This is a genomic window from Halomonas sp. PGE1 (genome assembly GCF_013000985.1).
Lineage (GTDB): Bacteria > Pseudomonadota > Gammaproteobacteria > Pseudomonadales > Halomonadaceae > Halomonas > Halomonas alkalicola.
In genome coordinates, this window is sequence record NZ_CP053032.1 from 2,748,281 (window position 1) to 3,659,596 (window position 911,316).

The window sequence follows — 911,316 nt, forward strand, 5'->3', positions numbered from 1 at the left end:
GCGAGCCGCGCCTGTGCCTCGCCGGTGAGTGTGGCGAGGTCCCGGGTGAAGTCGGCATGGGCCTGGGCATCCAGGGTCAGCGACTCCCCCGCCACGATCACCCGGAACAGCGGCGCCTGGCTGCGCGACTCCAGCCAGCGGTGGCCGCCCTCGAACAGCACCAGCAGCAGCAGGACCACCAGCAGCGAGAGCCCCCAGCGGAGCAAGCCGCGCGTGGGGGCATGCCCTTCCCGACGAGGCAGGGTCGCGTCGCTCATGGGGTCTCCTCCTGGCGCCGATTCGTTATCCCCTCGCCGCGCAGCGCATCGGCACCGACCAGCAGGCGCACGAAGGCCCAGGCAAGGGCGCCCTGGGTCAGCAGCATCAGCAGCCAGCCCAGCAGCGCCAGCGGCGCCCCCAGCGACAGCTGCGCCTCGGCATTCTGCATCGCCCAGGCCCGAGTGATCTCGGCGGCGGCCGCCAAGCGTTCGAAGAAGGCGAGCAGCGATCCGCCCTCGCCGGCCGGCAGGTGGCGCAGTAGCGCCGCCTCCCAGCCCAGGTCGACGAGCCATGGCTGGGGCAGCCACAGGGCCATCCCGACCAGCGCCAGGGCCAGCAGACCGGCGACCGGCCCCACCAGCAAGCGCCGGGTGACCGCCGGCAGACGCGCCTCGATCACGTGCGGCGCCAGGCGCCGGTGCAGCCAGCCTCGGGCCAGCGCGACGCCGAATGCCCCCGCCAGCAGCAGCGGCCAAGCGGCGAGAGGCAGCCCCCGCAGCTTCACCAGCAGCACCAGCGCCAACAGGGCGCCGAGGAGCTGGTGGCGAGCCACCATCAGGGCGCCGCCGCGCAACCGACGATGCCAGGGGGAGCCGTCACGCAGGTACTGCCCCAGCCAGGCATGGCGGCGCAGGCGGGCCGCCTCCAGGCTGCCGGCGGCGATCAGTTGGGTGGCCAGCACCCAGGCGGGCAGGAAGAGCCAGCGGGCCCAGGCACTGCCCGAAAGCGACCAGAGCAGCAGCGCCAGCACCGGCAGGACGAGGTGCAGCGGAAGGCTCGAAAGATGACCGCCTGGGCGTCCCATGGCCATGATCCCTACCGGGCCAGCACCTGCTCGATATGGGCCTCGCAGCGCCGGTGGGCCGGCCGCTCGCGCAGCCCGGCCCAGTAGGCCTCGAACTCCGGGCGGCGCGGCAGGGTGCCGAACTGCATGCCCCAGCCGATATGGGAGCCGACGTAGACATCCGCCGCGCTGAAGGCATCGCCGGCGATATAGGGCCTGCCCGCCACGGCGGCGGCCAGGGTCTCGACCAGGGTCCAGTAGTCGCCAGAGCCCAAGCGCATCGCCTGCTCCGCCGTGGGCGCAACGCCGAGGTCGTTCAGGGCGATGGCGCTCTCCAGGGGGCCGGCGGCGAAGAACAGCCAGCGGTAGTAGTCGCCCCGGGCGGCGGGCGGCGGTGCCAGGCCGGCCTCGGGGAAGGCATCGGCCAGGTAGGCGCAGATGGCGGCGGCCTCGGTCACCACCGTCTCGCCGTGGCGGATCGCCGGCACCTTGCCCAGCGGGTTGATGGCGAGGTACTCCGGCGCCTTCATGGCGGCGCCGTACTCGAGGGTCACCATGCGATAGGTGGCGCCGAGCTCCTCGAGCATCCAGTGGACGATGCCGCCGCGGGAGAGCGGGTTGGTGTAGAAGATAAGCGGGGCGGGCTCATCCTGAGCACCAGCGGCCGGAGCCGGCTCGGCCAGGGCCGCCGGCGGCAGCTTGACCTCCGGCGGCAGCACATAGCCGCGGCCCGGCTCGTTGACCACCTCGACCCCCACCGCGCGCAGCACGGCGATGTCCTGGTAGAGGTGGCGCAGGGTCACGCCAAGCGCCCTGGCGAGTTCGGGCCCGCCGATCGGGCCCTGGTGGTGGCGCAGCACCCGGAGCAGCTCCTGCAGGTGAGTCGTTCGAGTCATGGGCGCTTCCTCGGGCAGGTGGCGGGTGAACGCGTTCCCGCCGGCGAGGCGGAGACGAGAGCATCATCATGGCCCTGCCCGGGCCCGCTGGCCAGTCACCCCCGACCTGCCTACAGGTGCCACACCCTAGGCGCTCGCCTCCACCAGGGTCTGCGCGATGGCGAGCAGCCGCTCGTCGCCGAAGCGGTCACCCACCAGCTGCACGCCGAGCGGCATGCCCGCCTCGCCCCGGCAGAGCGGCAGGTTGAGGCAGGGCACGCCGAGCAGCGTCCAGGCGCGGCAGTAGAGCGGGTCGCCGGTGGCGTCGAGCCCCTTGGGGGCCACCCCCTGGGCGCTGGCGGCGAGGATCACGTCCACCTCCTCGGCGAAGACCCGGGAGAGCACCGGCTGCAACGCCGAGGCCTGGGCGCGCGCCTCACGGTAGCGCACGAAGGGCAGCGCGCGGCCCGCCTCCAGCAGCTCGACCAGCTTCGGCCCCATGCGGTCGGCGAAGTGGCGATATTCGCCGGCCAGGGTCCGGGCCGCCTCATAGGCCATCACTATTTTGGGTAAGCGGATTAAATGGTTGATCTTACCTTTGCATGAGAGTGAGACAGACCGGCATCTCATCGGATTATCTGGTTGATGCTTCACCTACTGCTGGTGCATGTTTCCTTCGCTAATTCCAGCAAGAACCCCACACGCCTCAACTTCCCGGTCATCGTTGCAACTCGCTCTCAGTGAAACGAGTTGTTTCTCAAGCGCTTGCAGAGCGGTTATCTGCGACCGCACATGAGAGATGTGATCATCGAGCAAGGCGTTGACGGCGGTACAAGGCTGATGAGGGTCGTCCTGATAGCTCTGTAGTTCGTGAATCTCAGCCAGTGACAGGCCCAGGATTCTGCAGCGACGGATGAAGGCCAGCCCCTCACCATGCTTCTCGGTATAGACACGGTAACCGTTGTCCTGCCGATCAGGCGGCGGCAACAAGCCCTGCTGTTCATAGAAGCGGATCGTCTGTGTTTCGACCCCTACCAACTGCGCCAACTGACCAATGCGCATCAGCCTCCTCCCCAACGGATTCTTTACTCTATTGACCTTATAGTAGCTTTATAGTTTTAAATGGTACCACAACATTGTTCAAGTGGAGTCGTATCATGAGCAAATCCTGTGGTGGCGCCTGTGGCGGTGATGCAACGTCCGCAGCGGATACCGATATACAGGCCTCCTCCGAGGCGCCAGGGAGATGGGTCAGTGTTTATGCCGTGCCGAAGATGGACTGTCCATCAGAAGAACGAATGATTCGCCTAGCCCTGAACGGCTTTGAGGAGATTCGGGCGCTGTCCTTCGACTTGTCGAACCGCCGGCTGAAGGTCGTGCATGACGGCGAGGTCGAGCCCGTCACCTCGAAACTGAAGACCTTGGGGCTAGGCGCCGCGCTTCAGGAAAGCGTTGCTGCAAATCCGGAGACCATCAAGGCCGCCGAGTTCTCGGCAGCTTCTGCTGAGCAAGAATCCGGGACCCTGCGCTGGTTGCTCGGCATCAATGCACTTCTGTTCGTGGTGGAAATGACTGCCGGTCTGATGGCTCAGTCAACTGGCCTCATTGCAGAGTCCCTGGACAATTTTGCTGATGCGGCAGTGTACGGACTCGCTCTTTATGCGGTTGGGCATAGCGTGAAAAGGCAGGTCCGTGTTGCGCACGTTGCTGGTGTGGTCCAACTGGTTTTGGCTGTTGGCGTACTCGTAGAGGTGGTGAGACGCTTTGTATTCGGTAGTGAGCCTGAATGGCTGGTGATGATGGCTATCGCATTCGTCGCATTGATTGCCAATACCGCCTGTCTGCTGATGGTATCCAAACATCGAGGGGGCGGAGCTCATATGAAGGCTAGCTGGATATTTTCGGCCAACGACGTGGTGATCAACCTGGGGGTCATCACCGCCGGCGCCCTGGTCGCGTGGACCGGGTCCAATTATCCGGATCTGATTATCGGCACCATCGCGGGGGTCATTGTACTTAACGGTGCCAGACGCATTCTGGCTTTGAAGGGTTAAATAATGCTCATTATTGGCAAAAAGCTCTCGCCGTATGCCCTATTGTCCATATCGGGCCTGCTGGCAGCGTCTGATCAGGCTGTAAAGTGGCTGGTGCAGCAATCAATGGCCTATGGCGAGTATGTTTCGGTGACCCCGTTCTTTAACTGGGTGCACCTATGGAACACCGGTGCCGCATTCAGTCTTTTTGCGAATGGTGGAGGCTGGCAGCGCTACTTTTTTATCGGAATCGCGGTAGTGGTCTCGATTTTTCTGATCAAGCTGATCCTTGAAAATCGTCATAAAGGAGAAGCCATCGCTTACAGTCTTATCCTCGGTGGCGCCATGGGCAACCTGATTGACCGGGTCTTTCGCGGCTATGTTGTGGATTCCTTTGATTTCTATTGGCGAGACTGGCATTGGCCGGCCTTCAACCTGGCTGATATTGCAATTGTCCTCGGTGCCTTACTTTTCGTTTCCAGCAGCTTGTTGGGTAAAAAAGCAAACACCAATGCCGAGCCGGATGGATCTGACTGACACCTACGCCTATACAACACCATGACCGAACTTCCCGACAACATCCTTCACCTGCCGCAATACCAAGTACTGGGCTGCAAATCAACCGACGACGAAATGCACTTCCAAGTGGACGTGCCCGATCCCATCGCCTGCGAGGAATGCGGCGTGCAGGGTGAGTTCCCCCCAGTGTCAGGATGACTGTCGTGCCCTCTGATACCCTGTTCCTATAAACCGATCAGGGGGCGAAAGGAGACACTCATGCCTCGTTACTCAGAGGAGCGCCGGCAAGCCGTGGTCACCAAGCTGCTGCCTCCCCACAACCTCTCCCCGCAGGTGATCGCGGAGCAGGAAGGGATCTCGCTGGGCACCGTCTACACCTGGCGCAAGCAAGCCCGCGCCGAGGGACGTTGCCTGCCGGACGCGCTGGGCAAAGGCACCGATGGCTGGTCGTCCAAGGACAAGTTCAACGCCGTGCTTGAAACCGCCTCGATGAATGCTCAGGAGACCGCGGAATACTGCCGCCGTCGGGGCATCTTCCCCGAACAGCTGGGGCGGTGGCGGCATGACTGCGAGCAAGCCGCCAGCCTCTCGCACTCGGAACGCCAGCGTGAAGCCGACGAGGCCAAGCAACAGCGCAAGCGCATCAAGGCGCTGGAAAAGGAGCTCGCCCGCAAGAACGAGGCCCTGGCGGAGACCGCAGCGTTACTGGCCCTCAGAAAAAAGGCGAGGGCGATCTGGGGGGACGAGGACGCATGATCAGCACCCCAGATCGCCAACGCGCCATCGCGCTGATCGAAGAGGCCAGGGCCCAGGGGGCCCGCCTGGAGGCCGCCTGCCGAGAGCTGGGCATCACCGCCAGGACGTACCAGCGCTGGACGCGCGGCGGCGAGCTGCACGAGGACCAGCGCCCTTTGGTCGGCCGGCCGGTGCCGGCTAACGCGCTAACACCGGCCGAAGAACAGGAGATCCTCGACGTGTGCCACCGCCCCGAGTACGCCAGCCTGCCGCCAGAGCAGATCGTGGTGCGCCTGTTCGACGAGGAGCAGCGCTACTTGGCCTCATCCTCGTCGTTCTACCGCGTGATGCGCAAGCACCACGAAATGGTGCATCGGGGCCGTGCCAAGCCACCTCAACGCCGCGCCAAGCCCACGACCTACCAGGCCACTGCGCCGAATCAGGTGTGGTCGTGGGATTGCACGTGGCTGGGCGGCCCGATCAAGGGACAGCACTACTACCTGGTCATGATGGTCGACATCTTCAGCCGCAAGATCACCAGTTGGGAGGTGTTCCTGGCCGAGTCGGCCTACAACTCCCGCACCGTACTGGAGCGGGCCGTGCTGGCCGAGCGGATCATTGACCAGCCGCTGGTGCTTCACGCGGACAACGGCAGCCCGTTCAAGGGTGCGACGCTGCTGGAGAAGCTTCACGAGCTCGGCATCACGCCATCCTTCAGCCGACCGCGGGTCAGCAACGACAATCCCTACTCAGAGGCGCTGTTCCGCACCTGCAAGTACCGCCCCTGCTACCCCACTGACGGGTTCGCCACGCTCGACAACGCCCGCGAGTGGGTGGCTGGCTTCGTGCAGTGGTACAACCACGAGCACCGGCACAGCGGCATTCGCTTGGTGACACCGGCACAGCGCCATGCGGGCGAAGATAAGGAGGTGTTGGCCAAGCGCCACGTCATCAATCAGGCGGCGCGTGACGCCAACCCTGCGCGATGGAGCGGCAAGACCCGCAACTGGACGCCGATCGGTACCGTGTCACTCAACCCGGAGCGGGAGCTCCAGGTCACCGTCGCCGAACCGGAAAAACAGGTGGCCTGAATGACCTCAGAGGCGACAGATTCCTTGACAACTACCGTTGGCAAGCGCCAGGCTATCTCCTCTGGGAAATTTCTGACTGATTCCTACGCTGAACTGGGTCATACCTTCTTGATTCAAGTCAAAGGTATCAACCGGCAGATTTCCCGCTTTCAATGAAATCTGGGGATCAGGGAGCTGGGCCGATGCAATGGCCTCGTTCTCAAGGGCGGTTTCAATGGACGCACTTCCGGTTAACCAGGGGTCCTGATCAATGGCTATCTGTATCGCTTTTTGTAAATTGTCCGTTTCACTTCCGGCAACAGCAATAGCTGGCATCCAGGCGACACCCAAGACACCAGTGAATAACAATGCAGCCTTGATCACGGCGACTCTCCACGCAAAAGGGTTACTCTCAATAACAAAACGCCAGCATCAATCAATTAAATTATCAACCATGAAACGCCATACCTGGTTATTAACTAGAAAACCATGAAGTTGCTGAAATGGTGGTTGGCCAGCATTAGCTGGCCAACTCCCGCGTATCACTGGATGTCTACGTGCAGACTGTACTGGTGCATATCACTATCACCCAGACCACCACTATCACCTGAAACCATCAGGCGATATTCGCCTTGATCGAGCTTTTCATCAATAGTGAAGTCTCCGTTGAACGAATCTACTTCCGCGATGGTTTTCCCTGATTCATTCATCAACTTTGCCTTCATCCGAAGCGTGAGACTTGATGAGCCGGGAAAGTGATCACTGGCAATCTTGACCTTTGAGCTTTCGTTTAACGAGAGCGCATATTCGTGCGGGAAGCCGCTGGTCAAAATGCCACCGGGCGTAACCCCCTCCGTCAGCTGCCTGTCCTGAGATTCGGTGTGGCCAAAATTGGCAAATGCTGGCGTAGCAACGAGGCTGATGATGGCAGCGGCAAGTGCGAATTTGATTTTCATGTCAACTCTCCCTTCCTGTTTGGCGACAGACTCAGGATACGTTTCTAACCTGAACCCAGCCTTAACAGCTAGGCTATCAAATATGATCCAGGTCATTCATTTTTCCCGTGATGATGAACAGGACATGCCTGAGAAAATATGCGGAAAATGATCTAGGTCACATTTTTACACACCATGCCTTGTCCATATAAAAAAAGCTTGGGCATTCACCCAAGCAATCGATCAGAACAGCTTTCTGCTATGCTATTGCTTCATCCTAGAAACCATATTGGGCAGCCACCATCACACGGCTCGCGTCTTCTTCACGACCATCGGCCAACTCCGTTTCGAAATAGCCATACTCAATTCCATACATCAAACGCTCGCTGGGAGTCCACATCAGATTAAGAAATGTATTCTTGTTCTTTCTACCCGCATTGCCACCTACGGTAGTGTCGCCTAAATCGACATCGGTATAGCCATGAGACGCGTTCAGTGAATACTGTGGCGATATTTGATAAGAAAGGCCAACGGCTCCGCCATCGCCAGACAGCGTTTGCAGCTTGCCGTTGGTATCGACGTAGGCATCGGCACCGTTGAAGTAATCGCCAGACAGATAGAGGTAACTGTTCGCCCCCTCGCTGGCGTTCACGATCGCTCTCAAGGTCACCGGTCCGGCATGATAGGCGCCTGCGGCGAAGGCCCCATAGCCCATTTCCGTATCCTTCTCGCTGCCGGTATCGTACTTCAGCTGTCGGGCGATGCCGGCGATGGAGTAGGAAAACTCCCCCATGCTATCTTCATAGCGCAGGCTCAATGCCGGCATCGATGATACGGCATCGTCATTATCTGGCAAGGAGGCGTCTTCAGGTAAGGAACCATCGATGTTCTCCGCCAGCTGTGCTTTTGGATCTTCCGCAGCTATCGAGAATCCTCCAATGGTGTAGCGCAACTGGGCAAGGCGCGTACCATAGCCACCATAGCTTCCCGCCGTGCTAAAGAAATCCAGTGTGGGCGTGGCGGCGACGAAGGTGTTGTAATTCGACCAGGTCTGCCCGGCAAGGATGCCATTCCAGGACCCATAGGCATGCCGTAGTCTGAAGCGCGTATTATCATCGTTGTAGGACCAGAAGTCTCCTTCGATAACGGTGTCTAGCGTGCTCCCCTCGACAGGCGTACTGGTCCGAAAGCCGATGCGGCTTTGTGTTGCGGTGACTTGAAACTGATCCCCGACATCCCTCTCATCTTCCGATCCTGCGACTTCAGCAAAGTAACCTTCGTTTGCCGATCCGGCATCCCGATCGAAGTTATAGGCCATATTCAGCCTGGCGTAACCATAAAGCCCCACAGTGGTCTCTCCCACTTGGGTTTCCAGGGCCGACGCAGAAGCCGCCCCCATTGCCAAGGCTATGGCCGTCATATTGATCAAGGGAGCCTTCTTGTTATTCCACATGATGACACCTCAATGTATAGAGCTTGTAATTGACGCCGCTTACGGCACCTTTAAATTAGCAAATTTTTCTGAATCTACGCTGAATATTCCGTGACGAGATACCACTCTTCTATAAAAAAAGGCCAGCTCACGGCTGGCCCTTCTGGTTCACATCATAACTGACAAGGGGAATTAATAGGCGACGTGTAGCTGATACCGGTCGCTGAGATTATCCGCGTTTTGGGTATACGACCATCCTGAGACTTCCACCTCGTATGCACCTGGTTGCAGCTGGCGTGAGAGCTGGAAGTGACCTCGCGGACTGGATGCTTCCGCCACACGACGACCGGAATCGTCATACAGCGTGGCCATGATCCGGACTCCTGAGCCCGATACGCCGGGGAATTGCTCGCTGGTTATCCTCAGCGTAGTAGGTTGATCGATATTGATCTGGAAGCGTTTCGGGTGTCCGTTCGCCAGGATCTGCGTGGGGGAAATGCCTCTTTCCAATACCGGCACCTCCTGGGCACTGGCTCCCATGTTGGCGAGGACAGGCATTGAAAACATGCTTGCCACTGCCATTCCAAATATAATTGCCTTGAGCTTCATGATCTGTCCCTCCTTTTTGATGACACTGTCATGATAGCGGTGCAACTTGAAACAGAGCTGAATATAGGGCAATGAAAATTAAAAAAACGCCACCTTTCGGTGGCGCTAGCGTCGAAAAGCTACAATCGAAGTCAGAACATCAACCTCACTCCCGCCACCACGCCGGTATCTTCCGTGGCGTCACCGCTGGCGCGAGCGAGATCGGCGGTGTCGCCGTACTGCTTCTCCCAGTACGCCCCGACGTAGGGAGCGAAACGGCGGGTCACCTCGTAACCCAGACGCATGCCGACGCGCACCGAGTTGAGCCCCTCGCCGACGCCAAACTCCTCGACCTCGCTGGCAGCGACGGCAATCTCGGTGCGCGGCTGCAGATAAAGGCGTTGCGTTAGGCGCAGGTCGTACTCGCCCTCGAAACTCGCTGAAACATCGCCCTCATCGCTGACCTGTAGCGCCACGTCGGTCTCGATGCCGTAGGGCATGACGCCCTGTAGGCCAACCACGCCGTAGGTGCGCTCGGCATGGTCGTCGGAGAAGATCCCACCTTGGTAGCCGATGCCGCCCTGGAGTTCCCAGAAGTCGGCGACGAGCCGGCTATAGAGAAGCTCCAGGGATTCGAACTCGGCGTCCTCGCCATCGCCCTGGACATTCTCGCCCTCGGACTTGAGGTAGACACGGTTGACGTCGCCGCCGTACCAAGCCTGGAAGTCCCAGACCAGTTCCTCGTGCCCCTTGTCGGGCACGGCGTACTCGAGCCGGTCGAACAGTGCCATGCCCATATTGTGTTCCACAACCGGTGACGGCCAGCCGGCCGGAGCATCGTAGCCGTCCTCTGCCTGGGCGACGGAAAACGCTGTCGTGGCCAGCAGGACACCGGCGGCGGTCAGTGGGATTCTGTTATTCATGCCTTCTCCTTACGAAACCTTGACGACCCGGAACATGCCGGCATCCATGTGGTAGAGCAGGTGGCAGTGGAAGGCCCAGCTGCCCTCGGCATCGGCGGTGATCAGCGCCGAGACGCGCTCCCCGGGCTTGACGTTCAGGGTGTGCTTGCGAGGAATGAGCTCGCCCTGGCCGTTCTCCAGCTCCATCCACATGCCATGCAGGTGGATGGGATGCTCCATCATGGTGTCGTTGACCAGGATCAGGCGCAGGCGCTCGTCCTTGTTGAAGCGGATGGGGCCGGTCACCTCGCTGAACTTCTTGCCGTCAAAGGACCACATGTAGCGTTCCATGTTGCCGGTGAGGTGCAGTTCCAGTTCCCGCTCCGGTTCACGGCGGTCCGGCCAGGGAGTGAAGGCCTTGAGGTCCCGGTAGACCAGCATGCGTCGCGCCTCCGGGTCGATGCCGATGCCGGCCTGGTCGTAGCGGGATCCCGGCTGGGCCGCCCCCGCCGCCAACATGCCGTTGGCATTGATCCTGCTGCGCTCATTCGACATGCCCTGCATGTTGGAATGGTCCATGCCCTGCATGCTGGAGTGATCCAGGCCCTGCATGTCCGAGCCGTTCATGCCGGAATGATCCATGCCCTGCGTGTCTGAGCCGCCCATCGCGGAGTGGTCCATGCCCTCCATGCCGTGGGCCCCCATGGCCTCCATGCCGCGGTCGGCAATCTTGCGTCGCTCGGGGATCTCGGCGGCCATGCCCTCGCGCGGCGCAAGGGTGGCGCGGGCGTAACCGCTGCGATCCATTGCCTCGGCGAAGATCGTATAGGCCGTGTCGTCCTCGGGGGCGACCAGCACGTCGTAGGTCTCGGCCACCCCTATCCGGAACTCGTCGACCGGTACCGGCTGCACCGGCTGACCGTCGGCTGCCACCACGGTCATCTTCAATCCGGGAATACGCACATCGAAGTAGGACATCGCCGAGCCGTTGATCACCCGCAGGCGGACCCGCTCACCGGCCTGGAACAACGCCGTCCAGTTCTCTTCGGGGGAATGACCATTGAGCAGGTAGGTGTAGGTGCTGCCGGTGACGTCGGCGATGTCGCGAGAGCTCATGCGCATCTTCGCCCACATACCACGCATCTCGGCGGTGGCAGCAAAGCCTTCCTCACGCACGTCGGCGAAGAAGTCGGCGATGGTGCGCTCCTGGAAGTTGTAGTAGCCCTCGGCGGTCTTCAGGTTACGGAACACCGACATGGGGTCCTCGAAGGTCCAGTCGGTGAGCAGCAGCACATGCTCACGGTCGTAGCGGAAGGGCTCGCGTCCGGCGGCATCGATGATCAGCGGGCCAGCATGGCCGAGCTGCTCCTGCAGGCCGGAGTGGCTGTGATACCAGTAGGTACCGTTCTGGCGAACGGGGAAACGGTAGGTGAAGGTCTCGCCCGGCGCGATGCCGGGAAAGCTCACTCCCGGTACGCCATCCATCCCAGGCGGCAGGATCAGGCCATGCCAGTGGATGGACGTGGGCTCGTCGAGCAGGTTGGTGACCCGCAGCACGGCGTCCTGGCCTTCCTTGAGCCGGATCATCGGCCCGGGGCTGGTGCCGTTGATGCTGATCGGGCGTGCCTCCTTGCCGTCGATCAGGATTGATTCGCGGCGGATGGCCAGCGACACCTCCGGCCCCTCTTCGACTCCCTTGGAATAGACATTGGTCTGACCCCAGGGGTTGGCCCAGCTAGGACGTAGGCTAAGGGCCGCTGCCGACCCAAGGCCAAGCGCCGCACCGCCTTTGAGGATCTGACGACGTGACATCGGGTGCGTGATGACGCGCGAGTTTGCCATGTGTGACTCCCGTCCATGTTTGACGCGAGCCAGTTTGACTGACGAACCTGAAACAGGCCTGAAAATGCGCAATTAATCGGTAGATTCCTTGATGGGCACCTCCATCCTCACGCACAAGCCCCCCAGTGCACTGGGCTCAAACCTCACTTTCCCGGCATAGCGCGTCATGAGTTGCCACAGAATAGACAAGCCAAGGCCATACCCAGGATGACTTTCATCCAGCCGCCGGCCGCGCTGGCCAAGGCGAGGCAGGTCATCTACTGGAACACCAGGACCGTCATCCTCAACGGTAATCCTGAGGACATCATCGAGCACAATGCGACTGTCCACTTTGCTACTGGCCCACTTGCCGGCATTGTCAAGCACAATCCCTAGCATTTCGGAAAAGTCCTGAGATTCGATGGGTACACGTTTCTCAAATTCCCCCGGCAAGCTCATGGTGAAATTAATGTTTGGGTAAAGACCTCGAAACATCTCGGTCAACCTTGTGCAATCACGATGGAGATCAGACATACGCCCCGCGTTTGGGCCCGCAATCCTTGACCGCCTAAGTTCTGCATCCAGTTGGGCGTGAATCTCCTCGAGACGCTGCACCAGCTTCTGGCGACGAGTATCATCAATAGGACGCGTCCCTCGCAGCACCTGGGTCACCGCCGCGAGCGGCGTCTTGAGTGCGTGAGACAGGTTTGCTACCGAGTCGCGAGATCGTTGCAAACGACTATCGATCTCATCCATGAATCGGTTGAGCTGAATGACCAAGCTATCTAGCTCAGAGGGAACATCCAAGGATAGACGCTCTTGATCTCCAGTCCGAAGTTTTCCAAGTTGATCACGGAGTCGTGAGAGAGGTATCAAGCCACGATTGACCGCCAGAATATTCAGCAGCACCAGGAGCAGTAACAGAACTGCCGCAATAGCCGCTACCCACCAGTGGAGCTCATGCAGCCCTGCTTCTACTTGAGAAAAATCTTCACCAACAAGTAGCACCCCACGTTCTTCCTCCAAAGAAAAAGACCGCCGATATACCAATATATGTTGCTCCCCATCCCTGACTTCCACGAGAGCATCACTGGTATCATCCAACAAAAAGTTCAGCGCCTTCACCCAACGTGGGTCTGAAGAGGAGATATCGCTTCCTAAGCGTAGAACGTACAAGTGGTGAAAGGCTTGAAAGCCACGGCTCGCGGAATCCAGCACGACTGGGGTAGAAATATGATCCTGCTTGACTTGTTCAATCGCATGATCGGCTTCTCGTTTCAGGCGCTCTCCGAGAAAATCGCGCGCCAGGTCTTGAAGAAAAATACCATGCAACAGCCATGTGGCTCCGGTCACGATGATGGCAATGCCAGAGAGCCAACACAGCAAGCGGATTCGCAGGCTTCGTCCGTCAATGCGTAACAAAGACATACCCCTGTCCGCGCCGAGTCTGGATCACCGATTTCCCTACATAACGGCGCAATCTGGCAACATACACTTCGATAATATTAGGCGTCGCCGCATCTTGATCCAATGCATAAAGTTGCTGGAGAAGGCGTTCCTTAGATAGCACCCGATCTGGATGATGCATAAAATAACGCATGAGGGCGAACTCAGTTCCAGTCAGGGACTGCCAAGCCCTACCATTGACGCTGACAGATCGACTTGCCTCGTCCAACATAATACCATTGAGAGAAAGCTCATTCGACGTACTGCCAAACTTCCTGCGAAGTAGTGCTCTAATCCTGGCGATGAGCTCAGGCTCATGAAAGGGCTTTGTCAAGTAATCATCAGCACCTTCTTCAAGACCTACGACCTTATCTTCCCAGGTATCTCGAGCAGTCAGAATCAGAACAGGAAGGTCGTATCCATCTTTACGCCACTTCTTGAGCAAATCCAGCCCAGAGCCGTCTGGAAGACCGAGATCGAGGATTACCAGTTCATAGTGCTCGGTTGCCATAAGTGACCTGGCCACTTTCAGCGAAGTGGCCAAGTCAACCCGGTAACCGTTGTCTTTCAGACTTTCGGCCAGACTCTCTGCGAGAAGGTCGTCATCTTCAAGAAGCAACAGTTTCATGTAAAAAACTTACCCCTGTAAATCGATATTTCCGTACATGCCTGCCTCATAATGGCCCGGAATGTTGCAGGCGTACTGCAGCCCGTCCACATTCTGGGGGGCAGTCCATACAAGCTCTGCGGTGTCACCCGGCGCGATGGTCACTGACGGCATGCTGCCACCATGCTCGCCTTCGGCCATGTCATGGCCTCCGTGACCACCATGGCCACCACCACCGCCATGGCTACCCCCCATCTCCTGCATCATCTTGCGATGTGCTTCCTGAGCCTCGGCATCACCGATGACGAATTCGTGCTCCACGTTACCAGTATTAACAATTTCGAACTTGATTGTTTCGCCGGGAGCAATGTTGAGCTTCTCCGAGTCGAACCACATGTCACCCGCCTCGACGCGGATGGTGCGATCGACGTCAGCATTGCTCATTGATGAATGCGAACCGCCATGCTCACCAGCTGCAAAAGCAGCTGTCGTAGCGAGGCCGAGTGCCAGCGTCAGTAGGGTCTTGCGCATGATATGCCCTCTTTGAGTTGAGTCAGGGGAGTTCACTTGTAACGCACAAACCTGAAGACAAGCTGAACAAAGCAAAAAATAGTGTCAATCCACATCACACCTTGACATTGGGCCCACCCATAAGTTGTAAGCTCATAACTGAAGCCAAACAGCCTTCCCTGCCTCGGTAAGGCGATTTCTCTACCAGCAGCAAGATGAGAGTACAGCACATGATCAAGCACAAGCAGCTTCTCGCCATCGCTCTGGCCGCCAGCATGGGTGTCGTCACCAGCGGTGCCGCCTCTGCGCAAGGTATGCAACAGGGTCAGGGCATGCAACAAGGCGGCATGATGGGCGGTCAGGGCGGTATGGGCCCCGGCATGATGATGGGCGGCCAGGCCGGCATGGGCCCCGGCATGATGATGGGCGGCCAGGGCGGCATGGGCCCCGGCATGATGATGGGCGGCCAGGGCGGCATGATGCCCTGTCCGATGATGGCGAACATGGGAGGCATGGCCGGAATGCTCGACGAAGAGCAGCTGAGTTCCCTGCGCGAGATGCGCAGGGAGCACCGTTCCGCCCAGTTCGAACGCATGGGCGAGATGATGAACCTGCGTGACGACATGATGCTGCTGATGCAGGCGGAGCGTCCTGATCCGGAGGAGGTCCAGGCACTCCATGGTCAGATGGCCACCCTCCAGGGCGAGATGATGGCGGACAAGGTGCGCATGCGTAATCGGATGCAGGACCTGCTGAACGATGAGCAGCGCGAGCAGCTGAAGCAGGACCCTTCCTCCGGCAACAACCCGCAGTGATACCCGATGCCCGCCGCCTGCCGTACATCGCTCAGCCATCTCGCTCCATATTGCGCTGGGTCAAGGTGGTCAACCGAATGACTGGCACAGAATGAGGCAAGGATGACGAGGGAATCACCATGACCCTACAGGCTAGACCGCTGCACCGCACACAAGGAGGACGCCTGCTGGCGTTGCTGCTCGCGATGCTGCTGTCAGTGACCGGCCTGACCGCTCAGGCGGCCATGGAGAGCTGCGCCGCTGACTGCAGCACGGCTGAGGTCGAGTTGTTCGATCACGCCGACCCCGAATGCGCCGGCTGCGCGGCCCTGGCGTCGACGCCCCTCGTCATTCCTGCCACCCCCGACACCCTGGCCGACACCGCCGGACCGGCTAAGGTCGAATTCATCGCCCCGCCCCCGCGCGAACCTCCCAGACCCTGACCGTGCATCCAACGCCTCGGTGATGCCGGCCATCGGCCTGCCACCGGATTTACCTGCACGTTCGTCAGGAGTCTTGTTATGTTCAGCAACGAATGCTTCGCCTTCATGGACTCAATGAGCTGGATGGGATGGCTGATGCCGCTGACGGTCACGCTTTTGCTTGGCCTAGGCATTGCCGCCCTCGTCAAATACCTGTTCGTTTCCCGTCACACCCAGGAGAACCGCTCATGAACCGCTTTGCCCCCACCCTCTTTTTCTCCACCGCGCTGCTGTTGGGCGCCGGCACCACCCAGGCCGCATCGCCGACCGAGGCCACCCTCTACAAGAATCCCCAGTGCGGCTGCTGCGACGAGTACGCCCGCCAGCTTGAGGAGCGCGGTGTCAGCGTGACCATCGTCGATGACGTGGAGCTGGGCAAGGTCAAGGAGCGCGTCGGCCTGCCCTACGGGCTCGGCGCCTGCCACACCATCGAGATGGGTGAATACGTGATTGAGGGCCATGTTCCCTTCGTGGCCGTGGAGAAACTATTCGAGGAACGTCCTGACACCGATGGCATCGGCCTGGCCGGCATGCCTATCGGCACCCCCGGGATGCCGGGCCCAAAGCAGGAAGACTGGAACATTTATCAATTCCGGAACGGGGAGGCAACACCCTTCATGACCCTGTAATCCGACCTACAGGCAGAGGAAAAAGGGCCGCTTCACGCTTGAGTGAAGCGGTTTTTTCTGTTTGGTTGAAGCACAACTGCGTCGTGATATGTAGGGCGGGACAGGACTGCCGATGACGTCAAGGCATTGGCACTTGGTCGATAGCACCCACGGCCCGACAGGCCAACCGGCCACTTCGGGCGCGGGCAGGGGTAAATAGTGGTCATAAGGGCCGTATTCCTCGGTGGCGCTCCTGTAACACCAGTACCACCAGCGTCAGGGCTGTCAGCGGGAGTGCAAAGAACAGCATGGTGACGCTGAAGACCGGTAGCGCATCGTGGTGTGTGGCAGCCAGGATCAAGTAGAGGGTGTAAGCCAGGTAATAGGCTAACAGAACGCCACCCTCCCAGCGGCTGATCACCCCGCCAGTGAAGCAGATCGGTAGACAGAGCAAGGCCACGGCATTCATGACCGGGATATCGAAACCCGCCATGGCCTCGGGGACGGCGATGCCGGTGGGAGCCAGCAGCCCGGCCAGGCCCAGCACGCCAAGGAGATTGAACACGTTACTTCCCACCACATTGCCAACGGCAATGTCGCGCTCCCCACGCAGCGCAGCCACGATCGAGGTGACTACCTCGGGAAACGAGGTACCCGCCGCGATGATGGTCAGACCGATTACCTGATCGCTCACGCCTAGCGACTGAGCAAAGACCACGGCGCCGTCCACCAGCCAGCGCGACCCCAGCACCAGCATGCCCAAGCCTCCCACCACATACGCCTGGTTGTTCAATAGCCTGGCGCCTATCGGGCCATGCTTGGCGCGGCTCTCCGGTGATGGTTCCCGACGGCTCTGGCGGAAAAGGAACAGCAGGTAGGCAGTCAGGCCTATCACCAGTAGCCCTCCATCAAGACGCCCGACGCTGCCATCCAGAACCAGTAGCAGGACCAGCAAGGAGAGTCCGACCATGAGCGGGATGTCGAAGCGAATCAGCTGCTGTGCCACGGTCAGCGGTACGATCAGCGCCGAGACGCCCAGGATGAACAGCACGTTGAACACGTTACTGCCCACCACGTTGCCCAGGGCAATACCCGCCTGGTCATCGATGGCCGCCTTCAGGCTGACCGCCAGCTCAGGCGAGCTGGTACCGAAGGCCACGACCGTCAACCCGATGAGCAGCGGCGACATGCCGAACCTGACAGCCAGTCGAGAAGCGCCCTTGACCAGTCCCTCGGCCCCGATGATCAGCAACAGCATCCCGGCAATGAGCGCCAATATCGTCATTATCACTCCCTAAGCCCCACCTCTCGGGATTCCACTCTCCAAGATCTCCCTGGATGAGCCGGAACCGGCATGCTGCAATTGGTACCGCCCCGTATCACCGCCTTCACAACAGCCCCTGCCTCGATAACCGTCCTTGACCTCGCGCCTTGCGGCCACCCTGCCGATTCACCATGATGGCCTGTATCATCAGCAGGCTAAGCGCATTCATCGCCGCCAGAACGACAGGGACGCCCCATGAGCCAGACCGACGCCCAGCTACGTGAGCTGATCCTCACCCTCGTGCCCGATGACGGCAACACCATCGGCAACGCCAGGCTGCTCAAGCAGCTCAGCGAAGAGGCAGGCGAGGTCGACAAGCTCGACTACGAGCAGGTTCGCGACGGGCTGATCGAGGAAGGCGTGCTGGGCAAGGGGCGTGGCCGGGGCGGCTCGGTCTACCTCGTCGATCCGCCCTTCCAGCAAGAAGACCCGGCTTCAGACGACATGGCCCCCGACCTCACCCTGCAGATGCAGGAGGTCCCTGCGGAGCTGCCGCTGGACCAGCAGCCAGCCAGGCCGAAAGCCGCTGCCAAGCCTCGCCAGAAGAAGCCAGACCAGGCCGAGGTGCTCTCCTACCGTTATGACGAGAAGCGCAAGAACAACCCCCATGTGGGCATGGTGGATACCGCCAGCGACGGGGTAGAGGAGACCACCACCTGGGCCTACGACCCCCCACCTGGACCCCGAGCTGCAGTTCGACGCCTCTGCTAACCGTGCCCAGGTTGAGACGCTGATCGACGATGCCCTGGCCTCCGGTGACCAGGAGCAGATGAAGGCCGCTCTCGAGGAGCTCAAGCGGCGGCAGTCCCCCTACCTGCAGTGGAGCGGCAAGGCCGAGCGCACCAGCTTCGAGGTGGATACCGTCTCCCTTCACGTCCACGAGCGCATCGACCCCGCCACCATCCTCGGTGAGGTGCAGAAGCGCATGAAGGCGGGCAAGAAGGGGGGCAGCGCCTTCCAGCCCGACATGTTCCACGCCCCCTTCGAGAACCTGCCGCTGCGCGAGGCCATCGACTTCTACAAGCACGAGCGCGACTGGGCCAACCGCCTGATCGCCGGCGACTCCCTGTTGGTGATGAACTCCATGCTGCAGAAGGAGGGCATGGCCGGGCAGTTGCAGATGATCTATATCGACCCGCCCTACGGCATCAAGTACGGCTCCAACTTCCAGCCGTTCACCAACAAGCGCGACGTCAAGGATCGCAAGGACGAGGACCTGACCCAGGAACCGGAGATGATCAAGGCCTTCCGGGATACCTGGGAGCTGGGCATCCATTCCTACCTCACCTATCTACGCGATAGGTTGCTGCTGGCGAGAGAGCTGCTGAGTGAGAGTGGCTCAGTGTTTGTGCAGATTTCGGATGAAAACCTGCATCATTTGCGGGAGCTGATGGATGAAGTCTATGGGGCAGAAAACTTTGTCTGCATCATTGCGTACAAAACATCAGTTGGCATGGGAGAAAAGAAGTTAGATACTGTGAACGACTATATCGTTTGGTATGCAAAAGATACTGATAAGGCTAATTTTAACCAGCTCTATTTTACTCTGGAGCGAGGGGAGGTAGGGGCGACTAGGTATGGCTACGCTCTGGTTGATCGTATTAAGGAAATAAGTGCCTCAGACCTGAAAGGAGACGAGGAAGATGTTCGTTATTATACGGATCAAGGGTTAACAAGTCGCTCTGGAGGTGAGAGCACCAGCTTCAAGATTGATCATTTTGGCTTGGCCATGACACCCACTGCAGGTGGGTGGCGAACTGGTAAGATTGGTGTGTCTCGCGCAAAGAAGTCAAATAGAATCTTCGTTACAGGCACTGGAAAATTTCGTTTCAAAAAGTTTTTTGACGACTTCGGGGCTTTGGCTTTAACCAATTTTTGGGAAGATACTGGTGGTGGGATTCAGAGTCGTAGTGATCCCAAAATCTATGCTGTTCAGACAAACACCACAATTATTGAACGTTGTATCCTGATGGCCACCGATCCCGGCGACCTGGTACTGGACCCCACCTGCGGCTCCGGTACCACGGCCTATGTGGCCGAGAAGTGGGGCCGTCGCTGGGTCACCTGCGATACCTCCCGGGTCGCGGTTACCCTGGCCAAGCAGCGCCTGATGACCGCCAGCTATGACTACTACGAGCTGAAGTATCCCCAGGAGGGGCTGGGTGGCGGCTTCATCTACAAGACGGTGCCGCATATCACCCTCAAGTCGATTGCCAACAACCCGGAGATCGATGAGCTCTACGAGCAGTACCATCCTGCCATCGAGCAGGCCTTGGCCAAGCTAAACCAGTCGCTGCAAGGCAGACCCATCACCTTCACCGTCACCGAGGGCGGCCGCAAGGGCGACAAGGTCGACTTCGCCACTCCCGACAGCAACGCGGTCACGCTCCCCTCGGGGGAGACCGCCAAGGTCAACGAGCTGCTCGAATGGGAGGTCCCTTTCGATTATCCCGACGAGTGGCCGGAGGCCACTAAAACGTTCTTTGACGCTTTCCACAGCGCCCGCCAGGCCATGCAGCGCCGCATGGACGAGAGCATCGCCAACCACGCCGGCCAGGAGGTCCTCTACGACCAGCCCGAGGTGAGCCGAGACAAGCTGCGCATCACCGGCCCCTTCACCGTCGAAGCAGTGCCCTTCGCCACCGTGCTGGGCCTGGACGAGGCCGAGCAGCCCAAGGAGGCCGACGTCGCCGTGGCCCGCTCTGGGGCTACCTCCCGCCATACCCAGTGGCGCGAGGAGCTGCTCAAGGCTGGTATCCGCGGTAAGGGTGGCCAGCACCTCAAGCTGATTGACCTGGAGACCCTGCCCGGTGCCAAGTATCTGCACGCCGTGGGTACGGTGGCGGAGAGCGGTGAACGTGTCGCCGTCAGCTTCGGTCCCGAATATGCCGCCCTGGAACAGCGCCAGGTGGAAATCGCCAAGAACGAGGCCGGTAATCTCTTCCCGACACCCAGGTTGCTGGTGTTCTGCTCCTTTACCTTCGACCCGGAGGCCGCCAAGGATATCGACAGCATCAAGGGCATCCAGGCCCTCAAGGTGCAGATGAACACGGACCTGCTTACCGAGGACCTCAAGAAGAACGCCCGCAGCAACGAGTCCTTCTGGCTGATGGGCCAACCGGACGTCGAGGTGCATACCCTCAAGGACGGCAAGCTGCAGGTCGAGGTGCACGGTTTCGACTACTTCGACACCAAGAGTGGTGAGCTCAAGTCCGGGGGGAAGCGCGATATCGCCGTATGGGAGCTGGATACCGACTACGACGACCGTTCCCTCTACCCGCGCCAGGTGTTCTTCCCCATGGCCGGCAAGAAGGATGGCTGGTACAAGCTCAAGAAGGACATCCGTGCCGAGCTCAACGAGGAGCTGCTGGACAAGTACCACGGCACCAAGTCGCTACCCTTCGAGCTCGGCGACAACCGCTGCATCGCGGTGAAGATCGTCGATAACCGCGGCATCGAATCGCTGAAAGTCGTTCGGCTGGACTGACCCATGACACAGCAACTAAGCCTCTTCGAGGTGCTGGCTCGCCATGAGGGAGTCGATACCGAGTACAAGGCGGCCAAGGGTGGGCTGCCCAAGAGCCTGTGGGAGACCTACAGCGCCTTCGCCAACACCGCGGGGGGCACGCTCTACCTCGGGGTGAAGGAGGGCGATGAGGGGCCATCCACAGCCGGTCTCACCGAGGCGGATGTGGATAAGCTGCGCGGAGAGTTCTGGGTCACGCTCAACAACCCCCAGAAGGTCAGCGCCAATATTCTCCAGGAGCACCACGTCAGCGTCGAGACCTATCAGGGTGATGCCATCCTGGTGGTAGAGGTGCCCCGCGCCACCCGCAGCGAGAGACCAGTCTACATCGGCGTCGATCCTTTCAAGGGCAGCTACCGTCGCAACCACGAGGGCGACTTCCGCTGCAACGAGGCCGAGGTGCAGCGCATGTTCGCCGACCGCCTCGAACAGCAGCCGGCCGACAGCCGCATCCTCGAGCACTTCGGCGTCGATGACCTCGACACTGCCTCTCTCCAGCAGTACCGCAATCGGGTGGCCTCACGGGTGCCCGATCACCCCTGGCTGACCGAGAACGACCTCGGCCTGCTGACCAAGCTGGGTGGGTGGCGCAAGGATCGCCGCAGCGGGGAGCAGGGCCTGACCCTGGCCGGGCTGCTGATGTTCGGCAAGACCGAGGCCATCCAGGACCCTGCCGCCCTGCCGGGCTTCCAGGTCGACTACCGCGAGCGCCTGGCCGAGGACGACGAGACCCGCTGGAGCGACCGCATCCACATCGATGGCACCTGGGTCGCCAACCTCTTCCAGTTCTACCAGCGCGTCGCCCAGAAGCTTGGCTATGACCCGGCCCTCAAGGTCCCCTTCCGGCCGGATCGCCGCGCCCAGAGCGATGCCCATGAGGCGCTGAAGGAGGCCCTGGTCAACGCCCTGATCCATGCCGACCACACCGGCCAGGGCGGCATCGTGGTGGATCGCTTCAAGGAGCGCTTCGAATTCTCCAACCCCGGCACCCTGCTGCTTTCCCAGGAGCAGTTGATGACGGGTGGCGTCAGCGAGTGCCGCAACAAGTCGCTGCAGTTGATGTTCCAGCTGCTCGGCGTGGGCGACAAGGCGGGCTCCGGCCTCGACAAGATACGGCGCAGCTGGCACGCCCACCTGTGGCAGCCGCCCAGCCTGAAGGAAACCCTGCGACCCGATCGCGTGATCCTTACCCTGCCGCTGATCAGCGTGATGCCCGAGGATGTGATGGCACACCTGCAGCAGCGCTTCGGCCAGGCCTTCGAGTCGCTCTCCCCCGACGAGGCGCAGACGTTGGTCATTGCCGCCCTGGAGCAGCAGGTCACCAACCGTCGCCTGCAGGAGATGCTGACCCTGCACCGGGTCGATATCACCCAGATGCTCAGTGGACTGGTGGAGAAGGGCATGCTAGTGCCCCATGGACGCAGCCGGGGGGCCTACTACACCCTGCCGGCGTCGCTCGCCGCCCCGACCGACCTCAAGGTGGAGAGCAGCTCCCCACACGCCGACACTATGTTCCCTCATAGTGAGCCGAGCTCCCCCCCACAAGGGCGCTACCTTCCCGCATAGTGAAGGGAGCTCCCCCCGCAGCGGTGCCGATGAGCACGCCCCGGCGTGGGAAGCGTTGCAGCGCATCGCAGCCCCGGTCGCTGCCGCCAAGCGCACCCAGCCCGAGACGATGCAGGCGACACTGCTCCAGCTCTGCCAAGGGCGTTTCCTCACGCTGCGTCAGCTGTCCGAGCTGCTCCAGCGTTCGCCCAAGAACATCGGTGAGCGGCATGTGGCCCCGCTAGTGAAGGCAGGCAAGCTCGAGCTGCGCTACCCCAATGTCCCGAACCACCGGCAGCAGGGCTATCGCACGGTAGAAGGAGTTACCGCATGACAACCCGATCACTGATCATCAACTCGCCCTACGATGCCCCCTCGGCCTACTGGGAGCGTGATGGCAAGCAGATGACCTTGAAGCAGGGCAGGCGCCCCGCGGCCTACGAGATCTTCGATACCCGCAACAACACCCAGCGCACCGAGCCACTGGAGCAGGTCAACCGTATCCGTCAGCGCATCGATGAGTGGCGGGCAGATGGCTACCCGGGCGTCACCAGCGTCACCCGCCAGCTGCTCGAGCACTGGCATGCCCGGGGCGACTGGGACCCGGAGGCCTGCCGCTGGGAGGGCGGGCCGCGTCAGTACCCGTTCTACTTCTGCCAGCTCGAGGCCATCGAGACCCTGGTCTGGTGGCTGGAAGCGCAGGAACAGTACCGCCAGGGCATCTTCCTCAGCGGGGATGGTGGTCCCTGGGAGCGCATCTGCAACAAGATGGCCACCGGCTCCGGCAAGACCTCGGTGATGTCGCTGATCATCACCTGGCAGACCCTCAACGCTATCCATTACCCCAAGGACCGCCGCTTCTCCAAGGCGGTGCTGATCATCACCCCCGGCCTCACGGTGAAGAGTCGCCTTCAGGTGCTCAAGCCAGGCCACCCCCAGAACGTCTTTGATGAGTTCAACCTCTGCCCCAACGAAGCCATGCGACAGCAGCTCAACCGAGTCGAACTCGTCATCGAGAACTGGCACACCCTAATGCCGTTGAAGGAGCAGGTCCGCTCCGTGGTCAAGAAGGGCAAGGAGAGCGACGAGGCATTCACCCGCCGCGTGCTGGGGGCGCTGGCCAACGAGCGCGACCTCATCGTGATCAACGACGAGGCCCACCACGCCTATCGCCAGCAGGCCGAATCCAAGGTCAGCAAGAAGCAGGCCGAGGAGCTGGGCATCGACCTGGAGGAGGCTACCCGCTGGATCGAGGGGCTGGACCGCATCCACAAGACCCGTCGTATCCGGCGCTGCTTCGACCTCTCCGCCACGCCCTTCGCCCCCACCGGCAAGAGCAATACCGAGTCAGGCCTGTTCGAGTGGATCGTCTCCGATTTCGGCCTCAACGACGCCATCGAGGCCGGGCTGGTCAAGACGCCACGGGTGGTAGTGCGCGACGACGCGCTGGCCAACGCCAAGACCTACGCCAGCAAGCTCTATCACCTCTACCGCGAGGACGAGGTGAAGGAAGACCTCAACCGCCGAGCCGAGGTCACCGCCCCACTGCCAGACCTGGTGCAGAAGGCCTATGCCCTGCTGGCCTACGACTGGAAGGAAACCCGCCAGCAATGGCAGGAGGCCGGCCACAGCATTCCTCCGGTAATGCTCACCGTCTGCAACCGTACCGAGACCGCGGCGCGCATCGAGCACTTCTTCAACGGGGGTGACTGCCTGATCCAGGAGACCCAGGCCCCGGATGCCACCCTGCGTGTGGACTCAAAGGTGCTCGAGAAGGCCGAGCAGGGGGAAACCAGCAGCAGCAAGGACAAGCAGTACGCCGCCCGGCTGGAGGCCCTGATCAAGGCAGCCAAGCTGCCTGCCGACAAGGAGGCCGACCTGCTGGCCATGAAGCAGGAGGAACAGCTGCGCGCCCTGGTCGATACCGTCGGCAAGCGCGGCCAGCCGGGGCAGTATCTTCAGAACGTCATCTCGGTGGCCATGCTCTCCGAGGGCTGGGATGCCGCCAACGTCACGCACATCATGGGGCTGCGTGCCTTCACCAGTCAGCTATTGTGCGAGCAGGTAATCGGGCGCGGGCTGCGTCGCGTCTCCCACGACATGGACGCAGATCGCAAGTTTCTCCCAGAGTACGTCAACGTCTTCGGCGTGCCGCTCTCCATCTTCCAGGACGCCAGCGAAGGCGGCGAGGCACCCCCGCCGCCAAAGCCAAGTGTGCGCATCGAAGTCGAGCCTGGTCGCAACCACCTGGAAATCCGCTGGCCCAACGTCGATCGCATCGACAACGTGCTCAAGCCGGAGCTGGTGATCGACTGGCAGAGCGTGCCCACGCTGACCCTCGACCCGGCCCAGACCCCGCTCAACGCGGATATCGCCCCCTCGCTGACCGGCTCTCCGAACCTGGCCATGGTCACCGAGATCGACCTCGAGCGAGCGGTGGATGAGTTCCGGCTGCAGAATCTGATCTTCCGCGCGGCGCGCAAGCTCTACCTGCAGAACCAGGCCACCTTCGGCGGCGACAAGCAGTACCTCGCGGTGCAGTTGATCCGGCTGGTCGAGCAGTTTCTGGCCAGTGACAAGCTGGATATCCCCAGCCTCTGGCACCAGGACCCGGTGCGTCGCCGGCTGCTCTTTGCCCTCAACATGGATACGGTGGTGGCGCACGTCAGTCGCCACGTCACCGAGCAGAACGTGGAGCGTCAGGAGCTGATCTTCGAGGAGCACCAGCCCATCGGGGCCACGGCCTACATGCGGCCCTGGCTCACCACCAAGCCATGCGCCCCGACCGAGCGCTCTCAGATCAGCCACGTCGTCTACGACAGCGCCTGGGAGAAGATGGTCGCCGACGTCTGCGAGGACCACCCCGGCATCGCTGCCTGGGCCAAGAACGACCATCTCGACTTCAAGGTGCGCTACCTGTGGCGCGGCTCCTCGCGCAACTTCGTGCCCGACTATCTGATCCGTCTCACCAACGGCAGGACCCTGGTGCTCGAGGTGAAGGGCCAGGATAGCCAGCAGAACGCCGAGAAGCGAACCGCCATGGAGACCTGGGTGAAAGCCGTCAACGAGCAAGGCGGCTTCGGCCAGTGGGCATTCGATACCGTATTCAAACCTGCTCAAACCAGGGACGTCATCGAGCAATACCTGTGATGCCTGGCCCTGGCCAGCGGCCTACACCAACTTGAACGGCTCGATATCGCGGAAGATACCGGTCTTGGTCATATCGCGGCGCAGCGTGAAGGCCTCCATGGCCGCGACCGGGTCGACCTCATCCAGATTGTCGAAGTGGTTCTTCCCCCACTGCGCGCGGGTGGCTTTCACGCTGAACAGATACTGATCGCGCTCGCCGCCGGTGGCGGGGCGGGGGCGCCTTGGCGGTACCGGAAATGAGCGACTCCAGCACTGCCCCCGACATTCCAGAGGTTCGATCAGGCGAGTGCAAGCTCCTCCAGCAGTGCCGCCAGCGCCTGTCGCTCCCGCCCCTCCAAGGTCTTCAGGGGTAGCGGCAGACTGGGCGATTCGGCAAGCTTCGAAAGCTCCGCCGCGGTCGCCACCACACGCAGGCTCCCCCCGTGCTGTCGGAATAGCGCCCACAGCGACTCCAGACGTTGGCTTAGCCGCAAGGCTTCCTCTGCGCGACCGGCCTGGCCGGCACGGGTGATGGCCAGTGCGGTCTCGGGAAACAGGCCGCCGATCACCGAGTACCAGGCGTCACAGCCCGCATTCAGCCCTATGGCGGCCATGGGGTCGCCGCTGACGCCTATCGTCACCCCCGCAGGCACCAGAGTTCTCAGCCGCTCCACCCGTTCCCGGGCGGCCTCTGGCTCGACGGGAACGCCGGGGATCTTGATCGAGGCCACCCCGGGCAGCTGGGCGATACGCCCGTGCAGCTCGTCACTGAAGGTGAAGTGGGTGGTGCCGGGGTTATCGTAGACGCACATTGGTACAGAGAGCCGCGCGGTGGCGTCCTGGTAGCCCCCAGTGTCAGGATGACTGTCGTGCCCTCTGATACCCTGTTCCTATAAACCGATCAGGGGGCGAAAGGAGACACTCATGCCTCGTTACTCAGAGGAGCGCCGGCAAGCCGTGGTCACCAAGCTGCTGCCTCCCCACAACCTCTCCCCGCAGGTGATCGCGGAGCAGGAAGGGATCTCGCTGGGCACCGTCTACACCTGGCGCAAGCAAGCCCGCGCCGAGGGACGTTGCCTGCCGGACGCGCTGGGCAAAGGCACCGATGGCTGGTCGTCCAAGGACAAGTTCAACGCCGTGCTTGAAACCGCCTCGATGAATGCTCAGGAGACCGCGGAATACTGCCGCCGTCGGGGCATCTTCCCCGAACAGCTGGGGCGGTGGCGGCATGACTGCGAGCAAGCCGCCAGCCTCTCGCACTCGGAACGCCAGCGTGAAGCCGACGAGGCCAAGCAACAGCGCAAGCGCATCAAGGCGCTGGAAAAGGAACTCGCCCGCAAGAACGAGGCCCTGGCGGAGACCGCAGCGTTACTGGCCCTCAGAAAAAAGGCGAGGGCGATCTGGGGGGACGAGGACGCATGATCAGCACCCCAGATCGCCAACGCGCCATCGCGCTGATCGAAGAGGCCAGGGCCCAGGGGGCCCGCCTGGAGGCCGCCTGCCGAGAGCTGGGCATCACCGCCAGGACGTACCAGCGCTGGACGCGCGGCGGCGAGCTGCACGAGGACCAGCGCCCTTTGGTCGGCCGGCCGGTGCCGGCTAACGCGCTAACACCGGCCGAAGAACAGGAGATCCTCGACGTGTGCCACCGCCCCGAGTACGCCAGCCTGCCGCCAGAGCAGATCGTGGTGCGCCTGTTCGACGAGGAGCAGCGCTACTTGGCCTCATCCTCGTCGTTCTACCGCGTGATGCGCAAGCACCACGAAATGGTGCATCGGGGCCGTGCCAAGCCACCTCAACGCCGCGCCAAGCCCACGACCTACCAGGCCACTGCGCCGAATCAGGTGTGGTCGTGGGATTGCACGTGGCTGGGCGGCCCGATCAAGGGACAGCACTACTACCTGGTCATGATGGTCGACATCTTCAGCCGCAAGATCACCAGTTGGGAGGTGTTCCTGGCCGAGTCGGCCTACAACTCCCGCACCGTACTGGAGCGGGCCGTGCTGGCCGAGCGGATCATTGACCAGCCGCTGGTGCTTCACGCGGACAACGGCAGCCCGTTCAAGGGTGCGACGCTGCTGGAGAAGCTTCACGAGCTCGGCATCACGCCATCCTTCAGCCGACCGCGGGTCAGCAACGACAATCCCTACTCAGAGGCGCTGTTCCGCACCTGCAAGTACCGCCCCTGCTACCCCACTGACGGGTTCGCCACGCTCGACAACGCCCGCGAGTGGGTGGCTGGCTTCGTGCAGTGGTACAACCACGAGCACCGGCACAGCGGCATTCGCTTGGTGACACCGGCACAGCGCCATGCGGGCGAAGATAAGGAGGTGCTGGCCAAGCGCCACGTCATCAATCAGGCGGCGCGTGACGCCAACCCTGCGCGATGGAGCGGCAAGACCCGCAACTGGACGCCGATCGGTACCGTGTCACTCAACCCGGAGCGGGAGCTCCAGGTCACCGTCGCCGAACCGGAAAAACAGGTGGCCTGAATGACCTCAGAGGCGACAGATTCCTTGACAACTACCGGTTCGTACGGTTCGGCAAGCGTGACGTTCCCTATCGTGATCTGCCCATCCACGGCAAGCGGGTCACTCTCTGGGTGGTCCGCCGCCGATACACCTGCCGGGCCTGCAAGACAACATTCAGGCCCCAGCTACCGGAGATGGTGGACGGATTCCGTATGACACTGCGGCTGCATGAGTACGTGGAGAAGGAATCCTTCAACCACCCCTACACCTTTGTGGCGGCACAGACCGGCCTGGACGAGAAGACGGTGCGCGACATCTTCAACGCCCGCGCCGAGTTCCTGGGGCGCTGGCACCGCTTCGAGACGCCCCGCATCCTGGGCATTGACGAGCTATACCTGAACAAGCGCTACCGCTGCATTCTGACCAACATTGAGGAGCGAACCCTGCTCGACCTGCTGGCCACCCGCCGCCAGGACGTGGTGACCAACTACCTGATGAAGCTGAAAGACCGGCAGAAGGTCGAGATCGTCAGCATGGACATGTGGAACCCCTACCGGGTAGCGGTCAAGGCTGTGCTGCCCCAGGCCCGTATCGTGGTCGATAAGTTCCATGTGGTGCGCATGGCCAACGATGCCCTAGAGAGAGTGCGCAAGGGCCTCAGAAAGGAGCTGAAACCGTCCCAGAGCCGGACTCTCAAGGGAGACCGGAAAATCCTGCTGAAACGCGCTCACGAAGTCTCAGACCGGGAGCGCCTCATCATGGAGACCTGGACAGGCGCGTTCCCGCAACTGCTGGCCGCCTACGAGCACAAGGAGCGCTTCTACGGCATCTGGGACGCCACCACACGGCTCCAGGCAGAAGCCGCCCTGGACGAGTGGATAGCCACCATCCCGAAGGGCCAAAAGGAAGTCTGGAGCGATCTGGTCAGGGCAGTGGGAAACTGGCGCGAAGAGACCATGACCTACTTCGAGACGGACATGCCCGTCACCAACGCTTACACGGAGTCCATCAACCGACTGGCCAAGGACAAGAACCGTGAAGGGCGCGGTTACTCCTTCGAGGTGATGCGGGCACGAATGCTCTACACCACGAAGCACAAGAAGAAGGCACCGACTGCGAAGGTCTCTCCTTTCTACAAGAAAACCATCGGTTACGGACTGCCGGACTTCGCAGAGGAACTCAACTACGGAGTCGATCTATCAACCATCTGAGGGTGGTATCAGATTGATGGGGTGAAGGTGCCCCATCAACCATTAAATCCGTATACCCACTATTTTCTGCTCCTCGACCAGGGCATCGAAACGGCCATCCGGCGGCAGCGGCACCACCTCGGCGCCGGCGCGCTCGAGGCGTCCGGCCACCTCGTCCAGGGCCTGGCGAACCTCGGGGGAGAGCGTCTCGTCGCCGGGCAGGCTGCGCAGTCCCACCCGCACCCCGGCCAGGCTCGCCAGCGCCGGTATCGTCGGGGCCCGGGTCAGCGCCGAGAAGGTGGTGCAGATGTCGTCGATACGGCGGGCGAACCAGCCCAGGGTATCCAGCGAGGGCGAGAAGGCCTTGATGCCGGCGGGGCTGATCAGGTCGAAGGTGGGCTTGAAGCCGAAGACGCCGCAGAAGCTGGCCGGGCGGATGATGCTGCCGGCGGTCTGGGTGCCGAAGGCGAGCGGCACCATGCCGTCCGCCACCGCCGCAGCAGAGCCGCTCGAAGAGCCACCGGGGGTGCGTTCGGGGTCGAGGGGATTGCGGGTGCGCCCCGGGGTGAAGTAGGCAAGCTCGGTGGAGACGGTCTTGCCCATGATCAGCGCGCCCTGTTCGCGCAAGAGGCTCACCAGGGCCGCATCCATCAGGGCGCCGGGGCTGTGCAGGTAGTCGGTGCCCCAGCCGATCGGCATGTCGCGGGTGTCGATGATGTCCTTGATGCCCACCGGCACCCCGGCGAGGGGCCCGCCGGCCACGGGCGGCGGCGGGGGCGCATCGGCCAGGTGCTGCCAGGCCAGCACCTGGGGTTCGCGGGTGGCGATGCGCTCGCGGCTGGCGTGCCACCAGTCGAGCGGCTGGCTCTCGCCGCTCGCCAGGCGGGTGCGAAAGGTATCAATGGTGACGTCGTCATATGGCGGCACTTGGCTCTCCTTTCCTGCTGGATGGCGGGCGGCGGACGCAGCGCCCGCCGCCGTCGGTCAGCCTTCAGGGTAGTGGAGCCCGGCCGTTGACGGGGAGCTAGCCGTTCGATGGCCTTCCAGCGCTACTGGCGCGCCTCTCCCTGGCCGCTCTTCCTGCCGGAAAGCACCGCCGGCAGGAAGAGGCGCAGCGGCTCGCGGCGGATCTCCTCCCAGACGCCGGCCAGCAGCACGCCCGGCTCGATCCGGCAGGCGCGCGAGCGCAGCGCCACCATCAGCGCCAGGGAGAAACTGACCCAGAGATTGACGAAGCCGATCATCATCACGAACAGCAGGCCGATCAGGAAGAGTCCCACGCCCTGGAAGTCGCTGAAGCTGGCGTAGCCGAGGTTGGCGGAGGAGAAGGCCACGTGGCGGATATCCAGCGGCAGGCCCAGCAGATGGCCCAGGTAGCCGGTCATGCCCAGCAGCACGCCGAACAGGAAGTTGCCGGCAAGCGCCCCGTAGTTCTCGTGCAGATAGTGGGCGAGGCGCTGGCGTCGCGCCGGCGAGAGGCGCTGGAGGGCGGGATGGCCCATGAGCCGCCGCCCCAGCTGGATATGGTCGGCGCGGTTGTCGAAGAAGCCGGCGATGATCCCGGAGCAGAACAGCCAGACGCCGGCGATCGCCGCGTAGAGCAGGGCCAGGCTCTGAACCGGCGAGATGGCCCTGAGCTGGTAAGCGATCTGGTCGCTGGCCAACAGGGCGCTACCGCTGACCGCCATGGCCGCCGAGGTGATCACCAGGGCGGTGGCCAGCGCCGCGCAGACGTTGCCCCACACGGCCGCCCACTGGGAGCGGTTCACGTCCAGCAGCAGCCTGCCCAGCTTGCGGCTGACGGATCGGCCGCGGCGGTTGCGCTCCACCTCGGCGGCGAAGCTCGCCGCCGTCATGGCGGGCTGCTTGGTGGCGATGGTGAAGTGCAGCAGGTGGACCAGCACGAAGCCCAGGCCGTAGTTGAGGCTCACCAGCAGGGCCTGGGGCAGCGGCGAGAGCCCCCAGGATTCGATGGTGATCTTGATCAGCGCCATCACGGCGATGATCACCCCGGCCCCGGCGGCGGTGCCCAGCAGGCCCAGGTAGCTGCGCATGTCCCGGGAGATATAGCGCTCGCCGTGGTCGCTCTTGTTCTGGGTGATGCTGCGCGACATCATCCGGGTGCTCTTCTTCCACACCGCGCGCAGGCTGCCCTTCTCCGCGGTCGCCAGCAACAGCTCCCGCCACAGCGCGAGGCCGCTGCGGGTGCAGGCGATCCGCGGCTGCGGGCTGGTCAGCAGGATCAGCCGCTCGATGCGCTTCAGAGTGTCCTCGAGCCGTTCGATCAGGTAGGAGGCATTGACCGAGGAGCCTAGGCTGCCGGCCCCGCGCCGACGAAAGCGGGCCACCTGGTCGTTGCACTGCTCGAGCATCACCCAGAGGTGGTCGATGGCCGGATAGTCGTCCCTTCGCGTCTCCCCCGCCGCCGTGTCCCGGAACTCCACGAAGGCGTGGACCTCCCGCTGCAGGGCGATGAAGGGGGAGTCGATGCGGGTCAGCCGCTCGTCGATGCGCATCAGCTCGGGGTCGAGCTCCTCCGCCGCCACCCAGATGGCCAGCATCTCCAGGGCATAGAGGCACTCCTCCTGCAGGTGCACGCGGACCCGGCGGCGGGTGTCGTCATCCAGGGCGGCCAGCAGCACGCGGCCGAGGCGCAGCCAGCCATGGGCCGGCAGGGCCTCGAGCCAGGGCTTGTCATGGCGGGTGATCAGGCTTGCCAGCAGATCACTGGAGTCGTCCAGGTCCACCGGCGGCGGGTTCAGCCGATCATAGAGCCGGGTGGACATCTCGCTGAACAGCCCTTCCCGCGAGAGGATCCCCAGCCGTACCAGCGACGGGTAGATCTCGAGCTCGGAGAACCGCCCGAGGATGCCCTCGGCCAGGATGCGGGCCCGCTCCGGGTCGTCGTCCAGCGCCTGCATCAGCGCCTCGAGGCGCTCGCCGACCCGCTCGGGTTCGCCGGCACGCAGCCAGCCGAACAGGGCGTCCAGGCAGGCCTCCAGGGGGTTCTCCCCTGTCAGGGAGGCCAGGGCGTTATCCAGGTGGGAAGTCGCGGTCATGCTGGCGGGAATCCTTGTGGGTCAGGATCGGGGCGACACATGATGCCTCGCCCACGCCCCCTGAACCAGCGCGGCGACAGGAAAGTCGACAATAAAAAAAGCGGCGGGGAGCCCCCGCCGCCAAGCCACCGATCGTCCTGGAAGTCGAACTTCCTTGCGACCGAGAGAGTGCTAGATCTCGAAGCCCAGGCCGAAATCCTCGGCGCTGATCGCCATCAGCGACTCGGCGCCGGCCTCGATAGCGGCCTTGTGGGTGCGGGTGCGCGGCACCAGGCGCTGGAAGAAGAAGCGTGCGGTATCGAGCTTGGCGCGGTAGAAGGCGGCCTCATCGCTGCCCTCGGCGAGTGCCAGGCGGGCCTGCTTCGCGGCGCGGGCAAACAGGTAGGCCAGGGTCACGTAGCCCGAGTACATCAGGTAGTCGACGCTGGCCGCGCCCACCTCCTCGCGGTCGGACATGGCCTTCATGCCGATGCTCATGGTCAGCTCGCCCCACTCGGCGTTGAGCTTGGCCAGCGGGCGCACGAATTCGGCCAGCTCGCTCGCGCCCTCCTCGGCCTGGCAGAACTTGTGAATCTCCTTGGTGAAGACCTTGAGGCTCTCGCCCTGGCTCATCAACACCTTGCGGCCGAGCAGATCGAGGGCCTGGATGCCGGTGGTGCCCTCGTAGAGGCGGGTGATGCGCGCATCGCGCACCAGCTGCTCCATGCCCCACTCCTGGATAAAGCCGTGGCCGCCGAAGACCTGCACGCCCTCGTTGGTGGCCTCGAAGCCCGCCTCGGTGAGGAACGCCTTGACGATGGGGGTCAGCAGGCCCAGCAGGGTCTCGGCGCGCTCGCGCTCGACGGCATCGGTGCCGTGCTCGACGACGTCGATCATCTGGGCGGTGTAGAGGGTCAGCATCCGGCCACCCTCGGCAAAGGCCTTCTGGGTCAGCAGCATGCGACGCACGTCCGGGTGGACGATGATCGGGTCGGCGGCCTTCTCCGGCGCCTTGGGACCGGAGAGCGCGCGCATCTGCAGGCGGTCGCGGGCGTAGGCCAGGGCGTTCTGGAAGCTCGCCTCGGTGAGGCCGAGGCCCTGGATGCCGACGCCGATGCGGGCGGCGTTCATCATGGTGAACATGCAGGCCAGGCCCTTGTTGGGTGCGCCCACCAGGAAGCCTTTCGCCGCATCGAAGTTCATCACGCAAGTGGCGTTGCCGTGGATGCCCATCTTGTGCTCGAGCGAGCCGCACACCACGCCGTTGCGCTCGCCGGGCTCCCCCGCCTCGTTGGGCATGAACTTGGGCACCACGAACAGCGAGATGCCCTTGGAGCCCTCGGGGGCGTCGGGCAGCTTGGCCAGCACCAGGTGGACGATGTTCTCGGCCAGGTCGTGCTCGCCGGCGGAGATAAAGATCTTGGTGCCGGTGATCGCATAGGCGCCGTCATCGGTGGGCACGGCGCGAGTCTTGATCAGGCCGAGATCGGTGCCGCAGTGGGGCTCGGTCAGGCACATGGTGCCGGTCCAGGTGCCCTCGACGAGCTTGGTCAGGTAGGTGGCCTGCTGCTCCTCGGTGCCGTGGTGGCGCAGGGCGTCGGCGGCGCCGTGGGAGAGCCCCGGGTACATGCCCCAGGCCAGGTTGGTGGAGCAGATCATCTCGTTGAGCACCATGGCCAGCGAGTGCGGCAGGCCCTGGCCGCCGTGGGCGGGGTCGGCGGCGAGGCTCGGCCAGCCACCTTCCACGTATTGGGCGTAGGCCTCCTTGAAGCCCTTGGGCGCCTTCACCTCGCCGCCCTCCAGCAGGCAGCCCTCGCGATCGCCGCTCTGGTTCAGCGGCAGCAGCACCTCGCGGGCGAAGCGAGCGCCCTCCTCGAGAATCGCCGCCACCACGTCGGGGCTGGCCTCCTCGCCGCCGGGCAGGCGGGCGTAATGGGCCGGGTAGTCCAGCATCTCGTCCATCACGAAGCGGATATCGCGCAGGGGGGCCTGATAGTCGGGCATCTCGATCTCTCCAGTTCCACGGCCGGGCCACGTGGGGCACCGAGTCATAGGGACGCGAAGGCGGCGGCGGCCGCTTTCAAACATGCGTTTGAAATTAGCCGCCACCGCCTCGAGAGTCAAGCGTTCGTTTGATTTCTCTTCTACTGCATGCGGATACCGCCGTCGAGGCGGATCACCTCACCGTTGAGCATCACGTTGGTGATGATCTGCTCGGCCAGGCGGGCGAACTCCTCGGGCCTGCCGAGCCGCTTGGGGAAGGGCACGGCGGCGGCCAGGGCCTGAGCCGCCTCGTCGGGGATCTCGCTCATCATCGGGGTCTCGAACACCCCGGGGGCGATGGCCATCACCCGCACGCCGTGGCGCGAGAGCTCCCGGGCCGCGGGCAGGCTCATGCCCACCACGCCGGCCTTGGAGGCGCTGTAGGCGCACTGCCCCACCTGGCCGTCCATGGCGGCAATGGAGGCGACGTTGATGATCACCCCGCGCTCGCCCTCCTCGCCCGGCGCATTCTTCGCCATGGCGGCGGCGGCCAGGCGCATCACGTTGAAGGTGCCCACCAGGTTGATGTTGATGGTGCGGGCGTAGGCGTCCAGATCGGCGGGGTTGCCCTCGCGGTCGACCAGCTTGGCCACGCTGACCACGCCGGCGCAGTGCACTACACCCGCGAGGCCGCGGCCGCCGCTGAGTTCGACGGCGGCGTCCACGGCGGCCTGGATGTCGTCACCGGAGGTGACATCGCCGCGTACCGCCCGGGCGGCGTCGCCCAGGCGCTCGGCGTGGGCCTTTACGGCGTCGGAGAGGTCGCAGAGCACCACCCGGCCGCCCGCGGCGACCAGGCGTTCGGCGGTGGCCGCCCCCAGCCCGGAGGCGGCACCGGTGATCAGAAAGGTATTGTCCTTGACGTGCATATCGGGGTCCTTGGGTTACTTGGCCGGCGCCGCGTCGGCCTTTTCGACGGCATCGGCACGCAGCTTGAAGCGCTGGATCTTGCCGCTCGGGGTCTTGGGCAGCTCATCGACGAACTCGATCACCCGCGGGAAGGCGTGGGTGGAGAGCCGCTCGCGGACCTGCTGACGGATCTCGTCGGCCAGCTGCTCGCTTGCCTCGAAGCCCTCGCGCAGCACCACGTAGGACTTGATGATCTCGCCACGGATCTCGTCAGGCTGGCCCACGGCGGCGGACTCGGCCACCGCCGGATGGGTCATCACGCTGTTCTCCACGTCGGTGGGCCCGACCCGGTAGCCGGCGGTGGTGATGATGTCGTCGTCACGGCCGGCGAACTGGAAGGTGCCGTCCTCGTTTCTGATCACCACGTCACCGGTCAGGTAGTAGCCCTCGGCGAAGGGGTGCTTCTCCTGCCAGGTGTAGCCGGCGAAGAAGTGCGCCGGGGAGTTCTTGATGTCCACCGCCAGCACGCCCGGCTCGCCCGGGGGCAGCTCGTTGTACTCGGCGTCGAGGATCGCCAGGCGGTAGCCCGGCATCGGCACGCCCATGGCGCCGACGTGCTTGGGATGGTCGAGGGCGTGGTGGTTGTTGCAGGTCATGCCGGTCTCGGTCTGGCCGTAGTGGTCCATGACCGGGCAGCCCAGGGAGCGCTCCACCCAGGTCACCACCTCGGTGTTGAGCGGCTCGCCGGCGGAGCTCGCGGCGCGCAGCGACAGCGTCTCGTGGGCGTTGTCGAACAGCCCCGAGGCCTTCATCAGGCGATAGGCGGTGGGCGCGGCGGCGAAGTTGGTGATGCGGTGGCGCTTCATGAAGGCGAGTGCCCCCTCGGCGCTGAAGCCCGCCTCGCAGAAGTGGGTGGTCACCCCCAGCAGCAGGGGACCTGCGATGGCGTAGTAGAGGCCGTAGGCCCAGCCCGGGTCGGCCATGTTCCAGAAGCGGTCGCTCTCGCGCAGGTCCACGGCCAGCTCCATGTAGAGGGCGAAGGCGGTCATGGCGGCCAGCGGCACCGCCACCCCCTTGGGCTTGCCCACGGTGCCGGAGGTGAACATCTGCAGGAAGGGCGCGTCGCGACCCAGGCGCGGCGGGCTGGCCTCGATCGGCGAGTGGGCCAGCGCATCGGCCCAGTCCAGGTCGCCTGCGTGATCGGCGTCCGGGCCGCCCACCGCCAGCACCGGCGGGCACTGGGTCAGGCCGTCGAACTTGAAGCGGTTGGCGTGATCGGTGATCACCAGCTTGGTGTCGGCGCGCCCCAGGCGGTAGTCCACGGCGTCCGGGCCGAAGGCGGTGAACAGCGGCTGGTAGACGGCGCCGATGCGCCAGGTTGCCAGCACCGCCACCAGCAGCTGCGGGGAGCGCGGCAGCATGCAGGCGATGCGGTCGCCCACCCCCAGGCCCTGCTCGGCGAACCAGCCGGCGAGCCGGGCGCTCTCGGCCTCCAGCTCGGCGTAGGTCAGGGTGTTGACGTTGCCCTGGGTGTCCTCCTGGACCAGCGCCAGCACATCGCCGCGGCCGGCGCGCAGGTGGCGCCCGCAGCAGGATTCGAAGGCGTTGGCCTTGCCGTCACGGTGATCGTCCAGGCGGGCGATCATCTCATCGACGGAGAAGGTCTCGAGGTAGGCGCGATAGTCGGGCAGGCTCGCTTGCGGGCTCATGACGGTCCTCATCTGGCGGTTTATGGTTGTTGTAGGCTCTCTGGATAGATTCAGTTAACGTAAGCGTCAACCTATCAAGCGCTAGGTCCAAGCTAGCGACTCCTCGCGAACAGGGCAAGGGCGGGAGCTCGTGAAGCGACTAGACCATGGTCGAGCGAGCCGCCGGAGGGCGGCTCGGGGGCGGACAGCGGCGGGCAGGTGAAGGGGCGGTGAGGAAAGGGGCGGCGAGGAAAGGGGCGGCGAGGAAAGGGGCGGCGAGGAAGCGCGGTGAGCGGCTCAGGCGGGACGACGAGTGATCATCGCCACCAGCTCGTCGGCCAGGTCGTCGGGGGTGCGAGGCCCTGCGGGGTCGTACCAGCGCACCGTCCAGTTGAGCGCGCCCATCACGAAGCGCGACACCAGGAAGCGGTCGCCGTGGATCAGCCCCTCGGCCAGGGCCTCGTCGATCACCTGCTCCCAGAGCTCCTCGTAGGCGTCACGCAGGTGGCTCAGGTGGGCGCGGGCATCGGGGTCGAGGCGGCGCCACTCGTAGAGCGCTACCACGTGGGCGTTGCGGTCTGTGAGTAGGGTCTCCAGATGGGCGCGCGCCATGGCGTGCAGCCGGGCGTCGGCGCTGCTGTCGCAGCGGGCCAGGGCCTCGCGGGCGATGACCAGAGCATTCTGGGTCCCCTCCTCGATCACCGCCGCGAGGATCTCCTGCTTGTCGCGGAAATGATGGAAGAGGCTGCCGGACTTGATGCCCATCTCCTGGGCCAGCATGCGCACCGTGGTGCGGTCGAAGCCCTCCTGGACGAACAGCTGGGCGGCCTGGCGGGTCAGTTCCTTGCGGCGCGGTGACTCATTCACTACATTCATCGACGTTTACACTAGCGCTTGCTTGGTTGACCCTGAGAAAAGCACAGCCCCGCCAGCGGGTCAACGCAGCGCGGGCCAACCCGCGATCTCGACTTACAATCACAAGGCGGCTCCACCGGGAACCGCACGCCACATCGGGAGAATCACCATGAGCCACTCCAGCGATATCGTCTTCCTCTCCGCCGCCCGCACCCCCATGGGGGGCATGCTCGGCAGCCTGTCGAGCATGACCGCGCCCGAGCTCGCCGCCGTCGCCATCCGCGCCGCCATCGAGCGCGCCGGCATCGAGGCCGCCAGCATCGACGAGGGCATCCTCGGCTGCGTGCTGCCCGGCGGCGTCAAGCAGGGTCCGGCCCGCCAGGCCATGCGCCAGGCCGGCATTCCCGATGCCATCGGCGCCACCACCATCAACAAGCTGTGCGGCTCCGGCATGAAGGCCACCATGCTGGCCTACGACCTGATCCGCGCCGGCAGCGCCGAGGTGATGCTGGCCGGCGGCATGGAGTCCATGTCCAACGCCCCCCACGTGCTGACCAAGGCGCGCACCGGCTACCGCCTGGGCCATGGGGAGTTGAAGGACCACATGTTCCTCGACGGCCTGGAGGACGCCGAGACCGGCAAGCTGATGGGGGTCTTCGCCCAGGACGTCGCCAGCGCCCGCGACTACAGCCGCGAGCGCCTGGACGACTTCGCCATCGCCTCGCTGGAGCGCGCCATGGCGGCCACCAATGCCGGTCACCTGGACGCCGAGATGGCCCCGGTCACCGTCACCACCCGCCAAGGCGAGAGCGTGGTGAGCCACGACGAGCAGCCCTTCCAGGCCAAGCTGGACAAGATTCGCTCGCTGCGCCCCGCCTTCGCCAAGGAGGGCACCATCACCGCGGCGAACTCCAGCTCCATCTCCGACGGCGCCTCGGCGCTGATCCTGGCCAGCCAGGCAGCGGCGGATCGCCTCGGCGCCAAGCCGCTCGCGCGCATGCTGGGCCACAGCACCCACTCCCAGCACCCCAGCGAGTTCACCATCGCTCCGGTGGGTGCCATCGACAAGCTGATGAAGACGCTCGGCTGGGGCGTGGATGACGTCGACCTGTTCGAGATCAACGAGGCCTTCGCGGTGGTCACCCTGCTGGCCATGGACGGGCTCGACATCCCCCACGACAAGGTCAACGTCTTCGGCGGCGCCTGCGCCCAGGGCCACCCCATCGGGTCCACCGGCTCGCGCATCATCGCCACCCTGATCCACGCCCTGCGCACCCGCGGCGGCAAGCGCGGCATCGCGAGCCTGTGCATCGGCGGCGGCGAGGCCACCGCGGTGGCGGTCGAGCTGATCGACTGATGGAGGTCCTCACCCTAGAGACCCCGGCGGGCGGCATCCACGCCGTCCGCTGGCGGCCAGAGACGACGTCGGCGGCGCAGAGCCCCATCGTGCTGCTGCACGATTCGCTGGGCTGCGTGGCGCTGTGGCGCGGCTTTCCCGAACGGCTGGCGGAGGCTACCGGCCGCGAGGTGATCGCCTATGACCGCCTGGGGTTCGGACGCTCCGCCCCCTACCCCGGCCAGCTGCCCACCACCTTCATCGCCGACGAGGCGCGCACCACCTTCGCCGCGCTGCGCGAGGCGCTGGGGCTCGAGCGCTTCGTGCTGCTCGGCCACAGCGTGGGCGGCGGCATGGCCATCGAGGCGGCGGGGCAGTACGCCGACGGCTGCGAGGCGCTGATCACCGTGGCGGCCCTGGCCTACATGGAGCCGCGCATCCTGGCCGGCATCCGCGAGGCCGAGGCGGCCTTCCGCGCCCCCGAGCAACTGGCGCGCCTGGCCCGCTACCACGGCGATCGGGCACACTGGGTGCTGCGTGCCTGGGTCGACACCTGGCAGACCGAGGCCTTCAGCGACTGGCACCTGGATGACGCCCTGCCCCGGGTGAGCTGCCCTGTCCTGGCGATCCATGGGGAGAGGGACGAGTTCGGCTCCCCGGAGCAGGCCCGCCATATCGCCAGGCTCAGCGCCGGCCCCTCCGAATCGTGCATCCTCGCCTGCGGTCACGTTCCCCACCGGGAGTGCCCCGAAGCACTCGTGGCCATCGTGGCGGCGTTCCTCTCCCACCCCTGATCAGCGCCGCGGCGCCACCAGGCGGTCGAGACGCAGCCGCTCGCGGTCGTCGAAGAGCCGCCGGCTGCCCGCGGCCACCGCCGCCAGGGTGCCGAAACCGGTGCCCAGGGTGATCGCGAACATGATCAGGATCTGATACTTCACCGCCAGCCCCGGGGCGGTGCCGGCCAGGATCTGGCCGGTCATCATCCCCGGCAGGCTGACCACGCCGGCGGCGGCCATGGCGTTGATCATCGGCATCAGGCCGCTGCGCATCGCCTCGCGGCGAATGTCGCCGATCGCCACCTGCCAGGGCTGGCCGAGCATCAGGCGGTTCTCGATTACCGCCCGCTGGCGCCAGGCGCTGTCGGTGAGGCGGTCCAGCGCCAGGGCCACGCCGGTCATGGTGTTGCCGAGCAGCATCCCCAGCAGCGGAATGGCGTACTGGGGCCGATACCAGGGGTCGGGGCCGATGATCACGGTCAGGACCAGCACGGTCACCGTGAACGAGGAGAGGAACATCGCCAGGGTGCCGATACCGAAGGCCCAGCCGCCGCCGAGGCGCCGCTTCTGCCGCGCCATCACCTCCCGGCCGGCGATCAGCAGCATGGCCAGCGCCATCAGCACCACCCACAGCAGCCGTTCGGCGGCGAACAGCGCCTCCAGCACCAGGCCGATCAGCCCCAGCTGGATCACCGTGCGCAGCGCGGCAATCAGCAGGCTGCGGCTCATCCCCAGGCGCAGGGCCGCGGTGCAGCCGGCCAGCCCCACCACCATCAGCGCGGCCAGCGCCAGCTGCCACCAGGCCAGCGGGATCACCTCCATGGCGCCACCTCCTCGGCCCGAAGCTCGCTGCCGTCGATCCGCCAGTGGCAGTTCGCCACCCGGGCGATCTGGTTGCGGTCGTGGGCCACCCAGATCACCGGCCAGCCGCACCGGCGAATACGCTCGACCAGCCACGCCTCGACGCGGCGGGTAGTGGCCTCGTCGAGGTTGGCCGTGGGTTCATCGAGCAGCAGCGCCGAGGGCGCCTGGCCGAGGGCCCGCAGGAGCGCCAGGCGCTGCTTCTCGCCCGAGGAGAGACGGGACACCTGCCAGTCCAGAACGGCGGCCTCGAAGCCGAGCGCCGCCAGGTCCTCGGCGGCGGGAGGCGCCGGAAGGTGCTCGCCGACCCTGTCCGCCCACCACTGGCTCTCCGCCGGCACCAGCATCACCCGGGCGCGCCAGGCATGGGCGGGCAGCGACGACTGGGCGAGCTCTCCCAGCCACACCTGGCCGGCATGGGGCTCGAGGTCGGCCACAGCACGCAGCAGCCGGCTCTTGCCGGAGCCGCTGGGGCCGGAGAGGCAGTGGATATCACCGGGAGGGACGGCCAGCGACACATCCGATAGCGTGCCGATGCCGATGCCGTCGAGTCGCAGGGTCGGGCTGGTGGTCACGGGGCATCCTCAGCGTCAGGAGGCCGCATCATAGCAGGCCTGCCGGCGTCATCGGGGGTGCGGGCCTTCCCATATATGGAAAAACATATATATTGACCTCACACCCACGAGCCGAGGAGCGCCCGATGTCCGATACCGCCACCGATTCCCCCAGCGTCGCCGAGGGCATGGGGCGCTTCGAGCGTTATCTCTCTGTGTGGGTGGCGCTGGCCATCGTCGCCGGGGTGCTGCTCGGCCAGTTCGCCCCGGCGGTGCCCGAGACGCTCTCGCGCTTCGAGGTGGCCCAGGTGTCGATCCCGGTGGCGATCCTGATCTGGGCGATGATCTTCCCCATGATGGCGCAGATCGACTTCTCCGCGGTGCTCGGCGTGCGTCGCCAGCCGAAGGGGCTTGTCATCACCACCTCGGTGAACTGGCTGATCAAGCCCTTCACCATGTTCGCCATCGCCTGGTTCTTCCTGATGGTGGTGTTCCGGCCGTTCATTCCAGAGGAGCTCGCCAGGCAGTACCTGGCCGGGGCCATCCTGCTCGGTGCCGCGCCCTGCACCGCCATGGTCTTCGTGTGGAGCTACCTGACCCGGGGCGACGCCGCCTACACCCTGGTGCAGGTGTCGCTCAACGACCTGATCATGCTCTTCGCCTTCGCGCCCATCGTGGTCTTGCTGCTCGGCATCTCCAATATCCAGGTGCCCTGGGATACGGTGGCGCTGTCGGTCTTTCTTTATATCGTGATTCCGCTCGCCGCCGGCGTCCTGACCCGGCGCGCCCTGATCGCCCGCCGCGGCGCCGAATGGTACGACAACGTCTTCATGAAGCGTATCGGCCCGGTGACGCCCATCGGGCTGATCGTGACCCTGGTGCTGCTGTTCGCCTTCCAGGGCGACGTGATACTGGCCAACCCGCTGCATATCCTGCTGATCGCCATCCCGCTGATCATCCAGACGGTGCTGATCTTCTTCATCGCCTACGGCTGGGCCAAGGCCTGGAAGGTGCCCCACAACGTGGCTGCACCCGGCGCGATGATCGGCGCCAGCAACTTCTTCGAGCTGGCGGTGGCCGCCGCCATCGCCCTGTTCGGCCTGCAGTCCGGCGCGGCCCTGGCCACGGTGGTGGGGGTGCTCGTCGAGGTGCCGCTGATGCTGGCCCTGGTGCGCATCGCCAACCGCACCCGCCACCACTTCCCCGCCGCCGTCGCTCCGACGGTCGAGGCCGCACGCTGACCCCGGAGAGCAGTGCATGGCCATCGCGATCAGCCGGCGGGCGAGGGACTTCATCCGGCGCAAGGGGGACGCGGTGACGGTGCGCCGCTGAAGCGCTGAGGCGTCGATGCTTGCCTTGGAAGCGTCCGGCGGCTAGGATCGAGGAATGACTCCTTCCCTGTGGCGGCGCCATCCCCTGGCGCTCATCGTTCTCGCCCAGCTCTGCGGCACCTCGCTGTGGTTCTCCGTCAACGGCGTGGGCCTCTCGCTCTCCCGGGATCTGGGCCTTTCCGAGGCGGACCTGGGCCGCCTGACCCTGACCGTCCAGGCGGGCTTCATCGTCGGCACCCTGACCCTGGCCGCCACCGGTCTGGCCGATCGCTTCCGGGCCAGCCGGATCTTCGCCCTCTCCTGCCTGCTCGGCGCGCTGACCAATGCGGGCTTCGTGATCGCCGCCCCCCATCCGCCCCTGGACCTGCTGCTGCGCTTCGCCACCGGGCTCTGCCTGGCCGGCATCTATCCGCCGGGCATGAAGCTGGTGATCGGCTGGACGCCCAGGCACACCGGGGCGGCGCTGGCGTGGCTCGTCGGGATGCTGACCCTGGGCACCGCCCTGCCCCACCTGCTGCGTGGCTCCACCCTGGGCCTGCCCTGGGAGTGGCCGCTGCTGGGCGCCTCGGCCCTGGCGCTGGCGGGCGGCGCCCTGATCCTCGCCCTGGGGGACGGACCCCATCTGCCTCCATCCAGTGGCAAGGCGCGCCTGCTGGACGGCCTGGCGGCCCTGCGAGAGCGTCGCTTCCGTGCCGTGGCGGGTGGCTACTTCGGCCACTGCTGGGAACTCTATGCGCTCTGGACGCTGACGCCCTTCCTGGTGGCGCGGGAGGTGGCGAGGCTCGGCGCCCCGGAGGCCTGGATTCCCTGGCTCTCGTTCTCGGTGATCGCCCTGGGATTCCTGGGCTGTGTGGGCGGCGGCGCGCTGAGCCGCCGGCTCGGCAGCCTGTGGGTGGCACGCCGGGCCCTGGCGGCCTCCGGGCTGGTCTGCCTGGCTTACCCGCTGCTGCCCTGGGCGCCGCCCGGGCTGCTGCTGGGGCTGCTGGCCCTGTGGGGGCTTGCGGTGATCGCCGACTCGCCGCAGTTCTCGGCGCTGGCGGCGGCCAGCGCCCCACGCGAGCGGGTGGGTTCCACCCTGGCCGTCATGAACGCCGTGGGCTTCGCCCTGACCATCCCTGCCATCTCCCTCACCACTGCGCTGTGGGGGCTGCAGGGGAGCTGGGTGCTGTGGTGGCTGCTGCCGGGTCCGCTGCTCGGCCTGTGGGCCATGCGCGGCCTGTGCGAGCTTCCGATCCCGTCGACGGGCGATGAAGGGGCCGGCCGGCAGCGGAGTTGATCGGGGTCAGTCTGGAAGCAAATGGGAGAGGGAGCTGGCGACGCTCCTCAGGGCCTGATCAGCATAGCGTGGCACACCGCTCCGGCCGATTGCCCATCTCCGCCAGGCGCTGCTGCAGCAGGGCGAGCCGCCCGCCCTCGCCCTGCTCCGCGGCGGCGAGCACCCCCTCGACCCAACCCGGCAGCCCCTCGGCCAGGCGGTAGTAGACCCACTGCCCCTCGCGGCGATCGCTGAGCAGCTCGCAGGCACGCAGCTGCGCCAGGTGCCGCGACACCTTGGGCTGCGACGCGTCCAGCGCGTGGGTCATCTCGCAGACGCACAGCTCACCCTCCCGATGGATCAGCAGGGTGACCAGCAGGCGAGTGTCGTCGCCGAGACACTTGAAGAGGCGGGAGGGCTCGATCATCGATGCTCACCATGGCGGGCAGGAGATGCCCGCTATGGTACCCCAGGCCAACAGGCGTCGCTCGCGCCTTGCGCCTGCGAGCGCCGCTGCTGGCGGCGCTTGACCGCCACCCAGAGCTCCAGCCGGCCGCGAATGTCGCGCAGCGCCCGGGTGTAGGCCGTTGGCCCCTCGTACAGGCGCGGATCGGGGATGTCCCAGAAGATCAGCTCGTCGGTCCTGCCCTGCCAGTCGCGACAGCGCTGCTGGGCCTTCTCGCAGAGGATGATCACGGCATCGAAGTGCCGGTCGGCATAGCGCTCGACGGACTCGCTGGCCAACCCCTCTACCGGGATGCCGAACTCCTGCAGCGCCGCCAGGGTGTGGGCGTGGGGTGCATCGGGCTCCACCCCGGCGCTGTGCGCCTCGAAGAGATCCCCCGCCATGTGGTTGAGCAGCGCCTCCCCCATCAGCGAACGCGCCGAGTTGGCATTGCACAGGAACAGCACCTGAAGCCTCGTCTCCATGCCACCCTCCTCAGCCGAAGCGCCCGGTGATGTAGTCGTGGGTGCGCTGGTTACTGGGGTTGGTGAAGATCCTGTCGGTCTTGTCGACCTCCACCAGGTCGCCCATGTGAAAGAAGGCGGTGCGGTCGGCGACGCGCGCGGCCTGCTGCATGTTGTGGGTCACCATGACGATGGTGTAGCTGTCGGAGAGCTCGTCGATGAGCTGCTCGATCTTCGCCGTGGCGATAGGGTCCAGGGCCGAGCAGGGCTCGTCCATCAGGATCACCTCGGGGCTGATCGCGATGGTCCGCGCGATGCACAGGCGCTGCTGCTGGCCGCCGGAGAGCCCGGTGCCGGGCTGGTCGAGGCGGTCCTTGACCTCCTCCCAGAGCCCCGCCTTGCGCAGGCTGCCTTCGACGATGTCATCGAGCTCCGCCTTGCGCCGGGCGAGGCCGTGCAGGCGCGGCCCGTAGGCGATGTTCTCGTAGATCGACTTGGGGAAGGGGTTGGGCTTCTGGAAGACGATCCCCACCTGGGCCCGCAGCAGCACCACGTCGAGGTTGGGCGCGTAGATGTCCTGACCCTCCAGGGTCACCTCGCCCTCCACCCGGCAGCCCGGAATGGTGTCGTTCATGCGATTGAGGCAGCGCAGGAAGGTCGACTTGCCGCAGCCCGAGGGGCCGATGAAGGCCACCACCTCGTTCTCGAAGATGTCCACGTCGATGCCGTGGAGTGCCTCGGTCTCGCCGTAGTGCACCTTGACGCCGCTGGCGCGCATCTTGATGCGATCGGAGGCCTTGCTGGTCCGGCTCTCGCCGAGGCCGGTGGGTACCGGGGTGCTGGTTACCATGTTCATTTACCACCTCGTCTCGAATCGCTTGCGCAGCCAGATGGCCAGCGCATTGAGGCTCAGCATCAGGCCCAGCAGCACGATGATGGCTGCCGAGGTGCGCGCCTCGAAGAAGTTGCGCAGTTCGTTGCCCTGCCACAGGTAGATCTGCACCGGCAGGGCCGTGGACTGCTCCAGGGGGGTGCCCGGCACGTTGGCGACGAAGGCGTTCATGCCGATCAGCAGCAGCGGCGCCGTCTCGCCCAGAGCCTGGGCGACACCGAGGATGGAGCCGGTGAGGATGCCCGGCAGCGCCAGCGGCAGCACATGATGAAAGACCGTCTGGACCTTCGATGCGCCGATGCCCAGTGCCGCCTGGCGGATCGAACCGGGAATGGAGCGCAGCGAGGCCCGGGTGGCGATGATGATGGTGGGCAGGGTCATCAGGGTCAGCACCAGGCCCCCCACCAGGGGCGCGGAGAGCGGCAGCCCCAGGTAGCCGATGAAGATCGCCGCCCCCAGCAGGCCGAAGACGATGGAGGGCACCGCCGCCAGGTTGTTGATGTTGATCTCGATCAGGTCGGTCAGGCGGTTCTTCGGCGCGAACTCCTCCAGGTAGATGGCGCTGGCCACGCCGATCGGCACCGAGAGCACGATCACCACCAGCATCATGAACAGCGAGCCCATGAAGGCGCCGGCCAGGCCCGCCGAGGCCAGCGAGCTGCGCGAGTCAGTGTTGAGGAAGAGCGCGGTGCTGAAGGCGTTGGTGATCACCCCGCGGTCGTAGAGCTCGTCGGCCCACTCCCGGGTCTGGGGGCTGAGCTGCTGCTGATGATCCGGCAGGCTGCGGTCGATGTTGCCCTTCAGCCAGACGTCGACGTTGGCCGAGGCCAGCATCTTGACGGTCACCGTCTGCCCCAGCAGCGAGGGGTCCTCGATGAAGCGGTCGCGCAGGGCGTGGCGCTCGCCGGAGGTGATCAGGGCGCGCAGGTCACGGGTCTGGCGCGACTCGATCTCGCCGAGCTCGGTCTTGAGCGCCTCGTCGATGATCTGCTGCCAGTTGACCAGGCCCACCTGGCTCATCCAGGCCAGCTCGCGCTCGCGGAAGGCACTGGCGCTCTCGCCGGAGGCGCGCACCGGCTTCTCCTCGACCCGAATCAGTTCGGGGTCGAAGTGGACGTCCAGATGGAAGGTGGCCTGCCAGAAGGCCGGCACCCCGCGGGAGAGGATGCTGGCGAACAGGATCAGCACCAGGCCCATGCCGGTGACCACCGCCGCCAGGCCCAGGCGACGGAAGCGTCGCTCGCGGGCGTGGCGCCCCGCCAGGGAGGCCTCGATGGTTTCCAGCCGCTGGCGGCTGCGTTCTTCGATGGTGAGGGTGTCAGTGGTCACGGGCGGTTACTCGTATTGCTGGCGGTAGCGGCGCACCACCACCAGGGCGATGACGTTCAGTCCCAGGGTGATGACGAACAGCGTCAGGCCCAGGGCGAAGGCCACCAGCGACTGGGGGCTCGCGAAGTCCATGTCGCCGGTCAGCTGATTGACGATGGTCACCGTGATGGTGGAGACCGCCTCGAAGGGGTTGGCGTGCAGCACCGGGTTGTTGCCCGCCGCCAGCACCACGATCATGGTCTCGCCGATGGCGCGGCTGGCGGCCAGCAGGAAGGCGCCGACAATGCCCGGGAGCGCCGCCGGCAGTACTACCTGCCGAATGGTCTCCGACTTGGTGGCGCCGAGGCCCAACGCCCCGTCGCGCAGGGCCTTGGGCACCTGGGTGATGATGTCGTCGGAGAGCGAGGAGACGAAGGGGATGATCATGATCCCCATCACCAGGCCCGCGGTGAGCGCGCTGGTGGTACGGATGCTGATGCCCACCAGGTCGCCCAGGTCGGACAGGAAGGGACCGATCACGATCAGGGCGAAGAAGCCGTAGACGATGGTCGGGATACCTGCCAGTACCTCGATCACCGGCTTGGCGACGTTGCGCAGCCAGGCCGGGGCGTACTCGGCCATGTAGATGGCGGTCATCAGCCCCAGCGGCACCGCCACCAGCAGGGCGATGGCACTGACCATCAGGGTACCCCACAGCAGCGGCAGCAGGCCGAACTCCCCTTGGCCCGTATCTCCGGAGGTGCTGAAGCGCGGATTCCAGGTGGTGCCGAAGAAGAACTCCGCCGGGCTGATAAAGCGGAAGAAGTTCATCGCCTCGCCCACCATGGAGAGCACGATGCCCACGGTGGTCAGGATGGCGACGCCGGAGCAGAGCGCCAGCGTCACGGTGATCACCCGCTCGACCTGGTTGCGGGCACGCAGCTGTGGCGAGATGCGGCCCCGGGCCAGCACCAGGCCGGCAACGGCGGCCACGGCCATGGCGGCGATGGTGATCATGCGCCCCAGCGTCTGCAGGCTCGCCATATGGGCGGCAGCGGCCAGTTCCGTCTCGCTGGGCGTGCCGGAGACGGCGCGGTCGGCGGCCAGCGCCGAGACGCGGCGCAGAAAGGTGGAGAGCTCCCGCTCGCCTAGCGTGGCGATCTCGGGGGGCAGCTGGCGCACCACCAGCAGCTCCACCAGCGAGGTGCCCGCCAGACTCCAGAGCAGGAAGAGGGCAAAGGCCGGCAGGCCGCACCAGAGGGCCACCAGCATGCCGTAGTATCCGGGACGCGAGTGCAGCCGCACTCCGTCGGTTGCCACCGTGCGACTGCGCGTCAGGCCGACCTGATAGGCCAGGGCCATGACGATCAGCAGGATGGCGATCAGTACGAGATTATTCATCCTCTCTCCGCATCACTGCGCCGGGGCCCCGTGACGGGACCCCGGCGGACGTGAGTCATCGGGCGACCCGGGCGTCACTCGGCGGTAACGAGGGTGCGCGCCTGGAACTGGGCCAGGGCCTCGGCCCGCTCGTCGTCATCCAGCGGGATCAGGCCGGCATCCTCCAGCGGGCTGCCGTAGCCAGAGACCATCTCGTTGAGGAAGAACTCGGTGTATTCCGCCAGCCCCGGGATCACGTCCAGGTGCTCGCCCTTCACGTAGAAGAACAGCGGACGGGAGACCGGGTACTCGCCGGAACCGATGGTCTCCAGGCTCGGGGTCACGCCATCCACGGTGGCCACCTGGAGGCGGTCGCGGTTCTGGTCGTAGAAGCTCAGGCCGAAGACGCCCACGGCGTCGGCCTGGGCATCGAGGCGTGCCAGGGTCTCGGTGTAGTCGCCGGCGATCTCGATGATGCGCCCGTCGCCACGCAGGGAGTGACAGGCGTCGCCATCCATGCCGAGGCTATCGCAGCCCGGATCCAGCACCTTGTCCTCGAACACCTCGCGGGTGCCGTGGTTGGAGGCCGGGATCACCAGCACGATCTCCTGATCCGGCAGGTCGCCATCGATCTCGGACCAGCGGGTGTAGGGGTTGTCGACCAGCTCGCCGTCGACGCGCACCTGCTGGGCCGCGGCGGCAAAGACATGGGCCGGGGTCAGGGCGAAGGCGCCCCGATCGGCGCGAGAGGCGAAGACGATGCCGTCGTAGCCGAACATCACCTCGAGCACCTCGTTGACGCCGTTGGACTGGCAGTTCTCGAGCTCGCCGCTGCGAATGGCCCGTGAGGAGTTGGCAATGTCGATGGTGTTCTCGCCCACGCCCTGGCAGAACTGACGCAGGCCGCCGCCGGAGCCGCCGGAACCCACCACCGGGGTATTGAACTGCGGGAAGTTGTTGCCGAACTCCTCGGCCACGATGCTGGCGAAGGGCAGGACGGTGGATGAGCCGGCGATCTGGATGGTGTCACGCGCCATGGCGGCGGTGGAGAAGCCGACGGCCAGACCGGTGGCCAGGGCAACGCTCAGGGTGCGCTTGTTGACGTTCATCGTGAAGATCCTCTCTCTGCGTAGGGGCCGGTGGACTCGGGTCCTTCGGCTTCGGGTCGACTGTGTCAGCCGTTCGCAGTGAGGAGTCTGCAGGGTGAGGGTTTCAGTTATGTGACATCGATATGTCCGAACGATGTCATAGCAACAGGCCCAGCGCTGCCAGGGTGCAGAGCGAAAGCGAGGCCCCCTGAAGCAGGCGTCGATCGAGGCGATGGGCCACCCGGCCGGCCAGCCAGCTGCCGGCCAGCACCCCCGGGGCGAAAGTCAGCGCCACGCCGAAATGCCAGGCCCTGAGCAGTCCGCCCAGTCCCAGGGTGACCAGGGTCATCAGGGCGGTGACCACGAAGAAGGCCGAGAGGGTGCCGCGCAGGCGGTCCGGCGAGAAACCGTGCAGCAGCAGCACCAGGGGCGGGCCGCTGAGCGCGGCGATGGTGCCGAAGATGCCCGAGAAGACCCCGGCACCGAACAGGGTGGCGCGGTTGACCGGCAGGCGGAAGCGGAACAGGGTCACCGCCACCGCGAAGAGCACGCTGCCGGCGATCAGCTTCTCCAGCACGGCCATGGGGGCGGCCAGCAGCAGCCAGAGCCCCAGGGCATTGCCCGGGATGCGCCCCATCAGGGCGGTGCCGATTTCTGCAAGGCGCACCTCGCGCCAGTAGTGGCGCAGGGTGGTCAGCGCCACCGTGAAGCCGAACAGCACCAGGATCACCGGCACCAGGCGCGGCTCGAGCATCAGCAGCAGCGGCGCCCCCACCACGGCGAGGCCGAAGCCGGTGGCCCGCTGCACGAAGGCCCCCAGCGCCAGCACCACCAGGCAGCCAAGCCAGGTACCGAGCCCCATATCGAGCCAGGCCAGCAGCGCCTCAGGCATGGGCGGCGCGCCCCGCCAGCCGGCGCAGCCCCAGGTTGCCGACCACCGAGGCCGCCAGCATGGTGCCCACCATGGGCCAGAGGCTCTCGATCTCGAAGGCCCCCACCATCACCCCCGCCAGGGCCGCCGCACCGAACTTGATGAAGCCCATCAGCGCCGTGGCGGTAGCACTCATGTGGCCGAACTCGTCGAGCAGCATCGACATGGCATTGGGCGTGATCAGCCCGATCATGCCGGCGTAGACCATCACCAGCACCACCACCACCGGCAGCGACGCCATCCCCAGCGCCGCGGCCAACCCCAGGGCAGCCGCCGCCGCCAGCTGCACCAGAAGGCCCAGGGCGAGGTTCTGCCCTGGGGTGCGATCGCGTAGAAGGTAGATGTTGACGCGGTTGGAGAGCGCGATGACCACCACGTTGATGCCGAACACCAGCGGGTAGGTGGCCGGCGTCAGGCCGAAGTGCTCCAGGTAGACGTAGGGCGAGGCGGTCACGAAGGCAAAGAGCCCGCCGAAGGAGGCCGCCACCGCGCAGATGTAGCCCATGCCCGCGCGGTGGCGCAGCACGCTGCCATAGTTGGCCAGCACCTCGCCGAAGCCGGCCGCCGGCGCCCCCGGCGGTCGGGTCTCCGGCAGGCGGGTACCCAGCCACCAGAGCAGGAAGGCGGCGTAGGCGGCCAGGAAGACGAAGATCAGCCACCAGTCGCCCAGATAGAGCAGGCCGCTGCCCACCACCGGCGCGACCAGGGGCGCCAGCATCATGATCATCGCCATGGTGGACATCACCCTGGCCGCCTCGCGGCCGCTGAAGCAGTCGCGCACGATGGCCGCGGAGTTGACCACGCTGGCCCCGCCGCCCAGGGCCTGGACGAAGCGCCAGGCGAGCAGCTCCGGGAGGGTATCCACCGTGGTGATGACGAGGCTCGCCAGCAGGAAGACCACCAGGCCACCCAGCAGCACCGGCTTGCGGCCGAGCTGGTCGGAGAGCGGCCCGAAGATCAGCTGGCCGACCGCAAACCCGGCCAGGAACATGCTGATCGAGAGCTCGGTGTGATGGATGCTGGCGCCGAGATGCTCGGCGAGCACCCCCATGGCGGGCAGGTAGGCATCGATGGCGAAGGGGGCCAGGGCGGTGTTGGCGGCCACCAGCAGCGCCACGCGTCGGGCGTCGAGGGTCAAGGAGGCTCCTTGGCATGCATAGATAGGCCGCTAATCATAGCCTATCGTCGCCTTCCCTGCCGGTCCCTGTTCCCTGTCATACTGGCTTGATAGAGTGATCTTCCCCTTTCCCCAGGAGCCCTACCCCATGGCCGACGACCTGCTCACGCAACTCCGGCAGATGACCACCGTGGTCGCCGATACCGGCGACATCGACGCCATCCGCCGGTTCGAACCCACCGATGCCACCACCAACCCCTCGCTGATCCTGCAGGCCGCCCAGCTGGAAGGGCGCCGCGAGCGCCTGGCCGAGATCGCCCGCCGCGCGACGGACCTCGATGACGCCCTGGACGCGGTGGCGGTGGAGATCGGCAGCGAGATCAGCTCCCTGGTGCCGGGCTATGTCTCCACCGAGGTGAGCGCCAGGCTCTCCTTCGACACCGACGCCACCCTGGCCCGGGCCCGCTCGCTGATCGAGCGCTACGCCCGCCACGGCATCGGGCCGGAGCGCATCCTGATCAAGGTCGCCGCCACCTGGGAGGGCATCCGCGCCGCCCAGCAGCTCGAGCGCGAGGGCATCCACACCAACCTGACCCTGCTGTTCAGCTTCGCCCAGGCCCAGGCCTGCGCCGACGCCGGGGTGACGCTGATCTCCCCCTTCGTGGGGCGCATCCTGGACTGGCACAGGGCCCAGTCGCCGGACGCCGACTTCAGCGGCGACCGCGATCCCGGCGTGCAGTCGGTCAAGCGCATCTACGAGCACTACAAGGGGCACGGCTACCACACCATCGTGATGGGGGCGAGCTTTCGCAACGCCGGGGAGATCCTGGCGCTGGCCGGCTGCGACCGACTGACCATCTCCCCTGCCCTGCTCGGCGAGCTGGCCGACGCCCGCGGCACCCTCGAGCGCCGCCTGGTCCCGGAGGACGCCGAAACCAGCGGCCTCGAGCCTCTCGACGAAGCCGAGTATCGCTGGCACATGAACGAGGACGCCATGGCCACCGAGAAGCTGGCCGAGGGCATCCGCAAGTTCATGGAGGACCAGCGCAAGCTGGAGGCGCTGCTGGGCGAGCTGCGCCGGGCGTAGCGACGCGGGGGAAAAGTAGCGCGACGCGGGAGGAGAAGGCCGGGGTCAGTGGGGGTGGGAGGCGGCCTCCTGGGCCTCGAGCATCTCCACCAGTGGCTGGAACTCCTCCCGGTTGTGCTCGTTCATGCGCATCAGGATGCGGTGGGCCTCGAGGATGCGCTGGCGGGTCTCCTCCACGTCACAGGGGATCTCCGGCAGGTCGCATAGCTCGCAGACCTCGGTGATGGGCGCCTCCACCTGGGTGAAGTAGCGGGCGAAGCCCATCACGTCCAGCATGCGCTGGATGTCGGGATTGTCGGCGACGATGGTGGGGCGCTCGGCCAGGCGGCCTTCCACCGCCATGGCCACCTTGGCCAGGAAGCCCAGTGCCGTGGAGTCCACGTTGGTGGCGTCGCGCAGATCGATGATCAGCGTGGTGAGCCCCGGGGTCTGGGCGAGCTGCTGGGCCTGGCGGTCCAGGGTCGCGCAGAGGGTCAGGCGCACGTCGCCACACAGCTTGAGGACGAAGACGCCCGCGTCGAATGCTGCCTTGACGCGTCCTTCAGGAATCAACATTGCCAAATCCGCTCAACATCATGATGGTCAGGTCGTCGGGCAGTGCCTCGATGGCCGTATCCGTACCGACATCGTCACCGCTGGCCAGATGGCCGAGGGCCAGACTGGCCCGCAGGTCTTCCAGCGTCTCGCTGGCCAGCACCCGCTGCTCGAGCTCCCTGAGCCGCATGTCGAGCGTTTCGCCCGGCAGGCATTCCAATACTCCATCCGAACACAGCCAAAGGCGGAAGTTCTCGGGCAGCGAGCACCCCAGGGTGGGGTAGTCGGCACCGGGAAACAAGCCCACCGGCATGCCCTCGCCGGACAGTGGCCGGACCTCGCCATCCGCCACCAGCAAGGGCATGGGCAGCTGTGCGCCCAGCGAATAGTGCAGATAGCGGCGCTCGAGGTCAATGACCCCGACGAACAGGGTGGCATGCTTGCCGATGCCGGTGTCCAGCAACTCGCGGTTCAGATCGCTAAGCCAGCGCGGCGGCAGGGCCTCGGGCGCGGTCCCGTCCCACTCGCCCTGCCAGCGGTTGGCCAGGTACTTGAGCAGCACGGTGACGAAGGCCGAGGAGGCGCCGTGACCGGAGACATCGGCAAAATAGAACAGCAGATGACGTTCGTCCAGGCGCTGGAAGTCCAGGAAGTCGCCGGAGAGATAGAGCCAGGGGGCGAACCAGTAGTCGCAGGTGACCCCGCCCGAGGTCTGGGGGCGCGGCGGCAGCAGCTTGCGCTGGATCTGACCGCCGGCCTGCTGGTCGAGGCGCAGCATCGCCAGGTGAGTCTCCAGGCTCTCGTTGAGCTCCTCGAGGCGCGCCTGATCCTCGCGCCGCGCCTCCTCCAGGCGGCGCAGCTCGATCACCTTGCGGATCATTCGCCGCAGCAGCTGGCCGTGGCGCAGCGGCTCGACGATGTAGTCGACAAGGCCCGCATCCACCGCGGAGAGCAGCCCGGGGGACTCGCGGCTATCGCTGACCACCAGGGTCGGCAGGCGCGCGCAGAGCGGCGCCCACTGCTCCTCGGAGAGCGCCCGGGCATGGGCCACCACCAGCGACACCTCCGCCGGCAGCTCGTCGGGGCTGTCGACGGCGATCACCGCCAGGCCATCACGGGCGATGGCCTCGGCCAGGGCGTTGCGCGCCGGGCCGGGGGCATCGATCACACCGATGAGCTGCTTGGGACGGTCCATGGAAAGGGGCCTCAGTCGGAGAAGGCGTCGTCGAAGTCGGCGTCGTCGAAGTCCGCGTCGTCGAAATCGAAGTCGTCCATGGCGAAGGGGTCATCGCCCGTCTCGCCGTCGTTGATCTCGAAGCGACGCCGCTGCAGCCAGGCATCGCGGATGAAGCTGTAGCGGTCGCCGCGGATCAGCTCCTCCTGGTCGAGCAGCCCGGCGCGCATGTCCACGATCCGCAGCGCGGTGAGCGCGATCTCAAGCTCGGCGTCGTCCAGGTAGTAGAGCGGATAGGTCACCGCATCCGCGGGCAGGCCACCGGTATCGCGCAGCGTGCTCGGCCCCAGGAGGGGCAGCACCAGATAGCGTGACTCCTCCCACCCCCACACCGCCAGGGTCTGGCCGAAGTCCTCGTCGCGGGCGGTGATCTCCATGTGGGTGGCGAAGTCCCACAGGCCGCCGATGCCGATGGTGGTGTTGATCAGGAAGCGCGACATGGCGATGCCCGCGTTGCCCGGCTTGCCCTGCAGCAGGCTGTTGATCGCCGTGCGCGGCTCTCCCAGGTTGGAGAAGAAGTTGCCCACCCCGGTCTGCACCGGCTGCGGCGTCACCGCCCGATAGCCCCGCGCGGTCGGCTTCAGCACGGCGCGATCCACCGCGTCGTTGAAAGCGAACACCCGGCGGTTGAAGCCCTCCCAGGGGTCGTCGGGATGGCGCTCCTCGATGGCGGCCGTGCTGGCGCAGCCGGCCAGCAGCATCGCCGCCAGCAGAGCGACCGCCGCCTTCACCCAGCCCCGCCGTGTCGTCCTTGTCATCATGTCACGCTCCTTGTCGATTGCCGCCACGCCGCCCGGGTCAGACACGCCGCACCACCACGCTGCCGGCACTGTAGCCCGCCCCGAAGGAGCAGATCACCCCCAGCGCTCCCGGCGCCAGGTCATCATGGTGCAGGTGGAAGGCGATGATCGAGCCCGCCGAGCTGGTGTTGGCGTAGCGGTCGAGGATGATCGGCGCCTCCTGCTCGCTGGGGTCGCGGCCCAGCACCCGGCGGGCGATCAGGTCATTCATGTGGCGGTTGGCCTGGTGCAGCCACATCCGCGCCAGGTCGTTGCCGGAGAAGCCCAGCGCCTGCAGGTGCGCCCCGATCAGCGCCGCCACCATGGGGCAGACCTCCTTGAACACCCGACGCCCCTCCTGGACGAACAGCTTGTCCAGCGCCTGGGGGTCGGCGTCGGTGACCCGGTTGAGGAAGCCGGCGTTGTTGCGGATGGCATTGGAGAAGCGCGTCACCAGGCGCGTGCCGAGGATCTCGAAGCGCGACTCACTGGTGGCCAGGTCGTCGCGTTCCAGCACGATGGCGGTGCAGGCGTCGCCGAAGATGAAGTGGCTGTCGCGGTCGCGGAAGTTGAGGTGCGCCGAGCAGATCTCCGGGTTGACCACCAGCGCCCGGCGGGCACTGCCGGCGCGGATGGCGTTGGCCGCGGTCTCGATGGCGAAGGTGGCCGAGCTGCAGGCCACGTTCATGTCGAAGGCGTAGCCGCCGGCGCCCAGTGCCGCCTGCAGCTCCACCGCCACCGCCGGGTAGGGACGCTCCAGGTTGGAGCAGCCGACGATCACCAGGTCGATGTCGGCGGCCGCCACCCCGGCGGCCTCCAGGGCCTGGCGAGCCGCCACGGCGCCCATCTCGCACTGGATGGAGGGCTCGTCGTTGCTCCGCTCGCACAGCCGGGGCCGCATGCGCTCGGGGTCGAGGATGCCCTCGGCATCGAGCACGTGGCGGCTGTGGATGCCCGAGGCCTTGACGATGAACTCGCTGCTGGAGTGCGCCAGGCGCTCCTCGATGCCGGCCTCGGCGCGGCGGGCGTTCTCGGCATCCACCCAGGTATTGAACGAGGCCACCAGGGCGTCGTTGTCGATGGTGTGCTCCGGCGTGAAGAGTCCTGTGCCGGTAATCACGACGTTGGTCATCGGTATCTCCCTTTCGCGGCGTCCGGGCCGCCCTGGCCGCCTCGGCGACCGCTCACTGTTCGGGGCGCTCAGGGGCGCCCGGTGATCTCCGCCCAGCGCTTCTCGAGACGCTTGGCAGAGACCGCAAATTTCGTGCCCAGCTGCTGGGCGAAGAGCGAGACACGCAGCTCCTCGATCCACCAGCGGAACTCGGCCAGCGCCGGGGGCGCCATGCCGCCGCGCCGCTCGCTCTGAAGGCGGGCCTCGAGGCGCGCCTCCAGGGCCTGGATCTCCTGCATGTGCATCTGGTCGCGCAGCCGCTCCCGGGGCGCCTTCTCCAGGCGGATCTGGGCCGCCTCCATGTAGCGCGGGTATTCCTCGAGCCACTCGCCGGCCTCGTTGACGAAGCCGGGGTGTACCAGCCGCGCCATCTGCCCCTTGAGGTCACTGTATACCAGCGCCAGCGCCAGGTTCAGGTTGCCCTTCAACGCCTTGGTGACCGCCAGGTGGCCCTTGAGGGCGGCCTCCAGGGTGACCACCAGGGCCTCGGCCCGGGGCAGGAGCTCGGCTCGGGTCGCCGCCAGGCGCGCCTCGAGCTCGGCCGCCGAGCGCGGCAGCGGGTCCTGCGCCACCCCCCGGGTGAACACCGCCCGCACCACGTCGTCGGTCAGCTGGCGCTTGCTGCCCACCTTGGCAAACAGCAGCGCACAGGTGCCGAGCCCCTTAAGGCGTTCGATCTCGCGCACCTGGTCGGGCAGGCGGCGCATGGCCAGGCGCACGATGCCGTCGCGATGGGCCTCGCGGGCCTTGTCGGGGTGGTCGAAGAGCTCGACCCGGAAGGCCTCCCCCTCCGGCACCAGGGCCGGGAAGGCCTCGACCCGGATGCCCGCCTGGGTGGTCACCCGCGACTCCGGCAGCGCGGCCTCGGGCAGCCCTTCCACCGGCGCCTCCAGGCGTGCCTCGGCGGCCAGCGCCCGGGCCCCCTGCCCCGCCGCCGCCTCGAAGCGGCGTTCCAGCTCGCGGGCATCGCGGCCCTGGCCCAAGGTGTTGCCCTCATGGTCCACCACCCGCAGGTTCATCACCAGGTGGGGCTCGAGCTGGTCACGCTGCCAGTCGTCGGGGTGGAGGCGCACCCCGGTGCGCCGGCGCAGGAACTCGCCCAGCGCCTCGGTGAGGGGCACGTCGTCGGGGACGAGGGTCTCCAGGGCGGCATCCACCCAGTCGGGAATCGGCACCACCTGGCGGCGAATCGCCTTGGGCAGCGACTTCATCAGCGCGATGCACTTCTCGCGCAAAAGGCCCGGCACCAGCCACTCGAGCCGCGCCAGCGGCAGCTGGGGCAGCATGGCGGCGGGCACGGTGAGGGTCACCCCGTCGTCCTGGGCGCCGGGCTCGAAGTGGTAGGCAAGCGGATAGCGCACCCCGTTGAGGGCCAGCTCGTCCGGGTAGTCGGCCTCGGTGACCTCGCTGGCCTCCCGGGCCAGCAGGGCGGCGCGGTCGAACTTGAGCACCGCGGGGTTCTCGGCCTCGGCCTGCTTGCGCCACGCCTCGAAGCCCTTGCCGTTATGTATGCCCTCGGGGAGGCGCTCGTCGTAGAAGGCGAAGAGGGTCTCCTCGTCCACCAGGATATCGCGACGCCGGGCCCGGTCCTCGAGGTCCTCGACCTCCTCGACCAGCGCGCGGTTGTGGGCGAAGAAGTCGCCGCGGGTGCGGAACTCCCCCTCCACCAGGGCGCGGCGAATGAAGAGCTCGCGGGCCTCGGCGGGCGCGATGGGGCCGTAGTGCACCCGCCGCCCGGCCACGATGGGCAGCCCGAACAGGGTCACCTGCTCCTTGGCGATTACCTGGGCACGCTTCATCTCCCAGTGGGGCTCGGCGTAGCTGCGCTTGACCAGGTGCCCGGCCAGCGGCTCGATCCACTCGGGGTCGATCTTCGCCACGGTGCGGGCGAACAGTTTCGTCGTCTCCACCAGCTCGAAGGCCATCAGCCACTTGGGCGACTTCTTGCCGAGCCCCGACCCCGGATGGATGACGAACTTGCGGTTGCGCGCGCCCAGGTACTCGCGGTTCTCGGTGAGAAGCCCGAGGTGGGAGAGCAGCCCGGGCAAGAGCGCCCGGTGCAGGGTGGCGGCCTGGCGGCGACGGCGCTCCTGGCGCGCCTTCTCTTCATCGCCCTCCTCGGCGCTGCCCTCCTCGGAAACCGGCCAGGGCGCCGGCGGCGGCACCTCGATCTGCATGTCGCGCAGCAGCTGGCGCAGCTGGCGGAAGGTGTCGTGCCATTCGCGCAGGCGCAGGTAGTTGATGTAGTGCTCCTTGCACCAGCGCCTGAGCTGGTTGCCGGAGAGCGCCTCCCGAGCCGCCTCGACGCCGTCCCAGAGGTTGAGCAGCGCCACGAAGTCGGAGTCCGGGTCCTGCCAGCGGCGGTGGGCCTGGTCGGCGGCATGGCGCTTCTCCGCCGGGCGGTCGCGGGGGTCCTGGACGGCGAGGCCCGCCACCACGATCAGCACCTCGCGCAGGCCGCCCTGCTCGGCCCCGGCCAGCACCATGCGTGCCAGGCGCGGGTCGATGGGCAGCCGGGCCAGCTTGCGACCGATGGGGGTGAGCCGCCCGCCCTCGTCCACCGCGCCCAGTTCGAAGAGCAGTCGGAAGCCGTCGGTGACGAAACGCGAATCCGGCGGATCGACGAAGGGGAAGGCCTCGATGTCATCGGGGTTCAACGACAGCAGCGAGAGCATGGAGAGGATCACCGAGGCCAGGTTGGTGCGGCGGATCTCGGGGTCGGTGAACGCCGGCCTGGCGAGGAAGTCCTCCTCGTCATAGAGGCGGATGCAGACCCCCTCGGCCACGCGGCCGCAGCGCCCCATACGCTGGTTGGCGCTGGCCTGGCTGACCGGCTCTACCGGCAGGCGCTGAATCTTGGCCCGGTAGCTGTAGCGGCTGATGCGCACCAGGCCCGGGTCGATCACGTAGCGGATGCCAGGCACGGTGAGCGAGGTCTCGGCGACGTTGGTGGCCAGCACGATGCGCCGCCCGGCATGGGGCGCGAATACACGATTCTGCTCGGCATTGGAGAGGCGCGCGTAGAGCGGCAGGATCTCGGTGCCGCGCAGGTCGGCCCGGCGCAGGGTATCGGCGGTCTCGCGGATCTCCCGCTCCCCGGGCAGGAACACCAGGATGTCGCGGGGGCCATGGAGCCAGCGCTTGTCGCGCTCGATGCGCTCGATCTCCTCCACCGCATGCAGGATGCCCTCCTGCAGGGTGCGGTCCTCCTCGTCCTCGGCCTCGCGCACCAGCGGGCGGTAGTGCAGCTCCACCGGGAAGGTGCGCCCGGAGACCTCCACCACCGGCGCCGGCCGGTCGGGCGCCTCGCCCCTGCCGGGCCGAGCGAAGTGGGCGGCGAAGCGCTCCACATCGATGGTGGCCGAGGTGATGATCACCTTGAGGTCGGGGCGACGGGGCAGCAGGCGCTTCAGGTAGCCGAGCAGGAAATCGATGTTGAGGCTGCGCTCGTGAGCCTCGTCGATGATGATCACCTCGTAGCGGGTGAGATCGGGATCGTGGCGCGTCTCCGCCAGCAGGATGCCGTCGGTCATCAGCTTGACCAGGGTCTGGTCGCTGCTCTGGTCGGTGAAGCGCACCTGGTAGCCGACCTGCTCCCCCAGCGTGGTCTCGAGCTCCTCGGCCAGCCGCGCGGCCACCGAGCGCGCCGCCAGCCGCCGCGGCTGGGTGTGGCCGATCAAGCCGCGGCGCCCCAGCCCCAGCTCCAGGCAGATCTTGGGCAGCTGGGTGGTCTTGCCGGAGCCGGTCTCGCCGGCCACCACCACCACCTGGTGGTCGCGCAGGGCGTCGAGGATCTCCTCGCGGCGCTCCGCCACCGGCAGCTCGGGGGGGTAGTTGAGCGTCACCGGGCGGGCCGCGCGTCGCGCCACCGCCTCCCGGGAGCGCGCCACGGCCTGCTCCACCTCGCCCAGGCCGCGATCCACCGGCTTGCCCTCCTTCAGCCGCCGCGCCAGGCCGTGCAGGCGCTTGTCGAGCGACGCGCGGTCACGCAGCAGCACGCCGTCGAGGGCCTGGCGCAGGGCGCGCAGGCGGCCGGCATCGGTCAGGGCATCGGTGGCGAGAGAAGGGTCGGTGGTCACGTCGGACACGGCGGCTCCGGGGGTGGAGGGCAACAAAGGAAAACTGCCCGCACCGGGGAGCCGGAACGGGCAGGTCATTGTAACGCCGCCGCCTGGGCGGCGCCTAATCCGGGCCATTGAGGCTGGCTATGGCCCGACCAGGCAGCGGCTATCGGCGGTTCAGGAGGCCGCCTTGGCCTTCTCGCGCTCCTCATCGCGCAGCTGACGGCGCAGCACCTTGCTGAACACGTGGGCGTCTTCGGGAGCGAGCTGCCTAGCCGGCCGCCTTGGCCTTCTCGCGCTCCTCATCGCGCAGCTGGCGGCGCAGCACCTTGCTGAACACGTGGGCGTCTTCGGGAGCGAGCTGCCTAGCCGGCCGCCTTGGCCTTCTCGCGCTCCTCATCGCGCAGCTGGCGGCGAAGTACCTTGCCCACGTTGGTCTTCGGGAGCTCGTCGCGCAGCTCCACGTACTTGGGCACCTTGTAGCCGGTCAGCTCCTTCTTGCACCAGGCGCGCAGCTCGTCGGGGTCGAGGTCATCCGTGCGTGGCACCACGAAGAGCTTGATCGCCTCGCCGCTGTTCTCGTCCTCCACGCCGACCGCCGCGGACTCCAGCACGCCCGGATGGGTGGCGACGACATCCTCCACCTCGTTGGGGTACACGTTGAAGCCCGAGACCAGGATCATGTCCTTCTTGCGGTCGACGATGCGGATATAGCCGTCCTCCTGGAGCACCGCGATGTCGCCGGTGTGGAACCAGCCGTCGTCGTCGATCACCTTGATGGTCTCGTCGTCGCGGTTCCAGTAGCCCTTCATCACCTGGGGCCCCTGCACGCAGAGCTCGCCCGGCTCGCCGAAGGGCAGGTCGTTGCCGTCGGCATCCACCACCTTGACCCGGGTGCCGGCCACCGGCTTGCCGATGGTGCCGAGCTGGATGGCGTCGACAGGGTTGAAGCTGACCACCGGCGAGGTCTCGGTGAGCCCATAGCCCTCGGCGATGTCGCAGCCGGTGACCTCCTTCCAGCGCTCCGCCGCCGCCTTGGTCAGCGCCATGCCGCCGGAGATGGTCAGGTGCAGCTTCGAGAAGTCCAGGGCGCGGAAGTCCTCGCGGTTGCACAGGGCGTTGAAGAGGGTGTTCAGGCCAATGAAGGCGGTGAACTGGAGCCCCTTGAGCTCCTTGACGAAGTTGGGCAGATCGCGCGGATTGGTGATCAGGATCGAGTGGTTGCCGGTCTCCATCAGGAACAGGCAGTTCACCGTGAAAGTGTAGATGTGGTAGACCGGCAGCGGCGCGATCACCACCTCCTCGCCGTTGTTGAGCCCCTTGCCGATCGCCTCCCCGGCCTGGAGCATGTTGGCGACCAGGTTGCGGTGGGTCAGCATGGTGCCCTTGGCCAGGCCCGTGGTGCCCCCGGTGTACTGCAGGGCCGCGATGTCATCCAGCTCGCGCTTGACGTCGCGGTGCTGGCGGGCGGCCCCCTCCTTCAGCGTCTGCCGGAACGGCGTGTGGCCGGGCAGCCGATAGGCGGGCACCATCTTCTTGACGTGCTTGACCACCAGGTTGATCAGCGGACGCTTGGGGAAGCCGTGCAGGTCGCCAAGCTGGGTCACCACCACGTGCTGGATATCGGTGCGGTCGAGGATCTTCTCGAGCTTGTCGGCCATGTTGGCCAGGATCACGATCGCCTTGGCGCCGGAATCCTTGAACTGGTGGGCCATCTCCCGCTCGGTATAGAGCGGGTTGGTGTTGACCACCACCATGCCCGCCCGCATGGCGCCGAACACCGCCACCGGGAACTGCAGCACGTTGGGCAGCTGGATGGCGATGCGGTCGCCGGGCTGCAGGGTGGTCTCGTGCTGCAGCCAGGCGGCGAAATCGCCGGAGAGGCGATCCAGGTCGGCGAAGCTCAGGGTCTGCCCCATGCAGCTGAAGGCCGGCTTGTCGGCATAGCGCTTGACCGCCGCCTGGAAGACATCGTTGACCGATCCGTACTCGTCCATCCCCTTGAGCTCGGGGCCGGACAGGATCGGGGCGTTGGCATGCTCACTCATCACGTCTCTCCGCTGAGTCGCCGATGGACCACCGGCGCTTGTTGTTGTCCCGGGGCCCTACCTTAAACCGGCCAACTCGGAGTGTAAAACGATCGATTGAAACAATGGATTGAAACCGCTCCGTCCTGGCCCCTCACCGCTAGCCTGTGCCCTGGCCGCCGAAAAGGCCAGCCGGCCGATCTCCCGCATCTCGGCGGCCGTAGCGCGCCTGGATCACGCCATCCCGCCATACCAGCAGCTCCCCCGGGACCATGCGCTCCCAGGCCTCGTTGTCGGTGAGCGGCTCGGTGGCGATCACCGAGACGATGTCGTGGGTCGTGGTGTGCTCGGCGAAGTTCACGGTGAGCTCGGCGTCCGACAGGCTGGCGCGGCCGAACGGGGCCCGCCGGGTGATATGCGCCAGCTTGGTGGAGCAGAAGGTGTAGAGGTAGTCGCCGTCGGCCAGCAGCAGGTTGAACACCCCGAGGCCGCGTAGGCGCTCGCAGAGCTGGTGGAGCAGCCGCCACAGCCCCTCGCGCTCGGCGTCGCTCTGCGGGCGCGCCGGGAAGCAGCGGCGCAGCTCGCCCAGCAGCCAGCAGAAGGCGTGCTCGCTGTCGGTATCCCCGATGGGGCGGTAGAAGCTGAGCGGCAGGCCCCGCCAACCCTCGAGCTGGCCGTTGTGGGCATAGCACCAGGGGCTGCCCCACATCTCGCGCACGAAGGGGTGGGTGTTGGCCAGGCGGACATGGCCGACGTTGGCCTGGCGAATATGGCTGATGACGATGTTCGACTTGATCGGGTAGTCGGTGATCAGCCGGGCGATGGGCGAATGCACCGAGGGGTGGGGGTCGCGGAAGTCGCGGTAGCCGCCCTCCTCGTAGAAGGCGATGCCCCAGCCATCGCGGTGGGGGCCGGTGCCGCCCCCGCGATGCAGGAAGCCGGTGAAGCTGAAGCAGATATCGGTGGGCACGTTGGCGCTCATGCCCAAAAGCTCACACATACGGATCCTCCCGGTGGACGACCCGGCGACGCCGCCGGGTCCGGCGCAGGGCCAAAAGGGTCAGCAGCAGCACGACCACCAGGCCCGCCACCGCCCACTGGCGCGGGTCGCCGGCGAAGGCCGCGCCACGGCGCTCGAGCCAGGGCCGGCCTTCGCGCCACAGGGTGGCGGCATGGGCCGGCAGATCGTGGATGAAATCGATGAAGCGGTCGGCGGCGCTGTCGGGCACCGCCTCGCCCTCGCGGCCGGTGGCAAGATCCTCGTGGAAGCGCTCGCCCAGGGGAACCAGGCGCGAGTCGCCAACCCCGTGGCCCTCCTCGGCCTCGTCGAGCAGGCTCAGCAGCGGCTGCACGTTCACCGCCAGGTCGCGCAGGCGGTCGATCCCCTCCCCCCGGGCTTGAAAGCGCAGGCGGGCGGCTCCGGAGAGCTCCGGCACCGTCAGCTCGCCGACGAAGCGCTCGCCCTGACGGACCAGCCAGACCTCCGCCCGCGGCGCCTCTTCGGCATCGAGCAGGGTCACGCTGATGGCGAGATCCTCCGGGGCCTCCTGCCAGGGCTCACCGCCGCGGGCCAGCCAGGCCTCCAGCGGCAGCGTCTGCCCCGGGTTCAGGACGGCCGGCAGCGGCGCCAGCTGCAGGCTCACCGCACCGCTTACCCCGATGCGGCTGTCGTCGGCGATCTCCCCCTCTACGCGCCACTCGCCGGGAGCGGGGTCCGGCACCCGCAGCAGGTCGAAGCGGGGCTCCACCTGCCAGCGGGCGCCGGGCGGCGGCGAATCGGGCGTGAAGCGCGTGCCGTCCGGGGCCACCAGGGTCAGGGGGTCGCCGTTCGGGGCGTGGAAGAGCAGCGCCGAGAAGGCCTCGACGCCGGGCTCGATGGCGAAGCGCCCCTCGGCCAGGGGCACCTGGTCGGCGGGAAAGATGCGCTCGACGATATCCACGAAGGCACCCAGCAGGCTCTCCGGGGACTGCACCAGGGCCGGCAGGCCGCCGGTGGTGCGGGAGAGGCGCTCCACCAGGCGGAGGTCGGCCTCGTCGGAGAAGGCGATGGCGTGCACCACCACCCCGCGCTGCGCCAGCGCCGGGGCAAGCTCATCGAGCAGGGCACGCCGCGAGGCGAGGTCGATCTCCGGCTTGGCTCCCCGTGCCGGCGCCAGGTCGATCATGCCGTCGGTGAGCAGCACCAGGTGGCGCCAGCCGTTGGCCGGGCTCTCGGCAGCACTGCGCACGGCGGCCTCGATGTCGGTGTGCTGCTGGTACTCCACCAGGGCGGGACGCAGGGCCATGGCACGCTCGCGCCACTCGTCGTCGACCTCGCCGAGCGGGAGCGGGTTGTCGACGCGCTCGCCGAAGGTCCAGACGCCGGCCGGGGTGCCGTCCGGCAGCAGCGCGGACAGCAGCTCCAGGGCGCTGGCCGCGAGCTGGTCGGGATCGTTGCTGCGCATGCTGCCCGAGACATCGATGATCACCCGCACGTCCGGGCTCTCCTCGACCGGCTGCGCCAGCCCAGCCCCGGCCGCGAGCCACAGCAGGCCCGCCAGCAGCACGCCGGCGAAGCCACGCCCCACCCGACGGCTCCTCCACGACCTCATCATCCACGCCCCGGCCATGCCCGGCTCCTTAGCCGCTGATCGGCTCCTGTTGGGCCGATGCTCGGCGTGCGATCAGCCGATCACCGGCTCGCGACGTCCGCCACCGCCAGGCTTGGCAGGGGGCACGTCGTCCTCGTTGTCATCCATGTCGACATAGTGGTCGCGGTCGCCGCCACGCCAGGCCAGCAGCAGCCCGAAGGCCACGCCCGCCGCCGCACCGGCCGCGGTCAGCATCAGGGCCGGCAGCATCAGGCCGCTGTCGCGCTCGAGGAAGCCCACCAGGGCCACCACCACCGCCGGCGCCAGACCGGTGTAGAATTCCCCCTCCTCCAGCAGCGGCATATGGAAGCGCGTCGGCACCCACATCACGCCGGCCACCAGCCAGGTGATCGGCAGCCGCAGCAGCCGCGGCAGGAAGGCCAGGCCCAGGTAGCCGGTCAGCAGCACCACCAGCGACAGGACGGCGTAGACCAGCCATAGTAGGGTCATCGAATCGGTAATTGGCATTGCCACCTCTCTATTCACAGTCTTGAGTATGGTACATCTCCCACCATGAAAGCACAGCCGCCGCATCGCCCCGACAGCCCGGCCACCGACTCCCCGGTGGCCCGCTTCCGTCGTCCGGAGGACCCCGAGTGGCACTGGCTGGAGAACCGCGAGGAGCCGGCGGTCGCCGACTTCCTCGAGGCGGCCAACGCCGAGTTCGCCGCCTGGTTTGCCCCCCTGGACGACCTGGTGGAGCGGCTCTACCACGGCCACCTGGCCCGCCGCGAGCTGGCCGTGCACGGTCTGCGCTCCCCGCTGGACCACTACACCTACTGGAGCGAGACCGCCGCCGAGGCCGACTACCCGGTATGGTGGCGCCACCCCAACGGCAAGCCGGACCGTGCCGCACCCTTCCTGGATCTCGAGGCCCGCGCCGCCGACCACGACTTCCTGGAGCTCGGCGACATGGCCCTCTCTCCCGACGAGCGCTGGCTCGCCTGGACCGAGGACACCACCGGGGACGAGATGTTCGACCTCTTCCTGGCCCGGCTCCCCGATGGCGAGCCGGTGCGCCTGCTGGAGGGCATCGGCCCCGAGCTCACCTGGGCCGAGGACAACGCTACCCTGTTCTTCACCCGCTACGATGCCACCCAGCGCCCCGAGAGCGTCTGGCGCCTGGCGCTGGCCGAGGGCGTGGCGAGTGAGCCTGCGCTGGTGCTGCGCGAGGAGGACCCGGAGTTCTGGTTGGGGCTCGGCAAGACCCGCTCCCGGGAGTGGCTGGTGCTGGAGAGCGCCTCCAAGGACACCAGCGAGAGCTACCTGATTCCGGCCCGGGCGCCGGCCACTCCCCCACGCTGCTTCCACCCCCGGGAGAGCGGCGTGGAGCTCTCCCTGGACCACCGGCCCGGCCACTTCTACCTGCTCCACAACCGCGAGGCTCCTCACTTCCGCCTCGACGTGATCGACGAGGCGCAACTGGATGCCGCCGCCGACGCCGACCGCTGGCAGCCGCTGATTCCCCACCGCGACGAGGACACCCTGGAGGGGGTCGACGCCTTCGCCTGGGGGCTGGTGATCACCGAGCGCGACCATGAGGAGGCCCAGGTCAGGCTCAGGGTGATGGAGTTCGATGCCGGGCATCGCCTCACCCGGGACGAGCGCCTGCCGCTGCCGGAGACGCCCTGCAGCCTGGCGCTGGGCGATGCGCCCCACTTCGACCAGCGCCGCCTGCGCCTGCGCGAGGAGTCCTTCGTGCTGCCGGTGACCTGGATCGAGCACGACCTGGACAGCGGCGAGCGCACCCTGCTCAAGCAGCAGCCGATCCACGGCGACCTGGCGCCCGAAGAGCTCGCCTGCGAGCGGCTGTGGGCGACCTCCCACGACGGCGAGCGCATCCCCGTCTCGGTGGTGATGCGCGCCGACCTGGCGGGCCACCCGCTGCCGACGCTGCTCTACGGCTACGGCGCCTACGGCGAGGTGCTCGACCCCTGGTTCTCCGTGGCGCGCCTGGAGCTGCTGGCCCGCGGCGCGGCCTTCGCCGTGGCCCATGTGCGCGGCGGCGGCGATCGCGGCGAGCCCTGGTACCTGGCCGGCAAGCTGGAGCACAAGGCCAACAGCTTCCGGGACTTCCTCGCCGCCCGGGACTGCCTGGTGGAGCACGGCATCAGCGACGACGAGCGCATCGCCGCCTACGGGGCCAGTGCCGGCGGCCTGCTGGTGGGCGCCAGCCTCAATCTGGCGCCGGAGGCGTTCTGTGCGGCGGTGCTCGACGTGCCCTTCGTGGACGTGCTGCGCACCATGGAGAACCCCGACCTGCCGCTGACCACCGCCGAGTACACCGAGTGGGGGAATCCCGACGAACCCGACGCCCGCAAGCGCATCCGCGCCTACTCGCCGCTGGACAACCTGGCCGCGGCCCCCTACCCGACCATGTTCCTGCAGGGCAGCTGGCACGATACGCGGGTGCCCTACTGGGAGCCCGCCAAGCTCTACGCGCGGCTGACGGAGCTCGGCACCGCTCGCGGCCCCGTGCTGCTGCGCACCGACATGGCCGCCGGCCACGGCGGTGCCTCGGGACGCTTCAAGGCATGGCACGACGGCGCCCGCCAGGACGCCTATATCCTCTGGGCGCTGGGAATGGAAAACCGCGAGGCATAAGGGTCCACATGGCATCTCCCGCCAGCATTAACTGCTCCTGAACACAAGACCTGCCCCGCTCGCTTTCAACATGCAAGCCACGCTCCGCGGGGCGAAGCGCTGGGTTGTGTGGGGGCTGGGCTCCGCCCGGCGAATGGAGACCGAAGGGCTCCTGGGCGGTATGCGCCAATGCCGACAACCCCGCCGGGGCGGCTTCGCCGCCATTCGCCCGGCGGAGCCGATCTCCCACCAGTGGATTGAAGTCCTGGAGGTGATCCCGCCCCCACCAGTAGCCTCAAGGCTTGAGAGGCTACAGCAGCTCTTCTCCTGGCAGGATCAATCGATCGGAATCACCGCGATGATATGGTCCTCGTACTCCTCCTCGGGGACCCCGCGACTGGTGACGGCGAAGCTGCGCACGCTGATGCCCTTGCGGTGGACCCGCTCCGGGTCGCCGGAGAGCAGCGGATGCCAGCGGGCCAGCTTGCGCCCCTCCGCCACCCGGCGGTAGGCGCAGGAGTGGGGCAGCCAGCGGAACTGGTCGATCAGTTCCGGCGTGAGCCGGGTGCACTCCGGCACCCGCTCGAGGCGGTGCTCGTAGTCGCTGCAGCGGCAGCTGTGGAGATCCAGCAGCTCGCAGGCCAGGTTGAGCACCGCCAGTTCGCCGCTCTCGTCATCCTGGAACTTAAGCAGGCAGCACTGGCCGCAGCCGTCGCACAGCGCCTCCCACTCCTCGGCGGTCAGCTCCTCGAGGGGGTACTGCTCCCAGAATCGTTCTCTCATGACGTCTCCCGTTTGTCCTGCCATCTTGCAGAAGCGACGACGGGGCTGGTCCGGGGACAAGCCTGCGAGAGAGGCGCTGTGAATACCTCCCTGTACGCTACCGATGCCGTCCCTGGCATAGGACCTCCTCTTCGGCTTGCCCCCGACGCCCCTTCCCACCGGCAGTGACTGCCAGGCTCAGCCAGCTCAATAACGCGCCTCGGTGGGGGTGCGGTAGAGATCGAGGAGGTACTCCTCCTTGGCGGGGGGCATCTGCAGGTAGAAGCCCTTCTCGCGGATCGCCGCCATGACGTCGGCGGCCTGGGCGCGGCCCAGGCGCTTGTCGGCGGTGAGGATCAGGGTCAGCGACGGCACCGGCTTGCCGAAGCGCTCGAGCAGCGGCTCGGGCACCCGGGAAACCCCCTCGCGCTTGTCCACGTAGAGATACATCTCGTCCATGCGGGGGCTCTTGAAGACCTCGCACAGCAGCTTGTCGCCGCGCATCCGATCGTCATTCATCGGGGCTGTTCCTCCAGGGCCCGGATCAGGCCCGCGTTGAGTCGCTCGCCACGCCAGCCCGAGGGCAGCGGCAGCGGTTCATGTTCCAGATGGGCGATGACCAGGGCCTCCAGGTCCCGGCGGCGCAGCAGCACCTCCGGCGCCAGACCCTGGGCCTCGGCCTCGACGTTGACCACCTTCTTGAGCGCCTTGAGCACCCGCTTGAACTCCGGCGCCATGGGGGATGGCTGGGCCGGCGGCAGCGCGGCGTCGTCCAGGTGACGCGCCTCGGCCACCAGCGCCAGCAGGGTATCACCGTCGCGCTTGATCAGGCTCGGCTTGACGTCCTCGATGCGGGCCAGCTCGAAGCGATTCTCGGGCAGCGCCTCGGCGATGGCATAGAGCACCCGGTCGTGGACCAGCCAGCCTCGCGGCAGGTTGCGCGCCCGGGTCTCTCCCTCCCGCCAGGTGGTCAGGCGGCGGTAGGCCTCGACCTGACGCGGGGTCAGGCGCCACAGCTGGCGCTGGCGCAGGTACCACTGGGCGTCGGCCTCGCCGTTGCGCCCCGCCTGGGCCACCAGCTCGGCGCAGTCGTCCATGAGCCAGGCCAGGCGGCCGTGGCGCTCCAGCGACTCTCGCTGCTGGTGCCACACTTCGATCAGGTAGATCACGTCCAGGGCCGCGTAGGCCTGCTGGGTCTCGGAGAGCGGGCGCTTGAGCCAGTCGGAGCGGGTCTCGTCCTTGGGCAGGGTGTGGCCGGTCCAGTGCTCGACCAGTTTCTGGTAGCCCATGCCCGGGTTCTCGCCCAGCAGGCCCTGGGCCAGCTGGGTGTCCACCAGCGGCGAGGGGGTGACGCCGGCCCAACCGGCGAAGACCTCGAGGTCCTCGCTGGCGGCGTGGAGCAGCTTCAGCGGCCCCTCGGCCAGCAGCCGGCGGAAGGCGTCGGTGCAGGCCACCGCCTGGGGGTCGACCAGCCAGGCCGGGCCGCCGGTGGAGAACTGGATCAGCGCCGGCACCGGATAAAAGGTGTTCTCGCGGAAGAACTCGGTGTCCAGCGCGATCACATCGGCGTCGGCCACCTCGGCGCAGGCGGCGTCCAGGGCCTCGGGGGTATCGATCCAGCGTATTTCGGGGGTCAGGGGCATGGGGGTTCCGGCAGGTCGGGAAGCATCAGGGTCGGGAAACGTCGGGCAACGGGGTCAGTCGCCCGAGAACGGCAGGCGGCCGTTGAAGGCGCGGCTCAGGGTGCCGCCATCCACGTATTCGAGCTCACCGCCCATGGGCACGCCATAGGCGAGGCGCGACAGGCGGATGCCGTAGGGAGCGAGCTGGGCGGCGATGTAATGGGCGGTGGCCTCGCCCTCCACGGTGGGGTTGGTGGCGAGAATCATCTCCTCGATGCCTCCCTCGGCCACCCGTGCCTCGAGCTGGTCGAGGCCGATGTCCTCGGGGCCGATGCCGTCCAGCGGCGAGAGGTGGCCGTGCAGCACGAAGTAGCGCCCGCGAAAGCCCCCCGCCTCCTCGATGGCGAGCTGGTCGGCGGGGGACTCCACGACGCAGAGCAGGGTGTCGTCGCGCCGCGCGCTCTCACACAGCGCGCAGATCTCCTCCTCGGTGAGGGTGCGGCAGCGCCGGCAGTAGCCGACCCGCTCCAGCGCCTCATCGAGCACCGCGGCCAGGCGACGGCCGCCATCGCGGTCGCGCTCGAGCAGGTGCATGGCCATGCGCTGGGCGGTCTTGGGCCCGACACCGGGCAGCACCCGCAGCGACTCCATCAGTTTCTCGACGAGGGGGGAGAAGCTCATCGTCAGAAGGGCATCTTGAAGCCCGGCGGCAGATTCATGCCCGAGGTAATCTCTTCCATCCTGGCCTTGGAGTTGGCCTCGACCTTGCGCACGGCGTCGTTGACGGCGGCAGCCAGCAGATCCTCGAGCAGCTCCTTGTCCTCCTCCATGACGCTCGGGTCGATGTCGACCTTGCTGACGTCATGGCGGCCGTTCATGGTGATCTTGACCATGCCCGCGCCCGCCTCGCCCTGCACCTCGGCGCGGGCGATCTCCTCCTGGGCGCGCTGCATCTTCTCCTGCATCTCCTGGGCCTGCTTCATGATGTTGCCCATTCCACCCTTGAACATGGTGAGTCCTCTCTGTGGTGATATGACGGATCGTGGTTATGACGCCGCGCCGAACGCGGCGTTCATGAGCCGGCCCGCGCTTCGGCCGGCTTGACCGTGGATTCGATCAGGCGGGCCCCGAAGGCCTGCTCGAGCTTCTGTACGTTGGGGTCGCGCTTGAGCGCGGCCACCGCCTCGGCGTGGCGTTCGGCGGCCAGGCGCTCGGCCTGCAGGCGGGGCGTCTCGACCTGCTCGGGCAGCACCCCTTCCTCGACCACCAGGCGCCGCACCACGCCGTGCTCGGCCAGAGCCTGCTGCGTGCGCTCGATATGGATGTCGGCCCGCATGGCGGAGAGCGCCGGGTCGAGGCGCAGCCGGAGCACCTGGCCGTCATCGTGCTCCACCACGCAGTTTGCCACCAGATTGCGCGTCAGGCCGCCCAGCCCCAGGGACTCGAAGCAGGCCAGCCAGTCGGCGTGGCCGAACAGGCCGGCCATGGCCGGTGCCGGCTCGGCGCGCGGGGGCTCTGGCTGGGGCTGGGGCTCGGACTGAGACTCGACCGCAGCCGGCTCGGCGGGGGGCTCCTGCGCCGGTTCGGGCGCCGGTTCGGGCGCCACGGCCTCCCGAGGCGGCTCGGGGGCGGGACTCGACGCTTGCTCGGCGGCGTAGGCAGCGGGCGCAGGGGCGGCCTCCTCCCAGGGCGGGGGCTCCGGGGTCGGCGGCGCGCCTGCCGGTGCCGACACGGCCGGCGCCACCGGGGGCGGAGGCGCCGGTTCCGGCGGCGTTGCGGCAGCGGGCGCTTCACGCGGTTCTTCGGGTCGAGCGCTCGCCTGGGCAGGAGCGGCCGGCGGCGGCGAAGGTGGCGTGAGCGTGCCGGCACCCGGGCCCGCGGCTCCGCTGCCGCCCTCCCCCGCGCCGCGCAGCGGCAGCGGCGTCTTCGCCGGCGCCGGCACCCCCTGGGGGCGGAAGGCCAGCATGCGCAGCAGGGTCATCTCCAGCGCGGTGCGCAGATCCGGGGCGTGCTCCATGTCGCCCCGCCCCTGGATGCCGATCTGGTAGTAGAGCTGCACGTCCTCGGCGGTGAAGCGTGCGGCAAGGGCCAGCAGCGCCTCGCGGTCGCCATGGGCGTTGTCCAGGGCGTCGGGCACCATCTGGGCGATGGCCAGGCGATGCAGCACCGCGGTGAGCTCATCGAGCACGGCGGCGAAATCGGGGGCGCGCTCGGCCAGCGCCGCCACCTCGGCCAGTACCCTGGCGGCATCCACCTCGGCCAGGGCCTCGACCAGCGCCAGCACGTGGCGCTGATCGAGGGTGCCGAGCATGGCCGCGACGTCGGCATGCTGCACCCGCCCCTGGCCGAAGGCGATGGCCTGGTCGGTGAGGCTCATGGCATCGCGCATGGAGCCCTCGGCGGCGCGGCCCAGGAGCCACAGGGCGCTCTCCTCGAAGGGCACCGACTCGGCCTCGAGCACCTTGGCCAGGTGGCCAACGATGCGCTCGGGGGGCATGTGCTTGAGGGTGAACTGCAGGCAACGCGACAGCACCGTGGCGGGCAGCTTCTGCGGGTCGGTGGTGGCCAGCAGGAACTTCACGTGGGGCGGCGGCTCTTCCAGGGTCTTGAGCAGCGCATTGAAGCTGCTGGTGGAGAGCATGTGCACCTCGTCGATGAGGTAGACCTTGTAGCGCCCCTGGGTCGGTGCGTACTGCACGTTGTCGAGCAGCTCGCGGGTGTCCTCGACCTTGGTGCGCGAGGCGGCGTCCACCTCGATCAGGTCGACGAAGCGCCCCTCATCGATGGCCACGCAGCTGGCGCACTCGCCGCAGGGGGTCGAGGTGATGCCCTCATCACCGTGCCCCCTGGCCGTGCAGTTGAGACACTTGGCCAGGATCCTCGCCAGGGTGGTCTTGCCGACCCCACGGGTGCCGGTGAACAGGTAGGCGTGATGCAGCCGCCCCTGGTCGAGGGCGTTGACCAGCGCACGCTGCACGTGCTCCTGGCCCACCAGTTCGTGGAAGGTACGCGGCCGCCACTTGCGGGCCAGAACCTGATAGCTCATGCAGCGCGGAATCCTTGCGGTGGTCGGATGTCGGCGAGATGCCGGCGCCCGGAACATTGATCGGCGCCCGAAGCCCGACAGGATCGTCCATTCTAGCGACTGGGGCCGGCCGCGGAAAGCAAGGCGACCCGTGCGCCCCGGGAAGCGGGCTGCGGCCTCTGCGCCGGCCTCCGGCTGTGGTAGGCTCGGCCGGAATGACACCCAAGCGCGCTTCGAACAGGGATGAGACCATGAGCCGACAGCCTTCCGCACCGCCCCCGGTGGAGATTTCCTTCGAGCAGGTCGCCGCCGCCGCCGAGAACCTCGAGGGGCGCGGGGCGGAACCCACCCTGCAGCGGGTCTGCGAACACCTGGGCGCCGGCTCACCCAACCGCATCCAGCGCCACCTGACCGCCTGGCGCGCCGCCCGCCCGGCGCCGACGCCCCCCGCTGCCCGGCTGCCGGAGGCATTGATCGCGGCGCTGGAGGAGGAGCTCGCCCGCCACGCCGGCGACGCCCTCTCCCGGGGCGAGCAGCTGGCCGAGGAGGCCCGCAGCGATGCCGCCACCCTGGCCGAGCTTGGCGAGGCCATGGAACGCCGCCTGGCCGAGATGGAAACACGACTGGCCAGCGCCGAGAGTGCCGCGGAGCAGGCGCTCTCCCGCCGCGACGAGCTCCAGGCGGCGCTCGAGGAGCTGCGCGAGAACCTGGAGGTCGAACAGCGCGAGGCCCGCACCCATCGCGAGGGGCTGGTGCAGACCCAGCAGCAGGTGGAGATGCTGCGCGAACAGCTCGAGGAGGCCGTCCAGGCAAGGCTCGCCGCCGAGCGCCAGGCCCGGGACACGGAGGCCGAACGCATCAAGGCGGAGCGCAGCCAGGCCGTGGCCGAGGCCCAGCGCGACAGCGCCCTGGCCCAGGTTCGCGAGAAGACCGAACAGCTCGCCGATCTCGCCAAGGAGCTGCAGGCCGAGCGCGGCCGCCAGCGCCAGGAGGTCGCCGAGATGCGAAATGAACAGAAGCAGCGCCTGGATGCCCTGGAGCGGGCCCGACACGAGGCCCAGAAACAGGCCCAGGAGGCGGCCCAGCGAGCTTCCAAGGCCGAGATCCGCGCCGAGGCACTGCAGGCCACCCAGGCCGCCCTCAAGTCACGCATGGATGCCATGCAGGTACAGCAGCGTCAGCGCAGCCTGCGCCCCCAGGGCGAGCGAGAACGGGACTAGCCCAGCGAGAACCCGCTCAGCACCTTGGCGACATTGACGCCGATCTCCTCCACCGCATAGCCGCCCTCCAGCAGGAACACCGTCGGCAGTCCGAGACCGGCCAGCCGACGTCCGACCTCGAGGAAGTCATCGCTTTCCAGGCGGAAGGCGCTGATCGGGTCGCCGGCGAAGGTATCCACCCCCAGCGAGACCACCAGGAGCTCGCAATCCCCCTCGCGGATCCAGCCCAGGGCCTCGTCCAGCGCCGCCACCCAGCGCGTCAAGGTCGTGCCGGGCGGCAGGGGCAGGTTGAGGTTGCAGCCCTCCCCGGCCCCTTCCCCGCGCTCGTCGGCGTAGCCCAGGAAGTAGGGAAAGGTCACCGCCGGGTCGCCGTGGATCGAGGCCACCAGCACATCGTCCCGGGCGTAGAAGATCTGCTGGGTACCGTTGCCGTGGTGGAAGTCCACGTCGAGCACCGCCACTCGCCGGCGGCCGGCATCCAGCGCCCGCTGGGCGGCGATGGCGGCATTGTTGAAGAAGCAGTAGCCGCCGAACTGGTCGCTGGCGGCGTGGTGGCCCGGCGGGCGGCACAGCCCGAAGGCCGGCCTGCCGGTTTCCAGCACGTGATCCACCGCCGAGACCGCGACATCCTTGCTGGCCATGGCGGCCTCGAAGGTGCCGGCGCAGATCGAAGTCTCGCAGGCCAGGGCGTAGTAGCCCAGCCGGCCGGCCACGCTGTCGGGGATCCGGTCGCCACGCAGGGTGCGCGCCGGCCAGATGTTGGGAATCGCCTCGCCCGCATGACCCGCCGCCTGCCACTCCGTCCAGCAGTGCTCCAGGAAGGCGACATAGTCGCGATCATGCACCGCCAGCACCGGCGCCAGGCCATGGTCGTGCGGCGCGCACACCTCGCCGAGGCCCCGCGCCTCGAGCCCCGCCAGCACCAGGTCGACCCGATCGGGGCATTCGAAGGGGGTCACCAGGGCGCCGTCGTGGAGCTCGGTCTGCGCCCGGCGCACCTTGGTGGTCTCGGAGTGATAGAGTCGCATGGGATCCTCCCGGAAACAGGGGTCAATGCCGCCGCCCAGGCGCGACGATGCCGCGCCCGGGTGGGACGCCTATAGTATCCGGAAAGCGCACTGCAGAAGGAAGGCAGAACAGGCGGGACAGGCCAGAAATGGAGAGACAGGCCAGAAATGGAGGCGGCCCCGACAGCCACATCCCGGCACACGCGACCACCACTACCGTTGCTCCCTTCCGGGCCTGGCGGGGTTTGCGGCTTAGCGTTGCGGGAGGACCGACGGGGCCACCACAGCGCGACGTCATGCTGTTTCAACGTCGATGACTCGGCGCCTGGAGCGTTGGCAATCAACGCCTTGCCGAGTGCGGGCGCACTATACCAATGCCGGGGCCTGCCGGCAAGGGGCGCGCTCCCGGCAGACCGGGATGAACCTCGCCTAGCGTTGCTGTATCGTGGAAAGCACTTTCACCCCGGGGCGACGGCAGCACTGTCCGCCCGGGGACATCCACCGCCACATCTGGAGGCACCCCATGAAAAAGGATCCGAACAAGGGCTATATCGCCCTGCTGGGCTGGAGCCTGAACGCCATCGAAGCCGCCGAGAACTTCGACCGACGCTACGTGGTGGTTGCCCCCGAATGGGCGGAGGAGTATTGCCAGAAGCACGACATCCCCTATGTGCCCTGGAACTTCGAACGCCTCAATGACCGCTCACTGGAGATCGCCCACACCCTCCAGGAGATGAAGGTCGACGTCGCTATTCCGCTGTTCGAGGAGACCGTGGAGTGGGCCGGCGCCATCAACTCGGTGCTGCTCGACAACCCGCGGCTCTATGGCCAGTCGCTGCTGCTGCGCGACAAGGCCCTGATGAAGCGCCGCGCCCAGCTCGGCGGTATCCGCGTGGGCATCTTCGAGGAGGCCCACGACAAGGAGGACGTCGTGCGTTTCCTCAAGCGGGTCAACCAGACCCTGCTCAAGCTCGACGGCGACCCCAACGACCCGATCCACCTCAAGGCCTTCGACAAGGCCGGCTGCCTGGGCCACCGGGTCATCCGCACCCCGGACGAGGTCGATACCATCCCCGACGAGGAGTTCCCGGTGCTGATGGAGTCGCACCTGGACGGCTGGGAGTTCGCCGTGGAGGCGTGGATCCACGACGGCAAGATCGCCTTCCTCAACATCTCCGAGTACGTGACCCTGGGCTACTCGGTGTTCGTGCCCGCCTCCCCGGAGCTCGAGCACTATCGCCCCCAGATCACCGCCCAGATCGAGAAGCTGATCAAGGCCTTCGACATCGAGTTCGGCCTGATCCACCCCGAGTATTTCGTCACCAGCGACGGCGAGATGTACTTCGGCGAGGTCGCCTATCGTCCGCCGGGCTTCAAGGTGTTCGAGCTGCTCGAGCGGGTCTATGGCTTCAACGCCTACCAGGCCTCCATGCTGGTGTTCGACCCGAAGAGCACCCCGGAGGAGATCGCCGCCTTCTTCCCGAAGGAGGTAGTGGACGCCGACGGCTATGCGGGCTGCTTCGGGGTCTATCCTCGCCGCCGCGTGGTCAGCAAGCTGGAGATTCCCGAGGAGGTCGAGGACGACCCCTACTTCGAGTCCCACGAGCTCACCCCGCCCGTCGAGGAGACCGTCACCAAGCGCACCGCCTTCGGGACCCACTGGGGCCTGATCTACTTCAAGGGCGATGAGGCGGCGCGCATGAAGGAACTGCTCAAGCATATGGAAGAGCTTGATTTCTATGTCTAATGCAGGCGTCATGGACATGACAGCCTGACGACAAGGAGTCGGCGTGACCACGCACCGACAGACGCAAGACACGAGCGCAGCTCCCGAGGCCAACGACCGGCTCGCTGGCCTCTGCGAGAAACTGGACGAGGCGATCGGCCTGCTGGCCGCTGCCCGGGAGTTCGCCAAGCCCGGCAAGCTGCCGCGGGTGATGGATACCGCACGACGGGTGCTGCTTCAGGAGGGCGGTGCCGCCGCCCTCGAGGCCCGCGCCCCGGCCCTCGAGGAGGCCGGGGTCTTCCTCGGCTCCGACTGGGCCACCCCCCAGTACCTGGTCCCCTCGCTGACCACCCATGCGCTCAAGAGCCCCGATCCCAACATGGTGGTGATCGAGGCGCTCAGCGAACTGCGCCTGCTGGCCGTGGCCAAGGGCGATTATCTTCACGCTCAGATCTCCGCCGAGCAGGCCCACCACTACCTGACCCAGGTGATGGCGATCAATCTCTGGCTGCTGTTCGGTGCCCCCAGCGAGGCCGAGCGCGAGACCCAGGGGCGGCTGGCCGCCATTCCCCGCCACCTGTTCCGGCACCTGGCCGAACGCATCGGCTACGAGCACATCATCGACCGGCTGATCGACGAGATCTGGCGCATCCTGCAGCAGCGCCCGATCCAGGTGGAGCCGGTCAAGGCGATGATCACCCAGATCGCCATCTGCCAGGCCAACCCGGAGATCGAGCTGGGCGCCAGCGGCCAGGGCGCCGACCGCCTGGTCAGCTCGCTCTACGGCCCCACCCGGGCCTGCCGGGAGGATCCGGGCCTCGAGGTCTACCGGGAGCGGCTGTCCAGCATGGACAGCGCCGCCCTGCAGGGTGAGGCCACCGGCTTCGCCCGGGCGATGCACGACACCGGCCTGGTCTCCCCCTACCACCCGGTGCTGCTGCGCCATCTGATCGACCACGGCGACCACCTGCTGGCCGAGGCGCTGGGGCTCTCCGCCACCGGCCGCGACTGCCTGTTCTGCTACCGGGAGCTGGTCTCGGCGCTGATCCGTGGCGGGGTCCATCCGACCACCCCCCAGGCGGTCTACGGCCTGGCGCTGATGCTCGAGCGCGGCATCCTCTATCAGCCCCCGGTGGCCCCGGCCATGTGGCGCCAGCTGGGCCTGACGCTCTCGGAGTGGTCCCAGGCGCGCTTGAACCTCGCCTTCGGCGACGCAGTCTCGCCGCGGGCGCGGCTGCTCGAGGGGGTGCTCTGCATGCTCGGCCAGCCGCTGGGCGTGGGTCAAGGCAACAACCCCACCTGCCAGTCGGCCCGGGCGCTCTCCATGTGGGCCTACAACGACCCGGACTACCTGCTGCAGATGGTGGCCTGGGCGGCCCGCGACGACGAGATCATCATGCACTTCGAGGGCCAGCCGATCTCCTCGATGGAGAGCAGCGGCGGCGTCGCCCAGGCCCTGCCCATGGACCTCGACCCGGTGTCGCTGATCGTGGTGCCCCACCTGGATCGCATCTATGCCGAGATGGGGCGGCGCTGCATCGGCCGCGAGGGGGACCCCCACCGCTGGGTCAACCCGGAGTTCCATGGCTGGTGGTCCGGGCGCGGCTTTCGCATCAACGTCGACGTGGCCAGCGGCCAGCTTCACGAGCTGGAGACCTTCCTGCGCCACTTCTATGCCAGCTACCACCCCTACTACAACGGCAACCAGCCGCTGATCCATCCCCAGCCGGCGGGCATCGCGGTCACCGACAGCGCGGCGCGCTTCATCGGCTGGCATGCCATCACCGTGCTGCGGGTCAACCTCGACCCCTCGGAGGTGATGCGGGTCTACTTCTACAACCCCAACAACGACAGCGGCCAGGACTGGGGCGACGGCGTCCGGGTCAGCACCGCCGGCTGTGGTGAGCGCGCGGGGGAGGCCTCGCTGCCCTTCGAGCAGTTCGCCTCGCGCCTCTACATCTTCCACTACGACCCGCTGGAGCGCGGCGAGCTGGCCGAGATCACCCAGGCGGAGCTCGACCGGGTGATCGGCGCCATCCACCGCAGCTGGGGCGCCGACCGGGTTCCCCCGACCGACCTGCAGGCCGACGCGGGGCCCGCCGGCACGCCTTGATGCCGGCCAGGACTTCCGCGGCGAGCTCTGCCAGAATGGAGAGCTGAGAGCCACCGGCTCGCCCCCAGGCGACACAGGGAGATGCGCATGGACTTCAAGCTGCTAATGGTCTTCGTCGACCAGGACAAGACCGATATCGTGCTGGACGCCGCCCGCGAGGCCGGCGCCACCGGCGCTACCATCATCAACAACGCTCAAGGCCAGGGCCTCAGGCCCCACCTGACCTTCTTCGGGCTGGAGTTCATGGCCGCCCGCAGCGTAATCCTGATCCTGGTGGAGGCGCGCCGTTCCAGCCAGGTGCTGCAGGCCGTGAGTAATGCCGGCGGGCTGGACGAGAGCCTCGACACCGGTATCGCCCTGGAGCTCGAGGTGAGCCAGGCACTGGGGCTCAGCGAGCACATCAAGGCGCTAAGCCGCGAGCACCCGCTGACAGACTAGGCTCTGTCCGAAAACTGGCTGCGCTCGACCATACGGCGTTAAGAATCAGCTCAAAGTACTCATTTACACCCCGTAAACTCCGTCTTTTCGCTGATTTTTGCCTTGTCTGTCCTTCGCTCACCGACTTTTCAGAGAAAGCCTAGTCCTCGGTGGTGGCGCGCCCGGCCCCCGTCAGCCGGCGCTCCACCCTTTCGAGGTTGTCCTGGGTGCCGAGCAGCACCAGTACATCGTCGGCCTGGACCTCGGTGCTCGCCGCGGGATAGCGCTGGCGATGCTCGCCGCGCACCAGCGCCGTCACCGATACCTGATCGCCCTCCGTATTCAGCTGCGCCAGGCGCTGACCGATGACCGGGCTCCCCCCCGCTCAGCACCACCGAATGCAGCCGTTCCTGCTCGCCTGCCGGGCGCGGGTCCTGGATATTGTCCAGGCTGCCGCGGAAGAGCTCGCGCAGCATCTGGTAGTGACCGGCACGCTGCTCCTGGAGGTGGCGGGTTACCCGATACAGCGGCACCCCCCAGCGCCTGGAGCGCGTGGGAGGTCAGGATCATGCTCGCTTCCAGGGTCTCCGGGATGACCTCGCTGGCCCCCGCGGCAACCAGTTCGGCCACCGAGCCCTCGTCACGGGTGCGCACCACGGCGGGAATGCCGGTCCTCAACTGAGAGGCATGGCGAAGGGTCTTGAGCGCGGCGGGGCGATCGTCGTGGCTGATGATCAGCAGTCGGGCCCTCTCCAGCCCCACGTTCTCCAGCATGGCGGCATCCGATGAGTCGCCGACATAGACCGGCTGGCCGGCCAGCCGCGCCTCGCGAACGATCGAGGGGTCCATGTCCAGGGCCACGTAGTTCACCCCTTCACTCTCCAGGAAACGCGCCACCGTCTGCCCGGTGCGGCCGAACCCGCAGATCACCACGTGCCCCTGCTCGTCGAGCTCGCGAGGCGCCGGCAGCGACTCATCCGGTCGCCGCGCCGGACGCCCGAACAGCCAGCTTGCCAGGGGCTGGTTGAAGCGGATCAGGAAGGGGGCCAGGATGATCGAGAAGAGCACCGAGGTGAGCACGACCTGGGCCGGCTGGCTGGCGATTACCCCGCCCTCCAGGCCGATGGCCAGCAGGGCGAAGCCGAACTCGCCACCCACCGCCAGCAGCAGGCCGGTACGAAACGCCGTCTGCAGATCCACGCCGGAGAGGCGCACAATCAGGGTGACCAGGAGCAGCTTGATACCCAGCAGCGCCACGGCGCCGAGCAGCGCCTCCCACCAGATCTCGGGCAGCAGCGCCGGCTCCACCAGCATGCCGATGCTGACGAAGAAGAGCCCCAGCAGCACGTCCCGGAAGGGGCGAATGGTCGACTCCACCTGGTGGCGGAATTCGGTGTCGGCCAGCACCATGCCGGCCAGGAAGGCCCCGAAGGCCATGGAGAGCCCCAGGGTCTTGGTGGTCCAGGCCGCCACCAGGGAGACGAAGAGCACCGTCAGGGTGAAGAGCTCCGCGGAGCGCCGCTCCGCCACCAGCTGAAAGAGCGGGCGCAGCAGCAGGCGCCCGGAGATCAGCACGATCACGAAGGCGAGCAGCGCCTTGGCCAGCGCCAGCCCCAGCGCCCCGGCCACCTCCTGGGCCGCCGCCACTCCCAGCACCGGAATCACCACCACGAAGGGCACCGCGGTGATGTCCTGAAACACCGACATGGTGGTGCCGAGCCGCCCGTGGCGAGTCTGGCTCTCGCCCTGCTCCATCAGCTGCTTGGTGATGACGGTGGTAGAGGACTGGGCAAACACCGCCCCCACCACGAAGGCCGCCGGACCGGGCAGCCCCATGGCCCAGGCCAGGCCGCCCACCACTGCCGTGGTCAGGGCCACCTGGGCCGTGCCCAAGCCGAGGATGGTGTGGCGCAGCGCATAGATCTGGGGCATCGAGAAGCTGAGCCCGATGGTGAAGAGCAGAAAGACGATGCCGAACTCGGCGATCACCCGGATATTCTCGTCGGCCACCACCGGCCCGGCGGTATGGGAGCCCAGCAGCACCCCCACCAGCAGGTAGCCCAGGCTCGGGGGAATCCTGAAGCGCTGGAAGACCAGCACCACGGCCACCGTGGCCCCCAAGAGCAGCAGCATCTGTACCAGCGCCTGTTCCAACATCACCGTTATCCCTGGTCGTCCGAGGAGCGCGCGGCATCCCTCAAGGTCATGCCCGTAAAGGGTTCTCTCGCCCGATATCCTAACAGGTCGAGGCGCTGCACGAGGCGATTCCCGGCGCTATACTGCTCGCCCGTGCGACGCCCCCCTGCTTTCCCAATCCCGTCCCCGACCCGGTAACCGCCATGCAGCGCCTCGACCAGCTACTCGTCACCCAGGGCCTGGCCCGCTCCCGCACCCGCGCCCAGCGGCTGATCCGCCACGGGCATGTCGCCCTGACCGATAGCGGCCGGGTGCTCACCAAGCCCGGCGAGAAGCTGCCGGACGATACCCGGCTGACGGTGGCGGAGGACCCCGAGGAGCGCTATGTCTCCCGGGCGGGGCTGAAGCTCGAGGGGTTGATCGAGGCGCTGGGCCTTGAGCTCACCGGGAAGCTGGTGCTCGACGTGGGACAGTCCACCGGCGGCTTCACCGACTGCGCCCTGGCCCACGGGGCCCGCCACGTGATCGGCGTGGAGGTGGGCCACGGCCAGCTCGACCCGAGCCTGCGCGAGGATCCGCGGGTCACCTGCCTGGAGGGACTCAACGCCCGGGCCATGGCCCGCGAGCCCCGCCTGCGGGAGGCCCTGGCCGCCCAGGGCGCCGCGGGGCCGGATCTCGCGGTGATGGACGTCTCCTTTATCTCCCAGCGCCTGATCCTACCCGAGATCGCCGCCCTGCTGGCGCCGGGGGCCGAGCTCGCCAGCCTGGTCAAGCCGCAGTTCGAGGTGGGCCCCGGCAGCGTCAACGCCCGGGGGCTGGTCACCGACCCCGCCCGCTACCGCGAGGTGGAGGCGAAGATCCGTGCCTGCTGCGCCGAGCACGGGCTCGCGGTGCGCCACTGGCAGGAGAGCCCGCTGCTGGGCGGCGACGGCAACCGCGAATTCCTGCTCCACGCCGTGCGCGAGGCGTAGCCCGCCGCCGCCGGTATCGCCCGCTCAGCGGCCGCTATCGCCGTCACCGACGTCGATCTCACCCGGGTCGCCGTGGCTGCCCGGCGGCGGATGCTGGCGCAGCCTGTCCTCGCCATCCGTCTCCACGACCTTGCGGGTCTCGCCCGGACGCTTGAGCCAGACCTCCAGCTGGTTGAAGGCGATATTGATGTCGTGCTCGGCGAACAGCTCCCCCACCCGGCAGTTGAGCTCGTCGGTGGCGAAGAGGCGATCCCCCAGGGCGTTGACGAAGACCTGCAGCTCGAACTCCAGGGTGCTCTCCCCGTAGGCCATGAAGAAGACCTGGGGCTCGGGGTCGGCCAGCACGCGAGGATTCTCATGGGCGGCCTGGTAGAGCAGCCGATGCACCAGGGCCTGATCGGAGCCGTAGGCGACCCGGTAGTTGAGCACCACCCGGGTGACCGTGTCGGAGAGCGACCAGTTGGTCAGCTGGTCGGTGATGAAGGTCTGGTTGGGGATGATGATCTCCTTGCGGTCGAAGTCGGTCACCGTAGTGGCGCGGATACGGATCTTGCTCACCGTGCCGGTCAGGGCGCCCAGGGTGATGGTGTCGCCGATGCGCACCGGCCGCTCGAAGAGGATGATCAGCCCCGAGACGAAGTTGGCGAAGATCGCCTGGAGGCCGAAGCCGAGCCCCACGCCCAGGGCCGCCACCAGCCACTGCAGCTGGCTCCAGGCCACCCCCAGGGTGGCCAGGGCCGTCACCAGGCCGCTGCCGACGATGGTGTAGGAGAGCAGCGAGGTGATGGCGTAGGCGCTGCCCTGCTTGAGCTCCAGCCGCGACAGCACCATCACCTCCAGCAGGCCGGGCAGGTTGCGCGCCATGATCAGCGTGAAGCCGAAGATCAGCAGCGCCGTGAAGATATCGGCCACCGACAGCGTGCTGGTCACCAGCTCGCTGCCCACATCGCCCTCGGCCTTCCAGATCGACACCCGTTCCAGGTAGCTGAGCACGGCGAGCAGATCGGCCCACACCAGGTAGAGTAGCAGCACGAAGCCCACCATCAGGATCAGCTTGGAGAGGCGCAGGGACTGCTGGTTGATCTGCTCCATGTCCAGGGGGGGCTCCTCGACCACCTCGAGCCCCCCCTCGGCGCCCTCCTTGACCTCGGCCCGGCGCCGGGCCAGGGCGCGCTTGAAGGCCAGGCGGCGAGCGGCCACGGCCAGGCCCCGCACCACGCTGGCCTCCACCAGGATCCAGAGGCCGAGCAAGTAGAGGGTGGCGGCGAAGCGACCCACCAGGCTCAGGGCGGTGTACTCGTAGCCCGCCGCGATGAGCCCCAGCAGCACCAGCGGCACCGCCGCCATGGCCAGCCCCAGTACCAGCCGGAAGAGCTTGACCCCGAAGAAGGGGGTATGGGCCAGGATCAGCCTCGCCAGCACCACGCTCATGCCCAGCAGGCCGGCCACCAGCAGCCCCAGCGCCACCGGCCGGTGGGTCAGCCCCAGCTCGGCGTCCCGGGCCAGGGTGGCGATCAACACCACCGGCACCAGGGCCAGGCCCAGCCAGCCCAGCAGCCAGCGCAAGCGGGCCACGTACTCCGCCGGCCAGTAGAAGTGCTTGGTGGCCACGCCGTCCCGCACCAGCAGGCGGCGCCCCCAGGCGACCCCCCCCCCAGGCCAGGGCCAGATGCAGGACCGCCAGCCCCAGGCCGTGGGCGATGCCGTCACTCTCGGCCAGCAGGGCGGCGCCCAGGGCCGCCAGGCCGAGCGGGCCGGGCAGGGCCAGCAGCGCATTGAGCAGCACCGCCCTGGGCGTGTGCAGCTGGGTATCGCTGCGCAGGCGGCCGATCTGCTCGTGGATCCGTGCCAGGTGCGCTCTGATGCGCCGCCGCCCCCAGAGCAGGCCGGCGGCGAGCAGCAGCAGCGGCAGCCCGGCCAGGGCCGCCATGGAGGGTGCACGCCACCCTCCCGGCAGGATCTCCCGCCACTCCCCCTCCTGCCACTCCAGCACCAGGTTGGCCGGCAGCTGGCGGGCCCAGCCGAGGTCCAGCGGACGGGTATTGGCGACCCAGAAGAGCTGCTCGTCGATGGTGCCGCGCAGCTCCCGGGAGGTCTCGAGCAGCTGCTGCTGGTTGAGCTGTAGCTCCACGGCGGCGCTGAGCAGGCTGCCATAGGTCTGCTCCAGGCGGTCCACCAGCTCGCGGCGGGACTGGTAGAGCCGCTGCAGCGACTCCACCAGGGCCTCGCTGACCTCCACACCGGCCTCCTCCAGGCGCTGGCTGGCCAGCCGCTCCCCCTGGCGCAGGGCGTCGCGCTGGCGCACCAGGTCGAACTGGCGCAGGCGCAGGTCGGCGATCTCGTCCTGGAGGTCCCGGCGCGGCGCCACCTGGGGCAGCGAGCGGCGCTGCTCGCGCAGGATGCGCGACAGCAGGATGGAGCCGCGGATCGCCTCGATCTGCTCGTTGAGGCTGCGCTGCAGCTGGCGCACATGGTCGAGCTGGCTGCGCACCGCCAGGCTCTCGCGCACCAGGGCGTTGTTACGGTCGTTGGCGCGCAGCAGCTCCAGGCTGAGGTCGCGGTTGACCTGCTGGGCGCGCTCCAGCACCGGGTGCCCCGCCTCCAGCAGGGGGTCGTCCCGGGCGGCGTCGGCGATGGCCTGCTCCGAGGCCAGGCGCCGCTTGCGGTCGATGACGTCCTGCAGCAGCGAGAGCTCTGCCTCCTGGCGCACCTGCTGCTGGTTGAGCAGGTCGCGGCGCTGCTGGTCGAGCTCGCGCAGCCGAGTGTTGGTGCTCAGCTCGCGCTGATGGAAGAGCAGGGTCACTTCCGCCAGGCGCCGCTCCGCCTGGCTCTGGAGGCGTCGGGCGTCATCGCCGGGGAGGCCTCGCGCCTCGAGCTCATCCTGGCTGCGCCGGGCACGCTCCACCGCCTGCATCGCCTCGGAGATCGCCTGCTGGGCACGCTCGGGGAGTGTCTGGGCGGCCAGCAGCTGGGCATTGACCTCGGCGAGGCGGTCCTGCAGCCGCTGCAGTTCGATCACCGCCTCCTGCTGGCGCTGCTCGAGCTCGTCCAGCGCCAGGTCGTCCAGCTCCGCTGCGGAGAGTTCCAGCGCGGCCTCCTCCTCGGCGGCAAGCTCGCGCTCCAGACGCAGCAGCTCGGCAGGCGCCTGCTCCACCCGCGCCTCCAGGGCCTCCAGGCGCTCCTCCAGCGCCTGCAGCGCTTCCAGGGAGGCGAGGGTCTCTTCCAGCGCCTCGAGCTCCCGCCGCTGGGCGGCGCCGGGGCTCTCCCCCTCCGCCGGCGTCACGGCCTCGAGACGCGCCTCCACCTCGTCGCGCTGCGGCAGATCGGCCTGGGCCCTGGCCGGCTGCAGCGCGACCAGCAGCAGGGCCACGAGCGCCAGCACAAGCCAACCCCACCGGCCCGCAATACCCCTCTTCACGGGGCTTGCGCCCGCACCTCTCTCCACAGGCCACCTCATTGCCGGACGTATCTGCCAGGTTCGATTCTCTGCCCCTGGGGCAAGCATGGCAATCCTGTGGAACCAAGGTCGTGCGCTGTTGACTTGACCGCCGGGCGTGGTAGAACGGCGGTCTGAATCTCTCTTCTCCCGGATCGCCCCATGACCTCGCTGACCCGCTCTGCCACCTTCGCCGGCGCCACCCTGGCCCTGCTGCTGCATGCCGGCGCGCTGCAGGCGGCCGACGCCCCGGGAACGGCGCCCAGGCCCGCCAGTGCCGCCGAGCGCGTCGCCCTGGAAGCGCGCATCCAGGCGCTCAACGAGGAGCTCGAGGCGCTGCAGAGTACGCTGGCCGAGCTGCCCGCCGACGAGGAGGTAGAGCCGATCGCCCCGGACCTGCAGGCCGCCCTGGAGGCCACCGAGCGCCGTCAGCTCGAGCTCGAGTCGAGCCGCAACCCCTTTGCCATCACCACCTATCGGCGCAACTACCTCTTTCCGGCCAGCTACACGGCCAGCCCCAACAAGGAGGCGTTCCGCGAGATCTCCGACATCAACGGACCCAACGACGTGGAGGTGAAGTTCCAGTTCAGCGCCAAGGTCAACCTGGCCGAAGGGCTGTTCGGCGATACCGGTGATCTCTACTTCGCCTACACCCAGCGCAGCTGGTGGCAGGCCTACAACACCGACTCCTCCTCGCCCTTCCGGGAGACCAACTACGAGCCGGAAGTCTTCATGAACTTCGACAACGCCTGGCGGGCCCTGGGCTGGACCAACGTGCGCAACCGCCTGGCGCTGAACCATCTCTCCAACGGCCGCTCCGACCCGCTCTCGCGCAGCTGGAACCGGGTCTACGTGGAGAGCATCTTCCAACGCGGTGACTGGGCCTTCAGCCTGGCCCCCCACTGGCGCATCCCGGAGTCCAAGAGCGAGGACGACAACCCCGACATCGAGCGCTACATGGGCTACGGCGACGTCACCCTGGCCCGACGCCTGGGCGACAGCGAGCTCAGCCTGCTGTGGCGCGGCAACCCCAGCGCCGGCAACATGGGCACCCAGGTCGACTACTCCTGGCCGCTGTTCAACGGCAACATCCGCGGCCATGTGCAGTACTACTACGGCTACGGCGAGAGCATGATCGACTACGATCACCGCAATCATCGCCTCAGCCTGGGCTTCAGCCTCAATCCGTTGTTCAGCGGCGGCAGCATGACCCGCTGACCCTGACCGTACCCCTGACTCGGGACAAGCCGCCGGCGGCGTGACGGCCGGCCCCGTGGCAAGCAGGCCCCTGGCTGCTATGCTGGGGCTGTCATTCACCGTCAGAGGAAGACCCGATGGCAAACCGTGCCCCCCATACCCACGAGACCACCCAGCAGCTCAAGGAGGACCTGCACCACCTCACCCAGACCATCGAGGAGCTGGTCAGCGCCACCGCCGATGACTCCCGCAGCAACATCAAGGAGCTGCGCGACCGCGCCGAGCGACGGCTCAAGGAGACCCGCGACCGCCTCGAGAACCGCGGCGAGCGCCTCTACGGCGAGGCCCGCGACTCCATGGAGCATCAGGTCGATGCCTGCGATCGCTACGTGCACGAGAACCCCTGGACCAGCATCGGCATCGGCGCCGCCGTGGGCGTGGTGGTCGGCATGCTGATCGGGCGTCGCTGATGCCGGAAAGCCAGGGACCGGCACAGCGACTGTTCACCGCCGCCCGGCGCCTGCTGGGCAGCCTGCTGGCCACCGGCGAGACGCGCCTGCGTCTCGCCGTCCTCGAGCTGGAGGAAGAGCGGGTGCGGCTGGTGGGCCTGCTGCTGATCGTGGGGCTCAGCCTCATCCTGCTGATGCTCGGCATCGGGGTGCTGACCACCCTGGTGATCGTGGCCTTCTGGGACAGCTACCGACTCACCGCCATCGCCGCAAGCGCGCTGGTGCTGCTGGGCGGCGGCGCGCTCCTCGCCCTGCGCGCCCTGCAGCTGGCCAGGCGGCGCACCCTGCTGGTCAGCACCCTGAAGCATCTGGCCACAGACCGCGACCTGGTGGAGCGGGAGCGCCGGGAGGGACGCCATGAGCGCTGATTCCCGCAGCCGCCTGCCGGCCCGCCGCGACGTGACCGAGCCCAGCCGCGCCGCGCCCTCCCGCACCGAGCGCAAGGCGCAGCTGGAGGCGAGGATCGAGCAGCAGCGTATCGACATCCTGGTCGAGGCCAGCCGCTACCGCGAGGCGAGCCGCCCGATCGACGAGGGGTGGCAGGCGCTGATGCGCTTCAAGGCGCCGCTCTATGCCCTGGGCGGCGTGCTGCTGCTGAAGAGTGCTCGACACCCCAACTCCCTGCTGCGGGTCGCCAAGCGGCTGGCCGCCGGCGCCCTGCTGCTGCGCCGGGCCCGCCGCCTGCTGCGCTGACCCTTCCCCGATACGAGGACCCCCATGGCCATCGCCATTACCCTGCACGTGATCGCCGCCGTCCTCTGGGTGGGCGGCATGTTCTTCGCCTGGATGATCCTGCGCCCGGTCGCCGCCGGCCAGCTGGAGCCGCCGGCCCGCCTGACCCTGTGGCGCGGCGTCTTCGACCGCTTCTTCCCCTGGGTATGGGCCTCGGTGGCGGTGCTGCTGGTCAGCGGGCTGTGGATGCTGTTCGCGGTGTTCGGCGGCATGGCCGGCGCGCGCTGGCACATCCACCTGATGCTGCTGCTGGGCCTTGGGATGATGGCCATCTACCTGCACGTCTGGTTTGCCCCCTACCGTCGGCTCTGCCGCGCGGTGGAGGCCGCCGACTGGCCCGAGGGGGGTCGCCAGCTCGGCCAGATCCGGCGGCTGATCGGCATCAACCTGATCCTCGGCCTGCTGACGGTCGCCATCGCCTCCGGCGGCCGCTATCTCTGACCGTCAGCGCACCGGCTTCTGAGCCCGGTGGCCGTGATGGCTGCCGGGCACCCACTTCATGCAGTGCGCACCGCGGGCCAGGCGCTTCTCGAGGAAGCGCCGGGTACGCGCCTGCCCCTCGCTCACGTCATTGGCCCACACCGCCAGGGTGGCCAGGAAGAGTCCGGTCAGCGCCAGCTCCTCGACCTGGGCGCGACGGGTCCCGTAGGGGGCCGGCAGGCGCGACGCCTCGCGCCACCACTGCACGGTGCGCGACAGATCGAAGAGCATCGGCACCCAGGTGTGCAGGTGGGGAAGATGGGCCTTGGTGTGCAGCATCTCGACGGTGACGCGGCGATGGGCCGCCAGGGCGTCACACCAGGCCAGCAGGCGGTGCGCCAGGCGCTGGGCCTCGGGCCAGTGGTCGAAGCCGTCGGGGGTGTCGGCGAGCATCGCCTCCAGGCCGCGCTGGAACCAGGCGTTGGCCACCGCGTCCAGGTCGCGGAACTCCGCCAGCACGGCGGCCATGGGCACCTCCAGGCGCGCGGCGACCTCGGTGAGCCTGACCGCCTCCCAGCCGTGCCGCTCGGCCTCACCCAGGGCCGCGTCGACGACTCGGTCGCGCAGCGACGTCTCATCGGCGCCGGGCTCGTGATGAACGGCAATCAGGGTCATGGGGCACCTCCGGGGCAGGCTGAGGATTCGTGCACGGGCACTCTGCCAGCAGGATAGACCCTGGACGCGCGACGCCGCGACTGTCACGAAACCGTCACCTGACGAGCCGGCCTAAGCTGGTAAGGTACGGCGTCGCCGCCGGGCGACGCCTTGACGGCGCCATGAGGTGCGGCAAGAGGTCGTCACCAGGGAAGAAGGGAGGCACGCCATGCGCATGCTGGCGCTCTACAGCATCAAGGGCGGGGTCGGCAAGACGGCCTCCGCGGTGAACCTGGCGGCGGAGGCCGCCGCCGCCGGCTGGCGCGTGCTGCTCTGGGATCTCGATCCCCAGGCCGCCACCACCTTCTACCTGCGCGCCAAGCCCAAGATTCGCGGCGGCGTGGCCCGCCTGGTCAAGGGCCAGGCCGCCTTCGACAAGGTGATTCGTGCCACCGAGATCGAGCGCCTCGACCTGCTCCCCGCCGCCCTGGCCTCCCGGGAGCTGGACCAGCTACTGGCCACCCAGCGCGACAATCAGCTGCGCCGCATCCTCAAGCCGGTCCGCGACGACTACGACCTGGTGCTGCTGGACTGCCCGCCCAGCCTCTCGACCCTCTCCGAGAGCGTCTTTGCCAGCGTGGACGCCCTGCTGGTGCCCATCGTGCCCACGGTGCTCTCGGTGCGCACCCTGGAGCAGCTGCGCGACTTCCTCGACGAACGCGACATCCCCTGCCAGGTGTGGCCCTTCGTGACCCTCGCCGATCGCCGCCGCACCCTGCACCGCGAGACCATCGCCGCGCTGCCGGAGCGCTGGCCGCTGCGCCTCTCCACCACCATACCCGGCGCCAGCGTGGTGGAGCGCATGGGCCTGGAGCGTGCCCCGCTGCGCCAGTTTGCCCCCGCTACCCCCGCGGCACATGCCTACCGGGCGCTGTGGGAGGAGATCGCCCAGCGCCTGGCCTAGCCCTCCTGGACCTGCCGGCCGACGCCACCCTCAGAGGGCGCTGCCGCAGGCCACCCCGCTGGCCCAGGCCCACTGGAAGTTATGCCCGCCCAGCTCGCCGGTCACATCGAGCACCTCGCCGATGAAGCGCAGCTGGGGCAGCCCCTCCACCGCGAAGGTCTTCGACGACACCGAGCGGGTGTCGACGCCGCCCAGGGTCACCTCGGCGGTGCGCCATCCCTCGGTGCCGGCGGGCTTGAGTCGCCAGTCGCCGAGCTGGGCCGCCCAGGCGGCAAGCTCGGCGTTGCTGCGCTCCGCCAGCACGCCGTCGCCGCCGTGCCACTCGACCAGCGCCTGGGCCAGGCGCCGGGGGAGCCGCTCGGCCAGCCAGCTGGAGAGCTGGCGCCGGGGCGTCTCCCGTCGCGCGGCGCAGAGCGCCTCAAAGGCCTCCACCCCGGGCAGCAGGTCGATGGCCAGCTCGTCGCCGGGCTCCCAGTAGCTCGAGATCTGCAGCATCGCCGGCCCCGAGAGGCCACGATGGGTGAAGAGCATGGGCTCGCGGTAGTGACCGCGGGGCTCGCCGGCCCGCAGGGAGCGCACGGCCACCTCGCCGGCGACCCCGGCCAGGGCCTCGGCCCGCGCCTTCCACTGCGAGGTCAGGGTGAAGGGTACCAGCGCCGGGCGAGTCTCGGTGACGGCCAGCCCGAACTGGCGGGCGAGATCGAAGCCGAAGCCGCTGGCCCCCATGGTGGGAATGGAGAGCCCGCCGGTGGCCACCACCAGGGCCCCGCAGTCGATGGTCCCTGCCGAGGTCACCAGCCGCATGCCCTCGCCGTGGCGTTCGACGCGCTCCACCGAGGTCTTGAGACGCAGCTCCACCCCGGCCCACTCGCACTCGGTGAGCAGCACCCGCACGATCTCCTTGGCGGAGTCGGCGCAGAACAGCTGGCCCGGCGCCTTCTCCACGTACTCCACGCCGTGACGCTCCACCAGCTCGACGAAGTGCTCCGGGCGGTAGCGCTTCAGCGCCGAGATGCAGTAGTGCGGGTTGGCGGAGAAGAAGTTGGCCGGCGTGGAGTTCAGGTTGGTGAAATTGCAGCGCCCGCCACCGGACATCAGGATCTTGCTGCCGGCCCGTTTGGCGTGGTCGATGACCAGCACCCGCCGCCCGGCATAGCCCGCCGTCAGTGCGCACATCAGGCCGGCGGCACCCGCACCGATAATCACCGCGTCATAGGTCATGGTCACTCTCGGCCACCTCTCAAGGGACGCGCATTCTAGCAGCCCGGCGGCGTCCTGTTGATCGACGCTACCGAGGCTGGCCATGGCATGCCCATGGCGACAGGCCCGCGTTGACCGGCCCGGGTAGACAGCCATGAATAATATGTACAATTCTTGTACACTATAGCGATGACTGTGCGTTGCGCATTGTTGCCACATTTTTCGATACGATCATTGATAGCTTGTTAAGAATTGCCAAGGACTGGCAATCGTCTCTTGCCACCCCATGAAAAGAGCCCCATGACAACAACGCCCTCCCCTCGCCTCTTCCGCACGGGCCGCCTGCTGGCCGCCGTCCTGAGCCTGGCCCTGGCCATGCCCCTTGCCGCCCAGGAGGCGACGCCGGTAATCGGCGCCCGGGTCAGCCTGGAGCCCTGGTCCGACCCGCTGGAGGCTCTGGGCACCCTGCGCGCCGACGAGAGCGTGACCCTCTCCGCCACGGTGACCGACACCGTCGCCGAGGTGAACTTCCGCGACGGCCAGGTCGTAGAGGCCGGCCAGCTGCTGGTACGCCTGCAGGATGACGAGCAGCAGGCGCTGCTGCGCGCCGCCCAGGCCCAGCGTGACGAGCGCCGCGCCACGGTGGATCGCCTGGCCCAGCTGCAGAGCCGCAACCTCGCGCCCCGGGCCGATGTGGAGGACGCCCAGGCCCGGCTGCGCCAGGTGGAGGCGGAGATCCAGGGGCTGGAGGCGCGCCTGCGCAACTACCGGGTGCGTGCTCCCTTCGACGGCGTGGTGGGGTTTCGCAACATCAGCGTGGGCAGCCTGGTCACCCCCGGCACAACGCTCGTCACCCTGGACAAGACCGACGTGATGAAGCTCGACTTCAGCGTGCCTGAGGTGTTCCTGGCCCTGCTCGAGCCCGGCCTGCCGCTGACGGCGCGCAGCGTGGCCTTCCCCGACGAGCGCTTCGAGGGCCATGTGGAGAGCGTCGGCTCCCGGGTCGACCCGGTGAGCCGCAGCGTCTCGGTGCGCGCCGAGCTGGCCAATCCCGAACTGCGCCTGCGTCCCGGCATGCTGATGGAGGTCGTCGTACAGCGCAGCCCGCGGGAGGCCGTGGTGGTTCCGGAGAACGCCCTGATCCCGAGCGGCGATCGCCAGTTCGTTCTGGTGATCGACGAGGCCGATGACAACCGCGTCGAGCGCCGGGAGGTGAAGGTCGGCGAGCGACGCACCGGCCAGGCGGAGATCCTCGACGGGCTCGACGGCGACGAGCTGCTGGTGGCCCACGGCGTCCAGCGCGTGCAGCCGGGGGATCGCGTGAGCCTGCTGGGCATCGCCGACGACACCACCACGGTGCGCGAGATCCTCGAGGCGAACCGCGGGGAGCGTGACTGATGCGTCTCTCCGATCTTTCCGTCCAGCGCCCGGTGCTGGCCACGGTGCTGGCGCTGCTGATCGTGGCCTTCGGCCTGCTGGCCATGCAGCGCCTGCCGCTGCAGGAGTACCCCTCCATCGATCCGCCGGTGGTCAGCATCGATACCCGCTATCCCGGGGCCTCGGCCAGCGTGGTGGAAACCCGCATCACCCAGACCCTGGAGGATCGCATCGCCGGGGTAGAGGGCATCGAGCTGATCACCTCCTCAAGCGAGGATGGCCGCTCGCGGATCAACATCGAATTCCGTCTCGACATGGACATCGATGCCGCGGCCAACGACATCCGCGACCGCATCTCCGGGGCGCTGCGCAACCTGCCCGACGAGGCCGACCCGCCCGAGGTGCAGAAGGCCGACTCCAGCGAGGAAGTGATCCTGTGGCTCTCGCTGACCGGCGACGGCTTCACCATTCCGGAGCTCACCGACTACGCCGATCGCTTCCTGGTGGACGGCTTCTCGGTGCAGCCCGGGGTGGCCCGAGTTCGGATCGGCGGCGGGCGCGAGTACGCCATGCGGGTATGGATCGACCGCAACGCCCTGGCCGCCCGCAACCTCACGGTCAGCGACGTCGAGAACGCCCTGCGTGCCGAGAACGTCGAGCTGCCCGCCGGCTCCATCGAATCCCGGGAGCGCCAGTTCATCGTGCGCCTGCCGCGCAGCTTCAACGAGCCGGGGGACTTCTCGCGCCTGGCCCTCACCCAGGGTGAGGACGGCTATCTGGTGCGCCTGGGCGACGTCGCCCGAGTAGAGATCGGCTCGGTGGACGACCGCTCGGTGTTCCGCGCCAACGGCGTGCCCATGGTGGGCCTCGGGATCATGAAGCAGTCCACGGCCAACGTGCTCGAGGTCTCCCAGGGCGTGCAGGCGGAGCTCGAGCGTGTCCAGGCCAGCCTGCCGGAGGGCATGTCGCTCTCCCTCAACTACGACGCCTCGGTGTTCGTGGCCGGCGCCATCGAGCAGGTGGTGATGACGCTGTTCATCGCCATGGGGCTGGTGGTGGTGGTGATCTTCATGTTCCTCGGCAACGTGCGCACCACGCTGATTCCCGCGGTGACGGTGCCGGTGGCGATCATCGGTGCCTTCATGGCGCTGGCCCTGATGGGCTTCTCCATCAACCTGCTGACCCTGCTGGCGCTGGTGCTGGCCATCGGCCTGATCGTGGATGATGCCATCGTGGTGCTGGAGAATATCCACCGCCGCATGCACGACTACGGCGAGACCCCGCTGGTGGCGGCCTTCAAGGGCACCCGGCAGATCGCCTTCGCGGTGATCGCCACCACCCTGGTGCTGATCGCGGTGTTCGTGCCGCTGGCTTTCCTGCAGGGCAACGTGGGCCGGCTCTTCTCGGAGTTCGCTCTGACCATGGCCGCCGCGGTGGCCATCTCCAGCGTGCTGGCGCTGTCGCTGACGCCGATGATGGCCTCCAAGATCCTCAAGCCGGCCCAGGATGACAGCCGTGTCGCCCGGGCCGTGCAGTGGCTGCTGGAGCTGACCCAGCGCCTCTATCGCACCCTGCTGGAGTGGGTGCTCAAGGCGCGCCTGGCGGTGCTGGCGGTCTTCGTGGGGCTGATCGCCGCCACCGTCTGGCTGGCCGACCTGCTGCCCAGCGAGTACACCCCCCAGGAAGACCGCGGCAGCTTCATCATCCTGGTCAACGGCCCCGAGGGGGCCACCTTCGACTACATCATGGACTACATGAACGAGATCGAGGCGCGCCTCCAGCCCATGGTGGAGAGCGGCGACATGGAGCGGGTGGTGATCCGCGCGCCGCGCGGCTTCGGCAACATCGAGAACTTCAACAATGGCTTCGGCATCATCGGCCTGGCCGATTGGGGGCAACGCCGCGACGCCTGGGCGATCATGGACGACGTCCGCCGCGAGCTGGCCGGGCTGCCCGGGGTGCAGGCCTTCCCGGTCATGCGCCAGGGGTTCGGCCAGCGCATCGCCAAGCCGGTGGAGTTCGTGCTGGGCGGCGGCACCTACGAGGAGCTTGCCGAGTGGCGCGACATCCTGATGGAGCATATCCGCGAGGACAACCCGCGGCTGATCGGCGTGGACAGCAACTACCGCGAGACTCAGCCCCAGCTGCGGGTCGACATCGACTACGAGCGGGCCGCCTCGCTCGGCGTCACCGTCACCGAGATCGGCCGCACCCTGGAAGTGCTGCTGGGCGGGCGCAACGTCACCCGCTACCTGGACAACGGCCAGGAGTACGACGTCATCGTCGAGGGCGACCGCGCCAGCCAGGCGAGCCCGCGGGCGCTGGACAACATCCAGGTGCGCTCGGCGCGCACCGGCGAGCTGATCCCGCTGGCCAGCCTGGTTACCTTCCGCGACTTTGCCGGCGCCAGCACCCTGAACCGCTTCAATCGCATCCGCTCGATCACCATCGAGGCCAACCTGGCCGACGGCTACTCCCTGGGCGAGGCGCTCGAGTATCTGGAGGCGGCCGCGGCCGAGCTGCTGCCGCCCCAGGCCCAGACCGACGTCAGCGGCGCCTCCCGGGACTTCCAGCAGGCCAGCGGCGCCACCACCTTCCTGCTGATTCTCGGCGCCCTGGTGGTGTTCCTGGTGCTGGCGGCGCAGTTCGAGAGCTTCGTGCACCCCTTCGTGATCATGCTCACCGTGCCGCTGGCCATGAGCGGCGCGATGCTGGGGCTCTACGTCACCGGCCAGTCGCTCAACATCTACAGCCAGGTGGGGCTGGTAATGCTGATTGGCCTCGCCGCCAAGAACGGCATCCTGATCGTGGAGTTCGCTAACCAGCTGCGCGACCAGGGGCTGGCCTTCCGCGACGCCCTGGTGGACGCCTCGGTGACCCGCCTGCGGCCGATCCTGATGACCGCGGTGACCACCATGGCGGGCTCCATCCCGCTGATCGTGGGCAGCGGCGCGGGGTCCGAGTCGCGGATGGTGATCGGCACCGTGATCCTCTCCGGGGTCGCCGCCGCCACCCTCTTCACCCTCTTCGTGGTGCCAGTGGCCTACGACCTGCTGGCCCGTCATACCGGCTCGCCGGGCGACGTCAAGCGACGCCTGGAGGAGGAGATGGAGGCCAGCCGGGCCCAGCCGTAGGCCGGGGAACCGAGGGCCGGACGCGAACAGGGCCACCCCGTGGGGTGGCCCTGTTCGTTCGAGGCGAGGCGGACTCAGCAGTCGCCGAGACGCTCGCCCTCGACCACGGTGTTCATCTGCATCTCGCCCATGGAGGACTGCACCGTCACGTTGACGTTGCCCTCGACGCGCTCGCCGAGGAAGTCCATGCGGCCGTCGATGTGCGCCTCGCCCTCGTCGGCGCGGCAGACCATGCGGTAGTCGATGCCGTCAGCGGAGACGTTGTGCTCGACGAGTTCGCAGCCCTCCTCCACCTCGAGGAACTGGAAGTCGGAATCCGCCAGGTCGCCCTGGGCGATGCACTCCTGATGGGTCTCGGTCTGGTCGGGAATCGGCACCTCGCCGGTCACCGAGGTGGTGTTGGTGAACTCCCAGAGCCCCGGGGTGATGTTGGGGGTCTCGGCCACGGCGGCCAGCGGCAGGGCCAGCAGGGCGGCGGCCAGCAGGGAACGTAACGGCATGGGGTCTCTCCCGGTCTGTGAATGGCATGCCTCTCCTTCGGCATGCCGCCAGCTTACCCCGATCGGCCGAGCATGCCCAATACCGGCTAGCGCAAGGCGTTGCCGCGTCGCTGCCACGCGGGCTCGGAGCCGACAGGTGTCGCGGCCCTGCAGCATCTCCGGCAGGGTCGGTGGCTCCCCTCGGCCCCCACCTCCCTCACGCCGGCGGGGAGGAGCTGACCATGAGCCTGGCAGGCAGTGACGAGAACCTGCCCCATCAGCTCATCAAGGATGAGGAGTAGACCGCATGGCATGAACAGGCCGGGTGGCAGTAGGCCGGCTCGCCCACTATCGTTCAGTCAGCGGGACCGTCGATCGACCGACACGCCCGCAAGGGGGTGGCATGAGCGACTGGTATTCGGAGGTGGACTTCATTCCCCATCAGGAGCGCATCCTGCGCCGAGGGGACTCGGGGGATGAGGTGAGGGAGCTGCAGCGGCGGCTGAGCCAGGCTGGCTTCCCGCTGGCGCTGGATGGGCAGTTCGGCCCGGCAACGGAGCGCGCGGTGCGGGCCTTCCAGAAGCGGGCAGGCCTGGTGGTGGATGGCCTGGCAGGCCCCAAGACCGATCGCAGGCTGCGCCAGGCCCCCGCGGGGCGGGAGAGCAGCGAGGCCTGCCCTGCCGAGACGCCGCCTGACCCGCCCCCTGCAGATAAGCCAGCCGATGCCGATGAGGTAGCCGATGCCGAGGCCCCTGCCATGGATCGGCTGCTGGGCCAGCAGGATCTGGTCTGGGCCGCGGGCGAGCTCGAGGTGCCGGTGGCGGCGATCATGGCGGTGAACGAGGTGGAGTCGCGAGGCAGCGGCTTCTTCTCCAACGGCAGGCCGGCCATTCTGTTCGAGCGCCATATCATGGCGCGCCGACTCCGCCACCACGGCATCGACCCGGCCCCTCATGTCGCCAGCGCCCCCGATCTGGTCAACACCTCACCGGGGGGCTACGCGGGAGGCGTCAGGGAGTACGAGCGCCTGGAGCGCGCCCAGCAGATCCACCACGACAGCGCGCTGGAGTCGGCCTCCTGGGGACTCTTCCAGATCATGGGCTTTCACTGGCAGCACCTGGAATACGACAGCGCCCGGCACTACGTGGAGTGCATGCACCGGGGGGAGCGGGATCACCTTGCCGCCTTCGTTCGCTTTATCCAGAAGGATTCGGTATTGCTCTCATCGCTGCGCCACCAGCAGTGGGACCGCTTCGCACGCCGCTACAACGGCCCCGCCTACGCCAGGAACCGCTACGACGTGAGGATGGCCCAGGCCTTCGCCAGCCACACCCGGGGGCTTGCGGAGTCCGGCCTGCTGGCCTGATGTCGCTGAGCGGTGATGGGTGGCTCAGGCCCGCATGGCGCGCTGCAGCTCGCGCAGGTGTGGCGCCAGGTCTTCTGCCAGGGCGGCGACCACGGGCCGGCCATGGAAGAAGCCCTGCTGGCGGGTGATCCCAGCGCGGGCCAGCCACAGCGCTTCCTCCCGGGTCTCCACCCCCTCGGCGATCACCTCGAGGCCCAGCTCCCTGGCCAGACCATGCACCGCCCGCAGCAGCGCCTGACGGCGACGGTCCCGGTCGCAGCCCATCACCAGCTGCCGATCGATCTTGAGCTTGTCCGGCTCGAGTTCGGTGAGCAGGTCCAGGTTGGCGTAGCCGTTGCCGAAGTCATCCAGCGCCGTGGTGAAGCCCATCTCGCGATAGCTGTCGATGATCCGCTTGAGATGGCCCTGGTCGGTCACCCGCTCAGTCTCAGTGAACTCGAAGACGAGCCTGTCGGTGGGCCAGCCCACCCGCCGGGAGACATCCAGCGTCGCCTGGATGCACGCCTCGGGCTCATAGACGGCGTTGGGCAGGAAGTTGATGGAGAGCCGCTCCTGCATGCCGAGGGCGCTGGCCATCTCGATCGCCCTGACCCGGCAGGCCTGGTCGAAGCGGTAGAGCAGCTCGTCGGTGACCTGGGAGAGCACGCTCCAGGCCGATTCGCCATTCGGTCCGCGCACCAGGGCCTCGTAGGTGGTGATCCGGGCGGAGGCCAGGTCAACGATGGGCTGGAAGGCCATGGTGAACTCGAAGGGCAGCTCGCCCTCACAGCGACCGCAGTGGTCCGCTACCCGTGCACAGTGTTTCATCTCACCCCCGCTGATGGCTTGTCCCTCGGCGCCTGGTGTCCTCTCGGCCCGAGTGGTCCCTGACTCGTTATCACGCCACTCCTCCACGCGCAATGATGAAGCGCGACAGGGCCTCCAGCGGCATTGGTTTCGCCAGCAGGTACCCCTGGAAGAGATCGCAGCCCCAGGCCTCCAGCTGACGCTGCTGAGCCTCGGTCTCGACCCCCTCGGCCACCACGCGAAGCCCCAGGTGGCCCGCCATCGAGATCATGCCCTGCACGATGGCGGCATCATGGGGGTTGGTGGTGACCTCGTGGATGAAGCTGCGATCGATCTTGACCTTGCTGATCGGCAGGTGCCGGAGATAGCTGAGGCTGGAGTAGCCGGTACCGAAGTCGTCGATGGAGACATCGATATGCATGCCGCGCAGCGCATGCAGGATATCGATGGCCGACTCGGTGTTGTCCATGAGGATGCCCTCGGTCAGCTCCAGCTCGAGCTGCTCCGCGGGCAGCCCCGTCTGCTGAAGCACCTGGCGCAGATTGGCCAGGAAGCTGGGGCGATGGAACTGCAGCGGCGACAGGTTGACCGACACCTTCACCCTGCCGACGCCCTGCTGCCCCAGGGCGACCATGTCCGCACAGGCGCGCTCCAGCACCCAGCGACTGAGCGGCATGATCTGTCCGGTGGATTCCGCCAGCGGGATGAACACCTCGGGGGAGACATAGCCGCGTTCCGGGTGGGGCCAGCGCAGCAGCGCCTCGACGCCGGCCAGGGTCCCATCGCCAGCGATCAGCGGCTGGTAGTGCAGCTCCATCCTGCCGGAGACGATGGCCTCCTGCAGGTCGTTGCGCAGCCGGACCCGCTCGCCCAACTGCTCGGTGATCTCGCCGGTGTGCCAGTGGTAGGCGTTGCGCCCCTGCTGCTTGGCCTTGTACATGGCCATATCGGCCTGCTGGATCAGCTCGCGCGGCTCCGTCATGGCGGGGTCGCTCAGGGCGATGCCGATGCTGCAGGTCAGGTAGAGCTCATGGCCGTCGATCAGGTAGGGACGCGCGATCTCCAGCATCAGGCGCTCCACCAGGGTCAGCACCTGCTCCTCCCGGATGATGTCGGTCATCAGCAGCACGAACTCGTCGCCGCCCATGCGCGCCAGGGTATCGCCGGGCCGCACCGAGGCCTGCAGACGCCGGGCCACCTCGCGCAGGACATCGTCGCCCACCGCGTGGCCCAGGGTGTCGTTGATCGGCTTGAAGTCGTCAAGGTCCACGAACAGCACCGCCAGCCGCTCCTGGCGACGGATCGCGAGCGCCACATCGTGCTCGAGACGGTCCTCGAAGAGGCTGCGATTGGCCAGCCCCGTCAGGGCATCGTGGCTCGCATGGTGGGCCAGCCGGGATTCATAGGTCTTCTGCGCGGAGACATCGTTCTGCATCCCCACGTAGTGGGTGATGCTCCCCTGGGCATCGCGCACCGGGGCGACGTAGAGATCGTTCCAGAACGGCGTGCCGTCCTTGCGATAGTTGAGCAGGGTGACGTGCACCTCCTCTCCCCGCGCCAGCTGCTGCCGAATGGACGCCGCCGCGGCGGGATCGGTCTCGGCCCCCTGCAGGAAGCGGCAGTTGCGTCCCAGCACCTCCTCCTTGGCGTAGCCGGTCATGCGCACGAAGGCCGGGTTGACGTAGATGATGGGCACATCGGGCCGACTGGCGTCGGCGATCACCACCCCGTTGATGCTGCCTTCGACGCTGCGCTCCAGCAGCCGCAGGGTGCGCCGGCTCTGGTGGCGCTCCACCGCCAGGGCGGCCAGGTCGGCGGCCTTGTCGAGCAGCAGGCGGGCCGCGGCGTCGGGCGCCTGGGGCCGCGGCAGGTAGGTCCCGAAGGTACCGAGCACCCGGCCATCGCTGCCCAGGATGGGGACCGACCAGCAGGCACGCAGGCCATGGGCCAGCGCCACCTCACGGTAGCCGCGCCAGCGGGGGTCTTCGGCCAGGTCCTCGCAGATCACGGTATCGCCGAGATAGGCGGCACTGCCGCAGGCGCCGACGCCCGCCTCGATCCCGAGGGTCATCACCGCGTCCCGGTAGGCAGGGGGCAGGCGCTCACCGCCCGCGAGCTCCAGGGCCGTGCCCTCCTCGTTGACCAGCATGATCGAGCAGAGCGCCCCCGGCACCTGCTGCTCCAGCATGCGGCAGATGGCTTCCAGGGTCTCCTCCAGCGGCTCCTCCCGGACGATGCGGGCCTGCACGGCCTGCTGTGCCTCGAGCTGCTGGCGCACCTCGCCCAGGGCTCGGGTGCGGCCGAGCAGCTGGCCGGCCAGCGCCAGGCTGAACACCAGCATGCCGCTCAGCACCAGTCCACCGCCGGCGACCCCAACCGGCATCAGGGCGGTGAGCAGCCAGTCGTGCTGGGCACCCGGGTAGGCCTCGAGGGTCAGCTTGGCGCCTCCGGGAAGGCCGATATGGCGCCGGTGCAGCAGATGGTTGACGAAGACGCCCTCGGGATCACTGGCGATGCCCGGCCGGCGCAGCTCCAGCAGCGTGGCCCCATGGCGCTGGATCACGACGCGGTAGAGCCCGAGCTGCTGGCGCAGCTCATCGGCCAGCAGCTCAGGGAGATCGAACAGGCTCAGCAGCAGCCGCTCACCGGCGGGCACGTCGATAGCCATCAGCGCCAGCCCCGGCTGCTCGGGCTCGGAGAGCATCAGGCGCGGCTGGCCAAGGTCGACGCCCAGCCAGTCCCGCACCGGGGCCAGCGCCAGCGTTGCGGCCAGCCGCTCCTCGCTGACGGGGTCGTCCCCGCCAAGCCACTCCCAGCCGGACTCCGGGTGATAGAGGCCGACCGCCTTGAGGCTCGAGGCATCCTGCAGGTAGCTCTGCAGGTCTCGCGCAAGCACCGCCGCGTCGAGCTCTCCCTCCGCGGCATCCAGGCGGTCGGCCATGCGCCGCATCAGGGTCAAGCGAGACACCATCACCTGCTCGGCATTGAGCTGGATGTTGTCCAGCAGGTAGTCGGCCTGGCGGTGGAGGGTCTCCTCCTGCTGCCAGCTCAGCATGAACCAGGCCAGGCTGCTGAGGAGGATTCCCGCCAGCCCGGTCGTCACCGCCAGGCGCCCCAGCTGCAGCGGGCGATCGCCGCGCAGCCCGGCCAGCCCCATCCCCAGGCCGAGCAGCCCCGTCACCGCCAGCGCCGAGAGCAGCTGGGCACTGAAGCGAGACAGCAGCCAGGGGCGCAACGAGGGAACGATCGCCAGCAGGGCAACCACTCCGCCCCCCGCCAGGAGCCCTCCCCAGGCGATCCAGACCCAGCGGCAGCGCCCGCCAGGCCTGCCTACCAGCAGGCAGAGCGCCACCGGCAGCAGCAGCAGGGCCGGCAGCAGCTCCAGGCGCGGCCCGATGCCGGCCGGCATGAACCCCCGCGGAACCAGCAGCGCCTGGGCGAGGGTATGCAGCAGCAGGACCCCCAGCAGCCCACCGGCCAGCAGGCGAGCGCCGGCCCAGCCGGCCAACAGGGCCAGCAGGCCCACGCCCCCCAGCACCAGCACCAAGAAGGCATCCGCCACCAGCAGCAGATGCAGCGGGGAGTAGACCAGCTCCAGCCAGGCCAGCAGCAGCCCGTTGATGCCGACGATGATGAAGGTGGCCGCCATCAGCAGGAGCAGGCTGTCCATCATCAGCTGGCGGGTGGTCGTGGGCATGAACCCTCCTTGGATTCGCGAACAACGCGCCGGCAACTCCACCGCGCGGTCAACCAGGGAAATCGAGTGGTCATTCTGGCGAACATGAGCCCAACAGAGTAGCCCACTTCACGCAGAGACGTATCCTGGATCAAGCCGCCTTTCGCGTTCGAGCGCGCGGCGGGCCAGGCTGGCAGGGTGGCGGCGGGAGGGTCCAGGGAGTGCTCAGGGAGGAAACAGGAGGCCCTCGCCCCCCGGCGCGCCGTCCGCCCGCACACCGGGGCCAGAAACGGAAAAAGCCGCTGATGGCTCAGCGGCTTCTTCGATATTCTGTGGCGGAGAGGGAGGGATTCGAACCCTCGAAGCCTTTCGACTTACACACTTTCCAGGCGTGCTCCTTCGACCACTCGGACACCTCTCCACATTGTTGCCCCGTCGGGAAGGGCGCTGCCTTTCCCTTGAGGACGGCGCGTATCCTATCGCCTCAAGTGCCGGATTGCAAGCCGTTTTCCACTCGGCGCTCCGCCAGGACCGCATAGTCGCCGCGGGCCTCCAGGCACAGGGTCTCGCCGCACCAGAGCCGCTGGCGCAGCAGGATGCGCCCGCGCCCCTTCTCGGCGAGCTGGTCGACGAGGCGCGCGGGCCCGCCCTCCTCCTCCGGCGTGCACTCGAGGCGGTAGTCGCCGGTGACCGGCGCCAGGAAGCGCTGGCTCGCCTCGGCTACCACCACATCGCGGGCCAGCCCCCGGCGTCTAAGCCAGAGGGTCGTCCAGCACCAGCCCAGCAAGGTGGTCTGGGCGGTGAGGGCCCCGCCGAAGCCGGTGCCCTTGTCATTGAGGCTGGGCAAGAGGTCCAGCTCCCACACCAGGCGCTCGCCGTCGCGGTGCATCTCGCGGATGCCGAGATGCGCCACCATGGGTATCGCCTCGCCGAGCCAGGTCAGGAAGGCCGTGGGGTCATCCTCGCCGCCGGGGGACGGCAGCGGGAGGCGCGGGTGAGGCGTGCCAATCTCGCGCATCTACCCTCCCGCTCAGCACCAGCGCTCGACGAAGGCACCGATATCGTGTTCCGGCAGCGGCTTGTGGCGCCCGCCGAGACGGCCCAGATAGATGAAGGCGACCACCTCGTCCTCCTCCTCGAGGCCCAGCCCCTTACGCACCACCGGGTCGAAGGCGTACTTGCCGCTGCGCCACATGGCGCCGAGACCCAGGGCGTGGGCCGCCAGCAGGATGCCATGGGCGGCGCAGCCAGCGGAGATCACCTGTTCGATCTTCGGCACCTTGGGCAGGTCCGGGGTCACCCTTGCGATCACCGCGATGACCATGGGGGCACGCAGGGGTTTCTTGCGGGCGGCATCGAGGGCGGCGTCCCCCACGCGGGGATCCTCGCGATACTCGGCCTCGGCGAACAGCTCACCGAGGCGGGAGAGCCCCTCCCCGGTGAATTCAATGAAGCGCCAGGGGCGCAGCTCCTTGTGGTCTGGGGCGCGCAGGGCCGCCCGGTAGATCGCCTCGAGCTGCTCAGGCGAAGGCGGCGGCCCCATCAGCTTGCCCATGGAGCTGCGTTCGTGCAGCAGCGTCATCGCATCCATGTCGTGCTCCTGTTGGCGTGGGTTCAAGGCACTCTATCCAAGTTCCACCCGGGGCGCTACGGCGCTACTGCCGCGCCAGGCGCAGGGGCTCGGGGGGGCGCTCGCCGGGGGTGGCACGCCAGGGGCTGATGTCGAGCCCGCCGCGGCGCACGTAGCGCGCCAGCACCAGCAGCCGCTCGGGCCGGGCATGCGCCAGGAGGTCCATAAAGATGTGCTCCACGCAGTGCTCGTGGAAATCCTGATGCTGTCGGTAGCCAATCAGGTAGCGCAAGAGCCCCTCGCGGTCGAGCTTGGGGCCGCGATAGCGGATCAGCACGCTGCCCCAGTCGGGCTGGCCGGTGACCGGGCAGTTGGACTTGAGCAGATGGGAGTGCAGCGTCTCCTCGACGATCTCATCGCCCACCGCCAGATGCTCGGCGCTGGGGGTGTAGGCCTCCACGGCGATATCCAGCTCATCCAGGCACTCGCCGGGCAGCCGGCGCGGCATGAGCGCCTCGTCATCCACCTCGAGCAGCGCCACCGCCACCGGCGCGCCGGCCGCCGCGGCCAGGTCGCGCTCGAGGGTCTCGATGACCGCCTCGCGGCGCGCGAAGCGGGTCTGGTTGAAGCTGTTGAGGTAGAGCTTCCAGGACTTGGACTCGATCAGACTGGGGGAGTCCGCCGGCAGGCGGAAACGCGCCACGGCGACCACCGGCTTGCCACGGGCATTGAGCCAGCTCACCTCGAAGGCGTGCCACTCGTCCTCGCCGACGAAGGGCAGCGGACCCTCCGCGATCCCCAGCGGCGCCCGGTTGGCGGCGCGGGGAATGGGATAGAGCAGCGAGGGGTCGTAGCGCTCCGGATAGGCGGACTCGCGGCCCAGGGGGGCATTCGCCAGGGTATCGGGACGATGATGGCTCATGAGCGGATCCCCTTGCCACGCTCCAGCATCCACAGGGCGACACCGAACAGTACGGTGATGAAGGTGACGATGGCGGCCAGCGCCCAGCCCACCGGAATGTCGGAGACGCCCAGGAAGCCATAGCGGAAGACATTGACCATGTAGAGGATGGGGTTGAGCATCGACACCCCCTGCCAGAAGGCCGGCAGCAGCGAGATCGAGTAGAAGACCCCGCCCAGGTAGGTCAGCGGCGTGAGGATGAAGGTCGGCACAATGGAGATATCGTCGAACTTCTTGCCCAGCAGGGCGTTGATGAAGCCGCCGATGGAGAAGAGCGCCGAGGTGAGCACCACCACGCCGATGGTCAACAGCGGATGGGCCACGCTGATGCGGGTGAAGAACAGCGAGACCAGGGTGACGATCAGGCCGACCCCCAGGCCGCGGGCCATGCCGCCCAGCACGAAGCCCAGCAGGATCACCCAGTTGGGCATCGGCGAGACCATCATCTCCTCGATGGAGCGCTGGAACTTGTTGGAGAAGAAGCTCGAGGCCACGTTGGAGTAGCTGTTGGTGATCACCGCCATCATGATCAGCCCCGGCACGATGAAGTCCATGTAGCTGAAGCCGTCCATCTCGCCGATGCGCGAGCCGATCAGGCTGCCGAAGATGATGAAGTACATGGTCATGGTGATGGAGGGCGGCAGCAGGGTCTGCGGCCAGATCCGCGTGAAGCGCTTGATCTCCTTGAGCACCAGGGTCCAGAGGGCGATGGCGGTCTGGGTCGGGTTCATGGGCGGGCCTCCGCGTCGGCTGCGGCCTTGTCGAGGGCGTCGTTGCCCTGCTCCACCATGGAGACGAACATCTCCTCGAGGCGGTTGGCACGGTTGCGCATGGAGACCACCTCGATGCCCAGCTCGCTCAAGGAGCGGAAGGCGTCGTTGATGCGCTGGCCACGATGGACCACCAGCGCCAGCTGGGCCGGCTCCACCCGACTGACCTCGAAGCCGGGCAGCTCGGGGGCGGCCTCGACCGGGGCGGCGAGGTCGAGCAGGAAGGTTTCGGTATCGAGCTCGGCGAGCAGCTCACGCACGCCGGTATTTCGCACGATCTCGCCGTGGTTGATGATCGCCACGTTGCGGCAGAGGCTCTCGGCCTCCTCCAGGTAGTGGGTGGTGAGGATGATGGTGGTGCCCTCCTCGCGGTTGATGCGGCGCATGTAGTCCCACATGCTGCGGCGCAGCTCGATATCGACGCCGGCGGTGGGCTCGTCGAGGATCAGCAGCCTAGGCCGGTGCATCAGGGCGCGGGCGATCATCAGGCGGCGCTTCATGCCACCCGAGAGCATGCGCGCGCTGCCGTTGCGCTTGTCCCACAGGCCGAGGTCGCGCAGCAGCTCTTCGGCGCGGGGCAGCGCCTCGCGCCGCGGCATGCCGTAGTAGCCGGCCTGGGCCAGCACGATATCGATGACCTTCTCGAACTGGTTGAAGTTGAACTCCTGGGGCACCACGCCCAGGTGGTACTTGGCGCGGGGGAAGTCGCGATCGATGTCGATGCCGAAGATGGAGACCTTGCCGGCGCTCTTCTGCACCAACGAGCAGACCACCCCAAGGGTGGTGGACTTGCCGGCGCCGTTGGGGCCCAGCAGCGCGAAGAAGTCGCCCTCGGCGACGTCGAGGTCGATGCCCTTGAGGGCCTCGAAGCCATTGCCGTAGACCTTGGTGAGGCCACGGATGGAGAGAGCCGGTTCGGCCATTGGCAATCCTTGATCGGTTCGAGGTTCGAAAGCGGTATGCCGCAAAGGCCTTAAGATATTGGGACGCTGCGGGGCCACTTCAAGCCACCGGCAGCCTGAGCCCACCGGCCGGGAACGCAAAAACGCCTGCACGGGGGCAAGCATCGAACTATCTGGGGGGAGTTGGCGAACTTAGTAGTGTCGACATGGAGCGGGAAACGAGATTCGAACTCGCGACCCCAACCTTGGCAAGGTTGTGCTCTACCACTGAGCTATTCCCGCTTGTCGAGTACCGCCAATGCGAGCGAAGTGGCGTCCCATAGGGGGTTCGAACCCCTGTTCCCGCCGTGAAAGGGCGGTGTCCTGGACCACTAGACGAATGGGACGCAATAAGCCGTTTAAAGCTTGGAGCGGGAAACGAGAATCGACGGGGCTGCCGTCAGTCGGGCTGGCGTTCCAGCTCGCGACCCTCCTACCTGCTCTGTTCCGCCTACCTAACGGTAGATGGAGCGGGAAACGAGATTCGAACTCGCGACCCCAACCTTGGCAAGGTTGTGCTCTACCACTGAGCTATTCCCGCTTGATCGCACCGCTTGCTGCTACCGGAAGAGTGGCGTCCCATAGGGGGTTCGAACCCCTGTTCCCGCCGTGAAAGGGCGGTGTCCTAGACCACTAGACGAATGGGACGCAATAAGCCGTTTAAAGCTGATTCCGCCTACCTTACGGCAGATGGAGCGGGAAACGAGAATCGACGGGGCTGCCGTCAGTCGGGCTGGCGTTCCAGCTCGCGACCCTCCTACCTGCTCTGCTCTACCTACCTGAGGATAGATGGAGCGGGAAACGAGATTCGAACTCGCGACCCCAACCTTGGCAAGGTTGTGCTCTACCACTGAGCTATTCCCGCGCTTTCTTGCACTCCGGCACCTGATGAGTCGAGTGGCGTCCCATAGGGGGTTCGAACCCCTGTTCCCGCCGTGAAAGGGCGGTGTCCTGGACCACTAGACGAATGGGACGCAATGTCTCGGCTCGTCGAGGTGGCGCGTATCTTACTGAGCGCCCCCTCGAGTGTCAAGCACCTCCCGCGACCGCCCTGCACCTTCCGATGCCTTACACATCAGGGAGTTGACAGCTGCCGCCCTGGAGGCTAAATTGCGCGCCGCTGGCTACGTAGCTCAGCTGGTTAGAGCACATCACTCATAATGATGGGGTCCCCTGTTCAAATCAGGGCGTAGCCACCAGATACCGAAAAGACCCGGCGCCACTGGCGCCGGGTCTTTTCGTCTTGGTGCATTTCCGCCCGGGATCAAGCCCGCTCAGGCAAGCTCGGAACGGTTGCAGAAGGCAGTCAGCACGCGGGTGAGGTACTCGACGTCGCGCGCGCCTGCGGTCTCGCGAATGGAGTGCATCGCCCACTGGGGAGCCCCCACGTCGAGGGTCGGCACGCCGAGCTCGGTGGCGGTGATCGGCCCGATGGTGCTGCCGCACCCCATGTCGGCCCGGGTCACGAAGGTCTGCACCGGCACCTCGGCCTCGCGACACAGGTCACGGAACATGGCCGCGGTCGCGCTGTTGGTGGCATAGCGCTGGTTGGCATTGACCTTGATCACCGGCCCGCCGTTGAGCGCCGGCCCGTGAGCGGCATCGTGCTTGTCGGTGAAGTTGGGGTGCAGCGCGTGAGCGTTGTCGCAGGAGATCATCCGCGAGGCCTGGATCAGCCGGATGAAGCCTCCCTCCCCGCCCCCGCCGAGCTGCTCGCTGACACGACGCAGCACGTCGCCCAGGAAGGGCCCCTGGGCGCCGCAGGCGCTGGCACTGCCCACCTCTTCGTGGTCGCTGGCGGCCAGCACGACCCCCTGCCTGCCATCCGAGGCCAGCAGCGCCTCGAGGCCGACAAAGCAGGAGAGCAGGTTGTCGAGCCGCGCACTGGCGATCAGCTCGCCCGCCACACCGATCCGCGCCGGCGGCTGCATGTCGTGGAGGGCCAGCTCGAAGTCGAGCAGCTCGACCTCCTTCAGGCCGTGCTGCTCGGCAACCCAGCCCTTGAGCAGGCGCTCGAGGTCGGGGCTCTCGCCTCCCTGCAGGAAGACCGGCGCCATCTGAGTCTGGGCATTGATCGGACGCCCCTGGTTGACGTCGCGATCCAGGTGGATCGCCAGGCTCGGGATGATCGCCACGGGGCGCTCCACGTTGAGCAGCAGCCCCTCCAGGCGCCCATCGGGATGGCGCACATGGATTCGCCCGGCCAGCCCCAGGTCGCGGTCGTACCAGGGGGCTAACAGGACGCCACCATAGGTCTCCACGCCGAGCTGCAGCCAGCCGGCACTGACCTGGGCCGCACTGGGCTTGAGGCGCAGGCCCGGGCTGTCGGTATGGGCACCGATCATGCGCAGCGCGTTCAGCTCACCCTCGGGCAGCTGCAGGGCGATGATCGAGGAGTCGTTGCGGGTCACATAGACGCGCTCGCCGGGCGAAAGCCGCCAGGGCTCACGCTCGTCGAGACGACGAAAACCCGCCGCCTCGAGCCGTGCTGCCATGCTGGCAGCGGCGTGCCAGGGCGTGGGCGAGCGACGCAGGAAGTCGAGCAGACGCTCGATGAGATCGTCCTGGGACATGAATTCCTCAACTAATAGGTGACATGGGATGCTAACAGGTGTCATGAGATGACGAGGGATGCTGCTACAATAGCCCTTCGGCCTACGCAACTCGCGGGCCCCGAAAGGGTCAAGGGAATTAGAGTGTACATGAAACCGGGAGTGCTTCATTGATGAGCCTGCTTGCCCAACTGGGACGTCCAGCCGCCGCCCTGGTCGGCCTGCTGCTGGTCGCCGGCGTTGCCCTGGCGCAGCCGCAACCCACCGACGCCCAGCGGCAGGCGGCCATGGAAGTCGCCGAATCGCTACGCTATGGCCACTACGCCGACATTCAGCTGGATAACGCCTGGTCGCGCCAGGCCTTCGAGCGCTACCTGGATATCCTCGACGGCCAACGCGCCTTCCTGCTGGCCGACGATATCGCCGACTTCCGCCACCTCGAAGAGCGTATCGACGACGCCATCTTCGACGGCGAACTGGACGAAGCCTACGCTCTCTATCATCGCTATCACGAGCGCGCCGAGGCACGCTTCGAGTGGCTGCTGGCCCGGATCGACGAGGGGCTTGGCTTCAGCTATGACAGCGACCTGCGCCTGACCCTGGACCGCGACGAAGCGCCCTGGGCCGAGAGCCTCGACGAGCTCGACGAGCTCTGGCTCAAGCGCCTCAAGAACGCCGCCCTGACGCTTGTCATCAGCGGCCAGGACGACGAGCAGGTGGAAGAGACCCTGCGCCAGCGCTACGAAGGGCAGCTCAACCGCGTGCGCCAGACCAACGAGGAGGACATCTTCGGCCTCTTCATGGCCGCAGTGACCAGCAGCATCGACCCGCACAGCGAGTACCTCTCGCCCCGCCAGGGCGAGTCTTTCGACATCCAGATGCGCCTCTCCCTGGAGGGCATCGGCGCCCTGCTACAGGCCGACGGCGAGTACGTCAAGGTCGCCAGCCTGGTGCCCGGCGGGCCCGCCGAGCGCGCCAGCGCGCTGGAGCCCGCCGATCGCATCATCGCCGTGGGCCAGGAAGAGGGCGAGATGGTCAATGTGGTGGGCATGCGCCTGGACAACGTGGTCGACCTGATCCGCGGACCCAAGGGCTCGGTGGTGCGCCTGGACGTAGTGCCCGCCCAGGCGGTGGACATGACCCGCTCGCGCATCGTCGAGATCACCCGCGACACCGTGAACCTCGAGGACCAGGCAGCCCAGGGCAGGGTAATCGAGATCGAGCGCGATGACGGCCCGCACCGCATCGGCGTGATCAAGATCCCCACCTTCTATGTGGACTTCGATGCCTGGCAGGCCGGCGAGGAGGACTTCCGCAGCACCACCCGAGACGTGGCCCGAGAGATCGAGCGACTCCAGCAGGAGGACATCGAGGGCATCGTGCTCGACCTGCGCAATAACGGCGGCGGCGCCCTGCAGGAGGCCAACTCGCTGCTCGGGCTCTTCATCGATCGCGGCCCCACTGTCCAGGTGCGCGACGCCCGCGGGCGCATCAGCCTCTACGGTGACACCGAGGCAGGGACCCTCTACGACGGCCCGCTGGGCGTGCTGGTCAACCGCCTCTCCGCCTCCGCCTCGGAGATCTTCGCCGGCGCCATCCAGGACTATGGTCGCGGCCTGGTGATGGGCACCCCGACCTTCGGCAAGGGCACGGTGCAGACGCTCAACGAGCTCTCCCACGGCCAGATCAAGCTGACCCGCGCCAAGTTCTACCGCATCTCCGGGGACAGCACCCAGCACCGCGGCGTGGAGCCGGACATCATCTTCCCGAGCCTGATCGATCCCGAGTTGATCGGCGAGAGCAGCCTGGACAACGCTCTGGACTGGGATACCGTTCGCTCGGTGCAGTACCGCCAATACGGCGAGCCGTGGCGCTACCTGGAGGCGATCAAGGACCGCCACCGCACGCGTGCCGCGGAGCACCCCAACTTTCGCTACCTGACCCAGCAGGCGGAGCTCAATCGCCGGCTGCGCGAGCAGACCACCAGCGTCAGCCTCAACCGCGAACAGCGCCAGCGAGAGGTCGAGGAGCAGGAGGCCGAGCAACTGAGCCTCGAGAACCAGCGCCGCCAGGCTCTGGGACTGGACATGCTCGAGGAGTGGATCGACGCGCGCAGCGAGGAGAACGACGAGGAGCCGGTGGAGCAGGTTCAGGTGCAGGAAGCCGCTCATATCCTGCTGGACTTCGCCCTGCTCAGCAGCGAGGGCTACCGGCTGGCCAATCGCGACTGAGCCACCCCGCCCTTCGACACGCCATCACGCCGCCCCTCGGGGCGGCGTTCTTTTTGCCTCGTGCCTCGCCATGCCAGACAGGCCGTGCCAGACAGACAGGCACGCAAAGACACCGGCGAGCGAACTCAACCAGCGGATCGGATCAGGATGACGAACTGAAGATGGCTCCCGGAGCAGGACTCGAACCTGCGACCCAGTGATTAACAGTCACTTGCTCTACCGACTGAGCTATCCGGGAACAGAAGGGGGCTGATGGCTCCTCGAGCAGGACTCGAACCTGCGACCCAGTGATTAACAGTCACTTGCTCTACCAACTGAGCTATCGAGGAATCACGGCTTTTCAGCAGCGTGTTCGAGGCGACGTTGGCTCCCGGAGCAGGACTCGAACCTGCGACCCAGTGATTAACAGTCACTTGCTCTACCGACTGAGCTATCCGGGAACGGCGTCGAACACGGGGCGTAGTATACGGATTCGCTTCTGAAGGTCAAGGGAAAGCGACCCTCCCTCCCCCTGGGGCGCACCAGAAAGCGAAACGCCCGCCTGGCCAGGAGCCAAGCGGGCGTTTCGAGTGTCTGGTGGCTACGCCCTGATTTGAACAGGGGACCCCATCATTATGAGTGATGTGCTCTAACCAGCTGAGCTACGTAGCCAGGCTGTCGGGCAAACGAGTGCCGTTCGACGGGGACGCATTATGCCTGCCAAGGCACCGATTGGCAAGCCTGCTCTGCAGCCACTCACCGAGCCAGGCGGCGCTGGCCGGTTGCAAGGGGATAGGCTAGTCTGCAAGAATTCAAACATCTGTTCGAATACCTGCGTCTCACCACAACCGGAGTCCCCCATGCTGACCCTGATCCTATTGATCGTGGCCGTTGTCGGCCTGCTGGCGGTGATGCGCCGCGAGGCGGGCGCCCTGCCCGCCCTGGCGGTGCTCGCCGTCACCGGCCTTGCCAGCCTGCTCCTCGCCTCCACCCTGCTGGGCCTGCTGCTGCTGGCCGCCGCCCTGGTCGTGGCCGCGGCCGGCCTGCCGGCCCTGCGCGGCAAGTGGCTGACCCCGCGCCTCTTCGCCATGTTCAAGAAGGTGTCCCCGAAGGTCTCCGACACCGAGCGCGTGGCGCTGGAGGCCGGCAGCGTGGCCTGGGACGGCGAGCTCTTCACCGGCAAGCCGAACTGGCAGGCGCTGCTGGACGCCCGCGACGAGGGGCTCACGGATGAAGAGAGGGCCTTTATCGACAACCAGTGCTCCGTTGCCGCCGGCATGTGCAACGCCTGGGACATTGCCAAGGAGCGCGCCGACCTGCCCCAGGAGCTCTGGGACCACCTCAAGCAGGAGCGCTACTTCGGCATGATCATCCCGAAGGCGTACGGCGGCCTGGGCTTTTCCGCCAAGGCGCAGTCCCTGGTGCTGCAGAAGCTCTCGGTCAACGAGACCCTGATGGTCACCGTGGGCGTGCCCAACTCCCTCGGCCCGGGCGAGCTGCTGCTCAAGTACGGCACCGACGAGCAGAAGAACCACTACCTGCCGCGCCTGGCCGACGGCCGCGAGATCCCCTGCTTCGGCCTGACCGGCCCCCGCGCCGGCAGTGACGCCACCTCGCTGCCCGACACCGGCGTGGTCTGCCGGCAGATGGTCGACGGCAAGGAGGTGCTCGGCGTGCGTCTCAACTTCGAGAAGCGCTGGATCACCCTGGCCCCCATCGCCACGGTGGTGGGCCTTGCCTTCCGCCTCTTCGACCCGGAGAAGCTGCTGGGCGACGAGGAGGATCGCGGCATCACCCTGGCGCTGATTCCCCGCGACACCGCCGGCATGGAGATCGGCCGCCGCCACCACCCCATCGGCAGCCCCTTCATGAACGGGCCGATCAAGGGCAAGGATGTCTTCGTGCCGCTGGACACCATCATCGGCGGCGAGGCGATGATCGGCCAGGGCTGGCGGATGCTGGTGGAGTGCCTCTCGGTGGGGCGCTGCATCACCCTGCCCTCCGGCGCCACCGGCACCGCCCGCTACGCCATTGGCTGGAGCGGCGGCTTTGCCCGCATCCGCCGCCAGTTCAACGTGCCGGTGGCCGAGATGGAGGGGGTCCAGGAGCCCCTGGCGCGCATGACGGCGCTGGGCTATATCGCCCAGGCGGCGGTCTACCAGACCGCCAACACCATCGACCGCGGCGAGAAGCCGGCCGTGCCCTCGGCGATCCTCAAGAGCCAGCTCACCGAGTTCCAGCGGGTGATCCTCGGCGACGCCATGGACATCCACGGCGGCAAGGCGGTGACGCTGGGGCCGCGCAACTACCTGGGGATCGGCTACAGCGCCAACCCGGTGGCGATCACCGTGGAGGGCGCCAACATCATGACCCGCAACCTGATGATCTTCGGCCAGGGCGCCATCCGCTGCCATCCCTATGTGCTCGAGGAGCTGGCCGCCCGGGACGCCGATGATGTGCAGGCCTTCGACAAGGCGTTCTTCAGCCATGCCGGCCTGATCTTCGGCAACGCCGCCCGCGCCTTCACCCAGGGGCTGGGGCTAGGCCGCCCGGCGGTCCCCTTCGAGGGTGAGGCCAAGCGCTATGCCCAGGAGATCGCGCGGCTCTCCGCCGGCTTCGGGCTCTGCGCCGATGCCGCCATGGCGAGCCTCGGCTCCACCTTGAAGCAGCGCGAGATGCTCTCGGCGCGGCTGGGCGATGTGCTGTCGAACCTCTACCTCGCCTCCATGGTGATCAAGCAGTGGCACGAGGGGGAGAAGGTCGAGGGCGAGGCAGCGCTCTTCCACTACAGCTGCCAGTGGCTGCTGGGCCGCGCCGAGCAGGCCCTGGACGAGCTGTTCGACAACCTGCCCAACCGGGCGCTGGCCCGGGTGCTGCGCCTGGCGGTGATGCCGAGAGGCAAGCGCTTCAAGCGCCCCCATGACGACCTGGCCCGCACCATCGCCCAGGCCGTCTCCCGGGACACCGCCCTGCGCACGAAGCTCCTGGCCAACACCTGGTCGGCGGACGACGGCAGCCAGCCGAACTTCCTGGCGCGCTACAACGCCCTGCTGGCGACCCAGGAGCGCGCCGAGGCGCTCTACCGCACGGTCAACAAGGCCTATGCGAAGGGGGAGCTGCCCGCCGATGCGCTGCACCCCGAGCAGCGGGTGGAGGCGGCCCTGGAGGCCGGGCTGATCTCGGCAGAGGATGCCACCTTCATGCGCGAGCGCGAGGCCCGGGTGCTGGAGCTGCTCACCGTGGATGACTTCGAGTACGACGCCTTCGTCACCGACAAGTCCAAGGTGCTGCGCCACCACGCCGCCTGAAGCCTCTCTGCACCGCCACAACCCTACGCCCCGGCAGATGCCGGGGCATTTGCTTTCCCCCCAAAGCATGACTCGAGGCTATTCCGGTGAAAGGTCTGAACTGCCCCCCCCCCTCTACGACCTTTCCCCGGCGCCTCTCGTACTCTGGCACCGCTCTAAAGCGGCCAGACCAGCAGGATCATCGGGATGGCTACCGCCAGCACCACCAGGGAGAGCGGCAGCCCGAGCCGCCAGTAGTCGCCGAAGCGATAGCCGCCTGGGCCCATCACCAGGGTATTGGACTGGTGGCCGATGGGGGTCAGAAAGGCGCAGGAGGCGCTCACCGCCACCACCATCAGGAAGGGGTCCACGGAGGCATTGAAGCCACTGGCCAGGCTCGCCGCGATGGGTGCCATCAGCAGCGCCGCGGCCGCATTGTTGACGATATTGGAGAGCACCATGGAGAGCACGAAGAGACCGACCAGGGTCACGATCACCGGCCACTCGGCCCCCCAGGCGAGCATGGCCTCGGCGATCAGCGTCGCCCCTCCGCTGGTTTCCAGCGCCTGGCCCACCGGAATCATGGCGCCGAGTAGCACGATTACCGGCCCGTCGATGGCCTGGTAGCCCTCGCGCAGGGGCAGCACCCCCACCAGCAGCGCCACCAGCGCGGCCAGGGAGAGTGCCACGGCCGCCGGCAGCAGGTCGAAGATCATCGCCAGTATGGCGGCAGCGAAGATGGCAATGGAGGCGAGCAGCATGCGCGGCTGGCCGAGGGTCAGGTTGCGGCTGGCGAGCGGCAGGCAGCCCAGGGTGGCCAGGCTCTCGGCGAGTTCGCTTTCGCCCCCCTGCAGCAGCAGTACATCACCGGGGCGAAAGCGGACCTCCCGCAGGCGCTGCTTGAGGCGCCCGCCGTCCCGGGCCACTGCGACCAGGTGCAGGCCGAACTGGTTGTGCAGGCGCAGCTGGGTGACGGTGCGGTTGACCATCATGGAGTCGTTGCGCACCACCGCCTCCGCCAGCTGCAGCCCTTCGGTATCCACGCCGCGCTTCTCTTCCTTCTCCTTTCCCCTCTCCGCCTCCTCCCCGGCCTTCTCCTCGACCTGCGCTTGCCTCGAGTCCACGCTGGGCGACTCCGCCTTCAAGCCCGCTTCGGTTTCCTCCTCCTCGTCGGCTCCCTGCTCTTCCTCCTCGGCGTCCTTGCCCAGTCGCAGCCCCGCCTTGTCCTCCAGCAGCTTCATCTCATCGGGGCCCGCCTCCATCAGCAGGATGTCCCCCTCCCGGAGGGTGCCGAAGAAGGCGTGGCCGGCCCGCTTCTTCTCGTCGCGCACCACGGCGAGCACCGGAATGGTCTCCTCCAGTTCCTGCTGCAGCTCGCGCAGGGTCAGGCCGTTGGCCTTCGACTCCTCCCCGACGCGCAACTCCACCAGGTAGTTGGCGGTATCGAACATCGCATCCAAGGACGCCTTGCCGGCCCGCTGAGGGACCAGTCGCCAGCCAACCAGCAGGATGAAGGCGAACCCGGCCAGGGCCACCACTGCCCCCACCGGCGTGAAGGAGAACAGCCCGAAGTTGTCACCGGTCACGGAGCCCCGGTAGCTGGCGATGATGATATTGGGCGGGGTGCCGATCAGGGTGGTCAGGCCCCCCAACAGGGAACCGAAGGCCAGCGGCATCAGCAGGATCGACGGCGAGGCGTCGTGCTCCCGGGCCAGGCGCATGGCCACCGGCAGCAGCAGCGCCAGGGCGCCGACGTTGTTCATGATGCCGGAGAGCACCACCACGGTGCCGGTGAGCACCAGCAGCTGCAGGAAGAGCCGCTCGCCCACCCGGAGCACCTGCTCGGCGATGACGTCCACCACCCCGGAGCGCTCGAAGCCGCGGCTGAGCACCAGCACCGCCGCCACGGTGATCACCGCCGGGTGCCCGAAGCCGAGGAAGGCCTCCTCGCCGGGGACCAGGCCCAGTATCACCGAGCCAAGCAGCGCGGCGAGCGCCACCAGGTCGTAGCGAAAGCGCCCCCAGACGAAGGCGGCAAGGGTAAGCCCGAGGACGATGAAGACCAGGGTGCTGTCGGCCATGGCGTCACTTCCCTGTGAGAGATCAGGCCTTCAGCATCGTCAGCCGGGCCGCCCGCCGACAAGTCTTTTCTGCACGGAAACCGACCGTTACCCCTCCGACATGACGACGCCCGGCCAAAGCCGGGCGCGCTGTAGACTCGAATCCAGGCCTCACGGCCTGCTGCGAGAGGCGCTATTTCGCCATCTTCTCCAGCATGGCGTTGACCGCCTCCAGGTGCTCGGGCTCGTTGTGGCACATGCCCTGGAAGACCGCGCAGAGATCGAGAAAATCCTTGAGCTCGGTGCGCTGGGCCATCTTCATCAGCCGCTTGGTGAGGCGTGTCGCCTTCGGTGGCTGGGCGGCGATGCGGGCGGCGAGCTCGCCCGCCGTCGCCATCAGCGCCTCGGGCTCGGTCACTTCGAGCACGATGCCGTAGGCCTTCGCCTCCTCGGCGTCGATCACCCGGCCGGTGAGGGTCAGCTCGAAGGCGCGCTGGTAGCCGATCAGGCGCTGCATGAACCAGGCGCCGCCGTCGCCGGGGATGATCCCCAGATTGAGGAAGGTCTCGCCGAACTTGGCCTTCTTCGAGGCGATGCGGATATCGGCCATGTTGGCCAGGTCGAAGCCGGCGCCGATGGCCGGGCCGTTGACCGCGGCGATGATCGGCACCTCCACCTCGGCCAGCGCCAGCGGGATGCGCTGGATGCCGCGGCGGTAGCGGGCCGAGACCTCGGCCACATCGCCTTTGAAGTCGCCGCCGCGGTTGGCCATGTCCTTGACGTTACCGCCGGCGGAGAAGGCGCTGCCCTCGCCGGTGATGACCAGCACCGAGACGGCGTCGCAGGCGTTGACCCATTGGGCCACGGCGACGATGTCCTCGACCAGGGCGGTGCCGGTCAGGGCGTTGCGTACGTCGTGGCGCGCCAGGGTCAGGGTGGCCACCCGACCCTCGAGGGTCAGGCGGGCGTCGGTGAGTTGGGGCAGGCTGGGCGGGGGCGTCTGGCTCATCAGTGGGCTTCCTTGTCGGTGGTCTCACTGTCACGCTCGACGATAACCCGCGCGTCCACCACGGCATAGCCGTCGGCGTTGATGATCACCGGGTTGAGGTCGAGCTCGGAGAGCGCCGGATAGGCCTCGACGATGCGCGATACCTTGAGCAGCAGGTCGACGAGGGCCGCCTTGTCCACCGCCTTCTCCCCGCGCACGCCGTCGAGGATCTTCCTGGCCTTGATCTGCTCCACCATCTCCTCAGCGTCGCGCCGCGACAGCGGAATGGCGCGGAAGGCCACGTCCTCGAGGATCTCCACGAAGATGCCGCCGAGGCCGAACATCAGCACCGGGCCGAAGATAGGATCGCGGATCACCCCGAGGATCACCTCGACGCCCTTCTTCGCCATGGGCGTGACCAGGATGCCCTCGATCTCCGCGTCGGCGTCGTAGGCCAGGCAGGAGGCGAGGATCGCCTCACGGGCCTCGCGCATGGCGGCCTCGCCCACCACGTTGAGCCTCACCCCGCCGGCGTCGGACTTGTGCAGGATATCCCGGGAGACCACCTTCATGGCCAGCGGCGTCTCGCCGAACTGACCGGCGGCCTCCGCCAGCTCCTGCTCGCTTCTTACCACCAGCTCAAGCGGCACCTCAATGCCGTGGTCGCGCAGCAGCCGCTTGGCCTCGTACTCGAGAAGGTCGCGGCCCTCGGCCCGGGCCTCACGGAACAGCGCAGTGAGCTCGGGGAGCGGCTCGACGCTGCGCTCGCGGCTCTGGTGCTCCACCTGGGCCAGGTACTGGCCGCGCTCGCCCAGGGCCGCCAGCACCCGCACCGCGTGCTCGATGGAGGCGTAGATGGGCAGGCCCGCCTCGTGCAGGCGGCGCAGCGCCGGCGGCTTGATCGGCGCATAGAGGCTGTAGATCACCAGCGGCTTGGTGATCGACTTGGAGAGGTCCACCATCGCCTCGGCGCCGCGCATCTCGTCGCCTAGCAGCGATTCCGCGAAGCGGATGCTATAGCCGCCAAACATGCCCACCAGGAAGACGCTGTCGACGTTGTCGTCGGCGGCGACGATCTCCATGCAGGTGGCCAAGAGCGACGGATGGGCGTCGGTGGAGCCGGCCACGTCCACCGGGTTGACGGTGGAGGCCTGGGGGAAGAGCACGTTTCGCAGCTGCTGGCGGGTCGACTCGGAGAGCTCGGCGAGCTCGAGGCCCGCCTCGGCCAGGCGGTCAGAGGCGATGGTGGCCTGGCCGCCGCCGTCGGAGATCACCGCCACCCGCTTGCCACGCGACTTCTGCAAGAGGCCCAGCCCCTCGGCCACCGGCAGAATCTCATCGGAGTGCTGTACCACGCTGACCCCGGCCTGCTTGAGCAGGTCCACGGTCATGGCATAGCTGCCGGCGAGCGCCCCGGTGTGGGAGCTGGCCGCCTTCTGGCCCGCCTCGGTGGAGCCGGACTTGTAGACCACCACCGGCTTCATGGCGGTCACCTCTCGCGCCACGTCGAGGAACTTGCGCCCGTCGCGGAAACCCTCCACGTAGAGCGTCGCCACCCGGGTGTGCTCGTCCTCGCCCAGGTAGCGCAGGTAGTCGTTGAAGCCGATGTCGCTCTGGTTGCCGGGGCCCACGTAGGTGGAGAAACCCACGTTGCCGTTGTACTGGGCCTCGAGTGCCAGCGACAGCAGCATGTTGCCGGACTGGGAGATGATGCCCACGCCGCCGGGCTTGACGTTATCCAGCGACAGCAGGTTAACCCGATGGTGCAGGTTGAAGATGCCCGAGGTGTTGGGGCCGATGATACGCACGCCATGGGCGCGGGCCTTCTCCATCATCTCGCGCTCGAGCTCGGCCCCCTCTCCGCCGATCTCGGCGAAGCCGCTGGCCAGTATCACCGCGCCCTTGATACCACGCCGCCCGCACTCGGCGATCAGCCCCGGCACCGTGGCCGCCGGGGTACAGATCAGCGCCAGGGCGGGGCTGCCGGGAATGGCGGTGACCGAGGGCCACGCCTTGATCCCGAGGATCATGTCGGCCTTGGGGTTGACCGGGTAGATCTCGCCCCGGTAGCCATCCTTGATCAGCCCGACCATCGCCTTGTAGCCGCGCTTGGTGGGGTCAGCGGAGGCGCCGACCACGGCGATGCCGTCTGGCGCCAGAATGTCGTGGAGCGGGCTGCGGGTGGGGAGGTGTCCTTCGATGGGATTCATGTGCTGGCTGACCTTGCCCTCGGGGGCGATAGAGAGTGGGCGATGAAGTGTGGTTCAGGCCCGGCCGCGGCCGGGGGATTCACGGGGCGGAAGGCACGGGCCTACTTGCCCTGGAAGCGCGGGGCGCGCTTCTCGGCGAAGGCGTCGACGCCCTCCTGCCAGTCCCGGGTGGTGCCGACGAAGGTCATCCCCTCGAGCTCGGCGGCCAGGCAGGCATCCAAAGTGCGCTCGCCGGAGAAGGTGAGCTGCTCCTTGGCCAGCGCCATGGAGAAAGGCGCCTTGCTGGCTACCCGCTCGGCGAAGGCCAGGGCGGCGTCAAGGAAGTCCTCGTCGGGGTAGTGGCGGTTGGCCAGGCCAATGCGCACGGCCTCGGCGCCATCGATACGCTCACCCAGGAAGACCAGCTCGCGGGCCTTGGCCAGGCCCACCAGGCGCGGCAGCAGCCAGGTCACGCCACCGCCCAGAAAGTTGCCGATGGAGACCTCCGGCAGGCCGATCTGGGCGCTGTCGGCCATCAGTAGGAAGTCCGAAGCGATGGCGAGCTCCGCCCCGGCGCCTAGGGCGAAGCCGTTCACCGCCGCGATCACCGGCGTCTGCATCTGCATCAGGCGCCTGCAGACGAGCTGCTCCCCCTGCAGGTACTGGCGGCGGTCGAAGGCGGTGCGCCCCTCCTTGTGCTCCTTCAGATCGGCGCCCACGCAGAAGGCGCGCCCCTCGCCGGTAAGCACCACTACGCGCACCTCGCCGTCCGCCTCGGCGCGGGTCAGGGCGTCATTGAGCTCGGCGTAGAGCGCCTCGGTGACGGCGTTGAGGCGATGGGGGCGATTGAAGCGAATCTCCTGGACCTGGCCGTGGCGGCGAAGGATCAGGGTCTCGTACTCGGCTTGGCTCATGGGGGGGCACTCTCTGGGCTTGGCAAACGACTTCGATAATCAGCGGCGATGGTCCATCGCCAAGGAAACAAACGTGCTATTATCGAATGATTTGCAGCACACCTGTTTTGCCGCGCATCCTAGCCAAAGGTCGCATCGGAGTCAACACGTGCGTACCGGCATAACTCACATCTAGGAACAAATGTTTCATCAAGTGGCGTCGCCTATCGGGTACAATGGCGCCCCCGCGCCATCCCAAACCAGGAGATCAGCGTGCTGGAACAGGATCCACGCGACGACAACGCGCCGGACACCGACAGCGGCCCCGCCCGGCTGGATGCGGTGAACCGTGAGCTCGCCGAGGCCTACCCGGAGCTCAGCCCGCAGCTGAAGCTGGCCGCCGGCTATGTACTGGAGCACCCGGTAGAGATCGCCTTCCAGTCGATACGCAAGTCCGCCACCGCCGCCGAGGTGACCGCCTCGACCCTGGTGCGCCTGGCCAAGCGGCTGGGCTTTGAGAGCTATGAGCAGTTCAGGGAGGTGTTCCAGTCGGCGGTGCAGGCCAGCCCCGTGGAACTCTCCGGGCGGGCCAGCCAGCTGCGCAGCCTGGCCAGCCAGACCGACGACCAGGTGTTTCTCGACGTGGGCGACGCCGCCTTCGACAACATCGGCCGACTGTTCACCGCCGACAACCAGGCACGGGTGCGCGAGGCGGCCAGGCGGCTGCTGGCCGCGGAGAAGATCGCCGTGGTGGGGTTTCGGGATACCTTCGCCTGCGCCTACCACTTCGCCTACGTGGGGCGCATCGCCATGCCCAATATCCAACTGATCCGCGGCCAGGAGGGGGGGCTCTTGACCGAGCTTGCCCCCTTCGGCGAGGGGGACGTGGTGGTGGCCTTCGGCTTCGAGCCCTACTGCGCCGAGACCATGCGGGCGCTGGAGATCACCCGGGCGGCGGGGGTCAGCGCCATCGTGGTCACCGACACCATGCGCTCGCCGCTAGTGCCGGGGGCCGCCATCACCTTCCCAGTGGCCAATGCCACCCCGCACTTCTTCCCCTCGATCCTCTCGGCGATCACCCTGATCGAGGTGCTGCTGGCGGAGTGCGTGGCCTTCGGCCCCGACGATCTGGTCGACAACGTGGCAAATTTCGAGTCGCGGATGCGCGCCATGGGCGCCTACGTGGAGCAGGGGTAGCGAGGCCAGGCTCGCACGAAACGCCCCGCCTCAGCGCCCCAACAGCCGCTCGATGGCGGCGATATCGAGGTGCTGCTCCAGGGCGTCGGCCAGGCGATCCAGCTCCGCCTCCCGATGGGCAGCCAGATCGACGGCGCCCTCCTCCGCCAGGCCGCAGCGTGCCAGCAGCGCCGCGCAGGCCTCGGCCTGATCGAAGAGGCCATGCAGGTAGCTGCCCATCACCCGGCCATCCTCGCTCACGGCGCCCTCGGGCTCTCCCGCCAGCTCGCAGAAGGGCCGCGCCAGCGCCGGGCCCTCGCTGACCCCCTGGTGGATCTCATAGCCGACGACCGGCACACCCTCGGGCAGCAGGCGCCCGCCGACGTTGCGCAGCCGCTTGCCGGTCAGCATGTGCGTCTCCAGTTCGAGCAGCCCCAGCCCCTGGCTGGCGCCTGCCGGCCCCTCCAGGCCCTCGGGGTCGTGGATCCAGTCGCCGAGCATCTGGAAGCCGCCGCAGATGCCGAGAACCCGGCCGCCGTAGCGCAGATGGCGCCGTATCGCCTCCTCCCAGCCCTGGGCGCGCAGCCAGGCGAGATCGGCTCGGGTGCTCTTGCTGCCCGGCAGGATGATCAGATCGGCGGGCGGTATCGGGCGATCCGGCCCCACGAAGGTCAACTCCACCCGCGGGTGCAGCCGCAGGGGATCGAAGTCGTTATGGTTGCTGATCCGCGGCAGCGCCGGCACCACGACGCGCAGCGCCGGCTCGCCGGCCTGGCGGCCCGACAGGCCCAGGCTGTCCTCGGCGTCCAGCAGCAGGCCCTGCAGGTAAGGCAGGGTCCCCAGCACCGGCTTGCCGGTGTGGTTTTCCAGCCAGTCGAGCCCCGGCTCGAGCAGCGCGATATCGCCGCGGAAGCGATTGATGACAAAGCCGCGGGTGCGCGCCCGCTCGCTCTCGCTAAGCAGCTCGAGCGTGCCCACCAGCTGGGCGAAGACGCCGCCGCGGTCGATATCGCCCACCAGCACCACCGGACAGTCCACCGCCTCGGCGAAGCCCATGTTGGCGATGTCGTTCTCGCGCAGGTTGATCTCCGCCGGACTGCCGGCCCCCTCGGCGATGATCACGTCAAAGCGCGCCGACAGCGCCTCCCAGGCCGCCATCACCGTGGCCTTCGCCTCGCGCTTGTAGGCGTGATAGTCCTGGGCATCCATGTGACCGCGGACCTGGCCGCGCAGGATCACCTGGGCGCCACGATCAGATTCCGGCTTGAGCAGCACCGGGTTCATGTCGCTGTGGGGCGCCACACCCGCCGCCAGCGCCTGCAGCGCCGTGGAGCGGCCGATCTCGCCGCCGTCCGCGGTCACCGCGCTGTTGAGCGCCATGTTCTGCGGCTTGAACGGCGCCACCGAGACCCCGCGCCGCGCCAGCACCCGGCACAACCCGGCCACCACCGTGCTCTTGCCGGCATCCGAAGTGGTGCCCTGGATCATCAGGGTTGGCATGGTCTGGCCACCTCTTGCAGTGCCTCGTGAAGCGCCTCGTCCGCCAGCGCCTGCCTCCAGCCGTTGCCATGCACCAGCTCGGTGAGCGGCAGGCGCTGGCGCCACCCGGAGCGGGCCAGCTCGGGCTGCTGCAGAAACTCGCTGACGTAGCCCAGACACAGGTACGCCAAGGGGTAGACCTGTTCTGGCAGGTCGAGGATCGTCGCCAGCTCTTGCTGATCGAGAATGCTGACCCAGCCCAGGCCGATGCCCTCGGCGCGGGCCGCCAGCCACAGGTTCTGCACTGCCAGGCAGGTGCTGAACAGGTCCGTGTCGACGATGCTGGTGCGCCCCAGTACCGGGCCGTCGCCACGGCTCCGGTCGCAGGTGATGCAGAGGTTGAGCGGACTCTCAAGGATGCCTTCGAGCTTGAGGCGGCGGTACGCCTGCTGCCGCTCAGCGGAAAACTGCTGCGCCCCCCGCTCGTTCTCCTGCAGGAACAGCCGATGCACTCGCTCACGCACCTCCAGGCTGTCGATCACCAGGAAGTCCCAGGGCTGCATGAAGCCCACCGACGGCGCATGGTGCGCGGCGTCCAGCAGCCGGGCCAGCACCTCGGGCGGCACGGGATCCGGCAGGAACTGGGCGCGCACGTCGCGGCGCTCGTGAATCGCGCGGTAGAGTCCCTCCCGCTGTGGCGGGGGAAAAGCGTGATCGGCTCGCCCGCTGTGTTCTGCCATGCGGCTCTCCAAAAAAGTCATGAGGGAACGAGTCGGCAGGATGACTGCCAGCGAAAAGCTGATAATGCGTGAGCTCGGCAGGATGAGCGCCGGGGACAAGTCTAAGCGAGGGTCTTTTGCCATGGATGGCAAAAGTAGCGCCCAGGGATGGGTTCACAGCGCCCTCGCGATGGCTTGTCGCCGGAGAAGCTCATCATCCCCTCCAGCCGAATCATCAGCTAGAGTTCAATGCCCTTCTGCGCCTTGATCCCCTGCTCCTTGAAGGCGTGCTTGACCACCTTCATCTCGGTGACGGTGTCGGCCAGCTCGATCAGCGCCTCGGGGGCGTGCCGGCCGGTAACGACCACGTGCTGCATGGGCGGGCGGGCCTGCAGGTCGTCGAGTACGCGATCGAACTCCAGGTAACCGTGGCGCAGCGCGATGTTGAGCTCGTCGAGCAGCACCAGATCGACCGCGGGATCCTCGAGCATGCCGCGCGCCACCTCCCAGGCTGCCTCGGCGGCTTGCACATCCTTGTCGCGATCCTGGGTATCCCAGGTGTAGCCCTCGCCCATCACGTGGTAGTCGACGTTCGACTGCTGGCGGAAGAAGGCCTCCTCGCCGGTCTGGAACTTGCCCTTGATGAACTGCACCACGCCCACCTTCATGCCGTGGCCCAAGGCGCGAGCCAGCATGCCGAAGCCGGAGCTGCTCTTGCCCTTGCCGGGGCCGGTGAGTACCAGCAGCACGCCCTGCTCCTTGTCGGCGCGGGCAATGCGCTCATGCATGATCTTCTGCTTGTGGGCCATGCGTTCGGCATGGCGCTGGGGGTCGACCGTCTTCATTGCACTCTCCTTAATTACACTCGCCGCAACAGGTAGACGTCCATGATCCAGCCGTGCCGCTCGCGCAGGGCGGCACGCCGTTCGAGGATCGTTGCGGCCACGTCCACCAGCGGGCCGTCGATCAGGCACTGCTTGTCCATGCCCAGATAGGCCCCCCACCAGATAGTGAGGCCTTCCTGAGGCAGCGCCTGGAAGGCACCGCCGCTGTCGAGCATCACCGCCACGCTCTCGGCGTCACTCGGCCAGCCGCGTTCCCGCAGTCGCCGACCCGTGGTGATCAGCACCGGTTCAGCCAGCGCATTCAGGGGGATGCGGTGCGCGGCGGTGAGTGCCTGCAGGCTGGTGATACCCGGCACGATTTCCACCTTCAGTTCCACCTGCAGCCCACCCTCGCGGAATCGCTCGCCGCCCAGACGCTCGGCAATACGCAGGCTGCTGTCGTAGAGCGAGGGATCGCCCCAGATCAGCATACCGACCCGCCCGCCTTCAGGCAGGTGCGTTGCCATCAGGTCCACCCACACCTCGGCAATGGCGTCGTGCCAGTCGTCCACCGCGCCCAGGTAGTCGGCGCGGGCATCGCGGCACGGCAGATCGAACTCCACGACCCGGGTGCGGGATGACGCCTCGAGCAGATCGCGGCACAGCAGCCGGCGCAGGTCGATCAGGTCCGACTTGGTTTCCCCCTTGCGCGGCAGCAGGATCAGGTCCGCCTGGTTGAGCGCCCGCACCGCGGCCAGGGTGACATGCTCGGGGTTGCCGGTGCCGATGCCGATCAGCGAGAGGTGGATCATCGCTCATTCCTCTTATCGACCCTCTCGCCGGCGGCGAAGGGCGACTCCGCCGACTGCGGCCGAAAGCGGCGGTCGTAGCCGACCGCATACAGGCAGCTCTCGGCAAAATCCTCGCTCTCCAGCACCGGCCCCACCAGGATCAGCGCGGTGCGCTGCAGGGCGTCGTCGACCAGGGTTTCCACCGTCGCCAGACGCCCCCGCACCACCCGCTCGTCGGGCCAGCTGGCCCGCCAGACGATGGCCACCGGGCACTCGGTGCCATAGTAGGGAAGCAGCTCGGCGACGACCTGAGACAGGTTGTGGATGGAGAGGTGGATCGCCAGGGTGGCGCCGCTGCTGGCGAAGTTGGCCAGGGTCTCGCCCGCCGGCATGGCGCTGGCCCGCCCCGGGGTGCGGGTCAGCACCAGCGACTGCGCCACCCCCGGCAGGGTCAGCTCCTGGCCCAGGGTGGCAGCGGCGGCGGCGAAGGCCGGCACCCCCGGGGTAATGGCATAGGGGATCGCCAGTTCACGCAGCCGGCGCAGCTGCTCGCCCATGGCGGACCATACCGACAGGTCCCCGGAGTGCAGCCGGGCGACATCGTGCCCCGCGGCATGGGCGGCGCGCATCTCGGCGACGATCTCGTCGAGGGAGAGCGGCGCGGTATTGATGATGCGGGCGCCATCCGGGCAGTGCTCGAGAAGCGCCTCGGGTACCAGCGAGCCGGCGTAGAGGCATACCGGGCAGGAAGCGATCAGGTCCCGGCCCCGCAACGTCAGCAGGTCCGGTGCCCCGGGGCCGGCGCCGATAAAGTGGATGGTCATGTTCAGTCTCCTTTCGCCAGGGCCGCGGTGGCCTGGCGGTCCGTCGAGATCAGTCGGGGGCCGAGCAGGGCCGCTCTAGGGCCCGCCGCCAGCAGGGCCACCGCTTCGGCGACGCTGCCGGTGCCCCGGGCCGCCAGGCTATGCGGGGAGCGGGTCAGGGTGACCGCCCGGGGCAAGTCACCCTCCGCCACTCCTATCACGGGGATGCCGTGTCGTTCCCCCAGTGCCTGGACCAGCGGTAGCATCGACTGCACCGCGGCCAGCCGGTCGACCGGGCCATAGCGCCGGCACAGCCGGTCCAGGGCGTTATCCAACGAGGCCAGGCCGGCGCCGCGGCGAAAGCCGAAGCCCGCCACCCTCATCGGCTCACCCGCCACTGCACGATGGGGTAGCTGGCCTTCCAGCCCCGCCGGGTGCCGAGGGGCGCGGCGCTGGCCAGCTCGATACGCAGCAGCTCGCCGCCGGCCCGCCGCTGCCACTCGGCCAGCAGGGCCTCGGACTCCAGGGTCACCGCATTGGCCACGATCCGCACGCCGGCCGGCAAGCGCCGCCATAGCGCCTCCAGCAGGGCCTGGGACAGCCCGCCGCCGATAAAGACCGCCTCGGGGGGCGGGGCCTCGGCCAAGGCACCCGCTTCCAGCATCGCCAGCGCATCGCCTTCCACCACCTCGAGCCAGTCGACGCCGAGGGCATGGGCATTGCGGCGCGCCCGAGCCGCCCGCCCGGCGTCGCGCTCGATGCCCAGGGCGCGGTTGTCCGGATGGGCCAGCAGCCACTCGATGGCGATGGAGCCCGAGCCGGTGCCGAGATCCCAGAGCCGCTCCCCCGCCCGGGGGGCCAGGGCGGCCAGGATCAGGGCGCGCACGGCCTGCTTGGTGATCTGGCCATCGTGCTCGAACAGCGCGTCCGGCAGGCCGGGCGTCAGCGGCAAGGCCGGCCCCTCACCGGCCACCTCCAGCCCCACCGCCACCGGATGGGCGATATCGTCCGGCAGGGCGGCGTCGGCCCGCACGCTGCGGATACGCTCGCCATCGCCGCCCAGGGCCTCCAGCAGATGCAGCCGGCTGGCGCCGAAGCCGAAGCGTTCCAGCCAGCCGGCCAGCTCGCTCACCGCCTCGCCGTCCCGCACCAGCACCAGCAGGCGTCGGCCGACCTGCAGATGGGGGCGGATCCGCGTCAGCGGTTTGGCATGCAGGCCCAGGCAGGTGCAGGCCTCCAGCGGCCAGCCCAGACGCCCTGCCGCCAGGCTGAAGGTGGAAGGCGCCGGCAGGACCCGCCACTCCGCGGCGGGCAGATGGCGCGCCAGCGTGGACCCGGCACCGAACCAGAAGGGATCGCCGGAGACCAGCATGACCACCCTCCGGCCCCGCTCAGCCAGCAGTCGAGGAATACCCTCGGCGAAGGGCACCGGCCACTCCCGCACCTCGGCGGACAGCGGCGGCAGCAGGCGTAGATGGCGCCGGGCGCCGAACACCAGCTCGGCGGCCTCCAGCGCCTCGCGGCTTGCCGCGGTCAGCCCTTCTGTGCCACCTTCCCCCCAGCCGAGCAGGGTCAGCCAGGGAGCGTCGTCAAGGTCCGTCATATGAAAATCCTGATTCTAGGGGGCACCACGGAAGCCAGTGCCCTGGCCGGCGCCCTGGCCGAGCGCGAGGTCCCGGCCCTGTTCAGTTATGCCGGGCGAGTGAGCACTCCCAAGCCACAGCCGCTGCCCACCCGGGTCGGCGGGTTCGGCGGCGTGGCGGGCCTGGCCGACTTCCTGGCGGAGCACGGCATCACCCACCTGGTTGACGCCACCCACCCCTTCGCCGAGCGGATGAGCCGGAACGCCGTGGCGGCGGCGCGCCGCGCCGGTATCCGCCTGATCGCCCTGACCCGCCCGCCCTGGGCGCCCCAGGCCGGTGATCGCTGGACCCGCGTCGCCGATATCGAGGCGGCGGTGGCGGCGCTTGCCGGCCCGCCCGAGCGGATCCTGCTGGCCATCGGCCGCCAGCACCTCGCCGCCTTCGCGGCCCAACCCCGGCACCACTACCTGCTGCGCCTGGTCGATGCCCCCGAGGCGCCGCCGCCCCTGCCCCGGCATCGGGTGATCCTGGATCGCGGCCCCTTTACCCTGGCGGGCGACTTGGCCCTGCTGCGGGAGCACGGCATCCAGCGCATCGTCTGCAAGAACGCCGGCGGCGCAGGCGCCATCGCCAAGCTTAGCGCCGCCCGGGAGTTGGGCCTGCCGGTGGTGATGATCGAGCGGCCGGCGCTGCCTTCCCGTCACGAGGTGCACTCGGTCGAAGCGGTGCTGGCCTGGCTCGCTCATGAGCCAGCCCCTGAATCAGCCACTGAGTCAGACCCCAGGACCGACCGCGGGGTATAGACCCAGGGCAGGCCCTGATGCGGGGTCAGGCGCGGGATCAGCCGCGTCTGGCTGGAGCCCACCAGCACCAGGGTGCGCATATCGGCCATCTCCGGCGTGGCCTCGCCGAGGGTGGTGACCCTCAGGGACTCCTCCGGCGTGGCCACGGCCCGGGCGAACATGATCGGGCGCGCCGGCCCGCAGGCCTCCCGCAGCACTTGCAGGGCGCGTTCGAAGCCCTCCGGGCGCGCCCTCGAGCGGGGGTTGTAGAAGGCCATGGCGAAATCGGCCTCCGCGGCCAGACGCAGGCGGCGCTCGATCAGCGCCCGGGGCTTGAGGTTGTCGGAGAGGTTGATGCAGCAGAAGTCGTGGCCCAGGGGCGCCCCCAGCCGGGCGCTGGCGGCCAGCATGGCGGAGATGCCCGGCAGCACCTGGATATCCAGGGCGCGCCAGGCCGGCTCTCCCGCCTCCAGCGCCTCGAAGAGCGCCGCGGCCATGGCGAAGACCCCCGGGTCTCCCGAGGAGACCACCACCACCCGATGGCCCGCGGCAGCCAGTTGCAGGGCCGCCTCCGCCCGGCGGATCTCCTCGCGGTTGTCCGAGCCGTGGCGCACCAGCCCCGGCCGCGGCGCCACCCGTTCGACGTAGGGCACATAGCCCACCACATCGGTTGCCTCCGCCAGGGCGGCGGAGACCTCCGGGGTAATGAGCGCCTCGGCGCCGGGGCCTAACCCAACCACCTTAAGCCAGCCGCCGCTTGCCGCCTCGCTCATGGCCGCCTCCCGTTGCCGTGGATCACCAGGATGGAGAAGTAGGGGACGCTATCGCCGACCTCACGAAACGGCCGGATGCGCTCCTGGGGCATGGCGGCGTATTCGATCAGCCAGGCCTCGTCGTCGCGGCCGGCCCTGACCAGGGCTCGGCGCAGCTTGTCCAGGTTGCGGCCGATCTTCATCACCACCAGGGCGTCGGTGCGGGCGATACGCTCGACCAGGGCCTCCTCAGGCAATGTGCCCATCAGCACGGTAAGGACGTCGTCGCCCCAGGTCACCGGCTGCCCGGTGGCGGTCCAGGCGGCGGACATGCCGGTGATGCCGGGCACCACCTCCACCGGCACCCGACCCTGCAGGCGGGTATAGAGGTGCATGAAGGAGCCGTAGAAGAACGGATCGCCCTCGCACAGCACCACTGCATCGCACCCGGCCTCGGCGATCTCGCGGAGCTGCGCGACGCTGTTCTCGTAGAAGGCCGCCAGCAGTTCGTTGTAGAGCGGGTCGTCGAACGGGATTTCTGTGGTGACCGGATACTCCAGTGGGATCTCGATCGCGTCGGGCGCCAGCAGGCCCTCGACGATGCTGCGGGCATGGCCGCGGCGCCCCTTCTTGCGGAAATAGGCGACGTGGGTGGCCCCACGAATCAGCCGGTCGGCGCGCACGCTCATCAGGTCCTGGCTGCCGGGGCCGAGGCCGACGCCATGGATGGTGCCCGGTGTGATGGTTGCTTGGCTCATTCGCTGCGATCCGCCATGGCATTGAGGGCAGCCACCGTCACCGCGCTGCCGCCGAGGCGACCTTCGACGATCACGCAGGGGGCCGCGGCGCTCTCCCACAGGGCCTGCTTGGATTCGGCGGCCCCCACGAAGCCTACCGGGCAGCCGATGATCACCGCCGGACGCGGGCAGGCCGGCTCTTCCAGCATGTTGAGCAGATGGAACAGCGCGGTGGGCGCATTGCCGATCGCCACCACCGCCCCATCCAGTTGGGGGCGCCACAGCTCCAGCGCCGCCGCCGAGCGGGTGTTGCCCAGCTCCCGGGCCAGCTCGGGCACCCGCGCGTCGTGCAGGGTGCAGACGATGGCGTTGTCCGCCGGCAGGCGCGTGCGGGTGATGCCCTCGGCGACCATGCGCGCGTCGCAGAGGATCGGCGCCCCCGCCTCCAGCGCCGCCCGGGCGCGATTCACCGCATCGCCGCGGAAATGAATGTAGGGGGCAAGCGCCACCAGCCCGGCGGCATGGATCATGCGCACGGCCACCGGCTCCTCCTCCGGCGCGAAGCGCGCCAATTCGGCCTCGCGCCGGATCGTGGCAAAGGACTCCCGGTAGATGGCCGGGCCGTCCGTTTCATAGACGTAAGGCATTGCGATTCTTCTCTAGGTATTCGATCACATCGGATTCACTGAGGCCGGTGGCGGCCGGCGTGCCATCGGCGCGACCGCCGATGATCAGGTCATAGCGCCCTGCCCGCCCGGTCAGGCAGAGGTCGGTCGGTTGCCGGCAGGCGCAGCCCTTGGCGCAGCCGGAGAGATGCAGGGAGCCCGCGATCAGTCGGCGTTCGGCCAGTGCCCGCGCCAGGCCCAGGGTCGCCACGCTGGCCTGCTCGCAGTGGGGGGCCCCGGGGCAGGCCTGCATGGCCAGGCGCGGATCGCCCTCGCTCTCCACTAGCCCCGGCGGCACCTGTTCCTGGAAAGTCTCACTCGTGGGAACCCCCTCGACCAGCAGGCGCCGCCAGGGGGTGACCCGCACGGCGCTGACCGAACCCGCATCAACTGACTCCGCCCCGATCAGGGCCCGCAGGGTCGCGGCCGACGCCCGGCCGAAGGGCAGGCCCAGGACCCGCCCCGTAGGGTGGCGCCCCAGCGCCATGGGCTGGCCGGCCCTGATTGGCAATGTAGAAGCCGGCGGCGTGGAGGCCGGCGCCCAGGGCGGCAGCGGCGCCTCGTGCCGGCGCATCCGCCCGGCGTGGATGCCGCCGCTGGCGACGAACCAGTGGGCCAGCCGAATCAGCAGCTCGACGGCGGCGGTGGGAGAGTCCACCGGGGTGCCCCGGGCGCGGCCATCGGCACGGACTAATAGGGCGTCCGAAGCCGCCCGCTCGATACGCAGGTCCGCCGAGGCCTCGCTTAGCAGCGGCGCGGCCCCGGCATCGATGGCCAGGCCCCACTTGGCCGGCAGCGCCGGAAGCTCATTGATCCGGGCCTCCAGCAGGCGCCCCACCTGATTGGTGGCGTCGCCGGCACGCCAGTCGGGGGCCAGCAGCAACTGGGGGCGGCGCTCGGCCTCGGGGTCCGCCGCGACCAGGCCGTGCTCGACGAGGGCCTCCATCAGCCCGGGCCAGGACGCCTCGGAGACGCCGCGCAATTGCAGGTTGGCGCGGCTGGTCAGCTCGATCAGGCCGCTGCCGTAGGTCTCCGCCGCGTCGCATAGCGCCAGCAGCTGGTCCCGGGTCAGCCGGCCGAACCGCGGCCGCACCCGCACCAGGAGCCCATCGCCGCTGGCCATGGGGTGCCAGGCCCCGGGGCACCAGCCTTTAATACTTGGCTGATTCGCCTTGGCCGCCGTATCCCGCTGATCCACCATCAGGGCGCCAGCTCCCGGGTCTCGTCGATCTCCAGCAGCAGGTCCTGCAGCGCCTCGCCCTGCTCGCCGGGCGCCCGCCACAGGTCGCGCTGGGCGGCCTCCAGCAGCCGCTCCGCCATCTCCTCCAGGGCCGAGGGGTTATGCTCGCGCAAAAACGCCTGGTTGCGCGGGTCCAGCACCAGCGCCTCGGTGACCTGGGCGTACTGGTAGTCGGCCACCAGGTCGGTGGTGGCGTCGTAGGCGAACAGGTAGTCCACCGTCGCCGCCATCTCGGCGGCGCCCTTGTAGCCGTGCTCGCGCATCGCCTCGATCCACTTGGGATTGAGCACCCGGGAGCGGATCACCCGGGCCAGTTCCTGCTCGAGGGTGCGCATCCGCGGCCGCGCCGGGTCGGCGTGATCGGCGTGGTAGATGGCCGGGGCCTGGCCGGCCAGCGCCCGGCTGGCGTTGGCCATGCCGCCCTGGAAGGCGTAGTAGGCGTTGGAGTCGAGGATATCGTGCTCGCGGTTGTCCTGGTTGTGCATTACCGCCTCCAGCCCCTCGAGCTGGTGCTCGAAGGCGGCCCGGGCGGCGACGCCGGACTCCGGGAACTGGCCGTAGGCGTAGGCCCCGGCCCCCAGGTAGGCCTCGGCCAGGTCGTCGGCGTCCTCCCAGGCGCGGCTGTCGAGGAGGCGGTTCAGGCCGGCGCCATACTCGCCGGGCTTGCTGCCGAAGATCCGGTAGCCGGCCTCCCGGGCCGCCGCCTCCGGGGAAAGCCCCTGGGCCTCGAGCTCGTCCCGGCGCGCCAGCACCGCCGTGCGAATGGTGTTGGCATCCCCCGGCTCCTGGTATTCCGCCACCGCCCGCACCGCCCGGTCGAAGAGGCGGATCACGTTGGCGAAGGCGTCGCGGAAGAAGCCGGAGACCCGCAGGGTGACGTCCACCCGGGGCCGCTGCAGCAGCATGGCGGGAATCACCTCGATATCGATCACCCGCCGGGAGCCCAGCGACCAGATCGGCCGCACGCCCATCAGCGCGAAGGCCTGGGCGATATCGTCGCCGCCGGTGCGCATGGTGGCGGTGCCCCAGATCGACAGGCCCAGGCGGCGCGGGTAGTCGCCGTGATCCTGCAGATAGCGCTCGACGAACGCCTGGGCCGAGGCCTCGCCCAGGGACCAGGCGGCCGGCGACGGAATGGCGCGGTTGTCGACGCCGAAGAAGTTGCGCCCGGTGGGCAGCACGTCCAGGCGCCCGCGGCTGGGGGCGCCGCTCGGCCCGGGGGGCACGAAGCGCCCCGCCAGGCCATCCAGCAGCGACTGGAGCTCCATCTCGGCGCCGCGTTGCATATCGGCCCAGAGCCGCTCCCGGGCATGGCGGCACTGTTCGGCGGTGGCCGGGTAGTCGCGGGCCAGGGTCGCCAGGCAGCCCTCCTCCAGAACGTGTGTCTCCACCAGCCGATGGGCGAGGCGCTCCAGGCGCTCGCGGGTATCGGCGGCGCTGCGCCAGGGGGCATCGGCCAGCGCGGCCAGGGCCGGCGGCCGTGGCCCCTGCCAGGGCTCGGCCCCGGCCGCCAGGGGGTCGAACTCCGGCGGCAGCCCCAGGTCGGCGGCCAGGTTATGCAGCAGGCCGCGCTGGGCCGGCGATTCACCCCGCGGCAGGCGCAGGATGGCGACCAGGGTCCCGGCCCGCTTATCCCGTGGCGGCAGGCTGCCCAGCACATGGAGGCCGTGGCGGATCTGCGCCTCCTTGATATCGCACAGGTAGGTATCCAGCTCGTTAAGCAGGCGCTCGTTATCCGTGTCACCCTCGGTGCCATCCCCGCCCTGGGCCAGCTCCCGGTCGATCCCGGTGTCGCGCAGATGGGCCAGGATCCGCTCGCGCAGCAGGGTCTCGCGGCGCGGGTCCATGCCGAGTGCCTGGTAGTACTCGTCGGTCAGCGCCTCGAGTTCGGCCATGGCGCCGTAGAGCTCGGCGCGGGCCAGCGGCGGCATCAGGTGATCGATGATCACCGCCTGGCTGCGGCGCTTGGCCTGGGCGCCCTCCCCCGGGTCGTCGACGATAAAGGGATAGAAGTGCGGCAGCGGCCCCAAGGCGACCTCCGGCCAGCAGTCGGCGGAGAGCGCCGTGCTCTTGCCCGGCAGCCACTCCAGGTTGCCGTGCTTGCCGACATGGATCACCGCGTCCACCCGGTAGTGCTCGCGCAGCCAGAGATAGAAGGCCAGGTAGCTATGGGGCGGCGCCAGCTCGCTATCGTGGTAGCTCTTGGTGAGGTCAGCTCCAGGCCCTTCACTGATGTCGCGCTCCGGCTGGATACCGACGAAGGTCTCCCCCAGGCGGATCCCGGCGATCATCAGCCGGCCCTGGCGGTACTTGGGGTCCGCGCCGGGCGGCCCCCAGCGCGTCCACACCGTCTCTTGAAGGGCCTCCGGCAGGGTCCGGAACCAGGCCAGGTAGTCGTCGACGGCGATACTCTGCCAGCAGGGGCGCCCGTCCAGGGCCTCGCGAGCATTGGTGACGCCGCCCTGCAGCCACCGGATCAGGGCGTCGCCGTCCTCCGGCACCTCACTCACCGGATAGCCCGCCCCGGCCAGGGCCCGCAGGATGGCGACCGTCGAGGCCGGGGTATCCAGGCCGACGCCGTTGCCGATGCGCCCGTCGCGGTTGGGGTAGTTGGCCAGCACCAGCGCCAGGCGTTTCTCTCGGTTCGGCCTGTGTCGCAGGTCACAGAAGCGCCGCGCCAGCCGGGCGACGAAGGCGGCGCGCTCCGGATGCAGGGCGTGGCGCACCACCGACAGCTGACAGCGCTCGCTGTAGTGGGCCTCGCTCTTGAAGCCCACCGCCCGGGTCAGGATGCGGCCATCCATCTCCGGCAGCACCACCTGCATGGCCAGGTCGCGGCTGCGCAGGCCGCCGGCCTCGGCCCGCCAGTCCTCTTCGGTGCTGCTGGCCAGGATCGCCTGCAGCACCACCGGCCGGCCGACGAAGAGTCCCGCGAGCTCCTGTTCGAGCTCCGCCTCGCCGAGGGCCTCGCCGTCGTCCGTATGACGATTGACGGAGAAGCCGGTGGTATTGATCACCAGGCCCGCACCGGTCGCCTCGATCAGGTGATTGACGAAGGCCAGGCAGGCCGACTCCTTGAGCGAGGCCACGGCCACCGCCAGGGGCGCCAGGCCCTGGGCCTCGAGCGCCGCGATCAGGCCATCCAGCACATCGATATTGGCGCCCTGCAGATGGCTGCGATAGAAGAGCAGCAGGCAGACCGGGCGCTCGGGAACCTGGCGTTTCCGCCATTCGCTCAGGGTCGCCTCCTGCCGGCCCACCGTGTGGGGGTCGTAGAGCAGCGCCGCGGGAAGGGGCCTGGGTTCGCGCCACGCCAGGGGCAGCCCCAGACATTCCGCACCGACACAACGCAGCAGTTGCTCGGCGTTGTCCACGCCCCCCTCCCGAAGGTAGCGCCAGACCCGGTGGGCCAAGGCGACGGGGACGCTGGAGGCCGCCAGCAGATCGTCGTCCGGGGCATCGCAGCCCGGCACCAGGATCAACTGGCGGCGCTTATCGGCGGCCGCCCAGGCCTGCAGCCGCTCGAAGCCGTAGCGCCAGTAGCCGCTGCCGCCCAGCAGCGAGACGATCACCAGCCGCGCCTCGTCCAGCACCCGATCCTCGTAGAGGTCATAGGCGGCGGGCTTGACCAGGTTCATCCAGTTGGCCAGGCGCAGAGAGGGAAAGTCCTCGCCGCCCGCCCCATCCAGGCGCTCCACCGCCTGGGCCAGGGCCGACAGGCTGCTGTCGGCGGCGGACAGGATGACGACCTCGGCGGGGCTCTGCTGCAGGTCGACGATGCCCTCGTCGTCGACGAAGCCCCCGGGCTTGGCGGCGAAGAGGTGCATCAGGGCGCCGTCGCGATCTCGGCGCCCGCCAGGGCGGCATGCAGGGCCTCGCTATTCAGCCCCTTGCCGATGATCACCAGCTGGGTCTCCCGCGGCTCATCCGGCGTCCAGAGGCGGTCGAAGTAGCCGTCGAGGCGCTCGCCCACGGCCTGGATCACCCGCCGCATGGGCTTGCCCGGCAGGGCCGCGAAGCCCTTGGCCCGGTAGATCTCGTGGCCCTGCAGCAGCGCCTGGAGGCGCGCCGCCAGGGCCTCGCCGTCCACCTCGCCCAGGCGGATCACGCAGGAGTCGAAGTGATCGTGGGCGTGGTCGTGGTGGGCCCCCTCGGCGTGGTGGCGATCGTGGTGGTTGTCGATGCGGTCGATATGCTCTTCGCTGGCCGCGCCGATGCCCATCAGGGCCTCCAGCTGGGCCCGCGTGTCGCCGTTGCCATCGCCGTTACCGTTGCCATAGGCACGCTGGTCGATAAACAGGGTCTTGACCGAGGCCGGCACCCGCTGGGCCACCAGGGCCTCCACCCGGGCCCGTTCATCCGGGGCGAGCAGGTCGGTCTTGGTGACCAGCACCAGGTCGGCGGCGCTGAGCTGGTCGTCGAGCAGCTCGCGCAGGCTGGGGTCGTGATCCAGGCTCTCGTCGGCCCGGCGCTGGGCCTCCACCTTGTCGACGTCGCTGGCGTAGCGGCCGGCGGCCACCGCCGGGCCGTCGATCACGGTGATGATGGCGTCCACGGTGCAGTGCTGGCGCACCTCCGGCCAGTTGAAGGCCTGCACCAGCGGCTTGGGCAGGGCCAGGCCGCTGGTCTCGATGAGGATATGGTCGATATCGTCGCGGCGCGCCACCAGTTGCTTCATCACCGGCAGGAACTCCTCCTCCACGGTGCAGCAGATGCAGCCGTTGGCCAGCTCATAGATGCCGCGCTCGAGCTCCACGGGGGCGTCTTCGCCCTCCTCGTCACAACCCAGGGCGCAGCCGCGCAGCAGGCTGGAGTCGATGTCCTGCTCGCCGAACTCGTTGACGATAACGGCGATGCGCTTGCCGGTGACCTGGCGTAGCAGGCCGGCCAGCAGGGTGGTCTTGCCGCTGCCCAAAAAGCCGGTCACCACCGTGGCGGGGATCTTGTTCAGGTTCATCCTTGGGACTCCTCGGTCTCTATGATCGCGCATGCCGGCCACCCGCTCGCCGTGAACAGCCGGGCCAGGGCATCGGGGTTATCGGGGAAGTAGAGGTGCAGATAGGTGGCCGTGAGGCCGCGCTCACGATAGATGGCCTCCCCCGGCGCGGGGTGGCGCTGGCGCCGGCCGAAGGCGATGGGCTCGGGCGTGCCTTCCGCCACCGAGCGGTGGTGGGCGTGGCCGCGCACCGGCCCCTCCGGCAGCTCGGCGGTCTGCATCCCCTGGCAGCCGCGCCGCCCGCGCATGGCACCCCGGCCGGGCAGCAGCCCCAGCATGGCGTGGGTCTCGCCGTCGACGTCGGTCAGGCTCTCCAGGCAGTAGAGCAGGCCGCCACACTCGGCGAGGATCGGCTTGTCCGCGGCGAAGAAGCGGCGAAGTTCGTCGCGCATCGGCGCGTTCTCCGCCAGCCGAGCGGCGTGCAGCTCCGGGTAGCCCCCCGGCAGCCAGAGGGCATCGCAGGGCGGCAATCGGCTATCGGTGAGGGGCGAGAAGAAGCGCAGGGTCGCGCCCATGCGCTCCAGCAGCTCCAGGTTGGCCTGGTAGATAAAGCTGAAGGCCGCGTCCCGGGCCACGCCAATGATCCGGCCCCGCAACGACGGCAGGGGCGCCGCGGCGGCCTCAGGCGGCGCCGCGAAGGTGACCGGCGGCAGCGCCAGCAGCGCCTCCGCCAGCCCCTCGGCCTCCAGCGCCGCGGCGCCGGCCTCGAAGCGGGCCTCCAGGTCGTCGCGGATCTCCTCGGCCTGGACCAGCCCCAGGTGGCGCTCCGGCAGGGCCAGGGCGGCATCCCGGGGCACCGCGGCCAGCAGCGGAATCTCGGCCGGCAGCGCGGCCTCGATCAACTCCCGGTGGCGCGGCGAGCCGCAGGCGTTGGCGATCAGGCCGGCGATGCGCACGTCATCGCGGAACCCCGCCAGGCCGGCCACCAGCGCCGCCGCGGTCTGGGCCATGCCCTTGACGTCCATGACGATGGCCAGCGGCAGGTCGAACAACGCCGCCAGGTCGGCGCTGGAGGGCTCGCCATCGAACAGGCCCATGGCGCCCTCCACCAGGATCAGGTCCGCCTCCCGGGCGGCCTCGTACAGGCGCCGGCGGCAATCGGCCTCGCCGGCCATCCACAGGTCGAGGGGGTCCACCGGCCGCCCGGAGGCCTGGGCCAGCACCCGCGGGTCCAGGTAGTCGGGGCCGGTCTTGAAGACCCGCACCACCTGGCCCCGGTTGCGCAGCAGCCGGGCCAGGGATGCGGTCACCGTGGTCTTACCCTGCCCCGAGGCCGGGGCGGCGATAAAGAGGGCGGGACAGGCGGCGCTCGCCGCCTCGCTTGGCTTAGCCATGGGCCGACTCTCCAAGGGACTCTCTACTGGACGCTCCACCGCAGGACAGGGGGTGATAACGGGCGCCCAGTTGCGCGGCGATTAGCGCGCCGCGGCCGCGCTTGACGGCGGCCGCTTCGGTATCCACGACCACGCACTCCCCCAGCGACGGCAGGCCGTCGAGGGGCTGGCGGGTGCGCCCGTCGGTGATCAGGTAGGTGCGCACCCGCAGGCCGGCGTCCTGCCGGCGCCACCGGCGAATCAGCCGCGCCGCGTGCTGGATCGCCTCGCGCAGCGGCGTGCCGCCGCCACCGCCGGCGGCCTCGAGCCGCCCGGGCAGCGCCTTGGGGGCACGACGCCGCGACACCAGCTCCGTGACGCCGTCGTTGCCGAAGCCCAGCACCGCCAGTTGCTCCCGGGCGGCGTAGGCCTCGCGCCCCAGCCGCTCCACCAGCCCCTTGGCGCGGCCCAGCCGCCGGCCACCCAGGGTGGAGGCGGAGGTGTCCAGCAGCACCAGGTGCACCAGCGGCCGGCCGCCGCGGCCCCGGCGATAGCGCAGTTCCCGCCAGGGCCAGTGGCCACGGTTGGCGACCAGGGTGGCGAACCAGTCCGGCCGGCGCGGCCTGGCCTCGCCACCGGAACGCTGCCGACCCGGCCCGCCCTGCGGCCAGGTCCCCCGCGGCGCTGTCGCCACTGGCGACGTAGCGGCATCGCGGGCCGGCGCCTCGGTCGCCGGCAACGCCTGGGCCGGCACGCCGACGCTCGGCTGGGCCAGCGGTGGCATGGCGCCCCACTGCCCGTCTCCGGCCGGACCGCCCTGGCCGTCGCCGGGCGCGGCGCCTCCGTCCGCCCCGCCATCGGAGCCGCCCTGCCCGCCCGGGCCACCGGACGGCGGCGTGTGATCGGGCCGGGGCTCCCGGGTACGGCGATGGGCCAGCACCCAGGGCGCGACGGTGTCCAGGTCCTCCCGGGTCACCGTGGTCGCGCCGCGCCAGGCGGCATGGGCCCGGGCCGCCCGATGCCAGGTCACGTCCGCGCGCAGGCCCTCGACGCCGGCGGCCTCGCAACCCCGGGCGATATGCTCGTAGCCCCAGGCGTCGGTGGTCACCTCGGCAAGCCTCTGCTGCGCCTGGCTCAGGCGGTGGGTCAGCGCCGCCTGGGCCTCGGCATGGCTCGCCAACACGCTCTCGGGGTCGCGGTCGAAGGCCTCCCGCTGGCGCAGGATGGCGATGCGCTCCTCGACACCCACCGTCGCCTCGAGCTCGAGGCAGAGGCCGAAGCGGTCGAGCAACTGGGGGCGCAGCTCCCCCTCGTCCGGGTTCATGGTGCCGATCAGGGCGAAGCGGGCGGGATGGCGGTGGCTGATGCCGTCGCGTTCGACGCTGTTGACGCCGCTGGCCGCCGCGTCGAGCAGCAGGTCCACCAGGGCGTCCGGCAGCAGGTTGACCTCGTCGACGTAAAGCACCCCGCCGTCCGCCCTGGCCAGCAGCCCCGGCTGGAAGGCCGCCTCGCGCTCGGACAGCACCCGCTGCAGGTCCAGGCTGCCGGTCAGGCGCTCCTCGCTGGCGCCCAGCGGCAGGGTGACGAAGGGCGGCCGGCGCCCCTCGGCGGTATCGGGGAGGATCGCCGCCAGCGCCCGGGCCAGGGTGGACTTGGCGCTGCCGCGGGGGCCGCTGATCAGCACACCCCCCACCCGGGGGTCGATGGCGTTGAGCAGCAGGGCGGTCTTGAGGGCCGGCTGGCCGACCACGGCGACGAAGGGGAACTCGGCCACGGGGGTCATGGCACCACCGCCCGACCGGGCATCGGGGCCTGGCACACGACCAGCCGCGGCCCCCGACGGGAAGCTAGGAAAGGAATCACAGGCAGACTATCCCCGGTGCCCACCGCACCGTTACCGGATGAACGAAATAATGGGCCGGTCTCCGGGCTCGAGGAGGGCCTGGCGCAGATCGTCTCGGCGCCGTGCCGTCGCCTGCACCTTCCCGGCGGATGCCAGTGGTCGTCGCAGGCGTTTCACTCATTACCGTTGCGGGGGCAGCGATGGGATCGGCGCGAGGCCTCACCATACTTCCCGATTATCCCCTGGCCAACTTCCTCCAGGACAGGGGCACCCATTCTCAGTCGGGCCATCCTAAAGCAAGAACCACACCGGCGGCAACCGGGCTTGTTTTCTTGTGCCGACTTCCTCCATGATCTTCGCCGCTTGCACCGACTCCCCGGCGAGAGCGGCGGGATCCATCACGGCATGACCATAACACTGGCGGATGACTTATCGGTTTTTCGCCAATAATTAGCGAAATACCAACGATCAGTATCCAAACATTATCGGACTCAATCTCATGAAAATAGCTCGCCATCTACTGTCCATATTATCGATAATTCCCGCCTCTCACGCCCTGTCGAATGACACCCATTATCCGCTGACACTGACCAACTGCGGCATGGAGATCAGCCTCCCCTCCGCACCGCAAAGCACGGTTACCGTCGGGCAATCGGCCACCGAAATCCTCTATGCCCTGGGACTGGCCGAGCGGGTCGCCGGCACCTCGGTCTGGTTCACTCCGGTGCTGCCGGAATTCCGCGAGATCAATGCCGATATCGAGCGCCTGGCCGACAACGATCCGAGCTTCGAGGCCGTGGTCAACCGCCGCCCCGAGCTCGTCGCCGCCCAGTATGAGTGGCATGTCGGCCCCACCGGCAGCGTGGCGACCCGCGAGCAGTTTCACGAGCTGGGCATCGCCACCTATGTGATGCCGGCGGATTGCGATACCAAGGACAACAGCACCGGCGGCGACGGCACCCGGACCGCCGCCTTCTCCCCCGAATCGGTCTACAAGGGCATCCGCGAGCTGGCCACCATCTTCGATGTCCAGGAGGCCGGTAACGCCCTGGTGGCCGAGCTGGAAACGCGCGAGGCGACTGCCATCGCCGCTGCCGAGGCCCTGGAACTGCCGGACGATCTGTCGGCGGTATTCTGGTTCTCTTCCCCCGACCGCTCCGCCGCCCCTTATGTCGCCGGCCGCCTCGGCGCGCCGGGCTATATGATGGACGCCTTGGGCATCCGCAACGTGGTGGAATCCGACGAGGAGTGGCCTACCGTCGGCTGGGAATCCATCGCCCGGGCCGACCCGGATATCATCGTGGTGGCCCGCATGGATCGTCGCCGCTTCGCCGCCGACGATATCGCCGAAAAGCTCGACTTTCTGCATAGCGATCCGGTGACCCGGGAGATGTCGGCGGTACGCAACGGCCGCATCATCGAGATGGATGCCCATGCAATGAGCGCCACCATGCGCACCCTCGTCGGCCTCGAAACCCTGGTCGACGCCTTGCCGACCCTCGCCTTCGACCGATGAATGCGTCGATAGCCCTGTCTCCAACGGTGCGCTTGCCATGGCGCTGGGCCTGGCTGGCGCCACCGATCCTGTTTGTCGCCATCATGGCGGGTACCGCCATCGGCGAGACCGCGATCCCGGTGGAGACCATCCTCAAGGTACTGGCCAACCAGCTCTGGGGGGCGGACTATGCCGTCGATCGCATCGATGCCGGCATCGTCTGGAACTATCGGCTCAGCCGCACCCTGCTCGCCGCCGGTTGCGGCGCCGGGCTGGCCCTGGCCGGCGTGGTCCTGCAGGCGCTGCTGCGCAACCCCCTGGCCGACCCCTTCCTGATGGGGATCTCCGCCGGCGCCTCTACCGGCGCCGTGGCGGTGACCATCGCCGGGCTCGGCGCCGGCACCCTGACGCTCTCCCTCGGCGCCTTCGCCGGGGCGGGACTGGCCTTCGGCCTGGTGGTGCTGCTCGCCCAGGCCGCCGGCAGCGGCACCGGGGGCGGACGCGGTGCCCAGGCCGCGGGGGCCATCATCCTCGCCGGTATCGCCGGCTCGCAGCTCTTCAATGCCCTCACCGCCTTTATCATTGCCAGGTCGGCGAGTGCCGAGCAGGCGCGGGGGATCATGTTCTGGCTGATGGGCAACCTCTCCGGCGTGCGCTGGGACGACGTGGTCCTGGGACTGCCAGTGGCGCTGGGCGGCCTGCTGGTCTGCCTGTGGTACCGGCAGGCGCTGGACGCCTTTACCTTCGGTGCCGACGTCGCCGCCTCGCTGGGCATCGCCGTGAACCGGGTACGCGGCGTGCTGATCGGCGCCATGGCCCTGGTCACCGCGGTGATGGTCTCCATGGTCGGCGCCATCGGATTCGTGGGCCTGGTGATTCCCCATGCCATGCGTTTCCTGGTCGGCAGCCGCCACACCCGGCTGGTGCCGGCCTCGGCGCTGGCCGGCGCGGTCTTCCTGATCGGCGCGGATATCCTCTCCCGGGTCCTGGTGCCGGGGCAGGTGCTGCCGATCGGCGTGGTCACGGCGCTGATCGGCGCCCCGGCCTTCGCCATCATCCTGATTCGCGGGGCGCGGACCTCATGAGACTGACCGCCGAAAACATCGACTGGACGGTCCAGGGGCACCGCTTGCTGAACGACGTCAGCCTCGCGGTGGCCCCCGGGGAGACCTTCGGGTTGATCGGCCCGAATGGCTCGGGCAAGAGCACCCTGCTGCGGGTCCTGGCCGGGCTGCGCCGGCCGAAGCGCGGGCGCGTGCTGGTAGATGACCGGCCGATGCGGCGGATGCGCCAGCGGGAGATCGCCCGCGCCATCGCCTTCGTCGAACAGCAGGCGGAGACCCTCGACCGGGTGGTGGTTCGCCAGGTGGTCGCCCTGGGCCGAACGCCCTTCCTCTCGCCGCTGCGCCCCTGGTCCGACGAAGATGATGCCATCGTCGGCCAGGCCCTCGACGACGTCGATATGGGGCACCTGGCGGGGCGTCTCTGGCACACCCTCTCCGGCGGCGAGCGCCAGCGGGTGCATATCGCCCGGGCCCTGGCCCAGCGGCCGAGGATCCTGCTGCTCGACGAGCCCACCAACCACCTGGATATCCGCCACCAGCTGTCGATCCTGCAACTGGTCGGGCGGCTACCGGTCACGGTGGTGATCGCCCTGCACGACCTCAACCAGGCCATGTCCTGTGATCGCATCGGGGTGATGGAGGCCGGCCGCCTGGTGGATATCGGCCCACCCGAGCGGGTCCTCACCGTCGAGCGGCTGCGCCGCACCTTCGGCGTGCAGGCGGACTTTCTCGATGACCCCGGGGACCAGGGCCGGATCCTGCGTTTTCGCCACGCCCTCTGAGATAGCCAGGGGTTACCTGGCGGGCACAAAAACCGGGGCGCCATCGACCCAGGCGGTGGCCAGGCGCTGGCCATAGAGCCGCTCCAGAGCCGCGGGCTCCAGCATGGTGTCCGCCGGGCCCCAGCAGGCCTCGCCGTCGGGATAGAGCAGCAGCAGGTGGTCACACCAGCGGGCGGCCAGGTTGAGGTCGTGCAGGCACATCATCACCGCCCTGCCCTGGCGGGCCTCGTCGGCGAGCAGCGCCATGACTTCGGTCTGGTGGTGCAGGTCGAGGTGGTTGGTGGGCTCGTCGGCGAGCCACAGGGCCGGGGCCTGGGTCAGCACCGTGGCAATCGCCAGGCGCTGGCGTTCGCCGCCCGAGAGCGTACTGACCAGGCGCTCGGCCAGATGATCGACGTCGAGGCGTTCGAGCGCTGCCTCGGCCAGGCGCAGCTCCTCGGCCCCCTCCATCTGCCAGGGCGAGAGGTAGGGGTGGCGGCCGATCAGTGCGGTCTCGCGCACCGTGGCGGGAAAGCCATCGTGGCGCTCCTGGAACACAAGCCCCAGCCGCTGGGCAACCCGGCGGCGGCCCAGGGTGGCCAGCGGTCGGCCATCGAGCAACACCTCTCCTCGGCGCGGCGCCCTGAGCCCGGCCAGGGTATGCAGCAGCGTGGTCTTGCCGGCGCCGTTGGGCCCCAGCACCCCCCACACCTGCCCCGGCTCGACGCGCACGTCGAGGGCCCGGCCGTCACCACGCCCCGGAACATCGATCACCAACTGGCGGGCCTCAAGGCGGCTCATCACTGGCTCCGGTAGAGCAGATAGAGGAAAGTGGGTACGCCGAGCAGCGCGGTGATCACCCCCACCGGCAACTGCTCCGGGGCGATCATGGTGCGCGCCAGGGTGTCCGCCAGCAGCAGCAGGGTACCACCGGCCAGGGCGCAGGCGGGCAGGATCAGCCGCTGATCGTTGCCCAGCAGCAGGCGCAGCATATGCGGCACCACCAGGCCGACGAAGCCGATGCTGCCGGCACTGGTCACCGCCATGGCGGTCAGGGCGCTGGCGCCCAGGTAGATGCCCCACTCCAGGCGCCGCACCGAGACGCCGAGGGCGGCGGCCTGCAGGGGCCCCCGAGCCAGCACATTGAGGCTGCGTCCCAGCGGCATGACCAGCAGGCAGACCGCCAGCAGCAGGACCAGCGGCGGCCAGGGCGCGCGGACGTAGGAGAGGTCTCCCATCAGCCAGTAGAGCATGCCGGGCAGGCGATCGGCGGGGGTCACCGCCAGCATCAGGGTGATCACCGCGCCCCAGCCGGCGGCCACCACCACCCCGGTCAGCAGCAGCCGCGCCGGCGTCCAGCCGCCGCGGCCATGGGCCAGGCCGAACACCAGCAGGGTCGAGAGCAGCGCCCCGGCGAAGGCACTGCCGGAGACCACCAGGCCGCCGAGGCCCGCCAGCATGGCGGCCAGGGCCCCCACCGAGGCGCCGCCGGAGAGTCCCAGTACATAGGGGTCGGCCAGGGGGTTGCGCAGCAGCACCTGCATCAGCGCACCGGCTACCGCCAGCAGGCCGCCGACGGCGAAGGCCGCAAGCGAGCGCGGCACCCGCAGCTCGAGGATGAGGGTGCGCGGCAGGACCTCGCCGCCGCCGCGGAGCACCGCCCACAGCTCGCCAGGCGCCACGCCGACACTGCCGACGCTGACCGACAGCGCCAGCGCCGCCAGCGCCGCCGCCAGCAGCAGGCCCAGGGGCAGGCTCAGCCGTCGCATCGAGTGGGGCTACCGTCTGGCACGCGCGACCTCCAGCTTGTCGCAGAGAATGCGGCTGCCCTCCAGCAGGCGCGGGGTCGGCCGCTGGATCAGCGAGGGCGGCACGAAGAAGAGATTGTCGCTGGCGACCGCGGTCAGGCCCGGATACTGCTCCCAGTGGACGAGCCAGTGGCGGTTCTCCTCGCCCATGCCGCCGGCGATGATCGCCTCGGGGTCGGCGGCCAGCACCGACTCGTCGTCGAGGCGCGGCACCAGCCGCGAGAGCTCACCGAAGACATTGACGCCACCGCACAGGGTCACCACCTGGCCGATCAGGTGCTCGTCGTTGACGCTCATCAGGGGCTCGTCCCACACCTGATAGAAGACCGACACCGGCTCGGCCTCGGCGTGGCGCTCGGCGAGCTCCGCCATGCCCTCGCGGAAGCGGGCGGCCTCGGCGTCGCCCGCCGCCTCGCTGCCGGCCAGGCGCGCCAGCCGCTCGATGGCGCTGGCGACTCCCTCGACGGTGCGCGGCTCGATCATGAACACCGGCAGCCCCAGCGCCTCGAGCGTCTCGAGCTGCTCCGCCGGGTTGCCGGTGATCCAGCCGATCACCAGATCCGGCGCCAGCGATACCAGGGTTTCCAGGTCCATGCGGGTGTGGCTGCCGACCGATTGGACCTCCCGGGCCTCAGGCGGATAGTCGCTGTAGGCCACCACCGCTACCACCTTCTCCCCTGCCCCGGCGGCCCAGGTCAGCTCGGTGGCCCCGGGCGAGAGCGCGGCGATACGGCTGGCCGGCGCGTCCAGGCAGACCTCGCGGCCGCGGTCATCGACGGCACAGGGGGAGTCGGCGCGCGCCTCGCTAGTGCCCAGCCCCGCGAGGGTGAGGCCAAGCGAGGCGCAGAAGACGGCAGCGGGGCCAAGGGCCCCGCCGAGCTGGCCGCTACTGGCCAAAGTGAACGCTCACGAAGGCCGCACGGCCGGCGTTGAGGTAGTCGTCGCCATCAAAGAAGCGTGCGGTCGCATACTCCTTGTCCAGAGCATTCTCCACGGTCAGGCGAGCCGACCACAGGGGCGCAAAGTCCCAGCCGGCGCGCAGGTTGACCAGGCCGAAGCCGGGTAGGCGAGTAGCGTTACCAGAGAAGTCGTAATCATAGCGATGGTTCTGGGCAACCCAGGAGCCCCCCAGCGACCAGTCGCCCAGCTCGCGATCGACATCGAAACGCAAGCTCTGGCTGGCACGGCGCGGCAGTCGATTACCTGTTGAGCGATCTTCAGGGTCGGTATAAGTCAGCGCCGTTGAGAGGGTCCAATCATCGATTTCAGCACCGGCACTTAGCTCCACGCCGCGGATGCGCGTGGTAGGCACGTTTATCGTCGGCTCTCCCATTTGTTGCCAGGAAATCAGATTATCGATATCGGTCTGATAGAGCGCTGCATCCCAGAACCAGCGCGCATATTGACCCCGTACCCCAAGCTCCACCGTTTCGGAAGTCTCTGCTTTCAGGTCAGGATTACCAAACCCCGGCCAGTAGAGCTGATTAAACGTCGGTGCTTTGAAGGAAGTGCCATAGCTGGTTCTTACGGTATGGTAGGGATCCAGATCATAGCCCAGAGCCAGACTACCGGTTACCTCCTCGCCGTAAGCCTCGTTGTCGTCATAACGAAGGCTGGCCTGCACTGCGAAGGGAGAGAAATCAAGCAGCGCCTGTGTAAAGACCGCCTTGTTGGTGCGCTCTTCCTCTTCGTAAGGACCGAACCCAGTATCGCTGCCAGCTACGCTATCGTTCAGGTACTCTGCACCAGCGATCAACTGATGGGCACCGGCATCAAAGGTGTTCTCCCAGCGGAGCGTCCGAGTCTCCGTATCCAGAATGGAGTCATAGAAGTAGTTGACGCTCTCATCTCGCGCCTCGCTCAGTGTCAAACGACTGCGCCAGTGAGCAGTAATCGGCAGCTCCCCATATAACCCCGCCACCTGCTGCACATAGTCCGTCGTGGCCAGAAAACCGCTCTCGTCATACTCGGTTGTGCCTCTTGCACGCAGCGCCAGCACACCCACCTCGGCGTCGTTTTCGAAGGTGTGGGAGAGCCTGATCAGGCCCGAGGTATTGTCGTAGCCCTTGTCGTCACCCCCGCGGCGCACAGGCGTGCCATCGGTATCGAAGCGGCTGCCGGCGACGTAGTAGCGGGTGCCGCCGCTGCCACCGGCCAGGCTGGCGCTGTAGCGCTGGGTATTGAAGGAGCCGCCGCCCACGGAGACCCGCGGTCGGGGGTCCCCCTCCTCGCCTTCCGGGGTAAAGAGCTGCACCACGCCGCCGATGGCATCGGCGCCATAGAGGCTGCCGAGAGGACCACGCACGATCTCGGCGCGCTGGAACATCCGCGGGTCGAGGAACTGCCAGGCGGCACCGCCGGCAGTGGCGGAGCGCAGACGAATGCCGTCGATCAGCAAGACGTTCTGGTCATTGCCGGTGCCGCGGATATAGACGCTGCTGTTCTTGCCGAAGCTGCCGTTGGAGGTGACGTCTACCCCAGGCTGGCCGCGCAGCAGGTCGGGAAGGCTCGCCGGATCCTGGCGGCGCAGGGTGGCCTCGTCGAGCACGGTGACGGAGGCGAGCGTTTCATCGGCGGTGCGCGGCGCCAGGGCGGCGGTGACCACCAGGGGGTTGAGGCGTGCCGCCTCGGCGGTGGTGTCGGCCGCGCCTTCGAGCTGAGGCTCAGCGGCCTGAATGGCCAGCGGCAGGGTGGCCAGTGCGAAGGTCGCAAGGCCCCGGGAGGCAAAAGTCGTGTTCATGTCTGTCCCTTGCTTCGCCGTGCTCACCCGCACGGCGTCCAGCTTTTTTCTATGGGCCGGCGCAGAGGAACAGAAGGAAGGGAAGCGGCGCGAACGGAGCGGTCGATGCCCTGCCTGATGACCGCCCTCCGCGATTCGGCATGCGCTCTCGGGCCGGTCTCCGGACTGACGAGCGAGGGCCTGGCGTGATGCCGGAGGTCCTGCTGAACCGCCGCCTTCCCATGCCGTGGGCACAGTGGCGTGATGGCGGTTCTTGACTCGATCACCGTTGCGGGGGCAGCGTCGGACTGGCGGGCGGTTGAGAAGAGCACCGCGCACCGACTTCCCGTTTACCTGGCGGCACTCACTCCGCCAGCACCTGAGAGTGCGCGTACGCTAGCAACCCGCGGCCCCGGGGTCAACGTCGAAAGTCGAACGCCTGACTTAAAGCCATTCTATTTCAATTGCTTGCAAAGCCCATGGCGCACCTGCCAGACCGCTCGGCTGCGCGAAGCGACCTCCTGGGCAAGCCAGCCGTTGAGGTCGCGCAGGCGGCGTGCCTCAGCGGCCATGGGCACGATGCCACACCCCATCTCATCGAGGATCAGCAGCGCCTCGCCCTGCGCCTCTCGCTCCCGCTCGTCCAGCGCCGAGAGCTGAGCCCGCCAGGCACTGCGCATGGCCTCGTCATCGGCCGTCGCGGCCAGCAGGGCCTTGAGCCACTCCGCCCAGCCGGTGATCACCAGGACACCGCCCGACGGCAGTCGGCCGGCCCAGCCCGCGGGCGGCTCTCCCGGCTCCAGCCGATGCCAGACCGCCCGGGGATAGCGCTCGGCGACTAGGGCGCGTCGGCCAGAGCAGGCACCGCCGATGATGCACAGCATTGCCAGCCTCCTCTTTCGCTCTCGATCACAAAGCGGCGCCCCTGGGCCTGGCCCACGACGCCCTCCCAGAAATCGGTCGCCTCCAGGCGGCGACGCAGCTCGCGGATGGCCCCGCCGTGGCTCACGGCCAGCACGCGGCGATGCCCCTGCTCGGCGGCCTGGGCCAGCACGCCCTCGAGCCAGGCTTCGAGGCGCGCCCAGAGATCGTCGGCGGACTCACCGCCAGGCGGCGCCTGCATGCCGGCGCTGTCGACCCAGGCGCGATAGCGGGGATCGTCCTTGAGCTCGTCCCAGGTGCGCCCCTCATAGTCCCCGAAGTCGAGCTCGCGCAGGCGCGCATCGAAGGACGCCGCCCCTTCGCTCCCCGGCAGCACATGGGCCAGGGTCTGCCGACAGCGGGTCAGGTCGCTGCAGTACAGGGCGTCGAAGGCCTCGCCCGCCAGGTGGTCGCGCAGCCGGTCCATGTCCGGCACGGCATCGGGCAGCAGCAGCGGGATGTCGCGCTGGCCCTGGTAGCGCCGGTCAAGGTTCCAGCGCGTCACGCCATGACGAACCACCACCAGCTCCAGGCGATGAACAGCAGCCATAGTTCTCCTCCCTCGATGGCAGCACCGACGATATCGCCGTTGATGCCGGTGAAGGCCCGCACCATGGCGAGGCCGTAGACAAACAGAAAGAGGCACAGGGCGCCGAGCAGCCAGACACCGCCCGGCACAAAGCCAAAGACGATCAGCAGCGGCAGCAGCGCAAGCCCGAGGTCCCGCGGCGCCAGGTGCTGCCGCCAGGTCCAGGCCAGCCCCTCGCGCCGCGCCAGGGGTGCCAGGCGCAGCAGGGCGAGGGCCCCGAAGCGCGCCAGCGCCGGCAGCGCCACCCACAGCCAGGGGCTCGCCCCGGCCTCGAGCAGGGCCCAGATCAGCGCCCCCTTCCAGGCCAGCAGGAACACCAGGGCCAGGATCGCGAAGCTGCCCACCTGGCTGTCCTTCATGATCGCCCAACGCTTCTCCAGGGGCGCATTGCTGCCCAGCGCATCGGCCACGTCCATGACGCCGTCCAGGTGCAGGCCGCCGGTGAGGGCCACCCACAGGCTGAGCAGCGCCAGCGCCAGCAGCGGAGTGGGCAGCCCCTGCCCCAGGGTGGCCAGAGCCGCCAGGGCGGCGCCGATCAACAGCCCCGCCAGGGGGTAGCTGCGCAGCGCCCAGCGACAGGTGCCGGCATGCCAGGGACAGGCCACGGGCAGGGGTATCCGGGTCAGGAACTGCAGGGCCAGCACGAGCCCGAAAAGGGCGTCTCTCATTGCAGGATCTCCTCGTCGAGCTCTGCGGCAGGCTTCCAGTCGATGGGCAACCCGGCCACCACCTCGATGACCCGGTCGGCCTCCCGGGCCAGCCGGCCATGCAGCCGCTGCAGAAAGGCCAGGTAACGCCAGGTCTCGGCGTCCTCGGGAGGGAGGTCCTCGTTGAGGTCGTTGGAGACCACCACCAGCGCAATATCCCTTTCCCGAGCCGCCTCGATCACCCGAACCAGCATCGCCTCCCCCTCCGCCTCGCTGCCACCGCCGGCATAGAGCCACTGGCTGGCCCACAGGGTCAGGCAGTCGAGCAGCACGCTGTCGCCCTCCCCCAGCTCGGCCAGGGCGGTCTCCAGGGCCAGGGGCGCCTCCAGGGTATGCCAGCCGTCATCGCGCTCGCGGCGGTGGCGGGCGATGCGCGCGGCCATCTCGGCGTCCGAGGCCCGCGCCGTGGCCAGGTACCAGCGCCGGCCGCCGCGCTCGGCGTGAAGCGCGCCGGCCAGCGCCTCGGCGTGGCGGCTCTTGCCGGAGCGAGCGCCGCCGCTGACGAAGGCGATCATCGGCCCGCCTCCGGCCGTGCCATGTCGGCCATGGCGGCGCCCAGGGCCGCCAACAGGCGATCGTTGGCCGCGGCGTCACTCAGGGCCAGGCGAAGCCAGCCGCCGTCGAGCCCCGCAAAGGATTCGGTATGACGCACCAGCACGCCGCGGCGCAGCAGCGCCGGCAGCAAGCAACGGGTCGCCGACCGCCCCGCCGGGTGGCGAACCAGGAAGAAGTTGGCCCGGCTCGGCACCACCTCGAGGCCGAGCGCACGCAGCCCCGCCGCCAGCCGCGGCCGCTCGGCGGCGAGCCAGGCCTCGGTGCGCCTGGCGAAGTCGCGATCCGCCAGCAGCGGCACCACCAGCGCCGCGGCCAGGCCGTTGACGCTCCAGGCGGGCTGGCAGGCGCGGGCCGCCGCCACCGTCTCGGCACCGGCCAGCAGATAGCCCAGGCGCAGCCCCGGCAGGGTGAAGTGCTTGGTCAGCGAGCGCAGCAGCACAAGGTGCGAGTGGTCGGCGAGCAGCGGAGTCAGCGCCTCGCTGTCATCCCCGATGAAATCCACGAAGGCCTCGTCCACCACCAGCCGGCAGCCCCTGGCGGCGGTCAGCGCCAGCAGCCGCTCCACGTCGGCCCGAGGCACCAGGGTAGCCGTAGGATTGTTGGGCCGGCACAGGAAGAGCAACCGCGCCTCCTCCAGTCCCTCGGATATTGCCTCGACATAGAGGTGAAAGTCCGGCGACGCCAGGCGGAGAGACCTGACCGGCAGCCCCTGGGCCGCACAGGCCCGGGCATACTCGGCGAAGGTGGGCTGGACGATCGCCGCCGGCGCCCCGGGCCGCTCACGGGCTTGGAGGGCCGCAGCCAGGAAGATCGCCTCGGCGCCGCCGTTGGTCAGCAGCACCTGCTCCGGGGCCACCCGCTCATGGGCGGCGATGGCCTCACGCGCCTCGCGGTAGTCGGGGTCGGGGTAGCGGGCAGCTTTGCTGGCCTCCCCCTGAAGCCGCTCCGCCAGCCAGCCGGCCAGCCAGGCCGGCGGCCCCAGGGGGTTGAGGTTGGCGCTGGCGTCCAGCAGCGGGATGTCATCTTCAAGCCCAAAGCGCGCCAGCAGCGGACCCGGCCGCCCGCCGTGCAGGGGCCAGTCATCCGACGTCATGCCGAAGCCCTCGGGACTCATGACAACGCCTCCCCCAGCTGCACCACCGCCGCCAGCAGGACCAGAAAGCCCAGCCAGCCACCGTGCATCAGGCGAATCGCCGCCGGAACATGGGCGGCGCCCAGCGGCTGATGGGGCACACCGAGCCGAGCCCGTTCGGAGACCTCGCCGCGGTAGCGGTTGTTGCCGCCGAGCTGGACGCCCAGCAGGTTGGCCACCATCGCCTCGGGCCAGCCGCTGTTGGGGCTCGGATGGCGCGGCGCCTCGCGGCGGGTGGCGGTCAGCGCACCCCGCGTGCGCAGGCCGCGCTCCCAGCGCGCCAGACAGAGCGCGCCCAGCCAGAGGGTCAGGGCGGTGAGCCGTGCCGGCACCCAGTTGGCGGCGTCATCCAGCCGCGCCGAGGCCCGGCCGAAGTGAAGGTAGCGCTCGCTGCGGTAGCCCACCATGGAGTCCAGGGTGTTGACCGCCTTGTAGGCCAGCGCCAGGGGGGCGCCGCCCAGCAGGGCGAAGAAGAGTGGCGCAGTGATGCCATCCACTGTGTTCTCGGCCACGGTCTCCACCGCCCCGCGGGCCACCTCCCCCTCATCGAGCCCCTCGGTGTCGCGACCGACGATCATGGAGAGCGCCCGGCGCGCGGCGGAAAGATCGCCGCTGGCCAATGGCACGGCCACCGCCAGGGCGGCATCGCGCAGGCCCCGAATGGCCAGGCAGCTGGCCAGCAGCCACCACTGCGCCAGCCAGCCCAGCCAGGGATGAAGCCGCGCCAGCAGCGCGATGGCGGCCCAGGCCAGCAGCCAGGTGCCCATTACCACCAGGGCCGTCATCAGCGCGCCGCGGATTCGGCGCGCCCGGGGGGGGCCATGGTTCCAGGCCCGCTCCAGCCGGGCGATCACCGCCCCCATGCCCACCACCGGATGCGGCAGGCGGCGCGGGTCGCCGATGGCGAGGTCCAGCGCCACGGCGGCCAGCACCAGGGCCAGCAGCGCCAGGGAGAAGGGGTCAGCCATCGACCCTTGCCGCGTCGATCCCGGCGTCATCGAAGGTGGCCATCTCCGCCAGCAGGCGGCAGGCCGAGTCGAGCAGCGGGAAGGCAAGGGCCGCCCCGGTGCCCTCGCCCAGACGCAGCTCGAAGTCGAGCAGCGGGCGGGCATCGAGGGCCTGAAGCGCCAGCTCGTGTCCGGGCTCCCGGGAGCGGTGGCCGAAGATCAGGAAATCGCGCAGGCTCGGCTGGAGTCGACAGGCCAGGAGGGCCGCCACCGTGGCGATAAAGCCGTCGACGATCAGTGGCAGACGGTGGCTCGCGCCGGCCAGCAGGGCGCCTGCCATGGCGGCGATCTCGAGGCCGCCCACCGCGGCCAGCGCCCCCAGGGGGTCGGCCGGGTCGGGCTGCCGAGCCGCCAGGGCGCGCTCGATCACCGCCCGCTTGTGGGCGAGTCGTTCGTCGTCGATGCCGGTGCCCGGCCCCACCAGACCGGCGACCGGCTTGCCGGTCAGCGCCGCCAGCAGGGCGCTGCTGGCGGTGGTATTGGCGATGCCCATCTCGCCGACGATCAGGCTGCGGCAGCCGGCCGCGGCGGCACGCTCGGCGGCGCGCCCACCCGCCGCCATGGCCTGCTGTGCCTCGTCGCGGCTCATGGCATCGCCCTCGAGCATGTTGGCCGTGCCGAGGCGAACCCTCTCGCTCACCAGCAGCGGGTGGTCGGCCGTGCCATCGGGCAGGGGCGTGGCCACGCCGACGTCGATGACCTCTAGCCGCGCCCCATGCTGGCGGGCGAAGACGTTGATGGCCGCACCGCCCGCGGTGAAATTGGCCACCATCTGGGCGGTCACCGCCTGGGGAAAGGCCGAGACGCCCTCGGCCGCCACCCCGTGATCGGCGGCAAACACCAGCATGGCGGGCGGCGAGACCCGCGGCAGCGCCTCTGCCTGGATCGCCGCCAGCTCCACGGCCAGGCGCTCCAGACGCCCCAGGCTGCCCGGCGGCTTGGTCAGGCGGTCGAGGCGCCGCATGGCACGCTCGGCGGCGATGCTGTCGAGCTGGGGAAGAGGGTCGGGGATCACGCTCATGGGGCCACTCCTGGCAGGGGCATCCTGACTTGGGGCGCCCATCTTACCAGAGTCGCCAGAGGCGTCAGGGAATCAGCACCGCGGCCCCGGAGAGGCGCCCGGCGCGCAGGTCGTCGAGGGCCCGGTTGGCCTCCTCCAGCGGATAGGCGCGTGTCTCGGTGCGGATCGGCACCTCGGGTGCCAGGGCCAGGAACCCCTCCCCGTCCTGGCGGGTGAGGTTGGCCACCGACTTCACCGCGCGCTCCTCCCAGAGCAGCCGGTAGGGGAAGCTCGGGATGTCGGACATGTGAATGCCGCCGGAGACCACCGTCCCGCCGGGGCGCACATGGGAGAGCGCCGTGGGGATCAGCTCACCCACCGGGACGAACAGCAGGGCGGCGTCCAGCGCCTCGGGGGGCATCTCGTCGCTGCCGCCGGCCCAGGCGGCGCCGAGCCTGCGCGCGAAGGCCTGGGCCTCGGCGTCGCCGGGGCGGGTGAAGGCATAGACCCGCTGGCCGCGGGCCAGCGCCAGCTGGATCAGGATATGGGCGGCGGCGCCGAAGCCGTAGATGCCGAGCCGCCGGGGCGCCTCGCCGCCGGCCAGGCGCCAGGTGCGGTAGCCGATCAGCCCCGCGCAGAGCAGCGGTGCGGCGGCCTGGGCATCATCGCCCTGCACGGGAAAACAGTAGCGGGCATCGGCCACGCAATACTCCGCGTAGCCGCCGTCCCGGGTGTAGCCGGTGAACTCGGCACACTCGCAGAGGTTCTCCTCGCCGCGCCGGCAGGGCGCGCACTCGCCGCAGGTCCAGCCCAGCCAGGGCACGCCGACGCGCTGCCCGACCGCCACGCCGGTCACCCCCTCCCCCAGGGCGGTGACCTCGCCGACGATCTCGTGGCCGGGCACCAGCGGCAGGCGCGGCTCGGTAAGTTCGCCGTCCACCACGTGAAGGTCAGTGCGACAGACCCCGCAGGCGAGCACCCGCAGCTGAACCTCGCCCGGGCCCGGCTGCGGACGCGGCAGGATCTCGAGCCTCAGTGGCTCTCCCGGGGCGTGGAGGCGCATGGCGCGCATGCTCTCCGTCATGGGGGCTCTCCTGTCGGTGGTCGGGTCGCTTGCAAGGGGCCCGAATGCCGACAGGATAGCTCAGGCGGCGACCCTGACCTCGTAACCGGTGTACTTGCGCAGGTTGATCACGCCGGAGTCGAGGATCAGGTACTGGCCCTTGAGGCCGAGCAGGGTGCCACTGATCTCGGGGGTCTTGTCGAGATTGTGGGAGGCCACCTTGGTGGGGTACTCGAGCACCGGGTAGTCGAGGGTCACCGGCGGCGCGTCGAGCAGGCGGATGGCGTCCTCCCCGAAGCGTTCGCGCAGGTTGGCCAGGCCGCTCTCCAGGCGCGCCAGCAGCCGGTCGCGCTCGGCGGGCAGGTCCATCTCGACGGTGTCGCCCTTGAGCATGGCGCGCCAGTTGGTGCGGTCGGAGACCTCCTCCTTGAAGAGGGTCTCGACGAAGCCCGACTGCTGGCGGGTCTGGACCTCGAACATCGGCAGTGCCTGCACGGCGCCCTGGTCGAGCCAGCGGGTCGGCACCTGGGTGCCGCGGGTGATGCCGACCTTGAGGCCGGAGGCGTTGGCCAGGTAGACGATATGCGGCTGGAAGCAGTGGCGCTCGGCCCACTCCGGTTCGCGGCAGGTGCCGTCGAAGAAGTGGCAGGTCTCCGGCTTCATGATGCAGGTATCGCACTGGGCAAGCTTCTTGAAGCAGGGGTAGCAGTAGCCCTGGGCGAAGCTCTTCTTGGTCGCCCGGCCGCAGTGGGTGCAGGCGATGGCACCGGTCCAGGCGAGCGTGAGCGGCCGCCCCAGGCGCTCGTTGAGATCGAGCCGCTGATCGCCGGCACACAGGGTATAGCGGGCAGGCTGCCCGGCCTCGCCCGGTGCGATGGCCATCTTGGTCAGGCAGCCCTGTACCTCGGCGGCCGCGGCGATGGACTCAGCCACGGCCGGCATCCTTGGCCAGGCCGGCCAGGGCGGGGTCCACGCCGGCACCGCTGCTGGCGCCGCCGCAGGTGCGCTGCTGCAGGTAGCCCACCCGCTGCTCCTCGGGCACGTTGTTCTCGTGCTCGTAGCGGATCACCGCCTCCAGGCAGAGCTCGGTCTGCTCGGGGCTGAGCAGGCGGCCGTCCGGCCACTTGCGCAGTTCCACCGCCTGCTTGAGGCTCTGGTAGATGGCCGGGGTCATCTGCTGGATCATGCGCTCGAAGGTCATGTCGCTCATGGGTCGTCTCTCTGTGAACATACGCGATGCCGTGACGGCGAGGTCAGCGCTGCCGGCGCGCCCGCCCGGAATAGTACCAGCCCAGCGCCAGGCCCACGACCAGTCCACCCAGGTGGGCCTCGTTGGCCACGTTGCCGAAGCCCACTGCACCGGCCATGTCGGTCATGGTGAAGACCATCCAGCCGAGCATGAAGACCACCAGCATCTGGGGCACGAAGAAGCCGCTGTGGGGCGCCCGCCGCGACATCAGCCAGACGTAGCCGAGCAGCGCGAAGTCGACGCCGGACATGCCGCCGAACAGCACCGTGCCCGCGGCGTACTGGGCCAGGTTGGCGCCGATGCCGGCGGCGAGCACGATCAGCAGCATGCGCCCGCTGCCCTGCAGCGCCTCCACCTGGCGGCCGAAGTACCACAGCCACAGCATGTTGAAGATCAGGTGCATCCAGCCGAAGTGCAGGAAGGCCGGTGACAGCGGGCGCCACACCTGGCCGGCCAGCATCGCCTCCACCAGGCTGCCCACCGCCAGGCTGCCATTGATCACGCCCAGGGGCACAATGGCCAGCGCCGCGATCACGCGATCACCGAACACCGCCATGGCCGCGAACACCACCAGGCAGAGCGCCAGGGTCACGGCGGTGACCGGCGCCAGGCGCAGGGGCGTCAGCAGCGAAGCGGCCGGCAGCCCAGCCGAGCGCGGCCCCCGCTCCCTCGGCATCAGCGGTTCCCCGCGCTGCCACTGTGCCAGCAGTCCCATCATCTCCTGCTGCTGGCGAGGGTCGGCCAGCCACAGGGTCTTACCCTCGGCGTCCTCGGTGATCCGATGGCCGATCCGGTGAGCCCAGAGCGCACGGCGCAGCTCACGGGTGTCGAGGTCGGGGGGCAGCTGCATCACCCGGTACATGGCGCCTCCTTAAGCGGGGAAACGGGGGTGTCAAACGCGCACAAAGAAAAAGTCCGGCGGAGGGGGCCGCCGGACAAGAGCAAGGGATCATTCAAGGGAACACCTACTCTGAGGGCGGGTGACGCGGAGAGTTCACGCCGTCGAGGAAAAAAAGATGTAATTTTTTGTATCCATCGCTCTGGTCATTCGAAGGTGATCTCCCAGGGCCGTGGGCGCACCTGCTCCTCGCGGGGGACTCGCAGCCAGACGAAGTGGTCCGCATTGAGCTCGCGCTCGCCGCTCCAGCGGTAGGCCACCAGGCGGCCGAACTTCACCGCACTGTAGTCCAGGCAGGCCACGTTGGGCGCCGGCAGGGCCGGGATGCCCTCGCACCAGTAGTGGCCAATGAACAGCGGCGGCTCGTCGGGCCCGTAGCGGGCCAAGCGCGTGCGCTCCTCGTCTGACAGCGGCCGCAGCTCGAGATCACCTGGCAGGTTGTCGGGCTGGAACACCACGTCGCCCCAGGTCTCGGGCGACTGTGCCCAGAAGTGGGTGCGAAAGCTGCGTCGCGTGAAGCCATCGCCGGAGTGGATCTCGACGCCCAGCGGCAGCGGCATCTGGGTGCCACGGGTCAGGCGATCGAGGATACGAAAGGCGCCGGTGCCGGGCGCCGTGGACTCGATCAGGAAGGTCTCGTCCATGCAGCCATCCGGGCGGCGCCTGCGCAGCTCGTCGATCAGCGGCTGGTCCCAGCAGGCGTGCACCACGCGCAGGCCGCCCTCCTCCAGGCACAGCGGGATCTCCATGAACCAGGCCAGCGCCTCCTCCCACTCCTGGGGGTGGTCGCGGTACTGCTCCAGGGTCTCCTTGATGATGCGGTTGTTGCGGGGGGTATGCTCGCGCAGCCATTCGCGCCCCAGTCCCGTGGGCGCGCGATGGCAGTAGGCCAGGGCGTTGTACTCATGGTTGCCCATGACGATCCTGGCCTCGCCCTCCTCCACCATGCGACTGGCGATCTGCACCGCCAGGCGGATACGCGGCCCGCGATCGATCAGGTCGCCCAGGAAGATGACCCGGCGCCGAGGGTGGCGATAGACGCCGCCGCGCTGGTGGTAGCCCATCTTCTCGAGCAGGGCCGCCAGGGTGGCGCCGCAGCCGTGCACGTCGCCGATCAGGTCATACCCCTCGAGTCTCGCCCGTGTCGTCACATCAGTCTCCCAGGCGGTTGCTCCAGCCCAGCTTGCTGCGCAGGACCTCGAAGAAGTTGTGACCGAGCGGATGCACCAGCTGAACGCACTGCGGCTTGCGGCGAATCACCAGCACATCGTCGGGCTTGGCCACGGCGCGGGTCTGGCCGTCGCAGCTGATATGCGGGTAGGTCTGGTTGGTCTCGCCGATGTGGATGCGGATCTCGCTGGCGGCATCGATGACGATGGGCCGGCTGGAGAGGGTGTGCGGGAACATCGGCACCAGGGTCACCACGTCGAGCTTGGGGTGCATGATCGGGCCGCCGCCGGAGAGCGAGTAGGCGGTGGAGCCGGTGGGCGTGGCGATGATCAGGCCATCGCTGCGCTGGCTATAGACGAACTGGCCATCGACGAACAGCTCGAATTCGATCATGCGCACCGCCTTGCCGGGGTGCAGCACCACCTCGTTCAAGGCATCGCCGCTGCCCACCAGGGTGCCATCGCGGTAGAGCTCGGCATCCAGCAGGAAGCGCTCCTCCACCTCATACTCGCCATCGAGCACCTCACCCACGCGGGTCTCGAGCTCGTCGGGCGAGATATCGGTCAGAAAGCCCAGCCGGCCGCGGTTGACGCCCAGCACCAAGGTGCCGCTATGGCACAGGGTACGGGCCGCCCCCAGCAGGCTGCCGTCGCCGCCCACCACGATCACCAGGTCGCAGAGCTGCCCCATGGTGCGCCGGCTCGACTCGACATGGCCGTGGTCGAGAAGCACCGTGGCGGTGCGGTCCTCGATGATCACATGCAGGCCCCGCTCCTCCAGGAAGCGGATCAGGCGCTTCAGGGTATCGACCACCTTGGCGCTGCCCAGGCGGCCGATCAGGCCGATATTGCGGAAGGACGCCTGCTCGTCGCGTCCCTTTGGTGAACTCTTGTCGGATGACATGCACGGGCCTCTCGCATCGCAGCGGCCCATTATGGGCACTGGCCTGCGCCCCGGCAAACGGCCTTGGCGGCGGCCTCAGGCGGGCCGCGGCGCGCGGCGCTTGAGCCAGCGCTCGTTGAGCCACAGCGAACCGGCGATGATCGCCCCGCCCAGCGCCAGTCGAACGAGGTCCGCGTCGCGGTTCCAGATCACCAGGTTGACCACCAGGCCCGCGGGAATCAGGGCGTTGTTCATGATCGCCAGGGCCCCGGCATCGACCCGGGTGGCACCCAGGTTCCACAGGAAGTAGCCCACCCCGGAGGCCACCAGCCCCAGCCACAGCAGTACGCCCCACTGCACGCCGGTGGTGGGCAGGGCGCTGGCGTTGCCCAGCAGGGCGAAGGCCGGCAGGGCGACGACCAGCGCGCCCAGGTAGAACCAGGCGAAGACGCTGTGGCGCGGCAGCGAGTCGGGGAGCTCCGCGGAGAGGCGCCGATAGCCCACCTGGCCCAGGGCGAAGCAGAGGTTGGCCCCCTGCACCACCAGGAAGCCGAGCAGGAAGCCGCTGTCGAGGCCATCGTAGCGAATCACCCCGGCCCCCAGCACGGCCAGCGCCGCGGTGAGCAGGTAGAAGGGGGTGAAGCGGCCGAACAGGGCGTCGTCGAGCAGGGTGATATAGAGCGGCGTGAAGATGGTGAAGAGCAGCACCTCGGGCACCGAGAGCAGCAGGAAGGACTGGTAGAAGAAAATGTACATCACCCCGAGCTGCACCGCCCCGAGCCCCATCAGGGCCAGGCGCTGGCGACCGCGCAGCAGCCCCGGGCGCAGGAAGGGCAGGAAGACCAGGGCCGCCAGCACCACCCGCATCGCCACGGCGAAATAGCTGTCCACCTGACCGGCCAGGTAGACGCCGATCAGCGAGAACGAGAAGGCCCACAGCACGGTAACGCCGACGAGATAGCCCACGGTCAACTCCAGAAGAAAGTCAGGTTGACGGCGATTATACGCCTACCGAAGGCCCTGCCAAGCCCCGTTCGACGCCCCTGCTGCCTGCCTCGCTCAATGCGGGGGACGGGTCACCAGGCGCCAGGCATAGAGCACCCCCGGGACCCAGCCCAGCAGCGTCAGCAGCAGGCAGCGCCCGACCCTTCCGTCCGAGCCACGCGCAAGCCCCACCGCCAGGGGTGGCATCAGTACGGCCAGCGCCAGCAGTGCCGTGCGGGGTTCGGCCGGGGCTGGCGCCGCGGAAGACGGCGCCACACCCTTCTCGGCTGGAGGGGGTGCGCCGCGGACCTCGTGGGCGCCGATGCCCGCGGGCGGCGGGTGGTCGAGCAGCCGGCGGTGCGCCTCGCGGTCGATCTTCTGCTGCAGGGTCTCGGCGCCGTCGGCCAGCTCATCGTGGTAGCGCTCCCACTCCTCCCAGTCGTGGGGCGTACCGGAGCGCGGCCGGTGGTCACCGGCCTCGCGGGCCCGGGCCCAGGCCTTCTCCTCCAGGGTGGTGGGACGCTCGGCGTCGCGGTCGCCGTCGAGGCCCTTCCTGGCCAGGTATTCGCGGGCATCCATGGGAGCTCCTGTGTCGTCGGGGGCACACTCTCTTGGAGATCGTGGCGCCGGCTGGGGTTCCGGCCGGGCTTGCACAGCGTTGACGGTTTAACGCCCGCCGGGCTCGGCAGCGGCCGAGGGTCGACTATGCTGTAGGCGAACCGGGCTGATGATGAACCGGCACAAGGAGATACGCCATGCCCAACAAGGCCCCCACCACCGTTCGCGAGATCATGTCCCGTGACTGCTATCGGGTCACCGCCAAGACCGCCGTGTCGACCCTGGCCGAAGGGCTGTCACTGCACCGGCTGCCCGGCGTCCCGGTGGTCGACGAGCACGATCACCTGATCGGCTTCATCTCGGAGCAGGATGTGCTCGGCAAGGTGCTGGAGAGCACCTACCTCAACGAGGAGCCGCCGCTGGTGCGGGAGTTGATGCGCCACGAGGTGCTCACCGTCACGCCCAACAAGAGCATCACCGACCTGGCCCAGGAGATGCTGGGCAGCAAGCCCAAGGTCTACCCGGTGGTCGAACAGGAGCGCCTGGTAGGCATCGTCACGCGCCGCGACGTCCTCAACGCCATTCTCAGCATGCGCCACAAGCACAACCACTGAGCGACTTCCCGCGCGCCTCGCCGGCCCTCCGGCGAGGCGCGCGGCCGTCTCGGCCCCGCCACCGCCCATCCTGTGCCCAAAAAGAAGGCCGCCTCCATGGGGAAGCGGCCAAGCATCGATCGAAAAACTGCGAGCCAGAACAACAGTGTTAGCGACTGCTATCGCGCTGTTGCCTGTGCTAACTCAGACAGTGCTGCGAGAAAAAGTTCGGGAAGGGGCGAAAATTTCTGGCCGGGTCCCGCATCGTCCCGTGCTCGTCGCCCCTGGGCCTGCCGGCAACACGGTGCAAAAACAGCCACTTGCGTCATAATCGTGAAAAAGAGCGCGACGCGGCTTGCAAGGCTAAGCGGTTGGTTTTACTATCGATTCCGCCCAGCGGGTGTAGCTCAATGGTAGAGCAGAAGCTTCCCAAGCTTAAGACGAGGGTTCGATTCCCTTCACCCGCTCCACGTTATTGCAGTACTTTTTTCATTTTATACGTGGGTTCAGGAGCCCTCCCCGGGGTCACTTATGAGATGGGATCCTTCTCTGGTGGCGCCCATGGCCCTCTTCCTGCTCGTCTTCGCTGTCTGCCTGCTGATCTTCGGCGGTATGGTGGCACTGCTGCTGCTTTCCGGCACGCCGCGCTACCGAACCGAACCCGCCCAGCTGCTCGATCTGATCGATCGTGCCCTGCACAGCCAGGTCGGTGAGACCGAGTGGAATACCATCATCGGCTACCCCATCCGCCATGACGAGACCCTCGACGGCATCCGCCGCCGCGCCCAGCGCCTGGTCGATGAGCATGGCAACCACGGCCGGGTCACCCGCGGCAAGCCGCTGCTCGACGCCACCGGCCAGGAGGAGCTCACCGCCCTGCGCGATCACCTCGCCCGGCACCTGGCCCTCCGGGAGCGTCCACCCAGCGTGGAATGAACCAGGGCCGCGAAACGCGTTAGAATGGAAAGCTCATCCCGCTTGAACGGGGCCCGACATGTCGAGTGCCATCCGCCAGATCCCCCTCGATACCGCCACACGCCATCACGCCCACAACTTTCACCAGATCGTGATCGGCCTGGAGGGGCAAGCAGAGTTCGAGATCGAAGGGCTGGGCGGAGCCATCTCCGCCTTCTCCGGCTGCATCGTCCCCGCCAATCATGTGCACTACTACGCCGGCACCGGCCAGAACCGTCAGCTGATTCTCGACCTGCCGAGTGAGGCCCACTGCCTCATCGGTATTCACCACGAGCTGTCGCGACTGTTCGACGCACCGCGCTTCTTTGCCCTGGATGAACCGCTCAAGCGCTACCTGGATTTCCTGCTGCTGGAGCTCGATGTCGCTGGCGGCAGCGAGCCACAGCAGGAGCGCCTGGCGGCCACCCTGCTCGGCTGCCTGAACGACCGCCTGCCCGATGCCCCCGCCCCACCCCGCGGCCGCCGGCTCGACCTGGCCCGCCTGGACCGCTTCATCGAGCGCCATCTGGCAAGCCCCCTCAGCGTCGCCGACCTGGCCCGGGAGGCCTGTCTCAGCGAGGCCCACTTTCGCCTCTGCTTTCGCGAGCAGGCCGGCGTGACGCCATGGCAGTACGTGCGCACTCGCCGCCTGGAAGCCGCACGGTATCTGCTCACGGGAAGCGCCCTGCCGCTTTCCGAGGTCGCCGCCCGGACCGGATTCGCCAGCCAGAGCGCCCTCTCCCACGCCTGCCGGGAAGCCTTCGGCCAGCCCCCCAGCCGCCTGCGACACCCCGGTCGGCTCAACGGTCAGCGCCCCCCCTCGCTTCGATGAGACGTCTCCCGCCACGGACGATCCCCCCAGCACATAATTAGACCAACGTCTAATACCCTGAACAGTCAGGCGCCAGAAACCGCGGAATCAACACGTTCTTCCGCGGAATTCGCAAGCGGCGCCGCAGGCACGCTCCTACCCTCTTGGGCATGGCCGTACCTGCGGCTCCCTACCGCCTGACGACACCACCAGGGAACCTTTCATGCTCGACTCCAACAAGATGCTGGACAACGCCACCTGGCAGCAGGACCTCGACACCCTCTTTGCTCGCATCAGCGACCACTACGTGGTCGACGAGGAGGCCTTCGTGGCCGAGCTGATCAAGGCGCTGGACGCCGACTCCCGCGACTTCCAGCGTATTGCCGACAAGACCGGCGAGCTGGTCCGCGAGGTCCGCGAGATGGATACCGCCGTGGACTCCATCGACGAGCTGCTCCAGCAGTACAGCCTCGACACCCACGAGGGGCTGATGCTGATGTGCCTGGCCGAGGCCATGCTGCGCATTCCCGACACGGCCACCGCCGATGCACTGATCGAGGACAAGCTCGGTCCCGCCGACTGGAAATCCCACCTCGGCCAGAGCGACTCCTGGTTCGTCAACGCCTCCACCTGGGGCCTGCTGATGACCGGCCGGGTGATCAACCTGGACCACCCCAAGGATGGCCGGCCGGCCAGCTTCATCAACAAGCTGGTCAACCGCATGGGCGAGCCGGTGATCCGCCGCGCCATGCGCGAGGCGATGAAGGTGATGGGCAAGCAGTTCGTGCTGGGGCGCGATATCGACGAGGCGCTCAAGCGCTCCCGGCCGCTGTTCGACAAGGGCTACACCTACTCCTACGACATGCTCGGAGAGGCGGCGCGCACCCGCAGCGACGCGGCCAAGTACTTCAACGACTATGCCCGCGCCATCGAGCGGGTGGGCAAGACCAGCAAGGCGCTCTCCGCGAAGACCCCGGCGCCCTCGGTCTCCATCAAGCTCTCGGCCCTGCACCCCCGCTACGAGTTCGGGCGCCGCGACCAGGTCCTGCACGAGCTGGTCGACAGCGTGAAGAAGCTCGCCGCCATGGCCCGCGAGCTCGACGTGGCCCTGACCATCGACGCCGAGGAGGTCGACCGACTGGAGATCTCCCTGGAGGTGTTCCGTGCGGTCTACGAGAGCGATGTCGGCAGGGGCTGGGGGCACTTCGGGCTGGTGGTGCAGGCCTACTCCAAGCGCGCCCTGCCGGTGCTGCACTATCTCAACCGGCTGGCCGACCAGCAGGGTGACGAGATCCCCCTGCGCCTGGTCAAGGGCGCCTACTGGGACAGCGAGATCAAGGAGTCCCAGCAGCTCGGGGTCGACGGCTACCCGGTCTACACCCGCAAGGCCAGCACCGACGTGGCCTACCTGGTGTGCGCGCGCTTCCTGCTCTCGGACGCCACCCGCGGGCGCATCTTCCCGCAGTTCGCCACCCACAACGCCCACACCATCAGCACCATCCTGGAGCTGGCCAACGACGCCTCCCGTCCGTTCGAGTTCCAGCGCCTGCACGGCATGGGCGAGGCGCTCTACGACGCGGCCCTGACCCGCGCGCCCAAGGGCACCTACTGCCGCATCTATGCGCCCGTGGGTGCCCACAAGGACCTGCTCCCCTACCTGGTACGGCGGCTGCTCGAGAACGGCGCCAACTCGTCGTTCGTGCACCAGCTGGTGGACCCCGACGTGCCGGTGGCGTCGCTCTGCGTGCACCCGGCCGAGACCCTGCGCCAGTACCAGACCTACGCCAACCCGCGCATTCCCCTGCCGCGTGACATCTTCGGCCCCGGCCGCCCCAACTCCCGCGGCGTGAACCTCAACGTGCGCAGCCAGTACCAGCCGCTGATGGATGAGATGGCCGCCAGCATGGAGAAGGAGCACCGGGTCGGGCCGCTGCTGGCCTTCGAGGTGGCCGATGACCCGGCCAGCCAGCACGCGGTCGCAAGCCCCTACGACCGCCGCAAGCGGGTCGGGATTGTGCAGTGGACCAGCGCCGAGCAGGCCGCCCGCGCCGTGGATGCCGCCTGGGCTGCCTTCCCGCGCTGGGAGAGCACCCCGGTGGCCGAGCGCGCCGCCATCGTCCGCCGCCTCGGCGACCTGATGGAGGCCCATATGGCCGAGCTGATGACGCTCTGCTCCCGGGAGGGGGGCAAGCTGCTCACCGATGGCGTCGACGAGATCAAGGAGGCGGTGGACTTCTGCCGCTACTACGCCATGAAAGCGGAGGAGCTGTTCGGCCAGCCCATCGCCCTGCCCGGCCCCACCGGCGAATCCAACCAGCTGATGCTCGCCGGTAAGGGCGTCTTTGCGGCGATCAGCCCCTGGAACTTCCCGGTGGCGATCTTCTGCGGCCAGGTGGTGGCCGCCGCCGTGGCCGGCAACACCGTGCTGGCCAAGCCCGCCGAGCAGACCTCCATCGTCGCCCACCGGGTGATCGAGCTGCTCCATGAGGCCGGCATGCCCCGCGACGTGGTCCAGCTGCTGCCCGGCGATGGGCCCACCGTGGGCAGCGTGCTGACCAGCGATCCGCGCATCACCGGCGTGGTCTTCACCGGCGGCACCGATACGGCACAGATCATCAACCGCGCCCTGGCCGCCCGCGAGGGAGCCGCCCTGCCCACCCTGATCGCCGAGACCGGCGGCATGAACGCCATGATCGTCGACTCCACCGCCCTGCCGGAGCAGGTGGTCGCCGATGTCATCCAGTCCGCCTTCCAGAGCGCCGGCCAGCGCTGCTCGGCGCTGCGCGTACTCTACCTCCAGGAGGACGTGGCCGACCGGGTCATCACGATCCTCGAGGGCGCCATGAATGAACTGCGCGTGGCCGACCCCCGCGACCTGGGCACCGACGTCGGCCCGGTGATCGACGAGGACGCTCGCCGCGGCCTCGGGGCCCATATCGAGAGGCTCAAGGCCGAGGGACGCCTGGTCGCCGAGACCCGCCTCGACCCGCGGCTCACCGGCGACGGCACCTTCGTCGCCCCGGTGGCCTTCGAGATCGACGGCATCGAGGCGCTGGAGCGGGAACAGTTCGGCCCGATACTGCACATTGTGCGCTACCGGGCCAGCGAGATCGACCGGGTGATCGAGTCGATCAACGGGCGGGGTTATGGACTGACCTTCGGCGTTCATAGCCGCAATGAGTCCTTCGCCGATGAAATAGCGCAGAAGATTCGCGTTGGCAATGTGTACGTCAACCGCAATATCATCGGCGCCGTCGTGGGCGTTCAGCCCTTCGGCGGCCAGGGCCTCTCCGGGACCGGACCCAAGGCCGGCGGGCCGCACTACCTGCTGCGCTTCGCCACGGAAAAGACGGTGACCGTCAACACCGCCGCGCTGGGCGGCAACGCGTCACTGCTTGCGCTGGGAGACGAGTGAGCCCCGCTCGTCTGTAACGACAATAAACTGAAGGAACCCCCTAATGGTTCAGAACAACATGGCCATCGGCTTCACCTTCGTGGTGTACCTGGCACTGATGCTCGGCATCGGCATCGTCGCCTACAAGCGCACCACCAACCTCTCCGACTATATCCTCGGCGGCCGCTCGCTCGGCCCCTGGACCTCGGCGATCTCCGCCGGCGCCTCGGACATGTCCGGCTGGCTGCTGCTCGGCCTGCCCGGCGCGGCCTACGTCAGCGGCATCTCGGCCAGCTGGATCGCCGTGGGCCTGCTGATCGGCACCTGGCTCAACTGGCTGATCGTGGCGCGCCGCCTGCGCCTCTACAGCTTCAAGGTCAGTGACGCCCTGACCCTGCCGGAGTACTTCGCCAACCGCTTCCAGGACAAGTCGCACCTGCTGCGGGTGATCTCGGCGATCTTCATCCTGATGTTCTTCCTCTTCTACACCAGCTCGGGCCTGGTGGCCGGCGGCCGGCTGTTCGAGACCGTGTTCGGCTTCGACTACCGCATCGCCGTCACCATCGGCACCCTGACCATCATCATGTACACCTTCATCGGTGGCTTCCTGGCGGTCTCCTGGACCGACCTGATCCAGGGCCTGATGATGGCGGCGGCGCTGGCCATCGTGCCGATCATCGCCTTCAGCGATCTCGGCGGGGCGAGCGGCGCCGGCGCGGCCCTGGCCGCCGAGAGCGAGTACATGCTGGCCTGGTTCCGCGACGCCTCCACCGGCGAGGCACTCTCCGTCATCGGCATCGTCAGCTCCCTGGCCTGGGGCCTCGGCTACTTCGGCCAGCCCCATATCCTGGCCCGCTTCGCCGCCATCCGCAGCGACCGTGACATCCCCGCCGCCCGCCGCATCGCGGTGAGCTGGACCGCCATCGCGCTGGTCAGCTCCATCGCCGTGGGCCTGCTCGGCGTGGGCTTCGTGCAGCGCGACCTGGCCGACGGCGAGACGGTGTTCATGGTGATGGTCAACCTGATCTTCCATCCGGTGATCGCCGGTATCCTGCTGGCCGCCATCCTGGCCGCCATCATGTCCACCGCCGACTCCCAGCTGCTGGTCTCCTCCTCGGCGCTGACCGACGACTTCTACAAGGCGATCTTCCGCAAGGAGGCCTCGCAGTCCGAGCTGGTGTGGGTGGGCCGCTTCGCGGTGATCGGCATCGCCGTGCTGGCCTACCTGCTGGCGCTCAACCCCGATGCCACCGTGCTCGACCTGGTCGCCTACGCCTGGGCCGGCTTCGGTGCCGCCTTCGGCCCGGCGCTGATCATGTCGCTCTACTGGCGCCGCATGAACAAGTGGGGCGCCCTGGCCGGCATCGTGGTGGGCGGCATCACCGTAGTGGTGTGGGCCGAGCTCTCCGGCGGGATCTTCGACCTCTACGAGATCGTGCCCGGGGTGATCTTCGCCTATATCGCCATCGTGGTGGCGAGCCTGGCCACCGAGGAGCCGACGGACGCCATCACCGCCGACTTCGACACCTTCGACCGCACCTGAGTGCCGGGGGCCTGTCCCCTGCCACCCTGAACCGGAAAGCCGCCCCACGGGGCGGCTTTCTGCATTCCGGCGTGACCTAAAAGCAGGGGCGGGGGAAAGGCTCAGGCCAGCAACGCTCTTCCCACAAGCAGCAGGGCAAACAGCGCGAGCGCCACCAGGCTCCAGGGCGGCGACAGCAGCCGATGACCCCGGCGGCGCGGGGCCTGCAGCGCCAGCGGGCGCAGGAAGGCGGCGCCCAGGGCCCACAGCCCGAGCAGGATGGCCGGCAGCCTCAGCATGAATGGCAGTCCCTGGATCAATGCCGGCTGCAGCAGCAGCCAGACCGCCAGAAATGCCGCGACCAGCAGCGAAATTTCGGGCTCCCACCTCGCGCGACTCAGGCGCTGGGCAATCCGCATGGGTCTTCCCCCTGGCTTCTCCTTGTCCTCCCTCAAGTCAAGACGATTTCCGCCCGGAGCGCGAACCGTCGATTCCGCAGCGCGAAAAATCTTGTACAGCAAGGCCCGCGCCTGTGCCCCGTCGCCACCGCCGAAATCTCCCGTGATGCCGACCATCAGGGTCTATCACGGCCATCCAAAATCTTTACAAGACTTCTACCAAATGTTTTTCTATAGTCAGAATGTACAAGAAAAACCCCTCGGGCCTGTGACGCCCATGATCGATGCGAGGATACCCTGATGAAAAAGCACTTCCTTCTCACTGCCGCCCTGCTCTCCGCCGGGGGCCTCGTCGCCAGCCAGGCGGCCCTGGCCTACCAGGCGGGCGATATCTTTGTGCGCGGCGGCTACGCAAAGACAGACACGCGTTCAGACAACGGCCAGGCCGCCGAGTTAGACTTGGGGGTTAGCAGTGCCAGCGGCTTTACCTATGGTCTCGGCTATCTCTTCACCGACAAACTGGGGATAGAACTGAACAGCTCCGAAAAGTTCGAGCACGACCTGACTCTCGGCGGCGGTGAGTTCGGCAGCGTCGATCGGATGCCGATCAATCTTCTGGTCAACTACTACCCGCTGGGCGGCATGGACTCACGCGTGCAGCCCTACGTGGGCGCCGGCCTCAACTACACCCGCTTCTCCGGCGAAGATACCCCTCTGCCGATCGACGTGCGCCGCAGCTATGGCGCCATCGGCCAGCTGGGCGTGGATCTCGCCGTGGCCCAGGGCGTGATGCTCAATGGCTTTGTGAGCTATGCCGATGTCTCGGCGGACGTGCGGCTCGAAGGCGACAAGATCGGCGAGGCCAAGATCGACCCCATGACCATCGGTGGCGGCATCACCTACCGCTTCTGATTCCTACCTATCTTCTGCCACGGCGCCGGGCACCTGCCCGGCGCCGTCGTGTCTGCACTTCTCCTTCTCGCTCGACCCGCGGTGATAAGAACTTTCACAATTCTTGACCACTCGTGACGGGACATTTGGAAACAGTGTTTCCTATAATGCTTTCGTCACAAGCCACCGGGCGTTCCGGCTAGGCTCTTGCGTGAAGCAACAGGAGGATCCTGACATGCGTACCACTCGACTGATCACCGCCGCCGCCATCGCTGCCAGCTGCGCCTTCGCCAGCCAGGCCGCCCTGGCCTACAGCGCCGGCGACACCTTCGTGCGCGGCGGCTTCGCCAAGTCCGACACCCGCTCCGACAACGGCGTGCTCGACGGCGTCAGCAGCGGCGAGACCGGCTTTACCTTCGGCGCCGGCTACCTGTTCCACGACAAGATCGGCGTGGAGCTCAACAGCTCCGAGAAGATCGAGCACACCATCGACGGTGGCAACACCATCGACCGGATGCCGGTCAACCTGCTGGTCAACTACTACCCGCTGGGCGGCCTGGACTCCCGCGTGCAGCCCTACGTGGGCGCCGGCCTCAACTACACCCGCTTCTCCGGCGAGCCGGAGGGCGTGGACGCCCGCCGTAGCTATGGCGCCGTGGGCCAGGTGGGCGTGGATCTCGCCATCACCGACAACCTGATGCTCAACGGCTTCGCCAACTACGCCGACGTGGACTCGCGGATCTCCGTGGACGGCGAGCGCATCGGCACCGCCAAGGTGGACCCGATGACCATCGGCGGCGGCGTGACCCTGCGCTTCTGATCGCCTGACGAAGCCGCCGCTGACCCAAGACGCCGGGCCCTGGCCCGGCGTCTTGCCGTCTGGTGGCCGGAAAGTTGTACCGAACGACTCTTGCTCTGGGTCAAGAACGCCACCAGGCGGACTGATTACACTGGCGACATCCCCTGGCAGGCCAAGCACTGTCACCTGTCAATGCCCAACAGCATCAACAAGGAGTTGCCTCCATGCGCAAACCCCTCCCCGCCCTGCTGGCCGCCGGCCTGGCCGCCGCCGCCTTCACCACCAGCACCCAGGCCCTGGCCTACGGCGCCGGCGACTTCTTTGCCCGCCTGGGCGTGGCCAAGGTGGCGCCGAAGAGTGATAACGGTGAACTCAACTTGGCTGGCCTTGACCCCTCACTTTCCTCCTATGGCGTCAATGTGGAAGATGACACGGGCTTTGCCTTTACTCTGGGCTACCGCTTCCACGATAACGTCGGTGTCGAGCTGCTGGCAGCCCTGCCCTTCAAGCACGACTTCCAAGTCGATGGCGTGACTGGCGGCTCTACCAAACATCTGCCGCCGACTCTGACCGTGCAGTACTACCCGCTGGGCGGCACCGCGGCCCTGGTACAGCCCTATGTGGGCGTGGGCGTCAACTACACCCGCTTCTCCAGCGAAAAAACCGACATTGGCCTGGACCTTGATCTCTCCAGCTCCTGGGGCGCCGCCGGTCAGGTGGGCGTGGACCTGCTGATCAACGACAACTGGGCGCTCAACGCCGCCGCTTGGTATATCGATATCGATACCGACGCTAAGATCGAAGGCGTTGACGTCGGAACGATCAAAATCGACCCCCTGGTGGTGATGGGCGGCATCAGCTACCGTTTCTGATCTTCCTTCGCACCATGACGAGGCCCGCCAGTGGCGGGCCTCGCTGCGTTGGCAGGGGCGAAATCCTCCCGCCACCACCACCGCTCCACCGAGCCCCCAAGTCTGGGCTCGGCCTGGATCGGCATCGGCCTGCTCGTGGGCGCGTTCTTCAACTGGACCCTGGTCGCGCCGCGCCTGTGGCAGCCGCAAGGCCACAGGCCACCAAGGCCTCAGTTCTCGGTGACCAGCCGGTCGACCGACGCCACGGCCTGGATCAGCATCTGCCGCTCGACCCCGCTGACCCCCGACTGGGCCAGCCACGCCTCCACGGCGGGGGCCACCTCGCACTTCGCCGGCATCGGCGCCCGCGCCTCCACCAGCGCCTCCAGGCGCACGATGAAGACGAAGCGCAGCCACTGCGGCAGCGACATGGTGTCGGCACAGAAGGGCTCGACGCTCTCGAAGGCGATGGGGTCTGGCCGGGCCATTCGCCACTGGTCGGTGGCGCGCATGGTGGCTTCCAGCTCGCGCAGGGCCGCCGCCAGCTCCTGATGTACGCTCATGGTGACGTCCTCTGGTGCATGAGCCGCCATTATCCCCACCGGCTCCCTCCCCGACCACCCCGCCGCACGCTCATCGCCGGGCGCAATCCCCGGGGTTGTGCACAGCGCGACGGCGTCTCGGGCAGCGTTGTGCACAGTTCACAGTTTTCCTGAACGGGGCTGTGGATAAACTCTGGAAAGGCGTCCAGGGGCCACGTCTCACGGGCCTCGCCGCGCATCGTTCAAGAATTGACCAGCCACCCCCTCCCGGCCGCCCCGAAGCTGCTGACAGCAAGGCACGACCAAGGTAGAGTGCACGGTTCGACGACGGGAGAGAGCATGCAGCCCATCAACACCTTACATGACTTCTTCGTGCGCAGCGGCGCCGCGGTACGGCTCTACCATCTGGGCAGACGCGTCGAGCCCTGCGAGATGGCGACCCTGGCGGCCTTCGAGGCGGGCGAGCAGGCCTGGCCGGCCCCCTGGCAGGGCCAGGCGCGTCTCGGCCTGGTGTTCCGCCTGGGTGACATGCCCGAGCCGGTCATCTGGTTCCTCGCCCTGCCCCTGGACGAACAGGGCCAGCTGGTGCCGGCGCCCCGCGACGCCTTCCTGCAGCGCCTGCTGGAGACCCTGGGGCGCAGCGTGCAAAGCGTCGGGCGCGAGGACGGCGAGGCGGTGGACAACCTGATGAAGGACAACCCGCTGGCCTTCACTCCCTCGCTGCCCTTCCAGGCCCTGCTGCATGCCCGCGCCAGTCTCGACCTGGACCTGCCGGCCAGCCAGCACCTGGAGCCGGTGGAGGCCTACCTGAGCGGCCAGCAGGCCATCGACTGGCAGGCCCTGGGCCTGCAGGGGCTGGCGGACTTCGTCGTGCGCATGGACGCCGATGAGCAGGCCCGGCTGGCCACCCGGCTGCCCGAGCTGCCCCACGAAGTGCTCACCTCGCTGTGCTACTGTCTGGAACATGTGGCCATCGGGGTTGGCCTTGTCCGGGCACTGCGCAACCGCGGTGAGGCGGCGGCCCGGGCCGGCGACATCGAAGTATTCTCCGCCTGCGTGCGCGCCGTGGCCGGCGCCGAGGGCGAGCTGGCCGGGGCCTGGTACGACGAGCTGCTGGCCGATGACGACGCCTGCGGCCCCGACCTGCTGGCGGCCATGGCCGGGCGCGGCTGGCGCCACCTGGAGGATGCTGAGCGGCTGCCCAACTTTCTCGGACGGCTGGCCGCCTGCGAGGCCGCCGACTTCATGAGCGTGGCCCGCGACCTCGCGCTGGTGCCGCGGCTGCGGCTGCCGGTGCTGATGACCCTGCGCGAGGCCGCCCCGGAGAGCCCGATCGGCCGCCGGCTGGCCGCCCTGACCCGCTGACAGGCCTGCAAGGATTCCCATGAGCATGAGAGAACTGCCCTACACCCCCAAGGCGGTGATCGGCCGTCGCGAGATGGTGGAACTGCCGGAGATGCACCTGACCCTGTGCGCCAAGGCCGACAGCGGCGCGCGCACCTCGGCGCTGCACGCCGAGGACATCGAATCCTTCGAGGAGGACGGCCACCTGTGGGTCAGCTTCACGACGCGCAGCGGCGGCCCGCACACGCCGCCCCACGTGTTCCGCATGCACCTGCATGACCGCCGCAAGGTGCGCAGCTCCAACGGCCAGGAGGAGTGGCGCTATGTGATCCGCACCACCATGCGCCTGGGCGACCTGGAGTTTCCGGTGGAGCTGACCCTGACCGACCGCCGCAACATGCGCCACCCCATGCTGCTGGGCCGCCGCGCCCTGCGCCGTCTGCTGGTGGCGCCCGGCGCCGCCTTCCTGCACGGCGAACCCTGAAGCGAACGCCACCCCGCCCCCCGGCCACTGGAGCCCCTCGATGCATATCGCGCTGCTGTCACGCAACCGCAATCTCTACTCCACCCGCCGCCTGGTGGAAGCCGCCGAACAGCGGGGCCACAGCATCCGGGTGGTGGATACCCTGCGCTGCTACATGAGCATCGCCGCCCACCACCCCTCGATCCACCTCAAGGGCGAGGAGCTCGAGCCCTTCGACGCGGTGATCCCGCGCATCGGCGCCTCGGTGACCTTCTACGGCTGCGCCGTGCTGCGCCAGTTCGAGATGATGGGCACCTACGTGATCAACGACTCGGTGGCCATCACCCGCTCCCGGGACAAGCTGCGCTCGCTGCAGCTGCTCTCCCGCAAGGGGCTGGGCCTGCCGATCACCGGCTTCGCCCACTCGCCCGACGACATCCCCGACCTGATCACCATGGTCAAGGGAGCCCCGCTGGTCATCAAGCTGCTGGAGGGCACCCAGGGCATCGGCGTGGTGCTGGCGGAGACCAACCAGGCCGCCGAGAGCGTGATCCAGGCCTTCATGGGCATGAAGGCCAACATCATGGTGCAGGAGTACATCAAGGAGGCCCGCGGCGCCGATATCCGCTGCTTCGTGATCGGCGACAAGGTGGTGGCGGCCATGAAGCGCCAGGCCGCCGAGGGCGAGTTCCGCTCCAACCTGCACCGCGGCGGCACCGCCAGCGTGATCCGCATCACGCCGGAGGAGCGCTCCACGGCGATCCGCGCCGCCAAGGCCATGGGCCTGCGAGTGGCAGGCGTCGACCTGCTGCGCTCCAACCACGGCCCGGTGATCATGGAGGTCAACTCCTCCCCCGGCCTGCAGGGCATCGAGACCGCCACCGGCAAGGACATCGCCGGCCTGATCATCGAGCATATCGAGAAGAATGCCGCCCCCAACCGCAAGGCACCGCCTAAACCCAAGGGGTAATTGCCAGAACGCCGCCGGCCAGGCCCAATAGGGGGATATTTATTCCTTCCCGGGGGTAGTAAAACAGTGTTTCCCCGGCCACAATCTGCGTCACCGGAGGAGGTGACCGCTCATGTTTCTCGACAATCGCCAGGTGGCGATGGACAGCGCCCTGGAGGCGCTGGCCGACAGCATCGACTATTTCCAGGACAATCTGGAGCGCCTGCGCCCAGCCCTGCGTGACACCCTGAAGCCTCACTACGAGGCCAGGAGCCGGTCGATGCGCGAGCTTCAGGAGCTGTCACGCAAGCATCTCAACATGCTGCCCCGCGATGCCGACGTGGAGCGCGACGACTACATGTGGCTGTGGAGCCGGCTGAAGAGCTTCGTCGGCAACGAGAGCCAGGTGGTGATCGGCGAGCTCCTCGAGCAGGAGCGGGTGCTGATGCAGGCCCTCTCGACCCTCTATACCCATCCCCTGCCCGATGCCATCGAGCCGGTGATCGAGGAGTGCTGGAAGGGCTGCCGGGCGCTGATCCGCGAACTCTACGCCCAGCAAAAGCCGCGCCGGCGCTGAGCCCGGCGCCTCAGCTTCACCGCACCTTCAGGGCCCCTCACCTTCGGGGCCCTTCACCTTTCGCGCCGTTCATTTTTCGCCCCTCCCCGTCAGCCGCCCTCGCCGGTGATGCCATCGTCTTCCGCGGGAGCCTCGCCGTCGGCAGTGAACAGCCAGGCTTCCCAGGAGCGCGGGGCAATCTCCAGCGGCTCCAGCGGCCCCAGGAAGTAGGGCTCGCGTCCCCACACATAGAGATCCCCCAGGGTGGCCACCCGCGCCACCCACTCCCGTGCCTGCAGCCGCCACTCTCCGCTGACCTTGCGCGAGGGCGATGGCACCGCGCAGCCGGTGACCTCCAGCCCCAGCGCATCGGCGATGAACAGCGCCCGGGGCAGGTGCCAGGCCTGGGTGATCAGCAGCGCCTGCTCGACGCCGAACACCTCCCGGGCCCGGGCCAGGGTGTCGAAGGTGCTGAAGCCGGCGTAATCCAGGGTCAGGTCGGCATCGGCCACCTGGCGGCCACGCAGGTCGCGCCACATGGTCACGGGCTCGTTGTAGAAGCGGGTACGGTTGTCGCCGGAGAGCAGCAGGTGATCGACGCGGCCCAGGCGCAGCAGCCGGGCCGAGGCGCTCATGCGTGCATCGAAGTAGGGATTGCGAACGCCACTGCGGGTCCAGTGGGAGGTGCCGAAGACGATCCCCACCCGCTCGCCGCCGCACAGCGGCAGGGTGTGCTCGATGCGCGAGTGGGTCCGGCCCAGCACCCAGAGATTGGCCGCCACGAACAGCAGGGCCGCCAGCAGCGCGGCGGCCCCCAGGGTCATCAGCAGCCCCCGCAGGGCCTTCCAGGCGGTTCGCTTCATGGCCCTCCCCGGGCGTGTGGCCAGGCCGCCGTCAGAACATGCCGAGTTCGAGCCGGGCCTCTTCGCTCATCATCTCACGACTCCAGGGCGGATCGAAGACGATCTCGGTATGCACCTTGCTGATCTGCGGGGCACCGAGGATCTTGTTGCGGGCGTCGGCGGCGATCACATCCCCCATGCCGCAGCCGGGGGCGGTCAGGGTCATGCGGATGGTGACGATACGCTCGCCGCTGATCAGCCGCTCGATGCGACAGCCGTAGACCAGCCCCAGGTCGACGATGTTGACCGGGATCTCCGGGTCGAAGCAGGTACGCAGCTGGTCCCAGACGAACTGCTCGATCTCCTCCTCGGAGGCGTCCTCGGCCAGGGTCGGCCGCGGCAGGGCCTCCAGGCCCAGGGCGTCGAGGTTGGCGCCCTCGATCAGGTAGAGGCGACCCTCGAAGCCGACGCTGACCGTGCTGCCCTTGGCCTGCATCACGCTGACGATGCTGTCCTCGGCCAGGGTGACGGTCTTGCCGAAGGGAATGGAGATCGCCTCCACGTCACGCTGCAGCGGCAGGGTCTGCCCCTTCTCGAGGCTGGCTATCTGCTCGATTTCGCTCATGGGCGTCCTTAGCGCACCATGCCGATGACGCGGGTCAGCGCCTCGGCGAAGGTGTCGATCTCGTCCAAGGTGTTGTAGGCGGCAAACGACGCCCGGCAGGTGGCATCCACGCCGAACTGGGCCAGCAGCGGCTGGGCGCAGTGGTGGCCGGTGCGGATCGCCACGCCGAGCTGGTCGATCAGCAGGCCGATGTCCTGGGCGTGGGCGCCCTCGACCACAAACGACAGCACCCCCGCCTTGCCCGGGGCGGTGCCCAGGATGCGCAGTCCGTCGATGTGTGACACCGCGGCGGTAGCGTGCTCGAGCAGACGGTTCTCCCAGGCCCCGATGGCGCCCAGGCCAACGCCTGACACCCACTGGAGCGCCACGCCCAGGGCGATCACCTCGGCGATGGCCGGGGTGCCGGCCTCGAACTTGTGGGGGATCTCGGCGAAGGTGGTGCCGGCCTCGAAGGAGACCGTCCTGATCATCTCGCCGCCGCCCTGCCAGGGCGGCATCGCCTCGAGCAGCGCCGCCTTGCCGTAGAGCACGCCCACCCCGGTCGGGCCATAGACCTTGTGGCCGGAGAAGGCATAGAAGTCGGCGTCGATGTCGCGCACGTCCACCGTCTGGTGGGGGGTGGCCTGGGCGCCATCCACCAGGATCAGCGCGCCCTGGGCGTGGGCGATGGCGGCCATCGTCTTGACCGGGTTGACGGTGCCGAAGGCATTGGAGACGTGGTTGACCGCCACCAGCCGGGTGCGCTCGGTGAAGAGTCCCCGGTAGGCGTCGAGGTCCAGCACGCCGCGCTCGTCCACCGGGATCACCTTGATGGTGAAGCCGAGCTCGGCGGCCAGGAGCTGCCAGGGCACGATATTGGAGTGGTGCTCCAGGCGCGAGATCAGCACCTCGTCGCCGGCCTTCAGGTTGGCGCGGCCCCAGCTGTTGGCCACCAGGTTGATCGCCTCGGTGGTGCCGCGGGTGAAGATGATCTCGCGATGCTCGGCCGCGTTCAGGAAGCCGCGCACCGTCTCCCGGGTGCCCTCGAAGGCCGCGGTGGCCTCGTCCGCCAGGGTGTGCAGGCCGCGGTGGATGTTGGCGTTGTAGCGACTGTAGTAGTCGTCGAACGCCGCGATCACCTGCCGCGGGGTCTGGCTGGTGGCCGCGTTGTCGAGATAGACCAGCGGCCGGCCGTGCACCTGGCGAGCGAGGATCGGAAAGTCCGCGCGGATCGCCGCCACGTCCAGGACGGGCGCGTCGGCATCGCGGGTAGCCAGTTCAGTCATGGCGAGTTCCTCGTCGGGGGCGCGCTCACTCGTCGCCCAGGGCCGCGGCGGCTTCCACCAGCCCGGCCAGGTTGAAGCGCTCCGGCAGCTTGCCGGCCACCGCCAGCTCCACGCGCTCGGAAATCGCATCCAGGCTCACCGCCTCGAGCACCTCGCCGGCGAAGGCCAGGGTCAGCAGGCCACGCGCGGTCTGGCGGTCGATGCCGCGAGCGCGCAGGGCGTAGATCGCCTCCTCGTCGAGCTGGCCGGTGGTGGTGCCGTGGGAGCACTTGACGTCGTCGGCGTAGATCTCGAGCTCCGGCTTGGCGTCGATCTCGGCCCGGTCGGAGAGCAGCAGGTTGGCGTTGCTCTGGAAGCCCTCGATCTTCTGGCTGTCGCGCTTGACCACCACCCTGCCGTTGAACACGCCATGGGCGCGGTCGTCGAGGATGCCCTTGTAGTTCTCGTTGGAGTAGGTGTGGGGCGCGTTGTGGTTGGCCACGGTGTGGCTGTCCACATGCTGGCGGCCCTGCCCGTAGAAGAGGCCGTAGAAGTTGGCGGTGGCGCCCTGACCGTTGAGCTCGCTGATCAGGTCGGTACGCACCAGGCCGCCGCCCAGGTTCAGGTTGAACGAGGTGTAGGTGCTGTCGCGGCCCTGCTCCACGTGGATGCTGGCCACGTGCAGGTCGGCCAGGGGCGCCTCCTGCAGCTTGTAGTGGGTCAGGATCGCGCCGCGGTCGAGCATGATCTCCGCCACCAGGTTGGTGAAGTTGGCCGCGGCCTCCTCCCCCACGTGGTGCTCGATCAGGGTCGCCTGGCTGCGACCGCCGGCCTCCACCAGGATGCGCGGATGGCTCATCACCGCCCGCTCGCCGGCCCGGGAGAGGAACTGCAGGATGATCGGCTTCTCTACCACGGTGCCCGGCGCCAGGCGCAGCACCGCGCCCTCCTCCATGAAGGCGGTATTGAGCGCCGAGAAGGGCGAGAAGTCGACGCCGGTCAGCCGGCCCAGGGGGCCACCCACCGCCTCGTGGTTCTCCTCCAGGGCTCGTGAGAGCGGCAGCAGCGCCACGCCGGCCGGCAGGCCGTCGAGCTGGGAGAGCACCGCCGAGAAGTGACCGTCGACGAAGGTCAGCCGATGGGCGTCGAGAGGCAGCGTCAGCGCCGCGGCACTGGCCTGGGAGAACTCGGCGTCCTCGGCCAGGGCGAAGTCGCCCCGGGCGATGGCGCGCACGTCGGTGTACTTCCAGGCCTCGTCGCGGCGGGTCGGAAAGCCCAGCGCCTCGAAGCGCGCGGCCCCGGCCTGGCGCCGGGCGGCGATCCAGGTCGGCTCAGGCCCGCGCCGGGCGCCGAGCTCGGCCAGGCGGTCGAGAAAGGTCTGAACATCGCTCATGCAGCGGTCTCCTCCAGCACCCAGTCATAGCCGCGGGACTCGAGCTCGAGGGCCAGGTCGGCGCCGCCGCTCTTGACGATGCGGCCGTCCACCAGCACGTGCACCTTGTCCGGCACGATGTAGTCGAGCAGGCGCTGGTAGTGGGTCACCAGCAGGATGCCTCGATCCTCGGCGCGCAGGCTGTTGACGCCGTCGGCGACCACCTTCATGGCGTCGATATCGAGGCCGGAATCGATCTCGTCGAGCATGGCGAGCTTGGGCTGCAGCACCAGCATCTGCAGGATCTCGTTGCGCTTCTTCTCGCCGCCGGAGAAGCCTTCGTTGACGGAGCGCTGCAGGAAGCTGGCGTCCATCTTCATCTCGGCGATCTTCTCCTTGACCAGCTTCAGGAACTCCGGCGCCGGGATATCCTCCTGACCGTTGGCGGCCCGCTTGGCATTGAGCGCCGCCTTGAGCAGGTAGATGTTCTTCACCCCGGGGATCTCCACCGGATACTGGAAGCCCAGCAGCATGCCGGCCAGGGCCCGCTCCTCGACCTCCATCTCCAGCACGTCCTGGCCCTCGAAGGTGATCGAGCCTTGCGTGACCTCGTAACCCTCCTTGCCGGCGATCACCGCGGAGAGGGTGGACTTGCCGGCGCCGTTGGGGCCCATGATGGCGTGGACTTCGCCGGCATTGATGGTCAGGGTAAGGCCCTTGAGGATTTCCTTGCCCTCGACCGTGACGTGCAGATCCTTGACTTCGAGCATCTTCATTACCTTTGAATTCTGAAAATGGGGGATTAGCCGACCGCGCCTTCCAGGGTGACACTCAGCAGCGCCTCGGCCTCCACGGCAAACTCCATCGGCAGCTCCTGGAAGACGTCCTTGCAGAAGCCGTTGACGATCATGCTCACCGCGTCCTCCTCGGAGATGCCGCGGCTCTGGCAATAGAAGAGCTGATCCTCGCCGATCTTGGAGGTGGTCGCCTCGTGCTCCACGGTGGCGGTGCTGTTGCCGATCTCCTGATAGGGGAAGGTATGGGCACCGCACTGGTCGCCGATCAGCAGGGAGTCACACTGGGTGAAGTTGCGCGCCCCCTTGGCACGGGGCCCGATCTTCACCAGGCCGCGGTAGGACTGGTTGCTGCGGCCGGCGGAGATCCCCTTGGAGATGATGCTGGAGCGGCTGCCCTCGCCGATATGGATCATCTTGGTGCCGGTGTCGGCCTGCTGGCGGCCGTTGGTCACCGCCACGGAATAGAACTCGCCGATGCTGTCCTTCCCGCGCAGCACGCAGGAGGGGTACTTCCAGGTGATGGCGGAGCCGGTCTCGACCTGGGTCCAGCTGATGCGCGAGCGGTCGCCGCGGCAGTCGCCGCGCTTGGTGACGAAGTTGTAGATGCCGCCCTTGCCGTCCTCGTCGCCCGGGTACCAGTTCTGCACCGTGGAGTACTTGATGTAGGCGTCGTCCAGGGCCACCAGCTCGACCACCGCCGCGTGCAGCTGGTTCTCGTCACGCATCGGCGCGGTGCAGCCCTCAAGGTAGGAGACCTGGGCGCCCTCCTCGCAGATGATCAGGGTGCGCTCGAACTGGCCGGTGTTGGCGGCGTTGATACGGAAGTAGGTGGAGAGCTCCATGGGGCAGGTCACGCCCTTGGGCACGAAGACGAAGGAGCCGTCGGTGAACACCGCGGAGTTGAGCGCCGCAAAATAGTTGTCGGTCACCGGCACCACGGTGCCCAGGTACTGCTTGATCAGCTCGGGATAGTCCTTCACCGCCTCGGAGATGGAGCAGAAGATCACTCCCGCCTCGTAGAGCTTCTCCTTGAAGGTGGTGGTCACCGAGACGGAGTCGAATACCGCATCCACCGCCACGCCGGCGAGTGCCGCGCGCTCGTGCAGGGGAATGCCCAGCTTCTCGTAGGTCTCGAGCAGCTTGGGGTCCACCTCATCCAGGCTCTGGGGGCGATCCTCCGGGCGCTTGGGCGCGCTGAAGTAGGAGATCGCCTGGTAGTCGATGGGCGGATAGTCGAGATGGGCCCAGGAGGGCGGCGTCATCGTCAGCCACTTGCGGTAGGCCTCCAGGCGCCACTCCAGCATCCACTCGGGCTCGCCCTTCTTCTTCGAGATGAAGGCGATGGTGCCCTCGTCGAGGCCTGGTGGCAACGTGTCGCTCTCGATGTCGGTCACGAAGCCTTCCTTGTATTCGCGACGGACAAGCTGTTCCATTTCCTGACTTGCCATGATGTCTCCCCTCCCCGGGCGGTTGGGCCGGCGAGCCAGGCTCGCCGCTTTGGATTCGGTAAGGCGACTCAGGCCGTGTCGGCGGCCAGGGTCACGCTCTGGATGGGCAGCTGCACCGGCAGCTTGATCGGCGCGGTGTCGGCCAGGTGGGCCAGGGTCACGCTGTCGAGCAGGGTGCGCACGGCCAGCGACACCCGCTGCCAGTTGTCGGCGACGCCGCAGGTAGCGGCCAGGTCGCAGTCGCCCTCGGCATGGCTGCATTCGGTCATGGCCACCGGGCCCTCGATGGCGGTGATGATATCGATGGCGGTGATCCTGGATGCCGGCCGCGCCAGGGAGTATCCCCCCTGGGCACCGCGCCGCGACTCCAGGAGTCCCGCCTTGACCAGCATCTTGAGGGTCTTGGAGACCGTGGGATGCGGCAGCTGCACCGCCTCGGCCAGCTCCCCTGCCGCATGGGAGTGCTCCGGATGACGCGCGATCTGGGCCATCACCACGGCGGCGTAGTCGGTCAGCCGCGAAAGCTTGAGCATGCTGCCCTCCTCGGTGGCGCGCGGCCCGAAAGGGGCCGCGTCTCGATTGGGGACCATTTTAGTCCTGTATCGAACCGATGTGAAGAGCAGCGGAGGGTTTCGCGGGTTCGGCGGGGAAGATGCCGGCACGTTCGCCGCCGATCCCATCAATAACGACAATCGTTCTCATTGGGCAGGATTATCGGTGGGAGGCCGGCTTGACGCTTATGCTTTTTTGACAAACGCGGACTTCAGCTTCATGGGGCCGATGCCATCGACCTTGCAGTCGATATCGTGGTCGCCCTCCACCAGGCGGATGTTCTTGACCCGGGTGCCCACCTTCACGACCAGAGACGAGCCCTTGACCTTGAGGTCCTTGATGACGGTCACGGTGTCGCCATCGGCCAGGGGGTTGCCGTTGGCGTCGCGCACCTGGGGGGCCTGGTCGGCAACGTCGGTGGCGGCGTCGCGGGACCACTCGTGACCGCACTCCGGGCAGACATACTGCAGGCCGTCGTCGTAGGTGAAGGCGGAATCACAGGCGGGACAGTGAGGAAGGTCGCTCATGGCGGGCTCCGGCAAGGATGGAAGGAAGCGGCCAAGCCTACACCGCCCCGCGGGCGCTCTCCAGCCGTGACCCACCGGACATGACGCCCTACCCCGAGCCTGGCAGGATAGGGACTTTCCCGGCAGCACGAAGGACGCGACATGCAGGAGGCCCCCACCACGGTCGTCGGCGGCACCGGCTTTCTGGGCCGCGCCATCGTGCGCGAACTGGTGGAGGCCGGCCGCTCGGTGCGCATCGCGGCAAGGCGCCCGCACCTGCCCGACTGGCTGGAAGCCGGGGACCGCGTGGAGGCCGTGGACTGTGACCTGCGCGACGAGCCGCAGGTCGCCGCTGCCCTTGCCGGCAGCGGCGCGGTGATCAACGCGGTGAGCCTCTATGTGGAACGGCCCCGCGCCGGCCTCACCTTCGAGGCGATCCATGTCGCGGGCGCCGAGCGCCTGGCGCGACTCGCTCGGGAGGCCGGCGTGAGCCGACTGGTCCATGTCTCCGGCATCGGTGTCGCCGAGCGCTCCCCCTCCGCCTATGTGCGTGCCCGAGCCGCCGGGGAGCGCGCCGTGATCGATGCCCTGCCCAAGGCGATCCTGCTGCGCCCCGCGGTGCTGTTCGGCCCCGACGACGCCTTCCTCACGGCGCTGGTGCGCCTGGCACGGCTGCCGGCCTTCCCCCTGTTTGGCCGCGGCAGCACCCGGCTGCAGCCGGTGCACGTGGATGACGTGGCGCGTGCCGCGGTGCGCCTGAGCGGCGCACGTCCGCTGGAGCGCCGACTGTTCGAGCTGGGCGGCCCGGAGCGGCTCACCTACCGCCAGATCGTCGAGCAGGTCCTGGCCCACCTGGCGTGCCGGCGCCACCTGCTGCCGGTGCCCTTTGCGGCCTGGCGCCTCGTGGCTGCCCTGCTCGCCCCCCTGCCCTCGCCGCCGCTGACCCGGGACCAGGTGATCCTGATGCAGCAGGACACCCTGGTCGGCGAGGACGTGGGCACCTTCGACGACCTGGGCATCGTGCCGCGCACCTTACATGACAGCCTGCCGGCCTGCCTGGCCGCCGGCTGAGCCGCCTGGCAGGATAGGCCCCTCTCTTACCCACCGCAGGAGTCCCCATGACCCAGCCGCGCATCGCACTCGATGTCTTCAGCGACTATGTGTGTCCCTTCTGCTACCTGGAGATGCCGGAGCTCGACGCCCTGGCCGAGCGTTTCGGGGGGAAGGTGACGATCCGCTGGCGCGCCTTCGAGCTGCGCCCCGCCCCCGAGCCGACCCTCGACCCGGACGGCGACTACCTGCATGACATCTGGGGACGGGCCGTCTACCCCATGGCGGCCGAACGCGGCATGACCCTGCGGCTGCCGCGGATTCAGCCGCGCTCACGACTGGCCCATGAGGCGGCCGCCTGGGCCGAGGCCCAGGCGGCCGATCACCCCGGGGCGGGCGGCGCCATGCGCAGGGCGCTGTTCCGCGGGTTCTTCGAGGAGAGCCTGGACCTGGCCGACCCGCAGGCCCTCGCCAGGCTGGCCGAGATGCTGGCGCTGGACGGCAGCGCGCTGCAGCGGGCGCTGGCGCAGGGCGACCATCGCCAGGCGGTGATGGCGGACCAGCGCACCGCCCGCGACCTCGGCATCCAGGGCGTGCCGGCGCTGCGCTTCAGCCTGGACGGCGAGCATGCCGGCGTGCTCGAGGGTGCCCAGCCCCGCCGCCAGCTGTTCCTGGCCACGCAGCGGCTGCTCGACGCCCTGGGGTAATCGGCCGACCAGGGCCGATGGCTTTGGGGATCAATCGCCCAGAGAGGCGAGGCGGTCAGCCTGGACCACCTCGATCCAGTAGCCGTCGACATCCTTGACGAAGATCACGTCCTTCATCTTGCCCTGGTCACTGCGCTTGATGAACTCGATGCCGTTGCTGTCGAACCAGGCTTCTGCAGCCTCGAGGTCCGGCACCGAGAAGCAGATATGACCGAAGCCCTGAGGCTGGGCGTTGCCGTCATGGTAGGCAAAATCAGCCTGCGTCTCGGTGCCCCAGTTGTGGGTCAGCTCCAGCAGGCCGCGCTGGCTGAAGGTCCAAACCGTACGTTCGCCCACGCTCTCGGGGACCACCTCGTCCGCCTCCAGCTTCGCCAGGAAGTAGAGGGAGAACTGCATCTCCTCGAAGTCCAGCCGGCGCAGGACGCGCATGCCGAACACCCGGGAATAAAAGGCCAATGCCTTCTCGGGATCCTTGACCCGCAGCATGGTGTGGTTGAGACGAAAGCCGTCGGAATCGGCAGTGGCGGCCTGCACGCCGGGGTGTTGCTCGCCATAAAAGCTCATGGAGTCTCCTTCTGGAATCAATATGGGGGCATGAAGGGGATGGGCAGCCCCCGGCCATGGCCGGGGGCAAAAGGGATCAGACCTCGCCGCGCAGCATCAGCTGGCCGATGTGTTCGGCCTGGCGTATCGCCAGCGAGACGATGGTCAGGGTGGGGTTCTCCGCCGCCGAGGTGGTGAACTGGCTGCCATCCGAGATGAAGAGGTTAGGGATCTCGTGGGCGCGGCCATAGGCGTTGCAGACGCCATCCTCGGGGCGTTCGCTCATGCGGCAGGTGCCCAGATTGTGGGTCGAGGGATAGGGCGGCACCTCGTAGACATCCTTCGCTCCCACCGAGCGGTAGAGCTCTGTACCCTGTCGGTAGCCGTGCTCGCGCATGGCAACGTCGTTGGGGTGGTCGTCGTAGTGGACATTGGCCACCGGCAGGCCGAATCGATCGGTGACCTCGGGATTAAGGGTGATCCGGTTACCCTCCTGGGGCAGGTCCTCGCCCACCAGCCACATGCCGGCCATGTGGTCATACTGGCCAAGGGCACCGGTGAAGCGTGGCCCCCAGGCACCAGGGTCGAGGAAGGCTGCCATGAACGGTAGGCCCAGAGCCAGAGTCTCCATCTCGTAGCCGCCGACGAAGCCACGCGACGGGTCATGGCGCGCCTCATCGGCGATGATGCCGGCCATGGTGGTGCCCTTGTACATATGGACGGGCTCCTCGAAGGTGGCGTAGACCGAACCGGTCATGTGGCGCATATAGTTGCGCCCTACCTGCCCTGAGCCGTTGGCCAGACCCGACGGGAATAGGTTGCTGGCGGAGTTGAGCAGCAGCCGCGGCGTCTCGATCGAGTTACCGGCCACCGCGACCAGACGCGCCCTCTGACGCTGCTCGCGGCCTTCGGCATCGAAGTAGACCACGGCCGTGACCTTGCCGCTCTCGTCATGCTCGATGCGCGCCACATGGGACTCCGGGCGAAGCTCGAGATGGCCGGTGGCAATGCCCTTGGGTAGCTCGGTGTAAAGCGTCGACCACTTGGCACCGGTCTTGCACCCCTGGAAACAGAAGCCACGCTGCTGGCAGGCGGCGCGCCCGTCACGCGGCTCACTGTTGATTGCCATGTGGCCGGTATCGCAGGAGTACCCCATCTTCTGGGCACCGGCATACATCACCTTGAAGTTGTTGTTGCCGGGCAGACCCTTGTTGCCGTTTGTGCGGGTTACACCCATGCGCTTCTCGGCGCTTTCATAATAGGGGGCCAGGTCATCATAGGTAAGCGGCCAGTCGAGCAGGTTGGCTCCTTCGACCTCGCCATAGGTGGTGAGCGCCGCAAACTCGTGGGGCTGGAACCGGAGGCTGGCCCCGGCCCAGTGGACGGTGGTGCCGCCCACCGACTTGACGATCCACGCTGGCAGATTTGGAAAATCCCGCGCCAGGCGAAAACTGCCGGAGGTGGTGCGCGTGTCGAGCCAGGCGAGTTGGGCAAAGGACGCCCACTCGTCGGCCAGAAAGTCCGCGGTGGTGTGCAGCGCACCTGCCTCCAGCACCACCACATCGATGCCCTGCTGGGCCAGCTCGTTGGCCAGGGTGCCGCCCCCGGCGCCGGACCCGATCACCACCGCGACGTTCTCATCGTCATGGGCGAAGGTCTGCTGATTATCGGTCATTGCCATCGTGGCGTCTCCGGATACGTTGTTGTTGTCTTAATCGTGGCAGCCGAACCACCGCAGGCTCAGCCCGCGCTCTCGTAGGGCAGGTAGCCGCCCTGGGGCTTGGGCGGCTCGGGCAGCCAGGTCAGGTCGTTGAAGCCCTTGGAGAGGTAGCCGCCATCGCCTTCCGCCCCGCCATAGCCAAAGTGGGCATAGGCCAATGGATTGTCATAGAGAGAGACCACCGCGTCGCCGCGGACGGTCTCGAAGAAGGGGCTGCCAGCCATGGAAGCCAGGTGAGCCAGTTGGGTCGACGTGTCCCGCGCCAGCCAGTCGCCCCCGGCGGCCATATCTAGTGCGTCCATGCCCTCCTTGAGAAGGGCATGCACCGAGGCGTCGGCTGCCTTGCGATCCAGACTCTTCACGACCATCGCGTAGACGGCATCTTCCAAGTCCGGATGTGGGAAGATCTGTCGTGTGACGGCAAGGAGCATCTCGCCCTGGCGCGAACTGAGCGACTCCAGGGGCATCGCCCAGCTGCGGGACGGCGCGAGCAGGGCAATCGGGCCGCTGGCAAAGGCCAGGGTACCGGCCAAGACACCACCGCTGGCCTTGAGAAAGACGCGGCGGGATAAGTTGGGGGAATGCATGGCGAGCTTCTCCAGGGTGAGTGCGCAGTCGCATAAGATTCGCCTGCGTCTGGTCTCTTGTTGTTGTCGGGGTGCCAGATGCATCGGTCACCTCGCCCGAGAATAGGCCGTCAATAGACGATCCGGGTAACAGTGGAGTACTACATCGACGATGGTCTAATGCTCAAGGGTCGCAACAGGGAGCAATGTCGGGGAAAGTCGGAAACCGTTATGTCGCCGGCCTGTGGCCTTCGCCAGCGGAGGGGAGTAATCATGTGTCATGTCTACGCATCCACTGACCCCGAGCGTTACGAGTGCACCACTCGCTCGGTGCGCCTTCAGGGCAGCGTCACAAGCGTTCGGCTGGAGAACGAGTTCTGGCAGATCCTCGACCTGCTGGCCCACGACCAGCAGCTTTCCACTGGTCAGTTCATCAGCGAGCTCTATGGTGAAGTGATGGCCACTAAAGGCGCCGTACCCAACCTGGCCTCGATGCTGCGCGTCGCCTGTGCCGTCCACCTACATATCCGGGCTGAACCCGCAGCACGAAGCGCCTGACGCCTCCCGTGACGACTGATGCACTTGGCTGCCGTCATGATGATGGTGCTCCAGAAGCAGTCTCGACGCATGAGGAAACCAGGCGTGTCCCGGCTGTCGCCGAGGCACGCCTTGAGTAGGGTTCGTCGAGGGGGATGAAAGGCCGTCACTTCACCTCGATCTTGCGCCGGCTGGCCCGTTTCAGCTTCGGAAGGGTCAGCTCGAGGATGCCGTTCTTGAAGCTCGCCTCGCCCCCCTCCGTGTCGATATCGCCGGGTAGCGTCACGGTGCGCGAGAAGGAGCCGCTGGAGATCTCGGAGCGGAAGTATTCCCCCTCCTCCTCCTTGTGCTCCTGGCGGTGCTCGCCCTTGATGGTCACGCTATGGTCGCTGACCGATACCTCGAGATCCTCGCGCTCGAAGCCGGGGACCTCTGCACGCACCAGCACCTCGGCGTCGCGTTCGATGACATCGACCCTGGGCATCCCCTTCTCGAAGGCGGCAAAACGCTCCCACAGCGGGTGATCGCGGCGCAGCATCGGCATCCAGCCCCGATCGAAGACACTGTCGAAGAAACGATCAAACTCGTGGAAGGGACTGACTCCCCGAGATTCCGACTGGACGGCGGGGGAGACTTCCTTCGGCTTCTTGGCCATGGTGGCGCTCTCCTGGTTCCTGGAAAGACATGCTGAGACAAGGCCGGGCCCGACGCCCAAGCCGGTAATGCCCGAGCGGCGTATGCCGCACCAGATAGCGTAGACCAGCGCCGACGCTTCGCCTTGATACAGCTCAATAGCCGACGATGCCCGCCTGGCACGCCGCGTCCGCGTCACACCCCGATGCCGAACAGCGCCTGGGCGAGATGTCCGGTGAGGAAGGCCAGCCCCGCCGCCGCACCGCCCATCATCAGGGTACGCAGTCCGGAGGCGAACACCGGCTGGTGATAGATCAGGCTCTTGCCCATGCCGATCAGGAAGAACATCAACGCCGCCAGCCCCAGGCTCGCCAGGAACTGCCGGGTGATGGACAGCCCCGGCAGGGCGTAGGGCAGCAGCGGCACGGCACCGATCACCAGGAAGGCCGTGAAGGTCACCAGGGCCGAGCGCAGCGGGCTCAGCCCCTCGGTCTGCAGGCCATGCTCCTCGTGCAGCATGGTCTCCACCCAGACCTCCCGGTCAGCGCAGATAGTGTCCACCACCCGCTCCAGGGTCTCGCCCTCGAAGCCCTTGCGCCGGAAGATCTGACGGATCTCCTCGCGCTCGCCCTCGGGCACCACCTCGATATGGCGGTGCTCGTCATCGCGCACCCCATCGACATGTTCCCGTTGGGCCTTGATCGCCTCGTAGTTGCTGATGGCCATGCTGAAGCCATCCGCCAGCAGGTTGGCCAATCCCAGCACCAGGGCCACCGTGGCCGAGAAGCCCGCGCCGAAGGCACCCGACACCACCGCGAAGGTAGTCACGCAACCATCGATGCCACCGAGGATCGCATCGGGCAGGTTCCGGCCCCGGGTCGGCTGGCGCAGCCGGCGTCGGATCGCCTCAGGCCGGTGCGACGCCTCGAGGGACTGGCGGTCCTGACGCTGCATGCTCACCTCCTGGCAGTCTGGGCAACTCGGGTTCGGCGCCTGGCGGACTACTCCCAGCGCCAGCCCTGTCGCTGCCACCAGGCCCGGGCCAGGGCGAGATTCTCGGCGTTGTGGCGCGGGTCCAGCACGCTGCCAAGTTCGAGGGTATCGCCGCCGGTGGCGGCCATCAGCGACGGGTCCTGGGAAGCCAGCATCAGCGCATAGAGCGCCAGCATCAGCTCGTACTCGTCCGAGGACTCGAGCCGCGCGGCCAGCAGGGGAATGGCCGGCTCGCCGATCTGCCCCAGCCGCTCCGCCGCGATGTACCAGGGCCGCGGATGCTCCTCCCCGCCGTAGGTGGCAACGAAACGGCGGTCCGGCAGGCGGCTGATGTAGTAGTGGGCCTCATCCTCCACCCCGCTGAAGAGTGGCGGCAGCCAGTACTGCTCCTCCCTTCCGACCCCGGGCACCGCCGCCACCGGGGGCGGCGCCGGCTCAACCGTGGGGCGCTCGGCGGGTGCCGGCGGCGCGCCGGCGCAGCCTGCCAGCAGCAGGGCGGCCAGCCCGAGGGGTAACAGCGGCGACATCCTTGATGACATCCCTGACTCTCCTTCTCATGCATAAGCGGTTGAGGACAATGCGCAGCATAGCCTGACCGATGGCAGGCGTGGCAGCCCTGGAGGCGTGGACAGACCGCCGCCGCATCGGGGTGGTAAGCTCCGGGACGATGATCTCACCCCGAAGAGAGAGAACACGATGAGCGATACCCCCTGGACAGAGCCCATGCCCGAGCCACAGTTCGAGCTGATGCGACGCCTCCTCGCGGCGCCAAGCCCCGTGGGCCTGGAGGCCGCCATGACCTACGGCGTGCTCAAGCCCCACTTCGAAAGCTTCGCTCCGGCGAGTTGGCAGCTGCACCAGTTCAAGGGCCATGCCGGCGTGGTGCTGGACACCCACCCGGGCCGCGACGACCTGTTCAAGGTGATGGTGATCGGCCACGCCGACAAGATCCGCATGCAGGTGCGCTCCATCGGCGAGGACGGCAAGATCTGGATCAACACCGACGCCTTCCTGCCCAACGTGCTGATCGGCCACGAGGTCACGTTGTTCAGCGAGGATCCCCAGGCCCCCGGTCGCTACCGGCGCATCGAGGGTGGTACCGTGGAGGCGCTGGGCGCCATCCACTTCTCCGACCCGGCCCAGCGCGACGGCAGCAAGGGCATCAAGAAGGAGCAGATCTACCTGGACCTGCAGATCCACGGAGAGAACAAGAAGCAGCAGGTGGAGAACCTGGGCGTGCGTCCCGGCGACTCGATCCTCTTCAACCGCCCCATTCGCCACGGCTTCAGTCCGGACACCTTCTACGGCGCCTACCTGGACAACGGCCTGGGCTGCTTCGTCACCGCCGAGGTGGCACGACTGGTCGCCGAGGCGGGAGGCACCGAGCAGGTGCGGGTGATGTTCGCCATCGCCAGCTACGAGGAGATCGGCCGCTTCGGCAGCCGCGTACTGGCCGGCGAGCTACGGCCCGACGCCATCATCGCCGTGGACGTGAACCATGACTACGTGGCGGCCCCGGGCATCGGCGACCGTCGCATGCAGCCGCTGGAGATGGGCAAGGGGTTCACGCTGTCGGTGGGCGCCATCGCCAGCGAGCAGCTCAACCGGATCATCGAGACCACCGCCCGGGAGCACGGCATCCCCATGCAGCGGGACATCGTCGGCGCCGATACCGGCACCGACGGCATGGCCGGCGTGCTGGCCGCCGTGGACTGCGTGGCCACCTCCATCGGCTTCCCGATCCGCAACATGCACACCATCTCCGAGACGGGCAACACCCGCGATGTGATGGCGGCGATCCACGCCATCACCTTGAGCCTCCAGGCGCTGGACGCCCTGCCCGACCCCCATCGGGAGTTTCTCGACAACCACCCACGCCTGGACCAGGCCGGTGCGCTGGGCCACCAGGGGGCCGACAAGCCCGAGTCCGACGCAGAGAAGGCGGGCGCCGGCACCCGATAGCCGGCAGGCGCAGGACGCGCCAGGGCCCCGGGGCATGCGCGGCACGGAACCGCGCCGGGGCCCCCTCGTTATCGGCATTCCTCATGCCGGCCAGGAATGATGTCGTGGGCGCATGGGCCGTGACACAACGGAATCCGGATTCGCTTACGAGGCCTGCGGCGAATGGCTACCATGCCCGCATATCCACACACCAGCCCATGTGAGCGCCATGAAATCCTTCCTCGTCGACGTCTTCGCCATCCACTCTCGCGGCCAGGAGATGCACCTTGGCGGCGGCCTCTTCCATGCCGCCAGCGCCATCGAGGCCGAGGCCATGGCCACCGAGGAGTTCTGGGCCGCCGATCTCGCCGACCGCGGCTTCGAGATCGGCTTTCGCACCGACACGCCGGAGCGTGGCCAGCAGGTGATGTCCCTGGAGCGCCTTCGGGCCGCTACCACCGGCGCCCTCTACGCCTGACGGCAGCCGAGCCATTCCCCATCCGGGTGACCAAACGAGCACACCCAGCGGGGCACGAGAGTGACTCTCGTGCCCCGCTGGCATTGTAGCGCCCTCGTTATCGCTGTCGCCCGGCTACGGCCGGGAGCCCAGCACCCCGGCCAGCGCCTCGGCCAGCACCGGTGCCATGGCGATGGCGTTGCTGTCATGGGCGATGCAGTCGGTGCTCCACACCTCCCCCACGCCGGCCTCGCGGATCACCGCCAGGGCATCGCCGGCGAACAGCGCATGGGTCAGCGCCACGTCCACCGAGGCCGCTCCGGCGGCCTTGAGCGCCTCGGCGGCTCGGGCCACGGTATGGCCGGAGCTCGCCACGTCATCCATCAGCACCACCGCCCGCCCCGCCACCGGGGTATCGGGCAGGTGGATCTCCACGTCGCGGTCGCCGCGGCGCACCTTGCGGCAGGTGGCATGGTCGAGGCCGGTCAGCGCCGCGGCCTGGGCCACCCACTGCAGTGCCTCCTCGTCGGGCCCCAGCAGCAGCGCCCCGGGGCGCTTCTCGGCGATCAGCTCGGCCAGCCGCGGCGCCCCGGAGAGCGCGATGGCATGCGCGATGGGGATCGCCTGGTCGAGCCGCTCGATGCGGTGCAGGTGCGGATCCACGGTGATCACCGCGTCGAACAGCTCGGCCAGAAAGCCGCCGACGATGGTCTGGCTGACGATCTCGCCGGGGTGGAAGGCGATGTCCTGACGCATGTAGGCCAGGTAGGGCGCCACCAGGACCAGGCGGGTCACCCCCTGACGGCGGGCGTGGCGCGCCAGCAGCAGCAGCTCGACCAGCTTGTCGTTGGGCCGGTCCAGGCTGCGGTAGAGCACCAGGGTCTCGGGAAACGCCTGCGCCTCGGCGAAGGGCAACGTGAGCCGCAGCTCCGCGTCAGGGAAACAGTGGCGCTCCACCTCGCGAGCCGCCAGGCCGCAGGCCTCGGCCAGGCGTCGCGCCGGGGCGGCCTCATCGGTGAAATGCAGCAGGGCAGCGTCCATGTCACATCTCCACGTTGAGGCGGGTCAGCTGGTCGCGATGGCCCAGCGTGAAGCCGCTGTCGCGCTCGCTGGAGCGGTGGGCCAGCGCCAGCTCGTTGCGGAAGGCGGCATAGACGGTATAGAGCCGCTGCCCCGCCCTGACCTCGTCGCCGATGCGTACCGCCAGGTCGACCCCCGCGCCGGTCGCCTTGGGCGCGCCGGCGAGCCGCGCGATGCGCGCCAGCTTGAGGTTGTCGATGGCGATCACCACGCCGTCCTCGGGGGCCACCACATCGAAGGCGTGAGGCGCCAGGGGCGGGCTGTCCGGATCGAAGGGCCTGGCGCCCTGGGCCGCGATGATCGCCTGCATCCGCTCCAGCGCACGGCCGGAGTCGAGGATGTCCCGGGCGATGCCGAAACCGTCACCGCCGCGCACGTCGGGGTCGAATTCGAGCATGCGCCCGGCCAGGCGCAGCGCCTTCTGGCGCAGGTCCATGGGGGCCTCCGGGTGGTTGCTAAGCACCCGCATCACGTCGCGGGCCTCCAGCACCGGGCCGATGCCGGCGCCGATGGGCTGGCTGCCATCGGTGATCACCACGTCCAAGGTCAGCCCCATGCGCGCCGCGACGAATTCGAAGAGCTTGCGCAGGCGCCGCGCCTCGGGCATCGAGCGCACCTTGGCATGGGGCCCCACCGGGATATCGAGCAGCAGATGGGTGGAGCCGGCGGCCACCTTCTTGGAGAGGATCGAGGCGACCATCTGGCCGGGGGAGTCGATGGAGAGAGGCCGCTCCACCGAAATCAGCACGTCGTCGGCCGGGGAGAGCTGGCTGGTACCGCCCCAGGCCAGGCAGCCGCGGTGGGTGCGCACGATCTTCTCGAGCTCATCGAAGGGCAGGTCGACGTTGGCCAGCACCTCCATGGTGTCGGCGGTCCCCGCCGGCGAGGTGATGGCCCGGGACGAGGTCTTCGGACAGAGCAGGCCGTGGGCAGCGACGATGGGCACCACCAGCATGGAGGTACGGTTGCCGGGTATGCCGCCGATGCAGTGCTTGTCCACCACCGGGTGCTCGTGCCAGTCGAGGCGACGCCCCACCTGGCACATGGCGTCGCTCAGGTAGTAGATCTCCTCGCGGTCCATCTCCCCCAGGTCGCAGGCCACCACGAAGGCGGTCAGCTCGATCTTGGAGTAGCGCAGCTCGGCGATGTCCTGGACGATGGCCCGGAAGTCCTCGCGGGTCAGCCGCTCGCCGTTGATCTTGCGGTGCAGCGCCGGGATCGAGGCCGGCGGCTCGGCCTGGGAGACGCTCACCGGCTGCCCCTCCTTCACGTTCAGGGCGGCGAAGGCGTCCTCCGAGAGGCCGAGCTGCTGACAGTCGACGATGGCCGGATCATCCACCACGTTGAGACTGGCCAGGATGCGCTGGCCGTTGGCGCGCACCTCCACCTTGGAGAGCGCCTGGAAGCCCTCGGCGCGATAGAGATCGCAGTCGCGATGCAGGTAGGCGACGTTCTCGCGGTAGGTGTCGATGCCCACGCGCTTGAGCGTGAGGGGGGAGAGGACATCATCGAGGACGGCCTGGGTCTTGGATCGTGTCATGGGCTCTTCCATGCGGCGTGGCCGACCGGCGCCTGGGCCTCCTGCCACGCGGACTCGAGATGGCCCCATCCTAGGGTGCGTTAACAATTGCTGATGGAGATCGGGCTGATTTAGAATATCAGCATTTTTCGGTGATCTATGCCTCGGCTAATGCTACGTGATGACCAATGGGAGCGCATCGAGCACATGCTCCCCGGCAAAGCTTCAGATCGCGGGGTGACGGCCAAGGACAATCGCTTGTTCGTGGAAGCCGTCCTGTGGATCGCCCGGACAGGCGCTCCCTGGCGTGATCTGCCCGACGCCTTCGGTCGCTGGCACACTGTCTACATGCGCTATAACCGGTGGTCTAAGAAGGGGGTCTGGCAGCAGGTTATCGACACATTAGCCGATGATCCCGACATGGAGCAGCTGATGATAGATGGCAGTATCGTCAAAGTTCATCAGCATGGGGCGGCAAAAAACGGCTCAGAGCACCGAAGCCATGGGGAAATCGCGTGGGGGATTGAGCACCAAGATCCACGCGGCGGTCGATGCCCTCGGCAACCCGGTACGGCTAATCCTCACACCGGGCCAAGCGTCTGAGTACGGAGCCGCCCCAGCGTTACTGGCGGGCTTTTCTCCAGCGGCGGTGCTTGGCGACAAGGGGTATGATTCCACCGCTTTGAGGGACATCATTCGAGCGGTGGGCGCCGAGCCGGTGATTCCGCCGAGAAAGAATCGCTTGGAATGCCCCGAGATAGATTGGCACTGTTACAAGGATCGCAACCTGGTAGAAAGGTTCTTCCAGAAAATCAAGCAGTTCAGGCGGCTGGCAACACGCTATGAGCGACTGGCGAGAAACTACCAGTCGCTACTCAACCTTGTATCCGCCGTCATATGGCTGGCCTAATTGTTAACGCTCCCTAGGGCGTCCCGCCCCGCAGTTTGTTCGTCGAGGGCGCTCCGTTCGCTACAGACTGTCAGATATTCTTAGTTGGGCTTCAGAGGGCGATGGATATCGTTCGACCGCTGAGGCATTTCTGGCTGGAAAAGTATTCGGTTAAACAAGTCTCACGCCACTTTCGGAGTCGTATTGCCAAATTCCTGAATCCGTGAGACCGGCCCCCGGAAGCACTTCTAACCCACTGACCTGCATGGCAATATAGCCATTATCGCCATTCACCCAGACAATGCCATGCCCAACATAAAGTTCCGCGCCAGTTGCCGCACCCTCACCAGCCACGCCGGGCTGTCCATCATCGGGCAATGCTGCGAGATCGCTGGCGTCGACAGCATCGACAGCCGCTTCCCCACCACGCTGGGCATGCGCACCAGTGACGTGATCAAGAGCTACCTGGGCCTGCTGTGTCTGGGCATGAGCGACTATGACGCTGTCGAGAACTTCCGCCGCGACAAGCCCTTCCAACAACTGCTGACCCTGCAGAAGGTGCCGAGCGCGGCGACGCTGCGACAGCGGCTGGAAAAACTTGCCGCCAACGACCTGCAGGCGCGCACCGCCACCTGGTCCACGACCCTGCTGTCACTGATCGAAGCACCGATCACCGCCGAGACGACGCACGTCTGCCTGGACATCGACACCTTCGTCATGGACAACAGCAACTCGAAGAAGGAAGGCGTCTCGCGGACCTACCAGAAGGTCGATGGCTACACCCCGATCGCCGCCTATCTGGGCAACGAAGGGTGGTGCCTGGGTCTGGAACTGCGGCCTAGCAAGCAGCACACCATGAAGGAGAGCAACGCCTTCCTGGAGCGGGTACTGCCTCGCGCCCAATGCCTGACCAAGCAACCGATCCTGTTACGCGAGGACAGCGGCTTCGACAGCCAGGCGCACCTGGCGCTTCTCGAACAGCAACGCCAGGTCTTTGCCGACGAGGGGCGCCGGCTCGACTATGTCGTCAAATGGAACCCGCGTGGCTCGGCCACGGCTGATCGAGATACCTGGCTGGCGGTGGCGGCGGACTACTGGGAAGAGCTGCGTCCTGGCAAGCGCCAGGCGCTGTGGACGCAGACCGTCTCGAGCCACGACGACAACAAGACCGAATACGTCGTCCAACGCGTGATGCGCCTGGTAGAGCGCACCGCCGATGGCGATGGCCAGTTGCTGCTCGAACCGGACTATGAGTTGGAAGGCTGGTGGACCAGCCTGGACGAGGCGCCGGAGGCGGTGATCAAACGCTACCAGGCGAGTTAAGCTCAGTTCTTGTGTATGGAGGGCAGTAGAGAGGGTGGCGTATCCTGTTGATTGATCTCGCCAGATCACAACCAACATAGGACGGATACGCCATGAGCAATTCTACTCTCCAAGCCGTGACGCAGCCAGACACCGGCGCTACTGATCCGTTGCATGAGCTGCTGCGCAAAGGGGCCCGAGACCTGATCGCCAAGGCCGTGGAGGCGGAGTTGAGCACGTTTCTGGAGCAATATGCCGACAAGACGCTGGAAGACGGCCGCCGTGTCGTCGTCCGCAACGGCTACCTGCCGGAGCGCACCGTGCAAACCGGTATCGGCGACGTCGAGATCAAGGTGCCCCGCGTCCGTGACCGCAGTGGCGACGGGGTGACCTTCAGCAGCGCGCTGTTGCCGCCCTACCTGAAGCGGGCCCGCAGCATCGAGGAGCTGATCCCCTGGCTCTACCTGAAGGGAGTCTCTACCGGCGACTACCAGGAGGCCCTGTCGGCCCTGCTGGGTGACCAGGCCAAGGGACTCTCGGCCAACACCGTGTCGCGTCTCAAGAAGCAGTGGGAGGACGAGCATACCGACTGGCAGAAGCGCGACCTGGCAGACCAGCGTTACGTCTACTGGTGGGCTGACGGCGTGTACAGCAACGTGCGCATGGATGACCGTCTGTGTCTGCTGGTGATCATCGGCGTCACTGAGCAGGGCCGCAAGGAGTTGGTCGTCGTCGAGGATGGGCAGCGTGAGTCAGAGGCCAGCTGGAAAGAGCTGCTCACGGGGCTACGCGAGCGCGGGCTGACGACGGCCCCCAAGCTAGCGGTTGGCGACGGCGCCATGGGCTTCTGGGCGGCGTTGAGCAAGGTCTATCCAGAGACCGAGCACCAGCGCTGCTGGGTCCACAAGACTGCCAACGTATTGAATAAACTGCCGAAATCCGTGCAGCCCAAGGTCAAGGCCGACCTCCATGAGATCTGGATGGCCGAGACCCGCGATGAGGCGCACAAGGCTTTCGATCGCACGGTGAAACGCTTCGAGGCCAAGTACCCCAGAGCCATGGAGTGCCTGGCCAAGGATCGGGAGGAGCTGCTGGCGTTCTATGACTACCCGGCAGAACACTGGGTGCATATCCGCACCACCAACCCGATCGAGTCGACCTTCGCCACGGTCCGCCTGCGGAGCAAGCGCAGCCGGAACTGCGGCTCCAGAGCGACGACCCTGGCGATGGTCTTCAAGCTGCTTCAGAGCGCCCAGAAGCGCTGGAAGCGGATCAAGGGGTTCAACAAGCTGGAGCTGGTCGTGAACAACGTCCAGTTCAAGGACGGCGAACCCTTGACCGATCAGTCAGACAGGACTGCCGCCTGACCGGCCATACACAGAATTTGACAATAACTCGAGCATGACCGATCACGACAAGGTCGAGATCGTCAGCATGGAAAATTCCGCTTTGGCTCGTATTGATTATTGTAGGATTCAGCGGTCTAATTGACAGTGTGCTTCTCTAAGCGGGGCAAGAGTGGGAGAAGCGACTGACCACGCCTAGTAAGCCTAAAGGCCTAACCTTTACGAGACGGGAACCATTTCGCCATGAGCGGTGACAACTCAAGCCTGGCTTCTGCATTGCGTGTTCTGCCTGACCGTTTGCCAGCTGGGCGTCCGACGCTGAATGATATCCTGAGCGCTCTGGGGGATCGTGGACTTGGGCTCGTTCTATTAATTTTTTCGATCCCAGCCATTATTCCGACACCAGGCATTCCAGCTGGCATGATATTCGGCTCGGCGCTTGCGCTGCTCGGTGGGCAAATGGTGGTCGGTGCAAAGCGTGTCCGCTTGCCGTCTTTCATCGCTCAGCGGCGTATTGGGCAAGAAGTGCTGCGCCAAGTCTTCCAGCGCGCTACGCCACTTATAGATAAGCTAGAACGCCGCCTGAGCATCCGTCTGGCCGGGCTGGTGTCCCCTTTGGCCATGCGAGTTATCGGAGGGGTTATTGTTGTTATGGCGTTACTGATTGCATTGCCCATCCCATTTGGAAATACCTTGCCTGGCTTGGCGATTCTGGCTCTATCGCTAGGCCTCGCGAGGCAAGATGGGATTGCAGTATTGGTTGGTATGAGCCTTGCGGTATTGGCTAGTGGTGTCTCTGTAGCACTGTTACACGGCAGCCTGAGGTTGTTCGATATGATTCACTGATGCGTGCGTAATATTCAATACCACCAAGCACAAGCAGAAGGCGCCGCAGACCAAGGTGTCCCCCGTTCCTAGGGTGCGTTAACAATTGCTGATGGAGATCGGGCTGATTTAGAATATCAGCATTTTTCGGTGATCTATGCCTCGGCTAATGCTACGTGATGACCAATGGGAGCGCATCGAGCACATGCTCCCCGGCAAAGCTTCAGATCGCGGGGTGACGGCCAAGGACAATCGCTTGTTCGTGGAAGCCGTCCTGTGGATCGCCCGGACAGGCGCTCCCTGGCGTGATCTGCCCGACGCCTTCGGTCGCTGGCACACTGTCTACATGCGCTATAACCGGTGGTCTAAGAAGGGGGTCTGGCAGCAGGTTATCGACACATTAGCCGATGATCCCGACATGAAGCAGCTGATGATAGATGGCAGTATCGTCAAAGTTCATCAGCATGGGGCGGCAAAAAAAGGCTCTTCGTCGTTGGGTGTGGAATTCGCCCCCTGAGCTGGGCCAGGATATGGCCTCCACGACGACAGGAGGCATGGCATGGACGGCACCCAGATTCTGACCCTCGGCCTGGGCCTGCAAGCGCCCTGGATCCTCAAGGATCAGCACCTGGATACTTCCGTATCTCCCCATCGGCTGGATCTCTACGCCGAGGCCGAGCGAGGCAGCCTCTACCCCTGCCCTGAGTGCGGCCAGGCCTGTCCGGCTCACGATTTCGCCGACAAGACCTGGCGGCACCTGAATTTCTTCCAGCATCACTGCTACCTGCATGCCCGCGTGCCTCGCACCAAGTGCCCCGAGCATGGCGTCAAGCGCATCGAGGTGCCCTGGGCGCGGCCGGGCAGTGACTTCACCCTGCTGTTCGAGCAAGCCGCCATGTCGCTGGTCAAGGAGATGCCGGTACTGGCCGTCTCCCGGCAGCTGGAGATCTCCGACAAGCGACTGTGGCGCATCGTCCACCACTACGTTGGCCGCATGCTCGGGGAGCTGGATTTGAGCAACGTAGCCACCGTCGGCGTCGACGAAACCGCGTCCCGGCGCGGCCAGCGCTACGTGACGGTGTTTCTCGACATGCAGCGCAAGCGGGAGCCGGTGATCTTTGCCGTCCCAGGCCACGGCAAGGAGGCCATCGAGACCTTCAGCGCCTTCCTGGCGGCGCATGGCGGCGACCCGGACAACGTGGTCGAAGTCGTCTGCGACATGTCAAACGCCTTCCTGAGCGGGGTGGCCGAGCACCTTCCCAAGGCCGAGGTCACGGTCGACTGGTTCCATATCGTGCAGACCTTCACCAAGCGGCTGGACGAAGTGCGTAAGAAGGAGCGCCGGGAGCAGGGACACCCCAAGTCGCTGCGCTGGGCTCTGCTGAAGAGCCTGGACAACGAGAACCTGACACCCAAGCAGCTGGCGGCGCTCGAGGAGCTGGTGGCCGACCAGAGCGCTACCGCCGATGCCTGGGTGATCAAGGAAAAGCTGCGCTGGATCCAGAAGGCCCCGACGCCGCGAGCGGCTCGGTGGCGCATCACGCACTACCTCAAGGTCATGAAGGCGGCCGTCTCGGCGAAGCCACTGCTGAAGCCGATGGGGAAGGCTCTGGCAACGCTGGAGCGCCATGCCGATGCAGTGGTTAGGCGCTGGATCTCGGGACTGACGAACGCACGACTGGAAGGGATGAACGGCCTGTTCCAGGCGGCAAGGTCACGCGCTCGCGGCTACCGGAACGAGGCCAACTTCATCGCCATGATCTACCTAATTGGCAGCCCGGTGGGCCTCCTGCTCGATCAGGCCAAATCCACATGAAACGACGAAGAACCCAAAAAAACGGCTCAGAGCACCGAAGCCATGGGGAAATCGCGTGGGGGATTGAGCACCAAGATCCACGCGGCGGTCGATGCCCTCGGCAACCCGGTACGGCTAATCCTCACACCGGGCCAAGCGTCTGAGTACGGAGCCGCCCCAGCGTTACTGGCGGGCTTTTCTCCAGCGGCGGTGCTTGGCGACAAGGGGTATGATTCCACCGCTTTGAGGGACATCATTCGAGCGGTGGGCGCCGAGCCGGTGATTCCGCCGAGAAAGAATCGCTTGGAATGCCCCGAGATAGATTGGCACTGTTACAAGGATCGCAACCTGGTAGAAAGGTTCTTCCAGAAAATCAAGCAGTTCAGGCGGCTGGCAACACGCTATGAGCGACTGGCGAGAAACTACCAGTCGCTACTCAACCTTGTATCCGCCGTCATATGGCTGGCCTAATTGTTAACGCTCCCTAGCAGCCGCCCCGGGGAGCGTCACCGGCGCAAGGCCAAGGTCGCGATGTGAGACCCGCGATTCGGGTGTAGGCTGTCAGTCGGTCCAGGCAATCACGAGGGAGAGACAATGCGATTGGCGATCATGGGCAGCGGCGGCGTGGGCGGCTACTTCGGTGCACGCCTGGCCGAGGCCGGACACGACGTGACCTTCATCGCTCGGGGCGAGCACCTTGCCGAGATGCAACGCCATGGCCTGCGGGTCGAAAGCATCGAGGGCGACCTGCACCTGCCCCAGGTGAAGGTCAGCGACGACCCGAGCCGAGTGGGCGCCGTCGATGCGGTCCTGGTGGCCGTGAAGTCATGGCAGGTTGCCGAGGCGGCGCGGGCGATCCGGCCGATGATCGGCCCGGACACCTTCGTGGTGCCGCTGGAGAACGGCGTGGAGGCCGCCGACACCCTCGCCGGCATCCTCGGCCAGGCCCATGTGCTGGACGGCCTCTGCGGCATCCTCGCCTGGCGAGAGGCCCCCGGGCATATCCGCCACGCCGGCGTCTCGCCCTTCGTGCGCTTCGGCGAACGCGACAACCGCCGCAGCAAGCGCGCCCTGCGTCTCAAGGCCGCCTTCGACCAGGCCCGGGGCGTCACCGCCGAGATCCCCGATGACATCCAGGTGGCGGTGTGGAGCAAGTTCCTGTTCATCTGCGCGATGAGCGGCATCGGCAGCGTGACCCGAGCGCCCATCGGGGTGACCCGCACCCTGCCCGAGACCCGCACGATGATCGAGCAGCTGCTGGCCGAGATCGAGGCGGTGGCCCGCGCCAGGGGCGTGGCGCTGCCGGAGGATGCCGCGGCCCGCGCCCTGCGCTTCATCGACGCCTTGCCCGAGGCGAGCACCGCCTCCATGCAGCGCGACATCATGGCCGGCCTTCCCTCGGAGCTTGACGCCCAGAACGGCGCCGTGATGCGCCTCGGGTGCGAGGCCGGCGTGGCCACGCCGGTCAACGCCATGGTCTACGCCGCTCTGCTCCCCCAGGAGAGGGCCGCCCGGCACATCACCGGGTGATCGGCCAGCGGCTCAGGGCAGGCGCCCCTCCCGGGCCAGCCGCCGCCGCACCCAGCCATCGTAGAGCTTGCGCAGCATCGGCTTGAGCCCGGGCAGGCCGATCAGCCAGGCCAGGGGCCTGAGGCGAGGCACCCGGCGCATCAGCAGGATATAGGCGTCGATGCCCTCCCGAAGGGTGCCGTCGGCCTCCTCCACGTGTAGCGAGAGCAGCGCCGCCTGGGGGTCGACGCCCATGTCGCGCAGCGTCTGCTGGTGTTCGGTCACGTCGCACCAGCGCACGCTCTCCCCCAGCTCGCCGGCCCAGCGCTCGTAGCGGGCGCGATCGCGCCGACAGCCGGGGCAGAGCCCGTCGTAGTAGACCCGAAGCGGGGCCAGCGGGGACACCCTCGCCTCAGCCGCGCCGATAGGTCCCCACCAGGCGGTTCATGCCCAGCAGGTGGGGTTCGACCTTGACCAGGAGGTCATGGAGCCTGAGCCCCTCGGGCAGGTCGTCGGTGGGCTTGTCCAGCGCCAGCAGCCAGAAGTAGTAGCGGTGGGACCCATGCCCCTCGGGGGGCATGGGACCACCGTAGCCCAGCTTGCCGAAGTCGTTCTTGCCCCGGGTGCCGACGCGGGTGGCCTCCTCCAGGCTGGTGACGGAGGCCGGGATGTTGTAGAGCACCCAGTGCACGAAGCCATAGGTGCCGTTCTGCACCAGCGGCGCGTCCGGGTCGTGGCAGATCAGCGCGAATCCCCTGGTGCCTTCGGGCGCCCCCTGCCAGACCAGCGCCGGCGAGATGTCGTCTCCCTCGCCGGTGTGCCTGGCGGGAATGGCGCCGCCGTCGTCGAAGACGGGGCTAGTGAGTTGCAGGGTCGACAGGGCAAAGGCCATCGGTGATCCTCCTTGGATAAACCGGGAAAAGTGCCGGTTCAGCGTGGGAAACAACGAAGGAGCTGTCAACATGCCCAGGCGCCTGCTGATCGTGGCCCATGCCCCCTCTCCCAACACCCGAGCCCTGGCGGAGGCGGCCGAGCGCGGCGCCTGCCACCCCGAGATCGGGGGCGTCGAGGTGGTGGTAAAGGCACCGCTCGACGCCGGACCCGACGACGTCCGCGCCTGCGATGCCATCCTGCTCGGCACCACCGAGAACCTCGGCTACATGGCGGGGCTGACCAAGGACTTCTTCGATCGCTGCTACTACCCGGTGCTGGAGGAGACGCAGGGACTGCCCTGTGCGCTCTATGTGCGCGCCGGCCATGACGGCACCGGCACTCGCCGCGCCGTGGAGAGCATCGTCACCGGGCTGCGCTGGCGCTGGGCACAGGAACCGCTGATCCTGCGCGGCGAGTGGCAGGCGGGCTTCGCCGAGCAGGTGGAGGAGCTCGCCATGGCCATGGCCGCGGGGCTCGAGGCGGGCATCCTCTAGCCTGTCACCCCACGTGGCCCACAACGACAGCGGCAGCGCCCGAGGGCGCCGCCGCTGTCTGTCGGATGGCCGTAAGCGCCTACTTCAGGCGCTCGAACACCGTGGCCACGCCCTGCCCCATGCCGATGCACATGGTGGCCAGGCCCAGGGTGGTGTCGCGCTGCTGCATGACGTTGAGCAGGGTGGTGCAGATTCGCGTGCCCGAGCAGCCCAGCGGGTGGCCGAGCGCGATGGCGCCGCCGTTGAGGTTGACCTTGTCGTCCATGGCATCGAGGAAGCCGAGGTCCTTGAGCACCGGCAGGCCCTGGGCAGCGAAGGCCTCGTTGAGCTCGACGGTCTGGATGTCGTCGGCGGTGAGGCCGGCGGCCTTGAGCGCCTTCTTCGAGGCCGGCACCGGGCCATAGCCCATGATGGAGGCGTCGCAGCCCGCCACGCCGGTGGAGAGCACCCGGGCGATGGGCTCGAGGCCCAGCGCCTGGGCGCGCTCATGGCTCATCACCAGCATGCCGGAGGCACCCACCGAGAGCGCCGAGGAGGTGCCCGCGGTCACGGTGCCGCTCCTGGGGTCGAAGACCGGCTTGAGCTGGGCCATCTTCTCGAGGCTGGCATCGGCGCGAATCACCTCGTCGCGCTTGAACAGGATCCTGAAGCCGCGCTCGTCGTGGCCCTCGACGCCGATGATCTCGTTGTCGAAGTAGCCCTTCTCCATGGCGGCCTGGGCGCGTTGGTGGGAGCGCACGCCGAAGGCGTCCTGGTCCTCCCGGGAGATGCCGTGCATCTTGCCCAGGAGCTCCGCGGTCAGGCCCATCATCATCGCCGCCTTGGCGGCATGCTTGCTCACCGACGGGTTGACGTCGACGCCGTGCATCATGGAGACGTGCTCCATGTGCTCCACGCCACCGACCATGTAGACGTCGCCCATGCCGGCCCTGATGTTGGCCGCGGCAATATGCAGCGCGCTCATGGAGGAGCCACACAGCCGGTTGACGGTCTGGGCCGGCACGCTGCGCGGAATGCGGGTCATGATGGCGGCGTTGCGGCCCACGTTATAGCCCTGCTCCAGAGTCTGGTTGACGCAGCCCCAGATGATGTCATCGATCTCGCTGGGATCGACGCCGGCGTTGCGGTCCAGCAGCGCCTCCATCACCGCGGCGGAGAGGTTCTCAGCGCGCACGTGGCGGAAGGCGCCGTTCTTGGCCTTGGCCATGGCGGTGCGTACGCCGTCGACCACCACGATATCTCTCGGGTTCAAGCTCATCGTTCTGTTACTCCTGTTCGTGGTGGTGGGCTCAGGCCTGGGCCGGGGCGGCGTAGAAGGTCTCGCCGGCAGCGGCCATCTCGCGCAGCTTCTCGGTGGGGGCGTAGAGCGGCCCCAGCTCCTCGGCGAGGCCGTCGGCCAGCTTGACGAAGGCCGCCACGCCCATGGCGTCGACATAGCGCAGCGCACCGCCGCGGAACGGAGGGAAGCCGATACCGTAGATCAGCGCCATGTCCGCCTCGGCGGGCGTGCCGACGATGCCGTCCTCCAGGCAGCGCACGGTCTCCAGGCAGAGCGGCACCATCATGCGACTGATGATCTCCTCGTCGGAGAACTCTCGGCTCTCCTTCGCCACGCTCTTGACCAGGGCGATGGCGGCCTCGTCGCTGACCTTCTTCGGCTTGCCCTTGCGGTCCTCCTCGTAGGCGTAGAAGCCCCTGTCGTTCTTCTGGCCCAGACGGTCGTTCTCGAACATCGCCTGGATGGCGCTCTTCTCGCCATTGCCGCCCAGGCTGCCCATCCGCTCCGGGAAGCCCTCGGCCATCACCTCGCCGGCGTGCACGGCGGTGTCCATGCCCACCACGTCGAGCAGGTAGGCGGGACCCATGGGCCAGCCGAACTTCTCCATGACCTTGTCGACCCGCTGGAAGTCGGCGCCCTGCGCCATCAGCTGGCTGAAGCCGCCGAAGTAGGGGAAGAGCACGCGGTTGACCAGAAAGCCCGGGCAGTCGTTGACCACGATGGGGGTCTTGCCCATGGCGCGGGCGTAGGCCACGGTGGCAGCCACGGCGGCATCAGAGGTCTTCTCGCCGCGGATCACCTCCACCAGCGGCATGCGGTGCACCGGGTTGAAGAAGTGCATGCCGCAGAAGTTTTCGGGACGCTTGAGGCTCGAAGCCAGGCGGGTGATGGAGATGGTGGAGGTGTTGGAGGCCAGGATGGTCTCCTCGCCCACCAGTCCCTCGACCTCGGTCAGCACCGCCCCCTTGACCTTGGGATTCTCGACCACTGCCTCGACCACCAGGTCGACGCTGCCGAAGTCACCATAGGTCAGCGTCGGGCGGATGTTGGCCAGCTTCTCCGCCATCTGCTCGGGGGTCAGCTTCTTGCGCTCCACCTGCTTGGTGAAGAGCTTGCGTGCCTCCTTGAGCCCCAGCTGGATCGCCTCCTCCTTGATGTCCTTCATCAGGATCGGGGTGCCCTTGGAGGCGCTCTGGTAGGCGATGCCGCCGCCCATGATGCCGGCGCCGAGCACGGCGGCCTGCTTGACCGGGCGCGCCTGCTTCTCGAACTGGCCGCCCTTCTTCTTGACCACCTGGTCGCTCATGAAGAGGCCGACCAGGTTGAAGGCCACCTCGGTCATGGCCAGCTTGGCGAAGCCCTTGGCCTCGATGGCCTGGGCCCGGGCGCGCTCCTCCCCGGCCCCCTTCTGGATCACCTTGATCGCTTCGACGGGCGCCGGGTAGTGGGGGCCCGCCTTGCCGGCCACGTAGCCCTTGGCGGTCTCGAAGGCCATCATCTGCTCGATGGGCCCGAGCCTGAGCGGCTGCATCTTCTCCTCGCGGCGCGCGCGGTAGTCCAGCTCGCCGGCGTTGGCCCGGGCCAGGATATCCAGCGCGGCGGCCTCGAGCTGCTCACCCGGCACCACGGCATCCACGGCCCCCACCTTGAGAGCGGCATCGGCCCGGTTCTGGGTGCCCCCGGCGATCCACTCGATGGCGTTGTCGGCGCCGATCAGGCGCGGCAGGCGCACGCAGCCGCCCCACCCGGGCAGGATGCCGAGCTTGGTCTCGGGCAGGCCGATCTGGGCCTTGTCGCCCATCACCCGGAAGTCGGTGGTCAAGAGCACTTCGCAGCCGCCGCCCAGGGCCAGACCGTTGATGGCGGTAACGGTGGGAAAGGGGAGGTCCTCGATGGCATTGAAGATGCCGTGAACCCGGTGCAGCATCGACTCGAGGAACTCACCGCCCTTGCCGAACATGGTCTGGAACTCGGTGATGTCGGCACCGACGATGAAGGCTTCCTTGGCGCTGGCCAGCACCAGCCCGGCCAGGCCGCTCTCGGCCTGAATAGCCTTGACCGCCTCCTCCAGCTCGGCGATCACCGCGCTGGAGAGCTTGTTGACCGACTCGCCCTGCAGGTCGAAGGTGAGCGTGGCGATATCGCCATCGCCGCGCGTCACCATGATGGCATTGCCCTGATAGATCATCCGCGAATCTCCCGATTTCATACGGCCGTTTGAATGCGCACAGCTTGGGTCACGAACGCCGGCGCGTCAACCCCCCCCGTCGTCGATGTCTCGACGCCCCTCTCATCGCCGCCGGGTGCTAGGCTTCACGATGACATCCCACAGGGTAGCCGCGCGCCATGCCCCCATCCTCCCCCCGGCCTGACCAGCGGCCGGAGGCACCCCGACTGAGCCAGCTGCAGGCGCGCATCGAGGCGCTGGTCGAACGCCTGCGCCCCTGGAGCTGGCTGTGGCCCCCCGTGGCCTTCGGCGCGGGACTGGGCAGCTTCTTCCTGGTGGATCGCCAGCAGTGGCTGGGGGCCCTGCTGGCCCTGGGGATGCTGGCCGCCTGGCTGCTGCTGCTGTTCGAGAGCCTGATCGGCCGGCTGCTGGCCCGCCGCGGCTACCCCACCCTGCCCCATGCTGTGACCCTCTTCATCGCCCAGATGATCCACCAGGAGACGCTGTTCTTCTCGCTGCCCTTCCTGCTGGCCACCACCGTCTGGACCAGCGGCCAGGCGCTCTTCACCCTCCTGCTGATCGGCCTGGCGGTGTTCTCCATCGTCGATCCGCTCTATTACCGGGTGGCGGACCGCTTCCGCTGGCTCTACTTCGCCTTCCACGCCCAGTGCGTCTTCCTGGTGGTGCTGGTCACCCTGCCGATCATGCTGCAGCTGACCACCGGCCAGAGCCTCAAGCTGGCGCTGGGCGCCATGCTGCTGTTCAGCCTGCCGAGCCTGCTGCACCTCACCGCCGGGCAGCGCGGCCGCCGCTGGCTGATGATGCTGACCCTGCTGCCGCTGCTCGCCGGCCTGGCCTGGGCGGGACGCATCTGGGTGCCACCGGCCAACCTGTGGCTGGGCAGTGCGGCGCTCTCCCCCGCCTTCGATGTGGAAACGAGGAGCCCCCGAGGCGAGCTGCGCCTGACGCCCGAGGCGCTGGCCGGAAGCGGGCTCTACGCCTATACGGCGATCCGCGCGCCGCGCGGGCTCAGGGAGGAGGTGTTCCATGTCTGGCGGCAGGAGGGGCAGGAGGTCGATCGCATCGCGCTGACCATCGAGGGCGGCCGGGAGGCGGGCTATCGGGCCTGGAGCCGCAAGCAGAACTTCCCGGACGACCCCGCGGGTCGCTGGCGGATCGACGTGATGACCGACAGCGGTCAGCGCATCGGGGTCATACGCTTCCGGGTGACCGATGACGGGGAGGCCAGCCTGGCCGACGGGCGGGAGCTGCTGAGCGGCGTGCAGGGGCTGGGCCTGCGTCGCCTGGTGCCGGGGCGGCATGACGACGGCCCGGCGGCGGAGCCGACGGCAGACCAGGGCGACACCCCCGCCGGGGCGAATGGCGGCGCCAGGGAAGAGTGACGGGAGGCGTGAAATGATAAGCCCGCTTGCATTCCACGCGTCGAGTTCACAAAATCCAGCGAACGCCCATGGAATGCCCAGACTCATGCATGAAAATATCGGTTTCCAGCTCGGCCGCCTGCCACGTCTGTGGCGCGCCATCATCGACGAGCGCCTGGCGCCCCTGGGCCTGACCCAGACGCGCTGGGTGACGCTCTACCACCTGTGGCGACTCGGCGACGGCCAGCCCCAGTGCGACCTGGCTCGCGCCATCGGCGTGGAGGCCCCCTCCCTGGTGCGCACCCTCGACCAGCTCTCCCGCCAGGGACTGGTGGAGCGGCGCCCCTGCGACCAGGACCGCCGCACCAAGCGAGTCTTTCTCACCCCCGAGGCCACCCCGCTGCTCGAGCGGATCGACGCCGTGGTACGCGAGGCCCGCAGCGAGATGTTCGCGGGCATGAGCGACCAGGACCTGGCGACACTGGCCGAACTGCTCTCCCGCATCGAGGACAACGGCCTGACCATCCAGGCCCGCGACGCCGAGGAGAAGGCCCGGGGCTAGACTGGGGGGCTAAGCCCGGGGCTGCCCGAGGGGCACCGAGACGGCGCCGTCGTCCGGTCGCCCGGCCAGGCCGTCACGCAGCGCCACGAAGTCCTCCAGGTAGGTGGAGAAGCGCGGGAAGTCCTGAGACTCCCACCACCACAGCGTCAGCGCATGCCGGTGGGACTCCACCACGATGGCATCCTGAGGCAGCCGCTCCAGCAGCGCCTTGAGGCGGACCTCCAGCGCCTCGGGCAGCGGGCGCAGCGGCTCCCGCCGCCAGCGCCAGCCGTGCGCGAAGGCCTTCAGCGCCGCGCTGGCGTGGTCGTCTCGTACCAGCACGAAATCGGGACCGGGGCGCTCCTGGGGATAGCGCCAGCGATAGGCGGGCATGGTCGTCTCGATGCCGTGCAGCGGCGGTTTCTCCAGCTTGACGGTGAGCCCGGTCTTGATCGCCGCCGTGCGCAGCGCCGAGATGCGCCGCTGCCTCGGGCTGGGCTTGAGCCACATCACCGGCGAGACCACCAGCAGCAGGGCAAAGAGGATGAAGAACCAGGTCATCGCCATCTCCAGATCGGGTTGATGCGTGAGTCTTGATACAAGTCGTTGTCTTGCCGTGTCAGGCGGCCTAGAGTGAAGGCATCCTGCTTCATCTCGATATCCACTAGGAGCCCTGCCATGAGCAACGAATACCGCCACGTCCTGGTCGCCGTGGACCTGACCAAGGACTCTCACAAGGTCCTGGAGCGCGCGGCCCAGATCGCCGAGCGCAACCAGAATGCCAAGCTCTCCATCATGCACACCCTGGAGCCGCTGGGCTTCGCATACGGTGGCGACATCCCCATGGATCTCACCAGCATCCAGGACCAGCTCGACGAGCATGCCAAGCAGCGCCTGGCCGAGATCGCCGACCCGCACGTGGCCAAGGAGAACCAGCACGTGCTGGTGGGCATGCCGGACACCGAGATCCATCGCTTCGCCGAGGAGAATGGCGTGGACCTGATCGTGGTCGGCTCCCACGGCCGTCACGGCTTCGCACTGCTGCTGGGCTCCACCTCCACCGGCGTGCTGCACGGCGCCCAGTGCGATGTCCTCGCAGTTCGTGTGGGCAAGAAGGGCGAGAGCGCCGAGTAATCTACTGCTGCCCCCCAAAAGCCTTTCTCATTTTGAGGAAGTGCAGGATTCGCGTGACGAGCGAAGATAGGTTGGTCGCCGCCGGAGCGCAGGAACCGGAGTGTAGCCTGCTACATGAGGATTCCGAGCACCGCCGGCGATCAATATATCTAGCGCAGTAGCGAATCATCACTTACTCCCCGGCGGCGAGGGCCTCCAGCTCCATCCACCGCTCCATGGCGGCGTCCAGCTCGGCCTGCCGGGCCCCCAGCGCCTCCAGGGTGGCCGTGACCGTCGCCGCGTCCTGCTGGTAGAAGGCCGGATCGCCCACCTTCGCCTCGAACGCGGCGACCTCTCCTTCCATCCGCTCGATCTCGGCCGGCAGGGCATCGAGCTCGCGCTGCAGCTTGTAGGAGAGCTTGGCCGGCTTTTTCCCTCCTCCCGCTGAGGGCTCCTGCGCCGCTGCCGCCTTCGAGGTCGGCGGCGACTGCTCGGCCATCTCCTCGGTGGTCCGGGACGGCTCGACCCGCTGGCGGGCGGCTCCCTCCCAGGGCGCCGGGGGCAGCTTGCCGCCCTGGCGCACCCAGTCCGTGTAGCCGCCCACGTACTCGCGCACCCGTCCCTCCCCCTCGAAGGCCAGCACGCTGGTCACCACGTTGTCCATGAAGGCGCGGTCGTGGGAGACCAGCAGCAGGGTGCCGTCGAAATCGAGCAGCAGCTCCTCGAGCAGCTCCAGGGTCTCCACGTCGAGGTCGTTGGTGGGCTCGTCGAGCACCAGCACGTTGGCCGGCTGGGTGAACAGCTTGGCCAGCAGCAGGCGATTGGACTCTCCCCCCGAGAGCGCCTTGACCGGCTGGCGGACCCGCTCCGGGGTGAACAGGAAGTCCTGCAGGTAGCTCATTACATGGCGGTCGCGACCGCCCACCGTGACCCGATCGCTGCCCTGGGCCACGTTGTCGTAGACGCTCTTCTCGGGCTCGAGCCCCCCGCGCAGCTGGTCGAAGTAGGCTACCTGCAGCTTGGTGCCGAGCTGCACCTTGCCCTCGCTGGGCGCAAGCTCGCCGAGCAGGATCTTGAGCAGGGTGGTCTTGCCGGCGCCGTTGCGGCCGATGAAGCCGATGCGGTCTCCGCGCTGGATCTCCAGGGAGAGGTCGCGGATCACCGCCTCGTCGCCGAAGCGCTGGGTGACGTGCTCCAGCGCCACCACCCGCTTGCCGCTGCGCTCGCCGCTGTCCACGCTGAGGCTGGCCTTGCCCTGGCGCTCGCGGCGCTCACCGCGCTCGCGGCGCAGCTGCTCCAGGGCCCGCACCCGCCCCTCGTTGCGGGTGCGCCGCGCCTTGATGCCCTGGCGGATCCACGCCTCCTCCTGTGCGAGCTTCTTGTCGAACTCGGCATTCTCGCGAGCCTCCACTTCCAGCTCGTGGGCCTTCTGGGTCTGGTATTTCGCGTAGTCCCCCGGGTAGCGCCCGAGGCGCCCGCGGTCGAGCTCGAGGATGGCCGTGGCCAGCTTCGACAGGAAGGCGCGGTCGTGGGTGATGAAGAGCACCGCGCCGTTGAAGGCAGCCAGCTGCTCCTCGAGCCAGGCGATGGTGTCGAGATCCAGGTGGTTGGTGGGCTCGTCGAGCAGCAGCAGGTCGGGCTCCGCGACCAGCGCCCGGGCCAGCGCCACGCGCCGGCGCCAGCCGCCGGAGAGCGCGGCCATCTCGGCGTCCTCGGGCAGCCCCAGGCGGGTCAGCACCACGTCGATGCGCTGGTGGAAGGACCAGCCGTCGATCGCCTCGAGGCGCGTCTGCAGCTCGGCCATGCGGCGCATGTCGGGCTCGTCCTCGTGGATCAGGTGATGGTACTCGGAGAGCAGCTCGCCGGCCTCGGGCAGGCCGCCGGCCACCACGTCGAAGATGGTCTGGCCAGAGGCCTCGGGCAGGTCCTGGGCGAGCACGCCGATCTTGAGCCCCGGGGCGCGCCAGATATTGCCGCCGTCGGGCAGGATCTCGCCGGACACCAGCTTGAGCAGCGTCGACTTACCGGTGCCGTTGCGCCCCACCAGGGCCAGCCGTTCCCCCCTCTCCAGCACCAGGTCGGCGCCGTCGAGCAGGACATGGGTACCGTAGGCCAGTTGCAGCTGTTCCAGACGTAGCAGGGTCACGCGCACACCTCATCGAATCGCGAAGGCGGCTAGTGTAGCGCAACTCCGGCCCGACGTGGCCGTGCCGCCATGGTGAGCGCTCGCGATCCCGAGTACACTGCGCCGCGCCCCGACATCCCGGACATCACCACCACAGGAGCTTCCCCTTGGCTGACCCGACCGCCCCCTTCGATGACTTCCTGCCGGAGGCCCTGCGCCTGCGCGCGGCGGCGCCGCTGGTGGACATCGGCGCCAACCTGACCCACGAAAGCTTCGCCCGCGACCTCCCCGCGGTGCTCGGCCGCGCCAGGGCGGCCAACGTCACCGCCCTGATCCTCACCGGCACCGACCGCGAGCATGCCGAACAGGCGGTGGCGATGGCCCGCCGGTGCAGCGAACCGGGCCTGGCCCTGTATGCCACCGCCGGGGTGCACCCCCACGACGCCAGCCGCTGGGATGCCGGCCTCGCCGCTGCCATGGCCGACCTCCACCGCCAGCCCGAGGTGGTGGCGGTGGGCGAGTGCGGGCTCGACTTCAACCGCAACTTCTCCACCCCCGCCGAGCAGGAGCGCGCCTTCGAGGCCCAGCTGGGCCTGGCGGTGGAGTGCGGCAAGCCGCTGTTCCTGCACGAGCGCGACGCGGGCCGGCGCATGCGCGAGATGCTCCACGCCTTCCGCGACGATATCGGCGACGCCGTGGTCCACTGCTTCACCGCGGACCGCGACACCCTCTTCGGCTACCTGGATCTCGACCTGCACATCGGCCTGACCGGCTGGCTGTGTGACGAGCGCCGTGGCCACCACCTGCGTGAGCTGGTCGGCGAGATTCCCCTGAACCGCCTGATGGTGGAAACCGACTGCCCCTACCTGCTGCCGCGCAATTTACCTGCCAAACTCAAGGGCAGACGCCATGAGCCGGCGCTGCTGCCGTGGATCGTGCGCGAGATCGCCCACTGGCGCGGCATCGATGAGGAAGCACTGGCCAGGGCCACCAGCGACACCGCCCGCGCCTTCTTCCGCCTGCCGGCCGCTCGGCCCTGACCCCGACACACCAGGAGACCTGAACATGCCCGACCTGCCCGGCTTTATCGCCGTGGAGACCGGCGAGGATGGCGGCCTGCCACTGGCCATCGCCTGGACGCTGCCCGACGGGCGCGTCAAGCACACCCTGATACAGCCCGAGGACGACTGGCTCGACGCCGAGATGATCTCGCTGGGGGAGTATAGCCTCGAGGAGCTCAACAGCATGGGCGTGAGCCCGCTGGATGTGATCCGCGAGCTGGAGAACGACCACTTCAGCGACACCCTCTACACCGCCGGGGTCAGCGACGACGAGGCCGCCCTGTCGCGGCTGTTCGACACCTACGGCCTCGACCCCTTCGTGGAGCTGGCGCCCGCCGAGAGCCTCTACAACGGCATTCCCCCCGGCGAATGGTCCCGGGCCCGCGGCGAGATGTTCGGCGAGCTGGGGCTGGAGCCGCTGCGCCCGGAGCACGAGGTGGAAGTGATGCTGCACCTCCACCAGCGCATGAGCGGCGCCGACCTCGATGGCACCATCGACAACGACTTCGACATCGACGACAGCCAGGCCGGCGACGACGAGGCCTGAGCCGGCGTCAGGCCCCGGCCAGCAGCTCCCGGGCGCGCTCGATGATCCTCGCCCGGGAGAGCAGCGTCACGGTGGCCGCCGGCCCCAGCGGGATGAAGCTGTCCTCCGCGTTCAGCCGCGCCAGACGCTCGCTCGCCATGCCCCGCTCGACCAGGCCGGTGATCAGCTCCTCGCTGGGCGAGCCCGAGCGGCGGCACTCGTCGACGACCAGCACCCGCCGGCAGCCGGCGACCGCCCGGTGCACGGCGTCGTGGTCGATGGGGGTCAACCAGCGCAGGTCAACGATGCGCAGCCGCTGACCCGCCGGGTCGATCTCCGCGGCCGCCTGGCGGGCCAGGTAGACGCCGTTGCCATAGGTGATGATGGCCAGGTCGACGCCCTCGCCCCACTGGCCGAGTTCACCCACCGGCAGGCAGTGCGTCGGCCCCGGATCGGGGAAGCACCAGCCATCGTCTCCCTCCTCCAGCAGGTCGCGCGTATGGTAGAGCGCGATCGGCTCGATGATGACCACCACCCGCTGCGCCTCGTCGGCCAGACGCACCGCCTCCTGCAGCAGCCCCACGGCGTCGGCGGCATTCGACGGGCAGGCCACCAGCAGGCCCGGGATATCGCGCAGCACGGCGATGGCGTTGTCGTTGTGAAAGTGCCCGCCGAAGCCCTTCTGGTAGCCGAGCCCGGCGATGCGCACCACCAGGGGATTGGTGAACTGGCCATTCGAGAAGAAGCTCAGCGTTGCCGCCTCCCCGCGCAGCTGGTCCTCGGCGTTGTGCAGGTAGGCCAGGAACTGGATCTCCAGCAGCGGCACCAGGCCGTTGTGGGCCAGGCCGATGCCGAGCCCCAGGATGCTCTGCTCGTCGAGCAGGGTATCGATCACGCGATGTGGGCCGAAGCGGGCCTGCAGCCGCTGGGTCACCCCGTAGACGCCCCCCTTGCGGCCGATATCCTCGCCGGCCATCACCAGGTGGGGGTAGCTGGCCATCAGCCGCTGCAGGGCCTGGTTGAGCAGCTTCGCCATGGTGCCCGGGAGGGGCGCCGACTCGACCTCGACCGGGTCCGTCAGCCGTCGCCCGGGACGCGAGGGTGGCACGATGCTGGCCATCACCTCGGCGGCCGAGACCAGCTTCGGGCGGCGAATCGCCTCCTCGGCGAACCGTGCCACCTCCTCGCCGATGCGCCGGTAGCGGCTGGCGATCTCGTCCCGGGAGAGCACCCCGTGACGACGCAGCAGGCCGGCGCCGTAGAGCAGCGGGTCGCGGGCCTCGTCGGCGGCGATGCGTGACGGCGAGAGGTAGGCCTGCTGGGCATCGGAGCAGGCGTGACCGAACAGCCGCACGCAGCGCATATGCAGAAACACCGGCTGCTTGCGGTGGCGCGCGATGTGCGCGGCCTCCCGGGCGGTGCGCCAGGTGTCGATCAGGTCTAGACCATCGCAGGCCAGGTAGTGGAAGCCGGGACGGGTGCCCATGCTCGCCTCGATCCAGCCGGAGGGCGTGGGCGTGGAGATGCCGATGCCGTTGTCCTCGCAGACCATCACCAGCGGCAGCGGGGCGCCCTGATAGGCCGCCCAGCCGGCGGCATTGAGCGCCCCCTGGGCGGTGGAATGGTTGAAGGAGGCGTCGCCGAAACTGCACAGCACCAGGCTGTCGGCCGGCCACTCGCCGCCGCCGCCCAGGCGACGCCACAGCCCCAGGCTGTGGGCCGCGCCCACCGCCTTGGGCAGATGGGAGGCGATGGTGCTGGTCTGGGGCGGCACGTTGAGCCCCCGGGAGCCCAGCACCTTGTGGCGCCCCCCGGAGATCGGGTCGTCCCGCGATGCCGCAAAGCTGAGCAGCAGGTCCCGAAGCGGCGCCTGGCCGGGCCGCTGGCGGCTGCGCTCGATCAGGAAGGCGGCGTCACGATAGTGCAGGAAGGCGGGGTCGGTGGGTCGCAGGGCCCGGGCAATCGCCGCATTCCCCTCATGGCCGGCGCTGCCGATGGTATAGAAGCCTTCGCCTCGGGCCTGCAGGCGACGGGCCTGGAGGTCCAGATGGCGACTCATCAGCTGGGACTCGAACAGCTCGACCAGCGCCTCGGGGGTCAGGGCCGCCTCGTCGAGGTCCCCGCCATGCCCGGTCGCGGGCCAGCGGTCCTGGTCGAGGGCGTCGAGAAAGCGCTGCTCCTGGGGCAGCGGGTCGGGAGAAGGCAAGGAAGGTGTGGCCACGGCGGACTCCGGCTGCCAGGGGGAACGCCTTCAGCCTAGCCGACTTCGCCCGCCACGGACGGCCGCTGTCACACCACCACTTCCCCCTCGGGCGCCAGGAGGCGACCTCCCGCGGCGATGGCGGTCGCAAGGCCTACGCCCTCCCGGTAGTAGCCCTGCAGGGCGCAGCGGAAGGCCGCGGCGCGGCGCGGCAGTCCCTCCCGCTCGTAGCGTTCGGCCCTGGCCTCGACCCGCGCGCGGAAGGCCTCGCGATCCACCTCGACGTCGCCGCCCAGGTTGTCGACGCTGATATGGAAGCGCAGACCACAGGCCCGCGAGAAGAGCAGCTCCAGCGCCTGGGGCGCTACCTCCACCGCCTCGAAATCGCGCTGTTCCCGGGCATCGCGGCCGTCCGGCAGGTACCAGTAGCCGTAGTCTTCCCGCTGCCGGCGCGCCTCGCCGGCGATGCACCAGTGGCTGATCTCGTGCAGGGCGCTGGCATAGAAGCCCCGGGCAAAGATCACCCGGTGGAAGGGCGTGTCGGCATCGGCGGGCAGGTAGAGCGGCTCATCGCCACCGCGAACCAGGCGGGTACGGAAGGTCTCCTGGAACAGGCCATCGAACAGGGCGATGACATCCTCGAGTCGGTGAGTCACGCAGGCTCCACGGGCATGGGGGGACCGCCATTATAGGCGGCTGGCGCCGCGGGCCAAAACCCCTGGGCATTGCTATAGTGAGCGGTTTCCCCGCCCGGCCTGACCCCTGATCGCATGGAGCGCCCGACCTTGTTCACCCCCCTCGCCCGCCTGCTCACTACCGGCCGCCGGGAAACGCGCCCGCTGCTGGCCCTGGCGCTGCCGATCTGCGGCGCCCAGCTGGCCCAGGCCGGCATGAGCGTGGCCGATGTGATGATGACCGGCCGGCTGAGCGCCACCGACCTGGCCGCCGTCTCGGTGGGCTCGAGCCTGTGGCTGCCGCTGATGCTGTTCATGACCGGCACCCTGATGGGGCTGACGCCCATCGTGGCGCAGCTGCTGGGGGGGCGGCGCCTCACCGAGATTCGTCCCAATGTGCATCAGGCCCTGTGGGTGGCGCTGGTGCTGGGCATCGCGGCGGCAGCGCTGCTGTGGTTCGCCGTCCAGCCGATCTTCGTGCTGATGGCGGTGCCCGAGGAGGTGGCCAGCCGCTCGGCGGCCTATCTGGCGGCCGTGGCCTTCGGCATGCCCGGGGCGGCGCTGTTCCAGGCGCTGCGCGCCTTCTCCGACGGCATGAACCATACCCGCCCCTCGCTGTGGATCAGCCTGATCGGCCTGGCCGTCAACATCCCCAGCAACTATGTGCTGATCCACGGTGGCGACGGCCTCACCGCCCTGTTCGGCGACGGGCTGCCGGCCTGGGTTCAGGCGCTCCCGGCACTGGGCGCCCTGGGCTGCGGCATCGCCACGGCGCTGTCGCTGTGGACCATGTGCCTCGCCATGGCCCTCTATACCCGTCGCGCCTCGGCCTATCGGGAGGTCTCGCTGTGGCACTCGCCCACCCCGCCGCGTCTGAAGATGATCGGTGAACTGCTCCATGTGGGCGTGCCCATCGGCGTGGCGATCTTCGTCGAGGTGACCCTGTTCACCGTGATCGCGCTGCTCATCGCCAGCCTCGGCGAGATCACCGTGGCGGCCCACCAGGTAGCGCTCAACTACACCTCGATCCTCTTCATGCTGCCGCTCTCGCTGAGCATGGCGCTGACGGTACGGGTCGGCAATACCCTGGGGCAGGGGCGGCCGGCCCTTGCCCGCCAGGTGGCCACCTTCGGTATAGCCGCCAGCGTGATGGTCGCGCTGCTCAACAGCGCCCTGCTGTGGTTCACCGCACAACCGGTCATCGCCCTCTATACCCACGACGCGGCCGTGCAACGACTGGCCCTTTCGCTGGTCCTACTGGCCATGATCTTCCAGCTTTCGGACTCCCTGCAGGTGAACCTGGCCGGCGCCCTGCGCGGCTACCGGGACACCCGCATCATCATGCTGATCACCCTGGCCTCCTACTGGCTGGTCGGGCTGGCCGGGGGCCACTGGCTGGGCACCCGCGGCCTGCTCGGGGTGATCGAGCCGATGGGCGTGCACGGCTACTGGGTCGGCCTGATCGGCGGCCTCACCGTGGCGGCCCTCCTGCTCGGCGAGCGCCTCAGGCGGATCAGCGCGGCAGCGGCGGAGGGCAGCTACGATGCGCTGGGCGTTCGTTAACGGCGGCCCTGCCCGGCTGCTGGTCGCGGGGCTGGGTGGCCTGCTGGCCGCCTGCAGCGGCGGCGGCGACAGCAACGACCGGCTCGTCGACTATCAGCGCGAGCTGGCTCGGCGTCTCGACCTGGCGCCCCCCACCCCGGCCGCCCCCGACAATATCGGCGCCTTTCCCGGCCCGCGTGAGCGGCTGGTGGTGATCCCCGAGACGCGGGAGGGGCTGCTCAACGTCTTTGCGCTGCGCGAATGCCATATCACCACCCTCGTCGCGGAGCGCAACAGCACCCTCGGGCGGGTGGCGCCGGCAAGCCAGGTGTGGCGCTACGAATTGACGCTGTGGCAGCGCCTGAGCGACTGCCTGGAGAGCGAGGTCCCCGAGCGGCTGGCCGATGCGGATCGCGAACGGCTCGAGCGCCTGACCAGGACCAAGACGGAGCAGCTGCCCCGGGCGGCCTGGAATGGGCTGTTCGGCTCCGAGGAGTGGGCCGGCAGCTTCTCGCGGGTGAGCGCGCCGCTGCCGGCGGACGCCCTGGCGCCCCCGGAGGCGCAGTTGGCAGCGCTTGCCTATCTGCAGGCGCTGACCGACCTGCCAGCGCAGACCGATAGCGCAGCGAACGACGTCCCCCCACCCGACCCGGAGGCCCTGGAGGGACATCTGCGCGCCCTCAACGAGCGGCCCTACACCGCCGAACTGCTTCGCACCCTGGTGCTCGCCACGCAGCGCCTGGAGGAGGCCTCGGCGCTGGCCGAGCGTGCCCTGGCGCGCCATGACGGCTGCCTCACGCTGGCCCTGGAGGAGGCCGAGCACGACGAGTGGCTAGCGCAGTGGCTGGAGGCGCTCAGCGGCGCTGCACAGGCCTGGCTGGCCGGGCTCGAGCCCCTCTTCGGCTCGCTGGACTCCCCTCCCGACGCGGTCAGCGCCTACCACCGGGAATGGCTCTCTCGGGAGTCTGCAGCGGCCCCCCTGCCCGCCTTCGAAGCCGCCCGCGATCACCATCAGGCCCTGCGCAGCACCCTGGCAGAGCGCTGCCGGTGAGGCAGCGGATGTGCGACAGGGCTTAACCTCCCCCACCGTCTGTGCTATTGGTGGAAGCCAGAGTGACGCAGTGCGCTTCCGAGCGGCCGTGGAGCCTGGCTCCCCGCGCCGATGCCGTGATCACGCAGCATCTGGAGAGACGTCATGGGAATCCCGCTGTCACACCGCCCCGCCCGGGTCATCGACCTGGAAACGATGCGCCAGCGCCTGCAAGCCAGGCGGCGGCTGATTCGCCTGGCGCCTGAGCTTGACGGCCTCGAGATGGTCTATCGCCTGGCCTCGAGCCCCGACACCCTCTACGGCATGCCGCTGCTGGCCTGGGGCCTGCGCGAGGATGGAGAGGTGGTCGGCATGGTGCCCTGGATGGAGGCTCTGACCCCTTGCCATCGCCTGGATGATCCGGAGCACGGCAGCTTCGTCGGCTATCGTGACCCCGAGACCGAGGAGCTGTTCGAGCAGGCGCCCGAGCACAAGGTGTTCGAGCTCGAGCACGCGGCCGCCTACTTCGACTACGAGGAGACCGAGCAGGTCACCCTCATCCAGCAGATCCCCGAGACCCAGGGCACCCACGCCCTGTGCATGGACGAAGGCGATGCTCCCTGGCAGCTCAAGCAGGTGTTCGGCTGGCGGCTCTACAGCGACGGTGGCGTCGAGGCGCTGCTGGCCGATGAGCGCCTGGTGGAGTCAACCCCGATCCTGCCCGGCGATCCCTGCCTCTACCCCGGCCATAGCCGCCACCGCGTGGTCTACTTCTTCCAGCGCCAGATCGCCAACCGCATTCGTCGCGAGGATCCTGCCACGCTCGAGGCACTGGCGCTGATGGTGATGCCGGAGCCCGGCGACACGCCGCCGGGCTGAGCCGCGGGACAGAATTAGCCCAAGCGGATAAAGTAGCGGTAGCTGCCCTCGAGCTCCTCCTGGCGAATCAGCTCATGGCCCAGAAACTGGCAGAACTTCGGCACATCCCGCGTAGTGGCGGGATCGCTGGCAATGACCTTGAGCACCTCGCCGGAGCGCATGTCACGCACCTTGTTGTGCATCAGCATGATCGGTTCGGGGCAGTAGAGCCCGGTGGTGTCGAGCTCGACCTGAAAGTCGGGCGCCGCCTCGGGCTGGACGTCACGGGAATCAACCATCGATGGCCTCGTCGTTGGGAATAACTCTGTTGGGAGCAAGCTAGATGATCAAGATCATTATCGAACGCCGGATCATGCCGGGGCTCGAGGAGGAGTACGAGGAAGCCGCCCGGGAAGCGATGCGGGAATCCCTCGGCGCGCGCGGCTTCGTGGGCGGCGAGAGCCTCGTCGAACTCGGCCACAGCGAGCGGCGCCTGATGATCACCAAGTGGCGCGACCTGCGCGCCTGGAAGGAATGGTACACCAGCGAGGAGCGCTCCCGGGTGATGCAGCGCCTGCTGCCGCTGCTGACCGAAGAGGAGCGCATCCGCATCTACGAGCCGACCACCCACTGACGCTGGCGGCCAGGGTCGCCCCGGCTGTCGCTCAACGGGCAGCCGGGGGGCTAGTCACGCAGCCGCACGTGCACCGTCACCTCTTCCCGGTCATGGTAGAGGTGACGACAGCTCACCTCCGCGGCAACCCCTGCACTGGCCAGCGCCTGCTCCAGCCGCCCCAGGCAGGCCACCACCTCGGGCCAGCGACGCTTCATCGGCAGCTTGAGATTGAACACCGCCTCGCGGCACCAGCGCCGCACCAGCCAGCGCTCCATCATGGCCTCGACCCGGGCCGGCTTGTCGACGATATCGCATACAAGCCAGTCGAGCCGGTAGGGCGGCTCCCACACGAACCCGTCCTCGCGCAGGTGCTCCACCTGACCGGTCGCCATCAGGGCCTTGTCCATGGGACCGTTGTCGATGGCATAGACATGCATGCCGCGATGAACGAGCTGCCAGGTCCAGCCGCCGGGCGCCGCCCCCAGGTCGGCGGCCTGCATCCCCTCGGCCAGGCGCTCGTCCCACTCTGCGCGCGGCACGAATTCATGCCAGGCCTCCTCGAGCTTGAGCGTTGAGCGACTCGGGGCCGACCTGGGAAAGCGCAGGCGACGGATGCCGCCTGGCTCCTCGCTGCGATTGCCGGGAAAGCTCATGCCCAGCTGGACGCGATCACCGGCGCTCCACAGCAGGTGCAGCCGTCGCCCCCCGGCCTTGCGACGCAGCGCCCCGCGCTTCTTAAGCAGCGACTCCAGCGGCCGCGACAGCGCCTTGGCCAGTCCGACCAGTGCCTTGCCATCGTTGGTATCCGGCGTCTCATGCCAGATGCTCTCGAAGCTCCAGTCGGTCTCGACCACCTGCTCGGTGATCGGCGAGAGGCGATCCTCCCTGTCCAGCGCCAGCGGCGGCAGCGCCACAAGGCTCTGGCGAGCAAACACCAGCGTGGTGAGCGGCAGGGCACGATGCAGCCCATTGGCCGGCTCTCCATTCGCCACGCAGAAACGAACGAAGCCCCCGCCCACCCCCTGCACGGCCTCACCTGCCCAGCCCGCCGCGGCGACCTTGTCGACCAGCTCCTCGGCCAGGTCGCGCTCGAACCCGGGACGGCAGTAGAGCAGCAGCTCGGATGGCACCCTGCTCATGCGTCACCTCCCCGGCGCCCGGTGCGGGGATTTCCCGCGCCCAGCAGATCCTCGATGTCCTGAAGCTGCACGTTGAGGGCATTGGTGGAGATCTGGATTTCCCAGAGCGAGTAGATCAGCGATACCGACAGCGTCACCAGGCTGACCCCGAACAGCACCATGCCGGTGAGCTGGAGAGACAGGAAGAGGGCGAACATCGACAGGGTGCAGAGCAGAAAACTGAGTACCCCGGCCAGCTGCATGCGCTTGGTCAGGGAGATCCGCCGGCGCAGCAGCAGGATCTGCCGCGTGTTGGTCTCCTGGTGCTGGTTGCGCTCCTCGTCGGCCAGCTTGCGGATCAGCTGGGCAAGCACCAGGAAGCGGTTGGTGTAGGCCAGCAGCAGCAGCGAGATGGCCGGAAACAGCAGCGCCGGCGTGGTCAGGGTCAAGGTGAGGCACTCCACAGCGAATGATGGCCCCATGATACCAGCGGGGCGGCCAGCGGCACGAGATACCGCTAGCGTTTAATCACCATTTTTGAAAAGATTCTAATGTATTTATTTGGTGCGAAAGAAAGCGGCAGTTTCAAGCTAATTCGGCTCATATCAATGTCTAACCAACGCATAGCCTATACAGTTGCTGCATAATGGTGCATTGCTTTATATTGTGAATCCCGTGGAAACCACTTCCAGGCTGTCTGCCCGATTGGCGGACACGAAGTCACCTTGCAACACAGGAACACGCCGATGCCCTACGTTCACGACACCCTCGAACGCCTTCGCAAGAGCAGCCCCGCGCAGACGGAGTTCTATCAGGCCGCCGAAGAGGTTCTGGAGTGCCTTCGCCCGCTGTTTCAGCGCAGTCCGCATTACCTGGACCACAGCATCATCGAGCGTATCGTCGAACCCGAGCGCCAGATCATGTTCCGCGTCTGCTGGACCGATGATGATGGCAAGGTACAGGTCAACAAGGGCTACCGCGTGCAGTTCAACTCCGCACTGGGCCCCTACAAGGGCGGGCTGCGCTTCCATCCCAGCGTGACCTCGGGAACCATCAAGTTCCTGGGCTTCGAGCAGATCTTCAAGAATGCCCTGACCGGCCTCGCCATCGGCGGCGGCAAGGGCGGCTCCGACTTCAACCCCAAGGGCAAGTCGGATGGCGAGATCATGCGCTTCTGCCAGTCCTTCATGAACGAGCTCTACCGCCACATCGGCCCGACCACCGACGTGCCGGCCGGTGACATCGGCGTGGGCGCCCGCGAGATCGGCTACCTGTACGGCCAGTACAAGCGCCTCACCGGCCGCTACGAATGCGTGCTCACCGGCAAGGGGCTGAACTGGGGCGGCTCCATCGGCCGCAAGGAAGCCACCGGCTACGGTGCGGTCTACTTTGCCCAAAACATGCTCGAGGCCCGCGGCGAGAGCATCGAAGGCAAGACCTGCCTGGTCTCCGGCGCCGGCAACGTCGCCATCTACACCATCGAGAAGCTCTACGAGCTGGGCGCCAAGCCGGTCACCTGCTCCGACTCCCGCGGCACCGTCCATGACGCCCGCGGCATCGACCTGGAGCTGCTCAAGGAGCTCAAGGAAGTCAGGCGCGCTTCCCTGGAGGAGTACCTGGCCACGCACCCCGAGGCGGAGTACATCCCGGCCAACCGCTATCCCGAGGATGGCCATGCCGTCTGGCGCTTCAAGGCCGACGCCGCCTTCCCCAGCGCCACCCAGAACGAGCTGACCATCGCCGATGCCCGCGCCCTGCTGGATAACGGCGTCACCTGCATCAGCGAGGGCGCCAACATGCCCTCCACCGCCGAGGCCGTAGACCTCTTCCTCGAGGCCAAGATCGCCTACGGCCCGGGCAAGGCGGCCAATGCCGGCGGCGTGGCCACCAGCCAGCTCGAGATGGCCCAGAACAGCAGCATGGAGCAGTGGCCGCTGGAAAAGGTGGACGCCAAGCTCAAGGAGATCATGGCCAACATCCACAAGCAGTGTGCCGACACCGCCCAGGAGTTCGGCGAGCCGACCAACCTGGTGCTGGGCGCCAATATCGCCGGCTTCCGCAAGGTCGCCGACGCCATGATCGATCAGGGCGTGGTGTAAGCCTTATCCCGCCAGTCGACAGAAAGAAAAAAGCCCGGCCTGTGAAGCCCGGGCTTTTTTCATGATTCTCCTTCCCCCCTGTGAGAGATGCACAGGAGGGAGAGGCACCGATCAGACGTACGGAAGGTACTCACGGCCGGCCTGGGCCCGGCACTGAGCCTCGGCCATCTTCATCATTGCACGCCACACGCCGCGCAGCAGGGGCATGATGACGGGACGCTGGTCGCTGGCCAGATCCCAGATGGTCGGATAGATCGCCTTGGCATTGCTCATGGGAAAGGACCTCAGGACATGTTCACATTGTCGAGAATTATACCTTAGTCTTTATACCAAAGTCTAATTCCCTACCCTCTTCCCTCAATGGCGAGCCCCCCGGCTCGATACGCTGCCGCCATGCGAAAAACCCCGATCATCTCACGATGATCGGGGCTTTTCTCTATAAGTGCCTGACGATGACCTACTCTCACATGGGGAGACCCCACACTACCATCGGCGCTGAGCGGTTTCACTGCTGAGTTCGGCATGGGATCAGGTGGTTCACGCACGCTATGGTCGTCAGGCGAAAAACGGTGAATCATGCTGACGTCGAGACGTCTCGTGCGTATCCGCTGTCATCTGTCATCGACAGACCACTTGGGTGTTATATGGTCAAGCCTCACGGGCAATTAGTATCGGTTAGCTCAACGCCTTGCAGCGCTTCCACACCCGACCTATCAACCAGCTGGTCTCGCTGGGCCCTTCAGGAGGCTCAAGGCCTCAGGGAAGTCTCATCTTGAAGGGGGCTTCCCGCTTAGATGCTTTCAGCGGTTATCCTGTCCGCACATAGCTACCCGGCAATGCCACTGGCGTGACAACCGGAACACCAGAGGTGCGTCCACTCCGGTCCTCTCGTACTAGGAGCAGCTCTTCTCAAACTTCCAACGCCCACGGCAGATAGGGACCGAACTGTCTCACGACGTTCTAAACCCAGCTCGCGTACCACTTTAAATGGCGAACAGCCATACCCTTGGGACCGACTTCAGCCCCAGGATGTGATGAGCCGACATCGAGGTGCCAAACACCGCCGTCGATGTGAACTCTTGGGCGGTATCAGCCTGTTATCCCCGGAGTACCTTTTATCCGTTGAGCGATGGCCCTTCCATACAGAACCACCGGATCACTAGAACCTACTTTCGTACCTGCTCGACGTGTCTGTCTCGCAGTCAAGCACCCTTATGCTCTTGCACTCAATGCACGATTTCCAACCGTGCTGAGGGTACCTTCGTGCTCCTCCGTTACGCTTTGGGAGGAGACCGCCCCAGTCAAACTACCCACCACACACGGTCCTCGATCCGGATAACGGACCTGAGTTAGAACGCCAATGATGCCAGGCTGGTATTTCAAGGTTGGCTCCACCCGAACTGGCGTCCGGGTTTCAAAGCCTCCCAGCTATCCTACACAAGCAACATCAGCGTCCAGTGTGAAGCTATAGTAAAGGTTCACGGGGTCTTTCCGTCTAGCCGCGGGTACACAGCATCTTCACTGCGATTTCAATTTCACTGAGTCTCGGGTGGAGACAGCGTGGCCATCATTACGCCATTCGTGCAGGTCGGAACTTACCCGACAAGGAATTTCGCTACCTTAGGACCGTTATAGTTACGGCCGCCGTTTACCGGGGCTTCGATCAGGAGCTTCGCTTGCGCTAACACCATCAATTAACCTTCCGGCACCGGGCAGGCGTCACACCCTATACGTCCGCTTGCGCGTTTGCAGAGTGCTGTGTTTTTAATAAACAGTTGCAGCCACCTGGTATCTTCGACCGCCTCGTGCTCCGGGAGCAAGTCCCTTCACACTAACGCGGCGTGCCTTCTCCCGAAGTTACGGCACCATTTTGCCTAGTTCCTTCACCCGAGTTCTCTCAAGCGCCTTGGTATTCTCTACCTGACCACCTGTGTCGGTTTGGGGTACGGTCCCACTGTATCTGAAGCTTAGAGGCTTTTCCTGGAAGCGTGGCATCGATGACTTCCTGACCGTAGTCAGTTCGTCTCGCCTCTCGGCCTTAGGATCCCGGATTTGCCTGAGATCCCAGCCTACTGGCTTTCACCAGGACAACCAACGCCTGGCTCACCTAGCCTTCTTCGTCCCCCCATCGCAATACAGTGAGGTACGGGAATATTGACCCGTTTCCCATCGACTACGCCTTTCGGCCTCGCCTTAGGGGCCGACTCACTCTGCTCCGATTAGCGTCGAACAGAAACCCTTGGTCTTCCGGCGGGGGAGTTTTTCACTCCCCTTGTCGTTACTCATGTCAGCATTCGCACTCGTGATACCTCCAGCAGACTTCTCAATCCACCTTCATCGGCTTACACGACGCTCCTCTACCGCTCATCCAGAGGATGAACCCGTAGCTTCGGCACCTGGTTTGAGCCCCGTTACATCTTCCGCGCAGGCCGACTCGACTAGTGAGCTATTACGCTTTCTTTAAAGGATGGCTGCTTCTAAGCCAACCTCCTAGCTGTCTGAGCCTTCCCACCTCGTTTCCCACTTAACCAGGATTTCGGGGCCTTAGCTGACGGTCTGGGTTGTTTCCCTTTTCACAACGGACGTTAGCACCCGCTGTGTGTCTCCCACGCTGCACTCACCGGTATTCGGAGTTTGCCTCGGGTTGGTAAGTCGGGATGACCCCCTAGCCGAAACAGTGCTCTACCCCCGGCGGTGATACGTGAGGCGCTACCTAAATAGCTTTCGAGGAGAACCAGCTATCTCCGGGCTTGATTAGCCTTTCACTCCGATCCACAAGTCATCCAAATCTTTTTCAACAGATCCTGGTTCGGTCCTCCAGTTGATGTTACTCAACCTTCAACCTGCTCATGGATAGATCGCCCGGTTTCGGGTCTATTCCCAGCGACTGGTCGCCCAGTTAAGACTCGGTTTCCCTACGCCTCCCCTAGTCGGTTAAGCTCGCCACTGAAAATAAGTCGCTGACCCATTATACAAAAGGTACGCGGTCACAGAACAAGTCTGCTCCCACTGCTTGTACGCACACGGTTTCAGGATCTATTTCACTCCCCTCTCCGGGGTTCTTTTCGCCTTTCCCTCACGGTACTGGTTCACTATCGGTCAGCCAGGAGTATTTAGCCTTGGAGGATGGTCCCCCCATATTCAGTCAAGGTTTCACGTGCCCCGACCTACTCGATTTCACATGATCAGATTTTCGACTACGGGGCTATCACCCACTATGGCCGCGCTTCCCAGCGCGTTCGTCTAATCAGTCACATGCTTAAGGGCTGGTCCCCGTTCGCTCGCCGCTACTGGGGGAATCTCGGTTGATTTCTTTTCCTCGGGGTACTTAGATGTTTCAGTTCCCCCGGTTCGCCTCCCAACACCTATGTATTCAGTGTGGGATACCCTGCTTATGCAGGGTGGGTTTCCCCATTCAGAAATGCCCGGGTCACAGGTCGTTTGCCACCTCGCCGAGCCTTATCGCAGGCTACCACGTCTTTCATCGCCTCTGGCTGCCTAGGCATCCACCGTGTGCGCTTCATCGCTTGACCATATAACCCCAAGGGGTCTGATCTGCGATGACAGTTTGACAATTGCCGGATACGCTTGAGACGTATCTCATGTTCTTCCTGAATCTCTCCAGGAAGGAACGTTTGTCAGCATGATTCACATTGTTAAAGAGCAGACTGTCAATCGACAGTCATAAACCGGTCATTGCAAAGTGCAAGGATGGCTTATGACTGCGGATCCGATCAGGTAATGACTGTTGTGGGGGGAGGATGGTGGAGCCAAGCGGGATCGAACCGCTGACCTCCTGCGTGCAAGGCAGGCGCTCTCCCAGCTGAGCTATGGCCCCGAGGCAATTTGCGTGAGACAAGGCGCTTCGATGCGACGCATAGCCTGCTATGCGAGTATCGGAGCAACGCAGTATCACTGCAAATTTGGTGGGTCTGGGCAGATTTGAAACAAACCCCGCGACCTCACCCTTCTCTTCACAGAACTTCCTGGGGTGCGCTCTAACCAACTGAGCTGCCCGGCCGTTCAGAGAATGGTGGGTCTGGGCAGATTTGAACTGCCGACCTCACCCTTATCAGGGGGTGCGCTCTAACCAACTGAGCTACAGACCCATTGGTCACGCTGGGTCTATACCCAAACAGTCTTTGCTCTGGTCGATCAGGTAATTCATTGTGAGCACTTGCCGCGTGTCGGGACGTCGTCGATAAGGAGGTGATCCAGCCGCAGGTTCCCCTACGGCTACCTTGTTACGACTTCACCCCAGTCATGAACCACACCGTGGTGATCGCCCTCCGAAGTTAGGCTAACCACTTCTGGTGCAGTCCACTCCCATGGTGTGACGGGCGGTGTGTACAAGGCCCGGGAACGTATTCACCGTGACATTCTGATTCACGATTACTAGCGATTCCGACTTCACGGAGTCGAGTTGCAGACTCCGATCCGGACTGAGACCAGCTTTTCGGGATTAGCTCCACCTCGCGGCTTCGCAACCCTTTGTACTGGCCATTGTAGCACGTGTGTAGCCCTACCCGTAAGGGCCATGATGACTTGACGTCGTCCCCACCTTCCTCCGGTTTGTCACCGGCAGTCTCCTTAGAGTTCCCGACATGACTCGCTGGCAAATAAGGACAAGGGTTGCGCTCGTTACGGGACTTAACCCAACATTTCACAACACGAGCTGACGACAGCCATGCAGCACCTGTCTGTGCGTTCCCGAAGGCACCAATCCATCTCTGGAAAGTTCGCACGATGTCAAGGGTAGGTAAGGTTCTTCGCGTTGCATCGAATTAAACCACATGCTCCACCGCTTGTGCGGGCCCCCGTCAATTCATTTGAGTTTTAACCTTGCGGCCGTACTCCCCAGGCGGTCGACTTATCGCGTTAACTGCGCCACAAAGCTCTCAAGGAGCCCAACGGCTAGTCGACATCGTTTACGGCGTGGACTACCAGGGTATCTAATCCTGTTTGCTACCCACGCTTTCGCACCTCAGCGTCAGTGTCAGTCCAGAAGGCCGCCTTCGCCACTGGTATTCCTCCCGATCTCTACGCATTTCACCGCTACACCGGGAATTCTACCTTCCTCTCCTGCACTCTAGCCTGACAGTTCCGGATGCCGTTCCCAGGTTGAGCCCGGGGCTTTCACAACCGGCTTATCAGACCGCCTACGCGCGCTTTACGCCCAGTAATTCCGATTAACGCTCGCACCCTCCGTATTACCGCGGCTGCTGGCACGGAGTTAGCCGGTGCTTCTTCTGTGGGTGATGTCCTTCCTCGAGGGTATTAGCCCCAAGGCTTTCTTCCCCACTGAAAGTGCTTTACAACCCGAAGGCCTTCTTCACACACGCGGCATGGCTGGATCAGGCTTTCGCCCATTGTCCAATATTCCCCACTGCTGCCTCCCGTAGGAGTTCGGGCCGTGTCTCAGTCCCGATGTGGCTGATCATCCTCTCAGACCAGCTACGGATCGTCGCCTTGGTGAGCCATTACCTCACCAACAAGCTAATCCGACATAGACTCATCCGATAGCGCAAGGTCCGAAGATCCCCTGCTTTCTCCCGTAGGACGTATGCGGTATTAGCCTGGGTTTCCCCAGGTTATCCCCCACTACCGGGCAGATTTCTATGCATTACTCACCCGTCCGCCGCTCGCCACCAGGAAGCAAGCTTCCCGTGCTGCCGCTCGACTTGCATGTGTTAGGCCTGCCGCCAGCGTTCAATCTGAGCCATGATCAAACTCTTCAGTTTAAGATCATATAGTCCTTACCCTTCGAAGAAGGAAGCGGACCAAACTTGGCTCAAGGTTCAAACGTTCTCAAAAAGATCCGAGGATCTTTGACGAGTCGCTTGCCTTGATGTTTCAGTGACTGGTCACCGACACATCGACAAGCGCCCACATGAATTACCTGATCGATTGTTAAAGAGCGGCTCCCGTCTCGACATTCGAGTGGAGCGTCTCGCTTGCTGTCGGTGAGAGTGAACTCTCTATCGCCAGCGCCCTGCGAGGAAGGCGTATTCTACCGATTCGCTTCAGCGTGTCAAGCGGCGGTTGGCGGTGCGTGGCACCCCGTCCGACTTTCGCTGACTGCTCACCTCATCTTGCCGAGGCGCTGCGAATAGAGCCCTCAGCGAGCCCTGCAGAACAAGTGGTGCGCATTCTAGCGAATCCGCGGCGAGTGTCAAGCGAGAAGATTTTCGAAACTTTCAAAAACCTCAAGCAGAACAACCACTTCTACCACCTTTCACCGCCTGCAACCTTGCTGGTCACCGGCAGCGGATGCGTACTTTACGGCTTTCCCCCGAGGGGTGCAACCCCTTCCGCTAGAAAAATGTAGCTCAACGACACGCAAAGGGCCATGACCCATATCAAGATATCGCTCGGCGAAGCCAGGGACCCGGAGCTCAACGAGGCTCCGGGCTCCTGGCACCCACAGGCAGATCGATCAGAAGCTGTCGCCGGGAATACGTACGAAGCCCTCCATCAGCACCCGGGCGCTGCGGCTCATCACCGCCTCGTCGATCACCCAGCGACCGTCCACCAGGCTAGCCGCGGCACCCACCCGCAGGGTGCCGGAGGGGTGGCCGAAGGTGACGGCGTTGCGCTTGCCGCCGCCGGCGGCCAGGTTGACCAGGGTACCCTCGATAGCCGCGGCGGAGGCGATCGCCACCGCCGCGGTACCCATCATGGCGTGATGCAGCTTGCCCATGGAGAGCGCCCGCACCAGAAGATCGATCTCCGCGGCTTCGACCGCCTTGCCACTGGAGGCGCTATAGCTCGCCGGGGGCGCCACGAAGGCGACCTTGGGAGTGTGCTGGCGAGAGGCCGCCTCGGCCACGTCCTGGATCAGCCCCATCTTCACCGCGCCGTGGGCGCGGATCGTCTCGAAGCGCGCCAGCGCCTCGGCGTCGCCGTTGATCGCCTCCTGCAGCTCGGTACCGGCATAGCCGAGTTCGGCAGCGTTGACGAAGACGGTGGGAATGCCGGCGTTGATCAGGGTCGCCTTGAGGGTGCCCCCCTCCACCACATCAGCCGGCACCTCCAGCTCATCCACCAGGTTGCCGGTGGGGAAGATCGCCCCCTCGCCGTCGGCGGGGTCCTTGAAGGCCACCGGCACCTCGGCCGCGGGGAAGGTCACGCCGTCGAGCTCGAAGTCGCCGGTCTCCTGCACCTCGCCGTTGGTGATGGGCACCTGGCAGACGATGGTCTTGCCGATATTGGCCTGCCAGATGCGCACCTCCACCACGCCGTTCTCCGGAATGCGCGCCGGGTCGACCAGGCCGTTGGCCACGGCAAAGGGCCCAACGGCGGCAGAGAGGTTGCCGCAGTTGCCGCTCCAGTCGACGAAGGCCTTGTCGATGGCGACCTGGCCGAAGAGATAGTCCACGTCATGGTCGGGGCTCTCACTCTTCGAGAGAATCACCGTCTTGCTGGTGCTGGAGGTGGCCCCGCCCATGCCGTCGATCTGCTTCTGATAGGGGTCGGGACTGCCGATCACTCGCATCAGCAGGCGGTCGCGAGCCTCACCAGGCTTCTGCGCCACCTCGGGGAGGTCGTCGAGCCGGAAGAAGACGCCCTTGCTGGTGCCACCGCGCATATAGGTGGCGGGAATGCGAATCTGGGGAACGTGAGCCATGAAGGTCGTTTCCTTGAAGATGAATAGGATAAAGAGGCTGATGAAGGTAAAGATCGACCCGGGCCTTGCGGCGCCGGGTCGATAAGAGTTCTACATCGTCAGGCGTTCGCCCGGCGTCAGCTTGTCGCGTCGGCCGAGGACTCCAGGAAGTCCTTGGCGAAGCGCTGCAGCACGCCACCGGCGGAGTAGACGGTGACCTCTTCCGCGGTATCCAGGCGGCAGGTCACCGGCACCCGGTCGACTTCGCCGGTCTTGCGATGGATAACCAGTTCCAGGGTCGCGCCCGGCGCCGCCTTGCCTTCCACGTCATAGGTCTCGGTGCCGTCGAGCTGCAGGGTGTGGCGAGTGGTGCCCTCCTGGAACTGCAGTGGCATCACGCCCATGCCGATCAGGTTGGTGCGGTGGATGCGCTCGAAGCCCTCGGCCACGATCGCCTCGACCCCAGCCAGCGCCACGCCCTTGGCCGCCCAGTCACGGGACGAGCCCTGACCGTAGTCGGCGCCGGCGATGATGATCAGCGGCTGCTTGCGGTTCATGTAGGTCTCGATGGCCTCCCACATGCGCATCACCTGGCCTTCCGGCTCGACCCGCGCCAGCGACCCCTGCACCACCTCGCCTGCGTCGTCCCGCACCATCTCGTTGAAGAGCTTGGGGTTGGCGAGCGTCGCCCGCTGGGCGGTGAGATGGTCGCCGCGGTGGGTGGCGTAGGAGTTGAAGTCCTCCTCCGGCAGGCCCATCTTGTGCAGGTACTCGCCCGCCGCACTGTCCATCATGATGGCATTCGACGGCGACAGATGGTCGGTGGTGATGTTGTCCGGCAGGATCGCCAGGGGCCGCATGCCCTTGAGCTCGCGCTCGGCCGCCATGGTGCCTTCCCAGTAGGGCGGGCGGCGGATGTAGGTGCTCTGCGGGCGCCAGTCGTAGAGCGGGCTCTCGGCCTTCTCGAAGGCGTCCAGGTCGAACATCGGGATGTAGACCTGCTTGAACTGCTCCGGCTTGACGAACTCGCCGACGATAGCGTCGATCTCCTCGTCGGAGGGCCACAGGTCCTTGAGGGTGACCGGGTTGCCGTCCTTGTCGGTGCCCAGCACGTCCTTCTCGATGTCGAAGCGCACGGTCCCGGCGATGGCGTAGGCCACCACCAGCGCCGGCGAGGCCAGGAAGGCCTGCTTGGCGTAGGGGTGGATGCGGCCGTCGAAGTTGCGGTTGCCGGAGAGCACGGCGGTGGCGTAGAGATCGCGGTCGATGATCTCCTGCTGGATCTTGGGATCCAGCGCCCCGGACATGCCGTTACAGGTGGTGCAGGCGTAGGCGACGATGCCGAAGCCGAGTTTCTCCAGCTCCGGCAGCAGGCCTGACTCCTCGAGATAGAGCCGCGCGACCTTGGACCCCGGGGCAAAGGACGACTTCACCCAGGGCTTGCGAATCAGGCCGAGCTCGTTGGCCTTCTTGGCGAGCAGGCCCGCTCCCACCACGTTGCGCGGGTTCGAGGTATTGGTGCAGCTGGTGATGGCGGCGATGATCACCGCGCCATCGGGCATCCGGCCTTCCTTCTCCTCCGCCTGGGCCTTGTCGTAGTCCACGGCGATGCCGCGCTCGTGCAGCGCACTGGTGGGCAGGCGGCGGTGCGGGTTGGAGGGGCCGGCCAGGTTGCGCTCGACGCTGGAAAGATCGAAGGTCAGCACCCGCTCGTACTGGGCGTTGGCCAGGCTGTCGGCCCACAGGCCGGTCTGCTTGGCGTACTTTTCCACCAGCTCGACCTGCTCCGGCTCGCGGCCGGTGAGCGTCAGGTAGTCAATGGTCTGCTCGTCGATGTAGAACATCGCCGCGGTGGCCCCGTACTCCGGGGTCATGTTGGAGATGGTGGCGCGGTCGCCGATGGTGAGACTCTTGGCCCCCTCGCCGTAGAACTCGAGATAGGCGCCGACCACGCGCTCCTTGCGCAGGAACTCGGTGATCGCCAGCACGATATCGGTGGCGGTGATGCCAGGCTTGGGCCTGCCGGTCAGCTCCACGCCGACGATGTCGGGCAGGCGCATCATGGAGGGACGGCCCAGCATCACGGTCTCGGCTTCGAGGCCACCGACGCCGATGGCGATGACGCCCAGGCAGTCGATGTGCGGCGTGTGGCTGTCGGTGCCCACGCAGGTGTCGGGATAGGCCACGCGCTTTCCATTCTCATCCGGGCGCGCCTGGACCACCGGCGACATCTTCTCCAGGTTGATCTGGTGCATGATGCCGTTGCCGGCGGGGATCACGTCGACGTTCTCGAAGGCGGTCTTGGTCCACTCGATGAAGTGGAAACGGTCCTCGTTGCGACGATCCTCGATGGCGCGGTTCTTCTCGAAGGCGTCCGGCTCGAAGCCGGCGTGCTCCACGGCGAGCGAGTGGTCGACGATCAGCTGGGTCGGCACCACCGGGTTGACCTTGGCGGGGTCACCGCCCTGCTCGGCGATGGCGTCGCGCAGGCCGGCCAGGTCGACAAGCGCCGTCTGGCCGAGGATGTCGTGGCACACCACCCGGGCCGGGTACCAGGGGAAGTCCAGGTCACGGCGGCGCTCGATCAGCTGCTTGAGGGCATCGGTGAGCAGTTCCGGCTCGCAGCGACGCACCAGCTGCTCGGCGAGCACCCGGGAGGTGTAGGGAAGGGTGTCATAGGCACCGGGCTGGATCTCCTCGACGGCCGCACGCACGTCGAAGTAGTCCAGCTCGGTGCCGGGAAGCGGTTTACGGTAGTCCGTATTCATACTCAACCCCGATCCTCGATGGGCACCCACTCGCTCTTCTCCGGGCCGACGTAATCGGCGCTCGGGCGAATGATACGGTTGTTGGCGCGCTGCTCGAAGACATGAGCCGCCCAGCCGGTAACGCGCGAGCAGACGAAGATCGGCGTGAACAGCTTGGTGGGGATGTCCATGAAGTGGTAGGCGCTGGCATGGAAGAAGTCGGCGTTGCAGAACAGCTTCTTCTCGCGCCACATCACCGCCTCGACGCGCTCGGAGACTGGATAGAGAACGGTGTCGCCCAAGTCCTCGGCCAGCTTCTTGGACCACTCCTTGATGATGGCGTTGCGCGGGTCGGACTCGCGATAGATCGCATGGCCGAAGCCCATGATCTTCTCCTTGCGCTCGAGCATGCCCATGATCTCGCGCTCGGCCTCGTCGGCGGAGGCCCAGTTCTCGATCATGTCCATGGCCGCCTCGTTGGCGCCGCCGTGGAGCGGACCGCGCAGCGAGCCGATGGCGCCGGTCACGCAGGAGTGCATGTCGGAGAGAGTCGAGGCGCAGACGCGCGCGGTGAAGGTCGAGGCGTTGAACTCGTGCTCGGCGTAGAGGATCAGCGAGACGTTCATGACGCGAGCATGCAGCTCGGAGGGGGCCTCGCCGCGCAGCAGGTGCAGGAAGTGGGCACCCACGGAGTCATCGTCGGTCTCGGTCTCGATGCGCACGCCGTCGTGGCTGAAGCGGTACCAGTAGCAGATGATCGAGGGCAGCACGGCCAGCAGGCGGTCGGAGACATCCTGCTGCTCGTCGAAGCTCTGCTCGGTCTCCAGGTTGCCCAGCATGGAGGCGCCGGTGCGCATCACGTCCATGGGGTGGGCGTCCTTGGGGATCTGCTCCAGCACGGTCTTGAGCGGCTGCGGCAGGCCACGCAGGCCCTTGAGCTTGGAAATGTAGGCGTCGAGCTCGGCCTGGTTGGGCAGCTTGCCCTTGAGCAGCAGGTAGGCCACTTCCTCGAACTTCGCCTTTTCCGCCAGCTCCTTGATGTCGAAGCCGCGATAGGTCAGGCCGGAACCGGTCTTGCCCACGGTACACAGGGCGGTGGTACCTGCACTCTGGCCACGCAGGCCGGCGCCGCCGATGGGTTTATCAACCATGATCTCTCTCCTCTTGTAGGTATCCGAAGTGACTGGCGGGCGCGACTCAGGCGTCGCTGCCCTTCTCGGCAAAGAGCGCATCGAGCTTCTGCTCGAAGCTGTGGTAGTTCAGGAAGTCGTAGAGCTCGTCGCGAGTCTGCATCAGCTCCACCACGTCGCGCTGGTGGCCGTTGGCATGGATGCTCTGATAGACCTTGAGCGCCGCGGCGTTCATGGCGCGGAAGGCGGACAGCGGATAGAGCACCATGCGGCAGCCCACCTCGCCCAGTTCCTGCTGGGAGAACAGCGGCGTGGCGCCGAACTCGGTGATGTTGGCCAGGATCGGCGCGTCGACGCGCTCGCAGAAGGCCTTGTAGTCGTCCAGGGTGTGCACCGCCTCGGCGAAGATGGCGTCGGCGCCGGCCTCGATGCAGGCCTGGGCACGTTCGATGGCGGCATCCAGCCCATCCTTCTGGAAGGCGTCGGTGCGGGCGATCAGGTAGAAGTCCGGGTCGATGCGCGCATCGGCGGCGGCCTTGACGCGGTCGACCATCTCCTGCTGGGAGACGATGGCCTTGTTGGGGCGGTGGCCGCAGCGCTTCTGGGCGACCTGGTCCTCGATGTGCACGGCGGCAACGCCCGCGCGCTGCATCTCCTTGACGGTGCGGGCGATGTTGAAAGCGCCGCCCCAGCCGGTATCGATATCCACCAGCAGCGGCAGGTCGGTGGCGCCGCAGATGCGGTGGGCATCCTCGACCACGTCGTTCATGGTGGTCATGCCGAGATCCGGCAGGCCGAAGGAGGCATTGGCCACGCCGCCGCCGGAGAGATAGATGGCCTGGTGGCCGACGCGCTTGGCCATCATGGCGGTGTAGGCGTTGATGGTACCGACGATGGGCAGCGGGCGATTGGCCTCGAGGGCGGCACGGAAGCGGGCGCCGGGGGTCTGCTGGGTCATGGTCTCTCTCCTGTAGGGGGCTGGCCTGGAAGGTCCGGGCCGCGGGGGTTCGGTTCGAATCAGGATGTGGTCTCGGCCGCCTGACGCAGGGTGGCCGCATAGCGGTCGACCACATTGGCCCGTGAGGCGCTGACGTGACGCCGCATCAGCAGTTCGGCAAGCTCGGCATCGCCGGCCTCGATGGCATCGACGATGCGATGGTGCTCGACGAAGGCGCGCTGAGGCCGCGAGCCGCTGGCGCTGAACTGGGTGCGATAGAGCCGCACCAGGTAGTAGAGGTCGTCGCACAGCAGGGTCACCAGCATGCGATTGTGGCTGCCCTGGACGATCCGGTAGTGGAAGTCCAGATCGCCCTCGCGCTGGAAGTAGGCCTCGCCCTTCTTGAGGTCGGCCTGACGCTCATGCATCGCCAGCAGCTCGCGCAGCCCAGCGATCTCCTCGGCGGTCATGTGCTCGGCCGCCAGCCGGGCCGCCATGCTCTCCAGCGCCTCGCGCACGTCGAACAGCTCCAGCAGCTCCTTCATGGAGAGCTTCACCACCCGGGCACCCACATGAGGCACCCGCTCGATCAGGCGGTGCGCCTCGAGGCGACGCATCGCCTCGCGCAGCGGGCCGCGCGAGATGCCGTAGGCCCTGGAGAGGCCCGGCTCGGTGATCTTGCTGCCCGGCGCCAGCTCGCCGCGCACGATGGCGTCCTGGAGCTGCTGGAAGACGCGCTCCGCCAGGGTGCGCACTTCCGGGGGGGTGGTTTCGGTTTCGACTGAGGTCATGGCAATTGTCGACAATTATTCGGTGAAGAGAGAGTAGCCACTCCCCAGAATGGGGTCAATACGCAGAAACCCCGGAAAGCTTCACCTTTGGTTGTAGACAACCCCCCTGCCATCGAAGGGGCTGTCGACAATGTCAGCACAGCGCTGGCCCCCGCGGCGGGCAAGAACAGGGACAAGACCCGTCGAGACGCCTAGAATGGGCCGCCTGTTTTCGCAAGGCCCGGTCATGAACGCATCCCTTCAGATCACTCCCCTGCCCTATCAGGAGACGCCGCTCGAGCACTTCGCCCGCCTGCGCAGGCGCCCCGGCGCGGTGCTGCTCGACAGCGGGCGCCCCTCGGCCCCCGCAGGGCGCTTCGACATCCTCTCCAGCGATCCGCTGGCGACGCTTACCGTCGATGCCCGGGGCCGCGTCAGCGGCGTTCCCGAGCTTGCCGGGCTCTCGCCCTTCGCCGCCCAGCAGGCGCTGCTGGAGCGCCTTCCGGTGCCCGACGCGGCAAGCGAGCTGCCTTTCCTGGGGGGTCTGATCGGCTACTGGAGCTATGACCTGGGGCGGCTGCTGGAGCCGGTGGGCGAGTGCGCCCGGCCGGTGGTCGACCTGCCGGCGAGCCGGGTCGGCCTCTACGACTGGGCGCTGATCCAGGACCATGAGCGGCGCGAGAGCTGGCTGGTGGCCACTGCCGAGCGCCGCCGGCAGGTGGAGGGCTGGCTGGCGGCAGCCGCCGCAGAGGCCGGTGGGTTTCGGCTCACCGCCCCCTTCACCGGGGAGCTCTCCCGCGCCGACTACCTCGCGCGCTTCGCCGCCGTGCAGCGCTATATCCGCGCCGGTGACTGCTACCAGATCAACCTGGCCCAGCGCTTCAGCGCCCCCTACGCGGGCGACCTGTGGGCAGCCTATTGCCGCCTGCGCCAGGCCACCCCGACCCCCTATGCCGGCTATATGGCATGGCCCACCGCCCACGGCGAGCAGGCGCTCCTCTCGCTCTCGCCGGAGCGCTTCCTGGAGTGCCGCGACGGTAAGGTGGAGACCCGCCCCATCAAGGGCACCCGCCCCCGGGGGGCGACGCCCGCCGACGACCGGCGGCTGGCCAACGCGCTCGCCGCCAGCCTCAAGGACCGCGCCGAGAACGTGATGATCGTCGACCTTCTGCGCAACGACCTGGGCCGCGTCTGCCGCCCCGGCAGCGTGCGGGTGCCCCAGCTGTGCGGCCTGGAGAGCTACGCCAACGTGCACCATCTGGTCAGCGTGGTCACCGGTGAGCTGGCACCAGGGCGCACGCCCCTCGAGCTGCTGGCCGCCGCCTTCCCCGGCGGCTCCATCACCGGCGCCCCCAAGGTGCGCGCCATGCAGATCATCGAGGAGCTGGAGCCGAGCCGGCGCAGCGCCTACTGCGGCAGCCTCGGCTATGTGGACGTGCGCGGGGGCATGGACACCTCCATTGCCATTCGCACTGCCGTGGCCGACGACGGCCAACTCCACCTGTGGGGCGGCGGCGGCCTGGTGGCCGACTCCGAGGGCGAGGCAGAGTATCAGGAGACCCTCGACAAGATCGGCCACCTGATGGCCGCCCTCGCGGACGATGAATTGTGCGGACGATGAATTGGCAGAAAATGCATAAGAACCTTGCCTCTTGCTCCCCAAAGGAATAGATATCCAAGAAATCGGTATTGGGGGCGGCGGGCTCGGCCTTGTTAGGGTAACGGCCATCGAGCCCAAGGAGGCCAGCATGGCAAGCTTCGACCCCAACCGTTTCGTCCTGGAGCACGACCAGGCGACCCCCAAGGAGATCCTCCGCGCCGCCTACCAGGCCTTCGGCGAGCTGACGCTCTCCTTTTCCGGCGCCGAGGACGTGGTGCTGATCGACCTGGCCCTGAAGGTCGCGCCGAAGGAGGCCGTCCATGTCTTCGCCCTGGATACCGGCCGGCTGCATCCGGAGACCTACGCCTTCATCGAGCGGGTCCGCGAGCATTACGGCATCGCCATCGACGTGCGCTTCCCCGACCCCGAGGCGGTTCAGGCACTGGTGGGCGAGAAGGGACTCTTCAGCTTCTATCGCGATGGCCATCAGGAGTGCTGCGGCATCCGCAAGGTGGCGCCGCTGCGCGCCCGCCTCGCCGGCCTGCCGATGTGGGTCACCGGCCAGCGCCGCGACCAGAGCCCCGGCACCCGCTCGAGCCTGCAGATCGCCGAGCACGACCACGGCTTCGGCAGCGAAGCGAGCCCGCTTTACAAGATCAATCCGCTGACCCACTGGTCGAGCGAGGAAGTGTGGACCTACATCCGCATGTTCGACGTCCCCTACAACCCCCTGCATGAACGCGGCTTCGTCAGCATCGGCTGCGAGCCCTGCACCCGCCCCACCCTGCCCGGCCAGCACGAGCGCGAGGGGCGCTGGTGGTGGGAGGAGCAGGGCGGCAAGGAGTGCGGCCTGCACGCCACCAACCTCCCCCCCTCCGCCCCCCGCTGAGCGGAAGCGGAGCAGGGAGCAGAGAGACGAAGGGCGCCCCGCGGGGCGCCCTTCGTCGCTCAAGGCCCCACCGCCCCTTCCGGGGGGGTGGGGGCCCTGCGAGGCTAGCGCACCGGCAGCGTGAGCCCCTCGAAGAGCGGCGCCTCGTGCCGTGGCCCCGCCGCCAGGGCGGCATCGACCAGGTCACGCTCCAGGTGCGGGGCGAAGCCCTGCAGGAAGTCGTACATGTAGCCGCGCATGAAGGTGCCGCGGCGGATGCCGATCTTGGTGGTGGAGCTCTCGAAGAGGTGGCCGGCATCCAGCGCCACCAGGTCGGTGTCGTGCTCCGGGTCCACCGCCATATGGGCGACGATGCCCACCCCCATGCCGAGGCGCACGTAGGTCTTGATCACGTCGGCGTCGGCGGCCGTCAGCACCACGTTGGGCGTCAGCCCCCGGGCCCGGAAGGCGTCGTCCAGCTGGGAACGGCCGGTGAAGCCGAACACGTAGGTGACCAGCGGATAGCGGGCCAGGGCCTCCAGGGTGAGCTCGGGCTCGTCGGCCAGGGGGTGCCCGCGGGGGACCAGCAGACAGCGGTTCCAGCGGTAGCAGGGCAGCAGCACCAGGTCATTGAAGAGCTCCAGGGACTCGGTGGCGATGGCGAAATCCGCCTGGCCGTCGCTGACCATCTGGGCGATCTGCTTGGGGGTACCCTGCTGCATGTGCAGGGCCACATCGGGATACTTGCGGGTGAACTCGCTGATCACCGGCGGCAGCGCGTAACGCGCCTGGGTATGGGTGGTGGCAATGGCCAGGCTGCCGCGCCGCTCGTCGCTGAACTCCTGGGCCACCTCCTTGATGTTCTCGGTCAGGCGCAGGACCTCGCCGGCCAGTTCGACGATGGCCTGCCCGGCCGGGGTCACCCGGGTCAGGTGCTTGCCGCTGCGGGCGAAGATCTCCACCCCCAGCTCGTCCTCCAGCAGGCGGATCTGCTTGGAGATCCCCGGCTGGGAGGTGAACAGGCTCTGGGCGGTGGCCGAGACGTTGAGGTTGTGGCGGGTGACTTCCCAGATATAGCGCAGCTGCTGCAGCTTCATGATGACAAACTCCCTGGCCGCCGCCCCGGTCACAGGCGCTGGCAATGCCAAATCGCGATAAGCAAAAAATCTCTAATCACTTTGAAGTATATACAAGGAGGCGGTGTCCCGCCTAGCCGTATCATGGCGCCATTTGCCAGCGCAGCGGCCGACCGCTAACATCAGCCGGCCGGGCACGCCCCAGGCGTGCCGTGAATACGCTCGATGCAGCGCAACGAAACTGGAGAACCCCATGGCCAATAACGTCGATGTCACCAATGCCAACTTCGAGCAGGAAGTCCTCAAGGCCGACACCCTGGTGCTGCTGAAGTTCTGGGCCCCCTGGTGCGGTCCCTGCAAGGTGATGTCACCGGTGGTCGACGAGGTCGCCGAGGAGCGCCAAGGCAACCTCAAGGTCGTCAGCATCAACGTGGACGATGCCCCGGAAATCGCCGCCGAGCAGGGTGTGCGCGGTGTGCCCACCGTCATGCTGTTCAAGTCCGGTGCCAAGGTCGCCTCCCTGGTGGGCGCCCAGTCCAAGTCGCAGCTGACGCAGTTCATCGACCAGAACGCCTGATCGCGGCGCTCACTTCAGCGCAAGCATGACGCCCCGGCCCTGGCCGGGGCGTTGTCGTTCAGGCCTCCTCATCCTCGGCGTCGCGCTCCGCGATCGGACGCTCGGGACTTGCCTCGGGGGCCTCCTCCCCCGGCCCCAGCAGGTGGGCGATCCAGCGGGTCTGGGGATGGCTGTCCAGGGCAATCTTCAGGGTCATGGTCAGCACCACCGAGAGCAGCATGCCCACCGTGCCGAAGATCCAGCCCCACACCACCAGCGACAGGAAGGCCACCAGGGTCGACAGTCCCAGCGCGCGCCCCATCACCCTTGGCTCGACGATGTTGCCCAGCAGGAAGTTGATCCCCAGGTAGGCCGCGGAGAGCAGCAGGGCATCGACCAGCCCGCCCTCCGGCGAGACCAGCAGCAGCAGCACCGGGGGCACCGCGGCGATGGCCGAGCCGATGTTGGGAATGAAGTTGAGCGCGAAGGCCAGCACCGCCCACAGGAAGGGGAAATCGACCCCGACCAGCAGGCAGGCCACCCACACCAGGGCGCCTGTGACCAGGCTGATCAGAGTCTTGACGGCCAGGTAGCGCTTGAGGGTCTGGCTGAACTCGCTGAAGCGCTGAAGGCTCGGCGCCGGGTTGGCCAGGGCGCGGGAGACCTTGTCGCGGAAGTGCAGCATCTCGAACAGCATGAACAGCACCAGCAGGCCCACGATGGTGCTCTGCACCAGCAGGTTGCCGATCTCGCCGAGCAGGGCGGGGATCCAGCCGCCCAGCTCCTCGACGTCCAGCAGACCGGCCAGCCGGTCCGGGTCGATGGCTAGCCCCAGGCTCGCCAGGCCATCCAGCAGCCCGACATAGTAGGCCTGCAGCTTCTCCTCGATGCCCGGCAGCGCCTCCGTGAAGGTGCCGAAGCTGTTGACCAGCAGCAGTCCCACCAGCGAGAAGAGCACCCCGATCACCACCAGGGTCAGCCACACGGCCGCCCGCAGGCCAAGCCCCAGCCGGTTGAGCCACTGGATCGGCGCGGTGCAGACCACCGCGATAAAGATGGCCAGCAGCATCGGTACCAGCAGGCTCGCACCGGCCTTCATGCCGGCCACGATCACCACCAGCGCGGCCAGGCCGAGCATGAGGTTGAGCGGAATGATGCTCGGGGCATCCGGTTCATGAGCCGACATCGTGCGTTCCTGTCCTCCCTGGCCAGCCCCCATCATGCCTTCGCGCCGGGCCAGCAACAATGATGGCCGCCGCGGGAACCTTTATAGTCGGCCCACCTCGAAGCGGGGTGGCAGACGGTCACGCCATCATTGCAAGGAGGCCACCATGAGGCTGTTTCGTCCCGCCCGGCAGCTGCTGCTGGGCACCCTGCTCGTCGCCACCCCGCTGCTGGCCGGGCAGGCGCTGGCCGAGGCCACCCCGCCCCGCCAGCTCCACGTCCAGGCCGAGGCCACGCTGGCGGTGGTACCTGACCGCGCCACCCTCACGGCCCGCCTCTGGGAGCGCACACCGGCCGTGTCCCAGGAAGAGGACCGGGGAGGAGACCCCGACGCGCTGCGCGAGGCCCGCGAGCGGCTGGAAGGCCGTGCCGGCGAGCTGATTCGCACCCTAGAGGCCGCCGGGTTCGAGCGCGACGCCATCAGCGCCGGCTCGCTGGCCGTGCAGCCGGAACACCTCGCCGGTAGCCGTCACGAGGACGGCGAGCGTCAGACGCTGGTCCGGACCCGCCTCGAGCGCGCCTTCCGGATACAGCTCGACGACCTGGAGCGGCTGCCGGGGCTACTCGACGCCCTCACCGAAGCGGGCGTCAACGCCCTGGACGGCGTCAGCTACGACCTCGCCGACCGCGACGCCGCCACCGACGAGGCGCTGGTCAAGGCGCTGGAGAAGGCGCGCCACAAGGCCGAGCTGATGGCCGACACCCTGGGCATCACCCTGGGCCCGGTGGCCAGCGTCAGCGAGACCCGCTCGCCGGTCTTCCAGCCGCGCATGCTGGCCATGGCCGCCGATGCCCGGGAAGGCGCTCCCCAGGCGGAGTACCGCCCCGGCACCCTCGAGATCGAGGCCGGGGTCAGCGTCACCTGGGAGATCGAGTAGCAAGGAGCCCCGCCCTACCCACAAGAAACCCCCGGTGGCTGGCGCCAGCGGGGGTTTCCAAGACCCGGGAGGGAACACCTGGCGGCATCAGGCCGGGAGGTTGATCACCTCGACGCCGCCCATGTAGGCGCGCAGCGCCTCGGGTACCGTGATCGAGCCGTCGGCGTTCTGATAGTTCTCCAGCACCGCCACCAGGCAGCGCCCCACCGCCAGGCCGGAGCCGTTGAGGGTGTGCAGCAGCTGCGGCTTCTTCTGCTCGGGGTGGCGGAAGCGCGCCTGCATGCGCCGCGCCTGGAACTCCTCGCAGTTGGAGACCGAGGAGATCTCGCGGTAGGCGTTCTGGCTGGGGATCCACACCTCCAGGTCATAGGTCTTGGCGGCGCCGAAGCCCATGTCGCCGGTGCACAGGGTCACCACCCGGTAGGGCAGCTCGAGCGCCTGCAGGATCGCCTCGGCGTGGCCGCGCATCTCCTCCAGGGCCGCATAGCTGGTGGCCGGGTCCACCAGCTGCACCATCTCCACCTTGTCGAACTGGTGCTGGCGGATCATGCCGCGGGTATCACGACCGTGGGAGCCCGCCTCGCTGCGGAAGCAGGGCGTATGGGCGGTGAGCTTCAGAGGCAGCGCCCTGTGCTCCAGGATCTCGTCCCGGGCGAAGTTGGTCAGCGGCACCTCGGAGGTGGGGATCAGGTGGTAGCCGCGCTCGTCGTCGAGGCGGAACAGGTCCTCGCCGAACTTGGGCAGCTGGCCGGTGCCGCGCAGGGAGGCCTCGTTGACCATGTAGGGCACGTAGCACTCCTCGTAGCCGTGCTCGAGGGTCTGCTTGTCCAGCATGAACTGGGCCAGGGCCCGGTGCAGCCGCGCGATGGGGCCTCGCATCACCGCAAAGCGCGCGCCGGTCAGCTTGGCCGCCAGCTCGAAGTCCAGCTTGCCCTGCAGGGCGCCGAGGTCGACGTGATCGCGCACCTCGAAGTCGAACGCCCGGGGGGTACCCCAGCGATGCAGCTCGACGTTGTCGGCCTCATCCTTGCCCTCGGGCACGCTCTCGTGGGGCAGGTTGGGAATGCCGCTGACCGCGTCATCCCACTCGGCCTGCACCTCGGCCAGGCGCGCCTTGGCCGCATCCAGGCGATCCCCCAGGTCCGAGACCTCGTCGAGCAGCGGCTGGATATCCTCGCCGGACGCCTTGGCCTTGCCGATCGCCTTGGAGCGGGTGTTGCGCTCGTTCTGCAGGGACTCGGTCTCGGCCTGCAGCTCGCGACGCCGGGACTCCAGCGCCTCGAGACGGTCGGTATCGAGAGCGAAGCCTCGCTTGGCCAGTCGTTGAGCGACCAAATCGAGGTCGCTGCGCAGCAGTTTGGGATCGAGCATGGAATCCGGTCCGTTGCAGTCGGTGATGAAGAAGAAAGAAGACGGGAGTGAAACAGGCCGCCCATTGTAGGCAAAAGGCATCAGGGGCGCCACGCGCCCGCCGCCGACCCCGCCCGCGGGGTGCGCCCCACCGCCCTCTCGCGGTAAAGTAGAGGGATTCCCCGCTTCCCCATGAAAGAGTGCCATGATCGCACGACTGGACACCGCCGACGCCAGCACCATGCCGGGGCTGGCCGCCCCCTACCTGCGTTTCCTGGAGGCCCTGCGCGACGCCGGCTTCGAGGGCGAGATCGCCCCGGACTACGCCGACCGCACGGTACTGGCCACCGACAACTCGATCTACCAGCGCCTGCCCCAGGCGGCGCTCTACCCCCGCCACGGCGAGGACTTGGCGCGCATCGCCCACCTGGCCGGCCAGGTGGAGCACCGCCAGGTGGCGCTCACCCCCCGGGGCGGCGGCACCGGCACCAACGGCCAGTCCCTCACCGACGGCCTGGTGGTGGACGTCTCCCGCCATATGAACCGGATCCTCGATATCGACGTCGAGGCCCGTCGGGTGCGGGTCCAGGCCGGGGTGGTCAAGGACCAGCTCAACGCCGCGCTCAGGCCCCATGGCCTCTTCTTCGCGCCGGAGCTCTCCACCTCCAACCGCGCCACCATCGGCGGCATGATTTCCACCGACGCCAGCGGCCAGGGCAGCTGCGAGTACGGCAAGACCCGCAACCACGTGCTCGAGCTCGAGGTATTGCTGCTGGGCGGCGAGCGCCTGACCAGCCGCCCGGTGGAGGAGGCCGAGCTCGACACGCTCTGCAAGCGCCAGGACGCCACCGGCCGCGCCTTTCGCACCGCCCGGGAGATCATCGACACCCAGGGCGCGCTGATCGCCGAGAAGTTCCCGCCCCTCAATCGCTGCCTGACCGGCTATGACCTGGCGCATCTGCGTGACGACCAGGGTCGGCTCGACATGAACAGCCTGCTGTGCGGCGCCGAGGGCTCCCTGGGCTTTCTCAATGAGGCGGTACTCAACGTCCTGCCGATCCCGAAGCACTCCACCCTGGTCAACGTGCGCTACGCCGGCTTCATGGATGCCCTGCGCGACGCTCGGGCCCTAATGTCAAGCGGCAGCTCTTCTCAAGGTCGGCCACAGGCGTCCCCCACCTCCATCGAGACGGTGGACGACAAGGTGCTGATGCTGGCCATGGAGGACTTCGTCTGGGACAGCGTGGCGGCGTTTTTCCCCGCCGGCGACACCCCGGTGCGCGGCATCAACCTGGTGGAGTTCAACGACGACGATCCCGAGCGCCTGGCCGAGCGGGTCGCCGCCTTCTGCCGCCACCTGGAGAGCGACGCCAGCGTTCAGCGCCTGGGCTTTACCCTCGCCGAGGGCCGGCCGCAGATCCAGAAGGTCTACGCCATGCGCAAGCGCGCCGTGGGCCTGCTGGGCAACGCCCGGGTCGATGAAAAGGGCGAGAAGCGCCCCATCCCCTTTGTCGAGGACACCGCGGTGCCGCCGGAGCACCTGGCCGACTTCATTGCCGAGTTCCGCGCCGCCCTGGACGCTCGGGGCCTCGCCTACGGCATGTTCGGCCACGTGGACGCCGGGGTGCTGCACGTGCGCCCTGCCATCGACATGAAGGACCCCGCGCAGGAGCGGCTGATCCGCGAGGTCTCCGACGAGGTGGCCGAGCTGACGCAGAAGTACGGCGGCCTGCTGTGGGGCGAGCACGGCAAGGGAGTGCGCTCGGAGTATGCGCCGAGCTTCTTCGGCGAGCTCTACCCCAGCCTGCAGCGGGTCAAGGCGGCCTTCGACCCCTACAACCAGCTCAACCCCGGCAAGATCGCGACGCCTCTTTCCATCCCGCCCGAAGCCGCGGGTACTGCTTCTATCCCGCCCGAAGCCGCGGGGAAGGCGCCTGACACCACGCAGGCAGAGACAGTGACGCTGGTCGACCCGGGCCTGCTGACCATCGACGGCGTGACCACCCGGGGCCAGCTCGACCGCACCATCGACGAGCGGGCCTGGCAGGCCCACGCCGCTACCGTCTACTGCAACGGCAACGGCGCCTGCTACAACTACGACCCCAACGACGCCATGTGCCCCTCCTGGAAGGCGACCCGGGATCGGGTGCACTCCCCCAAGGGGCGCGCCAGCCTGGTCCGCGAGTGGCTGCGCCTGCAGGGCGACGCCGGCATCGATCTGGTCGAGGAGTCGCGCAAGAAGAAGGCGGAGGGCGCCTGGGGCTTCGTTAAGAGCTTCCCGAAACGCACCCTCAACACCCTGCGCCGCAAGCGCGAGGCGGACTTCTCCCACGAGGTCTACGACGCCATGGCCGGCTGTCTGGCCTGCAAGTCCTGCGCCGGCCAGTGCCCGATCAAGGTCAACGTGCCCGACTCCCGGGCGCAGTTCCTGGAGGTCTACCACGGCCGCTACCTGCGCCCGCTGCGCGACTACCTGGTCGGCACCACCGAGTCCGTGCTGCCCGCCCTCTCCCGGGTGGCGCCCGCCTACAATGCGCTGATCGGCAACCGCCTGGTGGACCGCCTGCTCTCGGGCCCCGTGGGGCTGGTGGACAGCCCGCGGCTCTCCCGGGCCAGCCTGAGCAAGACCCTGGCCGCCTGGGGCGTGGCAGAGGCCACTCCCACCTCGCTCGGCCGGCTCACCGAGGCCCAGAAGGCCAGGAGCGTGGTGATCGTGCAGGACGCCTTCACCAGCCACTTCGAAGCCAACCTGGTGCTGGATATCGTCGAGCTGCTCGGCCGGCTGGAGTTCCGGGTCTTCGTGGCGCCCTTCTCCCCCAACGGCAAGCCGCTTCACGTGCAGGGTTTCCTGGGCGCCTTTGCGCGCACCGCCGACAAGCAGGCCCGGCGGCTGCGCGCCCTGGCGGAGTTCGACGTGCCGCTGGTCGGCATCGACCCGGCCATGACCCTCACCTACCGCCAGGAGTACGTGAAGGCGCTGGGGCCGGAGGCCGTGCCCGAGGTGCTGATGCTGCAGGAGTGGCTGGTGACCCGCGCGGCCAGCCTGGTGCCCGCCGGCCTGACCCTGGACGGCGCCGGCATCAAAGATCCGGGCTACCGGCTGCTCTCCCACTGCACCGAGAAGACCAACGCCCCCGGCAGTCCGAAGGCCTGGCAGCAGCTCTTCGCCGCCTTCGGCCTCGAGCTCGAGCTGGTGGCCACCGGCTGCTGCGGCATGTCCGGCACCTACGGCCACGAGGCGCGCAACCGCGAGACCTCGAGGACCATCTACGCCCAGTCCTGGCAGCCGGTGGTGGAGGACGAGGCCAACGCGGGGACCCTGCTGGCCACCGGCTACTCCTGCCGCAGCCAGGTCAAGCGCTTCTCCGACACCGCCCTGCCTCACCCGCTGCAGGGGCTGCTGGCGCTGCTGCGCCGCGCGGGCTGAGCCAACGCCGCCGCACCCGCAGGCGCCCACCGGGGAAAGATCTTCGGTGGGCGCACCGTCCAACCTGGCAAGGGTCCAAGCGACAGGAGGCGACGCCATGAACCGCACCCTGATCATCATCGGCCTGATCATCATCGCCGTGGGCCTGCTCTGGCCCTGGCTCTCCCGCCCCCCCTTCGGCCAGCTGCCGGGGGATATCGCCGTGCGTCGGGAGGGGTTCTCGTTCTTCTTCCCGATCACCACCATGATTCTGGTGAGCGTGGTCCTCTCGGCGCTGATGTGGCTGTTTAACCGCTGACCGCGCCGGAACCTCCATGCACGGTTTTCGCTTGCTGACGAGCTGACCCAGGCGCTGGGGCCGGCTGAAGGTGAACTTCTAGCCGAGCGGCAGCGGCGCTGCCGACGTGCAACGGGAGCGCTTTTCGTGCTTCTTTCCCGCCACCGGCATGATTATCATCGAGACCCGCTCTCGACGTGGCGCCTCTGCTCCGCCGACAGCCCCCACGCCCCCGCTGGAGACCGCCATGTTCGAACGCCGCCTCGGAGTCGCTCTGCTCGCGTTAACCCTGCTGGCGGTGATTCAGGGGGGCGTTGCCATCTGGGCCATCGACGGCGCCCGCCAGAAGGTGGCGCTCGGGCGCGTCTCGAGCGATCTGCACGCCGGCTTTCTGGCGCTCTCCGACAGCAAGCACCGGCTGCAGACCTGGCTCTCGCGGGCCCAGTACGAAGCCGACGCCGACCCGGAGCAGCGCGATGCTCTGCTCCAGGAGATGCGCTCCCATCTGGCACGCCTGCAGCAGCTCACCCGGACTCTGGCCACGGGCGCACCGACCGAGCTGGAGCAGCCCGCCAGCCTGATCACGGAGCGTCAGCAGGCGCTCGACCTGTTCGACGACTTTCTGCAGCGGCTGGAGAGCCAGGCCCCCGGCGGCCCGCGCGATGCCACGCTGGATGACCTCAACCAGTTCGAAGGCCGCGACCTGCGCCTGACCATGGCCGACACCCTGGCCCGCGAGCGCACCCTGCTGGCCAAGCAGCGCAGCGAGGCCGACCGCTCGCTGCACCAGCTGATGCTGATGGCCGCACTGACCACTCTGGCACTCAGCCTGATCATCCTCTGGGTCTTCTGGCACTTTGCCCGCGCCCTGCGCCGCCCGATCGGCGAGCTGCTGCGCGGCGCCCAGGCCCTGCAGCGCGGCGAGCTGAGCCACCGCCTCGACGACAGCCTGCAGGACGAATTCGGGCGCATCGCCGCACATATCAATCAGATGGCCAGCGAACTGGATCAGCATCGCCGCACCGAGCGCGACCGCCAGCGCCACCTGGAAGACCTGGTCGACACCCGCACCCGCGAGCTGGAGCAGGCGCTGGCCAGGCTCAACCAGCTCTCGAAGCAGCGCCAGCAGCTGCTGGAGGACATCAGCCACGAGCTGCGTACGCCCGCCACCTCCATCCGCGGCGAGGCGGAAATCACCCTGCGCGGCCAGCCCCGCAGCGAAGCGGAGTATCGCCAGGCGCTGCAGCGCATCGCCGACGATGCCGCTCACCTCAGCGGCGTCATCAGCGACCTCTTGACCATGGCACGCAGCGATATCGCCGAGTGGCAGGTGCAGCACCGCCCGCTTGACCCTCTGTCCCCCCTGCGCGATGCCATCAGCCAGGCCTCCACCCTCGGGCGTCTGCGCGGTATCCGCATCCGGGTGGCCCACCTGGAAAGCGCCCTCCTGCTGGGCGACGCTCAGCGCCTGAAGCAGGTGTTCGGCATCCTGCTCGACAACGCCGTGCAGTACTCGCACCCCGCCGGCCAGGTCGACGTCGAGGCCAGCCTGGTCGAGCACCAGGGCACCGCCGTCTGGGAGCTGCGCATTCGCGACCGGGGCATCGGGCTGCCCGACCGGGAGGCCGCCCGCATCTTCGAGCGCGGCTACCGCAGCCCGGAGGCGCGCCGCCACCGCCCGGACGGCCAGGGGGTGGGGCTCGCCATCGCCATGCTGCTGATGCGGCTGCATGGCGGCCAGCTGCAGCTCGACAACCTGCCCGAGGGGGGCTGCCAGGCGCTGCTGCGCCTGCCCGTTCACGCTGCCACTGACCACACTGCCACTGACCACATTGCCAATGACCACACGGAGCCGAGCGATGCACATCGTGATCGTTGAAGACGACCCCCGCATTCGGGACTTCCTGCAGCGCGGCCTGACGGCGGAGGGCCATCGGGTGGAGAGCTTCAGCGAAGGGCAGCCGGCGCTGGTGCATCTGGTACAAACGGCACGCCAGCCGGCGTCCTCGCCGCTGCCGGTGGTGATACTGGACCGCCTGCTGCCGGATATCGGCGGGCTCGAGGTGTGCCGCAGCCTGCGCACCGCCGGGGTCGACTGCCCGGTGCTGATGCTCACCGCGCTGGACAGCGTCGAGGACCGCGTCTCGGGGCTGGACGCCGGCGCCGACGACTACTTGATCAAGCCCTTCGCCTTCGAAGAGCTGCTGGCCAGGCTCGGCGCCCTCGCTCGGCGCCACGCCCGCCCCGGCATGGCGGAGCCGCAGCGGCGGCTGCGGGTCGGCGAGCTGGAGCTGGACCGCGACCAGCGCCGCGTGACCCGTGCCGGCCGCGCCATCGAGCTGACGCCCAAGGAGCTGGCCATTCTCGAACTGCTGATGGCCTCGCCCGGCAAGCTGTTCAGCCGCGAGCGCATCCTTGCCAGCGTCTGGGGCAGCAGCGAGGATCCTCTCACCAACGTCGTCAACGTCTACATCCGGCGCCTGCGCCGCAAGCTGGACGACGGCCACCCGGGGGGCTCGCTGATCACCACCCAGCGGGGCTTCGGCTATCGGCTGGAGGCCCCTCCCGAGGCTCACCGGTGACGTTCACCTTCCGTTCATCTTACCGGCCATGAATCTTCACCCCGGCACCCCCTTATCTGAACGGTGATTCGCGTTAGTCTGGACCTGCATCAGAACAAGACGCTCTGACACTTCCCGGCTTTTCAAGGAGAGATATGATGAAGCTCAAGACACTGATTACCGCCACCGCTCTGGGTATGGGCCTCGGCGCCGCCGGCCTGGCCAGCGCCACCGAAGTGACCCACATGGGCGGCGACATCACCGAGGAGCAGGTGCTGGAGGCCCAGCAGGCCTGGGGCGAGGCGCTGGTCGCCATCTCCCAGACCTACGAGGAAGAAGGCATCGACGCCGCCCGCGCCTTGGCCGAGGAGATCATCGCCGGCGCCTACGGCCACGACATGGGCGCGGTGCTCTTCAAGCCGACCCTGGCCGAAGCGCCCCAGACCTTCCGCACCACCCCCGAGGGCGCCCTGGCCTACTTCGTCGGCCACAGCGACGAGTACAGCGCGGACAGCGGCTTCGCCCTGAAGGGCTGGCAGGAGGTCACCATCGACAACGCCGCCATCTTCATCAGCGGCGACATGGCGCTGACCATGGGCAACGTCTCGATCCTGGATGCCGACGGCAACACCACCGTGGTGGACAAGAGCTGGGGCTACCATCTGGACGACGACGGCGACCTGCGCATCGTGCTGCACCACTCATCGCTTCCCTTCACCGGGGACGAGTAAACGGCAAGGCGCCCCGGCGAGCGCGAAACGCGCCCGTCGGGGCGGCCAGAATGTTGACATATGAAAGAAGGCCGGCGGTATTCCCGCCGGCCTTGATCTGTCTGGTGCTTGAGCCGTGCCAGGTGACATGCCTTTTCTACCGATAGCTTTACACCCGAGGAGCTTAAATAGGAAGGATATCTACCAGTTCTCGGCGGACAACGGCAAACTGTTTAGCTCATCACGCGCCTCCCGCCAACCGGGAAAACACTCATCCAGTAGCGCAATGAAGCGCTCATTATGATTAGCCTCGACCAAGTGCAGCATTTCATGCACAACGATATATTCGAGCAGGTCCTTCGGCTTTTTAACCAGTTCCGTGTTCAGTCGAATATTACCCTTCGATGGATTGCAGCTTCCCCACTTCGTCTTCATACGTTGCAGATGATAAGCCGACACACGCACGCCCAGGCGAGGTTCCCACCTTTCGATCAGCGGGGGAACGGCGTCATGCAGCAACCGCTTGTGCCACTCGTGCATCACCTCGGCGCGCTTTTCCCGATCGCTTCCTGGTCGCACACTGAGGGTGATGCGCTTGTGATCGATGCGGACACCGGGACGGGACTCCCTCTCTTCAACATTCAGCAGGTAGCGTCGCCCCCAGAGATAGTGACTCTCCCGCTCGACGAAACGGCGTGGCGCCTCTCGCGCTTGGGCATGGAGCTTCGCTTGTTGGTCGCGTATCCAGCCGAGCTTAGCAATCGCATAGGCACGCGCCACTTCCAGGCGGGTCGCACGCGGTGCTACCAAGGTGACCCGCCCGTCCGGCGGATGCACGGAAAGATGCACGTTGCGGACATTCTTGCGCGTCACTTCAATAGCAACATCCCCTAGCGTGATCGTTTCAGTCACGGGTAGCCCACCTGATTCTTGATCAGGTCGAACATAGCCTCGGTGGCCTGTCGATTTCGTCCTAGGATAGGATACAGGGCATTGAGCACCTGCCTTTCGCGCGCATCGTCGCCCCGCCAGCCAGCCGGCGCCTGCTCGCGCATCGCCCGGTCAATGGCCAGCGAGAGTCGCAGGCGCTGCTCATCAGCGTCGGGGGCAGGCTCCTGCACCTCGCCTACCGAGCGCGACGCGGCCAGAATATCCGGGAGATTGTGATAGATCACCTGTGCCTCGGGGCGATTGTCCAATTCCGGGGGCAGCGCTTCACCACGCTGGCCCTGTGCCATCTGCTTGACCAGTGTTTCGGCGCGCGCCAGGAACTGCTGATAGGAAGCCGTATCACTTCGCCAATCCGCGATCAGATCGTCCAGCAGCTTGGATAGCTGTTCGTAGAAACGTGGATCGGTGAGCTGGTCACGGATGATGGTCTTGCGCACGTTATTGATGATGCCTTCGGCGACTCCGTTCTTCGACAGTTTTCCCTTCTGATTGAGCTTCCTGGCGATGGCATCATGGATGCCAGTCTCGACGATTAGATCCACAAGGGAGTAATTATCCACCGAGCCCAGTTTGCTCGCCGGGTCCGCCTGGATATAGGTGTTGATGAGGTGGCGCATGTCCGCCTCGAAGGGCTTGATATCCAGCTCCTCGCCGGAATGGCACTTGATGGCGGCACGCACCTCGCTGAAGAAGGCGACCTCGTCCTGCAGGGTGGCGATCTCGCTCGTCGTGTAGCCGATGGCATCCAGCTCTTGGACGATGGCGGAATAGGCCCGCACGAAGCTGGCCACCGCCTTGTAGAAGGAGATCCGCAGCACTTCGGTGTCGTTCAGCGCCTCCGGTGTACCGGCACCACCGCAAAAGTAGTGCAGGTAGTGCTCGATATCACGAGGCGGCGGCACCGGCTCACAGAGGTACTTGAGCGCCTCGCGAGCCGTATCGAGCTTCCTGCGGCCCTCCTTGCGCCATTCCTTCAACTCGATGTTGTTCTCGGATGATCCGCCGTCGTCCAGGTCCAGCTCGTCGGAGCTGTAGACCGCGATCACTTGCTGCACATCGCCGAAGAGCTGCTTGAAGTCGACGATATGACCGTAATCCTTGTCGTCGCCGTCCAGGCGATTAGTCCGGCAGATTGCCTGGAACAGGTTGTGATCGCGCAGCTTGTTGTCCAAGTAGATGTAGCTGCACGAAGGGGCATCGAAGCCGGTCAGCAGCTTGCTCACCACGATCAAGAGCTTGGTGTTGGCCGGCTCCTCGATGAAGCGGCGCTTCACCTCGGCCTCGTACTGGCTAGTACTCTGTCCATCCTTCAACACATGCTGCGTATAGGTGTCGAACTTGTAGCGTTCATCGCTGCTGGAGGGCTCTCGGGAGATGGCGTTGTGGTTGGGCTCGAACGAGGTGATGATCCCGCAGTAACGACCGAATGGGGTGTTCTGAAACAGCCGGAAGTAGTGGCAGGCATCATAGATCGAGGCGGCCACCAGAATGGCAGTGCCACGATCGTTGTTCAGGCGTGGCTTGAGGCCGAAGTCCTCGATGATGTCCGCAACGATGCGCTGCTTGCGCTCGCCGGCGCTCATCAGCTCCTCCAGCGTGGCCCAGCGCTTTCGCAGCACTGCCTTCTGGTAGTTGTTGAGGTTCCGTGTCTTCTGCTCGAACCACTTGTCGATGGCCTGGCGGGAGGTCAGACGCTGGGGCACGTCGCGTGCCTCGTACTTAAGGTCCAGCACCACGCCGTCGGCCACCGCTTCAGGAAACTTGTAGGTGTGGATATAAGTGCCGAAGACCTCGCGGGTGGTCTGCTTGTCCTTGCGCAACAGTGGGGTACCGGTGAAGCCGATAAAGATCGCATCGGCGAGCCAGCGCTTCATCTGACGGTTCATGGCACCACCCTGGGTGCGGTGGCACTCATCGACGAAAACATAGAAACGCCCGTGCACCGGTGGCGGATCGCCCTTGAGGTCGCCCGGGTCGAACTTGTGCACCAGGGCACAGAGCAGTCTCGGCGTAGTCGCCCCCAGCTTCTCCATGAACTGTGCCCGTGAGGTGATACGCGGCGAGGGGGCTTCCTCGCCCACCACTCCGGCATTGCGCATCACGCCGACGATCTGTGTGTCCAGCTCGTCGCGGTCGGTCACCACCAGGATGCGTGCCGCCGGATCGTGCTCCATGATCCACTTGGCCAGCAGCACCATCAGGATGCTCTTGCCGCTGCCCTGGGTGTGCCAGATTACCCCGCCTTCGCGCTGGGCAATGCGCTGCTGGGCCGCCTTGACGCCGAAGTACTGATGGGGCCGGGGCACCTTCTTCTGCCCTGCATCGAAGAGCACGAAGTTGCGGATCAGGTCCAGCAGGCGTTGCTTACCGCACATCTGCACCAGCGGTCTGTCCAGCAATACCCCGGGCGACGCCGCGCGGCTGCCCTCCTCATCCTTCCACTGCACGAAGAACTGCTCCGGCGTACCGGTGGTGCCGTAGCGCAGCCCCTGGGCATCGCTGCCGGCCAGCAACAGCTGCACGGTGGTGAAGAAGCCCTCGTTGAAGATCGGCTCCTGGTTGGTGATGAGCTGGCGCACCCCGTCGGCCACCTCCACGGAGCTACGCTTGAGCTCGATCACCGCCACGGCGATGCCGTTGAGGTAGATCACCAGATCGGGGCGGCGATCATGCCCACCCTTGAGGGTCACTTCCTCGGCCAGTGCGAAGTCGTTATTCTCCTGGTGCTCCCAATCGACCAGATGCACATCCTCGTGCGGCTTCCCCGGCGAGAGGAGCACCTTCACGGGGTAGCGCAGCAGGTTGTAGGTGCGCAGATTCGCCTGGTAGAGCGTCACTCCGGTGACATCGGCTGCCGCCTGCAGCTTATGCAGGGCGGCGGCAATATGCGCCTCGGAGTAGCCGCGTTCGCTCAGGTTGTCGCGCAGCAGCTCGGGCTCGATGGCGCGATTGCCCTCCCGGCGGCTCCAGTTGCCGAGCCAGCGGTAGTCCAGGCCGTTCTCCCCTTCAGGCCTGGTCAGCAGGTGGATCACGCGGTTCTGGGTCAGGCGCTCCGGGCGTGTGGCATTCAACATCTGGCGGGCTCCTTGCGTGGCTCAGTCGGTCGGCTCGTCCTGGCCTCCCTGCAGCCGCGCCCTGGCGGCGGCGATGGATTGATGCAGCTTGGCCTGCAGGGCCTCTCTGGAAGGCAACACTGTCAGGTATTCGGCAACATGGATGCCGCTCTTGTCCAGTTCCAGCAGCTCAATCTGCTCGTGCTGCTTGCCGGCACACAGGATGATGCCCAGCGGCGGATTCTCCCCTGCCTCCTGCTCGTGGCGCGCCAGCCAGCGCAGGTAGAGCTCCATCTGCCCCTTGTACTCGGCCTTGAAGCGCCCGAGCTTGAGGTCGATGGCCACCAGCCGCCGGAGCTTGCGATTGTAGAAGAGCAGGTCGATGTAGAAATCCTCGTCATCGATCTGGATGCGCCTCTGCCTTGCCACGAAGGTGAAGCCCGCGCCTAGCTCCAGCAGGAAATGCTCGATCTCGCGCAGGATGGCGTCTTCCAGGTCGCGCTCGAGGTATCGGTCGTTGAGGCCGAGGAAGTCGAGCAGGTAGGGGTCCTTGAGCAGCAGCTGCGGCGAAGGTTGCCCGGTGTCATCCAGGCGTTGTAGCTCATGGCGGATGGTCTCTTCGGGCTTGCGGGAGATCGCGGTGCGTTCGAAGAGCAGGGTCTCCTTACGCTCCCGCAACCTGCGCACGCTCCAGCCTTCCTCCTGACACAACCGAACATAGAACTCCCGAGCCAGGGGCTCCTTCAGGTAGATCACCTCCAGGAAATGGCTCCAGGACAATTGTCTCGACAGCGTCGAGACAATGTTCTCCTCAGGGAACACCTCGGCGAAGCGAATCATGTGGCGCAGGTTCTTGGTCGAAAAGCCCCTGCCGTACTCATGGGTCAACTGTCTCCCCAGCGCGGAGACAATCTCTTCGCCATAACCGGCCCGCTTGCCCGCCAGGACCTCCCGGTGGATACGGCGCCCGATCTGCCAGTAGAGCAGGGTCAGCTCGGCATTGACCGCCACCGCCGCACGCTGGCGGGCGGCGTCGATAAGCTGGCGAAGCTCGGCGACCAGCGCCGGATCGGTGACGGCCCTGTCGCTCATATCAGCCGTGTCCTTCCGGTCAGCAGTTCCTGCATCATGGCCTGTTTAAGGGCAACGGTCTTGGCACGGCGTTTTTCGAGGGCTTCTATTTCGTTATCAAGGGCGGATAGAGCAGAAGCGATGGCAATCTGCTCCTCGCCACTAGGCACCACAAACCGCTTGTCTCGGAGGTGCTTGAAGTGCCGATTGTAACCGGTCTGCTCCACCCCACTATATTGCAGGCAGTACGCGTAAAAACGAGTTATCTGCCCCTTTTTAGCCTTTACAACCTGAGTCCCATCGGCACCAATGATAAAATCATAATTCACGAACTTAACGATGCAAGTATGATCACCGAAAATTATCACCCCACCATATGGACATTCGAATAGGCGATCTGAAGCATCAGAGAAGCCCACTACTGCCTCCTTCCCTTGATCAATGACGGGGTAGATACCGATCGATTGATAGTCAGACGCTTGAACTTGATGTCTCTTCCCATTGATTCGCTCAAGAACCTCATCAAACTCCTTCTCCTCCCATTCCCCCACAAACCCCGGCAGCCGCGTCTCACCTGTAAGGAGCTGCTGCATGGTGGCCTGCTTGATATCGCGCTTCTTGGCTATCAAGCGATCCAGCGTCTCCAACAACTCATCTGCATCACTCAAGGCGGTGGCGATAGCACGCTGCTCTACTTCAGTGGGCCAAGCAAGGCGCAAGCGCCCGAACCGAGTTGAACCAAGATGAGCCACCGAAGTGGTTTGGAGCGAAATCCGTGAGAAGATCCCAGTCTGCTGGCAGTGCCGAAACAGATACGCAGCAAAATTTTCACAAATACCTGATCGAGCCCTGAAGCGCAACAGCGCATTCTGAATGGCACAGGGCTCAGGATATTCATCCTTATAAATCGCACAACGCCCAACAAGCCCAAGACTCTGGCCCTCGTTAAGCAGGACATCGCCATTTCTAATTTGGAATTGTCTAAACTGCTCATCCGTCATCGGCATCTTGAGCACATCGGCGGTGTCAATTCGCCCATCAAGGACATTCTTTGTTCTGAGGTAAGGGCGCTGTTCGCCTGGCGCATTAACGGCCAATGCCTTCCCTGCGAGGACCTCACCTTTCTGACGAACTGCTGACACCTCCCAGTCTTCGGGAATAATTCCGATCTCCGTGTCCCTGTAGCCCTCGGGCACCATCGGTCTATCCGCCTGCAGCGCATACCCCGCCGAGGCGTCGCGCACCTCCATCGCCTCGTCCGTCATGCCCATGCTACTCCCATCGACTTGAGATGCTCATCCACCCGGGCAGAGAGCTCTTCGACCTGCCGGCTCATCTGCGGCAGAGGCGTGGCGTAGCGATCGGCCAACTCGCGGACGCGCGAGGTGAGTGTCTGGGAGACGCGCTCCAACTCCTCCTGGACGGTGACCTGCAGGGCGGCGAGCCACTTGTCGTCAACCACCAGGGTCTTGATCTCTTCCTCGTCGAGTTGTGGGTACTTCTCGTAGGCGAGCAGGTCGAGGGCGGCGTCCGCCTCCTTGACCTCTGCCTTGAGGGCCGTTTGCCGATCGCTGAGCTCCAGGTAGCGGGCAGTGGCATGCAGGTCGGTCAATGCCTCAGGCAGCGGCTCCTGCTGCAGGCGCTCACGGTAGTGCACCTCGGCCTCGGCAAGCAGGCCTGCGGCCTCCCTGTCGGTGGCCTTCAACCGTTTCTCCAGGCCGAGATAGCGTTGTAGCGCCTTGTGCTCCTCCACATCGGTGGTGGCGTCGAGCCGGCCCTTGATCGCCTTCTGGGTCAGCTTGCCCTTGGGGTTCTTCAACACGGAGAGGTAGCCACCGTCAGCGAGGGCGCGCAGCTCAGCGGCATGCTCCTCGGCCTGACTCGTCATGGCACGGTAGCGGCCGCAGGCCTCAGGGTCTTCTTCATGCCAGACCTCCACCAGTGCCTGGGCGAAGGCGTCCTGGGCATCGCTCTTCGACGCGACATCCTTGAGCGGGCCCTCTTCGCCGCCATGCTCCTCGGTGAGCTCTGCCAGGCCGGTGCCCACGCTGTCCAGCTCGCCGCGCAGGGTATCCAGCTCGGCCTGCTCAGCGGCAAAGTAGCGGGCCACGATATAGGGCTTGGGAATCAGGTCGCAGGTCCAGCCCTTGTCCTTCATTTCGCCCTTCTTCTTGCCGCTCTTGACCTCTTCCAGCACGCGGCGCGTCTCCGCCACCCAGCCATCGGCAGCAATCTCGTAGGCGTCGTCTTGCAGGATCGCGTACCAGTAGTCCATTAGGTGCTGGTAGACATCGTAGGGGTCGAGCACGGGAGCGGCGCGGAAGGTGTTCAACAGGTCCTCGCCCACGCGGGTGATCAGGGCCTTAGGCTGGTCATCGATACCAAAGTCCTTGAGCACCGGCCGGTTCCGCGTGCGCCAGTCGTCGAACAGGGCAAAAGTCCGCTCACGGAAGGTGGCGAACTCGGTGTGCTCGAGGATGGCGGTTCTCAGCGACTGGGGGGCTACGGCGAGATCGACGTAGCCGGCGTGCGGGGTAGGTCGAAATAGCGATGCCCGCAGGCCGGGGAAGACGGCCCAGTAGGCCGCCAGGCCTGGCACCGGCGGGATGGCGGCACGATCGCCGTCGATATCGCGCACGGGAATCCCGCCGTTCATATGGGCATGGAGGTCATGGCGATCTTCCGGCTCGCTGGCATCGATGTAGCGCGGCAGGTTGAGGTTGAAGTCGTTCCTGGGCGAGGCGATCTCGTCGAAGGGCACCATGCGGGCGAAACGTGGCACGTCGACCTGCTTCTTGAAGGTATCGACGATGCGGTGGATGTCCTGCTCGCGCAGCCGGTTCTTGTTGCCGTCCTTGATGAAGCCCCGGGCGGCATCGATCATGAAGATCCCCTTGCGCGCCTGGGCGTTCTCCTTGTCCAGCAGCAGGATGCAGGCGGGAATGCCGGTACCGTAGAAGAGATTGGCCGGCAGACCGATGATGCCCTTCAGATACCCCGAGCGCACCAGCCGCCGCCGAATGCCTGCCTCGGCGTTGCCCCGGAACAGCACGCCGTGGGGCAGGATCACCGCGCCCTTGCCGGTGCTCTTCATGGAGCGAAGGATATGCAGCAGGTAAGCGTAGTCACCCTGCTTGGCGGGCGGCGTGCCCCAGCCGAAGCGCTCCCAGGGATCGTTCTCCGGCGTCAGGCCGGCGCTCCAGCTCTTGTCCGAGAAGGGCGGGTTGGCCACCACGTAGTCGTAGGTGCGCAGCTGCTCGCGGCCCCCGCCCTGCTCCTTGAACTTGGGGTTGGCCAGGGTATTGCCCTGCACCACATTGGCGGTGGGGAAGTCATGCAGGATCATGTTCATGCGCGCCAGACCGGCGGTGGTGACGTCCTTCTCCTGCCCTTCCAGGGTGATGTGCGTGCCGGCCTCGGCGGCAACCTTGAGCAGCAGCGAGCCCGATCCGCAGGTGGGGTCATAGGCCGTGGTGGCCGCCACCGCCGACTCCGGCGAGATGCCGATGACCTGCGCCATGATCCGGCTGACCTCGGAGGGGGTGTAGAACTGTCCCTTGCTCTTGCCGCTTTCCTGGGCGAAGTGGCGCATCAGGTATTCGTAGGCGTCGCCGAGAATATCGTCGTGCTCGGCGCGATTCTTGGCGAAGTCGAGCTCCGGCTTCTGGAAGATGCTGATCAGGTTAGTGAGGCGATCCACCATCGCCTTGCCTTCGCCGAGCTTGTTGGGATCATTGAAGTCCGGGAAGTCGCTACGCGCCAGGCGCTGGTTGGCGTCGATCAGGGGCTGGATGATCTGGGTGTTGATCCTGTCGCCGATGTCGCTCTTGCCCTTGAGCTTGACCATGTCTGGGAAGCTGGCGCCCTCGGGGATGATTACCGGCGGCGCGAAGTCGTCGGAATCGGCGTACTTGTCCGAGATGTACTTGATGAACAGCATAAACAGGACATAGTCCTTGTACTGCGACGCGTCCATGCCGCCGCGCAGCTCGTCACAGCTGGCCCAGAGCGAGGAGTAGAGTTCGGATTTCTTGATCGCCATGATGAGTCGCTTTGTTTCCCGTCAGCAAAGTCCCCGTACAGAGTATTAGGTACTGCAAAGGACCCTGCTGAATAGCTATAGGGAGGCCTGCGGCCTCCCTTCGTCGAATCGTTGCCCGCCGGCAGAACCAGCCTCCCACTCTTAGCCGCTCTTGGAGCGCGGAGCCAGCCGGTCGGCCTCAGAAGAACAGCCGGCGCAGCGCCTCGCCGGGATCGGCCTCGCGCATGAAGGCCTCGCCCACCAGGAAGGCGTTGACGTCGTGCTCGCGCATGCGCAGCACGTCGCCGCGGGTGTGGATGCCGGACTCGGTCACCACGGTCACCTCCTTCGGGATGCGCGGCAGCAGCTCCAGGGTGGTGTCCAGGGTGGTGTCGAAGGTGTGCAGGTCGCGGTTGTTGATGCCCACCAGGGAGAGATCCAGCCTGAGCGCGCGCTCGAGTTCACGGAGGTCGTGCACCTCCACCAGCACGTCCATGCCGAGCTCGATGGCCTGGCGATTGAGGTCCGCCATCTGGGCGTCCTCCAGGGCGGCGACGATCAGGAGGATGCAGTCGGCGCCGATGGCCCGGGCCTCGCTCACTTGGTAGCCGTGAGTGATGAAGTCCTTGCGGATCACCGGAAGCTCGCAGGCGTCACGGGCCTCGATCAGGTAGTCCTCGTGGCCCTGGAAGAAGTCGGCATCGGTGAGCACCGAGAGGCAGGCGGCTCCCCCCTTGGCGTAGCTCGCGGCGATCTCGGCGGGGTGGAAGTCCTCGCGGATCACCCCCCTGGAGGGGGAGGCCTTCTTGACCTCGGCGATCACCGCCGGGTCGCCGGCGGCGATCATGCGCTGCATGGCCGCCACGAAGCCGCGCGGTGCGCTCTGCTCGGCGGCCAGGCGCAGCAGCTCGGCCTCGGGGACGGCGCGGGAGCGCTCGGCCACCTCCTCGTCCTTGCGCGCCAGGATGCGGGTCAGGATGGTGGGGGTCGCCCCCGGGGATGCGCTCATGATGTGACTCCTTGTAGACAGTGCGCTGAGACAGGGGGTGCGCCGAGAGAACGGGGCGCGCTCACTGCAGGAAGACGCGGGTGAAGTTGGCCAGCTCCCTGAGCTTCTCCAGGGGCAGCCTGGAGGCCTGGGCGTCCTGGGCCAGGGCCACGCCCTCCTTGAGGCTGTCGGCGATGCCCGAGGCGTAGAGCGCCGCACCGGCGTTGAGGGCGACGATATCAGCTGCCGGGCCGTCCCCCACCAGCGCCTGCTCCACCAGCCGCAGGCTGTCCTCGGCGGACTGCACCCGCAGCGGGTCCAGGGACTGACACGGGATGCCGAGCTCCTCGGGGGTGATCAAGTACTCGGTGATCTTGCCCTCCTTCAGCTCGGCCACCCGGGTGGGCGCAGCCAGAGAGATCTCGTCGAGGCCATCTTGCGCATGCACCACCAGCACATGGCGGCTGCCCAGGCGGCGCAGCACCTCGGCCATCAGCGGCACCAGCTCCGGGGCATAGACCCCCAGCACCTGGTTGGGGGCGCCGGCGGGGTTGGTCAGCGGCCCCAGGATATTGAACAGGGTGCGCACGCCCATCTCGCGGCGCGGGCCCACGGCGTAGCGCATCGCCGGGTGGTGGTTGGGGGCGAACATGAAGCCCACGCCCACCTCCTCGATGCAGCGCGCCACCTGATCGGCGTCGAGGTCCAGGTGGATGCCGGCCACGGCGAAGAGATCGGCGCTTCCCGACGAGGAGGAGACTCCGCGGTTGCCGTGCTTGGCCACGTGGCCGCCGGCGGCAGCCACCACGAAGCTGGCCGCGGTGGAGACGTTGAAGAGGTTGGCGCCATCGCCGCCGGTGCCGACGATGTCCACCACGTTCTCGAGCGCGACCGGCAGCCGCACCGGCTTCATCAGCTCGCGCATCACCTGGGCCGCGGCGCTGATCTCCTCGGCGGTCTCGCCCTTCATGGCCATGCCCATCAGGAAGGCGGCGATCTGTGGATCGCTGGCCTCCCCGGTCATGATCTGGCGCATCACCTCGTGGGTCTCGGCGAAGTTGAGGTTCTCGCGGCGCATCAGGGCGCCGAGGGCGTCTCGCATCTGCATCATGGCTCTCCCCGGCTCAGCGGCGTTTGAGAAAGTTGGCCAGCAGCTCATGCCCCTGGCGGGTGAGGATCGACTCGGGGTGGAACTGCACCCCCTCCACGTCGAGCTCGCGGTGACGAAGGCCCATGATCAACCCGGGGGTGACGTCACCGTCGTCGGTACAGGCGGTGATCTCCAGGCACTCGGGCAGCGAGGCGCGATCCACCACCAGGGAGTGGTAGCGGGTCACCTCCAGCGGGTCCTCGAGGCCCTCGAACACCCCCAGGCCCGAGTGGCGGATCCGCGAGGTCTTGCCGTGCATCACCTGGGGGGCGCGCACCACCTGGCCGCCGTAGACCTGGCCGATGGCCTGGTGGCCCAGGCAGATGCCCAGGATCGGCAGCCGTCCGGCAAAGTGACGGATGGCCGCCAGGGAGATGCCCGCCTCGTTGGGGGTGCAGGGCCCCGGCGAGATCACCAGGTGGCTCGGCGCCATCGCCTCGATCTGCTCGAGGGTGATGGCGTCGTTGCGGTGGGTCGCAACCTCGGCGCCCAGTTCCCCCAGGTACTGCACCACGTTAAAGGTGAAGCTGTCGTAATTGTCGATCATGCAGACTTTCATGGGTCTCTCCGGCGCCTTATTCGAGGTTGTCCAGGCCGCGCTCGGCCATGGCCACGGCGCGGAACAGGGCGCGCCCCTTGTTGAGGGTCTCCTGCCACTCCATCTCGGGCACGGAGTCGGCGACGATGCCGGCACCCGCCTGGACATGCAGCTGGCCATCCTTGATCACCGCGGTGCGGATGGCGATGGCGGTGTCCATGTTGCCGTGCCAGGAGAGATAGCCCACCGCCCCGGAGTAGATGCCGCGCTTGACCGGCTCCAGCTCGTCGATGATCTCCAGCGCCCGGATCTTGGGGGCGCCGGAGACGGTGCCCGCCGGGAAGGTGGCGCGCAGGGCGTCCATGGCGGTCAGCCCCGGCTTCAGCCTGCCGGTGACGTTGGAGACGATATGCATGACGTGGGAGTAGCGCTCCACCACCATCTCCTCGGTGACCTTCACCGAGCCGGTCTCGCTGATGCGCCCCACATCGTTGCGGCCGAGATCGATCAGCATCAGGTGCTCGGCGCGCTCCTTGGGATCGGCCAGCAGCTCCGCCTCCAGCGCCTGGTCCTCCTCCTCGCTGCGGCCGCGCTTGCGGGTCCCGGCGATGGGTCGCACCGTCACCTCGCCCTCCTCCAGGCGGGTCAGGATCTCCGGTGAGGAGCCGGCCACCTGGTGGTCGCCCAGGTCGAGGAAGAACATGTAGGGCGAGGGATTGAGGCTGCGCAGGGCCCGATAGAGGTCCAGCGGCGCGGCGCGATAGGGAATCGACATGCGCTGGGAGGGCACGCACTGCATGACGTCGCCGGCCAGCACGTACTCCTTGATGGTCTCCACCGCGGCCTTGAAGCCCGCCTCGGTGAAGCCGGAGGTGAAGTCGCCCTCCTCCACCGCGGCGCCGCCGGAGCCGGGGCTGATGGTGTTGAGGGTGGCGCTGCGCAGGCGGATCTCCAGCTCCTCCAGGCGCTGCACAGCGCGGCCGTAGGCCTCGGGCTCGGCGGGGTCGGCGTGGGTCCAGAGCGCCAGGCGTCCGGAGAGGTTGTCGAACACCACCAGCTCGTCGCAGACCATCAGCAGGATGTCCGGCACGCCCAGCGGATCGGGCTTGGCCGCGGCCGCCGCGCTGCGCAGCCGCGGCTCGATGTAGCGGATGGTGTCGTAACCGAAGTAGCCCACCAGGCCGCCATCGAAGCGCGGCTGGTCGTCGAGGCGCGGCACCCTGAAGCGGGCCTGGAACTGCTCGATCCACGCCAGCGGGTCCTCCACCTCGGCCACGCCCTGCTGCTCGCCGTCGACGATGTGGCTGACGGTAAAACCGCGCACCTCGATGCGCTCGCGGCTGGGCAAGCCGATGATGGAGTAGCGCCCCCACTTCTCGCCGCCCTGCACGGACTCCAGCAGGAAGGACCAGGGGGCATTGGCCAGCTTGAGATAGGTGGAGAGCGGGGTGTCGAGATCGGCCAGCACCTCGCGGGTGACCGGAATACGGTTGTAGCCGGCGTCGGCCAGCTCGCGGAAGCGTTCGGGAGTCATCATGCCCGGGAATCCTCGGTGTAACGGGTTGGCGATGGGGCGCAGGGCGGCGCGACCTGAAGGTAGCCAGCGCCGCGGCTCAACATGGAAGGAGCGTCACCATCGCCAGCCGCCGCGGAGCGGCGAGCGGCGCAGGCGGGGCTCGGCGGCCGGGGAGCCACCGAAGGCAGGGCAGGTGTCCGACAGGGTGCGGCTGTTCATCGAGAGGCTTCCGCTTCTTATAGCAATAACATATTGATTAGGCCGCGCTTATAGCATTAGCCGAATTCACGTTAAACGAGTTCCACCAGCGATTCAACCACGCCATCCGGGCCGCTCTCGCGCACCGGCTCGCCGTGGTTGTAGCCGTAGGGCACCGCCAGGGTACGAAAGCCGGCGGCCTGACCGGCGGCGATATCGTGACGGGAGTCCCCCACCATCAGGCAGGCCCGAGGGGCCAGGCCGAAGTGGCTGGCCACGTGCAGCAGCGGCGCCGGATGAGGCTTCTTCTCGGGCAGGCTGTCGCCACCCAGGCAGAGGGCGAAGTGCTCGGCAAGCGCCAGCCCCTCCAGCAGCGGGGCAATAAAGGCATAGGGCTTGTTGGTCACCAGCGCCAGCGGCAGGCCGCGCTCACGCAGGGCATCCAGGCACTCGCGCACGCCGGGGTAGAGCCGAGTATGGGCGCCGGGGTCACGACCGTAGTGCGTAAGGAATGCCGCATGGGCGCGCTCCAGAAGGGGCTTGTCGACCTCAGCAGCAGTGGCAAGCGAGGCTTTCCCGGCGACTGATCTACGAGGGGGCGCTGTGAACCCCTCCCTGGGCGCTACCGATGCCCTGCTTCGCTCTCGCGTCCCGCTTCGCTCGCAGGTCCGGTGCTGGCCATCCATGGCCAGCCCGTTCGGAGCAGTGCTCCTCACCCCTGGCATAGGACCCCCTCTACGATCAGTCCCCGGCGCCTCGCTGGCAGACGTTGCGAACCGCAGCGCGCGCTCCATCAACACTAGCGAGCCGTTGCCGACCCAGTCGCGCACCCTCGCCTCGCCGGCGGCGGGCAGGCCGAGGTCTGCCAGGGCCGCGTCCACGGCCAGCGCCAGATCGGGCACCGAGTCGATCAGGGTGCCGTCCAGGTCGAAGGCCACCAGCTCGATGCCGTCGAGAATGGGGTGCATGCTTGCTCCTCTGCGTTGCTGATCGTCCTGCACTGGCTGGCGTGCCGCCAGCCAGGCGCGCTTGCGGGTCGCCGAGAGCCGCTTGATCTCGGCCTCGAGGCGCAGCGCCTCGCCGTGGCTGCCCACCGGCTCGCGGTGACGCAGGGTCAGGGGGCCGCGGCCGCGCAGTGCCTTGGCGCCGCGGCCGGCGGCATGCTCCGCCAGGCGCCGGTCGACGTCGGTGGTGATGCCGGTATAGAGCGCCCCGCCCGCCGTCTCCAGCAGGTAGAGGTGCCAGACCGGCGCCTCGGCGGCGGGGGGCTGCTCGCTCACGGCCTCAGCGCGCGCCGGCCAGCTGCTCTCGGAAGTCGCGCAGCACGGAGTCGTAGCGGTGCGGGTCGGCCTCGTTTCTGGCCTTGAACACCGCCGAGCCCGCCACGAAGGTGTCGGCGCCGGCCCGGGCGATCTCGGCAATGTTCTCCACCTTCACCCCACCGTCGATCTCGAGGCGAATATCGCGGCCGGAGGCGTCGATGCGGCTCCGCGCCTCGCGCAGCTTGTCCAGGGTGCCGGGGATGAAGGCCTGGCCGCCGAAGCCGGGGTTGACGCTCATCAGCAGCACCATGTCCACCTTGTCCATCACGTAGTCGAGATAGGAGAGCGGCGTGGCCGGATTGAACACCAGGCCCGCCTGGCAGCCGCCGTCGCGGATCAGCTGCAGCGAGCGGTCGATGTGGTCCGAGGCCTCGGGGTGGAAGGTGATGATGCTGGCGCCGGCGTCGATGAAGTCGCCGATCAGCCGATCCACCGGGCGCACCATCAGATGCACGTCGATGGGCGCGGTGACACCGTGCTTGCGGAGCGCCTCGCAGACCATGGGCCCGATGGTCAGGTTGGGCACATAGTGGTTGTCCATCACGTCGAAGTGGACGATATCCGCGCCGGAGACCAGCACGTCATCCACCTCCTCACCCAGGCGGGCGAAATTGGCGGAGAGGATCGAGGGGGCGATCAGGAAGTCGCGGGGCGCATCGGTCATGACGGTGTCCAGGGGTCGCTTGCGAGAGGGCATATTCTACCAGAGGCTCAGGCGGCCCGGCAGCGCAGGGGCGATACGCTCCCCGCAGGGATATATTCTTTAATCGAATAAAAAAAACCATTGTAATTACCATTGTCGAGATTTACCCTTCCGGCAATCTCACCCAGTTCCGGAGTGCCTTCCATGACCCTGCGCCCCCTCTTTCAGCGCTCGCTGCTTGCCATCGCCCTCGGCGTAGGCCTCGCCGGCCCGGCCGCGGCGGCAGAGCGCGAGCTGCTCAACTCCTCCTACGACATCGCCCGCGAGCTCTTCTCGGCCATCAACCCCGACTTCGTGGCCCACTGGCAGGAGACCCAGGGCGAGACGGTGGCGGTCAGCCAGTCCCACGGCGGCTCCTCCGCCCAGGCCCGCGCCATCCTGCAGGGGCTGCGCGCCGACGTGGTGACCTACAACCAGGTCACCGACGTCCAGGCCCTGGCCGACGGCGGCCTGGTGGACGAGGCGTGGCAGGAGGCGCTGCCCAATAACGCCTCGCCCTACTACTCCACCACCGCCTTCCTGGTGCGCAAGGACAACCCCAAGGGCATCGAGAGCTGGGATGACCTGGTGCGCGAGGATGTCCGCATGGTCTTCCCCAACCCCAAGACCTCCGGCAACGGCCGCTACACCTACCTGGCCGCCTGGGGCTTCGCCGACCAGCACTTCGACGGCGACGAGGAACAGATCCACGACTTCATGCGCACCTTCCTGCGCAACGTGGCGGTGTTCGACACCGGCGGCCGCGGCGCCACCACCAGCTTCATCGAGCGGGGCCTGGGCGACGTGCTGATCAGCTTCGAGTCCGAGGTCAACAACATCCGCGGCGAGTACGGCGAGGACGACTATGAAGTGATCGTGCCGCCGGTGAGCATCCTGGCCGAGTTCCCGGTGGCCGTGGTAGGCCCCAACGCCGAGCGCAACGGCAACCTCGACCTGGCCCAGGCCTACGTGGAGTACCTCTACGGCGAGGAGGCCCAGCGCACCCTGGCCGGCTTCAACTACCGCGTGCATCACGAGGCGGTGGTCGAGGAGTTCGCCGACCAGTTCCCGGAGACCGAGCTTCTGCGCGTCGAGGAGATCTTCGGCAGCTGGGATCAGGCCATGGAAGAGCACTTCGCCGGCGGCGCCCTGCTCGACCAGCTGCAGCGCCGCTGAGCCACCCGCGCCTTCGGAGACGAACCACGCCCATGAGCACCCGCGCCCTTCCCTTCGCCATCGGCCGCGCCCCCAAGCGGGTGCTGCCGGGGTTCGGCCTGTCGCTGGGCGTGAGCCTGCTGTTCGTGTCGCTGGTGCTGCTGCTGCCGATGACCGGCCTGTTCGGTCAGCTGGCCGGACTGAGCCTCGCCGAGTACTGGGCGATCATCAGCGACGGCCGGGTGGTGGCCAGCTACACGGTCACCATCGGCGCCGCCTTCGTGGCGGCGCTGGTGAACGCCGCCTTCGGCCTGCTGCTGGCCTGGGTGCTGGTGCGCTACGAGTTTCCCGGCAAGCGCCTGCTCGACGCCCTGATGGACCTCCCCTTCGCCCTGCCCACGGCGGTGGCCGGCATCACCCTGGCCACCCTCTACTCGAGCAACGGCTGGATGGGCCGACTGCTCGAGCCGCTGGGGCTGCAGGTGGCCTACACCTGGGTGGGCATCGCGCTCGCCATGGCCTTCACCAGCATCCCCTTCGTGGTGCGTACCGTGCAGCCGGTGCTGGAGGACCTGCCCCATGAAGTGGACGAGGCGGCGCTGACGCTGGGCGCCAGTGACGCCACGGCGTTTCGGCGGGTGATCCTGCCTCACCTGTGGCCGGCGCTGGTCACCGGCACGGGGCTGGCCTTCGTGCGCTCGCTGGGCGAGTTCGGCGCCATCATCTTCATCGCCGGCAACATGCCCTACGAGACCGAGATCACCGCGCTGATGATCTTCGTGCGCCTTCAGGAGTACGACTACGCCGGCGCCTCGGCCATCGCCTCGGTGGTGCTCTTCGTGTCGCTGGCGCTGCTGCTGGCCATCAACATCTGGCAGGGGCGCTTCATCAAGCGCCTGCATGGAGGACGCGGCTGATGCAACGGATCGGTGATGCCCCGGCGGTGCGCCGCACCCTGGTCGCCGCGGCCCTGCTGCTGGCCGCGCTCTTCCTGCTGCTGCCGCTGGTGGCGATCTTCGCCCAGGCCTTCGCCCAGGGCGTGGGCGTGTTCTGGGCCAACGTCAGCAACCACTACACCCTGCGCGCCATCGGCCTGACGCTGTTCATCACGCTGCTGACCATTCCGGTCTGCCTGGTGTTCGGCGTGGCCCTGGCCTGGCTGGTGACCCGCTTCAGCTTCCCGGGGCGACGCCTGCTGCAGACCCTGATCGATATCCCCTTCGCGGTCTCGCCGGTGGTGGCGGGCCTGGTCTACCTGCTGCTCTACGGGCGCAACGGCTGGCTGGGCGGCTGGCTCGACGGCCACGACATCCAGCTGATGTTCGCCTGGCCGGGCATTCTGATGGTGACCATCTTCGTCACCTGCCCCTTCGTGGCCCGCGAGCTGATCCCGCTGATGCAGGCCCAGGGCTCTCGCGAGGAGGAGGCCGCCGTGACCCTCGGCGCGCCGGGCTGGACGATCTTTCGCCGGGTCACCCTGCCCAATATCCGCTGGGCGCTGCTCTACGGGGTGATCCTCACCAACGCCCGGGCGGTGGGCGAGTTCGGCGCCGTCTCGGTGGTCTCCGGGGCCATCCGCGGCCAGACCATGACCCTGCCGCTCCACCTGGAGCAGCTCTATCAGGACTACAACACGGTCGGCGCCTTCGCCAGCGCCTCGCTGCTGGCGCTGATCGCCCTGCTCACCCTGGCCGCCAAGGCCACGCTGGAATGGCGCGCCGCGCGCCAGGAGGCCCTCGCATGAGCATTCGTCTGCAGAACATCGGCAAGCACTTCGGCAGCGGCCGCCAGCGCACCCAGGCGCTGGAGCCGGTGAACCTCGACATCCATGACGGCGAGCTGATCGGCCTGCTCGGCCCCTCGGGCTCGGGCAAGACCACCCTGCTGCGCATCATCGCCGGTCTCGAACACGCCGACCGGGACAGCGGCGCCCGTATCCTCTTTGGCGACCGCGACGTCACCCAGGTGCACGTGCGCGACCGGCGCATCGGCTTCGTCTTCCAGCACTACGCGCTGTTTCGCCACATGACGGTGTTCGACAACGTCGCCTTCGGCCTCACGGTGATGCCGCGCAGGAACCGCCCCACCGCGGGCGAGATCCGCGCCCGGGTTCACCGCCTGCTGGAGATGGTGCAGCTCGAACAGCTGGCCCACCGCTATCCGGCCCAGCTCTCCGGTGGCCAGCAGCAGCGGGTCTCCCTGGCCCGGGCGCTGGCCCTGCGCCCCGACGTGCTGCTGCTCGACGAGCCCTTCGGGGCGCTGGACGCCAAGGTGCGCCAGGACCTGCGCCGCTGGCTGCGCCACCTGCACGACGAGCTGGGCTTCACCAGCATCTTCGTGACCCACGACCAGGAGGAGGCCCTGGAGCTCTCCGACCGCGTCGCGGTGATGAGCAACGGGCGCATCGAGCAGATCGACACTCCGGACGCGGTGTACAAGGCACCGGCCAACCGCTTCGTCTTCGAGTTCCTGGGCGACGTGAACCACCTGGAGGGCGAGGTGCGCGACGGGGTGCTCACCTGCGGCGAAGCACGCCTCTCGGTGTCGCTGCCCGACGGCCCCGAGGAGCTGCTGCTGCGCCCCCACGAGGTGCAACTGGCGTCGTCGCCGACACCCGAGGCCAGACTTCCGGTCACGGTCACCGCCATCTCCCCGGTGGGGGCCGAGGTGCGCGTGGAGCTGGCCGCAGACTGGCTCGGCGAGCCGTGGCTTGCCACCGTACGTCATGCCGACTACGAGCGACTCGACCTGGCCCGCGGCCAGCGGCTCTATGCCATCCCGAGGCGCTGGCACCGATTTCCCGACGCCACCCGAGCCCGGGCGCTGAGCCCCCTGGCCAGCGCCGCCTGAGGCCTTCGCACAGAACCTTCCATCTCTCCCCAGGTCTCTCTTAGGGTTAGCGGCGCCCCAGGCGCCGCCTCCCGGGCCTGGCGGCCCCCCGCCCGTCACGGCCTTGTGACCGATACCCGAGACGATCCGTCACCTGCCGCGATGCAGCGCCTGCACGCTCCCGGCTGCGACGCTGTCGTCCTGGCCACAGAGGAGAGAGGTGCTGCATGCTGATCAAGACGGTCAAGCCAGGTGAGCTACGCGAGTCGGCGGTGACGCCGGAGTCTGTCTACCTCTCACGCCGACGCTTCATGGGCGGCATGGCGGGACTCGGCGCCGGCCTTGCCCTGCTCGGCCCCGGGCTTGCCAGCGCCGACGGCAACGTCGAGACAATCGGCGACGACGCGCCCGAATGGCTGGCCGACAAGCTGCGCGAAGCCCGGCTCGGCGTCGTCACGCCCGACGACCCGGAACAGGACCGCCTCACCCCCTTCCGGGATGCCAGCACCTACAACAACTTCTACGAGTTCGGTCCCGACAAGTCCGACCCCGCCCGCCTGGCCCACCGGCTGCAGACCGCCCCCTGGAGCGTGGTGATCGACGGCGAGGTGAACAACGGCGGGCGCATGGATCTGGAGGAGATCGCCCGCCCCTCGCAGTTCGAGGAGCGCATCTATCGCCTGCGCTGCGTGGAGGGATGGTCGATGGTCATTCCCTGGCTGGGCATTCCGCTGGCCGAGGTGATCAGGCGCGCCGACCCCACCAGCCGGGCGCACTACGTGCGCTTCGAGACCCTGGTGGACCCCGAGCAGATGCCGGGGCAGCGCTCCGTCTTCTCGGCGATCGACTGGCCCTACGTCGAGGGGCTGCGCCTGGATGAGGCCATGCACCCGCTGACGCTGCTGGCCATGGGCATGTACGGTCGCGAGCTGCCCAACCAGAACGGCGCCCCCCTGCGGCTGGTGGTGCCCTAGAAGTACGGCTTCAAGAGCATCAAGTCGATCGTGCGCATCTCGCTGGTCGAGGAGCAGCCGATGAACACCTGGCAGCAGATCGCCCCCGACGAGTACGGCTTCTACGCCAACGTGAACCCCGACGTGGACCACCCCCGCTGGAGCCAGGCCACCGAGCGTCGGCTGCCCAACACCCTCTTCCGGCCCAACATCATCAAGACTCAGCTGTTCAACGGCTATGCCGACGAGGTGGCGAGCCTCTATGCCGGGCTGGACCTGAGGACCCACTACTGATGACGACCAGGCATGGGTGGTGGCTATGGCGCGGCGGGGTCTTCCTGGCGGCGCTGGCGCCGCTGGGAATCTGGACGTGGCAGGTGGCCACCCACGCCGCCGGCCCCGAACCGGGGCGCTTCCTGCTGCTCAATACCGGCATTGGCGCGCTCTGGATGCTGCTGCTCACCCTGAGCCTCACGCCGCTGACCCGGCTCACCCGCTGGAAGGGGTTCACCCTGATCCGCAGGCAGCTCGGGCTCTGGACCCTCGCCTACGCCTGCCTCCACGTGCTCAGCTATGCGCTGTTCATTCTCGGGCTCGACTGGGCGCTGCTCGGCAGCGAGCTGGTCAAGCGCCCCTACATCATCGTCGGCATGCTGGCGCTGCTGGGCCTCATGGCGCTGGGCGCCACCTCCAGCCACTGGGCCATGCGCCGCCTGGGGAAGCGCTGGAAGCCGCTGCACCGGCTCGCCTACCCCATTCTCGGCCTGGTCCTGCTGCACTTCTTCTGGGTCGTGCGTGCCGATCTGAGGGAGTGGGTGATGTATGCCGTCGCCGCGGCGCTGATCATGGCGACTCGCCTGCCCCCGGTCGCCCGCGCCCTGCCCAGGGTGCGCCGGGCGGTCAGCCGCGCCTGAACGCGGTCGGCCAGGCTATCTCTCAGCGCTGCCAGGCCATCAGGGTCTCGGGCTCGCCGGTGAGCGGCTCGATACGCTCCTCGACCACCTGGAAGCCCAGGCGGCGATAGAAGGAGACCGCCCGCACGTTGCGCGAGAAGACGCACAGCGTCAGCCGGGAATGATGGGCCATGGCATGGGCCATCAGCCGCGAGCCGTGGCCGTAGCTCTGCACCTCGGGGTCGATGAAGAGCGCCTCGAGGCGCTCGCCGTTGAGGGCGGCAAAGCCGATCACCCGCCCCTCCACCTCCAGCACCAGCAGCTCCTCGGCGCCGGGCAGATGTTCCTCGACCATGGGGTCACGGCACGACTCCCAGAACGCCGCCGGGATGAAATCGTGGGCGCGCAGCGAGGCCCTGAGCCAGATATCGGCCAGTTGCGGGATCTCGTCAGGGCGAGCGTGACGAAGCATGGCGTGCCTCCGGAAGCCTTTCCTCCAGTGTAACGTTGACCCCGGCCCCCGGGGAGAGGAATTCCAGCATCGGGGGGCGCCCCGCTATACTGTCGGCCTGTCCCGATTCACCGCACCGGAGCCTGACATGCCGCGCCCCCACCGCCTTCGCACCACCCTGCTACGCCTCTTTGCCGGTCTGCTCGCTGCCGGCCTGCTGGCCGCCTGCGCCAGCCCCCACTACCTGCAGCTCAACCCCCAGCGCAGCGCCGAGGTGCCGGTCACCGGCAGCGGCCAGGCCGTGACGGTGATCGCCGTGGACGGCCGCGACAGCGAGGTGATCGGCACCCGCACCGGCAGCGCCATGTCCACCGCCACCATCACCGCCAATGCCCACGAGCTGGTGCCGCGCCTGCAGCGCGAGGCCGAGCGCGCGGTGCGCGACATGGGCTTCAGCCCCACCACCGAGAGCGCCCCGAACCGCCCCAGCCTGACCCTGACCCTGGACCACCTGGGCTACGAGCGCGGCCAGAGCCGGCCGGTGATCGACGAGGCGCGCCTGGAGGCGGTGTTCATCGCCGAGGCGCGCAACGGCGGCAACACCTACACCGGCACCTACACCTCGCGGCGCACCCAGAGCTATGCGGTGCGCCCGGATCGCGATACCAACACCCGCATGGTCAACGACCTGCTCTCCGACGGCCTCAACCGTGCCTTCCGGGACCCGGAGCTGGGCCAGCTGCTGGCGCGATAAGCGATCGGCCAGGTTGGAACACACCAACGCAACGAGGGCGCCCACCGGGCGCCCTCGCTGCCTCTGGATGTGACGCCTGCCGCTACTCCAGCGGCCCGCGGCGCACCAGCGCCCAGACGCTCTCACGAAAGCCGCTGCCGGCCTCCGGCTCGCCCTGCGCCAGCAGGGTGACCCGGAAATTGGGGGCGAACAGCTCGCGCACCTCGTCGGGCGGCACGCTGAACGGCGGCCCCCCTTCATCGCCCGGCTCGCGCTCGAGGCTGATCAGCAGGCCGCGGCTGCCCGGCGGTACCAGCTGGGCCAGGTGAAAGGCATAGCGCTGGCGGGTGGCCGGCGGCAGCGCGATCAGCGAGGCACGGTCGTAGAAGGCACCGATCTCCGCCGCCTGCTCGATGTGGAAGTGGAAGAAGTCGCCCTGCCACAGCTCCACGTTGCCCTGGCGGCAGATCTGGAAGCCCGCCTGATGGTAGCGGGTGACCACCCCCTGCCCCTCGGCCACGAACTGCTCGATGGCCTCCGGCGCCAGCTCGATGCCCAGCACCGGGTGGTCATGGCCGGCCAGCCAGCGCATGTCCAGGCTCTTGCCACACAGCGGCACCAGCACCTTGGTCCCGGGCCTGACCTCGAGGCCTGGCCAGTGGGCCACCAGCATGGGGTGGGGACGCTCGAGGTGGAACCCGATGCGCCCCTCACGCCAGCGGTCGAGCCATTCGTTGGCCATCGTGCCCTCCTCAGAACCAGCGGTCGCGCTTGCGCTTGCGACGCGGCAGATGGGGGACGATCAGGCCGACCAGCAGGCCGGCACCGGCCACCCCGCCACCGTACATGAAGTAGCGCATCAGCAGGTCCTCCTCCTGGGTGTCCAGGCGAGCCTGCAGCTGGCGGATGGTCTGGCGAGACTGCTCGCTCTCGGCGTCCAGCGCCTCGTTGCGCGCCTCGAGGTCGGCAATGCGCGCCTCGCGGGTCTCCAGGGCCTCGCTCTGGGCAGCGGTGCGGCTCTCCCACTGCTCGTTGATGCCGTCGAGCTCGGCGGAGAGCTCGGCCACCTGCTGCTCCAGCGCCGGCACGCGGACCTGGGCGCTGGGGGTCGCCTGCAGCTCGCTGGTGAGAATCCAGACGCTGTTGCCGTCGGCATTCTGCACCCGGGTGTAGTTGCCGCTGGTCTCGAGCTGCGTCACCGGCTCACCGGCGGTGAGGGTGCCGACGATGCGATAGCCGTCGGTGGGACCGCTGCGCACGTAGGTGGTCAGGGAATCGCTGACCCAGTGGGTCGCGTCGTTCTGCTGGGCCTGCAGGGGCAGGGCCAGAAGCCCCAGGGCAAGGCCCAGGCTGAGTCGTGTGATGTCGTGTCGTGTCATGCCATTGTCCTGGCTAAAGCTGGCGGATTTCCACTCTGGCGCGACCTGTGTCCGACGCCGGCTTCCTGCCGACGCCGCTGCGATGAGATCTCCGGCCACTCGGGCCGTTTTCCGCAGGAGCTTTTCCACAGCTCCTGTGGACAAGGTTCGGGACAACCGCTGGAAAGGGGTCGCCCGGCGGCGTGGCGCCTGCCCTGCGCCCATTCTGATCACTTCGTGACCAGCCTCCCTCAGCGCTTCGGGGGAGAGGGCGGCGAGAAGGGCCGCGGAAACTCGGCGACCCGCCCGTCGCTCTTCACCGCCCGAGGCGGCCCCTCCCGCTCCACCTCGTCGATGCGCACGATGGCATTGAGCGGAAGATAGCTGCGGATGACCCCCTCGAAGGTGAGCCGCAGCTTGTCCGCGGAGGGGTCCACCACCAGCCGGGAGGCATCCTCGAAGACGAACTCCTCGACCTCGATGAAGCCCCACAGGTCACTCTGGAAGATCTCGCGCGCGTAGAGCTCCCACACTTCTCCCTGCTGGTGAAAAACCACCCGATAGATAGGCTTCGCCGCCATGGTGCTGAGTGTCCCTCGAACCGTGTTCCGACAAGAGGCGCAAGCGTAGCACACTCCCGCGGTCGACGGCCCATGCTGGCCCCGTTGCCGGGCCATGCGTATAATGCCGGGTTACTTTTCGACCCGATTGGTCAGGCCCGCCGCGGCCGCACGTTCACGACACTCCCCCTTCATCCACTGGTGACAGACGTCGGGCGCCTGGCGCCACGACCCAATTCTTATGGCGAAGAAACTCTTCATCAAGACGCACGGCTGCCAGATGAACGAGTACGACTCCGCACGCATGGCGGATCTGCTCGGCGAATCCCACCGGCTCGAGCTCACCGACGACGAGCGCGAGGCCGACGTCATCCTGCTCAACACCTGCTCGATCCGCGAGAAGGCCCAGGAGAAGGTGTTCCACCAGCTGGGGCGCTGGAAGAAGCTCAAGGAGGCCAACCCCGATCTCGTGATCGGCGTCGGCGGCTGCGTGGCCAGCCAGGAGGGCGAGGCGCTGCGCAAGCGCGCGCCCCACGTCGACATGGTGTTCGGTCCCCAGACCCTGCACCGGGTGCCCGCGATGCTCGACGCCCGTCAGCAGGACCAGATCTCGGTGGTGGACGTCACCTTCCCCGAGATCGAGAAGTTCGACCACCTGCCCAAGCCCAGCTCCGATGGCGCCACCGCCTTCGTCTCGGTGATGGAGGGGTGCTCGAAGTACTGCACCTTCTGCGTGGTGCCCTATACCCGCGGCGAGGAGGTCTCGCGCCCCTTCGAGGCGGTGATGGACGAGGTGATCCACCTGGCCGACCAGGGCGTGCGCGAGATCAACCTGCTGGGCCAGAACGTCAACGCCTACCGCGGGCTCAACCAACTGGGCGACGAGATCGACCTGGCCGAGCTGATCGGCTGCGTGGCGGCCGTCGAGGGGATCGACCGCATCCGCTTCACCACCTCCCACCCGGTGGAGTTCTCCGACAGCCTGATCGAGGCCTTCGGCGAGATCCCGGAGCTGGTCAGCCACCTGCACCTGCCGGTGCAGTCCGGTGCCGACCGGATACTGGCCGCCATGAAGCGCGGCCATACCGCGGCGGAGTACATCGAGAAGATGGAGCGCATCCGCGCGCTGCGCCCGGACATCAGCTTCTCGTCGGACTTCATCGTCGGCTTCCCCGGCGAGAGCGACGAGGACTTCGCAGCCACCATGGACCTGATCCATCGCATCGGCTTCGACCACTCCTTCAGCTTCGTCTACTCGGCGCGCCCCGGCACCCCGGCGGCCGCCCTCGAGGACGACACCCCGGAGGCCACCAAGAAGCAGCGCCTGGCGATTCTCCAGGAGCGCATCAACCAGCAGGCGATGCAGATCAGCCGGCGCATGGTGGGCACCACCCAGCGCATCCTGGTCACCGGCTTCGCGCCCCGCGACCCGGGCCAGCTCTCCGGGCGCACCGAGAACAACCGGGTGGTCAACTTCCGCGCCGCCAATCCCATGGAGCTGATCGGCTTCTTCGTCGACGTGGAGATCACCGAGGCGCTGCCCAACTCGCTGCGCGGCGAACTCGCCTCGCCCGAGATCTACTGACGCCCCGCCCCTTTATTGCCCCGGCATGCGCCGGGGCAGTAAGCTGCCCTAAATCCAACTTCCACGGGATCCGCCAGTCTTGAGCCAGCCATCCTCCCCGGCCAATCGCATCATCACCCTCAATCTCGAGCCCAATGACCCCCGCCGCCTGGCCAACCTGTGCGGCCAGCGCGACGAGCACCTCAAGCTGGTGGAGGCGCGCCTCGGCATCACCCTGCGCAACCGCGGCAACATCTTCCAGCTGGCGGGCCCAATCCACCGGGTCAAGGCCGCCGCCAACCTGCTCGAGCACCTCTACCGCGAGACCGAGGCCAGCGACCTGGAGCCCGACACCGTGCATCTCTTCCTGCAGGAGTCCGGCCTCGAGGCGCTGGAGGAGGAGGAAGGTGGCGCGGCCGACGGCGAGGTGCTGCTGCGCACCCCGCGCACCCTGATCAAGCCGCGGGGCCTCAACCAGCAGGCCTACGTGCAGAACATTCGCGCCCACGACATCAACTTCGGCATCGGCCCGGCCGGCACCGGCAAGACCTACCTGGCCGTGGCCGCCGCGGTGGAGGCGCTCAACCAGCAGGAGGTGCGTCGCATCCTGCTGGTGCGCCCGGCGGTGGAGGCCGGCGAGAAACTCGGCTTCCTGCCCGGCGACCTGGCCCAGAAGATCGATCCCTACCTGCGCCCCCTCTACGACGCCCTCTACGAGATGATCGGCTTCGAGCAGGTCGCCAAGCTGATCGAGCGCCAGGTGATCGAGATCGCGCCGCTGGCCTACATGCGCGGGCGCACCCTCAACAACGCCTTCATCATCCTCGACGAGAGCCAGAACACTACCCGCGAGCAGATGAAGATGTTCCTGACCCGCATCGGCTTCGGCTCCACCGCGGTGATCACCGGCGACGTGACCCAAGTCGACCTGCCCCGCGGCCAGACTTCCGGCCTGATCCAGGTGCTGGAGGTGCTCAAGGGCACCCCGGGGATCGGCACCACCCACTTCGCCGCCAAGGACGTGGTGCGCCACCCGCTGGTGCAGCGCATCATCGAGGCCTACGACAGCTTCGAGGCCGAGCAGGAGGTCGCCGAGCGCGCCCGCAAGCAGGCCCGGGAGCAGGAGCGCGAGGCGCTGCGCCTCGAGCGACAGGAGCGTTTCGTCCGCGAGCGTGGTAAGCCATGAGCCTGGAGGTCGATCGCCAGCAGGCCATCGCGGCCGAGGGGCTGCCCAGCCAGGCCGAGCTCGAGGCTTGGGTGGCGGCGGTGCTCGCCCGCCATGAGGCGGACGCCGACAGCGAGCTCACCGTGCGCCTGGTGGACGCCGAGGAGAGCCGCGCGCTCAACCGCGACTACCGCGGGAAGGATCGCCCCACCAACGTGCTCTCCTTCCCCTTCGAGTGCCCGCCGGGCGTGGCGCTGCCGCTGCTGGGCGACCTGGTGATCTGCCACCCGGTGGTGGCCGCCGAGGCCAGCGAGCAGGACAAGGCCCTGCGCGATCACTACGCTCATATGGTGGTGCATGGCACCCTCCATCTGCTCGGCTATGACCACCTCGAGGATGACGAGGCCGAGGCGATGGAGCAGCTCGAGTGCGAGATCCTCGCCGAGCTGGGCATCGACGACCCCTACCGAGACGCGGGCGGTAGCGCCCGCGACGACGCAGCGACCGAGGACGAGAGACCCGACCCATGAGCGAAGACCGAACGAGCGGCCAGGGCAGCCGATCCTGGCTGGAAAAGCTCTTCAGCGCGCTTTCCAGCGACAGCGACGAGCCCAGTTCCCGTGACGAGTTGCTCGCCTTCCTGCGCCAGGCCGCCAGCCGCCTGAAGCTCGAGCAGGACGCCATGATGATCATCGAGGGCGCCCTGAAGATCAGCGACCAGCAGGTGCGCGAGGTGCTGATCCCCCGCTCCCAGGTCACCGCCATCGGCCTCGACCAGCCCCTGGAGGAGTACCTGCCGATCATCCTCGAGGCGGGCCACTCCCGCTACCCGGTGATCGGCGAGAACCTCGACGAGGTCAAGGGCATCCTGCTGGCCAAGGACCTGCTCCCGCTGCTCCAGGACGGCCAGCAGAATGGCCGCCCCTTCCGGCTCGAGGAGGTGGTGCGCACGGCGCTCTTCGTGCCGGAGTCCAAGCGCCTCAACAGCCTGCTCAAGGAGTTCCAGGACACGCACAACCACATGGCCATCGTGGTGGACGAGTACGGCGGCACCGCCGGCATCGTCACCATCGAGGATATCCTCGAGGAGATCGTCGGCGAGATCGAGGACGAGCACGACGCCGACGAGGAGGAGGATATCCGCGCACTGGGCGAGGGGCGCTACGCCATCCGCGCCCTGACCCCCATCGAGGACTTCAACGAGCGCTTCGCCACCCGCTTCTCCGACGAGGAGTTCGATACCCTCGGGGGACTCGTGATGCAGCGCTTCGGCCACCTGCCCGGGCGCGGCGAGCACACCGAGATCGGCGGCTGGCGCTTCACCGTGCTCAACGCCGACAACCGCCGCATCCGCCTGCTGGAGGCGGAGCCCTGCAGCGGGCAGGACGACGCCTGAAGCCCCGCTGCCCGTCACCCCCTTGATTCAGCCCCCGACACGGACGGTCACCATGTCTGAGCTTCGCCTCTCTCCGCTTCTCGGCTGCCTGCTGGCACTGGCCGCCGGGGTCCTCACCACCCTCACCGCCTCGCCCTTCGAGCTGTGGTGGCTCGGCCCGGTCGCGGTGGGCCTGGTCTACCTGGGCATCCAGGCGCTCACCCCCGGCCAAGCCGCCCTGCGCGGCTGGTGCTATGGCCTCGGCCTGTTCGGCTCCGGCGCCTCCTGGGTCTATGTCTCGATCCACGACTACGGCTACACCGGCGTGCCCCTGGCGGTGTTTCTCACCGCGCTGTTCGTGGCCAGCATGGCGCTGTTCCTGGCGGTGACCCTGTGGCTCTACCGGCGCCTCACCGGGCCGCGGCTGGCCTTCCTGGCGTTTGCCGGCGCCTGGGTGCTGGGCGAGTGGCTCAGGACATGGCTCTTCACCGGCTTTCCCTGGCTGCTGCTGGGCTCCGCCCACGTGGACTCGCCGCTGGCCCCCTGGGCGCCCGTCGGCGGCGTCTACCTGCTGTCGCTGATCACCGCCCTCACCGGCACCCTGCTTGTGGAGTTCCTGGCGCGGCGCTGGTGGGCCGCGGCCCCGGTGGCCGCCCTGTGGCTCATCCCCCTGGCGCTGCCGACCCAGTGGACCCAGCCCGCCGGCGAGCCGCTGCGGGTCGCCCTGCTGCAGGGCAACCTGGACCAGCTGATCAAGTGGACACCGGAGGGCCAGCGCGCGGCGGCCAACATCTACGCCGAGCTGACCCGCACCCAGCCCGACGACCTCGACCTGATCGTCTGGCCTGAGGCGGCGCTGCCGATGTTCGAGGACCAGGCGCGGCCGATTCTCGAGCGGGTACAGTCCAACCTCTCCCCCGACACCGCCCTGCTCACCGGCATCCTGCAGCGCGACGCCGAAGGGCGCTACTTCAACAGCGTGATCGGCCTCGGCAACGCCGAGGGAGAGTACCGCAAGGAGCATCTGGTGCCCTTCGGCGAGTACCTCCCCCTGGAGAGCCTGCTGCGTGGCACCATCGCCTTCTTCGACCTGCCGATGCCCGCCATGACCCCGGGACCCTCGGGCCAGGCGCCGATGATGGCCGCCGGCACCACCATCGGCAACGCCATCTGCTACGAGATCATCTATGCCGACCTGGTGGCCGAGCGCGCCCGCCACAGCGAGCTGTTGCTGACGGTTTCCAACGACACCTGGTTTGGCGAGTCCATCGGCCCCCTGCAGCACCTGCAGATGGCGCGACTGCGGGCACTGGAGAACGGCCGCTACCTGGTACGCGCCACCAGCAACGGGGTGACCGTGATCGTTGACCCGATGGGCCGCATCACCGCCCGGGCGCCCCAGTTCAAGATGACCAGCATCACCGGCGAGGTGCGGCCCATGGCGGGCCTCACCCCCTTCACCCGCACCGGCAGCTGGCCCACCTGGCTGCTGGCCGCGCTGCTGGTGCTGCCGAGCCTGAGGCTGCGCCGCCGTCCCACCCCGTAGACATGATGGATTGACCTGCCCCGCCTCAACGTCGTGGGTTACGTTGAGGTGGGGACACCCAAACACAGAGCCACTATTGAGGGAGGCAGGTCATGAAACAGTCTAACGCAACTCAACGAGCCGTTGTCGACCGCACTGTCACCGAGCGGATCAACGCCGCCAGCTACGTTCACGCCGCCTATATCGGCCTGGACGTGCATAAGGCCAGCATCTCGGTGGCGGTCGCTGAGGCAGGCCGGCAAACGCCCGAGTTTCGCGGTGAGATCCCCAATGAACCCAAGGCGATCGACAAGCTGATTCGCCAGATGAGCGAACGCTTCGACGGGCAGCCCCTGCTGTTCAGCTACGAGGCCGGACCCTGCGGCTACGGGGTCTATCACCAGGTCCAGGCCAGCGGCCATGACTGTGAGGTGGTAGCACCGACCCTGATCCCGCGTCGTGCCGGCGATCGTGTCAAGACTGACCGCCGCGATGCGCAGATGCTGGCCCGCCTGTCGCGCTCTGGAGAACTCACCCCCGTTTGGGTACCCACGCCGGAACAGGAAGCGATACGCGACCTGACGCGGGCTCGGGAGGATATGAAGGCCATCGAGCTCAAGGCGCGTCAGCGGCTGAACGCCTTCCTGCTGCGACACGGCAAGGCCTACCCCGGCAAGAGCAAGTGGATTCCTGCCCACTTTCGCTGGCTGGAAACGGTGCGCTTCGACACCCCGGTTCAGCAGATCGTGCTGCAGGAGTACATCGAGGCGGTGCGCGAAGCGCAGCGCCGCGTGGCCGGCCTGGAGAGGCAGATGGAGGCAGCACTGCCGGACTGGTCGCTGGCCCCGGTGGTCGAAGCCATCCAGGCGATGCGCGGCGTCAGCCTGATCACCGCCATGACGGTGATGGCTGAGCTGGGGGATATCAGCCGTTTTGATTCGCCCTGTCAGCTGATGGCCTATCTGGGGCTCGTGCCCAGCGAGCACTCGAGCGGGGGTAGCCGACGCCAGGGTGGCATTACCAAGACCGGCAATGGCCATGTACGACGCGTCCTGGTGGAGGCTGCCTGGAGCTACCGCTTCCCGGCCCGCAAGACGCGCATTATTGAGCAGCGGGCCGAGAGGACCTCGCCGACGGTGCAGGCGATAGCCTGGGCCGCACAGAAACGACTCTGTGGGCGCTACCGCCGGCTGGCGGCCACGGGCAAGGCCAAGCAACAGGTGGTGACGGCCGTGGCTCGGGAGCTCACCGGCTTCCTGTGGGCGATTGCCTGCGAGGCCATGGGCAAGCCGCACGGCAGCCGAGCCACGGCATGATCATTCCGTCCCAGTGCCTTCGGGTCAGGGAGCGTCGGGCCGGTGGGAGAACCCCTGACGCTCCTATGAGGCCCCCGCCCTCCGGGGCAGGGTGACCCTCGCTCGTAGACCAGGGCAGCTCCGCGACGAAGTGATGACAGGTCGGTACCCAACCCACGAATACCAGAGAGATCCACCGTCGCTGATAGCCCCTCGCTTCCTGATCCGAAGGCATTGAGGACGACAATAGACAACAGAGACAACCGAACCCTTGACGGGTCAATCCATACCAGGAGCCCCAGTCACCGGGCGATGCCTCCAACGAGAAGCGCCCAGCCGATGACTCGGCTGGGCGCTTCTTCGTTGCCACTTATTTACCGCTTGTCGCCCAGGGCGTGACGCTCAGGATGTCTGCGCCGCCGGGACTTCGCCGAGCACCTCGGGGATGGTCATCTTGACGTAGCGGCCGGGGGCCGGCTCGAGGATATCGAGCTCGCCGTCGCCCGGCTGACGGGCCGGCACCATCTTCTCGGCATCGGCATAGCCGTTCTCGGTCATCCACGCCTGCCAGTGGGGCCACCAGGAGCCTTCATGCTGCTCGGCGCCGGCCAGCCACTCCTCGTGGGTCTCGGGCAGGGCATCGTTGGTCCAGTAGCCATACTTGTTCTTGTGGGGCGGATTGACCACCCCCGCGATATGGCCGGAGCCCCCCAGCACGAACTTGACCGGCCCCTTGGGCAGCAGCGCGCCGTAGTAGGTGCTGTTCCACTTGGCGATATGATCCTCCCGGGTGGAGAGGAAGTAGCTGGGCGTGGAGATCTTGCGCAGGTCGATCTTGACGCCGTCCAGCTCGATGCCCCCCGGCTGCACCAGGCGATTCTCCAGGTAGAAGTGTCGCAGGTACCAGCCATGGGTACCGGCCGGCAGGTTGGTGCCATCGGTGTTCCAGTAGAGCAGGTCGAAGGGCGCCGGCACGTCCCCCTTCAGGTAGTTGCTGATGTAGAACGACCAGAACAGGTCGTTCTCGCGCAGCAGGTTGAAGCTGAAGGCCATGACGCGGCCGTCCAGGTAGCCGTTCTGCGCCATCTTGGCCTCGATGCCCTGGAGCACCGGCTCGGAGAGGAAGACGCCGATCTCGCCCGGGTCGCGGAAGTCCTGGAGGGTGGTCATGTAGGTGACCGACTTCACCTTGCGGCCGCGACGGGTGCTGGTCAGGTAGGCCACCGTGGAGGCGGCCAGGGTGCCGCCCACGCAGTAGCTCAGCAGGTTGACCGACTTCTCCCCGGTGGCCTGCTCGATCGCCTCCATGGAGGCGATGGGGCCGAGCTGCATGTAGTCGGCCCAGGTCAGGTCGCGCTGCTCGGGGCCCGGGTTGCGCCAGGAGATCAGGAACACGGTGTGGCCCTGCCCCACCAGCCACTTGACCAGGGAGTTGTCCTCGCGCAGGTCGAGGATGTAGTACTTGTTGATCCACGGCGGCATGACCAGCAGCGGGGTCTTGAAGACCTGCTCGGTGGTCGGCGCGTACTGGATCAGCTGGATCAGCTCGTTCTCGTAGACCACTGAGCCTGGGGTCACGGCGATGTTCCTGCCGACCTCGAAGGCGCTGCGGTCGGTCATGGTGACGTTGAGCCCTTCGGCGGAGTTGGCCAGGTCCTGGCGCAGCCGCGCCAGCCCATCCACCAGGTTCTGGCCGCGGCTCTCCATGGTGCGGCGCATCACCTCGGGGTTGGTGGTGACGAAGTTGGTGGGCGACATGGCATTGACCAGCTGGCGCGCATAGAAGCCCAGGCGCTGCTTCTGGTCGGCCGGCAGCTCCAGGCCGTCGATCAGCTCCTCGACCATGCGCGAGAAGAGCAGGTACTGCTGCATGAGCGCCAGGTAGTAGGGGTCGCTGGTCCAGGCCTCGTCAGTGAAGCGACGATCGCCCTTGTGCGGCGTCACCAGCGGCTCGACCGGCTCGCCGGCCATGGCGCGCAGGCCGTTCTGCCAGAGCTGGAACTGGTCCTGCATCAGCCGGGCCTGGGTCTGCCACAGCTGGGGCGGGTTGCCCATCAGCGACTCGGCCGCCGCCTGGAAGCTCTCCCGCATGTCGCCGTAGACGGAGTCGGCGGCATCGCTTGGCACCATGCGCTCCAGCAGATCGCCCATCAGGGCGCGATACTCCTCGCCGATCTCCTTCAGCTGGACGTTCCACGCCTCGAGCTCGGCCTGTGTCGGTGCTTCAACCCCTGGCTGCATTGACCCCTCCTGACGCGCCGGCCACCGCCGCGGTGCCGGCTGCAAATAGCTCAATCCGCCACCCGTCATGGACGGGTGGCGGGTTGTTCAGCGGCGCGTCTGGGCGCGCCATGAGTTCCCTGCCCGGCAACGGTGTCTCAGCTCTTGCTGGCACCGCGGGTGGAGGCGGCCTTGGCCGGATCGGCCTTCGCCTTCTCGCCGGCCGCGGCCTTGGTGGCCACCTGCTCGGCCAGCTTGGCCTGCTCGGCGAAGAGCTTCTCGAGCTCGGCCTTGAACTCCAGGCTCATCTCGGAGAGCGCCTTGGCGTCCTCGAGCATCTGCTGGGAGAGCTGGTTCATCACCTCGGCCTGGCGGGCGCTGAAGGCCTGCATGGAGTCGGCGTCGCTGACCTCGCTGGCGTCACGCAGGCGCTCGGTGCCGAGCTGGCTGTAGCGCTTCATGGACTCCATCTGGTACTGGGTCAGCTTCTCCATGTTGTCCAGCATCAGGGAGTTGAGCTTGCGCATCGGCTCGAAGAACTGGCGGGTCTGCTCGTTGAAGGCGTCGATCATCTTGTTGTCCTGCATGAGGTGGTCTCCCGGATCGGTGACGGATGGCGGGCGAGGCGCCCGGCATGTTGCACTGCACAAAGCCTAGTCTGCCACGCCCCAGGTTGCAAGACGATGAAAGGCGAATGCCGGCCGTGCTCAGCTATCGCGCTTGGCCCGCGAACGGGCGCTGGCGGCCCCCTTCTTCGCCGTGCCACGGCTCGCGGCGGCCTTGCTCGTCGAGCCGGCAGCGGCGTCGGCCGCGGCGCTACCCGCCGCCGATTCCCTGGCCTCGGACTTGCCCTGGGCAGCGCTCTGGCCAGCCTGCTTGAGCATGTCGAGCATCATCTGCTGGTAGGTGCCGAAGCTCGAGAGGCCCTGGGAGAGCCCCTGGGAGAGGCCCTGGGTCAGCCCCTGCCCCATGCCCGACTGCTGCAGGAAGGGCTGCATCAGGCTCATGGGGTCATAGCCCTCCACGCCGGACTCCATCTGCTTCTGGATCTGCTCCATCAGCTGCTGCTGGAAGACCGCCACGTCGGGCAGCCCCAGCGACTGGCGAAACTCCTCGGGGGTCAGGTCGAACTCGACATTGATCTTCATGGCGTTGCCCTTGCGGTGGTGATGCCAGGCAGTGTAGCAGCCCGCACACTGCCTGGCGGAGCCCTCCTCAACGCAGCACCGGGGTCGCCACGCGCACCTCGGCGTTCTGGGCGCGATGGCGCAGCAGGTGGTCCATCAGGGTCAGCGCCATCATCGCCTCGGCGATGGGGGTGGCGCGGATGCCCACGCAGGGGTCATGGCGCCCCTTGGTGACCACCTCCACGGGATTGCCATGGACATCGATGCTGCGGCCGGGCGTGGTGATGCTGGAGGTGGGCTTGAGCGCCAGGTGGGCGACGATGGCCTGGCCGCTGGAGATCCCGCCGAGCACCCCGCCGGCGTGGTTGGAGAGGAAGCCCTCCGGGGTCATCTCGTCGCGGTGCTCGCTGCCCCGCTGGCTGACCGAGGCGAAGCCGTCGCCGATCTCCACCCCCTTCACCGCATTGATGCTCATCAGGCCGTGGGCGAGCTCGGCATCGAGGCGATCGAACACCGGCTCGCCGAGCCCGGGGGGCACGCCTTCGGCCACCACCGTGATCCTGGCCCCCACCGAGTCCTGATCGCGGCGCAGCTGGTCCATGTAAGCCTCGAGCTCGGGCACCCGTGCCGGGTCGGGACAAAAGAAGGGGTTGTCGTCCACCGCCTCCCAGCTCTGGAAGTCGATGGCGATGGGACCGAGCTGGCTCATATAGCCGCGAATGGCAATGCCTCGACTGGCGAGGTACTTCTTGGCGATGGCCCCGGCGGCGACCCGCATGGCGGTCTCCCGGGCGCTGGAGCGCCCGCCGCCGCGGTAGTCGCGCAGGCCGTACTTGTGGTGGTAGCTGTAGTCGGCGTGGGCCGGCCGGAACTGGTCCTTGATGTTGCCGTAGTCCTTGGAGCGCTGGTCGGTGTTCTCGATCACAAGGCCGATCGAGGTGCCGGTGGTGACCCCCTCGAAGACCCCGGAGAGGATCTTCACCCGGTCGGGCTCGCGACGCTGGGTGGTGTGGCGCGAGGTGCCGGGACGGCGGCGGTCCAGGTCGCGCTGCAGGTCCTCCTCGGTGAGCGGCAGCCCCGGCGGGCAGCCATCGACGATGGCGCCCAGCGCGGGGCCATGGCTCTCGCCGAAGGTGGTGACGGTAAACAGCTTGCCGAAGGTGTTGCCGGACATGGGCGCTCCTCCTCGAAGGGATCGGAAATCAGGCGAAGGACGCCGCATGGGCGTCGAGTTCATCGGCGGTCAGGGCGAAGACCCCCTGGCCGCCGCGCTCGAATTCGAGCCACAGGAAGGGCACCTCGGGGAAGGCGGCCTCCAGGTGGTGGTCGGAGTTGCCGACCTCGACGATCAGCACGCCGCGCTCGGTGAGGTGCTCGCGGGCCTCGCGCAGGATGCGCCGCACGATCTCCAGGCCGTCGGCCCCGGCCCCCAGGGCCAGGGCCGGTTCGTGGCGGAACTCGGCGGGCATGGTGGCCAGGTCGCGCGCATCCACGTAGGGCGGGTTGGAGACGATCAGGTCGTAGCGACCCGGCAGCGCCGCGAAGAGGTCGGAGTGCACCGCGCGCACCCGCTCGCCCACGTCGTGGCGGGTGATGTTCTGGCGGGCCACCGCCAGGGCCTCCTCGCTGATGTCGCCTAGGTCCACCTCGCAGGTGGGCAGGTGCAGGGCGGCGGCGATGCCGATGCAGCCGGAGCCGGTGCAGAGATCCAGCACCCGGGCCGGCGGCTCGTCGGGGAACCAGGCGGCGAAGCCGTGCTCGATCAGCTCGGCGATGGGCGAGCGAGGGATCAGCACCCGCTCGTCCACGTCGAAGGGGTAGCCGGCGAAGAAGGCCTCGCCCAGCAGGTAGGGCAGCGGACGGCGCCTGGTGATGCGGCTGCGCACCAGGGCCACGATGCGCGCGCGCTCCATGGGCAGCAGGCGGGCGTCGAGCACCGCCGGGTCGACGCTCCAGGGCAGGTGCAGGGCGCCCAGGGTCAGCGCCACCGCCTCGTCCCAGGGGGAGTCGGTGCCGTGGCCGTAGAAGAGCCCGGCCAGGTGGAACTCGCTGGCCGCCCAGCGCAGGCAGTCACGCAGGGTGATCAGGCCGTCGCGCAGCTCGGTGTCGGGAAGCGTCAGGGTCGAGGTGGAGTCGTTGCGGGCGGCCACGGGGCATCCTGTCGTTGTCGGGCGAATCGGGCAAGGAGGCCGATTGTAACCGCCGGGGCGGTTCACAGCCACGCCACGCTGGTTATACTGGGTCCCCTTCACTTTCCCGACTGGCCCCCACCGCCATGAGCCGAGACCGCCACCGCCCGGACGACGATGAGATCAGCGCCTTCCGCCAGGCGCTGCGCGAGGCAGGCGTGCGCCGCCTGCGCACCAACCGTGCCGACCTCGGTCGGGCGCGGCGCGAGGATCCCGCGGCTGCCGAGCGCCGCGCCGCCGCCCAGGCCGCGAGCGAAGCCGGCGGCAGCGGACGCACCTCCGACGGACGGGTCGAGGCCGTGCGCCCCTCGGAGACCCTGGAGTTCGCCCTGCCCGACCTGCCCTGGCGCACCCGCCAGCGGCTCAAGCGCGGCCAGCTGGCCTGGGAGGCGGGCCTCGACCTGCACGGCTACACCCTGGAGGAGGCCCGTGCCGAGCTCGAGGCCTTCCTGCGCGAGGCCAGCGCCGAGCGGCGCCGCTGCGTCCTGGTGGTCCACGGCAAGGCCTTGGGAACCACCAGCGACTACCCGGTGATCAAGAGCCATGTGAATGCCTGGCTGCGCGAATGGCCCGCCGTGCTGGCCTTCTGCTCCGCCGTCGAGGCCGATGGCGGCACCGGCGCCGTCTACGTGCTGCTGCGCCGCCGCGGCGAGGCCTGACTCATTCGCGCCCGTCCGGTTCGGGCGCGCCCGGGGGCTCCGGGGAGATGAGACCGGGCTGGACCGGGTCCACCACGATGCCACCTTCCCCGAAGCCCGGATGGCGGTGCCCCTCGTAGCGATCCAGCGCCTCCACCGCCAGGTGGCGCCCCAGGCTGATCAGTGCCTCGGCGCGATGGAACTCGTAGGCGCCGCACACCGTCTTGGGCACCTCGATCAGCACGTCCGGCGGATAGCCCGCCACCTTGTACTTGGCCAGCGCCGCCTGGGTGATATCGAAGGAGGCCAGCACCATGTCCAGCCGACTCCACTGGCGGCGGCGCAGCCCCGCCTCGCTCTGGTCGCCCTCCACCCCGTCGGCACTGCCGCCGCCCGCCCCCAGGCCATCGAACCAGCGGCCGGCGGCGCTGCGCACCTCGTCGACCCAGCCGCCGAAGTCGATGCCGCCGGCATCCCGGGCCTTCTCCCGGGCCCGCTCCTCGGCCGCTTGGTCCGGCGGCAGCAGCTCCTCGAGAGTGACCGGGCGCGGGCTGTGGGCGGTGGCGTTGACCGCCATCACGAAGTCGGCGTGGGCCGAGACGATGGGGATGATCGGCAGCGGATTGAGCAGGCCGCCATCCACCAGCACCTGGTCGCCGCGGTGCACCGGCGTGATCACCCCGGGCACGGCGATGGAGGCGCGGATCGCCTCCAGCAGCGGCCCGCTCTGGAACCACACCTCGCGCTGGCGGGTGAGATCGGTAGCCACGGTGGTGACGGGTATCGGCAGCTCCTCGATGCGCACGTCGCCGACCAGGGACTCCAGCTTCTCCATCACCTTGCTGGCACGCATGGCGCCCATGGGACTCCAGGTGACGTCCACCAGCTTGAGCACGTCGAAGTAGGCGAGCTGGCACACCCAGTCGCGATAGCCCTTGAGCTGCCCGGCCGCGTAGATGCCCCCCACCAGCGCCCCCATGGAGCAGCCGGAGATGGCCACCACCCGGTAGCCCCGGGCCTCGAGTTCCTCGATCACGCCGATATGGGCATAGCCCCGGGCCCCACCGCTGCCCAGCACCAGGGCCACCCGCTTGCCCTTACGCTCCGGATCACTCATCTCTGGCGCTCCTCTGCAGGGGGCATGGCCGTCATGCGAGCCACGCCGCGATCGACTCGGCCACCTCCCCCACGGCGGCGGGCTCCAGGTGGAGGTGGTGGCCGCCGGGCAACACCCGGCGCGCAAGCCCCGGCAGGGCGGAGCGCGCCACGCAGGCGCGCTCGCTCTCGCCGAGGATCCCCGTCTCCCCTTCGACCAGCAGCGTCGGGCAGCGGATGGCGGCCAGGCAGGCCATCACCTGTTCCGGGCAGAAGCGCACCGGCGACGGCCGGACCAGGCGGCTGTCGGTGCGCAGCCCGACCCGCCCTCCCGGGAGCGCCATCAGGTTCCTGGCCACCAGGGGGGCGGCGGTCTCGGCATCGATGGGCGTGGCGCCTCCCGCGACCCGCGCCGCCACCGCGGTCTTTTCATCAGGATAGTGCGGCGCGGGCGAGGGTGCGCGACGGTGGGCCAGCAGGCCTCGGCGCAGCTGGTCGGGGGCACGCTCGGCCTCGGTGGTCACCGCCCCCAGGCCATCGATCAGCACCAGGCGTTCGAGCCGCTCCGGCAGGGCCGCCGCGGCCAGGCAGGCCACGCCGGCTCCCATGGAGTGGGCCAGCAGGCTGAGTTGCGAAAGGCCCAGTTCGTCGGCGGCGTCGAGCACGTCGTGGCAGTAGTCCCACAGGGCGTAGTCGCCCGGCGAGTGGGTCGAGTGGCCGTGGCCGGTGAAGTCCAGCGCCACCACCCGGATGCCGAGGCGCGCCACCAGCTCGGGCGCCAGCCGCGAGAAGCTGGCGGCGTTGTCGAGCCAGCCGTGCAGGGCCAGCCAGGTCGGCGCGTGTTCCTCGCCCCAGGCCAGGGCCGCCAGGCGGCCCTCGGCCAGCCGCAGCTCACGGGGAGCGGTCATGGCCGTGCCTCCAGCAGCGCGTCCAGGGTCTCGAGCAGGATCCGGCGGGCCTCCTCGGGATGCTCCATGGGGAACATGTGGGTCCCCGGCACCAGGGTCACCGGCACCCCATGGTGCGCGAGGCGGCGCCGGCGGCGCGGCGTCAGCAGGTCGGAGTCCTCGCCGGCGAGCAGGGCAAAGGGCACCCGCAGGCGCCTCGGCAGGTCGCCGAGATGGTCCGGCAGGTGGCAGAAGATCTCCACCTCCACCTGGGGGTCATAGACCAGCACCGCCCGACCATCGTCGAGCAGGCGGGTACCGCCCTCCACGTAGTCGTCGAGGGCCTCCGAGGTGAAGCGACGAAACAGTCGGCGACGGCGCAGCGCATGGCGCATGGCCTCGCGGTCGGGCCACAGGGTGCGACGCCCGCGGCTGTAGCGCGCCGGGGTCACCCGCTCCACGAAGCCCAGGCGCTTGGCGACCTTCATCGCCCAGGCATCCAGCCCCAGCATCAGCGGCGGGTCGAGCATCACCACGCAGCGGAAGCGCTCGGGGGCGGCCTCGGCCGCCATGGCCATCAGCACCCCGCCCATGGAGTGGCCCACCCCGATCACCGGCCCCTCGAGCGTCTCGAGGGTATGCAGCAGCTCGTCGCGCAGCGCCAGCCAGTTGTGGCCTACCGGGAAGTCGGGATGGTGGCCGAGGCGGTCGAGGGGGTGCACATCGAAGCGCTCGGCCAGGGGGCCGAGGAAGCTGCGATAGCTCGAGCCGGGAAAGCCGTTGGCGTGGGCGAAGAGCAGGCGTGGACGATCGGTCGATGGGGTCATGGCGGCATCCGTGGTCGGGCGGGCGGTGCCCGTCTGGCCGTAGCAGGCTAACGGGATTACCATGATTCGCCAAGTCACCTACCGGCCTGCCCTTTTTCTGGAGCCCCTGTGAACGCGACCCCCAAGCCCCCTCGTGACACCCGCACCCGCAACCGGATCTTCTTCACCGCCGTGATCGCCGCGATCCTCGTCGGCCTCTGGCTGGCCCGCTAGGGCGCCGCCAGCATGGAGCTCTCCGCCCTCTTCCTCCAGACCCTCGAGGTCACCCTGCCGGTGTTCGCCATGGTCTTCATCGGCCTGGGCCTCAAGCGCGCCGGCTGGATCGATGCCGCCTTCGTCTCCACCGCCTCCCAGCTGGTGTTCCGCGGCACCATGCCCGCCCTGATCTTCCTGAGCATCATCAAGGCCGACCTGGACGCGACCCTCAACCCGGCACTGCTGGGGTTCTTCGCCGTGGCCACCCTGGGCAGCTTCCTGTTCTGCTGGGGCTGGGCCCGGCTGCGGGTGCCCTATGCGGAGCGCGGGGTCTACATCCAGGGCGCCTTCCGCGGCAACTGCGGCATCGTGGGGCTGGCGCTGGCCGCCGGCATGTACGGCGACTACGGCCTCTCCGCCGGTGGTCTGCTGCTCGGGGTGGTGATCCTGACCTACAACGCCTTCTCGGTGGTGGCCCTGGCCACCTACCAGGAAGGCCAGAGCGCGGACTGGCGCAGCATCCTGTCGCACATCGCGCGCAACCCGCTGATCCTGGCCGTGGTGGCGGCCATCCCGGTGGCCGCCCTGGAGCTGCACCTGCCGGGCTGGCTGATGACCTCCGGGGAGTACTTCGCCTCCCTGACCCTGCCGCTGGCGCTGATCTGCATCGGCGCCACCCTGTCGCTGGGCGCCATCCGCGAGTCAGGCCGCCTGGCCACCAGCGCCAGCCTGCTCAAGATGGTGACGGTACCGGTGCTGGCCACCACCGCGGCTTGGCTTGCCGGCTTCGAGGGGCGCGAGCTGGGGGTGATGTTCCTCTTCTTCGCCAGCCCCACGGCGGCCGCGGCCTTCGTGATGGCCAAGGCGATGGGGGGCAACGCCGTGCTCAGCGCCAATATCATCGCCCTGACCACCCTGATGGCCAGCCTGACGATCACCGTCGGGGCCTTCGCGCTCAAGGTAGCCGGGTTGATCTAGTCAGGATTCGGGAAAGCGGCGCCTGGGGTATCACTCAAGGCTGTTCCGGCGACAGGCCTACGAGGGGGCGCTATGAATACGTCCCTGTACGCTACTTCGGCCATCCCTGGTCCTCAGACCCCCTCTACGACCTGTCCCCGACGCCTATCGCTATCGCACTCTCGGCGTCAAATCAGAGGGCGTGGTGAAGCCCACCAGGCGGGCGCAGCCCGCGGCCCAGACGTCGGCCTCGAGCTCGGCGACGGCCGCGGTGGAAAAGCCGAGCCCGCGATCGGCGCGACCCTCCACCAGCAGCCCGGTGAGCGCGCCCACCAGCGGCATATGGCTCACCAGCAGCCGCGGCCGCTCCGCGGGCCGGGCCAGCAGCCAGTCGGCCACCGCCGCGGGGTCGTCGTCGGGGGTGATGATCGGCAGCGTCTCCACCGCGGCGCCAAGCGCCTCGCCGATGATGGCGGCGGTCTGTCGGGCGCGGAGGAAGGGGCTCGCCAGCAGGTGCAGCCCGGCGAGGTCGCAACGCTCGGCCAGCCAGGCGGCCTGGCGGGCGACCTCCCGGCGTCCATGCTCGGTCAGCGCACGCTCGGCGTCGGGCCACCCCGCCCCCGCCTCGCCGTGGCGCAGGATCAGCAGGCGTTCAGCCATGCCGGCCTCCGGTCTCCCGGTGGGCCTGCTGCACGTCCTCCCGGGAGAGAATGAACTCCACGTCGCTGCTCTGCTCGCCGAGCATCAGCATGCGCGCCATCTCCTTGGCCGGCACCCCCTTGAAGAGCACCTGATAGAGCCCCTCGGCGAGCGGCATGTAGACCCCGTCCTGGCGCGCCTTGTCGCGCACCAGCCGCACGGTGTTGACCCCCTCGGCCACCTGGCCCAGGGCCTCCACCGCCTCGTCCAGGGTCTTGCCCTCGCCGAGCGCGTAGCCGACGCGGTAGTTGCGCGACAGGGCCGAGGAGCAGGTCACGATCAGATCGCCGACCCCGGCCAGCCCCAGGAAGGTCATGGGGTTGGCGCCCCGATAGACGGCGAAGCGGCTCATCTCGGCCAGCGCCCGGGTCATCAGCATGCTGCGGGTGTTCTCGCCCATGCCGAGTGCGGCGGCCATGCCGGCGGAGATGGCGTAGATGTTCTTCAGCGCCCCGCCCAGTTCGACGCCATGGCGATCGTTGCTGGCATAGACCCGGAAGTAGTCGCAGCCGAGTGCCGTCTGCACCCGGGTGCGGGTCTCGGGATCGTCGCTTGCGATCACCGTGGCGGTGAGCTGCTTCTGGGCGATCTCCGAGGCCAGGTTGGGCCCCGAGATCACCCCGATATGCGGGAAGCCGGTCTCCTCCTCGAGGATCTGGCTCATCAGCTTGAAGCCCTCCTCCTGGATGCCCTTGGTGGTGCTGACCAGGATCTGCGCCGGGGAAAGCCAGGGGCGCGCCTGGCGCACCACTTCCCGGAAGGCCTTGGAGGGGATCGCCACCAGCACCAGGCCGGCCCCGTCAAGCACCTCGGCCATGTCCGTGGAGGCGACCACCGCGGGGTTGATGGCATAGTCCGGCAGGTAGCGGCCATTGCGATGCTCGCGGTTGATCTGCTCGGCCAGCTCGGGGTCACGCAGCCACTGGCGCACCCTGGCGCCATTGTCGGCGGCGATGCTGGCCAGGGCGGTGCCGAAGCTGCCGCCCCCCAGCACCGCCACGTTCATCTGTTCCTCTGCCATGGTCGGCCCCGCCTGTTGGATTGAAATCGGGTTGGTGGATGAAACGGGGATTGTAGCGAAAAAGGGGCCCGAATCGGCAGCCGATTCGGGCCCTGCAGACGATCCTTGCGGCCGGCGTGGCCGCGCATCGCCCCTAGTCGATCAGCGAGAGCAGCGAATCGATGCTCTCCCGGGCATCGCCGTAGAACATCCGGGTGTTCTCCTTGTAGAAGAGCGGGTTCTCGATGCCCGAGTAGCCGGTGCCCTGGCCGCGCTTGCTGACGAAGACCACCTTGGCCTTCCACACCTCCAGCACCGGCATGCCGGCGATCGGACTGTTGGGGTCCTCCTGGGCCGCCGGGTTGACGATGTCGTTGGAGCCGATGACGATCGCCACGTCGGTGCGCGGGAAGTCGTCGTTGATCTCGTCCATCTCCATCACGATGTCGTAGGGCACCCGCGCCTCGGCCAGCAGCACGTTCATGTGCCCCGGCAGCCGCCCGGCGACCGGGTGAATGGCGAAACGCACCTCCTTGCCCGCCGCGCGCAGCTTGCGCACCAGCTCGCTCACTGCGTTCTGGGCCTGGGCCACCGCCATGCCGTAGCCCGGGACGATGATCACGCTGTCGGCGTTGTTGAGGGTCGCCGCCACCCCGGCGGCGTCGATGGCCACCTGCTCGCCCTCGATCTCGGCCGCCGGGCCCTTGACCCCGCCGAAGCCCCCCAGGATCACGCTGATGAAGTTGCGATTCATCGCCTTGCACATGATGTAGGAGAGGATGGCACCGCTGGAGCCCACCAGGGCCCCGGTGACGATCAGCAGGTCGTTGGAGAGGGTGAAGCCGATCGCCGCCGCCGCCCAGCCCGAGTAGCTGTTGAGCATCGACACCACCACCGGCATGTCGGCGCCGCCGATGCCCATGATCAGGTGGTAGCCGATGAAGAACGCCAGCGCCGCCAGCGCCAGCAGGGTCCAGAAGCCGGCGCCGTTGAGGTAGGCGATCGCCAGCACCAGGCAGACGACCGCCGCCCCGGCATTGAGCAGGTGCCCCCCGGGCAGCTGGCGCGCCTTGCCGTCGACCTTGCCGGCCAGCTTGCCGAAGGCGATCACCGAGCCGGTGAAGGTCACCGCCCCGATGAAGATGGCGAAGATCACCTCCAGCTGGAGGAAGGTCAGTTCGTCCGGAGCCTTGGTGGCCACCAGGGCGGCGAAGGCGGAGAACTCCTGGTGCGTGGCATCGAGCGCGCGGGCGGCCAGCACCCGGCGCCGCTCCAGGTCGGCGTTCCAGGCCACGAAGACCGCGGCCAGGCCGACGAAGCTGTGCAGGGCCGCCACCAACTGGGGCATCTCGGTCATGGCGACCCGCTTGGCCACCACCCAGCCGATCGCCGCACCGATGGCGATCAGGGGCAGCATCAGCCAGTGGGCACCGATGCCGGGGCCCAGCGCGGTGAAGAGCACCGCCACCGCCATCCCGGCGATGCCGTACCAGACCGCCCGCTTGGCCTTCTCCTGATTGCTCAGCCCCCCCAGGGAGAGGATGAAGAGCACGCTTGCCGCGATGGCCGCGGCGGACACGAATCCTTGACTCAGCATCTCGACTCTCCGGGATCAGGACTTCTGGAACATCGCCAGCATCCGGCGCGTGACCAGGAAGCCGCCAACGATATTGATGGTGGCGATCAGCACCGAGATCGCCGCCAGCAGCACGACGATGCCGCTGCCCGAACCGATCTGCAGGATGGCGCCGAGGATGATGATCCCGGAGATGGCGTTGGTGACCGCCATCAGCGGCGTGTGCAGCGAGTGGCTGACGTTCCAGATCACCTGGAAGCCGACGAAGCAGGCTAGCACGAAGACGATGAAGTGCTGCATGAAGGAGGCCGGGGCGATCTGGCCGAGCAGCAGCATCAGCGCGCCCCCCACGCCCAGCAGGGTCACCTGGCGGCGGGTCTGCTCACGGAAGGTGGCGAGCTCCGCGGCCCGCTTCTCCTCCGGCGTGGGTGCCTTCTCCCGGGGCTTGGGCTTGGCCGCGGCGATCGCCTTCACCTTGGGCGGCGGCGGCGGGAAGGTGATCTCGCCGGCGTGGGTCACCGTGGCGCAGCGGATCACGTCGTCCTCCATGTCATGGACGATGGCCCCCTCCTTCCCGGGGGTCAGGTCGGTGAGCATATGGCGAATATTGGTGGAGAAGAGCAGCGAGGCCTGGGTCGCCATCCGCGAGGGGAAGTCGGTGTAGCCGACCACCACCACGCCGTTGTCGGTCACCACGCGCTCATCGGGCCGCGTCAGGTCGCAGTTGCCCCCCTTCTCCGCGGCCAGGTCGACGATCACCGAGCCCGGCTTCATGGCCGCGACCATCTCCTCGAGCCACAGCTTGGGCGCCGGCCGGCCCGGGATCAGCGCCGTGGTGATGACGATGTCGATGTCGGGCGCCTGCTCGCGGAACAGCGCCAGCTGCTTCTCGCGAAACTCCGGGCTCGAGGGCGCCGCATAGCCGCCGGTGGCCGCGCCATCCTGGCTCTCCTCGAAGTCGAGGAACAGGAACTCCGCACCCATGGACTCGATCTGCTCGGCGACCTCGGGCCGCACGTCGAAGGCGCGCACCACCGCCCCCAGGCTGACCGCCGTGCCGATGGCGGCAAGCCCGGCCACCCCGGCGCCGATCACCAGCACCCTGGCCGGAGGCACCTTGCCGGCGGCGGTCACCTGGCCGGTGAAGAAGCGCCCGAACTGGTTGCCCGCTTCGATCACCGCCCGGTAGCCGGCAATATTGGCCATGGAGGAGAGGGCATCCATCTTCTGGGCCCGGGAGATGCGCGGCACCATGTCCATGGCCACCACCGTGGCTCCCCGGCCGCGGCAGGCCTCCAGCAGCGCCTCGTTCTGGGCCGGCCAGAAGAAGCTGATCAGCGTCTGCCCCTCCCTCAGCCAGCCGGCCTCCTCCTCGTCCGGCTCGCGCACCTTGATCACCACCTCGGCCTCGCGCCACAGCGCCTCGGCCCCCTCGACCAGGGTGACGCCCGCCTCGCGGTAGGCGGCATCGGAGAAGCCGGCGGCCTCGCCGGCGCCGGCCTCGATCAGGCACTCGTGGCCCAGTTTGCGGATCTGGGCGGCACTCTCCGGCGTCAGCGCCACGCGCGCCTCGCCCCTGGCCCGCTCTCGGGGTGCTCCTATCTTCACGTCGCTCTCTCCATCGCTGACCTGGCGGGGCCCTGGCCGCCGCCGACTCCCTCAGCCTAGGCCACCGCGGCATTCTCGTCCGTTGCCACTTTCGACGCGTGGCGAGGTGTCGCACCCGAAACGACGACGCCACCCCGGAGGGTGGCGTCGGATCATGGCCTGGCCGAGTCGGTCAGGCGGTGAGCAGGGCGTTGAGGCGCTTCACGTAGGCCGCCGGGTCATCCAGGTGCCCGCCCTCGGCGATGATCGCCTGATCCAGCAGCACGTGGGCCAGGTCGGTGAAGGCGTCACCCTCGCCCTCCTCCAGCTTCGCCACCAGGGCATGCTCGGGGTTGAGCTCGAGGATCGGCTTGACCTCTGGCAGCGCCTGGCCGGCGGCCTCCATGATGCGACGCATCTGGAAGCCCATCTCGTGCTCGGGCAGCACCACGCAGGCCGGCGAGTCGGTCAGGCGGTGGGTCACCTTGACCGCCTGGACCTGGTCGCCCAGCGCCTCCTTGACCCGCTTGACCAGCTCCTCCTTGGCCTTGGCGGTCTCCTCCTGGGCCTTCTTCTCCTCCTCGCCCTCGATCTCGCCGAGGTCGAGCTCGCCCTTGGCCACGTCGACGAAGCCCTTGCCCTCGAACTCGTGGAGATGGCTCATCAGCCACTCGTCGATGCGATCATGCAGCAGCAGCACCTCGATGCCCTTCTTGCGGAAGATCTCCAGGTGGGGGCTGGACTTGGCCGCGTTGAAGCCATCGGCCACGATGTAGTAGATCTTCTGCTGCCCCTCCGGCATGCGCGACACGTAGTCGGCCAGGGACTGGTCCTGGGTGGCGCTGTCGGTGTGGGTGGTGGAGAAGCGCAGCAGGCCGGCGATCTTCTCGCGGTTGGCGAAGTCTTCCGCCGGACCCTCCTTGAGCACGCTGCCGAAGGTGTTCCAGAAGCGCTGGTAGGCCTCGCCGTCCTTGGCCAGCTTCTTGAGCATGTCCAGGGCGCGCTTGGTCAGCGCACTCTTGATCTTCGCGACCTTGGGGTCCTGCTGCAGCAGCTCGCGCGAGACGTTCAGCGAGAGGTCGCGGGTGTCCAGCACCCCCTTGATGAAGCGCAGGTAGAGGGGCAGGAACTGTTCGGCGTCGTCCATGATGAAGACGCGCTGGACGTAGAGCTTCACGCCCCGGGCGCCGTCGCGCTCATAGAGGTCGAAGGGCGCGCGGCCGGGCACGTAGAGCAGGCTCGTGTACTCCAGCTTGCCCTCCACCTTGTTGTGGCTCCAGGTGAGCGGATCGCTGAAGTCGTGGGCCACGTGCTTGTAGAAGGCCTGGTACTCCTCGTCGGAGATCTCCCCCTTGGGGCGCGACCAGAGCGCGGTGGCCTCGTTGACGGTCTCCCAGGTCACCGTCTCGCTGCCCTCGATCTCCTTGCCCTCCTCGTCCTGGGCCTTCTCGACCCGGGGCATGCGCACCGGCACCTCGATGTGGTCGGAGTACTTGCGCACCAGGCTCTGCAGGCGGAAGTCGTCGGCGAACTCCTTCGCATCGGCCTTGAGGTGCAGCACGATCTCGGTGCCATGAGCCTCGCGCTCGACGTCGGCCACGGTGAACTCGCCCTCGCCCTTCGAGCGCCACTCGACCCCCTCGGCCGTGTTGCTGCCCGCCTTGCGGGTGCGCACCGAGACCTCGTCGGCGACGATGAAGCCGGAGTAGAAGCCGACGCCGAACTGGCCGATCAGCCGCGCATCCTTCTGCTGCTCCCCGGAGAGCTGCTTGAGGAACTCGGCGGTGCCGGAGCGGGCGATGGTGCCGAGGTTGGCGATGACCTCCTCGCGGCTCATGCCGATGCCGTTGTCACGCACGGTCACCGTGCCCGCCTCGGCGTCGTGCTCGATCTCGATGCGCAGCTCGCTGTCGCCTTCATAGAGGGCGTCGTTGTCCAGCGCCGCGTAGCGAAGCTTGTCGCAGGCATCGGCGGCGTTGGAGATCAGCTCGCGCAGGAAGATCTCCCGGTTGGAGTAGAGGGAGTGGATCATCAGGTGAAGCAGCTGCTTGACCTCGGTCTGGAAGCCAAGAGTTTCTTCGTGCGTGGCAGTGGTCATGTGTCCTGGACCTCGTCGACAGGTTCTGCGGCGAGCGGTGCCGCGGGGTGAATCACTGTCGCCGATATGGGGCCCCAGGCGCGCTTTTCAAGCCTTGCCGCGACTCATGTCTCGCCGCTGGCCGGCTCCCCCAGCACGAAGTGCAGCCGCGCCGTGGCCACCGGCAGCGCTTCGTCCTCCTGCCAGGCGCTGACCCGGACGTTGGCCAGGCGGCGCCCCTCACGCAGCAGCGAGCAGCGCGCGAAGGTGGGCACCACCCGGGCGGTGCGCAGGTAGTCGATGGAGAGGTCGACGATGCGCGGCAGGCGGGGCTCCCGGGCGGCCAGCAGCAGGTCGAGGGTCGCGGCGGTCTCCATGAAGGCGGCCACTACCCCGCCATGCAGCGCCGGCAGCAGCACGTTGCCGACGTTGCCGGCAGCGGGCTCGAGCCGGAAGCGCAGCCCTTCGCCGCCGGGGTCCGGCTCGGCGCTCACCCCGATGCGGCGCGCATAGGGAATCAGCGCCAGCCAGGCCGCCACATCGCCCTCGGTGCGGGTGCGCTCGAGCCACGCCACGTCATCGAACCCTTCAGGCATCGCGGCTCTCCTCGTCATGCTCGTCGGCAAACAGCGCCTCGGCGAAGCCGGGCGGCGTATTGCGCGGCCCCAGCCGCACGAAGTTGCCGATGCCCCGGGCCACCGGCTTGCCCTCCTCCTGCCACAGGGTTCCCTCGGTGAAGACCACCGAGGCGGTGACCCCGACCACCCGCGCCTCGGCATGGAGCGCCAGGCCCGCCACCGCCGGGCGGAAATGGTCCACCCGCAGGTCCAGGGTCGGACACACCTCCGGCGCCGGCAGCCCGCGCAGCACGGCGCTACCGCAGGCGGTGTCCAGCAGCATGGTCAGCACCCCGCCATGGACCAGCCCGCGGGAGGCATCGCCCAGCAGGTCGTCGCACCAGGGCAGACGCATGCGGACGGCCTCGGCGTCGGCCGTAAGCACCTCGAGGCCCAGTTCGCGGGTATGGGGAATCACCCGCACGAAGCGGGTCAGGGCCCGAAGCCAGGCCTCGGGGGATCGGTCGGCACGGGGCGTCACACCGGGGCTCCTCTTGGTGACGCAAGTTGGTGGCGCAAGACATTCCAACAAGCGTTTGAAACGATCATGCCAGACTACCCGCGGGGCCGGCTGGGCACAAGGCGCCGCCCGTCAACGCAGCCCCCGCGTCGGTTACCGTTTTCCCCTACCCAGGCGGCCCGTAATGCGCCACGATAGGAGCAATCGGACGTCAACTCCCGGAGATCCTCGCCATGCGCCAACGCCCCCCCCGCCCCGCAACACGGCACCCGGCGCAGCGGCATCCGGCGCCTCAGCACCCTGCTGAGCGCCCTGGCACTGTCGCTGCCGTTCTCGCTGCCGCTGGCACAGGCCGATGACCGCGCGATGCGCGACGCCCTGGAAGCGGCGCGCAGCCAGCAGTGGGAGCGCATCGACCAGCGCGCCATTGCCGACCACCCGCTGGCCGGCTACGTGGAGTACCACCGCCTGCGCACACGCCTGCCCCAGGCCGAGCCGGGGCAGGTCCTCGACTTCATCGAGCGCCACGCCGACTCTCCCCTGGGCGAGTGGCTGCGCGGCCAGGCCATCGCCCAGTACGGCTATGCCGGCCGCTACGGCAGCCTGCTGGCCGTGGCCGACGGCGAGCCGGCCGGCACCGCCCGCCAGTGCTACTACTATTCTGCCCTGCTCGGCAGTGACCCCCAGGCCGCCGCCGAAGGCGGGCTTTCCCTGTGGATGGTGGGCCGCTCCCAGCCGGACGCCTGCAACAACCTCTTCAGGGCCCTGCGCGACCGTGGCGTGATCGGCGAGCAGCAGGTCTGGGAGCGCAAGATGCTGGCCTGGCAGGCCGGCGAGACGGGGCTGGTCAGCTTCCTGGGCCGCCAGCTCGGCAGCCGCTGGGAGGAGGCGCGCCAGGCCCAGGAGCGCCTCTCGGGTGACTTCGCCGCCGTGACCCGGGTGCCGACCTGCCTGGGCCCCGAGTGCCGCGGCTCCGGCCCGCTGTTCGCCGCCGCCATGCACGGCTTCACCCGCGCCGACACCGAGGCAGCCCTGGAGGCGTGGCGCAAGATCGCCCCCCCACCTGCCCATCGAGCGCCAGCACCATGAGGCCATCGAGCGCGACCTGATCTTCTACACCCTGGTGCGCGACATCCGCCACAATCGCGGCTGGGTCGACGGCGCGCTGGCCGGACGCAGCGACGCCGACCTGCTGGAGCTGCGCGTGCGCGCCGCCCTCTCCGACCGGGACTGGCGCGGCGTGCTTGACTGGCTGGCGCGCATGACGCCCGAGACCCGCGACGACAGCCGCTGGCACTACTGGGCGGCCCGCGCCCACGAGCGGCTCGGCGACGACGCCCGGGCCCGGGAGGCCTATGCCCTGGCCGCCGAGGGGCGCAACTTCTTCGGCTTCGCCGCCGCCGACCGCCTGGGCCAGCCCTATGCGCTCAACCTGGAGCGCAACGGCTTCGACGACAGCTACCGGCAGCAGGTCTCCCGCTGGCCGGCCGTGCAGCGCACCGAGGCGCTGCTGCGCATCAACGAACCCGGCCTGGCCGCCAGCGAATGGTATGCGGCCGTGGAGCGCGCCGGCGAGCGCGAGGCCCGCGCCCTGGCCGACTACGCCCAGCGCCGTGGCTGGCATGCCAAGCTGGTGCAGACCACCATCACCGGACGCATGTGGGACGCCCTGGACTGGCGCTTCCCGGAAGCCTACCGCGAGCACTTCCTGCACTGGGGCCGCATGACGGGGGTCGACCCCTACCTGCTGATGGGCATCGCCCGGCGCGAGAGCGCCTACAACCCCGAGGCGGTCTCACCGGCCGGCGCCCGCGGGCTGATGCAGGTGATGCCCGGCACCGCCACCCAGCTGGCTCGCCAGCTCGGCATCAGCGACCCCGGCGCCTACGGGGTGCTCGACCCGGAGCTCAACATCCGCCTGGGCAGCACCTACATCCGCGACATGCTCAACCGCTACAGCGGCAACCGCCTGGCCGCCGCGGCCGCCTACAACGCCGGCCCCGGCCGGGTCGACCGCTGGCTGGCCGACGCCCCGGAGGAGTTCGACCTCTTCGTGGAGAGCATCCCCTTCCGCGAGACCCGCCTCTACGTGCAGGCGGTGCTCAGCTACCGGGCGATCTTCGAGAGCCTCGCCAACGGCGGCTCGAGCCAGGGCGTCTCCATGCTCAGCCCCACCGAGAAGACGGTGCGCTACGACCGCTCGCTGCTGGCCAGGAACTGAACCCCCGTCCCCGCGAGCCCACAACGACACCGCCCCGGCCATGGCCGGGGCGGTGTCGTTACTGCCATGCCCGATGGCTCAGGCCGGGGGGCGCTCCAGCGCCAGCTTGATGCCGAAGGCGATCAGCACCACCCCGGTCACCCCGTTGAGGGCCCGGGAGAAGAGCCGGCTGCCCAGCAGGCGCCCGGCGCTGCCCACCATCACCGCCACGCCGATCTGCCACAGGTTGGCGATCACGAAGTGCACCCCGGCCAGGAACAGCGACTTGGCAAGCGCGGGGTCGCCGGGGGCGATGAACTGGGGCAGGAAGGCCATGTAGAAGACCACCGTCTTGGGGTTGAGCACGTTGGAGAGCAGTCCCTCGCGCAGCGGCCGCCACATCGGTACGGGCCGGCGCTCGCCGCTGACCCCCGCCACCGGCAGCCCCTGGCCGCGCCGCGCCGCCAGCAGGCCCTGCACGCCCAGCCAGACCAGATAGGCGGCCCCGGCCAGCTTGAGCAGCTGGAAGGCCCAGGCCGACTGCAGCAGGATCAGCGAGATCCCCAGCGCCGAGACCGCGGCATGCACGAAGAGCCCGCAGCAGATCGCCAGGCTGGTCAGCACGCCGTCCCGCACCCCGCCCCGGGCGGTGTTGCGGATCACCAGCAGGGTATCGACCCCGGGGCTGATGGAGAGCAGGGTAATGGCCACCAGGAAGGGCCAGAACTGGGCATCGATGAACATGGGCCGGGGCCTTCCTTGCGTCGAGTGGCGGGCTTGCTGCCCGAGGGGATTCGATCTACAGTGGATTTGCGGCTGACGGACGGCGTGATGAACACCGGCCTGTCAGGGAGCCTCGGCACCGCACCGCAGCGTAGGTCAGCAAGAAACAAGTCGTCGGCTGTCGTTCGATCACCTCGATCCACCCAGTGCGCACTTCTTTGCTTGCCCCGTCCACGCACCTCGGGACTCGCTCCGGCGAGCCCGGTACGACCATTAAAGTATGTTAAGGAAATCGACAATGGCAACTGGCACTGTCAAGTGGTTCAACGACACCAAGGGCTACGGCTTCATCTCCCCGGACGACGGCGGCGATGACCTGTTCGCTCACTTCTCCGAGATTCAGGCTGAGGGCTTCAAGACCCTGCAGGACGGCCAGAAGGTCACCTTCGAGGTCACCCAGGGCAAGAAGGGCCTTCAGGCCTCCAACATCCGCCTCGCCGACTGATTCGGCGACGCGGCCGGCGGCGCCAAGGCGCCGCCGCTGTCACGAGAAGGCCCACCGCACGGTGGGCCTTTTTTGTGGCCGGCGCTCGGGGACGGCGGCTCAGCGCTCTTCCGACTCCGACTCCATGGGCTCGAACTCGTACTCCTCGACCTCCATAGGCTCGAATTCGGGAAGCTCCTGCTCCACCGCATCGAACTGCTCCTCGAGGCGACGCTGGGCCTCCTCGAAGCGCCGCTCCTGCTCCTCGATGATGGCGTCGATATCGGAGCGGGACGGCCCGCCGGTATCCAGCGCCTCGTCGTCCAGGCTCGAGTCGAAGTCCATTCCCGCATCGAAGCCCTCGTCGCCCTCCATGGGCTCGGGCACGGCGGCCTCCTCCTCGGCCTCCTCGAACTGCTCCTCGATGCGCCGCTGCGCCTCCTCGAAGCGCCGCTCGGTCTCCTCGAGCATGGCGTCGATCTCGTCCCGGGTGGTCTCCCCGGGCAGCGCCGCGCCCTCGTCCAGGGTGCTGGCCGGGGACTCGCCCAGGGTCTCGGCCTCGGGAATCTCTTCGGGCACCTCGTCCGGCGCCTCCTCGGCGGGCACCGGCTCCTCGGCCGCGTCATCCACCAGGCCGGCCTGCTCCTCCGGGGGCAGCTCGTCCTCGAGGGCCTCCGGCTCCTCGGCAGGCGCCGCGCTCTCTTCCTGGGCGGCGGGCTCGGCCGCGGGCTCCTCGGCGGCCGGCGGGGTCTCGTCGCCGTTGCCACAGCCGGCCAGCCCCAGCGCCAGCAGCGCCGCCAGCAGGGCGGGTTTCCAGGGTCTCTTCTGCATCTACCTGCTCCTGCATGTCTGACATCTGAGAGAAACATATTCCACCAGAGGCGGCAGGCCTACCGCAAGCCGCGCCCCGGCCCAGTTGTGTAAACCCACCTAGTCGTCGCGCAGGGGGAGCGGGCAGCCCAGGGTCCAGGCCACCGCCCGCAGCAGCTCGGCCTCCTCCGGGGCGATCCGGCCATCCTGCTCCACACAGCACACCATGGCGGCCAGCAGCGGCGCCCGTTCGGCCTGGACGAGCCGCACCAGGCGGGCCATGGCCCAGTCCAGGTCCGCCGCCGAGGGCGGTTCGCGCACCAGGTCCAGGGCCACGCCCAGCGCCCTTCCGGCCTGCTCGAGGGACTCACGCTGCTCATCCGGCGTGGCCTGGCCGGCGCGGGCCAGGGTGGAGAGCAGCAGCGACAGCGGCCCCGCGAGGTCGCGCAGATGCCGGTCGCGTCGCGCCCGGGGCTCGCCCTCGATGCCGGTCAGCACCAGCCGGTGCAGCGCCCACTGCAGGGCACCAGGCACGGTTTCGGCCGCCATCAGGCCGGTGAGGCAGGCCCGAAAGCGGGCGAACTGGGCGGCAGAGAGCTGGCGCAGCTGCGGCAGGGCCAGCTCGATCAGCGGCAGGCGATCCCCCGGGGTCAGCGCCGCCAGGGGCTCGGCCAGGAGATCGAGTTCGCGCAGCACCTCGGGCAGCGCCTGATTGGCCAGCACGCGCCGCTGGGCATCGCGGCTCACCGGGTCGGCGTCCATCAGGATGCCGTAGACCAGCGCCCGGGCCGCGAAGGGCTCATGGGCGGCGTCGATCAGTCGTGGGTCGATGCTGGCCAGCCGGCGTCGCGCCGCGGCCAGGGCCGCCGGGTCGGGCTGACCGACGCTGGCCACCACCGCGCCGGCGATGGCGACCCCGGCGAGAGCACCGCCGACGCCCACGCCCATGCCCCCGCCGAGCATGCCATCCCGCGGCGCGGAGGCCGCCGCGGGCCGAGCCGGCGGGGCCTTCGGCCTCGGCGCGAAGGGCTCGGGCAGGGTGCCGTCCCAGCGCGGCAGCACCCGGCGGATGCGCGCCTCCAGGGGCGGGTGCGTGGCGGTGAATCGGCTCAGGTGGCGCACCCCGCTGCCGAAGTAGAGGTGGCTGAACTCCGCGGCGTGGGGCGCCATCAGCCGCGAGCCCAGCCGATAGGCGGCCAGGGTCTTCAGGGCACCGCCGATGCCCTCGGGGTTGCGGGTGTACTGGACGGCACTGGCATCGGCGAGGAACTCGCGCTGGCGGCTCACCGCCGCCTTGATCATGTTGCCGCACAGGGTGCCGGCATAGCCGACCAGCATCAGCGCCGCCCCGCCGGCCATCAGCCCCACCTGGGCACCGCCGCCGCGACGCGACGCGCGCCCGCGTCCCGACATCGCCGCTCCTCGCAGCAGCAGCTGGCCGATCAGGCCGATCACCAGGATGCCGTGGAGCAGCGCCACCAGGCGCAGGTTGAGGCGCATGTCGCCGTGAAGGATATGGCTGAACTCGTGGGCGATGACGCCCTGCAGCTGGTCACGGTCGAGGTGCTCGATGGCCCCCCGGGTCACCCCGATGGCGGCATCGTGGGTCTGGTGGCCGGCGGCGAAGGCGTTGATAGCGGCGTCCTCCAGCAGGTAGACCGCCGGTACCGGCATGCCCGAGGCGATGGCCATCTCCTCCACCACGTTGAGCAGCTGACGCTCGTCGGCGTCCCGGGTCTCGGGGTTGAGCAGACGGCCCCCGAGCGCTTCCGCCACCGCCGAGCCGCCGGCGCGCAGCTGAAGGTGGCGCATCGCCGCGCCCCCCACCACCACGGCCACCACCCCCAGCGCCACCCAGGCGAAGAGCTCGGGCTCGAGGGCGCGGGCCAGCGGGTCCGGTCCGCCCAGTTGGCCATCCATCAGCACCACGGCCAGCGCCACCAGCACGCTGGCCGCCACGACCAGGCCGACCACCGCCAGCAGCAGCAGCACGACCAGGCGCCCGGTCTGGCGCCGGGCGCGGTCCTGGGCGGTAAAGAAATCCATGGGCCGCCCCCGTCAGAAGCTGACGCTTGGCGCCGCCTGGATCTCGGCGCTGTCCGCGAACTCCAGCAGCGCGGCATCCTGCTTGTGGCCGAAGGAGGCCGCCATGACCACCGGCGGGAAGCTCTGCTTGTAGGTGTTGTACTGCATCACCGCGTCGTTGAAGGCCTGGCGGGCGAAGGCCACGCGGTTCTCGGTGCTGGTCAGGGTCTCGGAGAGCTGGCGCATGTTCTCGGAGGCTTTCAGGTCCGGGTAGGCCTCCATCACCACGTTGAGCCGACCGAGTGCCGCTCCCAGCGCCCCCTCGGCGCCGGCAAGCGCCGCCATGGCCCCCGGCTCACCGGGGTGGGCGGCGGCGTTCTGAAGTCCGGCCAGGGCGCCGTTGCGCGCCTCGGTCACCGCGGTCAGGGTCTCGCGCTCGTGGCTCATGTAGGCACGGGCGGTCTCCACCAGGTTGGGAATCAGGTCGTAGCGCCGCTTGAGCTGGACCTCGATCTGGGCGAAGGCGTTCTGGTAGCGGTTCTTCAGCGCCACCAGGCGGTTGTAGACCGCGACCGCATAGACCACCAGCAGGCCGAGGATCACCAGCGGCAGGATCATCGAGAGTGACATGGTCGACTCCTTGTCGAGATTGGGAGGGCAAGACGGCTTGACCCGTATCAAGGTCCTGACCCGCGGGCAGGTCATGTCGTGGCAGGGGCTTGATGCTATCATCGGCACACACCGGCCCGGCAGGGACAGCTTCAAGGCTAGCAGGCCGGCGCCCCGGGGTCGCCACCGGGATGATCCAAGAGACGATTCAGGGAGCCGAACTTGGCCGAGCAACTCAGGGACTTCGCCCACGCCTTTCTCCATGCCCTGCGCAACCTGATGCCGATCATCGTGGTGGTGGTGGCCTTCCAGGCGCTGCTGTTCCGCGAGTGGCCCGACGGCGGCCTGAGCATCGCCATCGGCCTGCTGATCGTGGCCATCGGGGTGGCGCTCTTCCTGCAGGGGCTCGAGCTGAGCATCTTCCCGGTGGGCAAGCGGCTCGCCAACCAGTTCGCGAGGCGCGGCTCCATGCCGCTGCTGATGGCCTTCGGCTTCGCCATCGGCTTCTCGGCGGTGGTGGCGGAACCGGCACTGATCGCCGTGGCCGAGCAGGCCTACGAGATCAGCGAGGGACGCATCGACGCCCTCACCCTGCGCCTGATCGTGGCCACCTCGGTGGGCCTGGTGATGGCGCTGGGCGTGCTGCGGGTGATCCTCGGCCACCCCATCCACTGGTACATGATCGTCGGCTACATCCTGGTGGTGGCGGTGACCTTCTTCGCGCCGGAGGAGATCGTCGGGCTCGCCTACGACTCCGGCGGCGTCACCACCAATATCGTCACCGTGCCGCTGATCGCCGCCCTGGGCATCGGCCTGGCCTCCTCCATTCGCGGGCGCAACCCCCTGATCGACGGCTTCGGCCTGATCGCCTTCGCCTCCATCTTCCCTATCGTGACCGTGATGAGCTATGCCATCCTGATGGAACGGGTGGCCCACTGGAGAGAGAGGCAATCATGAAGTTTTCCCTGCTGGTGGCCATCGTGCCCGAGGAACTGGAGCAGGAGTGCATCGATGCGGCCACCGAGGCCGGCGCCGTGGGCATGACCCTGATGTCCGGCCGCGGCATCGGCGGCGAGCGCAAGAAGACCTTCTTCGGGCTGACCTTCGAGGGCAGCCAGAGCATCATGCTGCTGACCCTGGAGAAGGGCCTGTCGCTCAAGGTGCTCAAGGCGGTGCGCCAGGTCCTCAACCCCACGGGAGAGGACTCCAAGGGGCTGGTGATGACCCTGCCCGTGGAGCATCTCGGCGGCATCGACATGGCCCAGGTCAAGCGCTTCGAGGAACGACTCAGGCAGGATATCTGAGCGCCACCCACTGACGGAGAGAGACAATGCTGGTCAAGGACATCATGATGCGCGACGTGGTGACGGTGTCACCCTTCGCCACCCTGCGCGACGCCCTGGCGCTGATGAAGAAGCACAACCTCAAGTGCCTGGTGGTGGAGCAGCAGGACCCCCACGACGCCTGGGGCCTGATCACCTACACCAATATCCTCAAGACCATCGTGGCCGAGAACGGCGACATCGACCTGATCAACGTCTACGACGTCTGCGCCAAGCCCGCCATTGGCGTCGGCGAGTCCCTGGACGTGCGACACGTGGCCAGGCTGATGACCGACAGCATCGTCAAGCGTGTGCTGGTGCTCGACGACAACCGCCTGCTCGGCCTGGTGACCATGGACGATATCGTGGGTACCGTTCTCGACCTGATCGAGTGATGCACGGGACCCGCTGACATGGAAGAGTTCTTTACCTGGATCGGCAGGACACTGGGCGAGGTGATTCGCTTTGCCGTCGACCTGCTGACCGGCTTCTTCGCCAACATCGGCAATGCCGCCCGCGGCTTCCTGGATGGCCTCTCCGGGGCGCTGGGCATCTCGCCGTCGCTGATCAGCCTGGTGGTGCTGGTGCTCGGGCTCTGGCTTCTGTGGAAGGGCTTCCGGGCGCTGATGCGCCGGGCCATCATTGCCACCCTGATCTGGTGGCTGCTGGGGTTGATGGTGTTGAGCTGGCTGATTTATTAACCACCTTCTGACGCCATGTGCCGCCCCGAAGGGCGGCACTTTTCATTAGGCCTCCGGCGGATCAGGCAAGAGCCTTTTCGACGACCTCATAAACATTCGGCGAGAGCTTCTCGGCGCGGATGCGCTCGAGCTCGGCCTTCATCAGCGCCTGGCGGGTCTCGTCGAAGCGCGCCCAGCGGGTCAGCGGCGTGATCAGCCGCGCGGCGATCTCCGGGTTGAGGCGGTTGAGCTCGATCACCACGTCGGCCAGCAGCCGGTAGCCCGCGCCGTCGAGGCGGTGGAAGTTGACCCGGTTCTGGCCGGCGAAGGTGCCGACCAGCGCCCGCACCTTGTTGGGGTTCTTCAGCGAGAAGGCCGGGTGGGCCATCAGGAACTTGACGCGGTCGAGCACGTCGGGCTGCGGGCGGGTCACCTGGATGCTGAACCACTGGTCCATCACCAGGGTATCGTGGGCCCACTTCTCGCCGAAGGCCTTCAGGGCCGGCTCGCTGAACTCGTCGCGGCTGCTGTGGGTCAGCAGGGTCAGGGCGTGGCGCACATCGGTCATGTTGTGGTCCGCCGCGAACTGCGCCCGGGCGAGCTCGATCCCCTCCTCGTCCTCGATGGCCATCAGGTAGGAGAGCGCGACGTTCTTCAGGCTGCGCCGGGCGATCTGCTCAGGCGTCGGCGCATAGGGCTCGCCCCCCGAGTGCTCGAGGTGGTTCTCGCGGTAGACCCGCAGGAAGTCGTCGCGCAGCGCCAGGGCCAGCCCCTGCTTGACGAAGGTGCGCGCCGCGTGGATGGCATCCACGTCCACCAGCGGCTGCTGCTCGGCGATATAGGCCTCGCTGGGCAGCGTCAGCATCTCGGCCAGCACGGCCTTGTCGTCGGTCTCGGCGGCGAGCAGGCTGCGGAAGGCATCCACCACCCGGGTGTCCATCACCTTCTCCACGCCGTTGCGATGGGCGGCGATCAGGTCGTCCAGCGCCAGCAGGGCGAGGCGCTGGCCGGCGTCCCAGCGGTTGAAGCCGTCGGAGTCGTTGGCCAGCAGGAAGGCGAGGTCCTCGCGGCCGTAGGGGAAGCGCAGCTTCACCGGGGCCGAGAAGCCGCGCAGAAGCGACGGCACCGGGGCCTCGGCCACGTCGGTGAAGAGGAACTCCTGCTCCGCCTCGCGCAGGTGGATCACCGCATCGGTGCCCAGCGTCTCGCCGTCGAGGGTCAGCGGCAGGTCGCGCCCGCTCTTGGTGCCGACGAGGCCCAGGCGCACGGGGATATGCAGGGGGAGCTTGTCCGGCTGCCCCGGGGTGGCGGGGGTGCGCTGGGCCAGGCGCAGGCGGTACTCGCCGCGGGCGTAGTCATACTCGCCGAAGGCGTCGATCTCCGGCGTGCCGGCCTGGTCATACCAGCGCATGAACTGGGTCAGGTCGAGCCCCGAGGCCTCGGCCATGCAGGCCACGAAGTCCTCGATGGTCACCGCCTGGCCGTCGAAGCGCGCGAAGTAGCGGTCGCTGCCGGCCCGGAAGGCCGCCTCGCCCACCAGGTTGGCCAGCATGCGCACCACCTCGGCGCCCTTCTCGTAGATGGTCAGGGTGTAGAAGTTGCCGATCTCGATGTAGTGGTCCGGGCGCACCGGGTGGGCGGTGGGACCGGCATCCTCGGCGAACTGGGCGGTGCGGAAGAAGGAGACGTCCTCGATGCGCTTGACCGGGGCCGAGTTGATGTCGGCGGAGAAGCACTGGTCGCGGAAGACGGTGAAGCCCTCCTTGAGGGAGAGCTGGAACCAGTCGCGGCAGGTCACCCGGTTGCCCGACCAGTTGTGGAAGTACTCGTGGGCCACGATGCTCTCGACCCGCTGGAAGGCGGCGTCGGTGGCGGTGTGGGGGTGGGTCAGCACCGCCGCCGAGTTGAAGATGTTGAGCCCCTTGTTCTCCATGGCACCCATGTTGAAATCGTTCACCGCCACGATCATGAAGAGGTCGAGGTCATACTCGCGGCCATAGGCCTCCTCGTCCCATGCCATGGCGCGCTTGAGCGAGGCCATGGCGTGGTCGGTCTTGCCGAGGTTCTCCTCCTCGACCCAGATCTGCAGGGTCACCTCGCGTCCGCTCAGGGTGGTGAAGGTGTCCTCGACCTTCTTCAGGTCGCCGGCCACCAGCGCGAAGAGATAGCTCGGCTTGGGGTGCGGGTCCTCCCAGGTGGCGAAGTGGCGGCCATTCGGCAGCTGGCCGCGCTCCACCGGGTTGCCGTTGGAGAGCAGCACCGGCTCGCGCTCGGCGTCGCCGATCAGCGTGGTGGTGAAGGTCGCCATGACGTCGGGGCGGTCGGGATAGAAGGTGATGCGCCGGAAGCCTTCGGCCTCGCACTGGGTGCAGTACATGCCGTTGGACTGGTAGAGCCCCTCCAGGGCGGTATTGGCCTCCGGGGCGATCTCCACCTCGGTGTCGAGGTGGAAGCGCTCCGGCACACGATGGACGGTCAGTCCGCTCTCGCTCAGCGCATACTCATCCGCGTCGAGCGGCTCGCCATCCAGGGCGATGGCCTTGAGGGCCAGCCCCTCGCCGTGCAGCTGCAGCGGATCACCGGCCTCGCCCTCGGGATGGCGCTCCAGATGCAGGCGCGCCTTGACCCGGGTAGCGGCGGGGTCGAGGTCGAAGGTCAGCTCGGTGCGGGTCACGCGGTAGGCCGGGGGGCGGTAGTCGCTGAGATGGGTCGCCTGGGGATCGGACATTCGGGAAGCTCCTGTCGGAAATGGCTCCCATTGTACGGCGCCCGCCCCTTCTATCTCAAAGGCCTCTCAAAGACCTCTCAATGACCCCTCAGAGACCCACTCGACTCGCCCCCGCCCGACAGGCCGAGGCGGCCCCTGCTAGCGGCCGAGTGCCGGCTCGGGGCGGGTGATGATCCACAGGCCGAGCAGGGAGAGCCCGCCGATCAGCGCCAGCTTGAGCCACAGCAGGCTGACGGTGAGGGCCAGCACCAGCATGGAGAAGGCGAGCATGCCGGCGGCCAGGCACTTGGCATGGCGGGGAATCGCCCGCTCCCCTTCCCAGGCCACCACGGTGGGGCCGAAGCGCGGGTGCGCGCGGATCCACAGGGCGAAGCGGGGCGAACCCCTCGAGGCGGCCCACACCGCCAGCAGCATGAAGCAGGTGGTGGGCATCAGCGGCACGAAGACGCCGATCACGCCCAGACCGAAGCTGACCCAGGCGATGGCGATATAGACCAGACGTGCAAGCGTCGACATCCTGCGCTCCCTTGGCGACCTGCCTTCATTGAAGACCAACCGGGAGCGTCTGGCCAATCGCCGTGGACTATGGGGCCCTTAGTCGCGGAAGTTGTCGAACTGCAGCGGCAGGTCGGGGCCGCCCTCGCCGCGCAGCAGCGCCATCACCGCCTGCAGGTCGTCGCGCTTCTTGCCGGTGACGCGCACCTTCTCACCCTGGATCTGCGCCTGGACCTTGAGCTTGGACTCCTTGATGCGCTTGACGATCTCCTTGGCCTCCTTCTGGTCGAGGCCCTGCTTGAGGATCACCTCCTGGCGAGCCCGCACCCCGGAGAGCGCCGGCTCCTGGACGTCCATGCAGCGGGCGTCGATGCCGCGGCCGATCAGCTTTCCGCGCAGCACGTCGAGCATCTGCTTGAGCTGGAAATCCACCTCGGCCTCCAGCGAGACCGTCTCGCCGTTGAGTTCGAAGCTGGCGGTGACGCCCTTGAAGTCGAAACGGGTCTGGACCTCACGATTGGCCTGGTCCACGGCGTTGCTGGCCTCATGGCCGTCGAATTCGGAGACGATATCGAAGGAGGGCATGGCGGCTCCTGACTGTGGTTGGGAAGACGCCAGGATTCTATCAGCCCGCGACGCTCTCCGCGCCTGCCGGCAGCGCCTCGAGTACCTTGACCATCTGCCAGCCGGCACAGCCGTCCTCGTAGTACTCCGGCAGCCAGCGCTCCAGGCGAAAGCCCATGCGCCGATAGAGCCCCAGCGCTACCCGGTTGTCGGCACGCACCTCGAGCCCCAGCAGCGCACTGCCCCGGGCCCTGGCCTCGCCCTCCAGGCACTCGAGCAGCTGACGGCCGAGTCCCGTGCCGCGGGCCTCGGGATGCACGCAGAAGGAGTAGAGCCGCGCCCGGCAGCTGCCGTGGCGAAACAGCAGAATGCCGTAGCCCAGCAGGCGCGCCGGCGAGAGGTCCTCGGCCTCGCGCTCGACCACCCAGGTCGCGGCGTGGGCGCGGTTGAGCAGGTGCCAGAGCTGGCGGCGGCTGAAGCGGTCGCCGGTAAAGGCGCTCTGCTCCAGGCGATGGAGGGCGTCCAGATCCTGGGGCGTGGCCGGACGCAGTCGGGTGGTCATGGGGAGCTCCTGTGTCGATGGCGGTGATTCTGCGCAGCCCGGCCACGGCTGTCAGCGGCCAGCAACATGAAATCTTTTCACTGTGCCGGCCGATTGTCCGCCGCCGCCCCCTGCCGCATGCTGGGCGCGTTGTCTCCCCCTCTCCCTCTGTCCGGAAAGCGCCCCATGTGTCCCTTGCGAATCGTCGTCGACCGCCTCGACGACTGGCAGCCCTACTACCCCTCCGAGGACCTGATCACCGCCGCCGACTTCCTGGCCCAGGATCGCCGCCACCGGGCGAGCGAGGAGCAGGACCGCACCACCCACGTACTCAACCTGTGCGGCGAGCTCGATTACCTCGACAGCGGCTACTATGTCTCGCTGCTGGCCCAGGCCCGCGGTCAGCGGGTGCTGCCCACGGTGGAGACCCTCAACGAGCTGTCGCGCAAGGCGCTGATCGACCTGCAGCTGGACACCCTGGCACCGCTGCTCGGCGAGCTGGCCCGTGATGGCGCCCTGCCCGGCGATGCCCTGACCCTGCGGGTGCTGTTCGGCGAGTGCCGCGAGCCGGCGCTGGCGCGGCTCGCCCGCAAGCTGTTCGAGCGCCTGCCCTGCCCGCTGCTCGAGGCCAAACTGGTGCGCCGCCACGACCTCTGGCGGCTGGCACGCCTGCGCCCGCTGCGCCTGCGCGACCTGGCTGCGGACGAGCAGGACCTCTTCGCCAGCGCCCTGAACCGCCACTCGCGCCAGGTCTGGCGCACCCCCAAGGCGCGCCGCCGCTACCGCTTCGACCTGGCCATCCTGGTCGACCCGAAGGAGGCGCTGCCGCCCAGCAACCGCAGTGCCCTCAAGGCCTTCATCCGCGCCGGGCGCAAGCAGGGTATCGACGTGTCGCTGATCACCCGCCGCGACGCCGGGCGGCTGGCCGAGTTCGACGGCCTGTTCATCCGCGAGACCACGGCGCTGGACCACCACACCTATCGCATGGCGCGGCGCGCCGAGCACGAGGGGCTGGTGGTGATCGACTCGCCCCGGGACATCCTGCGCTGCACCAACAAGGTCTACCTGCACACCCTGCTGCGGGCCCGCGGCGTGCCGGCGCCGGAGGGGGTGCTGCTGCAGCGCGGCGATCGCCGCCCCCTGGCCGAGCGGCTCGGGCGTCTCGCCTTCCCGCTGGTGCTCAAGGTGCCGGACGGCGCCTTCTCCCGCGGCGTGGTCAAGGTGACCGACCAGGCCCAGCTCGAGCGCGAGGCCGCCCGCCTGTTCCGGGACTCCGCCCTGCTGCTGCTCCAGGAGTGGCTGCCCACCGAGTACGACTGGCGTATCGGCGTGCTGGACGGCCAGGTGCTGTTCGCCAGCCGCTACTACATGGCCCGCGGCCACTGGCAGATCTACGACCACTCCGGCGCCCGGGTGAAGAGCGGCGGCTTCACCACCCATGACCCCGCCGAGGCGCCGCCGGCGGTGATCAAGGCGGCGCTCAAGGCGTGCCGGCTGATCGGCAATGGCTTCTACGGCGTCGACCTCAAGCAGGCCGGCGAGCGGGTGGTGGTGATCGAGGTCAACGACAACCCCAACGTGGATGCCGGCATCGAGGATGCGGTGCTCGGCCGCACTCTCTATGAGCGCATCATGGGGGTGTTCCTGGCCCGCATGGAGGCGCGGGTGCGCCAGGGTGGCTGACGCGACCGGGCGGTTGGCGTAAGCTAGCCACCTTGGACAAACCCTGTACAGATACGGAGCCCCGATGAACGATCCCGACACCCGCCACCAGCAGGCGATGCAGAAACTCAAGGCCCACGTCGACGGCAAGGTCGCCGCCGCCACCGAGCAGCGCGGCCTGCTGCTGGTCTTCACCGGCAACGGCAAGGGCAAGACCACCGCCGCCTGGGGCACCGTGACCCGGGCCCTCGGCTACGGCTACCGGGTGGGGGTGGTGCAGTTCATCAAGGGCATGTGGGAGTGCGGCGAGCGCGAGCGGCTGGCCGAGGACCCCAACCTGGAGGTGGCCATCATGGCCACCGGCTTCACCTGGGACACCCAGAACCGCGAGGCCGACACCGCCGCCTGCCGGAAGGTGTGGGTGGAGGCCGAGCGCATGCTCGCCGATCCCGAGGTCTACCTGGTGGTGCTCGACGAGCTCACCTACATGCTCAAGTTCGGCTACCTGGATATCGAGACGGTGAAGCGCGCCATCGAGAACCGCCCGCCGGAGCAGACGGTGATCATCACCGGGCGCAACGCCCACCGCGAGCTCACCGCCATGGCCGACACCGTGACCGAGATGCAGGAGGTACGCCACGCCTTCAACGCGGGGGTACAGGCACGCCGCGGCATCGACTACTGAACACCTGCAACACCCATAAAAATCAATAACCTGGCTAATAACCCGCCGCTCCCGTCGCCAGCCGGCAACACCGTAACCCCCTGATCATCAAGCTTTCTTCCCATCCACGCTCGTTCTGTTGCCGCCTAGCGACGGAACGCGCGTGGCCGTCCCGCGACGCCGCCGGGCCACTCCTTCCAACGCCTTGATCTGCAAGGCTCTCCCTGACCTGGCCCGATTGTTGCTGCAGGGCCTCACCGCATGCCCAAGACGACCAGGCCCCTTTCGCACCGCCCTTCGCCATCGCCTGGCGAGGGGCCGGGGCGACACGCATGGAGAGGCCCATCAGCAAGGAGCAACGACGACCATGAGGATTACCATCTTCGGTTCCGGCTATGTAGGACTGGTGACCGGCGCCTGCCTGGCGGATGTCGGCCACGATGTCATCTGCGTCGACGTGGACGCCGACAAGGTCGCCCGACTCAACGACGGCGAGGTGCCGATCTTCGAGCCCGGCCTCGAGAGCCTGATCCGCCAGAACCAGGCCGCCGGTCGCCTGCGCTTCACCACCGACCCCGCCGAGGGCGTGGCCTTCGGGCTGCTGCAGTTCATCGCCGTGGGCACCCCCTCCGACGAGGACGGCAGCGCCGACCTGCGCCACGTGCTCAAGGTCGCCGAGACCATCGGCCAGCACATGACCGATTACCGGATCATCGTCAACAAGTCGACGGTGCCGGTGGGCACCGCCAGCAAGGTGGAGCGGGTGGTCGCCGCCGCGCTCGACCGTCGCGGCGAGGCGCTCGATTTCGATGTCTGCTCCAACCCGGAATTCCTCAAGGAGGGCGCGGCCATCGAGGACTTCTCGCGGGGCTCACGCATCGTGGTCGGCACCGAGTCGGAGCGGGTCAGGCAGGCCATGCGCGAGTGCTACGGCCCCTACAACCGCCAGCGCGACAAGCTGATGTTCATGGCGGTGCGCAGCGCCGAGCTGACCAAGTACGCGGCCAACGCCATGCTCGCCACCAAGATCAGTTTCATCAACGAGATCGCCAACCTCGCCGAGCGCCTGGGCGCCGATATCGAGGAGGTACGCCACGGCATCGGCTCGGACCCGCGCATCGGCTACCACTTCATCTACCCCGGCTGCGGCTACGGCGGCTCCTGCTTCCCCAAGGACGTCAAGGCGCTGGCCCACACCGCCGAGGCGGCCGGCTATCCCGCCGAGATGATCGGCGCGGTGGAGCGGGTCAACGCCCGCCAGAAGGGCCGACTGTTCGAGAAGGTGTGCGAGGCCTTCGACGGCCAGCTGGCCGGCAAGACCATCGCCCTGTGGGGACTGGCCTTCAAGCCCAACACCGACGACATGCGCGAGGCGCCGAGTCGCGCGCTGATGGAGGCGCTGTGGGAGGCCGGTGCCCGGGTCCAGGCCTTCGATCCCGAGGCCGCCGAGGAGTGTCGCCGGCTCTACGGCGAGCGCGACGACCTCGCGCTCTGCGCGCGCCGCGACGAGGCCCTGGAGGGCGCCCATGCGCTGGTGATCTGCACCGAGTGGAAGGCCTTTCGCACCGTCGACTTCGCCCGCCTGCGCGAGACCCTGCGCGAGCCGGTGGTGATCGACGGCCGCAACCTCTTCTCCCCCGAGAGCGTCAAGGCCGCCGGGCTCGCCTACTACGCCATCGGCCGGGGCGACTCCGTGCGCCCCGTCCTGGCCTGAGGCAGCGTGATGTCGAGACCACCCGTCGATCGCTCCGTCGCCAGCCGGGTGACGGAGCTCACCACCCTGCTGCTGATCCTGACCGCCCTGGTGGTGATCATCACCGAGCTCCCCGCGGAGGTCTTCAGCCCGGAGTCGAAGAGCTTCTTCTTCGCCATCGGGGCCGTGGGCGCCTGGCGCTACAGCTGGTGGCTGGTCCAAGCCGTGCGCTCGACCTGGTACAACCGGCGCCTCTTCCCGCGTCTGCGCGCCGAGGCGGACGCGGCGGCCGAGCACTCCCGGCCGCCGGAGCTCTACGTGCTCTGCACCTCCTACCGCATCGAGGGCGAGGTGAACTTCCGGGTCTACGACGCCCTGCTCCGCGAGCTGGTCGACTACGGGGTGCCCACGGTGCTGTTCGCCTCGATCTCGGACCGCACCGACGTCGACGTGATCACCCACGTGCTGGACGACCACGGCTGGCCCGACCACGTCGAGGTCCGCTACATGTTCCAGAAGGGGGACGGCAAGCGCTCCGCCATGGCCGAGGTGCTGCGGGCGATCTCGCGTCGCCTGCCCGCGCCGGGTTCCCTGCTGGTCTCCATGGATGGCGACATCCGCCTGGAGCCCGGCACCCTCGAGCGTTCGCTGTCGTTCTTCCAGGCCGACCCGGGGCTCGGCGCCCTGACCACCAACAACAGCGCCATCGTCACCGGCAACGATGCCACCCGCGAGTGGTACGACCTGCGCTATGCCCAGCGCCACCTGGTGATGAGCTCGCTGTCGGTCTCTCGGCGGCTGCTGGTGCTCACCGGCCGCTACAGCGCCTTCCGCGCCGACCTGGCGGTGCAGCCGGACTTCATCGACCTGGTCGAGAACGACCAGGTCGAGCACTGGCGCTTCGGCCGCTTCAAGTTCCTCTCCGGGGACGACAAGTCGACCTGGTTCTGGCTGCTCAAGAACGGCTGGCGGATGCGCTATATCCCCGACGTCTACGTCTCGGGCTACGAGGAGCTGCCCGACCGTCGGCGCTTCTTCGCCTCCACCACCGACCTGATGCGGCGCTGGTACGGCAACATGCTGCGCACCAGCAACCGCGCCATCGCCCTCGGGCCCCGCCCCATGGGGCTGTTCGCCTGGTGGAGCCTGGTCGACCAACGGCTTTCCATGTGGACCACCCTGATCGGCCCCACGGTGGTGCTCCTGGTGACGCTGTTCGTGCGCCCCTCGTTCCTGTTCGCCTACCTGCTGTGGATCCTCTTCACCCGCGGCATCGCCACCCTGATCCTGGCCTGGCAGCGGGGACGCTACAGCCTGCTGTGGATCCCGCTGATCTACTACAACCAGGTGTGGGGGGCGATCCTCAAGACCTACGTGAGCTTCCGCTTCAACCGCCAGAAGTGGTCGCGCCAGGGGATCTCCGCCGGCGAGCCCGACGACCCGGTCGCCGTCCGCCGTCAGCGCCGCATGGGCCATGTGCTGCACGGCTTCGCCTACGGCGCGCTGCTCTTCGTGCTGGTGCTCACCACCGGGGTGCTCAAGCCCCCCGACCGGATGTCGCTGGCCATCGCCCGGGACCAGGGCAACGGGGCCGAGGCGCCCGCCGAGAACGCCAACCGCTGGCTCGCCCAGGTGGCCACGACCGTGCCCGAGGGTGGCAGCGTGCGGCTTCCCAAGGGCGAGCTGCGGGTCAACGAGGCCCTGCTCGACCGCCTGGCCCAGAAGCCCGTGCGCGCCGAGCGCATCGACGGCGCCGACGGCCGGCTCGCCAGCACCCTCTCCCTGACCCCCGGGGTCGCCGAGCGCATCACGGGCCCGGAGGGAGCGCCCCTGGCCGAGACCACAGGCTGCCCCCCCGACGCGGGCTGCACCCTGACCCTGGACCAGCAGCGACTGACCCTCGTCAACGTACGCCTCAGGGTCGAGCCCGACCCCGTCATGGACGCCGTGAAGACGGCCGGCCCCTGAGCAAGGAGAACCAACGGATGGCTGACCATTTTTCCGATCCCCGCGATCAGGATCGACACGAACCGACCCTCGGCGATGTGCCCGGGGGCGCCCGGGAGCACGAGCGCCAGGTCCGCGGCGACCGGCTCCATCACGAACGCCGCGACGAGCGGCGCCATATCCGCGTCTCCCCGCCCTTCCGGGTGAGGCTGGCGGACGGCCGCACCCTGGACGGGGTCGATGTCTCCCTGGGCGGCTTCGCGCTGCACAGCGAGCACCCCTTCCATCCCGGCGAGCCGGTCAGGGCCTCGCTGCTGATGACCGCCGGTGCCAGCGAGCTGATCATCCCGGTGCATGCCGGCTGCCGCCGCGCCACCCCGGATCGGGACGGACGTGGCTACACGGCGGGCTTCGAGATCACCGACATCGAGCCGGGCCACCGCGAGCTGCTGCGCCAGGTGATCCGCAGCTGCCTGAGCGGACGCACCGCCAGCGTCGAGGCGATGATGGCCGGCGAGGACCCCCAGACGCCACGCCAGCGCCAGGCCGGAGTGAGCCAGCCGCTGCCCGCCTCACGCCCGCGGCGCGCCAGGCGCCGCTACGCGCTGCTGTTCGCCGCCATCGGCCTGCTGGGACTGGTGGTGGCCGCCACCGCCTACCGCAACTTCATGATGATCGAGCCGAGCTTCGCCGCGGTGACCGCGCCGCGCATCGACATCAGCGCCCCCGGGGCCGGCATCCTGGGGGCCCACGAGCTGCAGGCCGGCGACCGGGTCGAGCGGGACGCCCTGCTCACCCGGGTCGAGGACAGCGATCTGGAGTCGGACCTGATCCTGGCCGAGGCGGCCCAGCGCTACAACGACCGCCTGATCGAGAACCTGCGCGAGCACCTCGACGCGGGCAGCGAGGAGGTAAGCCTGGCCAACTCCTCCCAGCCGGCCAGCGGCGACACCCTCTCCTTCGAGTCGGTCTCTCCGGAGATCGCCCGGGCACGCATCGAGCAGTTCGAGACGGCCCGCGACTACGAGAGCTCGCGGATCACCGCCCTGCAGGCGCGCCAGGCCAGCAACGAGATCTACAGCCCCTGCGACTGCCTGGTGGCCTGGGCGCTCTCCAGCGCCGACGGCACCTACATCAACCAGGGCGAGCGGATCATGACGCTGATCCGCACCGGCGAGGATGACGTGCTGGTCGAGGCGCTGGTGCACATGAACGACATCGCCCGCATCGAGCCCAACCAGACCGCCTACCTCTCGCTGCCCAACGCCTCGGGGCCGATCCGCGCCCGGGTGCGCAACGTCGCCCTGGACGTGGAGCGCCAGCCGCGGGCCGGCTTCCCCAGCTGGGTCCGCCAGCAGCAGAACGTGGCCAGCGTGCTGCTGGTCCCCGAAACGGACCTGCCCGCCCAGAGCGTCGGCCAGCCGGTGGACGTGCGCTTCACCGATGCGCCGCTGCTGGGCGCCACCGCCGAGTGGGTCTGGCAGGGCGCCCGCGCGGTGATCCAGTTCGGCGACCGCATCTACCGGGCCGCCATGCAGGAAGACGACGCCTGACAGGAGACACCCCCCACCCCGCCGCCGCGGCACGGCCGCGACGGCATCCCCGAGGAGGCAGCATGTCACAGCACCCCCGTTCCCCCTCTCCAGACGCGCAGCGCCCCGGCCCGCAGCGCATCGTCTGCCTCGCCCTGGCGGGGCTGGCGTCGGCCTTGGCCCCGGCCACCGCACTGGCCGAGGGCGAGGCCCCGCCGAGGATTCCCGCGGTCGAGGCCTGCTCGACCCGCTACGTCGAGGTCGACGCCCCGCGCCCCGGCGCCGCCGCCGGGGGCCACGAGGCGATCCGCGAGGGCTTTGCCACCCATCGCCACTGGGGCACCGAGAAGAACGTCCAGCGCCTCGGCGCCGGCCAGACCGGCCTCGGCGAGCCCGGGCTTCGGGTCCACTATCCGGCGGGCAGCTCGTCGCCCGGCGATGAGCCCCGGGGCGGCGCCGGTTTCTACACCGAGCCGGCGGCGCTGGCCGGCGCCGAACAGGCCTGCCTGAGCTACCGGGTGCGCTTCGCGGAGGGCTTCGACTTCGTCAAGGGCGGCAAGCTGCCCGGCCTCTACGGCGGCGAGGCCCCCAGCGGCGGCGAGGCGGTGGACGGCGAGAGCGGCTTCTCCATGCGCCTGATGTGGCGCGAGGAGGGCCAGGGCGAGCTCTACCCCTATGTGGTGGACCGCGAGGGCGAGTCGCTGGGCCGCGGCGCCTGGCGCTTCCCCACCGGACGCTGGGTGACCGTGGAGCAGGAGCTCGAGCTCAACGACCCCGGGAAGGCCAACGGCGTGGCCCGGGTGTGGATCGACGGCGAGCCGGTGCTGGAGCAGGACGACCTGGTCTTTCGCACCGTGCCCGAGCTGACCATCGACGGCCTGATGTTCTCGACCTTCTTCGGTGGCACCGGCGGGGAGTGGCGCACGCCCCGCGACCAGCATGTGGACTTCGCCGCCTTCCGCCTGCATGCCCCGACGCCATGATCCTTCGCCCACCCGCTTCCCGCCGGAGAGCCGCCATGCCCTTGTGCAACCCCCTGTGCAAGCCCCAGAGCCAGCCCCTGCCCCGGGACCGACGCCGCGCCCCGACCCGCCTGCCCTCCCTGGCGCTGGCGCTGCTGCTCACCGGCCTGGCAGGCGGCGCCGGGGCCGAGGAGCTGCTCGGCCGCGAGGAGCGCGAGGCGCTGGATCTCTCGGCCTATCGGGTCACCGACCCGGATGCCGGCTACTTCGATGTGGCCGAGCGCATGGCCGAGCTTGAATCCACCGACAACGCCATCCTGCTGCAGGAACTCGACGAGTTCTCCCGCGGCCCGAGCTGCCAGCAGCTGCTGGCCTACGAGCCCATCACCACCCGGGTGCGGATTCCCGGCTACTACCCCAACCCGGAGGAGTGGGAGCTCGCCTCGGAGCCGCTGTTCCGCTTCGAGGACAGCGTCTCGCTGCTGGCCGGCGCCTTCGTCGCCAGCGGCGACAGCTACTACGCCGACTGCCTGGTGCGCTACCTGGACCACTGGGCCGAGGCCGAGGCGCTCACCGACTTCCACTACGACTCCACCCAGCCCCAGGCCTGGTTCGCCACCGAGTCGATGCTGTTTGCGGCGGGGCTGGCCTACGCCACGGTGCGCCCCTTCGTGGAGGGCCTGGAGGAGGAGCGCGAGCGGCTCGAGGCGTGGCTCAACGAGCTGGCCCACCTGCACGCCGAGATTCCCGGCGAGCCCGAGAACAGCTGCTGCAACAACCATTTCTACCGTCGTGCCCTCTACGGCAGCATCATCGGCGTGCTCACCGAGGACGACGAGCTGTTCCGCTTCGGCGTCAGCGCCGTCTACTCGGCACTGCACGACATGACCGAGGAGGGCGCCCTGCCCCTCGAGGTGAACCGCGGGCGCCGCGCCACCCACTACCAGAACTATGCCCTGCTCTACCTGGTGACCAACATGCAGGTGATCGCCCGCCAGGGCTACGAGGAGATCTTCGACCTGGAGATCGACGGCAACACCCTCCATGACGGCGTCGACTTCCTGTTCCGGATCCTCGAGGACCCGGCCGCGCTGGGCGATTTCGCCCCCCTCGAGCAGTACACCGGATTCCTCAAGGATCCCCAGTACTTCACCTGGATGGAGATCTACCAGGACCGCTTCGACGACCCGCGGGTCGCCGACTTCGTGCGCCGGGTCCGCCCGCTCTACAACCGCAGCGCCGGCGGGCACATGACCCTCTACCTGATGCCTCCCGATGCCCAGGCGCACATCTTCCAGGACGACGAACAGCGCCAGACCGAGGCCTTCCGCGGTCTCGGCGAGTCGTGACTCCCCCTTCCGCCGACGCAGAGGACCTTCCCATGACCCGGATCCGAACACCCCTCTCCACGCCCTCGAGACTGACGGCCTCCCTGGCCCTGCTGGCCCTGCTGAGCGGCTGCGGGAGCGCCGGCCTGTCGACCGACACCGCCCAGCCACAGGCCGAGGTGCCGGCCGAGTACCGCGACTGGTTCGGCTGGCGCCCGGAGGCCGAGATCGGCGGCGATGACTGGCAGCAGATCAATCGCGCCCAGGAGTTCATCGCGGAGGGACGCCACGCCGAGGCCATCGAGCGCCTCGAGCCGCTGATGGCCAGACATATCCCCCCGGCCTACTACGAGATGGCCAAGCTCCATGACGCCGGCCAGGGGGTCGAGCGCGACCCCGCCGAAGCGGCCCGACTCTACGGCCGCGCGATCGAACGTCCCTCGACGATCCGCGGCCAGGCCTCGCTCAACCTCGCCGAGCTCTACCTGGCGGGGGATGGCGTCGAGCAGGATGAACGGCTCGCCTTCCTGCTCCTCGACCAGGCGGTCAAGGAGGGGGTAGAGCGGGCCGAGCCGCGCCTCGCCGCCCTGCTCGCCGAGGGAGGCGAGCAGATCGGCCCCGACCCGGAACGGGCCCAGCGGCTCTATGAGCGGGCCGCCGGCCGGGACGAGCCCAACGCCCTCGAGGCCCTGGCCGAGGCCCACGGCCCAGGCGGGTGGCTGGAAACCGACCCCCAGCGCGCCCGGGACTACGCGACGCGCCTGGGGCGCGTGCTCGAGACCCGGGCCGAAGGGGGCGACACCGGCGCCATGCGCCGGCTCGCCGGCCTCTACGCCCCCGACGGCCTGCTCGACGACCGCCCCGAGCTGCGCCAGGAGTGGCTGGTACGCGCCGCCGATGCCGGCGACGAGGATGCCCTGGGCCACGCCGGCACCGCGCTGCTGCGCGGCGGCGACCCCCGGCAGGGCATGCAGCTGCTCGAGGAGGCCGCCGGCCGCGGCGACGTCGACGCCATGACCCGCCTGGGCCAGGCCCTGCTCGACCCCGACCTGGGGCCGACGCGACCGGCGGAGGCAAAACACTGGCTGGAGGCGGCGGTCGAAGCCGGGAGCGTCGACGCCATGGTGCTCCTCGGCGCGGCACTGCTCGAGGAAGCCGAGGAGCAGGCCCGCCTGATGGACGAGCCCGTACCGGCCGACCAACCGGGCGCCGCCCTGGCCGCCAATGCCCTCGCCACGCCCCCCGAGGTGGCGCGCGCCATCGAGCTCCTCGAGCAAGCCGCCGAGCAGGACGCGCCCCTGGCGCTGGCCCATCTCGGCGCGCTCTACCTGGACGATGGCCTGGTCCCCAGCCAGCCCTGGCTGGCCGTGGACTACCTCGAGCGCGGTCACGAACTCGGCCACCCCTGGGCCACCCAGCAGCTCGGCGCGGCCTACCTGGAGGGGCGCGGCGTGCCGGCCGACGGTCGCCGGGGCGAGGCGCTGCTCATCGAGGCCGCCGAACAGGGTCAGGCGAGCGCCCTGCGCCTGCTGGGCGACGCCTACCTGGAGGGCGAGGCGATCCCCTTCAACCCCGTCCGCGGCGAAGCGCTGCTGGAGCAGGCCGTCGAGGCCGGCGACAGCGCCGCCCTGACCGCGCTGGGCGAGGCCTACCTGACCGGGCCCCTCGAGGAGCAGCCGCAGCGCGGGCGCGCCCTGCTGGAGCAGGCCGCCCACGCGGGTGACGCCTACGCCATGGTGGTGCTGGGCCGCGCCTATCGCGAGGGCAGCGTGCTGCCGCGGGATCTCGACGAGGCCAGCCACTGGCTGAGCCGCGCCCGGGACGCCGGCCACGCCTCCGCCGAGGAGGCCATGGTCGGGGTCAACCGGGAGCGCGGCGCCCAGGGAGACATCAACGCGCTGATCGCTGCCGCCGAGGAGGGCCACCCGGGGGCCATGGCCGACCTGGGCCGTGCCTTCCGTGACGGCGAGGGCGTCCAGGCCAATCCCGAGGCGTCCCGCGCGTGGCTCGAGCGCGCCGCCAATGCCGGGCATACCGGGGCCCGGGCCGAGGTCGGCGAGATGCTGCTCGAGAGCGACCCCGAGCGCGGCCTGACCCTGCTGCAGGGGGCGGCCGAGGCGGGCCACGACGGGGCCCGGCTGCGGCTCGGCGAGGCGCTGCTGCGCGGCGAACACCTCGAACAGGATGCCGAGCAGGGTGTCGCCACCCTGCGTCCCGTCGCCGAGGCCGGCAACCCCCACGCCGCGCGGCTGCTGGGCCAGGCCTACCTGGAGGGCAACGGCGTCGAGGCCGACCCGGCGCAGGCCGCGGAGTGGCTGGACCAGGCGGCCCAGAGCGGCGATCTCTCGTCGCGGGCCAACCTGGGCCGTATCCTGCTGCGCGGCGAGGAGGGCATGCCGGAGGACATCGAGCGGGGCCAAGCCCTGCTCACGGAGGCCGCGGACGAGGGCCACCCCGGCGCCCAGGCCACCCTGGGGCGCGAGTACCTGCACGGCGAGCGCCTGGAGCGGGACAGCCGCCGTGGCGCCGACTACCTGCTCCAGGCCGCCCGCCAGGGGCACTCCAGCGCACGCCTGGCACTGGCCGAGGCCTACCTGGAGGCCAACGGGCTCGAGAGCGCCAACCGCGAGCAGGCGCTGCTGTGGCTGGAGGAGGTGATGGAGGCCGACAGCGACATGGCCCTCGAGACGCTCCACGACCTGCTCTCGGATGATCTCGCCGCAGCGCAGTGACGTCGTGACGTCGTGGCTCCTATACGCAGAAGGCCGGCACCAGGTGCCGGCCTTCTGCGTTGTCGCGCGGGCCGCGTGCGGCCCGTCGAGCCTCAGCCCTCGAAGGGGTTGCGCAGCACGATGGTCTCGTTGCGATCCGGGCCGGTGGAGATGATGTCGATGCTGACGCCCACCTTCTCCTCCAGGTAGCGGATGTAGGCGCGCGCGTTGGCCGGCAGGTCCTCGACGCGCTGGGCGCCCAGGGTCGACTCGCTCCAGCCCGGCAGGTCCTCGTAGAGCGGCTCGATGGCCTCATAGCCCTCGGAGTCCACCGGGGTGTCGAGCACATCGCCATCCTTGCTGCGATAGCCCACGCAGACGCGGATGTTCTCGAGGCCGTCGAGCACGTCGAGCTTGGTCAGGCAGATGCCCGAGACCGAGTTGATCTGCACCGCATGGCGCAGGGCCACGGCGTCGAACCAGCCGCAGCGGCGCGGGCGGCCGGTGGTGGCGCCGAACTCGTGGCCACGCTCGGCCAGGTGACGGCCGTGGTCATCGAACAGCTCGGTGGGGAACGGGCCGGAGCCGACCCGGGTGGTGTAGGCCTTGGTGATGCCCAGCACGTAGTCCAGGTAGAGCGGGCCGACGCCGGAACCGGTGGCGGTACCGCCGGCGGTGGTGTTGGAGCTGGTCACGAAGGGGTAGGTGCCGTGGTCGATGTCCAGCAGCGAGCCCTGGGCGCCCTCGAAGAGGATGTTTTCGCCCGCCTTGCGGTAGTCGTGGACCAGGCCCACGGTGTCACACACCATGGGGCGCAGCTCCTCGGCCATCTCCATGGCGCTGTCCAGCACCTGCTGGAAGTCCACCGGCTGCTCGCCGTGGTAGTTGACCAGCACGAAGTTGTGGTAGTCGAGCACCTCGCCGAGCTTGGAGGCGAAGCGCTCGCGGTGCAGCATGTCGCCCAGGCGCAGGCCGCGGCGGGCCACCTTGTCCTCGTAGGCCGGGCCGATGCCGCGCCCGGTGGTGCCGATCTTGGCCACGCCGCGGGCCTTCTCACGGGCCTGGTCGAGGCGCACGTGGTAGGGCAGGATCAGCGGACAGGCCGGCGACAGACGCAGGCGCTCACGCACCGGCACGCCCTTGGCCTCCAGCTCGCGGATCTCCTTGATCAGCGCGTCAGGCGAGAGCACCACGCCGTTGCCGATCACGCAGGTCTTGTCCTTGCGCAGGATGCCGGAGGGAATCAGGTGCAGGACGGTCTTCTCGCCGTCGATCACCAGGGTGTGGCCGGCGTTGTGACCGCCCTGGAAGCGCACCACGGCGGCGGCGGATTCGGTGAGCAGGTCGACGACCTTGCCCTTGCCCTCGTCACCCCACTGGGTGCCCAGTACGACTACGTTCTTGCCCATTGCTCTCTCGTCTCTCGTTGCCGCGCGGCGGCAGGCCGTCGCGCCCAAGGTTTAACCCAGTCTACAGTGCCACGGCCTGCCAGTGGCCATCGATCAACACCAGCTCACGGTCGCAGCGATGCTCGGCCGGTCCGGTGCGCTGCCCCGGCAGGGCCTGGACCACCCGCTCGCCCTGCCCGCGCAGGGCCACCACGGTCTCGTGCAGGCCCTCGCCCTCGGCCGGCGCCCAGATGCCGTCGCACGGCGGCTCCGAGGGGCTGAGCCCCGCCAGCAGCTTGAGGTCCATGGAGAAGCCGGTGGCGGGCCGGGCGCGCCCGAAGGCGCGTCCGGTGTCGTCATAGCGGCCGCCCTTGGCCAGCGCCTGGCCGTAGCCGGGCACATAGGCGGCGAACATCATGCCGGTATGGTAGGCGTAGCCGCGCAGCTCGCCCAGGTCGAAGTAGGGCGCCACCTCCGGGTGGCTGGCCAGCACGCCCTGATGCAGGGCGCGCAGCTGCTCCAGCGCCGCGCCCACGGCGGCGGGCGCCTCGGCGAAGGCCTCGCGGGCCTCCTCGAGCACCTCGGCACCGCCGTGCAGGCGGCCCAGCGCCAGGAACATCTCGGCCAGGGCCGGATCCTCGACGCTCTCGGCGACCCGCTCGGCGATCTCGCCGGGGCTCTTCAGCTCCAGGGCCTCGAACAGGGCTCGCTCGGCGTCGCCCGCCAGGCCCGCCGCCTCCACCAGGCTGCGGTAGATGCCGATATGGCCCAGCGCCAGGTGAATCTCGCCGGCGCCGGCGGCGGTAAGGCTGGCCAGCGCCAGGTGGAGGATCTCCAGGTCCGCCTCGATGCCGGCGTGGCCGAACAGCTCCACCCCCACCTGCACCGGGCTGCGGCCGCCCTGGTGCTGGTCGGCGGTGGCCCGCAGCACGTTGGTGCAGTAGCAGAGGCGCACCGGCCCCTGGCGCTTCAGGGAGTGGGCGTCCATGCGCGCCACCTGGGGGGTGACGTCGGCACTGATGCCCATCATGCGTCCGGTGAGCTGGTCGGTGAGCTTGAAGGTCTGCAGGGCCAGGTCGGAGCCGGTGCCGGTGAGCAGGGAGTCGAGAAACTCCGCGGTGGGCGGCATCACCTGGTCGTAGCCCCAGCGGTGGTAGAGGTCGAGCAGCGCGCGGCGCAGCTCCTCCATCCGGCTTGCCTGAGGCGGCAGCACCTCGTCCATGCCGTCGGGCAGCAGCCAGCGGTCAGCGATGGTCATGTGAATCATCCTGCTAGGCAGTGAAAATGGCCGTGAAGCCGTATGACAGGCGCTCGAGCCGAGGCCTCGGCGAGCGTCTCACGTGCAACAGGGCCTGCGCGGTCTTGCGACAGGCGGCCACAAAAAAACCGGGCCACGCCCGGTTGCAGGAGTCTACCACGTTTGCGCCGGGGATGAACCCCGGCGCGTCTCGCTGTCACTCCGCGCCGGAGGGCATGGCGCTCTTCAGGTAGCGGAAGAAGTCGCTGGAGGGATCCAGCACCAGCATGTTGCCGTCACCCTGGAAGCTCTCGCGGTAGGCGTTCAGGCTGCGCCAGAAGGTGAAGAACTCCTGGTCCTGGGAGTAGGACTCCGCGAAGATCGCCGCGGCCTCGGCATCACCCTCACCGCGCAGGGTCTCGGCCCGCTCGGTGGCCTGGGCCAGCAGCACCTGGCGACGACGGTCGGCGTTGGCGCGGATGCGCTCGGACTCTTCCTGACCCTGGGCGCGCCACTCGCGGGCCTCCCGCTCACGCTCGGAGCGCATGCGCTCGAAGACCGCGGCGGAGACATCGTCGGGCAGGTCGATGCGCTTGACGCGCACGTCGACGATAGCGACACCCAGCTCCTCGCGCAGCAGGGCATCGAGGTCCTGGGTCGGGCCGATCATCAGATCGTCGCGGCGCTCGGCGATGATCTGCTGGAGGTCCAGGCGACCGAACTCGTTACGCAGGCTCTCGTCGACCCGCGGCTGGATCAGGCGCACGGCCATCATCTCGTCGCCGGCGGTGGCCTCGTAGTAGCGGGTCGGATTGACCACCTGCCACTTGACGTAGGAGTCGACGATCACCGCCTTCTGCTCCAGGGTCAGGTAGCGGCTGGTGTCGGTGTTCAGGGTCAGCACCCGGGTGTCGAACTTGCGCACCGTCTGGGTGATCGGCACCTTGAAGTGCAGGCCCGGCTGGATGTTCTCCTCGATGACCTCACCGAAGCGCAGCTTGACGGCACGTTCGGTCTCGTCGACCACGTAGAGGCTGTTGCTGGCCAGCCAGGCCACGGCGGCCAGGCCGCCGACGATGAGCAGGGAACGATTGTTGATCATTTAGCGGCCCTCCCTGCGGATTCCACTGTTGCTGCTGCTCGAGGTGGTCTGGCCGGAGCGCAGACGCTCCAGGACCCGCGGGTCGAGCTCGCCCTGCTCGCCCAGGCGCTCGCCGGAGGCCGAGGTGCCGCCGCTGCCGCCGCCGTTGCCCATCTGGTCGAGGGGCAGGTACATCAGCGGGCTGTCGGAAGCCACGTCCACCAGGACCTTGGGCGTGCTGCCGAAGACATCGGCGATGGCATCCAGGTAGAGACGCTCGCGCATGATCGCCGGCGAGTTCTGGTACTGGGAGAGCAGCGCGTTGAAGCGGTTGACCTGACCACGGGCCTCGGCCACCACCGACTCGCGGTAACCCTGACCCTGCTCGACCAGGCGCTGCGCCTGACCCTGGGCCTCGGGGATGATGGCGTTGGCGTAGGCCATGCCCTGGTTGATGGTCCGCTGGCGGTCCTCACGGGCCCGGATGACGTCGTCGAAGGCGTCGATGACCGGGGCCGGGGCCGAGGTGGACTCGATGTTGATGGTCTGCAGGCGGATGCCGGTGCCGTAGCTGTCCAGGTAGGACTGCAGACGGCTGGACACGGAGCTGCCGAGGATCTCACGACCGGAGGTCAGGATCTCGATCATGTCGGTGCCGCCGACCACGTGGCGCAGGGCGGAATCCAGCGCGTTCTCGATGGAGAGCTGCGGGTTGCGCACGTTGAGCACGAAGTCGCGGGGGTTGGCGACCTGGTACTGGGCCGAGATCTCGACCTCGACGATGTTCTCGTCGCGGGTCAGCATCGACTGGGTCTGGGTCAGCGAGCGCACGCGGGTCACGTTGACCATGCGCACGTCGTCGATCAGCGGCGGGTTCCAGTGCAGGCCGGGGCTGACCACTTCCTGGAACTTGCCGAAGCGCAGCACCACGCCCCGCTCGGACTGGTCCACCAGGTAGAAACCGGAGGCCGCCCAGATCGCCAGCGCCACCACGACCAGCAGGCCAGGCAGCGCGAAGGTGTTGCGCGGCTTGCCGCCTCCCCCCTTGCCGCCCTTGCCGCCGCCCTTGCCGCCGCGGCCGCCGAGCATGCCGTTGAGCTTGTCCTGAAACTTCTTCAGGGCCTCATCGAGGTCGGGTGGGCCCTGGTTGCCGCCGCGGTTGCCACCGCCGCCACCATTGCCACCGCCTCCGTTGCCGCCGCGTCGGCCACCACCACTCCAGGGGTCGTGCTGGTTGCCACCGCCACCAGGCTCATTCCAGGCCATAGGTCTTCTCCACTATGCGTTACTGCCCCGGCCGGCAAGCCGGCCGGGGCCTCGGTTGCGATCCTGTCGGCGCCCCTCCATCCGGGACGGTGGCGCCCGTCGTCCATGTCGTCGTTGTTAACAGCCGCCCGCTGCTAGTCTGCCCCCTGCTCTTCCCAGGCCTCGCGGTCGTGCAGGGCCTCGGGGAGATAATCATCGGCGCGCTCGCCGAGTCGCGACATCAACTGCAGGAAGTCGCGCCGCGGCAGGCGCACCTGCAGCCGGGTGTCGCCCTGCTCGTCGAAGGCCTCTTCACGCACCGCCCCCAGTTCGTGAAGGGCCGCACGCAGGCGGCCCTGGGCCGGCCCCAGGCTGAGGGAGAAGTCGAGGACATCGTCCGCCAGCCGCTCGGCCAGGGCCTGGGCCAGCAGGTCCAGCCCCCTGCCCTCCTGCGCCGAGAGCCACACCACCTCGGGGCGCCCCTCGCCGTCGCGCTCGATGCGCGGCGCGCTGTCGAGCAGGTCGATCTTGTTCATCACCTTGAGCATCGGCACCTCGAGGGCGCCGATCTCGTCGAGCACCAGCTCGACCTGCTGCACGTTGAGCTCGCGGTCCGGGTCGGCGGCATCGATCACATGCACCAGCAGGGTCGCCTCGGCGGCCTCCTGCAGGGTGGCGCGAAACGCCTCCACCAGCTTGTGGGGCAGGTGGCGGATGAAGCCGACGGTATCGGCCAGCACCACCGGGCCCACGTCCTCGACCTCCAGGCGCCGCAGCGTCGGGTCGAGGGTAGCGAAGAGCTGGTCGGCCGCATAGACCTCGGAGGAGGTCAGGGCGTTGAAGAGCGTTGACTTGCCCGCGTTGGTGTAGCCCACCAGGGAGACGCTGGGAATCTCGGCCCGGGCCCGGGAGCGACGGTTCTGCTCGCGCTGGCCGCGCACCTTGTCGAGGCGCTTGTGGATCGACTTGATGCGGGCGCGCAGCAGGCGGCGGTCGGTCTCCAGCTGGGTCTCGCCGGGACCGCGCAGGCCGATACCGCCCTTCTGGCGCTCCAGGTGGGTCCAGCCGCGTACCAGGCGGGTCGACATGTATTCCAACTGGGCGAGCTCCACCTGCAGCTTGCCCTCGTGGGTACGCGCCCGCTGGGCGAAGATATCGAGGATCAGGCCGGTGCGGTCGAGCACCCGGCACTTGAGCTCACGCTCGAGATTGCGCTCCTGGGAGGGGCTCAGGGCGTGGTTGAAGATCACCAGCTCGGCACCGTGCACCGTCTTGGCCTCGCGGAGCTCCTCCAGCTTGCCGGAGCCCACGAAGGTACGCGGATCCGGCCGCTGACGGCTGCCGGTCAGCAGGGTGGCCGGCACGGCGCCGGCGGAGCGGACGAGCTCGAGGAACTCGCCTGCATCCTCGCGCTTCTGTTCGTCCTGGAAGTCCACATGGACGAGGACGGCCGTTTCACCGGCGTCGGGGCGTTCAAAAAACAATCACTACCTCACTGGCTGTCCTGCGGCGCGGCAGGGTCCTGGGCCGGCAGACGCACGTTGCGTGACGGCACCACGGTGGAGATGGCGTGCTTGTAGACCATCTGGCTCACGGTGTTGCGCAGCAGGATGACGAACTGGTCGAAAGATTCGATCTGGCCCTGCAGCTTGATGCCGTTGACCAGGAAAATCGATACCGGGATGCGCTCCTTGCGCAGGATGTTCAGGTACGGATCTTGAAGGGACTGCCCTTTGGACATGTTGCTCTCCCTGAAATTGTCTCTGGGGTTGATGTTATTTCGTGACGTACTGCTGTTGCCTCACTGGCATCGCCGACGCCGCGAGGGGCCCGGCTACCCGGCTCGTGAAAGGCGTATCTTACGCTAAGTGCCGAAATTGCGCACGAGTTTCAGCACTTCGCCCAGGGGGTCAGGCCCCAGGCTGTCGACCCAGGCAAGCCCCTCCCAGCTGCGCATCCAGGTCAGCTGGCGCTTGGCCAGCTGGCGGGTCGCGACGATACCGCGCTGGCGCAGGGTCTCGCGATCATACTCGCCGTCGAGATAGGCCCAGACCTGGCGGTAGCCGACGCTCTTCATCGATGGCAGCTCCGGGTGCAGGTCGCCGCGCGCCTTGAGTGCCGCCACCTCCTCGATGAAGCCGCCGGCCAGCATGGCGTCGAAGCGTCGGGCGATGCGCTCGTGCAGCACGGCGCGATCCGCCGGGGCGAGCCCTATCGACAGCGTGCGCCAGGGAAAGGTTTCAGGCCGCTGCTCGGCCCACAGCTCGCTCAGCGGCCGGCCGCTGAGCCGATACACCTCCAGCGCCCGCATCAGCCGCTGGGGATCGTTGGGGTGGATGCGGGCCGCCGAGGCCGGATCGACCCGGGCGAGCGCCTGGTGCAGGGCGGCAAGGCCATGTGCCGCAGCCTCGGCCTCAAGCTCGGCGCGCACCGCCGGATCCGAGGAGGGCAGGTTGGCCACCCCGTGCAGCAGCTGCTTCAGGTACATCATGGTGCCGCCGACCAGCAGCGGCACCCGGCCTGACGCCGTGATCTCGGCCATCTCGCGCAGGGCATCCTCGCGGAAATCCGCCGCCGAGTAGGGTTCGGCGGGGTCGCGGATGTCGATCAGCCGATGGGGCGCCCGGGCGAGCTCTTCCGCGGAGGGCTTGGCGCTGCCGATATCCATGCCGCGGTAGACCATGGCGGAGTCGACGCTGATCAGCTCGCAGCCGAGCCGCTCGTGGAGCGCGATGGCGAGGTCGGTCTTGCCGGCGGCGGTGGGCCCCACCAGCAGGATGGCGGGAGGACGGGTATCTGACATCGGGCCTCTCAAGCTGGGCGAAGAGAAGCTGATCCGGCGTCAGGCCGTCGAGGAGGCGCTGTGAACCCATCCCTGGGCGCTACCGATGCCATCCCTGGCATAGGACCTCCTCTTCGGCCTGCCCCCGGCGCTTCTCGCCACGCGGGTGGAAAACGTTTACCTACTGCCCCCTCATGAAGAGGCGGTCCAGGTCCTTCATGCTCATCTCGGTCCAGGTGGGGCGGCCGTGGTTGCACTGGCCGCTGCGCTCGGTGCGCTCCATGTCGCGCAGCAGGGCGTTCATCTCGGCCAGGCTCAACTGGCGATTGGCACGCACGCTGCCGTGGCAGGCCATGGTCGCCAGCAGCTCGTTGACGTGGGCCTCGATACGGTCCGAGCGGCCGTAGCGCTCGAGGTCCCCCAGCATCTCGCGGATCAGGGGCTCCACGTCGGCGTCGATCAGCAGCGCCGGCAGCTGGCGCACCAGCAGGGTCTCGGGGCCGGCCACGTCGAGCTCGACACCGAAGCGGGCAAAGGCCTCGCGCTCCGCCTCGGCGGTGGCCACCTCGGCCGGGCTGGCGGCCAGCGACACCGGCACCAGCAGCGGCTGGGCATCGAGACGCCCACCGTGCACCTGGGTCTTCATGCGCTCGTAGACGATGCGCTCGTGGGCGGCGTGCATGTCCACCAGGATCAGGCCGCGCTCGCTCTGGGCGAGGATATAGACGCCATGCAGCTGGGCGATGGCGTAGCCCAGCGGGGGCGCCCGGGTGTCGTCGGCCTCCGGCAGCACCGGGCGGTGGGCCTCCTGCAGGGTCCGGCGCTCGGCCAGGGCCACCTCGGCGGCCGCACCCCCGACCCCGGCGCCCGGAGCGGCGGGCTGCGGCGTCAGCAGCATCTCCTCGTGACCGGGATGCAGCGCCCGATAGCCCTCCATGAAGGCGCGGACGCGATCGGGCGTCACCCGCTCGCCCTCCTCCCGGCCCGGCAGCGCCATAGGCTGCTGCTGCCAGCGCCCGGCGCTCTCGCGCACCTGCCCTGCCTCAGCGGTGCGCGGCGTCTCATCCGCAGCGACAGGTTCCCGGGCCTCTTCCAGGTCATGGCCGGCCCCCGGCTGGCCGGCCCGCGCCTCCCCCAGGGCGCGATGCAGGCTGGAGAAGAGGAAGTCGTGGACCAGGCGGCCGTCGCGGAAGCGCACCTCGTGCTTGGTGGGGTGGACGTTGACGTCCACCACCGACGGCTCCACCTCCAGATAGAGCACGAAGACCGGATGGCGCCCGCTGAACAGCACGTCGCGGTAGGCCTGGCGCACGGCATGGGCCACCAGGCGGTCGCGCACCACCCGGCCGTTGACGAAGAAGTACTGCTGGTCGGCCTGGGCCCGGGAGTGGGTCGGCAGGCCCACCCAGCCCCACAGGCGCAGCCCCGAGGCCGCAAGGTCCAGGTGCAGGGCGTTCTCCAGGAAGGCACGGCCGAGCAGCGAGGCGATGCGCCGCTCGCGGGAGGCTTGGTCCTCGCCGGGACGCAGCTGGTGGAGGGTCTTCTGGTTGTGGCGCAGCGTCCAGCCGATGTCGTAGCGGGAGAGCGCCTGGCGGCGGAAGGCCTCCTCGACGTGGCCGAACTCGGTCTTCTCGGTGCGCAGGAACTTGCGCCGCGCCGGGGTATTGAAGAAGAGGTCGCGCACGGTCACCGAGGTGCCGCGGGCGTGGGGGGCCGGGCTGACCCGCGGCTCCATGTTGCGCCCCTCGGCCACCACCCGCCAGCCGGCGGTGGGGTCCTCATCGGCGTTGGAGACCAGCTCCAGGCGCGATACCGAGCTGATCGAGGCCAGCGCCTCGCCGCGAAAGCCGAGGCTCGCCACGCCCTCGAGCTCCTCCAGGGAGACGATCTTGCTGGTGGCGTGGCGCGACAGCGCCAACGGCAGGTCGGCCTCGCCGATGCCGCTGCCGTCGTCGCGCACGCGAATCAGGCGCGTGCCGCCGGCCTCGAGCTCGACCTCGATGCGGCGGCTGCCGGCATCGATGGCGTTCTCGACCAGCTCCTTGACCACCGAGGCGGGGCGTTCCACCACCTCGCCGGCGGCGATCTGGTTGGCCAGCCTCGGGTCGAGGACCCGGATGGGGCGCGGTTCGCTCATATCACTGCCTGCCCTTCGATTCAGGAGCGCGGGATGCGCAGTACCTGTCCCACACGGATCACGTCGCCATTGAGCTCGTTGGCCTGCTTGAGCCGATCCGTGGAGACGTTGTGCCGGGCGGCGATCTGCGAGAGCGTATCGCCGGGTTGGATGCGGTACTCGTTGCCGCCGGTGGTGCGGTTGTTGTCGCGCTGCCAGGCCAGCAGGCTGGCCGGCGGCGGGTTGCGCCGGAAGTGATCCTGCAGGCCCGCGAAGATTGCCCGGGCCAGGCCCTGCTGATGGTTCGGATCGCGCAGCCGGCGCTCCTCGTCCGGGTTGGAGATGAAGCCGGTCTCGATCAGTAGCGACGGGATATCCGGCGACTTCAGCACCATGAAGCCGGCCTGCTCCACCCGGTTGCGATGCAGGCGGTTGACCCGGCCCAGCTGGTCGAGCACCTGGCCGCCGATGGAGAGCGAGTCGTTGAGGGTGGCGGTCATGGTGAGGTCGAGCAGCACCCCGCGCAGCACCTCGTCCTTGTCCTTCAGCGACAGGCTGCCATCCACCCCGCCGATCAGGTCGGCGCGGTTCTCGCTCTCGGCCAGCCACTGGGCGGTCTCCGAGGTGGCGCCGCGCTGGGAGAGGGCATAGACCGAGCTGCCGTTGGGGCGCGGGCTGGTGAAGGCGTCGGCGTGGATGGAGACGAAGAAGTCGGCCTTCTGGTCCCGGGCGATCTGGGTGCGCTGGCGAAGGCCGATGTAGTAGTCGCCGTCGCGGATCATCACCGCCCGGAACCCCTCCGCCTCGTCCACCAGCCGCTGCAGGCGCCGCGAGATCTGCATCACCACGTCCTTCTCACGGGTGCCGCCGGGGCCGATGGCCCCCGGATCCTCGCCGCCGTGGCCGGGATCGATGGCGATGATGATATCGCGCCGGGGATGGGGCTGGGCCTGCTGCAGGGCCACCGCCGGCTCCGGGCTCACCTGGGCCGGGGCACCGCTCGATTCGGCGCGGGCGCGGTTGGCGGCGATCTCCTGCTCGCGGATCATCGCCTCGATGGGGTCGATGGGGTCCTGCACGGCGCTCTCGCCGGGGTACTCGAGATCCACCACCAGGCGGTGGCCATACTGGTCATTGGGCGCCAGGGTGAAGTGGCGGGGCTCCACGTCGCGCTCGAGCTCCAGCACCACGCGCAGGCCGTTGCCGTCGCGCGTACCGCTGCGAATGCGGCTGATGGCGCTGCCGGCGAGGTCGATGCCGGCCAGGTCGGCGGCCATGCGGCTGTCGTCGAGGTCGATCACCAGGCGCCGCGGGTTGTCGAGCGCGAAGATATTGGCCTGGGTCGGCGAGGCGAGGTCGAACACCAGGCGGGCATGGTCCGGCGCCGCCCACAGGCGCACGTTCTCCACCTCGGCGGCCTTGAGGCCTGCCAGGGGAAGCCACAGCAGGGTAGCGGCCAGCAGGCCGCGAAGTAGCCACTTGCTCATGGTGCGGTGTCGCCTCCCCTGGCGTCATCGGGTTCCTTGCGGAGGCTGGCGGCCAGCTCCGGCATGGCCGCCAGCCTGGCCAGCAGCTGCTCGCCCCGCGCGGTGAAGGCCTCGAGCCGAGCCTCCCGGCCCACCTCGGCCAGCGACAGGGCGATGCGCAGATCGGGCTCGGGCAGCCAGCCCTCGCCGCGCCCGGGCCACTCCACGAGGCACAGGACATCCTCGCCCAAGAGGTCGCGCCCCCCGATGAACTCCAGCTCCTCGGGGTCACCCAGCCGATAGAGGTCGAAATGGTGGACCCGCACCCCTTCCAGCTCATAGGGCTCCACCAGGGTATAGGTGGGGCTCTTCACGGCGCCACGGTGGCCATAGGCCCGCAGCACGCCGCGGGCCAGGGTGGTCTTGCCGGCGCCCAGCTCCCCCTCGAGATAGACCAGGCCACGCCCCTCCAGGGCCCGCCCCAGGCACTCGCCCAGGCTCACCTGGCGCGCTTCATCATCGAGTCGCAGCAGCATCGTCACCGCCCATCGTCGGGTTGACCAGAATTCGCGCATAGGATGCCAGATCACCGGCCAGCAGACCACGCTCCCCGGCCTTCGCCGCGGCGAGATCCGCGGCCCGGGCATGCACCAGCACACCCAGGCGGGCCGCGGCCTCCAGCGGCACCCCCTGGGCCAGCAGCGCGCCGAGCATGCCGGAGAGCGCATCGCCCATCCCGCCGCTGGCCATGCCGGGGTTGCCGAAGGGGCAGACGGCAAGCCCCGCGGGCCCCGCCACCAGGGTACCGGCCCCCTTGAGCACCACCACGCCGCCGAAGCGCTCGCGCAGCGCCAGGGCCGCGGCGGGGCGGTCTGCCTCCACCTCGGCAGCCGTGCCGCCGAGCAGGCGGGCCGCCTCGCCGGGGTGAGGGGTGAGGATCCAATCGTCGCGGGTGTGCCCTGAAAAGCGCGCCGCCAGCAGGTTGAGGCCATCGGCATCCACCACCAGCGGCCGGCCGGACGCCAGCGCCGCCTGCAGCACGCCCTGGCCCCAGCTGCCCTGCCCCAGGCCCGGGCCCACCACCAGCGCGTCGGCCTGGCGAGGCAGCTCGCCGAGATCGCCGGCCCCGCGCACCCCGTGGGCCATCACCTCGGGGCTGCGAACCAGGCTTGCCGTGACGTGCTCGGGCGCGGTGGCCAGGCTCACCTTGCCGGCCCCCAGCCGGGCGCTCGCCTCGGCGGCGAGCAGCGCCGCCCCGCCGAAGCCCGGCGCGCCGCCCAGGATCAGCACATGGCCGCAGTCGCCCTTGTGGGCGGTCCGCCGCCGCGGCGGCAGCCAGGCCCGGATCAGCGCTTCCTCCAGCCGCCATGCCGCCGGCACCAGGTCCTCCTCGGCCCCGGCATCCACGCCCAGCGCGCAAAAATGGTGTTCGCCGACGTGATCCGCCGCCGCCCCGGTGTGGAGCCCCAGCTTGTCGCCGATGAAGGTGACCGTCGCGGTGGCACGCACCGCCTCCCCCAGCACCGCGCCGGTGTCGGCATGCAGCCCGGAAGGGATATCGACGGCGTACACCGGCCGGCCCGAGGCATTGATGGCGGCGATGGCTTCCCGGAAGGCGCCGCGCACCTCCCCGGTGAGCCCGGTGCCGAGCAGCGCATCCACCACCAGCTCCCCCTCCAGCGCCATGCCGGCGCGCCACGGCTCGGCGCCCACGCCGGCCGCCGTGGCCATGTCGGCGGCCAGCCGGGCGTCGCCTGTGAGCTCATCGACGCCCTTGAGCAGGATACGCTGCACGGCCAGGCCCTCGGCGGCGGCCAGGGCCGCGAGCACATGGCCATCGCCGCCGTTGTTGCCGGCACCACACAGCACCGTCAGCCGACGCACGCCGGGCCAGCGCTCGCGCAGCAGCTGCCAGGCGGCGGCCGAGGCCCGCTGCATCAGGGCGAAGCCGGCGATACCGCCGGCGATGGTGCGCCGGTCGAGCTCGCGCACCTGTTCGGCGCGGTAGAGGGGGAGCAGGGTCTCGTCAGACATCCGGTGTCTCCTGGCGGGGGGTTGCTTTACCATCAGTGTGTCGTTTCCCGGCCCCGGCGCCAATCGCCAGGCCTCACTTGCCCGGTATTTTCGCGATCATGAGCCACTCCCCCCGCCCCGCCGACCTCACCGCCCTGGCCGAGCGCATCAAGGCCTGGGGCCGCGAGCTCGGTTTCCAGCAGCTCGGCATCACCGACGTGGACCTGGCCGAGGACGAGGAGCGCCTGGCGCGGTGGCTGGATGCCGGCTTCCACGGCGAGATGGGCTTCATGGCCAAGCACGGCACCAAGCGCACCCGTCCCGCGGAGCTGGAGCCGGGGACGGTCCGGGTGATCAGCGTGCGGCTGGACTACCTGCCCGCCGAGGTGGAAACGGCCAAGGTGCTGGGCCAGCCCGAGCGCGCCTATGTGTCGCGCTACGCCACCGGCCGCGACTACCACAAGCTGATGCGCAAGCGCCTGGCGACCCTGGCCCAGCGGATCGAGGCCGAGGTGGGCCCCATCGGCTACCGTGCCTTCGTGGACTCCGCCCCGGTGATGGAGCGGGCGCTGGCGCGCAAGGCGGGGCTCGGCTGGTTCGGCAAGAACGCCATGCTGCTCAACCCGAAGGCCGGCTCGCTCTTCTTCCTGGGGGAGCTCTACACCGACCTGCCGCTGCCGGTGGACCCGCCCTTCGAGGACGAGCACTGCGGCAGCTGCAGCGCCTGCCGCACCGCCTGCCCCACCGGTGCCATCGTCGCTGACCGGGTGGTGGACGCCCGGGCCTGCATCTCCTACCTCACCATCGAGCTCCACGGCGCCATCCCCGAACATTTCCGGGAGGCCATGGGCAACCGGGTGTTCGGCTGCGACGACTGCCAGCTGGTCTGCCCCTTCACCCGCTTTGCGCGGGCGACCCGGGAGCCCGACTTCGCCCCGCGCCACGACCTGGACCGCGCCAGCCTGCTCGCGCTCTTCGCCTGGGGCGAGGAGGAGTTCCTGGAGAAGACCGCCGGCAGCCCGATCCGCCGCATCGGCTACGCGCGCTGGCTGCGCAACCTCGCCGTGGGGCTCGGCAACTCCCCCTGGAGCGAGGCGGTGGAGGCCGCCCTCAGGGCGCGCCTGCCCTACCCCTCCGACCTGGTGCGCGAGCACGTGCGCTGGGCGCTGGCCCGCCAGCGCGAGAAGCGCCGGGCGCTGATCGCCAGCGGCTGACCTACTCCTCCTCATCGCTCCACTGGCCCGGCAGGCGCAGGAAGGTCTCGCGGTAGTGGGCAAGCTCGGCGATGGACTCCTTGATGTCATCCATGGCCAGGTGAACGTTGCGCTTCTGGAAGCCCGCCATGGCGCCGGGGTTCCAGCGCCTGGCCAGTTCCTTGAGGGTCGAGACGTCCAGGTTGCGGTAGTGGAAGAAGGCCAGCAGCTCGGGCATCTCCCGCTCCATGAAGCGACGGTCCTGATGCACGCTGTTGCCGCACATGGGCGAGGTGCCGGGCGCCACGTGCTCGCGCAGGAACTCGAGAGTACGGCGCTCGGCTTCGGCGGTGTCGACGGTGCTCGCCTTGACCCGCGCGGTCAGCCCCGACTCACCGTGGGTCCGGGTACACCACTCGTCCATGGCCTCGAGCAGGCCGTCGGGCTGCCTGACGGCGATCACCGGCCCCTCGGCCACGACGTTGAGCTCGGCATCGGTGACCAGGGTCGCCACCTCGATGATCCGCTCCTTCTCCGGGTCGAGCCCGGTCATCTCCAGGTCGATCCATACCAGACGGTTCTGGCGCGGATCCTTGGGTTCGTTGCGCTGGCTCATCGCTATTCCTTGGGTGAGGTCCTTGCATGGCGCCGCGCGGCTCGCGACAGCGGGCGCCCAGGGTGAGTACAATGATCGACATTGTAACGAGCATCGGGCCCCCATGAGCAAACGCAAGTTGAACCGCCAGCAGCGCTGGCGCATCGAGAAGATCCAGGCCGAACGGGCCGCCCGCGCCGCCCGGCTCGACGAGAAGGACAGCGAGAAGCTGGCTGCCGGCGAGTACGGTCCCGAGCAGCCCGGCCGGGTCGTAGCCCACTTCGGGCGCACCCTGGACGTGCGCCCGGAGGGGGCCAGCGAGCCGGTACGCTGCCACCTGCGCGCCAACCTGGAGGGCCTGGTCACCGGCGACCGGGTGATCTGGCGCGGCCGCCAGGACGCCGAGGGCGCCATCGTGGAAGGCGTGGTGGTGGCCCGCGGCGAGCGGGAAAGCGTGCTGGAACGCCCCGACGCCCGCGGCCAGCTCAAGCCGGTGGCCGCCAATATCGACCAGATCCTGATCGTGTTCGCCGTGGAGCCCGAGCCCCACCCCAACCTGATCGACCGCTACCTGGTGGCCGCCGAGGCCACCGGCATCGCCCCGGTGCTGGTGCTCAACAAGATCGACCTGCTGCCCGAGGGCGGCGGCGAGCTGATGGCGCTGCTGCATCGCTACGAGGCGCTGGGCTACCCGGTGGTGGCCAGTACCACCGAGCGCGAGGAGGGCCTCGACGCCCTGCACGCCCGGCTGTCCGGGCGCACCTCGGTGTTCGTGGGCCAGAGCGGCGTGGGCAAGTCGTCGCTGATCGACCGCCTGTTGCCCGACGAGGAACTGCGCATCGGCGCGCTGTCCAAGGACAGTCGCAAGGGCACCCATACCACCACCACGGCGCGCCTCTACACGCTGCCGAGCGCCGTGGAGGCAGAGCTGATCGACTCGCCCGGGATCCGCGAGTTCGGCCTCGGCCACCTCGACGAGCAGCAGGTCGCCGAGGGCTTCATCGAGTTCCGCGACCTGCTGGGGCACTGCCGCTTCCGCGACTGCCGCCACCGCCAGGAGCCTGGGTGCGCGCTGCTCGCAGCGCTTGAGCGGGGCGACATTCATCCCGAGCGCTTCGCCAGCTACCGACGCATCCTCGACACGCTCGAATCGGGTTTCTAGACCCCGGGTTTGTAGAACGGGTTTGTAGAACAAGGAATAGGAGAGCCGCCATGAGTTCCGAAGCCAACCTGCTGCCGCTGATCATCGAGCCCGAGCGGCTCGCCGAGCACCTGGACGAGCCGTCGCTGCTGATCATCGACGTGCCGCTCAAGGCCGAGAGCTACGCCGAGGGCCACGTGCCCGGCGCCATCTTCCTCGACAAGGCGCGCCTGATGCGCGGCTCGGGCGAGGTCCCCTGCCTGGAACCCACCGTTGCGCAGCTCTCCGCACTGTTCAGCGAACTGGGCCTGACCCGCGACACCCACGTGGTGGCCTACGACGACGAGGGCGGCGGCTGGGCCGGCAGGCTGCTGTGGACCCTGGAGCTGATCGGCCACACCCGCTACTCCTACCTCAACGGCGGCATCCATGCCTGGCGCCAGGATGGCCTCCCGGTGGAGACCGCGCCCAATGCCCCCACCCCCAGCGCCTACGAGGCGGAGATCCTCCACCCCGAGGTGGTCATCGACCGCGTCGAACTCGTCGAGCGCCTCGGCGAGAAGGGCTTCGCCATCTGGGACGCCCGTTCGCCCGAGGAGTACCGCGGCGAGAAGGGCGATAACCGGCAGCTGGGCCATATCCCCGGCGCGGTGAACATGGAGTGGACCCGCGCCATGGACCCGGAGCGCGGTCTGCGCATCCGCGACTACGCCGAGCTCGTCACCGAGCTGGAGGCGCTTGGCCTGACCCCGGACATGGAGGTCGCCACCCACTGCCAGAGCCACCACCGCAGCGGCTTCACCTGGCTGGTGGGCCGTGCGCTGGGCTTCGAGAAGATCCGCGGCTACGCCGGCTCCTGGAAGGAGTGGGGCAACCGCGACGACACCCCGATCGAGAAATAACCCTCAACGCTTGCCACAGGAATGCCCTTGTCACTCTCCCGGCTCTTTGCCCTGATCCAGTACCCGCTGCCCCACCACCTGCTCTCGCGGCTGGTGGGGCGCCTCGCCGACTGCCGCACCCCCTGGCTGAAGAACGCCCTGGTGCGGCGCTTCATCCGCCAGTTCAAGGTCGACATGAGCGAGGCGGCCAACCCCGACCCGACGGCCTACGCCACCTTCAACGACTTCTTCACCCGGGAGCTGAAGGCCGACGCCCGCCCCCTCGGCGAGGGGGTACTGAGCCCCGCCGACGGCAGGCTCTCCCAGTTCGGCCCGCTCACGGCCGGCCAGCTGCTCCAGGCCAAGGGCCACCGCTTCTCGGCCATGGACCTGCTGGGCGGCGACGGCGAGGCCGCGCGCCGCTACCTGGGCGGCAGCTTCGCCACCGTCTACCTCTCTCCCAGCGACTACCACCGGGTGCACATGCCCCTGGCCGGCACCCTGACCGAGATGGTCTACGTGCCGGGGCGGCTCTTCTCGGTCAATGCCGCCACCACCGAGCACGTGCCCAACCTCTTCGCCCGCAACGAGCGGCTGGTGTGCCACTTCGACACCGAGCAGGGCCCCATGGTGATGGTGCTGGTGGGGGCGATGATCGTCGCCGCCATCGAGACGGTATGGGCCGGGCAGATCACCCCGCTGCCCCGCGGCGGCGTGCAGCGCATCCGCTTCGATACCCCGGTGCACCTGGAACGCGGCGCGGAGATGGGCCGCTTCAAGCTCGGCTCCACGGTGGTGATGGCCTTCGCCGAGCCGGTGGCCTTCGCCGACGGCATCGAGCCCGGCGCCAAGGTGCAGATGGGGCAATCGCTGGGGGCGTTCCCCTCCTCATAGCGAGGGGCGCCGGGGACAGGCCGAAGAGGGGGTCCTACGCCAGGGATGGCGTCGGTAGCAATGGGATGGAGTCCTCCCCACCCTATATCGGCGTCATTGCGCCACACTGGTGGGCAGGAACACCAACCAGCCTGAGGGTGAGGAGAACTCGTCATGAACATTACCCGTGTCGGCGTCGATATCGCAAAGTCTGTTTTTCATGTCCACGGCGTCGATCGCCATGATCAGGTGCAGTGGCAAGGTAAGTACACCCGCGAAAAATGGCTGGATGAGGTCAGCAAGCGGGTGCCGGCGGGAGCCGAAATCGGCATGGAAGCCTGTGCCTCGTCTCACTACTGGGCGCGGGCCTTGCAGGAGCGAGGCTATCGCGTCAAGTTGATCGCCGCACAGTTCGTGACGCCCTACGTGAAGAGCAACAAGAATGACCGGGTCGACGCCGAAGCGATCTGTGAAGCCATGGGGCGGCCCAGCATGCGCTTCGTGGCCGTCAAGAGCGTCGCTCAGCAGGATACCCAGGCGGCACACCGCATTCGTGAAGAGCTGGTACGGCAGCGCACGGCCAAGGCCAATCAGATACGTGGGCTGGTGGGGGAGTATGGCCTGGTCGCTCCGGTGGGTATCGGTCAGTTGCGTGCCGCCCTGCCTCGCTGGCTGGAAGAGGCAGACAACGGGCTGACGGATGCCTTTCGTGTCCTGCTTGCCGGCCTTGCCGAGGATCTGCGACACCTGGATGAGCGCATCGCGACGGTCACGGCGAGCCTCGAGCGACAGGCCAAGGCAGACCCCGTGGCCAAGCGGCTGATGACGCTGCAGGGTATCGGTCCACTGACCGCCACCGCGCTGGCCGGCGCCCTCGGCGATGGCAAGAGCTTTCGGCGCGGGCGAGATTTTGCCGCCTCGCTCGGCTTGACGCCTCGACAACACAGCACCGGGGGGCGAGACCGCCTGCTGGGCATCAGCAAACGCGGCGACAGTTACCTGCGCAAGCTACTGGTGCATGGTGCGCGATCGGTGCTCCGGCATGTGGGTACCAAGGACGACGGCCTGAGCCAGTGGGTCAGGCACCTGGCCGAGCACAAACATGCCAATGTGGCGGTCGTCGCACTGGCCAACAAGACGGCACGTATCGCCTGGGCGGTAACCCGCCATGAGAGCGCCTATGATGCGTCGCTGGCGTCCCGGCTTTCGGCATGAAAAACCATTGGATTTAGCACGTTAATATAATATTGAGCACCGTCCACCACGATTGCTGAGCATGCTGCAGGATGGCGAACAGGTCGAACCGACGTCAGACAACCCCTTCTGGACGCTGAGCCTTTTGAGCTCGAGGTAGCGATTGGGAGCTGACGTGCGGATAGCCCATCAAGGTCCGATGTTCATGAGAGCATCATTACTGAGACCGGATATACGTGTGCAGTCGTACCTACCGACCATCGTGCCTCGTGCTTGCAAACGGGGAGGACTCCATATACGTACAGGGAGGTATTCACAGCGCCCCCTCGTAGGGCTGTCGACGGATCAGCCCCGAGCGGTGCAGATCCACGCCGCCTGGGAATCTTGCTAGCAGCGCGGCGTGGCGAAGGCCATTACCTCCGCCACGCTCGACTTGCCCAGCGCCAGCTGAATCAGCCGGTCGATGCCCAGGGCCACCCCACTCCCCTCGGGCATGCCGTGCTCAAGCGCCGCCACCAGGCGCCGGTCGATGTCCACCTCCGGCAGCCCCGCCGCCCGCCGGGCGGCGTTGTCCTCATCGAAGCGCGCCGCCTGCTCGGCGGCATCGGTCAGCTCGTCGTAGCCGTTGGCGAGCTCCAGCCCCTCGAGGTAGAGCTCGAAGCGCGAGGCCACCCACTCCCCGTCCTCCGGGTCGCGGTGGCGTCGGGCCAGCGCCGCCTGGCTGGCCGGGTAGTCCACCACCACGTCGATGCCCTCGCGGCCCAGCCCCGGCTCGATCACGAGGCTCATCAGCAGGTCGAGGCAGTCGTCGCGGGGGGCGTCGTCCATGGCCAGTCCGCCCTTGTCGGCGGCCAGCCGGCGCAGCTCGGCCAGGGGCGCGGTGAAGGGATCGATGGCGAGCGCCTCGCGAAACAGCGTCCGGTAGCGGCGACGACGCGGCGGCCCCGCCTCACTCCCCGGCTCCCGACCCAGCACCCGGCTCACCAGCGCGGCCGTCTCCTCGATCAGCTCATCGAGGGTAAGGCCGGGGCGGTACCACTCCAGCATGGTGAACTCGAGGTTGTGACGCCGCCCCACCTCACCGTCGCGAAAGCAGCGCGCCAGCTGGAAGATCGGCCCGGCGCCCGCTGCCAGCAGCCGCTTCATGGCGAACTCCGGCGACGTCTGCAGCCACAGCCGCTCGCGCCCCGCCGGCGTGGTCGCCCGAGCCGAGAGCGAGGCCAGGTGCAGGTCGGTGCTGCCGCCGTGGCCCAGCACCGGCGTCTCCACCTCCAGCACGTCGCGCTCGGCGAAGAAGGCCCGCACCTCGGCCAGCAGCCGCGCCCGCTCGCGCAGGGTCGCGATCGTCGCCGTGGGGCGCCAGTCATCGGTCATTTCCTGTCCTCCGGAATCGTCAAGGCCACGCCGAAGCGTGGCCTTGTCTGGGATGCTCTCGTCGACCTGTCCCCGACGCCGCTGCCTGAGGCGTCTTTTCTCAGGCGCGGGAGACGTAGTCGCCGCTGCGCGTATCCACCTTGAGGATCTCGCCCTGGTTGATGAAGAGCGGCACGCGGACCACGGCGCCGGAGGAGAGGGTCGCCGGCTTGGAGCCGCCCTGGGCGGTGTCACCCTTGAGGCCCGGATCGGTCTCGACCACCTCGAGCTCGATGAAGTTCGGCGGGGTCACGCTGATGGCGTTGTCGTTCCACAGGGTCACGGTGTAGACCACCTGCTCCTTGAGCCACTTGATGGTGTCGCCCAGGGCCTTCTTCTCCACCGCGTACTGTTCGAAGGAGCCGTCGGTCTTCATGAAGTGCCACATCTCACCGTCGGTGTAGAGGTACTCCATGTCGAGGTCCATGACGTCGGCGCCCTCGAGGGACTCGCCGGACTTGAAGGTGCGCTCCCAGACGCGGCCGGTGATCAGGTTGCGCAGCTTGACGCGGTTGAACGCCTGCCCCTTGCCCGGCTTCACGAACTCGTTCTCGACGATCGCGCAGGGATCGCCGTCCAGCATCACCTTCAGACCGCCCTTGAATTCGTTGGTAGAATAGTTCGCCATCTTCTCTCACCCATGTTCGAGCGCGCCCCCGGAACCCGGCGGCGCGCTGGGAAACGACTTTCGACGAGGCGACGCTTCCAGGAGCCCGCCTCGCCCGCATTGACTGGTGTGCCGCATGATAACCCGAAGCCCCGCCCTTTTGCAGCGTCACGACGAGGCCGAGCCGCTGGCGCCGCCGCCCGCCTGGCAGGCGCAGCTGGCGGGCGCCATTCGCGACCCCGCCGAGCTCTGCCGGCGCCTGGGGCTCGACGCGGCCTGGCGGCCCGGCGCCGAGGCGGGCCATGCCCTCTTCGAGGTGCGCGTGCCCGAGGCCTTCCTGGCCCGCATGCGCCCGGGTGATCCGACCGACCCCCTGCTGCGCCAGGTGCTGCCACTGGGCGAGGAGACCCTGCCGGCACCCGGCTTCGTGGCCGACCCCCTCGAGGAGGCGGCCCACACCCCGGCCCGAGGGCTGATCCACAAGTACGCCGGCCGGGTGCTCTTGATCGCCAGCCCCGCCTGCGCGGTCAACTGCCGCTACTGCTTTCGCCGCCACTTCCCCTACGGCGAAAACGCGCCTTCCCGGGCTCAGTGGGAGACCAGCCTCGACCATCTGAGACGCGACCCCACAATCGTTGAAGCGATCCTCTCCGGCGGCGACCCCCTGGCCGCCAGCGACCGCCAGCTCGCCTGGCTGGTCGAGCGCCTGGACGCCATTCCCCACCTCAGGCGGCTGCGGATCCACACCCGCCTGCCGGTGGTGATTCCCGACCGCGTCGACGCCGCCCTGCTCGACTGGCTCGGCAAGACCCGCATGCAGAAGGTGATCGTGCTGCATATCAACCACGCCCAGGAGATCGACGACACCGTGGTCGACGCCTGCGCCCGGCTCAAGACGGCAGGGGCCACCCTGCTCAACCAGAGTGTGCTGCTGCGCGGGGTCAACGACTCGGTGGACGCCCTGGCCGAGCTCTCCGAGCGGCTTTTCGAGGCCGGCGTGCTGCCCTACTACCTCCACGTGCTCGACCCGGTGGCCGGCGCGGCCCACTTCGACGTGCCAGACGACCAGGCCCGCGAACTGATCGCGGGCCTGAGGGAGGTGCTGCCGGGGTTCCTGGTGCCGAGGCTGGTCAGGGAGATCCCCGGCGAAGGAAGCAAGACGCCGCTATAGCTACAAGGAGCAAGCACCAAGACTAGCGGCGCCGGGGACAGGCCGAAGCGGGGGTCCTATGCCAGGGATGGCATCGGTAGCAATGGGATGGAGTCCTCCCCACCCTATATCGGCGTCATTGCGCCACACTGGTGGGCAGGAACACCAACCAGCCTGAGGGTGAGGAGAACTCGTCATGAACATTACCCGTGTCGGCGTCGATATCGCAAAGTCTGTTTTTCATGTCCACGGCGTCGATCGCCATGATCAGGTGCAGTGGCAAGGTAAGTACACCCGCGAAAAATGGCTGGATGAGGTCAGCAAGCGGGTGCCGGCGGGAGCCGAAATCGGCATGGAAGCCTGTGCCTCGTCTCACTACTGGGCGCGGGCCTTGCAGGAGCGAGGCTATCGCGTCAAGTTGATCGCCGCACAGTTCGTGACGCCCTACGTGAAGAGCAACAAGAATGACCGGGTCGACGCCGAAGCGATCTGTGAAGCCATGGGGCGGCCCAGCATGCGCTTCGTGGCCGTCAAGAGCGTCGCTCAGCAGGATACCCAGGCGGCACACCGCATTCGTGAAGAGCTGGTACGGCAGCGCACGGCCAAGGCCAATCAGATACGTGGGCTGGTGGGGGAGTATGGCCTGGTCGCTCCGGTGGGTATCGGTCAGTTGCGTGCCGCCCTGCCTCGCTGGCTGGAAGAGGCAGACAACGGGCTGACGGATGCCTTTCGTGTCCTGCTTGCCGGCCTTGCCGAGGATCTGCGACACCTGGATGAGCGCATCGCGACGGTCACGGCGAGCCTCGAGCGACAGGCCAAGGCAGACCCCGTGGCCAAGCGGCTGATGACGCTGCAGGGTATCGGTCCACTGACCGCCACCGCGCTGGCCGGCGCCCTCGGCGATGGCAAGAGCTTTCGGCGCGGGCGAGATTTTGCCGCCTCGCTCGGCTTGACGCCTCGACAACACAGCACCGGGGGGCGAGACCGCCTGCTGGGCATCAGCAAACGCGGCGACAGTTACCTGCGCAAGCTACTGGTGCATGGTGCGCGATCGGTGCTCCGGCATGTGGGTACCAAGGACGACGGCCTGAGCCAGTGGGTCAGGCACCTGGCCGAGCACAAACATGCCAATGTGGCGGTCGTCGCACTGGCCAACAAGACGGCACGTATCGCCTGGGCGGTAACCCGCCATGAGAGCGCCTATGATGCGTCGCTGGCGTCCCGGCTTTCGGCATGAAAAACCATTGGATTTAGCACGTTAATATAATATTGAGCACCGTCCACCACGATTGCTGAGCATGCTGCAGGATGGCGAACAGGTCGAACCGACGTCAGACAACCCCTTCTGGACGCTGAGCCTTTTGAGCTCGAGGTAGCGATTGGGAGCTGACGTGCGGATAGCCCATCAAGGTCCGATGTTCATGAGAGCATCATTACTGAGACCGGATATACGTGTGCAGTCGTACCTACCGACCATCGTGCCTCGTGCTTGCAAACGGGGAGGACTCCATATACGCCCAGGGACGGGTTCACAGCGCCCCCGCATAGGCCTGTCGCCGGATCAGCCGCGACGCTGCTACTTGGCCACCTCCAGCGACTCGGCGGTCACGTTGGCCGCCGGGGCCTGGGTGGAGACATGGCGGTTGATGGCGCTCATCACCGCCTTCATGGAGGCGCTGGTGATGCTCTCGTCGGTGCCGACGCCGAACACCGCCTTGCCGTCGATGCGCACCTCCACATAGGCGATCGCCTCGGCGTCGGCGCCCTGGCCGCGGGAGTGCTCGTGGTAGTCGATGATCTCCACATCGTGGCCGGCAGCGTCCAGCGCCTTGATGTAGGCGGCCAGCGGGCCGTTGCCCTCGCCCCTGATGCTGCGCCGCTCGCCGTGCTCCTCGATGGTCGCCTCCAGGCTCACCCGGGGGCTATCCGCCTCGGAGGAGAGGCGATGGCTGACCAGGCCGAAGGGCGTGGTCTGGGCCAGGTACTCGTCGGCGAAAGCCTGGTAGATCATCTGTGAGGTGATCTCCTTGCCCGTGCGGTCGGCCACCTCCTGCACCACCTGGCTGAACTCGATGGAGAGGCGGCGCGGCAGCTCGATGCCATGCTCCTGCTCGAGCAGGTAGGAGACCCCGCCCTTGCCGGACTGGCTGTTGACGCGAATCACCGCCTCGTAGCTGCGGCCCACGTCCAGCGGGTCGATGGGCAGGTAGGGCACCTCCCAGACGGCGTCGGGGTTGGCGCGGCGCTCCGCCATGCCCTTCTTGATGGCGTCCTGGTGGGAGCCGGAGAAGGCGGTGAAGACCAGATCGCCCACGTAGGGGTGGCGCGGGTGCACCGGCAGCTGGTTGCAGTACTCCACCTCGCGCATGATAGGCGTGATGTTGGAGAAGTCGAGGCCCGGGTGCACGCCCTGGGTGTACATGTTCATGGCCAGGGTGACGATATCGACGTTGCCGGTGCGCTCGCCGTTGCCGAACAGGGTGCCCTCGACGCGGTCGGCGCCCGCCATCAGGGTCAGCTCGGCGGCGGCCACGCCGGTGCCGCGGTCGTTGTGGGGGTGCACGCTGACGATCAGGGCATCCCGGTTCTTCACGTGGCGGCAGAACCACTCCACCTGGTCGGCGTAGTTGTTGGGCGACGCCGCCTCCACGGTGGCCGGCAGGTTGACGATCATCGGCTTCTCGGCGGTGGCGCCGTAGGCCTCCATCACCGCCTCGACCACCTCCTTGGCGAAATCCATCTCGCTGGTGGTAAAGAGCTCCGGCGAGTACTGGAAGGTCCAGTGGGTCTCCGGCGCCTCCGCCATGCGCTGCCTGATGCGGGTGGTGGCGTCCACGGCGATGCCGATGCACTCCTCCTTCGTCACGTTGAACACCACGCGGCGGAAGACCGGGTCGGTGGCGTTGTAGACGTGGACGATGGCGTTCTTGGCGCCCTTGAGGGACTCGAAGGTACGGTCGATCAGGTGGTCGCGGGCCTGGGTCAGCACCTGGATGGTGACGTCGTCGGGAATCCGGTTGCCCTCGATCAGCGAGCGCACGAAGTCGAAGTCGGTCTGGGAGGCCGAGGGGAAGCCCACCTCGATCTCCTTGAAGCCGATCTTGACCAGCAGGTCGAAGAAGCGCTGCTTGCGCTCCTGGTCCATGGGGTCGATCAGCGACTGGTTGCCGTCGCGCAGGTCGACGCTGGTCCAGATCGGCGGCTGCTCGATGCGACGGCTGGGCCACTGGCGATCCGGCAGGTCCACGGCGACGAAGGGGCGATACTTGCAGGCGGGGTTGTCGAGCATCATGGTGGCGTTCTCCCTGGGCGACGGTGCGGCTGAATCAGTGGGCGGTGCGGAAACGATAACGCCCCGACGGGCAATGGCCTGTCGGGGCGTCGGGACTCGCTATGCACATGATCGCACAGACGGCAACCACTTGGCTGACGCAGGCGACACGATGGGCATGGATGGGGCAATTCATGGGGGCAGACATGGTACAACCTCGTTTTGACCGGACTCCAGGCGATGCACGGGGGGCATCGCCGCTCGCTGTTCAGGCGCGGGCTAGTAGTCGTAGGTCGAGGTCGTACGCAGTCATGTTCATGCCTCTAGAGAATCAAGGTTGAGACCCGTTGTCAACTTTCCATGTACAGTGCCTGCCGGCTTAACGCCGCTGACGTTCCAGCAGCGCTTCCATCCGCGACAGCTGGGCGCGCAGTTCGCGCACGTCGTCGCGCAGGCCGTGCAGCTCAGCGGCCTCTCCCTCCCCGGTCTCCAGCTCGATGGCCAGGCTCTCCTTCTGCATCACGTCGAGCACGATGCCGATCATCATGTTCAGGAAGATGAAGGCGTTGAGGAAGATGAAGGTCAGAAAGTAGATCCAGGCGTAGGGGTAGTGCTCCATGGTCGGGTAGAGCACCGCCGTGGCCCAGCTCTCGAAGGTGGCCACCTGGAAGAGCGTCAGCATGGCCAGCGAGATGTTGCCCCACAGCTTCTCGTCGACGCTGGCGAACAGGAAGCTGCCGATGGCGCCGTAGATGTAGAAGATGATGAACATCAGCAGCGCCACGTAGCCCATGCGCGGGATCGACTTGAACAGGGCGGCGATCAGCAGGCGCAGTTCGGGGATCATCGAGACCAGACGCAGCACCCGGAAGATGCGCAGCAGCCGCGCCAGCAGCACCATCTCCGAGTCGTCCATGGGAATCAGGCTGGCGGTGACGATCAGGAAGTCGAAGATGTTCCAGCCCTTGCGGAAGAAGTCCCGCAGGCGCTTCTCCGCCGCCATGCGAATCAGGATCTCCACCAGGAAGAACACCGTGACGCCGACATCGAGCCACAGCATCACCTCCTGGAAGCGGCTGACCTCCTCCTCGTAGGTCTTGGCGCCGATCAAGAGCGCCGAGACCACGATGATGGTGATCACCGTGAGCTCGAAGGCCTTGTTGCTGCGCAGCCGCTCGAAGCGGTCGCGCCAGGTATCGAAGGGGGCGCTCACGTCCACTACTCCTCCAGGTCCACCTGGCGATACCCGATCAGGTAGAGCACCGCATCGAGGCCCAGGGTCGAGATCGAGTGGTTGGCCTGGGCGCGCACCAGCGGCTTGGCCCGGAAGGCGATGCCGAGGCCTGCTGCCGCCAGCATCTTGAGGTCGTTGGCCCCATCCCCCACGGCGATGGTCTGCTCCAGGGTCAGCCCCTCGCGGGCGGCGATCTCGCGCAGCAGCTCCGCCTTGCGGTCGGCGTCGAGGATCGGCTCGCGCACCTCGCCGGTGACCTTGCCGTTCTCGATCAGAAGCTCGTTGGCGTGGACCTCGTCGAAGCCGAGCTTCTGCTGCAGGTGGCGGGCGAAGTAGGTGAAGCCCCCGGAGAGGATCGCCGTGCGATAGCCCAGGCGCTTGAGCTGGGCCATCAGCCGCTCCACGCCGTCCATCAGCGGCAGCGTCTCGGCGATCTCGGCCAGCACCGACTCGTCGAGGCCCTTGAGCTTGGCCATGCGCTCACGGAAGCTCTGCTGGAAGTCGAGCTCGCCGCGCATGGCGCGCTCGGTCACCTCGGCCACCTCGTCATAGACGCCGTGGCGGCGCGCCAGCTCGTCGATCACCTCGGCCTGGATCAGGGTGGAGTCCATGTCGAAGCAGACCAGGCGGCGATGCCGGCGCCAGATGGAGTCCTCCTGGATGGCGATGTCGACGCCGTGCATGGCGCCGAGCGCCAGCGCCTTCTCGCGCAGGGCGTCGAGGTCGACCTCCTCGCCGCGCAGCCAGCACTCCACGCAGGCCCCCTGGATGGCATCGCGCTCGCCGGGGACGCCGCCGTCCAGGGGCTCGCGGCCAGAGAGGCGGTGGATCAGCTCCACGGTGAGGCCGTGCTCGGCGGTGAGCGCCCCGACCTCCGCCAGGATGCCGGCGGGCAGGTGGGGCGCCAGCAGGGTCAGGATCAGCCGCGGCTGGCTGGCCTGCACGCTCCAGCGCTGGTACTCCTCGGCGCTGACCTGGATCGCCTGGACGTCGAGGCCCAGCAGATCGCCGGCGGCGGCCAGCGCCCCTTCGAGATCGGCCTCATGCTCGAGGCCCACCAGCGCCTCGAGGGAGAGCATGCCGAAGGTCACGCTCTGGTTGATGTCCAAAAGGCGCGCGCCGCTTGCGGCCAGCGCCTTGCCCAGCCCAGCCAGTTGGCCCGGCCGCGCCGCGCCGGTGGCGCGGATCAGTACTCGTCGTGTCATGGTTGCCTCAAGAGCTCTCTCGGTCCGCGGCGGGCCCGGCGCCGCGGTCTCATCGTGTCAGGTGTCGACGCTCATCGCTTCCAGCCGGTCGACCTTCTGCAGGCCGCGGGGCAGCTTGCTGCCGCGCCGGCCGCGTTCGCCGCGATAATACGCGAGATCGTCGGGCTTGAGGGTGAGGTGACGCTTGCCGGCATGCACCACCAGGCTGGCGCCGGCCGCCAGCACCACCAGGTCGCGCACGAACTCCTCGCGACGAGCGGCCCGGGCCCCGGGGATATCGATCATCTTGTTGCCCTTGCCCTTGGCCATCTCGGGCAGCTGCTCGAGGGGGAAGAGCAGAAGACGCCCCTCGTTGGAGACCGCCGCCACCATAGCGCCCTCGTCCGGCGGCACCGCCACCGGCGGCAGCACGTTGCACCCCTTGGGCACCGAGAGCACCGCCTTGCCGGACTTGTTCTTGCCGACCAGGGCCTCGAGCGGCGCCACGAAGCCGTAGCCGCCGTCGGAGGCGAGCAGGAAGCGCGAGGCGGGCGGCGCCAGCATGACGCCGGCCATATGGGCGCCAGCCACCACGTTGACCCGGCTGGTGACCGGCTCGCCCTGGCCGCGGGCGCTGGGCAGGTTGTGGGCGGCCAGGGTATAGGCACGGCCGGTGTCGTCGAGCAGCACCAGCGGCTGGTTGGTCTTGCCCCGGGCGGCCAGGGCGAAGCGGTCGCCGGCCTTGTAGGAGAGCCCCGCCGGGTCGATCTCGTGGCCGCGGGCCGCGCGGATCCAGCCCTTCTCGGAGAGCACCACGGTGACGGGGTCGGCCCCCACCAGCTCTACCTCGGAGAGGGCGCGGGCCTCCTCGCGTTCGACGATGGGCGAGCGGCGCTCGTCGCCATGGGCCTCGGCGGCGGCGCGCAGCTCCTCCTCGATCAGATCGGTGAGCTTGGCCTCGTTGCCGAGCAGTTCCTGCAGGCGCTGGCGCTCCGCCTCGAGCTCCTCCTGCTCGCCGCGGATCTTCATCTCCTCGAGCTTGGCGAGGTGGCGCAGGCGCAGCTCCAGGATCGCCTCGGCCTGGCGATCGGAGAGCCCGAAGGCCTCCATCAGGGCGGGCTTGGGCTCGTCCTCCTCGCGGATGATGCGGATCACCTCGTCGATGTTGAGGTAGGCGATCAAGAGGCCCTCGAGCAGGTGCAGGCGATCCTCCACCTTGCCCAGGCGGTGCTCCAGGCGGCGACGCACGGTGGAGCGCCGGAAGCGCAGCCACTCGCCGAGCAGGTCGGGCAGCGGCATCACCCGCGGCCGGCCGTCCAGGCCGATCACGTTCATGTTGACGCGGATGTTCTTCTCGAGGTCGGTGGTGGCGAAGAGGTGCGCCATCAGCGCCTCGATGTCGACGCGGTTGGAGCGCGGCTCGATCACCAGACGGGTGGGCTCCTCGTGGGTCGACTCGTCGCGCAGGTCGGCCACCATGGGCAGCTTCTTGGCCTGCATCTGGGCGGCGATCTGCTCGAGGATCTTGGCCCCGCTCACCTGGTAGGGCAGCGCGGTGACCACGATGCTGCCCTCCTCCATGACGTAGCGGGCGCGCAGCTTCACCGAACCGCGGCCGCTCTCGTAGAGCTTTCGCAGGTCGGCGCGCGGCGTGATGATCTCCGCCGCGGTGGGGAAGTCCGGGGCCGGCAGGTGCTGGAGCAGGTCCGCCGTGGTGGCCTCGGGGTGGCGCAGCAGGTGGCAGGTCGCCTCGACCACCTCGTTCACGTTGTGGGGCGGGATGTCGGTGGCCATGCCCACGGCGATGCCGGTGCCGCCGTTGAGCAGCACGTGGGGCAGGCGCGCCGGCAGCACCACCGGTTCGTTCATGGTGCCGTCGAAGTTGGGGGTCCAGTCCACGGTGCCCTGGCCCAGCTCGGCCAGCAGCACCTCCGCGAACTTCGAGAGCCGCGCCTCGGTGTAGCGCATGGCGGCAAACGACTTGGGATCGTCGGGGCTGCCCCAGTTGCCCTGGCCGTCCACCAGCGGGTAGCGGTAGCTGAAGGGCTGGGCCATCAGCACCATCGCCTCGTAGCAGGCGCTGTCGCCGTGGGGGTGGAACTTGCCGAGCACGTCGCCGACGGTGCGCGCCGACTTCTTGTACTTGGCGTTGGCATTCAGCGAAAGCTCGCGCATGGCGTAGACGATGCGCCGCTGCACCGGCTTCATGCCGTCGCCGATATGGGGCAGCGCCCGGTCGAGGATGACGTACATCGAGTAGTCGAGGTACGCCTTCTCGGTGTATTCGCGCAGCGAGAGGCGCTCGACGTCGCCCTCCGCCACCTGGATATCCATGGTCATAGCACGGTGGCCTTGTTCACACTTGTGGAATCGTCGAGGGATCATCCCTCTGCACACTCATCGGCACCAGTGGCTCCGAGTCGCGGCTGATCCGGCGACAGGCCTTCGGGGAGGCGCTGTGAACCCATCCCTGGGCGCTACCGATGCCATCCCTGGCATAGGACCTCCCCTCCGACCTGTCCCCGGCGCCGCTCGCCCTTGGCGCTTGGCGCTTGGCGCTTGGCGCTTGGCGCTTGGCGCTTGGCGCTTAGCGCTTGGCGCTTGGCGCTACACCTCGATATCCGCGAGGTTGCCATAATCTTCGAGCCAGCTCTTGCGGTCGGCGGCGCGTTTCTTGGCCAGCAGCATGTCCATCATCTCCATGGTGCCGTCGCCCACTTCGCGGGTGAGCTGCACCAGCCGGCGGGTCTCCACCGCCATGGTGGTCTCGCGCAGCTGCAGCGGGCTCATCTCGCCCAGCCCCTTGAAGCGCTGCACGTTCACGGTGCCGCGCTTGCCCTCTAGCTTGCGAAGGATCGCCGCCTTCTCGCTCTCGTCCAGGGCGTAGAAGACTTCCTTGCCGAGATCGATGCGGTAGAGGGGCGGCATCGCCACATAGACGTGGCCGGCATCCACCAGCGCCGGGAAGTGGCGCACGAAGAGCGCACACAGCAGGGTGGCGATATGCAGGCCGTCGGAGTCGGCGTCGGCGAGGATGCAGATCTTGTGGTAGCGCAGCTTGGAGAGGTCGTCGCTTGCCGGGTCCATGCCGATGGCCACGGCGATGTCGTGGACCTCCTGGGAGCCGTAGATGTCATGGGACTCCACTTCCCAGGTATTGAGGATCTTGCCGCGCAGCGGCAGGATCGCCTGGCTCTCGCGGTTGCGCGCCTGCTTGGCGCTGCCGCCGGCGGAGTCCCCCTCCACCAGGAAGAGCTCGCTCATGGCCGGGTCCTGGCCGGAGCAGTCGGCCAGCTTGCCGGGCAGCGCGGGGCCGGAGGTGACCTTCTTGCGCGCCACCTTCTTGGCGCTCTTCTGGCGACGCTGGGCGGCGCTGATGACCAGCTCGGCGAGCGCCTCGGCCTGGTCCACGTGGTGGTTGAGCCACAGCGAGAAGGCATCCTTGACCACGCCGGAGACGAAGCCCGCCACGGTCCGCGAGGAGAGCCGCTCCTTGGTCTGGCCGGCGAACTGGGGATCGAGCATCTTCACCGAGAGCACGTAGGCGACCCGCTCCCAGAGGTCCTCGGCGGTGAGCTTGACGCCGCGGGGCAGGAGGCTTCTGTACTCGCAGAACTCGCGCAGCGCCTCGAGCAGGCCGGCGCGCAGGCCGTTGACGTGGGTGCCGCCCTGGGGGGTGGGGATCAGGTTGACGTAGCTCTCCAGCAGCGGCTCGCCCCCCTCGGGCAGCCACTGGATCGCCCAGTCCACCGCCTGCTCGTCGTCAGCGAAGTGGCCGACGAAGGGCGACTGGGGCAGCACCTCATAGCCATCGGTGGCCTGGGCCAGGTAGTCGCGCAGGCCATCCTCGTACTGCCACTCGCTCTGGGTGCCGTCCGCCTCCATCAGGGTGACCTTCAGCCCCGGGCAGAGCACCGCCTTGGCCCGCAGCAGGTGCTTGAGCCGCCCCACCGCCAGGCGCGGGCTGTCGAAGTAGCTCGCCTCGGGCCAGAAGCGCAGCACCGTGCCGGTGTTGCGCTTGCCGACGCTGCCGATCACCGAGAGGTGCGAGGCGGGCTCGCCGTGCTCGAAGGCGATGGCGTGGCGGCCGCCGTCGCGCAGCACCTCCACCTCGAGGCGCCGTGAGAGGGCGTTGACCACCGAGACGCCGACGCCGTGCAGGCCGCCGGAGAACTTGTAGCTGGCGTTGGAGAACTTGCCGCCGGCATGGAGCCGGGTGAGGATCAGCTCCACCCCGGAGACGCCGTGCTCCGGGTGGATGTCGATGGGCATGCCGCGACCGTCGTCGGCCACCTCGATGCCGCCATCCTCGAAGAGCCGCACGGTGATCGTCGAGGCGTGGCCCGCCAGCGCCTCGTCGACGCTGTTGTCGACCACCTCCTGGACGAGGTGATTGGGGCGACTGGTGTCGGTGTACATGCCCGGGCGCTTGCGCACCGGCTCCAGGCCGGAAAGCACCTCGATCGAGCTGGCACTGTATTGCGTCATGGGTCGTCCGGTTCCTTGTGTGATCGTGGCTGCCAGGCGAGCGACAGGGCGTGGCCGCCGTGGGCCAGCAGCGCCGGCAGGTGCCGGGCCAGCACCGCGAAGCCGTGGTCGGCCCCCGGGTGCAGCAGGGTGCGCGCACCGCGATAGAGGGCGAAGGCGTCCGCCGGGTCGAGCACCTCGTCGGCGGTGCCCAGCAGCAGCAGGTAGCGCTCCGGAGCCGTGATCCGCTCCGGCGTCAGCGCGGCCAGCTCCGCCAGGTGCGCCTCCCCTACCGTGAAGCGCTCACCGCTGTAGTCGTTGACGAAGACCTCGTCGACCCAGTCGGCCACCAGCCGGGCCGGCGCCACCGCCGGATTGATCAGCGCGGCGTGCAGGCCGTGGCGCTCGGCCAGGCAGGTGGCCAGGAAGCCCCCCATGGAGCTGCCGGCCACCAGCGGCGCGGGGCCGAGCTCGGCGAGCCGGGCCTCGGCCAGCGCCAGCGCCTCGGCGGGCCGATGCGGCAGCTGCGGCGTCTCGCAGGGCAAGCCCAGGTGGGCGCACGCCTCGCGCACCCACACCGCCTTGGGCGACCCAGTGCCGCTGTTGAAGCCGTGCAGGTAGAGCACCCCGCTGGCCGGCGCCGGCTGGCAGGGGTCGCTCAGCATAGCGCAACTGCTGTACGAACAGCCAGTATCACGTGGCGACCTTGCCGTTGCTGTCGGCCGCCCAGGCCGCCTCGATCAGCGCGCGCGTGGAGGCATCCATCGCCTCGGCCCCCTGGCGCTCCTCGAGGATGCGCTGGGTCTCGCCAGCGATCTGCTTGCCCAGCTCCACCCCCCACTGGTCGAAGGGGTTGATGCCCCAGATCGTCGCCTGGACGTAGACCTTGTGCTCGTAGAGGGCGATCAGGGCGCCCAGGGTGGCCGGGGTCAGCTCGTCGAGCAGCAGGGTCGTGGAGGGCTGGTTGCCGCGATAGCGCTTGTGCCCGGGGCGCTCTCCCGGCTCGTCGATGGCATCGTCGCCCAGCGCCAGCAGCCGCGACTGGGCGAAGCAGTTGGCCAGGGTCAGGCGGTGCTGGCCCTTGAGGTGCCGGCGGGTGGCGTCGTCGGCCACCTCGTCGTAGCGCCGCAGCGGCGCGATGAAGTCGCACTCCACCGCCTGGGTGCCCTGGTGCAGCAGCTGGTAGAAGGCGTGCTGGGCGTTGGGCCCGAGCTGGCCCCACAGCACCGGGCAGGTGGAGTAGTCCACCTCGCGCCCCTCGGCGGTCACCGACTTGCCGTTGGACTCCATCTCGAGCTGTTCGAGGTAGGCGGCGAAGTACTCCAGGCGTCCGTCGTAGGGCAGGATGGAGTGGGCGCGGATATCCAGGAAGTTGACGTTCCAGACCCCTGCCAGGGCCAGCAGCACCGGCAGGTTGTCGGACGGTGCCGCGGTGCGGAAGTGCTCGTCCAGGGCGTGGGCCCCGGCCAGCAGCTCGCGGAAGCGCGGCATGCCCACCACCAGGGCGATGGGCAGGCCGATGCCGCCCCACAGCGAGTAGCGCCCGCCGACCCACTCCCAGAACTCGAGCTGGTGCGCGGGGGCGATGCCCCACTCGGCCATCTTCTCGGGGCTGGCCGAGACGCCGATGAAGTGCTGGCGCATCACCAGCTCGGCGTCGACGCCCTCCTCCCCTTCCAGGCGGGACATCAGCCAGTCCCGGGCGGTGCGGGCATTGGAGAGGGTATCGATGGTGGTGAAGGACTTCGAGGAGAGCACGAAGAGGGTGGTCTCGGGGTCGAGGCGCGCCAGGCAGTCGGCGAGCTGGGAGCCGTCCATGGTGGAGGCGAAATGCACCCCCACCCGGTGCACGTCGCGCAGCCGGTAGTCGGAGAGCGCGTGGGTCACCATCAGCGGACCCAGGTCCGAGCCACCGACGCCGAGGTTGACCACGTCGCGGATGGCCCTGCCGGTGGCGCCACGCCACTGGCCGGTATGGAAGCGCTCCACCATGGTCTCCATGCGGTCGAGGGTGCGGTGCACCCCGGGCACCAGGTCCTCGCCCTCCACCACCAGCGAGGCGTCCTGTGGCAGGCGCAGAGCGGTGTGCAGGGCCGGGCGGTCCTCGCTGAGGTTGACCCGCTCGCCCCCCAGCAGCCGCTGGATCGCCCCGGGGACATCCGCCTGCTCGGCCAGGGCCAGCAGGCGTGTCAGGGTCTCCGCGGACCAGCGCTGCTTGGAGAGGTCCAGGGTGAGGCCGGCAGCACTGCGGGTGAAGCGCAGGTGGCGGCTCGGCTCGGCCTCGAACAGGTCACGCAGGTGGCGCTCTCGCATCGTCCCGGCGTGGCTCGCCAGATCGCGCCAGGCGCTGTGCTGATCGATCGGCTGGGTGGGCATGATTTCCTCCTTGACGTCCTGTCGTGCAGACGGGGCGGCCGAGGCGTAGAATGTCGGCCTTTCCCGCATGATTCCGGCTTGGCCCATGAGTGACGCATCTTACCGTGACGCGATCTTTTCGACACCCCTGGACCGGGTCGCGCGCTTCTCCTTCGATGAACGGGTGGTCGCCTGTTTTCCGGACATGATCCGCCGCTCGGTGCCGGGCTACGGACAGATCCTGGGGATGCTGGGGCTGATCGCCCGCCGCCACCTGCGCCATGGCGCCCGGGTCTATGACCTGGGCTGCTCGCTGGGCGCCGGCGGCCTGGCCCTGGCCGGCCAGCTCGCCCCGGAGGCCTTCCGCTACACGGGCGTGGACCTCTCCCCGGCCATGGTGGCCCGCGCCCGGGAGACCCTGGCCGCCGAGTGCCCCGACCACGCCATGGAGGTGATCGAGGGCGACATCCGCACCCTCGACTACGCCCCCGCCGGCATGATCGTGCTCAACTTCACGCTGCAGTTCCTGCCCCCGGCGGATCGCGAGGCGGTGATGGCCCGGCTCTTCGAGGCCCTCGAGCCCGGTGGCGTGCTGGTGCTCTCGGAGAAGATCCGCGCCGAGGACGAGCAGGAGAACGCCTGGCTGGTGGAGCGCTACCACGACTTCAAGCGCGCCAACGGCTACAGCGATCTGGAGATCAGCCAAAAGCGTAACGCGCTCGAGAACGTGCTGGTGCCGAACACCCTGGACGCGCACCATGCCCGCCTGGCCGGCGCCGGCTTCGCCCGCAGCCACACCTGGTTCCAGCTCCTCAACTTCGCTTCGCTGGTCGCTTTCAAGGACGCCGACACCCCGGCGCCCCGGGAGGGCTGAGCGTGCCGATCCCCCCCGAACACCGCGACCTCTACCGGGCCTTCCTCGACCAGGGCCTCGACACCTGGCTGGCCCGGCTGCCCGAGCAGCTCGCCGCCGGACTCGATCGGAAGCGCTACGGCGACCTGCCCGCCTGGGAGAAGGCGGTGGCCAAGCTGCCGGCGCTGCCCGACGAACGCGAGGTCAGGCTCGACGCCGATACCCTCGAGGTCGAACTCGCCCTCACCGACAGCCAGCGCCGCCAGGCCGAGAACCTGCTGAGAAAGCTGATGCCCTGGCGCAAGGGCCCCTTCTCGCTGGGAGGCATTCACATCGACACCGAGTGGCGCTCCGACTGGAAGTGGCAGCGCCTCGCCCCCTACCTGGCCCCGCTCGCCGGCAGGAAGGTGCTCGACGTCGGCGGCGGCAGCGGCTACCACGGCTGGCGCATGGCAGGTGCCGGCGCGGCCTTCGTGCTGGTGATCGACCCCTCCCCGCGCTTCTTCTGGCAGTTCCGGGCGGTGCGCCACTTCGTGGGCGACGCCGACGGCCATCGCACCCACTTCCTGCCGGTGGGCATCGAGGAGGTCCCCGAGGGGCTCGCCTTCTTCGATACGGTCTTCTCCATGGGGGTGCTCTACCACCGCCCCTCCCCTCTGGAGCACCTGCTGCAGCTCAAGGAGGCCCTGCGCCCCGGCGGCGAGCTGGTGCTGGAGACCCTGGTGGTGGAAGGCGACGAGACCACGGTGCTGCTGCCGGGCGAGCGCTACGCCGCCATGCCCAACGTCTACTTCCTGCCGTCATCCGCCGCGCTCTGCCAGTGGCTCGAGCGCTGCGGCTTTACCGACGTGCGGGTGGTGGATGAGGCGGTGACGACGACCGACGAGCAGCGCGCCACCGAGTGGATGACCTTCCAGTCGCTCGCCGACTTCCTCGACCCCGAGGACCCGACCCGGACCCGGGAGGGCTACCCCGCCCCGCGCCGCGCCGTGGTCATGGCCAATCGGCCCCGCTAGCGCCTGAGGATCACCAGCCAGCGCCCCAGGTTGAGGATGCTGGCCAGTGAGGCCGCCACATAGGTGAAGGCGCAGGCGGTCAGCACGTGGCGGGCGCCGGGCATGTCGTAGGGGGGGATATACTCCTTGAGCAGCGGCAGGGCCCGCTGGAAACTGGCGTCGAACTCCACCGGCAGGGTCACCAGATGCACCAGCGCCGCGGTGCCGAAGCTGATCACCGCCGCGGCCACCACGATGGCAAGGCCCCCCGGCAGGCGCGTCAGCAGGAACAGCAGCGGGGCCGCCATCATCAGTACCGCACCGAGCTTCTCGGCCTTCTGAGCCACCGCCACCAGCCGCGAGCGTGCGATCAGCGGCGCATAGCCCTGATGGTGCTGGATGGCATGACCCACCTCGTGGGCCGCCACCGTCACCGCGGTAAGTGAGCGCCCGCCGAAGACCTCCGGCGAGAGCCGCACCCGGCGCGCCTCGGGGTCGTAGTGGTCGCCCTGCTCGGTGAGCTCCACCTTGACCCCCTCGATGCCCAGCCGGCGCAGCAGGTGGTCGGCCAGCTCCGCTCCGGTGCCGGGATAGTCGTCGCGGCCACGGGCGTGGCGCTTGATGACCCACTGTGCCCAGAGGTTGGGCAGCAGGAAGATGGCCAGCAGCAGGGCAATGGCGAGAACGATCATCGAGGCGTGGCTCCGGGTCGCTATGCTGGATATAGCAGCTTGCTCGGGGCTGTTCCGTCGACAAGCCTGCGAGGAGGCGCCATGAACCCCTCCCTGGGGGCTACCTAGACCATCCCTGGTCCACGGATCTCCTCTTCGGCTTGTCCCCGGCGCCCCTCGTCAACGAACGCTGCGAGAGCATGGGGTTGGCTGTGATGCTTTGGACACAGCCTACCACCGTGGGTTTCCGACTGCCGAAATGCCACGGGCCCGACCGCCATGGCGATCGGGCCCGTATGCTGGACGTTACCCGCCCTCAGCGCTTCAACAGCTTGCGAATATCCTTCGCTTCCCAGTGGGGGAAGTACTTGCGTACCAGGGCGTTGAGCTCCAGCTCGAAGCCGGCCCAGTCCACCTCGGTGGCGCTCGGCGAGTCGCCGTCACTGGCCACCACGGCGCGGATCATGCCCGCCCCCAGGGTAACGTTGGTCAGCCGGTCGATGACGATGAAGCTGCCTGTGCCGGGGCTTATCGCGTAGTCGTCCAGCGCCACCTCGGCGGTGAGGCTGACCCGGCAGCGGGCGATGGCGTTGAGCTCGAGGCGTTCGGCGGCGTGGTGCGACAGGGTGTTGACGTCCACCTGGTGGAGGATCTCCTCCACCTGTCCCGCCACCGAGCGCCCGGCCAGGCGAATGTCGACCTGCCGGCCCGGCTCGAGGGGCTGCTCGTGCATCCACACGATGTCCGCCTCGAAGGCGTGGGAGCTGGTCACCTCGGCGTCCGCCGCCACGATCCAGTCGCCCCGGGAGATATCGATCTCGTCCGCCAGGGTCACAGTGATCGCCTGGCCCGGCCAGGCCACTTCCAGGTCGCCGTCCCAGGTCACGATGCGCTCGATGGTGGAGCGCTTGCCCGAGGGCAGCACCTTGATCGCCTGGCCCGGGCGCAGCACGCCCGCCTCCAGGGTGCCGGCGTAGCCGCGGAAGTCGAGGTTGGGGCGGTTGACGTACTGCACCGGCAGGCGCAGGTCGGTCAGGTTGCGATCGCGGCTGATCTCGACACTCTCCAGCAGCTCCAGCAGGGTCGGCCCGGGGCTTCCATCGACACGGTACCAGGAGAGCGCGTCGCTCCTGTTGACCACGTTGTCGCCCTTGAGCGCCGAGAGCGGCACGAAGCGGATGTCGCGGGCCTGGAGCCTGTCGGCGATGGCCTGGTACTCCTCGACGATCTCCTCGAAGCGCGCCTGGGAGTAGTCGACGAGGTCCATCTTGTTGACCGCCACCACCAGGTGCTGGATGCCCAGCAGGTCGGCGATGAAGCTGTGCCGACGGGTCTGGGTCTGCACGCCGTGGCGCGCATCGACCAGGATGATGGCCAGGCTCGCCGTGGAGGCCCCGGTGGCCATGTTGCGGGTGTACTGCTCGTGCCCCGGGGTGTCGGCGATGATGAACTTGCGCCGGTCGGTGGAGAAGAAGCGGTAGGCCACGTCGATGGTGATGCCCTGCTCCCGCTCGGACTGCAGGCCATCCACCAGCAGGGCGAGGTCGACCTCCTCGCCGGTGGTGCCCACCGTCTTCGAGTCCCGGGTCAGCGCCGCGAGCTGGTCGTCGAAGATCATCTTGGAGTCGTGGAGCAGCCGGCCGATCAGGGTCGACTTGCCGTCGTCGACGCTGCCACAGGTGATGAAGCGCAGCAGGTCCTTGTTCTCGTGCTCGTGCAGGTACTGCTCGATATTGTCGGCAATCAGATCAGACTGGTGGGCCATCAGAAGTACCCCTCACGTTTCTTCTTCTCCATGGAGCCGGCCTGGTCGTGGTCGATGGCGCGGCCGCTGCGCTCGGAGGTCCTGGTCAGCAGCATCTCCTGGATGATCTCGGGCAGGGTGGCGGCGGTGGACTCCACCGCACCGGTGAGCGGGTAGCAGCCCAGGGTGCGGAAGCGCACCGAACGCTCCTCGGGCACCTCGCCCTCGGCCAGCGGCAGGCGCTCGTCGTCGACCATCACCAGCATGCCGTCGCGCTCCACCACCGGACGGGGGGCGCTGAAGTAGAGGGGCACGATGGGAATGGATTCCAGGTAGATGTACTGCCAGATATCCAGCTCGGTCCAGTTGGAGAGCGGGAAGGCGCGGATCGACTCGCCCTTGTTGACCCGGGCGTTGTAGAGGTTCCACAGCTCCGGGCGCTGGTTCTTGGGGTCCCAGCGGTGGAACTTGTCGCGGAAGGAGAAGACGCGCTCCTTGGCGCGGCTCGCCTCCTCGTCGCGGCGCGCGCCGCCGAAGGCGGCGTCGAAGCCGTACTTGTCCAGCGCCTGCTTGAGCGCCGCGGTCTTCATCACGTCGGTGTAGCCGCTGGAGCCGTGGTCGAAGGGGTTGATGTTGGCCGCGCGCCCCTCCTCGTTGGTGTGCACTAGCAGCTCCATGCCCGCCTCGGCGGCCATGCGGTCGCGGAAGGCGATCATCTCGCGGAACTTCCAGGTGGTGTCCACGTGGAGCAGCGGGAAGGGCGGAGGGCCGGGATAGAAGGCCTTGCGCGCCAGGTGCAGCATCACCGAGGAGTCCTTGCCGATGGAGTAGAGCATCACCGGGTTGCGGAATTCGGCCGCCACCTCGCGCAGGATGTGGATCGACTCGGCCTCGAGCTGCTGCAGGTGGGTCAACCGCTGGGGCGACAGCGTCGGGGGGGGCGCTGCTCGCCTGGGCAGGAGACGCTTGGGTCGCGGCGTGAAGAGTGGTCATGGCCCGGCTACCTCGCATGACGGTGGGCATGGGAATCATGCCATCGAGGGTAACGCCGGACCATTATTACTCAAAAGAATTAATGGCGATCTTTTTATAGCCAATAATCAAAGATCGACCCGTTCTACCCAGGTCGCGAAGCCCTCCTCGCCCAGGTCCACCACCCGATAGCCGGGGCGCGAGGCCTCGTCGATGGCGAAGGTCTCGGCACCGGCCAGGAACTGGTCGGTGGTGGAGGGGCAGCCGAAGACCGCCACCTCGCCATCTTCCAGGCGCTGGTGGCTGGCGAAGGCCTGATGGATATGGCCGCAGAGGATGGCGCGCACCTGGCGGTAGGCGGAGAGGGTCTGCCAGAAGGCTTCGCGATCCTTGAGCCCGAGCGCGTCGATCCATGCCGATCCCACCGGCAGCGGCGGATGATGCATGGCCAGCAGGGTCGGCCGGTCGTCCTCCTCCAGTCGCGCGGCCAGCTCGGCCAGGCGCTCCGGCCCCAGCTCACCGTGAGCCTGGCCGCTGACCCGGGTGTCCAGCATCAGGATGCGCCAGGCGCCGATATCGAGCTCGTCGAGCAGCTCGCGGGTCTCGGCCATCAGCGCCGGGTCATCGTGGTTGCCGGCCAGCCAGAACCAGGGGGCGGCGAGCCGGCCCAGGATGCGTGCGGCCAGTTGGTAGGAGGCGGCAGTCTCATCGTTGCTGATATCGCCGGTCACCAGCACCATATCGGGGCGCTCGCGGTTGACCTCGGCCACCACGGCCTCCAGCTGGCGCAGCGGGAAGCCCGCCCGGGCGCGGGCGGCGGGGTCGGCGTGCAGGTGGCAGTCGCTGATCTGGACCAGTCGCATCATCGAAGGGGCTCTCGTCGGGCGCCGGTGAGCGCAGCGGGTTCAGGGAAGTGGCGTCAGGAGAGTTCGGGCAGGTCGCGCGAGTGGCCATGGGCCAGCCCATGCTCCAGCCACTCGCCGAGAAAGCGGTTGAGCTGCAGCTTCTCGTCGGGCTGATGCATGCGCGAGTTGGGGTAGCGGTAGCGGCCATCGAAGTGGCGCTGGCGCTGGAAGTCGGTGACCTCCGCCATGCGCACGTCGTGGTAGAGGTGAACGCGCATGCGCGGGGCCTCGATCAGCGAATCGAACACGCCGCGCTGGGTGACCCGCACGATGCTGGTGTAGGGGGCACGCTCCAGCAGCGTGAGGCTGAGCACGCCCAGCCAGCGCCCGTCGCTGGCCAGCTCGATCTCGCGGGTCTCGCCGACCTCGAGATCCCCAAGCAGGCGCACCAGGCGCAGGAAGTTGATGCTGCACTCCCCCTGCAGGCTCCTGAGATCGGTCACATAGGCACTTCGCCGCACAGCGTCTCTCCGCACACTCTCTCCCCGGTCTATCGTGTCGCTCGCAGTGAGGCCCGTTCGACGGCCAGCCACTGCAGGGCGATCAGGCACATGGCATTGTCGAGTCGCCCGGCCTGCAGGAGTTCCCAGGCCCTGGCAAACGGTAGCACATGCACGCGGATATCCTCGTGCTCCTCGTCGAGGCCATGCACGCCGCCCAGGCCCTCGCTGTCGACCAGGCCGCAGAAGAGGGTGACCCGCTCGTCGCAGGCGCCGGGGCTCGGGTAATAGGCATAGAGCTCGATCAGCTCGCCCACCCGGGCGCCCGCCTCCTCCACTGCCTCGCGCCGAGCCACCTCGGCGGGCGACTCGCCCTCCTCCACCAGGCCGGCCACCACCTCGAGCTTCCAGGGCGAGGCGGGATCCTCCAGGGCACCGGCGCGGAACTGCTCCACCAGCACCACGGCGTCGCGCGCCACGTCGTAGAGCAGCACGCCCACGGCGTCGTGGCGGCGATGCACCTCGCGGGTCATGGCGCCGCTCCAGCCCCCTTCGAAGAGGCGATGGCGCAGCTGAAGTGCCTCCAGGCGAAAGAAGCCCTGATGCAGGCAGCGGCGCTCCAGCAGTTCCACGTCGGCGCGAGTAAAGGGCGCCTCCGTGGCCAGGTCCGGGGTCCGTTGGGCGTCACTCATGGCGCTCTCCGCATGCACAAAGTGGCCATTATCGTGACCGGGGGCACCGATGCCAAGCTGCCCCCGCTCCTCGCGACGACTCAAAGCCGCTCGAAGAGCTCCCGGGCTTCCTCGCGCAGCGCCTCGTCGGAGGCAGTGCGGTCGGGGCGGGCTTCACCTTCCACGGCGCGGCGGGCGTGCTCCCGGGCCTCCTCAATGCGCCCCTCGTCCTCCAGAAAGGCGGCGTAGTAGAAGTTGACGTCGATGCCGCCGGGGCGAATGGAGAGCGCGCGCTGGAACATCCGCTCGGCGGTCTCGCTGTTGCCGAAGCCCACCGGGCGGCCCGGCGCGCGGTCGTAGAGGGCACCCAGGGTGACGTAGGCCGAGCCCGCGGCACCATCGGGGTCGAGCTCGACGGCGCGTTCCAGGGCATCCCGGGCGCTGCGCGCGCTGGAGAGCGCCCCCAGGCCGCTGCGCTCCCGGGCATAGGAGGCCTCGATGATTCCCTGCCACACCAGCGGCATGGCCTCGTCCGGATGGTCGGCCACCAGGCGCTCGGCCTGGCCGGCCAGCGACCTCAGGCCGCTGCTGCGCTGGCCCTCCGCCTGTTCGGTGATCAAGCGCTCCCAGTGGCTCTTCATGCCCTCCACCCGGGCCTCCCAGGCATGAGCCGCGGCCAGCGGCAGGGCGGCGAGGCCCAGGCTCAGACTCAAGCCCATGGCGGTATTCAGCAGGCGACGTCGAAACATGGCGAAACTCCTTTGCGGGGTGTTGTGGTTGTTGGGGGTCGCCCTGGCAATGTAACGAACGTTTGAATGATTCGCCAGCCGCCGCGTCTCCGCTTCTCCCTTGCCCTCCCCCCTTGGCCACCCCGGGCGCATGGCGTATGGTCCCGCCAGACGCAAGCGTGCGAGGAAGAGCATGAAAGGCCGCAACATGACCCGCTGGCGCGACCCCGCCAAGGACCCGCGCCAGGAACCCAAGAGCCACCTGATCACCGCCGAGGGCGCCGAGCGGCTGCGCGGCATCCTCGACCACCTCTCCCGGGTCAAGCGCCCGGCGCTCTCCGCCAAGGTGGGCGAGGCCGCCGCCCTGGGCGACCGTTCGGAGAATGCCGACTACACCTACAACAAGAAGGAGCTCAATCGGGTGATCGCCCGGATCCGCTACCTGACCAAGCGGCTCGACGAGCTGCAGGTGGTGGATCGCCTGCCGGCGGATACCGGCAAGGTCTATTTCGGCGCCTTCGTGACCCTGGAGGACGAGGACGGTGAGGAGATGGCGATCCGCATCGTCGGCCACGACGAGATCGACCCGGCCAAGCGCTGGATCAGCGTCGACTCCCCGCTGGCCAAGGCCCTGCTCGGCAAGCCGCTGGACGAGGAGGTGACGGTGGCCGCACCCGGCGGGGAGACCACCTACGTGATCACCGAGATCGACTATCGCGATCCGGGGAAGTGAGCGCGTCGCCTGATCAGCGACTGACGGCCCGGTAGACCCGGAAGCGGCGGTCGTCGGCGAGGATCTCGAAGCCGCCGAAGGCGCGTTCGAGCAGGTCCGGGTAAGGCAGGAAGGCGTTGGCCACCAAGAGCAGTTGTCCGCCGGGCTTGAGGTGCGCCAGCGCCTCAAGGATCAGCTGCGCTGCGGGACCGTAGTCGATGGCGCGCTCCTGGTGGAAGGGCGGGTTGCTGACGATGGCGTCGAAGGTGCGCCCCGCCAGCGCCGAGTAGACGTCGCTCTCCAGCGTCTCGCCAACCAGACCATTGGTTGCCAAGGTGCGCCGGGTCGCCTCCACCGCGAAGGCGTTGACGTCCACCGCCGTGACCGCCGCCCCGCGGCGGGCCAGCCAGGCGGCCAGGATGCCGTCGCCGCAGCCCATGTCTAAGACATCGCCCAAGACATCGCCCAGGACATCGCCCGGCCCATCGCCCACCGGCAGCACGGCAGGCAGCGTCTCCAGCAGCAGCCGGGTGCCGTCGTCCAGCTTGCCGTGGCCGAAGACCCCGGGGTGGCTGGCCAGGAGCAGGCGCTCGGCGTCCGGCTCGACCTCGAAGGCGGTCCAGGCGGCATCCGGGTCGATCGCCACCCGGCCGAGGCGAGTCTCGAACAGCGAACAGCGCCGGGCGCTGTCGAGTTTGCGGCAGCCGAGCCCCAGCGCGGCCAGCACCTTGAGCACCCGCTTGATGCCTCCCTGATTCTCACCCACCAGCTGCAGCGGCGTGCCCTCGGGCAGGGTGGCGCAGAGCCACAGCAGCCACCACTCCCCCAGGGCATGGCTCTTGGGCCAGAACAGCACCGCGCCCTGCACCTCCCTCTGCCCCTCCCCCTGCGGCGCTTCCTCGGCGCTGCCCGGCAGAGAATCAAACGGAGAGTACGCAGGACGCCCGGCGGCCTGCCACGCCTGGCGCACCGCAAGATCGGCGCTGATCGCCAGGCCCTGCCCTCCTTCCAGCCAGGGGTCCCGAGGCGGGGCCACCCACCACCAGCCGCGATAGTCCGTCTCCTGGCGGGCCAGTAGCTGGCAGGTGGGGGGCAGGGCTTGGGGGGTATCGGCATTCATGTCCCGGGCTCCTCGGCGGGCGGGGTTGGGGAATCGGGGCGCACCAGGGTGTAGAGCAGATAGCGCCCCAGGCGCCAGTGGGGGTCGACCCGGCAGTAGCGACGCTCCAGCGCCAGCAGCGCCTCACGGTCGGCGTCGTTCTGCGGCGGGTGGCGCAGGTAGTCGTTGAAGATGCGGATGCCGGCCACGCCGCGGATCTCAAGCCCGCACTCGGCGCTCCAGGCCTCGACCTGGGCGTGGGTGAGCGGCGAGATCGGCGTCAGGCGCAGGCGCTCGCCCTTGCCTTCCAGGCGATCGGCCAGGGCCTTCTCCAGGTTGCCCTTCACCACATTGGAGAAGCGCAGGGCATCGCGGTTGAAGGCCATCAGCGAGAGCTGCCCGCCCGGTGCCAGCAGGCCCGCCAGGGTCGCCAGGGCGGCGCGCGGGTCGGCCAGCCACTCCAGCACCGCGTGGCAGGCGATCAGCGACCAGGGGCCGGGGGCCACCTCGGGCAGCGTCTGCAGCGGCGCCTGGATGAAGGTCACCGGCTGGCCAGACAGGGATTCCCGGGCCCGGGCCAGCATCTCGGCGGCGGGCTCGGCCAGGGTCACGTCATGCCCGCGCTCGGCGAACCAGCCGGCCAGCTGCCCCAGGCCACCGCCCACGTCGAGCATCGGCTGGTCGTGCAGCGCCAGCATCTCCGGCAGCAGCTGGTCGAGCAGGGCCAGGCGCAGCTCACCCCGCACGCCGCCGTAGAGGCTGGCGGCGAACTTCTCGGCCAGGCCGTCGAAGTGGCGGTCGCCCTGGGCGGAGAGCGGCGAGACGGTGGGGCCAGATGGCCTGGTGTGAGAGGGCTGGGACATGCAGAAGGCTCCGGCGGTGTCGCCGGGCATTCTACCTGAACTTAGCCGCCTGGCGGTCGCGGCAGGTGGCGGGCCCAATCCACCTCCGCCTCCAGCTGGGCGGCCAGCGCCAGCAGACGCTTCTCGTCGCCCATGGGGCCGATCACCTGGACGCCCACCGGCAGCCCCTCGGGGGTGACGTGCAGCGGCAGCGACATGGCCGGCTGGCCGGTCAGGTTGGCCAGCTGGGTATAGGGGGTCATGCGCAGCGAGTCGGCGGCCAGGCGCTTGAGCATGCCGGCCTTCATCGCCAGCCGGGAGGTCCCGGGAATGGCCAGCAGCACCATCAGCCGTTCCCGGGCGGGCGTCGGGTAGAGCGCGCCGCGGTGGGGGGCCGGCGTGGCGGCCACCGGCATCAGCAGTGCATCGAAGCGACGGTGGAAGACGGCCATGTCGCGGGCCGCCCGGTTCCAGTAGCGCTTGGCCGCCTCGTAGTCCCGGGCCGGCAGGCAGCGCCCCAGGCGCCCGATGGCCCGGGTGGCGGGCTCGATGGCCAGGCGCGATACCGCCACCTCGGTCTGCTCACTGATCCAGGCCAGATCCGCCGCCAGGTGGCCCAGGTAGAGGGTGAGGTAGCTGTCGGCGAGGGCCTCCCCGTCCAGGTCGGGCTCGGCCCACTCGACATGGTGGCCGAGTCCCTCCAGGCGCGCCGCGGCCCTCTCCACGGCCAGGCGCACCTCCGGGTCGAGGCGGGCGCCCAGCGGCGCCCCCAGGGGCTCGCCCAGCGACACCGCCACCCGCAGCGGCCCGGGCGGACGTGAGAGCGCATCGAGAAAGCCCTCCTCTCGGGGCAGCGGCCAGGGGCTGCCCTCGTCCATGCCGTTGATGGCGTCGAGCAGCGCGGCGCTGTCGCGCACGCTGCGGGTCAGGGCGTGCTCCACCACCGCGCCCTGCCACACCTCGCCGAACATGGGGCCCAGCGGCACCCGCCCGCGGGAGGGCTTGAGGCCGAACAGGCCACAGTGGCTGGCCGGGATGCGGATCGAGCCGCCGCCGTCGCCGGCCAGGGCCAGGGGCACCAGGCCGCCGGCCACCGCCGCGGCCGCCCCGCCGCTGGAGCCCCCCGGCGAGTGTGCCGGCGCCCAGGGGTTGACCGGATGGGGGAAGGCGCGGGGCTCGGTGATGCCCATCAGCCCCAGCTCCGGGGTGGCGGTCTGGCCGAGGATCGAGAAGCCGGCCTGGCGCAGCCGCGTCACCAGGCTCGAGTCCTCGGGGGCGCGCCACTCGGCCATGGCGGCGCTGCCGAAGGCGAGCGGCTCGCCACCGATGGCCATCAGCAGGTCCTTGGTGAGGGTGGGCACCCCGGCGAAGGGCGCGGAGGGATCGACGCGCAGGCCCTCCTCGCGGGCCTGCTCGAAGCGGGTGCGCACGACCGCCCCGAGGGCGGGGTTGCCTGCCTCGATGGCCGCGCAGGCCGCGGCAAACACCTCGCCGGCGCTCACCTCGCCGGCGCGGATCAGCGCCGCCAGCCCCAGGGCGTCATGGGCCTGATAGTCGCGAACGTCCATGATCTGCCTCCCTCTGAGTGACCAGAGCCTCAGACTACTCAACATTGGCAATGATGGAAGCCACATCTCGAGGCTGACCCGGCGACAGGCCTTAGAGGGGGCGCTATGAATACGTCCTTGTACGCTACTTCGGCCATCCCTGGTCCTCAGACCCCCTCTTCGACCTGCCTCCGGCGCCTCTCACCCTGGCAGCTTCGACAACCCTGCTCCTGATGCTACACCGCAGATTCCAAGGCCCGCCGCCGGGCCAGGCGCTCGCGGCCGTGCTCCAGCCAGGAGAGCAGCGCCGGGGTGACCAGCAGCACCAGAAACGTGGAGCCACCGAGGCCGAAGGCGATGGAGGTGGCCATGGGGATCAGGAACTGCGCCTGCAGCGAGGTCTCGAAGAGCAGCGGCAGCAGGCCACCGATGGTGGTCAGGGAGGTGAGCAGCACCGCCCGCACCCGCTGCACCACCGCCTCGTTGAGCGCCTCGTCGATGGCCAGCCCGCGCTCGCGCTGCTCGCGGTAGAAGCTCACCAGGATGATGGCGTTGTTGACCACGATCCCGGAGAGCCCGAACAGGCCGAACAGCGAGAGGATGGTCAGGTCGATGCCCAGCGCCCAGTGGCCCAGCAGCGCCCCTACCAGGGAGAAGGGGATGATGGCCATCACGATCAGCGGCAGGCTCCAGGAGGCGAATACCCAGGTCAGCACCCCGTACATCAGGCCGAGGCCCACCAGCAGGCCCATGCGCATGTCGGCCAGGGTCTCGCGCTGGTCGGCGGCGCGGCCCTCGAAGCTGTAGTGCAGGTGGTGCTCCCGGGCCAGGGCCGGCAGGAGCTGTGCCGAGAGGCTCTCCAGCACCTGCTCCGCGGAGGTCACGGAGGTATCGAGCTCGGCGGTCACCTCCACCGCCAGCTGGCCGTCGGCGTGGCGCAACGCCTCGAAGCCCTGGCGATGGTCGAGCTCCATCACCTGGGTCAGCGGCACCTGGCGGCCGTCCGGCAGGCTCACCGCCAGCCCGGCGAGGGTGGCGAGCCGCTCGCGCTGCTCGCGGGGCAGCTGGACGCGCACCTCGATCTCGTCGGCGCCGGCCTGGTGGATCTGCACCACCCGGCCATCGAAGGCGGTACGCAGCTGGCGACCCAGTTCGGCGGTGGTCAGCCCCAGCGCCTCGCCGAAGGCGTTGACGCGGTAGATCAGCTGCTCGCGGCCCCAGGGCATGTCGTCCTCGGTGTCGATCACCCCGGAGAGGCCCGCCATGGCCTGGGCCAGGGTATCGGCGGCCAGGCGCAGCGCGAGGGCATCCTCGCCGGTCAGGCGCACGTTGACATCACGCCCCGGCGGACCGGCGGCGCGCTCGTTGATATTGAGGGCATCGAGGCCGGCAGGCTCGCGGATGCGCTCACGCCAGGCGCGGATGAAGGCGGCATTGCGCACCTCGCGGTGGTCCGGCGAGACCAGCTCGATCATCAGCGAGCCCACCTCGTCGGCGCTGCGCCCGGGGGAGCCCCCCTCCAGGGTGGTGCCATAGCGCGACACCGCCACCCGGACCAGGCCGCCGCCCAGGGCCTGGTCGGTCTCCTCCAGGGTCGCCTGGAGGTGGTCGACGAACGCCGCCACCCGGGCGCGGTCGGTGCCGGCCACGAAGCTGGCATTGGCATAGACCACGCTGGACTCCGGGGCCGGGAAGAAGTTGAAGCCGAGCCGTCCGCCGGCCAGCAGCCCCGCGGTGACCAGGGTCACCGCCAGGGCGCCGGCCACCGTAGCGCCGCGATGGCGCAGGGTCAGCGCCGAGAAGCGCCGGAAGGGGCCCTCGCGGAAGGCCTCGAAGCGCGCCTCGAAACGCTCGCGCAGCCGGGCGATGCCGCGGGGGCGGCGCGCCTCCCCCTTGCCGGGCAGGAAGGCGTTGCGCAGGTGGGCGGGCAGCACCACGAAGCACTCCAGCAGCGAGGCGATCAGCACGCAGATCATGATCACCGGGATGTCGCCGAGGATGTTGCCGATCACCCCGCCCACCATCAAGAGCGGCATGAAGGCCGCCACCGTGGTCAGTGAGGAGGCCACCACCGGCCACAGCATGCGCCGCGCCGCCCCCGCCGAGGCGTGCCTCGGCGCCTCGCCCAGGCGGTGATGGGCGTCGGCGTCCTCGCCCACCACGATGGCGTCGTCGACGATAACCCCCAGCGCCATGATCAGCGCGAAGAGCGACATCATGTTGATGGAGCCACCGATGCCCCAGAACACCCCTAGTCGGGTAGACCGGGCGATTGCTCGTCCCGGCCCCCCTCAGATCCGGGCGTGCGCAATTAACGCACCCGGCTCCTCAATCATCAGGTTCGCTGAAGGACTCAGCATTGCTGCACAATCCTCACCGGAGTTAGTGGCAGGGCATCCAGTAGCTTGCAGGCTTTGTCCCACGGGATATGGCCCTTCTGTGAGCGGCGACTCAGCCACTTCACCCAGATCCACGACACTCGGAACCGGAATGTCTGTAGGGCTCTCATGTTGCCACGAATACCGTAGTAGGCTGCATGCCCCTGCACTTTCCTGCATAGCTCCCGATGTTGGTCACGCAGTGGACGGTGTCGGTTATGGCGACACCAATGTGCGATCCGTTTGAGCCCGCGACTGAACCTGTCCTTCGCCGTCTTCCGCTGAATAATCAAGCTGCCCCGGCGTGACTTCCCCCAGTAGTGGGTGAAACCCAGGAAGTCGAAGGTCTCGGCGCGTTGCCCCGGGCGCGGCCGGAACCGCACCAGCCGGGTCTTGGTGGGGTGCAGGGTCAGCCCGTAGCGCGCGAAGCGCTTGGGCAGTACCTCTAACACCTTGCGGGCGTCGGCTTCGTTGCTGAAGGCGAGCACGGCATCATCGGCGAAACGCACCTCGAACGCCTGACTTTTCAGTCGTGGCTTAACATCTTGTTCGAACCACTCGTCCAGCACGTAGTGGAGGTAAACGTTCGCCAATAAAGGGGAAATCACGCCCCCTTGCGGACTGCCTAGCTCACCCTTCTGCCACTGCCCGGCCTCCAGTACCCCGGCCTTGAGCCACTTGCCGATCAGGCGCAGGATCACACCGTCCTTCACTCGTTGCTGCAGAAACGCTCGCAGGTGCCGGTGGTCGATCGTGTCGAAGAAGGCCTTGATGTCCAGGTCGATGACCCAACCACCGCCCATCCTCGACAATTCATCCCATACCGTCTTGATCGCCTGGTGCGCCGAGCGCCTTGGCCGGAAGCCATATGAGCACTCCAGGAAGTCATGCTCGTAGAGAGGCTCCAGCAGGGCGACCACGGCACGCTGCAGGACCTTGTCTTCGAAGGTGGGGACGCCGATCGGTCGTGTGGCACGCCCGTCTCCCTTGGGGATATGGACACGCCGCACCGGCGGCGCCCGGTAGCGACCGCTCTTGGCCGCTTCCAGCAGGCGCTGGATGTTGGCCTCGAAGTCACGCGCGAAGTCGTCCGCCGTCTGGCCATCGATCCCGACGGCACCGTCACGGCGCGTCATCAGGTAGGCCGTCTTTAGCCACTGGGCGTCGATATGGTGCGCCAGTGACGTGAAGGCACGCTGCGGGAAGCGCTCTGCCAGCGCTGCTATCCGCACTTGTTTCGTGGACATGACCTCAGGTTCCTGTGTACCTGTCATGTGTCCCTCGTGCAGTTCTGATGATTGATTGCCCCTTCCCTCCAGCGGGTCCCGTCGAGTAGGTTCCCCGCCTTCTTCGGTACTATGGGCAACTCCGACTCCCGCCCTTCCGTCCGACTGGCTCCTTGTGATCGCCTGGCCGTACCCCCTGAGTGCCTGTGGTTCGCTTCCGGTACCGTCAGGCACGACAGCACCGAACCGGGAGCTTTCGGGACAGGTGGCTCCTGCACCTGATTTTTCACCTTTCGGGGGAGAAAGGCGGGCCTCCCAGGTTCCTGGGAAACCCCTGTGTGAGCATGCCCTGCTCTCTGACACCGGTGGCTCCTTTCCGCCAAGCCATTTCAGCGGGTCGGTGTTGCCTTCCACGTCGGGCAGAATGTCGGCAGCCACGATTCCAACATTTCGGTGCTCTATCACACGGCCTGCTCACTCACTGTCTACGCTTCACAGCGCCGGTTGCCCGATGCTGCGCAAGACTCGCTACCGGCTGGCGGCTACCCTTGGCCGGGTGGGACTTGCACCCACTGGGTTTCAATTCGCTGTTTAGGCCACGCCTCCCTGTGTGGCTCCCCCAGCGACCAGGCTTTGCCTGGCGCACGCCCGAATATTGCACCAGGCATGAAAAAAGCGGCTGAAAATCGGTTATAATTCAAGAGCCTAACCAAGAATTAGCCGACACAGCCGCCATGACAAAAGGTTCATCGCATTTTGCCGGGAAACGCGGCACGGATCTTCAGGAAGAAGTATTCCGTGTCGCGGTACCCATAGGCCATCCGTTTGATGACCTTGATCCGGTTGTTCATGCCCTCCAGCACGCTGGTGTTTAGCCGGTGGCGAGCACTGGACACGATGCCATCCAGGTAAGGCTCCAGCTTCTTGGTGAAACGCACCAAGGCGTCGATGCCGCTGCTCAACGCCATGCCGGCCCACTCTCGCCAGCCATGGCGGGCGGTTGCCTCGTCATCGGCAAACCACAGCGTCTTAAGCTGGTCCTTGAGCAGGTAGACCTTGGTCAGTGAGGCATTGGCAGCCAGCAGCTCCTCCAGCTTCACCGCCTGCTCAGGCTTGAGATTGTCCTGATTGCGCAGTAACAGCCAGCGGCTGCCTTTGATCACCTTGCGGGCCGCCTTATCATCGCGCAGCTGGTTGGCCTGATCGACACGCACCCGGTCCATCACTTCACGCCCGTACTTGGCCACGACATGGAAGCGGTCGTAGACCACCTCGGCGTTGGGGCACTGGTCCTTCACTTCGAGATCGAAAGACGCGTTCATGTCCATGGCGACGGCCTCGATCTGCTGTCGCGCATCACCCAACCATTCGAAGAACGGGCGGATCGCCTCCCGGGAGCGACCTTCGCCGATCCACACCACCTGCTGGGTGTCGGCACACGCAATCACCGTGGCGTAGCGGTGCCCCTTGTGGAGGGCGAACTCGTCCATCATCAGGCGACGTAGCCGTGTCGGGTCCGGAGCCGGCAGGTCACGCTGAAGGCGCTGCTTATCGATGGTCTTGACGGTATGCCAGTGCAGGCCGACCAAGTCGGCGACATGCCGGATCGGCAACAACTCGACCAGACGCTCCACCCACTGGCGCAGCGTAGTGGTCACCGGTGAACGACCCGGCAACCAGTCAATGCGCTCGCGTGTCGGGCCGCAGACGGGGCAGCGCAGGCGACGTACCGGCACCTCCAGCTCCACCCGGTAGGTCAGCAACGGCGCCTCTCGGACGCGACGGTGATGCACGTCATGGACGAGAAAGCAGGCATGGTCACAGCCGCTGCAGACCGGCGGGACTCGGTCATCAGGCGCCAACTGGAGCCGTAGTGTTTGCTCATCCAGGAATTCGTGATGGGCGACGGTGAAACCTTTCCAGAACAGGCAGAGCGGGGTAGCATCCATGGCAACGGCGGTATCCGTAGGCTGGGGTTTGTGGTGAACATCAGCTTACTCGGATTTACCGCCGTTTCTCTATCCCGCCTCTGCCTAAGGTTGCTTCGCTTTCACGCCAGTCTGCGAAGAACCTGACAAAATGTACCACGCCCACCGCCACCTTTCCACGCTGCAAAGGCCGTCAGATCACCGCCAGCTTCGATGGCGGCGAGGTCACCTCTGACGGTGGCATCCTGCTGCTGCGGCAGCTCGACCGCGAGATGGGCCTGACCCGCGCTATCGCTCGCCGGCTGAGTGATGACCGCGATCCTCAACGCTGCCTGCATCGCACCGAAACCCTGGTTCGGCAGCGCGTGTTTGGCCTGGCGCTGGGCTACGAGGATCTCAACGACCACCAGGCGCTGCGTCACGACATCGCCCTGCAGACCGCCGTCGATACCGACGGCGTGCTGGCCAGCCAGTCCACGCTGTGTCGCTTCGAGCAGCAAGCCGATCGGGACTGGGCGGTCACCATCCACGAGGAAATGATCGAGCAGTTCATCCGCTCGTTCCGGCGGCCACCCAAGAAGCCGCTCTACCTCGACTTCGATGCCACCGACGACCGGGTGCACGGCCAGCAGCTCGGGCGGCACTTCAACGGCTACTACAACCACTACATCTTTCTGCCGCTGTTCGTGTTCTGTGGCGATCAGCTGCTGGTCAGCTACCTTCGCCCGGCCTACCGAGATGCCGCCCACCACGCCGGCGCCATTCTTGCCCTGCTGGTTCGGCGGCTGCGCCAGGCGTGGCCTGAGGTAAAGGTCGTATTCCGCGGCGACAGCGGCTTCTGCCGCCCGCTGATCCTCAGTTGGTGCGAGCGCCACGGTGTCGACTACATCGTCGGCCTCGCCGGCAACCCGCGGCTGGCCAAGCTAGCCCTGGATATCGACTACGAGTCAGCTATCCGCTTCGAGAAGACCCGTGAGAAGCAGCGAGTCTTCGGCTTCATCGAGTACGCCGCCAAGAGCTGGAAGAAGCGCCGACGAAAGGTGGTCGTCAAATCCGAGACCAGTTGGCGTGGCTTCAACACCCGCTACGTGGTGACCAACCTGCGCGGCTGCAGCGCAGAGTGGCTCTACGACCACCGCTACTGCGCCCGAGGCGAGATGGAGAACCGCATCAAGGAGCAGCAGCTCCTGTTCTCAGACCGCACCAGCTGCCACCAATGGTGGCCCAATCAGTACCGACTGCTGCTCTCGGGGCTGGCCTACCTGCTCCTGGAGCGGCTGCGTCGGATTTACCTTAAGCGCACCGCCTTCGCCCAAGCCCAGGTCAATACCATCCGCCTGAAGCTGCTGAAGATCGGCGCCGTCATCACTCGCAACACACGGACCATTCGGCTGATGTTGAACAGCCAGTATCCGGAGCAGGACCTCTTCCTGATGTTGGCCAGCAAGCTGGTGCCGGGATAGCGTCGCGGCGTGCTGTCCCCGGCACAGAAAAGACATGGGGGTGGGGGGAGGTGCGCCCTGAGCACAGGAACTTGATCAAAAAACAGCCAAACTCCACCCCAGATCCCTTTTATCCCCACCGAGCCTGGCATCTGAGGACTTCTGACTGACCCGGTGCAACATCCGGGCTAGGGCCGCCATGAAGGCGGTGGGAATGCCGATGGCCACCCACAGCGCCACCCGCGCCGGCAGAAAGAAATAGAGCAGGATCACCACCAGCAAAAGGCCGCTGGCGCCGTTGAGCAGCAGCAGCGAGATGCGGTCGTCGATCAGCTGCCAGGACTCGTCGTAGACCTCGAGTTCGACGCTAGGCGGCAGGGTCGGCCGGGTCTCCTCCACCCAGCCCGCCAGTACCCGGGCGGCGGCCAGGGAGTTGCCCGACTCGGCGCGCTGCAGCACCAGCTCCGCCGCCGGGCGCCCGCGGTAGGCGAGCTCCACCTGCCCATCCCTTGGTTCCTGCCGAATGGTGGCGATGTCGCCCAGGCGCAGCTGCACCCGATCGCCGCTGAGGATCGGCAGATCCTCGAAGCCGAGCGCGTCGCGACGCTGCTGCAGCGAACGCAGCTCCCGGGCACTGTCGCGCTGGCCCAGCAGCCCCGCCGGCAGGTCCCGGGACATCCCCTCCACCCGGCCGGCAATGTCACCCAGCGAGAGCCCCATGCCCTGCAGCCGCTCCACCGGCACCTCGATGCTGATCTGCTGGGCCGGTAGCCCGGTGATCTCCACCCGGTCGATGCCGGCCAGCAGCAGCTCATCCTCGAAGCGCTGGGCCATCTGGCGCAGCTCGTGGGGCGCCAGGTCGCCATGCACCAGCAGCCGGGCCACCGGCTCGTAGCGGGCCAGCCGCGACACCTCCGGCGTCTCGGCGTCCGCCGGCAGGTTGGTGAAGCTGTCCACCTGCTGGCGCACGTCATCCAGGGCCAGCACCGGGTCGGTGCCCTCCCGGAACTCCAGGGTGATGTTGGCGATGCCCTGGGCCGAGGTGGAGGTCATGCGCTTGAGGCCGTCGAGGCTGCGCAGGCGCTGCTCCAGAGGGTTGGTGATGCCCTGCTCGATATCCTCGGCGGAGGCCCCGGACCACACCACCCGCACGCTGACCACGTCCAGGGCGAAGGTGGGGAAGAACTGGATGTTCATGCGCGCGATGCCGAGCGCCCCGCCGAGCAGCATCACCAGCATCACCAGGTTGGCCGCCACCCGATGGTGGACGAAGAAGCCGATCAGGCCGCCGCGCCGCCTCACTGGCCGGCCTCCTCGACGGCCGGGGCCTCGGCCACCTCGACCCTGAGCCCCTGCATGGCGTTGGGCAGGTGAGTGGCGATCACCCGGTCCCCCGCGGCCAGGCCCGGCGCACGCACCAGCAGCCAGCGCTCGCCGTCGGGCCCGATCGTCTCGCCCAGGCGCTCGACCCGCGCTCGCTCGAGGCGGGCGTCATCATCGATGCGGTAGAGCAGGTCGCTGCCGTGCAGGGCGGCGAAGGGCACCGCCAGGGTGTCCGCCAGCGCCGGGCGCTCCAGCAACACCGCCACCAGCGCCCCGGGGCGCAGCCCGGCGGCCGGCCCGTCCAGCGCCAGGATCGCCTCGGTGCCGGCGGGGTCGCTCTCGCCGGCCAGGCCCGACAGCACGAAGCGCTGGCCACCCTCCTCGGCGGTGGCATGCAGCGGCTCGCCACGCTCGAGGCTAGCCGCCAGCTCGGCCTGGAAGCGGCTCGGCACCCGGGCTCGCAGCTCCAGCCCCTCACCCGGGTAAAGCGAGAGCAGCGGCGCCCGGGCCGCCACCTGGTCGCCCGGGGCCACCTGCACGCCGGTCACCACGCCATCGAAGGGCGCCAGCACCCGGCCGCGCTCCCGGTCCCGCCCGGCCGTCTCCAGGGTGGCCCGGGCGCGGGCCAGCCGCGCCTCCAGGCTGGCCAGGCGCGAGGGGTGCTCGGCCACGGCGCTCTCCCGGGTAGTCACACTGAGCCGGGCCCGGGCCACCGCGTCGCGGGCGGCATCGAGGTCGGCCTGGGAGGCCAGGTTGCGCTCCACCAGCGAGCGGTTGCGCTCCAGCTGGCGATTGGCGCTGGCCAGTATCTCCTGCTCCCTGGCCAGGGCCTGGCGATCATTCGCATGGCGCAGGCGCTCGTTCTCCGCCTGGGCCTCCAGGTCGGCCACCTCTGCCTCGGCCTGACGCAGCGGCGGCAGCAGGTCGGCGTCGTCCAGGGCCACCAGCAGCGCCCCCTCCGCCACCCGCTGGCCATCGCGCACCGGGCGCTCGGCCACCCGGGCGGCGATGGGCGCCGCCAGGCTGACCCGCTCCGGCGCCACCAGCTCGCCGAACAGCTGCAGCACCGGTACGTGCTCGGCGTGGGCCACCGTCAGCGCCTCGACGCGCCAGCTGCGCTCCTGGGGGACGGCCGGCGGCGGCTCGGGGCGGGTCAGGCGCAGGGCCATGAAACCGGCGATGCCGAGGGCGAGGATCAGCAGGGGAAGCAGACGCTTGAGCATGGGGAGGTCCGAGCCGGGGTGATTAGCGAGGACTACTATACGCCGCCCACGGCGGGCAACGAACGGCCAAGGCCAACGCTGCGGCAAGGTAACGCAGCTGCCCTGGCCAACCCGGGCGGTTTCACTCGCCGCCGACTTTCCCTATAATGCGCAGCGCTTCGCCCCCATAGCTCAGCTGGATAGAGCGTCCCCCTCCTAAGGGGAAGGTCTCAGGTTCGAATCCTGATGGGGGCGCCAAAAACAGCAACGAAAACAGCCACTTAGCCCACATCGGCGGTGGCTGTTTTTCTTTTCGGGGTGTCACTGACTGGCCGTGTCACTGATATGTCACTGTCGGATTTTTTTCCTGCCAGCGGTGCCTCCATCGTCCAGCGTCTACCCGCGTCCAGGGCTTCCAGCATCAGTGCGGCCACCCTCTCAGCATCAGCGTCCAGCGGTCGGCACAGGTTGGCCAGCAGCTCCCGGCTACCTGTCAGATCGTCCAGGGCTTCAGTGTGCGCGGTGCGTATCCCGCGTGCGGCGCTCCGGCAATCGCTGTAGTAGCAGCGCAGCGCGGCAAGCCAAATATCAGCGCAGCCCATCGCAAGCTCGGCCAGCTCCACGGCGGTCGTGGGCGGTGTGTCGGCGGTGTCTGTCATCTGATTGGCTCCAGCGTGTTGAAGGTGCCGCCCGCGATGGCATGGAGGCGGAGAGTGACCATCCAGCGGCTGTCGGGGTTGCTTGTGCCGTGCGTGACTCACCGACTAAAACGCACCCGCTCAAGGCGGGAAGAAACAGATGGGGTGCATTGCTGTGGTCTGGGGGCACCCCGTAACCCAGTGCCGTCTTTGCTCGACTGGGGGAGACGGCCTAGACCCCATGCCCACCAAGGCGGTGGCTCTACAACTCTTTGTCGGCCAGTTGCGCCAGCTTCACCGAACGGCTGGCGCTGTCGCTGAACGGCTGTCCCAGACGCTGGGCGATGTAGCGGGCACGGCTGATACCGTGCAGGCGCTCGGCCTCTTCCGCCTCTTGGTTCAACTGCTCGGGGCTGATACCCGGCATGGGCGCTATCTTCTTCATCGGATCACCTCCAGGGCACCGGACTGAACGGCGTTGCGGAATCCGTCATGTTGCAGCATCTCGGCCAGCTCCCGGCGCTCCACGGGGTGGGCGCGTCCCGGCGCGAACTGACGGCCTTTGATACCGAACTGACGCTGTGACGTGTTGTGCAGCTTCACGTAGCTCTGAGCCTTGTACGGGGGTGACGCCAGCAGCTCGACACCTTCCCGCATCCGTCCCAGCCGCTTCAGCTCATAGCTGGCGCTGGCGAAGTCCAGGGCGGCGGTGTCGTGGTCTTGCTTGATCTTGGCCAGCGTGTCGGGGCTTACCCAATCCACCATGCGGGACAGGTCATCAACGCTCATGGCGTCGTGCCAGTCCTCGTCAACCTGCATCAGTCCAGCGGGCACCTCGCCACGGATCAGCGCCAGCAGCGCCAGGGTAATAGCGGCGGCTTGATCGTCACTGACGCGGTTCTCCCGGCGCAGCGTCATCAGCATACGGGGCAGGTAGTTGACCTCCCCCACGCGATGGGCGGGGAGCATGGCGGCGAACTGTTGAATCACGGCGGCGTCAGGGTTCGACTTGACGGCCTCCAGGGCGGCCAGCAAGCGCTCCCGCACGTTGCCGCGATCCATCCGGCTCAGGGCATCGGTTCGCTTGGCTTCAGCGGCGCGGGTTGCCTCTTCAATCAGGGGGCGCAACGTCTCGACGGATTCAGTTGCGGCGGTGTTGACGGTCGGCATGGTGGTTTCTCCGGTTGGTGGTTACAGCAGTGCGCCGTAGTCGATGAAATTGGACTTGCGCGAGTTGGCCAGCAGCCCCGCCACCACGTTGGCGCGGTCGTCGTGGCCGCCTGGGGGATGGTCGATGCTGTCTTGCCCGCCGCGTGACGTGCGGCGCTCCAGGGCGGCAAGCTGCGTCAGCAACTTGTCACAAGGGGGAATCTGCACCTGTCCGCTGTTGAAGGCGGAAAGCGCATCCATGTACATCTGTGATTTCGGCTTGGCCGATTGCTCGACGGTGATGCCGTGCTTCTTGAACTCGTCCACTGGCCACTGCCCGGCATAGCGGTCACTGGTGGCGCGGGAAATGCGGTAGTCCTTCAGCAGCGCGGCGTATTCCTCCACGATGCTTGCAGGCGTGCCACGGCGGCCCCGCACCACGTCCACCACGGTGCAGCCATCTTCAACGTGGCCGATACCCACGGTGAACTCGTCCTTCCCGCCGCCCGCTGGATCGACAAAGCCGAAATAGCGTTGCCGTTGCATGGGCGGCAGCTCCAGCGGCGACGGGCGGGCGGCAGCGTCCACCACGTCACGGGTCAGGAAGTCGGACACGTCATCGCGGAACTGTCCCAGCCATTCGGACTTTGCCCCGGCTGGGTCTTCCTCCAGCGCCTCCTCGATCACACGGGCGTCAATGGTCGGGTTGAATTGCTGCGTTCCGCCTTGGATCACCAGCACGTCAGAATCTTGGCCGAAATGGCGCTTGTGCTTGTTGTACAGCAGCCCCTTTCGAGCGTATGGGGAACTGATACCGATCAGCAGTCCGCCCGTTGTGGCCAGCCCTGGGACAATCGCCCGGTACAGCTCCACGTCAGGCGTGGCGCTCGCCTCGTCACGGTAGAAAGCGCACTCGTCCAGAATCGACGCCAGCAGGGTACGGCCCCGCACCGCCTTGAATGAGTTGGTGGCTACCTCAATCGTCACGCGGTTGTTCAGGTCGATGAACTCGGCACCCTTCTTTGTCACCATGCGGGACAGCAGCGGGCTTGCCTCGATGATCCCGGCGACATAGCCGAAAGCCACCTTGGCTTGTTCACGGTCAACGGCAATGATGTTCACCACGCCACGCTCGCCAGGCTTCAGCTTGTTCAGCAGTCCATCCAGCTCAGCCCCCACGGTGGCCAGGTACACGGCAACGGCGGCGCTGGTGTTGCTCTTTGCACTGCGGCGGCCTGCTACCACCCATAGCTCCCTGACGCGGCGGGTAGGCGCTGGGCGGCCACCTGCAAGGCGGTCGAACGTGGCCAGGCGCTTGCTATTCATCGGCAAGCCAAAGGCACCGGATAGAACGGCCTTCCACGGCTCCCAGCTATCGCCCTCGAAGCTCCCCGGCGTCAGTTGCGGCGACTCGATGAAGTCAACGATGTTCACTGTGCCGCCCCCTTGTGGCTGTAACCGGTCATTCCAAGGCGTGCCGGTTTCCGCTTGCCTTATACGTCGCGTAGTGGCTGGATCAGGGCCACCGCGACCTTCCACTGCCGGTGATCTTCCGACTGCACGACGACCGTCTTGCGGTTGATCTTGATGACCCGGCCGAACACCTGACCCTCGCGGCTCTCGAAGGAAACGGCCTGCCCCAGGGTCAGGCGGCTCAACACCGCCATCTCCTGTCGGGCCTGGAGGTCGTCGATACGGCGGCAGATGAGGTCGTTGAGCGCCAGGAGCTGGTCGAGGCTCATGTCGTCGATACGCATGGGGAACCGGATCTCGTGCATCGGGAAAGGCGCCACCTTGCCCGATGCGCCGGCGGGTGTCGATTCAGCGCTCGATGTCGGAGCGCAGCGGCGCGTCGGCGAACAGGGTCTTCCAGCGACGCGGTGTCAGCTCGTCGACCCGTGAGGCGGGATGAAGCGCCACGCGCTGGAGGACATCGACCAGATAGGTGTAGGGGTCGACGCCCTGCAGCCGGCAGGTGGTCAGCAGGCTCTGCACGATGCCGACGTGCTCGGCGCCGACCTCGCTCCAACAGAACAACCAGTTGCGCCTTCCCATGGGAATGCAGCGCAGGCCACGCTCCAGGTGGTTGGTGTCGATCGGCACGTCGGGATCGGACAGGAACACCTCCAGACTGCGCTGCCGCTTCAGCGCGTACTCGACGGCCTTGCGCAGCGGGTGGCGGGGCTCCAGATCGTCCCGATGAAGCTGGTGATCGCACCATTGCCAGAAGGCTCGCACCCGCGGTTCGCTGTAGTCGGTGCGCGCCTTGAGTTTCTCCGGTCCTTCGCGGCCCTTCTCACGGATCCAGGTCTCGGCCTTGTAGAGCCCGGCGATCCGCAGCAGGCCTTCCTCAACCGCGTCATCACTGCCCCGCGCCTTCTCGAAGTGCCTCCGTGCGTGGGCCCAGCATTCGGCGTGGGTCACCCCCGGGCGCTTCTCGGCATAGCGGGCATAAGAGGCGTTGCCGTCGGTCAGCAGCACGCCTTCGAAGTGGTCACCCAGCACCGTGTCGATGTGGGCCTTGGCGCGTGACGGGGAAAAGGTGAAGCTGATCTCGTCGTGGTCACCGTACAGCGGCCAGAACCACGCCTCCTTCATCTTCCCTTTGGCTTTACGGCCGGCCTTGATCGGTGTCTCGTCCATGGCCAGCACGGCGCTTTTCAGCACATGCTCCAGCTGGGCCACATGGATCGGTGACAGCAGGGCGGCGGCCCGCGCGACCTGCTGGGTCAGCGTGGTGCGGCTGAGCGGGATGCCGGCCTGCTGCAGGCGCTGATGCTGGCGGTAGAGCGGCAGGTGGTAGCAGAACTTGTCGACCAGCATGCCGGCAATGAAGCTGACGTCGGCCAGTGAGCCATCGAACAGCGTGGCCGGCGCCGGGGTGGCCTGGGGAGCGGACTCCGCGCTGACCTTGATCACCGGGCAGCGGTACTCCAGGATCTCGTAGCTGGCCCGACGCTGCGCCAGGCGGAAGGTGCTGCGCGTGGCGATCACCTCGACGTCGTCCAGGCTCATGCCCTCGGGCAGGTCCGGTGCCACCTCGATCACCTTGACCGGCACCGAGGCATCGAAGCGCAGCCCGGTGTCGTTGACGGCATCACGACGCGTCTTGCGTGACGGCGTCTTGGCGGGTGAGGCGTCTTCATCAGGCTCGGGCGGCGGCGGAGCCGGCAGATCCTGCATACTGCCGAGCAGGCTCTGTTGCACGGCCGGGTCGATCGCCAGCAGGCGCTCCGACTTGCGACCGAACAGCTGCCGCTTGAACCAGTCGAGCTGGCGTTGGAGCGACGCATTCTCTTCCCTGAGGACCGAGTTTTCGGCCAGAGATTGCTGGTATTTCTGCTCCAGAGACGGCGACGACACGAGGCGATATTTCCTGGTGAATCAGGCCGTTATTTTACCATGCCATCAGGCCGCTGACACCTTGGGATGCCAGCGTTTGCGGCGTTTCGTGACCACCAGATCGAGTCCCTCGATCAGGGCTTCGAACTCGGCAGGGCTGAGCGTGATCGCCTGGCCGGCGGTGGACGACGACAGGGTGGCGAAACGTCCGCGCTCCAGGCGCTTGCTCCACACGCAGTAGCCGCCGGCCTGGAAGTACAGGCACTTGAGCTGGGTGCGCCGCCGGTTGATGAAGATGAAACCGTGCCCGCTCAGCGGATTCTGACCCAGCTGTCGGCGAACCAGGGCGGCCAGCCCATCATACGAGCAACGCATGTCGGTGGGCTGGGTGCACAGCCAGAGCGTGATCGGCGGGCGCATCATGCCCCCCGGCGAAAGCGCAGACAGACACCATCCCCCAGGTCGAGCTCGATCTCCCAGCCGCGTGGCTCGTCACTAATGGCATCTTCCTCTGGCACTGACACGGGTGCGAAGAGCGCCGGCTCGGCAGCCCTGTGATAAGGCATTGGTGCGTCGCCGGCCAGTCGCCGCTTCCAGAGCTTGAAGGAACTGACGGGAAGCCCTACCTGCCGACAGAAGGCTTGCTGGGAGAGCCCGCTTTGGGCCTGTTCGTCGACCCAGGCCTGCCATTGCGAGGCGGGGTGGCGGGAGTGGCGTCGCTTCGACATGGGGACTGATGCTCCGTCGGTGAATGACGGGATCAGCGTAGGGGGTCAGGCCATTTCAAGAAACGACGCGCCAGGACGGCCGCTTACGTAGATGCGGGCGATCAGCACCGCCCACAGGTAGTGCGCTGCACGCTTGGGCAGCACCGGCTCGCTCTGGGATGGCAGCGCGCTGCTCATCGGTACCACACCAGGCGCGCACTCCCCCGTGCTGATCGACGCGCCCAGCACGGGAGCGGCTTGCGCCGGTGTCGCCAGCGCCGTCACCGCAGCCCTGAGCGGCGAGTTGGGTGCCAACACGCCAAAATAGCGGTGCCGGTGGGTGCGTGGCGGGGGAACCAGCGCGGCAATGCGGTCGATCAGCTCCAGCGGTGTGAGGTGCAGCTCATAAAGGCCGATATGAACCGGCCGGGGCGGGCGCAAGCCTGAGCAGCCATTCCCTGCACCGGAGTGTTTCGTGCCGCGCCTCGCCGCGACCGTGTCGCAGCTGCAGGATGCCGTGGCGCACGCAACGTCGCCGGCAGCGCATCTGCCCACGGCTCGCTATGCGCCTCACCGTCCCGAGCGCACGCTGCTGTATTCGCTGGTGCAGGCGCATTGGCCGGACTTTCTCGCGCGCCGTGAGGTAGAAGACCGCCCGCTGCCCGAGTATGTGCGCGAGGAGTTCGAGACCTACCTGCGCTGCGGCGTGCTCGAGCACGGCTTCCTGCGCGTGGTCTGCGAGCACTGTCGTGCCGAGAGGCTGGTGGCGTATTCCTGCAAGAAGCGCGGCTTCTGCCCCAGCTGCGGCGCACGGCGCATGGCCGAGTCGGCGCGGCATCTGGTGGACGAGGTGTTCGGCCCGCGGCCGGTGCGGCAATGGGTGCTGAGTTTTCCGTACCCGCTGCGCTTCCTGTTCGCCAGCAAGCCTGAGGCGATCGGCCCGGTGCTGGGCATCGTGCATCGTGTGATCGCCGGTTGGCTTGCCGATCAGGCCGGCGTGCCACGGGATACGGCGCAATGCGGCGCGGTAACGCTGATCCAGCGCTTCGGCAGCGCGCTGAACCTGAATGTTCACTTCCACATGCTGTGGCTCGACGGCGTGTACGACGCGAACGTCGAGCCCCCGCGGCGCAAGCCGCGCCTGCGCCGCGCCCGTGCCCCCACCTCTGCGCAACTGACGCAGCTCGCCAACACCATCGCGCATCGCGTGTGCCGGCACCTGTCGCGCCGCGGCTGGCTCGAAGGCGAGGACGAATCCGTGTTCCTGTCCGACAGCGCGGGTAGCGACGACGGCATGGATGGGCTGCGGATGAGTTCGATGACCTACCGCATCGCCACCGGTCGCGACGCTGGCCGCAAGGTCGTCACGCTGCAAACATTGCCCGGTGACGCAGGCTCGCTGGAGGGCGATGCCGGCAAGGTCGGCGGCTTCTCGCTGCATGCCGGCGTGGCCGCGGAAGCACACGAAAGCCACAAGCTCGAAAAGCTGTGCCGCTACATCACGCGCCCGGCGATCAGCGAGCAGCGGCTGTCGATCTCACCGCAGGGTAGGGTGCGGTATCAGCTCAAGACGCCGTGGCGAAATGGGACCACGCATGTCGAATGGGATGCGGTGGACTTCATCGCCAAGCTGGCGGCACTGGTCCCGCCACCTCGCGCGCATCTCACCCGCTTCCACGGCGTATTCGCCCCGAATGCAAACCTGCGTGCGCAGCTGACGCCCTCGGGGCGCGGCAAGCGGCCTGCGGGCGATGCGGCGCCAGTGGACGTCAGCGCCCACGACGAGCCGCGCAGCCCCGAGCAGAAGCGCCGTGCGATGAGCTGGGCGCAACGGCTCAAGCGGGTCTTTTCCATCGACATCACCACCTGCGCCCACTGCGGCGGCGCGGTACGGATCGTCGCCAGCATCGAGGAACCCACCGCCATCCGCGCCATCCTCGCCCACTTCGAGAAGCACGGCGCGCTGGAGCAAGCGCACTACCGGCCCGCAGCGCGCGCGCCGCCGCCGGCCGCGTGACGAGGTGCCGGCCACACAGCCGGCAGCCAAGCCAGAGTCCGATCCGATGCGGCCACGACCCCGCAGGGCTGCGCTCGGCCCTGTGCCGGGATTCGGTGAGAAATGGCTACGCACTGAGCCGCTGCGTGGCCCCGCGATGTCGAAAACCCACGCATGAACCCCCGATCTGTGCCCGATCTGTGCCCAAAGCGGCGCTTGCGCGGCCGCTTCCTACCTGCCAGACTCGCCAAAAAGGGCGGTTGAACTTCCTATACCCCAACTCGCGTGATTTCGTCCACACGGCCTAGATATTCCTGTTTGATTGCGGGAAGCCGATTGCCAACCGGCACTGCGCAAGGTTGTAGGTGGGCTTCATAGCCGCGGCGGCAGCCCAAACCGTTTAGCGTACGAATAGTGGTTTTGTCGCACACGGCAACGGATGGGGGAGTAAACTTGGAGACATCAGAGGCATTATTGCTGCTCGAGGCCTTGGGCATCGGACTTCTGATCGGGATCGAGCGCGAGCGGAATGCAGGCGTGACCGGGGGGCTTGTCCCGGCAGGCGTGCGCACCTTTGCGCTCGCCTCACTGACCGGCGCGCTGAGTCAGATTGCCGGTGGATGGCCAATGCTCGCCGTCGCCGTCGCCGTCATCGGCGGCCTTCGCATGGCGACGCACCTGTCCCAACCGGATCGCCAAGCGGGCCTGACCACCAGCCTTGCCCTGTTGATCGTGGTCGTGCTGGGTGCGCTGTCAATCGAGCACACGTTCCTTGCGGCGGCATCGGGCGTCCTGGTTGCGGCGCTCTTGGCTGCGCGCACGGTGCTGCGCGACTTCAGCCGCTCGGTGCTAAACGATTTCGAGATCCGCGACGGTCTCATCCTCGGCGTCTCGGCGCTCCTGATCCTGCCGATCCTGCCCAACGAAGCATTGGGTCCGGGCGGGGCGATCAATCCACAGAAACTGTTCGTGATCGTCATTCTTGTCATGGCGATCGGCGCTGTCGGCCACATCTGCACACGGGTCTTCGGTTCACGGCTGGGTCTGCCATTAAGCGGTTTCCTCTCCGGGTTCGTGTCGAGCACCGCCACCGTGGTGGCTATGTTGAAGAAGGTGCAGGATCGGCCGCTCGAGGCCTATCCCGCCGCTGCGGGTGTTACGTTCTCCTCAGTTTCGTCGCTCGCGCAGACCGGTATCGTACTGCTGTTTCTCAGCCCTTCGATGTTCACACTTGCAGCCCCGATCCTGATCATCCCTTCGCTAGTGGCATTGCTCTACGGGACCGTGCTTGCACGCATCGGATCGCGCGGCGGCGGAGCAGAGCCCGATGGGCTCGAACTTCCCAGTCGGATATTCAGCGTCCGGGGCGCCGTGAGCTTTGCGGCTATGGTGGCAACAGTCATTGTCGTCTCCGCTGTCCTGAACGAGTATTTCGGAAGCGAGGCCATCTTGGTGTCGGCGGCACTCGCTGGGCTGGTGAGCACGGGATCCGCTGCGGTTGCGTTGGCCTCGCTGGTTGTGGCCGGACAGCTGCCCGCATCCGAGGCGGTCGTGCCGCTGGCAGCAGCGATCAGCGTGAATGCCGGGGTACGGATCGTCCTGGCCTTGCGGGGAGGAGCGGCGGCGTTCGGCTGGTCTGTTGCCGGCGGCCTGATGCTGACGGCCGCTGCTGTCTGGGCGGGGTGGTGGTTTGCAGCAGCCATCAGCATAATGGTCGCGCCCTGAGCCTCATGCCGCGGCGCAAACGCGTAAATCGCTACACATCAGGAATGGGATGGTCCAAAAACAACTTCGCGGCGAAGATGTCGGCTCTGAGGCTCTGAGATAGCCGAGCTGTTGGTCTTTGATTGACCCCAAGCGAAGCAGTATGCCGTTCTGTTTTTTGCGGAGAAGGTTGTCTTTCAGGCCCGTCCCCTCCGCCACTTTCCCCCGCGAAAGCGTTCTCCCGATCCGGCTGTGGCCAGATTTTTCCGTTGTTTTCGAGGGTTATGCGTATGGGGCTGTTCAGCGGCGTCGGTGCCAGGAGGTCCGGTAGAGGTCTCTCATGGCCGATATTCTCCGGACCTCATGACTGCGCGGATTTGGTGAATTTGTTGCAAATATCTGGATTTGCGAGACTTTTTCTACGTCGCAGCTGGGCACATCGACACCAGTGGCGTTCGCTGAAATGGAACAGAACTCGAACTTTTGCTACAGCCAGCCGGCACGGTCGTCTCACGCATCAACTTCCGCGATGCGGACCGTACCGCCTTCAGACCTTCGACGGCGTCCACCCCATCGCTTACGGCTCATCGCTGCTCTGCGTCGCCTCACTGTGATGACGGCAGCCTGCGAACAAGGCACTCGTCATTCGCCCATGGACTGTGCGTCGGCCTGCAGCGTTGTCCCCTTCAACCACCCACGCCACAACGAGCAGCCCAATCGGCACTGCCCTCTACAAGATGTTGCTCATGAGGGTGTCGTTGTGCCATGTTGACCGTGACCCGATCTTGAATTCATACGGAGCAACGCAGCAACAGAGTCTTCGTTCATCTTAGACACTCATTAACGTCGATTGGCGCAAATTCGGCAGCAGCGTGGAGCGACGCCCCCGAAACCATGACACAAACTCCTCGTAGTGATGCCAACCAGAATATAGAAAAACAAGAGCAGGGAGAACGTCCGTACATGTCATTCCGTTATATCGGATCAAAGGCCCGTGTCGTCGACACCATCATCGACCGGATCGGGTCGCCGGATAGCGGGATGTTCATTGATGCATTTTCGGGGACTGGTGCGGTTGCGGAAGCTGCTTCCAGAGCCGGTTGGAAAGTACATGTAAACGATCATCTGAGTTCGTCGGCCATCATGTCATTCGCGAGGCTGGTCTCCAAAGCCGACGTTCTGTTTTCCGGGCTCGGGGGGTATGCCAGTGCCGTCGATGTGCTGAATTCGCTCAAGCCACAGCGCGGCTTCATCTGGCGTGAATACAGCCACAACATTGTTCTGTGTCCCGCATGTATTTCACGGAAGGCAATGCCCAGAAGATCGGTGCAATCCGCAGCCAGATCCGCGAATGGCGCTCTCGTGAAGACATAAACCAGAGTGAAGAACGTGTTCTGATCGCAGACCTAGGTCATGTTGACAAATGGCGGAGCCAGAGGCGGATCGACGTGATGTCGATGAAGCCCAGGAAGCTTTCGGCGGTCTTGTCGTAGCGGGTGGCGACGCGACGGGCATTCTTGAGCTTGTTGAAGCGTAACCGGTCATTCCAAGGCGTGCCGGTTTCCGCTTGCCTTATACGTCGCGTAGTGGCTGGATCAGGGCCACCGCGACCTTCCACTGCCGGTGATCTTCCGACTGCACGAGGACGGTCTTGCGGTTGATCTTGATGACGCGACCGAACACCTGACCTTCGCGGCTCTCGAAGGAGACGGCCTGTCCCAGGGTCAGGCGGCTCAACACCGCCATCTCCTGACGGGCCTGGAGTTCGTCGATACGGCGGCAGATAAGCTCGTTGAGCGCCAGGAGCTGGTCGAGGCTCATGTCGTCGATATGCATGGGGAACCGGATCTCGTGCATCGGGAAAGGCGCCACCTTGCCCGATGCGCAGGAAGGTGTCGATTCAGCGCTCGATGTCGGAGCGCAGCGGCGCGTCGGCGAACAGGGTCTTCCAGCGGCGCGGCGTCAGCTCGTCGACCCGTGAGGCCGGGTGGATGGCCACGCGCTGGAGCACATCGACCAGGTAGGTGTAGGGATCGACACCCTGCAGCCGGCAGGTGGTCAGCAGGCTCTGCACGATGCCGACGTGCTCGGCGCCGACCTCGCTCCAACAGAACATCCAGTTTTTCTTACCCATGGGAATGCAGCGCAGGCCACGCTCCAAGTGGTTGGTGTCGATCGGCACGTCGGGATCGGACAGGAACACCTCCAGACTGCGCTGCCGCTTCAGCGCGTACTCGACGGCCTTGCGCAGTGGGTGGCGGGGCTCCAGATCGTCCCGATGAAGCTGGTGATCGCACCATTGCCAGAAGGCTCGCACCCGCGGTTCGCTGTAGTCGGTGCGCGCCTTGAGTTTCTCCGGTCCTTCGCGGCCCTTCTCACGGATCCAGGTCTCGGCCTTGTAGAGCCCGGCGATCCGCAGCAGGCCTTCCTCAACCGCGTCATCACTGCCCCGCGCCTTCTCGAAGTGCCTCCGTGCGTGGGCCCAGCATTCGGCGTGGGTCACCCCCGGGCGCTTCTCGGCATAGCGGGCATAAGAGGCGTTGCCGTCGGTCAGCAGCACGCCTTCGAAGTGGTCACCCAGCACCGTGTCGATGTGGGCCTTGGCGCGTGACGGGGAAAAGGTGAAGCTGATCTCGTCGTGGTCACCGTACAGCGGCCAGAACCATGCCTCCTGCATCTTGCCCTTGGTCTTGCGGCCCGCCTTGATCGGCGTCTCGTCCATGGCCAGCACCTGGCTTTGCAGCACGTGCTCCAGCTGGGCCAGGTGGATCGGCGACAGCAACGCCGCAGCTCGCGCCACCTGCTGAGTCAGTGTGGTGCGACTGAGCGGGATGCCGGCCTGCTGCAGGCGCTGATGCTGGCGATAGAGCGGCAGGTGGTAGCAGAACTTGTCGACCAGCAGGCCGGCGATGAAGCTGACGTCGGCCAGTGAGCCGTCGAACAGCGTGGCCGGCGCTGACGTTGCCTGGGGCGGCGCCGCCTTGCTGACCTTGAACACCGGGCAACGATACTCCAGCACCTCGAAGCTGGCCCGGCGCTGCGCCAGGCGGAAGGTGCTGCGCGTGGCGATCACCTCGACGTCGTCCAGGCTCATGCCCTCGGGCAGGTCCGGTGCCACCTCAATCACCTTGACCGGCACCGAGGCATCGAAGCGCAGCCCGGTGTCGTTGACGGCATCACGACGCGTCTTGCGTGACGGCGTCTTGGCGGGTGAGGCGTCTTCATCAGGCTCGGGCGGCGGCGGAGCCGGCAGATCCTGCATACTGCCGAGCAGGCTCTGTTGCACGGCCGGGTCGATCGCCAGCAGGCGCTCCGACTTGCGACCGAACAGCTGCCGCTTGAACCAGTCGAGCTGGCGTTGGAGCGACGCATTCTCTTCCCTGAGGACCGAGTTTTCGGCCAGAGATTGCTGGTATTTCTGCTCCAGAGACGGCGACGACACGAGGCGATATTTCCTGGTGAATCAGGCCGTTATTTTACCATGCCATCAGGCCGCTGACACCTTGGGATGCCAGCGTTTGCGGCGTTTCGTGACCACCAGATCGAGTCCCTCGATCAGGGCTTCGAACTCGGCAGGGCTGAGCGTGATCGCCTGGCCGGCGGTGGACGACGACAGGGTGGCGAAACGTCCGCGCTCCAGGCGCTTGCTCCACACGCAGTAGCCGCCGGCCTGGAAGTACAGGCACTTGAGCTGGGTGCGCCGCCGGTTGATGAAGATGAAACCGTGCCCGCTCAGCGGATTCTGACCCAGCTGTCGGCGAACCAGGGCGGCCAGCCCATCATACGAGCAACGCATGTCGGTGGGCTGGGTGCACAGCCAGAGCGTGATCGGCGGGCGCATCATGCCCCCCGGCGAAAGCGCAGACAGACACCATCCCCCAGGTCGAGCTCGATCTCCCAGCCGCGTGGCTCGTCACTAATGGCATCTTCCTCTGGCACTGACACGGGTGCGAAGAGCGCCGGCTCGGCAGCCCTGTGATAAGGCATTGGTGCGTCGCCGGCCAGTCGCCGCTTCCAGAGCTTGAAGGAACTGACGGGAAGCCCTACCTGCCGACAGAAGGCTTGCTGGGAGAGCCCGCTTTGGGCCTGTTCGTCGACCCAGGCCTGCCATTGCGAGGCGGGGTGGCGGGAGTGGCGTCGCTTCGACATGGGGACTGATGCTCCGTCGGTGAATGACGGGATCAGCGTAGGGGGTCAGGCCATTTCAAGAAACGACGCGCCAGGATGGCCGCTTACTCCCATCTCGCTCGGGCAGCGGGGGATGAACGTCAGGGCCGGCCAATACGTCTGGCCTGCTTGCGCTCGTACATCGCGGCATCGCAGAGCTGCAGAATGGTCTCCACGTCGTGATCCTCGGGTGAGGCAGCCACCACCCCGACGCTGGCACCCGGGTAGTCGATCACGTCGTCGCAGGCGCGAAATTCACCGATCGTCAGGCGTTCCAGGGCCTGCTTGAAATCATCGAGCTCAATATCGGTCGCCTCGTCGGCCAGGTGCACGACCACAAACTCATCACCGCCGTAGCGGGCCACCAGATCCTCGGGCCGGCAGCCGTCCACCAGCCGATGCGCCATCTCGATCAGGAAACGATCTCCCGCATCGTGACCGAAGCGGTCGTTGATCGCCTTGAAGCCATCCAGATCGATGAAGGCCACGTAGAGCGGCCTCCCGAGCGCAGCCGCCTTGCCGAGACGCACCTTCAGTCCCTGAAGCAGTGCCCGGCGGTTGGCTATCCCGGTCAGGGGATCGGTATTGGCATGCTGTACCAGGATGCGATTCTCACTGGCCAGCAGATGCAGCAGCCGCTCGCTCTCGATATGCCGGGCGATCAGCTGGGCAAAAAGCACCAGATAACCCCGGGCCTTGTCGGAAACCTCAACCGACTCGTCGCTCGCCGCACACAGGGTGCCGTAGAGCCCGTCATCGATCAGTCGGATGGGCTCGCTCAGATAGGTCTTGAGGCCGAGCTCCCTGGCCGCGGCGGAATCCCCCCAGCACCCGGCGACGTCCCGGGTGTAGCGTTTCCCTTCCAGGATGGCGCGGCGGCAGAGGGTATCCTGCCAGGGCACCGAGAGGCCTTCCGGAATCGACAGTCCCCCGCTATTGCGGGCGTAGACGACGGTCTGCACCTGACCGACTTCATCGATGACCGTGAAGGAGGTCGACGGCAGGCCGGTGACCTCCTCCAGCAGCTCAAGCAGGGGGCGAATCACCTCCTCCAGGCGGTCATTCACGTCGGTGGCGTTTTCCAGCCGCTCCAGCGCTGCGGCGATCTTCTCGGCATAGGGTGTCATGATGCCGGCTCCTGATTCTCACGCATGGCCGCCTCCCAGCGTTCGATGAACGCCTCGGCGGGCAGGGGCCGCCCGAAGTGAAAGCCCTGGGCCTGATCGCAGCCCATCGCGGCCAGGGCCACTGCCTGTTCGGCGGTCTCGACGCCTTCTGCCACGGTCTTCATGCCCAGTGCCTGAGCCATGGCAATGATGGTCTGTACGATGGTGCTGTCATGTTGACTCTCCAGCATGTGACGCACGAAGGAGATATCGATCTTCAGGGAGTCAGCAGCAAAGCGCCGCAGGTAGGCCAATGACGAATAGCCGGTACCGAAGTCATCGATCGCCAGCGTGAATCCGGCCCGGTTCAAGGCGCGGGTCGTCTCCACCGCCTGCTCCGGGTCGCGCATGAAATCGCTTTCGGTGAGCTCCAGAGCGATGGCCGAGGCGGGCAGACCATCGGTCTGCATGCCGATCCGCTCGGCGAGGCGCGGGTCGGCAAACTGCTGGGCGGAGATGTTGATCGACAGCCGCCCAGGCAACGCCAGCCCTGCCTCGCGCCAGAGCAGCAGCTGACGCGTGGCACACCGCAGCACCCAGTCCCCGAGCGGGCGGATCAGGCCTCGCTCTTCGGCCAGCGGGATGAACTCCCCCGGGCTGACCCATCCCCACTCGTCATCATGCCAGCGGCACAGTGCCTCGGCGCCGGTCAGCCGTCCACTGCGCAGGTCGACCTGGGGCTGGAAGTGCAGGGTCAGCGCCTCTTGGGCTATGGCGCGTTCCAAGCGCTCGCTCATCTGCTGCCGGCGCTCCAGCGCCTGGGCCATCGAGGCGGTGAAAGGGCACACCCCTTCATCCTCCTGCTTGGCATGATAGAGCGCGATGCTGGCGGCCTTGAACAGCTCGCCCGGGGTCAGCGCATCCTGTGGGTAGCGGGCCAGGCCGATCGAGACCTTCAGCGAGAAGGTCCTTCGACCCAGCTGAATCGGCCGGCCGATCGCCTCGCCCATCCGTGTCACGCCCTCCTCCACGACCTCGGCCGATGCCTCGGGGACCAGCAGCGCAAACTCGTCGCCGGAGAGCCTGGCCAGCGACTCCCCATTACCGATGGCACGCTGCAGGCGACCGGCCACGGTGGCCAACAGCTGATCGCCCAGCTGATGACCGTGCAGGTCATTGATCTCTTTGAAGCGGCGCAGGTCGAGAAGGAGCAGCCCCAGCGGGGCCTGGGCACGCTCTGCCGCCAGGCGCATCTGGTGGAGGTCCTCCATGAAACGAACCCGGTTGGCCAGGCCCGTGGTGCCATCGAAGTAGGCCAGCTGCCGCATGCGGCGATGATCCTGGCGTCGCTCGATCTCTGCCGCCGCGCCGGTGGAGAGGATGCGCAGCACCGAGGTGGCGAACGCATTGGCGTCAGTTGGCTCCCGGTACAGCAGCAGGAGCGCCCCGACCGTATCGCCCCGGGTGTTCTCCAGACGCCGGCCGACCCAGGCCGTAAAGCGCCCCTCGACGCCCGGGAGCCAGGCCGCGGCCGCCTCACGCACGATGACCTCCCGGGAGTCCGCCAGCTCGGCGAAGGGCGAATCCCGCAGGTCAAAGGAGTGATTCTCCCGGCGCCCTCCTGCTGCATTCACGCTCACGGTGGTCAGGCGGCGTGGAGGCTGGCCGCCGGCCGCGACCAGGCTGGCTGGCGCCATGTCCACCGTTGCGATGATGCCGGCATCGGCCTCCAGAATCTCCGTCAGGTGGCCGACAAGCTGGTGGAAGTAATCGTCCCCCATGCGTGTCGTGATCGCCGAGGCGACCCGTGCCACCGCCTCCTGCACCCGCTGGGCCTCGTGCTGCTCGCTGATATCGGAGATGAAGCCTTCGAGGCAGGTCACCTCGCCATCCGCATCGTAGAGTGCCTGGCCCTGCTCCAGCATCCAGCGCAATTGACCGCAGGCGGTGCGCAGCCGGTAGATGACCCGAAAGGTATCACGGCGCGCCACCGCCTCGGCCACCTTGTCAGCGAGCGGTTGCCGGTCGGGGGCATGAATCAACGAGGCGTAGCTCGCCTCGCGGTTGTGAATCAGGGCCGCGGGCGAGTAGCCGGTCAGGCCTTCGGCCCCCTGGCTCACCACCAGCATGGTCCACTCGGAGTCATTCAGGCAGCGATAGGCCATGCCGGGCAGGTGGTTGAGCAGCGTGTCCAGGCGCCGCTCGCTTTCCCGGGCGCTGGCTTCACTCTGCTGCAGCGACTGCCGTGCCAAGCTGCGCTCGATCTCCGCCCCGGCTTGAGCGGCAGCGATATGGAGAATTTCCTTCTCCAGGCCAGTGAGCGACATCGGCGCATTCTTGAGCAGGGCCAGCAGGCCAAGCGGTGCCCCGTCCAGCCCGAACAGCGGCAACCCCATGTAGCTTTCGGCACCGAGCGCTTCCAGCAGCTCATCCTCGGGGAAGCGTTGCTGAACATCACAGGCATAGAGGCAGGGCTGGCGGCCACTGACGGTCTCGCAAGGGGTCCCTGCCAGGTGATAGCGAAGGTTGGGCTGAAGGGCGCCTCGGGACCAGACCGCCAGGGTCTGGGCGTAATGCTCCTCCTCTACCTGGGCCACCAGCACATGATCGACGTCGAGGATCTTGGCCAGGTGCCCTACCAGCGTAGGCAGGAAGGTATCCGTGCCCGCTCGCGACATTCCGTCGGCGAGCAGGCGAAAGGCCGCTTCGGCGGTCATGCGCGCTTTCATGGCACTGCATCCCTGTCAGGTCGAGACTCGGTTCGCGTTGCTTCAACGATAAAGCTTACATGAAGTGAGGTCTCGGCACCGAGTCGCTCCGACGAAGGGTAGGCCCGCACGAGAGGGTGCCGCATATGCTGCTCCTGCCAGAGATTTCGATGGTTCCGCCAGCGCATACCGCGGCATCGTCGGGTATGCTGGCGATGACGCCCAGCCGCCCTGCCCCAAGGAGCCCCGATGGACCTGCTTCACGCTGCCTTCGAGCACTCCCCGGATGTATTGATGGTGGTTCAGGCAGAAGCCGATGGCGGATTTCGTTTCTTGAGAGTCAATACAGGCTTCATTGAGGCCACCGGCTTTTCCCGGGCGCAGGTCGAGGGCGTTCGCCTCGACGACTTGCTGCCCCCTGAGGACGCGGAGAGACTCGCGGCCGAGTACCGACGCTGCCTGGCCCAGGGAGAGGTCGTGGAGTTCGAGCAGCTTTTCGAGGTGCCCAGCGGTCAGCGGACCTGGCAAGTACGCCTTCATGTCATGGGGCCACTCGGCACCCAGCGGCTGATCGCCTCAGCTCGGGATATCACCTGGTCACGCAACTTCGCCCAGCAGCTCACGGCGGTCGCCGCCTATATCCCCGGCTTCGTCTACCAGCTCTGCCTGACACCAGAGGGGCACTGGATATACACCTTCGTGGGCGAGCGTGCCGAATCGATGTTTGGTGTGCCTGTTGCTGAGGCTCTGGAAGACGCCGATGCCCTGATGGGACTGATCCATCCAGAAGACATAGAGCGCGTCATTCGGGATAGCCTTTTCTCTGCGGAGAGCCTGCCCCCCTGGCACGCTGAATTTCGCATGTATCACCGCGATGGCCACATACTCTGGGTGGAGGCCCATGACCAGCCGCAACGACTGGCCGATGGACGCATACTGTGGACGGGGTATGTCAACGATATCACCGAGCGGAAGGCGCTTGAGGCGTCCTTGCTGGCCAGTGAAGCGCAGTTCCGTCAGCTGGCCCAACTCGATCCGGTCACCGGGCTCGCCAATCGCTCTGAGTTCTTTTCGCGGCTGCAGCTGGCCTTGAGCCTCGCCGAGCGCCAGGGGCAGTCCTTGGCGCTGTTGTTCATCGATCTGGACCGATTCAAGCCAGTTAACGATGCCCACGGCCATGGGGTGGGGGATGCCTTGCTGAGACAGGTAGGTGAGCGCCTGCGCCATGAATTGAGAGCTACGGACCTGGTCGCACGTATCGGTGGAGATGAATTCACGGTCCTGATCCCCGGCCCCATCGATACCGAGACCGCCCAGCAAGTCGCCGAAAAGCTCACCTTTGCGCTGGCCGCTCCTTTTCAGCTTGGCTCCCATGAGGTCGATATCTCGGCTAGCATCGGGGTCGCGCTCTACCCCGATCACGGCCAGGAAGTTGAGGCCCTCACCCATGCGGCCGATCAGGCGATGTACCAGGCCAAGGCGTCGGGAAGGAATGCGGCCATGCTCTATCGTGATGAAAATCCAGCGCCACCCTAGCGGAGTCTGTCAGCATGGATGACACGGATAGTGGTCAAGTGGTCTTGGCCACCACCTTGATCGCGGATCAGCGCGACGCAGGCGCCCTTGCCAACCATCTCCGGTTGCAGGATTAAAGTTGCACCTGAAGACGCCGATAACTGCTAATCAAGCATTGACGGTCGTTCGACTCCCTTCCCCTGCACCAGACGTTGGAACCCAGCGGATGCCCTATACCGAAGCCAAGGAACATGCGCCAGGCAAGCTGCACGGGATCTTCGTCGATCCCTACAGCGCCTTCGACAACATGACCACGGAGCGCCTGCTGCACCTCAGGGTCGCCATGCAGGCGCTCATCGGTCGCCCGCTCGCCGGAGGCAAGCTGATTCTGCGTGTGATTCACGGCTGGGAGAACGGGGGATGTGACCCGACGGAGCTGCGCCACACCGACTACCCCATCGCTACCCTGGAGGAGCTGCGCGACATCGAAGCGCTCCACCGGCGTGCCCTGGAGCAGCTGACCCCCTGGCCCGGCACGGCGGGGGATCTGCTGGCCACCCCCCTGGTCGAGGCCATTCGGGTTGCCGAGGCGGAGGGCCTGACGCTTGATCAGGAGACTCGCCAGACACCGTCGCGCTGGCCGGCCTTTCGGCATGGCCTGTGGCTCTACACGCTGTTCAAGGCGTACCACCGCCTGACCTACGGCGAGGATGACCCCTATCGGGCGAGCCGTGTCCGCCTGCCGGCAGGCGAGCGGGAGGTGCATGAGTTTCACCTCGAAGAGGGCGAGTTCGCGGTGATCGCCCCAGCGGATGGCGCTCCCGGCGAGCACCTGCTGGTGCTCCACCCCAGCCAGCTGGCGCCGGTGCTCGCCCTCCTCGAGGAAGCCCTGGCGGCCGTGAAGTAGCCAGGCAGGCCAACCTTCAGGGCTGGCCCCTCCTCAGATGGCCTGCTGAAGCTCCTGCAGCCGCGGGCCGAGATCCTCACCCAGCGAGGCCACCGCCGGCCGGGCATAGAAGAACCCCTGCTGGCGCAGGATCCCCGATCTCGCCAGCCACAGCGCCTCTTCGCGGGTCTCCACCCCCTCGGCGATCAGCTCGAGCTTCATCTCCGTGGCCAGGCCCCGCACCGCCCTCAAGAGCGCCTGACGACGCCGGTCCTGATCGCAGCCCATCACCAGCTCGCGATCGATCTTCAGCTTGTCCGGTTCCAACAGGGTGAGCAGGTCGAGATTGGCGTAGCCGTTGCCGAAGTCGTCGAGCGCCGTGGTGAAGCCCATGCTGCGATAGCTGTCGATGATGCGCTTGAGGTGCGCCTGGTCGGTCACCCGCTCCGTCTCGGTGAATTCGAAGACCAGCTTGTTCGTGGGCCAGCCCACCCGCTGGGAGACCTCCAGGGTCGCCTGGATGCAGGCCTCCGGTTCGTAGACCGCATTGGGCAGGAAGTTGATGGAGAGTCGCTCCTGCATGCCGAGCGCGCTGGCCATCTCGATCGCACTGACCCGACACGCCTGATCGAAGCGGTACATCAGCGAGTCCGTCACCTGGGAGAGCACGCTCCAGGCCGACTCCCCGTTCGGTCCGCGCACCAGCGCCTCAAAGGTCGTGGTTCGCGCACTGGCGAGGTCGACGATCGGCTGGAAGGCCATGGTGAAGTCGAAAGGCAGCTCGACATCGCAGCGGCCGCAGTCTCCCGCCACGCGTGCACAATGATTCATGTTTCCCCCTGCTCGGCCCTCAGTGCCGTCTGTCTTTCGTTATGTTGATATTGTCATGTCAGCGTGGCTGCTGGTGAAGCAGCAGCTCCACTCGGCGGTTGGCCGCGCGCCCCTCGGCGGTCGCATTGCTCTCCAGGGGCCGGGTCTCCGCGTAGCCGATCGCGCGCAGTCGCGCCTCCTCGACGCCCGCCCCGGCCAGATAGCGCAGCACCGAAATGGCCCTCGCGGTGGCCAGCTCCCAGTTGGAGGGAAAGCGTGCCGTGGCGATGGGAATGCTGTCGGTGTGCCCCTCCACCGAGACATCGCCATCGAACTCCTGGATCAGCTCCACCAGGCGCTGCAGCACCCGGTCCGCGCCGGCGATCAGCTCGGCCTGACCGCTGGCGAAGAGCAGGTTGTCATCGATGCGCAGGGTAATGCCCTGGGCGCTCTGGTCGACGCTGACCCCTTCGATCTCCAGCCCCTGAAAGCGCGGCTGCAGCCCATCATGGCGCGGCTGGATACCGGTTGCCAGGGGACCCAGCCCACCCGCCACGGCAATCGCGGCCGACTGCGCCACCGGCGAGATCTGCCGGGTGGACTCGCCACCGTGCTGGCTGCCGGTCACCGCCAGGCCATTGCCCGCCAGGGAGAGCAGCAGCACGAACAGCGTGATAAGCAGCGTCAGCACGTCGAGGTAGCTGACCAGCCAGGCCTCACCGTCGCCCTCCCCCACGCTGCCGGGCGCCAGCACCTCCCTGACATTGCGATCAAGCATTCTGGCCCGCCTCACCGCCGCGCGGCCGCGGCTTGCCGGGCTCGCGGATCTCGTCGTGGTAGTTGGCCACGAAGGAGTTGAGGGTCTCCTCGATGAAGGAGGGCAGGCGGCGCTTGGTGATCAGGGAGATCCCCTCGAGCACCATGTTCATGGCGATGAGGCGCTCCTCGGTGCGCCGCTCGAGCTTCACCGCGATGGGCTTGAACACCAGGTTGGCCAGCAGGATGCCATAGAAGGTGGTCAGCAGGGCCACCGCCATGCGCGGGCCGATCACATGCAGGTCGCCGGCCTCCATGACCTCCAGCATGTTCACCAGCCCGACCAGGGTACCGATCATGCCGAAGGCGGGGGCATAGGTCGCCATGGTGCGGAAGATCTGCGCCTCGGCCTGCTCGCGCGCCCGCAGGCGGGCAATGCGCCAGCTCAGCAGGTCGTAGATCTCATCCGGCTTGGTATTGGCGATGACCAGCTGGATACCCGTGCGCAGGAAGGGATTGCGGGTATGCTCCAGGGCCGCCTCCACGGCGCGCACGTCCCCCTTGAACCAGAGCCGGGACATGTCCACCAGCTCCTTGATGTCGTCGCGGGTATAGGTGTTCTCGCGCCGAAAGACGATCCCCACCAGCCGCACCACCCGCACCACCTCCTTGAGGGGATAGCTGATGAAGGTGGCCGCCATCGTGCCGGCCAGCACGATGGCCAGCCCCGGCAGGTTCAGGAAGCTCTGCGGCGACTCCGCCGTGAACAACAGGACGCTGGCCAGCAGCACACAGCTGGCGAAGATACCGATAAGCGTCGAGGGATTCATGCACGGCTCCTTGCCGGGTGAGAAAAGGTCACAGTGACGGGAAGGGACACTGGAGGTTTTATCGGCCGCCGCGGCCCTTTCTTTAGTGGGCTTTAGCAGGCTTTAGCGGGGCAACGCGGTAAACGCAGTGATATTCTGGCAGCGAGCGGCCGCCCCGGGCCTGGAGGCCCCGGGAGAATGGCCAGCCACCAACGCAGGGAACGACAGGGAGAGCCCGATGACACAGCAGCCCGACAGCCACGCCTTCAGCGTGGCCCTCCAGCCGATTCATGACGCCGAAGGCCGGCACGTGGCCGACCGACTGCTCTATCGACACCGGTCAGAAGACGGTGATGCCCCCGAGGTGGCCATCGCCAGGGCCCTGGCCACGACCATCTACGAGCTGGATGAGCGCAGTCGGCTGGGCAAGCGTGACCTGGTCATCGACCTGCCCGTGGAGTGGCTGGAGCGCCCGGACCTGCTGCCCTCCCCGGCCAACCAGATCATCATCGGCGTGCCGCGGCTGCTGGAGGTCAACGCCTCCCTGCTCGAGCGCCTCGCTCAGGTGAGAGAGCGCGGCTACCGACTGCTGATACACGGCTCGAGCCTGCGCGGCCAGATCCCCACCCTGGCGCCGCTGGCCAACCTGGTGAGGCTGAGCCACCCGGACGAGCTGGACGAGGACGTGCTCCGCGCCCTGCGCCTGCGCGGGGCGCGCCTGCTCGCCGACAACATCGCCGATGCCGAGGGCCTTGCGCGCTATCAGCAGCTCGACTGCCACTACTTCGACGGCGGCTATCTGGCAGCGCCGGCGTTCTATGTGGCGCGGCCCCGAGGGCGCCATGGCAACCGCGCCGCCCAGCTGCGGCTGGTCAATGAGCTGTACCGGGAAGAGGTGGAGCTCCAGCGCCTCTACGAGCTGATCCTGCAGATGCCGCACCTGCATGTCGCCGTGCTGCGCCGGGCGAACTCCGTTCACTTTTCTCACTCCGGCGCCCAGGCGACGGACCTCAAGCGAGCCATCCCGCTGCTGGGCCTGAACGAGCTGCGCCGGCTGGTGATGACGCTGTCGCTGGCCGGCGAGCTGCCCTCCTCCAAGCTGAAGATCCGCATGGCGCTGATCCGCGCCTACACCTGCCGCAATCTCGCCGCGCCCTTCCAGGGCATCGATCCCGAGGACGCCTTCACCGCCGGGCTGTTTTCGCTGATGGGGCCGCTGCTGGAAGAGTCCCAGGAAGAGCTGCTGGATGAGCTGCCCCTGAACACCCACCTGAGCGCGGCACTGAAGTCACGCGAGGGCATCCTTGGCGCACTGCTGACGCTGGCCGAGGAGCAGGAGGGACTCATGGCACAGCCGACCGACCAGGTCAGTGGCGATCAGCTGCAGCGCTGCTATCTGGACGCCATGGAGCAGGCCGATACCCTGATGGGCCACCTCTAACAGGCGGCCCGGCCGCGTCAGCCCTGATCGCGCAGCCGAGCCCGCAGGCGACTCACCGCCTGGCTGTGCAGCTGGCATACCCGTGACTCGGTCACCCCCAGCACCGCACCGATCTCCTTGAGGTTCAGCTCCTCCTGGTAGTAGAGCGCCATCAGCAGCTGCTCGCGCTCCGGCAGCGCGGCGATGGCCTCCACCAGGCGCTCGCGCTGCTCGTGCTCAACCAGTTCGGCGAAGGGGGTGCTGCGCTGGGGACTGTCGAACCCCTGCTCGTGCCCCTCGGCCACCAGCTCCTCGAAGGGCAGCAGCTGGCCGCAGTTGGTATCGCTCAACAGCTGCCGATAGTCGCCGAGCTCCATCTCGAGCTCGGCGGCGATCTCATGCTCCTCCGCGGGCCTGGCGAAGCGCTGCTCCAGGCGCCTGACGGCCTCGTCCACCGCCCGGGCATTGCGCCTCACGCTGCGTGGCAGCCAGTCACGGCTGCGCAGCTCGTCGAGCATCGCGCCCCGGATACGCTGGCTGGCGAAGGTGGCAAAGCTCGCCCCCTGCCCCGCATCGAAGCGGCCCAGCGCCTCCAGCAGCCCCACCGTACCGGCCTGGATCAGGTCATCGAGCTCGATGCTGGCCGGCAGCCGCACCTGCAGCGCCAGCGCCTGGCGCCTGACCAGAGGCAGGTACTCGGTCAGCAGCTCGTTCTGTTGGATCTTTCCCTTGGCGGTATACATCTCGTTCGCCTGCCCTACCGATAGTTGACGATGACCTGAAGGTCGCTGACCCGAACCGCCGCCCGCTGGCCCGGTGCCAGGGCGAACCGGAAGTGCAGGGGGGTCGTCGCGGGTAACCCTGCCAGCGCCCGGCTGCTGCCGGCGCTCGAGGCAAGCTCCGCACAGCCGCCCGGATGGCAGAGCCAGCCCGTCACGACCTGGCCGGCCGGCACCCCGTAGCGCCAGCGCACCTCCTCGATGACGCCTGCCGTCACGGCAGGCGGTGGTGGCATCGTGGCGCTTGCCATGCTGCGCTCTGCCAGCACCGCCCTGACCGGCCCGGCCTGGCCGACCCAGCTGCCTGCTGCCGACACCGGCGAGGCCAGCGTCAGCATGGCCAGCGCCAGCCAGCCCACCCGCTGCCGGCTCATGCCAGCACCACCAGCTCGACGCCCAGGTAGTGGGCAGCGGCCTGCTGCAGGTTGTCGAGCAGGCCGGGACGACGGAGGCCCGGCGGATGCAACAGCAGCAGCCTGCCCGGGCCACCGGCCTCCGCCAGGGCAAGCAGCAGCCGCCAGGCCCGCCGAAAGCTCTCGGCGTCGGCCTCTACCCAGAGCGCCCAGCGCGGCTGCTGGGCCGCCAGCAGCGACAGGTGGGGGCTGTCTGGCGCCACGGGCACCAGCTGCCAGCGCTGGGGGTCACCGACCCAGCGGCGCCCCTGGCCGTGCCAGTGGGTCAGCGGCTCGCGGGCGCGCTCCAGCTGGCGCGCCGGCAGGCCGACGATCAGCAGGGTGGCCGTCGAAGTCGCAAGCTGTGCGGCCGGCGGCGGCCGGCGAGCCACTGCCACCCGGCTCGCCGCGGGCACTTGCCCGGCCAGGGCGATCAACGCTTCGGCCACATGGGTCGGGCAGCCGCCCGCGTCCCTCTCCTGCCGTGATGCCCAGTGCCGAAGCCCCGAGGCTTGATCCATCGTCATATCAGTGCAGCCCCTCAAGCCCGACGGTTCCCAGTTCGCGCAGCGCCTCGCGGGCGAGGCAGAGCTGCAGCAGCGCCTCGAGCAGCGTCTCGGCGCTGCAGCGTTTCCTGCCGGCCAGCAGCGCCAGGAGCTCACCCCGCAGGGAGAGCGCCCAGGCCTCATCGCTCGCCTCGAGCCGGGTGGCGACGCTCGCCAGGCCGGCGGCCAGGGTGAGGCGCAGCGCCGGCGCCATGGCCGGGTCCGCCTCGACGAGCCGGCGATTGGCACGCCGCGTCAGGGCCGGCAGCACCTCGGCGAGCAGCTGGGTCACCAGCAGGGGCACGGCACGCCCGCGCAGGGTCGCCGGCGACAGCCAGTAGCCGCGCTTCAGCACGCGACCGCTGTAGGCATCCACCAGCTCGCCCGCCCAGGCGCGCAGCGGCTCCGTCTCCCCTCGCCCCAGGCTCACCGTACAGGACGCCAGCGCCAGCTGCGCCTCGCGCCCCCGCCAGCGCAGCGCTCGCGGCTGCCGCGGCGACATCACGGCGGCCAGGGCAGCCAGCGGCTGACGCTCGCCGTCGACCACGACCCGCTGGGTGCCGCGCACCTGGGCGATCCAGTCCCGCTGCTGCTCGGCCAGCCAGGCACGGGCATCGAGCCCGGGCAGCCCGGCCAGCAGGTGGGCGCCGAGCGGGCCGGCCTCCTCGGCGGACGCCAGTCGCTCCAGCTCCCCGGCGGGCGCCAGGTGCTGGGGCACCGGCAGGGCCGACCACTGCCCCGCGGCATCCAGGGTCAGATCGGGCTGTGACCAGGCCTCGCCGCGCACGCGGGCTCGCGGCATCCAGACCCGGCTGCCACCGGGTGGCCTGGCCTGCCCCAGCAGAGGCGCGAGTCGCTCGGACTGCAGCGCTGGCGGCACCCCCGCCAGCTGCCAGGCCCGCGTCAAGTCGGCAAAGCCCGGCACCCGCTCGCGCAGGGTCGAAAGCAGCGTGGCGACGCGACGCCCCTGGCCCAGCAGCAGCGCGGCGGCGGCCGGCGGCTCCGGGCGAATCGACGTGCTGCGCACTTCCAGCGCCTGCCTGACCAGGGTGGGGGCGTCCATGACCACCAGATCCTCGGGAACGCGCTGGCCCTGGGCAACCAGCAGCAGACGCAGCCCATGGCGCATCAGGGCGTCGAGCAGCGGCCCCAGGCGCCCCGCCTCATCGTGCTTGCTGATCAGACAGTCATCCAGAGGCATGCCCGCGGCGCGCGCCGCCTGCCGGTAGTTGATGATGACCTCCTCCAGCGCCTCCGGCTGGCTGACGGCATTGAGCACCAGCAGCGGGCGCACTGGCGCGCCCCCCCTTGAGCCTCGCCAGTTGGTCGATGACCCGCCGGTCGCGCTGACTCATGCCCACGGTGTCGACGATCACGAAGCGCCTGTCCGCCAGCGCCAAGTGCAGGGTCTCCAGGGGCTGGTCAAGATCGAGGCCATGCATGGGGACGCCCAGCAGCTCGGCGTAGATCCGCAGCTGCTCATGGGCGCCGATACGAAAACCGTCGGTGGAAACCAGCGCCACGGCGTCAGGGCCATGGCGCATCACGAAGCGGGCGGCGAGCTTGGCCGCGGTGGTGGTCTTGCCGACCCCGGTGGGGCCTACCAGGGCCACGATGCCGCCGCGATCCAGCAGCGCCAGCTCGTCCTCCTCGACCGGCAGGCGCGCGGCCAGGCGCGTCACCAGCCAGGCCGCCTCGTCGTCGGGCGACAGGCTCTCCGGCAGTCCCTCCAGCACCTCCTCGCCGACCGACCGCGAGAACCCCGCCTCGAGCAGCCACTGCATGAGCCGCTGCCGGGGTGAGGGCGACGCCTCGGTGCGCTGGACCGCCAGCAGGCTGCGCATCTCCTGCATCTCCGCCAGCAGACGCGCGCTCATCGCCTGGAAGGCCTCCTCCTCCCTCACCCTGGGCGCCTCCGGGGCGACCGGCGTGGGCGTCGGCGCCAGGGGCAGCGCCTCGACAGGACGCGGCGCGGCCGCGGCCGGCTCGGGGGTCCCCGCCTCGGCCATGGCGAGGATCTCGACGCCCTGCTCGGTGTGCCGGTTGGCCAGGATCAGCGCCTCGTCGCCCAGGGCGGCCCGTACCTGGCGCATCGCCTCGCGGCTGGTGGTGCCGGTGAATCGCATCACGCTCATGCTGTCAGCTGCCTCTCATCTCAGCGTCCTCCCACCAGCTGCGTCACGCGCAGGGTGCGGTCGTCGGGGATCTCTGCCTGGGAGAGCACCGCCAGGTGGCGCAGCCGGCGGCGCAGGAAACGGGCCAGCACCGGGCGCAGGCTGTGCTGCACCACCAGCACCGGCGGCTCGCCGCTGGTCTCCTGGCGCCCCAGCGCCTGTTCCGCCTGGGTCATCAGGGTATCGGCGAGGCCGGGCTCCAGGGCGCCGTTGCCGCTCATCGCCTGCATCAGCACCTGCTCGAGCTGCGCCTCCAGCCCGATGACGCGGATCTCAGGCTCGGCCCCGAACCACTGCTGGACGATGCTGCGGCCAAGCCCGATGCGGACCCGCGCGGTCAGCTCCCCGACATCGGCCTGCTGGCCGGCGTGCTCGGCAAGGGTATCCAGGATGGTGCGCAGGTCGCGAATCGAGACCTCCTCCTCCAGCAGGTTCTGCAGGAGGCGCTGGAACATGGTCAGCGATACCAGCTTGGGTACCACCTCCTCGACCAGCGACTTCTGCTCCTCGCCCAGGCGGTCGAGCAGCTTCTGCACCTCGCCGCGGCCCAGCATCTCGCCGGCGTGGCGGTGCATCAGGTGGTTGAGGTGGGTGGCCACCACGGTGCTGGCGTCCACCACGGTGTAGCCGTAGACCTGGGCGTGCTCGCGCTGGGAGGCCTCGATCCACACCGCCGGCAGCCCGAAGGCCGGGTCGGTGGTCGGGGTGCCGGCGAGCTCGCCGGAGACCTGACCGGGGTCGATGGCCAGCCACTTGCCGGGGAAGGCCTCGGCGCGACCGATCTCCGCTCCCTTCAGGGTGATCACATAGGTGGAGGGCCCGAGCTCCAGGTTGTCGCGGATGTGGACCACCGGCGGCAGGAACCCCACCTCCTGGGCAAACTTCTTGCGCACCCCCTTGATGCGGCTGAGCAGCTCCCCCTCCTGGCGCTGGTCCACCAGCGGGATCAGCCGGTGGCCCACCTCGAGCCCCAGGGTGTCGACCAGCTGGACATCGTCCCAGCTCGCCTCGGGGGCCTCGGGGGCCGGGGGCAGCTCGCTCTCGGCGAGCGCCTCCTTGACCTCCTGCCGCTTCGCATTGCGGATCAGCGCCCAGGCCAGGCCGCCGAGCAGCCCGGTGAAGAGCAGAAAGACAAAGTTGGGCATGCCGGGCACCATGCCCAGAAGCCCCATCACCACCGCCGCCAGGATCATCACCTGGGGGTTGGTGAAGAGCTGGCCGAGCATCTGCTGGCCGACGTCCTCGCCCTTGTCGGTGCTGACCCGGGAGACCGTCACGCCCGCCGCGGTGGAGATCACCAGCGCCGGGATCTGGGCCACCAGGCCATCGCCGATGGTCATCAGCGTATAGGTGCGCGCGGCATCGCCGAAGCCCATGCCGTGCTGCAGCATGCCGATCAGCAGGCCGCCGATGACGTTGACCACCATGATCACCAGGCCCGCCATGGCGTCGCCGCGCACGAACTTGCTGGCGCCGTCCATGGAGCCGTAGAAGTCGGCCTCCTGGGCCACCTCGGCGCGGCGCTTGCGGGCATCCTCCTCGCCGATCAGGCCGGCGTTGAGGTCGGCGTCGATGGCCATCTGCTTGCCGGGCATGGCGTCGAGCATGAAGCGCGCACCCACCTCGGCGATCCGCTCGGCGCCCTTGGTGATGACCATGAAGTTGATGACGATCAGGATCAGGAACACTACCAGACCCACGGCGAAGTTACCCCCCACCAGGAACTGGCCGAAGGCCTCGATCACCTTGCCGGCGGAGTCGCCGCCCTGGTGCCCCTCCATCAGGATCACCCGGGTGGAGGCGACGTTCAGCGACAGCCGCAGCAGGGTGGTGAACAGCAGCACCGCCGGGAAGGCGGCGAAGTCCAGCGGCTTGTGGGTGAACATGCTGACCAGCAGCACCATCACCGCCAGCGCGATATTGAAGGTGAAGAAGAGATCCAGCGCGGTGGGCGGCAGCGGCAGGATCAGCATCGCCATCACGAAGAGGATCAGCAGCGGACCGGCCAGCAGTTTCATCTGGGAACCGCTGGCCCACTGTCCGCCGAGGTATTCGCTCACGGCCTTCATGCATCAGCTCCTGCAGCGCCCGGCGGCACATCCAGCGCCTCCGGAACGGGCAGCGCTTCGGGGAGCGGCGGGGCCTCGCCGCCCTCCTCCGCGACCCGCTTGAGGCGGAAGGCCCAGGCCATCACCTCCGCCACGGCGGTATAGAGCGCCTCGGGAATCTCGGCATCGAGGTCCACGTGGTGATAGAGGGCGCGCGCCAGAGGCGGCGCCTCCAGGCGCGGCACGCCGTGCTCGTCGCCCAGCTCGCGGATGCGGCCGGCCACGAGCTCGGTACCCTTGGCGATGACCCGAGGCGCGGCCATGCCGGTCTCGTCGTAGCGCAGGGCCACGGCATAGTGGGTCGGGTTGGTGATGATCACGTCGGCCTCCGGCACCTTGCTCATCATGCGGCCGCGAGCCATGGCCTGCTGCTGCTGACGAATGCGCGCCTTGATATGGGGGTCACCCTCGGACTCCTTGTGCTCACGTTTGACCTCCTCCTTGCTCATGCGCATCTCCTTGGCATGGCTCCACAGCTGATAGGGCACGTCGATCAGGATCACCACCAGCAGGGCCAGCACGATCAGGCCGCAGGCCAGCGCCGCCAGCTGCAGCGCATGGGCCAGGGCCAGCTGCACCGGCTGATCCATGAGGCTCATGTAGGTGCCGCGGTTGGCCCACAGGAAGGCGATGGCCACGCTGCCGACCAGCAGCGACTTGGCGATCGCCTTGGCCAGCTCCACCAGGGCCTGGACACCGAACATGCGCTTGAGGCCCTTGAAGGGGTTGAGCTTGGAGAGCTGGGGCTTGAGCGACTTGGCCGAGATCAGCCAGCCGCCCAGCAGCGCCGGCGCCACCAGGGCCACCACGGCGAGCAGCAGGAACAGCGGCAGCATCGCCATCAGGGTACGCCGCCCCAGCTCCAGGGCATGACTGAGCATCGGCGCGGTCTCCAGCGCATGGCGGCGCTCGAAGAGGAAGGCCTGCTCCATCACCATGCCCAGCTGGTCATAGAGCAGCGAGCCCATGCTCCACAGCCCCACCACGCCACCCAGCAGCAGCATGAAGGTGGTCAGCTCCAGGGAACGGGCGACCTGGCCCTCTTCGCGGGCCTTCTCCAGCCGCCGAGGCGTTGCCGGTTCGGTCTTTTCCTGATCGCTGCTCTGCTCGGCCATGGCCACTCATCGGGGACAGTCTTGCGGACCCTGGCCATTGTGGAGAGTCGAGGAAAGGGGTGATACGCGAATAAGGGCCGATAATCGCGAGCTATTCGTTCGCGACCATCGGCCCTCGGGGTCTTGCGTTCGGCGTTCGGCTCTCAGCCCTCAGAAGCCGAGCTGCTCCAGCAGGTCATCGACCTGGTCCTGGCTGCTGACCACGTCATCGCCCTTGGTATTGACCTGGGGACCATTGAGCAGGCCGGTATCGCGGCGCGATTCGTCGGCACGGCGCTGCATGTCGTCGCGGCGCTCGCCCTCGGGCACGCTGTCGATCAGCACCTGGACGAGCTGGCTCTCGATCTCGCGGATCACGTCCATCATCTTCTTGATCACCTGGCCGGTCAGGTCCTGGAAGTCCTGGGCCATCATGATCTCGAGCAGCTCCTTGTTGGTCGCGCCGGTCTGCTCGGGCACCTCGGCCAGGTAGGCGCGGGTGTCGGTGACCAGCTCGCGGGCCTCGTCCAGTCCCTTGGGCTCGGCGAACCACTCGGCCCAGCGACCGTCCAGCGCCTCGGCCTTCTCACCCATGGCATCCTGAATCGGCTGGGCGCGGTCGATGGCATTGAGCGCCCGCTCCGCCGCCTGCTCGGTCATGGTGGCCACATAGCTCAGGCGATCACGGGCGTCGGGGATCGCCTCGGCGGCCTTCTCGATCTCCTTGTCCAGGCCGAGCTCGCGCATGCTTTCGCGCAGCATGCGAGTCAGCTGGCCGATGCGCTGTACCAGGTCATCGCCGCTGGCGGAGGCTGCCGCCTGGCTCGGGTCTTGGGTGCTCATGCTCTACTCTCCTCGCGTCGGCCGCAGGGCCTGGTGATCACATGCCCAACTTCTCGAAGATCTTGTTGAGCTTCTCTTCGAGGGTCGCCGCGGTGAACGGCTTGACCACGTAGCCGCTGGCGCCGGCCTGGGCGGCCGCGATGATGTTCTCCTTCTTGGCCTCGGCGGTCACCATCAGTACCGGCAGCTCCTTGAGCGCGGCATCGGCGCGGATCTGCTTGAGCATCTCCAGCCCGTCCAGGTTGGGCATGTTCCAGTCCGAGACCACGAACTGGAAGCCGCCGGCGCGCAGCTTGTTGAGCGCATCCTGGCCGTCCTCGGCCTCCTCCACGTTGGTGAAACCGAGCTCCTTGAGCAGGCTGCGCACGATCCGGCGCATGGTGGGAAAGTCGTCCACCACCAGGATGCTCATGTTCTTGTCTGCCATTGCACTACCTCGATTCGCGATGTTCTCGTTGAATGATGGCCCGGCGAGATGGCCGGCCGGGCCGAGCATGCCGCCCGACAGGCGGCAGCCGAATCAGAACTCCTGCCACTCTTCCTCGGCGGATTCGGCCCGCTGCGCGCTGCGCCGGCGGCTCGGTGCCGGCAGGCCCGCCGGTGCCTCAGGCGCGGTCAGGGTGAGTGCCTCCGGGGCCGGCTCGCTCGCTATCCGCGCGGCCTCGCCGGCCAGGCGGAAGCGCGCCACGGCCTGCTCGAGGCGCTCCGCCTGCTCCTCCAGGGAGGAGGCGGCCGCCGAGGCCTGCTGCACCAGGGCGGCGTTCTGCTGGGTCACCTGGTCCATCTGGCCCACCGCCTGGCTCACCTGCTCGATGCCGTCGCTCTGCTCCTGGGAGGCCGCGGAGATCTCGTCCATGATATCGGTGACCCTGCGTACCGCCTGGACCACCTCGTCCATGGTATCCCCGGCATTCTCGGCCAGGCTCGACCCCGCCTGCACCTGAGCCACCGAGCTCTCGATGAGCGTCTTGATCTCCTTGGCCGCCTCGGCACTGCGGCTGGCCAGGTTGCGCACCTCGCCGGCCACCACCGCGAAGCCGCGGCCCTGCTCCCCCGCCCGCGCCGCCTCCACCGAGGCGTTGAGCGCCAGGATATTGGTCTGGAAGGCGATGGAGTCGATGACACCGGTAATATCGGCGATCTTGCGGGAGGAGTCCGAGATGCCGTGCATGGTCTTCACCACGCGATCGACCACCTCGCCGCCGCGCTCGGCGGTGGTGGAGGCCTCGAGCGCCAGGGTGCTGGCCTGACGGGCGTTGTCGGCATTCTGCTTCACCGTGGCGGTCAACTGCTCCATGCTGGCCGCGGTCTCCTCCAGCGACGCCGCCTGCTGCTCGGTGCGCGACGAGAGATCCGTATTGCCGGAGGCGATCTCCCGGGTACCGAGATGGATCGAGCCGCTGCCCTGGCGCACTTCGCCCACTACCTGTGCCAGCCCCTGCTGCATCTCGCGCATGGCGGCGAACAGTCGGCCCACCTCGTTGCGCCCCTTCACCTCGATGGTGGCCGAGAGGTCCGCCTGGGCGATGCGCTCGAGATGATGCACGGCCGCGCCCAGCGGGCGAATGACAACAGAGCGCAGGCCCGCATAGATCGCCGCCACCAGCAGGCCGATCAGCACCAGCAGGCTCAGGCCGATCCAAGCAAACAGGCTGGACTGGCGCTCATGGGAGTCAACGAGGTTACGACTACGCTCAAACCCATAGCGCACAAATTCGTTCATCTGCTGGGCGAGAAGCGCCTCCTGATCGGCAATTTGCGTGCGCAGGTCGTTAAAGCGAGTGGTATCCAGCTGATAGAGCGCCTCGTGCTGCTCGCGCGCCAAGGAGAGCACCTCCTGGAAATACTCCGCCAGCGCATCCGCCATACCCTGTCCCTGCTCGGTCTTGGGGGTAGCCACAAAATTGTCGAAACGGCGCTCGGCTCGATTGAGGCGATCTAGCGCAATATCGAGATTGCTATTGGCTTCGCGAATGCGCCCCACCATGATCTGGTTTGACGCCACCTCCAGGTTGGTACGCCCCACGTTGAGCAGGGAGTCGGCCCGGTTGATCTCGTTGAGCTGCTCGGCACTGATCATGTTAAGAGTGCCAAGCGAGTGACCGGCACTGCGATCGGCCATCACCCCCATTCCGGCGATCACTCCGATGAAGGCCACGAAGCAGGCCAGCACGGCCACCATGGCCGCGTGGATACTGATGTTACGAGTGAAGCGAAGCATAGTGGCGCCTCCCTATGAGGGCGTTGTCGTTATGATGGGGCTACACCCGCTGGGCCCGGCCGGAAGAGGCCACCAGCGCCAGCAGGCGCGGCGCGATCTCCTCGAGGGGGAGCACTTCCGAGGCACCTCCCAGGGCGATCGCCTCCCGCGGCATGCCGAAGACCACGCAGCTCGCCTCGTCCTGGGCGATGGTGGGCGCGCCGGCCTGGCGCATCTCGACGAGGCCCGCCGCCCCGTCCTTGCCCATGCCGGTGAGCAGCACCCCGACCGCATTGCGGCCAGCCTGCTCCGCCGCCGAGCGAAACAGCACGTCCACCGAGGGGCGATGCCGGTTCACGGGAGGGCCCGGGTCGAGCCGCGCCACATAGTTGGCCCCGCTGCGCGCCAGCTTCAGGTGGGCGTCTCCCGGGGCGATATAGGCGTGGCCGGGCAGCACCCGCTCGCCGTCCTCGGCCTCCTTGACGCTGATCTGGCAGAGGCGGTCGAGGCGTTCGGCGAAGGAGCGGGTGAAGCCGCCGGGCATGTGCTGGGCAATCATGATGGCCGGGCTGTTGGCGGGCAGCGGCTCCAATACGCGGCGTATCGCCTCGGTGCCCCCGGTGGAGGCGCCGATGATCAAGAGCTTCTCGCTCGACATCAGCGGCGCCGTCAGGCGCTGGGGCGGAGCCTCGCTGCGCGAAGCAGCGCGCCGCGGCCGCGAACGTGCCGCGGCGCGGATCTTCTCGGCGATCTCCTCGGCGTACTCGAGCATGCCGCTGCGGATGCCGAGCGACGGCTTGGCAACGAAATCCAGCGCGCCGAGCTCGAGCGCCCGAAGGGTGACCTCGGAGCCGGACTGGGTCAGCGACGAAACCATCAGCACCGGCATCGGCCGCAGGCGCATCAGCCGCTCCAGGAAGTCGATGCCATCCATTCGCGGCATCTCGACGTCGAGGGTCAGCACGTCGGGGTTGTGGCGCTTGATCAGATCCCTGGCCACCAGCGGGTCCGGCGCCACCGCCACCACCTCCATGTCGGGCTGGCTGTTGATGATCTCGCTGAGCAGGTCGCGGATCAGCGCTGAGTCGTCAACGCAAAGCACCTTGATCGTGGCGGCACTCAAGAGGGCTCTCCTGTAGCAGATGGCTCGCCGCCCGGGTCAGGCAGCAAGAGGTCCTTGAATAGGGTATCGGCCGGTGGCCGGCGGACTTTAGCGGTCAGGCGTCGGCCTGCCGCCCGCGGCGGCCGGGGCCAGGGTATAGACGGTCTGGCCGCGCAGCCGCAGGGCTCGCGTGATGTAGGAGAAGTTCTCGGAGTGGCCGGCAAACAGCAGTCCGTCCGGCTTCAGCAGCGGCGCGAAGCGCTCCAGTATCCTGGCCTGGGTCGCCTTGTCGAAGTAGATCATCACGTTACGGCAGAAGATCGCATCGAAGGGACCGCTGACCGGCCAGCTCGGCGCCAGCAGGTTCAGCGGCGAGAACTCGACCATGGCACGCAGCTCCGGCCTGACCCGCGCCAGGCCCGCCTGCCGGCCGGTACCCCGCTGGAAGAAGCGGCGCATGCGCTCGGCCTCCAGCTTGTGCACCTGCTCCAGGGGGTAGATCCCTGCCTCGGCCCTGGCCAGCGCCTCGGTATCGATGTCCGTCGCCACCACCCTGGCATCGCCCGCGCGGCTGCCCAGCGCCTCGCTCAGGGTCATGGCGATGGAGTAGGGCTCCTCACCGGTGGAGGCCGCGGCACTCCACACCCGGATCGGCCCTGGGCGGGCACGGACATGCTCGGCGAGCAGCGGAAAGTGGTGCGACTCGCGGAAGAAGGCGGTGAGGTTGGTGGTCAGGGCGTTGGTGAAGGCCTCCCACTCCCGGGCATCCGGCTGGCGCTCCAGGCGCGCCAGGTAGTCGCTGAAGCGCGTCAGGCCATGATGGCGCAGCCGCTTGGCGAGACGGCTGTAGACCATCTCGCGCTTGTGCTCGGCCAGCACGATCCCCGCCCGCTGGTAGATCAGCTGACGGATACGCGCGAAGTCCTCGGCGGTGAGCACCAGGTCACGCTCGAGGGAGCTTCCACTGCCCCAGTTGCCGGCGGAGAACGACGCCGGCTCCCTTGGCTCGCTCAAAATGCTTCCCACTCCTCGATATCGGACGGACGGTTGGCGCCACCGGCGGGCGGCAGTGCCTTCTGCTGAGCGGGTTCGCGCTCACTCGGCGCCGCCAGCCCGCGCCGCTCGGCTAGGCTCGGGGCGCGCTCCACGCCGGCGCCGCGCGCGCGGAAGGCGGTCACGGCGATGACCAGCTGCTCGGCCTGACGCTCCAGGTCCAGGGCCGCCCGGGCCATGGTCTGCACCCGCTCGGCATTCTGCTGGGTGACATGGTCCATCTCGGCCACCGCCTGGTTGATCTGGCCGATGCCGCCGCTCTGCTCCTGGGAGGCAGCCGAGATCTCGCCCATGATGTCGTTGACCCGGGTGGTGGCCGCCACCACCCCCTCGATGGCGCCCTCGGCGCGCTGCACCACCGCGGCACCGGCCTGGATCTCCTTGCCGGCCCCGTCGATCAGGGTCCGGATCTCCTTCGCGGCGGCGGCGGAGCGCCCGGCCAGGTTGCGCACCTCATTGGCCACGACCGCAAAGCCGCGCCCCTGCTCGCCGGCGCGAGCGGCCTCCACCGAGGCGTTCAAGGCCAGGATATTGGTCTGGAAGGCGATGGAGTCGATCACGTCGATGATCTCGGCCATCTTGCGGGAGCTCTCGGTGATGCGCCCCATGGTATCCACCACCTGATGCATCAGCTCGCCGGTCTCGCGAACCCGCTCGGCATTCTCGGTCGCCAGGCCGCTGGCCTGGCGCGCGTTGTCGGTGTTCTGCTGCACCGTGGCGGTCATCTCCTCCATGCTGGAGGCGGTCTGCTGCAGCGACGCCGCCTGCTGCTCGGTACGGGTGGAGAGGTCGTCATTGCCCACCGCGATATCCCGCGCGGCCGGCGTCACCACCTGAATACCCGCATGCACGTCGCCCACGATGCTGCCGAGGCTCTTGCGCATCACGTCCAGGGCGCCCAGCAGGCGGCCCACTTCATCGCGGCCGCGCTGGGGCACACTCGCCGCCAGGTTGCCCGAGGCGATCTGCAGGGTGAAGCCGATGGCCCGATCCAGCGGACGCGTCACGGCACGCAGGGTCATCATGCCCAGCGCGATCAGCAGCAGCAGGGCCGCACCGAGCACGCCGCCCTGGGCGAGCAGCATGGTGCGCTGACCGGCCTCGGCGGCGGCCGCCATCGTCGCCGCACCGCGGCGCTCGCGCTCGATCAACTGATTGACGCTGGCGGTCAGCGCCACCGCCTGCTCCTGGAGCGGGGTGACCTGATTGTTCAGCGCCATCATGGCGTCGAAGGCCTCGCCGGTCAGGGCGTTGGCCAGGGGCAGCAGCCCCTCCTGCAGGTAGGCGTTCAGGTCGGCGCCGAAGTCTCGGGTCTCGGGGGCCTGGTTGATCTCGCGGGCCATGAAATCGGTCCAGATTCCCTCGACGCGCGCGACGGTAGCCTCGATCTGCTCGGCCAGCTCGTGGCGCTGGCCGAGCAGCGCCATGCGCTCCTGGCTGGCCATGCGCTGCGGCGGCTCGTTGACCAGCTGCCCGACCTGCTGCAGGCGCACCACGTCCTCGAGTCCATCCCGGTTGAGCTCGGCGAGTCTCTCCCCCGAGGCCTGCAGGCCAAAGAGCCCGAGCCCGCCGCTGACCAGCAGCATCAATGACGCCACGGCGACCATCAGGCTGATGCGGGCGCGCACGGTGCTGAGGTTCAGGCGCCGCAGCGCGCCGAGTACGCCGCGCCGGCGCAGCCGACCCTTGTGCAGATAGAGGTGGCGCCCCTTGCCTTCGCGAATGCTGGCGTAGGCGAGCTCCGCCCGGTCGATCTGCTCGCGATCGGCCTTGACCCGTACCGAGGCGTAGCCCATCACCTCGCCATCCTCGATGACCGGGGTCACGCTGGCATCCACCCAGTAGTGGTCGCCGTTCTTGCGCCGGTTCTTGACCAGGCCGCGCCAGCTCTCCCCCGCCGCCAGGGTCTCCCACAGGTTGGCGAAGGCCTCGGGCGGCATGTCGGGGTGGCGCACCAGGTTGTGGGGCGAGCCGATCAGCTCCTCGTGGCGATATCCACTGACCTCGGTGAAGGCCGGGTTGGCGTAGGTGATGCGTCCCTTGAGGTCGGTCCGCGAGATCAGGAAGTGCTCGTCCTGGAGCTCGTATTCCCGTCCAGTCACTGGCTGGTTGTCGCGCATGCTGTGCTCTCCGAGGCGGTTAGCGGTGTGCAGCTACCGCTCTTCTGGTTATTGGTACAGGTGGTTGGGCGGTGCCGTCAGGGTCAGAAGGATTCCCACTCCTGATCGCTGCCGGCGCGTCCGCGCGCCTTCGTCTGGGGTTCGCGCCCGGCCGGGGACGGCATCAGCGCCGGCATCCAGCGGGCCAGGGAAGGATCCTGGCCGGCGCCGCCTGCGGATTCCGCCCCGTCGGCAGCGTCTGAGACGGGGACTGCCATTCCGGCGCCCTTCCCGTCCAGCCGAAAGCCGGCCACGGCCTGGCTCAGGCGCTCTGCCTGGGTCTCCACCTGGTGCGCGACGGCGGCCGCCTGCTGCACCAGCGCGGCGTTCTGCTGGGTGACCTCATCCATCTGCGCCACGGCCAGGTTGACCTGATCGATGCCGCTGCTCTGCTCGGCGGAAGCCGCGGCGATCTCGTCCATGATGTCGCTGACCTTCCGAACCGCCGCCACGATGTCACCCATGGTGCTGCCGGCGCGGTCGGCGCGCTCGGTTCCGGCCTCCACCCTGGCCACCGAGATCTCGATCAATTCACGAATCTGGCGAGAGGCATCGGCGGAACGCTGGGCCAGGTTGCGCACCTCACCGGCCACCACCGCAAAGCCGCGCCCCTGCTCGCCGGCCCGGGCGGCCTCCACCGAGGCGTTCAGCGCCAGGATGTTGGTCTGGAAGGCAATGGAGTCGATCACCTTGATGATGTCGCTGACCTGGTGGGAGCTCTCGCGGATCTCGTGCATGGTGGCGACCACCTCGTCGACCACCCGCCCACCGTCGCCGGCGGTGCGCGAGGCATCCTCGGCCAGCTGGCTGGCATGGCGCGCATTGTCGGCGTTTTGCTTCACCGTCGAGGCGAGCTGCTCCATGCTGGCGGCGGTCTCCTGCAGGGCGGCCGCCTGCTCCTCGGTGCGCGCCGACAGGTCCTGGTTGCCGCTGGCGATATCCCGGGAGCCCTCGTGGATCGCGTCGCTGCCATGGCGCACGGTCCCCACCGTCCTGCCCAGGCTGGTCTGCAGCGCCTCCAGGGCACCGTAGAGGCGCCCGATCTCGTTGTTGCCCAGGTGCTCGATGGGCGCCGAGAGATCCCCCTTGGCCATGGTGTCGAAATGCGTCACCACCCGCGACAGCGGCCGCAGCACGTTGACCGTGACGCCCCAGACCACCGCCAGGGTGGTCAGCACTGCGACGGCCAGCACGCCGAGGATGGCCAGGCGCAGGGTCCCGGAAAGCTCGGCGAAGATCTGCTGGTGACGAGCACCGGTATCGCCGGCATGCACCGCCAGCTCGGCCATGGCCGCGCTGGATACCGCCAGCAGGTAGAGCCCCAGGCCGCTGAGCGCCAGGATCAGGGCGAAGAAGGTGCCCAACACCAGGAACCAGCTCAGGCGCACCGTCATGTTGTCGAAGATTCGCTTTATCAGTCGCTTCACACTGCCACCTTCTTTCTGCTGCGGCCGGGGCGAGATCGCCCCATCCGGTTCCGGGAGGGACGGCATCTGTCGGCCGGCTCTCCTCCCCTGGCGCCAGGGGGCGTCGGGATGTCGTCGTCTCAGCGCTCGGCCAGCGCCAACTGGCGAGGGCGAGCGGCTTCCACCATCACCGGAGCGGGCACCGGCGCAGGCTCGGCCGGCACCGCCCGGTGACGCTCGGCACCGGTGCGGAAGCGCAGCACATGCTCGCGAAGGCGGTGGCTCTGGGTCGCCAGGCGCTGGGAGGCCAGGGTGTGCTCCTCGACCAGGCCGGAGTTCTGCTGGGTCATGCGGTCCATCTGGGAGACGGCCTCGTTGACCTGCTCGATGCCTAGGCTCTGTTCCCGGGAGGCCGCGGAGATGTCGCCGACCAGGGTGCTGAGCTCTGCGATCTCGCGGGCAATGCCGGCGATGATGCCCCCGGCCTCCTCCACCCGCCGGCTGCCCTCTGCCACCTGGGTACCGGAGGTCTCGATGAGCCCCTTGATCTCCCGGGCGGCCTCGGCGCTGCGGCTGGCGAGCTTGCGCACCTCCTCGGCCACCACGGCGAATCCGCGGCCGTGCTCGCCGGCGCGGGCCGCCTCCACGGAGGCATTCAGCGCCAGGATATTGGTCTGGAAAGCGATGGCATCGATGGTGTCGACGATGGTGATCATCTGGCTGGCGCTGTCGTTGATCGCCGCCATGGAGGCCTCCACGCTGCTCATGGCCGCCCGGCCCCGCTCGGCGCTGCTGGCCGAGCTGCCGGCCAGCTCGCGGGCCTGGTCGCTGTGCTCGGCGTTCTGCCGCACGGTGGCGGTGAGCTGCTCCATGCTCGAGGCGGTCTCGGCCAGGGAGGCCGCCTGCTGCTCGGTACGCGTGGCCAGTTCATCGTTGCCGGCGCTGAGCTCGTCCACCGCCTGCCCCACCTCGTCGGCGCTGCGATGGATGTCGCCGATGGTGGCCGCCAGGTTGGCCCGCATCCGGTCGATGTCGTGCAGCAGGCTCTCGCCCTCGGCGCGGGCGAGCCGGACATCACGGGTCAGATCGCCGTCGGCGATATGGCGCACCACCTCGGCCGCATAGCGTGGATCGCCCCCCAGGCGCCGGGAGATATCCCGGATCGTGAGGCCCATCAGCAGCGTCAGCGGCAGGCCCACCGCCAGCAGCGACAGCAGATTGCCGATCAGGGAGCCCAGGAAGGCCGAGTCGATATCGTCGATATAGACCCCGGTGCCGATCACCCAGCCCCAGGGGGCGTAGTAGCCGTGGAAGGAGGACTTCTCCGCCAGGCCGCCCTGCTCTTCGTGGGCCCACAGATAGTCGACGAAGCCGTCGTCCTGGTGCACCGACTCCACGAACTCGCGGAACAGGTAGCGCCCCTCCTCGTTCTGAAAGTCGCCGACGAAGGTCCCGACCGGCAGGCGCGGATGCGCCAGCAGTTCATAGTCCTCGTTGAAGACATAGACATAGCCGCGACCCTGGTCGTAGGTCATGTCGCGCACCATGGCGGCCGCCAGGGCCCTGGCCTCGGCCTCATCGAGCTCGCCGGCGGCGAGGCGCTCGGCCTGGCCAGCCACGGCGTTCATGGCCATGTCGACATAGTCGCCCAGGGCCCCCTTGCGCTCGGCCAGCATGGTCTGGCGGGTCTCCCAGGCTCCCCAGCCGGCCAGCATCAACATGGCCACCCAGATGATACCCAGCAACCCCCAGAGCTTCCGACTCGTCGACATTCCCCGCATGACTACCTCGTTGTAATGTTATGACTTGTTCAAGGCTCGCATCGCTTCACTGCCCACGGCGGCTGCCCTGGGCATCCAGGCCACTCAGTCGGCGGCCTTCTCCACCAGCGCCATCTCCTCGCTGGTCAGCAGCTTGTCGATGTCCACCAGCACCAGCATGCGGTCATCCAGGCTGCCCAGGCCGCTGAGGAAATCGGAGGAGAGGGTGACCCCGAACTCGGGCGCCGGCTTGATCTGCTCCGGGGTGAGGGTCATGACGTCGGAGACCCCATCCACCACGATGCCGACGACACGGTCGGCCACGTTGACCACGATCACCACGGTCTGGCCGCCATACTCCACCCGCTCGAGGTGGAACTTGATGCGCAGGTCGACGATCGGCACGATCACGCCGCGCAGGTTGGTCACCCCCTTGATGAAGTCCGGCGCATTGGCGATGCGGGTCACGTTCTCGTAGCCGCGGATCTCCTGCACCTTGAGGATATCGATGGCGTACTCCTCCTCCCCCAGGGAGAACACCAGAAATTCCTGATTGCTGGCCTCGGCGGACAGGGCCGCCTGATGGGTCGCGCTGTTCATTGGACGTCAACCTCCTTGAGAGAAAGCGGAGTAGCGGAGAGCGTGGCGCGGCTGGCATGTCGCGCCTGCTTCCTGAACCGGCTGAGCTGATGCAGGCCGGCAATGTCGAGAATCAGCGCCACGCTGCCGTCACCGAGGATGGTGGCGGCCGAAACGCCTGGCACCTTGCGATAGTTGGTCTCGAGGTTCTTCACCACCACCTGCTGCTGGCCGATCAGGTCGTCCACCAGCAGCGCATAGCGCCGCCCCTCGCCCTGCACGATCACGGCGATGGTCTCGGTGAGCTCGGTGCGGGCACCCGCCACCTCGAAGGCCTCGTGCACCGCCACCACCGGCAGGTACTCGTCGCGAACCTTGAGCACCACGTCGTCCCCGGCCATGGCATAGAGGTCCTCGCGAGCCGGCTGCAGGGACTCCAGCACCGCCGTCAGCGGCAGAATGAAGACCTCCTCCCCGACCCGGATCGACATGCCGTCGAGGATGGCCAGGGTCAGCGGCAGCAGGATGCGAATGGTGGTGCCTTCGCCCGCCCGGGACATGATCTGCACATGCCCGCCCATGCCCTGGATGTTGCGCTTGACCACGTCCATGCCCACGCCGCGGCCGGAGACATCGGTCACCTCCTTGGCGGTGGAGAAGCCGGGGGCGAAGATCAGCTGCCACACCTCGTCGTCGCTCATGGCGTCGGAGACGTTGAGCCCGCTCTCGCGCGCCTTGGCCAGCAGCTTCTCGCGATTGAGCCCGGCGCCATCGTCGATCACCTCGATGATGATGTTGCCGCCCTGATGGCGGGCCGAGAGCGTCAGCCTGCCGGTGCGCGGCTTGCCCGCCGCCTCGCGCACCTCGGGGGGCTCGATGCCGTGGTCGAGGCTGTTGCGCACCAGGTGGGTCAGGGGGTCGATGATCCGCTCGGTGAGGCTCTTGTCGAGCTCGGTGGACTCCCCCTCGGTGATCAGCTCGATCTCCTTGCCGAGCTTGGCGGAGGTCTCGCGCACGACCCGCGGGAAACGGCTGAAGACGAAGTCCATGGGAATCATGCGGATCGACATCACCGCTTCCTGGAGGTCCCGGGCGTTGCGCTGCAAGAGGCTCATGCCGTTGAGCAGCGCGCCATTGCCGACCCCGTCGAGCTGGCTCACGGTCTGGTCGAGCATGGACTGGGTGATGATCAGCTCGCCCACCAGGTTGATGATCTGGTCGACCTTCTCCACCGAGACGCGGATCGACGATGACTCGCTGGCCTTGGGCTTCGGCTTGGCCTTGGCGGCTGCCTCGACCACGGCCTGCTGCTGGGGGGCCCCAGGCGCCGGCGAGGGAGAGGGTGCGGGCGGCTCGGCCGCGGCCGGCGCGACGGCATCACCGGCCGGCGCTTTCGCGACCGCCTCATCGGCTGAAGCGGCGGCCGGCGTGACCTCGATCTCGTCGGGCTCGATGATGAAGCACATCACCGCCTCGATGTCGTCCGGGCTCGCCGTGGTCTCCAGCAGCACCTCGTAGCGTGCCTGATCGCCGCTCTGGGCCTTCACCTCACCCAGCTGGCCGAGCTCCTCGATGAGCAGCGCACGGTTCTCGTCGCTCACCCCCAGCAGGGCCACCACCAGGCAGCCGCTTGAATCGGCGCTTGAATCGGGGACAGCCCCCCCATTCCGGCGCCCCCGCTTCGGCCGCGGGCTCCACGGCGGGTGCCGGGCTGGCGGGCACGGGGCTGGCCGACGCACCGCCCGCCAGGCCCTGATCGATCTCCTCTCGCGCCAGCTGCTGCAGGATGGCGCAGATGCGCTCGAAGGCGGCCTGGTCGGGGTCTTCGCCGTTGCGGTAGGCGCCGAGCTGGTCGTTGAGCATGTCCTTGGTTTCCAGGAAGGTATCGACGATGTCCCGGCGCAGGCGCAGCTCGCCCTTGCGGGTGTGGTCGAGGAGGTTCTCGAACAGATGGGTCGTCTTCTGCAGCACCTCGAAGCCGAAGGTCCCCGCGCCGCCCTTGATGGAGTGGGCCGCCCGAAAGATGGCGTTGAGCTGCTCGGCGTCCGGCGCTTCCACGTCGAGCTCCAGGAGGTGGCGTTCCATGTCCGCCAGCAGCTCCTCGGCCTCCTCGAAGAAGGTGTCATAGAAATCGGTGATATCCATCGCGTGTCCTTCTCCTCGTTATGGCGTATCGGCAGCGCCGGCCTCGCCGCCCAGGGCCTGGCGCAGGCTCTGCTGAAAGGCCTCCACCGGGGCCAGGTCGACCCCTCCGCCCAGGCGAGCCGACGGCGAAGGCATGCCGGGCCCGTTGATCAGGGACGGCGTGCGAATCTGCTCGCTCACATCCGGAAACAGCAGCAGCAGCTCGATACGCCGATTGGCGGAATCCTGCGGATCGAGGTCCGGCAGCGGCACCCGATCGGCGAAGCCCGAGACGCGCAGCAGCTTGCCGGAGTCGAAGCCCCCGGCCACCAGTTCACGGCGGGAGGCGTTGGCGCGATCGTTGGAGAGCTCCCAGTTGCTGTAGCCGCGATAGCCCCCGGCGAAGGGGGTGCTGTCGGTGTGGCCACCGATGCTCAGGTCGTTGTTCAGCTCGTTGAGCAGCGGCGCCATGGTGCGCAGCAGGCTGCGCATGTAGGGCGCGACCCGATCGCTGCCCACATCGAACATCGGGCGCTGGTCGGTATCCAGCAGCTGGATGCGCAGCCCTTCGCGGGTCATGTCGAAGCGCATCTGGCTGCGCAGATGGCGCAGCTCGGGATCCTCCTGGAGCGCCGACTCGATGCGCCGCTGCAGGTCGGTGAAGAAGTTGCGCTGCACATCGCTGGGGCGGGTCTGGGCCCGCATGTCGAGGCGCGCCCGCTCGCCCTCCGAGTGCACCGGGTCGGGCCCGCCGCCGGGAATCACGTTGCTGGTCTGGGCCGAGCCGCTGCCACCGGTGATGGCCGTCACCAGCGGAGTGCGAAAATACTCGGCCACCCCTTCGCGCTGCTCCGGGCTTGCCGCCGACAGGATCCACATCACCAGGAACAGCGCCATCAGCGCCGTCATGAAGTCGGCCAGGGCGATCTTCCAGCTGCCGCCATGGTGGCGATGCACCACCTTCTTGCGGCGAATGATGATGGGCCGGCGCCCCTCCCCCGTGCTCATGCGCCGGCAGACTCCGTCTTGGCGCTACGCACGTGCTCCTCCAGTTCGTGGAAGCTGGGCCGCTCCGCGGTATGCAGCGCCTTGCGCCCGAACTCCACGGCCATCTGCGGCGCATAGCCGTGCAGGCTGGCCAGCAGGGTCACCCGCATGCACTGCAGCACCTTCTCCGCCTCCTTGGCCTGGCGCTCGATGCGGCTGGCCACCGGGTTGATGAAGCCGTAGCCCAGCAGGATGCCGAGAAAGGTACCCACCAGGGCGTGGGCGATCATCTCCCCCATCTCGTCGGGGCCGGCGTCGGCATAGGTCAGCGCCTTCACCACGCCCAGCACCGCCGCCACGATGCCGAAGGCTGGCATGGCATCGCCGACCTTGGCGATGGCGTCCGCGGGAATATGCACCTCGGCCTCGAAGGCCTCGATCTCATGGAGCATCAGCTCGTCGAGCTCCATGGGCTCCATGCTGCCGCTCACCATGATGCGCAGGTAGTCGGTGAGGAAGTTCATCACCATGGGGTCGGCCAGGAGCCGCGGGTAGTCGTTGAAGAGCGCGCTCTCCTGGGGGGCGTCGATATCGCGCTCGACCCCCAGCATGCCCTCGCGGCGAATCTTGGCGAGGATCTTGTACTGCAGCCCCATCAGCTCCATGTAGAAGCTCTTGTCGTAGCGGTTGGCGCGCTTGAGCTTGGAGAAGACCCGGAAGGTGGCCTTGATCGCCTTGCCGTTGTTGGCGGCGATGAAGGCACCCACCCCTGCCCCGCCGATCATCAACAGCTCGAGAGGCTGGAAGATGGGCCCGAGGCTGCCGCCGGCCAGCACGAAGCCGCCGAACACGCAGAGAATGACAACGATATATCCAAGAGGTATCAGCACTGCCCACTTCCTTCGCTCAGCCCGTCGTCCGCCCCGGCTCGGCCTTGCCACCAGCGGTGGAGCCACCGAGACGTCGTACTGGTCTTATCGGCCTCCCGGCCCGGGACTTGAGACATGCCAACAAAAAACCGCGCGACTCGATGAAAGCGCGCGGTCAGACGTAGGGGGTGGCGCCGTGCCGGCGCCTGTGTGTCAGGAGACTCGACGAACCGCGGCAGGGGTCTCGGCACCGGCCTTCTGGCGCTTGCGGGTCTTGCCCGCCCGAGAGGGGGGCTGGCAGATGCCGCACACATAGTCATGAGCGGGGCTGTGGGCATGGGCCACGAAGTGACCGGTACAGCGCGTGCACTCGGAGAGCTGCAGCAGGTCGCTTTCGAAGAAGCGCAGCAGCGTCCAGGCCCGGGTCAGGCCCAGCACCGTCTCGGCGCCATCGAGCTTCACCTGCTCCTGATAGAGCCGGAAGGCCGTGACGAAGGCCTCCATCCGCTCGCAGCCCTGATCTTCCCGCAGCCGCAGATAGATGTTGTAGAACAGCGAGGAGTGAATATTGGGCAGCCAGGTGATGAACCAGTCGGCGGAGAACGGCAGCATCCCCTTGGGGGGCGACATGCCGCGCACTTCCTTGTAGAGGCGAATCAGCTTGGCACGGCTGATCTCGGTCTCGGTCTCCAGCACCTGCAGGCGAGCGCCGAGCTCGATCAGCTCGATAGCCAGCTGCACCTGCTGCATCTCATCGACAAGACTCTTCTGCGACATGGCTCAGGCCCCCTCACCGGCGGCCAGCGACAGCCGGGTACGCGAGGCCATCAGCAGGGAGGCGTGGAAGCGGTCCTGCCCCTGGTCGCGGGGATTGCCGACGATCTGGCGAAGCTGGTCCGCGCTGCCGTGGCCGAAGTGGCAGAGCAGCTGATTGGTACGCGCCAGCCGCGCCAGCTGCCGGGAGCTCAGCGCCAGCAGCAGGTCCGCCATCTCATCGTCGATCTTGAGACGGAACATGGCCGAGACTCGGTCGGCAAGCAGCATCCGCTGCGCCAGCAGCAGGTAGGCGAGATTGATCTCCTCGATCTCGTCCAGCAGGTCGGTATGTTGCATGGTTCCCTACGCCAAGTTGTTGCCGCGCCAGGGGATTGCCGCGGCTTTCTTCTTGTCACCCACCTCTCGCGCTCGAGATGATTCTCGAGGACCGGCAGGCTTGACGGTTTGGAGTGCCCGGCTGAGCGGGCAAGGCTCCTCATCAGTTCGACGTTGATTCTGGGGAAATACGGCGGGGATGCAATAGGTCAGCACATTACGAAATAGTGATGGAAAATTGACGCAGATCAATACAGAAAAAAAGGTGATGGAAATCATCCTTCTGGAATGGCAAATCTCATACTGTGTCAGCCTGGAAACAAAACGGACTTTGGTTTCTTACTTCATGACGACAATTTTTTACAAAAGTTAACTCAAGTTCTGGCTTCCTCGGCCAGTTCTCCGACCCATGTCAGCAGCTCGGCGATCACCTGGTAGAGCGCGGGAGGAATCCGCTCATCCAGGTCGAGCCCCATCAGCAGCCCGACCAGCTCCGGCGCATCATGCACGTGAATGCCCTGCCGGCGCGCCTCCGCCATGATCCGCTCGGCGAGCTCGCCATAGCCCTTGGCGATCACCCGCGGGGCGTCATCGCCCTCGCGATAGGCCAGGGCCACGGCCCGGCGTCGCGGCAGCCCCTCGCGCCCGGTCATTCCATCACGCTCGGCCATGCGCCACCTCCTCGAGCAGCCGCACCCTCACCTCCGCAAGCCCCAGCGCCGACAGCCTGCCTTCGAGCCGGTCGAGTCCTCGCGCCAGCGTCTGGCGAACGTCCGGCTCAGGGGCAGAGAGGCCAAGCTCGAGGCGGGAGTCCGTCAGCCACAGCGATACCTGCACCTCGCCGAAGCCCGCCACCTGCAGCGTCATCGCGCTGCGCCACGCCTCCTGCTCGTCGCGCTCCTGGTCCCCCTTTTCCTCGGAGGGCGCATCCCTCTCGGCCACGGGCACCTGCAGCACCAGCGCCATGAAGAGCCCCGTCCAGACGTCGCCCTCCCAGCGCAGCACCGGCGTCACCAGCATCTCCAGCTGCTGGCGCACGATCCCCTGCAGGCTCTCCTGCACCGGCTCGCGAACGGCCGGCAGGGGGACATCACGCCCGGGGGCGACCTGGCGTTCCGGCGGCTCCGGGCTTCGGGCCGGGGCCAGCGGCGACATCAGGTCGCGACGCAGCGAGGGCGCCGCCGGCTCGAAGGTCTGGAGGCGCAGGTTTGGCGGTTCTGCCGCCGCCTGGCCCTGCGGGGAGACGCCGGCACGACCCGGCACAGGTGCCGCCGGCACGAAGCCCGGCGGACGCAGCAGGTGCTGGGGCTCGCGCAGCGGAAGGTTCTGGGGCTCTCGCAGCAGCTGCTCCCGGGGCATCTCGCCCCGATACCAGCGGTTGAGGTGCGATTCATAGAAGAGCCCGCTGTCGCGCACGCTGAGCTGCAGCCGCTCGGCCGTCAGCGCCGGGGTCGCCGGCTCCGAGGTCGCCACCAGCGGAGCCGCGGGCCGGAGCGCCGATGGCGGCGCCGGGAAGCGCAGCAGCACATCGGCAATGGAGCGCGCCGCGGGGGTGAAGTGGGTCTGGGTAGAGGACGGTGGCGATGGCTCGCCACCCGGCCGCGCGGCGGGAGGGGGGGCCGCCCCTTCGCGACCGGGGCGCTGAGGCTCCACGACCAGCGCAGAGCGCGACCTGGCATCCAGGCGCGAATCGCTGTGCAGAGCGCGGGGCGCTTCGGAGGGAGAGATCGGCCGCACCGGCTCGTTGAGGTCACGCGGTGGCGCGGTGTCGATCCGCTTGCCCAGTACCTGGTGCAGAACGGTGTCGATCAGCGAGTTGATACCGCTCACGGCTCCGGCGGACCGAACCGGTGTGCCGCGTCGATGGGCATGCCCCCCTGCTGAGGGCCATAGGCGCGGGACAGGGCCTGCTGCCGCCGTGAGCTGCCGATCAGGCGACCGAGCTCCTCGCGCCGCTCGACGAGCCGCCGGCGAACCTCCAGATCCTGCTCGAGGATCTGCTCGAGCAGCGCCGCCTTGCGGGCCGCCGCGCCGTCATCCAGCGGCTGCTGTGCATCCATGCGCTTGATGCGCTCGACCCGCACCAGATAGTCGGCCTCCTGCTCGATCAGCGCCTCCCAGTCGCCGGCCTCGGCCGAGACCAGCATGCGCCGCGAGGCGTTCATCAACGACTCGTAGGCCGCCAGCAGCAGCGCCTGGCGATCGACAGGCGCCTCGGCATCGCCCTTCAGGTGGGCACTCATTCGCGCCCCGCCTGGCCGCCGATGTCGCGCCAGGCGGAGGCCACATTCTCGAGCAGGGACTCGGCCTGGGCCAGACTCTGCGGGTCGTTGTGCAGGTTGGCGGCCAGCAGCAGGCGAGCGATGTAGTCGTAGAGCGACGCCAGCCGCTCGGCCACCTCACCGCCCTTCTCGGTGTCCAGGGCGGCCGCCAGGCCGTTGTTGACGATATCCAGCGCCTTGGAGATGGACTGCCCCTTCTCCGGGGTGTTGCCGGCTTCCATGTGAATGCGCGCCGCACGCATCGCCGCCAGGGCCCCGTCGAAGAGCATCACGATCAGCTGATGGGGGCTTGCCGACATCACACCACTCTCCACGCCGACCCGGGCATAGGCGCTGGCGCCTCGGCCGTAGGCGGCGGCTCCACGTATGGCACTCATCGTCTTCTCCTCTGATTCGCATACGATGCCCGATCTTGCACCGCATCATGACACTCAGTGTGACACCCTTGGCACCCGCCCAGGCCATGAATAGCCCGCGATCAGGTGGATATATTCCTCTATCGGCCCGGGGTAAGGAGACTTTAGCGTGCGCCGGCGGAGAGGGCGAAGCGAGGTGGCCTCAGCAGGAGACCGCCAGCACCTCGGCGACCTCGCCCAGCCGCTCGAGACGCTCGCCACGCAGCACCTCGCCCAGCGCCTCCCCAGGCGCTTCGGCCCGCTCGGTCAGCTGGATCTGGGCCAGGCGTCCCATGCCATCCAGGCGCTGTACCCAGCCCAGTTCGCCCCCGGCGAAGCGCACCAGGGTACCGATCGGCATGACACCGAAGTGCTTGAGATAGCGCTTCACCCAGCGGGCATCGAACTGGCCAGGGTGGCTGAGCAGGTAGCGATAGATATCGCTGATCGTCCAGGCCGGGCGGTCGGGACGGTCGCGCCGCATGGCCTCCACCACATCCACCACGCTGGCCAGCCGCGTCAGCTCGCCGAGCTGCTCCCCGGAGAGCCCATCGGGGTAGCCGCTGCCATCCAGGCGCTCGTTGATTCGCATGACCACCGCCTGCACCACCCCCGGAGCGAGCCAGTGGCAGGCCCCCAGGCGCTCACGCATCACCTCGACGTGGGCGGCGAGCGCCTCGCGCCGAGACGCTTCCCAGCTCGACGCCTCCAGCAGCTCGGCCGGGAGCAGCGACTTTCCGAGGTCGTGCACCATGGCGCAGGCGACCAGCGCCTTGCGCACATCGCGTGGCAAGGGACCGCTCGAGGCGAGATCGAGCAGGTGTACGGCAACGCCCAGGCCGTGGCGCACCAGCAGCGGCTCGTTGTAGAGGCAGCAGGTGGCAAACAGCAGCGCCTCGCGATCTTCGGCATGCAGCCCCAGCAGGCGGTCGGCAAAGCTCGAGAGCTGCACGGAATCGAGGCGGCCGCCCTGCTTGATCTCGAGCAGCTGGGCATCCAGGTAGCCGGCGATGCGAGCCAGCCGCTTGGCCATGGGGGTGGCATAGGGGGAGACGTTGCGACGGCTCACCGGGGCAGGGGCGGCCAGGTCGGTCTGGAACAGCAGCGAGGGCAGCAGCGAGCTGTCGCTGCCCTCCCCCTGGCGGGTGGACTCCCGCTCGATCTCGCGCACGAAGTGCCAGAGCTGCCGCTCCTGGTCGCCGCTCGGTGCCACGAACTGCATGCCGACGCGCAGCGCCTGGCGCTCGGGGTCCGCCTGGCGGTGGCGGGGCTTGGCAGGAATCACAAAGCGCGTGCCGTTGAGGAAGCAGAGCTCGATCTCCACCAGGTCGGCGTCAGCCAGGAAGCCGGCCCCCGACAGCGGCAGCTCCAGCTGACACCCCTCCAGGGAGAGATCCTTCAGATCCCCCTGCAGCGATGCCTCGGTATCGTCGCCACGCACGATGGCCCCCACCTCCATGCCGAGGCGCAGGCGGGCGCGGAAGGCGGCGCGCCGCTGCAGCACCTCGAGGCTGGTGGGGTAAGGGCAACGGCACATCAGGCGCCCCCCCTGCTCCTGGCACTCGCTCATCGCCAATGGCGGCGTGCGCAGCATCTGGTCGCGGCTCTGCCCCAGCAGGCGGAACGCCGTGCCGCGCTTGAGCTCCGGGGCGATCTCACGGATGGCACTGATATCGAGCCACAGGTGCTCGCCCGGCAGCTGCTCCACCACCAGCACCGGAAACGGGTGGCTCTCCTCGGCATCGAGCTGCAGCGAGGCACCTCCCGGCTGGCTGAGCCGTAACAGCATCTCTTCCATCTCGGCGGGCGTCGTCACCCGAACGTAGCCGTCGTCTGCTCCCGTCATCCCTGTCCCTGCCTGCTCTCGTCACACCATGGCCCGTGCCCGATGGCTCCCTCGGTGCTATCGGCCATCAGGCCGGAAACTTGAGCCTGCCGCAAACAGCGGCGACAAAAACCTATACAGAAGTTATATTCAACAGGCAGGCCGGCTAAAGGTTTCCCGATGCCGGCCGATAGCAGGAAGGTGGCCGGCCATGACGCCCAGGCCTCCCCCTCTCACAGAAGGATGCTCCGGATGCCCCGCGCCGGCCAGGGTCGACTGGACGATGTCTTCACCCGCCGCGACCTCGGCAGGCCGACGCTTGCGGCCATCGAGACCATGCAGCAGCGGGTCGCGAGCACCCTGCATCAGGTGCGGGCGACGGCCAGCGAGGTCGGCGAGCTGGGCGACGCCCTGGCCAGCAGCCAGACCGAGCTCGGCGAGCAGGCCGAACGCAACGCCGGGCAGGTAGCACGGGTCTCGGCCAGCACCACCCAGCTCAGCGCCACCACTCGCGAGAGCGCAAGCGAAGCCGCCCGGGTGCGCGAGCTCGCCGAAGCTGCCGCGCGTCATGCCCGGCATGGGCAGCAGGAGGTGGAGGCACTGGGCAGCGCCATGCGCCGGCTGGAGAGCGACGCCGCCGGCATCGCCTCCCTGCTCGGCGACATCGACCAGATCACCTTCCAGACCAACCTGCTGGCACTCAACGCCTCGGTGGAAGCGGCCCGGGCCGGCGATCAGGGGCGCGGCTTCGCGGTGGTCGCCGGCGAGGTCCGCCAGCTCTCCCAGCGCACCAGCGAGATCGCCGAGAGCATTCGCCGGCGCATCCACGAGACCGGCGAGAGCGTCCAGGCGGGGGCGCAGCGCACCCGCACCGCCAGCGATGCCATGGCCGAGGTGCTCGGCGCCTTCGACCAGGTGGCGGCACGGCTGGTGGAGATCGACGGCGCCAGCCGCGAACAGCATCTGGGGATCGAGGAGCTGGAGGGCAGCGTGCTGGAGATGCAGGCCGCCCTGCAGGCCTCGCGCCAGGCCCTCCATGCCTCCCACGCCAATGCCGAACGGCTGGCGGAAACGGCCAGCAACCTGCTGACCGCGGTGGGCACCTTCCGGCTGGCCAGGCCGACGACGGCCGCACGCCTGGCAAAGACCGGCTGATAATCGACCAGCTGACGATCGGCCGGTTCGCAGGGGTGCCGCTGCAAGGGAGTGCTTCCCCTCAGGCGGAGGAGGAGACGTCGCTGCCGAGCCTCCAGCCATCGCGGCCGTTTGCCTTGACGTGATAGAGAGCCTGGTCGGCCGCGGCATAGGCGCCCGAGAAGCCGTCACCCCTGGCAGTGAAGTGGACCGCCCCCAGGCTGAGTGTCACCCAGTCACCGGCTGGGTGGCCCGGATGGGGCAGCGCCGCCCGGTGAACCGCGTCGACCAGGTTCTGGCAGGCGCGTTCCAGGATGGCCTCGCCCTCACAGGGCAGCAGGGCGGCGAACTCGTCGCCGCCCATGCGATAGAGCCTAGCCCGCCGGCCCAGGGCCGCGTCGATCAGCTCCGCCAGCTCGCGCAGCAGGCGGTCTCCATCGGGGTGGCCGAGGGTGTCGTTGTACTGCTTGAAGTAGTCGATATCGATCAGGACAAGCCCCAGGGCGCGGCCCTGGTCGCCCATCACGTCATCGTGCAGGGCGCTGCGGTTGCCGATACCGGTGAGCGGGTCGCGCAGTGCCTGGGCCATCCAGCGCAGGCTATCGCGGCTGGCCCGCTCGGCCTGGCGGCGCCGGCGCTCATGCATCCACCAGAAGACCAGGCCCAGCAGGTAGATCAGCAGGCTGCCCACCAGCACCTGGGTCTGGTGGCGACGGGTCTGCTCCACGAACTCGTTGGTCACCTTGCTGCGGCGATCGAGCTGGTCCATCTCGATCTCGGTAAGGCAGCGGATCGGCCCCAGCAGGTGCTGGCTGAGAGACGACGGCGGCAGGGCCTCACCGCGCGTCAGTCGCCGCTGAAGCTCGTCCAGGCGCGCCAGGCTCGGCAGCGTGCAGGCGTACTCGTTTCGGTAGAGTCCGATATCGAAGAGGCTGTAGCCCAGCTCGACCTGGAAGCTGGCTCGCTCGCGGGCGGCGGCACTCTCGCCCTCCTCCAGCAGCAGGCCCAGGCTCTCCTCCAGGTAGCGGCGGGAGCGCGTGGCGAGCTGCTGACCGGTGAGGTTGCCGGACTGGCTGAAGTAGGCGTTGATGTCGGGGTGCACCCAGCGCGTCTCGTAGGTGATCAGCAGCATCAGGGCGGTGAAGCTCATCACGCTGAGCCACAGCCACCCCAGATGGCGACGCCAGCGCAGACCCCGACTCATGGCAGCGCTTCGACCTCGCGAATCATCCAGATCCAGTCGTTGAAGTTGCGCAGGTTGCCGGGATCGCGACTGCCGTAGTCGCGCTCCACCAGACGCAACGGGCCGCGCTGGCGAAGGGTGAGCGGCTCACCGTCGTGATGGGTCACCAGGATCCAGTTCGGATCGTCCCAACCCCCCAGGGTGACGTCGTAGTCATCCCAGGCGGTGAAGCGCAGCTGCGCCGGCACCTCGCCGAACGTTTCAAGCAGCAGGTCGCGAAACACCAGGCCGGTGATCTCCACGTCATCCGCGAGGTAGGGGTCGTAGAACGAGAAGCGCAGGTCGGCACGCTGGCGCAGCTCCTCCACGGAGAGGCGGGTCTCCTGCTGGCCCTGCTTGAGGATGACGTACTCCGGCGACGCCGAGGCTGCCGTTCCGGCAAGACACAGCAGCGCGACCGATAACCCGGCAAACGAACGGCGCAGCACGGTTCCAGGCACCATGGGCGAGCTCCTGACACAGGTGTTGTAAGTTGTAAGGATATTGTTACCGGCATGTTATCACGTCAACGGAGATCCGCCTGCCGCGTGATCTCCAGCAGCTTGCCCTGGTCCGAGACCCTCAGGCGATAGATGCCATGCACGCCTTCCCGGGTCACCACCCGGCGCAGCGCCACGGCCGGAAAGGCCACCCGCCGCCCGTCGGTGCTCCAGGCGTGAACCTGCTCGGCTCGCCCCTCGTAGTAGGCCCGGCACGCCTCGGGCGAGAGCGACAGCACCACATCCAGCGTCATCATCCTGCCCTGCCCTCATCGGCATCATCCCGCGAGCATAGCGGCTCGTGGCCATCTCGGAAACGAGAGGGTTAAGCGGGCCAGCCGTTTCGACCAGCAGCCCGGGTAGCCGCCCGCCTAGGCTTTGTCTGAAAAGTCGGCGAGCGAAGGACAGACAAGGCAAAAATCAGCGAAAAGACGGAGTTTACGGGGTGTAAATGAGTATTTTGATCGGACTCGCGCACGAGCTGATTTTTAACGCCGTATGGTCGAGCGCAGCCAGTTTTCGGACAGAGCCTAGGTTACATTCTGCCGGCCATCGGCGAAGGCCTGGCACCAGGCGGGCAGCGCCTCGCCTGGCATCGGCCGGGCGATACCGAAGCCCTGCAGCAGGTCGCAGCCCATTGCCTGGAGGCGTTCGCTGTGGGCAGCGCTCTCCACCCCTTCGGCCACCACCTGCTTGCCGAACCGCTTGGCGAGGTAGATCACGCTCTCCACGATGGCCAGGTCGTGCTCGCGCTCCAGCATGCTCATGACGAAGCTGCGATCCACCTTGATCACATCCACCGGCAGGTTCCGCAGATAGGCCAGCGACGAGTAGCCGGTGCCGAAGTCATCCAACGCCACCTGCACGCCCAGCGCACGACAGTCGCGCATCACCCGGGTCGCCGCCTGGAAATCGTCCAGCGCCGTCGATTCCAGCACCTCCAGGCAGAGCAACTTCGGCGGCACCCGGGGATGAGCGGCCAGGGTCGCACGCAGAGTATCGACGAAGCCATCCTGGGTCAGCGACTTGGGCGTGAGGTTGATGCAGACGCCCAAGGAAAGGCCCTCGGCCAGCCAGGCCTCGACCTGACGCAGCGCCGTGCGCAGCACCCAGGCATCGAAGGCCAGCTCCAGGTCGCTACCGGCGATGGTGGGCAGGAAGGCATGGGGGGCCAGCAGCCCCTGCTCGGGGTGCTGCCAGCGAATCAGCGCCTCCACGCCTATGGCGCGCCGGGTGCGCGGGTCGATCTGCGGCTGATAATAGAGCACGAACTCATCGTTCAGCAGGGCCCGGGAGAGCGCCTTGCGCCGCGCCTGCAGCGCCTTGATCTGCTGCTCCCGGTCCGGGTCGAACAGCACATAGCCATTGCCCCCCAGCACCTTGGCACGGTACATCGCCTGGTCGGCATGGCGCAGCAGGGTCTCGGGGTCGGCGTCATCGGCCGGATAGAGGGTCACCCCCAGGCTGCCGGTCACGCGCAGCCCTTCGTTCGTCCCAACGGACAACGGCTCGGCCAGCCGCTCGATGATGCGCTCGAGACGCTCCCCCGCGTCCTGGAAGCGATGCAGCAGGAAGGCAAATTCATCGCCGCCGAGCCTCGCCACCAGGTCGCCCGGCGCCACCGCTTCCGCCAGCCTCCCCGCCAGCGCCACCAGCACGCGGTCGCTCTCCTCCCGACCCAGGCGGGCATTGAGGTCCTGGAAGCGGTCGAGGTCGAGCACCCCGACTGCCAGTGCCCCTCCTCGCGGAGCGTCTGCCACAGCGCCTGATAGAAGGCCGGCGTCTGGCGTCCGGAAGAGAGCAGGCCGGGATTCTTGCCCAGCACCTCGTCTCGTGAATAGCCGGTGATGCGCTCGAAGGCCTCGTTCACCTCGATGATGCGATTTTCGGCATCCGAGATCATGATCGCCTCGCGGCTGCTGGAGAACACCTTCGCCGACAGCTCCAGGCGCTGCCAGGCCGCATCATGCTGGCGACGCAGGCGCAGGCTGTGCACCAGCTGGGCCAGCGGCTCCAGCAGGGTGAGTGAGCGCTCGCTGTAGCCATCGGGGCGGTTGGCCAGCCCCACCATTGCCACCATCTCCCCCTCCAGCAGCACCGGCAGGCAAAGCAGCGCCTTGAGCGGGGGGTGCCCCGGCGGCAGCCCGCCGCTGCGCGGGTCGCTGCCCGGCGCATTGGAGATCAGCGGCTCAGCGCTCTGCAGCACATGGCCAAAGAGGGTATCGAGGCGGGTAAAGCGCAGCCCCTGGGCCCTGGCCCGCTGGAAGAGCGCCTGCGAGGCCTCGTCCCAGCTGATGTCGGTGATGGCGTAGGTCTGCAGGTAGGGGAGCCCCTCGGCGTCATGGAACACCTCGCCGATGAAGCCATACTCGCTCTCGGTGAACTCCAGCAGCGCCTCGAGCGCCGTGGCGAAGGTGCCGGGGATATCATCCCCTGCGATGAATCCCGACTGCAGCCGGGTCACCAGCTGGTCGATCCGGTGGCGCCACTCCAGCTCGCGCTTATTCTGCTTGAGCGACGTGATGTCCTGGAGGGTGCCCGCCAGGTGGCGGGACGGACTCACCGCATCCGCCCGGGCGGCCGTCAGCTGCACCCAGGTGGTCTGCGCCTCCCCCGGGCGCCTCAGGCGCAGGCACGCCTCGAAGGGCGCTCCCTCGCGAATGACCGCCTCCAGCCCCGCCTGCAGCCGCTCGCGGTCTTCCGGCAGATAGTCCTGGCTCAGCGCCTGGCGGCTGCCAAGGGTCAGCGGCCCCGAGCCATGCAGGCGCTGGAACGCCGTATTCCCCCACACGGCGTCCGAGGCCACATCCAGCTCCCAGGTGCCCAGCCCCGCGCGGGTGACGGTCTCCTCCAGTCGCCGCAGGCGCTGCAGCTCGAAATGGCGCATGACCTGCTCGCCCAGCCCCATGAGGTCCGCCTTCTGCGCCTTATCCAGGGTGCGCGGCCGCGAATCGATCAGGCACAGGGTGCCGATGGCGAACCCCTCCGGCGTCACCAGCGGCGTCCCCAGGTAGTAGCGGATATGCGGCGGCCCGGTCACCAGCGGGTTGGCCTGGAGGCGCGGGTCCTGGGCGGCGTCCACTACCTCGAAGGGCCCTTCGCCCAGGATGGCGTGAGCGCAAAAGGAGAGCTCACGCGGCGTTTCATCGAGCCCGAGGCCCACCTGGCTCTTGAACCACTGACAGTTCTCGTCCACCAGGCTGATCAGCGCGATGCGCATGTCGAAGGCATCGACCGCCAGCTGGACGATGGCCTCCAACGCCGGATCGACGCTGCGGTCATGGCGGGTATAGCGCCACATGGCGCGCAGCCGCGCCGCCTCATCGGCCGGCAGGGGTGCCGCCATCAACGGGGGCCACCGGATCGCCCAGCCAGGGCCGACAGGACGTAGATCGAGGGCAAGATCGGCTCGCTAGGCATTGGGGCTTCCTGTGTGTCGCGTCGGGACGGCTCTGCCTAGCTATCGGCCAATGCCGGGGCAGCTTGAGGCAGGCCTGATGCGAGTCAGCCCAGGATGCGCTCGTAGGTCTGCTCGGTGGCCGGCTGCCGGTCGGCATCGAGCACCTCGCCGCCGAGTGCCTCGAGCTCCCTGCCAAACGCCACGAAGACGTGCATCTGCTGGTTACGGCTTCGCCGCAGCGGAGGTTTTACCAGCAGGCTCAGGCCGCGAAGTTGGAAACCATCGCTGCCCTGCCCGTTCAGCAGGTCCGGCAGGGTGCCGGGCGGAAAGGCATTGGCGACCTTGATCGGGTTGGCGGGCTGTTCACCAGCCACGTTGAAGACCTCGAAGACGGAATCGTAGCGGGCCTCCACCTTGCGAAGCCATGCCACTACCTCTGCCTGTGTCTCGGACGTTGGCTCCGGAAAAATCACGAAGAGGCTATGCGCCGTGACCGCTTGAGCGCGGCGCGGACCGCCACCATCGCGGGAGGGTGCCGAATCCTGGGTCGACTCACTGGTCGGCCCGGGCCGCGGCTTGACGTCAGGCTCAGCGCTGCGTGCCGCCCGCTGTGGCTTCAGGAACGCAACAGATAGATAGAGCGCCAGCCCGGCCGCCGCCAGGCTTCCCAACAGGGCGACCACACCCAACACCGCAGGCAGGGAATCGAACACCATGCTCTCCTTGTACTTTTTATAAGAATATTGACAGGACGACGATGCTAACACACAGAGTTAACACAGTATTATTGACTCATATCAAGCCACACCCAGCCAGACAGCACCCGCAACAGAGGTACCGTCACTGGGCGGGAGTCACGCCAGCCCTGAACTACGGCTGGACCTCGTGGCCGATTGCCTGCTCCCTGGATTCATAGCATAACCGCAGCCCACGACACCGAGCGTCTCAAGCGATTTGGCGAGATCGACTAAAGTCTCGCCCTACCGGGCCGATATGGAAAATGCTTCCAAGTCACCCCACGACGAGACCCTGTCCATGCCCCACACCGCAACGCCCTTAAGGCGCGCGCTCTCGCTGCAGACGCGCCTGCTGCTGCTGGTCCTGATCCCCCTGCTGGTGGTAATCCTGACGCTCACCGCCAGCCAGGCCCTCTCACGTATTCAGGACAGCCGCCAGCAGCTGGAGCAGCAGCGCCAGCTGCTCCTCGATACCCGCCAGACCGGCGTGCAGGACGTGGTGCAGAGCGCCCGCTCCGCCATCACGCCGGTGCTCGAGAACCCGGGGCTCAGTGCGGCCGAAAAGCGCCGCCTTGCAGCCGAAGTGCTCCGCGCCATCCGCTTCGAGGGCGACAACTACATCTTCGTCTACGACTTCGACGGCACCAACGTGGTGCTGCCCTACAGCCGCGAACGGGAAGGCACCGACATGAGCGGCCTGCGCGCGCCGGATGGGCGCTACCTGGTGCGCGACTTCATCGAGGTGGGCCGCAGCGGCGGCGGCCACTACGCCTATCCCTGGGAATACCCCGGCACCGACCGGGTAGAGCCCAAGTACTCCTATGTGGATGCCATTCCCGAGCTCGGCTGGGTGCTGGGCGCGGGGGTCTATGTCACCGACATCGATGAGAGCATGGCGGCCGCCGAGACGGTGGCTGCGGCGGAGCTTCGCCGCAGCCTGCTTACCACTGCCCTGCTCGGCCTGCTGATCTTCGGCGCGGTGGCCGCCGTCAGCCTGGTGCTGGTGCGTCACACCGTGCGCCCCATTCGTCATACCGCCGAGGCCATGGGCGAGATCGCCCGCGGCCAGGGCGACCTGACGCGCCGCCTCACCGCCCAGCGCAACGATGAGTTGGGCGACCTGGCCACCCAGTTCAACGCCTTCGTGGCACGCATGCAGGAGACCCTGCGGGACGTGCGGCGCAGCACCTACAGCGTGCACCAGGCCGCCGGCGAGATCGCCCAGGGCAGCGACGAGTTGGCCACGCGCACCGAAGAGGCCGCGGCCAACCTCCAGGAGACCTCGGCCTCCATGGAGCAGATCACCGCCACCGTGAACCACAGCGCCGAGGCCGCCGAGCAGGCCAACCAGCTGGCTCAGCAGACCGCCGGCGTCGCCCGCGAAGGCGAGACCGCCATGCGCGAGGTCGCCCGTACCATGGGCGATATCGACCACTCCGCCGGCCAGATCAGCGAGATCATCACCCTGATCGACTCCATCGCCTTTCAGACCAATATCCTGGCGCTGAATGCCTCGGTCGAGGCCGCCCGGGCCGGCGAGCAGGGTCGCGGCTTCGCCGTGGTGGCTCAGGAGGTGCGCTCTCTCGCCAGCCGCTCCAGCGAGGCGGCCAAGGAGATTCGCACCCTGATCGACGCCTCCGTGGCCCACACCCGCGAGGGCACCCAGATCGTCGAGCGCGCCGGCACCACCATGCAGGGCATCGTCGAGAGCGTGGCGCGAGTGAGCGACGTCATCGCCGAGATCAGCGCCGGGGCCCGTGAGCAGAATAGCGGCATCGGCCAGATCAACACCGCGGTGGCCGAGATGGACACCATGACGCAGCAGAATGCCGCCATGGTGCAGCAGAGCGCCTCGGCCGCCGGGGAAATGCGCCACCATGCGACCCAGCTCAGCGCCCTGATCGACACCTTTGTGCTGGGCGACGAGCCCGGCGACCAGCGCAAGACTCCGCAAGCCAAGGCACCGACAGCTACCGCCGGTTCAGCATCCGTGGCGCCTCGGCAGGCAGCCCTTGCCTCGCCGGGGCGCACCGCCCCCGTGCGTACTGCGCCCTCCTCCACCGAGGCCGAGTGGGAAACGTTCTGAAATAGAAGAAGGCCCGGCCTGGCTCACCCGCTCTAGACGACCGGGGCAAAGAGCAGCGCCAGGTCCTCTTCGTCGAACATCGGGCCCTCACTCGGGCGCTCGGCACCGCCCTCTAGGATCGAGGCAGCGAGATCGGCCTTGCGCGCCTGCAGGTCGAGAATGCGCTCTTCCACGGTGCCGGCGCACACCAGCTTGTAGACGAACACCGGGTTCTGCTGGCCCATGCGGTGGGCACGGCCGGTGGCCTGGGCCTCCACCGCCGGATTCCACCAGGGATCGTAGTGGATCACGGTGTCCGCGGCGGTGAGGTTGAGCCCGGTGCCGCCGGCCTTGAGGCTGATCAGAAACACCGGGATCTCGCCCTGCTGGAACAGCGCCACCCGCTGCGTGCGGGTCTTGCCCGGCGTGTCGCCGGTCAGGGTGGTGAAGGGGATGCCGTCCTTCTCCAGGGCCTCACCGATCAGCGTGAGCATCTCGGTGAACTGGGAGAAGATCAGGATACGCCTCCCCTCCTCCACCAACGGCGCCACCAGTTCGCGCAGCTGTTCGAGCTTGGCCGAGCGTTTCGTCTTGCGCACGCTCTCCAGCTTGACCAGCCGCGGGTCGCAGCACACCTGGCGCAGCTTGAGCAGCGCATCGAGCATCACGATGCCTGAGCCGGCCAGGCCGCGCTCGGCCACCGCCTGCTGCACCCGCTGGTGCTGGGCCAGGCGCAGGCTCTCGTAGAGCTCGCGCTGGGCGCCGCTCAGGGTGACCTCGCGACGGGTCTCGGTCTTCTCCGGCAACTCGGCGAGCACCTGCTGCTTGGTCCGGCGCAGCATCAGCGGGGCGATGCGCCGGGAGAGCCGCTGGCGCAGTTCGACGTCGCCCTCTTTCTCGATGGGGGTGCGAAAGCGCTGACCGAACCACTGCTGGCTGCCCAGGGCACCGGGGGCCACGGCGTTGAGCTGCGCCCACAGCTCACCGAGGTGGTTCTCCAGTGGCGTGCCGGTCATGGCGATGGCGCGGGCCACATTGAGCTCGCGTACCGCGCGGGCGGTCTGGCTGGCGGCGTTCTTGATCGCCTGGGCCTCGTCCAGCACCAGCAGGCCGAAGTCGTGCTCGCGCAGGCGCTCGAGATCGCGGATCAGCAGCGCATAGGTGGTCACCGCGAGGTCGGCACTGGGAAGCGCCTCCCCGAACTGGCGCTCGCGCTGAGCCTTACCCCCCTGCAGGGCGACGACGTTGAGCTCGGGGGCGAAGCGTTCAGCCTCGGCGCACCAGTTGCCCACCAGGCTGGTGGGCGCCACCACCAGGGTCGGGCGGGTCAGCGCCCCGCGGGCGCGCTCATCGAGCAGATGCGCCAATACCTGGACGGTCTTGCCCAGGCCCATGTCGTCGGCCAGGATGCCGCCGGTGCCCAGCTCGGAGAGAAAGCGCATCCAGGCGATGCCGCGGGCCTGGTAGTCGCGCAGCTCCCCGGTAAAGCCTGGGGGAGCCGGCAGGCTGGCGGGCAGTGCGCGCAGGCGGCTGGCCAGGGCAGTCACGTCTTCTCGCCCCGCCCAGCGCTCGTGTTCGGCAAGCGGCGCGACCTTCTCGGCGGCGGTCACCGGTAAACGCAGCGCAGCCTCCGGGTCACTCTCGTCGCTGAGCCAATCCAGGATAGGCGCCATCAGCGCGCGCAGGCGCGAGAGCGGCATCACCAGGCGCCGATTCTCCGCCAGGGGCAGCGTCCAGCTGGCATCCTCGGCTTCGTCCTCGGCGGGCTCCAGCGGGAAGCCGGGATCCCGAAACAGGCGGCGCAGGATCGGTAGCAGGTTGAGGCGCTCGCCTTCCACTTCGATATCCAGCGCCAGGTCGAACCAGCCGTTGCCGGCCGGCTCCAGTTCGCCGTACCAGTCATCCGGTTCGACGTAGGTCGGCTCCTCGGGGAAGTCGTCGCTGAAGTGAACCAGGCAACCGGCCTGCCGCAGCCGGGCAATCATCTCCCACCAGTCATCGGGGCCGGCCAGGTGGGTCGACCACTCCAGGACCGTGGCCGGCAGGCGTCCCGCGACAGGCAGCAGGAGCGACCAGTTGGGAAGCTTCAGATAGGCCGGCACCACGCCTAGTTCGCGTAGTCGCTCCAGGGTGACCATGCCCGGCGGCAGGCTGCGCACCAGCGCCAGCTCCGCCTCGGTATCGCGCCGGATGATCAGGCGCTGGCCGTCGCGAAAGCCCTGTACGCGCTCGCCACGCTCAGGCACCACCTCGATGCCTGCGTAGTCGAAACTCACCACCGCGGCCCCCACCTCGACCCAGCGCGGCAGCGGGGCCCCATCACGAAAGCCCAGCTGCCCCGCGGCAGCCTGCATGGTGACCTTGAGGCGCGGCGCCACATCATCCAGGTGGCGCTCCTCGATCTGGTGCGGCGCGACCAGGGTCTCGGCCAGCGCCGGCGCCTCGCGCAGGCGCTCACTCAACCAGCCGCTCATCTCAGGGGGCAGTGGCGGCGCCCGCTCGACCCGGCTGAGCCATTCCGGGTCCCCCGCCATGCGCCCGAAGAGGCCCTGCTCAACGTCCAGGTAACACAGCTCGCGCCCTGCGCGTAGGACGATCCCCGCTGGAGAGAGCAAGTCAGCGGGCTGGACGTCCAGCTCAAGGTGCTGGACACCCTCCTCATCGGCTTGCCAGTAAGGTGCCAACTGCCCGGCAGGCCCCAGCGCCAGCGGCGAGCCGGTCTGCTTCTCGTGGAACAGCAGCGGGGGAGCCTCAGCTTCCAGCAGGCGCCACAGCGCCCGGGCCTGGAAGGGCTGAGACACCAGGGTGGCGCCGCGCACCTGGCCGGACACCCAGGTGGACTCTCGTTGGCCGTGCAACAGCAGGGTCAGGGCTTCCTCAAGATCGGCCGACCAGCCGCCTTCGGGAACCGGCTGCAAACCATGGGGGCCAGATTCGATGATCCGCGGCGCTACCCAGCCCGTATGACGCCGGCTCTGACGCGACGGGCGCACCCACACCGGCACCACCCGCAGTATCGGGTCACGATAGGCACCGGGGACGCTCAGAAACAGCGCCAGGCGATACTCCTCGCCAACGCGCTCGCTGTCAGGGCCTGGGTGAGCCGGGGCGGCCAGCCAAGCCTCCCAGTCGCGCTTCAGCCGCTCGCTTCTGGCAGATGCCAGCTCGGCAGGCGACGACGAGTTGGCGTGCGGCGGTGCAGGGGGCGAGTCGGGAGACGGCTCGGCGCTTTCCTCATGCCAGGTGCCACCCTCCTCGGCCATCTGCTCCATGAAGGTCTCGATCAGCGCCACCGCATGCTTGCAGCGCACGCCGACCGGGCAGTTGCAGAGGGTAAAGAGCCCCTTGTCGAGCCCCTTGGGGTCAAGATAGACCTGCGTCATGTAGGCCTGCTTGCGCCCCCCAGCCACCCGCCCGTGTATCCCCAGCATGTCTTTGCCGACCTGCAGGTTGAACCCGCCATATACACGCCCCTTATGGGCGTACCCCAGGCCACGCGACAGGGTGGCGGCATCGAAGGCAGTCGGCCAATCCACCTCCATCAAAGCCCAGAACAGGTCAAGGGCAGGATCTTCAGGGAAGTGCTCGGACACATTGGCTCCTTATACCTGACTAGTGGCGACCTCTCGGGGCGGCGATGCTACCACGAGAGCTCCCGCTCACCCGAGTTGCGCCTGCTCCACCTCGAAGGCCACGATCTGGCGCTGCTCCCGGGAGAACTCCACGCCCACCAGGTGAACGGGCATGCCCCGGCCAAGATACTTGTCCGCGTAGCCGCGAGCCTTGAGCTGGGCGAGGGCACTGCCCTCGGGCAGTTGCTCCACCACCTTGAATTCGAACAGGTAGAGGTGCCCGAAGGCCTCCACGGTCATGTCTACCCGGCCGTGGTGGCTGGCATCCTCCACCGTGACCCGCACCCCCAGGGCAGCGAAGTGGCTGTAGAAGACGCTGGCATAGTGGCCCTCGTACCTGGCGATAGGATTGTTGCGATACCAGTCGTGGGGCAGGCCAGCATAGAGCGCCTTGAAGTAGGACTCCAGCCCCGCAAAGTCCGCCTCTCTCAGCAGGCCTGGCAGCCGCAGTATCAGGTCGTCCTGGGCATCGTCGTTCAGCCCCAGCACTGGCAGCAGCGCCTCGTTGAGGCTCATCTCCACCTCCTGGTTGGGGAAGCCCAGACGATAGAAAGGCCGGTTAGGAATCTCTTCGCGCACCTCGTGCAGCGTCAGGTAGCCCGCCTGAAAAAGCAGCGCTTCCGTCGCGATATCGTCCACATCGAAACGGCCCAGCAGCGCCGGGCGACTATGCCAAGCGGTCAGGGCCGGAGTGAACACACCGCGCTGCCGGAGCAGCTCCACAAGGAAGCTGGGCGTGGCACTCTCGAACCAGTAGGCGCCGAACGCTCGCTTCTGAAACAGCAGCAGCACATCGAAGGGGTTATAGACCGACGCCACGGCCTCCCCGCCCCAGCGGTAACCGTTGTACCAGTGGCGGATCGCCTCGCGATCCAATCCAGGCAGCTCTGCGGCAAACACCTGGTCGATATCCGCATCGGTATAGCCGCAGAGCGTGGCGTAGGGGGCATCCAAGGTGATGTCGTTGAGGTTGTTCAGGCCAGAGAAGAGACTCACCTTGCTGAACTTGGAGACGCCGGTAAGCAGCACGAAGGCCAAGTGCGGGTCGGCATCCTTGAGCACGCTGTAGAGGTTCTTCAACCCCTCGCGCAGCGCCCGGGCACGCTCCGGCTCCAGCAGGTTATCGAGGATTGGCTTGTCATATTCGTCGATCAGCACCACCGCGCGTTCGCCATGCCGGGCGTGTGCGTCGCGAATCAGCGCCGAAAACTCCCCGGCAATGTCGGTCTCGCGATTCAGCGATACCCCCAGGCGCTCACGCTCCCGGAACAGCTGATCACGGATGCGAACATCCAGGGCCTCGCGGCTCTGCAGCACGCCATCGCCAAAGCTCAGCCGGATCACCGGATGGCGGCGCTGCCACTCCCACTTGTCGTGGATATAAAGCCCATGGAAAAGCGCCTCGCGCCCCTCGAAGAGGCAGGCCAGGGTATCCAGCAGCAGGCTCTTGCCGAAGCGCCTCGGGCGCGAGAGAAAGTAATAACCGCCCTCCTCTACCAGCCGATGCATCAGGGGTGTCTTGTCGACGTAATAGCACCCTTCCTTGCGAAGTTTCTCGAAGGACTGGATACCGATGGGCAGTTTCTTGCGAGCGGCGGTGACCATGGCGTCTCCAAGCGTGGCCGTGCAGCAGAGCGCCAGTGTAGCACCGGACGCTCCATGGAGGTCTGCTGGGCATTCTGAGCTTTTCCTCCCAGGCACCTTCTCAGCAAGAATCCGCGTGAAGCCTCGCCCAGCCGGGCGGGGAGCAGTCACCACGCCAAACTTGCGCGAAACCATCAAGGTTCAATAGTGGTACCTGCAAGAGATGATCGTGATCGAAGACTCCTCCACCACGTAAACCAGTCGGTTTGATTCGTCAATGCGTCGAGACCAAAAACCGGACAGGTTCTCCTTTAGTGGCTCGGGCTTACCAATACCTTCAAACGGCGAGCGCTTGACGTCCGCTATTAGCTTATTGATTCTCTTTAGCGTTTTCTTATCTTGACGTTGCCAATAGACATAATCACGCCATGACTCATCCGTCCAGCACAGCAGTCGATTACTCATCGTCATCGAGCAACTTACGCTCAACGACTTTTCCTGAACGGTACTGCTCAATCGATCTGTTCAGATGTGCCGCATTCGCTGGGGAGCGAAGCAGGTGCACGGTTTCCATCAGGCTGTTGTAGTAATCGAGTGACATCACGACGGCATCTTCAGAGTCTCGACGTGTGATGATGGCCGTATCGGCATCGTTAATCACACTGTCCAGCACGCTCTTTAGCCCGTTTCTTGCTTCGGTAAAGGACACGACCCTCATGGCACTTCTCCACGGTCATTGCATTGTGCTCACGATAGCATAGACATCAGACATGTTCAATATGTTGCACATGTTGTCGATTGCCGAGGGCTACCCTCTCCCCCACTAGGCTGTGCCAGTGGCGGTCGATCACTTGAAGGGGTGAATACCGATGAGCAGCTTCTTGCGAGCGAGGGTGGACATGGCGCCTCCGGGCACGACGGTTCAGCAGACGCTCCATAGAGGCCTGCAGGGCGCTCTGTGCTGGCCGGCACGGGCAGTTGCCTCAGCCCGTGATTGCCTCCTCCACCTCGAAAGCCACGATCTGGCGCTGCTCCTTCGAGAACTCCACGCCCACCAGGTAGATCGGCATACCCCGGTCGCGGTACTTGTCGGCGTAGCCTTTGGCTTTTAGCTGCTCCAGGGCCCGCCCCTCGGGCAGCTGCTCCACCACCTTGAACTCGAACAGGTAGAGCTGCCCGAAGGCCTCCACGGTCATGTCCACCCTGCCGTGGTGGCTGGCATCCTCCACCGTGACCCGCACCCCCAGGGCGGCGAAGTGGCTGTAGAAGACACTGGCATAGTGTCCTTCATATTTCGCGATCGGGTTATTGCGGTACCAGTCGTGAGGCAGGCCGGCATACAGCGCCTTGAAGTAGCTCTCCAGGCCCGCAAAGTCGGCGGCTTTAAGCAGGCCCGGCAGCCGCAGTATCAGCTCGTCCTGGGCATCATCGTTCAGGCCCAGCACCGGCAGCAGCGCCTCGTTGAGGCTCATCTCCACCTCCTGGTTGGGGAAACCCAGACGGTAGAAAGGCCGGTGGGGAATCTCCTCGCGCACCTCGTGGAGCGTCAGGTAGCCCGCCTGAAAGAGCAGCGCCTCGGTGGCGATATCGTCCACATCGAAACGCCCCAGCAGCGCCGGCCGACTATGCCAGGCGGTCAGGGCCGGCGTGAACACGCCCCGCTGCCGGAGCAGCTCCACCAGAAACGTCGGCGTGGCGCTCTCGAACCAGTAGGGGCCGAACGCTCGCTCCTGAAACAGCAGCAGCACATCGAAGGGGTTGTAGACAGCCGTCACCTCAGCCCCGCCCCAGCGATAACCGTTGTACCAGTGGCGAATCTGGTCACGATCCAGCCCCGGGAGCTCGGCGGCGAACACCATCTCGAGGTCGGCATCGGTATAGCCGCAGAGCGCGGCATAGGCAGGCGAAAGGGTGATATCACGCAGATTATTCAGCCCCGAGAAAAGGCTCACCTTGCTGAACTTGGAGACGCCGGTGAGCAGCACGAAGGCCAGGTGCGGGTCGGCATCCTTGAGCACGCTGTAGAGGTTCTTCAAGCCCTCGCGCAGGGCTCGGGCGCGCTCGGGCTCCAGTAGGTTATCGAGGATCGGCTTGTCATACTCGTCGATCAGCACCACGACGCGTTCGCCATGCTGGGCATGGGCATCGCGAATCAGCGCCGAAAACTCCCCGGCAATGTCGGTATCACGCGTAAGCGACACCCCCAGGCGCTCACGCTCCCGGAACAGCTGGTCGCGGATGCGAACGTCCAGGGCCTCGCGGCTCTGCAGCACGCCATCGCCGAAGCTCAGCCGGATCACCGGATGGCGGCGCTGCCACTCCCACTTGTCGTGGATATAGAGCCCTTCGAACAGCGCCTCGCGCCCCTCGAAGAGGCAGGCCAGGGTATCCAGCAGCAGGCTCTTGCCGAAGCGCCGCGGGCGCGAGAGAAAGTAATAACCGCCCTCCTCTACCAGCCGATGCAGCAGGGGTGTCTTGTCGACGTAATAGCACCCTTCCTTGCGAAGTTTCTCGAAGGACTGGATACCGATGGGCAGCTTCTTGCGAGCGAGGGTGGACATGGCGCCTCCGAGTACCACGGTTCAGCAGAAGCGCCAGTGTAGCACTCTGAGCATTTGCCCCCAGAAATTTCGCGGCATGCCCCAGGCACCTGCTCAGATCAGAGTCCATTGGTGCGTACCAGCGGCGATTATAGATTCACCTGGCCGAATGCTAGACTGCCGTAAGCTTGCTCAGCCGATTGCCAAGGCAGGACCCATGCAGGATTCCACCGCCATCCAGGACGCTCTTGCCGATCTGGCGTCCCACAGCGACGAAATCGCCGTGCTGTGGCTCTATGGCTCACGGGCCAAGGGCACAGCGACGCCAGCCAGCGACTTTGATCTGGCCGTTGCCTTCAGGGAGTTCGATAAGGACCCGCTGGAGAGGCGCCTGCGCCCCGAGCTCCTGGCGCAAGCCTGGCAGGATGCCCTTGGCCTGGCGGAGGGCCGGCTCTCGATGGTGGACATCAACCTGGCGGAGGGCCGGCTCTCGATGGTGGACATCAACCTGGCGCCGCTGCCCCTGGCGCATGTCATCATCCGCACCGGGCGCGTGCTTCAGGCCAACGATCGCCTGAGGCTGATTCGAGAGGAACAGCGAATCGGCTCGATGTGGGAGATCGACCACCTTTACCACCAGCGCCATTTCGCCTGATCGACCGAGCCGACCTCCTATGGAACGCGAATATATCGACGCCATGCGGGAGCACCTGGCCACCCTCGCCGAGGAGCTGGAGCAGCTCTCACAAGCCGCCACGCAGCCGAGCGGGCTGAGCCCGCTGCTCTATCGTGCCGCCGAGCGCAACCTGCAGCTGCTGACCGAGGCCTGTATCGGCATCGCCAAGCAGCGCCTGAAGGCACTGGGGCAGGCCGTGCCCAGCGAGGCAAGGCAGGCCTTCGCCAAGCTGCACCGCCTCGGCCATGACGACAGCGGCACCCCCTGGAACAAGGTCATCGGCCTGCGCAACGCCCTGGTACATGACTATCTGAACCTTGACGCCGGCATCGTCGAGAGCGTGATACGCCAGCGCGACTACCAGCGGCTGCTGGACTTCGCCGAGACACAGCTTCGGGCTGGCTAACAGGGAAAGCAGGCAGGCCTCTCCCCCATCAGCCCAGCATCGCCAGCGTATGCTCACGTTGCTGCTTCACGGCATCGTCCAGAATCTTCAGCAGCTTGTCATAGTCCTCCGGCATCTGCTCGTCCATGCCGGTGGCCTCGAATCGCTCCATCGTGGCGCGAGTATCGTCCAGCACGGTCTGAAGCTCATCAATGATTTGCTGGTGCTGATTCTCGGTCATCCTCTCACCTCGTCTGCAACTCCTGGGCACGACGGTACAGCCGCTTGGCACTTTCGATGGCCACCGATTCCGAGTCATCCATCTCCAGAAGCGGGCTAGTGAAATGCTGCCGCCCTTCTGACGCAGCCTTGAGCTGATCGGAGTAGCGCTTGAGCAGGTGTTCAAGATTCATGCGGATCATCATCATCTCCAGCTCGAACTCCTGCTGAATACGTGTCAAGCGCTCTCGCTCCGTTTCATCCTGACATGTCTCGATACGCATCTTCAGCGTGTTGTCGATCAGATGCTCGGTTGCCTTGAGCTTGGGCAGTACATCGCGGGTCAGCTCACGCGCATCGATCTGTTCCATCTTTTCCACCTGCTAGCGTCGTCGTATCCATTGGAAAAAACCGGCCCCACGAATGGAGCCGGTTCGATGGCAGTACCAAGGGAAGGAAACTCTTCCCTATAGGCTCAAGTCCCGGATTAACCCAGCAGAGAAAGAACGTTCTGCGGGATCTGGTTGGCCTGTGCCAGTACGGAAGTGCCGGCCTGCTGCAGGATCTGCGCGCGGGTCATGTTGGCCACTTCAGAGGCGTAGTCGGCATCTTCGATGCGCGAACGAGCGGCTGCGAGGTTGGTCTCGTTGGTGTTCAGGTTGGTGATAGCGTCTTCGAAGCGGTTCTGCACGGCACCCAAGTCAGAGCGCAGAGAGTCGACAGTCTTGAGAGCGGAGTCAAGCGAGCCCAGCGGGTTATAAGCGTTCGCATCAGTCGAGCTGGTTTGATCAACCTCGCCTTTGAAAAGGCCATCCTCGCCAACTGAATCAACCTCAGCCGCTACTGTCGTATCGATTGTTGCTACAGCAGCAAGAGTAAGGTTTCTATCGCCGTTAGTACCGGTAGCAGTCACATACTCACCATCAGAAGAGTACTTGACGTTAACTGCGTTAGGTACAGCAGCACCATCGTTAACAGTCTTTATAGCAGCGGTAGTACTGGTCGCGATGTCGAAAGCGGCTTCAGCGGCAAAAAGGGTGCCATTAGCGTCTTTGATGACATAATCGCCGGTGCCTTTCCCGTCATCGCCAACCACTTCATGAAGAGTGCCACCTGTAACGGTGATGGCGCCACCAGCTGAGTTCTCGGTAATAGACTCACTAAGGCCAACATCGACAGACTTTGTTACATCAAAGCTATTAAGTCCGAGAGTGGCCTGATTGATTTCCTGAAGGTTGATGGAGATGGTTTCTCCGTCGTTTGCGCCAACCTGAATATTCAGCTTTTGATCGCTAGCCAGAACTTTTACGCCGTTGAAGCTGGTTTCTTCAGCGATTCGGTTGATTTCGTTCAGACGCTGACCGATTTCGTTCTGGATGGATTCCAGGTCTTCAGCGGAGTTAGTGTCATTCTCGGCCTGAACAGACAGTTCACGAATACGCTGCAGGTTGTCGTTGACCTGGTTCAGCGAACCTTCAGCGGTCTGCGCAACGGAGATACCGTCGTTGGCGTTCCTTTGTGCTTGTGCCAGACCGGTGATCTGAGCGGTCATGCGGTTGGCGATGGCCTGACCGGCGGCGTCGTCCTTGGCGCTGTTGATGCGCAGGCCGGAGGAGAGACGCTCCATGGAGGTCTGCAGCGCGTTCTGGGACTTGGACAGATTGGACTGGCCAATCATGGAGGTAATGTTGGTATTGATCACTGACATGGTGTGATTCCTTCCAAGCTGTTGGGGGCTCCATTGGCGGGCCCGCTGCGATTGGTCTTTCAAGGCCCAGCGGGCCTGCCACAACGGCGCCGTTGGCCGTTACTCTCTATAACGGCGGCCCCGGGGAAACCTTTAGGCCCGTGGCGAAATAATTTGTGACATTTGCCTTGACAGTGCGTAACAAAAGGTAAATCTGGCCTGTAGATAACCCGGAAAGGCCAGCGCCCGGCGGAGCCGGGCGCTGCGGGGAAGGAGGGACTGGTGATGAAGGGGCTGGAAAGCCGAAGAGCCGCCCTGGCCGTTCCCGCTTCAGTTGCCGGCAGCCAGCTGCCGGCCAACCAGGCGCAAGGCTATTCCACCTGGATATCATGATGTCTAAAGTAATCAATTTTCTGCTAAAATAGACATCATGATGCCCCACGATGGATTCATTGATGCGTCTCTCTCTCCTCACCGCCAGCGACACCCAGCACGATCTTGCCAAGGCTGTGCGCCGCCACCGGCGCGAGCTGAAGCTTTCGCGTAGCGCCCTGGCAGAGCGCAGCGGGGTACCGGCCCCAACGATCAAGCGGTTTGAAACCACCGGGCAGATTTCCCTGCGCCAGTTCCTGCTGCTGTGGCAGTGCGTGGATCGACTGGAGCGAATCGCGGCGCTGGCGGCGCCAACGCCTGAGGCGCCACGCAGCATCGAAGAGGTGCTCCGCGATGAGTGAGTTCACGCCCGTGCGGCAGCTGGAGGTGTGGCGCACCCTCGGCGACGGCCGCCAGGTTGCGGTGGGCCGGCTGGCGCAGAATCGCCAGGGCGTGTTCTTCCAGTATGACGACGCCTATTGCCAGGCCTTCCACAACCTCGCGCCGTTTCAGCTGGCCTTCGACACCCGGCTGCAGGCCGCCCCTCGCTCCCCGCACCGGGGGCTGCATGGTCTCTTCGCCGACTCGCTGCCGGACGGCTGGGGCATGATGCTGATGGACCGCCTGTTTCGCCAGCACGGCATTTCACCCCATGACGTGACGCCGATGGATCGGCTGGCCTTTGTGGGCGAACACGGCATGGGGGCCTTGCGCTATTCCCCGGCATCGGCGCTTGGCGCTGACGGCGACACCGCCCCCGAGTGCAGCCTGCGCGAGCTGGGCGAACAGGCCCGCCGGCTCTTCGAGGGCCAGACCGACACCGTACTGGCCTCCCTGGCACAGGCCGGCAGCTCGGGCGGGGCCCGCCCCAAGGTGCTGGTGTATCTCTCCCCGGAGACTCCCGACCGGGCCAGCACCCACCCCCGCACAGGGCTGGAGCCCTGGCTGGTCAAGTTCACCTCCGGCACGCTGGCACTGGGGCATGAAGAGGGGCTATGCGAGGCCGCCTACCTGACTCTTGCCCAGCGCAGCGGCATCGAAACACCGAGCTGGAAGCTGATCACGCCGCCCGAAGGTTCCCCGGCGCTTGGGTGGCTGGCACTGCGGCGCTTCGACTGCAGCGCGAGCTCCAGCGAACGGGGCCGGTATCACATGAGCAGCGCCTGCGCACTGCTGGATGCCGATTTTCGCCTCCCCTCTCTGGATTACGAGGATCTGATCAAGGCCGGCCAGGTGCTCTGCGCCAGCCCTGCCGTCGGCAGGCAGCTGTTTCGTCGCGCCCTCTTCAACCTGTTCGCCTGCAACCAGGACGATCACAGCAAGAACTGGGCGTTCCTTCTGGACGATGAAGGCCAATGGCGCCCCTCGCCCGGCTACGACCTGACCTTCAGCCCGAGCCCCTATGGTGAACACGCCACGGCGTTCAAGGGGTATGGCAAGGCCCCACCGCTCAAGGCCGTTCAGGTGCTGGCCGATCAGGCCGGTTTCGCGCGCTGGCGCGAGGCAAGAGAGACGATCGAGGAGGTCGTGACGGCGATCAGCGGCTGGAGCTCAACCGCCAGGGCGCTGGGGGTCAGCGACGGGGTGCGCCGGGAGATACAGCAGCGGCTGAACGCCACTCTTGAGGAGAACCGCCCGCTCTGGCGCGGCTGAGGGGCGGACCACGCCCGCCTTGGCCACCGGCGCCAAGGCGGGTGTCTGGATCACGGCGCCGCTACCGCTTCCTGGGGTTGCCCAGGTCCGCCAGCATATCGAACTGCTGGGTGAGGTAGGCGCTGGTCTGGTTCATCTGGGCGATCATCGAGTCGAGCTGGCCGAACTGCACTCGGTAGCGGTCGATGGTGCGCTCGATGGAGACCTCCATGCGCTCGAAGCGTTCGCCCAGGCTCTTCATGCGGGTCTCGGCGCCGCTGATGGAGCGCTTGACGATGCCGTTGCCGTCCAGCAGCTGCTCCAGGGTACCGTTGAGGCTACCGGCCAGGCCGCCCTTGGCGTCGGCGCCGGCGAAGAACTCGCCCAGGGCGGCCATGTTACCGCTGGTGAGTTCGTTGAGCTTGGCGTCATCGAGCTTCAGGGTGCCATCGCGCTGCAGGGTGATGCCCACCTGGCTGAGCATGCGCAGCTCTCCTTCACCTGTTCCACCGGAGAGCACGCTGCGCAGGCGCGCCTCGATGGTGCGCACGGCGCTGTCGCCGTTGAGCTCGCCGGCCTGGCCGGTCTCGGCATTGAAGGAGGTGAGCTTGCCGATGGTGCCCTTAAGCTCGTTGAACGCCTTGACGAAGCCCTGCACCGCCTCCCGAGCCTTCAGGGTGTCCTGCTCCACCCGCAGGGTGATGGGCTGCCCCGCCTCGGTGGTCTGTTCCAGGTTCAGGGTCACGCCCTGGATAGCGCCCTCCACCTTATTGGTGGCGCTGGTGATGTCGATGCCGTTGACCTTGAGCTCAGCGTTCTGCCCCGCCTGGGTGATCACCGTATTGCTGCCCGGCTCGGCATCGTTATCTGCCGTGATGGCCGCCTGGGCCTCCGCGCCGAGGATGTCTAAGAAGTTGGTAGAGGCGATGGAGGCCTCGGCGCCGGTTTCGGTGCTGTTCAGCGCCAGGCGGAAGCCGCTGCCGTCGTTGACGATGGAGGCGCTGACGCCGCTCTCCTTCGTGGCGTTGATGGCGTCGCGGATGTCTTCCAGGCTCGCGCCGGCTGCAATATCGATCTTCAGGGGCTCATCGCCCGGCGCCATGCCGGCAAAGGTGAGCTCGAGCTGGGTATCGGCATCGACAATGGCGGTATCGGCAGCTTCCACCCGCTGGGTGGCCAGGGTGCCGGCACGCGCCAGTTGGGTGACCTCGACGCTGAAGGTCCCGGGCTGGGCCGCCTTGCTGGTGGTGGCGGTAAAGGCCTCGCCGCGTACGTTGGCGGAGAGGCTCTGGAACAGCGAGGCGTCGTTGAGCTTGGCCACGCTGTCCTGAAACTTGGTCAAGGAAGACTGCAGCTGGCCGAAGGCGGAGATCTTCGCCTGCTGCTGCTCCCTCTGTGCCTGCAGGGGGGCGAGCTTGCCGCGCTCCGCATCGCGCAGCTGATCGAGCAGACCGGAAAGGTCCAGGCCAGAGCCAACGCCGAGGGCCGTGATGGTTGACATGGAAGTTCCTCAGTAGGCGCGCGAGGCGCGGATACCCATAGGGGCTTTAGCCTGTTATCGGCAAGCGCCCGAGGAACTTTAGCATGTCATAGGTGACGGATCAGTCCCGGCCCAGCTGGGCATCCATGGCGGCGAACTGCTGGGTCAGGTAATCGCTGGTCTGGTTCATCTGGGCGATCATGCCGTCGAGCTGACCGAACTGCACCCGGTAGCGCTCGATGGTCTGGGCAATGCCCTGCTCCATGCGCACGTAGCGCTGGTTGAGGCTCTCGATGCGGTTCTCGGCGCCGCCGATGGCGTTGGTGAGCGCGCCGTTGCTGCCCAGCAGTTGGCCGCTGGTCTCCGCCAGGCGCCCGGCCATGCCCGGGGCATCCTCGCCGCCGGCGAAGAAACGCTCCACGGCACCCATGTCGTTGGCGATGGCCATGTCGAGCTCGGCGCTATCCAGGCTCAGGGTGCCGTCCAGGGAGAGCGAGATGCCAAGCTCGCTGAGCATGGCCAGCTCGCCCTGGGCAGGGTCGCCCATCATGGCGCTGAGATCGCTTCGCAGCCGCGATTCGATGGTGCGCACCGCGCTGTCGCCCAGCAGCTCGCCGGCCCGGCCGGATTCAGCATCGAAGGCGGTCAGCTCGCCGATGGTGCCCTTGAGCGAGTTGTAGGCCTCCACGAAGCCGCTCACCGCCTCGCGCACCGCCAGGGTGTCCTGCTCCACGCCGAGCGTGGCGCTGCCCGGCTGCTGCAGGTCCAGGGTGACCCCCTGAATGGCCCCCTCCACCTGGTTGGTCGGGCTGGTAATCCCGATGCCGTTGACGCTGAAGGCGGCATCGCGGCCTGGCTGGACCACCAGGCCTTCGTCGGGGTCTTCGGCATCGCTGACGATCACGCCATCGGCAAAGAAGCCATCTTCGAAGGTCATGCCGGTGACGGAGGCCGCCTCGCCGGTGTCGTTGGACATCAGCGCCAGGCGATAGCCCTCGCCGTCGTTGACCACGCTTGCCGAGACGTTGGCACTCTCATGGGCGTTGATAGCGTCGCGCACCTCCTCGAGGGTGCTGCCGGCCGCCACGCGGATGTCGATGGCATCGGGCTCCCCCTCCGGGGCGTTGCCAAACGCCAGGGTAAGGGTCGAGTCGCTATCGGTCAGGGCCTCGTCGAGCGCCACGTCGATCCGCTGACTGGCCAGGCTGCCGGCGCTGGCCAACTGCTCCACCTCCAGCTGGTACTGGCCAGGGGCGGCATCCGAGTCGGCGGCGGCCTGCAGGGCGTCGCCGGTCACATTGGCGGAGAGGCTCTGGAAGAGCTCGGGGCTCGCCAGACGGCCCGCCGCGCCCTCGAAGGCGGCCAGCGTCCCCTGCAGCTCGCCATAGGCGGAGATCCTGACCTGCTGGGATTCGATCTGGCGCTCCACGGGTTCGAGCTTGCCGCGCTCTGCTTCGTTGAGCTGATCCAGGAGCCCGTTGAGGTCGAGCCCGGAGCCGATGCCGAGGGCTGAAATACTCGCCATAACACACTGCCTTATTGCCGGTGAATTTGCCTCCTGGGGAAGGGGATCGGCGGGGGAAGCGAGAACTTTAGGGTTGGTGGTCTCGCGACCTGGCGAGCCAGGCGTCAAGCTGCCGCTGGGAGAGGCCCATGCCGGCAATGCGATGGGGCGCCAGGACGCGCAGATCCTCGTGAAGGTGGCGCAGGAAGTGTTCACGATCCTGCTCGGGAACGGTGAGACAGCGCGCCTGAATCCGTGCCTCCATGTCTGGCCCCGTGAGCAATTCGGCCACGATCTCGGCGATGATCTGGCGGCGGAGCTTGCGGTATTTCACCCGCAGCGGATCGAAGCCGACGGCTTCGGCCGCTACGTCATAGTCGCGGCAGGAGCACAGGTAGGTCCAGACATAGAGCTCTGCCAGAGGCGAGACGTCGTTGAACTCGTAGGCCACCAGAATGGCCGCGTGGTAGTCGCCGGGCTCGACATCGTGAAAGGAGAGCGGCACTAGATTGTGGCGCACCAGTGGCAGGTTGGCGGCCAGGCGCGCCGTGCGCTTGTTCACGTCCACGAAGGGCTGAAGGTAGGCCAAGTGCACCAGCAGGAAAAAGCTCTGCTCATAGGGGTCACGAATGGCTCGTGCTTTCTCGACCAGCCGCTCCAGGCGCGGCAGCAGTTGATGGCGGCGCTCCAGAGGCAGGTAGCGCGACCCACCGATTCTCACCCCTTCATCCCGCAGCTCGCCGGCAATGCCCGGCGCGACCAGACCATCAGCCAGCAGGTAGTGAAGCGACTGGATGTTGCTGACAGAAATCTCCAGTCGGTTGATCCCTTCGACGAGGAACTGGATCGCATCGCGGTGATTGAGGATCATCGCCTGCTCGGCATCGAGCTTGTCATCGGCGGCAACGCCCTCCAGCAACAGCCGCTCGGTTTCCGCCAGGGAGTAGGTATTACCCTCCAACCTTGAGGAGTTGTAGGAGAGGTCTACCAGCAATCGATTGTAAATGCGCCTGGCGAAGGTACCGGCTGGCATGACACCTGCAAAACGGCTACCGCTGGAAGAGAGCGTTTCGCGCTGCGATTCGCTCAGATAGAAACTCTGGTTGGGAACGTAGGCCTCGACCCACTCATCCCGATAGGTGCTGGCCGGGCGCTGGAAAATCGGCACATCGAGGCGCCGCAGCGCGGCCCGCGCCCGTTCGCTCAAGGGCTCGGCTGGCACCGGGAGCGCCACAGCGCTACTACTGCCCCCCACCTCCCTGGCCCCGTCGGATATCACTCGGTACTGGCGGTTACGCTGGCCTCCACGGCTCACCAACACCCCCTGCTCGACCCACGCCTTGAGCCAGCGCCGTAGGGTACGAGGCGCAAGGTCGCTCCCCTGGGCAACGAGAATCTCACTCAAGGAAAGCCACTCACCTCGTGCCGAGAGGTAGTCGAGAACAGCCCGGCGGATGGATTCATGCTCTGTCATACAACAGCTCCAGGGGCGGATCGGCGTTCTTATCGGCCACTTATCGGCCACTTATCGGCCAGCATAGCGCTTTGAGGCCTTTATTGGCCACTTGCCGGCCATTTATCGGGCAAATTCTCAGTTGCCGGCCACTAATCAGCCACGCTTCGACCACCAGGGTCGCAACCTCAGCCCGGAAGCTACTATGCTGCGACCTGCCGATCCATCGCATCGCCCACGAGACCGGCGTTACACTGTGATGCAGGAAGCCTTCGAACACATCAAGGCGTTTTCCCTGCCCTATCAAACACCTCCGAACTGATCCCTTTCAGCTTTTTGAACCCTCCGACGATTCATTCAGAGAATAGAATCGCGGATTCTTACCCCTCTCACGCGCTCTGTTGCCAGAGCGAGGAGAGCGATACCGGGGTTCTCGGTGCATGAGTCGGCATTTGCGATCTCATACGGGCGGTCGGCTTACGCTGACCTCCCTGGAAAACGACATGGCCGCGGGCGGCGATGTTGTAAGCCGCATTCAGATCGGCGTGATAGCGCTTGCCGGAGCTAAACGTGCACTGGCTGTAGTTGTTCTTATCGCGCTTCACCGGCCCCGAGCCGTCGAAGGCCTGGCTTGACGTGCCTCGGGTATAGACCGCCACGAAACGCAGGCCAGCTTCGACGGCCTTGCTGTCGAGGCGCGTCACGAGCTGCCGATGAAACCAGCGGTGAAAGCGCGCCTTCATGGGCGTGCGCTTGCGTCCGCCCTTGGGACGCCAGCCCTTCAGGTTCTCGACCACCACGGCCTGGCAGTCGCGTTCCAGCGCCAGATTCACCAAACGCCGACTGATCTGGTGCGCCTCATTGTCGGCCAGGCGCGTCAGCCGGTCGTGATCCCGACCACAGAAGCCCAGTGGCAGACGGCTGCCGTGGCGTGTGTGCTTTTTGGCAGCCTGGCGAATGCGGTTCATTAGCCGACACTCCCGGTCTTTATCCGTGCGCGAGAGAAAGCCACGCGCATGGACAGTGCCTTGAGCATCGACCACCGCCCAGGTTGCCGCTGTGTTGATGCCGACATCCACCGCCAGCACCCGATCCGGTGCGCCCTTGGCGGGCTTGGGTGGGTCGAACTGCTCGGGCAGTGACAGCTTCCACTGCCGCCCGTTGAAGGTCAGCAGGGGCGATTTCGCCTGACCCTTGCCGCGGAAGCGGCATTGGCCCTTGAGCCGAAAGCCCACCCAGAGCCAGTCATTGCGCTGCCGCACCTTGATGAAGGCATGGGTGGCACCGGCATTGACCTTGGCACACTGCCCACCATAGAGGCTGGGGAAGGTGCGTGTACTGGCGGTCAGTCGCGGTGGCTTAGCATGTGGGTGTTTCCGCTCGCCACGCCGCCAGGCGTCGAAGCGCGTGACGAAAGAACGCACCTGGCCGACCGCATCCATGATCGCCACCCGGCGCAGGTAGGAGGGGAACTTGTAGTAGCGGCGGGAGAAGTAGGCATACCGCACCGATGGGCGCTTTCGGGTAGGGTGGATCAGGCCTTCCAGCACTTTGACCGCGTCATTGCCATCACAGACGTAACCGGTCATTCCAAGGCGTGCCGGTTTCCGCTTGCCTTATACGTCGCGTAGTGGCTGGATCAGGGCCACCGCGACCTTCCACTGCCGGTGATCTTCCGACTGCACGAGGACGGTCTTGCGGTTGATCTTGATGACGCGACCGAACACCTGACCTTCGCGGCTCTCGAAGGAGACGGCCTGTCCCAGGGTCAGGCGGCTCAACACCGCCATCTCCTGACGGGCCTGGAGTTCGTCGATACGGCGGCAGATAAGCTCGTTGAGCGCCAGGAGCTGGTCGAGGCTCATGTCGTCGATATGCATGGGGAACCGGATCTCGTGCATCGGGAAAGGCGCCACCTTGCCCGATGCGCCGGCGGGTGTCGATTCAGCGCTCGATGTCGGAGCGCAGCGGCGTGTCGGCGAACTGGGCCTTCCAGCGGCGCGGCGTCAGCTCGTCGACCCGTGAGGCCGGGTGGATGGCCACGCGCTGGAGCACATCGACCAGGTAGGTGTAGGGATCGACACCCTGCAGCCGGCAGGTGGTCAGCAGGCTCTGCACGATGCCGACGTGCTCGGCGCCGACCTCGCTCCAACAGAACATCCAGTTTTTCTTACCCATGGGAATGCAGCGCAGGCCACGCTCCAAGTGGTTGGTGTCGATCGGCACGTCGGGATCGGACAGGAACACCTCCAGACTGCGCTGCCGCTTCAGCGCGTACTCGACGGCCTTGCGCAGCGGGTGGCGGGGCTCCAGATCGTCCCGATGAAGCTGGTGATCGCACCATTGCCAGAAGGCTCGCACCCGCGGTTCGCTGTAGTCGGTGCGCGCCTTGAGTTTCTCCGGTCCTTCGCGGCCCTTCTCACGGATCCAGGTCTCGGCCTTGTAGAGCCCGGCGATCCGCAGCAGGCCTTCCTCAACCGCGTCATCACTGCCCTGCGCCTTCTCGAAGTGCCTCCGTGCGTGGGCCCAGCATTCGGCGTGGGTCACCCCCGGGCGCTTCTCGGCATAGCGGGCATAAGAGGCGTTGCCGTCGGTCAGCAGCACGCCTTCGAAGTGGTCACCCAGCACCGTGTCGATGTGGGCCTTGGCGCGTGACGGGGAAAAGGTGAAGCTGATCTCGTCGTGGTCACCGTACAGCGGCCAGAACCATGCCTCCTGCATCTTGCCCTTGGTCTTGCGGCCCGCCTTGATCGGCGTCTCGTCCATGGCCAGCACCTGGCTTTGCAGCACGTGCTCCAGCTGGGCCAGGTGGATCGGCGACAGCAACGCCGCAGCTCGCGCCACCTGCTGAGTCAGTGTGGTGCGACTGAGCTGGATGCCGGCCTGCTGCAGGCGCTGATGCTGGCGATAGAGCGGCAGGTGGTAGCAGAACTTGTCGACCAGCAGGCCGGCGATGAAGCTGACGTCGGCCAGTGAGCCGTCGAACAGCGTGGCCGGCGCTGACGTTGCCTGGGGCGGCGCCGCCTTGCTGACCTTGAACACCGGGCAACGATACTCCAGCACCTCGAAGCTGGCCCGGCGCTGCGCCAGGCGGAAGGTGCTGCGCGTGGCGATCACCTCGACGTCGTCCAGGCTCATGCCCTCGGGCAGGTCCGGTGCCACCTCAATCACCTTGACCGGCACCGAGGCATCGAAGCGCAGCCCGGTGTCGTTGACGGCATCACGACGCGTCTTGCGTGACGGCGTCTTGGCGGGTGAGGCGTCTTCATCAGGCTCGGGCGGCGGCGGAGCCGGCAGATCCTGCATACTGCCGAGCAGGCTCTGTTGCACGGCCGGGTCGATCGCCAGCAGGCGCTCCGACTTGCGACCGAACAGCTGCCGCTTGAACCAGTCGAGCTGGCGTTGGAGCGACGCATTCTCTTCCCTGAGGACCGAGTTTTCGGCCAGAGATTGCTGGTATTTCTGCTCCAGAGACGGCGACGACACGAGGCGATATTTCCTGGTGAATCAGGCCGTTATTTTACCATGCCATCAGGCCGCTGACACCTTGGGATGCCAGCGTTTGCGGCGTTTCGTGACCACCAGATCGAGTCCCTCGATCAGGGCTTCGAACTCGGCAGGGCTGAGCGTGATCGCCTGGCCGGCGGTGGACGACGACAGGGTGGCGAAACGTCCGCGCTCCAGGCGCTTGCTCCACACGCAGTAGCCGCCGGCCTGGAAGTACAGGCACTTGAGCTGGGTGCGCCGCCGGTTGATGAAGATGAAACCGTGCCCGCTCAGCGGATTCTGACCCAGCTGTCGGCGAACCAGGGCGGCCAGCCCATCATACGAGCAACGCATGTCGGTGGGCTGGGTGCACAGCCAGAGCGTGATCGGCGGGCGCATCATGCCCCCCGGCGAAAGCGCAGACAGACACCATCGCCCAGGTCGAGCTCGATCTCCCAGCCGCGGGGCTCGTCACTAATGGCATCTTCCTCTGGCACTGACACGGGTGCGAAGAGCGCCGGCTCGGCAGCCCTGTGATAAGGCATTGGTGCGTCGCCGGCCAGTCGCCGCTTCCAGAGCTTGAAGGAACTGACGGGAAGCCCTACCTGCCGACAGAAGGCTTGCTGGGAGAGCCCGCTTTGGGCCTGTTCGTCGACCCAGGCCTGCCATTGCGAGGCGGGGTGGCGGGAGTGGCGTCGCTTCGACATGGGGACTGATGCTCCGTCGGTGAATGACGGGATCAGCGTAGGGGGTCAGGCCATTTCAAGAAACGACGCGCCAGGATGGCCGCTTACTCACAGACACCGACTGCCGGCCAATGGGTATAGGCCACCGTCATCAGATCGCGCACCAGCCGACGATATAGCGCCAGCGTGTCGGCCAGTGCCGCTTGCTGCTCGGCGCTGGCAACCTGGAGAGTGAGCGTATCGGAGCGAATAATGGCCATGAATTAACTATATATTTATCCAGCCAAACCGGCAAGGCTTCCGCCTTGCACCGCCTCGACTGCCGATTCATTCGGAGAATCGAATCGCAGAATGCGGCGGTTTTTTGTTCAAATTTCCTTCGCGTTTGGGTGAGCATGATAGGGGCACGACAGACCTGCCGCCTACCCGATGACAAGGATGCCCCCATGCGCCATGCACCGCACACACTCCCGACGCCTCAGCGCCCAATCGTACAAGCCGCCGTGGCCCTGGGCTTGATACTGCCGCTGGCGGGCTGTGCAGCCCGCTACCCGCTGGATATCCCCGAGGCGCAGTGGGAGGCGATGACGCCCACCGAGCAGCGCCAGGCTCGGGAGCAGCAGGCGGCGCTGGATCGCGCCCGGGCCGAGCAGCGCGCCGCCGAGGCCCGCGCCCGGGAGGAGAAGGCCCGCGAGGCGCGGCTGGCACTGGAGGTTCGCCGCCAGGAGGCGCGGCCGGGCGAGCGGGTGCAGTGCGTGCTGGAGGGCGAGCTGCGCAGGGGCAGCAGCTGGCACGCCATGACGCCGGCGGGCATCGATGCGGTGAGCGGTATGACGGTCCCGGTGGCGCTCACCAGCCGGGATGGCCGGAGGCGCCAGGACGCCTACGCCACCTTCGATGGCCAGGCCGTGACGCTCTGCCGCCACGAAAGAGAGCTCGCGCGCCCCGGCGCCGACTGCGCCCGGCTGGTCGGCACCCAGCGGGACTTCGCTCGAGGCCTTGCCGGCCGCGTGGAGACCGAACGCTTCGTGCGCGGGACACTGCGCTGCGACCTGCCGCTCCGGACGCGGTGAGTCCCCTCCTGTGACTGCTCCCCGCTCTAACCGCTGACGCGCCACGGGCGAGCGCACTGCCCGCTTACCTCCCCGCCCGAGCCGATTCACACCAGCCTACGAAGAACCCAACGTTAGGCAGGCAGCGTCTCCACCTCGAAGGCGACGATCTGCCGCCGCTCGCGGGAGAACTCCACGCCGATCATATGGATCGGCTTGCCCTGGCCGCGGTACTTGTCGGCGTAGCCTTTTGCCTTTAGCTGCGCGAGGGCGCTGCCGTCGGGCAGCTGCTCCACCACCTTGAACTCGAACAGGTAGAGGCGGCCGAAGGCATCCACGGTCATATCTACCCGGCCATGGTGGCTGGCGTCTTCCACGGTAACGCTCACGCCCAGGGCGGCAAAGTGGCTGTAGAAGACGCTGGCGTAGTGCCCTTCGTATTTCGCGATAGGGTTGTTGCGGTACCAGTCATGGGGCAGGCCGGCGTAGAGGGCCTTGAAATAGGTCTCCAGGCCCGGCATGTCGGCGGCCTTGAGCAGGGCCGGCAGCCGTAACATCAGCTCGTCCAGGGCATCGTTGCCCAGACCCAGCACAGGCAGCAGCGCCTCGTTGAGGCTGCTTTCCACCTCCTGGTTGGGAAAGCCCAGGCGGTAAATGGGGCGGTGGGGAATGTCTTCGCGCACGCCGTGCAGCGTCAGATAGCCGGTCTGGAAGAGCAGCGCCTCGGTGGCAATATCGTCGACATCGAAGCGGCCCAGCAGCGCGGGCCGGCTGTGCCAGGCCGTGAGCGCCGGGGTAAACACGCCGCGGGCCTTGAGCAGCTCGACCAGAAAGGTCGGCGTGGCGCTCTCGAACCAGTAGGCGCCGAACTGGCGCTTCTGGAACAGCAGCAGCACGTCGAAGGGGTTGTAGACCGATGTCACCTCCTCCCCGCCCCAGCGGTAGCCGTTGTACCAGTGGCGGATCGCCTCACGCTCCAGCCCCGGGAGCTCCGGGGCGAATACCGTGTCGATATCCTCGTCGGTGTAGCCGCAGATCGTGGCAAAGGGGGCGTCCAGGGTGATGTCGTTGAGGTTGTTGAGCCCGGAGAAGAGGCTCACCTTGCTGAACTTGGAGACCCCGGTGAGCAGCACGAAGGCCAGGTGCAGGTCGGCATCCTTGAGCACGCTGTAGAGGTTCTTGAGCCCGTCACGCAGCTCCCGGGCGGCTTCAGGTTCGAGGAGATTGTCGAGGATCGGCTTGTCGTACTCATCGATCAGCACCACCACCCGCTGACCGTGACGCTCGTGGGCCAGCCGGATCAGCTGGGAGAAATCGTTGGCGATCAGCTCAGGCGGCGCCGTTTCGATGCCCAGCCGCTCGCGGTGCTGCAGCAGCTGATAACGAATGTGGGCGTCCAGCTCGTCGCGGCGACGCATCACGCCATCCGCAAAGCTGATGCGAATCACCGGATGCTGCACCTGCCAGTCCCACTTGTCGTGGATATCGAGCCCCTGAAACAAGGCCTCGCGCCCTTCGAACAGGCAGCGCAGGGTGTCGAGCAGCAGGCTCTTGCCGAAGCGCCGCGGCCGGGAGAGGAAGTAGTAGCCGCCCTCTTCCACCAGCCGATGGAGCATTGGCGTCTTGTCGACGTAGTAGTAGCCACCCTCGCGCAGCTTGTCGAAGGCTTGAATACCGATGGGCAGTTTCTGGCGGGTGACTTGCGACATATCCCCTCCCGTGCCTGGATAGGACGCCGGCAGAAACGATTCTTCGCCCATCCCCCAACGGAAAACGGCGTCGCTGCCAGCCTTTGCCGGCCATCATAGCCCAGGAGGCGCTCTTGTTGGCCCCCTGCCGGCCAGCTAGCGGCCATCGGCGCTGCTCTAGGGTAGCAGTTAGTCACGTGGCGCCTGCGGTGGTGCGGCCACCTGGCCTCCCAGCCTGAAGCCGCCCACCGTCTCGGCTAGGCGGTCGGCCTGTTCCTTGAGGTGCTCGGCGGCGGTGGTGGACTCTTCCACCAGGGCGGCGTTCTGCTGGGTGGCGCGGTCGAGCTCGGCCACGGCGACGTTGACCTGCCCGATGCCGTCGCGCTGCTCGCCCACGGCCACGTTGATCTCGCCCAGCACGCTGGCCACGCGCTGCACGCTCTCGACCAGCTCGCCCATGCTCGCGCCGGCCCGATTCACCAGGGCGGTGCCGTCGGCGACCCGGGCGCCAGAGGCCTCGATCAGGCCGCGGATCTCCCGGGAGGCGTCGGCGGAGCGGGTGGCGAGCTTGCGCACCTCGCCGGCGACTACCGCGAAGCCGCGACCCTGTTCACCGGCCCGGGCCGCCTCCACCGAGGCGTTGAGCGCCAGCAGGTTAGTCTGGAAGGCGAGGTCATCCATCAGCTTGACGATCTCGCCAATGCGCGCCGAGGAGGCGCTGATCTCGTCCATGGTGGCCACCACCTGGCTGACCACCTCGCCGCCCTGGCCGGCCTGCTCGGCCGCCGCCTGGGAGAGCCGGCTCGCCTCCCGGGCGGCGTCGGCGGTCTGGGCCACGGTGCTGGTGATCTCCTCGATGGACGCGGAGGATTGCTGCAGGCTGGAGGCGGCGCTCTCGGTGCGCCGTGAGAGGTCCTGGCCGCCGGTGGTGATCTCCCCCGCGGCCACCCTTACCTCCTGGCTGGCGTCACGAATGGTCAGCATCACCGCCTGCATGCGCTCCACGAACTGGTTGAAGGCACCGGCGATCTGGGCCACCTCGTCGCGCCCCTGCGCGGGCAGGCGCTGGGTCAGGTCGGCCTCGCCGCTGGCGATCTCCGCCATGGCATCACGAACGCCCAGCAATCGGCGGAAGATCACCCTGAGCAGGGCACCGAGCAGCACGGCGGTGGCCAGCGCCACCAGCAGCAGGGTGGTCAGCGACGACGCCAGCACGCCGCGCAGGCCGGCGGTGGCGTCGTGGCCATCCAGAGCGACCACCAGCTGCCAGTCGGTGCCGGCAATGGGCTGGCTCAGCAGGCGTCGCTCGCGGCCGGCCAGATTCACCATCAGAGGGTCGCTTGCGGCACCAAGGGCCGCCAGGGTCTCGCCGCTCAGGGCTTCGTTGAGCCGGCTGACCGGCTCAAGGCTGAGATCGGGGTCGGGATGGGCCACAAGCGTGCCGTCGGCGGCCACCAGGAAGGCCAGGCTGTTGGGCGTGGGCGCGATACCGCGCACAATCTCGACCACGCTGTCGATGCCGACATCGCCGCCGGCCACGGCCTGCAGGCGACCATCGCTCAGCAAGGGGACGGCCATGGTAACGACCAGCCCGCCGGTCACGGCGTCCACATAGGGGGCGGTGACGATGGCCGCTCCGGCCTCCACCGCCTGCCGGTACCAGGGGCGCTCGCGGGGGTCGAAGTCGGCGGGAGGCTGCCAGCCGTCGTGGAAGTGGGTCTCGCCGCTCTGCGGGTCGGCCAGATAGGTGGCCTGGAAGTCGCCGGCCCGTTGTAGCAGCTGCAGCGCCGGCAGGGGGTCGGACTCAAGAGCCGTGTCGGGCAGGGCCTCGAGCGTCGCGGCGCGAGACTGGACCCATTCGGCGATGGCCTGGCCGTTGCCCTGGGCCACGGCCGCCAGGTTGCTGGCCACCTGGTCGTCGTTGTGAGACTTGACGGTGAAGTAGCTGGCGGCGGTATTGATCGCCAGCGCCAAGACCACCACCACCAGGGTGGCGATCAGCAAGCGGTGTCGCAGGGAAGTGGGCATTGTCGCTCTCTCGGATAAGCAGGTAAGCCCCAGGCGCGGGTGCCACGCCGGGGGCTGCTGGAGAGATATCGTCCACTGGAAGGAAGACTTGAGGGGCTTTTTAGCTGCCCTACCCCACCAGTGCAGCCGTCTCGCGCAGTTTGTTGCGCCTCTGCCTACAAGCCTACAGGGTCGCGCCGCCCGGCCGGCGGGTGGAGGCACTGGGGCCTGTGCTAGACTTGCCATGCATCTTGGGAGGCAAGACGAATGCGGATCAGCGAGCAGGAGCACCACATCATCGTTGACGTACTGAAGCGCCACTTCGGTGAAAGTGCCGCTGTATGGCTGTTTGGCTCGCGGGCCGACGACAACGCTCGGGGCGGCGATATCGATTTGATGGTGGAGACACCGCTTCAGAGCGCCGACGAGATTGTCGAGGCCAAACTTGATGCGCTGGTGGAACTGCATCAGCGCCTGGGCGACCAGAAGATCGACCTGGTGATCAAGCGGCCCGGGGGCTGCCAGCTGCCGATCCACCGGGTAGCGCGGGAAAGCGGGGTGCACCTTTGACAGCAGCGTTTGAAGGCACCCTCGACATCTGCGAGCGTCATGCGGAGCGGCTGCGCTGGGCAATGTCCACACTTGGCGACAAGTTTCCTCTCTCGCCGCCTGATCTCGGCGGGCTCTCGGATATCGACCTGGCCGTAGTGGATCAATTCATCATGCGATTCTCGAAATTGCAGGACGCAATGGGAGCGAAGCTGCTGCCGGACGTGTTGGAGTTGACAAAGGAGCCCGGCGAGTTTCCCGCCTTCATCGACAAGGTGAATCGGCTAGAGAAAATTGGCGCGATCCCGTCTGCTTTCCAGTGGCTACAGCTCAGGGAGATGCGCAACCAATTCTCTCACGAGTATCCCGACGACCCCGACATCCAAGCCAGCCTACTGAACAAGGCATTTCGTCTTGCAAGCGCGCTGCTGGACACGTTAGAGCACATCAAGGCGTTCTCCGCACCCTATCTGGCGGACGCGCGACGCCGCTAGCACCGCCTTTCGCGCAATAAATTGCGCTCCTACATGGCAATTAGCCACGCGCCCGCATGGTGTTACCGTGGCTTGCTGCAGCAAGCTCAGAACTCCTCCCACTCCGGCTCGGCCTGCGCCTGGCGCTGCGCTGGGGCCCTGGAACCGGCGGCGGGGGCCTGCAGCGCAGGCCGCTGGGAGGGGCGCCCGTTGCCGAGGGCCGGCGCAGCGGGGGTAAAGGGGGCGTCCGGGGAGCGGTTTGCCTGGGCGGCCTCAAACTTGAAGGTGCCGACCACTTCGGCCAGGCGCTGAGCTTCGTCCTTGAGGTTAGCGGCGGCGGTGGAGGTCTGCTCCACCAGGGAGGCGTTCTGCTGGGTCACGGCGTCCATCTGAGAGACCGCGGTGCCCACCTGCTCGACGCCGGACTGCTGCTCCTGGGCGGCGAGCGCCAGCTCGTCGATCATCGCCGCCACCTGGCGCACCGACTCCACCACGCCGCGGATCTTCTCACCGCTGCGACCCGCCTGTTGGGAGCCTTCGCTGATGCGCTGGGTCACCTCCTCGATCATGGTGCGAATCTGACGGGAGGAGTCCGCCGTGCGGCTGGCCAGGATACGCACCTCGCTTGCCACCACCGCAAAGCCCTTGCCGTGCTCGCCGGCCCGGGCCGCCTCCACCGAGGCGTTGAGCGCCAGGATATTGGTCTGGAAGGCGATACCGTCGATCACCCCGATGATCTCGGCGATCTGGCGCGAACTCTCCTCCATGCCCTGCATCAGCTCGACGCTGGCTTCGACCTCCTTGATGCCCACCTCGGCGCGCTCGGCGGCGGTGCGGGAGATCTCGTTAGCCTGAGAGGCCGTGTCGGTATTCTGGCGCACGGTCGAGGCGATCTGCTCCATGCTGGAGGCGGTCTCCTGCAGGGCGGAAGCCTGCTCCTCGGTCCGCGAGGCCAGGTCCTGGCTACCCTCGGCGATCTGGGTCGCCCCGGTGGCCACGCTGTCGCTGCTGGCGTGCAGGGTGGTGACGATTCCGCGCAGGCGATCCTGCATTCCGCTCAGGGCGGCGAGGAGCTGGCCGATCTCGTTGCGGCTGCGGTGGTCGATGGTGCCGGTGAGATCACCCTCGGCGATGCGCTCACAGTGGCCTACCGCCTCGCGGAGCGGTGCCACGACACGCCGGCTGATCAGCAATACCACCAGGCCGGACACCAACAGGGCGAGCACCAACAGGGCGATGGAAATCCACTGCATGCGTTCGCCGGCCGCTGCGGCACCCGCATAGCCCATATCGGCACGACTCTCGGAGAAACTCATGAATTCGCGCATGATATCGGCGAAGCGATCCCCCGCCTCGGTGACCTGTTGACGATAGGCGAAGATGCCTTCCAGCTCACCACTCAGAATGGCGGACTTGAAGCCGGGGCTGACAAGTTCGGAATAAGCAGCGTTCATCTCATCCACCAGCCGGGCTCGCTCGGCGGAAGGGCCGAGAGTAATGCCGCGAAAGGCCTCCATGCGAGCCTCAGCACGCTCCATGGCCTCCCCTGCCAGGGCGATCTCCCGTGCCGCCGCGGCGTCCTGCCCCTGGCGAGCAAACTCACCGAAGCGCACGATGTGGGCCCGCATCTCGGCGACGTTCACGTCGGCCCGGTTGGCATGATTGGCCTGGGCCAGGTTGACGCGCACCAGGTCATTCAGGGCCGCTCTGCTGACTCCCTGTGCCTGAAAGCTGAGCACGCTGATGCCGAGAATCAGCGCCAGCATGGCACCGAAGGCCATCAGCAGGCTGGCACGAATCGAAAGATGACGCATGAGGTTCTCCCTAGCAGGCTGCGCCGCGGCAAGGCTGCGGCAACATATTGACCGAAAAGACAATATCGGCAGCCTGCAGAACTACTTTAGGAGTCCCACTTGCGGCTCAGATAGCAGCTCTCAAACGTCGCGGCGTCTACCGGCCTGCCGGTGAGATATCCCTGGATCAGGGTGACCGGGTAGCGGGAGAGTGCATCGAGCTGCTCCTGAGTCTCCACCCCTTCCGCCACCACGCGCAGGCCGAGCTCCAGGGCCAGGCCGGTGACGGCGGCGACAATGGCGGCACTGCCGCGCCGTTCGCTCTCGTCGCCGGTCAGGCGCTGCACGAAGCGCCGGTCCACCTTGAGGGTGGTCAGAGGCAGGTCCTGCAGGTAGCTGAGCGACGAATAGCCGGTGCCAAAGTCGTCGATGGCGATGCGGCAGCCCAGCTCTCGCAGGTCACTCAGCACGGCCACAGCCTCCTGCTGGCGGTCGAGCAGCACGCTCTCGGTGAGCTCGAAGCCGATCTGCCCCGGCGGCAGCTCGAAGCGCTCGAAGAGCTGGCGGATCTCTTCGACCAGGCTGCGCTGCCAGAACTGGCTGGAAGAGAGGTTGACGGCCACCCGGGGCGGGTTGAGCCCTGCCTGGCGCCATGCCCTGAGCTGCCCGGCCACCTCCTCCATGACCCAGCGCCCGAGCGGAATGATCAGCCCGGAGCGTTCTGCCATGGGGATGAAGACCCCCGGCGAGACGCTGCCGAACTCGGGGTGCGCCCAGCGCACCAGCGCCTCGGCGCCCTCGACCTCGCCGCTGTCACGATTGACCAGCGGCTGATAGTGCACGGCCAGCCCCTCGCCACTCTCTACGGTGTCGCGCAGGGCGCTCTCCAGCGCCAGCAGGCGGCTATCGTGGTCGTTCATCTCGGCGCGGAACAGCCGGTAGGTGTTGCGCCCCTCGCGCTTGGCACGGTACATGGCGGTGTCGGCGCTGCGCACCAGGGCGTCGGCGCTGGTGCCATCCTCCGGGTAGAGGCTGATGCCGAGGCTGCAGCCCATGCGGAAGGTGTTGCCGAGCACCTCGAAGGGCTGGGCGATGGCGTCGATCAGCCGGCGGGCCACAAGCGTCACCTCTTCCAGGCTGTTCAGCTCCGGCAGCAGGGCGAGAAACTCATCGCCGCCGAGGCGGGCCAGAGTGTCGTCCTCGCGCAGCCGCGACTGCAGCCGTTGGGCCACCTGGAACAGCAGCTCGTCGCCCACGGCGTGGCCCAAGGTATCGTTGACCTGCTTGAAATGGTCCAGGTCGATGAAGATCACCGCCAGCCCCTGTTGCTGGCGATGGGCGTGGCGAATGGCCAGTTTCAGGCGATCTTCCAGCAGGCGACGGTTGGGCAGTCGCGTGAGCGGGTCGTAGTAGGCCAGCCGGCGCACCCGCTCCTCGTTCTCGCGAATGAGGGTGATGTCGGTGAACAGCGCCGCGTAGTGGGTCACCTTGCCGTCGTCATCGCCGATGGCGGTGATGGTCAGCCGTTCCAGGTAGAGCGCACCGCCCTTGCGGCGATTCCAGATCTCGCCGCGCCAGTAGCCGTGGGTATCCAACTCATGCCACATCTGCCGGTAGAAGATGGCGTCGTGGCGTCCCGAGGAGAGCAGCGCCGGCGTGCGCCCGATCGCCTCCTCCTCGCTGTAGCCAGTGACCTGACAGAAGGCCGGGTTGACGTACTCGATCACGCCGTTGGGATCGGTGATGATGATGCCCTCCAACGAGGCATCGATCACCCGCTCGGCCATCTGCAGGTTCTGGCGAGAGAGCGCCAAGGCCTGGTCGCGCTGCTTCAGGGCGCGGCGCAGGTCCTCCACGTAGAGCCGCTCGGCGCCGGCCAGCATATCGCGGAACCCCAGCAGGCCGACGACCTGGCCGTTAACGTCGACCACCGCAAGGTGACGCAGCCGCAGGTCGATCAGGCGGTCGCGGGCATGGATCAGGGTGTCATTCTGGCCCACCGTCATAAGCGGGCGGCTGGCCAGCTCCGCCACCGGGGTGTTGCCCGGGTAGCGGGCGATGAAACGCACCATGTCGCGCTCGGTGATGATGCCTAGTTCGCCTGCGGCGTTCGCCTCTACCACGGCAGCATCGCAATGCTCACGCATGGCCGCGGCAGCCTCGGCAAGCAGCAGGTGGCCCGGCAGCACCAGCGGGCGGTGGCTGAGCACGCTGCCCACCTCGCGCAGGCGCAGATAGGGCTCGATACCCTGGTTCACAGCGAGATCGGTCTGGGTCAGCATGCCGAGGGGTTCGCCGTTATCGCCCACTACCAGCAGGTGGCGACGCCGCGCGCTACCAAGTGTCATCGCCGCCTCTCCCAGGGTGGCGGTGCGCGGCAGGCTGGCCACCGGCGCGCTCATCACCTCGGCGATGGGGCGCTGCAGGGCCGCCAGGTCGGTGAAGTCCACGGCCAGGGCGTCATGCTCGGTCCAGATGCCTACCGGCTTGCCGGCCTCCACTACCAGGATAGAGCTGCAGCGCCGCTCGGCCATGCGCGCGGCGGCCACGCTCAGCGGCGTGGTCGGGTCGCAGGTCAGCAGCGCGGACTGCATGATGCGCTCGATGGGGAGTTCCTGACTCATGGGATCACGTGGCTCGCTTCGGCAAGAATTGTCAGAAAAAACATCGCAGTCTAGCGACGACAGCGGCCCGAAATATTGACCCCCATCAACCCTGGCAACTCGCCTGCAGGGAGAGGGCGCGCCATTCGTGACGCACCGCCCAGTCCTTGAGCCATGCGGCCAGCGCCTCGGCCGGCATCGGCCTGGCGATGCCGTAACCCTGGGCTAGGGAACACCCCAGCTTCACCAGGGCGCGGGCATGGGCGAGGGTCTCGACCCCCTCGGCGAGCATGGGGCGCTTGAAGCGATTGGCCATGAAGATGACGCTCTCGACGATGGCGAGGTCGTCGGGGTCGCTGAGCATGTCGCGCACGAAGCTCTGGTCGATCTTGATCAGGTCCACCGGGAGCTGGCGCAGGTGGGTCAGCGAGGAGAAGCCGGTGCCGAAGTCGTCAATGGCGAAGTCGATGCCCATGGCCTGACAGCGGCGCATGGTGGCCAGCGCCTGCTGGACGTCATGGATGGCAGTGCTCTCGAGGATCTCCAGCTTGAGCCGGCTTGGCGATACATTGGGGTAGCGCGCCAGCAGCGCTTCCAGGCTGCTCACGAAGGTGTCGCTCAGAAGATGTGGGGGGCTGATGTTGACGTGCACGGGCAGGTCGATGCCAATGCCCTGCCACTCGGTGATTTGCTTAAGGGCGGCCTCGAGCACCCATTCGCCGAGCTCCTGTTCCAGGTGGGAGCCAGTGACCACCGAGAGGAAGGCGCCCGGCGCCAGCAGCCCGTCCTCGGGGTGCTGCCAGCGAACCAGGGCCTCGACGCCCACCACGCTGCCATCGAACAGGTCGACCTGGGGCTGGTAGTGGAGACGCAGCTCGCCCAGCTCGAGCCCTTCTGCCAGCCGGGTGCGCCGCTCCTGGCGCACCTGCAGCTCGCGGTCCTGATTGGGGTCGAAGCGGTGGAAGGTGTTGCGTCCACGCTGCTTGGCCCGATACATGGCCTGGGTGGCATGGCGCAGCAGCACGTCGCCCTCGACGCTGTCGTCGGGAAAGCAGGTGACGCCGAGGCTGGCGGTCAGGCGCACGCTGTGGCCCTGCAGGACCAGGGGCTTCTCGATGGCCTCCAGCAGCTGCTGATAGATGGCATCGCCCGAGACGCCGTGGAGCAGCAGCACGAACTCGTCACCCCCCCACCCGGGCGACCACGTCCTCGCCGCCCATCAGGTGGGTGATGCGCTTGGCAAAGGTGGCCAGCAGCAGGTCACCGAGCTGGCGGCCCAGCTGGTCGTTGTGGTGCTTGAAGTGGTCGATATCCAGGGCGCACACGGCCAGTTGGCCACCCGAGTGCCGGGCATGCCGGATCGACTCCTCGATCAGCTGTGTGACCAGTTGCTGATTGGGCAGCCCGGTCAGGCTGTCGAAGTAGACCTCACGGGTCGAGCTTGGCACGCCCCCCGGCACCGCCAGGCAGGCCAGGTCCGTCAGCACCAGCACCTGATAGGGCTCGCGGCTGGGCTCTCGCACCCGGCGCGCGGAGAGCAGGCCGGGGCGCTCATGGCCACGGGCATCGCGCCAGTGCACCTCGGCACGCGCCCGGCCGCCATTTTCCAGCTCCGCCAGAAAGCGCGGCCTGTCAATATGCCAGCGGCCCTCAAGCCCCGCCGCCTCGAGGGTTTCGCCGATCAGCGCATCCAGCGGCTTGCCGGTCAGCTCCATGAAACGCGGGTTGGCCGCCACGATGCAGTGGTGCTTATCGGTCACCAGGATCGCCTCGTCGGCATGCTGAAAGCCGGATTCGGCGTAGCGGGCGGGAAACGCCAGGGGGTTGATGGAAGAGAAGGAGTTCATCACGGCATCTCTTCCCCATGCGCTGACTCGCCGTTGCCCCCTGGCTCGGCATCCACCACCACGCTGTTGCGTCCGGCATTCTTGGCGCGGTAGAGCGCAGTGTCCACGCGGCGCAGCAGCGCCTCGGGCCCTTCACCGGGACGGAGAGCACTGATACCGATGCTGACGGTGATCGAAATCCCGTGCAGGCGCTGCTCGGCAACCTGAGCCCGCAGCCGGTCGGCGAAGGTGGCTGCCCCCTTGAGGGGTGTGCCGGGGAGCAGGATAGCGAACTCCTCACCGCCCCAGCGCGCCAGCAGGTCGCTGCTGCGCAGGCTGGTGCTCAGCCGCTTGGCCACGCTCTGGAGAACACGGTCGCCGACGTCGTGACCATGGCGATCATTGACGGCCTTGAAGTGGTCGATATCGAGCAGCAGCAGGGACAGGGGCTGACCATCGTGCTCGGCTTCCTGCATCGCCTGACGCAGCGCGGTATCGAAGGCGCGGCGGTTGTAGGCGCCGGTGAGGTGATCACGCGAGGCCTGACGCTCCAGCTCCTGCTCCATGCGCTTGCGCTCGCTAATGTTATGAAACACCGCCACATAGTTGCGCACCTGGCCGTGGTCGTCGAGCACCGCGGTGATCGACTGCCAGAGGGGATACACCTCGCCGAAGCGGTTGCGGTTCCATATCTCGCCCTGCCAGTGACCAGTGGTCTCGAGCGACTCCCAGAGGCGGTCGTAGAAGGCCTTGTCATGGCGCCCGGACTTGAACAGCCGGGGCGTCTGGCCGACGACCTCCTCGGCCTGGTAGCCGGTGATATCCACGAACGCCTGGTTGACCTTCTCGATGCGCATCTCGGCATCGGTGATCAGGGTCGCCTGGCCGGTCTCGAAGACCATGGCCAGTAACCGCAGCTCGTTCTGCTGACGGCGCTGCTTGGTGACATCCTCCTGAACGGCCACGAAGTTGACCAGCTCGCCCGCGGCGTTGCGCACCGGGGTAATCACCTGCTTCGCCCAGTAGATTTCGCCATTGCCGCGGCGATTCTTCAGCACCCCCTCCCAGACGCAGCCATTCGTGATGGCGCCCCAGAGCTCGCGATAGATCTCAGCGGGAGTCTCACCAGACTGCACCAGGGCGGGCGTGCGGCCGAGCAGGTCACTCAGGGAATAGCCGGAGATCTCCTGATAGCAGCGATTGGCATACAGGATGCGTCCGTCGAGATCGGTGATGGCGATGGCGACGGGGCTCTGCTCGACCGCCACGTGCAGCTGGCGGCAGAAGACCTCAGGCGAGGCCGGCTCGAAAGTCACGGCGCCTGCCGGCAGGGAGAGCGCCTCTTCGATGGCAGCATCACGGCCCGCCAGACCATCCGGGGAGTGGCATGGGTTACACATGAAGAATGTCCTTGTTCTTATCGCGAAGGATAATAACAGCGTATCGCAGCGCAGCACGAGAGACGAAGGTATCACTCAAGTCTCGGAAAAATCAGTCGAATGGCAGGGGCAGGCCAGTGTATCGCTCAAGACTCCACCCGGTTGCGGCCGCCGTGCTTGGCCCGGTACATGGCGGCATCGGCGCGGGCCAGCAGGCTCTTGCGGGTATCGCCCGGCTGCCAGGTAGCCACCCCGATGCTGATGGTGATGCGCCGAGAAAGACCCGGCACGCTGAGCGCCGCCACATGGGCGCGCAGCCGCTCGGCCAGCCCCAGCCCCGACTCCAGGCCGCAGTGGCTGGCCATCACCACGAACTGCTCGGCGGCGCCGATCTCGGCATCCAGGGCGCGTTCGATGCTGTAGCGGTTCCAGGACTGCGTCAGGGGGTCGTAGTGGGCCAGCCGCTCGAGGCGACGGTTGGCCTCGGCCAGGGCCTCGCGCTCGCGGCGCAGGTCGGCATAGAGCCGGTGAATCTGCTGGGCCGCGGCCATCACCCCCAGATCCTCGGCCAGGTCCATGGCGGCCAGCCGCTCGATCCTCTCCCAGGGCGCGCTCCGGCCGCGCACCTCCTCGCGCCACTGTTCGAAGAGCTGGCCAAGCAGCGGCTGGGTAGCCGGCGCCATGGCCTCGCGGCCGCTTCTCGGCTGTCTCGCACCTCCTCGAGGTAGCGGGCCTCGCGGCGCGCCTTGAGCAGGAAGAGGCGCTGGGTGGTCATCTGCACCAGGCTGACGACCGCATCCCGGGCCAGCGGCGAGATCGGATGCGCCGCCAGGCCGTGGCAGATCAGCAGCCCCCACAGGCCGGCATCGCCCTGCAGGGCGACGGTCAACACCGCCCTGACCTGCATGGCCCGCAGGTAGTGCCGCTGGGCAGAGGAGAGCCCCCGCAACAGGGCGGCCGAGAGGTCGACGGGGGCCCCCGTCAAGGGGTCTCGGCGGGGCCTCAGGGGAATGGAGGCCGCCTCGACATCGGGGACGCTGCGCACCGCCTGACGCTCGAAAACTTCCCGCATCTGGGGCGGGAAATCGCTGGCGGGAAAGCGCATGCCCATCAGCGAGGGCACCTTCGCCGCCACCGACTCGGCCACCACGGCGCCGTGCCCCTCGGCATCGAAGCTGGCCACCAGCACGCGGTCGTGCCCGGTGATCGACTGCACCCCCTCCACCAGGGTCTCAAGCAGCCGGTCGGGGTGGTCGGCTGCCGCCAGCTGAACAAGCCAGCCACTCACCGCGGCCAGCAGTCGGCGCTTATTACTGCTTGCGTGCAGAGGCTCGATCTCGACGAATACGCGCTCGCCCTGTCGATGGAGATCGACCTGCAGGCGCCGCACCTGGCCCGCCACCCGCCGCGAGATCACCACGGCGGCCGCAAGCCGGGCACGCCCCTGCAGCTCACGAGACAGCCGCTGCCAGAGGGCATGGCCCAGCACCTTCCCGGGCCCGTGCGCCAGGGCGGTATCCGGCGATACACCGGCCACCTCGGCGAGGTTGTCACTGGCCTGCAGGACCTGCCCCAGGTCTGCGGAAAGCACCAGCAGGGCGCCGCAGGACTGGATCATGCCGGACATGTCGGATTCGGCAGGTTTCGAGGAGTAGGGCATTCACGGATCCAGAGGGTGGAAGGCGGGGCGATGCCGGAATAGACCTCGACCGAGGCTCTTTATTTGCGCCGTTGCATCCTTGGTGTCAACTACTTCATCGGGCAGCACTTAGGTGCGAGATGCCAACCTTCAACCATGACTTCTGGAATCGGAGGTTTGAGCAGGCGTTTCGCCTGGCCGCCCTCCGCCGGCTCAGGCGTGGCGAATAGGGCGGCGCATTTTTGACCTGGGTCATCGTCGGCACCGGTGGCTGCCCGTTCGCCTAAAGCCTAAAGGCACACTGCCGATAACGCTTTCAGACAGGCTGCCTGCCACCCTCCGGAGAGACCTTGATGACCCACCTTCTTCACCGCATCCCCATGGGCAGGAAGTTCCTGCTCACCCTGCTGCTGCCGCTGCTGGCCCTGGCCTGGTTCGCGGGCAGCGGCATCCTCGAACGCCAGCGCCTGGCCGCCAACATGGCCGAGCTGGAGGGGCTGGCCGTGCTCGCCCTTCGCGCCGGCTACCTGGTGCATGAGATGCAGCGCGAACGTGGCATGACCTCGGGCTACTACCTGGGCAGCCAGGGCAGCGAGTTCGGCAACCGCCTGGCGGCCCAGCGCTCGCAGACCGATGCCCAGATCGCGGCCCTGCGCGATTACATCGACAACATGGAGAGCCGCCTGGACGAGCGGATGCAGGGCAGTCTCGACCGGGTGCAGCAGCTGCTGGCGAGCCATGAGGGCATTCGCCAGCGGGTCGACGGCCTGGCGATCGCCGCCGAGGAGGCCATCGGCCACTACACCGCCATCAACGGCGAGCTGATGACCCTGGTCGGACGCATGACCCAGCGCACCGAGGCCGCCAGCATCACCCGCGGGCTCTCCACCTACTACGCCCTGCTCGAGGCCAAGGACCTGGCGGGCATCGAGCGCGCCCTGCTCACCAACGCCTTCGGGGCCAACGTGATGCGCGCCCCCGCCCACCAGCGCCTGCTCTCGCTGGTCGGTGAGGAAGCGGCCTTCCTGGCGACCTTCGACAGCCTGGCGAGTGCCAGCCTTCGCGAGCGGCTGGCCGAGGCGCTGAGCGGCCCGGAGATCGAGCGTTTGGTGCCGCTGCGTCAGGTGGCCGTGGAGCGCGGCGTCATGGGCGACTTCGAGGTCGATGCCGAACAGTGGTTCGACTGGCAGACGGTCAAGATCGAGCGCCTGCGCGACGTAGAGTACGCGGCGATCGGTGAGGTCGAGACGGCCGCGGCGGCCCTGCGCCGCGAGGCGCGCCAGGACCTGATCGCCTACTCCGTGGTGACGCTTGTCGCCGCGGGCCTGGCCATCCTCTTCGCCTTCCTGGTGGTGCGCAGCATCACGCGCTCCCTGCGCCTCGCCCTCGAGGATATCGAGAGCCGCGGCGGCGATCTGACCCGGCGCCTGCCGGTGCTCGGCACCGACGAGCTGAGCCGCCTCTACCGGGCGTTCAACGACTCCACCGACGCCACCGAGCAGCTGGTGGCCAATATCCGCCGCGGGGCGCTCTCGGTGGAGGTCGCCAGCGGCGAGATCGCCCAGGGCAACCAGGACCTGGCCCAGCGCACCGAGGAGCAGTCCGCCTCCCTGGTGGAGACCGCCTCGAGCATGGAACAGATCACCGCCACCGTGCGCCAGACCGCCGACAACGCCCACGCCGCCCGCACCATGACCGGCGAGACCACCGAACACGCCCGCGCCGCCAACGAGGTGGCCCTGCAGGCCAGCGCGGCAATGGAGCAGATCCATACCGCCAACCAGGAGGTGACCTCCATCGTCGCGGCGATCGACAACATCGCCTTCCAGACCAACCTGCTGGCCCTCAACGCCTCGGTGGAGGCGGCCCGCGCCGGCGAGCACGGGCGCGGCTTCGCGGTGGTGGCCCAGGAGGTGCGCAAGCTGGCCAGCCGCAGCGCGGAGGAGGCCGAGCAGATCCGCCGCCTGATCAGCACCAACGTGGCGCGCATCGACGAGGGCGAGCGGCTGGTGCGCACCACCGGTGAGACCCTGGCCGAGATCACTCGCCAGGTGGAGAAGGTCGCCGAGCTGGTGGCCGAGATGGCAGCGGCCACCGGTGAGCAGTCGGCGGGCATCGAGCAGATCAACCAGGCGGTCTCCCAACTCGAGGAGGTGACCCAGCAGAACGCCGCCCTGGTGGAGCAGGTGTCGGCCGCCAGCCGCTCGCTGGACGACCAGGCCAGCGACATGGCCCGGCTGATCGGCCAGTTCAAGGTGAGCGAGAACACTTCGCTGCCCACCGCCTGGGCGCCCACCGCCTCCAGCCAGCGCGAACCCGCCTTCTCGTAGGCCTTCAGGCTGACGTCAGGGCACCCGGGGGCGGCCGAGCTAAAGCTCTGCCGCCCCCGTGCCGATAAAAGGAGGGAAGCGATCGAATCAAAGGGTGCCGCGGCAGCCTGCCGGGGTGTCTCGCCTAGAACAACGTCCGCCAAGGAACCGTGCCATGAGCTCACCTCTCTATGATGCCACCAGCGTCACCGCCGTCAGTCCCGCCCTGCAGGGACTGACGCCCCGCCAGCAGATGGAGCGCGTGCTGGAGACCGCCCTGCCCGCCGCCGGCGGCGTCCTCGCCCAGGCGGAAAGCGGCCAGGTGCCGCCTAGCCGCGGTGAGCTGGTCGAGCCGATCCAGCGCATCAACGAGGTGATGCGCCACTACGGGGTGCAGTTCGAGCTGGGGGAGGTGGAGTCGCGGGTGGTGACGCGTATCGTCGACCGCGAGAACGGCGAGGTGATCCGTCAGATTCCCTCGGAGGAGGTGCTGCGGGTGGCGGAGCGCCTCGGCGAGGTGCAGGGGCGGCTGCTCAGCCTGGAAGCCTAGCGGGTGTTTGCTCAATGAGGATCTTGAGTACCGCCGGCGGACGGGAAATCGAGCGCAGCAGGCAATATCACACCTGCATGTTCATCACGTCCTTGTAGGCCGTCACCAGGCGATTGCGCACCTGGGTGCCCATCTGGAAGGCCACGCTGGCCTTCTGCATGTCGACCATCAGGTCGTTGAGTTCCACGCTGGGGTCGCCGGCCTGGAAGGCCTGCGCCTTGGCCGCGGAGACCTGCTGCAGGCGGTTGATGCGCTGGATCGACGCCTGCAGCTCCCCGGCAAAGCCCCCCGCCCCCACCTGAGTGGAGACCTGCTGTCCCTTGGCCGACTGGCCGGCGGCCTGGGTCGCCAGGCTCTGCATCTGGGTCAGGGCGGACTGAATGGCCGGTGAACTCATGAAAACGCCTCGCCTGCTGCTGTTCTGGTTGACGGTAGTCGATGGCTGACAAGGCTAGCACCGGGTGGCTCGCCGCCATCGGGGCAAATGCCGATGAAAAGGGGGGCTTATTCCGGATTAGGGGTCGACGGCGACAAGGATAATGGCGTCCATCACAGTTCCGACTGCCGCCAGGGCAGCCAATCGCGAGCCATGGACGCCGATAATGCCTTTTTCTTCCATGACAGTGGCCATCGTCATTGCTCATGCCGACCCTCGGGGTGGCATGAATGAGTAATGGCGCCCAGGCCACCGGCACCCAGGATAGCTCCTCTCGCCAGGGGGCCAAGCCCTCAAGCGGCGTCGAACGCATGCTGCAGCAGCTGCGCGGCAATCCGCTGATCCTGCTGATGGTCGCCGGCGCCGCCTGCGTGGCCATCATCGTGGCGCTGCTGATGTGGGCGCGTGCGCCCGACTATCGCGTGCTCTACAGCAATCTCTCCGACGCCGATGGCGGCCGCATCGTCAGCGAGCTGGAAAGCCGTGGCGTGCCCTACCGCTTCAGCCAGGGCGGCCAGGCCCTGCTGGTGCCGACCGACCAGGTGTTCGGCCTGCGCCTGCAGCTGGCCGAACAGGGCCTGCCCCGGGGCGGCAACGTCGGCTTCGAGCTGCTCAATGACCAGGCCTTCGGCATCAGCCAGTTCGCCGAGCAGGTCAACTTCCAGCGCGGCCTGGAGGGCGAACTGGCGCGCTCCATGGAGTCGCTGGGCCCGGTGGAACGCGCCCGCGTGCACCTGGCGCTGGCGCGCCAGTCGGTCTTCGTTCGCGACCGCGAGCCGGCCAAGGCCTCGGTCATCCTCACCCTGCACCCCGGCCGCCTGCTCAGCGATGGCCAGGTAAGCGCCATCGTGCACATGGTGGCCAGCAGCGTGCCGGAGCTCTCCGCCGAAGACGTCACCGTGGTGGACCAGAGCGGGCGCCTGCTCTCGACCCAGGTCGCCGGCCGCCACGACCTGGACGGCTCCCAGCTCGACTATATCGACGAGGTGGAACGCTCCTTCCAGCGCCGCATCGAGAACATCCTGGTGCCGCTGCTGGGCCAGGGCAACGTGCGCGCCCAGGTGGCGGCCCAGATCGATTTCTCTCGACGCGAGGAGACCGCCGAGCGTTACGGCCCCAACCAGCCGCCCAACGAGGCGGCGGTGCGCAGCCGCCAGGGCAGCGTCTCCTACAACGGCGACGAGGGGCTGGCCCAGGGCATCCCCGGGGCGCTGAGCAACACGCCGCCGGGCACCGCGCCCTCCCCCATCGAGCTTGCCGAGGGCGAGGAAGGCGTCGACGCCGAGGCCCAGCAGGCCGCCCTTCAGGCCATCAACACCCTGCGCCAGGACGAGGTCGTCAACTACGAGGTCGATCGCAGCGTTTCCCACGTCCAGCACCGCCTGGGGCAGGTGGAGCGCCTGACGGCGGCAGTGGTGGTCAACTACCGCGACGATATCAACGAGGAGGGCGAGCGCGTGCGCGTGCCGCTCACCGAGCTCGAGATGTCCCAGATCGAGCGCCTGGTGCGCCAGGCCATGGGCTTCTCGGTCGCCCGCGGCGACGAGATCGAGGTGGTCAACAGCCGCTTCTCGCTGGCCACCGAAGAGCAGCACCAGCTGGAGTGGTGGCAGTCTCCCGAGATCCAGGCGCTGGCGCTCTCCATCGGCCGCTATTTGCTGGTGGCCCTGGCCGCCCTGCTGCTCTACCTGCTGATCCTGCGCCCGCTGATCAAGCGCCACACGCAGCCCCCGGTGGCCGTTGCAGCCCCCGGCGCCACCCTGCAGGTTCAGGTCGGCGATGACGAGGAGAAGTCGACCACGGCTGCCGCCGCGGATGCCGACGACACCTACGAACCGCCGCGCAAGCGCCGCCGCAAGGCCTCGGAGTACGAGCAGAACCTCAGCGACCTGCGCGAGATGGCCCAGGAGGATCCCCGCATGGTGGCGATGATCGTGCGCAGCTGGATGAACAAGGAATGAACAAGCCACAGAACATTAGCGGCGCTCGGCGCAGCGCCATCCTGCTGCTGGCCCTCGACGAGGACAACGCGGCCGAGGTGTTCAAGTACCTCTCGGCCAAGGAGATCCAACTGATCAGCGCCGAGATGGCCCGCCTCGACCAGGTCTCCCATGACGAGATGCGCCAGGTACTGGCCGACTTCCACGCCGAGACCGAGGAGTTCATCGCGCTGAACCTGAACTCCAGCGACCATATCCGCTCGGTGCTGACCAAGGCGCTGGGCAGCGAGCGCGCCTCTAGTCTGATCGAGGACGTGCTGGAGAGCTCCGGCGCCAGCTCGGGCATCGACGCCCTGAACCTCATGGAGGCCTCCATGGTGGCCGAGCTGATCCGCGACGAGCATCCGCAGATCATCGCCACGGTGCTGATCCATCTGGAGCGCCACCAGGCCGCCGACGTGCTGGAGCTGTTCGACGACAAGCTGCGCAACGACGTGGTGCTGCGTATCGCCACCTTCAGCGGCGTGCAGCCGGCCGCCCTGCAGGAGCTCACCGAGGTGCTCTCCGGCATGCTCGACGGCCAGAACCTCAAGCGCAGCAAGATGGGCGGCGTGAGAACCGCCGCCGAGATCCTCAACCTGATGAACTCCAGCCAGGAGGAGGCCGTCATCGAGACGGTGCGCGCTCACAGCGAGGACCTGGCCCAGAAGATCATCGACGAGATGTTCCTGTTCGAGAACCTCATGGATCTCGACGACCGCAGCATCCAGCTGGTGCTCAAGGAGATCGACACCAACTCCCTGGTGGTGGCCCTCAAGGGCGCCCCCGAGGCGCTCACGGACCGCTTCCTGCGCAACATGTCCCAACGCGCCGCCGACCTGGTGCGCGAGGACATGGAGGCCCGCGGCCCGATCCGCATCTCCCAGGTGGAGGCCGAGCAGAAGGCGATCCTTCAGATCGTGCGCCGCCTGGCCGACAGCGGGGAGATCGTGCTGACCGGCGGAGACGACACCTATGTCTAAGCGGCTCGGTCCGGAGTCTGAGCCGCGCCCGGGGCATCCGCTACCCGGGCGCGAGGGCGAGGTGCCCTGGCAGCGCTGGGAGATGGGCGAGCTGCCCCAGGCGCGGCGCGCCGCCGGCAGCACCCCGCCCTCCCCCGAGGAGACCGCCCGGCGCAAGGCGGCCTTCCAGCGCCAGGCCGAGCTGCGCGCGCTGCAGGACAGCGCCAGGGAAGCAGCCCGCCAGGAGGGGCATCGGGAAGGCTACCAGGCCGGACAGGCCGAGGGCTTCCAGGCGGGGCTCGCCGAGGGCCTCGAACAGGGGCGCGCCCAGGCCCGGGAGGAGCTCGAGCGGCAGCTTCGCGAGACCCTGACGCCACTGCTGCCCCTGGCGGCGTCCTTCGGAGAGGCCCTGCATGAGCTGGACGAGGTGCTGGCCGAGGAGCTGGTGGAGCTGGCCCTGGCCACAGGCCGCCAGCTGGCCGGCGAGGCGCTCAAGGCGCGCCCCAAGCAGGTACTGGAGATCGTGCGCGGCCTGCTGCACACCGAGCCGGGCATGAGCGGCAAGCCGCGCCTATGGCTGCATCCCCGCGATCACGCCCTGGTCGAGGAGTACCTCGGCCAGGAGCTCGCCGCCGCCGGCTGGGTCCTGCAGCCCGACGACCAGGTCACCCGCGGCGGCTGCCGGGTGACCAGCGCCAGCGGCGAGCTCGATGCCACCTGGGAGAGCCGCTGGGCTGCGGTGAAGCGCCAGGTGCGCCGGCGCGCCGCCCCTCCGCCCCGCGAGGAAGGCGCACCATGAACGCGGCCGACCTGCCGAACCCCTACCACCAGCATTGGCAGCAGTCGCTGCGCAAGGTGCGAGCGCGCATCGAGAAGGTGCCGCCCTTCCGCGCCAGCGGGCGGGTGGTGCGCGCCACCGGCATGGTGATCGAGGCGATAGGCATGCAGGCCCCGCTGGGCAGCGCCTGTCGCATCGAGCTGCCGGCCCCCTACAGCCACGAGCCGCCCCGCTACGCCGAGGCCCAGGTGGTGGGGTTCGCCGGCGAAAAGCTGTTCCTGATGCCGCTGACCGAGGTCACCGGCCTGCTGCCCGGCGCCCGCGTGTTCCCGCTCGGCAGCGGCGGCAACGGCGCGCGGCGCTTCCCGCTCGGCGAATCGCTGCTGGGGCGGGTCATTGACGGCAACGGCGAGCCCCTGGACGGCCTCGGCCTGCTGGATGACGCCCGGCAGGCGACCCTGCAGACCCCGCCGCTCAACCCCCTCGCCCGAGCGCCCATCGACACCCAGATCGACGTCGGCATCCGCGCCATCAACGCCCTGCTCAGCGTGGGCCGTGGCCAGCGCATGGGGCTCTTCGCCGGCTCCGGCGTGGGCAAGTCGGTGCTGCTCGGCATGATGGCGCGCTTCACCCAGGCCGACGTCATCGTGGTGGGGCTGATCGGCGAGCGGGGCCGCGAGGTGCAGGACTTCATCGACAACATCCTCGGCCCCGAGGGCCGGCGCCGTGCCGTGGTGGTGGCGGCCCCCGCCGACACCTCGCCGCTGCAGCGCCTGCAGGGAGCCTCGTACGCGACCCGTCTCGCCGAGGGGTTCCGCGACGAGGGGCGCGACGTACTGCTGATCATGGATTCGCTGACGCGCTACGCCATGGCTCAGCGCGAGATCGCGCTAGCCATCGGCGAGCCCCCGGCCACCAAGGGCTATCCGCCCTCGGTATTTGCCAAACTGCCGAGCCTGGTGGAGCGCGCCGGCAACGCCGAGCGCGGTGGCGGTTCCATCACCGCCTTCTACACTGTGCTGACGGAAGGCGATGACCAGCAGGACCCCATCGCCGACTCCGCCCGGGCGATCCTGGACGGCCATGTGGTGCTGTCGCGGGCCCTGGCCGAGGCGGGCCACTACCCCGCCATCGACATCGAGGCCTCCATCAGCCGGGCCATGACCCAGATCATCGGGCCGGAGCAGGCGCAGATGGCACAAGCGTTCAAACGCCTGTTTTCCCGCTATCAGCGCAACCGCGACCTGATCAGCGTCGGGGCCTACAGCCCGGGGCACGACCCCCAGCTGGACGAAGCGGTACAGCGCTACCCCGCCCTGGAGGCATTTCTCCAGCAGCATATCGATGAGCAGGCCCCGGCCGACGCCTCCCTCGAGGGGCTGGCCCGGGCCGTCGGCGCCGCGTGAGCCATCCGGCAAGGAACGATGCGAGGAACACCGCCATGAGCCACTCTGCCTCACCGCTGAATACCCTGATCGAGCTGGCCCGCGGCTCCCGTGACCAGGCCGGCCAGGCGCTGGCCAGCGAGCGCCAGAACGAGCACCAGGTAAGTGGCCAGCTCGAGTCGCTGCAGCAATACCGCCTGGAGTATGCCCAGCGCCTGCAGCAGGCGATGCGGGACGGCATCGATCCCGCCACCATGCGCAACTACCAGCAGTTTCTCGATTCCCTGGATGCCGCCCTGGCGCGCGCCCGGGAGGCCCTGGCGGCCCAGCAGCAGCGCGTCGGCCAGCGCCAGGCCCAGTGGCAGCAGGAGCAGCGCAAGCTCTCGTCCTACGACACCCTGGCCTCGCGCCGCGAAGGCCATCAGCGCCGCCAGGAGGCACGCCAGGAGCAGCGCACAAGCGATGAACTGGTCAATGGCCGACTGGCCCGCACTCGCCACGCCGGCGACACCTGATTACCGGAGGCACCATGGATATCACGCTGCTGCTCAATTCGATTGCCGGGCCCGTACGCCCCGCCGCCCAGGCCGACAGCGCCCCCGGCCAGGCCGGTAACGGCTTCGCCCAGGCCCTTGCGAGCCTCGAGGCGGCGCCTCAGGGCCTCGCCCTGCCTGCCTCTGTGCAGAGCAGTGCACAACCTGGCGGCCCGGGGGCCGCCCAGGCGAGCCTGGTCGCCATGATGCAGGCGCTGGGAGACGACACCGAGCTCCAGGGGGATGGTGCCCTTGCCGAGATCGCCGAGCGCCTGGCGCTGATTGCCTCGGCCGGCGCACCCGCGGGCGACGCCGAGCTGGGAGACCTCGCACGCGAGGCGGCACGGGTCGCCCGGGAGCAGGCGGAGGGCATCGCCCTCGCCGACGGTCAGCCGCCGGCACTGGCCGCAGCGGCGGTTGCACCACTCCTGCCGGATGACGCCAATGGTCGCGCAGCGGGCACCAAGGCGGGTGAACCGTGGCTCGCGGCCACCGCCAATGCCCTGCCGAGCAATGCCCTGCCGAGCAATGCCCTGCCGAGCAATGCCCTGCCGAGAGAGGCTCGCCCAACGGCCGATGGCCTGACTGCCGCCACTGCTGCCAACCCCGCCGGCCGCGAACTGCCCGCCCAGGCAGGCCGAGCCCAGGGCCTTGCCGAGGCCATGGCGCGTGCCGTCGAGGCGCCTCAGGCGCCCGGCGCTTCCGAGCTGCGCCCTGCGGCACCCGCCGAGTGGCGCAGCGAGGGCCTCGCCGGTGTGTCTGCCCCCCTCGCCGGCGCCAACGCTCCGGGCGCGGCTACTGTGCCTGGCGCAGCCGCTGCGGGCATGAGCCCGCCAGCCGCACTCACGGCACCGCTCGCCAGTGCCGCCTGGCCGGGTCAGCTCGGCCAGCAGCTGGTGATGATGGGCCAGCGCGGCGGTGAGCAGCGGGTCGAACTGCACCTGAACCCCGCCGAGCTCGGTCCGCTGACCATCTCGCTCAAGCTCAACGAGCAGGGGGCCCAGGCCCAGTTCCTCTCCGCCCATGCGCCGGTGCGCCAGGCCGTCGAACAGGCGATTCCCCAACTGCGCGAGGCGCTGGCCGAGCAGGGCATCAGCCTGGGCGAGACCTCGGTGGGCGAGCAGCGCCACCAGGGACAGGACGAACGCCAGGCACTGGCGGGTGGGCCGGCTACAGGCAGTAATGCCAGCGGCTCCGAGGAGCTCGACCCGAACGCCGGCGCCATGGCCGCCTCAGCCGTCCCGCTGGCCGAGGGGCGCGTCGACCTCTACGCCTGACACCCCCGCCGAACGGCCCAAAAAGCCGAGAAGGGCCCGTAACGCGGGCCTGTTTTCATCATGGGCATGGCCAGGGCGCAGGCATACTGCCCAGCATGGCATTCGACTCTTTTGCGCACCGCGCCCAGAGGTAGCAAGGCAATGGCAAACACCGGTGGTGGCTCACGCAAGCTGCTGTGGCTGATGGCAATTCTGGTAATCCTCTCCGTTTCTGCGGCGGGGGCGGCACTCTATATGGTGATGGGCCAGGGCGAGCCGCGCGCCTCCCAGGCCCAGGCGATGCCGGAGCGTCGTGCGCCGATCTTCGTGAAGATCGATCCCTTTACGGTCAACCTGGCCGACGATGTCTATGGCAGCCGGCTGCTCTATACCGGCATCTCCCTCAAGGTTGGCGATCAACAGACCCGGGACATCCTTCAGGAGCACATGCCCCAGGTGAGGAGCCGCCTGCTGATGCTCTTTTCCGGCCAGGAGGCGCGGGAGCTGACCCAGTCTGACGGCAAGGTACGGCTGGCGGAAAAGGTCATGGCCACGCTGCATGCGCCGATGACCGACTACCAGCCCGACCTGCTGATCGAAGACGTGCTGTTTACCGAATTCATCGTCCAATAAGCGGATCGAGCCCCATGTCACAAGACGATCTGCTCTCGCAGGAAGAGATCGATGCCCTGCTCAAGGGCGTCAGCGGCGAGGAGGAGTCCAGCGGCGGCAACGGCGCCGAGGACGCCCGCATTCGGCCCTACAATCCGGCTACCCAGCATCGCGTCATCCGCGAGCGACTGCATGCGCTGGACATCATCAACGAGCGCTTCGCCCGTCACTTTCGCATGGGGCTGTTCAACCTGCTCAGGCGCAGTGCCGACATCACCGTGGAGTCGGTACGCTATTTGAGCTACAGCGAGTTCTCTCGCAACGTGCCGGTGCCCACCAATATCAACATGATCGCCATGAAGCCGCTGCGCGGCTCGGCGCTGATCGTCTTTCCACCGGCGCTGGTGTTCATGGTGGTGGACAACCTGTTCGGCGGCGACGGGCGCTTTCTCACCCGCTCCGAAGGGCGCGAATTCACCAACACCGAGCAGCGCATCATCATGCGCCTGCTGCACCTGGCCATCGACGCCTACGCCGAATCCTGGAAGTCGGTCTACCCGCTTGAGATCAGCTTTCTGCGCTCGGAGATGCAATCCAAGTTCGCCAACATCACCAACTCGCCCAACGAGATCGTGGTCAATACCTCGTTCAACATCGACGTTGGCAACCTGTCGAGCAAGTTCCAGATCTGCATGCCCTTCGCCATGATCGAGCCGCTGCGCGACCTGCTCTCCAACCCGCTCAACGACAGCCAGCATGACGATGGCACCTGGAAGCGCCGCATGGCCGGCGAGATCCGCCAGTCCGAGGTGGAGCTGGTCGCCGACTTCGCCAGCATTCCCACCCGCATCGCTCATGTCATGGCGCTCAAGGAGGGGGACATCCTGCCGCTGGACCTCCCCGAGACGGTCATCGCTCGCGTGGATGGCGTCCCCGTCATGGAGTGCGAATACGGTAGTCAACATGAACAGCGCGCGCTGCGGGTCTTGAGGATGATCGACCACGCCCCGAGCACCGCTTCGCCCGACACCTTCGTCAAGGGGTCGGCGCCGCCATCCAAGGAATCGAAGAATGACTGATCCCAAGAAACCCGATCAGCCCATCGGCGACGACGACTGGGCCAAGGCCATGTCCGAGCAGGAGGCAGACGAGACCCAGAGCGCCGAGGACCTGTGGGCCGACGCCATGGCCGAGCAGGAGGGAGGCAGCGCCCCCTCCGATGCCGATGACGACCCCTGGGCCGAGGCGATGGCCGAGCAGGCCGCCGCCGAACACGACAGCGGCCCGGCTGAGCCGCCCTCCTCGCCGGCCACGGCCAGGGCTGTCGGTGACAGCGTGTTCCGGCCGCTGGAGCAGGCCAGCAGCACCCGGGGTGCCCGCGATCTGGAAATGATCATGGATATCCCGGTCAAGCTCGCCGTGGAGCTGGGCCGGACCCGGATCACCATCAAGCAGCTCCTGGAGCTCGCCCAGGGCTCGGTGATCGAGCTCGATGGCCTCGCCGGCGAGCCCATGGACATCCTGATCAACGGCTACCTGATCGCCCAGGGCGAGGTGGTGGTGGTGGAGGACAAGTACGGCATCCGTATCACCGAGATCATCACCCCCTCCGAGCGTGTGCAGAAACTGAACAAATGAGTGACACCCCCGTCCGCGACACGGCCAGCGGCGGCCTCGAGGCCGTGAGCGTCGGCACAGACGCCCTGGTCGGCATGGCCACCCTGGGCAAGACCGCCGCGGCCCTGGCGCTGGTGCTGGTGATCATCTTCGCCGCCAGCGCCCTGCTCAAGCGGCTGCAGCTTCATCGCCAGCCCGCCGGAGGGCGCCTGCGGGTGATCAGCGCCGCGGCCGTGGGGCCCCGCGAACGGGTGGTGATCGTCCAGGTGGAAGAGCGCTGGCTGGTGCTCGGCGTGGGCGGCGGCCAAGTCAACAAGCTGCATGAGCTGGAGGCTCCTCCCCAGGAGGCCGCCGCCTCGTCGGGGGCCGGCTTCGAGGCGGGCGACAGCTTCGCGACCCGCTTCGCCAAGGCGCTCAGGCACAATGCGGGGCTCAAGGAACGGGCTGGGACGGGGCGAGGCAAGTCGTGAATCGTGCGCTCTTCCTGCTGATCGGCGCCGCCCTGCTGCTGCTCTTGCCGATAGAGGCCGCAGCCCAGCAGATTCCGGGGATCATCAGCCAGCCCCTGGAGGATGGCGGCCAGCAGTGGTCGCTGTCGCTGCAAACGCTGCTGCTGCTCAGTTCCATGGCCTTCCTGCCCGCCATGCTGCTGATGATGACCGGCTTCACGCGCATCATCATCGTGCTGAGCCTGCTGCGCACCGCCATGGGCACCCAGGCCACGCCCCCCCAATCAGGTGCTGCTGGGGCTGGCGCTGTTCCTGACCTTCTTCGTGATGGCCCCGGTCTTTCAATTGGTCTATGACACCGCCTGGGTGCCGCTCTCCGCCGAGGAGATCAACTTCGAGGAGTTCCTGGTCCTCGCCCAGCAGCCCTTCCGCGAGTTCATGCTGGCCCAGACCCGCGAGCCGGACCTGATGCTCTTCGCGCGACTGGCCGAGGTGGGCCCCATGCAGGGGCCGGAGGACGTCCCGCTGCGGGTGCTGGTGCCGGCCTTCGTGACCAGCGAGCTGAAGACCGCCTTCCAGATCGGCTTCATGATCTTCATTCCCTTCCTGATCATCGACCTGGTGGTGGCCAGCGTGCTGATGTCGCTGGGCATGATGATGGTGCCGCCGATCACCATCTCGCTGCCCTTCAAGCTGATGCTGTTCGTGCTGGTGGACGGCTGGCAGCTGATCGTGGGCTCCCTGGCCCAGAGCTTCTATATCTAGCGCCGCTATATCAAGCGCACGCCTATCTGGCGCCCACCGTGGCGCGAGGAGAGAACGATGACACCGGAAATGGTGATGGGCCTGGCCTACCAGGGCATGAAGGTGACCCTCTTCCTGGCCGGGCCGCTGCTGATCACCGCCCTGCTCACCGGCCTCACGGTGAGCCTGTTCCAGGCCGCCACCCAGATCAACGAGATGACGCTGTCGTTCATCCCCAAGATCCTCGGGGTCTTCCTGGTGCTGATCCTGGCCGGCCCCTGGCTGCTCAAGCTGATCACCGACTTCACCCGGGAGCTGTTCCTCAATATCCCGATGATGGTGTCGTGACGGGGCGGCCATGGTCGAGGTGACCTTCGCCCAGCTGCAGGGCTGGATCATGGCCTTCCTGTGGCCCTTCGCCCGTATCACCGCCTTCCTGGCGGCCTCGCCGCTGTGGGGCCACTCCAGCGTGCCCAACCAGGCCAAGGTGGGACTCGCCGCCCTGGTGGCCATGGTGATCGCCCCGCTGGTGACGCTCCCCGAGGTGCCTCTGGTCTCCTGGGCGGGCTTCGGTATCATGGTCGAGCAGATGCTCATCGGCATTGCCATGGGCCTGGTGATGCACGTCACCTTCGCCGTGGTGCAGGCCACCGGCGAGTTTATCGGCCTGCAGATGGGCCTGGCCTTCGCCACCTTCTTCGACCCGAGCAGCGGCACCAACATGGTGGTGCTATCGCGCTACCTCTACATGGTCACCCTGCTGATGTTCCTGGCCTTCAACGGCCACCTGATCGTGCTGGAGATCCTGGCCACCAGCTTCGTGACCCTGCCCATCGGCCTGGGCGGCTTCAACGCCGGCGCCTTCGAGATGCTGGCCCGCTACGGGGGCACCATCTTCATGTCGGGGATGCTGCTGGCCCTGCCGCTGGTGGGGTCACTGCTGATCATCAACCTGTCGCTGGGCATCCTCAACCGCTCCGCTCCCCAGCTCACGGTCTTCAACATCGGCTTTCCCACCTCGCTGACCGTGGGGCTCGCACTGATGATGGTGCTGATGACCGATATCGGCCGCTTCCTGCAGGGGCTCTTCGCCAGCGCCCTGATGTTCATGCGTGAGCTGCTCGACGCCCTGGCACCGCTGGCATAAAAAAGCCCGGGCGGTGGTGCGCCAGGGCAAGGGACACCGGGTGCCGAGAGTGGCAGCACCCGGATCAGGGAAGGTTCGACGTCAGCGCGGGAGGGAATCAGCGCAAGTAGTCGAAGAGCGACATGCTCTTGATATCCACGAAGGCCTTCTGGGCCGCCTGCAGCCCGACCTGGCGCAAGCTGTACTCGGAGATGGCCTGGGCATAGTCGAGATCGATAAGGTCCGAAAGGGTCTGCTCGTAGTTGAGCATCCGGTTGCCGGCCACCGAATCGACCACGTCCAGCTCGTTGAGGCGCGCGCCCACGGAGGCACGCACGGTCAGCACGTTATCCAGGTTGTTGTCGAGCTCACGCATCACGGTATTGATGGTGTTGCGAAACAGGGCACGGTTCTCGGCGGTGCCCTGCTGGTCCATCTCCAGGACGTCGATGGCATCCTTCAGGGACTTGAAGAGATCCTGATTGGCCTCCGGGGCATTGGCCGGGCGCACCTGTACCTGATCGCCATCGGCGGGGACTCCCTGCAGCGTGATGCTGACGCCGGCTACGGCAACCGTCCCGCCCGGCACATAAGCTTCATCGTAGAGATCATTTGCCGGGTCTGCGGGATCGGCAACCTTGAGCCTGAAACCATCGCCGTCAGCCTCGAAACGCAGGGTAAGCGACTCGCCAAAGCCTTGGGCGCTGGGGTCGACGCGGCTGGGGCCAGAAGTAAATGTCAGCGAGCCCTCATTGCGGGTCCCATCATCGCGCTCGGCCCGGGCCACGAAGCCTGCCCCGCTCGGCACGCTCTGGAAGATAGTCTTGCCATTTTCGGTCACCGACATCTCGCGGGAGGCATCGATACGCTGGGCGCGGCTGTTCTCGTCGCCCTGGTAGTTGATCACCGCTGCGCGGCCATCGCCAGACTCGGTGCGGGCGAAGGGCGGGGCGTCGTCGCGGTAGCCGCCGAACAGGTAGCGCCCATTGCCGTCGGTGGCGTTGGCCTGGCCGATCAGCGTCTCGTAAACGCCGCGCAGCTCCGAAGCCACCGACTGACGGTCGGCATCGCTCAGGGTGTCACTCGCCGCCTGCACCAGCAGCGTCTTGGCGCTGGTGATGGCGTCCCCCACGCTGTTGAGCACGCTCTCCGTCTGCGCCAGAGTATTGCGCGCGCTGATGCGCGAATCGGCGTACTGCTGGGTCACCGCCTTGGCCTGGCTGACCGCCACGGCTCGGGACGCCGCCTGGGGGTCGTCGGATGGGTTGACCACCCGGCGCCCGGTGGCGATCTGCTGGCCCACCTTCAGGAAGTCTCCCTGCTGGCGGTTCAGGGAGTTGATGCTCTGCTCGTACATGGTGACGGTGCTGATACGCATCGCTTGAGTCTCCCTGATCAGCTACGCAGGCCGAGGATGGTGTCGAAGATGGTAGAGGCGGTGTCGATGACCCGGGCATTGGCCGCATAGAACTGCTGATAGCGCAGCAGGTTGGCGGCCTCCTCGTCCAGATTCACGCCGGACTCCGACTGCTGCACGGCGCGCAGCTGGTCGGTCAGGCCCTGGCGGGCCTCCAGGTTGACCTGAACCACGTTGGTCTTGTTGCCCACGTCGCTGACCATGCTGGCGTAGGCCTGGTTGAAGGACGCACGCCCCCCCACCAGCAGCTTGTCCTGCAGGCCTTGGAGGGCCAGGGCATTTTCGTTGTCACCGGTAGCACCGCTGAGTCCTGCGGCGATCTGGTCAGTTCCCTCGATCGCCGTCTCGAAGCCTTGAGCGGCCCGACGCACGGGCTGTACTTCAAAGCGATCACCTGCCTGAGGGGCGTCAGTGAAGCTCAAAGTGATACCGCCAAAGCTCAGCAAGTCACCGTCCAGCGGCTGGGTGAAGCGCTCGCCTCCCTGCTTTACGGTGATTTCAGCGGTAGCGTCATCAAGGAAGCGAATGCTGTAGTCGGTCGCCCTGAGCGCACCGATGTCAGTGGCATCGAAGCTAGCCTCAACCGCGATATCTGCAATGTTGTGAGCATGCCCAAACACTGTCGGCCCAGCGATGTTGAAGAAGTCGCCGCCCGGTTCACCGTCGAGCCCGGTGCCCTTGGCATGCTGCTCGTTGAAGCCCACGGCCAGCGACACCGCCAGCTGACCGATCTGGTTCTGGGTCTTGTCCAGAGTTTCCGCGCGGAATGCCATCAGCCCACCGAGGGTGCCGCCCTTGACGGTGTTCTCGGGCAGGGCCACCAGGCTACCGCCGGAATCGCGGTAGCCCAGAATGGTACGCTGGGGGTCATTCGGTGAATCCATGGCCTCCAGCTTGTAGTGGTTGGTGCCGGAGACCAGCGGCTGGCCGTTGGGCAGGCTGATGTTGTAGCTCTTGCCATCCTGGATCACCAGGCGCACGTCCATGCGCTCGCTGAGCTCGGCCACCAGCTGGTCACGCTGGTTGAGCAGGCCGTTGGGCGCCTCGCCGGTGCGGGCACGGGCCAGCGCGATCTCCCGATTGAGCATCGCCAGCTGCTCGGTGGTGTTGTTGATCTGGATGACCTCGTCACGGATCTGGCCGTTGATGCCCTGCTGCATGTCCTGCAGGTAGCTGTCGAAGGCGCGGAACTGGGCGGTCAGGGTCTGGGCGGTGCCCAGTACCCCCTGGCGGGCCGCCGGGTCGGAGGGGGCCCCGGCCAGGTCCTCCAGCGAGGAGAAGAAGCTCTGCATCAGCGGCGCGAGGCCCGCGTCGCGGTCGGCCAGCAGGTTGTCGATCTGGCTGATCTGGTTCTGGTAGGCGGAGAGCGCCTTGGAGCCGCTGGTGGCCGAGTTGAGCTGGTTGGCCACGTACTGGTTGAACTGGCGCTGGATATCGTTGACCCGCACCCCGCCATCGCCACGCCCCTCCCCCAGGATCGTCACCTCGCGGTTGTAGCCCGGCGTGTAGACGTTGCTGATGTTGTTGCTGGTGGTGTTCAGGGCATTCTGGGCGGCGTTCAGACCGCTCAGGCCGATGGAGAAGATACTCATGGTCGAAAGATCCTTGGGCCGTTGCCTTGACTATCGGCCGCGGCAGATTTTTCTTTAGGAGCCGGCGCCCCTTGCAAGGCGCCCGCTCAGTAGCGCAGGAACACCAGCGAATCCGACGCGGGCGCGCCGCGGCTGGCCAGCATGCTGGTGCCGGCCGCCCCGTTCAGGGTGCCCATGACCGCGATCAGCTTGTCGGCATAGGCCGGGTCGGTGGCGTACCCCCCCGCCTGCAGCGCCCGGGCGGCCTGCTCGGCGCTGCCCGCGCTGACCACGCCGGCATAGCGGGGGTTGTCGCTGATCAGGCGCGCATAGTCGGTGAATGACTCCTCGAAGGAGCCATAGACCCGGAAGGTATCGGTCATCCGGGTGCGCTGGCCGTTGAGGTACTCGTGGGTCACCACCTCGGTGGTGGGCCCCTGCCAGCGGCTGCCCGCCTTGATGCCGAAGAGATTGTGACTGTTGCGGCCCTCGGCGGTGGCGATCTCATGGCGCCCCCAGCCGGTCTCCAGCGCCGCCTGGGCGAGTATCAGCTCCGCCGGCACGCCGGTCTGACGACTGGCGGCGCGGGCCGGCCCCTCCAGCTTGTCCACGAAGGCCTGCACATGGGCCGGCACCGGGCCACTGTCGCTGCGGGAGGGAGCCTGGCTCTCTGCCCGAGCCCCCGGCAGTGCACCCGGGGTCCTTTCGCCATCGGCGACTCGAGATTGAACATCGCGGGCCTGCGGTTCGCGAGAGGATGGCGCCGCCGCCAGCGGCTGGGCAGCCAGCTCGCCCATGAAGCCGGCGGGCGAGGCCTCGAGGGCCTCCATAAAGCTGGCGGGGGCCGTCTCGGCGGCCTTCGCACCTTGCGATTCGGGCTCACCTGGCGTTCCCGGAGCCGCAGTCGGCGGCGTCTCGCTTTCATCCTCTTCGCCCAGCAGCGCATCCTGCAGCGGACGTGGCGCCCCGCGGGGAATGCCGGCGATCAGCTCATCCACTGCGCTGCCACGCTGCTCCTGCCCGGGCACCATCCCGCCGCGCTCCAGTTGAGCCACCAGCTTGTCGGCCAGGCCGATGCCGCGAGAGGCCATCACCTGGGACCACTGCTGGTCGAGCATCGACTGGTAGAGGTCGGTGGCCTGGCTCTCCATCAGCCCGCTCTCGGGGATGGTGTCGCGCATGCTCTTGAGCATCATCTGGATAAAGAGCGCCTCGAACTGCTCGGCGGCGCCGCGCACGCCCTGGCTCGGGTCCTGGCGGGCGGTGTGCTTCAAGCGGTTCAGCCCCTGCATGTCCAGCGCGAACTGGCTACCGGTGTCCTGCACGCTCATCAGAGGATCTCCAGGTCGGCGCGCAGTGAGCCTGCGGCCTTCAGCGCTTCGAGAATCGCCATCAGGTCCTGGGGCGTGGCGCCCAGCGCGTTGAGCGCGTTGACCACGTCGGCCAGATCGGCCCCTTCCACCACCTGCAGATAGGCGTCCTGCTGCTCGATCGCGATCTCGGTATCGGGGACCACCACGGTCTCGCCTGGACTGAAGGGAGGCGGCTGGCTCACCCCGAAGCGGGTGTCGATCACGATGGAGAGGTTGCCGTGGGCCACCGCCGCCCGGCGCAGGGTCACCGCGCTGTTCATCACCACCGAGCCGGTGCGAGAGTTGAGCACCACCTTCGCCGGCGCCTCGGTGGGGGTCACGCGTATGTTCTCCACCTGGGCCATGAAGTTGACCCGGGAATTGTCCGTCATCGGGCCATCCAGAGCGATCACCCGGCCGTTGCGGGCCGAGGCCACCGGGCGGCCGAACTCCTGGTTGATGGCGTTGACCACGCGCTGGGCGGTGCCGAAATCAGCCTGCTTGAGCTCGAGCTCCAGCAGCCCGCCGTTGGCGGCGAGATCCAGCGGGACCTCACGCTCGACCATGGCACCGCCGGCGATGCGGCCGCCGGCCAGCTGGTTCACCTGCACCGAGCTGCCGCCGCCCTCGGCACCGGCGCCGACCACCAGCAAGTTGCCCTGGGCGATGGCGTAGGTCTCACCGTCGGCGCCCTTTAGGGGCGTCATCAGCAGGGTGCCGCCGCGCAGGCTGCGCGCGTTGCCCACCGAGGAGACGTTGATGTCGATGCGCTGGCCTGGCCTGGCAAAGGGCGGCAGATCGGCGGTGATCATCACCGCTGCCACGTTGCGCAGCTGCATGTTGGTGCCGGGGGGCACGGTGATGCCCAGCTGGGAGAGCATGTTGGTCAGGCTCTGGCCGGTGAAGGGCGCCTGCATGGTCTGATCGCCGGTGCCATCCAGCCCGACGACCAGGCCATAGCCCACCAGCACGTTGTCGCGCACGCCGGCAAAGCTTGCCAGCTCGCGAATGCGCTCGGCCTGGGCAGGCAGGGCCACAAGGCAGGCCAGCGACACCAGCAGCAGCCTGACGAACCAGCGCGAAGGCCGGCGTGAAGACGAGGTTGTGGCAACGGCCTGCATGCTGCCCCCTAGAACGGCGAGATGTTGAGGAAGAAGCGCTGCAGCCAGCCCATGTGCTGTGCCTCGCTGATGTAGCCATTACCCACGTATTCGATGCGCGCATCGGCGACGGAGGTGGAGGGCACGGTATTCTGGCCGCTGATGGTGCGCGGGTTGATGACCCCGGAGAAGCGGATGAACTCGACCCCCTGGTTGATGCCGATCTGCTTCTCGCCACGCACCCGCAGGTTGCCGTTATGCATCACCTCCAGTACCGAGACGGTGATGGTGCCGGTCATGCTGTTGCTGGCCTGGGAGCCGCCGCCGCCATTGAAGCTGCTGTTGCCGGACAGATCACCGGACAGGTCGATGCCCTGCGCGGCCAGGCGCTCCAGCACATCGGGCAGCGCCGACAGATCGAGCCCCGCCGAGCCGTTGCGCGTCATGTTGGACTGGGCGTTCTTGCTGGCGCTGACCTGCTCATCCAGCACGATGGTGAGGATGTCACCCACCATGCGCGGCCGGCGATCCTCGAACAGCGGCTGGGAGCCACGATGCGCCTGGTAGATGGAACCGTTGGCCAGGGGCGGGGGCGGCGGCGTGATATTGATCTGCTCCTGCTCCCCCACCACCGAGGCCCGCGGCACCTGGGCGCAGCCCGCCATCGTCAGCAGAGCCAGTGCCACCATCAGCATCGCCCCACGGCGCACGCTCGAAGCCATCTTCATCATCTCGTTCACCCGTTCACGGCCACGCGGCCGGTTACAGCTGGCTCAGGCGGGCCAGCATCTCGTCGCTGGTCTGCACCGCCTTGCTGTTGATCTCGTAGGCGCGCTGGGTCTGGATCATGTTCACCATCTCCTCCACCACGTTGACGTTGGAGGTCTCCACATAGCCCTGGAAGAGACGCCCGGCGCCGTTCATGCCCGGCATGGTCTCGTTGCGCGGGCCGGAGGAGGTGGTCTCCAGGTAGAGGTTGCCGCCGATGCTCTCGAGGCCCGTGGCGTTGACGAAGGTGGAGATGCTGATCTGGCCCACCTCCAGGGACTGGGTCACCCCGGGCTGGCGCACCGAGACGATGCCGTCCTCGCCGATGGAGATCGACAGGGCGTTGTCGGGGATGATGATGGCCGGCTCCAACGGATAGCCGTTGGCGGTGACCATCTGGCCGTTCTCGTCGAGCTGGAAGCTGCCGTCGCGGGTGTAGGCGGTGCTGCCGTCGGGCATCAGCACCTGGAAGAAGCCGTTGCCGTTGATGGCGAGATCGCGGGAGTTGCTGGTGTTCTCGAGCCCACCCTGAGTGTGCAGGCGTTCGGTGGCCACCGGGCGTACCCCCGTGCCCACCTGCATGCCGGAGGGCAGACGGTTCTGCACGTCGTTCTGTGCGCCGGGCTGGCGCAGGTTCTGGTAGAGCAGGTCCTCGAACACCGCGCGGCTGCGCTTGAAGCCGTTGGTGCTGACGTTGGCCAGGTTGTTGGAGATGACGTCCAGCTTCACCTGCTGGGATTCCAGGCCGGTCTTGGCGGTCCAGAGTGACTTGATCATGATCGGATTCCTTTAGCCTTCAGCCCTGAAGAGAGCCCTCAGCCCTGTAAAGAAAGCAGGTTGTTGGCGCGCTGGGCGTTCTCGTCGGCGGTGCTGATGACCTTCATCTGCATCTCGTAGTGGCGGGCAACGTTGATCATCGACACCATGGCGTCGATGGCGCTGACGTTGCTGCCCTCCAGCACGCCGCTCACCACGCGCACGTCCTCATCCTGGGGCAGCGCGGCGATCTCGCCCTCGGCGTTGGGGCCAGGGCGGAAGAGCCCATCCTCGCCGCGCACGAGGCCAGTCGCGCCCGCGGTGACGAGCTTGATTCTGCCGACGTCGACCAGGGCCTCGGGGCCCTGCCCCTCGCCGATGGCGCTCAGGGTGCCGTCGGCGCCCATGGAGACCTGGGCGCCCAGCGGCACGATGATGGGCCCGCCCTCGCCGATCACCGGGCGTCCGGTGACCATCAGCACGCCGTCGCCATCGATCTGCAGGTCGCCGCGGCGGGTGTAGGCCTCGCCGCCGTCCGGCGCCTGCACGGCGATCCAGCCCTGCCCCTGCACCGCCACGTCCAGCTCGCGGCCGGTGGTGGCCATCGGGCCCGGGCTGAAGTCGCTGCCCGGCGTGCTGGCCGCCACCGAGGTGCGGGTGGCGTGAGCGGCCTCCCCCTGCACCGGCACCGCCCGCATGGCGTGGAGCTGGCTGCGGAAGCCGGCAGTATCGACGTTGGCCAGGTTGTGGCTGACCACGGCCTGGCGGTCCATGGTCTGCTTGGCGCCGCTCATGGCGGTGTAGAGGATGCGATCCATCGGTCAGGCTCCGGCGGCGCTTAGCGCAGGTTGATGGCGGTCTGCAGGAGCTCGTCCTGGGTCTTGATGGTCTGGGAGTTGGCCTGATAGGCGCGCTGGGCGACGATCATGTCCACCAGCTCGCGGGCCATGTCCACGTTGGAGGTCTCGATGGCGCCGGAGACGATCAGTCCCAGCTGGCCGGTGCCCGGGGCGCCCACCAGCTCCTGGCCGGAGGCCTGGGTCGCGGCCCAGACGTTGTCACCCACGGGGCGCAGCCCTTCCGGGTTGCGGAAGTTGGCCAGCGAGATCTGACCGGACGGGCGCGACTGCTCGTTGGAGTAGTTGCGCATGATGGTGCCATCGTCCTCGATGGTGATGCCCACCAGGGTGCCGGAGGTGAAACCGTTCTGGGTCAAGGAGTTGGTGGTGGAGGTGTTGCCGAACTGAGTCGAGCCCGCAAGGTTGAAGTTGAACTCTAGGTCTTCAGCCTCGCCGTTCAGGAAAGCCCCCGCCTCGAAGGAGACGTTTTCGATCACACCCTGGTCGTTGACGTCAGTTCCACCTTCACGCTCCAGCTGACCGTTCGTATTAAAGGCCAATGTGTATTGAGTCGGCGTGGCGCCCCCAAGGACCTGACCATCCATCGCCATCTTGACGGTCCACTGGTTTGGGTCGGTCTTTTCGTAGTAGACCGTCACGTTGCGCGGATTGCCCAGGGAATCATAGACGGTAAAGTTGTTGGAGAAGTGGTAGTTCACTGGCACGGTGGCTGCGTCTGCCGCAGCACCCACGCGAAGGTCCACCGTGGAGCGTCCCTCATTCACGACCGCGCGAGCATCCAGATTCACGGTGGTGGCCACATTGGTGGTCATGCCCGCCGGCATATCTTCGGCGTCCACCCGCAGCACCTGGGGCTGACCGCCGACCTGCACCTGACCCTGGGCATTCAGGCCATAGCCCATCAGGTTGGCGCCCTGGGCATTCTGCAGCAAGCCGTCGGTGGTCAGGGAGAGCTGGCCATTGCGGGAATAGACCACCTCGCCGCCCTGCTCGAAGCGATAGAAGCCGCTGCCACTGATCGCCAGGTCGAGGTTGCGGTTGGTGGACTCGATGTTGCCCTCGCTGAAGTTCTGCAGCACCGCCGAGACGCGAGTACCGAGGCCGACTTGGGAGTTGGCGAAGACATCGGCGAACTGCACGCCGGAACTCTTGAAGCCCACGGTCTGGGAGTTGGCGATGTTGTTGCCCAGCACGCCCAGTTTCTGCTGCTGGGCGTTGAGGCCGGAGAGTGCTTGAGAGAAGCTCATGTCGTGTTCCTTTGCCTAGTGACGTTCATGGCCTAGTGGCGTTCATGGCCTGGCCGCCAAGCGGCCCGCGCAAATCAATAGAGAGTCAGAGAATCTGGCGGACTTGGTCCAGGCCCACCTGGCCGTAGACGGCCCCCAGGTCGAGACGGACACCGCCCTTGTCATCGGGCGGCGTTACACCCCCCACTACGGCGTAATTGAGCGCCTCAACGGCGACTGGCTTGTCGTTGCTGGACGCCTCGATACGCACCCGGTAAGCGCCTGGTACGGCGATCTCGCCCTGGCTGGTCCTGCCATCCCAGGTGAAGGAGTCGACCCCGGCGCCGATCGCCCCCAGGTCGTAGCGGTTGATCACCTGGCCATCGCCGCCCACGATGGTGACCTTGACGCTCTCGGCGGAGCGCGCCAGATCGAAACCGAAGGGGGTGGTGTGCACATTGCCCTCGGCATCGCGATCCAGCAGCACCCGATCCCCCGGCACCAGCACGCCCTGGCCGATCAGGCCGGCGGCCTGCATGGTCTGCCCCGCGGTGATCTGGGAGGTGATGCCCTCCATGGTCTTGTTGAGCTGCTCGATGCCGCTGACGGTGTTGATCTGCGCCAGCTGGGAGGTCAGCTCGTTATTCTCCAGCGGGTTGAGCGGGTCCTGATTCTGAAGCTGCGTAATCAGCAGCGTCATGAAGTTGTTGCGCAGCTCATCGGACTGGCGGCTGTCCATGCCGGGCGCACCGCCGGCGTTGACGCTGCTCAGCACATTGCTACCGATCGGGCTCGTCATCGGATCAGCCCTCCCCCAGCGTCAGGGTCTTGAGCATCATCTGCTTGCTGGTGTTCATCACCTCGATGTTGGCCTGGTAGGAGCGCGAGGCGGAGATCATGTTGACCATCTCATGCACCGGCTCGACGTTGGGCATGGTCACGTAGCCCTCCTCGTTGGCCAGCGGGTGGTCCGGGCGGTACTCCAGGCGCATGGGCGAGGGGTCTTCCACCACCTGGCGCACGCCGACGCCGCCGATGCCATGAGCCTGGCTGGCCCGGCTCTCGAAGAGCACCTGCTTGGCGCGGTAGGCCTCGCCATCCGGGCCCGCGACGCTGTCGGCGTTGGCCAGGTTGCTAGCCGTCACGTTCATGCGCTGGGACTGGGCGCTCATGGCCGAGCCGGCTATATCGAACACGGAAAACATCGACATCGAGGTGCTCCTTTTTAGTCAGGCCGCCCTTACTCGGGCTGCATCGCGTTCTTGAGGCCCTGGATGCGGCTGTTGAGGATGGTCAGGCCCGCTTGATAGCGCACCGAGTTATCGGCAAAGGCGGTGCGCTCGCGATCCATGTCCACGGTATTGCCGTCCAGGCTCGGCTGGTCCGGCACCCGGTAGAGCAGTCCGGACTGGGCGCTCGACGCCCCCTGGCCGGCAATGTGCCGCTCCGAGGTGCGCGCAAGGCTGAGCCCCTGGCCGCTGGCCCCGCCCTTGCCGACGGCCTTCTTCAGCTCGCTGGCAAAGTCCAGGTCCCGCGCCTTGTAGCCGGGCGTATCGGCGTTGGCGATATTGCTGGCCAGCACCTTGTGGCGCTGCTGGCGCAGGCCCAGCGCCTGCTGGTGGTAGTGAAAGGCGGCCTCGAGCTGGTCGATCATCCCGGCGCATCCTCGGCTAGGGGGAATTGGTTGACGATGGAGAATAGCCAGCCTGCCGTCACCCCAAAGCCCCAAACAGCCCTCTCTTCCATACCCATTTCCGCGAATGCCCGCAGCGCGCGGGTCCTAGAATGGCGATAGCCCCCTACCCGCCTCAGAGAGTCACCATGCCCCACCCCCGTGTCGTGCCGCTCCTGCTGCTGAGCATCTGGCTGCTGGCGGCCCCCACCATGGCCGCCAGCGATCCGCACGATGCGCTGATCCATCGGGTGCAGGCGTTCCTGTATGAGCAGGCCGAGGCCGACGAGGTGATGATCGAGGTGAATCCGCCATCGGCACACCTGCCGCCCTGTGAGTCGCCCGAGCCGTTTCTGGCCCGGCCCGATGCGCCGGTGGCGGGGAGAATCTCGGTGGGAGTTCGCTGCGGCGAGGACGGCCGCCAGGTGCGCTACCTGCAGGCGGAGGTGGGCGTGATCGCCAGCTACCCGGTGGCCGCGGTCGATATCGCGCCGGGTACGGTGCTGACCCAGGACCACCTCGAGCAGCGCCACGGCAACCTGGCCGCGCTGCCTCGACAGACCGTGCGTGACGCCTCTTCACTGCTGGGACACCAGGCCCGTCGCAGCATCCGTGCGGGCTCGCCCCTGCAAGCCCAGTTCTTCCAGGCAAGAGCCCTGGTGGAACGGGGCCAGACGGTGGCGGTCGAAGCCGGCGGCGCCAGCTTCCGGGCGGTGCGTGAGGGGGAAGCCATGGAGCCCGGCGCCCTGGGAGCGACCATTCGGGTGCGCTTCGGCCAGCGGGAGATCATCCAGGCCCGCGTCATCGGCGAGGGCAGACTTGCCGTGGACTTGTAGCGACCCCTCGGTTAGTCTGCCAGCTACCTTTATCGCCGCAATCGCGGCAACTTCTGTTCATGCCTAAAGTCTTTCGCCGACCTGCCGATAACAGGGACAAGCACCCCTGAACGGCATACGGTCAAGAGGCAACCATCTTGAAAATTGACAACCATAACCCGCTGATCCGCACCGGCCAGACGCCTGGGCGAGACGAGGCTCAGAAGGTCAAAGGCGCCAGCCAGCAGCCTGCGACCCATGACGCCGAACCGGCGGCCAGGACGCACCTCAGCCACGGCGCCGCCGATGCCAGCCAGGATATCGACACCGCCCGCGTCGCCGAGATTCGCGAGGCCATTCGGGAAGGCCGGCTCGAGATCCACGCCGAGCGCATCGCCGATGGCCTGATCGCCAACGTGCGCGAGCTGCTCGGGCAAGACAAGGCATGAGCCTGGCGCGCCTGCTCTCCGACCAGCGGGGCCGCCTGAACACGCTGACGCAGCTTCTCGAACGAGAACTTGAGCAGCTCACGTCAAGCCAGGTCGATGGCGATGCGCTGGCACAGCTCGCCCGGCGCAAGCAGGAGCTGCTGGCCGAGATGGAGCGCATGGAGACGCTGCGTCGACAGGTCCAGGCGCGCCTGGGCTACGCAGAAGGACCGGCGGGTGCCCGCACCGCCGCCGAAGAGGCCGGCTGCCTGGAGGAATGGGAAGCCTGCCTGGGGGCCACCGAGCGCACGGCTCGCCTGAATGACCTGGCAGGCGAGCTGCTGCAGATGCGCGCCTCGCACAACCAGAAGATGCTGGATTTCATCCACCAGATCGCCGACAAGACGCTCTACGAGCCCAGCGGCCGCACCAGCCGCCAGCCGGCAAGGCTGAACACATCGGCTTGAAGCCTACCAGCTGCCGAATGACCACCCGCGCAGACGTCAGGGCTGATCCTGCCCCCACCTGGCCGCCAGCTCATCGGCGGTGAGCGGCGGGCACAGGTAATGCCCCTGGACTCCCGCCACCCCCAGCCGCTTGACCCGCTCGAACTGCTCGGACGACTCAACGCCCACCGCCACCGTGGCAAGCCCCAGCTCATGCAGTCCCGCGATCAGCCCTCTCGCCCCCTGGCGAACCAGCTTGCTCTGGTCCATTTCGGCCATCATGGCAGGTGCAAGCTTGGCACCACTGACCCCAAGGGCAGGCAGGGCAACCAGCGAGACCGGCGCCGTCCCCAGGCCATCCGCCACCAGGGTGACGCCCATTCGCTGCAGCCGCTTCAGCAGGTGCCTTCGATTCTCGCCAAGCCCATCGAGTACCGCGGCAGGAAGCTCCAGGCAGAGCCCCTCCAGCGGCTGGGGATAGCGCTTGAGGAAGTGGTCCAGCGGACAGCCATCGAAGACTTCCTGTTCCAGGGTCTCCGCCATCAGGTTCACGCTCAGCGGCAGCGAAGCCAGCCCCACTCCTGATGCCTGCCAGGCGGCCCTGAGTGCGATCACCTGCCCCAGCACCCAGCGATCCAGGCGCACCTGCTCGCCCAGCTCCGTTACCGCGGGCAGCAACTCGCCGGGGTAGGTCATGCCATGCCGCGGCCGCGGCCAACGCACCAGAGCCTCGAGCCCCACCCAGCGACCGGTCTCGGCGTCGCACTGGGGCTGAAACACCAGCTGGAAATGGCCTGTGGGTGACAGCAGCGCCTCCTGGAGCTGCCCCAGAAGCGTCTCTCGCGCCTCGATATGCTTGCGCAGGCCGCGGTCTCGGAAGGCGTGGGCGCCCGGCCCAAGGCGACGCGACTGTCCCAGCGCCAGCGCGGCCTCCTCCATCAGCGCCGCACTGTCCGCGGCATCCTCCGGAAAGCGAGCGATCCCGATGGAGAGCGTCATCAGGGCGCTGCCACCTTCCTGGTCGAAGGGAGCATCCATGGCCTCTTCCAGGCGCAGCGCCACGGCATGCAGGCTCTGGGGCGTCACCGGGTGCTCGATGATCACCCCCCAGCGTCCCTCGCCCAGCCGCGCCAGGCTGTCTTCCTCGCGCAGCACTCGACTGAGCCGGCGGGCCACCTGCTCCAGCAGCTGCCAGCGCTGCCAGCGCTGCCAGCGCATCAGCCCGGCACGCCGAGGAGGGCGGTCCAGTTCCACCAGCAGGACGGCCAGGGGGCGCTCATGGCGCTCGGCGCGGGCAATGGCGTGATCCAGCCGGTCATTGAAGAGGCTGGGCGAGCCCAGCCCGGTCAGCGCATCCCGAGCGGGCATGCTGCCGGTGAGCAGCCCTCGAGGAACCAGCGTCAGCAGTCGGCCGCCATCGCCATCCAGGGCCGTCACCGAGAGCAGAAGCTCCCCCTCGTTCCCTTCGGCATCGGACAGGTAGACCTCGTGCCACCCCCCCTGCCCCGGGCGCGACGGCGTGAGTGCAAGAGAGAGTGCCGAGCCGATCGGCATCAGCCGGCCAATGTCCATGTCAGTCAGGGCCTGATCCGACGGAATACCCGCCAGGTCGCGGAAGAAGGAGTTGACGGCCAGCAGCCGCCCCCCTTGATCGATGATGGCCAGCCCCGTTTCGGCATTCTCGAAGGCAAGGGTGGCAAGCGCCGCAGGATGGTGCACCAGGTCCGACTCGGCATGGCGCCCTCCGGGGGGAGATCCGTTATCGTGGATAGCCATGGGGCGCTCTCATGTCAGCCGCGGAAGGCGAGGATGTGCCAAAGTTTGATTAAGAGTATCACAGACTCCTCTTAAAGCACATATCGGCCTGCCCTCGAGAACCTTGAGCCCGCGGCCAGTCCGCCTCCCGCCCACGAACCTGGCACTGGAGACCAAGGCTTCTGGTCCGCCGCCGCTCAGGTGGTCTCGATAAAGGTCGCCGTACCGTCCCGGCCCTCCCGCTTGACCCGGTACATGCTCTGGTCGGCGGCATCGATCAGTTCGCGCGCGCTGCGAAACTCGGCATCGTCCAGACAGGCGATGCCGATGGAGACCGAGACATGCAACGGCACGCCGTCGGCATGTGCCATGGGCCGCGAGGAGAGCTGCTGGGTCAGCCTCTCGGCCATCGCCATGGCACCCTCCACCCGCTCATCCGGCAGGATGACCAGAAACTCCTCCCCCCCATAGCGGCCGGCGAGATCTCCCTCGCGCACCGACTCCTGAAGCGTTGCCGCAAAGTTCTCCAGCACCCGGTCTCCGAGCACGTGGCCATAGCGATCGTTGAGCTTCTTGAAGTGGTCGAGGTCGATGAACACGACCGACAGGGTGCGTCCCTGTTCCTGACAGAGGCGAAAGCGCTCCTTCAGTTGCGCCTCGAGCCAGGCCCGGTTGGCAAGCCCGGTCAGGTCGTCACGCCGGCTGCGCTGTTCGAGTTCGGTCTGACGCTGGCGCAGCGCCTCCAGCTCGGCTTCCTGGATGTCCAGGCGCGCGCTCAGGGCCAGCGCCTGCCGGAACAGATGCTGCTGCGCCTCCTCCAGCAGGGCGTGGTTGTCGTATATCGGTGGCGCCGTGATATCGAGCAGTTTCGCCATATCCGGGAGATTCTCCTGAGCCTCTTCGAGCAGGCTTGCCAACGATACCGGAAGGGCATCGCCAAGCGTCTCGAAGCGGTGCAGCAGCCGGAACAGGGCACGCGCCGGTGACCTGGAGAGCCAGGCGTCGGCGATGGGACCCGACAAGCGCAGGCAAAGGGCTTCCGGGGAGCTGTCGTCGAGATCGCCATGACTCGACGCGATGCCCCTGGCCAGGTGGACCGGGAGCCCCCAGCTATCGGCAAGCCAGCCACCGATGCTCGCATGGTCACAGCCGTAGAGCGCGTGCTCCGCCGCCACCAGGCTGTCATGCCCCTCCGAGGAGGCGATGAGCTGACGGTAGTCCTGCTCATCGAGCGCGATGGCGGCCAGCACGCCGATATCCTGCAACAGGGAAACGGTGAAGAGCACGCCGGCCTGCTGGGGGCAAAGCCTGGCCGCCAGATGCCGGGCCGCCAGCGCGGCGATGATGGCCCTCTGCCAGAGATGGTCGAGGCCGAGGGCCGAGGTGCTGACCCGGGTCAGCGCAAAGCTCATCACGGTCGCCAGCGTCGTATCCAGGCCCAGTCGGGATACCGCCTCACGGCAGGTGTGCGACTCGACGCCGCCACGGGAGTAGTAACCGCTGTTCGCCAGGGACAGCAGCCGCAGGGTCAGGGCCGGGTCCTTCTCGATCGCCTCGGCATAGTCGACCAGGCTGGCATCGGGGTGGCGAGCAAGCATCAGGACACGCGCGGCGGCGGCAGGCAATGAGGGCAGGCTATCGCACTCGTTAAGCCTGGCGCGCAGCGTCTCGGGCAAGGGGAGCAGACCGAGCGGGGGACTGGCGCTGCGTTCACAACTGATCATGTTGGCTCACCACTGCGCGAGGCAAGAATAAGGAGTCACTGAAGTCTGCCTTGAAACACCGTTTAGTTCATCTATTAGCTGCCGTAAGCGGCCAAACGGGCATCGACGCCACCGGCGCCAATCAACCGCCCGGCTTCCGGCATCCTGCCCGCCCCATCTCAATGCCCTACTCGACGGCGGAAAGGGGCATGGCTATAGAGCGATGACACCCGCCAGCCAACATGCGATGCTTCGCGCAAAATTCATGGGGCGGTAATCAAATTGTGATAAGCACGCACACAGACCTCGAGCCCCGGAATGACCACTGGCGGCAGTTTATGCCTACTGCCTTCCTGCTCGGCCTGCTGTTGATAGCCCTGGGTGCCATGGCCTGGGCCCTGGCCGAGCGGCGCACGGCATCCATGGAAGAGGCAAGGCGCTACACGATCGCCAAGGCGGAGCTGGTCGGCGACTGGGTCTCCGCCAGTTTCGCCCTGAGCGAACAACTCCTTGCCGGAACAGGGCAGCTGGCGCTGGAATCGCTTGCCGACAGCGATGCCTCCGCCATGCCCCAGTTGTCCAGCCGTCTCGCCCGGCGCGTCGATGCCGTGGATTTCGTCGACGCCGCGGCCCTGCTCACCCCCGCGGGTGAGCCGCTGGCAAGCTCCGATGGCGCCAGGATGCGCGCCGTGCTGGACGACAATGCCCACATTGTCGATGCGTTTCTGGCGAGCCCTGAGCGCAGCCGCGTCACCGGCCTGCTGACTCAGGGAGACAGCCCTGCCCTGACGGCCCTGCACTTCATGGCGTTGCATGACGCTGACGCACAGTTGCAGGGCGTGATGGTCGCTCAGCTCAACATGGCAGTGCTGAGTGCCACCATTGCCAGAGCCGCCCAGCTCGAGAGCGAGAGCATTGCCCTGGTGGACCTCGACCTGCAACTGGTCACTCGCCACCCGCCGCCCACGGCGGAAGGCGTGGGTATCGGGCTTCCCTTTGAGCTCGCGCCGCTGAGTCGGGCAGTGAGGGAAGGCCTGGTCCCGGATGGCATGATCGTTCGCTCCCCCATGGACCAGCAGGTGCGGCTGCTGTCGGGCAAGCGACTCGCGAGCGCTCCCTACCTGGTGGTGATCGGACGCAGCACCACCGACATCCTGCGTCCCTGGTGGCGCGAGCTGCGCATTCTTCTGGGCGGCTGGCTGGTGACCGCCCTGCTGGGCTGGCTGGCCCTGCGCCGCCACCTGAGCGCGCTGGCCAGCCGGCAGCGGCTGGCCAGGGAGGTCGTGCAGCGCAAACAGGCCCAGAGCGACATCCAGCAGCGGGAGGCCGAGCTGAGAACCCTGGTGACCGGCATCGAAGCGCTGCTGTTTCGCTTCGACGAGCACGGCAACCTGCAGTTCGCCCATGCCCATCGGCCTGACCTGCTGCTGGCCCCGCCGGAACAGCTGCTGGGGCGCCACTATTCGGAGATCCTGCCCGACGATATCACCGAGCGCTTCCGAGTGGCTCTCGATCGGGTCGCCGATACCGGGCTGCCTATCGAGGTCGGCTATCGCCTGTCGCTGGATGGCACGCCCCGCGACTTCAAGGCAGTGCTCAGGCCCTTGCTGAACGATGCCGCCATCGCGGCCGGCACCGTGGTGCTGGCCACCGACATCACCCGGGAAAAGGCCCTGGAGGCCCAGCTGCGGATCGCGGCCATGGCCTTCGACACCCATCTGGGCATGTTCATCACCGATGCCGACGGCAATGTCATCAGGACCAACGGCACTTTCACCCAGATCACCGGCTACCCGGAGAGCGAGGTGGTGGGACGCAACCCGAGGATGTGGAGCTCGGGGCAGCATGATGCCGACTTCTATCGCGACATGTGGGGTGCCATCGAGCGCGATGGCAGCTGGCAGGGCGAGATCTGGAATCGCCGCAAGACCGGGGAGATCTACCCCCAGTGGCTGACCATCAGCGCCATCCGCAATGCCCATGACGAGCTTCTGCACTTCGTGGCCACCCTGAGCGACCTGTCGGCCTCCAAGGAGGCCGAGGATGCAATCCATCGCCTCGCCTTCTACGACCCGCTGACCGGGTTGCCGAACAGGCAGCGGCTCCAGGAGCGGCTCCACCACCTCGCGGAAAACCCAGAGAGGCAACAGGAGCATGCGGCCCTGCTGCTGGTTGGCCTGGACAACTTCAAGGCCTATAACAGCACTCTCGGCCACCAGCAGGGTGACGCCCTGCTGCAACAGGTCGCCGAACACCTTGGCGACTCCCTCGGCGAGAATGAGACGCTGGCACGCTGGGGCGGCGTAAGCGGCCGTCCTGGCGCGTCGTTTCTTGAAATGGCCTGACCCCCTACGCTGATCCCGTCATTCACCGACGGAGCATCAGTCCCCATGTCGAAGCGACGCCACTCCCGCCACCCCGCCTCGCAATGGCAGGCCTGGGTCGACGAACAGGCCCAAAGCGGGCTCTCCCAGCAAGCCTTCTGTCGGCAGGTAGGGCTTCCCGTCAGTTCCTTCAAGCTCTGGAAGCGGCGACTGGCCGGCGACGCACCAATGCCTTATCACAGGGCTGCCGAGCCGGCGCTCTTCGCACCCGTGTCAGTGCCAGAGGAAGATGCCATTAGTGACGAGCCACGCGGCTGGGAGATCGAGCTCGACCTGGGGGATGGTGTCTGTCTGCGCTTTCGCCGGGGGGCATGATGCGCCCGCCGATCACGCTCTGGCTGTGCACCCAGCCCACCGACATGCGTTGCTCGTATGATGGGCTGGCCGCCCTGGTTCGCCGACAGCTGGGTCAGAATCCGCTGAGCGGGCACGGTTTCATCTTCATCAACCGGCGGCGCACCCAGCTCAAGTGCCTGTACTTCCAGGCCGGCGGCTACTGCGTGTGGAGCAAGCGCCTGGAGCGCGGACGTTTCGCCACCCTGTCGTCGTCCACCGCCGGCCAGGCGATCACGCTCAGCCCTGCCGAGTTCGAAGCCCTGATCGAGGGACTCGATCTGGTGGTCACGAAACGCCGCAAACGCTGGCATCCCAAGGTGTCAGCGGCCTGATGGCATGGTAAAATAACGGCCTGATTCACCAGGAAATATCGCCTCGTGTCGTCGCCGTCTCTGGAGCAGAAATACCAGCAATCTCTGGCCGAAAACTCGGTCCTCAGGGAAGAGAATGCGTCGCTCCAACGCCAGCTCGACTGGTTCAAGCGGCAGCTGTTCGGTCGCAAGTCGGAGCGCCTGCTGGCGATCGACCCGGCCGTGCAACAGAGCCTGCTCGGCAGTATGCAGGATCTGCCGGCTCCGCCGCCGCCCGAGCCTGATGAAGACGCCTCACCCGCCAAGACGCCGTCACGCAAGACGCGTCGTGATGCCGTCAACGACACCGGGCTGCGCTTCGATGCCTCGGTGCCGGTCAAGGTGATCGAGGTGGCACCGGACCTGCCCGAGGGCATGAGCCTGGACGACGTCGAGGTGATCGCCACGCGCAGCACCTTCCGCCTGGCGCAGCGCCGGGCCAGCTTCGAGGTGCTGGAGTATCGTTGCCCGGTGTTCAAGGTCAGCAAGGCGGCGCCGCCCCAGGCAACGTCAGCGCCGGCCACGCTGTTCGACGGCTCACTGGCCGACGTCAGCTTCATCGCCGGCCTGCTGGTCGACAAGTTCTGCTACCACCTGCCGCTCTATCGCCAGCATCAGCGCCTGCAGCAGGCCGGCATCCAGCTCAGTCGCACCACACTGACTCAGCAGGTGGCGCGAGCTGCGGCGTTGCTGTCGCCGATCCACCTGGCCCAGCTGGAGCACGTGCTGCAAAGCCAGGTGCTGGCCATGGACGAGACGCCGATCAAGGCGGGCCGCAAGACCAAGGGCAAGATGCAGGAGGCATGGTTCTGGCCGCTGTACGGTGACCACGACGAGATCAGCTTCACCTTTTCCCCGTCACGCGCCAAGGCCCACATCGACACGGTGCTGGGTGACCACTTCGAAGGCGTGCTGCTGACCGACGGCAACGCCTCTTATGCCCGCTATGCCGAGAAGCGCCCGGGGGTGACCCACGCCGAATGCTGGGCCCACGCACGGAGGCACTTCGAGAAGGCGCAGGGCAGTGATGACGCGGTTGAGGAAGGCCTGCTGCGGATCGCCGGGCTCTACAAGGCCGAGACCTGGATCCGTGAGAAGGGCCGCGAAGGACCGGAGAAACTCAAGGCGCGCACCGACTACAGCGAACCGCGGGTGCGAGCCTTCTGGCAATGGTGCGATCACCAGCTTCATCGGGACGATCTGGAGCCCCGCCACCCGCTGCGCAAGGCCGTCGAGTACGCGCTGAAGCGGCAGCGCAGTCTGGAGGTGTTCCTGTCCGATCCCGACGTGCCGATCGACACCAACCACCTGGAGCGTGGCCTGCGCTGCATTCCCATGGGAAGGCGCAACTGGTTGTTCTGTTGGAGCGAGGTCGGCGCCGAGCACGTCGGCATCGTGCAGAGCCTGCTGACCACCTGCCGGCTGCAGGGCGTCGACCCCTACACCTATCTGGTCGATGTCCTCCAGCGCGTGGCGCTTCATCCCGCCTCACGGGTCGACGAGCTGACACCGCGTCGCTGGAAGACCCTGTTCGCCGACGCGCCGCTGCGCTCCGACATCGAGCGCTGAATCGACACCTTCCTGCGCATCGGGCAAGGTGGCGCCTTTCCCGATGCACGAGATCCGGTTCCCCATGCATATCGACGACATGAGCCTCGACCAGCTCCTGGCGCTCAACGACCTCATCTGCCGCCGTATCGATGAACTCCAGGCCCGTCAGGAGATGGCGGTGTTGAGCCGCCTGACCCTGGGGCAGGCCGTTTCCTTCGAGAGCCGCGAGGGTCAGGTGTTCGGTCGCGTCATCAAGATCAACCGCAAGACCGTCCTCGTGCAGTCGGAAGATCACCGGCAGTGGAAGGTCGCGGTGGCCCTGATCCAGCCACTACGCGACGTATAAGGCAAGCGGAAATCGGCACGCCTTGGAATGACCGGTTACGGGGCGGCGACCAGTTCGTGCTGCTGAGCCGACACCTGGGCAGCGATCCGCAGAGCGCGGCGCTCAAGGCACAGCGCGCCGCCGACGCCCTGCTGCTGCAGATCCGAGCCTGCAGCGGCAGTAACCAGAAGGCGCTGCCGATCAGCGCCAGCATCGGGATCGCGCTGTTCCACCAGTCGACGCAGGAGTCGGCGCAAAGCGTGCATCAGGCGGAGCTGGCCATGTATGAGGCCAAGCGCCAGGGCGGCAATACCTCACGCTTCTTCGATACGAGCATGCAAGCCGCCATGGTGGAGCGTACCCGGCTCGAAGCCGACCTCTACCACGCCCTGGAACGCGGCGAGCTGGTACTGCACTACCAGGCACAGGTCAATGAAACGGGCGATCCGATTGGCGTAGAATCCCTTCTTCGCTGGCAGCACGCCGAGCGCGGCATGATCTCTCCCGGGGTCTTCATTCCCCTGGCCGAGGAGAGCGGCCTGATCATACCCATCGGGCACTGGGTGCTGGAAACCGCTTGCCGGCAGCTGGCAGAGTGGCGCCACCGCCCCGAGCTGCAGACGCTCACGCTCTCGGTCAATGTGAGCCCAGCGCAGTTCAACCAGCCGGGCTTCGTCGATGAGGTGTGCCAGCTGCTCAACGAGAGCGGGGCCGACCCGACCCGGCTGCTGCTGGAGGTCACGGAAGGCCTGTTTCTGCACGACCCCAAGGCCACGCGCCTGGTCATGGAGAGGCTGAACTCGCTGGGCGTGCAGTTCTCGCTGGACGACTTCGGTACCGGCTATTCATCGCTCGGCTATCTGAAAGGGCTGCCGCTGGATGAACTGAAGATCGACCAGAGCTTCGTGCGCGACCTGCTGGAGAGCCCTGCCGATGCGGCGATCGTCATGACCATCATCGCCCTGGCAGAAAAGCTCAACCTGAGCGTGATCGCCGAAGGCGTGGAGACGGTCGAGCAGCGCGACTGGCTGATGGCGCACGGCTGCCGGCGCTTCCAGGGCTATCTGTTCGCGCGCCCGCAGCCGATCGAGTCGGCGCTGATGACTGAGCGACACGCATAAACGGCACATCAAACGCCAGGCCATCATTCCTCGACAGGAGGGTGGCCAACACGGAGCTGCAAGATGCTGGAAGGAGACGAGGCCCCGAGACTCATCGATGCCGTGACAGAGCAGGCCTACAACGCCGTGCTGATCACCGACGGTGACCTGACCAATGGGGGCCCCTTCATCGTCTACTGCAATCCCGCCTTCTGCCGAATGAGCGGGTACGAGCGCAGCGAACTGCTGGGGCGCTCCCCTCGCCTGCTGCAGGGCCCCGACACGGACCGGGCGGTCATCGAGTCGCTGCGCAGGGGGCTTGAGGAGCAGGTGTTCTGGGAAGGCAGCACCGTCAACTATCGCAAGGATGGAAGGCCCTATGTCGTCAACTGGAGCATCTCTCCGGTCTTCGGCGATGACGGCCGCGTGACCCACTTCGTATCGATGCAGCAGGACATCACCTCCCGGATCCAGGCGGAGGCGGAGCGCGACATGCTGATCCAGGCCCTGAACCAGGCCCACGATCCGATCCTCGTGACCGACAGGGACGCCCGCATCGTCTTTGCCAACGCGGCCTTCGAGGCGCTGACCGGCTACCGCTTTGAGGAGGTCAAGGGCCACACGCCCGCCCTGCTGGGCTCCGGCGAGCAGAGTCCCGACTTCTATCGCAAGATGTGGCAGACCCTGGAGAACAACCGCCCCTTTCAGGCGCGTTTCATCAACCAGCGCAAGGATGGGAGCCGCTACTTCGTCGAGCAGAGCATCGCCCCGGTGCTGGACGACATCGGCAGGCGCACCCACTTCATCAGCACCTCATGGCATGTGGATGAGCTGGTAGAGCGGGAGCGGGTCCTGCACTCCATGGCCACCGAGGACAAGCTCACCGGCCTGCTGACCCGGCGGGCGGGAGACGACGCGCTGCACGGTGCCCTCCATGCACACCTCATCGGCGGTGAGCCGCTGAGCGTGGTGATCTGCGATATCGACCACTTCAAGACCGTCAACGACCGCTTCGGCCACCTCGCCGGCGACCGCATCATCCAACAGGTCGCCAAGGTCATTCATCAGCAGGTGCGCGCAAGCGATCCGGCCATCCGCTGGGGAGGCGAAGAGTTCCTGATCGTGGTGCGGGCCAACAGCGCCGTGGCCATGGGGCTCGCGGAGCGCCTGCGCAAGGCGGTGGAACAGCTGCGGGATGCCGAGGTCGGGCAGGTGACGCTGTCGCTCGGCGTCGCCGAGATGCTGCCCGGCGAGTCCATCGAACAGCTGCTGGGCCGGGCGGACGGCGCCCTCTACCGCGCCAAGCGAAGCGGCCGCAACTGCGCCATCTCCGGCGCGGGGAACTGAGCCGACTCGAACCGTTGGCTCGCTCATGGCGCCAAGTTCTCACCCTGGTGGCGGCGCCGGCCGTTTACCCCCTCTTCTGGTGCTCCCCTGCTCCCCTGCCTATGCTTGGCGTGTCGTGAAACGCGGATGTCATCTGGCTGACATCCGCCGCCCCTAGGCTTGCACAACAAGAATCGCACCGACCGGAGCTCACTCATGCCGAAGACTCGCTTCCTGACCGCACTCGCCGCCGGCCTGGCCTTCGCCACTGCCGGCCTCGCCGGCACCGCCCAGGCCGCCGACTACTACGACGGCAAGAACATCCGCATGATCATCCCCTTCTCGCCGGGCGGCGGCACCGACACCTTCGGCAGGCTGATCAGCCAGTACCTGGGCAAGCACATCCCGGGCGAGCCGACCGTGGTAGCCGAGAACGTCACCGGCGCCGGCGGCCTTCTCGGCAGCAACGAGTTCGCCGAGCGGGTCGACCGCGACGGCACCACCCTGATGACCGCCTCCGGCCACCTCAACCTGCGGGCCTTCCTGGGCCTCAAGGGCCTGCGCCTGGACCTCGACGAGCTCGAGCCGGTGGTCGCCGCCCCCATGGGGCACGTTACTGCCATCTCCACCCAGGCCGGCATCGACGACCCCAGCGAGCTGCTCGAGGCCCGCGGCCGCCTGACCAAGGGCATCACCGATCCGGTGGGCCTGCTCGAGTCGCTGGTGGCGCTGGAGATGTTCGACCTCAACTACCGCGCGGTGCCGGGCTACGGCGGCCGCGGCGACACCCGCATCGCCTTCGAGCGCGGCGAGCTGATGATCAACACCCAGTCGACCCCCGCCTACCTCAACAGCGTGGTGCCGCTGGTGGACGAGGGCCGCGCCATGCCGCTCTACGCCATCGGCTTCATCGACGCCGACGGCAACCCGGTGCGCGACCCCGCCGTGCCCGACATGATCACCGCCCCCGAGCTCTACGAGCAGATCCACGGTGAGATGCCTTCCGGCACCATCTGGGAGGCCTTCAAGGCCACCGTGCCGCTGGTGCAGAACACCCGTGGCACCGTCTGGGCCCACAGCGATATCCCCGAGGAGGCCATGGAGGCGCTGCAGATCGGCGTCGAGGGCATGGTCAACGACCCCGACTTCCAGGCCGCCGCGGCCAACATCCTCGAGGGCTACGACATCATGTGGGGCGACGACCTCGGCCAGATCAAGGCCAGCATGGACGCCGCCTCGCCGGAGGTCCTCGACTTCCTGCGCGACATGCTCAACGAGCGCTTCGGCACCGAGTTCGACTGACCCTCGCACCTGCCGTCCGGCCGCCCGAGCTGCTCGGGCGGCCGTTTGCGTTCCTGTAAGCCGGAGACTCCGTCTGCATGCTCGACGCCCTGATCAACGCCCTGTGGATCCTGCTCGACCCCTTTCGCCTGATGATGCTCTTCGCCGGCGTGGCCATCGGCATCGCCGTGGGCATCCTGCCCGGCCTCGGCGGCCTGATGGGCATGGCCCTGGTGCTGCCCTTCCTGTTCGGCATGGACGCCTACGCCGGCGTGGCCCTGCTGATCGGCATCGCCGCCGCGGTGCCCAGCGCCGACACCTTCCCCTCGGTGCTGATGGGCATTCCCGGCTCCTCGGGCTCCCAGGCCACCATCATGGATGGCTACCCCATGGCGCGGCGCGGCGAGGCCGCCCGGGCGCTGGGTGCCGCCTTCACCGCCTCGCTGATCGGCGGGCTGATCGGCGCGCTGGCCCTCTCCGCGGTGGTGCCCTTCGCCCGCCCGCTGATCCTGGCCTTCGGCTCGCCGGAGCTCTTCATGCTGACCCTGCTCGGGCTCTCGATGATCGGGGTGCTCTCCGGCAACCGCCCGCTCAAGGGGATGCTGGCCGCCGTGGCGGGCCTGGCGCTCGGCACCATCGGCGGTGCCCCGGTGGCCGCCGAGTACCGCTTCGCCGGCGACTTCCTCTACCTCTATGACGGCCTCTCGCTGGTGATCGTGGCGCTGGGCCTGTTCGCCCTGCCGGAGATCATCGACCTGCTGGCCCGGGGCGGCGCCATCGCCGAGCGCTCCCGGGGCCTCGGCCACGGCTGGGTGCAGGGGGCGAAGGATACCCTCCACCACAAGTGGCTGGTGATTCGCCACAGCATCATCGGCGTGGCCATCGGTGCGATCCCCGGCATGGGCTCGTCGATCATCGACTGGGTCAACTACGGCATCGCCGCCCAGACCAGCAAGGACCGCAGCCAGTTCGGCAAGGGGGACGTGCGCGGGGTGATCGCCCCCGAGAGCGCCAACAACGCCAAGGAGGGGGGCGTGCTGATGCCCACCCTGCTGTTCGGCGTGCCCGGCTCCTCGGCCATGGCGATGCTGCTCGCCGCGCTGATGATCTTCGGCGTGCAGCCCGGTCCCCAGATGCTCACCCGGGACCTGGACCTGGTGTTCGTGATCATCTGGTCGCTGGCGCTGGCCAACGTCTTCGGCACCCTGATCTGCCTGCTGCTCTCCAGGCCGATCTCGCGGCTCACCTTCATCCCCTTCCAGTACATCGCCCCGGTGATCATCGTCATCGTGGTGGTGGGCGCCTGGCAGGAGACCCGTCACTGGGCGGATCTCGCCTTCCTGCTCGGCTTCGGGATGCTCGGCTGGATCATGAAGCGCGCCGGCATGCCGCGGCCCCCGCTGCTGATCGGCTTCATCCTCTCGGGGCTCGCCGAGCGCTACCTGTGGATGTCCTACAACCTCTACGACTGGGAGTGGCTGGTACGCCCCGGGGTGCTCACCATCGGGGCCCTGGCGGTCTTCCTGGTGGCGGGCAGCGTGATGCTCAAGCGCTCCACCGAGCGGCGCGCCGACGCCCTGCAGCACGCAGGCGAGGACAATGGCAAGAGGCAGGACGCCAAGGAGGAAAGATCATGAAGGCACGCCTGGTCGCCGCGCTGACCCACCACCTGCAGACCCCCTTCGTGCTGTTGATCCTGGCCTGCCTGGTGGCGATCCTCTGGATCAGCCAGGGCTTCTCGCTGGGCGCAAGGCTCTTTCCCACCGCGGTGGCCGGCCTCGGCATCCTGCTCGCCCTGCTGGAATTGGGCCGCCAGGCGCTCCGCCGCGGCGCGAAGGAGGAGAGTGACTTCAGCGACCTCGCCGAGGAGGAGGAGACCCCGGCCTTCTATGCCCGGGGCCTGCTCTTCTTCGCCTGGATGGCGGCCTTCATCGGCCTGTTCTTCCTGATCGGCGCGCTGCCCGCTGCCGGGCTCTATGTGCTCGGCTTCCTCAGGCTGCAGTATCGTAGCCCCTGGCTGCCGAGCCTGGCACTCTCCCTGGGCCTGGTGGCGCTGCTGTGGGGGCTCGGCGTGGCGCTGCAGCTGCGCTGGCCGAACCCGCTGCTGTTCTGAGCGCGACGCGCCGGCGCTCAGTCACCATCCAGCGGCAGATAGGCATCCGCCATCACCACTCGGTTGCGCCCGCCCTGCTTGGCCCGGTAGCTGGCCTGATCGGCGCGCTCCATCAGGCTCACGTCGTCGTCTTCCTCGCTGAACAGGGCCACCCCCACGCTGGCACTGATCCCGAAGCGGCGGCCACCATGGCGAAAGTCGATCTCCGCCAGCCGCCGGCGTACGCGCTCGGCCACCTCCCCCGCCACCGCGGCTGAGGCCCCGGCGAGCAGGATGGCGAACTCGTCTCCACCCAGGCGCGCCACGGCGTCCTCGTCGCGCACGGTGTCATGCAGCGCCTCGGCCACCCGCTGCAGCAGGGTGTCGCCCACCGTGTGGCCGGCGCTGTCGTTGATCTCCTTGAAGTGGTCCAGGTCGAGCATCACCAGCGCCAGAGCGTGGTCCGCCTTGCGCCGTGACAGCTCGCAGGCCGCTGCCAGCCGGCGGGCGAAGCCGCGCCGGTTGAGGCAGCCGGTGAGGGGGTCGTGTTCCGCCTCCCAGCGCTGGCGCTGCTCGCGCTCGTGGCGGTCGGTGATGTCCTGCACCAGGCCCACATAGCCCAGCACGCGGCCACCACCGCTGACCCGATTGGCGTGCACCTCAAGCCAGCGCCACTCGCCCTCGCCGCTGCGGAAGCGATAGAGCTGGGTCAGGACACCGCCCGGCAGCAGCGCCTGGCGCCAGCCCGCCAGGAAGGCGCCGCGGTCCTCGGGATGCACGCGGCGCAGCCAGGCCTGGGGCCGATAGTCGTCGAGCGCGATGCCAGAGAGTGCGGTCAGCGCCGGGTTGAGGTAGTTCACCTGGCCGCGGGGGTCGGTGAGGAACATGCCCACCGGTGACGAGGCCAGCACCGCCTGCAGGAAGGCCTCGCGGGCCTCCAGCGACTCCATGGCATCACGGCGACCCGCCTCCACGTGGTTGAAGGCCTCGGCGACCTGCTGCAGCTCGACCATGCCGGTGTCGAGCTCCAGTCGTTCTGCCTCACCCTGCCCCACCCGGCCGATCTGACGCTCCAGGCGGTGCAGCGGGCGCAGTCCGAGCCCGAGCAGCCACCACAGCAGCGGCAGCATCAGCGCCACGCTGCCGATGCCCACCCAGCGCAGCTCCCTGGCGTAGCGGCGCACCGGCGCCTGCAGCTCGTCCATCGGCAGGTAGACGCCCACCAGCCAATCCGCCGGCCATACCTGGCGGAAGGCGACCAGCGCCGGCTCCCCATCCAGGGTCAGCCCCTCGCCGCTGCCCTGCCAGCCCAGCAGCGCCTGCTCGACCAGCGGGTGGGTTTCCATCCCCGGCAGCGCCTGCATCAGCCACGCCTCGTTGGGGTGGCTGATCACCTGGCCATCGGCGGTGGCCAGCAGGATATGGCCCGCCTCGCCCAGCCGCCTGCCGCGCAGGTTCAGGTAGGCCTCACCGTCCCGCAGGCTGGTGTTGCCGCCGAGGATGCCGAGGAATTCACCCCGCTCGCTCAGCAGCGGATGCATCACCATCACCTGGTCGATGCCGGTCTCGCCGCCGCGGTAGGGCTCGCTGACATGGGGGCGACGAAAGGCCTTCACGTGTGTGAAGTAGGGGCGCTGGCCGATCTCGGGGCCACCCGCGGGGAATGGCGGCCAGTCCGCCACCGGACGGCCCTCGGCATCGAACACCATCAGCCGGTCGAAGAGCGCCAGCAGCGGCTGCTGGTTGCGCAGCCGCGACTCGAGCCCGGGTCAGCGATGTCGATGGCGTCGGCCAGCCGCGCCAGCATCCGCTTGCGCTCGGCAAGCTCCCGGGTGAGCTGGTCCGCCACCAGTTGGGCCTCGTACTCCAGATGGACAAGGTTCTCGTGGCGCGTGAGGTTCTCGCCGCTCAGACGGCTGTAGCCCAGCAGCGCCACCACCAGCACCAGCCAGCCGAGGCCGATGCCGAGCAGCAGCCGCAGGCGAAGGGAGAGATTCAGCCAGCCGGCCAAGGAGCCTCCGGCGCTGGCGGGCCAGCAGGGCGAGTCGTCATCAGCGGTAGGAAGATCGTATGAGAAGGGTAAACCGATGTTATCAGGTGATGCCCTCAGCGTCGCCGAAAGAGGACATCGGGAGAATCACGCGGCTTCAACCCTTAGGGGCACGGGGAGTGTATGGGTCAGGGCTCCTCGCCCAAGGCCTCGAGCCCTTCCAGGGAGCGGATGGTCAACTCTCGCCCCGATACCTTCACCAGCCCCTGGCGCTGGAAGCGCCCCATCACCCGGCTCACCGTCTCGAGGGCCAGCCCCAGGTGGCTGCCCATGTCGGCGCGGGACATGGTGAGCTGGAAGCGATAGCGGGAGTAGCCGCGGGCGTGGAAGCGCTGGGAGAGACCCAGCAGGAAAGCCGCCAGGCGCTGCTCGGCGGTACGCCCTGAGAGCAGGCAGACCTGGCGCTGGTCGCCGCGCAGCTCACGGCTCATGCAGCGCATCAGCTCGGCGCGCAGGGCGTCGTGGCGCACCGCGAGGGACTCGAGCTGCTCGAAGGGCAGCTCGCAGACGAAGGTGGTCTCCAGGGCCACCACCGAGGCGGGGCAGCTCGCCTCGCCGATCGCCTCGAGCCCCACCGCTTCGCTGGGCAGGTAGAAGTGGATCACCTGCTCGTCCTGGCGCCCGGGCAGGCGCATCACCTGCTTGAGGCTGCCGGTGCGCACCAGATAGAGGCTGCGGAAGGGCTGTCCCTGGCGCACCAGCTCCTGGCCGCGCTTGAGCGGCTGAGGCTGCACGATGATCTCGTCGAAGGCGTCCAGGGCGGCCTGGGTGAGCCCCCGGGTCAGGCAAGCCGAGTGCAGCGAGCAACCCTCGCAGTGCCGCTCGCCCTGGCGTCGCTGTGTCTGGCTGGCAGTGGTCATACGCGCATCCTTGGCGTCTTGTCAGGCGTTCATTGACCTAGGTCAGGTTAGACCATGCCGCTCGGGAGAGGGCAAGTCACGTTCTCTTGATCGCCCAGACTGTCGCCCACGTCATCGCCACGCATTATCACCACCGTGGCTCGGCGGGTCCCACCAGCCCAACGGAAAGTTCCGGCGATGACCTTATTCTTTTGTCTAAGAATGCTGCCATACCATTGTCATCAACGTTTCCGATGGATAATTTCGTACCGTCTAGCATCAAGTCACCTACATCTTTCGATGGATGCAGCTGACGTAAGCGTTAAGACAGCAACCAATAAGGAGCGCCCTCCTGCGAGGGGCGCCGTTGAGCACAACAACGCATAACAAGGAACAGCACGTGACAATTAAAAAGACCGCATCGATCTTCACCGCCTCCGCCCTGGCGCTGGCCGTTTCCGGCGCCGCCCAGGCCTATACCATCGAGGCAGGCGACACCACCGCCAATATCTACGGCTACGCCAAGCTCGACCTGATCTATGACGTGGATGACAAGTTGGGCAACGCTGTGAGCCGGGGAAATATCAGCCTTGATGGCACGCCCAACTCCACCGGCCATACCACCATGCACGCCTACCAGAGCCGCCTGGGCTTTACCACCTCCACCCCGGCGGGCGGTAGCGAGCTCAAGACCATGATCGAGGGCGACTTCTACGGCAGCGGCGGCGGCACCTTCCGCCTGCGCCACGCCTACGGCGAGTGGAATGGCCTGCTGGCCGGCCAGACCTGGACCAACTTCGGTGGCTTCCTGGCCATGCACCCCACCGTCGACTTCACTCCGACCCCGGGTATCGGCAACGCCGCCCGCCAGGCCCAGCTGCGCTATACCGTCGACGGCTTCTCCATTGCCCTCGAAGACCCGGAGAGTCTGGGTGGCAAGCCGAATGCAACCTACCGCTTTGTAGACACCGTTACTGTCAATGGTACAGATGTTGACCAAGTTGGCTCAGGCGATGCCGCCAAGAGCCGCCTGCCCGACCTGACCATGCGCTACCAGGGAGCTGCTGGTGACTTCAACTATGCCGCCTCCGCCATGCTTCGTCAGGTGCGTTACGACGCCAACAGCCAAGACGATGCTCCTGCAGCCTGGAGCAGCGATTCCGCCACCGGCTGGGGCCTGGCCCTCGAAGCCAATGCCAAGGTCGCCGAAGGCGTGACCATCCGCGGCGGCGTGACCCACGGCGACGGCATCGGCGGCTATCTGGAGGGCAGCCCGGCGGCACCGGCCTATATCGACCCAACTACCGGCTCCCTGGAGACCATCAAGGCCACCGGCGGTGCAGCCAGCATCACCTTGGCCGCCGGTCCCGGCAACATGACCCTGGGCTACGGTATCGCCCGCGCCGACCTCGACGATGCCGAAGCCGCCGGAGCAGCAACTGCCAATTCCAACAAGCAGTTCGAGGCCGTGCACCTGAACTATATCTGGTCGCCGATCCGCAACGTCACCTACGGTGTGGAAGTGGGCTACCACACCCGCGAAGTGCAGGACGGCCGGGACGGCGATGCCGTGCGCGTCCAGGGCATGGTGCAGTACAACTTCTAAGCCTGCCCCCGGCGGCGCGGGAAGCGCCGCCACCGTTTCACACGGTTCCCAGTACAAGCAGAATTTCGATCCCCTTGCCCCGGCCATCCGCCGGGGCTTTTCGTTGGCGCCGTGCAGATTGGTGTGACACTGCCAAGCGTGGAACGCAGAACAATAGCCTCAGCCCTTACGAGGCTGGAGGCGGCTGGCGGGAGATCCTATTGGGGGAGCCAAGAGCTGTGGGCCGGTTCGATTCATTGACGAAGCAAGGCCAAGGGCCTGCCTGGCGGCGGGCTTGCGGTGACTGGTGGGAGATCGGCTCTGCCGAGCGAATGGCCTAGCGGGCGCCACGGGCGGTGTTGTTTGGCTTGCTGCCTGCCGCCAGGCGGATGTGCCATAGAGAATCACCTGTTGGGCAATATCATCTCGACCTGCAAAGCGCGCACAAGAAAGCCGGCCCACAAGGGGCCGGCTTCTGTGTACTGCTTTCACGTTCGCTAGATCTGATGGCCAGAAGCCTATCAGAAGTGGTAGCGAGCGCCGACCAGCCAGTAGACGTTGTCGCGGACATCGCGCAGGTTGTCGGTGAAGTCGCTGCCGGTAGTGTCGCTGTCAATGATGGTGCCCTGATCGGACTCGTGCAGTTCGGTGAAGACGTCGAAGTTGCTGGAGACCTTGTAGTAGGCGCCGGCGGCCCAGGAGTTGCGGCTGGTGCTCAGACCTGCATCCTGCTGAGCCGCTTTGTAGTCGCCCTGAGACTCGATGCGGTAGTAGTCCAGGTTAAAGGCCCACTCGTTGATGGCGTAGGTCATGCCGACGCCGATCTTGTCCTCGAAGTCGGACTGGTATTCGTAGGCCAGACGACCGGAGAAGCCAGGCACGAACTCATAGACAGCGGAGCCGCCGTAGATGTTCTCGCCGAGACCACCGGTGCTCTCGCGATCCTGGGCATAACCCAGGGCCAGGCGCAGGGCGTCGACTTCATAGACGGCGCCACCGGCGGTATTCCAGTTAGAAGAGTTGCTGCCCTCTGAGCCAGCCAGATCACCAGAGCCGCTGTTACCGGTACGAGAAGTAGTGTTACCGGTGTAGTGCTTGGCCATCAGGTAGACCTGGAAGCCTTCCAGGTTCGGTGAGATATAGCCCAGGGAGTCGCCGCGAGCCTGATGGGAGCCGTCGGTCAGCTCGAGGCCCTGGTCGATGTAGACATCAAACGGGGCGGCAACGGTGTTCAGGTAGAAGCTGTCGAAGTTACCCGCCTGCAGGCTACCGAAGGTGTTGCTGCGCAGACCCAGGAAGCTGTTGCGCACCTGCTGATTGTCGCGGTTAACTTCATCCATCTTCGGACGAACTTCGAAGTTACCGTAGGCGGTCAGGTCGTCGGAGATGCGCTGGGTGCCGCGCAGGCCGAAACGGGAGTAGACGTCACGGAACTCGGAGCCGTTGATCTTCTCGCCATCTTCGTTGACCTCTTCACCACCACCGGAAACGCCCAGCGCGATGCGGCCGTAGAGGTCCAGACGGGTGCCGTCCTGGTCGTAAACGGTGGCGGCCTGGGCAGCAGCGGAGACGCCCAGGGCGCCGGCGATAGCAGTCGCTAACAGTGTCTTTTTCATCATTGGTTCCTTTGACTAGCAGTCTGTTTCGATCGTTTTCCTGCGGACCGCGGGGCGGTCGCTGCAGCCGGCTTGCCTGGCCTGCTCTTCTCTGGCGGGCCGGTTCCCTTCCCGGGAAGCGGCGGCGCGGCGGCATGCCTCGGCGAAGCCTTGTTGTAGTCCAATGCTCGCAAGAGGAACTCTATACCGGGAGAAATGGGAACGCAACAAGAAAAAACAGTGTTTCCCTTCGGGGTTCACCCTCCCACAGGAACTTTCGATGCCACCTGCGGTCTTGCGCCGCAGGCGTCACGCGGTTCAGGAGTGGCGATGCTTGGCCACCAGGGCGGCCAGCTTCTCCTCCATGGTGACGGGGCGGGACTCGGCGGCGGGCTGGGGCTTGGTCGCTGCCTTGAACGCCGACGGCCTGGCGGCGTCGCCCCCGGTCGCAGGCGCCTCCCGGGAGGGGCCGGCCTTGAACCTGGCCTTTCTATCCTCCTGTCTATCCTCCTGTCTATCCCCCTGTCCATCCCCCGACTTGCTCAACGGCTTGTCTGCCGATTTGCTCCCCGGCCGGGGGCGCCCGGGGCCTGCCTCCTGGCGGCGGGCAGCGCCAGTCGGCACCTTGCCGCGGCGTTCGGCCTGGAGGCGGTCGAGCTTCTTCCTGGCGTGCTCGGCGGCCTGGGCATCCACGCCGCCGGCAGGCTGGCCGGCGAGATCGATCCGCTCGGCGCCCTCGCGTACCGCCTTGAGGTAGCGGGGCAGGTTCACGTAGCAGGCCAGCGCCCGGCGCACCAGCTTCTCGGGCCAGGGCTCGCGCGCGGCCAGCTCCTCGTGAATGCCCACCTTGAGCGGGCGGGTGTGGCCCTTGAAGAAGGCAGCGGGGTAGCGCTGGTACCACTCGGCCAGCAGCGTGTGGGGCGAAGGGGCCTCGCCGATGGCGAGGCTGTCCTGCTGGCCGGCGACGGTCGGTGCCGGTGAACCCTCTTCCTGTGAGGCGACCGATGCCGCCCCGCTGACACCGCCTTTCGCCCGGTCGACCTCCTGGCTGATCTCCTCGCTGAGCCCCTCTCCCGCGGGGAGCTCCTCGGGCGTCGCGGGGGCCTGGGCCGAATCGGCGGTCGGCACGGTGCGGCGCCCGATCAGCGCCGAGAGCCCCTGGGAGCGGCGGGCGGGGCGAGGAAAACCGCTGGCCTGCCCTTCCCGCTGCTCGCTCAGGCGCTCGTGGAGGTGGCGGTTATGCTCCTCCAGCTCGCGGTTCTGCTCGTCGAGCTCGCGGTTTTCTTCTACAAGCTCCAGGCGGCTGGCCTCAAGCTCGCGACGCTCTTCCAGCAGCTGATGGCTCTTCTCTACCAGCTGATGATTCTTCTCCACCAGCTGCTGGCTCTTCTCGGTGAGCGCCAGATGTGCGGCCTCCAGCTCGTCCAGGCGCTGCTGCAGGGCCTGGCGCGACTCGCGCTCCTGCCGCCACAGCCTGAGCAGGGTGTCGGCGCGCCCCTCCAGGGCGTCCAGCAGGGGAATTGGGCGTTCCTCGATCAAACCGTTGTCCTCCACGCGTGAGCCAGAGAGCGAGGCCATGCCGGCCAGTCTGTGCCAGATGCCGCCCCATGACAAATGTCGTCAGGCACCGACAGCTCCGCGGCGGCGATACTCCACGAAATCATAGGCGGGCTGGCCCTCGGCGGGGCTGCCGGGCACGCGCTGCAGCTCTTCCCACTCGGCGGGGTCGAGCTCGGGGAAGCGGGCGTCGCCATCCACCTCGATGGCCACCTCGGTCAGGTAGAGGCGCGAGGCGTGCGGCAGCGCCTGGGCGTAGATCTCGGCGCCGCCCATCACCATGATTTCCTCCACGCCGTCGATGGTGGCCTGCTGATCGGCCAGGGCCAGGGCCGAAGCCAGGTCGTGGCAGACGCGGATGCCGTCGTGGCGAGAGTCTCCACGGTTAAAGTCAGGGTCGCGAGTCACCACGATATTGAGCCGCCCGGGCAGCGGCCGGCCGATGGACTGGAAGGTCTTGCGGCCCATCACCAGCGGCTTGGCCTGGGTCATGCGCTTGAAGAACTTGAGGTCCTCGGGCAGGTACCAGGGCAGCTGGTTGTCCACGCCGATCACCCGGTTGCGGTCCATGGCGGCGATCATCGCCACGGGAATCAGGGTCTCGCTCACAGGGCCTCTCTCCTCTTACACCGCCACGGCGGCCTTGATATGGGGATGGGGATCGTAGCCTTCGATGGCGATGTGCTCGAAGCGGAAGTCGAACAGGTCCGTGACGCTGGGGTCGAGCGCCAGGCGCGGTGCGGGACGCGGGGTGCGGGTGAGCTGCAGCTCGGCCTGCTCCAGGTGGTTCAGGTAGAGGTGGGCATCCCCCAGGGTGTGGATGAACTCCCCGGGCTCGAGCCCGGCGACCTGGGCGATCATCTGGGTCAGCAGCGCGTAGCTGGCGATATTGAAGGGCACGCCCAGGAAGATGTCGGCGCTGCGCTGGTAGAGCTGGCAGGAAAGCCGCCCCTCGGCCACGTAGAACTGGAACAGGCAGTGGCACGGCGGCAGCGCCATCTCGTCCACCAGCGCCGGGTTCCAGGCGGAGACGATCAGCCGCCGGGACTGGGGATTCGTGCGCAGCTGCTCGAGCAGCCCGACGATCTGGTCGACGTGGCCGCCGCGGGGGTCGGGCCAGCTGCGCCACTGGTAGCCGTAGACGGGGCCGAGATCGCCCTTCTCGTCGGCCCACTCGTCCCAGATGCTCACCCCGTTCTCCTTGAGGTAGGCGATATTGGTGTCGCCGGCCAGGAACCAGAGCAGCTCGTGGAAGATCGAGCGGGTGTGCAGCTTCTTGGTGGTCAAGAGCGGGAAGCCGCGGGCCAGGTCGAAGCGCATCTGGTGGCCGAAGATGGAGCGGGTGCCCACCCCGGTGCGGTCGCCGCGCTCCACGCCGTGGTCGAGCACCTGGCGCATCAGGTCGAGGTAGGGCTGTTCGAGGGCGGGTAGCGTCTGGTCGGTCACGGCGTTCTTCTGGTTGCTGGATGGGGACGGGAGTCTACCGGATCTCACTGCGGTTGTTGATCGGGTAACACCAGGAACTCGGGCAGTTCCGACTCGAGGGCCATGCGCTGTTCGGCAAAGCCACGTATGCGGTTATAGGTTGTCATCAACATCAGGGAGTACTCCTTGGCTGCGGCCAGCGCAGCGGCAAATGCCTCCGGGTCCTGCATGTACTCGTGAACCAGCTGGTTACGAAGCTTGCGGGCCGCCAGCCAGCTTTCCGTGCTCTCCAGCACGCTCAGTCGCTCGGCTCTATTGAGGTTCTCGATCTGACTACCGGTGCGCTCGGCAAGACTCTGCAACCAGCGAGGGATCAGTTTATCGGCAATGGTGTCCTGCATGCGGCTGAAGCGGGAGACGAAGGCCTCGAGCCTTATCGCCTCCTCGGGATGTTGCTCGAGCGAAGCGACCCAGTCGGCCCCGAGATCACTGCCGCTTGCGAACAGGCTTTTCCAGCTGTAGCGAAGATGCCTCCCCTCACGCTCGACGATATCGAGGGTCCAGAGAAAACGATCGATGGGAAGCAGCGGCTGCTGGTCTTCAGTCATAGCGCTCGACCTGTCTGAATGGCATGGCGATGCACGGGGTTCAAGGGCGTGGCGGGATCGACGACCAAGATATCAATCGGCTGATCGCCGAGGCGAAGCTGCAGGCGCGCCGTCAAGGTCAGCATCTTGTCCATCCTGTTCTCGATGACGTCCGGGCTCTCCAGCAGCAGGTCGATATCACCGCCCCGCACGGCATCATTCAGGCGTGAGCCGAAGAGCTTCACGCTGACCCTATCACCGAAGACCTCAACGGCGGCCTGCTTGATGATGGCAACCTGCTCCGGTGTTAGTCGCATACTCCACCTCCTGCCTCACTCGTCGTTACTGAGCATCACTCACGATTCACCACTCACCACTCACCACTCACCACTCACCACTCACCACTCATACTTTTGCATCCACCGGCTGATTCCGCGACCAGGCGATCAACGCCAGGCCGGCAACGATCATCGGCAGGGTCAGCAACATGCCCATGGTCACCCAGCCGAAGGCGATGAAGCCGATATGGGCATCGGGCAGGCGCACGAACTCCACCGCGAAGCGGAACACCCCGTAGAGGATCAGGAAGAGCCCGGAGATCAGCCCACGGGCGCGGGGCTTCGCCGAGACGAACCACAGCACCACGAAGAGGACCGCCCCTTCCAGCACCGCCTCGTAGAGCGCCGAGGGGTGGCGCGGCTCGGGCCCCAGGCCCGGGAACGGCATGCCCCAGGGCAGCTCGGTGACGCGGCCCGGCAGCTCGCGATTGATGAAGTTGCCGATGCGCCCGGCGCCCAGGCCGATGGGCACCAGGGGGGCGACGAAGTCGGTGAGGGTGAAGTAGGCGAGCCCCTTCTTCCTGGCGAACCACCAGCTGGCGAGCAGCACCCCAGCCAGGCCGCCGTGGAAGCTCATGCCGCCGTCCCAGACCCGGAAGATCCACAGCGGATCGCTGGACCACTGGCCCAGGCCGTAGAAGAGCGCATAGCCCAGGCGCCCGCCCACCACCACGCCGATGGCGGCGTAGAAGAGCAGGTCGCCGATGTCGTCGTGGGTCAGGCCGATGCGCGCGGCGCGGCGACGGCCGAGCCACCAGGCGGCAACGAAGCCCACCACGTACATCAGGCCATACCAGTGGACCTGGAAGGGACCGAGGGAGATGGCCACGGGATCGATATCGGGGTAGTCGAGCATCGGGAGTCCTTGGGGGTAAAACGGAATCAGGGGGTATCGGGGGCTTCATGATGGGCCGGCAGCCAGCGCCTGACCAGTTCGATCAGCTCCTGGGGCCGGTAGGGCTTGGCCAGGTAGTCGTCCAGCCCCGCCTCGGCGAAACGCTGGCGATCCTCCAGGCTGGCGTTGGCGGTCAGCGCCACCAGCACGCTGCGCTGGTCGGGGTAGTGTGCAGCCTCGACGTCACGCCAGCGGCGGCTGGTCTCCATGCCGTCCATGCCGGGCATGAAGATATCCATCAGCACCAGGTCGAAGGGGAGCTGCTCCAGGCTGGCCAGGGCCTCGGCACCGCTGGTGGCGGTGCGCACCGCAAGCCCCTCCCGCTCCAGCACCTGGCGCGCCAGCATCAGGTTGACGGGGCCGTCGTCGACGATCAGCACCCGACTCTCCCGGTGGGCGGGCGGCGCCTCGGTGGCGGCCGGCTCCTCGCCGGCGATGTCCTCGAGCAGCACCGCGAGGTCGCCGAGCCTGTCGCGCAGCTCCTCCAGAGCGCGGCGCGGCGGGCCAACCGGGGGTTGCTCGTCCTGGGGCGTCAGCAGTGCATCCAGGCGGGCCTTCAACGGCTGGAGCTCGCGGCCCAGCAGGGTCAGGTAGTCGGACTTGAGCCGCGACTCCTCGCGGGCGCGATCGCGCCCCGCCGTCAGGCGCTCCAGGCGCTGCTCGCGACGCACCAGGTCGTCTTCCAGGGCCTGCAGGCGGCGGCGAAGCTGCTCCTCGCCGGCAGCGACAAGCTCCACCGAAGGTGCCGCCTGCGGAGGGGTCAGGGGAGCCGGGGCGCCGGCCGAGGGCTCGGCATGGCGGGAAGGCTCGCGCAGGCACCCGGCCGCCACCGCGGCGAGGTTGAGCGTCGAGGCGAACAGCAGCGCTGCCAGCCAGCCGCCGGGCGCGCTTGTCAGCAGCATCGCCAGCCCCGCCAGCAGCAGGCCGGACTGGAGCAGCAGCGCCAGGCGAAGGTAGGGGGGAAGCCGCCGACATGGGCGACACTTGTCGACTCGCATTGTCATCCCTGGCTTGTCACGAGAGTGACGGACGAGTGTACGCCGGGGGCGGCCGGCTGTCATGGCGCCCGTCCGGGTGGCCGGCTCAACGCTTCCCGCGCCCTGCGGGAGCCGCTAAGCTGGCGGGATGTGCCTGATTGCCTTCGACCACCGTCCGGGCAGCGCGTGGCCGCTGCGGCTGGTCGCCAACCGCGACGAGTTCCACGCCCGCCCCGCCGCCCCCCTCGCCCGCTGGGCGGATGCCCCCGCCATCGTCGGCGGCCGCGACCTGGAGGCCGGCGGCAGCTGGCTGGCGGTCCACCGCCGCGGGCGCTTCGCGGCGGTGACCAATGTGCGCGACCCGCGCCTCAAGGTGGCCGGCGACGCGCCCAGCCGCGGCGACCTGGTGCGTGATGCCCTCACCTGCGCCGACCTTCCCGCCTGGCTCGACCGCCTCGCCGGCGGCGAGGCCAGCCGCTTCGCCGGCTTCAACCTGCTGGCCGGTGACGGGGAGCGCCTGTGGCACCTGCACCGCGGCCTGGACGGCATCCAGCTGGGCGAGATCGCCCCGGGCCTGCACGGGCTCTCCAACGCAAGCCTCAACACGCCGTGGCCCAAGCTGATCAGCGTACGCCAGGGGCTCGGCGCCAGCCTGCGCCACGGCCGCTGGCCCGAGGATGCCCTGGCGGCCATGGGCGACCGCCACCCCGCCGATGACGATCAGCTGCCGGAGACCGGCGTGGGCCTGGAGATGGAGCGGATGCTCTCCTCCCCCTTCATCGTCGGCGAGCGCTACGGCACCCGCGCCATGACCTGGCTGAGCTGGCATGCCAGCGGGCGCCTCGAGATCGGCGAGCGGCGCTTCGGGCCGCATGGCGTGGCGCTGGGGGAGAGCGTGGAGCGGCTGGTGGGTTTACACCGCTAGGCAACACCGCCGGGGCGGCTTCGCCGCCATTCGCCGGGCAAAGCCCAGCTCCCACCAGTAGCCTCGAGCCTCGGGAATTATCCAGTCATCACAGAGGTCATTGGGCGCCTGCGGGGCGCAGACGCCTCAATCCCGCGGCGGCAGCAGGTGGCCAAGTTCCCAGCCGCCCAGGCGCTCGGCCAGGTGGTGGCGCACCTCGCCGGGGGTGTCGAGGCGCAGGGTCTCCTCCACCAGGTCGCGGGCGCCTTGCAGCGGCACGCGGCGGATGGCGGCGCGCACCCGGGGCAGGCTGGGGGCGTTCATGGAGAGGGCATCGAAGCCCATGCCCATCAGCAGCAGGGCGCCGGCGGGGTCGCCGGCCAGCTCGCCGCACACCGAGATCGGCCGATCCAGGCGTTTCGCCTCGCGGGCCAGGGTCGCCATGGCGGAGAGCACCGCCGGGTGGCAGGCGTCGTAGAGCGCGGCGACCCGCGGGTTGTTGCGGTCCACCGCCAGCAGGTACTGGGTCAGGTCATTGCTGCCCACCGAGAAGAAGTCGGCGCGCCGGGCCAGGGCGTCGAGCTGATAGAGGGTCGCCGGCACCTCGATCATCACCCCCACCTTGGGCCGCGGCACTGAGACACCCTCCTCGCCCAGCTCGACGATGGCGCGATCGAGCAGCTTGAGGGCATCGTCGACCTCGTCGACGTTGGTCACCATGGGCAGCAGCACCTGGAGGTTGTCGAGCCCCTGGGAGGCGCGCAGCATGGCACGCAGCTGCACCATCAGCACCTCGGGGTGGTCGAGGGTGACGCGAATCCCGCGCCAGCCGAGGAAGGGGTTGGCCTCCTCGATGGGGAAATAGGGCAGGTCCTTGTCGCCGCCGATATCCAGGGTGCGCATCACCACGGGCAGCGGGGCGAAGCTCTCCAGCTGATCGCGATAGAGCCGGGTCTGCTCCTGCTCACCGGGGAAGCGCTCGGTGACCATGAAGGGCACCTCGGTGCGGTAGAGCCCCACCCCGCTGATGCGGCGCTTGAGCTGAGCCACCGCGTCCACCACCAGGCCGGTGTTGACCATCAGCGGCATGTCGTGGCCGTCCGGCGTGCGGCTGGGCAGGTCCTGCTCGTGCTCGAGCACCGCGGTGAGCACCTGCTCCTCGGCGATCAGGCCCTGATAGTGGGTGAGCAGCTCCTCGCCCGGTCGCACGAAGAGCCGCCCCCGGTGGCCATCGAGGATCACCCGCGCGCCGGAGAGCCGCGGCAGCGGCAGGTCGACCATGCCGAGTACCGTGGGGATGCCCATGGCCCGGGCGATGATCGCCACGTGGGAGGTACTGGAGCCGCGCACCGAGACCAGCCCGGCGAGCTTCTCCCGGGGCACCTCGCCGAGCATGGCCACGCTGAGCTCGTCGCCCACCAGGATGGTGCTGTCGGGGAAGACCTCCGGCGTCTGGGGGGTCTCCTCCTGCAGGTGCGCCAGCACGCGGCGCCCCAGGTCGCGCACGTCGGCGGCGCGCTCGCGCAGGTAGTCGTCGTCGACCCGCTCCAGGTACTGGACATGGCGCTTGACCACATCGGCCAGCGCCCCGGGCGCCCACTGCCCCTCGCGGATGCGCTTCTCCACCTCCTGGGAGAGCGCCGCCTCGCTGAGCATCTGCTGGTAGACCTCGAAGAGTGCCAGCTCCTGGGCCGAGACGCGGTTGGCCAGGCGCTCGGCGGCGGCGCGCAGCTCCTCGCGTACGCGGCCGATCGCCTCCTTGAGGCGGGCGATCTCGTACTCGACGTCGGTGGGAATCAGGTCCGGCACGCTGTCGAGGTCGGCGGGCGGGGCGATCACCACCGCCTCGCCGATGCTCATGCCCGGGGCGCCGGCCACCCCCTTGAACTGCACCTGCCCCGCCAGGCTCGGCCGGGTGAGGTTGCCGGTGGCCAGGGCATGGGCCAGCACGCCCGCGAGCTGGGCCGCCATGGTGACGAGGAAGGCCTCGTCTTCCTCGCCGTAGCGGCGCTTCTCGGCCTGCTGAACCACCAGCACGCCGAGCATGCGGCGCTGGTGGATGATGGGCACGCCGAGGAAGCTGGAGTAGCGCTCCTCACCGGTGGATTCGAAGTAGCGGAACTGGGGGTGGGCCTGGGCGTCCTCGAGGTTGAGGGGCTCCTCGCGGCTGGCCACCAGCCCCACCAGGCCCTCGCCCACCGGCAGGGCCACATGCCCGACCGCCTGGGTGCGCAGGCCGATGGTCTCCATCAGCACCAGCTGCTCGATCTCCTCATCGAAGAGGTAGAAGGAGCACACATCGGCCTCCATGGCCTTGCGGATACGCCGGACCATGGTGGCGAGCGCCGCTTCCAGGGTGCGGGCCCCGGTGACTTCCTGTGTGATGCGGCGCAGGACCTCGAGCATGGGCGTGGCATCTTCCGTTGTTGTCGTGGGTAGGGAGGAGGGAGCGAACTCCCGCCCCTGAGACTGCCTCACCGGGGCGGGGTTCCTCTAGCCGGCAACTGCCCGGGCCGGTCGGGCCGGCCATGACACCCTCTAGCCGAAGCCCAGGGCCAGGCGCTGGGCGCTGGGAGAGAGCTCCCGGAGCGCGCGGCGGTAGACCTCTCGCTTGAAGGGCACCACCTGGCCCAACGGATACCAGTAGCTGACCCAGCGCCAGCCGTCGAACTCCGGCGTGGGCGTGCCATCCATGCAGATCCGGCTCTCCTGACAGCGGATCCTCAGCAGGAACCACTTCTGTTTCTGGCCGATGCAGACCGGCCTCGAATGGGTACGAATCATGCGTCGCGGCAGGCGATAGCGGAGCCAACCCCGGGTGCAGGCAAGGATCTCGACGTCATCGGCGGTCAGGCCGATCTCCTCGAAGAGTTCGCGAAACAGTGCCTCTTTCGGTGTCTCGTTCGCCTTGATGCCTCCCTGGGGAAACTGCCACGCGTTCTGCCCTACCCGACGCGCCCAGAGCAGCTGCCCCTGATCGTTGGCGATGATGATGCCAACGTTGGGGCGAAAGCCGTCAGCGTCGATCACGGACTTCACCTTGTTGAAACCTGAATTGAACCCATTCTTCCACAAGGCCACGAAGCGCATCAATACGCCTTGCGGACGAGCCGCCCCGGCGCGGCTCGCAGCCGGCTGCGGGTTCTGCGATAATCGCGGGCTTTCGACCCTGATTGTTACCCTCTGCAACCTGCCCATGGGAGTCATCGTGAGCCTGGCCATCTTCGACCTGGACAATACCCTGCTGTCGATCGACAGCGATCACGCCTGGGGGGAGTTCCTTCTCGAGCAGGGCGCCGTGGACCCAGTGGCCTACCGCGACGCCAATGATCGCTTCATGGCCGACTACGAGGCCGGCACCCTGGATATCCACGCCTTCCTCGAGGTGGCGCTCAAGCCCCTGGCCGAGAACAGCCCCGAACAGCTCGCCGCCTGGCACCAGCAGTTCATGGCCAGCAAGATCGAGCCGCATATCCTGCCCAAGGGCGAGGAGCTGGTGGCCCGCCACCGCTCCCGCGGCGACACCCTGCTGATCATCACCGCTACCAACCGCTTTATCACCGGCCCCATCGCCGAGCGGCTGGGCGTGGATGACCTGATCGCCGTGGAGCCCGAGATCGCCGACGGCCGCTACACCGGCCGCGTGAAGGGCACCCCCAGCTACCGCGAGGGCAAGGTGGTGCGTCTGGAAGCGTGGCTGGCCGACAAGGAGCTGACCCTGGACGACGCCTGGTTCTACAGCGACTCCCACAACGACCTGGCGCTGCTGGAGAAGGTCGACCACCCGGTGGCGGTGGACCCGGACCCCTCCCTGCGCGAGGTCGCCGAGGCCCGCGGCTGGCGGATCATCAGCCTGAGGGACTGAGCGCCAGGCGACCAGGCAAGACCCACGACAACGAAAAAACCCGCCGGAATTCGCTCCGGCGGGTTTTTTCACTGCTCTGCGCCGCTACGCGGCGATTCGCCCGGGAAACCCGGGCTCCCACAGGGTGGAAGCCCGCTCCCGAAGGAAGGCCCGATCAGCCCAGCAGGTGCTCGACGGCGGCGCGCTCTTCACGCAGCTCGTCTTCGGTGGCCTTCATCTTCTGCTGGCTGAAGTCGTCCAGCGCCAGGCCCTGGACGATCTCGTACTTGCCGCCTTCGCAGGTGACCGGGTAGGAGTAGATGATGCCCGGCTCGACGCCATAGCTGCCGTCGGAGGGGATCGCCATGCTGACGATCTGGCCGTTGGTGCCCAGCGCCCAGTCGCGCATGTGGTCGATGGCGGAAGAGGCCGCAGAGGCCGCGGAGGAGGCACCGCGGGCCTTGATGATGGCCGCGCCGCGCTGCTGCACGTCCGGAATGAAGGTGTTCTCGTACCAGTCACGCTCGACCAGCTCGGCCGCCGGCTTGCCGGCCACCTTGCAGTGGGCGATGTCGGGGTACTGGGTGGCGCTGTGGTTGCCCCAGATGATCATGCTCTCGACGTCGGTGACGTGCTTGCCGGTCTTCTGGGCCAGCTGGGTCAGGGCGCGGTTGTGGTCCAGGCGGGTCATGGCGGTGAACTGCTTGGGATCCAGGTCCGGCGCGTTGCAGGAGGCGATCAGGGCGTTGGTGTTGGCCGGGTTGCCCACCACCAGCACCTTGACGTCGCGGCTGGCGTTGTCGTTCAGGGCCTTGCCCTGCACCGAGAAGATGGCGGCGTTGGCTTCCAGGAGGTCCTTGCGCTCCATGCCCGGGCCGCGCGGACGCGCACCCACCAGCAGGGCGAAATCGGCATCCTTGAAGGCGACGTTGGCGTCGTCGGTGGCGACGATGTCCTGAACCAGCGGGAAGGCGCAGTCGTTCAGCTCCATCACCACACCCTTGAGGGCTTCCATGGCCGGGGTGATCTCGAGCAGCTGCAGGATGACCGGCTGGTCCTTGCCCAGCATGTCGCCGGAGGCGATGCGGAAGGCGAGGGAGTAGCTGATCTGGCCGGCAGCGCCGGTGATGGCAATACGGACGGGCTGTTTCATGGAGGCTCCTTGGTTGTCAACGCACGGGGTGTCGCCGTGAGGACGGACCCGCCGGGCAAGCCGCCGGGCCTCAATTCAAACCGGCAAGATGGTATGCCTGCGCCGCACAAAACTCAATGCAACATAAGGTGAGGGGTGAGCGCCCTGCGGGCTTGTGAGCGCTTCGCTGGTGAGTAGTGAGGGGTGAGGGGTGAGGGGTGAGGGGTGAGGGGTGAGGGGTGAGGGGTGAGGGGTGAGGGGTTTACCATTCTCAAGCGCGAAGCGCGCTCACGACTCACTCCTCACAAGCCCGAAGGGCGCTCACAAGCGAAGCGCTAACGGTAGTAAGCTGGCGCTTCATGCCCGCTGATGGATCACACCGCATGCCACGCCGTCGCCTCCCCCTCTCTCCGCTGCTGGCCATCGCCGTCACCTTAGCCCTGGGAATATGGCTTGCCTTCGGCGACCTGCAGCGCTTCCAGGACACCGCCCCCGAGAGCGAGCCGACCGAGGCACCGCCCGCCGTCCGGGTCGAGGTCATGGAGCGCGAGGCCGAAGCCCACGCCCCGCGGCTGGTGCTGCAGGGCCACCTGGAAGCCGACCGCGAACTGACCCTGCGCGCCCGCCAGGCGGGGCGCGTCGAGGCGCTGCCGGTGGCGGCGGGAGAGCGGGTCGAGGCCGGCACGGTGCTGATCCATCTGGCCCGGGACGAGCTGCCGGCCCGGCTCGAACAGGCCGAGGCGGAGCTCGCCCTGGCCCGGGCCGAGCTGGCCGGCGCCGATGACCTGCGCCGCCGCGAGCTGATCGCCAACACCGACTACCTGCGCCTGCAGAGCGGCGTCGCCCGGGCGGCCGCCGAGGTGGCGAACCTGCGCCGCCAGCTCGACGATACCCGCCCCACCGCCCCCTTCAACGGCGTGCTCGACCGCCTCGACGTGGAGCTCGGCGAGCTGCTCCAGGTGGGCGAGGCCTTCGGCCAGCTGGTGGATGACCGCCACCTGGTGGCCAGGGCCTGGGCGCCCCAGCGCGACGCCCAAGCGCTGGAGGTCGGCCTGCCCGCGACGCTGCGCCTGCTGGACGGTTCGCGGCTCGAGGGCGAGGTGAGCCTGGTGGCGCGCCGCGCCGAGGAGGAGGCGCGCACCTTCAGCGTGGAGGCCCGGGTGGCCAACCCCGAGGGACGCCGCCTGGCCGGCGCCAGCGCCACCCTGGTGATCACCCTCCCCGAGCGGCAGGTGCACCGGCTCTCCCCTGCCCTGCTGGAGCTCGATGACGACGGCCGCCTGGCGGTGAAGCACCTGGATGACGACGACCGGGTGGTGCGCACGCCGGTCGAACTGGTCGACGCCGCCACCGACGAGGCCCGCGTCACGGGGCTGCCCGAGCGGGTGCGCCTGATCACCCTGGGCGGCGGCCTGGTGGCGGCGGGCGAGCGCGTCGTGCCGGTGGTGGCCGACACCACCCAGGCGTCGCCCTGAGATGCGCACCCTGATCGAGGCGGCGCTGGACCGCTCGCGCACCACCCTGCTGCTGCTGGCCGCGCTGCTGCTGGCGGGCCTGGCCGCCTGGCAGGCGATCCCCAAGGAGGCCAACCCCGACGTCACCATCCCCATCATCTATGTCTCGCTGTCGCTGGAGGGGGTCAGCCCCGAGGACGGCGAGCGCCTGCTGGTACGGCCCATGGAGCAGGAGCTGCGCAGCATCGAGGGGGTGCGCAAGATGACCTCCCAGGCCAGCGAAGGGCACGCCGCGGTGACGCTGGAGTTCGACGCCGGCTTCGACCCCGACCAGGCGCTCTCCGACGTGCGCGAGAAGGTCGATATCGCCCGCGCCGAGCTGCCCGCCGAGGCCGACGAGCCGCGGGTCATGGAGGTCAACGTGGGGCTCTTCCCGGTGCTCTCCATCGGCCTCTCCGGCCAGCTAGAGGAGCGCCAGCGGCTGGCCGTGGCAAGGCGCCTCAAGGAGGAGATCGAGGGCATCGGCGAGGTCCTGGAGGTGGACATCGGCGGCGACCGCGAGGAGCTCCTCGAGATCGTCGTCGACCCGCTGGTGCTGGACAGCTATGGGGTCGACTTCGACACCCTGTTCAACCTGGTCAGCCGCAACAACCGCCTGGTGGCGGCGGGCAGCCTGGACACCGGCGCCGGGCGTCTGGCCCTCAAGGTGCCCGGGGTGATCGAGAGCCTCGAGGACGTGATGGGCATGCCGGTGAAGGTGGAGGGCGACCGGGTGGTGACCTTCGGCGACGTGGCCTGGATCCGCCCCACCTTCAAGGACCCCGACGGCTTCGCCCGCATCGACGACCAGCCGGCGCTGGTGCTGGAGATCTCCAAGCGCGCCGGGGCCAATATCATCGCCACCATCGAACAGGTGAACGGCCTGCTCGACCAGGCGGCCGGCCTGATCCCGGACGGGCTCGAGATCACCACCATCATGGACCAGTCCCAGATGGTGGAGGAGATGCTCGACGAGCTGCTCAACAACGTGCTCACCGCGGTGGTGATGGTGCTGGTGGTGATACTCGCCGCCATGGGGCTGCGCAGCGCCCTGATGGTGGGGCTGACCATCCCGGGCGCCTTCCTCACCGGCATCCTGCTGATCTGGACCCTGGGCTACACCCTCAACATCGTCGTGCTCTTCTCGCTCATTCTCGTCGCCGGCATGCTGGTGGACGGCGCCATCGTGGTCTCGGAGCTGGCCGACCGCCACCTGCGCCAGGGCCAGCCACCCCGGGAGGCCTGGGTCAACGCCGCCGCGCGCATGAGCTGGCCGGTGATCGCCTCCACCGCCACTACCCTCGCGGTGTTCGTGCCGCTGCTGTTCTGGCCCGGGGTGGTGGGCGAGTTCATGAAGTACCTGCCGGCCACGGTGATCCTCTGCCTGCTGGCCTCGCTGGCCATGGCGCTGGTGTTCCTGCCCACCCTGGGCGGCGTCTTCGGGGTGCGCGCCTCGCGCCGGGAGATCGCCGAGGACCACATCAGCGCCGGCGGCCGCTTCTATCGCGCCCTGCTCGCCCGGCTGCTGGCCATGCCGGGGCTGACCCTGCTCTTCGCCCTGCTGCTGCTGGGGCTGATCTACACCGCCTACGCCCGCTTCAACCACGGCGTGGAGTTCTTCCCCGCCGTGGAGCCCGACAGCGCCCAGGTGCTGGTGCGCGCCCGGGGCGACTTCTCCGCCGCCGAGAAGGACGCCGTGGTGCGCCGGGTGGAGGCGCGCCTGGCCGGCATGAGCGAGGTGGAGGCGCTCTACGCCCGCTCCTTCGCCACGCCCAACCAGCAGCTCGGCAGCGACGTGATCGGCGCGCTGCAGTTCCAGCTGATCGACTGGCAGCAGCGCCGGCCGGTGGCGGCGATCTTCGCGGAGATGAGCGAACGCACCGCCGACCTGCCCGGAATGGTGCTGGAGTTCCGCGAGCAGGAGATGGGGCCCGGCGAGGGCAAGCCCATCGTGCTGGAAGTGAGCGGCCATGACGATGCCGCCACCGACCGCGCGGTGGACCGGCTGCGCGAGCTGATGGGCGAGCTGGGCGGCTTCCGCGACATCGAGGATGACCGCAGCCTGCCCGGCGTGGAGTGGCGGGTGATGGTGGACCGCGAGGCGGCGGCGCGCTTCGGCGCCGACGTGGCCGCGGTGGGCAGCGCGGTGCAGCTGCTCACTACCGGCCTGCAGGTGGCCAGCTACCGCCCCCCCGGAGTGAGCGACGAGGTGGATATCCGCGTGCGCCTGCCGGCGGGCTACCGCTCCCTGGACCAGCTGGGCCGGCTGACGCTCAACACGGCCCGGGGCCAGGTGCCGATCGCCAACTTCGTGGAGCTGGTGCCGGCGCCCAAGGTGGGCACCCTGCACCGTATCGACGGGCGGCGAGCGGTGACCCTCGAGGCCGACGTGGCCGAGGGTTACCGGGCCGACGAGCGGCTGCGCGCCCTGCTCGAGACGGGCGGTACGCCGCCGGAGGGGGTGATCGTCAACGTGGCCGGCGAACAGCAGGACCAGCAAGAGGCGAGCCGCTTCCTGGCCAGCGCCTTCCTGGTGGCCATCGCGCTGATGGCGCTGATCCTGGTCACCCAGTTCAACAGCCTCTACCAGGCGGGGCTGGTGCTCTCGGCGATCGTGCTCTCCACCGCGGGGGTGCTGCTGGGCCTGCTGGTCAACGGCCAGCCCTTCGGCATCGTCATGGTGGGAATGGGCATCATCGCCCTGGCGGGGATCGTGGTGAACAACAACATCGTGCTGATCGACACCTACAACCAGCTGCGCGGCGAGGGGCTCTCCCCCTTGGAAGCCGCCCTGGAGGCGGGCGGGCTGCGCCTGCGCCCGGTGCTGCTGACGGCCATCACCACGGTGCTGGGGCTTATGCCCATGGTGCTGGGGGTGAACGTCAACCTCTTCGCGCCGAGCCTGGGGCTGGGCGCCCCCTCGACCCAGTGGTGGACCCAGCTCTCCAGCGCCATCGCCGGCGGGCTCACCTTCGCCACCGCCCTGACGCTGCTGCTGACGCCCTGCCTCCTGGTGCTGGGCGGACGCTTCGAGCGCCGCGGCCAGGGCGCCTGACCGGGCATGGCGGGCCAGGCGGGTGAGACATCAGGCCCGTGACTGGGCCGCGGCCTCCTGGCGGGCGGCGTCAGGGGCGTGGGCGGCATGGACGCGCCCGATCAGCTGATCCTCGAGGGCGAAGCGCTCGGTAAGGCCGTGGGCCAGGCGTTCGAGCCAGGCGGGCAGCCGGCCGAGATGCTGGCGCACGCGACCGGGGCTCTCGTACTCGGCATCGAAGGAGAGCACGAGCTCGGTGGACATCTCCAGCCGCGCCAGCAGACGGTCGGCCAGCGTCAGGGCGGCCTCGTCGTCGAAGGCCTTGGCCTCCTCGCGCAGCTGGGGGTAGATCTCGAAGTGGCCGGCGCTGATGTAGTCCATCAAAAGCTCGCTGAAGCGGTCGATCTGCGCCTTGCTCACCGCCTCCAGTTCGGCGTCGCAGGCCTCCTTGAGCTCCACGAAGTGGACCAGCAGCTCGCGGCGCTCGTCCAGCCATTGATCGATCAGCTTGTGCACGCCGCCCCAGCGCTCCAGGGCGCTCTTGCAATCTTCCAGCATGGGGGCCTCCCTACGTTTGGTGGAGCCAGATCGGTGACGCCGGGAGCCTCCTGTTCCCGGCGGGGACTCCAGACTCGCCCGCGCCGCCGGCGCTGTCAATCCCCGAGGGGAGGGCCATTGGCCAGGGGCATCGGGGAGACTCAGCGGCGCTCCCGGAACGCCGAGAGCAGAAGGCCCAGCGGCGCCAGGGCCAGCACCAGGAAGCCGATCAGCGTCCAGCCGGGCAGCGAGATGCCGAGCAGCAGGAAGTCGATCTCGGCGCACTCGCCGGAGCCCGAGAGCACCATGGCCACCACGTCACGCCAGGGCAACAGCTCCATCATGTAGTCGAGGCCGGGGCCGCAGCTGGGCACCTGGTCCGGCGGCAGCGACTGCAGCCACAGATGGCGCCATGCCACGCCGATGCCACCGGCCACCGAGGCGAGGCCCAGGGCGCCGTAGACGCCCGCCCCGACCCGCCCGGCGGGGTTGTGGATGGCGGCGATCGCGAAGACCGCGGCGGCCGACAGCACCGCCACCCGCTGGAAGATGCACAGCGGACAGGGCTCGAGGCCGCCGAGGTGCTCGAGCCCGAGGGCCACGGCCATCATCAGCACGCAGAAGGCCAACCCGGCGAGGCTCCACTGGCGCACCGAGAGGCGAGTCAGGTGCGTGCTCATGGGCTCTCCTCCCCGATCAGGCGAGACTCTCGGGCACGCTCGAAGTAGTCGGCCAGGAAGTCATCGAAGGCGACCCGGTCGGCGGCCTCGATCTCCTCCTGCTGGCGCCAGGAGGTGCCCACCAGCTCGGCGAACATCGCCTCCCGGGCCGGGTCCATGGGCTCACCGCGCAGCCGCTCGGCCTGCTCCCGGGCGATGGCCAGCATGGCGTCGCTGAACTCCTCGCCGCTCTCCTCGAGGCGCGCCATCAGCCTGCCCGAGGGCGTCAGCGACGGGTCGGCCAGGCGCGGGGCCATGGCGGCCACGGCCTCCCTGTGGGGGCTGCCCGCCTCCAGCTGGTCGAGCAGGCCCGCCACCTGGTCGATCTCGGCCAGGATCTCGCCGCCCCACTCCGCCACGCTGCGGCCTTGCCCCCGGTCGCACAGCTGGAGCGCCGGATCGCGGCCACGCTCCACCACCCGCCGGCGGTTGTCGTCCAGGTGCTCGCACTCCTCGTCGCTGATCCAGGGGCTCTCGGCCAGCAGGCACCACATCACGAAGGCGTCAACGAAGTGGATCTGCGCCTCGTCCAGGCCCAGGGTCAGCAGCGGGTTGAGGTCGAGGCAGCGCACCTCGATGTACTCCACCCCGCCGGCCTCCAGGGCCTGGCTGGGGGTCTCGCCGTGGCGGGTCACCCGCTTGGGGCGGATGTCGCTGTAGTACTCGTTCTCGATCTGCAGGATGTTGGCGTTGAGCTGGCGCCACTCGCTCCCCTCCTGAACGCCCAGGGCCGCATAGGCGGGCCAGGGCGTGGAGATGGCGTTGCGCAGGGTATTGACGTAGTTGGAGAGCGAGTTGAAGCAGATCTTGAGCTGGGCCTGCACCTTGTTCTGATAGCCCAGGTCCGACATTCGCAGGCTGGTGGCGTAGCGCGATACCAGCGTCTCGCTGCCATGGGCCTCGAGGTTGTCGGGGATCTCGCGGCCATCCAGGAAGCTGCGATCCAGCGCCGGCGAGGCGCCGAACAGGTAGAGCAGCAGCCAGCTGTGGCGGCGGAAGTTGCGGATCAGCCCGAAGTAGCGCTGGGAGCGATAGTCGGCCATGGGGGTGTCGGTCGCCCCCTCCAGCTCGCGCAGCAGCGTCCAGAGGTCGTCGGGCAGGGAGACGTTGTAGTGCACCCCGGCGATGGCCTGCATGATGCGCCCGTAGCGCACGTCCAGCCCCTGCCGGTAGACCCGCTTCATGGTGCCCACGTTGGAGCGGCCGTAGTCGGCGATGGGCACGCTGTCGTTGCCGGCCAGGCGCGACGGCATGCTGGCCGGCCAGATCAGCTCGTCGCCGAGGTAGCGATAGCTGAAGCGGTGCAGATCGCCGAGGAAGGCCATGGCGTCGGCGGGCCGGCAGTAGACCGGGGTGATGTACTCCAGCAGCGCCTCGGAGTAGTCGGTGGTGATGTGCGGGTGGGTCAGCTTGGAACCCAGCGCCTCCGGGTGCGGGGTGCGGGCGATGCGCCCTGCGGGGTCGACGCGCAGCCCCTCCTTCTCGAGGCCGCGGCGAAGCCGGCTGAACTGCCCCTGGCGGGCGGGGCCGGCCAGGCGCTCGATGAGGGTGGCGAGTGAGTCGGACAAGGTAACACCCCTGGTAGCGGAAAATTAGCGTGGAAGGTTAGCGCTTCTGTTTGGCCTTGAGCAGGGCGGCCCCTAGGGCACCCATCTGCCCCTGGGAGTCACTCGAGTCGCGTCCGCCGCCCCTGCGGGGCGCCTTCTGGCCCCCGGGCTTCTGGCCGGTCGACTGACGCCCCCCGCCGGCACGGCGCGGGCTCTCGCCCTCCTCCCCCGGCTGGTCGTCCAGGCGCATGGAGAGGCCGATGCGGGCCCTGGGAATATCGACGCTCATCACCTTGACCCTGACGATGTCGCCGGCCTTGACCACCGAGCGCGGGTCCTCGACGAAGGTGTGGGAGAGCGCCGAGATATGCACCAGGCCATCCTGATGGACGCCGATGTCGACGAAGGCGCCGAAGTGGGTGACGTTGGTGACGCTGCCTTCGAGGATCATGCCGGGCTCGAGGTCCTTGAGGGTCTCGACCCCCTCGCGGAACTCGGCGGCCTTGAACTCGGGGCGCGGGTCGCGGCCCGGCTTGTCCAGCTCGGCGAGGATATCGGTCACGGTGGGCACGCCGAAGCGCTCGTCGGCGAACTCGGCGGGCCTGAGCGACTTCAGGGTGGCGCTGTCGCCGATCAGGCTGCCGAGATCCCGGCCGCTCTTCGCGGCGATGCGCTCCACCAGGGGGTAGGCCTCGGGGTGCACGGCGCTGGCATCCAGGGGGTTGTCGCCGTTCATGATGCGCAGGAAGCCCGCGCACTGCTCGAAGGTCCTGGGCCCGAGGCGGCTCACCTCGAGCAGCTCCTTGCGGCTGGCGAAGGCGCCCTGCACGTTGCGCCGGGCGACGATCGCCTCGGCCAACGCCGGGGAGAGCCCCGCCACTCGGGAGAGCAGGGCGCTGGAGGCGGTGTTGAGGTCCACCCCCACGGCGTTCACGCAGTCCTCGATCACCGCCTCGAGGCTGCGCGACAGCTGCACCTGGGAGACGTCGTGCTGGTACTGGCCCACGCCGATGGACTTGGGCTCGATCTTGACCAGCTCGGCCAGCGGGTCCTGCAGGCGCCGGGCGATGGAGACGGCGCCGCGGATGGTGACGTCGAGGTCGGGCAGCTCCCGGGAGGCGTACTCCGAGGCGGAGTAGACCGAGGCGCCCGCCTCGCTGACCATCACCTTGGAGAGCGTACGCTTGCCGGCGAAGCGTTTCAGCAGGTCGCCGGCCAGGCGGTCGGTCTCGCGGCTGGCGGTGCCGTTGCCCACGGCGATCAGCGCCACATCGTGCTTCTCGACCAGCCGGGCCAGCTCGGCCAGCGAGGCGTCCCAGTCGTTGCGGGGCGCATGGGGATAGATGGTGGCGTGGGCCAGGAACTGGCCGGTGGCATCCACCACCGCCACCTTGCAGCCGGTGCGCAGGCCCGGGTCGATGGCAAGCGTGGCCTTCTGCCCCGCCGGCGCGGCCAGCAGCAGATCCTTGAGGTTGGCGGCGAAGACCTCGATGGCGGCGAGCTCCGCGGACTCGCGCAGGCGGCCCAGCAGCTCGGTCTCCAGGTGGGTGTAGAGCTTGACCCGCCAGGTCCAGCGCACCACGTCGGCCAGCCATTTGTCCGCGGCACGGCCCTCATCGCGGATCGAGAAGTGGCGGGCGATGGCCACCTGGGCCGGATGGAGCGGCGCCTCGTCCTCGCCGGGCAGCTTGATGGCGAGCGTCAGCACGCCCTCGTTGCGGCCGCGGAACATGGCCAGCGCCCGGTGGGAGGGCGTCTTCGAAAGCTTCTCGTCGTGCTCGAAGTAGTCGGAGAACTTGGCGCCCTCGCCCTCCTTGCCCGGAATCACCCGGGCGCTGAGCTCGCCCTCCTGCCACAGCCGCTCGCGCAGGCTGCCCACCAGCTCGGCGTCCTCGGCGAAGCGCTCCATCAGGATCTGGCGGGCGCCGTCGAGGGCCGCCTTGGCGTCCTCCACGGCGGGGATGTCGCCCTCGGCCGCCCGAAGGTACTTCACCGCCTCGCTCTCGGGGTCCAGGCTGGGGTCGGCCAGCAGCGCATCGGCCAGGGGCTCGAGGCCCGCCTCCCGGGCAATCTGTGCCTTGGTGCGACGCTTCTTCTTGTAGGGCAGGTAGAGGTCTTCCAGGCGCTGCTTGGTGTCGGCGGCCTGGATCAGTCCCTTGAGCTCCTCGGTGAGCTTGCCCTGCTCGTCGATGGCGGCGAGCACCGCGGCGCGGCGCTCCTCCAGCTCACGCAGATAGCCGAGCCGTTCGTGAAGGGTACGCAGCTGGGTGTCGTCGAGGCCGCCGGTCACTTCCTTGCGATAGCGGGCGATGAAGGGCACGGTCGCCCCGCCGTCGAGCAGCTCCACCGTGGCCAGGACCTGCTGCGGGCGAACGGAAAGCTCCTCGGCGAGGCGCGCGATGATGCGGTTGGTGGCGTCCATGTTACCCCTTCACTGATGCTCGAAAATCGATCGCGACAAGGTATCACAAGCGCCCCGCCCGCGGCAGGCTTGACGTCCGTGTAAAGCAGCAGCCCCACGGCCTGGGGCGCGTGGGGCTGCTGGGGGTCACCAATGCCGCCGGCGGCGGCCGACCATCAGGTCAGGCTGGGGCCTGCCTTGACGATCGCTTCGCTGACGCCGTCGAACTTCTTGAAGTTGTCGACGAACTGCTCGGCCAGGTCCTGGCGCTTGCGGTCGTAGGCGGCCTTGTCTTCCCAGGTCTCGCGCGGGTCGAGCAGGCGGGAGTCGACGCCCGGCACGGCCACCGGCACCTCCAGGTTGAGCCCTTCGAGGCGCTTGGTCTCGACCTCGCGCAGCACGCCGGTCTGGATGGCGCTGATGATGGCGCGGGTGGTGGGGATGGAGAAGCGCGAGCCGCCCTCACCGTAGGAGCCGCCGGTCCAGCCGGTGTTGACCAGGTAGACCTGGGCGTCCTTCTCGGCCACGCGCTTGATCAGCAGGTCCGCGTACTCGCGGGCCGGACGCGGGAAGAAGGGAGCGCCGAAACAGGTGGAGAAGGTGGTGGAGAGACCTTCGGCGGAGCCCATCTCGGTGGAACCCACCTTGGCGGTGTAGCCGGAGAGGAAGTGGTAGGCCGCAGCTTCCTTGGAGAGCACGGAGACCGGGGGCAGCACGCCGCTCATGTCGCAGGTCAGGAAGACGATGGCGTTGGGCTCGCCGGCACGGTTCTCCGGCACGCGCTTCTCGACGTGCTCCAGCGGATAGGCGGCGCGGGAGTTCTGGGTCAGGCTGTCGTCGGCGTAGTCCGGCTCGCGGCGATCGTCGAGGACCACGTTCTCCAGCACGGTGCCGAACTTGATGGCGTTCCAGATGACCGGCTCGTTCTTCTCGGAGAGGTCGATGCACTTGGCGTAGCAGCCGCCCTCGATGTTGAAGACGGTGCCCGGGCCCCAGGCGTGCTCGTCGTCACCGATAAGGTAGCGGGCCTGGTCGGCGGAGAGAGTGGTCTTGCCGGTGCCGGAGAGGCCGAAGAACAGGCAGGTCTCGCCGTCCTCGCCCACGTTGGCGGAGCAGTGCATCGGCAGCACGTCGGAGGCCGGCAGCAGGAAGTTCTGCACGGAGAACATGGCCTTCTTCATCTCGCCGGCGTAGCGCATGCCGGCGATCAGCACCTTCTTCTGGGCGAAGTTGATGATCACCACGCCGTCGGAGTTGGTGCCGTCACGGGCCGGGTCGCACTCGAAGCCGGCGGCGTTGAGGATGGTCCACTCTTCCTTGGCGGAAGGGTTGTAGGCCTCGGGACGAACGAACATGGTGCGGCCGAACAGGTTCTGCCAGGCGGTCTCGGTCTGCACACGCGCCGGCAGGTAGTAGGTCGGGTCGCTGCCCACGTGGAGCTCCGACACATAGTGCTCACGACCCAGCAGGTAGTCCTCGACGCGGGCCCAGAGAGCATCGAACTTCTCGGCGTCGAAGGGACGGTTCACGCTGCCCCAGTCGATCTGCGCGCTGGTGGACGGCTCATCGACGATGAAGCGGTCCTTGGGCGAGCGCCCGGTGCGCACACCGGTATTCACCACCAGGGCACCATTGGCGGCCAGGCGGCCCTCGCCGGTGGCCACTGCACGCTCGATCAGTTCTGCGCTGCTGAGGTTGACGTGGACTTTGGGAGCTTGGGGTGTGGTCATGTCGGTTCCTGGGCCTTGCGGCCGATTCTCTCTCGTGTGCCGGGCGTCGGTGGCGACGCAGCGGATACCTGCCATCGATCGCCGCTGCGGGTTTCCCGTCTTGTGGCGAAGCGATCGAGCCGAAAAAAGCGGCGCTATTATGGCAAAAAGCGCCGCCGCGGGGAACGCCGTTTTTGGGCGAAATTCATGTAGTTTTTCTACAACATCTCGCCCGTTCACTACAGAATTTGTTGTGCGGCGCAGCAAGCGAATCAGTGCAGAACGGGTGGCGGCGCATCACCCTCGCTCAGCAGCGCCTCGACGTCGGCCTCGTCGAAGTGGTAGCGGGTGTGGCAGAAGTGGCACTGGGTGTCGATGCTGCCGTGCTCGGCCAGCACCTGGCGCAGCTCTTCCTGGCCCAGGGTCAGCAGCGCGGAGGCGATGCGCTCCCGGGAGCAGGTGCAGCCGAAGCGCAGCGGCTTGGGGTCGAAGAGCCGCACCGTCTCCTCGTGGTAGAGGCGATGCAGCAGCGCCTCGGGAGCCAGCGCCAGCAGCTCCTCGTCCTTGACCGTGTCGGCCAGGACCACGCTGCGATCCCAGGCGTCGAGGTCCTGGTTCTGGGACTCGTCAGGCATGCGCTGCAGCAGCAGGCCGCTGGCCCGGTGACCGTCCGCGGCCAGCCACAGCCGGGTGGGGAGCTGCTCCGACTGGACGAAGTAGGCGGCCAGGCAGCCGGCCAGGCTGTCGTGGTCCAGGGCCACAATGCCCTGGTAGCGGTGCCCCTCGCGGGGGTCCAGGGTGATCATGATCTGCCCCCCGCCGAGCAGCTCGAGGAAGCCCGCGTCATCCGCCGGCATCGGGGCGTCCTCGGCCAGCCGAGCGATGGCGCGCAGCTCGCCGCCGGGGTTCGATTCGGCCATCAGCAGGGCCAGGGCGCCCTTGCCGCGCACCTCGATGCTCAGGGTGCCATCGAGCTTGACGGTGTCGGTGAGCAGCGCCACGGCGGCGAGCAGTTCGCCGAGCAGCCGATTCACCACCGGCGGGTAGTCGTGGCGGTCGAGGACCTCGGCGTAGGCCCGTTCGAGGGTGACGAGCTCGCCGCGCACGTTGGTGTTGTCGAAGAGGAAACGCTGGATCTGGTCGGTCATCATGACTCTCTGTGAATCGTCGGCCGGCTGGCTAATCGTCGGACTGCTGACGCTGGAAACGCTGGATATCCCGGCGCTGCTTCTTGTCGGGGCGCTTGAGCGGGTGCTGCATGGCCTGGTTGGTGAGGCGGCGCGCCTCGGCCTCGCGCTCGCGGCGCACCGCGCTCTCCTCGGTCTCGCGGTAGAGGGCGCGGGCCTCGGGGGCGCCGCGGCGCTGGTCGGAGAGCGCCACCACCTCGACCTCGAGGAGATCCCACCCCTGGGGCACGCGCACCAGGGCGCCCACCTCGACGGTCTTGCTGGTCTTGGCCCGGGCACCGTTGTAGTGGACCTTGCCGCCCTCGATGGCCTTCTTGGCCAGGCCCCGGGTCTTGAAGAAGCGTGCCGCCCACAGCCACTTGTCGAGCCGCACGCTACTCATGATCTCTCTCCATGGGCGCCCTCCCCCGGCGCGCCGGCGGCCCCGGGTGCCTGGCCGGGCGGCAGGTTGCCGGGTAGGATCGCCGCGAAGCGGTCGAGTGCCACGAACTCCTCGAGCTCCTTCTCCGGCCGAGTGCTGTCGGGCTGCTTGATGCCGAGCAGGTGGCGGATGCCGAACTCACGGGCGCTGGCCAGCACCCTGGGGTTGTCGTCGATGAACAGGGTACGCGCCGGGTCGAAGGGCTCGATCGCCTGGAGGGCGGGCCAGAAGGCCTGCTCCTCCTTGGGCACGCCCAGGTCCGCCGAGGAGACGATGGCGTCCAGGTACTCCTCCAGGCCGGTGAGCGGCAGCTTGAGCTCGAGGCTCGCGCGGTCGGCATTGGTGGCCAGCACCACCCGGGGATGGGCCACCTTGAGCCACCGGAGGAAGTCCAGGGCGTCGCTGCGCAGGCCGATCAGGTGCTGGATCTCGCGCTTGAGGGCGACGATGTCGAGGTCGAGCTCGCGACTCCAGTAGGCCAGGCTGTACCAGTTGAGGGTGCCCTGCTCGTGGAGCACCTTGGAGCGCACCACCTCCTGGGTGGCCTCATCGAGCTGGTGCAGCTCCACGTAGCGCCGGGGCAGGTGCTCTAGCCAGAAGTGGCTGTCGAAATGGAGGTCCAGCAGGGTGCCGTCCATGTCGAGCAGGACGGTGTCGATGGCGCGCCAGTCGATCATCGCGACTCCCGGGTGGTGGCGGTAAAGGGGTGGTATTGTATCAGGCGCTCTCCCCTCCCAGAAATGGAGCCTCCATGTCCAACGCCCCCGAGTCCCAAGCGCCCAAGCCCCAGGCCCCGAGGTCCGAGGCCCAGTGGCCCCGGAAGCCCGAGGTGCTGGCCCGCCGGTCGGTGGCCACAAGCCGCCTGTTTCACGTCGAATCCCTGGACCTACGCTTCTCCAACGGCGAGGAGCGCACCTTCGAGCGGCTGACCGGCAGCGACAGCGGCGCGGTGATGATCGTCGCCATGCCCGACCCGGACCACGTGCTGCTGATCCGCGAGTATGCGGCGGGCTTCGAGGACTACGTGCTGACCCTGCCCAAGGGGCTCGTCGACCCGGGCGAGGACATCGTCACCGCGGCCAACCGCGAGCTGATGGAGGAGTGCGGCTTCGGCGCCCGCAGCATCGAACCGCTGGTGGAGCTGTCGCTGGCCCCCAACTACATGCGCCACCGCATGCAGGTGCTGCTGGCCACCGACCTCTATCCCAAGCGCCTGCCAGGCGACGAGCCGGAGCCGCTGATCGTCGAGACCCATGCCCTCGAGGAGCTGCCCGCGCTGCTCGCCCGGGAGGACTTCCACGAGGCACGCGCCATCGCCGCGCTGTTCATCGCCCGCGACCGCCTACGCGGCGATCGCGACGGCGGCCCCAGGCTCTGGTAGCACCCGGCCCTGCCTGAGGCACTGCTCTGCCAAAACCACTGCCCCGGCGCCTGGCCGGGGCAGCAGAGTCGCTCGGGCGCGCCGGGTCAGTCGAGCTTGGAGAGGTCGCGCACCGCGCCCTTGTCGGCGGAGGTGGCGAGCATGGCGTAGGCCTTGAGCGCCGCCGAGACCTTGCGGTCGCGCTGGATGCTGGGCTTCCAGGCGGCAGCGCCCTTGGCCTCCTCGGCCTCGCGGCGGGCGGCCAGCTCGGCATCGGTCAGCTTGACGTTGATCGCCCGGTTGGGGATGTCGATCTGGATGATGTCGCCGCTCTCGATCAGGCCGATGGCGCCGCCAGCGGCGGCCTCCGGGGAGACATGGCCGATGGAGAGCCCGGAGCTGCCGCCGGAGAAGCGCCCGTCGGTCATCAGCGCACACACCTTCCCGAGCCCCTTGGACTTGAGATAGCTGGTCGGGTAGAGCATCTCCTGCATGCCGGGGCCACCGCGCGGGCCCTCATAGCGCACCACCACCACCTCGCCGGGCTTCACCAGCCCGCCGAGCACGTGCTCCACCGCCTGGTCCTGGGACTCCACCACGTGGGCCGGCCCCTCGAAGACCAGGATCGACTCGTCGACCCCGGCGGTCTTCACCACGCAGCCGTCCAGGGCGATGTTGCCGAACAGCACGGCGAGCCCCCCCTCGCGGGAGAAGGCGTGCTCGAGGTCGCGGATACAGCCGTTGGCGCGGTCGCCGTCGAGGCTCGGCCAGCGCGCGGCCTGGGAGAAGGCGGTCTGGGTGGGGATGCCGCCGGGGCCGGCCTTGTAGAACTCCACCACCTCGGCGCTCGGGTTGCGCATGATGTCCCACTCGTCCAGGGCGTCCTTCAGGGTATCGCCGTAGACGGTGGGCACGCGGGTATCCAGGACGCCTGCGCGGTCGAGCTCGCCGAGGATCGCCATGATGCCGCCGGCGCGGTGGCAGTCCTCGATGTGGTACTGCTGGGTGTTGGGCGCCAGCTTGCAGAGCTGGGGGACCTCGCGTGAGAGCCGGTCAATGTCGGCCATGGTGAAGTCCACCTCGGCCTCCTGGGCGGCGGCCAGCAGGTGCAGGATGGTGTTGGTGGAGCCGCCCATGGCGATATCCAGGGTCATGGCGTTGCGGAAGGCCGCCCTGGAGCCGATGGCGCGGGGCAGCAGGTGCGCCTCATCACCCTCGTAGACGCGCTTGGCCAGTTCGACGATGCGGCTGCCCGCCTCCTCGAAGAGCCGGCGGCGGTCGGCGTGGGTGGCAAGCACGGTGCCGTTGCCGGGCAGCGCCAGGCCCAGCGCCTCCATCAGGCAGTTCATGGAGTTGGCGGTGAACATGCCGGAGCAGCTGCCGCAGGTGGGGCAGGCGCTGCGCTCGATCTCCTCGATCTCCTCGTCGCTGTACTTGTCGTCGGCGGCGTAGATCATGGCATCGATCAGATCGATGTTGTGGTCGAGCAGCTTGGTCTTGCCCGCCTCCATGGGACCACCGGAGACGAAGATCACCGGGATGTTCAGGCGCATGGCGGCGTTGAGCATTCCGGGGGTGATCTTGTCGCAGTTGGAGATGCACACCAGGGCGTCGGCGCAGTGGGCGTTGACCATGTACTCGACGCTGTCGGCGATCAGGTCGCGGCTCGGCAGCGAATAGAGCATGCCGTCATGGCCCATGGCGATGCCGTCGTCCACGGCGATGGTGTTGAACTCCTTGGCCACCCCGCCGGCCTTCTCGATCTCGCGGGCCACCAGCTGCCCCATGTCCTTCAGGTGCACGTGGCCGGGCACGAACTGGGTGAAGGAGTTGGCCACGGCGATGATGGGCTTGTGGAAGTCCTCGTCCTTCATGCCGGTGGCGCGCCAGAGGGCGCGGGCGCCGGCCATGTTGCGGCCGGCGGTGGTGGTGCGGGAACGATACTCGGGCATGGTGTCCTCTATCTCTTTACGGCCGCCCTGTGCCGGGCGGCTCCAGTGTCCAGGTCGGTGTCGATTCTGGCATGCGCCCGCCCGTCAGGCCAGGCCCGGAGCTGCACGTCTTGCACCTGGCACCGGCAGGCGGGAAGATGAAACACCCCTCGACGGAAAGGCGGCCATGTCATCCACTGTTGTCCACAAGGATGCTCCCGGTGACTCGAGCATCCCCCAGAGCGAAACGCTGACGGCCATCATCTCCCTGGCACGCCGTCGCGATGACCTGGCGGCAGTGTGGCTGTACGGCTCCAGGGCGCGCGGGGACCACCACCCCGAAAGCGACTTCGATCTGGCCGTGGCCTTCACCGGCTGGATCGCTGATCCGCTGGAGAGGCGCCTTCGCCCCGAGCTGCTGGCTCAAGAATGGCAGCGTGAGCTGGGGTTGGGCGAGGAACAGTTGAGCGTGGTGGACCTGGCCATTGCCCCGATTCCGCTGGGCTGGAGCATTCTCAGCCAGGGAGTGCTGCTGGTTGACCTCGACTGGGACACTCGGATACGCCAGGAATCCCGTATCCTCTCGCGCTGGGAGATCGACTACCTTCACCCGGAGGGAATCCATGCCTGACGGCCAGCAGAGCGCCTACCTCAAAGCCCAGCGGCAACATCTCGAAGAGTGCGAGCAGGACCTTGCCGAGCTCGGCACCCTGCTGGAACAGCGCCCCTGGAGCCGGATCGAGCGCCACGCTGCCGAACGCTCACTGCAGCTCCTGATCGAGGCCTGCATCGGGCTGGCCAAGCACTGGGCACGCGAAGAGACCGGGATGGCATGCCGAGATGCCATCACCGGTTTCGAGCGACTCCAGGATGCCGGCAGGATCGAAAGTGATATCCCCTGGCGCAAGATCATCGGCCTACGCAACGTACTGGTTCACGACTACCTGGATGTCGACCCGGACATCGTGAAGAGCGTGATCGCCGACCGGCACTACCGCACCATCATCGACTTCGGCCATCAGGCCCTGGCCGCCCTGGACCGGGTTGGCTAGGGCCAGCGACGCCACTACCCGAACACCACCCGGGCCACGTCCCTGTAGCGTTTGGCGAAGTGCACCGTCATGCCCTCCTTGAGGTGGTCGGGCAGCTCCTCATAGTCGCGGCGGTTGGCGTCGGGCAGGATCACCTCGAAGATGCCGCTGCGCCGGGCGGCGATCACCTTCTCGCGGATGCCGCCCACCGGCAGCACCTGGCCGGTGAGGGTCAGCTCGCCGGTCATCGCCAGGGGGCGGTCGATGGCGTGGTGCTTCGCCAGGGAGAGCAGCGCCGTGGTCATGGTGACCCCCGCCGAGGGGCCGTCCTTGGGCGTGGCGCCCTCCGGCACATGCAGGTGCACGAAGGCGGAGTCGAAGAAGTCGGCGTCGGCGCCATATTCGGCCAGGTGGCCCAGCACGTAGCTGTAGGCGATGTTGGCCGACTCCTGCATCACCTCGCCGAGCTTGCCAGTGAGCTTGAAGCCGCGGGTCAGCGAGTGCACCTTGCCCGCCTCGATGGGCAGGGTGGCACCGCCCATGGCGGTCCAGGCCAGGCCCGTGACCACCCCTTCTCCCTTGAGCACCTGCTCCTTGCGGAACAGCGGGGCCCCCAGGAAGGTCTCGAGGTTCTTCACCGAGACCTTCACCGACGCCTGGTCGCCCTCCAGCAGCTGCACCGCCGCCTTGCGCACGATGCGATGGAGCTGCTTCTCGAGCTGGCGCACCCCGGCCTCCCGGGCGTAGCCCTCGACCACCTGGCGCAGCGCCGCCTCGGTCAGGTTGATGCGCTTCTTCGGGATATTGGCGCGCTTGAGCAGTCTCGGCCACAGGTGGTTGCGGGCAATGGCCAGCTTCTCCTCGGCGATGTAGCCGGAGAGGCGGATCTGCTCCATGCGGTCGAACAGCGGCCCGGGGATCGAATCCAGGGTGTTGGCGGTGCACACGAAGAGCACCTTGGAGAGGTCCAGGCGTACGTCCAGGTAGTGGTCGAGGAAGTCGACATTCTGCTCCGGGTCGAGCACCTCGAGCAGCGCCGAGGCGGGGTCGCCCTGGAAGGACTGCCCCATCTTGTCGATCTCGTCGAGCATGATCACCGGGTTCTCGACCTCGACCTCCTTGAGGGCCTGCACCAGCTTGCCGGGCATGGCGCCGATGTAGGTGCGCCGATGGCCCTTGATCTCCGCCTCGTCGCGCATGCCGCCCACCGAGAAGCGGTAGAACTCGCGCCCCAGCGCCTCGGCGATGGAGCGGCCGATGGAGGTCTTGCCCACCCCGGGCGGGCCCACCAGCAGCAGGATGGAGCCGCCCACGTCGCCCTTGAAGGTGCCCTCGGCCAGGAACTCGATGATGCGCTCCTTGACGTCGCCCAGGCCGTCGTGGTCCCGGTCGAGCACCTGCCGGGCGTGGGCCAGGTCGAGCTGGTCCTGGCTGTGGACGCCCCAAGGCATGCTGGTCAGCCAGTCCAGGTAATTGCGGGTGGTGCCGTACTCCGGCGAGCCGGTCTCCAGCACGGCGAGCTTGTCTAGCTCCTCCTCGATGCGGGTCAGCACCTTGGGCGGCACGACGAGGCTCTCCAGGCGGTCGCGGAAGGTGTCGACGTCGTTCTCGCGGTCGTCCTTGGAGATGCCCAGCTCGCGCTGGATCACCTTGAGCTGCTCGCGCAGGAAGAACTCCCGCTGGCGCTCCTGCATCTGGGCGTTGACCTGGTCGCTGATCTCGCTCTGCAGCTGGGCGACCTCGATCTCCTTGCGCAGCAGCGGCAGCACCTTCTGCATGCGCGCGAGCACCGGCAGGGTGGCCAGCACGTCCTGCAGCTCGCGCCCCTTGGCCGAGGTGATGGCCGCGGCGAAGTCGGTGAGGGGGCCCGGCTCGTGGGGGCTGAAGCGGTTGAGGTAGTGCTTGAGCTCCTCGCCGTAGAGCGGGTTGATCGGCAGCAGCTCCTTGATGCCGTTGATCAGCGCCATGGCATAGGCGCGGGCCTCGTCGGCCTCGGCATCCACCGGCTCCCGGGGGTAGCTCACCTCCACCAGATAGGGGGGCTCCCGAGAGATCCAGCGCTGGATGCGAAAGCGCTGCAGGCCCTGGGCGATGAACTGCAGCTGTCCCTCTTCGCCCTGCAGCTTGTGCACCTTGACCGCGGTGCCGATCTCCGGGAAGTCGTCATGGGCAAGCCCCTCCACGGCGGCCTCGCCGACGAAGGCCAGGCCCACGGTGTGGTGGGGCGTCTTGGCGACCCGCTGCATGGTCTCGTCCCAGCGCTCGCGGTTGATCACCAGCGGCTGCACCTGAGCAGGAAAGAAGGGACGATTGTGGATCGGCAGCAGGTAGATGCGTTCGGGAAGGGAGTCACGGGCCGGCACCACGGCACGCCGGCTCTCGCCAGGCAGGTCGTCGAGGTCGAACTCCTCGTCCTCGTCGTGGGCCGCGTCGTGTGCATCGTGCAGCCACTCCGGTGCCTCCGGGTCGTGGTGGCGGTCCTGGTCGTCACTCATGGTTATCGTCCTGATCCGATGATGGCGGATGCCGTTGGCTCAGGAATGCGGGCGACGGGCGGCAACTTCAAGTCGCGGGGGGGGCGACTCAGCCCCATTTCACCGCCAGAGCGGTGGCATCGGCCGCCCATTGACCCTCACCCGGCCGCGGATCACGTCGAGCTCCAGGTCTCGGGTCCCCAGCGGCAGACCCAACCACAGGGCCACCACCGCGGGCACCTCGCGCCAGATGCCATCGCCGTCGATACGGGTCAGCCAGCGCGCCCGCTCCTCTTCGTCATCGAGCCGCGCCAGGCTCAACTCGTCGAGGCGGCGCGGGTCGAAGAACAGCGACCCGTCGCCGCGGGCGGCGAGCCCCAGCATGGGGCTCTCCAGGTCGACCTCGGTGAGGTCCAGACGCGGGGAGTCGACCAGGGTCGCCCGCAGCTCCGGCTCCAGGCGGGCAATCAGCTCCCGCGGGGCGAGCTCGCGGGCCTTGGCCGCCTCCCGGCGCAGCCCGGCCAGCGCCTCGCGCACCCCGTCGGCGTTGATCCGCGACAGCTCCATGGCCACCCGCCCGGTCAGCAGCACCTGCTCCGCCGCCAGCACCTCGGCCAGGGTCAGCTCGCTGTCGATGCGCAGCTCGCTGTCATCGAGCTGCATGCGGCTGCGGTAGACGAGCTCACTGGCCTCCAGCGCCAGGCCCGGCTGCTGCCAGGCGAGCTGATCGATGCGCAGCAGGTCACGCTGGGTGAAGTGATGGGCGCCGGCGGTGTAGGCGTAATGGCTCTCCAGGGAGACCGGCCCGGACTCCAGGGTGGCCACCCCGTCGGTCAGCCGCCAGGGCTGCAGCCTGGCGCGCAGGCGCCAGTCGCCCTGCTGGCCACCGAAGCTGAGCTGGCCACCGCGGAAGTCGAGCTCGCGGGGCCCCTGGCTGATCAGGAAGGGGGCGAGCTGGATGATGCCCTCCAGGGTGCCACCCAGGGTCTGGTAGCGGGCATGCCAGCTCGGCGGGCTGGAGGGCAGCCAGTCGCCGAACAGATGCAGCTGGCGCGGGCCGATGGCGGGATGGAAGCCCCCCTCGATGCGGGTGCTGAAGACCCCGTGGCGCGCCGAGTAGGTGAGTTCGAGACGCCAGCCATCGCCCAGCACGGGGGAGAGGTGCACCACCCCCGAGGAGCCCAGCCAGCCGCGCTCCACCTCGCTGCGCTCCGTCACCAGCTCGCCGCGGGCCTCGAGATCCGCCAGGGCGCGAACCAGCTCCCGCTCGAAGAGCAGCGAGGCGAGGTACTGGGCCACCGCCCAGACCACGGCCAGCGCCACCACCACCGGGACGATCAGTCGTTCCTTGCGCATAGCGCCCCCTTCCCTGCTCGGCCACGCCCGGACGGGCGAGCCGCGACTCGACCCTTCAGTGTAGCCAGAACCAGATATGCATGACGCTCCAGGCGTATATGCCCGCCATCACGTCGTCGATCATGATGCCGAAGCCCCCCGCCACCCGGCGGTCCGCCCAGCGGATCGGCCAGGGCTTGATGACATCGAAGATGCGGAAGAGCACGAACCCCCACAGCGCCGCCTCCCAGGAGAAGGGCACCGCCGCCATGGTGATCCAGTAGCCGACGAACTCGTCCCAGACGATGCCGGAGTGATCGTGGACGCCGAGGTCGCGGGAGGTCTTCTCGCAGAGCCACACCCCCCACACGAAGGCCGCCATCACCACCGCCAGGTACCAGCCCAGGGGCAGTTCGGAGAGCAGCCAGTAGAAGGGAATGGCGGCCAGGGTGCCGAAGGTGCCTGGGGCCCAGGGCGATGCCCCGCTGCCCAGGCCAAAGGCCAGGAAGTGGGTAGGTCGGTGCCAGATGCTGGGGGGCGCTCGGTTCATGTCGCCCCTCCTGCGTGCTCGTCGCCTTCCGCCTGGAAGTGCTGCCAGCCGCTGCGGCCGGGCATGGCCACGCCGCGCAGGCCGGGCTCGGCCTCGAGGCGGCCGATCACGGTGAGCGGCAGTCCCAGGGCGGCGAGGCGGGCGCTGGCCGCCTCAAACCGCTCGGCGGGCAGACTCAGCAGCAGTTCGTAGTCGTCACCGCCGGCAAGCGCCGCCTGACGGGCGCCCTCCTCGCCCAGCGCCTCGGCCAGCCCTTCGGCCAGGGGCAGCGCCGCGGGGTCCAGGGTGGCACCCACGCCGGAGCGCTCGAGGAGATGGCCCAGGTCGGCCAGCAGGCCATCGGAAATATCGATGGCCGCCGTGGCCAGTCCCCGCAGCGCCTCGCCGGCGGCGAGACGCGGCTGGGGACGCAGATAGCGGAGCAGCAGCGGGTGGGACGGGTCGCGCTCGCCGCGCTGCCAGAGCGCCAGGCCGCCGGCGCCCCCCCCCCAGCGTGCCGGTCACCGCGACCAGGTCGCCCGGGCGGCCGCCGTGGCGGGTCAGCGCCGCCCCGTGCGCCACCTCCCCCATCACCGTCACGCCGATGGTGGTGGCGCCGCGGGTCACGTCGCCGCCCACCAGGGCCGCGCCGCTGGCCTCGGCGAGGTCGCGGAAGCCCCGCGAGAAGCCCTCCAGCCAGGCCTCGTCGGCCTCTTCCAGGGTCAGCGCCATCAGGCACCAGCGGGCACGGGCACCCATGGCCGCCAGGTCGCTGAGGCTGACCGCCAGGGCACGATGACCGACCGCGTCGGCGGGGGCGTCCTCGGGGTAGTGGACGCCGGCCACCGAGGTGTCGACGCTCACCGCCAGCTGCTGCCCCGCCGAGGGGAGCAGCAGCGTGCAGTCATCACCCACCCCCAGCGCCACGCCGGCATCAGGGCCGGGCGGCGACGGGGTGAAGTAGCGGGCGATCAACCCGAATTCACTTTGCTGACTTTGACTGACCATGGGGACATCCCCTTCAGCGGCGGCGGGCGGCCACCTCGGCGGAGCGCAGACGCCCGGCGAGCTTGTCGAGGATGCCGTTGACGTACTTGTGGCCATCGGTGGCGCCGAAGGACTTGGCCAGCTCCACGCCCTCGTTGATCACCACCCGGTAGGGCACATCGAGGCGCCGGGAGAGCTCATAGGCCCCCAGGCGCAGGATGGAGAGCTCGATGAGGTCGAGCTCCTCGAGCTTGCGGTCAAGCAGCGGCGCGATGGACGCGTCGAGGTCGGCCTTGAAGCGCGCCACGTTGTGCAGCAGCTCATGGAAGAGCGCCAGGTCGGCGATCTCCATGACCTTGAGCCAGTTCTCGTGGTCCTCGAGGTCGTCGTCGGCACGCTGGCTGCGAAACTCGGCCTCCACCGCGGAGATCGACTTGCCGGTCATCTGCCACTGGTAGAGGCCCTGAACGGCCAGCTCCCGCGCGGCACGCCGAGAGAGCTGCGCCTTGGAGGGACCGCGAGCGCGCTCGCGACTCATGCCTCTTCCTCCTCGTCGTCGCCGAAGCAGCGCAGCAGCGAGACCATCTCCATGGCCGCCATGGCCGCCTCGGCGCCCTTGTTGCCGGCCTTGGTGCCGGAGCGCTCGATGGCCTGCTCGATGGAGTTGACGGTGAGCACGCCATTGGCGATGGGGGTATCGAACTCGAGCTGCAGGCTGCTCAGGGCCGAGTTGCAGCCGCCGGCCACGTACTCGAAGTGGGGGGTGCCGCCGCGAATCACCGCGCCCAGCGCGATCACCGCATCGGGGCGGGCCACCTTGAGCACCTGTTTGACCGCCAGCGGCAGTTCCCAGGCGCCCGGCACGTGGACGATGTCGATGTTCTCGCCGGCCACGCCGTGGCGCACCAGGCTGTCCACGGCGCCTTCCACCAGGCTGTCCACCACGTGATGGTTGAAGCGCCCCACCACGATGACGTAGCGGCCGTCCACGTCGATGAAGCTGCCTTCCACTTGAGAAATGGGTTGCATGTCTGTCTTCCTGATGATGCTGGGGCGCGGCCCGGGGCCGCGCCCGCTGGATGGTCGGGATCGGGGTCGGCGTCAGTCGCCGCGGTTCTCGGCACGCTCGGCCTCGGCAGCGTCTGCCGCGGCGATGTCCTCGGGGCTAAGGCGCTCGACCACTTCCAGGTCGAAGCCGGAGAGCGCCGAGAACTTCCAGGGGGAGCTGAGCAGGCGCATCTTGCCGACGTTGAGATGGCGCAGGATCTGCGAGCCGGTGCCGATGGTCAGGTAGTTGCCAGCACCGTCGGAGGCGCTGTTGCGCGGCGCACGCCGGCGCTCCAGGAAGGTGTCCAGGTAGTCGCGCAGGTCCTGGCGGGGGCGGCCGTCGTCGAGCAGCACGAAGACCCCGCGCTCGCTGCGCGCCACCTCGGCGATGGCCCGCTGGGAGTTCCACAGGGCGCTGTCGCCCTTCTGCAGGGCGAGCAGGTCGCGCATGGCATCGGCCAGGTGCACGCGCACCGTGGTCGGGGTATCGGGGTTGGGGCGCCCCTTGACCAGCGCCAGGTGGTGGGCGCCCTGGATGCTGTCGCGGAAGACGTGCAGGGTCAGCTCGCCGTAGGCGGTCTGCACCGGCGTGGCCTCCACGTGCTCCACGGTCTGCTCGTTGTGGATGCGGTAGTGGATCAGGTCGGCGATGGTGCCCATCTTCAGGCCGTGCTCGGCGGCGAAGCGCTCGAGCTCCGGGCGACGCGCCATGCTGCCGTCGTCGTTCATGATCTCGCAGATCACGCCGCTGGGGTCGAGGCCAGCCAGGGCGGAGAGATCGCAGGCCGCCTCGGTGTGGCCGGCACGACGCAGCACGCCGCCGGGCTCGGCCATCAGCGGGAAGATATGCCCCGGCTGGACGATGTCCTCGGCCCGGGCGTCACGGGCCACCGCGGCCTGCACGGTGCGCGCGCGGTCGGCGGCGGAGATGCCGGTGGTCACGCCCTCGGCGGCCTCGATGGAGACGGTAAACTTGGTGGCGAAGCCCGAGCCGTTGTCGGTGACCATCAGCGGCAGCCTGAGGCGCTCGCAGCGCTCGCGGGTCATCGGCAGGCAGATCAGCCCACGGCCGAAGCGGGCCATGAAGTTGATGTGCTCGGCCTCCACCTTCTCGGCGGCCATGATGATATCGCCTTCGTTCTCGCGATCCTCATCGTCCATGAGGATCACCATCTTGCCCTGGCGGATGTCCTCGATCAGGTCCTCGATGGGGGCCAGCCCGCCGGCAGTTGAGTTCACCATGAGATCTCCAGAAATTCAGCTTGGCGGTGTTGGCTGACGGCGACGCTGGCGTCGTCCGCAGGCAGCACCCCGCCTCGAAACGGCGTCAGGTTACCGTGGCAAGCCCCTGCACGCTACTTTTCCGCTTTCGTGCGGCGCTCGGGCCGGGCGGTGATGCGCCAGTCGCGGCCCACGGCGCGAATATCGAGGATCTCGAGGCCGCGCTGCTGGGCCATGGTCTCGATGCCGGCGAGCTGGAACAGCGGGCGCGCCTCGCCGCCCAGCAGGGTGGGCGCCACGAAGAGCTGCATCTCGTCCACCAGGCCCGCGTCGAGCATGGCGCCGGCCAGGGTGGCGCCGGTCTCCAGCAGCACCTCGTTGGTCTGCTCCACATCGGCCAGGTAGCGCAGCAGGGCATGGAGGTCGACGCGGCCGGCGGCGTCCGCCGGCAGCGCCACCACCTCGGCGCCGGCGGCCTCGAGCCGTTCGCGCCGCTCCGGCTCATGCCCCTCCACCGTGGCCACCAGGGTGCGGCCGGGCTCGGTGAGGCAGGCCGCGGCCTCGGGCAGGCGCAGGCGGCTGTCCACCACCACCCGCAGCGGCTGGCGGCCGGCGATCAGCTCCACCCCGTCGAGCTCGGCCTGCTCGGGGCGCACGGTGAGCCGAGAGTTGTCGAAGATCACCGATTCCACCCCGGTCAGCACGGCGCTGGACCGGGCGCGCAGGCGCTGCACCTCGCGACGGGCCTGGGGCCCGGTGATCCACTGGGACTCGCCGGAGCGCATAGCGGTGCGGCCATCGAGGCTGGTCGCCATCTTGAGGCGCACGAAGGGGCGGCCGTGGTCCATGCGCATGATGAAGCCGGGATTGAGCGCCCGGGCCTGCTCCTCCAGCACGCCCACCTCCACCTCGATGCCCGCCTCGCGCAGCCGCGCGATGCCGCGCCCGGCCACTGCCGGGTTGGGGTCGGCCATGGCCACCACCACTCGCGCCACGCCGGCCTCGACCAGCGCCACCGCGCAGGGGCCGGTGCGCCCCTGGTGGGAGCAGGGCTCCAGGGTGACATAGGCAGTGGCGCCGCGGGCGGCCGCGCCGGCCTGGCGCAGGGCGTGGACCTCGGCGTGGGGCTCGCCGGCGCGGGCGTGGAAGCCCTCGCCCACCAGGCGCTCTCCCTTGACCAGCACGCAGCCCACGCGGGGGTTGGGGTCGGTGGTATAGAGGCCGCGGCGGGCCAGTTCCAGGGCCCGGGCCATCCAGGCTTCGGGGGGCGTTACGGCCATGGGATTCCTTGGGGTCGGGAAAGGACGCTTAGCCGCGCGGTTCGTCGGGGCCGAAGGTAGGCTCCTGGGCCAGGCGGTCGATCTCGGCGCGGAACTCGTCAATGTCCTGGAAGCGCCGGTAGACCGAGGCGAAGCGGATATAGGCGACCTGGTCGAGGCGCTTCAAGGCGAGCATCACCTGCTCGCCGATGTCGCGGGCGTGGATCTCCCGCTCGCCGCGGGCGCGCAGGGTCTGACGGATGCGCTGCACCGCCGCTTCGATGGACTCGGCGCTGACCGGCCGCTTCTCGAGGGCCCGCAGCATGCCGGCGCGCAGCTTCTGCTCGTCGAAGGATTCGCGGGAGCCGTCGCCCTTGATCACCCGGGGCATCACCAGCTCGGCGGTCTCGTAGGTGGTGAAGCGCTCGCCGCAGGCCACGCACTGGCGGCGGCGACGCACCTGGTCACCCTCGGCGACCAGCCGCGAGTCGGTGACCTTGGTGTCATGGGTACCGCAGAAGGGGCAGTGCATCGCAGGGTTCCGGGCTGGGGAGACGGGGACGTGGTCATATTGTAACGACTGCGGCCGCCCCCGCCCAGCGTGGCTCTCAGTGCCCGCCGTGGCCGCCGCCGTGGCCGCCACCGTGGCCGCCATCCTGCCCGTGCATGCCGCCGCCCATCACCTCGATGCGCCGCACCGGGGCGGTCAGCTCAAGGCTCTCGCCGCTGTCGAGCACCAGGGTGATCTCGACCTCGTCCCCCTCGTGGAGCGGCGCCACCAGGTCGATCAGCATCAGGTGCAGGCCGCCCGGGGCCAGCTCGGTGCTGGCCCCGGCGGACACGCCGATCTCGTCGACGCGGCGCATCTGCATGACGCCGTCCACGTCCACATGGTTATGCAGCTCGGTGGTCCCGGCGGCCGGCGAATGGGCCTCGACCACCGCCAGGTCGCCATCGCCGTGGTTGGTCAGCACCATGAAGGCCGCGGTGGTGGTGGAGACCGGCGGCACGGCACGCACCTGGGCGTTCTCGACCGCCAGGGACTGGGCCAGGACGGTCTGGCTGGCCAGCGCCAGGGCCAGGCCGGCAAGGGCGGTGCGCAGGAAAGGCAGGGCGGGATAGAGCATGGCAAGAGGTTCCTTGGGCGAGTGTGGCGAACAGGCGTATTCCGATATCCTACTGTCGAGCGGGCGACACGACCTTGCGACATAACGCCCCACGCCGCCGCCCCGGCTGCCAGGATAATACTCTGCTAATCCACGGCTGCCACTCTCGCCACGGGCTGTACAGTGCCCGACCCCCGACCCCCGACCCACAGGGAGCTTTCACATGCACGGACTGAACCAGAGCATCGCCATCGGCCCGCTGGGGCTCTCCATTGGCCAGCTGCTGCTGGTGCTGGCCTTCTCCATCGCCCTGCTGGCCGGCGCCCTGATCGGGCGGCGCCACCGCACCCCGACCGCCGACACCCTCTTCACCCTGCTGTTCGTGGCGCTGGTGGGCGCCCGCCTGGTGTTCGTGGCCCGCTACTGGGGCAGCTACGACGGCGCGCTGGCCATGCTGGATATCCGCGACGGCGGCTTCGACCCGCTGGGCGGCCTGGTCGCGGGCGTGGGCTATGCCCTCTGGCGGCTGTGGAAGGCGCCGCAGCAGCGCGCGGCGCTCTCCGGCGCCCTCGTGGCCGGCGCCTTCACCTGGGGACTCACCGCCGGCCCCCTGCTGCTGCTCGAGAGCCAGACTCGCCCCATGCCGGACACCCCGCTGGCGACCCTGGCAGGCGAGCCCATCGACTTGCCGACCCTGGCCGAGCGAGAGGCCCGGCCCATGGTAGTCAACCTCTGGGCCACCTGGTGCCCGCCCTGCCGGCGCGAGATGCCGGTCTTCGAGCAGGCCCAGCAGGAGGAGAGCGACATCACCTTCGTGTTCGTCAACCAGGGCGAGGATGAAAGCCTGGTGAACCGTTTCCTCGACCACGAGTCACTGACCCTGGAGAACGTGCTGCTGGATGCGCGCAACGCCCTGGGCGACGCCACCGGCGCCATGGCCATGCCGACCACCCTCTACTACGACGCCGAGGGTCGCCTGGTGGACACCCACTTCGGCGAGCTCTCCAGAGCGACCCTGCAGCGCGGGCTGGAGCGCCTGCGCTGAAGGCCACCACCGCCCATTTCCGTGTTCCCATCCATGAGAAAGGACCTCCCCATGCGACTGCCCTCTCCCCTGCTTCCCGTCGGCGCCCTGGCCATGGCCATGGCCGCGCCTGCCCTCGCCGATGACCACTGGCCGGCCCCGATCCAGGCGCTCAGCGCCCAGGGCCTGCAGATCCACGCCGAGTTCGAGGCCCCCGGCGGCCTGACGGGCTACGCGGCGAGCTACCCCGCTGGCGAAGTGGCCATCTACCTGACCCCGGACGGCGGGCACGCCATCGTCGGCACCCTGGTGGACGCCGAGGGCAACGACCTCTCCGATGCCGCCCTGGACGAACACGTGCGCGCCGCCCAGTTCGCCGAGGTATGGGAGCGCCTGGAGAAGAGCCACTGGATCCTGGACGGCGACGCCGACGCGCCGCGGGTGGTCTACACCTTCACCGACCCCAACTGCCCCTACTGCCGGCAGTTCTGGGAGGCCGCACGCCCCTGGGTCGAGGCCGGCGAGGTGCAGCTGCGCCATATCATGGTGGGCATCCTCGCCTCCAACAGCCCCGCCAAGGCGGCGAGCCTGCTGGGCGCCGAGGACCCCGCCGCGGCGCTGCACGCCCACAGCGACGGCGGCGAGGAGATCGTGCCCACCGCCCAGGCGCGCGAGATCGAGGAGCAGGTCTACGCCAACAACCAGCTCTTCGACGAGCTGGGCATGATCGCCACCCCTTCCACGCTGTTCCGCGACGGCGATCGGGTCGATCGCGTCCAGGGGCTGCCGAGCGACGAGCGGATGGTCGAGGCGATGGGCGGCGAGGCGCCCTGACGCCTCGACACCCGTCCATGGGAAGCAAGCGTTGAAGCGAAGAGCCCCGCCTGGCACGCCAGGCGGGGCTCTTCACTGGCTGGCCACCGCCTCGGCGGGGCAGCGCCGGGCGGGGCCAGGGTGGCCTCAGTCCTCGAGATCCTTGAAGCGCGGCTGGCCGATGTTCCACGGCTTCACATCCTCGCCCTTCTCGCCCCAGTTGGCGTGATCGGCAAGGATATTGCCGTCAGGGCCTTCCTGGCCGTAGAGAGAGGTGCGGTGGAAGCTGGGGCCGAAGCGCTCCAGGGTCTCGGCCACGTCGCCGGTGTAGCGCGGATCCTGCGGGCGCTCCTGGTTGCTCATGTAGTAGGCGATGTCCCAGGCCTCCTGGTCGGAGAGCGATAGCGGCTGGCCCAGCGGCATGTTGTTCTTGATGAACCCTGCCGCGGTGTGGACGCGCACGATGCCGGCCCCCCAGTTGTTGGAGCCGTCACCCCAGGGCGGCGGAAAGACATACTCGCCGTTCTGGTAATAGCCGGAGCCATCCTCGCTGTGACAGACGGCGCAGTTCTCCATGTAGAGCGCCTCGCCGTTCTCGTAGCTGAGCTCGTCGGGGCGATCCGGGTGCGGGAAACCGCGACCGTAGATCGGCTGGTCGGGGTACATGGGGGCACCCTTGGCCAGCCACTGGTGGTAGGCGGTCAGCGCCAGCATGTCGTCGCTGCCGTACTCGGGCGGCACGCCGTTCATGGAGTAGGCGAAGCAGCCGGCGATGCGCTCCTCCAGGTTGTTGACGTGGTCGTTCTTGCCGCGGTAGTTGGGCAGGGTGACCGCCGCCGCCCACACCGGCGCGCTGAACGGCTGGCGCCCCTCGCCCAGATGGCAGCTCGAGCAGTTCATGTCGTTGTAGACGTTCTGGCCGCGCAGCTGCTGGGTGTCGGTGAAGAGGTCGTAGCCGCGCCGGATGACCTTCTTGGTCTCCGGGTGCAGGTCGGAGGCCTCGAGGTCCGCCATGGTCGGCGGGACATGCACCAGCTCGCCCTCCTGGGGGGCCGGATAGCCCATCTCCACCAGGGTCTCGATGGCCGGGTGCAGGGTGTCGGCGCTGGCCGCCAGGCTGACGCCAGCCACCAGAGTGGCGCTGGCCATGGCCAGGGTGGTCCTGCCCAGGTGTGTCCTGAAGTGGTTCATGCTCTGCTCCCCTTATTCCTCGGACGCCACGGACTGGCCGGCCAGCCAGGCCGCCACGGCGGTGATGTCCTCGTCGCTCATGCGCTTGGCCACGGCCCCCATCAGGTTCTGCGGGTCGTTGCTGCGCTCGTCGGCCTGCCAGGCACGCAGCTGCTTCTCGATGTAGCCGGCGTGCTGGCTGCTGATGCCCGGGAAGGTGCTGCCGGCCCCCTCGTTGCGCGGGCCGTGGCAGCTCTTGCAGGAGACGATGTACTGGTCCCAGTCGCCGCGCAGGGCGAGCTGCTCGCCGCGGGCCAGCAGCTCGTCATCGACGTCACCGCCCTGGGCGGCGGTCACCGGCATCTCGCTGTAGTAGGCCGCCACGTCGGCGATCTGCTGGTCATCGAGCATGTTGGCGAAGGGCAGCATGCTGGCGCTCTGGCGACGCCCCTCCTTGAAGTCGTGCAGCTGCTTGGCGATGTAGTCGGCATCAAGCCCCGCCAGGCGCGGCCAGGATTCACCGCCGGGCACGTTCATGCCACTGCCGTCTGCCTGATGGCAGGCCACGCAGGTTCCCGCGGCCGCCTGGCCCCGCTCGGCGTCGCCTTCCAGCGCCATGGCCTGACCGGCGGCCAGGCCGACGCCCAGCAGCAGGCCAAGCCCGCCCGTGATCCTCTTGCTGGTCATGTGGTTTCCCCTTGTTGTGTCATCGGCCCCGGTACGCGGTGATCGGTACGGGGTATTCAACGACCCGCCTTGACCGGCACGGTCAGGCAGGCCTCAAGCCCCTCCCCGTCGGGACGGGCAAACTCGAGCCGGCCGGCGAAACGCTCGGCGATGGCCATCACGATGGCCAGCCCCAGGCCGCTGCCGCGCTGCTTGCTGGCGCGCCAGAAGCGCTGGGACATCTGGGCGAGGGCCTTGTCGTCCACCCCCGGGCCGCGATCGCGCACCCGTAACGTCAGCTCACCCGCTGCCTCGTCCAGGCGGGCCGTGACCGTTACCGGCGCGCCCTCGCCGCCGTGGCGCAGGGCGTTGTCCACCAGGTTGCGCAGCGCGGTGACGGCAAGCTCCCGGGGCAGCGCCAGGTCCACCTCGGGCCACGCCTCGGGCAGCGCGAAGCACCCCGGGTCCACGCCGGTATCGCGCAGGGCCAGCTCGACCACGTCGGCCACCCGGCTCGGCTCGCCATCCTCGAACTGCACGCGCCCCTCGACCCTGGCCAGCATCAGCAGCTGGTCGAGGATCCGCGCGAGCCGCCCCACGCCCTCCTCGGCGTAGGCCAGCGACTGGCGGGCCGCCTCGCCCTCGACCCGGCCCGCCACCTGCAGGTGGGTCTTGATGGCGGTGAGCGGCGTCTTCAGCTCATGGGCCGCATCGCTGGTGAAGCGCTGCTCGCGCACGATGGCCTGCTGGATCCGCGCCAGCAGGCCGTTGAGCGTCTCGATCAGGGGGCGCAGCTCCATGGGCACGCCGTAGGTGGCCACCGGCGCCAGGGCGTCCGGGTGGCGCCGCGCCAGGGAGTCCCGCAGCCGCGAGAGCGGCGCCAGGCCGCGCAGCACGCCCAGCCAGAGCGCCACCATGCTGCCCAGCAGCGCCACGGCGAAGGGCACCACCGCCACCTTGAAGACGTCGGCCAGCAGCTGGTCGCGCTCGTCCATGCGGTCGGCGGTGGTGATGGTCAGCCCGCCGCGCTCGTAGGTGAACACTCGCCAGGTGACGCCGCCCTCCTCGCGGAAGGTGTGGCCGCGCTCCCCCGCCGCCAGGATCGTCTCCAGGTCGGTGTGGGTGCGTGCCATGATCTCGCCCCGCGGCGAATGCACCTGGCAGGCCAGCCCCTCGATGGGCGGAATCGAGAGCGCGCGGCGGTCGGCCTGGAGCCACACCTCCTCGGGGAACTGGGCCATCAGCCCCGCCACCATGCGCGCCGACTGGGCAAGGCGCTGGTCCAGGGTGGCCACGAACTGCTCCTCGAGGTCCCGCATCAGCCAGGCCGCGGCCAGGCCCCACAGCAGCGCCAGGGTGAGCCCCAGGGTCAGCAGCAGCCGCGTGCGCAGGCTCATGCTCCCCGCCCCCTGTCGGTCGACTCCACCGCGGAGGGCTTGCCGAGCCGATAGCCCAGCCCGCGCACCGTCTCGATCACGCGGCTGCCGAGCTTGCGGCGCAGGTGGTGGATATGCACGTTGAGGGCGTTGCTCTCCACCTCGTCGTTCATGCCATAGAGGCTGTCCTTGAGCTGGTCGGCCGAGAGCACGCTGCGAGGCGACTGCAGGAAGGTCTCCAGCAGCACCAGCTCGCGGCGCGACAGCGCGACCGGGCGCCCCGCCACGGTGACCTCCCGGGCCACCGGATCCAGGCACAGCGCCCCGTGCTCGATCAGCGAGCGCGGCCGCCCGGCGGCACGGCGCAGCAGCGCCTGCAGCCGGGCCACCAGCTCGTCCAGGTCGAAGGGCTTGATCAGGTAGTCGTCGGCGCCGCCGTGAAGGCCCGCCACGCGGTCCTGCACGGTGTCCCGGGCGGTCAGCACCAGCACCGGGGTGGTCACCCCGGCGGCACGCCACTCCTCCAGCAGCGTCAGGCCATCACCGTCGGGCAGCCCGCGGTCGAGGATCACCACATCGCTGGAGACCGCCCCCATGGCGCTGCGCGCCTCGGCCAGGGTCGCCACGTGGTCGACCACGAAGTCGTGGACGGTCAGGCCGGCCCGAATGCCGGAGGCCACCAGGGCGTCATCCTCGATCAACAGAACGTGCATGAGATGGATTCCTCGTCGTGTGGGGCATCGTGTCACCCGTCAATTAAGCAAGTGTTAAGCGGTTATAAGCGTACAACTGTTCGGCATGATCCATTGGTCCAATGACCCCGGGGAAACGCAAGCGTCCCCGCCGGCGATGCCGACGGGGACGCGAGGCGCCGCCCGGTGGGAGGGATTCAGCTGCGGGCTGGAATCGCCCTGGCCAGGAACCAGCCGGCCACCATGGCCACCAGCATGGCGACAAGGGGCGCGGTCAGGCCGCCGATGGAGGCAATGGCCGGACCCGGGCAGTAGCCGGAGAGCCCCCAGCCGATGCCGAACAGGGCGGCACCGCCGATCAGCCGTCCATCCAGGTCCTGGCGGGTCGGCAGCTGGAAGGCCTCGCCGTAGACCGGGGCCGTGCGCTTGAAGACCAGGCGGTAGCCGATGAAGTTGGTGACCACGGCGCCACCGAGCACGAACATCAGGGTCGGGTCCCAGGCGCCGAAGAGGTCCAGGAAGCCCAGCACCCGGGCCGGATCGGTCATGCCGGAGATGCCGAGGCCTAGGCCGAACAGCAGGCCGGCGATGTAGCCCGCTACTGATTTCACATTCCGGGGCTTCAAGGTCTCGGTCTTCATGCGCCACCTCCGATCAGATGCCGGACCACGTAGACGGTGATGATCGCCGCCACCAGGAAGGTCAGGGTCGCCACCATGGAGCGCGGCGAGAGGCGTGACAGGCCACAGACCCCGTGGCCGCTGGTGCAGCCACTGCCGAGCCCGGTGCCCACGCCGACCAGCAGGCCGGCCACGAGCATCAGCGCCACGCCACCGGCGGGGGCGCCGATCACCTGGCCTGTCACGTCGATCCCGGTGCCGGCCACGTTGCCGAGCCCGCCGCCGAGCAGCATCAGCAGGAGGGGCCCGCTGATCAGGCCCAGCAGGAAGGTGAGCCGCCAGGCGCTGTCGCCCCTGGGCCGAACCGTGATCAGGTTGCCGATGATGCCGCTGATGCCGGCGATGCGGCCCAGCGTGGCCATCAGCCAGGTGGCGGACAGGCCAATCAGGATACCGCCGGCCAGTCCAGACAGGGATGAGCTCCAGTCCACTTTCTCTCTCCTTCAGTGCATCCGCGGATGCGGGTGTGTCGAATCATCGATGGGGGAATCGAGTGTCGCGCCCATCTGCAGCTCGGCGCAGCGTCGCGACAAGCTGCCGTCGCTCTCGCCGCGCAGCTCCTGCCAGGCATCGAAGGTGCTGAGGAACACCTTGCCGGTCATCTCGTGGCAGAACTCGGTGTGCTGCAGGCGGTCCATCACCGGCCCCTTGACCTCGGCCAGGTGCAGGGCGACGCCGGAATCCTTGAGCCGCGCGTTGATCGCCTCCAGGCTCTCCAGGGCCGAGGCGTCGATGACGTTGACCGCCTGGCAGGCCAGCACGATGTGGGCCAGGCCCGGCTGGCGGGCGGCGAGCGCCATCACGGTATCTTCCAGGTAGCGGGCGTTGGCGAAGTAGAGGCTCTCGTCGACGCGCAGGATCGCCAGGCGCGGGTCGGTCTCCACCGTGTGGCGCTCCACGTTGCGAAAGTGCTCGCTGCCCGGCACCAGGCCCACCACCGCGCTGTGCGGGCGGCTGGTGCGGTAGAGGTGCAGCGCCAACGACAGCCCCACCCCGGCCATGATGCCGCTCTCCACACCGACGACCAGGGTCACGGCGATGGTCGCCAGCATGGCGGCGAAATCGCTGCGCGAGTAGGCCCAGGTGCGCCGGATGGCCGGGATGTCCACCAGGGAGAGCACGGCGACGATGATGGTGGCCGCCAGGGTGGCGATGGGCAGGTAGGCGATCAGCGGGGTGAGCAGCAGCGCCGCCACGGCGATGCCCAGGGCGGTGAAGGCCCCGGCCGCCGGGGTCTCGGCGCCGGCATCGAAATTGACCACCGAGCGGGCGAAGCCGCCGGTGACCGGCATGCCCCCGGTGAAGGAGGCGGCGATGTTGGAGGTGCCGAGCCCCACCAGCTCCTGGTCGGGGTCGATGCGCTGGCGGCGCTTGGCGGCGAGGGTCTGGCCCACCGACACCGACTCCACGAAGCCGACGATGCTGATCAGGAGCGCCGCCACGAACAGCTGGCTCCACAGGCCGCTGTCGAAGCCGGGCAGGGTCAGCGGCGGCAGGCCCGCCGGCACCGCCCCCACCACGGCCACGCCGCGCTCGTCGAGCCCATACCGCCAGGTGACCAGGGTCGTCACCGCCACGGCGAGAATCGGCGCGGCCTTGGTCAGCATGTCGGCCGGCCGGCCCGGCACGCCGAGGCGCACTAGGGCGGACTTGAGCCAGCGCCGGGCGGCGTAGAGCAAGGCCAGCACCGAGAGCCCGATAGTCAGGGTCGGGGCGTTCACCTGCCCCAGGCTGCCGGCCAGGCCAAGGAGCAGCTCGAGCAGATTATGGCCGCCGGCTTCGACCCCCAGCACATGCTTGAGCTGGCTCGCCGCGATGATCAGGCCCGAGGCGGTGATGAAGCCGGAGATCACCGGATGGCTCAGGAAGTTGGCCAGGAAACCCAGCCGCGCCACCCCCATCAGGGTCAGCATCAGCCCGGACATCAGCGCCAGCACCAGGGCCGCGCCGAGGTACTCCGGGGTGCCCTGGGGGGCGATCTGCCCGATCGCCGCCGCGGTCATCAGCGAGACCACCGCCACCGGCCCCACCGAGAGGGTGCGGCTGGTGCCGAACACCGCATAGACCACCAGCGGCGCGATGCTGGCGTAGAGGCCCACCTCCGGCGGCAGCCCGGCCAGCATGGCGTAGGCCAGCGACTGCGGGATCAGCATGATGGTGACGATCACCGCCGCCAGCAGGTCGCTCCCCAGGGTGGCGCGGCCGTAGCCGGGTAGCCACTGCAGGATCGGGAAGTAGCGCTTGGGGTTCACGCGGCAGCCCTCAGAACTTGTTGATCGGCACCTTGAGGTAGACCTGGCCGTTGTCCTCGGCGGGCGGCATGTGCCCGGCGCGCATGTTGACCTGCACCGAGGGCAGGATCAGCTTCGGCATGTCGAGGGTGGCATCGCGCTCGGTGCGCATCTTCACGAACTCCTCCTCGCTGATGCCCTCGTGCACGTGGACGTTGTGACGACGCTGCTCTTCCACACTGGTCTCGTGCTGGTACGCCTCGCGGTCCGGCGCCTTGTAGTCATGGCACAGGAAGATGCGGGTCTCGCCGGGCAGGGCCAGCACCTTCTGGATGGAGCGGTAGAGGGTGCGGGCATCGCCGCCGGGGAAGTCGCAGCGGGCGGTGCCGTAGTCGGGCATGAAGAGGGTGTCGCCGACGAAGGCGGCGTCGCCGATCACATAGGTCAGGCAGGCCGGGGTGTGGCCCGGGGTGTGCAGCACCCGCCCTTCCAGGTTGCCGATGGTGAAGGTGTCGCCCTCCTCGAAGAGGCGGTCGAACTGGCTGCCGTCCCGGGCGAACTCGGTGCCGGCGTTGAAGGCCTTGCCGAAGACGTCCTGCACCACGGTGATCTTGGCGCCGATGCCGGTCTTGCCGCCCAGCGCCTCGTGCAGGTAAGGGGCCGCGGAGAGGTGGTCGGCGTGGACGTGGGTCTCGAGGACCCACTCCACCTCGAGGTCGTGGTCGCGCACGAAGGCGATGATCTCGTCGGCGGAGCGCACGTCGGTACGCCCGGCGGCGTAGTCGAAGTCGAGCACCGAATCGAGGATCGCGCAGGACTTGCTGTCGGGATCCTGCACCACATAGCTGAAGGTGTTGGTGGGCTCGTCGAAGAAGTGGGTCACGATGGGTCGGGCCACGGCGGCCCGGGACGCGTTCGACTGGGTCATGGGAAGCGGCCTCCTTGGAGATCAATGCTGCCGGTTGCTACCGGATATGGACTCAGCATAGCCGAAAACAAGTTCTAACCATAGATTATTTTAGAATAAATGAGCACCGCCGCCATTCTGCCCGTCATGGCGCCCCCGAAACACACGAGGCCCACCGCCATGGCGGTGGGCCTCGCTAGGTGCCTGCAGAGGCTGGGGACTACTTCTTCAGCTTGCAGGTATTGATGCCGAAGATGCTGTAGGCCGGACAGAAATTGATCAGGCCGGTGGCCAGCGGCAGCACGCCGATCCAGCCCCAGGCGCCAATGACGCCGGTCAGCGCCAGGCCGATCAGCAGAGCGCCGATGACGATACGCGCGATCTTGTCGGCACCGCCCACGTTGCTTTTGATGTTCATGGTGACTCTCCTTCAGTGCCGGATGGCGGCATGCCGGCCGCCCCAAGGGCTGCCGGCATCGACATCGGGGCGAATGGGCTCAGAAGCTGAAGACCGGGATGGCCGGGTCGCGCATCATCTCGGCCATGGGACCCGGTGCGGCCACGCCCACGCCCTCGCGCAGGTCGCCTTCCTCGTAGTCGGTGTTGGGCAGGTAGATGGCACAGACATCCACACCGGCGCCCTCACCCATCATCATCTGCATCAGGCCCTCGGGCTTGACGCCGCGCGGACCCAGCTCGGTCTCGCTCTCGTAGCCCTCGATGGCCAGCTCGCCGGCGGCGTCGCAAAGCAGGATATGCGGGGTGGTGCCCTGCTCGCGCATGGCGTTGGCCAGGATCATCGCCATGCCCTGGGTCTGCAGGGAATCGCTGGTCACGATAAAGAGCGCCTTGTCGGCGTAGTCGTCGTGGGCGTCGTCACCGCCACCATGGCTACCGGCCAGGGCAGGAAGTGACAGGCCGGCAGTCAGCAGCGCACCGGCAAACAGGGAAACCGCAGCTCTATTCATAACAATAACCTCTAAGCTAATTACTCAATCAACCATTAGCCGAGGATAGACCAGGGATCGCCGAATGACATGGGGCAAGTCGTCGCAGCTTGATCCAGATCAAGCCGCGACGAATGGCATCAGAGCTCGATGCGGTCGCCGTAGGCGGGAATCTCGGCCTCGATGCCGCTCTCGGCCAGGGCGGCCTTGAAGGCCTCCTGTGTCTCGGGCTCGCCGTGCACCAGATAGAAGCGCGGATTGTTCCGGAAGGCCCCGGCCCAGCCGATCATGTCGGTCTGGCCGGCGTGGGCGGAGAAGCCGCCGATGGTGTGCACCTTCGCCTTTACGGCCAGATCCTGGCCCAGCACCCGCACCCGCTCGGCGCCATCGACGAGCCGACGGCCCAGGGTACCGGCGGCCTGGAAGCCGACGATCACCAGGCGGGTATTGGGCTTCTCCAGGTTGTAGCGGAAGTGGTGGATGATGCGCCCGCCGGTGCACATGCCGGCCCCGGCGATGATGATGGCCCCGCCGTGGATGCGGTTGATGGCCATGGACTCCTCCACGGTGCGGGTCATGCGCAGGATCGGCAGGTACTGGCTGGTGTCGCCGCTGGCGGCGATGTTGAGCACCTTGAGGTCCTCGGGATCCAGCGCCTTGCGCGCCCGGTGGTAGAGCTCGGTGACCTTGATCGCCATGGGGCTGTCGAGGAACACCAGCTGCTGGCGCAGGCGCTCCTCGTGGTAGAGCACGCTCAGGTGATAGAGAATCTCCTGGGTGCGCCCCACGGCAAAGGAGGGAATCAGCACGTTGCCGCCCGCGTCGTGGGCCTCCTCCAGCACCCGGGCGAACTCCTCCAGAGTCTCTTCCAGGGGGCGGTGGTCACGATCGCCGTAGGTGCTCTCCATCAGCACCACGTCGGCCTCATAGAGCTTCTCGGGATCCTTCATCAGCACCGAACTGGGGTTACCCAGGTCGCCTGAGAAGACCAGCCGTTTCTCCTGGCCGCCGGAGGGGATCGTCAGCTCGACGATGGCCGAGCCGAGGATATGGCCGGCATCGCGAAACACCAGGCGGGCGCCGCCGGGCAGGTCCACCGGCTGGCCGTAGGGGTGGGACTCGCACAGCGCCAGGGTGCGCTCCACGTCTTCAAGCTCGTAGAGCGGCTCGACCAGCGGCTTGTCCTGGCGCTTGCGCCACTTGTTCTCCCACTCGACGTCCTTGGCCATGATGAAGGCGGCATCCTGGAGCATGATCTCCAGCAGGTCACGGGTGCCCCGGGTGCAGTGGATCGGGCCATTGAAGCCCTCGCGAACCAGCTTGGGCAGCAGCCCGGCGTGGTCCAGGTGGCCGTGGGAGAGCACCACCGCGTCCACTTCATGAGCTAGCTTGCCGAAGGGTTTGGCGTTGGCCTCGTCGGCGTCGCTGCCCCCCTGGTGCAGCCCGCACTCCAGCAGCAGCTTCTTCGGGCTGCCGTTGCCGTCCACCTCGATCAGGTAGCGGGAGCCGGTGACTTCCTTCACCGCGCCCTGAAAAGTGAGTGTCGACATGGTGTTGCGCTCCTTTGCCCGCTGAGGTGCCCTGCTTGTGTGGCTCTTCCTTGCAGCATACTGGATCATCGCACGGGTGCACATGAGGTGATGGCAATATGCATAAGCAGCGCGCCCCGCGCCGTTTCCACGGCGCGGGGCGCGAAGTGCCCGGCGACAAGAGGTCGCCGGGCGCTCGAGGCAGGAGGCGCTCAGCGGTAGACAGGGAAGTGGGCGCAGACGGCCTCGACCTTGCCCTTCACCTCGGCCTCGATGGCGGCGGAGTCCTCGCCCTTGGCCATGACGTCGAGGATGTCGCAGATCCAGCCGGCGAGATCCTTGCACTCACCCTCGCCGAAGCCACGGGTGGTCACCGCCGGGGTACCGATACGCAGGCCGGAAGTCACGAAGGGGCTCTGGGGGTCGTTCGGCACGGCGTTCTTGTTGACGGTGATGTGGGCACGGCCCAGGGCAGCGTCCGCGTCCTTGCCGGTCAGGCCCTGCTTGACCAACGAGAGCAGGAAGAGGTGATCCTCGGTGCCGCCGGAGATCACCTCGAAGCCGCGCTCGATGAAGACGGAGGCCATGGTCTGGGCATTCTTCACCACCTGCTGCTGGTAGGTCTTGAACCCGGGGTCCATGGCCTCCTTGAAGCAGATCGCCTTGGCGGCGATGACGTGCTCCAGGGGGCCGCCCTGGCCGCCCGGGAAGACCGCGGACTGCAGCTTCTTCTCGATGTCGGCGTCACCCTCGGCGGAGAGGATCAGGCCGCCGCGGGGGCCGCGCAGGGTCTTGTGGGTGGTGGTGGTCACCACGTGGGCGTGGGGCAGCGGGGTCGGGTAGACACCGGCGGCCACCAGGCCGGCCACGTGGGCCATGTCGACCAGCAGGTAGGCACCCACCTCGTCGGCGATCTCGCGGAACTTGGCCCAGTCGATGATCTGGGAGTAGGCGGAGAAGCCGGCGATGATCATCTTCGGCTGGTGCTCGCGGGCGAGCTTGGCCACTTCGGCGTAGTCGATGCGACCGCTCTCATCTATCCCGTACTGCACGGCGTTGTAGTGCTTGCCGGAGAAGTTGGGCTTGGCACCGTGGGTCAGGTGGCCGCCGGCATCGAGGCTCATGCCCAGGATGGTGTCGCCCGGCTTGACCAGCGCCTGGAAGACAGCGCCGTTGGCCTGGGAGCCGGAGTGGGGCTGGACGTTGGCGTAGGTCGCGCCGAACAGCTCCTTGGCGTAGTCGATGGCCAGCTGCTCGACGATATCGACATATTCACAGCCGCCATAGTAGCGCTTGCCGGGATAGCCTTCCGCATACTTGTTGGTGAGCTGGCTGCCCTGGGCTTCCATCACCCTTGGGCTTGCGTAGTTCTCGGAGGCGATCAGTTCGATGTGCGCTTCCTGGCGCGCGACTTCCTTCTGCATCGCGTCGAACAGGGCATCATCGAAACCGGCAATCGTCATGTCGCGGCTGAACATGGGCGGGGGACCTCGCATCAAAGGGGGAAATCTGAGGCCGTCATGATACCCCAGCCCCGAAGCGCTTTCATATGAAAGGCAATCATCCCGGGCTGCGGGGGATTCATGCCGCGCCGCCGCTCCCTGGCCGTCGGCTGCTAGCCTCCCCGGCGTCAGCGGGTCTCGACGCGCAGGTCGAGCCGCTCGGGCAGCGCCAGGGGGTCGTCGGCCAGGCTGTCCAGCCGGCTCTCGGCGGGCAGGGTGACGGTGAGCTCGAGCGTCTCGGCGCTGCCCTCCATCAGCGCCACCAGCCCCGAGAGCAGGTTCTGCACCTGGGGGCCGAACATCATGCCGAAGCCCTGGGCCTGGGTGCGCGCCTGCTCCAGATACTGGCTCTCGGTGACGCCCCCCATGGCGGCCCCCAGGGTCACCAGGCGCGGGAAGAGCCCGCGATCGCCCAGGGTCAGGGAGAGCTCACCGCCGAGCAGGGTGGCGGCCTCCAGCAGGGTCTCATCGGTGAACAGGTCCGCCGCGTTCACGCCCTCGGGCAGCCGCACCGGCAGCGTCACGGCATGGGCCAGGCGCAGGGCATCCACCAGGTCGATGTACCCCTCGCTGGCCAGGCGGGCATGGTCGTCGTGCTCCTCCCACTCGGCGTCGAAGGCGGCGTCCAGGCGCAGCCGGCCGCTGCCGTCGGTGAGCACGTTGCTGATCATGCGCAGCCGGGTGCGCTCCTCCGCCGGGGCCTGGTCGATCATCCGCGCCAGGTCGAGCTCCAGGGCCTCGATCCACAGGCCGCCGCTGCCGTCCTCGAGGTCGCCATCCAGGCGCAGGCTGGCCAGGGAAGCCACCGAGCCCTCGGCGAGTTCGAGGTTCAGCCCGGAGAGCACCAGGCCGCCCAGCCACTGCTCGGCCAGGGCCTCCTCGTCCCGGGGCGGCACGGCGCGGCCGGGATCGCTCAGCACCACCCGCTCGATGCCCATCACCGCCGGCTCGTCCAGGAAGGCCTCCAGGCGGATACCCTCCAGGGTGACCTCGTCGGGCGCGTCGTAGTCGCCGCTGACCACGTAGCGGTCGACCGAGAGCCGCTCGCCGTCGTGACTCTCGAAACGCAGGTCCTCGGCGGTGACGCGGCTGCGCAGCAGTGCCGAAGAGATGTCACCGATCTCGAGGGTACCCTCGCCGGCGAAGAAGGCCTGCAGGTCGGCCTCGAGGCGGTCGGTCGCGGAATCGGCCAGCGCCGGCGGGGCCGCAGCAAGGGCAACGGCGAGAGTCAGGGGCAGGACAGACAGCGCCGCGGCGCGCGCGGCACGAATGGGGCAAATGGGACGAGACATGGATCACCTCCTGTGTGATCGAGGGAAATAGAGCCTGGTGTGAGACAGCATAGCGGGTTCACGCAGGGCTCAGACAGCCGAGGCGAGGCGCGCCTCGAGCCGCTCGTTGACCTGCTCCAGCACCGCCAGCCGGGCGCGGCGCTTGTCGTCGCAGGCGATCAGCGACCACTCGGCGCCGGGGGCATGGGTGCGGGCGAACATCTCGTCGATGGCACGCTGGTAGTCGTCCCAGCGCTCGCGGTTGCGCCAGTCCTCGTCGGTCAGCTTGTGGCGCTTGTGGGGGGTGGCGGCGCGGTCCTCGAAGCGCTTGAGCTGCTCGTGCTTGTCGATGGCGAGGAACAGCTTGATCAGCACACCGCCATGGGCCAGCAGCTGCTGCTCGAAGTGGTGGATCTCACCAAAGGCACGCTGCCACTGGGCATCGCTGGCCAGCCCCTCGACCCGCTCCACCAGCACCCGCCCGTACCAGCTGCGATCGAAGATGGCGATGCGCCCGTCGGCGGGCAGACGGCGCCAGAAGCGCCAGCCCCAGGGCAGCGCTAGCTCCTCGTCGCTGGGCGCGCCGATGCGGTATACCCGGTACTGGCGGGCATCCAGCGCCGCGGTGACCCGATGGATGCTGCCGCCCTTCCCCGCCGCGTCGTGGCCCTCGAAGGCGATCACCACCGGGATGCGCCGTCGTGCGAGCTCCCGGGCGTTGTTGGCAAGGCGCGCCTGCCCATGGGCCAGGCGCTCGCGGTAGGCGGCCTTGTCGAGTCGCTCCTCCACCGCGGCGTCGGCGCGATCCAGCGAGGGAACCCCCGGCGCCTCCTCCGCCAGCGCCCTGAGCGTCGCCTTTGGCGGCTCGGGCGGGTGCTCCATGGCCGCCAACAGGGCACGGCCGACCTGGGTGAGTTGCTCACCCGCTGGGCGGTAGGGCAGCCGCTGCCAGGGGGCATGGGGCGCCTCGGTGTCATCGCGCAGGGTCCGGCCGATGGCCTCGATGACGGCATGCTGCCCGTGGCGCTGCCACTCGCTGGGCCCCACCTGCCAGGCGCGCGCCGGGTCCTGCTGCAGCTCGGCCAGGTGGCGGCGCTGCTCGCGTCGACCGATGTCGTTCCACAGCTTGAGCAGCACCACGCCCTCGGCGGCGAGTTCCGCCTCGAAGGCATGGATCTCCGCCAGGCGGTCCTGGAAGGCGCCGGGGGAGAGCCGGCGCTCGGCCCGGGCGAAGAGCGCATCGCCGTACCAGCCGTGAATGAAGATGCCGACTCGGCCGCGATCGGGCACCCGCCGCCAGTAGCGCCACCAGTAGGGGCGCGAGTGCTCCTCGCTGCTCGGCCCCAGGGCGTGCACCTCGGTATGGCGGTTCTCCAGCCAATGGTTGAGGCGGTTGACCACCTCGCCCTTGTGGGTCACCGCATGGCCGGTGAGCAGCAGGATCACCGAGCGCTGCTTCTCTCGGGCCAGGGCGAGCTGGGCATCCAGCAGCCGGTAGCGCAGGGTCTCCGTGTTCATGCGCTTCCCCTCAGGTCTCGCCCAGCAGGCCGAGGCTCGCCGCCGGCGCCTGGCGGCGCAGGTTCCGGGAGAGCAGATGGCCGATGGCGCCGATCAAGAGCGCCCCGCCCAGCGGCAGCGCCAGCCACAGCCATAGGTGCAGGCGCGGCGTCAGGTCGAACCAGGCCAGGTAAATGGCAGCGGTGGCAAGCTCCGCCAGCAGCGCCCCCATGAGGCCGCTGGCCAGGCCAAGGATGGCGAACTCCGCCCCCTGCACCCGGGAGAGCATGCGGTTGCCCGCGCCGAATACCCGCAGGAGACCGCTCTCGTGGGAGCGCACCGGGCGGCTGGCGGTGAGGGCGGCGTAGAGCACGCTGACCCCGGCCAGCAGCACGAAGACCAGCACCAACTCCACCGCACGGGTCACCTGGGTCAGCAGCTCGCGAACCTGGCCGAGGATGGCGTCCACGTTGAGCAGCGACACCCCGGGGTAGGCCCGCACCAGCTCGCGCAGGGTGGTGGTCTCCTCGGCGTCCAGGTGGAAGGCGGTGATGTAGCTGTGGCCGAAACGCTCCAGCACACCGGGCGGGAAGATCACGAAGAAGTTGGGCCGGAAGCTGTCCCAGTCCAGGTCACGCAGGCTGGTGATCTCGCCGACGATCTCCTCGCCGCCGATGGTGAAGGTCAGGGTATCGCCGAGCGCGAGCCCGAAGCGTTCGACCAGGCCATCCTCCACGGAGATCGGCACCCGGGTCACCGCGGGCTCGGCGGCCACCTCGTCGAGCCAGCCACCGGGTTCGGCGCCGTTGGGCGCATCGAACCACTGCCCCGCCACCAGGCGATTGCCCTCCGGCAGGGTCTCGCGCCAGGTCAGGTTGAGCTCCCGGCGCAGGGTGTTGTCGCCGCGGGCATCCGCCGGCACCGCCTCCCGGGGGGCCATGTCGTTGATGGCGGTAATGCGACCGCGCACCATCGGGTAGAGGGCGCTGCGCGCATCGGCGGCGTCCCCCAGGGCGGCCTCGAAGCCCTCGCGCTCATGGGGCTGGATGTTGATGGCAAAGTAGTTGGGCGTGTCCTCGGGCAGCTGGGTCTCCCAGGTGCTCAGCAGGTCGCCGCGCACCAGGGCGATCATCGCCATGGCGAAGAAGGTCACCGAGAAGGCCAGCAGCTGGCCGAGGCTCGCCGTGCGTCGCCGCGCCAGCTGGGCCCCGCCCAGGCGCAGCGCCTGGACGAGATCGGCCTCGCCGCCGCGGCGCGGCAGCCGGGCGGCCAGGCGCAGCACCCCGGTGAGCAGCAACGAACCGAGCCCCCACAGCACCACCAGCATGACGAGCCCGCCGAGCAGCAGCCCCACCGAGAGGCCGAGATCGCCGGAGTAGAGCCACAGCAGGGCACCGAACACCGCGCTGGCCACCGCCACCACCAGCCAGGCCGAGGCCGGCAGCGGGTCGAGTTCGCGGCGCAGCACCTTGAGGGCGCTGACCTTCTTGAGCCGCAGCAGGGTCGGGCCGGCGAAGCCCACCAGCACCGCCAGCGCGGTGAGCACGCCAAGCCACAGCGGCAGCGCCCCGGGGGGCGGCAGCTCCATGGGCAGGAAGGCGGTGAGCAGCGCCAGCAGCCCCGCCTGGCCGGCCAGCCCCAGCACCGCGCCCACCGCCGAAGCCGCCAGCGCCAGCCACAGCAGTTGCAGGCTGAACAGCCGCGTCAGCTCCCCCTGGGTGGCCCCGAAGCAGCGCATCAGCGCCGCGGTGTCCAGGTGGCGATCGACATAGCGCCGCGTGGCCATGGCGACGGCCACCCCGGCCAGCAGCACGGCGGCGAGCCCCGCCAGACTCAGGAAGCGCTCGGCGCGCTCCAGGGCGTTGCCCAGCTGGGGGCGGTCGCGTCGCACATCGCGCACCTCGATGCCGTCGCGGCGCAGCTGGGCCAGCAGCGGCGCCAGGTCGTCGATGATGTCCGGTGGCCCGGCGGCGAGTAGCTCATAGGAGACCCGCGAGCCGTCCTGCACCAGGTTCGAGGCCGCCAAGTCCGCGGTATGCATCATCAGCCGCGGGTTGAAGTTGGCAAAGCCGCCGGACTGGTCGGGCTCGCGCTCGACCAGTCCGGCCACGGTCAGCTCGGTCTCGCCGACCCGGACGCGATCGCCGATCTCGGCCTCGAGCAGCAGCGCCAGGCGCGGCGCCAGCCACGCATCCCCCGGGGCCGGGCCGCGGGAGACCACCTCGCTGCCCTCGCCGAGGTCCACGTGGACCCCGCCATAGAGCGGGTAGCGCTGGTCCACCACCTTGAGGCTGGCGGGCTGGAAGGCGTCCCCGAAGCTGACCATGGAGACCATGCCCACCTGGTCGGCGAGCACCAGCCCGGCCTCCTCCAGGGTCTGGCGCAGCTCGCTGCCGAAGGGGCGGCCCTGCTCCAGCACCAGATCGCCGCCCAGCAGCTGGCTGGCCTGGCGCTCCAGGCCGCGGTCCAGGCGGTCGAGGAAGAAGCCGATCATGGTGGAGGCGGCCACCGCCAGGGCCAGGGCGACGAACAGCGCGCGCACGTCGGCGGCCCGCAGGTCGCGGGCCAGCCCCCGGGCCGAGAAGCGCGCCAGGCGCAGGGCGGTCAGGCTCATGCGCTCACCTCGTCGAGGCGCAGGGTCTCCAGGCGGCCGTGGTCCAGGCGCAGGCAGCGGTCGCAGCGCCGCGCCAGGGCGTGGTCGTGGGTGACAAGCACCAGGGTGGTGCCGGCCTCGCGGTTGAGCGAAAAGAGGGTCTCGATGATGCGCTCGCCGGTGTCCGGGTCGAGGTTGCCGGTGGGCTCGTCGGCGAACACCAGCTCGGCGCCGGTGACGAAGGCCCGGGCCAGGGCGACCCGCTGCTGCTCGCCGCCGGAGAGCTGCTTGGGCAGGTGGTCGAGACGCTCGCCCAGCCCCACCCGCTCGAGCCACTCCCTGGCGCGGGCCTCGGTGCCCGGCCGCGGCGAGAGCTCCAGCGGCAGCATCACGTTCTCAAGCGCGGTGAGGGTCGGCAGCAGCTGGAAGTTCTGGAACACGAAGCCGACCCGGCCGGCGCGCAGCCGGGCGCGGCCATCCTCGTCCAGCGCGGCGAGGGACTGCCCGAACATCGAGAGCTCGCCGCCGGTGGGCAGGTCGAGCCCGGCCAGCAGGCCCAGCAGGGTCGACTTGCCCGCGCCGCTCTGGCCGAGGATCGCCACCGTCTCGCCGGGGAACACCGAGAGGGCCAGGTCACTCAGAATGGTGAGCTGCCGGTCGCCGCTCCTGACCTGCTTGGCCAGGTGCTCGGCGTGTAGAATCGGTGCCATGTCCATGCGAGAGGTATCGTTCATGATGAAGGGATTCCCTGGTTGTGCGTATCGTCGAGTGACCGCCTGGCTGCTGGCCCTGAGCCTGACGCTGGCCGCCGGCGCGGTCCTGGCCGAGGCACGCCCCACCCTGCTGGTGATGGGCGACAGCCTTAGCGCGGCCTACGGCATCGAGGCCGACGAGGGCTGGGTCAGTCTGCTGGAAGCGCGGCTCGACGGAAAGGCGCGGGTGGTCAACGCCAGCATCAGCGGCGAGACCAGCGCCGGCGGCGCCAGCCGGCTGCCCGAGCTTCTCGGACAGCATGCCCCCGACATTGTTCTGCTCGAACTGGGCGGCAACGACGGCCTGCGCGGCCTGCCACCGGGCCAGTTCGAGGCCAACATGACCCGCATGATCGAGGCGAGCCTGGCGGCCGAGGCCGAGGTGCTGCTGCTCGGCATCGACATCCCGCCCAACTACGGCCAGGCCTACCGTGACGCCTTCACCGGGGTCTTCCACCGCCTGGCCGAGGCGTTCGACCTGCCGCTGGTGCCCTTCCTGCTGGAGGGGGTGGCGCTGGACGAGACGCTGATGCAGGGCGATGGCATCCACCCCACGGCAGAGGCCCAGCCGATCATCCTCGACACCGTCTGGCCCGAGCTCGCACCGCTGCTCAAGGCGAATGGTGCCCTGGCGGCGAAGGCCGATCTGCCCTGACAGCGACCCGGAGCCGACGCCGGCTCAGGCCTGCGGGTGCGGCGCCGGGGCCTTCTGCCACTGCTGCAGCGCGAGGCCCCCGAGGATCAGCACGAGGCCGACCAGGGTCGAGGCCAGGATCGGCTCCCCCACCACCAGGAAGAGCAGCAGCAGCGACACCGGCGGCGAGAGGAAGATCAGGTTGGAGACCTTGGCCGTGCGCGACACCCGGTGCACGGCGAGCTGCCACAGCACGAAGGCGATGCCCATCTCGAAGAGCCCCACGTAGACCCCGGCGGCGAGCCCCGGCCAGCCGTACCACTGGAGGCCCGGCCCCGCCAGCAGCAGCAGCGTGAGCACCGGCAGCCCGACGCTGAAGTTCTGCCACTGGGCCACCAGCGGCGGGCGATGATCCCGTGCATTGAGCAGCCAGTAGAGCGCCCAGATCAGGGTCGAGGCCAGCGCCAGGGCGACCCCCAGGGGGTCCGCGAAAGCCACGTCGAACACCGCCCCGCGGGTGGCGATCACCCACACCCCGGCGTAGGCGACCAGGCCGGCCAGCACATCCATTCGAGTCAGCCGCTGGCCGAGCAGCGGCACGGCGAGAAACGCCATGGCCAGCGCCCAAGTGTAGTTGAGGGCCATGGCCTCCTGGCCCGGCAGGCGGTCATAGGCCCCAAAGAGCAGCAGGTAGTAGGCCACCGGGTTCATCAGCCCCGCCCAGGCGGCGGTGCGCCAGCCGCGCTGGAACGCCTGGCCGGCGAGCCCCTGGCGCACCACCAGGGCGCCGATCAGCGCCCAGGAGACCAGCGAGGCGAGCCACATCAACTCAAGCGGCGACATGTAGCCCAGCGCCACCTTGAAGGCGGTGGCCACGGTGGACCACAGCGCCACGGCGCCGAGGCCGTAGAGCATCGCCTGACCGTCCCGGGTCATGGCGATGAGCGCCCGCCGGGAGAGCGGCGGTGAAGCAGGATGGATGACACGGCGGCCTCCCTGTCGCGACAATATGAGTGAAACATCCTACCAGCGAGGAGCCCCCATGGCCGCACCCGAGATCAGCCAGTCCCGCCTCTACGAGTGGCTGACCGGCGACGAGGACAGCCGGATGTGCAAGGACATCCCGGACGAGGCCTGCGACGAGCAGCCGCGGAGCTTCTTCCTGCACCTGGTCGCCTCGCTCGGCAACAAGCTGGCCGACGAGCTTTCCAGCGCAAGGCTGGTGCTGCCCTGGCTGATGGGGGTAATCGGCGCACCGCTGTGGATGGTGGGCCTGCTGGTGCCGATCCGCGAGGCCGGCGCCCTGCTGCCCCAGCTCTTCGTGGCGGGGTTCATTCGCTTGAGGCCCGAGCGCAAGTGGGCCTGGGTGGCGGGCGGGCTCCTGCAGGCGGTGGCCGCGGCCCTGCTCGCCCTGCTGGCGCTGTTCGGCTCCGGCGCCGTGGGCGGCGGGCTGGTGCTCGCCGTGCTGGTGGCGCTGTCGCTCGCCCGGGGGCTCTCCTCGGTGGCCACCAAGGACGTGCTGGGCAAGACCATCAGCAAGCAGCGCCGCGGCACCCTGATGGGCTGGAGCGGCAGCATGGCCGGGGCGGTGACCCTGGCCGCCGGTGCGGTCCTGGTGCTCTTCGACGACCGGCCAGGCGAACTGGCCCTGGCGGTGCTGCTCGGCATCGCGGCCCTGGGCTGGGCGCTCAACGCCCTGTGTGCGGCGCGCATCAGGGAGGCCCCCGGCGCCGTGGGGGGCGGCGAGAACGCCTGGGACAGTGTCAGGCTGGGGCTGCGCCTGCTGCGCGAGGATCGCGCCTTCCTGCACTTCAACCTCTCCCGCGCCCTGCTGCTGGCCAGCGCCCTGGCACTGCCCTACGTGGCGCTGCTCGGCCAGCAGCAGAGCGGCACCGCACTGGGGGGACTCGGCGTGCTGATCGTGGTCTCGGGGCTCGCCGGCATGGTGGCGAGCCCGGCATGGGGGAAGCGCGCCGACGCCTCCAGCCGCCGGGTGATGCGTGATGCCGGGCTCGGCGCGACTTTCTGCTGCCTGCTGGCCGCCGCCATCGCCTGGCTGCCGGGCGCCTGGAGCCAGACCGTGTGGCCCTATGCGCTGGTCTATGCCCTGCTGGTGATCATCCACGCCGGGGTGCGCCTGGGCCGCAAGACCTATATCGTCGACATGGCCGGCAGCGACAGGCGCGCGCTCTACGTGGCACTCTCCAACACCATCACCGGGGTGCTGATGCTGGTGGTGGGTGGCTTGGTCGGTGCGCTGGCCCAGTGGCTCGGCACCGCCGCGCTGATGGTGGTGCTGGCGCTGATGGCGCTGGCCGCCGCGGCCAGCGCCAGCCGGCTGCCTGAAGTGGAGTGAACAGGTGGAGTGAGCGCGCCGCGTTGAAATCCCCCGGCCGTCTGGCCATGATGTAACCAGCTGTGGAGTGCCCGCCGCCGTCGCCCTACCGGGCGGCCAGGACAGGATTTGCGACAGGATCGCCCAGAATGGAACGTCCAGAATGAAACGATCACCCCTGATCAGCCCGGAACTGCTCGAGCGCATCGTCGATGCCTCCGAAGATGGCATCGTGGTCGCCGAACAGGAGGGCGACGAGAACATCCTGATCTACGTGAACAAGGGGTTCGAACGCCTGACCGGCTACAGTGCCGACGAGATCCTCTACCAGGACTGCCGCTTCCTGCAGAACGAGGATCGCGACCAGGAGGGCCTGGTGGCCATCCGCAAGGCACTGGCCGAGGGGCGCCCCTGCCGCACCGTACTGCGCAACTACCGCAAGGACGGCACCCTGTTCTGGAACGAGCTCTCCATCACCCCCGTCCACGACGACGATGACAACCTGACCTACTACATCGGCGTGCAGAAGGACGTCACCGAGCGGGTCGAGGCCCAGCTGGAACTGGAGCGCCTCAAGGCCGAGCATGGCCTTTAGTGAGACGGTCCGGGCTGCCCCGACCGGCCGCGCCGGCAAATAAATTCGCGCGGGGGCTTGTGCCCCGCGCCAAGTGGCGATATATAGCGCCCAGGCAACCACGTTGCCTGGGCGCTTCGGATTCCGCGTTACAGACCTGCAACGCACTGGGGAAGAGAAGCGATATGTGACCGGTCGACGCCCGTCGACCCCTGGCCATGGGAGGAGATCGCATGGGCCGTGAACACCTTCTCGAACCGAGCCTCGATGACGAGGTGGATTTTTCCGAAGCGGTGAATGACGAGGAGTATGCTCGTCCCCGCACCAGCCGCGCCGATACCCTGCGCGCCCGCCGCCGCGTGGAGGCGCTGCTCGAGGAGCGTCGCCTGCGTCGCGCCATCGAGGACGACTGGGCCATAGACGAAGAGGAGTAGGGCCGCGGCTGGCCTTTGCCTGCAGTGGCCACTATCATCGTGGCCACTGCAAATCCTCCAACCGATGGGTTCCCATGGCGCAATACGTCTTCACCATGAACCGGGTGGGCAAGGTCGTGCCCCCCAAGAAGCAGATCCTCAAGGACATCTCCCTCTCCTTCTTCCCGGGTGCCAAGATCGGCGTACTGGGCCTCAACGGCTCGGGCAAGTCGACCCTGCTGCGCATCATGGCCGGGGTCGACACCGAGTTCGAGGGCGAGGCGCGCCCGATGCCGGGCATCAACGTCGGCTACCTGCCCCAGGAGCCCGAGCTCGACGACGACAAGAACGTCCGCGAGACCGTGGAAGAGGCCCTGGGCGCCATCAAGGAAGCCCAGGAGAAGCTCGACGCCGTCTATGCCGCCTACGCCGAGCCGGACGCCGACTTCGACGCCCTGGCCGCCGAGCAGGCGCGCCTGGAGAACATCATCGAGGCCGCCGACGCCCACAACCTCGAGCGCAAGCTCGAGGTGGCCGCCGAGGCCCTGCGCCTGCCGCCCTGGGAGGCCCGAGTCGGCCATCTCTCCGGCGGCGAGCGCCGCCGCGTGGCGCTCTGCCGCCTGCTGCTCTCCAGCCCCGACATGCTGCTGCTCGACGAGCCCACCAACCACCTGGACGCCGAGTCGGTGGCCTGGCTGGAGCGCTTTCTGCACGACTACAACGGCACCGTGGTGGCGATCACCCACGACCGCTACTTCCTCGACAACGTGGCGGGCTGGATCCTCGAGCTCGACCGCGGCCAGGGCATCCCCTTCGAGGGCAACTACTCCGGCTGGCTCGAGGCCAAGGAGCAGCGCCTGGCCCGCGAGGCCAAGCAAGAGGCCTCGAAGAACAAGGCCATCAAGCAGGAGCTGGAGTGGGTGCGCTCCAACGCCAAGGGCCGCCAGGCCAAGAGCAAGGCGCGCCTCAACCGCTTCGAGGAGATGCAGTCCGGCGACTTCCAGAAGCGCAACGAGACCAACGAGATCTACATTCCGCCCGGCCCGCGCCTGGGCGACAAGGTCATCGAGTTCCACGGCGTCGCCAAGGGCTTCGATGACAAGCTGCTCTACGAGAACCTCTCCTTCACCGTGCCCAAGGGCGCCATCGTCGGCATCGTCGGCGGTAACGGCGCGGGCAAGTCGACCCTGTTCAAGCTGATCACGGGCAAGGAACAGCCCGACGCCGGCGAGGTGGTGATCGGCGATACCGTCGATGTCGCCTATGTGGAGCAGCTGCGCGACGGCCTCGACGACAAGCAGACGGTGTGGGAAGCGGTCTCCGACGGCCAGGACATGCTCAACATCAACGGCTACGAGGTCTCCTCGCGGGCCTACGTGGGGCGTTTCAACTTCAAGGGCAATGACCAGCAGAAGCGCTTGAACGAGCTCTCCGGCGGCGAGCGTGGTCGCCTGCAGCTGGCCCAGACCCTGAAGCAGGGCGCCAACGTGCTGCTGCTCGACGAGCCTTCCAACGACCTGGACATCGAGACCCTGCGCGCCCTGGAAGAGGCCCTGCTGGCCTTCCCCGGCTGCGCCATGGTGATCTCCCACGATCGCTGGTTCCTCGACCGCATCGCCACCCACATCCTGGCCTTCGAGGGCGACTCCCACGTGGAGTTCTTCGAGGGCAACTACGCCGAGTACGAGGCGGACCACAGGAAGCGGGTGGGCGACGACACCCCGCACCGCATGAAGTACAAGCGCATCGACGCCTGAGGCGTCGACGCCCTTTCCTCATGCGCAGATAGAGAAGGCCCCTCCAGATGGAGGGGCCTTCTGCGTTGGGGGTGATGGCCGCCGGGGAGAGGCGGTCAGCGTCGTCCGAAGAGCAGCGACACCACGAACAGGATCAGGAACAGCACGAACAGGATCTGGGCGATCGAGGTGGCGACCCCGGCGATACCGGTGAAGCCGAGGACGCCGGCGATGATAGCGATAATCAGAAATAGCAGGGCGTTGCCAAGCATGGGAACCTCCCTTTCCGGTGCATTTTCCGGTTATCCAGCGGGGCCAGCCTTCGCCCCGCGCTCCCCTACAGCCTTGTCATCCCGAGCAGGAATGGCAAGTTACGCTTGGTGTCCCCCTGTAATCCCCGGCCTCAGTAGAGGTCGGCCTCCCCCTCCGGTCGGGTCTTGAAGCGCCGGTGCAGCCACAGGTACTGCTCGGGATGCTTGCGGATGGCGCCCTCGATGAAGGCATTGATGCGCGCCGCATCGGCCACCTCGCCCCCGCTGGGGAAGTTGTCCAGCGGCGGCAGGTACTCCAGGGTATAGGTGCGGTTGTCCGGGTTACGGTGGAACATCAGCGGCATGACCGGTGCCCCGGTCATGCGGGCGATCTTGGCGGTGAGCTTGATGCTGGCCGCCTCGATGCCGAAGAAGGGAGCGAAGACGCTGACATCGCGACCGAAGTCCTGATCCGGTGAGTACCAGACGTGATGGCCTGCCTTGATGCGGCGCACCACGCCGCGCAGGTCGTGGCGGTCGATGGCGGTGCCGAAGATGCGCTTGCGGGCCCGGGTCATGAAGCGCTCGAAGAGCGGGTTGTCGTGGGGGCGATAGACCACGTCCGCCGGGAAGAAGAGCGAGTGCAGGGCCCCGCCCAGGTCGAGGGTCGAGAAGTGCACGCCGATGACCAGCGCCCCCTTCCCTTCGGCCTGCACCCTGGCCATATGCTCCTGGCCCTTGAAGGTGACCCGGTGGCGCAGGTGCTCCGGGTCACGGCACCAGCCGGTGGCGGTCTCCATGATGCCGATGCCGTTGGCGATAAAGGTCTCCCTGACCAGCCGCCGCTGCTGGTCATCATCCAGCTCGGGAAAGCAGAGCCTGAGGTTGGTCTCGGTAATATGGCGCCGGCGCCGGGCGAAGCGCCAGGCGGCAAGGCCAATTCCCTTGCCGACCCAGAGCTTGAGCCGCCAGGGCAGCCAGGCCGCCAGGTACATCAGCCCGATGGCGAACCACACCGGCCAGTAGCGGGGGTGGGCGAAGTTCTGGTGGCTCATGGGGACAGACCCCAATTAACGGACCGCTCCATGTGAACCCTCTCCTTGTGCATGATTAATTGGGGTCTGTCCCCGATTCCCCATGATACCGCCTCGGCACCCGGGGCAGCACCCCGGTGAGCAGGGTGTAGCTGATGGTGTCGCAGTGACGGGCGACCTCGTCCACGCCGAGCACCTCGCCGCCCGCCGCCCGGCCCCACAGCACCACCTCGCTGCCGATGTCGGCCTCGGGAATATCGGTGATATCCACGGTCATCATGTCCATGGAGACCTTGCCGGCGACGGCGGTGCGCTTGCCCGCCACCAGCACCGGGGTGCCGTCTACCGCATGGCGGTCGTAGCCGTCGCCGTAGCCACAGGCCACCACGCCGATGCGCGACGGCCGCGGGGTGACCCAGCGCCCGCCATAGCCCACCGGCTCGCCAGCGGGCAGCTCGCGCACGGCGATGATCGCCGAGCGCAGGGTCATCACCGGCGCGAGCCGGCGGCTCGCCGCGTTGGACTGCTCCAGCGGGTCGCTGCCGTAGAGCATCACCCCGGGGCGGTTCCAGGCGCCGTGGGCCTCGGGGCGGGCCAGGGTGGCCGGCGAGTTGGCCAGGCAGAGCGGTGCGCCGAGCCGCTCGGCCAGGGCCGCGAGCCGCGTCATCTGGCCGGCGAAGTAGCCGGTGGCGGCAAGGTCCGCGGTGGCGAAGTGGGTCATCAGGTGCAGGTCGCAGGCGTGACCGGGTGCCGCCGCCAGGCGTTGCCAGGCGCCCTCCGTCCGCTCGGGAGAAAAGCCCAGGCGGTGCATGCCGGTATCCACCTTGAGCCAGGTGGGAATCGGCCGGGCGGGACGCCGGGCGAGCAGCGCCTCCACCTGCCAGTCGCTGTGCACCGCCATCCACAGGCCCAGCGCCTCGACCTGGTCGAGCTCAGCGGCCTCGAAGATCCCCTCGAGCAGCACGATGGGAGTACTGATGCCCGCCTCGCGAAGGGTCACCGCCTCCTCGATGCAGGCCACCGCGAAGGCCGGGGCGAGGCCCTCAAGCGCTCGCGCGCAGGCCACCGCACCATGGCCGTAGGCGTCGGCCTTGAGCACCGCGACGGCACGGCTGTCGGGGGCCAGGGAGCAGGCGAGACGATAGTTGTGACGCAGGGCATCGAGGTCGATATCGGCGATCAGCGGCCGGGCCATGGCGGATCCTGAAGCTGTGAAGGGAGAGGCTGGCGAGAAGAATTGACCAGAAGAGCTGGCATTATCCATGGATAGCGCGGCTATCTCATGACAGAAACCACCAAATTATTGGTGGTTTCTGGTGGCAAGAGTCAATAAATAATCAGCTGGCAGCAAATCTTCAGGATGGCGACCGAGGCCGCTGACCGATGTTCATCACCGGGTCATCGTTGGCCATCGCCGGCAGCTCCAGCGACACCGCCCCCTCGCTGCGCAGCCAGGCGTTGACCGCCTGGATCGACTCGGCGTCGAGCAGCCCCGCCTGCTGCTGCAGGCGCAGCAGGCCGAGCACGTAGTCGTAGCGCGCCTCGGCGTGGTCGGCGATGGCGTTGAACAGGTTGCGCTCGGCGTTGAGCACGTCGACGATGTTGCGGGTGCCTACCTCGTAGCCGGAGCGGGTCGCCTCCAGGGCGCTGCGGTTGGAGACGATGGCCTGGGCACGAGCCTCCACCGTCTCCACGTCGTTGCTCACCCGGGTGAACAGCGAGCGCACCTGCTGGACGGTATCGCGGCGCTGGGCCTCGAAGTCGTACTGGGAGACCTCCAGGGCGAAGCCGCTCTGACGAATCTGTGCCTGGGTGCTGCCGCCGGTGTAGAGCGGCATGCTGGCGCGCAGGCCGAGCTGGCTGCCGGAGTTGTAGCCGGAAGCCCCGCTGCGGTCGTTGTCCGAGTAGTCGTAGCGGGCGAAGGCCTCCAGGCGCGGCAGCTGGCCGGCCCGGGAGACGTCGAGCTCGCTGCGCGCCACCTCGATGCCGGCCTCGGCCATCTGCAGCATGGGACTGTTGGCCATGGCGAGCTCGACCCAGTCGCCACGATCCACGGGCTCCGGCGGCACGATGGGAATCTCCTCGGCGAGGCCGTCGATGCTCTCGTAGCGCTTCCCGGTCAGGCGCTCCAGGGCCTCGAAGCTGACCTGCATGGCGCTCTCGGCGGCGATGCGCTGAGCGCGGGCCAGGTCGAAGGAGGCCTGGGCCTCGTGCACCTCGGTGATGGCGATCAGCCCCACCTCGAAGCGCTCCCGGGCCTGCTCCAGCTGGCGCTCGATGGCGGTCTCCTGGGAGCGGCGCGCCGAGAGGATGTCGTGGGCGCGCAGGATCTCGAAGTAGGCCTCGGCCACGTCCAGCAGCAGCTGCTGCTCGGCTACCGCAAGCGACAGCGATTCGCGATCGACCCGGCGCTCGGCCTGGGCGAGCTGGGCGCGCCGCGCGGGGTCATAGAGCGCCTGGCTGGCGTCCAGGTTCACGCCGAGGCTGTTGACGTCGTCATCCTCGTCCCGCGGCAGCTGGCCGGGCTGCACCACGCCGCCCGACTGGCTCTCGTAGGTACGGCTGTGGGTCAGGTTGGCACCGAGGCTGAGCTGGGGCAGCAGGGTGCCGCGCTGCACGTCGCGCCCCGCCTCCACGGCGGAGAAGCCCGAGCGGGCGGCGGCCAGGGTGGCGTCGTTGTCGAGGGCGTCGCGGGCGACGGTCCAGAGGTCGGTGGCCTGAGCGGTGCCGGCCACGGCCAGCCCCACGAGGAGGACCAGCGGCCGGGGCAGCAGGCGGGTCAGGGTCGGGCGATGCATGGGCTTGCGATTCCTGTACGGGGCCGAAGCCTGCATGCTGCCCCAGCAGCATGCAGGAAATCGGCAAGGGGTGCCGGCCGGGGCGACACGCGAGCCGGCACCGAGCGCTAGGCGAAGATCGAATCCAGCGAGAGTCCCTGCTTGTCGAGCACCCGGCGCAGCTTCTTGAGCGCCTCGACCTGGATCTGGCGGACCCGCTCGCGGGTCAGGCCGATCTCCTCGCCCACCTGCTCGAGGGTCGCCGCCTCGTGGCCGCGCAGGCCGAAGCGACGCACCACCACCTCAATCTGCTTCTCGGTGAGCTCGGAGAGCCACTCGTCGACGTGCTGCTTGATGTCGCCATCGAGCAGCGAGGACTCGGGGCCCAGGTCGTTGTCGTCGGCCAGGGTCTCGATCAGCGGCTTGTCGCTGTCGCCGCCTACCGGGTAGTCCACCGAGGAGATGCGCTCGTTGAGGCCCATCATCTTCTTGACCGCCTCCACCGGCTTGTCGAGGTGCTCGGCGATCTCCTCGGCGGTGGCCTCGTGGTCGAGCTTCTGGGTCAGCTCGCGGGCCGCACGCAGGTAGATGTTGAGCTCCTTGACCACGTGAATGGGCAGGCGGATGGTGCGGGTCTGGTTCATGAGCGCCCGCTCGATGGTCTGGCGGATCCACCAGGTGGCATAGGTGGAGAAGCGGAAGCCACGCTCGGGATCGAACTTCTCGACCGCGCGGATCAGGCCGAGGTTGCCCTCCTCGATCAGGTCGAGCAGCGACAGGCCGCGGTTTAGGTAGCGCCGGGCGATCTTGACCACCAGACGCAGGTTGGACTCGATCATCCTCGCGCGCCCGGCCGGATCCCCCTTGCGGGCCAGGCGGCCGTAGTAGACCTCCTCCTCCGGGGTCAGCAGCGGCGAGAAGCCGATCTCGTTGAGGTAGATCTGGGTCGCGTCGAGGCTGTGGTTGCTGTAGCGATCCTCGCGACTCAGCGCCTTCTCGAAGGCCTCCTCGTCGTCACGACGGCTTTCCGTGTCGTCGTGGTCGTCGTCCAGTTCGTCGGCAGCGTCATCCACTACCGCGTCGTCCTTCTCCTCGAGCGTGTCGAGATTCACATCCTGAAGGTCCCGTTCAAGCATGCTCATCGATGGCTACCCTGTGGTTGCGTCCCGGCGCCGATGCCAGACAACAGCATCGGCGCACCTGATTATTATTGTGTGACACCCCGCCACTGCGCGGGCCTTCGGGGCCACCGAGCGCCTCAGCGGGACGGCAGGTAGTTCAGGGGGTCCTGCGGCTGGCCGTTCTTGCGCACCTCGAAGTGCAGTCGCACGTCCTCGGCGTCGCTGTCGCCCATGGTCGCAATGACCTCACCGGCCTCGACCACATCGTTCTCGCGCACGCGCAGGGAGTCGTTGTGGGCGTAGGCGCTCAGGTACTCGTCATTATGCTTGAGCAGGATCAGGTTGCCGTAGCCCCGCACCCCGCTGCCCGCATAGACGACGATCCCCGGACCGGCCGCTCTGACAGGTTGCCCCTTTTGCCCAGCGATATCAATGCCGGCGGTGATGCTGCCGCCCTCGCCGAAACGACCGACGATCTCGCCGTCGGCGGGCCAGCGCCAGTTGACCTCGTCCACCGGCGTGTAGCTGCGCGAGCTGCGATCCGGCGCCGGGCTGCCGCCGGCCACGGCGGTGCCGGCATCCTGCTCGGGCTGTGCAGCGGGCGCAGGCTGGGGTTCGGGCGCAGGCTGGGTGGCCGGCTCGGCCGCCGCCACCTCACGGGCCGCCTCCTGAGCTTCCGGCGCCGGCTCGGCGCTCGCCTCCGGCGCGGTCTCGGCGGCGCGCCGCTCGGCCAGGTCACGCTCGCTCAGACTGCCGTCGGCGCCGGGCGTCGTGGCGTCATAGATGGGGCCGGGGCCCGCCGTGCCGCCGGCGGCCTCCATGGCCCCCTCCATGGCCACCTGGGTCGGGACGTCGGCCTCGTCCAGGGACTGGGCGGAGAGCCGACGGCCCTGCTCGGTGGTGCCGTCGGGCAGCAGCCACTCCATGCTGCCGCTCTCGACATCGGCGGGGGGCTGGCCACCACCCAGGGGGGTGGCCACCACGCCGGGCGTGCTGGCCACGGCGGTGACGCCCTCGTCGCGGGCCGGTCCCGGGCCTTCCGCGTCCAGCACCAGGCGCTGGCCCGGCTGGATCTGGTAGGGGGGGCCAATGCGGTTTAGACGTGCCAGGTCGCGGTAGTCCATGTTGTGGCGCCAGGCGATGCCATAGAGGGTATCGCCCGTCTCCACGGTGTAGTGGGAGGCGGGAGCGCGCTCGCGGCTGGCGGACAGGTCGCGGACCTGCGGCGCCTGGCCCTGCTGCTGGGCGGCACAGCCGGCCATGGCCAGGGCCAGCGCGGAAATCATCATTGCCTTACGCATCGGAAGCATCCTCCTTGTTCGCCCCCTTGGGCGTGCTCACGGCGGCCGGACGCCGGCCGGTACGATCCAGCAGCAGGACCAGGGCCAGGCCGGCCAGCATCAGCGCGGCCACCGCCGGCAGCTGGGCCGATTCGCCGGTGAGCAGGGCGAAGTCGCCCGGGGTGAGATAGCGATAGTCCAGCGGGATCATCTGCCCCTCGGGGCCGAGCTGATAGCGTACCAGTTCGCGCCACGGCCAGAGTACCGGCAGCGATCCCACGATGAAGCCAAGCAGCAGCTGGAGGGTGGCCGCATGGTGGCGGCGCAGCAGCCAGGAGAGCAGGCGAGAGAAGAAGAACAGGCCGATCAGGCAGCCCACCCCGAACACGGCGATCAGGCCCAGGTCGAAGGTGCGGATGCCCTGCATCACGGTGCCATAGAGCCCCATGGTGAGCAGCAGGAAGCTCCCGGAGACTCCGGGCAGCAGCAGCGCGCTGATGGCGATGGCACCGCCCACGATGAGCATCAGGTTGGGGCTGCCGAGCAGGGTGATCAGCGGCATCACCGCCGGCAGGAAGTGGGCCAGCAGCAGCCCCGCCACCAGCGGGGCGATGTGCCACCATCGCCAGTCGGTGGGATGGCGCCCCACCACCAGGGCCGAGGCCGCCACCAGGCCGAAGAAGAAGCCGTTGAGCAGCAGCGGATGGTCCTCCATCAGCCACACCACCAGGTGGGCGACGCTGATCAGGCTGGCGGCGATGCCGGCTAGCAGCGGCACCACGAAGCCCAGGTTGAGGTGGGCGATCAGCATCGGCAGGCCGCCGCGGCGCCAGGCCACGAAGGCGCTGGGCCCGAACTGCTTGATGGTGTGAATCAGCTCCTCGTAGATGCCGGTGACGAAGGCGATGGTGCCGCCCGAGACCCCCGGGACCGCATCGGCGGCCCCCATTCCGGCGCCCCTGAGAAAGATTCCTGGATAACGCTTCAAGCACGAACTCCTTTCAACGAATTACGCCTTCCAGCAGCGGCACGAAGCGAACCGACTCCAGGCGCTGCTGTTCGAATGTGTCGCCCTGGCGCCGCACGCGGGTCAGCCACTGGCGCCCCCGGGCATCGGCCAGCGGCGTGATCAGCACCCCCCCCTCGGCCAGCTGGGCCAGCAGCGGGGCGGGCAGCTCACCGGCACAGGCGGTGAGCAGGATGACATCGAAGGGGGCCTCCTCCGGCCAGCCGTGGCCCCCATCGGCCAGGCGCAGCTGTGCACCCTGGGCCTCCAGCAGGCGCAGGCGCTCGGCGGCGCGGCGGTGCAGGGCATTGATCCGCTCGATGGACCAGAGTTCCGGCACCAGCCGCGCCAGGATCAGGGTCTGGTAGCCCGAGCCGGTGCCGATCTCCAGCACCCGGGCGGGGGCCGCCTCCAGCACCAGCTCGGTCATCCTGGCCACCATCCACGGCTGGGAGAGGGTCTGGCCATGGCCGATGGGCAGCGCGGTGTCCTCGTAGGCGCGATGGGCCAGCGCCTCGTCCAGGAAGAGGTGGCGCGGTTCGGCGGCCATGGTGGCCAGCACGCGGGCATCGCGGATGCCCTGATCGGCCAACCTGGCCACCATGCGGTCGCGGGTGCGCTGGGAGGTCATGCCCACTCCCCGCACCAGCGCCGGCAGTCGTTCAGGTGAGTGCATCCAGCCAGCCCTGTACGTCACTGATCGCCGCATGCCGGGTCAGGTCGGTCTGCAGCGGGGTGATGGAAACGTAGCCGGCCTCGACGGCGGCGAAGTCGGTATCGGCGCCGTCGTCGGCGTTCTCCCCGGCGGCGGCGATCCACCAGCGCACCCGGCCGCGGGGGTCGCGCACCTCGAGGGGCCGCGAGGCCGGACCGCGATAGCCCAGGCGGGTGACCCGGAAGCCCTGGATCTGGTCCCAGGGCAGGTCCGGGACGTTGACGTTGAGCAGGCTGCGCGGCGGCAGCGAGAGCTGGTCGGCGGCGCCCACCAGGCTCGCCGCCACGCGCCCGGCGGTATCGAAGTGGCGCGAGCCCACAAGCGACATGGCGATGGCCGGCATGCCCAGGTTGCGCCCCTCCATGGCGGCAGCCACGGTGCCGGAGTAGAGCACGTCGTCGCCGAGGTTACCGCCGTGGTTGATGCCGGAGATCACCAGGTCAGGCTTCTCGTCCCAGACGCCGTTGACCCCCAGGTAGACGCAGTCTGCCGGGGTGCCGTCGACGCTGTAGAAGCCGTTGTCCATGTCGGTCAGCGACAGCGGCCGGCTCAGGGTCAGGGAGTTGCTGGCCCCGCTCTTGTCGCGGTCCGGTGCCACCACGCGCAGCCGGGCGTGGGGCGCCAGGGCGTCATGCAGGGCACGCAGGCCCGGGGCATGGACGCCGTCGTCGTTGGAAAGCAGCAGTCGGCGCATGGCAGGCTCCTTCACAGGGTGGAGTGGGCGATCAGCTCGCGCAGCACGGCGGTGGCGAAGGCGCCTCGCGGCAGGCTGAAGGCGAGCCACAGCTCGCCCTCGCCGCGGGTCAGGCTCGGCTCGCCGAGGCGCAGGCGCAGCGCGCGTCGTGCCAGGCGCACGCCGGCGCGCTCGAGGCCCGCGCAGAGCGCCGGGTAGCGCTCGCCCAGCCGGGCCTCCCGGTCCAGCGCCTCGCCGGCCGCCACGGAGCCGCCGACGCCCCACAGCACGCCGCTTCCGTGCAGGTCGAGCCGGGCCGCCCGAGCCTCGAGCTCGGCATCCGGCGTCTCCAGGGTGAACTGGCTGGCGGTGCCGTCGAGGATCGCCACCTCGCCGGGCAGCAGGCGGTGCCAGCTGCCGTCGTGGACGCGCTCGGCCAGCTGCTCGTTGAACAGGAAGCTGCGCGCCGCGGAGAGCAGCATGCCGTCGCGGTCATCGCGCTTGCGCCAGCCGCGGGCCAGCAGCGAGCGGGCACGCTGCAGGTTGCGGCCATCCGGCCCGAAGCGCTGGGGCCCGAAATAGTTGGCCACGCCCTGCTCCACCAGCCGCGCCCAGCGCACCTCGAGGGCAGGGTCGGCCACCGCGGGGCCGGTGATCCGCAGGCGAAAGCGATTGGCGCGGTGCACGCCGCGCTTGAGCTTGCGGGGATGGCGCGCCTCGGCCAGCACGCGGATGCCGCGCTCGGCCAGCGCCTCGGCGAGCCCTGCCGGGGCCTCGCGCCCGGGCAGCTGCACCGAGAGCCACTGACGGGTGATGGCGACGCGATCCTTCATGCCGGAGTAGCCGACGTCGCGGGGCGAGGCCTCGCACAGCCGGGCCAGCTCGCGCACCGCCATGGCGGTGGTCAGGTCGCGCTTCTCGACGTGCAGCCAGAGGTGCTCGCCCTGCCCCTCCGGGGCGAAGTCGAGCACCTCGGCGACCTGGAAATCCTCGGGGGTGGCGCGATACTCCCCCGCCGGCGGCGGGCCGAAGTCGGCGTCGAGCACCCGCGGCCAGCTCGGCGGCCAGGCGATGGCATCCGGCTCGCGCCGGGCGTCGGTGTCACTCACCGGCGCGCTCTCCCTCAGCGACGAGGGCCGCGGGCAGCAGCAGCACCACCGCCTCGGCGGCGATCCCCTCGCCGCGCCCGGTGAAGCCCAGGCGTTCGGTGGTGGTGGCCTTGACGTTGACCGCGCCGACCTCGACGCCGAGATCCTCGGCGATGGTGGCGGCCATGGCCGCGATGTGCGGGGCCATCTTCGGCGCCTGGGCCATCAGGGTGGCGTCCAGGTTGCCGACCCGGTAGCCGGCCTTACGCACCAGGCCCACCACGTGGCGCAACAGCACGCGGCTGTCGGCCCCCTTCCAGGCCGGGTCGGTGTCGGGAAAGTGGCGACCGATGTCGCCCAGGGCGCAGGCGCCCAGCAGGGCATCGCTGACGGCGTGCAGCAGCACGTCGCCGTCGGAGTGGGCGACAAAGCCGTGGTCGAAGGGAACGGCGACGCCGCCGATCATCAGGTGGTCGCCTTCGCCGAAGCGGTGGACGTCGAAGCCGTGGCCGATGCGCATCATCTCTCCAGTGCGCCGGAAGGCGCCTTGTCCTGCTCGCCCGAGGCCGTCGCCTGGCGCTGGGCGGCCAGGATCTGCCCGGCCAGGGCCAGGTCCTCGGGATGGGTGATCTTGAGGTTGTCGCGACGCCCGCTGACCAGCCGCGGGGAAAGCCCCAGCGCCTCCACCGCCGAGGCCTCGTCGGTGACCGCCACGCCGGCTTCCCGCGCCGCCGCCAGCGCCCGGCGCAGCAAGCCGTAGCGGAACCCCTGGGGGGTCAGCGCATGCCAGAGGCCGGCGCGGGGCTCGGTGGCCGCGACTCGACCGGCGCCGTCATCGCGCTTCATGGTGTCGGCCACCGGGGCGGCCAGGAGGCCACCCACCGGATCGTCCGCCAGCACGGCGTGAAGGCGGACAAGATCCGCCACGGTCACGCAGGGGCGCGCCACGTCATGGACCAGCACCAGGTCATCGTCGCCGGCCTCGCCCGCGATGGCCGCCAGGGCGCTGGCCACCGAGTCGACCCGCTCGGCACCGCCGGGCACCCGGCGCCACTCGGCGAAGGGCACCCAGGCCGGGTCGAAGCGGGCATCCTCGGGGTCCAGACAGAGGCAGAGGCGCGCCGCGGGAAAGGCGGCATGCAGACGCGCCAGGGTGTGGGCCAGCACCGGGCGGCCGTCGATCGCCAGGTACTGCTTGGGGCGATCAGCCCCCATGCGTCGCCCCTGCCCCGCCGCGGGCACCACCAGCCAGGGCGCCACGCTCATCGGCCGGCCTCCAGGCCCACCGCCGGCGCGGGATTGACCACCGGGACGGCTTCCACCGCCACGCCCGGCACCCAGAAGAAGTACTCGTCGGCGCGCACCATGCCGATGTCGCTGCGGCTGCGCTCCTCGATGGCGTCCAGGCCGGTCTTGAGGTCCAGCACCTCGGCGCCCAGGCGGGCGTTGCGGTCGCGCAGCGGCTTGTTGGCCGCCTCCAGGGCCGCCACCCGCTCGCGCACCTCGCCGAGGTCGCGGATGCCCCCCTCACCCAGCCACAGGCGATACTGCAGCAGGGCGAGCAGGACCAGCAGCACGATGGCCAACCACTTGAGCATGAACAGCGTCCGTCGCGAGAAAAAGGATGGCGGCATTATGCCACCATCGCCGGGCCCGCTCACGCCCTGAACGGCAGCGCCTGCGTCGCGGCGGCGCAATAGGCGCGGATCTGGGCGCGCTCCTCGGCGCAGAAACGCGCCACGGCGTCGCGCAGGCGGGGGTCGGCGATATGGTGAAGCGAGGTGAGCAGGCGCGGCGCGAAGCCCCGGGCCAGCTTGTGCTCTCCCTGGGTGCCGGGGTCGAAGAGGGTCAGCCCCCGGGCCAGGCAGTGCTCGATGCCCTGGTAGTAGCAGGCCTCGAAGTGCAGGCAGTCGGCCATCACCTCGCTGCCCCAGTAGCGGCCGTAGAGGGTGCGCGCGCCCTGCAGGCAGAGCGCCGCGGCCACCGGCCGGCCCTCGAGCCGCGCCTGCACCAGCAGCAGGCTCTCCGGCATGGTGGCGCGCAGCCGGCGGAAGAAGTCCGGGTTGAGGTAGCCGTGGCGCCCCCGCTCCAGGTAGGTGATCTCGTAGCAGCGAAAGAAGTGCTCGAGGGCCGCCGCGTCGATCTCCTCCCCTTCGAGGCGATGCAGCGTCAGCCCCTGGTCGGCGACGAGGCGCCGCTCACGGCGGATCGCCTTGCGCCGCTTGGAGGTCATCGCGGCCAGGAAGCCCTCGAAGTCGCCGTAGCCGGCGTCGCGCCACTGGAACTGCACCCCGTGGCGGGCCAGCAGCCCGGGGCGCGCTGCCTGCCAGGCGGCCACCTCGGCCTCCTCGGCAAACAGCAGGTGCCAGCTGGAGAGCTCGCTGGCCACGCCTTCCCCGCGCCCCTCCCAGGCCATGGCCAGGGCCTCACGGGCGGCCAGCGGGTCGATGCCCTCGGCCAGCGCCAGCCGCGGCCCGGGCGCTGGGGTGTAGGGAATGGCGGTGAGCCCCTTGGGATAGTAGCGCCCGCCGGCGCGCTCCCAGGCATCGGCCCAGCTCCAGTCGAAGACGTACTCCCCGAAGGAGTGGTGCTTGAGGTAGTGGGGCATCGCCCCCACCAGGCGCTCGCCCTGCCAGAGGGTCAGGTGGCGCGGCACCCAGCCGGTGGCCGGGCTCACCGAGCCGCTCGCCTCCAGGGCATGCAGGAACTCGTGACGCAGGAAGGGGTGGTCATCGCCGACCAGGGCGTTCCAGGCCGCGGCCGGCACCGCCTCGATGGCGGGGAGTTCTTGCAACACAAGCGAGGACATGGCGGCTCCGGCAGCTGACAAGCCGTTGGCAGAAGGCCTACATTGTGCCCAGTGCCCGAGCCCCCTTCCATCCTCATCGACACACGGAGACGTGCATGACCGATGCCCGCGAGCTGCAGGCGCAGTTCGATGCCCAGCGTCGCGCCTTCGCGGCCGAGCCCTACCCGACGCTTGCCACCCGCCGCGAACGCCTGGCCCGGCTGGCGACCCTGACCCGGCGCCACCGCGACGAGATCATCGCCGCCATCGGCGAGGACTTTGGCCACCGCGCCGAAGCCGAGAGCCGGCTGGCCGAGATCGCCACCGTGCTCCAGGCGGTGCGCCATGCGCGGCGCCACCTGCGCCGCTGGATGCGCCCCCGCCGCGCCGCCGTGCCCTGGCGGCTCCAGCCGGGGCGGGCCCGGGTGCACCGCCAGCCGCTGGGGGTGGTGGGCATCATCGCCCCCTCCAACTACCCCTGGAACCTCGCCTGGCTGCCGGCGGTGGACGCCCTGGCCGCCGGCAACCGGGTGCTGATCAAGCCCAGCGAGCACACCCCCGCCACCAGCGCGCTGATGGCGCGCCTGGCCGAGCGCTACTTCGACCCCGCCGAGCTCGCCGTGGTCCCGGGCGACGTGGAGACGGCCCGCGCCTTCTCGGCGCTGCCCTTCGATCACCTGCTGTTCACCGGCAATGCGCGCATCGGCCGCGAGGTAGCCCGGGCCGCCGCCGCCCACCTGACCCCCATCACCCTGGAGCTGGGCGGCAAGACCCCGGCCCTCATCGACCCCGATGCCGACCTGTCGCGTGCCGCCGAGCGCATCGCCTTCGGCAAGTGGCTCAACGCCGGCCAGACCTGCATCGCCCCCGACCACGTGCTGATCGATGCCTCCCGGCTCGGCGACTTCATCGAGGCGATGCGCCGAGTGGTCAAGGACTTCTACCCTCGGGGCACCGCCGGCAAGGACTACACCGCCGTGCCGGGAGAGCATCAGCGCGCGCGGCTCGAGGCCATGCTCGACGAGGCCCGCGACCACGGCTGCCGGGTGATCGCCCTGGGCGAGCGCGTCGAGCTCCCGGGCGGCGGGGCCAAGCTGCCGCCGACCCTGGTGATCGACCCCAACGAGGGCCTGGCCCTGATGCAGGAGGAGATCTTCGGCCCCTGGCTGCCGGTCCTCGGCGTGCGCGACTTCGATGCCGCCTTGGCCCACGTCAACGCCGGGCCGCGGCCGCTGGCGCTCTACGCCTTCACCGACGATGCCGAGCGGCGCCGCCGGGTGCTTGAGACCACCCACTCCGGCGGCGTGGTCTTCAACGACACCCTCTGGCACAACGCCGTTCCGGCCCTGCCCTTCGGCGGCGTGGGCGAGAGCGGCATGGGCGCCTACCAGGGCGAGGCCGGCTTCCTGCGCTTCAGCCTCGAGCGCAGCGTCTTCCTCCAGGCGCGACGCAACGCCGTGGGCCTGCTCAACCCGCCCTACCGGCGCTGGCTGCTCAGGCTGCTGGGGCTGTGACGGGCCGAACGGCACAAGAGGTAATAAAACTACAATTCCGCCCAAATACCGGCTAGGATGGCGGAGACTCCCGAGATTATTTTGGTAAACTTACCAAAAATACACAGAGACCGAGGTGCCCCATGGCCACGACGCCCCCCGCCCTGAACGCCACCGTTGCCGACGTCACCCGGCGCATCCGCGAGCGCTCCGCCGAGCGGCGCGCCCTCTACGAGGCGCGCATGGCGGCCCAGCATCGCCGCGGCGTGCACCGCGGCGAGCTCTCCTGCGGCAACCTGGCCCATGGCTTCGCCGCCTGTGGCGAGACCGACAAGGGGCGCCTCAAGCTGATGAACAGCGCCAACCTGGGCATTATTTCGTCCCATAACGATATGCTCTCCGCCCACCAGCCTCTGGAGACCTACCCGGCGATCATCAAGGCCGCCGCCCGGGCCATGGGCTCCACCGCCCAGTACGCCGGCGGCGTGCCGGCCATGTGCGATGGGGTCACCCAGGGCCAGCCCGGCATGGAGCTGTCGCTCTTCTCCCGGGAGGTGATCGCCATGGCCACCGCCGTGGCCCTCTCCCACAACATGTTCGACGCCACCCTCTACCTGGGCGTCTGCGACAAGATCGTCCCGGGGCTCTTCATCGGCGCGGCGCGCTTCGGCCACCTGCCGGCGCTCTTCGTGCCCGCCGGCCCCATGGAGAGCGGCCTGCCCAACAAGGAGAAGGCCCGCATCCGCCAGCTCTACGCCGAGGGCAAGGTGGGCCGCGACGAGCTGCTGGAGGCCGAATCGGCCTCCTACCACAGCCCCGGTACCTGCACCTTCTACGGCACCGCCAACTCCAACCAGCTGATGATGGAGATCATGGGCCTGCACCTGCCCGGCGCCTCCTTCGTCAACCCAGGCACGCCGCTGCGCGAGGCCCTGACCCGCTACGCCGCCGAGCAGGCGATTCGTAACAGCGAGCCGGGCGGCAGCTACCGCCCCTTCTACCGGCAGGTCGACGAGCGCGCCATCGTCAACGCCATGGTCGGCCTGCTGGCCTCCGGCGGCTCCACCAACCACACCCTGCACCTGGTGGCCATGGCCGCCGCGGCGGGGCTGACCATCACCTGGGACGACTTCACCGCCCTCTCCGCGGTGACGCCGAGCCTGACCCGCATCTACCCCAACGGCCAGGCCGACGTGAACCACTTCCAGGCCGCCGGCGGCATGAGCCTGCTGATCCGTGAGCTGCTGGGCGCCGGGCTGATCCATGGCGACATCCCCACGGTGTTCGGCAGCGACCTGACCGCCTACATCCGGGAGCCCTTCCTGGAGGAGGGCAAGCTGACCTGGCGCGAGGGCCCCGCCGATAGCCTCGACCGGGACGTGCTGCGCGGCGTAAGCGAGCCCTTTGCCCCCACCGGCGGGCTCACCGTGCTCGACGGCAACCTGGGCCGCGGGGTGATCAAGGTCTCGGCGGTGGCCGAGGAACACCGCCTGGTGGAGGCGCCGGCACGGATCTTCGAGGACCAGAACGAGCTCAAGGCGGCCTTCGAGGCCGGCGAGCTGGATCGCGACGTGGTAGTGGTGGTGCGCTACCAGGGCCCCAAGGCCAACGGCATGCCGGAGCTGCACAAGCTCACCCCCTATCTCGGCGTGCTCCAGGACCGCGGCTTCCAGGTGGCGCTGGTCACCGACGGGCGCATGTCCGGGGCCTCAGGCAAGGTGCCGGCGGCCATCCACATGACCCCTGAGGCCCTGGACGGCGGCCCCCTGGCGAGGCTGCGCGATGGCGATATCGTCCGCCTGGACGCCAATGCCGGCACCCTCGAGGTCAAGGTGGACGCCCACGCCTGGGCCGAACGCGAGCGCGCCGAGCCGCACCTGGAGCACTACCATCAGGGCCTCGGCCGAGAGCTGTTCGCCGGCCTGCGCCACCTGGCCAGCGGCTCCGAGCAGGGCGCTTCGGTGTTCGGCGGCTTCGAGGCCGACGACCTCGCCTGCCAGGTCGGGATGATCCACGACGAGGACGCCTGAGCCACTGCCATCGCGAGAAGCGCCAGGGACAGAAAGGACACATTGACGATGACACGACCCGCGTTGATCGGTGATATCGGCGGCACCAACGCGCGCTTCGCGCTGGTGACCCCGGGCGCCTTCGCGCCCCGCGATATCCTCGCCCTGCCCTGCGCCGACTACCCCGGCCTGGTGGAGGCGGTGCACGACTACCTGACCCGGGTAGGCGCCACCGGCGAACGGGCCCCACAGGAGGCCTGCCTGGCCTTCGCCTGCCCGATCCGCGGCGACCGGGTGACCATGACCAACAACCACTGGGCCTTCTCCCGGGCCGAAGCCCAGGCGGCGCTGGGGCTCACGCGCTTCAAGGTGATCAACGACTTCACCGCCCAGGCGCTGGGCGTGCCCCACCTGCCCGAGGCCGACCTGGTCGAGGTGCAGCCCGGCGAGGCGATTCCCCATGCGGCCCGGCTGGTGTTCGGCCCCGGCACGGGGCTCGGCGTCGCCGGCCTCTTCCCCGGCCGCCACGCCTGGATCCCGCTGCCCACCGAGGGGGGCCACGTCACCTTCGCCCCCACCGACGAGCGCGAGCAGAACCTACTGCGCCACTTCCGCAACCGCTACGGCCGGGTCAGCGTGGAGCGCCTGCTGTGCGGCCAGGGGCTGCTGGACCTCTACCTCGCCCACTGCTCGCTCAAGGGCGCCAACCCCGTGCACACCACCCCCGCCGAGGTCACCGCGGCGGCCGACAGCGACCCGCTGGCCCGTGATACCCTGCTGCGTTTTCTCAAGATCCTCGGCGACGTCTGCGGTGACGCCGCCCTGATGCTGGGCGCCCGCGGCGGGGTCACCCTGTGCGGAGGCATCCTGCCGCGGCTGCGCGACTGGCTGCCGCGAAGCCGCTTTCGCGAGGCCTTCGCCGCCAAGGGACGCATGGACGCCTACACGGCGACGATCCCCGTGCACCTGGTGACCGCCCCCTGGACGGGACTGCTGGGCGCCGCCGAGGCCCTTTACAATCCAGAAGTCGACTAACGCGATGGAAGAGGTCGAATGATGATTCCGCAAAGCCTGCGCACCCTGCTCGACGAGACCCGCGGCCAGCGCCGCGCCCACTGGGCCGGCCGCGAGCTGTGGCTGGCCAACGAGGCCTGGGGCGAGCTGGCCCTCTCCCTGCAGGGGGGGCAACTTCTCCACTTCCTACCGGCCGGTGACGGCAGCGAAGGCTGGCTGTGGGTGACGCCCACGCCCCAGGATCTCCCCGGTGCGATTCGCGGCGGCATCCCGCTCTGCTGGCCCTGGTTCGCCGACGATCGCTACGCCGACGAGTCCGAGGATCACAGCGGCCCCTTCCACGGCACCGCACGCCTCGCCGACTGGCGGCTGGACGCCGTGGACGAGCACGAGGAGGGGGTGGAGCTGCACCTCTCGCCCGAGACGCGCCTGCACAGCCAGCTCACGGCGCGCCTGGTGGTCCAGGCCAACGCCCGGCGCCTGCACGTGGAGCTGATCACCGAGCACGTCGGCGAGACGCCGGTGAAGATCAGCGGCGCCCTGCACAGCTACCTGGCGGTGCGCGACGCCTTCGCCTGCCGCGTCGAGGGGCTGGCCGGCGCCCGCTACCTGGACAAGCTGGCCGGCTTCGCCGACCGCGAGCAGCAGGGCGAGCTCGGCGTACGCGGCGGGCTCGACCGCATCTATCACAGCAACGCCGAGTTGACCCTGGACGACGGCGCTCGCCGCCTGCGCATCGCCCGCCAGGGCAGCGACTCCGCCGTGGTCTGGCACCCCGGCGAGGCGCTGCCCGAGGACACCCCCACCGAGGCCGGCCACCGCTTCCTCTGCGTGGAGTCCGCCAACACCCGCCTCGACCCGGTGTGGCTGGTGCCCGGCGCCCAGCACCTGCTGGGCACCACCCTCAGTCTGGCGCTGCCCGCATGATCCCGGTGATCGCCTTCGGCGAGGCCCTGGTCGACATGCTCTCCAGCCGGCTGGGCGATACGGCACAGGGCCACGAGACGTTCACGCCCTATGCCGGCGGGGCACCGGCCAACGTGGCCGTGGCCTGCGCCCGGCTCGGCGTGCCCAGCCGCTTCCTCGGCATGGTCGGCGATGACCGCTTCGGCGACTTCCTCGCGGCACAGCTGGCCGCCCACGGCGTCGACACCTCCGGGGTGGTGCGCACCCGCGAGGCGCGCACGGCGCTGGCCTTCGTCTCCCGCGATGAGCACGGCGAGCGCACCTTCGACTTCTATCGGCCGCCGGCCGCCGACCTGCTCTACCGCCTCGAGCACCTGCCCCAGGGCATCTTCGCCGCCCCCGCCATCCTGCACCTGTGCAGCAACAGCCTGACCGAGGCGGCCATCGCCGAGACCACCCTGGCCATGGCCGAGATGGCCCGCCGGGCCGGCTGCCTGATCAGCGTGGATGCCAACCTGCGCCACAACCTCTGGGCCGAGGGCGCCGCGGACATCGCGCTGGTCACCCGCCTGCTCGATCGTGCCGACCTGCTCAAGCTCTCCACCGAGGAGCTCGACTGCCTGCGCGCCGACCACCCACAGGACGCCTGGCTGGCCGAGCGCCTGGCCGCCGGGGTCAAGGCCATCGTGATCACCGACGGGCCCGGCGAGGTGCGCCTGCTGGGCGCGGGCCTCGAGCGGCGCGTGACGCCGCCGCCGGTCCAGGCGGTGGACACCACCGCCGGCGGCGACGCCTTCATCGGTGGCCTGCTGGCCGAGCTCGCCGCACATCTCGGCGAGGCAGGCACCGACGGCGACTGGCACCGCGACGCGGCGCTGCTGACCCGGGCCGTGGAGACCGCCTGCCGCTGCGGCGCCCACGCCGTGACCCGCCCCGGCGCCTACGCCGCCCTGCCGACCCGTGAGGACCTGGCGCGCCTCGAAGACTGACCCGCCGTCATGACACCCGCCGGCGATCCGGCCGCCGCCAGCGCAGCCGCCGGGCGATGACCGTCTCGCCCGGGCGATAGTCGCCGCGGGCCGCGGCCAGGGCGGCCTGCAGGGCCGTGGCAGCGATGCGCTCGTGGTCCTGCACCGCCGAGTTGACCGGCTGCGGCAGGAAGTCCAGCAGCCGGCTGTCGCCGAAGGTGGCCAGGCGCAGGCCCTGAGGCAGCCCGCCCTCCTCCAGCAGCACGTCGAAGACGCCGTCGAGCAGCGCATAGGAGGCCGTGACCAGGGCATCGGGCAGACCGTGGGCGTCGATCAGCTCGCGCAGCAGCCGTGCCCCCTCGTCGCGGTCATAGCGCTCACCGCTGGCGATGATTGCCCCGGCCTCGCTGTCCGCCAGGGCCCGCTCGAACCCCGCCCGGCGCTCCCGGGTGATGGAGATCCCCGGCACGGCATCCAGCCAGGCCACCCGTTTCACTCCCTCGCCCAGCACCGAACGGGTCAGCCGCTCGGCGGCCTCGCCGTCGTTGCTCACCACGCTGACGAAGCGCGAGGGATCGAAGCCCCGATCCACGGCGATGACAGGCAGGCCATCGGCCATCAGCTCGGCGTAGAAGGGATCGTCCGGCGGCAGGCAGCTGGCGGTGATCAACACTTCGCAGCGCTGGGCGCGCAGCGCCAGCGCCAGGTCGCGCTCGCTCTCCGGCCGATCATCTGAGCCGACGATCAGCAGCTGATAGCCCTGCTCCCGAGCGCCGCGCTCCAGCCGCTTGGCCAGGCGCGCATAGCTGGTGTTCTCCAGGTCCGGGACGATCAGCCCCAGGGTGCGACTCGAGCCACGCCGCAGTGCCGCGGCCTGGGCATCGACCCGGTAACGGTGCTTGCGCACCACGGCCATCACTCGCTCCACGGTCTGGGGGCTGATCCGCCGTTCCTCGGCCTTGCCGTTGATGACATAGCTGGCCGTGGTGCGCGAGACGCCGGCCAGGCGGGCGATTTCTGCGAGCGTCATGACGTTCCCTTGTGATGGAGGTGACACGATTCTACGCCACCCGCTACCGACCTGGCGCCCCGCCGAGATGCGACCAATGTCGTAGGCCGTCCGCCTTGCCATCTCAAGTGAATCGATCCAGCCTTATCGGCATGGTGACTCGATTCACTAACCCTCGAGACATTCCCGATGCTGACTCTGACACCCGACGACATCCTGCTCGACTGCCATGCCGATGACTGGCAGGCAGCGCTGGACCACGCCGCCGAGGCCCTACTGCAGGCCGGCCTCACGGCCGATGGCTACCGCGAAGGCCTGCACGCCCGCGAGGCCCAGTCCTCCACCTTCCTCGGCAATGCCATCGCCATCCCCCACGGCACCCCGGAGAGCCGCGAGCACGTCCGTGCCACCGGGGTGCGGGTGCTGCAGTTTCCCCAGGGCATCGACTGGCACGACGGCAATCGCGTCCATGTGCTGGTGACCATCGCCGCCCAGAGCGACGAGCACCTGGAGATCCTGCGCCAGCTGACCCATGTGCTGGACCGCGAGGGCATCTCCGAACGGCTGGCCGCCGCCGACTCCCGGGGCGAGATCGCCGGGCTGCTGTCGAAGACGGTGGTGGAGCCGCGCCTGGATGCCGACACCCTCTGCCTGGGCTTCCCCGCCCGGGACAGCCAGGAGCTGGCGCTGGCCGCCGCCGCCCGGCTGCGCCAGGCCGGCTGCGTGGAGAACGCCTTCGTCGCCACCGTGGCCGACCAGGCGCCTCGCGCCCTGGGCCAGGGCCTGTGGCTGGTGGCAAGCGACCTGGGGGTGACCCAGCCCGCCCTGGCGCTGGCGACACCGGCGCACCCGCTCAACATCGGGGACGCTGGCCTTGTCGGGGTCTTCTGCCTGGCGGCCCAGGGCGACGCCCATCACGGCCTGCTGGAGCGGCTCGTCACCCTGCTGGAGAGCGGCAGCGCCGGCGACCTGGCCGGCGCCGACGCCGCCACCGTGCTGGCCCGCCTGGCCGGCGAAACGGCGAGCGCTATCACCGCCACGGTGCGGGTGCTCAATGCCCACGGCCTCCACGCCCGACCGGCCAAGCAGCTGGTCCAGGTGGCCCGCGCTCAGGGCGTGTCGATCCGAGTGCGCCTGGCCGAAGGCAGCGGCCAGGCGGTCTCGGCCACCAGCCTGACCAAGGTGATCGGCCTCGGCGCCCGCCGCGGCCAGCCGCTGCTCTTCTCCATCGACGGCAGCGACCTCCCCGCCGACGCCGCCGAGCGTGCCCTGGCGGCCGTCTGCCGGGCGGTGACCGAGGGCCTGGGCGAGGCGGTCGCGCCCTTCGACGAGGGCCGCGAGCATCACCTGCCCGAGCCGGAAGTCATTATCGAGCCGCTGGTCGAGAACGAGCCCCAGACGGCGGTGGCCGCCTCCCCGGGCCTGGCCATCGCCCCGGCCTTCGTGCTGCGCCTGCCACGTTTCGAGTACCCCGAGCGCGCCGGCGACCCGGCCACCGAGAACCGTCGCCTGGACGCCGCCCTGCTCGAGGGTGAGGACCAGCTCGAGGCCCTGGTGCGCCAGGCCCGCGGTGGTGAGGTGGCCCAGATCCTCTCCATGCACGAGGAGATGCTCAAGGACTCCGAGCTGCACCAGGCCGCCCGCGAGGGCATCGCCGAGGGCGCCTCCGCCGAGGCCGCCTGGTGGCATGCCATCGAGACCGCCGCCCGCGCCCAGGAGATGCTCGCGGACCGGCTACTGGCCGAACGCGCCGCCGATCTGCGCGATGTGGGTCGCCGGGTGCTGGGCATCCTCTGCAACGTTGCGCTGCCCAAGCCGCCGGACAGCCCCTATATCCTGGTGGCCGACGACCTCGGCCCCTCCGACGTGGCCCGCCTGGACACCGCACGGGTCCGCGGCCTGCTCACGGCGAGGGGGGGCGCGACCGCCCATAGCGCCATCCTGGCCCGTGCCCTGGGCATCCCCGCCGCGGTTGGCGCAGGCGAGCGAGTGCTGACGCTTTCCAACGACACCCTGCTGATCCTCGATGGCGACCGGGGCCGCTATACCGTCGCGCCTTCCGAGGAGCGCCTGGCCAGTGCCGAACAGCGCCTGGCCGACCAGCGCCGCCGCGAGGCCGAGGCCTGGGAGGCCCGCCACCAGCCCGCGGCGACCCGCGACGGCCACCGCGTCGAGGTGGCCGCCAACCTGGGTAACACCGCTCACGCACAGGACGCCGTGGAGCGTGGCGCCGAGGGGGTGGGCCTCTTGCGCACCGAATTCATCTTCATGGCCCATGCGGCGATGCCCGACCTCATGACCCAGGTCGAGGAGTACCGCGAGGCCACCGAGGCCCTGGACGGCCGCCCCCTGGTGGCCCGCACCCTGGACGTGGGCGGCGACAAGCCGCTGCCCTACTGGCCGGTACCCAGGGAGGACAACCCCTTCCTCGGCCTGCGCGGTATCCGCCTGGCGCTGACCCGTCCCGAGGTGCTGGAGACCCAGCTGCGCGCCCTGCTGATGGCCGCGGCGCCTGCGGCAGAATCGGAACAAGCGCCTGCGGCTGGGGTCAAGGCGCCCGCGGCTGGGGTTGATAAAAAGTCCCGCCCGCTGCGCATCATGCTGCCGATGGTCAAGGACCTCGGCGAGTTCCGGCAGGCCAGGGCGATCTACGACCGCCTGCTTGAGGAGATTCCCGAGACCGAGCGCGCCACCGACGTCCAACTCGGGGTGATGATCGAGATCCCCTCCGCGGCGCTGCTGGCCCCGACGTTGGCCCCCGAGGTGGACTTCTTCTCGGTGGGCACCAACGACCTGACCCAGTACGCCCTGGCCATCGACCGCGGCCACCCCGAGCTCTCCGCGCAGTCCGATGGCCTGCACCCGGCGGTGCTGCGGCTGATCCAGCTGACCGTCCAGGCCGCCCACGCCCAGGGCAAGTGGGTCGGGGTGTGCGGCGAGCTGGCCTCGGACGCCACGGCGGTCCCGGTACTGGTCGGCCTCGGCGTCGACGAACTCTCCGTGAGCGCCCGCCAGGTGCCGCTGGTCAAGGCGCGGCTGCGCGAGTTCGACCTCGAAGAGGCCCGTGCCCAGGCCACGCTGGCGCTCGCCCAACCCACCGCCGAGGCGGTGCGTGACGCCCTGGAGGTGCGCTGATGGCCCGGATCCTCACCCTCACCCTCAACCCCGCCCTGGATCTGTCGATCGGCCTCGAGCGGCTCGTCCCCGGGGAGGTCAACCGCACCCGGGAGACCCATCTCGAGGCCGCCGGCAAGGGGGTCAACGTGGCCCGGGTGCTGGTCGCCCTCGGCCACGAGGTCACGGTGTCGGGCTTTCTCGGCGCCGACAACGACGGCCCCTTCCTGCGCGCCTTCGAGGCACTCGGCGTGGAAGACGCCTTCCTGCGCGTGCCCGGCGAGACCCGCATCAACGCCAAGCTCGCCGAGGCCGACGGGCGGGTCACCGATATCAACGGCCCCGGTGCCACCATCGACCAGGGAGCCTGGCAGCGGCTGCTGGCCTGGCTCGACGCCCGCCTCACCAACCCCGAGCGTCGCCCCGCGGCGGTGGTGATCGCCGGCAGCCTGCCCCCCGGTCTCTCTCCTGCGGGGCTCGCCGAGCTGATCGCCCACCTGCGCGGCAACGGCCTGCCGGTCTGGGTGGACACCAGCGGCGAGGCGCTCGGCCAGGCCATCGAGGCCCGTCCCACCGCGGTCAAGCCCAACGAGCATGAACTGGCCGACTGGGCCGGCCACTCCCTGGAGGGCTTCGAGGCGCGCCTCAAGGCGGCGCTCCGGCTCTACGCGGTCGGCGTCGAGGAGGCGCTGATCTCGGCGGGCCCCGCCGGGGTGCTGTGGGTCAGCGGCCGCGGCGCCTGGCAGGCGGTGCCGCCACAGCTCGAGGTGGCCAGCACCGTGGGCGCCGGCGATACCCTGCTCGCCGCCCTGCTCCACGGCGTGATCGAGGGCCACACCCCGGAGCAGACCCTGCGCCTGGCCACCGCGCTCTCCGCCGAGTCCGTCCGCCACCTGGGCGTGGGCAACCCCCGCGCCTCCGACTTCCCCCACCTCCAACAACAGACCCGCGTGCGTCGCCTCAACGATGTCGATGCCAGCGCGGGGGGAGCCATCGCATGAATGTCCTTATCGTCACCGCCTGCCCCAGCGGCATGGCCACCACCTTCCTTGCCGCCCGTCGCCTGGAACAGGCCGCCAGGCGCCTGGGCTGGTCGCCCAGCGTCGAGATGCACGGCGAGCTGGCGCCCCCGGCACCGCTCTCCGCCGAGGCCATCGCCGCCGCCGATCTGGTGATCGTCGCCGCCGAGCGGGTCCCGGCTCCCCAGCGCTTCGCCGGCAAGCCGCTGTTCCAGGCCGCCATCGACCAGGCGCTGCCCGACCCGGCGGCCTTCCTGGCCCGCGCCGAGCGCGAGGCGGCCCCCTTCACCCCACCGCAGGAGGCCGAAACCGAGGTCCCGGCCGCCGCCCCGGGCGGCGCCCGGATCGTGGCGGTGACCGCCTGCCCCACCGGGGTGGCGCATACCTTCATGGCGGCAGAGGCCCTGTCCGAGGCCGGCAAGGCGCTCGGCCACGAGATCCGCGTGGAGACCCAGGGCTCGGTGGGGGCCCAGGACAAGCTTACCGAGGAGGAGATCGCCGCCGCCGACCTGGTGATCCTGGCCTGCGACATCGAGGTGGACCCCACCCGCTTCGCCGGCAAGCGCCTCTATCGCACCTCCACCGGCAACGCCCTGAAGAAGGCCCAGACCACCATCGAGGCGGCCCTGGCCGATGCCGCGGTGGAGAGCGCAGACGCCTCCGCCAAGGGCGAGGCACCGAAGGGCGTCAAGGAGAAGGGGGTCTACAAGCACCTGCTCACCGGGGTCTCCTTCATGCTGCCGATGGTGGTGGCCGGGGGACTCTTGATCGCGCTCTCCTTCGTGTTCGGCATCGACGCCTTCGAGCAGGAGGGCACCCTGGCCGCGGCGCTGATGCAGATCGGCGGCGGCACCGCCTTCGCCCTGATGATCCCGGTGCTGGCCGGCTATATCGCCTACTCCATCGCCGACCGTCCCGGCATCGCTCCGGGCATGATCGGCGGGATGCTGGCGGCCAACATCGAGGCGGGCTTCCTCGGCGGCATCCTCGCCGGCTTCCTGGCCGGCTATGTGGCCCTGGCGGTGGCGCGCCACGTCAAGCTGCCGGCCAGCGTCGAGTCGCTCAAGCCGATCCTGATCATCCCGCTGGTGGCAAGCCTGGTCACCGGCCTGACCATGATCTACGTGATCGGCGAGCCGGTGGCGGCCATCATGGCCGGCCTGACCAGCTTCCTGGCCGGCATGGACGCCACCAACGCCGTACTGCTGGGCATCCTGCTCGGCGCCATGATGTGCTTCGACCTGGGTGGGCCGGTCAACAAGGCCGCCTACACCTTCGGCGTCGGCCTGCTGGCCTCCCAGACCTACGCCCCCATGGCGGCGATCATGGCCGCCGGCATGGTGCCGGCCATCGGCATGGGCGTCGCGAGCTTCGTGGCCCGGAACAAGTTCTCCGAGCCGGAGCGCGAGGCGGGCAAGGCCTCCTTCGTGCTGGGGCTGTGTTTCATCAGCGAGGGGGCGATTCCCTTCGCCGCCAAGGACCCGCTGCGGGTGATCCCCGCCTGCATCGCTGGCGGCGCGGTCACCGGCGCCCTCTCCATGTGGGTCGGCGCCCAGCTGATGGCCCCCCACGGCGGCATCTTCGTGCTGCTGATCCCCAACGCCATCACTCCGGTACTGCTCTACCTGGCGGCCATCGTGATCGGCTCGCTGATCACCGGCCTGGGTTATGCGGCGATCAAGCGCGGCGCCGCCCCGGTGGCGGTGGGCGCTGCCACCTGAGCCCTCACCGACGGCACCACCCAGCCACAGGGCCCGGGCACCAGCCCGGCCCTGATGCTGTGTTCCATGGCGCTCGACTGGCTGCCGGCCCCGCCCTCCGTGTCGCGCAGTGCGCCGGTCTCTCGCCCGGGCGCCGAACACGAGAACGCCGGGAGGTTCCCCATCCCGGCGTTCACTGCAGGACCCGGCGGCAGGCCGGCGGATCAGGCCGCGTCGCGCTTGGCGTCGCTCACCGCCTGCATCGCCAGGGCGGTATCCAGCATGCGGTTGGAGAAGCCCCACTCGTTGTCGTACCAGGCCATCACCTTCACCAGGCGACCGTTCACCCGGGTGTGGTTGGCATCGAAGGTGGAGGAGTGGGCGTCGTGGTTGAAGTCGATGGAGACCAGCGGCTGGGCGTTGACCGCGAGCACCGGGGAGGCCTCGGCGGCCCTGGCGACGATGGCGTTGATCTCCTCCCGGGTGGTGTCGCGACTCGCGGTGAACACCAGGTCCACCAGGGAGACGTTGATCACCGGCACCCGCACCGCCAGGCCGTCGAGGCGACCGTCGAGCTCCGGCAGCACCAGCCCGACAGCGGCGGCGGCCCCGGTCTTGGTGGGGATCATCGAGTGGGTGGCGCTGCGCGCTCGGTAGGGGTCGCTGTGGTAGACGTCGGAGAGGTTCTGGTCGTTGGTGTAGGCGTGCACCGTGGTCATCAGGCCGTTCTCGATGCCCACCGCCTCGTGGAGCGCCTGGGCCACCGGCGCCAGGCAGTTGGTGGTGCAGGAGGCGTTGGAGACCACCTTGTGCTCGGGCCGCAGCACCTCCTCGTTGACCCCGTAGACCACGGTGGCATCGGCATCCGGGCTCGGCGCGGAGATCAGCACCCGCCGGGCGCCGGCCGCGAGGTGCTTGGCGGCGGCGGCACGCTGGGTGAACAGGCCCGTGCACTCCATCACCAGATCGACGCCAAGCGACTTCCAGGGCAGCGCCGCCGGGTCGCGCTCGGAGAGGATGGCGATGCGATCGCCGTCAACGCGCAGGCTCTGCTCGTCATGCTCCACCGGGAAGGGGAAGTGGCCATGCACGGTGTCGTGGCGCAGCAGGTGGGCGTTGAGGGCGGGATCCCCCAGGTCGTTGATGGCCACCACCTGCACGCGGTGGCGATAGCCGTTCTCGTAGAGGGCGCGCAGCACGTTGCGCCCGATGCGGCCGAAGCCATTGATGGCAATCTTGAGGGTCATGGTTCTCTCCTCCCAGGCGGTGGCCCTGTTGTGATCTTGTCGTGGTCCGGGGGGAGCCGGTCGGCGGAGGTGGCGGCCGGTCGCCGCCCGACTTGCCCACGGGCTCGTCCTCTCCGCAATGTGCCTCAGCGGAGGGAAGGATTCAAGATTATTTTGGTAAGTTTACATTCATAACGCTTAAAAACTAACCATTATCTGGGAAATGACACTTATCACGAACCAGATCTCCGTCCGATTGGTAGTAAACTTACAGATAACCCGCTATTCTGGACACCCAGCCCCTTGCCCCAGGAGACCGCGATGTCGAGCCAGCCTCACCACTCCTCCATCCATGACCCCATCCGCCGCACCAAGATCGTCGCCACCCTGGGCCCGGCCAGCGACCGCGAGGGCGTGCTGGAGGCCATGATCGCGGCCGGCGTCGACGTCGTGCGCCTCAACTTCTCCCACGGCTCGGCCGACGACCACCGCCAGCGCCTGGTGCGGGTCCGCGAGATCGCCGACCGCCTGGGCAGAAGCGTGGCCGCCCTCGGCGATCTCCAGGGGCCCAAGATCCGCATCGCCCGCTTCGCCGAGGGCGCCGTCGAGCTCGCCGAGGGCGCCCCCTTCGTGCTCGACATGGCGCTCGACGGCAACGCCGGCACGCCGGAGCGGGTCGGCTGCGACTACCAGCAGCTGATCGACGACGTCGTCCCCGGCGACCGCCTGCTGCTCGACGACGGCCGGGTGGTGCTCGACGTCACCGCCATCCAGGGGCGCGAGATTCACACCCGCGTGGTGGTGGGCGGCAAGCTCTCCAACAACAAGGGCATCAACAAGCAGGGCGGCGGCCTCTCGGCCCCGGCCCTCACCGACAAGGACCGCGCCGACCTCGCCACCGCCGTCGCGATCGGCGTCGACTACCTGGCGGTGTCGTTTCCGCGCAGCGCCGCCGACATGGCCGAGGCCCGCGCGCTGCTCGGCGAGGCCGGGCGCGAGATCGGCCTGGTGGCCAAGCTGGAGCGCGCCGAGGCCGTGGCCTGTGAGGCGACCCTGGACGGCATCATCGAGGCCTCTGAAGCGGTGATGGTGGCTCGCGGCGATCTCGGCGTGGAGATCGGCGACGCCCAGCTGATCGGCATGCAGAAGCGCATCATCAAGCGCGCCCGCACCCTCAATCGGGCGGTGATCACCGCCACCCAGATGATGGAGTCGATGATCGAAGCGCCGCTGCCCACCCGGGCCGAGGTGTTCGACGTGGCCAACGCCGTGCTCGACGGCACCGACGCGGTGATGCTCTCCGCCGAGACCGCCGCCGGGCGCTTCCCGGTGGAGACCATCGAGGCCATGGACCGGGTCTGCCTGGGCGCCGAGCGGGAGAGGGTCGCCCAGGCCTCCGGCCACCGCATCCACGAGGGTTTCTCGCGCATCGACGAGACCATCGCGCTCTCCGCCATGTACGCCGCCAACCACCTCTCGGGCGTGGCGGCCATCGCTTGCATGACCTCCACCGGCTACACGCCGCTGATCGCCTCGCGCATCCGCTCCGGCCTGCCCATCGTCGGTCTCGCCCACAGCCCGGTGGCGCAGCGGCGCATGGCGCTCTACCGTGGGGTGGTCTCGCTGCCCTTCGATACCCAGGACATGGCCCCCACCGAGCTCAACGACCGGGCGCTGGCGCTGCTGGTGGAGAAGGGCATCGCCGCCCCCGGCGACCACGTGATCCTGACCCGCGGCGACCACATGAACGCCCACGGCGGCACCAATACCCTGAAGATCCTCGAGGCGTAACACCATGAGCGACCCACGTCCGCAGCACACCGTGACCCGCACCCTGCCCGCCCGCAAGCGCATCGCGCTGGTCGCCCATGACGGCAAGAAGGACGAGCTGCTGGCGTGGGCGGCACGCTGGCAGGCGACCCTGGCCCGCCACGAGCTGACCGGCACCGGCACCACCGCGGGTCGGGTGGGCAAGGCGCTGGGGCTCCCCGTGAAGGGACTGCTGAGCGGACCGCTGGGCGGCGACCAGCAGATCGGCGCTCTGATCGCCGAGCAGCGGCTCGACCTGCTGATCTTCTTCTGGGACCCCTTCGCCCCCCAACCCCATGATCCCGACGTCAAGGCGCTGCTGCGACTCGCCGCCCTGTGGAACATCCCCGTGGCCTGCAACGCCGCCAGCGCCGACTTCCTGATCAGCTCGCCCTGGCTGGAATCGGCCTACGAGATGACCATTCCCGACGCCAGCGCCTGGGTCTCGACCCGCAACGCCGACTGACACTCCCGACCCGGCTCCCATCGACCCCATCAATGACAAGAGGCGAGGCTTCCGATGTTCCAGCTGACCCGCAGCGTGACCTGGCAGGCACTCAAGCGCCTGCATGAGCAGACCGCCAACGACCGCATCCGCGACTACTTCACCGCCGATCCCCAGCGTTTCGAGAAGATGAGCCTGCGCGTCGGCGGCCTCTTCCTCGACTACTCCAAGCACCAGGTCTCCGACGCGGTGCTCGACCGGCTGATCGAGCTGGCCAACCACTCGGCGCTGGTGCAGCGTCGCGCCCAGATGTTCTCCGGGGACATCATCAACGTCACCGAGGACCGCCCGGTGCTGCACACCGCCCTGCGCAACCTCGCCGAGGGGCCGCTGATGGTGGACGGCCAGGACGTGATGCCGGAGATCCAGCGCACCCGGGAGCAGATCCGCCAGTTCTCGGAGGCGGTGCGCAGCGGCGAGTGGAAGGGCTACAGCGGCGAGCGCATCCGGGACGTGGTCAACATCGGCATCGGCGGGTCGGACCTGGGGCCCAACATGGCCTGCCGGGCGCTGCTCAAGCACCGCCACCCGGAGCTGAACTTCCACTTCGTCTCCAACGTCGACGGCGCCCATATCCAGAAGGTGCTGAGCCGCCTCGACCCGGCCACCACCCTGTTCATCGTCTCCACCAAGACCTTCTCCACCCAGGAGACGCTGCTCAACGCCCATACCGCCCGGCGCTGGTTCGTGGAGACCGCCGGCCCGGATGCCGACGTGGGCGCCCACTTCATCGCCGCCTCCACCAACAAGACGGCGGCCATGGCGTTCGGCATCCGCGAGGAGAACGTCTTCGAGTTCTGGGCCTGGGTGGGCGGTCGCTACTCGATGTGGTCCTCCATCGGCCTGCCCATCGCCCTCTCCATCGGCTTCGAGGGGTTCATGGAGCTGCTGGAGGGGGCCTACGCCATGGACCAGCACTTCCTCGCCGCCCCCTTCCGGGAGAACATGCCGGTACTGATGGCGCTGATCGGCATCTGGTACATCAACTTTCACGGCGCCGAGACCCAGGCCATCGTGCCCTACGACCAGGCGCTGCATCAGCTGCCGGCCTTCCTGCAGCAGCTCGACATGGAGTCCAACGGCAAGTCGGTGGACATCTTCGGCCACCCGGTGGACTACAAGACCGGGCCCATCGTCTGGGGGCAGACCGGCTCCAACGGCCAGCACGCCTTCTTCCAGCTGCTCCACCAGGGGACGCGCTACGTACCCATCGACTTCATCGCCTCGCTGAAGCCCGAGCCCGGCATGGAGGAGCACCACTTCGCCCTGCTCACCAACATGCTGGCCCAGGCCAACGCCTTCATGGAGGGCAGCCAGAGCGGCAGCCGCCTCGATCCCTACAGCTGCCCCGGCAACCGCCCCTCCAGCGTGCTGCTGCTCGATGAGCTGACGCCGAGGAACCTCGGCGCGCTGATCGCCCTCTACGAGCACAAGGTGTTCGTCCAGGGGGTGATCTGGAACATCAACTCCTTCGACCAGTGGGGCGTGCAGCTCGGCAAGCGTATCGCCGGCGAGATCAGCGAGCGCATCGACGAGCAGAGCCAGGACTTCGACGCCTCCACCCAGGGGCTGCTAGCGCTGGTGCGTGAGCACTTCACGGCCAGATCATCGACGGACGCCACCGAGCCCGCGACGACGCCCTCCGACAAGGGCGGCAAGCGCCGCCGGCGCTGAGTCAGCGTGCAGCGCGGGGGCCGGCAACTGCCGGCCCCCGCTCGTTTCGGGCTCGTTTCGGGAGAAAAAAAACCCGGCCACGAGGGCCGGGGAGAGGGACAGCAAGAGGCTGTCGAGAGAGCACGCGGGAACTTCTTTCGCAGGGAACCTGGGGAGTCAGTGGTGGAAGCGCTGTGCCGCCTCCCGAGCCAGCTGGCGGATGCCGTGCCAGTCCTCGGCCTCCACCAGGGAGTTCGGGGTCAGCCAGGAGCCGCCCACACACATCACGTTCTTGAGCGCCAGGTAGTCCTCGGCGTTGTCGAGGTTGATGCCGCCGGTGGGACAGAAGCGCGCCTCGGGGATCGGGCCGGCGAAGGCCTTGAGCGCCTTGACGCCGCCGCTGGCCTCGGCGGGGAAGAACTTGAAGCGGCGGTAGCCGAACTGCCAGCCGGTCATCAGCTCGGAGACAGTGGCAACGCCCGGCAGCATCGGCACCGGGCTGGTCACCCCATAGCGATAGAGCGCCTCGGTGGTGCCGGGAGTGACCACGAAGTCGGCGCCGGCCTGCTCGGCCTGGCGGTACTGGGCCGGGGTCAGTACGGTGCCCACGCCGATGCTGGCCTGGGGCAGCGCCGCCTTGATGCGGCGCACCGCCTCCAGGGCGCAGTCGGTGCGCAGGGTCACCTCGAGCACGGTGAGGCCACCCTCGACCAGGGCGGTGGCCAGGGGCACGGCGTCTTCCACGCGCTGGATGGCCAGCACCGGGATCACCTCGGCCTTCAGGCAGATGCTGTCGAGCTCGGTGGTGCGGGTGGAGGGCAGCTGCTTGTCGATGCTCTTGTCGAAGGTCATTGGTGTCTCTCCGTGAGATCAGGGGGCCCAGTAGATGGCCAGCGGGCAGGAAAGAAAGGCGCGGATCGGCAGCTCACGGACGTCATCGCCCGACAGCGCCCGGACCAGCATGTCACGCTTGTCGCCGCCGGTAATGTGCAGGAAGTGGCGCCGGGAGCGGTGCAGGCGATCGGCGGAAAGGGTCAGGCGCGGCTGAGACTGGCTCCGGGCACGCACGGCCACCGCCGCCTCGGCGGTGGAGAGCGCCAGCGCAAGCTCCCGGCTGTCGGGGAAGAGCGAGGCGGTGTGACCATCGCCGCCCATGCCCAGCACCACCGCGCTGGCCGGCCAGGCCAGGCCGGCAACACGCTCGGCCACGACCTCGGCGCCCTGCTCGGGGGTGGCGTCATCTGTGGTCAGGGGCACGAAGCTGGCCGCCGCCGCCGGGCCCTTGAGCAGGTGCTCGCCCACCAGGCGGGCATTGCTGTCGGCATGGGCCGGGGGCACCCAGCGCTCGTCGGCGAGGGTCACCTCGACCCGCGACCAGGGCAGCTCGCAGGCCGCCAGCGCCTGGAAGAAGGGCACCGGCGTGGAACCACCGGAGACCACCAGCAGGGCACGCTCCTGGCTCGCCAGGTCCTGTCGCAGCGCCTCGGCCACGGCCTCGGCCAGCTGGGTGGCCAGGCGTTCTCGGCAAAGCTCACTCATCTTGGAGTTCCTCAGTAATCCTCATACCAGCTGCGCCCGTCCTGAGTGATCATGGCAATGGATGCGACCGGCCCCCAGGAGCCGGCCGGATAGCGGCGCGGCGGCTCATCGCGATCGGCCCAGGCGGCAATCAGGTTATCGCACCACTGCCAGGCGTGCTCGACCTCGTCGCGGCGCACGAAGAGGTACTGCTGCCCCTTCATCACCTCGAGCAGCAGGCGCTCGTAGGCATCGGGAATCCGCGACTTGGGGAAGGCGCTGTTGAAGTCCAGGTGCAGCGGACCACGGCGCAGACGCATGCCCTTGTCCAGTCCGCTGTCCTTGGTCAGCACCTCCAGGGCGATGCCCTCCTCCGGCTGCAGGCGGATCACCAGCTTGTTGGCGGCGAGTCCCCGCTGGTCGGGGTCGAAGATGTAGTGGGGCTGCTGGCGGAAGTGGATGATGATCTGCGAGAGCTTCTCGGGCATGCGCTTGCCGGTGCGCAGGTAGAAGGGCACGCCGGCCCAGCGCCAGTTCTCGACGCCGGTCTTCATGGCCACGAAGGACTCGGTATGGCTCTCGGTATTGGCCCCCTCCTCCTCGAGGTAGCCGGGCACCGACTTGCCGTTGATGGTGCCCGCCGTGTACTGGCCACGCACCACGTCACGCCCCAGCATGTCGTCGGTGAAGGGCCTGAGCGCCTTGAGCACCTTGACCTTCTCGTCGCGGATGGCATCGGCGTCGAGGTTGGCCGGCGGGTCCATGGCGATCAGGCAGACCAGCTGCAGCAGGTGGTTCTGCACCATGTCGCGCAGCTGGCCGGCGTCGTCGAAGTAGCCCCAGCGCCCCTCGATGCCGACCTGCTCGGCCACGGTGATCTCCACATGGGAGATATGGTTCTGGTTCCACTGGGTGCCGAACAACGGGTTGGCGAAGCGCAGCGCGATCAGGTTCTGCACCGTCTCCTTGCCCAGGTAGTGATCGATGCGGTAGACGCGAGACTCGGGGAAGACGGCGCCGATGGCGTCGTTGATCTCCGCCGAGGAGGCCAGGTCGTAGCCGATCGGCTTCTCGACCACCACCCGGCTCTGGTCGTCCAGGCTGCCGCTGGCCTCGAGGTGCCGGCAGATGTCGCCATAGATCCTCGCCGCCACCGAGAGGTAGACCACCATGGGGCGCTCCTGCCCCGCCTCGCGCCCCGCCTTGCGCCACTCCTGAATCGCCGCATAGCCCTCGACGCGAGTGAAGTCGAGCTGGCGGTAGTCGAGCCGCGCCAGGAAGCGCGTGAGGGCCTTGCGGTCGAGCTCCTCGGCCTTGACGTAGGTCGTGAGCGCCTTCTCGACGCGCCCCTTGAAGCCGTCGAGGTCGAGCTCCTGGCGTGCCAGGCCGAGCAGGCGCGTGCCCGGGTCGAGCAGACCCTCGCGATCGAGCTGGAACAGCGCCGGAAAGAGCTTGCGCTGCGCCAGGTCGCCAAGGGCGCCGAACAGCGCCAGGTCGATGTCGGTGCTGGCTGCCTGGCCGGACCGGCTGAAGTGACTCATGTCCGCCTCTCTTTTCGTTGGATTACCAAAAAAATACCCGAATCCCGGGATCAAGACAATGATTTGTTGTAATCTTACGCAATTAATTGCCAGCCACCGAGGACGATTGGCCGCGGCCGACCTCCTCGGGCTAGGATAGTCAGCATAATGTAGTTAAATCACTACATCACCCGTTCCGGCTTCACCCCGCGGCCCCGTCCCGCCCAGCATGGAGAGCGCCACCGCGCCATGGCCCGTCACGACCTGATCGATCGCATTCGTCAGCGCCTCGAGGAGCTCAACCGCTCCGAGCGCAAGGTTGCCGATGTCATCCTCGCCGACCCGGCAACCGCCACCGGCATGAGCATTGCCACCCTGGCCCAGGCGGCTTCGGTGAGCGAACCTACCGTCAACCGCTTCTGTCGCAGCTTCGATGCCAAGGGCTATCCGGACTTCAAGATCAAGCTGGCCCAGAGCCTGGCCGGCGGCACCCCCTACGTCAGCCAGGCGGTGGAACCCGACGACACGGCCGCCGACTACACCGAGAAGATCTTCGGTGCCACCATTGCCGCGCTGGACAACGCCCGTCGCCAGACCGACCCGCTGCGCATCGAGCGGGTAGTGGACTACCTGATCCAGGCGCGACAGCTGCACTTCTTCGGCCTGGGCGCCTCGGGCGCCGTGGCCCAGGACGCCCAGCACAAGTTCTTCCGCTTCAACATACCGGTCACCGCCTATGTCGACGTGCTGATGCAGCGCATGGTGGCCTCGAGCTGCCATACCGGCGACGTGGTGGTGGTGATCTCCTGGACCGGGCGCACCCGGGAGCTGGTCGACATCGCCCGCCTGGCCCGCGAGAGCGGCGCCGTGGTGCTGGGCATCACCGCCCCCGACTCGCCGCTGGCCCGCGAGTGCACCGAGACCCTGGAGGTCGCCACCCCCGAGGATACCGACCACTACATGCCGATGACCTCGCGGATGATCCAGCTGGCGCTGATCGACGTGCTGGCTACCGGAGTGACCCTGCGGCGCGGCGAGGACTTCCTGGGCCACCTGAAGAAGATCAAGGACAGCCTGAAGGATACCCGCTACCCCGCCGGCCGGCGCTGAGCCCCGCGACGCGCCAGCCAACTACCCGCGAGAGGCTGGCCCAGGGCCCTCCGACAGCTTGCCATTCCCGCGCCATCCCTTACCATTGGCGGCCCTGCCTCATCCTCCACGGAGCCGCCCCATGCGCCGCCTCGCCCTTGCCACCGCCGCCCTCGCCCTGTTTGCCCAGGGGGCGGTCGCCGAGACCTTCCGCTTCACCGCCATCCCCGACGAGGACCAGGCACGTCTGGTGGAGCGCTTCGGCAAGGTCGCCGACTACCTCGAGGAGCGCCTCGGCGTCACGGTTGAGTACGTGCCGGTCAAGTCCTACAGCGCCGCCGTGACCGCCTTCCGCAACGACCAGGTCCAGCTGGCCTGGTTCGGCGGCCTCTCCGGGGTGCAAGCGCGCCGCCTGGTGCCGGACTCCCAGGCGCTGGCCCAGGGCAGCGAGGACGACGCCTTCATGAGCTACTTCATCGCCCATGAATCGACGGGGCTGTCGCTGGCCGACGAGCTGCCCGACGAGCTCGAGGGCATGAGCCTTACCTTCGGCTCGCGCACCTCCACCTCCGGGCGCCTGATGCCGGAGCACTTCTTCCGCCAGCGCTTCGACAATGTCGACCCCGAGGCCTTCTTCTCCCGGGTCGGCTACTCCGGCGACCACTCCCGCACCATCGCCCTGGTGGAAGCGGGCACCTGGGACATCGGCGCGGTGAACTACACCGTCTGGGAAGCCGCCGTGGCCGATGGCCGCGTCGACACGGACAGGGTCTCGGTGATCTGGGCCACCCCGACCTACCCGGACTACAACTGGACCCTGCGCGGCGACGCCGACGCACGCTTCGGCGAAGGCTTCACCGACAAGGTGCAGGCCGCCTTCCTGGAGATGGACGACCCGGAGCTCCTGGCGAGCTTCCCCCGCGAGGCCTTCATCCCCGCCGACAACGCCCTCTACGCGCCCATCGAGGAGGTCGCGGAAGAGCTCGGCCTGCTGCGCTGAGGGCCGACGCCATGGAGAGCGAGCAACGCCGGCTGCTGATCCGCTTCGAGGGCGAGGATCTCGGCCACGGTCGCGACCGCCAGGGGCGCCTCCAGCACCTGGTGCTGCCCGGGCTGACGCTCACCCTGCACGAGGGTGAGCGCGTGGCGCTGCTGGGCCAGAGCGGCTCGGGCAAGTCGACCCTGCTCGCCGAACTGCGCGCACGGCTCGGTGATCGCGCCGCCTGGTGCCCTCAGCACCACGGCCTGGTGCCGCAGCTCGCCGTCTACCACAACGTCTTCATGGGACGGCTGCCGGAGCATTCGACGCTGGCCGGCCTGTGGAACCTGGTACGCCCGCTGTCCCGCCCCTGGCGGGAGGTGGGCGAGCTGTGTGCGCTGCTGGGGCTTGAAGGGCTCGAACGGCGCCCGGTGGGTCAGCTCTCCGGCGGCCAGCGCCAGCGTGTGGCCATCGGCCGCGCGCTCTACCAGGGCCGCGACCTCTTCCTCGGCGACGAGCCGGTGGCCAGCGTCGACCCCCACCAGGCGCTGCGCCTGCTGGCGCTGATCGATTCGCGCCACTCCACCTCGGTGGTCGCCCTGCACCAGCGCGAGCTGGCGCTGTCTCACTTCGACCGGGTCTGGGGGCTGCGCAACGGCCGCCTGGTGATCGATGCCCCGGCAGCGTCCCTGACCCTGGCCGACCTGGACGCCCTCTATCCGGATGCCGACGCACCGGCCGGCGCCTCCGGTGAGCCGGCGGCGACCGGGATGCCGAGCCCGGAGGCCCTGCCCTGCGCCCGGGGCCGCCCGTGAGCGAGGCGCTGCCCCACCCGCCCCGCCACGGCCGCCACTGGTGGCGGGGCACCACCCCCGGGCTGCGGCTGGCCCGCCATACCCTGGCGCTGCTGGCGCTGGCCGTGGTGCTGGCACCCCTGGCCGATCTCGCCATCCACACCCGGGATCCCTGGACAGAGCTCGGCCGCATGGCCAGGGGCATGGCCTGGCCCGCCTGGGGATCGCTGGAGTCGCCCTTCACGGCCATCGGCCTCACCGTCGCGGTGGCGATCTGGGGGACCCTGGCCGGGATGCTGCTGGGCATTCCTCTGGCGCTGCTGTTCGCCCGCTCGCGGCTGGTGCGCGCCGGCTGCGCCTTCGTACGCGCCATCCACGAGCTGTTCTGGGCGCTGCTCTTCCTGCAGGTGTTCGGGCTCTCCGCCTTCACGGCACTGGCCGCCCTGGCGATCCCCTACGCCGGTATCTTCGCCAAGGTCTATGCGGAGATCCTCGAGCAGACGCCCCGCGCCCCCCCGCGACGCCCTGCCCCCGGGCACGGGCCGCCTGGTGCGCTTCGTCTATGCCGAGCTGCCGCTGGCCTGGGCGCAGCTCCTCGCCTATACCCGCTACCGCTTCGAGTGTGCCCTGCGCGCCAGCGTGCTGCTGGGCTTCGTGGGGCTGCCCACCCTGGGCTTCCACCTGGAGACCGCCTTCCGGGAGGGGCGCTATCACGAGGCGGGCGCCCTGCTGTGGCTCTTCTACCTGCTGATCGCCAGCCTGCCCTGGTGGAGCCACCGTCGGCTGATCCCGGTGCTGCTGATCGGCGGCGCCTGGCTGCTGGGCCCCTGGCCCAGCGTGGATGGCGCTCTGGTGTGGCGCTTCGTGTCGGAGGACATCTGGCCGCCGGCGCTGCTGGCCGGCGACTGGACAGGCCTGGTCGAATGGCTTTCGCGCATTCCGGACCTGGGGCCAGCCATCGGCAATACCCTGCTGCTGGGGCTGCTCGGCAGCGTAGGCGCGCTGGTGGTGGCCATGGCGCTGTGGCCGCTGGCCTGCCGGCACTTCGGCAATCGCGGCACGCGACTGGCCGGCCACGGCCTGCTGATCGCCCTGCGCTCCACGCCGGAGATGATGCTGGCGTTCCTCTTCCTGCTGCTGCTGGGCCCTTCGCTGCTGCCCGCCTGGCTGGCCCTGGCGCTGCACAACGGCGCCCTGATCGCCTTCCTGGTGGCGCGCCACGCCGATGCCATCCAGCCCGCCATGCCGGGGCTCTCCGCTCCGGGCCGGCTGGCCTACGAGCTGCTGCCGCGGCTCTATCCCGGGATGCTGGCACTGCTCTACTACCGCGCCGAGGTGATCCTGCGCGAGACGGCGATCCTGGGGATGCTGGGGGTGGCGACGCTGGGGTTCTACATCGAGGAGGGCTTCGACTACCTGCTGTTCGACGTGGCCTTCTTCCTGCTGCTGGTCACCGCGATGCTGAACATCGCGGTGGACGCCCTCTCGCGGCGGCTGCGCCCGAAGGACGGGGCCGTCATGGACGACCCCTGCGCGCGATAGGGCAGCGACTCAGTAGCTGTACTCGCCGCTGACCACGGCCGCGGTCACGGTGATCTCCACCCGGAGCTCGTCGGCCGGCATCGGCGCACAGACGCAGGTACGCGCCGGGGCGTGGCCGGTGGGCACCCAGGCGTCCCACACCGCGTTCATGGCGGCGGCGTCGTTACCGTCCTTCAGGTAGACGGTGGCGGTGAGCAGGTTCTCGCGGTCGGAGCCGATCTCGGCCAGCAGCGCGTCCACCCGCGCCAGCATGCTCTTCGTCTGCTCGGTGATGTCACCGTGGCGCGCCTCGGGGCCGGGCACCTGGCCGCACAGGTAGGCGATGCCGTTATGGATCACGGCGCGGCTCATGCGCGCCTTGGTGTCGTGGCGAATGATGGTCATGGGTACTCCCCTTGGCGGTTATCGACAGGAGGATGGCCTGCCGGATGACGATCAGGCCGCCAGTATCAACGGATCCTCGCCAACAGTCGATACGTCGTGGCAGCGCATGAAAAACCCGTGGCCACCGGCCACGGGCAAGGATCGAAACAGCCGACAGGGCCCGGCCGGCGCCGGCCCCCTGCCATCAGAACCAGACTTCGGTCTGGACGCCGAAGCTCCACTGCCCCCCGGTGAAGCCCTCCTCGCCGAAGCTGCCGCCGTAGCCGTTGAGCGCCTCGCTCCAGTCGGTGTAGGAGGCGAAAAGGCGAATTTCGGGCCGCTGCCAGAAGCCGCCCACCTGGGGCTTGAAGGTCGGGGCAATGGTGAACTTGCCGAAGTCGCCCCTCGCGGCGTTGCCGCCCTCCCCCTGGTCGAGGTCCATGAACTGGTAGCTGGCCTCGTACTGCATCTCGAAGTTCTCGGTCAGCTCGTTGGCCAGGCGCACGTTGAGGCCCGCCCAGGTGAACTCGTCGCCCTGCACGTAGCGGTCCCGGCTGGTCTCGGCGAGCAGCGAAGGCGCCACGCGCCAGGTCGGGGCCAGGTAGGTGGTGCCGTAGAGGCCGAGGCGGGTCGCCTGGGCGTCATCGGTCAGCGCGCCGTCGGCGCCCAGCACCTTGGCCTCCGCGCCCAGGCCCTGGCCGTGAATCAGGGCCGCCTTGAAGTTACCCTCCCCCAGGCCGAAGAAGCTGTCGCCGTGGTAGGCCACCATGGTGTGGAAGCCGCTGTCGGCGGCGGTCTGGCCCGCCCCGATATCGCGCTCGTCGTTGTCCGCGGCGGAGAGGCCGCTGACCATGAACTGCCAGTTGCCGACGTAGTTGTTGCTGGTGAGGATCAGGCTGTCGGTGCTGCCCGCGGTCGGATCATCGCTGCCGATCAGGTCGAAGCCGCTGAAGCTGCGGCCATAGAGCGACAGGTTGGAGGTCCAGTCGTCGGCCAGCTGCATGTCGTAGATCCCCGCGCCGGTGCCGGCCAGGAAGACGAAGTCGCTGTCGATCCAGTGGATGTCGAAGTTGTCGCGGTCGAAGCGCTTGCCGGCCCAGATCGAGGCATTCTCGAAGACGCCGGTGAAGCTCGGCAGCTCACTGAACTCCGCATAGACCTGGCGAACGTTGAGGTTCGACTCGTCGGCGGTCCAGTCGTTGCTGGTGCTGACGGAGTCGGCCAGCATCATGCGGTAGTGGGCCCGGGCGCCGTTGTCGTAGCGCATCCGGTAGTTGAAGATGCCCTCCACATAGGTATCCCCCTCGTTGCCCAGACGCCCCACGGCCCCGCCCAGCGGGCCGGCGGGTGTCACGTAGGGACCGCCCGGCAGACTCTTGCGATCTTCGCCCAGCAGCAGTCCCGAGCGGGCATAGGCGTTGAAGGAGAAGCCCTCCTCGCCGCTGGCCTGGCGCTCGACCCGAGCCAGGCGCTCTTCCACCTCGTCGGCGTCCGGCCGGGCCCCGCTCTCGGCCCGGGTCTCGGCAAGGGTGGCACGCTGCTCTGCGGCATCGGCACGTTGTTCGGCCGCGGCGATACGCGCCTCGAGCTCGGCCAGGCGCTGCTCCATGCCATGGGTCTCGGCGCTGGCGGCGCCGCTCAGCGCCAGGCCGGCGACGGCGATGCCAATGGCCAGAGGGGTCTTGAACATGACGGCGTTCATGGTGATGTCATCCCTTGTTGTTGTGATCTGTAACGATTCAGTCCGGCAGCGCAACCCGACCGTCGGGGCACCCCGGAGGGCGGGCTGGGCAAGCCCACCAAAACTTAATCGTTTAAGTCGACCTCCTCAACGTCGCCCGGCAAGAACGCGACCAATGTCTAATGCCCGCTCCCTGACACCCGCCCGCGCCGGCGAGAGCGGCGTAATCATTAGCTTGCAAGGTAAGTCGCCGCTCACTCCCTCGTTGCCGGCCACGCCACCGCCCCTTCGACAAAAGTCTAGGTTGATGGGGCCCGGCCCATGCTCTTAACTGTGCCGACGTACTTAATCGTTTAAGACCATCGCCAACCGACAATAACAACCGACGAGGACTCCCATGCTCAAGACACCTCTCATCACCGCCCTCGCCCTGGGCACCGCGACGCTTGCCACCACCGGCCAGGCCCAGGCGGCGGATCTGACCATCTCCTGCGGCGCGGTCGGCGCCGAGCTGACCCTCTGCGAGGAGGGCGTGCGCGCCTGGGAGGAGGCGACCGGCCACCGCGTCGACATCGTCTCCACGCCCAACTCCTCCACCGAGCGGCTGTCGCTCTACCAGCAGATCCTCTCCGCCAACTCCCGGGATATCGACGTCTTCCAGATCGACGTGATCTGGCCCGGCCTGCTCGCCAACCACCTGCTCGACCTGCGCAAGGCGCTGGGCGATGAGGCCGGCGAGGGGCACTTCGAGGCCATCGTCGAGAACAACACCGTGGATGGCCGCCTGGTGGCGATGCCCTGGTTCACCGACGCCGGGGTGCTCTACTACCGGGCGGACCTGCTGGAGCAGCACGGCCACGAGCCTCCCGAGACCTGGGAGCAGCTCACCGAGATCGCCCGCGAGATCCAAGCCGCCGAGCGCGAGGCGGGCAACTCGCGCATGCACGGCTTCGTCTTCCAGGGCCGCGCCTACGAGGGGCTGACCGTCAACGCCCTGGAGTGGGTGGCCAGCCACGGCGGCGGCAGCGTGGTGGAGCCGGACGGCGAGATCAGCATCAACAACGCGCAGGCCGCGGCGGCCCTCGACCTGGCCGCCAGCTGGGTCGGCGAGATCGCCCCGAGCGGCGTACTCAACTACACCGAGGAGGAGGCACGCGGCGTCTTCCAGGGAGGCAACGCGGTGTTCATGCGCAACTGGCCCTACGCCTGGGCGCTTTCCCAGAGCGACGGCAGCGAGGTGCGCGGCAAGGTGGGGGTGACCCAGCTGCCGGCGGGCGGTGATGGCACCAGCGCGGCGGGCCTCGGCGGCTGGAACCTGGCGGTCTCCCGCTACAGCGCGAACCCGACGCTTGCCGCGGATCTGGTGGCCTTCCTCACCGGCTTGGAGGAGCAGAAACGCCGCGCCATCGAAGGCGCCTACAACCCCACCCTGGCGGCCCTCTACCAGGACGAGGAGGTGCTCGAGGCGGTGCCCTTCTTCGGCGAGCTTTACGACACCTTCGTCAATGCCGTGGCCCGTCCCTCGGCGGTGACCGGCAATGCCTACGGTCGGGTCAGCAACGCCTTCTTCAGCGCCACCCATGATGTGCTCTCCGGCAGCAAGAGCGGCGAGCAGGCGGTGGCCGACCTCGAGCGCGACCTGTCCCGCATCAAGCGCCGCAACTGGTAACCCGGGAGCCCTCCCATGAGTACGACCCTCGACGACAGCGCGCCCACCGTGGCGCGCCCCCCCCACCAAGGCTTACCGCAGTACCAAGGTCCGCCGCCAGCGGGTCAAGGCCGCCTGGCTGTTCCTCGCGCCGATGCTGGTCGCCCTGGCCCTGGTGGCCGGCTGGCCGCTCGCGCGCACCTTCTACTTCAGCTTCACCGACGCCTCGCTTTCCGATCTCGGCGACGCCCTCTTCGTCGGCCTGGAGAACTACCTGGTCCTCGACGACGGCCAGTGGTACGGCGTGCTCGCCGACCCGATCTGGTGGCGCGCGGTGTGGAACACCTTTTTCTTCGCCATCGTCTCGGTCTCGCTGGAGGTGGTGTTCGGGGTGATCGTGGCGCTGATCCTCAACGCCCAGTTCAAGGGGCGCACCTTCGTGCGCGCGGCGGTGCTGATCCCCTGGGCGATTCCCACCATCGTCTCGGCGCAGATGTGGGCCTGGATGCTCAACGACCAGTTCGGGATCATCAATGAGCTGTTGATGGCGCTGCGCATCATCGCCGACCCCATCGCCTGGACGGCGGACGCCAGCTACTCCATGTGGGCGGTGATCATGGTGGACGTCTGGAAGACCACGCCCTTCGTCGCCCTGCTGGCGCTGGCCGCCATGCAGATGCTGCCCAAGGACTGCTATGAGGCCGCCGAGGTAGACGGCATCCACCCGGTCCGGGTGTTCTTCAGGGTGACCCTGCCGCTGATCACCCCGGCGCTGATGGTGGCGGTGATCTTCCGCCTGCTCGACGCCCTGCGGGTGTTCGACGTCATCTACGTACTGACCTCCAACTCCACCAGCACCATGTCGATGTCCATCTACGCCCGCCAGCAGCTCGTCGAGTTCCAGGACGTGGGCTACGGCAGCGCCGCCTCCACCCTGCTGTTCCTGATCATCGCGCTGGCCACCATCGCCTACCTCTACCTGGGCCGCAACCGTCTCAACCTGGGAGGTGACGCATGACCTCGCGCCAGTTCAACAAGCTCGCCACTCGCATCGGCTTCTGGGTCCTGGTGGCCTTCGTGGTGGTCGTCGCGGTGTTCCCCTTCTATTACGCCGTGATCACCTCCTTCAAGCCCTCGAGCGACCTCTTCCGAGTCGAGCTGTGGCCCAGCACCTGGAGCCTGGCCAACTATGTTCAGGTGTTCACCCAGCGAAGCTTCCTCCAGGCGATCTTCAACTCCCTCCTGGTCGCCACCAGCGTGGTCTTCATCGCCCTGCTGCTCGGCCTCACCGCCTCCTACGCCCTGGGCCGGGTGCGCTTTCGCGGCCGCTCCACGGTGCTGCTGGTGATCCTCGGCGTGTCGATGTTCCCCCAGGTGGCGGTGCTCTCGGGGCTCTTCGAGGTGATCCGGGCGCTCAATCTCTACAACAACCCGGGCGGGCTGATCCTGAGCTACACCATCTTCACCCTGCCCTTCACCGTCTGGGTGCTGACCACCTTCATGCGCCAGCTGCCCATGGAGCTCGAGGAGGCCGCCATCATGGACGGCGCCACCCCCTGGGTGACCATCACCAAGGTGTTCCTGCCACTGATGTGGCCGGCCATGGCGACCACCGGGCTGCTGGCCTTCATCGCCGCCTGGAACGAGTTCCTCTTCGCCCTGACCTTCACCCTCACCGACAGCCAGCGCACCGTGCCGGTGGCCATCGCCCTGCTCTCCGGCGGCAGCGCCTACGAGCTGCCCTGGGGCCCGATCATGGCCGCCTCGGTGGTGGTCACCGTGCCCCTGGTGATCCTGGTGATCATCTTCCAGCGCCGCATCGTCTCCGGCCTGACCGCCGGCGCGGTCAAGGGCTGACCTCTTCACTCATTCTCGACCTGGGATTCCTGCATGCAAGACACGACTACCTGGTGGCGCGGCGGCGTCATCTACCAGATCTACCCGCGCAGCTTCATGGACGCCAACGGCGACGGCATCGGCGACCTCAAGGGCATCACCGAGAAGCTCGACTACGTGGCAAGCCTGGGCGTCGACGGCATCTGGCTGTCGCCCTTCTTCACCTCGCCGATGCTCGACTTCGGCTACGACGTCAGCGACTACCGCGACGTGGACCCGATGTTCGGCACCCTGGAGGACTTCAAGACGCTGCTGGCCAAGGCGCACGCGCTGGGCCTCAAGGTGATGATCGACCAGGTGATCAGCCACACCTCGGATCAGCACCCCTGGTTCCAGGAGAGCCGCGCCGATCGCACCAACGCCAAGGCGGACTGGTACGTCTGGGCCGACCCCAGGCCCGACGGCACCCCGCCCAACAACTGGCTGTCGATCTTCGGCGGCGCGGCCTGGACCTTCGACTCGCGTCGGCGCCAGTACTACCTGCACAACTTCCTGACCAGCCAGCCGGACCTCAACTTCCACCACCCGGAGGTGCGGGCCGCCCAGCTCGATAACATGCGCTTCTGGCTGGAACTCGGGGTCGACGGCTTCCGCCTGGACACCGTCAACTTCTACTTCCACGACCAGGCGCTTCGCGACAACCCGCCGGTGCCGGCGGGCGAGGCCAAGACCCTGGGCGCCCCGGACGCCAACCCCTACACCTGGCAGCGCCACGTCTATGACCTGAGCCGCCCGGAGAACCTGGACTTCCTGCGCGAGCTGCGCGCGCTGATGGATGAGTTCCCCGGCACCACCACGGTGGGCGAGATCGGCGATGACAACCCGCTTGCGCGCATGGCCGAGTACACCGCCGGCGGCGACAAGCTGCACATGGCCTACACTTTCGACCTGCTCAACGCCCCGCACTCGGCGGCCTATCTGCGCGAGGTCATCGAGCGCTTCCAGCGCCTGGCCGGCGACGCCTGGCCCTGCTGGGCCACCTCGAACCACGACGTGGTGAGAAGCGCCACCCGCTGGGGCGCGGACGAGGATCCCGTTGCCTACCCCAAGGTGGCGCTGGCGATGCTCTTCTCGCTGCGCGGCAGCGTCTGCCTCTATCAGGGCGAGGAGCTGGGCCTGATGGAGGCGGACGTCCCCTTCGAGCGCATCCAGGACCCCTACGGCAAGGTGCTGTGGCCGGAGTTCAAGGGACGCGACGGCTGTCGTACCCCCATGCCCTGGGAGAACGTCGAGAACGGCGGCTTCAGCCCCGCAGGCGTCGAACCCTGGCTGCCGGTGGAGGCGCGCCAGCTGCCTCTGGCCGTGGCCGCCCAGCAGGACGACCCGGCCTCGGTGCTCAGCGCCACCCGCCGCCTGCTGGCCTTCCGCGCCGCGCATCCGGCCCTGGTCGATGGTGACCTCGAGCTCGTCGAGGTCGGCGACGAGCTGCTCGGGTTCGTGCGCGCGACGGGCGAGGAGCGGCTCCTCTGCCTCTTCAACCTCACCGGCCAGGCCCGTGAGGCCCGCCTGCCGCTGCCGGTCACCGAGGCCCTCGAGGGGCACGACTTCCGCCACGAGCGCGACGACGAGACCCTTCATCTGCCGCCCTACCAGGCCGCCTGGTTCAGGCTCTGAGCCACACTGATGTCATCACAGCATCGATAACGAACAGCACGCATAACAACAGGCCGGCCCGCGGCGCGAGCCGCCGGGCCGGCAAGGAGACACCCCATGGCAAGCGTCACCCTCGACAAGGTCAACAAGGTCTTCGGCAGCACCCATATCATCAAGGACGTCGACCTCGAGATCGGTGCCGGCGAGTTCGTTGTCTTCGTTGGCCCTTCGGGCTGCGGCAAGTCGACCCTGCTGCGGCTGATCGCCGGGCTCGAGTCGATCAGCGACGGCGAGCTCTCCATCGGCGAGACCGTGGTCAACGAGCTGCCGCCCCGGGATCGCGGCGTGGGCATGGTCTTCCAGTCCTACGCCCTCTACCCGCACATGACGGTCTACGAAAACATGGCCTTCGGCCTCAAGCTGGCCAAGACCGCCAGGGAGACCATCCACGAGCGGGTGATGGCCACCGCCCGCATCCTGCAGCTCGAGGAGCTGCTCGAGCGCAAGCCCAAGGCGCTCTCCGGCGGCCAGCGCCAGCGGGTGGCCATGGGCCGCGCCATGGCCCGGGAGCCGCGCATCCTGCTGTTCGACGAGCCGCTCTCCAATCTCGACGCCTCACTGCGGGTGCAGATGCGCAACGAGATCGCCCGCCTGCACCAGCGCCTCGAATCCACCATGATCTACGTCACCCACGATCAGGTGGAGGCCATGACGCTGGCCGACAAGATCGTGGTGCTCAACGCCGGCCGCGTGGAACAGGTGGGCAGCCCCCATGAGCTCTATCAGCGCCCGGCAACGAAGTTCGTCGCCGGCTTCATCGGCTCCCCCACCATGAACTTCCTGCCGGCCGCCCTGGTGAGCGGCGACTCGCGCGGCTGCCGGGTACGTACCGCCGGCCTCAATGAGCTGGCCCTGCCCCAGGACACCCGCCAGCATGCCGCCGGCGAGGCGCTGACCCTGGGCGTGCGCCCCGAGCACCTGCGCCTGGACGAGGCCAAGGGCGACAACGCCTTCGAGATCGTCAACGTGGAGTACCTGGGTAACGAGGTCTACGTCTACCTGGCGCCCAAGGCCGGCGAGACCCTGCTGATCCACCGCAGCGAGGCCCCGAGCCAGTGGCGGGTCGGCCAGCGGGTGGCGCTGGTCCCGGACCCCGATCACGTCCACCTGTTCGACGGGCAGGACCGGGCACTGGGCGTCGCCCCGGCCCGGGCGGTGGCCTGAGGCTCACGGCACGGCCCGCTTGCGGAGCCGTGCCGCTCGCACAGTGGCCAAATGGCGCGCGGACCACTAGGATAGCGAGCTGACTGAATCGATCCAGATGGCGAAGGAACCGCGCTTGTGTCTACCCCCCGTCGTATCACGCTGAAGGATCTGGCAAGGGAGCTCGGTGTCTCCACGGCCACCGTCTCCAACGCCTTCAACCGGCCGGACCAGCTCTCGCCCGCCCTGCGCGAGCGCATCCTCGGCGAGGCCAAGCGCCTGGGCTACCGAGGGCCGGACGCCAAGGCGCGCAGCCTGCGCACCGGGCGCTCGCGGATCATCGCGGTGATCCTCGCCGAGAGCCTCACCTACAGCCTGAACGATGCCGTGGCCAGCGAGTTCCTCTCGGGGGTGGCCGAGGTGCTCGACGCCCAGGGGCACACCCTGCTGCTGCTCTCCTCGCGGCAGACCCAGGCTCAGTTCCCGGGCTCGGCCAGCATGGCCGACGGCTTCATCGTCTACGGCCTGATGCCGTCGCCCACGCTGCTGGAGAGCCTGCCGAGCCAGGCGGCCCTGGTAGCGGCGGACTTCGATATCGAGGGGCGCCCGGCGATCCACGTGGACAACGAGGCGGCCTGCCAGGCCATCGCCCGGCACGCCCTGGCGACGCCTCCCCGGCGCCCGGCGATCGTCAACCTGCGCCTGACCGCCGAGCCCTGCAACGGCCGCATCACCCCGGCCCATGCCCTGCTCGGCGCCGAACAGACCATCACCCGCTCCCGCCTCGCCGGCTTCTATCGCGCCCTGGCAGAGCGCGGCATCGACCCGGCCGAGGTGCCGATGTGGAACATCGAGGAGAACACCTTCGAGGTGTGTGCCCCGGTGCTCGCACCGATCCTCGACCTGCCGGGCGACGAGCGTCCCGACCTGCTCCTGTGCATGTCCGACCGCATCGCGCTGACCGCGCTGACCCTGGCCGAGCAGCGGGGCCTGCGAGTCCCCGAGGACCTGCGCATCACCGGCTTCGACGGCATCGCCGAGGGGCAGTACCGGGCACCGCGTCTCACCACGGTGCGCCAGGACAGCACCGAGAAGGGGCGCATGGCGGCCCGCATGATCCTCGGCCTGACCCCGCCCGCCTCGAGCCTGCTGACCACCGAACTGATGGTCGGCGACAGCTGCCCCTGACGGCAGGACGCCCCGGGCTCCCGCGATTCACTCGGGCGCACCGGGGCATCCAGGGACTATCGGCCTCGGCGGTCAGCGCAGCAGCAGCACCGGCACCGTGGCCTTGCGCAGCATCCCCGTGGTGGTGCTGCCCACCAGCAGTTGGCGGATGCGCGAGTGGCCGTAGGCGCCCATCACCAGCAGGTCGATGCCCTTCTCCTCCTTGTAGCCACGCAGCGTCGCTTCCACCTCGCCGGCGCGGATGGCGCCCTCGGCCTCGACGCCGGCGTCGCGCAGCGTCTTGAGCGCCCAGTCGAGCTGGGAGCGATTGTCGCCGGTCTCGGCGCCGATGATCACCACATGCACCGGGATACCCGCGAACAGCGGGCTCTTCGCCAGCATCTCGACCCCCTTGCGGGTGGTCTGGCTGCCGTCGAAGGCGAGCATCGCCGTGGCGGGGGCCTTGAAGGTGTCCGGCACCATCAGGATCGGCCGGTGCAGGGTGCGCACCACCCGCTCCAGGTTGGAACCCAGATGGCTGCTGTCCTGGTGGGCGGACTCGCCCCGCTTGCCCATCACCAGCAGACGGATCTCCTCCTGCAGCTCCTCGAGGGTCTCCACCAGGGTGCCGTTGCGCTGGCGGGTGCCCGGTTCGGTGACGCCATCCTCGATGGCCCGCTCCCTGGCGGCCTTGAGCATCAGCCGGCCCTGCTCCTGGGCCACCTTGGCGCGCTGCTCGTCGAGGTGGGCGAGCTCCTCGAGCAGATGCTCCCGGGCGCCCAGGCCGATATGGCCGGAGAGATCCGCCTCGGCGATCTGGGGGTGGTTGTCCACCACGTGCAGGAAGGTCAACGGTGCGCCCAGGGCGAGGCTGGCCCAGGCCGCCGCGTCGCAGACCCCTTGCGAGTACTTCGAGCCGTCGATGGCGGCCATCACCTGATCTGTCATGGTCATCGTGCTCCTCAGTGGCCGCCCATCAGCTTGTCGACGGCGGCAGGATCATTGTGCACAGCATAGCGATCCACGATGGTGGCCGTCGCCTCGTTGAGGCCCACCAGCGCCACCTCGGTGCCCTCGCGGCGGAACTTGATCACCACCCGGTCCAGGGCCTGCACGGCGGTGATGTCCCAGAAGTGAGCCCGGGAGAGGTCGATGGTGACCTTCTCCACGCTCTCCTTGAAGTCGAAGGCGTTGCCGAAACGCTCGGAGGAGGCGAAGAACACCTGGCCCACCACCCGGTAGCGGCGACGGCTGCCCTCGTCGGCCTCCTCGGAGCCGATGTAGAGGATGTTGCCCACCTTGTTGGCGAAGTTCATGGCGGCGATCAGCACGCCGACGAAGACGCCGATGGCCAGGTTGTGGGTGGCCACGGTGACCGCCACGGTGGCCAGCATGACGACGTTGGTGCTCATGGGGTGCTGCCTGAGATCGCGGATCGAGGCCCAGCTGAAGGTGCCGATGGAGACCATGATCATCACGGCGACCAGCGCCGCCATGGGAATCAGCGAGACCCAGTCGGAGAGGAAGACCACCAGGATGAGCAGCAGCACCCCGGCCACCAGGGTGGAGAGGCGCCCGCGGCCGCCGGACTTCACGTTGATCACCGACTGGCCGATCATGGCGCAGCCCGCCATGCCGCCCATCAGGCCGGCGCCGATATTGGCGATACCCTGGCCCTTGCACTCGCGGTTCTTGTCGCTCGGCGTATCGGTGAGGTCGTCGACGATGGTGGCGGTCATCATCGACTCCAGCAGGCCCACCACGGTGAGCATCAGCGCATAGGGCAGGATGATCCACAGGGTCTCGAGGTTGAGCGGCACGTCCGGCCACAGGAAGACCGGCAGGGAGTCGGGCAGCTCGCCCATGTCGCCCACGGTGCGGATCTCCATGCCGGAGAGCAGGTAGACCGCGGTGAGCACCACGATGCAGACCAGCGGCGAGGGGATCGACCTGCCGATCCTCGGCAGGTAGGGGAAGCCGTAGATGATGCCGAGCCCCGCCGCGGTCATGGCATAGACGTGCCAGGTCACCCCCGTCAGCTCCGGCAGCTGGGCCATGAAGATCAGGATCGCCAGGGCGTTGACGAAGCCCGTCACCACCGAGCGCGAGACGAAGCGCATCAGCTCGGCAAGCCTGAGATAGCCGGCGACGATCTGCAGCACCCCGGTGAGCAGGGTGGCGGCGAGCAGGTACTCGAGGCCGTGGTCGCGCACCAGGGTGACCATCAAGAGCGCCATGGCGCCGGTGGCCGCCGAGATCATGCCCGGCCGGCCGCCGGTGAAGGCGATGATCACCGCGATGCAGAATGAGGCGTAGAGGCCCACCTTGGGGTCCACGCCGGCAATGATGGAGAAGGCGATCGCCTCGGGTATCAGGGCGAGGGCCACCACGATACCGGCGAGGGTGTCTCCCTTCACGTTGGAGAACCAGGTCTGTCGTAGCGATTCGAACATGCTGTGTTCCAGTCAGGAGTGAGTGTCATGCCGCAAGGCATCGAGCGGTACGGACTACGCCGCTGGCCGCACCGCAGGGTGCCGGCCGGGCGGCCAGCGCCAGGCGTTGCCTCTTGAGGGTCTTGTCTTGTGCTGCGCGGTGCCGCCGCCGTTTGCGGGGCCCATCGCCGGGGCGCAGGGGCGCCCGGGCATCCACAGGGGGATGCCACGCGGCGGCGCCTCGATGACGAGGCGCCGCCGAAGGGGGAAGGAGAGGTGCGCTAGGGCGGAGTCGCCTGCCCTGCCGGGGGAGTCATCACGGGGTGCGGTCTCTGGTCTTGGAGGAGCGCTTGCGGGGCGCCCGGGTCTCCGTCACGGCTCCGAGCCACGGCATGAGCCGGGGTCAGGGTCGCCAGGAAATCGAGCCGCGAATTCTAGCAGTAACGCCGCGGCCCTGCACCCGGGGCAGGGCCGCCACGACCGGGTGGTCGTAATGGCGGGATCAGGAGGGGTCGTGACTGCCGTTGGACGACTGTCCGGCGCTGCGCGCCTGGGCCGCCGGCGAGGCCTTCATGTGCTTGAAGGCCTCCATGATGTCCATGGGCAGCGGGAAGACGATGGTCGAGGCGTTCTTGTTGCTCATGTCGCTCATGGTCTGCAGGTAGCGCAGCTGCAGGGCCGCCGAGTTCTCGGCCATGACGTTGGCAGCCTCGACCAGCTTGCGCGAGGCCTGCAGCTCACCCTCGGCGTGGATCACCTTGGCGCGGCGCTCGCGCTCCGCCTCGGCCTGGCGGGCGATGGCGCGGATCATGCTCTCGTCGAGATCGACGTGCTTGATCTCCACGTTGGAGACCTTGATGCCCCACCCCTCGGCAGAGGCATCGATGATTTCCTGGATGTCGTCGTTGAGCTTGTCGCGCTCGGAGAGCATCTCGTCGAGATCATGCTTGCCGAGCACCGAACGCAGGGTGGTCTGAGCCAGCTGGCTGGTCGCCACGGTGAAGTTCTCGACCTGGATGATCGCCTTCTCCGGGTCGACCACCCGGAAGTAGATCACCGCGTTGACCTTCACGGTGACGTTGTCCTGAGAGATCACGTCCTGCTCCGGCACGTCCATGGTGATCACCCGCAGGTCGACCACCTCCATCTTCTGGATGCCGGGAATGATGATGATCAGCCCCGGCCCCTTGACCCCCTGGAAGCGCCCCAGGAAGAACACCACGCCGCGCTTGTACTCCGGCAGGATGCGGATCGAGGCCGCGATCAGCATGAACAGCAGCACGACCGGTACGAGATAGGGAATCAACATGCTCTTTCTCCATGGTTTGCGTGGAACGTTCAGCGTGCAAGCGTGACGCGTCGAACGCGACGCCTCAGTGATGCTCATCCAGGGGTTCGACCTCGACGGTCAGGCCATCGATGCCCGCCACCCGCACCCTCTGGCCCTTGACCAGCGGCTGGTCGCTGCGGGCGTTCCAGCGCTCGCCCATCAGGCGCACGTGGCCGCTGCCCTCGAAGTCCTCGAGGACCCGGGCCTCGCTGCCGACAAGCTCCTCCTGCCCGCCCTTGGCCGGGCGCCGGCGCAGGCTGACGAAGCGGGTCATCACCCACAGCATCAGGACCGCGGCCAGCAGGGCGATGCCACCGATCATCGGCAGCGAGATACTCAGGTTGTCTGCGTCCATCAGAATCACCGATCCGATCACGAAGGCGACGATGCCGCCCATTCCCAATATGCCGAAGCTGGGCATCAGCGCCTCGCCCACCATCAGCGCCAGGCCGACCAGGATCAGCGCCAGGCCGGCGTAGTTGACCGGCAGCACCTGGAAGGCAAAGAGCGCCAGCAGCAGGCAGATGATGCCGATGGTGCCCGGCACCAGGCTGCCCGGATTGGAGAGCTCGAAGATCAGCCCGTAGAAGCCGATGATCATCAGGAAGTAGGCGACGTTGGGGTTGGTGATCACCGAGAGCAGCTGGGTGCGCCAGTCGGGATCGAAGCGCTCGATGACGAGCTCCGCGGTCGCAAGGGTCAGTTCGCCACGCTCCATCACCACCGTGCGACCGTCGATCTGCGCGAGCAGGTCCTCGATGTCGCTGGCCACCACGTCGATGACATTCTTCTCCAGCGCCTCCCGGGAGGTGAGGTTGACCGCCTCGCGTACCGCCTCCTCGGCCCAGTCGGCGTTGCGGCCGTGGCGCTCGGCCAGGCCGCGGATGTAGTAGACGGCGTCCTCGAGCACCTTGCGCTCCATGGCGGTCTCGCCGCGGCGCGGGCCATCGGCGGCGCGGCTGCGCTCCTCGGCCTCCTCGTCGGTGGTCGCAGCGGCGCCCTCATCGCTGGCGGTCTCTTCGTCATCGGCAGCGGCCTCTTCCTCGCGCTCCTCGGCACGCGCCCCACCTCGCGTGCCGCTGCGCTCGTCGTCATCGTCATCGTCGCCGCCGATCCCCGGAAATCCCCCTCCCATCTGCACCGGCGTGGCCGAACCCAGGTGTGTGGAGGGCGCCATGGCCGCCACGTGGCTGCCGTAGAGCAGGTAGGTGCCGGCGCTGGCCGCCCGAGCGCCGCTCGGCGACACGTAGATGGCCACCGGCACTGGCGAGGTGAGCATGGCGCGGATCATGTCGCGCATGGAGGCGTCGAGGCCGCCGGGGGTGTCCATCTGCACCACCACGATCTCGGCATTGCCCTCGGCGGCCCGGCGCAGGCCACGCTGGAAGTAATCGCTGGTGGCGGGGCCGATGGCCCCTTCGACGGTCATCACCAGCGCCGTGCGCTCGCTCTGCTGGGCCTGGACCACCGACTGGAAGACGGCCAGCGCAATGCCCAACGCCAGGCACAGGAAGCTGAAGAAGAGGAGGCGTCGCCCGACCAGGGCGGCATGAACTCGGCTCATGGTGATCCTTCCTGCGCGACCCATACAGTGAATGTGAGTACCGGCACGGTGCTTGGTTCAGAATGGATTAAGTTGACACTGATATCAGCGTAGCAGCCCGGGCCGTGCTGCATGAAATCGAGTAGGAGGGGGAGTCGCCTCCCCCGTCCTCTCACACCACCGGGCATACGGTTCCGTACCACGGCGGTTCACGAAGAACGACTAAGCCCTCTTGACCGTATCGAGTACCGAGATCAGGCCCTGCTGCTCGAACCATTTCCGTGGCAAGGCCTGATTCATGTGCGAGGCGCCGGCGTTCCACCAAGGGCCTCGCCCGTTTCCCGCTGACTTCCACGCCCGATGGTCGTCCAGACCCAGCGCCCGTAGCTTGCGGCGCCGGGTCCGCGGGCGTTTCCATTGCCGCCAGATCACGCAACGCAGTCGACGACGTATCCAACCCTCCAGCGCTTCCAGCGGGCGCTTTACGTCGACGAAGGAGAAGTAGTTGGCCCAGCCCCGCAGGACCGGGGTCAACTCTTCGATAACGCGCCGTATGTTGCGCCCCCTGCCACGCTTGAGGATCTCGCGGACACGCTGCATCAGGCGCTGCAGGCTGGCCTTGGCCAGCGTCAGCTTCGGCCGCTTGTGCCGGGTCAGCGTGTAGCCCAGATACCCCCGGTTCCAGGGTCGGTCCACCGCACTCTTGTCGCGATTGACCGTCAGCCTGAGTGAGCTCTCGAGAAAATCACTCAGACTGGCCATGACGCGCTCGCCCGCTCGCCGACTCCTGACATACACCTGCATGTCGTCGGCATAGCGGCAAAAGCGGTGGCCGCGGCGTTCCAGTTCCTTGTCCACGTCATCCAGCAGGATATTGGCCAGCAGCGGGCTGAGTGGTCCGCCCTGGGGCGTGCCCTGCCGGCGTGGCGCGACCAGGCCGTCCTGGAACATCCCGGCTTCCAGATAGCGGCGGATCAAGCGCAACGCTCGCTTGTCGCAGACGCGGCGCGCGACCCGCGCCATCAGCAGGTCGTGATTCACCCGGTCGAAGAAGGCTTCCAGGTCGAGGTCGACCACCCAGCGGTGGCCGGCAGTGACATGGGCCTTCATCGCCGAGACGGCCTGCTGGGCGCTGCGCCCGGGCCGATAGCCGTAACTCGATGCGGAGAACCCCGGATCGAAGATCGGCGTCAACACCTGAAGCAGCGCCTGCTGGATCAGCCGGTCGGTCACCGTGGGGATGCCGAGCTGTCGCGTCCCGCCCTTGGGCTTGGGAATCTCGACGGCTCGGATCGGGCTGGGGTGGTACTCACCGGCCAGCAGCCGTTCGCACAGCGTTGGCCAGCATTCCTTCAGGTGGTCGGCCAACTGGTGGACCGTCATGCCGTCGGCACCCGGCGCCCCCTTGTTGGCGACCACCCTTCGGTAAGCCCGCGCCATGTTGGCCTTCCCTACCACGGCCTCCATGAGCGGGGCGGGCTCCGCTTTCGTCCACGATGACGACGCCGGGATCGTCTCGACGCCCACCGGCCGGGACTCGGGGTTCCGCCCCTGCCCCTCTGGGTGGGTGGCGGTATCAGCGCCACTTTCTGCCTTCCTGATCGATCCTCGAGACATCATCGCCTACTCGCGGTTCTTCATGTTCGGCCCTTGGTGCCGCGGTGAACCAGCACTTACTATGGCCTCTGCTGACGTCTGGTGGCCCATCCCGTCGCCTCTCGGCGCCGGTAGCACCGTGGCAGACCACCAGACCTCCCAGGGTAAGACGCGCGACCTTCCTCCCATCTACCCGCCGCATTTACCTCCACATCTTCCGGATAGCTATTGGGCTTCGAGTGTCATTGCCCTCTCGCCCAGATGTGGCTGCCTCATATGCGATTCCTGTTCGTCAGGCCGGGAGTTTGCCTTCAGCTTCCTTCAGATTCCGCCTCGCGGCGGACACCCTTGCTGTTCGGCTAGCGGTTCCCGCTATCAGGGTCCGCAGGGGACTTTCACCCCCAAGTCATCCCGAGGCACCACCCTCGGGAACAGCACCTATCGGTGCTACGCGCCATGCCTGGCGCACAACGAAAGCGCCGCGGGGCCCCCCCGCGGCGCTCTCATTGATGGCTGTAGTTTGCGATGACTGTAGTTTGCGATGACTGTTGTTTGCGATGACTGTCGTTTGCTGATCAGGCACGCACGGCTTGGACGGCACCCTTGCGCACCAGCTCGTCGGTGACGCGGTCCACGGCGCGGCGGGCGCGGGCGACGATCTCGTCAACCTCGTCGCGGGTGGTGACCAGCGGCGGCGCGAAGCCCAGGATATCGCCCTGGGGCATGGCGCGGGCGATCAGGTTCTCCTCCAGGGCCGCGGCGGCGATGCGCGGGCCCACCTTGAGGGCCGGGTCGAAGTGCTTGCGCTGCTCGGGGTCCACGGAGAACTCCAGCGCCGCCAGCATGCCCACGCCGCGCACGTTGCCGACGATCGGGTGGTCGCCGAAGGCGGTGGCCATGGCCTGCTGCAGGTAGGCGCCGGTATCACGGGCGTTCCCGGTCAGATCCTCGCGCTCGATGATCGCCAGGTTGGCCAGTGCGGCGGCACAGCCCAGGGCGTGGCCCGAGTAGGTCCAGCCGTGGCCGATGGGGCCGTACTGGCCGGTGCCCTGCTCCAGCACCGCCCAGACGCGGTCGCCGACGATGACGCCGGAGAGCGGCTGGTAGGCGCTGGTCAGGCCCTTGGCGACGGTGATCAGGTCGGGCTTGATGCCGTAGAAGTGGCTGCCGAAGTCGGCGCCGATACGCCCGAAGCCGCACACCACCTCGTCGGCGATCAACAGCACGTCGTACTTGGCCAGCACCGCCTGGATCGCCTCCCAGTAGCCCTCGGGCGGCGGTACGATGCCGCCGGTGCCGAGCACCGGCTCGCCGATGAAGGCGGCCACGGTCTCGGGGCCCTCGGCCAGGATCATCGCCTCGAGCTTCTGGGCGCAATACTGCGAGAACTCGCGCTCAGTCATGCCCTGCTGCTCGGCGGCGCGGTGGTAGTAGTAGGGCGCCTCGGTGTGCAGGATGCCCTCGAAGGGCAGGTCGAACTGGTCGTGGAACGCCTTGAGGCCGGTCAGCGAGCCGGTGGCCAGGCCCGAGCCGTGGTAGCCGCGCATGCGCGAGATCACCTTTTTCTTCAGCGGGCGACCCAGCACGTTGTTGTAGTAGCGCACGATCTTGAGCTGGGTCTCGTTGGCATCAGAGCCGCCGAGGCCGTAATAGACCTTGGACATGCCGGGGCCGGCGAGCGCGATGATCTTCTCGGAAAGAGCGATCTGCGGCTCGTTGGAGTGGCCCACGTAGGTGTGGTAGTAGGAGAGTTCCAGGGCCTGCTGATAGATCGCCTCGGCCACCTCGGTGCGGCCATAACCGATGTTGACGCAGTAGAGGCCGGCGAAGGCATCGATGAACTCGCGGCCATCCTTGTCGCGGATATGGATGCCCTTGCCGCCGGTGATCACGCGGCCCGGCGCGTCGCCCTGGGCGAAGTCGCGCAGGTGGGTAGAGGCGTGGAAGGTCACCTTGCGGTCGCGATCGATCAGGTCCTGGTGCTGCTGGCTCATGGCTTTCCTCTAGTCATATCAGGCTCCCCGGCGTCCCGCCGGGGAGGATGGTCATCTAATTCGTTTGCCGGTATTGCAACATCTCGCGATGCCCGAGGACGAAACCCTGAGGCTTCGCTTGCGGCCTGCGCGTCGAACCGGAACAAGGTCCCTCTTGCCGGTTCTCGATCGACATCCCTGTCGATCGCCGCGCGCCGCTGCACTCGACTCAGCGTCCTCGGGTAGATATCGCTCGATATCGCATCCCGGCAAGGGTTCAGTCCTAGCTGCCCGAGACAGAGCCCAGGGCGCCGAGGCAGTAATACTTGGTCTCGAGATACTCGTCGATGCCGGTGGTGCCGCCCTCGCGGCCGAGGCCGGACTGCTTGACGCCGCCGAAGGGCACGGGCGGGCCGGTCATCTTCACCGAGTTGACCGACACCATGCCGAACTCCAGCGCCCGCAGGAACTTCCAGATGCGGCGGATATCGTGGGTGTAGACGTAGGCGGCGAGACCGTACTGGGTGTCGTTGGCCAGGGCAATGGCCTCGTCATCATCGGCATAGGCCATGACGCCGGCAATGGGAGCGAAGCTCTCCTCCTGCCACAGGCGCATGTCGCGGGTCAGCCCGGTCAGCAGCACCGGCATGAAGAAGTTCTCGCCGGGGGCGGCGCTCTGGTCGCCGGCCACCAGGGTGGCCCCCTTGGAAAGGGCGTCGTCGACGATGCCGGCGGCCTTCTCCACTGCCTGGCGGTGGATCAGCGGCCCCAGGTCGACCTCGCTCTCCAAGCCGTTGCCCAGAGTGAGGGCGGCCATGCGCTCGGCGAAGTGGGCGACGAACTCGTCATGGATCGACTCGTGGACCAGGATGCGGTCCGCGGCCAGGCAGTCCTGCCCCGAGGTCTGGAACTTGGCAGCCACGGCGGCGAAGGCGGCCTCCTTCGGGTCCATGTCCGGGCCGACGATGAAGGGGGCGTCGCCACCCAGCTCCAGGGAGACCCGCTTGACGGTATTGGCGCTCTGCTCCAGCAGCAGGCGGCCGACCCGGGTGGAGCCGGTGAAGGAGAGCGCCTTGACGCGCGGCTCGGCGCAGAGCAGCTGCGACACCTCGGCGGGCTCGCCCAACACCACGTTGAAGATGCCCGCGGGAATGCCGGCGCGCTCGGCCAGCTCCGCCAGGGCCAGCGCCGAGAAGGGCGTCTCGCCGGCCGGCTTGACGATCACCGGGCATCCGGCGGCGAGCGCCGCGGCGGCCTTGCGGGTGATCATCGCCAACGGGAAGTTCCAGGGCGTGATCAGTGCGGCGATACCCACCGGCTCCTTGATCGTGCCCAGGGCGGCGTTGGGAATATGGCTGGGGATGGTCTCACCGAAGGTGCGCTTGCCCTCCTCGGCGAACCAGCGCACGAAGCTGGCGCCATACTCCACCTCGCCACGGGCGTCCGGCAGCGGCTTGCCCTGCTCCATGGTCATGATGGTGGCCAGGTCCTCGCGGTTGGCCAGGAGCAGGTCGTACCAGGCCAGCAGGCGCTCGCAGCGCTCGTCGGCGCGCAGCGCCCGCCAGTGCACGAAGGCGGTCTCGGCGGCGTCCACCGCGGCGCGGATCTGATGCGCCTCGAGCCAGGGAATGTACCCCAGGGCCTCGCCGGTGGCCGGGTCGAACACGGCCTCCTCGCGACCACCCTCGCCGTGGGTCCACTGACCGTTGACGTAGGCGTGCTGACGAAACAGACGCGGATCGTCGAGCATGGTGGACAGAGTCCTGGACAGCTTCATGTTCATGCGGCACCTCCCTGACGCGCCGACCGGATTGGCCTTGTGGGTTGATGTTGCCCAGCGGCCGGCGTGAAGAAACGGACGAGCCGCCTGGCGTAATCCCTCCAGGGCGGCTCGATGGGTTCATGGTAAGGGAGATGAGCGGCGGGGACTTTTCGTTGGGCGGCGGGGAAGATGCGCTTTTTTTTGTCCGCCGCCGCCCGACAGGAGGATTTTCTGCGCGACCGGTCAGCCCGCCTCGGGGTTGGCCAGCGCCGCCTCGGTGAACACCAGCAGGCCGAGTTCCGGCCGATAGCCGTGGATCTCGGTGACGTCCAGGGCCTGCAGGAAGTGGAGGATCTCCTCGCTGACCACCTGGCCCGGCACCAGCACCGGGAAGCCCGGCGGATAGGGGATCACGAAGCTCGCCGAGACCGCGTCGCGGCCCGCACGCATCTCGGCCTGCAGCTCGCCGTTGTCGAAGCGCAGGTATTCGGTGTTCTCCTCGTCATAGGCCAGGAAATAGGCGCGGCGGATATCGCCCTGGGGCGTCTCGCTGCACGGGCGGAAGGCGTCATGGAAACGGCTGAAATCGGGCAGCGGCGGCAGCTCCTCGGTCAGCGAGCGCACCCGGTTCTCGATGATCCGGCGCTCCGGCCGGCTGCTCTCCTCCCAGCGGGCCTCGAACTCCTTGGCCAGCTTGATCAGCACGTCGAGCAGGTAGGCGATGGAGCCCCGGGTGGTGCCGATGTTGGTCATGAACAGTACGGTGTTGCGCGAGGTCTTGTTGATCTGGATGCCGTACTTGTTCATCAGGTATTCGTTCTTGAAGGTATCGCCGTCGATGCCGGTGGCGCCGATGGCGATGGTGATACGGCTGGGGTCGACGACGAACTCGTCGTTGGCCCAGGCCTCCTCCATCTTGTTCCAGCCGGTGACCGGGTCATAGAAGGTATCGACCCCGGACTGACGGTACTCCAGCGGCACCATGTCCTTGTTGACCAGCACCCGGAAGTACTTCTGCAGCAGCGGATGGGTATAGAGCTGCTCGCGCAGGGAGAGCGCCGCCTCCACCTGGGCATGCACCAGCTCGAAGCCCTCCATCTCGGCCTGCATGCGGCCCACGTCCAGCGAGGCGATGATCTGATAGTTGGGCGAGGTCGAGGTGTGGGTCATGTAGGCCTCGTGGAACGGCGCCTCGACCTTCTGGCGGTAGTCCTGGTCCCAGACGTGGATCATCGAGCCCTGGCGCAGCGAGGTCAGGGTCTTGTGGGTGGAGTGGGTGGCGTAGGTGCGGATGCGTACCACCTCAGGGTCGGGCAGCAGGCGCTGTTCCAGCCAGGTGGCGTCGTCGTCCGGGTCGAGCTGATCGAACTCGGCCTTCCAGGCCGCATACTCCTCCCGGTAGGCCTCGCTGCGGTAGCGGTCGCGCAGGGTGCGGGCGGCGTGCATGGCGGTGCGCGGGCGATAGGTGGGGTTGAAGCCGGCAAAGGCGAACCACGCCTCATCCCAGAGGAACACCAGGTCCGGCTTGATCGCCAGGCACTCCTCCATCACCCGGCGCACGTTGTAGACCACGCCGTCGAAGGTGCAGTTGGTCAGCAGCAGCATCTTGACCTTGTGCAGGTTCCCCGCGCGCTTGTACTCGAGCAGCGTTTTCTTGATCTCCTTGAGGGGCACCGCGCCGTACATGGAGTAGTCGTGCAGCGGGTAGGAGTCCAGGTAGCTGACGTGGGCCCCGGCCAGCACCATCCCGTAGTGGTGGGACTTGTGGCAGTCGCGGTCGATCAGCACGATGTCCCGCGGCTTGACCAGCGCCTGCACCACGATCTTGTTGGCGGTGGAGGTGCCGTTGGTGACGAAGAAGCTCTGCCGGGCGCCGAAGGCGCGGGCGGCGTACTCCTGGGCCTTCTTGATCGGGCCGTAGGGCTGCAGCAGGGAGTCGAGCCCGCCGGAGGTGGCCGAGGTCTCGGCGAGGAAGATGTTGATACCGTAGAAGTCGATCATGTGCCCCGCCCAGTGCGAGCGGGTGATCGACTTGCCCCGCGAGATGGGCATGGCGTGGAACACCCCCGTGGGCTTGCGGCTGTACTCGCGCAGGGCATCGAAGAAAGGGGTGCGGTAGCGGTTGTCGATGGCCCGCAGGATGGTGTGGTGCTGCTCGATGTAGTCCGTCTCGCGATAGAAGATCCGGTTGAAGAAGCGGATATCACGACTGGCCGTGGCCTCCACGTCGCCGCTGGTGACCAGGAACTGGTCGATCTCAGGGCGCAGCTCGTGGATCATCGAGCTCAGCAGGATGCTGCGCTCCGCCTCGGACTGGTGCGCGAGGGACTGCTCGGAGAGCCCCTCCAGGTAGTTGCGCAGCGCGCTCAAGTTGTACTTCGACTTGTAGGGGAACTCGTAGCGGATCAGGCAGGCCTGGATGTTGGGGTTGACCAGCACGGCGATCAGCGCGTCCTCGAAGCTTCTCACCGTCACCACGTCATAGGCGAAGCGGTCCTCGGGGCGGCGCATGTTGCGGAAGGCCTCTCGCACCACCTCCTCCTCCTGGGACGAGAGGTTGTCGACGATCAGCAGCTCGAAGTAGGGCTGGGCCGAGCTGTTGGAGGCCGGATGCCCGCGGCGCAGCTGGGCCAGGGCATCCAGGGTCTCCATGTCCTCGGCATCGGCGTCGGTCTCGCTGAGATCCACGTGGCGGCGCCGGTAGGACTCGCTGATCAGCGCCCGCACCAGGCGCTTGACCACCTTCTCCAGCAGCAGGTACTCCTCGCGATCGAACAGCGACCAGAGGTGGCGGAAATCCTCCTTGGAGGGGAAGGCGTGGTAGTCCTCGATGATCTCGAGCCGGGTCAGCTTGACGTCGATCGCCTTGACCAGGTTGCGCACCTGCGCCTCGTCGGCCAGCCGATTGAGCTGGCCGAGGTCGCGCTTGAGCGCGTTCCAGGTATCGGCACGCAGCTGAGAGATCTTGTGGTAGAAGCCCAGCGCGGTATAGGGCGTTTCTGATTGGCTGCTCTCTTGCATGGCGACACCCTTCTCTGGTGATTGTCGTTGTCGATATCGATCAGCTGCCGAACCTCTCCCTCACGCCGTAGCGCACGGTGATCGACTCCTCGGGAAAGTGATCGAAGCCGAGGTCGAGGTCGAGGCCGGGCCAGTGGTAGCGCACCCGCCCCTCCCCGGGGCGGTAGAAGGCCGAGTAGATGGTGCCCAGCCCGCGGCGATAGTCGTGGCGGAACAGCGGCGGCGCCGAGAAGGCCGCCTCCAGGCGCGCCTCGCTGGTGGCCTCGTCGTCCACCAGGATGGAGAGCTGACGCTCGCGGATCAGCGTCTCCGAGGCCAGCGCATGGGCATACCACTCGATGCGCTTCTGGTGGTTGGTGGCCACCGGCACCCGGCGGATGCTGGCCCGGCGGTCGGGGCCGATCATCGCCGTGACGTAGCGCCCGGCGGCGTCGGCCACGGTGATGTTGTAGGCCATGTGGGTGGGCACCCGCGCCAGCACCTCGGCCGCCTCGGGCACGCTGTCGCAGAACTCCAGCAGGTAGCGCAGGATCACCGGCGCACCGAACCCCTCGCCCACCGCCTTGCGCCCGCCGAAGGCCAGCGACACGGCGAGCCCGCGGTCGTTCATGCCGTCGAGCACCCCCCACAGGCAGTCGGTCATGGCGATCACGCCGCGACCGTTCCAGCGGGTATAGAGGATCGACCCCTCGCAGAGCTCCGGCGGGTAGTCGTAGTTGCGGGCCAGCAGGGTGGTTCCGGGGCGGGCCAGCACCGCCTGGGAGCAGCCGGTGATATAGGGCGGCGGCTGGTAGAGGCTCAGGAAGCGCGAGGCCAGGTCGCCGCCGCCGGCCAGGTCGCACAGCGTTCGGTAGGTATCGAGCAGCTCCGGCATGTGGCGGCGCAGGGCGTTGAGGCAGGCCAGGTACCCCGGCCGCTCGCGCTCGCCCTCCGCCAGGTACCAGGCCTCGTAGGCGGACCAGTGCGCATCGAAGAGCGAGCGCCACTTGGGGCCCGGCGCCGCCTCGTGCAGGGTGCGAAAGACCAGCGTCTTGTCGTCCATCGTTGCGGACGCCGACCCTCGCGGGCAGGCCCCCTCCCCCTTCACAGGATCTTGAAGTTGCCGCCGCCCACGGCGTGGCTGACGGCGACCTGCTCCACCACGGGATCCTGCAGCGACTGGCCGGCGTACTGGCCGCGGATGCCGTCGATCCAGGCCTTCGCCCGCTCGTTGAGCTGGAAGTCGTCGTCCATCAGCCGGCCGCGGGTGATCAGGATGCCGAGGTCCGCCCCCTCGTAGCGGAAGTCGCCGGCGCCGCTGATGCGCAGGAAGAAGCCCTCCTGCTCGTTCTCGGCGGCATGGGGGTGATAGCTGTAGTGGTCGTAGGCGATGCTGCCGTCCCCGGCCATCTTCCACACCCCGGTGCGCGGCGCAGCGGTCAGCAGGTCGACGCTCTCGTCGGTGTGCTTGATCACCAGCTGGCTCCAGCTGTCGACGCTGTCCGGGTGGGACCAGCGCTCGTTGATCTCGTTGATGTCGAGGTCGAACTCGACGTCGGAGAACTCCAGCAGGTGGAAGAGGAACAGCGGAATGTCGGAGTGGGCGAAGGCCGCCACGTTGGTCAGCGAACTCGCCCCGGTGACCCGCGGGTTGAGCTCGCCCAGGTAGACCTCGCCGCTGTCCATGTCGATCAGGAAGTCGAGCTCGAAGTAACCGCGGTAGCCCTCCTCGCGCAGCGCCTCGCCGAACTTGAAGGTGTACTCCCGGGCCTTGTCGCGGATCTCCTGGGTGAAGGCGCCGGCGAACATCTCGTTGCCGCACCAGCCCCCCTTGTAGGGGGTCAGGGTCTTGAAGCCGACCAGCTCGGTCATCAGCGGCCCCACCACGGTGCCGCAGCGGGTGGCACAGGCCTCGATGGCCGAGCCGCGGCAGTTGATCCGCTTCATGATCTTGACCTCGGCCTCGGCCTCGATCTCCTCGGCGTGCTTGTAGTAGTCGTCCTCGCTGGCGATGAAGAAGGTGGTGTGGCCGGAATCGCCGAAGGCGGTCTGCACCACCAGGTCGGTACCGAGTTCCCGACTCACCTCGCAGAGCTCCTGGTAGCTGCCCACCCGGGCCAGCACATTGGGCACACTGGGCACGCCGGCCTTGTTGCCGATGCGCACCGTCTCGATCTTGTTGTCCATGCGGCTTCGCAGCGCCGCCGGCGGGAAGGCGACCTTGAGCCCCAGCTGCTGGCACACCTCCTCGGTGTGCTCGTCGAACATCAGGAAGGCGGCGGTGCCGGCATGCTCACCGTCGGCCCTCGACTGGATGAAGTCGATGACCTCCTTGTGCTCCAGCAGGTAGTTGTTGATGTCCTCGATGCTCTCGAAGTCGCGGGGAAACTTCTCCTTCGGCACGAAGACGTTGCGCTGCTGGCCGTCGAAGCAGTCGATGTAGTTGATGTGGCGGAAGTTGCCCACCCAGTCGCCGATGCCGAGCAGGTTGAAGTTGGTGGCCGAGATGAAGTAGATCGGCTCCTTGTTGTTGCGAAAGTGGCGGCGGACATCGGCAATGCTGGTGATCTTGTTCATTGTTGTCGCTCCAACGATGGCGGATGAGGGGGCGTCAGCCGCTCTCGCGGCGGGCGAGGGGGAGTCCCGGCGGCCGAGCAGTCGGCACAGGGCGCGCTTCAGGGACTCCAGCATGATGGTCTCCTTGCGGGTCAGGGGGCTGCGGATCAGTACTCCTCGACGTCGGCGCGCAGGGGCTTCTGCAGCGGGCCCAGGGTATCGAGGAAGGGCGAAGAGCCGGTCTCGCTGCGATAGAGCGAGAAGTCGACGCTGCGGTCGCGGAAGCTCTTGAGGGGCTGGCCGAGGCCGCGCAGGCCGGTCTCGCGCTCGCGGCGTACCCGGTTGAGGTCCACCTCGATGGGCATCACCTCCTCGCCGGTGCCGGCCTGGTGGATGACGTCGCCGGAGGGGCCCACCACGATGGAGCGCCCGTTGCCGATGGCGCCGGCGCCGTTGATGTCGAAGAAGTAGCACTGGTTGACCGCTGCGTTGGTGCGCGCGATGGAGAGCTCGATGTCGCGGTCGATGGTATCGGTCATGGTCGGGTGGAGGATCACCTCGGCCCCCATGGCGGCCAGGGTCCGGGTGGTCTCGGGGAACCACATGTCGTAGCAGATCGAGACCCCGAAGCGCGCCACGTGGGGCACGTCGAACACCACGAACTCGCTGCCGCTCTCCACCCCCGCCTCGTAGGGCAAGAAGGGGAACATCTTGCGGTAGCGGGCCACGACCTGGCCGTGGGGATTGATCACCGACAGGGTGTTGAAGATCCCGTGCTCGGTCTTCTCGAACATGGAGCCCGGGATCAGCCAGATGCGGTGCTGCTCGGCCAGCTGGCAGAAGAACTGCTCGGCGTGGCTGGGCATCGGCTGGGCGTGGTGGGGCGAGGCCCCCATGGGCATCAGCTCGCTGAACAGGACCATCTGGACCTGGGGAAAGCGGCTCATCAGCACGTCGACCCGGTGGCGCATGGCTTCGGTGTTGTCGCCGTGATGCAGGGCATGCATCTGCACACCGGCAATCGTGAAGTAGGACATGGCAGTCTCTCTGCGTCAGGCGATCTCGTCTCTTCCGGGGCGGAGTCAGCCATGACCGGCACCTGGGAAGCGTGCCGGAAGGACCGCCCGGCGTGGGTAAGCCCATGCTCACACACTTACACAAGCATATGCCACAGGCTTCGCCGGAGAATCAACGCTGGACTCGCGCAGGGCGGGCCTGCAAGCGGGGGAGATCGTGGGTCAGGGGGAGAAGTCGTCGCGGGAGAAGCCCGGTTCGGGGCGCTTGACGGTCTTGGTGACGATGTAGGTGAAGTAGCGCTCGATGCCGGCCTCGCCGGTCAGCCAGGCATCGATCAGGCGCTGGTAGGCGTCGATGGAATCGGCCTCGACCTTGATCAGATAATCGACGCCGCCCCCCACCGCCACGCACTCGGTGACCTCGGGGGTGGCCTGCACCAGCGCCTCGAAGCGGGCGAAGCTCTCGGCGTTGTGGGCCTTGAGCTCGATCTGCACCCACACCGGGGTGCGCTTGACCAGCGCGGCGCCATTGATGCGGGCGCTGTAGCCCTCGATGATGCCGGCCTTCTCCAGCCGGCGCACCCGCTCCCAGCAGGGGCTGACCGAGAGGTTGATCGCCTCGGCCAGCTTGGACTTGGTGATGCGGCCATCCCGGGAGAGGATCTCGAGGATCTTCAGGTCGTAGCGGTCCAGTTTCATCGTGATTCCGGCACCCTCAACCCAGCGAGTCGACGACATCGGCGATCACCGCGATGGTGTCACCCATGTTGACCAGCGCCGGATGACGGCGTGCCGCCAGCACCCCGCTGCGCCCGGCGCGGTACTCCACCGGGGCGGTGCCGCTGCGGGTCATGTCATAGACCCGGGCCACCACCTCGCCCTTCTCGACCCGCTCACCCAGGGCAAAGCAGAGCTCCAACACGCCGGAGTGCTCGCTCTGCACGTAGCAGCTGGCATCGGGCATGTCGAGATAGACCTGGGGCTCGGCGGGCATCTCCACCTCGCCTTCCAGCAGGCCGTAGTGGATCAGGAAGTTGCGCACGCCGCGCTCGGTGATGGCCATGCTCTCCGGGGTGGAGGTGCCGCCGCCGCCGAGCTCGGTGGCCACGAAGATCTTGCCCTGGCTCTCCACCGCGGTGTCGAAGAGGGCCGCGGCGTCGAGCTCGAACATCATCATGGCGTAGGGGGCGCCGAAGGCCTTGGCGCCCTCCAGGGCACTGCGCTGCTGCTCGGGGTCGTCGAGCACGTGGGAGGCGCCGAAGGGGATGATGTCCAGGGTGCGCCCACCGGAGTGCAGGTCGAGCACCACGTCGCACATCGGCACCATCACCCGGGTGAAGTAGTCGGCGATCTTCTCGGTCACGGTGCCGTCGGGGTCGCCGGGGAAGCTGCGGTTGAGGTTGCCGCCGTCGAGCCCGGAGGTGCGCTTGCCGGCCATCACCGCCGGGGTGTTCATGCAGGGCACGATGATCACCCGGCCGGTGACCTCCTCGGCCTTGAGCTGGCCCGACAGCTTGAGCAGCGAGGTGATCCCCTCGTACTCGTCGCCGTGGTTGCCGCCGGTGAGCAGGGCCGTGGGGCCCTCGCCGTTCTTCACCACGGTGACCGGGATCATCACTGCCCCCCAGGCGGAGTCGTCCACCGAGATGGGCAGCTTGAGGAAGCCGTGCTGGACGCCGTCGGCGTCGAAGTCGACGGTGGCGCTGATCGGGCTGGGACGCTTGGTCATTGTTGATACTCCTTGTTCTGATGTGACATGGGCGCCATGGCCTCGTGCCACTCGGAGCTGATCTGGCGGCAGATCTACGAGGGGGCGCTGTGAACCCATCCCTGGGCGCTACCGATGCCATCCCTGGCATAGGACCCCCTCTATGATCTGCCCCCAGCGCCCCTCGCGATTCGATGTCGTTAACTCAGCTTGAACCCGTTCAGCGCACGAACAGCTGGCGCGGGAAATCGGCCAGGGTCTCGCAGCCGGTCTCGGTGATCAGGATGCTCTCGGTGATCTCCAGGCCCCACTCGTCCTCCCACAGGCCCGGCATGAAGTGGAAGGTCATGCCCGGCTGCAGGATGGTCTCGTCCGAGGGGCGCAGGCTCATGGTGCGCTCGCCCCAGTCCGGGGGATAGCTGATACCGATGGGGTAGCCGCAGCGGGCGCCGCCGCGGTCGAAGCCGTACTTGTCCATGGCCGCGCCCAGCGCCATGGCGATGTCCGCGGTACGGTTGCCGGGCTTGGCCACCGCGAGGCCGTTCTCGATGCCCTCGAGCAGTGCCGACTCGGCACGCACGAACTCCGTCGGCGGGCGGCCCAGGAACACCGTGCGCGACATGGGCGCGTGGTAGCGCTTGTAGACCCCGGCGATCTCGAAGAAGGTGCCCTCCCCCTTGCGAAACGGCGTGTCGTCCCAGGTCAGGTGCGGGGCGGCGGCATCCTTGCCGGTGGGCAGCATGGGCACGATGGCCGGATAGTCACCGCCGAAGACCCGGCCCTGCTCGTCGCGCCAGCCCTCGATGCCGACCCGGTAGATCTCCGAGACCAGCTTGCTCTTGGGCAGGCCGGGCTCGATCACCTCGAGGATGCGCGAGTGCATGCCCTCGACGATCTTCGCCGCGACGCGCATGTACTCGATCTCCTGGGGCGACTTGATGGCACGGCACCAGTTGACCAGGGAGTTGGCGTCCATGAAGCGGGCGTGGGGCAGCTCCCGCAGCAGGCTCTGGTAGGCCTTGGCGGAGAAGTAGTAGTTGTCCATCTCCATGCCGACCACCCCCTGGTGCCAGCCGCGATCGGGCATGATCGACTGGGCCAGGTAGTCCATGGGGTGCATGTCGGGGTTCTGGACGTAGTAGTCCGGGTAGTAGGTGATGTTATCCGGATCGATCCAGCAGGTGCGCAGCGCCCCGTTGGCGTCCATGCGCCGGCCGTACCAGACCGGCTCGCCCTCCAGCCCCAGCAGCACGCACTGGTGCACATAGAACGACCAGCCGTCATAGCCGGTTAGCCAGGCCATGTTGGAGGGGTCGCTGATGATCAGCACGTCGATGCCGCGGCTGGCCATCTCGGCACGCACCTTCCATAGCCGGCTGGCGTACTCCTCGCGGGTGAAGGGCAGGTTTACCTGGGTCATTAGGCCACTCGCCAAAGCAACATCAAGAAAATCGGCCCTCTCGATGAGGAGAAGGCCGGCCAGGGTCACGGTCACCGACGGATGCCTGGACGGGTCGCGAACCGGTCGGTGGCACGAGGCAGTGGGGTTGACCCCTCTGGGTGGAGGTTACTGCCAACCCACGGTAGGCGGTCAAGCATTTCCGCTTCAGGTGTCACCCTTGTTCACAACGTCGCCGGCTTCCATGATGAACGCAACCCCTGTGCAAGGAGAGACCATGAAGGTACTGGTGCATATCGACGATGCCGAGCAGTGGCGAGACGCCCTGGCCGAGCGGCTGCCCGAGGCCGAGGTAATCACCAGCGCGGCGCCGCCGGCGCAGCGCCGCCAGGCCGACTATCTGGCGGTGTGGAAGCCGCCGGAGGCACTGCTGCGCGAGCCCGAGGCCCTCAGGGGCATCGTCAACCTGGGAGCCGGGGTGGACGCCCTGCTCAACAACCCCGGGCTTCCCGAGGGGGTCCCGATCGTCAAGCTGCGCGACGCCGGCATGGCGGAGCTGATCGGCGACTACGTGCGCTACGGGATCCTCCACTTCCAGCGCGACTTCGACCGCTACCGCCGCCAGCAGCACGCCCGGGCGTGGCGCGAGCACGCGGTGGTGGAGAAGAGCAACTGGCCGGTGGGGGTGCTGGGGCTCGGCGCCATCGGCGCGAAGGTGGCCGCCATGGTGGCCGCCGACGGCTTCCCGGTCCACGGCTGGAGCCGCTCGCCCAAGCGTCTCGAAGGCATCACCTGCCACCACGGCGATACCGGTCTCGACGAGCTGCTCGGCCGGGTCAACACCCTTGTGCTGCTGCTGCCGGACACCCCCGCGACGCGCCATATCATCGACGCCCGCGCCCTCGCCCGGCTGCCCGAGGGGGCCAGCCTGATCAACCCCGGACGCGGTACCCTGATCGACGAGGCCGCGCTGCTCGCCGCCCTGGGGCCGAGCGACGACCCCGCAAGCGTGGGGCGGCTGCGCGGCGCCCTGCTCGACGCCTTCCCCGAGGAGCCGCTGCCCGAGGCGAGCCCGCTCTGGACCCACCCACGGGCCTGGATCACCCCGCACATGGCCGGCCCCACGCCGCTGGGCGCGGCGCTGGACCAGGTGGCCGAGGCGCTGCGCGCCTTCGAGGCCGGCACGCCCCAGGCGACGGTGGACCCCGCGGCCGGCTACTGACGCCGCTACACGAAGGGCGGTGAAGGCCCTACCCTGAGAAGAGAGGTGCCACCTTCAGGGGAGAGGCAGATGATGAGCATGAGCTTGGAGTACGGCCCCGGCGACGCGCTGCTCGTCGTGGACCTGCAGAACGACTTCTGCGAGGGGGGCGCCCTGGCCGTGGCCGGCGGTGCCGCCTTGGTGCCGGGCATCAACGCCGAGATCGCCGCCGCTCGGGCCGCGGACGCCCTGGTGGTGGCCAGCCGTGACTGGCACCCCGTCGACCATGTGAGCTTCGCCCATCGCGGCGGCCCCTGGCCGGTGCACTGCGTGCAGGACACCGACGGTGCCGCCTTCCACCCCGATCTGGCGCTGGACGCCGCCACCATCCGCGTCAGCAAGGCCACCGCCTTCGACGCGGACGCCTACTCCGCCTTCGACGGCACCGGCCTCGCCGGCTACCTGCGCAGCCGCGGCATCGAGCGCGTGTTCGTCTGCGGCCTGGCGCTGGACGTCTGCGTCCGGGCCACCGCCCTGGACGCCCGCCGCGAGGGCTTCACCACCCGGCTGCTCGGCCCGCTGTGCGCCGCGGTGGTCCCCGAGGCCACCGAGGAGACCCTGGGGGCGCTGCGCGATGCCGGGGTGGAGGTGGTGGCGGAGCGGGTGCCATGACGCCGGTGCCCTATGCGGTCGCCGACGACGACCTGGCCCTGCTCACCGACCTCTACCAGCTCACCATGCTGCAGGCCTACTGGGCCGAAGGGATGGAGGCCCGCGCCACCTTCAGCCTCTTCTTTCGCAGGCTGCCGGCGACTCGCCGCTTCATGCTCGCCTGCGGCCAGCAGCATGCGGCCGAGCTGGCCACCCGGCTGCGCTTCGGTGAGTCACAGCTGGCCCGCCTGGCCGGCACCGGGCTGTTCGACGCGGACTTCCTCGCCTGGCTCGGCCGGTGGCGCTTTCGCGGCGACATCTGGACCCTGCCCGAGGGGACCCCGGTGTTCGGCAACGAGCCCCTGCTGGAGGTGGAGGCCCCCATCGCCGAGGCCCAGCTGCTCGAGAGCCTGCTCATGAACCTGGTGCAGCTGGAGACGGTGCTCGCCTCCAAGGCGGTCCGCCTGGTGATCGCGGCCCGGGGCCGGCCGGTGGTGGACTTCGGCCTGCGCCGCATGCACGGCATCGACGCCGCGGTGCGCGGCGTGCGCGCCTACCGCACGGCGGGGCTCGAGGGGACCAGCAACGTGCTGGGCGGGCTGCGTCACGGCATGGCGCTGCGCGGCACCATGGCCCACAGCTATATCCTCGCCCACGACGACGAGCGCGAGGCCTTTCGCGCCTTCGCCCGCCGCTATCCCGGCACCACCCTGCTGGTGGACACCCACGACACCCTCGAGGGGGTGCGCCGGGTCATCGCGCTGCTGCGCGAGGAGCCCGGGCTCGCGGTGAAGGCGATCCGCCTCGACTCCGGCGACCTCGGCGAGCTGGCCAGGGGCGCCCGGGCGCTGCTCGACGCGGCGGGCCATGGCGAGGTGAAGATCGTGGCCAGCAGTGGCCTGGACGAGGGGCAGATCACCGCGCTGCTCGACGCCGGCGCGCCCATCGATATCTTCGGGGTGGGCACCGAGATGGGGGTCTCCGCCGACGCCCCGGTGATCGACCTCTCCTACAAGCTGGTGGCGTACGCCGGCACCCCGCGGGTGAAGCACTCCCCCGGCAAGATCAACCTGCCCGGGGGCAAGCAGCTCTATCGCCGCCTGGGCGCCGACGGCCGCTACGCCGGCGACGTCATCGCCCTGCGCGACGAAGCGGGCATCGACGGCGAACCGCTGCTGCGCCCGCTGGTGGTGGATGGCCGGGTGGTCGCCGAGGAGATGGCACTGGCCGAGGGCGCCCGGGAGCGGGTGCGGGAAGCCCTCACGGCGCTGCCCGCCCCCCTCCTCGAGCTCGCCCCGGGCGAAAGCGACTACCCGGTGACGCTAAGCCCGGGGCTCGCCGCGCTCAGCCGCCGGCTGTGAGGCCGGACGAGGCGACAGCTCACAGCGGCTGGCGGGTCGGCCGGATGGTCAGTTCGTTGACGTCCACGTCGGCGGGCTGGGCGATGGCGAAGGCAATGGCCCGGGCGATGGCGTCGGGCTCGATGGCCAGCTCATAGAGCTCGCCCACCCCCTGGGCAGTGCGCGGGTCGCTGATCGACTCGGTCAGCTCGCTGGTCACCGCCCCCGGCGAGATATTGGTCGAGCGGATCTCGCGCGACTCCTGGCGCAGCCCCTCGGAGATCGCCCGCACCGCGAACTTGGTGGCGCTGTAGACCGCCGCCGCCGGCGACACCACCTGGCCGGCCACCGAGGAGACGTTGATCACGTGGCCGGCACGCTGGTCGCGCATGGTGGGCAGCACGGCGGCGATACCATAGAGCACCCCCTTGATGTTGACGTCGATCATCCGCTCCCACTCCTCCACCTTGAGGCGGTTGAGGGGCGAGATCGGCATCACACCGGCGTTGTTGACCAGCACGTCGATGCGCCCGTAGGTCGCCAGGGCGGCGGCGGCCAGCGCCTCGACCTGATCGCGCCGGGTGACATCGGTGACCCGGTAGATCGCCTCGCCGCCCTCCGCGGTGATCGCGTCGACCAGCGCAGCCAGGCGCGATTCGCGGCGGGCGCCGAGCACCAGGCGGGCGCCCTCGCGGGCCAGCCGTCGGGCGGCGGCCTCGCCCAGCCCGCTGCTCGCCCCGGTGATGATGATGACCTTGCCCTTGATCTCCGACATGCGCTCTTCTCCCGATTGTGCGGTGGCTCGTGACCCGCCAAGATAAAGACACGGCCTGAATATGCAAGAACCCCGCATGCCGGAACCCGCGCACGCCCCGGGGGTCCACTGCTCTGCCATCGCCCAGCGAGAACGACATGCCCCTCAGACGCCTGCTGATTGCCCTGCTGATCTGCTTGCCCCTCGCCGCCGCGGCGGCGGAGGCGCCGGCCGCCCCCTCCCCCAGCTACCGCAAGGCGGAGCCGGCCGTCGAGAACGCCGCACGGGTGGTCCCCCAGCCCTTCGCCGCCCGCTACCGTCTGGAGGTGAGCGGCTGGCCCAGCACCAGCGTCGAGCACCGGCTCTCCCGGGACGGTGGCTCCTGGCACAGCGAGATGAGCGCCGCCATCGCCGTGGCGCGGGGGGAGGAGCGCAGCCGCTTCATGATCAAGGACCAGGGGGTGCGTTCTCTCCAGTACATCAGCGGCTACTCCCTGCTGGGGCTGGGCGGCGACTACCGCCTCGCCCCGGACGACCTGGCCGTGCTTCCCGACCGCCAGGCCGCCCTCTTCGAGCTCTCCCGCCGGGTGATCGACGGCACCTGCCGGGATAGCTGTGACATCCGCTACCAGAACCACCGCGGCCGGGAGGAGCGCATGGCGTACCAGGTGCTGGGTCCCGAGAGCCTGAGCCTGCCCGCCGGAGAGTTCGAGGCCCTGGCGGTCGAGGTCACCGAACCCGACAAGCCGGAACGCCACCTGGTGTTCCACTTCCACCCCGAGGTCCCCGGCCTGATGCTGGCCGTGGAGTACCACCGCGACGGCGAGCGCCGAAGCCGCCTCTCCCTCTCCCGCCTCTCCCTCGGCGAGTGATGCCCAGCCCCGCAAGAGCCTGCTAGAGTAGCGGGTTTTCCGTCGCCGCCTTGGCGACAGCACAGGGAAGGGACTCTCGATGCTGACAGGTCTGGTGATCGTGCTGCTGCCGCTGGTGCTGGGCTATCTGGTACCGGTGCGCCGCGCCGGCCTGATGGCGCTGATCAACCGTGGAGTCAACGCCTCCGTCTACGTGATCCTGCTGCTGATGGGGGTGAGTCTGGCCGGACTCGACGACCTCGCCGGCCAGCTCTCGCGCATGGGGGGCCAGGCACTGGTGCTGTTTGCCGTGATCAGCGCCTGCAACCTGGCGGGGCTCTGGTGGCTCTCCGGGCGCCTCGGCCTCGCCGCCGACCCCTCCCGGGTGGTGCCCGGCGCCCCGCTGAGCAAGCTCGCCGCCATGGCCGGCTCCCTGGCGCTGGTGGCCGTGGTGGTGCTCGGCGTCGGGCTGGGGCTGGCGGGCCGTGCCCTCCCCGGGCTCCACGACGGCGCCGAGACCCTCGCCGAATGGGTGCTCTACGCCCTGCTGGTGCTGATCGGCTGCCAGCTGCGCAACTCCGGCATGCCGCTGCGCCAGATCCTGCTCAACCGCCACGGCCTGGCCATCGCCCTAGTGCTGGCGGCCACCTCGCTGGCCGGCGGCCTGCTCGCCGCACCGCTGCTGGACCTGCGCGCCAGCGAAGGCCTGGCGCTGGCCGCCGGCTTCGGCTGGTACTCCCTCTCCGGCATCCTGGTGGGTGATGCCCTGGGCCCGGCCATGGGCGGCGTGGCCTTCTTCAACGACCTGGCCCGTGAACTCCTCGCTTTCGTACTGATCCCCCTGGTGATCCGCCGCCATGCGGCCCTGGCCATCGGCTACGGCGGCGCCACCTCCATGGACTTCACGCTGCCGGTGATCCAGCAGCACGGCGGTGTGACCTGCGTGCCGGTGGCGGTGGTCTCGGGCTTTATCCTCTCGCTGCTTTCGCCGCCGCTGCTGCTGTTCTTCCTCTCCCTCTGAGGCGCTCCCGCCGCCACCGGCTTGCATATCGCTTGCACATTTCCTGACCATTGGCTGCATCGCCGCGCGCGATGCTCTTCGCTCCCCTTCCCTGCCCGAGTCGCCCATGAACCGCCCGCCCCACCCCTCCCAGGCACGTCCTCACCGCCAGCGCGGGCGCTTCGGCCTCGGCGCCCTGGTCGCCCTGCTGGTGCTGGCCGGCGGGCTCGCCATGGCCTGGTGGCTGATGAGCCAGCCGCCACGGGTGGAGCGCCGCCCCGCCCCGGCGCCCGTCCCGCCGCTGGTGGAGGCCATCAGCGTGATGCCGCGTGCCGCCGCCCCGGCGCTGCACGGCTTCGGTCGGGTCGTGGCAGAGCGCGAGTCGCGGCTGGCGAGCCGGGTGGCCGGCCGCCTGGAGGCCTTCGCCCCCGGGGTGGTACCGGGCCGCGTGGTAGAGGCCGGTGCCCCCCTCGCCCACCTGGACGACGCCGACCTCGGCCTGGCCCTGCGCGAGGCCGAGGCCGCCCTGGCCCAGGCCGAGGCGGCACTGGCCATGGAGCAGGGGGAACAGCAGCGCGCCCGGGCCGAGTACCAGAGCTTCGGCCGCGAACTGCCCGCGGAGCGGCGCGCCCTGGTGCTGCGCGAGCCCCAGCTGAGAAGCGCCCAGGCCGACGTGGAGCGCGCCCGGGCCGCCCGCGACCGGGCCCGGCTGGATCTCGCGCGCGCCACCCTCACCGCCCCCTGGGCCGGCATGGTCCAGGCGCGCCTGCTCGGCGAGGGGAGCGAGGTGGGCAGCGGTACCGAACTCCTCCACCTGGTGGACGTGTCGCGCTTCTGGGTGCAGGCGTCCTTGCCGGGCGAGGCGCTGGCCTGGCTGGTGCCTGCCTCCGAGGAGGCCTCGGGCAGTGCCGTGACCCTGACCAGCCGCGGCTGGCCCGCCGGCAGCGAGCGAAAGGGCGAGCTGCTCTCGGTGCTGCCGGCCCTGGAGGAGAACGGCCTGCAGGTCCAGCTGCTGGTCGCGGTGGAGGACCCCCTGGCGCTGGCCGAGGCGCAGCGCGGCGCGCCGGCGCTGCGTCTCGGCGACGTGGTGCGCCTGGAGTTCCAGGCAGGCGAGCGCGAGGACCTGATCGCGCTTCCCGCCGCGGCCCTGCGCCCCGGCGACGAGGTATGGGTGCTGGACGAGGAGGAGCGCCTGCGCCGCCGCCCGGTGAGCGTGCTGCATCGCGATGACCATCAGGTGCTGGTGGCCGAGGGCCTCGAGACGGGCGAGCGGGTGATCACCTCGCCGCTGGGCCAGCCCCGGGAGGGCATGGCGCTGCGCACCGCCGCCAGCAGCGCCGAGCGACCGGCCGGCGCCGCGCCGGCGGAGCCCCGCCCATGATGCGCCGCGGCCCCATCGCCTGGATGGTCCATCACGGGGTGGCCCCCAACCTGCTGATGCTGCTGCTGATCATCGGCGGGCTGATGGCCTCCACCACCATCAAGAAGGAGGTCTTCCCCGACTTCGAGCTGGAGATCATCACCGTCGCCATCGGCTATCCCGGTGCCACCCCCGAGGAGGTGGAGCGCAGCCTGCTGCTGCCCCTGGAGGCAGCACTGGCCAACGTGGACGGCATCGACGAGCTCACTGCCACCGCCAATGAGGGCGCCGGCCGCGTCTCCGCCAGCCTGGTGGAGGGGGTGGAGGTGATGCGGGTCTACCAGGAGATACAGCAGGCGGTAGGCGCCATCACCAGCCTGCCGGCCGCCGCCGACCCGCCCCGCTTCGGCCTGGCCGGGCGCTCGCGCAGCGTGATGAGCCTGCAGCTCCACGGCCCGGTCGACGACCAGCTGCTCCACGACCTGGCCGAGGAGGTGCGCGCCGAACTGCAGGCGTCCCCAGGCATCGCCCGGGTGGAGCTCTCCGGCAACCGAGAGCGCGAGATCCAGGTGCTGCTCGACGAGGAGGCGATGCAGCGCCACGGCCTCGACCACCGCCAGCTGGCCAACCGCATCGGCGACGAAGCCCTGGACCTGGCCGGCGGCCGCCTGACCACCGGCGAGGGAGAGTGGCTGATCCGCTACCAGGGACGCCGCGACGAGGCCCGGGAGTTCGCCGAGCTGCCGATCCTCGGCACCCCCGACGGCGGCCAGCTGCGCCTGGGCGAGATCGCCCGGGTCGAACGCGGCTTCGCCGAGACCGACCGCGAGGTGCTCTACAACGGCGCGCCGAGCCTGACCCTGGACGTCTACCAGGTCGGCGACCAGACGCCGATCGGCATCTCGGACGCCGTGCATGCCCAGCTCGAGCGGCTTCAGGCGGACCTGCCGGAGGGGGTGAGCCTCACCATCTCCCGGGACAGCTCCGAGGTCTATCGCGACCGCCTCGACCTGCTGCTCAAGAACGCCTTCCTGGGCCTGGCGCTGGTGCTGGTGCTGCTGGGCCTGTTCCTGGAGGCGCGGCTGGCCTTCTGGGTCACCCTCGGCATTCCCACCGCCTTCCTCGGCGCCCTGCTCTTCCTGCCCTGGTTCGGGGTGTCGCTGAACATGATGTCGATGTTCGCCTTCATCATCGCGCTGGGCATCGTGGTGGACGACGCCATCATGGTGGGCGAGAACATCCACAGCTACCGGGAGCAGGGCCACTCCCTGCGCGAGGCGGCGGTGCGCGGCGCCCGGGAGATGGCGGTGCCGATCAGCTTCGCCATCCTCTCCAACATCGTCGCCTTCCTGCCGCTGCTCTTCCTGCCCGGCTTCCTGGGCATGATCTTCGCCGTGGTGCCGCTGGTGGTGATCACGGTGTTCCTGGCCTCCTGGCTGGAGGCGCTGTTCATCCTGCCGGCCCACCTGGCCCATCGCGCCGGCGGCCGCGAGGCGCCGGCCTGGCGGCGTCCCCTCGACCGGGTGCGCAAGGCCCTGCAGGCCTGGCTGTCTCGCGTCACCCAGCAGCGTTTTGCCCCCTTCCTCGAGCGCTGCCTGGACCAGCGGCTGCTGACCGTGAGCCTCGCCGTGGCGTTGCTGGCGGTGGCCCTGGCCTGGGCCATGAGCGGGCGGCTCGGCTTCTCGCTGATGCCCCGGGTGGAATCTGACCGGGTCCAGGCCACGGTGACCCTGCCGGTGGGCAGCCCCATCGCCGACGACCGCGCCATCCGCGACCGCCTGCTGGCCGCCGCAGAGGCCCTGGCCGCTCGCGACGACGGCCCCGCCTTTACCGCCAACCGCGCCCAGATCGACGGTGACCGGCTCAGCGTGCAGCTGACCCTGGAGCGCGCGAGCCTCGACGCCTGGCCCCCCTCCCGGGTCGCCCGGGAGTGGCGCGAGCTGGCCGGCGAGTTCAGCGGCGCCCAGGCGGTGCGCTTCGAGTCCGACGTGGGCGGCCCCGGCGCCGGGGCCGGCCTGACCCTGCGCCTCTCGCACCCCGACAGCCGTGCGCTGGAGGGTGCCGCCACGCGGCTCGCCGAGGCGCTGGGTGAGTTCGAGGGGATCACCGACATCGACAGCGGCCTGGCCGACGGCAAGCCCCAGCTGGAGATTCGCCTCTCGCCGGAGGGGCGCGCCCTGGGCCTTACCGGCGGCAACCTGGCTGGCCAGCTGCGCGCGCCCCTGCAGGGCATCACGGCGCTCGAGCAGTTCATCGGCCGCCACGAGATCAGCGTCGAGGTGCGCCTGCCCGCGGAGGCGCGCCAGAGCCTCGCCGACCTCTACCGGCTGCCGATCCGCACCCCGGACGGGCGCCAGGTGCCGCTGGCCCGGGTCGCCGAGATCGAGCTGGGCCGGGCCGCCACCACCCTGCAGCGCATCGACGGCCGGCGCATCATCAACGTCACCGCCGATGCCGCCGGCGACGAGCGCATCAATCAGGTGCTGGGCACCCTGGAGGCCGACGTCTTCCCCGCCCTGCGGGCCGGCTGGCCGGGGCTCGAGATCTCCCCGGGCGGGCGCCAGCAGGAGACCGCCGACAACGTCTCGGCACTCACCAAGGCCTCCTGGCTGACCCTGATCGCCCTCTATGCCCTGCTGGCGATTCCCTTCCGCAGCTACCTGCAGCCGCTGCTGGTGCTGGCCGCCATTCCCTTCGGCATCATCGGCGCGGTAGCCGGCCATATGATCATGGGCTTCGGCCTCTCGGTGGTCAGCCTGATGGGCATGCTGGCGCTCTCCGGGGTGGTGATCAACGACGCCCTGGTGCTGATCGACTACGCCAACCGCCGGCGCCGCGAGGGCATGGCCGCCCGGGAGGCGATCGTCGCCGCCGCCACCCGGCGCCTGCGCCCGATCATGATGACCACCCTGACCACCTTCCTGGGGCTCGCGCCGATGATCTTCGAGACCTCGCGCCAGGCCCGTTTCATCATTCCCATGGCGATCTCGCTGGGCTTCGGCATGCTCTTCGCCACCGTCATCCTGCTGCTGCTGGTACCCTGCCTCTACCTGATGCTGGAGGGGGTGCGCGAGCGCCTCCAGGGCCGCAGCCCCCAAGCCGAGGAGGCCTCCCCATGAGCCTGCGTCTGCCCCGGCCCGCCGTCTCCCGGCTGGGCGTCAAGCTGTTCGTGGTGATCCTGTCGGTCAACGTGGCCATCTCGGCCCTGGTGTTCCTGGGCATCTCGCGCAGCCTCGACCGCGGCTTCATCGAGTACCTGGACACCACCCAGGCCAACCGCGCCGAGACCCTGGCCGAGGGGCTCGGCGAGGAGTGGGCGAGTCGCGGCGGCGACTGGCAGTGGCTGCGCGCCTCACCCTCGGCCTGGCATCGGCTGGTGCGCCAGCAGCTGTGGCCCGGGGCCGGCATGCCGCCCCAGGGCATCGAGCGCCGCCTGGGCGACCCCAAGGACTTCGTGCTCCACGACGCCAGCGGCCTGCCGGTGATCGGCCTGCCGCCGGACGACGAGGAGGAGGCCGCCACCCTGCGCTGGCTGCCGATCCTCCACGAGGGGGAGCGGGTCGGCACCCTGGGCTACCGCCCCCCGGAGCAGCTGATGGCGCGCATGGACCATATCTTCCTCTCCCGCCAGCAGCGTAACCTGGCGATCATCGTCGGCTCCCTGGGAGTCGCCTCGCTGCTGCTGGCCGGCGGGCTCTCCTGGTGGCTGGGGCGGCGCACCCGCAGCATGGCACTCGCCACCCGGCGCCTCACCGAGGGCGACTACAGCATCCGCCTGCCGGAGCGCGGCCAGGACGAGCTGTCGCGGCTCTCCCGGGACTTCAACGTGCTGGCCGCCACCCTGGAGGCGAGCCGCGAGGCACGCAGCCGCTGGGTCTCCGACATCGCCCACGAACTGCGCACGCCGCTGGCCGTGCTGCGCGGCGAGATCGAGGCGATGCAGGATGGCATCCGCCGCCTCGACCAGGATAGCCTGCACTCCCTGGCCCAGGAGGTGGGCCAGCTCGAGCGGCTGGTGGCCGACCTGCGGCTGCTTTCGCAGAGCGACGCCGGCGCCCTGGAGGTGCTGCTCGCGCCGCTGGACCTGGCCGAGAGCCTCGCCGACCGCCTCGAGGAGGCGGAAGGCTGGCTCACCGACAGCGGCATCACCCTGGAGACCCGCATCCAGGCCGAGGCCTGGATGCGCGGCGACGTCCAGCGCCTGCGCCAGCTCTGGAACAACCTGCTCGACAACACCTGCGCCTATACCCGGGCCCCGGGCCGGCTGCGGGTCACCCTCGACGTCACCCCCCGGGGCATCCGGCTCACCTGGGAGGACAGCGCCCCCGGCGTGCCCGAGGGCGAGCTTGCCCGGCTCACCGAGCGCCTCTACCGGGTGGAGGGCTCGCGCAATCGCGCCAGCGGCGGCAGCGGCCTGGGACTCTCCATCGCCGCGGCCCTGGTCAAGGCCCACGGCGGCGAGATGCACCCCTCGTCCTCGCCGCTGGGTGGGTTATGCTGGACGCTCACCTTTCCACCGCTCGATGACGACCGCATCAGGGAGGAGATCGCATGACATCAAGGGAACACGAGGGACAGCAGGTCCTGATCGTCGAGGATGAACCCAAGATCGCCCGGCTGGTGGCCGACTACCTGGCCGGCAGCGGCTTCGCCACCCACCACCTGGATCACGGCGACGCCGTGCTGCCGTGGCTGGCCGAGGCGCGCCAGGCGGGCCAGGGGCCCGCGCTGGTGCTGCTCGACCTGATGCTGCCCGGCACCGACGGCCTGACCCTGTGCCGCGAGATCCGCCAGCGCTGGCCTGCGCTGCCGGTGATCATGCTCACCGCCCGGGTCGAGGAGGTGGACCGCCTGCTGGGGCTCGAGCTGGGCGCCGACGACTATATCTGCAAGCCCTTCAGCCCCCGGGAGGTGGTGGCCCGGGTCAAGGCGGTGCTGCGCCGCAGCCAGGGCAGCGACGGCGCCGAACAGGCCGCGGGCAGCGATCTACTCCTCGACGAGGAGGGCTGGCGGGCGCTGGCCGACGGCCAGGACCTGGCCCTCACCGCCGTGGAGTTCCAGCTGCTCAAGGTGATGATGCACGCCCCGGGACGGATCTTCTCCCGGGACCAGCTGATGGACCACATGTACCGTGACCACCGCATCGTCTCCGAGCGCACCGTGGACAGCCACGTCAAGAAGCTGCGCCGCAAGATCAGCGAGGTGTGGCCGGAACGCGAGGTGATCCGCTCGGTCTACGGGGTGGGCTACAAGTACCAGCCCGAGGAGTGAGCATGCACCACCTTTGCACGCTCGCTGCACCGACCTTGCACCGCGCCGGGTGAGACTGGAACCATCAACCCGAGGCACGAAGGAGTGACCCCATGAAGATGACCGTTTCCCGCAAGCTGCTGGCGCCGGCCCTGCTGGCCATCGCCATCGCCCCCCTGGCGCTCTCCGCCACCGCCGCCCACCACGGCAAGGGGGCCGAGCAGTCTCAGGAGCAGCGCGAGCAGTGGAAGGAGGCCCGCGCCGAGTACCGGGCCGAACAGCGCCAGGCGCTCTTCGAGCGCGCCGGCATCGACGAGGCGACCCGCGAGGCCCTGGACGAGGCCCGCACCGAGCACCGCGAGGCGATGCGTCAGCTCCACGAGCAGCATCAGGAGCGCCTGGCCGAGATCCTCGATGATGAGCAGCGCGCCGCCCTGGAGGAGGCCCGCCGGGAGATGCGCGAGGAGCGTCGCGCCGAGATGATGGAGCAGCGCCGCGCCAGCATGCAGGAGCGCCTCGAGGCGCTGGTCGATGAGTGGGGCCTCTCCGACGAGGAGCGCGAGGCCCTGCGTGAGACCCGCGAGGCGATCTACGCCGACATGGCCGAGCTGCGCGGCCGCGACTTCGACTCCCGCGAGGAGCGCCGCGATGCCATGCGCGAGATGCGCGACCGCCATCAGGAGGCCCTGGCCGAGCTCCTCAGCGAAGAGCAGCTCGAGGAGCTGCGCGAGACCATGATGCAGCGCGGCGAGCGCGGCTATGGCAAAGGTCATGGCAAGGCCTACCGCGGCCATGGCGAGATGCGTGGCAACTGACACACTGCAACCCAAGCGCGGCCACTGAAGCACACCCCCTGAAAAGAGCTGCCGCCGGCCCAGGCCGACGGCAGCTAAGAGAAGCCCTCCCCCGGACCCGACGCCCTGCGTCGGGTCCGGTCTTTTCGAACATGGCCACGAAGACCAGCAGCCGGAAGGTGCGCTGCACCTCCCGCATTCAACGCGGGAGAGTCCCCCTCGACCTGCTGCCCTCCATCCCCCTCACCCGCAGGTCTGCTTGCGGCGGCGCAGCAGAGAGGCGTAACGTATTGGCTCTTGCTCATTAGCACGCAAAGGAGTCGCCATGTCCCGGTCTACCCCCAGGAGCGGCTATCGTCTTCCCGTGCCCGGCAGCGCCCTGCTGGCCGCCTGGCGCGCGGGCTACGGCCTGGCCGAACTGCGTCACGACCTGATGGCCGGCCTGACCATCGGCATCGTCGCGGTGCCGCTCTCCATGGCGCTGGCCATCGCCACCGGGGTACCTCCCCAGCACGGGCTCTACACCGCCATCGTGGCCGGCGCCATCATCGCCCTGACCGGCGGCTCCCGATTCAACATTTCCGGCCCCACCGCGGCCTTCGTGGTGATCCTCTTTCCCATCGTCGCCAGCCACGGCGTCGGCGGGTTGCTGATCGCCACCCTGATGGCGGGATTGATCCTTACGGCCCTGGGCCTCGCCCGGCTGGGCAGCCTGATCCAGTTCGTGCCCTACCCGGTGGTGCTCGGCTTCACCGCCGGCATCGCGGTAGTGATTGCCCTGCTGCAGCTCCCCGACTTCCTGGGACTGGCCGGAGTCGAGCTCGGCGACAGCACCCCGCACAACCTGGCCGCCATCGTTCGCGCCGCGCCGACCCTGGCCCCGGCCGAGCTGGGCATCGGCCTGGTGACCCTGGCCACCCTGATCCTCTGGCCACGCTTGAAGATTCCGGTGCCGGCTCCCCTGGTAGGCCTGATCGCAGGCACCCTGGCGGCCCTGGCAGTGAGCGCCGCCGGGGTCGAGGTCGCCACCATCGCCTCGCGCTTCAGTTGGGAGTTCCAGGGCCAGGGCGGCAGTGGCATCCCGCCCTTCGCTCCCGGGCTGGTGGTCCCCTGGCGACTGCCAGGGCCCGACGGCACGCCACTGGTGGTGGACTTTGCGCTGATTCGCGAACTGCTTGGTCCGGCGCTGGCCATCGCCATGCTGGCGGCCATCGAATCACTGCTCTGCGCGGTGGTGGCCGACGGCCTGACCCGCACCCGTCACGACCCCAACGCCGAGTTGATCGGCCAGGGGCTCGGCAACATGGTGGTGCCCTTCTTCGGTGGCATCACCGCCACCGCGGCCCTGGCGCGCACCGCCACCAATATCCGCAGCGGCGCGGTCTCGCCGCTGGCCGCGGTGGTCCATGCCCTGGTGGTGCTGCTGGCGGTGGTGCTGCTGGCCGGGGTGCTGGGCTACGTGCCCATGGCGGCACTGGCCGCCCTGCTGTTCATCATCGCCTGGAATATGAGCGAAGCGCGCCACTTCGCCCATACCCTGAAGAGTGCCCCGGGAAGCGACGTGGCGGTACTGGTGATCTGCTTCGCGCTCACGGTGGTCTTCGATATGGTGCTGGCGGTGGCCGTGGGCATGGGCCTGGCCGCGGCGCTGTTCATCCGCCGCATGGCCAGCCTCACCGAGACGCGCCAGCTGCATGCCGGCGAACGCGAGGCACCGCCGACGCTGCCCCGCGGGGTGGCTTGCTACGATATCAACGGCCCGCTGTTCTTTGGCGCTGCCGAGAAGGCCGTCTCGTCGCTGCGGGTGGTAGACCCGGAGGTGAGGGTGATGATGCTGGACATGCGCGATGTACCGAGCCTGGATGGCACCGCCATCGTCGCCCTGCAGTCGCTGGTGCAGGAACTTCACGCTCAGCGGGTCGGGCTGATCTTCGTCGGCCTGCCGGCGCGGATGGTGATCAAGCTCAAGCGGGCAGGCGTTCGCCGCGAGGCGGGACGGCTGGCCATGGTCGCCAGCCAGGCCCATGCCGGCCGCCTGGCCGAACGCTGGCTAGCCATGGGCTAGGCGACATGATGGCATGGCCGCCCACCGGCAGCTGCTGCGTTGCTTCGGGATCGAAGGTCTCGCCGGGCGAAATGCCGGGTCCCGGTGAGCCACAAGGGGCGCCGGAGCGCCCCTGGAACCGCCATGGCGGCGCCTTCAACCGGTCATGTCGAGCACGATGCGCCCCTCGATCTTGCCGTCGATCATGCGCTGGAAGACATCATTGATGTTCTCCAGCCTGTCGGTGGCGACGGTGGCCTTCACCTTGCCTTCGCCGGCAAAGTCCAACGCCTCCTGCAGATCCTGTCGAGTACCGACGATGGAGCCCCGCACGGTGATGCCGTTGAGCACGGTATCGAAGATCGGCAGCGGGAAGTCCCCCGGCGGCAGGCCGTTGAGCACCAGGGTACCGCCGCGACGCAGCATGCGCTGGCCCTGGTCGAAGGCCTTGGGTGATACCGCAGTGACCAGTGCCCCATGGGCACCACCGATCTCACGCTTCAGATAGTCGGCCGGATCGGTCTTCATGGCATTGACGGTAACCGTCGCACCCAGCCGTTCGGCCAGCGCCAGCTTGCCGTCGTCGATGTCCACCGCCGCCACGTTGAGCCCCATGGCACGCGCGTACTGCACGGCCATATGGCCGAGCCCGCCGATGCCCGAGATCACCACCCACTGCCCCGGGCGAGTGTCGGTCATCTTGAGCCCCTTGTAGACGGTCACGCCGGCACACAGCACCGGGGCGATCTCGACGAAATCGACATTGTCGGGGAGACGCCCCACGAAGCCGGCATCCGCCAGGGTGTAGTCGGCAAAGCCCCCGTTCACCGAATAACCGGTGTTCTGCTGGGACTCGCAGAGGGTCTCCCAGCCGCCCAGGCAGTGCTCACAGTGGCCACAGGCCGAATAGAGCCAGGGAACGCCAACACGATCGCCCTCTTTGACGTGTTTCACGCCCTCGCCGATGGCGACAATATGCCCGACGCCCTCGTGGCCGGGAATGAACGGCGGATTGGGCTTCACCGGCCAGTCACCGTGAGCGGCATGCAGATCGGTATGGCAGACGCCCGAAGCGGCCACCTTGACCAGGATCTCCCCCTTCTGGGGCCGAGGCGTCTCTACCTCCTCGATAGCCAAGGGCTCACCGAACTTGCGTACTACAGCGGCCTTCATCGTCTTGTCCATTATCTTACTCCTGCTGTTGCTCGAGTGGAGAGCCCCTGTCGGGCTCGAGGCATCGCCCGGGGAAGCGAGGTGGTGGTCCACCTTCTATCGGGAAGGGAAGCGCCGCCCGGCGAGTCCGGGCGGCGAAGGGGTCAGAAGAAGCCCAGCGGGTTGATGTCGTAGCTCACCAGCAGGTTCTTGGTCTGCTGGTAGTGCTCGAGCGCCACCTTGTGGGTCTCGCGGCCGACGCCGGACTTTTTGTAGCCGCCGAAGGCGGCGTGGGCCGGGTACTGGTGGTAGCAGTTGGTCCACACCCGGCCGGCCTGGATGCCGCGGCCCATGCGGAAGGCGACGTTGATGTCGCGGCTCCACACCCCGGCACCCAGCCCGAACTCGGTGTCGTTGGCGATGGCCAGCGCCTCGGCCTCGTCCTTGAAGGTGGTCACGGCCACCACCGGCCCGAAGATCTCCTCCTGGAAGACCCGCATCTTGTTGTGGCCTTTCACCAGGGTCGGCTGGATGTAGAAGCCCTTGTCGATGCTCGGGTCCAGGCTCTCCTTGTCGCCGCCGGTGAGGAACTCGGCGCCCTCTTCGCGGGCGATCTCCATGTAGGACATGATCTTGTCGAACTGCTCCTGGGAGGCCTGAGCGCCCACCTGGACGTCGGTATCGAGCGGGTTGCCGCGCTTGATCCTGCCGACCTTCTCCAAGACCCTGGCCATGAAAGCGTCGTACATGGACTCCTGGATCAGCGCCCGGGACGGGCAGGTGCACACCTCGCCCTGGTTGAAGAAGGCCAGCACCAGGCCCTCGGCGGCCTTGTCGATGAACTCCGGCTCGGCGTTCATGATGTCGGCGAAGTAGATGTTGGGCGACTTGCCGCCCAGCTCCACGGTGGTGGGGATGATGTTGTCGGCGGCACACTTGAGGATATGCGCGCCCACCGGGGTGGAGCCGGTGAAGGCGATCTTGGCGATGCGATTGCTGGTGGCCAGCGCCTGGCCCGCCTCGGCGCCGTAGCCGTTGACGATGTTCACCACCCCCGGCGGCAGCAGGTCGCCGACCAGCTTCATCAGCTCCAGTATCGAGGCCGGGGTCTGCTCGGCGGGCTTGAGCACCACGCAGTTGCCGGCCGCCAGCGCGGGGGCCAGCTTCCACACCGCCATCAGCAGCGGGAAGTTCCAGGGAATGATCTGCCCCACCACGCCGAGCGGCTCGTGGAAGTGATAGGCCACGGTATTGGCGTCGATGTCGGCGGCGGTGCCCTCCTGGGCGCGGATGCAGCCGGCAAAGTAGCGGAAGTGGTCGACGGCCAGCGGCAGGTCGGCGTTGAGCGTCTCGCGCACCGCCTTGCCGTTGTCCCAGGTCTCGGCCACGGCCAGCATCTCGAGGTTCTGCTCGATGCGGTCGGCGATCCTGAGCAGGATGTTGCTGCGCTCGGCGGCGGAGGTCTTGCCCCAGGCCGGGGCGGCGGCGTGGGCGGCATCCAGCGCCTTGTCGATGTCCTCGGCGGTGGAGCGCGGGATCTGGCAGAACACCTCGCCGTTGACCGGGCTGACGTTGTCGAAGTACTCACCCTTGACCGGCGGGACGAACTCGCCGCCGATGTAGTTGCCGTAGCGCTGCTCGAAGGTGATGACGGAACCGGACTGGCCGGGGTTGGCGTAGATCATGGCGTGACTCCAGAGTGTTGTGGTTATGTCGGGTCACTTCACAGTCTTGGTCAGGCCGCGCTTCTGCGACATACTCCGGTGGCATGAGATGCCCTCCTCCCTTGGGAGGAGGGCCCGACGGGAGAACGCGATGACGACCCTGATGGTCGCCGATGACCATCCGCTGTTCCGCGACGCCATCGGCGCGGTGATCGCGGCGGGCCTGCCAGGCACCCGCCTGCTGGAGGCCGATAGCCTGGCGCTGGCCCTGCAGCTGGCCGAGCGCCACGAGGAGGCGCTCGACCTGCTGCTGCTGGACCTGAACCTGCCCGACGCCCAGGGACTCGACGGGCTGCGGCGCCTGCGGGAGGTGCTGCCGGCGCTGCCGGTGGCCATCCTCTCGGCGGAGCAGGACCGGCGCACGGTGCTGGCGGCCATCGAGATGGGCGCGGTGGGCTATATCCCCAAGTCGACGCCCCGCGACGACCTGCTGGCCGCCCTGCATCAGCTCCTCGAGGGGCAGCTCTACCTGCCTCCCCAGGTCATGCGCCGTCCGCCGCCCGCCCACCCGGCACCGGCGATCACCGGGGCCGCGGCGCCCGACCGGCGCCTCACGGGGCTCACCGACAAGCAGCTCGAAGTGCTCGAACTGCTCAGCCGAGGCGCCTCCAACAAGGGCATCGCCCGGGAGCTGAACGTCGCCGAGACCACGGTGAAGACCCATGTCTCGGCCATCCTGAGAAAACTGGGCGTGGCGAGCCGGGTCCAGGCGGTCCTGCTGGCCGGCGAGCTGGACCTGGCCCGCTACCGGGCGGGACGCCGCTCCGGCTGACGCCCCAGCAGCGAGGTGAGCAGCAGGCGCAGGCGCAGCGGCTTGACGGGCTTGAGCAGGCAGTCGTAGCCGGCCTGGCGTATCCGCGCCTTCAGCGCCGCGTCATGGTTGGCGGTGATCACCACCACCGGCAGTCCGGGATGGCGCTCGCGCAGCCGGGCGGCGACCTCGAGGCCGTCGGGCTGCCCCTCCCCCAGGTGGAAGTCCACCAGCAGTGCGGCGCCGGGCGCCTTGATCCGCCCCAAGAGTTCGGCCGGTGAATTCGCGGCCACCACCCGACAGCCCCAGCCCCCCAGCAGGGCCTCCATGCCCTCGCGGATCGCCGCATCGTTGTCCAGCACCCAGATGACCTCACCGGCCAGCGGCTGCCCGCTCGGCAGCGGCTCCCGTGGCGGCCCGGCAGACCGGGCCGCCGTGGCGTAGGGCACCGTCACCGAGAACAGCGAGCCCCGCCCCGGCACCGAGGCCAGGCCCAGCGGGTGGCCCAGCATCCCGCTGATGCGGTCGACGATGGCAAGCCCCAGCCCGAGCCCGCGGTCCGCGCCCTCGTGGCCCGCCTCGAGGCGCCGGAACTCCTCGAAGATCTCCCTCTGCTGCCCGGGCGCGATCCCGGGGCCGGTATCGCCCACCAGGATCTGGAGCCCCTCGGGGCGGCGTCGACAGCCCAGCAGGATACGGCCGCGGGAGGTGTAGCGGATGGCGTTGCCGAGGAAGTTGCGCACCACCCGGGCCAGCAGCGCCAGGTCGGTCTCGATCAGCGCACGGCTGGGGACGTGGCGGAAGCCGAGCCCCCTGGACGCGGCCATCTGGCGATACTCCTCGGCCAGCACGCCCAGCAGCTCCTCGGCGGGAAAGGGGGCGATATCGGGCCTGAGCACCCCGGCATCGAGCCGCGAGATGTCCACCAGGCTGCCGATCAGCGCCTCGACGTCCTTGAGCGAGCGCCCGATGTTGCCGACCAGCCGGCGGGAGCCCGGCGGCAGCGGCTGCTCCTCCAGGGCGCTGGCGAAGAGCCGCGCGGCGTTGAGCGGCTGCAGCAGGTCGTGACTCACCGCGGCGAGAAACTTGGTCTTGGAGAGGTTGGCCGCCTCGGCCTCCGCCTTGGCCCGGTGCAGCTCCCCCAAGGTGCGCTGCAGGGTCTCGGTACGCTCGCGGACCTGCTCGGCCAGCAGCACCGAGTGCTCGAAGGCCGCATAGGGCGCCCCGCCGGGCACGCCGCTGGACTCCACCCGCTCGATCAGCGCCGCACAGATGCGCCGCAGGCGGGCGTTCTCCTCGGCCAGCAGGGCCGCCCGGGCCGCGGGTGCCTCAGGCAGCGTCGTCGGGTCGAGCGGTGCCAATGGCCACCCCGGTGAAGGTTTGGTTGATGTGCATGCCATGGTACTGCTCCCCGTAGGTGTTGAAGCCGATCACCCGGCGCCGGCTCAGCAGGTCCGAGACCTCGGCCTCCTGGCCCAGCACCTCCAGCTCCAGGCGCCTCAGGAAGCAGTCGCAGCCGATCACCAGCTCGGTGGCGCCCAGGCGGCCCTCGAGTCCCGCGAGTGTCTGCGCCAGATCGTCATGGATAGGGGCACAGGCCATGGCCGTGAGCACAATGCCGTTCTCCACCGCACAGTAGAAGCTCAGGCTGCCGTCCTCGTTGGCCCGCTGGATGGAGCGCACGTAGTAGTGGTCGCCGATGCGCACCGCCAGCGGGTGCCGGGCAAACAGCTCCGGGCCGAGCCGTGACTCCGGCTGCCCCACCAGCTGGGCATAGGCCGCCACGGCGGGGGCAGCGTTGAGCTCCAGCACCCGCCGCGATTCCCGGTCGACGCCGGTGACCACCAGCTTCTCATGCCGGGGCCGCAGGTGGTGGGTGGAGAAGACCTCGAAGGGCAGCGGGGTGTTGACCAGCAGCACCACGGCCGCCTCGGCGTGAAACCGCCCGTCACAGAAGACGTGGGTGCGGGCGAGCCGGTTGTCGTCCCCCGCCGAGCCGCCGAAGCTGGGAATGCTGCCGAGGGCGGCATCGAGGGTCGCGATCACGCTCTCCTCGCTGCTCGAGAGGCCATCGAGGAGGGTCACCACGAAGCTGTTGCCGGCCAGGGGCGCCAGGGCCCGCTCGCGACATCGCCCGAGAAGGTCATCCACCAGCCGCTGGGCGCGGGGCAGGTCGAAGGCCTCCAAACGCTCTACCAGGGCCGTCGCCGGCACGAAGTGGCGCCGATCGAAGCCGATCGCCACGATCCCGCCCCGGGCGTAGCCCGCCGGGGTGATCTCGCCGGCCGTGGTGCAGCCGGCCACGGGCACCCCCTCGAAGGCGCTCCGGAGGGCATGGGAGAGGGCCTCAAGCGGATACTCGACGCTGCAGAAGAAGAGCACGAAGCCCAGCGACCCGTGCCGCAGCTCGGCGGCGAGCTCCGCCACGGCCTCGGCCGGGTCGGAGAGAAGGCTGACCGCGGTGCGCAGCGGGGACGCGCCGGCCTGTGCAGCAGAGGGGGAGAGGCTCATGGCATCTGGCATTGCGGACTCCGGTGTCAACGCTCGCCCCAGTGTAGGCGTCCCGGCGTGCGCCCCACAAACGCCGGGGTCAGCGGTTCGGCGGCACCCGCCAGGCCTGCAGTGCCTCCATGGTGGCCTCCAGGCAGCGCTTCAGTTCTCCCAGCAGCCCCCGGGCCGCCTGCCGGTCACCGGACTGGGCTAGGCGCTCGAGGCGCGTGGCGAGGCCGGCCACCTTGACGGCACCCAGGCTCGCCGACTCGCCCTTGAGCTGGTGAGCCGCATGTTGCGCCTCCTGCAGATCGCCCTCGCCGAGGGCTCGCGCGAGGGTCGCCAGTCGCGCCTCGACCTGGCCACAGAAGAGCACCATCAGCGACGCAAGCCCCTCCTCGCCCACGGAGTCGCGCAGCGCCTGCAGCGTCAGCGGATCGATCAGGCTGTCGCGCCCGGAGGCGGGCACCGCGGCGCGCACGGGTTCATGCGCACCCCCTCCGCTCAGGTGGCGGAACAGCGCCTCCAGCAACTCTTCCTGGCGCAGGGGCTTGGTGAGGTAGCCGTTCATGCCGGCGGCCAGGCAGCGGGCCTGCTCGCCTCCGGGACCACCGGCCGTCATTGCCACGATCGGCACCCGGGACTCCCAGCCATCGCGGGCGCGCAGCCGGCGGGTCACCTCCAGGCCGTCCATGTCCGGCATCTGGATATCCATGAAGATCAGGTCAAAGCGGCCTGCCGCGGCCAGCTGTAGGGCGGCCGCACCGGAGCCGGCCATGGTGACCGAACAGCCGAGGCGCTCCAGCATGGCCCTGGCCACCTGCTGGTTGACGGGGTTGTCCTCCACCACCAGTAGGTGGGTGCTCTGCAGGTCCAGGTGGCGAGAGCGCCCTGCCGCCGGCAGCGCGTCCGGATCAGGCGCCTCGGCGGTCGCCAGCGACAGCACAAACCAGAAGCGGCTGCCCACCCCGGGTTCGCTGGCGACCTCGATGCGCCCCCCCATGGCCTCCACCAGCCGGCGACAGATCGCCAGGCCCAGCCCAGTGCCACCGAAGCGCCGAGCAGTGGAGGCATTGCCCTGCCGGAACGGCTCGAAGATCCGCGTGAGCTGTTCGGGAGCGATACCGCAGCCGGTATCCACCACCTCGAAGCGGAATCGCCCGCCCCCTTCGGCGCTCACCTCCAGGCGAATCTCGCCCTGCGCGGTGAACTTCACCGCGTTGGAGACCAGGTTGATCAGCACCTGGCGCAAGCGCCCCGGATCGGCCAGTACCCGTGCCGGCAGTTGCGGGTCCAGCCGCGTCCGCAATGCCACGCCGCGAGCCTCGGCGCGCGGCGCCAGCAGCGCCACCACGCCATCGACGAGTTCATCCAGCGCCATGGCGCGCTGCTCCAGCTCCAGGCGTCCCGCCTCGATCTTGGAGAAGTCCAGCAGGTCGTTGATCAGCTCCAGCAGCAGCCCGGCGCTGTCGTGGATGGTGGTCACGCACTGGCGCGCCTCCCCCTCGAGCCGGTGCTCCAGCAGCACATCACTCATGCCGATGACCCCGTTGAGCGGGGTGCGGATCTCGTGGCTGACGGTGGCCAGAAACTCCGACTTGGCCTGGTTGGCCGACTCCGCCTGCCGAGCGGTCGCCTCCAGCTCCCGGCTCAGCACCTCCAGGTCACGCCGCGCCGCCGCGTTGTCACGGGCCTCGCGGAACAGGATCAGCGCCACCAGCATGGCCGAGAGGCTCATCGCCAGGATCAGCACCAGCAGCAGGGCATAGAGCCGCTGCAACTGGCCACGCTCACGGGTGGCGGTCTCGGCCAGGTGGCCATTGATGGCGATCACCAGCCGCTCGGTACGATTGCCCAGGGTATCGAGGTGCTGGTCCAGGGCAAGGCGGTCGCTCTCGTGCAGCGCCTCGAGCGCATCGATCATGAGGTCGAGGGCATCGATGCGCTGCTCGATCTCGTCCAGCAGAGCGCTGGCCGCGGGAATCGTGGCCAGCAGCTCGGTGATATCGCCCCCCCCTCGCATCAGGAAGAGCCGGCTGTAGAAGAGCTCGAAGCGCAGCGCCAGGCCCGCATGGTCGGCGTCCGGCTGCGCCAGGTAGTTGCGCAGCTGCACCACGTCGCGGTCGAGCTTGTAGGCGTGCCAGGAGGCATCCCCGCCCACGCTCTGGGCCAGGCTGTCCTGGCGCCAGGAGACCAGGCCTACCACCACCAGCGCCGCCGCCAGCAGCAGCAGCGCGCTGATGGCGCCGAGCTTGACGCGCAGGGGCAGGCGCAGCATGGGACGCTCCCGATAGCGGGCCCTCAGGGGGCGTGAATGTGCACGACCTGCCACACCGAACGAAAGCGCACGGACTCGTTGTGCAGCTCCGGGTGGTCGTCGAAGGGATAGAGCACGAACAGCGGGCCGAACTCGCGGATCTGCATCGGCGAGCCGTTGCGACTCATGGCCAGGATGACGTCATAGTCGTGGAGGTCGGCGAGCGGGATCTCCGCCTCGAAGTCGTTGAGCGCCCGCACCAGGACACGATCGCTGCGCACGCCGGCGGCCGCCAGCACCTCCCGCAGCAGCGGGCCCTCGTAGCGGCCGCGGTCGGCGTGCCAGGGGGTGCGGGTCTCGATTACGGTGGGCGCGATGGCCATCAGCATCTCGCGATCGAAGCGGGCCTCGTCCTCCCCATTGGGGAAGTCGAGGTTGCCGCTGATGGTGAGCAGCACCTCGCCGCTCGGCGCCGGCAGCGTCTCCTCGGCGACGGCGGACGGCGCCAGGCACGAGAGTGACACCAGGGCAAGCAGCAGGGGCAGGATGCGTTGGCGCATGGAGGGCAATCCTGTGGAGAGATCCGGGAGTGGCACAAGCCTACCCGATCAGAAGACAAAGATCAGTTAGGAAAAGGGATGATCTGCCCGTTGCCGTCAGGGGCTCTCCCGGACCGGGTCAGGCCGCTGCTCCTCGAGGCCCTCCAGCAGCCGCTGCAGATAGCGGGCACGCTGCTCCCACACGGCGTTACGGTGCAGCTGCCGGGACAGCGGCAGCAGGTCCGGGTCGCCCAGCCGCGCCTCGGCGAGCTGACCATGATAGGCCTCGACCAGAGCCAGGTCGGCCTCTCGCCCCTCTTCCCAGGCCGCCCGAGAGGCCTCCAGGGCCAGGCGCGCCTCCCGCCCGAGCACCTTGTCGAGCCGTGCACCGAGGCGCTCCACCTCCTCCTCCCAGCGTATCCCGGCCTCCCGGGCACACGCCAGGGCGGGTTCGGACAGCCACTGGGCCTCCGCCAGGCAGGCATCGAGCTCATGGGCAATGGTCTGGCCTCCGCCCGCGGGCGACAGCGTCTGGGCATGCAGCGGCACCAGGGGAAACAGGAGCAGGAGGCAGGCAAGCGGGCGAAGTATCGGCATGGCATCACCTTGTGGGGGCCGGGATGGCGCCAGCAACGAAAAGGGGGGCGTCAACGCCCCCCAGCATAGTGCCCTGGCCCCGGCAGGGCGAGCGGGCTCAGCCGTGCAGTTCGCCGTCCTCCTCGATCACGTCGACACGCACCAGATCCTCGTAGGCGTGCCAGCTGGCGAAGCCCAGCACCGGCAGGATCAGCGCCAGGCCGATGTAGAAGGTCAGCACACCGACAAGCACACAGCCGGTCAGGATCGCCGCCCACAGCAGCATCGGGCGGAAGTTGCGCCCCACGGAACGCACGCTGGCCTCGATGCCCTCCATGAAGGTGAGGTCGTGGTGCATCAGGGTCGGAATGGCCACCACGCTGATGGCGAAGGCGCCGAAGGCGAGGATGCCCCCCAGCACGCTGCCCACGGCGATCATCCCGAGGCCCTCGGGGGTAGTCAGCAGGGCGGAGTAGAGGGTGGCCGGGCTCGGCACCTCGAAACCGAAGAAGAGGGCGAAGAGCAGGGTCGCCAGCCGAATCCAGGCCAGGAAGAAGATCATCATCATCACGCCCATCATGGCGAGCTGGCCGGCGTGAGGCCGCCAGGCCTCGAAGGCATCTCCCAGGTGGGGAGCCCGATTCGCCTCCAGGGCGCGACTGACGCCGTAGGAACCCACCGCCACCAGCGGGCCGATGAACATGAAGCCTGCCACCATGGGCAGCAGCCAGTGCCAAAGCCCCAGGGTGATGGCCCCGGCGGTGATGGCGATGCTCAGGCCCACCCAGAACATGCCGTAGGCGAGGCTCACCGCCGTGGCCTGGCGGAAATCCTCGATGCCGGCCGCCAGCCAGGCCCTCGGCCGATCCATGCCCACCGGGTTGATGGTGATCTTGACCCTGGGCGCTGCAGCCTTGTGATCCGCTTTTGTTGTTGCCGCGTTCATGGTGTCACCCCTGTTGCGCCATGTAATTCCCGCTTCCCGCGGGACGGTTCCGGCACCGGCCTGCGACCTAATGCCGCCTTAACCACTTAACTCAGGATTAATGTAGTTGACCGGAGTCAATCCTGCCGCCTGGCCACCCTCGCGAATTCCACGCTTTCCGGCGTGAGATACATAAGCTGATCACGATTGGTTCTTTGTCAGACTGGCCATGGCTGCCCTAGCATGGCGTTCTGCCATAACTCCAGACCAGAACCAGAAGAAAAGCCCCCTCGGGGCCCAGCCCAAGGAACCTGACGATGACCCTGCCACGACCCATGGCGGTCTCCCTGCTGGGGGCCCTGCTACTTGGCGGCCTGGCCCTGGCCGCCCATGCCGATGATGAATTCTCCCGCGAGCAGCTCGAGGTGATGGCCGGGGGCTGCGCCAGTTGCCACGGCACCGATGGCCGCCTCTCCGGTCCGGTGCCCGCCATCGCCGGCCGGCCCCAGGCCGTGCTGGAGTCGCGCCTGCTCGCCTTCAAGCGCGATGAGATTCCGGACACCACGGTGATGAACCGTATCGCCCGCGGCTTCAGCGACGAGGAACTCTCGGCGCTGGCCGGCCACTTCGCCACCATCGACGCGCCCTGAGGAGGCCCCATGAGTCATGATTCCCAACGCCAGGGCGTTTCCCGGCGTCGCTTCCTGCAGGGCATCGGCGCCGCCTCGGCCCTGCCCCTGCTGGGCGGTATTGCCCCCTTCGCCATCGCCAATGGCTCCGCCGGCCGCGTGGTGGTGATCGGTGGCGGCTTCGGTGGCGCCACCGCCGCCAAGTACCTCAAGCGGGCCAATCCGGCCATCGAGGTCACCCTGGTGGAGCCCGCGGAGGTCTTCTACACCTGCCCGTTCAGCAACCTCTTCCTGGGCGGCCTGCGCGACATGCGCTCCATCGCCCACGGCTATGACGAACTGCGCGATCGCTACGGCGTGCGGGTGGTGCATGCCCTGGCCGAGGACGTCGACCCCGACGGGCACCGCGTGCGCCTCTCCAACGGCGAGACCCTGGCCTACGATCGCCTGGTGCTCTCGCCGGGCATCGACTTCCGCTGGAACGCCCTCGAGGGGTACGACGAGGCGGCCGCCGAGCTCGCGCCCCACGCCTGGAAGGCCGGCGCCCAGTCCGAGCTGCTGCGCCGCCAGCTCGAGGAGATGGACGACGGCGGTACCTTCGTGATGGTGGCCCCCGAGAACCCCTTCCGCTGCCCGCCGGGACCCTACGAGCGCGCCAGCATGGTGGCCCACTACTTCAGCCAGCATAAGCCCAACTCGAAGGTGCTGATCCTCGACGCCAAGGACAACTTCTCCAAGCAGGGGCTGTTCACCGCCGGCTGGGAACGCCTCTACGGCGACCGCATCGAGTGGGTGGGCCTCTCCGGCGACGGCCGCGTGACCCGGGTGGATGCCGAGAACCTCGAGGTGGAGACCGAGTTCGGCACCCGCCACCGGGCCGATGTGCTCAATGTGATCCCGCCCCAGAAGGCGGGCTTCATCGCCGAGCGCGCAGGCGTCACCGATGAGTCCGGCTGGGTGCCGGTCAAGGCCGAGACCTTCGAGTCCGAGCGGGTCCGCGACATCTATGTGGTGGGCGATGCCACGGTGGCCGCGCCGATTCCCAAGTCGGGCTTCTGCGCCAATAACCAGGCCAAGGTGGTGGCCGCCGCCATCGCCGCGGACCTCTCGGGCCGCGCCGCCCCGGAGCCCTACTGGACCAACACCTGCTACAGCCTGATCGGCCCCGAGTACGGCATCTCGGTGGCCGGGGTCTACCGGGTCCAGGAAGGCGTCATCGCCGAGGTGGAGGGCGCCGGCGGGCTCAGCCCGGCCGACGCCCCGGACCATATCCGGGCACTCGAGGCCGAGTACGCCGTGGGCTGGTACAACGCCATCTGCCAGGACACCTGGGGCACCAGCGTCTGACCCGGGAGCGGCAGTGATATGATGCGCAGGGCCACCTTCGGGTGGCCCCGTTTCGTTGAAGGATCGAGGAGTCTTCCATGAGCCATACCGAGCTGGTGGCCTGGTCGGGCCTGGTGATCGGCCTGGCCTTCGGTGCCACCGCCCAGGCCAGCGGTTTCTGCCTGCTGCGCGGCCTCAACCACAGTTGGACGGCCGGGGATAGCCGCAAGCTGCGCGCCTTCGCCCTGGCCATGGCCGTGGCCCTGCTGGGCAGCCAGGGGCTGGCCGCTTTCGGGGTGGTGTCGCTGGGTGGCGCCCTCTACCTGCCCCCCAGCGCCTCCTGGCTGGCGGTGCCCCTGGGCGGCGTGCTGTTCGGCTACGGCATGACGCTGGCCAACGGCTGCGGCGCCCGCGCCCTGGTGCTGCTCGGCGGCGGCAACCTGAGAAGCTTCGTGGTGCTGGTCTGCCTCGGGCTCGCCGCCGCCATGACGCTCTCCGGCCTGCTCGCCCCGCTGCGCGTCTGGCTGGAGGGCGCCACCACCCTCACCCTCCCCGCCCGGGACCTGCCCGGGCTGCTCGGCATTCCCGCCTGGCTGCCGGCCCTGGTGCTGGGCGGCGCGCTCACCGCCTGGGCGCTGGCCAGCCGCGCCTTTCGCGCTTCGCCGCGAGACTGGCTCGGCGGCCTTGCCATCGGCGCCCTGGTGCCCGCCGGCTGGCTTGCGACCGGCGTGCTGGGCGTCGATGACTTCGAGCCGGTGCGCCTGGCCACCCTCACCTTCATCGCCCCCATCGCCGATGGCCTGCAGTACGCCATGCTCTCCACCGGCACCCGCCTCGGCTTCGGCGTCAGCGTGGTGGCCGGCGTGCTGGCCGGTGCCCTGGTGATGGCGCTCGTCCGTCGCGACTTTGCCTGGCAGGGCTTCTCCGGGCCCGGCCATATGGGCCGCAGCATGGCGGGCGGCGCCCTGATGGGCATCGGCGGCGTGCTGGCCCTGGGCTGCTCCATCGGCCAGGGGCTCTCGGGCTTCTCGACCCTGGCCCTGCCCACCTTCGCCGCCCTGGCGGGCATCGCCGCCGGCGCCTGGCTGGGGATCAAGGGCCCCCTGGCGCTGTCCAATCCCACGACCACCTGACCGAACGACGCACCCGGAAGCTATCCATGACCCACCCCATGACTCGCCCCCTGACGCGCCGCCGCCTGCTGATCGGCGCCGGCCTGATGGCCCTCTCGCCGCTGGGCTTCTCCACGACGGCCCTGGCCGAGGGCCCCTGGCAGCGCCTGGAGGCCGCCGACGAGCTGCTCGGCGACACCGCCCCGGCCACCGAGGGCCTCGTCCTCGAGCTCCCCCACGTCTCCGAGGATGGGGCCGCGGTGCCGCTCAGCGTGCGCTTCGACGCCTCGCTGGCGGAGGATGACCACCTGGCCGAGATCCACCTCTTCGCCACCGGCAACCCTTCCCCCGAGATCGCCAGCTTCCGGCTGAGTCCCGCGGCCGGCCTGCCGGAGATCTCCACCCGGGTGCGCCTCAACGAAACTCAGCAGGTGATCGCCATCGCACGCAGCCACCGGGGGGAGACCTTCGCCACAGCCCGGGACGTGCGCATCACCGTCAGCGGCTGCCTGATGCGCGGCGACGACCAGGGTCCCGAGCCGCTGGCCAACCCGAGGGTGAGCCTCCCCGAGCGCTTCACCGCCGGCCAGCCCGGCGAGGTTCGCACCCTGATCAGCCACCCCATGGAGACCGGGCTGCGCGAGGGCGCCGACGGAGAGACGCTGCCGCGCCATATCATCGAGCGCTTCACCGTGACCCTCGACGGCGAGACCGCCTTCGCCGCCGACCTCCACCAGTCGGTATCGGCCAACCCTTACCTGCGTTTCCACCTGGCACCGCAGGAGGACGCCGAACTGGTCATCGAGTGGCAGGACGATACCGGCGAGAGCGCCCGCCACGAGGCGAGCCTCAGCGTCGGCTGATCGGCGACTCCACCCACCCGAACGCAAGCGCCCCGGCCGTCTGGCCGGGGCGCTTGCGTTGGGCGCGGGCACCGAGGGCGCCCGCCAGGTGAGTGCCTAACGCACGATCATCACCGACATCTTGGAGTGGTGCACCACGTGCTCGGCGTTGGGACCCAGCACGTAGTCGGCGAACTTGCGCTTGTTGTGCGAGGCCATCACGATCAGGTCGACCTCGAGCTTCTTGGCCGCCTTGATGATCGCCTCCCAGGGCGAACCATCCACGATCACGCTCTGCACCTTGATATCATCCGGGACATGCTCCTGGATGAACTGGTGCTGGGCATCGGACACCGCCTGATGCGCCTTCTTCGCGAAGTCCTTCGGGAAGTAGGAGCCCACCAGCGGCATTCGATAGTCCGGCAACACCGTCAGCACGTGCAGGGAGGCCCCGAAGGTACGGCAGAGCGTCAGCGCCGTGGGCAGGGCCTTCTTCCAGGAGAGCTCCTCGTTGAGGTCCAGCGGCAGCAGGATCTTGTGGTACATGGTCTTCTCCCTCCTCAGGCGGTGGCGGCGGTAGCGCCGGGCTCACGCCGGCGACGCTGCAGCAGCACGACAAGGCTGAACACCAGGAAGCCCGGTATCCACATCCACTCCTTGGCCCAGCGATCGGTGGGCGCCAGCACCTCGAGGATCTCCTGGTCGAAGTCGAAGCCGAGATCCTGGGCCAGGCCGCCGAATTCGACGAAGTCCACCAGGGTCTGGTCGCCATCCACCCAGAGCTCCATGCCGAGGCGCTCCATGCGCTCCTCCGGGGTATCGCCCCGCGGCACCGGCACCAGGATGTAGGTGGTCAGGGGGTCGCCGAAGGCGTCCTCGCCGGCGATCTGCACCCTCAGGTTGCTGCCGTCCTCCACCTCGCCCAGGGCCTGGGCGAACTGGCTGGGCGGTACCGACTCATAGGGGTCATGGATCTTGTCCATCCAGAAGCCGGGGCGGAACAGGGTAAAGGCCACCAGCAGCAGCAGCAGCGACTCGTACCAGCGGTTGCGCACGATCATGAAGCCCTGGGTGCCCGCCGCGAAGATCAGCATGGCGATGGTGGCGATGATGAAGATCACGAAGCCCTGCAGCCACCCCACATCGATCAGCAGCAGGTCGGTGTTGAAGATGAACAGGAAGGGCAGCGCCGCGGTGCGCAGGCTGTAGTAGAAGGCCTGGAAGCCAGTGCGCAGCGGGTCGCCACCGGAGACCGCCGCCGCGGCGAAGGAGGCCAGGCCCACCGGGGGCGTCACGTCGGCCATAATGCCGAAGTAGAAGACGAAGAGGTGCACCGCGATCAGCGGCACGATCAGGCCGTTCTGCTGCCCCAGCATCACGATCACCGGCGCCATCAGCGCCGAGACCACGATGTAGTTGGCGGTGGTGGGCAGGCCCATGCCGAGGATCAGGCTGAGCAGCGCGGTGAGCAGCAGGATCAGCATCAGGTTGCCCATGGAGAGGATCTCCACCACGTCGGCCAGCACCAGGCCGACACCGGTCTGGGAGACCGCCCCGACGATGATGCCCGCCGCCGCCGTGGCGATACCGATGCCGATCATGTTGCGGGCACCGGCCACCAGGCCATCCCACAGGTCCCTGAAGCCCTCCTTGATGTCCCCAGCGACCTTGCTGCGACCGCGGAAGAGCGCGATCAGGGGGCGCTGGGTGACCATGATGAAGATCATGAACACCGTGGCCCAGAAGGCGGAGAGGCCAGGCGAGAGGCGCTCCACCATCAGGCACCACACCAGCACGATCACCGGCAGGATGTAGTGCAGGCCGACCATCACCGTGGGCCGGGTCTCGGGCAACTTGACCACCTTGGAGCTCGGGTCGTCGAGCTCCAGCTCCGGATACCTGGCGCCCACCTTGAGCAGCGCCACATAGATCACCGCCAGCCCCACGGCCACCACCCAGGGGGTGGCATCGCCGAGCACCGGCTTGAGCCAGCCGAGGCCGTAGTAGACGGCAAAGGAGAGCGCCATCAGCAGCAGCAGGCCGGTCAGGAAGCCGATGACCTTGTTGAGGAAGGGGCGCGCCGGATTGCTCGAGGGCAGGCCCTGCATGTTGGCCTTGAGCGCCTCCAGATGGACGATGTAGATCAGGGCGATATAGGAGATCAGCGCCGGCAGGAAGGCGTGCTTGATCACCTCCACGTAGGAGATGCCGACATACTCCACCATCAGGAAGGCCGCGGCCCCCATCACCGGCGGCATGATCTGGCCGTTCACCGAGGAGGAGACCTCCACGGCGCCGGCCTTCTCCGCCGAGAAGCCGACCCGCTTCATCATGGGGATGGTGAAGGTGCCGGTGGTGACGGTATTGGCAATCGACGAACCGGAGATCAGGCCAGTCATGCCCGAGGCGACCACCGCCGCCTTGGCGGGGCCTCCCTTGTAGTGACCCAGCAGGGAGAAGGCCACCTTGATGAAGTAGTTGCCGGCCCCGGCCTTGTCGAGCAGGGCGCCGAAGAGCACGAACAGGAAGACGAAGCTGGTCGAGACCCCGAGGGCGATGCCGAACACCCCCTGGGCGGTCAGCCACTGGTGGTTGATCAGACCGTTCAGACTGACGCCGCGGTGGGCCAGGATCCCCGGCATCTGGGGACCAAACAGAGAATAGAGGATGAAGACCGTGGCCACGATCGCCAGCGGCGGGCCCAGCGCCCGGCGCGTGGCCTCCAGCAGCATCACGATCCCCACCACCCCGACGACCACGTCCTGGGTCAGGGGCGCACCGGGGCGCGTCGCCAGCTGCTCGTAGAAGAGGAACATGTAGGCGCCACAGAAGGCCGCCACCGCCGCAAAGAGCCAGTCCTGGAGCGGAATGCGGTCGCGGGGCGAGCGCTTGAGCGCCGGATAGGCCATGAAGGCCAGGAAGAGGGCGAATGCCAGGTGGATGGAGCGCGCCTCGGTGGCATTGAAGACCCCGAAGCGGAACAGATAGGGGAGCGGCGAGGCGATCCACAGCTGGAACAGCGACCAGGCGGCCGCGATTCCCACCAGCAGCTTGCCGGGTGCCCCCAGCGGCTTGCGTGCTCCCGAGTCGCTGGAGGCGACCATATCCTCCAGGTCGACGTCGGCGGTACGGGACGTTGTCTTCTCGTCAGTCATTTGCTGGCCCTGCCCGCAGTCAATAATTGAATCGTTCCCTGCCCCGTGGCCGCCGGCCCCAAGGGGGCCTCAACGAGATGCGCGGACGCCCCGAGGGGGTCCGCGCATCGATCACCACGGGTGATTGGCTGACGCAGCCGGAATCACTCGATCCAGCCACGCTCGCGATAGTAGCGGGCCGCACCGTCATGCAGCGGCGCAGTCAGACCCTCGGAGATCATCTGCTCCTCCTGCAGGTTCTCGAAGGCCGGGTGCAGGCGCTTGAAGCGATCGAAGTTCTCGAACACCGCCTTGACCGTCTCGTAGACGATCTCCTCGTCCACCTCCGCAGAGGTGACGAAGGTCGCCGCCACGCCGAAGGTCTCGACGTCCTCGTCGTTGCCGCGGTACATGCCACCCGGAATCACCGCGTGGGTGTAGTAGGGATTGGCCTCGATAATCTCCTCGATCTCCGGGCCGGTCACCGGGATCAGGCGCGCATCGATGGTGGTGGTGGCCTCCTGGATGGAGCCGTTGGGGTGACCCACCACGTAGACCATGGCATCGATGTTGTTGTCGGAGAGGGCCGCGGCCTGCTCGGCGGCATCCAGCTGGGAGGCCAGGGAGAAGACGCTGGTATCCCAGCCCATGGCCTCCATGACGACGTTCATGGTGTTGCGCTGGCCGGAACCCGGGTTGCCGATATTGACGCGCTTGCCCGGGAAGTCGCTGATGTGCTCGATGCCGGAGTCGGCGCGGGCCACCACGGTCAGCGGCTCGCCGTGCATGGTGAAGACGGCGCGCATCTCTTCCCAGGCGCCATCCTCGGCGAAGTTGTCCTCGCCGTGGTAGGCGCGATACTGGACGTCGGACTGCACCACGCCCATGTCCAGCTCGCCGCTCTTCATGCCATTGACGTTGGCCACGGAGCCGCCGGTGGAGGGGGCGTTGCAGCGGATGTTGTGCTCGTCGCTGCCGCGGTTGACCATGCGGCAGACCGACTGGCCGACCACGTAGTAGACGCCGGTCTGGCCGCCGGTGCCGATGGTGATGAAGCGATCCTGGGCCACGGCCGGGGCCGAGAACATCGCAGCACCGAGCAGGGCGCCGGAGAAGGCAGCAGCCGAGAAAGCATGGCGTTTCATGAACACACCTCTTTGCGTTGTAGGCATTCGGTTGTAGGCAATCGTTGGTGGCAGCTCCGACACCCTGGTCGGGGAATCTACCAATCTCTTCTACTTTAGCGGAAAAAACTGCTTACGGGTAACCAACCTCCCTCAACGAAAAGCGGAAAGATGACTCCCATCAGTCTAGCCCCTGGCAGCGTTTATCGCGCGTTGGGGCCATGGCAGGACAGAACGAAAGAACCGCGCCGTGGCGCGGTTCCGTTTCCTGCGTGGCGGGGCCGGCGTAGCGGCCCACCGCCTGTCACGAAGCCTTCATGATCAGCGCCTGCTTCTCGTCCTTCATGGCGGCGAACTCGGGCTCGAAGAAGAACTCGCTCTCCCCAAGCGCAGGCTCCAGATGGTTGAGCCAGGTGGCCTCTTCGTCGTATTTCGCGAAGAAGGGACGCTGCACCCAGTCGCTTTCGCGCCCCTGGATGAAGCGCAGCACGAACACCTTCTCGCCGTTGATCTCGGTGACGCCCTGGATCTCCACCTTGCCGGGATCGGCGGACATCGACGGCCCCCGGGCGGTGCGCGCCAGGCCCGGCACCTGCTTCATCGCCTCGCGGTAGATCTCCCAGGCGCGCACCAGCGGCACCTCGAAGTAGTGGCGGGCGCCGGTGTCGCGCTCCACGAACAGGTAGTAGGGGATCATCCCCAGGCGCACCTGCTGGGTCCACATCTTGGCCCACTGGTCGGCGTCGTCGTTGATGTGCCTGAGAAGCGGCGCCTGGGTGCGGATCTCGGCCCCGGTGGCACGGATGCGGCGGATCGCCTCGCGGCAGATGGGGGTGTCCATCTCCTTCCAGTGGTTGAAGTGCGCCATGAAGGCCACATGCTTGCCGGCGGCGGTCAGCTCGCGGAAGAGGTCGAGGATATCCTCGGCGTCGGGATCGGTGACGAAGCGGTAGGGCCAGAAGGTGAGGCTCTTGGAGCCGATGCGGATGTCCTGGACGTGGTCCAGCTCGGGGGCCATCAGCCCCTCCAGGTACATCCTCAGGTGCTTGGCCTTCATCACCATGGGATCGCCGCCGGTCATCAGCAGGTCGGTGACTTCCTTATGCTCGGCCAGGTAACGGTGCAGGGAGTCCGCTTCGCTTGAGGCGAACTTCAGGTCCTTGTCACCCACGAACTGCGCCCAGCGGAAGCAGAAGGTGCAGTAGCTGTGGCACACCTGGCCCTGGCTCGGGAAGAAGAGCACCGTCTCGCGGTACTTGTGCTGCATGCCGGGCAGCGGTTCGCCGTCGAGCAGCGGCAGGTTGAGGTCCATCTGCCCTGCCGGATGGGGGTTGAGCTCGCTGCGAACCCGCTCGATCACCGGCTTCATCTCGGCGGCGGAGGCCTCGCGGCGCACCAGCTCGGCCACCTCGTCGTAGTGCTCGGGACGCAGCATGCCGCGCCGGGGAAAGGTGAGCTGGAAGATCGGATCGTCGGGAATGTTGCTCCAGTCGATCAGCTCCTCGATCACGTACTCGTTGACCCGGAACGGCAGCACCTGGCTGACGACCCGCATGTCGAAGCGCAGGTCGTCAGGCAGGTTCTGTATCGCCTCGATCTTGTCGAGCTGGCGGTGGGTGTAGACCTTGAACTGTCGGGCCTCGAAGGCCTCGGCCTCGGGGCTGCCGAGCTCGATATTGACGCGCTGGTTCATCTCGCCTCCTCTTCGTTGTCCGGGGCGCCGGCCAGGGAGGCAGCGCCGCCGTCTTCTCATCGGGGGAGGCCATTGGTACAGAGTCGGTGAGAAAAGTGCAAATTTATGCGCCGATTTGCAACGAATGTCGCGAAACGACGCACAAGGCGCAACAGTTCGTTCGCTCCCGGCTCACCGGGCGGGCTGGCGGATCAGCTTCGCCGCGAGGCGCTGAAGACGCGGGGCCCCGACCAGGATCAGCGCGAGCTCCGGGCAGCCCGAAGCACGCGACTAGCGCCCTACCCCACGTTGTAGCCCAGCGTCCGCGGCAACCACAGGGCGATCTCCGGGAACACGGCGACGAGCGCCAGGGCGCTGGCCATGGCCACCACGAAGAGCAACGCCCAACCCACCGTCTGCTCCAGGCGGATCTTGGCCACCTCGGTGGTCACCATCAGGTTCACCGCCACCGGTGGCGTGAACTGGCCGATGGCGATGTTCATGGCCAGCAGGATGCCGAACCACACCGGGTTCCACTCGAAGTGCTGCATCACCGGGATCAGGATCGGCATCAGGATCAGGTAGATGGAGATGGCATCGAGCAGCATGCCGGCGGCCAGCACCGCCAGCATGATAAGGATCAGCAGCAGCACCCCGTTGTCGGTGAGCGCGATGATCCACTGGGCCATGTCGCGGAAGGTGCCGAGCATGGTGCCGGCCCAGGCGAAGATGCCGGCCAGCGCGATGATCAGCATCACCACGCCTGAGATCACCGCCGCCTCGCCGAACAGCCGCCACAGGTCGCGCACCCCGATCTCGCGGGTCACGAACAGCCCGATCGCCACCCCGTAGGCCACCGCCACCACCGCCGCCTCGGTGGGGGTGAAGAGCCCGGAGCGCAGCCCGCCGAGGATCAGCACCGGAGCGAAGAGCGCCGGCAGCGCCTGCTTGAAGGTCTCCCCCACCTTGAGGCGCTCGGCGCCCTCCACCGGGGTGCCGCCTTCCCAGCCATAGCGCTTCGAGACCAGCAGCGCCGGCACCAGCAGCGCCAGGCCGGCCAGGATCCCGGGGAAGAGCCCAGCGGCGAAGAGCGCACGCAGGTCGACCCCCGGCACCACGATGGAGTAGAGGATCAGCGCCACCGAGGGCGGAATCAGGATCGCCGTGGAGGCCGAGGCGGCGATCAGCGTCGCCGAGAAGGGCTTGGGGTAGCCCGCCTTGGTCATGCTCGGCAGCATCACCATGGCCACCGCCGCGGCGTCCGCCGGCCCCGAGCCGCTCATGCCGCCCATGATCATGCAGACCAGCACCGCCACCAGGGCCAGGCCCCCGTGGCGCGGGCCGATCAGCGCCTGGGCGAAGCGCACCAGGCGCAGCGCCACCCCCGAACGCTCGAAGATCAGGCCGGTGAGGATGAACAGCGGAATGGCGATCAGCGGATACTTGGCGATGCTGTTGTAGGTGTTGGTGCCGAGCGTCGCCAGCATGGCCGGCGGCAGGCCGGCCAGGATGCCCACGGCGCCGGCCAACCCCAGGGAGAAGGCCACCGGCACCCCGGCGATCAAGAGGCCCGCGAAGGCAAGCAGCATCCAGAGATCAGGGCTCATCACTGAGCCTCCCGCGCAGGCGGTCCCAGGTCTGCTGGGTCTGGCGGATCATCATCGCCGCCGAGAGCAGCGGCAGCCAGACGATGTACCACCACTGGGGCAGCCCCAGCCCCGGCGAGAGCGACTCCCACTGGTACTCCTGCCAGGCGAGCTTGCCACCGAACCAGGTGATCAGGCCGAGCACCGCCACGCCGCAGCCCCACTGGAAGAGGATCAGCACCCGGCGCGGCGCGGCGGGCAGCGCCCGCTCCAGCAGACCCACCCGGATATGGCCGTTGCGGCGCAGGGCCACGGCGGCGCCGGCGAAGGTGAGCACCACCAGCAGGAACACCGAGAACTCCTCGGTGAAGGCCAGCGAGCCCCCGGTGATATAGCGGGTGACCACGTTGCCGAGGCTGATCACCGCGATGATGATCAGCGCCAGGGAGGCGAGCCAGCGCTCCGGCCGGGCATCAGGTGAGGGTGTCATGTCGACCTCGTGAAATGACGTCGCCCCCGGTAGCGGGGGCGACGGAGGGAGTAAGCGCCGCGATTCAGCGTGCCTCGACGGCCTCGCGGGCCGCTTCCACCAGGGCCTCGCCGATGCGCGGCACCCACTTGTCGTGGACCTCGGCGGTGGCCTCGACGAAGGCCTGGTACTGCTCGTCGGTCAGCTCGGTGACGGTGACGCCGCGCTCCTGGATATCGGCCAGGCGCTCGCTCTCTTCTTCGCGGGTCATGGCGATCTCCCACTCGCCGGCCTCGACGGCCGCCTCGCGCAGGATCTCGCGGTCACCCTCGTCCAGGGACTCCCACACCTGGCGGTTCACGGCGAAGATCAGCGGGTCGTTCATGTAGTTCCACAGGGTCAGGTGCTGCTGGCCCACCTGGTCGATGCGCGCCACATCGAACACCGAAAGCGGGTTCTCCTGGCCGTCCACGGCGCCGGTGGTCAGCGCCGGCTGGGCGTCGGTCCAGCTCATCTGGGTGGGGTCGGCGCCCAGGGCGTTGAAGGTGTCCTGGAAGAGCGGCGAGCCCACCACGCGGATCTTAAGGCCATCGAGGTCGCCGGGCTCGCTGATCGGGCCGCGGGAGTTGGAGAGCTGGCGAAAACCGTTCTCGCCCCAGGCCAGCGGGATAACGTCGCGGGACTCGATCGCCTCGAAGACCATCTCGCCGGCCGCGCCGCCGGTCACCGCATCCACCGCCGCCTCGTCGGGCAGGAAGAAGGGCAGCGAGAAGAGGTTGAGCTCGGGCACCTGAGGCGACCAGTTGATGGTGGAGCCCACGGCGGCGTCGATCAGCCCGGAGCGCATGGCGGAGAACTCGCGGGTCTGGTCACCGGCCACCAGCTGGGAGTTGGGGTAGACCCGCATGGTGATGCGGCCTTCGGTGCGCTCTTCCACGAGCTCGGCCCAGCGCTCGGCGGCCTGCCCCCAGGGGAAGGCGTCGGAGAGCACGGTAGAGATGGAGAGCTCGCGGGCCTGGGCGGAGAGCGAGGCGCTGAACAGGGCGGCACCCGCCAGGGCGGCGGCCAGCTTGGCAAGCGGTCGATGGAGTGTCATGGCGTGTCCTTGCTGCGGTGGCCCAAGGGGCTCGGGCCACAGTTGTCATTATGGAGCGGGCGGCCAGGCGCGGCGGCACGGCCGTCAAGGCGGATATTCTACGAATACCAGCGTTGAATGACAGCCGGCCGCACACTACTCGGCCGGGCCCATTCCTTCTTCGGCAGCAGATGACAGGCAGTGGCCGACGCTGCTGGGCCAGCTGACGCAGTCGCCCTCGGCGATGCCCAGGCGCTCGAAGAGGCCGGCATTGACCTCCAGCGCCGCCCGGTAGGGCACGCCGGGGTAGGTCACCGGGCACTCCGAAGGGTTGGCCGAGCCGCAGGGCCACATGGTGAAGACCGCCGCGATGCGCTCATCCTCGCCGATAAAGGCGATATCCAGCGGAATCAGGGTGCGATACATCCAGAAGCCGTTGCGGGGCGACTGGGTGTCCCGGTAGAGAAACAGCATGCCGGCGTCCTCGTCGAGGTGATCGCGCTCCATCAGGCCGCGGCTGCGCTCGGGAATGGTGCGGGCCACCTCCACCTCGAAACGGTGCACGTCCTCGGCGGCGTGCACCGTGAGAGGCACTACCGCCAGGCCCGACGGCGCACGCGCCTCGGCCAGCAGCGCCGGTGAGAGCGCCAGCAATACCACCAGCCCCGCGATGCCCAGCCACACCCTCCCCAGGCCCTGCTGCGGCCTCCGGGTGTCCGGCCCCGGCGTTTCCGCTCCCTGCCCGTATCGGCTCATCTCGGCGTCCTCGTCTCCTCCGGCGCATCCTCCGCCGGCATCAGGTGAATGCCCGCCGCCAGCAGCGATACCTGAACCGGCTCCCCCCTGGCCAGGCCGTTGCGCCGGGCCGCATGAGTGGCGATATCGAAGCTGAGGGTCTGCCCAGTATGGTCGAAGGCGAGCGATACCGCGGTGATGCCCCCCAGCACCACCAGGGACTCGACCCGGGCGCGCACCGGGTTCTCCCGCTCCCCCTGGGAGGGGCGCCCGCGCCGGTGCAGCACCACGTCGGAGGGGGGCAGATACCAGGTGACGCGCTCGCCGACGGGCAGCGATTCGAGCCCTGCCGCCACCTCCAGCCGCCAGGGTCCCCAGGCCAGGCGTCGTTCACCGCCCTCCTCCACCACCTCGCCGCTGAAGAGGTTGTGGCGATCCAGCACCCGGGCCACCTCCGCCGATGCCGGGCGGCGAAACAGCGCCTCCGGCGGGCCCGCCTGCAGGCTGCGTCCGCCGTGCAGCACGCAGAGCCGGTCGGCCAGGGCCGCCGCCTCATCCAGGTCATGGGTCACCAGCACGATGGGGATGCGAATCTGCTCGCGCAGCATGGCCAGCTCCCGCTGCAGGCGGCGGCGCGTCACCTGATCCACCGCCGAGAAGGGCTCGTCCAGCAGCAGCACCCGGGGGTTTCGGGCCAGGGCCCGGGCCAGGGCCACCCGCTGCCGCTGGCCACCGGAGAGCTGTCCCGGGTAGCGCGCCTCCAGCCCCGTCAGGTGCACCCGCGACAGCCAGCCGCCGGCCCGTCGACGGCGCTCACGGGGCGGCAGGTGGTCCAGGGCCACCATGACGTTGCCCAGGGCGGTGAGGTGGGGAAAGAGCGCATAGTCCTGGAACACCAGCCCCACCCGGCGCCCCTGGGGCGGCAGGGAGAGGCGCCGGCCCGAATCGAACCAGGCCTCGCCGCCACAGGCAATGCGCCCCTGGGCAGGGCGATAGAGCCCGGCGATGGCGCGCAGCAGGGTGGTCTTGCCGCTGCCGGAAGGGCCCACCAGGGCGAGCAGTTCGCCGGCCTCGCAGTGGAACTCCGCTGACAGAGGGATGGGGCCCGGCTGGTGCAGACTCACCGAGAGCGAGGCAGGGGATCCAGGACGCTCAGGCACGTCGCCACCTCCGCCGGCCCGCCAGGCCGTAGACCACGCCGATGGTCAGGAAGGAGACCAGCAGCAGCATGGCCGACATGATCCCCGCCCCCGCCTCGTCGAAGGCCTGCACCCGGTCGTAGATGGCGATGGCCAGGGTACGGGTCTCGCCGTCGATGGCACCGCCCACCATCAGGATCACCCCGAACTCGCCGAGGGTGTGGGCGAAGGTGAGGGCCAGGGCGGAGATGATGCCTGGCCACACCAGGGGCAGCTCGATACGCAGGAAGGTCTGCCAGGGAGAGAGCCCGCTGCACCAGGCCGCCTCGCGCAGGTTCGCCGGCACCGTCTCGAAGGCGCGCTGGATCGGCTGCACCGCGAAGGGCAGGTTGGCCACCAGGGAGGCGATCAGGATGCCGGTGAAGGTGAAATTGAGCCCCGAGCCGAACACCCTGGCCCAGAGCCCGCCGAAGGGCGCCTCGACCCCGAAGGCCTGCATCAGGTAGAAACCCAGCACCGTGGGCGGCATCACCAGCGGCAGGGCGACCAGGGCCTCGCAGAGGGGCTTGCCGCGAAAGCGGGTGGTGGCCAGGGTCCGCCCCATCCAGAGCCCCACCGGCAGCAGCAGCAGGCAGGTGAAGGCGGCCAGGCGCAGCGAGACCGAGAGAGCCGTCCAGTCCATCAGGGCGTGGCGTCTCCCTCGTCGGCGGGCGTGGCTTCAGGATCGGGCAGGCGGAAGCCATAGTCGGCCAGGATCGTCCGGGCTTCCTCCTCCTGCAGCCAGGCGTAGAAGGCTCGCGCGGTCTCGCCGGCCCCTTCGACCAGCGCCATGCGCTGCACCAGGGGGGCGTGCCAGGACTCCGGAATCAGCACATGCTCGCTGCGCTCGGCCATCGCCGGTGCCAGCGCCAGGGACCAGGCCACCAGGCCACCGCGGGCGTCGCTGGTCAGCGCAAACTGAGCCGCCTGGGAGACGTTCTCGCCCAGCACTCGCAGCGGTGCCGTAGCCTCCCAGAGACCGGCATGTTCCAGCGCCTGCTTCGCCGCCACCCCGTAGGGGGCGTGCTCGGGGTTGGCCAGCGCCAGGCGCGGCCTGCCCTGCCCTGCCGCATGAGCCGCCAGCGCCTCACGCACTCCTGCCAGGGGAGCTTCCTCGCCCGGCAGATCATCGCGACCGGGGCGCTGCATCCACACCAGCCGGCCGATGGCGTAGACCACGCCCGCATCCTCGGTGCGCCCCTCCTCATGGAGCGCCAGCACGTAGGCCTCATCGGCGGAGAGGTAGAGCTCGAAGGGTGCCCCCTGACTGATCTGGCGGCGGAAGTTGCCGGAGGAGCCGAAGTTGAGGCGCAGGTCGCGGCCGGTCTCGGCGCGGAAGCGCTCGGCGGCCTCGGTGAGGGCAAACTGCAGATCCGAGGCCGCCGCCACCGTAGGCACATCGGCCTTGAGCAGGCCAGCCGGCAGCAGCAGCGCCAGGCCGAGCAGCCAGGCCGCGTATCGTGAACGCATGTAGGGACCTCCTGAGCGAGCGAACAGCGCGCATTGTCGTTCAGGCCAAGAGGAAACCACAAGTTGATAGGCCGACGCAGACGACCGCGATCTGGGTCAGGGTTCGGCGGCGGCTACGCCGAAGATCGCCTTGAGGTCGGTGACGCTCTCCCGGCTGCCGAGATCGAGCAGTCCCTCGAGGCTCTCCAGGTGGCGCACCACGGCATGGCGGGCGCCCTCGGCATCGCCTGAGCTCAGGGCCTCGAGGAGCCGCGGGTGGTCACCCTGCAGAAAGCAGGAGGCCAGCGTAGGGCGCTTGTAGAGGGCGATGACAATGGAGGTGCGCAACACCAGATCGGTGAGCATGGCGCCGAGCACCCGGTTGGGAGAGAGCTCGGCCAGGCGGTGGTGAATGGCCAGGGAGTGGGCGATACGCGCCGGCTCATCGCTGCGCTCATGGGCAGCGGCCTCCGCACGAGCCTCCGCCTGCAGGGCCGTCAGGGCGTCCCGGGAGAGCCTGCCAGCCAGCTGGGCGGCCACCTCCCCCTCCACCAGACGGCGGGCGTCGAAGGTCTCGCGGGTCTCCTCCACGCTGGGCGCGCGCACCCGGGAGACCTGGTTCGGCCGCTGGTCGACCACGTGGTCGGCGGCCAGCCGGGTCAGGGCCCGGCGCACCACCGAACGACTCACCCCGAAGATCTCGCCCAGGGCCACCTCGGGCAGTCGCGTGCCGGGGGGCAGCCGCTGGGTCAGCACCGCCTGGCGCACCTGGTCGACGATATGCCGGTCGCTGATCCGCTCGCCCGCCTTCACGGCGGCCTCGACGTCTTCCCTCCAGGAGTGGCTCATGGCGTGTCTCGACGGTGATGATCCTGAGGGCACCTTCGCACTTTTTGCGCCGACTGGCCACACTTTGCCACATCCGTGTATACAGGATCAGAAGCAGGTGGCCATCACTTCCTGCACCTCGAGCCGGTCATCGACCCGCAGCACGGCCCGCCACCGGTCGAAGGTGAGGCAGGGGTGGGAGACCCCGAAGGCGACGATATCGCCCACGCGAACGTCACCAATGCGAACGTCGCCCACGCCCATGTCGCCGGCCGACTCGGGCAGGCGCACGAAGGCGTGCTGGTCCATCAGCTTGACCACCTCCCAGCCTGCCACCGGGAGCACCGCCGCCGGGTCGCCCCCCTCGCGGTAGCGGCGCAGCGCCAGCGGCATGCGGTCGCCGCCCACGTCGCGCCGCCCCATGGCGACGATGGCCAGGCCCGGCTCCGGCAGCGACTGCACCTGGGCGAACACCTCCAGCGCCGGGCGCAGCCCCTCCGCCTCGCCCTCGCGGGCCAGCAGGTGGCGCTGGGCCTCGGCGTAGAGGCCATGGTCGTGCACCACATAGCAGCCCGGGCGCAGCACCGGCGCAAAGGCCTGGGACGGCGCCAGGGTGTGGAAGGCCTCGGCGATCAGGTCGTACCAGGCCGAACCGGCGGCGGTCACCAGCGGCACCTCGCGCTCGAACAGGCCCTTCCCGGCCAGGGTGTGGGCCGCCGTGACCAGCTCACGAGCGTAGGCGCGCACCGCCGTCTCCGGGTCGTCGGCCGCCACCACCCCCTCGTAGCCCTCGAGGCCCGCCAGCCTCAGCGCCGGCGCCTGGTTCACCCGCCGGGCCAGGGCCAGCACCGCCTCGGCGCTGCGACAGCCGCAGCGCCCGCCCGGGATGCCGAGCTCGATCAGCACCGGCAGGCGCAGGCCTCGGGCCGAGAAGTAGCGGTCCAGCGCCGCCACGTTGGCCTCGCCGTCCACCACCACGAAGAGCTCGGCGCCGGCCTCGATCAGCCCGGCGACGATCGCCATGTTGGCCTCGCCTACCAGCTGGTTGGCCAGCAGCAGGCGCCTGATGCCGTGGGCGAAGGCGGCCCGGCACTGGGGCGCGGTGGCCAGGGTCATTCCCCAGGCGCCGGCCTCGAGCTGGCGCCGGAAGAGCGCCGGGGCCATGGTGGTCTTGCCGTGGGGCGCCAGGTGCGCCCCGCGCGCCTCGGCGAAGCGCTGCATCCAGATCAGGTTGTGGGCCAGCGGCGCCTCATGGACCACCGCCGCCGGCAGGCTGATACCGGCAAGCAGCCCGCGGCCGGTCTCCGGGCAGCCCTTCTCCTCCACCTCGGCGCTCGGCTCGTGCGTCACCTCGGTCGGCCGCTCGGCACCGGGCTCAGCCGACATGCCGCTCGTTGACGTCGAGGATCTTCAAGGTATTGGTGCCGCCGTGGGCGTTCATGTGATCGCCGCGGGTCAGGATCACGTGGTCGCCGGGGGCGGCGATGCCCTTCTCCACCAGCAGTGCCAGCGCCCGGTCGTTGAGCTCGGTGGGGGCCATGTCGCGGGTATCGAAGGGCAGCGAGACCACCCCACGGTAGAGCGCCATGCGCCGCTGCGCCACCGGGCTGTGGGCGAGCCCGACGATGGGCAGGCCGGAGCGGATGCGCGAGGCGATCAGCGGCGTGTAGCCGGTGGAGGTCATGCAGGCGATGGCCGCCACGCCCGAAAGGTGGTTGGCGGCGTACATGGCGGAGAGCGCGATGGTCTCGTCGATGCGCGAGAAACCCTCGTGGATGCGGTGGCCGGAGGCCTGGGCGACCCTCTCCCGCTCGGCGCCCAGGCAGACCCGGTCCATGGCCTCGATGGTCTCCACCGGGAAGCGCCCGGCGGCGGTCTCGGCGGAGAGCATCACCGCGTCGGTGCCGTCGAGCACGGCGTTGGCCACGTCGAACACCTCGGCCCGGGTGGGCAGCGGCGCTTCGATCATCGACTCCATCATCTGGGTGGCGGTGATCACCGCCCGGTTGAGCTGGCGGGCGCGCTTGATGATGCGCTTCTGCATGCCGATCAGCTGGGCGTCGCCGATCTCCACGCCGAGATCGCCGCGGGCCACCATCACCGCTTCAGAGGCCTCGATGATGCCGTCCAGGGTCGCCTCACAGGCCACGGCCTCGGCGCGCTCCAGCTTGGCCACCAGGCCGATCTCGCGCCCGGCCTCGCCGAGCAGCGCCCGGGCCTCGGCCATATCGGCGGCGCTGCGCGGAAACGACACCGCCAGGTAGTCGACACCGATCGCCACGGCGGTGGCGAGGTCGGCGCGGTCCTTGTCGGTGAGCGCCGGAGCCGAGAGGCCGCCGCCCTGCTTGTTGATGCCCTTGTTGTTGGAGAGCCTGCCGCCTACCACCACGGTGGTGTGGACCTCGCGCCCCTCGACGGCGGTGACGTCGAGCACCACCCGGCCGTCGTCGAGCAGCAGGCGGTCGCCCGGGGCGACATCGTCGATCAGCTGCTGGTAGTCGCAGCCGACCCGCTCCGGCGTGCCGGCGTTGCCGTCGAGGGCCATGTCGAGCACGAAGGGGGCACCCTCGGCGAGCTCGACGGCGCCCTCGGCGAAGCGGGCGATGCGGATCTTGGGCCCCTGGAGGTCGCCGAGGGCGGCGACGCTCCGGCCCAGGCGGTCGGCGATCTCGCGCACCCGGGTCAGGCGCTGGCGGTGGTCGTCGGGGGAGCCGTGGGAGAAGTTGAGGCGCACCACGTCGACGCCGGCCGCGATCATGGCCTCCAGCACGCCCTCGCGGTCGCTGGCCGGGCCCAGGGTGGCGACGATCTTGGTGCGGCGGATGGGGTCATGGATGGGGGCGTGGGGGGGAAGCGTCATGGTGTCCTCGGCAAGACCAGAATGGCACGGAAATCGTTGACATTGGTGCGCGTCGGCCCGGTCACGATCAGCCGGTCGAGCGCCTGGAAGAAAGTATACGCGTCATTGCGTGACAGGTAATCGCGCGCCTCGAGACGCAGCGCCTCGGCCCGGTGCCAGTCGTCGGGCCCGAACAGCGCACCGGCATTGTCCTCGGAGCCATCGATGCCGTCGGTGTCGACGGCCAGGGCGTGAATGCCCTCGGCCCCGCGCAGGGCCTCGAAGAGCCCCAGCAGGTACTCGACGTTGCGCCCGCCGCGGCCGTGGCCCGTGACGGTGACGCTGGTCTCGCCGCCGGAGAGCAGCAGCAGGGGCCTGTCCCGCGGCACGTCGCGCAGGGAGAGCGCCAGGCGCGCCTGGGCGCGGCCGAGTTCGCGGGCCTCGCCCTCCAGGTCATCGCCGAGCAGGCGCACCTCGACCCCGGCCGCCTCGGCGGCGGCGCGGGCGGCCTCGAGGGCGTCCGCCGCACGCGCCAGCACCCGGGTCTCGTCCCGGGCGAAGCCAGGGTCGTCGGCGGAGGGGGCGTCGCAGGTCTGCGCCAGACGGTCACGGACGCTTGCCGGCACCCGGATCGCATGGCGCTCGAGAATCGCCAGGGCCTCGGCCGGCGTGGAGCCGTCCGGCAGGGTCGGGCCGGAGGCGACCAGGGAGGGCTCGTCACCCGGCACGTCGGAGATCAGCCAGGTGATCACCCGGGCCGGATGGGCGGCCGCCGCGAGCCGGCCGCCCTTGATGGCGGAGAGGTGGCGGCGCACGGTATTGATCTCGCGGATCGGCGCCCCGCAGCGCAACAGCGCCCGGTTGATCGCCTGCTTCTCGCCCAGGCTGACACCAGGGGCCGGCTGGCTCATCAGCGCGGAGCCGCCGCCGGAGATCAGCGCAATGACGAGGTCCTCCTCGCCGAGCTCGCCCACCGCCTCGAGCATGCGCCGGGCGGCCCGCTCGCCCAGGTCATCGGGCATGGGGTGCGAGGCCTCGAGCACCTCGATGCGCTCGCAGGCCGTGCCATGGCCGTAGCGGGTCACCACCAGCCCCGACAGCAGGGCCTCGGGATGGTGGGCCTGCCAGGCGCGCTCCAGGGCGGCGGCCATGGCGGCGGCGGCCTTGCCGGCGCCCACTACCAGGGTGCGCCCGGCGGGGGGCTCGGGCAGCTGCCCCGCGAGCAGGGCATCCGGATGCACCGCCGCGACGGCGGTGTCGGCCAGCTCGCGCAGCCAGGCGAGGGAATCGACCTCGCAGGGCAGCAGCGGTGTCTCCGGGGATGAGATCGCGGTCATGGGTGCTCCTCGCGGCGGGCCGGCGTCGACGGGGGCACCGCCGGCGGAAGAATACGATAGGGAATTCGGGGGTCGAAAAAAGCCCGGCGACAGGCGGGGCTGCCTCCCGCCGCCGGGCAAGGTCGCCTTGCGGCGACCGGAAGGCAGACGACGACCCGACGCCTGCCCTCAGGGAGCAGTCACCTCCCTGTCGCCGCCGCCCCGAGAACCGGGGCGGCGAACCGACTCATGCCGGGTTGGCCGGCGACTGGCCGACCTCATGGCCGGCCAGCGCTTCCAGGGCGCGCAGGATGCCGGCGTGGTCCCAGTCACCGCCGCCCAGGGCGGCGCAGGCCTGGAACAGCTGCTGGGCGTTGGCGGTACCGGGCAGCGCCAGGTCGAGGCTGCGCGCCCCCTCGAGGGCCAGGTTGAGGTCCTTCTGGTGCAGCCGGATGCGGAAGCCCGGGTCGAAGGTGCGCTCGATCATGCGCGCGCCGTGGACGTCGAGGATCTTCGACTGGGCGAGGCCGCCGAGCAGCGACTCGCGCACCTTGGCCACGTCGGCACCGGCCTTGGAGGCGAACAGCAGCCCCTCGGCCACCGCCTCGATGGTCAGGGCCACCACGATCTGGTTGGCCACCTTGCAGGTCTGGCCGGCGCCATGGCCGCCGATATGGGTGATGGTCTTGCCCATCACCTCCAGGATCGGGCGGGCGCGCTCGAAGCCCTCGTCGGTGGCGCCCACCATGATGGTCAGGGCCGCATTGATGGCCCCGCCCTCGCCGCCGGAGACCGGGGCGTCGACGTACTCGCCGCCCGCCTCATGGATGCGCCTGGCGAAGCCCTGGGTCGCGATGGGGGCGATGGAACTCATGTCGATCACCAGGGTGCCGGGCTTGAGCCCCTCGATGACGCCCCCCTCGCCGAACAGCACCTCCTCCACGTCCGGGGTATCCGGGACCATGGTGATGATCACCTCGGCCTCGGCGGCCACCGCCGCGGGGCTATCGAGCTCGCGCAGGCCCTTCTCGGCCAGGGTGGCGTCCAGCGTGCCGCGCCTGACGGTAACGACCTCGTGGCCGGCGTCCAGCAGGTGGCCCGCCATGGGGCGGCCCATGATGCCGAGGCCAATAAATCCAATCTTGCTCATCGTCACTCTCCTCTTGTCGTTGTCATCCTGGCTAGAAGGCTACTTACCGCGCGAGGCTGTTCCGGCGCCTCTCGCTATGAACAGCGCTCTCAGCTCCGCACCGCGTCCAGCCAGCCCAGCCCTTCCTCGGTGCGGCCGGCCGGCTTGTACTCGGCGCCGATCCAGCCGTCGTAGCCCAGCCGGTCCAGATGGGCGAACAGGAAGGGGTAGTGGATCTCGCCGGTGCCGGGCTCGTGGCGGCCGGGGGTGTCGGCGATCTGCACGTGGGCGAGGCGCGCGAGGTGCTTCTCCATGGTCGGCGCCAGGTCCCCCTCCATGATCTGCATGTGGTAGATGTCGTACTGCAGCTTGAGGTTGTCGCTGCCCACCTCGTCGAAGATGGCGAGCGCCTGCTCGGTGCGATTGAGGAAGAAGCCGGGGATGTCCCGGGTGTTGATCGGCTCGGCGATCAGCAGGATGCCGGCAGCCGCGAGCTTCTCGGCGGCGAAGCGCAGGTTCTCCACCAGGGTGGCGCGCGCCTGGTCGTCGCTCCCCCCCTCGGGCTTGATGCCGGCCAGGCAGTTGACCTGGGTATTGCCCAGCACTCGGGCATAGGCGATGGCGCGCTCGACGCCCTCGCGGAACTCCTCGACGCGATCCGGGTGGCAGGCGATGCCACGCTCCCCGGCGGCCCAGTCGCCGGCAGGCAGGTTGAAGAGCACCTGGGTCAGGCCGTTGGCGTCCAGGCGCCGCTTGAGCTCCTCGGCCGGGTAGTCATAGGGAAAGAGGTACTCCACTCCCTTGAAGCCGGCCCGGGCGGCGGCCTCGAAGCGGTCGAGAAACTCCACCTCGGTGAACAGCATGCTGAGGTTGGCGGCAAACTTGGGCATGGGAAACTCCTTGGGTCGCTATAGTTGTCCGGGCTTGTCTGGCGACAGGCCTGTTCGGAGGCGCTGTGAACCCCTCCCTGGGCGCTACCGACGCCATCCCTGGCATAGGACCTCCTCTCTGGCCTGCCCCCAGCGCCCTTCGATGAGGTGAAAGATTCAAACGAGGGCGGCGATGGAGGTAGGCGCATCCTCGTGGTTCTCGGCCAGGGCCTCGAACTCGTTCACGCCGTCCAGGTCGGTGCCCATGGCGATATTGGTCACCCGCTCGAGGATCACCTCCACCACCACCGGCACGCGGTGCTCGGCGATCAGGCGGCGGGCCTCCTCCAGCGCCGGGGCGATCTCCTCGGGCCGGGTGACGCGCAGCGCCTTGCAGCCCAGCCCCTCCACCACCGAGACGTGATCCACTCCGTAGCCGTTGATCTCCGGGCAGTTGATATTCTCGAAGGAGAGCTGCACGCAGTAGTCCATGTCGAAGCCGCGCTGGGCCTGGCGAATCAGCCCCAGGTAGGAGTTGTTCACCAGCACGTGGATCCAGGGCAGGTTGAACTGGGCACCGGCGGCCAGCTCCTCGACCATGAACTGGAAATCATAGTCGCCGGAGAGGGCTACCACCTCGGCCTCCGGGTCAGCGCGCCGTACCCCCAGGGCCGCCGGGATGGTCCAGCCCAGCGGGCCCGCCTGGCCGCAGTTGATCCAGTGGCGCGGCTGATAGACGTGCAGGAACTGGGCACCGGCGATCTGTGACAGCCCGATGGTGCTGACATAGCGGGTGTTGCGGCCGAAGACGCGGTTCATCTCCTCGTAGACCCGCTGGGGCTTGACCGGCACGTTGTCGAAGTGGGTCTTGCGCAGCAGGGTGCGCTTGCGCTCCTGGCACTCCTCCGCCCAGCGGCCACGGCGCTTGAGCCGGCCGGCCGCGTCGAGCTCGCGGGCCACCTCGATGAAGAGTTCGAGCGCCGCCCGGGCGTCGGAGACGATGCCGTAGTCCGGCCCGAAGATGCGCCCGATCTGGGTCGGCTCGATGTCCACGTGCACGAAGGTGCGGCCCCGGGTGTAGGTCTCGACGTTGCCGGTGTGGCGATTGGCCCAGCGGTTGCCGATGCCCATCACGAAGTCCGCGGCGAGCAGGGTGGCATTGCCGTAGCGGTGGGAGGTCTGCAGCCCCACCATGCCGGCCATCAGCGGATGGTCGTCGGGGATGGCACCCCAGCCCATCAGGGTCGGGATCACCGGCACCCCGGTGAGCTCGGCGAACTCGAGCAGCAGGTCGCTGGCGTCGGCGTTGAAGATGCCGCCGCCGGCCACGATCAGCGGGCGCTCGGCCGCCTGCAGCATGGCGATGGCCTTCTCGGCCTGGGCACGGGTGGCACGGGGCTTGAAGGCGGGAAGCGGCTCGTAGGTGTCGGGGTCGAACTCGATCTCGCTCATCTGCACGTCGATGGGCAGGTCGATCAGCACCGGGCCCGGGCGGCTGGAGCGCATCAGGTGGAAGGCCTGCTGGAAGACCCGCGGCACCTGGGCGGGCTCCAGCACGGTGACCGCCCACTTGGTGACGGGGCCGGCGATCGCCTGGATATCCACCGCCTGGAAGTCCTCCTTGTGCATCCGGGCGCGGGGCGCCTGGCCGGTGATGCAGAGGATCGGGATGGAATCGGCGCTGGCCGAATAGAGCCCGGTGATCATGTCGGTGCCGGCGGGACCGGAGGTGCCGACGCACACCCCGATATTGCCGGCCTTCGTCCGGGTATAGCCCTCGGCCATGTGGGAGGCGCCCTCGACGTGGCGGGCGAGGATATGGTCGATGCCCCCCACCTGGCGCAGGGCGGCGTAGAAGGGGTTGATGGCGGCGCCGGGCACCCCGAAGGCGACCTCGATGCCTTCCTTCCTGAGAACGTGAACGGCGGCTTCTGCAGCGGTCATGCGAGCCATGACGGGATCCTCCAGTGAGGGATTTTGTTTTTGGAAAATCATTTTTTATACCGAGATTAGGCCCGCCCACCGACCCCGTCAAGAATAAATGGAAAATATTTTCAAAATATTGATATGCATGAAAATACCCAAGTGGCGTCAACCACTTGGGCATGAAAACCAGGCCAGATGCGTGGCGATCAGAGGGTAATGCGCAGCGCCAGCGGATGCTCGTCGCAGTTGTTCCCCTCGCCGCCGCGATCGACGACGAGAAACTCCCCTTCCCGCTCCAGCACCGACTGGATGGCGTGCCAGGTGCCGGCGCGGTAGTTGACCCCCTGACGGCCGTCGGTGACGAAGGCGCGCACCTCGGCGGGATCGATGGTCTCGCCCGGCGGCGCCACGACCACCACAAACCTTTCTTCATGGAGCGGCATGAAGGCCTGGCTGCCCAGCGGGTGGCGCTCCAGGAAGTCGAGTTCCAGGGGAATCGATACCGGCTGGCTGACGAAGATGCTGATCAGCGTCCGCGCGCCCTCTCCCAAGGTATCGACCGTCGCCAGGTCGTGGTGGCGCCGGGTGCGCCCGGCGTTGATGGGAAACCACTCCGACGCCCGGGCGTCGATCACCTCGCCGAAGGGGGCGAAGGCCTCGGCGGTCAGCGGTTCTGCTTTGAGTTCCAGCATTTTCTTGTATCTCCGACGTTGGATGCGAGAGGCGCCGGGGACAGGCCTGGAGGGGGTCCTATGCCAGGGGTGAGAAGCACTGCTTCGAACGGGCTGGCCATGGAGGGCCAGCACCGGTCCTGCAAGCGGAGCAGGACGCGAGAGCGAAGCAGGGCATCTGCGCCCAGGGAGGGGTTCACAGCGCCCCCGATCTGGTCCGGCACCCCGGGGCCTGTCGCCGGATCAGCCTCGAGCCCCGCCAACGCAGCTCGCGAGTCTCGGGCAGACGCCTGAATGCTCAGCGGCCACCCAGGCGCAGCTTGGGATGGCGGTTAACGTCCTTGTAGAGCAGGTAGCGGAAGGGCCCTGGGCCGCCGGCGTAGCAGGCCTGAGGGCAGAAGGCACGCAGCCACATGAAGTCGCCCGCCTCCACCTCGACCCAGTCCTGGTTGAGGTGGTAGACCGCCTTGCCCTCCAGCACGTAGAGGCCGTGCTCCATGACGTGGGTCTCGTCGAAGGGGATCACCGCGCCGGGCTGGAAGGTGACGATATTGACGTGCATGTCGTGGCGCACGTCGTTCGGATCGACGAAGCGGGTGGTGGCCCAGCGCCCCTCGGTGCCCGGCATGGGGTTGGGCTCGAGGTCGTTCTCGTTGGTGACGAAGGCCTCCGGCACCTCGATGCCCTCGACCCGCTCATAGGCCTTGCGCACCCAGTGGAAGCGCACCGGCGCCTCGGCTTCGTTCCTGACCTGCCAGTCACTGCCCGGCGGGATGAAGGCGTAGCCGCCGGGGCCCATGGCGTGGCGCTCGCCGGCGAGTGTCAGGGTCATCTCGCCCTCCACCACGAAGAGCACCCCTTCGGCCTCGGGGTCGATCTCGGGGCGCTCGCTGCCGCCGCCGGGGGCGACCTCCATGATGTACTGGGAGAAGGTCTCGGCGAAGCCGGAGAGCGGGCGCGCCAGCACCCACAGCCGGGTGCCCTCCCAGAACGGCAGGTTGCTGGTGACGATATCGCCGAAGACGCCCTTGGGGATCACCGCATAGGCCTCGGTGAACACCGCTCGGTCGGAGAGCAGCTGAGTCTGGGGCGGATGACCGCCGGTGGGTGCGTAGTAGGTACGTGGTTTCATGGGGTGTCCTGAATAAGTCTACGGCCGAAAACCGTGCCCATGGCCGAGATCGCTCGAGGCTGTTCCGGCGACAGGTCTGCGAGGGGGCGCTGTGAACCCCTCCCTGGGCGCTACCGATGCCCTGCGGCGCTCTAGCATCCTGCTCCGCTTGCAGGGCCGGTGCTGACCATCCATGGTCAGCCCGTTCGGAGCAATGCTCCTCACCCCTGGCATAGGACCCCCTCTACGACCTGTCCCCGGCGCCTCTCGCTTCGGGCAGCGGCAGTTGAAAAGACGTTCGCCGGATCAGCCTCAAGCAGTTCAGCGCAGAATGGGCTCAGCGCGCCGGTGCCGGATGATGCTCGGCCCAGTGGCGGGCAATATCCACCCGACGCGCCACCCAGACCCGGTCATGGCTCTCGATATGGTCCAGGAAGCGCTGCAGGGCGCGGAAGCGGCCCGGCCGCCCCAGCAGGCGGCAGTGCATGCCGATGGAGAGCATCTTGGGCGACTCCTCCCCCTCTGCATAGAGCACGTCGAAGGCGTCACGCAGGTAGGTGAAGAAGTGGTCGGCGGTGTTGAAGCCCTGGGGCGCGGCGAAGCGCATGTCGTTGCTGTCCAGGGTGTAGGGCACGATCAGGTGGTCGTGCTCGACCCCCTGGCTGTCGCGCTCGCGGGTCCAGAACGGCAGGTCGTCACCATAGTAGTCGCTGTCATAGAGGAAGCCGCCCTCGTCCAGCACCAGCCGGCGGGTGTTGGGGCTGTCGCGACCGGTGTACCAGCCCTGGGGTTTCTCGCCATAGAGGCGCTGGAAGATCGCCATGGCCTGCTTCAGGTGCTCGCGCTCCTGAGCCTCCGGCATCTCCTGGTAGTGGATCCAGCGATAGCCGTGGCAGGCGACCTCGTGGCCCAGCTCCTTGAAGGCGTGGGCCACCTCCGGGTGGCGCTCCAGCGCCATGGCCACCCCGAAGACGGTGAGCGGCAGGCCGCGGCGCTCGAACTCGCGCAGGATCCGCCATACCCCCGCCCGGGAGCCGTACTCGTAGATCGATTCCATGCTCAGGTGGCGGTCCGGATAGGCCGCCGCCCCGATGATCTCGGAGAGAAACTGCTCGGAGCCGGCGTCGCCGTGCAGCACGCAGTTCTCGCCCCCCTCCTCGTAGTTGAGCACGAACTGCACGGCGATCCTCGCCCGGCCGGGCCAGTTGGCATGGGGCGGGTTGCGGCCGTAGCCGATCAGGTCGCGAGGGTAGTCGGCGATCGTCATTTGCACTCAATTCCTGTATTTATTGTATACATAATGAATTTAGCGCTGTCGCCTTCGTCATGCAAGCCCGAACCCGCAAGGTTCAGGATGCGAAGATGGCCTGCAGGTCGGGAGCCTCCTCCTCCTCCTCCACCATGGAGAGCGTGGCCTCCACGGCTTTCAGGTGCTGCGACATCAGCGCGGCCGCCGTTTCGCCTTCACCGGCCTCCAGGCATGCGATCAGGGCATCATGATCATGGGTCTCGCAACCCAGGTGGGCGGGGTGCCCATAGACGGCCAGGATCAGCGAAGAGCGAAAGCAGAGCCGCTCCACGAAGTCGGCCAGGGTAGCGTTCCCCGAGACCCTGGCCAGGCGGGTATGGAACTCCGCGGAGAGGCGGATGCCCGCACTATGCTCCCCCTCCTTCACCGCCCGCTGCTCGCGCTCGCTGAGCAGACGCAGCTCGCCCGCCTCCTCGGTGGTGAGGCGCCGGGCCACCTCGGGCATCAGGCCGCACTCCACCATCTGGCGGGCATCGAAGACATCCTTGGCCTCGTCGGCGGTGGGGCGCGTGACGCTGGCCCCGCGGCGGGGGGTCAGGGTGACCAGCTGCTCCAGCGCCAGGCGCTGCAGGATCTTGCGGATACCGGTGCGGCTGACGCCGAACACCTCGGAGAGCGCGTCCTCGCGCAGGCGGGCACCGGGCTTGAGGCGATGCTCGATGATCGCATCGCTGATCGACCGGTAGATGGCCTCGTGGCGCTCGGCACCGTCACCGTCCTTGCCGCGGCGCGGGGAAGACGGCCGGTGTTCGGGCTCGGGCTGGCGCTGATTCATGCTGGCATACCTCCCCTGCCTTCACTGATGGCGTTCATTGTATACGCCGGATGACCCCTTATACGACTGCCCGATACGCCTTGACCCGCCGGAGGGCGGGTCAAGGCGTGGCGCATGGTGAAGAACGCGCGGAGGGGCAAGGCGGCCGGCGCCGTCACTGTGACCAGGCGGCGATGGCCTCGCGCTCCTCGTCGGTCATGCCGGTCATGTTGCCCAGCGGCATGTAGCCACTGGCCACCACCTGCTGGATCTGGGCACGCTGGGCGGCGGTCTGCTGCGGGGAGTCGTAGGCGACCCCGGCCGGCGGCGCGTTGAAGCCGGGCTGGGTGGGCTGGCTGGCGTGACAGGCCACGCAGCGGGTCTCCATGATGGCGTGGACCTCCTCGAGGCTCACCGCGGCACGATCCGGGTCGGCGGCGGGTGACGGCGAGGGGGCGGCGATCCAGAATGCCAGGGCGATCAGCGCCACCCCGGCCGCCGGATAGGCCGGTTTGATGCTGCCGGCATGCATCAGCACGAAGAACTGACGAATCAGGGCCCCGGCGAAGATGAACAGCGACATGATCACCCAGGCCTGCTCGTGGGAGTAGGCGAAGGAGTAGTGGTTGCTGATCATCAGCAGCACCACCGGCAGGGTGAAGTAGGTGTTGTGCACCGAGCGCTGCTTGCCGCGCTTGCCGTCCAGGGGATTGGGGGCCTCGCCCGCCTTCATGGCGGCGACCATGCGGCGCTGGCCGGGGATGATCCAGAAGAAGACATTGGCGGACATCGCCGTGGCCATCACCGCGCCGGTGATCAGGAAGGCGGCGCGGCCGGCGAAGAGCTGGGTGCTGAGCCAGGCCACCACGACCATCATCACGGCCACCGCGATGCTCAGCAGGCCATCCCGGGTCATGTCGGGGCTGATGCGCTTGCACAGCTCGTTGTAGACCACCCATCCGCCGACCAGGAAGAGCAGCGCCAGCACGTTGGCCTGCCAGCCGGTCATGTTGGCGGCCCACTCCCAGCTGGCATTGGGGTTGACCAGATAGAAGCTCGGGTTGGCCATGTAGAGCAGCACGAAGAGCGCGAAGCCCGACAGCCAGGTGGTGTAGGACTTCCAGAACGACCAGTGCAGGTCATCGGGCAGCTTGGCCGGCGCCGTGGCGTACTTCTGGTTGTGGTAGAAGCCGCCGCCGTGCACCGCCCACATCTCGCCGAAGACACCCTTGTCGCGGTCCTCGGCGGCCTTGGGTTTCTTGAGGCTGTTGTCCAGCATCACGAAGTAGATCGATTCGCCGATCCAGGCGATGGCCGCGATGACGTGCAGCCAGCGCAGCATGAAGTTGGCAAAGTCCAGCAGATAGGCTTGCATCAGGGGAGCCTCGACTCATGGCATTGTTGTTGGTGACCGAAGGTCAGCCTTGGTCTTGAAAACTGGCGAGTGCCGCCAACGCTCGGGATGAGGCTAGCTGCCGCGGTAGGTGGAATAGCCATACGGCGACAGCAGCAGCGGCACGTGATAGTGCGCCTCGACATCGGCCACCCCGAAGCGCAGCGGGATCACGTCCAGGAAACGTGGCTCCTCGGCCTCGACGCCCTCCCGGCGCAGGTAGTCGCCGGCGTGGAAGACCAGCTCGTACTCGCCGCGGGCCAGCTCGTCGCCCTCGAGGATCGGCGCATCACAGCGCCCGTCGTCGTTGGTGACGACCTCCTTCAGGCGGGTACGGCTGCCGGCGTCCAGGCGATAGACCTCGATGCGAATGCCCTCGCCGGGCAGGCCCCGGGCGGTATCCAGTACATGGGTGGTCAGGCGTCCCATTGTCTCGACTCCCTTAGGTGTAGGTTGATTGGCGGGTTGGATGGACGGCGGAGGATTATCCTGACAACATTTTTAGACCTTAACGGAGTACATTTCAAAACATTTTTTGTATACATTTATCCGACACCCCCAACCGGAGCCTCTTCATGACCCACAACAATACGCTGACCCCGCGCCCCAGCGAGCTGGACAGGACCGCCTTCGTCGCCGGCTACGGCGAGATCTACGAGCACTCCCCCTGGGTCGCCGAGCTGGCCTGGGAGCGGGGCCTCTCCGAGGCCCATGACCGCCCCGAGGCCCTGGCCGCCCTGATGGGCGAGATGCTGGAGCGCGCCTCCCCCGAGCGCCAGCTGGAGGTGATCCGCGCCCACCCGGACCTGGCCGGCAAGGCGGCACTGGCCGGCACCCTCACCGACGACTCCACTCGCGAGCAGGCCGGCGCCGGCCTCGACCAGTGCTCGCCGGAGGAGCTGGCCCGTTTCGAGCGGCTCAACGAGGCCTACAAGGCGAAGTTCGGCTTTCCCTTCGTGATGGCGGTGAAGGGCAGCGACCGCTTCGCCATCCTCGACGCCTTCGAGGTGCGCCTGGAGAACACCCCGGCCGAGGAGCGCCGCACCGCGGTGGAGCAGATCAATCGCATCGCCCTGTTCCGCCTGCAGGCCCGCGCGGAGGGCTAGGGCTCTCCTTCACCCCACGCTTCGCTCGGCGCCCCTCATGCCAGCCCCGCGGCTTCCTCCGCGGGGCTTTTGTCGTTCTGGCTGGCCCCCTGCACTCGATCACGATATGACCAAACGGTCAATAGATAACGGATAACCCACTGATCAACAAGGGATCCGTAAAATGAGTTCCGGGAAATCATCCAGATGTCTTTCAAACAGAGTCATATTGTGTACATTTAAAGGCATGGATTGGCCTCAATCACGATAACAACCGGCCAGCCTCACGACCCGCACGCCAGCACCGACAACAACCCAAGCTGCGAGCCCGACCATGACCAGACCCCGTTCCGCGCCCCATCCCGAGACGAACCCCACTCGCACCATCAACCGCGACCCGGACGCGATGCCGCCGCTCTCCAAGGCGATTCCCCTGGGGCTGCAGCACATCATGGCGATGTTCGCCGGCAACGTGACCCCGCCGATCATCATCGCCGGCGTGATCGGCGCCGCCACCGGCGAGACGATCTTCCTGATCCAGGTGGCCCTCTTCGTGGCCGGGGTCTCGACCCTGATCCAGACCATTGGCGTGGGCCCCATCGGCGCCCGCCTGCCCATCGTCCAGGGCACCAGCTTCGGCTTCCTGCCGGTGGCGCTACCCCTGGCCAACGCCTTCGGGCTGGCCGCCGTGCTCGGAGCCTCCTTGATCGCCGGCCTGCTGCAGGTGGTGCTGGGGGCCTTCCTCAGGAAGATCCGCCACTGGTTCTCGCCGGTGGTCACGGGCATCGTGGTGCTGCTGATCGGCATCACGCTGATGCCGGTAGGCCTCAACTACGCCGCCGGCGGCGTGGGATCCGACGACTTCGCCTCGCCCACCAACCTGCTGCTGGCGCTCTTCGTGCTGGTGGTGTGCATCGCCGTTCACCAGCTGGGCCGCGGTTTCGTCAAGGCCTCCTCGATCCTCTTCGGGCTGCTGGCCGGCTACCTGGTGGCCATCGCACTGGGCATGGTGGACTTCACCAACCTGCGCGAGGCGGCCTGGTTCGCCGTGCCGAGACCGCTGCAGTACGGGATGGAGTTCCACCTCACCGCCATCGTCGGCATGGTGCTGATCATGTTCGTGGTGGGGCTGGAGACCATCGGCAACATCTCGGCCATCACCACCGGCGGCGCGGGCCGCCCGGCCAAGGATCGCGAGCTCTCGGGCGGCGTGATGGCCGACGGCGTGGCCACTTCCTTCGCCGCGCTCTTCAACACCCTGCCCAACACCGCCTACGCCCAGAACGTGGGCCTGATCACCCTGACCGGCGTGGTTAGCCGCCACGTAGTGACCATCGGTGGCATCCTGCTGATCTGCATGGGGCTGTTTCCCAAGCTGGGCGGCCTGGTGGCGGCCATGCCCCACGCGGTGCTGGGCGGTGCCGGCGTGGTGATGTTCGGCATGATCGCCTCGGCGGGCCTCAAGATCATCCAGGAGTGCGAGCTCGACCAGCGCGCCATGCTGATCATCGCGGTTTCCCTGAGCCTCGGCATCGGCCTGCCCGCCGTGGAGGCGATCTCCGAGACCATGCCCGGTCAGGTGGGACTGCTGCTGAAGTCGGGCCTGGTCCCGGCGGCGCTGGCCGCCCTGCTGCTCGACGCCATCCTGCCCGGCAAGCCGAAGCGCCAGCGCGGCGGCGAGGACGCCGAGGCCGAGACCGGCAAGGCCGAGTCCAACGCCTGACGCCCGACTTCGCCTCTCCTGTCCACCACCCCTTTCGCCACCCAGGCGCCGCCGGTGACCCCGGCGGCGCGCGCGTCTTCGCCTGGTCGCCCGGGCCACCTCGGCTAGACTTCTCTCGAACGCATTGCGGAGGGATAGCCATGTACCGCGACCGGCTGGAGGCGGCCAGGCGCCTGGCCGAGGCCCTGGGCCACCTGAAGGGGGAGCACCCCCTGGTGCTGGCCATTCCCCGCGGCGGCGTGCCCATGGGCCGGGTGATCGCCGACGCCCTGGAGGGCGAGCTGGACGTGGTGCTGGTGCGCAAGATCGGCGCGCCCGGCAACCCCGAGTACGCCATCGGGGCGGTCAGCGAGGACGGCAGCGTGCACCTGGAGGAGCAGGCCGGGCAGTGCCGCCAGGAGTGGCTGACCAGGGCGATCGAGGAGCAGCGCCAGCTGATCGACGAACGCCGCCGCCGCTATACGCCGGTGCGCTCGCCCATCGACCCGGTCGGGCGGACGGTGGTGGTGGTGGACGACGGCAGCGCCACCGGGGCCACCATGGCCGCGGCACTCGCCACCCTGCGCCAGCGCGCACCGGCCCGGCTCATCGCCGCCCTCGGCGTGGCCCCCCCGGATACCCTGGCACGGCTCGAGGCCCTGGCCGACGAGGTGGTCTGCCCCGAGGCCCCGAACCGCTTCGGTGCGGTGGGACAGTTCTTCGCCGACTTCGACCAGGTGGAGGATAGCGAGGTAATCCGCCTGCTGGGTCAGGCGCCCCCCTGAGCCGGCCGCCTCGGCGGCCACCAGCGTCACGGGCCACCAACGACACGGGCCGCCCCGAGGTGGGGCGGCCCGTTCGATGTCGCAGCCGGCGTGGCGCCGGCGCCTGCCTTACTTGGCGGCGGCGGTCGCGGACTTCAGGCTTTCCTCGACCAGCTTCTGGCTCTTCTGCAGGAAGTCCTGGCCGAGGGCATTGACCTTCTCGGCATCGGCCTTCATCCGCTCGCCCAGGTCCTGGGCCGCCTTCTGCTGGCCCTCCATGGCCTTCTTGAAGCCCTCGACGTCGCGGGCGTCGACCCAGGCGCGCGCCTGAGCCAGGCCGAGGTCGGTGTAGGTCCGGGCCGCTTCCATCTGGGCGGCCATCAGCTTCTCGTAGTACTCGAGCGTCAGGGAGCCATAGGCGCGGGCCGGCGCGACGAACAGGCCCTCGAACTGCTCGGTGGCCTTCTGGGTGGTTGCCTTGGTCATGGAACACCTCCGTCTACCTTGGGAAGACAGGGCATTTCGCCCTGCGCTGCATTGCAACATAGCAGGCGATTTTGTGCGATGCAACATGGCGAAGGACCATTCTGCTCATGCCTCCAGCCGCTTCCTTACGGTCAGCGGTAGGCCCCCTCGATATCGGTGATGCGCATGGCGCGGCGACCCAGGCCGCCGTGCTGGTCGAGCATGCGCTCGAGCCAGGCGTAGACCGGGTCGGCATTGGAGACCAGGTCGGCGCTCGACACGCAGCGCGCCCACATGAAGCTGCCGAACACCAGGTAGTCACCGGCCGCGGGCGCCTCGCCGTCGATGTAGTCCGCCTCCTTCAGGCGACCGCGCAGCGGCTCGAGCGCCGCATCCAGCTGCGAGAGCCCCTTCGCCGGGGAGTGGAACTCCTCCAGGGTGCGACCGAGGCGCTTCTCGCGGGTCTCGCGGAAGTAGTCGCGATCGTCGGGGTGAATGGCGTTGAGCAGATCCATGATGATGGTGCGCAACATGGCCGGCTGCAGGGAGCGCTCCGCGTAGTGCTTGAGGAAACTCGCTCGCCCCTCGGCCAGGGCGTCACCGAACAGCGGGGACTCGGGGTAGGCGCGATCCAGGTAGCGCAGGATGGCGTAGCTGTCGGTGATCGTCTCGTCACCGTCGACCAGCACCGGCACCTTGTCGTGATCGGCAAAGGCCAGCGCCGCCCTGTCATTGAAGCGCCAGGGGCGGGTCTCGGCCTCCAGCCCCTTGTGGGCAAGCGCATAGCGCACCCGCCAGCAGTAGGGCGAGAAGCGCAGCCCCTCATCGATGCCGCAGAGATCAAAGAGCACCCGTGTCATGACGTTCCCCCGTTGCGATTGGCGTGTCCCGGCAGTGTGCCAGCCTTTTCCCGCCCCCGCCACGCGGCATGCCGTGGTCCATCCGGCCCTGCCCTCCCTGTCCTTTAGTCTATAGTCAGGAGGCGCCGTTTCGCGGCAGATCTCGAGCGTTCCCGAACAACCCATTGTTGAAAAAGGCATTTCCTTATTTCAGGTATTGCGAAAACAAGAAATCGATTGGTAATACCAATTCTCCACCGCTGGCGAGTCAACGCTCCCAAGGCGTATCTTTCGCGCATCCGCCGCGCCCCCGGCAGGCGGAGTCGCGCCACCTCATTGCAGACAACATCATCACAACAGTCGAGGGGAAACCTGCCTCATGAATGACACCCTACTTGCGCTGCTGGCCTTTACGCCTCTGGTGCTGGCCGGTGTACTGCTGATCGGCTTGCGGATGCCGGCCAAGACCGCCATGCCGGCCGTCTACGTGGTCACCGCCCTCATCGCCCTGCTCGCCTGGGACATGAGCTTCAACCGGGTACTGGCTTCGACCCTTCAGGGTCTGATCCTCACCGTGTCGATCCTGTGGATCATCTTCGGGGCCATCCTGCTGCTCAACACCCTGAAGCACTCCGGCGGCATCACCGCGATCCGCAACGGCTTCTCCGGCATCAGCCCCGACCGCCGCGTCCAGGCCATCATCGTCGCCTGGCTGTTCGGCTGCTTCATCGAGGGCGCCTCCGGCTTCGGCACCCCGGCCGCCGTGGCCGCCCCGCTGATGGTGGCCCTCGGCTTCCCGGCGCTGGCCGCCGTGGTAGTGGGCATGATGATCCAGTCCACCCCGGTCTCCTTCGGCGCCGTGGGCACCCCGATCGTGGTGGGTGTCACCGGCGGCATCAACCGCGATGCCATCACCGAGTCACTGGAAGCCGGCGGCTACACCTGGCTGGAGTACTTCCGCCTGATCTCCGCCGAGGTGGCCCTGATCCACGGTATCGTCGGCATCCTGATGCCGCTGATCATGGTGGTCATCATGGTCAAGTTCTTCGGTGCCAACAAATCCTGGAAGGAGGGCCTCTCCATTGCCCCCTTCGCGATCTTCGCGGGCGTGGCCTTCGTGGTCCCCTATATGCTGGCCGGCGTGCTGCTCGGGCCGGAATTCCCGTCGATGATCGGCGCCATGGTCGGCCTGGCCATCGTCGTGCCGGCGGCCCGTCGCGGCTTCCTGATTCCCAAGGATGTCTGGGACTTCCCCGAGCGCAAGTCCTGGCCGGACGAGTGGATCGGCAAGCTGGAAATCAAGCTGGATGACATCGCCGGCAAGGCGCCGATCTCCACCCTGATGGGCTGGGTACCCTACGTGCTGCTGGCCGTGATCCTGGTCGCCTCTCGCACCATCGACCCGCTGCGCGACGCCCTCAATGCCTGGACCTTCGGCTGGAGCAATATCCTCGGCGAGGCCGGCGTTTCCGGCAGCATTGCGCCCCTCTACCTGCCGGGCGGCATCCTGCTGATGGTGGTGCTGATCACCGCCTTGCTCCACAAGATGCGCATCAGTGAGCTCGGGGCCGCCTTCAGCGAATCCTCGAAGACCATTCTCGGCGCCGGCTTCGTGCTGATCTTCACCATCCCCATGGTGCGGATCCTGATCAACTCCGGCGTCAACGCCTCGGACCTGGTCTCCATGCCGGTAGCCATGGCGCAGTTCGTGGCCGACGGTGTGGGCGGGGTCTATCCCTTCTTCGCCCCGGCCGTGGGTGCCCTGGGCGCCTTCATTGCCGGCTCCAACACCGTGGCCAACCTGATGCTGGCGGACTTCCAGTTCAACGTGGCACAGCAACTGGGTGTCTCCACCGCCATGATGGTCTCCCTGCAGGCCGTGGGCGCCGCGGCGGGTAACATGATCGCCATCCACAACGTGGTCGCGGCGTCTGCCACCGTGGGCCTGCTGGGCCGCGAGGGCATCACCATCCGCAAGACCATCCTGCCGACGATCTACTACCTGATCTTCACCGGCATCATCGCGCTGATCGCCTTCTACGTGATCGGTGTGACCGACCCCTTGATGCGGGCCGGATGATGGCACGAGCATGACGCTCACCGGGCCTCGCCGACTCTCGGCGGGGCCCGGTCATTTTCCGCCGAACGCCCTCCAGAACAGAGCCGATACCGCTTCATATGGAATAATTTTCCATGGATAAATGGAAAATATTTTCATACAATTGACATCTACACTGAAGAGATACCTCCCTCTCCTCCGGAGTCATCATGAACACCCTCTTCGATGAACGACTCGATGGCGAAGTGACCCAGCGCGACCCCGCCGAGGTGCTCGCCGACCTGCGCCAGGCACTCCCCGGCATGACCCTGCTGCACCGCGAGGAGGACCTGCGTCCCTTCGAGTGCGACGGCCTCTCCGCCTACCGCGCCCTGCCGATGCTGGTGGCGCTGCCCGAGACCCTCGAGCAGGTCGAGACCCTGCTCAAGCGCTGCCGCGCCCTGGGCGTGCCGGTGGTGACCCGCGGCGCCGGTACCGGCCTCTCCGGCGGCGCCCTGCCGCTGGAACACGGCGTGCTGCTGGTGCTGTCGCGCTTCAACCGCATCCTCGAGATCGACCCCGACGCGCGCACCGCCCGGGTCCAGCCCGGAGTGCGCAACCTGGCGATCTCCGAGGCGGCGGCGCCCTACGGGCTCTACTACGCCCCGGACCCCTCCTCCCAGATTGCCTGCTCCATCGGCGGCAACGTGGCGGAGAACGCCGGCGGCGTGCACTGTCTGAAGTACGGACTGACCGTGCACAACGTGATCCGGGTCGAGGTGCTGACCATAGAGGGCGAGCGCATGACGCTCGGCTCCGACGCCCTGGACGCCCCCGGCTTCGACCTGCTCGCCCTGTTCACCGGCTCCGAGGGCATGCTCGGTGTGGTCACCGAGGTGACCGTCAAGTTGCTGCCCAAGCCGGAGAGCGCCAAGGTGCTGATGGCAAGCTTCGACGACATCGAGAAGGCCGGCAACGCCGTGGGCGCCATCATCGCCGCGGGCATCATCCCCGGGGGCCTGGAGATGATGGACAACCTGGCGATCCGCGCCGCCGAGGACTTCATCGGCGCCGGCTACCCGGTGGAGGCCGAGGCGATCCTGCTTTGCGAGCTGGATGGCGTCGAGGCAGACGTGGACGACGACTGCGAAACGGTGCGCCGCGTGCTGGAGCAGGCCGGTGCCACCGGCATCCAGCAGGCCCGCGACGAGGCCGAGCGCGCGCTGTTCTGGGCCGGGCGCAAGAACGCCTTCCCGGCGGTGGGCCGCATGTCCCCGGACTACTACTGCATGGACGGCACCATTCCCCGCCGCGAGCTGGCCCGGGTGCTCAAAGGCATCGGCGATCTGGGCGAGGCGTACGGCCTGCGGGTGGCCAACGTCTTCCACGCCGGCGACGGTAACATGCATCCGCTGATCCTCTTCGATGCCAACCAGCCCGGTGAATTCGAGCGCGCCGAGGAGCTCGGCGGGCGCATCCTAGAGCTGTGCGTCGAGGTGGGGGGCACCATCACCGGCGAGCACGGGGTGGGTCGCGAGAAGATCCACCAGATGTGCGTTCAGTTCAGCCCCGGCGAGCTCGCCACCTTCCGGGCCGCCAAGCGCGCCTTCGACCCCGACGAGCTGCTCAACCCGGGCAAGAACATTCCCACCCCGGCGCGCTGCTCCGAGTTCCGCCTGACCAAGAGCGCCGGCGACGCCCCCGCCCCGACCCAGGCCCCAGAGAGCCACGGCTGAGAGACTTCGACGACATGGTGAGCACACACGACACCCCCCAGCACGATATCCCCAGCCATGACGCCAGCGAGGCGCTGGCGGAGCGCATCCGCCGTGCCGAGGCCGAGGGTACCCCCCTGCGCATCGTCGGCGGCGACACCAAGGCCTTCTATGGTCGTAACGTTCAGGGCGAAGCGCTCTCGACCCGGGAGCACCGCGGCATCACCGAGTATGACCCGGTGGAGCTGATCGTCTCGGTGCGTACCGGCACGCCGCTGCACGAACTGGAGGCCGCCCTGGCCGCCAACGGCCAGATGCTGCCCTGCGAGCCGCCCCACTTCGGCGAGGACGCCACCGTGGGCGGCATGATCGCCACCGGGCTCTCCGGCCCGCGCCGCCCCTGGGCCGGCAGCGTGCGCGACTTCGTGCTGGGTACGCGGATCATCACCCGCCAGGGCAGCGAGCAGCGCTTCGGCGGCCAGGTGATGAAGAACGTGGCCGGCTATGACCTCTCGCGGCTGATGGTGGGCGCCCAGGGCACCCTGGGGCTGCTGACCGAGGTCTCCATGAAGGTGCTGCCGCTGCCCGGCGCCAGCCGCAGCCTGCACCTGGACATGCCGCTGGCCCGGGCGCTGGAGAAGCTCTCCGAGTGGGGCCGCCAGCCGCTGCCGATCACCGCCGCCGCCTGGCTCGACGGCGCCCTGCACCTGCGTCTGGAGGGCGGACCGAGCTCGGTGGCCGCCACCGCCGAGCGGCTGGGCGGCGACGAGCTCAAGCCCGACTTCTGGGCCGCCCTGAACGAGCAGCGCCTGGCCTTCTTCGCCAGGGATGACGGCCGCGCCCTGTGGCGCCTCTCGCTGCCCCACCACACCCCGGTGCTCGAGCTTCCCGGCGTCAATGATGCCGACGTGCTCTACGACTGGGCCGGTGCCCAGCGCTGGCTGAGAAGTGACCTCGACGCCGCGACCCTGCGCGAGGTGGTCTCCCGGGCCGGCGGCCACGCCACCTGCTGGCGCGGCGCCAACGGCCAGCCGGTGGACGAGCCCTTCACCCCGCTCGCCCCGGTGCTGGCCAAGTACCACCAGAACCTCAAGGCAGAGCTGGACCCCAAGGGGATCTTCAATCCGGGCCGGCTCTACGCGGCATTCTGAGACAGAGGGGATAACGCCGAGATGCAGACGCATTTTTCCGAGGAAGATCTCAAGAAGCCGCATATCCGCGAGGCCGACCGGGTGTTGCGCAGCTGCGTGCACTGCGGCTTCTGCAACGCCACCTGCCCCACCTACCAGCTGCTCGGCGACGAGCGCGACGGCCCCCGCGGGCGCATCTACCTGATGAAGGAGATGCTCGAGGCCCCCGAGGGCGCCGACAAGGTGACCGAGGAGACCCGGCTGCACCTGGACCGCTGCCTGACCTGCCGCAACTGCGAGACCACCTGCCCCTCCGGCGTGGAGTACCACAAGCTGCTCGACATCGGCCGCGCCGAGATCGAGCGGCGGGTGCCCCGCAAGCCGGCCGAGCGCGCCCAGCGCTATGCGCTGCGCAAGATGCTGGTGGAGCCGAAGCGCTTCCAGGCGCTGCTCAAGCTCGGCCAGACCTTCCGGCCGCTGGTGCCCGGCGCCCTGCGCGACAAGCTGCCGCCCGCCCCCGTGGATGCCGGCAAGCGCCCAGAGGGCAGCCGCCACGCCCGCCAGATGCTGATCCTGGAGGGCTGCGTGCAGCCGGGCCTTTCGCCCAACACCAACGCCGCCACCGCCCGGGTGCTGGACCGCCTCGGCATCGGCCTGACGCCGGTGGCGGAGGCCGGCTGCTGCGGCGCCATCGACTTCCACCTGAACGCCCACGACGACGGCCGCGCCCGGGCGCGGGCCAACATCGACGCCTGGTGGCCGCACGTCGAGGCCGGCGCGGAGGCCATCGTGCAGACCGCCAGCGGCTGCGGCGCCTTCGTCAAGGAGTACGTCGACATCCTCAAGGACGACCCGGCCTACGCCGAGAAGGCGGCCCGGGTGAGCGCGCTGGCCAGGGACCTGGTGGAGGTGCTGCGCGACGAGGCGCTAGACGCCCTCGATGTGAAGCAGAGCCGCAAGCTCGCCTTCCACTGCCCCTGCACCCTGCAGCACGCCCAGAAGCTCGGCGGCGCCGTGGAGTCGGTGCTGACCCGGCTTGGCTTCTCGCTGACGCCGGTGGCCGATGCCCACCTCTGCTGCGGCTCGGCGGGCACCTACTCCATCACCCAGCCCGAGCTCTCGACGCAGCTGCGCGACAACAAGCTCGACAACCTGGAGGCCGGCAAGCCCGAGGTGATCGTCACCGCCAATATCGGCTGCCAGACCCACCTCAACGGCGCCAACCGCACCCCGGTGCGCCACTGGATCGAGATCGTGGACGAAGCACTCACCCACTGAGGAAAATGCCATGAAGACCAAGCCCGTACTGACCCTGACCGACGTCAACGCCATCCTCGATGCCGCCCAGAAGGAGGCCGAGGCCAACGGCTGGGGCGTGACCATCGCCGTCGCCGACGACGGCGGCCACCTGCTCGGCCTGCGCCGCATGGACAGCGCCCCGCCCTTCAGCGCCGACGTGGCCACCCAGAAGGCCCGCAACGCCTCCCTGGGCCGCCGCGAGACCCAGGCCTTCGAGGAGATGATCAACGGCGGCCGTACCGCCTTCGTCACCGCCCCCATGCAGTCGCTGCTCTCTGGCGGCGTGCCGGTGATCGTCGACGGCGAGGTGGCCGGCAGCGTCGGCATCTCCGGCGTCAAGCCCGACCAGGATGTCCAGGTAGCCAAGGCCGGCGTCGCCGCCATCGGCTGAGGCCAGATCGGTCCCGCAACGCACAGGGCCCCGCTCCGGTTGGAGCGGGGCCCTGTACGTCTGGGGCGTCGAGCCGCCGCGGGCTCGGCCGGCCGGTCAGTCGAGGCGCTTGAGCTGGCTCGCGTGGAGCCGGCCGCGCTCCACGTAGCCCGCCGCGTTCTTTCTTAGCCCCTCGATCGCCTCCGCGGAGAGCTCGCGCACCACCCTGGCCGGGGCGCCGACGATCAGCGAACCCGCCGGGAACTCCGCCCCCTCCTTGACCACGGCGCCGGCTGCCACCAGGCAGTTCTCGCCGATCACCGCGCCGTTGAGAATCACCGCCTGGATGCCTACCAGACTGCCGTCGCCGATGGTGCAGCCGTGCAGCATCGCCTGGTGGCCCACGGTCACCCCCCTGCCCACCCGAAGCGGGAAGCCGGGGTCGGCGTGGAGCACCGCCCCGTCCTGGATGTTGCTCTCCTCGCCCACCTCCAGGTGATCGGTATCGCCGCGTAGCACCGCCTGGTACCAGACGCTGGCGCCGGCCTTGAGGGTCACCTGGCCGATCACGTCGGCGGTCTCGGCCACGTAGACATCGTCCTGAATCTCGGGGCGATGCTCCCCGTACTGATAGATCGCCATATCGCGCGTCTCCTTGTCGTGTCGCCGCGGTGGGTGGTCAGGGGATCAACTGGCAGCCGCCAGGTCGCGGCCGGCACGGGTGACGTAGTCGCCCACCGCCGCCACCACCCGGTGGATGTCGTCGGCGCTCACGTCGAGGTGGGTCACCCAGCGGGTCACCGGCCCCACCGCGGCGAGGATGCCCTGCGACACGAGATGTGCCTGGAGCGGCCCGCAGTGGGCCTCGGGGAAGGCGGTGAACACCATGTTGGTGTCGCAGGCGCGCACCTCGACGCCGGGGATCGCCCCGAGCCCCTCGGCCAGGCGCCGGGCGTTGTCGTGGTCCTCGGCCAGGCGCACCACGTGATGGTCGAAGGCGTGGTGGCAGGCCGCGGCCAACAGCCCCGCCTGGCGCATGCCGCCGCCGAGAGTCTTGCGCCAGCGCCGCGCCCGGGCGATGAAGTCGGCCTCGCCCAGCAGCAGCGAGCCCACTGGCGCGCCGAGCCCCTTGGAAAAGCAGAGCGACACCGAGTCGAAGCCCTCGCAGAGTTCGGCAAGCGACAGCCCCGTGGCCACCGAGGCGTTGAAGAGCCGCGCCCCGTCCAGGTGGGTGGCCAGGCCCTGGGCGTGAGCCTGGGCCGTGGCGGCCAGGGCGTAGTCCCGGAGCAGCACCTTGCCGCGGAAGGTGTTCTCCAGCGCCAGCAGGCGACTGCGGCAGTGGTGGATGTCGTCGCCCTTCACCGCGGCGCGCAGGCTCTCCAGCGCCAGGCTGCCGTCGGCCTCGTGGGGCAGCGCCTGCACGCTGATGCTGCCGAGCGCCGCCGCCCCGCCCCCCTCGTCGCGATAGATATGGGAGTACTGGCCGGCGATCACCTCCTCGCCCCGCTGGCAGTGGGTCAGCAGGGCGCAGAGGTTGCTCTGGGTCCCCGAGGGGAACAGCAGCGCGGCGGCCTTGCCAGCGCGCTCCGCCACGGCCTGTTCGAAGGCGTTGATGCTGGGGTCGTCGCCCCAGACGTCGTCGCCCACCTCGGCGCGGGCCATGGCCTCGCGCATGGCCGCGGTGGGCCGGGTCACGGTATCACTGCGCAGATCGATCATCGAAGCTCCTCGCCTCCTCTGTCGCCGGGCTGGCACTGCCGCCATGATGGGGGCTCGCGGCCTCGCATGCCAGCGGCACTCCAGGTCATGCCAGCGCCCGCTCCAGCAGCCGCGCCACGTGGATCGCCTCGCGCCCGCTGCCGTCGCGGATCTGGTGGCGGCAGCTGGTGCCATCGGCCACCAGCACGCCGTCATCGTCCGCCGCGCGGATCGCCGGCAGCAGCGAGAGCTCGGCCATCTTGAGCGAGGCCTCGTAGTGCTCCGCCTCGTAGCCGAAGCTGCCCGCCATGCCGCAGCAGGAGGACTCGATGGTCGCAACCGAAAGCTCCGGGATCCAGCCCAGCACCTGCTCCACCGGGCGCAGGGCGTCGAAGGCCTTCTGGTGGCAGTGGCCATGCAGCAGGGCGCGCCCCGGCAGCGGCTTGAGTTCGAGGGCCAGCTCCCCCGCCTGATGCGCCCGCACCAGGAACTCCTCGAAGAGGAAGGCCGACTCGGACAGCGCCCGGGCCTGGTCGCCGAAGCCGTACTGCAGGAACTCGTCACGCAGGGAGAGCAGGCAGGAGGGCTCGAGGCCGACGATGGCCACGCCGCGCTCGACGAAGGGCATCAGCGCCTCCAGGGAGCGCTTCGCCTCGGCCTTGGCCTTGTCGAACTGCCCCGAGGAGAGGTAGGTGCGTCCGCAGCAGAGCGGCCGCTCCCCCGGCTTCACGTTGAGATGCACCCGGTAGCCGGCCGCCTCCAGCACCCGCTTGGCGGCCCGGGCGTTGTCGCTCTCCATGTAGTTGTTGAAGGTATCGACGAAGAGCACCACCTCTCGGGTCGCCTGGTCCGAGGAGGCCGGAGGCGCCGAGGCGTGGGACTCCTTGAGAAAATCACCGGTGAAGGCCGGGAAGCGGCGCTCGGGGGCCAGGCCCAGCGCCCTCTTGAGCGGCCGCGCCACGGCATCGACGCGCTCCACGGCGCCCAGCAGCCCGGCAAACCGTTTCGCCCAGGGCGCATAGCGCGGCATCTCGCCGACCAGGCGGTCGCGCAGGGCGAGCCCCTTGACTCTGGCGCGGGCGGCGCGGGCCTCGATCTTGAACTTGGCCATGTCCACCCCGGTGGGGCAGTCGCGCTTGCACCCCTTGCAGGAGACGCAGAGATCCAGCGCCTCCTTGACCTCGTCGCCGGCCAGGCCCGCCTCGCCCAGCTGGCCCGAGAGCACCAGGCGCAGGGTGTTGGCCCGCCCCCGGGTGAGGTGCTGCTCGTCCTTGGTGATGCGGTAGCTGGGGCACATGGTGCCGGCGTCGAACTTGCGGCAGTGGCCGTTGTTGTTGCACATCTCCACCGCCATGGCCAGGCCATGGGTGGCGTCGCCGGCGCTGCCGGGCCCGCCCTGCTCGCCGGTCAGCGGGTCGCGGGTGACGTTCCAGGCCGACCAGTCGAACAGCGGCGTGAGCGGGATGCGCTGGTAGCTGGTGGGAAAGCGGAAATAGGCCTCGTCGTCCATCTTCGGGGTGTCGACGATCTTGCCGGGGTTGAGCAGGTTCTCTGGGTCGAAGGCCCCCTTCACCGCCCGGAAGGCGTCGTTCAGGGTCTCGCCGAACTGCCAGGCCACCCACTCGCCGCGGCACAGGCCGTCGCCGTGCTCGCCGGAGTAGGCCCCCTTGTACTCGCGCACCAGCGCGGAGGCCTGCTCGGCGATCTCGCGCATCTTGCGGGCGCCGTCGCGGCGCATGTCGAGGATCGGCCGCACGTGCAGGGTGCCGACGCTGGCGTGGGCGTACCAGGTGCCCTCGGTGCCGTAGCGGTGGAACACCTCGGTGAGCTTGTCGGTGTACTCGGCGAGGTGCTCCAGGGGCACCGCGCAGTCCTCGATGAAGGAGACCGGCTTCCCGTCCCCCTTCATGCTCATCATGATATTGAGCCCCGCCTTGCGCACGTTCCACAGCGCCGCCTGCTCGGCGGCCTCGGGCATCTCCACCACGCTGCTGGGCAGGCCGAGATCGGCCATCAGCTCGGTGAGGCGCTTGAGCGAGGCGAGCTGGGCCTCGCGCTCCTCGCCGGCGAACTCCACCAGCAGCACCGCCTGGGGCTGGCCGATCAGCGCCTTCTCGATCACCGGGCGGAAGGCCGGGTTCTCGAGCGACAGGTCGATCATGGTGCGGTCGACCAGCTCCACCGCCGTGGGGTCGAGTTTGACGATGTGCTGGGTGACGTCCATCGCCTGGTAGAAGGTGGGGAAGTTCACCACCCCCAGCACCTTGTGCACGGGCAGCGGCGAGAGCCTGAGCGTGATGCGCCGGCTCACCCCCAGGGTGCCCTCCGAGCCCACCAGCAGGTGAGCCAGGTTGACCCGCTCCTGCGCATCGTAGGGCTTGGGGTTCTGGCAGTCGAAGAGGTCCAGGTTGTAGCCGCCGACCCGGCGCAGCACCTTGGGGAAGTGCTCGCGGATCTCCGGGGCGACCCCGTCGGCGATGGCCTTGACCCGGTCCGCCAGCGCCCGCACCGGCCCGCTCTCGGGCAGCTCGTCGAGGAAGCCGAAGTGCCCCTCGCCGCCGTCGGCGAGCCAGGCGTCGACCCCCAGGACGTTGTGGACCATGTTGCCGTAGCGGATCGAGCGCGAGCCACAGGAGTTGTTCCCGGTCATGCCGCCGAGGGTGCACTGGGCGCTGGTGGAGACGTCCACCGGGTACCAGAGCCCGTGGGGCTTAAGCCAGGCGTTGAGGTGGTCGAGCACGATGCCGGGCTCCACCACCACGGTGCGCGCCTCGGCATCGAACTCGATGACCTCGTTGAGCCAGCGGGTGGTATCGATCACCAGCGCCTCGCCCACCGTCTGGCCGCACTGGCTGGTGCCCGCGCCGCGGGCCAGGATCGGCACGCGGGCATCGCGGGCGATCTCGAGGGCCGTAGTCAGGTCCTGCTGGTGGCGGGGGATGATCACCCCCACCGGGGTCACCTGGTAGATCGAGGCGTCGGTGGAGTAGCGGCCTCGCGAGGCCTGGTCGAACAGCACCTCGCCTTCCAGCTCCCGGGAGAGGCGCGCGGCCAGCTCGGTCACCGGCTTGACCCGGGCATCCGGAGACGCAGTCTTGTCCGTCAGAGACGTCATCGTGCCATCCTCATGCCGTGGCGGGGGTTAGCGGGCATCCAGAGGATGCTTGGCGAAGTAGTCCAGCGCCGCGGTCACGCCGCTGCCGGCCAGCGGCACGCCGGCGAGCCTCATCCCCGCCTCGCAGCCGCCAAGGGTGGCGATCAGGGTCAGGTCGTTGCAGTCGCCCAGGTGGCCGATGCGGAACATCTTGCCCTTGGCCTTGCCGAGCCCCATGCCCAGCGAGAGATCGAAGCGCTCGTAGATGATCTTGCGCACGGCGTCGGCGTCGACCCCCTCCGGCATCACCACCCCGGTGAGCACCGGCGAGTAGACAGCCGGATCCAGGCACTGCACCTCGAGGCCCCAGGCCTCGACCGCGGTGCGCACCCCGGCGGCCCAGCGCTGGTGGCGGGCGAAGACATGGTCGAGCCCTTCATCCAGCAGCATGTCCAGCGCCTCGTTGAGGCCATAGAGCAGGTTGGTGCTGGGGGTGTAGGGCCAGTAGCCGTTCTTGTTGGCCTCGAGGATCTCGTCCCAGGCCCAGAAGCTCTTGGGCATGCGGTTATGGCGGCTCGCCTCGATGGCCTTCTCGGAAAGGGCATTGAAGCTGATGCCCGGCGGCAGCATCAGGCCCTTCTGGGAGCCGGAGACGGTGACGTCCACTCCCCACTCGTCGTGGCAGTAGTCGGCGCTGCAGAGCCCGGAGATGGTGTCCACCAGCAGCAGCGCCGGGTGGCCGGCGGCATCGATGGCGCGACGCACCGCGGCGATGTCGCTGGTGACCCCGGTGGAGGTCTCGTTGTGCACCACGCAGACCGCCTGGATCTCGTGGCCGCTGTCTTCGCGCAGGCGCGCCTCGATCATGTCGGCCTGCACGCCCTGGCGCCAGCCCTCGTAGCCCGGCAGGCCCAGGAACTCGGGCTCGAGCTGCAGCCGGCGCGCCATCTTCTGCCACAGGGTGGCGAAGTGGCCGGTCTCGAACATCAGCACCTTGTCGCCGGGCGAGAGGGTGTTGGAGAGCGCCGCCTCCCAGGCGCCGGTGCCGGAGGCGGGATAGACGATCACCGGCCCCTCGGTCTTGAAGACCTTCCTGAGCTTGTCGAGCAGCTCGAGGCCCAGCGCGCCGAACTCGGGGCCGCGGTGGTCGATGGTGGGCAGGCTCATGGCGCGCAGGATGCGATCCGGCACCGGCGACGGGCCGGGGATCTGCAGGAAGTGGCGGCCGGAGGGGTGGAAATCGAGCTTCAGCATGGGTCTCTTCCTCGTGTTCGCTGTTGTTCTGATCGCTGTGGTTCTGATCGTTGCTGTTCTGATCGTTGTCCAGTCAGGTGCCGGCCTCGGGCCAGGCGCTACTTGATGCAGCCGGCTTCACGCAGCTCGGCGAGTTCCTCGGCATCGAGCCCGAGCCCTCCCAGCACCTCGTCGGTGTGCTGGGCAAACAGCGGCGCCGGGGCGCGGATGCTCGAGGGGGTGGCCGAGAACTTGCTCGGGAAGCCGATTGTCTTCATGCGCCCCATCACCGGATGCTCTACCTCCCGCACCATCTCCCGGGCCAGGTAGTGCTCATCGCTCATGGCCTGGGCGAAGTCGTTGATGGGGCCGGCCGGGACGCCGGCGGCGTCGCAGCGCGCCAGCCAGTCGTCCACGTCGCGCTCGGCCATGATCGATTCCAGCAGGGCCTCGAGCTCCTCGACGTGCTGGCCGCGGTCGAAGTTGGTGAGGAAGCGCGGGTCCTCCATCAGCTCGGGGCGCTCGAGCACGTCGCCGCAGAAGCGCTCCCAGGTGCGCTGGTTGGCGCAGCCCAGCATCAGGTAGCCGTTCCGGGCCTTGATCGCCTGGTAGGGGGCCGAGACGCGATGGCGCCAGCCGGTGGGCTCCGGCACCTTCCCCTCGGAGAAGTAGGCGGCGGCTTCCCAGGTGAACCAGGGCAGGCCGCACTCGGTGATGGCGATATCGATGTGCTGACCCTCGCCGGTGTTCATCTTGTGGATGTAGGCGGCCAGGATGGAGTAGACGGCGGTGATGCCACCGCCGATGTCGTAGACGGCGATGCCGGTCTTGAGGGGGCGGCGCCCCGGCTCGCCGGTCATCGACATCAGCCCGGACATGCCCTGGGCCACCAGGTCGAAGCCGCCGCGGTGGCTGTAGGGGCCGGTCTGGCCGTAGCCGGAGATCGAGCAGTAGATGATGCCGGGGTTGATCGCCTTGACGGTGTCGTAGTCGATCTTGAGCGAGGTGGTCACGCCGGGGCGGTAGTTCTCGACGATGACATCCGCCTCCCGGGCCAGCCGATAGAAGACCTCCCGGGCCCGCTCCTCCTTGAGGTTGAGCGAGATGCTCTTCTTGTTGCGGTTGATCTGCGCGAAGCAGGTCGACTCGTCATTGACGTAGGGGCCCATCTGGCGGCTGTCGTCGCCGCCGTTGATCTTCTCGACCTTGATCACCTCGGCGCCCATGTCGCCCAGCACCATGGTGCAGTAGGGGCCCGCCATGATCTGCGAGATATCCAGGACCTTGACTCTTTCCAGGGGAAGCATGGCTTCACCTCACTTGTCGTTGTTGTGTCGTCGCCATGGTGTCATCCCGGCTCAGCGGCCGGTCCACTCGAAGGGGGTCTTGTGCAGGAACTTGTTCACCGCCGCCTTGAAGTCGTCGCTCATGTAGCAGGCGGTGACCCAGTCGTCGCTCTGGTCGCGGGCCAGGCGGCGGTGGGCCAGTACCCGCCCCATCAGCGCCTTGCTGGCCTTAAGGGTGAGCGGCGCCCGCCGGCCCAGCTCAGCGGCCACGGCGGCCACCTCGGCGTGGATCGCCTCCGGCGGGAAGACGGCGTTGACCAGCCCCGCCGCGCTGGCCTGGTCGGCATCGAAGAGGGTGCCGAGCATCAGCGCCTCCTTGGTGCGCGCCACCCCCAGCATGTCGATCATCCGCGAGACATTGGTGATCGAGAGGGTGTTGCCCAGGGTGCGGGCGATCGGCACGCCGAACTTCAGGCTCGGCGTGGCGTAGCGGAAGTCGCACACCAGGGCCAGCGCCGCCCCGCCGCCCACGCAGGCCCCCTCCAGCAGGGCGATGGTGGGCTTCTCCAGCGCCTCCAGCTTGCCGACCACCGCATCGATGCGCTGCTCGTAGCCGATGGCGTCCTCGGGCTCGCTGAAATGCTCGAACTGGCCGATGTCGGTGCCGGCCACGAAGGCCTCGCCGCCGACCCCGTGAAGCACCACGGCATGGATGGCGTCGTCCTCACGGATACGGTCGCAGTGCGCCGAGAGGGCGTCGTACATCTCCCAGGTCATGGCGTTGCGGCTCTCGGGGCGGTTGAAGCCGAGCCAGGCCACGCCGTCGCGCGCCTCATACAGCAGGGTGTTGCCTGTCATCTCGCCTCTCCCCTGTCCTTGCGCCGCTCACGGACGTCGCGATGCATAATGAATTCACTTGTTTCGATGATCATTTATCCCTCCCGTGTCGAGCGGCCCGGCGGAGCGCCTCCGCCGGGCCCGCCGCTAGCGGTAGAAGAACTCCACCAGGGCCATGGGAATGGCGGGGATATAGGTCACCATAAGCAGGATGAAGAGCAGCACGCCGATGAAGCCGAGGTTCGACCGGGTCACCGACCAGACGTCCGACTTGGCGATCGAGCAGGCCGTGATCAGCACGCTCGCCACCGGCGGGGTCTGCTGGCCGATGGCCAGGTTGAGGCACACGATCAGGCCGAAGTGGACCGGGTCGATCCCGGCCGCCCCGACCAGCGGCATGACGATGGGCACCACCAGAATGATCGCCGCCGCCGAGTGCAGGAAGAGCCCGATCAACAAGAAGAAGACGTTCAGGATCATCAGGATGACGTACTTGTTGTCGGTCAGGCTGAGCACCGCTTGGGCCAGCTGCTGGGGGGTGCGCATCTCGGTCAGGAAGACCCCGATCAGGGCCGAGGCTGCCACCAGCAGCATCACCACCGCGGTCTGCTGGCCGCCGTCGATGATCGCCTTGTAGAGGGTGCGCAGGTCCAGCTCGCGGTAGATCACCGCGCTGATGAAGATCGCCGCCGCTACCGCCAGGCCCGCCCCCTCGGTGGCGGTCACGAAGCCGCCGAAGATGGAGCCGAGGATGATGATCGGCAGGGTCAGGGCCCAGCCCGCCTCCTTGGCGGTCTGCTTGACGCGCTTGAACTGGAACACCTCTTCCACCGGCCAGTCGTACTTGCGGGCATAGTAGTAGCACAGCGCCGCGAGACCGCCGGCCCCCAGTAGCCCGGGCACGATGCCGGCCACGAAGAGCTGGACGATGGAGGCGCCCGACATGACGCCGTAGAGGATCATCGGGATGGAGGGGGGAATGATGATCGCCAGCGACGCCGACGAGGAGGTAATGGCCGCGGCAAAAGGCGCAGGGTAGCCGCGCTTCTTCATGGCCGGGATCAGCACCGAGCCGGTGGCGGCCACGTCGGCCACGGCGGAGCCGGAGATCTCCGCGAAGAATAGCGACACGCCGACATTGATCATCGCCAGGCCGCCTCGGACAAAGCCGAAGAGCGCCGAGGCGAAGGCGATCAGGCGCTTGGAGATGCCGCCGGTGTTCATGATGGCCCCGGCCAGTACGAACATGGGAATCGCCAGCAGCGGGAAGCTGCTCGCCCCCTCGAACATGGTGAGGCCGACGTTGGGCAGCATGTCGACGCCCTGGTAGATCACGATGGCCGCCGTGGCGACGATCGCCAGCGCCACCGCGATGGGCAGCCCCATCAGGATCAGCCCCAACAGGCCCCCGATCATGTAGAGCAGTGTCATGGCTGATCCCTCCTGGTGGTCAGGGCTTCCGCAGTGAAGCCGGCCCGGGCGTTGTCGCGCTCGGCCTCGGCGATGGCGTGGGCAATCTCCTCCTCCTCCTGGGTAAGGCCGGAGCGCACCTTGGCCAGGTGGGTCGGCATGCTGAGCAGCTGGGCGATGATGAAGAGCCCTGCCCCGATGGGGATGACCGACTGGGTGAAGGTGAGCGGGACCCAGCGTAGGGTGATCAGCGACATGCCCTGCATGACGTTGAGGACCACCAGGCCGGCCCAGCCGAGCACCAGGAAGAAGCCGATGAACAGCGCCTCGGAGAGGTAGGCGATCGGCATGCGGATATTGACCGGCATGGCGGCCAGCACGCCGTCGACCCCGATATGGCCGCGCTTGAGCGCCGCCAGGGCCCCGGCGTAGTAGGTCAGCCAGACCAGCATGATGGCGGCCACCTCGTCATACCATGAGGGGGTCCGCCAGGCGTAGCGGGTCACCACCGCGTAGAGCACCACCAGCGTCAGCGAAACCATCAGCACTACCGTGATGACCTCGAGCAGACGCTCCATGATGCGGGAGAGTTGATTCACAGTACCCATGGTGTTCGACTCGTTCAGGAAAGGGGGACAGGAGCCCCCACGCCGGCATGGCGTGAGGGCAACGCTGCGGGTCACGCAGGGCGGATCAGGATTCGTTGCCGAGCTCCAGCACCCTGTCGATCAGTTCCTGGGAGCCGGGCACCTCGCGGGCGAAGGCCTCGTAGATCGGGGCGGAGGCCTCGATGAAGACCGAGGTATCGACCTCGTTCACCTCGGTGTTGGCCTGGCGGATCACGTCGATGAGGTCCTCATCGAGCTGGGCGGCGTGCTCGTAGACGAAGTCCTGGGTCTCCCGGGCCGCCTCGATGATGATCTCCTGAATCTCATCGGGCAGGTTGTTGAAGCGGCGGCCGGCGGTGAGGTAGGCCGGGGTGTAGACATGACCGGTCAGCGACAGGTAGTTCTGCACCTCCTGGAAGCGCTGGCCGGCGATCTGGGCCAGCGGGTTCTCCTGGCCGTCCATGACGCCGGTCTGCAGGGCCATGAAGACCTCGGAGAGGGACATCGGCGACGGCTCGGCGCCGTACTCCTCGAACATCCGCACCCGCCAGACGCCCTGGGGGACGCGCAGCTTGATGCCGCGCAGGTCCTCCGGCGTATTGATCGCACGCCGGTTGTTGGTGATATGGCGGAAGCCGTTCTCCCAGACGGCCAGGATGCGGTAGCCGTTCTGCTCGGCCAGCGGCGCCAGGTGCGGCCAGAAGATCTCCTCCTCGACCCGCTTCATGTGCTCGCGGTCCTGGATCAGGTAGGGGAGCTCGAAGAGGCCGAACTCGTCGGCCACCGACGACATGATGGTGGAGGGCAGCGCCAGGTCGACAGTGCCCAGGCGCATGCGCTGGAGTAGCTCGGAGTCGGTGCCCAGCTGGCTGGAGCCGAAGACCACCACCTGGTAGGGCTCCGGGAGGCGCTCGTTGACGAGTTCGGCGAAGTGGTCGGCGGAGTCGGCGAACAGCGAATCCGGGCCACCGACGTGGCCGAAGGTGATCTCGCGGGCCTGGAGCGGGGCCGACACCAGGGCAACGGCGGCGGCGACCGCCGTGAGACGGAGCAGATGCATGGCGCTTTTCCTCTTGTTGTAGTAATCGCTCGAGCGGGGATGCCGCCCGGATTCCGCTGGAGTTATCGTTGTGTGAATCAGCGAAGCCGGATAGACGCCGCACAAATTGAATTCTTTATGCGAAATGCGTCTTCCCCTCAAGCTAGTCCCGGTCCCGAAGGGGTGTCAAGCGGTTCGTTTCAGCACAGTGTTCGCCCCCGCTCTTCCTTCGCCCCCGGCCGGGGATCATTCGGGCGCCAGGCCCCAGGCCAGGCCGGCCGCCTCGATGCCGGCGATGGCGGCCCGCTCGTCCTCTGCCGAGGAGGCGCCGCTGACGCCTACCGCCCCGATCACGCACTGATCGTCATCCAGGATCAGCACGCCGCCGGCCACCGGGATCGAGCGCCCGCCCGAGGCCGCCGCGACGCTGGCCAGGAAGGCCGGCCGCTCGGCATTGCGCTCCCCGATCACGCCGCTGGCCGCGCCGTTGCCCAGGGCCGCGAAGGCCTTGCCGCTGGCCACCGGGAAGCGCAGCGGGGCACAGCCGTCCTCCCGCTCGGCGGCCACCACATGGCCGCCGCCGTCCAGCACCACCACCGTGAGCGGCTCCATCTCCTGCGCCCGCGCCAGCGCGAAGGCGCCATCGAGGATGCCTCGCGCCTCGCTGCGCCCCAGCAGTACCCGGCTGCGATAGACCTTGCCTGCCATACGCTCTCTCCTCTTGCTGTACCGAATGGAATTTTGAATTCATAATAACTTTGCACACTCTCATTGCCCGCGCCACCATGAGAAAGAGGGCCGGGGTAGAATGCCCAGGCGCACAGGGCCGTCGGCACCGGACAACGGCGCTGACGGCGCCGGCCGGCAACAGGCACAAGGAAGCGAGCATGAGCAAGATTCAGCACCGAAACCTCTACCGGGAGGTCGCCGACCGCATTCTCGACCTCATCGAGCTGGGTGACCTGGCCTCCGGTGACCGCATTCCCGAACGGGAGCTCTGCGAGCGCTTCGGCGTCTCGCGCACGCCGCTGCGCGAGGCCCTCAAGGTGCTGGCCTCCGAGGGGGCGGTGGAGCTTTTGCCCAACCGCGGCGCACGGGTCAGGCAGCTGACGCTCAAGATGGTCAAGGACACCTACGACCTGATGGGGGCCCTGGAGGGCCTGGCGGGGGAGCTGGCCTGCCAGCACATCAGCGACGAGGAGATCGCCGAGATACGCGAGCTGCATGGAAGGATGCTCGGCCACTACCGGAATCGGGAGCTGGCCGACTACTTCCGGGTCAACCGGGAGATCCACGAGGGGATCCTCGCCGCCTCGCATAACGAGGCGCTGCAGGAGATGTACAGCAATCTCAGCCAGCGGGTGAAGCGGGTGCGCTACTCCAAGCAGATGACCGACGCCTTCTGGCGCCAGGCGGTGGAGGACCACGAGGCGATGCTCGAGGCCCTGGAGCAGCGCGACGGCCGCTGGCTGGGGCAGATCCTGCGCGACCACCTCAGCAACAAGCTGGAGGTGGCCGCCATGGATGAGATCATCGACGACCGCCAGCGCGCCTGACCCACCCGCACAGCCGCGGCCGTCGCCTGACAGACGCACCTGAAGTAAGCTGAGGAGCCCCGCCGCCGCGGGGCTCTTCCGTGATGGCCAACGAGGATGCCATGCCCCTGCTCTATTTCCTGCCGCCGCTCGGCGCCGTGCTGATCTGGTCGGGCAACATGACCATCAACCAGCTCACCGTGGGCGCCATCGCACCCTCCAGCATCGCCTTCTTGCGCTGGGTGCTGGCGCTCGCCGTGCTCACCCCCTTCCTGGCCCCGGCGGCCTGGAAGCACCGGGCGACGATCCGCCGCGAGTGGCCCAAGCTCGCCGTGCTGGGCCTGCTCGGCATGGGGCTGTGGCAGGGACTCGCCTACGTGGCCGCCGAGACCACCAGCGCCACCAACATGGGCATCCTGGCCGCCATGGTGCCGCTGCTCACCGTGCTGCTCAGCGCCCTGATCCTGCGCGAGCCGCCGAGCCTCGGCGGCGTGGCCGGCGGCGCCCTGGCGCTGTTCGGGGTGACCATCCTGCTGGGCCGCGGCAACCCGCTGTCGCTGCTGGAGCTGACCGTGGCCAAGGGCGACGCCCTGATGCTGGTGGCCGCCACCTGCTACGCCCTCTACGGGGTGATGCTCAAGCGCTGGCCCATCGGCCTGCCCCCCTGGGTACTGCTCTACGCCCAGGTGATCTTCGCGGTGCTCTTCCTGCTGCCGCCCTACCTGATGGGCCCCATGACCCCGGTGGACGCGAGCAACATTGGCCTGATCCTCTATGCCGGCATCCCGGCCTCGATCATCACCACCTTCCTGTGGATGCTGGCGATCCGCCAGATCGGCGCCAGCCAGGCGAGCATCTTCATCAACCTGATGCCGCTGTTCAGCGCGCTGATCGCCATGGCGGCCCTCGGCGAGCGCATCGCGCTGTTCCACCTGCTGGGCGGCGTGCTGATCCTGGCCGGGGTGATCATGGCCCAGACCCTCACCCGGCCGCTGCTGCGCGCGCGACCCGCACCGAGCGATGCAGACCGCCCGTGCTAGACTCGGACTTCGCCCCCTGAACGACAGATAAGGATGCGCCATGTCCCTCGACGACCTGCACCTGACGCTTCGCAACCTGACGCCGGAGGACTATCCGCAGCTCGAGACGCTGATGGACGCGGTCTATCACGACATCGGCGGCGCCTGGTCGAAGCACACCATCGAGACGCTGATCGCCTCCTTCCCGGACGGCCAGATCGCCATCGAGGACGACGGCCGCCTGGTGGGCATGGCGCTGACCGCACGGGTGGACTATGACGAGTTCACCAACCCGCACAGGTACGACGACCTGATCGGCAAGCGCGAGGTGATCCTCGACGACCAGGACGGCGACGCCATGTACGGCCTGGACGTGCTGATCCACCCGGAGTACCGCGGCTACCGGCTGGGTCGGCGCCTCTACGACGCCCGCAAGGAGCTGTGCCGCTCGCTGAACCTGCGGGCGATCCTCGCCGGCGGGCGCATCCCCCAGTATCACCAGCACGCCGAGACGCTCTCCCCCACCCAGTACATCGATCAGGTGGCCCGCAAGGAGATCCACGACCCCATCCTCTCCTTCCAGCTGGCCAACGACTTTCAGGTCAAGCGCCTCCTGCGCGACTACCTCCCCGAGGACGAGAAGTCCCAGGGCTATGCCACCCTGCTGGAGTGGAACAACTTCCTCTATGAGCCCGCCGAACTGGTCCTCGACAACCGCAAGACCCAGGTGCGGGTCGGCGCGGTGCAGTGGCAGATGCGCGAGTTCGACTCGGTGGAGGCGGTGCTGCAGCAGGTGGAGTACTTCGTCGATGCCCTCTCCGGCTACAAGAGCGACTTCGCGATCTTCCCGGAGCTCTTCAATGCCCCGCTGATGGGGCTGCAGGACCGCGCCGCCCAGCGCGACCAGATGGCCGCCGTGCGCTTCCTGGCCAGCTTCACCGAGCAGTTCAAGGCCGAGCTGTCGCGCATGGCGGTCTCCTACAACATCAACATCGTCGCCGGCTCCATGATCGAGGTGGGCGAGGACGACCGGCTCTACAACGTCAGCTACCTCTGCCACCGCGACGGCGAGATCGAGAGCCAGGCCAAGCTGCATATCACGCCCCAGGAGCGCCGCGACTGGGTCATCGAGGGCGGCGACGACCTGCAGGTGTTCGACACCGACGCCGGCCGGGTCGGCATCCTGATCTGCTACGACGTGGAGTTCCCGGAGCTGCCGCGGCTCTTGGCCGAGCAGGACATGGACATCCTCTTCGTGCCCTTCTGGACCGACACCAAGAACGGCTACCTGCGGGTGCGCCACTGCGCCCAGGCCCGGGCTATCGAGAACGAGTGCTACGTGGTGCTGTGCGGCAGCGTGGGCAACGTGCCCTCCATCGAGAACCTCGACATCCAGTACGCCCAGTCGGCGGTCTTCTCGCCCTCGGACTTCGCCTTCCCCCACGACGCCGTGCTCAACGAGACCACCCCCAACACCGAGATGATTCTCTTCTCGGATCTCGACCTGACCCGACTGACCATGGTGCGCAACGAGGGCTCGGTGACCAACCTCAAGGACCGCCGCAAGGACCTCTTCGACCTGCGCTGGCGGGACTGGTCCTGGAAGTCAGGGGCCGACCTGGAAGAGAGCTGAGTCGAGGCGAGGAGAGCCGATGCTGGGGCACCTGAAACGCTGGCGGGCCGAACGCTTCGCCGCCCGCCACCCCTTCCCCGAGGCGGCCTGGGCCGAGGCCCGGTCGCGCCTGCCGCTGCTTGCCGCCCTGCCCGAGGCGCAGGCCGCTTCGCTTGGGCAGCGCGCCTGGCAGTTTCTCCACGCCAAGCGCCTGAGCCTGCACCCGACGCTTGCCGAGTCCACCCCCTTCGACCTGCCTGCCCAGCTGGCTCTCGCCGCCCAGGCCTGCCTGCTGACCCTGGGCTGGAGCGACGAGGAGCACCGGGAGGCCTTCGCCAACGTCCACGAGGTGCTGATCCTGCCCGACGCCTTCCAGCGCCAGGTGGAGGAGATGGACGAGTTCGGCGTGATGCACGAGTACGTGGACGAGCGCGCCGGCGAGACCTCCCACCAGGGGCCGGTGGTGGTGGCCTTCCCCGACCTGATGGAGAGCGGCGACTTCTCGGGCTTCAACGTGCTGATCCACGAGTTCGCCCACAAGCTCGACATGGGCAACTCCCTGGACGTGGACGGCTTCCCGCCGCTGCCCGCCGACATCGATCCGCGGGAGTGGCATCGGGTCTTCATGGGCGTCTGGGAAGACCTCCAGGCGCATCTCGAGCGCGGCGACCCCACGCCCATCGACGACTACGCCGCCACCCACCCCGGCGAGTGCTTCGCGGTCTGCTGCGAGGCCTTCTTCACCGCCCCGGACCTGCTCCACGACGCCTATCCGGCGCTCTATGCGCTGCTCGGCCGCTACTTCGGCCAGGACCCCCTGGCCCGGCTACCCGCGCTTGCCGAGGAGCGCCCGGCGCCGCAACACCACGAGCGGCACTGAGCGCCCCCGCTAAGCGGGCAGCGCGGCGACGCGACGCGGCAGCTCCTGCTGCAGCAGCTCGACGAAGGCGCGCAGGCGCGCAGGCACGTGGCGGCGCTGGGGATAGACGGCATGGAAGTCGGCGCGCACCCCTCGCCAGCCGGGCAGCAGCTCGACCAGCTCGCCCCGGGCCAGCCACTCATGCACGTCCCACCAGGAGCGCAGCATGACGCCGTGGCCGTCCAGCGCCAGGCCCACGATCACCTCGCCGTCGTTGCTGGCCAGCGGCCCCGCCACCTTCACGGCCTGCTCGGCCCCGCCATCGCGACGGCGAAAGCGCCACACCGCATAGTCGCTGTCGTTCTCGCGCAGCACCAGGCAGGGGTGGGCCGAAAGGTCCGCCGGTGTCTCCAGCGGGGGCATGCTCGCCACATAGCGGGGCGAGGCACACAGCACCCGGCGGTTGGCCAGGACATGCCGGGCCACCAGCCGCGAGTCGGGCGGCTCCCCCACCCGGATGCCGATATCCACCCCCTGTTCGCCCGGGGTCAGCGGGAAGTTGGAGAGCTCCAGCGATGCCTCCACCCCCGGGTGGCGGGCGCAGAAGTGCGACAGCAGCGGGGCCACGTGGCGGCGCCCGAAGCCGAAGGTGGCATTGATCTTGAGGGGGCCCGAGAGCTCGGCCCGCTGCGCCCCCAGCGCCTCCTCCAGCTCGACCAGCTCCTCGAGGATCGCCGCCCCGCGCACCAGATAGCGCTCCCCTTCCGGGGTCAGGGTCAGGCGGCGGGTGGTGCGGCTGGCCAGGGTCACTCCCAGGCGCGCCTCCAGCTGCTTGAGCCGCTTGCTCACCGCCGAGAGCGACAGGCCAAGCTCCCGGGCCGTGGCCGTGAGACTGCCGGCCTGGGCCAGGCGCTGGAAGAAGGCCAGGTCATCGAGCTGGGCCACCGAACTCTCCACTTTTTCTCAACAATGGCTTGCATTCTAGCCCGATTATCGACAGCCATGGGAGGGCTAGACTGTGGGGGTTCGTTCCTCCCCCCGGAAATCGATGGAGCCCGACATGACCCACAGAATCGCCGTGATCCCAGGTGACGGCATCGGCAAGGAAGTGATGCCCGAGGGGCTGCGCGCCCTCGAGGCCGCCGCCAGCCGCTTCGGCATCGCCCTGGAGCTTGCGCACTTCGACTTCGCCAGCTGCGACTACTACGCCGAGCACGGCAAGATGTTGCCCGACGACTGGTTCGAGACCCTGAAGGACTTCGATGCCATCTTCTACGGCGCGGTGGGCTGGCCGGCCACCGTGCCGGACCATGTCTCGCTGTGGGGCTCGCTGCTGCAGTTCCGTCGCCGCTTCGACCAGTACATCAACCTGCGCCCCTGCCGGCTGCTGCCCGGCATCAAGAGCCCCCTGGCGGACCGCAAGCCCGGCGACATCGACTTCTACGTGGTGCGCGAGAACACCGAGGGGGAGTACTCCAGCGTCGGCGGCAAGATGTTCGAGGGCACCGAGCGCGAGGTGGTGATCCAGGAGACGGTGATGACCCGCCACGGCACCGACCGGGTGCTGAAGTTCGCCTATGAGCTGGCCGCCTCGCGCCCGCGGAAGAAGCTCACCTCGGCCACCAAGTCCAACGGCATCGCCATCACCATGCCCTGGTGGGACGAGCGGGTGGCCGAGATGGGCAAGCGCTATCCGGACGTGGCCGTGGACCAGTTCCATATCGACATCCTCACCGCCAACTTCGTGATGCACCCCGACTGGTTCGACGTGGTGGTGGCCAGCAACCTGTTCGGCGACATCCTCTCCGACCTGGGCCCCGCCTGCACCGGCACCATCGGCGTGGCCCCCTCGGCCAACATCAACCCCGAGGGCACCTTCCCGAGCCTCTTCGAGCCGGTCCACGGCAGCGCCCCGGATATCGCGGGCAAGGGCATCGCCAATCCTATCGGCCAGATCTGGTCCGGCGCCATGATGCTCGAGCACCTGGGGCACAGGGAGGCCTCGGACGCCATCGTCAGCGCCTTCGAGGCGGTGCTGGCCGAGGGCGACAGGAGCGTGCTCACTCCCGACGTGGGCGGCAGCGGCACCACCGAGAGCCTGGGCCGGGCGATCGCGGCGCGCCTCGAGAGCTGAGCCTGCCCGAGCGTCATCAGCCCAGGCGCCATGCCCCTTCGAGGATACGCACCCTGCCGGCGGCCAGGTTGTCGCGCAGGTTGCGCCCCATCTCGGCGAACTCCTCGCCGAAGATCAGCGCCGGCCCCGGAAGACGCCGGGCCGGCGCCTCCCCCGCCTCGCGGCGGCCGTGCTTCTGGCGCCAGGCAAGGGCTTCGTCGGTCACATCGCGCACGCAGAGCGGCTCGAAGCCCGCCGCGGCAAGGCTCGCCTCGAGGGTCTCGCGGCGCTGCAGGTGGCTGGTCGCCGCCGTGCGCGCCCAGGGCACCGGCAGCGCCAGCGGTTCGGGACTGTCGCCGGCCACCACCTCATGCAGCAGCACCCGGCCGTCGGGCGCCAGCAGGCGACGCCACTCCGCCAGCACCCCGGGCACGTCCGGCATGTTCATCAGCGCATGCTGGCACCAGATGACGTCGAAGGCGCCATCCGCCAGCGGGGTGCGAACGGCATCGGCGCACAGGAAGCGGGTATGGCCCGACAGCCCCGTGGCCGCGCTGAGCCATTCGGCCACCGCGATGAAGGCGGCGGTGATATCGACGCCGACCACCTCGCAGCCGAACTCGTCGGCGAGCAGGCGGCTGGCCCCGCCGGTGCCGCAGCCCACGTCCAGCACCCGCTGCCCGGCGCAGAGCTCGCCCAACACCGCCAGGGAACGGCTGGCGGCCCGCCCGCCCAGGTGCAGCTGGTCGATCCCGGCGATCTCGTCCAGGGTCAGGGCGTCCGGGTCGCACCCGGCGGCGCGGAAGGCCGCCTGAAGACGCACCAGCAGGCTTTCCTCGCCCCCGGCGGCGAGGGCATCATAGTGCTCATTGAGTACGCGGGCATCGTGATCACGGGCGTGGTCGGGCATGGCGGCCTCCTGGCGCGGGTCGGGCGGCCAGTCTAGCCTGACTCCGCGCCCTGCCCCATCCTGCCAAGGTCACAGCCGATCGCCGCCGGCACCACGACAAGGAGTCACCCCATGCCATTCCCCTCTCGCCCTGCCCTCCTCGGCGCCAGCGCCCTGCTGCTGGCCGGCTGCACCGGCATCCCCAAGGGCACCGAGCCGGTCACCGGCTTCGAGCTCGACCGCTACCTGGGCCAGTGGTACGAGATCGCGCGGCTCGACCACTCCTTCGAGCGCGGGCTGGACTGCGTCACCGCCGACTACTCGCTGCGCGACGACGGCGGGGTGCGGGTGCTCAACCGCGGCGTGAAGCTCGCCGAGGGCGAGGTCAGCGAGGCGGAGGGGCGCGCCTACTTCATCGGCGACGAGGATGTGGGCCGGCTCAAGGTGAGCTTCTTCGGCCCCTTCTATGGCGGCTACAACGTGCTGGCCCTGGACGACGACTACCAGTGGTCGCTGGTGGCCGGCCCGGACCGCGACTACCTGTGGATCCTGGCCCGCACCCCGACCCTGCCGGAGGCCACCTACCGCGATCTGGTGGAGCGCGCCGAGGCGCTGGCCTTCCCGGTGGAGGAGCTGATCGAGGTGGAGCAGGGCGAGGCCTGCGACCCCTGGCGCGAGGAGGCCCGATAGCGTGTCCCGTCACGACATGTCCCCGTCCCCGGGGCTCGCGAGCTGGCTCGAGGCCAGCATCGAGGAGGCAGATTTTCCCGAGCAGGGCCGGCTCCCCGGCGGCCACTTCCGCTGTCTCGGCCACGGAATGCTGGCGCTTGAGCCCGACAGGCCCGGGCCGGCGGCGCGGGCCGGCGTGCTCTCGGTGGGCGTGCACGGCAACGAGACCGCCCCCATGGAGCTGCTCGCGGCGCTGCTCGCCCGCCTGGCCGCCGGCGAACTCGTGCTCGGCGCGCCGGTGCTGCTGCTGCTCGGCAACCCCGAGGCGACCCACCAGGGGGTGCGCTACGTGGGCACCAACCTCAACCGCCTCTTCCGCCGGGAGCTCGACGAGCAGGGCATGGAGCCCGACCGGGCGCGGGAGCTGATGGCCGCGGTGGACGCCTTCTTCACCCGGCACGAGACGCTGCCACGGCTGCACTACGACCTGCACACCGCCATCCGCGACAGCCGCTACCCCCGCTTCGTGGTCAGCCCCTATACCGAGCGCACCGCGGTCACCGCCGAGCAGTGGCGCTGGCTCGCCGCCGCCGGCATCCAGGCGGTGCTCCACCAGCACCGCCACAGCTGGACCTTCTCCCACTACAGCAAGCACTATCATGGCGCCCAGGCCTTCACCCTGGAGCTGGGCCGCGCCCTGCCCTTCGGGCACAATGACCTGGCACCGCTGGCGCCCATGGGCGTGCTGCTGGCGGCGCTGCTCGAGGGGCGCGAGCCCCCCGCGGCAGCGCCCGAGCGCATGGCCTTCTTCCGGGTCGCGCATGAGCTGATGCGGGAGTCCGCGGCGTTTCGACTGGCCTTCCCCGACGATACGCCCAACTTCACGGCCTTCCCGCCGGGCACCCTGCTCGCCGAGGATGGCCAGGCCGGCGAGACCCGGGTCGGCGAGGCACCGCTGGCCGTGGTCTTTCCCAACGCCGGAGTGGAGATCGGCGCCCGCGCCGCCCTGCTGGTGCACCCCGAGCCACCGCCGTCGGGTTGAGGCCGGCGGCCCGCCGAGGCCCCGGGAAGCATCGGCAGCAGAAAAACCCTTATAACAACCACAACGGGAGGGTAAAATCTTGCCCCTTTGCCGATCAGCACTGGACCCGCGCCGCATCCCATCTCGCCCTCTCACACCACTCGGAGGGCGGATGCGCCGCTGGCATCGCCCCTGCCAAGCGCCGCTTACCCACGGCGTGTCGCCGCGGCGACCCTGACCCGGAGCCCATACCATGGCCGAAACCCCGATTCCGCTGGAAGTCCGCAACATCAAGAAGCGCTTCGGCGATACCGAAGTGCTCAAGGGGCTCTCGCTCTCTGCCCACAAGGGCGACGTGATCACCCTGATCGGAGCCTCCGGCTCCGGCAAGAGCACCTTCCTGCGCTGCATGAACCTGCTCGAGCAGCCCGACGAGGGCGACCTGATCGTCCACGGCGAGGAGATCCGCTTCAAGCAGACCCGCCACGGCCGCGAGCCCGCCGACTGGAAGCAGGTGGTACGCATGCGGGCCAAGCTCTCCATGGTCTTCCAGGGCTTCAACCTCTGGGCCCACATGACCCTGCTCGAGAACATCATCGAGGCCCCGGTGCATGTGCTCGGCAAGCCGAAGAAGGAGGCCATCGAGCAGGCCCGCGCGCTGCTCGAGCGGGTGGGCCTGACCGCCCGCGCCGACGCCTACCCGGCCCAGATGTCCGGCGGCCAGCAGCAGCGCGGCGCCATCGCCCGGGCGCTGGCCATGGACCCGGAGGTGATGCTGTTCGACGAGCCCACCTCGGCGCTGGACCCGGAGCTGGTCGGCGATGTCCTCAAGGTGATGCGCGAACTCGCTGACGAGGGGCGCACCATGATCGTGGTGACCCACGAGATGGGCTTCGCCCGGGACGTCTCCAGCCAGGTGATCTACCTGCACCAGGGGCTCGTCGAGGAGGCGGGCCCGCCGGACCAGGTGCTGGGCAACCCGCAATCACCGCGCCTGAAGCAGTTCCTGGCCCCCAAGTACTGAGCGGGAGAGCACTATGCTGGATCTTCATGGCTACGGCCCACGGCTGCTGGAAGGCGCCGGCGTCACCCTGCAGCTGGCGGTGCTGTCGCTGGCGCTGGCCATCCTGCTGGGACTGGCGACCGCCAGCGCCAGGATGTCTCGCAGCTGGCTGCTGAACCGCCTCGCCACCCTCTACACCACGGTGATCCGCGGCGTGCCGGACCTGGTGTTGATGCTGCTGCTCTTCTTCGGCGGCCAGATGGCGCTCAACGTGGTTACCGATGCCCTCTACGACCGCACCGGGCTGGACTGGTACGTCAACCTCAACGCCTTCGCCGCCGGGGTGATCACCATCGGCTTCATCTTCGGCGCCTACATGGGCGAAACCTTCCGCGGCGCCTTCATGGCGGTGGACCACGGCCAGATCGAGGCCGGCAAGGCCTACGGCATGACGCCCTGGCTGGTGTTCCGGCGCATCCGCTTCCCGCAGATGATGCGCCACGCCCTGCCGGGGATCTCCAACAACTGGATGGTGCTGCTCAAGACCACCGCGCTGGTCTCGGTGATCGGGCTCTCCGACATGGTGCGGGTGGCCGCCGAGGCCTCCCGGGCCACCCACGAGCCCTTCACCTTTCTGATCCCGGTGGCGGCGGTCTACCTGCTGATCGCCAGCGTCTCGGAGTGGCTCTTCGCCAGGCTCCAGAAGCGCTACAACGTCGGCTTCGGAGGCCACTGAGATGGACGCCCTCACGACCTGGTTCCACGACCTGCTGGCCGGCAACGTCATCTTCACGCCCCAGACCCTCGGCTACTACTGGGATGGCCTGGTGACCACCACCCAGCTGGTGTTCCTGTCGCTGGTGGTCGGCCTGGTGCTGGCGGTGCCCCTGGCCATCGGCAGAAGCTCGAACCGGCGCTGGATCAGCCTGCCGATCTACGCCTACACCTACGTGTTTCGCGGCACGCCGCTGCTGATCCAGCTCTACATCATCTACTACGGGGTGGTCTTCTTCGACGGCATCCAGGAGACCTTCCTGTGGCCGCTGCTGCGCGAGGCCTTCTACCCCGCGCTGATCGCCTTCACCCTGAATACCGCCGCCTACACCACCGAGATCTTCCGTGGCGCCATCAAGGCGACCTCCCGCGGCGAGATCGAGGCGGCGCGGGCCTACGGCATGTCGGACGCCCTGATGATGCGGCGCATCATCCTGCCCAGCGCCTTCCGCCGCGCCCTGCCCGCCTACGGCAACGAGGTGATCTTCATGCTCCACGCCAGCGCCATCGCCAGCGTGGTCACCCTGATGGACCTCACCGGGGCGGCGCGCTTCGTCTACGCGCGCTTCTATGCCCCCTTCGAGGCCTTCCTGTTCGTGGCGGCGATCTATCTCTGCCTGACCTTCGCCATCCTCTACTTCTTCCGCTGGCTGGAGAAGCGGCTGCTGGCCCACCTGAGGCCCCAGAGCTGACCACCCCCTCCGCCGCGGGCGGCATCGGACAGCGGCCGTGGCGCCAGCGTCAAACACCCGTTGGAAATTCCGCCGCCCGGGGCTTTCGGCCCCGCGGCGGCTGGGCTAGAGTCTGCCCGGTAGGCACCCGCAGGGTGCCATCTCTCATCATCAGGAGCTCCTCCATGAAGAAACTGCTGACCGTCTCGATCCTCGGCGTGGCCATGGCCGCCGGCACCGCCCAGGCGCGCGACTACGACCACGTGCGCATCGGCGTCGACGTGCCCTACGAGCCCATGGAGTATCGCGGCGCCGACGGCGAGCTGACCGGCTTCGACATCGACCTGGGCAACGCCCTGTGCGCCGAGATCGGCGTGACCTGCGAGTGGATCGAGCAGGAGTGGGACGGCATCATCCCGGGCCTGCTGGCGCGCAACTACGACGCCATCATGTCCTCCATGTCGATCAACGACGAGCGCCGCCAGACCGTGCTCTTCTCCGACTCCTACATCACCATCCCGGGCGCCTGGTTCGCCCCCGAGGGCAGCGCGATCGAGGAGATCAGCGAGGAGACCCTCTCCGGCAAGAGCATCGGCGTGCAGCGCGGCACCACCTACGACAACTACGCCACCGACAACTACGGCCGCATCGCCACCATCAACCGCTACTCCACCGCCGATGACATGGTGCTGGACCTGCAGGCCCAGCGCCTGGACATCGTCTTCCTGGAGTACGTGGTCGGCCAGGCCACCCTGCTGCAGAGCGAAGAGGGCGACTACCATGTGGTCGGCGAGATGGTCACCGAGCCCGAGGAGTACTTCGGCGAAGGGTTCGGCATCGCCTTCCGCCAGCGCGACACCGCGCTCGCCGAGCGCTTCAACGAGGCCCTGGCCACCCTGAAGGAAGACGGCACCTACGACGAGATCTTCGAGCGCTACTTCGGCGACGAGTGATTCTCGGCACACCATGAGCGGCAAGCGGCCTCGCCTTCGCGAGGCCGCTTGCGTTCCGGGGCCGGCCACCGCGACGAGCCTTGCGGAACTCTCGAGGCCAAGGCCTGTCTTCCCGGTGTGGATAAACACCGAGAGGACAGGATGACCTCACCGACAACCCGCCATACCGACGCCCCCTGCAACACCTCACACGAGAGTATCGCCCCCGGCACCCGCGCCGTGGCAGCCCGCCCCGCGTCCACCTGGACCGGCTGGGGCCAGTGGCTGGCGCTGGCCACCATGACCCTCGACCATCTGACCCGCTACGTGCTGCCCGAGGCGTGGAACCTCGACTGGGCCGGCTCGTCGCTGGGCCGCATCGCCTTCCCGCTGTTCGCGGCCATGGTGGCCTGGCACGGGCTCTTCAATACCCGCAACCCCCTGCGCTACGCGCGCCGGATCCTGGTGATCGGCCTGGTCGCCCAGCTGCCCTTCATGCTGATGCCCCGCGCCTCGGACGCCCTGCTGCTCAACGTCTGCTTCACCCTGGCGGCGGGGCTCGCCTGGGGTGCCGGGCTGCGCGAGCTGCTCGCCCGCTATCGCAGCGGCGAGCTCGAAAGCCGCTGGCTGGCCCTCGGGGGGCTGGCCTCGCTGACGGTCTGGGCCCTGCTCGGCCACTGGGTCGAGTATGGCCACGAGGGGCTGCTGCTGGTGCCGCTCCTGATGCTCGCCATGTACCACCTGCACCGCGCCGGGGAGCCCCTCGCCGAACGCCTGGCGGCGGCCGCCCTGGCCCTGCCGGTGCTGGTGGTGGCCGGGCAGATGAACGCCACCGACCTGGCCAAGTCCTTCACCGTGGCCACCTGCGTGGCGGCCCTGTGGCTGGCGGCCGGCGCCCATCGCCTGGCGCCGGGGGTGCCCCGGGCGATGCCGCGCCGGCTGTGGCTGGCCTGGTACCCGGGCCACTTCGCGCTGATCGCGCTGTGGCTGTGGCTCGCCGGCGGGCTCGGCTGACCCGGTCTCAGGGCCAGCTGTAGACGCCGCGGTTCAAGGCGTCGCGGAAGGCGGAGTGGACCTTGTTGCCGCGCAGGGTGGCGCCGCTGTAGCCGTCGATGTCTTCGGCCAGCCGTTCCGGCTCGTATAGGGCGAAGATGGCGGTCAGCGGCTGGCCCTCGAGGGCCTCGACGAGCTGCTGGTGCTGCTCCCATACCGGATAGAGGTCGTCGTCCTCGTCCAGCCGGCGGTAGTCGACGCCGCGATAGGCCAGGTGGCGATAGCCGATGTTGGAGAGAGTGCCATCGCGCAGGTCGAACTGGACGTTGACCTGCATCTCGCCGCCGTCGCCGAACACGCCGCGGTAGCGCCCATCCAGCGGCAGCCCCAGCAGCGCCCGGTGCAGGCGCTCGTCCTCGGCGGGCGAGAGCCGCGCCGGGTCGCTGTCGGCCTCGCCCTCCTCGGTCGGGGCCGCCGCCTCGGGTTCGAGGGGCTCGCCCTCCTCATCCACCAGGCGTCCGATCAGGTACGCCTCGAGCATGGCCTCGGCCCGCGGGCTGTGGGGTACACCGGGGCGCTTGTTGTCCCACCCCTCGGTGGACTCACGTCCGCACCATTCGAGGATCACCGCCTCGTCGGTGGGGTGGTCGGGCACGTAGTCGGTGATGTCGTAGACCCGGCCATGGATGGCCTTCCAGCAGCTCTCGGCGCCGTCGTGCTCGGCCAGCTCGCCGAGGGTGATGGGATCCAGGGCGTCGTCGTCGGCTGCGTCGCGCTCACTGCTCGAGAGCGCCTGGATCGAGACCAGGGTGGCCAGGCTCGCCACGAAGGCGATGAAGGCAGAGCAGGCGATCTTGTTGATGTTCATAGGAAATCGAAGACCTCGCTGTGGATGCGTGAGGCGGGCACACCCTGCTCGGCCAGCAGCCGCTGCAGGTGGGCGTTCATGGCTGGCGGGCCGCAGAGGTAGATCTCCCGCTCGATGAAGTCCGGGCAGTGCTCGCGCAGGAAGGCTTCGGTCATGCGCCCCTGCTCCCGGGAGTAGTGCCGGGTGAAGGTGAACCCCTCGACCCGCCCGGCGATCTCTTCGAGTTCCTCCCGGTAGTAGGCCCGGGACTCGTCTCTGGCCAGATAGATCAGCTGGACCCGACCCGCCACCTCGGCCCCGGAGGCCAGGTCGCGGGCGCCGCCCACGAAGGGGGTGATGCCGATGCCGCCCCCCAGCCAGAGCATGTCACGCTCGGGGAAACGCCGCCCGAAGAACTCCCCGTAGGGGCCCTCGATCAGCACCCGGGTCTCGGGGGTCACCGTCTGCAGGGCATGGCTGGCGTCGCCCAGGTCCTTGATACCGATGCGCAGGCGCCCATCCGCGGGCGCCGAGGCGATGGTGTAGGGGTGCTCCTCGCCGCGCCCGGCGGAAAGGGTCTCGTCCAGCGGCGAGAGGTAGACGAACTGCCCCGCCTCGTGGCGGATGCCGCCACCCTCGGGGCGCAACACCAGTTCCACCACGCCCCGGGCCAGGGGCACCACCTCCTCGACGCGATAGGGATGGCGCCGCCCGGGCGCCAAGCCCTTGCGCCAGGCGATGGCGCCGAGCCCGGCGATGCCGAGCAGCCACCAGGGCCAGGCCTCGCCGGCCAGCAGCAGGGCGTGCCAGAGCCCCAGCAGCAGCGCCGCCGCGGAGACCAGGTGCAGGCGCTTCCAGCGCTGGTAGTGGGGCTGACCGAAGAAGTCGAAGGTGGGCGCCAGGAAGACCACCAGCGCCGTCCAGGCCAGCCAGCCGAGCCAGATGGCCCCATGGGAGAGCGGCGGAAAGAGGGTCGCCACCGCGGCGTCCAGGGAGGCCGGCACCGCGGCGAGCCCCAGCGCCAGGGCGTGGACCATCACCAGGATGAAGGCGGCAAAGCCCAGCCAGTGGTGCAGGCGCCAGAGCCGCGCCAGCCCCCCGAAGGGACGATCGAAGCCCGGCACCCGGCAGCTCACCGCCCCGGCCAGCAGCATCATGGCGAGCCCCAGGATGCCGGTTACCTTCCCTACCCAGGTGAGCCACAGCTCGGGCGGGCCGGCGAGCCCACCCAACCGCGGCAGCGCCACCGCAAGCGGCAGCAGCAGTGCCGCGATCAGCACGATATCGCCCGCTTTCAGCCGTCGTTGCATGCTCCCTCCCCTTTCACCGACTGACTGTCAGTGTCGTCGATCGGCGCCAGCCTTCAAGCTCACTGGCCTTTAACCGACGGACACTTGATTCGGATCAGCCACGCAGCCGTCATCGAACCGACTTCATTCATACACGCTGATGTAACCCCGCCGGGGCAAGCTCTCCCACCGAGATACCCATCCTCATCCGTGGAGAGCCCCCATGACCCAGCACCAGCATCCCGGCCACGTCGACACCGTTCTCGCCGACGGCGACGAGCCCATGAGCAACCCCTCCGCCAACGGCTACTTCGGCGATATCCTCGAGGCCCGCATCAGCCGCCGCGCCATGCTGCGAGGCAGCCTCGCCGCCGCCGTGGCCGGCGCCATGGCCACCAGCCTGCCCTTCGGCAGCGCCTTCGCCGCCGGCGGCGGCAGGGCCGCGGCTCCCTCCCTCGGCTTCAAGGCCGTGCCGGTCAGCGCCGCCGACAGCGTGGTGGTGCCCGAGGGCTACCGGGTCAGCGCCATCCTGCCCATGGGCACCCCGATCAGCGGCAACATGCCCGCCTGGTCGCCTGGCGCCAGCGGCGAGGCCCAGGCCCACCAGGTGGGCAGCCACCACGATGGCATGCACTTCTTCCCGCTGGAGGGCAGCTCCCGGGACGGCCTGCTGGTGATGAACCACGAGTACGTGGAGCCGCGCTTCCTGCACGCGGCCGCCGCGGGCCTCGCCCTGGATCGCAACGGCTTCCCCCAGAACGCCGACGGCAGCCGCGACGACGACCAGGTGCTCAAGGAGCTCAACGCCCACGGCGTCAGCGTGGTGCGCATCCGCGAGGACGACAGCGGCCAGTGGCAGGTGGTGGAGGACGCCCGCAACCGCCGCATCACCGGCCTGACCCCGATGCGCCTGGCCGGCCCGGTGGCCGGCACCGAGCATGTGGTGACGAAGTACAGCCCGGACGGCACCATGACCCGCGGCACCCTCAACAACTGCGCCCACGGCGTCACCCCCTGGAACACCTACCTGGCGGCCGAGGAGAACTGGGCCGGCTACTTCGCCAACGCAGACGCCGAGATCGATCGCCGTCAGGCCCGCTACGGCATCCAGACCCGCGACACCGGCCGCTACCAGTGGCACCGGGCGGCGAGCGGTGCCGACCAGTACGTGCGCTTCGACGCCAGCAGCCGCGGCGCCTCTCCCACCGAGGACTACCGCAACGAGCCCCACGCCTTCGGCTGGATGGTGGAGATCGACCCCATGGACCCGGCAGCCACCCCGGTCAAGCGCACCCACCTGGGCCGCTTCGCCCACGAGGGGGTGATCTTCGCCCCGGCGGTGGAGGGCCAGCCGGTGGTGGCCTACTCCGGCGACGACGCCCGCTTCGAGTACATCTACAAGTTCGTCTCCGCCCGCCCCTACCACGCCGCCACTGCCGACGGCTCCCTGCTCGACGAGGGCACCCTCTACGTGGCCAGGTTCCACGAGGATGGCCGCGGCGAGTGGCTCGCCCTGGCCCCGGGCGAGAACGGCCTCACCCCGGAGAACGGCTTCGCGGATCTCGCCGATATCCTGGTCAACACCCGCGCCGCCGCCGACCAGGCCGGCGCCACGAGGATGGATCGCCCCGAGTGGGGCGCGGTGGACCCGGCCACCGGCCAGGTCTACTTCACCCTGACCAACAACACCCGCCGCGAGGCGGGCGACGAGGACGCCGCCAACCCCCGCGCCGAGAACCACTTCGGGCACATCATCCGCTGGCAGGAAGAGGGCAGCCACGCCGGCACCCGCTTCGCCTGGGACCTCTTCGTGCTGGCCGGGGACGGCGACGACAGCCGCGACCTCGCCGGCGAGCCCCTGGACCAGGACGCCATCTTCGCCAGCCCCGACGGCCTGTGGATCGACGCCGACCGCCGGGTGTGGATCCAGACCGATATCAGCGAGTCGGTAATGAACACCGGCATCTTCGAGGTGTTCGGCAACAACCAGATGCTGGCCGCCAACCCCGAGACCGGCGAGATCCGGCGCTTCCTCACCGGGCCCGTCGGTCAGGAGATCACCGGCGTGGTGACCACCCCGGACCAGCGCACCATGTTCGTCAACGTCCAGCATCCGGGCGCCACCACCGAGGCCGAGGCCTTCGCCGCAGGCGAGCTGGTGAGCCACTGGCCGGAGGGCGGCAGCGCCATCCCGCGCTCGGCGACCCTGGTGATTACCCGGGAGGACGGCGGCATCATCGGGGCCTGAGGATTCGCTGCCCCCGAAACGCAGGCGGCCCCGCCAGATTGGCGGGGCCGCTTGCGTTACCGATGGGGAGCGCCGTTCAGTCGGTCTGCTCGAAGCTGAAGCGCGGCGCCGGGGCCTCGGGCAGCAGGGCCGCACAGGCGCGCACCCGCTCCATCAGCGCCTCGTGGGTCGGCGCCAGCAGGTTGACGTGGGCCAGCTTGCGCCCGGGGCGCTCGCTCTTGTCGTAGCGGTGCAAGTGGGCGTCCGGCAGGGCGAGGATCGCCGCCGGGTTCCCCTCGCGGCCGATCACATTGACCATGCAGGTGGGCATCCGCGCCGCGGTATCGCCAAGCGGCAGGCCCTGGATGGCCCGCAGGTGGTTCTCGAACTGGCTGGTCACCGCGCCGTCCATGGTCCAGTGGCCGGAGTTGTGCACCCGGGGCGCCATCTCGTTGGCCAGCAGGCTGCCGTCGGCGCACTGGAAGAGCTCCAGGGTCAGCACCCCCACGTAGTCGAGCTCGTCGAGCAGCGCGCGGATGTAGCCGTCGGCGGTCTGCTGGACGCTGTCGTCCAGGTCCGGCATGGGCGCCACGGAGTAGCGCAGGATGCCGTCCACGTGCTGGTTCTCGGCCATGGGGTAGAAGACCACCTGGCCGTCGCGGCCGCGCACGGCGATGATCGACACCTCGCGCACGAACTCCACGAAGGCCTCGACGATCAGTCTGGGATGGCCGATGGCGCGCCAGGCTTCCGCCGCCTCGGCGGGGTCGCGGATCACCGCCTGGCCCTTGCCGTCGTAGCCTTCGGTGACCGACTTGGCCACCACCGGACAGCCCAGCTCCCGGGCCGCGGCCTCGAGCTCATCGGCGTGCGCCACCAGGCGGTAGCTGGGGGTGGGAATGCCCAGGCGGTCGAACAGCGCCTTCTCCTCGGCGCGGTTCTGGCAGACGCGAATCGCCTCGCTGGAGGGATAGACCGGCTTGACCTCCTCGATGGCCTGGACCAGGGAGACCGGCAGGTGCTCGAACTCGTAGGTGACGAGATCCACCTTCGCCAGGAAGTCATCGAGCAGATGGTGCTGGTCGGTGTGGATCAGGACCTCACCGATCCCGGCGCTGGGGTGGCCGGTGGTATCGAGGAAGGTGAAGCGGTTGGCCAGCGGGTAGCCGGCCAGGGCCAGCATGCGGCCGAGCTGGCCGGCACCCAGGACGCCGATGTTCATGGCTTTTTCCACGACCTTCTCCTCACTCGTCTCTCTATCAGGGCTGGGCTATCAGGGCTCGGGACGGGGATCGGGGTTGTCGAGCACCGTCTGCGTCTGCTCGGCACGGAACGCCTCCACCGCACCACGCACCGCCGCATCCTGCAGGCCGACGATCTGGGCCGCCAGCAGGCCGGCATTGGTGGCGCCGGCCTTGCCGATGGCGAGCGTGCCCACGGCGATGCCGCCGGGCATCTGCACGATGGAGAGCAGTGAATCGAGGCCCTTGAGCGCCTTGGACTCCACCGGCACGCCGAGCACCGGCAGCGCGGTCTGGGAGGCCACCATGCCCGGCAGGTGGGCGGCGCCGCCGGCGCCGGCCACGATCACCTGGAGCCCCCGCTCGGCGGCGGACTTGGCGTAGTCGAACAGCAGGTCCGGCGTGCGGTGGGCGGAAACGACGCGGGTCTCGAAGGGAACGCCCAGGCGCTCGAGCATCGCCACGGCGTGTTCCATCACCGGCCAGTCGGACTTCGACCCCATGATCACGCCAACCTTCGGCGACTGTTCGGACTGCATGGATGCTCCTCGGCAACGGCCTCTGTGCGGAAAAGAGTGCGGAAAGGAAAGCCGCACATTCTAGCCGCGCGGCCCTCCCCCGTCACCTTGACTATCCGGACAGCTCGGCCTCGCGCCGGCTGGCCATCCAGTTGCCGCCGATGGCCACGATCATCACCGCCACCCCGATCGCCTCCACCAGGAAGTTCGGCCAGAACACCGCGACGATGGCGCCGGCGATGGCGATCCGCGGCAGCCACGACATCCGCGTGAACAGATACCCCTCCAGCGCCGCGGCGAAGGCCCCGAGGGCGAGTATTGCGATCAACCCGTTCCAGGCCAGCACGTGCAACGGCCCGCCCATGATGATCTCCGGGTTGAAGACCATGAACATCGGGATCAGGTAGAGCCCCTTGGCGAACTTCCAGGCCTGGAAGCCGGTTTCCATGGGCTTGGAGCCGGCAATGGCCGCCCCGGCGAAGCCGGCCAGCGCGATGGGGGGCGTCACGTTGGAGTCCTGGGAGTACCAGAACACCACCAGGTGGGCGATCAGCAGCGGGATGCCGAACTCGGCGGTCAGCGCCGGGCCCACCAGCACGATCAGCACGATGTAGCTGGCGGTGACCGGTAGGCCCATGCCCAGCACCAGGCTGGCCAGCAGCACCAGGATCAGCGCCAGCACGATGTTGCCGCCGGAGAAGGCCAGCATCATGGCGGAGAACTTCAGGCCGAGCCCGGTCAGGCCGACGATGCCGACGATGATGCCCGCCACCGCACAGGCCATGGAGACCGCCACGGCGTTGCGCGCGCCGAGCTCGAGGCCCTGTACCAGCTTCACCCAGCCGGCCCAGACCACGGACCCGACCCGGGCCAGGGTCACCTTCTCGCCCTGGCGCGGGGCGACGAACAGGAACCAGATGGCGTAGCGCAGCACGGCCACGGCCAGCATGGTGACCACCGCGTAGAAGCCTACCCGCATGGGCGACATGTGCATCACCAGCAGCCACACCAGCACGCCCAGCGGCAGCAGGAAGTGCCAGCCCTCCTTCATCACCTCGCGCACCTGGGGCAGCTCGCTCTTGGCCATGCCCTGCATGCCCTGCTTGAGGGCGATGATGTGTACGAAGAGATAGACGGTGGCGAAATACATGATCGCCGGCAGCACGCTGACCTTGACCACCTCCAGGTAGGAGACCCCGGTGTACTCGGCGATCAGGAAAGCGCCGGCGCCCATCAGCGGCGGCATGATCTGCCCGCCGGTGGAGGCCGCCGCCTCGATGCCCCCGGCCTGCTTGGGCTTATAACCCAGGCGCTTCATCAGCGGGATGGTGAAGGCGCCGGTGGTCACCACGTTGGCGATGGCGCTGCCGGAGATGGAGCCCATGCCGGCGGAGGCGATGACCGCCGCCTTGGCGGGCCCCCCGCGCTGGCGTCCGGTGGCGGCGTAGGCCAGGTCGATGAAGAACTTGCCGGCGCCGGTGATCTCGAGGAAGGCGCCGAACAGCACGAAGATGAAGATGTAGGTGGCCGCCACGCCCAGCGGCAGGCCGAAGATGCCCTCCTGGCCCAGGTAGAGCTGGCCCACCACACGGTCGATGTTGTAGCCGCGATGCTCCAGGATGCCGGGCAGCCACTGCCCGAGCCACGGCAGCTCGCCCCGCGGGCCGGCGAAGGCGTAGAGGATGGCCACGGCACCGATGATGGTCATGCCCAGGCCCACCGCGCGGCGGCTGGCCTCCAGCACGGTCAGGGTGGCGATGCAGCCGACGATGATGTCGGTCTGGCTCCAGAACCCGGCACGGCGGAAGATCTCGTCCAGGTAGATCACCAGGTAGCCGCCGGTGAGCAGGGCCCCGGCCAGGAACAGGCAGTCGATGGTCCAGCCCAGCACGCCGCGCTTGCGGTGGGGGCCGAAGACCGGAAAGATCAGGAAGGCCAGCACCATGATCAGCATCAGGTGGATGCTGCGCTGGTAGAAGAGTCCCAGCGGCTGGATGCCGGCCGAATAGAGCTGGAACAGGGAGAGCCCCACGGCCACCAGGGTGATCAGCCAGAGGATGGGACGCGCCTGGATGGCGTTGCCACCGGGCACGGTGACGTCGGGCGCGGTGACAGTGGGCTTGGCGGATTCGCTCATGGGCGTCTCGTCAGGAGGTGGATGCCGAGGTGCGCAGGTGGATCGTCACCCGCTCGCCGGCGGCCTGGTCGCTCAGGCTGAGCCGGCGGCCCTCGTGCAGCAGTCGATGATTGACCTCCGGGGATCCGACCCGGAGGCGATAGCGGTTGCCGGGCACCGGCTCGTCGATCTCCTCGATCCAGTAGCCGCCCTCGCCGTCGGAGACCTGCCGCCCCCGGCCGGGCACGTGGCCGAGCCCGGCGGCGAAGTCGGGCTGGTGGCTGCGCTCCAGCACCATCAGGCCATCGCGGTGGCGATAGCAGTCCTGCACGGGAAAGCCGGCCACGGAGTGGTTCCACTCCAGGCACCAGGCCTCGCCCTCGGGCATCGGCAGCGAGGCGATCCGCCGACCGTTGTCGGCGGTGACCTCCAGCCAGCCCTCGTCGTCGGCATGGGCCGACGGAGCGAGCAGCAGACAGAGCGCAAAGGCCGCCGGCCCGAAGGCACGGCGGCTGACGTCATGGATCGAAGAAGACATCGGGGTGCCCGGCTCGGGGCGCGTTACGGGCGCTGGTGGTCCTGGACCTCGGCGCCGATCTCCTCATAGTAGCGCAGCGCGCCATCATGGAAGGGCACCGGGGTGGAGTCGATGCTGAACTCCACGGTGGTGTCGTTGGCCGCCGGGTGCACCGCGATCAGCTCGTCAGTGTTCTCGAAGAGCAGCTTGGTGATCTGGTAGGCCAGCTCATCGTCCATCTCGCTGCTCACCGCCAGCACGTTGGGGATGCTAATGGTCTGCACCGCCTCGTCCATGCCGTCATACATGCCGGCGCGCAGGTCGTAGGCGGCGAAGACCGGCTCCACCTCGCGGGCGTTGGCGATCTCCTCGTCGGAGAGGCCGATCAGGCGAATGTCGCGGGTGGTGGCCAGGTTGAGGATCGAGCTGGTGGGCGGCCCCACGCTCCAGAAGCCGGCGTCGATGTCGCCGTCGCGGATGGCGTCGGCGGTCTCGTTGAAGTTCAGGCGCTGGGGGGTGAAGTCGTCATAGGTGATGCCGTTGGCTTCCAGCAGGGCGCGGGCGTTGAGCTCGGTACCGCTGCCCGGAGCGCCCACCGAGACCCGCTTGCCGCGCAGGTCCTCGAGGGACTCCACGCCGGAGTCGGCCAGGGTGACCAGCTGCACGGCATTGGGATAGACCGAGGCCAGGGCACGGATGTTGTCGAGCTGGCGGCCCTCGAAGTCACCGGTGCCGTTATAGGCCTGATAGACGGTATCGGCCAGGGCGAAGGCGATATCGGAATCGCCGCGCCACACCAGGCCCATGTTCTCCACCGAGGCCCCGGTGACCTCGGCCACGGCGCTGGCCCCCTCGATATGCTTGTTGATCATCTCGGCCAGGCCGCCGCCCAGCGGGTAGTAGACCCCACCGGTGCCGCCGGTGGCGATGGAGAGCTGCTGGGCAGCGGCCAGCGGGGCCGTGGCGAGCAGCGAAGCGGCGATGGCGTACTTCATGGCGTTCATGGCAATCCTCCGGGCTGGAACCCGATTCTCTTATGGGGTTGTTATCGGCGCAGTGGTCGTCGCGCCTGCACGAAACCTAGCATGGCCCCTGCGTGGGAGGCCAACGGCCATATTTCTACGTTTCCGGATTCTTTCGGCAATTCCACCAAGGTCGCCCGCTCAGCCCTCCACCAGCGACTTCACCTGCTCGACGATATGGGCACCGATGGGAATCGCCGAGGTCGCCGCGGGCGACGGGGCATTGCCCACGTTGAGGGTGCGCCGGGTGTTCACGAACAGGAAGTCGTCCACCAGCCTGCCGTCCCGGGAGACCGCCTGGGCGCGCACCCCGGCCGGATAGGGCTCGAGGTCCTCGAGGGTCAGGCTCGGGCAGTACTTGCGCACCAGCTCCAGGTAGCCCCGCTTGTAGAGGGAGTTCTTCATCTCCACGAGGCCCGGACGCAGGTTCTTGCCCAGCACCTTGAGGATGCCGGGGTTGGTGAACATCCGCGCCATGTCGGTGAGCGAGATATCGCGCTTGTGGTAGCCCTCGCGCTTGAGCGCCAGCACCGCGTTGGGCCCCACGGTGACGCTGCCGTCGATCATCCGCGTCAGGTGCACACCCAGGAAGGGCATGGAGGGGTCGGGGATCGGATAGATCAGGTGGTTGACGATCGCATTGTGCTTCGCCGGCAGCCGGTAGTACTCGCCGCGGAAGGGGCAGATGGTGAAGCCTGGGTCCTGGCCCAGCAGGCGGATCACCCGGTCGGCCATCAGCCCCGAGCAGGTCACCAGATAGTGCCCCGTGAACTCGCCTCCACTGCTGCTTACCACCACCTCGCGGCTTCGCTCCTCGAGGCCCGTCACCTCGCAGCCGTAGCGGATCTCGCCGCCCATCCGCTCGAACTCGGCGGCCATGGCGCGGGTCACCGCGGCGTAGTCGACGATGCCGCTGGAGGGCACGAAGATGCCGCCGACCCCGGTGATATTGGGCTCGCGCTCGGCCAACGCCTCGGCGGAGAGCCACTCACGCTCGAGGCCGTTGGCCGCGGTGCGCTCCCAGAGCGCCTTCATGCGCTCCATCTCCAGGTCGTTGGTGGCCACCAGCAGCTTGCCGCAGGTGTCGTAGGGAATGCCGTGGGCCTCGCAGAACTCGACGGTGGCCCGGTTGCCGGCCAGGCAGAAGCGCGCCTTGAGGCTGCCCGGGGTGTAGTAGACCCCGGCGTGGATCACGCCGCTGTTGTGGCCGGTCTGGTGCATGGCCGGCCCCGCCTCCTTCTCCAGCAGCAGCATGCGCCGCTCCGGGTAGGCCTGCTTGAGCTGCATGGCGGTGGACATCCCCAGGATGCCGCCGCCGACAATGATGAAATCGTGCATCTTCTCTCTCTGCTGAAGGGTGCTGGCTGAACCACGCTGGCGGACACGCGCATGCCACGCCGCAGGGCGTGGCATGGCTCATATCATGACAACCGCTCGGGCTGCCGTCACTTCCCGGCGCCTTACACCTGGCGCGGGTCGCGCAGGGTCTTGGCGTGGGTGAAGTAGCCGCGCTGGCGCATCAGCTCGCGGCGCAGGTCCGGGTGCGGGGTGAAGCGGTCGCGACCGTGCAGCCAGAAGTGGTTGTTGATCAGCAGGAAGCTGCCGACCGGGTTGGGCAGGGAGACGATGGCCGGGCTGGACTCCAGGGACTCGGAGAGGTCGGTCAGCCAGTTGCCCTCCTCGTAGTCCTTGGGCTGCACGAACTGGTCGATGTAGGCCATGATCGGGCGCCCCTCGCGGTCCACGTCGAAGACCGGGTGGAAGACGTCGCGGGCCACGTTCTTGCTGGGCGGCGCGGTCCAGCGCATCGGGCGATGGGCCAGCGGGTGGGCGAAGAAGCGCTCCAGGTCGGCCCAGTCGTCCAGGTGCAGCAGCAGGGAGTTGCCGCCCGCCATGTTCTGCTCGTCGATCTTCATCATCAGCACGTAGTCGGTGTCCTGCTCGACGAAGGTGCCGTCGTTGTGCAGCTCCATGACCCGATGCGGCTGGCGCAGGTAGGAGTCGGAGTTGTCGACGTTCTTCACCACGAAGCGCGCATAGTACTGGCCGCTCATGGCGTCGTAGTTGGAGCGCCCCATCAGGTGAGCCACGGCGGTGGAGAGCTTGACCATCTCCTCGGCCTGCTCCACGGAGTCGAGCCCCTCCATCACCACCTGGAAGCCACCGGTGGCGCGATCCACCAGGGTATTGACCAGCACCGGCTGCAGGGTGTTATCGCACAGGTCGTCCAGGATCTTCGCCACGCGGAAGCGCAGCATCGACTTGTACTCCAGCGCCTGCACTGGCCACTCGGCCACGGCCGCCACGAAGGCCTCGACCACCTCGCGCGAGATCGTCAGCTGGATCAGGCGCGGCGAGGCGGCGGAGGGGGCCAGAGTGAAGCCGCGGATATCGGCGGGCAGCGGCATGGCGACGGCGGGAAGCTGGGTCAGGATCGACATGTCAGGGTCTCCAGGGGAGTGAGAGGATGACTGCCCCTCAAAAATATCTACATTTTTAACTTGTGTCAAAATATATATTTAATGGCGATAGAAATTGCTCGCCATGCCGCCCTCTCCTGCCCCCTGCAAACGACACCGCCGAGGCCAGGGGCCTCGGCGGTGAACGCCACACGAACGGAAGGGACTGGCCGGGCGCGCCCGGCCCGCCTCAGGCGGTGATCGCCTCGAGAGAGCGCTCGATGATGGCGAGCCCCTCCTCCAGCACCGCGGAAGGGGCGGTGATCGGCACCAGCACGCGGATGGTGTTGCCGTAGAAGCCGCATGAGAGCAGGATCAGCCCCTGCTCGCGGGCCTTGGCGCACAGCGCCTGGGCCTGGGCCGGGTCCGGCCGGCCCTCGGCGTCGAGCAGCTCGAAGGCCGCCATGGCGCCCAGGTTGCGCGCATGGCCCACCGGGGCGAAGCGCTCCTGCCAGACCGCGAAGCGCTCGGCCAGCATGCGGCCCATCTGCTCGCTGCGCTCGAGGATGTTCTCCTCCTCGATGGCGTCGAACACCGCCAGCGCGGCCGCGCAGGAGAGCGGGTTGCCGCTGTAGGTGCCGCCCAGGGAGCCCGCCCCGGAGGAGTCCATCACCTCGGCGGTGCCCACCACCGCCGAGAGCGGCATGCCGTTGGCCAGGGACTTGGCGGTGGTCAGCATGTCGGCCTCGATGCCGCTGTGCTCCAGCGCGAAGAGCTTGCCGGTACGCGCGAAGCCCGACTGCACCTCGTCGACGATCAGCAGGATGCCGTGGCGGTCGCAGAGCGCGCGCAGCGCCTTGAGGTACTCGGGCGAGGCGATATAGAAGCCGCCCTCCCCCTGCACCGGCTCGATGACGATGGCCGCCACCCGGTGGGCCGGGATGTCGGTCTTGAAGAGCTTCTCGATGCCCGCCAGGGCCATCTCGTCGCTGATGCCGTGCAGCGGGTTGGGGTAAGGCGCGCGATAGACGTCACCCGGCATCGGGCCGAAGTCGTTCTTGTAGGGCAGCACCTTGCCGGTCATGGCCAGGGTCATCATGGTGCGGCCGTGGAAGGCGCCGTCGAAGGTGATGACGCCGGAGCGGCCGGTGGCGGCGCGGGCGATCTTGACCGCGTTCTCCAGCGCCTCGGCGCCGGTGTTGACCAGCATCGCCTTGCGCTCCGGGCCCTTGACTGGGGCCTTCTCGCAGAGCCGCTGGCAGAGCTGGATATAGGGGGCGTAGGAGATCACCGCCGAGCAGGTGTGCATGACGCGCTCGAGCTGGTCCTGCACGGCCTTGACGATGCGCGGGTGGCGGTGGCCCAGGTTGAGCACGCCGATGCCGCCGGCGAAGTCGATCCAGCGCTGGCCATCCTCGTCCCACAGCTCGGCGTTCTCGGCGCGGGCCACGAACTGGGCGGTGGGGGTGGCGGCGCCGTTGGCCACGAAGCGCTTCTTGAGCTCGTTGAGCTCGGCGTTGGTGAAGGTCTGGGTCATGGTGAGATCCTGGCAGAGAGTGGGTGACACGGCGGGCTCAGAGCCCACCCACGCAGACGTACTTGAGCTCGGTGAACTCCTCGAGGCCGTGGCGCGAGCCCTCGCGGCCGAGGCCCGACTCCTTGACGCCGCCGAAGGGGGCAAGCTCGGTGGAGATGATCCCCTCGTTGACGCCGACCATGCCGTACTCGAGCCCCTCCATGACGCGCCAGATACGGCGGTAGTCGCGGGCATAGAAGTAGGCGGCAAGGCCAAAGGGGGTGTCGTTGGCCATGGCGATCGCCTCCTCCTCGTCGCGGAAGCGGAACACCGGCGCCAGCGGGCCGAAGGTCTCCTCGCTGGCCACGTTCATCTCCGGGGTGGCATCGGCGATCACGGTGGGGGCGTAGAAGCTCTGGCCCAGCGCATGGGGCGTGCCGCCGCACAGCAGCCGCCCGCCCTTGGCCACGGCGTCATCCACGTGACGCTGTACCTTGTCGACGGCGGCCTGGTTGATCAGCGGGCCGATCATCACGCCCGGCTCGCGGCCGTCACCCACCGGCATCGCCGCGACCTTCGCGGCCAGGGCCTCGACGAAGGCGTCGTAGATTCCCTCCTGGACCAGGAAGCGGTTGGTGCAGACGCAGGTCTGGCCGGCGTTGCGGTACTTGGAGGCGATGGCCCCGGCCACGGCGGCGTCGAGGTCAGCGTCGTCGAAGACGATGAAGGGGGCGTTGCCGCCGAGCTCCATGGAGGCCTTCTTGACGGTGCCGGCGCACTGGGCCAGCAGCTTCTTGCCCACCGGGGTGGAGCCGGTGAAGGAGACCTTGCGCACGCGGGGGTCGGTGGTCAGCACCTCGCCCACCGACGCGGGGCTCGCCGCGGTGACCACGTTGATCACCCCGGCCGGGATGCCGGCCTCGCGGGCCAGGCGCGCCAGGGCCAGGGCGGTGAGCGGGGTCGCCTCGGCGGGCTTGATCACCACGGTGCAGCCGGCGGCGATGGCCGGGGCGCACTTGCGGGTGATCATCGCCATGGGGAAGTTCCAGGGCGTGATGGCCGCCACCACGCCGATCGGCTCGCGCAGCACCAGCAGGCGCTTGTCGGCGGCATGGGTCGGCAGGGTCTCGCCGGCCATGCGCTTGGCCTCCTCGGCGAAGTACTCGATGAAGCTGGCGCCGTAGGTCACCTCGCCGCGGGATTCCGCCAGCGGCTTGCCCTGCTCCAGGGTCATCAGCTCGGCCAGCCCCTCGGCCTCTTCCTGGATGCGCAGGAACCAGGCGCGCAGCAGGGCGGCGCGCTCCTTGGCCGTGGTCTTCTTCCAGGCGGCGCCGGCCGCCTCGGCGGCGGCCACCGCCTGGCGGGTCTCGTCGGCACCCAGGTCGGCCACCTGGACCAGCCGCTCACCGGTGGCGGGGTTGGTCACGGGGAAGCTTGCGCTGCCGGTCAGCCAGGCCTCGCCCACCAGGGCGGCGGCCGTGCCGTCGATCAACAGCGAGTCGATCAGCGTCATGGGGGTCTCCTCTTGTCGGTATGGGGAAGCACGCTAGCAGCAAGGCGACCCGCCACCTATGGACCACTTCCCCGGCCAGGTGGACCAATCCTCACCCGCAGGGGATAATCGCCACACCCCGCGCCACCGTTGCCACCGCCATGCCGCCCCAGGTCTCCCTCGCCCCGCTTCTCGCCCGCGTCAGCCAGCAGCCCGAACGCCTGGGCAAGGGCGTACGCATCGAGCAGGCCCTGCGCCTGACGATCCTGCACGACTGGCCCGACGGCAGCCGGATGCCCTCCCACCGGCTGCTCTGCCAGGAGCTGAAGGTCGCGCGCAACACCCTGGCCCAGGCCATGCGGCGACTGGGGGAGGAGGGGCTCATCTTCACCGGGCAGGGCCAGGGCACCTGGACTCGCCGCCCGGTCACGCCGGACCCGACGCCGGCCGACGCCGCCCCGCGCCTCTCGACCCGGGCCGCCGCCATCCTGGACGCCCCCAGTGCCAGCGCCATCCAGAGCGGCGCCTTCATGCCCGGCATCCCGGACATCACCCAGTTCCCCATGGCCAAGTGGCGCGAGCTCTATGCCAGCGTCACCGTGCCGCGCAACGCCCTGCTGCTCTCCTACTCCGGCGGCGGCTACGGCCCGCTCAAGCGCGCCATCCGCGACTTCCTGTGGCGCTGGCGCCGGCTGGAGTGCGAGACCGACCAGATCATCATCACCGAGGGCACCCACAACGGCATCGAGCTCTGCGCCCTGGCGCTCACCGACGTGGGTGACCGGGTGCTGATGGAGTCCCCCTGCTACTGGGGGGCGCGCAACGTCTTCACTGCCGTGGGCGCCAGGGTCGACCAGCTCGCCTGGTCCCCGGAGGCGGGCCACGCCCCCGGGGAGGCGAACGCCCCGGTGCGGCTGGCCTACTTCACCGGCTCGCACCACTACCCGCTCAGCGTGCCCACCTCCCGAGCGCACCGGCAGGCGCTCTGCGCGCGCCTTGCGCCCGACTTCGTGCTGGAGGATGACTACGAGTTCACCGGCGAGGATGGCGCCAACCTGATGTTCGACGGCCGCTCGCCCCGGCACCTGCTGGTCGGCTCCTTCTCCAAGCTGATGTTCCCCGGCCTGCGCCTGGGCTACCTGGTGGCCCCCCGGTCGCTGGTGGCGCCACTCAACCAGCTGCGCAGCGAGGTGTTCCGCGAGGGGCGCCTGCTGGACCAGGCCGCCCTGGCCCAGTTCATCGCCGAGGGGGAGCTGGACGCCTGGTACCGCCGTATCCAACGCGACTACCTGGCCCGCCAGCAGGTGATGCACGACCAGCTGGTGCAGGTGCCCGGCGTGCTCCACGTCTCCCCGCCCAGCCACTCCATCAGCCTCTGCGTGCAGTTCGCGCCGGAGGTGGATGACCGGCGCGTCGCCAGCCGCCTGCTGCAATCCCACCTCATCACCCGCCCGCTGAGCCCGGCCTGCGCCCCCGACGACCCGCGCAGCGGCCTGATCCTCGGCATCGGCATGCTCTCCGGCAACACCCTGGCCAGCGAAGCGGTACGCCTGCGCCACGTGCTGACGCGCTGCCTGGGGAGCTGACGCCCTGCCGCCCCTCTGCCACGCCAGCGCCCCCTTCTGCCCCACCCCCGCGGCTCGACCAAAGTTCCATGGCCATCCCCCATTCCCCTCAACACCCCGCCAGGCGTCCGTCAAGGCACCACGGGCAGCCGCCGCGGCCCGATTGGTCCATTTCGACGCGGCATTGGTCCATAGGCCGGCCTTGTCGATGCTGCTAGCGTGCTTTCCGTGCCTGAGGTGAACGGAAGCCGCTGCGACAAGGCCGCGGCGCCCTTCCGAAGAGTGTTAGCAGGGTAAAAATACCGACGCTAAATATAGAAATAACGGGAAAATTTCTATGGTCTGTATTTTTATCTTATGCTTAACTCGAATCACCGATGCACAATCGGCATCAAGGCTCGGACTCGCCGCCCGACAGCGAACAAGCAGACAACGAACAATCCGAAGAACCGACCACCAAGAGGCCTCCATGAAACTCTCCACCCTGTTCAAAGGCACCCTGACCACTTCGATCGCGGCATCCCTGATCGCCAGCCAGCTGGCCTACGCCGACAACATCCGTCTGCGCATGCACACCTTCTACGGCACCGAGGTGGATTCGATCGCCGCCGACCTGCGCGACCGGCTGCAGGAGGCCAGCGACGGCTCCATCCGCCTGCAGTTCTTCCGCGGCGGCGAGCTGGTTGACAGCGACCAGTTCGTGGATGCCGTGGCGCGCGGCACCATCGACATCGCCCACGGCGTCGGCAGCTACTGGCCGGGCCGCGTGGGCATCGGCACCATCGAGGGTGGCCTGCCGGGCGCCTGGGTCTCCGCCGACGAGGCCCGCGACATCTTCGCCAACCAGGGGCTGGACGAGCTGATCGCCGAGGCCTACGAGGAGCAGGGGGTCAAGCTGATCGGCCGCGGCTTCGGCAGCGACTATGGCCTGCTGACCCGCGAACCGGTCACCAGCCTCGATGACCTGCGCTCCATGCGCATCCGCGCCACCAGCTCCATCGCCACCGTGCTGGAGCAGTTCGATGTTCCCACCGTCTTCCTGCCCGGCCAGGAGCTCTACGTGGCGCTCTCCACCGGCGTGATCGACGGCGCCGTCTACGGCGGCCCGGTGGAGTACGAGCAGCTCAAGCTGCACGAGGTGGCCAAGCACTACACCGACATCAACCTGCTCAACCCGGGCTGGACCGAGAACGCGCTGATCAACCCGCGCACCTGGGAGCGCATGACCGAGGAGCAGCAGACCATCCTGACCGAGGCGCTCGACCAGTACCTGCTCGACGTTCATCAGTGGCTGGAAGAGGGCAACCGCGCCGTGATCGAGGCGGGCGAGCTCTTCGAGATCGCCGAGCTGCCGGAAGAGGACTCCCGCCGCCTGGCCGAGGCCGCCCTGCCCATCTGGGAAGCCGAGGCGGAGAAGTCCGAGCGCAACGCCCGCGCCGTGGAGATCCTGATCAACAACGCCATCGAACAGGGACGGATCAGTGAGTAATGTCACCCGCTATCTGAGGGTGCAGGATGGCCTTTCCGACTGGGTCGGGAGGGTCGTCTCCTGGCTGACGCTGGGGATCATCGGCGTGCTGCTGTTCGAGGTGTTGGCACGCTACCTGCTCAACGCCCCCACCGTGTGGGGGCACGAGCTCTCCACCATGTTCTTCGGCGCGCTGAGCATCCTCGCCGGCAGCTACACCCTCCGCCACCAGGGCCACGTCCGCAGCGACGTCGTCTACCGGCTGCTGCCGCCCCGGGGCCAGGCCTTCTGCGACGTGGTGATCTTCGTGCTCGCGCTGGTGGTGCTGGCCGTGGTCTTCCGCATGGCGGTGGACTTCGCCTGGCACGCCTGGCGCATCGGCGAGTTCTCCAACCGCAGCGTCTGGCGCCCGCCGCTCTGGCCGATCAAGGCCACCATCCCGCTCGCCGTGGGACTGCTGATGCTGCAGTGCCTGGCCGAGCTGGTACGCGGCGTGCTGCGCCTGGCCGGCGTGACCTACGACGACCCCCGCGACGACCTCGACGACAGCAACCCCTGACCCTGCGCCCGGGGCGGCTGCGTGCTCGGCCCCGAGGACACTTCATGACAAGAGCGTTCCTATGGCTGAACTCGAGCCCCTGACAATTACCGCCATCATGTTCTTCTCCATGCTGGTGCTCATGGCGATGGGGGCCCCCCTGGCTCTGGCGCTGATGATCTCCGGCATGGGTAGCGCCTACCTCATGTTCGGTCCCGGCGGCCTGGACCTGCTGCTGGCCTCCGCCTACAGCGCCATGGACAACTTCCTGCTGGTCTCCCTGCCGCTGTTCATCTTCATGGGCCTGGTGCTCGAGAGGTCGGGCATCACCGATGACCTCTTCGAGATGATCCACAAGTGGATGGGCGGCATCCCCGGCGGCCTCGGCGTGGGCACGGTGCTGATCTGCGCGCTGATCGCCGCCATGGCCGGCGTCTCCGGCGCTGCCACGGTGAGCCTCGGCATCATCGCCCTGCCCGCCATGCTCAAGCGCGGCTATCACAAGCGCCTGGTCACCGGCACCATCATGGCTGGCGGCGCCCTGGGCTTTCTGATTCCGCCCAGCGTGCTGATGATCGTCTACGCCTTCCTGGCCCGGGAGTCGGTGGGCAAGCTGTTCGCCGCGGGCCTGATGCCCGGGCTGATGCTGGCCGGCATCTACATGGCCTACGTGCTGATCCGCTGCCGGCTCAACCCGGCGCTGGGCCCCGCCACGCCCCCCGAGGATCGCTTCACGACCCGGGAGAAGCTGCAGTCCCTGCGCCACGTCGTGGCCCCCGGGCTGCTGGTGGTCACGGTACTCGGCTGCATCATCGGCGGGGTGACCTCGCCCTCCGAGGCCTCCGCCGTCGGCGCCGCCGGTGCCCTGGTGCTCACCGCCCTGCGCGGCAGGCTCGACTGGAAGCTGCTGCGCTACGTGATGCTCAGCACCACCAGGATCACCGGCATGCTGATCTGGATCGCCATCGCCGCGGTCTTCTTCAGCCGCATCTACATGGGCCTGGGCGCCGGCATGGTGATCAGCGACCTGATCTACGACTACTCCCTGTCGCCCTACACGGTGATCCTCTTCATGCTCTTCAGCTTCTTCCTGCTGGGCATGTTCCTGGATGACTTCGCCATCCTCTTCATCACCGTGCCGCTCTACATCCCCATCGTGCGCGAGCTCGGCTTCGACACCACCTGGTTCGCGGTGCTGTTCATCCTCAGCATGCAGTCCGCCTACCTGACGCCCCCCTTCGGCTACAACCTCTTCTACATGCGGTCGGTGGCTCCCAAGTCCATCACGATAGTGGACATCTATCGCTCCGCCTTCCCTTTCGTGGCCCTGCAGATCCTGGGGCTGGCGCTGATCGTGGCCTTCCCGGGTATCGCCCTGTGGCTGCCCAACCTGCTCTTCTAGCGCCATCTTCGGCACCATCGCGGGGGCCTGCCCGGCCCCCGCCCTTCGCCTGCCGCGGCGTCTTCTTCCTGCCACCAAAGCATCATCGAATCGACACTGGCAAAATCGCCGAAGAGACCCCATAGTGTGCATGTCGCAATCGCCCACTGGAGCATCATGAGTACTGCACGTCACACCCAAAGCGCGGACCTTCTCGACCCCCCGCGAAGAAGCCCTGACCTCGACGTCAGGGACCTGGAAAAACGTACACGCCTCATGCGCATCGTGACTCGGCTGATCGCCGTATCCGACCTCGGCTGCCGAGAGATCGCCCGCCGCGCCGGCCTGCCGGCCCAGAAGGTCAGCGATCTGCTCTCCGGCCGACTGGAGCATCTCTCCGTCGAGGAGCTGCAGATTCTCTACCGCACCATCGACCCGGAGCCGACGGCCCACTGACGCCGCCGCCCCCCATCTCCTATCACGCCCTGCCGGGTCACCGGCGGGGCGTGATGTTTTCCCTTCCCTGTCAGCTACTTGCACCAACATTAATGCAGCATTAAGAGCTTTCTAATCATCTCTTGATGCATGTCAAGCGGCTCGACCCTGGCCGCCGCTAAGCTTTCCGGTGTCACCTTATTTCCCGCCGCAGGGCACGCCCCCGCGACACCCCGCCACCGGAGGCGCCATGGATCACATTCGCCGCTCCCTTCTCGGCCAGCTGGCCCGCCTCAGCGCGGGTGCCGCCCTGATACCGCTCTCAAGCGTTGCCAGCGCCGGCATCAACAGCCAGCCGCCCCGCCGAGAAGGCGACCCCACCAAGCGCTACGGCATGCTCATCGACCTGCGCCAGTGCATCGGCTGCCAGGCCTGCACCGTGTCGTGCCATATCGAGAACGACGCCCCCCTGGGCAAGTTCCGCACCACCGTCTCCCAGTACGAGGTGGAGCATCAGGAGACCGGCGAGCTCGCCACCTTCATGCTGCCGCGCCTGTGCAACCACTGCGAGAACCCGCCCTGCGTGCCGGTCTGCCCGGTCCAGGCGACCTACCAGCAGCAGGACGGCATCGTGGTGGTGGACAGCGACCGCTGCGTGGGATGCGCCTACTGCGTCAACGCCTGCCCCTACGACGCCCGCTTCATCAACGACAGGACCCAGACCGCCGACAAGTGCACCTTCTGCGCCCACCGCCTGGAAGCCGGCCTGCTGCCGGCCTGCGTGGAGAGCTGCGTGGGCGGCGCGCGGATCATCGGCGACATGCGCGACCCCGAGAGCCAGATCAGCCGCATGATCGCCGAGCACCGGGACGAGCTGATGGTGCTGCAGCCCGAAAAGAACACCCTGCCCCAGGTCTTCTACCTCGGCATGGACGAGCGCTTCATCACGCGCCCGCTCGCCGAGCCGGTGGCCCTGGAAGTCCTCGACCCCCACGGCAAGGAGATGGGTTATGAATTCCATGGCCATTGAGCTGCTCGCTCCCCGCTACGCCATCGCCTGGTACCCCTGGGCGGTGCAGTACTTCTTCCTGATCGCCATCTCCTACGCCACCCTCTGGCTGGCGGCCCCGGCGCTGGTGTTCGGCAAGCAGCGCTGGCTGCCCACCGCACGCCTGGCCATGCTGGCCTGCCTGACCACCACCCTGGTGGCCCCAGTGGCGCTGCTCGCCGACCTGCACCAGCCGCTGCGCTTCTGGCACTTCTACGCCTACTCCACCTCGAGCTCCTGGATGTCCATCGGCAGCCTGCTGCTGCCGCTCTACGTGGTGGGCGTGCTGCTGCTCGCCTGGCTGGCCTGGCGCCCCGCGCTGCAGGCCAATCGCCAGGCGCCCGGCCTGCCGGGCCTGGTGGCCCGCCTGCTGTCGTTCGGTGCCGCCCCCACCCCGCGCGCGGCGCTGGTGCTGGTGGGCCTGGGCACCCTCGCGCTCTCCACCAGCATCATGCTCTATACCGGCGCCGAGCTTGCCGTGGTCAAGGCGCGCCCGCTGTGGAACACCGTCTGGCTGCCGCCGATGCTGGTCGCCACCGGCTTTATCGCCGCGGCGGGTCTCGTGCTGGTCTTGAACCGGGTCAGCGGCCTGCGTGACCAGGCCACCATCGGGCAGATGCTCAGGGTGCTGCTGGGCGCCTGTCTGGTGGCCGGCCTCGTCGCCGGCAGCTGGTTCCTGGACGGCATCAACGCCAACGTCGGCTCGGTGGCCGCGGCGCTGGACTCGGTGCGCGAGAGCCCCTCCTGGCGCAGCACCGCCCTCTGGGGCGGCCTGACCGGGGTGGCCCTGTTCGGCGCCGTGCTCTACCTGCTCACCCGCCCCGCCGCCCGCCGCCCGGCCCTCTTCGCCTGGGCCTGGGTGCTGGGTCTGGTGGCCATCCACATGGGCTGGATGTTCCGCTGGGTGGTGCTGATGGACGTGCAGCACGTGGCCCGCAACAGCGCCGGCTTCCACCACTACGGCATCCCCGCCGGCTCCTCCGGCATCCTCGGCATCGTCGGCACCTTCGGCCTGTGGCTCGCCGCGGCCCTGGTGATCGACCTGCTGATCCCGTGGCGCCAGGCGCGCCAGGGCGGCAGCGCCGCCGACGCCTCCCCCTCAGACAGCAACGCACAGCCCGACGCCCAACGCGCTGCACACAACATGGAAGGAGCGCCCCGCCATGGCTAAGTCCCCCGTCGATACCTCACGCCGTCGCTTCATGAAGGGCGCCGTCGCCGCCGGCGGTGCCGCCACCTTCGTCGCCGGCTATTCCGACCCCCTGGCCAAGATGGCCAAGGGCGTGACCGGCAGCGCCGGCGAGAAGCCGAAGGATCCGATCCACGGCAACTCCCTGGCGCCGGAGTACCGGGTCGACCTCGCCACCGGCGAGCTCACCCTCAACCCGGACCAGCGCACCGCCTTCACCATCTGCTACGGCTGCACCACCCAGTGCGGCGTGCGGGTACGCGTCGACAACGAGAGCGACCGGGTGCTGCGCGTCTCCGGCAACCCCTACCACCCGCTCTCCGCCGACGACCACCTGCCCATGCGCACCCCGGTGGCCGAGGCGCTGCGCCACGTCAGCGCCTACGGCGGCCAGGGCCAGGTCAACCGCTCCACCGCCTGCGCCCGCGGCAACGCCATGATGAGCCAGCTGGAGAGCCCCTTCCGCATCGACCACTGCCTCAAGCGGGTGGGCGAGCGCGGCGAGCGCCAGTGGCAGAAGATCTCCTTCGAGCAGCTGATCGAGGAGATCTGCGAGGGCGGCGACCTGTTCGGCGAGGGCCAGGTGGACGGCCTGCGCGCCATCCATGACCACGACACCCTGATCGACCCGGAGAACCCGGAGTTCGGCCCGAAGGCCAACCAGCTGATGGTGATGGAGGCCACCGACTACGGCCGCTCGGAGCTGCTCAAGCGCTTCACCCTCAACGGCTTCGCCACCCGCAACTACGGCCACCACGGCTCCTACTGCGGACTGGCCTTCCGCATGGGCTCCGGTGCCGTGATGAACGACCTGGGCGCCAACGCCCACGTCAAGCCGGACATCCAGAACGCCCGCTTCATCATGTACATCGGCACCGCGCCGAGCCAGGCGGGCAACCCCTTCAAGCGCCAGGGCCGGCTGATCGCCAAGGCGCGCGCCGAGGGCACCCTGGAGTACGTGGTGGTGGACCCGGCGCTCAACGCCGCCGCCTCCCACGCCGCCGACCACAACCGCTGGGTGCCGATCCGCCCCGGCACCGACAGCGCCTTCGCCATGGCCATCATCCAGTGGCTGCTGGACAACGAGGGCTATGCACGGGCGTTCCTCGAGCTGCCCGGCAAGGCTGCCGCGGACGCCGCCGGCGAGGCCACCCACTCCAACGCCACCCACCTGGTGATCGATACCGAAAACCACCCCCGCCGCGGCCGTTTTCTGATGGCCAGCGACCTGGGCCTGGCCGAGGCCGGAAGCGACGCCGATGCCCCCCTGGTGGTGGTCGACGGCGAGCTCGTTCACGGCGAGGAGGCGATGGCCGCCGAGCTCTTCGTCGACCGCGAGGTCGAGCTCGCCGGTTCGTCGGAAGGGCCTGGGAGCACCGTGCGGGTGAAGAGCAGCATGACCCTGCTGCGGGAGTCGGCCAACGAGTACGACCTGGCCACCTATGCCGAGCACTGCGGCATCCCCGAGGCCACCATCGTCGAGCTGGCCGAACGCTACGCCAGCCACGGCCGCCGCGCCGTGGTCAACTGCCACGGCGGCATGATGTCCGGCAACGGCTTCTACGCCGCCTTCGCGGTGCAGATGCTCAACCTGCTGGCCGGCAACTACAACATGAAGGGCGGCAGCGCCGTGGGCGGCGGCCAGTTCAACGGCTTCAGCCAGGGCCCCCGCTACGATCTCGTGGACTTCCCCGGCAAGCGCGGCCCCCAGGGGGTCTTCCTCTCCCGTTCGCGTTTCCCCTACGAGCGCTCCTCGGAGTACCGCCGCAAGGTCGAGGCCGGCGAGAACCCCTACCCGGCCAAGGCGCCGTGGCGCTCCTTCGCCCCGCCCATCCTCACCGAGCACCTGCCCTCGGCGCTGGACGGCTACCCCTACCCGATCAAGGCGCTGATCGGCTGCATGGCCAACCCCATCTACGGCCAGGCCGGGCTCGAGGCGATGATCGCCGACAAGCTCAAGGACCCGAAGCGCCTGGGGCTCTTCGTGGCGGTGGACGGCTTCATCAACGAGACCAACCGCTACGCCGACTACATCGTGCCCGACTCGGTGATGTACGAGGTGTGGGGCTTCACCGGCGCCTGGAAGGGGGCGCTGGGCCGCATGACCACCGCCTGCTGGCCGGTGGTGGAGCCGCGCCAGCAGAAGACCGCCGAGGGCGAGCCGGTGTGCCAGGACAGCTTCTTCATCGCCGTGGCCCGGCGCCTGGGCCTTTCCGGCTTCGGCGACGAGGCGATCCCGGATGCCGACGGCCACCTGCACCCGCTCAACCGCGCCGAGGACTATTACCTGCGCGCCGCGGCCAACATCGCCTACATGGACGAGCCGCTGCCCGAGGCCGACGAGAGCGACGTCGCCCACGGCGGCATCGCCCCGCTGCTGCCGCGGCTCGAGCGCACCCTCAAGGAAGAGGAGCGTGGCCGGGTGGCCTACCTCTACGCCCGCGGCGGGCGCTTCCAGGACGCCAGCGACCACTTCCGGGGCGAGCGGCTGACCAACGCCTGGCGCCGCACCCTGTGCGTCTACAACGAGGTGGTGGGCACCAGCATCGATACCATGAGCGGCAAGCCCAACCGCGGCGTGCCCGGCCACAGCCTGCCGCTGCTGGCCAACCAGCAGACCATGCGCGAGGTGTTCCTCGAGGAGGAGTGGCCGCTGCTCGCCTTCTCGTTCAAATCCAACCTGATGAACTCCTACGCCATCGGCAACGAGCGGCTGCGCATGATCAAGCCCTACAACCCGGTGCAGATGCACCGCGAGGACGCCGAGCGCTACGGCATCAGCCACGGCGATACCATCCGCATCGAGAGCCCCGGCGGCAGCGTGGTGGGCCTGGCGCTGGTCAGCGAGAGCGTGATGCCGGGGTCACTGGGCATCGAGCACGGCTACGGCCACCGGGATCTCGGCGCCACGCCGCATGTGATCGACGGCGAGTCCCAGCCGGACATGCCCTGGCTGCGCGCCGGCATCAACATCAACGACCTGGGCTTCCGGGACCCGACCCGCAACGTGGACGGCACCTGGCTCGAGCCCATCAGCGGCGCCAGCGTGCGCCAGGGCCTGCCGGTGAGGGTCCGCAAGGCCTGAACCCGCCGCGCCCGAACCAACCGAGCCTGGATAAACCACTGAAAGGCAGAGCGCCCCCGCCGGGAAACCGGCGGGGGCGCTGTCGTTGGCGCTTCTGTCAGTCGCGGGGGCTCAGTCGAAGGCGTCGGTGACCGCCCCGGTGCTGGCGGAGCTGACGGTCCTCGCGTACTTGGCCAGCACCCCGCGGGTGTAGCGCGGCGCCGGCTGCTGCCAGGCGGCGCGGCGGCGCATCAGCTCCTCGTCGGAGAGATCGACGTCGATGGTATCGGCCTCGGCGTCGATGGTGATCCGATCGCCATCCTCCACCAGGGCCAGGGGGCCGCCGTCGAAGGCCTCCGGCGTGACGTGGCCGACCACGAAGCCGTGGCTGCCGCCGGAGAAGCGCCCGTCGGTGATCAGCGCCACCGAGTCCCCCAGCCCCCGGCCCATGATCGCCGAGGTGGGGGTGAGCATCTCGCGCATGCCGGGCCCGCCCCTTGGCCCCTCGTAGCGGATCACCACCACGTCGCCCGCCACCACGGTGCCGTCGTTGATGCGCGCCTGGGCCTCCTCCTCGGAGCCGAATACCCGGGCGGTGCCGGAGAAGCGCGTGCCCTCCTTGCCGGTGATCTTGGCCACCGCCCCTTCCGGGGCCAGGTTGCCGAAGAGGATGCGCAGGTGGCTCTCGGCCTTCACCGGGCGATCCAGCGCCGCGATGATCTTCTGGTCATCGGGATAAGTGGCGACATTGGCCAGGTTCTCGGCGAGTGTGCTGCCGGTCACCGTCAGGCAGTCGCCGTGGAGCAGGCCGGCATCGAGCAGGGTCTTCATCAGCGGCTGGATGCCGCCGATGGCGACCAGCTCGCTCATCATGTAGTGGCCGCTGGGGCGCAGGTCGGCCACCACCGGCACGCGCCGCCCGATGCGGGTGAAGTCCTCGAGGGCGAGGTCCACCCCAACGGTGCGGGCCATGCCGATCAGGTGCAGCACCGCATTGGTGGAGCCGCCCAGCGCGATCACCACGGTGATGGCGTTCTCGAAGGCCTCGCGGGTCATGATGTCGGAGGGCTTGAGGTCGCGTTCGAGCAGCGCGAGCACTGCGGCACCGGCCGCCTCGCAGTCCTCGCGCTTGTCGCTGGAGACGGCGTTCTGCGCCGAGCTGCCCGGCAGGCTCATGCCCAGCGCCTCGATGGCCGAGGCCATGGTGTTGGCGGTGTACATGCCGCCGCAGGAGCCGGGGCCGGGGATCGCCGTCTCCTCGATCTGCTTGAGCTCGATCAGGTCGATGTCGCCGCGGCTGTGGGCGCCCATGGCCTCGAACACCGAGACGATATCGGTGTGGCCCTTGCCGGGCAGGATGGTGCCGCCGTAGACGAAGACGCTCGGCCGATTCAGCCGCGCCATCCCCATCAGGCAGCCCGGCATGTTCTTGTCGCAGCCGCCGATGGCCACCAGGCCGTCGAAGCCCTCGCAGCCGGCCACCGTCTCGATGGAGTCGGCGATCACCTCCCGGGAGACCAGGGAGTACTTCATGCCCTCGGTGCCGTTGGCGATGCCGTCGGAGATAGTGATGGTGTTGAAGATCACCCCCTTGCCGCCGGCGGCGTCGGCGCCGTCCCGGGCATGCTCGGCCAGCTCGTTGATGTGGCTGTTGCACGGCGTGACCATGCTCCAGGTGGAGGCGATGCCCACCTGGGGCTTGGTGAAATCCTCATCGGTGAAGCCCACCGCGCGCAGCATGGCGCGGCCGGCCGCCTTGCCGGGGCCGTCTACCACGGAAGCGGAGTGACGGCGGCGGGGATCCTTCGGGGTTTCGCTCATGGCAGGGCTCCTTGTGAAGATGGGGTAACCCTCAGAGGGTGGACCTCAAGGCCCGGCATGACAAGCAATGGTGCCCATGCATCGAAACGGGGCAAGGCCCCTGACGGGCTGCTAGAGTGTCTCGCAGCTCATCGCTACCCCTTGGAATCGATTCGCTCATCAACCACGACAAGGAACGTGACATGGACCCACACTCCCAGGAACTGCTGCGCGACATGGTCGAACCGCTCTATCGCGGCAAGTTCTGGATGCAGCTTACCGGCGTGATGCTGATCCTCTCCGGTATCCTCACCGCCCTCTCCATCGTCGGCCTGGTCGTGGCCTGGATTCCGATCTGGGCGGGCTGGGTGCTGATGCAGGCGGCGGGTGCGGCCGGCCGGGTCTTCGAGAGCGGCGACGCCCGGGACATGAAGTTCGCCCTGGGCAAGCTCAAGACCTACTTCACCATCTTCGGCGTGCTGATCCTCATCTACCTGGCCATCGCCGTGGGCGGAATGCTGTTCGGCGCCGTCGGCATGATGGGCATGATGGGCGGCCACATGTAGTCACCGGAACGACCCCGTCACGAGAGCGCCCCCGCCGGTAAACCGGCGGGGGCGCCATTGCCGTATCCGAAGCCAGAACCTATACTTTATAGCAAAATGCGATAGGGCAGCCGCCATGCATGTCATCACCCAGAAGCGCATCTGGGAAGCCAAGCAGAAATGGCCGCAGGCCGCCTCTGCCCTGGATGCCTGGTATCGGCTCATGAAGTCGAGCGAGCCCGGCAGCTTTGCCGAGATGAAGGCGCTGTTTCCCGCCACCGACAAGGTCGGCCGGCAGCATGTCTTCGATATCGGCGGCAACAAGATTCGTCTCATCGCCGTGGTGCACTATCGCTTCAGGAAGGTCTATATCCAGTACGTCCTCGATCATGCCGAATACGACAGGGACACCTGGAAGGAGTGAACATGAACAGCATCGTCCAACAGGCGGCCGCCCACTGGCGCTTCGTGGCCCCACTGCTCAATGCCCCAGAATCGGAAGACGACTACGATGCCCTGGTCGCAGCGCTCGATGAGCTGCTGGAGCTGGTCGGAGACGACGAGGAGCACCCCCTGGCGAGCCTCGCCTCTCACATGGGTGACCTCATCGAGGAGTACGACGACGCCCACCGCCCGATGCCTGAAGTGAGGGGGGCCGACATGCTCCGCCACCTGATGCAGTGGCACGGCCTCGACCAGTCGAGCCTGCCGGAAGTCGGCACCCAGTCGGTGATCTCGGAGATCCTGAACGGCAAGCGACGCCTGAACGTTCGCCAGATCAAGGCCCTGACCCAGCGCTTTGGGCTGCCCGCCGACCTCTTCCTCGACTGAGGGGCGCCTGCTCTCTTCCCCTGAGCAACGCCCACCGGAACGGCTACCCGCCCTGCCCGCACAACCCGCTCAGCGCGGCACCACGGCGTCGTGGAAGGCACGCTCCTTCGCCACCGTCTCGCGGAAGCATTCGGCCATGCAGGTAAAGGCGCCGTCATCGAGCGTCTCCGCCTCCTCGTCCAGGCGGCGCCGCAGCCAGGCGACGAAGTCCCGGAAGGCGGGGTTGTCGTGCAGGTCGATCCACTCCCCCACCAGCGGGTCCAGCCCCTCGGCGCGGGTGATGCGCAGCGCCCACTCCAGATAGACCCACTCGGTGACCACCAGCGCCGCCAGGATCTCGGCATAGCCTCCGGCGCGGCCGGTCTCGCTCAGCAGCACCTGGAAGGCGCGGGTCTCGGGCAGGTAGTCCGGCGCCTGGCGCTGGGCGACGGGCACCGCGAAGGCCTCGAAGGTGCGCTGGAAAGTGCTGTTCTCGTCGCTGGTCAGCATGCCCATGAACTGCCCCAGCACCACCCGGTCGGCCATGCCCGGCGCACGGCCGATGGCGAAGCCGATCAGCGCGGTGAAGGGGTCCACGAAGCCGTAGTCCTGCACCATGTAGGCGGCGAAGTCGGCACCGGAAATCCGCCCCTCGGCCATGGCGTCGAACAGCGGGTGGTTCACGGTGGCGGACCAGTCGGGCTCGCTGATCTCGCGCAGCCAGTCGGTGAGGCGCGGTGCGTCCTGCTGCGCCGCCCAGGCGGTCCAGTCGGCTCGAGTCGTCATCGGGCATCTCCTTGGAGTGTCGGTTGGAATCTCGCCCCCGGGTACCGCCAGGCGATCAGCAGGCTCACCAGCGTGGAGGCGAGCAGCGCCCCCAGGAAGGGCGGAAGCGTCGGAATGCTCTCCGGGAAGGTGGCCGCCAGCACCCCGGCGGAGAGGCTGCCCAGGGTGATCGAGCCCGGCAGCACCGCGCCGAGCAGTCCGGCCACGCCGCCCGCCACGGCGGCGAGCGGCGACATGCGACGCCACAGGCCCAGCAGCACCGGCACCACGATGGCGGCACACAGCAGGTCGGCGATCAGGAACAGCCGCAGCACCGAGAAGCCCTGCAGCGCCACCCACACCACCGGCAGCATCAGCGCCACCGTGACCAGGCGCGCCGCCCGCACCGAGAGCCCGCGCCGGCCGGAGCTGGCCACCGCCATGGAGGCGATGGCGTTCTGCAGGGTATCGACGCTGGAGGCCACCAGGGTCACCGCCAGCACCAGGGCCGGCAGCGCCAGCCAGGCCGGCGCGGCGGAGAGCAGCGCGAAGAAGGGAATCGGCGGCTCGCCGAGCGGCAGCGCATGCATGGCCGCCACGATGCCGAGCCCGCCGATAGCCATCACCACCAGCAGGCTGCTGGCCCCGCCCAGCAGGGCCCCACGGGCCAGGGCGCGGTCATCCTCGGCGGCCCACACCCGCTGCCAGTAGCCCTGATGGAAGAGGTTGGCCGCGGTGACAGCGATCACCAGGGTGAGCGCCACCGAGAGCGCGCTGCTCGTGGGAATGGAGGGCATCACGGCTTCGGCCGGCATGGGCGGCAGCCACCACCAGGCCACGCCGCCCACCAGCACCAGCAGGGCCAGCAGCAGCCAGGCCTGCCAGCGGTCGGTGGCGAGGCTCGCCCGCAGCCCGCCCAGGGTGGTGTAGACCAGGGTGACCACCGCCACCCCGAGGATCACCAGCGCCGGCGGCACGTCGGAGAGCAGCGCGGCGATGGCGCCGATGGCGGTGAGCTCGGCGGCCAGGAAGATCGCCATGTAGGCCACCGAGACGAAGGAGACCCAGCGCCGCACCCCGGCGCCGTAGCAGGACTCCGCGAACTCGCCGATGCTGCGCCCCTGCGGCAGGTGGCGACGGATCGCCGGGCCGTAGAGCCCCAGCACGATAAAGGGCAGCGACGAGCCGATGGCGTAGCCGGCCAGCGCCACCGGCCCCACGAAGGCGCCGATCTCCGGCGGCGCGAAGAGGATCCAGGCCCCCATGCTGGAGGCCAGGAACGACAGGCCGATGGCCTGGGCGCCCTGGGAGTTGCGGGCGGTGACGTAGTCATCGAGCAGGCCATCGGCCCGGCGGGCCCGCAGGCCCAGGAAAGCAAAGCACAGAAGCGCCGCGCCGAGCACGGCAGACGTCAGGTAAGGCATGTCGCGCTTCCTCCGCCGGTATGAACCGGATCAGGTTCCAGGGTCGGCGCTTGGCCCTCTCAGCCCCCGCGGATGCGGCGGGACTCCCCTGGCGACAAGTGAATGAATTGTGTGGGCCCGCCGCTGTCGGCGACACGACGGGCCGGAGGCATCATAGCGAGGCCATGGGCCGGCGGCCAGGGGTCGCCGGGGGTATCAGCGTCGGAAGCACTCCCGGAAGTGCCAGGCGAGATAGTCTCGGTTCGGAAAGGCGCGAGGGCTCAGGATCAAGGGCTGGCCCTCGAGGTCATGGAGCTGCGCCTTGAGCCGGCCGTTGGGGGCCGCGCCGGTCAGCTCAGGAGAGATGCGAATGCGGTCCCGGTCGTCGATGGCCAGCAGTCCCTTATCGAAGGCGCGGTCATGGAGCGCGTTGAGGCAGAGCCCATTAGCGGGATCGAGGCGAGACTCTGGGCGCGCCTGCCAAGGCACGATATGGCTCGCAATCAGTAGATCCTCGTGACGAAGCCCGGTAATCACGCATCGCGTGTCGTAGCGCACCATCACGGCCTTGCGGAATAGCGACTGCCCAATACGCCGTCGCTGCAGGGCATAGGCCTCGCTGCCGGTGTAATCCTCATCTGCCTCGGCACTATCGCCACAGGGATCGAGCTCTACCCAGGCCGACTCACTCTCGGCGGCGACACTCTTCGGGTCGGCGATAAAGCGCTCCCACAGCAGGCGATCCTGGCGTGAGGCACCCGACAGCCCCTTTTTGCCCAGCGCCCGTACCTCTGGGTCGAGGCTCGCGTAGTTGGAGAGCTTCATGGCCACCGAGCTGGCAGAGCGGCCCATCTGCTCGGCCAGGTGAATGACCTCGGGCCGCTCGCGATGCAACTGACCGAAGCTCAGGCGGCAGTAGAGCGCCAGCGCCTGCAGTCGGTCTTGGTCGCTCCATGCCTTACGCTCTGCCACTGAACATGCCTCGCATCATTCCCCTTTTCATCTTCGAGCGTACCGGCAGCCCTTCTGGATGCCAACGACGTTACTTCTCCCTCGGCACCCGGCCCATCAGGTAGAACTCCTCGTTGGGCGGGGTGCCAGCGAGGGTGACCAGGCGGTTGGACATGCCGAAGAAGGCGGCGATGGCGCCGATGTCCCAGATGTCGTCCTGGGTGAAGCCGACCTCCAGCAGGCGGGTCTGCCACTCGTCGGTGAGCTCGCCGACCTCCAGGCCGCTGTGCATGGCGAAGTCGAGCATCACCCGGTGGCGCTCGCTGAGGCCAGCGACGCGTTGATTGATGGCGACCTGGTCGGCCAGCAGCGGGTCCTTGCTGTAGATGCGCACCAGAGCACCGTGGGCCACCACGCAGTAGAGGCACCGGTTGCGGGCGCTGGTGGCCACCACGATCATCTCCTTCTCCGCCTTGGTGAGGGTGTCGGCCTCCCTCTCCATCAGGGCGTCGTGGTAGGCGAAGAAGGCGCGGAACTCGGCCGGGCGGTGGGCCAGCATCAGGAAGACGTTGGGGATGAAGCCGGCCTTCTCCTGCACCGCCAGCATGGCGTCGCGGATGTCCTCGGGAAGGTCCTGGATCGACTCGGGGATGGGAAAGCGGCTGATGGGCGCGGTCATGATGGCTCCTGGCGTTGTGGTTGTTGTTGGAAACCTCCAGTTAACGTCAGCGTCAAGTGACTGTCCATGCGGACGATCGTCGCAAGCGCCACGAGCGCCACGAGCGCCGCTCACGTCTCGCCGAGGATGGCCCGGGTCACCACCCGGTTGCGATTGCGGTCCTTGGCCTGGTACATCGCCTCGTCGGCCTCCCGGTAGAGCCGTTCGGCATCCGGCACCCTCTGGAAGTCATTGCAGCAGACCAGCCCGAAGGAGGCGGTGACCACTCCGCCCTCTGCCTGCACGTGGGGAATGGCGAGGTCCTCCAACGACTGACGGAAGGCCTCCATGACATGCCGGCCCTGGTCCAGAGTATCGACCTCCAGCAGCAGGCCGAACTCCTCGCCGCCCAGGCGGAACAGACGGTCGCCAGCGCGGCGGAAATGTTGCTGCAGCAGCGCGGAGACACGCCTGAGCACCTCGTCACCGGCCTGATGGCCGTAGGTGTCGTTGTAGGCCTTGAAGGCATCGATATCCATCACGGCGAAGAGCAGCGCCCGGCCGCTGCGGCGACGCTGCAGGAGCTCCGCATCAACGAGCTCATGGAACTGGCGGCGGTTGAGCAGCCCGGTCAAGGGGTCGGTGCGGGCCATGGCGGCGAGCCGCTGGTTGGCGGCTTCGAGCTCACGGGTGCGCTCATCCACCTCGGCCTCCAGCCGCTGGTTGTGCGAGCGCTGCAGCTCATGGGTGGCCCGCTCGGCGGCGAGCTTCTCGTTCTTGAGCAGGTTGATCTTGTAGGCCAGCCCGAAGGCCAGCAGCAGGAACTCGATGCCCGAGCCCGCCTGCACGGCGTACTCGGTGAAGACGTTATAGGGCAGCACCCCGGCCACGCGCAGGAAGTAGAGCGCGATCCCCACCAGCAGCACACACCAGGCCACAAGGAAGATCTGTGCCAGGCGGTCGCCCAGCCAGCTGCGCCACACGGCCACGGAGAGCATCAACAGGGAGAGCAGGATGGCGGCGGGGATCATGACGCGGAACACCGGAGCGTAGTGCCCCTGCAGCGCCGGCAGCGCACTCGCCAGGCACAGGCCCGCCACCCCGTGCAGCCCCCATGACAGTCGCGGCGCGTGCCGGCGCAGGTTGAGGTAGCTGCTGCTGAAACTGGCCAGGGTGACGGCGAAGAGCCCGATGGTCAGCGGCAGCATCTGGTTGTTGAAGGTCGGCCAGTTCGGCCACCAGTACTGGTAGGCAAAGCCCCGCGCCGCGAACATCAGCACGAAGAAGGTGCCGAGGTAGACCACATAATGCAGCAGGCTGCGCTCCCGGATAGCCAGGAACAGCAGCAGATTGAAGATCATCAGCGCCAGCAGAGCGCCGAAGTAGAGGCTGAAGGCCATCAGTTCGCGCTGGGCCTTCTGCAGGAAACTGGCGTCGCTCAGCAGGTAGAGCGGCGTGGCATCGAAGAGGCCATCGTGGGTATCCAACCGCAGGATCACGCGGCGCGTCTCGCCGGGCGGCAGCACGATGGGCAGCACGAAGGTGCGGTGGGCCACCGGGCGCGTGTCGAAGGCACGCCGGTTGCCGGTCTGCCATTCGGCGACCACCTCCCCCGCCTCGTCGACCACCCAGGCGTCCAGATAGTCATGCAGCGGCATGGCCAGCTCCAGCAGGCGTCTCAACGGCGCCTCGCTGGCGTTGACGAGCTCCACCTGCAGCCACCAGGCAGAGTCGGAGAAGCTGAAGTTGAGGGTCTCCTGCTCTGAGGACCGCCAGGGCAGGTCGTCATCCCGGGAGAGCAGGTCGTCGATGGTGAACTCGCGATCGACATCCTCCAGCAGCTGCACCTGCGGGCCCAGGTTGAGCCCATCGAAAGGGTCGGCAACATCGAGCGCGGCCCGGGCCGGCGAGGCCAGCAGGCAGGCAAGCAGCAGCCAGGCGGCCAGGGCCGACGGCAGGCGGGGAAATGGGCGAGTCACGAGAGCTCCGGTATCGTATCCGTACGATGCCTGCACTCTAGCAGTTCTGCCTGACCATCCGGTCGAAGGCCATCAACGCACAGGGCCCCGCCTCTCTCGAGGCGGGGCCCTGTCGTTACCGAGCGGAGGTGATCAGCTCAGCGAGATGGTGCTGTTGATGCCGCTGGAGACGTTCTCCGGCTCGTACCAGCGGGCGGTGACGGTCTTGGTCTGGGTCCAGAAGGCGATCGCCTGCTTGCCGTTGGGGCCCAGGTCGCCCAGCTTGGAGGCCCGGGAGCCGGTGAAGCTGAAGTAGGCGACCGGCACCGGGATCGGCACGTTGATGCCGATCTGGCCCACGTCGATGTCGGTCTCGAAGCGGCGCGCCACCCAGCCGGAGTTGGTGAAGATGGAGGTGCCGTTGCCGTTGGGGTTGGCGTTGATGAACTCGATCGCCTCGTCCAGGGTGTCGACGGTCACCACGCAAAGCACCGGGCCGAAGATCTCCTCGCGGTAGATGCTCATCTCCGGGGTCACGTCGGCGAACAGGGTCGGGCCGACGAAGTTGCCGTTCGGGTAGCCCTCGACCTGGTAGCCGCGGCCGTCCACCAGCAGCTTCGCGCCCTCCTTCTCGCCGGCAGTGATCAGCCGCTCGACGCGCTCCTTGGCCTGGGGAGAGACCAGCGGGCCGAGGTCGGCGTCGGTCTGGGTGCCGGGGCCCACCTTCATGCTGCGGGTGCCCTCGACGATATCCTCCAGCCACTCGCGGGCCTCGCCCACCAGCACCACCACGGAGTTGGCCATGCAGCGCTGGCCGGCGGCGCCATAGGCGGAGCCGAGCAGGTTGTTGATGGCCTGGCTGCGGTTGGCATCGGGCATGATCACGCAGTGGTTCTTGGCGCCCATCATCGACTGCATGCGCTTGCCGGCAGCGGCGGCGCGGTTGTAGAGCAGCGAGCCCACGTGGGTGGAGCCGATGAAGGAGAGCGCCTTGATGTCGGCATGGTCGGCGATCTGGTTGGCGACGTCCGGGCCGCCGTGGACCACGTTGAGTACGCCGGCCGGGATGCCTGCCTCGTGGGCCAGCTCGACCAGGCGCATGGTGGAGCTCGGGTCCTGCTCGGAGGGCTTGAGCACGAAGGTGTTACCGGTGGCGATGGCCAGCGGGAACATGAAGCAGGGCAGCATGATCGGGAAGTTGAAGGCAGTGATGCCGGCGCCCACGCCCAGCGGCTGGTGCATGGTGTAGACGTCCACCTCGCTTGCCGCGTTCTCGGCCAGCTCGCCCAGCTGCAGGCTGGTGATCGAGCAGGCGTGCTCCACCACCTCCAGGCCGCGGCCCACTTCGCCCACGGCGTCGGGCAGGGTCTTGCCGTGCTCCTCGGTGATCAGCGCGGCCAGCTCGTCGGTGTGCTCGCGGATCAGCGCCTGCAGCTTGAGCATGATGCGCATGCGCTTGCCCAGGGGCACCTTGCGCCAGGTCTTGAAGGCCTCCTTGGCGCTGGCCACGGCGCGCTCCACCTCCTCCGCGGTGCAGAACGGCACCCGGGCGACCACCTCCTGGGTGGCCGGGTTGACCACGTCGCGCCACTCCTGGCTCTGGGACTGGACGGGCTGGCCGTCGATGATCATGGGGATTTCGCGGACTGACATGGGGCGTGCTCCTCTCTGTGCTGTCGCTGCCCGGGGGATCGGCTTGTTGTTGACGTTGCCGTGGATCACCCTGGCATTAGACTTTGTGTGTATAAAAACACGGAAGGTGATAGAAACGAGTCTATCCAGAGGTCGGATGGTGTGACAACGGGCACTCGGGCACATTGTTTGTGCATTCATGCACAAGCAAACCCGACTCCCATCTTCGGCGAGGCCCCCATGCTCGACTGGCAGGATATCCAGATCTTTCTCGAGGTGGCCCGCAGCCAGCGGCTCACCGATGCCGCCCGCCGCCTGGGGCTCGACCACTCTACCCTGTCGCGGCGCACCCGGCGCTTCGAGCAGAAGCTCAACACCCAGCTCTTCGAGCGCAGCACCCACGGCTACCACCTCACCGAGGCGGGCCAGCAGCTGCTCGCCCACGCCGAGGAGATGGCCCGCCACGCCTTCGAGGCCGGCGAGAGCCTCACCGACAAGAACCACCAGATCAGCGGCCAGATCCGCCTGGGGGTGACCGAGGGCTTCGGCACCTGGGTGATCGCTCCGCTGCTCTCGGCCTTCTGCAGCCGCCACCCCGGGGTGACCCTGGACCTGCTCGCCCTGCCCCGGGTGGTCAACCTGAGCCGCCACGAGGCGGATCTCGCCATCACCGTGGAGCGCCCGGTGAGCCCGGGGCTGGTGATCTCGCGGCTGTGCGACTATCGCCTGCGGCTCTACGGCAGCGAGGGGTACCTCGAGCGCCACGGCGCGCCCGGGCGCCTCGCCGAGCTGGGGGAGCACCGGCTGGTCGGTTACGTGGACGATCTGATCTTCAGCGAGCAGCTCAGCTATCTGGAGCCGCTGCTCGACCCCGCGGTGGTCGGCCATCCCGGGCCGCACTTCGCCATGCGCAGCACCAGCGTGACCACCCAGCACGCCGCCTGCCTGCACGGGGCGGGCCTGGCCGTGCTGCCCTGCTTCATGGCGGAAAGCAGCGGGCCACTGGTCAGGGTGCTGGCAGACGAGGTGGCGATCGACCGCCAGTTCTGGATCACCGCCCGCCAGGAGCAGCGCCGCCTGGCCCGGGTACGCCTGCTGTGGGACTTCCTGCGCGAGGCGTTGGAGGCCAACCGCGACTTCCTGATGGGCGAGGCCCGCGAGCTCGAGATACCGACCGCCGTGGGCTGAGGCCGCAGATCAGGCCTCCTCGGCGTGCACCACTACACCGTTGCGCCCCTGGCGCTTGGAGGCGTAGCTGGCGGCGTCGGCGCGCGCCAGCACCGTCTCGATGGCATCATCGCCCTCCTGGAACACGGTCAGGCCGATGCTGGCGGTCACGAAGTACTCTCGGCCCTCGTGGCTGACGCTCACCTGGCTCACCACCTTCCTGACGGTTTCGGCAATGGTCCTGGCCTGGCTCAGGGTGCAGCTCGGCAGCAGCAGGCCGAACTCGTCGCCTCCCTGGCGCGCCAGGTGATCGCTGCGGCGCACCTCCCAGGCCACCACCTGGGCCACGCGCCGCAGCAGTTCGTCGCCGAGGGCATGGCCACCGTTGTCGTTAACGGACTTGAAGTGGTCCAGATCGAAGAGGATCAGGGCCGAGGGCGCACCGGTCTTGGTGAAGTCGGCCAGCGCCTCCTCGAGGCGGCGCTCAAAGCCGCGGCGGTTGAGCAGGCCGGTCAGCGGGTCGTGCTCCGCCTCCCAGCGCCGCAGGGCCTCCTCGTGGCGGCGTTCGGTGATGTCCTTGACCACCCCGACGATGCCGAGCGGCGCCTCGCCGCCCCCCACCGGGCTGGCGTGCACTTCCAGCCACAGCAGCTCGCCGCGGGCGTCATGCATGCGCAGCTGCCGCAGGAAGTCGTCCCGCCGGGCCAGGGCATGCTGCCAGAGGTCCAGGGCCCCCTCGCGGTCGTCCTCATGGACACGCTCGAGCACGGCTGCGGTGGTGGTGTCCGGCGCGAGCCCCAGCATGGCCACCAGGGCGGGGTTGAGGTAGGTGATCTCGCCCTCGAGATTGGCCACGAACATGCCGGTCGGGGTCGAGCCCAGCACGGCATTCAGGAAGGCCTCGCGCTCCCGCAGCCGATGCAGCGCCTCGCTTCTCTCCTGCTCCAGACGATTGAAGGTCGCCGAGACCTGGCGCAGCTCCTGCAGGTCGGTGGAGAGCAACAGGCGCTGACGCTTGCCGGCGCTCACCTCGCCGATCTGGCCCTCAAGGCGGTGCAGCGGCGCGAGCTGACGACCCACCCACCAGCGGGTCAGCGCCAACAGCAGCAGTGCGGCCACCAGCCAGGTCCACCATAGCTGCTTCAGGAAGGCCTGCAGCGGGGCCAGCACCGAACGGCCAGGCATCATCATGGCCACCACCCAGTCGGCATCCCACACCTGGCGGTAGGCCACCAGCAGGGTATCGCCCTGGAGCTCGTGGCGGGTCTCCCCCTGCCAGCCATCCAGCGCCAGCTGAAAGTCCGGTGGATCGAGCCGGCTCAGATCATCGACCGCCCCCGCCAGGCCACCCGGCACGAAGAGGGGCTCTCCCTCGGCGGTGAAGATCGCCACGTGCCCCTGGTGCTCGAAGGAGAGCGAGGCGATGCTGCGGAAGAACTGACCATGGGCCAGGTTGAGCATGCCGCCCACCACTCCGGCGAACTCGCCCTCGCCCGTGAAGCGGGGCACCAGCATCAGCACCAGTGGCTCCCCGCTGGCACGCCCGACGAAGGGCCGGCTCACGTAGGGCCAGGGCGAGTGGCGCAGCATCTGGAAGTACTCGGTATGGGCGGTCTCGAGCCCCACGCGGCCCGGGACCTCGGGCAGGTCGGCGACCACACGACCCTCGGCGTCGCTCACCATGACGCCCTCGAAGTGGGCCAGCAGGCTGCGGTTCGCCCGGAGCTGTTCGACGGCCGGCTCACCGCTCTCGTCGCCCAGTTGACCGGCGAGATGCTTGAGCGCCGCGAAGCGCTGATCAAGACGATCCTGCAGGCCCCGGCTGAGCATCTCGGCCTGGTAGCCCAGGTGGGCATGGTTGGCGTCGCGGGCCAGGGTCTGGCCCATGCCCCAGGCCACGGCCAACAGCAGGGCGATGATGACCAGCCAGGTCACCACCAGCCCTGCAAGAAGGCGGCCCTGCAGCGTCTGCAGTGGCCGCCAGAAACCCCATTTCACCAACCCTTTTCGCAACCTTCCCTCGGCGCTGCCCCGAATGACAACCAATGTCACAATTTGGGGGCATGTTACAACATTCGCCGTGCGGGCTTCACTTTCCCGAGGCCTGACGGACCGCGCCAGACATAGCAGCTCCGCTGCCGCCCGCCGATTGAGATTGGCTATCGCCGCGGTCGACAATGCCGCATTGTGCTAATGGATCTCCTAGGAGTAGGTTAGGGGTGATCCGGACAGGGAGCCGCGGCCGTCGCGCCAGCGAGGTTGGCGATGGTTGATATGGCTCATTGTCCCCCCGGGAAGTCATCGTCTATACAAGGATGGCTATTCCCGAAACACAGCCAAGCTCACAGCAGCCAAGATGGAGTGCGACATGGGTGATCAGCAGAACACAGGCAAGTGCCCGGTGATGCACGGGTCCAACACGCAGGAGAAGGCGGATGTTGTCGCCTGGTGGCCGGAATCCCTGAACCTGGACATCCTCCACCAGCATGATCGCAAGACCAATCCGATGGGCGAGGATTTCGACTATCGCGAAGAGGTCAAGAAGCTCGACTTTGAGGCGCTGAAGCAGGACATGCATGCGCTGATGACCGACAGCCAGGAGTGGTGGCCGGCCGATTGGGGTCACTACGGCGGCCTGATGATCCGCATGGCCTGGCACGCGGCGGGCACCTATCGCCTGGCCGACGGCCGTGGCGGCGGCGGCACCGGCAACCAGCGCTTCGCTCCTATCAACTCCTGGCCCGACAACGGCAACCTGGACAAGGCACGCCGCCTGCTCTGGCCGCTCAAGAAGAAGTACGGCAACAAGATCAGCTGGGCCGACCTCTTCATCCTGGCCGGCAACGTGGCCTACGAGTCCATGGGCTTCAAGACCTTCGGCTTCTCCTACGGCCGCGAGGACATCTGGCACCCCGAGAAGGACATCTACTGGGGCGCCGAGAAGGAGTGGCTGGCACCTTCGGATAGCCGCTACGAGAACGTCGACAAGCCCGACACCATGGAGAACCCGCTGGCCGCGGTGCAGATGGGGCTGATCTACGTGAACCCGGAGGGGGTCAACGGCCAGCCCGACCCGCTCAAGACCGCCGAACAGGTGCGCGTCACCTTCGCCCGCATGGCGATGAACGACGAGGAGACCGCGGCGCTGACCGCCGGCGGCCACACCGTCGGCAAGACCCACGGCAACGGCGATGCCGGGGCACTGGGCCCGGAGCCGGAAGGCGCAGACGTGGAAAACCAGGGCTTCGGCTGGCTCAACCCGCACATGGACGGCAAGGCGGCCAATGCCGTCACCTCGGGCATCGAGGGGGCCTGGACCACCAACCCCACCGTGTTCGACATGGGCTACTTCGATCTGCTGTTCGGCTATGAGTGGGAGCTCAAGAAGAGCCCCGCCGGCGCCTGGCAGTGGGAGCCGATCGACATCAAGGAGGAGCACAAGCCGGTCGATGCCACCGATCCCTCCAAGCGCCACAACCCCATCATGACCGACGCCGACATGGCGATGAAGATGGATCCGAAGTACCGCGCCATCTGCGAAAAGTTCATGGCGGATCCGGAGTACTTCAAGGACTGCTTCGCCCGCGCCTGGTTCAAGCTGACCCACCGTGACATGGGGCCGAAGTCCCGCTACATCGGTCCGGAAGTCCCGGCCGAGGACCTGATCTGGCAGGACCCGGTGCCCCAGGGCGAGACCAACTACATCGAGGAGGTGGTCAAGGAGAAGATCGCCGAGGCCGGCCTCTCCCTCGAAGAACTGGTCTGCACCGCCTGGGACAGCGCCCGGACCTTCCGCGGCTCCGACATGCGCGGCGGCGCCAACGGTGCACGCATCCGCCTGGCGCCCCAGAAGGACTGGGAAGGCAACGAGCCTGCGCGACTGGCCAAGGTGCTGAAGGTCTACGAGCAGATCTCTGCCGAGACCGGTGCCAGCATCGCCGACGTGATCGTGCTGGGCGGCAACCTGGGCATCGAGCAGGCCGCCAGGGCCGCGGGCCATGACGTCCACGTGCCCTTCCTGAAGGGACGCGGCGATGCCACCGACGAGATGACCGACGCCGAATCCTTCGAGCCGCTGGAGCCGCTGGCCGATGGCTTCCGCAACTGGCAGAAGAAGGATTACGTGGTCAAGCCGGAGGAGATGCTGCTCGACCGCGCCCAGCTGATGGGCCTGACCGCGCCGGAGATGACCGTGCTGCTGGGCGGCATGCGGGTGCTGGGCACCAACCACGGCGGCAGCCAGCACGGGGTCTTCACCGATCGCGTGGGCCAGCTGACCAACGACTTCTTCGTCAACCTGACCGACATGGCGAACCGCTGGGAGCCCACCGGCAAGAACTCGTACAACATCGTGGACCGCAAGAGCGGCAGCACCAAGTTCACCGCGACCCGCGTCGACCTGGTGTTCGGCTCCAACTCCATCCTGCGCGCCTACGCAGAGCTCTACGCCCAGGATGACAACCAGGAGAAGTTCGTGAAGGACTTCGTTACCGCCTGGACCAAGGTGATGAACGCCGACCGCTTCGACGTCGCGTAACGCGCAAGCGCTGGCCGGGGAGACCCGACCACGCCGTCACCCACAGAGACGCCCGAGGAGACTCGGGCGTCTTTTTTGGCTGGTGATGTTCCGCGTCAGCTCAGGTGCCGCAGAAGGTGCGGAAGACCCGCTCGGTGGACGGTGCCGGCTGGGCGTATTCTTCCCGACCTGGCTGCTCGGAGAAGGGCTCGGCCAGCACCTCGCGCAGCGCCTCGAAGGGGCCGAAGTCATCCTGCTCGGCGGCGGCCGCGATCATCCTCTCCACCAGGTGGTTGCGGGGGATATAGAGCGGATTGACGGCGTTCAGGCGCGCGGCGATCTCCTCCCTGCCGACACCTTCCCGAGCCAGACGCTCGCGCCAGCGCGGCAGCCACTTCCGCAGGGCCGCGTCGTTCTCGAACAGCGCCAGCAGCGCGGGGGCGTCGTCTTCCACCGCCTCACCCTCTTCAACCGCTTCACTCAGGCGACGGAAGGCCAGGGTGAAGTCGGCTCGGCCGGCCTGCAGTGCTTTCAGCAGGCCCTCGACCAGCTCGCGGTCGCCCGCCTCCTCCTGCGCCAGCCCCAGCTTCTCGCGAAAGACCGCCAGCCACTCGGCCCCATAGCGCGGCTCGAAGGCCTCGACCAGCGCCGTGGCCCGCTCAACGGCGCGCTGCTGGTCCGCATCGATCAGCGGCAGCAGCGCCTCGGCCAGCCGCGCCAGGTTCCACTGGGCGAGCCAGGGCTGGTTGCGATAGGCGTAGCGCCCCTGCTCGTCGATGGAGCTGAACACCGTCGCAGGATCATAGGCCTCCATGAAAGCGCAGGGGCCGTAGTCGATGGTCTCGCCGGAGATCGCGCAGTTGTCGGTGTTCATCACCCCGTGAATGAAGCCGAGCCCCATCCACTTCGCCACCAGCGCCGCCTGGCGCCCGACTGCCGCCTCCAGCAACGCCGCGTAGCGCTCACCCTCTTCCAGGCCCTTAAGCTGGGGATAGTGTCGCTCGATGGCCAGGTCGGCCAGGGTGCGCACCGCCTCATGCTCGCCCCGGGCGGCGAAGTACTGGAAGGTGCCCACCCGCAGGTGGCTCGACGCCACCCGGGTCAGCACCGCACCGGGCTCCGGCACTCGGCGGAAGACCCGCTCGCCGCTGGTCACCGCGGCCAGCGCCCGGGTGGTGGGCACGCCGAGGCGATGCATCGCCTCGCTCACCAGGTACTCACGCAGCACCGGCCCGAGGGGAGCGCGACCGTCGGCGCCGCGGGAAAAGGGCGTCATCCCGGCGCCCTTGAGCTGGATATCGCGCAGGCGCCCGTCGCGGTCGGTTACCTCGCCGAGCAGCACCGCCCGGCCGTCGCCCAGGCGCGGGTTGAAGTGGCCGAACTGGTGGCCGGCGTAGGCCTGGGCGATGGGCTCGGCGCCTTCCGGCACGGCGTTACCGGAGAACCACTCGGCGGCGAGCGCCTCGTCGAAGGCATCGAGTTCAAAGCCGAGCTCCTCGGCCAGTGGGCGATTGAAGGCCACCAGCCGCGGCGCGGGCACCGGCACGGGGTCGAAGCGGATATAGAAGTGTTCCGGCAGGCGAACGTAGCGCAGGGTGAAGGCGGGAAACATGGCGGCTCCGGGCGGGCGAAGATCGGGGTCAATACCCGAGTATAACGCTCGGAATTGAGGCTTTCGACCAATCGCCGTCCCCTATCGCCGCATCATATCGCGGCGATGGGCGGGGCTGCGGCGACAGGTGGGGGCGTTCAGCGCACGGCGGGATCCATGAAGGTGCGAGCAAACTGCTTGAACTGGCCGAGGTGTTCCTGGCAGATGGAGAAAACCACCTGCCAGTTAACGGCTTCGTAGTTGTGCACCACGATATTGCGAAATCCGACCGACTTCCTCATGTTGTCGGCAAGTTCTCTACTGATGACGCCTCGTTCGGCCAGCACTTCGAAGCTCTGCCCCATGGTAATGGGCGATGTCAGGTCATGATGCTCCGCAATCCAGTGGGCAGCGATATCGACACAGAGCTGTACGGCACGCGTGAGGTTGAGCGCCAGGATATCCTGAATATCGATATCGGCCTCGAGGGCTTCAAGGGTATCGGGGCAGCGACTCTCCAGCCGCACGACACAGCGGCGCAGCGACTCGAGTTTCTGATTGATCAGGAGTTGATCCATGCGTCCTGCCTCGCCCTGAGAATCCTCTGCTGGAGAGGCACGAAGTCCTCGTTATCGATGATGTTGCGATAGACCAGCCTGGCCCAGCAGGTATCGCTGCCCTTGAGACGAACGCCGGTCGTGACGATCCGAGTCAGCAGCGGCTGCCCCGCCGCCCTGAGATCGACCAGGTCCACGGGACGCGACGACGCCAGCGCCAGCGCCTCGATCATGGCCATCTTCTGCTGGCTGCTCAGGGGCTCGCGGCTCTCCACGGCGACGTCGAGATCGCTCTCGGGCCGCGCCCTGCCTACCGCCAGGGAGCCGAACAGCACGACCTGCTCGACTTCGAAGGGCGCCAGGGCCTGAAGAATCGCCTGGTGAAGCTCTCGATCCACATCGTTAACCACGGGCTGCATGTCGTCGCCTCTGGGGATGACTTCGATTACAGGCAGTGTACCCCGACGGTGAGCACCCTGCCTTCCCTACTCCGACCCAGTGCTTCGCGAATCTGTTCGGCAAGGCGTCGGGCGGGTTCGGTGGGGCGACGGGCCGCACTGCTGGTGGTCGCCGGCAGCCTGGTGGCGAGTCGGTGAGGGCCCCTCAGCGCCCGACCAGCGCCGTGGTCAGCCAGGGCTGCCAGGCCAGCAGCACCAGGGTGACAAGGCTCGCCAGCAGGAAGGGGAGCAGCGAGCGGAAGATGCGCATCGGCGAGGCCCCGGTCATCGAGGAGGCGATATAGAGCCCCGCCCCCACCGGCGGGGTGAGCAGGCCCAGCACCAGGGTCAGGCAGACCACCACCCCGAACTGGTAGGGGCTGATGCCGAACTGCTGGGTGGCGATGGGCAGCAGGATCGGCACCACCAGGATCAGCGCGGCGATGCCGTCGATGATCATCCCCACCAGCAGCAGCACGCCGATCAGCAGCAGCAGGAACAGGAAGGGATCGGTGGTGAGCGCGGCGATCCAGGCCGCGGCCATCTGCGGCAGCCGCTCGTAGACGATCACCCAGCCGAACACCCCGGCGGCGGCGATCAGCATGATCACGAGCCCCGCATTCACCGCGGTGCGCCGGAGCACCGTCGGCAGCATGGCGAACTTCAGGTCGCGATAGAGGAAGCGCCCCAGCAGCAGCGCGGCCAGCGACGCCAGCGCCGCGGACTCCGTGGGCGTGGCCAGCCCCAGCAGGATGCCACCGATGATGATCAGCGGGATGGAGAGCGCCGGCAGGCCCATGAGCAGCGCCCGCTTCGCCTCGGCGCGGCTCGGCCACGCCCCCTTGGGGTACTGCTGTACCAGCCCCACCACGGCGATGGTCAGGAAGAAGCTGAAGCCCAGCAGCAGGCCCGGCAGGATGCCGGCGATGAACATCTCGGCGATGGGCACCTGGGCCATGACACCGAACAGCACGAAGAGCATCGAGGGCGGGATGATCGGCGAGAGCAGGCCCCCGGCGGCGGTGATCGCCGCGCCGTAGGAGCGGCTGTAGCCCTCCCGTTCCATGGCCGGCACCATGGCCCGCGACATGATGGCGATCTGCGAGGCGGCCGAGCCGACGATCGCCGCCATCATCATGTTGGCCACCAGGTTGATATAGGCGAGCCCGCCGCGGAAGCCGCCCACCAGCAGCCGCGCCAGGTCGATCAGCCGGCGGGTCACCCCGCCCTCGTTCATCAGTTCGCCTGCCAGCATGAACAGTGGGATCGCCAGCAGCCCGTAGCTCTCGATGGCGCCGAAGAGCTGCTGAGGGTAGGAGTCGAAGAGCACGCTGTTGCCCGAGACCTGGATGTAGAACATCGCGGTCAGCGCCAGCACGAGCGCGATGGGCACCGCCCCCAGCAGCAGCAGCGCAAAGATCGCGACCGTCATGGCATCGCCTCCGGGGGCGCCTGGCCCGGGTCACGCAGCCCGCGCAGGGCGCCGCCCAGGTTGACCAGGCCGTGGAAGGTCAGCGACAGCGCGAACCAGGGCACGATCAGCCACACCCAGAACTTCCTGATGCCGAGCGTCGAGGTGTTCTCGGCATAGATGAAGTTGAAGGTCTCGCCCTGGAAGGCGCGGAAGTCGAAGCCCGCCTGGGCCAGGGCCAGCGGCTGGTACCAGCGCCAGCAGAGCCAGAGCAGCAGCACCGCGAACAGCAGCACGGCGAGATCCACCGCGGCCATCAGCAGCCGATGGCCGAAGCCAGGCACCAGGTCACTGAGCAGGGTGACCGAGATGCTCTGGCGGCGCTTGAGCACCGCACTGGCAATCAGGAAGGTCATCCAGATCATGGCGTAGATGGCCAGCTCGCTGATCCAGTAGAGGGGGCTGCCCGCGGCGCGGAAGGCCACGTTGACGAGGATCAGCAGGGTGACCGCCGCCGCAAGGGCGGCGGCGGCGATCTCCTCCAGGTAGGCCAGGCGGTCGGAGAGGCGGGACAGCATCGGCTCGCCTTCCGCTTACTGGCGCAGGCGCTCGGCTTCCTCGCGCAGCGCCTCGAGCATGGGCGCCTTCTCGGCCCAGGTGGCCTCCCACTCGGCGATGGCCTCGCTGAAGAACTCGGCATCGGCCTCGACGATGTTGAGGTCCAGGCCGCGAATCTCGGCCTCCTGGTCGGCGTCCATCTGCTGGAAGCCGGCCAGCACGTTCTCCAGATGCTCGGCCATGGTGGTCTCGATCAGCTCGCGATCCTCCGCGGAGAGCTCGCGCCACACCCGGCCCGAGACCACGCCCACCATCGGGAACATCATATGGTTGGAGATCAGCAGGTTGCGCGCCTGCTCGTGGAATTTGAGGATCAGGATCGAATCGAAGTCCATGTCGATGGCGTCCACCTGGCCGTTGGCCAGGGCGTCATAGACCTCGAGCAGCGGCAGCGGCGCCGGGGCCGCGCCGGTGGCGGTGTAGAAGTCGCGGATGGGCTCGAAGGGGGTGATGCGCAGACGCTGGCCACGCATGTCGCCCATGCTCTCGATGGGGCTGCGGGAGAGCACCTGGCGCATGCCCACCATGCCGTAGCCGAGCCCGACCAGGCCCACCTCGGCGGGCATCAGCTCGAGCAGCTCGGCGGCGGTGTCGGAGCGCAGCAGGCGCGCGGCGTGGTCCACGTCGTCCACCAGGTACGGCGCGTAGAGGGCACCGAAGTCGGGGATGCGGTTGGAGATCTCGGCGATGGTCAGGAAGGCCATGTCGAGTGCGCCGGTCTGCAGCTGCTGGACCATCTGCGCCTCGTTGCCGAGCTGCTGGGCCGGGTAGACGCTGACGCTGTGCTCGCCGCCGGAGCGCTCGTGCAGGCTCTCGGCGAAGGCCTCGGCCTCGGTGCTCCACAGGTGCTGCGGCGGGGTGATCAGCCCCAGGCGGAAGTCCCGCGCCTGGGCGGTCAGGGAAGCGGTGGCAAGCGCAGCGGCGGCCACGGCCAGGGTCAGCGTCTTGAGTCGTTTCATGGGAGCCTCGTGTCGGTCCAGCGTGGTCCGGCCGTGCGTGCGGCCGGGCCTTGTGATCATCAGGCTGACGAGATTACCGCAGACGAGGCGTTGATGGCAGCCATGCATTGGCGCCGCCGGCTGGTTAGGATTAGCCACACCCGTACACAGCGCGAGACATGTCATGTCCCACAACCTGTTCGAGACCTTTGCCGCGCGCATGCGCGAACGCGGCAATGCGGACTTCATCACCACCCGCGAGGGACGCCGCTACTCCTACGCCGACGCCCTCGGCGAGAGCGGCCGGCTGGCCGGGGCGCTCACCGCGCTCGGCGTGCAGCAGGGGGATCGGGTCGCGGTGCAGGTCGACAAGAGCCCGGAGGCGATCCTGCTCTACCTGGCCTGCCTGCGCATCGGCGCTGTCTACCTGCCGCTCAACACCGGCTACACGGGGGAGGAGATCCGCTACTTCCTCACCGACGCGGAGCCGGCGCTATTCGTCTGCCGGGCGGCCGTGCTGGACGAGGCCCGCCGCCTCGCCGCCGAGACCGGCTGCCCCGCCGTGGAGACCTTGGGCACCGCCGCCGACGGCAGCCTGATGGAGAAGGCCGCCGCGGCCACGCTCCGCGACGATATCGTCGAGCTCGGCGAGCGCGACCTGGCCGCCATCCTCTATACCTCCGGCACCACCGGGCGCTCCAAGGGCGCCATGCTGACCCACCGCAACCTGGGCTCCAACGCCGAGACCCTGGTCGGGGCCTGGCGCTTCAGCGCCGAGGATCGGCTGATCCACGCCCTGCCGATCTTCCACACCCACGGCCTCTTCGTGGCCTGCAACGTCACCCTGATGGCAGGCGCCAGCATGCGCTTCCTGCCGAAGTTCGATGCCGACGTGATCTTCGAGGAGATGGCCCATGGCACGGTGCTGATGGGCGTGCCCACCTTCTACACGCGGCTGGCGGCCGACGAGCGCCTGACGCCCGAGGCGACCGCCCGCATGCGGCTGTTCGTCTCCGGCTCGGCACCGCTCACCGCCGAGACCCACGAGGCCTTCGAGGCGAAGAGCGGCCACGCCATCCTCGAGCGCTACGGCATGACCGAGACCAACATGAACATCTCCAACCCCTACGACGGCGCGCGGCGTGCCGGCACCGTGGGCATGCCGCTGCCCGGCGTGGAGATGCGCATCACCGACCGCGAGACCGGCGCCGAGGTGCCCGAAGGCGAGATCGGCATGCTGCAGATCCGCGGCCCCAACGTCTTCATCGGCTACTGGCGGATGCCCGAGAAGACCCGCGAGGAGCTGCTGGAGGACGGTTTCTTCATCACCGGCGACCTGGCCATGGTCGACGACCAGGGCTATGTGCACATCGTCGGCCGCGACAAGGACCTGGTGATCTCGGGGGGCTACAACGTCTATCCGAAGGAGGTCGAGCAGCTGATCGACGAGCTCGACGAGGTGCAGGAGTCCGCCGTGATCGGCCTGCCCCACCCCGACTTCGGCGAGGGGGTCACCGCCGTGGTGGTGCGCCAGCCCGGGGCCGCCATCGACGAGGCCGGGGTGCTCGCCCATCTGGAGGGCCGGCTGGCCCGCTACAAGCAGCCGAAGCGGGTGTTCTTCGTCGAGGTGCTGCCCCGCAACACCATGGGCAAGGTGCAGAAGAACGAGCTGCGCCGGCAGTACGACGCCACCTACCGCTGAGGAGAAGAGGAACGCCCATGGCCCACCGGATCACATACTACTATAGCCTGGTCTCCCCCTGGAGCTACCTGGGCCATGCGCGGCTCGGCGAGATCGCCGCCCGCCACGGCTCCACGGTCGACTACGTACCGATCTCCCTGGGCGCGATCTTTCCGCGCACCGGGGGCCGGCCGCTCGCCAAGCGCGCCCCGGCCCGCCAGGCCTATCGGCTCGCGGAGCTGAGACGCTGGCCCCAGCGGCTGGGGCTGCCGCTCAACGTGGAGCCGAAACACTTCCCCACCGATGACCGCCCAGCGGCTCGGCTGGCCCTGGCCACCAAGGCCTGCGGGCACGACATCGCCGAACTCTCGCTTGCGCTGATGCGAGCCTGCTGGGTCGAGGAGCGGGATATCGCCGATACGAGCACCCTGCGCGAGATCGCCGACGCCGCCGGTCTCGACGGCCAGGCCCTGCTCCGCGAAGCGGAAGGCCCGGACTCCCAGGCCCGCCTCGACGAGGCCTGCCGAGCCGCCCTGGTGGACGGCTGCTTCGGTGCTCCCTGGTACAGCGTCGACGGCGAGCCCTTCTGGGGGCAGGACCGCCTCGATCTGGTCGAAGTGGCCCTAGTTATTTAAGGATTTTATTGTCCTATATTCTTAATTCTTATCGATCACAAGGGCCTGACTTTTACAATAAGGCCCTTAGGATTCCTGCCCTTCCACCTACCACATGACACTCGGCAACCAGAGTGCGATAGAAGGAAACAAAATAAGAAGAAGGATTGCAAATGCCTCGACAAACACAAACGGAAATGCACCCCTGATGATTTCTGAAAGTGAAATCTCAGGCGCCACCCCCTTTATCACATAGAGATTCAATCCTATTGGAGGTGTGATGACAGCCATTTCGCACGCAATGATCAAGACCACACCAAACCAGATCGGGCTGAAGCCCAGCACCTCGATAACGGGTAGCACGATAGGAGTCGCAATAAGTATTATCGAAACGATATCGAGAAACATGCCAATTACAACAAGGAACAACAAGATGAACAAAAATATCACCCAGGCAGGAAGATCCATAACGCTAATCCACATCACCAACTGCTGAGGAATCATCAACCTGGTTATCACCCAACCAAACAAAAGCGCAGCAGCGAGTATCAGAAGAATCATTCCACTAGTAACAACTGTTGAGCGAAAAATATCAAGCACAGTCCGCACATCAAGCTGACGATATAAACCCGCAACGATGAAGGCACCAATTGCCCCTAGCCCAGCAGCTTCAGTAGGCGTTGCAACTCCAAAATATATACTACCCAAGACCACCAAGACCAAGGCGATTGCTGCCCAGACATCTTTAAGCGCCTTGAAACGCTCTCTCCATGTCACTCCAGTTTTCACATGAGGAGCCATCTCTGGCCTAACCACAGCTAAAATGCCAATATAAACAACCATTAGCATTGTCACCATGATCCCAGGAATAATTGCTGCAACAAACAGCCTACCGATTGATTGGTTGGCAATTTCTCCATAGAGAATAAAGCCAATACTCGGAGGGATCAGTAGTGCCAGCGCGCCTGCTGCCGCTACCGAACCACCCGCCAAACTTGGAGCATAGTCTCGCTTGATCATTTCCGGTATGGCGAACCGACCAATAGTCGCAGCACCCGCAACGCTGACCCCGCTCATGGCTCCAAAAACTGCAGAGCTTCCAACACTTGCCATCGCCAGACTTCCCGGCAAGCGATTTAACCATAAATAGAAAAGTGTAAACAACCGCCCGCCCAGGTTGGTTCTAGCGATAACCTCGCCCATCAGTATAAAAAGAGGTATTGCGATGAGTGAGTAACTCGACATACCCCTGTAGAGGATTGATGGAATTGCCATCAGCGACGAAGTGCCATTTATAAAATACATACCAATAATACTAGCAACACCTAGTGCAGCGAACACCGGAGCGCCGATGGCCAGCAAGAAACCAAACGCGCCTAGCAGCCAGAGAAATATGGTCGTGGAATCCATTTATTTACCCTTACGCCTTATCTTTCAAAGAAAGATAGATCATTGCCATAAGCAACAGAATACCGCCGAGAGGAATCAAGGTGTAGGGCATCCACATGGGAAAACTTAGCAAGGAAGAGGACCGATAACCCTTATCCAGAGCAGTCATTACGTTGACACTCCCCGCCCAGATGATCACACCACAAAACACCAGAACAGACAGACCACTCAGGATGTCCGAAAATCTCTTAAGCAACCCCGGAAGAACATTATATAACGCTTCCATTCGAACATGCCGCCCAACTATTAACACCCACCCAACGGACATCCATGAAATCACCAGAAGCAAATACTGACTAACCTCAAGGGCATGTATGCTCGGACTCCGAAACAAGTATCTAGTCATGACGGCATATACCGTCAACAGCATCAAGCCTAACAAGGCCATCTCGGCAATCACTACACCGAGCTTGCCCGTAAAAAAAAACACTCTCGAAACGACCCTATTGGCAAATTTCATAGCAGCCTCGTAGACATAGGAGAAGGGAAATCCATTTCCCTGACTCTAGTTAGCGCGTCGCCTCAATCAACTCAATATATTTTTCACCATTCGGAACAGCTTCCACCCACTCATCAATCGCCGTCTGCGTACGCTCAGCCAACTGTGAAATCGTCTCAGGGTCGAGTGTTGTCACGATCATGCCTAAGGACTCATACTCGCCAACGGCACTACTGATAAATTCATTTACCATGTCGAATTGACGCTGATCACGTATAGCAGCCGCCTCCTCGAAGATAACCTGAATATTATCAGAAAGGGCATCCCAAGTGTCTGCATTAATAGCCAATATAGAAGTATCGATGGCAAAATTAGTCAGCGTAATGTGGTCCGTCACCTCATATAAACTACGCCCCATGCCAGTCAATAATGGCCGTGGAGTTCCGTCGATGACACCACGTTCGAAGGATAGATATAGGTCAGACGATGCCATGGTGGTAGGTGCACCACCGAGGAGCTGCAGCGCACGCGCATCGGTCGCCCCAGTAGTTGCCCAAGTCTTGCCAGAGAAATCTTCGACAGAGTCAATGGAAAAACCTTTGGTATAAAACTCATAGGGATCCCAAGGAGCCACTCCTAACACATAGGTGTCATGCCTCTCCTCCAGCTCCTGGCGCATTCCGAGGTCTAACAAACCTTGCTGAAGAGCCCTCTGCATATGATTAACATCATCAAATATAAATGGCATTGTGAACAGAGTCAGCGCCTCGACAGTACCGCTGGGGTAGGTGCCGGTCATGTTTGTGATGTCGATATCACCCCTTGATAACGCAGGCAATTCCTCATAGGCATCAAATAGCTGACCCGAATGAAAAACGTTAATTTTCACCGCGCCCTCAGATGCCGTTTCCACATGATCAATAAAGGCTTGGATAGGCTTCCAAACATACTCATAAGCCGGAGGGAGATATGTTGAAAATGTCAACTCATATGTTTCGTTTGCATGGAGCTGCATGGATGAAGCCATGAAAAAAACTCCAAGCCCAGGCAGCGTGAAATTTTTTATAATCGATAATTTTTTCATTTTCATCACTCACTCAGTTTTTATTGTGAAAGTGTGCAACTGCCTTAAAGCAGTAGCCAGATCTACCACTTCTGCATATTTGTCTCGCATGTCGATAATATTACTGTCGTGCTGGCACTTAGAACGGTCAGTACAGGCCTCCTCGACAACAAACGGTGGGAAACCATGCTGCATCGCATCAACTACTGAGGCACGAATACAGCCGCTGGTGGTGCAACCCGCTACGTAAAGAGTATCAATACTCATGGATGTAAGGATGCCCGCGACGGGCGTACCGAAGAAGGCAGATGCTTGTGTCTTCTCAATAACAAGATCTTGAGACTCTGAGGCGATGGAAGGGTCAAGCTCACACGCCGCCGTACCCCTGGCAAGGGTTGCCAGGGTGGGGCACTTCTTATGCCATAACCCCGAGTCCTGCAAACTCGTAGAATAACTGCACACAGTGAAGATCACAGGGCCGTGCGGACGGATTGCTCGAATCAGCTGGTTAGTGGCTGCAATCGCCTGCGAACAATCCGAAGCAAGCGGGCTCAGTGACGGCTCCGTAAAGCCTCGTTGAAAATCGACGACAAGCAGTGCGGGACGCTGGCCAATGGCCAGCGCTCCTCCGAAACCACTTTGCAGATTGGCTTGATCGCTCATTGAGCCTCAACGCCTCCTTCCCGGGTAGCTTCGATGATCTCGAGATAGCGCTCGCCGTTGGCGACGTTGTTCGCCCATTCCTCAATAACCGGGGCCGTCAAATTACGCAAATCCGCCACGGTATCAGCGCTCATTTCATGAATCGTCACCCCATTCTCTTCATAGTAGGCCAACGCCTCAGTGATAAAATCTTCAACCATGGCAAACTGTTCAGCGTCACGCTCCTTCGCGGCCTCAAGGATGATTTCTTGAAGATCCTCAGGAAGACGCTCCCAAGCATCGCGATTCATAGCCAGGATGGAGGTATCAACCAAGAACGTTGCCAAGCTGATATGTTCGATAACCTCATCGAGGCTTCGTCCAAGCCCCGTGATTAGAGGACGCGGGGTGGCATCCACAACTCCCCTGTCAAAAGCCAAGTAAAGCTCCGAGGAAGCCATACCTGTCGGAGACCCACCAAGAAGCTGGATGGCTTGCGCGTCTGTGGATCCAGTAGTTGCCCATACCTTACCGCCAAAGTCTTCCTTTTCAAGGATAGGGTGCTGACGGCTGTAGAATTCATAGGGGTCCAAAGGCGCTACACCTAAAATTATAGTGTCGTGATTTTCCTTCATCTCCTCGTTCAATCCGGACTCTAGCAACCCAGCCTCAAGGGCTCTCGAAAGGTGATCAATATCATCGAACATGAAGGGCAAAGCAAAGACACCAATAGAAGGCACGCTAGCGCTTGGGTAAGTTCCTGTCATGTTGGTAATATCAATATCCCCTCGAGAAAGGGCCGACAGTTCATCATGCCCTGCGAAAAGCTGGGCCGAGTGGAAAAGGTCAACCTTCAGCCGTCCCTCACTTCTTTCCTGAATCTTATTCACGAAATTTTCTGCCGGCACATAAATATACTCATACGAAGGTGGCAAATAAGTAGAGAACACCAAGTTGTACACATCATCAGATGCTTCTGAACTAATCGAAAAAGCACCGAGTGGCAACGTCGCCGCAGGGATAGCCATTAGAATTTTAGCTGCTTTCATTTTCTTCCCATCCTTTGTTTCTGTTATATTAATTCGCTGCTACGCAGCGGGAAGCGCCATTACAGTTAACGAAAGCCCCCATGCATACTTCATATCTTGGAGCACTATCGGCAACTGTCTGACATCAGCGATGTTTTGTATCTGACAGTTTTTCAGGGTTATTACAACGAATATGGTTGATCACCCCGCCCATGGCGATCAGCTCCCGCTGGCGGGCGGTGAGGCCATGGTGCAGGCGGAAGGAGCCCTTGCCCACCACTTCGGCGGTCAGCTCCGGACCTGCGGCCAGCTGGGCGTGCAGGTCGCGGATCATCAGGCTGTCGCCCTGCTCGAGCCGGGCCGCCTCCTGCTCGTTCACGAAGGTCAGCGGCAGCGCCCCGAAGCAGACCAGGTTCTGCCAGTGGATGCGCGCGAAGCTCCTGGCCACCACCACCTGCAGGCCGAGGTAGCGCGGCACCAAAGCGGCGTTCTCGCGACTGGAGCCCTGGCCATAGTTGTGGCCGCCGACGATGGCGTGGCCACCCAGTTCGCGGGTCGCCTCGGCGCGGCGGGCATAGTCCGGGTCCACCGCCTCGAAGGTGAAGGGCGCCGAGGCGTAGACGCTGCTCCAGTAGGGCATCACCCGCTGCCCCGCCGGCATGATGTCGTCGGTGGAGATGTTGTCGCCGGTGACCAGCAGCACCGGCACCTCCAGGGTATCGGGCAGCGGCGACAGGTCGGGCAGCGCCGGGGTGTTGTCGGTCTTCTGCAGCGGCCTCAGGCGTGCCTCCGCCGGGGGCAGCGGCGCGGTGAACAGCTCGCGGTTGACCACCATCCGGGCGGGCTCGTCTATCCGCGGATAGGCCATGCCGAGGGTGCGCGGATCGGTGATCACGCCGGTCAGCGCCGAGGCGGCGGCGGTCTCGGGGCTGCACAGGAAGACGCTGTCCTCGCGGGTGCCGGAGCGCCCCGGGAAGTTGCGCGGCACGGTGCGCAGGCTGTTGAGTCCCACCGCCGGCGCCTGGCCCATGCCGATGCAGCCGTTGCAGCCGGTCTGGTGCAGCCGCGCCCCGCTCGCCACGAGGTCGCCCAGGTATCCCTCGCGGATCAGGGTGGTCAGCACCTGGCGCGACGAGGGGTTGATATCCAGCGAGACGCCGTCGGCAACAGTGCGCCCGCGCACTATCTCCGCGACCACCGCGAAGTCGCGATAGCCCGGGTTGCCCGAGGAGCCCACATAGGCCTGGTGCAGCGGCTCGCCGGCCACCTCGCGCACCGGCACGACCTTGTCGGGGCTCGACGGCAGCGCGATCATCGGCTCCAGGCTCGAGAGGTCGAGGACCTCCTCCCGGTCATAGGTGCAGCCCAGCTCCGCGGCCAGCGGCTGCCAGTCCGCCTCGCGGCCACGGGCGGCCATGAAGCGGCGAGTCTCCTCGTCGCTGGGGAAGACCGTGGCGGTGGCGCCCATCTCGGTGCCCATGTTGGCCAGCACGTGGCGGTCCATGGCGGAGAGGCTGGCGAGACCCGGCCCGTGATACTCGATGATGGTGTTCTTGCCGCCGGCCACGCCGTGTCGGCGCAGCAGCTCGAGCACGGCGTCCTTGGCCGAGACCCAGTCCGGCAGGCGGCCCTCCAGGCGAATGCCCCAGATCTCCGGCATGGTCAGATAGAGCGGCTCGCCGGCCATGGCCATGGCCACCTCGATGCCGCCGGCGCCGATGGCCAGCATGCCGAGCGACCCGGCCGAAGTGGTGTGGCTGTCGCAGCCGACGATGGACTGCCCCGGCACGCCGAAGTGCTCCATGTGCACGGGGTGGCTGATGCCGTTGCCGGGACCGGAGTACCAGACTCCGAAGCGCTCGCAGGCGCTCTTCAGGAACAGGTAGGTCTCGGCGTTGAGGTTGTCGGCCTGCACCAGGCCGTGGTCGATGTACTGCACGCTGGGCTCGGTGTGGACCCGGTCGAGCCCCATGGCCTCCAGCTCCAGCATCACCAGGGTGCCCAGCACGTCCTGCAGCAGGGCCTGGTCGATACGCAGGGCGATCTCGCTGCCGGGGGTCATCTCGCCCTCGACCAGATGATCGCGGATCAGCTGCCTGGCGAGGTTAAGGGGGGTGGATGAGGTCGTCATTGTTGTTGGTCTCATGATCAAGAGGTTGATGGGGCAGGCGTCAGCGGGCCGGCATTGGATAGCGTCTGTCGGCCTTGCCCGCCTTCACCACCTGGCCCGGGGTGTCGTGGCCCACCAGCTCGGGCAGCATGGCCGAGGCCGCCAGCAAGGCATCGAGATCGACGCCGGTGGGCACGCCCATCTGCTCGAACATGTGCACCAGGTCCTCGGTGCAGACGTTGCCGGTGGCGCCGGGGGCGTAGGGGCAGCCGCCGAGGCCGCCCAGGGAGGCATCGAAGCGGGTGATGCCCGTCTGCCAGGCGGCCAGCGCATTGGCCAGCCCCATGCCGCGGGTGTTGTGGAAGTGCAGGGTGAAGGGCACGCCGGGGAAACGTGCCTGGGCCGCCTCGCAGAGCCGCGCCACCTGGGCCGGGTTGGCCATGCCGGTGGTGTCGCACAGGGTCACCCCCTGCACGCCCAGCGCCAGCTGGCGTTCCACCAGGTCGAGCACGCGGGCCTCGGGCACCTCGCCCTCGAAGGGGCAGCCGAAGCTGGTGGAGAGCGAGGCGTTGATGAAGACCTCCGCGCCTTGCGGGTGCGCCCGTACCGCCTCGACGATGGCGGCGAACTGTTCGAGCGACTGCTCAGGCGTCATGCGCAGGTTGGCCTGGCCGTGGGAGTCGCTCGCCGACATCACCAGGTTGACCTCATCCACCCCGCAGGCCAGCGCCCGCTCGGCGCCCTTCACGTTGGGCACCAGCACGGTGATGGCCACCCCCGGGCGGCGCTGGATGCCGGTGACCACCTCGGCGGCATCGCGCAGGTGGGGGATCGCCCTGGGCGACACGAAGGAGGTGGCCTCGATGCGCGCCAGGCCCGTGGCGGAGAGGGCGTCGATCAGGCGGATCTTCTCCGCGGTGGGAATGAAGGTGGCCTCGATCTGGAAGCCGTCGCGGGGCGCCACCTCGTTGATTTCTAGCTGGGTCATCATGGGTGTCCTGGGTCGCTCGGTGGGTCAGATGATGCCGGCATCGCGCAGCTTGGCGCGGGTCTCGGGGTCGATGCCGAGCTCGTCGAGCACCTCGTCGGTGTGCTGGCCCAGCGCCGGGCCGCCCTCCCCCAGCCGTCCCGGCGTGGCGCTCAGGCGCGGCAGCACGCCGGGCACGCGGAGCGGCTTGCCGTCGGGGCGGGTGATGGTCTGGATCATCTCTCGGGCCAGGTAATGGGGGTCATTGGCGATGTCGGCGGCGGTATAGGGATAGCCGGCGGGCACCCGGGCGTCGTCCAGGGCGGCGAGAATGGCATCGCGGTCGCGCTCCAGCGTCCACGCCTCGATGGCGGCATCGATGCGCTCGGCCTGGCGGCTGCGGCCGTCGTTATGGGCGAGGTCCGGATCCTCCGCCAGGTCAGCGCGGCCAATCACGCCCATCAGCCGCTTGAAGATGCTGTCGCCGTTACCGGCGATCAGCACGTAGTCGCCATTGCGGGTGCGGTAGGCATTCGACGGCGTGATGCCCGGAAGGGCGCTGCCGCTGGGCTCGCGCACCTGTCCGGCGGCGTCATACTCGGGCAGCAGGCTCTCCATCATGGCGAACACGGACTCATACAGCGCCACGTCGATCTGCTGCCCGAGGCCGCTGCGACTTCGCTCCTGAAGCGCCAGCAGGGTGCCGATCACCGCGTAGAGGGCGGAGAGGGAGTCGCCGATGCTGACCCCGACCCGCACCGAGGGCTCGCCGGGCTGGCCGGTGAGGTAGCGCAGCCCGCCCATGGCCTCGCCGATCACCCCGAAGCCGGGCTTGTCGCGGTAGGGGCCGGTCTGGCCGAAGCCGGAGACCCGCACCATGATCAGGCCCGGGTTGTGTTCGGCCAGCGCCTCGTAGCCCAGCCCCCAGCCTTCGAGGGTGCCGGGGCGGAAGTTTTCCACCAGCACGTCGGCCTCGGCGGCCAGTCGGCGAACCATTGCCTGGCCCTCCTCGCTGCGCAGGTCCAGGGTCATGGAGCGCTTGGTGCGGCTCTGCACGTGCCACCAGAGCGAGGTGCCGTCCTCGATGATTCGCCACTTGCGAAGGGGATCGCCGGTGCCGGGGGGCTCGACCTTGATCACGTCGGCGCCGAACTCGCCCAGCAGCTTGGTGGCGAAGGGCCCGGCGATCAGCTGGCCCAGCTCGAGGACCTTGAGGCCGGCCAGCGGCAGCTGGCGTGAAGCGGGGGAGGTCATGGGGATCTCCTGAGTGTGAGCGTGGCGTGATTGCCCTTAAGGATGTGCCAGCCCGACCGCTGATCACAATCAGGCAATCGGGAACCCAGGCTTCGCTGCCGACGAAGCCTTGGGCTAGCATGGATCGATCGACCGCCCCCGCCCTGGAGCCCGGATGCCATGCGCCGCTTCGACTTCGTGACCCTGAAGCTCTTCGTCACCATCGCCGACGAGGGGCGCCTGACCGCCGCCGCAGAGCGCGAGCACCTGGCCCTGGCCGCCGTCAGCAAGCGGGTCAGCGACCTGGAATCGCTGATCGGCACGGAGCTGCTCTACCGCCGCTCCCGCGGGGTCGAGCTGACCCCGGCCGGCCAGGCCTTCCTGCACCACGCCCGGCGCATCCTCGAGGATGTCGCACGCCTCGAGGCGGAGCTCAGCGAGTATGGCGAGGGGGTTCGCGGCCATGTGCGCATCCACTCCAACACCTCGGCGATCATCGCCTTCCTCCCCGAGGACCTCAGCGTCTTCTCCCGGGAGTACCCGCAGATCAAGCTCGACCTCCAGGAACGCACCAGCGCCGAGGCCATCGCCGCGGTGCGCGACGGCGTGGCCGATGTGGGCATCTTCGCCGGCCACGTCGCCGCCGAGGGCCTGGAGGTGGTGCCCTACCGCCGCGACCAGCTGGTGCTGGTGACGCCCGCGGACCACCCCCTCTCGGGCCGCGAGCGGCTCTGCCTGCACGAGGCCACCGAGTACGACTTCGTGGGCCTGCAGCAGGATGCCTCGCTGCAATCGCTGCTCCACGAGCAGGCGAGCCTCGCCGGGCGCGCCCTGCGCATGCGCATCCAGGTGCGCAGCTTCGATGCCATCTGCCGCATGATCCACCACGGCATGGGGATCGGCGTGCTGCCCCAGCGCACCCTCTACCGCGACCTGCGCGACCTCAACCTGCGGCTGATTCCGCTGGCCGATGACTGGGCGAGCCGGGAGATCGTCATCGGCATGCGCCACTACGAGACCCTGCCGGTGGTGGCTCGCCACCTGGTCGATCACCTGCTGGCCACCCGCGACGAACCGGCCTGACCCTCAGGCTCGCCGCTGCTCGCGCACCGGTCGGATCTGCGCCGCCCGCGCGGCCAGGATATGGGCGCGCATCACCGACGCCCCCCACTCGCCGTCCCCCGCCTCGAGGGCGCGGATCAGCTCGCGGTGGTGGCGCATGCTCGCCTCCATCTCCTCGGCGGTGTAGTGGTGGAAGCTGCGTCGCGACACCGGCACCTGCACGATGGTCTCCAGCAGCCGCTGCAGCCGCGGGCTGTCGGCCGCGGCCACCAGCTCGGCATGGAAGCGGTTGTTGAGCACGGCGATCTCGTCCACCGCCTCCTCCCCGCCGCTGGCGCAGAACGATTCCATCTGCTCCGCCAGGGCCTCCAGCGCAGCCAGCCGCTCCGGCGCGATCCGAGTGGCGGCACGGCGTACCACCTGGGGCTCCAGCAGCACCCGCAGCTCGAACACCTCCTCCACGTCGCGGGAGGTCCAGGCTACGACCCGGGCCCCGTGGTGGGGAATCGCCTCCACCCAGCCGTCCGAGACCAGGCGCCGCAGCGCCTCGCGGATCGGCGTGCGGCTCAATGCCAGCTCCTGGCCGATGGCAGCCTCGCGCACGTAGCTCCCGGCGGGGTAGTGCCCATCGAGGATACGGTGCTTGATGATCCCGTAGACGCGGTCGGCGGCGGTCATGAAGCGCTCCTTGCCTCCTGGCGCATGCGACCATGGTCGAACGCCAAGTTGTGTACGATTGATTGATTATCGAGCAACTATAGGCCTACATTTGGCTTCGTTCGACCGATATTGCATACAACTTTACTGTCAGGCGCTCGCCGGTCGAGTCAGAAGCGTCTGAGCCTGTTCCAGCAACACATGCCAACAACAACAGAGGCCCCCTCGATGACCCAGCGCCCCTACCGCATCGGCCAGATCGTCCCCAGCTCCAACACCACCATGGAAACCGAGATCCCCGCCATGCTGCAGGCTCGGGAGGCCATCGCGCCGGAGCGCTTCACCTTCCACTCCAGCCGCATGCGCATGAAGAAGGTCACCAAGGAGGAGCTCGCCGCCATGGACGTGGAGTCCGACCGCTGCGCGCTGGAGCTCTCCGATGCCCATGTGGACGTGATGGGCTACGCCTGCCTGGTGGCCATCATGAGCCAGGGGCACGGCTACCACCGCGAGTCCCAGCGGCGCCTGCACCAGGTCACCGTGGACAACGGCCACCCCACCCCGATCGTCTCCAGCGCCGGCGCCCTGGCCGAGGGCCTTGCGGTGCTGGGCGCCCGGCGGGTCTCCATCATCACCCCCTACATGCGCCCCCTCACCGACCTGGTGGTGGACTACATCGAGTCCGAGGGCATCGCCGTTAAACACAGCATCGCGCTGGAGATCCCCGACAACCTCGAGGTCGGCGCCCGCGACCCCCTGGCCCTGGTCGAGATCGTCAAGGACCTGGACATCGAAGGCGTGGACGCCGTGGTGCTCTCCGCCTGCGTGCAGATGCCGTCGCTGGCCGCCATCCAGGTGGTGGAAGATGCCATCGGCCTGCCGGTGGTCTCCGCCGCCACCTGTACCACCTACCGCATGCTCAAGGAGCTGGGCCTTGCGCCCATCGTGCCCAACGCCGGTCGACTGCTCTCCGGAGAGTTCGCATGACGGTAGGCCCCGCTGATCTGACCGAGGTGAAGGCGCTGACCTTCGATGTCTTCGGCACCGTGGTCGACTGGCGCAGCAGCGTGATTCGCGAGGGCGAGGCCCTCGGTCGTGCCCGCGGCCTCGACGTCGACTGGGCCGCCTTCGCCGACGCCTGGCGCGGCGGCTATGCGCCGGCCATGAACCGGGTGCGTCAGGGCGAGCTGCCCTGGACGCGCCTCGACGACCTGCACCGCATGACCCTCGACCGCCTGATCGACGAGTTCGGCCTCGGCGAGGCCCTGGACGAGGCGGACCGCGCGCACCTCAACCGCGCCTGGCACCGCCTCGACCCCTGGCCGGACAGCGTGACGGGCCTGCGCCGCCTCAAGTCGCGGTTCATTCTCGCCACCCTCTCCAACGGCAACGTCTCGCTGCTGGTCAACATGGCGAAGCACGCCGGCCTGCCCTGGGACTGCGTGCTCTCGGCGGAGCTCGCCGGGCACTACAAGCGCGACCCGGAGGTCTACCACAAGGCCTGCGAGCTGCTCGACCTGGCCCCCCACCAGGTGATGATGGTGGCGGCCCACCAGGATGACCTCCAGGCGGCCCACCGGGAGGGGCTGCGCACCGCCTTCGTCAAGCGCCCCCTGGAGCACGGACCGGATGCCATCCCCGACCTCTCGGTGGACCCGGTCTTCGACCTGGTGGCGGACGACTTCCACGACCTGGCCGACCAGCTACTCGACCCCTGACTCGGGAGGGCCGCATGAGACTCGACCCCACCTCGCTTTGGCTCTTCGTGCGCGTGGCGGAGATGGGCACCATCACCGGCGCCGCCGAGGCGGAGTTCATCGCCACCTCGGCGGTCAGCAAGCGGCTCAGCGAACTGGAAGCCCACTTCAACAGCCCACTGCTCAAGCGCAACAACCGCGGGGTAGAGCTGACCCCGGCCGGCAATGCCCTGCTCAACCTGTCGCGTGGCGTACTGCATAACCTGGAGGATCTTGAGCTCCAGATGCGCGAGTACTCCAGCGGCAATCGGGGGATCGTCAGGGTCTTTGCCAACATGTCGGCCATCACCCAGTACCTGCCCAACGAGACCCAGCTCTTCTTCGAAAAACACCCCGACATCGGTGTGCATCTCGAGGAGAAGGTGAGCCCGATCATCACCCGGGAGGTGGCGAGCAACAATGCCGATATCGGCGTCTGTGCGCGCCTCCCCCATGGCTACGACCTGGTGGAATTTCCCTACCATATCGACGACCTGGTGCTGGTCACGCCACTGGAGCATCCGCTGGCCGACCGCGAGACGATCGACTTCCGCGAATGCCTCGATTTCCCCCACGTGGGGCTGCACACCTCCAGCGCCATCAACCTCGAGCTGCTGCGGGCTGCCAGCCTCGCCAACCGGCCGCTCCGGCTGCGCATCCAGGTCACCAGCTACGATGCCCTATGCATGATGGTGCAGGCCGGGCTAGGGGTCGGTGTGGTGCCACGCGGGGCGATCCGCCAGTACGTCGGCGGGCTGAATGTCAGGGTTCTGTCCATCCGAGACGACTGGGCCAGGCGAAAGTTGAGCATCTATGTCCATGACCTCGACAGGCTCTCCATGGCCGCAAGAATGTTCGTCGATCATCTAGTGGAGTCCGCCGTTACAAGCGGATGAGGCCGGTCACCATTTTCCTGCTCAGGCTGTCTTTTATCGCTGCAATGCGGCATGGATAGGGTCACTTTCCAGCCTTCTTGTTTGGAGAAGGCAGCTTCATCAATCACCAATGTACAGCCTGACATCCTGGAGGTATCAATAGAGCGTGGCTCGCTGCCTCCCATCCCGTGAGCAGCAGCAAGCCGTCGGGCGAGTGCGGCTACCGACGCCGCCAGCGGCCCGAACGCAAACCGCAAACCGCGATATAACAGTTGACAGCCATCGGCTTCCCGAAAGCCAGGAGAACACCACAATGACAACGCTATCCCGCAAGGCACGCCTGCTGCTCCCTGCCTCTCTCATCGCCATCGGCAGCCTCGGCGCCGTCACCGCCCAGGCCAGCACCTCGCTCAACATCGGCGCCGCCCCCACCGGTACCGGCTGGTTCTTCGGCATCTCCGAAGGCGCCCGGGTGATCAGCGCCAACACCGACTACGAGATCACCGTGCGCGAGACCGGCGGTACCCGCGAGAACGCCATTCGCCTCGGGCGCGGCGAGCTCGACCTGGCCTTCACCGAGGCGCTGGTGGGGTACGAGATGTACAACGGCATCGGCCGCTTCGAGGACACCCCGAACCCCGACGCCCGCCTGATCTACTGGATCGCCCCCTCCACCATGCACTGGGCGGTGCGCGAAGACTCCGGCATCGAGACCTTCGAGGACCTCGACGGCCAGCGCTTCAACCCCAGCAGCATCGGCGGCGGCGGCGAATACATCACCGAGCTGGTGTTCGGCATCCTGGGCGTCGAGCCCGACTTCCAACGCATGCGCATCGATGACGCTGCCGAGGGCGTGATCGACGGCCGCCTGGTGGGCTTCAGCTACAACGGCGTGCCGCCGATTCCGGCCTTCACCGAGGTGCACTCCTCGCGCACCCTGCGCCTGCTGTCGCTGACCGACGAGCAGGTCGAGGCAGTCACCGAGGAGCTGCCCTTCCTGGCCGCCACCGTGATCCCCGCCGACACCTACCGCGGCATGCCCGACACCACCTCGCTGAGCATCTACATGGGCGTGGCCGCCAACGCCGATCTCGACAACGACACCGTCTATGAGATCACCAAGGCCTACTGGGAGAACCACGAGCAGGTGGCCAACTCCTTCAAGCCGGCGGATGGCGTGACCCCGCAGACCGTGATCGACAACGCCACCTTCCCGCTGCATGCCGGCGCCCTGCGCTACTACCAGGAGCTGGGCCTCGAGATTCCCGAGGACGTGATTCCGCCCGAAGCGCAGTAATCCCCCCTGTCCCCGCGGGCCAGGCGCCCGCGGGATTGCCCCGATGCCTTTACCCTGACGCACCGCCCTCCCCTCGTGCCGCGGTGCGGGAGTCATCCGATGGACACCCCAGCAAATCCCACAGTCGTTGAGAAATATTCGGAGGACTCGGGCAAGCGCCAGCTGACCGGCTTCTGGTTCCTGGTAACCCGCCTTGCCGCGGTCTCCATGGCGCTGTTCCACCTCTACACGGCCCTCACCGGCCCGATGAACACCCAGAACGCGATTCACCTGCTGTTCGCCCTGCCGCTGATCTTCCTGGCCTACAGCTGCCGAAGCCGCGACGCCAATCGTATTCCCTGGTATGACCTGGTGCCGATCCTCCTCGGCGCAATGGTCAGCATCTACTACGTGATCCACTTCGACCGGATCATCTATCAGCTGGGCTACCTGATGCCCACCACCCTGGACATCGTCTTCGGGGTCTCGGCCATCCTGCTGCTGCTCGAGGCCTGCCGCCGCGCCATCGGCCTCGCCTTCCCGATCCTCGTGCTGATCGCCCTCTCCTATGCCGCCTTCGGCCAGCATCTGCCGGGCGTCTGGGGTCACGGCGGCTTCCGCTGGGATGACCTGGTGGCCACCTTCTACCTGAGCCCCACCGGCGTCTACGGCAGCCTGATGCGCACCTCCTCCACGGTGATCGTCATCTTCATCATGTTCGGCGCCCTGCTGGTCACCACCGGCGGCGGCGACAGCTTCATGCGCCTCTCCAACGCTGCCACCGGCCGCATGTCCGGGGGTCCGGCCAAGGCCGCCACCCTGTGCAGCGCCATGTTCGGCAGCATCAGCGGCAGCACCGCCGCCAACGTCGCCACCACCGGCGTCTTCACCATCCCGCTGATGAAGAAGAACGGCTACAGCCCGCGCTTCGCCGCCGCCACCGAGGCCTCCGCCTCCACCGGCGGGCAGATCCTGCCCCCCATCATGGGCGCGGCCGCCTTCGTCATGGCCGACGTCATCTCGACGAGTTATCTGGAGATCATCAGTGCCGCGCTGATCCCGGCCCTGCTCTTCTACCTCGCCATCTGGATGAGCGTGCACTTCGAGGCCAAGCGCCTGGGCCTAGCGCCGATTCCCAAGTCCCAGCGCCCCAGCCTGCGCGAGGGGCTCTACAACATCGAGACCCTGGTGATCCCGCTGGCGGTGCTGATCACCCTGCTGGTGATGCGCTATACCCCGACCACCGCCGCGGTGGCCGCCTACTTCACCGCCATGGCGCTCTACCTCTTCTCCTGGCGCAGCCCGGGCACCTTCGTGGAGCGCCTCAAGTCGCTGCCCGCCGCCCTCGAGGCGGGTGCCATGACCGCCGCCATGATCGCGGTGATCATCGGCAGCGTAGCGATCATCGCCTCGGTGATCAGCCTCACCGGCCTCGGCCTCAAGGTCTCCTCGGTGATCCTGGTGGTCAGCGGCGGCGACGTGCTCATCACCCTGCTGCTGGCCATGGTGGTGGCGATCATCCTCGGCATGGGCCTGCCCACCGTGGCCGCCTACATGCTGGCCGCCTCGGTGGTCGCGGGGGCCTTCATCGAGGCCGGCCTGCCGAGCCTCTCGGCCCACCTCTTCATCCTCTACTTCGCGATCCTCTCCGGGGTCACCCCGCCGGTGGCGCTGGCCGCCTATATAGGCGGCGCCATTGCCGGCTCCCACTGGTTCCGCACGGCGCTCACCGCCACCAAGATCTCGCTGGGCGGCTTCCTGATTCCCTACATGTTCATCTACCACCCGCCGCTGCTCGGCAACGGCACGGCGCTGGAGATCGCCCTGGCGGTGGGCTCCGGGGTGCTCGGCATCATCGCCCTGGCCGCCTCCACCATCGGCTACTTCCTGCGCCCCTGTTCCTGGCTGGAACGTGGCCTGCTGCTGGCCGCGGCGCTGATGCTGATCAGCGGCCAGCTGATCACCGATGCGGTCGGCATCGCCGTGATCGGCGGCCTGTTCGCCTGGCAGTATCTGAGAAATCGCCAGGCGGGGGTCCCCCTGACTCACGCCCCCGACAAGGAGCCCGCTCGATGAGGATCGTGATTCCCGACGACTACCAGGACTGCGTGCGCACCCTGGACGCCTTCGCCAGACTGGAAGGCCACGAGGTCACGGTGTTCAACGACACCGTCACCGACCTGGACACCCTGGTGGAGCGCTTCCGCGACGCCGAGGCGCTGGTGCTGATCCGCGAGCGCACGCCGATCACCGCCGAGCTGCTGGAGCGGCTGCCCCACCTCAGGGCGATCAGCCAGACCGGCGGCGGTGCCGCCCACGTCGACATGGGCGCCTGCAAGGCGCGGGGGGTCACGGTGATGGCCGGCACCGGCTCGCCCTACGCCGCCGCCGAGCTCACCTGGGGGCTGGTGCTGGCCGCCATGCGCCATATTCCCGAGGAGGCCGCCAACCTCAAGGCCGGGCGCTGGCAGCGCACCCTGGGCACCGGCCTCAAGGGCCGCACCCTCGGCATCTTCGGCTACGGCAAGATCGGCCAGCTGATGGCGCGCTACGCCCGAGCCTTCGAGATGGAGGTGCTGGTGTGGGGCCGCGAGGGCACCCGCCAGCGGGCCATCGAGGCGGGCCTCGCGGTGGCCGGCAGCCAGGCGGAGTTCTTCGAACGCAGCGACGTGCTGAGCCTGCACCTGCGCCTCAACGAAGAGACACGCGGCATCGTCGCCGCCGAGGACCTGGCTCGCATGAAGCCCACCTCGCTGCTGGTCAACACCGCCCGTTCCCAGCTGATCGCTCCGGGGGCCCTGGAGGCCGCCCTGCGCGCCGGTCGCCCTGGCATGGCCGCCGCGGACGTCTTCGACGACGAGCCGGTGGTCAGCCACCCGCTGCTGGAGCTCCCCAACTTCCTCGGCGTGCCTCATCTCGGCTACGTGGAGAAGGACAGCTACGAACTCTACTTCGGTGACGCCTTCGATAACCTGCTGGCCTTCGCCGCCGGCGAACCCGTCAGGAACCTGGCCGAGTAGCCGCCCCGTGAACGAGAAGGAGCCGTGACATGAGCGAACGACAGGACGACCTCGACCCCAGGGGACTCGCCACCCGCCGCGAGGTACTGGGCGACGCCTACGTGGACGCCGCCCTCTCCCAGGTGGATGACTTCAGCTGGCCCATGCAGGAGCTGGTGACCCGCAACTGCTGGAATGACATCTGGAACCGCCCGGGGCTCTCACGCCCCACCCGCAGCCTGATCAATATCGGCATGCTGGTGGCGCTCAACCGCCCCCACGAGCTCAAGGTGCACCTGCGCGGTGCGCTGAACAACGGCTGCAGCGAGGAGGAGATCCGCGAGGTGCTGCTGCAGTGCGTGCCCTACTGCGGCTTCCCGGCCGCCATCGACGGGCTGCGCACCGCCCGCGAGGTGCTCGCCGCCTGGCGGGAGGAGCAGGGCGGCCGCTGAGGCCGGAGTGGGGCTATCATCATGGCCTGGAACACGAAGGGCCATGATGACAAACGCACCGATAACAACAACCGTGCAAGGAGAACTGCCATGACGCTATCCCCTAAACGCCTGCTCACCCCGCTGGCCGCCGCGGTGCTGACCGCCGGTCTCGCCTCGGGCATGGCCGCCCAGGCCGCGGCCGACGAGGCCGTCAGCATCGGCGTCGCCCCCACCGCCTCCGGCTGGTACTTCGGCTTCTCGGAGCTTTCGCGTCTGGTCAGCGGCGACGCCCCGCTGGAGGTCTCGGTGCGCGAGACCAGCGGCTCGCGGGAGAACGCCATCCGCCTGGGCCGCGGCGAGATCGACCTGGGGCTGATCGACGCTCCCGGCGCCTATGAGGCCTACAACGGCGAGGGCCGCTACGAGAATGACGCCATCGAGCAGATGCGCATGGTGCTGTGGGTCGCGCCCTCCACCATGCACTGGGCGGTCCGCCAGGACAGCGGCATCGAGACCTTCGAGGACCTGGAGGGGGCCCGCTTCAACCCCAGCAGCATCGGCGGCGGCGGCGAGTACATCACCGAGCTGGTCTTCGACGCCCTCGGCATCTCACCGGACTTCCAGCGCATGAGCATGTCGGACGCCGCGGACGCCGTGGTAGACGGGCGCATCGTTGGCTTCAGCTACAACGGCATTCCGCCGATCCCCGCCTTCACCGAGGTGCACTCCTCGCGCCCGCTGCGGGTGCTGTCGCTCACCGAGGAGCAGGTGGCCACCGCCACCGAGGCGCTGCCCTTCCTGTCGCCCACCGAGATCCCTGAGGGCACCTACCGCGACATGCCGGCGGCCACCACGCTGGGCACCTACATCGGCATCGCCGCCACCAGCGATCTCTCCGAGGAGGTCGGCTACGAGTTCACCCGCGCCTACTGGGAGAACATCGAGCGCCTGGGTGAGACCTTCGCCCCCGCCCGCGGCATGACGCCGGAGATCTCGGTGGAGAACACCACCACCCCGCTGCATGCCGGCTCGCTGCGCTACTACCGCGAGATCGGCATCGAGGTGCCGGAAGCACTGGTGCCGCCGGAAGCCGAATAACCCCCCCTCCCGCGGCGGCCTTAACGGCCGCCGCGCTGCTGTGCGCTCATGGCGCTGCCCGAGGCCGGGCGCTCCACCTCGAAGAGGTCGGTGCAGCGGGCGTAGTCGTTGCCCGCCATGCGCCCAATGGGCTTGAGCCCCTCGGCATCCACGTGGCGGCCGTCCCACAGGGCGTCGTCGATGTGGATCGACACCACCTCGGCCAGCACCAGGTTGCCGGCCAGTGGCTGGTCCCCGAAGCGGATGATCTCGCGCAGCCGGCAGCCGAAGGCCACCGGGGCGCCGGCCACCCGCGGCACCGAGACCCCGGCCATGGCCACCTTCTCCAGCCCGGCATGGACGAACTCGTCGGCGCCGTGCTCGAGCCCCGCGCTGGTGGCGTTCATCTCCGTCACCAGCCCCTCGCCGCTGATATGCACCACGCACTCGCCCACCTCGCCGAGGTTGCGGATGGTGTCCTTCGGGTTGGCGTCACCGGCGAGCAGCGGGGAGAAGCCCAGCACCGGGGGGTTGACGCTGACCACGTTGAAGAACGAGAAGGGCGCCAGGTTGGCGTTGCCGGCCGCGTCCAGGGTCGAGACCCAGGCGATGGGCCGCGGGCAGATGCTGCCCGAGAGCAGGCGGTAGATCTTGCCCGGGCTCAGGGCGTGTTCTTCCAGCAGGTAGTCACTCATGACAGGGGCTCCGTGAGAATCGCGATCCCCCGATGGTAGCCCATCCGGCACCGCGCTGTGGCACCATGAGAGGCCTGTCATCGCCCTCGGCACCCAGCGAAGGAACCGCGCCATGCCCGCCCTCGACGATTCCGCCCTGCAGCCCGGTTTCATGGTGATCCACGGCAACCGCCTGGAGGCGCTGCGCGGCCTCGCGGTGGAGTGGATGCGCCGCCACCCGCTGGGGCCGCTGGAGAACGAGACGATCCTGGTGCAGAGCAACGGCATCAGCCAGTGGCTGAAGCTCGCCCTGGCCGCGGACGAATCCCGGGGCGGCGCCGGCATCGCCGCGGCGCTCGACGTCAGCCTGCCGGCGCGCTTCCTGTGGCAGGCCTACCGGGCCGTGCTGGGAGAGGAGCAGGTGCCGCCGGTCTCGCCCTTCGATAAGCCGCGGCTGGTGTGGCGGCTGATGCGCCTGCTGCCCGCCCTGCTGGACGCCCCCGTCTTCGCCCCCCTGGCACGCTTCCTGGAAGGCGACGACGACCTGCGCAAGCGCCACCAGCTGGCCGAGCGCCTGGCCGACCTCTTCGACCAGTACCAGGTCTACCGCGCCGACTGGCTCACCGCCTGGGCGGCGGGCGAGGACGTGCTGATCACCGCCCGCGGCGAGACACGCCCGCTGGCCGAGGAGCAGCGCTGGCAGGCCGAGCTGTGGCGGGCGCTCCGCGACGACATCTCCCGGGCCCATGGAGAGGCGGGCCTCGCCTCCAGCCGCGCGGCGGTGCACGAGCGGTTCCTCGCGGCGTGCCAGGAGCTCGATGCAACGAACCGCCCGCCCGGGCTGCCGCGCCGGGTGATCGTCTTCGGCATCTCCTCGCTGCCCGTCCAGACCCTGGAGGCGCTGGCCGCCGTGGCGCGGGTCAGCCAGGTGCTGCTCTGCGTACACAACCCCTGCCGCCACTACTGGGCGGACATCATCGAGCACAAGGATCTTCTCAGGGCCGAAAGGAAGCGTCAGCGGCGCCGCCCCGGCATGCCGGCGGACCTCGCCGAGACCGAGCTGCACCTCCACGCCCAGCCGCTGCTGGCCGCCTGGGGCAAGCAGGGCCGCGACTACCTGCGCCTGCTGGACGAGTTCGACGAGCAGCAGGCCTACCGCGGCCTCTTCGAGGGCGAGGCGCTGCGCATCGACCTCTTCGACTCCCCTCTCCACCACAACGCCGAGCCCAGCCTGCTGCGCCAGCTCCAGGACGATATCCTCGAGCTGCGCCCGCTGGCCGAGAGCCGCGCCACCTGGCCCGCCGTGGACCCGGCTCGCGACCGCTCGCTGCGCTTCCAGGTGGCCCACAGCGCCCTGCGTGAGGTGGAGATCCTCCACGACCAGCTGCTCGCCGCCTTCAGCGAGGACCCGACCCTCAAGCCCCGGGACATCCTGGTGATGGTGCCCGACGTGGACCAGTACGCCGCCGCGGTGCAAGCGGTGTTCGGCCGCCTCGACCCCGACGACCCGCGCCATATCCCCTTCACCCTCTCCGACCAGGCCAGTCGCCACCGCCTGCCGCTGCTGATCGCGCTGGAGTCGCTGCTGCGCCTGCCGGAACTGCGCCTATCGGTGAGCGACCTGCTCGACCTGCTGGAGGTCCCGGCGGTGCGCGCCCGCTTCGGCATCCCCGAGAGCGGCCTGCCCACCCTGCGCCGCTGGATCGAGGGCGCCGGCATCCGCTGGGGGCTCGACGCCCGCCAGCGCCAGAGCCTCGACCTGCCGGGCGGCATGGCCGCCAACACCTGGGCCTTCGGCCTGCGCCGGCTGCTGCTGGGCTATGCGGTGGGCGACGCCGCCGACGGCCCCTGGCAGGGAGTGGAGCCCTATGACGACATCGGCGGACTGGAGGCGGCGCTGGCGGGCCCCCTGGTCAGCCTGATCGACACCCTGGAGGCCCAGTGGCGGACGCTCGCCGCGCCCTGCGACGTGGCCACCTGGGGCGAGCGCCTGCGCGAGCTGCTGGCGGCCTGCTTCGTGGCCGACTCCGACCAGGACCTGATGGCGCTGACCCGGCTCGAGCAGGCGCTGGACGCCTGGCAGGAGAGCGCCGAGGAGGCCGGGCTCACCGAGCCCCTCCCGCTCTCGGTGGTGCGCGACCACTGGCTCGCCCAGGTGGACGAGGCGAGCCTCTCCCAGCGCTTCCTGGCCGGGGCGGTGAACATCGCCACCCTGATGCCGATGCGCGCCATCCCCTTCCGCCACGTCTGCCTGCTGGGCATGAACGACGCCGATTACCCGCGGGTCCAGCGCCCGCTGGACATCGACCTGATGGCCCAGGACTACCGCCCCGGCGACCGCTCCCGCCGCGAGGACGACCGCTACCTCTTCCTGGAGGCGCTGCTCTCGGCCCGGGACCGGCTGAGCATCAGCTGGGTGGGGCGCAGCATCGTCGACAACAGCGAGCAGCCCCCCTCGGTGCTGCTGGGCCAGCTGCGCGACCACCTGGCCCGGGGCTGGGTCCTCTCCGGTGAAGGGCCGGCCGGACACGCTGCCGACGACGGCGGCAAGGCGCTGCTCGCGGCGCTGACCACCGAGCACCCGCTGCAGCCCTTCAGCATCGAGTATTTCCGTGGTGCGGCACCGGGCACCGGTGGAGAGGGCTCGCCGCTGAGCACCTACGCCCACGAGTGGCGCGAGCTGCACCTGCCCGGCGACGAGAGCGCGCCGCCCGAACCGGTGCCCCTGGCCCCCTTCCGCCAGGAGGCCCCGCTGACCCTGGCCCAGCTGGGCGCCTTCCTCAGGGCGCCGGTACAGGCCTTCACCACCACCCGGCTCAAGGTCTTCCTGGAGCTCGATGCCATGGAGCGCCTCGATCACGAGCCCTTCACCCTCGGCGGCCTCGACCACTGGCAGCTGCAGCATGCGCTGATCGAGGCGAGCCGCGCCGCGGTGGAGGCTGGCGAACCCCATGAGCCCGCCATGCTGGCCACCCTCGAGCGTCTCGAGCGCCAGGGGCGCCTGGCCATGGGCGGATTCGCCGAGCGCATGCGCGACTCCCTCGTCGAGCCCATGGAGAGCCTCTTCGCCGACTACCGCCAGGTGCTCGACGAGTGGCCCCACGCCATGGAGGAACCCCTCACCGTCTCGCTGGACCTTCGCGAGGCGCTGGGCGAAGGGGCCGATGAGAGTCCGAGCGGCGGCCTGGCCCTGGAGGACTGGCTGGGCGAGCTGCGCGTCAACGACGCCATGGAGCGCTGCCGGGTGCTGCTGACCACCAGCAGCCTGGTCAACAAGGGCAAATACCACTGGAAGCACTGGCTCGGCCCCTGGGTGGCCCACCTGGCCGGCCAGCTGGAGGGGCCCATGACCACCCGGCTGCTCTCCCGCGCCGGCGGCGGCACCCTGGCCCCGCTGCCCGCCGAGCAGGCCCGCGCGCGGCTGTCCGATATCGCCGCGGCCTGGCAGCACGGCATGGCCACCCCGCTGCCCCTGGCCCGGGACACCGCCTTCGCCTGGCTGGAGAAGGGCGGCAGCCCTGCGGCCATGGCCCGCTGCCTCGCCGGCACGCCCAGCGAGGAGGACGACAAGGCCTGGAAGGCCGCCAGCACCGTCTTCTACGGCAGCGGCTTCAACAACGACCACGGCGAGCGCGGCCGCGCCCCCTACCTGCTGCGCCAGTGGCCGGAGCTGGAGGAGATGGTCCGGTCGCCAGAGGGCGGCGGCTTCGCCGAGCTGGCCGAGCGGCTCTACGCCCCGCTATTACACGCGGTACGCAAGCCCAAGGAGAAGAAGGGCAACGGCGGCAAGGGCAAGGGAGGCAAGGCATGAGCACGCAGGACCAGACGACGCCCCCCCACCCTGGACCCGATCCGGCTGCCGCTCACCGGCAGCCGGCTGATCGAGGCCAGCGCCGGCACCGGCAAGACCTTCACCATCGCCCTGCTCTACGTGCGCCTGGTGCTGGGCCCCCGGGACGAGGTCGACGCCGAGAGCTTCCCCCGCGCCCTCACGCCGCCGGAGATCCTGGTGGTGACCTTCACCAACGCCGCCACCCGGGAGCTGCGCGACCGCATCCGCGCCCGGCTGGTGGAGGCCGCCGAGGCGTTTCTGGCATCAAAGAATGGAGACGGATCGTCGGGGGCAGGCCTACGAGGAGGCGCTGTGAACCCTTCCCTGGGCGCTACCGACGCCATCCCTGGCGTAGGACCTCCTCTTCGGCCTGCCCCCGACTCTACCAGCTCAGGCGATGGACTCACGGGAGACCTCTTCGCAGAACCACCGGTGGATAACTCAGAGGCGGTGGACAAGTCGCACGGCAATACGCCGGGCGGCGACCCGCTACTCGCCCTGCGTGACAGCTACCCCCGCGAGCGCTGGCCCGCCTGCGCCCGCCGTCTGCAGCTGGCCGCCGAGTGGATGGACGAGGCCGCGGTCTCCACCATCCACTCCTGGTGCCACCGCATGCTGCGCGAGCACGCCTTCGAGAGCGGCAGCCTCTTCTCGCTCGAGATGAACCTCGACCAGTCGGAGCTCGAGCTGGAGGTGGCCCGGGACTACTGGCGCAGCTTCTACTACGCCCTGGACGCCGAGGCCCTGGCGGTGGTCACCCGCTACTGGGAGACCCCCGACGCCCTGGCCGAGGACGTCCGCCGCCTGCAGGGCGACGCCGAGCTGCTGCCCGACGCCCCGCCCCCCGCCGGGGCGCTGGCCAGCATGCAGGCCGAGCGCACCCGGGTGCTCGCCGAGCTCAAGGCGCCCTGGCTCGCCTGGCTGGAGGAACTATCAGACGCCCTGGAGAGCGCCGCCGCCGCCAAGGCCTATGACCAGCGCAGCCTCAACAGCCGCAGCCGTGCGAGCTGGCTGGGCGCCCTGCGCGACTGGGCCCAGGACCCAGAGCTCGCCACCCCCGCGCTCACCGACGCCGCCTGGAAGCGCCTGACGCCCGAGGGCATCGCCGAGATCTGGAAGCAGGGTGAGCCGCTGGACCACCCGGCCCTGCACGCCCTGGCCGCGCTGCCCGGGCAACTCGAGGCCCTGCCCAGCGCCCATGCCGACCTGCTGGCCCACGCCGTGCGCTGGATGAGCGAACGGCGCAGCCGGGTGCAGCAGCGCCGCGCCGAGCTCGGCCCCGACGACCTGCTCGAGCGCCTCGACCGCGCCTTCGCCGGCCCCGCCGGCGGGGCGCTGGCCGAACACGTGCGCCGCCAGTTCCCGGTGGCCCTGGTGGACGAGTTCCAGGACACCGACCCGGTGCAGTACCGGCTCTTCGACCACGTCTACCGCCTGGCCGAGGCCCCCGACCCCGACAACCCCGGTGCCGTCCTGCTGATCGGCGACCCCAAGCAGGCGATCTACGCCTTCCGCGGCGCGGATATCCACACCTACCTGCAGGCGCGCCGCGACACCGCCGGGCGCCACGTCACGCTCGGCACCAACTTCCGCTCCTCCACCGCCATGGTGGAGGCGGTCAACCGGGTGTTCCGCTTCGCCGAGGCCCACCCCACCGGCCGCGGCGCCTTCCTGTTTCGCTCCCCCGAGGGGGACAACCCCGTGCCCTTCCTGCCGGTGTCGGCCAAAGGCCGCAAGGATGCCCTGACCCGCGACGGCGAGCCGCTGCCCGCCATGACGCTCTGGTACTTGAAGGGCGGGCACCTCGCGGCACAGGGCGACGATGCCGAGAAGGGCATGAGCAAGGGCGTCTACTTCCAGGAGATGGCCGCGCGCTGCGCCACCCGGATGGCCGAGCTCCTGCGCGAGGGCCAGGCCGGGCGCACCGGCTTCGGCGCGCCCGGCGAGCCCTTCCGGGCACTGAAGCCATCGGACCTCGCCGTACTGGTCAACAACGGCAACGAGGCGAAGGCGATCCGCGGTGCGCTGCTCGAGCGCGGTATCCGCAGCGTCTACCTCTCCGACAAGGAGGGGGTCTTCGAGACCCCGGCCGCCCTGGAGCTCGAGGTGTGGCTGGCCGCCTGCGCCGAGCCCGACAGCGAGCGGCGCCTGCACGCCGCCCTGGCCATGCCCAGCATCGGGCTCTCGCTCGCCGAGCTCGACGCCCTGCAGCACGACGAGCTGGCCTGGGAGGCGCGCGTGCTGCAGTTCCGGGGCTACCACCGGCAGTGGCAGCGCCAGGGGGTGCTGCCCATGCTGCATCGGCTGCTGGCCGACTTCGCCGTGCCCACCCGGCTGCTCAGGAGCCCTAGTGGCGAGCGACACCTGACCGACCTGCTGCATCTCGGCGAGCTGCTCCAGCAGGCCAGCGCCGAGCTCGACGGCGAGCACGCCCTGCTGCGCCACTTGAGCGAGGCCCGCGCCCACCCGCCCCAGCAGGCCGACACGCACCGCCTGCGCCTGGAGAGCGATGCCGACCTGGTGCAGGTGATCACCATCCACAAGTCCAAGGGGCTGGAGTACCCGCTGGTCTTCCTGCCCTTCATCTGCGCCTTCCGCGAGAAGAAGGCCACCGACCTGCCGCTCACATGGCACGACGCGGCGGGCCGCCGCCACCTCTCGCTGGAACCCGACGAGACCGTGCTGGCCCGCGCCGACGACGAGCGCCTGGGTGAGGACCTGCGCAAGCTCTACGTGGCCCTGACCCGCGCCCGCCACGCCACCTGGCTGGGCATCGCCCCGCTCAAGGGGTTCGAGCGCAGCGCCATCGGCCAGGTGCTCACCGCCGGGGCACCGCTCTCGTCACCCTCGACGGACGGCCTGCTCGAGGCCCTCTTCCCCCTCGCCCAGGGCGCGGCGGAGACGGAGCTCAAGGTCGAGCCGGCGCCGGAGCCGAATGACCAGATGGTGCCCAGCGAGGCGAACGACGAGGCCCTGCGCGAGGCGCTCACCCCGGCCCGCCGCGCCCGGGAGCACTGGTGGATCGCCAGCTACTCGGCGCTGCGCATGGGGGGTGAAAGCATCGGTGGCGAGAGAATCGGCGGTGGGGAGGAAGAACACGCTCTTCTGGAAGAACCCGAGACGGCTCTGGAAGCCACCGCCCGGGAGATGCGCGACGAGCCCAGCGACCCGGCCAGCGTGCCGCTGCCGGTGAGTGATGCCTCGCTTCACCGCTTCCCCCGCGGCCCGGCGGCGGGCACCTTCCTGCACGGCCTGCTGGAATGGGCCGGTGCCGAGGGCTTCGCCCGACTGGCCGCGGAGCCCGAGCGCCTGAACGACACCCTGGCGCGGCGCGCCAACCTGCGCGGCTGGCGCGAACGCATCCCGGCGCTGCAGGCCTGGCTGCGGGGGCTGCTGGCCTGCGAGCTGCCGGTGCCGAACGCCCCCGAGGGGCCGGTGTCGCCGCTGCGGCTGGACCGGTTGGAGAGCGCTCACTATCAGGTGGAGCTGGAGTTCTGGTTCGCTGCCCACCGGGTCGACACCACCCGACTGGACGCCCTCGTAAGCGCTCACACACTGGGCGGCGCCGAGCGCCCGGCGCTTGAGCGCGACCGGCTCAACGGCATGCTCAAGGGCTTCATCGACCTGGTGGTGGAACACGAGGGGCGCTTCTACGTGCTGGACTGGAAGTCCAACTACCTGGGCCGCGACGACGAGGCCTACAGCGAGGCGGCCATGGCGGAGGCGGTGCGCGAGAAGCGCTACGACCTGCAGTACTGCCTCTACCTGCTGGCCCTGCACCGCCTGCTGAAGGCGCGGTTGCCCGGCTACGACATCGACCGCCACCTGGGCGGCGCGCTCTACGTCTTCCTGCGTGGCCAGCACGCCCCCTCCCGCGGCGTGCACCGCGAGCGCCCGCCCCGGGCGCTGATCGAGGCGCTCGACGCCCTGTTCCGCGATGCCGATGCCACCCCGGAGGAGCAGCCATGAGCGCTGGAGACAAAGCCATGAGTGACCACTCACCCACCGCCGAGACCACCCCCAACGAGGCCGCCGGCGCCGAGGCCCTGCACAACAGCGCGGCGCTCTTCGTGCTGCTCGACCGCTGGGTGGCCCGCGGCTGGCTGCGCGCCCTGGACCGCGCCTTCGCCGCCTTTCTGTCCCGCGAGGTACCGGACGCCCCCGCCCCGCTGCTGCTGGCCGCGGCGCTGGCCAGCCACCAGCTCGGCCGCGGCCACGTCTGCCTGGACCTGGAGCGCACCCTGGCCGAGCCGGACCTCGCCCTCTCGCTGCCCCCGGAGGGCGACAGCCTGGAGGACCCGCCCCCGCTGCCCAGCGCCCTGCTCGGTGAGCTCACCCTCGCCGACTGGCAGGCCAGCCTCGATCACCCGCTGATCGTCGGCCACGGCCCCGGCAGCACCCCGCTGGTGCTCGACGCCACCCGGCTCTACCTGCGCCGCTACTGGCACCACGAGCGCTCGATCCGGCAGCATATCGCCGCCCGCCTTGGCGAGAGCACCGGGAGCCCTACGGAAACGGGTGGGAGCTCGGCTCTGCCGGGCAAAGAGGATGGCGCCAGCAGAGGCTACTCCAACGGGAGCCCTGCGGAGTCTGGTGGGAGCTCGGCTCCGCCGAGCGAAGAGGATGGCGCCAGCAGAGGCTACTCAAACGGGAGCCCTGCGGAGTCTGGTGGGAGCTCGGCTCCGCCGAGCGAAGGCGCCGATAGGCGCCCGGCGGACACCACTACCCTCGGCCAGGCCCTCACCGCCCTCTTCCCCGCAAGCCCCACTCTGGACTGGCAGAAGGCCGCCTGCGCCCTGGCCGCCCGCTCCCCCTTCGCGGTGATCACCGGCGGCCCCGGCACCGGCAAGACCACCACCGTGGTCAAGCTGCTCGCCCTGCTGCAAACCCTGGCGCTGGGCGAAGGCCGCCGAGCGCTGCGCATCCGCCTGGCCGCCCCCACCGGCAAGGCCGCCGCACGCCTCAACGAATCCATCGCCGGGCAGGTCTCGGGGCTCGACCTGACGGCGCTTGCTCCACTACTCGAGAGTGGCGACGGCGATACCGAGCCGCTCCGCCGCGCTATTCCTACCGACGTAACCACCCTCCACCGCCTGCTGGGCTCGCGCCCCGACACCCGCCACTTCCGCCATAACGCCCGCCACCCGCTGCCCCTGGATGTGCTGGTGGTGGACGAGGCCTCCATGGTCGACGTGGAGATGATGGCCGCCCTCCTCGACGCCCTGCCGCCCCGCGCCCGCCTGGTGCTGCTGGGCGACAAGGACCAGCTCGCCTCCGTGGAGGCCGGCTCGGTGCTGGGCGACCTCTGCGCCCGGGCCGAGGGCGGCCACTACACCCCCGAGACCGCCGACTGGCTTGCTGAGGCCACCGGCCAGGCACTGCCCCCCGAGATGATCGACCCCGCGGGCGCCCCTCTGGACCAGGCCATCGCCATGCTTCGCGTAAGCCACCGCTTCGACGCGGCCAGCGGCATCGGCCGGCTGGCCGAGGCGGTGAACCGCGACGCGGCGGGCCGCGAGAAGCGCGCCGCCATCCGCGAGGTGCTTGGTCATGGCTACGCCGACCTCTCACACCTCAAGCTGGAAACGGACAGGGATCGCGGCCTGGAGCGGCTGGTGGTCTCGGGCCACGCCGCGGGCTTTCCTGATCGAGGAAAGAGCGCCGGCGAGGACCGCGTGGTAAACGGCAAGGTCCTGCCGCCCCCGGTGGGCTATCGCCACTATCTGGAAGTGATGCGAAGCGCGGCGCCGGAGCCAGGCCCGGACGGCGAGATCGCCCGCGAGGCGCTGGACGACTGGGCCCGACAGGTGCTGGCCGCCCACGGCCAGTTCCAGCTGCTCTGCGCCCTGCGCCGCGGCCCCTGGGGCGTGGAGGGGTTGAACGAGCGCATCCGCGCCGCGCTGGAGAAGGAAGGGCTGATCGACAGCGGCGACGGCCGCCGGCTCTGGTATCCCGGCCGCCCGGTGCTGGTCACCCGCAACGACTACGGGCTGGGGCTGATGAACGGCGATATCGGCATCACCCTGGCGCTGCCCCAGCCCACGGGCGAGGGCCGCGGCCCGGCGCTGCGTGTCGCCTTCCCGGCAGGCGATGGCAGCGGGCGCATCAAGTGGGTGCTGCCCAGCCGCCTGCAGGCGGTGGAGACGGTATTTGCGATGACGGTGCACAAGTCCCAGGGCTCGGAGTTCACCCACACCGCCCTGCTGCTCCCCGACGCCCCCAACCCGATCCTCACCCGGGAGCTGGTCTACACCGGCATCACCCGGGCCAGGCACTGGCTCACCCTGGTCGAGACCGGGCGAGGCCAGCTGCTGGATGCGGTGGAGCGTCGGGTGATGCGGGTGAGTGGATTGGGAGCCGGATGAAACGTGGAATCCGCCTGTGTTACCGCCATCTTGAAACGCTTATATTGCATCGGTCCGGCAGCACCGCGAACGCTGCCTCGATCACGCCTTGGATAACCACAAGACCGGGAGAGCCGTGCCTTGTCATCACCCTCCGCACGATACCCGCTGCACCGGCTGACCGGCCAGTTTCATGACCCGGACAGGGAAGCGATGTATCGCCAGGACATCGCCCCCCGAGTTCGACGCGAGGCCTTCGTGACGCTGATCGTGGCAGCCCTGGTCTTCGGCATGTTCGCCATTTCCGACTACCACTTCGTCGGCGTGAGCACGGCACTCTATCTGCTGCTCGCCATGCGCCTGGTGGTGGTGGTCTCCTGCCTGGTGCTGGCCTTCGTGATCGGCCGCCTCGGCGACTATTCCCTCAGGCCCTGGCTGCACGCCCTGCCCCTCTGGATACTGGCGACGGCCATCATCCTGATCGTCCCCCTGCGCCCCGAGAGCCTTCCCACCCAGGTCACCGCGGTGGTGGTGGCCACCATGGCGTTCTACCTGCTGATCCCCAACCTGCTGCCCGTGGTGGCAATCGCCAGCCTCTTCATGAACCTGGGTTTCCTGACCGCGGCGGTAACGGTGGCCGACATTCCCGCCGTGATCGCGCTGCGCATCCTGCTGCTGCTGGTCCTGACCAACGCCGTGGGATTCTTCGCCCTGCTGCGCCTGGAAAAGCTGCAGCGCAGGCAGTTCGCGCTGCTGCAGGAGGAGCGCGTGCATAACCGCCAGCTGGTCGAGGAGATCGCCCACCGCAAGTCGCTGGAAGCCCAGCTGCGCAGTGTCGCCGAACAGGATGTACTGACGGGCCTGGACTCTCGCGGCCACTTCATGGAGCGCGCCCGGGAGCTGCTGCAGCGTGCGCAGTTCGACGGGTCGCCCTTCAGCCTCTTCATGATCGACGTGGACCACTTCAAGGCCATCAACGATACCTGAGGGCACCGCCAGGGCGACTCGGTGCTCCAGGCGATCGCGGAGACCTGCAAGCACTCCCTCCGGCCCCAGGACGTGATCGGGCGCTTCGGCGGCGAGGAGTTCATCGTCGCCCTGCCGGATACTCACCCGAAGGAGGCGCAGATGGTGGCCGAACGGCTGCAGCAGAAGGTCAGCGAGCTTGCGGTGATGGAGGCCATGCCCGAGCACCGCCTCACCGTCACCATCGGCATCGCCGGGGTGCTCGACGAGGCAACCGACCTGGACGCCCTGATCCACCAGGCCGACCAGGCCCTGTACGCCGGCAAGCACAGCGGCAGAAACCGGGTCGTGGTGAGTCACCAAGGCCAATCCTGACTCGGGAGCTGGTCGATATCAGACTCACCCGCGCCCCCCACTGGCTCCCTGGATAAGCCGGGATCAGACGACCTACGACTGTCTAAAGCGACGAGATTCGCTCCTCGATGCGTTCTTTTACACGGGCTTGTGACTCAGAGAGTGCCTTACGCTTTGCCTCATCTTGCGGCGTCCCTTCGCTAACAAGTTCATTAATCCGAGAAATTATTCTTTCCGGCTCTACATCAGCCATTTCAGCGAGCACGTCCTGCTCCACCCTGACTCTATCTGCGAACTCAGATTCTGCACGCATCTTAGTTTGGACAAGCTCCATGCGCTGCTTTCTCTCCATGAAGAGCTTCTGCAAGTAAACGTTTTTTTCATCGTGCTGTTCTTTGAGCTTTCCTTGCTGATGAGACAAAGGAAGAGAGTCGTATCGCTGTAGCCACTTCATCTCAGAGTTAATGCGGGCGTCTAGAGCAGCGTTGCTAAGGCTGCTGGGCTCAGGAGCCCCAGCAGCCTTACCTCTTGCCCAGAGGACTATAATAGTGACTGCCACTGCACCTAACAGTATCCAGACTGCTTCCATGGTTTACCTCCTAGCTGGCCGGTGGCTTTTTGAGAGTGACCGAAAGTCATATCAGATAGTAGTCCATCCACAAGCAGAAATCGGAGACAGACGCTCATTCCTCGGGCACTCGATAGTCGCCATAAAACACCACCCTCCCCTCAATCGCCTCCATCCTCTCCTTCGGCCGCTCATAACTCCATGCCACATCCCTGTGCTCGCCAAAGGAGAAGTACGAGGCATCGCCCTTGAAGGGGCAGTGGGTCAGGGTGTCGGAGGGGGTCAGCAGGTCCATGCGTACGTCGTCGCGGGGGAGGTACTGCCGGGGCGGGTAGCCGCGTTCGCGCAGCTCGATGGCGCGGGTGGTATCGGCCAGGACGGTGCCATCGATGACAACCCGCACCCGGCGGGAGTGCGGGTGCAGCGTGATGCGCGGCTCTGGGGCATCGTCCATGATCGTTCCCTGTGCGTTTTTCTAATACTTCATTACGTATCGTAACAGTCCTGACAGCCCTCGCCGACGGCAGATTTCCTACGACGAACGTCTTGCCGACAAGGGCACCACGCCAGGGCGTGGCTCACGATCCGGCGGCGGGCTGCTCTTCTTCCTCCTCCTCGAGGGGGTCCTCCAGCGGCTCGCCCTGCTCGTCCAGGAGCTGGCTGTCGTAAGCCGCCTGCAGGCCGCTCTCCTCCTCGGCGGCCTCTTCCTCCTCCGCCTGGGCGATGGCGCCCGGGTAGAAGGGCGAGAGGATGGCCACCAGGATGCCCAGCGCGGCGAACATGGCGAAGGCGTCGGCGTAGCCGAAGCCGTCCACCAGACTCCCGACCACCGGCGAGCCGGCCGCCTGGCCGAGCGATACCGCCATGAAGGGCAGCACCGGCCCCACGGAAAGCCGGCCGGGCAAAAGGCGGATGCCGGTCATCAGGTAGAGCCCCGTCAGGCTCATGTAGGCCAGGCCGAAGACCAGCGCGGAGAAGGCGGTGAGCAGCGGCTGGTCGGGGCTCGCGGCCAGCAGGGCGAGGCTCGCCGAGAGCATCATCAGCATCAGCGCCTGGGTGATGGGCGGGTTGTTGCGATCGGCCAGGTCGGCCACCACGGCGCCGCCGAGGCCGGCAACCCCCACCGCGAGCCACAGCCAGGCCGTGGCGCTCGATGGCAGGCCGCCGAGGGTCACCACCAGGTCGGGCGCGAAGATCCAGTAGGCGGCGGAGACGAAGCCCATCAGGAAGGCGAAGAGCGTGAGCCGGACCAGGCGCGACCAGGGCAGCTCGTTGAGGGGCGGCGGGTCCGCCGCGTTTGCCGGCACGATCCGCGAGACCGAGGGCAGCAGGAGCCAGGCCGCGATCACCCCGAGGCCGGCGAGGATAGCGAAGGAGAGGTAGGCGTGGCGCCAGGCGCCGGCCAGGAACAGCACCGTGGGCACGGCCACGATCACGCCGATGCTGGTGCCGGCGTTCATTACCGAGCTGACGCGCCCGTGCAGCGAGCGCTTGACCACGGCCTGCATGGCCGCCGTCAGCGCAGGCATCATCAGGCCGGTGCAGATCCCGCAGGCGAACACCCCCGCGCCCAGCATCAGCGGGTCCGAGGCCCGGCTGATCAGCGAAAGCCCGGCGAGGCCGAAGCCCCCGGAGAGCACCGCCGTGTAGCGGGAACCGAGGCGACGAGTGACGAGGGGGGCGACCGCGGTGGCCAGCAGGAAGCTGATCAGCGGCAGGGCGCCGATGATGCCGATCACGGAGGAGCCGAGGCCCAGCTCCTCGCGAATCGGGGGGACGAAGAGCCCGAAGGCGAAACGGGCGAGGCCGAAGCTGATGGCGATCAGCGCGGCCCCCAGGACCGCGAACCCCGTGCTCGAAAGTCTCATGATCCTGCCTCCGCCGGTCCTGCTCGGTGGTCGAGGTCGTCAGCGTGGCCGGACGCCCGATGGCCGCCCCTGGGGGGCCATCGGGTGTCGGCACCTTGGCCCAGCGTGAAGCAGCCAGGCGGCCTCGGCAACCGTCATGGGGGTGGCGTCAGCGGGCGAATTCGGTGAACTTCGGCAGGTCGTCGGCGAGCTCGAACCACTCGGCCCGGGAGGAGACCCAGGCGTGGACGCGCCTGCCGGGCGCGATCGGCGTGTCCAGGGTGCCCAGGCGCAGCCGCTTGGCCTCGGGCAGGTCGTCGCGGGCGCTGTAGAGGGGGCTTCCGCACTCGGCGCAGAACACCCGCACCTTGCCCGGCGTGGCGCAGTACTCCTTCAGGTGCGCCTCGCCCCGGGTGAGATGAAAATCCGCCGAGCGGATCGGCGCCACGGCGACGAAGGCCGTGCCCTGGGCCTTCTGGCACTGCTTGCAGTGGCACATGGAGATCGCGTCGATCTCGCCGTGGTACTCGTACCCCACCTTCCCGCACAGACAGCTTCCGGTATGCATCGGCGTTCCTCCCCGCTGGTTTTCCGCCATCTTGGCCGTATCGGGCCAGAGGCACACTGCTCCCTTCGGCGCAGTACACTGGGCCCAGGCATTCCACATGAGGCATACCCACCCCATGACACCTTCCCCCTCTTCCCACCGCCCAGACGGCGGCAACCTGCCCCAGCCGGTGCGGCTGGGCGGCCACGATGTGCTCTTCGTGATGGCCGCCGAGGCCGAGTACGGCCCGCACCTGCGGCAGCGCTTCACCCCGCTGATGACCGGCGTCGGCCCGGTGGAGGCGGCGGTGGAGCTCACCGCGGCCCTGGCCGCCCTGGCTGGGCAGGGCCGCCTGCCGGCGCTGGTGGTGTCGCTGGGCTCCGCCGGCAGCCGGATGCTCGAGCAGACCGAGGTCTACCAGGCGAGCTCCGTCGCCTATCGCGACATGGACGCCACCGCGCTGGGCTTCGAGAAGGGCGTCACCCCCTTCCTCGAACTGCCGGCGACCCTGTCGCTGCCGCTGCGGATTCCCGGCATTCGCGAGGCCACGCTCTCCACCGGCGCCAATATCGTCTCCGGCGCGGCCTATGACGCCATCGCCGCCGAGATGGTCGACATGGAGAGCTACGCCTGCCTGCGCGCCTGCACACGCTTTCAGGTGCCGCTGGTGGCGCTGCGCGGCATCTCGGACGGCAAGGCGGAGCTGCACCACGTCGACGACTGGACGGAGTACCTGCACGTCATCGACGAGAAGCTGGCCGCCGCCGTCGACCGCCTCGGCGAGGCGCTCGCCGCGGGCCTGCTGACGCCCTGAGGCCATCGAGGAGCGGGCACCACGCACCGCGTGCCGGTGGCATGCGCCCTTGCGGCCGCCCGCCGGGCTTGCCACCCTGAAGGAGAGGCCCTGCCGCCAGGCGGCAGGTCTTGGAGGTTTCACCCCCATCAGGAAAGGAGCGTCCATATGAGCAACAGGGAAGCCTACGAGCAGAAGCTGCGCGCGAAGCTGGACGAGTGGCAGGCCGAGATCGACAAGCTGCGGGCCAAGGCCAGGGGCGCCGAGGCCGATGCACGCATCGAGCGGGAGAAGGAGGCCGAGCGCCTCGAGGCCAAGCGCGAGGAGATGCGCCACAAGCTCAAGGAGCTGCGCGAGGCCGGCGACGACGCCTGGGACGACCTGCGGGACGGCGCCGAGCGCGCCTGGAAATCCTTCAGCGACTCCTTCGAGAAGGCCCGCGACCGCTTCAAGTAGCCGGCGGTTGCCTTGCCCTCCCCTTGCTGCGGGCGCCCATGGCGGGCGCCCGTTCGTCATGCCGCTTGACCACCCCTCCGCCCGGTAGTGTCATGGCCCCTGGCGCCGTGGGCGCCGCCGTGCGTTTCGTGATCCGTGCCAGCTAATCCACTCAGCCCATCCAAGTCAGCCAGAGGCCTCCATGCGAAAGATCCTGCTCGTCGACAACGGCTCCCTGCGGGCCCAGGCCACCCTCAACCTGCGCCGCCTGGCCCGGGCCCTCGGCGAGGCCACCGGCCAGGAGATCGAGGCCGCCTCCCTGCTGCACTCCTACAAGATCCCGGCCGAGGAGCTCGACGGGGAGAAGGCGGTGTCGCTGGGGCCGCGGGCCGAGCAGCTGGCGGAGCAGGGCGTGACCGAGCTCGTGATCCTGCCCTTCTTCTTCGGGCCCAGCCAGGCGCTGACCCGCTACCTGCCGGAGCGCCTGGCAGAGGTGCAGGCGCACCATCCGCGGCTCTCCGTGAAGGTGGCGCTGCCGCTGGTGGATAGCCAGGCCCCGTTGGACCTGCGCCTGGCAAGGCTGCTGGCCGACAACGTGCGCGAGCAGATGAACGGGAAATCGCGGCCCAGGGTGGTGCTGGTCGACCACGGCAGTCCGATCCCCGAGGTCACGGCGGTGCGCAACTACCTGGCCGGCCAGCTCAGCGTGCTGCTGAGCGAGGAGGCGGAGTGTGTCACCTTCGCCTCCATGGAGCGGCGTGACGGCGATGCCTACCGCTTCAACGAGCCGCTGCTGGAGGACCTGCTGGCCGCCGAGGCCATGGCCGGCAGCGAGGTGATACTGGCCATGCTGTTTCTCTCCCCGGGGCGCCACGCCGGCGAGGGCGGCGACATCGCGGAGATCTGCGAACAGGCCATGGCGCACTCCCCGGGGCTGCGCGTCACCCCCACCCGGCTGGCGGGGGAGCATGACGGCATCCTGGAGATCCTCGCCACCCGCCTGGAGCAGGGCCTGGCCGGCACGCCGCTGCTGCTGTCGCTGCCGGCCGGCGGCTGAAGGGGTGGCTGAAAGAGTGACCCGGGGGCTCAGGGTGAACCACGGGGCTGTGGCCCGCGGGCCCAGCGTCTAGGCTGGGAGGGGAGATAGCGGCACAGTGCTCAAGGAGGTGCCATGCCTGCCACCCGCGAACGATCCCTCAGCCCCGCCCTGGAGCGGTTCCACCTGGTGTGGGACCTGCTGATCATCCTGCTGGTGATCGCCAACCTGACCCTGCTGCTGTTCGACAGCCTCTTCCTGCTCGCACCGCTGAACGCCGCCTTCGAGGCCGCCGCGCCCGGGCTGCACGCCGCCTACGACCAGCATGTCCACGCCCGCTTCATCGCCATCGACCTGGCCTTCGTGGCAGTGTTCGTGCTCGACGTGCTGCTGGGCTGGGCGGTGGCCATCGCGGAGCGGCGCTATCACCGCTGGTTCTTCTATCCCTTCGTGCACTGGTACGACGTGCTCGGCTGCATCCCGGTGGGCGGCTTCCGGCTGCTGCGCATCCTGCGCGTCGTCTCGTTGGTGCATCGGCTGCACCGGCTGGGGCTGATCGACGTGCGTCGCTGGTACCTCTACGGGGTGGTCGCCAAGTACTACGACATCCTGCTGGAGGAGCTCACCGACCGCATCGCCATCCGCATGCTCGACAACGTCCAGGCCCAGTTGCGCTCCGGCGACTCGCTCTCCACCCGGGTGGTGGAACGGGTGGTGCGGCCCCGCCAGAAGGCGCTGATCCACGAGATCAGCCAGCGGCTGGAGGCCATGCCCGGCAGCGCCTACGCCCACAACCGCGACGACACCCTGCGCTACGTGCGCGGCCTGGTCGGCCGCACCCTGGCGGAAAGCCCGGAGCTGCAGCGGCTGGCGCGGCTGCCGCTGGGCAGCCAGCTGAGCCGGGGGCTCGAGGCCTCGCTCTCCGACCTGGCCTGCCGCCTGGTCAACGAGGCCCTGGAGGGGCTGCAGTCGGCGGAATTCTCCGCCCTGGTGGAGCACCTGGCCGAGAGCGGCTTCGATGCCTGGCTGCGCACCGATCCCCACACCGAACAGGTCACCGAGCAGGTGCTGGTGGACATGCTGGAGGTGCTCAAGGAGCAGATCGCGGTCAAGGGCTGGCAGCAGCGCTACCAGTGATGTCGCCGGCAGCGGAGTCAGGATGGGCCGGGGGCCGTTACCCTACCCTGCCGTTCGGGGGCGCAGCGCCATGACCCGCGCCAGCTCCTGGCGATAGGCCGCCTCGTGGTGGGCCGGCTCGGAGGGAAAGCGCTCGAGGGCCACCGCCAGCTCGAAGAAGCCCGGCCGGGGCAGGTCGCCACGGCGGCTGACCACCAGAGCGGCGATCAGCGGGCGGCCGGCGGCGACGTCCTCGCGCATCAGCGTCTCCAGCGCCAGAGCGACGCGCTGGATGGTGCGCGGTGGCGCCAGGCCCAGCGCCTCGGCGGCCTGCTGGTAGGTGATGGGCACGGCGTCATCGGGCAGCTGCTCGAGCAGCGTGCGCAGCCGCGGGGCCAGGTCGGGGTCAGGCATCACCGGGGGCATGGCGGCAGGGCGACCCGATAGCGGGTGCTGCGCCCTCCTCCCGGCAGCTTCACGAGACAGCCCTTGGCCAGCAGGTCCGCCAGGTGTCGGGTCGCCGTGGCCTTGCTCACCTTGGCGACCTTCTGGTACTGGGCGGCACTGATGCCATTCTCGAAGCCCCGCTCGCCGCCATCCAGCAGCCGGTTGAGCACCTTGATCTGCTCGGGTAGCAGACCGGCATCGGCGAAACGCTGCCAGAAGCGCGTCCTGGACAGGGTTCGATCGATATCGGCCAACACCCCCGTCAAGGTCTGTAGCAGGGTGTCGAGAAACCAGGCCAGCCAGTCGGTGAGATCGGTGGTGCCCCGCTGGCAGGCTTCGAGCACCCGGTAATACGCCTGGCGTTCGGCAAGGATCGCAGCCGACATGGCATAGAGCCGAATGGTCTGTCGGTCGGCCTGGGCCAGGGCACGATCGGAAATGGCACGCGCCAGGCGGCCGTTGCCGTCCTCGAAGGGGTGCAGGGTGACGAACCAGAAATGGGCGATGCCGGCGCGCAGCAGGGGATCCAGGGTGGGGTCGTGGCGGCTCTCTTCGAACCATGTCAGGAACGTGGCCATCTCGTCCTCCAGCACCCGGCGAGGCGGCGCCTCGAAGTGGACCCTGGGCCTGTCGATGCGCCCGGAGACCACCTGCATCGGCTCCTCGCCTCGCCACTGGCCCACTCGCAGCCTGACCAGCGATGCCTCGGCATCGGGAAACAGCCAGCGGTGCCACTGGAACAGCCGCTCGCGGGTCAGCACCGTGTCGGCAAGGCCGATGGCGTCCATCATCATCTCGGCCATTCCCTCCGAACGCGGCGACACGGCACTCACGGCGTCCTCCACACCCAGCCGCCGCGCCAGCGAGGAGCGCACCGACGCCGCATCGAGGCGCTCCCCTTCGATGGCCGAGGAGGTGATGATGTTCTGCAACAGGGTATCCAGCATCACTGCCGGGTCATTGCCGGGGGGAAGGGAACCGGCTCTGCCCAGCAGGATGCCGAGCGTACGCCACGCCTCCTGAAGGCGCGGCTGAACCACGGCAGCCCGCCAATCGAACTCTGGCCAGCCAGGCTGCTGCCAGACCCAGGTCGGCGTTGTGGAGGTCTCGTCCATCGGGGGCACCTGTATGCCGGCATGAGCCGCAAGGTCGACTATTCGGCTCATTATTTGAGCCGTATTTTCAAGCTATTCGGCTCATCGGTCAAGCGAGGGTGGGGTGCGCTATGCCGAGCCTGCGCCGTGGCCTTTTTTCGAGCCAGTGCCACCCCCTGCTGCCCAGACAGGAGCGCCAGGCGCTGGCCGAAGTGCTGGAAGCGCTGGAAGCGCTGGAAGCGCTGGCGCTATGCTGAACCCGGGGGCCGGGGCGATATCACGGCCGCTGGGTGGCACTCACCCCCTTCCAGTCCTCCAGGTCGAGCTCGGGATTGCCAGCGCGGAAGCGGGCGTAGAGCTCGATGCCGCGCGGATCCTCGAGGATCTCCACCTGTACGCCCTTCTCCCGCAGCAGGGCCTCGGTGCCCGAGGCGTTGGTGACATCGCCCACCACCACCCGCGAGACGCCGCGCATGTAGAGCAGCGTGGCGCATACCTGGCAGGGGCTCAGCGAGGTGAAGAGCGTCGCCCTACCGAAGTCGAGGCGGCCGGCATCGCGCATGGCCGAGGTCTCGCCGTGGTTGTAGGGGTGATTCTCCTGCACCAGGGTGTTGTGCCCCTTGCCGACGATGCGCCGGGTGGCGTTGTCGATGATCACCGCCCCGATCGGGCAGCCGCCCTCGTCATGGCTCTTCTGCGCCAGCAGCACCGCGATGCGCATCAGGTCGGCATCGGAGAGCCGCCGGGCGAAATCGTCATCCATCAGCACCGGCAGGCTGGCGGTCGGCATATGGGCGATGGCGGCCAGTGCCGCCCCGGTCACCTCTGTACCGGCATTCAACAGCGTTTCCATGTCTCCTCCTCACCGAAAGTCGAGTGGTGCGGGTCGCGATTAGGCTGTAGATTTTCGCCCGCTGGAAGCCGTTCCATCGGGCTTATTTCTCGCCATTTTGGCGGCATTCCTTCCCCTCCTCGTAGTCACGTTACCTTCCTCGAGCTCCCTGGCTCTCCGTGTAGTCATACTACAACCCCCTGTGCGGCTAATGGCGCGTTGTGGGAGTGGTTGCCCTGACCCATAGTGGAGTCATGGATCAGGACAGAGGGTCGCTACCCCGATTCACTGACCTGATCCCGGCTACAACCTGAGCGCCAAGTAATTTCTGATCCAGGCGCCAGAAGCAAAGGTCTTGGAAAGCTTGCAGACCTGTCGCGGTTGCAGCATGGGGCACTTACCCGGCCCGGCATGAGTAGCCAAGGCACCAGAACGCCATCGGAGATGGCAACCCCAAAACGGGATTTCCCCCGGGGTAATGATGACCTTGATGAGGATTGAAAAATGAACTGCATCCAACTTAGCCAGCAAGCCGACCTTATCGCCAACACCTTCAGCAAGCTCGATCTTGCCAAGCTGGTGGTCGCCCTCAAGGGCAGTGGTGAGTCCCTGCAGAACGCGGTTGAGGTTATCGACACGGTCGATGCCCGCCAGGGTTACACCCTGGAACAGGCCTGGGACGAGGTTCGCACCGGCGAGAACCGCCCCCTGGCCGCCAACGACGACTGATTACCCCCTGCAAACCGCTTGTGTAACTACCCCCTCCCCGCCGGGAGGGGGTTTTCTTTGGGCGCCATTCGGATTCATGGCCGAGGCGTCATCACTTCATCTCGAAGCCACGCTTGATCAGGAAATCGCGCATATGGGGGCGCAGCTTGGTGTCGAAAAGCGGGGTGAGGTTCTGCGACCAGTTGCTCTGCTTGTTGCCGCCCTTCCGCGACTGGTAGTAGGCGTGCATGGTCTCGTCGAAGGCCGCCACCAGCTCGCGGTCGTCGCCGTAGGTGTCCTCCTTGAGGATCGCCTCCACCGGCAGGCGCGGCTTGATATCCGGCTGGTGGGCAGGGTAGCCCAGGCACATGCCGAACACCGGGTAGACGTGGTCGGGCAGGCCCAGCAGGTCGCTGATCTCCTGGGGATTGTTGCGCACCCCGCCGATATAGCAGATGCCCAGCCCCTCGGATTCCGCGGCGATGGCCACGTTCTGGGCCATCAGGGCGGTGTCCACGCTGGCCACCAGCAGCTGCTCGGTCATGCCGCGGATCACCCGGGCGCCGGTGCGCTCGGCGGCGTCGGTGGGCCGCTTCATGTCGGCGCAGAAGACCAGGAAGGCGCCGCAGCTGGCCACGTAGGACTGGCCGCCGGCCAGCTCGGCGATCAGCTCGCGGTTCCTCGGGTTCTTCACGTGGATGACCGTGTAGGCCTGCACGTGGCTGGAGGTGGCCGCCCCCTGGCCGGCGCGGATCAGCTCCTCCAGCAGCTCCCGGGAGACCGGCTGGTCGGTGAACTTGCGAATGGAGCGGTGGGATTTCAGCAGCTCGATGGTGGGGTTCATGGGGCCTCGTTCGCTAGTCGGCTAAGGATGTTACCCAGCATAACCCAGCAGGCGCGAGGTGGCGCAACCGGGGCCGGTGACGCCGAGACTCGCTGGAGGGGGCGCCAGCGGTCGGCTCAGGCTTCGGCCTCCCCGCCACCGGGCACGACACCGATGAAGACCCGCATGGGGTACTCCCCCTCGGCGATCATGAAGGGCTCGTAGATGCCCTCCAGGTCCTGCTGGTGCAGGTTTAGCTCCTGCTCGCGGAAGGCGTGCTCCCAGGTCGCCTGGGTGAAGAGCCCCAGCCGGTGATGGTCCACCTGGACGTCGAGCTCGCCCCCCTGGCGGATCAGGTAGACCAGAGTGGCCTCGTACTGCTCGTCGCCCGGGGGGCGCACGTAGTTGTTCTCCAGCACCGTGATGTGGATGCCGTCACGCTCGCCGGTATAGGCGAAGTTGTTGTCGTGGAAGAGCTCCCTGGGCTTGGCCACCACCAGCAGCGCGCCGCCGGGGAGCAGGTGCTCCCGGGCGGTGGTGAAGGCGAGGGTGAGCTCCTCGCGGCTGGCCATGTAGTCGATGCTGTCGGGAATCACCACGGCATCGAACTGGCGCCCCAGCCGCACGCTGCGCATGTCGCCCTGGTGGTACTCCACCTCGGGGTTGGTGCGCCGGGCCAGCCGCAGCATGGCGTCGTTGAGGTCCACCCCGGTCATCCGGAAGTGGCGCTTCAGGGCGCGGTCGTGGGCACCGGCGCCGCAGCCCAGGTGCAGCACCTCGCGCACCGGGCGGTGGGCGTGCTCCTCGAGCAGGCGGCGGTAGGTGGCGACTTCCTCCTCGACGCCCCTGGGATCCTCGAGCCATGCCTCGGTCCAGGCCAGTTCGTCATAGGCTTTCCACATGTTTCCTCCCCCATCGTTCGCCGGCACTCTCCGCCCTTGCCTTAAAGCTGGCCCAATCCCGTCACGGGCGCCAGCGGAGTTTCCACGCTGGCAATCTGTCCCTGTCGGTTGAATCGCATCACTTTTATCGCGCGCCGGAAAAATTGCCACCTATTGACAGGCGACGGCTATCGAAAATAAAAGGTGAAAGGCTTTGACCCGTACCGGGATACATGACACTGTGGCGTCAGTTGGTCGGCAAGCAGCATGGTTTCAGCAGCATTCGAATTCTTTCGGCAGCCTGATATTGTCTCCCTTGTTCTACCCGCTACTTCATCTGGGTAACACCAGGAATATCGCAAGGCGCTCAGCGCGAAAAGGATGCTTATCATGGCTACCGGCACAGTCAAGTGGTTCAACGATTCCAAGGGTTTTGGCTTTATCTCTCCGTCCGACGGCAGCGATGATGTCTTTGCTCATTTCTCCGAAATTCAGTCCGATGGCTTCAAGTCCCTGCAGGAAGGTCAGAGCGTCTCCTTTGACGTGACCCAGGGCAAGAAAGGCCTTCAGGCGTCAAACATCAAAGCCATCGCCTGATCTTAACGGTCATGTGATGCCTCGAACCCTCCGGGGTTCGACAGCAGGGCCCGCTTCGGCGGGCCCTGCTGCGTTGCGTGCCGACCCTGGCGGAACGGGCCGAATCCCCCTAGAGTGTTGCGCCAGAGCCGTTGGGTCACAGGACGACGGCGAAGGACAGGCATGGAGGTAGGCGAATGAGACCCGAGGACCTGAAGACGCTGGTCACCCTGCGCATGCCCTACGGCAAGTACGCTGGCCGGGTGATCGCCGACCTGCCGGGGCCCTACCTGGCCTGGTTCGCCCGGGAAGGCTTCCCGCCCGGCCGGCTCGGCGCCCTGCTGGCGCTGATGCACGAGATCGACCACAACGGGCTGGGCGAGCTGCTCGAGCCGCTGCGCCCGCCGCGCTGACCCGCCCCCCCCTCGCCGATTGCCAACACCAGCAGGAGCCCCATGCTGCGCATCTCCAACTCCGTGGAACTGGCCGACTGGGAGATCGAGCTCAATGCGATCCGCGCCCAGGGCGCCGGTGGCCAGAACGTCAACAAGGTGGCCTCCGCTATCCACCTGCGCTTCGATATCCGCCGCTCCAGCCTGCCGCCCTTCTACAAGGAGCGGCTGCTGGCGCTGGGCGACCAGCGCATCACCCAGGAGGGCGTGGTGGTGATCAAGGCCCAGCGCTTTCGCACCCAGGAGCAGAACCGCGAGGATGCCCTCGAGCGCCTGCGCGAGCTGATCCGCGAGGCGGTGAAGCAGCGTCGGGTGCGCAAGCCCACCAAGCCGACCCGCGCCGCCAAGCGCAAGCGGGTCGACGCCAAGACTCGCAAGGGCAGGACCAAGGCGCTGCGCGGGAAGGTGAGCGAATGAGCGAGCGCGAAGCAGGACTCCCGACGCGCCCCGAGTCCCCGTGCATCAAGGTCTGTCGGCCGGCGGGCGACCTCTGCCTGGGCTGCCACCGCACTCTGGACGAGATCGCCCGCTGGTCGAGAATGGATGCGGCCCAGCGCGAAGGCGTCTGGCAGCGGCTGGATGCCCAGGCCCGGCGGGCCGCCGACGCGGAGGAGGCCGAACGGCAGGCCGAGGCTCAGCGCGGCTGAGGGGGAGCGGAGATGACGGCACCTGCCGCCGAGCGCGCACGCCGAACCACCTACAGCTACTTTGCGGCCTTCGTGGCCATCGGCATGAGCGGCGGTCTGCTGGGGCCGGCGCTGCCCCATCTGGCCGAGATGACCGGCGCCACCATGGGCCAGATCGCCATCCTGTTCACGGCCCGGGCCCTGGGCAACATGCTCGGCTCGGTGGTCTCGGGCGCCCTGGTGGACCGCTTCCCCGGTCATCGCGTGCTCATCGTCATGCTCGGGCTGATGGCGCTGGGCCTGGTCGCCGTGCCGTTCAGCCAGGCGCTGGCAATGCTCACGGCGGTGGTCTTCCTGCTCGGCTTCAGCGAGGTCTCGATCAACGCCGGGGCCAATACCCTACTGCTATGGACCCATGGCCCGGCCTCGCCGCCCTGGATCAGCGCCCTGCACTTCTGCTTCGCGCTCGGCAACATGCTGGTGCCGCTGCTGCTGGTGGCGGCGCTGGCCGTGACCGGCCTCTTCCACCTGGCCTTCTGGGCGGTGGCGCTCTATGCCCTGCTGCTGATCGCCCCGCTGGCCCGGCAGCAAAGCCCGGCGCCACCGGCGCCACGGCCCGGCACGGGTGCCCAGCGGCCCGCACCGGATCCCTGGCGGCTCGCCCTCTTCCTGCTGCTGTTCGCGCTCTATGTGGGCATGGAGGTGACCTTCGCCGGCTGGATCACCGCCTATGCCACCCTGGCTGGCACGCCGCCCGGCCGCGCGGCGCTGCTGGTGACGCTGTTCTGGGTCACCCTCTCCGCCGGGCGCCTGCTGGCCATCCCGCTCCTGCGCCGCACCACCCCGTGGCGGGTCCTGTGGCTCTGCCTGGGGCTGGCGCTGCTGGCCGGCCTCGCCCTGCAGTTCGGCTGGCTGCCGCTGTCGGGCGTGGCGCTGCTCTTCGGGCTGGCCAGTTCGGCCATCTTCCCGACCCTGTTCGGACTGGCCAACCAGCTGATGACCATGAGCGGGCGCACCACCGGGCTGGTCTTCCTGGCGGCCGGCGGCGGGGCCATGGCGGTGCCGTCGCTGACCGGCCCGCTGCTGGAGCGGGCCGGCACCGGCGCCTTCGCCCCGCTGCTGGTCGGCCTGGTATGCCTGCAGGCCGCGGGGCTGGTGCTGCTGCACCGCCGGATACGGCACACCCCCCGGGACGGCCAGGGTCGGGGGGCCGGGTGAGACACCTCAATGCTGCTTCACCCGCCAGATGCGCCAGGACAGCACCGCCAGGATGCCCAGCCCCAGCGGGGCGATGATAGCCGCGGCCACCTGGGGCACGATGGGCACGCCCAGCGCATCCAGGCTCTGCAGGCCCAGCTTGAAGAGGCTGAAGAGGTAGTAGCTGATCACGATGATCGACAGCCCCTCCACCGCCTTCTGGATCTTGAGCTGGCTGCTGGTGCGCTCGTTGAGGCTCTTGAGCATCTCGGCGTTCTGCTCCTCGATCTCCACCTGGGCGCGGGTCCGCAGCAGGTCGTTGAGGCGCGCCACGCTCTCGGCCAGGGCCTCCTGGCGGGCGTGGATCGCCGCGCAGAAGCGCACCAGGGGGCGGAAGCGGCGCTGGATGAAGATGCCCAGGCGAGGATGCTCGCCCACCTTCCTCTCGCGCAGCTCCTCGATGCGGGCATCGACGATGCGCGCATAGGCCTCGGTGGCGCTGAAGCGCAGCCGTGAGCGGGCGCTGGCGTGTTCCAGGCGGGCGGAGAGCTCGGAGATGGCCGCGAGCAGCGGTCGCGAGCTCTCGCTCTGCCGTTCGGCGTTGCGCACCGAGAGCGTATCCAGCTCGCGCTCGTTGGCATCCAGCTCCAGGCGCATCTCGCGGGCCAGGGGCAGCGCCAGGGACGCCATCATGCGGTAGGTCTCGATCTCCAGCAGGCGGCGGGCCATGCGCCCCAGGCGGAAGCCGTCGAGGGACTGGTTGACCAGCAGCAGGCGATTGACTCCGTCCGGTGTGAGGCGAAAGTCGCTCCACACCGTGGCCTCGCCGTCGGCGACCCGGGAACCGGCCGGATCCCGGAAACCGTAGGCCTCGGGGCTGCCGGACCAGCGGTGGGCGGCCTCCACCAGGATCAGGGTGGCGCTGATCACCTGCTCGCGGTGGGGCGTCAGCAGCGCCTCCAGCAGCGGCGGCGGCTCCGGCCACAGCGCCTGGTCGGGCTGCCGCGGCACCATCAGCGTGAGGGTGAAGAACTCGGTATGGCGCTCCCACTTGAGGGTCATGCCGTCGATCTCGAGGATCTCCTGCACCGCCTCCGGGTCGCGCTCACGGTGGGCAAGTGAATCGATCCGGGCCAGCAGCGCCTCGGCCTGGCCCGCCTGGTCGAGCATGGCGTAGTGGTGCAGGTGTGCCGGTCCGGCGAAATGGATCGAGGGTCGGGCGTGCAGCTCGTCGTGCAGCGCTTCGCGAAGTGGGTGCATGGTCGGGGCTCGAAAGGGGGAACCTCCGAGACTAGAGCCTCACGCCGCGGGAGCCAAGCGCCTGCGGCAAGGCGCCTCGCCCCCAGAATGTCCAAGGCGGCTAGAACCATCCCTTGCGGCGGAACAGCCACGCCAGCCCCACGCCGATGCTCATCATCAGGCCCAGCACCATGAAATAGCCATAGGGGTGCTCGAGCTCGGGCATGTGCACGAAGTTCATGCCATAGATGCCGGCGATGAAGGTCAGCGGCACGAAGACGGCGGTGATCACCGTGAGAATGCGCATGGTGATGTTGAGCTGATGCGAGGAGAGCGAGATATGGCCATCCACCAGGTCGCCGCAGATCTCGTAGTACATCTGGGTCAGGGTGAGTAGCCGTTCGAAGCGCTCGTGGACGTCGTTGATGGCATGCAGCGTCTCGCTGACGTTGCGGGGCAGGTGGGAGTAGTCGTAGGCGGTCAGTTCCTGGGTGATACCCAGGTGGTAGTTGAACAACCGCCGCATCTTCACCAGCCGCGAGCGGTAGCCGATCACCTGGCGCATCAGGGTATCGCTGCCGTTGAGCGTCAGCGCGTCCTCCAGGTCGCTGAGCGCATTCTCGAACTCCAGCAGGCTGTCCAGGTAGTAGCCGGCGGAGTGGTACATGATCTTGAGCGCAACATGCTCCGGGGAGCGCTGCAGCAGGACGGTGCCTTCCTGGTCGAACAGGCGGTCGATGCTCTGCGCCCGACCGGGATGCAGGGTGAGCAGGAAGCGCTCGCCGAGAAACAGCGCCATCTGCTGGGGCGTGTAGTGGAGGTCGGCGTCGAAGGAGGAGATGCCGCGATAGAGGATCAGGGTATGGCCCTCGAACTCCTCGATCTTGGGCGGGTGGCGCTCGCGGTGGGCGTCATCGATGGCCATGGGGTGGCAGTCGAAGGCCTCGAGCATCTCACGCTCCCGGGCCACCGGCTCGCCTTGCATGTCGATCCACAGCCGAGCATCGGGTGATTCACGCCAGCGGGCGATCAGCTCCTCGCCCCCAGCCATGGTCCGGCCCTCGGCGTCCACCATCAGCGTGCGTATCATGGCGTGTCATCCCTGGCAGCGACGGGCGAGGCCGCCCACATGCTCCCCACTCTAGCATTACGTCGGCGCGTCAGCGCACCGCCTCGCCGGACAGCGGTGGCTGCAGGTAGCGGGACATGAAGGCCAGCGCCGGTCCGAGGCTGGCCCGCCACACGCGCCAGGTATGGCCGCCGGAGAGCACCTCCAGAGGCACCTGGCCCGGCTGGTGGACCTCCAGCGCCGCCTGCAGCCGGCGGGCATGGCCCACGGCATCGAAGACATCGCGGTTGCCGGCACTCAGGTAGAGCGGTACCACGTAGTCCTGGGCCAGGTAGCTATCCAGGTGGGCGGGATAGTTGAGCCGCTGCCAGAGATCGGCATCGAAGCGGTTGTCCGGGGTCAGGAAGGCGGCATGCTCCCGAGCCGTGGAATTGGCCGGCGGCAGCGGATAGTAGCTGGCCGGGCTCAGGGCCGCGGCGGCAACGAACAGCTCGGGCCGCTCCAGGACGAAGTTGATGGTGCCGTAGCCCCCCGCGGAGAGCCCGGCGATGCCGCGCCATTCACGCTTCGGCACCACCCGCCAGACCTCCTCCACGTGGGGCAGCAGGTCCTCCAGGAAGGCGGTGCGGGCCGCCTCGTTGTGGCCGTCGACCCACCAGCTCTGGCTGCCGGGCATCACGATCACCGCCGGCGGGATGCGCCCCTGGCGGATCATGCGATCGGCGATCTCCTTGAGGGCGCCTCGGGTCACCCAGTCGCGGTCGCTGCCGAAGGAGCCGTGCAGCAGGTAGATCACCGGGTAGTCGAGGCCGGAGTCGTGGTAGCCGTCGGGCAGGTAGAGGGTGTAGGGGTAGTCGCGCCCCAGCGCCTCGGAGTGAAAGCGGTGGTGGGTCACCTGGCTGGCCAGCGCCTGGCCGGCCAGCAGCAGGAACATCAGGATGGTGAATACGCAGCGTCTGGCTGCCGTCATGTCAGGCCTCCCTCGCCTCGGGTTGATGCGAATCCCCGGATGAAAGGGAATTCATGGTGCCTGTCGCGGTCCGACAGCAAGTGCCCAAGCAGCGTTCAACCATTCGAGGCCCACAGGGAACCGGGACATGCAACGGATCGAGGAAATCTACTGGCTGCGCGCCTATGGCTGCCTGGCGGTCTTCAGCTTCCATCTCCTCGATTACCTGAATCAGCGCGTCGACACCCTGGCCACCGACCTTGCCCGCATTCCCACGGTGCTCGGCACCCCGATCTTCATCTTCATCTCGATCTTTCTCTTCTCGATGCGCTACGGGCGCGACATCCCCCAGGGCTTCCTGGGCAGTCGCGTCAAGTACGTGATGGTGCCCTACCTGGTCTACGGCCTGGCCTACTCGCTGGCGGAGTTCCTGCGCCTGCAGGCCAACGGGGTCGAGGCGGGCCTCGTGGAGACGCTGCGCGAGTACCTGGTCTATGCCGGCTGGCACGGCTACTTCCTGATCATCGCCGCCCAGTTCTACGCCTTCTACTGGCTCTACGGGCGCTTCGACCTCGCCCGCTGGCTGCCTGCCACGCCATGGCTTCTGATCGGCAGCCTGATCGGCATGGCCTGGTGGGGCTACTGGCAGTGGCGCAGCAGCCTGCCGCCGGGCTACCTGCACTGGATCGCCCCGCTGGGGTGGCTCTACCTCTTCTTCCTGGCCATGGTACTGGTGAAGCACTATCAGGATACGCCTGAAGCGCGGCCGGCCTGGCTGGTGGCGCTGGCCCGCCCGCGCTGGCTGGTCGCCCTGATCGGCCTGGTGGTGCTGCTCTCGCTGCCCGGCTGGCTGGAGTACTCCTCCAAGGAGGTGTGGGTGGTGCCGTTCTTCCTGCTCTTCACCCTGTGGATCATGGGGCGGCTGCGCGGCCGCCCGGCCCCCCCCACTGGTGCGGCGCCTCAACGAGTTCTCCTTCGGCATCTACCTGGCCCACCCGATGTTCTTCAACCTGGTGGACGTGCTGGACCCCGGCCAGCGGCTGCCGCTTGCGCTCTACGTGCTGGCCCTGGCGGTGGTCGGCATGGCCGGCTCCATCGCCTGGAACCTGACCGCCAACCGCGTGCAGTGGGGCGGGCTGCTGTTCGGCAAGCGGCTGCGGGTGGCCTGAGGCGACGGCGGCCACCGGAGGCTGCTAATCTAGTCCCAGCCCCGCCCCTCGCCTCAGGGGGCAACGACAGTCATCAAGGGAGAGTGTGTCGATGAGTGAGCAGGTCTCTCGGATCATCGTCCCGGTGGACGGTTCACCCACGGCCGCCGCGGCGGCCCGCCATGCCAGCCTGCTGGCCCGGCTGCTGGACGCCCCGCTGCAGCTGCTGCATGTGATGCCCCTCAACCCGGCAGAGCTGTGCGATATCCCCGCCAACCGCCAGGCCGAGGCCGACCATGACCGGGCGGTGCGCCTCGAGATCGCCGAGGAGGCCTTCGCCAAGGCCCGTGCGGCCATCGAGCCCGACCTGACACCGCCCCCGGAGGAGGTGGTGCTGGAGGACAGCACCTTCATCCGCCACCCGGACCGGGCCATCGTGGCCCATGCGCGCAGCCAGCCCGACTGCCTGCTGGTGCTGGGGGCACGCCACTTGAGCGAGGTGGGCAAGTTCGTGCAGGGCAGCGTCAGCAACGAGGTGGTGCACCGCGCCCGCTGCCCGGTGACCATCGTCCACGACGACGCCAGCATGCAGGAGGCCTCGGGCATCGGCCGGGTACTGCTGCCGGTGGATGGCTCGCGCCATGCCAACCAGGCGGCGGGGCTGGCCGGCGACCTGGCGCGCAGCGCCGAGGTGCCGGTGGAGCTGGTGTTCTGCCAGCCCGGCGGCCAGACCGGGGGGCTCGAGGAGGACGGGGAGAGCCAGGCCGGGCGGGTCTTTCGCCTGGCGCGGGAGGCCCTGGGGGAGATCCCCGGGGGCATCGAGGAGGTGCTGCTCCACGAGGAGCGCTTCGCCGAGGCGATCGTCTCCCGGGCACGCCACCACCTGGCGGAGCGGCCGATGATCGTGATGGGCCGGCGCGGGCTGGGCAAGTGGCGCGAGTCGCTGCTCGGCAGCGTGAGCCACCGGGTCATCGACCTGGCGCCCTGCCCGGTCACCGTGGTGGTCTGATTCCGCCTATTGCCCGGCCGCGTCTCAGGCGAGGCCGGTGATGTTGCCCTCGGCGTCCAGGCCGATGCCCAGGGCCGCCGGTTCCCGGGGCAGGCCCGGCAGGGTCATCAGCCTGCCGCACACCGCCACCACGAAGCCGGCGCCGGCCGAGAGCCTGAGCTCGCGGACCCGCAGCCGGTGCCCCTTGACCAGGCCGCCATCGGACGGGTCATCCGAGAAGCTGTACTGGGTACGGGCGATGCACACCGGCAGCTGCCCGTAGCCGGCCCCTTCGAGGCGGCGCAGCGTCGCCCGGGCCTCGGGCGAGAGCTCGACCCCGCTGGCCCCGTAGAGCCGGGTGGCCACGACCTGCAGGGCCGTCTCCACGGGCGTGCCGTCGGCATACAGCGCTGCCGCTTCGCCGCCGCCCTCCTCCAGCCGTTCCAGCACCCGCCGCGCCAGGGCCAGGGCGCCCTCCCCGCCCCGAGCCCAGTGGTCGCAGTGCGCCAGGGCCACGCCGAGCTCGACGCAACAGGCCGCCAGCCTCTCCCGCTCGGCCTCGCTGTCGTCCGGGAAGGCGTTGAGGGCCACCACCGGCTCCAGGCCGAAGGCGCGGGCCACGGCCACCTGGCGGACCAGGTTGTCGAGGCCGGCGATGAGCGCCGCGAGGTCGGGACGATGCATCGCCTCGCGGCTCGCTCCGCCATGGAAGCGCAGGGCACGCAGGGTCACCACGATCACCACGGCATCCGGAAAGAGGCCGGACTGGCGCGACTTGATGTCGATGAACTTCTCCAGCCCCTGGTCGGCACCGAAGCCCGCCTCGGTGACCACCACTTCGCCCAGCGCCAGGGCCGCCCGGGTGGCCGTCAGCGAGCTGCAGCCGTGGGCGATGTTGGCGAAGGGCCCGCCGTGGATCAGCACCGGGGTGTGCTCCAGGGTCTGCACCAGGTTGGGGGCCAGGGCATCGCGCAGCAGCGCGGACATGGCGCCGACCGCGCCCAGGTCCGCCGCGGTCACCGGGGTGTCGTCGCGCCGCCAGGCCACCACGATGCGGCCCAGGCGTCGCTCGAGGTCGGCGAGGTCCTCGGCCAGGCAGAGGATCGCCATGATCTCGGAGGCGGCGGTGATCTCGAAGGTGCTCTCGCGCTCCACCTCCCCCAGGCCAATGCGCACCCGGCGCAGGCTGCGGTCGTTGAGGTCGAGCACCCGGGACCACACCACCCGAGCCGGGTCGATGCCCAGGGCATTGCCCCAGTAGAGGTGGTTGTCGAGCAGCGCGGCCAGCAGGTTGTGGGCCGCGGTCACGGCGTGGAAGTCGCCGTTGAAGTGCAGGTTGATGGCCTCCATGGGCACCACCTGGGCGCGCCCGCCACCGGCGGCACCGCCCTTCATGCCGAACACCGGCCCGAGGGACGGCTCGCGCAGGCAGGCCAGGGCCGAGATTCCGAGGCGCGAGAGGGCGTCCACCAGCCCGACGCAGGCGGTGGTCTTGCCCTCGCCGGCGGGGGTCGGGGTGATGGCGGAGACCAGCACCAGGCGCCCGCGGGGGCGGTCCTTCAGCCGCTGCAGCAGCGGGAGGGAGAGCTTGGCGCGATGATGGCCGAAGGGCACCAGGTCCTCGGCGGCGAGGCCAAGGCGGGCCTCGGCCAGCGGCAGGATCGGTTCGAGCCGCGCGCGGCGGGCGATGGCCAGGTCGCTTTCGGGCGCATGCCCGGAGATGCCCTCGCCATCATCCAGCTGTCGAGACATGGGGACTCCTCCGGGCCGGCCCTGCCGGCAGCGCTCGCGGGTGCGTCAGGCCTCGTAGGCGGCCTTGAGGCGATAGAACTCGGTGACGATCTCGTCCATGGAGGTCGGGTCGTAGTCGCACAGGCCGCTGACCACCAGCTTCTTGGAGCCGGTACCGATGGAGACACCGCCGGACTGGATGTGGAACTCCAGCAGGCAGTCGCCGCGCTTGCCGTTGACCTCCAGGGATGAACGGTCCAGCGCCAGCTCCGGCGCCAGGGCGTCGAGGCGCTCGAGGGAGAAGCCCATGCTGTCGTAGATCACCAGCGGCCGGCGCGGGTTGAACATCACCCCCTTCTCCTCCATCAGCGGCTTGAGGTAGTGGGGGAAGTTCTTGCCGGAGAAGGCCACGTAGCAGCGGGTGAAGGCCTCCACCACCGCCTCGTCACGGGTCGTCTCGCCGCTGCGTGTGACCTCGAGGTAACACTTGCCGTTCTCGTCGCAGACGCGGATCAGGCCATCCTCCCCCTCCTGGAAACAGAGCGGGGTGCCGTCACCCACCATGTTCAGGAAGCGAAAATCCATCCGCTGGGAGAGCCCGAAGCGGGCCAGCACCAGGGCGAACAGCAGGTCACCCGGCACGCAGAAACGGCGCGCATCCGGGTTATGGATAGGGTTGTAGTCGCCGGCGACTCCCTTGGCGAAACGGCTGGCCTGCTCGGCGGAGATGCAGACGCGCTCTCCTGCCGGCGAATGAAATTCATCGAGAAACATGCGTGCTGTGCCTGCCCTGCGTCGTTGGCGATCCAGATCCTGCCGGCGGCTGCCGGAGCGCAGATGATGCCATAAAACCCTCGCCAACGAAGCCTCGTTAGGCGCTACCATGGGCCAATGGGCAGACCAGGCGACGACAAGAGACAGCAGGAGCGACCCCCGCGGAGCGGCCCCTGGCGGTGGCTGGGCGGCTCGGCCGTCGTCGTGGCGCTAGCCCTGGCTGGCGTGATCCTGACCCTGCCCGCCCTGCTGGACAGCCCCTGGCTGCAGGCCAGGCTCTCCGGCCAGGAGGGGCTGTCGATCCGCTGGGAGGGCTCGCGCCCCGGCTGGGAGCACCTCACCGTGGAGCGGCTCGTGATCGAGCGCGATGACGAGGCGCTCCCGCTGGCGCTGGAAGTCGATGCCGCCCGCCTTGAGCTCGCCCTGCCGGCCATGCTGGCGTCCCTGCTGACCCGACGCCTGGCGATTCGCGAGCTGTCGGCCAGCGGCCTGCGCCGCCTGGAGGTCGACGGTCACCGGCTGAGCGGCGAGGGCCGGCTCGCCCTGTCGGACCTGGCGCTGGCCCGGGACGAGCTGGGCGTGGGGCGACTCACCCTGGCACTGCAGCAGGCCACCCTGGCCCGGGACGGGATGCCCCTGGCCGAGGAGATTGCCCTGGCCGCCGACCTCAGCGCGGCGCCCTTCGATCCCGCGGCCCATCCCGGCCAGGCCGCGCTGCGCTTCCTCTCCGGCGACCTCACCCTGGCGGCCCGCGCCGACGCCTGGGACCTCTTCAATCCCTATCTGGCGGAGCTGGGCTGGCTGGGCCTGACCGGACGCGGCAGCCTCGAGGGCGCGCTCTCCCTGGAACGGGGCGTGCTTGCCCCCGGCAGCCGCCTGGTGCTTGACGCCGCCGAGCTCGGCGTCACCCTGGACGAGACCGCCCTGCTGGCGGGCCGCCGCCAGGATGACGCCACACCGGCCTGGGTGGTCCCCGGCGAGGCCTATCGTCTGAGCGGTGCCGGCCGCGTGACGGCCAGCGTCGACGAGGAGGCCACGGCTTCGGGGGATGCAGCGGCCGGCCGGCTGGCGGTGACCCTGGAGCAGCTGGCGATGCATCAGGGCGAGGAGCCGGCGCCGCTGCTGACGGGCCAGCGCTTCGAGCTCGAGGCGTCGCTGCCCACGGACCTGGCCGCCTCACCGGCACCGCCTGACGAGGCGCGGCTGAGCTGGCAGGCGGCCACGGTGCCCGATGTTCGCGCCCTGGCGCGTTTCCTGCCGGAACACGCCCCGGTGGCCCTGCAGAGCGGACGCGCCGCCCTGGACGGCCGGCTGGACTACCGGGCGGGAGAGCTCTCCGGCGCCTTCACCCTGGCCGGCGAACGGGTCGCCCTGACCCTTCAGGGGCAGCCGCTGCAGGGCGACCTGCGCCTCGACCTGGCGCTGCCTGGCCTCGACCCGGAGGCGCGACGACTGGATCTCTCCGGCACCCGCCTACGGCTCGACGTCGCCGGCGACGAGCGCGCCGACGCCCTGGGCCTGGACCTGACCCTGGAGACCGCCCGGCTCGCCTCCCGGGTGCCGCTGGACACCCTGCGCGACCAGCCGCAGCCGCCGCTGGACGGCGAGCTGGCCCTGTCCGGCCGCCTCGACCGGCTGGGATTTCTCGACCCCTTCCTGGCGGGGCTGTTCGACGGAGGCGGCATCGCCCTGAGCGGGGGCGGCGAGGTGCGCGCCAGGGCGCGGCTGATGGATGGCCGGATCGATGCCGGCAGCCGGCTGGAGGTGGCCAGCGATGCGCTCGGGGTGAGCCTGCCCCACGCCCGCGCCGAGGGCCGCGGTCGCCTCGTCGCCGAGTGGCGCGACACCGACACCCTGCCGCTGCGCCTGGACCTGCGCCTGGAGGAGGCCGGGATGATCCGCCACGCTGATGGCGCGCGCCTGCTGGAGGGCGCCCGCCTGACCCTGGCGGCCGAGGGCCACCCGCCGGAGGCAGGCAGCTCGCCGCTGCCCGCGCGGGCCGCGCTCGCCTGGGAGGGCGCCAGCCTGGCGAACGTGGCCGTGCTCTCGCCCTATCTTCCCGAAGGCGCCCCCTTCGCACTCAGCGGCGGCCGGGCCGACAGCCGGGGCCGCCTGACACTCGAGGAGGAGCGCATCCGCGGCGAGGCATGGCTCAGCGGTCGCCGAATCAGCGGCCGGCTGCTCGGCGAGGAGGTCTCCGGGGAGATGACCCTCGAGCTGGCCCTGGGCCAAGCCAGCCTGGACGGCAGCAAGCTCGACCTCTCCGGCAGCCGGCTGACGCTCTCCGCCGCGGCCGCCAATGCCGACGAGGAACAGCGGCTGGGCAGCGTGCTGGTGGCCCGGGAGGCACGATTCACCCGGCTGGATCAGCCCAGCGCGCGGCGCGGTCGGCTGGTGCTGGAGGGCATGGTCGACCGCCTGGGGTTCCTGGACGCCTTCCTGCCCCGGGAGCACGGCCTCATCCTGCGCGGCAGCGGCCGGCTGGCGGCCGATCTGCACCTGGCAGGCGAGCAGCTGCTGGCGCCGAGCCACCTGCGGGTGGATGCCGACGACCTCGCGGTGGGCTTCCTCGACTACCGGGCGGTGGGGCGCGGCGAACTCGACGCGCGCCTGGAGGGCGAGGCAGAAAGCCCCGGCGCCCGGCTGACGCTCTCGCTGCCGCGCTTCGCCCTGCGCCGTGAGGCCGAGCAGGAGCGCACCTGGCTGGCCGGGCGCCACCTGACCCTGGAGACCGCCACGCCCCACTTCTCCACGGACCCCGAGCGGCTCGACATCGGCGCCTTCACCACCAGGGTGGCACTGCCCATCGTCGAAGTGCCGGACCTCGCCCTCTATAACGCCTACCTGCCGGAGGCGGCAGGCGTGGAGCTGCTGGGCGGGCGCGCCAGCCTGGAGGCGGCGCTGGCGATGGAGGGCCTGGGCGCCCACGGCGACCTGGTGCTGCAGGCCTTCGGCACCGAGCTGCGCCTGGCCAGCCAGCGGTTGACGGGCGACCTGCGACTCGAGGCACGCCTGCGCGAGGGCGACCTGGCCGAGCGGCGGTTCGATGCCTCGGGCTCCCTGCTGCGCCTGGACAACGTCACCCGCCGGGATGCCGACGGCCAGGGCGAGGCCGGCTGGTGGACCCGGCTCTCCCTCGAGGAGGGCCGTCTTACCTGGGCGGAACCGCTGGAGGTCGATGCCCGGCTGGGCCTCGCCATGCGCGACAGCGGCCTGCTGGCGCGGCTGTTCCTGGCGGACGCCCGGGAGCGCGACTGGCTGGGGCGCCTGCTGACCGTGCGCGATATCCAGGGCGAGGCTCGGCTGACCATGGCCGCCGACGGCATCTACCTGGATGAGGCACGGCTGGAGGGGGGGCCGCTCGCCCTGCTGGCCGCGCTCGCCTTTCGCGACGAGCGCCTGGACGGCCAGCTCTACGCCAGGCTGGGACGACTCGCCGTTGGCGTCGCCCTCCAGGAGGGCGAACGAACGCTGCGCTTCTGGCAGCCGCGCCGCTGGTTCGGGGAGCAGGATAAAGAGGAGCTGGAGGAGACCTCCCCGGAGGCGTTCCGGGAGGCCCTGACGCCACCCTGATGCGGCGGTCTGCGCGCGCCGTCACAGGCTGCATGAACAAAGGTCCTGATGAAGGTCGTTAGCATGCAAAAAAAGCATGCGAAACGCCTCTGTGACGGGTCCGTCCGCCATATTGCACCGCATCATCACATGCTAGAATCGGCGCGCTTATTACCCCCCTCCCCGCAACCCCTTCCTCGGGACACTGCAACCATGCACACAATCGATGGAATCGCCTCACGGCCCCGGCGCCCTGCCTGGTGGTCGAGCCTACTCGTATTCGCTTGTTTCGCCCTGCTGTTCAGCCCCGCCGCCCATGCGGTGACCGGCGAGCTGGACATGACCGGCTCCCTGGTCGGCGTGCTGGCCGTGAGCATCTTCGTCCTCGCCTATGCCCTCGTTATGGGCGAGGAGAAGCTGCACATGCGCAAGTCCAAGCCGGTGCTGGTCGCCGCCGGCATCATCTGGGCCCTGATCGGCTGGGTCTATGTGCAGTCGGGCATGCCGAACGAGGCCGAGCACGCCTTCCGCGAGACCCTGCTCGAGTTCACCGAGCTGATGCTCTTCCTGCTGGTGGCGATGACCTACATCAACGCCATGGAGGAGCGCCGCGTCTTCGACGCGCTGCGCTCCTGGATGGTGCGCAAGGGCTTCAGCTACCGCCAGCTGTTCTGGATCACCGGCGTGCTGGCCTTCCTGATCTCCCCCATTGCCGACAACCTGACCACGGCGCTGCTGATGTGCGCCGTGGTGACCAAGGTCGCCGAGGGCGACAAGCGCTTCATCAACCTCTGCTGCATCAATATCGTGGTGGCGGCCAACGCCGGGGGCGCCTTCAGCCCCTTCGGCGACATCACCACCCTGATGGTGTGGCAGGCCGGCATGGTGCAATTCTACGAGTTCTTCGAGCTACTGGTGCCCTCGCTGGTCAACTTCCTGATCCCGGCGGTAGTGATGAGCGCCTCCATCAAGAACCGCAAGCCCGACAGCGTCCAGGAGGACGTCTGGCTGAAGCGCGGTGCCCGGCGCATCATCGCGCTGTTCCTGCTCACCGTGGCCACCGCCGTGGCCTGTCACACCCTGCTGAACCTGCCGCCGGTACTGGGCATGATGACCGGTCTGGGCTACCTGCAGTTCTTCGGCTATTTCCTGCGCCGCACCCTGCCGCGCTCGCTGGAAAAGAAGCGCACCCGCTATACCCAGCGCGGCGACGACAAGAAGCTGGCCCAGCTCGGCAGCGTGGTGCCCTTCGACGTCTTCAACCGCGTGGCCCGCGCCGAGTGGGATACTCTGCTGTTCTTCTACGGCGTGGTGATGTGCGTCGGCGGACTCGGCTTCATGGGCTACCTGACGATGGTATCGGAAGCACTGTACGGGAACCTGGGCGCCACCTGGGCCAATATCGCCCTGGGCGTGATTTCGGCGGTGGTGGACAACATCCCGGTGATGTTCGCGGTGCTGACCATGCAGCCCGAGATGTCTCACGGCCACTGGCTGCTGATCACCCTGACCGCCGGCGTCGGCGGCAGCCTGCTCTCCATCGGCTCCGCCGCCGGCGTTGCCCTGATGGGTCAGGCCCGGGGCAACTACACCTTCATGGGCCACCTGCGCTGGGCGCCGGTCATCGCCGTCGGCTACGCCGCCAGCGTGGCCACCCACCTCTGGCTCAACGCCCACAGCTTTACCGTTTTCAACTGATCGATTCCTGGTGACTTCACCCACTCTCCGGCGGCGATTGCCGCCGGAATTCGTTACGCGTTGAGATCCTCGCTTTACATTGCCTTCCAATGATGTAGCGTATCCAAAGATGGCCGCATCAGCACAGTCGCCGAGGCAAGGGGCGGCGGCTGCCGACACCATAACCAGATGGCCACATCTGTATGCAGGAGAGAAGGTCCTCGCCCGGAGCGACGCGCAAGACGAAGCCCGAGGCTGCAGCGAATCATTCACGGGGAACCGATACGCAGATGCTTATCTCCATCCTGTCACCTCCAGCGGTGGCGTCAGGTCGCCTGTTCAGCCGTCACGGGGCCATCCGGTGGCGTGGCTGAGGCTTGGCCTGCTGCCCCCCCTGCTGGCGGCCCTGCTGGCGCTGTCCTGGCCCTCCTTGGCGGCTGCCGACGAGAGCCCGGTCCTGGTGGCCCACCCCGATGTGCGGACCGTCCGCCTGACCCGCGACACCACCCGCGCCATCTTTGCCATGCGGCAACGCACCTGGCCGGATGGTCAGGCGGTAAGGGTTCATGTGCTCAACAACGATGACCCCGTGCACGGGCGCTTCGTCAAGGAGCGCCTGGCCGTCTATCCGCACCAGCTTCAGCTGGCCTGGGACCGCATGGTGTTTTCCGGCACTGGCCAGGCCCCCACGCGAGTCTTCTCCCAGGCCGAGATGCTCGACCGCATCGCCAACACCCCCGGCGCCCTGGGCTATCTGGAAAGGGAGTATCTGGATGATCGTGTCCAAGTCATTTCGGTGGAGTGAGCGCCGTGCCCGACTGGCGCTGGCCGCCCTGCTGCTGGGCGGCAACGCTCCGGCTGCGGCAGACAGCAGCATGCTGGATACCCTGCAGTTGCACGGTTTCCTCAGCCAGGCGCTGGTGATCACCGATCGCAATGACTTCTTCGGCCCGAGCAGCAGCGGCGGCGGCAGCCTGAAGTACACCGAGATCGGCGCCAACGCCTCCTTCCGCCCCCATCAGGACGTGCTGATCGCCGCCCAGGTGCTCAGCCGGCGCGCCGGCGGGGATGGCAGCGACGCCAAGCCGGTGCTGGACTATGGCGTCGTCGACTACCAGATGGTCTCCAACCAGCAGCGCACCCTGGGGGTCCAGCTTGGACGCAGCAAGAACCCCTTCGGCTTCTACAACCAGACCCGTGATGTGGCCTTTACCCGCCCCAGCATCCTGCTGCCCCAGTCCATCTACTTCGACAGAACCCGATCGCTGGCCCTGTCCGGGGATGGTGTCGCCTTCTACATGGAGGAGCGCATCCCTTCTGGCACCTTGAGGGGCCAATTGAGCTACGGTGTACCGCAGGCAGGCGATGACCTGAGAGGCACCCTTCGCCTGGACACAGTCCCCGGTTCGCTTGATCCTCAACGCTCGGCAATCGGTCAGATTCGCTATGAGCACGATGGCGGACGCATTATCGCCGCTATCAGCAAGGCGGATGCCAACGCCAGCTTCGACTCGTCGATGCCCGGACTGAGCGACGGCGACTTCTATTTCAGACCCTGGGTCTTGTCGCTGCAGTACAACGAGGAGCAGTGGAGCCTGACGGCGGAATACGCCTGGCGCAACTCCGGCCTCAAGAACTTCAACAACCCGGCCTTCAACTTCGACGTGACCGGCGAGAGCTGGTACGTCCAGTATACCCGGCGATTCCACGAGAACTGGCAGTGGCTGGTCCGCTACGACAGCCTGATCAGCAACCGCGACGATCGCTCTGGCTCTGCCTATGAGGCCAGCGGCGCCGGCCCCGCCCACAGCCAGTTCGCGGAGGACTACACCCTGGGCCTTCAGTGGACCGTCAATCCGCGCGTCCTGCTCGCTGCCGAGTACCACCATATCGATGGCACCGGATGGCTGCCCGTGCAGGATAATCCGGACCCGGCCGAGACCAGCCGCCGCTGGAACATGTTGCTGTTCCAGCTCTCGCTGCGCTTCTGACCGGCCCGAGGCCTCCCATGTCCTCTATCGACCGCCGGCCCTGCCGCCTCAGCCTCACCTGGCGAGTGATCGCCCTGAGCAGCCTGCTTCTGGTGCTGCTGGTGGCGCTGTTCGCTTGGCTGGTGCATACCAACCTGACTCGCCAGTTCGAGACCAGCCGCGCCGAGCACGGTGAGCGCCAGGTCCGCGAGATCCGCCTGGCCCTGGAGCGCTCCGAGGAAGGGTTGCGCCAGCTGGCCTCGCTGGTGGCCTCGGGCCAGGGGCTGGGCGAGGCGCTCCAGGCCGGCCAGCCGTCGCTGCTGGTCGACTCGCTGGAGACCCAGTGGCCCACGCTGCAGCTGGAGGCAGGGATCGACGAGATCCTCGTCTTCGACATCGACGCGAACCAGCAGGCCGCCTGGGGCGAGGGTCAGTTGCACAACGAGCGCCCCGTCCAGGAGTGGGTGCGCCGCGTGCTGCGCGACGAGATGCCCCACTCCGCCCTGCGCTGCGCCAGCGACTGCCGGCAGTATGCGGCCGTACCAGTGCTGGTCGAGGGAGAAAGCGCCGGCGCCGTGATCCTCTCTCACTCCCTGGCCGACGTTACTCGCCAGGCCCAGCAGGTCTCCGAGAGCGACGTGGCCCTGCTGGTGGTGGGAAGCCCGGCTGACCCGGAGCTGCCCGAGGAGCGGGCGATTCCCGCCTGGCGCGGGCAGCTCATCGCCATGACGCGCCAGGAGGCCTACCTGCCGATCCTGCGCAGTGCCGCTTCCCAGGTCTCGGTGCGCGGGCTGGAGCGCCAGCCGCTGCGCCTGGAGCACTCGGGCCAGACCATCGAGCTCAGCGCGGTGCGCATGGACGAGGACGAGGACCGCCGCAGCGTCGGCTACTTCCTGCTCGCCTCTGACATCACCCCCCAGATCAAGGCCATCGCCCATGACACCCGGGTGCTGGTCGCCGTGGGCCTTGCCGGCTGGCTGGTGGCGGAGCTGCTGCTCGCCATCCTGCTCAGCCCGATGGCCCGGCTGCGGCGGATCGCCAGCGTGCTGCCCACCCTGGCCCGTGGGGGCTTCGCCGAGGCCAGGGCCGCCATTCCACGCCCCCGGCGCCTCCTGGCCGACGAGATCGACGTGCTGCAGGGCACCACCCTGGCACTGGCCGACCAGCTCGAGACCCTGGAACGAGAGGTCTCGGCCCGAGGCGAGCAGCTCGCCGAGCGGGTCGAGGAGCTGGCCAGGGAGCGCGACTTCATCGGCAGCTTGCTGGATACCGCCCGGGTCTTCATCGTGACCCAGGACACCAGCGGCCGCATCGGCCTGGTCAACGACTATGCGCTGACGGTCATGGGTACCGAGGAGGCATCGCTGCTTAATCGGCTGTTCGAGGATGTCTTCGCGCCGGGCCAGCCGCCCGCCGGTCCGCCCCTTGCCGCCCCGCACCTGGAGGAGCGCCCGCTGGTCACCGCGGATGGCCAGCAGCACACCATCGCCTGGTACCACGCCCCGCTCCCCGGGAGTAACGGGGCCGCGCCCGGGAGGATCTCGGTCGGCCTGGATATCACCGAGCGCAAGGCCGCCGAGGCACGCCTGACCTGGCTGGCCGAACGCGATCCGCTGACCGGCCTCTACAACCGCCGCTATTTCCAGGATGCAGTCGGCGCAGCGCTCAAGCATGGGCTGAGCGGGGCCATGCTGCTGATGGACCTGGACCAGTTCAAGGATGTCAACGAGCTCTGCGGCCACCAGGCCGGCGACCAGCTGCTGCGCAAGGTGGCCCGGGTGCTTACCGAGGAGCTCGGCCATCGGGGCGTCATCGCCCGGCTGGGGGGCGACGAGTTCGCCCTGCTGCTCAGGGAAGCGGATGCCGATCTCGCCGTGCGCATCGCCCAGCAGATCAGCCAGATCCTCGAGGGCACCGTCTTTGTGGCCGCGGAGCGGCGGCACCGGGTCTCGGCCAGCACCGGTATCGCGCTCTTCCCGGAACATGCCGACAACCCCATCGACCTGATGGCCAGCGCCGACATGGCCATGTACAAGGCCAAGGCCTCGGGCACCCAGCGCTGGCACCTGCTGGCCACGGCGCAGGGGGCGCGGGAGGAGCTGCAAGAGAGGGTCTACTGGGAGGAGCGCGTTCACCGTGCCCTGGAAGAGGATGCCTTCGAGCTGATGGTTCAGCCCATCGTGCGCCTGGGGGATCGCGACGTGCGCCACTACGAGGTGCTGCTGCGCATGCACGACGACCAGGGCGGCCTGATCTCGCCGGCGGCCTTTATCCCGGTGGCCGAGCGCAGCGGGCAGATCATCGCCCTGGACCGCTGGGTGCTGCGTCACAGCCTTCGCGCCCTGAGCCGGGTACAGGAGCAGGGGGTAAGCCTGGCGGTGAACCTCTCCGGGCAGTCCCTGCATGACGATGGGCTGAACCAGTACCTGGCCGATGAGATTGCTGCCAGCGGCGCCGATCCCGAGTACCTGATCCTTGAGGTCACCGAGACCGCCGCCGTGACCGACTTCTCCACGGCCCGAGGGGTACTGCAGGGCATCCGGGACCTCGGCTGCCGCACGGCCCTGGATGACTTCGGCGTGGGCTTCAGCAGCTTCCACTATCTCGGCCAGCTCCCGGTGGACTACATCAAGATCGACGGCAGCTTTATCCGCAACCTGACAGTCAACGCCGACAGCCGTGTAATCGTCAAGGCCATCGCCGATATCGCGGCGGGCTTCGGCAAGCAGGCCATCGCCGAGTTCGTCGACCAGGAAGCACTGATACCTCTTCTCAACTCATATGGCATTGCCTACGGCCAGGGCTTCCACCTTGGTCGCCCCGTTCTCATCGAAGATGCCTTTCCGCATGAAAGATAGCTGATATATTGAGGTGAGAGACTTGATACTCCACGGTGGCAAGCACTTCACCCAGAAGGAACTAGCCTGATGGCCCAAACTCAGACATCCTGGAAGAACCGCGAGGCCACAGACCAGCTACTGGCTCGTTTCGTGAAGGAGTTCAGATTTTGCCTCGCCACATCCCCCCAGGATAAGAAGCGGATCTTCCGGCTTCGTTATGACGTCTACTGCGAGGAGCTGGGCTACGAGGAGCCTGCGGACAGTGCCAACGGCCTGGAGTTCGACGCCTATGACCAGCATGCAATCCACTGTCTCATCGAACACCGACGCACCGGACTGACGGCGGCCTGCACTCGGCTGGTAATGCCGAACCCCTCTCTCCCGGCCCCACTGGACAGGCTACCCTTGGAGACCTATGGCGGCCAAAGTCTCACTCACCCCGTCCTGCACCCTGAACGACTCGACAAGGCCACCTACTACGAGATTTCTCGTCTTGCCGTGGCCAGGATCTTTCGTAGCCGAATCCAGGATACGGAGGTTCCAGGTATCACGACCAACCCACATGAGTTCAGTGCCTCAGAGCGCGAGACATTCCCCTTCCTGGTGAGCGGCCTGTTCCTGGCCGGCTACGCGCTGGGCAGGATGTCAGGCAAGGAGATTGCCTTTGCCATGATGGAACCGAGACTCCCTCGGCTTCTCGCGATGGCTGGGTTCCACTTCACGAAAGTGGGAGAGACGATCGAGTTCCATGGCCAGCGAAGCGCCTACTGCATTACTCGCGAGCAGGCAGACGCCGGCATGCAGCTCGCGCTGGCCCCACTCTACCGCCATATCCAGGAAGTCCTTGGCCCTCAACTAGAGCGGGTCCTCCACGGCGAAAGCACCCGGGTGTCTGCCGTCTAGCGCCGGCCCGGGAGTCAGCATCCCCATCCAGCAAAGTTCCATCATGGTCCGGACGGGGCATGTACCTCTCATAGCTTGTTCGGCCGGCGCCTCGACTGCTCCGGCCGGATCATCCTGACCCGCACCTTGGGGCGCGGCACGGCGGGTGGCGCCGCACCTTCACCGGTCTCCTCGCCGGATGGCGGCGGAGGCGTAATGGTCACCCAGGCGAAGGTGGGCAGCGCCAGCTGCCAGTAGATGGCGGCGAGGCGCAAGCCCAGGGTCACCAGCAGCGCCAGGGCAATGGTCAGGGTGCCCGGTGCGGAGAGGGCGTCCAGCACCACGTAGGTGATGCCGCCGGCGATGGCCGCCGTGGCGTAGACCTCCTGGCGCAGCACCATGGGCACCCGTCGTGCCAGCACATCCCGCACCATGCCCCCAGCTACCCCGGTCAGCATCCCCATCAGCACCGCGACCACCCCGGGCGCCTCGAGCAGCAGCGCCTTGTGGGTGCCGATGACCGTGAACAGCGCCAGACCGAAGGCATCGGCTACCGGCAGGAAACCCCGGTTGAGCCGATGGATATAGTGGAAGCAAAGAATCGAGAGCCCCACGGTGGCCATGATGACCCACAGGTAGGTGGGGTCGGTGACCCAGAAGACCGGCCGCACGCCCAGCACCAGGTCGCGCAGGGTGCCGCCGCCGATGCCCGTCACCGCTGCCAACACCAGCATGCCGAAGGGGTCCATGCGGGAGCGGCAGGCGAGTATCACCCCCGACAGTGCAAAGACGATCACCCCTGCCATGTCCAGCCAGTAGATCAGACCGCTCACCGTTGCTTGCCTCCCGACGAATCAATAGCAAATGGGCGACAGCATAGCCCAATTTTCACCCATCGAGGCCTTCTCGGTCAGGCGCAAGCGTCGACGGCGGCGCTAACGCGAGCAGGCGGCCCAACGGCCGCCTGCGAAGCGTGGCAATACCCGCCGCGGGTGGTCAGTCGACGCTGTGGCCGTGGGACTCGAGCCAATCGCGCAGGAAGGCGATCTCCTCCTCCTGGGCGCGATTCGGGGGCGCGTCTCGGCAATGGCGTGGATCTCCTCCTTGCGGTTCGGCTGGCGCGTCTGTCGATGGGTCATGGTGGGGCTCCTTGCAGAGGGTTCGCTTGGTCGGTGACATTCACACTCTAGAACCTGTGGGCCGCCCAAAGGTCAAGGGGGATGGCCGCGTCCGTTGGAACCCTGACCGCCGCCGGGGTTCCACAGGCCTTCCCCCGGCGGGCATGGCCCACGGGGCCTCAACCGAGTACCCTGGGGGAGCGGCCTGGCGGCATGCGTCCAGATCCCCCCTCGTCGCCCGCCGCGTCTCTGGGCCACTGCGGTCCGGTCTCCCACTCCCGAGCCACTGGAACGCCCCATGGACTGGAATCCCGCCGTCATCTGGCTGATCGTCGCCCTGCTGCTGGGCCTTGCCGAGCTCACCACCGGCGGGCTGGTGCTGCTGGCGCTCGGCATCGCCGCCGCCCTGACCGCCGGCCTCGCTGCCCTGGGGCTGCCGCTTCCCTGGCAGCTGCTGGGCATGGGCCTCTTCTCCGGGGTGCTGGTGCCACTTGCCATCTGGGTGATCCGCCCCCGGTTCTCGCCCCGCGGCGTGGCCTACGGCACCACCGGTACCGGGGTGGAGAAGGGCCACACCTATACCACCCTCAAGCGCGACTTCGACGGCGCCAGCGGCATCAAGATCAACGGCGACTTCTATCGCCTGCGGGTCGCCGCCGACGAGGAGAGCGGCAAGACCGACCTGCCTCCCGGCACTCGGGTCATCTTCCAGGCCTTCGATGGCACCACCGCCATCGTGACGCTGGCCTCTCCAGCGCCGGTCTCCGGCGCCACCCACGACAAGGAGTAATACCCAATGGATCTTCCCGTCAGCCCGGGGCTGATCATCGCCCTGATCGTCGTCGTCATCGGCATCCTGATCATCGCCAAGGGGCTGGTGATCGTGCGCCAGTCGGAGGTGATGGTGATCGAGCGCCTGGGGTCGTTCAACCGGGTGCTGGAGAGCGGCATCAACATCATCGTGCCTTTCATCGACCAACCCCGCGCCATCACCATGATCCGCTTTCGCAAGATGGGCGAGGAGTACCACGCCGTCACCAGCAACGAGGCGCGCATCGACCGCCGCGAGACGGTGATGGACTTCCCCGGCCAGCCGGTGGTGACCACCGACAACGTCACGGTGAATATCAACGGCGCCCTCTACTACCAGATCATCGACCCGAAGCGCGCCGTCTATGAGGTGGAGAACATGAGCCAGGCGGTGGAGGTGCTGGCCAAGACCACCCTGCGCTCGGTAGTCGGCAAGATGGAGCTCGACAAGCTGTTCGAGTCCCGCGCCGAGGTCAACAACGAGATCCAGGCCGCCATGGAGGAGGCCGCCTCCAAGTGGGGGGTGAAGATCTCCCGGGTCGAGGTGCAGGACATCGCCATGCCCGAGGAGGTGGAGTCCGCCATGCGCCTGCAGATGGCCGCCGAGCGCAAGCGCCGGGCCACCGTCACCGAGGCCGAGGGCGAGAAGGCGGCCGCCATCGCCATGGCCCAGGGCCAGCGCGAGTCGGCGATCCTCAACGCCCAGGGCGACAAGGAGTCCGCCATCCTGCGCGCCCAGGGTGAGCAGGAGTCGATCAAGCTGGTGCTGGGCGCCATCGGCGACAGCGAGGAGAACAAGCGCACCGTGGTGGGCTACCTGCTCGGCCAGAGCTACATCAAGGCGCTGCCGACCATGGCCAAGGAGGGTGAGCGCGTCTTCGTGCCCTACGAGTCCTCGGCGCTGCTCGGCTCCATGGGCATGTTCCGCGAGATGGCCGGCTCCCCGGAGGACGCCGTGGCTAGCCACCTTCAGGCCAGCGGCAACCGCAGTAGCCTGCGCGGTGGCGTGGTGGGCGGAGCGGCCAGCGGCGGCTGAGCACCTCTCTTCATCACCCCCTCACCCATGACGACATCGGCCCGCCATCTGGCGGGCCGATGTCGTGGGGGCCGGCAGCCCTCACCCCAGCTGGAAGGGGTAGACGCTGCCGATCTCGAGGATACCGCTCAGTTCGTCCAGGGCGACGAGGGTCTCCCGGGCCAGGGCCGGGTCGGCGAGGTCCTCGGGGGCGAGACGATCGCGGTAGTGGCGCTCGACCCAGGCGGTAAGCTCGCCGTGCAGGGCGTCGTCGAGCAGCACCCGGCCGGCCAGCGCCCCGCGCTCCTCGGCGCCGAGCACCACCCGCAGGCGCAGGCAGGCGGGCCCGCCGCCGTTGCGCATGCTCTGCTTGACGTCCTTCACCACCACCTCGCCGATGGGGTTGGCCCCGGCCAGCAGGTGGTCCTGGACCGTCCGCCACACGCTCGCGTTCTCCTGGCACTCCCCGGGCACCACCAGGGTCATGGAGCCGTCGGGGTTGGAGAGCAGCTGGGAGTTGAAGAGATAGGAAGAGACGGCATCCTCGAGGCTCACCGCCTCGAGGGGGATGCGCACCGGGATCAGCGGCGTGCGCATGCGCTCGCGCAGCGCCTCGAGGGTGCCCGCCTCGTCGAGGAAGGCCATCTCGTGATAGAGCAGCACCGGGCCGTTGCCCACCGCGATGACGTCGTTGTGGAACACCCCGGCGTCGATGGCCTCGGGATGCTGCTGGGCGAAGACCGTCTGCGACTCGGCCAGGCCGTGCTGGCGGGCCACCGCCTGGCTCGCCTCCAGCGTCTGGCGCGCCGGGAAGCGCTTCGGGGCCGGCAGGGTCTCGCTGCCCCAGCCGAAGGCCTCGCGGCCGTAGACGAAGAGGTGAACGCCGGCGTCACCGTGGCCACCGGCCAGGCGCGTATGGTTCGCCGCCCCCTCGTCGGAGAAGGCCGGCGTCGCCGGCAGCGCCGGGTGGTGGGCGAAGCGGGCCTCGTCGCGGAAGATCGCCGCCAGCACCCGGCCGGTGGTGGCTGGCTCCAGGAAGCGATGGAAGCTCGACTGCAGGTTGGCCGGGGTGAAGTGCACCCGGCCATCCGGCGCGTCCGGGCTGGGCGTCACCGTGGCGGCATTGGCGGTCCACATGCTCGAGGCGGAGCAGACCGCCCGCAGGATCTGCGGGGCATCGCCGGCGGCCCGGGCCAGCACCCGCTCGTCGCTGCCGGTGAAGCCCAGCGCCCGCAAGGCGCCCAGGTCGGGGCGCTGCTGGGGCGGCAGCACCCCCTGGAGATAGTCGGCGTCCATCAGCGCCTTCATCTTGGCCAGCCCCTGCAGGGCGGCCTCCCGGGGGTTGGCCACCAGACCGCCGTGGCTCATCGAGGCGACATTGCCCAGCGCCAGGCCCGCGTAGTTGTGGGTCGGCCCCACCAGGCCGTCGAAGTTGACCTCGCGGTAGTCGCGATCCGGTCTCTGCTGGTCGTTCACAGGCTCACCCCCGGCGGCAGCTGATCGGGCAGGTGCAGGTCCTCGCTCTCCATGGAGGCCACCGGATAGGCGCAGTAGTCGGCCGCATAGAAGGCGCTGGGGCGATGGTTGCCGCTATCCCCTACCCCGCCGAAGGGGGCATCGCCGGAGGCGCCGGTGGTCTGGCGGTTCCAGTTGACGATGCCGGCGCGGATGCGCAGCAGGAAGTCGTCCCAGTCGGCGCGCTCGCCGCCGATCAGGCCGGCGGCCAGGCCGTAGCGAGTGGCGTTGGCCAGGGCGATCGCCTCGTCCCAGTCGCGGTAGCGCTGCACCTTGAGCAGCGGGCCGAAGTGCTCCTCGTCGGGCACCTCAAGGCCGGTGACGTCGATCAGCCCCGGCGAGAGGAGGCTGGTGTCCTCCTCCAGGCGCTCCATGCGCGCCAGCACCGTGGCGCCGAGTTCCTCCAGCGACGCCTGGGCGGCGAGCAGCCCATCGGCCGCCGCCACGCTGACGAGGCCGCCGTAGAAGGGGGCGGGCTCGCTGAACGGGCCGGCCACCCGCAGCCGCGAGACGGCGTCGCTGAGCGCGTCGAGCAGGTGGTCACCCACCGGCCCCTCGGGCACGATCAGCCGCCGGGCGCAGGTGCAGCGCTGGCCGCCGGAGAGGTAGGCCGACTGCAGGATGGTGAGCACCGCGGCGTCCTGGTCGGGCACGTCCTTCACCACCAGCGGGTTGTTGCCGCCCAGCTCCAGGGCGAGGATCTTGTCCAGCTGGCCGGCGAACTGTCGGTGCAGCATGCCGCCTACCCCGGCGCTGCCGGTGAACAGCAGGCCGTCGATGCCCGGGACGGCGGCAAGCGCTTGCCCGGTCTCCACGGCACCCTGCACCAGGTTGATCACGCCGGCGGGCAGCCCCGCCTCCAGCCAGCACTGCAGGGTGAGGTCGGCGGTCAGCGGGGCCTGCTCGCTGGGCTTGAAGACCACGCAGTTGCCCGCCAGCAGCGCCGGCACCATATGGCCGTTGGGCAGGTGGCCGGGGAAGTTGTAGGGACCGAACACCGCCATCACCCCGTGGGGGCGATGGCGCAGCACCGCCCGGGCATCCCCCAGGTCGCGCTCCCGCTCGCCGGTGCGCTCCTGGTAGGCGCGCAGGGAGAGCGCCACCTTGCCGATCATGGCGCCCACCTCGGTGCGCGACTCCCACAGCGGCTTGCCGGTCTCGTGGGCGATGGCCGCGGCCAGGTCCTCGCGATGGCGCTCCAGCACCTCGCGGAAGCGTTCCACCAGCGCCTGGCGCTCGGCGAAGGGGGTGCGCGCCCAGCCGGGGAAGGCCGTGCGGGCGGCCGCCACGGCGGCCGCCACCTGGGCCGGGCTGGCGGCACGCCCCTCCCAGAGTCGCTCCCGGGAGACCGGGTCGTGCTTGGTGAAGGTCCGGCCCTCCCCGGCCTGCCAGATACCGCCCACCAGCAGCTCTCGTCTCGCCTTCATCAGCCTTCCTCCTCGCTATCCAGAATCCGCAGGGTGGCGCCGGCGTCCACCTCGAGCCGCGCCGCCTCGCCGGGCGCGAGCCTGAGCACGCCCGCCGCGTCGGGGCCGCGCCCCACCCAGGCGGCGCGGAAGTCGGCCATGCCGGTGGTGGCGGCCAGCCAGCGCGGCCGCGCGCCCTCATCGCTCAGCGTCGGGTCGATCTCGGCCCGACAGTGCCGGGAGAGGCGCACCCCGCGCACATCGTCGATGTAGGCCTCGACGGTGGGGCCGCCATCGAAGATGTCGATGTAGCCCTCCCAGCGCAGCCCCTCCTTCTTGAGCATGGCCAGGGCCGGGCGGGTCTGCTCGTGGACCCGACCGATGCAGGCCCGCGCCTCCTCGGAGAGGAAGGGGGTATAGATCGGGTACTTGGGCATCAGCTCGCCGATGAAGCTCTTCTGGCCCAGCCCGGTGAGCCGGTCGGCCTCGTCGAAGTCCAGCGGGAAGAAGTGGCTGCCCAGGCAGTGCCAGAAGGGGCTCCTGCCCCGCTCGTCGAAGACCCCGCGCATCTCCGCCAGCACCTTGGCGGGGAAGCGGTCGCGGAACTCCGCCATGAACAGCCAGCGCACCATGGAGAGCAGCGCGCCGTTGCGCTGGTGGCGGCGGTCGCCGCCGCGGTACTCGGGGCGCAGGAAGAGCGAGGCCACCTCGGCATCGCCGGTGTGGTCGGAGCACAGGAAGAGGCTGTCGATGGTGCGATGCAGGTCGAGCTGCACCGAGGAGTGGGCCAGGGTGCCTACCCGGTAGTGGTAGAAGGGCACCTCGCGCCCCACCTCGCCCTCGATGGCGCAGCAGCCGGCCAGGTGGCCAGTGGCCTCGTCCTCCAGCACGAAGAAGTAGTTGCGCTGGTCCGGCGGCACACGCTCCTCGAAGGCGTTGATCGTGGCGGCGATCTTGGCGGCCAGGAACTCGCGGTTGTCGGGCAGCGAGGTGAAGCCCACGCCGGTCTCCCGGGAGAGCGCCTGCAGCTCGTCCAGGTCACCCTCGGCGATCGGTCGAATACGCATCACAGCTCTCCCTCGTCGTAGCCCGGGTCGCGCTCCTCGGCGCCGTCGTCGCCCATGCCGGGCAGCGCGAGCGGCGCGGCCAGCACCGCGCGCCCCTCCTCCACGCCGAGGCGCTCGGCGTGCTCCGGCGAGAGCATCAGCTGGCCGGTGGGCGACAGCGCATAGCGCGCCACCACGCAGCAGAAGTCACCGAGACGCTGGTTGGCCACCATGGCCGGCTCCGCATCCGGCAGGGCGTGGGCCGGGCGGATGCGCACCGGGTGCCAGGCGGCGCGGCGGAAGGTCTGCAGCCGCTCGCGCTCGGCCTTGATCACCGGCCCGGCATCGAAGATGTCCACGTGACGCGAACGCAGGAAGCCCTCGGCCAGCATCTCGGCCAGCGCCCCCTCATGGTCGGGATGCTCGCGGCCGATGGCGGCCCGCGCCTGGGGGGTGAGCAGCGGCAGGTAGAGCGGGAACTGCGGCATCACCTCGGCGATGAAGCTCTTGGAGCGGATGCCGGCCAGGGTGTTGATCTCCTGGTAGTCGCGCATGAAGAAGTGGCGCCCCACGCTGTTCCAGAACGGCGACTCACCGGCGCCGTCCAGGAAGCCGGGGAAGGCCATGGCCAAGAGGCCGGCGAAGCGCTCCGGGTACTGGGCGATGAACATCAGCCGCGCGCGGCGCAGCAGGCTCTCGGCGCTGGTGCCCCGGTAGCGGGGGTCCAGCGAGTAGGCACATAGCAGGCTCGCCTCGGAGACCTCGTGGGAGAGCGCCAGGGTCTGCACCTCTCGGCGCACGTTGAGCTGCTGGGAGGCGTGGATCAGGGTCTCCTGCCGGTAGGTATAGTAGGCGTCCCGGGCGCCGGCCTGGGCGCGGATGGTAGCGGTGCCCACCGCCTCGCCGCGCTCCCGGTCCTCGAGCACGAAGGTGTAGTGCTCATCGCCGGGGAAGGCCACCTCGGCGGTGAAGGCCTGGCGGGAGCGGGCGATGCGCTCCTCCAGGCGATCGCGATGGGCCGGCAGGTTGGTCAGCTGCGGCACGGCCATGCCGGCCAGCCGCTCCAGGGCGGGCAGGTCGGCGGGCACAACGGGGCGAACGACCAGCATGGCGGGGTCTCCCTCGGATGACAGGGGGCCGGCGGGCCGGCTCACTGACCGGCCACGAGCCGAGCGATGGCGCGCTCCAGGCGCGCCATGCCCTCGGCGATGTCCGCCTCGGGGATCACCAGCGAGGGCGCCATGCGCAGCACGTTGGGCCCGGCGACCAGCGCCATCAGCCCCTCCTCCACCGCCAGCGGCAGGATCTCGGCGGCGCGCCCCTCGTAGTCGGCGGACATCACGGCGCCGATCAACAGGCCCATGCCTCGGATCTCGCCGAACACCCCGTGCCTGTCGTTGATCGCCTCGAGGTGCTCGCGGAACAGCGCATGGCGGCGCTTCACGCCTTCCAGCACCTCCGGGGTGTCGATGAACTCCACCGCCGCCAGGGCCACCGCCGAGGCCAGCGGGTTGCCGCCGTAGGTGGAGCCGTGGGTGCCGAAGGCGAAGGCCGACGCCACCCGGTCGCTGGCGAGCATGGCGCCCACCGGGAAGCCACCGCCGAGCGACTTGGCGCTGGTCAGGATGTCCGGGGTCACGCCGAGCTGCTGGTAGGCGTAGAGGGTGCCGCTGCGGCCCACGCCGGTCTGCACCTCGTCGAAGATCAGCAGGGCGTCATGGGCGTCGCACAGCGCCCGCAGGCCGGCCAGAAACTCGGGGTCGCCCGGCAGCACGCCGCCCTCGCCCTGCATCGGCTCCACCATCACCGCGCAGGTGTCGTCGTCGATCAGGTCGCGCACGCTGTCGAGGTTGTTGTACTCACCGTGGACGATCCCCCCCGGCACCGGGCCGAAGCCCTGGGCATACTTGGGCTGGCCGCCCACGCTGACGGTGAAGAAGGTGCGGCCGTGGAACGACTGGGTGAAGGAGACGATGCGGTTCTTGTGCTCGCCGAAGTGGTCATGGGCCCAGCGGCGGGCCAGCTTGAGGGCCGCCTCGTTGGCCTCGGCGCCCGAGGAGCAGAGGAACACCTTGTCGGCGAAGGTGCGCTCCACCAGGCTGCGGGCCAGCTTGAGGGCCGGCTCGTTGGTGTAGACGTTGGAGACATGCCAGAGCTTGCCGGCCTGCTCGGTGAGGGCCTTCACCAGCACCGGATGGCAGTGGCCCAGGCCGTTGACCGCGATGCCGCCGGCGAAATCGATGTACTCGCGCCCGGCCTGGTCCCACAGGCGGCTGCCCTCGCCGCGTACCGGGATCGCCTGCTGGGGGGCGTAGTTGGGCACCATGTAGCGGTCGAAGTCGGCGCGGGTCGGGGTCTGGATCATGTCGCTTGTCCTTTACGAAGTGCTTTGCGGAATGCTTTGCGGAATGCTTTGCGGAAAGCTGGGCGAAAAAGGTGACGTCGTAGCGAATACCCCACCGAGTATAGGGAGTCGCCCTGCCGGATGCTTTCATCGATGGGACAGGGAGTTGTGAAAAAGGCTAGGCTGAGGTCGATGCCTCGAAGGATCCGCCCATGTTCAATACCACCGCCTGGAACCGCCTGCGCTACAGCCTCTACGCGCCGCTCTATGACGCCGTGGCCGAGCGCGCCTTTCGCCGGGCGCGGCACCGGTCGCTCGACCAGGTGACCTGGCAGCCGGGGATGCGGGTGCTGCTGGTGGGCGCCGGCACCGGGCTCGATCTGCCCTGGCTGCCGCGGGATGTGGAGATTCACGCCACCGACCTCAGCCCGGCCATGGTGCGGCGCATCGAACGCCGCGCCGAGGCGCTGGGCATGGACGTCCAGGCCGCGGAGATGGACGGCGAGGCGCTCGCCTTTCCCGGCGAGCACTTCGATGTGGTGGTGATGCACCTGATCGTGGCCGTGATGCCAGACCCGGCACAGGGGCTGGCCGAGGCTAACCGGGTGCTCCGGGGCGACGGCCAGCTGTGCGTGATGGACAAGTTCCAGGCCGATGACCGCCCCGCGAGCGCCGCCCGGCGCGCCCTCAACGCCCTGACCAGCGCCATCGCCACCGACATCACCCGCCAGGCCCGGCCGCTGCTGGAAGGCGCCGGCTTCACCATCGAGCAGGACACCCCGGTGATGATGGGCACGCTGTTTCGGGCCCTGCTGGCACGCCCGACACGGCCTCGCTGACGCTCAGCCCAGCCGCTCCTCCCGCGGGGTCAGGCCGAAGTGGTTGCGGTAGGCGGTGGAGAAATGCGCCGCCGAGGAGAAGCCGGTCAGCATCGCCACCTCCCCCGCCGGGTGCTCGCTCTCGCGCAACAGCCGCCGCGCCCGCTGCAGGCGCAGGTCCAGGTAGTAGCGGCTGGGCACCGCCTGCAGGTGCTTCTTGAACAGCCGCTCCAGCTGGCGCCGCGAGATCCCCAGGTGCTCGGCCAGCTCGGCGGTGGTCAAAGGCTCCTCCACGTTGGCCTCCATCAGCGCCAGCGCCTCCGCCAGGCTCTCGGGGACGCCGCCCAAGGGCTGGCCGGACGGCTCCTCGCCCATGCGCACCCGCTCCAGCACGAAGTGGGCCGAAACCCGCTCGGCGAGCTGGCTGCCGTGCTGGCGCCCGATGAGGGTCATCATCATGTCCAGGGCCGCGGTGCCGCCGCCGCAGGTCAGGCGCTCGCGGTCGATCTCGAACGGCTGCCGGGAGAGCCGGATGCGCGGATGGGCGCGACGTACCGCCTCGAGGTGCTGCCAAGGCACCGTGGCCCGGTAGCCGTCCAGCAGCCCGGCGCGGGCCAGCAGCTCCGCCCCTCCGCCGATCCCCGCGATCAGCCGTCCCGGTATCGCCAGCTCGACCAGCCGCCGCCGCAGGGCCTCGTCGGCCGCCTGGGCACCGGGGGCGCACACCAGCAGCATGTCCAGGTCGGCGGCGGCCGGGGCTAGGCCAGGTTCAGCAGGACCAGACTCAGCCAGACCAGGTTGAGCCAGACCGGGTTGAGCCAGACCAGGCTCAGACAGACCAGGCTCAGACAGACCGGGTTGAGCCAGACCAGGCTCAGACAGGCCGGGTTGAGCCAGACTCAGCTCGGCCAGCAGCCGCTGGCCGGAGGCGCTGGCGACCGGCTGCACCGCCGCCCCCAGAGTGACGAGGCGATAGAGGGGCGCGCCGGCGAGCTGGCCGGCCACCGTCAGCGGTTCGGTGGCGCAGGCCTGGGCCAGCAGCGAGAAGCCGGGCAGCACCAGCACGCCGACTCGCCGGGAGGGCGACGACGCAGGCGGGGGTGGCGAGGGCTCGTGCATGGGCGGGGCCGGCAGGAAAGGGGGCCCTCATCTTACCCAAGCAGAAGGCCGGGCGCTAAGGCCCGGCCGGCAGGGAGTCTCGAGACGGAGAAGGGCTACTGGGCGCTGCCGCTGTAGATCAGCATGGCCGCCACCAGCAGGCCCAGCACCACGATGATGGTGGGCAGCAGGCGCTGCATCGTCTTGGGCGGCGGCTTCTTGGCCTCGGGCTGCTTGGCATCCGGCTCGGGGTCGTCGAAGTCCTCGGGTTCCAGCACCTCCTTGAGATGCTCGAGTTCCTCTTCCGGTGTCTTGCTCTCTCTGGTGTCCATGAGATCCTCCAGGGTCGATAAGCCACCGCGTCACAAACCCGTCATCCCGACCGGACTCGCGCGCTCCTTACAGTGTCACGACATCGAATTCCACGTCCGGGTTCACATCGGCCTCGTAATCGACGTCATCGCGCTCGAAACCGAACAGCTTCAGGAACTCGTGCTTGTAACCAGCATAGTCGGTGATAGCGAAGAGGTTCTCGGTGGTCACCTGGGGCCAGAGGTCCTTGCACGCCTGCTGCACGTCGTCGCGCAGCTCCCAGTCGTCCAGGCGCAGGCGGCCGGCGTCGTCGGTGGCCATCTCGCCACTGTCGGCGCCATACAGCCGCTCGCCGAACAGGCGGTTGAGCTGCTCGATGGTGCCCTCGTGCAGGCCCTTCTCCTTCATCACCTTGTAGACCATGGCGATGTAGAGCGGCATGACCGGGATGGCCGCACTGGCCTGGGTCACCACCGACTTGAGCACCGCCACGTTGGCGCCGCCGCTGGTGGCCGCCAGGCGCTTGTCGATCTCGCCGGCGGCGCGGTCCAGGTCCTCCTTGGCCTTGCCCAGGGCGCCATGCCAGTAGATCGGCCAGGTGATCTCGGTGCCGATGTAGCTGAAGGCGACGCTGCGCGCGCCCGGTGCCAGTACGCCAGCACGGTCCAGGGCGTCGATCCACAGCTCCCAGTCCTCGCCGCCCATCACCGCCCTGGTGTCCTCGATCTCCTGCTCGGTGGCGGGCTCCACCTCGGCCTCGATGATGGTGTCCTTGTTGGTGTCGATGGCGGTGGCGCGGTAGGTCTCGCCGATCGGCTTGAGGCTGGAGCGCTTGAGCTCGCCGGAGTCCGGCAGCTTGCGCACCGGCGAGGCCAGCGAGTAGACCACCAGGTCGACCTGGCCCAGGTCCTGCTTGATCAGCTCGATGGCGGTCTCGCGGGCCTCGTGGGAGAAGGCGTCGCCGTTGATCGACTTGCTGTAGAGCCCCTCGGCCTTGGCGAACTTGTCGAAGGCGGCGCTGTTGTACCAGCCGGCGGTGCCCGGCTTCTTCTCGCTGCCCGGCTTCTCGAAGAACACGCCCAGGGTGTCGGCACCGTAGCCGAAGGCGGCGGTGATGCGGGCCGCCAGGCCGTAGCCGCTGGAGGCCCCGATCACCAGCACCTTCTTCGGGCCGCGGGCCTTGTCCAGGCCGCGAGCGCGGGTCGCCTCGATCTGCTCGAGCACGTTCTTCTCGCAGCCGACGGGGTGGGTGGTGGTGCAGATGAAACCGCGTACCTTGGGCTTGATGATCACGTCAGACCTCGCTGTTGGTCATTGTCGGGCCGGCATGCCGCCGTCCCGCTGTCATGGAGTGGCAATCGCCCTATTCTAGCGGTCACGCCGGGCGCTGTCCGCCCTTGAGCCCGCCACGCGCCTGGGGCAGGATGCACCTCCGGGCGCATTGCCACGAGGAGGATCCCGATGAATGCACAGGCCCTGGTCGATGAACGCGGCGAGCTGTGGCTGGCGCTGGCCCCGCTGTGGCTGGAGCGCGAGCCCGGCGAGCGCGACTATGCGCACATGATCGAGGTCATCGAGCGCCACGACCTGACGCTGAAGGAGCTGGAGTGGATCTTCCGCCTGGAGCTCGCCCCGGTGCTGGGGCGCCAGCAGATGTCGATGGTGGGCGAGTGGCGCCGCTTCGACGACTACAAGCTGATGAAGCAGCTGGTGGCCCACAACCTCCGGCTCACCGGATGGCGCCGCACCAGCTGGATGCTGTTCTCGGGGCTGACCACCATGATGACGCGGCATCGCTGGAACGAGCTGATCGCACGCCTGATGGTGGAAAGGGGCGAGACACCCCCATGATGACTCGTCTCTCCACACACCCTGCTGGAACGAGCTGATCGCACGACTGATGGTAGAAAGGGGCGAGACACCCCCATGATGACTCGGCTCTCCACACACCCTGCTGGAACGAGCTGATCGAGAGCCCCTACCCTTCGTCCAGGGCCAGCTCCAGCGCCTCGCGCAGCACCGCTTCGCCGTCGCGCGGTGCGAAGCGGCGGATTACCCGGCCATCCCGGCCCACCAGGAACTTGGTGAAGTTCCACTTGATCGCCGTGGTGCCCAGCACCCCGGGGGCGGCCTTCCTGAGCTCCACGAACAGCGGATGGGCCCCGCCGCCGTTGACCCTCACCTTCTCCATCAGCGGGAAGCTGACCTGATACTCCCGGGCGCTCAGGGTGCAGAAGTCCAGCGCCGACTCCGGCGACTGGCGACCGAACTGGTTGCAGGGAAAGCCGATCACCGTGAAGCCCCGCTCGCGATAGCGGCGGTAGAGACGTTCCAGCTCGCGCAGCTGGGGGGTGTAGCCACAGCGGCTGGCGACGTTGACGATGAGCAGCACCTGGCCGCGCAGCGCGCCGAAGTTGAAGGGCTCGCCCTGGGCGGTGCGGCACTGATGATCGTGGAGGGACATGCGCGCGCCTTCATGGTCGATGACCTTCACGATGCCACGCCACCCGCCTGCGCGCCACCCCTCCGGCGGCGTGGCAGCCGACGCAGCCGGCGTCGCACCTCCCTCTCCCGCCGGGCCAGCTGGCGGCGGCGCTCGCGACGCTCGGACCGCCCCAGGGGGGCGTAGCGCAGCCGCTCCAGATGGTGGGCGCAGTCGCGCAGCGCTGGCCCCGCATCGCCCGCCGCCTCGGCCACCCGTCGCAGATGGGCCGAGGGCGACTCCCCGGGCCGCACTCCCAGGCCGCGGCGACCGAGCCAGGCCTGGAGGCGAGCGATGCGCAGCGCCTCGTCGTGCGCCTCCCGCTGGCGTCGCCAGGCCAGACGCAGCAGCGCGGCGAGCCCGGCGGCGGCCGCCGCCGCCATCAGCAGCCCCAGCAGCCCCCCCAGCCAGCCGCGGCCGGGGGCCAGCGCCACCAGGCGGTCCCACAGGGCGTGCAGCCGCGCGGTCACCCGGGCCATCAAGGCATTGCGCGCCTCGCGCTGGTAGCCGATCACGCCGCGCTGCCAGCGGTATTCCAGGCGCTCCCAGTCCAGGCGCAGCCGATTGACCCAACCCACCTCGCGCATGCGCAGCGGCGAGAAGGGGGCATCGGCCAGGAAGGCCTCGCGGCCGTCATCGACGGCCTGGGGCCCCTCCTCGATGCGCTCCGGGGCGATCGCCGCGGTGGGGTCGAGGCGCTGCCAGGCGCCATCGAGCCACACCTCGATCCAGGCGTGGGCGTCGTAGTCGCGGATGGTGAAGTGGCCGTCGGGGTGACGCTCGCCGCCCAGGAAGCCCGCCACCACACGGGCTGGCAGGCCCACCGAGCGAGCCATCACCGCCATGGCCGAGGCGTAGTGGGTGCAGTAGCCGGCGCGGCTCTCGAACAGGAACTCGTCGACCCGATCGGCGGAGGTCAGCCGCGGCGGCGACAGGGTGTAGCGAAACGGCGCCTCGCCGAAGCGCGCCATGATGGCGGCCAGGAAGGCCCGTGGCTCGGCGCCGCTCTCCCGCCACAGCCGCTCGGCCAGCTCGCGGGTGCGAGGGTTGCCCTCGGCCGGCAGCATGGCATGCCAGGCGGGGCCCGCGGGATCGGGGTTGGCCGGCGCCTGGCCGGTGCTGCTCATGCGCAGCAGGCTGCGCGAGGCCAGCGGCGAGGTGCCCTCCAGGGTGCCATCGGCCAGGAAGCGTAGGGGCTCCTCGGTGGCCAGCGGCGCGCCCAGCGACGGCCGCCAGGGGCGGCTGTCCGGTTCCAGCAGCAGCTCCACCTCGAAGCGCGGCGCCCCATCGAGCCAGGGCGAGCGGCGCCCCTCGGCAACGAACTCCTCCAGCGGTCGGCCCAGGGTGGCGGCCAGGCGCTCGGGAGTGGTCCGCCGCCAGCGCTCACCGTCGAAGTCGGAAAGCGTGTAGACCCGCCAGTAGCGCTCGGCGGGTGTGGGCTCGGCGCCCTCGAAGCGCGCCCGGAAGGCGCGGGCGTCGCTGCGCGAGAGCTGGGCGATGTCGCCCGGGGCGATCTCGTCGGTGAGCCCGGTAGAGGCGCGATCGGCCTGGGGCAGGTTCCACAGCGGCCCAAGGCGCGGAAAGACCGCGAACAGCAGCACCATCAGCGGCGCCGAGAGCAGCAGCAGCCAGGCGCTCTCGCGCCAGGCCCGGCGGGCATCGCCCCCGGAAAGCCACACCAGCGAGTGCACCAGCCAGGCCAGCACCAGCAGCCCGCCGGCGGCCATGGGGATGCCCTGGTCGTGCAGGAAGGCCACGGTGGTGGCCACGAAGCCGATGGCCACCACCACCCGCCCGTCTCGCCGGTCATGGGTCTCGAGCAGCTTGAGCAGGTAGACCCCGAGCAGCAGGCCGATCATGGCCTCCATCTGCCCGAGGGTGCCGTAGTGCAGCCACAGGCCGCCGGTGAGCGCACCGACGCCGGCCAGGCGCAGCACGACGCCGGCGCGGGGCAGGCGGCGGCGCAGCTGAAGATGGCGATAGCCGGCCACCAGGGCGGCAAGGGCCGCGAGCCAGGCCGGCATCCAGGCCAGGTGCAGGGCAAGCACCAGGCACTGGCCGAGGAAGAGCTGGCGCAGCATGGCGCCGCTCAGCGCCTGGCCATCGGCCAGCACCGCCTCGCCGCCGCGGCCGGCCATGCCGGGCCTCATGACTCCGCCCCCCCGGTCGCCCGAGGGGGAGAAGCGCGCCAGCGCCTCCAGGGCCACACGGCGCTGGTGGGGCCCCTCCCCCTGGGACAGGGTCACCCCGGGCAGGCGCAGGCCGTAGCGGTCGCCGGCCCGGTGGTGGGCCAGCACCCGGGCGCAGAGCAGGGAGAGCCGCCGCTCGGGGTCGCCGCGACAGGCGTCATAGTCGAGCCACAGCTGCTGGCGGGGCGGCAGGCTGAAGGCCTTGGCGGCCAGCACCCCGGTGCGGCTCCACTGCTTCCAGGCCAGCCGGGCCGGGCTGTCGCCGGGCTCGGCGCGGCGCAGCCCGGCGAAGTCGGTGGCCTCCAGCCCCGCGCCGGCGTGACGGTGCTCGGGCTCGTCCTCCGCAAGCGGGCGGGGATAGACCAGCAGCCGCTCGTCGCTCTGCAGCCAGGCCAGGGCGCGCACCAGCCCCAGCGGCCAGCGGGTCTCCAGGCGCAGCCGCGGCAGCGGCTGCTCGCCGCGCCGCGGAGCCGGCAGGGCCAGGACGGCCTCGCCCTGTCCCTCCGGCAGATCGAGGCGTGCCGAGACGCCCGCGCCATGCAGCTCCAGCGCCGTGCGCGGGCGCCCCCCCGGCGAGCACCACGCCGAGACGCGCCTCGCCGCCGGCGAACACCTCCTGGGGCAGGCGCAGGGTGGGGGTGACGCCGAGCAGGTTGCGCCAGGCACGCAGCAGGGCCACCACCCCCAGGCCGAACAGCCAGAAGGCCAGCACATAGGCGAGGGTGTTCTGGTAGTTGATGCCGAACAGCAGCAGCAGCAGGACCAGCACTGCCCAGCCCAGCCCGAAGCGGGTCGGCAGCAGGAAGAGCTGGCGCTGGGGCAGCGGCGTGCCCGGCGCCATCGCCAGGCGCCGCCACCAGCGCTCGCCCAGCGTCAGCCGCGCCATGCTCAGCCCGCCACCGGCACGCGCGCCAGCAGGTGACGGGCCAGGGCCTCGCCCTCCTCGCGCCGGCCGCTGCTGAGGCGGTGGCCCGCCACCGGCCCCCACACCGCCTGGACGTCCTCGGGCAGCACGTGGTCGCGCCCCTCGAGCAGCGCCCAGCCGCGGGCCGCCTGCAGCAGCGCCAGGGCGCCGCGGGTGGAGAGTCCCCAGGCCAGCTCCGGGTGGTCACGGCTGGCGGCCACCAGCGCCTGGACATAGTCGAGCAGCGCATCCGCCACGTGGATGTCGTCCAGGCGCACCTGCCAGGCACGCAGGCGCTCGGCGTCCAGCAGCACCGGCAGGCGGTCGAGGCGCACGCGCCCGGCGCGACCGCGCAGGATCTCGCGCTCGGCGGCGCGGTCCGGATAGCCCAGGGAGAGGCGCATCAAGAAGCGGTCGAGCTGGGATTCCGGCAGGGCGAAGGTGCCCGCCTGCTCCTGGGGATTCTGGGTGGCGATCACGAAGAAGGGATCGGGCAGCGCCCGGGTCTCCCCCTCCACGGTCACCCGCCCCTCCTCCATGGCCTCGAGCAGGGCGCTCTGGGTCTTGGGGGTGGCGCGGTTGATCTCGTCGGCCAGCACCAGGCCGTGGAAGATCGGCCCGGGGTGGAAGGTGAAGCGCGCCTCCCGGGGGTCGAACACCGAGACCCCCAGCACGTCGGCGGGCAGCAGATCGCTGGTGAACTGCAGGCGCTGCATGTCGAGCCCGGTGACCCGCGCCAGGGACTGGGCCAGGGTGGTCTTGCCGAGCCCCGGCAGGTCCTCGATCAGCAGGTGGCCGCGGCACAGCAGGCAGCACAGCGCCAGGCGCACCTCCCGGGACTTGCCGAGCACCACCCCCTCCAGCGCTGCCACCACGGCCTCCAGGTCGCCCAGCCGGGCCGGGCGGTTCATGGCGCGGGCCCCAGCAGGCCGGTCTCGAGCAGTACCTGCAGCGCCTGGCGGGTGTCCGGGGTGACCCCGGGCAGCGCAAGGGCCTCGGCGGGCGGCCGCCAGAAGACCTCGGCCACCTCCTCCGCCTGCAGCGCCAGCGGGCCGTCGTGGTCGACCAGGAACAGGCTGCCGAAGATATGGTGGCCTCCCTCGGCGTGGATGAAGCCACCGGCCGGGCGCAGCGGCACGCCGCGGATGCCCAGCTCCTCGGCCAGCTCACGGCGCGCCGCCAGGTGTTCGGCCTCGCCGGCGCCCACCACGCCGCCGGCGGCCAGGTCGAGTCCGCCGGGGAAGACCTCCTTGGTGAGGGTTCGGCGCTGCACGCAGATCTCGCCGCGGGCGTTGCGCACCACGATGTAGGTGGCCCGGTGCCAGAAGCGGAAGCGCCGCATCTGGGCGCGCCAGGCGCTGCCGCAGGGGCGATTACGGGCATCCACCAGCTGGATGCGCTCGCGGGCAACGTGCGGCGTCGGCAGCGGCTCGTCGCGAAGGGCGTCGGTCATGGGCATCTCCCGGGGAAATGCCTCAAGCCTACCCAGTCGGCGCCGCGGCGTCACGTTGACCGGGCCCCGCGGGCCCACCATGCTCAGGACACCCCTTCGATACTGGAGGTGTGCCATGTCCGACCACGCTCCCCGCACCCGGCTGGCCACCCATCGGGTGACCAACCAGCCCGCGCCAGGCGCTCGGCGAGGCCGCCGACCGCCACCCGCCGACGCTGCGGCTCTTCGACCGCCATGGGCGACGCCTCGACGAGGTCAGCTACCACCCCGCCTACCACGAGCTGATGCACCTGGCCATCGACCGCGGCTGGCACGCCGTGGCCTGGCAGGAGGAGGGCCGCGGCGGCCACCAGGCCCACGTGGCGGCCCTCTACCTGCTGACCCAGGCCGAGCCGGGGTTCTGCTGCCCGGTGACCATGACCCATGCGGCCATGCCGGTGCTGCGCCACTCCTCCCGGGCACAGGCGCGCTGGGCGCCGGGGCTGCTGGCCTGGGACTACGACCCGCGCCCCCTGCCGGCCATTGAGAAAAGCGGGCTCACCTTCGGCATGGCGATGACCGAGAAGCAGGGCGGCAGCGATCTGCGCGCCACATCCACGCGAGCCGACCCCCTCGCGGCCACGCGAGCCGAATCCCTCGCCGCCACGCACGCCGAGCCCAGCGACGACGGCTGGCGGCTCACCGGCCACAAGTGGTTCTGCAGCGCGCCGATGTCCGATGCCTTCCTGACCCTGGCCCGCACCGACGACGGGCTCGGCTGCTTCCTGGTGCCGCGCTTCACCCCCGACGGGGAGCGCAATGCCATCGAGCTGCAGCGGCTCAAGGAGAAGTGCGGCAACCGCGCCAACGCCTCGGCGGAGATCGAGTACCGCGGCGCCTGGGCCGAGCCCATCGGCGCGCCGGGGCGCGGCATCGCCACCCTCCTCGAGATGGTCCAGCAGACCCGCCTCGACGCCGCCACCGCGCCGGTCGGCATGATGCGCCAGGCGCTACGGGTGGCCTGGCACCACGTGCGCGAGCGCCACGCCTTCGGCCGGGCGCTGGCCGAGCAGCCGCTGATGCAGGCGGTGGTGGCCGACCTGGCGCTGGAGGTGGAGGCGGGCCTCGCCCTGGTGATGCGTGCCGCCCGGGCCTTCGACGGCGCCGCCCGGGGCGACGAGAACGAACGCGCCCTGGCCCGGCTGCTGCCCGCGCTGGCCAAGTACTGGCACAACAAGCGCGGCCCCGGCTTCATGGCCGAGGCCATGGAGTGCCTGGGCGGCATCGGCTACGTGGAGGAGTCGCCGCTGGCGCGGCTCTACCGCGAGGCGCCGGTCAACTCGATCTGGGAGGGCTCGGGAAACGTGATCTGCCTGGACGTGCTGCGGGTGCTGCGCCGCCACCCCGAGGCGCTGGCCGCCTGCTGGCAGGCGATGGCGCCCGCCCGGGGCGAGAACCGCCGGCTGGACGCCGCCCTGGCAGAGCTGGAGCGGCTGCTGGCCGAGCCCGCCGAGGGGCTGGAACCCCGCGCCCGCTGGCTCACCCAGCGCCTGGCCCAGTGCCTGCAGGCGGCACTGCTGGTGCAGCACGCGCCGAGCGAGGTGGCCGACGCCTTCTGCGCCACCCGGCTGGGCGACGAGGCCAGTCCCGCCTACGGCGTGCTGCCCAGCGGCTCGCCCTGCACGACACTGCTGGCACGCATCGAATCCTGAGTCGATCCCACCTCGAGGATCGCCTCGGCCGGCATCGGCCGGGCCAGCCCGTAGCCCTGCACGTGGGTGCAGCCGAAGCGATCGAGGAGCGCCAGGCTGGCCGGATCCTCGACCCCCTCGGCCACCACCCGGATGCCCAGGCGTCGACCCAGCAGGGCCACCGCCTCGACGATGGCCGCGTCCTGGGTTTCCTCCTGGAGATGCTGCACGAAGCTGCGATCCACCTTGAGTTCGCTGATCGGCAGCAGCTGCAGCCGCGCCGCCACCTCGCTGCCCAGCAGTTCATCCTGCATGGCGGCGGTCTCGGTGATCTCGAGCACCAGGGGCGGATCCTCGGGGGAGCGCAGGCAGGCGAGCTCCAGCAGGTCCGGGCACATCAGGTCATCGGCGGTCACGTTGACCGAGACCGATGCCGAGACGCCCTCGCGCAGCCAGACGGCCGCATCGGCCTGGGCCCGCGCCAGCACGTGGCGCGTCAGGCGCTTGCCCTGGTCCAGGGAGAGCAGGGGCAGGAAGCTGGCAGGGCCGATCAGGCCAAGGGCGGGATGGGCCCAGCGCACCAGCGCCTCGACCCCGCTGAGCCGGCCGGTGGCGAGTTCGAACTGGGGCTGGTAGTGAAGGGTGAGCTCGTCCCGGATGAAGGCCTGCTCGAGATCGTCGGCGCTGAACAGCGGCTCGCCTCGGGCCTCGAGAGGCGCCCGACAGCCCACCCTCAGGTTGTCCAGACAGCGGCGCAGTTCGGAGAGGCGCATCGGCTTGTCGAGGCAGCCCAGCATCTGCAGGCCGAGGGTATGCCCCACTCGCTCGGCGATCCGCGCGATCTTGCGCTCGACCCCGGAGAGCAGCAGCACCCAGTCGCGGTAGCCGGTCGCCGCCAGGTGGCGCAGCAGGGCGAAGCCGTCCTCGCTGCCGAACTCCAGCCCCAGCACCACCAGGCGCGGCGGCCGCGCGGCCACCGCCGCGAGGAGCGCGGTCGACTGCTGGAAGTAGCGGGTCTCCAGACCCAGTACCTCGAACTGCAGGGAAAGCACGGCGGCGACGTCCGGGTCGGCCTCCAGGACCAGCGCGAGTGGTGCAGGCGAGGAGTCGTACATCGGCGGGATTCCGGTCAGCAAGTAACCAGAGCGTAACACCGCCTGATGAAAGTCACACGACAGGTATGATGACCGGCATCAACGTTGCCTACGCCAGCGGCCCGGCCACCACGCGCAGCGCCAGGGCCAGCAGCAGCACCCCGGTGATGCGATTGACCCAGTGGGAGCGCGCCTGCAGCCAGGGCAGCACCCGGGAGTGGGAGAGCCCCACCGCTACCATCACGTACCAGGCGCCGTCGATGATCATCGCGGTGAGCACGATCACCGCCTTGGCGGCCAGGCTCATGTCCGGGGTGACGAACTGGCTGAGCAGGGCGATGAAGAAGAGGATCAGCTTGGGATTGCCGAGCGCGACCAGCATGCCCTCCCGGGCCGCCTGGCGCCGAGTGGTGGGCACCGCCCCGGCTTCCAGCGGGCCGGCGCGACCGGCACGCAGGGCCTTGAGGCCGAGCCAGGCCAGGTAGGCCGCGCCGGCCCAGGTGATCACCTGGAACAGCGCCGGCTGACGCACGATCAGCGCGCCGAGCCCCCACACCGTCAGCAGTGCATAGAGACCCACGCCCAGCGCATGGGAGAGCCCCGCCACCACCCCCGGAGCGCGACCGCCGCCCAGCGTATGGCGCAGCACCAGGGCCAGGCTGGGGCCCGGCGACATGGCGCCCATGGCGCAGACCGCCGCCAGGGAGAGCCAGAGGGAAAACGGCATGGTGGAAGGCGGCCTCTCAGCGGTGGAACTGCTTCTCGCGCTCCGGCTGCCAGAAGATGGCATCGACGCGCAGCTGTACCTCGTGACCATCCGGCAGCGGCCAGTCGATCACATCGCCGATGCGCAGCCCGATCAGCCCGGCACCCACCGGCGCCATGACCGAGATGCCATCCTCCGTGGTGGCCAGGGCGTGGGGGTAGACCAGGGTGCGGATCATCTGGCGGTTGCGGGTCAGGTCGGTGAACTGGATCCGACTGTTCATGCTGACCACGTCCTCGGGGATCTCCTCGGGATCGACGACCTCACCGCGCTCGAGCTCCTCCTCGAGGGCCTCGGCAACGAACAGATCCTTGTCGCTGGCCTCGTCGATCAGGCGCTGCAGGCGCTCGGCATCGAGGCGATTGATGATGATGGGGGGGCGGGGTGACATACGACCTCCTGATAACCCGTCAACGCAGAGAGAAAGCCTTGGGCCATCCAATAAAAACAGCCCTCCACCCCCGAAGGGGGGAAGGACTGTCGACTCGGACCATCATAAGCCCAATGAGGCGGCTTGTCAGGTCCCCTCGCCAGGGCCGCGACGCCCGGTGGCCAGCACCACCGCCCCCACCACGGCCAGGGCCAGCCCCACGAAGGCGACCGGGTTCCAGGCCCGCCAGCCGTATAGCCCCAGCACCACGCCCAGCGCGATCAAGCCCCCGGCAAATCCCTTCACTCCCATGACACGCTCCCTGACTGGTCCGACTGCCATCGCCCCAGCATGGGCCCCGCGCCCGAGCCCTGCAACCGCCCGTCACCCCGGTGCCCCCGGACGGCACCGCCACTCGTCGACGCCGGCCTCACGGCAAGGATTGACATAGCCGGCCAATCGGCACTATGGATATGATCAAAGGCATTCGCCTTTCCCCGGCCACCCCGGGTCTACCGTGCTCAGGATGCTGTCCATGGACGCCATACCCTGTCCCCCGTCACTGTCCTCCGAACTGATCGACCAGCCGCTCGCCGACCCCGAGGTTCCCGACGCCTGCCTGGTCTTCGATACCGCCCTCGCCCGCCGCCTGGCCCAGGCCAAGGCGCTGCTCGACCGCCTGGAGCGCGACAGCGACTCCCGCGACCTCAGCGCGCTGGGCGCGGCACGCATCGAGTTTGCCCAGGCCTCCCGCGCCGTGGCCGACGACCTGCTGAGCCGCGGCCTCGGGTAGCCCGCCCTGCCCATGCGGGCGGAAAGGCAGGCATCAGACATAACGCCTCATGCTGCAATGCAGCAAGGAAGGAGCTATGGTGATAGGTGTCCCACTCAGGAGGACAGCTATCATGAATGATTACACTTCACCTACCCTCGACACCGAAGTCCTGGCGTTCTGGTATCGCCAATCACAATGGCAACGCACCGCCTTCGAAGCCGTAGCGGCCTACCTGGGCTGACGCCCCAGCAGCCAGTCAAGCGCTGCCCCCCCTTGCCCGCATGACGTCGCCCCTCGGGAGAATGCCTTGCCCCGAGGGGCGCCCTTGCGTCGAAGCCCGGGAGTGCCAGCACCCGCATCGTCCGACAGGGTGTTCCTGGCGAGATTGACCCGGGCACCTCTCCCTGGCCTAGACTGGCCCACTCCCCGTCACGCAAAGGAAGGGCACCATGCAGTCACGCTACTTCACCATCAACGACTTCCCCCAGGGCACGCCGGGGCGCGAGCTGTTCGAGCTGCGCGAGACCGAGCTGCCTGCCCTGGCCGAGGGCGAGGTGCGGATTCGCAACACCTGGCTATCGGTGGACCCCTACATGCGCGGCCGCATGAGCGGCGTGAGGACCTATATCGACCCCTTCGTGCTCGGTGAGCCACTGGAGGGCGCCGCGGTGGGTGAGGTGATCGAATCCCGGGATGCACGCCTGAGCGTGGGCGACCGGGTCCGCCACATGGCCGGCTGGCGGGACATCGCCCAGCTGCCGGGCGACCAGGTGGAGCCCCTGCCGGGCATCGACGTGCCCGAGCAGGCCTACCTCGGCGTGCTGGGCATGCCCGGCATGACCGCCTGGACGGGCCTGAACCGGATCGCCGAGATGAAGGCGGGCGACAACGTGCTGGTCAGCGCCGCCAGCGGCGCGGTGGGCTCGCTGGCCGTGCAGCTGGCCAAAGCCCGTGGCGGCACCGTGGTAGGCATCGCCGGGGCGCCCGAGAAGCTCGCCTGGCTGGAGTCCAACGGCATCAAGGCGGTGAGCTACCGCGGCCGCGACGCGGGGCAGCTCACCGAGGCGCTCCAGACGGCCTGCCCGGAGGGCTTCGACATCTACTACGAGAACGTGGGAAGCATCTGCCTGGAAGCGGCGCTCAACACGCTGCGCACCGGCGGGCGTATCGCCGTGTGCGGCATGATCACCCGCTACAACGCCGAGGGGCCGACCCCGGGGCCCAGCAACCTCGCCATGGTGCTGATCAAGCGCCTGCGCATGCAGGGCTTCATCGTCTTCGACCACTGGGCCGACTACCCGCGCTTCCTCCAGGAGGTCGGCCCGCTGGTCGCCAGTGGCGAGATCGACTACGCGGAGACCATCGAGGAGGGTCTCGAGCGCACGCCGGAGGCCTTCCTGGCGCTCTTCGAGGGCGCCAACACCGGCAAGATGCTGGTGCGGCTCTGACCCGTATCCCACGGCGGCAACCAAGGAGCGACGCCATGAACACCATCAACCCCGAGAAGCTGCACCACAGCAAGTGGACCGCGGCGAAGCCCCGGAACAAGGAGAAGCACTTCCTGGTGACGGCGCTGGAACGCGACGAGGAAGAGAACGTGGTCGCGGTGGTCCTCGAGGCCGTCTACACCCGCCGCGAGACCACCCTGCCCTGGCAGGACCTGAAGGACGACGCCACCTGGCTGATGGGCTGGCGGTGATCGTCCACGCCTGGCTTCAGGTTCTAGTCCGGCTTGCCCACCAGCCAGTGGGTCACCCCCAGCGCCAGCACCACGGCGGCGATGGCGAGCATTTCCATCGCCGTCACGGTGGCGATATCCAGGATGATCACCTTCCGGGCGATCGCCATCAGCGCCGTGGCCACCACCAGGCGGATGGGCAGGATATTGGTGCCCAGGTAGAGGCGGATATTGATGAAGATCTCGACGGCGATCAGCACCACCATGAAGGCGCCGAAGATCACGAAGATATCGCTGACCTCGAAGAGCAGCACCGGCGGAGAGATGAACTTGGTGTAGAGCACGTAGATGACATCCAGGACGCCCCAGATGATCACCAGCACCATCAGCACCGCCAGCACCTTGATCGCCTGGCGGATGATGAAATGCAGCCGCTGGATCAGCGGGTCCTCGTGCTCCTTGGGCAGCTCATCATGCTGCAGCTGCGGTCCGCGGTGTCTGTCGTGGTCTTGCTGTTCCATCGCCGCCTCTCCCGGTAGCTCCCCAGCGGGGTCGGCTCCATTGATACCCGAGCGCGCGGCGCTGTCAATCCATGCCGTGCATCAGCGTGGCGGCAAGCTCAGCTGAGCGTGGTATTGCCCTTGGCATCGATGGGAAACCCGGGATTGAAGGCCACCTCCCAGAGGTGGCCGTCGGGGTCGGCAAAGTAGCCGGAGTAGCCGCCCCACTCCGCCCGGCTGGCCGGCTTGACGACCCGCCCGCCGGCGCGCTGCGCCTCGCTCAGCAGGGCGTCCACCGCCTCGTCCGAGCGCACGTTGTGGGCCAGGGTGATGCCGGCAAAGCCGCTTCCCGCCTCCGCCACGCCGGCATCCTGCGCCAGGGCGGCGCGGGAATAGAGCGACAGGATCAGGCCGTTGAGCTGGAAGAAGACCACCTCGCCCTCCACCGCCAGGCCCACCCGCCAGCCCAGGCCCTGCTCATAGAAGCGCCGCGCCCGCGCCAGGTCGCCGACGCCCAGGGTAATCAGGCTGATTCGCTGTTCCATACAGTGCCCCTCGGCAGCGCCATTTCCATTGCCCTGATATCACCATAGTCCGGTACGACATTCCCGGAGCGGTCGGCGAGTCGGCCACGGCGGCGATGTCCCGAGCCGGGGGGCAGCGCCACCCCTCTCCAGAAACAGGAAACCCGCCACATGGGCGGGTTTCCAGTCGGTCTTGAGGCGCGCGCCTCACTCCCACTCGATGGTGGCCGGCGGCTTGCTCGAGACGTCGTAGGTGACGCGGGAGACGCCGCTGATCTCGTTGATGATGCGGTTGGAGACCGTTTCCAGCAGCTCGTAGGGCAGGTGGGCCCAGCGGGCGGTCATGAAGTCGATGGTCTCCACGGCGCGCAGGGCGATGACCCACTCGTAGCGGCGGGCGTCGCCCACCACGCCGACGGACTTCACCGGCAGGAAGACGGCGAAGGCCTGGCTGGTCTTGTGGTACCAGTCCGCCTTGTGCAGCTCCTCGATGAAGATGGCATCGGCCTCGCGCAGGATGTCGGCGTACTCCTTCTTGACCTCGCCGAGGATGCGCACGCCCAGGCCCGGCCCCGGGAAGGGGTGGCGGTAGACCATGTCGTAGGGCAGGCCGAGCTCGAGGCCCATCTTGCGCACCTCGTCCTTGAACAGCTCGCGCAGCGGCTCCACCAGCTTGAGCTTCATGGTCTCCGGCAGGCCGCCCACGTTGTGGTGCGACTTGATCACGTGCGCCTTGCCGGTCTTGGCGGCGGCGGACTCGATCACGTCCGGATAGATGGTGCCCTGGGCCAGGAAGTCCACACCCTCGATCTTCGCCGCCTCGGCGTCGAAGACGTCGATGAAGGTGTTGCCGATGATCTTGCGCTTGGCCTCGGGGTCGGCCACGCCCTCGAGCCGCGAGAGGAACTGCTCCTCGGCGTCGACGCGGATCACCTTCACGCCCATGTGGCGGGCGAAGGTCTCCATCACCTGGTCGCCCTCGGCCTTGCGCAAGAGGCCGTTGTCGACGAAGACGCAGGTGAGCTGGTCGCCGATCGCCTTGTGCAGCAGGGCCGCCACCACCGAGGAATCGACGCCGCCGGAGAGGCCGAGCAGCACGTGGCGGTCGCCCACCTGGGCGCGCACGCGCTCGATCTGGTCCTCGATGATCTGGGCCGGGGTCCAGTTGCACTCGGCCTGGCAGATCTCGACCACGAAGTGCTCGAGGATGCGCTGGCCCTGCAGGGTGTGGGTCACCTCGGGGTGGAACTGCACGCCATAGAAGCGCTTCGCCTCCCAGGCCATGGCGGCGATGGGGCAGCTCGGCGTGGAGGCGGTCACGGTGAACTCGGCCGGCACCCGGGCCACCTTGTCGCCGTGGCTCATCCAGACGTCGAGCAGGCTCTTGCCGGTGTCGTGGTCGATGTGGTCGGCGATGTCGCGGAACAGCGCGGTGGGCTCGTCGATGCGGATCTGGGCGTAGCCGAACTCGCGGATATTGGAACCTTCCACGGCGCCGCCGAGCTGCTCGGCCATGGTCTGCATGCCGTAGCAGATGCCCAGCACCGGCAGACCCATCTCGAACACGCACTGAGGGGCGCGGGGCGAGCCCAGCTCGGTGACCGACTCCGGGCCGCCGGCCAGGATGATGCCGTTGGGGGCGTACTCGCGGATCTCGGCCTCGGTGATGTCGAAGGCGCGGATCTCGGAGTAGACGCCGATCTCGCGCACGCGGCGGGCGATCAGCTGGGTGTACTGGGAGCCGAAGTCGAGGATCAGGATCTTGTAGGCGTGAATGTCGGTCATTGAGAGGGTCTCTGTGGCCGCCACAGGCAGCGAGCGAATCCAAAAACACGAGCGGCGGGGGTCAGCCCCGCCGCGATATTAGCTGGCCAGCACCTAGCCCGCGCGGTAGTTGGGGGCTTCCTTGGTGATCTGCACGTCGTGCACGTGGGACTCGGCGAAGCCGGCCCCGGTGATCTGCACGAACTGCGGCTTGGTGCGCATCTCCTGGATGTCGCGGCAGCCGGTGTAGCCCATGGAAGCGCGCAGGCCGCCCATCATCTGGTGGACGATGGCGCTCATCATGCCCTTGTAGGGGACCCGCCCCTCGATGCCCTCCGGCACCAGCTTCTCGGCGCCGGCGTCCTTGTCCTGGAAGTAGCGGTCGGCGCTGCCCTGGCTCTGCGCCATGGCGCCCATGGAGCCCATGCCGCGGTAGGCCTTGTAGGTACGGCCCTGGAACAGCTCGACCTCGCCCGGGGCCTCCTCGGTGCCGGCCAGCAGGCCACCCACCATTACCGCGCTGGCGCCGGCGGCGATCGCCTTGGCCAGGTCGCCGGAGAAGCGCACGCCGCCATCGGCGATCAGCGGGATATCGTAGGGCGCGAGCGCCGCGGCCACGTTGGCCACCGCGGTGATCTGCGGCACGCCCACACCGGCAACCACGCGAGTGGTGCAGATGGAGCCGGGGCCGATGCCCACCTTGACGGCGTCGGCACCCGCTTCGGCCAGGTCCTTCGCCGCCTCGGCGGTGGCGATGTTGCCGCCCACCACCTGGATCTGCGGGAAGTGCTCCTTCACCCAGCGCACCCGGTCGATCACCCCCTTGGAGTGGCCGTGGGCGGTATCGACGATGATCACGTCGACGCCGGCCTCGGCCAGGGCGGCGACGCGATCCGGCGTCTCGGGGCCGGTACCCACCGCGGCACCGACCAGCAGGCGGCCGTCGGCGTCCTTGGCGGCGAGGGGGAAGGTGCGCGCCTTCTCGATGTCCTTGAAGGTGACCAGGCCGCGCAGGTGGAAGCGGTCATCCACCACCAGCATCTTCTCGACGCGGTGCTCCTGCATCTTGGCCTTGATGATGTCGAGGCCGGTGCCCTCGGGCACGGTGACCAGGCGCTCGCGGGGGGTCATGATGTCGGAGACGCTGTCGCCGTGGTTGGGCTGGAAGCGCATGTCGCGCTCGGTGACCAGGCCCACCAGGCTCTCGCCCTCCACCACCGGGAAGCCGGAGAAGCCGTGCTCCTTGGCCATGGCCAGCAGGTCGGCCAGCTTGGCCTTGGGCCCCACGGTCACCGGGTCCTTGACGATCACGCTCTCGTGCTTCTTGACCTTGCGCACCTCGGCGGCCTGGTGGGGGATCGTCATGTTCTTGTGGATGATGCCGATGCCGCCTTCCTGGGCCATGGCGATGGCCAGGCGGGCCTCGGTCACGGTGTCCATGGCCGCGGAGACCAGGGGAATGTTGAGGAAGAGATCGCGGGTCAGGCGGGTCCGCAGGCTGACGTCCTTGGGCAGGACCTCGGAATAGCCGGGAACGAGCAAGACGTCATCGAACGTAAGAGCTTCTTGGGCCATACGTAACATAATCGGCAACACCCAGTGAGCTGGTGGGAAGGGGGTCGTGAAGTTAATCAACCATTATAACGCCCCGAGGCGGGCAACGTCACGGGGGGTGGGGCCCTGTCGAGAGGGCCACATAACATTAGAAAACCATTCATTACCCATGATTACGGTGGCTGTGCTAGGGTGAGAGTCAGCCCCTGCGGGGGCGTAACGCCATGAATCGGGAATCGATCAAAGGAAATGGCACGATCAAGGAGCGAACCATGAGCATGAAGAAGTCCACCCTGACCCTCGCCATCGCCGCCCTGGCCGTCGGCCTCACCCTGGGCGCCCAGGCCCAGCCGGCCTACGAGCCCCAGGGCCTCTACTCCGCCGAGGATATCCTCGACGCCGATGTCTACCTGACCAGCGCCCCCGATGAGCGCGTCGGCGAGGTCGAGGACATCCTCTTCGACGAGGCGATGCAGGTGACCGCCCTGGTAATCGAGAGCGGCAACGTGCTGGGCCTCGGCGGGCGCGACTTCATCGTCGAGTCGGGCCAGTTCACCCTGATCACCCATCACGATGACGACGGCGAGACCGAGCACCGCGTGATGCTCGAGGCCAGCGCCGAGGCGCTCGAGGGCTATCCGGTCTACAGCGACGACTGGTGGGACAGGGCCCGGGAGCGCTCCCGCGAGGCCTGGCTGCAGACCCAGGAGGGCGCCGAGAGCGCCTGGCAGACCACCCAGGAAGGCGCCGAGCGCGCCTGGGACACCACCCGCGAGAATGCTCAGCGGGCCTGGGAAGCCGCCCGTGATGCGGTGGGCGCCGATAACTGAGGCGCCCCCACCCCTCAACCCGCCGCGGCGCTCGCCGCCGCCAGGTTCGCCGCCGGGCCCCGTGCCCGGCGGCGCCGTCTCCGGGAGGGGCTCGCGCCACCGGCGGCGTGGTAGGCTGATGACGCCGCCCCCAGGAGCCCAGTCCATGTCCGCCACTCCCGACGCCCCCGATGCCCTCTCCGTCAGCGAGGTGAACCGCCGCGCCCGCCAGACCCTGGAGCGGGACCTCGGCGAGCTGTGGGTCGAGGGGGAGCTCTCCGGGGTGTCGCGGCCGAGCTCCGGCCACCTCTACTTCACCCTCAAGGACGACCAGGCCCAGCTGCGCTGCGCTCTGTTCCGTGCCCGCGCCCGCTTCGTGGCCGCGCCGATGCGCGACGGTGATCGCGTGCGGGTGCGCGGCCGGCTGTCGATCTTCGAGCCCCGCGGCGACTACCAACTGCTCGCCGAGGCCGTGCAGGCGGCCGGCGTGGGCGAACTGCTGGCCGCCTTCGAGGCGCTCAAGGCCAGGCTCGCCGCCGAGGGGGTGTTCGCCAACGCCCGACCGCTGCCCTGCCCGCCCCGCCACCTGCTGGTGCTCACCTCCCCCACCGGGGCGGCGATCCGCGACGTGCTGGCGGTGCTTGCGGCGCGCTGGCCGCTGGCCCAGATCACCCTGATTCCGGTACCGGTCCAGGGGCGCGAGGCGGCACCGGCGATGATCGCGGCGCTGGGGCTGCTCAATCGCCAGGCGGCGCTGGACCCGACCCGGGACGCGATCCTGATCACCCGCGGCGGCGGCAGCCTGGAGGACCTGTGGGCCTTCAACGACGAGCACCTGGCCCGGGCGATCTTCCACTCGCGACTGCCGGTGATGTCAGCGGTGGGCCACGAGGTGGATGTGACCCTGGCCGACTTCGCCGCCGATGCCCGGGCGCCGACTCCCTCCGCCGCCGCCGAGCAGCTGGTGCCGGACCAGCGCGAGCTGGCCCGCCAGCTGGACGCGCTGGCCATGCGCCTGGGCCGCGCCGCCGAGGGGCGCCTGGAGCGCGAGGGGCAGCGGCTCGACCACCTGCGCGCCCGTCTGCGCCACCCCGGCGAGGTGCTGACCGGCCGCCGCGAGGCCCTGACGCGGCTGCCGGGTCGGCTGGCCCGCGCTCTGGCCGGGTGCCTCGCGGCCGAGCGCCGTCACCAGCAGCAGCTGGCGGCCCGCCTGTCCGCCCACGCGCCGGCACGGCGCCTGACGGAGGCCAGCGAGCGCCTCTCGCGGGTCCAGGCGCGACTGCACGCCGCCATGCCCCGTCAGCTGGCGGGCCACCGCCAGCAGCTGGTGGCGGCGTCACGCGAGCTGCAGGCGGTGAGCCCCCTGGCCGTGCTGGGGCGCGGCTATGCGATTCTCGAGGATGAGCGGGGCCAGGTGGTGCGCCGCGCCGCCGATACCGCGCCGGGCCAGGCGCTCACCGCCCGACTGGGCGAGGGGCGCCTGGTGCTGGAGGTGAGGCGCCAGCTGCCGGAGTGATCGCCGGGCTCAGCGATCCGGCTTGAAGACCCCGGGCTCCAGCTCGTGGCGCCCCAGCAGCTTGTAGAAGTCGGTGCGGTTGCGTCCGGCGATGCGGGCCGCCTGGGTCACGTTGCCCTCGGTGATCTTGAGCACCTTGATCAGGTAGCTGCGCTCGAAGGCGGCCCGGGCGTCGTTGAAGGTGGGCAGGGCGCTGTCCTCGGCGATCAGCGCCTGGGAGACCAGGGCCTCCGGGATGATCGCAGTGCTGGTCAGCGCCACGCACTGCTCCACCACGTTGACCAGCTGACGCACGTTGCCCGGCCAGGCGCTGGCGGCCAGCAGGTTGAGCGCCTCCGGCGAGAAGCCCTTGACGAAGGGCTTGTGGCGCTCGGCCGCCTTGGCCACCAGGTGCTTGGCCAGCAGCGGCACGTCCTCCGCGCGCTCCTTGAGGGCCGGCAGGCGCAGGTTGACCACGTTGAGGCGGTAGTAGAGGTCCTCGCGGAACTCCCCCTCGCGCATGGCGCGGTCCAGGTCACGGTGGGTGGCCGAGATGATGCGCACATCGATGGGGATCGACTGGGTGGAGCCCAGCGGGCGGATCTGGCGCTCCTGGAGGGCGCGCAGCAGCTTCACCTGCAGCGGCAGCGGCATGTCGCCGATCTCGTCGAGGAACAGGGTGCCACCGTCGGCGGCCTGGAACAGACCGTTGTGCTCGCTGACCGCCCCGGTGAAGGCCCCCTTGGCATGGCCGAACAGCTCGCTCTCCAGCAGCTGCTCCGGCAGGGCCCCGCAGTTGATCGCCACGAAGGGCTTGTCGGCGCGGCGGCTCACCCGGTGGATGGCGTTGGCCAGCAGCTCCTTGCCCGAGCCGGAGGGGCCGGTGATCAGCACGCTGACGTCGGAGCCAGCCACCATCCGGGCCTGCTCGAGGATGCGCTCCATCACCGGGCTTCGGGTGATGATCTCGGCGCGCCAGGCGTCGTCCCCTTCGAGGGCGGGGCCGGGCGCCTGGGCCAAGGCCTGGTCGATGGCCGCGAACAGCTCGTCGCGGTCCACCGGCTTGGTGAGGAAGCTGAAGACGCCCTGGCGGGTGGCGCTGACCGCATCGGGAATCGAGCCGTGGGCGGTGAGCAGGATCACCGGCAGCCCCGGTGCCTGGCGCTGCACCTCCTGGAACAGCGCCAGGCCGTCCATCTCGTCCATGCGCAGGTCGGTGAGCACCAGTTCCGGGCGATCGAGCTCCAGCACCTTGAGCGCCTCGCGGCCGCTCTCGGCGGTGGTGACCCGGAAGCCGCGGCTCTCCAGGCGCATGCCCAGCAGCTTGAGCAGGCTCACATCGTCATCCACCAGCAGGATATGCGGGCCGGTGGAGCCGCGCGGGCCCGGCGCCACGCCGCCCGCCATCCGGACGCCCTGGGTGTGGGCCTGCAGGTGCAGGGAGGTCGCGTGTTTCACGGTCGTTCTCCTGTCATTCGGTCTGCTGTCGCAGGTTGATGCTCTGCTCGATGGCAGTGAGCGCCTCGAGCTTCTCGGCCAGGTCGGCGTTCTCCTCCTCCAGCGCCGCGCGGCGGTTCTCGGCAGCGGCCAGCTCGCCCCGCGTACGCTCCAGGCGGCCGACCATGGCGCGGCGCCCCTCCAGCTCGTTCAGCCAGTAGCGCAGCAGCGGCTGCAGCTCCACCGGTGCCGCGGCGAGGTCGGCCTTGAAGAGCTCGGAGGCCTGGTCCCACTCGCGCTCGTTGCCCCAGGCAAGCGCCACGGCGCGGGCCAGGCGACGCTCGTTGGCGCTCCCCTGGAGCCGGGTGAGCATGCCGTCGCGCCAGACACGGTCGCCACGCTGGGAAACGAGCCCGAAGGCCACCCAGTCATGCAGCAGGCACGCCTCGTCGTCGAAGCCGGGAACCTCGGCATGGCAGCCGCTGACCGCCGACGCCGCCGCACTGAGCGCGGGCCGGGACGGCTGGGCAAAGGGCGATTGCGGAAGCAGTTCGCAGCCGGCAAGCCAGAGCACACTCGCACAGGCCAGCAGGGGGCGTAGTCGCATGAGGGTCAGTTCCTTGCATGGTGGCCCGCCTCCAAGGCGGGCATCCGGGAATGGGGAAGCGCCTCGGTCGGCATCCCGAGCGGCAGGGTCAACCGGAAGCAGACCGCGAGGCGGTCATCCTCGACCAGCTCGAGCCGGCCATGTTGGAGCCGGGCGCAGTCGGCGGCCACCGAGAGGCCGATGCCGGACCCCTTGAGCGGCCCCTTGCGTCGGGCGCGGCCCTGGTAGAAGGCCTCGAACAGCCGGTGGCGGTCCTCCTCGGCGATGGGGTCGCCGCTGTTGGCCACATCCACCTCCAGCCGGTCGCGCAGGCGCTTGGCGCGAATCTCCAGCTCGCCGCCATCCGCCCCGTAGGCGATGGCGTTGGAGATCAGGTTGTCGAGGATGCGGGCGGTAATGGTGCGATCCAGCGACCACTCCAGGGGGGCGTCGAAGCAGGTCACCCGCATGCCCTTGCTGGACAGGGCCAGGCGATGCTTGGCCAGCACCTCCCGGATCACCACGGTGATGTCCAGTCGCTCCGGGGCAACCTGGCGGTTGTGCTGCAGCAGGTTGTAGTCGAGCAGCTGCTCGATCAGCCGCTGCAGCTCGGCACCGCTGGCGTCGATCAGCCCGAGCACCTCGAGCTGGCGCGGAGTCAGCTCGCCGGCCACGCCGTCGGCGAGCAGCGCCGTTCCCTCGCGCACGCTGGCCAGCGGCGTCTTGAGCTCGTGGGACATGTGGCGCAGGAACTGCTGCTTCTCGGCCTCGAGCTCATCCAGCCGCGAAGCGAGCCAGTCGAGGCGCTCGTCGAGCTGGACCAGCTCGGCCGGCCCCTGCACGGAGCGTGTCACCTCGCGCGGCGCCCCGCTGCCGATGCCCAGGATGCGCCGCTCGAGCTGGCGCACCGGGCGGATGATCAGCCAGGTGAAGAGCAGCATCAGCACCAGGCTGGCCGAGACCAGCGCCGCGGTCTGCAGCCACAGCCGGGTCTGCACCCCCTCGGCGCGCTCGCGGATGCTCTCGATGCGGATGTCGATATGGCGGTTGGTGGCGCGCCGAATCGCCTCGGTGCGTTCGGCGAAGGGGGGAAACAGCACCAGCTGCTCGCGAAACGCCTCCAGGGGCAGCTCAGGCAGGCGCTCCAGCACCTCCAGCTGGCGCTCCAGCACCGCCACATCGGGCTCCTCGCCGAGCAGCAGGCGCTGGTGCGCGAGAATCGCCCGATACTCCTCGAGGCGCTCGGCATAGATCTCGAGCAGGCTCTCCTGCTCGACCACGGCATACTGGCGGGCGCTGCGCTCCATTTCGAGCGCCAGGGCCCCCAGGGTGCGCGCACGGCGGGTCTCCTCCACCGCCTGGCGGGCACTGACATCGGCCAGGCGCGACAGCTCCGAGAGCGCCTGGCCGGCCTGGAACATCAGCACGCCAAGCGGCAGCATCACCACGAGAAAGGCGAGCAGCACGAGCTGAAACAGTGAACGGGGGCGCCAACGACGCGTTACACGAGTAGTCATGTCCAGCGTTCTTTGCAGGATGAATCGGGGCAGAAAAGCAGGAGATACCGCCATCTTCTTGACCTGTAGGATACCAGAGTTCTGCCAGCCGACGCGGCACCAAACTTCCTGCTCGCTTCCCGCCAGCTGCCGGTTCGGCGAGCACGAGGCGGGAAAAAAAAGGGCCGGCGGAGCCGGCCCAAGTACGCAGGGAACTGAAGGGTTTGGAAAGTGGGCCAAAGGACCGCCTGACCGGTACAGTCGACACGCTTTCCGTGGGCCCTGAGGCCCCGAAGCCATGTGGATCCCTTCGCCGCCAGGGGCTGGCTCCACATGCGGGTGGCGTACCATGGAATGGCCCACCGCCCTGCTTCGTTCCTGGCACCACCGCCTCGGCCGGACCGATGGCGATGCTGCGCGATTCGATCCCCCCGGAGGGGGAGAGGCATCCATGCCAGGGCATCCTTGCCCAAAGTGGTACACGTCCTTGACTGCGTCGGTACCCGTCTCATCGCAACCTTGAGTCACACATCGCTAGGAGCAGACGCTGATCGCCTTGGGGGGCCGGGCGCACAGGGCAGTGATTGCCCGAACTCCCTTGGCGATCGAAAGCGGTTCGAGCCGTAGTGAACCGCTTCCGTTGCTCACCTAGACTATTGCGATCCACGTGCCAGAAATGACAATACATATTAAAAATCAAATAGTTAAAAACGCTGCGACCGAGGGGAAACGCCCAGGAGAGGGAAACGGGGCCCTCAGGGGGCCCTGGAGGGCGTTATTCTGTTGCCAGTTGGCGACGGCTTTGTTCGCAAAGAAAAATATCCCTTTATAATCAAATGCTTTTGATGTCGCCCTCTGGCGACATCGAAACCCGAGGCGACGCAGAAATGCGACGCCCCGGCTTTCGGCCAGCGGTCTGGCAGGGGGAGATGGCGCCTCAGCCGCGCCCGGGGGCGAGCGGCTTGACCAGGATCTTGGACTTGCGCGCGTGGTTGTAGGTGTCGCGCTTGAGCGGCGGCAGCGCGTCGATATCGGCCAGGCGGAAGCCGTGCTCGAAGAACCAGTGGGTGGTGTGGGTGGTGAGCGCGAACAGCGCGGCCAGGCCGAGGCGCCGGGCACGCCGCTCGACCTCGGCGAGCAGCAGCTCGCCGCGGCTGCCGCCGCGATAGTCGCCATGCACCGCCACGCAGGCCAGCTCGCCCATGTCGGCGGCGTCGAAGGTGTGCAGGGCGGCACAGGCGATGATCATGCCGTCGCGCTCGATCACCAGGTAGTCGTCGATCTCGTGCTCGAGGCGCTCCCGGGAGCGCGGCACCAGCATGCCGCGGTGCTCGAGGGGCTCGAGCAGCTCGAGCAGGCCGCCGATATCGGCCAGCTCTGCCGGGCGCAGCTGCTCGTAGCGATGCTGGGTGATCATGGTGCCCACCCCGTCGCGGGTGAACAGCTCACCGAGCAGGGCGTCATGGTCGTGCCAGGAGAGCAGGTGGGTACGGGCCACCCCGTGGCGGGCGGCCTGGCAGGCCGCCTCCAGGTGGCGAGCCAGCTCGCTGCCGGCCAGCGCCTGACCGAGCAGCGGCTCGGCCTCGCCCGGGGTGAGCTGGCGCTGCATCTGGCCGCTCTGGTCGAACAGGCCGCTGGCCTCGCCGAGCAGGATCAGCTTGTCGGCGCCGAGCGCCATGGCGGCGTGCTGGGCCACGTCGGAGGCGTTCAGGTCGAACACCTCGCCGGTGCTGGAGAAGCCCAGCGGCGGCAGCACCACCAGCGAGCCCCGCTCCAGCAGCCCCTGAATGGCCGCGGCGCGCACCCGGCGCACCTCGCCGCTGCGGTCGAAGTCGATCCCCTCGCGCACCCCCAGCGGCTTGGCCATCACCAGGTTGCCGGAGACTGCGGTGAGCTCGACGCCGTGCATGGGAGTGTTGGGCAGCCCAAGCGACAGACGCGCCTCGAGCCACAGGCGCTGCTCGGCGGCGACCCGCTCGATGCAGGCCATCACCGCCTCGTCGGCGATCCAGCGCCCCTGATGCAGGCCGGGCGAGATGCCGGCCTCGTCCAGGGCCTGCTGCACCTGGGGGCGGATGCCGAACACCACCACCAGGCGCACGCCCAGCGTGTGCAGCAGCGCCAGGTCCTGGATCAGCTGCTCCCCTCGCCCGCGCGCCATGGCCTCGCCCTCGATCAGGATGACGAAGGTGCGCCCGCGGTGGGCGTTGATGTAGGGCGACGAGTTGCGGAACCAGTCGACGAAGGGGAAGCGTGTTTCCAAGAACCTCTCTCCAGGGGCGATGAATGCGGGGAAGCGAGAATCGAGAATAGCAGAGCCGCGAAAGCCGCGGCACCACCGCCACAAGGACAAGGCCCGCGCGGTTGCGCGGGCCTCGCCTCGGGGCACCTCGCCGGGGCGGCCTAGCCGAAGATCCCCTTGAAGGTGAAGAAGAAGAGGATCGACAGGCCGGCGCCGGCCGGCAGGGTGATCAGCCAGGACATCACGATGGTGCCGATCACGCTCAGATTGAGCGCCGCCATGCCGCGGGCCAGGCCCACTCCCAGCACCGCCCCCACCAGGGTATGGGTCGTGGAGATCGGCAGGCCGGTGCCAGAGGCCAGCACCACGGTGGTGGCGGCGGCCAGGGTGGCGGCGAAGCCGCGGCTGGGGGTCAGCTCGGTGATCCCCGTGCCCACGGTGGCGATCACCTTGTGGCCATAGGTGACCAGGCCGAAGACGATGCCGCCACCGCCCAGCACCAGCACCCACCAGGGCACCAGGGCCGCGCTGTCGATCACGCCGTCGCTGCGCACCACGCTGATCACCGCGGCCAGCGGGCCGACGGCGTTGGCCACGTCGTTGGAGCCGTGGGCGAAGGCCATGGCACAGGCGGTGAAGATCATCAGCACGCCGAACACCCGCTCCACGTTGCTGAAGCCGAAGTGGTCATCGGCGCGCCGCTCGTACTTGATCCGCCGTTGCAGGGAGATGCCGGTCCCCATGATGACGGCGCCGATCAGCAACGAGAAGAGGAAGCTCTGGCCGAAGCTGAGGTCGAGGCCGACATGGGTCAGGCCCTTGGTCAGGGTCACCATGGCGACGATGAAGCCGACCAGGAAGGTGTAGACCGGCACGTAGCGCTTGGCGGCGGCGAAGGGGTCGTGGGACTCGAAGATCAGGTGCTGTACCGACTTGAAGAGCACGAAGGCGATGGTGCCGGCCAGCAGCGGCGAGACCACCCAGCTGGAGGCGATGGTGCCGACCCGGTTCCAGGCGACCGCCTCCATGCCCAGCCCCACGGCGCCGAAGCCGACGATGGCGCCGACGATGGAGTGGGTGGTGGAGACCGGCCAGCCCTTGGCGGAGGCCACCAGCAGCCAGATGGCGGCGGCCAGCAGCGCGGAGAGCATGCCGTAGACCAGCAGCTCGGGGTTGGCCTCCAGCAGCGCCGGGTCGACGATGCCGCCGCGGATGGTGGCCGTCACCTCGCCGCCGGCCAGCCAGGCGCCGAGGAACTCGAAGATCACGGCGATGATGATCGCCTGCTTGATGGTGATGGCCTTCGAGCCCACCGAGGTGCCCATGGCGTTGGCGACGTCGTTGGCACCAACGCCCCAGGCCATGAAGAAGCCGAAGAGGCAGGCCAGGATGATGAAGATTTCGCCGTGCTGCGCGATGATCGACATAGGGAGTGGTTTCCTATGTGGCTTGTCGTGAGTGGCGTGTGGGTGGCAGGCCCTGGATCGGCGGGCCGGCAGGAGGGCTCAGCGAGCCGTCAGGATCTGCAGGCGGCTGCCTACGCGCTCGGCGCGGTCGGAGAGTTCGCCGACCCAGTCGATGATCTTGTAGAGGAAGATCACGTCCACCGGCGGCAGCTCGCTCTCCAGCTCGAAGAGCTGGCGGCGAATGGCCACCTGCTGGCCATCGGCCTGCTGCTCGAGCACGTGCAGCTGGCGGATCAGGCGCTGCATCACGTCGGAGACATTGCGACCGAAGCCGGACTCCAGCAGCGCCTCGAGCTCCTCCATGGCCTCCCGGGCCTGGGCCACGCAGGCCACCGCGGTGCGCATGTAGTCGCGCATGGCGCCGGCCAGGGGCTCGGGGATCTGCATGGTGCGGCCGAGCATGATGCCGGTGATGTCACGCACCTTGTTGGCCATCTTGTCCTGGACGCTGATCAGCTCCAGCAGGTCGGTGCGCGAGACCGGCAGAAAGAGGGTGTTGGGCAGGTTGAGGCGCAGCTCGGTCTTGAGCTCGTCGGCCTCGTGCTCCAGGCGCGTGATGGTCTCGCGGACCCTCGCGGCCTCTTCCCAGTCGCCGGCCAGGGTGGCCTCGAAGAAGGGCAGCAGCTGGTCGGCACACTCCTGCGCCTTGACGATATGCGCCAGCAGCGGCTGGAATGGCGAACGACCGAACATGGCCGAGAAGGGGTTGGGGGTAACCATAGGATTCTGTCGGCTTGGCAGATGGCGGCGACAGTATAGAGGGCACCCCTGCCAGCGTCATGGAAAAATCATCCAGAATTCATCGACACGAGGTGGCACCGCCATGAGTCATGAGATAGAGCTGAAGCTCGCCCTGGGCCAGGAGGGCCCCGCGGCGCTGCGCCGCCACCCCCTGCTGGCGGGCCTCGCCTGCGAGGTGCAGCACCTCGGCAACACCTACTTCGACACCCCCCAGGGCGACCTGGAGGCGGCCCGCATGGCGCTGCGCCTGCGGCGGCTGGACGGGCGGGTGCTGCAGACGGTGAAGACCCGCGGCGCGGGCGGCGGCGGGCTGTCGCGCCGCGGCGAGTGGGAGTGGGAGGTCCCCGGGCCGGGGCTCGACCTGGCGGGCCTGGCCGGGCTGCCGCCGGCCGCGCTGGGCGACGAGGTGCTCGCCCGGCTCGAGCCCCGCTTCACCACCGACTTCCGCCGCGAGACCCGCCTCATCGATCACGCAGGTGCCCGCATCGAGGTGGCCCTGGACGAAGGCGAGATCGCGGCCGCCGGCCGGCGGGTGGCCATCCGCGAACTGGAGCTCGAGCTCAAGGAGGGCGAACCCGAGGCCCTCTGGTCGCTGGCCGAGGCGCTGGCCAGCGCGGTGCCACTGCGCCCCGCGGACACCAGCAAGGCCGCCCGGGGTGGCGCCCTGCTGGCCGGGGCCTGGCGGCTGCCCGAGGGGGGCACGCCCAGTGCCTGGCTGCATCGCGCCGTGGTGGCCCTGGATGCCCTGGCCGACAGCGACGATGACACCTGGCGCCAGGCGGCCCGGGAGGCCCTCGCGCGGCTGGCCGAGGCGAGCAGCGACCGCGGAGGCGACCGCGGTGACGCGGCGCGAGGGCTGGCCGAGGCGCTTGGCGATCCGGCCTGGCTGACCCCGGCGTTCGGCCTGGCCATGGTGCGCCTGGCCCGGAGCCTGCCCGCCGACAACGCTCTCGCCTGACCCTGCCCCTTCGCGAACCGGCTCAAGGAAAAGCGCCATGAATCTCGAGTTCAAGCCCGGCGGGGAAGGCCTGCGCACCCGCGCCTTCCAGATCATCTTCGAGTCGGACACCCCGGCGGCCAAGGGCTTCGATATCTCCCTGATCGTGGTGATACTCGCCAGCGTGCTGGTGGTGATGCTCGACAGCGTCGAGGCCTATGCGGCGCGCTGGGGGGAGCTCTTCTTCTGGCTGGAGTGGGGCTTCACCCTCGCCTTCACCATCGAGCTGGCGGTGCGGCTCTACTGCCTGGATCGGCCGATGCAGTACCTGAGGAGCTTCTACGGGGTGGTCGACGTCATCGCCGTGCTGCCCACCTGGCTGGCGCTGATCATCCCGGGCGCCCAGGCCCTGCTGATCGTGAGGGTCCTGCGGGTGCTGCGCATCTTCCGCATCCTGCGGCTGATGCAGTTCGTCGGCGAGGGGCGGCTGCTGGTGGAGTCGCTGCGCCGCGCCCTGCACCCCATCTTCCTGTTCCTGATCACCGTGCTCTTCCTGGTGACCATCTTCGCCTCGCTGATCTACCTGATCGAGCCCGCCGAGGCCGGCTTCACCAGCATCCCCCAGGCCATCTACTGGTCGATCGTGACCCTTACCACCGTGGGCTACGGCGATATCGTGCCGGTCACCCCGCTGGGCCAGGGACTCTCGGTGATGGTCATGCTCACCGGCTACTCGATCATCGTGGTGCCCACCGGGGTCTTCTCGGCCCAGGTGATCCGCTCGATCCGCCAGGAGCGCTACTCCGACGAGGCGTGCCCCGGCTGCGGCCATGACCGGCACGAGCGCGGGGCAAGGTACTGCATGAAATGCGGCACCTGGCTCGACGAAAAGACGCCGGACCCGCACCTCTCCGAGGAGGAGCAGGCGGCCTGGTGGGAGGCTCGGGGAGGTGACGAGGAGGCGCAGGGCGAGACGCCGCCGGGCTGACCCGGCGGCGGCCATTACTCGCGGAAGGGGGCGACGTCGCCGCGCCCCTCGCGCAGGATCGTCGGCGGCAGGTCGCGCAGGTCCACCACGCTGGTGGGCTCCAGGTGGCAGGCGCCACCGTCGATGATCAGGTCGATCTGGGCGCCGAAGCGGTCGCGGATCTCCTCGGCATCGGTCATCGGCAGCTCATCGCCCGGCGGGATCAGCGTCACGCTCATCAGCGGCTCGCCCAGCGCCTCGAGCAGGGCATGGGTGATGGCGTGGTCCGGCACCCGCACCCCGATGGAGCGCCGCTTGGGGTGCAGCAGCAGTCGCGGCACCTCGGTGGTGGCATGCAGGATGAAGGTATAGGCCCCCGGCGTGTGGGCCTTGAGCAGCCGGAAGACGGCGTTGTCCACCTTGGCGTAGGTGCCGATCTCCGAGAGATCGGAGCAGACCAGGGTGAAGTTGTGCTTGTCATCCAGGGAGCGCAGCCGCTTGATCTTCTCGACGGCCTTCTTGTCGCCGAGGTGGCAGCCCAGGGCGTAGCCCGAGTCGGTGGGGTAGGCCACCACCCCGCCGGCGCGGATGATCTGGATGGCCTGGTCGATCAGGCGCTTCTGGGGGTTGTCGGGGTGAAGCTGGAAGAACTGGCTCATGGTGTCGCTCCCTGTGCAAAGGCCATGCGGATGATGGTGTGACTATAGCGCGCCGACGCAGGCGACGAGCCTGGGGTGGGTCCATACCGGCGGCGTGGCCGTGCGCGGCACCGGGCTCATGCTGCCCGGCGCCAGGTGGCCGCCGGGAAAGTGGAAGTCGCTGCCCAGCGAGGCGTAGAGCTCGCGCTCCTGGAGCTGGCGGGCCAGGTCGCGGGTGGCATCGGGGTTCTGGAAGCCGCTGACCAGCTCGGCGGCCTGCCCGCCCGCCTGGCGGAAGGCATCCAGCAACAGGCCGCGCTTGCGCCGAGTCAGGCCGTGGCGCAGCGGATGGGCCAGCACCGCTACGCCGCCCGCGGCGACGATCCAGGCCACCGCCTCGCTGAGCCCCGGCCAGTGAGACTTGACGTCCCCGGCCTTGCCATCGCCCAGGTGCTTCTTGAAGGCGGTGGCGACGTCGGGCACCAGGCCCGCCGCCACCAGCGCCCGGGCGAAGTCGGGCCTGCCCAGGGGGCGCTCGCTGCCGGCCTGCTCCCGGGCCCTGGCCAGGGCATTCTCGAGGCCTAGCTTCTCCAGACGCTCGGCGATCTTGAGCGCCCGCCGCTCGCGCGCCTCGGCCTGGGCCGCCAGCCCCTCGGCCAGGGGGCCGCGCACGCCCTGCGGCAGCAGCCCCACCACGTGGATATTGTGGCCGCGCCACTGGGTGGAGAGCTCGGTGCCGGGGATCAGGGTGAGCCCCTCCCGCGCCGCCGCCGCCGCGGCCTCTGGCACCCCGGCCAGGGTGTCGTGGTCGGTCAGCGCGACGTGGGTCAGCCCCCGCGCCTTGCACAGCGCCAGCAGCGCCTCGGGCGAGAGGGCGCCATCCGAGGCGGTGGAGTGCATGTGCAGGTCGATGGTGAGCGGTTCGGGGTCGCCCTCGAAACGGGCGGGAAGTGGGGACATTGGCATGACGCCGGCTGGGGACTTTGTCAGAATGGCTTTCCATGGTGCGCGCCAGGCCCTGCGCGGTCAATCGCAGGCGCATCCTGCAGCGCCAGCCGTCCAACCCGAGGAAACCACTGCCATGCTCTATGCCATCATCAGTGAAGACGTGAACAACAGCCTGGAACGGCGCCTGGCCGCCCGCCCGGATCACCTGGCGCGCCTCGAGCTCCTGCGTGACGAGGGCCGCCTGGTGCTGGTCGGCCCCCACCCGGCCATCGACAGCGAGGACCCGGGCGAGGCGGGCTTCACCGGCAGCCTGGTGGTCGCCGAGTTCGAGAGCCTCAAGGAGGCCCAGGCCTGGGCCGACGCCGACCCCTACATGATCGCCGGGGTCTACGCCAGGGTCACCGTGAAGCCGTTCAAGAAGGTGATGCCCTGACCCCCTGCCCTTCACGGCACCTTGTCCACAGCCGAGTTTTGCACAGAGGCTGTGGATAAGACTGTTGAAACGCCGCGGACGCTTTTCCCCAGCCGGCATGGGGCGCCGCCGCGGCGCCATTGATCAGATAGTGACCAGCCCTCTCGCCTGAGACCACCCCCGCCATGGAGCTCCCGTGACCGCCGCCCCCGATGGCCTGCCCCCGCTCGCCGCCCTGGAGACCGCTCGCCTCGACTGGCAGCGCGATGACACCGGCGAGGAGGCCCCCCGCTCCGCCGCCTTCGACGACGTCTACTTCTCGCGCCACGACGGCCGCGCCGAGACCGAGCATGTCTTCCTCGGCGGCAACCGGCTGCCGCAGCGCTTCGCCGACTGGCAGGCGCGCCGGCCCTTCGTGATCGGCGAGACCGGCTTCGGCACCGGGCTCAACATGCTGGTCGCCTGGG

Annotated in this window: 800 protein-coding genes, 16 tRNA genes, 3 rRNA genes, 1 other RNA gene, 20 pseudogenes and 3 riboswitches (2 of these 843 only partly in view); of the genes and pseudogenes, 308 read left to right on the forward strand and 532 right to left on the reverse strand. The window is 68.2% G+C overall.

What is annotated here, in order from left to right; translation table 11 throughout:
* From HIR79_RS12980 to cadR, 5 genes are all read right to left on the reverse strand, one after another.
* On the reverse strand, positions 1-257 hold the beginning of the coding sequence (locus tag HIR79_RS12980; RefSeq protein ID WP_169958685.1) for a hypothetical protein. 895 nt of this gene lie to the left of the window's left edge; 257 of the gene's 1,152 nt are visible here — the first part of the coding sequence; the start codon lies at positions 255-257; the stop codon falls past the left edge of the window.
* Positions 254-1,063: a hypothetical protein gene (locus tag HIR79_RS12985; RefSeq protein WP_169958686.1), complete on the reverse strand. Its 810-nt coding sequence runs from the start codon at positions 1,061-1,063 to the stop codon at positions 254-256. The genes HIR79_RS12980 and HIR79_RS12985 overlap by 4 nt, the downstream gene beginning before the upstream one ends.
* A gap of 11 nt (positions 1,064-1,074) precedes the next feature.
* A complete protein-coding gene (locus tag HIR79_RS12990; RefSeq protein ID WP_169958687.1) occupies positions 1,075-1,938 on the reverse strand; it encodes a glutathione S-transferase N-terminal domain-containing protein in 864 nt (287 codons plus the stop codon).
* Between the two features lie 126 nt (positions 1,939-2,064).
* Positions 2,065-2,475, reverse strand: a complete 411-nt coding sequence (locus HIR79_RS12995; protein WP_249322152.1) for an amidase family protein — start codon at positions 2,473-2,475, stop codon at positions 2,065-2,067.
* 96 nt (positions 2,476-2,571) lie between these two features.
* Positions 2,572-2,979, reverse strand: coding sequence for a Cd(II)/Pb(II)-responsive transcriptional regulator (cadR, locus tag HIR79_RS13000; RefSeq protein WP_004364961.1), 408 nt, complete (start codon positions 2,977-2,979; stop codon positions 2,572-2,574).
* A gap of 95 nt (positions 2,980-3,074) precedes the next feature.
* Here cadR and HIR79_RS13005 point away from each other — a divergent pair, with 95 nt between their 5' ends.
* The 4 genes and pseudogenes from HIR79_RS13005 (at position 3,075) to HIR79_RS13020 (ending at position 6,295) form a co-directional block, all read left to right on the forward strand.
* Positions 3,075-3,971 (forward strand): cation efflux transmembrane domain-containing protein, encoded by an 897-nt coding sequence (locus HIR79_RS13005; RefSeq protein WP_169958688.1) that lies wholly within the window; start codon positions 3,075-3,077, stop codon positions 3,969-3,971.
* A 3-nt stretch (positions 3,972-3,974) separates the two neighbouring features.
* Positions 3,975-4,487: a signal peptidase II gene (gene lspA, locus HIR79_RS13010; RefSeq protein WP_004863699.1), complete on the forward strand. Its 513-nt coding sequence runs from the start codon at positions 3,975-3,977 to the stop codon at positions 4,485-4,487.
* Positions 4,488-4,508: 21 nt separating this feature from the next.
* A pseudogene (locus HIR79_RS13015) lies at positions 4,509-4,649 on the forward strand (ISL3 family transposase); the annotation flags it as partial.
* Between the two features lie 78 nt (positions 4,650-4,727).
* Positions 4,728-6,295 (forward strand): IS3 family transposase gene (locus HIR79_RS13020; RefSeq protein WP_249322131.1). Its coding sequence is split into 2 segments (ribosomal slippage): positions 4,728-5,193 and positions 5,193-6,295, totalling 1,569 coding nucleotides; the frame shifts between segments, so codons are not numbered across the junction.
* Positions 6,296-6,301: 6 nt separating this feature from the next.
* Here HIR79_RS13020 and HIR79_RS18405 read toward each other — a convergent pair.
* The 9 genes from HIR79_RS18405 to HIR79_RS13065 all read right to left on the reverse strand — a co-directional run bounded on the left by HIR79_RS18405 (position 6,302) and on the right by HIR79_RS13065 (position 14,536).
* The gene (locus HIR79_RS18405; RefSeq protein ID WP_211620784.1) at positions 6,302-6,658 is read right to left on the reverse strand and encodes a hypothetical protein; all 357 of its coding nucleotides are present in this window, start codon (positions 6,656-6,658) and stop codon (positions 6,302-6,304) included.
* A 158-nt stretch (positions 6,659-6,816) separates the two neighbouring features.
* Entirely contained in the window at positions 6,817-7,230 is a 414-nt protein-coding gene (locus HIR79_RS13030; RefSeq protein ID WP_169958689.1) for a hypothetical protein, read from the reverse strand.
* A gap of 256 nt (positions 7,231-7,486) precedes the next feature.
* Positions 7,487-8,662 (reverse strand): DcaP family trimeric outer membrane transporter, encoded by a 1,176-nt coding sequence (locus HIR79_RS13035; RefSeq protein WP_211620787.1) that lies wholly within the window; start codon positions 8,660-8,662, stop codon positions 7,487-7,489.
* 171 nt (positions 8,663-8,833) lie between these two features.
* A complete protein-coding gene (locus tag HIR79_RS13040) occupies positions 8,834-9,250 on the reverse strand; it encodes a hypothetical protein (protein WP_169958690.1) in 417 nt (138 codons plus the stop codon).
* A 131-nt stretch (positions 9,251-9,381) separates the two neighbouring features.
* On the reverse strand, positions 9,382-10,152 hold the full coding sequence (locus tag HIR79_RS13045) for a copper resistance protein B (protein ID WP_169958691.1): 771 nt from the start codon (positions 10,150-10,152) through the stop codon (positions 9,382-9,384).
* Positions 10,153-10,161: 9 nt separating this feature from the next.
* Complete coding sequence (locus tag HIR79_RS13050; protein ID WP_169958692.1) at positions 10,162-11,973, reverse strand: copper resistance system multicopper oxidase; 1,812 nt, start codon at positions 11,971-11,973, stop codon at positions 10,162-10,164.
* A 72-nt stretch (positions 11,974-12,045) separates the two neighbouring features.
* Positions 12,046-13,380 carry an ATP-binding protein gene (locus tag HIR79_RS13055; protein ID WP_169958693.1) on the reverse strand — a complete coding sequence of 445 codons (1,335 nt, stop codon included), beginning with the start codon at positions 13,378-13,380 and terminating at the stop codon, positions 12,046-12,048.
* Positions 13,361-14,026 (reverse strand): response regulator, encoded by a 666-nt coding sequence (locus HIR79_RS13060; protein ID WP_081712100.1) that lies wholly within the window; start codon positions 14,024-14,026, stop codon positions 13,361-13,363. The genes HIR79_RS13055 and HIR79_RS13060 overlap by 20 nt, the downstream gene beginning before the upstream one ends.
* A 9-nt stretch (positions 14,027-14,035) precedes the next feature.
* On the reverse strand, positions 14,036-14,536 hold the full coding sequence (locus tag HIR79_RS13065) for a cupredoxin domain-containing protein (RefSeq protein WP_095623612.1): 501 nt from the start codon (positions 14,534-14,536) through the stop codon (positions 14,036-14,038).
* Positions 14,537-14,745: 209 nt separating this feature from the next.
* Between HIR79_RS13065 and HIR79_RS13070 the strand changes: the two genes are divergently transcribed.
* The 4 genes from HIR79_RS13070 (at position 14,746) to HIR79_RS13085 (ending at position 16,420) form a co-directional block, all read left to right on the forward strand.
* Positions 14,746-15,330 (forward strand): Spy/CpxP family protein refolding chaperone, encoded by a 585-nt coding sequence (locus HIR79_RS13070; RefSeq protein WP_169958694.1) that lies wholly within the window; start codon positions 14,746-14,748, stop codon positions 15,328-15,330.
* A 119-nt stretch (positions 15,331-15,449) separates the two neighbouring features.
* Positions 15,450-15,752 carry a hypothetical protein gene (locus tag HIR79_RS13075; protein ID WP_169958695.1) on the forward strand — a complete coding sequence of 101 codons (303 nt, stop codon included), beginning with the start codon at positions 15,450-15,452 and terminating at the stop codon, positions 15,750-15,752.
* A gap of 78 nt (positions 15,753-15,830) precedes the next feature.
* Complete coding sequence (locus HIR79_RS13080) at positions 15,831-15,983, forward strand: hypothetical protein (RefSeq protein WP_023007307.1); 153 nt, start codon at positions 15,831-15,833, stop codon at positions 15,981-15,983.
* Positions 15,980-16,420 carry a DUF411 domain-containing protein gene (locus HIR79_RS13085; protein ID WP_023007306.1) on the forward strand — a complete coding sequence of 147 codons (441 nt, stop codon included), beginning with the start codon at positions 15,980-15,982 and terminating at the stop codon, positions 16,418-16,420. Before HIR79_RS13080 ends, HIR79_RS13085 begins: the two co-directional genes overlap by 4 nt.
* A gap of 202 nt (positions 16,421-16,622) precedes the next feature.
* Here HIR79_RS13085 and HIR79_RS13090 read toward each other — a convergent pair whose 3' ends face one another.
* Complete coding sequence (locus HIR79_RS13090) at positions 16,623-17,684, reverse strand: calcium/sodium antiporter (protein ID WP_169958696.1); 1,062 nt, start codon at positions 17,682-17,684, stop codon at positions 16,623-16,625.
* Between the two features lie 234 nt (positions 17,685-17,918).
* Here HIR79_RS13090 and HIR79_RS18410 point away from each other — a divergent pair, with 234 nt between their 5' ends.
* Genes HIR79_RS18410 through HIR79_RS13105 form a run of 5 tightly spaced genes read left to right on the forward strand, consistent with a single transcriptional unit; the run spans position 17,919 to position 25,944 of the window.
* Positions 17,919-18,434 carry a hypothetical protein gene (locus HIR79_RS18410; RefSeq protein WP_211620793.1) on the forward strand — a complete coding sequence of 172 codons (516 nt, stop codon included), beginning with the start codon at positions 17,919-17,921 and terminating at the stop codon, positions 18,432-18,434.
* 58 nt (positions 18,435-18,492) lie between these two features.
* A complete protein-coding gene (locus HIR79_RS13095) occupies positions 18,493-21,210 on the forward strand; it encodes a site-specific DNA-methyltransferase (RefSeq protein WP_211620797.1) in 2,718 nt (905 codons plus the stop codon).
* Positions 21,211-21,213: 3 nt separating this feature from the next.
* Positions 21,214-22,815 carry an RNA/DNA-binding domain-containing protein gene (locus HIR79_RS13100; protein ID WP_211620800.1) on the forward strand — a complete coding sequence of 534 codons (1,602 nt, stop codon included), beginning with the start codon at positions 21,214-21,216 and terminating at the stop codon, positions 22,813-22,815.
* A gap of 55 nt (positions 22,816-22,870) precedes the next feature.
* Positions 22,871-23,128 carry a hypothetical protein gene (locus tag HIR79_RS18415; RefSeq protein ID WP_211620803.1) on the forward strand — a complete coding sequence of 86 codons (258 nt, stop codon included), beginning with the start codon at positions 22,871-22,873 and terminating at the stop codon, positions 23,126-23,128.
* Positions 23,125-25,944: a BPTD_3080 family restriction endonuclease gene (locus HIR79_RS13105; protein WP_169958697.1), complete on the forward strand. Its 2,820-nt coding sequence runs from the start codon at positions 23,125-23,127 to the stop codon at positions 25,942-25,944. Before HIR79_RS18415 ends, HIR79_RS13105 begins: the two co-directional genes overlap by 4 nt.
* Before the next feature lie 21 nt (positions 25,945-25,965).
* Here the strand turns inward: HIR79_RS13105 and HIR79_RS13110 are convergent, their stop codons facing one another.
* Both HIR79_RS13110 and HIR79_RS13115 read right to left on the reverse strand, forming a co-directional pair.
* Positions 25,966-26,115, reverse strand: coding sequence for a hypothetical protein (locus HIR79_RS13110; protein ID WP_249322153.1), 150 nt, complete (start codon positions 26,113-26,115; stop codon positions 25,966-25,968).
* Between the two features lie 107 nt (positions 26,116-26,222).
* Positions 26,223-26,804, reverse strand: coding sequence for a dihydrodipicolinate synthase family protein (locus HIR79_RS13115; RefSeq protein WP_349304998.1), 582 nt, complete (start codon positions 26,802-26,804; stop codon positions 26,223-26,225).
* 43 nt (positions 26,805-26,847) lie between these two features.
* Between HIR79_RS13115 and HIR79_RS13120 the strand changes: the two genes are divergently transcribed.
* A protein-coding gene (locus HIR79_RS13120) for an IS3 family transposase (protein ID WP_249322131.1) occupies positions 26,848-28,415 on the forward strand; the annotation gives its coding sequence in 2 pieces (ribosomal slippage) (positions 26,848-27,313 and positions 27,313-28,415; 1,569 coding nt in all).
* A 38-nt stretch (positions 28,416-28,453) separates the two neighbouring features.
* Positions 28,454-29,605: pseudogene (locus tag HIR79_RS13125) on the forward strand (ISL3-like element ISPpu12 family transposase); the annotation flags it as partial.
* Between the two features lie 42 nt (positions 29,606-29,647).
* Here the strand turns inward: HIR79_RS13125 and HIR79_RS13130 are convergent.
* The 6 genes from HIR79_RS13130 to HIR79_RS13155 all read right to left on the reverse strand — a co-directional run bounded on the left by HIR79_RS13130 (position 29,648) and on the right by HIR79_RS13155 (position 38,078).
* Positions 29,648-30,511: an amidase family protein gene (locus HIR79_RS13130; RefSeq protein WP_169958699.1), complete on the reverse strand. Its 864-nt coding sequence runs from the start codon at positions 30,509-30,511 to the stop codon at positions 29,648-29,650.
* Between the two features lie 122 nt (positions 30,512-30,633).
* Positions 30,634-32,643 (reverse strand): site-specific recombinase, encoded by a 2,010-nt coding sequence (locus HIR79_RS13135; RefSeq protein ID WP_169958700.1) that lies wholly within the window; start codon positions 32,641-32,643, stop codon positions 30,634-30,636.
* A 171-nt stretch (positions 32,644-32,814) separates the two neighbouring features.
* On the reverse strand, positions 32,815-34,626 hold the full coding sequence (locus HIR79_RS13140) for an acyl-CoA dehydrogenase C-terminal domain-containing protein (RefSeq protein WP_169958701.1): 1,812 nt from the start codon (positions 34,624-34,626) through the stop codon (positions 32,815-32,817).
* A 140-nt stretch (positions 34,627-34,766) separates the two neighbouring features.
* Positions 34,767-35,534: an SDR family NAD(P)-dependent oxidoreductase gene (locus HIR79_RS13145; protein WP_119020485.1), complete on the reverse strand. Its 768-nt coding sequence runs from the start codon at positions 35,532-35,534 to the stop codon at positions 34,767-34,769.
* A gap of 15 nt (positions 35,535-35,549) precedes the next feature.
* A complete protein-coding gene (locus HIR79_RS13150) occupies positions 35,550-37,223 on the reverse strand; it encodes an AMP-binding protein (RefSeq protein ID WP_169958702.1) in 1,674 nt (557 codons plus the stop codon).
* 276 nt (positions 37,224-37,499) lie between these two features.
* Positions 37,500-38,078: a TetR/AcrR family transcriptional regulator gene (locus tag HIR79_RS13155; RefSeq protein WP_169958703.1), complete on the reverse strand. Its 579-nt coding sequence runs from the start codon at positions 38,076-38,078 to the stop codon at positions 37,500-37,502.
* Positions 38,079-38,226: 148 nt separating this feature from the next.
* On the opposite strand from HIR79_RS13155, the gene HIR79_RS13160 reads away from it, so the two are divergent.
* Together HIR79_RS13160 and HIR79_RS13165 are read left to right on the forward strand one after the other, a co-directional pair.
* The gene (locus tag HIR79_RS13160; protein WP_169958704.1) at positions 38,227-39,414 is read left to right on the forward strand and encodes an acetyl-CoA C-acyltransferase; all 1,188 of its coding nucleotides are present in this window, start codon (positions 38,227-38,229) and stop codon (positions 39,412-39,414) included.
* Positions 39,414-40,187 carry an alpha/beta fold hydrolase gene (locus tag HIR79_RS13165; RefSeq protein WP_169958705.1) on the forward strand — a complete coding sequence of 258 codons (774 nt, stop codon included), beginning with the start codon at positions 39,414-39,416 and terminating at the stop codon, positions 40,185-40,187. The genes HIR79_RS13160 and HIR79_RS13165 overlap by 1 nt, the downstream gene beginning before the upstream one ends.
* Here the strand turns inward: HIR79_RS13165 and HIR79_RS13170 are convergent, their stop codons facing one another.
* Complete coding sequence (locus HIR79_RS13170) at positions 40,188-40,991, reverse strand: ABC transporter permease (RefSeq protein WP_169958706.1); 804 nt, start codon at positions 40,989-40,991, stop codon at positions 40,188-40,190.
* Positions 40,982-41,605 (reverse strand): ABC transporter ATP-binding protein, encoded by a 624-nt coding sequence (locus HIR79_RS13175; RefSeq protein ID WP_169958707.1) that lies wholly within the window; start codon positions 41,603-41,605, stop codon positions 40,982-40,984. Before HIR79_RS13175 ends, HIR79_RS13170 begins: the two co-directional genes overlap by 10 nt.
* A gap of 125 nt (positions 41,606-41,730) precedes the next feature.
* Between HIR79_RS13175 and arsB the strand changes: the two genes are divergently transcribed.
* Together arsB and HIR79_RS13185 are read left to right on the forward strand one after the other, a co-directional pair.
* Entirely contained in the window at positions 41,731-42,825 is a 1,095-nt protein-coding gene (gene arsB / locus HIR79_RS13180; RefSeq protein WP_169958708.1) for an ACR3 family arsenite efflux transporter, read from the forward strand.
* Positions 42,826-42,970: 145 nt separating this feature from the next.
* Positions 42,971-44,191, forward strand: coding sequence for an MFS transporter (locus tag HIR79_RS13185; protein WP_169958709.1), 1,221 nt, complete (start codon positions 42,971-42,973; stop codon positions 44,189-44,191).
* Positions 44,192-44,249: 58 nt separating this feature from the next.
* Here HIR79_RS13185 and HIR79_RS13190 read toward each other — a convergent pair whose 3' ends face one another.
* The 8 genes from HIR79_RS13190 to HIR79_RS13225 form a co-directional block, all read right to left on the reverse strand.
* Positions 44,250-44,597 (reverse strand): metalloregulator ArsR/SmtB family transcription factor, encoded by a 348-nt coding sequence (locus HIR79_RS13190; protein WP_169958710.1) that lies wholly within the window; start codon positions 44,595-44,597, stop codon positions 44,250-44,252.
* 32 nt (positions 44,598-44,629) lie between these two features.
* On the reverse strand, positions 44,630-45,100 hold the full coding sequence (locus HIR79_RS13195; protein WP_169958711.1) for an arsenate reductase ArsC: 471 nt from the start codon (positions 45,098-45,100) through the stop codon (positions 44,630-44,632).
* Positions 45,101-45,110: 10 nt separating this feature from the next.
* Positions 45,111-45,935: a phosphate ABC transporter ATP-binding protein PstB gene (gene pstB, locus HIR79_RS13200; RefSeq protein WP_169958712.1), complete on the reverse strand. Its 825-nt coding sequence runs from the start codon at positions 45,933-45,935 to the stop codon at positions 45,111-45,113.
* Complete coding sequence (pstA, locus tag HIR79_RS13205) at positions 45,936-47,300, reverse strand: phosphate ABC transporter permease PstA (protein WP_169958713.1); 1,365 nt, start codon at positions 47,298-47,300, stop codon at positions 45,936-45,938.
* 6 nt (positions 47,301-47,306) lie between these two features.
* The gene (gene pstC, locus HIR79_RS13210) at positions 47,307-48,680 is read right to left on the reverse strand and encodes a phosphate ABC transporter permease subunit PstC (RefSeq protein WP_169958714.1); all 1,374 of its coding nucleotides are present in this window, start codon (positions 48,678-48,680) and stop codon (positions 47,307-47,309) included.
* Positions 48,681-48,754: 74 nt separating this feature from the next.
* On the reverse strand, positions 48,755-49,768 hold the full coding sequence (locus HIR79_RS13215) for a substrate-binding domain-containing protein (RefSeq protein WP_169958715.1): 1,014 nt from the start codon (positions 49,766-49,768) through the stop codon (positions 48,755-48,757).
* Between the two features lie 136 nt (positions 49,769-49,904).
* The gene (locus HIR79_RS13220) at positions 49,905-50,639 is read right to left on the reverse strand and encodes a sulfite exporter TauE/SafE family protein (protein WP_169958716.1); all 735 of its coding nucleotides are present in this window, start codon (positions 50,637-50,639) and stop codon (positions 49,905-49,907) included.
* Entirely contained in the window at positions 50,632-51,816 is a 1,185-nt protein-coding gene (locus HIR79_RS13225) for a multidrug effflux MFS transporter (RefSeq protein ID WP_169958717.1), read from the reverse strand. The genes HIR79_RS13220 and HIR79_RS13225 overlap by 8 nt, the downstream gene beginning before the upstream one ends.
* A 127-nt stretch (positions 51,817-51,943) precedes the next feature.
* On the opposite strand from HIR79_RS13225, the gene tal reads away from it, so the two are divergent.
* Positions 51,944-52,882 (forward strand): transaldolase, encoded by a 939-nt coding sequence (gene tal, locus HIR79_RS13230; RefSeq protein ID WP_169958718.1) that lies wholly within the window; start codon positions 51,944-51,946, stop codon positions 52,880-52,882.
* 45 nt (positions 52,883-52,927) lie between these two features.
* On the opposite strand, the gene HIR79_RS13235 is transcribed toward tal, so the two are convergent.
* The 9 genes from HIR79_RS13235 to HIR79_RS13275 all read right to left on the reverse strand — a co-directional run bounded on the left by HIR79_RS13235 (position 52,928) and on the right by HIR79_RS13275 (position 65,786).
* Positions 52,928-53,437 carry an STAS domain-containing protein gene (locus HIR79_RS13235; RefSeq protein ID WP_119020504.1) on the reverse strand — a complete coding sequence of 170 codons (510 nt, stop codon included), beginning with the start codon at positions 53,435-53,437 and terminating at the stop codon, positions 52,928-52,930.
* Positions 53,424-54,611, reverse strand: coding sequence for a PP2C family protein-serine/threonine phosphatase (locus HIR79_RS13240; protein WP_169958719.1), 1,188 nt, complete (start codon positions 54,609-54,611; stop codon positions 53,424-53,426). The genes HIR79_RS13235 and HIR79_RS13240 overlap by 14 nt, the downstream gene beginning before the upstream one ends.
* Before the next feature lie 11 nt (positions 54,612-54,622).
* Positions 54,623-55,411: an MlaA family lipoprotein gene (locus tag HIR79_RS13245; protein WP_169958720.1), complete on the reverse strand. Its 789-nt coding sequence runs from the start codon at positions 55,409-55,411 to the stop codon at positions 54,623-54,625.
* 37 nt (positions 55,412-55,448) lie between these two features.
* Positions 55,449-56,561, reverse strand: coding sequence for a beta-ketoacyl-ACP synthase III (locus tag HIR79_RS13250; protein WP_169958721.1), 1,113 nt, complete (start codon positions 56,559-56,561; stop codon positions 55,449-55,451).
* Between the two features lie 68 nt (positions 56,562-56,629).
* Positions 56,630-60,679, reverse strand: a complete 4,050-nt coding sequence (gene hrpA, locus HIR79_RS13255; protein ID WP_249322348.1) for an ATP-dependent RNA helicase HrpA — start codon at positions 60,677-60,679, stop codon at positions 56,630-56,632.
* A 347-nt stretch (positions 60,680-61,026) separates the two neighbouring features.
* Positions 61,027-62,709, reverse strand: coding sequence for an AMP-binding protein (locus HIR79_RS13260; protein ID WP_169958723.1), 1,683 nt, complete (start codon positions 62,707-62,709; stop codon positions 61,027-61,029).
* 139 nt (positions 62,710-62,848) lie between these two features.
* Positions 62,849-63,688, reverse strand: a complete 840-nt coding sequence (locus HIR79_RS13265; protein ID WP_169958724.1) for a class II glutamine amidotransferase — start codon at positions 63,686-63,688, stop codon at positions 62,849-62,851.
* Positions 63,681-65,255 carry a vWA domain-containing protein gene (locus HIR79_RS13270; protein WP_169958725.1) on the reverse strand — a complete coding sequence of 525 codons (1,575 nt, stop codon included), beginning with the start codon at positions 65,253-65,255 and terminating at the stop codon, positions 63,681-63,683. Before HIR79_RS13270 ends, HIR79_RS13265 begins: the two co-directional genes overlap by 8 nt.
* A 96-nt stretch (positions 65,256-65,351) precedes the next feature.
* Positions 65,352-65,786 (reverse strand): hypothetical protein, encoded by a 435-nt coding sequence (locus HIR79_RS13275; RefSeq protein WP_162899875.1) that lies wholly within the window; start codon positions 65,784-65,786, stop codon positions 65,352-65,354.
* A gap of 45 nt (positions 65,787-65,831) precedes the next feature.
* Between HIR79_RS13275 and HIR79_RS13280 the strand changes: the two genes are divergently transcribed.
* Positions 65,832-67,922 carry a S9 family peptidase gene (locus tag HIR79_RS13280; RefSeq protein ID WP_169958726.1) on the forward strand — a complete coding sequence of 697 codons (2,091 nt, stop codon included), beginning with the start codon at positions 65,832-65,834 and terminating at the stop codon, positions 67,920-67,922.
* 315 nt (positions 67,923-68,237) lie between these two features.
* On the opposite strand, the gene HIR79_RS13285 is transcribed toward HIR79_RS13280, so the two are convergent.
* The 6 genes from HIR79_RS13285 to dnaX form a co-directional block, all read right to left on the reverse strand.
* Entirely contained in the window at positions 68,238-68,684 is a 447-nt protein-coding gene (locus HIR79_RS13285; RefSeq protein ID WP_119020513.1) for a YcgN family cysteine cluster protein, read from the reverse strand.
* A 186-nt stretch (positions 68,685-68,870) separates the two neighbouring features.
* The gene (locus tag HIR79_RS13290) at positions 68,871-69,182 is read right to left on the reverse strand and encodes a YcgL domain-containing protein (protein ID WP_119020514.1); all 312 of its coding nucleotides are present in this window, start codon (positions 69,180-69,182) and stop codon (positions 68,871-68,873) included.
* The gene (rnd, locus tag HIR79_RS13295; RefSeq protein WP_169958727.1) at positions 69,179-70,306 is read right to left on the reverse strand and encodes a ribonuclease D; all 1,128 of its coding nucleotides are present in this window, start codon (positions 70,304-70,306) and stop codon (positions 69,179-69,181) included. Before rnd ends, HIR79_RS13290 begins: the two co-directional genes overlap by 4 nt.
* A 54-nt stretch (positions 70,307-70,360) precedes the next feature.
* Positions 70,361-70,966 carry a recombination mediator RecR gene (gene recR / locus HIR79_RS13300; protein WP_169958728.1) on the reverse strand — a complete coding sequence of 202 codons (606 nt, stop codon included), beginning with the start codon at positions 70,964-70,966 and terminating at the stop codon, positions 70,361-70,363.
* Between the two features lie 2 nt (positions 70,967-70,968).
* Positions 70,969-71,295 carry a YbaB/EbfC family nucleoid-associated protein gene (locus HIR79_RS13305; RefSeq protein ID WP_169958729.1) on the reverse strand — a complete coding sequence of 109 codons (327 nt, stop codon included), beginning with the start codon at positions 71,293-71,295 and terminating at the stop codon, positions 70,969-70,971.
* Between the two features lie 62 nt (positions 71,296-71,357).
* Positions 71,358-73,331: a DNA polymerase III subunit gamma/tau gene (gene dnaX, locus HIR79_RS13310; RefSeq protein WP_169958730.1), complete on the reverse strand. Its 1,974-nt coding sequence runs from the start codon at positions 73,329-73,331 to the stop codon at positions 71,358-71,360.
* Positions 73,332-73,561: 230 nt separating this feature from the next.
* On the opposite strand from dnaX, the gene HIR79_RS13315 reads away from it, so the two are divergent.
* The gene (locus HIR79_RS13315; protein WP_169958731.1) at positions 73,562-74,530 is read left to right on the forward strand and encodes a DNA-binding protein; all 969 of its coding nucleotides are present in this window, start codon (positions 73,562-73,564) and stop codon (positions 74,528-74,530) included.
* On the opposite strand, the gene HIR79_RS13320 is transcribed toward HIR79_RS13315, so the two are convergent.
* Entirely contained in the window at positions 74,527-75,558 is a 1,032-nt protein-coding gene (locus HIR79_RS13320; protein WP_169958732.1) for a histone deacetylase family protein, read from the reverse strand. The genes HIR79_RS13315 and HIR79_RS13320 overlap by 4 nt on opposite strands.
* Positions 75,559-75,715: 157 nt before the next feature.
* Positions 75,716-75,812: signal recognition particle sRNA small type (ffs, locus tag HIR79_RS13325), an RNA gene on the reverse strand.
* A gap of 248 nt (positions 75,813-76,060) precedes the next feature.
* Between ffs and HIR79_RS13330 the strand changes: the two genes are divergently transcribed.
* From HIR79_RS13330 to HIR79_RS13340, 3 genes are all read left to right on the forward strand, one after another.
* Positions 76,061-77,284, forward strand: coding sequence for an ATP-grasp domain-containing protein (locus tag HIR79_RS13330; RefSeq protein WP_169958733.1), 1,224 nt, complete (start codon positions 76,061-76,063; stop codon positions 77,282-77,284).
* 43 nt (positions 77,285-77,327) lie between these two features.
* On the forward strand, positions 77,328-79,376 hold the full coding sequence (locus HIR79_RS13335) for a transporter permease (protein WP_169958734.1): 2,049 nt from the start codon (positions 77,328-77,330) through the stop codon (positions 79,374-79,376).
* Between the two features lie 87 nt (positions 79,377-79,463).
* A complete protein-coding gene (locus HIR79_RS13340) occupies positions 79,464-79,814 on the forward strand; it encodes a P-II family nitrogen regulator (RefSeq protein ID WP_169958735.1) in 351 nt (116 codons plus the stop codon).
* Between the two features lie 139 nt (positions 79,815-79,953).
* Here the strand turns inward: HIR79_RS13340 and HIR79_RS18420 are convergent, their stop codons facing one another.
* Both HIR79_RS18420 and HIR79_RS13345 read right to left on the reverse strand, forming a co-directional pair.
* Positions 79,954-80,112 (reverse strand): TrkA C-terminal domain-containing protein, encoded by a 159-nt coding sequence (locus HIR79_RS18420; RefSeq protein WP_249322154.1) that lies wholly within the window; start codon positions 80,110-80,112, stop codon positions 79,954-79,956.
* A gap of 23 nt (positions 80,113-80,135) precedes the next feature.
* Positions 80,136-81,950 carry a cation:proton antiporter gene (locus tag HIR79_RS13345; RefSeq protein WP_211620806.1) on the reverse strand — a complete coding sequence of 605 codons (1,815 nt, stop codon included), beginning with the start codon at positions 81,948-81,950 and terminating at the stop codon, positions 80,136-80,138.
* A 182-nt stretch (positions 81,951-82,132) separates the two neighbouring features.
* Here HIR79_RS13345 and HIR79_RS13350 point away from each other — a divergent pair, with 182 nt between their 5' ends.
* On the forward strand, positions 82,133-82,900 hold the full coding sequence (locus HIR79_RS13350; protein ID WP_169958736.1) for a TlyA family RNA methyltransferase: 768 nt from the start codon (positions 82,133-82,135) through the stop codon (positions 82,898-82,900).
* 24 nt (positions 82,901-82,924) lie between these two features.
* Here the strand turns inward: HIR79_RS13350 and mscK are convergent.
* A pseudogene (gene mscK, locus HIR79_RS13355) lies at positions 82,925-86,357 on the reverse strand (mechanosensitive channel MscK).
* Positions 86,358-86,498: 141 nt separating this feature from the next.
* Here mscK and HIR79_RS13360 point away from each other — a divergent pair.
* The 5 genes from HIR79_RS13360 (at position 86,499) to HIR79_RS13380 (ending at position 89,215) form a co-directional block, all read left to right on the forward strand.
* Complete coding sequence (locus HIR79_RS13360; protein WP_119020527.1) at positions 86,499-87,554, forward strand: phospholipase A; 1,056 nt, start codon at positions 86,499-86,501, stop codon at positions 87,552-87,554.
* A 116-nt stretch (positions 87,555-87,670) separates the two neighbouring features.
* Complete coding sequence (locus tag HIR79_RS13365) at positions 87,671-88,003, forward strand: ElaB/YgaM/YqjD family protein (RefSeq protein WP_119020528.1); 333 nt, start codon at positions 87,671-87,673, stop codon at positions 88,001-88,003.
* On the forward strand, positions 88,003-88,410 hold the full coding sequence (locus tag HIR79_RS13370) for a phage holin family protein (protein WP_169958737.1): 408 nt from the start codon (positions 88,003-88,005) through the stop codon (positions 88,408-88,410). Before HIR79_RS13365 ends, HIR79_RS13370 begins: the two co-directional genes overlap by 1 nt.
* Positions 88,400-88,735: a YqjK-like family protein gene (locus tag HIR79_RS13375; RefSeq protein ID WP_169958738.1), complete on the forward strand. Its 336-nt coding sequence runs from the start codon at positions 88,400-88,402 to the stop codon at positions 88,733-88,735. The genes HIR79_RS13370 and HIR79_RS13375 overlap by 11 nt, the downstream gene beginning before the upstream one ends.
* A 24-nt stretch (positions 88,736-88,759) precedes the next feature.
* On the forward strand, positions 88,760-89,215 hold the full coding sequence (locus HIR79_RS13380) for a DUF4149 domain-containing protein (RefSeq protein WP_119020531.1): 456 nt from the start codon (positions 88,760-88,762) through the stop codon (positions 89,213-89,215).
* A 3-nt stretch (positions 89,216-89,218) separates the two neighbouring features.
* On the opposite strand, the gene HIR79_RS13385 is transcribed toward HIR79_RS13380, so the two are convergent.
* Complete coding sequence (locus HIR79_RS13385; protein ID WP_169958739.1) at positions 89,219-89,869, reverse strand: TetR/AcrR family transcriptional regulator; 651 nt, start codon at positions 89,867-89,869, stop codon at positions 89,219-89,221.
* Between the two features lie 208 nt (positions 89,870-90,077).
* Between HIR79_RS13385 and HIR79_RS13390 the strand changes: the two genes are divergently transcribed.
* Positions 90,078-90,812, forward strand: coding sequence for a ParA family protein (locus HIR79_RS13390; protein WP_169958740.1), 735 nt, complete (start codon positions 90,078-90,080; stop codon positions 90,810-90,812).
* 30 nt (positions 90,813-90,842) lie between these two features.
* Here the strand turns inward: HIR79_RS13390 and HIR79_RS13395 are convergent, their stop codons facing one another.
* The gene (locus HIR79_RS13395) at positions 90,843-92,033 is read right to left on the reverse strand and encodes a BaiN/RdsA family NAD(P)/FAD-dependent oxidoreductase (protein WP_119020534.1); all 1,191 of its coding nucleotides are present in this window, start codon (positions 92,031-92,033) and stop codon (positions 90,843-90,845) included.
* A gap of 279 nt (positions 92,034-92,312) precedes the next feature.
* On the opposite strand from HIR79_RS13395, the gene HIR79_RS13400 reads away from it, so the two are divergent.
* Both HIR79_RS13400 and HIR79_RS13405 read left to right on the forward strand, forming a co-directional pair.
* Positions 92,313-93,410, forward strand: coding sequence for an efflux RND transporter periplasmic adaptor subunit (locus tag HIR79_RS13400; RefSeq protein ID WP_169958741.1), 1,098 nt, complete (start codon positions 92,313-92,315; stop codon positions 93,408-93,410).
* Positions 93,410-96,523, forward strand: a complete 3,114-nt coding sequence (locus HIR79_RS13405) for an efflux RND transporter permease subunit (protein WP_169958742.1) — start codon at positions 93,410-93,412, stop codon at positions 96,521-96,523. The genes HIR79_RS13400 and HIR79_RS13405 overlap by 1 nt, the downstream gene beginning before the upstream one ends.
* A 74-nt stretch (positions 96,524-96,597) precedes the next feature.
* Here the strand turns inward: HIR79_RS13405 and HIR79_RS13410 are convergent, their stop codons facing one another.
* Positions 96,598-97,023: a DUF3617 domain-containing protein gene (locus HIR79_RS13410; RefSeq protein ID WP_119020537.1), complete on the reverse strand. Its 426-nt coding sequence runs from the start codon at positions 97,021-97,023 to the stop codon at positions 96,598-96,600.
* Between the two features lie 382 nt (positions 97,024-97,405).
* On the opposite strand from HIR79_RS13410, the gene HIR79_RS13415 reads away from it, so the two are divergent.
* Complete coding sequence (locus tag HIR79_RS13415) at positions 97,406-98,368, forward strand: N-acetylmuramidase domain-containing protein (protein WP_169958743.1); 963 nt, start codon at positions 97,406-97,408, stop codon at positions 98,366-98,368.
* Between the two features lie 24 nt (positions 98,369-98,392).
* Here HIR79_RS13415 and HIR79_RS13420 read toward each other — a convergent pair whose 3' ends face one another.
* From HIR79_RS13420 to HIR79_RS13485, 14 genes are all read right to left on the reverse strand, one after another.
* Positions 98,393-99,175, reverse strand: coding sequence for an EAL domain-containing protein (locus HIR79_RS13420; RefSeq protein WP_169958744.1), 783 nt, complete (start codon positions 99,173-99,175; stop codon positions 98,393-98,395).
* 70 nt (positions 99,176-99,245) lie between these two features.
* Positions 99,246-102,851 carry a putative bifunctional diguanylate cyclase/phosphodiesterase gene (locus HIR79_RS13425; RefSeq protein WP_249322155.1) on the reverse strand — a complete coding sequence of 1,202 codons (3,606 nt, stop codon included), beginning with the start codon at positions 102,849-102,851 and terminating at the stop codon, positions 99,246-99,248.
* A 312-nt stretch (positions 102,852-103,163) separates the two neighbouring features.
* A tRNA-Ser gene (locus HIR79_RS13430) sits at positions 103,164-103,251 on the reverse strand.
* Between the two features lie 63 nt (positions 103,252-103,314).
* A complete protein-coding gene (locus tag HIR79_RS13435; RefSeq protein WP_169958745.1) occupies positions 103,315-103,848 on the reverse strand; it encodes a YiiD C-terminal domain-containing protein in 534 nt (177 codons plus the stop codon).
* Between the two features lie 12 nt (positions 103,849-103,860).
* On the reverse strand, positions 103,861-104,421 hold the full coding sequence (locus tag HIR79_RS13440; protein WP_169958746.1) for a nitroreductase family protein: 561 nt from the start codon (positions 104,419-104,421) through the stop codon (positions 103,861-103,863).
* A gap of 64 nt (positions 104,422-104,485) precedes the next feature.
* Positions 104,486-105,322, reverse strand: a complete 837-nt coding sequence (queF, locus tag HIR79_RS13445) for an NADPH-dependent 7-cyano-7-deazaguanine reductase QueF (RefSeq protein WP_110070868.1) — start codon at positions 105,320-105,322, stop codon at positions 104,486-104,488.
* Positions 105,319-106,092: an ABC transporter permease gene (locus tag HIR79_RS13450; RefSeq protein WP_169958747.1), complete on the reverse strand. Its 774-nt coding sequence runs from the start codon at positions 106,090-106,092 to the stop codon at positions 105,319-105,321. Before HIR79_RS13450 ends, queF begins: the two co-directional genes overlap by 4 nt.
* Positions 106,089-107,054 (reverse strand): ABC transporter ATP-binding protein, encoded by a 966-nt coding sequence (locus HIR79_RS13455; protein ID WP_169958748.1) that lies wholly within the window; start codon positions 107,052-107,054, stop codon positions 106,089-106,091. The genes HIR79_RS13450 and HIR79_RS13455 overlap by 4 nt, the downstream gene beginning before the upstream one ends.
* A 186-nt stretch (positions 107,055-107,240) precedes the next feature.
* Positions 107,241-107,315, reverse strand: a tRNA-Gly gene (locus HIR79_RS13460).
* A 28-nt stretch (positions 107,316-107,343) separates the two neighbouring features.
* Positions 107,344-107,419: transfer RNA gene (locus HIR79_RS13465), tRNA-Glu, on the reverse strand.
* Between the two features lie 119 nt (positions 107,420-107,538).
* Positions 107,539-107,613, reverse strand: a tRNA-Gly gene (locus HIR79_RS13470).
* 31 nt (positions 107,614-107,644) lie between these two features.
* Positions 107,645-107,720: transfer RNA gene (locus HIR79_RS13475), tRNA-Glu, on the reverse strand.
* 142 nt (positions 107,721-107,862) lie between these two features.
* Positions 107,863-107,937: transfer RNA gene (locus HIR79_RS13480), tRNA-Gly, on the reverse strand.
* Between the two features lie 33 nt (positions 107,938-107,970).
* Positions 107,971-108,046 (reverse strand) — tRNA-Glu (locus HIR79_RS13485).
* A gap of 148 nt (positions 108,047-108,194) precedes the next feature.
* Here HIR79_RS13485 and HIR79_RS13490 point away from each other — a divergent pair.
* Positions 108,195-108,271, forward strand: a tRNA-Met gene (locus HIR79_RS13490).
* 75 nt (positions 108,272-108,346) lie between these two features.
* Here HIR79_RS13490 and HIR79_RS13495 read toward each other — a convergent pair.
* Positions 108,347-109,645: a M18 family aminopeptidase gene (locus HIR79_RS13495; RefSeq protein ID WP_169958749.1), complete on the reverse strand. Its 1,299-nt coding sequence runs from the start codon at positions 109,643-109,645 to the stop codon at positions 108,347-108,349.
* Between the two features lie 152 nt (positions 109,646-109,797).
* Here HIR79_RS13495 and HIR79_RS13500 point away from each other — a divergent pair, with 152 nt between their 5' ends.
* Positions 109,798-111,855, forward strand: a complete 2,058-nt coding sequence (locus HIR79_RS13500) for a carboxy terminal-processing peptidase (protein ID WP_169958750.1) — start codon at positions 109,798-109,800, stop codon at positions 111,853-111,855.
* A 162-nt stretch (positions 111,856-112,017) separates the two neighbouring features.
* Here the strand turns inward: HIR79_RS13500 and HIR79_RS13505 are convergent.
* The 4 genes from HIR79_RS13505 to HIR79_RS13520 form a co-directional block, all read right to left on the reverse strand.
* A tRNA-Asn gene (locus HIR79_RS13505) sits at positions 112,018-112,093 on the reverse strand.
* A 15-nt stretch (positions 112,094-112,108) separates the two neighbouring features.
* Positions 112,109-112,184, reverse strand: a tRNA-Asn gene (locus HIR79_RS13510).
* 35 nt (positions 112,185-112,219) lie between these two features.
* Positions 112,220-112,295 (reverse strand) — tRNA-Asn (locus HIR79_RS13515).
* A 134-nt stretch (positions 112,296-112,429) separates the two neighbouring features.
* Positions 112,430-112,506 (reverse strand) — tRNA-Met (locus HIR79_RS13520).
* A 188-nt stretch (positions 112,507-112,694) separates the two neighbouring features.
* Between HIR79_RS13520 and HIR79_RS13525 the strand changes: the two genes are divergently transcribed.
* Entirely contained in the window at positions 112,695-115,142 is a 2,448-nt protein-coding gene (locus HIR79_RS13525) for an acyl-CoA dehydrogenase (protein ID WP_169958751.1), read from the forward strand.
* A 155-nt stretch (positions 115,143-115,297) separates the two neighbouring features.
* Here HIR79_RS13525 and HIR79_RS13530 read toward each other — a convergent pair whose 3' ends face one another.
* The 4 genes from HIR79_RS13530 to HIR79_RS13545 form a co-directional block, all read right to left on the reverse strand.
* Positions 115,298-117,202: an SLC13 family permease gene (locus HIR79_RS13530; RefSeq protein WP_169958752.1), complete on the reverse strand. Its 1,905-nt coding sequence runs from the start codon at positions 117,200-117,202 to the stop codon at positions 115,298-115,300.
* A gap of 172 nt (positions 117,203-117,374) precedes the next feature.
* Entirely contained in the window at positions 117,375-118,190 is an 816-nt protein-coding gene (locus HIR79_RS13535) for an enoyl-CoA hydratase-related protein (protein ID WP_169958753.1), read from the reverse strand.
* Positions 118,190-120,379, reverse strand: coding sequence for an acetate--CoA ligase family protein (locus tag HIR79_RS13540; protein WP_169958754.1), 2,190 nt, complete (start codon positions 120,377-120,379; stop codon positions 118,190-118,192). Before HIR79_RS13540 ends, HIR79_RS13535 begins: the two co-directional genes overlap by 1 nt.
* Before the next feature lie 101 nt (positions 120,380-120,480).
* Entirely contained in the window at positions 120,481-121,272 is a 792-nt protein-coding gene (locus HIR79_RS13545; protein WP_169958755.1) for an enoyl-CoA hydratase/isomerase family protein, read from the reverse strand.
* A 252-nt stretch (positions 121,273-121,524) separates the two neighbouring features.
* Between HIR79_RS13545 and HIR79_RS13550 the strand changes: the two genes are divergently transcribed.
* Entirely contained in the window at positions 121,525-122,448 is a 924-nt protein-coding gene (locus HIR79_RS13550) for a MurR/RpiR family transcriptional regulator (RefSeq protein WP_249322156.1), read from the forward strand.
* Between the two features lie 30 nt (positions 122,449-122,478).
* Here HIR79_RS13550 and HIR79_RS13555 read toward each other — a convergent pair whose 3' ends face one another.
* From HIR79_RS13555 to cbiE, 7 genes are all read right to left on the reverse strand, one after another.
* On the reverse strand, positions 122,479-123,927 hold the full coding sequence (locus HIR79_RS13555; protein WP_169958756.1) for a cobyric acid synthase: 1,449 nt from the start codon (positions 123,925-123,927) through the stop codon (positions 122,479-122,481).
* A complete protein-coding gene (gene bluB, locus HIR79_RS13560; protein WP_169958757.1) occupies positions 123,915-124,646 on the reverse strand; it encodes a 5,6-dimethylbenzimidazole synthase in 732 nt (243 codons plus the stop codon). The genes HIR79_RS13555 and bluB overlap by 13 nt, the downstream gene beginning before the upstream one ends.
* Before the next feature lie 218 nt (positions 124,647-124,864).
* Positions 124,865-125,470 (reverse strand): cob(I)yrinic acid a,c-diamide adenosyltransferase, encoded by a 606-nt coding sequence (cobO, locus tag HIR79_RS13565; RefSeq protein WP_169958758.1) that lies wholly within the window; start codon positions 125,468-125,470, stop codon positions 124,865-124,867.
* A 14-nt stretch (positions 125,471-125,484) separates the two neighbouring features.
* Positions 125,485-126,261, reverse strand: a complete 777-nt coding sequence (gene cobF, locus HIR79_RS13570; RefSeq protein WP_169958759.1) for a precorrin-6A synthase (deacetylating) — start codon at positions 126,259-126,261, stop codon at positions 125,485-125,487.
* Positions 126,258-127,064: a precorrin-4 C(11)-methyltransferase gene (gene cobM / locus HIR79_RS13575; protein WP_169958760.1), complete on the reverse strand. Its 807-nt coding sequence runs from the start codon at positions 127,062-127,064 to the stop codon at positions 126,258-126,260. The genes cobF and cobM overlap by 4 nt, the downstream gene beginning before the upstream one ends.
* A 2-nt stretch (positions 127,065-127,066) precedes the next feature.
* Positions 127,067-127,426: a cobalamin biosynthesis protein gene (locus HIR79_RS13580; protein WP_169958761.1), complete on the reverse strand. Its 360-nt coding sequence runs from the start codon at positions 127,424-127,426 to the stop codon at positions 127,067-127,069.
* Positions 127,423-128,646, reverse strand: coding sequence for a precorrin-6y C5,15-methyltransferase (decarboxylating) subunit CbiE (cbiE, locus tag HIR79_RS13585; RefSeq protein ID WP_169958762.1), 1,224 nt, complete (start codon positions 128,644-128,646; stop codon positions 127,423-127,425). The genes HIR79_RS13580 and cbiE overlap by 4 nt, the downstream gene beginning before the upstream one ends.
* Between cbiE and HIR79_RS13590 the strand changes: the two genes are divergently transcribed.
* Positions 128,647-129,429, forward strand: coding sequence for a cobalt-precorrin-6A reductase (locus tag HIR79_RS13590; RefSeq protein WP_169958763.1), 783 nt, complete (start codon positions 128,647-128,649; stop codon positions 129,427-129,429).
* Here the strand turns inward: HIR79_RS13590 and cobJ are convergent.
* The 8 genes from cobJ to HIR79_RS13630 are packed head-to-tail and all read right to left on the reverse strand — an operon-like array spanning position 129,369 to position 140,894.
* Positions 129,369-130,181 carry a precorrin-3B C(17)-methyltransferase gene (gene cobJ / locus HIR79_RS13595; RefSeq protein WP_169958764.1) on the reverse strand — a complete coding sequence of 271 codons (813 nt, stop codon included), beginning with the start codon at positions 130,179-130,181 and terminating at the stop codon, positions 129,369-129,371. The genes HIR79_RS13590 and cobJ overlap by 61 nt on opposite strands.
* Entirely contained in the window at positions 130,178-130,903 is a 726-nt protein-coding gene (gene cobI, locus HIR79_RS13600; RefSeq protein WP_169959598.1) for a precorrin-2 C(20)-methyltransferase, read from the reverse strand. The genes cobJ and cobI overlap by 4 nt, the downstream gene beginning before the upstream one ends.
* A gap of 11 nt (positions 130,904-130,914) precedes the next feature.
* Positions 130,915-131,544, reverse strand: a complete 630-nt coding sequence (locus tag HIR79_RS13605; RefSeq protein ID WP_169958765.1) for a precorrin-8X methylmutase — start codon at positions 131,542-131,544, stop codon at positions 130,915-130,917.
* The gene (locus tag HIR79_RS13610) at positions 131,528-132,763 is read right to left on the reverse strand and encodes a ferredoxin-like domain-containing protein (protein WP_169958766.1); all 1,236 of its coding nucleotides are present in this window, start codon (positions 132,761-132,763) and stop codon (positions 131,528-131,530) included. The genes HIR79_RS13605 and HIR79_RS13610 overlap by 17 nt, the downstream gene beginning before the upstream one ends.
* Positions 132,763-136,629, reverse strand: coding sequence for a cobaltochelatase subunit CobN (cobN, locus tag HIR79_RS13615; protein ID WP_169958767.1), 3,867 nt, complete (start codon positions 136,627-136,629; stop codon positions 132,763-132,765). Before cobN ends, HIR79_RS13610 begins: the two co-directional genes overlap by 1 nt.
* Entirely contained in the window at positions 136,629-137,759 is a 1,131-nt protein-coding gene (gene cobW, locus HIR79_RS13620; protein ID WP_169958768.1) for a cobalamin biosynthesis protein CobW, read from the reverse strand. The genes cobN and cobW overlap by 1 nt, the downstream gene beginning before the upstream one ends.
* A complete protein-coding gene (locus HIR79_RS13625) occupies positions 137,756-139,132 on the reverse strand; it encodes a cobyrinic acid a,c-diamide synthase CobB (RefSeq protein ID WP_169958769.1) in 1,377 nt (458 codons plus the stop codon). The genes cobW and HIR79_RS13625 overlap by 4 nt, the downstream gene beginning before the upstream one ends.
* Positions 139,125-140,894, reverse strand: coding sequence for an AAA family ATPase (locus HIR79_RS13630; protein WP_169958770.1), 1,770 nt, complete (start codon positions 140,892-140,894; stop codon positions 139,125-139,127). The genes HIR79_RS13625 and HIR79_RS13630 overlap by 8 nt, the downstream gene beginning before the upstream one ends.
* Before the next feature lie 116 nt (positions 140,895-141,010).
* A riboswitch (cobalamin riboswitch) is annotated at positions 141,011-141,244 on the reverse strand.
* Positions 141,245-141,555: 311 nt separating this feature from the next.
* On the opposite strand from HIR79_RS13630, the gene HIR79_RS13635 reads away from it, so the two are divergent.
* Genes HIR79_RS13635 through HIR79_RS13645 form a run of 3 tightly spaced genes read left to right on the forward strand, consistent with a single transcriptional unit; the run spans position 141,556 to position 144,295 of the window.
* Positions 141,556-142,470 (forward strand): ABC transporter substrate-binding protein, encoded by a 915-nt coding sequence (locus HIR79_RS13635; protein ID WP_379688255.1) that lies wholly within the window; start codon positions 141,556-141,558, stop codon positions 142,468-142,470.
* Entirely contained in the window at positions 142,467-143,534 is a 1,068-nt protein-coding gene (locus tag HIR79_RS13640) for a FecCD family ABC transporter permease (protein WP_169958772.1), read from the forward strand. Before HIR79_RS13635 ends, HIR79_RS13640 begins: the two co-directional genes overlap by 4 nt.
* Entirely contained in the window at positions 143,531-144,295 is a 765-nt protein-coding gene (locus HIR79_RS13645) for an ABC transporter ATP-binding protein (protein ID WP_169958773.1), read from the forward strand. The genes HIR79_RS13640 and HIR79_RS13645 overlap by 4 nt, the downstream gene beginning before the upstream one ends.
* Before the next feature lie 12 nt (positions 144,296-144,307).
* Here the strand turns inward: HIR79_RS13645 and HIR79_RS13650 are convergent, their stop codons facing one another.
* From HIR79_RS13650 to HIR79_RS13740, 19 genes are all read right to left on the reverse strand, one after another.
* Positions 144,308-145,075, reverse strand: coding sequence for an ABC transporter ATP-binding protein (locus HIR79_RS13650; protein ID WP_169958774.1), 768 nt, complete (start codon positions 145,073-145,075; stop codon positions 144,308-144,310).
* Positions 145,075-146,043, reverse strand: coding sequence for a FecCD family ABC transporter permease (locus tag HIR79_RS13655; protein ID WP_169958775.1), 969 nt, complete (start codon positions 146,041-146,043; stop codon positions 145,075-145,077). The genes HIR79_RS13650 and HIR79_RS13655 overlap by 1 nt, the downstream gene beginning before the upstream one ends.
* 9 nt (positions 146,044-146,052) lie before the next feature.
* Positions 146,053-146,979, reverse strand: a complete 927-nt coding sequence (locus HIR79_RS13660; protein WP_249322157.1) for a cobalamin-binding protein — start codon at positions 146,977-146,979, stop codon at positions 146,053-146,055.
* A complete protein-coding gene (locus HIR79_RS13665; RefSeq protein ID WP_169958776.1) occupies positions 146,969-148,822 on the reverse strand; it encodes a TonB-dependent receptor domain-containing protein in 1,854 nt (617 codons plus the stop codon). The genes HIR79_RS13660 and HIR79_RS13665 overlap by 11 nt, the downstream gene beginning before the upstream one ends.
* A gap of 134 nt (positions 148,823-148,956) precedes the next feature.
* A riboswitch (cobalamin riboswitch) is annotated at positions 148,957-149,199 on the reverse strand.
* A gap of 57 nt (positions 149,200-149,256) precedes the next feature.
* Positions 149,257-149,685 carry a bifunctional adenosylcobinamide kinase/adenosylcobinamide-phosphate guanylyltransferase gene (locus tag HIR79_RS13670; RefSeq protein ID WP_169958777.1) on the reverse strand — a complete coding sequence of 143 codons (429 nt, stop codon included), beginning with the start codon at positions 149,683-149,685 and terminating at the stop codon, positions 149,257-149,259.
* Positions 149,640-150,272, reverse strand: a complete 633-nt coding sequence (locus HIR79_RS13675; RefSeq protein WP_110070602.1) for a histidine phosphatase family protein — start codon at positions 150,270-150,272, stop codon at positions 149,640-149,642. The genes HIR79_RS13670 and HIR79_RS13675 overlap by 46 nt, the downstream gene beginning before the upstream one ends.
* On the reverse strand, positions 150,224-150,979 hold the full coding sequence (locus HIR79_RS13680) for an adenosylcobinamide-GDP ribazoletransferase (RefSeq protein ID WP_169958778.1): 756 nt from the start codon (positions 150,977-150,979) through the stop codon (positions 150,224-150,226). Before HIR79_RS13680 ends, HIR79_RS13675 begins: the two co-directional genes overlap by 49 nt.
* Entirely contained in the window at positions 150,976-151,533 is a 558-nt protein-coding gene (locus HIR79_RS13685) for a bifunctional adenosylcobinamide kinase/adenosylcobinamide-phosphate guanylyltransferase (RefSeq protein WP_110070604.1), read from the reverse strand. The genes HIR79_RS13680 and HIR79_RS13685 overlap by 4 nt, the downstream gene beginning before the upstream one ends.
* Entirely contained in the window at positions 151,530-152,687 is a 1,158-nt protein-coding gene (gene cobD / locus HIR79_RS13690) for a threonine-phosphate decarboxylase CobD (RefSeq protein WP_249322158.1), read from the reverse strand. Before cobD ends, HIR79_RS13685 begins: the two co-directional genes overlap by 4 nt.
* Positions 152,684-153,673: an adenosylcobinamide-phosphate synthase CbiB gene (gene cbiB / locus HIR79_RS13695; protein ID WP_249322159.1), complete on the reverse strand. Its 990-nt coding sequence runs from the start codon at positions 153,671-153,673 to the stop codon at positions 152,684-152,686. The genes cobD and cbiB overlap by 4 nt, the downstream gene beginning before the upstream one ends.
* Positions 153,666-154,733 (reverse strand): nicotinate-nucleotide--dimethylbenzimidazole phosphoribosyltransferase, encoded by a 1,068-nt coding sequence (gene cobT / locus HIR79_RS13700; protein WP_169958780.1) that lies wholly within the window; start codon positions 154,731-154,733, stop codon positions 153,666-153,668. The genes cbiB and cobT overlap by 8 nt, the downstream gene beginning before the upstream one ends.
* Positions 154,734-154,797: 64 nt before the next feature.
* Positions 154,798-155,796, reverse strand: coding sequence for a zinc-dependent alcohol dehydrogenase family protein (locus HIR79_RS13705; RefSeq protein ID WP_249322160.1), 999 nt, complete (start codon positions 155,794-155,796; stop codon positions 154,798-154,800).
* 60 nt (positions 155,797-155,856) lie between these two features.
* A complete protein-coding gene (locus HIR79_RS13710) occupies positions 155,857-156,717 on the reverse strand; it encodes a DUF2797 domain-containing protein (protein ID WP_249322161.1) in 861 nt (286 codons plus the stop codon).
* Entirely contained in the window at positions 156,701-156,985 is a 285-nt protein-coding gene (locus HIR79_RS13715; RefSeq protein ID WP_110070607.1) for a YeaC family protein, read from the reverse strand. The genes HIR79_RS13710 and HIR79_RS13715 overlap by 17 nt, the downstream gene beginning before the upstream one ends.
* Before the next feature lie 43 nt (positions 156,986-157,028).
* Positions 157,029-157,886 carry a rhomboid family intramembrane serine protease gene (locus HIR79_RS13720; RefSeq protein ID WP_169958781.1) on the reverse strand — a complete coding sequence of 286 codons (858 nt, stop codon included), beginning with the start codon at positions 157,884-157,886 and terminating at the stop codon, positions 157,029-157,031.
* A 182-nt stretch (positions 157,887-158,068) separates the two neighbouring features.
* Positions 158,069-159,073, reverse strand: a complete 1,005-nt coding sequence (locus HIR79_RS13725) for a metallophosphoesterase (RefSeq protein ID WP_169958782.1) — start codon at positions 159,071-159,073, stop codon at positions 158,069-158,071.
* Position 159,074: 1 nt separating this feature from the next.
* Positions 159,075-159,995 (reverse strand): NAD(+) kinase, encoded by a 921-nt coding sequence (locus HIR79_RS13730; RefSeq protein ID WP_169958783.1) that lies wholly within the window; start codon positions 159,993-159,995, stop codon positions 159,075-159,077.
* Positions 159,996-160,070: 75 nt separating this feature from the next.
* On the reverse strand, positions 160,071-160,940 hold the full coding sequence (locus HIR79_RS13735) for a carboxylate/amino acid/amine transporter (protein WP_169958784.1): 870 nt from the start codon (positions 160,938-160,940) through the stop codon (positions 160,071-160,073).
* Between the two features lie 93 nt (positions 160,941-161,033).
* On the reverse strand, positions 161,034-161,537 hold the full coding sequence (locus HIR79_RS13740) for a YqaE/Pmp3 family membrane protein (RefSeq protein ID WP_169958785.1): 504 nt from the start codon (positions 161,535-161,537) through the stop codon (positions 161,034-161,036).
* A gap of 176 nt (positions 161,538-161,713) precedes the next feature.
* Between HIR79_RS13740 and HIR79_RS13745 the strand changes: the two genes are divergently transcribed.
* From HIR79_RS13745 to putP, 6 genes are all read left to right on the forward strand, one after another.
* On the forward strand, positions 161,714-162,130 hold the full coding sequence (locus HIR79_RS13745) for a CBS domain-containing protein (protein WP_169958786.1): 417 nt from the start codon (positions 161,714-161,716) through the stop codon (positions 162,128-162,130).
* A 375-nt stretch (positions 162,131-162,505) separates the two neighbouring features.
* Positions 162,506-162,579: transfer RNA gene (locus HIR79_RS13750), tRNA-Gly, on the forward strand.
* Between the two features lie 91 nt (positions 162,580-162,670).
* Entirely contained in the window at positions 162,671-163,045 is a 375-nt protein-coding gene (locus HIR79_RS13755; RefSeq protein ID WP_169958787.1) for a hypothetical protein, read from the forward strand.
* Between the two features lie 58 nt (positions 163,046-163,103).
* Positions 163,104-163,895 carry an AraC family transcriptional regulator gene (locus HIR79_RS13760; protein ID WP_169958788.1) on the forward strand — a complete coding sequence of 264 codons (792 nt, stop codon included), beginning with the start codon at positions 163,104-163,106 and terminating at the stop codon, positions 163,893-163,895.
* 202 nt (positions 163,896-164,097) lie between these two features.
* Complete coding sequence (gene putA, locus HIR79_RS13765) at positions 164,098-167,289, forward strand: bifunctional proline dehydrogenase/L-glutamate gamma-semialdehyde dehydrogenase PutA (RefSeq protein ID WP_169958789.1); 3,192 nt, start codon at positions 164,098-164,100, stop codon at positions 167,287-167,289.
* 43 nt (positions 167,290-167,332) lie between these two features.
* Positions 167,333-168,811: a sodium/proline symporter PutP gene (putP, locus tag HIR79_RS13770; protein WP_169958790.1), complete on the forward strand. Its 1,479-nt coding sequence runs from the start codon at positions 167,333-167,335 to the stop codon at positions 168,809-168,811.
* 101 nt (positions 168,812-168,912) lie between these two features.
* Here the strand turns inward: putP and HIR79_RS13775 are convergent, their stop codons facing one another.
* Entirely contained in the window at positions 168,913-169,209 is a 297-nt protein-coding gene (locus HIR79_RS13775) for a hypothetical protein (protein ID WP_169958791.1), read from the reverse strand.
* 279 nt (positions 169,210-169,488) lie between these two features.
* Between HIR79_RS13775 and HIR79_RS13780 the strand changes: the two genes are divergently transcribed.
* The 3 genes from HIR79_RS13780 to HIR79_RS13790 all read left to right on the forward strand — a co-directional run bounded on the left by HIR79_RS13780 (position 169,489) and on the right by HIR79_RS13790 (position 171,750).
* Positions 169,489-170,100, forward strand: a complete 612-nt coding sequence (locus tag HIR79_RS13780) for an OmpW/AlkL family protein (protein ID WP_169958792.1) — start codon at positions 169,489-169,491, stop codon at positions 170,098-170,100.
* A gap of 214 nt (positions 170,101-170,314) precedes the next feature.
* Complete coding sequence (locus HIR79_RS13785) at positions 170,315-170,899, forward strand: OmpW/AlkL family protein (protein ID WP_169958793.1); 585 nt, start codon at positions 170,315-170,317, stop codon at positions 170,897-170,899.
* Between the two features lie 203 nt (positions 170,900-171,102).
* Positions 171,103-171,750, forward strand: coding sequence for an OmpW/AlkL family protein (locus HIR79_RS13790; RefSeq protein ID WP_169958794.1), 648 nt, complete (start codon positions 171,103-171,105; stop codon positions 171,748-171,750).
* Between the two features lie 209 nt (positions 171,751-171,959).
* Here HIR79_RS13790 and HIR79_RS13795 read toward each other — a convergent pair whose 3' ends face one another.
* On the reverse strand, positions 171,960-172,292 hold the full coding sequence (locus HIR79_RS13795; protein ID WP_169958795.1) for a YqcC family protein: 333 nt from the start codon (positions 172,290-172,292) through the stop codon (positions 171,960-171,962).
* 318 nt (positions 172,293-172,610) lie between these two features.
* Between HIR79_RS13795 and HIR79_RS13800 the strand changes: the two genes are divergently transcribed.
* The 4 genes from HIR79_RS13800 to HIR79_RS13815 all read left to right on the forward strand — a co-directional run bounded on the left by HIR79_RS13800 (position 172,611) and on the right by HIR79_RS13815 (position 175,604).
* On the forward strand, positions 172,611-173,636 hold the full coding sequence (locus HIR79_RS13800; protein ID WP_110070477.1) for a DUF3549 family protein: 1,026 nt from the start codon (positions 172,611-172,613) through the stop codon (positions 173,634-173,636).
* A gap of 25 nt (positions 173,637-173,661) precedes the next feature.
* A complete protein-coding gene (locus HIR79_RS13805; RefSeq protein WP_110070484.1) occupies positions 173,662-174,099 on the forward strand; it encodes an ATP-dependent zinc protease family protein in 438 nt (145 codons plus the stop codon).
* Between the two features lie 40 nt (positions 174,100-174,139).
* Positions 174,140-175,048 (forward strand): 30S ribosomal protein S6--L-glutamate ligase, encoded by a 909-nt coding sequence (gene rimK / locus HIR79_RS13810; RefSeq protein WP_110070476.1) that lies wholly within the window; start codon positions 174,140-174,142, stop codon positions 175,046-175,048.
* 112 nt (positions 175,049-175,160) lie between these two features.
* Positions 175,161-175,604 carry a hypothetical protein gene (locus HIR79_RS13815; protein WP_110070475.1) on the forward strand — a complete coding sequence of 148 codons (444 nt, stop codon included), beginning with the start codon at positions 175,161-175,163 and terminating at the stop codon, positions 175,602-175,604.
* An 89-nt stretch (positions 175,605-175,693) separates the two neighbouring features.
* Here HIR79_RS13815 and HIR79_RS13820 read toward each other — a convergent pair whose 3' ends face one another.
* The 8 genes from HIR79_RS13820 to HIR79_RS13855 all read right to left on the reverse strand — a co-directional run bounded on the left by HIR79_RS13820 (position 175,694) and on the right by HIR79_RS13855 (position 182,990).
* Positions 175,694-176,446, reverse strand: coding sequence for a SanA/YdcF family protein (locus HIR79_RS13820; RefSeq protein WP_240407752.1), 753 nt, complete (start codon positions 176,444-176,446; stop codon positions 175,694-175,696).
* Between the two features lie 31 nt (positions 176,447-176,477).
* Complete coding sequence (sufT, locus tag HIR79_RS13825; protein WP_110070474.1) at positions 176,478-177,050, reverse strand: putative Fe-S cluster assembly protein SufT; 573 nt, start codon at positions 177,048-177,050, stop codon at positions 176,478-176,480.
* An 8-nt stretch (positions 177,051-177,058) separates the two neighbouring features.
* On the reverse strand, positions 177,059-178,315 hold the full coding sequence (locus HIR79_RS13830; RefSeq protein WP_119020587.1) for a cysteine desulfurase: 1,257 nt from the start codon (positions 178,313-178,315) through the stop codon (positions 177,059-177,061).
* 25 nt (positions 178,316-178,340) lie between these two features.
* Complete coding sequence (gene sufD, locus HIR79_RS13835) at positions 178,341-179,687, reverse strand: Fe-S cluster assembly protein SufD (protein WP_169958796.1); 1,347 nt, start codon at positions 179,685-179,687, stop codon at positions 178,341-178,343.
* Positions 179,684-180,436 carry a Fe-S cluster assembly ATPase SufC gene (gene sufC, locus HIR79_RS13840; protein ID WP_119020589.1) on the reverse strand — a complete coding sequence of 251 codons (753 nt, stop codon included), beginning with the start codon at positions 180,434-180,436 and terminating at the stop codon, positions 179,684-179,686. Before sufC ends, sufD begins: the two co-directional genes overlap by 4 nt.
* Before the next feature lie 32 nt (positions 180,437-180,468).
* The gene (gene sufB / locus HIR79_RS13845) at positions 180,469-181,911 is read right to left on the reverse strand and encodes a Fe-S cluster assembly protein SufB (RefSeq protein ID WP_169958797.1); all 1,443 of its coding nucleotides are present in this window, start codon (positions 181,909-181,911) and stop codon (positions 180,469-180,471) included.
* Between the two features lie 68 nt (positions 181,912-181,979).
* Positions 181,980-182,444 carry an SUF system Fe-S cluster assembly regulator gene (locus HIR79_RS13850; protein ID WP_110070469.1) on the reverse strand — a complete coding sequence of 155 codons (465 nt, stop codon included), beginning with the start codon at positions 182,442-182,444 and terminating at the stop codon, positions 181,980-181,982.
* Between the two features lie 204 nt (positions 182,445-182,648).
* The gene (locus tag HIR79_RS13855; RefSeq protein WP_119020591.1) at positions 182,649-182,990 is read right to left on the reverse strand and encodes a zinc ribbon domain-containing protein YjdM; all 342 of its coding nucleotides are present in this window, start codon (positions 182,988-182,990) and stop codon (positions 182,649-182,651) included.
* A 141-nt stretch (positions 182,991-183,131) separates the two neighbouring features.
* Between HIR79_RS13855 and HIR79_RS13860 the strand changes: the two genes are divergently transcribed.
* Together HIR79_RS13860 and HIR79_RS13865 are read left to right on the forward strand one after the other, a co-directional pair.
* The gene (locus HIR79_RS13860) at positions 183,132-184,040 is read left to right on the forward strand and encodes a complex I NDUFA9 subunit family protein (protein ID WP_169958798.1); all 909 of its coding nucleotides are present in this window, start codon (positions 183,132-183,134) and stop codon (positions 184,038-184,040) included.
* A 47-nt stretch (positions 184,041-184,087) separates the two neighbouring features.
* A complete protein-coding gene (locus HIR79_RS13865; protein ID WP_169958799.1) occupies positions 184,088-184,726 on the forward strand; it encodes a DsbA family oxidoreductase in 639 nt (212 codons plus the stop codon).
* Between the two features lie 30 nt (positions 184,727-184,756).
* Here HIR79_RS13865 and gloA read toward each other — a convergent pair whose 3' ends face one another.
* The 3 genes from gloA to HIR79_RS13880 form a co-directional block, all read right to left on the reverse strand.
* Positions 184,757-185,290, reverse strand: coding sequence for a lactoylglutathione lyase (gene gloA / locus HIR79_RS13870; protein ID WP_169958800.1), 534 nt, complete (start codon positions 185,288-185,290; stop codon positions 184,757-184,759).
* Between the two features lie 76 nt (positions 185,291-185,366).
* Positions 185,367-186,950, reverse strand: coding sequence for a GMC family oxidoreductase (locus tag HIR79_RS13875; RefSeq protein WP_169958801.1), 1,584 nt, complete (start codon positions 186,948-186,950; stop codon positions 185,367-185,369).
* 59 nt (positions 186,951-187,009) lie between these two features.
* Positions 187,010-187,576, reverse strand: a complete 567-nt coding sequence (locus HIR79_RS13880; RefSeq protein ID WP_169958802.1) for a twin-arginine translocation signal domain-containing protein — start codon at positions 187,574-187,576, stop codon at positions 187,010-187,012.
* Positions 187,577-187,828: 252 nt separating this feature from the next.
* On the opposite strand from HIR79_RS13880, the gene HIR79_RS13885 reads away from it, so the two are divergent.
* Positions 187,829-188,113 (forward strand): ribbon-helix-helix domain-containing protein, encoded by a 285-nt coding sequence (locus HIR79_RS13885; protein WP_119020598.1) that lies wholly within the window; start codon positions 187,829-187,831, stop codon positions 188,111-188,113.
* A gap of 145 nt (positions 188,114-188,258) precedes the next feature.
* Here the strand turns inward: HIR79_RS13885 and HIR79_RS13890 are convergent, their stop codons facing one another.
* The 3 genes from HIR79_RS13890 to HIR79_RS13900 form a co-directional block, all read right to left on the reverse strand.
* Positions 188,259-188,747: an Hsp20/alpha crystallin family protein gene (locus tag HIR79_RS13890; RefSeq protein WP_119020599.1), complete on the reverse strand. Its 489-nt coding sequence runs from the start codon at positions 188,745-188,747 to the stop codon at positions 188,259-188,261.
* A 173-nt stretch (positions 188,748-188,920) separates the two neighbouring features.
* Positions 188,921-189,679, reverse strand: a complete 759-nt coding sequence (locus HIR79_RS13895) for a VIT1/CCC1 transporter family protein (protein WP_119020600.1) — start codon at positions 189,677-189,679, stop codon at positions 188,921-188,923.
* A 47-nt stretch (positions 189,680-189,726) separates the two neighbouring features.
* The gene (locus tag HIR79_RS13900; protein ID WP_249322162.1) at positions 189,727-190,257 is read right to left on the reverse strand and encodes a hypothetical protein; all 531 of its coding nucleotides are present in this window, start codon (positions 190,255-190,257) and stop codon (positions 189,727-189,729) included.
* A 157-nt stretch (positions 190,258-190,414) separates the two neighbouring features.
* Here HIR79_RS13900 and HIR79_RS13905 point away from each other — a divergent pair, with 157 nt between their 5' ends.
* Together HIR79_RS13905 and HIR79_RS13910 are read left to right on the forward strand one after the other, a co-directional pair.
* Complete coding sequence (locus HIR79_RS13905) at positions 190,415-191,680, forward strand: M20/M25/M40 family metallo-hydrolase (RefSeq protein WP_169958803.1); 1,266 nt, start codon at positions 190,415-190,417, stop codon at positions 191,678-191,680.
* A gap of 208 nt (positions 191,681-191,888) precedes the next feature.
* The gene (locus HIR79_RS13910) at positions 191,889-192,137 is read left to right on the forward strand and encodes a hypothetical protein (protein WP_119020602.1); all 249 of its coding nucleotides are present in this window, start codon (positions 191,889-191,891) and stop codon (positions 192,135-192,137) included.
* A gap of 114 nt (positions 192,138-192,251) precedes the next feature.
* Here HIR79_RS13910 and HIR79_RS13915 read toward each other — a convergent pair whose 3' ends face one another.
* Together HIR79_RS13915 and HIR79_RS13920 are read right to left on the reverse strand one after the other, a co-directional pair.
* Entirely contained in the window at positions 192,252-193,157 is a 906-nt protein-coding gene (locus HIR79_RS13915; RefSeq protein WP_169958804.1) for a ribose-phosphate diphosphokinase, read from the reverse strand.
* A gap of 1 nt (position 193,158) precedes the next feature.
* Positions 193,159-194,736, reverse strand: a complete 1,578-nt coding sequence (locus HIR79_RS13920) for a thymidine phosphorylase family protein (RefSeq protein WP_169958805.1) — start codon at positions 194,734-194,736, stop codon at positions 193,159-193,161.
* 186 nt (positions 194,737-194,922) lie between these two features.
* On the opposite strand from HIR79_RS13920, the pseudogene HIR79_RS13925 reads away from it, so the two are divergent.
* From HIR79_RS13925 to HIR79_RS13960, 8 genes and pseudogenes are all read left to right on the forward strand, one after another.
* A pseudogene (locus HIR79_RS13925) lies at positions 194,923-195,625 on the forward strand (IS5 family transposase).
* 285 nt (positions 195,626-195,910) lie between these two features.
* Positions 195,911-196,921, forward strand: a pseudogene (locus HIR79_RS13930) (IS1380 family transposase); the annotation flags it as partial.
* Positions 196,922-197,019: 98 nt separating this feature from the next.
* The gene (locus tag HIR79_RS13935; protein ID WP_062376034.1) at positions 197,020-198,273 is read left to right on the forward strand and encodes an IS256 family transposase; all 1,254 of its coding nucleotides are present in this window, start codon (positions 197,020-197,022) and stop codon (positions 198,271-198,273) included.
* Between the two features lie 222 nt (positions 198,274-198,495).
* On the forward strand, positions 198,496-199,098 hold the full coding sequence (locus HIR79_RS13940) for an exopolysaccharide biosynthesis protein (RefSeq protein WP_169958807.1): 603 nt from the start codon (positions 198,496-198,498) through the stop codon (positions 199,096-199,098).
* A gap of 148 nt (positions 199,099-199,246) precedes the next feature.
* On the forward strand, positions 199,247-199,594 hold the full coding sequence (locus HIR79_RS13945) for an IS5 family transposase (protein ID WP_169958808.1): 348 nt from the start codon (positions 199,247-199,249) through the stop codon (positions 199,592-199,594).
* Between the two features lie 42 nt (positions 199,595-199,636).
* Positions 199,637-200,893: an ISL3 family transposase gene (locus HIR79_RS13950; RefSeq protein ID WP_169958809.1), complete on the forward strand. Its 1,257-nt coding sequence runs from the start codon at positions 199,637-199,639 to the stop codon at positions 200,891-200,893.
* A 30-nt stretch (positions 200,894-200,923) separates the two neighbouring features.
* A pseudogene (locus HIR79_RS13955) lies at positions 200,924-201,343 on the forward strand (IS5 family transposase); the annotation flags it as partial.
* 123 nt (positions 201,344-201,466) lie between these two features.
* Entirely contained in the window at positions 201,467-202,402 is a 936-nt protein-coding gene (locus HIR79_RS13960; RefSeq protein ID WP_169958810.1) for a 2-dehydropantoate 2-reductase, read from the forward strand.
* A gap of 12 nt (positions 202,403-202,414) precedes the next feature.
* Here HIR79_RS13960 and HIR79_RS13965 read toward each other — a convergent pair whose 3' ends face one another.
* Together HIR79_RS13965 and HIR79_RS13970 are read right to left on the reverse strand one after the other, a co-directional pair.
* Positions 202,415-202,786: a thiol-disulfide oxidoreductase DCC family protein gene (locus HIR79_RS13965; protein ID WP_169958811.1), complete on the reverse strand. Its 372-nt coding sequence runs from the start codon at positions 202,784-202,786 to the stop codon at positions 202,415-202,417.
* Between the two features lie 7 nt (positions 202,787-202,793).
* Entirely contained in the window at positions 202,794-203,273 is a 480-nt protein-coding gene (locus tag HIR79_RS13970; RefSeq protein WP_169958812.1) for a YbhB/YbcL family Raf kinase inhibitor-like protein, read from the reverse strand.
* 70 nt (positions 203,274-203,343) lie between these two features.
* Here HIR79_RS13970 and HIR79_RS13975 point away from each other — a divergent pair, with 70 nt between their 5' ends.
* A complete protein-coding gene (locus HIR79_RS13975; RefSeq protein WP_169958813.1) occupies positions 203,344-203,808 on the forward strand; it encodes a flavodoxin family protein in 465 nt (154 codons plus the stop codon).
* A 79-nt stretch (positions 203,809-203,887) separates the two neighbouring features.
* On the opposite strand, the gene fadA is transcribed toward HIR79_RS13975, so the two are convergent.
* Both fadA and fadB read right to left on the reverse strand, forming a co-directional pair.
* On the reverse strand, positions 203,888-205,066 hold the full coding sequence (gene fadA, locus HIR79_RS13980) for an acetyl-CoA C-acyltransferase FadA (RefSeq protein ID WP_169958814.1): 1,179 nt from the start codon (positions 205,064-205,066) through the stop codon (positions 203,888-203,890).
* Positions 205,067-205,097: 31 nt separating this feature from the next.
* Positions 205,098-207,275 carry a fatty acid oxidation complex subunit alpha FadB gene (gene fadB / locus HIR79_RS13985; protein WP_169958815.1) on the reverse strand — a complete coding sequence of 726 codons (2,178 nt, stop codon included), beginning with the start codon at positions 207,273-207,275 and terminating at the stop codon, positions 205,098-205,100.
* Positions 207,276-207,433: 158 nt separating this feature from the next.
* On the opposite strand from fadB, the gene HIR79_RS13990 reads away from it, so the two are divergent.
* Together HIR79_RS13990 and slyA are read left to right on the forward strand one after the other, a co-directional pair.
* A complete protein-coding gene (locus HIR79_RS13990; RefSeq protein ID WP_169958816.1) occupies positions 207,434-208,657 on the forward strand; it encodes a DUF5924 family protein in 1,224 nt (407 codons plus the stop codon).
* An 85-nt stretch (positions 208,658-208,742) separates the two neighbouring features.
* Positions 208,743-209,198 (forward strand): transcriptional regulator SlyA, encoded by a 456-nt coding sequence (slyA, locus tag HIR79_RS13995; RefSeq protein WP_119020611.1) that lies wholly within the window; start codon positions 208,743-208,745, stop codon positions 209,196-209,198.
* Between the two features lie 9 nt (positions 209,199-209,207).
* Here the strand turns inward: slyA and HIR79_RS14000 are convergent, their stop codons facing one another.
* Complete coding sequence (locus HIR79_RS14000) at positions 209,208-209,738, reverse strand: preprotein translocase subunit YajC (RefSeq protein WP_169958817.1); 531 nt, start codon at positions 209,736-209,738, stop codon at positions 209,208-209,210.
* 117 nt (positions 209,739-209,855) lie between these two features.
* Here HIR79_RS14000 and HIR79_RS14005 point away from each other — a divergent pair, with 117 nt between their 5' ends.
* Positions 209,856-210,311, forward strand: a complete 456-nt coding sequence (locus HIR79_RS14005; RefSeq protein ID WP_169958818.1) for a universal stress protein — start codon at positions 209,856-209,858, stop codon at positions 210,309-210,311.
* A 172-nt stretch (positions 210,312-210,483) separates the two neighbouring features.
* Here HIR79_RS14005 and HIR79_RS14010 read toward each other — a convergent pair whose 3' ends face one another.
* Positions 210,484-212,436 (reverse strand): ATP-binding cassette domain-containing protein, encoded by a 1,953-nt coding sequence (locus tag HIR79_RS14010; RefSeq protein ID WP_169958819.1) that lies wholly within the window; start codon positions 212,434-212,436, stop codon positions 210,484-210,486.
* 146 nt (positions 212,437-212,582) lie between these two features.
* Between HIR79_RS14010 and HIR79_RS14015 the strand changes: the two genes are divergently transcribed.
* The gene (locus tag HIR79_RS14015; protein WP_169958820.1) at positions 212,583-213,455 is read left to right on the forward strand and encodes a TatD family hydrolase; all 873 of its coding nucleotides are present in this window, start codon (positions 212,583-212,585) and stop codon (positions 213,453-213,455) included.
* Between the two features lie 25 nt (positions 213,456-213,480).
* Positions 213,481-214,023: a hypothetical protein gene (locus HIR79_RS14020; RefSeq protein WP_249322165.1), complete on the forward strand. Its 543-nt coding sequence runs from the start codon at positions 213,481-213,483 to the stop codon at positions 214,021-214,023.
* Positions 214,024-214,030: 7 nt separating this feature from the next.
* On the opposite strand, the gene HIR79_RS14025 is transcribed toward HIR79_RS14020, so the two are convergent.
* Complete coding sequence (locus HIR79_RS14025; RefSeq protein WP_249322166.1) at positions 214,031-216,223, reverse strand: thiamine pyrophosphate-dependent enzyme; 2,193 nt, start codon at positions 216,221-216,223, stop codon at positions 214,031-214,033.
* Between the two features lie 68 nt (positions 216,224-216,291).
* Positions 216,292-216,858 carry an elongation factor P hydroxylase gene (locus HIR79_RS14030; protein WP_119023376.1) on the reverse strand — a complete coding sequence of 189 codons (567 nt, stop codon included), beginning with the start codon at positions 216,856-216,858 and terminating at the stop codon, positions 216,292-216,294.
* A gap of 129 nt (positions 216,859-216,987) precedes the next feature.
* On the opposite strand from HIR79_RS14030, the gene HIR79_RS14035 reads away from it, so the two are divergent.
* The 3 genes from HIR79_RS14035 to HIR79_RS14045 all read left to right on the forward strand — a co-directional run bounded on the left by HIR79_RS14035 (position 216,988) and on the right by HIR79_RS14045 (position 220,327).
* Entirely contained in the window at positions 216,988-218,439 is a 1,452-nt protein-coding gene (locus tag HIR79_RS14035) for an MATE family efflux transporter (RefSeq protein WP_249322167.1), read from the forward strand.
* Positions 218,420-219,469, forward strand: coding sequence for a DUF3080 family protein (locus HIR79_RS14040; protein ID WP_169958822.1), 1,050 nt, complete (start codon positions 218,420-218,422; stop codon positions 219,467-219,469). The genes HIR79_RS14035 and HIR79_RS14040 overlap by 20 nt, the downstream gene beginning before the upstream one ends.
* Before the next feature lie 144 nt (positions 219,470-219,613).
* Entirely contained in the window at positions 219,614-220,327 is a 714-nt protein-coding gene (locus HIR79_RS14045; RefSeq protein WP_110070448.1) for a hypothetical protein, read from the forward strand.
* A 14-nt stretch (positions 220,328-220,341) separates the two neighbouring features.
* Here the strand turns inward: HIR79_RS14045 and tusA are convergent, their stop codons facing one another.
* Positions 220,342-220,605 carry a sulfurtransferase TusA gene (gene tusA / locus HIR79_RS14050; RefSeq protein WP_110070447.1) on the reverse strand — a complete coding sequence of 88 codons (264 nt, stop codon included), beginning with the start codon at positions 220,603-220,605 and terminating at the stop codon, positions 220,342-220,344.
* 44 nt (positions 220,606-220,649) lie between these two features.
* Here tusA and HIR79_RS14055 point away from each other — a divergent pair, with 44 nt between their 5' ends.
* On the forward strand, positions 220,650-220,940 hold the full coding sequence (locus HIR79_RS14055) for an antibiotic biosynthesis monooxygenase family protein (protein WP_110070446.1): 291 nt from the start codon (positions 220,650-220,652) through the stop codon (positions 220,938-220,940).
* Positions 220,941-220,990: 50 nt separating this feature from the next.
* Here HIR79_RS14055 and rlmM read toward each other — a convergent pair whose 3' ends face one another.
* Positions 220,991-222,061 (reverse strand): 23S rRNA (cytidine(2498)-2'-O)-methyltransferase RlmM, encoded by a 1,071-nt coding sequence (gene rlmM, locus HIR79_RS14060; protein ID WP_169958823.1) that lies wholly within the window; start codon positions 222,059-222,061, stop codon positions 220,991-220,993.
* A complete protein-coding gene (locus HIR79_RS14065) occupies positions 222,058-222,489 on the reverse strand; it encodes a DUF2721 domain-containing protein (RefSeq protein WP_119023371.1) in 432 nt (143 codons plus the stop codon). The genes rlmM and HIR79_RS14065 overlap by 4 nt, the downstream gene beginning before the upstream one ends.
* A 297-nt stretch (positions 222,490-222,786) precedes the next feature.
* Here HIR79_RS14065 and gdhA point away from each other — a divergent pair, with 297 nt between their 5' ends.
* Entirely contained in the window at positions 222,787-224,139 is a 1,353-nt protein-coding gene (gene gdhA, locus HIR79_RS14070; protein WP_169958824.1) for an NADP-specific glutamate dehydrogenase, read from the forward strand.
* 111 nt (positions 224,140-224,250) lie between these two features.
* On the opposite strand, the gene HIR79_RS14075 is transcribed toward gdhA, so the two are convergent.
* The 11 genes from HIR79_RS14075 to HIR79_RS14125 form a co-directional block, all read right to left on the reverse strand.
* The gene (locus HIR79_RS14075) at positions 224,251-224,412 is read right to left on the reverse strand and encodes a hypothetical protein (protein WP_162900024.1); all 162 of its coding nucleotides are present in this window, start codon (positions 224,410-224,412) and stop codon (positions 224,251-224,253) included.
* 171 nt (positions 224,413-224,583) lie between these two features.
* A 5S ribosomal RNA gene (rrf, locus tag HIR79_RS14080) occupies positions 224,584-224,699 on the reverse strand.
* Between the two features lie 84 nt (positions 224,700-224,783).
* Positions 224,784-227,672: ribosomal RNA gene (locus HIR79_RS14085) — 23S ribosomal RNA — on the reverse strand.
* Positions 227,673-227,901: 229 nt separating this feature from the next.
* A tRNA-Ala gene (locus HIR79_RS14090) sits at positions 227,902-227,977 on the reverse strand.
* A 193-nt stretch (positions 227,978-228,170) separates the two neighbouring features.
* Positions 228,171-228,248: transfer RNA gene (locus HIR79_RS14095), tRNA-Ile, on the reverse strand.
* A gap of 93 nt (positions 228,249-228,341) precedes the next feature.
* Positions 228,342-229,880: ribosomal RNA gene (locus HIR79_RS14100) — 16S ribosomal RNA — on the reverse strand.
* The 16S, 23S and 5S rRNA genes sit together here with 2 tRNA genes alongside, the layout of an rRNA operon.
* 695 nt (positions 229,881-230,575) lie before the next feature.
* Positions 230,576-231,766, reverse strand: coding sequence for a 2-methylaconitate cis-trans isomerase PrpF (gene prpF / locus HIR79_RS14105; protein ID WP_169958825.1), 1,191 nt, complete (start codon positions 231,764-231,766; stop codon positions 230,576-230,578).
* Positions 231,767-231,882: 116 nt separating this feature from the next.
* Positions 231,883-234,513: a Fe/S-dependent 2-methylisocitrate dehydratase AcnD gene (gene acnD / locus HIR79_RS14110; RefSeq protein ID WP_169959606.1), complete on the reverse strand. Its 2,631-nt coding sequence runs from the start codon at positions 234,511-234,513 to the stop codon at positions 231,883-231,885.
* Positions 234,514-234,515: 2 nt separating this feature from the next.
* The gene (prpC, locus tag HIR79_RS14115; protein ID WP_169958826.1) at positions 234,516-235,643 is read right to left on the reverse strand and encodes a bifunctional 2-methylcitrate synthase/citrate synthase; all 1,128 of its coding nucleotides are present in this window, start codon (positions 235,641-235,643) and stop codon (positions 234,516-234,518) included.
* A 46-nt stretch (positions 235,644-235,689) separates the two neighbouring features.
* Complete coding sequence (prpB, locus tag HIR79_RS14120) at positions 235,690-236,580, reverse strand: methylisocitrate lyase (protein ID WP_119021585.1); 891 nt, start codon at positions 236,578-236,580, stop codon at positions 235,690-235,692.
* Between the two features lie 59 nt (positions 236,581-236,639).
* Complete coding sequence (locus HIR79_RS14125) at positions 236,640-237,350, reverse strand: GntR family transcriptional regulator (RefSeq protein ID WP_169958827.1); 711 nt, start codon at positions 237,348-237,350, stop codon at positions 236,640-236,642.
* Between the two features lie 226 nt (positions 237,351-237,576).
* Between HIR79_RS14125 and pabB the strand changes: the two genes are divergently transcribed.
* A complete protein-coding gene (gene pabB / locus HIR79_RS14130) occupies positions 237,577-238,950 on the forward strand; it encodes an aminodeoxychorismate synthase component I (RefSeq protein WP_169958828.1) in 1,374 nt (457 codons plus the stop codon).
* 127 nt (positions 238,951-239,077) lie between these two features.
* Positions 239,078-239,818 carry a phosphoadenylyl-sulfate reductase gene (locus HIR79_RS14135; RefSeq protein ID WP_169958829.1) on the forward strand — a complete coding sequence of 247 codons (741 nt, stop codon included), beginning with the start codon at positions 239,078-239,080 and terminating at the stop codon, positions 239,816-239,818.
* 104 nt (positions 239,819-239,922) lie between these two features.
* Here HIR79_RS14135 and cysB read toward each other — a convergent pair whose 3' ends face one another.
* Positions 239,923-240,894, reverse strand: coding sequence for an HTH-type transcriptional regulator CysB (gene cysB, locus HIR79_RS14140; protein WP_119021588.1), 972 nt, complete (start codon positions 240,892-240,894; stop codon positions 239,923-239,925).
* A gap of 232 nt (positions 240,895-241,126) precedes the next feature.
* On the opposite strand from cysB, the gene trxA reads away from it, so the two are divergent.
* Positions 241,127-241,450, forward strand: coding sequence for a thioredoxin (gene trxA, locus HIR79_RS14145; protein WP_110069398.1), 324 nt, complete (start codon positions 241,127-241,129; stop codon positions 241,448-241,450).
* Positions 241,451-241,508: 58 nt separating this feature from the next.
* Here trxA and HIR79_RS14150 read toward each other — a convergent pair whose 3' ends face one another.
* Positions 241,509-242,615 (reverse strand): AI-2E family transporter, encoded by a 1,107-nt coding sequence (locus tag HIR79_RS14150; protein ID WP_169958830.1) that lies wholly within the window; start codon positions 242,613-242,615, stop codon positions 241,509-241,511.
* A gap of 145 nt (positions 242,616-242,760) precedes the next feature.
* On the opposite strand from HIR79_RS14150, the gene HIR79_RS14155 reads away from it, so the two are divergent.
* Positions 242,761-243,531, forward strand: a complete 771-nt coding sequence (locus HIR79_RS14155; RefSeq protein ID WP_110069396.1) for an SIMPL domain-containing protein — start codon at positions 242,761-242,763, stop codon at positions 243,529-243,531.
* A gap of 87 nt (positions 243,532-243,618) precedes the next feature.
* Here HIR79_RS14155 and serS read toward each other — a convergent pair whose 3' ends face one another.
* Positions 243,619-244,902 (reverse strand): serine--tRNA ligase, encoded by a 1,284-nt coding sequence (gene serS / locus HIR79_RS14160; RefSeq protein ID WP_169958831.1) that lies wholly within the window; start codon positions 244,900-244,902, stop codon positions 243,619-243,621.
* 184 nt (positions 244,903-245,086) lie between these two features.
* On the opposite strand from serS, the gene HIR79_RS14165 reads away from it, so the two are divergent.
* The 5 genes from HIR79_RS14165 (at position 245,087) to HIR79_RS14185 (ending at position 251,877) form a co-directional block, all read left to right on the forward strand.
* On the forward strand, positions 245,087-248,308 hold the full coding sequence (locus tag HIR79_RS14165; RefSeq protein WP_169958832.1) for an FAD-binding and (Fe-S)-binding domain-containing protein: 3,222 nt from the start codon (positions 245,087-245,089) through the stop codon (positions 248,306-248,308).
* Between the two features lie 97 nt (positions 248,309-248,405).
* Positions 248,406-248,606: a DUF2905 domain-containing protein gene (locus HIR79_RS14170; RefSeq protein ID WP_169958833.1), complete on the forward strand. Its 201-nt coding sequence runs from the start codon at positions 248,406-248,408 to the stop codon at positions 248,604-248,606.
* Between the two features lie 226 nt (positions 248,607-248,832).
* On the forward strand, positions 248,833-250,464 hold the full coding sequence (locus tag HIR79_RS14175) for a sensor histidine kinase (protein ID WP_169958834.1): 1,632 nt from the start codon (positions 248,833-248,835) through the stop codon (positions 250,462-250,464).
* A complete protein-coding gene (locus HIR79_RS14180) occupies positions 250,445-251,167 on the forward strand; it encodes a response regulator transcription factor (protein WP_169958835.1) in 723 nt (240 codons plus the stop codon). Before HIR79_RS14175 ends, HIR79_RS14180 begins: the two co-directional genes overlap by 20 nt.
* 137 nt (positions 251,168-251,304) lie before the next feature.
* Positions 251,305-251,877: a metal-independent carbonic anhydrase family protein gene (locus HIR79_RS14185; RefSeq protein ID WP_211620816.1), complete on the forward strand. Its 573-nt coding sequence runs from the start codon at positions 251,305-251,307 to the stop codon at positions 251,875-251,877.
* A gap of 180 nt (positions 251,878-252,057) precedes the next feature.
* Here HIR79_RS14185 and HIR79_RS14190 read toward each other — a convergent pair whose 3' ends face one another.
* The 12 genes and pseudogenes from HIR79_RS14190 to rpe all read right to left on the reverse strand — a co-directional run bounded on the left by HIR79_RS14190 (position 252,058) and on the right by rpe (position 267,328).
* A complete protein-coding gene (locus tag HIR79_RS14190; RefSeq protein ID WP_169958837.1) occupies positions 252,058-252,768 on the reverse strand; it encodes a M48 family metallopeptidase in 711 nt (236 codons plus the stop codon).
* The gene (locus HIR79_RS14195; RefSeq protein WP_169958838.1) at positions 252,765-255,881 is read right to left on the reverse strand and encodes a type I restriction endonuclease subunit R; all 3,117 of its coding nucleotides are present in this window, start codon (positions 255,879-255,881) and stop codon (positions 252,765-252,767) included. Before HIR79_RS14195 ends, HIR79_RS14190 begins: the two co-directional genes overlap by 4 nt.
* A gap of 21 nt (positions 255,882-255,902) precedes the next feature.
* On the reverse strand, positions 255,903-256,952 hold the full coding sequence (locus HIR79_RS14200; RefSeq protein ID WP_169958839.1) for a PDDEXK nuclease domain-containing protein: 1,050 nt from the start codon (positions 256,950-256,952) through the stop codon (positions 255,903-255,905).
* The gene (locus HIR79_RS14205) at positions 256,949-258,196 is read right to left on the reverse strand and encodes a restriction endonuclease subunit S (protein WP_169958840.1); all 1,248 of its coding nucleotides are present in this window, start codon (positions 258,194-258,196) and stop codon (positions 256,949-256,951) included. Before HIR79_RS14205 ends, HIR79_RS14200 begins: the two co-directional genes overlap by 4 nt.
* A complete protein-coding gene (locus HIR79_RS14210; protein ID WP_169958841.1) occupies positions 258,193-260,973 on the reverse strand; it encodes a type I restriction-modification system subunit M in 2,781 nt (926 codons plus the stop codon). Before HIR79_RS14210 ends, HIR79_RS14205 begins: the two co-directional genes overlap by 4 nt.
* Positions 260,974-261,151: 178 nt before the next feature.
* On the reverse strand, positions 261,152-261,961 hold the full coding sequence (trpC, locus tag HIR79_RS14215) for an indole-3-glycerol phosphate synthase TrpC (RefSeq protein ID WP_169958842.1): 810 nt from the start codon (positions 261,959-261,961) through the stop codon (positions 261,152-261,154).
* Between the two features lie 61 nt (positions 261,962-262,022).
* A complete protein-coding gene (gene trpD / locus HIR79_RS14220) occupies positions 262,023-263,048 on the reverse strand; it encodes an anthranilate phosphoribosyltransferase (protein ID WP_169959607.1) in 1,026 nt (341 codons plus the stop codon).
* Between the two features lie 16 nt (positions 263,049-263,064).
* Entirely contained in the window at positions 263,065-263,649 is a 585-nt protein-coding gene (locus HIR79_RS14225; RefSeq protein ID WP_169958843.1) for an anthranilate synthase component II, read from the reverse strand.
* A 16-nt stretch (positions 263,650-263,665) separates the two neighbouring features.
* The gene (trpE, locus tag HIR79_RS14230) at positions 263,666-265,162 is read right to left on the reverse strand and encodes an anthranilate synthase component I (protein ID WP_169959608.1); all 1,497 of its coding nucleotides are present in this window, start codon (positions 265,160-265,162) and stop codon (positions 263,666-263,668) included.
* 272 nt (positions 265,163-265,434) lie between these two features.
* Positions 265,435-266,310, reverse strand: a complete 876-nt coding sequence (gene gph / locus HIR79_RS14235; RefSeq protein ID WP_249322350.1) for a phosphoglycolate phosphatase — start codon at positions 266,308-266,310, stop codon at positions 265,435-265,437.
* Positions 266,311-266,382: 72 nt separating this feature from the next.
* Positions 266,383-266,622: pseudogene (locus HIR79_RS18515) on the reverse strand (GIY-YIG nuclease family protein); the annotation flags it as partial.
* A gap of 4 nt (positions 266,623-266,626) precedes the next feature.
* Positions 266,627-267,328, reverse strand: coding sequence for a ribulose-phosphate 3-epimerase (gene rpe, locus HIR79_RS14240; RefSeq protein ID WP_169958845.1), 702 nt, complete (start codon positions 267,326-267,328; stop codon positions 266,627-266,629).
* A 183-nt stretch (positions 267,329-267,511) separates the two neighbouring features.
* Here rpe and cysP point away from each other — a divergent pair, with 183 nt between their 5' ends.
* The 6 genes and pseudogenes from cysP (at position 267,512) to msrQ (ending at position 273,197) form a co-directional block, all read left to right on the forward strand.
* Positions 267,512-268,522: a thiosulfate ABC transporter substrate-binding protein CysP gene (gene cysP, locus HIR79_RS14245; RefSeq protein ID WP_169958846.1), complete on the forward strand. Its 1,011-nt coding sequence runs from the start codon at positions 267,512-267,514 to the stop codon at positions 268,520-268,522.
* A gap of 32 nt (positions 268,523-268,554) precedes the next feature.
* A complete protein-coding gene (gene cysT, locus HIR79_RS14250) occupies positions 268,555-269,418 on the forward strand; it encodes a sulfate ABC transporter permease subunit CysT (RefSeq protein ID WP_110069380.1) in 864 nt (287 codons plus the stop codon).
* A complete protein-coding gene (gene cysW / locus HIR79_RS14255; RefSeq protein ID WP_119021598.1) occupies positions 269,418-270,245 on the forward strand; it encodes a sulfate ABC transporter permease subunit CysW in 828 nt (275 codons plus the stop codon). Before cysT ends, cysW begins: the two co-directional genes overlap by 1 nt.
* A complete protein-coding gene (locus tag HIR79_RS14260) occupies positions 270,242-271,351 on the forward strand; it encodes a sulfate/molybdate ABC transporter ATP-binding protein (protein ID WP_119021599.1) in 1,110 nt (369 codons plus the stop codon). Before cysW ends, HIR79_RS14260 begins: the two co-directional genes overlap by 4 nt.
* A 206-nt stretch (positions 271,352-271,557) precedes the next feature.
* Positions 271,558-272,577, forward strand: a pseudogene (gene msrP, locus HIR79_RS14265) (protein-methionine-sulfoxide reductase catalytic subunit MsrP).
* Positions 272,577-273,197, forward strand: coding sequence for a protein-methionine-sulfoxide reductase heme-binding subunit MsrQ (msrQ, locus tag HIR79_RS14270; protein WP_169958847.1), 621 nt, complete (start codon positions 272,577-272,579; stop codon positions 273,195-273,197). The pseudogene msrP and the gene msrQ overlap by 1 nt, the downstream one beginning before the upstream one ends.
* Before the next feature lie 22 nt (positions 273,198-273,219).
* On the opposite strand, the gene HIR79_RS14275 is transcribed toward msrQ, so the two are convergent.
* Positions 273,220-273,648, reverse strand: coding sequence for a GNAT family N-acetyltransferase (locus HIR79_RS14275; RefSeq protein ID WP_169958848.1), 429 nt, complete (start codon positions 273,646-273,648; stop codon positions 273,220-273,222).
* 127 nt (positions 273,649-273,775) lie between these two features.
* Between HIR79_RS14275 and HIR79_RS14280 the strand changes: the two genes are divergently transcribed.
* Positions 273,776-274,381 carry a YajG family lipoprotein gene (locus HIR79_RS14280; RefSeq protein ID WP_169958849.1) on the forward strand — a complete coding sequence of 202 codons (606 nt, stop codon included), beginning with the start codon at positions 273,776-273,778 and terminating at the stop codon, positions 274,379-274,381.
* Positions 274,382-274,463: 82 nt separating this feature from the next.
* Here the strand turns inward: HIR79_RS14280 and HIR79_RS14285 are convergent, their stop codons facing one another.
* The 3 genes from HIR79_RS14285 to HIR79_RS14295 form a co-directional block, all read right to left on the reverse strand.
* Positions 274,464-275,102, reverse strand: a complete 639-nt coding sequence (locus HIR79_RS14285) for a thiopurine S-methyltransferase (RefSeq protein WP_169958850.1) — start codon at positions 275,100-275,102, stop codon at positions 274,464-274,466.
* Positions 275,103-275,112: 10 nt separating this feature from the next.
* Positions 275,113-275,739 carry a TIGR04211 family SH3 domain-containing protein gene (locus tag HIR79_RS14290; RefSeq protein WP_169958851.1) on the reverse strand — a complete coding sequence of 209 codons (627 nt, stop codon included), beginning with the start codon at positions 275,737-275,739 and terminating at the stop codon, positions 275,113-275,115.
* Positions 275,740-275,969: 230 nt separating this feature from the next.
* The gene (locus tag HIR79_RS14295; RefSeq protein ID WP_119021606.1) at positions 275,970-276,299 is read right to left on the reverse strand and encodes a DUF1820 family protein; all 330 of its coding nucleotides are present in this window, start codon (positions 276,297-276,299) and stop codon (positions 275,970-275,972) included.
* A gap of 220 nt (positions 276,300-276,519) precedes the next feature.
* On the opposite strand from HIR79_RS14295, the gene miaB reads away from it, so the two are divergent.
* The 6 genes from miaB to HIR79_RS14325 all read left to right on the forward strand — a co-directional run bounded on the left by miaB (position 276,520) and on the right by HIR79_RS14325 (position 283,223).
* Entirely contained in the window at positions 276,520-277,863 is a 1,344-nt protein-coding gene (gene miaB, locus HIR79_RS14300) for a tRNA (N6-isopentenyl adenosine(37)-C2)-methylthiotransferase MiaB (protein WP_169958852.1), read from the forward strand.
* A 79-nt stretch (positions 277,864-277,942) separates the two neighbouring features.
* On the forward strand, positions 277,943-279,028 hold the full coding sequence (locus HIR79_RS14305) for a PhoH family protein (RefSeq protein ID WP_169958853.1): 1,086 nt from the start codon (positions 277,943-277,945) through the stop codon (positions 279,026-279,028).
* Entirely contained in the window at positions 279,025-279,537 is a 513-nt protein-coding gene (gene ybeY, locus HIR79_RS14310; protein ID WP_169958854.1) for an rRNA maturation RNase YbeY, read from the forward strand. Before HIR79_RS14305 ends, ybeY begins: the two co-directional genes overlap by 4 nt.
* Positions 279,534-280,403, forward strand: coding sequence for a CorC family transporter (locus HIR79_RS14315; RefSeq protein WP_169958855.1), 870 nt, complete (start codon positions 279,534-279,536; stop codon positions 280,401-280,403). Before ybeY ends, HIR79_RS14315 begins: the two co-directional genes overlap by 4 nt.
* A gap of 52 nt (positions 280,404-280,455) precedes the next feature.
* Positions 280,456-281,928, forward strand: a complete 1,473-nt coding sequence (lnt, locus tag HIR79_RS14320; protein WP_169958856.1) for an apolipoprotein N-acyltransferase — start codon at positions 280,456-280,458, stop codon at positions 281,926-281,928.
* A 92-nt stretch (positions 281,929-282,020) separates the two neighbouring features.
* Positions 282,021-283,223 (forward strand): IS110 family RNA-guided transposase, encoded by a 1,203-nt coding sequence (locus HIR79_RS14325; RefSeq protein ID WP_249322130.1) that lies wholly within the window; start codon positions 282,021-282,023, stop codon positions 283,221-283,223.
* Between the two features lie 381 nt (positions 283,224-283,604).
* Here the strand turns inward: HIR79_RS14325 and phaC are convergent, their stop codons facing one another.
* The 5 genes from phaC to prmB form a co-directional block, all read right to left on the reverse strand.
* On the reverse strand, positions 283,605-285,443 hold the full coding sequence (phaC, locus tag HIR79_RS14330; protein WP_169958857.1) for a class I poly(R)-hydroxyalkanoic acid synthase: 1,839 nt from the start codon (positions 285,441-285,443) through the stop codon (positions 283,605-283,607).
* A 137-nt stretch (positions 285,444-285,580) separates the two neighbouring features.
* Positions 285,581-286,009 (reverse strand): phasin family protein, encoded by a 429-nt coding sequence (locus HIR79_RS14335; protein WP_169958858.1) that lies wholly within the window; start codon positions 286,007-286,009, stop codon positions 285,581-285,583.
* A gap of 120 nt (positions 286,010-286,129) precedes the next feature.
* The gene (locus HIR79_RS14340) at positions 286,130-286,570 is read right to left on the reverse strand and encodes a DUF6489 family protein (protein WP_169958859.1); all 441 of its coding nucleotides are present in this window, start codon (positions 286,568-286,570) and stop codon (positions 286,130-286,132) included.
* Between the two features lie 67 nt (positions 286,571-286,637).
* A complete protein-coding gene (gene aroC, locus HIR79_RS14345; protein ID WP_169958860.1) occupies positions 286,638-287,723 on the reverse strand; it encodes a chorismate synthase in 1,086 nt (361 codons plus the stop codon).
* Positions 287,724-287,751: 28 nt separating this feature from the next.
* A complete protein-coding gene (prmB, locus tag HIR79_RS14350; protein ID WP_169958861.1) occupies positions 287,752-288,699 on the reverse strand; it encodes a 50S ribosomal protein L3 N(5)-glutamine methyltransferase in 948 nt (315 codons plus the stop codon).
* A 125-nt stretch (positions 288,700-288,824) separates the two neighbouring features.
* Here prmB and HIR79_RS14355 point away from each other — a divergent pair, with 125 nt between their 5' ends.
* Entirely contained in the window at positions 288,825-289,397 is a 573-nt protein-coding gene (locus tag HIR79_RS14355; protein ID WP_169958862.1) for a Smr/MutS family protein, read from the forward strand.
* Between the two features lies 1 nt (position 289,398).
* Here the strand turns inward: HIR79_RS14355 and HIR79_RS14360 are convergent, their stop codons facing one another.
* Genes HIR79_RS14360 through HIR79_RS14370 form a run of 3 tightly spaced genes read right to left on the reverse strand, consistent with a single transcriptional unit; the run spans position 289,399 to position 292,185 of the window.
* Positions 289,399-290,493, reverse strand: coding sequence for a patatin-like phospholipase family protein (locus HIR79_RS14360; RefSeq protein WP_169958863.1), 1,095 nt, complete (start codon positions 290,491-290,493; stop codon positions 289,399-289,401).
* Between the two features lie 31 nt (positions 290,494-290,524).
* Entirely contained in the window at positions 290,525-291,379 is an 855-nt protein-coding gene (locus tag HIR79_RS14365; RefSeq protein ID WP_169958864.1) for an alpha/beta fold hydrolase, read from the reverse strand.
* Positions 291,376-292,185 (reverse strand): alpha/beta fold hydrolase, encoded by an 810-nt coding sequence (locus HIR79_RS14370; protein ID WP_119021616.1) that lies wholly within the window; start codon positions 292,183-292,185, stop codon positions 291,376-291,378. Before HIR79_RS14370 ends, HIR79_RS14365 begins: the two co-directional genes overlap by 4 nt.
* 225 nt (positions 292,186-292,410) lie before the next feature.
* Here HIR79_RS14370 and HIR79_RS14375 point away from each other — a divergent pair, with 225 nt between their 5' ends.
* Positions 292,411-293,358 carry an AEC family transporter gene (locus HIR79_RS14375; RefSeq protein WP_169958865.1) on the forward strand — a complete coding sequence of 316 codons (948 nt, stop codon included), beginning with the start codon at positions 292,411-292,413 and terminating at the stop codon, positions 293,356-293,358.
* A gap of 150 nt (positions 293,359-293,508) precedes the next feature.
* On the opposite strand, the gene sixA is transcribed toward HIR79_RS14375, so the two are convergent.
* From sixA to HIR79_RS14410, 7 genes are all read right to left on the reverse strand, one after another.
* Positions 293,509-293,997 carry a phosphohistidine phosphatase SixA gene (sixA, locus tag HIR79_RS14380; protein ID WP_169958866.1) on the reverse strand — a complete coding sequence of 163 codons (489 nt, stop codon included), beginning with the start codon at positions 293,995-293,997 and terminating at the stop codon, positions 293,509-293,511.
* Complete coding sequence (locus HIR79_RS14385; RefSeq protein ID WP_169958867.1) at positions 293,990-295,057, reverse strand: NAD(P)H-dependent glycerol-3-phosphate dehydrogenase; 1,068 nt, start codon at positions 295,055-295,057, stop codon at positions 293,990-293,992. Before HIR79_RS14385 ends, sixA begins: the two co-directional genes overlap by 8 nt.
* Before the next feature lie 133 nt (positions 295,058-295,190).
* Positions 295,191-296,633, reverse strand: a complete 1,443-nt coding sequence (locus HIR79_RS14390; protein WP_119021620.1) for an NAD(P)(+) transhydrogenase (Re/Si-specific) subunit beta — start codon at positions 296,631-296,633, stop codon at positions 295,191-295,193.
* A gap of 15 nt (positions 296,634-296,648) precedes the next feature.
* The gene (locus HIR79_RS14395) at positions 296,649-298,220 is read right to left on the reverse strand and encodes a Re/Si-specific NAD(P)(+) transhydrogenase subunit alpha (RefSeq protein WP_169958868.1); all 1,572 of its coding nucleotides are present in this window, start codon (positions 298,218-298,220) and stop codon (positions 296,649-296,651) included.
* Positions 298,221-298,392: 172 nt separating this feature from the next.
* On the reverse strand, positions 298,393-300,297 hold the full coding sequence (htpG, locus tag HIR79_RS14400) for a molecular chaperone HtpG (protein WP_169958869.1): 1,905 nt from the start codon (positions 300,295-300,297) through the stop codon (positions 298,393-298,395).
* A gap of 104 nt (positions 300,298-300,401) precedes the next feature.
* Positions 300,402-300,872: a PaaI family thioesterase gene (locus HIR79_RS14405; RefSeq protein WP_169958870.1), complete on the reverse strand. Its 471-nt coding sequence runs from the start codon at positions 300,870-300,872 to the stop codon at positions 300,402-300,404.
* On the reverse strand, positions 300,865-301,374 hold the full coding sequence (locus HIR79_RS14410) for a PaaI family thioesterase (RefSeq protein WP_169958871.1): 510 nt from the start codon (positions 301,372-301,374) through the stop codon (positions 300,865-300,867). The genes HIR79_RS14405 and HIR79_RS14410 overlap by 8 nt, the downstream gene beginning before the upstream one ends.
* A gap of 345 nt (positions 301,375-301,719) precedes the next feature.
* Between HIR79_RS14410 and HIR79_RS14415 the strand changes: the two are divergent.
* Positions 301,720-303,574, forward strand: a pseudogene (locus HIR79_RS14415) (transglycosylase SLT domain-containing protein).
* A 78-nt stretch (positions 303,575-303,652) separates the two neighbouring features.
* Here HIR79_RS14415 and HIR79_RS14420 read toward each other — a convergent pair.
* Positions 303,653-304,297, reverse strand: coding sequence for a LysE family translocator (locus HIR79_RS14420; RefSeq protein ID WP_119021626.1), 645 nt, complete (start codon positions 304,295-304,297; stop codon positions 303,653-303,655).
* Positions 304,298-304,574: 277 nt separating this feature from the next.
* Between HIR79_RS14420 and HIR79_RS14425 the strand changes: the two genes are divergently transcribed.
* Positions 304,575-304,781, forward strand: coding sequence for a cold-shock protein (locus HIR79_RS14425; RefSeq protein ID WP_110069349.1), 207 nt, complete (start codon positions 304,575-304,577; stop codon positions 304,779-304,781).
* Positions 304,782-304,880: 99 nt separating this feature from the next.
* On the opposite strand, the gene HIR79_RS14430 is transcribed toward HIR79_RS14425, so the two are convergent.
* The 3 genes from HIR79_RS14430 to HIR79_RS14440 all read right to left on the reverse strand — a co-directional run bounded on the left by HIR79_RS14430 (position 304,881) and on the right by HIR79_RS14440 (position 308,225).
* A complete protein-coding gene (locus HIR79_RS14430; RefSeq protein WP_119021627.1) occupies positions 304,881-305,591 on the reverse strand; it encodes a hypothetical protein in 711 nt (236 codons plus the stop codon).
* A gap of 99 nt (positions 305,592-305,690) precedes the next feature.
* A complete protein-coding gene (locus HIR79_RS14435) occupies positions 305,691-307,616 on the reverse strand; it encodes a M48 family metallopeptidase (RefSeq protein WP_169958872.1) in 1,926 nt (641 codons plus the stop codon).
* Positions 307,617-307,628: 12 nt separating this feature from the next.
* Positions 307,629-308,225, reverse strand: a complete 597-nt coding sequence (locus HIR79_RS14440; protein ID WP_119021629.1) for a LemA family protein — start codon at positions 308,223-308,225, stop codon at positions 307,629-307,631.
* Positions 308,226-308,426: 201 nt separating this feature from the next.
* Between HIR79_RS14440 and HIR79_RS14445 the strand changes: the two genes are divergently transcribed.
* The 4 genes from HIR79_RS14445 to HIR79_RS14460 are packed head-to-tail and all read left to right on the forward strand — an operon-like array spanning position 308,427 to position 310,227.
* A complete protein-coding gene (locus HIR79_RS14445; RefSeq protein ID WP_249322168.1) occupies positions 308,427-309,161 on the forward strand; it encodes a DUF1538 domain-containing protein in 735 nt (244 codons plus the stop codon).
* The gene (locus tag HIR79_RS14450) at positions 309,158-309,508 is read left to right on the forward strand and encodes a P-II family nitrogen regulator (protein WP_119021630.1); all 351 of its coding nucleotides are present in this window, start codon (positions 309,158-309,160) and stop codon (positions 309,506-309,508) included. Before HIR79_RS14445 ends, HIR79_RS14450 begins: the two co-directional genes overlap by 4 nt.
* Positions 309,509-309,534: 26 nt before the next feature.
* Positions 309,535-309,921 carry a CBS domain-containing protein gene (locus tag HIR79_RS14455; protein WP_119021631.1) on the forward strand — a complete coding sequence of 129 codons (387 nt, stop codon included), beginning with the start codon at positions 309,535-309,537 and terminating at the stop codon, positions 309,919-309,921.
* Between the two features lie 18 nt (positions 309,922-309,939).
* The gene (locus tag HIR79_RS14460; protein ID WP_119021632.1) at positions 309,940-310,227 is read left to right on the forward strand and encodes a hypothetical protein; all 288 of its coding nucleotides are present in this window, start codon (positions 309,940-309,942) and stop codon (positions 310,225-310,227) included.
* Positions 310,228-310,288: 61 nt separating this feature from the next.
* Here HIR79_RS14460 and pepN read toward each other — a convergent pair whose 3' ends face one another.
* From pepN to HIR79_RS14480, 4 genes are all read right to left on the reverse strand, one after another.
* A complete protein-coding gene (pepN, locus tag HIR79_RS14465) occupies positions 310,289-312,934 on the reverse strand; it encodes an aminopeptidase N (RefSeq protein ID WP_169958873.1) in 2,646 nt (881 codons plus the stop codon).
* Between the two features lie 138 nt (positions 312,935-313,072).
* Positions 313,073-313,450 carry a YbaN family protein gene (locus HIR79_RS14470; protein ID WP_110069342.1) on the reverse strand — a complete coding sequence of 126 codons (378 nt, stop codon included), beginning with the start codon at positions 313,448-313,450 and terminating at the stop codon, positions 313,073-313,075.
* Positions 313,451-313,528: 78 nt separating this feature from the next.
* Positions 313,529-314,014: a YajQ family cyclic di-GMP-binding protein gene (locus HIR79_RS14475; protein ID WP_169958874.1), complete on the reverse strand. Its 486-nt coding sequence runs from the start codon at positions 314,012-314,014 to the stop codon at positions 313,529-313,531.
* A 40-nt stretch (positions 314,015-314,054) separates the two neighbouring features.
* A complete protein-coding gene (locus tag HIR79_RS14480; RefSeq protein ID WP_169958875.1) occupies positions 314,055-314,555 on the reverse strand; it encodes a GNAT family N-acetyltransferase in 501 nt (166 codons plus the stop codon).
* 165 nt (positions 314,556-314,720) lie between these two features.
* Here HIR79_RS14480 and HIR79_RS14485 point away from each other — a divergent pair, with 165 nt between their 5' ends.
* From HIR79_RS14485 to HIR79_RS14520, 8 genes are all read left to right on the forward strand, one after another.
* Positions 314,721-316,217, forward strand: coding sequence for a RimK family ATP-grasp domain-containing protein (locus HIR79_RS14485; RefSeq protein WP_110069339.1), 1,497 nt, complete (start codon positions 314,721-314,723; stop codon positions 316,215-316,217).
* Positions 316,218-316,281: 64 nt separating this feature from the next.
* Positions 316,282-316,881 (forward strand): cob(I)yrinic acid a,c-diamide adenosyltransferase, encoded by a 600-nt coding sequence (cobO, locus tag HIR79_RS14490; RefSeq protein ID WP_169958876.1) that lies wholly within the window; start codon positions 316,282-316,284, stop codon positions 316,879-316,881.
* Positions 316,882-317,227: 346 nt separating this feature from the next.
* The gene (locus tag HIR79_RS14495) at positions 317,228-318,574 is read left to right on the forward strand and encodes a UDP-glucose dehydrogenase family protein (protein ID WP_169958877.1); all 1,347 of its coding nucleotides are present in this window, start codon (positions 317,228-317,230) and stop codon (positions 318,572-318,574) included.
* A 9-nt stretch (positions 318,575-318,583) separates the two neighbouring features.
* Entirely contained in the window at positions 318,584-320,521 is a 1,938-nt protein-coding gene (locus tag HIR79_RS14500; RefSeq protein WP_169958878.1) for a glycosyltransferase, read from the forward strand.
* A gap of 17 nt (positions 320,522-320,538) precedes the next feature.
* The gene (locus tag HIR79_RS14505) at positions 320,539-322,053 is read left to right on the forward strand and encodes an alginate biosynthesis protein Alg44 (protein WP_169958879.1); all 1,515 of its coding nucleotides are present in this window, start codon (positions 320,539-320,541) and stop codon (positions 322,051-322,053) included.
* Positions 322,054-322,115: 62 nt separating this feature from the next.
* Positions 322,116-323,015, forward strand: a complete 900-nt coding sequence (locus HIR79_RS14510) for a polysaccharide lyase (RefSeq protein WP_205527642.1) — start codon at positions 322,116-322,118, stop codon at positions 323,013-323,015.
* Positions 323,016-323,050: 35 nt separating this feature from the next.
* Positions 323,051-324,343, forward strand: coding sequence for an alginate lyase family protein (locus HIR79_RS14515; protein ID WP_169958880.1), 1,293 nt, complete (start codon positions 323,051-323,053; stop codon positions 324,341-324,343).
* A gap of 32 nt (positions 324,344-324,375) precedes the next feature.
* Entirely contained in the window at positions 324,376-327,054 is a 2,679-nt protein-coding gene (locus tag HIR79_RS14520) for a tetratricopeptide repeat protein (protein ID WP_169958881.1), read from the forward strand.
* Positions 327,055-327,146: 92 nt separating this feature from the next.
* On the opposite strand, the gene HIR79_RS14525 is transcribed toward HIR79_RS14520, so the two are convergent.
* The 11 genes from HIR79_RS14525 to HIR79_RS14575 form a co-directional block, all read right to left on the reverse strand.
* Entirely contained in the window at positions 327,147-328,442 is a 1,296-nt protein-coding gene (locus HIR79_RS14525; protein ID WP_119021643.1) for an adenylosuccinate synthase, read from the reverse strand.
* Positions 328,443-328,503: 61 nt separating this feature from the next.
* The gene (locus HIR79_RS14530) at positions 328,504-329,679 is read right to left on the reverse strand and encodes an ATP phosphoribosyltransferase regulatory subunit (RefSeq protein WP_110069336.1); all 1,176 of its coding nucleotides are present in this window, start codon (positions 329,677-329,679) and stop codon (positions 328,504-328,506) included.
* A gap of 196 nt (positions 329,680-329,875) precedes the next feature.
* Positions 329,876-330,760 carry a protease modulator HflC gene (gene hflC, locus HIR79_RS14535; RefSeq protein ID WP_169958882.1) on the reverse strand — a complete coding sequence of 295 codons (885 nt, stop codon included), beginning with the start codon at positions 330,758-330,760 and terminating at the stop codon, positions 329,876-329,878.
* The gene (hflK, locus tag HIR79_RS14540; protein WP_169958883.1) at positions 330,761-332,005 is read right to left on the reverse strand and encodes an FtsH protease activity modulator HflK; all 1,245 of its coding nucleotides are present in this window, start codon (positions 332,003-332,005) and stop codon (positions 330,761-330,763) included.
* 134 nt (positions 332,006-332,139) lie between these two features.
* Positions 332,140-333,468, reverse strand: a complete 1,329-nt coding sequence (gene hflX / locus HIR79_RS14545) for a ribosome rescue GTPase HflX (RefSeq protein ID WP_169958884.1) — start codon at positions 333,466-333,468, stop codon at positions 332,140-332,142.
* An 8-nt stretch (positions 333,469-333,476) separates the two neighbouring features.
* Positions 333,477-333,725, reverse strand: coding sequence for an RNA chaperone Hfq (gene hfq, locus HIR79_RS14550; protein WP_110069332.1), 249 nt, complete (start codon positions 333,723-333,725; stop codon positions 333,477-333,479).
* 123 nt (positions 333,726-333,848) lie between these two features.
* Positions 333,849-334,787 carry a tRNA (adenosine(37)-N6)-dimethylallyltransferase MiaA gene (gene miaA, locus HIR79_RS14555; protein ID WP_169958885.1) on the reverse strand — a complete coding sequence of 313 codons (939 nt, stop codon included), beginning with the start codon at positions 334,785-334,787 and terminating at the stop codon, positions 333,849-333,851.
* A 160-nt stretch (positions 334,788-334,947) separates the two neighbouring features.
* Positions 334,948-336,903 carry a DNA mismatch repair endonuclease MutL gene (gene mutL, locus HIR79_RS14560; RefSeq protein WP_119021648.1) on the reverse strand — a complete coding sequence of 652 codons (1,956 nt, stop codon included), beginning with the start codon at positions 336,901-336,903 and terminating at the stop codon, positions 334,948-334,950.
* 20 nt (positions 336,904-336,923) lie between these two features.
* Entirely contained in the window at positions 336,924-338,369 is a 1,446-nt protein-coding gene (locus HIR79_RS14565) for an N-acetylmuramoyl-L-alanine amidase (protein ID WP_169958886.1), read from the reverse strand.
* Entirely contained in the window at positions 338,366-338,884 is a 519-nt protein-coding gene (gene tsaE, locus HIR79_RS14570; protein WP_169959610.1) for a tRNA (adenosine(37)-N6)-threonylcarbamoyltransferase complex ATPase subunit type 1 TsaE, read from the reverse strand. Before tsaE ends, HIR79_RS14565 begins: the two co-directional genes overlap by 4 nt.
* Positions 338,865-340,382, reverse strand: coding sequence for an NAD(P)H-hydrate dehydratase (locus HIR79_RS14575; protein WP_169958887.1), 1,518 nt, complete (start codon positions 340,380-340,382; stop codon positions 338,865-338,867). The genes tsaE and HIR79_RS14575 overlap by 20 nt, the downstream gene beginning before the upstream one ends.
* Positions 340,383-340,480: 98 nt before the next feature.
* On the opposite strand from HIR79_RS14575, the gene queG reads away from it, so the two are divergent.
* A complete protein-coding gene (gene queG / locus HIR79_RS14580; protein ID WP_169958888.1) occupies positions 340,481-341,575 on the forward strand; it encodes a tRNA epoxyqueuosine(34) reductase QueG in 1,095 nt (364 codons plus the stop codon).
* A 1-nt stretch (position 341,576) separates the two neighbouring features.
* Here the strand turns inward: queG and orn are convergent, their stop codons facing one another.
* Entirely contained in the window at positions 341,577-342,170 is a 594-nt protein-coding gene (gene orn, locus HIR79_RS14585; RefSeq protein ID WP_169958889.1) for an oligoribonuclease, read from the reverse strand.
* A gap of 103 nt (positions 342,171-342,273) precedes the next feature.
* On the opposite strand from orn, the gene rsgA reads away from it, so the two are divergent.
* The 4 genes from rsgA (at position 342,274) to HIR79_RS14605 (ending at position 346,259) form a co-directional block, all read left to right on the forward strand.
* Positions 342,274-343,311: a small ribosomal subunit biogenesis GTPase RsgA gene (rsgA, locus tag HIR79_RS14590; protein ID WP_169958890.1), complete on the forward strand. Its 1,038-nt coding sequence runs from the start codon at positions 342,274-342,276 to the stop codon at positions 343,309-343,311.
* A 50-nt stretch (positions 343,312-343,361) separates the two neighbouring features.
* On the forward strand, positions 343,362-344,192 hold the full coding sequence (locus tag HIR79_RS14595; RefSeq protein WP_169958891.1) for a sulfurtransferase: 831 nt from the start codon (positions 343,362-343,364) through the stop codon (positions 344,190-344,192).
* 27 nt (positions 344,193-344,219) lie between these two features.
* Positions 344,220-345,065 (forward strand): archaetidylserine decarboxylase, encoded by an 846-nt coding sequence (gene asd / locus HIR79_RS14600; protein ID WP_502708652.1) that lies wholly within the window; start codon positions 344,220-344,222, stop codon positions 345,063-345,065.
* A 153-nt stretch (positions 345,066-345,218) separates the two neighbouring features.
* A complete protein-coding gene (locus tag HIR79_RS14605) occupies positions 345,219-346,259 on the forward strand; it encodes an IS110 family RNA-guided transposase (RefSeq protein WP_169957516.1) in 1,041 nt (346 codons plus the stop codon).
* A gap of 366 nt (positions 346,260-346,625) precedes the next feature.
* On the opposite strand, the gene epmA is transcribed toward HIR79_RS14605, so the two are convergent.
* Both epmA and efp read right to left on the reverse strand, forming a co-directional pair.
* On the reverse strand, positions 346,626-347,612 hold the full coding sequence (gene epmA / locus HIR79_RS14610) for an EF-P lysine aminoacylase EpmA (RefSeq protein ID WP_169958893.1): 987 nt from the start codon (positions 347,610-347,612) through the stop codon (positions 346,626-346,628).
* Between the two features lie 100 nt (positions 347,613-347,712).
* Positions 347,713-348,279, reverse strand: a complete 567-nt coding sequence (gene efp / locus HIR79_RS14615) for an elongation factor P (RefSeq protein ID WP_169958894.1) — start codon at positions 348,277-348,279, stop codon at positions 347,713-347,715.
* Between the two features lie 115 nt (positions 348,280-348,394).
* On the opposite strand from efp, the gene epmB reads away from it, so the two are divergent.
* Positions 348,395-349,429 carry an EF-P beta-lysylation protein EpmB gene (epmB, locus tag HIR79_RS14620; RefSeq protein ID WP_169958895.1) on the forward strand — a complete coding sequence of 345 codons (1,035 nt, stop codon included), beginning with the start codon at positions 348,395-348,397 and terminating at the stop codon, positions 349,427-349,429.
* A gap of 175 nt (positions 349,430-349,604) precedes the next feature.
* Positions 349,605-350,645, forward strand: a complete 1,041-nt coding sequence (locus HIR79_RS14625; protein WP_169957516.1) for an IS110 family RNA-guided transposase — start codon at positions 349,605-349,607, stop codon at positions 350,643-350,645.
* A 339-nt stretch (positions 350,646-350,984) separates the two neighbouring features.
* Here HIR79_RS14625 and leuA read toward each other — a convergent pair whose 3' ends face one another.
* The 7 genes from leuA to pgi (HIR79_RS14660) form a co-directional block, all read right to left on the reverse strand.
* Positions 350,985-352,700, reverse strand: a complete 1,716-nt coding sequence (gene leuA, locus HIR79_RS14630; protein ID WP_169958896.1) for a 2-isopropylmalate synthase — start codon at positions 352,698-352,700, stop codon at positions 350,985-350,987.
* Positions 352,701-353,058: 358 nt separating this feature from the next.
* A complete protein-coding gene (locus HIR79_RS14635; RefSeq protein WP_169958897.1) occupies positions 353,059-353,892 on the reverse strand; it encodes an ion transporter in 834 nt (277 codons plus the stop codon).
* Positions 353,893-353,897: 5 nt separating this feature from the next.
* Positions 353,898-355,118 carry a phosphoserine phosphatase SerB gene (serB, locus tag HIR79_RS14640; RefSeq protein WP_119021660.1) on the reverse strand — a complete coding sequence of 407 codons (1,221 nt, stop codon included), beginning with the start codon at positions 355,116-355,118 and terminating at the stop codon, positions 353,898-353,900.
* A 57-nt stretch (positions 355,119-355,175) separates the two neighbouring features.
* On the reverse strand, positions 355,176-357,437 hold the full coding sequence (parC, locus tag HIR79_RS14645; RefSeq protein WP_169958898.1) for a DNA topoisomerase IV subunit A: 2,262 nt from the start codon (positions 357,435-357,437) through the stop codon (positions 355,176-355,178).
* A gap of 267 nt (positions 357,438-357,704) precedes the next feature.
* Entirely contained in the window at positions 357,705-359,585 is a 1,881-nt protein-coding gene (parE, locus tag HIR79_RS14650) for a DNA topoisomerase IV subunit B (protein WP_119021662.1), read from the reverse strand.
* Positions 359,582-360,229 (reverse strand): YqiA/YcfP family alpha/beta fold hydrolase, encoded by a 648-nt coding sequence (locus HIR79_RS14655; protein ID WP_169958899.1) that lies wholly within the window; start codon positions 360,227-360,229, stop codon positions 359,582-359,584. The genes parE and HIR79_RS14655 overlap by 4 nt, the downstream gene beginning before the upstream one ends.
* Before the next feature lie 28 nt (positions 360,230-360,257).
* On the reverse strand, positions 360,258-361,940 hold the full coding sequence (pgi, locus tag HIR79_RS14660; RefSeq protein WP_169958900.1) for a glucose-6-phosphate isomerase: 1,683 nt from the start codon (positions 361,938-361,940) through the stop codon (positions 360,258-360,260).
* A gap of 85 nt (positions 361,941-362,025) precedes the next feature.
* On the opposite strand from pgi (HIR79_RS14660), the gene cmoA reads away from it, so the two are divergent.
* Together cmoA and cmoB are read left to right on the forward strand one after the other, a co-directional pair.
* The gene (gene cmoA, locus HIR79_RS14665) at positions 362,026-362,793 is read left to right on the forward strand and encodes a carboxy-S-adenosyl-L-methionine synthase CmoA (protein ID WP_169958901.1); all 768 of its coding nucleotides are present in this window, start codon (positions 362,026-362,028) and stop codon (positions 362,791-362,793) included.
* A 2-nt stretch (positions 362,794-362,795) separates the two neighbouring features.
* The gene (cmoB, locus tag HIR79_RS14670; protein WP_169958902.1) at positions 362,796-363,788 is read left to right on the forward strand and encodes a tRNA 5-methoxyuridine(34)/uridine 5-oxyacetic acid(34) synthase CmoB; all 993 of its coding nucleotides are present in this window, start codon (positions 362,796-362,798) and stop codon (positions 363,786-363,788) included.
* Here cmoB and HIR79_RS14675 read toward each other — a convergent pair.
* From HIR79_RS14675 to HIR79_RS14705, 7 genes are all read right to left on the reverse strand, one after another.
* Positions 363,785-364,459, reverse strand: coding sequence for a zinc metallopeptidase (locus tag HIR79_RS14675; protein WP_169958903.1), 675 nt, complete (start codon positions 364,457-364,459; stop codon positions 363,785-363,787). The genes cmoB and HIR79_RS14675 overlap by 4 nt on opposite strands.
* A gap of 295 nt (positions 364,460-364,754) precedes the next feature.
* Positions 364,755-366,203 carry a sulfate adenylyltransferase subunit CysN gene (gene cysN, locus HIR79_RS14680; protein WP_169958904.1) on the reverse strand — a complete coding sequence of 483 codons (1,449 nt, stop codon included), beginning with the start codon at positions 366,201-366,203 and terminating at the stop codon, positions 364,755-364,757.
* Positions 366,203-367,111, reverse strand: a complete 909-nt coding sequence (gene cysD, locus HIR79_RS14685) for a sulfate adenylyltransferase subunit CysD (protein ID WP_502708678.1) — start codon at positions 367,109-367,111, stop codon at positions 366,203-366,205. The genes cysN and cysD overlap by 1 nt, the downstream gene beginning before the upstream one ends.
* Positions 367,112-367,282: 171 nt before the next feature.
* Positions 367,283-368,017 carry a phosphodiesterase gene (locus HIR79_RS14690; protein ID WP_119023621.1) on the reverse strand — a complete coding sequence of 245 codons (735 nt, stop codon included), beginning with the start codon at positions 368,015-368,017 and terminating at the stop codon, positions 367,283-367,285.
* A gap of 56 nt (positions 368,018-368,073) precedes the next feature.
* On the reverse strand, positions 368,074-368,520 hold the full coding sequence (locus HIR79_RS14695; RefSeq protein WP_169958906.1) for a DUF1249 domain-containing protein: 447 nt from the start codon (positions 368,518-368,520) through the stop codon (positions 368,074-368,076).
* Between the two features lie 29 nt (positions 368,521-368,549).
* Positions 368,550-369,191 carry an NUDIX domain-containing protein gene (locus HIR79_RS14700; RefSeq protein WP_169958907.1) on the reverse strand — a complete coding sequence of 214 codons (642 nt, stop codon included), beginning with the start codon at positions 369,189-369,191 and terminating at the stop codon, positions 368,550-368,552.
* Between the two features lie 80 nt (positions 369,192-369,271).
* Positions 369,272-369,919 (reverse strand): hypothetical protein, encoded by a 648-nt coding sequence (locus HIR79_RS14705; protein WP_169958908.1) that lies wholly within the window; start codon positions 369,917-369,919, stop codon positions 369,272-369,274.
* Between the two features lie 172 nt (positions 369,920-370,091).
* Between HIR79_RS14705 and greB the strand changes: the two genes are divergently transcribed.
* On the forward strand, positions 370,092-370,631 hold the full coding sequence (gene greB / locus HIR79_RS14710) for a transcription elongation factor GreB (RefSeq protein WP_169958909.1): 540 nt from the start codon (positions 370,092-370,094) through the stop codon (positions 370,629-370,631).
* A gap of 13 nt (positions 370,632-370,644) precedes the next feature.
* On the opposite strand, the gene HIR79_RS14715 is transcribed toward greB, so the two are convergent.
* The 6 genes from HIR79_RS14715 to HIR79_RS14740 form a co-directional block, all read right to left on the reverse strand.
* Positions 370,645-371,730, reverse strand: coding sequence for a methyltransferase (locus HIR79_RS14715; RefSeq protein ID WP_169958910.1), 1,086 nt, complete (start codon positions 371,728-371,730; stop codon positions 370,645-370,647).
* The gene (locus HIR79_RS14720; protein WP_169958911.1) at positions 371,727-372,572 is read right to left on the reverse strand and encodes a methyltransferase domain-containing protein; all 846 of its coding nucleotides are present in this window, start codon (positions 372,570-372,572) and stop codon (positions 371,727-371,729) included. The genes HIR79_RS14715 and HIR79_RS14720 overlap by 4 nt, the downstream gene beginning before the upstream one ends.
* Positions 372,573-372,613: 41 nt before the next feature.
* Positions 372,614-374,119, reverse strand: a complete 1,506-nt coding sequence (locus tag HIR79_RS14725; protein ID WP_169958912.1) for an amidase — start codon at positions 374,117-374,119, stop codon at positions 372,614-372,616.
* A 215-nt stretch (positions 374,120-374,334) separates the two neighbouring features.
* A complete protein-coding gene (locus tag HIR79_RS14730; RefSeq protein WP_249322169.1) occupies positions 374,335-376,347 on the reverse strand; it encodes an efflux RND transporter permease subunit in 2,013 nt (670 codons plus the stop codon).
* 104 nt (positions 376,348-376,451) lie between these two features.
* Complete coding sequence (gene ltrA, locus HIR79_RS14735; protein WP_211620819.1) at positions 376,452-377,723, reverse strand: group II intron reverse transcriptase/maturase; 1,272 nt, start codon at positions 377,721-377,723, stop codon at positions 376,452-376,454.
* 725 nt (positions 377,724-378,448) lie between these two features.
* Complete coding sequence (locus HIR79_RS14740) at positions 378,449-379,651, reverse strand: ISL3 family transposase (RefSeq protein WP_211620706.1); 1,203 nt, start codon at positions 379,649-379,651, stop codon at positions 378,449-378,451.
* 122 nt (positions 379,652-379,773) lie between these two features.
* Here HIR79_RS14740 and HIR79_RS14745 point away from each other — a divergent pair, with 122 nt between their 5' ends.
* Positions 379,774-381,093: an IS1380 family transposase gene (locus tag HIR79_RS14745; protein WP_169959611.1), complete on the forward strand. Its 1,320-nt coding sequence runs from the start codon at positions 379,774-379,776 to the stop codon at positions 381,091-381,093.
* A gap of 75 nt (positions 381,094-381,168) precedes the next feature.
* Here HIR79_RS14745 and HIR79_RS14750 read toward each other — a convergent pair whose 3' ends face one another.
* Entirely contained in the window at positions 381,169-382,374 is a 1,206-nt protein-coding gene (locus HIR79_RS14750) for an efflux RND transporter permease subunit (protein WP_249322170.1), read from the reverse strand.
* Positions 382,371-383,618 (reverse strand): efflux RND transporter periplasmic adaptor subunit, encoded by a 1,248-nt coding sequence (locus HIR79_RS14755; protein ID WP_169958913.1) that lies wholly within the window; start codon positions 383,616-383,618, stop codon positions 382,371-382,373. The genes HIR79_RS14750 and HIR79_RS14755 overlap by 4 nt, the downstream gene beginning before the upstream one ends.
* 160 nt (positions 383,619-383,778) lie before the next feature.
* On the opposite strand from HIR79_RS14755, the gene HIR79_RS14760 reads away from it, so the two are divergent.
* Positions 383,779-383,855: transfer RNA gene (locus HIR79_RS14760), tRNA-Arg, on the forward strand.
* 23 nt (positions 383,856-383,878) lie between these two features.
* On the opposite strand, the gene HIR79_RS14765 is transcribed toward HIR79_RS14760, so the two are convergent.
* The 9 genes and pseudogenes from HIR79_RS14765 to HIR79_RS14805 all read right to left on the reverse strand — a co-directional run.
* Positions 383,879-384,256, reverse strand: a complete 378-nt coding sequence (locus tag HIR79_RS14765; RefSeq protein WP_169958914.1) for a hypothetical protein — start codon at positions 384,254-384,256, stop codon at positions 383,879-383,881.
* Positions 384,257-384,497: 241 nt separating this feature from the next.
* Positions 384,498-384,680, reverse strand: a complete 183-nt coding sequence (locus HIR79_RS14770; protein WP_169958915.1) for a hypothetical protein — start codon at positions 384,678-384,680, stop codon at positions 384,498-384,500.
* Positions 384,677-385,405 (reverse strand): hypothetical protein, encoded by a 729-nt coding sequence (locus tag HIR79_RS14775; protein ID WP_169958916.1) that lies wholly within the window; start codon positions 385,403-385,405, stop codon positions 384,677-384,679. The genes HIR79_RS14770 and HIR79_RS14775 overlap by 4 nt, the downstream gene beginning before the upstream one ends.
* A gap of 21 nt (positions 385,406-385,426) precedes the next feature.
* The gene (locus tag HIR79_RS14780; protein ID WP_169958917.1) at positions 385,427-386,818 is read right to left on the reverse strand and encodes a terminase large subunit domain-containing protein; all 1,392 of its coding nucleotides are present in this window, start codon (positions 386,816-386,818) and stop codon (positions 385,427-385,429) included.
* 59 nt (positions 386,819-386,877) lie between these two features.
* Positions 386,878-387,162 carry a transposase gene (locus tag HIR79_RS14785; RefSeq protein ID WP_249322171.1) on the reverse strand — a complete coding sequence of 95 codons (285 nt, stop codon included), beginning with the start codon at positions 387,160-387,162 and terminating at the stop codon, positions 386,878-386,880.
* Positions 387,163-387,205: 43 nt separating this feature from the next.
* Complete coding sequence (gene tnpC, locus HIR79_RS14790; protein WP_211620822.1) at positions 387,206-388,747, reverse strand: IS66 family transposase; 1,542 nt, start codon at positions 388,745-388,747, stop codon at positions 387,206-387,208.
* 45 nt (positions 388,748-388,792) lie between these two features.
* Complete coding sequence (gene tnpB / locus HIR79_RS14795) at positions 388,793-389,146, reverse strand: IS66 family insertion sequence element accessory protein TnpB (RefSeq protein ID WP_169956277.1); 354 nt, start codon at positions 389,144-389,146, stop codon at positions 388,793-388,795.
* Positions 389,146-389,454, reverse strand: coding sequence for an IS66 family insertion sequence element accessory protein TnpA (gene tnpA, locus HIR79_RS14800; protein WP_110068988.1), 309 nt, complete (start codon positions 389,452-389,454; stop codon positions 389,146-389,148). Before tnpA (HIR79_RS14800) ends, tnpB (HIR79_RS14795) begins: the two co-directional genes overlap by 1 nt.
* An 87-nt stretch (positions 389,455-389,541) precedes the next feature.
* Positions 389,542-389,838, reverse strand: a pseudogene (locus tag HIR79_RS14805) (transposase); the annotation flags it as partial.
* 70 nt (positions 389,839-389,908) lie between these two features.
* Between HIR79_RS14805 and HIR79_RS14810 the strand changes: the two are divergent.
* The 3 genes from HIR79_RS14810 (at position 389,909) to HIR79_RS14820 (ending at position 394,507) form a co-directional block, all read left to right on the forward strand.
* Positions 389,909-391,450 (forward strand): ISCR element clade Ia family transposase, encoded by a 1,542-nt coding sequence (locus HIR79_RS14810; RefSeq protein WP_169958918.1) that lies wholly within the window; start codon positions 389,909-389,911, stop codon positions 391,448-391,450.
* A gap of 432 nt (positions 391,451-391,882) precedes the next feature.
* Positions 391,883-393,154 carry an MgtC/SapB family protein gene (locus tag HIR79_RS14815; protein ID WP_143069541.1) on the forward strand — a complete coding sequence of 424 codons (1,272 nt, stop codon included), beginning with the start codon at positions 391,883-391,885 and terminating at the stop codon, positions 393,152-393,154.
* Between the two features lie 942 nt (positions 393,155-394,096).
* Positions 394,097-394,507, forward strand: a complete 411-nt coding sequence (locus HIR79_RS14820) for a DNA adenine methylase (RefSeq protein ID WP_169958919.1) — start codon at positions 394,097-394,099, stop codon at positions 394,505-394,507.
* Between the two features lie 37 nt (positions 394,508-394,544).
* Here the strand turns inward: HIR79_RS14820 and HIR79_RS14825 are convergent.
* The 7 genes and pseudogenes from HIR79_RS14825 to HIR79_RS14855 all read right to left on the reverse strand — a co-directional run.
* Positions 394,545-394,664, reverse strand: a pseudogene (locus HIR79_RS14825) (IS5/IS1182 family transposase); the annotation flags it as partial.
* Positions 394,665-394,705: 41 nt separating this feature from the next.
* The gene (locus HIR79_RS14830) at positions 394,706-394,990 is read right to left on the reverse strand and encodes a transposase (RefSeq protein ID WP_249322172.1); all 285 of its coding nucleotides are present in this window, start codon (positions 394,988-394,990) and stop codon (positions 394,706-394,708) included.
* A 43-nt stretch (positions 394,991-395,033) separates the two neighbouring features.
* Positions 395,034-396,575 carry an IS66 family transposase gene (gene tnpC / locus HIR79_RS14835; protein WP_211620826.1) on the reverse strand — a complete coding sequence of 514 codons (1,542 nt, stop codon included), beginning with the start codon at positions 396,573-396,575 and terminating at the stop codon, positions 395,034-395,036.
* Positions 396,576-396,620: 45 nt separating this feature from the next.
* Positions 396,621-396,974: an IS66 family insertion sequence element accessory protein TnpB gene (gene tnpB, locus HIR79_RS14840; protein ID WP_169956277.1), complete on the reverse strand. Its 354-nt coding sequence runs from the start codon at positions 396,972-396,974 to the stop codon at positions 396,621-396,623.
* On the reverse strand, positions 396,974-397,282 hold the full coding sequence (tnpA, locus tag HIR79_RS14845; protein ID WP_110068988.1) for an IS66 family insertion sequence element accessory protein TnpA: 309 nt from the start codon (positions 397,280-397,282) through the stop codon (positions 396,974-396,976). The genes tnpB (HIR79_RS14840) and tnpA (HIR79_RS14845) overlap by 1 nt, the downstream gene beginning before the upstream one ends.
* Positions 397,283-397,401: 119 nt before the next feature.
* Positions 397,402-398,427, reverse strand: coding sequence for a sensor domain-containing diguanylate cyclase (locus HIR79_RS18690; protein ID WP_169958920.1), 1,026 nt, complete (start codon positions 398,425-398,427; stop codon positions 397,402-397,404).
* Complete coding sequence (locus HIR79_RS14855) at positions 398,424-401,135, reverse strand: EAL domain-containing protein (RefSeq protein WP_169958921.1); 2,712 nt, start codon at positions 401,133-401,135, stop codon at positions 398,424-398,426. The genes HIR79_RS18690 and HIR79_RS14855 overlap by 4 nt, the downstream gene beginning before the upstream one ends.
* 228 nt (positions 401,136-401,363) lie before the next feature.
* Here HIR79_RS14855 and HIR79_RS14860 point away from each other — a divergent pair, with 228 nt between their 5' ends.
* Together HIR79_RS14860 and HIR79_RS14865 are read left to right on the forward strand one after the other, a co-directional pair.
* A complete protein-coding gene (locus HIR79_RS14860; RefSeq protein WP_211620840.1) occupies positions 401,364-402,650 on the forward strand; it encodes a GGDEF domain-containing protein in 1,287 nt (428 codons plus the stop codon).
* A 205-nt stretch (positions 402,651-402,855) separates the two neighbouring features.
* The gene (locus HIR79_RS14865) at positions 402,856-403,536 is read left to right on the forward strand and encodes a hypothetical protein (protein WP_169958922.1); all 681 of its coding nucleotides are present in this window, start codon (positions 402,856-402,858) and stop codon (positions 403,534-403,536) included.
* A gap of 33 nt (positions 403,537-403,569) precedes the next feature.
* Here HIR79_RS14865 and HIR79_RS14870 read toward each other — a convergent pair whose 3' ends face one another.
* From HIR79_RS14870 to HIR79_RS14880, 3 genes are read right to left on the reverse strand one after another with little or no spacing between them, the layout of a single operon-like run.
* Complete coding sequence (locus tag HIR79_RS14870) at positions 403,570-404,346, reverse strand: EAL domain-containing protein (RefSeq protein ID WP_169958923.1); 777 nt, start codon at positions 404,344-404,346, stop codon at positions 403,570-403,572.
* 58 nt (positions 404,347-404,404) lie between these two features.
* A complete protein-coding gene (locus tag HIR79_RS14875; protein WP_169958924.1) occupies positions 404,405-405,103 on the reverse strand; it encodes an OmpA/MotB family protein in 699 nt (232 codons plus the stop codon).
* The gene (locus HIR79_RS14880; protein WP_119021681.1) at positions 405,096-405,911 is read right to left on the reverse strand and encodes a motility protein A; all 816 of its coding nucleotides are present in this window, start codon (positions 405,909-405,911) and stop codon (positions 405,096-405,098) included. Before HIR79_RS14880 ends, HIR79_RS14875 begins: the two co-directional genes overlap by 8 nt.
* A 217-nt stretch (positions 405,912-406,128) precedes the next feature.
* On the opposite strand from HIR79_RS14880, the gene HIR79_RS14885 reads away from it, so the two are divergent.
* On the forward strand, positions 406,129-407,331 hold the full coding sequence (locus HIR79_RS14885) for an EAL and HDOD domain-containing protein (protein ID WP_169958925.1): 1,203 nt from the start codon (positions 406,129-406,131) through the stop codon (positions 407,329-407,331).
* 17 nt (positions 407,332-407,348) lie between these two features.
* Here the strand turns inward: HIR79_RS14885 and HIR79_RS14890 are convergent, their stop codons facing one another.
* The 26 genes and pseudogenes from HIR79_RS14890 to HIR79_RS15010 form a co-directional block, all read right to left on the reverse strand.
* The gene (locus HIR79_RS14890) at positions 407,349-408,053 is read right to left on the reverse strand and encodes an RNA polymerase sigma factor FliA (protein ID WP_169958926.1); all 705 of its coding nucleotides are present in this window, start codon (positions 408,051-408,053) and stop codon (positions 407,349-407,351) included.
* Between the two features lie 14 nt (positions 408,054-408,067).
* Positions 408,068-408,463, reverse strand: a complete 396-nt coding sequence (locus HIR79_RS14895; protein ID WP_169958927.1) for a flagellar protein FlhE — start codon at positions 408,461-408,463, stop codon at positions 408,068-408,070.
* Complete coding sequence (locus tag HIR79_RS14900; RefSeq protein WP_169958928.1) at positions 408,460-409,008, reverse strand: hypothetical protein; 549 nt, start codon at positions 409,006-409,008, stop codon at positions 408,460-408,462. The genes HIR79_RS14895 and HIR79_RS14900 overlap by 4 nt, the downstream gene beginning before the upstream one ends.
* A gap of 1 nt (position 409,009) precedes the next feature.
* Entirely contained in the window at positions 409,010-410,320 is a 1,311-nt protein-coding gene (locus tag HIR79_RS18530; protein WP_249322173.1) for a flagellar biosynthesis protein FlhF, read from the reverse strand.
* Complete coding sequence (gene flhF / locus HIR79_RS18535; protein WP_249322174.1) at positions 410,214-411,161, reverse strand: flagellar biosynthesis GTPase FlhF; 948 nt, start codon at positions 411,159-411,161, stop codon at positions 410,214-410,216. Before flhF ends, HIR79_RS18530 begins: the two co-directional genes overlap by 107 nt.
* Positions 411,162-411,181: 20 nt before the next feature.
* Positions 411,182-413,269: a flagellar biosynthesis protein FlhA gene (flhA, locus tag HIR79_RS14910; protein ID WP_169958929.1), complete on the reverse strand. Its 2,088-nt coding sequence runs from the start codon at positions 413,267-413,269 to the stop codon at positions 411,182-411,184.
* On the reverse strand, positions 413,266-414,423 hold the full coding sequence (gene flhB / locus HIR79_RS14915) for a flagellar biosynthesis protein FlhB (RefSeq protein WP_169958930.1): 1,158 nt from the start codon (positions 414,421-414,423) through the stop codon (positions 413,266-413,268). The genes flhA and flhB overlap by 4 nt, the downstream gene beginning before the upstream one ends.
* Before the next feature lie 150 nt (positions 414,424-414,573).
* Positions 414,574-415,245, reverse strand: a complete 672-nt coding sequence (gene cheZ, locus HIR79_RS14920) for a protein phosphatase CheZ (RefSeq protein ID WP_169958931.1) — start codon at positions 415,243-415,245, stop codon at positions 414,574-414,576.
* A 37-nt stretch (positions 415,246-415,282) separates the two neighbouring features.
* Positions 415,283-415,672, reverse strand: a complete 390-nt coding sequence (gene cheY, locus HIR79_RS14925) for a chemotaxis response regulator CheY (RefSeq protein WP_119021690.1) — start codon at positions 415,670-415,672, stop codon at positions 415,283-415,285.
* 93 nt (positions 415,673-415,765) lie between these two features.
* Positions 415,766-417,466, reverse strand: a complete 1,701-nt coding sequence (locus HIR79_RS14930; RefSeq protein ID WP_169958932.1) for a methyl-accepting chemotaxis protein — start codon at positions 417,464-417,466, stop codon at positions 415,766-415,768.
* Between the two features lie 40 nt (positions 417,467-417,506).
* Complete coding sequence (locus HIR79_RS14935) at positions 417,507-418,568, reverse strand: protein-glutamate methylesterase/protein-glutamine glutaminase (protein WP_169958933.1); 1,062 nt, start codon at positions 418,566-418,568, stop codon at positions 417,507-417,509.
* 87 nt (positions 418,569-418,655) lie between these two features.
* Positions 418,656-419,561: a CheR family methyltransferase gene (locus HIR79_RS14940; protein WP_169958934.1), complete on the reverse strand. Its 906-nt coding sequence runs from the start codon at positions 419,559-419,561 to the stop codon at positions 418,656-418,658.
* The gene (locus HIR79_RS14945; protein ID WP_169958935.1) at positions 419,558-421,720 is read right to left on the reverse strand and encodes a methyl-accepting chemotaxis protein; all 2,163 of its coding nucleotides are present in this window, start codon (positions 421,718-421,720) and stop codon (positions 419,558-419,560) included. The genes HIR79_RS14940 and HIR79_RS14945 overlap by 4 nt, the downstream gene beginning before the upstream one ends.
* 83 nt (positions 421,721-421,803) lie before the next feature.
* The gene (locus tag HIR79_RS14950; protein WP_349304982.1) at positions 421,804-423,186 is read right to left on the reverse strand and encodes a methyl-accepting chemotaxis protein; all 1,383 of its coding nucleotides are present in this window, start codon (positions 423,184-423,186) and stop codon (positions 421,804-421,806) included.
* A 119-nt stretch (positions 423,187-423,305) separates the two neighbouring features.
* Positions 423,306-424,937, reverse strand: coding sequence for a methyl-accepting chemotaxis protein (locus HIR79_RS14955; RefSeq protein WP_249322175.1), 1,632 nt, complete (start codon positions 424,935-424,937; stop codon positions 423,306-423,308).
* A gap of 93 nt (positions 424,938-425,030) precedes the next feature.
* Positions 425,031-425,525: a chemotaxis protein CheW gene (gene cheW / locus HIR79_RS14960; RefSeq protein WP_169958938.1), complete on the reverse strand. Its 495-nt coding sequence runs from the start codon at positions 425,523-425,525 to the stop codon at positions 425,031-425,033.
* Positions 425,522-427,649, reverse strand: a pseudogene (gene cheA, locus HIR79_RS14965) (chemotaxis protein CheA). The gene cheW and the pseudogene cheA overlap by 4 nt, the downstream one beginning before the upstream one ends.
* Before the next feature lie 18 nt (positions 427,650-427,667).
* Positions 427,668-428,636: a flagellar motor protein MotB gene (motB, locus tag HIR79_RS14970; RefSeq protein ID WP_169958939.1), complete on the reverse strand. Its 969-nt coding sequence runs from the start codon at positions 428,634-428,636 to the stop codon at positions 427,668-427,670.
* Positions 428,633-429,505 carry a flagellar motor stator protein MotA gene (motA, locus tag HIR79_RS14975; RefSeq protein WP_169958940.1) on the reverse strand — a complete coding sequence of 291 codons (873 nt, stop codon included), beginning with the start codon at positions 429,503-429,505 and terminating at the stop codon, positions 428,633-428,635. The genes motB and motA overlap by 4 nt, the downstream gene beginning before the upstream one ends.
* A 192-nt stretch (positions 429,506-429,697) precedes the next feature.
* Positions 429,698-430,261, reverse strand: a complete 564-nt coding sequence (gene flhC, locus HIR79_RS14980; RefSeq protein ID WP_169958941.1) for a flagellar transcriptional regulator FlhC — start codon at positions 430,259-430,261, stop codon at positions 429,698-429,700.
* Between the two features lie 3 nt (positions 430,262-430,264).
* Positions 430,265-430,597 (reverse strand): flagellar transcriptional regulator FlhD, encoded by a 333-nt coding sequence (flhD, locus tag HIR79_RS14985; RefSeq protein ID WP_119021701.1) that lies wholly within the window; start codon positions 430,595-430,597, stop codon positions 430,265-430,267.
* A 353-nt stretch (positions 430,598-430,950) separates the two neighbouring features.
* A complete protein-coding gene (locus tag HIR79_RS14990) occupies positions 430,951-431,247 on the reverse strand; it encodes an EscU/YscU/HrcU family type III secretion system export apparatus switch protein (protein ID WP_249322176.1) in 297 nt (98 codons plus the stop codon).
* Entirely contained in the window at positions 431,234-432,406 is a 1,173-nt protein-coding gene (gene fliK / locus HIR79_RS14995) for a flagellar hook-length control protein FliK (RefSeq protein WP_169958942.1), read from the reverse strand. Before fliK ends, HIR79_RS14990 begins: the two co-directional genes overlap by 14 nt.
* On the reverse strand, positions 432,403-432,819 hold the full coding sequence (locus tag HIR79_RS15000) for a flagellar protein FliT (RefSeq protein ID WP_169958943.1): 417 nt from the start codon (positions 432,817-432,819) through the stop codon (positions 432,403-432,405). Before HIR79_RS15000 ends, fliK begins: the two co-directional genes overlap by 4 nt.
* Entirely contained in the window at positions 432,816-433,235 is a 420-nt protein-coding gene (gene fliS / locus HIR79_RS15005) for a flagellar export chaperone FliS (protein WP_169958944.1), read from the reverse strand. Before fliS ends, HIR79_RS15000 begins: the two co-directional genes overlap by 4 nt.
* A gap of 181 nt (positions 433,236-433,416) precedes the next feature.
* The gene (locus HIR79_RS15010) at positions 433,417-435,099 is read right to left on the reverse strand and encodes an HD domain-containing phosphohydrolase (protein ID WP_169958945.1); all 1,683 of its coding nucleotides are present in this window, start codon (positions 435,097-435,099) and stop codon (positions 433,417-433,419) included.
* 231 nt (positions 435,100-435,330) lie between these two features.
* Here HIR79_RS15010 and HIR79_RS15015 point away from each other — a divergent pair, with 231 nt between their 5' ends.
* A complete protein-coding gene (locus HIR79_RS15015; RefSeq protein WP_169958946.1) occupies positions 435,331-436,233 on the forward strand; it encodes a methyl-accepting chemotaxis protein in 903 nt (300 codons plus the stop codon).
* A gap of 61 nt (positions 436,234-436,294) precedes the next feature.
* Here the strand turns inward: HIR79_RS15015 and HIR79_RS15020 are convergent, their stop codons facing one another.
* From HIR79_RS15020 to HIR79_RS15040, 6 genes and pseudogenes are all read right to left on the reverse strand, one after another.
* Positions 436,295-437,416, reverse strand: a complete 1,122-nt coding sequence (locus HIR79_RS15020) for a GGDEF domain-containing protein (protein WP_249322177.1) — start codon at positions 437,414-437,416, stop codon at positions 436,295-436,297.
* Positions 437,413-437,898 carry a hypothetical protein gene (locus tag HIR79_RS18540; RefSeq protein ID WP_249322178.1) on the reverse strand — a complete coding sequence of 162 codons (486 nt, stop codon included), beginning with the start codon at positions 437,896-437,898 and terminating at the stop codon, positions 437,413-437,415. The genes HIR79_RS15020 and HIR79_RS18540 overlap by 4 nt, the downstream gene beginning before the upstream one ends.
* Positions 437,899-437,960: 62 nt before the next feature.
* Positions 437,961-438,191 (reverse strand): DUF2835 family protein, encoded by a 231-nt coding sequence (locus HIR79_RS15030; RefSeq protein WP_110070581.1) that lies wholly within the window; start codon positions 438,189-438,191, stop codon positions 437,961-437,963.
* Between the two features lie 273 nt (positions 438,192-438,464).
* Positions 438,465-439,694: a putative bifunctional diguanylate cyclase/phosphodiesterase gene (locus HIR79_RS18545; protein WP_349304983.1), complete on the reverse strand. Its 1,230-nt coding sequence runs from the start codon at positions 439,692-439,694 to the stop codon at positions 438,465-438,467.
* Between the two features lie 14 nt (positions 439,695-439,708).
* Positions 439,709-441,280 (reverse strand): annotated as a pseudogene (locus HIR79_RS18550) (GAF domain-containing protein); the annotation flags it as partial.
* A 158-nt stretch (positions 441,281-441,438) separates the two neighbouring features.
* On the reverse strand, positions 441,439-442,047 hold the full coding sequence (locus HIR79_RS15040; RefSeq protein WP_169958947.1) for a cell division protein ZipA C-terminal FtsZ-binding domain-containing protein: 609 nt from the start codon (positions 442,045-442,047) through the stop codon (positions 441,439-441,441).
* A 322-nt stretch (positions 442,048-442,369) separates the two neighbouring features.
* Between HIR79_RS15040 and HIR79_RS18695 the strand changes: the two genes are divergently transcribed.
* Entirely contained in the window at positions 442,370-444,157 is a 1,788-nt protein-coding gene (locus HIR79_RS18695; protein WP_169958948.1) for a methyl-accepting chemotaxis protein, read from the forward strand.
* Positions 444,158-444,189: 32 nt separating this feature from the next.
* Here HIR79_RS18695 and HIR79_RS15050 read toward each other — a convergent pair whose 3' ends face one another.
* The 5 genes from HIR79_RS15050 to HIR79_RS15070 form a co-directional block, all read right to left on the reverse strand.
* On the reverse strand, positions 444,190-447,519 hold the full coding sequence (locus HIR79_RS15050; protein ID WP_169958949.1) for a DEAD/DEAH box helicase: 3,330 nt from the start codon (positions 447,517-447,519) through the stop codon (positions 444,190-444,192).
* Between the two features lie 276 nt (positions 447,520-447,795).
* A complete protein-coding gene (locus HIR79_RS15055) occupies positions 447,796-449,373 on the reverse strand; it encodes a PD-(D/E)XK nuclease domain-containing ATP-binding protein (protein ID WP_169958950.1) in 1,578 nt (525 codons plus the stop codon).
* 180 nt (positions 449,374-449,553) lie between these two features.
* A complete protein-coding gene (locus HIR79_RS15060; RefSeq protein WP_110070795.1) occupies positions 449,554-449,817 on the reverse strand; it encodes a Txe/YoeB family addiction module toxin in 264 nt (87 codons plus the stop codon).
* Positions 449,810-450,070, reverse strand: a complete 261-nt coding sequence (locus HIR79_RS15065; RefSeq protein WP_110070796.1) for a type II toxin-antitoxin system Phd/YefM family antitoxin — start codon at positions 450,068-450,070, stop codon at positions 449,810-449,812. Before HIR79_RS15065 ends, HIR79_RS15060 begins: the two co-directional genes overlap by 8 nt.
* Positions 450,071-450,335: 265 nt before the next feature.
* Entirely contained in the window at positions 450,336-451,913 is a 1,578-nt protein-coding gene (locus HIR79_RS15070) for a PD-(D/E)XK nuclease domain-containing ATP-binding protein (RefSeq protein WP_169958951.1), read from the reverse strand.
* Positions 451,914-452,109: 196 nt separating this feature from the next.
* On the opposite strand from HIR79_RS15070, the gene mntA (HIR79_RS15075) reads away from it, so the two are divergent.
* Positions 452,110-452,547 (forward strand): type VII toxin-antitoxin system MntA family adenylyltransferase antitoxin, encoded by a 438-nt coding sequence (gene mntA, locus HIR79_RS15075; protein WP_169958952.1) that lies wholly within the window; start codon positions 452,110-452,112, stop codon positions 452,545-452,547.
* Between the two features lie 19 nt (positions 452,548-452,566).
* Positions 452,567-452,974, forward strand: a complete 408-nt coding sequence (gene hepT, locus HIR79_RS15080) for a type VII toxin-antitoxin system HepT family RNase toxin (protein ID WP_169958953.1) — start codon at positions 452,567-452,569, stop codon at positions 452,972-452,974.
* A 28-nt stretch (positions 452,975-453,002) separates the two neighbouring features.
* On the opposite strand, the gene HIR79_RS15085 is transcribed toward hepT (HIR79_RS15080), so the two are convergent.
* From HIR79_RS15085 to HIR79_RS15095, 3 genes are all read right to left on the reverse strand, one after another.
* On the reverse strand, positions 453,003-453,194 hold the full coding sequence (locus HIR79_RS15085) for a hypothetical protein (protein ID WP_169958954.1): 192 nt from the start codon (positions 453,192-453,194) through the stop codon (positions 453,003-453,005).
* 4 nt (positions 453,195-453,198) lie between these two features.
* Positions 453,199-453,543, reverse strand: coding sequence for a hypothetical protein (locus HIR79_RS15090; protein ID WP_169958955.1), 345 nt, complete (start codon positions 453,541-453,543; stop codon positions 453,199-453,201).
* A gap of 116 nt (positions 453,544-453,659) precedes the next feature.
* Positions 453,660-454,880 (reverse strand): FliC/FljB family flagellin, encoded by a 1,221-nt coding sequence (locus HIR79_RS15095; protein ID WP_169958956.1) that lies wholly within the window; start codon positions 454,878-454,880, stop codon positions 453,660-453,662.
* Positions 454,881-455,302: 422 nt separating this feature from the next.
* Here HIR79_RS15095 and HIR79_RS15100 point away from each other — a divergent pair, with 422 nt between their 5' ends.
* Both HIR79_RS15100 and HIR79_RS15105 read left to right on the forward strand, forming a co-directional pair.
* Positions 455,303-455,593, forward strand: a complete 291-nt coding sequence (locus tag HIR79_RS15100; RefSeq protein ID WP_502708653.1) for a helix-turn-helix domain-containing protein — start codon at positions 455,303-455,305, stop codon at positions 455,591-455,593.
* Positions 455,586-456,884, forward strand: a complete 1,299-nt coding sequence (locus tag HIR79_RS15105; protein ID WP_169958957.1) for a type II toxin-antitoxin system HipA family toxin — start codon at positions 455,586-455,588, stop codon at positions 456,882-456,884. Before HIR79_RS15100 ends, HIR79_RS15105 begins: the two co-directional genes overlap by 8 nt.
* Before the next feature lie 61 nt (positions 456,885-456,945).
* Here the strand turns inward: HIR79_RS15105 and fliD (HIR79_RS15110) are convergent, their stop codons facing one another.
* From fliD (HIR79_RS15110) to HIR79_RS15150, 9 genes are all read right to left on the reverse strand, one after another.
* Positions 456,946-458,364, reverse strand: coding sequence for a flagellar filament capping protein FliD (gene fliD, locus HIR79_RS15110; RefSeq protein WP_169958958.1), 1,419 nt, complete (start codon positions 458,362-458,364; stop codon positions 456,946-456,948).
* A 100-nt stretch (positions 458,365-458,464) separates the two neighbouring features.
* Positions 458,465-459,868 carry a flagellar filament capping protein FliD gene (gene fliD / locus HIR79_RS15115; RefSeq protein ID WP_169958959.1) on the reverse strand — a complete coding sequence of 468 codons (1,404 nt, stop codon included), beginning with the start codon at positions 459,866-459,868 and terminating at the stop codon, positions 458,465-458,467.
* Between the two features lie 67 nt (positions 459,869-459,935).
* Positions 459,936-461,321: a Fic family protein gene (locus HIR79_RS15120; protein WP_169958960.1), complete on the reverse strand. Its 1,386-nt coding sequence runs from the start codon at positions 461,319-461,321 to the stop codon at positions 459,936-459,938.
* Positions 461,322-461,689: 368 nt separating this feature from the next.
* Entirely contained in the window at positions 461,690-462,889 is a 1,200-nt protein-coding gene (locus tag HIR79_RS15125) for an IS200/IS605 family accessory protein TnpB-related protein (RefSeq protein ID WP_169958961.1), read from the reverse strand.
* A gap of 27 nt (positions 462,890-462,916) precedes the next feature.
* A complete protein-coding gene (locus tag HIR79_RS15130; protein ID WP_249322172.1) occupies positions 462,917-463,201 on the reverse strand; it encodes a transposase in 285 nt (94 codons plus the stop codon).
* 43 nt (positions 463,202-463,244) lie between these two features.
* Positions 463,245-464,786, reverse strand: a complete 1,542-nt coding sequence (gene tnpC / locus HIR79_RS15135; protein WP_211620843.1) for an IS66 family transposase — start codon at positions 464,784-464,786, stop codon at positions 463,245-463,247.
* Positions 464,787-464,831: 45 nt separating this feature from the next.
* Positions 464,832-465,185, reverse strand: coding sequence for an IS66 family insertion sequence element accessory protein TnpB (gene tnpB, locus HIR79_RS15140; protein ID WP_169956277.1), 354 nt, complete (start codon positions 465,183-465,185; stop codon positions 464,832-464,834).
* Positions 465,185-465,493: an IS66 family insertion sequence element accessory protein TnpA gene (gene tnpA, locus HIR79_RS15145; protein ID WP_110068988.1), complete on the reverse strand. Its 309-nt coding sequence runs from the start codon at positions 465,491-465,493 to the stop codon at positions 465,185-465,187. The genes tnpB (HIR79_RS15140) and tnpA (HIR79_RS15145) overlap by 1 nt, the downstream gene beginning before the upstream one ends.
* Positions 465,494-465,576: 83 nt before the next feature.
* Positions 465,577-465,732 carry a hypothetical protein gene (locus HIR79_RS15150; protein ID WP_211620846.1) on the reverse strand — a complete coding sequence of 52 codons (156 nt, stop codon included), beginning with the start codon at positions 465,730-465,732 and terminating at the stop codon, positions 465,577-465,579.
* Between the two features lie 186 nt (positions 465,733-465,918).
* On the opposite strand from HIR79_RS15150, the gene HIR79_RS15155 reads away from it, so the two are divergent.
* Complete coding sequence (locus tag HIR79_RS15155) at positions 465,919-466,545, forward strand: hypothetical protein (protein ID WP_169958962.1); 627 nt, start codon at positions 465,919-465,921, stop codon at positions 466,543-466,545.
* Between the two features lie 113 nt (positions 466,546-466,658).
* On the opposite strand, the gene HIR79_RS15160 is transcribed toward HIR79_RS15155, so the two are convergent.
* Together HIR79_RS15160 and HIR79_RS15165 are read right to left on the reverse strand one after the other, a co-directional pair.
* A complete protein-coding gene (locus tag HIR79_RS15160) occupies positions 466,659-468,233 on the reverse strand; it encodes a PD-(D/E)XK nuclease domain-containing ATP-binding protein (RefSeq protein WP_110069282.1) in 1,575 nt (524 codons plus the stop codon).
* A 168-nt stretch (positions 468,234-468,401) separates the two neighbouring features.
* Positions 468,402-470,240, reverse strand: a complete 1,839-nt coding sequence (locus HIR79_RS15165; RefSeq protein WP_169958963.1) for a methyl-accepting chemotaxis protein — start codon at positions 470,238-470,240, stop codon at positions 468,402-468,404.
* A 246-nt stretch (positions 470,241-470,486) separates the two neighbouring features.
* Here HIR79_RS15165 and HIR79_RS15170 point away from each other — a divergent pair, with 246 nt between their 5' ends.
* Positions 470,487-470,789, forward strand: coding sequence for a nucleotidyltransferase domain-containing protein (locus tag HIR79_RS15170; RefSeq protein WP_169958964.1), 303 nt, complete (start codon positions 470,487-470,489; stop codon positions 470,787-470,789).
* Positions 470,786-471,262 carry a hypothetical protein gene (locus HIR79_RS15175; RefSeq protein ID WP_169958965.1) on the forward strand — a complete coding sequence of 159 codons (477 nt, stop codon included), beginning with the start codon at positions 470,786-470,788 and terminating at the stop codon, positions 471,260-471,262. The genes HIR79_RS15170 and HIR79_RS15175 overlap by 4 nt, the downstream gene beginning before the upstream one ends.
* An 86-nt stretch (positions 471,263-471,348) precedes the next feature.
* On the opposite strand, the gene HIR79_RS15180 is transcribed toward HIR79_RS15175, so the two are convergent.
* The 7 genes from HIR79_RS15180 to HIR79_RS15200 all read right to left on the reverse strand — a co-directional run bounded on the left by HIR79_RS15180 (position 471,349) and on the right by HIR79_RS15200 (position 480,502).
* Positions 471,349-473,055 (reverse strand): methyl-accepting chemotaxis protein, encoded by a 1,707-nt coding sequence (locus HIR79_RS15180; RefSeq protein WP_169958966.1) that lies wholly within the window; start codon positions 473,053-473,055, stop codon positions 471,349-471,351.
* A gap of 86 nt (positions 473,056-473,141) precedes the next feature.
* Entirely contained in the window at positions 473,142-475,658 is a 2,517-nt protein-coding gene (locus HIR79_RS15185; protein ID WP_169958967.1) for an EAL domain-containing protein, read from the reverse strand.
* An 85-nt stretch (positions 475,659-475,743) separates the two neighbouring features.
* Positions 475,744-476,811, reverse strand: coding sequence for a putative bifunctional diguanylate cyclase/phosphodiesterase (locus tag HIR79_RS18565; RefSeq protein ID WP_249322180.1), 1,068 nt, complete (start codon positions 476,809-476,811; stop codon positions 475,744-475,746).
* 7 nt (positions 476,812-476,818) lie between these two features.
* On the reverse strand, positions 476,819-477,484 hold the full coding sequence (locus tag HIR79_RS18570) for a GGDEF domain-containing protein (protein WP_249322181.1): 666 nt from the start codon (positions 477,482-477,484) through the stop codon (positions 476,819-476,821).
* Positions 477,484-478,863, reverse strand: coding sequence for a sensor domain-containing diguanylate cyclase (locus tag HIR79_RS15195; protein WP_169958968.1), 1,380 nt, complete (start codon positions 478,861-478,863; stop codon positions 477,484-477,486). Before HIR79_RS15195 ends, HIR79_RS18570 begins: the two co-directional genes overlap by 1 nt.
* Before the next feature lie 125 nt (positions 478,864-478,988).
* On the reverse strand, positions 478,989-479,420 hold the full coding sequence (locus HIR79_RS18575) for a GGDEF domain-containing protein (protein ID WP_349304984.1): 432 nt from the start codon (positions 479,418-479,420) through the stop codon (positions 478,989-478,991).
* Complete coding sequence (locus HIR79_RS15200) at positions 479,393-480,502, reverse strand: GAF domain-containing protein (RefSeq protein WP_249322183.1); 1,110 nt, start codon at positions 480,500-480,502, stop codon at positions 479,393-479,395. The genes HIR79_RS18575 and HIR79_RS15200 overlap by 28 nt, the downstream gene beginning before the upstream one ends.
* Positions 480,503-480,834: 332 nt before the next feature.
* Here HIR79_RS15200 and HIR79_RS15205 point away from each other — a divergent pair, with 332 nt between their 5' ends.
* Both HIR79_RS15205 and HIR79_RS15210 read left to right on the forward strand, forming a co-directional pair.
* On the forward strand, positions 480,835-482,811 hold the full coding sequence (locus tag HIR79_RS15205) for a methyl-accepting chemotaxis protein (protein ID WP_249322184.1): 1,977 nt from the start codon (positions 480,835-480,837) through the stop codon (positions 482,809-482,811).
* Positions 482,812-482,965: 154 nt separating this feature from the next.
* Positions 482,966-483,340 (forward strand): flagellar protein FlaG, encoded by a 375-nt coding sequence (locus HIR79_RS15210; protein WP_169958969.1) that lies wholly within the window; start codon positions 482,966-482,968, stop codon positions 483,338-483,340.
* Positions 483,341-483,407: 67 nt separating this feature from the next.
* Here the strand turns inward: HIR79_RS15210 and fliE are convergent, their stop codons facing one another.
* Complete coding sequence (gene fliE, locus HIR79_RS15215) at positions 483,408-483,737, reverse strand: flagellar hook-basal body complex protein FliE (RefSeq protein ID WP_110069269.1); 330 nt, start codon at positions 483,735-483,737, stop codon at positions 483,408-483,410.
* A 269-nt stretch (positions 483,738-484,006) separates the two neighbouring features.
* Between fliE and fliF the strand changes: the two genes are divergently transcribed.
* The 13 genes and pseudogenes from fliF (at position 484,007) to fliR (ending at position 495,238) form a co-directional block, all read left to right on the forward strand.
* Positions 484,007-485,737 (forward strand): flagellar basal-body MS-ring/collar protein FliF, encoded by a 1,731-nt coding sequence (fliF, locus tag HIR79_RS15220; RefSeq protein WP_169958970.1) that lies wholly within the window; start codon positions 484,007-484,009, stop codon positions 485,735-485,737.
* Positions 485,734-486,738: a flagellar motor switch protein FliG gene (gene fliG, locus HIR79_RS15225; RefSeq protein WP_169958971.1), complete on the forward strand. Its 1,005-nt coding sequence runs from the start codon at positions 485,734-485,736 to the stop codon at positions 486,736-486,738. The genes fliF and fliG overlap by 4 nt, the downstream gene beginning before the upstream one ends.
* Entirely contained in the window at positions 486,731-487,516 is a 786-nt protein-coding gene (locus HIR79_RS15230; RefSeq protein ID WP_169958972.1) for a flagellar assembly protein FliH, read from the forward strand. Before fliG ends, HIR79_RS15230 begins: the two co-directional genes overlap by 8 nt.
* Positions 487,513-488,901 carry a flagellar protein export ATPase FliI gene (gene fliI, locus HIR79_RS15235; RefSeq protein WP_169958973.1) on the forward strand — a complete coding sequence of 463 codons (1,389 nt, stop codon included), beginning with the start codon at positions 487,513-487,515 and terminating at the stop codon, positions 488,899-488,901. Before HIR79_RS15230 ends, fliI begins: the two co-directional genes overlap by 4 nt.
* A gap of 35 nt (positions 488,902-488,936) precedes the next feature.
* Positions 488,937-489,395, forward strand: a complete 459-nt coding sequence (gene fliJ / locus HIR79_RS15240) for a flagellar export protein FliJ (RefSeq protein ID WP_110069264.1) — start codon at positions 488,937-488,939, stop codon at positions 489,393-489,395.
* A 14-nt stretch (positions 489,396-489,409) separates the two neighbouring features.
* A complete protein-coding gene (locus tag HIR79_RS15245; protein WP_169958974.1) occupies positions 489,410-490,690 on the forward strand; it encodes a flagellar hook-length control protein FliK in 1,281 nt (426 codons plus the stop codon).
* Between the two features lie 141 nt (positions 490,691-490,831).
* Positions 490,832-491,302: a flagellar basal body-associated protein FliL gene (gene fliL / locus HIR79_RS15250; RefSeq protein WP_169958975.1), complete on the forward strand. Its 471-nt coding sequence runs from the start codon at positions 490,832-490,834 to the stop codon at positions 491,300-491,302.
* Positions 491,303-491,316: 14 nt separating this feature from the next.
* Entirely contained in the window at positions 491,317-492,360 is a 1,044-nt protein-coding gene (gene fliM / locus HIR79_RS15255) for a flagellar motor switch protein FliM (RefSeq protein WP_169958976.1), read from the forward strand.
* Positions 492,353-492,919 carry a flagellar motor switch protein FliN gene (gene fliN / locus HIR79_RS15260; RefSeq protein ID WP_169958977.1) on the forward strand — a complete coding sequence of 189 codons (567 nt, stop codon included), beginning with the start codon at positions 492,353-492,355 and terminating at the stop codon, positions 492,917-492,919. The genes fliM and fliN overlap by 8 nt, the downstream gene beginning before the upstream one ends.
* The gene (fliO, locus tag HIR79_RS15265) at positions 492,916-493,368 is read left to right on the forward strand and encodes a flagellar biosynthetic protein FliO (protein WP_169958978.1); all 453 of its coding nucleotides are present in this window, start codon (positions 492,916-492,918) and stop codon (positions 493,366-493,368) included. Before fliN ends, fliO begins: the two co-directional genes overlap by 4 nt.
* Before the next feature lie 14 nt (positions 493,369-493,382).
* A pseudogene (fliP, locus tag HIR79_RS15270) lies at positions 493,383-494,112 on the forward strand (flagellar type III secretion system pore protein FliP).
* A 57-nt stretch (positions 494,113-494,169) separates the two neighbouring features.
* Positions 494,170-494,439 carry a flagellar biosynthesis protein FliQ gene (fliQ, locus tag HIR79_RS15275; RefSeq protein ID WP_110069257.1) on the forward strand — a complete coding sequence of 90 codons (270 nt, stop codon included), beginning with the start codon at positions 494,170-494,172 and terminating at the stop codon, positions 494,437-494,439.
* A 10-nt stretch (positions 494,440-494,449) separates the two neighbouring features.
* The gene (gene fliR, locus HIR79_RS15280) at positions 494,450-495,238 is read left to right on the forward strand and encodes a flagellar biosynthetic protein FliR (protein WP_169958979.1); all 789 of its coding nucleotides are present in this window, start codon (positions 494,450-494,452) and stop codon (positions 495,236-495,238) included.
* Between the two features lie 97 nt (positions 495,239-495,335).
* Here fliR and flgL read toward each other — a convergent pair whose 3' ends face one another.
* From flgL to flgB, 11 genes are all read right to left on the reverse strand, one after another.
* Positions 495,336-496,595: a flagellar hook-associated protein FlgL gene (flgL, locus tag HIR79_RS15285; RefSeq protein ID WP_169958980.1), complete on the reverse strand. Its 1,260-nt coding sequence runs from the start codon at positions 496,593-496,595 to the stop codon at positions 495,336-495,338.
* Positions 496,596-496,612: 17 nt separating this feature from the next.
* Positions 496,613-498,226, reverse strand: a complete 1,614-nt coding sequence (gene flgK, locus HIR79_RS15290; RefSeq protein WP_169958981.1) for a flagellar hook-associated protein FlgK — start codon at positions 498,224-498,226, stop codon at positions 496,613-496,615.
* 86 nt (positions 498,227-498,312) lie between these two features.
* A complete protein-coding gene (gene flgJ / locus HIR79_RS15295) occupies positions 498,313-499,536 on the reverse strand; it encodes a flagellar assembly peptidoglycan hydrolase FlgJ (RefSeq protein ID WP_169958982.1) in 1,224 nt (407 codons plus the stop codon).
* Positions 499,536-500,678, reverse strand: a complete 1,143-nt coding sequence (locus HIR79_RS15300) for a flagellar basal body P-ring protein FlgI (RefSeq protein ID WP_169958983.1) — start codon at positions 500,676-500,678, stop codon at positions 499,536-499,538. Before HIR79_RS15300 ends, flgJ begins: the two co-directional genes overlap by 1 nt.
* A gap of 8 nt (positions 500,679-500,686) precedes the next feature.
* Positions 500,687-501,388 (reverse strand): flagellar basal body L-ring protein FlgH, encoded by a 702-nt coding sequence (locus tag HIR79_RS15305; protein ID WP_119021736.1) that lies wholly within the window; start codon positions 501,386-501,388, stop codon positions 500,687-500,689.
* A gap of 31 nt (positions 501,389-501,419) precedes the next feature.
* Positions 501,420-502,202 (reverse strand): flagellar basal-body rod protein FlgG, encoded by a 783-nt coding sequence (gene flgG / locus HIR79_RS15310; protein WP_119021737.1) that lies wholly within the window; start codon positions 502,200-502,202, stop codon positions 501,420-501,422.
* 38 nt (positions 502,203-502,240) lie between these two features.
* On the reverse strand, positions 502,241-502,999 hold the full coding sequence (locus tag HIR79_RS15315) for a flagellar basal body rod protein FlgF (protein WP_169958984.1): 759 nt from the start codon (positions 502,997-502,999) through the stop codon (positions 502,241-502,243).
* Positions 503,000-503,019: 20 nt separating this feature from the next.
* On the reverse strand, positions 503,020-504,288 hold the full coding sequence (gene flgE, locus HIR79_RS15320) for a flagellar hook protein FlgE (RefSeq protein ID WP_169958985.1): 1,269 nt from the start codon (positions 504,286-504,288) through the stop codon (positions 503,020-503,022).
* Between the two features lie 85 nt (positions 504,289-504,373).
* Entirely contained in the window at positions 504,374-505,066 is a 693-nt protein-coding gene (locus HIR79_RS15325) for a flagellar hook assembly protein FlgD (protein WP_169958986.1), read from the reverse strand.
* A 4-nt stretch (positions 505,067-505,070) separates the two neighbouring features.
* Positions 505,071-505,478: a flagellar basal body rod protein FlgC gene (gene flgC, locus HIR79_RS15330; protein ID WP_110069246.1), complete on the reverse strand. Its 408-nt coding sequence runs from the start codon at positions 505,476-505,478 to the stop codon at positions 505,071-505,073.
* A gap of 29 nt (positions 505,479-505,507) precedes the next feature.
* The gene (gene flgB, locus HIR79_RS15335; protein ID WP_119021741.1) at positions 505,508-505,921 is read right to left on the reverse strand and encodes a flagellar basal body rod protein FlgB; all 414 of its coding nucleotides are present in this window, start codon (positions 505,919-505,921) and stop codon (positions 505,508-505,510) included.
* A gap of 167 nt (positions 505,922-506,088) precedes the next feature.
* On the opposite strand from flgB, the gene flgA reads away from it, so the two are divergent.
* The 3 genes from flgA (at position 506,089) to HIR79_RS15350 (ending at position 507,649) form a co-directional block, all read left to right on the forward strand.
* A complete protein-coding gene (gene flgA, locus HIR79_RS15340; protein WP_169958987.1) occupies positions 506,089-506,775 on the forward strand; it encodes a flagellar basal body P-ring formation chaperone FlgA in 687 nt (228 codons plus the stop codon).
* 137 nt (positions 506,776-506,912) lie between these two features.
* On the forward strand, positions 506,913-507,203 hold the full coding sequence (flgM, locus tag HIR79_RS15345) for a flagellar biosynthesis anti-sigma factor FlgM (RefSeq protein WP_169958988.1): 291 nt from the start codon (positions 506,913-506,915) through the stop codon (positions 507,201-507,203).
* Positions 507,200-507,649: a flagella synthesis protein FlgN gene (locus HIR79_RS15350; RefSeq protein WP_119021744.1), complete on the forward strand. Its 450-nt coding sequence runs from the start codon at positions 507,200-507,202 to the stop codon at positions 507,647-507,649. Before flgM ends, HIR79_RS15350 begins: the two co-directional genes overlap by 4 nt.
* A gap of 36 nt (positions 507,650-507,685) precedes the next feature.
* Here the strand turns inward: HIR79_RS15350 and HIR79_RS15355 are convergent, their stop codons facing one another.
* Together HIR79_RS15355 and HIR79_RS15360 are read right to left on the reverse strand one after the other, a co-directional pair.
* Positions 507,686-509,404 carry a GGDEF domain-containing protein gene (locus HIR79_RS15355; protein WP_169958989.1) on the reverse strand — a complete coding sequence of 573 codons (1,719 nt, stop codon included), beginning with the start codon at positions 509,402-509,404 and terminating at the stop codon, positions 507,686-507,688.
* 176 nt (positions 509,405-509,580) lie between these two features.
* Complete coding sequence (locus tag HIR79_RS15360; RefSeq protein WP_169958990.1) at positions 509,581-511,107, reverse strand: sensor domain-containing diguanylate cyclase; 1,527 nt, start codon at positions 511,105-511,107, stop codon at positions 509,581-509,583.
* A gap of 317 nt (positions 511,108-511,424) precedes the next feature.
* Between HIR79_RS15360 and HIR79_RS15365 the strand changes: the two genes are divergently transcribed.
* The 10 genes from HIR79_RS15365 (at position 511,425) to HIR79_RS15410 (ending at position 521,852) form a co-directional block, all read left to right on the forward strand.
* The gene (locus HIR79_RS15365) at positions 511,425-513,431 is read left to right on the forward strand and encodes a diguanylate cyclase domain-containing protein (protein WP_169958991.1); all 2,007 of its coding nucleotides are present in this window, start codon (positions 511,425-511,427) and stop codon (positions 513,429-513,431) included.
* A 45-nt stretch (positions 513,432-513,476) separates the two neighbouring features.
* The gene (tnpA, locus tag HIR79_RS15370; RefSeq protein WP_110068988.1) at positions 513,477-513,785 is read left to right on the forward strand and encodes an IS66 family insertion sequence element accessory protein TnpA; all 309 of its coding nucleotides are present in this window, start codon (positions 513,477-513,479) and stop codon (positions 513,783-513,785) included.
* Positions 513,785-514,138 carry an IS66 family insertion sequence element accessory protein TnpB gene (tnpB, locus tag HIR79_RS15375; protein ID WP_169956277.1) on the forward strand — a complete coding sequence of 118 codons (354 nt, stop codon included), beginning with the start codon at positions 513,785-513,787 and terminating at the stop codon, positions 514,136-514,138. The genes tnpA (HIR79_RS15370) and tnpB (HIR79_RS15375) overlap by 1 nt, the downstream gene beginning before the upstream one ends.
* A 45-nt stretch (positions 514,139-514,183) precedes the next feature.
* Complete coding sequence (gene tnpC / locus HIR79_RS15380; protein WP_211620849.1) at positions 514,184-515,725, forward strand: IS66 family transposase; 1,542 nt, start codon at positions 514,184-514,186, stop codon at positions 515,723-515,725.
* Between the two features lie 43 nt (positions 515,726-515,768).
* Positions 515,769-516,053 carry a transposase gene (locus HIR79_RS15385; RefSeq protein WP_249322186.1) on the forward strand — a complete coding sequence of 95 codons (285 nt, stop codon included), beginning with the start codon at positions 515,769-515,771 and terminating at the stop codon, positions 516,051-516,053.
* Positions 516,008-517,153, forward strand: coding sequence for a putative bifunctional diguanylate cyclase/phosphodiesterase (locus tag HIR79_RS15390; protein WP_283241839.1), 1,146 nt, complete (start codon positions 516,008-516,010; stop codon positions 517,151-517,153). The genes HIR79_RS15385 and HIR79_RS15390 overlap by 46 nt, the downstream gene beginning before the upstream one ends.
* Before the next feature lie 63 nt (positions 517,154-517,216).
* Complete coding sequence (locus tag HIR79_RS15395; protein WP_169958993.1) at positions 517,217-518,479, forward strand: sensor domain-containing diguanylate cyclase; 1,263 nt, start codon at positions 517,217-517,219, stop codon at positions 518,477-518,479.
* Between the two features lie 195 nt (positions 518,480-518,674).
* Positions 518,675-519,760, forward strand: a complete 1,086-nt coding sequence (locus HIR79_RS15400; RefSeq protein WP_169958994.1) for a Bug family tripartite tricarboxylate transporter substrate binding protein — start codon at positions 518,675-518,677, stop codon at positions 519,758-519,760.
* Between the two features lie 77 nt (positions 519,761-519,837).
* Positions 519,838-521,376, forward strand: a complete 1,539-nt coding sequence (locus HIR79_RS15405) for a tripartite tricarboxylate transporter permease (protein ID WP_169958995.1) — start codon at positions 519,838-519,840, stop codon at positions 521,374-521,376.
* Positions 521,373-521,852 (forward strand): tripartite tricarboxylate transporter TctB family protein, encoded by a 480-nt coding sequence (locus tag HIR79_RS15410; RefSeq protein WP_169958996.1) that lies wholly within the window; start codon positions 521,373-521,375, stop codon positions 521,850-521,852. Before HIR79_RS15405 ends, HIR79_RS15410 begins: the two co-directional genes overlap by 4 nt.
* A gap of 17 nt (positions 521,853-521,869) precedes the next feature.
* On the opposite strand, the gene HIR79_RS15415 is transcribed toward HIR79_RS15410, so the two are convergent.
* The 3 genes from HIR79_RS15415 to HIR79_RS15425 all read right to left on the reverse strand — a co-directional run bounded on the left by HIR79_RS15415 (position 521,870) and on the right by HIR79_RS15425 (position 524,741).
* Entirely contained in the window at positions 521,870-523,540 is a 1,671-nt protein-coding gene (locus tag HIR79_RS15415; protein ID WP_169958997.1) for a sensor domain-containing diguanylate cyclase, read from the reverse strand.
* Entirely contained in the window at positions 523,540-523,842 is a 303-nt protein-coding gene (locus tag HIR79_RS15420; RefSeq protein ID WP_169958998.1) for a hypothetical protein, read from the reverse strand. The genes HIR79_RS15415 and HIR79_RS15420 overlap by 1 nt, the downstream gene beginning before the upstream one ends.
* Positions 523,843-524,009: 167 nt before the next feature.
* Entirely contained in the window at positions 524,010-524,741 is a 732-nt protein-coding gene (locus tag HIR79_RS15425; RefSeq protein ID WP_169958999.1) for a helix-turn-helix domain-containing protein, read from the reverse strand.
* A gap of 379 nt (positions 524,742-525,120) precedes the next feature.
* On the opposite strand from HIR79_RS15425, the gene HIR79_RS15430 reads away from it, so the two are divergent.
* The gene (locus HIR79_RS15430; protein WP_169959000.1) at positions 525,121-526,326 is read left to right on the forward strand and encodes a DcaP family trimeric outer membrane transporter; all 1,206 of its coding nucleotides are present in this window, start codon (positions 525,121-525,123) and stop codon (positions 526,324-526,326) included.
* 500 nt (positions 526,327-526,826) lie between these two features.
* Here HIR79_RS15430 and HIR79_RS15435 read toward each other — a convergent pair whose 3' ends face one another.
* From HIR79_RS15435 to HIR79_RS15470, 8 genes are all read right to left on the reverse strand, one after another.
* Entirely contained in the window at positions 526,827-527,921 is a 1,095-nt protein-coding gene (locus tag HIR79_RS15435; RefSeq protein ID WP_169959001.1) for a porin, read from the reverse strand.
* Between the two features lie 297 nt (positions 527,922-528,218).
* Entirely contained in the window at positions 528,219-529,478 is a 1,260-nt protein-coding gene (locus tag HIR79_RS15440; RefSeq protein ID WP_211620852.1) for a ProQ/FINO family protein, read from the reverse strand.
* Positions 529,479-529,520: 42 nt separating this feature from the next.
* A complete protein-coding gene (locus tag HIR79_RS15445) occupies positions 529,521-530,039 on the reverse strand; it encodes a dihydrofolate reductase (protein ID WP_169959624.1) in 519 nt (172 codons plus the stop codon).
* A 42-nt stretch (positions 530,040-530,081) separates the two neighbouring features.
* A complete protein-coding gene (locus HIR79_RS15450; RefSeq protein WP_169959002.1) occupies positions 530,082-530,903 on the reverse strand; it encodes a thymidylate synthase in 822 nt (273 codons plus the stop codon).
* Between the two features lie 44 nt (positions 530,904-530,947).
* Complete coding sequence (locus tag HIR79_RS15455) at positions 530,948-531,490, reverse strand: hypothetical protein (RefSeq protein ID WP_169959003.1); 543 nt, start codon at positions 531,488-531,490, stop codon at positions 530,948-530,950.
* A complete protein-coding gene (locus tag HIR79_RS15460) occupies positions 531,487-531,786 on the reverse strand; it encodes a nucleotidyltransferase family protein (protein ID WP_169959004.1) in 300 nt (99 codons plus the stop codon). Before HIR79_RS15460 ends, HIR79_RS15455 begins: the two co-directional genes overlap by 4 nt.
* 88 nt (positions 531,787-531,874) lie before the next feature.
* On the reverse strand, positions 531,875-532,663 hold the full coding sequence (gene lgt / locus HIR79_RS15465; protein WP_169959005.1) for a prolipoprotein diacylglyceryl transferase: 789 nt from the start codon (positions 532,661-532,663) through the stop codon (positions 531,875-531,877).
* Positions 532,664-532,689: 26 nt separating this feature from the next.
* Complete coding sequence (locus HIR79_RS15470) at positions 532,690-533,700, reverse strand: response regulator (RefSeq protein WP_169959006.1); 1,011 nt, start codon at positions 533,698-533,700, stop codon at positions 532,690-532,692.
* Between the two features lie 127 nt (positions 533,701-533,827).
* Between HIR79_RS15470 and HIR79_RS15475 the strand changes: the two genes are divergently transcribed.
* Positions 533,828-534,604, forward strand: a complete 777-nt coding sequence (locus HIR79_RS15475; protein ID WP_169959007.1) for an NRDE family protein — start codon at positions 533,828-533,830, stop codon at positions 534,602-534,604.
* A gap of 126 nt (positions 534,605-534,730) precedes the next feature.
* On the opposite strand, the gene ptsP is transcribed toward HIR79_RS15475, so the two are convergent.
* The gene (gene ptsP / locus HIR79_RS15480) at positions 534,731-536,989 is read right to left on the reverse strand and encodes a phosphoenolpyruvate--protein phosphotransferase (RefSeq protein WP_169959008.1); all 2,259 of its coding nucleotides are present in this window, start codon (positions 536,987-536,989) and stop codon (positions 534,731-534,733) included.
* A 132-nt stretch (positions 536,990-537,121) separates the two neighbouring features.
* Positions 537,122-537,613 carry an RNA pyrophosphohydrolase gene (locus tag HIR79_RS15485; protein WP_211620855.1) on the reverse strand — a complete coding sequence of 164 codons (492 nt, stop codon included), beginning with the start codon at positions 537,611-537,613 and terminating at the stop codon, positions 537,122-537,124.
* A 178-nt stretch (positions 537,614-537,791) separates the two neighbouring features.
* Between HIR79_RS15485 and HIR79_RS15490 the strand changes: the two genes are divergently transcribed.
* Entirely contained in the window at positions 537,792-538,448 is a 657-nt protein-coding gene (locus HIR79_RS15490) for a histidinol-phosphatase (RefSeq protein WP_169959625.1), read from the forward strand.
* A 154-nt stretch (positions 538,449-538,602) separates the two neighbouring features.
* On the opposite strand, the gene HIR79_RS15495 is transcribed toward HIR79_RS15490, so the two are convergent.
* Complete coding sequence (locus tag HIR79_RS15495; RefSeq protein WP_169959010.1) at positions 538,603-539,580, reverse strand: malate dehydrogenase; 978 nt, start codon at positions 539,578-539,580, stop codon at positions 538,603-538,605.
* Positions 539,581-539,942: 362 nt separating this feature from the next.
* Here HIR79_RS15495 and HIR79_RS15500 point away from each other — a divergent pair, with 362 nt between their 5' ends.
* Together HIR79_RS15500 and HIR79_RS15505 are read left to right on the forward strand one after the other, a co-directional pair.
* A complete protein-coding gene (locus HIR79_RS15500; protein WP_169959011.1) occupies positions 539,943-541,034 on the forward strand; it encodes an efflux RND transporter periplasmic adaptor subunit in 1,092 nt (363 codons plus the stop codon).
* 1 nt (position 541,035) lies between these two features.
* Positions 541,036-544,107 carry an efflux RND transporter permease subunit gene (locus tag HIR79_RS15505; RefSeq protein WP_169959012.1) on the forward strand — a complete coding sequence of 1,024 codons (3,072 nt, stop codon included), beginning with the start codon at positions 541,036-541,038 and terminating at the stop codon, positions 544,105-544,107.
* Between the two features lie 30 nt (positions 544,108-544,137).
* Here the strand turns inward: HIR79_RS15505 and rsd are convergent, their stop codons facing one another.
* The 8 genes from rsd to yrfG form a co-directional block, all read right to left on the reverse strand.
* Positions 544,138-544,644: a sigma D regulator gene (rsd, locus tag HIR79_RS15510; protein ID WP_169959013.1), complete on the reverse strand. Its 507-nt coding sequence runs from the start codon at positions 544,642-544,644 to the stop codon at positions 544,138-544,140.
* A 140-nt stretch (positions 544,645-544,784) separates the two neighbouring features.
* A complete protein-coding gene (locus tag HIR79_RS15515) occupies positions 544,785-545,303 on the reverse strand; it encodes a disulfide bond formation protein B (RefSeq protein ID WP_169959014.1) in 519 nt (172 codons plus the stop codon).
* A complete protein-coding gene (gene gshA / locus HIR79_RS15520) occupies positions 545,300-546,910 on the reverse strand; it encodes a glutamate--cysteine ligase (RefSeq protein WP_169959015.1) in 1,611 nt (536 codons plus the stop codon). Before gshA ends, HIR79_RS15515 begins: the two co-directional genes overlap by 4 nt.
* A gap of 37 nt (positions 546,911-546,947) precedes the next feature.
* Positions 546,948-549,311 carry a Tex family protein gene (locus HIR79_RS15525; protein WP_169959016.1) on the reverse strand — a complete coding sequence of 788 codons (2,364 nt, stop codon included), beginning with the start codon at positions 549,309-549,311 and terminating at the stop codon, positions 546,948-546,950.
* 155 nt (positions 549,312-549,466) lie between these two features.
* Positions 549,467-551,020, reverse strand: a complete 1,554-nt coding sequence (locus HIR79_RS15530) for a phosphoenolpyruvate carboxykinase (RefSeq protein ID WP_169959017.1) — start codon at positions 551,018-551,020, stop codon at positions 549,467-549,469.
* A gap of 251 nt (positions 551,021-551,271) precedes the next feature.
* Positions 551,272-552,147 (reverse strand): Hsp33 family molecular chaperone HslO, encoded by an 876-nt coding sequence (gene hslO, locus HIR79_RS15535; protein WP_169959018.1) that lies wholly within the window; start codon positions 552,145-552,147, stop codon positions 551,272-551,274.
* A 31-nt stretch (positions 552,148-552,178) separates the two neighbouring features.
* Positions 552,179-552,568 carry a ribosome-associated heat shock protein Hsp15 gene (gene hslR / locus HIR79_RS15540; RefSeq protein WP_119021774.1) on the reverse strand — a complete coding sequence of 130 codons (390 nt, stop codon included), beginning with the start codon at positions 552,566-552,568 and terminating at the stop codon, positions 552,179-552,181.
* Positions 552,565-553,284 carry a GMP/IMP nucleotidase gene (yrfG, locus tag HIR79_RS15545; protein WP_169959019.1) on the reverse strand — a complete coding sequence of 240 codons (720 nt, stop codon included), beginning with the start codon at positions 553,282-553,284 and terminating at the stop codon, positions 552,565-552,567. The genes hslR and yrfG overlap by 4 nt, the downstream gene beginning before the upstream one ends.
* A gap of 74 nt (positions 553,285-553,358) precedes the next feature.
* Between yrfG and nudE the strand changes: the two genes are divergently transcribed.
* Positions 553,359-553,988 (forward strand): ADP compounds hydrolase NudE, encoded by a 630-nt coding sequence (nudE, locus tag HIR79_RS15550; RefSeq protein WP_249322187.1) that lies wholly within the window; start codon positions 553,359-553,361, stop codon positions 553,986-553,988.
* Between the two features lie 86 nt (positions 553,989-554,074).
* Here the strand turns inward: nudE and ilvD (HIR79_RS15555) are convergent, their stop codons facing one another.
* Positions 554,075-555,919: a dihydroxy-acid dehydratase gene (gene ilvD, locus HIR79_RS15555; RefSeq protein ID WP_169959020.1), complete on the reverse strand. Its 1,845-nt coding sequence runs from the start codon at positions 555,917-555,919 to the stop codon at positions 554,075-554,077.
* A 166-nt stretch (positions 555,920-556,085) separates the two neighbouring features.
* Here ilvD (HIR79_RS15555) and mntA (HIR79_RS15560) point away from each other — a divergent pair, with 166 nt between their 5' ends.
* Together mntA (HIR79_RS15560) and hepT (HIR79_RS15565) are read left to right on the forward strand one after the other, a co-directional pair.
* Positions 556,086-556,529, forward strand: coding sequence for a type VII toxin-antitoxin system MntA family adenylyltransferase antitoxin (gene mntA, locus HIR79_RS15560; protein WP_169959021.1), 444 nt, complete (start codon positions 556,086-556,088; stop codon positions 556,527-556,529).
* Positions 556,522-556,950, forward strand: a complete 429-nt coding sequence (gene hepT, locus HIR79_RS15565) for a type VII toxin-antitoxin system HepT family RNase toxin (protein ID WP_169959022.1) — start codon at positions 556,522-556,524, stop codon at positions 556,948-556,950. Before mntA (HIR79_RS15560) ends, hepT (HIR79_RS15565) begins: the two co-directional genes overlap by 8 nt.
* Positions 556,951-556,964: 14 nt before the next feature.
* On the opposite strand, the gene lon is transcribed toward hepT (HIR79_RS15565), so the two are convergent.
* The 10 genes and pseudogenes from lon to HIR79_RS15615 all read right to left on the reverse strand — a co-directional run bounded on the left by lon (position 556,965) and on the right by HIR79_RS15615 (position 566,908).
* A complete protein-coding gene (lon, locus tag HIR79_RS15570; protein WP_169959023.1) occupies positions 556,965-559,424 on the reverse strand; it encodes an endopeptidase La in 2,460 nt (819 codons plus the stop codon).
* Between the two features lie 99 nt (positions 559,425-559,523).
* Positions 559,524-560,759 (reverse strand): DUF945 family protein, encoded by a 1,236-nt coding sequence (locus HIR79_RS15575; protein WP_169959024.1) that lies wholly within the window; start codon positions 560,757-560,759, stop codon positions 559,524-559,526.
* A 55-nt stretch (positions 560,760-560,814) separates the two neighbouring features.
* Positions 560,815-561,288, reverse strand: coding sequence for a phosphatidylglycerophosphatase A family protein (locus HIR79_RS15580; protein WP_169959025.1), 474 nt, complete (start codon positions 561,286-561,288; stop codon positions 560,815-560,817).
* Positions 561,285-562,275: pseudogene (gene thiL / locus HIR79_RS15585) on the reverse strand (thiamine-phosphate kinase). The gene HIR79_RS15580 and the pseudogene thiL overlap by 4 nt, the downstream one beginning before the upstream one ends.
* Positions 562,276-562,288: 13 nt before the next feature.
* On the reverse strand, positions 562,289-562,792 hold the full coding sequence (gene nusB / locus HIR79_RS15590) for a transcription antitermination factor NusB (RefSeq protein ID WP_110069208.1): 504 nt from the start codon (positions 562,790-562,792) through the stop codon (positions 562,289-562,291).
* Positions 562,789-563,283, reverse strand: coding sequence for a 6,7-dimethyl-8-ribityllumazine synthase (ribH, locus tag HIR79_RS15595; protein WP_110069207.1), 495 nt, complete (start codon positions 563,281-563,283; stop codon positions 562,789-562,791). Before ribH ends, nusB begins: the two co-directional genes overlap by 4 nt.
* Positions 563,284-563,355: 72 nt before the next feature.
* A complete protein-coding gene (ribBA, locus tag HIR79_RS15600; protein ID WP_169959026.1) occupies positions 563,356-564,543 on the reverse strand; it encodes a bifunctional 3,4-dihydroxy-2-butanone-4-phosphate synthase/GTP cyclohydrolase II in 1,188 nt (395 codons plus the stop codon).
* A 113-nt stretch (positions 564,544-564,656) separates the two neighbouring features.
* A complete protein-coding gene (gene ribD / locus HIR79_RS15605; RefSeq protein ID WP_169959027.1) occupies positions 564,657-565,802 on the reverse strand; it encodes a bifunctional diaminohydroxyphosphoribosylaminopyrimidine deaminase/5-amino-6-(5-phosphoribosylamino)uracil reductase RibD in 1,146 nt (381 codons plus the stop codon).
* A 28-nt stretch (positions 565,803-565,830) separates the two neighbouring features.
* On the reverse strand, positions 565,831-566,313 hold the full coding sequence (nrdR, locus tag HIR79_RS15610) for a transcriptional regulator NrdR (protein WP_119021788.1): 483 nt from the start codon (positions 566,311-566,313) through the stop codon (positions 565,831-565,833).
* A 76-nt stretch (positions 566,314-566,389) separates the two neighbouring features.
* The gene (locus tag HIR79_RS15615) at positions 566,390-566,908 is read right to left on the reverse strand and encodes a copper chaperone PCu(A)C (protein ID WP_169959028.1); all 519 of its coding nucleotides are present in this window, start codon (positions 566,906-566,908) and stop codon (positions 566,390-566,392) included.
* A gap of 202 nt (positions 566,909-567,110) precedes the next feature.
* On the opposite strand from HIR79_RS15615, the gene HIR79_RS15620 reads away from it, so the two are divergent.
* Positions 567,111-567,932 carry a TlpA disulfide reductase family protein gene (locus HIR79_RS15620; protein WP_169959029.1) on the forward strand — a complete coding sequence of 274 codons (822 nt, stop codon included), beginning with the start codon at positions 567,111-567,113 and terminating at the stop codon, positions 567,930-567,932.
* 51 nt (positions 567,933-567,983) lie between these two features.
* A complete protein-coding gene (gene dsbG, locus HIR79_RS15625; protein ID WP_169959030.1) occupies positions 567,984-568,745 on the forward strand; it encodes a thiol:disulfide interchange protein DsbG in 762 nt (253 codons plus the stop codon).
* Between the two features lie 126 nt (positions 568,746-568,871).
* On the opposite strand, the gene HIR79_RS15630 is transcribed toward dsbG, so the two are convergent.
* From HIR79_RS15630 to HIR79_RS15705, 16 genes are all read right to left on the reverse strand, one after another.
* Positions 568,872-569,915 (reverse strand): c-type cytochrome, encoded by a 1,044-nt coding sequence (locus tag HIR79_RS15630; protein WP_249322188.1) that lies wholly within the window; start codon positions 569,913-569,915, stop codon positions 568,872-568,874.
* A gap of 12 nt (positions 569,916-569,927) precedes the next feature.
* Positions 569,928-570,581 (reverse strand): c-type cytochrome, encoded by a 654-nt coding sequence (locus tag HIR79_RS15635; RefSeq protein WP_169959031.1) that lies wholly within the window; start codon positions 570,579-570,581, stop codon positions 569,928-569,930.
* Positions 570,582-570,637: 56 nt separating this feature from the next.
* Positions 570,638-571,957 carry an ATP-binding protein gene (locus tag HIR79_RS15640; RefSeq protein WP_110069198.1) on the reverse strand — a complete coding sequence of 440 codons (1,320 nt, stop codon included), beginning with the start codon at positions 571,955-571,957 and terminating at the stop codon, positions 570,638-570,640.
* Positions 571,954-572,649 carry a response regulator gene (locus HIR79_RS15645; protein WP_110069197.1) on the reverse strand — a complete coding sequence of 232 codons (696 nt, stop codon included), beginning with the start codon at positions 572,647-572,649 and terminating at the stop codon, positions 571,954-571,956. The genes HIR79_RS15640 and HIR79_RS15645 overlap by 4 nt, the downstream gene beginning before the upstream one ends.
* A gap of 176 nt (positions 572,650-572,825) precedes the next feature.
* Complete coding sequence (locus HIR79_RS15650; RefSeq protein WP_110069196.1) at positions 572,826-573,269, reverse strand: DUF6691 family protein; 444 nt, start codon at positions 573,267-573,269, stop codon at positions 572,826-572,828.
* Positions 573,266-573,739 (reverse strand): YeeE/YedE family protein, encoded by a 474-nt coding sequence (locus HIR79_RS15655; RefSeq protein ID WP_110069195.1) that lies wholly within the window; start codon positions 573,737-573,739, stop codon positions 573,266-573,268. Before HIR79_RS15655 ends, HIR79_RS15650 begins: the two co-directional genes overlap by 4 nt.
* A gap of 12 nt (positions 573,740-573,751) precedes the next feature.
* Positions 573,752-575,560 (reverse strand): SulP family inorganic anion transporter, encoded by a 1,809-nt coding sequence (locus HIR79_RS15660; RefSeq protein ID WP_169959032.1) that lies wholly within the window; start codon positions 575,558-575,560, stop codon positions 573,752-573,754.
* Between the two features lie 10 nt (positions 575,561-575,570).
* Positions 575,571-576,437: an MBL fold metallo-hydrolase gene (locus tag HIR79_RS15665; RefSeq protein ID WP_169959628.1), complete on the reverse strand. Its 867-nt coding sequence runs from the start codon at positions 576,435-576,437 to the stop codon at positions 575,571-575,573.
* Between the two features lie 229 nt (positions 576,438-576,666).
* On the reverse strand, positions 576,667-576,864 hold the full coding sequence (locus HIR79_RS15670) for a YgaP family membrane protein (RefSeq protein WP_502708654.1): 198 nt from the start codon (positions 576,862-576,864) through the stop codon (positions 576,667-576,669).
* A gap of 79 nt (positions 576,865-576,943) precedes the next feature.
* Positions 576,944-577,414, reverse strand: a complete 471-nt coding sequence (locus HIR79_RS15675; protein ID WP_169959033.1) for a DsrE family protein — start codon at positions 577,412-577,414, stop codon at positions 576,944-576,946.
* A gap of 119 nt (positions 577,415-577,533) precedes the next feature.
* Positions 577,534-578,943, reverse strand: coding sequence for an MBL fold metallo-hydrolase RNA specificity domain-containing protein (locus HIR79_RS15680; protein WP_169959034.1), 1,410 nt, complete (start codon positions 578,941-578,943; stop codon positions 577,534-577,536).
* A gap of 191 nt (positions 578,944-579,134) precedes the next feature.
* Entirely contained in the window at positions 579,135-580,400 is a 1,266-nt protein-coding gene (glyA, locus tag HIR79_RS15685; RefSeq protein ID WP_169959035.1) for a serine hydroxymethyltransferase, read from the reverse strand.
* A 152-nt stretch (positions 580,401-580,552) separates the two neighbouring features.
* On the reverse strand, positions 580,553-581,716 hold the full coding sequence (locus HIR79_RS15690; RefSeq protein ID WP_249322189.1) for an aq_1923 C-terminal domain: 1,164 nt from the start codon (positions 581,714-581,716) through the stop codon (positions 580,553-580,555).
* Positions 581,717-581,785: 69 nt separating this feature from the next.
* The gene (locus HIR79_RS15695; protein WP_169959036.1) at positions 581,786-583,213 is read right to left on the reverse strand and encodes a polyphosphate:AMP phosphotransferase; all 1,428 of its coding nucleotides are present in this window, start codon (positions 583,211-583,213) and stop codon (positions 581,786-581,788) included.
* Between the two features lie 10 nt (positions 583,214-583,223).
* Positions 583,224-585,806, reverse strand: coding sequence for an ABC transporter permease (locus tag HIR79_RS15700; RefSeq protein ID WP_169959037.1), 2,583 nt, complete (start codon positions 585,804-585,806; stop codon positions 583,224-583,226).
* Positions 585,803-586,519: an ABC transporter ATP-binding protein gene (locus HIR79_RS15705; protein ID WP_169959038.1), complete on the reverse strand. Its 717-nt coding sequence runs from the start codon at positions 586,517-586,519 to the stop codon at positions 585,803-585,805. The genes HIR79_RS15700 and HIR79_RS15705 overlap by 4 nt, the downstream gene beginning before the upstream one ends.
* Between HIR79_RS15705 and HIR79_RS15710 the strand changes: the two genes are divergently transcribed.
* Positions 586,518-587,192, forward strand: coding sequence for an arylesterase (locus HIR79_RS15710; RefSeq protein WP_169959039.1), 675 nt, complete (start codon positions 586,518-586,520; stop codon positions 587,190-587,192). The genes HIR79_RS15705 and HIR79_RS15710 overlap by 2 nt on opposite strands.
* Before the next feature lie 24 nt (positions 587,193-587,216).
* Here the strand turns inward: HIR79_RS15710 and HIR79_RS15715 are convergent, their stop codons facing one another.
* Positions 587,217-588,107 carry a DMT family transporter gene (locus HIR79_RS15715; RefSeq protein ID WP_119021812.1) on the reverse strand — a complete coding sequence of 297 codons (891 nt, stop codon included), beginning with the start codon at positions 588,105-588,107 and terminating at the stop codon, positions 587,217-587,219.
* Positions 588,108-588,213: 106 nt separating this feature from the next.
* Here HIR79_RS15715 and HIR79_RS15720 point away from each other — a divergent pair, with 106 nt between their 5' ends.
* The 4 genes from HIR79_RS15720 (at position 588,214) to ettA (ending at position 592,250) form a co-directional block, all read left to right on the forward strand.
* Positions 588,214-589,527 carry an MFS transporter gene (locus HIR79_RS15720; RefSeq protein ID WP_169959040.1) on the forward strand — a complete coding sequence of 438 codons (1,314 nt, stop codon included), beginning with the start codon at positions 588,214-588,216 and terminating at the stop codon, positions 589,525-589,527.
* A gap of 142 nt (positions 589,528-589,669) precedes the next feature.
* Complete coding sequence (locus HIR79_RS15725; RefSeq protein WP_169959041.1) at positions 589,670-590,101, forward strand: PAS domain-containing protein; 432 nt, start codon at positions 589,670-589,672, stop codon at positions 590,099-590,101.
* A gap of 212 nt (positions 590,102-590,313) precedes the next feature.
* Positions 590,314-590,514, forward strand: coding sequence for a PA3496 family putative envelope integrity protein (locus HIR79_RS15730; RefSeq protein ID WP_169959042.1), 201 nt, complete (start codon positions 590,314-590,316; stop codon positions 590,512-590,514).
* Between the two features lie 74 nt (positions 590,515-590,588).
* A complete protein-coding gene (gene ettA / locus HIR79_RS15735; protein ID WP_169959043.1) occupies positions 590,589-592,250 on the forward strand; it encodes an energy-dependent translational throttle protein EttA in 1,662 nt (553 codons plus the stop codon).
* A 95-nt stretch (positions 592,251-592,345) separates the two neighbouring features.
* Here ettA and HIR79_RS15740 read toward each other — a convergent pair whose 3' ends face one another.
* The 14 genes from HIR79_RS15740 to HIR79_RS15805 all read right to left on the reverse strand — a co-directional run bounded on the left by HIR79_RS15740 (position 592,346) and on the right by HIR79_RS15805 (position 604,983).
* Complete coding sequence (locus HIR79_RS15740; RefSeq protein WP_119021816.1) at positions 592,346-592,501, reverse strand: DUF1328 domain-containing protein; 156 nt, start codon at positions 592,499-592,501, stop codon at positions 592,346-592,348.
* Positions 592,502-592,632: 131 nt separating this feature from the next.
* A complete protein-coding gene (gene lpxL, locus HIR79_RS15745) occupies positions 592,633-593,535 on the reverse strand; it encodes an LpxL/LpxP family Kdo(2)-lipid IV(A) lauroyl/palmitoleoyl acyltransferase (protein WP_169959044.1) in 903 nt (300 codons plus the stop codon).
* A 55-nt stretch (positions 593,536-593,590) separates the two neighbouring features.
* Entirely contained in the window at positions 593,591-594,709 is a 1,119-nt protein-coding gene (gene alr, locus HIR79_RS15750) for an alanine racemase (protein WP_169959045.1), read from the reverse strand.
* A gap of 160 nt (positions 594,710-594,869) precedes the next feature.
* Positions 594,870-596,312, reverse strand: coding sequence for a TolC family outer membrane protein (locus HIR79_RS15755; RefSeq protein WP_169959046.1), 1,443 nt, complete (start codon positions 596,310-596,312; stop codon positions 594,870-594,872).
* A gap of 107 nt (positions 596,313-596,419) precedes the next feature.
* Positions 596,420-597,427: an RNA polymerase sigma factor RpoS gene (gene rpoS / locus HIR79_RS15760; RefSeq protein ID WP_502708679.1), complete on the reverse strand. Its 1,008-nt coding sequence runs from the start codon at positions 597,425-597,427 to the stop codon at positions 596,420-596,422.
* Positions 597,428-597,549: 122 nt separating this feature from the next.
* Positions 597,550-598,713, reverse strand: coding sequence for a peptidoglycan DD-metalloendopeptidase family protein (locus HIR79_RS15765; protein ID WP_169959048.1), 1,164 nt, complete (start codon positions 598,711-598,713; stop codon positions 597,550-597,552).
* Positions 598,706-599,680: a DUF368 domain-containing protein gene (locus HIR79_RS15770; RefSeq protein WP_169959049.1), complete on the reverse strand. Its 975-nt coding sequence runs from the start codon at positions 599,678-599,680 to the stop codon at positions 598,706-598,708. Before HIR79_RS15770 ends, HIR79_RS15765 begins: the two co-directional genes overlap by 8 nt.
* Before the next feature lie 13 nt (positions 599,681-599,693).
* Positions 599,694-600,374, reverse strand: coding sequence for a protein-L-isoaspartate(D-aspartate) O-methyltransferase (locus HIR79_RS15775; RefSeq protein WP_119021822.1), 681 nt, complete (start codon positions 600,372-600,374; stop codon positions 599,694-599,696).
* Positions 600,361-601,107, reverse strand: a complete 747-nt coding sequence (gene surE / locus HIR79_RS15780) for a 5'/3'-nucleotidase SurE (protein WP_169959050.1) — start codon at positions 601,105-601,107, stop codon at positions 600,361-600,363. The genes HIR79_RS15775 and surE overlap by 14 nt, the downstream gene beginning before the upstream one ends.
* Positions 601,108-601,118: 11 nt before the next feature.
* Positions 601,119-602,195 (reverse strand): tRNA pseudouridine(13) synthase TruD, encoded by a 1,077-nt coding sequence (gene truD, locus HIR79_RS15785; protein ID WP_249322190.1) that lies wholly within the window; start codon positions 602,193-602,195, stop codon positions 601,119-601,121.
* Positions 602,188-602,694, reverse strand: a complete 507-nt coding sequence (gene ispF / locus HIR79_RS15790; RefSeq protein WP_110069166.1) for a 2-C-methyl-D-erythritol 2,4-cyclodiphosphate synthase — start codon at positions 602,692-602,694, stop codon at positions 602,188-602,190. The genes truD and ispF overlap by 8 nt, the downstream gene beginning before the upstream one ends.
* Positions 602,694-603,440, reverse strand: a complete 747-nt coding sequence (gene ispD, locus HIR79_RS15795; protein ID WP_169959052.1) for a 2-C-methyl-D-erythritol 4-phosphate cytidylyltransferase — start codon at positions 603,438-603,440, stop codon at positions 602,694-602,696. The genes ispF and ispD overlap by 1 nt, the downstream gene beginning before the upstream one ends.
* Complete coding sequence (ftsB, locus tag HIR79_RS15800; protein ID WP_169959053.1) at positions 603,437-603,772, reverse strand: cell division protein FtsB; 336 nt, start codon at positions 603,770-603,772, stop codon at positions 603,437-603,439. Before ftsB ends, ispD begins: the two co-directional genes overlap by 4 nt.
* 59 nt (positions 603,773-603,831) lie before the next feature.
* Complete coding sequence (locus HIR79_RS15805) at positions 603,832-604,983, reverse strand: GNAT family N-acetyltransferase (protein WP_169959054.1); 1,152 nt, start codon at positions 604,981-604,983, stop codon at positions 603,832-603,834.
* 95 nt (positions 604,984-605,078) lie between these two features.
* Here HIR79_RS15805 and HIR79_RS15810 point away from each other — a divergent pair, with 95 nt between their 5' ends.
* The 5 genes from HIR79_RS15810 (at position 605,079) to HIR79_RS15830 (ending at position 611,373) form a co-directional block, all read left to right on the forward strand.
* On the forward strand, positions 605,079-606,476 hold the full coding sequence (locus HIR79_RS15810) for a coniferyl aldehyde dehydrogenase (RefSeq protein WP_169959055.1): 1,398 nt from the start codon (positions 605,079-605,081) through the stop codon (positions 606,474-606,476).
* Between the two features lie 122 nt (positions 606,477-606,598).
* Positions 606,599-608,485, forward strand: a complete 1,887-nt coding sequence (gene edd / locus HIR79_RS15815; protein ID WP_169959056.1) for a phosphogluconate dehydratase — start codon at positions 606,599-606,601, stop codon at positions 608,483-608,485.
* Positions 608,486-608,533: 48 nt separating this feature from the next.
* Entirely contained in the window at positions 608,534-609,499 is a 966-nt protein-coding gene (gene glk, locus HIR79_RS15820; protein WP_169959057.1) for a glucokinase, read from the forward strand.
* Positions 609,500-609,520: 21 nt separating this feature from the next.
* A complete protein-coding gene (locus HIR79_RS15825) occupies positions 609,521-610,405 on the forward strand; it encodes a D-hexose-6-phosphate mutarotase (protein WP_169959631.1) in 885 nt (294 codons plus the stop codon).
* Positions 610,402-611,373, forward strand: coding sequence for a carbohydrate kinase family protein (locus HIR79_RS15830; protein WP_169959058.1), 972 nt, complete (start codon positions 610,402-610,404; stop codon positions 611,371-611,373). Before HIR79_RS15825 ends, HIR79_RS15830 begins: the two co-directional genes overlap by 4 nt.
* Before the next feature lie 7 nt (positions 611,374-611,380).
* Here HIR79_RS15830 and cra read toward each other — a convergent pair whose 3' ends face one another.
* Complete coding sequence (cra, locus tag HIR79_RS15835; RefSeq protein ID WP_169959059.1) at positions 611,381-612,382, reverse strand: catabolite repressor/activator; 1,002 nt, start codon at positions 612,380-612,382, stop codon at positions 611,381-611,383.
* Positions 612,383-612,550: 168 nt separating this feature from the next.
* Between cra and fruB the strand changes: the two genes are divergently transcribed.
* Genes fruB through HIR79_RS15850 form a run of 3 tightly spaced genes read left to right on the forward strand, consistent with a single transcriptional unit; the run spans position 612,551 to position 618,215 of the window.
* On the forward strand, positions 612,551-615,496 hold the full coding sequence (gene fruB / locus HIR79_RS15840) for a fused PTS fructose transporter subunit IIA/HPr protein (RefSeq protein ID WP_169959060.1): 2,946 nt from the start codon (positions 612,551-612,553) through the stop codon (positions 615,494-615,496).
* Positions 615,496-616,476 (forward strand): 1-phosphofructokinase, encoded by a 981-nt coding sequence (pfkB, locus tag HIR79_RS15845; protein WP_169959061.1) that lies wholly within the window; start codon positions 615,496-615,498, stop codon positions 616,474-616,476. The genes fruB and pfkB overlap by 1 nt, the downstream gene beginning before the upstream one ends.
* The gene (locus tag HIR79_RS15850) at positions 616,473-618,215 is read left to right on the forward strand and encodes a PTS fructose-like transporter subunit IIB (RefSeq protein ID WP_169959062.1); all 1,743 of its coding nucleotides are present in this window, start codon (positions 616,473-616,475) and stop codon (positions 618,213-618,215) included. Before pfkB ends, HIR79_RS15850 begins: the two co-directional genes overlap by 4 nt.
* Before the next feature lie 203 nt (positions 618,216-618,418).
* On the opposite strand, the gene gap is transcribed toward HIR79_RS15850, so the two are convergent.
* Complete coding sequence (gene gap / locus HIR79_RS15855) at positions 618,419-619,441, reverse strand: type I glyceraldehyde-3-phosphate dehydrogenase (RefSeq protein ID WP_169959063.1); 1,023 nt, start codon at positions 619,439-619,441, stop codon at positions 618,419-618,421.
* Between the two features lie 300 nt (positions 619,442-619,741).
* Here gap and pyk (HIR79_RS15860) point away from each other — a divergent pair, with 300 nt between their 5' ends.
* From pyk (HIR79_RS15860) to pgi (HIR79_RS15870), 3 genes are read left to right on the forward strand one after another with little or no spacing between them, the layout of a single operon-like run.
* Positions 619,742-621,211: a pyruvate kinase gene (gene pyk / locus HIR79_RS15860; RefSeq protein WP_169959064.1), complete on the forward strand. Its 1,470-nt coding sequence runs from the start codon at positions 619,742-619,744 to the stop codon at positions 621,209-621,211.
* A gap of 4 nt (positions 621,212-621,215) precedes the next feature.
* Positions 621,216-621,695, forward strand: a complete 480-nt coding sequence (locus HIR79_RS15865) for a methylglyoxal synthase (RefSeq protein WP_169959065.1) — start codon at positions 621,216-621,218, stop codon at positions 621,693-621,695.
* Between the two features lie 54 nt (positions 621,696-621,749).
* Positions 621,750-623,408 (forward strand): glucose-6-phosphate isomerase, encoded by a 1,659-nt coding sequence (gene pgi / locus HIR79_RS15870; RefSeq protein WP_169959066.1) that lies wholly within the window; start codon positions 621,750-621,752, stop codon positions 623,406-623,408.
* A gap of 156 nt (positions 623,409-623,564) precedes the next feature.
* On the opposite strand, the gene HIR79_RS15875 is transcribed toward pgi (HIR79_RS15870), so the two are convergent.
* From HIR79_RS15875 to zwf, 3 genes are read right to left on the reverse strand one after another with little or no spacing between them, the layout of a single operon-like run.
* Positions 623,565-624,239, reverse strand: coding sequence for a bifunctional 4-hydroxy-2-oxoglutarate aldolase/2-dehydro-3-deoxy-phosphogluconate aldolase (locus tag HIR79_RS15875; protein ID WP_169959067.1), 675 nt, complete (start codon positions 624,237-624,239; stop codon positions 623,565-623,567).
* Positions 624,240-624,257: 18 nt separating this feature from the next.
* Positions 624,258-624,926: a 6-phosphogluconolactonase gene (pgl, locus tag HIR79_RS15880; protein WP_169959068.1), complete on the reverse strand. Its 669-nt coding sequence runs from the start codon at positions 624,924-624,926 to the stop codon at positions 624,258-624,260.
* Positions 624,927-624,937: 11 nt separating this feature from the next.
* A complete protein-coding gene (gene zwf / locus HIR79_RS15885) occupies positions 624,938-626,446 on the reverse strand; it encodes a glucose-6-phosphate dehydrogenase (protein ID WP_169959069.1) in 1,509 nt (502 codons plus the stop codon).
* A 228-nt stretch (positions 626,447-626,674) separates the two neighbouring features.
* Between zwf and HIR79_RS15890 the strand changes: the two genes are divergently transcribed.
* From HIR79_RS15890 to HIR79_RS15905, 4 genes are all read left to right on the forward strand, one after another.
* On the forward strand, positions 626,675-627,535 hold the full coding sequence (locus HIR79_RS15890; protein WP_169959070.1) for a MurR/RpiR family transcriptional regulator: 861 nt from the start codon (positions 626,675-626,677) through the stop codon (positions 627,533-627,535).
* Between the two features lie 121 nt (positions 627,536-627,656).
* The gene (locus tag HIR79_RS15895) at positions 627,657-628,514 is read left to right on the forward strand and encodes a putative selenate ABC transporter substrate-binding protein (protein WP_169959071.1); all 858 of its coding nucleotides are present in this window, start codon (positions 627,657-627,659) and stop codon (positions 628,512-628,514) included.
* Between the two features lie 11 nt (positions 628,515-628,525).
* A complete protein-coding gene (locus HIR79_RS15900) occupies positions 628,526-629,308 on the forward strand; it encodes an ATP-binding cassette domain-containing protein (RefSeq protein WP_169959072.1) in 783 nt (260 codons plus the stop codon).
* Between the two features lie 528 nt (positions 629,309-629,836).
* Entirely contained in the window at positions 629,837-630,829 is a 993-nt protein-coding gene (locus HIR79_RS15905) for a hypothetical protein (RefSeq protein WP_249322191.1), read from the forward strand.
* A 9-nt stretch (positions 630,830-630,838) separates the two neighbouring features.
* On the opposite strand, the gene HIR79_RS15910 is transcribed toward HIR79_RS15905, so the two are convergent.
* Together HIR79_RS15910 and HIR79_RS15915 are read right to left on the reverse strand one after the other, a co-directional pair.
* Positions 630,839-631,213, reverse strand: coding sequence for a RidA family protein (locus HIR79_RS15910; RefSeq protein ID WP_169959073.1), 375 nt, complete (start codon positions 631,211-631,213; stop codon positions 630,839-630,841).
* 184 nt (positions 631,214-631,397) lie between these two features.
* Entirely contained in the window at positions 631,398-632,894 is a 1,497-nt protein-coding gene (locus tag HIR79_RS15915; protein ID WP_169959074.1) for a carbohydrate porin, read from the reverse strand.
* Between the two features lie 376 nt (positions 632,895-633,270).
* Here HIR79_RS15915 and HIR79_RS15920 point away from each other — a divergent pair, with 376 nt between their 5' ends.
* From HIR79_RS15920 to HIR79_RS15945, 6 genes and pseudogenes are all read left to right on the forward strand, one after another.
* On the forward strand, positions 633,271-634,542 hold the full coding sequence (locus HIR79_RS15920) for an ABC transporter substrate-binding protein (protein ID WP_169959075.1): 1,272 nt from the start codon (positions 633,271-633,273) through the stop codon (positions 634,540-634,542).
* A 15-nt stretch (positions 634,543-634,557) separates the two neighbouring features.
* Positions 634,558-635,539 (forward strand): annotated as a pseudogene (locus tag HIR79_RS15925) (carbohydrate ABC transporter permease).
* Positions 635,536-636,378 (forward strand): carbohydrate ABC transporter permease, encoded by an 843-nt coding sequence (locus HIR79_RS15930; RefSeq protein ID WP_169959076.1) that lies wholly within the window; start codon positions 635,536-635,538, stop codon positions 636,376-636,378. Before HIR79_RS15925 ends, HIR79_RS15930 begins: the two are co-directional and overlap by 4 nt.
* Positions 636,379-636,411: 33 nt before the next feature.
* Positions 636,412-638,031 carry an alpha-glucosidase family protein gene (locus HIR79_RS15935; RefSeq protein ID WP_169959077.1) on the forward strand — a complete coding sequence of 540 codons (1,620 nt, stop codon included), beginning with the start codon at positions 636,412-636,414 and terminating at the stop codon, positions 638,029-638,031.
* Between the two features lie 96 nt (positions 638,032-638,127).
* The gene (locus HIR79_RS15940) at positions 638,128-639,234 is read left to right on the forward strand and encodes an ABC transporter ATP-binding protein (protein WP_169959078.1); all 1,107 of its coding nucleotides are present in this window, start codon (positions 638,128-638,130) and stop codon (positions 639,232-639,234) included.
* 117 nt (positions 639,235-639,351) lie between these two features.
* Positions 639,352-640,401, forward strand: coding sequence for a substrate-binding domain-containing protein (locus HIR79_RS15945; RefSeq protein WP_169959079.1), 1,050 nt, complete (start codon positions 639,352-639,354; stop codon positions 640,399-640,401).
* Between the two features lie 72 nt (positions 640,402-640,473).
* On the opposite strand, the gene HIR79_RS15950 is transcribed toward HIR79_RS15945, so the two are convergent.
* The 14 genes from HIR79_RS15950 to doeA form a co-directional block, all read right to left on the reverse strand.
* Positions 640,474-641,328: a universal stress protein gene (locus HIR79_RS15950; protein ID WP_169959632.1), complete on the reverse strand. Its 855-nt coding sequence runs from the start codon at positions 641,326-641,328 to the stop codon at positions 640,474-640,476.
* Between the two features lie 14 nt (positions 641,329-641,342).
* Positions 641,343-642,833, reverse strand: a complete 1,491-nt coding sequence (locus HIR79_RS15955) for a SulP family inorganic anion transporter (protein ID WP_169959080.1) — start codon at positions 642,831-642,833, stop codon at positions 641,343-641,345.
* Positions 642,834-643,314: 481 nt separating this feature from the next.
* Entirely contained in the window at positions 643,315-644,121 is an 807-nt protein-coding gene (locus tag HIR79_RS15960) for a slipin family protein (protein ID WP_169959081.1), read from the reverse strand.
* A 64-nt stretch (positions 644,122-644,185) separates the two neighbouring features.
* Positions 644,186-645,706, reverse strand: a complete 1,521-nt coding sequence (locus tag HIR79_RS15965; protein WP_169959082.1) for an NfeD family protein — start codon at positions 645,704-645,706, stop codon at positions 644,186-644,188.
* 201 nt (positions 645,707-645,907) lie between these two features.
* Positions 645,908-647,305, reverse strand: coding sequence for a group II intron reverse transcriptase/maturase (gene ltrA, locus HIR79_RS15970; RefSeq protein ID WP_211620858.1), 1,398 nt, complete (start codon positions 647,303-647,305; stop codon positions 645,908-645,910).
* A gap of 551 nt (positions 647,306-647,856) precedes the next feature.
* On the reverse strand, positions 647,857-649,275 hold the full coding sequence (locus HIR79_RS15975) for an aminotransferase (protein ID WP_169959083.1): 1,419 nt from the start codon (positions 649,273-649,275) through the stop codon (positions 647,857-647,859).
* A gap of 262 nt (positions 649,276-649,537) precedes the next feature.
* Positions 649,538-651,037: an NAD-dependent succinate-semialdehyde dehydrogenase gene (locus HIR79_RS15980; RefSeq protein WP_169959084.1), complete on the reverse strand. Its 1,500-nt coding sequence runs from the start codon at positions 651,035-651,037 to the stop codon at positions 649,538-649,540.
* Positions 651,038-651,259: 222 nt separating this feature from the next.
* Positions 651,260-654,037, reverse strand: coding sequence for an aminotransferase class I/II-fold pyridoxal phosphate-dependent enzyme (locus HIR79_RS15985; RefSeq protein WP_169959085.1), 2,778 nt, complete (start codon positions 654,035-654,037; stop codon positions 651,260-651,262).
* A 40-nt stretch (positions 654,038-654,077) separates the two neighbouring features.
* Positions 654,078-655,079 (reverse strand): C45 family autoproteolytic acyltransferase/hydrolase, encoded by a 1,002-nt coding sequence (locus HIR79_RS15990; protein WP_169959086.1) that lies wholly within the window; start codon positions 655,077-655,079, stop codon positions 654,078-654,080.
* Positions 655,080-655,120: 41 nt separating this feature from the next.
* On the reverse strand, positions 655,121-656,593 hold the full coding sequence (locus tag HIR79_RS15995) for a biotin carboxylase (RefSeq protein WP_169959087.1): 1,473 nt from the start codon (positions 656,591-656,593) through the stop codon (positions 655,121-655,123).
* Positions 656,594-656,739: 146 nt separating this feature from the next.
* On the reverse strand, positions 656,740-657,609 hold the full coding sequence (locus tag HIR79_RS16000) for a carbon-nitrogen hydrolase family protein (protein WP_169959088.1): 870 nt from the start codon (positions 657,607-657,609) through the stop codon (positions 656,740-656,742).
* Positions 657,610-657,810: 201 nt separating this feature from the next.
* Positions 657,811-658,287, reverse strand: a complete 477-nt coding sequence (locus HIR79_RS16005; RefSeq protein WP_119021866.1) for an Lrp/AsnC family transcriptional regulator — start codon at positions 658,285-658,287, stop codon at positions 657,811-657,813.
* Between the two features lie 16 nt (positions 658,288-658,303).
* Positions 658,304-659,317: a N(2)-acetyl-L-2,4-diaminobutanoate deacetylase DoeB gene (gene doeB, locus HIR79_RS16010; protein WP_169959089.1), complete on the reverse strand. Its 1,014-nt coding sequence runs from the start codon at positions 659,315-659,317 to the stop codon at positions 658,304-658,306.
* Positions 659,318-659,516: 199 nt separating this feature from the next.
* The gene (gene doeA / locus HIR79_RS16015; protein WP_119021868.1) at positions 659,517-660,716 is read right to left on the reverse strand and encodes an ectoine hydrolase DoeA; all 1,200 of its coding nucleotides are present in this window, start codon (positions 660,714-660,716) and stop codon (positions 659,517-659,519) included.
* Between the two features lie 256 nt (positions 660,717-660,972).
* Here doeA and HIR79_RS16020 point away from each other — a divergent pair, with 256 nt between their 5' ends.
* The 3 genes from HIR79_RS16020 (at position 660,973) to HIR79_RS16030 (ending at position 663,908) form a co-directional block, all read left to right on the forward strand.
* Complete coding sequence (locus HIR79_RS16020; protein ID WP_169959090.1) at positions 660,973-661,917, forward strand: 2-hydroxyacid dehydrogenase; 945 nt, start codon at positions 660,973-660,975, stop codon at positions 661,915-661,917.
* Positions 661,918-661,989: 72 nt separating this feature from the next.
* A complete protein-coding gene (locus HIR79_RS16025; protein WP_249322192.1) occupies positions 661,990-662,568 on the forward strand; it encodes an isochorismatase family protein in 579 nt (192 codons plus the stop codon).
* Positions 662,565-663,908 (forward strand): nicotinate phosphoribosyltransferase, encoded by a 1,344-nt coding sequence (locus HIR79_RS16030; RefSeq protein ID WP_169959091.1) that lies wholly within the window; start codon positions 662,565-662,567, stop codon positions 663,906-663,908. Before HIR79_RS16025 ends, HIR79_RS16030 begins: the two co-directional genes overlap by 4 nt.
* A gap of 19 nt (positions 663,909-663,927) precedes the next feature.
* On the opposite strand, the gene HIR79_RS16035 is transcribed toward HIR79_RS16030, so the two are convergent.
* Positions 663,928-664,662, reverse strand: coding sequence for an SDR family oxidoreductase (locus HIR79_RS16035; RefSeq protein WP_169959092.1), 735 nt, complete (start codon positions 664,660-664,662; stop codon positions 663,928-663,930).
* A gap of 137 nt (positions 664,663-664,799) precedes the next feature.
* Between HIR79_RS16035 and HIR79_RS16040 the strand changes: the two genes are divergently transcribed.
* The 8 genes from HIR79_RS16040 (at position 664,800) to dauA (ending at position 675,961) form a co-directional block, all read left to right on the forward strand.
* A complete protein-coding gene (locus HIR79_RS16040) occupies positions 664,800-665,513 on the forward strand; it encodes a hypothetical protein (RefSeq protein WP_169959093.1) in 714 nt (237 codons plus the stop codon).
* 79 nt (positions 665,514-665,592) lie between these two features.
* Entirely contained in the window at positions 665,593-666,513 is a 921-nt protein-coding gene (locus HIR79_RS16045; protein ID WP_169959094.1) for a LysO family transporter, read from the forward strand.
* A 106-nt stretch (positions 666,514-666,619) separates the two neighbouring features.
* Positions 666,620-667,873, forward strand: a complete 1,254-nt coding sequence (locus HIR79_RS16050; protein WP_169959095.1) for an efflux RND transporter periplasmic adaptor subunit — start codon at positions 666,620-666,622, stop codon at positions 667,871-667,873.
* Complete coding sequence (locus HIR79_RS16055; protein ID WP_169959096.1) at positions 667,870-670,971, forward strand: efflux RND transporter permease subunit; 3,102 nt, start codon at positions 667,870-667,872, stop codon at positions 670,969-670,971. Before HIR79_RS16050 ends, HIR79_RS16055 begins: the two co-directional genes overlap by 4 nt.
* The gene (locus HIR79_RS16060) at positions 670,968-672,407 is read left to right on the forward strand and encodes an ATP-binding protein (RefSeq protein WP_169959097.1); all 1,440 of its coding nucleotides are present in this window, start codon (positions 670,968-670,970) and stop codon (positions 672,405-672,407) included. The genes HIR79_RS16055 and HIR79_RS16060 overlap by 4 nt, the downstream gene beginning before the upstream one ends.
* On the forward strand, positions 672,404-673,123 hold the full coding sequence (locus HIR79_RS16065) for a response regulator (protein WP_119021877.1): 720 nt from the start codon (positions 672,404-672,406) through the stop codon (positions 673,121-673,123). The genes HIR79_RS16060 and HIR79_RS16065 overlap by 4 nt, the downstream gene beginning before the upstream one ends.
* Before the next feature lie 92 nt (positions 673,124-673,215).
* Complete coding sequence (locus HIR79_RS16070; RefSeq protein ID WP_162899941.1) at positions 673,216-673,917, forward strand: hypothetical protein; 702 nt, start codon at positions 673,216-673,218, stop codon at positions 673,915-673,917.
* Positions 673,918-674,221: 304 nt separating this feature from the next.
* Positions 674,222-675,961 carry a C4-dicarboxylic acid transporter DauA gene (dauA, locus tag HIR79_RS16075; RefSeq protein ID WP_169959098.1) on the forward strand — a complete coding sequence of 580 codons (1,740 nt, stop codon included), beginning with the start codon at positions 674,222-674,224 and terminating at the stop codon, positions 675,959-675,961.
* 135 nt (positions 675,962-676,096) lie between these two features.
* Here the strand turns inward: dauA and adhP are convergent, their stop codons facing one another.
* Positions 676,097-677,125: an alcohol dehydrogenase AdhP gene (gene adhP / locus HIR79_RS16080; protein WP_169959099.1), complete on the reverse strand. Its 1,029-nt coding sequence runs from the start codon at positions 677,123-677,125 to the stop codon at positions 676,097-676,099.
* 131 nt (positions 677,126-677,256) lie between these two features.
* The gene (exaC, locus tag HIR79_RS16085) at positions 677,257-678,777 is read right to left on the reverse strand and encodes an acetaldehyde dehydrogenase ExaC (protein ID WP_169959100.1); all 1,521 of its coding nucleotides are present in this window, start codon (positions 678,775-678,777) and stop codon (positions 677,257-677,259) included.
* 130 nt (positions 678,778-678,907) lie between these two features.
* Between exaC and HIR79_RS16090 the strand changes: the two genes are divergently transcribed.
* The gene (locus tag HIR79_RS16090) at positions 678,908-679,588 is read left to right on the forward strand and encodes a response regulator (protein ID WP_169959101.1); all 681 of its coding nucleotides are present in this window, start codon (positions 678,908-678,910) and stop codon (positions 679,586-679,588) included.
* On the opposite strand, the gene HIR79_RS16095 is transcribed toward HIR79_RS16090, so the two are convergent.
* The 6 genes from HIR79_RS16095 to HIR79_RS16120 all read right to left on the reverse strand — a co-directional run bounded on the left by HIR79_RS16095 (position 679,561) and on the right by HIR79_RS16120 (position 686,375).
* Complete coding sequence (locus HIR79_RS16095) at positions 679,561-680,928, reverse strand: ATP-binding response regulator (protein ID WP_249322193.1); 1,368 nt, start codon at positions 680,926-680,928, stop codon at positions 679,561-679,563. The two genes, HIR79_RS16090 and HIR79_RS16095, sit on opposite strands and share 28 nt — an antisense overlap.
* The gene (gene nosP / locus HIR79_RS16100) at positions 680,897-682,090 is read right to left on the reverse strand and encodes a nitric oxide-sensing protein NosP (protein WP_249322194.1); all 1,194 of its coding nucleotides are present in this window, start codon (positions 682,088-682,090) and stop codon (positions 680,897-680,899) included. Before nosP ends, HIR79_RS16095 begins: the two co-directional genes overlap by 32 nt.
* 67 nt (positions 682,091-682,157) lie before the next feature.
* The gene (locus HIR79_RS16105; protein WP_169959103.1) at positions 682,158-684,335 is read right to left on the reverse strand and encodes an ATP-binding protein; all 2,178 of its coding nucleotides are present in this window, start codon (positions 684,333-684,335) and stop codon (positions 682,158-682,160) included.
* 23 nt (positions 684,336-684,358) lie between these two features.
* Positions 684,359-684,874 carry a putative pterin-binding protein gene (locus HIR79_RS16110; RefSeq protein ID WP_110069850.1) on the reverse strand — a complete coding sequence of 172 codons (516 nt, stop codon included), beginning with the start codon at positions 684,872-684,874 and terminating at the stop codon, positions 684,359-684,361.
* Positions 684,875-684,970: 96 nt separating this feature from the next.
* A complete protein-coding gene (locus HIR79_RS16115) occupies positions 684,971-685,450 on the reverse strand; it encodes a hypothetical protein (RefSeq protein WP_110069849.1) in 480 nt (159 codons plus the stop codon).
* Positions 685,451-685,547: 97 nt separating this feature from the next.
* Entirely contained in the window at positions 685,548-686,375 is an 828-nt protein-coding gene (locus HIR79_RS16120; RefSeq protein WP_169959104.1) for a DUF2189 domain-containing protein, read from the reverse strand.
* Positions 686,376-686,671: 296 nt separating this feature from the next.
* Between HIR79_RS16120 and HIR79_RS16125 the strand changes: the two genes are divergently transcribed.
* The 4 genes from HIR79_RS16125 (at position 686,672) to soxZ (ending at position 690,284) form a co-directional block, all read left to right on the forward strand.
* Positions 686,672-687,004 (forward strand): c-type cytochrome, encoded by a 333-nt coding sequence (locus HIR79_RS16125; RefSeq protein WP_110069847.1) that lies wholly within the window; start codon positions 686,672-686,674, stop codon positions 687,002-687,004.
* Between the two features lie 9 nt (positions 687,005-687,013).
* Positions 687,014-688,330 (forward strand): FCSD flavin-binding domain-containing protein, encoded by a 1,317-nt coding sequence (locus HIR79_RS16130; RefSeq protein WP_169959105.1) that lies wholly within the window; start codon positions 687,014-687,016, stop codon positions 688,328-688,330.
* 77 nt (positions 688,331-688,407) lie between these two features.
* Complete coding sequence (locus HIR79_RS16135) at positions 688,408-689,442, forward strand: YeeE/YedE family protein (protein ID WP_169959106.1); 1,035 nt, start codon at positions 688,408-688,410, stop codon at positions 689,440-689,442.
* 26 nt (positions 689,443-689,468) lie between these two features.
* Complete coding sequence (gene soxZ / locus HIR79_RS16140; RefSeq protein WP_169959107.1) at positions 689,469-690,284, forward strand: thiosulfate oxidation carrier complex protein SoxZ; 816 nt, start codon at positions 689,469-689,471, stop codon at positions 690,282-690,284.
* A gap of 96 nt (positions 690,285-690,380) precedes the next feature.
* On the opposite strand, the gene HIR79_RS16145 is transcribed toward soxZ, so the two are convergent.
* The 24 genes and pseudogenes from HIR79_RS16145 to uraH form a co-directional block, all read right to left on the reverse strand.
* A complete protein-coding gene (locus HIR79_RS16145) occupies positions 690,381-690,809 on the reverse strand; it encodes a universal stress protein (RefSeq protein ID WP_169959108.1) in 429 nt (142 codons plus the stop codon).
* A gap of 14 nt (positions 690,810-690,823) precedes the next feature.
* Positions 690,824-693,418, reverse strand: coding sequence for a TRAP transporter permease (locus tag HIR79_RS16150; protein WP_169959109.1), 2,595 nt, complete (start codon positions 693,416-693,418; stop codon positions 690,824-690,826).
* Between the two features lie 143 nt (positions 693,419-693,561).
* Entirely contained in the window at positions 693,562-694,542 is a 981-nt protein-coding gene (locus HIR79_RS16155; protein WP_169959110.1) for a TAXI family TRAP transporter solute-binding subunit, read from the reverse strand.
* Positions 694,543-694,825: 283 nt separating this feature from the next.
* Positions 694,826-696,214, reverse strand: coding sequence for a KamA family radical SAM protein (locus HIR79_RS16160; RefSeq protein ID WP_169959111.1), 1,389 nt, complete (start codon positions 696,212-696,214; stop codon positions 694,826-694,828).
* A gap of 278 nt (positions 696,215-696,492) precedes the next feature.
* Complete coding sequence (locus HIR79_RS16165) at positions 696,493-697,800, reverse strand: TRAP transporter large permease (RefSeq protein WP_169959112.1); 1,308 nt, start codon at positions 697,798-697,800, stop codon at positions 696,493-696,495.
* On the reverse strand, positions 697,790-698,269 hold the full coding sequence (locus tag HIR79_RS16170; RefSeq protein WP_169959113.1) for a TRAP transporter small permease: 480 nt from the start codon (positions 698,267-698,269) through the stop codon (positions 697,790-697,792). Before HIR79_RS16170 ends, HIR79_RS16165 begins: the two co-directional genes overlap by 11 nt.
* Before the next feature lie 64 nt (positions 698,270-698,333).
* The gene (locus HIR79_RS16175; RefSeq protein ID WP_169959114.1) at positions 698,334-699,344 is read right to left on the reverse strand and encodes a DctP family TRAP transporter solute-binding subunit; all 1,011 of its coding nucleotides are present in this window, start codon (positions 699,342-699,344) and stop codon (positions 698,334-698,336) included.
* A 135-nt stretch (positions 699,345-699,479) separates the two neighbouring features.
* A complete protein-coding gene (locus HIR79_RS16180; RefSeq protein WP_169959115.1) occupies positions 699,480-700,079 on the reverse strand; it encodes a DUF192 domain-containing protein in 600 nt (199 codons plus the stop codon).
* Complete coding sequence (locus HIR79_RS16185; protein ID WP_169959116.1) at positions 700,076-701,218, reverse strand: ABC transporter ATP-binding protein; 1,143 nt, start codon at positions 701,216-701,218, stop codon at positions 700,076-700,078. Before HIR79_RS16185 ends, HIR79_RS16180 begins: the two co-directional genes overlap by 4 nt.
* Positions 701,211-701,879 (reverse strand): molybdate ABC transporter permease subunit, encoded by a 669-nt coding sequence (gene modB / locus HIR79_RS16190; RefSeq protein ID WP_169959117.1) that lies wholly within the window; start codon positions 701,877-701,879, stop codon positions 701,211-701,213. The genes HIR79_RS16185 and modB overlap by 8 nt, the downstream gene beginning before the upstream one ends.
* Entirely contained in the window at positions 701,879-702,706 is an 828-nt protein-coding gene (modA, locus tag HIR79_RS16195) for a molybdate ABC transporter substrate-binding protein (RefSeq protein WP_169959118.1), read from the reverse strand. Before modA ends, modB begins: the two co-directional genes overlap by 1 nt.
* A 96-nt stretch (positions 702,707-702,802) precedes the next feature.
* A complete protein-coding gene (locus HIR79_RS16200; RefSeq protein WP_169959119.1) occupies positions 702,803-703,534 on the reverse strand; it encodes a GntR family transcriptional regulator in 732 nt (243 codons plus the stop codon).
* A gap of 87 nt (positions 703,535-703,621) precedes the next feature.
* Positions 703,622-704,899, reverse strand: a complete 1,278-nt coding sequence (locus HIR79_RS16205) for an amino acid deaminase (RefSeq protein WP_169959120.1) — start codon at positions 704,897-704,899, stop codon at positions 703,622-703,624.
* A complete protein-coding gene (pyk, locus tag HIR79_RS16210) occupies positions 704,889-706,373 on the reverse strand; it encodes a pyruvate kinase (protein ID WP_169959121.1) in 1,485 nt (494 codons plus the stop codon). The genes HIR79_RS16205 and pyk (HIR79_RS16210) overlap by 11 nt, the downstream gene beginning before the upstream one ends.
* On the reverse strand, positions 706,370-707,689 hold the full coding sequence (locus HIR79_RS16215; RefSeq protein ID WP_169959122.1) for a glycerate kinase type-2 family protein: 1,320 nt from the start codon (positions 707,687-707,689) through the stop codon (positions 706,370-706,372). The genes pyk (HIR79_RS16210) and HIR79_RS16215 overlap by 4 nt, the downstream gene beginning before the upstream one ends.
* A gap of 226 nt (positions 707,690-707,915) precedes the next feature.
* Positions 707,916-708,836 (reverse strand): annotated as a pseudogene (locus tag HIR79_RS16220) (2-hydroxy-3-oxopropionate reductase); the annotation flags it as partial.
* A gap of 71 nt (positions 708,837-708,907) precedes the next feature.
* Complete coding sequence (hyi, locus tag HIR79_RS16225) at positions 708,908-709,687, reverse strand: hydroxypyruvate isomerase (RefSeq protein ID WP_169959124.1); 780 nt, start codon at positions 709,685-709,687, stop codon at positions 708,908-708,910.
* Positions 709,688-709,843: 156 nt separating this feature from the next.
* Positions 709,844-711,619: a glyoxylate carboligase gene (gene gcl / locus HIR79_RS16230; protein WP_169959125.1), complete on the reverse strand. Its 1,776-nt coding sequence runs from the start codon at positions 711,617-711,619 to the stop codon at positions 709,844-709,846.
* A gap of 179 nt (positions 711,620-711,798) precedes the next feature.
* The gene (locus HIR79_RS16235; RefSeq protein WP_169959126.1) at positions 711,799-712,284 is read right to left on the reverse strand and encodes an ureidoglycolate lyase; all 486 of its coding nucleotides are present in this window, start codon (positions 712,282-712,284) and stop codon (positions 711,799-711,801) included.
* A 277-nt stretch (positions 712,285-712,561) separates the two neighbouring features.
* A complete protein-coding gene (locus tag HIR79_RS16240; protein ID WP_169959127.1) occupies positions 712,562-713,395 on the reverse strand; it encodes a bifunctional allantoicase/(S)-ureidoglycine aminohydrolase in 834 nt (277 codons plus the stop codon).
* A 316-nt stretch (positions 713,396-713,711) separates the two neighbouring features.
* Positions 713,712-714,641, reverse strand: coding sequence for an allantoinase PuuE (gene puuE / locus HIR79_RS16245; RefSeq protein ID WP_169959128.1), 930 nt, complete (start codon positions 714,639-714,641; stop codon positions 713,712-713,714).
* 82 nt (positions 714,642-714,723) lie between these two features.
* Positions 714,724-715,458 (reverse strand): GntR family transcriptional regulator, encoded by a 735-nt coding sequence (locus tag HIR79_RS16250; protein WP_169959129.1) that lies wholly within the window; start codon positions 715,456-715,458, stop codon positions 714,724-714,726.
* Between the two features lie 154 nt (positions 715,459-715,612).
* Positions 715,613-716,812 carry a urate hydroxylase PuuD gene (locus HIR79_RS16255; RefSeq protein WP_169959130.1) on the reverse strand — a complete coding sequence of 400 codons (1,200 nt, stop codon included), beginning with the start codon at positions 716,810-716,812 and terminating at the stop codon, positions 715,613-715,615.
* Between the two features lie 93 nt (positions 716,813-716,905).
* Entirely contained in the window at positions 716,906-717,259 is a 354-nt protein-coding gene (gene uraH, locus HIR79_RS16260; protein ID WP_110069589.1) for a hydroxyisourate hydrolase, read from the reverse strand.
* A gap of 146 nt (positions 717,260-717,405) precedes the next feature.
* Between uraH and uraD the strand changes: the two genes are divergently transcribed.
* From uraD to HIR79_RS16275, 3 genes are all read left to right on the forward strand, one after another.
* Positions 717,406-717,936, forward strand: a complete 531-nt coding sequence (gene uraD, locus HIR79_RS16265; protein ID WP_169959131.1) for a 2-oxo-4-hydroxy-4-carboxy-5-ureidoimidazoline decarboxylase — start codon at positions 717,406-717,408, stop codon at positions 717,934-717,936.
* A gap of 313 nt (positions 717,937-718,249) precedes the next feature.
* Positions 718,250-719,638, forward strand: a complete 1,389-nt coding sequence (locus HIR79_RS16270) for a uracil-xanthine permease family protein (protein WP_169959132.1) — start codon at positions 718,250-718,252, stop codon at positions 719,636-719,638.
* Positions 719,639-719,778: 140 nt separating this feature from the next.
* Positions 719,779-720,402 carry a phosphoribosyltransferase gene (locus HIR79_RS16275; RefSeq protein WP_169959133.1) on the forward strand — a complete coding sequence of 208 codons (624 nt, stop codon included), beginning with the start codon at positions 719,779-719,781 and terminating at the stop codon, positions 720,400-720,402.
* Positions 720,403-720,510: 108 nt separating this feature from the next.
* Here the strand turns inward: HIR79_RS16275 and HIR79_RS16280 are convergent, their stop codons facing one another.
* Positions 720,511-720,867 (reverse strand): phasin family protein, encoded by a 357-nt coding sequence (locus HIR79_RS16280; RefSeq protein WP_169959134.1) that lies wholly within the window; start codon positions 720,865-720,867, stop codon positions 720,511-720,513.
* A 131-nt stretch (positions 720,868-720,998) separates the two neighbouring features.
* Positions 720,999-721,706 carry a glutathione S-transferase N-terminal domain-containing protein gene (locus HIR79_RS16285; protein ID WP_169959135.1) on the reverse strand — a complete coding sequence of 236 codons (708 nt, stop codon included), beginning with the start codon at positions 721,704-721,706 and terminating at the stop codon, positions 720,999-721,001.
* Positions 721,707-722,064: 358 nt separating this feature from the next.
* Here HIR79_RS16285 and HIR79_RS16290 point away from each other — a divergent pair, with 358 nt between their 5' ends.
* The 5 genes from HIR79_RS16290 to HIR79_RS16310 all read left to right on the forward strand — a co-directional run bounded on the left by HIR79_RS16290 (position 722,065) and on the right by HIR79_RS16310 (position 728,258).
* Positions 722,065-723,765 (forward strand): L-lactate permease, encoded by a 1,701-nt coding sequence (locus tag HIR79_RS16290; protein WP_169959136.1) that lies wholly within the window; start codon positions 722,065-722,067, stop codon positions 723,763-723,765.
* Between the two features lie 188 nt (positions 723,766-723,953).
* Positions 723,954-725,459 carry a glycolate oxidase subunit GlcD gene (gene glcD / locus HIR79_RS16295; RefSeq protein WP_169959137.1) on the forward strand — a complete coding sequence of 502 codons (1,506 nt, stop codon included), beginning with the start codon at positions 723,954-723,956 and terminating at the stop codon, positions 725,457-725,459.
* Positions 725,460-725,473: 14 nt separating this feature from the next.
* A complete protein-coding gene (glcE, locus tag HIR79_RS16300; protein ID WP_169959138.1) occupies positions 725,474-726,589 on the forward strand; it encodes a glycolate oxidase subunit GlcE in 1,116 nt (371 codons plus the stop codon).
* Between the two features lie 21 nt (positions 726,590-726,610).
* On the forward strand, positions 726,611-727,846 hold the full coding sequence (gene glcF, locus HIR79_RS16305; protein ID WP_169959139.1) for a glycolate oxidase subunit GlcF: 1,236 nt from the start codon (positions 726,611-726,613) through the stop codon (positions 727,844-727,846).
* Positions 727,847-727,856: 10 nt separating this feature from the next.
* The gene (locus tag HIR79_RS16310) at positions 727,857-728,258 is read left to right on the forward strand and encodes a GlcG/HbpS family heme-binding protein (protein ID WP_119021403.1); all 402 of its coding nucleotides are present in this window, start codon (positions 727,857-727,859) and stop codon (positions 728,256-728,258) included.
* A gap of 96 nt (positions 728,259-728,354) precedes the next feature.
* Here the strand turns inward: HIR79_RS16310 and HIR79_RS16315 are convergent, their stop codons facing one another.
* The 10 genes from HIR79_RS16315 to HIR79_RS16360 all read right to left on the reverse strand — a co-directional run bounded on the left by HIR79_RS16315 (position 728,355) and on the right by HIR79_RS16360 (position 740,150).
* Positions 728,355-728,879: a gamma carbonic anhydrase family protein gene (locus HIR79_RS16315; RefSeq protein ID WP_169959140.1), complete on the reverse strand. Its 525-nt coding sequence runs from the start codon at positions 728,877-728,879 to the stop codon at positions 728,355-728,357.
* A gap of 45 nt (positions 728,880-728,924) precedes the next feature.
* Entirely contained in the window at positions 728,925-729,956 is a 1,032-nt protein-coding gene (gene ltaE, locus HIR79_RS16320) for a low-specificity L-threonine aldolase (protein WP_169959141.1), read from the reverse strand.
* Positions 729,957-730,041: 85 nt separating this feature from the next.
* Complete coding sequence (locus HIR79_RS16325; RefSeq protein WP_169959142.1) at positions 730,042-733,050, reverse strand: FAD-binding and (Fe-S)-binding domain-containing protein; 3,009 nt, start codon at positions 733,048-733,050, stop codon at positions 730,042-730,044.
* A gap of 27 nt (positions 733,051-733,077) precedes the next feature.
* Entirely contained in the window at positions 733,078-734,283 is a 1,206-nt protein-coding gene (locus HIR79_RS16330; RefSeq protein ID WP_169959143.1) for a pyridoxal-phosphate-dependent aminotransferase family protein, read from the reverse strand.
* 98 nt (positions 734,284-734,381) lie between these two features.
* Positions 734,382-735,569, reverse strand: coding sequence for a CaiB/BaiF CoA transferase family protein (locus HIR79_RS16335; protein ID WP_169959144.1), 1,188 nt, complete (start codon positions 735,567-735,569; stop codon positions 734,382-734,384).
* A gap of 51 nt (positions 735,570-735,620) precedes the next feature.
* Complete coding sequence (locus HIR79_RS16340) at positions 735,621-736,406, reverse strand: enoyl-CoA hydratase (protein WP_169959145.1); 786 nt, start codon at positions 736,404-736,406, stop codon at positions 735,621-735,623.
* A 126-nt stretch (positions 736,407-736,532) separates the two neighbouring features.
* Positions 736,533-737,816, reverse strand: coding sequence for a TRAP transporter large permease (locus tag HIR79_RS16345; RefSeq protein WP_169959146.1), 1,284 nt, complete (start codon positions 737,814-737,816; stop codon positions 736,533-736,535).
* Positions 737,813-738,403, reverse strand: a complete 591-nt coding sequence (locus HIR79_RS16350) for a TRAP transporter small permease (RefSeq protein WP_169959147.1) — start codon at positions 738,401-738,403, stop codon at positions 737,813-737,815. The genes HIR79_RS16345 and HIR79_RS16350 overlap by 4 nt, the downstream gene beginning before the upstream one ends.
* A gap of 85 nt (positions 738,404-738,488) precedes the next feature.
* Positions 738,489-739,463, reverse strand: coding sequence for a TRAP transporter substrate-binding protein (locus HIR79_RS16355; RefSeq protein ID WP_169959148.1), 975 nt, complete (start codon positions 739,461-739,463; stop codon positions 738,489-738,491).
* Positions 739,464-739,688: 225 nt separating this feature from the next.
* Positions 739,689-740,150 carry a GlcG/HbpS family heme-binding protein gene (locus HIR79_RS16360; RefSeq protein WP_169959149.1) on the reverse strand — a complete coding sequence of 154 codons (462 nt, stop codon included), beginning with the start codon at positions 740,148-740,150 and terminating at the stop codon, positions 739,689-739,691.
* A gap of 179 nt (positions 740,151-740,329) precedes the next feature.
* Between HIR79_RS16360 and HIR79_RS16365 the strand changes: the two genes are divergently transcribed.
* The 4 genes from HIR79_RS16365 to HIR79_RS16380 all read left to right on the forward strand — a co-directional run bounded on the left by HIR79_RS16365 (position 740,330) and on the right by HIR79_RS16380 (position 744,488).
* Positions 740,330-740,998, forward strand: coding sequence for a GntR family transcriptional regulator (locus tag HIR79_RS16365; RefSeq protein ID WP_119021413.1), 669 nt, complete (start codon positions 740,330-740,332; stop codon positions 740,996-740,998).
* A gap of 101 nt (positions 740,999-741,099) precedes the next feature.
* Entirely contained in the window at positions 741,100-742,017 is a 918-nt protein-coding gene (locus HIR79_RS16370) for a DMT family transporter (protein WP_169959150.1), read from the forward strand.
* Between the two features lie 40 nt (positions 742,018-742,057).
* Entirely contained in the window at positions 742,058-743,629 is a 1,572-nt protein-coding gene (locus HIR79_RS16375) for a bifunctional GNAT family N-acetyltransferase/carbon-nitrogen hydrolase family protein (protein ID WP_169959151.1), read from the forward strand.
* A 19-nt stretch (positions 743,630-743,648) separates the two neighbouring features.
* Positions 743,649-744,488 carry a M90 family metallopeptidase gene (locus tag HIR79_RS16380; RefSeq protein WP_169959152.1) on the forward strand — a complete coding sequence of 280 codons (840 nt, stop codon included), beginning with the start codon at positions 743,649-743,651 and terminating at the stop codon, positions 744,486-744,488.
* A 9-nt stretch (positions 744,489-744,497) separates the two neighbouring features.
* Here HIR79_RS16380 and HIR79_RS16385 read toward each other — a convergent pair whose 3' ends face one another.
* Positions 744,498-745,412, reverse strand: coding sequence for a LysR family transcriptional regulator (locus HIR79_RS16385; protein ID WP_169959153.1), 915 nt, complete (start codon positions 745,410-745,412; stop codon positions 744,498-744,500).
* 115 nt (positions 745,413-745,527) lie between these two features.
* On the opposite strand from HIR79_RS16385, the gene HIR79_RS16390 reads away from it, so the two are divergent.
* The gene (locus HIR79_RS16390) at positions 745,528-746,601 is read left to right on the forward strand and encodes a tartrate dehydrogenase (protein WP_169959154.1); all 1,074 of its coding nucleotides are present in this window, start codon (positions 745,528-745,530) and stop codon (positions 746,599-746,601) included.
* 16 nt (positions 746,602-746,617) lie between these two features.
* Here the strand turns inward: HIR79_RS16390 and HIR79_RS16395 are convergent, their stop codons facing one another.
* The gene (locus HIR79_RS16395) at positions 746,618-747,490 is read right to left on the reverse strand and encodes a class I SAM-dependent methyltransferase (RefSeq protein ID WP_169959155.1); all 873 of its coding nucleotides are present in this window, start codon (positions 747,488-747,490) and stop codon (positions 746,618-746,620) included.
* Positions 747,491-747,601: 111 nt separating this feature from the next.
* Here HIR79_RS16395 and HIR79_RS16400 point away from each other — a divergent pair, with 111 nt between their 5' ends.
* The 7 genes from HIR79_RS16400 to HIR79_RS16430 all read left to right on the forward strand — a co-directional run bounded on the left by HIR79_RS16400 (position 747,602) and on the right by HIR79_RS16430 (position 753,553).
* Positions 747,602-748,159: a lipocalin family protein gene (locus HIR79_RS16400; protein WP_169959156.1), complete on the forward strand. Its 558-nt coding sequence runs from the start codon at positions 747,602-747,604 to the stop codon at positions 748,157-748,159.
* Positions 748,160-748,175: 16 nt separating this feature from the next.
* Positions 748,176-749,180: a succinylglutamate desuccinylase gene (locus tag HIR79_RS16405; RefSeq protein WP_169959635.1), complete on the forward strand. Its 1,005-nt coding sequence runs from the start codon at positions 748,176-748,178 to the stop codon at positions 749,178-749,180.
* Positions 749,181-749,412: 232 nt separating this feature from the next.
* A complete protein-coding gene (locus tag HIR79_RS16410; protein ID WP_169959157.1) occupies positions 749,413-750,183 on the forward strand; it encodes an ABC transporter ATP-binding protein in 771 nt (256 codons plus the stop codon).
* Between the two features lie 13 nt (positions 750,184-750,196).
* Positions 750,197-750,898, forward strand: coding sequence for an ABC transporter permease (locus HIR79_RS16415; protein WP_169959158.1), 702 nt, complete (start codon positions 750,197-750,199; stop codon positions 750,896-750,898).
* Between the two features lies 1 nt (position 750,899).
* Positions 750,900-751,628: an ABC transporter permease gene (locus HIR79_RS16420; protein ID WP_169959159.1), complete on the forward strand. Its 729-nt coding sequence runs from the start codon at positions 750,900-750,902 to the stop codon at positions 751,626-751,628.
* A 164-nt stretch (positions 751,629-751,792) separates the two neighbouring features.
* Positions 751,793-752,560, forward strand: a complete 768-nt coding sequence (locus HIR79_RS16425; RefSeq protein WP_169959160.1) for a transporter substrate-binding domain-containing protein — start codon at positions 751,793-751,795, stop codon at positions 752,558-752,560.
* 141 nt (positions 752,561-752,701) lie between these two features.
* Positions 752,702-753,553, forward strand: a complete 852-nt coding sequence (locus HIR79_RS16430; RefSeq protein WP_169959161.1) for a TraX family protein — start codon at positions 752,702-752,704, stop codon at positions 753,551-753,553.
* Positions 753,554-753,560: 7 nt separating this feature from the next.
* Here the strand turns inward: HIR79_RS16430 and HIR79_RS18700 are convergent, their stop codons facing one another.
* Both HIR79_RS18700 and HIR79_RS16440 read right to left on the reverse strand, forming a co-directional pair.
* Positions 753,561-754,400, reverse strand: coding sequence for a cytochrome b5 domain-containing protein (locus HIR79_RS18700; protein WP_169959162.1), 840 nt, complete (start codon positions 754,398-754,400; stop codon positions 753,561-753,563).
* Positions 754,397-755,689: a ferredoxin reductase family protein gene (locus HIR79_RS16440; RefSeq protein ID WP_169959163.1), complete on the reverse strand. Its 1,293-nt coding sequence runs from the start codon at positions 755,687-755,689 to the stop codon at positions 754,397-754,399. Before HIR79_RS16440 ends, HIR79_RS18700 begins: the two co-directional genes overlap by 4 nt.
* Positions 755,690-755,891: 202 nt before the next feature.
* Here HIR79_RS16440 and HIR79_RS16445 point away from each other — a divergent pair, with 202 nt between their 5' ends.
* Positions 755,892-757,916 (forward strand): PhoX family protein, encoded by a 2,025-nt coding sequence (locus HIR79_RS16445; protein WP_169959164.1) that lies wholly within the window; start codon positions 755,892-755,894, stop codon positions 757,914-757,916.
* 76 nt (positions 757,917-757,992) lie between these two features.
* Here the strand turns inward: HIR79_RS16445 and HIR79_RS16450 are convergent, their stop codons facing one another.
* From HIR79_RS16450 to HIR79_RS16490, 9 genes are all read right to left on the reverse strand, one after another.
* Complete coding sequence (locus HIR79_RS16450) at positions 757,993-759,117, reverse strand: 5-(carboxyamino)imidazole ribonucleotide synthase (RefSeq protein ID WP_169959165.1); 1,125 nt, start codon at positions 759,115-759,117, stop codon at positions 757,993-757,995.
* A gap of 51 nt (positions 759,118-759,168) precedes the next feature.
* Positions 759,169-759,675, reverse strand: coding sequence for a 5-(carboxyamino)imidazole ribonucleotide mutase (gene purE / locus HIR79_RS16455; RefSeq protein WP_169959166.1), 507 nt, complete (start codon positions 759,673-759,675; stop codon positions 759,169-759,171).
* A 91-nt stretch (positions 759,676-759,766) separates the two neighbouring features.
* Positions 759,767-761,791, reverse strand: coding sequence for a TRAP transporter permease (locus HIR79_RS16460; RefSeq protein WP_169959167.1), 2,025 nt, complete (start codon positions 761,789-761,791; stop codon positions 759,767-759,769).
* A gap of 10 nt (positions 761,792-761,801) precedes the next feature.
* A complete protein-coding gene (locus HIR79_RS16465; RefSeq protein ID WP_169959168.1) occupies positions 761,802-762,308 on the reverse strand; it encodes a DUF1850 domain-containing protein in 507 nt (168 codons plus the stop codon).
* A 23-nt stretch (positions 762,309-762,331) separates the two neighbouring features.
* Positions 762,332-763,291, reverse strand: a complete 960-nt coding sequence (locus HIR79_RS16470) for a TAXI family TRAP transporter solute-binding subunit (protein WP_169959169.1) — start codon at positions 763,289-763,291, stop codon at positions 762,332-762,334.
* Positions 763,292-763,450: 159 nt separating this feature from the next.
* Positions 763,451-764,647 carry an L-2-hydroxyglutarate dehydrogenase gene (lhgD, locus tag HIR79_RS16475; RefSeq protein WP_169959170.1) on the reverse strand — a complete coding sequence of 399 codons (1,197 nt, stop codon included), beginning with the start codon at positions 764,645-764,647 and terminating at the stop codon, positions 763,451-763,453.
* 122 nt (positions 764,648-764,769) lie between these two features.
* Complete coding sequence (gene glaH, locus HIR79_RS16480) at positions 764,770-765,750, reverse strand: glutarate dioxygenase GlaH (protein WP_169959171.1); 981 nt, start codon at positions 765,748-765,750, stop codon at positions 764,770-764,772.
* A gap of 208 nt (positions 765,751-765,958) precedes the next feature.
* A complete protein-coding gene (gabT, locus tag HIR79_RS16485; protein ID WP_169959172.1) occupies positions 765,959-767,245 on the reverse strand; it encodes a 4-aminobutyrate--2-oxoglutarate transaminase in 1,287 nt (428 codons plus the stop codon).
* 37 nt (positions 767,246-767,282) lie between these two features.
* Positions 767,283-768,737, reverse strand: coding sequence for an NAD-dependent succinate-semialdehyde dehydrogenase (locus HIR79_RS16490; protein ID WP_169959173.1), 1,455 nt, complete (start codon positions 768,735-768,737; stop codon positions 767,283-767,285).
* A 140-nt stretch (positions 768,738-768,877) separates the two neighbouring features.
* Between HIR79_RS16490 and HIR79_RS16495 the strand changes: the two genes are divergently transcribed.
* The 8 genes from HIR79_RS16495 to HIR79_RS16530 all read left to right on the forward strand — a co-directional run bounded on the left by HIR79_RS16495 (position 768,878) and on the right by HIR79_RS16530 (position 779,425).
* Entirely contained in the window at positions 768,878-770,302 is a 1,425-nt protein-coding gene (locus tag HIR79_RS16495; protein WP_169959174.1) for an aminotransferase-like domain-containing protein, read from the forward strand.
* 448 nt (positions 770,303-770,750) lie between these two features.
* Positions 770,751-771,770 carry a TRAP transporter substrate-binding protein DctP gene (dctP, locus tag HIR79_RS16500; protein WP_169959175.1) on the forward strand — a complete coding sequence of 340 codons (1,020 nt, stop codon included), beginning with the start codon at positions 770,751-770,753 and terminating at the stop codon, positions 771,768-771,770.
* Positions 771,763-772,308, forward strand: coding sequence for a TRAP transporter small permease subunit (locus HIR79_RS16505; RefSeq protein WP_169959176.1), 546 nt, complete (start codon positions 771,763-771,765; stop codon positions 772,306-772,308). Before dctP (HIR79_RS16500) ends, HIR79_RS16505 begins: the two co-directional genes overlap by 8 nt.
* Positions 772,309-772,369: 61 nt before the next feature.
* The gene (locus tag HIR79_RS16510) at positions 772,370-773,689 is read left to right on the forward strand and encodes a TRAP transporter large permease (protein WP_169959177.1); all 1,320 of its coding nucleotides are present in this window, start codon (positions 772,370-772,372) and stop codon (positions 773,687-773,689) included.
* 156 nt (positions 773,690-773,845) lie between these two features.
* A complete protein-coding gene (locus HIR79_RS18705) occupies positions 773,846-774,124 on the forward strand; it encodes an XRE family transcriptional regulator (RefSeq protein WP_169959178.1) in 279 nt (92 codons plus the stop codon).
* A 229-nt stretch (positions 774,125-774,353) separates the two neighbouring features.
* Positions 774,354-775,133 carry a sulfate reduction electron transfer complex DsrMKJOP subunit DsrO gene (dsrO, locus tag HIR79_RS16520; protein ID WP_169959179.1) on the forward strand — a complete coding sequence of 260 codons (780 nt, stop codon included), beginning with the start codon at positions 774,354-774,356 and terminating at the stop codon, positions 775,131-775,133.
* Positions 775,114-776,322, forward strand: coding sequence for an NrfD/PsrC family molybdoenzyme membrane anchor subunit (nrfD, locus tag HIR79_RS16525; RefSeq protein WP_169959180.1), 1,209 nt, complete (start codon positions 775,114-775,116; stop codon positions 776,320-776,322). Before dsrO ends, nrfD begins: the two co-directional genes overlap by 20 nt.
* Positions 776,315-779,425 carry a molybdopterin dinucleotide binding domain-containing protein gene (locus HIR79_RS16530; protein WP_169959181.1) on the forward strand — a complete coding sequence of 1,037 codons (3,111 nt, stop codon included), beginning with the start codon at positions 776,315-776,317 and terminating at the stop codon, positions 779,423-779,425. The genes nrfD and HIR79_RS16530 overlap by 8 nt, the downstream gene beginning before the upstream one ends.
* A gap of 111 nt (positions 779,426-779,536) precedes the next feature.
* Here the strand turns inward: HIR79_RS16530 and ilvD (HIR79_RS16535) are convergent, their stop codons facing one another.
* Complete coding sequence (ilvD, locus tag HIR79_RS16535) at positions 779,537-781,225, reverse strand: dihydroxy-acid dehydratase (RefSeq protein ID WP_169959182.1); 1,689 nt, start codon at positions 781,223-781,225, stop codon at positions 779,537-779,539.
* A 182-nt stretch (positions 781,226-781,407) separates the two neighbouring features.
* On the opposite strand from ilvD (HIR79_RS16535), the gene HIR79_RS16540 reads away from it, so the two are divergent.
* The 3 genes from HIR79_RS16540 to HIR79_RS16550 all read left to right on the forward strand — a co-directional run bounded on the left by HIR79_RS16540 (position 781,408) and on the right by HIR79_RS16550 (position 782,580).
* Complete coding sequence (locus tag HIR79_RS16540) at positions 781,408-781,770, forward strand: DUF5362 family protein (protein WP_169959183.1); 363 nt, start codon at positions 781,408-781,410, stop codon at positions 781,768-781,770.
* Positions 781,771-781,885: 115 nt separating this feature from the next.
* The gene (locus tag HIR79_RS16545; RefSeq protein ID WP_169959184.1) at positions 781,886-782,173 is read left to right on the forward strand and encodes a type II toxin-antitoxin system HigB family toxin; all 288 of its coding nucleotides are present in this window, start codon (positions 781,886-781,888) and stop codon (positions 782,171-782,173) included.
* A gap of 2 nt (positions 782,174-782,175) precedes the next feature.
* Complete coding sequence (locus tag HIR79_RS16550; protein ID WP_169959185.1) at positions 782,176-782,580, forward strand: helix-turn-helix domain-containing protein; 405 nt, start codon at positions 782,176-782,178, stop codon at positions 782,578-782,580.
* Positions 782,581-782,649: 69 nt separating this feature from the next.
* Here the strand turns inward: HIR79_RS16550 and HIR79_RS16555 are convergent, their stop codons facing one another.
* The 6 genes from HIR79_RS16555 to HIR79_RS16580 all read right to left on the reverse strand — a co-directional run bounded on the left by HIR79_RS16555 (position 782,650) and on the right by HIR79_RS16580 (position 789,947).
* Entirely contained in the window at positions 782,650-783,345 is a 696-nt protein-coding gene (locus HIR79_RS16555; RefSeq protein WP_169959186.1) for a TenA family protein, read from the reverse strand.
* Complete coding sequence (locus HIR79_RS16560) at positions 783,342-784,748, reverse strand: sodium:solute symporter family transporter (RefSeq protein WP_169959187.1); 1,407 nt, start codon at positions 784,746-784,748, stop codon at positions 783,342-783,344. The genes HIR79_RS16555 and HIR79_RS16560 overlap by 4 nt, the downstream gene beginning before the upstream one ends.
* Positions 784,738-784,848, reverse strand: a riboswitch (TPP riboswitch). (Overlaps the previous gene by 11 nt.)
* Positions 784,849-784,943: 95 nt before the next feature.
* Positions 784,944-785,699 carry an HNH endonuclease gene (locus HIR79_RS16565; RefSeq protein ID WP_110069547.1) on the reverse strand — a complete coding sequence of 252 codons (756 nt, stop codon included), beginning with the start codon at positions 785,697-785,699 and terminating at the stop codon, positions 784,944-784,946.
* A 70-nt stretch (positions 785,700-785,769) separates the two neighbouring features.
* Positions 785,770-786,357: a peroxidase-related enzyme gene (locus HIR79_RS16570; RefSeq protein WP_169959188.1), complete on the reverse strand. Its 588-nt coding sequence runs from the start codon at positions 786,355-786,357 to the stop codon at positions 785,770-785,772.
* 110 nt (positions 786,358-786,467) lie between these two features.
* Complete coding sequence (locus tag HIR79_RS16575) at positions 786,468-788,315, reverse strand: sensor domain-containing diguanylate cyclase (protein ID WP_169959189.1); 1,848 nt, start codon at positions 788,313-788,315, stop codon at positions 786,468-786,470.
* A gap of 132 nt (positions 788,316-788,447) precedes the next feature.
* A complete protein-coding gene (locus tag HIR79_RS16580; protein ID WP_169959190.1) occupies positions 788,448-789,947 on the reverse strand; it encodes a CoA-acylating methylmalonate-semialdehyde dehydrogenase in 1,500 nt (499 codons plus the stop codon).
* Positions 789,948-790,166: 219 nt separating this feature from the next.
* On the opposite strand from HIR79_RS16580, the gene HIR79_RS16585 reads away from it, so the two are divergent.
* Positions 790,167-791,114: a LysR family transcriptional regulator gene (locus HIR79_RS16585; RefSeq protein WP_169959191.1), complete on the forward strand. Its 948-nt coding sequence runs from the start codon at positions 790,167-790,169 to the stop codon at positions 791,112-791,114.
* 9 nt (positions 791,115-791,123) lie between these two features.
* Here HIR79_RS16585 and HIR79_RS16590 read toward each other — a convergent pair whose 3' ends face one another.
* Positions 791,124-793,028: a sensor domain-containing diguanylate cyclase gene (locus HIR79_RS16590; protein WP_249322197.1), complete on the reverse strand. Its 1,905-nt coding sequence runs from the start codon at positions 793,026-793,028 to the stop codon at positions 791,124-791,126.
* 433 nt (positions 793,029-793,461) lie between these two features.
* Here HIR79_RS16590 and katG point away from each other — a divergent pair, with 433 nt between their 5' ends.
* The gene (gene katG, locus HIR79_RS16595; protein WP_211620864.1) at positions 793,462-795,630 is read left to right on the forward strand and encodes a catalase/peroxidase HPI; all 2,169 of its coding nucleotides are present in this window, start codon (positions 793,462-793,464) and stop codon (positions 795,628-795,630) included.
* 100 nt (positions 795,631-795,730) lie between these two features.
* On the opposite strand, the gene HIR79_RS16600 is transcribed toward katG, so the two are convergent.
* The 6 genes from HIR79_RS16600 to HIR79_RS16625 form a co-directional block, all read right to left on the reverse strand.
* Positions 795,731-797,221, reverse strand: a complete 1,491-nt coding sequence (locus HIR79_RS16600; RefSeq protein WP_169959193.1) for a protein adenylyltransferase SelO — start codon at positions 797,219-797,221, stop codon at positions 795,731-795,733.
* Positions 797,222-797,358: 137 nt separating this feature from the next.
* The gene (gene hepT, locus HIR79_RS16605) at positions 797,359-797,778 is read right to left on the reverse strand and encodes a type VII toxin-antitoxin system HepT family RNase toxin (protein WP_169959194.1); all 420 of its coding nucleotides are present in this window, start codon (positions 797,776-797,778) and stop codon (positions 797,359-797,361) included.
* Positions 797,763-798,176: a type VII toxin-antitoxin system MntA family adenylyltransferase antitoxin gene (gene mntA, locus HIR79_RS16610; protein WP_169959195.1), complete on the reverse strand. Its 414-nt coding sequence runs from the start codon at positions 798,174-798,176 to the stop codon at positions 797,763-797,765. Before mntA (HIR79_RS16610) ends, hepT (HIR79_RS16605) begins: the two co-directional genes overlap by 16 nt.
* A gap of 184 nt (positions 798,177-798,360) precedes the next feature.
* Positions 798,361-799,626, reverse strand: coding sequence for a TRAP transporter large permease (locus tag HIR79_RS16615; RefSeq protein ID WP_169959196.1), 1,266 nt, complete (start codon positions 799,624-799,626; stop codon positions 798,361-798,363).
* Positions 799,623-800,183, reverse strand: coding sequence for a TRAP transporter small permease (locus tag HIR79_RS16620; RefSeq protein ID WP_169959197.1), 561 nt, complete (start codon positions 800,181-800,183; stop codon positions 799,623-799,625). Before HIR79_RS16620 ends, HIR79_RS16615 begins: the two co-directional genes overlap by 4 nt.
* Positions 800,184-800,198: 15 nt before the next feature.
* Complete coding sequence (locus HIR79_RS16625; RefSeq protein WP_169959198.1) at positions 800,199-801,182, reverse strand: TRAP transporter substrate-binding protein; 984 nt, start codon at positions 801,180-801,182, stop codon at positions 800,199-800,201.
* 163 nt (positions 801,183-801,345) lie between these two features.
* On the opposite strand from HIR79_RS16625, the gene HIR79_RS16630 reads away from it, so the two are divergent.
* Together HIR79_RS16630 and HIR79_RS16635 are read left to right on the forward strand one after the other, a co-directional pair.
* Positions 801,346-802,863 carry a malonate--CoA ligase gene (locus HIR79_RS16630; protein ID WP_169959199.1) on the forward strand — a complete coding sequence of 506 codons (1,518 nt, stop codon included), beginning with the start codon at positions 801,346-801,348 and terminating at the stop codon, positions 802,861-802,863.
* 17 nt (positions 802,864-802,880) lie between these two features.
* On the forward strand, positions 802,881-803,477 hold the full coding sequence (locus HIR79_RS16635) for a 2-hydroxychromene-2-carboxylate isomerase (protein ID WP_169959200.1): 597 nt from the start codon (positions 802,881-802,883) through the stop codon (positions 803,475-803,477).
* An 87-nt stretch (positions 803,478-803,564) separates the two neighbouring features.
* On the opposite strand, the gene HIR79_RS16640 is transcribed toward HIR79_RS16635, so the two are convergent.
* From HIR79_RS16640 to HIR79_RS16675, 8 genes are all read right to left on the reverse strand, one after another.
* Positions 803,565-804,866 carry a TRAP transporter large permease gene (locus tag HIR79_RS16640; RefSeq protein WP_169959201.1) on the reverse strand — a complete coding sequence of 434 codons (1,302 nt, stop codon included), beginning with the start codon at positions 804,864-804,866 and terminating at the stop codon, positions 803,565-803,567.
* A 10-nt stretch (positions 804,867-804,876) separates the two neighbouring features.
* On the reverse strand, positions 804,877-805,365 hold the full coding sequence (locus tag HIR79_RS16645) for a TRAP transporter small permease (RefSeq protein ID WP_169959202.1): 489 nt from the start codon (positions 805,363-805,365) through the stop codon (positions 804,877-804,879).
* A 49-nt stretch (positions 805,366-805,414) separates the two neighbouring features.
* Complete coding sequence (gene dctP / locus HIR79_RS16650) at positions 805,415-806,434, reverse strand: TRAP transporter substrate-binding protein DctP (protein WP_169959203.1); 1,020 nt, start codon at positions 806,432-806,434, stop codon at positions 805,415-805,417.
* Between the two features lie 3 nt (positions 806,435-806,437).
* Entirely contained in the window at positions 806,438-807,070 is a 633-nt protein-coding gene (locus HIR79_RS16655; protein ID WP_169959204.1) for an isochorismatase family protein, read from the reverse strand.
* On the reverse strand, positions 807,067-808,098 hold the full coding sequence (locus tag HIR79_RS16660) for a TRAP transporter substrate-binding protein (protein ID WP_169959205.1): 1,032 nt from the start codon (positions 808,096-808,098) through the stop codon (positions 807,067-807,069). Before HIR79_RS16660 ends, HIR79_RS16655 begins: the two co-directional genes overlap by 4 nt.
* A 124-nt stretch (positions 808,099-808,222) precedes the next feature.
* On the reverse strand, positions 808,223-810,208 hold the full coding sequence (locus HIR79_RS16665) for an aconitate hydratase (RefSeq protein WP_169959206.1): 1,986 nt from the start codon (positions 810,206-810,208) through the stop codon (positions 808,223-808,225).
* 40 nt (positions 810,209-810,248) lie between these two features.
* The gene (locus tag HIR79_RS16670; protein ID WP_169959207.1) at positions 810,249-811,175 is read right to left on the reverse strand and encodes a hydroxymethylglutaryl-CoA lyase; all 927 of its coding nucleotides are present in this window, start codon (positions 811,173-811,175) and stop codon (positions 810,249-810,251) included.
* A gap of 27 nt (positions 811,176-811,202) precedes the next feature.
* Positions 811,203-812,408 carry a CaiB/BaiF CoA transferase family protein gene (locus tag HIR79_RS16675; RefSeq protein ID WP_169959208.1) on the reverse strand — a complete coding sequence of 402 codons (1,206 nt, stop codon included), beginning with the start codon at positions 812,406-812,408 and terminating at the stop codon, positions 811,203-811,205.
* Between the two features lie 159 nt (positions 812,409-812,567).
* Between HIR79_RS16675 and HIR79_RS16680 the strand changes: the two genes are divergently transcribed.
* Positions 812,568-813,470: a LysR substrate-binding domain-containing protein gene (locus HIR79_RS16680; RefSeq protein ID WP_119021485.1), complete on the forward strand. Its 903-nt coding sequence runs from the start codon at positions 812,568-812,570 to the stop codon at positions 813,468-813,470.
* 3 nt (positions 813,471-813,473) lie between these two features.
* Here the strand turns inward: HIR79_RS16680 and HIR79_RS16685 are convergent, their stop codons facing one another.
* Complete coding sequence (locus tag HIR79_RS16685; RefSeq protein WP_169959209.1) at positions 813,474-814,127, reverse strand: GntR family transcriptional regulator; 654 nt, start codon at positions 814,125-814,127, stop codon at positions 813,474-813,476.
* A 207-nt stretch (positions 814,128-814,334) separates the two neighbouring features.
* On the opposite strand from HIR79_RS16685, the gene HIR79_RS16690 reads away from it, so the two are divergent.
* The 8 genes from HIR79_RS16690 (at position 814,335) to HIR79_RS16725 (ending at position 822,524) form a co-directional block, all read left to right on the forward strand.
* Positions 814,335-815,093, forward strand: a complete 759-nt coding sequence (locus HIR79_RS16690; protein WP_283241840.1) for a maleate cis-trans isomerase family protein — start codon at positions 814,335-814,337, stop codon at positions 815,091-815,093.
* Positions 815,090-815,824 carry a haloacid dehalogenase type II gene (locus HIR79_RS16695; RefSeq protein ID WP_169959210.1) on the forward strand — a complete coding sequence of 245 codons (735 nt, stop codon included), beginning with the start codon at positions 815,090-815,092 and terminating at the stop codon, positions 815,822-815,824. Before HIR79_RS16690 ends, HIR79_RS16695 begins: the two co-directional genes overlap by 4 nt.
* Positions 815,825-815,838: 14 nt before the next feature.
* Entirely contained in the window at positions 815,839-816,738 is a 900-nt protein-coding gene (locus HIR79_RS16700; RefSeq protein WP_169959211.1) for a LysR family transcriptional regulator, read from the forward strand.
* A 292-nt stretch (positions 816,739-817,030) separates the two neighbouring features.
* Positions 817,031-818,014: a TAXI family TRAP transporter solute-binding subunit gene (locus tag HIR79_RS16705; RefSeq protein ID WP_169959212.1), complete on the forward strand. Its 984-nt coding sequence runs from the start codon at positions 817,031-817,033 to the stop codon at positions 818,012-818,014.
* A 99-nt stretch (positions 818,015-818,113) separates the two neighbouring features.
* Positions 818,114-820,069, forward strand: a complete 1,956-nt coding sequence (locus HIR79_RS16710; RefSeq protein WP_169959213.1) for a TRAP transporter permease — start codon at positions 818,114-818,116, stop codon at positions 820,067-820,069.
* A complete protein-coding gene (locus HIR79_RS16715; protein ID WP_169959214.1) occupies positions 820,066-821,013 on the forward strand; it encodes a D-2-hydroxyacid dehydrogenase family protein in 948 nt (315 codons plus the stop codon). The genes HIR79_RS16710 and HIR79_RS16715 overlap by 4 nt, the downstream gene beginning before the upstream one ends.
* 29 nt (positions 821,014-821,042) lie before the next feature.
* On the forward strand, positions 821,043-821,444 hold the full coding sequence (locus HIR79_RS16720; protein ID WP_169959215.1) for a carboxymuconolactone decarboxylase family protein: 402 nt from the start codon (positions 821,043-821,045) through the stop codon (positions 821,442-821,444).
* A 90-nt stretch (positions 821,445-821,534) separates the two neighbouring features.
* The gene (locus HIR79_RS16725) at positions 821,535-822,524 is read left to right on the forward strand and encodes a TAXI family TRAP transporter solute-binding subunit (RefSeq protein WP_169959216.1); all 990 of its coding nucleotides are present in this window, start codon (positions 821,535-821,537) and stop codon (positions 822,522-822,524) included.
* 20 nt (positions 822,525-822,544) lie between these two features.
* Here HIR79_RS16725 and HIR79_RS16730 read toward each other — a convergent pair whose 3' ends face one another.
* Positions 822,545-823,198 (reverse strand): flavin reductase family protein, encoded by a 654-nt coding sequence (locus HIR79_RS16730; protein ID WP_169959217.1) that lies wholly within the window; start codon positions 823,196-823,198, stop codon positions 822,545-822,547.
* A gap of 112 nt (positions 823,199-823,310) precedes the next feature.
* Here HIR79_RS16730 and recC point away from each other — a divergent pair, with 112 nt between their 5' ends.
* The 4 genes and pseudogenes from recC to HIR79_RS18710 all read left to right on the forward strand — a co-directional run bounded on the left by recC (position 823,311) and on the right by HIR79_RS18710 (position 834,694).
* Positions 823,311-826,988, forward strand: coding sequence for an exodeoxyribonuclease V subunit gamma (recC, locus tag HIR79_RS16735; RefSeq protein ID WP_169959218.1), 3,678 nt, complete (start codon positions 823,311-823,313; stop codon positions 826,986-826,988).
* A 30-nt stretch (positions 826,989-827,018) separates the two neighbouring features.
* Positions 827,019-830,978 (forward strand): exodeoxyribonuclease V subunit beta, encoded by a 3,960-nt coding sequence (gene recB / locus HIR79_RS16740; protein ID WP_169959638.1) that lies wholly within the window; start codon positions 827,019-827,021, stop codon positions 830,976-830,978.
* Positions 830,979-830,995: 17 nt separating this feature from the next.
* A complete protein-coding gene (gene recD / locus HIR79_RS16745; RefSeq protein ID WP_169959219.1) occupies positions 830,996-833,374 on the forward strand; it encodes an exodeoxyribonuclease V subunit alpha in 2,379 nt (792 codons plus the stop codon).
* Between the two features lie 333 nt (positions 833,375-833,707).
* Positions 833,708-834,694, forward strand: a pseudogene (locus tag HIR79_RS18710) (GGDEF domain-containing protein).
* An 82-nt stretch (positions 834,695-834,776) separates the two neighbouring features.
* Here HIR79_RS18710 and HIR79_RS16755 read toward each other — a convergent pair.
* From HIR79_RS16755 to HIR79_RS16770, 4 genes are all read right to left on the reverse strand, one after another.
* Complete coding sequence (locus tag HIR79_RS16755; protein ID WP_169959220.1) at positions 834,777-835,262, reverse strand: hypothetical protein; 486 nt, start codon at positions 835,260-835,262, stop codon at positions 834,777-834,779.
* Between the two features lie 94 nt (positions 835,263-835,356).
* Complete coding sequence (locus HIR79_RS16760) at positions 835,357-835,695, reverse strand: DUF427 domain-containing protein (RefSeq protein WP_169959221.1); 339 nt, start codon at positions 835,693-835,695, stop codon at positions 835,357-835,359.
* A 124-nt stretch (positions 835,696-835,819) separates the two neighbouring features.
* Complete coding sequence (locus tag HIR79_RS16765) at positions 835,820-837,112, reverse strand: MFS transporter (RefSeq protein ID WP_169959639.1); 1,293 nt, start codon at positions 837,110-837,112, stop codon at positions 835,820-835,822.
* Between the two features lie 145 nt (positions 837,113-837,257).
* The gene (locus tag HIR79_RS16770; RefSeq protein WP_169959222.1) at positions 837,258-837,656 is read right to left on the reverse strand and encodes a GFA family protein; all 399 of its coding nucleotides are present in this window, start codon (positions 837,654-837,656) and stop codon (positions 837,258-837,260) included.
* A gap of 115 nt (positions 837,657-837,771) precedes the next feature.
* Between HIR79_RS16770 and HIR79_RS16775 the strand changes: the two genes are divergently transcribed.
* The 4 genes from HIR79_RS16775 (at position 837,772) to HIR79_RS16790 (ending at position 841,036) form a co-directional block, all read left to right on the forward strand.
* Positions 837,772-838,449, forward strand: coding sequence for a 5'-methylthioadenosine/S-adenosylhomocysteine nucleosidase (locus HIR79_RS16775; protein WP_249322198.1), 678 nt, complete (start codon positions 837,772-837,774; stop codon positions 838,447-838,449).
* Between the two features lie 147 nt (positions 838,450-838,596).
* Entirely contained in the window at positions 838,597-838,884 is a 288-nt protein-coding gene (locus HIR79_RS16780; protein WP_110070698.1) for a sll1863 family stress response protein, read from the forward strand.
* A gap of 181 nt (positions 838,885-839,065) precedes the next feature.
* On the forward strand, positions 839,066-839,920 hold the full coding sequence (locus HIR79_RS16785; protein ID WP_169959224.1) for a sirohydrochlorin chelatase: 855 nt from the start codon (positions 839,066-839,068) through the stop codon (positions 839,918-839,920).
* 114 nt (positions 839,921-840,034) lie between these two features.
* Entirely contained in the window at positions 840,035-841,036 is a 1,002-nt protein-coding gene (locus HIR79_RS16790; protein WP_169959225.1) for an ion transporter, read from the forward strand.
* A gap of 42 nt (positions 841,037-841,078) precedes the next feature.
* On the opposite strand, the gene HIR79_RS16795 is transcribed toward HIR79_RS16790, so the two are convergent.
* Complete coding sequence (locus HIR79_RS16795; RefSeq protein ID WP_169959226.1) at positions 841,079-841,429, reverse strand: hypothetical protein; 351 nt, start codon at positions 841,427-841,429, stop codon at positions 841,079-841,081.
* A complete protein-coding gene (locus HIR79_RS16800) occupies positions 841,429-842,577 on the reverse strand; it encodes a Fic family protein (protein WP_169959227.1) in 1,149 nt (382 codons plus the stop codon). Before HIR79_RS16800 ends, HIR79_RS16795 begins: the two co-directional genes overlap by 1 nt.
* Positions 842,578-842,687: 110 nt before the next feature.
* Between HIR79_RS16800 and HIR79_RS18715 the strand changes: the two genes are divergently transcribed.
* Positions 842,688-842,813: a hypothetical protein gene (locus HIR79_RS18715; RefSeq protein WP_283241841.1), complete on the forward strand. Its 126-nt coding sequence runs from the start codon at positions 842,688-842,690 to the stop codon at positions 842,811-842,813.
* Between the two features lie 20 nt (positions 842,814-842,833).
* Here HIR79_RS18715 and HIR79_RS16805 read toward each other — a convergent pair whose 3' ends face one another.
* Entirely contained in the window at positions 842,834-843,409 is a 576-nt protein-coding gene (locus tag HIR79_RS16805) for a nucleoside deaminase (RefSeq protein ID WP_169959228.1), read from the reverse strand.
* A 483-nt stretch (positions 843,410-843,892) separates the two neighbouring features.
* Between HIR79_RS16805 and HIR79_RS16810 the strand changes: the two genes are divergently transcribed.
* Positions 843,893-844,117 carry a hypothetical protein gene (locus HIR79_RS16810; RefSeq protein ID WP_110070703.1) on the forward strand — a complete coding sequence of 75 codons (225 nt, stop codon included), beginning with the start codon at positions 843,893-843,895 and terminating at the stop codon, positions 844,115-844,117.
* A 91-nt stretch (positions 844,118-844,208) separates the two neighbouring features.
* Here HIR79_RS16810 and nfsA read toward each other — a convergent pair whose 3' ends face one another.
* Positions 844,209-844,940, reverse strand: a complete 732-nt coding sequence (gene nfsA / locus HIR79_RS16815; RefSeq protein ID WP_169959229.1) for an oxygen-insensitive NADPH nitroreductase — start codon at positions 844,938-844,940, stop codon at positions 844,209-844,211.
* Between the two features lie 116 nt (positions 844,941-845,056).
* Entirely contained in the window at positions 845,057-845,821 is a 765-nt protein-coding gene (locus tag HIR79_RS16820; RefSeq protein ID WP_169959230.1) for a class I SAM-dependent methyltransferase, read from the reverse strand.
* A 369-nt stretch (positions 845,822-846,190) separates the two neighbouring features.
* Between HIR79_RS16820 and HIR79_RS16825 the strand changes: the two genes are divergently transcribed.
* From HIR79_RS16825 to HIR79_RS16845, 5 genes are all read left to right on the forward strand, one after another.
* A complete protein-coding gene (locus HIR79_RS16825; RefSeq protein ID WP_169959231.1) occupies positions 846,191-846,397 on the forward strand; it encodes a cold-shock protein in 207 nt (68 codons plus the stop codon).
* Positions 846,398-846,573: 176 nt separating this feature from the next.
* Positions 846,574-846,789, forward strand: a complete 216-nt coding sequence (locus HIR79_RS16830) for a DUF3820 family protein (RefSeq protein ID WP_110070228.1) — start codon at positions 846,574-846,576, stop codon at positions 846,787-846,789.
* Between the two features lie 42 nt (positions 846,790-846,831).
* Complete coding sequence (arfB, locus tag HIR79_RS16835; protein WP_169959232.1) at positions 846,832-847,245, forward strand: alternative ribosome rescue aminoacyl-tRNA hydrolase ArfB; 414 nt, start codon at positions 846,832-846,834, stop codon at positions 847,243-847,245.
* Entirely contained in the window at positions 847,242-847,475 is a 234-nt protein-coding gene (locus HIR79_RS16840) for a DUF1289 domain-containing protein (protein WP_169959233.1), read from the forward strand. The genes arfB and HIR79_RS16840 overlap by 4 nt, the downstream gene beginning before the upstream one ends.
* Positions 847,476-847,487: 12 nt before the next feature.
* On the forward strand, positions 847,488-848,672 hold the full coding sequence (locus HIR79_RS16845) for an MFS transporter (protein WP_169959234.1): 1,185 nt from the start codon (positions 847,488-847,490) through the stop codon (positions 848,670-848,672).
* A 6-nt stretch (positions 848,673-848,678) separates the two neighbouring features.
* On the opposite strand, the gene HIR79_RS16850 is transcribed toward HIR79_RS16845, so the two are convergent.
* The 3 genes from HIR79_RS16850 to HIR79_RS16860 all read right to left on the reverse strand — a co-directional run bounded on the left by HIR79_RS16850 (position 848,679) and on the right by HIR79_RS16860 (position 851,929).
* Entirely contained in the window at positions 848,679-849,911 is a 1,233-nt protein-coding gene (locus HIR79_RS16850; RefSeq protein ID WP_169959235.1) for a DUF3422 domain-containing protein, read from the reverse strand.
* A gap of 100 nt (positions 849,912-850,011) precedes the next feature.
* The gene (locus tag HIR79_RS16855) at positions 850,012-850,980 is read right to left on the reverse strand and encodes a magnesium transporter CorA family protein (protein WP_169959236.1); all 969 of its coding nucleotides are present in this window, start codon (positions 850,978-850,980) and stop codon (positions 850,012-850,014) included.
* A gap of 70 nt (positions 850,981-851,050) precedes the next feature.
* Positions 851,051-851,929 (reverse strand): alpha/beta hydrolase, encoded by an 879-nt coding sequence (locus HIR79_RS16860; RefSeq protein WP_110070710.1) that lies wholly within the window; start codon positions 851,927-851,929, stop codon positions 851,051-851,053.
* Between the two features lie 127 nt (positions 851,930-852,056).
* On the opposite strand from HIR79_RS16860, the gene HIR79_RS16865 reads away from it, so the two are divergent.
* Together HIR79_RS16865 and HIR79_RS16870 are read left to right on the forward strand one after the other, a co-directional pair.
* A complete protein-coding gene (locus HIR79_RS16865) occupies positions 852,057-853,172 on the forward strand; it encodes an acyltransferase family protein (protein WP_349304986.1) in 1,116 nt (371 codons plus the stop codon).
* Complete coding sequence (locus HIR79_RS16870; RefSeq protein WP_169959237.1) at positions 853,169-854,065, forward strand: universal stress protein; 897 nt, start codon at positions 853,169-853,171, stop codon at positions 854,063-854,065. The genes HIR79_RS16865 and HIR79_RS16870 overlap by 4 nt, the downstream gene beginning before the upstream one ends.
* 24 nt (positions 854,066-854,089) lie before the next feature.
* Here the strand turns inward: HIR79_RS16870 and HIR79_RS16875 are convergent, their stop codons facing one another.
* Together HIR79_RS16875 and HIR79_RS16880 are read right to left on the reverse strand one after the other, a co-directional pair.
* Positions 854,090-855,796, reverse strand: coding sequence for a formate--tetrahydrofolate ligase (locus tag HIR79_RS16875; protein ID WP_110070713.1), 1,707 nt, complete (start codon positions 855,794-855,796; stop codon positions 854,090-854,092).
* A 45-nt stretch (positions 855,797-855,841) separates the two neighbouring features.
* Positions 855,842-856,549, reverse strand: a complete 708-nt coding sequence (locus HIR79_RS16880) for a DUF3581 family protein (protein ID WP_169959238.1) — start codon at positions 856,547-856,549, stop codon at positions 855,842-855,844.
* 204 nt (positions 856,550-856,753) lie between these two features.
* On the opposite strand from HIR79_RS16880, the gene HIR79_RS16885 reads away from it, so the two are divergent.
* The 6 genes from HIR79_RS16885 (at position 856,754) to HIR79_RS16910 (ending at position 867,491) form a co-directional block, all read left to right on the forward strand.
* Positions 856,754-860,122 carry a hypothetical protein gene (locus tag HIR79_RS16885; RefSeq protein ID WP_169959239.1) on the forward strand — a complete coding sequence of 1,123 codons (3,369 nt, stop codon included), beginning with the start codon at positions 856,754-856,756 and terminating at the stop codon, positions 860,120-860,122.
* Positions 860,123-860,314: 192 nt separating this feature from the next.
* A complete protein-coding gene (nhaD, locus tag HIR79_RS16890; protein WP_169959240.1) occupies positions 860,315-861,799 on the forward strand; it encodes a sodium:proton antiporter NhaD in 1,485 nt (494 codons plus the stop codon).
* Positions 861,800-862,139: 340 nt separating this feature from the next.
* Positions 862,140-862,583 carry a hypothetical protein gene (locus HIR79_RS16895; protein ID WP_249322199.1) on the forward strand — a complete coding sequence of 148 codons (444 nt, stop codon included), beginning with the start codon at positions 862,140-862,142 and terminating at the stop codon, positions 862,581-862,583.
* Positions 862,552-863,769 (forward strand): putative porin, encoded by a 1,218-nt coding sequence (locus HIR79_RS16900; protein WP_211620867.1) that lies wholly within the window; start codon positions 862,552-862,554, stop codon positions 863,767-863,769. Before HIR79_RS16895 ends, HIR79_RS16900 begins: the two co-directional genes overlap by 32 nt.
* A gap of 17 nt (positions 863,770-863,786) precedes the next feature.
* Entirely contained in the window at positions 863,787-866,606 is a 2,820-nt protein-coding gene (locus tag HIR79_RS16905; RefSeq protein ID WP_169959241.1) for a bifunctional diguanylate cyclase/phosphodiesterase, read from the forward strand.
* Positions 866,607-866,675: 69 nt separating this feature from the next.
* A complete protein-coding gene (locus tag HIR79_RS16910; protein ID WP_169959242.1) occupies positions 866,676-867,491 on the forward strand; it encodes a PEP-CTERM/exosortase system-associated acyltransferase in 816 nt (271 codons plus the stop codon).
* A 68-nt stretch (positions 867,492-867,559) separates the two neighbouring features.
* Here HIR79_RS16910 and HIR79_RS16915 read toward each other — a convergent pair whose 3' ends face one another.
* On the reverse strand, positions 867,560-868,303 hold the full coding sequence (locus HIR79_RS16915) for a trimeric intracellular cation channel family protein (protein ID WP_169959243.1): 744 nt from the start codon (positions 868,301-868,303) through the stop codon (positions 867,560-867,562).
* A gap of 583 nt (positions 868,304-868,886) precedes the next feature.
* Between HIR79_RS16915 and HIR79_RS16920 the strand changes: the two genes are divergently transcribed.
* Together HIR79_RS16920 and HIR79_RS16925 are read left to right on the forward strand one after the other, a co-directional pair.
* Positions 868,887-869,378: an NfeD family protein gene (locus tag HIR79_RS16920; protein ID WP_169959244.1), complete on the forward strand. Its 492-nt coding sequence runs from the start codon at positions 868,887-868,889 to the stop codon at positions 869,376-869,378.
* Between the two features lie 6 nt (positions 869,379-869,384).
* Positions 869,385-870,434 (forward strand): SPFH domain-containing protein, encoded by a 1,050-nt coding sequence (locus HIR79_RS16925; RefSeq protein WP_169959245.1) that lies wholly within the window; start codon positions 869,385-869,387, stop codon positions 870,432-870,434.
* A gap of 81 nt (positions 870,435-870,515) precedes the next feature.
* On the opposite strand, the gene astB is transcribed toward HIR79_RS16925, so the two are convergent.
* From astB to HIR79_RS16950, 5 genes are read right to left on the reverse strand one after another with little or no spacing between them, the layout of a single operon-like run.
* On the reverse strand, positions 870,516-871,889 hold the full coding sequence (astB, locus tag HIR79_RS16930) for an N-succinylarginine dihydrolase (RefSeq protein WP_169959246.1): 1,374 nt from the start codon (positions 871,887-871,889) through the stop codon (positions 870,516-870,518).
* The gene (gene astD, locus HIR79_RS16935) at positions 871,886-873,355 is read right to left on the reverse strand and encodes a succinylglutamate-semialdehyde dehydrogenase (RefSeq protein ID WP_169959247.1); all 1,470 of its coding nucleotides are present in this window, start codon (positions 873,353-873,355) and stop codon (positions 871,886-871,888) included. Before astD ends, astB begins: the two co-directional genes overlap by 4 nt.
* On the reverse strand, positions 873,355-874,401 hold the full coding sequence (astA, locus tag HIR79_RS16940) for an arginine N-succinyltransferase (RefSeq protein ID WP_169959248.1): 1,047 nt from the start codon (positions 874,399-874,401) through the stop codon (positions 873,355-873,357). Before astA ends, astD begins: the two co-directional genes overlap by 1 nt.
* Complete coding sequence (locus HIR79_RS16945; RefSeq protein ID WP_110068818.1) at positions 874,401-875,489, reverse strand: arginine N-succinyltransferase; 1,089 nt, start codon at positions 875,487-875,489, stop codon at positions 874,401-874,403. Before HIR79_RS16945 ends, astA begins: the two co-directional genes overlap by 1 nt.
* 41 nt (positions 875,490-875,530) lie before the next feature.
* Positions 875,531-876,745, reverse strand: coding sequence for an aspartate aminotransferase family protein (locus HIR79_RS16950; protein WP_169959249.1), 1,215 nt, complete (start codon positions 876,743-876,745; stop codon positions 875,531-875,533).
* A 191-nt stretch (positions 876,746-876,936) separates the two neighbouring features.
* Between HIR79_RS16950 and HIR79_RS16955 the strand changes: the two genes are divergently transcribed.
* The gene (locus HIR79_RS16955) at positions 876,937-877,563 is read left to right on the forward strand and encodes a class I SAM-dependent methyltransferase (protein ID WP_169959250.1); all 627 of its coding nucleotides are present in this window, start codon (positions 876,937-876,939) and stop codon (positions 877,561-877,563) included.
* A 3-nt stretch (positions 877,564-877,566) separates the two neighbouring features.
* Here the strand turns inward: HIR79_RS16955 and HIR79_RS16960 are convergent.
* A pseudogene (locus HIR79_RS16960) lies at positions 877,567-878,481 on the reverse strand (GlxA family transcriptional regulator); the annotation flags it as partial.
* Here HIR79_RS16960 and HIR79_RS18850 point away from each other — a divergent pair.
* Positions 878,362-878,778, forward strand: a pseudogene (locus HIR79_RS18850) (hypothetical protein); the annotation flags it as partial. The pseudogenes HIR79_RS16960 and HIR79_RS18850 overlap by 120 nt on opposite strands.
* Here the strand turns inward: HIR79_RS18850 and HIR79_RS16965 are convergent.
* Both HIR79_RS16965 and fabV read right to left on the reverse strand, forming a co-directional pair.
* Positions 878,757-878,972: a hypothetical protein gene (locus HIR79_RS16965; protein ID WP_169959252.1), complete on the reverse strand. Its 216-nt coding sequence runs from the start codon at positions 878,970-878,972 to the stop codon at positions 878,757-878,759. The pseudogene HIR79_RS18850 and the gene HIR79_RS16965 overlap by 22 nt on opposite strands.
* A 67-nt stretch (positions 878,973-879,039) precedes the next feature.
* Complete coding sequence (fabV, locus tag HIR79_RS16970) at positions 879,040-880,245, reverse strand: enoyl-ACP reductase FabV (RefSeq protein ID WP_169959253.1); 1,206 nt, start codon at positions 880,243-880,245, stop codon at positions 879,040-879,042.
* 168 nt (positions 880,246-880,413) lie between these two features.
* Between fabV and HIR79_RS16975 the strand changes: the two genes are divergently transcribed.
* Entirely contained in the window at positions 880,414-880,803 is a 390-nt protein-coding gene (locus HIR79_RS16975; protein WP_110068824.1) for a DUF7079 family protein, read from the forward strand.
* A 127-nt stretch (positions 880,804-880,930) separates the two neighbouring features.
* Here the strand turns inward: HIR79_RS16975 and HIR79_RS16980 are convergent, their stop codons facing one another.
* The 4 genes from HIR79_RS16980 to HIR79_RS16995 all read right to left on the reverse strand — a co-directional run bounded on the left by HIR79_RS16980 (position 880,931) and on the right by HIR79_RS16995 (position 885,980).
* Positions 880,931-881,416: a glutathione peroxidase gene (locus tag HIR79_RS16980; protein WP_169959254.1), complete on the reverse strand. Its 486-nt coding sequence runs from the start codon at positions 881,414-881,416 to the stop codon at positions 880,931-880,933.
* A 26-nt stretch (positions 881,417-881,442) separates the two neighbouring features.
* A complete protein-coding gene (locus tag HIR79_RS16985) occupies positions 881,443-884,289 on the reverse strand; it encodes a transglutaminaseTgpA domain-containing protein (protein WP_169959255.1) in 2,847 nt (948 codons plus the stop codon).
* 222 nt (positions 884,290-884,511) lie between these two features.
* A complete protein-coding gene (locus HIR79_RS16990; RefSeq protein ID WP_169959256.1) occupies positions 884,512-885,438 on the reverse strand; it encodes an AAA family ATPase in 927 nt (308 codons plus the stop codon).
* The gene (locus tag HIR79_RS16995) at positions 885,435-885,980 is read right to left on the reverse strand and encodes an NUDIX hydrolase (protein WP_169959257.1); all 546 of its coding nucleotides are present in this window, start codon (positions 885,978-885,980) and stop codon (positions 885,435-885,437) included. Before HIR79_RS16995 ends, HIR79_RS16990 begins: the two co-directional genes overlap by 4 nt.
* A 215-nt stretch (positions 885,981-886,195) precedes the next feature.
* Between HIR79_RS16995 and HIR79_RS17000 the strand changes: the two genes are divergently transcribed.
* Positions 886,196-887,671 carry an acyl-CoA dehydrogenase family protein gene (locus tag HIR79_RS17000; RefSeq protein ID WP_249322368.1) on the forward strand — a complete coding sequence of 492 codons (1,476 nt, stop codon included), beginning with the start codon at positions 886,196-886,198 and terminating at the stop codon, positions 887,669-887,671.
* Here HIR79_RS17000 and HIR79_RS17005 read toward each other — a convergent pair.
* From HIR79_RS17005 to HIR79_RS17020, 4 genes are all read right to left on the reverse strand, one after another.
* On the reverse strand, positions 887,611-888,765 hold the full coding sequence (locus HIR79_RS17005) for an EAL domain-containing response regulator (RefSeq protein ID WP_169959258.1): 1,155 nt from the start codon (positions 888,763-888,765) through the stop codon (positions 887,611-887,613). The genes HIR79_RS17000 and HIR79_RS17005 overlap by 61 nt on opposite strands.
* A gap of 88 nt (positions 888,766-888,853) precedes the next feature.
* Entirely contained in the window at positions 888,854-889,471 is a 618-nt protein-coding gene (locus HIR79_RS17010) for a LysE family translocator (RefSeq protein ID WP_110068832.1), read from the reverse strand.
* A 16-nt stretch (positions 889,472-889,487) separates the two neighbouring features.
* Entirely contained in the window at positions 889,488-889,901 is a 414-nt protein-coding gene (rnk, locus tag HIR79_RS17015) for a nucleoside diphosphate kinase regulator (RefSeq protein WP_119021548.1), read from the reverse strand.
* 126 nt (positions 889,902-890,027) lie between these two features.
* Positions 890,028-890,192 carry a hypothetical protein gene (locus tag HIR79_RS17020; protein ID WP_162899859.1) on the reverse strand — a complete coding sequence of 55 codons (165 nt, stop codon included), beginning with the start codon at positions 890,190-890,192 and terminating at the stop codon, positions 890,028-890,030.
* A 223-nt stretch (positions 890,193-890,415) separates the two neighbouring features.
* Between HIR79_RS17020 and HIR79_RS17025 the strand changes: the two genes are divergently transcribed.
* The 3 genes from HIR79_RS17025 (at position 890,416) to HIR79_RS17035 (ending at position 892,354) form a co-directional block, all read left to right on the forward strand.
* A complete protein-coding gene (locus tag HIR79_RS17025; protein ID WP_119021549.1) occupies positions 890,416-890,673 on the forward strand; it encodes a hypothetical protein in 258 nt (85 codons plus the stop codon).
* 431 nt (positions 890,674-891,104) lie between these two features.
* A complete protein-coding gene (locus HIR79_RS17030; RefSeq protein WP_169959259.1) occupies positions 891,105-892,103 on the forward strand; it encodes an NADP-dependent oxidoreductase in 999 nt (332 codons plus the stop codon).
* Positions 892,104-892,138: 35 nt separating this feature from the next.
* Positions 892,139-892,354, forward strand: a complete 216-nt coding sequence (locus HIR79_RS17035) for a TIGR02450 family Trp-rich protein (RefSeq protein WP_169959260.1) — start codon at positions 892,139-892,141, stop codon at positions 892,352-892,354.
* A gap of 23 nt (positions 892,355-892,377) precedes the next feature.
* Here HIR79_RS17035 and HIR79_RS17040 read toward each other — a convergent pair whose 3' ends face one another.
* The 4 genes from HIR79_RS17040 to guaB form a co-directional block, all read right to left on the reverse strand.
* Positions 892,378-892,854, reverse strand: a complete 477-nt coding sequence (locus HIR79_RS17040) for a phosphate-starvation-inducible PsiE family protein (protein ID WP_169959261.1) — start codon at positions 892,852-892,854, stop codon at positions 892,378-892,380.
* A 98-nt stretch (positions 892,855-892,952) separates the two neighbouring features.
* Positions 892,953-893,378, reverse strand: coding sequence for a VOC family protein (locus HIR79_RS17045; RefSeq protein ID WP_169959262.1), 426 nt, complete (start codon positions 893,376-893,378; stop codon positions 892,953-892,955).
* Positions 893,379-893,564: 186 nt separating this feature from the next.
* Positions 893,565-895,142, reverse strand: coding sequence for a glutamine-hydrolyzing GMP synthase (gene guaA / locus HIR79_RS17050; protein ID WP_169959263.1), 1,578 nt, complete (start codon positions 895,140-895,142; stop codon positions 893,565-893,567).
* Positions 895,143-895,235: 93 nt separating this feature from the next.
* Positions 895,236-896,705, reverse strand: coding sequence for an IMP dehydrogenase (gene guaB, locus HIR79_RS17055; protein WP_169959264.1), 1,470 nt, complete (start codon positions 896,703-896,705; stop codon positions 895,236-895,238).
* A gap of 242 nt (positions 896,706-896,947) precedes the next feature.
* Between guaB and HIR79_RS17060 the strand changes: the two genes are divergently transcribed.
* Complete coding sequence (locus tag HIR79_RS17060) at positions 896,948-897,505, forward strand: PRC-barrel domain-containing protein (protein ID WP_349304987.1); 558 nt, start codon at positions 896,948-896,950, stop codon at positions 897,503-897,505.
* Positions 897,506-897,650: 145 nt separating this feature from the next.
* Positions 897,651-899,000: an exodeoxyribonuclease VII large subunit gene (gene xseA / locus HIR79_RS17065; RefSeq protein WP_169959265.1), complete on the forward strand. Its 1,350-nt coding sequence runs from the start codon at positions 897,651-897,653 to the stop codon at positions 898,998-899,000.
* Positions 899,001-899,009: 9 nt separating this feature from the next.
* On the opposite strand, the gene glrR is transcribed toward xseA, so the two are convergent.
* The 6 genes from glrR to HIR79_RS17095 all read right to left on the reverse strand — a co-directional run bounded on the left by glrR (position 899,010) and on the right by HIR79_RS17095 (position 906,926).
* Entirely contained in the window at positions 899,010-900,386 is a 1,377-nt protein-coding gene (gene glrR, locus HIR79_RS17070; RefSeq protein ID WP_110068979.1) for a two-component system response regulator GlrR, read from the reverse strand.
* A 64-nt stretch (positions 900,387-900,450) separates the two neighbouring features.
* Positions 900,451-901,023 (reverse strand): hypothetical protein, encoded by a 573-nt coding sequence (locus HIR79_RS17075; protein WP_169959266.1) that lies wholly within the window; start codon positions 901,021-901,023, stop codon positions 900,451-900,453.
* A gap of 5 nt (positions 901,024-901,028) precedes the next feature.
* Positions 901,029-902,519: a sensor histidine kinase gene (locus tag HIR79_RS17080; protein ID WP_110068844.1), complete on the reverse strand. Its 1,491-nt coding sequence runs from the start codon at positions 902,517-902,519 to the stop codon at positions 901,029-901,031.
* A 916-nt stretch (positions 902,520-903,435) separates the two neighbouring features.
* The gene (gene argA, locus HIR79_RS17085; RefSeq protein ID WP_169959267.1) at positions 903,436-904,761 is read right to left on the reverse strand and encodes an amino-acid N-acetyltransferase; all 1,326 of its coding nucleotides are present in this window, start codon (positions 904,759-904,761) and stop codon (positions 903,436-903,438) included.
* A 140-nt stretch (positions 904,762-904,901) separates the two neighbouring features.
* The gene (locus HIR79_RS17090) at positions 904,902-906,167 is read right to left on the reverse strand and encodes an inorganic phosphate transporter (protein WP_169959268.1); all 1,266 of its coding nucleotides are present in this window, start codon (positions 906,165-906,167) and stop codon (positions 904,902-904,904) included.
* 78 nt (positions 906,168-906,245) lie between these two features.
* On the reverse strand, positions 906,246-906,926 hold the full coding sequence (locus HIR79_RS17095) for a TIGR00153 family protein (RefSeq protein WP_110068847.1): 681 nt from the start codon (positions 906,924-906,926) through the stop codon (positions 906,246-906,248).
* A 103-nt stretch (positions 906,927-907,029) separates the two neighbouring features.
* Between HIR79_RS17095 and HIR79_RS17100 the strand changes: the two genes are divergently transcribed.
* Both HIR79_RS17100 and HIR79_RS17105 read left to right on the forward strand, forming a co-directional pair.
* Positions 907,030-907,905, forward strand: coding sequence for a CYTH domain-containing protein (locus tag HIR79_RS17100; protein ID WP_110068848.1), 876 nt, complete (start codon positions 907,030-907,032; stop codon positions 907,903-907,905).
* Between the two features lie 37 nt (positions 907,906-907,942).
* Entirely contained in the window at positions 907,943-908,872 is a 930-nt protein-coding gene (locus HIR79_RS17105; protein ID WP_169959269.1) for an ion transporter, read from the forward strand.
* A gap of 14 nt (positions 908,873-908,886) precedes the next feature.
* Here HIR79_RS17105 and HIR79_RS17110 read toward each other — a convergent pair whose 3' ends face one another.
* Together HIR79_RS17110 and HIR79_RS17115 are read right to left on the reverse strand one after the other, a co-directional pair.
* On the reverse strand, positions 908,887-909,510 hold the full coding sequence (locus HIR79_RS17110) for an L-threonylcarbamoyladenylate synthase (protein ID WP_169959270.1): 624 nt from the start codon (positions 909,508-909,510) through the stop codon (positions 908,887-908,889).
* A 42-nt stretch (positions 909,511-909,552) separates the two neighbouring features.
* A complete protein-coding gene (locus tag HIR79_RS17115) occupies positions 909,553-910,455 on the reverse strand; it encodes a PHP domain-containing protein (protein ID WP_169959271.1) in 903 nt (300 codons plus the stop codon).
* 115 nt (positions 910,456-910,570) lie between these two features.
* Between HIR79_RS17115 and HIR79_RS17120 the strand changes: the two genes are divergently transcribed.
* Both HIR79_RS17120 and mnmC read left to right on the forward strand, forming a co-directional pair.
* On the forward strand, positions 910,571-910,870 hold the full coding sequence (locus HIR79_RS17120) for a YciI family protein (protein ID WP_110068852.1): 300 nt from the start codon (positions 910,571-910,573) through the stop codon (positions 910,868-910,870).
* Positions 910,871-911,045: 175 nt separating this feature from the next.
* A protein-coding gene (gene mnmC, locus HIR79_RS17125) for a bifunctional tRNA (5-methylaminomethyl-2-thiouridine)(34)-methyltransferase MnmC2/FAD-dependent 5-carboxymethylaminomethyl-2-thiouridine(34) oxidoreductase MnmC1 (RefSeq protein WP_169959272.1) crosses the window boundary here: on the forward strand, positions 911,046-911,316 show its beginning. Its footprint extends 1,745 nt past the window's final position; the window shows 271 of its 2,016 coding nt (coding positions 1-271); it begins with the start codon at positions 911,046-911,048; the stop codon falls past the right edge of the window.

Bases quoted from the DNA above. Each gene is read 5' to 3' on its own strand.
- HIR79_RS17075 (WP_169959266.1), bottom strand. From the start codon at position 901,023: ATGCGACTACGCCCCCTGCTGGCCTGTGCGAGTGTGCTCTGGCTTGCC.
- HIR79_RS15680 (WP_169959034.1), bottom strand. From the start codon at position 578,943: ATGTCGACACTCACTTTTCAGGGCGCGGTGAAGGAAGTCACCGGCTCC.
- dctP (WP_169959203.1), bottom strand. From the start codon at position 806,434: ATGAAAATGAAAAAATTATCGATTATAAAAAATTTCACGCTGCCTGGG.
- sufB (WP_169958797.1), bottom strand. From the start codon at position 181,911: ATGGCAAGTCAGGAAATGGAACAGCTTGTCCGTCGCGAATACAAGGAA.
- HIR79_RS13420 (WP_169958744.1), bottom strand. From the start codon at position 99,175: ATGAAACACTGTGCACGGGTAGCGGACCACTGCGGTCGCTGTGAGGGC.
- hflC (WP_169958882.1), bottom strand. From the start codon at position 330,760: ATGATCAACAATCGTTCCCTGCTCATCGTCGGCGGCCTGGCCGCCGTG.
- HIR79_RS15980 (WP_169959084.1), bottom strand. From the start codon at position 651,037: ATGAACATGAAGCTGTCCAGGACTCTGTCCACCATGCTCGACGATCCG.
- gcl (WP_169959125.1), bottom strand. From the start codon at position 711,619: ATGGCTCGCATGACCGCTGCAGAAGCCGCCGTTCACGTTCTCAGGAAG.
- HIR79_RS16465 (WP_169959168.1), bottom strand. From the start codon at position 762,308: ATGTCTTCTTCGATCCATGACGTCAGCCGCCGTGCCTTCGGGCCGGCG.
- HIR79_RS13590 (WP_169958763.1), top strand. From the start codon at position 128,647: ATGAAAATCCTGATTCTAGGGGGCACCACGGAAGCCAGTGCCCTGGCC.
- HIR79_RS16215 (WP_169959122.1), bottom strand. From the start codon at position 707,689: ATGACCGCGATCTCATCCCCGGAGACACCGCTGCTGCCCTGCGAGGTC.
- sufC (WP_119020589.1), bottom strand. From the start codon at position 180,436: ATGCTCGAAGTCAAGGATCTGCACGTCACGGTCGAGGGCAAGGAAATC.
- HIR79_RS14390 (WP_119021620.1), bottom strand. From the start codon at position 296,633: ATGCTGAGTCAAGGATTCGTGTCCGCCGCGGCCATCGCGGCAAGCGTG.
- fliQ (WP_110069257.1), top strand. From the start codon at position 494,170: ATGACACCGGAAATGGTGATGGGCCTGGCCTACCAGGGCATGAAGGTG.
- HIR79_RS12985 (WP_169958686.1), bottom strand. From the start codon at position 1,063: ATGGGACGCCCAGGCGGTCATCTTTCGAGCCTTCCGCTGCACCTCGTC.
- flgK (WP_169958981.1), bottom strand. From the start codon at position 498,226: ATGAGTATCTTCTCCATCGGCCTGAGCGGTCTGAACGCCGCCCAGAAT.
- HIR79_RS16275 (WP_169959133.1), top strand. From the start codon at position 719,779: ATGTACCGCGACCGGCTGGAGGCGGCCAGGCGCCTGGCCGAGGCCCTG.
- HIR79_RS13150 (WP_169958702.1), bottom strand. From the start codon at position 37,223: ATGAGCCCGCAAGCGAGCCTGCCCGACTATCGCGCCTACCTCGAGACC.
- HIR79_RS14225 (WP_169958843.1), bottom strand. From the start codon at position 263,649: ATGAAAGTCTGCATGATCGACAATTACGACAGCTTCACCTTTAACGTG.
- HIR79_RS15090 (WP_169958955.1), bottom strand. From the start codon at position 453,543: ATGGAACAGATCGATGCGCGTGAGCTGACCCGCGATGTACTGCCCAAG.
- HIR79_RS14880 (WP_119021681.1), bottom strand. From the start codon at position 405,911: ATGAATCCCTCGACGCTTATCGGTATCTTCGCCAGCTGTGTGCTGCTG.
- tnpA (WP_110068988.1), top strand. From the start codon at position 513,477: ATGTCGAAGCGACGCCACTCCCGCCACCCCGCCTCGCAATGGCAGGCC.
- HIR79_RS13265 (WP_169958724.1), bottom strand. From the start codon at position 63,688: ATGTGTGAGCTTTTGGGCATGAGCGCCAACGTGCCCACCGATATCTGC.
- HIR79_RS14315 (WP_169958855.1), top strand. From the start codon at position 279,534: ATGAGCGAAGACCGAACGAGCGGCCAGGGCAGCCGATCCTGGCTGGAA.
- HIR79_RS13975 (WP_169958813.1), top strand. From the start codon at position 203,344: ATGCCCAGGCGCCTGCTGATCGTGGCCCATGCCCCCTCTCCCAACACC.
- HIR79_RS16315 (WP_169959140.1), bottom strand. From the start codon at position 728,879: ATGGCGATCTATCAGTACGGGGAGCATCGCCCCGAGATTCAGGACGAT.
- HIR79_RS14430 (WP_119021627.1), bottom strand. From the start codon at position 305,591: ATGCAGAAGAGACCCTGGAAACCCGCCCTGCTGGCGGCGCTGCTGGCG.
- HIR79_RS16430 (WP_169959161.1), top strand. From the start codon at position 752,702: ATGACCTCACCGACAACCCGCCATACCGACGCCCCCTGCAACACCTCA.
- bluB (WP_169958757.1), bottom strand. From the start codon at position 124,646: ATGGCAGAACACAGCGGGCGAGCCGATCACGCTTTTCCCCCGCCACAG.
- HIR79_RS15055 (WP_169958950.1), bottom strand. From the start codon at position 449,373: ATGGTCACCGCCGCTCGCAAGAAACTGCCCATCGGTATCCAGTCCTTC.
- HIR79_RS15105 (WP_169958957.1), top strand. From the start codon at position 455,586: ATGAGTGAGTTCACGCCCGTGCGGCAGCTGGAGGTGTGGCGCACCCTC.
- HIR79_RS16870 (WP_169959237.1), top strand. From the start codon at position 853,169: ATGAGTGAGCAGGTCTCTCGGATCATCGTCCCGGTGGACGGTTCACCC.
- trpD (WP_169959607.1), bottom strand. From the start codon at position 263,048: ATGCAGATGCGAGACGCCCTCGGCGCCCTGATGCGCCGCGAGAACCTC.
- HIR79_RS14000 (WP_169958817.1), bottom strand. From the start codon at position 209,738: ATGACCTGGTTCTTCATCCTCTTTGCCCTGCTGCTGGTGGTCTCGCCG.
- HIR79_RS16240 (WP_169959127.1), bottom strand. From the start codon at position 713,395: ATGAAACCACGTACCTACTACGCACCCACCGGCGGTCATCCGCCCCAG.
- HIR79_RS16720 (WP_169959215.1), top strand. From the start codon at position 821,043: ATGAGCGAACGACAGGACGACCTCGACCCCAGGGGACTCGCCACCCGC.
- HIR79_RS16530 (WP_169959181.1), top strand. From the start codon at position 776,315: ATGGCTAAGTCCCCCGTCGATACCTCACGCCGTCGCTTCATGAAGGGC.
- HIR79_RS15020 (WP_249322177.1), bottom strand. From the start codon at position 437,416: ATGAGTCGGGGTCTGCGCTGGCGTCGCCATCTGGGGTGGCTGTGGCTC.
- HIR79_RS16615 (WP_169959196.1), bottom strand. From the start codon at position 799,626: ATGACGGTCGCGATCTTTGCGCTGCTGCTGCTGGGGGCGGTGCCCATC.
- HIR79_RS16705 (WP_169959212.1), top strand. From the start codon at position 817,031: ATGACAACGCTATCCCGCAAGGCACGCCTGCTGCTCCCTGCCTCTCTC.
- fliR (WP_169958979.1), top strand. From the start codon at position 494,450: ATGGTCGAGGTGACCTTCGCCCAGCTGCAGGGCTGGATCATGGCCTTC.
- HIR79_RS17095 (WP_110068847.1), bottom strand. From the start codon at position 906,926: ATGGTTACCCCCAACCCCTTCTCGGCCATGTTCGGTCGTTCGCCATTC.
- HIR79_RS14425 (WP_110069349.1), top strand. From the start codon at position 304,575: ATGGCAACTGGCACTGTCAAGTGGTTCAACGACACCAAGGGCTACGGC.
- HIR79_RS14530 (WP_110069336.1), bottom strand. From the start codon at position 329,679: ATGACCATCGCTGACCGCTGGCTGCTGCCCGACGGCATGGACGAGGTG.
- HIR79_RS14435 (WP_169958872.1), bottom strand. From the start codon at position 307,616: ATGGATTTCTTTACCGCCCAGGACCGCGCCCGGCGCCAGACCGGGCGC.
- HIR79_RS13705 (WP_249322160.1), bottom strand. From the start codon at position 155,796: ATGACGGAGAGCATGCGCGCCATGCGCCTCCACGCCCCGGGAGAGCCA.
- tsaE (WP_169959610.1), bottom strand. From the start codon at position 338,884: ATGCTGCTGCGACTCGATGATGAAGCGCGCCAGGTGAGCCTGGGCGAG.
- HIR79_RS16420 (WP_169959159.1), top strand. From the start codon at position 750,900: ATGGACGCCCTCACGACCTGGTTCCACGACCTGCTGGCCGGCAACGTC.
- HIR79_RS13315 (WP_169958731.1), top strand. From the start codon at position 73,562: ATGAGCCGACAGCCTTCCGCACCGCCCCCGGTGGAGATTTCCTTCGAG.
- HIR79_RS13285 (WP_119020513.1), bottom strand. From the start codon at position 68,684: ATGAGAGAACGATTCTGGGAGCAGTACCCCCTCGAGGAGCTGACCGCC.
- HIR79_RS13545 (WP_169958755.1), bottom strand. From the start codon at position 121,272: ATGAGCCAAGCCGAGTACGAGACCCTGATCCTTCGCCGCCACGGCCAG.
- HIR79_RS13780 (WP_169958792.1), top strand. From the start codon at position 169,489: ATGAAAAAGCACTTCCTTCTCACTGCCGCCCTGCTCTCCGCCGGGGGC.
- HIR79_RS15325 (WP_169958986.1), bottom strand. From the start codon at position 505,066: ATGACGAGCCCGATCGGTAGCAATGTGCTGAGCAGCGTCAACGCCGGC.
- flhC (WP_169958941.1), bottom strand. From the start codon at position 430,261: ATGTCGCAGAAGAGTCTTGTCGATGAGATGCAGCAGGTGCAGCTGGCT.
- cadR (WP_004364961.1), bottom strand. From the start codon at position 2,979: ATGCGCATTGGTCAGTTGGCGCAGTTGGTAGGGGTCGAAACACAGACG.
- HIR79_RS16060 (WP_169959097.1), top strand. From the start codon at position 670,968: ATGAGCCTGCGTCTGCCCCGGCCCGCCGTCTCCCGGCTGGGCGTCAAG.
- HIR79_RS16410 (WP_169959157.1), top strand. From the start codon at position 749,413: ATGGCCGAAACCCCGATTCCGCTGGAAGTCCGCAACATCAAGAAGCGC.
- HIR79_RS16820 (WP_169959230.1), bottom strand. From the start codon at position 845,821: ATGTGGAAAGCCTATGACGAACTGGCCTGGACCGAGGCATGGCTCGAG.
- flgB (WP_119021741.1), bottom strand. From the start codon at position 505,921: ATGATCGACCAGCTCGAGGCCGCCTTTCACTACCACCAGCAGGCGCTG.
- miaB (WP_169958852.1), top strand. From the start codon at position 276,520: ATGGCGAAGAAACTCTTCATCAAGACGCACGGCTGCCAGATGAACGAG.
- HIR79_RS15245 (WP_169958974.1), top strand. From the start codon at position 489,410: ATGGATATCACGCTGCTGCTCAATTCGATTGCCGGGCCCGTACGCCCC.
- HIR79_RS13685 (WP_110070604.1), bottom strand. From the start codon at position 151,533: ATGATCGCCTTCGTCAGCGGCGGCGCTCGCTCCGGCAAGAGCCGCCAC.
- HIR79_RS16840 (WP_169959233.1), top strand. From the start codon at position 847,242: ATGAGCGAGCGCGAAGCAGGACTCCCGACGCGCCCCGAGTCCCCGTGC.
- orn (WP_169958889.1), bottom strand. From the start codon at position 342,170: ATGAGCCAGCGCAACGAACCCAAGGATCCGCGCCAGAACCGTCTGGTA.
- HIR79_RS15715 (WP_119021812.1), bottom strand. From the start codon at position 588,107: ATGACCCGGGACGGTCAGGCGATGCTCTACGGCCTCGGCGCCGTGGCG.
- HIR79_RS14290 (WP_169958851.1), bottom strand. From the start codon at position 275,739: ATGACACGACACGACATCACACGACTCAGCCTGGGCCTTGCCCTGGGG.
- tnpB (WP_169956277.1), bottom strand. From the start codon at position 389,146: ATGCGCCCGCCGATCACGCTCTGGCTGTGCACCCAGCCCACCGACATG.
- HIR79_RS13415 (WP_169958743.1), top strand. From the start codon at position 97,406: ATGAGCGACTGGTATTCGGAGGTGGACTTCATTCCCCATCAGGAGCGC.
- HIR79_RS14195 (WP_169958838.1), bottom strand. From the start codon at position 255,881: ATGTTGAATGCCACACGCCCGGAGCGCCTGACCCAGAACCGCGTGATC.
- HIR79_RS16865 (WP_349304986.1), top strand. From the start codon at position 852,057: ATGCAACGGATCGAGGAAATCTACTGGCTGCGCGCCTATGGCTGCCTG.
- HIR79_RS15315 (WP_169958984.1), bottom strand. From the start codon at position 502,999: ATGGATCGCATCCTCTACACCGCCATGAGCGGCGCCAAGCAGACCATG.
- HIR79_RS15445 (WP_169959624.1), bottom strand. From the start codon at position 530,039: ATGATCGCCGCCATGGACCGCAACCGGGTGATCGGCGTGGACAACCAG.
- cheY (WP_119021690.1), bottom strand. From the start codon at position 415,672: ATGGCAGACAAGAACATGAGCATCCTGGTGGTGGACGACTTTCCCACC.
- HIR79_RS14210 (WP_169958841.1), bottom strand. From the start codon at position 260,973: ATGGCGATCAAGAAATCCGAACTCTACTCCTCGCTCTGGGCCAGCTGT.
- HIR79_RS17120 (WP_110068852.1), top strand. From the start codon at position 910,571: ATGCTCTATGCCATCATCAGTGAAGACGTGAACAACAGCCTGGAACGG.
- HIR79_RS16400 (WP_169959156.1), top strand. From the start codon at position 747,602: ATGCCATTCCCCTCTCGCCCTGCCCTCCTCGGCGCCAGCGCCCTGCTG.
- HIR79_RS14200 (WP_169958839.1), bottom strand. From the start codon at position 256,952: ATGAGCGACAGGGCCGTCACCGATCCGGCGCTGGTCGCCGAGCTTCGC.
- HIR79_RS16165 (WP_169959112.1), bottom strand. From the start codon at position 697,800: ATGAGCCCTGATCTCTGGATGCTGCTTGCCTTCGCGGGCCTCTTGATC.
- HIR79_RS16340 (WP_169959145.1), bottom strand. From the start codon at position 736,406: ATGACAGGCAACACCCTGCTGTATGAGGCGCGCGACGGCGTGGCCTGG.
- HIR79_RS13100 (WP_211620800.1), top strand. From the start codon at position 21,214: ATGACACAGCAACTAAGCCTCTTCGAGGTGCTGGCTCGCCATGAGGGA.
- HIR79_RS14575 (WP_169958887.1), bottom strand. From the start codon at position 340,382: ATGTCTGACGAGACCCTGCTCCCCCTCTACCGCGCCGAACAGGTGCGC.
- HIR79_RS16805 (WP_169959228.1), bottom strand. From the start codon at position 843,409: ATGGAAACGCTGTTGAATGCCGGTACAGAGGTGACCGGGGCGGCACTG.
- pepN (WP_169958873.1), bottom strand. From the start codon at position 312,934: ATGTCCGATCCCCAGGCGACCCATCTCAGCGACTACCGCCCCCCGGCC.
- HIR79_RS15825 (WP_169959631.1), top strand. From the start codon at position 609,521: ATGATTCCGCAAAGCCTGCGCACCCTGCTCGACGAGACCCGCGGCCAG.
- HIR79_RS14495 (WP_169958877.1), top strand. From the start codon at position 317,228: ATGAGGATTACCATCTTCGGTTCCGGCTATGTAGGACTGGTGACCGGC.
- HIR79_RS15805 (WP_169959054.1), bottom strand. From the start codon at position 604,983: ATGTCCTCGCTTGTGTTGCAAGAACTCCCCGCCATCGAGGCGGTGCCG.
- HIR79_RS16390 (WP_169959154.1), top strand. From the start codon at position 745,528: ATGACCCACAGAATCGCCGTGATCCCAGGTGACGGCATCGGCAAGGAA.
- HIR79_RS16445 (WP_169959164.1), top strand. From the start codon at position 755,892: ATGACCCAGCACCAGCATCCCGGCCACGTCGACACCGTTCTCGCCGAC.
- astA (WP_169959248.1), bottom strand. From the start codon at position 874,401: ATGCGTATTCGACCGATCGCCGAGGGTGACCTGGACGAGCTGCAGGCG.
- HIR79_RS14515 (WP_169958880.1), top strand. From the start codon at position 323,051: ATGCCCTTGTGCAACCCCCTGTGCAAGCCCCAGAGCCAGCCCCTGCCC.
- tnpB (WP_169956277.1), top strand. From the start codon at position 513,785: ATGCGCCCGCCGATCACGCTCTGGCTGTGCACCCAGCCCACCGACATG.
- prpF (WP_169958825.1), bottom strand. From the start codon at position 231,766: ATGGCTCACGTTCCCCAGATTCGCATTCCCGCCACCTATATGCGCGGT.
- HIR79_RS16630 (WP_169959199.1), top strand. From the start codon at position 801,346: ATGTCCCACAACCTGTTCGAGACCTTTGCCGCGCGCATGCGCGAACGC.
- HIR79_RS17010 (WP_110068832.1), bottom strand. From the start codon at position 889,471: ATGCCGTTTTCCCTCTGGCTCTCCCTGGCGGCGGTCTGCGCCATGGGC.
- HIR79_RS15725 (WP_169959041.1), top strand. From the start codon at position 589,670: ATGAAACGATCACCCCTGATCAGCCCGGAACTGCTCGAGCGCATCGTC.
- HIR79_RS15495 (WP_169959010.1), bottom strand. From the start codon at position 539,580: ATGAAACAGCCCGTCCGTATTGCCATCACCGGCGCTGCCGGCCAGATC.
- ispF (WP_110069166.1), bottom strand. From the start codon at position 602,694: ATGCGCATCGGCCACGGCTTCGACGTCCACCGCTTCGGCGAAGGCGAC.
- ltaE (WP_169959141.1), bottom strand. From the start codon at position 729,956: ATGATCGATCTGCGCAGTGATACCGTGACCCGGCCCACCGCGGCCATG.
- HIR79_RS16470 (WP_169959169.1), bottom strand. From the start codon at position 763,291: ATGAACGCCATGAAGTACGCCATCGCCGCTTCGCTGCTCGCCACGGCC.
- HIR79_RS16845 (WP_169959234.1), top strand. From the start codon at position 847,488: ATGACGGCACCTGCCGCCGAGCGCGCACGCCGAACCACCTACAGCTAC.
- HIR79_RS14460 (WP_119021632.1), top strand. From the start codon at position 309,940: ATGGAAGAGTTCTTTACCTGGATCGGCAGGACACTGGGCGAGGTGATT.
- cobN (WP_169958767.1), bottom strand. From the start codon at position 136,629: ATGCACCTCTTCGCCGCCAAGCCCGGGGGCTTCGTCGACGACGAGGGC.
- yrfG (WP_169959019.1), bottom strand. From the start codon at position 553,284: ATGATCGACTGGCGCGCCATCGACACCGTCCTGCTCGACATGGACGGC.
- HIR79_RS13720 (WP_169958781.1), bottom strand. From the start codon at position 157,886: ATGTACCGGGTGATGCAGCTGCCCCCCGACCTCGACACCCGTGAGCTG.
- HIR79_RS13385 (WP_169958739.1), bottom strand. From the start codon at position 89,869: ATGACCCTGATTGCCGTTCATCACGAGCCCGGCGCCGATGAGACGTCG.
- edd (WP_169959056.1), top strand. From the start codon at position 606,599: ATGGCCACGACGCCCCCCGCCCTGAACGCCACCGTTGCCGACGTCACC.
- HIR79_RS14280 (WP_169958849.1), top strand. From the start codon at position 273,776: ATGCCGCGCCCCCACCGCCTTCGCACCACCCTGCTACGCCTCTTTGCC.
- HIR79_RS13090 (WP_169958696.1), bottom strand. From the start codon at position 17,684: ATGACGATATTGGCGCTCATTGCCGGGATGCTGTTGCTGATCATCGGG.
- HIR79_RS14860 (WP_211620840.1), top strand. From the start codon at position 401,364: ATGGACCTGCTTCACGCTGCCTTCGAGCACTCCCCGGATGTATTGATG.
- slyA (WP_119020611.1), top strand. From the start codon at position 208,743: ATGCATGAAAATATCGGTTTCCAGCTCGGCCGCCTGCCACGTCTGTGG.
- HIR79_RS16640 (WP_169959201.1), bottom strand. From the start codon at position 804,866: ATGGATTCCACGACCATATTTCTCTGGCTGCTAGGCGCGTTTGGTTTC.
- lpxL (WP_169959044.1), bottom strand. From the start codon at position 593,535: ATGAGCCACCAGAACTTCGCCCACCCCCGCTACTGGCCGGTGTGGTTC.
- HIR79_RS15720 (WP_169959040.1), top strand. From the start codon at position 588,214: ATGGCCGCACCCGAGATCAGCCAGTCCCGCCTCTACGAGTGGCTGACC.
- HIR79_RS13670 (WP_169958777.1), bottom strand. From the start codon at position 149,685: ATGCTGTGCATCATCGGCGGTGCCTGCTCTGGCCGACGCGCCCTAGTC.
- HIR79_RS16280 (WP_169959134.1), bottom strand. From the start codon at position 720,867: ATGACCAAGGCAACCACCCAGAAGGCCACCGAGCAGTTCGAGGGCCTG.
- HIR79_RS15415 (WP_169958997.1), bottom strand. From the start codon at position 523,540: ATGGTGTTCGATGCCGAGGGCCGTCCGGTGGCGGACTGGCCGCCATTC.
- cobO (WP_169958758.1), bottom strand. From the start codon at position 125,470: ATGAAGACGGTCGACCCCCAGCGCCATGCCGAACGCATGGCCCACAAG.
- HIR79_RS14770 (WP_169958915.1), bottom strand. From the start codon at position 384,680: ATGAAGAAGATAGCGCCCATGCCGGGTATCAGCCCCGAGCAGTTGAAC.
- HIR79_RS17030 (WP_169959259.1), top strand. From the start codon at position 891,105: ATGCAGTCACGCTACTTCACCATCAACGACTTCCCCCAGGGCACGCCG.
- HIR79_RS16715 (WP_169959214.1), top strand. From the start codon at position 820,066: ATGAGGATCGTGATTCCCGACGACTACCAGGACTGCGTGCGCACCCTG.
- HIR79_RS16655 (WP_169959204.1), bottom strand. From the start codon at position 807,070: ATGAGCGATCAAGCCAATCTGCAAAGTGGTTTCGGAGGAGCGCTGGCC.
- HIR79_RS15830 (WP_169959058.1), top strand. From the start codon at position 610,402: ATGATCCCGGTGATCGCCTTCGGCGAGGCCCTGGTCGACATGCTCTCC.
- HIR79_RS16360 (WP_169959149.1), bottom strand. From the start codon at position 740,150: ATGGCAGGCAAGGTCTATCGCAGCCGGGTACTGCTGGGGCGCAGCGAG.
- HIR79_RS14690 (WP_119023621.1), bottom strand. From the start codon at position 368,017: ATGCGACTGGTCCAGATCAGCGACTGCCACCTGCACGCCGACCCCGCC.
- HIR79_RS14895 (WP_169958927.1), bottom strand. From the start codon at position 408,463: ATGAGCCGGCAGCGGGTGGGCTGGCTGGCGCTGGCCATGCTGACGCTG.
- fliD (WP_169958958.1), bottom strand. From the start codon at position 458,364: ATGTCAACCATCACGGCCCTCGGCGTTGGCTCTGGCCTGGACCTTTCC.
- HIR79_RS15470 (WP_169959006.1), bottom strand. From the start codon at position 533,700: ATGCGAGTCGACAAGTGTCGCCCATGTCGGCGGCTTCCCCCCTACCTT.
- HIR79_RS16995 (WP_169959257.1), bottom strand. From the start codon at position 885,980: ATGACCGACGCCCTTCGCGACGAGCCGCTGCCGACGCCGCACGTTGCC.
- cheZ (WP_169958931.1), bottom strand. From the start codon at position 415,245: ATGAGCACCCAAGACCCGAGCCAGGCGGCAGCCTCCGCCAGCGGCGAT.
- lon (WP_169959023.1), bottom strand. From the start codon at position 559,424: ATGAGTGACGACCAGGACCGCCACCACGACCCGGAGGCACCGGAGTGG.
- dauA (WP_169959098.1), top strand. From the start codon at position 674,222: ATGTCCCGGTCTACCCCCAGGAGCGGCTATCGTCTTCCCGTGCCCGGC.
- HIR79_RS13495 (WP_169958749.1), bottom strand. From the start codon at position 109,645: ATGTCCCAGGACGATCTCATCGAGCGTCTGCTCGACTTCCTGCGTCGC.
- HIR79_RS13805 (WP_110070484.1), top strand. From the start codon at position 173,662: ATGAGAGAACTGCCCTACACCCCCAAGGCGGTGATCGGCCGTCGCGAG.
- HIR79_RS15910 (WP_169959073.1), bottom strand. From the start codon at position 631,213: ATGACCATCATTCGCCACGACACCAAGGCGCGCATGAGCCGCGCCGTG.
- HIR79_RS16790 (WP_169959225.1), top strand. From the start codon at position 840,035: ATGCCTGCCACCCGCGAACGATCCCTCAGCCCCGCCCTGGAGCGGTTC.
- leuA (WP_169958896.1), bottom strand. From the start codon at position 352,700: ATGATGCTCGACAACCCCGCCTGCAAGTATCGCCCCTTCGTCGCCGTG.
- HIR79_RS14420 (WP_119021626.1), bottom strand. From the start codon at position 304,297: ATGTTCATCGATGCCCAGTTCTGGCCCTTCCTGGTGGCCATTACCCTG.
- HIR79_RS13050 (WP_169958692.1), bottom strand. From the start codon at position 11,973: ATGGCAAACTCGCGCGTCATCACGCACCCGATGTCACGTCGTCAGATC.
- HIR79_RS13060 (WP_081712100.1), bottom strand. From the start codon at position 14,026: ATGAAACTGTTGCTTCTTGAAGATGACGACCTTCTCGCAGAGAGTCTG.
- HIR79_RS16490 (WP_169959173.1), bottom strand. From the start codon at position 768,737: ATGACGCTGATCGACTCGCTGTTGATCGACGGCACGGCCGCCGCCCTG.
- lhgD (WP_169959170.1), bottom strand. From the start codon at position 764,647: ATGCACGATTTCATCATTGTCGGCGGCGGCATCCTGGGGATGTCCACC.
- HIR79_RS16710 (WP_169959213.1), top strand. From the start codon at position 818,114: ATGGACACCCCAGCAAATCCCACAGTCGTTGAGAAATATTCGGAGGAC.
- flgL (WP_169958980.1), bottom strand. From the start codon at position 496,595: ATGCGTATCAGCACCGTCACCATGTACGAGCAGAGCATCAACTCCCTG.
- HIR79_RS13555 (WP_169958756.1), bottom strand. From the start codon at position 123,927: ATGCCAACCCTGATGATCCAGGGCACCACTTCGGATGCCGGCAAGAGC.
- HIR79_RS15645 (WP_110069197.1), bottom strand. From the start codon at position 572,649: ATGCACGTTCTGTTGATCGAGGATGACGCCCTGGTGGCCTCCGGCATT.
- HIR79_RS13935 (WP_062376034.1), top strand. From the start codon at position 197,020: ATGAGCAATTCTACTCTCCAAGCCGTGACGCAGCCAGACACCGGCGCT.
- HIR79_RS17115 (WP_169959271.1), bottom strand. From the start codon at position 910,455: ATGCCAATGTCCCCACTTCCCGCCCGTTTCGAGGGCGACCCCGAACCG.
- HIR79_RS16665 (WP_169959206.1), bottom strand. From the start codon at position 810,208: ATGACGACCTCATCCACCCCCCTTAACCTCGCCAGGCAGCTGATCCGC.
- HIR79_RS13450 (WP_169958747.1), bottom strand. From the start codon at position 106,092: ATGAACCCGACCCAGACCGCCATCGCCCTCTGGACCCTGGTGCTCAAG.
- glyA (WP_169959035.1), bottom strand. From the start codon at position 580,400: ATGTTCAGCCGCGACATGACGATTGCCGGTTTCGATGATGCCCTGTTC.
- ilvD (WP_169959020.1), bottom strand. From the start codon at position 555,919: ATGCCCGAGTATCGTTCCCGCACCACCACCGCCGGCCGCAACATGGCC.
- HIR79_RS13535 (WP_169958753.1), bottom strand. From the start codon at position 118,190: ATGAGCCAGACGCCCCCGCCCAGCCTGCCCCAACTCACCGACGCCCGC.
- rpe (WP_169958845.1), bottom strand. From the start codon at position 267,328: ATGACCGATGCGCCCCGCGACTTCCTGATCGCCCCCTCGATCCTCTCC.
- HIR79_RS16545 (WP_169959184.1), top strand. From the start codon at position 781,886: ATGCATGTCATCACCCAGAAGCGCATCTGGGAAGCCAAGCAGAAATGG.
- HIR79_RS16875 (WP_110070713.1), bottom strand. From the start codon at position 855,796: ATGTCTCGACAGCTGGATGATGGCGAGGGCATCTCCGGGCATGCGCCC.
- HIR79_RS16555 (WP_169959186.1), bottom strand. From the start codon at position 783,345: ATGACGACTCGAGCCGACTGGACCGCCTGGGCGGCGCAGCAGGACGCA.
- HIR79_RS16070 (WP_162899941.1), top strand. From the start codon at position 673,216: ATGAAGATGACCGTTTCCCGCAAGCTGCTGGCGCCGGCCCTGCTGGCC.
- HIR79_RS13405 (WP_169958742.1), top strand. From the start codon at position 93,410: ATGCGTCTCTCCGATCTTTCCGTCCAGCGCCCGGTGCTGGCCACGGTG.
- HIR79_RS13235 (WP_119020504.1), bottom strand. From the start codon at position 53,437: ATGTTGATTCCTGAAGGACGCGTCAAGGCAGCATTCGACGCGGGCGTC.
- queG (WP_169958888.1), top strand. From the start codon at position 340,481: ATGAGCCACTCCCCCCGCCCCGCCGACCTCACCGCCCTGGCCGAGCGC.
- HIR79_RS16975 (WP_110068824.1), top strand. From the start codon at position 880,414: ATGAATGCACAGGCCCTGGTCGATGAACGCGGCGAGCTGTGGCTGGCG.
- fliF (WP_169958970.1), top strand. From the start codon at position 484,007: ATGAGTAATGGCGCCCAGGCCACCGGCACCCAGGATAGCTCCTCTCGC.
- HIR79_RS13895 (WP_119020600.1), bottom strand. From the start codon at position 189,679: ATGCAGCGTCAGGACCGCCAGTCCCTCGAGGCGTCGCACCGGCCTGAG.
- fliG (WP_169958971.1), top strand. From the start codon at position 485,734: ATGAACAAGCCACAGAACATTAGCGGCGCTCGGCGCAGCGCCATCCTG.
- nhaD (WP_169959240.1), top strand. From the start codon at position 860,315: ATGCACACAATCGATGGAATCGCCTCACGGCCCCGGCGCCCTGCCTGG.
- HIR79_RS16825 (WP_169959231.1), top strand. From the start codon at position 846,191: ATGGCTACCGGCACAGTCAAGTGGTTCAACGATTCCAAGGGTTTTGGC.
- dsrO (WP_169959179.1), top strand. From the start codon at position 774,354: ATGGATCACATTCGCCGCTCCCTTCTCGGCCAGCTGGCCCGCCTCAGC.
- HIR79_RS16325 (WP_169959142.1), bottom strand. From the start codon at position 733,050: ATGACGTCTCTGACGGACAAGACTGCGTCTCCGGATGCCCGGGTCAAG.
- HIR79_RS15455 (WP_169959003.1), bottom strand. From the start codon at position 531,490: ATGACTGAAGACCAGCAGCCGCTGCTTCCCATCGATCGTTTTCTCTGG.
- HIR79_RS16900 (WP_211620867.1), top strand. From the start codon at position 862,552: ATGATCGTGTCCAAGTCATTTCGGTGGAGTGAGCGCCGTGCCCGACTG.
- flhB (WP_169958930.1), bottom strand. From the start codon at position 414,423: ATGGCCGAGCAGAGCAGCGATCAGGAAAAGACCGAACCGGCAACGCCT.
- serB (WP_119021660.1), bottom strand. From the start codon at position 355,118: ATGACACGACGAGTACTGATCCGCGCCACCGGCGCGGCGCGGCCGGGC.
- hslR (WP_119021774.1), bottom strand. From the start codon at position 552,568: ATGAGTAGCGTGCGGCTCGACAAGTGGCTGTGGGCGGCACGCTTCTTC.
- fruB (WP_169959060.1), top strand. From the start codon at position 612,551: ATGCTGACTCTGACACCCGACGACATCCTGCTCGACTGCCATGCCGAT.
- HIR79_RS13160 (WP_169958704.1), top strand. From the start codon at position 38,227: ATGAGCCACTCCAGCGATATCGTCTTCCTCTCCGCCGCCCGCACCCCC.
- HIR79_RS16370 (WP_169959150.1), top strand. From the start codon at position 741,100: ATGCCCCTGCTCTATTTCCTGCCGCCGCTCGGCGCCGTGCTGATCTGG.
- HIR79_RS17020 (WP_162899859.1), bottom strand. From the start codon at position 890,192: ATGGGAGTGAAGGGATTTGCCGGGGGCTTGATCGCGCTGGGCGTGGTG.
- HIR79_RS14155 (WP_110069396.1), top strand. From the start codon at position 242,761: ATGAGGCTGTTTCGTCCCGCCCGGCAGCTGCTGCTGGGCACCCTGCTC.
- HIR79_RS15740 (WP_119021816.1), bottom strand. From the start codon at position 592,501: ATGCTTGGCAACGCCCTGCTATTTCTGATTATCGCTATCATCGCCGGC.
- cobT (WP_169958780.1), bottom strand. From the start codon at position 154,733: ATGAGCGTGATCCCCGACCCTCTTCCCCAGCTCGACAGCATCGCCGCC.
- HIR79_RS13960 (WP_169958810.1), top strand. From the start codon at position 201,467: ATGCGATTGGCGATCATGGGCAGCGGCGGCGTGGGCGGCTACTTCGGT.
- nrdR (WP_119021788.1), bottom strand. From the start codon at position 566,313: ATGCACTGCCCCTTCTGCGGTACCCATGACACCAAGGTCACCGACTCG.
- HIR79_RS14325 (WP_249322130.1), top strand. From the start codon at position 282,021: ATGAAACAGTCTAACGCAACTCAACGAGCCGTTGTCGACCGCACTGTC.
- HIR79_RS16460 (WP_169959167.1), bottom strand. From the start codon at position 761,791: ATGAGCGAATCCGCCAAGCCCACTGTCACCGCGCCCGACGTCACCGTG.
- fliE (WP_110069269.1), bottom strand. From the start codon at position 483,737: ATGAGTTCACCGGCCATTCAGTCCGCCCTGACCCAGATGCAGAGCCTG.
- HIR79_RS17045 (WP_169959262.1), bottom strand. From the start codon at position 893,378: ATGGAACAGCGAATCAGCCTGATTACCCTGGGCGTCGGCGACCTGGCG.
- acnD (WP_169959606.1), bottom strand. From the start codon at position 234,513: ATGAATACGGACTACCGTAAACCGCTTCCCGGCACCGAGCTGGACTAC.
- rpoS (WP_502708679.1), bottom strand. From the start codon at position 597,427: ATGCTTGAACGGGACCTTCAGGATGTGAATCTCGACACGCTCGAGGAG.
- HIR79_RS15205 (WP_249322184.1), top strand. From the start codon at position 480,835: ATGACCCACCTTCTTCACCGCATCCCCATGGGCAGGAAGTTCCTGCTC.
- HIR79_RS16880 (WP_169959238.1), bottom strand. From the start codon at position 856,549: ATGTTTCTCGATGAATTTCATTCGCCGGCAGGAGAGCGCGTCTGCATC.
- glcD (WP_169959137.1), top strand. From the start codon at position 723,954: ATGAACACCCTCTTCGATGAACGACTCGATGGCGAAGTGACCCAGCGC.
- cobM (WP_169958760.1), bottom strand. From the start codon at position 127,064: ATGACCATCCACTTTATCGGCGCCGGCCCCGGGGCACCGGACCTGCTG.
- HIR79_RS16680 (WP_119021485.1), top strand. From the start codon at position 812,568: ATGCGCCGCTTCGACTTCGTGACCCTGAAGCTCTTCGTCACCATCGCC.
- cysT (WP_110069380.1), top strand. From the start codon at position 268,555: ATGAGCACCCGCGCCCTTCCCTTCGCCATCGGCCGCGCCCCCAAGCGG.
- cheW (WP_169958938.1), bottom strand. From the start codon at position 425,525: ATGAACAGCGCGACCCATCAGGCGGCCCTGTCCGCCGAGGCCAGCAAT.
- rimK (WP_110070476.1), top strand. From the start codon at position 174,140: ATGCATATCGCGCTGCTGTCACGCAACCGCAATCTCTACTCCACCCGC.
- HIR79_RS14385 (WP_169958867.1), bottom strand. From the start codon at position 295,057: ATGGCAGAGGAACAGATGAACGTGGCGGTGCTGGGGGGCGGCAGCTTC.
- pyk (WP_169959121.1), bottom strand. From the start codon at position 706,373: ATGACGCTTCCCCCCCACGCCCCCATCCATGACCCCATCCGCCGCACC.
- HIR79_RS15635 (WP_169959031.1), bottom strand. From the start codon at position 570,581: ATGACCAGCAAGAGGATCACGGGCGGGCTTGGCCTGCTGCTGGGCGTC.
- HIR79_RS14955 (WP_249322175.1), bottom strand. From the start codon at position 424,937: ATGTCGACGAGTCGGAAGCTCTGGGGGTTGCTGGGTATCATCTGGGTG.
- HIR79_RS15015 (WP_169958946.1), top strand. From the start codon at position 435,331: ATGCCCCGCGCCGGCCAGGGTCGACTGGACGATGTCTTCACCCGCCGC.
- HIR79_RS16175 (WP_169959114.1), bottom strand. From the start codon at position 699,344: ATGACACTCCATCGACCGCTTGCCAAGCTGGCCGCCGCCCTGGCGGGT.
- HIR79_RS14125 (WP_169958827.1), bottom strand. From the start codon at position 237,350: ATGACCTCAGTCGAAACCGAAACCACCCCCCCGGAAGTGCGCACCCTG.
- gdhA (WP_169958824.1), top strand. From the start codon at position 222,787: ATGCCCTACGTTCACGACACCCTCGAACGCCTTCGCAAGAGCAGCCCC.
- HIR79_RS16950 (WP_169959249.1), bottom strand. From the start codon at position 876,745: ATGATCCAGACCCCGACCCGCGCCGACTTCGACCGCTACATGGTGCCC.
- doeB (WP_169959089.1), bottom strand. From the start codon at position 659,317: ATGACCAAGCGTCCCAGCCCGATCAGCGCCACCGTCGACTTCGACGCC.
- rsd (WP_169959013.1), bottom strand. From the start codon at position 544,644: ATGCTGGAAGATTGCAAGAGCGCCCTGGAGCGCTGGGGCGGCGTGCAC.
- dnaX (WP_169958730.1), bottom strand. From the start codon at position 73,331: ATGAGCTATCAGGTTCTGGCCCGCAAGTGGCGGCCGCGTACCTTCCAC.
- HIR79_RS15385 (WP_249322186.1), top strand. From the start codon at position 515,769: ATGCACGAGATCCGGTTCCCCATGCATATCGACGACATGAGCCTCGAC.
- HIR79_RS16760 (WP_169959221.1), bottom strand. From the start codon at position 835,695: ATGGACGATGCCCCAGAGCCGCGCATCACGCTGCACCCGCACTCCCGC.
- trpC (WP_169958842.1), bottom strand. From the start codon at position 261,961: ATGAGCGCATCCCCGGGGGCGACCCCCACCATCCTGACCCGCATCCTG.
- cysN (WP_169958904.1), bottom strand. From the start codon at position 366,203: ATGGCCCACCAGTCTGATCTGATTGCCGACAATATCGAGCAGTACCTG.
- HIR79_RS15675 (WP_169959033.1), bottom strand. From the start codon at position 577,414: ATGAATAGAGCTGCGGTTTCCCTGTTTGCCGGTGCGCTGCTGACTGCC.
- ftsB (WP_169959053.1), bottom strand. From the start codon at position 603,772: ATGCTCAAGTGGTTGGCCATCGTGCTGCTGGTCCTGCTCGCCCTGCTG.
- prpC (WP_169958826.1), bottom strand. From the start codon at position 235,643: ATGGTTGATAAACCCATCGGCGGCGCCGGCCTGCGTGGCCAGAGTGCA.
- HIR79_RS15160 (WP_110069282.1), bottom strand. From the start codon at position 468,233: ATGTCGCAAGTCACCCGCCAGAAACTGCCCATCGGTATTCAAGCCTTC.
- HIR79_RS16335 (WP_169959144.1), bottom strand. From the start codon at position 735,569: ATGCTTCCCCTGGAAAGAGTCAAGGTCCTGGATATCTCGCAGATCATG.
- HIR79_RS16450 (WP_169959165.1), bottom strand. From the start codon at position 759,117: ATGAACATCGGCGTCCTGGGTGCCGGCCAGCTCGGCCGCATGCTGGCC.
- HIR79_RS14855 (WP_169958921.1), bottom strand. From the start codon at position 401,135: ATGAAAGCGCGCATGACCGCCGAAGCGGCCTTTCGCCTGCTCGCCGAC.
- HIR79_RS14485 (WP_110069339.1), top strand. From the start codon at position 314,721: ATGTGTCCCTTGCGAATCGTCGTCGACCGCCTCGACGACTGGCAGCCC.
- HIR79_RS18540 (WP_249322178.1), bottom strand. From the start codon at position 437,898: ATGGTGCCTGGAACCGTGCTGCGCCGTTCGTTTGCCGGGTTATCGGTC.
- glk (WP_169959057.1), top strand. From the start codon at position 608,534: ATGACACGACCCGCGTTGATCGGTGATATCGGCGGCACCAACGCGCGC.
- putP (WP_169958790.1), top strand. From the start codon at position 167,333: ATGGTTCAGAACAACATGGCCATCGGCTTCACCTTCGTGGTGTACCTG.
- HIR79_RS16330 (WP_169959143.1), bottom strand. From the start codon at position 734,283: ATGCTGAAGCTCGATTTCCACCCCTCCGGCCGCCACTTCCTGCAGATC.
- HIR79_RS13605 (WP_169958765.1), bottom strand. From the start codon at position 131,544: ATGCCTTACGTCTATGAAACGGACGGCCCGGCCATCTACCGGGAGTCC.
- fliS (WP_169958944.1), bottom strand. From the start codon at position 433,235: ATGAGTGCCATACGTGGAGCCGCCGCCTACGGCCGAGGCGCCAGCGCC.
- tnpB (WP_169956277.1), bottom strand. From the start codon at position 396,974: ATGCGCCCGCCGATCACGCTCTGGCTGTGCACCCAGCCCACCGACATG.
- HIR79_RS16730 (WP_169959217.1), bottom strand. From the start codon at position 823,198: ATGAGTGACTACCTGCTGGAAGAACACGCCCTGAGCCCGGGCAAGATC.
- HIR79_RS13425 (WP_249322155.1), bottom strand. From the start codon at position 102,851: ATGCCCACGACCACCCGCCAGCTGATGATGGACAGCCTGCTCCTGCTG.
- HIR79_RS17105 (WP_169959269.1), top strand. From the start codon at position 907,943: ATGAATCTCGAGTTCAAGCCCGGCGGGGAAGGCCTGCGCACCCGCGCC.
- HIR79_RS15460 (WP_169959004.1), bottom strand. From the start codon at position 531,786: ATGCGACTAACACCGGAGCAGGTTGCCATCATCAAGCAGGCCGCCGTT.
- HIR79_RS13865 (WP_169958799.1), top strand. From the start codon at position 184,088: ATGACCCAGCCGCGCATCGCACTCGATGTCTTCAGCGACTATGTGTGT.
- HIR79_RS16425 (WP_169959160.1), top strand. From the start codon at position 751,793: ATGAAGAAACTGCTGACCGTCTCGATCCTCGGCGTGGCCATGGCCGCC.
- zwf (WP_169959069.1), bottom strand. From the start codon at position 626,446: ATGAGTCACTTCAGCCGGTCCGGCCAGGCAGCCAGCACCGACATCGAC.
- HIR79_RS14945 (WP_169958935.1), bottom strand. From the start codon at position 421,720: ATGCGCGACAACCAGCCAGTGACTGGACGGGAATACGAGCTCCAGGAC.
- HIR79_RS16785 (WP_169959224.1), top strand. From the start codon at position 839,066: ATGCGAAAGATCCTGCTCGTCGACAACGGCTCCCTGCGGGCCCAGGCC.
- HIR79_RS15435 (WP_169959001.1), bottom strand. From the start codon at position 527,921: ATGAAAAAGACACTGTTAGCGACTGCTATCGCCGGCGCCCTGGGCGTC.
- HIR79_RS13340 (WP_169958735.1), top strand. From the start codon at position 79,464: ATGGACTTCAAGCTGCTAATGGTCTTCGTCGACCAGGACAAGACCGAT.
- HIR79_RS14075 (WP_162900024.1), bottom strand. From the start codon at position 224,412: ATGAGCAATGCCAAGGCGATCTATCCGACCATCTGGGATCTGGCCAGC.
- HIR79_RS15300 (WP_169958983.1), bottom strand. From the start codon at position 500,678: ATGCAGGCCGTTGCCACAACCTCGTCTTCACGCCGGCCTTCGCGCTGG.
- HIR79_RS13635 (WP_379688255.1), top strand. From the start codon at position 141,556: ATGGAGATCAGCCTCCCCTCCGCACCGCAAAGCACGGTTACCGTCGGG.
- HIR79_RS13830 (WP_119020587.1), bottom strand. From the start codon at position 178,315: ATGACTGAACTGGCTACCCGCGATGCCGACGCGCCCGTCCTGGACGTG.
- HIR79_RS13610 (WP_169958766.1), bottom strand. From the start codon at position 132,763: ATGGTGGATCAGCGGGATACGGCGGCCAAGGCGAATCAGCCAAGTATT.
- HIR79_RS15210 (WP_169958969.1), top strand. From the start codon at position 482,966: ATGAGCTCACCTCTCTATGATGCCACCAGCGTCACCGCCGTCAGTCCC.
- arfB (WP_169959232.1), top strand. From the start codon at position 846,832: ATGCTGCGCATCTCCAACTCCGTGGAACTGGCCGACTGGGAGATCGAG.
- HIR79_RS14740 (WP_211620706.1), bottom strand. From the start codon at position 379,651: ATGGATGCTACCCCGCTCTGCCTGTTCTGGAAAGGTTTCACCGTCGCC.
- HIR79_RS16040 (WP_169959093.1), top strand. From the start codon at position 664,800: ATGCCCCTCAGACGCCTGCTGATTGCCCTGCTGATCTGCTTGCCCCTC.
- HIR79_RS14355 (WP_169958862.1), top strand. From the start codon at position 288,825: ATGAGCCGAGACCGCCACCGCCCGGACGACGATGAGATCAGCGCCTTC.
- HIR79_RS13855 (WP_119020591.1), bottom strand. From the start codon at position 182,990: ATGAGCGACCTTCCTCACTGTCCCGCCTGTGATTCCGCCTTCACCTAC.
- HIR79_RS16860 (WP_110070710.1), bottom strand. From the start codon at position 851,929: ATGACGGCAGCCAGACGCTGCGTATTCACCATCCTGATGTTCCTGCTG.
- HIR79_RS16550 (WP_169959185.1), top strand. From the start codon at position 782,176: ATGAACAGCATCGTCCAACAGGCGGCCGCCCACTGGCGCTTCGTGGCC.
- HIR79_RS18705 (WP_169959178.1), top strand. From the start codon at position 773,846: ATGAGTACTGCACGTCACACCCAAAGCGCGGACCTTCTCGACCCCCCG.
- HIR79_RS14185 (WP_211620816.1), top strand. From the start codon at position 251,305: ATGAAGCTCAAGACACTGATTACCGCCACCGCTCTGGGTATGGGCCTC.
- HIR79_RS14755 (WP_169958913.1), bottom strand. From the start codon at position 383,618: ATGCTCAAGCGTCTGCTTCCCCTGCTGATCCTCGCCCTCGGCATCGCC.
- sixA (WP_169958866.1), bottom strand. From the start codon at position 293,997: ATGGCTGAACGCCTGCTGATCCTGCGCCACGGCGAGGCGGGGGCGGGG.
- putA (WP_169958789.1), top strand. From the start codon at position 164,098: ATGCTCGACTCCAACAAGATGCTGGACAACGCCACCTGGCAGCAGGAC.
- HIR79_RS16045 (WP_169959094.1), top strand. From the start codon at position 665,593: ATGCTGACAGGTCTGGTGATCGTGCTGCTGCCGCTGGTGCTGGGCTAT.
- HIR79_RS16375 (WP_169959151.1), top strand. From the start codon at position 742,058: ATGTCCCTCGACGACCTGCACCTGACGCTTCGCAACCTGACGCCGGAG.
- dsbG (WP_169959030.1), top strand. From the start codon at position 567,984: ATGCGACTGCCCTCTCCCCTGCTTCCCGTCGGCGCCCTGGCCATGGCC.
- HIR79_RS15010 (WP_169958945.1), bottom strand. From the start codon at position 435,099: ATGACGGGAGCAGACGACGGCTACGTTCGGGTGACGACGCCCGCCGAG.
- HIR79_RS16695 (WP_169959210.1), top strand. From the start codon at position 815,090: ATGACGGTAGGCCCCGCTGATCTGACCGAGGTGAAGGCGCTGACCTTC.
- HIR79_RS13580 (WP_169958761.1), bottom strand. From the start codon at position 127,426: ATGAGGGTGGCGGGCTTCGGCTTTCGCCGCGGCGCCGGCCTGGCCTCG.
- HIR79_RS15965 (WP_169959082.1), bottom strand. From the start codon at position 645,706: ATGAGCCGAGTTCATGCCGCCCTGGTCGGGCGACGCCTCCTCTTCTTC.
- HIR79_RS13095 (WP_211620797.1), top strand. From the start codon at position 18,493: ATGAAGGCCGCTCTCGAGGAGCTCAAGCGGCGGCAGTCCCCCTACCTG.
- HIR79_RS16395 (WP_169959155.1), bottom strand. From the start codon at position 747,490: ATGCCCGACCACGCCCGTGATCACGATGCCCGCGTACTCAATGAGCAC.
- HIR79_RS16775 (WP_249322198.1), top strand. From the start codon at position 837,772: ATGACACCTTCCCCCTCTTCCCACCGCCCAGACGGCGGCAACCTGCCC.
- HIR79_RS16770 (WP_169959222.1), bottom strand. From the start codon at position 837,656: ATGCATACCGGAAGCTGTCTGTGCGGGAAGGTGGGGTACGAGTACCAC.
- HIR79_RS13900 (WP_249322162.1), bottom strand. From the start codon at position 190,257: ATGTCATCAAGGATGTCGCCGCTGTTACCCCTCGGGCTGGCCGCCCTG.
- pgl (WP_169959068.1), bottom strand. From the start codon at position 624,926: ATGAGTGAGCTTTGCCGAGAACGCCTGGCCACCCAGCTGGCCGAGGCC.
- ybeY (WP_169958854.1), top strand. From the start codon at position 279,025: ATGAGCCTGGAGGTCGATCGCCAGCAGGCCATCGCGGCCGAGGGGCTG.
- HIR79_RS15200 (WP_249322183.1), bottom strand. From the start codon at position 480,502: ATGCCCTACTCCTCGAAACCTGCCGAATCCGACATGTCCGGCATGATC.
- alr (WP_169959045.1), bottom strand. From the start codon at position 594,709: ATGGCCCGGCCGCTGATCGCCGATATCGACCTCGATGCCCTGCGTCAC.
- HIR79_RS15350 (WP_119021744.1), top strand. From the start codon at position 507,200: ATGAGCCTGGCGCGCCTGCTCTCCGACCAGCGGGGCCGCCTGAACACG.
- fadA (WP_169958814.1), bottom strand. From the start codon at position 205,066: ATGAGCTTGAACCCGAGAGATATCGTGGTGGTCGACGGCGTACGCACC.
- gap (WP_169959063.1), bottom strand. From the start codon at position 619,441: ATGACCCTCAAGATTGCCATCAATGGCTTCGGCCGCATCGGGCGCAAC.
- flgJ (WP_169958982.1), bottom strand. From the start codon at position 499,536: ATGAGCGTGCAGGACACCGGTAGCCAGTTCGCGCTGGACATGCAGGGG.
- HIR79_RS16090 (WP_169959101.1), top strand. From the start codon at position 678,908: ATGACGACCCTGATGGTCGCCGATGACCATCCGCTGTTCCGCGACGCC.
- HIR79_RS13185 (WP_169958709.1), top strand. From the start codon at position 42,971: ATGACTCCTTCCCTGTGGCGGCGCCATCCCCTGGCGCTCATCGTTCTC.
- HIR79_RS13745 (WP_169958786.1), top strand. From the start codon at position 161,714: ATGCCCAACAAGGCCCCCACCACCGTTCGCGAGATCATGTCCCGTGAC.
- doeA (WP_119021868.1), bottom strand. From the start codon at position 660,716: ATGACCCAGGTAAACCTGCCCTTCACCCGCGAGGAGTACGCCAGCCGG.
- HIR79_RS16780 (WP_110070698.1), top strand. From the start codon at position 838,597: ATGAGCAACAGGGAAGCCTACGAGCAGAAGCTGCGCGCGAAGCTGGAC.
- HIR79_RS16180 (WP_169959115.1), bottom strand. From the start codon at position 700,079: ATGAGCCGATACGGGCAGGGAGCGGAAACGCCGGGGCCGGACACCCGG.
- HIR79_RS16495 (WP_169959174.1), top strand. From the start codon at position 768,878: ATGCCGCCCCAGGTCTCCCTCGCCCCGCTTCTCGCCCGCGTCAGCCAG.
- HIR79_RS13630 (WP_169958770.1), bottom strand. From the start codon at position 140,894: ATGACCCCCGTGGCCGAGTTCCCCTTCGTCGCCGTGGTCGGCCAGCCG.
- HIR79_RS15940 (WP_169959078.1), top strand. From the start codon at position 638,128: ATGGCAAGCGTCACCCTCGACAAGGTCAACAAGGTCTTCGGCAGCACC.
- HIR79_RS15525 (WP_169959016.1), bottom strand. From the start codon at position 549,311: ATGGACGCCACCAACCGCATCATCGCGCGCCTCGCCGAGGAGCTTTCC.
- HIR79_RS13525 (WP_169958751.1), top strand. From the start codon at position 112,695: ATGCTGACCCTGATCCTATTGATCGTGGCCGTTGTCGGCCTGCTGGCG.
- HIR79_RS16055 (WP_169959096.1), top strand. From the start codon at position 667,870: ATGATGCGCCGCGGCCCCATCGCCTGGATGGTCCATCACGGGGTGGCC.
- mntA (WP_169959195.1), bottom strand. From the start codon at position 798,176: ATGCAGCCCGTGGTTAACGATGTGGATCGAGAGCTTCACCAGGCGATT.
- HIR79_RS14040 (WP_169958822.1), top strand. From the start codon at position 218,420: ATGCGCTGGGCGTTCGTTAACGGCGGCCCTGCCCGGCTGCTGGTCGCG.
- cysB (WP_119021588.1), bottom strand. From the start codon at position 240,894: ATGAAGCTGCAGCAGCTGCGCTATATCTGGGAAGTCACCCGCCACAAC.
- HIR79_RS15650 (WP_110069196.1), bottom strand. From the start codon at position 573,269: ATGAAGACCGAGACCTTGAAGCCCCGGAATGTGAAATCAGTAGCGGGC.
- HIR79_RS16905 (WP_169959241.1), top strand. From the start codon at position 863,787: ATGTCCTCTATCGACCGCCGGCCCTGCCGCCTCAGCCTCACCTGGCGA.
- fliI (WP_169958973.1), top strand. From the start codon at position 487,513: ATGAACGCGGCCGACCTGCCGAACCCCTACCACCAGCATTGGCAGCAG.
- puuE (WP_169959128.1), bottom strand. From the start codon at position 714,641: ATGACGATCGCCGACTACCCTCGCGACCTGATCGGCTACGGCCGCAAC.
- tal (WP_169958718.1), top strand. From the start codon at position 51,944: ATGGCCGACGACCTGCTCACGCAACTCCGGCAGATGACCACCGTGGTC.
- HIR79_RS14405 (WP_169958870.1), bottom strand. From the start codon at position 300,872: ATGCCTGAAGGGTTCGATGACGTGGCGTGGCTCGAGCGCACCCGCACC.
- HIR79_RS13220 (WP_169958716.1), bottom strand. From the start codon at position 50,639: ATGCCTGAGGCGCTGCTGGCCTGGCTCGATATGGGGCTCGGTACCTGG.
- pabB (WP_169958828.1), top strand. From the start codon at position 237,577: ATGAACGCATCCCTTCAGATCACTCCCCTGCCCTATCAGGAGACGCCG.
- HIR79_RS13395 (WP_119020534.1), bottom strand. From the start codon at position 92,033: ATGACCTATGACGCGGTGATTATCGGTGCGGGTGCCGCCGGCCTGATG.
- HIR79_RS15690 (WP_249322189.1), bottom strand. From the start codon at position 581,716: ATGTCTCGTCCCATTTGCCCCATTCGTGCCGCGCGCGCCGCGGCGCTG.
- HIR79_RS16290 (WP_169959136.1), top strand. From the start codon at position 722,065: ATGAATGACACCCTACTTGCGCTGCTGGCCTTTACGCCTCTGGTGCTG.
- cmoA (WP_169958901.1), top strand. From the start codon at position 362,026: ATGAGTGACGCATCTTACCGTGACGCGATCTTTTCGACACCCCTGGAC.
- HIR79_RS13360 (WP_119020527.1), top strand. From the start codon at position 86,499: ATGACCTCGCTGACCCGCTCTGCCACCTTCGCCGGCGCCACCCTGGCC.
- HIR79_RS13890 (WP_119020599.1), bottom strand. From the start codon at position 188,747: ATGGCCAAGAAGCCGAAGGAAGTCTCCCCCGCCGTCCAGTCGGAATCT.
- rsgA (WP_169958890.1), top strand. From the start codon at position 342,274: ATGAGCAAACGCAAGTTGAACCGCCAGCAGCGCTGGCGCATCGAGAAG.
- HIR79_RS15095 (WP_169958956.1), bottom strand. From the start codon at position 454,880: ATGTCAGTGATCAATACCAACATTACCTCCATGATTGGCCAGTCCAAT.
- recC (WP_169959218.1), top strand. From the start codon at position 823,311: ATGCCCGCCCTCGACGATTCCGCCCTGCAGCCCGGTTTCATGGTGATC.
- HIR79_RS14360 (WP_169958863.1), bottom strand. From the start codon at position 290,493: ATGAGTGATCCGGAGCGTAAGGGCAAGCGGGTGGCCCTGGTGCTGGGC.
- hslO (WP_169959018.1), bottom strand. From the start codon at position 552,147: ATGACCGACCAGATCCAGCGTTTCCTCTTCGACAACACCAACGTGCGC.
- HIR79_RS14295 (WP_119021606.1), bottom strand. From the start codon at position 276,299: ATGGCGGCGAAGCCTATCTATCGGGTGGTTTTTCACCAGCAGGGAGAA.
- prpB (WP_119021585.1), bottom strand. From the start codon at position 236,580: ATGACCCAGCAGACCCCCGGCGCCCGCTTCCGTGCCGCCCTCGAGGCC.
- parE (WP_119021662.1), bottom strand. From the start codon at position 359,585: ATGACGCAATACAGTGCCAGCTCGATCGAGGTGCTTTCCGGCCTGGAG.
- HIR79_RS14830 (WP_249322172.1), bottom strand. From the start codon at position 394,990: ATGCACGAGATCCGGTTCCCCATGCATATCGACGACATGAGCCTCGAC.
- HIR79_RS16110 (WP_110069850.1), bottom strand. From the start codon at position 684,874: ATGCGCCAACGCATCCTGCCCCTGCTGCTTGCCCTGGTGTCACTCTCG.
- HIR79_RS14675 (WP_169958903.1), bottom strand. From the start codon at position 364,459: ATGATCGTTCTCGCCATTGCCCTGCTGCTGGCCATCTTCCTGCTGCCC.
- HIR79_RS14510 (WP_205527642.1), top strand. From the start codon at position 322,116: ATGTCACAGCACCCCCGTTCCCCCTCTCCAGACGCGCAGCGCCCCGGC.
- HIR79_RS18700 (WP_169959162.1), bottom strand. From the start codon at position 754,400: ATGAACATCAACAAGATCGCCTGCTCTGCCTTCATCGCCTTCGTGGCG.
- HIR79_RS16120 (WP_169959104.1), bottom strand. From the start codon at position 686,375: ATGAACGCGGCAACAACAAAAGCGGATCACAAGGCTGCAGCGCCCAGG.
- tnpA (WP_110068988.1), bottom strand. From the start codon at position 389,454: ATGTCGAAGCGACGCCACTCCCGCCACCCCGCCTCGCAATGGCAGGCC.
- recR (WP_169958728.1), bottom strand. From the start codon at position 70,966: ATGAGCTTCTCCCCCCTCGTCGAGAAACTGATGGAGTCGCTGCGGGTG.
- HIR79_RS13940 (WP_169958807.1), top strand. From the start codon at position 198,496: ATGAGCGGTGACAACTCAAGCCTGGCTTCTGCATTGCGTGTTCTGCCT.
- cysW (WP_119021598.1), top strand. From the start codon at position 269,418: ATGCAACGGATCGGTGATGCCCCGGCGGTGCGCCGCACCCTGGTCGCC.
- pstC (WP_169958714.1), bottom strand. From the start codon at position 48,680: ATGAATAATCTCGTACTGATCGCCATCCTGCTGATCGTCATGGCCCTG.
- HIR79_RS16170 (WP_169959113.1), bottom strand. From the start codon at position 698,269: ATGACACCCTCACCTGATGCCCGGCCGGAGCGCTGGCTCGCCTCCCTG.
- HIR79_RS14505 (WP_169958879.1), top strand. From the start codon at position 320,539: ATGGCTGACCATTTTTCCGATCCCCGCGATCAGGATCGACACGAACCG.
- HIR79_RS15615 (WP_169959028.1), bottom strand. From the start codon at position 566,908: ATGCTCTATCCCGCCCTGCCTTTCCTGCGCACCGCCCTTGCCGGCCTG.
- HIR79_RS13680 (WP_169958778.1), bottom strand. From the start codon at position 150,979: ATGAGAGACGCCCTTTTCGGGCTCGTGCTGGCCCTGCAGTTCCTGACC.
- HIR79_RS12995 (WP_249322152.1), bottom strand. From the start codon at position 2,475: ATGGCCTATGAGGCGGCCCGGACCCTGGCCGGCGAATATCGCCACTTC.
- HIR79_RS14705 (WP_169958908.1), bottom strand. From the start codon at position 369,919: ATGTTTCGACGTCGCCTGCTGAATACCGCCATGGGCTTGAGTCTGAGC.
- HIR79_RS14135 (WP_169958829.1), top strand. From the start codon at position 239,078: ATGGCAAGCTTCGACCCCAACCGTTTCGTCCTGGAGCACGACCAGGCG.
- HIR79_RS16580 (WP_169959190.1), bottom strand. From the start codon at position 789,947: ATGTCAGTCCGCGAAATCCCCATGATCATCGACGGCCAGCCCGTCCAG.
- HIR79_RS14365 (WP_169958864.1), bottom strand. From the start codon at position 291,379: ATGACCGCTCCCCGTGAGCTGCGGCTGGCCGAGGGCCGCCTGGCGGCC.
- pgi (WP_169958900.1), bottom strand. From the start codon at position 361,940: ATGCCCACCCAGCCGATCGATCAGCACAGCGCCTGGCGCGATCTGGCG.
- cobF (WP_169958759.1), bottom strand. From the start codon at position 126,261: ATGATCCACCTCTCGCTGATCGGCATCGGCACCGGCAACCCCGAGCAT.
- HIR79_RS15305 (WP_119021736.1), bottom strand. From the start codon at position 501,388: ATGATGAAGATGGCTTCGAGCGTGCGCCGTGGGGCGATGCTGATGGTG.
- HIR79_RS15195 (WP_169958968.1), bottom strand. From the start codon at position 478,863: ATGTGTAACCCATGCCACTCCCCGGATGGTCTGGCGGGCCGTGATGCT.
- HIR79_RS15890 (WP_169959070.1), top strand. From the start codon at position 626,675: ATGGCCCGTCACGACCTGATCGATCGCATTCGTCAGCGCCTCGAGGAG.
- glcE (WP_169959138.1), top strand. From the start codon at position 725,474: ATGGTGAGCACACACGACACCCCCCAGCACGATATCCCCAGCCATGAC.
- lgt (WP_169959005.1), bottom strand. From the start codon at position 532,663: ATGCTCGACTACCCCGATATCGATCCCGTGGCCATCTCCCTCGGTCCC.
- HIR79_RS16345 (WP_169959146.1), bottom strand. From the start codon at position 737,816: ATGACACTGCTCTACATGATCGGGGGCCTGTTGGGGCTGATCCTGATG.
- HIR79_RS13190 (WP_169958710.1), bottom strand. From the start codon at position 44,597: ATGATCGAGCCCTCCCGCCTCTTCAAGTGTCTCGGCGACGACACTCGC.
- uraH (WP_110069589.1), bottom strand. From the start codon at position 717,259: ATGGGACGCCTGACCACCCATGTACTGGATACCGCCCGGGGCCTGCCC.
- HIR79_RS16925 (WP_169959245.1), top strand. From the start codon at position 869,385: ATGGATCTTCCCGTCAGCCCGGGGCTGATCATCGCCCTGATCGTCGTC.
- HIR79_RS13920 (WP_169958805.1), bottom strand. From the start codon at position 194,736: ATGACACGATCCAAGACCCAGGCCGTCCTCGATGATGTCCTCTCCCCC.
- htpG (WP_169958869.1), bottom strand. From the start codon at position 300,297: ATGACCACTGCCACGCACGAAGAAACTCTTGGCTTCCAGACCGAGGTC.
- HIR79_RS16795 (WP_169959226.1), bottom strand. From the start codon at position 841,429: ATGCCTGACCCCGACCTGGCCCCGCGGCTGCGCACGCTGCTCGAGCAG.
- purE (WP_169959166.1), bottom strand. From the start codon at position 759,675: ATGCAGTCCGAACAGTCGCCGAAGGTTGGCGTGATCATGGGGTCGAAG.
- HIR79_RS17060 (WP_349304987.1), top strand. From the start codon at position 896,948: ATGAGCATGAAGAAGTCCACCCTGACCCTCGCCATCGCCGCCCTGGCC.
- HIR79_RS17025 (WP_119021549.1), top strand. From the start codon at position 890,416: ATGGACGCCATACCCTGTCCCCCGTCACTGTCCTCCGAACTGATCGAC.
- HIR79_RS15900 (WP_169959072.1), top strand. From the start codon at position 628,526: ATGGAGAGCGAGCAACGCCGGCTGCTGATCCGCTTCGAGGGCGAGGAT.
- HIR79_RS14450 (WP_119021630.1), top strand. From the start codon at position 309,158: ATGAAGTTTTCCCTGCTGGTGGCCATCGTGCCCGAGGAACTGGAGCAG.
- HIR79_RS14885 (WP_169958925.1), top strand. From the start codon at position 406,129: ATGACACAGCAGCCCGACAGCCACGCCTTCAGCGTGGCCCTCCAGCCG.
- nusB (WP_110069208.1), bottom strand. From the start codon at position 562,792: ATGAGTCGCGAGCGCGCTCGCGGTCCCTCCAAGGCGCAGCTCTCTCGG.
- HIR79_RS15475 (WP_169959007.1), top strand. From the start codon at position 533,828: ATGTGCCTGATTGCCTTCGACCACCGTCCGGGCAGCGCGTGGCCGCTG.
- HIR79_RS13665 (WP_169958776.1), bottom strand. From the start codon at position 148,822: ATGAACACGACTTTTGCCTCCCGGGGCCTTGCGACCTTCGCACTGGCC.
- HIR79_RS13165 (WP_169958705.1), top strand. From the start codon at position 39,414: ATGGAGGTCCTCACCCTAGAGACCCCGGCGGGCGGCATCCACGCCGTC.
- HIR79_RS14720 (WP_169958911.1), bottom strand. From the start codon at position 372,572: ATGTCCCAGCCCTCTCACACCAGGCCATCTGGCCCCACCGTCTCGCCG.
- HIR79_RS16310 (WP_119021403.1), top strand. From the start codon at position 727,857: ATGAAGACCAAGCCCGTACTGACCCTGACCGACGTCAACGCCATCCTC.
- HIR79_RS16270 (WP_169959132.1), top strand. From the start codon at position 718,250: ATGACCAGACCCCGTTCCGCGCCCCATCCCGAGACGAACCCCACTCGC.
- HIR79_RS15985 (WP_169959085.1), bottom strand. From the start codon at position 654,037: ATGCAAGAGAGCAGCCAATCAGAAACGCCCTATACCGCGCTGGGCTTC.
- HIR79_RS15955 (WP_169959080.1), bottom strand. From the start codon at position 642,833: ATGTTCGAATCGCTACGACAGACCTGGTTCTCCAACGTGAAGGGAGAC.
- HIR79_RS17005 (WP_169959258.1), bottom strand. From the start codon at position 888,765: ATGTACGACTCCTCGCCTGCACCACTCGCGCTGGTCCTGGAGGCCGAC.
- HIR79_RS14900 (WP_169958928.1), bottom strand. From the start codon at position 409,008: ATGACGATGGATCAAGCCTCGGGGCTTCGGCACTGGGCATCACGGCAG.
- HIR79_RS16115 (WP_110069849.1), bottom strand. From the start codon at position 685,450: ATGCCGATACTTCGCCCGCTTGCCTGCCTCCTGCTCCTGTTTCCCCTG.
- pfkB (WP_169959061.1), top strand. From the start codon at position 615,496: ATGGCCCGGATCCTCACCCTCACCCTCAACCCCGCCCTGGATCTGTCG.
- flhD (WP_119021701.1), bottom strand. From the start codon at position 430,597: ATGCAACATACCGACCTGCTGGACGAGATCGAGGAGATCAATCTCGCC.
- guaB (WP_169959264.1), bottom strand. From the start codon at position 896,705: ATGTTACGTATGGCCCAAGAAGCTCTTACGTTCGATGACGTCTTGCTC.
- HIR79_RS16135 (WP_169959106.1), top strand. From the start codon at position 688,408: ATGAGCCATACCGAGCTGGTGGCCTGGTCGGGCCTGGTGATCGGCCTG.
- HIR79_RS16440 (WP_169959163.1), bottom strand. From the start codon at position 755,689: ATGCAACGACGGCTGAAAGCGGGCGATATCGTGCTGATCGCGGCACTG.
- HIR79_RS13760 (WP_169958788.1), top strand. From the start codon at position 163,104: ATGTCGAGTGCCATCCGCCAGATCCCCCTCGATACCGCCACACGCCAT.
- HIR79_RS14475 (WP_169958874.1), bottom strand. From the start codon at position 314,014: ATGCCCTCCTTCGATATCGTCTCCGAATTCGACGGCCATGAGGCCAGC.
- HIR79_RS15165 (WP_169958963.1), bottom strand. From the start codon at position 470,240: ATGCCCACTTCCCTGCGACACCGCTTGCTGATCGCCACCCTGGTGGTG.
- ispD (WP_169959052.1), bottom strand. From the start codon at position 603,440: ATGAGCGTGGCGCCCTGGCTGGTGGTGCCCGCGGCGGGGCAGGGGCGA.
- arsB (WP_169958708.1), top strand. From the start codon at position 41,731: ATGTCCGATACCGCCACCGATTCCCCCAGCGTCGCCGAGGGCATGGGG.
- HIR79_RS16160 (WP_169959111.1), bottom strand. From the start codon at position 696,214: ATGAACCAGCGCGTCAATATCGAGCTCGGCAGCCCCGAGGCCGAGGCC.
- efp (WP_169958894.1), bottom strand. From the start codon at position 348,279: ATGGCGAACTATTCTACCAACGAATTCAAGGGCGGTCTGAAGGTGATG.
- mutL (WP_119021648.1), bottom strand. From the start codon at position 336,903: ATGAGCGAACCGCGCCCCATCCGGGTCCTCGACCCGAGGCTGGCCAAC.
- HIR79_RS16855 (WP_169959236.1), bottom strand. From the start codon at position 850,980: ATGATACGCACGCTGATGGTGGACGCCGAGGGCCGGACCATGGCTGGG.
- HIR79_RS13645 (WP_169958773.1), top strand. From the start codon at position 143,531: ATGAGACTGACCGCCGAAAACATCGACTGGACGGTCCAGGGGCACCGC.
- HIR79_RS13380 (WP_119020531.1), top strand. From the start codon at position 88,760: ATGGCCATCGCCATTACCCTGCACGTGATCGCCGCCGTCCTCTGGGTG.
- HIR79_RS13290 (WP_119020514.1), bottom strand. From the start codon at position 69,182: ATGAATGACGATCGGATGCGCGGCGACAAGCTGCTGTGCGAGGTCTTC.
- HIR79_RS15755 (WP_169959046.1), bottom strand. From the start codon at position 596,312: ATGCATCGCCCGACCCTGACCCGCCTGCTGCCCCGGCCGCTGGTCCTC.
- fliN (WP_169958977.1), top strand. From the start codon at position 492,353: ATGACTGATCCCAAGAAACCCGATCAGCCCATCGGCGACGACGACTGG.
- HIR79_RS14175 (WP_169958834.1), top strand. From the start codon at position 248,833: ATGTTCGAACGCCGCCTCGGAGTCGCTCTGCTCGCGTTAACCCTGCTG.
- HIR79_RS13410 (WP_119020537.1), bottom strand. From the start codon at position 97,023: ATGCCGTTACGTTCCCTGCTGGCCGCCGCCCTGCTGGCCCTGCCGCTG.
- flgC (WP_110069246.1), bottom strand. From the start codon at position 505,478: ATGTCGATGTTTTCCGTGTTCGATATAGCCGGCTCGGCCATGAGCGCC.
- pyk (WP_169959064.1), top strand. From the start codon at position 619,742: ATGTCGAGCCAGCCTCACCACTCCTCCATCCATGACCCCATCCGCCGC.
- HIR79_RS15930 (WP_169959076.1), top strand. From the start codon at position 635,536: ATGACCTCGCGCCAGTTCAACAAGCTCGCCACTCGCATCGGCTTCTGG.
- HIR79_RS13950 (WP_169958809.1), top strand. From the start codon at position 199,637: ATGGACGGCACCCAGATTCTGACCCTCGGCCTGGGCCTGCAAGCGCCC.
- HIR79_RS14775 (WP_169958916.1), bottom strand. From the start codon at position 385,405: ATGCCGACCGTCAACACCGCCGCAACTGAATCCGTCGAGACGTTGCGC.
- HIR79_RS13065 (WP_095623612.1), bottom strand. From the start codon at position 14,536: ATGCGCAAGACCCTACTGACGCTGGCACTCGGCCTCGCTACGACAGCT.
- gabT (WP_169959172.1), bottom strand. From the start codon at position 767,245: ATGACCCAGACCTTCACCAACGCCGAGCTCAACGAGCTCAAGAAGCGC.
- HIR79_RS13800 (WP_110070477.1), top strand. From the start codon at position 172,611: ATGCAGCCCATCAACACCTTACATGACTTCTTCGTGCGCAGCGGCGCC.
- xseA (WP_169959265.1), top strand. From the start codon at position 897,651: ATGTCCGCCACTCCCGACGCCCCCGATGCCCTCTCCGTCAGCGAGGTG.
- HIR79_RS14150 (WP_169958830.1), bottom strand. From the start codon at position 242,615: ATGTCGGCTCATGAACCGGATGCCCCGAGCATCATTCCGCTCAACCTC.
- HIR79_RS14470 (WP_110069342.1), bottom strand. From the start codon at position 313,450: ATGTCGACGCTTGCACGTCTGGTCTATATCGCCATCGCCTGGGTCAGC.
- hfq (WP_110069332.1), bottom strand. From the start codon at position 333,725: ATGTCCAAAGGGCAGTCCCTTCAAGATCCGTACCTGAACATCCTGCGC.
- cobJ (WP_169958764.1), bottom strand. From the start codon at position 130,181: ATGAGCGAGGCGGCAAGCGGCGGCTGGCTTAAGGTGGTTGGGTTAGGC.
- HIR79_RS15120 (WP_169958960.1), bottom strand. From the start codon at position 461,321: ATGACAGAGCATGAATCCATCCGCCGGGCTGTTCTCGACTACCTCTCG.
- HIR79_RS14045 (WP_110070448.1), top strand. From the start codon at position 219,614: ATGGGAATCCCGCTGTCACACCGCCCCGCCCGGGTCATCGACCTGGAA.
- katG (WP_211620864.1), top strand. From the start codon at position 793,462: ATGGGTGATCAGCAGAACACAGGCAAGTGCCCGGTGATGCACGGGTCC.
- HIR79_RS15580 (WP_169959025.1), bottom strand. From the start codon at position 561,288: ATGAACCGAGCGCCCCCCAGCATCTGGCACCGACCTACCCACTTCCTG.
- HIR79_RS13790 (WP_169958794.1), top strand. From the start codon at position 171,103: ATGCGCAAACCCCTCCCCGCCCTGCTGGCCGCCGGCCTGGCCGCCGCC.
- HIR79_RS13040 (WP_169958690.1), bottom strand. From the start codon at position 9,250: ATGAAGCTCAAGGCAATTATATTTGGAATGGCAGTGGCAAGCATGTTT.
- HIR79_RS16125 (WP_110069847.1), top strand. From the start codon at position 686,672: ATGACCCTGCCACGACCCATGGCGGTCTCCCTGCTGGGGGCCCTGCTA.
- cobW (WP_169958768.1), bottom strand. From the start codon at position 137,759: ATGAACCTGAACAAGATCCCCGCCACGGTGGTGACCGGCTTTTTGGGC.
- HIR79_RS15775 (WP_119021822.1), bottom strand. From the start codon at position 600,374: ATGCACTCACCTGAACGACTGCCGGCGCTGGTGCGGGGAGTGGGCATG.
- HIR79_RS16800 (WP_169959227.1), bottom strand. From the start codon at position 842,577: ATGGACGAGACCTCCACAACGCCGACCTGGGTCTGGCAGCAGCCTGGC.
- ribD (WP_169959027.1), bottom strand. From the start codon at position 565,802: ATGGCCGTAACGCCCCCCGAAGCCTGGATGGCCCGGGCCCTGGAACTG.
- HIR79_RS16585 (WP_169959191.1), top strand. From the start codon at position 790,167: ATGCTCGACTGGCAGGATATCCAGATCTTTCTCGAGGTGGCCCGCAGC.
- HIR79_RS14765 (WP_169958914.1), bottom strand. From the start codon at position 384,256: ATGACAGACACCGCCGACACACCGCCCACGACCGCCGTGGAGCTGGCC.
- HIR79_RS16980 (WP_169959254.1), bottom strand. From the start codon at position 881,416: ATGTCCCTCCACGATCATCAGTGCCGCACCGCCCAGGGCGAGCCCTTC.
- surE (WP_169959050.1), bottom strand. From the start codon at position 601,107: ATGCGCCGACTGCTGCTTTCCAACGACGACGGCGTCCATGCCCCGGGC.
- HIR79_RS14165 (WP_169958832.1), top strand. From the start codon at position 245,087: ATGATCGCACGACTGGACACCGCCGACGCCAGCACCATGCCGGGGCTG.
- HIR79_RS14005 (WP_169958818.1), top strand. From the start codon at position 209,856: ATGAGCAACGAATACCGCCACGTCCTGGTCGCCGTGGACCTGACCAAG.
- HIR79_RS13815 (WP_110070475.1), top strand. From the start codon at position 175,161: ATGTTTCTCGACAATCGCCAGGTGGCGATGGACAGCGCCCTGGAGGCG.
- HIR79_RS15670 (WP_502708654.1), bottom strand. From the start codon at position 576,864: ATGAACATCAAAAGCAACGTGGGCGGTGCCGACAAGATCGCGCGTATC.
- HIR79_RS13075 (WP_169958695.1), top strand. From the start codon at position 15,450: ATGACCCTACAGGCTAGACCGCTGCACCGCACACAAGGAGGACGCCTG.
- HIR79_RS13070 (WP_169958694.1), top strand. From the start codon at position 14,746: ATGATCAAGCACAAGCAGCTTCTCGCCATCGCTCTGGCCGCCAGCATG.
- HIR79_RS16755 (WP_169959220.1), bottom strand. From the start codon at position 835,262: ATGGAAGCAGTCTGGATACTGTTAGGTGCAGTGGCAGTCACTATTATA.
- hyi (WP_169959124.1), bottom strand. From the start codon at position 709,687: ATGCCCAAGTTTGCCGCCAACCTCAGCATGCTGTTCACCGAGGTGGAG.
- HIR79_RS15530 (WP_169959017.1), bottom strand. From the start codon at position 551,020: ATGACCACACCCCAAGCTCCCAAAGTCCACGTCAACCTCAGCAGCGCA.
- HIR79_RS14875 (WP_169958924.1), bottom strand. From the start codon at position 405,103: ATGCTTGATCGCAATGTCAGGGAGGTGCTGGCGCCCGGCAGCGTGGGG.
- HIR79_RS15500 (WP_169959011.1), top strand. From the start codon at position 539,943: ATGCCACGCCGTCGCCTCCCCCTCTCTCCGCTGCTGGCCATCGCCGTC.
- HIR79_RS16000 (WP_169959088.1), bottom strand. From the start codon at position 657,609: ATGTCCTACTTCACGATTGCCGGTGTGCAGATGCATGCCCTGCATCAC.
- HIR79_RS15155 (WP_169958962.1), top strand. From the start codon at position 465,919: ATGCGCCATGCACCGCACACACTCCCGACGCCTCAGCGCCCAATCGTA.
- HIR79_RS15505 (WP_169959012.1), top strand. From the start codon at position 541,036: ATGCGCACCCTGATCGAGGCGGCGCTGGACCGCTCGCGCACCACCCTG.
- HIR79_RS16205 (WP_169959120.1), bottom strand. From the start codon at position 704,899: ATGTCGGCTGAGCCCGGTGCCGAGCGGCCGACCGAGGTGACGCACGAG.
- fliD (WP_169958959.1), bottom strand. From the start codon at position 459,868: ATGGCGAGTATTTCAGCCCTCGGCATCGGCTCCGGGCTCGACCTCAAC.
- HIR79_RS14440 (WP_119021629.1), bottom strand. From the start codon at position 308,225: ATGTCACTCTCGATGATCCTGCCGCTGGTGATCCTCGGCCTGCTGGTG.
- HIR79_RS15185 (WP_169958967.1), bottom strand. From the start codon at position 475,658: ATGAGTCAGGAACTCCCCATCGAGCGCATCATGCAGTCCGCGCTGCTG.
- HIR79_RS15810 (WP_169959055.1), top strand. From the start codon at position 605,079: ATGACCGATGCCCGCGAGCTGCAGGCGCAGTTCGATGCCCAGCGTCGC.
- HIR79_RS14500 (WP_169958878.1), top strand. From the start codon at position 318,584: ATGTCGAGACCACCCGTCGATCGCTCCGTCGCCAGCCGGGTGACGGAG.
- motB (WP_169958939.1), bottom strand. From the start codon at position 428,636: ATGAGCACGGGGGAGGGGCGCCGGCCCATCATCATTCGCCGCAAGAAG.
- HIR79_RS14655 (WP_169958899.1), bottom strand. From the start codon at position 360,229: ATGCTGAGCGACCCCTGCCAGCCGGCGCCGGCCAGCGGGGTGCTCTAC.
- HIR79_RS15710 (WP_169959039.1), top strand. From the start codon at position 586,518: ATGATGAAGGGATTCCCTGGTTGTGCGTATCGTCGAGTGACCGCCTGG.
- HIR79_RS13375 (WP_169958738.1), top strand. From the start codon at position 88,400: ATGAGCGCTGATTCCCGCAGCCGCCTGCCGGCCCGCCGCGACGTGACC.
- HIR79_RS15935 (WP_169959077.1), top strand. From the start codon at position 636,412: ATGCAAGACACGACTACCTGGTGGCGCGGCGGCGTCATCTACCAGATC.
- HIR79_RS16725 (WP_169959216.1), top strand. From the start codon at position 821,535: ATGACGCTATCCCCTAAACGCCTGCTCACCCCGCTGGCCGCCGCGGTG.
- HIR79_RS16660 (WP_169959205.1), bottom strand. From the start codon at position 808,098: ATGAAAGCAGCTAAAATTCTAATGGCTATCCCTGCGGCGACGTTGCCA.
- HIR79_RS16635 (WP_169959200.1), top strand. From the start codon at position 802,881: ATGGCCCACCGGATCACATACTACTATAGCCTGGTCTCCCCCTGGAGC.
- HIR79_RS15705 (WP_169959038.1), bottom strand. From the start codon at position 586,519: ATGAACGATACCTCTCGCATGGACATGGCACCGATTCTACACGCCGAG.
- HIR79_RS15360 (WP_169958990.1), bottom strand. From the start codon at position 511,107: ATGATCAGTTGTGAACGCAGCGCCAGTCCCCCGCTCGGTCTGCTCCCC.
- HIR79_RS15355 (WP_169958989.1), bottom strand. From the start codon at position 509,404: ATGGCTATCCACGATAACGGATCTCCCCCCGGAGGGCGCCATGCCGAG.
- miaA (WP_169958885.1), bottom strand. From the start codon at position 334,787: ATGTCAGATACCCGTCCTCCCGCCATCCTGCTGGTGGGGCCCACCGCC.
- HIR79_RS13005 (WP_169958688.1), top strand. From the start codon at position 3,075: ATGAGCAAATCCTGTGGTGGCGCCTGTGGCGGTGATGCAACGTCCGCA.
- fliO (WP_169958978.1), top strand. From the start codon at position 492,916: ATGAGTGACACCCCCGTCCGCGACACGGCCAGCGGCGGCCTCGAGGCC.
- sufT (WP_110070474.1), bottom strand. From the start codon at position 177,050: ATGAGCGAAATCGAGCAGATAGCCAGCCTCGAGAAGGGGCAGACCCTG.
- ltrA (WP_211620858.1), bottom strand. From the start codon at position 647,305: ATGATGTCTCGAGGATCGATCAGGAAGGCAGAAAGTGGCGCTGATACC.
- HIR79_RS16250 (WP_169959129.1), bottom strand. From the start codon at position 715,458: ATGAATCAGCGCCAGCCCGAGCCCGAACACCGGCCGTCTTCCCCGCGC.
- HIR79_RS13990 (WP_169958816.1), top strand. From the start codon at position 207,434: ATGCCCCCATCCTCCCCCCGGCCTGACCAGCGGCCGGAGGCACCCCGA.
- HIR79_RS13280 (WP_169958726.1), top strand. From the start codon at position 65,832: ATGAAAGCACAGCCGCCGCATCGCCCCGACAGCCCGGCCACCGACTCC.
- HIR79_RS16510 (WP_169959177.1), top strand. From the start codon at position 772,370: ATGGCTGAACTCGAGCCCCTGACAATTACCGCCATCATGTTCTTCTCC.
- HIR79_RS17100 (WP_110068848.1), top strand. From the start codon at position 907,030: ATGAGTCATGAGATAGAGCTGAAGCTCGCCCTGGGCCAGGAGGGCCCC.
- HIR79_RS18715 (WP_283241841.1), top strand. From the start codon at position 842,688: ATGCCGAGCCTGCGCCGTGGCCTTTTTTCGAGCCAGTGCCACCCCCTG.
- HIR79_RS16810 (WP_110070703.1), top strand. From the start codon at position 843,893: ATGAACTGCATCCAACTTAGCCAGCAAGCCGACCTTATCGCCAACACC.
- HIR79_RS13910 (WP_119020602.1), top strand. From the start codon at position 191,889: ATGAAATCCTTCCTCGTCGACGTCTTCGCCATCCACTCTCGCGGCCAG.
- HIR79_RS18570 (WP_249322181.1), bottom strand. From the start codon at position 477,484: ATGAACTCCTTCTCTTCCATCAACCCCCTGGCGTTTCCCGCCCGCTAC.
- nrfD (WP_169959180.1), top strand. From the start codon at position 775,114: ATGAATTCCATGGCCATTGAGCTGCTCGCTCCCCGCTACGCCATCGCC.
- HIR79_RS15060 (WP_110070795.1), bottom strand. From the start codon at position 449,817: ATGAGTAATCGACTGCTGTGCTGGACGGATGAGTCATGGCGTGATTAT.
- HIR79_RS14565 (WP_169958886.1), bottom strand. From the start codon at position 338,369: ATGAGCAAGTGGCTACTTCGCGGCCTGCTGGCCGCTACCCTGCTGTGG.
- HIR79_RS16685 (WP_169959209.1), bottom strand. From the start codon at position 814,127: ATGACCGCCGCCGACCGCGTCTACGGGATCATCAAGCACCGTATCCTC.
- HIR79_RS14890 (WP_169958926.1), bottom strand. From the start codon at position 408,053: ATGTATACCGCCAAGGGAAAGATCCAACAGAACGAGCTGCTGACCGAG.
- modB (WP_169959117.1), bottom strand. From the start codon at position 701,879: ATGGACTGGACGGCTCTCTCGGTCTCGCTGCGCCTGGCCGCCTTCACC.
- aroC (WP_169958860.1), bottom strand. From the start codon at position 287,723: ATGTCCGGCAACACCTTCGGCAAGCTGTTTACCGTCACCACCTTCGGC.
- HIR79_RS16625 (WP_169959198.1), bottom strand. From the start codon at position 801,182: ATGAAACGACTCAAGACGCTGACCCTGGCCGTGGCCGCCGCTGCGCTT.
- HIR79_RS16025 (WP_249322192.1), top strand. From the start codon at position 661,990: ATGAGCATGAGCTTGGAGTACGGCCCCGGCGACGCGCTGCTCGTCGTG.
- mntA (WP_169959021.1), top strand. From the start codon at position 556,086: ATGTCATCCACTGTTGTCCACAAGGATGCTCCCGGTGACTCGAGCATC.
- HIR79_RS13435 (WP_169958745.1), bottom strand. From the start codon at position 103,848: ATGCGCGAGATTGGCACGCCTCACCCGCGCCTCCCGCTGCCGTCCCCC.
- HIR79_RS14020 (WP_249322165.1), top strand. From the start codon at position 213,481: ATGCCCGACCTGCCCGGCTTTATCGCCGTGGAGACCGGCGAGGATGGC.
- HIR79_RS13080 (WP_023007307.1), top strand. From the start codon at position 15,831: ATGTTCAGCAACGAATGCTTCGCCTTCATGGACTCAATGAGCTGGATG.
- HIR79_RS15515 (WP_169959014.1), bottom strand. From the start codon at position 545,303: ATGAGCACGCACCTGACTCGCCTCTCGGTGCGCCAGTGGAGCCTCGCC.
- HIR79_RS14375 (WP_169958865.1), top strand. From the start codon at position 292,411: ATGGAGCTCTCCGCCCTCTTCCTCCAGACCCTCGAGGTCACCCTGCCG.
- HIR79_RS15575 (WP_169959024.1), bottom strand. From the start codon at position 560,759: ATGCGCAAGGAACGACTGATCGTCCCGGTGGTGGTGGCGCTGGCCGTG.
- HIR79_RS14625 (WP_169957516.1), top strand. From the start codon at position 349,605: ATGAACATTACCCGTGTCGGCGTCGATATCGCAAAGTCTGTTTTTCAT.
- cobO (WP_169958876.1), top strand. From the start codon at position 316,282: ATGAACGATCCCGACACCCGCCACCAGCAGGCGATGCAGAAACTCAAG.
- HIR79_RS13795 (WP_169958795.1), bottom strand. From the start codon at position 172,292: ATGAGCGTACATCAGGAGCTGGCGGCGGCCCTGCGCGAGCTGGAAGCC.
- HIR79_RS15395 (WP_169958993.1), top strand. From the start codon at position 517,217: ATGCTGGAAGGAGACGAGGCCCCGAGACTCATCGATGCCGTGACAGAG.
- cbiB (WP_249322159.1), bottom strand. From the start codon at position 153,673: ATGGCTGACCCCTTCTCCCTGGCGCTGCTGGCCCTGGTGCTGGCCGCC.
- HIR79_RS16380 (WP_169959152.1), top strand. From the start codon at position 743,649: ATGCTGGGGCACCTGAAACGCTGGCGGGCCGAACGCTTCGCCGCCCGC.
- HIR79_RS16700 (WP_169959211.1), top strand. From the start codon at position 815,839: ATGAGACTCGACCCCACCTCGCTTTGGCTCTTCGTGCGCGTGGCGGAG.
- HIR79_RS16955 (WP_169959250.1), top strand. From the start codon at position 876,937: ATGTTCAATACCACCGCCTGGAACCGCCTGCGCTACAGCCTCTACGCG.
- HIR79_RS14170 (WP_169958833.1), top strand. From the start codon at position 248,406: ATGAACCGCACCCTGATCATCATCGGCCTGATCATCATCGCCGTGGGC.
- cbiE (WP_169958762.1), bottom strand. From the start codon at position 128,646: ATGACGGACCTTGACGACGCTCCCTGGCTGACCCTGCTCGGCTGGGGG.
- HIR79_RS16920 (WP_169959244.1), top strand. From the start codon at position 868,887: ATGGACTGGAATCCCGCCGTCATCTGGCTGATCGTCGCCCTGCTGCTG.
- serS (WP_169958831.1), bottom strand. From the start codon at position 244,902: ATGCTCGATCCCAAACTGCTGCGCAGCGACCTCGATTTGGTCGCTCAA.
- HIR79_RS15150 (WP_211620846.1), bottom strand. From the start codon at position 465,732: ATGGCCATTATTCGCTCCGATACGCTCACTCTCCAGGTTGCCAGCGCC.
- glrR (WP_110068979.1), bottom strand. From the start codon at position 900,386: ATGGCGGGCGGCGTGGCGCCGGGCCCGCGCGGCTCCACCGGCCCGCAT.
- flgA (WP_169958987.1), top strand. From the start codon at position 506,089: ATGCCCCACCCCCGTGTCGTGCCGCTCCTGCTGCTGAGCATCTGGCTG.
- exaC (WP_169959100.1), bottom strand. From the start codon at position 678,777: ATGATCTACGCCAACCCCGGCCAGTCCGGTTCCGTCATCACCTTCGAG.
- HIR79_RS16030 (WP_169959091.1), top strand. From the start codon at position 662,565: ATGACGCCGGTGCCCTATGCGGTCGCCGACGACGACCTGGCCCTGCTC.
- HIR79_RS13875 (WP_169958801.1), bottom strand. From the start codon at position 186,950: ATGGCAATGACCGATAATCAGCAGACCTTCGCCCATGACGATGAGAAC.
- HIR79_RS14340 (WP_169958859.1), bottom strand. From the start codon at position 286,570: ATGAAGATCAATGTCGAGTTCGACCTGACCCCCGAGGAGTTTCGCCAG.
- tnpB (WP_169956277.1), bottom strand. From the start codon at position 465,185: ATGCGCCCGCCGATCACGCTCTGGCTGTGCACCCAGCCCACCGACATG.
- HIR79_RS16675 (WP_169959208.1), bottom strand. From the start codon at position 812,408: ATGACCTCCCCCGCTTCACGCCAGCTGCCGCTGGCCGGCCTCAAGGTC.
- HIR79_RS15765 (WP_169959048.1), bottom strand. From the start codon at position 598,713: ATGCGTAAGGCAATGATGATTTCCGCGCTGGCCCTGGCCATGGCCGGC.
- HIR79_RS13905 (WP_169958803.1), top strand. From the start codon at position 190,415: ATGAGCGATACCCCCTGGACAGAGCCCATGCCCGAGCCACAGTTCGAG.
- trpE (WP_169959608.1), bottom strand. From the start codon at position 265,162: ATGACTCCCGAACGCTTCCGCGAGCTGGCCGACGCCGGCTACAACCGT.
- HIR79_RS13390 (WP_169958740.1), top strand. From the start codon at position 90,078: ATGCGCATGCTGGCGCTCTACAGCATCAAGGGCGGGGTCGGCAAGACG.
- HIR79_RS15875 (WP_169959067.1), bottom strand. From the start codon at position 624,239: ATGACCTTCGACAAGAGCATCGACAAGCAGCTGCCCTCCACCCGCACC.
- glaH (WP_169959171.1), bottom strand. From the start codon at position 765,750: ATGTCGATCCTGACCCAGCTTCCCGCCGTCGCCATGCCGCTGCCCGCC.
- HIR79_RS13215 (WP_169958715.1), bottom strand. From the start codon at position 49,768: ATGAACGTCAACAAGCGCACCCTGAGCGTTGCCCTGGCCACCGGTCTG.
- msrQ (WP_169958847.1), top strand. From the start codon at position 272,577: ATGACGACCAGGCATGGGTGGTGGCTATGGCGCGGCGGGGTCTTCCTG.
- HIR79_RS16155 (WP_169959110.1), bottom strand. From the start codon at position 694,542: ATGAAACGCCATGCTTTCTCGGCTGCTGCCTTCTCCGGCGCCCTGCTC.
- HIR79_RS13400 (WP_169958741.1), top strand. From the start codon at position 92,313: ATGACAACAACGCCCTCCCCTCGCCTCTTCCGCACGGGCCGCCTGCTG.
- HIR79_RS15730 (WP_169959042.1), top strand. From the start codon at position 590,314: ATGGGCCGTGAACACCTTCTCGAACCGAGCCTCGATGACGAGGTGGAT.
- guaA (WP_169959263.1), bottom strand. From the start codon at position 895,142: ATGACCGACATTCACGCCTACAAGATCCTGATCCTCGACTTCGGCTCC.
- gloA (WP_169958800.1), bottom strand. From the start codon at position 185,290: ATGAGCTTTTATGGCGAGCAACACCCCGGCGTGCAGGCCGCCACTGCC.
- flgE (WP_169958985.1), bottom strand. From the start codon at position 504,288: ATGAGCTTCTCTCAAGCACTCTCCGGCCTCAACGCCCAGCAGCAGAAA.
- HIR79_RS16620 (WP_169959197.1), bottom strand. From the start codon at position 800,183: ATGCTGTCCCGCCTCTCCGACCGCCTGGCCTACCTGGAGGAGATCGCC.
- HIR79_RS13350 (WP_169958736.1), top strand. From the start codon at position 82,133: ATGCAGCGCCTCGACCAGCTACTCGTCACCCAGGGCCTGGCCCGCTCC.
- fliL (WP_169958975.1), top strand. From the start codon at position 490,832: ATGGCAAACACCGGTGGTGGCTCACGCAAGCTGCTGTGGCTGATGGCA.
- HIR79_RS13730 (WP_169958783.1), bottom strand. From the start codon at position 159,995: ATGTCATCCGACAAGAGTTCACCAAAGGGACGCGACGAGCAGGCGTCC.
- HIR79_RS15915 (WP_169959074.1), bottom strand. From the start codon at position 632,894: ATGAACGCCGTCATGTTCAAGACCCCTCTGGCCATTGGCATCGCCGTC.
- HIR79_RS14275 (WP_169958848.1), bottom strand. From the start codon at position 273,648: ATGCTTCGTCACGCTCGCCCTGACGAGATCCCGCAACTGGCCGATATC.
- HIR79_RS17035 (WP_169959260.1), top strand. From the start codon at position 892,139: ATGAACACCATCAACCCCGAGAAGCTGCACCACAGCAAGTGGACCGCG.
- cobD (WP_249322158.1), bottom strand. From the start codon at position 152,687: ATGAGTCCCGAGGGCTTCGGCATGACGTCGGATGACTGGCCCCTGCAC.
- HIR79_RS13330 (WP_169958733.1), top strand. From the start codon at position 76,061: ATGAAAAAGGATCCGAACAAGGGCTATATCGCCCTGCTGGGCTGGAGC.
- hflK (WP_169958883.1), bottom strand. From the start codon at position 332,005: ATGGCCTGGAATGAGCCTGGTGGCGGTGGCAACCAGCACGACCCCTGG.
- HIR79_RS17080 (WP_110068844.1), bottom strand. From the start codon at position 902,519: ATGACTACTCGTGTAACGCGTCGTTGGCGCCCCCGTTCACTGTTTCAG.
- HIR79_RS15425 (WP_169958999.1), bottom strand. From the start codon at position 524,741: ATGACCACTGCCAGCCAGACACAGCGACGCCAGGGCGAGCGGCACTGC.
- HIR79_RS13945 (WP_169958808.1), top strand. From the start codon at position 199,247: ATGCTACGTGATGACCAATGGGAGCGCATCGAGCACATGCTCCCCGGC.
- HIR79_RS16415 (WP_169959158.1), top strand. From the start codon at position 750,197: ATGCTGGATCTTCATGGCTACGGCCCACGGCTGCTGGAAGGCGCCGGC.
- cysP (WP_169958846.1), top strand. From the start codon at position 267,512: ATGACCCTGCGCCCCCTCTTTCAGCGCTCGCTGCTTGCCATCGCCCTC.
- cra (WP_169959059.1), bottom strand. From the start codon at position 612,382: ATGACGCTCGCAGAAATCGCCCGCCTGGCCGGCGTCTCGCGCACCACG.
- HIR79_RS15100 (WP_502708653.1), top strand. From the start codon at position 455,303: ATGGATTCATTGATGCGTCTCTCTCTCCTCACCGCCAGCGACACCCAG.
- HIR79_RS13500 (WP_169958750.1), top strand. From the start codon at position 109,798: ATGAGCCTGCTTGCCCAACTGGGACGTCCAGCCGCCGCCCTGGTCGGC.
- HIR79_RS13195 (WP_169958711.1), bottom strand. From the start codon at position 45,100: ATGGAGACGAGGCTTCAGGTGCTGTTCCTGTGCAATGCCAACTCGGCG.
- HIR79_RS13880 (WP_169958802.1), bottom strand. From the start codon at position 187,576: ATGCATTCCCCCAACTTATCCCGCCGCGTCTTTCTCAAGGCCAGCGGT.
- HIR79_RS14370 (WP_119021616.1), bottom strand. From the start codon at position 292,185: ATGACCCCATCGACCGATCGTCCACGCCTGCTCTTCGCCCACGCCAAC.
- HIR79_RS14055 (WP_110070446.1), top strand. From the start codon at position 220,650: ATGATCAAGATCATTATCGAACGCCGGATCATGCCGGGGCTCGAGGAG.
- HIR79_RS13035 (WP_211620787.1), bottom strand. From the start codon at position 8,662: ATGTGGAATAACAAGAAGGCTCCCTTGATCAATATGACGGCCATAGCC.
- fliJ (WP_110069264.1), top strand. From the start codon at position 488,937: ATGAGCCACTCTGCCTCACCGCTGAATACCCTGATCGAGCTGGCCCGC.
- nfsA (WP_169959229.1), bottom strand. From the start codon at position 844,940: ATGAACCCCACCATCGAGCTGCTGAAATCCCACCGCTCCATTCGCAAG.
- HIR79_RS14455 (WP_119021631.1), top strand. From the start codon at position 309,535: ATGCTGGTCAAGGACATCATGATGCGCGACGTGGTGACGGTGTCACCC.
- HIR79_RS16355 (WP_169959148.1), bottom strand. From the start codon at position 739,463: ATGCATCTGCTCCGTCTCACGGCGGTCGCCGCCGCCGTTGCCCTGGTG.
- ribBA (WP_169959026.1), bottom strand. From the start codon at position 564,543: ATGGTGAACTCAACTGCCGGCGGGCTGGCCCCCATCGAGGACCTGATC.
- fliM (WP_169958976.1), top strand. From the start codon at position 491,317: ATGTCACAAGACGATCTGCTCTCGCAGGAAGAGATCGATGCCCTGCTC.
- HIR79_RS14595 (WP_169958891.1), top strand. From the start codon at position 343,362: ATGAGTTCCGAAGCCAACCTGCTGCCGCTGATCATCGAGCCCGAGCGG.
- HIR79_RS14480 (WP_169958875.1), bottom strand. From the start codon at position 314,555: ATGACCACCCGACTGCGTCCGGCCACGCCCCAGGATCTGGACGCCCTC.
- HIR79_RS15000 (WP_169958943.1), bottom strand. From the start codon at position 432,819: ATGAGTGCCCACCTGAAGGGCGATGCCGAGGCGCCTGTCGATCGCCAG.
- HIR79_RS13320 (WP_169958732.1), bottom strand. From the start codon at position 75,558: ATGCGACTCTATCACTCCGAGACCACCAAGGTGCGCCGGGCGCAGACC.
- HIR79_RS16005 (WP_119021866.1), bottom strand. From the start codon at position 658,287: ATGAAACTGGACCGCTACGACCTGAAGATCCTCGAGATCCTCTCCCGG.
- uraD (WP_169959131.1), top strand. From the start codon at position 717,406: ATGACCCACAACAATACGCTGACCCCGCGCCCCAGCGAGCTGGACAGG.
- hepT (WP_169959022.1), top strand. From the start codon at position 556,522: ATGCCTGACGGCCAGCAGAGCGCCTACCTCAAAGCCCAGCGGCAACAT.
- astD (WP_169959247.1), bottom strand. From the start codon at position 873,355: ATGAAGGCGAGACGAGAGCTGCTGGTGGGCGGTATCTGGCAGGCCGGG.
- HIR79_RS15170 (WP_169958964.1), top strand. From the start codon at position 470,487: ATGCGGATCAGCGAGCAGGAGCACCACATCATCGTTGACGTACTGAAG.
- flhF (WP_249322174.1), bottom strand. From the start codon at position 411,161: ATGAGCGTGATGCGATTCACCGGCACCACCAGCCGCGAGGCGATGCGC.
- rnk (WP_119021548.1), bottom strand. From the start codon at position 889,901: ATGTCACCCCGCCCCCCCATCATCATCAATCGCCTCGATGCCGAGCGC.
- epmB (WP_169958895.1), top strand. From the start codon at position 348,395: ATGATAACCCGAAGCCCCGCCCTTTTGCAGCGTCACGACGAGGCCGAG.
- HIR79_RS15640 (WP_110069198.1), bottom strand. From the start codon at position 571,957: ATGAGCCTGCGCACGCGGCTGCTGCTGACCCTGGGGCTCACCCTGGCG.
- ptsP (WP_169959008.1), bottom strand. From the start codon at position 536,989: ATGCTCGAGGTCCTGCGCCGCATCACACAGGAAGTCACCGGGGCCCGC.
- HIR79_RS15405 (WP_169958995.1), top strand. From the start codon at position 519,838: ATGCTCGACGCCCTGATCAACGCCCTGTGGATCCTGCTCGACCCCTTT.
- HIR79_RS13675 (WP_110070602.1), bottom strand. From the start codon at position 150,272: ATGGCTGCTGTTCATCGCCTGGAGCTGGTGGTGGTTCGTCATGGCGTG.
- HIR79_RS13055 (WP_169958693.1), bottom strand. From the start codon at position 13,380: ATGTCTTTGTTACGCATTGACGGACGAAGCCTGCGAATCCGCTTGCTG.
- HIR79_RS13140 (WP_169958701.1), bottom strand. From the start codon at position 34,626: ATGCCCGACTATCAGGCCCCCCTGCGCGATATCCGCTTCGTGATGGAC.
- HIR79_RS13740 (WP_169958785.1), bottom strand. From the start codon at position 161,537: ATGGATGCCCGCGAATACCTGGCCAGGAAGGGCCTCGACGGCGACCGC.
- HIR79_RS16560 (WP_169959187.1), bottom strand. From the start codon at position 784,748: ATGCCTTACCTGACGTCTGCCGTGCTCGGCGCGGCGCTTCTGTGCTTT.
- HIR79_RS15950 (WP_169959632.1), bottom strand. From the start codon at position 641,328: ATGACAGATCAGGTGATGGCCGCCATCGACGGCTCGAAGTACTCGCAA.
- HIR79_RS13625 (WP_169958769.1), bottom strand. From the start codon at position 139,132: ATGGCTAAGCCAAGCGAGGCGGCGAGCGCCGCCTGTCCCGCCCTCTTT.
- ltrA (WP_211620819.1), bottom strand. From the start codon at position 377,723: ATGTCCACGAAACAAGTGCGGATAGCAGCGCTGGCAGAGCGCTTCCCG.
- HIR79_RS16065 (WP_119021877.1), top strand. From the start codon at position 672,404: ATGACATCAAGGGAACACGAGGGACAGCAGGTCCTGATCGTCGAGGAT.
- HIR79_RS13755 (WP_169958787.1), top strand. From the start codon at position 162,671: ATGGCCCTCTTCCTGCTCGTCTTCGCTGTCTGCCTGCTGATCTTCGGC.
- HIR79_RS13045 (WP_169958691.1), bottom strand. From the start codon at position 10,152: ATGAATAACAGAATCCCACTGACCGCCGCCGGTGTCCTGCTGGCCACG.
- HIR79_RS13365 (WP_119020528.1), top strand. From the start codon at position 87,671: ATGGCAAACCGTGCCCCCCATACCCACGAGACCACCCAGCAGCTCAAG.
- fadB (WP_169958815.1), bottom strand. From the start codon at position 207,275: ATGATCTATCAGGGCAATGCCATCATGGTGACGCGCGGCGATGGCGAT.
- ilvD (WP_169959182.1), bottom strand. From the start codon at position 781,225: ATGAGCGAAACCCCGAAGGATCCCCGCCGCCGTCACTCCGCTTCCGTG.
- HIR79_RS15410 (WP_169958996.1), top strand. From the start codon at position 521,373: ATGAAGGCACGCCTGGTCGCCGCGCTGACCCACCACCTGCAGACCCCC.
- HIR79_RS16145 (WP_169959108.1), bottom strand. From the start codon at position 690,809: ATGTACCACAAGATCCTGCTGCCGCTGGACCTCAACGAGGAGCTCTCC.
- HIR79_RS16365 (WP_119021413.1), top strand. From the start codon at position 740,330: ATGAGCAAGATTCAGCACCGAAACCTCTACCGGGAGGTCGCCGACCGC.
- mntA (WP_169958952.1), top strand. From the start codon at position 452,110: ATGCAGGATTCCACCGCCATCCAGGACGCTCTTGCCGATCTGGCGTCC.
- HIR79_RS16105 (WP_169959103.1), bottom strand. From the start codon at position 684,335: ATGCTGCGCCTGCCCCTGCGCGTCAAGCTCGGCGCCATCAGCGCGCTG.
- HIR79_RS16235 (WP_169959126.1), bottom strand. From the start codon at position 712,284: ATGCTGGAACTCAAAGCAGAACCGCTGACCGCCGAGGCCTTCGCCCCC.
- HIR79_RS14715 (WP_169958910.1), bottom strand. From the start codon at position 371,730: ATGAATGCCGATACCCCCCAAGCCCTGCCCCCCACCTGCCAGCTACTG.
- HIR79_RS15070 (WP_169958951.1), bottom strand. From the start codon at position 451,913: ATGTCCACCCTCGCTCGCAAGAAGCTGCCCATCGGTATCCAGTCCTTC.
- tnpA (WP_110068988.1), bottom strand. From the start codon at position 465,493: ATGTCGAAGCGACGCCACTCCCGCCACCCCGCCTCGCAATGGCAGGCC.
- HIR79_RS13105 (WP_169958697.1), top strand. From the start codon at position 23,125: ATGACAACCCGATCACTGATCATCAACTCGCCCTACGATGCCCCCTCG.
- HIR79_RS16945 (WP_110068818.1), bottom strand. From the start codon at position 875,489: ATGCTGGTCGTTCGCCCCGTTGTGCCCGCCGACCTGCCCGCCCTGGAG.
- HIR79_RS14285 (WP_169958850.1), bottom strand. From the start codon at position 275,102: ATGGCCAACGAATGGCTCGACCGCTGGCGTGAGGGGCGCATCGGGTTC.
- HIR79_RS16645 (WP_169959202.1), bottom strand. From the start codon at position 805,365: ATGAAATTTGCCAATAGGGTCGTTTCGAGAGTGTTTTTTTTTACGGGC.
- HIR79_RS16350 (WP_169959147.1), bottom strand. From the start codon at position 738,403: ATGGGTACTGTGAATCAACTCTCCCGCATCATGGAGCGTCTGCTCGAG.
- HIR79_RS13860 (WP_169958798.1), top strand. From the start codon at position 183,132: ATGCAGGAGGCCCCCACCACGGTCGTCGGCGGCACCGGCTTTCTGGGC.
- HIR79_RS14525 (WP_119021643.1), bottom strand. From the start codon at position 328,442: ATGGGCAAGAACGTAGTCGTACTGGGCACCCAGTGGGGTGACGAGGGC.
- hepT (WP_169958953.1), top strand. From the start codon at position 452,567: ATGGAACGCGAATATATCGACGCCATGCGGGAGCACCTGGCCACCCTC.
- HIR79_RS16670 (WP_169959207.1), bottom strand. From the start codon at position 811,175: ATGACCCAGCTAGAAATCAACGAGGTGGCGCCCCGCGACGGCTTCCAG.
- HIR79_RS18690 (WP_169958920.1), bottom strand. From the start codon at position 398,427: ATGACACCCTATGCCGAGAAGATCGCCGCAGCGCTGGAGCGGCTGGAA.
- HIR79_RS14785 (WP_249322171.1), bottom strand. From the start codon at position 387,162: ATGCACGAGATCCGGTTCCCCATGCGTATCGACGACATGAGCCTCGAC.
- HIR79_RS15960 (WP_169959081.1), bottom strand. From the start codon at position 644,121: ATGTTGATTCCCTATCTCGTACCGGTCGTGCTGCTGTTCATGCTGATC.
- HIR79_RS14990 (WP_249322176.1), bottom strand. From the start codon at position 431,247: ATGGCCGAGCGTGATGGAATGACCGGGCGCGAGGGGCTGCCGCGACGC.
- HIR79_RS14820 (WP_169958919.1), top strand. From the start codon at position 394,097: ATGTCATTCCGTTATATCGGATCAAAGGCCCGTGTCGTCGACACCATC.
- HIR79_RS15365 (WP_169958991.1), top strand. From the start codon at position 511,425: ATGCCTACTGCCTTCCTGCTCGGCCTGCTGTTGATAGCCCTGGGTGCC.
- HIR79_RS16540 (WP_169959183.1), top strand. From the start codon at position 781,408: ATGGACCCACACTCCCAGGAACTGCTGCGCGACATGGTCGAACCGCTC.
- HIR79_RS16130 (WP_169959105.1), top strand. From the start codon at position 687,014: ATGAGTCATGATTCCCAACGCCAGGGCGTTTCCCGGCGTCGCTTCCTG.
- HIR79_RS15130 (WP_249322172.1), bottom strand. From the start codon at position 463,201: ATGCACGAGATCCGGTTCCCCATGCATATCGACGACATGAGCCTCGAC.
- HIR79_RS15865 (WP_169959065.1), top strand. From the start codon at position 621,216: ATGAGCGACCCACGTCCGCAGCACACCGTGACCCGCACCCTGCCCGCC.
- HIR79_RS13850 (WP_110070469.1), bottom strand. From the start codon at position 182,444: ATGCTCAAGCTTTCGCGGCTGACCGACTACGCCGCCGTGGTGATGGCC.
- HIR79_RS18410 (WP_211620793.1), top strand. From the start codon at position 17,919: ATGAGCCAGACCGACGCCCAGCTACGTGAGCTGATCCTCACCCTCGTG.
- HIR79_RS14870 (WP_169958923.1), bottom strand. From the start codon at position 404,346: ATGAATCATTGTGCACGCGTGGCGGGAGACTGCGGCCGCTGCGATGTC.
- HIR79_RS15850 (WP_169959062.1), top strand. From the start codon at position 616,473: ATGAATGTCCTTATCGTCACCGCCTGCCCCAGCGGCATGGCCACCACC.
- HIR79_RS14260 (WP_119021599.1), top strand. From the start codon at position 270,242: ATGAGCATTCGTCTGCAGAACATCGGCAAGCACTTCGGCAGCGGCCGC.
- HIR79_RS13260 (WP_169958723.1), bottom strand. From the start codon at position 62,709: ATGAGTGAGCATGCCAACGCCCCGATCCTGTCCGGCCCCGAGCTCAAG.
- HIR79_RS14605 (WP_169957516.1), top strand. From the start codon at position 345,219: ATGAACATTACCCGTGTCGGCGTCGATATCGCAAAGTCTGTTTTTCAT.
- modA (WP_169959118.1), bottom strand. From the start codon at position 702,706: ATGCGTTCACGATACGCGGCCTGGCTGCTCGGCCTGGCGCTGCTGCTG.
- HIR79_RS14930 (WP_169958932.1), bottom strand. From the start codon at position 417,466: ATGCTTCGCTTCACTCGTAACATCAGTATCCACGCGGCCATGGTGGCC.
- HIR79_RS13970 (WP_169958812.1), bottom strand. From the start codon at position 203,273: ATGGCCTTTGCCCTGTCGACCCTGCAACTCACTAGCCCCGTCTTCGAC.
- rlmM (WP_169958823.1), bottom strand. From the start codon at position 222,061: ATGAGCAGGGTGCCATCCGAGCTGCTGCTCTACTGCCGTCCCGGGTTC.
- HIR79_RS16020 (WP_169959090.1), top strand. From the start codon at position 660,973: ATGAAGGTACTGGTGCATATCGACGATGCCGAGCAGTGGCGAGACGCC.
- HIR79_RS15895 (WP_169959071.1), top strand. From the start codon at position 627,657: ATGCGCCGCCTCGCCCTTGCCACCGCCGCCCTCGCCCTGTTTGCCCAG.
- HIR79_RS13455 (WP_169958748.1), bottom strand. From the start codon at position 107,054: ATGGCCGAACCGGCTCTCTCCATCCGTGGCCTCACCAAGGTCTACGGC.
- flgG (WP_119021737.1), bottom strand. From the start codon at position 502,202: ATGATCAAGTCACTCTGGACCGCCAAGACCGGCCTGGAATCCCAGCAG.
- ribH (WP_110069207.1), bottom strand. From the start codon at position 563,283: ATGCAACCCATTTCTCAAGTGGAAGGCAGCTTCATCGACGTGGACGGC.
- HIR79_RS16850 (WP_169959235.1), bottom strand. From the start codon at position 849,911: ATGCACCCACTTCGCGAAGCGCTGCACGACGAGCTGCACGCCCGACCC.
- HIR79_RS14725 (WP_169958912.1), bottom strand. From the start codon at position 374,119: ATGGACGTTCGCGACTATCAGGCCCATGACGCCCTGGGGCTGGCGGCG.
- HIR79_RS13370 (WP_169958737.1), top strand. From the start codon at position 88,003: ATGCCGGAAAGCCAGGGACCGGCACAGCGACTGTTCACCGCCGCCCGG.
- HIR79_RS13655 (WP_169958775.1), bottom strand. From the start codon at position 146,043: ATGCGACGGCTGAGCCTGCCCCTGGGCCTGCTGCTGGCGGCGGCGCTG.
- greB (WP_169958909.1), top strand. From the start codon at position 370,092: ATGAAAGGCCGCAACATGACCCGCTGGCGCGACCCCGCCAAGGACCCG.
- HIR79_RS13345 (WP_211620806.1), bottom strand. From the start codon at position 81,950: ATGTTGGAACAGGCGCTGGTACAGATGCTGCTGCTCTTGGGGGCCACG.
- HIR79_RS13640 (WP_169958772.1), top strand. From the start codon at position 142,467: ATGAATGCGTCGATAGCCCTGTCTCCAACGGTGCGCTTGCCATGGCGC.
- sufD (WP_169958796.1), bottom strand. From the start codon at position 179,687: ATGAGCGATGTTCAGACCTTTCTCGACCGCCTGGCCGAGCTCGGCGCC.
- HIR79_RS15085 (WP_169958954.1), bottom strand. From the start codon at position 453,194: ATGACCGAGAATCAGCACCAGCAAATCATTGATGAGCTTCAGACCGTG.
- HIR79_RS17040 (WP_169959261.1), bottom strand. From the start codon at position 892,854: ATGGAACAGCAAGACCACGACAGACACCGCGGACCGCAGCTGCAGCAT.
- phaC (WP_169958857.1), bottom strand. From the start codon at position 285,443: ATGCAGCCAGGGGTTGAAGCACCGACACAGGCCGAGCTCGAGGCGTGG.
- HIR79_RS16600 (WP_169959193.1), bottom strand. From the start codon at position 797,221: ATGTTTCCCGCCTTCACCCTGCGCTACGTTCGCCTGCCGGAACACTTC.
- HIR79_RS17090 (WP_169959268.1), bottom strand. From the start codon at position 906,167: ATGTCGATCATCGCGCAGCACGGCGAAATCTTCATCATCCTGGCCTGC.
- HIR79_RS15065 (WP_110070796.1), bottom strand. From the start codon at position 450,070: ATGAGGGTCGTGTCCTTTACCGAAGCAAGAAACGGGCTAAAGAGCGTG.
- HIR79_RS15400 (WP_169958994.1), top strand. From the start codon at position 518,675: ATGCCGAAGACTCGCTTCCTGACCGCACTCGCCGCCGGCCTGGCCTTC.
- HIR79_RS17110 (WP_169959270.1), bottom strand. From the start codon at position 909,510: ATGAGCCAGTTCTTCCAGCTTCACCCCGACAACCCCCAGAAGCGCCTG.
- HIR79_RS13145 (WP_119020485.1), bottom strand. From the start codon at position 35,534: ATGCACGTCAAGGACAATACCTTTCTGATCACCGGTGCCGCCTCCGGG.
- trxA (WP_110069398.1), top strand. From the start codon at position 241,127: ATGGCCAATAACGTCGATGTCACCAATGCCAACTTCGAGCAGGAAGTC.
- HIR79_RS13170 (WP_169958706.1), bottom strand. From the start codon at position 40,991: ATGGAGGTGATCCCGCTGGCCTGGTGGCAGCTGGCGCTGGCCGCGCTG.
- HIR79_RS13710 (WP_249322161.1), bottom strand. From the start codon at position 156,717: ATGCCGGCCGTGGCTGAGTCCATCGCCGCGGCCGCCGAGGTACAGGGC.
- nosP (WP_249322194.1), bottom strand. From the start codon at position 682,090: ATGCCAGATGCCATGAGCCTCTCCCCCTCTGCTGCACAGGCCGGCGCG.
- HIR79_RS14335 (WP_169958858.1), bottom strand. From the start codon at position 286,009: ATGCAGGACAACAAGATGATCGACGCCTTCAACGAGCAGACCCGCCAG.
- HIR79_RS13915 (WP_169958804.1), bottom strand. From the start codon at position 193,157: ATGGACGCTGCCCTGCTGCATTTCACCGATGAGGCCGCCCCGGCGCGA.
- HIR79_RS15180 (WP_169958966.1), bottom strand. From the start codon at position 473,055: ATGCGTCATCTTTCGATTCGTGCCAGCCTGCTGATGGCCTTCGGTGCC.
- HIR79_RS13085 (WP_023007306.1), top strand. From the start codon at position 15,980: ATGAACCGCTTTGCCCCCACCCTCTTTTTCTCCACCGCGCTGCTGTTG.
- HIR79_RS16690 (WP_283241840.1), top strand. From the start codon at position 814,335: ATGACCCAGCGCCCCTACCGCATCGGCCAGATCGTCCCCAGCTCCAAC.
- HIR79_RS12990 (WP_169958687.1), bottom strand. From the start codon at position 1,938: ATGACTCGAACGACTCACCTGCAGGAGCTGCTCCGGGTGCTGCGCCAC.
- HIR79_RS15995 (WP_169959087.1), bottom strand. From the start codon at position 656,593: ATGAACAAGATCACCAGCATTGCCGATGTCCGCCGCCACTTTCGCAAC.
- HIR79_RS16285 (WP_169959135.1), bottom strand. From the start codon at position 721,706: ATGACACGGGTGCTCTTTGATCTCTGCGGCATCGATGAGGGGCTGCGC.
- HIR79_RS16050 (WP_169959095.1), top strand. From the start codon at position 666,620: ATGAACCGCCCGCCCCACCCCTCCCAGGCACGTCCTCACCGCCAGCGC.
- epmA (WP_169958893.1), bottom strand. From the start codon at position 347,612: ATGACCGATGACTGGCGCCCCACGGCGACGATCGCGACCCTGCGCGAG.
- soxZ (WP_169959107.1), top strand. From the start codon at position 689,469: ATGACCCACCCCATGACTCGCCCCCTGACGCGCCGCCGCCTGCTGATC.
- adhP (WP_169959099.1), bottom strand. From the start codon at position 677,125: ATGGACAAGACGATGAAGGCCGCTGTAGTACGCAAGTTCGGTGAGCCC.
- HIR79_RS18695 (WP_169958948.1), top strand. From the start codon at position 442,370: ATGCCCCACACCGCAACGCCCTTAAGGCGCGCGCTCTCGCTGCAGACG.
- parC (WP_169958898.1), bottom strand. From the start codon at position 357,437: ATGACCATGGATATCCAGGTGGCGGAGGGCGACGTCGAGCGCCTCTCG.
- HIR79_RS16405 (WP_169959635.1), top strand. From the start codon at position 748,176: ATGTCCCCGTCCCCGGGGCTCGCGAGCTGGCTCGAGGCCAGCATCGAG.
- HIR79_RS13540 (WP_169958754.1), bottom strand. From the start codon at position 120,379: ATGAATCCCATCGAAGGACACCTCCCCACCCGCAGCCCGCTCCACGAC.
- HIR79_RS14520 (WP_169958881.1), top strand. From the start codon at position 324,376: ATGACCCGGATCCGAACACCCCTCTCCACGCCCTCGAGACTGACGGCC.
- HIR79_RS13440 (WP_169958746.1), bottom strand. From the start codon at position 104,421: ATGGATGCGATGACGCTGCTGCACGAACGCAGCTCCATGGGCAAGCTG.
- glcF (WP_169959139.1), top strand. From the start codon at position 726,611: ATGCAGACGCATTTTTCCGAGGAAGATCTCAAGAAGCCGCATATCCGC.
- HIR79_RS16910 (WP_169959242.1), top strand. From the start codon at position 866,676: ATGGCCCAAACTCAGACATCCTGGAAGAACCGCGAGGCCACAGACCAG.
- HIR79_RS13250 (WP_169958721.1), bottom strand. From the start codon at position 56,561: ATGACCAACGTCGTGATTACCGGCACAGGACTCTTCACGCCGGAGCAC.
- HIR79_RS18575 (WP_349304984.1), bottom strand. From the start codon at position 479,420: ATGGACCTGGCCGAGGATCTGGGGGTGATGGCCGCGGCCCAGCAGATT.
- HIR79_RS13715 (WP_110070607.1), bottom strand. From the start codon at position 156,985: ATGAGCGACATGACCTTCGAGCGCATGATCCAGCAGATGACCCCGGCC.
- HIR79_RS14700 (WP_169958907.1), bottom strand. From the start codon at position 369,191: ATGAGTGACGCCCAACGGACCCCGGACCTGGCCACGGAGGCGCCCTTT.
- lspA (WP_004863699.1), top strand. From the start codon at position 3,975: ATGCTCATTATTGGCAAAAAGCTCTCGCCGTATGCCCTATTGTCCATA.
- HIR79_RS13030 (WP_169958689.1), bottom strand. From the start codon at position 7,230: ATGAAAATCAAATTCGCACTTGCCGCTGCCATCATCAGCCTCGTTGCT.
- HIR79_RS14180 (WP_169958835.1), top strand. From the start codon at position 250,445: ATGCACATCGTGATCGTTGAAGACGACCCCCGCATTCGGGACTTCCTG.
- HIR79_RS15030 (WP_110070581.1), bottom strand. From the start codon at position 438,191: ATGATGACGCTGGATGTGGTGCTGTCGCTCTCGCCCGAGGCGTGCCGG.
- nudE (WP_249322187.1), top strand. From the start codon at position 553,359: ATGTCCAACGCCCCCGAGTCCCAAGCGCCCAAGCCCCAGGCCCCGAGG.
- HIR79_RS13650 (WP_169958774.1), bottom strand. From the start codon at position 145,075: ATGAGCCGCCTTGAGGCCCGCCAGTTGGTGATCGATGTTCCGGGGCGT.
- HIR79_RS13775 (WP_169958791.1), bottom strand. From the start codon at position 169,209: ATGCGGATTGCCCAGCGCCTGAGTCGCGCGAGGTGGGAGCCCGAAATT.
- HIR79_RS15440 (WP_211620852.1), bottom strand. From the start codon at position 529,478: ATGGCCTCGCTCTCTGGCTCACGCGTGGAGGACAACGGTTTGATCGAG.
- lnt (WP_169958856.1), top strand. From the start codon at position 280,456: ATGTCTGAGCTTCGCCTCTCTCCGCTTCTCGGCTGCCTGCTGGCACTG.
- rnd (WP_169958727.1), bottom strand. From the start codon at position 70,306: ATGCCCCTGACCCCCGAAATACGCTGGATCGATACCCCCGAGGCCCTG.
- gph (WP_249322350.1), bottom strand. From the start codon at position 266,310: ATGCACCCCATTCTCGACGGCATCGAGCTGGTGGCCTTCGACCTGGAC.
- pstB (WP_169958712.1), bottom strand. From the start codon at position 45,935: ATGAACATGGTAACCAGCACCCCGGTACCCACCGGCCTCGGCGAGAGC.
- tusA (WP_110070447.1), bottom strand. From the start codon at position 220,605: ATGGTTGATTCCCGTGACGTCCAGCCCGAGGCGGCGCCCGACTTTCAG.
- HIR79_RS15700 (WP_169959037.1), bottom strand. From the start codon at position 585,806: ATGAGCCTGACCGCCCTGCGCCTGGCGCGCTTCTCGGCCCGGGGGCTG.
- HIR79_RS13155 (WP_169958703.1), bottom strand. From the start codon at position 38,078: ATGAATGTAGTGAATGAGTCACCGCGCCGCAAGGAACTGACCCGCCAG.
- queF (WP_110070868.1), bottom strand. From the start codon at position 105,322: ATGAGCCATCATCGTCCCGATACCCTGGCGAATGCCCCCCTGGGCCGC.
- HIR79_RS15230 (WP_169958972.1), top strand. From the start codon at position 486,731: ATGTCTAAGCGGCTCGGTCCGGAGTCTGAGCCGCGCCCGGGGCATCCG.
- HIR79_RS13275 (WP_162899875.1), bottom strand. From the start codon at position 65,786: ATGCCAATTACCGATTCGATGACCCTACTATGGCTGGTCTACGCCGTC.
- HIR79_RS15050 (WP_169958949.1), bottom strand. From the start codon at position 447,519: ATGACGCAGGTCTATCTTGACCCCAAGGGGCTCGACAAGGGGCTCTTT.
- HIR79_RS16570 (WP_169959188.1), bottom strand. From the start codon at position 786,357: ATGACCGCGCCCATCAGCCGCTTTCCCATCCCCGAGTCGATCCAGGAC.
- HIR79_RS16965 (WP_169959252.1), bottom strand. From the start codon at position 878,972: ATGGACACCAGAGAGAGCAAGACACCGGAAGAGGAACTCGAGCATCTC.
- HIR79_RS16255 (WP_169959130.1), bottom strand. From the start codon at position 716,812: ATGCAAGCCTATCTGCTGGACTTTGCCAACTTCATGCTGCGCTGGCTG.
- dctP (WP_169959175.1), top strand. From the start codon at position 770,751: ATGAAACTCTCCACCCTGTTCAAAGGCACCCTGACCACTTCGATCGCG.
- recD (WP_169959219.1), top strand. From the start codon at position 830,996: ATGAGTGACCACTCACCCACCGCCGAGACCACCCCCAACGAGGCCGCC.
- HIR79_RS13245 (WP_169958720.1), bottom strand. From the start codon at position 55,411: ATGATGACAAGGACGACACGGCGGGGCTGGGTGAAGGCGGCGGTCGCT.
- HIR79_RS16200 (WP_169959119.1), bottom strand. From the start codon at position 703,534: ATGAGCCACTCCTGGAGGGAAGACGTCGAGGCCGCCGTGAAGGCGGGC.
- tnpA (WP_110068988.1), bottom strand. From the start codon at position 397,282: ATGTCGAAGCGACGCCACTCCCGCCACCCCGCCTCGCAATGGCAGGCC.
- HIR79_RS15920 (WP_169959075.1), top strand. From the start codon at position 633,271: ATGCTCAAGACACCTCTCATCACCGCCCTCGCCCTGGGCACCGCGACG.
- HIR79_RS15695 (WP_169959036.1), bottom strand. From the start codon at position 583,213: ATGAACACGGAGACCCTGCGCTACCGGCTGCTGGATGCCCAGCTCGCC.
- HIR79_RS15975 (WP_169959083.1), bottom strand. From the start codon at position 649,275: ATGAGCCAGCAGCACCAGGACCTGATCGATCGCGACCGCAAGGTGACC.
- HIR79_RS16150 (WP_169959109.1), bottom strand. From the start codon at position 693,418: ATGACTGACGAGAAGACAACGTCCCGTACCGCCGACGTCGACCTGGAG.
- HIR79_RS14205 (WP_169958840.1), bottom strand. From the start codon at position 258,196: ATGACGGACGAGGCGATGGAGGTGCGCGACGCCTCGGCGGGGTATGCG.
- HIR79_RS13135 (WP_169958700.1), bottom strand. From the start codon at position 32,643: ATGACCGCGACTTCCCACCTGGATAACGCCCTGGCCTCCCTGACAGGG.
- HIR79_RS13785 (WP_169958793.1), top strand. From the start codon at position 170,315: ATGCGTACCACTCGACTGATCACCGCCGCCGCCATCGCTGCCAGCTGC.
- HIR79_RS13885 (WP_119020598.1), top strand. From the start codon at position 187,829: ATGTGTCATGTCTACGCATCCACTGACCCCGAGCGTTACGAGTGCACC.
- HIR79_RS13530 (WP_169958752.1), bottom strand. From the start codon at position 117,202: ATGGCCGACAGCACCCTGGTCTTCATCGTCCTCGGGCTTACCCTTGCC.
- HIR79_RS15630 (WP_249322188.1), bottom strand. From the start codon at position 569,915: ATGAACCACTTCAGGACACACCTGGGCAGGACCACCCTGGCCATGGCC.
- HIR79_RS16990 (WP_169959256.1), bottom strand. From the start codon at position 885,438: ATGAACCGCCCGGCCCGGCTGGGCGACCTGGAGGCCGTGGTGGCAGCG.
- HIR79_RS15990 (WP_169959086.1), bottom strand. From the start codon at position 655,079: ATGGACGACAAGACGCTGGTCTTTCGCACCCTGCACGAGGCGGCGCCG.
- HIR79_RS16035 (WP_169959092.1), bottom strand. From the start codon at position 664,662: ATGTCGGAGATCAAGGGCAAGGTCATCATCATCACCGGGGCGAGCAGC.
- HIR79_RS13305 (WP_169958729.1), bottom strand. From the start codon at position 71,295: ATGTTCAAGGGTGGAATGGGCAACATCATGAAGCAGGCCCAGGAGATG.
- hepT (WP_169959194.1), bottom strand. From the start codon at position 797,778: ATGGATCAACTCCTGATCAATCAGAAACTCGAGTCGCTGCGCCGCTGT.
- HIR79_RS16830 (WP_110070228.1), top strand. From the start codon at position 846,574: ATGAGACCCGAGGACCTGAAGACGCTGGTCACCCTGCGCATGCCCTAC.
- HIR79_RS13240 (WP_169958719.1), bottom strand. From the start codon at position 54,611: ATGGACCGTCCCAAGCAGCTCATCGGTGTGATCGATGCCCCCGGCCCG.
- ettA (WP_169959043.1), top strand. From the start codon at position 590,589: ATGGCGCAATACGTCTTCACCATGAACCGGGTGGGCAAGGTCGTGCCC.
- HIR79_RS14865 (WP_169958922.1), top strand. From the start codon at position 402,856: ATGCCCTATACCGAAGCCAAGGAACATGCGCCAGGCAAGCTGCACGGG.
- HIR79_RS13820 (WP_240407752.1), bottom strand. From the start codon at position 176,446: ATGAAGCGAACCGCCTGGAAGGCCCTGCGGGGGCTGCTGATGACCCTG.
- pgi (WP_169959066.1), top strand. From the start codon at position 621,750: ATGTTCCAGCTGACCCGCAGCGTGACCTGGCAGGCACTCAAGCGCCTG.
- HIR79_RS15620 (WP_169959029.1), top strand. From the start codon at position 567,111: ATGCACGGACTGAACCAGAGCATCGCCATCGGCCCGCTGGGGCTCTCC.
- flhA (WP_169958929.1), bottom strand. From the start codon at position 413,269: ATGAAGGCCGTGAGCGAATACCTCGGCGGACAGTGGGCCAGCGGTTCC.
- HIR79_RS15125 (WP_169958961.1), bottom strand. From the start codon at position 462,889: ATGACCGGTTACGTCTGTGATGGCAATGACGCGGTCAAAGTGCTGGAA.